General features: G+C 51.3%; 811 protein-coding genes, 19 tRNA genes, 2 other RNA genes, 14 pseudogenes, 2 CRISPR repeat arrays, 1 riboswitch and 1 other annotated feature (2 of these 850 only partly in view). Of the genes and pseudogenes, 479 read left to right on the top strand and 367 right to left on the bottom strand.

Annotated features, from left to right (window positions below; all coding sequences use genetic code 11):
- The 14 genes from LG381_RS21765 to LG381_RS21700 all read left to right on the top strand — a co-directional run.
- Nucleotides 1–283, top strand: partial view of an Hcp family type VI secretion system effector gene (locus tag LG381_RS21765; RefSeq protein ID WP_000312804.1) — the 3' portion only. It extends 203 nt beyond the left edge of the window; 283 of the gene's 486 nt are visible here — the last part of the coding sequence; its start codon lies off the left edge, out of view; it ends in the stop codon at nt 281–283.
- Nucleotides 284–350: 67 nt separating this feature from the next.
- Nucleotides 351–884 carry a type VI secretion system lipoprotein TssJ gene (gene tssJ, locus LG381_RS21760; RefSeq protein WP_032224536.1) on the top strand — a complete coding sequence of 178 codons (534 nt, stop codon included), beginning with the start codon at nt 351–353 and terminating at the stop codon, nt 882–884.
- A 3-nt stretch (nt 885–887) separates the two neighbouring features.
- Nucleotides 888–2,231 carry a type VI secretion system baseplate subunit TssK gene (gene tssK / locus LG381_RS21755; RefSeq protein ID WP_000118769.1) on the top strand — a complete coding sequence of 448 codons (1,344 nt, stop codon included), beginning with the start codon at nt 888–890 and terminating at the stop codon, nt 2,229–2,231.
- Nucleotides 2,228–3,544, top strand: a complete 1,317-nt coding sequence (tssL, locus tag LG381_RS21750) for a type VI secretion system protein TssL, long form (protein ID WP_225762953.1) — start codon at nt 2,228–2,230, stop codon at nt 3,542–3,544. Before tssK ends, tssL begins: the two co-directional genes overlap by 4 nt.
- 7 nt (nt 3,545–3,551) lie before the next feature.
- Nucleotides 3,552–4,238: a hypothetical protein gene (locus LG381_RS21745; RefSeq protein WP_032224542.1), complete on the top strand. Its 687-nt coding sequence runs from the start codon at nt 3,552–3,554 to the stop codon at nt 4,236–4,238.
- Nucleotides 4,235–4,522, top strand: coding sequence for a hypothetical protein (locus LG381_RS21740; protein WP_225762952.1), 288 nt, complete (start codon nt 4,235–4,237; stop codon nt 4,520–4,522). The genes LG381_RS21745 and LG381_RS21740 overlap by 4 nt, the downstream gene beginning before the upstream one ends.
- Nucleotides 4,522–8,388, top strand: coding sequence for a type VI secretion system membrane subunit TssM (gene tssM, locus LG381_RS21735; RefSeq protein WP_225762951.1), 3,867 nt, complete (start codon nt 4,522–4,524; stop codon nt 8,386–8,388). Before LG381_RS21740 ends, tssM begins: the two co-directional genes overlap by 1 nt.
- Nucleotides 8,388–9,191, top strand: a complete 804-nt coding sequence (locus LG381_RS21730) for a TagF domain-containing protein (RefSeq protein ID WP_225762950.1) — start codon at nt 8,388–8,390, stop codon at nt 9,189–9,191. Before tssM ends, LG381_RS21730 begins: the two co-directional genes overlap by 1 nt.
- 144 nt (nt 9,192–9,335) lie before the next feature.
- The gene (locus tag LG381_RS21725) at nt 9,336–10,070 is read left to right on the top strand and encodes a hypothetical protein (RefSeq protein ID WP_000528403.1); all 735 of its coding nucleotides are present in this window, start codon (nt 9,336–9,338) and stop codon (nt 10,068–10,070) included.
- Complete coding sequence (locus tag LG381_RS21720; protein WP_225762949.1) at nt 10,067–10,438, top strand: hypothetical protein; 372 nt, start codon at nt 10,067–10,069, stop codon at nt 10,436–10,438. Before LG381_RS21725 ends, LG381_RS21720 begins: the two co-directional genes overlap by 4 nt.
- Before the next feature lie 24 nt (nt 10,439–10,462).
- The gene (locus tag LG381_RS21715) at nt 10,463–12,709 is read left to right on the top strand and encodes a type VI secretion system tip protein TssI/VgrG (RefSeq protein WP_225762948.1); all 2,247 of its coding nucleotides are present in this window, start codon (nt 10,463–10,465) and stop codon (nt 12,707–12,709) included.
- A 46-nt stretch (nt 12,710–12,755) separates the two neighbouring features.
- Nucleotides 12,756–13,208, top strand: a complete 453-nt coding sequence (locus LG381_RS21710) for a DcrB-related protein (protein WP_225762947.1) — start codon at nt 12,756–12,758, stop codon at nt 13,206–13,208.
- 18 nt (nt 13,209–13,226) lie between these two features.
- The gene (locus LG381_RS21705) at nt 13,227–17,915 is read left to right on the top strand and encodes an RHS repeat-associated core domain-containing protein (RefSeq protein WP_225762946.1); all 4,689 of its coding nucleotides are present in this window, start codon (nt 13,227–13,229) and stop codon (nt 17,913–17,915) included.
- A gap of 5 nt (nt 17,916–17,920) precedes the next feature.
- Entirely contained in the window at nt 17,921–18,211 is a 291-nt protein-coding gene (locus LG381_RS21700) for a hypothetical protein (RefSeq protein ID WP_225762945.1), read from the top strand.
- A 47-nt stretch (nt 18,212–18,258) separates the two neighbouring features.
- On the opposite strand, the gene LG381_RS21695 is transcribed toward LG381_RS21700, so the two are convergent.
- Nucleotides 18,259–18,552 (bottom strand): SymE family type I addiction module toxin, encoded by a 294-nt coding sequence (locus tag LG381_RS21695; RefSeq protein ID WP_225762944.1) that lies wholly within the window; start codon nt 18,550–18,552, stop codon nt 18,259–18,261.
- Nucleotides 18,553–18,770: 218 nt separating this feature from the next.
- Between LG381_RS21695 and LG381_RS21690 the strand changes: the two are divergent.
- Nucleotides 18,771–19,214, top strand: a pseudogene (locus tag LG381_RS21690) (ISAs1 family transposase); the annotation flags it as partial.
- 64 nt (nt 19,215–19,278) lie between these two features.
- Here the strand turns inward: LG381_RS21690 and LG381_RS21685 are convergent.
- A complete protein-coding gene (locus LG381_RS21685; RefSeq protein ID WP_225762943.1) occupies nt 19,279–20,049 on the bottom strand; it encodes an amidohydrolase in 771 nt (256 codons plus the stop codon).
- A gap of 180 nt (nt 20,050–20,229) precedes the next feature.
- On the opposite strand from LG381_RS21685, the gene ivy reads away from it, so the two are divergent.
- Nucleotides 20,230–20,676, top strand: a complete 447-nt coding sequence (ivy, locus tag LG381_RS21680; RefSeq protein WP_016159303.1) for an Ivy family C-type lysozyme inhibitor — start codon at nt 20,230–20,232, stop codon at nt 20,674–20,676.
- Nucleotides 20,677–20,718: 42 nt separating this feature from the next.
- Here the strand turns inward: ivy and fadE are convergent, their stop codons facing one another.
- A complete protein-coding gene (fadE, locus tag LG381_RS21675) occupies nt 20,719–23,163 on the bottom strand; it encodes an acyl-CoA dehydrogenase FadE (protein ID WP_225762942.1) in 2,445 nt (814 codons plus the stop codon).
- 239 nt (nt 23,164–23,402) lie between these two features.
- Between fadE and lpcA the strand changes: the two genes are divergently transcribed.
- Entirely contained in the window at nt 23,403–23,981 is a 579-nt protein-coding gene (gene lpcA / locus LG381_RS21670; protein ID WP_016159301.1) for a D-sedoheptulose 7-phosphate isomerase, read from the top strand.
- A gap of 118 nt (nt 23,982–24,099) precedes the next feature.
- Nucleotides 24,100–24,867, top strand: a complete 768-nt coding sequence (locus LG381_RS21665) for a class II glutamine amidotransferase (RefSeq protein ID WP_222680115.1) — start codon at nt 24,100–24,102, stop codon at nt 24,865–24,867.
- Here the strand turns inward: LG381_RS21665 and dpaA are convergent.
- Nucleotides 24,838–25,578, bottom strand: coding sequence for a peptidoglycan meso-diaminopimelic acid protein amidase (gene dpaA / locus LG381_RS21660; RefSeq protein WP_001225687.1), 741 nt, complete (start codon nt 25,576–25,578; stop codon nt 24,838–24,840). The two genes, LG381_RS21665 and dpaA, sit on opposite strands and share 30 nt — an antisense overlap.
- 312 nt (nt 25,579–25,890) lie before the next feature.
- Here dpaA and LG381_RS21655 point away from each other — a divergent pair, with 312 nt between their 5' ends.
- Nucleotides 25,891–26,640 carry a C40 family peptidase gene (locus tag LG381_RS21655; protein ID WP_000093874.1) on the top strand — a complete coding sequence of 250 codons (750 nt, stop codon included), beginning with the start codon at nt 25,891–25,893 and terminating at the stop codon, nt 26,638–26,640.
- A gap of 56 nt (nt 26,641–26,696) precedes the next feature.
- On the opposite strand, the gene LG381_RS21650 is transcribed toward LG381_RS21655, so the two are convergent.
- The 9 genes from LG381_RS21650 to LG381_RS21610 form a co-directional block, all read right to left on the bottom strand.
- On the bottom strand, nt 26,697–27,053 hold the full coding sequence (locus tag LG381_RS21650; protein WP_001030481.1) for a toxin-antitoxin system HicB family antitoxin: 357 nt from the start codon (nt 27,051–27,053) through the stop codon (nt 26,697–26,699).
- Entirely contained in the window at nt 27,046–27,324 is a 279-nt protein-coding gene (locus LG381_RS21645; protein WP_000598760.1) for a type II toxin-antitoxin system HicA family toxin, read from the bottom strand. The genes LG381_RS21650 and LG381_RS21645 overlap by 8 nt, the downstream gene beginning before the upstream one ends.
- A gap of 104 nt (nt 27,325–27,428) precedes the next feature.
- Nucleotides 27,429–29,522 (bottom strand): flagellar biosynthesis protein FlhA, encoded by a 2,094-nt coding sequence (flhA, locus tag LG381_RS21640; protein WP_225762941.1) that lies wholly within the window; start codon nt 29,520–29,522, stop codon nt 27,429–27,431.
- Nucleotides 29,506–30,645 carry a flagellar type III secretion system protein FlhB gene (gene flhB, locus LG381_RS21635; RefSeq protein ID WP_225762940.1) on the bottom strand — a complete coding sequence of 380 codons (1,140 nt, stop codon included), beginning with the start codon at nt 30,643–30,645 and terminating at the stop codon, nt 29,506–29,508. Before flhB ends, flhA begins: the two co-directional genes overlap by 17 nt.
- Complete coding sequence (gene fliR / locus LG381_RS21630) at nt 30,635–31,417, bottom strand: flagellar biosynthetic protein FliR (protein WP_001260516.1); 783 nt, start codon at nt 31,415–31,417, stop codon at nt 30,635–30,637. Before fliR ends, flhB begins: the two co-directional genes overlap by 11 nt.
- 1 nt (nt 31,418) lies before the next feature.
- The gene (locus LG381_RS21625) at nt 31,419–31,691 is read right to left on the bottom strand and encodes a flagellar biosynthetic protein FliQ (protein WP_000958541.1); all 273 of its coding nucleotides are present in this window, start codon (nt 31,689–31,691) and stop codon (nt 31,419–31,421) included.
- A gap of 2 nt (nt 31,692–31,693) precedes the next feature.
- A complete protein-coding gene (gene fliP / locus LG381_RS21620; protein WP_225762939.1) occupies nt 31,694–32,446 on the bottom strand; it encodes a flagellar type III secretion system pore protein FliP in 753 nt (250 codons plus the stop codon).
- A complete protein-coding gene (locus LG381_RS21615) occupies nt 32,443–32,814 on the bottom strand; it encodes a FliM/FliN family flagellar motor switch protein (RefSeq protein WP_085460378.1) in 372 nt (123 codons plus the stop codon). The genes fliP and LG381_RS21615 overlap by 4 nt, the downstream gene beginning before the upstream one ends.
- Entirely contained in the window at nt 32,807–33,658 is an 852-nt protein-coding gene (locus LG381_RS21610) for a FliM/FliN family flagellar motor C-terminal domain-containing protein (protein ID WP_225762938.1), read from the bottom strand. The genes LG381_RS21615 and LG381_RS21610 overlap by 8 nt, the downstream gene beginning before the upstream one ends.
- 372 nt (nt 33,659–34,030) lie before the next feature.
- Here LG381_RS21610 and LG381_RS21605 point away from each other — a divergent pair, with 372 nt between their 5' ends.
- From LG381_RS21605 to LG381_RS21570, 8 genes are read left to right on the top strand one after another with little or no spacing between them, the layout of a single operon-like run.
- Nucleotides 34,031–35,017, top strand: a complete 987-nt coding sequence (locus LG381_RS21605) for a sigma-54 dependent transcriptional regulator (RefSeq protein ID WP_105280645.1) — start codon at nt 34,031–34,033, stop codon at nt 35,015–35,017.
- A gap of 14 nt (nt 35,018–35,031) precedes the next feature.
- Nucleotides 35,032–35,373 carry a flagellar hook-basal body complex protein FliE gene (locus tag LG381_RS21600; RefSeq protein WP_225762937.1) on the top strand — a complete coding sequence of 114 codons (342 nt, stop codon included), beginning with the start codon at nt 35,032–35,034 and terminating at the stop codon, nt 35,371–35,373.
- A 4-nt stretch (nt 35,374–35,377) separates the two neighbouring features.
- Nucleotides 35,378–37,024 carry a flagellar basal-body MS-ring/collar protein FliF gene (gene fliF / locus LG381_RS21595; protein WP_225762936.1) on the top strand — a complete coding sequence of 549 codons (1,647 nt, stop codon included), beginning with the start codon at nt 35,378–35,380 and terminating at the stop codon, nt 37,022–37,024.
- Nucleotides 37,002–38,012: a flagellar motor switch protein FliG gene (locus tag LG381_RS21590; protein ID WP_225762935.1), complete on the top strand. Its 1,011-nt coding sequence runs from the start codon at nt 37,002–37,004 to the stop codon at nt 38,010–38,012. Before fliF ends, LG381_RS21590 begins: the two co-directional genes overlap by 23 nt.
- 3 nt (nt 38,013–38,015) lie before the next feature.
- Nucleotides 38,016–38,726, top strand: a complete 711-nt coding sequence (gene fliH / locus LG381_RS21585) for a flagellar assembly protein FliH (protein WP_201518966.1) — start codon at nt 38,016–38,018, stop codon at nt 38,724–38,726.
- Nucleotides 38,719–40,056 (top strand): flagellar protein export ATPase FliI, encoded by a 1,338-nt coding sequence (fliI, locus tag LG381_RS21580; protein ID WP_225762934.1) that lies wholly within the window; start codon nt 38,719–38,721, stop codon nt 40,054–40,056. Before fliH ends, fliI begins: the two co-directional genes overlap by 8 nt.
- Nucleotides 40,057–40,058: 2 nt before the next feature.
- Nucleotides 40,059–40,493, top strand: coding sequence for a flagellar export protein FliJ (gene fliJ / locus LG381_RS21575; RefSeq protein ID WP_225762933.1), 435 nt, complete (start codon nt 40,059–40,061; stop codon nt 40,491–40,493).
- A gap of 2 nt (nt 40,494–40,495) precedes the next feature.
- Nucleotides 40,496–40,900, top strand: coding sequence for an adenylyltransferase/cytidyltransferase family protein (locus tag LG381_RS21570; protein WP_225762932.1), 405 nt, complete (start codon nt 40,496–40,498; stop codon nt 40,898–40,900).
- 137 nt (nt 40,901–41,037) lie between these two features.
- Here LG381_RS21570 and LG381_RS21565 read toward each other — a convergent pair whose 3' ends face one another.
- From LG381_RS21565 to flgA (LG381_RS21545), 5 genes are all read right to left on the bottom strand, one after another.
- The gene (locus LG381_RS21565; protein WP_225762931.1) at nt 41,038–43,509 is read right to left on the bottom strand and encodes a glycosyltransferase; all 2,472 of its coding nucleotides are present in this window, start codon (nt 43,507–43,509) and stop codon (nt 41,038–41,040) included.
- A 178-nt stretch (nt 43,510–43,687) separates the two neighbouring features.
- Nucleotides 43,688–44,617 (bottom strand): lysine-N-methylase, encoded by a 930-nt coding sequence (locus tag LG381_RS21560; RefSeq protein ID WP_225762930.1) that lies wholly within the window; start codon nt 44,615–44,617, stop codon nt 43,688–43,690.
- A gap of 127 nt (nt 44,618–44,744) precedes the next feature.
- Nucleotides 44,745–45,173: a flagellar protein FlgN gene (locus tag LG381_RS21555; RefSeq protein WP_225762929.1), complete on the bottom strand. Its 429-nt coding sequence runs from the start codon at nt 45,171–45,173 to the stop codon at nt 44,745–44,747.
- A 12-nt stretch (nt 45,174–45,185) separates the two neighbouring features.
- Nucleotides 45,186–45,464, bottom strand: coding sequence for a flagellar biosynthesis anti-sigma factor FlgM (gene flgM / locus LG381_RS21550; RefSeq protein ID WP_225762928.1), 279 nt, complete (start codon nt 45,462–45,464; stop codon nt 45,186–45,188).
- Nucleotides 45,465–45,544: 80 nt separating this feature from the next.
- Nucleotides 45,545–46,282, bottom strand: a complete 738-nt coding sequence (flgA, locus tag LG381_RS21545) for a flagellar basal body P-ring formation chaperone FlgA (protein WP_105280654.1) — start codon at nt 46,280–46,282, stop codon at nt 45,545–45,547.
- 81 nt (nt 46,283–46,363) lie between these two features.
- On the opposite strand from flgA (LG381_RS21545), the gene LG381_RS21540 reads away from it, so the two are divergent.
- The 12 genes from LG381_RS21540 to LG381_RS21485 all read left to right on the top strand — a co-directional run bounded on the left by LG381_RS21540 (nt 46,364) and on the right by LG381_RS21485 (nt 56,607).
- Nucleotides 46,364–46,699: a flagellar basal body protein gene (locus LG381_RS21540; RefSeq protein ID WP_000512950.1), complete on the top strand. Its 336-nt coding sequence runs from the start codon at nt 46,364–46,366 to the stop codon at nt 46,697–46,699.
- Between the two features lie 2 nt (nt 46,700–46,701).
- Nucleotides 46,702–47,133, top strand: coding sequence for a flagellar basal body rod protein FlgC (gene flgC, locus LG381_RS21535; RefSeq protein ID WP_176242318.1), 432 nt, complete (start codon nt 46,702–46,704; stop codon nt 47,131–47,133).
- A complete protein-coding gene (locus LG381_RS21530) occupies nt 47,133–47,846 on the top strand; it encodes a flagellar hook capping FlgD N-terminal domain-containing protein (RefSeq protein WP_225762927.1) in 714 nt (237 codons plus the stop codon). The genes flgC (LG381_RS21535) and LG381_RS21530 overlap by 1 nt, the downstream gene beginning before the upstream one ends.
- Nucleotides 47,847–47,931: 85 nt before the next feature.
- Nucleotides 47,932–49,134: a flagellar hook protein FlgE gene (gene flgE / locus LG381_RS21525; RefSeq protein WP_225762926.1), complete on the top strand. Its 1,203-nt coding sequence runs from the start codon at nt 47,932–47,934 to the stop codon at nt 49,132–49,134.
- On the top strand, nt 49,134–49,871 hold the full coding sequence (locus tag LG381_RS21520) for a flagellar basal body rod protein FlgF (RefSeq protein WP_225762925.1): 738 nt from the start codon (nt 49,134–49,136) through the stop codon (nt 49,869–49,871). Before flgE (LG381_RS21525) ends, LG381_RS21520 begins: the two co-directional genes overlap by 1 nt.
- Before the next feature lie 78 nt (nt 49,872–49,949).
- Nucleotides 49,950–50,735, top strand: a complete 786-nt coding sequence (gene flgG, locus LG381_RS21515) for a flagellar basal-body rod protein FlgG (RefSeq protein WP_000990540.1) — start codon at nt 49,950–49,952, stop codon at nt 50,733–50,735.
- 204 nt (nt 50,736–50,939) lie between these two features.
- Entirely contained in the window at nt 50,940–51,605 is a 666-nt protein-coding gene (gene flgH, locus LG381_RS21510) for a flagellar basal body L-ring protein FlgH (protein ID WP_085460393.1), read from the top strand.
- 14 nt (nt 51,606–51,619) lie between these two features.
- Nucleotides 51,620–52,720 carry a flagellar basal body P-ring protein FlgI gene (locus tag LG381_RS21505; RefSeq protein ID WP_225762924.1) on the top strand — a complete coding sequence of 367 codons (1,101 nt, stop codon included), beginning with the start codon at nt 51,620–51,622 and terminating at the stop codon, nt 52,718–52,720.
- Nucleotides 52,720–53,019 (top strand): rod-binding protein, encoded by a 300-nt coding sequence (locus LG381_RS21500; RefSeq protein WP_085460395.1) that lies wholly within the window; start codon nt 52,720–52,722, stop codon nt 53,017–53,019. The genes LG381_RS21505 and LG381_RS21500 overlap by 1 nt, the downstream gene beginning before the upstream one ends.
- A 273-nt stretch (nt 53,020–53,292) precedes the next feature.
- Nucleotides 53,293–54,669 carry a flagellar hook-associated protein FlgK gene (gene flgK / locus LG381_RS21495; protein ID WP_225762923.1) on the top strand — a complete coding sequence of 459 codons (1,377 nt, stop codon included), beginning with the start codon at nt 53,293–53,295 and terminating at the stop codon, nt 54,667–54,669.
- Between the two features lie 14 nt (nt 54,670–54,683).
- The gene (gene flgL / locus LG381_RS21490; RefSeq protein WP_225762922.1) at nt 54,684–55,613 is read left to right on the top strand and encodes a flagellar hook-associated protein FlgL; all 930 of its coding nucleotides are present in this window, start codon (nt 54,684–54,686) and stop codon (nt 55,611–55,613) included.
- A gap of 16 nt (nt 55,614–55,629) precedes the next feature.
- A complete protein-coding gene (locus LG381_RS21485; RefSeq protein ID WP_225762921.1) occupies nt 55,630–56,607 on the top strand; it encodes a flagellar hook-associated protein in 978 nt (325 codons plus the stop codon).
- A 52-nt stretch (nt 56,608–56,659) separates the two neighbouring features.
- Here the strand turns inward: LG381_RS21485 and LG381_RS21480 are convergent, their stop codons facing one another.
- Nucleotides 56,660–57,502, bottom strand: a complete 843-nt coding sequence (locus LG381_RS21480) for a winged helix-turn-helix domain-containing protein (RefSeq protein WP_225762920.1) — start codon at nt 57,500–57,502, stop codon at nt 56,660–56,662.
- A 484-nt stretch (nt 57,503–57,986) separates the two neighbouring features.
- Here LG381_RS21480 and lafA point away from each other — a divergent pair, with 484 nt between their 5' ends.
- The 13 genes from lafA (at nt 57,987) to prfH (ending at nt 68,977) form a co-directional block, all read left to right on the top strand.
- Complete coding sequence (gene lafA, locus LG381_RS21475; RefSeq protein WP_225762919.1) at nt 57,987–58,901, top strand: lateral flagellin LafA; 915 nt, start codon at nt 57,987–57,989, stop codon at nt 58,899–58,901.
- A gap of 265 nt (nt 58,902–59,166) precedes the next feature.
- Nucleotides 59,167–60,483 (top strand): flagellar filament capping protein FliD, encoded by a 1,317-nt coding sequence (fliD, locus tag LG381_RS21470; protein WP_225762918.1) that lies wholly within the window; start codon nt 59,167–59,169, stop codon nt 60,481–60,483.
- A gap of 22 nt (nt 60,484–60,505) precedes the next feature.
- Nucleotides 60,506–60,898, top strand: a complete 393-nt coding sequence (gene fliS / locus LG381_RS21465) for a flagellar export chaperone FliS (RefSeq protein ID WP_225762917.1) — start codon at nt 60,506–60,508, stop codon at nt 60,896–60,898.
- Between the two features lie 4 nt (nt 60,899–60,902).
- The gene (locus LG381_RS21460) at nt 60,903–61,214 is read left to right on the top strand and encodes a flagellar protein FliT (RefSeq protein WP_225762916.1); all 312 of its coding nucleotides are present in this window, start codon (nt 60,903–60,905) and stop codon (nt 61,212–61,214) included.
- Nucleotides 61,211–62,278 (top strand): flagellar hook-length control protein FliK, encoded by a 1,068-nt coding sequence (locus LG381_RS21455; protein ID WP_225762915.1) that lies wholly within the window; start codon nt 61,211–61,213, stop codon nt 62,276–62,278. The genes LG381_RS21460 and LG381_RS21455 overlap by 4 nt, the downstream gene beginning before the upstream one ends.
- Nucleotides 62,279–62,285: 7 nt before the next feature.
- Entirely contained in the window at nt 62,286–62,753 is a 468-nt protein-coding gene (locus LG381_RS21450; protein ID WP_105280666.1) for a flagellar basal body-associated FliL family protein, read from the top strand.
- Between the two features lie 19 nt (nt 62,754–62,772).
- On the top strand, nt 62,773–63,489 hold the full coding sequence (locus LG381_RS21445; protein WP_225762914.1) for a FliA/WhiG family RNA polymerase sigma factor: 717 nt from the start codon (nt 62,773–62,775) through the stop codon (nt 63,487–63,489).
- Between the two features lie 15 nt (nt 63,490–63,504).
- A complete protein-coding gene (motA, locus tag LG381_RS21440) occupies nt 63,505–64,368 on the top strand; it encodes a flagellar motor stator protein MotA (RefSeq protein WP_001169518.1) in 864 nt (287 codons plus the stop codon).
- 2 nt (nt 64,369–64,370) lie between these two features.
- Complete coding sequence (lafU, locus tag LG381_RS21435) at nt 64,371–65,276, top strand: putative lateral flagellar export/assembly protein LafU (RefSeq protein WP_225762913.1); 906 nt, start codon at nt 64,371–64,373, stop codon at nt 65,274–65,276.
- A 128-nt stretch (nt 65,277–65,404) separates the two neighbouring features.
- Nucleotides 65,405–66,460, top strand: a complete 1,056-nt coding sequence (gene dinB / locus LG381_RS21430; RefSeq protein WP_001226214.1) for a DNA polymerase IV — start codon at nt 65,405–65,407, stop codon at nt 66,458–66,460.
- Nucleotides 66,457–66,909: a GNAT family N-acetyltransferase gene (locus LG381_RS21425; protein ID WP_137325930.1), complete on the top strand. Its 453-nt coding sequence runs from the start codon at nt 66,457–66,459 to the stop codon at nt 66,907–66,909. The genes dinB and LG381_RS21425 overlap by 4 nt, the downstream gene beginning before the upstream one ends.
- A gap of 317 nt (nt 66,910–67,226) precedes the next feature.
- A complete protein-coding gene (locus LG381_RS21420) occupies nt 67,227–68,366 on the top strand; it encodes an RNA ligase RtcB family protein (RefSeq protein ID WP_225762912.1) in 1,140 nt (379 codons plus the stop codon).
- Entirely contained in the window at nt 68,363–68,977 is a 615-nt protein-coding gene (gene prfH, locus LG381_RS21415; RefSeq protein WP_137325928.1) for a peptide chain release factor H, read from the top strand. The genes LG381_RS21420 and prfH overlap by 4 nt, the downstream gene beginning before the upstream one ends.
- 54 nt (nt 68,978–69,031) lie before the next feature.
- Here prfH and pepD read toward each other — a convergent pair whose 3' ends face one another.
- Nucleotides 69,032–70,489 (bottom strand): cytosol nonspecific dipeptidase, encoded by a 1,458-nt coding sequence (gene pepD, locus LG381_RS21410; protein ID WP_032224563.1) that lies wholly within the window; start codon nt 70,487–70,489, stop codon nt 69,032–69,034.
- A 260-nt stretch (nt 70,490–70,749) separates the two neighbouring features.
- Between pepD and gpt the strand changes: the two genes are divergently transcribed.
- From gpt to crl, 3 genes are all read left to right on the top strand, one after another.
- On the top strand, nt 70,750–71,208 hold the full coding sequence (gene gpt / locus LG381_RS21405; protein ID WP_001291989.1) for a xanthine phosphoribosyltransferase: 459 nt from the start codon (nt 70,750–70,752) through the stop codon (nt 71,206–71,208).
- A gap of 92 nt (nt 71,209–71,300) precedes the next feature.
- Nucleotides 71,301–72,545 carry an esterase FrsA gene (gene frsA, locus LG381_RS21400; RefSeq protein WP_000189561.1) on the top strand — a complete coding sequence of 415 codons (1,245 nt, stop codon included), beginning with the start codon at nt 71,301–71,303 and terminating at the stop codon, nt 72,543–72,545.
- Nucleotides 72,546–72,602: 57 nt separating this feature from the next.
- Entirely contained in the window at nt 72,603–73,004 is a 402-nt protein-coding gene (gene crl, locus LG381_RS21395; protein ID WP_000174679.1) for a sigma factor-binding protein Crl, read from the top strand.
- Between the two features lie 99 nt (nt 73,005–73,103).
- Here the strand turns inward: crl and phoE are convergent, their stop codons facing one another.
- The gene (gene phoE / locus LG381_RS21390) at nt 73,104–74,159 is read right to left on the bottom strand and encodes a phosphoporin PhoE (protein ID WP_225762911.1); all 1,056 of its coding nucleotides are present in this window, start codon (nt 74,157–74,159) and stop codon (nt 73,104–73,106) included.
- 287 nt (nt 74,160–74,446) lie between these two features.
- Between phoE and proB the strand changes: the two genes are divergently transcribed.
- The 3 genes from proB (at nt 74,447) to LG381_RS21375 (ending at nt 77,005) form a co-directional block, all read left to right on the top strand.
- On the top strand, nt 74,447–75,550 hold the full coding sequence (gene proB, locus LG381_RS21385; RefSeq protein ID WP_001285271.1) for a glutamate 5-kinase: 1,104 nt from the start codon (nt 74,447–74,449) through the stop codon (nt 75,548–75,550).
- 11 nt (nt 75,551–75,561) lie between these two features.
- Complete coding sequence (gene proA, locus LG381_RS21380; protein ID WP_225762910.1) at nt 75,562–76,815, top strand: glutamate-5-semialdehyde dehydrogenase; 1,254 nt, start codon at nt 75,562–75,564, stop codon at nt 76,813–76,815.
- 114 nt (nt 76,816–76,929) lie between these two features.
- A tRNA-Thr gene (locus tag LG381_RS21375) sits at nt 76,930–77,005 on the top strand.
- A 14-nt stretch (nt 77,006–77,019) separates the two neighbouring features.
- Here the strand turns inward: LG381_RS21375 and LG381_RS21370 are convergent.
- The 7 genes from LG381_RS21370 to LG381_RS21340 form a co-directional block, all read right to left on the bottom strand.
- Nucleotides 77,020–78,138, bottom strand: coding sequence for a site-specific integrase (locus LG381_RS21370; protein WP_225763006.1), 1,119 nt, complete (start codon nt 78,136–78,138; stop codon nt 77,020–77,022).
- Nucleotides 78,060–78,410: a helix-turn-helix domain-containing protein gene (locus LG381_RS21365; protein WP_000446903.1), complete on the bottom strand. Its 351-nt coding sequence runs from the start codon at nt 78,408–78,410 to the stop codon at nt 78,060–78,062. Before LG381_RS21365 ends, LG381_RS21370 begins: the two co-directional genes overlap by 79 nt.
- Entirely contained in the window at nt 78,382–78,660 is a 279-nt protein-coding gene (locus LG381_RS21360) for a DUF4222 domain-containing protein (RefSeq protein ID WP_000488419.1), read from the bottom strand. The genes LG381_RS21365 and LG381_RS21360 overlap by 29 nt, the downstream gene beginning before the upstream one ends.
- 47 nt (nt 78,661–78,707) lie before the next feature.
- Nucleotides 78,708–78,926, bottom strand: coding sequence for a TraR/DksA family transcriptional regulator (locus tag LG381_RS21355; protein WP_044190299.1), 219 nt, complete (start codon nt 78,924–78,926; stop codon nt 78,708–78,710).
- 98 nt (nt 78,927–79,024) lie between these two features.
- A complete protein-coding gene (locus LG381_RS21350; RefSeq protein ID WP_225762909.1) occupies nt 79,025–79,240 on the bottom strand; it encodes a cell division protein ZapA in 216 nt (71 codons plus the stop codon).
- Nucleotides 79,241–79,316: 76 nt separating this feature from the next.
- Nucleotides 79,317–79,874, bottom strand: coding sequence for a phage N-6-adenine-methyltransferase (locus LG381_RS21345; RefSeq protein ID WP_225762908.1), 558 nt, complete (start codon nt 79,872–79,874; stop codon nt 79,317–79,319).
- Nucleotides 79,871–80,017 carry a DUF1317 family protein gene (locus LG381_RS21340; RefSeq protein ID WP_225763005.1) on the bottom strand — a complete coding sequence of 49 codons (147 nt, stop codon included), beginning with the start codon at nt 80,015–80,017 and terminating at the stop codon, nt 79,871–79,873. Before LG381_RS21340 ends, LG381_RS21345 begins: the two co-directional genes overlap by 4 nt.
- On the opposite strand from LG381_RS21340, the gene LG381_RS21335 reads away from it, so the two are divergent.
- From LG381_RS21335 to LG381_RS21320, 4 genes are all read left to right on the top strand, one after another.
- A complete protein-coding gene (locus LG381_RS21335) occupies nt 80,009–80,845 on the top strand; it encodes a replication protein (protein WP_225763004.1) in 837 nt (278 codons plus the stop codon). The two genes, LG381_RS21340 and LG381_RS21335, sit on opposite strands and share 9 nt — an antisense overlap.
- The gene (locus tag LG381_RS21330) at nt 80,842–81,543 is read left to right on the top strand and encodes a replication protein P (RefSeq protein ID WP_047667033.1); all 702 of its coding nucleotides are present in this window, start codon (nt 80,842–80,844) and stop codon (nt 81,541–81,543) included. Before LG381_RS21335 ends, LG381_RS21330 begins: the two co-directional genes overlap by 4 nt.
- On the top strand, nt 81,540–81,839 hold the full coding sequence (locus tag LG381_RS21325; protein WP_222680175.1) for a protein ren: 300 nt from the start codon (nt 81,540–81,542) through the stop codon (nt 81,837–81,839). Before LG381_RS21330 ends, LG381_RS21325 begins: the two co-directional genes overlap by 4 nt.
- A 269-nt stretch (nt 81,840–82,108) precedes the next feature.
- Nucleotides 82,109–82,711, top strand: a complete 603-nt coding sequence (locus LG381_RS21320) for a P22AR C-terminal domain-containing protein (RefSeq protein WP_222680174.1) — start codon at nt 82,109–82,111, stop codon at nt 82,709–82,711.
- 281 nt (nt 82,712–82,992) lie between these two features.
- On the opposite strand, the gene LG381_RS21315 is transcribed toward LG381_RS21320, so the two are convergent.
- From LG381_RS21315 to LG381_RS21305, 3 genes are all read right to left on the bottom strand, one after another.
- On the bottom strand, nt 82,993–83,670 hold the full coding sequence (locus LG381_RS21315; RefSeq protein ID WP_222680173.1) for a hypothetical protein: 678 nt from the start codon (nt 83,668–83,670) through the stop codon (nt 82,993–82,995).
- Between the two features lie 386 nt (nt 83,671–84,056).
- Nucleotides 84,057–85,231, bottom strand: a protein-coding gene (locus LG381_RS21310; protein ID WP_225762907.1) for an IS3 family transposase whose coding sequence is annotated in 2 segments (ribosomal slippage) — nt 84,057–84,973 and nt 84,973–85,231 — 1,176 coding nt in all. Because the reading frame shifts where the segments join, the coding sequence is not laid out codon by codon here.
- A gap of 220 nt (nt 85,232–85,451) precedes the next feature.
- Nucleotides 85,452–86,351, bottom strand: a complete 900-nt coding sequence (locus LG381_RS21305) for a LysR family transcriptional regulator (protein ID WP_085460415.1) — start codon at nt 86,349–86,351, stop codon at nt 85,452–85,454.
- A gap of 98 nt (nt 86,352–86,449) precedes the next feature.
- On the opposite strand from LG381_RS21305, the gene LG381_RS21300 reads away from it, so the two are divergent.
- The gene (locus LG381_RS21300) at nt 86,450–87,172 is read left to right on the top strand and encodes an SDR family oxidoreductase (protein ID WP_225762906.1); all 723 of its coding nucleotides are present in this window, start codon (nt 86,450–86,452) and stop codon (nt 87,170–87,172) included.
- Nucleotides 87,173–87,393: 221 nt separating this feature from the next.
- Nucleotides 87,394–87,636, top strand: a complete 243-nt coding sequence (locus LG381_RS21295) for a DUF1471 domain-containing protein (RefSeq protein ID WP_032224623.1) — start codon at nt 87,394–87,396, stop codon at nt 87,634–87,636.
- 400 nt (nt 87,637–88,036) lie between these two features.
- Here the strand turns inward: LG381_RS21295 and ykgR are convergent, their stop codons facing one another.
- Entirely contained in the window at nt 88,037–88,138 is a 102-nt protein-coding gene (gene ykgR, locus LG381_RS21290) for a small membrane protein YkgR (protein ID WP_000662205.1), read from the bottom strand.
- A gap of 339 nt (nt 88,139–88,477) precedes the next feature.
- On the opposite strand from ykgR, the pseudogene LG381_RS21285 reads away from it, so the two are divergent.
- Nucleotides 88,478–89,166: pseudogene (locus LG381_RS21285) on the top strand (transposase); the annotation flags it as partial.
- Between the two features lie 167 nt (nt 89,167–89,333).
- Here LG381_RS21285 and LG381_RS21280 read toward each other — a convergent pair.
- Both LG381_RS21280 and LG381_RS21275 read right to left on the bottom strand, forming a co-directional pair.
- A pseudogene (locus tag LG381_RS21280) lies at nt 89,334–90,297 on the bottom strand (IS110 family transposase).
- 144 nt (nt 90,298–90,441) lie between these two features.
- A pseudogene (locus tag LG381_RS21275) lies at nt 90,442–90,507 on the bottom strand (2,5-didehydrogluconate reductase); the annotation flags it as partial.
- 256 nt (nt 90,508–90,763) lie between these two features.
- Here LG381_RS21275 and LG381_RS21270 point away from each other — a divergent pair.
- On the top strand, nt 90,764–91,633 hold the full coding sequence (locus LG381_RS21270; RefSeq protein ID WP_225763003.1) for an aldo/keto reductase: 870 nt from the start codon (nt 90,764–90,766) through the stop codon (nt 91,631–91,633).
- 162 nt (nt 91,634–91,795) lie between these two features.
- On the top strand, nt 91,796–92,845 hold the full coding sequence (locus LG381_RS21265; protein ID WP_000848741.1) for an NAD(P)-dependent alcohol dehydrogenase: 1,050 nt from the start codon (nt 91,796–91,798) through the stop codon (nt 92,843–92,845).
- 168 nt (nt 92,846–93,013) lie between these two features.
- Here the strand turns inward: LG381_RS21265 and LG381_RS21260 are convergent, their stop codons facing one another.
- From LG381_RS21260 to rclA, 4 genes are all read right to left on the bottom strand, one after another.
- The gene (locus tag LG381_RS21260; RefSeq protein ID WP_225762905.1) at nt 93,014–93,913 is read right to left on the bottom strand and encodes a LysR family transcriptional regulator; all 900 of its coding nucleotides are present in this window, start codon (nt 93,911–93,913) and stop codon (nt 93,014–93,016) included.
- Between the two features lie 178 nt (nt 93,914–94,091).
- Nucleotides 94,092–94,679, bottom strand: coding sequence for a reactive chlorine species resistance protein RclC (rclC, locus tag LG381_RS21255; RefSeq protein WP_105290524.1), 588 nt, complete (start codon nt 94,677–94,679; stop codon nt 94,092–94,094).
- An 11-nt stretch (nt 94,680–94,690) separates the two neighbouring features.
- Nucleotides 94,691–94,927 carry a reactive chlorine resistance periplasmic protein RclB gene (rclB, locus tag LG381_RS21250; protein ID WP_225762904.1) on the bottom strand — a complete coding sequence of 79 codons (237 nt, stop codon included), beginning with the start codon at nt 94,925–94,927 and terminating at the stop codon, nt 94,691–94,693.
- Nucleotides 94,928–95,035: 108 nt separating this feature from the next.
- Complete coding sequence (gene rclA, locus LG381_RS21245; RefSeq protein WP_225762903.1) at nt 95,036–96,361, bottom strand: reactive chlorine resistance oxidoreductase RclA; 1,326 nt, start codon at nt 96,359–96,361, stop codon at nt 95,036–95,038.
- A gap of 225 nt (nt 96,362–96,586) precedes the next feature.
- Between rclA and rclR the strand changes: the two genes are divergently transcribed.
- Complete coding sequence (rclR, locus tag LG381_RS21240; protein ID WP_225762902.1) at nt 96,587–97,450, top strand: reactive chlorine-specific transcriptional regulator RclR; 864 nt, start codon at nt 96,587–96,589, stop codon at nt 97,448–97,450.
- 185 nt (nt 97,451–97,635) lie between these two features.
- Here rclR and LG381_RS21235 read toward each other — a convergent pair whose 3' ends face one another.
- Nucleotides 97,636–99,189: an L-lactate permease gene (locus tag LG381_RS21235; protein ID WP_225762901.1), complete on the bottom strand. Its 1,554-nt coding sequence runs from the start codon at nt 99,187–99,189 to the stop codon at nt 97,636–97,638.
- 493 nt (nt 99,190–99,682) lie between these two features.
- Here LG381_RS21235 and LG381_RS21230 point away from each other — a divergent pair, with 493 nt between their 5' ends.
- The 5 genes from LG381_RS21230 to LG381_RS21210 all read left to right on the top strand — a co-directional run bounded on the left by LG381_RS21230 (nt 99,683) and on the right by LG381_RS21210 (nt 108,492).
- The gene (locus tag LG381_RS21230) at nt 99,683–100,402 is read left to right on the top strand and encodes a heterodisulfide reductase-related iron-sulfur binding cluster (RefSeq protein WP_001102104.1); all 720 of its coding nucleotides are present in this window, start codon (nt 99,683–99,685) and stop codon (nt 100,400–100,402) included.
- A 10-nt stretch (nt 100,403–100,412) separates the two neighbouring features.
- The gene (locus LG381_RS21225) at nt 100,413–101,840 is read left to right on the top strand and encodes a LutB/LldF family L-lactate oxidation iron-sulfur protein (protein ID WP_225762900.1); all 1,428 of its coding nucleotides are present in this window, start codon (nt 100,413–100,415) and stop codon (nt 101,838–101,840) included.
- Entirely contained in the window at nt 101,833–102,528 is a 696-nt protein-coding gene (locus LG381_RS21220) for a lactate utilization protein C (protein ID WP_000370408.1), read from the top strand. Before LG381_RS21225 ends, LG381_RS21220 begins: the two co-directional genes overlap by 8 nt.
- Nucleotides 102,529–103,260: 732 nt before the next feature.
- Nucleotides 103,261–107,262, top strand: a complete 4,002-nt coding sequence (locus LG381_RS21215; protein WP_225762899.1) for an autotransporter outer membrane beta-barrel domain-containing protein — start codon at nt 103,261–103,263, stop codon at nt 107,260–107,262.
- A gap of 141 nt (nt 107,263–107,403) precedes the next feature.
- Nucleotides 107,404–108,492 carry an EAL domain-containing protein gene (locus LG381_RS21210; RefSeq protein ID WP_000146396.1) on the top strand — a complete coding sequence of 363 codons (1,089 nt, stop codon included), beginning with the start codon at nt 107,404–107,406 and terminating at the stop codon, nt 108,490–108,492.
- A gap of 41 nt (nt 108,493–108,533) precedes the next feature.
- Here LG381_RS21210 and LG381_RS21205 read toward each other — a convergent pair whose 3' ends face one another.
- Entirely contained in the window at nt 108,534–109,466 is a 933-nt protein-coding gene (locus tag LG381_RS21205; protein WP_001084384.1) for a LysR substrate-binding domain-containing protein, read from the bottom strand.
- A gap of 91 nt (nt 109,467–109,557) precedes the next feature.
- Complete coding sequence (locus LG381_RS21200; protein ID WP_225762898.1) at nt 109,558–110,055, bottom strand: DUF1097 domain-containing protein; 498 nt, start codon at nt 110,053–110,055, stop codon at nt 109,558–109,560.
- Between the two features lie 257 nt (nt 110,056–110,312).
- Here LG381_RS21200 and LG381_RS21195 point away from each other — a divergent pair, with 257 nt between their 5' ends.
- The 6 genes from LG381_RS21195 (at nt 110,313) to LG381_RS21170 (ending at nt 117,331) form a co-directional block, all read left to right on the top strand.
- Nucleotides 110,313–110,918 (top strand): ankyrin repeat domain-containing protein, encoded by a 606-nt coding sequence (locus tag LG381_RS21195; RefSeq protein WP_225762897.1) that lies wholly within the window; start codon nt 110,313–110,315, stop codon nt 110,916–110,918.
- Between the two features lie 39 nt (nt 110,919–110,957).
- Nucleotides 110,958–111,821 (top strand): DUF2877 domain-containing protein, encoded by an 864-nt coding sequence (locus LG381_RS21190; protein WP_225762896.1) that lies wholly within the window; start codon nt 110,958–110,960, stop codon nt 111,819–111,821.
- Nucleotides 111,811–113,358, top strand: coding sequence for an acyl-CoA synthetase FdrA (gene fdrA, locus LG381_RS21185; RefSeq protein ID WP_222680164.1), 1,548 nt, complete (start codon nt 111,811–111,813; stop codon nt 113,356–113,358). Before LG381_RS21190 ends, fdrA begins: the two co-directional genes overlap by 11 nt.
- Entirely contained in the window at nt 113,358–114,776 is a 1,419-nt protein-coding gene (locus LG381_RS21180) for a DUF1116 domain-containing protein (protein ID WP_000075083.1), read from the top strand. The genes fdrA and LG381_RS21180 overlap by 1 nt, the downstream gene beginning before the upstream one ends.
- Before the next feature lie 212 nt (nt 114,777–114,988).
- Nucleotides 114,989–115,939, top strand: a complete 951-nt coding sequence (locus LG381_RS21175; protein ID WP_000661628.1) for a carbamate kinase family protein — start codon at nt 114,989–114,991, stop codon at nt 115,937–115,939.
- 9 nt (nt 115,940–115,948) lie between these two features.
- Complete coding sequence (locus LG381_RS21170; RefSeq protein WP_225762895.1) at nt 115,949–117,331, top strand: amidohydrolase family protein; 1,383 nt, start codon at nt 115,949–115,951, stop codon at nt 117,329–117,331.
- Nucleotides 117,332–117,485: 154 nt separating this feature from the next.
- Here LG381_RS21170 and LG381_RS21165 read toward each other — a convergent pair whose 3' ends face one another.
- The gene (locus LG381_RS21165) at nt 117,486–119,351 is read right to left on the bottom strand and encodes a YaaW family protein (protein WP_225762894.1); all 1,866 of its coding nucleotides are present in this window, start codon (nt 119,349–119,351) and stop codon (nt 117,486–117,488) included.
- 311 nt (nt 119,352–119,662) lie between these two features.
- On the opposite strand from LG381_RS21165, the gene zorA1 reads away from it, so the two are divergent.
- The 4 genes from zorA1 to zorD are packed head-to-tail and all read left to right on the top strand — an operon-like array spanning nt 119,663 to nt 127,990.
- A complete protein-coding gene (gene zorA1 / locus LG381_RS21160; RefSeq protein WP_225762893.1) occupies nt 119,663–122,218 on the top strand; it encodes a type I Zorya anti-phage system protein ZorA1 in 2,556 nt (851 codons plus the stop codon).
- A gap of 11 nt (nt 122,219–122,229) precedes the next feature.
- Nucleotides 122,230–122,967 carry a type I Zorya anti-phage system protein ZorB1 gene (gene zorB1, locus LG381_RS21155; RefSeq protein ID WP_000483327.1) on the top strand — a complete coding sequence of 246 codons (738 nt, stop codon included), beginning with the start codon at nt 122,230–122,232 and terminating at the stop codon, nt 122,965–122,967.
- Nucleotides 122,964–124,751, top strand: a complete 1,788-nt coding sequence (gene zorC / locus LG381_RS21150; RefSeq protein WP_225762892.1) for a type I Zorya anti-phage system protein ZorC — start codon at nt 122,964–122,966, stop codon at nt 124,749–124,751. The genes zorB1 and zorC overlap by 4 nt, the downstream gene beginning before the upstream one ends.
- Nucleotides 124,751–127,990, top strand: a complete 3,240-nt coding sequence (gene zorD / locus LG381_RS21145) for a type I Zorya anti-phage system protein ZorD (RefSeq protein ID WP_225762891.1) — start codon at nt 124,751–124,753, stop codon at nt 127,988–127,990. Before zorC ends, zorD begins: the two co-directional genes overlap by 1 nt.
- 312 nt (nt 127,991–128,302) lie before the next feature.
- On the opposite strand, the gene LG381_RS21140 is transcribed toward zorD, so the two are convergent.
- The 3 genes from LG381_RS21140 to LG381_RS21130 form a co-directional block, all read right to left on the bottom strand.
- Nucleotides 128,303–128,935 carry a LysE family transporter gene (locus LG381_RS21140; RefSeq protein ID WP_225762890.1) on the bottom strand — a complete coding sequence of 211 codons (633 nt, stop codon included), beginning with the start codon at nt 128,933–128,935 and terminating at the stop codon, nt 128,303–128,305.
- A 134-nt stretch (nt 128,936–129,069) separates the two neighbouring features.
- Nucleotides 129,070–131,697 carry an autotransporter outer membrane beta-barrel domain-containing protein gene (locus tag LG381_RS21135; RefSeq protein WP_225762889.1) on the bottom strand — a complete coding sequence of 876 codons (2,628 nt, stop codon included), beginning with the start codon at nt 131,695–131,697 and terminating at the stop codon, nt 129,070–129,072.
- A gap of 814 nt (nt 131,698–132,511) precedes the next feature.
- Nucleotides 132,512–135,139, bottom strand: coding sequence for an autotransporter outer membrane beta-barrel domain-containing protein (locus tag LG381_RS21130; RefSeq protein WP_225763002.1), 2,628 nt, complete (start codon nt 135,137–135,139; stop codon nt 132,512–132,514).
- Nucleotides 135,140–135,730: 591 nt separating this feature from the next.
- Here LG381_RS21130 and yahO point away from each other — a divergent pair.
- Entirely contained in the window at nt 135,731–136,006 is a 276-nt protein-coding gene (gene yahO, locus LG381_RS21125; protein WP_000848012.1) for a DUF1471 family periplasmic protein YahO, read from the top strand.
- Nucleotides 136,007–136,116: 110 nt separating this feature from the next.
- On the opposite strand, the gene prpR is transcribed toward yahO, so the two are convergent.
- Nucleotides 136,117–137,703, bottom strand: a complete 1,587-nt coding sequence (gene prpR, locus LG381_RS21120; protein WP_225762888.1) for a propionate catabolism operon regulatory protein PrpR — start codon at nt 137,701–137,703, stop codon at nt 136,117–136,119.
- 238 nt (nt 137,704–137,941) lie between these two features.
- Between prpR and prpB the strand changes: the two genes are divergently transcribed.
- From prpB to codA, 6 genes are all read left to right on the top strand, one after another.
- On the top strand, nt 137,942–138,832 hold the full coding sequence (gene prpB, locus LG381_RS21115) for a methylisocitrate lyase (protein WP_000052205.1): 891 nt from the start codon (nt 137,942–137,944) through the stop codon (nt 138,830–138,832).
- A gap of 44 nt (nt 138,833–138,876) precedes the next feature.
- A complete protein-coding gene (prpC, locus tag LG381_RS21110; protein ID WP_225762887.1) occupies nt 138,877–140,046 on the top strand; it encodes a 2-methylcitrate synthase in 1,170 nt (389 codons plus the stop codon).
- A 577-nt stretch (nt 140,047–140,623) separates the two neighbouring features.
- Nucleotides 140,624–142,075 carry a 2-methylcitrate dehydratase gene (gene prpD / locus LG381_RS21105; RefSeq protein WP_001275841.1) on the top strand — a complete coding sequence of 484 codons (1,452 nt, stop codon included), beginning with the start codon at nt 140,624–140,626 and terminating at the stop codon, nt 142,073–142,075.
- A 39-nt stretch (nt 142,076–142,114) separates the two neighbouring features.
- Nucleotides 142,115–144,001, top strand: a complete 1,887-nt coding sequence (gene prpE, locus LG381_RS21100; protein ID WP_000010245.1) for a propionate--CoA ligase — start codon at nt 142,115–142,117, stop codon at nt 143,999–144,001.
- Between the two features lie 234 nt (nt 144,002–144,235).
- Nucleotides 144,236–145,495 carry a cytosine permease gene (gene codB, locus LG381_RS21095; protein WP_225762886.1) on the top strand — a complete coding sequence of 420 codons (1,260 nt, stop codon included), beginning with the start codon at nt 144,236–144,238 and terminating at the stop codon, nt 145,493–145,495.
- Nucleotides 145,485–146,768: a cytosine/isoguanine deaminase gene (gene codA, locus LG381_RS21090; RefSeq protein ID WP_085460441.1), complete on the top strand. Its 1,284-nt coding sequence runs from the start codon at nt 145,485–145,487 to the stop codon at nt 146,766–146,768. The genes codB and codA overlap by 11 nt, the downstream gene beginning before the upstream one ends.
- A gap of 139 nt (nt 146,769–146,907) precedes the next feature.
- On the opposite strand, the gene cynR is transcribed toward codA, so the two are convergent.
- Nucleotides 146,908–147,813 (bottom strand): transcriptional regulator CynR, encoded by a 906-nt coding sequence (gene cynR / locus LG381_RS21085; RefSeq protein ID WP_225763001.1) that lies wholly within the window; start codon nt 147,811–147,813, stop codon nt 146,908–146,910.
- A 109-nt stretch (nt 147,814–147,922) separates the two neighbouring features.
- On the opposite strand from cynR, the gene cynT reads away from it, so the two are divergent.
- From cynT to cynX, 3 genes are read left to right on the top strand one after another with little or no spacing between them, the layout of a single operon-like run.
- Entirely contained in the window at nt 147,923–148,582 is a 660-nt protein-coding gene (cynT, locus tag LG381_RS21080; protein WP_000658635.1) for a carbonic anhydrase CynT, read from the top strand.
- 30 nt (nt 148,583–148,612) lie between these two features.
- Entirely contained in the window at nt 148,613–149,083 is a 471-nt protein-coding gene (gene cynS / locus LG381_RS21075; protein ID WP_225762885.1) for a cyanase, read from the top strand.
- Nucleotides 149,084–149,088: 5 nt separating this feature from the next.
- Complete coding sequence (gene cynX, locus LG381_RS21070; protein WP_225762884.1) at nt 149,089–150,270, top strand: cyanate transporter CynX; 1,182 nt, start codon at nt 149,089–149,091, stop codon at nt 150,268–150,270.
- 102 nt (nt 150,271–150,372) lie between these two features.
- Here the strand turns inward: cynX and lacA are convergent, their stop codons facing one another.
- The 5 genes and pseudogenes from lacA to LG381_RS21045 all read right to left on the bottom strand — a co-directional run.
- Complete coding sequence (lacA, locus tag LG381_RS21065; protein WP_024165073.1) at nt 150,373–150,984, bottom strand: galactoside O-acetyltransferase; 612 nt, start codon at nt 150,982–150,984, stop codon at nt 150,373–150,375.
- Nucleotides 150,985–151,049: 65 nt separating this feature from the next.
- Nucleotides 151,050–152,302, bottom strand: a pseudogene (gene lacY, locus LG381_RS21060) (lactose permease).
- A gap of 51 nt (nt 152,303–152,353) precedes the next feature.
- The gene (lacZ, locus tag LG381_RS21055) at nt 152,354–155,428 is read right to left on the bottom strand and encodes a beta-galactosidase (RefSeq protein WP_225762883.1); all 3,075 of its coding nucleotides are present in this window, start codon (nt 155,426–155,428) and stop codon (nt 152,354–152,356) included.
- 122 nt (nt 155,429–155,550) lie between these two features.
- Nucleotides 155,551–156,642, bottom strand: a complete 1,092-nt coding sequence (gene lacI, locus LG381_RS21050; RefSeq protein WP_137326111.1) for a DNA-binding transcriptional repressor LacI — start codon at nt 156,640–156,642, stop codon at nt 155,551–155,553.
- Nucleotides 156,643–156,669: 27 nt separating this feature from the next.
- Nucleotides 156,670–156,771, bottom strand: a pseudogene (locus tag LG381_RS21045) (GlxA family transcriptional regulator); the annotation flags it as partial.
- A 62-nt stretch (nt 156,772–156,833) separates the two neighbouring features.
- On the opposite strand from LG381_RS21045, the gene LG381_RS21040 reads away from it, so the two are divergent.
- Nucleotides 156,834–157,373 (top strand): DUF2058 family protein, encoded by a 540-nt coding sequence (locus LG381_RS21040; protein WP_001096713.1) that lies wholly within the window; start codon nt 156,834–156,836, stop codon nt 157,371–157,373.
- A 57-nt stretch (nt 157,374–157,430) separates the two neighbouring features.
- Here LG381_RS21040 and frmA read toward each other — a convergent pair whose 3' ends face one another.
- The 6 genes from frmA to LG381_RS21010 all read right to left on the bottom strand — a co-directional run bounded on the left by frmA (nt 157,431) and on the right by LG381_RS21010 (nt 162,263).
- Nucleotides 157,431–158,540: an S-(hydroxymethyl)glutathione dehydrogenase gene (gene frmA, locus LG381_RS21035; protein ID WP_225762882.1), complete on the bottom strand. Its 1,110-nt coding sequence runs from the start codon at nt 158,538–158,540 to the stop codon at nt 157,431–157,433.
- A 34-nt stretch (nt 158,541–158,574) separates the two neighbouring features.
- Entirely contained in the window at nt 158,575–158,850 is a 276-nt protein-coding gene (gene frmR, locus LG381_RS21030; protein WP_001141271.1) for a formaldehyde-responsive transcriptional repressor FrmR, read from the bottom strand.
- A gap of 201 nt (nt 158,851–159,051) precedes the next feature.
- Nucleotides 159,052–159,825, bottom strand: coding sequence for a YaiO family outer membrane beta-barrel protein (locus LG381_RS21025; RefSeq protein ID WP_225762881.1), 774 nt, complete (start codon nt 159,823–159,825; stop codon nt 159,052–159,054).
- 1 nt (nt 159,826) lies between these two features.
- Nucleotides 159,827–160,351 carry an acetyltransferase gene (locus LG381_RS21020; RefSeq protein WP_225762880.1) on the bottom strand — a complete coding sequence of 175 codons (525 nt, stop codon included), beginning with the start codon at nt 160,349–160,351 and terminating at the stop codon, nt 159,827–159,829.
- Between the two features lie 34 nt (nt 160,352–160,385).
- Nucleotides 160,386–161,582 (bottom strand): glycosyltransferase family 2 protein, encoded by a 1,197-nt coding sequence (locus LG381_RS21015; RefSeq protein ID WP_000860450.1) that lies wholly within the window; start codon nt 161,580–161,582, stop codon nt 160,386–160,388.
- Between the two features lie 9 nt (nt 161,583–161,591).
- Nucleotides 161,592–162,263: a PIG-L deacetylase family protein gene (locus tag LG381_RS21010; protein WP_000362065.1), complete on the bottom strand. Its 672-nt coding sequence runs from the start codon at nt 162,261–162,263 to the stop codon at nt 161,592–161,594.
- Nucleotides 162,264–162,881: 618 nt separating this feature from the next.
- Between LG381_RS21010 and tauA the strand changes: the two genes are divergently transcribed.
- From tauA to tauD, 4 genes are read left to right on the top strand one after another with little or no spacing between them, the layout of a single operon-like run.
- Nucleotides 162,882–163,844: a taurine ABC transporter substrate-binding protein gene (tauA, locus tag LG381_RS21005; RefSeq protein ID WP_225762879.1), complete on the top strand. Its 963-nt coding sequence runs from the start codon at nt 162,882–162,884 to the stop codon at nt 163,842–163,844.
- 12 nt (nt 163,845–163,856) lie between these two features.
- Nucleotides 163,857–164,513 carry an ATP-binding cassette domain-containing protein gene (locus LG381_RS21000; RefSeq protein ID WP_225762878.1) on the top strand — a complete coding sequence of 219 codons (657 nt, stop codon included), beginning with the start codon at nt 163,857–163,859 and terminating at the stop codon, nt 164,511–164,513.
- Entirely contained in the window at nt 164,510–165,337 is an 828-nt protein-coding gene (gene tauC, locus LG381_RS20995; RefSeq protein ID WP_000114626.1) for a taurine ABC transporter permease TauC, read from the top strand. Before LG381_RS21000 ends, tauC begins: the two co-directional genes overlap by 4 nt.
- Nucleotides 165,334–166,185: a taurine dioxygenase gene (gene tauD / locus LG381_RS20990; protein ID WP_032224712.1), complete on the top strand. Its 852-nt coding sequence runs from the start codon at nt 165,334–165,336 to the stop codon at nt 166,183–166,185. The genes tauC and tauD overlap by 4 nt, the downstream gene beginning before the upstream one ends.
- Nucleotides 166,186–166,392: 207 nt before the next feature.
- On the opposite strand, the gene hemB is transcribed toward tauD, so the two are convergent.
- Complete coding sequence (hemB, locus tag LG381_RS20985) at nt 166,393–167,367, bottom strand: porphobilinogen synthase (protein ID WP_001295337.1); 975 nt, start codon at nt 167,365–167,367, stop codon at nt 166,393–166,395.
- A gap of 526 nt (nt 167,368–167,893) precedes the next feature.
- On the opposite strand from hemB, the gene ehaB reads away from it, so the two are divergent.
- Together ehaB and iprA are read left to right on the top strand one after the other, a co-directional pair.
- A complete protein-coding gene (gene ehaB, locus LG381_RS20980; RefSeq protein ID WP_225762877.1) occupies nt 167,894–170,899 on the top strand; it encodes an autotransporter adhesin EhaB in 3,006 nt (1,001 codons plus the stop codon).
- Nucleotides 170,900–170,984: 85 nt separating this feature from the next.
- Nucleotides 170,985–171,608 carry a hydrogen peroxide resistance inhibitor IprA gene (iprA, locus tag LG381_RS20975; protein ID WP_010344702.1) on the top strand — a complete coding sequence of 208 codons (624 nt, stop codon included), beginning with the start codon at nt 170,985–170,987 and terminating at the stop codon, nt 171,606–171,608.
- Here the strand turns inward: iprA and ampH are convergent, their stop codons facing one another.
- Entirely contained in the window at nt 171,609–172,766 is a 1,158-nt protein-coding gene (gene ampH, locus LG381_RS20970; protein WP_000830753.1) for a D-alanyl-D-alanine-carboxypeptidase/endopeptidase AmpH, read from the bottom strand.
- A 351-nt stretch (nt 172,767–173,117) separates the two neighbouring features.
- Between ampH and sbmA the strand changes: the two genes are divergently transcribed.
- Both sbmA and yaiW read left to right on the top strand, forming a co-directional pair.
- Nucleotides 173,118–174,338, top strand: coding sequence for a peptide antibiotic transporter SbmA (gene sbmA / locus LG381_RS20965; RefSeq protein WP_000477003.1), 1,221 nt, complete (start codon nt 173,118–173,120; stop codon nt 174,336–174,338).
- 12 nt (nt 174,339–174,350) lie between these two features.
- Nucleotides 174,351–175,445: a surface-exposed outer membrane lipoprotein YaiW gene (gene yaiW, locus LG381_RS20960; protein ID WP_225762876.1), complete on the top strand. Its 1,095-nt coding sequence runs from the start codon at nt 174,351–174,353 to the stop codon at nt 175,443–175,445.
- A 58-nt stretch (nt 175,446–175,503) separates the two neighbouring features.
- On the opposite strand, the gene LG381_RS20955 is transcribed toward yaiW, so the two are convergent.
- Nucleotides 175,504–175,812 (bottom strand): YaiY family protein, encoded by a 309-nt coding sequence (locus tag LG381_RS20955; RefSeq protein ID WP_000763150.1) that lies wholly within the window; start codon nt 175,810–175,812, stop codon nt 175,504–175,506.
- A 259-nt stretch (nt 175,813–176,071) separates the two neighbouring features.
- Between LG381_RS20955 and LG381_RS20950 the strand changes: the two genes are divergently transcribed.
- The gene (locus LG381_RS20950; RefSeq protein WP_016159209.1) at nt 176,072–176,284 is read left to right on the top strand and encodes a DUF2754 domain-containing protein; all 213 of its coding nucleotides are present in this window, start codon (nt 176,072–176,074) and stop codon (nt 176,282–176,284) included.
- Nucleotides 176,285–176,488: 204 nt separating this feature from the next.
- Here LG381_RS20950 and ddlA read toward each other — a convergent pair whose 3' ends face one another.
- Nucleotides 176,489–177,583, bottom strand: a complete 1,095-nt coding sequence (ddlA, locus tag LG381_RS20945; RefSeq protein ID WP_225762875.1) for a D-alanine--D-alanine ligase — start codon at nt 177,581–177,583, stop codon at nt 176,489–176,491.
- A gap of 460 nt (nt 177,584–178,043) precedes the next feature.
- Here ddlA and iraP point away from each other — a divergent pair, with 460 nt between their 5' ends.
- The 4 genes from iraP to adrA all read left to right on the top strand — a co-directional run bounded on the left by iraP (nt 178,044) and on the right by adrA (nt 181,477).
- On the top strand, nt 178,044–178,304 hold the full coding sequence (iraP, locus tag LG381_RS20940; RefSeq protein WP_000792977.1) for an anti-adapter protein IraP: 261 nt from the start codon (nt 178,044–178,046) through the stop codon (nt 178,302–178,304).
- Nucleotides 178,305–178,405: 101 nt separating this feature from the next.
- Nucleotides 178,406–179,818, top strand: a complete 1,413-nt coding sequence (gene phoA, locus LG381_RS20935) for an alkaline phosphatase (RefSeq protein ID WP_176251671.1) — start codon at nt 178,406–178,408, stop codon at nt 179,816–179,818.
- A gap of 121 nt (nt 179,819–179,939) precedes the next feature.
- Nucleotides 179,940–180,260 (top strand): phosphate starvation-inducible protein PsiF, encoded by a 321-nt coding sequence (gene psiF, locus LG381_RS20930; protein ID WP_010344700.1) that lies wholly within the window; start codon nt 179,940–179,942, stop codon nt 180,258–180,260.
- A gap of 101 nt (nt 180,261–180,361) precedes the next feature.
- The gene (adrA, locus tag LG381_RS20925) at nt 180,362–181,477 is read left to right on the top strand and encodes a diguanylate cyclase AdrA (RefSeq protein ID WP_000484078.1); all 1,116 of its coding nucleotides are present in this window, start codon (nt 180,362–180,364) and stop codon (nt 181,475–181,477) included.
- Between the two features lie 17 nt (nt 181,478–181,494).
- Here the strand turns inward: adrA and proC are convergent, their stop codons facing one another.
- Complete coding sequence (proC, locus tag LG381_RS20920) at nt 181,495–182,304, bottom strand: pyrroline-5-carboxylate reductase (RefSeq protein ID WP_225762874.1); 810 nt, start codon at nt 182,302–182,304, stop codon at nt 181,495–181,497.
- Nucleotides 182,305–182,423: 119 nt separating this feature from the next.
- Between proC and LG381_RS20915 the strand changes: the two genes are divergently transcribed.
- The 5 genes from LG381_RS20915 to ppnP all read left to right on the top strand — a co-directional run bounded on the left by LG381_RS20915 (nt 182,424) and on the right by ppnP (nt 185,121).
- On the top strand, nt 182,424–182,882 hold the full coding sequence (locus LG381_RS20915; RefSeq protein ID WP_000158147.1) for a YaiI/YqxD family protein: 459 nt from the start codon (nt 182,424–182,426) through the stop codon (nt 182,880–182,882).
- Nucleotides 182,883–183,064: 182 nt separating this feature from the next.
- Entirely contained in the window at nt 183,065–183,589 is a 525-nt protein-coding gene (gene aroL / locus LG381_RS20910; RefSeq protein WP_222679918.1) for a shikimate kinase AroL, read from the top strand.
- A gap of 49 nt (nt 183,590–183,638) precedes the next feature.
- Complete coding sequence (gene yaiA, locus LG381_RS20905) at nt 183,639–183,830, top strand: protein YaiA (protein WP_001142439.1); 192 nt, start codon at nt 183,639–183,641, stop codon at nt 183,828–183,830.
- Nucleotides 183,831–184,087: 257 nt separating this feature from the next.
- A complete protein-coding gene (locus LG381_RS20900) occupies nt 184,088–184,765 on the top strand; it encodes an AroM family protein (protein ID WP_001276432.1) in 678 nt (225 codons plus the stop codon).
- Between the two features lie 71 nt (nt 184,766–184,836).
- Nucleotides 184,837–185,121 (top strand): pyrimidine/purine nucleoside phosphorylase, encoded by a 285-nt coding sequence (gene ppnP / locus LG381_RS20895; RefSeq protein ID WP_000941942.1) that lies wholly within the window; start codon nt 184,837–184,839, stop codon nt 185,119–185,121.
- A 355-nt stretch (nt 185,122–185,476) separates the two neighbouring features.
- On the opposite strand, the gene rdgC is transcribed toward ppnP, so the two are convergent.
- On the bottom strand, nt 185,477–186,388 hold the full coding sequence (rdgC, locus tag LG381_RS20890; protein WP_024165072.1) for a recombination-associated protein RdgC: 912 nt from the start codon (nt 186,386–186,388) through the stop codon (nt 185,477–185,479).
- A 124-nt stretch (nt 186,389–186,512) separates the two neighbouring features.
- On the opposite strand from rdgC, the gene mak reads away from it, so the two are divergent.
- Entirely contained in the window at nt 186,513–187,421 is a 909-nt protein-coding gene (mak, locus tag LG381_RS20885; protein ID WP_065226274.1) for a fructokinase, read from the top strand.
- 142 nt (nt 187,422–187,563) lie between these two features.
- Here the strand turns inward: mak and araJ are convergent, their stop codons facing one another.
- From araJ to sbcD, 3 genes are all read right to left on the bottom strand, one after another.
- Nucleotides 187,564–188,748 carry an MFS transporter AraJ gene (araJ, locus tag LG381_RS20880; RefSeq protein ID WP_065228189.1) on the bottom strand — a complete coding sequence of 395 codons (1,185 nt, stop codon included), beginning with the start codon at nt 188,746–188,748 and terminating at the stop codon, nt 187,564–187,566.
- Nucleotides 188,749–188,873: 125 nt separating this feature from the next.
- Nucleotides 188,874–192,017, bottom strand: coding sequence for an exonuclease subunit SbcC (sbcC, locus tag LG381_RS20875; protein WP_225762873.1), 3,144 nt, complete (start codon nt 192,015–192,017; stop codon nt 188,874–188,876).
- On the bottom strand, nt 192,014–193,216 hold the full coding sequence (gene sbcD / locus LG381_RS20870) for an exonuclease subunit SbcD (protein WP_225762872.1): 1,203 nt from the start codon (nt 193,214–193,216) through the stop codon (nt 192,014–192,016). Before sbcD ends, sbcC begins: the two co-directional genes overlap by 4 nt.
- A 189-nt stretch (nt 193,217–193,405) precedes the next feature.
- Here sbcD and phoB point away from each other — a divergent pair, with 189 nt between their 5' ends.
- From phoB to malZ, 5 genes are all read left to right on the top strand, one after another.
- Entirely contained in the window at nt 193,406–194,095 is a 690-nt protein-coding gene (gene phoB, locus LG381_RS20865) for a phosphate response regulator transcription factor PhoB (protein WP_000113933.1), read from the top strand.
- A 57-nt stretch (nt 194,096–194,152) separates the two neighbouring features.
- Nucleotides 194,153–195,448 (top strand): phosphate regulon sensor histidine kinase PhoR, encoded by a 1,296-nt coding sequence (gene phoR / locus LG381_RS20860; protein ID WP_000893608.1) that lies wholly within the window; start codon nt 194,153–194,155, stop codon nt 195,446–195,448.
- A 407-nt stretch (nt 195,449–195,855) separates the two neighbouring features.
- The gene (gene brnQ, locus LG381_RS20855) at nt 195,856–197,175 is read left to right on the top strand and encodes a branched-chain amino acid transporter carrier protein BrnQ (protein ID WP_000149639.1); all 1,320 of its coding nucleotides are present in this window, start codon (nt 195,856–195,858) and stop codon (nt 197,173–197,175) included.
- A 76-nt stretch (nt 197,176–197,251) separates the two neighbouring features.
- Nucleotides 197,252–198,625: a proline-specific permease ProY gene (gene proY, locus LG381_RS20850; RefSeq protein WP_010344685.1), complete on the top strand. Its 1,374-nt coding sequence runs from the start codon at nt 197,252–197,254 to the stop codon at nt 198,623–198,625.
- Nucleotides 198,626–198,778: 153 nt separating this feature from the next.
- Nucleotides 198,779–200,596 (top strand): maltodextrin glucosidase, encoded by a 1,818-nt coding sequence (malZ, locus tag LG381_RS20845; RefSeq protein WP_225763000.1) that lies wholly within the window; start codon nt 198,779–198,781, stop codon nt 200,594–200,596.
- A gap of 4 nt (nt 200,597–200,600) precedes the next feature.
- Here the strand turns inward: malZ and acpH are convergent, their stop codons facing one another.
- Nucleotides 200,601–201,182: an ACP phosphodiesterase gene (gene acpH / locus LG381_RS20840; RefSeq protein ID WP_001009861.1), complete on the bottom strand. Its 582-nt coding sequence runs from the start codon at nt 201,180–201,182 to the stop codon at nt 200,601–200,603.
- Nucleotides 201,183–201,274: 92 nt separating this feature from the next.
- Here acpH and queA point away from each other — a divergent pair, with 92 nt between their 5' ends.
- The 6 genes from queA (at nt 201,275) to yajD (ending at nt 207,212) form a co-directional block, all read left to right on the top strand.
- Nucleotides 201,275–202,345: a tRNA preQ1(34) S-adenosylmethionine ribosyltransferase-isomerase QueA gene (gene queA, locus LG381_RS20835; protein WP_016159202.1), complete on the top strand. Its 1,071-nt coding sequence runs from the start codon at nt 201,275–201,277 to the stop codon at nt 202,343–202,345.
- 54 nt (nt 202,346–202,399) lie between these two features.
- Complete coding sequence (gene tgt, locus LG381_RS20830) at nt 202,400–203,527, top strand: tRNA guanosine(34) transglycosylase Tgt (RefSeq protein ID WP_016231602.1); 1,128 nt, start codon at nt 202,400–202,402, stop codon at nt 203,525–203,527.
- A gap of 22 nt (nt 203,528–203,549) precedes the next feature.
- Complete coding sequence (gene yajC, locus LG381_RS20825; protein WP_000007629.1) at nt 203,550–203,882, top strand: preprotein translocase subunit YajC; 333 nt, start codon at nt 203,550–203,552, stop codon at nt 203,880–203,882.
- Nucleotides 203,883–203,909: 27 nt separating this feature from the next.
- Nucleotides 203,910–205,757: a protein translocase subunit SecD gene (gene secD / locus LG381_RS20820; RefSeq protein ID WP_000934830.1), complete on the top strand. Its 1,848-nt coding sequence runs from the start codon at nt 203,910–203,912 to the stop codon at nt 205,755–205,757.
- Between the two features lie 10 nt (nt 205,758–205,767).
- Nucleotides 205,768–206,739 carry a protein translocase subunit SecF gene (gene secF / locus LG381_RS20815; RefSeq protein ID WP_000046637.1) on the top strand — a complete coding sequence of 324 codons (972 nt, stop codon included), beginning with the start codon at nt 205,768–205,770 and terminating at the stop codon, nt 206,737–206,739.
- A 125-nt stretch (nt 206,740–206,864) separates the two neighbouring features.
- Nucleotides 206,865–207,212, top strand: coding sequence for an HNH nuclease YajD (yajD, locus tag LG381_RS20810; RefSeq protein ID WP_000974807.1), 348 nt, complete (start codon nt 206,865–206,867; stop codon nt 207,210–207,212).
- Between the two features lie 37 nt (nt 207,213–207,249).
- On the opposite strand, the gene tsx is transcribed toward yajD, so the two are convergent.
- Both tsx and LG381_RS20800 read right to left on the bottom strand, forming a co-directional pair.
- Nucleotides 207,250–208,134 carry a nucleoside-specific channel-forming protein Tsx gene (gene tsx / locus LG381_RS20805; protein ID WP_010344683.1) on the bottom strand — a complete coding sequence of 295 codons (885 nt, stop codon included), beginning with the start codon at nt 208,132–208,134 and terminating at the stop codon, nt 207,250–207,252.
- A gap of 297 nt (nt 208,135–208,431) precedes the next feature.
- The gene (locus tag LG381_RS20800; protein WP_225762871.1) at nt 208,432–208,971 is read right to left on the bottom strand and encodes a DUF3251 domain-containing protein; all 540 of its coding nucleotides are present in this window, start codon (nt 208,969–208,971) and stop codon (nt 208,432–208,434) included.
- Between the two features lie 150 nt (nt 208,972–209,121).
- Between LG381_RS20800 and nrdR the strand changes: the two genes are divergently transcribed.
- The 6 genes from nrdR (at nt 209,122) to pgpA (ending at nt 213,227) form a co-directional block, all read left to right on the top strand.
- A complete protein-coding gene (gene nrdR, locus LG381_RS20795; RefSeq protein WP_000543535.1) occupies nt 209,122–209,571 on the top strand; it encodes a transcriptional regulator NrdR in 450 nt (149 codons plus the stop codon).
- Nucleotides 209,572–209,574: 3 nt separating this feature from the next.
- Nucleotides 209,575–210,678 carry a bifunctional diaminohydroxyphosphoribosylaminopyrimidine deaminase/5-amino-6-(5-phosphoribosylamino)uracil reductase RibD gene (gene ribD / locus LG381_RS20790; RefSeq protein ID WP_225762870.1) on the top strand — a complete coding sequence of 368 codons (1,104 nt, stop codon included), beginning with the start codon at nt 209,575–209,577 and terminating at the stop codon, nt 210,676–210,678.
- Nucleotides 210,679–210,766: 88 nt separating this feature from the next.
- Nucleotides 210,767–211,237: a 6,7-dimethyl-8-ribityllumazine synthase gene (gene ribE, locus LG381_RS20785; RefSeq protein WP_001021161.1), complete on the top strand. Its 471-nt coding sequence runs from the start codon at nt 210,767–210,769 to the stop codon at nt 211,235–211,237.
- Nucleotides 211,238–211,256: 19 nt separating this feature from the next.
- Nucleotides 211,257–211,676 (top strand): transcription antitermination factor NusB, encoded by a 420-nt coding sequence (gene nusB / locus LG381_RS20780; RefSeq protein ID WP_000801125.1) that lies wholly within the window; start codon nt 211,257–211,259, stop codon nt 211,674–211,676.
- Nucleotides 211,677–211,753: 77 nt separating this feature from the next.
- On the top strand, nt 211,754–212,731 hold the full coding sequence (thiL, locus tag LG381_RS20775; protein ID WP_222679926.1) for a thiamine-phosphate kinase: 978 nt from the start codon (nt 211,754–211,756) through the stop codon (nt 212,729–212,731).
- Complete coding sequence (gene pgpA, locus LG381_RS20770) at nt 212,709–213,227, top strand: phosphatidylglycerophosphatase A (RefSeq protein ID WP_222679927.1); 519 nt, start codon at nt 212,709–212,711, stop codon at nt 213,225–213,227. Before thiL ends, pgpA begins: the two co-directional genes overlap by 23 nt.
- A gap of 82 nt (nt 213,228–213,309) precedes the next feature.
- On the opposite strand, the gene yajO is transcribed toward pgpA, so the two are convergent.
- The 4 genes from yajO to xseB form a co-directional block, all read right to left on the bottom strand.
- On the bottom strand, nt 213,310–214,284 hold the full coding sequence (gene yajO, locus LG381_RS20765) for a 1-deoxyxylulose-5-phosphate synthase YajO (RefSeq protein ID WP_001199775.1): 975 nt from the start codon (nt 214,282–214,284) through the stop codon (nt 213,310–213,312).
- 179 nt (nt 214,285–214,463) lie between these two features.
- Nucleotides 214,464–216,326, bottom strand: coding sequence for a 1-deoxy-D-xylulose-5-phosphate synthase (gene dxs, locus LG381_RS20760; RefSeq protein WP_000006803.1), 1,863 nt, complete (start codon nt 216,324–216,326; stop codon nt 214,464–214,466).
- A gap of 24 nt (nt 216,327–216,350) precedes the next feature.
- Nucleotides 216,351–217,250, bottom strand: a complete 900-nt coding sequence (ispA, locus tag LG381_RS20755) for a (2E,6E)-farnesyl diphosphate synthase (protein ID WP_225762869.1) — start codon at nt 217,248–217,250, stop codon at nt 216,351–216,353.
- Nucleotides 217,250–217,492, bottom strand: coding sequence for an exodeoxyribonuclease VII small subunit (xseB, locus tag LG381_RS20750; protein WP_001124935.1), 243 nt, complete (start codon nt 217,490–217,492; stop codon nt 217,250–217,252). Before xseB ends, ispA begins: the two co-directional genes overlap by 1 nt.
- 205 nt (nt 217,493–217,697) lie before the next feature.
- Here xseB and thiI point away from each other — a divergent pair, with 205 nt between their 5' ends.
- A complete protein-coding gene (gene thiI / locus LG381_RS20745; protein ID WP_065226287.1) occupies nt 217,698–219,146 on the top strand; it encodes a tRNA uracil 4-sulfurtransferase ThiI in 1,449 nt (482 codons plus the stop codon).
- Nucleotides 219,147–219,199: 53 nt separating this feature from the next.
- On the opposite strand, the gene yajL is transcribed toward thiI, so the two are convergent.
- Nucleotides 219,200–219,790, bottom strand: coding sequence for a protein deglycase YajL (yajL, locus tag LG381_RS20740; RefSeq protein WP_001276309.1), 591 nt, complete (start codon nt 219,788–219,790; stop codon nt 219,200–219,202).
- On the bottom strand, nt 219,753–220,664 hold the full coding sequence (panE, locus tag LG381_RS20735; protein WP_225762868.1) for a 2-dehydropantoate 2-reductase: 912 nt from the start codon (nt 220,662–220,664) through the stop codon (nt 219,753–219,755). The genes yajL and panE overlap by 38 nt, the downstream gene beginning before the upstream one ends.
- A gap of 167 nt (nt 220,665–220,831) precedes the next feature.
- Here panE and yajQ point away from each other — a divergent pair, with 167 nt between their 5' ends.
- Entirely contained in the window at nt 220,832–221,323 is a 492-nt protein-coding gene (gene yajQ / locus LG381_RS20730) for a nucleotide binding protein YajQ (protein ID WP_001138897.1), read from the top strand.
- Between the two features lie 138 nt (nt 221,324–221,461).
- Here the strand turns inward: yajQ and LG381_RS20725 are convergent, their stop codons facing one another.
- From LG381_RS20725 to LG381_RS20690, 8 genes are all read right to left on the bottom strand, one after another.
- Nucleotides 221,462–222,826, bottom strand: a complete 1,365-nt coding sequence (locus tag LG381_RS20725; protein ID WP_225762867.1) for an MFS transporter — start codon at nt 222,824–222,826, stop codon at nt 221,462–221,464.
- A 150-nt stretch (nt 222,827–222,976) separates the two neighbouring features.
- Nucleotides 222,977–223,867 (bottom strand): heme o synthase, encoded by an 891-nt coding sequence (cyoE, locus tag LG381_RS20720; RefSeq protein ID WP_000971347.1) that lies wholly within the window; start codon nt 223,865–223,867, stop codon nt 222,977–222,979.
- Nucleotides 223,868–223,878: 11 nt separating this feature from the next.
- Nucleotides 223,879–224,208 (bottom strand): cytochrome o ubiquinol oxidase subunit IV, encoded by a 330-nt coding sequence (locus tag LG381_RS20715; RefSeq protein WP_000019801.1) that lies wholly within the window; start codon nt 224,206–224,208, stop codon nt 223,879–223,881.
- Complete coding sequence (locus tag LG381_RS20710; protein WP_000179822.1) at nt 224,208–224,822, bottom strand: cytochrome o ubiquinol oxidase subunit III; 615 nt, start codon at nt 224,820–224,822, stop codon at nt 224,208–224,210. Before LG381_RS20710 ends, LG381_RS20715 begins: the two co-directional genes overlap by 1 nt.
- On the bottom strand, nt 224,812–226,803 hold the full coding sequence (gene cyoB / locus LG381_RS20705) for a cytochrome o ubiquinol oxidase subunit I (protein ID WP_000467154.1): 1,992 nt from the start codon (nt 226,801–226,803) through the stop codon (nt 224,812–224,814). Before cyoB ends, LG381_RS20710 begins: the two co-directional genes overlap by 11 nt.
- Before the next feature lie 21 nt (nt 226,804–226,824).
- The gene (gene cyoA / locus LG381_RS20700; RefSeq protein ID WP_001239436.1) at nt 226,825–227,772 is read right to left on the bottom strand and encodes a cytochrome o ubiquinol oxidase subunit II; all 948 of its coding nucleotides are present in this window, start codon (nt 227,770–227,772) and stop codon (nt 226,825–226,827) included.
- A 459-nt stretch (nt 227,773–228,231) separates the two neighbouring features.
- Nucleotides 228,232–229,707, bottom strand: coding sequence for a muropeptide MFS transporter AmpG (ampG, locus tag LG381_RS20695; RefSeq protein WP_000098459.1), 1,476 nt, complete (start codon nt 229,705–229,707; stop codon nt 228,232–228,234).
- 43 nt (nt 229,708–229,750) lie between these two features.
- Nucleotides 229,751–230,329 (bottom strand): lipoprotein, encoded by a 579-nt coding sequence (locus LG381_RS20690; RefSeq protein WP_000473500.1) that lies wholly within the window; start codon nt 230,327–230,329, stop codon nt 229,751–229,753.
- A 304-nt stretch (nt 230,330–230,633) separates the two neighbouring features.
- On the opposite strand from LG381_RS20690, the gene bolA reads away from it, so the two are divergent.
- The 9 genes from bolA to fadM all read left to right on the top strand — a co-directional run bounded on the left by bolA (nt 230,634) and on the right by fadM (nt 240,972).
- Entirely contained in the window at nt 230,634–230,951 is a 318-nt protein-coding gene (gene bolA / locus LG381_RS20685) for a transcriptional regulator BolA (RefSeq protein ID WP_000973458.1), read from the top strand.
- Between the two features lie 341 nt (nt 230,952–231,292).
- Complete coding sequence (gene tig / locus LG381_RS20680) at nt 231,293–232,591, top strand: trigger factor (protein WP_001198383.1); 1,299 nt, start codon at nt 231,293–231,295, stop codon at nt 232,589–232,591.
- Nucleotides 232,592–232,836: 245 nt separating this feature from the next.
- Nucleotides 232,837–233,460 (top strand): ATP-dependent Clp endopeptidase proteolytic subunit ClpP, encoded by a 624-nt coding sequence (clpP, locus tag LG381_RS20675; RefSeq protein ID WP_000122253.1) that lies wholly within the window; start codon nt 232,837–232,839, stop codon nt 233,458–233,460.
- 125 nt (nt 233,461–233,585) lie between these two features.
- Nucleotides 233,586–234,860, top strand: coding sequence for an ATP-dependent protease ATP-binding subunit ClpX (gene clpX, locus LG381_RS20670; RefSeq protein WP_000130305.1), 1,275 nt, complete (start codon nt 233,586–233,588; stop codon nt 234,858–234,860).
- Nucleotides 234,861–235,047: 187 nt separating this feature from the next.
- Nucleotides 235,048–237,402, top strand: a complete 2,355-nt coding sequence (gene lon / locus LG381_RS20665; RefSeq protein WP_001295325.1) for an endopeptidase La — start codon at nt 235,048–235,050, stop codon at nt 237,400–237,402.
- Between the two features lie 190 nt (nt 237,403–237,592).
- Complete coding sequence (gene hupB, locus LG381_RS20660; RefSeq protein ID WP_254892905.1) at nt 237,593–237,883, top strand: nucleoid-associated protein HU-beta; 291 nt, start codon at nt 237,593–237,595, stop codon at nt 237,881–237,883.
- Between the two features lie 191 nt (nt 237,884–238,074).
- Entirely contained in the window at nt 238,075–239,946 is a 1,872-nt protein-coding gene (gene ppiD / locus LG381_RS20655; protein ID WP_000969350.1) for a peptidylprolyl isomerase, read from the top strand.
- A gap of 150 nt (nt 239,947–240,096) precedes the next feature.
- Nucleotides 240,097–240,468: a helix-hairpin-helix domain-containing protein gene (locus LG381_RS20650; RefSeq protein WP_225762866.1), complete on the top strand. Its 372-nt coding sequence runs from the start codon at nt 240,097–240,099 to the stop codon at nt 240,466–240,468.
- A gap of 105 nt (nt 240,469–240,573) precedes the next feature.
- Nucleotides 240,574–240,972: a long-chain acyl-CoA thioesterase FadM gene (gene fadM, locus LG381_RS20645; protein ID WP_001194533.1), complete on the top strand. Its 399-nt coding sequence runs from the start codon at nt 240,574–240,576 to the stop codon at nt 240,970–240,972.
- Nucleotides 240,973–241,021: 49 nt separating this feature from the next.
- Here the strand turns inward: fadM and queC are convergent, their stop codons facing one another.
- Together queC and LG381_RS20635 are read right to left on the bottom strand one after the other, a co-directional pair.
- Nucleotides 241,022–241,717, bottom strand: coding sequence for a 7-cyano-7-deazaguanine synthase QueC (queC, locus tag LG381_RS20640; protein ID WP_225762865.1), 696 nt, complete (start codon nt 241,715–241,717; stop codon nt 241,022–241,024).
- 64 nt (nt 241,718–241,781) lie between these two features.
- Nucleotides 241,782–243,482 carry an SgrR family transcriptional regulator gene (locus tag LG381_RS20635; RefSeq protein WP_225762864.1) on the bottom strand — a complete coding sequence of 567 codons (1,701 nt, stop codon included), beginning with the start codon at nt 243,480–243,482 and terminating at the stop codon, nt 241,782–241,784.
- A 99-nt stretch (nt 243,483–243,581) separates the two neighbouring features.
- Between LG381_RS20635 and cof the strand changes: the two genes are divergently transcribed.
- The 6 genes from cof to amtB all read left to right on the top strand — a co-directional run bounded on the left by cof (nt 243,582) and on the right by amtB (nt 250,422).
- On the top strand, nt 243,582–244,400 hold the full coding sequence (cof, locus tag LG381_RS20630; protein ID WP_225762863.1) for an HMP-PP phosphatase: 819 nt from the start codon (nt 243,582–243,584) through the stop codon (nt 244,398–244,400).
- 152 nt (nt 244,401–244,552) lie between these two features.
- Complete coding sequence (gene decR / locus LG381_RS20625; RefSeq protein ID WP_000884589.1) at nt 244,553–245,011, top strand: DNA-binding transcriptional regulator DecR; 459 nt, start codon at nt 244,553–244,555, stop codon at nt 245,009–245,011.
- Between the two features lie 29 nt (nt 245,012–245,040).
- Entirely contained in the window at nt 245,041–246,813 is a 1,773-nt protein-coding gene (locus tag LG381_RS20620; RefSeq protein WP_225762862.1) for a SmdA family multidrug ABC transporter permease/ATP-binding protein, read from the top strand.
- Nucleotides 246,806–248,587, top strand: coding sequence for a SmdB family multidrug efflux ABC transporter permease/ATP-binding protein (locus LG381_RS20615; protein WP_001256189.1), 1,782 nt, complete (start codon nt 246,806–246,808; stop codon nt 248,585–248,587). The genes LG381_RS20620 and LG381_RS20615 overlap by 8 nt, the downstream gene beginning before the upstream one ends.
- A gap of 180 nt (nt 248,588–248,767) precedes the next feature.
- Nucleotides 248,768–249,106: a P-II family nitrogen regulator gene (gene glnK / locus LG381_RS20610; protein WP_000780338.1), complete on the top strand. Its 339-nt coding sequence runs from the start codon at nt 248,768–248,770 to the stop codon at nt 249,104–249,106.
- 29 nt (nt 249,107–249,135) lie between these two features.
- Nucleotides 249,136–250,422, top strand: coding sequence for an ammonium transporter AmtB (amtB, locus tag LG381_RS20605; protein ID WP_000685050.1), 1,287 nt, complete (start codon nt 249,136–249,138; stop codon nt 250,420–250,422).
- Between the two features lie 50 nt (nt 250,423–250,472).
- Here amtB and tesB read toward each other — a convergent pair whose 3' ends face one another.
- Nucleotides 250,473–251,333: an acyl-CoA thioesterase II gene (gene tesB / locus LG381_RS20600; RefSeq protein ID WP_010347651.1), complete on the bottom strand. Its 861-nt coding sequence runs from the start codon at nt 251,331–251,333 to the stop codon at nt 250,473–250,475.
- Nucleotides 251,334–251,550: 217 nt separating this feature from the next.
- On the opposite strand from tesB, the gene LG381_RS20595 reads away from it, so the two are divergent.
- The gene (locus LG381_RS20595) at nt 251,551–252,123 is read left to right on the top strand and encodes a YbaY family lipoprotein (RefSeq protein WP_000779815.1); all 573 of its coding nucleotides are present in this window, start codon (nt 251,551–251,553) and stop codon (nt 252,121–252,123) included.
- Nucleotides 252,124–252,152: 29 nt separating this feature from the next.
- On the opposite strand, the gene LG381_RS20590 is transcribed toward LG381_RS20595, so the two are convergent.
- Nucleotides 252,153–252,464: an MGMT family protein gene (locus LG381_RS20590; protein ID WP_000409910.1), complete on the bottom strand. Its 312-nt coding sequence runs from the start codon at nt 252,462–252,464 to the stop codon at nt 252,153–252,155.
- A 162-nt stretch (nt 252,465–252,626) separates the two neighbouring features.
- On the opposite strand from LG381_RS20590, the gene ffs reads away from it, so the two are divergent.
- Together ffs and LG381_RS20580 are read left to right on the top strand one after the other, a co-directional pair.
- An RNA gene (gene ffs / locus LG381_RS20585) (signal recognition particle sRNA small type) lies at nt 252,627–252,723 on the top strand.
- Between the two features lie 118 nt (nt 252,724–252,841).
- Nucleotides 252,842–253,195 (top strand): DUF1428 domain-containing protein, encoded by a 354-nt coding sequence (locus tag LG381_RS20580; protein WP_000878149.1) that lies wholly within the window; start codon nt 252,842–252,844, stop codon nt 253,193–253,195.
- Nucleotides 253,196–253,233: 38 nt separating this feature from the next.
- Here the strand turns inward: LG381_RS20580 and pdeB are convergent, their stop codons facing one another.
- The 7 genes from pdeB to acrA form a co-directional block, all read right to left on the bottom strand.
- Nucleotides 253,234–254,784, bottom strand: coding sequence for a cyclic-guanylate-specific phosphodiesterase PdeB (gene pdeB / locus LG381_RS20575; RefSeq protein WP_105289777.1), 1,551 nt, complete (start codon nt 254,782–254,784; stop codon nt 253,234–253,236).
- 162 nt (nt 254,785–254,946) lie between these two features.
- The gene (locus LG381_RS20570; RefSeq protein ID WP_085460461.1) at nt 254,947–255,417 is read right to left on the bottom strand and encodes a YlaC family protein; all 471 of its coding nucleotides are present in this window, start codon (nt 255,415–255,417) and stop codon (nt 254,947–254,949) included.
- A 114-nt stretch (nt 255,418–255,531) separates the two neighbouring features.
- Nucleotides 255,532–256,083 carry a maltose O-acetyltransferase gene (gene maa / locus LG381_RS20565; RefSeq protein ID WP_000102550.1) on the bottom strand — a complete coding sequence of 184 codons (552 nt, stop codon included), beginning with the start codon at nt 256,081–256,083 and terminating at the stop codon, nt 255,532–255,534.
- Between the two features lie 171 nt (nt 256,084–256,254).
- The gene (locus LG381_RS20560; RefSeq protein WP_001280991.1) at nt 256,255–256,473 is read right to left on the bottom strand and encodes an HHA domain-containing protein; all 219 of its coding nucleotides are present in this window, start codon (nt 256,471–256,473) and stop codon (nt 256,255–256,257) included.
- Nucleotides 256,474–256,477: 4 nt separating this feature from the next.
- Nucleotides 256,478–256,873 carry an Hha toxicity modulator TomB gene (tomB, locus tag LG381_RS20555; RefSeq protein ID WP_000344801.1) on the bottom strand — a complete coding sequence of 132 codons (396 nt, stop codon included), beginning with the start codon at nt 256,871–256,873 and terminating at the stop codon, nt 256,478–256,480.
- Between the two features lie 555 nt (nt 256,874–257,428).
- Nucleotides 257,429–260,578, bottom strand: a complete 3,150-nt coding sequence (acrB, locus tag LG381_RS20550; protein WP_001132459.1) for an efflux RND transporter permease AcrB — start codon at nt 260,576–260,578, stop codon at nt 257,429–257,431.
- A 22-nt stretch (nt 260,579–260,600) separates the two neighbouring features.
- Nucleotides 260,601–261,794, bottom strand: a complete 1,194-nt coding sequence (acrA, locus tag LG381_RS20545) for a multidrug efflux RND transporter periplasmic adaptor subunit AcrA (protein ID WP_010347661.1) — start codon at nt 261,792–261,794, stop codon at nt 260,601–260,603.
- Between the two features lie 141 nt (nt 261,795–261,935).
- Here acrA and acrR point away from each other — a divergent pair, with 141 nt between their 5' ends.
- Nucleotides 261,936–262,589 carry a multidrug efflux transporter transcriptional repressor AcrR gene (gene acrR / locus LG381_RS20540; RefSeq protein WP_000101734.1) on the top strand — a complete coding sequence of 218 codons (654 nt, stop codon included), beginning with the start codon at nt 261,936–261,938 and terminating at the stop codon, nt 262,587–262,589.
- Nucleotides 262,590–262,710: 121 nt separating this feature from the next.
- Nucleotides 262,711–266,073, top strand: a complete 3,363-nt coding sequence (gene mscK / locus LG381_RS20535) for a mechanosensitive channel MscK (RefSeq protein ID WP_032224796.1) — start codon at nt 262,711–262,713, stop codon at nt 266,071–266,073.
- A 239-nt stretch (nt 266,074–266,312) separates the two neighbouring features.
- Here mscK and rsmS read toward each other — a convergent pair whose 3' ends face one another.
- The gene (gene rsmS / locus LG381_RS20530) at nt 266,313–266,480 is read right to left on the bottom strand and encodes a pleiotropic regulatory protein RsmS (RefSeq protein WP_000051156.1); all 168 of its coding nucleotides are present in this window, start codon (nt 266,478–266,480) and stop codon (nt 266,313–266,315) included.
- A gap of 13 nt (nt 266,481–266,493) precedes the next feature.
- Nucleotides 266,494–267,021 carry a primosomal replication protein N'' gene (gene priC, locus LG381_RS20525; RefSeq protein WP_032224799.1) on the bottom strand — a complete coding sequence of 176 codons (528 nt, stop codon included), beginning with the start codon at nt 267,019–267,021 and terminating at the stop codon, nt 266,494–266,496.
- 69 nt (nt 267,022–267,090) lie between these two features.
- Between priC and LG381_RS20520 the strand changes: the two genes are divergently transcribed.
- The 8 genes from LG381_RS20520 to hemH all read left to right on the top strand — a co-directional run bounded on the left by LG381_RS20520 (nt 267,091) and on the right by hemH (nt 275,286).
- Nucleotides 267,091–267,468: a DUF454 family protein gene (locus LG381_RS20520; protein WP_001188910.1), complete on the top strand. Its 378-nt coding sequence runs from the start codon at nt 267,091–267,093 to the stop codon at nt 267,466–267,468.
- A gap of 152 nt (nt 267,469–267,620) precedes the next feature.
- Nucleotides 267,621–268,172, top strand: coding sequence for an adenine phosphoribosyltransferase (apt, locus tag LG381_RS20515; protein WP_001515901.1), 552 nt, complete (start codon nt 267,621–267,623; stop codon nt 268,170–268,172).
- Between the two features lie 118 nt (nt 268,173–268,290).
- The gene (gene dnaX / locus LG381_RS20510; RefSeq protein WP_000122041.1) at nt 268,291–270,222 is read left to right on the top strand and encodes a DNA polymerase III subunit gamma/tau; all 1,932 of its coding nucleotides are present in this window, start codon (nt 268,291–268,293) and stop codon (nt 270,220–270,222) included.
- Nucleotides 269,555–269,619: a sequence feature (DnaX frameshifting element), on the top strand. Its footprint overlaps the gene before it by 65 nt.
- A gap of 52 nt (nt 270,223–270,274) precedes the next feature.
- On the top strand, nt 270,275–270,604 hold the full coding sequence (locus LG381_RS20505) for a YbaB/EbfC family nucleoid-associated protein (RefSeq protein WP_001515903.1): 330 nt from the start codon (nt 270,275–270,277) through the stop codon (nt 270,602–270,604).
- Nucleotides 270,604–271,209, top strand: a complete 606-nt coding sequence (gene recR, locus LG381_RS20500) for a recombination mediator RecR (protein WP_128458782.1) — start codon at nt 270,604–270,606, stop codon at nt 271,207–271,209. Before LG381_RS20505 ends, recR begins: the two co-directional genes overlap by 1 nt.
- Nucleotides 271,210–271,318: 109 nt before the next feature.
- Nucleotides 271,319–273,193, top strand: a complete 1,875-nt coding sequence (gene htpG / locus LG381_RS20495; protein WP_000678201.1) for a molecular chaperone HtpG — start codon at nt 271,319–271,321, stop codon at nt 273,191–273,193.
- A gap of 258 nt (nt 273,194–273,451) precedes the next feature.
- Nucleotides 273,452–274,096 carry an adenylate kinase gene (gene adk, locus LG381_RS20490; RefSeq protein WP_001313630.1) on the top strand — a complete coding sequence of 215 codons (645 nt, stop codon included), beginning with the start codon at nt 273,452–273,454 and terminating at the stop codon, nt 274,094–274,096.
- A gap of 227 nt (nt 274,097–274,323) precedes the next feature.
- Nucleotides 274,324–275,286 (top strand): ferrochelatase, encoded by a 963-nt coding sequence (gene hemH / locus LG381_RS20485; protein WP_001250121.1) that lies wholly within the window; start codon nt 274,324–274,326, stop codon nt 275,284–275,286.
- Here hemH and aes read toward each other — a convergent pair.
- Nucleotides 275,283–276,242 carry an acetyl esterase gene (aes, locus tag LG381_RS20480; protein ID WP_225762861.1) on the bottom strand — a complete coding sequence of 320 codons (960 nt, stop codon included), beginning with the start codon at nt 276,240–276,242 and terminating at the stop codon, nt 275,283–275,285. The two genes, hemH and aes, sit on opposite strands and share 4 nt — an antisense overlap.
- 151 nt (nt 276,243–276,393) lie before the next feature.
- Between aes and gsk the strand changes: the two genes are divergently transcribed.
- Nucleotides 276,394–277,698, top strand: a complete 1,305-nt coding sequence (gsk, locus tag LG381_RS20475; protein ID WP_000671589.1) for an inosine/guanosine kinase — start codon at nt 276,394–276,396, stop codon at nt 277,696–277,698.
- Nucleotides 277,699–277,815: 117 nt separating this feature from the next.
- Here the strand turns inward: gsk and ybaL are convergent, their stop codons facing one another.
- Together ybaL and fsr are read right to left on the bottom strand one after the other, a co-directional pair.
- Nucleotides 277,816–279,492, bottom strand: a complete 1,677-nt coding sequence (gene ybaL, locus LG381_RS20470) for a YbaL family putative K(+) efflux transporter (protein WP_000546195.1) — start codon at nt 279,490–279,492, stop codon at nt 277,816–277,818.
- A 237-nt stretch (nt 279,493–279,729) separates the two neighbouring features.
- Complete coding sequence (gene fsr / locus LG381_RS20465) at nt 279,730–280,950, bottom strand: fosmidomycin MFS transporter (RefSeq protein ID WP_001251623.1); 1,221 nt, start codon at nt 280,948–280,950, stop codon at nt 279,730–279,732.
- A gap of 220 nt (nt 280,951–281,170) precedes the next feature.
- On the opposite strand from fsr, the gene ushA reads away from it, so the two are divergent.
- A complete protein-coding gene (ushA, locus tag LG381_RS20460) occupies nt 281,171–282,823 on the top strand; it encodes a bifunctional UDP-sugar hydrolase/5'-nucleotidase (RefSeq protein WP_000670591.1) in 1,653 nt (550 codons plus the stop codon).
- A 36-nt stretch (nt 282,824–282,859) separates the two neighbouring features.
- Here the strand turns inward: ushA and ybaK are convergent, their stop codons facing one another.
- Together ybaK and LG381_RS20450 are read right to left on the bottom strand one after the other, a co-directional pair.
- The gene (ybaK, locus tag LG381_RS20455; protein ID WP_000186623.1) at nt 282,860–283,339 is read right to left on the bottom strand and encodes a Cys-tRNA(Pro)/Cys-tRNA(Cys) deacylase YbaK; all 480 of its coding nucleotides are present in this window, start codon (nt 283,337–283,339) and stop codon (nt 282,860–282,862) included.
- A 204-nt stretch (nt 283,340–283,543) separates the two neighbouring features.
- Complete coding sequence (locus tag LG381_RS20450) at nt 283,544–284,338, bottom strand: TraB/GumN family protein (protein ID WP_000365146.1); 795 nt, start codon at nt 284,336–284,338, stop codon at nt 283,544–283,546.
- A gap of 132 nt (nt 284,339–284,470) precedes the next feature.
- Here LG381_RS20450 and LG381_RS20445 point away from each other — a divergent pair, with 132 nt between their 5' ends.
- Both LG381_RS20445 and LG381_RS20440 read left to right on the top strand, forming a co-directional pair.
- Nucleotides 284,471–284,773, top strand: coding sequence for a type II toxin-antitoxin system RelE/ParE family toxin (locus LG381_RS20445; protein WP_225762860.1), 303 nt, complete (start codon nt 284,471–284,473; stop codon nt 284,771–284,773).
- 35 nt (nt 284,774–284,808) lie between these two features.
- Entirely contained in the window at nt 284,809–285,150 is a 342-nt protein-coding gene (locus LG381_RS20440; protein ID WP_000806439.1) for a HigA family addiction module antitoxin, read from the top strand.
- 57 nt (nt 285,151–285,207) lie between these two features.
- On the opposite strand, the gene copA is transcribed toward LG381_RS20440, so the two are convergent.
- Nucleotides 285,208–287,712 (bottom strand): copper-exporting P-type ATPase CopA, encoded by a 2,505-nt coding sequence (gene copA, locus LG381_RS20435; protein WP_225762859.1) that lies wholly within the window; start codon nt 287,710–287,712, stop codon nt 285,208–285,210.
- A 261-nt stretch (nt 287,713–287,973) separates the two neighbouring features.
- Here copA and glsA point away from each other — a divergent pair, with 261 nt between their 5' ends.
- The 8 genes from glsA (at nt 287,974) to cueR (ending at nt 316,527) form a co-directional block, all read left to right on the top strand.
- Entirely contained in the window at nt 287,974–288,906 is a 933-nt protein-coding gene (gene glsA, locus LG381_RS20430; protein ID WP_085460466.1) for a glutaminase A, read from the top strand.
- A gap of 2 nt (nt 288,907–288,908) precedes the next feature.
- Entirely contained in the window at nt 288,909–290,201 is a 1,293-nt protein-coding gene (locus LG381_RS20425; RefSeq protein ID WP_000982146.1) for an APC family permease, read from the top strand.
- Nucleotides 290,202–290,544: 343 nt separating this feature from the next.
- Nucleotides 290,545–291,900, top strand: a complete 1,356-nt coding sequence (locus LG381_RS20420; RefSeq protein WP_000113318.1) for a TolC family outer membrane protein — start codon at nt 290,545–290,547, stop codon at nt 291,898–291,900.
- Between the two features lie 203 nt (nt 291,901–292,103).
- Complete coding sequence (locus LG381_RS20415; RefSeq protein ID WP_300980034.1) at nt 292,104–292,754, top strand: BapA prefix-like domain-containing protein; 651 nt, start codon at nt 292,104–292,106, stop codon at nt 292,752–292,754.
- 3 nt (nt 292,755–292,757) lie between these two features.
- Nucleotides 292,758–312,785: an Ig-like domain-containing protein gene (locus LG381_RS20410; protein ID WP_225762858.1), complete on the top strand. Its 20,028-nt coding sequence runs from the start codon at nt 292,758–292,760 to the stop codon at nt 312,783–312,785.
- A gap of 3 nt (nt 312,786–312,788) precedes the next feature.
- The gene (locus LG381_RS20405; protein WP_225762857.1) at nt 312,789–314,951 is read left to right on the top strand and encodes a type I secretion system permease/ATPase; all 2,163 of its coding nucleotides are present in this window, start codon (nt 312,789–312,791) and stop codon (nt 314,949–314,951) included.
- On the top strand, nt 314,948–316,123 hold the full coding sequence (locus LG381_RS20400; protein ID WP_001014327.1) for an HlyD family type I secretion periplasmic adaptor subunit: 1,176 nt from the start codon (nt 314,948–314,950) through the stop codon (nt 316,121–316,123). Before LG381_RS20405 ends, LG381_RS20400 begins: the two co-directional genes overlap by 4 nt.
- Entirely contained in the window at nt 316,120–316,527 is a 408-nt protein-coding gene (gene cueR / locus LG381_RS20395; RefSeq protein ID WP_001026747.1) for a Cu(I)-responsive transcriptional regulator, read from the top strand. The genes LG381_RS20400 and cueR overlap by 4 nt, the downstream gene beginning before the upstream one ends.
- 4 nt (nt 316,528–316,531) lie before the next feature.
- Here cueR and LG381_RS20390 read toward each other — a convergent pair whose 3' ends face one another.
- From LG381_RS20390 to LG381_RS20380, 3 genes are all read right to left on the bottom strand, one after another.
- Entirely contained in the window at nt 316,532–316,735 is a 204-nt protein-coding gene (locus tag LG381_RS20390; protein WP_000650964.1) for a hypothetical protein, read from the bottom strand.
- Nucleotides 316,732–317,154, bottom strand: coding sequence for a hypothetical protein (locus tag LG381_RS20385; RefSeq protein ID WP_225762856.1), 423 nt, complete (start codon nt 317,152–317,154; stop codon nt 316,732–316,734). Before LG381_RS20385 ends, LG381_RS20390 begins: the two co-directional genes overlap by 4 nt.
- Before the next feature lie 117 nt (nt 317,155–317,271).
- Entirely contained in the window at nt 317,272–318,558 is a 1,287-nt protein-coding gene (locus tag LG381_RS20380; RefSeq protein WP_225762855.1) for a YadA-like family protein, read from the bottom strand.
- A 364-nt stretch (nt 318,559–318,922) separates the two neighbouring features.
- Here LG381_RS20380 and LG381_RS20375 point away from each other — a divergent pair, with 364 nt between their 5' ends.
- Nucleotides 318,923–319,285, top strand: a complete 363-nt coding sequence (locus tag LG381_RS20375) for a hypothetical protein (protein ID WP_001001645.1) — start codon at nt 318,923–318,925, stop codon at nt 319,283–319,285.
- 110 nt (nt 319,286–319,395) lie between these two features.
- Here the strand turns inward: LG381_RS20375 and LG381_RS20370 are convergent, their stop codons facing one another.
- Nucleotides 319,396–319,854: an NfeD family protein gene (locus LG381_RS20370; RefSeq protein ID WP_000571573.1), complete on the bottom strand. Its 459-nt coding sequence runs from the start codon at nt 319,852–319,854 to the stop codon at nt 319,396–319,398.
- A complete protein-coding gene (locus LG381_RS20365) occupies nt 319,851–320,768 on the bottom strand; it encodes an SPFH domain-containing protein (protein ID WP_000904498.1) in 918 nt (305 codons plus the stop codon). Before LG381_RS20365 ends, LG381_RS20370 begins: the two co-directional genes overlap by 4 nt.
- 145 nt (nt 320,769–320,913) lie before the next feature.
- On the opposite strand from LG381_RS20365, the gene fetA reads away from it, so the two are divergent.
- Together fetA and fetB are read left to right on the top strand one after the other, a co-directional pair.
- Nucleotides 320,914–321,591 (top strand): iron ABC transporter ATP-binding protein FetA, encoded by a 678-nt coding sequence (gene fetA, locus LG381_RS20360; RefSeq protein ID WP_105289787.1) that lies wholly within the window; start codon nt 320,914–320,916, stop codon nt 321,589–321,591.
- Nucleotides 321,578–322,357 carry an iron export ABC transporter permease subunit FetB gene (gene fetB, locus LG381_RS20355; protein ID WP_001295323.1) on the top strand — a complete coding sequence of 260 codons (780 nt, stop codon included), beginning with the start codon at nt 321,578–321,580 and terminating at the stop codon, nt 322,355–322,357. The genes fetA and fetB overlap by 14 nt, the downstream gene beginning before the upstream one ends.
- 62 nt (nt 322,358–322,419) lie before the next feature.
- On the opposite strand, the gene cnoX is transcribed toward fetB, so the two are convergent.
- From cnoX to tesA, 3 genes are read right to left on the bottom strand one after another with little or no spacing between them, the layout of a single operon-like run.
- Nucleotides 322,420–323,274, bottom strand: a complete 855-nt coding sequence (gene cnoX / locus LG381_RS20350; protein ID WP_001295322.1) for a chaperedoxin — start codon at nt 323,272–323,274, stop codon at nt 322,420–322,422.
- 60 nt (nt 323,275–323,334) lie between these two features.
- Nucleotides 323,335–324,144, bottom strand: a complete 810-nt coding sequence (gene ybbO / locus LG381_RS20345) for an NADP(+)-dependent aldehyde reductase (protein WP_000148958.1) — start codon at nt 324,142–324,144, stop codon at nt 323,335–323,337.
- Nucleotides 324,134–324,757: a multifunctional acyl-CoA thioesterase I/protease I/lysophospholipase L1 gene (gene tesA / locus LG381_RS20340; RefSeq protein ID WP_001295836.1), complete on the bottom strand. Its 624-nt coding sequence runs from the start codon at nt 324,755–324,757 to the stop codon at nt 324,134–324,136. Before tesA ends, ybbO begins: the two co-directional genes overlap by 11 nt.
- Here tesA and ybbA point away from each other — a divergent pair.
- Entirely contained in the window at nt 324,728–325,414 is a 687-nt protein-coding gene (gene ybbA / locus LG381_RS20335; protein ID WP_001110573.1) for a putative ABC transporter ATP-binding protein YbbA, read from the top strand. The two genes, tesA and ybbA, sit on opposite strands and share 30 nt — an antisense overlap.
- Entirely contained in the window at nt 325,411–327,825 is a 2,415-nt protein-coding gene (ybbP, locus tag LG381_RS20330; protein ID WP_225762854.1) for a putative ABC transporter permease subunit YbbP, read from the top strand. The genes ybbA and ybbP overlap by 4 nt, the downstream gene beginning before the upstream one ends.
- 141 nt (nt 327,826–327,966) lie before the next feature.
- Here ybbP and mnmH read toward each other — a convergent pair whose 3' ends face one another.
- The gene (mnmH, locus tag LG381_RS20325; protein WP_225762853.1) at nt 327,967–329,061 is read right to left on the bottom strand and encodes a tRNA 2-selenouridine(34) synthase MnmH; all 1,095 of its coding nucleotides are present in this window, start codon (nt 329,059–329,061) and stop codon (nt 327,967–327,969) included.
- A 68-nt stretch (nt 329,062–329,129) separates the two neighbouring features.
- The gene (gene allS / locus LG381_RS20320) at nt 329,130–330,056 is read right to left on the bottom strand and encodes an HTH-type transcriptional activator AllS (RefSeq protein ID WP_137326283.1); all 927 of its coding nucleotides are present in this window, start codon (nt 330,054–330,056) and stop codon (nt 329,130–329,132) included.
- A gap of 229 nt (nt 330,057–330,285) precedes the next feature.
- Between allS and allA the strand changes: the two genes are divergently transcribed.
- From allA to glxK, 9 genes are all read left to right on the top strand, one after another.
- Nucleotides 330,286–330,768, top strand: a complete 483-nt coding sequence (gene allA / locus LG381_RS20315; RefSeq protein WP_000776394.1) for an ureidoglycolate lyase — start codon at nt 330,286–330,288, stop codon at nt 330,766–330,768.
- A gap of 77 nt (nt 330,769–330,845) precedes the next feature.
- Complete coding sequence (gene allR / locus LG381_RS20310; protein ID WP_000141275.1) at nt 330,846–331,661, top strand: HTH-type transcriptional repressor AllR; 816 nt, start codon at nt 330,846–330,848, stop codon at nt 331,659–331,661.
- An 89-nt stretch (nt 331,662–331,750) separates the two neighbouring features.
- Nucleotides 331,751–333,532, top strand: a complete 1,782-nt coding sequence (gene gcl, locus LG381_RS20305) for a glyoxylate carboligase (RefSeq protein ID WP_001096879.1) — start codon at nt 331,751–331,753, stop codon at nt 333,530–333,532.
- A 12-nt stretch (nt 333,533–333,544) separates the two neighbouring features.
- Nucleotides 333,545–334,321: a hydroxypyruvate isomerase gene (hyi, locus tag LG381_RS20300; protein ID WP_105281317.1), complete on the top strand. Its 777-nt coding sequence runs from the start codon at nt 333,545–333,547 to the stop codon at nt 334,319–334,321.
- A 99-nt stretch (nt 334,322–334,420) separates the two neighbouring features.
- Nucleotides 334,421–335,299 carry a 2-hydroxy-3-oxopropionate reductase gene (glxR, locus tag LG381_RS20295; protein ID WP_105281318.1) on the top strand — a complete coding sequence of 293 codons (879 nt, stop codon included), beginning with the start codon at nt 334,421–334,423 and terminating at the stop codon, nt 335,297–335,299.
- 197 nt (nt 335,300–335,496) lie between these two features.
- Nucleotides 335,497–336,951 carry a putative allantoin permease gene (locus LG381_RS20290; RefSeq protein ID WP_225762852.1) on the top strand — a complete coding sequence of 485 codons (1,455 nt, stop codon included), beginning with the start codon at nt 335,497–335,499 and terminating at the stop codon, nt 336,949–336,951.
- Between the two features lie 59 nt (nt 336,952–337,010).
- Nucleotides 337,011–338,372, top strand: coding sequence for an allantoinase AllB (allB, locus tag LG381_RS20285; RefSeq protein ID WP_000006875.1), 1,362 nt, complete (start codon nt 337,011–337,013; stop codon nt 338,370–338,372).
- Between the two features lie 56 nt (nt 338,373–338,428).
- Nucleotides 338,429–339,730, top strand: coding sequence for a uracil/xanthine transporter (locus tag LG381_RS20280; RefSeq protein ID WP_085460480.1), 1,302 nt, complete (start codon nt 338,429–338,431; stop codon nt 339,728–339,730).
- Between the two features lie 21 nt (nt 339,731–339,751).
- Nucleotides 339,752–340,897 carry a glycerate 3-kinase gene (glxK, locus tag LG381_RS20275; protein WP_225762851.1) on the top strand — a complete coding sequence of 382 codons (1,146 nt, stop codon included), beginning with the start codon at nt 339,752–339,754 and terminating at the stop codon, nt 340,895–340,897.
- A gap of 232 nt (nt 340,898–341,129) precedes the next feature.
- On the opposite strand, the gene allE is transcribed toward glxK, so the two are convergent.
- The 3 genes and pseudogenes from allE to allD all read right to left on the bottom strand — a co-directional run bounded on the left by allE (nt 341,130) and on the right by allD (nt 344,232).
- Complete coding sequence (gene allE, locus LG381_RS20270) at nt 341,130–341,915, bottom strand: (S)-ureidoglycine aminohydrolase (RefSeq protein ID WP_225762850.1); 786 nt, start codon at nt 341,913–341,915, stop codon at nt 341,130–341,132.
- Nucleotides 341,916–341,925: 10 nt separating this feature from the next.
- Nucleotides 341,926–343,161 (bottom strand): annotated as a pseudogene (gene allC, locus LG381_RS20265) (allantoate deiminase).
- A gap of 21 nt (nt 343,162–343,182) precedes the next feature.
- Nucleotides 343,183–344,232, bottom strand: a complete 1,050-nt coding sequence (gene allD, locus LG381_RS20260) for an ureidoglycolate dehydrogenase (RefSeq protein ID WP_225762849.1) — start codon at nt 344,230–344,232, stop codon at nt 343,183–343,185.
- A 316-nt stretch (nt 344,233–344,548) separates the two neighbouring features.
- On the opposite strand from allD, the gene LG381_RS20255 reads away from it, so the two are divergent.
- From LG381_RS20255 to LG381_RS20240, 4 genes are read left to right on the top strand one after another with little or no spacing between them, the layout of a single operon-like run.
- Complete coding sequence (locus LG381_RS20255; protein WP_225762848.1) at nt 344,549–346,216, top strand: acyl-CoA synthetase FdrA; 1,668 nt, start codon at nt 344,549–344,551, stop codon at nt 346,214–346,216.
- A gap of 9 nt (nt 346,217–346,225) precedes the next feature.
- A complete protein-coding gene (locus LG381_RS20250) occupies nt 346,226–347,485 on the top strand; it encodes a DUF1116 domain-containing protein (protein ID WP_105281324.1) in 1,260 nt (419 codons plus the stop codon).
- Between the two features lie 10 nt (nt 347,486–347,495).
- Entirely contained in the window at nt 347,496–348,311 is an 816-nt protein-coding gene (locus tag LG381_RS20245; RefSeq protein WP_225762847.1) for a DUF2877 domain-containing protein, read from the top strand.
- Entirely contained in the window at nt 348,308–349,201 is an 894-nt protein-coding gene (locus LG381_RS20240) for a carbamate kinase (RefSeq protein ID WP_225762846.1), read from the top strand. The genes LG381_RS20245 and LG381_RS20240 overlap by 4 nt, the downstream gene beginning before the upstream one ends.
- Nucleotides 349,202–349,327: 126 nt before the next feature.
- Here the strand turns inward: LG381_RS20240 and purK are convergent, their stop codons facing one another.
- The 4 genes from purK to ppiB all read right to left on the bottom strand — a co-directional run bounded on the left by purK (nt 349,328) and on the right by ppiB (nt 352,237).
- Nucleotides 349,328–350,395, bottom strand: coding sequence for a 5-(carboxyamino)imidazole ribonucleotide synthase (gene purK, locus LG381_RS20235; RefSeq protein WP_225762845.1), 1,068 nt, complete (start codon nt 350,393–350,395; stop codon nt 349,328–349,330).
- Nucleotides 350,392–350,901: a 5-(carboxyamino)imidazole ribonucleotide mutase gene (gene purE, locus LG381_RS20230; protein WP_096968233.1), complete on the bottom strand. Its 510-nt coding sequence runs from the start codon at nt 350,899–350,901 to the stop codon at nt 350,392–350,394. The genes purK and purE overlap by 4 nt, the downstream gene beginning before the upstream one ends.
- Nucleotides 350,902–351,017: 116 nt before the next feature.
- On the bottom strand, nt 351,018–351,740 hold the full coding sequence (gene lpxH / locus LG381_RS20225; protein ID WP_225762844.1) for a UDP-2,3-diacylglucosamine diphosphatase: 723 nt from the start codon (nt 351,738–351,740) through the stop codon (nt 351,018–351,020).
- Between the two features lie 2 nt (nt 351,741–351,742).
- The gene (ppiB, locus tag LG381_RS20220) at nt 351,743–352,237 is read right to left on the bottom strand and encodes a peptidylprolyl isomerase B (RefSeq protein ID WP_000256002.1); all 495 of its coding nucleotides are present in this window, start codon (nt 352,235–352,237) and stop codon (nt 351,743–351,745) included.
- Between the two features lie 173 nt (nt 352,238–352,410).
- Here ppiB and cysS point away from each other — a divergent pair, with 173 nt between their 5' ends.
- On the top strand, nt 352,411–353,796 hold the full coding sequence (gene cysS / locus LG381_RS20215) for a cysteine--tRNA ligase (protein ID WP_000912345.1): 1,386 nt from the start codon (nt 352,411–352,413) through the stop codon (nt 353,794–353,796).
- 35 nt (nt 353,797–353,831) lie between these two features.
- Here cysS and LG381_RS20210 read toward each other — a convergent pair whose 3' ends face one another.
- From LG381_RS20210 to folD, 3 genes are all read right to left on the bottom strand, one after another.
- Nucleotides 353,832–354,353, bottom strand: a complete 522-nt coding sequence (locus tag LG381_RS20210) for a metal-dependent hydrolase (protein ID WP_225762843.1) — start codon at nt 354,351–354,353, stop codon at nt 353,832–353,834.
- 108 nt (nt 354,354–354,461) lie between these two features.
- A complete protein-coding gene (ybcJ, locus tag LG381_RS20205; RefSeq protein WP_000190288.1) occupies nt 354,462–354,674 on the bottom strand; it encodes a ribosome-associated protein YbcJ in 213 nt (70 codons plus the stop codon).
- Nucleotide 354,675: 1 nt separating this feature from the next.
- Entirely contained in the window at nt 354,676–355,542 is an 867-nt protein-coding gene (gene folD / locus LG381_RS20200; protein WP_000729172.1) for a bifunctional methylenetetrahydrofolate dehydrogenase/methenyltetrahydrofolate cyclohydrolase FolD, read from the bottom strand.
- 260 nt (nt 355,543–355,802) lie between these two features.
- On the opposite strand from folD, the gene LG381_RS20195 reads away from it, so the two are divergent.
- A tRNA-Arg gene (locus LG381_RS20195) sits at nt 355,803–355,879 on the top strand.
- A gap of 15 nt (nt 355,880–355,894) precedes the next feature.
- Here LG381_RS20195 and LG381_RS20190 read toward each other — a convergent pair.
- Nucleotides 355,895–356,064 (bottom strand): annotated as a pseudogene (locus LG381_RS20190) (integrase); the annotation flags it as partial.
- Nucleotides 356,065–356,158: 94 nt separating this feature from the next.
- On the opposite strand from LG381_RS20190, the gene emrE reads away from it, so the two are divergent.
- A complete protein-coding gene (emrE, locus tag LG381_RS20185; RefSeq protein ID WP_001070440.1) occupies nt 356,159–356,491 on the top strand; it encodes a multidrug efflux SMR transporter EmrE in 333 nt (110 codons plus the stop codon).
- Between the two features lie 354 nt (nt 356,492–356,845).
- On the opposite strand, the gene LG381_RS20180 is transcribed toward emrE, so the two are convergent.
- The 6 genes from LG381_RS20180 to cusR all read right to left on the bottom strand — a co-directional run bounded on the left by LG381_RS20180 (nt 356,846) and on the right by cusR (nt 366,197).
- Nucleotides 356,846–357,520: a hypothetical protein gene (locus LG381_RS20180; protein ID WP_225762842.1), complete on the bottom strand. Its 675-nt coding sequence runs from the start codon at nt 357,518–357,520 to the stop codon at nt 356,846–356,848.
- 324 nt (nt 357,521–357,844) lie between these two features.
- Complete coding sequence (locus LG381_RS20175) at nt 357,845–358,735, bottom strand: DUF4434 family protein (RefSeq protein ID WP_225762841.1); 891 nt, start codon at nt 358,733–358,735, stop codon at nt 357,845–357,847.
- On the bottom strand, nt 358,736–361,708 hold the full coding sequence (gene nfrA, locus LG381_RS20170) for a bacteriophage adsorption protein NfrA (protein ID WP_225762840.1): 2,973 nt from the start codon (nt 361,706–361,708) through the stop codon (nt 358,736–358,738).
- Nucleotides 361,695–363,932, bottom strand: a complete 2,238-nt coding sequence (nrfB, locus tag LG381_RS20165) for a cyclic di-3',5'-guanylate-activated glycosyltransferase NrfB (RefSeq protein ID WP_032224863.1) — start codon at nt 363,930–363,932, stop codon at nt 361,695–361,697. The genes nfrA and nrfB overlap by 14 nt, the downstream gene beginning before the upstream one ends.
- 149 nt (nt 363,933–364,081) lie before the next feature.
- The gene (cusS, locus tag LG381_RS20160) at nt 364,082–365,524 is read right to left on the bottom strand and encodes a Cu(+)/Ag(+) sensor histidine kinase CusS (RefSeq protein WP_105289802.1); all 1,443 of its coding nucleotides are present in this window, start codon (nt 365,522–365,524) and stop codon (nt 364,082–364,084) included.
- Nucleotides 365,514–366,197, bottom strand: a complete 684-nt coding sequence (gene cusR / locus LG381_RS20155) for a copper response regulator transcription factor CusR (RefSeq protein ID WP_225762839.1) — start codon at nt 366,195–366,197, stop codon at nt 365,514–365,516. Before cusR ends, cusS begins: the two co-directional genes overlap by 11 nt.
- A gap of 156 nt (nt 366,198–366,353) precedes the next feature.
- Between cusR and cusC the strand changes: the two genes are divergently transcribed.
- From cusC to pheP, 5 genes are all read left to right on the top strand, one after another.
- The gene (cusC, locus tag LG381_RS20150) at nt 366,354–367,736 is read left to right on the top strand and encodes a Cu(+)/Ag(+) efflux RND transporter outer membrane channel CusC (protein ID WP_225762838.1); all 1,383 of its coding nucleotides are present in this window, start codon (nt 366,354–366,356) and stop codon (nt 367,734–367,736) included.
- A 23-nt stretch (nt 367,737–367,759) separates the two neighbouring features.
- Entirely contained in the window at nt 367,760–368,092 is a 333-nt protein-coding gene (gene cusF / locus LG381_RS20145) for a Cu(+)/Ag(+) efflux RND transporter periplasmic metallochaperone CusF (protein WP_105281333.1), read from the top strand.
- 15 nt (nt 368,093–368,107) lie between these two features.
- Nucleotides 368,108–369,331, top strand: coding sequence for a Cu(+)/Ag(+) efflux RND transporter periplasmic adaptor subunit CusB (cusB, locus tag LG381_RS20140; RefSeq protein WP_222679974.1), 1,224 nt, complete (start codon nt 368,108–368,110; stop codon nt 369,329–369,331).
- A gap of 11 nt (nt 369,332–369,342) precedes the next feature.
- Nucleotides 369,343–372,480, top strand: coding sequence for a Cu(+)/Ag(+) efflux RND transporter permease subunit CusA (gene cusA, locus LG381_RS20135; protein ID WP_225762837.1), 3,138 nt, complete (start codon nt 369,343–369,345; stop codon nt 372,478–372,480).
- 243 nt (nt 372,481–372,723) lie between these two features.
- Entirely contained in the window at nt 372,724–374,100 is a 1,377-nt protein-coding gene (gene pheP, locus LG381_RS20130) for a phenylalanine transporter (RefSeq protein ID WP_225762836.1), read from the top strand.
- A 67-nt stretch (nt 374,101–374,167) separates the two neighbouring features.
- Here the strand turns inward: pheP and ybdG are convergent, their stop codons facing one another.
- The 5 genes from ybdG to LG381_RS20105 all read right to left on the bottom strand — a co-directional run bounded on the left by ybdG (nt 374,168) and on the right by LG381_RS20105 (nt 378,138).
- Complete coding sequence (ybdG, locus tag LG381_RS20125) at nt 374,168–375,415, bottom strand: mechanosensitive ion channel YbdG (protein ID WP_001153137.1); 1,248 nt, start codon at nt 375,413–375,415, stop codon at nt 374,168–374,170.
- A gap of 111 nt (nt 375,416–375,526) precedes the next feature.
- Nucleotides 375,527–376,180 carry an oxygen-insensitive NAD(P)H nitroreductase gene (nfsB, locus tag LG381_RS20120; protein ID WP_000351445.1) on the bottom strand — a complete coding sequence of 218 codons (654 nt, stop codon included), beginning with the start codon at nt 376,178–376,180 and terminating at the stop codon, nt 375,527–375,529.
- 92 nt (nt 376,181–376,272) lie between these two features.
- Nucleotides 376,273–376,641, bottom strand: a complete 369-nt coding sequence (locus tag LG381_RS20115) for an MmcQ/YjbR family DNA-binding protein (RefSeq protein WP_000360945.1) — start codon at nt 376,639–376,641, stop codon at nt 376,273–376,275.
- 64 nt (nt 376,642–376,705) lie between these two features.
- Nucleotides 376,706–376,954, bottom strand: coding sequence for a DUF1158 domain-containing protein (locus LG381_RS20110; protein ID WP_225762835.1), 249 nt, complete (start codon nt 376,952–376,954; stop codon nt 376,706–376,708).
- A 65-nt stretch (nt 376,955–377,019) separates the two neighbouring features.
- Nucleotides 377,020–378,138 (bottom strand): YbdK family carboxylate-amine ligase, encoded by a 1,119-nt coding sequence (locus LG381_RS20105; RefSeq protein WP_225762834.1) that lies wholly within the window; start codon nt 378,136–378,138, stop codon nt 377,020–377,022.
- A 453-nt stretch (nt 378,139–378,591) separates the two neighbouring features.
- Here LG381_RS20105 and hokE (LG381_RS20100) point away from each other — a divergent pair, with 453 nt between their 5' ends.
- Together hokE (LG381_RS20100) and hokE (LG381_RS20095) are read left to right on the top strand one after the other, a co-directional pair.
- Nucleotides 378,592–378,744 (top strand): type I toxin-antitoxin system toxin HokE, encoded by a 153-nt coding sequence (gene hokE / locus LG381_RS20100; RefSeq protein WP_000956467.1) that lies wholly within the window; start codon nt 378,592–378,594, stop codon nt 378,742–378,744.
- A gap of 350 nt (nt 378,745–379,094) precedes the next feature.
- Nucleotides 379,095–379,247, top strand: a complete 153-nt coding sequence (gene hokE / locus LG381_RS20095; RefSeq protein ID WP_000956467.1) for a type I toxin-antitoxin system toxin HokE — start codon at nt 379,095–379,097, stop codon at nt 379,245–379,247.
- Nucleotides 379,248–379,368: 121 nt separating this feature from the next.
- Here hokE (LG381_RS20095) and entD read toward each other — a convergent pair whose 3' ends face one another.
- Nucleotides 379,369–379,989 (bottom strand): enterobactin synthase subunit EntD, encoded by a 621-nt coding sequence (gene entD, locus LG381_RS20090; protein ID WP_225762833.1) that lies wholly within the window; start codon nt 379,987–379,989, stop codon nt 379,369–379,371.
- A 173-nt stretch (nt 379,990–380,162) separates the two neighbouring features.
- Complete coding sequence (gene fepA / locus LG381_RS20085; protein WP_001034861.1) at nt 380,163–382,403, bottom strand: siderophore enterobactin receptor FepA; 2,241 nt, start codon at nt 382,401–382,403, stop codon at nt 380,163–380,165.
- A 242-nt stretch (nt 382,404–382,645) separates the two neighbouring features.
- On the opposite strand from fepA, the gene fes reads away from it, so the two are divergent.
- From fes to wzz(fepE), 4 genes are all read left to right on the top strand, one after another.
- On the top strand, nt 382,646–383,848 hold the full coding sequence (gene fes, locus LG381_RS20080) for an enterochelin esterase (protein WP_225762832.1): 1,203 nt from the start codon (nt 382,646–382,648) through the stop codon (nt 383,846–383,848).
- A 2-nt stretch (nt 383,849–383,850) separates the two neighbouring features.
- Nucleotides 383,851–384,069, top strand: a complete 219-nt coding sequence (locus LG381_RS20075; RefSeq protein WP_085460498.1) for an MbtH family protein — start codon at nt 383,851–383,853, stop codon at nt 384,067–384,069.
- A complete protein-coding gene (gene entF, locus LG381_RS20070) occupies nt 384,066–387,947 on the top strand; it encodes an enterobactin non-ribosomal peptide synthetase EntF (RefSeq protein ID WP_225762831.1) in 3,882 nt (1,293 codons plus the stop codon). Before LG381_RS20075 ends, entF begins: the two co-directional genes overlap by 4 nt.
- 214 nt (nt 387,948–388,161) lie before the next feature.
- Nucleotides 388,162–389,295 carry an LPS O-antigen length regulator Wzz(fepE) gene (gene wzz(fepE), locus LG381_RS20065; RefSeq protein ID WP_225762830.1) on the top strand — a complete coding sequence of 378 codons (1,134 nt, stop codon included), beginning with the start codon at nt 388,162–388,164 and terminating at the stop codon, nt 389,293–389,295.
- Here wzz(fepE) and fepC read toward each other — a convergent pair.
- The 3 genes from fepC to fepD are packed head-to-tail and all read right to left on the bottom strand — an operon-like array spanning nt 389,292 to nt 392,097.
- Nucleotides 389,292–390,107 (bottom strand): iron-enterobactin ABC transporter ATP-binding protein, encoded by an 816-nt coding sequence (gene fepC, locus LG381_RS20060; protein WP_000140639.1) that lies wholly within the window; start codon nt 390,105–390,107, stop codon nt 389,292–389,294. The two genes, wzz(fepE) and fepC, sit on opposite strands and share 4 nt — an antisense overlap.
- A complete protein-coding gene (gene fepG / locus LG381_RS20055) occupies nt 390,104–391,096 on the bottom strand; it encodes an iron-enterobactin ABC transporter permease (RefSeq protein WP_000640944.1) in 993 nt (330 codons plus the stop codon). Before fepG ends, fepC begins: the two co-directional genes overlap by 4 nt.
- The gene (gene fepD / locus LG381_RS20050) at nt 391,093–392,097 is read right to left on the bottom strand and encodes a Fe(3+)-siderophore ABC transporter permease (RefSeq protein WP_176251469.1); all 1,005 of its coding nucleotides are present in this window, start codon (nt 392,095–392,097) and stop codon (nt 391,093–391,095) included. The genes fepG and fepD overlap by 4 nt, the downstream gene beginning before the upstream one ends.
- A gap of 110 nt (nt 392,098–392,207) precedes the next feature.
- Here fepD and entS point away from each other — a divergent pair, with 110 nt between their 5' ends.
- On the top strand, nt 392,208–393,458 hold the full coding sequence (gene entS, locus LG381_RS20045) for an enterobactin transporter EntS (protein ID WP_001041810.1): 1,251 nt from the start codon (nt 392,208–392,210) through the stop codon (nt 393,456–393,458).
- Between the two features lie 80 nt (nt 393,459–393,538).
- On the opposite strand, the gene fepB is transcribed toward entS, so the two are convergent.
- Nucleotides 393,539–394,504 (bottom strand): Fe2+-enterobactin ABC transporter substrate-binding protein, encoded by a 966-nt coding sequence (fepB, locus tag LG381_RS20040; protein ID WP_032224890.1) that lies wholly within the window; start codon nt 394,502–394,504, stop codon nt 393,539–393,541.
- 374 nt (nt 394,505–394,878) lie between these two features.
- On the opposite strand from fepB, the gene entC reads away from it, so the two are divergent.
- From entC to LG381_RS20005, 7 genes are all read left to right on the top strand, one after another.
- On the top strand, nt 394,879–396,054 hold the full coding sequence (gene entC / locus LG381_RS20035) for an isochorismate synthase EntC (RefSeq protein ID WP_085460501.1): 1,176 nt from the start codon (nt 394,879–394,881) through the stop codon (nt 396,052–396,054).
- Between the two features lie 9 nt (nt 396,055–396,063).
- Nucleotides 396,064–397,674 carry a (2,3-dihydroxybenzoyl)adenylate synthase EntE gene (gene entE, locus LG381_RS20030; protein ID WP_225762829.1) on the top strand — a complete coding sequence of 537 codons (1,611 nt, stop codon included), beginning with the start codon at nt 396,064–396,066 and terminating at the stop codon, nt 397,672–397,674.
- A gap of 13 nt (nt 397,675–397,687) precedes the next feature.
- Nucleotides 397,688–398,545, top strand: coding sequence for an enterobactin biosynthesis bifunctional isochorismatase/aryl carrier protein EntB (gene entB / locus LG381_RS20025; RefSeq protein WP_085460503.1), 858 nt, complete (start codon nt 397,688–397,690; stop codon nt 398,543–398,545).
- Nucleotides 398,545–399,291, top strand: coding sequence for a 2,3-dihydro-2,3-dihydroxybenzoate dehydrogenase EntA (gene entA / locus LG381_RS20020; protein WP_225762828.1), 747 nt, complete (start codon nt 398,545–398,547; stop codon nt 399,289–399,291). Before entB ends, entA begins: the two co-directional genes overlap by 1 nt.
- A gap of 2 nt (nt 399,292–399,293) precedes the next feature.
- The gene (entH, locus tag LG381_RS20015; protein ID WP_000637953.1) at nt 399,294–399,707 is read left to right on the top strand and encodes a proofreading thioesterase EntH; all 414 of its coding nucleotides are present in this window, start codon (nt 399,294–399,296) and stop codon (nt 399,705–399,707) included.
- A gap of 180 nt (nt 399,708–399,887) precedes the next feature.
- Entirely contained in the window at nt 399,888–401,993 is a 2,106-nt protein-coding gene (gene cstA / locus LG381_RS20010) for a pyruvate/proton symporter CstA (RefSeq protein WP_001043146.1), read from the top strand.
- 152 nt (nt 401,994–402,145) lie between these two features.
- On the top strand, nt 402,146–402,343 hold the full coding sequence (locus LG381_RS20005; RefSeq protein WP_000460431.1) for a YbdD/YjiX family protein: 198 nt from the start codon (nt 402,146–402,148) through the stop codon (nt 402,341–402,343).
- Between the two features lie 9 nt (nt 402,344–402,352).
- On the opposite strand, the gene hcxA is transcribed toward LG381_RS20005, so the two are convergent.
- The gene (hcxA, locus tag LG381_RS20000) at nt 402,353–403,441 is read right to left on the bottom strand and encodes a hydroxycarboxylate dehydrogenase HcxA (RefSeq protein WP_225762827.1); all 1,089 of its coding nucleotides are present in this window, start codon (nt 403,439–403,441) and stop codon (nt 402,353–402,355) included.
- 108 nt (nt 403,442–403,549) lie between these two features.
- On the opposite strand from hcxA, the gene ybdL reads away from it, so the two are divergent.
- Entirely contained in the window at nt 403,550–404,710 is a 1,161-nt protein-coding gene (gene ybdL / locus LG381_RS19995) for a methionine-oxo-acid transaminase (protein ID WP_225762826.1), read from the top strand.
- Here the strand turns inward: ybdL and LG381_RS19990 are convergent, their stop codons facing one another.
- From LG381_RS19990 to dsbG, 4 genes are all read right to left on the bottom strand, one after another.
- A complete protein-coding gene (locus LG381_RS19990; protein WP_000528559.1) occupies nt 404,711–405,340 on the bottom strand; it encodes a ParB/RepB/Spo0J family partition protein in 630 nt (209 codons plus the stop codon). It lies immediately after the preceding gene.
- Nucleotides 405,313–406,533 carry a phosphoadenosine phosphosulfate reductase gene (locus tag LG381_RS19985; protein ID WP_085460506.1) on the bottom strand — a complete coding sequence of 407 codons (1,221 nt, stop codon included), beginning with the start codon at nt 406,531–406,533 and terminating at the stop codon, nt 405,313–405,315. The genes LG381_RS19990 and LG381_RS19985 overlap by 28 nt, the downstream gene beginning before the upstream one ends.
- A gap of 140 nt (nt 406,534–406,673) precedes the next feature.
- On the bottom strand, nt 406,674–407,579 hold the full coding sequence (locus LG381_RS19980; RefSeq protein WP_000002457.1) for a LysR family transcriptional regulator: 906 nt from the start codon (nt 407,577–407,579) through the stop codon (nt 406,674–406,676).
- Nucleotides 407,580–407,787: 208 nt separating this feature from the next.
- The gene (gene dsbG / locus LG381_RS19975) at nt 407,788–408,534 is read right to left on the bottom strand and encodes a thiol:disulfide interchange protein DsbG (RefSeq protein ID WP_000913736.1); all 747 of its coding nucleotides are present in this window, start codon (nt 408,532–408,534) and stop codon (nt 407,788–407,790) included.
- Nucleotides 408,535–408,907: 373 nt separating this feature from the next.
- Here dsbG and ahpC point away from each other — a divergent pair, with 373 nt between their 5' ends.
- On the top strand, nt 408,908–409,471 hold the full coding sequence (gene ahpC, locus LG381_RS19970; RefSeq protein ID WP_000052796.1) for an alkyl hydroperoxide reductase subunit C: 564 nt from the start codon (nt 408,908–408,910) through the stop codon (nt 409,469–409,471).
- 244 nt (nt 409,472–409,715) lie between these two features.
- Nucleotides 409,716–411,281 carry an alkyl hydroperoxide reductase subunit F gene (ahpF, locus tag LG381_RS19965; protein WP_225762825.1) on the top strand — a complete coding sequence of 522 codons (1,566 nt, stop codon included), beginning with the start codon at nt 409,716–409,718 and terminating at the stop codon, nt 411,279–411,281.
- Between the two features lie 119 nt (nt 411,282–411,400).
- On the opposite strand, the gene uspG is transcribed toward ahpF, so the two are convergent.
- The 11 genes from uspG to citC all read right to left on the bottom strand — a co-directional run bounded on the left by uspG (nt 411,401) and on the right by citC (nt 420,484).
- The gene (uspG, locus tag LG381_RS19960; RefSeq protein WP_010346594.1) at nt 411,401–411,829 is read right to left on the bottom strand and encodes a universal stress protein UspG; all 429 of its coding nucleotides are present in this window, start codon (nt 411,827–411,829) and stop codon (nt 411,401–411,403) included.
- Between the two features lie 123 nt (nt 411,830–411,952).
- On the bottom strand, nt 411,953–412,042 hold the full coding sequence (gene yldA, locus LG381_RS22455; RefSeq protein WP_016159109.1) for a small membrane protein YldA: 90 nt from the start codon (nt 412,040–412,042) through the stop codon (nt 411,953–411,955).
- Nucleotides 412,043–412,184: 142 nt separating this feature from the next.
- Entirely contained in the window at nt 412,185–412,595 is a 411-nt protein-coding gene (gene rnk / locus LG381_RS19955; RefSeq protein ID WP_000089725.1) for a nucleoside diphosphate kinase regulator, read from the bottom strand.
- Between the two features lie 229 nt (nt 412,596–412,824).
- Nucleotides 412,825–413,631, bottom strand: coding sequence for a ribonuclease I (gene rna / locus LG381_RS19950; protein ID WP_225762998.1), 807 nt, complete (start codon nt 413,629–413,631; stop codon nt 412,825–412,827).
- 113 nt (nt 413,632–413,744) lie between these two features.
- Nucleotides 413,745–415,208, bottom strand: coding sequence for a citrate/succinate antiporter CitT (gene citT / locus LG381_RS19945; RefSeq protein ID WP_000050310.1), 1,464 nt, complete (start codon nt 415,206–415,208; stop codon nt 413,745–413,747).
- A 50-nt stretch (nt 415,209–415,258) separates the two neighbouring features.
- Nucleotides 415,259–416,137 (bottom strand): triphosphoribosyl-dephospho-CoA synthase CitG, encoded by an 879-nt coding sequence (gene citG, locus LG381_RS19940; protein ID WP_225762824.1) that lies wholly within the window; start codon nt 416,135–416,137, stop codon nt 415,259–415,261.
- Complete coding sequence (gene citX, locus LG381_RS19935) at nt 416,112–416,663, bottom strand: citrate lyase holo-[acyl-carrier protein] synthase (RefSeq protein ID WP_225762823.1); 552 nt, start codon at nt 416,661–416,663, stop codon at nt 416,112–416,114. The genes citG and citX overlap by 26 nt, the downstream gene beginning before the upstream one ends.
- Before the next feature lie 3 nt (nt 416,664–416,666).
- The gene (gene citF / locus LG381_RS19930) at nt 416,667–418,199 is read right to left on the bottom strand and encodes a citrate lyase subunit alpha (RefSeq protein WP_225762822.1); all 1,533 of its coding nucleotides are present in this window, start codon (nt 418,197–418,199) and stop codon (nt 416,667–416,669) included.
- Nucleotides 418,200–418,209: 10 nt separating this feature from the next.
- Nucleotides 418,210–419,118, bottom strand: coding sequence for a citrate (pro-3S)-lyase subunit beta (gene citE / locus LG381_RS19925; RefSeq protein ID WP_000622357.1), 909 nt, complete (start codon nt 419,116–419,118; stop codon nt 418,210–418,212).
- A complete protein-coding gene (gene citD / locus LG381_RS19920; RefSeq protein WP_000700703.1) occupies nt 419,115–419,411 on the bottom strand; it encodes a citrate lyase acyl carrier protein in 297 nt (98 codons plus the stop codon). Before citD ends, citE begins: the two co-directional genes overlap by 4 nt.
- 14 nt (nt 419,412–419,425) lie before the next feature.
- Nucleotides 419,426–420,484 carry a [citrate (pro-3S)-lyase] ligase gene (gene citC / locus LG381_RS19915; protein WP_225762821.1) on the bottom strand — a complete coding sequence of 353 codons (1,059 nt, stop codon included), beginning with the start codon at nt 420,482–420,484 and terminating at the stop codon, nt 419,426–419,428.
- Between the two features lie 378 nt (nt 420,485–420,862).
- Here citC and dpiB point away from each other — a divergent pair, with 378 nt between their 5' ends.
- Both dpiB and dpiA read left to right on the top strand, forming a co-directional pair.
- Nucleotides 420,863–422,521, top strand: coding sequence for a sensor histidine kinase DpiB (gene dpiB, locus LG381_RS19910; RefSeq protein ID WP_000938911.1), 1,659 nt, complete (start codon nt 420,863–420,865; stop codon nt 422,519–422,521).
- Nucleotides 422,490–423,170, top strand: coding sequence for a two-component response regulator DpiA (dpiA, locus tag LG381_RS19905; protein WP_000126493.1), 681 nt, complete (start codon nt 422,490–422,492; stop codon nt 423,168–423,170). Before dpiB ends, dpiA begins: the two co-directional genes overlap by 32 nt.
- Before the next feature lie 38 nt (nt 423,171–423,208).
- Here the strand turns inward: dpiA and dcuC are convergent, their stop codons facing one another.
- Nucleotides 423,209–424,594 (bottom strand): anaerobic C4-dicarboxylate transporter DcuC, encoded by a 1,386-nt coding sequence (gene dcuC, locus LG381_RS19900; protein ID WP_000955045.1) that lies wholly within the window; start codon nt 424,592–424,594, stop codon nt 423,209–423,211.
- A gap of 749 nt (nt 424,595–425,343) precedes the next feature.
- Here dcuC and pagP point away from each other — a divergent pair.
- Both pagP and cspE read left to right on the top strand, forming a co-directional pair.
- Nucleotides 425,344–425,558 (top strand): annotated as a pseudogene (pagP, locus tag LG381_RS22410) (lipid IV(A) palmitoyltransferase PagP); the annotation flags it as partial.
- Nucleotides 425,559–425,732: 174 nt separating this feature from the next.
- Nucleotides 425,733–425,942, top strand: coding sequence for a transcription antiterminator/RNA stability regulator CspE (gene cspE, locus LG381_RS19890; protein ID WP_000034825.1), 210 nt, complete (start codon nt 425,733–425,735; stop codon nt 425,940–425,942).
- A gap of 53 nt (nt 425,943–425,995) precedes the next feature.
- On the opposite strand, the gene crcB is transcribed toward cspE, so the two are convergent.
- Complete coding sequence (gene crcB, locus LG381_RS19885) at nt 425,996–426,379, bottom strand: fluoride efflux transporter CrcB (protein WP_000939738.1); 384 nt, start codon at nt 426,377–426,379, stop codon at nt 425,996–425,998.
- A gap of 92 nt (nt 426,380–426,471) precedes the next feature.
- Between crcB and LG381_RS19880 the strand changes: the two genes are divergently transcribed.
- A complete protein-coding gene (locus LG381_RS19880) occupies nt 426,472–427,260 on the top strand; it encodes a deaminated glutathione amidase (protein WP_225762820.1) in 789 nt (262 codons plus the stop codon).
- A gap of 128 nt (nt 427,261–427,388) precedes the next feature.
- Nucleotides 427,389–427,592 (top strand): twin-arginine translocase subunit TatE, encoded by a 204-nt coding sequence (gene tatE, locus LG381_RS19875; protein ID WP_000503931.1) that lies wholly within the window; start codon nt 427,389–427,391, stop codon nt 427,590–427,592.
- A 98-nt stretch (nt 427,593–427,690) separates the two neighbouring features.
- On the opposite strand, the gene lipA is transcribed toward tatE, so the two are convergent.
- From lipA to leuS, 14 genes are all read right to left on the bottom strand, one after another.
- Nucleotides 427,691–428,656, bottom strand: a complete 966-nt coding sequence (lipA, locus tag LG381_RS19870; RefSeq protein WP_000042625.1) for a lipoyl synthase — start codon at nt 428,654–428,656, stop codon at nt 427,691–427,693.
- A gap of 410 nt (nt 428,657–429,066) precedes the next feature.
- Nucleotides 429,067–429,708 (bottom strand): lipoyl(octanoyl) transferase LipB, encoded by a 642-nt coding sequence (gene lipB, locus LG381_RS19865; RefSeq protein WP_000284039.1) that lies wholly within the window; start codon nt 429,706–429,708, stop codon nt 429,067–429,069.
- A gap of 101 nt (nt 429,709–429,809) precedes the next feature.
- The gene (gene ybeD, locus LG381_RS19860; protein ID WP_000850550.1) at nt 429,810–430,073 is read right to left on the bottom strand and encodes a DUF493 family protein YbeD; all 264 of its coding nucleotides are present in this window, start codon (nt 430,071–430,073) and stop codon (nt 429,810–429,812) included.
- A gap of 108 nt (nt 430,074–430,181) precedes the next feature.
- Entirely contained in the window at nt 430,182–431,393 is a 1,212-nt protein-coding gene (dacA, locus tag LG381_RS19855; RefSeq protein WP_001092444.1) for a D-alanyl-D-alanine carboxypeptidase DacA, read from the bottom strand.
- A 139-nt stretch (nt 431,394–431,532) separates the two neighbouring features.
- On the bottom strand, nt 431,533–432,633 hold the full coding sequence (gene rlpA, locus LG381_RS19850; RefSeq protein WP_225762819.1) for an endolytic peptidoglycan transglycosylase RlpA: 1,101 nt from the start codon (nt 432,631–432,633) through the stop codon (nt 431,533–431,535).
- Between the two features lie 10 nt (nt 432,634–432,643).
- A complete protein-coding gene (gene mrdB, locus LG381_RS19845) occupies nt 432,644–433,756 on the bottom strand; it encodes a peptidoglycan glycosyltransferase MrdB (protein ID WP_000131717.1) in 1,113 nt (370 codons plus the stop codon).
- Between the two features lie 2 nt (nt 433,757–433,758).
- Nucleotides 433,759–435,660, bottom strand: a complete 1,902-nt coding sequence (gene mrdA, locus LG381_RS19840) for a peptidoglycan DD-transpeptidase MrdA (RefSeq protein WP_000776207.1) — start codon at nt 435,658–435,660, stop codon at nt 433,759–433,761.
- A 30-nt stretch (nt 435,661–435,690) separates the two neighbouring features.
- Nucleotides 435,691–436,158 carry a 23S rRNA (pseudouridine(1915)-N(3))-methyltransferase RlmH gene (gene rlmH, locus LG381_RS19835; RefSeq protein WP_000776104.1) on the bottom strand — a complete coding sequence of 156 codons (468 nt, stop codon included), beginning with the start codon at nt 436,156–436,158 and terminating at the stop codon, nt 435,691–435,693.
- Nucleotides 436,159–436,161: 3 nt separating this feature from the next.
- Nucleotides 436,162–436,479: a ribosome silencing factor gene (gene rsfS, locus LG381_RS19830; RefSeq protein ID WP_001161665.1), complete on the bottom strand. Its 318-nt coding sequence runs from the start codon at nt 436,477–436,479 to the stop codon at nt 436,162–436,164.
- 260 nt (nt 436,480–436,739) lie between these two features.
- Entirely contained in the window at nt 436,740–437,351 is a 612-nt protein-coding gene (locus tag LG381_RS19825; protein ID WP_225762997.1) for an adenosylcobalamin/alpha-ribazole phosphatase, read from the bottom strand.
- Between the two features lie 23 nt (nt 437,352–437,374).
- Nucleotides 437,375–438,016 carry a nicotinate-nucleotide adenylyltransferase gene (nadD, locus tag LG381_RS19820; protein ID WP_024165169.1) on the bottom strand — a complete coding sequence of 214 codons (642 nt, stop codon included), beginning with the start codon at nt 438,014–438,016 and terminating at the stop codon, nt 437,375–437,377.
- 1 nt (nt 438,017) lies between these two features.
- Complete coding sequence (gene holA / locus LG381_RS19815; protein WP_000620515.1) at nt 438,018–439,049, bottom strand: DNA polymerase III subunit delta; 1,032 nt, start codon at nt 439,047–439,049, stop codon at nt 438,018–438,020.
- On the bottom strand, nt 439,049–439,627 hold the full coding sequence (gene lptE / locus LG381_RS19810; protein WP_001269676.1) for an LPS assembly lipoprotein LptE: 579 nt from the start codon (nt 439,625–439,627) through the stop codon (nt 439,049–439,051). The genes holA and lptE overlap by 1 nt, the downstream gene beginning before the upstream one ends.
- A 14-nt stretch (nt 439,628–439,641) precedes the next feature.
- On the bottom strand, nt 439,642–442,224 hold the full coding sequence (gene leuS, locus LG381_RS19805; RefSeq protein WP_010346551.1) for a leucine--tRNA ligase: 2,583 nt from the start codon (nt 442,222–442,224) through the stop codon (nt 439,642–439,644).
- A gap of 234 nt (nt 442,225–442,458) precedes the next feature.
- Between leuS and LG381_RS19800 the strand changes: the two genes are divergently transcribed.
- Nucleotides 442,459–442,941 (top strand): zinc ribbon-containing protein, encoded by a 483-nt coding sequence (locus tag LG381_RS19800; protein WP_001044880.1) that lies wholly within the window; start codon nt 442,459–442,461, stop codon nt 442,939–442,941.
- Between the two features lie 38 nt (nt 442,942–442,979).
- Here LG381_RS19800 and rihA read toward each other — a convergent pair whose 3' ends face one another.
- From rihA to miaB, 10 genes are all read right to left on the bottom strand, one after another.
- Complete coding sequence (gene rihA / locus LG381_RS19795; protein ID WP_225762818.1) at nt 442,980–443,915, bottom strand: pyrimidine-specific ribonucleoside hydrolase RihA; 936 nt, start codon at nt 443,913–443,915, stop codon at nt 442,980–442,982.
- A 117-nt stretch (nt 443,916–444,032) separates the two neighbouring features.
- The gene (gene gltL, locus LG381_RS19790; RefSeq protein WP_000631384.1) at nt 444,033–444,758 is read right to left on the bottom strand and encodes a glutamate/aspartate ABC transporter ATP-binding protein GltL; all 726 of its coding nucleotides are present in this window, start codon (nt 444,756–444,758) and stop codon (nt 444,033–444,035) included.
- Nucleotides 444,758–445,432 (bottom strand): glutamate/aspartate ABC transporter permease GltK, encoded by a 675-nt coding sequence (gene gltK, locus LG381_RS19785; RefSeq protein WP_000272828.1) that lies wholly within the window; start codon nt 445,430–445,432, stop codon nt 444,758–444,760. Before gltK ends, gltL begins: the two co-directional genes overlap by 1 nt.
- The gene (gltJ, locus tag LG381_RS19780) at nt 445,432–446,172 is read right to left on the bottom strand and encodes a glutamate/aspartate ABC transporter permease GltJ (RefSeq protein WP_000020950.1); all 741 of its coding nucleotides are present in this window, start codon (nt 446,170–446,172) and stop codon (nt 445,432–445,434) included. The genes gltK and gltJ overlap by 1 nt, the downstream gene beginning before the upstream one ends.
- Before the next feature lie 169 nt (nt 446,173–446,341).
- On the bottom strand, nt 446,342–447,250 hold the full coding sequence (gltI, locus tag LG381_RS19775; RefSeq protein ID WP_225762817.1) for a glutamate/aspartate ABC transporter substrate-binding protein GltI: 909 nt from the start codon (nt 447,248–447,250) through the stop codon (nt 446,342–446,344).
- A 396-nt stretch (nt 447,251–447,646) separates the two neighbouring features.
- The gene (gene lnt, locus LG381_RS19770; RefSeq protein WP_225762816.1) at nt 447,647–449,185 is read right to left on the bottom strand and encodes an apolipoprotein N-acyltransferase; all 1,539 of its coding nucleotides are present in this window, start codon (nt 449,183–449,185) and stop codon (nt 447,647–447,649) included.
- A 24-nt stretch (nt 449,186–449,209) separates the two neighbouring features.
- Nucleotides 449,210–450,088 (bottom strand): CNNM family magnesium/cobalt transport protein CorC, encoded by an 879-nt coding sequence (corC, locus tag LG381_RS19765; RefSeq protein ID WP_001278605.1) that lies wholly within the window; start codon nt 450,086–450,088, stop codon nt 449,210–449,212.
- Between the two features lie 89 nt (nt 450,089–450,177).
- Nucleotides 450,178–450,645 carry an rRNA maturation RNase YbeY gene (gene ybeY / locus LG381_RS19760; RefSeq protein ID WP_000084457.1) on the bottom strand — a complete coding sequence of 156 codons (468 nt, stop codon included), beginning with the start codon at nt 450,643–450,645 and terminating at the stop codon, nt 450,178–450,180.
- Nucleotides 450,642–451,682 carry a PhoH family protein gene (locus tag LG381_RS19755; RefSeq protein WP_001018040.1) on the bottom strand — a complete coding sequence of 347 codons (1,041 nt, stop codon included), beginning with the start codon at nt 451,680–451,682 and terminating at the stop codon, nt 450,642–450,644. Before LG381_RS19755 ends, ybeY begins: the two co-directional genes overlap by 4 nt.
- Before the next feature lie 152 nt (nt 451,683–451,834).
- Complete coding sequence (gene miaB, locus LG381_RS19750; RefSeq protein WP_000162740.1) at nt 451,835–453,259, bottom strand: tRNA (N6-isopentenyl adenosine(37)-C2)-methylthiotransferase MiaB; 1,425 nt, start codon at nt 453,257–453,259, stop codon at nt 451,835–451,837.
- A 145-nt stretch (nt 453,260–453,404) separates the two neighbouring features.
- Between miaB and ubiF the strand changes: the two genes are divergently transcribed.
- The gene (gene ubiF, locus LG381_RS19745) at nt 453,405–454,580 is read left to right on the top strand and encodes a 3-demethoxyubiquinol 3-hydroxylase (RefSeq protein ID WP_225762815.1); all 1,176 of its coding nucleotides are present in this window, start codon (nt 453,405–453,407) and stop codon (nt 454,578–454,580) included.
- Nucleotides 454,581–454,733: 153 nt separating this feature from the next.
- Here the strand turns inward: ubiF and LG381_RS19740 are convergent.
- The 8 genes from LG381_RS19740 to asnB form a co-directional block, all read right to left on the bottom strand.
- Nucleotides 454,734–454,808 (bottom strand) — tRNA-Gln (locus LG381_RS19740).
- Nucleotides 454,809–454,845: 37 nt separating this feature from the next.
- Nucleotides 454,846–454,920, bottom strand: a tRNA-Gln gene (locus LG381_RS19735).
- A gap of 48 nt (nt 454,921–454,968) precedes the next feature.
- Nucleotides 454,969–455,045, bottom strand: a tRNA-Met gene (locus tag LG381_RS19730).
- 15 nt (nt 455,046–455,060) lie between these two features.
- Nucleotides 455,061–455,135 (bottom strand) — tRNA-Gln (locus tag LG381_RS19725).
- Nucleotides 455,136–455,169: 34 nt separating this feature from the next.
- Nucleotides 455,170–455,244, bottom strand: a tRNA-Gln gene (locus LG381_RS19720).
- A 23-nt stretch (nt 455,245–455,267) separates the two neighbouring features.
- Nucleotides 455,268–455,352 (bottom strand) — tRNA-Leu (locus LG381_RS19715).
- Between the two features lie 8 nt (nt 455,353–455,360).
- A tRNA-Met gene (locus LG381_RS19710) sits at nt 455,361–455,437 on the bottom strand.
- Nucleotides 455,438–455,816: 379 nt separating this feature from the next.
- Nucleotides 455,817–457,481: an asparagine synthase B gene (gene asnB / locus LG381_RS19705; protein ID WP_225762814.1), complete on the bottom strand. Its 1,665-nt coding sequence runs from the start codon at nt 457,479–457,481 to the stop codon at nt 455,817–455,819.
- Nucleotides 457,482–457,728: 247 nt separating this feature from the next.
- Between asnB and LG381_RS22405 the strand changes: the two are divergent.
- Nucleotides 457,729–457,827 (top strand): annotated as a pseudogene (locus tag LG381_RS22405) (hypothetical protein); the annotation flags it as partial.
- 50 nt (nt 457,828–457,877) lie between these two features.
- Here LG381_RS22405 and nagD read toward each other — a convergent pair.
- The 4 genes from nagD to nagB form a co-directional block, all read right to left on the bottom strand.
- Nucleotides 457,878–458,630, bottom strand: coding sequence for a ribonucleotide monophosphatase NagD (gene nagD, locus LG381_RS19700; protein ID WP_000153129.1), 753 nt, complete (start codon nt 458,628–458,630; stop codon nt 457,878–457,880).
- Nucleotides 458,631–458,677: 47 nt separating this feature from the next.
- Entirely contained in the window at nt 458,678–459,898 is a 1,221-nt protein-coding gene (gene nagC, locus LG381_RS19695) for a DNA-binding transcriptional regulator NagC (RefSeq protein ID WP_000187570.1), read from the bottom strand.
- Nucleotides 459,899–459,906: 8 nt separating this feature from the next.
- A complete protein-coding gene (nagA, locus tag LG381_RS19690) occupies nt 459,907–461,055 on the bottom strand; it encodes an N-acetylglucosamine-6-phosphate deacetylase (protein WP_000271146.1) in 1,149 nt (382 codons plus the stop codon).
- Between the two features lie 61 nt (nt 461,056–461,116).
- A complete protein-coding gene (gene nagB / locus LG381_RS19685; RefSeq protein ID WP_001237072.1) occupies nt 461,117–461,917 on the bottom strand; it encodes a glucosamine-6-phosphate deaminase in 801 nt (266 codons plus the stop codon).
- Nucleotides 461,918–462,249: 332 nt separating this feature from the next.
- Here nagB and nagE point away from each other — a divergent pair, with 332 nt between their 5' ends.
- The 4 genes from nagE (at nt 462,250) to chiQ (ending at nt 468,495) form a co-directional block, all read left to right on the top strand.
- Nucleotides 462,250–464,196 carry a PTS N-acetyl glucosamine transporter subunit IIABC gene (nagE, locus tag LG381_RS19680; protein ID WP_225762813.1) on the top strand — a complete coding sequence of 649 codons (1,947 nt, stop codon included), beginning with the start codon at nt 462,250–462,252 and terminating at the stop codon, nt 464,194–464,196.
- 267 nt (nt 464,197–464,463) lie between these two features.
- The gene (gene glnS, locus LG381_RS19675; RefSeq protein ID WP_225762812.1) at nt 464,464–466,128 is read left to right on the top strand and encodes a glutamine--tRNA ligase; all 1,665 of its coding nucleotides are present in this window, start codon (nt 464,464–464,466) and stop codon (nt 466,126–466,128) included.
- Nucleotides 466,129–466,706: 578 nt separating this feature from the next.
- Nucleotides 466,707–468,113, top strand: coding sequence for a chitoporin (gene chiP, locus LG381_RS19670; RefSeq protein ID WP_001201191.1), 1,407 nt, complete (start codon nt 466,707–466,709; stop codon nt 468,111–468,113).
- A gap of 49 nt (nt 468,114–468,162) precedes the next feature.
- Complete coding sequence (gene chiQ / locus LG381_RS19665) at nt 468,163–468,495, top strand: ChiQ/YbfN family lipoprotein (protein ID WP_105280211.1); 333 nt, start codon at nt 468,163–468,165, stop codon at nt 468,493–468,495.
- 95 nt (nt 468,496–468,590) lie between these two features.
- Here chiQ and fur read toward each other — a convergent pair whose 3' ends face one another.
- From fur to ybfF, 5 genes are all read right to left on the bottom strand, one after another.
- Nucleotides 468,591–469,037, bottom strand: coding sequence for a ferric iron uptake transcriptional regulator (gene fur / locus LG381_RS19660; protein WP_000131706.1), 447 nt, complete (start codon nt 469,035–469,037; stop codon nt 468,591–468,593).
- On the bottom strand, nt 469,030–469,116 hold the full coding sequence (gene uof, locus LG381_RS19655; protein ID WP_001695552.1) for a fur leader peptide: 87 nt from the start codon (nt 469,114–469,116) through the stop codon (nt 469,030–469,032). Before uof ends, fur begins: the two co-directional genes overlap by 8 nt.
- A gap of 209 nt (nt 469,117–469,325) precedes the next feature.
- The gene (gene fldA / locus LG381_RS19650; RefSeq protein WP_010346538.1) at nt 469,326–469,856 is read right to left on the bottom strand and encodes a flavodoxin FldA; all 531 of its coding nucleotides are present in this window, start codon (nt 469,854–469,856) and stop codon (nt 469,326–469,328) included.
- Between the two features lie 139 nt (nt 469,857–469,995).
- Entirely contained in the window at nt 469,996–470,289 is a 294-nt protein-coding gene (gene ybfE / locus LG381_RS19645; RefSeq protein WP_024165168.1) for a LexA regulated protein, read from the bottom strand.
- A gap of 139 nt (nt 470,290–470,428) precedes the next feature.
- Nucleotides 470,429–471,193 carry an esterase gene (gene ybfF / locus LG381_RS19640; protein WP_225762811.1) on the bottom strand — a complete coding sequence of 255 codons (765 nt, stop codon included), beginning with the start codon at nt 471,191–471,193 and terminating at the stop codon, nt 470,429–470,431.
- Nucleotides 471,194–471,377: 184 nt separating this feature from the next.
- Between ybfF and seqA the strand changes: the two genes are divergently transcribed.
- Both seqA and pgm read left to right on the top strand, forming a co-directional pair.
- Nucleotides 471,378–471,923: a replication initiation negative regulator SeqA gene (gene seqA, locus LG381_RS19635; protein WP_001515978.1), complete on the top strand. Its 546-nt coding sequence runs from the start codon at nt 471,378–471,380 to the stop codon at nt 471,921–471,923.
- A 25-nt stretch (nt 471,924–471,948) separates the two neighbouring features.
- Nucleotides 471,949–473,589: a phosphoglucomutase (alpha-D-glucose-1,6-bisphosphate-dependent) gene (gene pgm, locus LG381_RS19630; RefSeq protein WP_001297249.1), complete on the top strand. Its 1,641-nt coding sequence runs from the start codon at nt 471,949–471,951 to the stop codon at nt 473,587–473,589.
- Nucleotides 473,590–473,642: 53 nt separating this feature from the next.
- On the opposite strand, the pseudogene LG381_RS22400 reads toward pgm, so the two are convergent.
- The 11 genes and pseudogenes from LG381_RS22400 to kdpF all read right to left on the bottom strand — a co-directional run.
- Nucleotides 473,643–473,741: pseudogene (locus LG381_RS22400) on the bottom strand (hypothetical protein); the annotation flags it as partial.
- Between the two features lie 70 nt (nt 473,742–473,811).
- On the bottom strand, nt 473,812–475,131 hold the full coding sequence (gene potE / locus LG381_RS19625; protein WP_225762810.1) for a putrescine-ornithine antiporter: 1,320 nt from the start codon (nt 475,129–475,131) through the stop codon (nt 473,812–473,814).
- Entirely contained in the window at nt 475,128–477,326 is a 2,199-nt protein-coding gene (gene speF, locus LG381_RS19620) for an ornithine decarboxylase SpeF (RefSeq protein WP_225762809.1), read from the bottom strand. The genes potE and speF overlap by 4 nt, the downstream gene beginning before the upstream one ends.
- A gap of 304 nt (nt 477,327–477,630) precedes the next feature.
- On the bottom strand, nt 477,631–477,735 hold the full coding sequence (gene speFL / locus LG381_RS19615; protein ID WP_107164369.1) for a leader peptide SpeFL: 105 nt from the start codon (nt 477,733–477,735) through the stop codon (nt 477,631–477,633).
- Entirely contained in the window at nt 477,702–477,827 is a 126-nt protein-coding gene (locus LG381_RS22450; RefSeq protein ID WP_071987928.1) for a TonB-dependent receptor, read from the bottom strand. Before LG381_RS22450 ends, speFL begins: the two co-directional genes overlap by 34 nt.
- A gap of 167 nt (nt 477,828–477,994) precedes the next feature.
- Complete coding sequence (gene kdpE, locus LG381_RS19610) at nt 477,995–478,672, bottom strand: two-component system response regulator KdpE (RefSeq protein ID WP_000186069.1); 678 nt, start codon at nt 478,670–478,672, stop codon at nt 477,995–477,997.
- On the bottom strand, nt 478,669–481,353 hold the full coding sequence (gene kdpD, locus LG381_RS19605; protein WP_225762808.1) for a two-component system sensor histidine kinase KdpD: 2,685 nt from the start codon (nt 481,351–481,353) through the stop codon (nt 478,669–478,671). The genes kdpE and kdpD overlap by 4 nt, the downstream gene beginning before the upstream one ends.
- Nucleotides 481,346–481,918: a K(+)-transporting ATPase subunit C gene (gene kdpC, locus LG381_RS19600; RefSeq protein WP_222680009.1), complete on the bottom strand. Its 573-nt coding sequence runs from the start codon at nt 481,916–481,918 to the stop codon at nt 481,346–481,348. Before kdpC ends, kdpD begins: the two co-directional genes overlap by 8 nt.
- Nucleotides 481,919–481,926: 8 nt before the next feature.
- Nucleotides 481,927–483,975: a potassium-transporting ATPase subunit KdpB gene (gene kdpB, locus LG381_RS19595; RefSeq protein WP_225762807.1), complete on the bottom strand. Its 2,049-nt coding sequence runs from the start codon at nt 483,973–483,975 to the stop codon at nt 481,927–481,929.
- Between the two features lie 22 nt (nt 483,976–483,997).
- Nucleotides 483,998–485,671, bottom strand: coding sequence for a potassium-transporting ATPase subunit KdpA (gene kdpA / locus LG381_RS19590; protein WP_225762806.1), 1,674 nt, complete (start codon nt 485,669–485,671; stop codon nt 483,998–484,000).
- Nucleotides 485,671–485,760 carry a K(+)-transporting ATPase subunit F gene (gene kdpF, locus LG381_RS19585; protein WP_001365534.1) on the bottom strand — a complete coding sequence of 30 codons (90 nt, stop codon included), beginning with the start codon at nt 485,758–485,760 and terminating at the stop codon, nt 485,671–485,673. Before kdpF ends, kdpA begins: the two co-directional genes overlap by 1 nt.
- 313 nt (nt 485,761–486,073) lie before the next feature.
- On the opposite strand from kdpF, the gene LG381_RS19580 reads away from it, so the two are divergent.
- The 3 genes from LG381_RS19580 (at nt 486,074) to phrB (ending at nt 488,306) form a co-directional block, all read left to right on the top strand.
- Nucleotides 486,074–486,280: a YbfA family protein gene (locus LG381_RS19580; protein WP_000424926.1), complete on the top strand. Its 207-nt coding sequence runs from the start codon at nt 486,074–486,076 to the stop codon at nt 486,278–486,280.
- Nucleotides 486,281–486,381: 101 nt separating this feature from the next.
- Nucleotides 486,382–486,891, top strand: a complete 510-nt coding sequence (locus LG381_RS19575; protein ID WP_222680011.1) for a YbgA family protein — start codon at nt 486,382–486,384, stop codon at nt 486,889–486,891.
- Nucleotides 486,888–488,306 carry a deoxyribodipyrimidine photo-lyase gene (gene phrB, locus LG381_RS19570; RefSeq protein WP_225762805.1) on the top strand — a complete coding sequence of 473 codons (1,419 nt, stop codon included), beginning with the start codon at nt 486,888–486,890 and terminating at the stop codon, nt 488,304–488,306. Before LG381_RS19575 ends, phrB begins: the two co-directional genes overlap by 4 nt.
- A 125-nt stretch (nt 488,307–488,431) precedes the next feature.
- On the opposite strand, the gene dtpD is transcribed toward phrB, so the two are convergent.
- Entirely contained in the window at nt 488,432–489,913 is a 1,482-nt protein-coding gene (gene dtpD, locus LG381_RS19565) for a dipeptide permease DtpD (protein WP_222680013.1), read from the bottom strand.
- A 270-nt stretch (nt 489,914–490,183) separates the two neighbouring features.
- On the opposite strand from dtpD, the gene ybgI reads away from it, so the two are divergent.
- From ybgI to nei, 5 genes are read left to right on the top strand one after another with little or no spacing between them, the layout of a single operon-like run.
- The gene (ybgI, locus tag LG381_RS19560; protein WP_000798867.1) at nt 490,184–490,927 is read left to right on the top strand and encodes a radiation resistance protein YbgI; all 744 of its coding nucleotides are present in this window, start codon (nt 490,184–490,186) and stop codon (nt 490,925–490,927) included.
- A gap of 22 nt (nt 490,928–490,949) precedes the next feature.
- Complete coding sequence (pxpB, locus tag LG381_RS19555) at nt 490,950–491,606, top strand: 5-oxoprolinase subunit PxpB (RefSeq protein WP_222680014.1); 657 nt, start codon at nt 490,950–490,952, stop codon at nt 491,604–491,606.
- On the top strand, nt 491,600–492,532 hold the full coding sequence (gene pxpC / locus LG381_RS19550; protein ID WP_000912703.1) for a 5-oxoprolinase subunit PxpC: 933 nt from the start codon (nt 491,600–491,602) through the stop codon (nt 492,530–492,532). Before pxpB ends, pxpC begins: the two co-directional genes overlap by 7 nt.
- The gene (pxpA, locus tag LG381_RS19545; protein WP_225762804.1) at nt 492,522–493,256 is read left to right on the top strand and encodes a 5-oxoprolinase subunit PxpA; all 735 of its coding nucleotides are present in this window, start codon (nt 492,522–492,524) and stop codon (nt 493,254–493,256) included. The genes pxpC and pxpA overlap by 11 nt, the downstream gene beginning before the upstream one ends.
- A 35-nt stretch (nt 493,257–493,291) precedes the next feature.
- The gene (gene nei / locus LG381_RS19540) at nt 493,292–494,083 is read left to right on the top strand and encodes an endonuclease VIII (protein WP_222680016.1); all 792 of its coding nucleotides are present in this window, start codon (nt 493,292–493,294) and stop codon (nt 494,081–494,083) included.
- Here nei and LG381_RS19535 read toward each other — a convergent pair.
- The 7 genes from LG381_RS19535 to LG381_RS19505 form a co-directional block, all read right to left on the bottom strand.
- Nucleotides 494,080–495,126, bottom strand: coding sequence for an AbrB family transcriptional regulator (locus LG381_RS19535; protein ID WP_225762803.1), 1,047 nt, complete (start codon nt 495,124–495,126; stop codon nt 494,080–494,082). The genes nei and LG381_RS19535 overlap by 4 nt on opposite strands.
- A gap of 151 nt (nt 495,127–495,277) precedes the next feature.
- Nucleotides 495,278–496,339, bottom strand: a complete 1,062-nt coding sequence (locus LG381_RS19530; protein WP_225762802.1) for a fimbrial protein — start codon at nt 496,337–496,339, stop codon at nt 495,278–495,280.
- Nucleotides 496,336–497,067: a molecular chaperone gene (locus LG381_RS19525; protein WP_225762801.1), complete on the bottom strand. Its 732-nt coding sequence runs from the start codon at nt 497,065–497,067 to the stop codon at nt 496,336–496,338. The genes LG381_RS19530 and LG381_RS19525 overlap by 4 nt, the downstream gene beginning before the upstream one ends.
- Nucleotides 497,068–497,081: 14 nt before the next feature.
- Nucleotides 497,082–499,541 carry a fimbria/pilus outer membrane usher protein gene (locus tag LG381_RS19520; RefSeq protein WP_225762800.1) on the bottom strand — a complete coding sequence of 820 codons (2,460 nt, stop codon included), beginning with the start codon at nt 499,539–499,541 and terminating at the stop codon, nt 497,082–497,084.
- Nucleotides 499,542–499,591: 50 nt separating this feature from the next.
- Entirely contained in the window at nt 499,592–500,158 is a 567-nt protein-coding gene (locus LG381_RS19515; RefSeq protein ID WP_000472409.1) for a fimbrial protein, read from the bottom strand.
- Nucleotides 500,159–500,539: 381 nt separating this feature from the next.
- Nucleotides 500,540–501,823, bottom strand: a complete 1,284-nt coding sequence (gene gltA, locus LG381_RS19510) for a citrate synthase (protein ID WP_000785828.1) — start codon at nt 501,821–501,823, stop codon at nt 500,540–500,542.
- Between the two features lie 205 nt (nt 501,824–502,028).
- Nucleotides 502,029–502,136, bottom strand: a complete 108-nt coding sequence (locus LG381_RS19505) for a hypothetical protein (protein WP_122983127.1) — start codon at nt 502,134–502,136, stop codon at nt 502,029–502,031.
- 380 nt (nt 502,137–502,516) lie between these two features.
- On the opposite strand from LG381_RS19505, the gene sdhC reads away from it, so the two are divergent.
- From sdhC to pnuC, 30 genes and pseudogenes are all read left to right on the top strand, one after another.
- Entirely contained in the window at nt 502,517–502,921 is a 405-nt protein-coding gene (gene sdhC, locus LG381_RS19500; protein WP_000263354.1) for a succinate dehydrogenase cytochrome b556 subunit, read from the top strand.
- A complete protein-coding gene (gene sdhD / locus LG381_RS19495) occupies nt 502,915–503,262 on the top strand; it encodes a succinate dehydrogenase membrane anchor subunit (RefSeq protein ID WP_000254365.1) in 348 nt (115 codons plus the stop codon). The genes sdhC and sdhD overlap by 7 nt, the downstream gene beginning before the upstream one ends.
- Nucleotides 503,262–505,028: a succinate dehydrogenase flavoprotein subunit gene (gene sdhA / locus LG381_RS19490; protein WP_000775531.1), complete on the top strand. Its 1,767-nt coding sequence runs from the start codon at nt 503,262–503,264 to the stop codon at nt 505,026–505,028. The genes sdhD and sdhA overlap by 1 nt, the downstream gene beginning before the upstream one ends.
- A 15-nt stretch (nt 505,029–505,043) precedes the next feature.
- Nucleotides 505,044–505,760: a succinate dehydrogenase iron-sulfur subunit SdhB gene (sdhB, locus tag LG381_RS19485; RefSeq protein WP_001235258.1), complete on the top strand. Its 717-nt coding sequence runs from the start codon at nt 505,044–505,046 to the stop codon at nt 505,758–505,760.
- A gap of 443 nt (nt 505,761–506,203) precedes the next feature.
- The gene (gene sucA / locus LG381_RS19480) at nt 506,204–509,005 is read left to right on the top strand and encodes a 2-oxoglutarate dehydrogenase E1 component (RefSeq protein WP_001181468.1); all 2,802 of its coding nucleotides are present in this window, start codon (nt 506,204–506,206) and stop codon (nt 509,003–509,005) included.
- 14 nt (nt 509,006–509,019) lie between these two features.
- Complete coding sequence (gene odhB, locus LG381_RS19475) at nt 509,020–510,237, top strand: 2-oxoglutarate dehydrogenase complex dihydrolipoyllysine-residue succinyltransferase (protein ID WP_032224967.1); 1,218 nt, start codon at nt 509,020–509,022, stop codon at nt 510,235–510,237.
- Nucleotides 510,238–510,418: 181 nt separating this feature from the next.
- Nucleotides 510,419–511,585, top strand: a complete 1,167-nt coding sequence (gene sucC / locus LG381_RS19470) for an ADP-forming succinate--CoA ligase subunit beta (RefSeq protein WP_001048608.1) — start codon at nt 510,419–510,421, stop codon at nt 511,583–511,585.
- Nucleotides 511,585–512,454 carry a succinate--CoA ligase subunit alpha gene (gene sucD / locus LG381_RS19465; RefSeq protein WP_000025458.1) on the top strand — a complete coding sequence of 290 codons (870 nt, stop codon included), beginning with the start codon at nt 511,585–511,587 and terminating at the stop codon, nt 512,452–512,454. The genes sucC and sucD overlap by 1 nt, the downstream gene beginning before the upstream one ends.
- Before the next feature lie 246 nt (nt 512,455–512,700).
- Nucleotides 512,701–513,401 (top strand): annotated as a pseudogene (locus tag LG381_RS19460) (tetratricopeptide repeat protein).
- 1,462 nt (nt 513,402–514,863) lie between these two features.
- Entirely contained in the window at nt 514,864–516,432 is a 1,569-nt protein-coding gene (gene cydA, locus LG381_RS19455) for a cytochrome ubiquinol oxidase subunit I (protein ID WP_010345240.1), read from the top strand.
- A 15-nt stretch (nt 516,433–516,447) separates the two neighbouring features.
- Nucleotides 516,448–517,587 carry a cytochrome d ubiquinol oxidase subunit II gene (gene cydB / locus LG381_RS19450; RefSeq protein WP_000568270.1) on the top strand — a complete coding sequence of 380 codons (1,140 nt, stop codon included), beginning with the start codon at nt 516,448–516,450 and terminating at the stop codon, nt 517,585–517,587.
- Between the two features lie 14 nt (nt 517,588–517,601).
- Nucleotides 517,602–517,715: a cytochrome bd-I oxidase subunit CydX gene (gene cydX, locus LG381_RS19445; RefSeq protein ID WP_000270283.1), complete on the top strand. Its 114-nt coding sequence runs from the start codon at nt 517,602–517,604 to the stop codon at nt 517,713–517,715.
- On the top strand, nt 517,715–518,008 hold the full coding sequence (gene ybgE, locus LG381_RS19440) for a cyd operon protein YbgE (RefSeq protein ID WP_177754078.1): 294 nt from the start codon (nt 517,715–517,717) through the stop codon (nt 518,006–518,008). Before cydX ends, ybgE begins: the two co-directional genes overlap by 1 nt.
- Before the next feature lie 149 nt (nt 518,009–518,157).
- Nucleotides 518,158–518,562 carry a tol-pal system-associated acyl-CoA thioesterase gene (gene ybgC / locus LG381_RS19435; protein ID WP_001098372.1) on the top strand — a complete coding sequence of 135 codons (405 nt, stop codon included), beginning with the start codon at nt 518,158–518,160 and terminating at the stop codon, nt 518,560–518,562.
- Nucleotides 518,559–519,251 (top strand): Tol-Pal system protein TolQ, encoded by a 693-nt coding sequence (tolQ, locus tag LG381_RS19430; protein ID WP_000131314.1) that lies wholly within the window; start codon nt 518,559–518,561, stop codon nt 519,249–519,251. The genes ybgC and tolQ overlap by 4 nt, the downstream gene beginning before the upstream one ends.
- A gap of 3 nt (nt 519,252–519,254) precedes the next feature.
- Nucleotides 519,255–519,683: a colicin uptake protein TolR gene (gene tolR / locus LG381_RS19425; protein WP_000090099.1), complete on the top strand. Its 429-nt coding sequence runs from the start codon at nt 519,255–519,257 to the stop codon at nt 519,681–519,683.
- Nucleotides 519,684–519,747: 64 nt separating this feature from the next.
- Nucleotides 519,748–521,025, top strand: a complete 1,278-nt coding sequence (gene tolA, locus LG381_RS19420; RefSeq protein ID WP_225762799.1) for a cell envelope integrity protein TolA — start codon at nt 519,748–519,750, stop codon at nt 521,023–521,025.
- Between the two features lie 132 nt (nt 521,026–521,157).
- Nucleotides 521,158–522,450, top strand: coding sequence for a Tol-Pal system beta propeller repeat protein TolB (tolB, locus tag LG381_RS19415; protein ID WP_010352214.1), 1,293 nt, complete (start codon nt 521,158–521,160; stop codon nt 522,448–522,450).
- Nucleotides 522,451–522,484: 34 nt separating this feature from the next.
- Nucleotides 522,485–523,006: a peptidoglycan-associated lipoprotein Pal gene (gene pal / locus LG381_RS19410; protein WP_001295306.1), complete on the top strand. Its 522-nt coding sequence runs from the start codon at nt 522,485–522,487 to the stop codon at nt 523,004–523,006.
- A 9-nt stretch (nt 523,007–523,015) separates the two neighbouring features.
- Nucleotides 523,016–523,807 carry a cell division protein CpoB gene (gene cpoB / locus LG381_RS19405; protein ID WP_000097569.1) on the top strand — a complete coding sequence of 264 codons (792 nt, stop codon included), beginning with the start codon at nt 523,016–523,018 and terminating at the stop codon, nt 523,805–523,807.
- A 164-nt stretch (nt 523,808–523,971) separates the two neighbouring features.
- Nucleotides 523,972–524,047 (top strand) — tRNA-Lys (locus tag LG381_RS19400).
- A 26-nt stretch (nt 524,048–524,073) separates the two neighbouring features.
- Nucleotides 524,074–524,149, top strand: a tRNA-Val gene (locus LG381_RS19395).
- Between the two features lie 2 nt (nt 524,150–524,151).
- Nucleotides 524,152–524,227: transfer RNA gene (locus LG381_RS19390), tRNA-Lys, on the top strand.
- 51 nt (nt 524,228–524,278) lie between these two features.
- Nucleotides 524,279–524,354: transfer RNA gene (locus LG381_RS19385), tRNA-Val, on the top strand.
- Nucleotides 524,355–524,357: 3 nt separating this feature from the next.
- Nucleotides 524,358–524,433, top strand: a tRNA-Lys gene (locus tag LG381_RS19380).
- Between the two features lie 48 nt (nt 524,434–524,481).
- Nucleotides 524,482–524,557: transfer RNA gene (locus tag LG381_RS19375), tRNA-Lys, on the top strand.
- 132 nt (nt 524,558–524,689) lie between these two features.
- Nucleotides 524,690–524,765, top strand: a tRNA-Lys gene (locus tag LG381_RS19370).
- A gap of 24 nt (nt 524,766–524,789) precedes the next feature.
- A non-coding RNA gene (locus LG381_RS19365) (RtT sRNA) lies at nt 524,790–524,921 on the top strand.
- 279 nt (nt 524,922–525,200) lie between these two features.
- A complete protein-coding gene (nadA, locus tag LG381_RS19360) occupies nt 525,201–526,244 on the top strand; it encodes a quinolinate synthase NadA (RefSeq protein WP_105281080.1) in 1,044 nt (347 codons plus the stop codon).
- Between the two features lie 37 nt (nt 526,245–526,281).
- The gene (pnuC, locus tag LG381_RS19355) at nt 526,282–527,001 is read left to right on the top strand and encodes a nicotinamide riboside transporter PnuC (RefSeq protein ID WP_225762798.1); all 720 of its coding nucleotides are present in this window, start codon (nt 526,282–526,284) and stop codon (nt 526,999–527,001) included.
- On the opposite strand, the gene zitB is transcribed toward pnuC, so the two are convergent.
- The gene (gene zitB / locus LG381_RS19350) at nt 526,998–527,939 is read right to left on the bottom strand and encodes a CDF family zinc transporter ZitB (protein ID WP_032224980.1); all 942 of its coding nucleotides are present in this window, start codon (nt 527,937–527,939) and stop codon (nt 526,998–527,000) included. The two genes, pnuC and zitB, sit on opposite strands and share 4 nt — an antisense overlap.
- A gap of 114 nt (nt 527,940–528,053) precedes the next feature.
- On the bottom strand, nt 528,054–528,434 hold the full coding sequence (locus LG381_RS19345; RefSeq protein WP_000784355.1) for a YbgS-like family protein: 381 nt from the start codon (nt 528,432–528,434) through the stop codon (nt 528,054–528,056).
- 315 nt (nt 528,435–528,749) lie between these two features.
- On the opposite strand from LG381_RS19345, the gene aroG reads away from it, so the two are divergent.
- Nucleotides 528,750–529,802 carry a 3-deoxy-7-phosphoheptulonate synthase AroG gene (aroG, locus tag LG381_RS19340; RefSeq protein ID WP_001109199.1) on the top strand — a complete coding sequence of 351 codons (1,053 nt, stop codon included), beginning with the start codon at nt 528,750–528,752 and terminating at the stop codon, nt 529,800–529,802.
- A 164-nt stretch (nt 529,803–529,966) separates the two neighbouring features.
- Here aroG and gpmA read toward each other — a convergent pair whose 3' ends face one another.
- The 7 genes from gpmA to modE all read right to left on the bottom strand — a co-directional run bounded on the left by gpmA (nt 529,967) and on the right by modE (nt 537,759).
- The gene (gpmA, locus tag LG381_RS19335; RefSeq protein WP_001295305.1) at nt 529,967–530,719 is read right to left on the bottom strand and encodes a 2,3-diphosphoglycerate-dependent phosphoglycerate mutase; all 753 of its coding nucleotides are present in this window, start codon (nt 530,717–530,719) and stop codon (nt 529,967–529,969) included.
- 202 nt (nt 530,720–530,921) lie between these two features.
- The gene (galM, locus tag LG381_RS19330) at nt 530,922–531,962 is read right to left on the bottom strand and encodes a galactose-1-epimerase (RefSeq protein ID WP_225762797.1); all 1,041 of its coding nucleotides are present in this window, start codon (nt 531,960–531,962) and stop codon (nt 530,922–530,924) included.
- Nucleotides 531,956–533,104, bottom strand: coding sequence for a galactokinase (gene galK, locus LG381_RS19325; RefSeq protein WP_000053447.1), 1,149 nt, complete (start codon nt 533,102–533,104; stop codon nt 531,956–531,958). The genes galM and galK overlap by 7 nt, the downstream gene beginning before the upstream one ends.
- A 3-nt stretch (nt 533,105–533,107) precedes the next feature.
- Complete coding sequence (gene galT / locus LG381_RS19320; protein WP_000191494.1) at nt 533,108–534,154, bottom strand: galactose-1-phosphate uridylyltransferase; 1,047 nt, start codon at nt 534,152–534,154, stop codon at nt 533,108–533,110.
- Between the two features lie 9 nt (nt 534,155–534,163).
- A complete protein-coding gene (gene galE / locus LG381_RS19315) occupies nt 534,164–535,180 on the bottom strand; it encodes a UDP-glucose 4-epimerase GalE (protein WP_225762796.1) in 1,017 nt (338 codons plus the stop codon).
- Between the two features lie 250 nt (nt 535,181–535,430).
- The gene (gene modF / locus LG381_RS19310; RefSeq protein WP_225762795.1) at nt 535,431–536,903 is read right to left on the bottom strand and encodes a molybdate ABC transporter ATP-binding protein ModF; all 1,473 of its coding nucleotides are present in this window, start codon (nt 536,901–536,903) and stop codon (nt 535,431–535,433) included.
- Nucleotides 536,904–536,970: 67 nt separating this feature from the next.
- A complete protein-coding gene (modE, locus tag LG381_RS19305) occupies nt 536,971–537,759 on the bottom strand; it encodes a molybdenum-dependent transcriptional regulator (RefSeq protein WP_225762794.1) in 789 nt (262 codons plus the stop codon).
- A 128-nt stretch (nt 537,760–537,887) separates the two neighbouring features.
- On the opposite strand from modE, the gene acrZ reads away from it, so the two are divergent.
- From acrZ to modC, 4 genes are all read left to right on the top strand, one after another.
- Entirely contained in the window at nt 537,888–538,037 is a 150-nt protein-coding gene (gene acrZ, locus LG381_RS19300; protein WP_000891515.1) for a multidrug efflux pump accessory protein AcrZ, read from the top strand.
- Nucleotides 538,038–538,203: 166 nt separating this feature from the next.
- The gene (gene modA / locus LG381_RS19295) at nt 538,204–538,977 is read left to right on the top strand and encodes a molybdate ABC transporter substrate-binding protein (RefSeq protein WP_000113010.1); all 774 of its coding nucleotides are present in this window, start codon (nt 538,204–538,206) and stop codon (nt 538,975–538,977) included.
- Entirely contained in the window at nt 538,977–539,666 is a 690-nt protein-coding gene (gene modB / locus LG381_RS19290; protein ID WP_000604034.1) for a molybdate ABC transporter permease subunit, read from the top strand. Before modA ends, modB begins: the two co-directional genes overlap by 1 nt.
- Nucleotides 539,667–539,668: 2 nt before the next feature.
- On the top strand, nt 539,669–540,727 hold the full coding sequence (gene modC, locus LG381_RS19285; RefSeq protein ID WP_032224988.1) for a molybdenum ABC transporter ATP-binding protein ModC: 1,059 nt from the start codon (nt 539,669–539,671) through the stop codon (nt 540,725–540,727).
- Here modC and ybhA read toward each other — a convergent pair whose 3' ends face one another.
- Entirely contained in the window at nt 540,728–541,546 is an 819-nt protein-coding gene (gene ybhA, locus LG381_RS19280; protein WP_010347396.1) for a bifunctional pyridoxal phosphate/fructose-1,6-bisphosphate phosphatase, read from the bottom strand.
- A gap of 154 nt (nt 541,547–541,700) precedes the next feature.
- Between ybhA and pgl the strand changes: the two genes are divergently transcribed.
- Nucleotides 541,701–542,696, top strand: a complete 996-nt coding sequence (gene pgl / locus LG381_RS19275) for a 6-phosphogluconolactonase (RefSeq protein ID WP_225762793.1) — start codon at nt 541,701–541,703, stop codon at nt 542,694–542,696.
- A gap of 40 nt (nt 542,697–542,736) precedes the next feature.
- Here pgl and LG381_RS19270 read toward each other — a convergent pair whose 3' ends face one another.
- Nucleotides 542,737–543,690 (bottom strand): LysR family transcriptional regulator, encoded by a 954-nt coding sequence (locus LG381_RS19270; protein WP_225762792.1) that lies wholly within the window; start codon nt 543,688–543,690, stop codon nt 542,737–542,739.
- A gap of 184 nt (nt 543,691–543,874) precedes the next feature.
- Between LG381_RS19270 and LG381_RS19265 the strand changes: the two genes are divergently transcribed.
- The 3 genes from LG381_RS19265 to LG381_RS19255 all read left to right on the top strand — a co-directional run bounded on the left by LG381_RS19265 (nt 543,875) and on the right by LG381_RS19255 (nt 548,880).
- The gene (locus LG381_RS19265) at nt 543,875–544,927 is read left to right on the top strand and encodes a 4-oxalomesaconate tautomerase (RefSeq protein ID WP_225762791.1); all 1,053 of its coding nucleotides are present in this window, start codon (nt 543,875–543,877) and stop codon (nt 544,925–544,927) included.
- A gap of 75 nt (nt 544,928–545,002) precedes the next feature.
- Nucleotides 545,003–546,436 (top strand): anion permease, encoded by a 1,434-nt coding sequence (locus LG381_RS19260; RefSeq protein ID WP_001036486.1) that lies wholly within the window; start codon nt 545,003–545,005, stop codon nt 546,434–546,436.
- 182 nt (nt 546,437–546,618) lie between these two features.
- The gene (locus LG381_RS19255; protein WP_225762790.1) at nt 546,619–548,880 is read left to right on the top strand and encodes a hydratase; all 2,262 of its coding nucleotides are present in this window, start codon (nt 546,619–546,621) and stop codon (nt 548,878–548,880) included.
- Between the two features lie 139 nt (nt 548,881–549,019).
- On the opposite strand, the gene LG381_RS19250 is transcribed toward LG381_RS19255, so the two are convergent.
- From LG381_RS19250 to bioA, 3 genes are all read right to left on the bottom strand, one after another.
- Nucleotides 549,020–550,303: a putative acyl-CoA thioester hydrolase gene (locus LG381_RS19250; protein ID WP_001091551.1), complete on the bottom strand. Its 1,284-nt coding sequence runs from the start codon at nt 550,301–550,303 to the stop codon at nt 549,020–549,022.
- 151 nt (nt 550,304–550,454) lie between these two features.
- Nucleotides 550,455–550,931, bottom strand: a complete 477-nt coding sequence (locus LG381_RS19245) for a kinase inhibitor (RefSeq protein WP_000767387.1) — start codon at nt 550,929–550,931, stop codon at nt 550,455–550,457.
- A gap of 58 nt (nt 550,932–550,989) precedes the next feature.
- Nucleotides 550,990–552,279 (bottom strand): adenosylmethionine--8-amino-7-oxononanoate transaminase, encoded by a 1,290-nt coding sequence (bioA, locus tag LG381_RS19240; protein ID WP_225762789.1) that lies wholly within the window; start codon nt 552,277–552,279, stop codon nt 550,990–550,992.
- Nucleotides 552,280–552,365: 86 nt separating this feature from the next.
- Between bioA and bioB the strand changes: the two genes are divergently transcribed.
- The 5 genes from bioB (at nt 552,366) to uvrB (ending at nt 558,567) form a co-directional block, all read left to right on the top strand.
- On the top strand, nt 552,366–553,406 hold the full coding sequence (gene bioB, locus LG381_RS19235) for a biotin synthase BioB (protein WP_000951210.1): 1,041 nt from the start codon (nt 552,366–552,368) through the stop codon (nt 553,404–553,406).
- On the top strand, nt 553,403–554,557 hold the full coding sequence (bioF, locus tag LG381_RS19230) for an 8-amino-7-oxononanoate synthase (protein ID WP_225762788.1): 1,155 nt from the start codon (nt 553,403–553,405) through the stop codon (nt 554,555–554,557). The genes bioB and bioF overlap by 4 nt, the downstream gene beginning before the upstream one ends.
- Nucleotides 554,544–555,299 (top strand): malonyl-ACP O-methyltransferase BioC, encoded by a 756-nt coding sequence (gene bioC / locus LG381_RS19225; protein WP_085460539.1) that lies wholly within the window; start codon nt 554,544–554,546, stop codon nt 555,297–555,299. Before bioF ends, bioC begins: the two co-directional genes overlap by 14 nt.
- Complete coding sequence (gene bioD, locus LG381_RS19220; protein ID WP_225762787.1) at nt 555,292–555,972, top strand: dethiobiotin synthase; 681 nt, start codon at nt 555,292–555,294, stop codon at nt 555,970–555,972. Before bioC ends, bioD begins: the two co-directional genes overlap by 8 nt.
- 573 nt (nt 555,973–556,545) lie before the next feature.
- A complete protein-coding gene (uvrB, locus tag LG381_RS19215; protein ID WP_000042546.1) occupies nt 556,546–558,567 on the top strand; it encodes an excinuclease ABC subunit UvrB in 2,022 nt (673 codons plus the stop codon).
- 211 nt (nt 558,568–558,778) lie between these two features.
- On the opposite strand, the gene yvcK is transcribed toward uvrB, so the two are convergent.
- Nucleotides 558,779–559,687 carry a uridine diphosphate-N-acetylglucosamine-binding protein YvcK gene (yvcK, locus tag LG381_RS19210; protein WP_010347415.1) on the bottom strand — a complete coding sequence of 303 codons (909 nt, stop codon included), beginning with the start codon at nt 559,685–559,687 and terminating at the stop codon, nt 558,779–558,781.
- Between the two features lie 265 nt (nt 559,688–559,952).
- Nucleotides 559,953–560,097: riboswitch (molybdenum cofactor riboswitch) on the top strand.
- On the opposite strand from yvcK, the gene moaA reads away from it, so the two are divergent.
- From moaA to LG381_RS19175, 7 genes are all read left to right on the top strand, one after another.
- Entirely contained in the window at nt 560,085–561,074 is a 990-nt protein-coding gene (moaA, locus tag LG381_RS19205) for a GTP 3',8-cyclase MoaA (RefSeq protein ID WP_001295301.1), read from the top strand. It overlaps the preceding riboswitch by 13 nt.
- Nucleotides 561,075–561,095: 21 nt before the next feature.
- Nucleotides 561,096–561,608: a molybdenum cofactor biosynthesis protein B gene (gene moaB / locus LG381_RS19200; protein ID WP_000084634.1), complete on the top strand. Its 513-nt coding sequence runs from the start codon at nt 561,096–561,098 to the stop codon at nt 561,606–561,608.
- 2 nt (nt 561,609–561,610) lie between these two features.
- Nucleotides 561,611–562,096 (top strand): cyclic pyranopterin monophosphate synthase MoaC, encoded by a 486-nt coding sequence (moaC, locus tag LG381_RS19195; RefSeq protein ID WP_000080885.1) that lies wholly within the window; start codon nt 561,611–561,613, stop codon nt 562,094–562,096.
- Nucleotides 562,089–562,334 carry a molybdopterin synthase sulfur carrier subunit gene (gene moaD / locus LG381_RS19190; protein ID WP_032225001.1) on the top strand — a complete coding sequence of 82 codons (246 nt, stop codon included), beginning with the start codon at nt 562,089–562,091 and terminating at the stop codon, nt 562,332–562,334. The genes moaC and moaD overlap by 8 nt, the downstream gene beginning before the upstream one ends.
- Before the next feature lies 1 nt (nt 562,335).
- Complete coding sequence (gene moaE / locus LG381_RS19185; protein ID WP_032225002.1) at nt 562,336–562,788, top strand: molybdopterin synthase catalytic subunit MoaE; 453 nt, start codon at nt 562,336–562,338, stop codon at nt 562,786–562,788.
- A 135-nt stretch (nt 562,789–562,923) separates the two neighbouring features.
- Nucleotides 562,924–563,628 carry a Bax inhibitor-1/YccA family protein gene (locus LG381_RS19180; RefSeq protein ID WP_000373623.1) on the top strand — a complete coding sequence of 235 codons (705 nt, stop codon included), beginning with the start codon at nt 562,924–562,926 and terminating at the stop codon, nt 563,626–563,628.
- 306 nt (nt 563,629–563,934) lie between these two features.
- A complete protein-coding gene (locus LG381_RS19175; protein ID WP_225762786.1) occupies nt 563,935–565,596 on the top strand; it encodes a phosphoethanolamine transferase in 1,662 nt (553 codons plus the stop codon).
- 219 nt (nt 565,597–565,815) lie between these two features.
- Here the strand turns inward: LG381_RS19175 and LG381_RS19170 are convergent, their stop codons facing one another.
- The 3 genes from LG381_RS19170 to LG381_RS19160 are packed head-to-tail and all read right to left on the bottom strand — an operon-like array spanning nt 565,816 to nt 568,771.
- On the bottom strand, nt 565,816–566,772 hold the full coding sequence (locus LG381_RS19170; RefSeq protein WP_222680036.1) for a YbhN family protein: 957 nt from the start codon (nt 566,770–566,772) through the stop codon (nt 565,816–565,818).
- Nucleotides 566,772–568,013, bottom strand: coding sequence for a cardiolipin synthase ClsB (gene clsB / locus LG381_RS19165; RefSeq protein ID WP_000650350.1), 1,242 nt, complete (start codon nt 568,011–568,013; stop codon nt 566,772–566,774). The genes LG381_RS19170 and clsB overlap by 1 nt, the downstream gene beginning before the upstream one ends.
- On the bottom strand, nt 568,010–568,771 hold the full coding sequence (locus LG381_RS19160) for an endonuclease/exonuclease/phosphatase family protein (protein WP_001113359.1): 762 nt from the start codon (nt 568,769–568,771) through the stop codon (nt 568,010–568,012). The genes clsB and LG381_RS19160 overlap by 4 nt, the downstream gene beginning before the upstream one ends.
- A gap of 132 nt (nt 568,772–568,903) precedes the next feature.
- Here LG381_RS19160 and LG381_RS19155 point away from each other — a divergent pair, with 132 nt between their 5' ends.
- Complete coding sequence (locus LG381_RS19155) at nt 568,904–569,314, top strand: YbhQ family protein (protein WP_000871987.1); 411 nt, start codon at nt 568,904–568,906, stop codon at nt 569,312–569,314.
- Here the strand turns inward: LG381_RS19155 and LG381_RS19150 are convergent.
- From LG381_RS19150 to cecR, 5 genes are read right to left on the bottom strand one after another with little or no spacing between them, the layout of a single operon-like run.
- Nucleotides 569,276–570,382, bottom strand: a complete 1,107-nt coding sequence (locus LG381_RS19150; RefSeq protein WP_000469029.1) for an ABC transporter permease — start codon at nt 570,380–570,382, stop codon at nt 569,276–569,278. The two genes, LG381_RS19155 and LG381_RS19150, sit on opposite strands and share 39 nt — an antisense overlap.
- Before the next feature lie 10 nt (nt 570,383–570,392).
- A complete protein-coding gene (locus LG381_RS19145; RefSeq protein WP_000070112.1) occupies nt 570,393–571,526 on the bottom strand; it encodes an ABC transporter permease in 1,134 nt (377 codons plus the stop codon).
- Nucleotides 571,519–573,255, bottom strand: coding sequence for an ATP-binding cassette domain-containing protein (locus LG381_RS19140; protein ID WP_225762785.1), 1,737 nt, complete (start codon nt 573,253–573,255; stop codon nt 571,519–571,521). The genes LG381_RS19145 and LG381_RS19140 overlap by 8 nt, the downstream gene beginning before the upstream one ends.
- The gene (gene hlyD, locus LG381_RS19135; protein WP_123000241.1) at nt 573,248–574,243 is read right to left on the bottom strand and encodes a secretion protein HlyD; all 996 of its coding nucleotides are present in this window, start codon (nt 574,241–574,243) and stop codon (nt 573,248–573,250) included. Before hlyD ends, LG381_RS19140 begins: the two co-directional genes overlap by 8 nt.
- A gap of 2 nt (nt 574,244–574,245) precedes the next feature.
- On the bottom strand, nt 574,246–574,917 hold the full coding sequence (gene cecR, locus LG381_RS19130) for a DNA-binding transcriptional regulator CecR (protein WP_225762784.1): 672 nt from the start codon (nt 574,915–574,917) through the stop codon (nt 574,246–574,248).
- Between the two features lie 228 nt (nt 574,918–575,145).
- Here cecR and rhlE point away from each other — a divergent pair, with 228 nt between their 5' ends.
- The 5 genes from rhlE to ybiE all read left to right on the top strand — a co-directional run bounded on the left by rhlE (nt 575,146) and on the right by ybiE (nt 581,184).
- Nucleotides 575,146–576,510, top strand: coding sequence for an ATP-dependent RNA helicase RhlE (rhlE, locus tag LG381_RS19125; protein ID WP_225762783.1), 1,365 nt, complete (start codon nt 575,146–575,148; stop codon nt 576,508–576,510).
- A gap of 182 nt (nt 576,511–576,692) precedes the next feature.
- Nucleotides 576,693–578,843: an ATP-dependent DNA helicase DinG gene (gene dinG, locus LG381_RS19120; protein ID WP_225762782.1), complete on the top strand. Its 2,151-nt coding sequence runs from the start codon at nt 576,693–576,695 to the stop codon at nt 578,841–578,843.
- A 27-nt stretch (nt 578,844–578,870) separates the two neighbouring features.
- Nucleotides 578,871–579,833, top strand: coding sequence for a DNA-binding protein YbiB (gene ybiB / locus LG381_RS19115; protein WP_225762781.1), 963 nt, complete (start codon nt 578,871–578,873; stop codon nt 579,831–579,833).
- Between the two features lie 140 nt (nt 579,834–579,973).
- On the top strand, nt 579,974–581,059 hold the full coding sequence (locus LG381_RS19110) for a malate/lactate/ureidoglycolate dehydrogenase (RefSeq protein ID WP_085460544.1): 1,086 nt from the start codon (nt 579,974–579,976) through the stop codon (nt 581,057–581,059).
- Nucleotides 581,060–581,124: 65 nt separating this feature from the next.
- The gene (ybiE, locus tag LG381_RS19105; protein WP_211180490.1) at nt 581,125–581,184 is read left to right on the top strand and encodes a protein YbiE; all 60 of its coding nucleotides are present in this window, start codon (nt 581,125–581,127) and stop codon (nt 581,182–581,184) included.
- A 102-nt stretch (nt 581,185–581,286) separates the two neighbouring features.
- Here ybiE and ybiJ read toward each other — a convergent pair whose 3' ends face one another.
- From ybiJ to mcbA, 5 genes are all read right to left on the bottom strand, one after another.
- Nucleotides 581,287–581,547, bottom strand: coding sequence for a DUF1471 family protein YbiJ (gene ybiJ, locus LG381_RS19100; protein WP_000849298.1), 261 nt, complete (start codon nt 581,545–581,547; stop codon nt 581,287–581,289).
- A gap of 264 nt (nt 581,548–581,811) precedes the next feature.
- Nucleotides 581,812–582,078, bottom strand: coding sequence for a C4-type zinc finger protein YbiI (gene ybiI, locus LG381_RS19095; RefSeq protein WP_225762780.1), 267 nt, complete (start codon nt 582,076–582,078; stop codon nt 581,812–581,814).
- Nucleotides 582,079–582,151: 73 nt separating this feature from the next.
- Complete coding sequence (ybiX, locus tag LG381_RS19090; protein ID WP_032225015.1) at nt 582,152–582,829, bottom strand: PKHD-type hydroxylase YbiX; 678 nt, start codon at nt 582,827–582,829, stop codon at nt 582,152–582,154.
- A 41-nt stretch (nt 582,830–582,870) separates the two neighbouring features.
- The gene (locus LG381_RS19085) at nt 582,871–585,153 is read right to left on the bottom strand and encodes a catecholate siderophore receptor Fiu (protein ID WP_225762779.1); all 2,283 of its coding nucleotides are present in this window, start codon (nt 585,151–585,153) and stop codon (nt 582,871–582,873) included.
- A 265-nt stretch (nt 585,154–585,418) separates the two neighbouring features.
- Complete coding sequence (gene mcbA, locus LG381_RS19080; protein ID WP_010347475.1) at nt 585,419–585,679, bottom strand: DUF1471 family periplasmic protein McbA; 261 nt, start codon at nt 585,677–585,679, stop codon at nt 585,419–585,421.
- Between the two features lie 275 nt (nt 585,680–585,954).
- Between mcbA and rlmF the strand changes: the two genes are divergently transcribed.
- Nucleotides 585,955–586,881: a 23S rRNA (adenine(1618)-N(6))-methyltransferase RlmF gene (gene rlmF / locus LG381_RS19075; RefSeq protein ID WP_010354760.1), complete on the top strand. Its 927-nt coding sequence runs from the start codon at nt 585,955–585,957 to the stop codon at nt 586,879–586,881.
- Here the strand turns inward: rlmF and ybiO are convergent.
- From ybiO to rhtA, 6 genes are all read right to left on the bottom strand, one after another.
- Nucleotides 586,878–589,103: a mechanosensitive channel protein gene (gene ybiO / locus LG381_RS19070; protein ID WP_001267280.1), complete on the bottom strand. Its 2,226-nt coding sequence runs from the start codon at nt 589,101–589,103 to the stop codon at nt 586,878–586,880. The genes rlmF and ybiO overlap by 4 nt on opposite strands.
- A gap of 116 nt (nt 589,104–589,219) precedes the next feature.
- Nucleotides 589,220–589,942 carry a glutamine ABC transporter ATP-binding protein GlnQ gene (gene glnQ / locus LG381_RS19065; protein WP_000569080.1) on the bottom strand — a complete coding sequence of 241 codons (723 nt, stop codon included), beginning with the start codon at nt 589,940–589,942 and terminating at the stop codon, nt 589,220–589,222.
- A complete protein-coding gene (gene glnP / locus LG381_RS19060; protein WP_225762778.1) occupies nt 589,939–590,598 on the bottom strand; it encodes a glutamine ABC transporter permease GlnP in 660 nt (219 codons plus the stop codon). Before glnP ends, glnQ begins: the two co-directional genes overlap by 4 nt.
- A gap of 138 nt (nt 590,599–590,736) precedes the next feature.
- Nucleotides 590,737–591,483, bottom strand: a complete 747-nt coding sequence (gene glnH / locus LG381_RS19055; protein WP_000843874.1) for a glutamine ABC transporter substrate-binding protein GlnH — start codon at nt 591,481–591,483, stop codon at nt 590,737–590,739.
- A 402-nt stretch (nt 591,484–591,885) separates the two neighbouring features.
- Nucleotides 591,886–592,389 carry a DNA starvation/stationary phase protection protein Dps gene (dps, locus tag LG381_RS19050; RefSeq protein WP_000100800.1) on the bottom strand — a complete coding sequence of 168 codons (504 nt, stop codon included), beginning with the start codon at nt 592,387–592,389 and terminating at the stop codon, nt 591,886–591,888.
- 298 nt (nt 592,390–592,687) lie between these two features.
- Entirely contained in the window at nt 592,688–593,575 is an 888-nt protein-coding gene (gene rhtA, locus LG381_RS19045; protein WP_024212357.1) for a threonine/homoserine exporter RhtA, read from the bottom strand.
- 234 nt (nt 593,576–593,809) lie between these two features.
- Between rhtA and LG381_RS19040 the strand changes: the two genes are divergently transcribed.
- On the top strand, nt 593,810–593,875 hold the full coding sequence (locus LG381_RS19040; protein ID WP_123058184.1) for a hypothetical protein: 66 nt from the start codon (nt 593,810–593,812) through the stop codon (nt 593,873–593,875).
- A gap of 52 nt (nt 593,876–593,927) precedes the next feature.
- On the top strand, nt 593,928–594,443 hold the full coding sequence (gene ompX, locus LG381_RS19035) for an outer membrane protein OmpX (protein WP_001490939.1): 516 nt from the start codon (nt 593,928–593,930) through the stop codon (nt 594,441–594,443).
- Between the two features lie 47 nt (nt 594,444–594,490).
- Here ompX and opgE read toward each other — a convergent pair whose 3' ends face one another.
- Both opgE and mntS read right to left on the bottom strand, forming a co-directional pair.
- On the bottom strand, nt 594,491–596,074 hold the full coding sequence (gene opgE / locus LG381_RS19030; RefSeq protein ID WP_225762777.1) for a phosphoethanolamine transferase: 1,584 nt from the start codon (nt 596,072–596,074) through the stop codon (nt 594,491–594,493).
- A 271-nt stretch (nt 596,075–596,345) separates the two neighbouring features.
- Nucleotides 596,346–596,474, bottom strand: a complete 129-nt coding sequence (mntS, locus tag LG381_RS19025) for a manganase accumulation protein MntS (protein WP_001001762.1) — start codon at nt 596,472–596,474, stop codon at nt 596,346–596,348.
- 185 nt (nt 596,475–596,659) lie between these two features.
- On the opposite strand from mntS, the gene mntR reads away from it, so the two are divergent.
- Nucleotides 596,660–597,127 (top strand): manganese-binding transcriptional regulator MntR, encoded by a 468-nt coding sequence (mntR, locus tag LG381_RS19020; RefSeq protein WP_000091012.1) that lies wholly within the window; start codon nt 596,660–596,662, stop codon nt 597,125–597,127.
- Nucleotides 597,124–598,242 (top strand): anion transporter, encoded by a 1,119-nt coding sequence (locus tag LG381_RS19015; protein ID WP_000056471.1) that lies wholly within the window; start codon nt 597,124–597,126, stop codon nt 598,240–598,242. Before mntR ends, LG381_RS19015 begins: the two co-directional genes overlap by 4 nt.
- Before the next feature lie 57 nt (nt 598,243–598,299).
- On the opposite strand, the gene ldtB is transcribed toward LG381_RS19015, so the two are convergent.
- Entirely contained in the window at nt 598,300–599,220 is a 921-nt protein-coding gene (gene ldtB / locus LG381_RS19010) for a L,D-transpeptidase (protein ID WP_001056379.1), read from the bottom strand.
- A 218-nt stretch (nt 599,221–599,438) separates the two neighbouring features.
- On the opposite strand from ldtB, the gene LG381_RS19005 reads away from it, so the two are divergent.
- Complete coding sequence (locus tag LG381_RS19005; RefSeq protein ID WP_000961452.1) at nt 599,439–601,031, top strand: ABC-F family ATPase; 1,593 nt, start codon at nt 599,439–599,441, stop codon at nt 601,029–601,031.
- 228 nt (nt 601,032–601,259) lie between these two features.
- Here the strand turns inward: LG381_RS19005 and LG381_RS19000 are convergent, their stop codons facing one another.
- From LG381_RS19000 to LG381_RS18985, 4 genes are all read right to left on the bottom strand, one after another.
- Nucleotides 601,260–602,519: a DUF1479 domain-containing protein gene (locus tag LG381_RS19000; protein WP_225762776.1), complete on the bottom strand. Its 1,260-nt coding sequence runs from the start codon at nt 602,517–602,519 to the stop codon at nt 601,260–601,262.
- 151 nt (nt 602,520–602,670) lie between these two features.
- Nucleotides 602,671–603,486: a sugar-phosphatase YbiV gene (gene ybiV, locus LG381_RS18995; protein WP_225762775.1), complete on the bottom strand. Its 816-nt coding sequence runs from the start codon at nt 603,484–603,486 to the stop codon at nt 602,671–602,673.
- Nucleotides 603,487–603,626: 140 nt separating this feature from the next.
- A complete protein-coding gene (locus LG381_RS18990) occupies nt 603,627–606,059 on the bottom strand; it encodes a glycyl radical protein (RefSeq protein ID WP_000209350.1) in 2,433 nt (810 codons plus the stop codon).
- 5 nt (nt 606,060–606,064) lie between these two features.
- Nucleotides 606,065–606,964 (bottom strand): glycyl-radical enzyme activating protein, encoded by a 900-nt coding sequence (locus LG381_RS18985; protein WP_225762774.1) that lies wholly within the window; start codon nt 606,962–606,964, stop codon nt 606,065–606,067.
- Nucleotides 606,965–607,094: 130 nt separating this feature from the next.
- Here LG381_RS18985 and fsa point away from each other — a divergent pair, with 130 nt between their 5' ends.
- The gene (gene fsa / locus LG381_RS18980) at nt 607,095–607,757 is read left to right on the top strand and encodes a fructose-6-phosphate aldolase (protein ID WP_001487873.1); all 663 of its coding nucleotides are present in this window, start codon (nt 607,095–607,097) and stop codon (nt 607,755–607,757) included.
- Nucleotides 607,758–607,832: 75 nt separating this feature from the next.
- Here fsa and moeB read toward each other — a convergent pair whose 3' ends face one another.
- Complete coding sequence (gene moeB / locus LG381_RS18975; RefSeq protein WP_085460551.1) at nt 607,833–608,582, bottom strand: molybdopterin-synthase adenylyltransferase MoeB; 750 nt, start codon at nt 608,580–608,582, stop codon at nt 607,833–607,835.
- Nucleotides 608,582–609,817 (bottom strand): molybdopterin molybdotransferase MoeA, encoded by a 1,236-nt coding sequence (gene moeA / locus LG381_RS18970; protein ID WP_032225029.1) that lies wholly within the window; start codon nt 609,815–609,817, stop codon nt 608,582–608,584. The genes moeB and moeA overlap by 1 nt, the downstream gene beginning before the upstream one ends.
- A gap of 202 nt (nt 609,818–610,019) precedes the next feature.
- Between moeA and iaaA the strand changes: the two genes are divergently transcribed.
- From iaaA to LG381_RS18935, 7 genes are all read left to right on the top strand, one after another.
- Nucleotides 610,020–610,985: a beta-aspartyl-peptidase gene (gene iaaA, locus LG381_RS18965; protein ID WP_130205165.1), complete on the top strand. Its 966-nt coding sequence runs from the start codon at nt 610,020–610,022 to the stop codon at nt 610,983–610,985.
- A complete protein-coding gene (gsiA, locus tag LG381_RS18960) occupies nt 610,972–612,846 on the top strand; it encodes a glutathione ABC transporter ATP-binding protein GsiA (protein WP_225762773.1) in 1,875 nt (624 codons plus the stop codon). Before iaaA ends, gsiA begins: the two co-directional genes overlap by 14 nt.
- 19 nt (nt 612,847–612,865) lie before the next feature.
- Nucleotides 612,866–614,404: a glutathione ABC transporter substrate-binding protein GsiB gene (gene gsiB, locus LG381_RS18955; protein ID WP_225762772.1), complete on the top strand. Its 1,539-nt coding sequence runs from the start codon at nt 612,866–612,868 to the stop codon at nt 614,402–614,404.
- Between the two features lie 17 nt (nt 614,405–614,421).
- Nucleotides 614,422–615,342 (top strand): glutathione ABC transporter permease GsiC, encoded by a 921-nt coding sequence (gene gsiC, locus LG381_RS18950; protein WP_000936040.1) that lies wholly within the window; start codon nt 614,422–614,424, stop codon nt 615,340–615,342.
- Nucleotides 615,343–615,344: 2 nt separating this feature from the next.
- Nucleotides 615,345–616,256, top strand: coding sequence for a glutathione ABC transporter permease GsiD (gene gsiD / locus LG381_RS18945; protein WP_225762771.1), 912 nt, complete (start codon nt 615,345–615,347; stop codon nt 616,254–616,256).
- A gap of 177 nt (nt 616,257–616,433) precedes the next feature.
- Nucleotides 616,434–618,782: an EAL domain-containing protein gene (locus LG381_RS18940; RefSeq protein ID WP_225762770.1), complete on the top strand. Its 2,349-nt coding sequence runs from the start codon at nt 616,434–616,436 to the stop codon at nt 618,780–618,782.
- 7 nt (nt 618,783–618,789) lie between these two features.
- Nucleotides 618,790–620,118 (top strand): GGDEF domain-containing protein, encoded by a 1,329-nt coding sequence (locus tag LG381_RS18935; RefSeq protein WP_000086867.1) that lies wholly within the window; start codon nt 618,790–618,792, stop codon nt 620,116–620,118.
- A 46-nt stretch (nt 620,119–620,164) separates the two neighbouring features.
- On the opposite strand, the gene rimO is transcribed toward LG381_RS18935, so the two are convergent.
- The 3 genes from rimO to LG381_RS18920 all read right to left on the bottom strand — a co-directional run bounded on the left by rimO (nt 620,165) and on the right by LG381_RS18920 (nt 624,190).
- Nucleotides 620,165–621,490: a 30S ribosomal protein S12 methylthiotransferase RimO gene (gene rimO, locus LG381_RS18930; RefSeq protein WP_225762769.1), complete on the bottom strand. Its 1,326-nt coding sequence runs from the start codon at nt 621,488–621,490 to the stop codon at nt 620,165–620,167.
- 127 nt (nt 621,491–621,617) lie between these two features.
- The gene (locus LG381_RS18925) at nt 621,618–622,853 is read right to left on the bottom strand and encodes an oligosaccharide MFS transporter (protein ID WP_000926281.1); all 1,236 of its coding nucleotides are present in this window, start codon (nt 622,851–622,853) and stop codon (nt 621,618–621,620) included.
- 254 nt (nt 622,854–623,107) lie between these two features.
- The gene (locus LG381_RS18920) at nt 623,108–624,190 is read right to left on the bottom strand and encodes a LacI family DNA-binding transcriptional regulator (protein ID WP_225762768.1); all 1,083 of its coding nucleotides are present in this window, start codon (nt 624,188–624,190) and stop codon (nt 623,108–623,110) included.
- 234 nt (nt 624,191–624,424) lie between these two features.
- Here LG381_RS18920 and LG381_RS18915 point away from each other — a divergent pair, with 234 nt between their 5' ends.
- The 3 genes from LG381_RS18915 to yliI all read left to right on the top strand — a co-directional run bounded on the left by LG381_RS18915 (nt 624,425) and on the right by yliI (nt 628,193).
- On the top strand, nt 624,425–626,479 hold the full coding sequence (locus tag LG381_RS18915) for a beta-galactosidase (protein ID WP_000357591.1): 2,055 nt from the start codon (nt 624,425–624,427) through the stop codon (nt 626,477–626,479).
- A gap of 104 nt (nt 626,480–626,583) precedes the next feature.
- Nucleotides 626,584–626,967 carry a biofilm formation regulator BssR gene (bssR, locus tag LG381_RS18910; protein WP_000497144.1) on the top strand — a complete coding sequence of 128 codons (384 nt, stop codon included), beginning with the start codon at nt 626,584–626,586 and terminating at the stop codon, nt 626,965–626,967.
- 110 nt (nt 626,968–627,077) lie between these two features.
- Nucleotides 627,078–628,193, top strand: a complete 1,116-nt coding sequence (gene yliI / locus LG381_RS18905) for an aldose sugar dehydrogenase YliI (RefSeq protein WP_222680048.1) — start codon at nt 627,078–627,080, stop codon at nt 628,191–628,193.
- Here yliI and gstB read toward each other — a convergent pair.
- Nucleotides 628,190–628,816 (bottom strand): glutathione S-transferase GstB, encoded by a 627-nt coding sequence (gene gstB, locus LG381_RS18900; RefSeq protein WP_010347520.1) that lies wholly within the window; start codon nt 628,814–628,816, stop codon nt 628,190–628,192. The two genes, yliI and gstB, sit on opposite strands and share 4 nt — an antisense overlap.
- A 246-nt stretch (nt 628,817–629,062) precedes the next feature.
- Here gstB and dacC point away from each other — a divergent pair, with 246 nt between their 5' ends.
- Nucleotides 629,063–630,265 (top strand): serine-type D-Ala-D-Ala carboxypeptidase, encoded by a 1,203-nt coding sequence (gene dacC, locus LG381_RS18895; protein WP_024212562.1) that lies wholly within the window; start codon nt 629,063–629,065, stop codon nt 630,263–630,265.
- Between the two features lie 47 nt (nt 630,266–630,312).
- Here the strand turns inward: dacC and deoR are convergent, their stop codons facing one another.
- A complete protein-coding gene (gene deoR / locus LG381_RS18890; RefSeq protein ID WP_000450137.1) occupies nt 630,313–631,071 on the bottom strand; it encodes a DNA-binding transcriptional repressor DeoR in 759 nt (252 codons plus the stop codon).
- 57 nt (nt 631,072–631,128) lie between these two features.
- Entirely contained in the window at nt 631,129–631,725 is a 597-nt protein-coding gene (gene ybjG, locus LG381_RS18885) for an undecaprenyl-diphosphate phosphatase (protein ID WP_225762996.1), read from the bottom strand.
- A gap of 283 nt (nt 631,726–632,008) precedes the next feature.
- On the opposite strand from ybjG, the gene mdfA reads away from it, so the two are divergent.
- On the top strand, nt 632,009–633,241 hold the full coding sequence (gene mdfA, locus LG381_RS18880) for a multidrug efflux MFS transporter MdfA (RefSeq protein WP_225762767.1): 1,233 nt from the start codon (nt 632,009–632,011) through the stop codon (nt 633,239–633,241).
- Nucleotides 633,242–633,281: 40 nt separating this feature from the next.
- On the opposite strand, the gene ybjH is transcribed toward mdfA, so the two are convergent.
- The 3 genes from ybjH to LG381_RS18865 all read right to left on the bottom strand — a co-directional run bounded on the left by ybjH (nt 633,282) and on the right by LG381_RS18865 (nt 635,674).
- Nucleotides 633,282–633,566: a protein YbjH gene (gene ybjH / locus LG381_RS18875; RefSeq protein WP_077629224.1), complete on the bottom strand. Its 285-nt coding sequence runs from the start codon at nt 633,564–633,566 to the stop codon at nt 633,282–633,284.
- Between the two features lie 84 nt (nt 633,567–633,650).
- Entirely contained in the window at nt 633,651–634,466 is an 816-nt protein-coding gene (gene ybjI, locus LG381_RS18870) for a 5-amino-6-(5-phospho-D-ribitylamino)uracil phosphatase (RefSeq protein ID WP_225762766.1), read from the bottom strand.
- On the bottom strand, nt 634,466–635,674 hold the full coding sequence (locus LG381_RS18865; protein ID WP_225762765.1) for an MFS transporter: 1,209 nt from the start codon (nt 635,672–635,674) through the stop codon (nt 634,466–634,468). The genes ybjI and LG381_RS18865 overlap by 1 nt, the downstream gene beginning before the upstream one ends.
- A gap of 83 nt (nt 635,675–635,757) precedes the next feature.
- On the opposite strand from LG381_RS18865, the gene rcdA reads away from it, so the two are divergent.
- Complete coding sequence (rcdA, locus tag LG381_RS18860) at nt 635,758–636,333, top strand: DNA-binding transcriptional regulator RcdA (RefSeq protein WP_001250444.1); 576 nt, start codon at nt 635,758–635,760, stop codon at nt 636,331–636,333.
- 135 nt (nt 636,334–636,468) lie between these two features.
- Here the strand turns inward: rcdA and LG381_RS18855 are convergent, their stop codons facing one another.
- Complete coding sequence (locus LG381_RS18855; protein ID WP_225762764.1) at nt 636,469–638,154, bottom strand: aspartate:alanine antiporter; 1,686 nt, start codon at nt 638,152–638,154, stop codon at nt 636,469–636,471.
- Between the two features lie 268 nt (nt 638,155–638,422).
- Here LG381_RS18855 and LG381_RS18850 point away from each other — a divergent pair, with 268 nt between their 5' ends.
- The gene (locus LG381_RS18850; protein WP_000681103.1) at nt 638,423–638,800 is read left to right on the top strand and encodes an inner membrane protein YbjM; all 378 of its coding nucleotides are present in this window, start codon (nt 638,423–638,425) and stop codon (nt 638,798–638,800) included.
- A gap of 31 nt (nt 638,801–638,831) precedes the next feature.
- Here LG381_RS18850 and grxA read toward each other — a convergent pair whose 3' ends face one another.
- Nucleotides 638,832–639,089 carry a glutaredoxin 1 gene (gene grxA / locus LG381_RS18845; protein ID WP_225762763.1) on the bottom strand — a complete coding sequence of 86 codons (258 nt, stop codon included), beginning with the start codon at nt 639,087–639,089 and terminating at the stop codon, nt 638,832–638,834.
- 159 nt (nt 639,090–639,248) lie between these two features.
- Between grxA and LG381_RS18840 the strand changes: the two genes are divergently transcribed.
- The 10 genes from LG381_RS18840 to rlmC all read left to right on the top strand — a co-directional run bounded on the left by LG381_RS18840 (nt 639,249) and on the right by rlmC (nt 647,972).
- On the top strand, nt 639,249–639,536 hold the full coding sequence (locus LG381_RS18840) for a YbjC family protein (RefSeq protein ID WP_001201565.1): 288 nt from the start codon (nt 639,249–639,251) through the stop codon (nt 639,534–639,536).
- Complete coding sequence (nfsA, locus tag LG381_RS18835; RefSeq protein WP_021550513.1) at nt 639,520–640,242, top strand: nitroreductase NfsA; 723 nt, start codon at nt 639,520–639,522, stop codon at nt 640,240–640,242. The genes LG381_RS18840 and nfsA overlap by 17 nt, the downstream gene beginning before the upstream one ends.
- 60 nt (nt 640,243–640,302) lie before the next feature.
- Nucleotides 640,303–641,205, top strand: a complete 903-nt coding sequence (gene rimK / locus LG381_RS18830; RefSeq protein ID WP_000684316.1) for a 30S ribosomal protein S6--L-glutamate ligase — start codon at nt 640,303–640,305, stop codon at nt 641,203–641,205.
- An 87-nt stretch (nt 641,206–641,292) separates the two neighbouring features.
- A complete protein-coding gene (locus LG381_RS18825) occupies nt 641,293–641,769 on the top strand; it encodes a YbjN domain-containing protein (protein WP_000203025.1) in 477 nt (158 codons plus the stop codon).
- A gap of 350 nt (nt 641,770–642,119) precedes the next feature.
- Complete coding sequence (gene potF / locus LG381_RS18820) at nt 642,120–643,232, top strand: spermidine/putrescine ABC transporter substrate-binding protein PotF (RefSeq protein ID WP_085460561.1); 1,113 nt, start codon at nt 642,120–642,122, stop codon at nt 643,230–643,232.
- A gap of 94 nt (nt 643,233–643,326) precedes the next feature.
- On the top strand, nt 643,327–644,460 hold the full coding sequence (gene potG / locus LG381_RS18815; RefSeq protein ID WP_225762762.1) for a putrescine ABC transporter ATP-binding subunit PotG: 1,134 nt from the start codon (nt 643,327–643,329) through the stop codon (nt 644,458–644,460).
- Between the two features lie 9 nt (nt 644,461–644,469).
- Nucleotides 644,470–645,414, top strand: coding sequence for a putrescine ABC transporter permease PotH (gene potH / locus LG381_RS18810; protein ID WP_225762761.1), 945 nt, complete (start codon nt 644,470–644,472; stop codon nt 645,412–645,414).
- Entirely contained in the window at nt 645,411–646,256 is an 846-nt protein-coding gene (potI, locus tag LG381_RS18805) for a putrescine ABC transporter permease PotI (RefSeq protein WP_001061680.1), read from the top strand. The genes potH and potI overlap by 4 nt, the downstream gene beginning before the upstream one ends.
- Nucleotides 646,257–646,315: 59 nt before the next feature.
- Nucleotides 646,316–646,804 (top strand): YbjO family protein, encoded by a 489-nt coding sequence (locus tag LG381_RS18800; protein WP_000389254.1) that lies wholly within the window; start codon nt 646,316–646,318, stop codon nt 646,802–646,804.
- 40 nt (nt 646,805–646,844) lie between these two features.
- Nucleotides 646,845–647,972: a 23S rRNA (uracil(747)-C(5))-methyltransferase RlmC gene (rlmC, locus tag LG381_RS18795; protein ID WP_225762760.1), complete on the top strand. Its 1,128-nt coding sequence runs from the start codon at nt 646,845–646,847 to the stop codon at nt 647,970–647,972.
- A 171-nt stretch (nt 647,973–648,143) separates the two neighbouring features.
- Here rlmC and artJ read toward each other — a convergent pair whose 3' ends face one another.
- The 6 genes from artJ to LG381_RS18765 all read right to left on the bottom strand — a co-directional run bounded on the left by artJ (nt 648,144) and on the right by LG381_RS18765 (nt 652,771).
- Nucleotides 648,144–648,875, bottom strand: coding sequence for an arginine ABC transporter substrate-binding protein ArtJ (gene artJ / locus LG381_RS18790; protein WP_010347547.1), 732 nt, complete (start codon nt 648,873–648,875; stop codon nt 648,144–648,146).
- A 293-nt stretch (nt 648,876–649,168) separates the two neighbouring features.
- Nucleotides 649,169–649,837 carry an arginine ABC transporter permease ArtM gene (gene artM / locus LG381_RS18785; protein ID WP_000895401.1) on the bottom strand — a complete coding sequence of 223 codons (669 nt, stop codon included), beginning with the start codon at nt 649,835–649,837 and terminating at the stop codon, nt 649,169–649,171.
- A complete protein-coding gene (gene artQ, locus LG381_RS18780; RefSeq protein WP_001001682.1) occupies nt 649,837–650,553 on the bottom strand; it encodes an arginine ABC transporter permease ArtQ in 717 nt (238 codons plus the stop codon). The genes artM and artQ overlap by 1 nt, the downstream gene beginning before the upstream one ends.
- A 6-nt stretch (nt 650,554–650,559) precedes the next feature.
- Nucleotides 650,560–651,291, bottom strand: coding sequence for an arginine ABC transporter substrate-binding protein ArtI (gene artI, locus LG381_RS18775; RefSeq protein WP_225762759.1), 732 nt, complete (start codon nt 651,289–651,291; stop codon nt 650,560–650,562).
- Between the two features lie 18 nt (nt 651,292–651,309).
- Nucleotides 651,310–652,038: an arginine ABC transporter ATP-binding protein ArtP gene (gene artP / locus LG381_RS18770; protein WP_000027204.1), complete on the bottom strand. Its 729-nt coding sequence runs from the start codon at nt 652,036–652,038 to the stop codon at nt 651,310–651,312.
- Nucleotides 652,039–652,255: 217 nt separating this feature from the next.
- Nucleotides 652,256–652,771, bottom strand: coding sequence for a lipoprotein (locus LG381_RS18765; RefSeq protein ID WP_010347551.1), 516 nt, complete (start codon nt 652,769–652,771; stop codon nt 652,256–652,258).
- A gap of 125 nt (nt 652,772–652,896) precedes the next feature.
- Between LG381_RS18765 and LG381_RS18760 the strand changes: the two genes are divergently transcribed.
- Nucleotides 652,897–653,220 carry a heavy metal-binding domain-containing protein gene (locus LG381_RS18760; RefSeq protein ID WP_001160737.1) on the top strand — a complete coding sequence of 108 codons (324 nt, stop codon included), beginning with the start codon at nt 652,897–652,899 and terminating at the stop codon, nt 653,218–653,220.
- Complete coding sequence (amiD, locus tag LG381_RS18755; RefSeq protein ID WP_001258029.1) at nt 653,217–654,047, top strand: N-acetylmuramoyl-L-alanine amidase AmiD; 831 nt, start codon at nt 653,217–653,219, stop codon at nt 654,045–654,047. The genes LG381_RS18760 and amiD overlap by 4 nt, the downstream gene beginning before the upstream one ends.
- Here the strand turns inward: amiD and LG381_RS18750 are convergent.
- The 4 genes from LG381_RS18750 to poxB form a co-directional block, all read right to left on the bottom strand.
- The gene (locus tag LG381_RS18750) at nt 654,044–655,057 is read right to left on the bottom strand and encodes an NAD(P)-dependent oxidoreductase (RefSeq protein WP_024191085.1); all 1,014 of its coding nucleotides are present in this window, start codon (nt 655,055–655,057) and stop codon (nt 654,044–654,046) included. The genes amiD and LG381_RS18750 overlap by 4 nt on opposite strands.
- Nucleotides 655,058–655,156: 99 nt before the next feature.
- The gene (locus tag LG381_RS18745; RefSeq protein WP_001136568.1) at nt 655,157–656,587 is read right to left on the bottom strand and encodes a DUF2867 domain-containing protein; all 1,431 of its coding nucleotides are present in this window, start codon (nt 656,585–656,587) and stop codon (nt 655,157–655,159) included.
- Between the two features lie 10 nt (nt 656,588–656,597).
- Nucleotides 656,598–657,599 carry a low-specificity L-threonine aldolase gene (gene ltaE, locus LG381_RS18740; RefSeq protein WP_225762758.1) on the bottom strand — a complete coding sequence of 334 codons (1,002 nt, stop codon included), beginning with the start codon at nt 657,597–657,599 and terminating at the stop codon, nt 656,598–656,600.
- Nucleotides 657,600–657,636: 37 nt separating this feature from the next.
- Complete coding sequence (gene poxB, locus LG381_RS18735) at nt 657,637–659,355, bottom strand: ubiquinone-dependent pyruvate dehydrogenase (protein ID WP_225762757.1); 1,719 nt, start codon at nt 659,353–659,355, stop codon at nt 657,637–657,639.
- 151 nt (nt 659,356–659,506) lie between these two features.
- Between poxB and LG381_RS18730 the strand changes: the two genes are divergently transcribed.
- Nucleotides 659,507–659,941 carry a DoxX family protein gene (locus LG381_RS18730; protein ID WP_000258529.1) on the top strand — a complete coding sequence of 145 codons (435 nt, stop codon included), beginning with the start codon at nt 659,507–659,509 and terminating at the stop codon, nt 659,939–659,941.
- Nucleotides 659,942–659,983: 42 nt separating this feature from the next.
- Here LG381_RS18730 and hcr read toward each other — a convergent pair whose 3' ends face one another.
- The 4 genes from hcr to aqpZ form a co-directional block, all read right to left on the bottom strand.
- The gene (hcr, locus tag LG381_RS18725) at nt 659,984–660,952 is read right to left on the bottom strand and encodes an NADH oxidoreductase (protein WP_000178649.1); all 969 of its coding nucleotides are present in this window, start codon (nt 660,950–660,952) and stop codon (nt 659,984–659,986) included.
- A gap of 11 nt (nt 660,953–660,963) precedes the next feature.
- Complete coding sequence (gene hcp / locus LG381_RS18720; protein ID WP_222680056.1) at nt 660,964–662,616, bottom strand: hydroxylamine reductase; 1,653 nt, start codon at nt 662,614–662,616, stop codon at nt 660,964–660,966.
- A 142-nt stretch (nt 662,617–662,758) separates the two neighbouring features.
- On the bottom strand, nt 662,759–663,658 hold the full coding sequence (gene lysO / locus LG381_RS18715) for an L-lysine exporter LysO (protein ID WP_065226467.1): 900 nt from the start codon (nt 663,656–663,658) through the stop codon (nt 662,759–662,761).
- A 476-nt stretch (nt 663,659–664,134) separates the two neighbouring features.
- Nucleotides 664,135–664,830, bottom strand: coding sequence for an aquaporin Z (gene aqpZ / locus LG381_RS18710; protein WP_010347562.1), 696 nt, complete (start codon nt 664,828–664,830; stop codon nt 664,135–664,137).
- Between the two features lie 423 nt (nt 664,831–665,253).
- Between aqpZ and LG381_RS18705 the strand changes: the two genes are divergently transcribed.
- Nucleotides 665,254–666,912 (top strand): ATP-dependent endonuclease, encoded by a 1,659-nt coding sequence (locus LG381_RS18705; protein WP_000599824.1) that lies wholly within the window; start codon nt 665,254–665,256, stop codon nt 666,910–666,912.
- Here LG381_RS18705 and LG381_RS18700 read toward each other — a convergent pair.
- Nucleotides 666,909–667,865, bottom strand: coding sequence for a VirK/YbjX family protein (locus LG381_RS18700; RefSeq protein ID WP_137598424.1), 957 nt, complete (start codon nt 667,863–667,865; stop codon nt 666,909–666,911). The two genes, LG381_RS18705 and LG381_RS18700, sit on opposite strands and share 4 nt — an antisense overlap.
- 150 nt (nt 667,866–668,015) lie before the next feature.
- Here LG381_RS18700 and macA point away from each other — a divergent pair, with 150 nt between their 5' ends.
- On the top strand, nt 668,016–669,131 hold the full coding sequence (macA, locus tag LG381_RS18695) for a macrolide transporter subunit MacA (protein WP_000797455.1): 1,116 nt from the start codon (nt 668,016–668,018) through the stop codon (nt 669,129–669,131).
- Nucleotides 669,128–671,074 (top strand): macrolide ABC transporter ATP-binding protein/permease MacB, encoded by a 1,947-nt coding sequence (macB, locus tag LG381_RS18690; protein WP_225762756.1) that lies wholly within the window; start codon nt 669,128–669,130, stop codon nt 671,072–671,074. Before macA ends, macB begins: the two co-directional genes overlap by 4 nt.
- A gap of 72 nt (nt 671,075–671,146) precedes the next feature.
- Here macB and cspD read toward each other — a convergent pair whose 3' ends face one another.
- Nucleotides 671,147–671,371, bottom strand: coding sequence for a cold shock-like protein CspD (gene cspD / locus LG381_RS18685; protein WP_000410785.1), 225 nt, complete (start codon nt 671,369–671,371; stop codon nt 671,147–671,149).
- Nucleotides 671,372–671,520: 149 nt separating this feature from the next.
- On the opposite strand from cspD, the gene LG381_RS18680 reads away from it, so the two are divergent.
- From LG381_RS18680 to cas6f, 9 genes are all read left to right on the top strand, one after another.
- Nucleotides 671,521–671,595 carry a hypothetical protein gene (locus tag LG381_RS18680; protein WP_212741843.1) on the top strand — a complete coding sequence of 25 codons (75 nt, stop codon included), beginning with the start codon at nt 671,521–671,523 and terminating at the stop codon, nt 671,593–671,595.
- 98 nt (nt 671,596–671,693) lie between these two features.
- The gene (clpS, locus tag LG381_RS18675) at nt 671,694–672,014 is read left to right on the top strand and encodes an ATP-dependent Clp protease adapter ClpS (RefSeq protein ID WP_000520792.1); all 321 of its coding nucleotides are present in this window, start codon (nt 671,694–671,696) and stop codon (nt 672,012–672,014) included.
- Between the two features lie 30 nt (nt 672,015–672,044).
- Nucleotides 672,045–674,321: an ATP-dependent Clp protease ATP-binding subunit ClpA gene (gene clpA / locus LG381_RS18670; protein WP_000934072.1), complete on the top strand. Its 2,277-nt coding sequence runs from the start codon at nt 672,045–672,047 to the stop codon at nt 674,319–674,321.
- 225 nt (nt 674,322–674,546) lie between these two features.
- Nucleotides 674,547–675,054: a CRISPR direct-repeat array (repeat unit 28 nt; unit sequence GTTCACTGCCGTACAGGCAGCTTAGAAA).
- A gap of 169 nt (nt 675,055–675,223) precedes the next feature.
- Nucleotides 675,224–676,207 (top strand): type I-F CRISPR-associated endonuclease Cas1f, encoded by a 984-nt coding sequence (gene cas1f, locus LG381_RS18665; protein ID WP_225762755.1) that lies wholly within the window; start codon nt 675,224–675,226, stop codon nt 676,205–676,207.
- Complete coding sequence (gene cas3f, locus LG381_RS18660) at nt 676,204–679,437, top strand: type I-F CRISPR-associated helicase Cas3f (RefSeq protein ID WP_225762754.1); 3,234 nt, start codon at nt 676,204–676,206, stop codon at nt 679,435–679,437. Before cas1f ends, cas3f begins: the two co-directional genes overlap by 4 nt.
- A gap of 328 nt (nt 679,438–679,765) precedes the next feature.
- On the top strand, nt 679,766–681,073 hold the full coding sequence (gene csy1, locus LG381_RS18655) for a type I-F CRISPR-associated protein Csy1 (protein ID WP_225762753.1): 1,308 nt from the start codon (nt 679,766–679,768) through the stop codon (nt 681,071–681,073).
- Nucleotides 681,070–681,993, top strand: coding sequence for a type I-F CRISPR-associated protein Csy2 (csy2, locus tag LG381_RS18650; RefSeq protein ID WP_225762752.1), 924 nt, complete (start codon nt 681,070–681,072; stop codon nt 681,991–681,993). Before csy1 ends, csy2 begins: the two co-directional genes overlap by 4 nt.
- Nucleotides 681,994–682,003: 10 nt before the next feature.
- Nucleotides 682,004–683,005 carry a type I-F CRISPR-associated protein Csy3 gene (gene csy3, locus LG381_RS18645; protein ID WP_225762751.1) on the top strand — a complete coding sequence of 334 codons (1,002 nt, stop codon included), beginning with the start codon at nt 682,004–682,006 and terminating at the stop codon, nt 683,003–683,005.
- Nucleotides 683,006–683,015: 10 nt separating this feature from the next.
- Nucleotides 683,016–683,570, top strand: a complete 555-nt coding sequence (gene cas6f, locus LG381_RS18640) for a type I-F CRISPR-associated endoribonuclease Cas6/Csy4 (protein WP_000350180.1) — start codon at nt 683,016–683,018, stop codon at nt 683,568–683,570.
- A 220-nt stretch (nt 683,571–683,790) separates the two neighbouring features.
- Here the strand turns inward: cas6f and LG381_RS18635 are convergent.
- From LG381_RS18635 to trxB, 6 genes are all read right to left on the bottom strand, one after another.
- A tRNA-Ser gene (locus LG381_RS18635) sits at nt 683,791–683,878 on the bottom strand.
- A gap of 339 nt (nt 683,879–684,217) precedes the next feature.
- Nucleotides 684,218–684,846: a CRISPR direct-repeat array (repeat unit 28 nt; unit sequence GTTCACTGCCGTACAGGCAGCTTAGAAA).
- A gap of 106 nt (nt 684,847–684,952) precedes the next feature.
- A complete protein-coding gene (gene infA, locus LG381_RS18630; protein WP_001040187.1) occupies nt 684,953–685,171 on the bottom strand; it encodes a translation initiation factor IF-1 in 219 nt (72 codons plus the stop codon).
- A 284-nt stretch (nt 685,172–685,455) separates the two neighbouring features.
- A complete protein-coding gene (gene aat, locus LG381_RS18625) occupies nt 685,456–686,160 on the bottom strand; it encodes a leucyl/phenylalanyl-tRNA--protein transferase (RefSeq protein ID WP_001241665.1) in 705 nt (234 codons plus the stop codon).
- A gap of 44 nt (nt 686,161–686,204) precedes the next feature.
- Nucleotides 686,205–687,926: a cysteine/glutathione ABC transporter ATP-binding protein/permease CydC gene (gene cydC, locus LG381_RS18620; protein ID WP_225762750.1), complete on the bottom strand. Its 1,722-nt coding sequence runs from the start codon at nt 687,924–687,926 to the stop codon at nt 686,205–686,207.
- Entirely contained in the window at nt 687,927–689,693 is a 1,767-nt protein-coding gene (gene cydD / locus LG381_RS18615; RefSeq protein WP_085460575.1) for a cysteine/glutathione ABC transporter permease/ATP-binding protein CydD, read from the bottom strand.
- A 122-nt stretch (nt 689,694–689,815) separates the two neighbouring features.
- Entirely contained in the window at nt 689,816–690,781 is a 966-nt protein-coding gene (gene trxB / locus LG381_RS18610; protein ID WP_000537426.1) for a thioredoxin-disulfide reductase, read from the bottom strand.
- A gap of 544 nt (nt 690,782–691,325) precedes the next feature.
- Here trxB and lrp point away from each other — a divergent pair.
- The 8 genes from lrp (at nt 691,326) to LG381_RS18570 (ending at nt 703,720) form a co-directional block, all read left to right on the top strand.
- Entirely contained in the window at nt 691,326–691,820 is a 495-nt protein-coding gene (lrp, locus tag LG381_RS18605) for a leucine-responsive transcriptional regulator Lrp (protein WP_000228473.1), read from the top strand.
- A gap of 134 nt (nt 691,821–691,954) precedes the next feature.
- The gene (gene ftsK, locus LG381_RS18600; protein WP_225762749.1) at nt 691,955–696,043 is read left to right on the top strand and encodes a DNA translocase FtsK; all 4,089 of its coding nucleotides are present in this window, start codon (nt 691,955–691,957) and stop codon (nt 696,041–696,043) included.
- A gap of 153 nt (nt 696,044–696,196) precedes the next feature.
- Nucleotides 696,197–696,808, top strand: coding sequence for an outer membrane lipoprotein chaperone LolA (gene lolA / locus LG381_RS18595; RefSeq protein ID WP_225762995.1), 612 nt, complete (start codon nt 696,197–696,199; stop codon nt 696,806–696,808).
- A gap of 10 nt (nt 696,809–696,818) precedes the next feature.
- Nucleotides 696,819–698,162 carry a replication-associated recombination protein RarA gene (gene rarA / locus LG381_RS18590; protein WP_085460577.1) on the top strand — a complete coding sequence of 448 codons (1,344 nt, stop codon included), beginning with the start codon at nt 696,819–696,821 and terminating at the stop codon, nt 698,160–698,162.
- 90 nt (nt 698,163–698,252) lie between these two features.
- Nucleotides 698,253–699,545 (top strand): serine--tRNA ligase, encoded by a 1,293-nt coding sequence (gene serS / locus LG381_RS18585; protein ID WP_000886683.1) that lies wholly within the window; start codon nt 698,253–698,255, stop codon nt 699,543–699,545.
- Nucleotides 699,546–699,782: 237 nt separating this feature from the next.
- On the top strand, nt 699,783–702,227 hold the full coding sequence (gene dmsA / locus LG381_RS18580; protein ID WP_000850273.1) for a dimethylsulfoxide reductase subunit A: 2,445 nt from the start codon (nt 699,783–699,785) through the stop codon (nt 702,225–702,227).
- Nucleotides 702,228–702,237: 10 nt separating this feature from the next.
- Nucleotides 702,238–702,855 (top strand): dimethylsulfoxide reductase iron-sulfur subunit DmsB, encoded by a 618-nt coding sequence (gene dmsB / locus LG381_RS18575; protein ID WP_000213098.1) that lies wholly within the window; start codon nt 702,238–702,240, stop codon nt 702,853–702,855.
- A 1-nt stretch (nt 702,856) separates the two neighbouring features.
- Entirely contained in the window at nt 702,857–703,720 is an 864-nt protein-coding gene (locus LG381_RS18570; RefSeq protein ID WP_225762748.1) for a dimethyl sulfoxide reductase anchor subunit family protein, read from the top strand.
- A 36-nt stretch (nt 703,721–703,756) separates the two neighbouring features.
- On the opposite strand, the gene ycaC is transcribed toward LG381_RS18570, so the two are convergent.
- Nucleotides 703,757–704,383, bottom strand: a complete 627-nt coding sequence (gene ycaC, locus LG381_RS18565) for an isochorismate family cysteine hydrolase YcaC (RefSeq protein ID WP_000165876.1) — start codon at nt 704,381–704,383, stop codon at nt 703,757–703,759.
- A 314-nt stretch (nt 704,384–704,697) separates the two neighbouring features.
- Here ycaC and LG381_RS18560 point away from each other — a divergent pair, with 314 nt between their 5' ends.
- The 7 genes from LG381_RS18560 (at nt 704,698) to bcsC (ending at nt 720,062) form a co-directional block, all read left to right on the top strand.
- Nucleotides 704,698–705,846 carry an MFS transporter gene (locus LG381_RS18560; RefSeq protein ID WP_000109306.1) on the top strand — a complete coding sequence of 383 codons (1,149 nt, stop codon included), beginning with the start codon at nt 704,698–704,700 and terminating at the stop codon, nt 705,844–705,846.
- Between the two features lie 207 nt (nt 705,847–706,053).
- Complete coding sequence (locus LG381_RS18555; protein WP_000918532.1) at nt 706,054–707,484, top strand: APC family permease; 1,431 nt, start codon at nt 706,054–706,056, stop codon at nt 707,482–707,484.
- A 1,100-nt stretch (nt 707,485–708,584) separates the two neighbouring features.
- Nucleotides 708,585–710,933, top strand: a complete 2,349-nt coding sequence (locus tag LG381_RS18550; protein ID WP_225762747.1) for an EAL domain-containing protein — start codon at nt 708,585–708,587, stop codon at nt 710,931–710,933.
- A 3-nt stretch (nt 710,934–710,936) separates the two neighbouring features.
- Nucleotides 710,937–712,277, top strand: coding sequence for a GGDEF domain-containing protein (locus LG381_RS18545; protein ID WP_225762746.1), 1,341 nt, complete (start codon nt 710,937–710,939; stop codon nt 712,275–712,277).
- A gap of 84 nt (nt 712,278–712,361) precedes the next feature.
- Complete coding sequence (gene bcsA, locus LG381_RS18540) at nt 712,362–714,476, top strand: UDP-forming cellulose synthase catalytic subunit (RefSeq protein WP_225762745.1); 2,115 nt, start codon at nt 712,362–712,364, stop codon at nt 714,474–714,476.
- Nucleotides 714,477–714,520: 44 nt separating this feature from the next.
- A complete protein-coding gene (gene bcsB, locus LG381_RS18535) occupies nt 714,521–716,842 on the top strand; it encodes a cellulose biosynthesis cyclic di-GMP-binding regulatory protein BcsB (RefSeq protein WP_225762744.1) in 2,322 nt (773 codons plus the stop codon).
- 112 nt (nt 716,843–716,954) lie between these two features.
- Nucleotides 716,955–720,062, top strand: a complete 3,108-nt coding sequence (gene bcsC, locus LG381_RS18530) for a cellulose synthase complex outer membrane protein BcsC (protein ID WP_225762743.1) — start codon at nt 716,955–716,957, stop codon at nt 720,060–720,062.
- Nucleotides 720,063–720,184: 122 nt separating this feature from the next.
- Here the strand turns inward: bcsC and pflA are convergent, their stop codons facing one another.
- From pflA to ycaO, 4 genes are all read right to left on the bottom strand, one after another.
- On the bottom strand, nt 720,185–720,925 hold the full coding sequence (gene pflA, locus LG381_RS18525) for a pyruvate formate lyase 1-activating protein (protein ID WP_000111043.1): 741 nt from the start codon (nt 720,923–720,925) through the stop codon (nt 720,185–720,187).
- Nucleotides 720,926–721,116: 191 nt separating this feature from the next.
- Complete coding sequence (pflB, locus tag LG381_RS18520) at nt 721,117–723,399, bottom strand: formate C-acetyltransferase (RefSeq protein WP_001292820.1); 2,283 nt, start codon at nt 723,397–723,399, stop codon at nt 721,117–721,119.
- 54 nt (nt 723,400–723,453) lie between these two features.
- Nucleotides 723,454–724,311: a formate transporter FocA gene (gene focA, locus LG381_RS18515; protein WP_175119213.1), complete on the bottom strand. Its 858-nt coding sequence runs from the start codon at nt 724,309–724,311 to the stop codon at nt 723,454–723,456.
- A 405-nt stretch (nt 724,312–724,716) separates the two neighbouring features.
- On the bottom strand, nt 724,717–726,477 hold the full coding sequence (ycaO, locus tag LG381_RS18510) for a 30S ribosomal protein S12 methylthiotransferase accessory factor YcaO (RefSeq protein WP_105281410.1): 1,761 nt from the start codon (nt 726,475–726,477) through the stop codon (nt 724,717–724,719).
- A gap of 129 nt (nt 726,478–726,606) precedes the next feature.
- Between ycaO and LG381_RS18505 the strand changes: the two genes are divergently transcribed.
- From LG381_RS18505 to LG381_RS18440, 14 genes are all read left to right on the top strand, one after another.
- Nucleotides 726,607–727,299 (top strand): DUF421 domain-containing protein, encoded by a 693-nt coding sequence (locus LG381_RS18505; protein WP_225762742.1) that lies wholly within the window; start codon nt 726,607–726,609, stop codon nt 727,297–727,299.
- A 197-nt stretch (nt 727,300–727,496) separates the two neighbouring features.
- Complete coding sequence (gene serC, locus LG381_RS18500) at nt 727,497–728,585, top strand: 3-phosphoserine/phosphohydroxythreonine transaminase (protein ID WP_000057144.1); 1,089 nt, start codon at nt 727,497–727,499, stop codon at nt 728,583–728,585.
- A 70-nt stretch (nt 728,586–728,655) separates the two neighbouring features.
- The gene (aroA, locus tag LG381_RS18495) at nt 728,656–729,939 is read left to right on the top strand and encodes a 3-phosphoshikimate 1-carboxyvinyltransferase (RefSeq protein ID WP_085460584.1); all 1,284 of its coding nucleotides are present in this window, start codon (nt 728,656–728,658) and stop codon (nt 729,937–729,939) included.
- Nucleotides 729,940–730,107: 168 nt separating this feature from the next.
- On the top strand, nt 730,108–730,872 hold the full coding sequence (ycaL, locus tag LG381_RS18490) for a metallopeptidase YcaL (RefSeq protein ID WP_225762741.1): 765 nt from the start codon (nt 730,108–730,110) through the stop codon (nt 730,870–730,872).
- A gap of 172 nt (nt 730,873–731,044) precedes the next feature.
- Entirely contained in the window at nt 731,045–731,728 is a 684-nt protein-coding gene (cmk, locus tag LG381_RS18485; protein ID WP_137325375.1) for a (d)CMP kinase, read from the top strand.
- Between the two features lie 110 nt (nt 731,729–731,838).
- Entirely contained in the window at nt 731,839–733,512 is a 1,674-nt protein-coding gene (gene rpsA / locus LG381_RS18480; protein WP_000140327.1) for a 30S ribosomal protein S1, read from the top strand.
- A gap of 159 nt (nt 733,513–733,671) precedes the next feature.
- Nucleotides 733,672–733,956, top strand: a complete 285-nt coding sequence (gene ihfB, locus LG381_RS18475; protein WP_000167336.1) for an integration host factor subunit beta — start codon at nt 733,672–733,674, stop codon at nt 733,954–733,956.
- A gap of 206 nt (nt 733,957–734,162) precedes the next feature.
- Entirely contained in the window at nt 734,163–736,427 is a 2,265-nt protein-coding gene (locus LG381_RS18470; protein ID WP_225762740.1) for a ComEC family protein, read from the top strand.
- 36 nt (nt 736,428–736,463) lie between these two features.
- Complete coding sequence (gene msbA / locus LG381_RS18465; RefSeq protein ID WP_000551251.1) at nt 736,464–738,212, top strand: lipid A ABC transporter ATP-binding protein/permease MsbA; 1,749 nt, start codon at nt 736,464–736,466, stop codon at nt 738,210–738,212.
- Nucleotides 738,209–739,195, top strand: coding sequence for a tetraacyldisaccharide 4'-kinase (lpxK, locus tag LG381_RS18460; RefSeq protein WP_000570520.1), 987 nt, complete (start codon nt 738,209–738,211; stop codon nt 739,193–739,195). Before msbA ends, lpxK begins: the two co-directional genes overlap by 4 nt.
- 35 nt (nt 739,196–739,230) lie before the next feature.
- Nucleotides 739,231–740,463, top strand: coding sequence for a crosslink repair DNA glycosylase YcaQ (ycaQ, locus tag LG381_RS18455; protein ID WP_032225488.1), 1,233 nt, complete (start codon nt 739,231–739,233; stop codon nt 740,461–740,463).
- A 51-nt stretch (nt 740,464–740,514) separates the two neighbouring features.
- Nucleotides 740,515–740,697: a protein YcaR gene (ycaR, locus tag LG381_RS18450; protein WP_000350069.1), complete on the top strand. Its 183-nt coding sequence runs from the start codon at nt 740,515–740,517 to the stop codon at nt 740,695–740,697.
- The gene (gene kdsB, locus LG381_RS18445) at nt 740,694–741,440 is read left to right on the top strand and encodes a 3-deoxy-manno-octulosonate cytidylyltransferase (protein ID WP_000011598.1); all 747 of its coding nucleotides are present in this window, start codon (nt 740,694–740,696) and stop codon (nt 741,438–741,440) included. Before ycaR ends, kdsB begins: the two co-directional genes overlap by 4 nt.
- 152 nt (nt 741,441–741,592) lie before the next feature.
- Nucleotides 741,593–742,486 carry a YcbJ family phosphotransferase gene (locus LG381_RS18440; RefSeq protein ID WP_000436930.1) on the top strand — a complete coding sequence of 298 codons (894 nt, stop codon included), beginning with the start codon at nt 741,593–741,595 and terminating at the stop codon, nt 742,484–742,486.
- On the opposite strand, the gene elyC is transcribed toward LG381_RS18440, so the two are convergent.
- A complete protein-coding gene (gene elyC / locus LG381_RS18435; protein WP_000899558.1) occupies nt 742,463–743,242 on the bottom strand; it encodes an envelope biogenesis factor ElyC in 780 nt (259 codons plus the stop codon). The two genes, LG381_RS18440 and elyC, sit on opposite strands and share 24 nt — an antisense overlap.
- A 135-nt stretch (nt 743,243–743,377) precedes the next feature.
- Between elyC and cmoM the strand changes: the two genes are divergently transcribed.
- The 7 genes from cmoM (at nt 743,378) to gloC (ending at nt 754,133) form a co-directional block, all read left to right on the top strand.
- Entirely contained in the window at nt 743,378–744,163 is a 786-nt protein-coding gene (gene cmoM, locus LG381_RS18430) for a tRNA uridine 5-oxyacetic acid(34) methyltransferase CmoM (protein ID WP_010344470.1), read from the top strand.
- Nucleotides 744,160–745,482: a chromosome partition protein MukF gene (gene mukF, locus LG381_RS18425; protein WP_001288859.1), complete on the top strand. Its 1,323-nt coding sequence runs from the start codon at nt 744,160–744,162 to the stop codon at nt 745,480–745,482. The genes cmoM and mukF overlap by 4 nt, the downstream gene beginning before the upstream one ends.
- Complete coding sequence (gene mukE / locus LG381_RS18420; RefSeq protein ID WP_010344468.1) at nt 745,463–746,167, top strand: chromosome partition protein MukE; 705 nt, start codon at nt 745,463–745,465, stop codon at nt 746,165–746,167. The genes mukF and mukE overlap by 20 nt, the downstream gene beginning before the upstream one ends.
- Entirely contained in the window at nt 746,167–750,627 is a 4,461-nt protein-coding gene (gene mukB / locus LG381_RS18415) for a chromosome partition protein MukB (RefSeq protein ID WP_225762739.1), read from the top strand. Before mukE ends, mukB begins: the two co-directional genes overlap by 1 nt.
- Nucleotides 750,628–750,882: 255 nt before the next feature.
- Nucleotides 750,883–752,730 carry a L,D-transpeptidase gene (gene ldtD / locus LG381_RS18410; RefSeq protein WP_000926032.1) on the top strand — a complete coding sequence of 616 codons (1,848 nt, stop codon included), beginning with the start codon at nt 750,883–750,885 and terminating at the stop codon, nt 752,728–752,730.
- Nucleotides 752,731–752,910: 180 nt separating this feature from the next.
- A complete protein-coding gene (locus tag LG381_RS18405) occupies nt 752,911–753,459 on the top strand; it encodes a YcbK family protein (RefSeq protein ID WP_001516120.1) in 549 nt (182 codons plus the stop codon).
- Between the two features lie 26 nt (nt 753,460–753,485).
- Complete coding sequence (gloC, locus tag LG381_RS18400; protein WP_001109462.1) at nt 753,486–754,133, top strand: hydroxyacylglutathione hydrolase GloC; 648 nt, start codon at nt 753,486–753,488, stop codon at nt 754,131–754,133.
- Between the two features lie 221 nt (nt 754,134–754,354).
- Here gloC and aspC read toward each other — a convergent pair whose 3' ends face one another.
- The 4 genes from aspC to pncB form a co-directional block, all read right to left on the bottom strand.
- On the bottom strand, nt 754,355–755,545 hold the full coding sequence (gene aspC / locus LG381_RS18395) for an aspartate transaminase (RefSeq protein ID WP_032225483.1): 1,191 nt from the start codon (nt 755,543–755,545) through the stop codon (nt 754,355–754,357).
- Between the two features lie 184 nt (nt 755,546–755,729).
- On the bottom strand, nt 755,730–756,800 hold the full coding sequence (gene ompF / locus LG381_RS18390; RefSeq protein WP_000977930.1) for a porin OmpF: 1,071 nt from the start codon (nt 756,798–756,800) through the stop codon (nt 755,730–755,732).
- A 602-nt stretch (nt 756,801–757,402) separates the two neighbouring features.
- Complete coding sequence (gene asnS, locus LG381_RS18385) at nt 757,403–758,803, bottom strand: asparagine--tRNA ligase (protein WP_000117892.1); 1,401 nt, start codon at nt 758,801–758,803, stop codon at nt 757,403–757,405.
- Nucleotides 758,804–758,971: 168 nt separating this feature from the next.
- Nucleotides 758,972–760,174, bottom strand: coding sequence for a nicotinate phosphoribosyltransferase (gene pncB / locus LG381_RS18380; RefSeq protein WP_225762738.1), 1,203 nt, complete (start codon nt 760,172–760,174; stop codon nt 758,972–758,974).
- 265 nt (nt 760,175–760,439) lie between these two features.
- Between pncB and pepN the strand changes: the two genes are divergently transcribed.
- Nucleotides 760,440–763,052 (top strand): aminopeptidase N, encoded by a 2,613-nt coding sequence (gene pepN, locus LG381_RS18375; RefSeq protein ID WP_222679833.1) that lies wholly within the window; start codon nt 760,440–760,442, stop codon nt 763,050–763,052.
- A 193-nt stretch (nt 763,053–763,245) separates the two neighbouring features.
- Here the strand turns inward: pepN and ssuB are convergent, their stop codons facing one another.
- The 5 genes from ssuB to ssuE are packed head-to-tail and all read right to left on the bottom strand — an operon-like array spanning nt 763,246 to nt 767,482.
- The gene (ssuB, locus tag LG381_RS18370) at nt 763,246–764,013 is read right to left on the bottom strand and encodes an aliphatic sulfonates ABC transporter ATP-binding protein (RefSeq protein ID WP_105289663.1); all 768 of its coding nucleotides are present in this window, start codon (nt 764,011–764,013) and stop codon (nt 763,246–763,248) included.
- Nucleotides 764,010–764,801 (bottom strand): aliphatic sulfonate ABC transporter permease SsuC, encoded by a 792-nt coding sequence (ssuC, locus tag LG381_RS18365; protein WP_222679851.1) that lies wholly within the window; start codon nt 764,799–764,801, stop codon nt 764,010–764,012. Before ssuC ends, ssuB begins: the two co-directional genes overlap by 4 nt.
- An 11-nt stretch (nt 764,802–764,812) precedes the next feature.
- Nucleotides 764,813–765,958: an FMNH2-dependent alkanesulfonate monooxygenase gene (gene ssuD, locus LG381_RS18360; RefSeq protein ID WP_105280977.1), complete on the bottom strand. Its 1,146-nt coding sequence runs from the start codon at nt 765,956–765,958 to the stop codon at nt 764,813–764,815.
- Nucleotides 765,955–766,914, bottom strand: coding sequence for an aliphatic sulfonate ABC transporter substrate-binding protein SsuA (gene ssuA / locus LG381_RS18355; protein ID WP_225762737.1), 960 nt, complete (start codon nt 766,912–766,914; stop codon nt 765,955–765,957). Before ssuA ends, ssuD begins: the two co-directional genes overlap by 4 nt.
- Nucleotides 766,907–767,482: an NADPH-dependent FMN reductase gene (gene ssuE / locus LG381_RS18350; protein ID WP_225762736.1), complete on the bottom strand. Its 576-nt coding sequence runs from the start codon at nt 767,480–767,482 to the stop codon at nt 766,907–766,909. Before ssuE ends, ssuA begins: the two co-directional genes overlap by 8 nt.
- A gap of 236 nt (nt 767,483–767,718) precedes the next feature.
- Here ssuE and pyrD point away from each other — a divergent pair, with 236 nt between their 5' ends.
- Both pyrD and zapC read left to right on the top strand, forming a co-directional pair.
- Complete coding sequence (pyrD, locus tag LG381_RS18345) at nt 767,719–768,729, top strand: quinone-dependent dihydroorotate dehydrogenase (RefSeq protein ID WP_225762735.1); 1,011 nt, start codon at nt 767,719–767,721, stop codon at nt 768,727–768,729.
- A 173-nt stretch (nt 768,730–768,902) separates the two neighbouring features.
- Nucleotides 768,903–769,445: a cell division protein ZapC gene (gene zapC / locus LG381_RS18340; RefSeq protein ID WP_001220665.1), complete on the top strand. Its 543-nt coding sequence runs from the start codon at nt 768,903–768,905 to the stop codon at nt 769,443–769,445.
- Here zapC and ycbX read toward each other — a convergent pair.
- On the bottom strand, nt 769,442–770,551 hold the full coding sequence (gene ycbX, locus LG381_RS18335) for a 6-N-hydroxylaminopurine resistance protein YcbX (RefSeq protein ID WP_000224255.1): 1,110 nt from the start codon (nt 770,549–770,551) through the stop codon (nt 769,442–769,444). The genes zapC and ycbX overlap by 4 nt on opposite strands.
- 97 nt (nt 770,552–770,648) lie before the next feature.
- Here ycbX and rlmKL point away from each other — a divergent pair, with 97 nt between their 5' ends.
- The 6 genes from rlmKL (at nt 770,649) to rmf (ending at nt 778,746) form a co-directional block, all read left to right on the top strand.
- The gene (rlmKL, locus tag LG381_RS18330; RefSeq protein ID WP_001086527.1) at nt 770,649–772,757 is read left to right on the top strand and encodes a bifunctional 23S rRNA (guanine(2069)-N(7))-methyltransferase RlmK/23S rRNA (guanine(2445)-N(2))-methyltransferase RlmL; all 2,109 of its coding nucleotides are present in this window, start codon (nt 770,649–770,651) and stop codon (nt 772,755–772,757) included.
- 11 nt (nt 772,758–772,768) lie between these two features.
- Nucleotides 772,769–774,676, top strand: coding sequence for an ABC transporter ATP-binding protein (locus LG381_RS18325; RefSeq protein ID WP_000053066.1), 1,908 nt, complete (start codon nt 772,769–772,771; stop codon nt 774,674–774,676).
- A gap of 188 nt (nt 774,677–774,864) precedes the next feature.
- Complete coding sequence (gene pqiA / locus LG381_RS18320) at nt 774,865–776,118, top strand: membrane integrity-associated transporter subunit PqiA (RefSeq protein WP_105289665.1); 1,254 nt, start codon at nt 774,865–774,867, stop codon at nt 776,116–776,118.
- A gap of 4 nt (nt 776,119–776,122) precedes the next feature.
- Nucleotides 776,123–777,763, top strand: coding sequence for an intermembrane transport protein PqiB (pqiB, locus tag LG381_RS18315; protein ID WP_000445527.1), 1,641 nt, complete (start codon nt 776,123–776,125; stop codon nt 777,761–777,763).
- Nucleotides 777,760–778,323: a membrane integrity-associated transporter subunit PqiC gene (pqiC, locus tag LG381_RS18310; RefSeq protein ID WP_000759125.1), complete on the top strand. Its 564-nt coding sequence runs from the start codon at nt 777,760–777,762 to the stop codon at nt 778,321–778,323. Before pqiB ends, pqiC begins: the two co-directional genes overlap by 4 nt.
- Nucleotides 778,324–778,578: 255 nt before the next feature.
- Nucleotides 778,579–778,746 (top strand): ribosome modulation factor, encoded by a 168-nt coding sequence (gene rmf / locus LG381_RS18305; RefSeq protein WP_000828648.1) that lies wholly within the window; start codon nt 778,579–778,581, stop codon nt 778,744–778,746.
- Between the two features lie 68 nt (nt 778,747–778,814).
- Here the strand turns inward: rmf and fabA are convergent, their stop codons facing one another.
- Both fabA and LG381_RS18295 read right to left on the bottom strand, forming a co-directional pair.
- A complete protein-coding gene (gene fabA, locus LG381_RS18300; protein ID WP_000227927.1) occupies nt 778,815–779,333 on the bottom strand; it encodes a bifunctional 3-hydroxydecanoyl-ACP dehydratase/trans-2-decenoyl-ACP isomerase in 519 nt (172 codons plus the stop codon).
- A 68-nt stretch (nt 779,334–779,401) separates the two neighbouring features.
- Nucleotides 779,402–781,162: a Lon protease family protein gene (locus tag LG381_RS18295; RefSeq protein WP_032225471.1), complete on the bottom strand. Its 1,761-nt coding sequence runs from the start codon at nt 781,160–781,162 to the stop codon at nt 779,402–779,404.
- Between the two features lie 185 nt (nt 781,163–781,347).
- Between LG381_RS18295 and matP the strand changes: the two genes are divergently transcribed.
- Nucleotides 781,348–781,800: a macrodomain Ter protein MatP gene (gene matP / locus LG381_RS18290; protein ID WP_000877169.1), complete on the top strand. Its 453-nt coding sequence runs from the start codon at nt 781,348–781,350 to the stop codon at nt 781,798–781,800.
- Between the two features lie 75 nt (nt 781,801–781,875).
- Here matP and ompA read toward each other — a convergent pair whose 3' ends face one another.
- Together ompA and sulA are read right to left on the bottom strand one after the other, a co-directional pair.
- Nucleotides 781,876–782,928, bottom strand: coding sequence for a porin OmpA (ompA, locus tag LG381_RS18285; protein ID WP_024165063.1), 1,053 nt, complete (start codon nt 782,926–782,928; stop codon nt 781,876–781,878).
- A gap of 355 nt (nt 782,929–783,283) precedes the next feature.
- A complete protein-coding gene (gene sulA, locus LG381_RS18280; protein WP_000288697.1) occupies nt 783,284–783,793 on the bottom strand; it encodes an SOS-induced cell division inhibitor SulA in 510 nt (169 codons plus the stop codon).
- Nucleotides 783,794–784,010: 217 nt separating this feature from the next.
- Between sulA and sxy the strand changes: the two genes are divergently transcribed.
- Nucleotides 784,011–784,640: a CRP-S regulon transcriptional coactivator Sxy gene (sxy, locus tag LG381_RS18275; RefSeq protein WP_000839139.1), complete on the top strand. Its 630-nt coding sequence runs from the start codon at nt 784,011–784,013 to the stop codon at nt 784,638–784,640.
- Here sxy and yccS read toward each other — a convergent pair.
- Both yccS and LG381_RS18265 read right to left on the bottom strand, forming a co-directional pair.
- Nucleotides 784,603–786,765, bottom strand: coding sequence for a YccS family putative transporter (gene yccS / locus LG381_RS18270; protein WP_222679839.1), 2,163 nt, complete (start codon nt 786,763–786,765; stop codon nt 784,603–784,605). The two genes, sxy and yccS, sit on opposite strands and share 38 nt — an antisense overlap.
- Nucleotides 786,766–786,774: 9 nt before the next feature.
- On the bottom strand, nt 786,775–787,221 hold the full coding sequence (locus LG381_RS18265; RefSeq protein ID WP_001261238.1) for a YccF domain-containing protein: 447 nt from the start codon (nt 787,219–787,221) through the stop codon (nt 786,775–786,777).
- A gap of 122 nt (nt 787,222–787,343) precedes the next feature.
- On the opposite strand from LG381_RS18265, the gene helD reads away from it, so the two are divergent.
- Nucleotides 787,344–789,398 carry a DNA helicase IV gene (gene helD, locus LG381_RS18260; RefSeq protein ID WP_225762994.1) on the top strand — a complete coding sequence of 685 codons (2,055 nt, stop codon included), beginning with the start codon at nt 787,344–787,346 and terminating at the stop codon, nt 789,396–789,398.
- Between the two features lie 31 nt (nt 789,399–789,429).
- Here helD and mgsA read toward each other — a convergent pair whose 3' ends face one another.
- The gene (gene mgsA / locus LG381_RS18255) at nt 789,430–789,888 is read right to left on the bottom strand and encodes a methylglyoxal synthase (protein WP_000424180.1); all 459 of its coding nucleotides are present in this window, start codon (nt 789,886–789,888) and stop codon (nt 789,430–789,432) included.
- 95 nt (nt 789,889–789,983) lie between these two features.
- Nucleotides 789,984–790,646: a DUF2057 family protein gene (locus LG381_RS18250; RefSeq protein WP_000847775.1), complete on the bottom strand. Its 663-nt coding sequence runs from the start codon at nt 790,644–790,646 to the stop codon at nt 789,984–789,986.
- Nucleotides 790,647–790,818: 172 nt separating this feature from the next.
- Here LG381_RS18250 and LG381_RS18245 point away from each other — a divergent pair, with 172 nt between their 5' ends.
- The gene (locus LG381_RS18245) at nt 790,819–791,232 is read left to right on the top strand and encodes a CoA-binding protein (protein ID WP_010348869.1); all 414 of its coding nucleotides are present in this window, start codon (nt 790,819–790,821) and stop codon (nt 791,230–791,232) included.
- Nucleotides 791,233–791,276: 44 nt separating this feature from the next.
- On the opposite strand, the gene hspQ is transcribed toward LG381_RS18245, so the two are convergent.
- The gene (gene hspQ / locus LG381_RS18240) at nt 791,277–791,594 is read right to left on the bottom strand and encodes a heat shock protein HspQ (RefSeq protein ID WP_001295356.1); all 318 of its coding nucleotides are present in this window, start codon (nt 791,592–791,594) and stop codon (nt 791,277–791,279) included.
- A 57-nt stretch (nt 791,595–791,651) separates the two neighbouring features.
- Entirely contained in the window at nt 791,652–792,842 is a 1,191-nt protein-coding gene (rlmI, locus tag LG381_RS18235) for a 23S rRNA (cytosine(1962)-C(5))-methyltransferase RlmI (RefSeq protein WP_000116321.1), read from the bottom strand.
- A gap of 93 nt (nt 792,843–792,935) precedes the next feature.
- Between rlmI and yccX the strand changes: the two genes are divergently transcribed.
- The gene (gene yccX, locus LG381_RS18230) at nt 792,936–793,214 is read left to right on the top strand and encodes an acylphosphatase (protein WP_024212532.1); all 279 of its coding nucleotides are present in this window, start codon (nt 792,936–792,938) and stop codon (nt 793,212–793,214) included.
- On the opposite strand, the gene tusE is transcribed toward yccX, so the two are convergent.
- From tusE to LG381_RS18215, 3 genes are all read right to left on the bottom strand, one after another.
- Nucleotides 793,211–793,540 carry a sulfurtransferase TusE gene (gene tusE, locus LG381_RS18225; protein ID WP_000904442.1) on the bottom strand — a complete coding sequence of 110 codons (330 nt, stop codon included), beginning with the start codon at nt 793,538–793,540 and terminating at the stop codon, nt 793,211–793,213. The two genes, yccX and tusE, sit on opposite strands and share 4 nt — an antisense overlap.
- A 90-nt stretch (nt 793,541–793,630) precedes the next feature.
- A complete protein-coding gene (gene yccA, locus LG381_RS18220) occupies nt 793,631–794,290 on the bottom strand; it encodes an FtsH protease modulator YccA (protein ID WP_000375136.1) in 660 nt (219 codons plus the stop codon).
- 206 nt (nt 794,291–794,496) lie between these two features.
- Nucleotides 794,497–794,584: transfer RNA gene (locus LG381_RS18215), tRNA-Ser, on the bottom strand.
- A gap of 405 nt (nt 794,585–794,989) precedes the next feature.
- Between LG381_RS18215 and hyaA the strand changes: the two genes are divergently transcribed.
- The 10 genes from hyaA to LG381_RS18165 all read left to right on the top strand — a co-directional run bounded on the left by hyaA (nt 794,990) and on the right by LG381_RS18165 (nt 804,791).
- Nucleotides 794,990–796,108, top strand: coding sequence for a hydrogenase 1 small subunit (gene hyaA, locus LG381_RS18210; protein WP_010344442.1), 1,119 nt, complete (start codon nt 794,990–794,992; stop codon nt 796,106–796,108).
- A complete protein-coding gene (gene hyaB, locus LG381_RS18205; protein WP_222692129.1) occupies nt 796,105–797,898 on the top strand; it encodes a Ni/Fe-hydrogenase large subunit in 1,794 nt (597 codons plus the stop codon). Before hyaA ends, hyaB begins: the two co-directional genes overlap by 4 nt.
- An 18-nt stretch (nt 797,899–797,916) precedes the next feature.
- On the top strand, nt 797,917–798,627 hold the full coding sequence (hyaC, locus tag LG381_RS18200) for a Ni/Fe-hydrogenase b-type cytochrome subunit (protein ID WP_222679843.1): 711 nt from the start codon (nt 797,917–797,919) through the stop codon (nt 798,625–798,627).
- Nucleotides 798,624–799,211 carry a hydrogenase 1 maturation protease gene (gene hyaD, locus LG381_RS18195; protein WP_225762734.1) on the top strand — a complete coding sequence of 196 codons (588 nt, stop codon included), beginning with the start codon at nt 798,624–798,626 and terminating at the stop codon, nt 799,209–799,211. Before hyaC ends, hyaD begins: the two co-directional genes overlap by 4 nt.
- Nucleotides 799,208–799,606 carry a hydrogenase-1 operon protein HyaE gene (hyaE, locus tag LG381_RS18190; protein ID WP_024224126.1) on the top strand — a complete coding sequence of 133 codons (399 nt, stop codon included), beginning with the start codon at nt 799,208–799,210 and terminating at the stop codon, nt 799,604–799,606. The genes hyaD and hyaE overlap by 4 nt, the downstream gene beginning before the upstream one ends.
- Nucleotides 799,603–800,460, top strand: coding sequence for a hydrogenase expression/formation protein (locus tag LG381_RS18185; protein ID WP_105279479.1), 858 nt, complete (start codon nt 799,603–799,605; stop codon nt 800,458–800,460). The genes hyaE and LG381_RS18185 overlap by 4 nt, the downstream gene beginning before the upstream one ends.
- Before the next feature lie 134 nt (nt 800,461–800,594).
- Nucleotides 800,595–802,139: a cytochrome bd-II oxidase subunit 1 gene (appC, locus tag LG381_RS18180; protein WP_000263590.1), complete on the top strand. Its 1,545-nt coding sequence runs from the start codon at nt 800,595–800,597 to the stop codon at nt 802,137–802,139.
- 11 nt (nt 802,140–802,150) lie between these two features.
- On the top strand, nt 802,151–803,287 hold the full coding sequence (gene appB, locus LG381_RS18175) for a cytochrome d ubiquinol oxidase subunit II (protein WP_225762733.1): 1,137 nt from the start codon (nt 802,151–802,153) through the stop codon (nt 803,285–803,287).
- Nucleotides 803,288–803,300: 13 nt separating this feature from the next.
- Complete coding sequence (cbdX, locus tag LG381_RS18170) at nt 803,301–803,393, top strand: cytochrome bd-II oxidase subunit CbdX (RefSeq protein ID WP_000270307.1); 93 nt, start codon at nt 803,301–803,303, stop codon at nt 803,391–803,393.
- A gap of 87 nt (nt 803,394–803,480) precedes the next feature.
- Nucleotides 803,481–804,791: an AppA family phytase/histidine-type acid phosphatase gene (locus LG381_RS18165; protein ID WP_024212534.1), complete on the top strand. Its 1,311-nt coding sequence runs from the start codon at nt 803,481–803,483 to the stop codon at nt 804,789–804,791.
- Here the strand turns inward: LG381_RS18165 and cspH are convergent.
- Entirely contained in the window at nt 804,779–804,991 is a 213-nt protein-coding gene (gene cspH, locus LG381_RS18160; protein ID WP_225762732.1) for a cold shock-like protein CspH, read from the bottom strand. The genes LG381_RS18165 and cspH overlap by 13 nt on opposite strands.
- Nucleotides 804,992–805,276: 285 nt before the next feature.
- Between cspH and cspG the strand changes: the two genes are divergently transcribed.
- From cspG to LG381_RS18140, 5 genes and pseudogenes are all read left to right on the top strand, one after another.
- The gene (gene cspG / locus LG381_RS18155) at nt 805,277–805,489 is read left to right on the top strand and encodes a cold shock protein CspG (protein WP_000066493.1); all 213 of its coding nucleotides are present in this window, start codon (nt 805,277–805,279) and stop codon (nt 805,487–805,489) included.
- Nucleotides 805,490–805,499: 10 nt separating this feature from the next.
- Nucleotides 805,500–805,688: a cold-shock protein gene (locus LG381_RS18150; protein ID WP_071524879.1), complete on the top strand. Its 189-nt coding sequence runs from the start codon at nt 805,500–805,502 to the stop codon at nt 805,686–805,688.
- Nucleotides 805,663–805,861: pseudogene (locus tag LG381_RS18145) on the top strand (cold-shock protein). Before LG381_RS18150 ends, LG381_RS18145 begins: the two are co-directional and overlap by 26 nt.
- Complete coding sequence (locus tag LG381_RS22445) at nt 805,840–805,890, top strand: hypothetical protein (protein WP_135486412.1); 51 nt, start codon at nt 805,840–805,842, stop codon at nt 805,888–805,890. Before LG381_RS18145 ends, LG381_RS22445 begins: the two are co-directional and overlap by 22 nt.
- Complete coding sequence (locus LG381_RS18140; protein ID WP_001019200.1) at nt 805,880–806,053, top strand: addiction module toxin, GnsA/GnsB family; 174 nt, start codon at nt 805,880–805,882, stop codon at nt 806,051–806,053. The genes LG381_RS22445 and LG381_RS18140 overlap by 11 nt, the downstream gene beginning before the upstream one ends.
- 48 nt (nt 806,054–806,101) lie before the next feature.
- On the opposite strand, the gene LG381_RS18135 is transcribed toward LG381_RS18140, so the two are convergent.
- The 4 genes and pseudogenes from LG381_RS18135 to LG381_RS18120 all read right to left on the bottom strand — a co-directional run.
- The gene (locus LG381_RS18135) at nt 806,102–807,175 is read right to left on the bottom strand and encodes a 4Fe-4S binding protein (RefSeq protein WP_085460597.1); all 1,074 of its coding nucleotides are present in this window, start codon (nt 807,173–807,175) and stop codon (nt 806,102–806,104) included.
- A 71-nt stretch (nt 807,176–807,246) separates the two neighbouring features.
- A complete protein-coding gene (gene torS / locus LG381_RS18130) occupies nt 807,247–809,991 on the bottom strand; it encodes a TMAO reductase system sensor histidine kinase/response regulator TorS (RefSeq protein WP_225762731.1) in 2,745 nt (914 codons plus the stop codon).
- Nucleotides 809,992–810,085: 94 nt separating this feature from the next.
- On the bottom strand, nt 810,086–810,622 hold the full coding sequence (locus LG381_RS18125; RefSeq protein ID WP_367273294.1) for a tyrosine-type recombinase/integrase: 537 nt from the start codon (nt 810,620–810,622) through the stop codon (nt 810,086–810,088).
- Between the two features lie 12 nt (nt 810,623–810,634).
- Nucleotides 810,635–811,569 (bottom strand): annotated as a pseudogene (locus LG381_RS18120) (IS3 family transposase); the annotation flags it as partial.
- 146 nt (nt 811,570–811,715) lie between these two features.
- On the opposite strand from LG381_RS18120, the gene LG381_RS18115 reads away from it, so the two are divergent.
- Nucleotides 811,716–812,003: a hypothetical protein gene (locus tag LG381_RS18115; protein WP_225762730.1), complete on the top strand. Its 288-nt coding sequence runs from the start codon at nt 811,716–811,718 to the stop codon at nt 812,001–812,003.
- Between the two features lie 65 nt (nt 812,004–812,068).
- Here LG381_RS18115 and LG381_RS18110 read toward each other — a convergent pair whose 3' ends face one another.
- The gene (locus tag LG381_RS18110) at nt 812,069–813,346 is read right to left on the bottom strand and encodes a FliC/FljB family flagellin (RefSeq protein ID WP_225762729.1); all 1,278 of its coding nucleotides are present in this window, start codon (nt 813,344–813,346) and stop codon (nt 812,069–812,071) included.
- A 185-nt stretch (nt 813,347–813,531) separates the two neighbouring features.
- Here LG381_RS18110 and LG381_RS18105 point away from each other — a divergent pair, with 185 nt between their 5' ends.
- Together LG381_RS18105 and torT are read left to right on the top strand one after the other, a co-directional pair.
- Nucleotides 813,532–813,645 carry a capsid protein gene (locus tag LG381_RS18105; RefSeq protein ID WP_225762728.1) on the top strand — a complete coding sequence of 38 codons (114 nt, stop codon included), beginning with the start codon at nt 813,532–813,534 and terminating at the stop codon, nt 813,643–813,645.
- A gap of 482 nt (nt 813,646–814,127) precedes the next feature.
- On the top strand, nt 814,128–815,156 hold the full coding sequence (torT, locus tag LG381_RS18100; protein ID WP_225762727.1) for a TMAO reductase system periplasmic protein TorT: 1,029 nt from the start codon (nt 814,128–814,130) through the stop codon (nt 815,154–815,156).
- Here the strand turns inward: torT and torR are convergent.
- Entirely contained in the window at nt 815,129–815,821 is a 693-nt protein-coding gene (torR, locus tag LG381_RS18095; RefSeq protein WP_225762726.1) for a two-component system response regulator TorR, read from the bottom strand. The two genes, torT and torR, sit on opposite strands and share 28 nt — an antisense overlap.
- Nucleotides 815,822–815,950: 129 nt before the next feature.
- Between torR and torC the strand changes: the two genes are divergently transcribed.
- Genes torC through torD form a run of 3 tightly spaced genes read left to right on the top strand, consistent with a single transcriptional unit; the run spans nt 815,951 to nt 820,265 of the window.
- Nucleotides 815,951–817,123, top strand: a complete 1,173-nt coding sequence (gene torC / locus LG381_RS18090) for a pentaheme c-type cytochrome TorC (protein ID WP_001230244.1) — start codon at nt 815,951–815,953, stop codon at nt 817,121–817,123.
- Nucleotides 817,123–819,669: a trimethylamine-N-oxide reductase TorA gene (gene torA / locus LG381_RS18085; protein WP_225762725.1), complete on the top strand. Its 2,547-nt coding sequence runs from the start codon at nt 817,123–817,125 to the stop codon at nt 819,667–819,669. The genes torC and torA overlap by 1 nt, the downstream gene beginning before the upstream one ends.
- Nucleotides 819,666–820,265 carry a molecular chaperone TorD gene (gene torD / locus LG381_RS18080; RefSeq protein ID WP_225762724.1) on the top strand — a complete coding sequence of 200 codons (600 nt, stop codon included), beginning with the start codon at nt 819,666–819,668 and terminating at the stop codon, nt 820,263–820,265. Before torA ends, torD begins: the two co-directional genes overlap by 4 nt.
- Nucleotides 820,266–820,417: 152 nt before the next feature.
- Here torD and cbpM read toward each other — a convergent pair whose 3' ends face one another.
- From cbpM to LG381_RS18055, 5 genes are all read right to left on the bottom strand, one after another.
- On the bottom strand, nt 820,418–820,723 hold the full coding sequence (cbpM, locus tag LG381_RS18075) for a chaperone modulator CbpM (RefSeq protein WP_000024502.1): 306 nt from the start codon (nt 820,721–820,723) through the stop codon (nt 820,418–820,420).
- Nucleotides 820,723–821,643: a curved DNA-binding protein gene (gene cbpA / locus LG381_RS18070; protein WP_000420621.1), complete on the bottom strand. Its 921-nt coding sequence runs from the start codon at nt 821,641–821,643 to the stop codon at nt 820,723–820,725. The genes cbpM and cbpA overlap by 1 nt, the downstream gene beginning before the upstream one ends.
- 213 nt (nt 821,644–821,856) lie before the next feature.
- The gene (locus LG381_RS18065) at nt 821,857–822,213 is read right to left on the bottom strand and encodes a RidA family protein (RefSeq protein ID WP_024165060.1); all 357 of its coding nucleotides are present in this window, start codon (nt 822,211–822,213) and stop codon (nt 821,857–821,859) included.
- The gene (locus tag LG381_RS18060; protein WP_085460609.1) at nt 822,210–823,463 is read right to left on the bottom strand and encodes a D-amino acid dehydrogenase; all 1,254 of its coding nucleotides are present in this window, start codon (nt 823,461–823,463) and stop codon (nt 822,210–822,212) included. Before LG381_RS18060 ends, LG381_RS18065 begins: the two co-directional genes overlap by 4 nt.
- Nucleotides 823,464–823,513: 50 nt before the next feature.
- Nucleotides 823,514–824,428 carry a LysR family transcriptional regulator gene (locus LG381_RS18055; RefSeq protein WP_000776565.1) on the bottom strand — a complete coding sequence of 305 codons (915 nt, stop codon included), beginning with the start codon at nt 824,426–824,428 and terminating at the stop codon, nt 823,514–823,516.
- Nucleotides 824,429–824,700: 272 nt separating this feature from the next.
- Between LG381_RS18055 and LG381_RS18050 the strand changes: the two genes are divergently transcribed.
- Both LG381_RS18050 and agp read left to right on the top strand, forming a co-directional pair.
- Entirely contained in the window at nt 824,701–826,134 is a 1,434-nt protein-coding gene (locus LG381_RS18050) for a hypothetical protein (RefSeq protein ID WP_001285185.1), read from the top strand.
- Between the two features lie 157 nt (nt 826,135–826,291).
- On the top strand, nt 826,292–827,533 hold the full coding sequence (gene agp / locus LG381_RS18045) for a bifunctional glucose-1-phosphatase/inositol phosphatase (RefSeq protein WP_000751741.1): 1,242 nt from the start codon (nt 826,292–826,294) through the stop codon (nt 827,531–827,533).
- Between the two features lie 37 nt (nt 827,534–827,570).
- Here agp and LG381_RS18040 read toward each other — a convergent pair whose 3' ends face one another.
- Both LG381_RS18040 and wrbA read right to left on the bottom strand, forming a co-directional pair.
- Nucleotides 827,571–827,798 (bottom strand): YccJ family protein, encoded by a 228-nt coding sequence (locus LG381_RS18040; RefSeq protein ID WP_001143120.1) that lies wholly within the window; start codon nt 827,796–827,798, stop codon nt 827,571–827,573.
- Nucleotides 827,799–827,818: 20 nt separating this feature from the next.
- Complete coding sequence (gene wrbA, locus LG381_RS18035; RefSeq protein WP_001151442.1) at nt 827,819–828,415, bottom strand: NAD(P)H:quinone oxidoreductase; 597 nt, start codon at nt 828,413–828,415, stop codon at nt 827,819–827,821.
- Nucleotides 828,416–828,776: 361 nt separating this feature from the next.
- On the opposite strand from wrbA, the gene LG381_RS18030 reads away from it, so the two are divergent.
- The gene (locus LG381_RS18030; RefSeq protein WP_001273661.1) at nt 828,777–828,950 is read left to right on the top strand and encodes a general stress protein; all 174 of its coding nucleotides are present in this window, start codon (nt 828,777–828,779) and stop codon (nt 828,948–828,950) included.
- Nucleotides 828,951–829,171: 221 nt separating this feature from the next.
- A complete protein-coding gene (rutR, locus tag LG381_RS18025; RefSeq protein WP_010344430.1) occupies nt 829,172–829,810 on the top strand; it encodes an HTH-type transcriptional regulator RutR in 639 nt (212 codons plus the stop codon).
- 39 nt (nt 829,811–829,849) lie between these two features.
- On the opposite strand, the gene putA is transcribed toward rutR, so the two are convergent.
- Nucleotides 829,850–833,812: a trifunctional transcriptional regulator/proline dehydrogenase/L-glutamate gamma-semialdehyde dehydrogenase gene (gene putA / locus LG381_RS18020; protein WP_225762723.1), complete on the bottom strand. Its 3,963-nt coding sequence runs from the start codon at nt 833,810–833,812 to the stop codon at nt 829,850–829,852.
- Between the two features lie 421 nt (nt 833,813–834,233).
- Between putA and putP the strand changes: the two genes are divergently transcribed.
- The 5 genes from putP (at nt 834,234) to phoH (ending at nt 840,886) form a co-directional block, all read left to right on the top strand.
- Complete coding sequence (gene putP / locus LG381_RS18015; protein WP_001018481.1) at nt 834,234–835,742, top strand: sodium/proline symporter PutP; 1,509 nt, start codon at nt 834,234–834,236, stop codon at nt 835,740–835,742.
- Between the two features lie 219 nt (nt 835,743–835,961).
- Nucleotides 835,962–836,792 carry an iron uptake transporter permease EfeU gene (gene efeU, locus LG381_RS18010; RefSeq protein ID WP_000497943.1) on the top strand — a complete coding sequence of 277 codons (831 nt, stop codon included), beginning with the start codon at nt 835,962–835,964 and terminating at the stop codon, nt 836,790–836,792.
- 57 nt (nt 836,793–836,849) lie between these two features.
- Nucleotides 836,850–837,977 (top strand): iron uptake system protein EfeO, encoded by a 1,128-nt coding sequence (gene efeO / locus LG381_RS18005; protein ID WP_225762722.1) that lies wholly within the window; start codon nt 836,850–836,852, stop codon nt 837,975–837,977.
- A 5-nt stretch (nt 837,978–837,982) separates the two neighbouring features.
- Entirely contained in the window at nt 837,983–839,254 is a 1,272-nt protein-coding gene (gene efeB / locus LG381_RS18000; protein WP_225762721.1) for an iron uptake transporter deferrochelatase/peroxidase subunit, read from the top strand.
- A gap of 843 nt (nt 839,255–840,097) precedes the next feature.
- The gene (phoH, locus tag LG381_RS17995; RefSeq protein WP_000533536.1) at nt 840,098–840,886 is read left to right on the top strand and encodes a phosphate starvation-inducible protein PhoH; all 789 of its coding nucleotides are present in this window, start codon (nt 840,098–840,100) and stop codon (nt 840,884–840,886) included.
- 195 nt (nt 840,887–841,081) lie between these two features.
- On the opposite strand, the gene LG381_RS17990 is transcribed toward phoH, so the two are convergent.
- A tRNA-Ser gene (locus tag LG381_RS17990) sits at nt 841,082–841,169 on the bottom strand.
- A 233-nt stretch (nt 841,170–841,402) separates the two neighbouring features.
- On the opposite strand from LG381_RS17990, the gene ghrA reads away from it, so the two are divergent.
- From ghrA to LG381_RS17970, 4 genes are all read left to right on the top strand, one after another.
- Nucleotides 841,403–842,341 (top strand): glyoxylate/hydroxypyruvate reductase GhrA, encoded by a 939-nt coding sequence (ghrA, locus tag LG381_RS17985; RefSeq protein WP_032225447.1) that lies wholly within the window; start codon nt 841,403–841,405, stop codon nt 842,339–842,341.
- 54 nt (nt 842,342–842,395) lie between these two features.
- Entirely contained in the window at nt 842,396–843,133 is a 738-nt protein-coding gene (locus tag LG381_RS17980) for a phosphatase (protein WP_000283652.1), read from the top strand.
- A 23-nt stretch (nt 843,134–843,156) separates the two neighbouring features.
- Entirely contained in the window at nt 843,157–843,711 is a 555-nt protein-coding gene (gene ycdY / locus LG381_RS17975) for a molecular chaperone YcdY (RefSeq protein ID WP_001001898.1), read from the top strand.
- Between the two features lie 101 nt (nt 843,712–843,812).
- On the top strand, nt 843,813–844,304 hold the full coding sequence (locus LG381_RS17970; protein ID WP_222679738.1) for a DUF1097 domain-containing protein: 492 nt from the start codon (nt 843,813–843,815) through the stop codon (nt 844,302–844,304).
- A gap of 62 nt (nt 844,305–844,366) precedes the next feature.
- On the opposite strand, the gene csgG is transcribed toward LG381_RS17970, so the two are convergent.
- From csgG to csgD, 4 genes are read right to left on the bottom strand one after another with little or no spacing between them, the layout of a single operon-like run.
- The gene (gene csgG / locus LG381_RS17965) at nt 844,367–845,200 is read right to left on the bottom strand and encodes a curli production assembly/transport protein CsgG (protein WP_001189336.1); all 834 of its coding nucleotides are present in this window, start codon (nt 845,198–845,200) and stop codon (nt 844,367–844,369) included.
- Nucleotides 845,201–845,226: 26 nt separating this feature from the next.
- Nucleotides 845,227–845,643, bottom strand: a complete 417-nt coding sequence (gene csgF, locus LG381_RS17960; protein WP_001264078.1) for a curli production assembly/transport protein CsgF — start codon at nt 845,641–845,643, stop codon at nt 845,227–845,229.
- A 24-nt stretch (nt 845,644–845,667) separates the two neighbouring features.
- The gene (gene csgE / locus LG381_RS17955; protein ID WP_000833234.1) at nt 845,668–846,057 is read right to left on the bottom strand and encodes a curli production assembly/transport protein CsgE; all 390 of its coding nucleotides are present in this window, start codon (nt 846,055–846,057) and stop codon (nt 845,668–845,670) included.
- Between the two features lie 4 nt (nt 846,058–846,061).
- Nucleotides 846,062–846,712: a biofilm master transcriptional regulator CsgD gene (csgD, locus tag LG381_RS17950; protein WP_000481491.1), complete on the bottom strand. Its 651-nt coding sequence runs from the start codon at nt 846,710–846,712 to the stop codon at nt 846,062–846,064.
- Between the two features lie 756 nt (nt 846,713–847,468).
- Here csgD and csgB point away from each other — a divergent pair.
- From csgB to clsC, 6 genes are all read left to right on the top strand, one after another.
- A complete protein-coding gene (csgB, locus tag LG381_RS17945) occupies nt 847,469–847,924 on the top strand; it encodes a curli minor subunit CsgB (RefSeq protein ID WP_010345644.1) in 456 nt (151 codons plus the stop codon).
- Nucleotides 847,925–847,964: 40 nt separating this feature from the next.
- Nucleotides 847,965–848,423 (top strand): curli major subunit CsgA, encoded by a 459-nt coding sequence (csgA, locus tag LG381_RS17940; protein WP_000771421.1) that lies wholly within the window; start codon nt 847,965–847,967, stop codon nt 848,421–848,423.
- 58 nt (nt 848,424–848,481) lie between these two features.
- Nucleotides 848,482–848,814 carry a curli assembly chaperone CsgC gene (csgC, locus tag LG381_RS17935; protein ID WP_000992819.1) on the top strand — a complete coding sequence of 111 codons (333 nt, stop codon included), beginning with the start codon at nt 848,482–848,484 and terminating at the stop codon, nt 848,812–848,814.
- Between the two features lie 116 nt (nt 848,815–848,930).
- Nucleotides 848,931–849,242 (top strand): type 1 fimbrial protein, encoded by a 312-nt coding sequence (locus LG381_RS17930; RefSeq protein WP_222679737.1) that lies wholly within the window; start codon nt 848,931–848,933, stop codon nt 849,240–849,242.
- 94 nt (nt 849,243–849,336) lie between these two features.
- Nucleotides 849,337–849,870, top strand: coding sequence for an O-acetyl-ADP-ribose deacetylase (gene ymdB / locus LG381_RS17925; protein WP_225762720.1), 534 nt, complete (start codon nt 849,337–849,339; stop codon nt 849,868–849,870).
- Nucleotides 849,812–851,293 carry a cardiolipin synthase ClsC gene (clsC, locus tag LG381_RS17920; protein ID WP_225762719.1) on the top strand — a complete coding sequence of 494 codons (1,482 nt, stop codon included), beginning with the start codon at nt 849,812–849,814 and terminating at the stop codon, nt 851,291–851,293. The genes ymdB and clsC overlap by 59 nt, the downstream gene beginning before the upstream one ends.
- Before the next feature lie 7 nt (nt 851,294–851,300).
- On the opposite strand, the gene mdoC is transcribed toward clsC, so the two are convergent.
- On the bottom strand, nt 851,301–852,458 hold the full coding sequence (gene mdoC / locus LG381_RS17915) for a glucans biosynthesis protein MdoC (protein WP_001070367.1): 1,158 nt from the start codon (nt 852,456–852,458) through the stop codon (nt 851,301–851,303).
- Nucleotides 852,459–852,850: 392 nt separating this feature from the next.
- On the opposite strand from mdoC, the gene mdoG reads away from it, so the two are divergent.
- The 3 genes from mdoG (at nt 852,851) to LG381_RS17900 (ending at nt 857,298) form a co-directional block, all read left to right on the top strand.
- Nucleotides 852,851–854,386, top strand: coding sequence for a glucans biosynthesis protein MdoG (gene mdoG, locus LG381_RS17910; RefSeq protein WP_077629659.1), 1,536 nt, complete (start codon nt 852,851–852,853; stop codon nt 854,384–854,386).
- Nucleotides 854,379–856,922, top strand: coding sequence for a glucans biosynthesis glucosyltransferase MdoH (mdoH, locus tag LG381_RS17905; RefSeq protein WP_071995174.1), 2,544 nt, complete (start codon nt 854,379–854,381; stop codon nt 856,920–856,922). The genes mdoG and mdoH overlap by 8 nt, the downstream gene beginning before the upstream one ends.
- 148 nt (nt 856,923–857,070) lie before the next feature.
- Nucleotides 857,071–857,298, top strand: a complete 228-nt coding sequence (locus LG381_RS17900; protein ID WP_001211109.1) for a YceK/YidQ family lipoprotein — start codon at nt 857,071–857,073, stop codon at nt 857,296–857,298.
- On the opposite strand, the gene LG381_RS17895 is transcribed toward LG381_RS17900, so the two are convergent.
- The 3 genes from LG381_RS17895 to lpxL form a co-directional block, all read right to left on the bottom strand.
- A complete protein-coding gene (locus tag LG381_RS17895) occupies nt 857,299–857,673 on the bottom strand; it encodes a MysB family protein (protein ID WP_000180062.1) in 375 nt (124 codons plus the stop codon). It abuts the gene before it with no gap.
- An 82-nt stretch (nt 857,674–857,755) separates the two neighbouring features.
- Nucleotides 857,756–858,982 (bottom strand): multidrug efflux MFS transporter MdtG, encoded by a 1,227-nt coding sequence (mdtG, locus tag LG381_RS17890; protein WP_225762718.1) that lies wholly within the window; start codon nt 858,980–858,982, stop codon nt 857,756–857,758.
- Nucleotides 858,983–859,152: 170 nt separating this feature from the next.
- The gene (gene lpxL / locus LG381_RS17885) at nt 859,153–860,073 is read right to left on the bottom strand and encodes a kdo(2)-lipid IV(A) lauroyltransferase (protein WP_010345635.1); all 921 of its coding nucleotides are present in this window, start codon (nt 860,071–860,073) and stop codon (nt 859,153–859,155) included.
- 224 nt (nt 860,074–860,297) lie between these two features.
- Here lpxL and LG381_RS17880 point away from each other — a divergent pair, with 224 nt between their 5' ends.
- The gene (locus LG381_RS17880) at nt 860,298–861,350 is read left to right on the top strand and encodes a rhodanese-related sulfurtransferase (protein WP_225762717.1); all 1,053 of its coding nucleotides are present in this window, start codon (nt 860,298–860,300) and stop codon (nt 861,348–861,350) included.
- A gap of 41 nt (nt 861,351–861,391) precedes the next feature.
- Here LG381_RS17880 and LG381_RS17875 read toward each other — a convergent pair whose 3' ends face one another.
- The 9 genes from LG381_RS17875 to mdtH all read right to left on the bottom strand — a co-directional run bounded on the left by LG381_RS17875 (nt 861,392) and on the right by mdtH (nt 868,132).
- Nucleotides 861,392–861,967, bottom strand: coding sequence for a YceI family protein (locus tag LG381_RS17875; protein WP_000749261.1), 576 nt, complete (start codon nt 861,965–861,967; stop codon nt 861,392–861,394).
- Nucleotide 861,968: 1 nt separating this feature from the next.
- Entirely contained in the window at nt 861,969–862,535 is a 567-nt protein-coding gene (locus tag LG381_RS17870) for a cytochrome b (RefSeq protein WP_000060038.1), read from the bottom strand.
- Between the two features lie 261 nt (nt 862,536–862,796).
- The gene (locus LG381_RS17865; protein ID WP_001253424.1) at nt 862,797–862,910 is read right to left on the bottom strand and encodes a YceO family protein; all 114 of its coding nucleotides are present in this window, start codon (nt 862,908–862,910) and stop codon (nt 862,797–862,799) included.
- A 46-nt stretch (nt 862,911–862,956) separates the two neighbouring features.
- Nucleotides 862,957–864,075 carry an N-methyl-L-tryptophan oxidase gene (solA, locus tag LG381_RS17860; RefSeq protein WP_000872755.1) on the bottom strand — a complete coding sequence of 373 codons (1,119 nt, stop codon included), beginning with the start codon at nt 864,073–864,075 and terminating at the stop codon, nt 862,957–862,959.
- Between the two features lie 114 nt (nt 864,076–864,189).
- Nucleotides 864,190–864,444, bottom strand: a complete 255-nt coding sequence (gene bssS / locus LG381_RS17855) for a biofilm formation regulator BssS (RefSeq protein WP_000414435.1) — start codon at nt 864,442–864,444, stop codon at nt 864,190–864,192.
- A gap of 276 nt (nt 864,445–864,720) precedes the next feature.
- Nucleotides 864,721–864,966 (bottom strand): DNA damage-inducible protein I, encoded by a 246-nt coding sequence (gene dinI, locus LG381_RS17850; RefSeq protein ID WP_001217767.1) that lies wholly within the window; start codon nt 864,964–864,966, stop codon nt 864,721–864,723.
- Between the two features lie 73 nt (nt 864,967–865,039).
- The gene (gene pyrC, locus LG381_RS17845; protein WP_225762716.1) at nt 865,040–866,086 is read right to left on the bottom strand and encodes a dihydroorotase; all 1,047 of its coding nucleotides are present in this window, start codon (nt 866,084–866,086) and stop codon (nt 865,040–865,042) included.
- Nucleotides 866,087–866,191: 105 nt separating this feature from the next.
- Nucleotides 866,192–866,752 (bottom strand): lipoprotein, encoded by a 561-nt coding sequence (locus tag LG381_RS17840; protein WP_010345626.1) that lies wholly within the window; start codon nt 866,750–866,752, stop codon nt 866,192–866,194.
- 171 nt (nt 866,753–866,923) lie between these two features.
- A complete protein-coding gene (gene mdtH, locus LG381_RS17835) occupies nt 866,924–868,132 on the bottom strand; it encodes a multidrug efflux MFS transporter MdtH (RefSeq protein WP_000092224.1) in 1,209 nt (402 codons plus the stop codon).
- 235 nt (nt 868,133–868,367) lie between these two features.
- On the opposite strand from mdtH, the gene rimJ reads away from it, so the two are divergent.
- From rimJ to murJ, 4 genes are all read left to right on the top strand, one after another.
- Nucleotides 868,368–868,952: a ribosomal protein S5-alanine N-acetyltransferase gene (rimJ, locus tag LG381_RS17830; protein WP_000468197.1), complete on the top strand. Its 585-nt coding sequence runs from the start codon at nt 868,368–868,370 to the stop codon at nt 868,950–868,952.
- Between the two features lie 10 nt (nt 868,953–868,962).
- The gene (locus tag LG381_RS17825) at nt 868,963–869,610 is read left to right on the top strand and encodes a YceH family protein (protein ID WP_032225436.1); all 648 of its coding nucleotides are present in this window, start codon (nt 868,963–868,965) and stop codon (nt 869,608–869,610) included.
- 1 nt (nt 869,611) lies between these two features.
- Nucleotides 869,612–870,535: a Gfo/Idh/MocA family protein gene (locus tag LG381_RS17820; protein WP_000736172.1), complete on the top strand. Its 924-nt coding sequence runs from the start codon at nt 869,612–869,614 to the stop codon at nt 870,533–870,535.
- A gap of 109 nt (nt 870,536–870,644) precedes the next feature.
- The gene (murJ, locus tag LG381_RS17815; RefSeq protein WP_225762715.1) at nt 870,645–872,180 is read left to right on the top strand and encodes a murein biosynthesis integral membrane protein MurJ; all 1,536 of its coding nucleotides are present in this window, start codon (nt 870,645–870,647) and stop codon (nt 872,178–872,180) included.
- A 39-nt stretch (nt 872,181–872,219) separates the two neighbouring features.
- Here murJ and flgN read toward each other — a convergent pair whose 3' ends face one another.
- From flgN to flgA (LG381_RS17800), 3 genes are all read right to left on the bottom strand, one after another.
- The gene (flgN, locus tag LG381_RS17810) at nt 872,220–872,636 is read right to left on the bottom strand and encodes a flagella biosynthesis chaperone FlgN (protein ID WP_225762714.1); all 417 of its coding nucleotides are present in this window, start codon (nt 872,634–872,636) and stop codon (nt 872,220–872,222) included.
- A gap of 4 nt (nt 872,637–872,640) precedes the next feature.
- Nucleotides 872,641–872,934, bottom strand: a complete 294-nt coding sequence (gene flgM / locus LG381_RS17805; protein WP_000020870.1) for a flagellar biosynthesis anti-sigma factor FlgM — start codon at nt 872,932–872,934, stop codon at nt 872,641–872,643.
- A 75-nt stretch (nt 872,935–873,009) separates the two neighbouring features.
- A complete protein-coding gene (gene flgA, locus LG381_RS17800; RefSeq protein ID WP_000880636.1) occupies nt 873,010–873,669 on the bottom strand; it encodes a flagellar basal body P-ring formation chaperone FlgA in 660 nt (219 codons plus the stop codon).
- Nucleotides 873,670–873,822: 153 nt separating this feature from the next.
- On the opposite strand from flgA (LG381_RS17800), the gene flgB reads away from it, so the two are divergent.
- The 11 genes from flgB (at nt 873,823) to flgL (LG381_RS17745) (ending at nt 883,754) form a co-directional block, all read left to right on the top strand.
- Nucleotides 873,823–874,239: a flagellar basal body rod protein FlgB gene (gene flgB / locus LG381_RS17795; protein ID WP_000884706.1), complete on the top strand. Its 417-nt coding sequence runs from the start codon at nt 873,823–873,825 to the stop codon at nt 874,237–874,239.
- 3 nt (nt 874,240–874,242) lie between these two features.
- Nucleotides 874,243–874,647: a flagellar basal body rod protein FlgC gene (gene flgC, locus LG381_RS17790; RefSeq protein ID WP_001196460.1), complete on the top strand. Its 405-nt coding sequence runs from the start codon at nt 874,243–874,245 to the stop codon at nt 874,645–874,647.
- An 11-nt stretch (nt 874,648–874,658) separates the two neighbouring features.
- Nucleotides 874,659–875,354 (top strand): flagellar hook assembly protein FlgD, encoded by a 696-nt coding sequence (gene flgD / locus LG381_RS17785; protein ID WP_225762713.1) that lies wholly within the window; start codon nt 874,659–874,661, stop codon nt 875,352–875,354.
- A 24-nt stretch (nt 875,355–875,378) separates the two neighbouring features.
- A complete protein-coding gene (flgE, locus tag LG381_RS17780; RefSeq protein ID WP_000885864.1) occupies nt 875,379–876,584 on the top strand; it encodes a flagellar hook protein FlgE in 1,206 nt (401 codons plus the stop codon).
- A gap of 19 nt (nt 876,585–876,603) precedes the next feature.
- Entirely contained in the window at nt 876,604–877,359 is a 756-nt protein-coding gene (gene flgF / locus LG381_RS17775; RefSeq protein ID WP_000349335.1) for a flagellar basal-body rod protein FlgF, read from the top strand.
- A 137-nt stretch (nt 877,360–877,496) separates the two neighbouring features.
- The gene (flgG, locus tag LG381_RS17770) at nt 877,497–878,279 is read left to right on the top strand and encodes a flagellar basal-body rod protein FlgG (RefSeq protein WP_000625837.1); all 783 of its coding nucleotides are present in this window, start codon (nt 877,497–877,499) and stop codon (nt 878,277–878,279) included.
- 51 nt (nt 878,280–878,330) lie between these two features.
- The gene (gene flgH / locus LG381_RS17765) at nt 878,331–879,029 is read left to right on the top strand and encodes a flagellar basal body L-ring protein FlgH (RefSeq protein WP_010345611.1); all 699 of its coding nucleotides are present in this window, start codon (nt 878,331–878,333) and stop codon (nt 879,027–879,029) included.
- Between the two features lie 11 nt (nt 879,030–879,040).
- Nucleotides 879,041–880,138: a flagellar basal body P-ring protein FlgI gene (flgI, locus tag LG381_RS17760; protein WP_225762712.1), complete on the top strand. Its 1,098-nt coding sequence runs from the start codon at nt 879,041–879,043 to the stop codon at nt 880,136–880,138.
- Nucleotides 880,138–881,079, top strand: coding sequence for a flagellar assembly peptidoglycan hydrolase FlgJ (flgJ, locus tag LG381_RS17755; protein WP_225762711.1), 942 nt, complete (start codon nt 880,138–880,140; stop codon nt 881,077–881,079). The genes flgI and flgJ overlap by 1 nt, the downstream gene beginning before the upstream one ends.
- 65 nt (nt 881,080–881,144) lie before the next feature.
- Entirely contained in the window at nt 881,145–882,788 is a 1,644-nt protein-coding gene (gene flgK, locus LG381_RS17750) for a flagellar hook-associated protein FlgK (RefSeq protein WP_225762710.1), read from the top strand.
- Between the two features lie 12 nt (nt 882,789–882,800).
- Entirely contained in the window at nt 882,801–883,754 is a 954-nt protein-coding gene (flgL, locus tag LG381_RS17745) for a flagellar hook-associated protein FlgL (RefSeq protein ID WP_225762709.1), read from the top strand.
- A 195-nt stretch (nt 883,755–883,949) separates the two neighbouring features.
- Here the strand turns inward: flgL (LG381_RS17745) and rne are convergent, their stop codons facing one another.
- On the bottom strand, nt 883,950–887,135 hold the full coding sequence (rne, locus tag LG381_RS17740) for a ribonuclease E (RefSeq protein WP_085460620.1): 3,186 nt from the start codon (nt 887,133–887,135) through the stop codon (nt 883,950–883,952).
- A gap of 572 nt (nt 887,136–887,707) precedes the next feature.
- Here rne and rluC point away from each other — a divergent pair.
- On the top strand, nt 887,708–888,667 hold the full coding sequence (gene rluC / locus LG381_RS17735) for a 23S rRNA pseudouridine(955/2504/2580) synthase RluC (RefSeq protein ID WP_065226606.1): 960 nt from the start codon (nt 887,708–887,710) through the stop codon (nt 888,665–888,667).
- Between the two features lie 111 nt (nt 888,668–888,778).
- On the opposite strand, the gene yceF is transcribed toward rluC, so the two are convergent.
- Nucleotides 888,779–889,363: a 7-methyl-GTP pyrophosphatase gene (gene yceF, locus LG381_RS17730; protein ID WP_010345602.1), complete on the bottom strand. Its 585-nt coding sequence runs from the start codon at nt 889,361–889,363 to the stop codon at nt 888,779–888,781.
- Between the two features lie 198 nt (nt 889,364–889,561).
- On the opposite strand from yceF, the gene yceD reads away from it, so the two are divergent.
- The 14 genes from yceD to ptsG all read left to right on the top strand — a co-directional run bounded on the left by yceD (nt 889,562) and on the right by ptsG (nt 902,070).
- Nucleotides 889,562–890,083 carry a 23S rRNA accumulation protein YceD gene (gene yceD, locus LG381_RS17725; protein WP_001174481.1) on the top strand — a complete coding sequence of 174 codons (522 nt, stop codon included), beginning with the start codon at nt 889,562–889,564 and terminating at the stop codon, nt 890,081–890,083.
- Between the two features lie 51 nt (nt 890,084–890,134).
- Entirely contained in the window at nt 890,135–890,308 is a 174-nt protein-coding gene (gene rpmF, locus LG381_RS17720; RefSeq protein WP_000290727.1) for a 50S ribosomal protein L32, read from the top strand.
- Nucleotides 890,309–890,388: 80 nt separating this feature from the next.
- Nucleotides 890,389–891,459, top strand: coding sequence for a phosphate acyltransferase PlsX (gene plsX / locus LG381_RS17715; RefSeq protein WP_105281010.1), 1,071 nt, complete (start codon nt 890,389–890,391; stop codon nt 891,457–891,459).
- Nucleotides 891,460–891,526: 67 nt separating this feature from the next.
- Nucleotides 891,527–892,480, top strand: coding sequence for a beta-ketoacyl-ACP synthase III (gene fabH / locus LG381_RS17710; RefSeq protein ID WP_000288127.1), 954 nt, complete (start codon nt 891,527–891,529; stop codon nt 892,478–892,480).
- A gap of 15 nt (nt 892,481–892,495) precedes the next feature.
- The gene (gene fabD / locus LG381_RS17705; RefSeq protein WP_000191375.1) at nt 892,496–893,425 is read left to right on the top strand and encodes an ACP S-malonyltransferase; all 930 of its coding nucleotides are present in this window, start codon (nt 892,496–892,498) and stop codon (nt 893,423–893,425) included.
- A gap of 12 nt (nt 893,426–893,437) precedes the next feature.
- Nucleotides 893,438–894,172 carry a 3-oxoacyl-ACP reductase FabG gene (gene fabG, locus LG381_RS17700; protein WP_001008544.1) on the top strand — a complete coding sequence of 245 codons (735 nt, stop codon included), beginning with the start codon at nt 893,438–893,440 and terminating at the stop codon, nt 894,170–894,172.
- 210 nt (nt 894,173–894,382) lie between these two features.
- Nucleotides 894,383–894,619 carry an acyl carrier protein gene (gene acpP / locus LG381_RS17695; RefSeq protein WP_000103754.1) on the top strand — a complete coding sequence of 79 codons (237 nt, stop codon included), beginning with the start codon at nt 894,383–894,385 and terminating at the stop codon, nt 894,617–894,619.
- 89 nt (nt 894,620–894,708) lie between these two features.
- Nucleotides 894,709–895,950 carry a beta-ketoacyl-ACP synthase II gene (fabF, locus tag LG381_RS17690; protein WP_000044679.1) on the top strand — a complete coding sequence of 414 codons (1,242 nt, stop codon included), beginning with the start codon at nt 894,709–894,711 and terminating at the stop codon, nt 895,948–895,950.
- A gap of 119 nt (nt 895,951–896,069) precedes the next feature.
- Nucleotides 896,070–896,879 carry an aminodeoxychorismate lyase gene (gene pabC / locus LG381_RS17685; protein ID WP_225762708.1) on the top strand — a complete coding sequence of 270 codons (810 nt, stop codon included), beginning with the start codon at nt 896,070–896,072 and terminating at the stop codon, nt 896,877–896,879.
- 2 nt (nt 896,880–896,881) lie between these two features.
- The gene (gene yceG, locus LG381_RS17680) at nt 896,882–897,904 is read left to right on the top strand and encodes a cell division protein YceG (protein ID WP_225762707.1); all 1,023 of its coding nucleotides are present in this window, start codon (nt 896,882–896,884) and stop codon (nt 897,902–897,904) included.
- Nucleotides 897,894–898,535 (top strand): dTMP kinase, encoded by a 642-nt coding sequence (tmk, locus tag LG381_RS17675; RefSeq protein ID WP_001257008.1) that lies wholly within the window; start codon nt 897,894–897,896, stop codon nt 898,533–898,535. The genes yceG and tmk overlap by 11 nt, the downstream gene beginning before the upstream one ends.
- On the top strand, nt 898,532–899,536 hold the full coding sequence (gene holB / locus LG381_RS17670) for a DNA polymerase III subunit delta' (protein ID WP_085460627.1): 1,005 nt from the start codon (nt 898,532–898,534) through the stop codon (nt 899,534–899,536). Before tmk ends, holB begins: the two co-directional genes overlap by 4 nt.
- A gap of 10 nt (nt 899,537–899,546) precedes the next feature.
- Nucleotides 899,547–900,344, top strand: a complete 798-nt coding sequence (locus LG381_RS17665; RefSeq protein ID WP_000480284.1) for a metal-dependent hydrolase — start codon at nt 899,547–899,549, stop codon at nt 900,342–900,344.
- Nucleotides 900,345–900,636: 292 nt separating this feature from the next.
- On the top strand, nt 900,637–902,070 hold the full coding sequence (gene ptsG, locus LG381_RS17660) for a PTS glucose transporter subunit IIBC (protein ID WP_000475698.1): 1,434 nt from the start codon (nt 900,637–900,639) through the stop codon (nt 902,068–902,070).
- A 59-nt stretch (nt 902,071–902,129) separates the two neighbouring features.
- Here the strand turns inward: ptsG and fhuE are convergent, their stop codons facing one another.
- Nucleotides 902,130–904,319, bottom strand: a complete 2,190-nt coding sequence (fhuE, locus tag LG381_RS17655; RefSeq protein WP_032225412.1) for a ferric-rhodotorulic acid/ferric-coprogen receptor FhuE — start codon at nt 904,317–904,319, stop codon at nt 902,130–902,132.
- A gap of 333 nt (nt 904,320–904,652) precedes the next feature.
- On the opposite strand from fhuE, the gene hinT reads away from it, so the two are divergent.
- From hinT to LG381_RS17615, 8 genes are all read left to right on the top strand, one after another.
- Nucleotides 904,653–905,012 (top strand): purine nucleoside phosphoramidase, encoded by a 360-nt coding sequence (gene hinT, locus LG381_RS17650; RefSeq protein ID WP_000807125.1) that lies wholly within the window; start codon nt 904,653–904,655, stop codon nt 905,010–905,012.
- 2 nt (nt 905,013–905,014) lie between these two features.
- Nucleotides 905,015–905,392 (top strand): YcfL family protein, encoded by a 378-nt coding sequence (locus tag LG381_RS17645; RefSeq protein WP_001225287.1) that lies wholly within the window; start codon nt 905,015–905,017, stop codon nt 905,390–905,392.
- A gap of 13 nt (nt 905,393–905,405) precedes the next feature.
- Nucleotides 905,406–906,047, top strand: coding sequence for a penicillin-binding protein activator LpoB (gene lpoB / locus LG381_RS17640; protein WP_000164436.1), 642 nt, complete (start codon nt 905,406–905,408; stop codon nt 906,045–906,047).
- On the top strand, nt 906,028–906,852 hold the full coding sequence (gene thiK / locus LG381_RS17635) for a thiamine kinase (RefSeq protein WP_225762993.1): 825 nt from the start codon (nt 906,028–906,030) through the stop codon (nt 906,850–906,852). Before lpoB ends, thiK begins: the two co-directional genes overlap by 20 nt.
- Before the next feature lie 10 nt (nt 906,853–906,862).
- Nucleotides 906,863–907,888 carry a beta-N-acetylhexosaminidase gene (nagZ, locus tag LG381_RS17630; RefSeq protein ID WP_225762706.1) on the top strand — a complete coding sequence of 342 codons (1,026 nt, stop codon included), beginning with the start codon at nt 906,863–906,865 and terminating at the stop codon, nt 907,886–907,888.
- A gap of 22 nt (nt 907,889–907,910) precedes the next feature.
- Entirely contained in the window at nt 907,911–908,453 is a 543-nt protein-coding gene (gene ycfP / locus LG381_RS17625; protein WP_000587921.1) for an alpha/beta hydrolase YcfP, read from the top strand.
- Between the two features lie 400 nt (nt 908,454–908,853).
- A complete protein-coding gene (gene ndh, locus LG381_RS17620; protein WP_000211045.1) occupies nt 908,854–910,158 on the top strand; it encodes an NADH-quinone dehydrogenase in 1,305 nt (434 codons plus the stop codon).
- Between the two features lie 226 nt (nt 910,159–910,384).
- Nucleotides 910,385–910,924, top strand: coding sequence for a glycine zipper 2TM domain-containing protein (locus LG381_RS17615; RefSeq protein WP_024212421.1), 540 nt, complete (start codon nt 910,385–910,387; stop codon nt 910,922–910,924).
- A gap of 61 nt (nt 910,925–910,985) precedes the next feature.
- Here LG381_RS17615 and comR read toward each other — a convergent pair whose 3' ends face one another.
- Complete coding sequence (gene comR, locus LG381_RS17610; protein ID WP_032225406.1) at nt 910,986–911,618, bottom strand: TetR family copper-responsive transcriptional repressor ComR; 633 nt, start codon at nt 911,616–911,618, stop codon at nt 910,986–910,988.
- A gap of 240 nt (nt 911,619–911,858) precedes the next feature.
- Between comR and bhsA the strand changes: the two genes are divergently transcribed.
- On the top strand, nt 911,859–912,116 hold the full coding sequence (gene bhsA, locus LG381_RS17605; RefSeq protein ID WP_000800147.1) for a multiple stress resistance protein BhsA: 258 nt from the start codon (nt 911,859–911,861) through the stop codon (nt 912,114–912,116).
- 80 nt (nt 912,117–912,196) lie between these two features.
- On the opposite strand, the gene ldtC is transcribed toward bhsA, so the two are convergent.
- The 3 genes from ldtC to LG381_RS17590 all read right to left on the bottom strand — a co-directional run bounded on the left by ldtC (nt 912,197) and on the right by LG381_RS17590 (nt 917,947).
- Nucleotides 912,197–913,159 carry a L,D-transpeptidase LdtC gene (gene ldtC / locus LG381_RS17600; RefSeq protein WP_225762705.1) on the bottom strand — a complete coding sequence of 321 codons (963 nt, stop codon included), beginning with the start codon at nt 913,157–913,159 and terminating at the stop codon, nt 912,197–912,199.
- A 143-nt stretch (nt 913,160–913,302) separates the two neighbouring features.
- Entirely contained in the window at nt 913,303–916,749 is a 3,447-nt protein-coding gene (gene mfd / locus LG381_RS17595) for a transcription-repair coupling factor (protein ID WP_225762704.1), read from the bottom strand.
- Between the two features lie 127 nt (nt 916,750–916,876).
- Nucleotides 916,877–917,947 carry an acyltransferase family protein gene (locus tag LG381_RS17590; protein WP_225762703.1) on the bottom strand — a complete coding sequence of 357 codons (1,071 nt, stop codon included), beginning with the start codon at nt 917,945–917,947 and terminating at the stop codon, nt 916,877–916,879.
- 263 nt (nt 917,948–918,210) lie between these two features.
- Between LG381_RS17590 and lolC the strand changes: the two genes are divergently transcribed.
- The 5 genes in view from lolC to cobB are tightly spaced (at most 28 nt apart) and all read left to right on the top strand, a layout consistent with a single transcriptional unit that may run on beyond the window.
- A complete protein-coding gene (lolC, locus tag LG381_RS17585) occupies nt 918,211–919,410 on the top strand; it encodes a lipoprotein-releasing ABC transporter permease subunit LolC (RefSeq protein ID WP_000284716.1) in 1,200 nt (399 codons plus the stop codon).
- A complete protein-coding gene (gene lolD, locus LG381_RS17580) occupies nt 919,403–920,104 on the top strand; it encodes a lipoprotein-releasing ABC transporter ATP-binding protein LolD (RefSeq protein ID WP_001033706.1) in 702 nt (233 codons plus the stop codon). The genes lolC and lolD overlap by 8 nt, the downstream gene beginning before the upstream one ends.
- Complete coding sequence (lolE, locus tag LG381_RS17575) at nt 920,104–921,348, top strand: lipoprotein-releasing ABC transporter permease subunit LolE (RefSeq protein ID WP_001251371.1); 1,245 nt, start codon at nt 920,104–920,106, stop codon at nt 921,346–921,348. The genes lolD and lolE overlap by 1 nt, the downstream gene beginning before the upstream one ends.
- A gap of 28 nt (nt 921,349–921,376) precedes the next feature.
- Nucleotides 921,377–922,288: an N-acetylglucosamine kinase gene (gene nagK / locus LG381_RS17570; protein WP_032225397.1), complete on the top strand. Its 912-nt coding sequence runs from the start codon at nt 921,377–921,379 to the stop codon at nt 922,286–922,288.
- 15 nt (nt 922,289–922,303) lie between these two features.
- Nucleotides 922,304–922,746 carry the 5' portion of a Sir2 family NAD+-dependent deacetylase gene (gene cobB, locus LG381_RS17565; RefSeq protein WP_032225396.1) on the top strand. It continues 379 nt past the right edge of the window, so 443 of the gene's 822 nt are visible here — the first part of the coding sequence; it begins with the start codon at nt 922,304–922,306; its stop codon lies off the right edge, out of view.

Genomic DNA, 922,746 nt, shown 5'->3' with positions numbered 1-922,746 from the left:
TCTGTTCAAATACTGCGCCTCCGGTAAGCATATTCCGAAGTCCATCCTTGTCATGCGTAAAGCAGGCGGCAATCCACTGGAATACCTCAAGTACACCTTTACTGACCTGATTGTGGCTGTGGTTTCCCCCAGTGGTAGCAAGGAGGGCGAGATAGCTTCCCGCGAGAGAGTCGAACTCTCTTTCAGCACCGTGAAGCAGGAATACGTGGTGCAGAACCAGCAAGGTGGCAGCGGCGGCACCATCACCGCAGGCTACGACTTCAAGGCCAATAAAGAAATTTAAGCGGTACTTTTCCGGCCCGGAAAATAGCCGGGCTGGTTTTTATTGTTTGATTTTAAAGGAAATTATAGTGAATAAATGGCGTAACCCCGGCGGGTGGTTATGTGCGGTAGCTTTGTCTTTTGTCTGCCTGCTTTCCGGGTGCAGCATTGACAGCGACGACGTGCCGGACCTGATGTCACAAAGACTCGATCTGGTGATTAAGGCTTCCGATAAGGTGAATCCTGACAATCAGAAAAAAGCCGCGCCCATAGAGATACGCGTTTATGAACTGAAAAATGATGCAGCCTTCACGGCGGCGGACTGGTGGTCACTTCAGGACAATGACAAGGCTGTTCTTGCCGATGATTTACTGCACCGCGACAGCTTTATCTTGCGCCCGGGCGAGGAGAAAAAACTGCGCCGCTCTCTCAATAAGGAAACCACCACGCTGGGGATCCTCGCCGGATACCGCAATCTGGGAAAATCGGTCTGGCGAGCCACATATAAAATTCCTGATCCACCGGAAAAAAGTTGGTACAGCCGCTTTATGCCGAAGAAAAAAGTCGAACTGGATGCTGACATAGAGCAAAGCGCCATCGTGATTAAAGAACGGGATGAGTAAATTATGAGTTGGAATAACCGGGTGGTCTGGAGTGAAGGACAATTTTTGCTGCCACAGATGTTTCAGCAGCAGGAACGCTATCTGGAACACGTTATTCACTACCGCAGTCTGCCGCTTTCCCCCTTTTTCTGGGGCTTCAGTGAATACAGCATTGACAGTGAGGCGCTGAACATCGGCAAACTGGTACTGAAAGAGGCTGCCGGGGTGTTTGCGGACGGTACGCCGTTTAATGCGCCGGGCCATACGCCGCTGCCGCCGCCGTTGACCATTCTGCCGGAGCATCTTAACCAGCAGATTTGCCTGGCGGTGCCGGTACGCACGCCGAACAGCGAGGAAACCAGCTTCGACAATAACCCGGAATCGCTGGCGCGCTTTTCGGTGCATGAAAATGAAATTCGCGATGCCAACTCGCTGGGGCGTGGCGCACAATTGTTGCAGCTCAGCCACCTGCGCCTGCGCCTGTTGCCGGAAAAAGCAGTGACGGATGCGTGGATCGGCCTGCCGCTGACGCGCATTACGGCTCTGCATCCCGATGGCCGGATCGAGCTTGACAAAGATTTGATCCCGCCAGTGGTGAACTACCAGGCAAGTTCACTGATATGCACCTGGCTGTCGTGGATCAACGATCTGATAAAAATGCGCGCAGATTCACTGGCGGAACGGTTGACGGGCAGTGATAAACACGGCCATGAGGCAGCGGAAGTGTCGGATTACCTGCTGTTACAAATTCTCAATCGTTTTGGCCCATTACTGATCCATCTGGCGAAAACGCCGCTGTCGCCGGAAGTGCTCTATCGTAACCTGTCCGAACTGGCCGGTGAACTCTCGACCTATGTGCGACCACAAACTCGCCGCCCGGAAGAATATAAAGAATATAAACACCTGACGCCTTATGCAGGGCTGAAATCGGTGGTGGACGAGGTACAGTACCTGCTGAATGCCGTGCTGATCCGGGGGGCGCAGCGGATTCCGCTGGAAGAGGGGGCTTATGGCATCCTCAATGCGGTGGTTGAACCTTCCGAACTATCGGGTTTCAGCGCGCTTGTGCTGACGGTGAAGGCGCAGATGTCTGCCGACGCCCTGCTGCAATATTTTTCCGCCCAGACCAAAATCGGGCCGTCCGAACGCCTGCCGGAACTGATCCGCTCGCACCTGCCGGGGCTGACTTTGCAGGTGCTGCCGGTCCCCCCGCGTCAGATTCCGTTCCAGTCCGGGTACATCTATTACGACATTCGCCGCGATGGCGTGCTTTGGGAACATATTGCCCGCTATGGAGGCATGGCCATGCACACTGCCGGAGAGTTTCCGGGGCTGGAGATGGCTCTGTGGGGAGTGCGTGATAAATGACCGACGATATCCTGACGCCGCAGGCGGCGAATACCCTGCCATTTCAGCCATCAACCGGGGGGGGAAAGGCACCCGACAATGACGGTTACGGCGCGGCCATAAAGGACACTCTTCGCAAGGAGGAGAGCAAGGTGGTCGTTGAGGACGGCCCGGATATGAAACTCCGGCTGGCTGAAATCACTGCCGCCGCTAATCCCCTGCTGGCGGCGGCAAGTCCTCTGTTATGTGCACTGGCGCAGATGCCCCGCGAACTCGCCCCTGGTTTTATCGAACATTACCGCGCCCTGCTAGAGCGGGAGGTTCGCCGATATCAGACGCTGTGCGACCAGGCAAACCTGCGCCGCGAGCATGTGCTGGCGGTTCGCTATTGCTTGTGTACGGCGCTGGATGAAGCCGCCAACAATACAAGCTGGGGGCGACGTGGGGTTTGGGCTGGAAAAAGCCTGCTGATCACCTTTCATGGCGAAAGTGAAGGTGGCATCAAGCTGTTTCAGATAATTGGTCGTCTGGCCTCCAGCTTCCAGGAGCACAGCGATGTGCTGGAAATCATTTACCACATACTGGGGCTGGGTTTTGAGGGGCGTTACAGCGTGCGCCCCGACGGGCGTAAACAACTGGACGATATCCGCCAGCAACTGCTGACTCAACTGATCCAGCGCCGCGATCCGGTAACACCAACACTTTCGCCTGGTTTCACCGGTGCCGTCGGCGGTCGGATTCGGCGGATGCAGCGAGTGCCTGTCTGGCTGAGTGGCGGAATAGCCCTGCTGGTGATGTTGACCTTATTTGGTTTTTACAACTACCGGATGAGTCTCGCCACAGAAGCCGTACAGCAGCGTATTGATGCCATTGGTAAACACCTTCCACCGCCACCGGTTCCGGTACATAAACTGCGGCTGAAAATTCTGCTGGCGAATGAAATCACCCGTGGCTTGCTGACGGTGGAGGAAGATGAGCATCACAGTCGGGTGGTCTTCCGGGGCGACACGATGTTTGTGCCGGGGCAGAAAACCGTGAATGACGCGCTCCGCCCGGTGATTGATAAGGCCGCGCGCGAGATTGCGCGAGTGGGGGGCGCAGTGACGGTGACTGGTCACACTGACAGCCAGCCGATCCATTCTGCGGAATTCCCATCTAACCAAGAGTTATCGGAAAAAAGGGCGACGGAAGTGGCTACGCTGTTGAAGTCCGGTGGTGTTTCTACCAGTCGAATCCGGGTTGTCGGGAAGGGGGATACCGTGCCGGTGGCTGATAACCGCACTAAAACCGGACGAGCGCAGAATCGCCGGGTAGAAATTCTGGTGGTGGAGTAAATTAATAATGGAAAAGCTGGAGTGTAATGCGTCTAACCATTCGCCAGTGTGGGGAGTAACAGAATTTATATTCTGGAAACTGGCGCCTAAAAAATGGGGGGGAGGAGTAGCATTTGGGCGTTATTTTAAAGATGGTTGGGTGAAGCATAACAGCCTTTTGATCAATGCAGCTGCAAATGCCTGGCATTTACCTGCTCCCTTGCTTGCTGGAGTTTGTTGGATTGAAGTAGTGGGAGATCCTCAGATTGTAGACACGTTGGCATTTGAATTTCGTGCTATGAGTTGGAGTGGGCCTGAGTGGGTTGATGAACATATCACAATAGCTTCGAAACCAGAAAAAACATCTTTTGGTGCGGTGAGTATGCAATTGCGAACTGCAGCCAAAACACTCGGGCTTGATGAGACTAAAATGGATAATTCTCAGTTGCGTGAGTTGGAGAATTACCTCCAACATGATGTTTTTAATATAAAATTAGCTGCAAGGCATCGTTATCAATTGGCTGAAAAAGATGGCTTTCAGGTATCCTTACCTCACCTGACAGAAGAACAAATAAGAATTATTGAAGCTCGTTATAATCGAGGTATTTCTCTTAGTCTGGAAAAAATAAAGCAAGATACCAGCTATGGCGATTTTATTATCAACAAATGGTTGCATTTCTCTGGTTTATTAATGACTGTCTGGGAGTCCTCATGAGAGAAATAATTAAGATAACAGGATGGTTATTATTCATTATGGGGTTGGTCACTATCATGCTTTTTTCCGGGAATGAGTATCAGTGGATGCAGGATATGGAGCCTTCAATGACAGCATTGCCTCAGAGAAATGGAAATAGAGAGGTAATCAGAAGATTAATTTATTTTATTTCAGCGGCTATTCAGATTGTTCTTTATTTTCTTTCAGTATCACGTACAGGAAAGGGGTTTTCAGTCCTGGGTATTTTGCTATTACTGATTATCGCATGGAGCTCTGAACAATAATGCAAAAATTTCTCAGTCTGCTGTTTTCCCGCCGCGCATTGGCGATTGTCGGCGTGGTGATGCTTGCGCTGCTGGTCTGGTTTATCGGACCGCTGGTGGCGTTTGACACCCTGCATCCGCTGGTGTCCGTGAGCAGTAGGGGGGTGACCATCGTTCTATTACTGATGCTGCTCATCCTGTGGCTGGTGAACTGGTCAATGAGCATTATTGGCGTTACGGTTCTGTGCCTGATCATCGGTTTTGTGTCACCGTTGCTGGCCTTTGGCGACGTTCGCCCGTTTGCGCCACTGTGGCTGCGTCTGACGCTTATCGGCCTGATCCTGCTGACTTATGCACTATACGGCCTGTACCGCCTGTGGCGGGCGCTGCGCCTGGATGAACAATTGCTGCGCCGTTTCCTGCATCCACGTGGGGAAGACGTGCCGGTGGCCGGGGAAATTAAAGCTGATTTGCGCACCGTCAGCAATATTGTCACCCGCGCCATCCGGCAACTAAAACAACTACGAGTAGATCAGCCATTCTGGCGTAAGGCACTGGAAGGAAAGCGTTTTCTGTACGAGTTACCGTGGTTTATGGTCATCGGCAGTCCGGGCGATGGTAAAACTACCGCGTTGCTCAACACTGGATTGCAGTTCCCACTAGCAGAACAGATGGAACAGACCGTACATATCCTGAATGTACCTGGTGGCGGCACGCTGCATTGCGACTGGTGGTTTACCAACGAAGCGGTACTTATCGATACCGCTGGGCGCTATGCCCGCCACGATGATGGCGGCGAAACGAACGCGACACAGCGTAACGCCGGAGAGTGGCAAGGATTTTTGGGGTTGCTGCGAAAACACCGCCCCAACGCGCCGTTGAACGGCGTGCTTCTGACGCTGAACGTGGCAGATCTAACCGCGCAGTCATCGGCAGAACGCCTGGCTACTTGTGCAGCCCTGCGTGCACGGCTGGCAGAACTGAGAGAGACGCTAGGGATCCGTTTTCCTGTGTATCTTATTGTCACAAAAATGGATCTGTTACCGGGCTTTACGGAGTATTTTCGTGGTCTTACCAGTCACCTTCGTACCCAGGTATGGGGCTTTACTTTGCCTTACAGCCGGAAACGTAATTCCGCAGATCTGCAGTCGCGACATGCGCTCTGTGGGCAGGAACTGGCAAATCTGACGCTGCGGCTGGATCAGGGGCTGGATACCCGGTTGCAGGAAGAGTACGACCTTAAAAGCCGCCAGCGGCTGTATCGCTTCCCGCGTGAATTTGCCGCGCTGGGTGCGCCATTGCTGGAAGCCATTGAACAGATCTTCCTCGATTCAAAATTCGATGCCACCCAGCTTAACAACACCTTGCGCGGCGTATTTTTCACCAGCGCGGCACAGGCGCAGGCGGACGCCGTGGCAGACCATACGGGCATCTGGCCGCGTTTTGTCCGGGCAATAAAAGGGAAGGCGGATTCACCGTCTCATACCCTGCCGGACGGCAACCGCAGCTATTTTCTCCACGATCTACTGAAACAGTTAATCTTCCGCGAAGCGCACCTGGTGGAGCCGAATCTCCAGTGGGCATGGCGTTACCGGCTACTGCGTACCGGCGGGCATCTGCTGGTACTGGCGCTGGCTTTCTGGTTATGGCAGGGAATGCAGGGCAGCCAGCAGGGTAACAACGGGTATCTGAATGAAATCGCCACCCGGACGGCTAAACTGGATACTGATGTCAAAGCCTATACCGGAAAACCTGCGATGCACCCGGTTCCCGCATTACTGAACCAGGCGCGGGCGCTCTCTGCCTGGCCGGGGCTGGATCCGGACTCACCGCCGTTGGCCTGGCGTTACGGGCTGTACAGCGTTCCGCCGGTGATGGAGAGTGTGGCCTCTCTGTACGACCGCCTGCTGGACCAGCTGCTGTTGCCGCCGCTGGTGAAACGCATGGAATATGTGCTTTCGGATGCGATAGCACGTCAGAACAGCAAAGCCGCCTATGACACCCTGCATGTTTATCTGCTGCTGAACCTCGATAAAGACCACGAGGACAAATACAACGCGGCGGAAATTCACTCATGGGTACTGAATGACCTGGACAACCGCGACAGCGTGGCGGAGTTTGGTGGTCGTGCAGCCGTGCTGGAACATATCGACGCTCTGTTTGACGGTAGCCGCGTAGTGCATTCGCCCTACGAAAAAGATGAGGGGTTGATCCGCCAGGCGCGAACTTTCCTCGATGGACACACCAGCACTGAGCGTATCTATGCCCGTGCACTGGCTTCTATGGAGAGTGAAGCACCGCAGGAGTTTTCGCTGGTGCGCGCTGTAGGGGCAGATGCTGGAACCGTCTTTGTTCGCACGGATGGCGCGCCGCTGGATCGGGGCGTACCGGGCATCTTCACCCGCGAAGGCTACCGGGAGTTATTCGACAAACGACTGCCTGAATTTGTTGCCGCAGCGTCAGCGAATGATGCCTGGGTGATGGGGCGGGAAAATGCGCAAAAAAAAACGACTGAGAGTGTAATGAGTCAGCTACCGGGACAGGAACTCCCGGTTACCCGTGAAGTCCGTCGCCTGTACCTGACTGAATATGCCCGCCGGTGGCAGGATTTTCTGGTCAGTATTCACAGCATCAACAGCGCCGGGGAGGACGGTGGTCCGGGGCTGGCCTATGATCTTCAGGTGCTCCGTACCCTGGCCTCGCCAGATTCACCGTTGATGCGGCTGAGTAAAGCCGTGGTGGAGCAGACCACCCTGGTACCGCCGCTGGATGCACAGGCCAGACAAAAGCAGATGGCCCAGCGAGCGCAGGATCGGCTTTCCGGTAATGCGGGAAAAGTGGTACAGACGGCGAAGCTGTTCCAGGACATCCATCCAGAAGAACGTCTGGAGAAAACGCTGGTGGATGATCGTTTTGCCGCATTGCGGGAAGTTGTTTCCGGGCGTATGGACAGCGGACAAGGGGGCGGTGCACCACAGCTTAATTCGCTGCTGACGATGCTCAATGAATATTACACCCAGCTCACCATTGCAGACAGTGCACTGGCGGCCAGCACATTACCGGGCCGCATTTCGGCGGCGGATAAACTTCAACTGGAGGCAGCAAAACTACCCGCGCCGCTGAAAAATATTCTGCTGGATTTAACACTACAGGGGACACGCAAAATCAATGCCGGAACGGGTGAAGTGCTGAATGCGCAAATGGAGGCGGTGATCGGTGATGAGTGCCGTGACGCCATTGACGGGCGCTATCCCTTTACCGACAGCCCGCAGGAGGTCAGCGCGGACGATTTTAACCGTATCTTTGCCAGCGGCGGCGTGCTGGATGCGTTCTGGACGAAACAACTGGCCCCGCTGGCGGACATTGCCAGCAATCCGTGGCGTTACAAACCGACCGAAGGCAACATGACGCTGCACGGGCCAGATCTGGTGCCGTTTCAGGAGGCAGAACAAATCCGCCGCGTCTTTTTTAACGGGGAAGGCGGGAAAAAGTTTTCCTGGGCGATGCAGGTCCGCGTCGTGGATATGGATCCGGCCATCACCGAGCTGGTGATTGACATTGATGGGCAGGTGCTGCGTTACGCTCACGGCCCGGTCAGGGCGCTGAAAGTAAGCTGGCCTGGACCGCGTAATGGCTCAATGGCGGAAATTACCGCTAGCCCGCGCATCCGCCAGGACACCTCGACGCTGCTGACTAACGGGCCGTGGGCGCTGTTTCACCTGCTGGACGCGGGTAACGCGCAGGATACAGCGGTACGGGGAACGCAGCAGGTGGAGTACAGTTTTGATGGGCGACGGGTAGTGCTGGAAATCACCGCCGGGAGAGACTTTGACCCGGTGAACCGGGGACTACTGCAACGTTTCGCCTGCCCGGAGAGGGCGCTCTAATGCGCCGTGCTACGGCAGTATCGACCCCGGCGATGTTCGGTAGGTTGCCGGACCAGCGTGATTATGTGCGCTGGCGGGTGAGCGCGAACGAAGGACAGGTGTGGCAGGCGTGGCTGAACCAGCAGACGTGGCTTGGGCAGGGGCGGCATATTGTACTGCCGGACGGAACGGATGCCGTGACGACGGGAGAGAATGACGGTTGGATGCACTTATCACCGCGTGAAAAGTCGGTGCTGCCGGAGCACCATCCGCTGCCGTGGAGCTTCGTCCTGTCGCCGAGGTTTTTACCCATTGGCGGGCGTGATGAATGGCTGACAGGGGTACTGACCGCCTCGCGAGACAGCACGGGCAGGCCGTGGCCGCTGGTGATTTACCAGCGTGCCGGACGGGAATGGCTGGAAGAGAGTCTGGATGAAACGCAAGGCTGGCTGTACTGGCTGGCAAGACTGGCGGCAGTACATGTCTCACCACAGACAGAACGCTGCGGGCGACTGGCGGAGCAGGCAGACCAGCTGTGGGCGATGTGGCGACCGGGGCCGCGCTGGGCGCAGTGGTTGCGTGGTTTGCGGCGTGTACCGCAGCGCAGCCGGGAACTCACCGGCCTGCCGGACGCACCGGTAGTGGAACTGCCCGGCGTGCGGCACCTGCCGTGGCCGGGCTGGCCGGACAAAATGCTGACACAGGCACAACAAGGGCAGGGCTGGTTCTGGCAGCAGAACAGCGAGGGGCGGTATGTGGATGCGCTACGGCTGGAGAAAAAATCATGTGCCACGAATGCTGAGAATAGCTATACAAAAATATGACGATAAACGTGTAGATGGGAAACAAATATACCCATGAAATTCAAGTTGATTGCTATCTTCAGACTATCCCTGGTCCCGTCTGCGTTGGTGGATAAGCAAGCATCTTCAGGTTTATTGGATATATAGCAATATACGGAGGTGAACATGGGTAACTCTCATGATGAGGCTATTCAGCAGGCATATGATGCTTATGACGACTTAATGCTGGATAAACGATATATCAGGGACAATGATGCCTGGGGCGATTTAAGAATTGACCGTGAAAATGGTGCAATCTCATTATTGCTGAGATGGAAATATAATTGGATAAAAAGATGGGATGCAAAAACTGATTGGACAGATATGGAGAAAAATGCCTTTCATGGGAAGGTTATTTTTGTCATTAATCAAACATGGAATAATAAGGTTTTTTTATCCGTTTCTGGGAAGTCTGAGTTTGTTAGTAAGTTTAATGGTAAGGACTTACCCTTCACAATAGAAATAATTCAGACTGATCGTCATGGGTATTGGGATGTAGTGGTGTTTAAAATTGATAATGATGATCCAAATAGCTTTCGTCAGAGTAACATTGTCTGGAATAGTCGATACGTTGAATTTGACTCTAAAGATATAGTTGCAGCAGCTAAATGTCTTGGTTCATCAAAAGTTTGCCATGAGCAAATAGGGCTGTCTCACGAGCTTGGGCATATTATTGGATATCTTACTGATGAATACTATAGTGACGATGCAGATAAAGCAACTACACCATTCTCCGGCGACGCCAGTGCGTTAATGAATATTGGTATGGAACTGCGCTCTCGTTATATGGAAAATGTCATTGAGCGGTTAAATAGAATGGTTCCGGGTTCTGAATTTTTTGTGAAAAGCGTAAAAAAATGAAGCTAATATACGCTGTGATTATTTTTTTGATAGTGGGTGGGGCGAAAAATAGCATGTCTGATATCCCTGAACATGCTTATCTGAATGCGAGTGGTGTGTATAATGGAGTTGAAGAGAATGTTTTGTTAAATAACTATGGTAAGCCAGAGTATGAATTTATAAAGCCTCGTTATAAACTTGTCGGCGAGTATTATATCGAAATTGAAAATACCTATCGCTCAACAAATCCTGAATTCAAAAATATCCCCATCAAAGAAATGTTTTGGCATTTGCGGCAGGATTTAAATCTTACATGTTTTTTTCATTATAAAGATGGACAGTGGCGGGTTATTTCTTATTTTTTCTGGTCGCCGGGCGCTAAATTCTAATCCGATATTAAAGGAATAAATATCATGAGTTTTGTATCTACGGGTAATAAATCTGGCAGTAACGGTGGGCCAGCTATCTCCACGCCACCGATAGCCGGAGGAAGTAGTGCTATAAGCGCAAGTTCAGCCGCAACCGATGTAGCTGATGCAGCCGAACAGATGGCAGAACAGGCAGTTGCAGATCTATTTGGTGCGCTTCCAGAACCGTCAGGACTGGTTAAAGCTGCAGTAGCTGCTGCGCAGGCCGCCGCCGCCGCGTCAGGGATCTCGGATATGGCTGGTGCAGCTCAGGATGCGGCGGCATCGCTTGCTGCCGCTGGTCCGGGGGCGCATAACGTCACAGTAAGTGGTAGTGCGGTGCCGGCGCAGATGCTGCTGTTTGCAGGTATGAATGGTTCGGAAGGGCTTGGGAATCTGTTTTCCTATACAGTACAGCTTAAAACGCCTGACACCCTGAACCTCGGATATGTCTCCCCTGCTGCCAATCTGCCGCTCAAACCGATGGTGGGCAAAGACCTGTGCGTCAATATTGAACTGGATGGCGGCGGCAAACGGCATATCAGCGGGCTGGTGACGGCTGCGAGGGTAGTCGGTCACGAGGGGCGCTCGGTCACGTATGAATTGCGCATTGAACCGTGGCTGAAGCTGCTGACCCACACCAGCGACTACAAAGCGTTCCAGAACAAAACCGTGGTGGATATTCTCGATGAAGTCCTGGCTGAATATTCTTTTCCGGTGGAAAAACGGCTGGTGGAAAATTATCCGCCCCGCGCCTGGCAGGTGCAGTATGGTGAAACCGATTTTGATTTCATCCAGCGCCTGATGCAGGAATGGGGTATCTACTGGTGGTTTGAGCACAGCGAGAACAGCCACACGCTGGTACTGGCTGATGCCATCAATGGTCATAAAACGTGCCCGGACTCGCCGCTGGTAGAGTGGCACCAGGAAGGACTGAAGCTCGATAAGGAATTTATCCACACCATTACGGCCAGTGAGAGGCTGCGTACTGGAAAGTGGGTGCTGGACGATTTTGATTTTATGAAGCCGCGTTCACTGCTGAAAAGTACCGTGGCTAATCCGCGTGATACCGGTCATGCTGAATATGAGCATTACGAATGGCCTGGTGATTACTTCACTATGGGGGAAGGCGAGATGCTGACGCGCATTCGTATGGAAGCGCAGCGCAGCCCTGGCAGCCGGGTTGGAGGGGCGGGGAATATCCGCACCCTCATGACTGGTTACACCTTTACGTTGATGAATCATCCGACGGCGGAGGTCAACCAGGAATATCTGCTGGTGCAGACCACACTGTTTTTACGGGACAATGCGCAGTACAGCGGCCAGGACCAGCATTTTACCTATGTCACCACGTTCGAACTGCACCCCACCAGTGAAGTCTACCGCCCACAGCGAACCCTGAGCAAACCCCATACCAAAGGCCCGCAGAGCGCCATCGTCACCGGTCCGGCGGGGCAGGAGATCTGGACGGATAAATATGGCCGGGTGAAGGTGCAGTTTGGCTGGGATCGTTATGGTAACAATGACGAAAACAGCTCCTGCTGGGTCCGTGTTAGCTATCCGTGGGCGGGAAAAGGATTCGGCATGATCCAGATCCCGCGTATTGGCCAGGAAGTGCTGGTGGATTTCAAAAATGGTGACCCGGATTTACCCATCATCGTGGGGCGTACCTATAACCAGGACACGATGCCGCCGTGGGGATTGCCTGGCGCAGCGACGCAAAGTGGGTTTTACAGCCACACAATTGGTGGGGGGCCGACGAATGCCAACGCCCTGCGTTTTGAGGATAAACCTGGTGGGGAAGAGGTCTGGTTGCATGCCGAGAAAGATCAGCGCATTGAAGTAAATAATAATGAAAGTCACTGGGTGGGGAATAATCGACTTAAAGTTATTGATAAAACAGAAACAGCGATTATTGGTGAGAAACGTTCTCTTACAGTTCAGACGGATGATACTTCCCTTGCCGGAGGAGATAAAACAATTCAGACCGTACAGAATTTACGCTTTGCAGCGGGAGATTCCATTATTCTTAGCTGCGGAGAAACTATCCTACAAATGACCAGTGACGGAATATTTAATATAACCTGTAAGAACTTTAATATTACGGCAACAGAGAACGGAAAAATAAATACACAATCAGGGCAGCTTGATTTAAACATGAATGACAGAAAGGCAGATATATCGCCGCCTGGCACATTAGAGAAAACTACTCTTCAGACGGCGATAGATATTACCTTCATGACTGAAAAATAAATCACAACCATTATTAAATATTTTATTCAAAGGGACTCTTTCCATTATGACGGAATATTATGTAAATGAAGCCGTTCTGTCTTTCGACGGCAATATATCTCAGGACAGTACCATTAATATGCTGCGCCTCAGTGATCCCGATGCCGCATTAATTATCAGCCGGGGCCAGATGCAGGAGGGAGACGAATTAGCCTCTCAGGTTGAACAGCAGATGAAAAAACTGGAAAAGCAGGTTAAGGAGCTGCACTACACGCCCGTGCAGGTAACCCGGGTGGGGATTAATGACGGCGAAGAAGGGCTGGAGATACAGAGTCAGTTTCTCCGGGGTAACGAGCAGGTGTACCAGTGTCAGGTGGCATTTGTATCGCCGGGTGAGCGGGTCATGATGGCCTTCACCTACGCCAGAACCACACCGCTGACCCCGGCAGACATGACGCGCTGGGCTGAAATTAAAAAGAATCTGCGCTTCAGGATGCGGCAGGAAGCCAGGACGAATTAATCACACAGGGAACGGGACATGGAAGAGGCATTCTGGGCGGCAAGGCAGGGGGATGCCCTGCTGCATACGTCGTTTATGGCAGATGTGCTGGGGGCTGTGCTGGAAGTGGCGGCAAATGTCGTTATTGATGCCCTGATTGTCGGCGCTGCCACGGTGCTGGCAGCGTCAGCGGGGGTGACGCTGGGGTGCACGGCCGTCGTGCTGACCGGTTTTGTGGCGGGGGTGGCGATGGTGTACACCGGCGTGACAGAAACGGTCAGCGAAGCCTGTTCTGCCCTCGCTGATATGTTGTTCCCGCCTCAGACTGAAGGTTACATCCTCACCGGCTCTGGTGACACATTGATCAACAGCAAACCTGCCGCGCGGGCAGCAGCCACTGCGGTATCGCGGCAGGAGATTGAGGCGCAGGAAGCGCAGGCGAAGGCGGAACAGGAAGAAGCGCAGCGTCAGGAGGACGCCAGAACATTCCGGGATGTGGCCGGGGAATATCTGGAAATGGCGGGGGCCATAGCCCTGGCGGTTAACCCGGTGACAGGACCTGTGCTGATGTCCCGGGCGCTGTCCGGCCAGCTCAGTACGGAAGAAGGGCGTGCTGAGCTGGTGGATGGCGTGACACATTTTGTGTCGGAACTGTGGCAGCCCACTGTGGCCAGTGCGGCTCCGGGCTCCACCCCGACCCCTGACGATAAAATCGACTGCCATAAACATCCCTCCTCACTGACTCAGTTACTCGCACAAAAAAAAGCCGCCTTTCTGGATGACCCTGCGGGAACGGTCCTTAACCTGTTCAGTCCGGACGGTATGCTGGAAACCGCCTTTCAGGGCGTGAATGCGGTTATTGGCAGTATCAGCAATCTGTTCAGAGATGATGACGAACCGCCAGCGGCGGAGTATATCGCGGAAGGCGCTCGGGATGTGCGTATCAACAGCCAGCCGGCGGCACGCAGCGGGGCACGCTGTACCTGTGAGGCCCGGGTGGTGAATGAGCCGGGGGACGGGGCGTTTGTGTCACCGGATGTCCGCATTGGGGGGCCGTTACTGGTGGTCAGGGATATCAGAAGCGGCAGGTCGCAGATAACCCTGGTGGCAACCGTGGCGCTGATGTTTCTCCGCCCGGGCAAAATGCTTTCTAAAATCGCCTGTTTTGCTGCCGGTGTCGGGATGAGCATGATAACACAGAAGGCCATCAGCGCCCTTCCACATCCGGTCAACGCCGCCACCGGAGCCAAATATCTGGCGGATGACGACGATTTCGACTTCAGCCTGCCGGGTCACTTTCCGCTGGACTGGCAGCGTGTGTACAGCAGTCGTGACGAGCGCACGGATGGGATGTTCGGTCAGGGCTGGAGTGTGATGTATGAAGTGAGCCTCGAGCGCACACCGGGTAACGCGGACGAAAACTGCATGACCTTTGTGTCGGGTATGGGGCGACGCCTGGATATGGAAGCCGTGCTGCCGGGGAGCGGGTTTTACAGTCCCGGTGAAGGACTGGCAGTACGGCGTGGTGAGCAGGGGCACTGGCTTATCAGCAGCGATGATGGACAGTTTTTTCTGTTTGAAGCCGACCCGCATCACCCGCAGCGCCAGCGGCTGAAAATGCTGGGCGACCGTAACAGCAACTGTCTGAATCTGTACCACGACGAGCTGGGGCGCATCACGCAAATCAGCGGCGAACAGCGGCGTCCGTGCATCCGTCTGCATTACGACCTGGCGGCGCATCCCCGGCGGGTGACGCAGATTTATCAACATTTCCCTGATACTGCACCTTTACTGCTGCGTCGTTACAGTTATGACGCCGCCGGGCAGCTGACCGGCGTGTACGACAGTACCGGCCACCTGCTGCGCGAGTTTGCCTACAACGATAATCACTGCATGACCCTGCACCGCCAGCCGGGCGGCGAGGGATATTATTATCAGTGGGGCTGGTATGACGGTCCGGATGACGCAGCGTGGCGGGTGACGGGGCACCACACGGACAGCGGTGAACGGTACCGGCTGGCGTGGAACCTGGCGGCGCGCAGGCTGTGCGTGACGGACGGTCTGGGGCGCACGCGTTATCATCAGTGGGATGCGCAGAACCAGGTGACGGCGTACCGGGACGAGGCCGGGCAGGTGATGACGTTCCGCTGGAGCGACGAAGAACGGCTGCTGCTGGGGATGACCGATGCTCAGGGCGGCAGATGGCGCTATGTGTATGACCGTCAGGGGCATATCACGGAGACGCACGACCCAATGGGGCGGGTGTCGCAGACGCAGTGGCACCCGGTGTGGCACGAACCGGAGACGGAGGTGGATGCGGGGGGCAACAGCTGGCGCTGTGAGTACGATGAACGCGGCAATCTTCTTGCCGTGACCGACCCGCTGCAACAGAGCTCCCGGTATCAGTATGACCGCCACGGCCAGGTGGTGCAGATAACCGACGCACGCGGGGGAAATAAATACCTTCAGTGGAACGAAGACGGGCAGCTGATGCGGCACACGGACTGCTCCGGCTCGCAGACGGCCTGGTTCTATGATGAACGCACGCGGCTGATACGGATGACAGACGCGCAGAGCCACAGCACGCGCTACGGGTATGACGACAGCGGTCACCTGGTGGAGGTGATACTGGCGGACGGTCGCACGGCGCGTTACCAGCCGGATGCGGCGGGCAGGCTGGTGAAATACACCAGCCCGGCAGGGCAGATAACGCGCTGGCAGCGCGACGGGCAGGGGCGGGTGCGCATCCGCACGGACGCGGCGGGGCGCAGGACGGGGTTCGGGTACGACGCCTACGGGCGTCTGGTCACGCTGACAAACGAGAACGGAGAAAGCTACCGGTTCCGCCACGATGTGCTGGACCGTCTGGCGGAGCAGATAAATCCGGACGGCTGCCGTCAGGCGTACCGTTACAACGCGCTGAACGCGGTCACGGAGGTGGTGTTCACGGGCGACCAGGGCGGAGAAATCCGCCACCGGCTGATGCGTGATGCAGCGGGCCGGCTCACCGCAAAGGAGACGGCAGAAACCCGCACGGAATACGTTTATGACGCGGCAGACCAGCTGCTGGAAATCCGCTGCCGGCGGCACGACGCAGACGAAACCGGCGCGCCGGAGATAATCCGCTTCAGTTACGACAGACCAGGCCGGATGCTGAGCGAGGAGACGGCGCAGGGCGTCCTGACCCACCGGTACGACGAACTAGGCAACCGGACTGCCACCACGTTTCCGGACGGCAGAACGCAGCGGCATCTGTACTACGGCAGCGGTCATCTCCAGCAGATAAATCTGGACCGGGAAGTCATCAGCGAGTTCACGCGTGACAGCCTGCACCGGGAGGTACTCAGAAGCCAGGGGCGGCTGAGCACGCGGCAGCTTTATGACCCTGCCGGGCGGCTGAAACGTAAGGAGACCTGCAGCGGAATGCGCGGGGTGGTGCCGGAGACGTTCACGGACCGGCAGTACAGCTACAACGGTCAGGACGAACTGCTGAAGACACGGCACAGCCGGCGGGGCGAAACGGATTACTTTTACGACAGCACGGGGCGCATCACGGCGTGCCGCCTGGAGGATGAGGGGTATCTGGCGAGCTGGCAGTACGACGCAGCGGGAAACCTGCTGGACCGGCGTGCGGGGGAAAGGGCCACGGCAGAAAACAGCGTGGTGCCGTTCAGCAGGCTGATGTCTTACCGTGGTGTGCACTACCGTTATGACGAATATGGCCGGATGGTGGAAAAGCAGGGCCGGAGCGGAACGCAGAGTTACCGCTATGATGCGGAGCACCGGATGGTGGAGGCGAGGACAGCGCGGGGGACATACCGGTATGTGTACGATGCGCTGGGGAGGCGGACGGAAAAACAGCATATCAGCCATGACGGTAAAGCGTACAACCGGACAAAATTTTTATGGGACGGGATGCGGCTGGCGCAGGAGAGCAGGCCGGAAGGGAGCAGCAGCCTGTATATTTACAGTGCCCCGGGGAGTTATGAACCGCTGGCGCGGGTGGATAAGGCGGGCAAAGGGGAACCGGCCCGGGTACTGTATTTTCACACGGATGTGAACGGCGCGCCGGAAGAGCTGACGGACAGCGACGGGAAAATCGTGTGGGAGACGGGATACCAGGTCTGGGGAAACACAATACAGGAGAAGGATCACGGCGGGGTGGAGCAGAGCCTGCGCTACCAGGGACAGTACCTCGACAGGGAAACGGGGCTGCACTACAATCTGCACAGGTACTATGATCCGGATGTCGGGCGGTTTACGCAGCCGGACCCGATAGGGTTGGCGGGTGGGCTAAACTTATACCAATACGCGCCGAATCCGCTGGGGTGGATTGATCCACTAGGTTTAGCAACGGTGACGGGAAAAACTGCTGGAGGGATGGACAGAGAAACTTCAGCTTGGCGTGATCGTTATGGTCCGGCCTCAATGAGGGATCATCATTTAATTCCTCAGGCGCTGATGAACGACAAAGCGTTCATAGCGCAAATGGAAAAAGCAGGAATACTGAAACCTACAGATTATATTCATCGGCAAATATCACGTATTCCTAGTGCTCAACACAGTGCAGTTCATGATGCTGGGTGGAATGATCAGTGGAAGGCTTGGTTTACCCAAAATCCTGATTTTAGTAAATCTGATCTCCAAAGAAATATAAAAAATATGATGAAAGAGCATAAGATAGCGGCTTCATCAAGGAATTTTAATAAAAGATACGGGTGTAAGTAACTGCCATGAAATCCAGTATTGAATTAAAAAAAGCACTTTTATTGTTAGATTATGGTAAGTTAGATAAAGGTCGCGCACAATTAGAGAATGTCATTTTACAGGCCGAAAATGAGAATGATTTTGTAATATTGGTTCGTGCTTTAGTATGTCTTGGTGATTTACTTTTTGAAGTTGGATCATTGGAAGACGCAAAAATATATTTAAATAAGGCATTAAGTTATAAAGTTAATATTAATGACGATCTTTTAGATTATGAGTTTTCGCGCGCTAGTGAATTATTATTAAAGTTAGCTTAATGATAATGAAGCCGGGCGGTTATTTAAGCCTCCCGGCTTTTTATGACTTAACTCTCGTTCAGCACACTAAACATCCCGTCACGCATCCTCTTAACTGCCTGTTTAAACTGATAAAGTTCCCTGCGCAGTTCCTGTGCTTCGTTGTTATCCGCTAGCAGGATCAGGCAACCTTCCGAGATCTTCACGGTAACGCCCGTGCCGATCTCAAATCCCGCTTCTCTCAGCCATTTGGCGCTGATTTTGATCACCGGCGTGTCACTGCGGTTGGGCAGATAACCCACGGTACAGCGGCGCTGTGTTTTGGAAATGGTGACTTCTGGCGTAATATCGTGTTCAGCCATGATTAACTACCTTGATTAGTTGCGTGTGGTGAGCGGTGATTAAGGGGGGGGGGGGCAGCCCCAGGGAAAGATCACATAACGTTGTTTTTTGCACTAAATAATTCGCACTATATATTCAATAATTGAGTAATTCCTTATTACTCAAAACTGTTTTTCACAGCTTATATATAATCAAATACTCCTTACATAAATAAGGAGAACAAAATGGTACTTAAAAAATGATGGAGCATATTTCTATTATCCCTGATTACAGACAAGCCTGGAAAGTGGAACATAATTTGTCAGATATTCTACTGTTGACTATTTGTGCCGTCATTTTCGGGGCTGAAGGATAGGAAGATATAGAAGATTTTGGCGAGACACATCTTGATTTCCTGAAGCAATATGGTGATTTTGAAAACGGTATTCCAGTTCATGACACAATAGCCAGAGTTGTATCCTGTATCAGTCCTACAAAATTTCACGAACGTTTTATTAACTGGATGCGTGATTGTCATTGTTCAAATGATAAAGACATTATCGCAATTGATGGAAAAACGCTCCGGCACTCTTATGATAAGAGTCGCCGCAAGGGAGCGATTCATGTCATTAGTGCGTTCTCAACTATGCACAGTCTGAGCCTTGGGCAGATTAAGACAGATGAGAAATCCAATGAGATTACAGTGACCGCGCGTCAGTCCTTGCGGAGGGCGTCTACCCAGTCCCTTCCCTAAAAACAACGCCCACTCACAGCAACCTGAACCCATCCGCGTCCTGCCATGCCGGGAATTTTTCACGATATTCTCGTAATGCCACCATCGAAAGTTCTGCATCAATGCGTGTGGCCTGGTGTGGTTCGGCGCTAGCGAGAGTTTCGCCTTGCGGATTAATCACCCGACTGTCGCCGCGATAGTGGCAGCCATTGCCATCGCTACCCACGCGATTACATCCCGCCACATACGCCTGATTTTCAATAGCGCGAGCCGTCAGCAAAGCCTGCCAGTGCAGAGAGCGCGGGGCAGGCCAGTTGGCGACGTAGATTGCCAGGTCATAATCGTTGAAATTGCGCGACCACACCGGAAAACGTAGGTCGTAGCACACCAGCGGCAAAATACGCCAGCCGCGCCATTCCACAATCACTCGCTCATTGCCCGCTTTATAATGCAGATGCTCATCCGCCATGCGGAACAGATGACGCTTGTCATAAAAATGTACCGTGCCGCTCGGCTCAACCAGCAAAAAGCGATTAACCGAACCTGAGTCCGTTTGTAATGCAACACTGCCCGCAATCAACGCATTGCACTGTTGCGCTTTGGCGCTCATCCAGTCCACCACGTTCTCTTGCGATAGCGATGAAACCGCCGCTTCCATGGCAAAGCCGCTGGTGAACATCTCTGGTAGAACGATCGCATCGCGCCCGGTAATACCTTCCAGTTGACGATCAAAATGGCGCAGGTTGGCAGGACCATCCATCCACACCAACGGTTGCTGCAAAAGCGTAATCTTCAAACCAGGCACGGTGTACAACTCCTTTATTCGAGGGGTTTTATAACTTTAACACGTTATCAGGCTATTACCTTACTGCGGAATAAATTGATAACAAATGCAGATATTGGAAATATCTGATTTGCAAAATATCGTGTTATCGCCAGGCTTTAGGGTGTTAATAACATGGGCAGGATAAGCTCGGGAGGAATGATGTTTAAGGCAATAACGACAGTCGCCGCTTTGGTCATCGCCACCAGTGCAATGGCGCAGGATGATTTAACAATTAGCAGCCTGGCAAAGGGCGAAGCCACCAAAGCTGCGTTTAATCAGATGGTGCAAGGGCATAAGCTACCAGTCTGGGTGATGAAAGGCGGTACTTATACCCCCGCACAAACCGTAACGTTGGGCGATGAGACTTATCAGGTGATGAGTGCGTGCAAACCGCATGATTGCGGCTCGCAACGTATTGCGGTGATGTGGTCCGAGAAATCTAATCAGATGACGGGTCTGTTCTCAACCATTGATGAGAAAACTTCGCAAGAGAAGCTCACCTGGCTGAATGTGAACGATGCGCTCTCGATTGATGGTAAAACGGTGCTGTTCGCGGCGTTGACTGGCAGCCTGGAAAACCATCCAGATGGATTTAATTTCAAATAATTAGCTGATAAAGAAACGGAGCCTTTCGGCTCCGTTGTTCAATTACGCGGCTTCAACTTTCCGCACTTTCTCCGGCAACTTTACCGGCTTCGTCGCCAGCTCTTCCGGTTCAAAGTCATCAACGTTAATACTGCGCAGACGGCTCTCTTCCGCTTTCACCAGAATGGCGGCTTCGTCTTTATCAATTAGCCCTTTCGCCAGCGCGTTGTGTGCCAGTTCATCCAGACGGGTAAATGGCAGATTTTTACCCAGCTCTTTACAGATCCGCTGATGAATTGGATCGGCGGCAATCACATCTACCAGCGCCTCTTCCAGCAAGCCAACCGGATTATGCTCACTCGGCGTCAGGTACTGACCGCGACCAATGCGAGAACGGGTGGCGTTTGGCACTTGTAAAATCTTCGCCACCTTATGATCCAGCTTGTCAGACGGCGCCAGATAGTGACGACCGGTTGGGAAGATCACCACATTCAGCAGTCCGGCAACCACGCGGTTCGGGAAGTTTTGTAGCAAATCATCCATCGCCTGTTCAGCCTGATACAGCGCATCCTGAACGCCCCAGTGCACCAGCGGCAGGTCAGCTTCATTGCGGCCTTCGTCGTCATAACGTTTCAAAACGGCGGAGGCGAGGTAAAGCTGACTTAAAATATCCCCCAGACGTGCCGAGATACGCTCACGGCGTTTCAGGCTACCACCCAGCACCGCCATCGACACATCAGAAAGTAGGGCAAGGTTGGCGCTCAGGCGGTTCAGGTGCTGATAATAACGTTTAGTTGCATCGCCGGTTGGCGTACTGCTGGTTAACCCGCGCGTCAAACCAAGCCAGAAGCTACGAACTTTGTTACTACCGACGTGACCGATATGTTTGAACAACAGTTTATCGAACGCGTTGACGTCATTGTTTTTTGCCGCTTCCATCTCTTCCAGCACATATGGATGACAACGAATCGCCCCCTGACCGAAGATCATCATGCTACGGGTCAGAATATTCGCCCCTTCAACGGTGATGGCAATCGGAGCCCCCTGGTAAGCACGCGCCAGGAAGTTGCTCTGACCGAGCATAATGCCTTTACCACCAGTAATATCCATCGCATCGATAATCGACTGCTGCCCACGGTGGGTACAGTGATACTTAACGATAGCCGACAGCACGGCCGGTTTTTCACCGAGCATAATGCCGTAGGTAATCAGCGACGCCGCAGCATCCATTACGTACGCATTACCAGCAATACGCGCCAGCGGCTCTTCAATCCCTTCCATCTTACCGATAGAGATTTTGAACTGACGACGAATGTGAGCATACGCGCCCGTTGCCAGCGCCACCGACTTCACGCCGCCGGTTGAGTTGGAAGGCAGGGTGATGCCACGACCTACCGAGAGACACTCCACCAGCATCCGCCAGCCTTGTCCGGCCATTTTGGGGCCGCCGATAATGTAATCGATCGGTACGAAGACATCTTTGCCACGCGTCGGTCCGTTCTGGAACGGTACGTTCAGCGGGAAGTGGCGACGACCAATTTCCACGCCCGGTGTGGTGGTCGGGATCAGCGCACAGGTAATGCCTAAATCTTCGTCTCCGCCGAGCAGTTTGTCCGGGTCGGAGAGTTTAAACGCCAGCCCAAGCACGGTCGCAATTGGTGCCAGCGTAATGTAGCGTTTGTTCCAGGTCAGACGCATTCCCAGCACCTGCTGGCCCTGCCACTCACCCATGCAGACAATCCCGGTGTCCGGAATAGCGCCCGCATCGGAACCCGCTTCCGGGCTGGTCAGCGCAAAGCAAGGGATCTCCTGACCACGCGCCAGACGCGGCAGATAGTGATTTTTCTGCTCATCAGTGCCGTAATGTTGCAGCAGCTCGCCCGGGCCTAATGAGTTCGGCACGCCGACGGTAATCGCCAGGATCCCGCTCACGCCGGAGAGTTTTTGTAGCACGCGAGACTGGGCATAAGCCGAGAACTCCAGCCCGCCGTACTCTTTTTTGATGATCATCGCGAAGAAACGATGCTCTTTCAGATATGCCCACAGCTCCGGCGGCAGATCTGCCAGTTCATGGGTAATCTGGAAATCATTCGCCATCCGGCAGGCTTCTTCTACCGGGCCGTCGAGAAACGCTTGCTCTTCTGCGGTCAGGCGCGGCTGCGGATAGTTATGCAGCTTTTTCCAGTCCGGCTTGCCCTGGAACAAGTCGCCCTCCCACCAGGTGGTGCCCGCATCAATCGCTTCTTTCTCAGTGCGCGACATCGGTGGCATCACCTTACGGAAACCGCGAAATACCGGCGCTGAAATCATCGACTTACGCATTGGCGCAAAGTTAAATGGCACGAGGATAATGGCCAGAGGCACCAGTATCCACGCCGACCACAGACCAGAGACGCCGAGGGCGGCTGTCCAGGCGAGCAAAATCAGACTGCTGATAAATAAGCTCACGCGGTGATAAAACAACGCGCCGAGCAGGACAACCGTAGCGAGAATACTCAAAATCATCATAACGAAAAGCCCCTTACTTGTAGGAGGTCTGACCACTTGTGATGATATGGTTGTAGTGGATGTGAAAACATTTAGCAATGTGTTTACAATATAATTACAACAAAGCTCACATTGTTGCTGTTTTTATCCGCACTTCAGGTCAAAAAGTCCTGGTCATTCCGCCGCACTGGTCTTCTCGCTTCTGGCGGTATCCGGTACACTGCATTTTGTCTAATTCATTTATGCTGAAGGATATCCTCATGTACCAGGATCTTATTCGTAACGAACTGAACGAAGCGGCGGAAACGCTGGCTAACTTTTTAAAAGATGACGCCAATATTCACGCCATTCAGCGCGCGGCGGTCCTGTTAGCAGACAGTTTTAAAGCCGGTGGCAAAGTGCTTTCCTGCGGCAACGGCGGCTCCCATTGCGACGCCATGCACTTTGCAGAAGAACTGACGGGGCGCTACCGTGAAAACCGTCCGGGTTATCCGGCGATTGCCATTTCTGATGTCAGCCACATCACCTGTGTGGGGAATGATTTTGGGTTTAACGACATTTTCTCCCGTTACGTTGAAGCAGTAGGTCGCGAAGGTGATGTGCTGCTGGGGATCTCCACCTCGGGTAACTCTGCAAACGTAATCAAGGCGATTGCGGCGGCGCGTGAGAAGGGCATGAAAGTGATCACCCTGACCGGTAAAGACGGCGGCAAAATGGCTGGCACGGCGGATATCGAAATTCGCGTTCCGCACTTTGGCTATGCCGATCGCATTCAGGAGATCCACATTAAAGTTATCCATATCCTGATCCAGTTAATTGAAAAAGAGATGGTTAAGTAAGAGCACTTCCCCCTCTCCCTTTCAGGGAGAGGGTCGGGGTGAGGGTAACAGCACTCACCTTTTTACTTTTTAATCAATCTTCGCCGGGGCATTTCCCCTGCTGTTGTGGAGGTTACCGATGTGCGAATTGCTCGGGATGAGTGCCAACGTCCCTACCGATATCTGCTTTAGTTTCACCGGGCTTGTACAGCGCGGTGGTGGAACCGGGCCACATAAAGATGGCTGGGGCATTACCTTTTACGAAGGCAAAGGTTGTCGCACATTTAAAGATCCACAACCCAGCTTTAATTCCCCTATCGCTAAACTGGTTCAGGACTACCCGATAAAATCCTGCTCGGTAATCGCTCATATTCGCCAGGCAAATCGGGGCGAGGTGGCGCTGGAAAATACTCACCCGTTTACCCGTGAGCTATGGGGACGCAACTGGACTTATGCGCACAACGGGCAACTGAAGGGCTATAAATCACTGGAAACCGGCAACTTCCGTCCGGTAGGTGAAACCGACAGCGAAAAAGCCTTCTGCTGGTTGTTGTATAAACTGACGCAGCGTTACCCGCGCACGCCGGGCAACATGGCGGCGGTGTTTAAATATATCGCCTCACTGGCGGATGAGTTGCGGCAGAAGGGCGTTTTCAACATGCTGCTTTCAGACGGGCGCTATGTAATGGCGTATTGCTCGACTAATTTACACTGGATCACCCGGCGCGCGCCGTTTGGCGTGGCGACGTTGCTGGATCAGGATGTGGAAATCGACTTCAGCTCGCAGACCACACCGAATGATGTGGTCACGGTGATTGCGACTCAGCCGCTGACGGGCAATGAAACCTGGCAAAAGATTATGCCAGGCGAATGGCGCTTATTTTGCCTCGGGGAGCGTGTAGTTTGATGCCAGTTGTGGTTGCACAACTTCGTGGCTTAACGGCTTGCTGACCACGTAACGGCCATTGACCACAGAAACGGTCGGTGGCTTACGAGTCTGTTCAAAGTAGTCGTAGCCCGGCTTCAGTTGCTCCCAGAAGTCCTTAAAGTTGGAATACTTATGGCGCTTCATATTGGCGTCGGTCATGCGGAACGGGTAAATACTCACCTGCACGCTCGGCTGACCAAATACCAGCGCACCAGTAACGAACTGGAAGATCTCATCAATACCCTGATTGGTCATCGCGTAGCAGCCGATGGAAACACAATCGCCGTGAATCATCAGGTATTTCCCTTCGTAACCATGCGCGCGGTCATAGGCATTAGGGAAACCAATATTAATCGCTTTGTAGTAACGGCTGTCTGGTTTTAATTGATTACGCTGAACGCTATAAAACCCTTCCGGACTTTTGAAATCGCCCTGACGCTGTTTGGGGCCTAACCCGCCGGAATATTTACAGATTTTATAACTGTCGAGCAGTTGATATTGCTCGCCCATTTTGACGTAGAGATCGAGCGTGCGCTCTTCCTTGAAGATTTGGATGTAGACAGGAGATCCCATCAACTGCTGCTTATACTCTTTGCTCACTGGCGTGGTGGAACTACCGCTGCCCAGCAAACTGGCAAACGAAACGCACGGGATCAACAACATCGCAAGAATTAATGCGATTTTACGCATACTGCTTATTCCTTGATAAAACGGTTACACACGCCAGGGCGGCAAAATAGATCCCAAATCGGAATAGTCTGGATTTGGAAGGCTCACATTAGCACCAAAAGAGTTTTACGCAAGCCTGTCGGTGCAGGGTTTACAAATTTAGCATAAGAGACGATTTTCAAAAGTCCGAAAAGCGTATGTATCGCGGATTAATTACTTATTTCCTAAGATTATGAAACCCCAATATTAATATGCAAATAAGCAATTAATAATCCCGTTTACTCCCTCGGTCTTTTAAAATTCTCACCTTCATTCAGCCGGTTTATGTCCTTCATGTCTTCGTTCTTTCACGGCAGATTTCTGCATCCAGGCGTGTTTTCGTTATGCGTTTTGCTTCCTGTACTCGCCAGCGCCACCACATCACACATCTCTTTCAGCTACGCCGCCCGCCAGCGGATGCAAAACCGTGCGCGTTTATTAAAACAGTACCAAACCCATCTGAAAAAACAGGCCAGCTACATTGTGGAAGGTAATGCCGAAAGCAGAAAGGCGCTGCGGCAGCATAACCGCGAACAGATAAAACAGCATCCTGAATGGTTTCCTGCGCCACTCAAGGCGAGTGACAGACGCTGGCAGGCACTGGCAGAGAACAACCATTTCTTAAGCAGCAATCATCTGCACAACATTACCGAAGTAGCGATCCACCGCCTGGAGCTGCAGCTTGGCAAGCCCTACGTCTGGGGCGGCACGCGGCCCGATAAAGGCTTCGACTGTAGCGGGTTAGTTTTTTATGCCTACAACAAGATCCTCGAGGCGAAACTTCCGCGCACGGCGAATGAGATGTATCACTACCATCGGGCGACGATTGTGGCGAACAACGACCTGCGCCGGGGGGATTTGCTGTTTTTCCATATTCATAGCCGTGAGATAGCTGACCATATGGGCGTGTATCTGGGCGATGGACAGTTTATCGAGTCGCCGCGCACCGGGGAAACCATTCGGATAAGCCGGTTAGCCGAACCTTTCTGGCAGGATCATTTTTTGGGCGCGCGGCGGATTTTGACGGAAGAGACGATTTTGTAAATGGGTAATATTGACGATCAGGCAAAGGGTCGGATGCCATGCGGCATCCGGCCTGTTTACATCTGGGCTGAAAACTCACGTTCTAAGACATCAACAATGAGCTGGTTTTTTGAAATGGAATGTTGCCTGGCGACGATGGTCAGCCGTGAATCGATGTGATGAGGAACGCGCAGCGTCAGGCGTTTTTGCTCTTCTTCTTCACGAAAAGGGGCAATGCCGTCCTCTTCACAATCTGCAATCCACTCATCCAGCGCGCTTTCACCTTCACGGTACAATGCTTCAATGCTTGTGGCCACAAAGTCGCAATAACCATTTACATTAAGGAATTTGCCGCGAAATGCGTTGATATCAGCTTCAAATGTCACTGCGGCTGGTTGACCTTTAATCGTAATAATGTTCGATGCTTTATTCATAATCTACCCCTACACAGTTAACAAACCACTCCTTAAGACCTGCTACTGCGCCTTTATCCATCACATTTTTTGGATGTGGCTCATGTGTACTGAATTTGGTCGTTCCAATCTGAAATTTCCGTCTGGAACCATTGTTATTTTTTATTGTTCCACCCACGGCTTTAATGAGTGCAACAACATCATCCCATTTAATTCCAGATTTTGGCGGCTCCGTCATAACATCGTCGAATGTTTTTCTATGGCGAGAGCCTAACGCGCTGACCTTAATCATACTATCAATCCATGACGTCATTGTATGGTGTCATCGTAGTCCGATTATAATATGACGTCAACCAATGGTGTCAGATTCTGCAAAGGGTGAAATAATCCCCCCAATCAACTCAACGCCCCCATAATCTTCAACTCCAGCTCATCCGGCACTTCGTTATACGACAGCACATGCAGCCCCGGCGCAAACAATCTCGCATAGCGCGCCAGTAAAGGGCGTAACTGCGGCGGCACCAGCAGCACCGGATCTTTCCCCGCCGCTTTCATCTGCTCTTTCACCTGCGGCATCGTGCTCTGGAACTGGTTGAGCATATTCGGGTCGACCGGCACGCTGTCGAGCATCACTTTGCCGCCCTGTTGCGCCTGATTCACCACGTTGGTCAGCAGATTTTCCAGCTCATTGTTCAGCGTATACACCGTCAGCTCCTGCTTGCGAACAAACGGATGGGTAATGCTGCGCCGCAACGCCAGGCGCACATCAGCTGCCAGCAGAATATGATCTTTGGTCACCGCACTACTGGCAACCAGCACGGTGGCGATGGTGACGATATCGCGCAGGGAAACGCCTTCGGTCAGCAGCGCGCGGTACACTTTCAGCAACTGGCTGTAATTCAGCGCCGCGCTCAAATCTTCCGCCAGGCGCGGTGCCATCGACGACAGGCGATTATGCAACTGCGTGATGTCGTCATAGTTAAATAAATCAGGGATATAGCTGCGCACAATCTTGTTCACATGGGTGGCAATCACGCTGGCGCTGTCGATCACCTGATACCCCATATTCAGCGCCTTCGCTTTCTGCGCAGGTTGAATCCAGGTCACCGGCATCCCATACGCCGGGTCATTCCCCAGCACGCCATCAATCTCGCCGTAGGTTTCGCTGGAGGGCAGGGCCATCAGTTTATCCGCCGGAATATCCGCTTCATCAGCCTTAATGCCGTTGATGAAAATAGCGTACTGGCTGGGCTTGAGGCGGAAGTTTTCCCGAATACGGATCTCCGGTAGCAGCACGCCGTTGCCGTCGGAAATCACCTGCCGCACGCCGCGAATACGCTGGGTGAGCGGGTTACCCTGTGCTTTATCGACCAGCGCCACCAGCTTATAACCGAGGCTTAAACTGATGGGTTCGATCAGCGGAATGGTCTCCCAACTGACCTGTTGCTCGCTGGTTTCGGTGATAGTGCGGGTCAGCGTTTCGAGGCTTTTCTCTTCCGCCTCCGCCGCCTGAGGGCGTTTGCTCATCCGCCAGCCGGTAAAACCAAGCAGGGCGCTGAACATCAGGAACGGGAAGTGTGGCATTCCCGGCACCACCGCCAGCACGAACATAATCCCGGTGGCGGTGTAGAGCACCGACGGGCTTGCCAGCAACTGGTGGCGCACGTCGTGGGCGATATCGCCGTTGTCGCTGACGCGGGTGACAATAATCGCCGCCGCAGTGGAGAGCAGCAGGGAAGGGATTTGCGCTACCAGCCCGTCGCCGATGGTCATCAGCACATACTGCTGGAAGGCGGCATCGGCGCTCAGGTTGTATTTGAAGAGCCCGATACAGACACCGCCGATCAGGTTGATTGCCAGAATCATCATCCCGGCGATGGCGTCCCCGCGCACAAACTTCGATGCCCCGTCCATCGCGCCGTAGAAATCGGCCTCGCTGGCAACATCTTTACGCCGGGTTTGCGCCTGCGCCTGGTTGATCAACCCGGCGTTAAGGTCGGCGTCAATCGCCATCTGCTTACCGGGCATCGCGTCTAAGGTAAAGCGGGCAGAAACCTCGGAAATACGCTCGGCCCCTTTGGTGACGACGATAAAGTTGATGATCATCAGAATGATAAACACCACGAAACCGACAACAAAGTTGCCGCCAATCACCACCTGACCAAATGACTCAATCACCTTACCCGCCGCACCTGCGCCGAGATGGCCGTGCAGCAGCACCACGCGCGTGGAGGCGACGTTCAGCGTCAGGCGCATTAAGGTGGTGATCAGCAAAATGGTCGGGAACAGGCTGAATTCCAGCGGCCTTTTCGCCGACACCGCCACCAGCAGTACCATCACCGCCAACACAATGTTGAAGGTGAACAGAATATCCAGCAGCGCAGGCGGCAGCGGCAGAATAACCATCGCCAGAATACACAGGATCACCAGCGGCACGCCGAGATTGCCGCCGCGCAGCAGCGCGAGGAACGATTTAGTTGTTTTCGCCATCCAGTTTAAGCACCTCTTTGGGAATGGAAATATGTCTGTTCAGAGCCGGACGCGGCTGTGCGCCGTCGCGCCAGTGTTTCATTTGCAGGACGTAGGTCAGAACGTGGGCGATGGCCCGGTAAAGCTGAAACGGAATTTGCTGATTCACCTGGGTGGTGTAGTAAACCGAGCGCGCCAGTCGCGGGAACTCGACCACTTCCACCTGATTTTCAGCAGCGACCTGGCGAATATAGAGCGCAATTTCATCGGTGCCTTTCGCCACCACAAACGGCGCGGCGGCACGCGACGAGTCATACTGCAACGCAACGGCGTAGTGGGTTGGGTTGGTGATCACCACGTTGGCTTTCGGCACCACTTTGCGGATTTGCCCCATCGCCAGTTGCCGTTGCAGACGCCGCACGCGCGCCTTCACTTCCGGCTTACCTTCCTGATTTTTGTACTCTTCTTTCAGCTCCTGTTTGGTCATCTTCAGCCCTTTGGTAAACAGGGCTTTCGCCAGCGGCACGTCGATCAGCGCAAAGAAGATAAACAGGATGACAAAGTTGCGCATCACGCTGGCGTAGAGCGACAAACCATCGTTAATTGCCAGTTTGAACGGTAGCGCCTGCAGGCCGAGAAAGGCGGCAAAGTTATTGCGCAGGCTAATCCACAGCATCACCAGCACCACCACCGATTTCACCGTCATCTTTCCCGTTTCCGCCAGATGCTCACTGGAAAACAGCCGCCCAATGCCTTTTAACGGGCTGATTTTGCTGAAATCCGGGAGGATTTTTTTCGGCAGAAATAGCCAGCCGCCCGGCACCAGCGAAGAGAGCAGCGCGGCGGCGGGCATCGGCAGCAAGGTGAGAATAAACTTGCCGAGAATTAACAGATGATGGCGCAGAAACTGGCCGATAACGTCCGGATTATTAATCTCCTGCGCGTACTGATGCACGCTGATAAAACTCTCGCGCGCAAAATCGGCATACCACGGGAAGCTGCTGGAGATCACCACAAACGCCGCAAACAGGCTCGCCGCGAGCCCCATATCCTTCGAGCGCGGCAGTTGCCCCTCTTCGCGCGCTTTACGCAGCTTTTGCGCCGAGGGCTTTTCTGTTTTTTCTTCGCTGCTGCTATCCGCCATAGTGACCTTTCAGCGCGTCGAGTTGCTGCAATACAAAATTCGCCAGATGCAGATAGTGATCCGGCAGGTTGTAGAGCAGGGTGGCAAAGCAGACCAGCCCCGCCAGCATGTTGATGGGAAAGCCGAGCGAAAAGAGATTTAGCGGCGGCGCAATGCGGTTGAGCAGGCCAAAGCAGCCCTGCACAATCAGCATGATAAAAGTGGTCGGCAGCGCCAGCAGCGATGCGGACGCCAGCACCCAGCTAAAGGCCAGCGCGATAGTGCGCAGAGTTTGCGGATGCAGCGCGTTGCCAATCGGCCAGTAGGTGAAGCCCTTGTACAATACGCTCACCAGCAGTAGATGCCCGTCCATGGCGAAAAACAGCAGGATCGCGTAGACGTTGATAAGCTCCGCCAGCACGGTGGTCGATGCGCCGCTGCTTGGGTCGTTCATCACCGCCATGCTCATCCCCATATTGAACGAGAGAATTTGCCCGGCCAGTTGCAGCGCCAGAAACAGAAACTGAAACATCAGCCCGAACAACATGCCCCATAAAATTTGCTCTACCGTCAGGATCAGGCTGTTGAGTGAAAGCAGATCGTGGGGAACAGGATGGGGGATCAAGGGCGTGATGATAATTGCCAGCGCCAGCGACAAAATAATCCGCACGCGCACGGTCAGCGCGCTGTTATCCAGCACCGGCACATAGCGCAGAAACGCCATAATGCGCACGAAGGGAAACCATAGCCCCAGCGCCAGATCCGTCAGTTGCGTAACGTCGCTTGTGCGCATCTTAATGCACCAGCAACGCAGCCTGGCTAAAGAGGTGAATGCACAGGTCATGCAACTGGATAATCATCCATTTGCCGCACACGCCAAGCACCACCAGCGTGACAATCAGTCTCGGCAAAAAGCTCAGAGTCTGTTCGTTAATCTGCGTTACTGCCTGGAACACGCTCACCAGCAGGCCGACCAGCAGGCTCGGCACCACCAGTACGGAAACCAGCAAAATCACCACTTTTATGCCGCTGGCGACAATGTCGGCGGCTACGTCTACGGTCAACATAATCAGCCCAGCCCCAGCCCGCGAATGCTGGTGGTGAGCGTGCCGATGGTCAGCGACCAGCCGTCGATCAGTACAAACAGCATCAGCTTAAAGGGCAGCGAAACAATCAGCGGCGACAGCATCATCATCCCCATCGCCATCAGTACGCTGGCGACAATCAGGTCGATAACCAGAAACGGGATGTAAATCATAAAGCCAATCTGGAAAGCGGTTTTCAGCTCGCTCAACACATAGGCGGGCACCACGATCGAGAGATCCTGATCGGCAGCATTGCCCTTCGCGCCGCCGATGGTCATGATTTGCGCCATCGCTTTTTTGTCAGTCTGCGCCAGCATAAAGCGTTTCAGCGGCGTCGCGGCGGTGCTTAACGCATCGGTCAGGGTAATTTGATCGTTTTCGAACGGCACCACAGCGTGGTCGTAAATATTGAGCCAGATGGGGCGCATCACCAGCATGGTGAGGGAGAGCGCAATGCCAATCAGAATGCGGTTCGGCGGCGTTTGTTGCAGCCCCAGCGCCTGGCGCAGCAGCGACAGCACGATAATAAAGCGCGTAAAGCAGGTCATCATCAGCACCATCGTCGGCAACAAACCGACGAGAGTCATCAGAATCAACACCTGAATTTTGACGCTGTATTCCTGAGTGTTGCCGTGGGTCACCACGTTAAGCAGCGCAATATCTCCGCCCTGAGCCAGTGCCAGCGGCGCGAGCGTCAGTAACGCCAGACCCAGCGTCAGTTGAGTGCGGCGTTTCATGGCGCCAGATCGTTGATGTCGCGGGTGTTAAACTCCAGCACGCGCAGGCCGTACTTTTCGTTGACCACCACCACTTCCGCTTTGCCCAGCAGGATATTGTTCACTTTAATATCCAGCGGCTCCCCGGCGAGTTTATCCAGTTCAATCACCGTGTCGTCGTCGATGTTAAGCAGGTCGGCTAACATAATTTCCACCGACGACACCTCCAGCGTTAAGGTCACCGGAATGCGTTTCAGCAGCGTCATCGAGTCGGAAAAGCGGTCTTCCAGGCGGGTGACCAGCGTTTCGGCGTCGGGGGATTTCGCGACAGGCACAACTTCATCAGTGAGGCCAAAATCCCCGGCTAAAATATCTTCTTGCTTACTCATGGCTATTCTCATTTTTGCCCGCCAGCTCCGACAAAAACAGTTTGTCTTTGTCTTCCACAATCAGGGCGCTAAATAATTCAGATTGCCCAATCGCCACCGGGAACGTTTCCCCCAGTGATATGGGTAAAATATCCCCGGCTTTTATCTGCGCCAGATCGGCGACATTCATCGATAGCTCGGCAATTTTGACGTTCAGGGTTAGCGGCAGGGATCGGATGATTTCTTTAATCAGGGCCGGTTTATTGACCGGTTTCGCCGCCTGCTGCGGTTTACTGTGTTCGCTATGGCGAATTAGATTTAAAATAAAATCGGTGTGGGCGTCGTCGAGCAAAATACGAAAGCTGCTCTCTTCGTCGCCCGCAAGGGTAAAGGTTAATTGATATGCCCAGTGGGTAATAACCGTGCTGCTGTCCAGCTTTAATTTCAGCGCAATACCGGAGGTTTGCAGATTAAAAATCAGGGTGCAGATATCCAGCGCCAGACGGTTCTTTAAACGCGTTTCGGTTTTGGTTGGCAGCCCGTTGTGCGCTTTCGCCTCTTCGAGAGATGATTCCAGACCATAAAAATTGCCCAGCAGCATTAATAGCAAGGAGCGATCAATATCAAACGCCAGATGCCCGACCTGGGAAACCATCAGTTCAGCGTTTTTATTAATAATATCCATTTCGCAGCCAATCTTTTTTAAGGTGATATTGCTGCGATGCTTTTTGAGAAAATAGCTGCCCAGATGTGAATCAATCACATCAAAATTCCCCGTAAACAGGGTCGGCAGGCGATGGTAGGGGCGTCCGAGCCGATTACCTTCTAATTTAAAGATGCCTGGCGTTTTACTGTACTTCAGCATGGCTTACTTTCTCTGCTGTAATGGTATGGGTGTTTCTGTGTCCGCAAGTCCGGCAGTGACACAAGGTGAGGTATTAAATAGAGGGAGCGATAAAGGGGCAAATTATTAATCGGGTGAAAAAATAATTAATCGATTAATTGCTTAATGGGAGTGATTTTCGCCAATCAGTCTGCGGTCTGTCCCCTCGCCCCATCCGGGGAGAGGGTTAGGGTGAGGGGGCGTCACAGATGTCGCAATTAGCAGTATTAATATCTAACTCATTGTTTAAACTAAAATAATATTTTTATTATCGTTTAATTCAAACTTATTAATCCTGCCGGTGATACGCTTCAGAACATCCTGATTATTGTCGCTACTGATATCGTTCACCCTATGTCTGAACTTATTGCAACTGCCGCTTCCAGCATTAACGCTTTTACTCTGGCAAAGCGTGTCGCCGCCTTTAACGTGCCGGTCCTGATTCAGGGCGAAACCGGCGCGGGCAAAGAGTGCGTGGCAAAATATATTCACACCGTAGCCTTTGGTGAAAATGAAAACGCGCCCTATATCGGCGTGAACTGCGCGGCGATCCCGGAAAACATGCTGGAATCCACCTTATTTGGCTACGATAAAGGCGCATTTACCGGTGCCATTGCCAGCGTGCCGGGGAAAATGGAACTGGCGAATAATGGCACCTTATTACTCGATGAAATTGGTGAAATGCCGCTGGCATTACAGGCCAAAATATTACGCGTGTTGCAGGAACAACAGGTCGAGCGATTAGGCAGCAACCGACAAATTAAACTCAATTTTCGCCTGATTGCTTGTACCAATAAAAATCTTGAGCAGGAAGTGGCTGCCGGGCGTTTTCGTGAAGATCTCTATTATCGTCTGGCGGTTATTCCCATTACCATGCCGCCGCTGCGTGAACGCCTGAACGATATTATTCCGCTGGCAGAGTCATTTATTAAAAAATACTCAACGGTGCTGGTGAAAAACATCACCCTTTCAGAATCTACCCGCCGGGCGCTGCTGAATTACCGCTGGCCCGGCAACGTTCGTCAACTGGAAAACGCCATTCAGCGGGGAATGATTTTAAATCGCGACGGCGTGATTTTCCCGGACGCATTAGGTCTGCCAGAAACAGATGTAACCGAAAAGACAGAATTGCAATGGCCTGTTCAGCCCACCGCACACATTGCCGAAACCCGCGATTTAGGTCAGCACGGGCGTAGCGCGCAATATCAATATATCGCCGACCTGATGCGTAAATATCAGGGCAACCGCAGCAAAATTGCCGACCTGTTAGGCATTACCCCGCGCGCACTGCGCTATCGACTGGCCTCCATGCGCAAGCAAGGTATCGAAGTTTTCTCCTGACCCGGAAGTTAAAAATGAGCATTACCACAATCAACAGCACCATGCAGGCGCAAATCATGCAGGACGTGCAGCGGATGCAGGCCAACGCCCAGGCACCGGTGCTGCTCGCCATGACCTTCAGTTCCACCGACCCGGACGTTTCGTTTAACCGCATAATGTCCGGCGCGTTCAGTCACGTTGACCAGTTCCAGCAGGTGGCGGAGCAGCAGCAAACGGCTATCGACACGGGCAAAAGTGATGACCTGGCAGGTGCGATGATCGCCAGCCAGCAGGCATCGCTCTCTTTTTCCGCGCTGGTGCAGGTGCGCAATAAAATCGCCACCGGGTTTAACGACCTGATGAGTATGTCGATCTAACCCTATGAATGCACAAATAAAGAAGTTAACCCAGGCGTTTCCGGCGTTTCGACTGCGTCTCGCCGATAACAAACGCTGGGCGCTGATGGCGGGCGTGGGGCTTGCCGTTGCGGCGACGGCGATTATCGTCAGCGTGCTGTGGACTGGTAATCGCGGCTACGTCTCGCTCTACGGACGCCAGGAAAATCTGCCTGTGTCGCAGATTGTCACCGTGCTGGACGGCGAAAAACTTACCTACCGCATCGACCCGCAAAGCGGGCAAATTCTGGTGCCGGAAGATGAATTGTCGAAAACGCGCATGACCCTTGCCGCCAAAGGCGTGCAGGCGCTTTTGCCTAGCGGCTACGAGCTGATGGACAAAGACGAAGTGCTCGGCAGTAGCCAGTTCGTGCAGAACGTGCGCTACAAACGCAGCCTCGAAGGGGAGCTGGCGCAGAGCATCATGTCGCTGGATGCGGTGGAGAGCGCGCGGGTGCATCTGGCGCTCAACGAAGAAAGCTCGTTTGTGGTCAGTGATGAGCCGCAAAATAGCGCCTCGGTGGTGGTACGCCTGCACTACGGCGCGAAGCTGAATATGGACCAGGTGAACGCCATTGTGCATCTGGTTTCCGGCAGTATTTCGGGGCTACAGGCTAATAAAGTCAGCGTCGTCGATCAGGCGGGAAATCTGCTGACCGACGGCATTGGCGCGGGCGAGGCGGTTTCTGCCGCTACCCGTAAACGCGATCAGATCCTGAAAGATATTCAGGACAAAACCCGCGCCAGCGTGGCGAACGTGCTGGATTCGCTGGTCGGTACGGGAAATTACCGTGTCAGCGTGATGCCGGATCTCGATCTCAGCACTATCGACGAAACCCAGGAACACTACGGCGACGCGCCGAAAATCAACCGTGAAGAGAGCGTGCTGGACAGCGACACCAATCAGGTGGCGATGGGCGTGCCCGGTTCGCTCAGCAACCGTCCGCCGATTGCGGCGAATCAGATGACCAACGGTGCGGAAGAAAATCGCTCGCCGGAAGCGTTATCCAAACACAGCGAAAGCAAGCGTGACTATTCATACGACCGCAGCGTCCAGCATATTCAGCATCCCGGCTTTGCGGTGAAACGCCTCAACGTGGCGGTGGTGCTCAATCAAAACGCCCCGGCGCTGAAAAACTGGAAGCCGGAGCAGACCACACAGCTTACTGCGCTGCTGAACAATGCCGCCGGTATTGATGCCCAGCGTGGTGACAATCTCTCGTTATCGCTGCTCAACTTTGTGCCGCAGGCAGTGCCGGTCGAGCCAGTCATCCCGCTGTGGAAAGATGACAGCGTGCTGGCCTGGGTGCGGCTGATTGGCTGCGGCCTACTGGCACTGTTGCTACTGCTCTTCGTGGTGCGTCCGCTGATGAAACGCCTGACGGCAGTACGTGCGCCGGTTATCACACCAGAACCGGAAGCCGTCAGCGAACCATGGATCGCCATGCCGGAAGAGGAGCGTAAAAACGTCGATCTGCCGTCGCTGCCCGGCGATGACAGTCTGCCGTCCCAGAGTTCCGGCCTCGAAGTAAAACTCGAGTTCCTGCAAAAACTGGCCATGAGCGACACCGATCGCGTAGCCGAAGTTCTCAGACAATGGATCACCAGCAATGAGCGAATTGACAATAAATAAGAGCAACAGCTACCTGGAACAGGCGGCGATCCTGCTGCTGTGTCTGGGCGAAGAAGCGGCGGCGACGGTGATGCAAAAACTCAGCCGCGAAGAAGTGGTGCGCCTGAGCGAAAATATGGCGCGGCTTTCCGGCGTCAAAACCAGCATGGCGCGCAAAGTGATCAACAACTTTTTTGATGAGTTCCGCGAACAGAGCGGGATTAACGGCGCATCGCGCTCTATGTTGCAGGGCATTCTTAATAAAGCTCTCGGAACGGAAATTGCCAGCAGCGTGATCAACGGCATTTATGGCGATGAGATCCGCTCGCGGATGGCGCGCCTGCAATGGGTGGAACCGCGCCAACTGGCGATGCTGATCTCCGAAGAGCATCTGCAATTGCAGGCGGTGTTCCTCGCGTTTCTGACACCGGAAATCTCGGCGGCGGTGCTTTCATATCTCAACGAATCGGTACAAAACGAAATTCTCTATCGGGTGGCGAAACTCAACGACGTCAACCGCGACGTGGTGGATGAACTGGACAGGCTGATCGAACGCGGCCTGTCGGTGCTTTCGGAGCACGGCTCGAAGGTGAAAGGCATCAAACAGGCGGCGGATATCGTCAACCGCTTTCAGGGTAACCAGCAGGTGATCCTCGACCAGATGCGCGAGCGCGACAAAGACGTGCTGGAACAGCTTCAGGATGAGATGTACGACTTCTTTATCCTCAGCCGCCAGAACGAAGAGGTGCGTAGGCGCCTGCTCGACGAAGTGCCGATGGAAGACTGGGCGGTGGCGCTGAAAGGTACTGAAGCTCTGCTGCGCCGTTCCATTTACGCGGTAATGCCAAAACGTCAGGCTCAGCAACTGGAAGCGATCACCGCGCGTCTGGGGCCGGTGCCGGTCAGCCGTATCGAACAGATCCGCCGCGAAATCATGGGCATTGCCCGTGAGCTGGAAGAGGCGGGCGAAATTCAGCTACAGCTTTTTGCGGAACAGACGGCGGAGTAACCCATGACCATTGAAACACTGCGCGGGCGTTATCGTCTGCACCGTTTTCCGCCGCGCCAGCGAGCTATGGCGAGTGAACCACTGACCGCAGGGATCAGCGCCGCCGACTACCAGCGCCAGTTAAAAGACGGTTTTCAGGAAGGGCTGCAAAAAGGCTTTGAGCAGGGGATGACCGAAGGGATCGACCAGGGATTTCTTGAAGGTCATCAAAAAGGGTTTGAAGATGGGCGACGTCAGGGCTACACCGAAGGCAGCCTCGCCGGGCAGCAGGAAGGGCGCAAACAGTATGTCGAGGCGGCGCAGCCGCTGGAAGCCATTACCGGTAAAGTAAACGACTTCCTCGCCCATATCGAACGTAAACAGCGGGAAGATTTGCTGCAACTGGTGGAAAAAGTCACCCGCCAGGTGATCCGCTGTGAACTGGCGCTGCAACCGACGCAATTGCTGGCGCTGGTGGAAGAGGCGCTGGCTGCGTTCCCTTCCATGCCGGAAACCCTGCAAGTGATGATGAGTGCGGAAGAATTTAACCGCATCCGTGACGCGGTGCCGGAAAAAGTCAACGAATGGGGGCTGATGCCGTCACTCGACTTAGCGCCGGGCGAATGCCGGGTGATCACCGATAAATCAGAACTGGATATCGGCTGCGAGCACCGCCTTGAACAATGCATGACCGCGCTGAAAGAAACGCTGACGCCGGAGTCGCAGGGTGAGTGATTTTTCTGCTTTCGATAATGCGCTGCGCTCGCTGGAGTCGATTCCATTAGCCCGCGTCGCCGGGCGGCTGGTGCGCCTTAACGGCATCCTGCTGGAGAGCGTCGGCTGCCCGTTAATGACCGGGCAACTGTGCCGAATTGAAAGCGCCAACCACACGCTGATTGACGCGCAGGCCGTGGGCTTTAATCGCGACGTCACCTACTTAATGCCGTTTAAACAGCCGGTCGGTCTGATGGCTGGCGCGCGCGTCTTCCCGGAAGAAAAAGCCCACGACATCCTGATAGGCGAAAGCTGGTTAGGCCGCGTGGTTAACGGCCTCGGTGAACCGCTGGATGGCAAAGGGCGCCTGAACGGCAACGACCTTCTGCCGCCGCTGCCGCCATCGGTCAATCCGTTAACCCGCCGTTCGGTGGGCGAACCGTTAGACGTGGGCGTGAAGGCGATCAACGGCCTGCTGACCATCGGCAAAGGCCAGCGCGTCGGGCTGATGGCGGGAAGTGGCGTGGGGAAAAGCGTACTGCTGGGGATGATCACCCGCCAGACCAAAGCCGACATTGTGGTGGTCGGGCTGATTGGCGAACGCGGGCGCGAAGTGAAAGAGTTTATCGACCACTCGCTGGGCGCGGACGGGCTGGCAAAGTCTATCGTTGTTGTCGCGCCCGCCGATGAATCCCCACTGATGCGCCTGAAAGCCACTGAACTGTGCCACTCTATTGCTGCCTGGTTTCGCGACCGTGGACATCACGTTTTACTGTTGGTGGATTCCCTGACCCGCTATGCGATGGCGCAGCGTGAAATCGCCCTCTCGCTTGGCGAACCACCCGCCACCAAAGGCTATCCACCATCGGCATTCGGCATGATCCCCAAACTGGTAGAAAGCGCAGGCAACAGCGAAAGCACCGGCTCGATGACCGCCATCTACACCGTGCTGGCGGAAGGCGACGACCAGCAAGATCCGATCGTCGATTGCGCCCGCGCGGTGCTGGACGGGCATATCGTATTAACCCGCAAACTGGCGGAAGCGGGGCACTATCCGGCCATTGATATCGGCCAGTCGATCAGCCGCTGCATGAACCAGGTCACCCGCCCGGAACATCAGCAATCTGCCCGCGCGATGAAACAACACTACGCTGCCTATATGGAGATCAAACCGCTGATCCCGCTCGGCGGCTACGTGCCAGGTGCGGATGCCAGCGTCGATAAAGCGGTAAAAATGTACCCGACCATCGAGCGATTTCTACGTCAGGAGATTCGTGAACCTGCCTCCCTCGAACTGGTGCAAAGCCGCCTGCAAATCCTCTTTCCCGCCACTAAAAAGGCAGAACAGTAATCATGCGACAAATCATCGACACGCTGGCGCAGTTGCAGCGCCTGCGGGATAAATCGGTCAAGGACAAAACCGTCGAGCTGGCAAAGCAAAAACAGATCTGCGCGGGCTATGACAACAATATTAAAGCATTAGGTTACCTGGTGGAGAAAACCTCTGCGGGCGCGGCGGCATCGGTGGAATCGCTGAAAAACGTCAGCGGCTACAAAGGCACCCTGCGCAAGGTGATCGCCTGGCAGGAGCAGGAAAAAACGCTGGCCAACATCAAAGCTACGCGAATGCAGAAAAACCTGACGGCGGCGGCGTGCGAAGAGAAAGTTGTAGCTCTGACGCTGGACGACAAACGCCACGAGCAGCAAGAAAGCGCGGCAGCGAAAGCGCAAAAAGCGGTGGATGATATCGCCGTGCAGTGCTGGCTGCGGCACAAATTAGCGGAGTAGCCATGAAAACGGTCATCACCTTCGGCACCTTCGATGTGTTTCATGTCGGTCATCTGCGCCTTTTACAACGCGCCCGCGCATTGGGCGAGCGGCTGCTGGTCGGCGTGTCGTCAGACGCCTTAAACATCGCCAAAAAGGGCAGAGCGCCGGTTTACCATCAGGATGAACGCATGGCGATTATCGCCGGGCTGGCGTGTGTGGATGGCGTATTTCTGGAGGAATCGCTGGAGCAGAAAGCGGAATATTTGCGCCGCTACAGTGCGGATATTTTAGTGATGGGCGATGACTGGGCGGGGAAGTTTGACAGCTTCGCGTATATTTGTGAGGTGGTGTATTTTCCCCGCACGCCGTCGGTGTCGACGACGGGGATCATTGAGGTGATTAGGGGTAAATCAGCCACCTACTGATTTAATTCTCGAAGTGAGAGAAGATGATGCCGTTTAGCTATGTTAAATATGTTTAAAAGATCGCGTTTTTTCGACATATCGCCAAAACATGTCGATGGCATAAACGTATTCCAACGACATGTTTAAAAAATCGAATTTTATCGACATATCCCTGACGGTTCCTTGCCCGCCAGCGCCTCCATAATCACCATCGCCGCCCGTTCTCCCGCTTTGCCATCCATAAACGCATCGCAATAGTGATGGCGAATTTCCGCCAGCTTCGCCTGCAACGCCTTCCAGTCAAACGCCTCTGACAGCAGATAACGCAGTTCCGCCATATCGTGGGCGACGGGTAATATCGCGCGGATTTGCTGGTCGGCGCTTTCGGGCGAGGAGTAGCTTTTCTCGCCATCGAGCAGTTCCGTCATGCCCGGAAAGTCGAGCAGGATCACCCGCTTATCAACATGGATAGCATCGAAAATAAAACCGCTGTTATCGGTCAGCACATAATCCGCTTTATCCAGCAGTGCCAGCGTGTGCTGAGCAGAGTCGGTGCGCGGTTTTAAATGCCTGCGCGCCAGGGCCAGCGATGCCGCTTCTTCCGGGCGCGAGCGGGTGCCGTGGTGCAGTTTGCAAATCAGGTTCACATCACCGCTTAAGCGTCCCAATTTTTCAGCCCAATGGGGCAGGGAGCTTAATGCACCAAACGTTGGGGCGTAGAGTACGGAAGGTTTACGCTCGTCCAGTTTGATATTTTCTGGCAACGCACGGTTGAACGTGCCGTTATGCCAGGCGTCAAAGCGCGGATTACCAACCACTTTCGCGCTGCCAAAATGCGCCAGCGCCTGCTGGCTGTAGTGGCTGTAACACAAAATGCGCTGATAAAAACGGTTCCAGTCGGCGTGGTTCCACGTTTCTTTGGCTAAGCCGTACATGGCGCGGACATTCACCGCTGCCAGGCCATTGAGCGCGAGTGTGTGGTAGGGGCTGACCAGGCATTTCACTCGCTGACCGTGTGCCTGCATTTCTGACAGACGCATACCTTTAAGCTGCGGATCGTCGATGCTTTTCAGCGTTTCCAGCATTTCATCAAGAAACGGTTTAAACACGCGGTCGTTGATCACCAGCGTGCAGTTTTGACCCTGCGACTGTAGGGCGGTGATGATTGGGCGGTACAGCGCGTAGTGGAAGGAGGTTTCCATAAAAAAGCCGATAGTGTCGGCGATGGGTAACGCAGATGGCTTTGTCGCTACAGGTAACTTATTGAAGTAGTGACTAATGTTGTCAGTTACTTTTTTCTCGATATCACTAAAGCCTGGTCGCTGGTAACAAAGGCTCGGATAACAGGCCAGCCATTTGTCGGCGCGCAGCAGCGGCTGCCAGCAGGCTTCCAGCGAGTGCTCATCGTTGCTCATCTGCTGCGCCAGTTGCGGATAGTAGCGACTGTTCACCAGATAAGCACACACTTTGTGGCAGTCCCGCGCGTGCACCAACCCCGGCAAGCTTTTTAGCATCGTTCCTTGCGAAATTTCGCCACCCAGAATCATCACCTGCCAGGGGATTTTCGTCAGGCTGGCAAGCAGGGTGTTCAGCACCTGAATATGTTTCTCCTGCTTGAGAATGACCGCATCATCTTCCAGCAACAGATAGTTTTGCCAGCCGTGCTGTTGCGCCAGGCGCAGCGCCTGCAAGTGCGATTGAAGGCGGCCTCGTTGACCGTTTTCATCTTCGCAGGCGGCAATGCGGGTGATCTTCTCGGGCGGAATATGCAGCAGTGCCAGTTCTTCACGGATCTGCTGTAAGCGATCCGGGCGTTTATCCAGATTGATCAATACGACCTGATCGATCGCCTGATGGTTGATCGTCTGGTGATGAGTGGCGTTATGCAGACTCAGATAAGCATTGCGTAGCAGCGGATCGCCGACGATTTCACCCAGTTCGGTATTTACCGGCGCACTGGCTGCGAGAATAAAATCTTTATCAAAGGTGTTATGGCTGTGCGAGATACACAGAATGGTACGCTCGCCGGGCAGTTGTAGCGGGTTAACGCTGAAATTGTCGGTGAAACTTTTCTCTTCGCCAAGGCTGCAATTATCGTCGTAGCGGTGCTTTTTCAGGTAGTTACGGTGATAGCAAAAGGTGCCGTTGAGGATGTTATGCGAGCCAAAGCTGCGGCTTTGAAAGATGCGGTTGATATGACTGTACCAGATAGGGATTTGGTCAGAACCGGAGATGAGCGCCCGGTGTTTTTGCATCATGGCGATGGTGTACGAGATTTTATCTGCCGGGTAGTAGTCGTCATCGTCCATGCAGAGGATGTATTCGCCGCGCGCCAGTTCGTTGAGCATATTACGTTTTTTGCCCAGCGGCAGTTTTTCCGGGTGATGGATGTAGCGGATGTTAAAGGCGTCCGGCGTGCCATTGGTCAGGCGGTCGATGATGTGTTGATGGCTTTGCGGGGAGTCGTCGAGGATGATGAGTTCACGGCGGTCTGCCGGGTAATCCTGATAGCGGTACATGTAAAGCAGGTACGGCAGGAATGTGCTGCGGTTCCAGGTTGGCGTAACGACGCTGACGAACGGTTTTTCGCGGTGGGTGGCGAGTGTTTTGATGATGGTTGGTGTTGGCATGGTGTTTGGGTAAGTTAATGGGTGAATGTGATGAATGTGCGCGCTGATGCCCTCACCCCGACCCTCTCCCACAGGGAGAGGGAGAAAACCAGCGCCGATTTTAACACCGTGCTCGATCGGTCCCCTCGCCCCTTTGGGGAGAGGGTTAGGGTGAGGGGCAAAGCGCGCACAGAGCGACTCACGTCAGCAGCGAAAAAGCTGACAGCAGTGGCTCTGCGGCACATAATGACTGAATTTGCTGGCGAATCGCCGCAGCATTTTCACTCACTCGCCAGCGTTCAAACATGGCGAAAAGGGCGAAAATATCCTCTTGTCGCAGTGGAGAATCATCCAGCGTCCACAAACTGATTAACGTGAGGAGGAGATAAAAATCGCACACCAGCGGGAAATAATCCGCCCCGTCTGCCTGCCCGATCGCATCGTGGTAAACGCGGTAGATCAGGTAATTACGCAAAATCCAGGGTGAAGTGGTGAAATGCTGCTGCCAGGTAGTTTGCCACTGCGCCTGAAGCTGCTGATGTAACAGGGCTTCGCTGTTGGCGTCATGCAATGTCAGTAAAGAAACCTGCAACGGCAGCGAGGCTTTGCGCGGGCTTTCCGGCAGAATCGACCAGTCAAACGCAAAACTTCCGAGCAGCGTCACCAGCTGGCGTGCCAGCTGTGGCACAGGTGGCAACTGGGCGAACTGTGCCTGTAGCGTACCTTTTCGCGCATGGTCGGCCAGCGCCTGCGGCAGCGTCGTCAAACGGGCCAGAGTATCGCCATTCTTGCCCGGCATTTTACTGGCGCGGGAGAGCAGGATACCGACGGCATACAGTGACAATTCCGGGGTTAAATCGGCGAGCGTAAGGGTGCTCAAAATGACCTGGTTTAATATCACATCGCGTGCGGAAAGCTCACCGGCACTCTCTTCCATAGACCGATAGGTGAGCTGTAATTTAAACGCATTGGCATCGTTGAGCACCGCTTCGCAACTTTCTGGCTCTGTAAGCATCAGACTCAGGCGAATTTCATTTTTCCATACCTTGCGGACATACAAAGGCGAACCGGGATGTTGCGCGATAAATTTGCGCACAAATTCTGGTTCGTAACATTCAATAAAACTCATAGGAGGCTTCCAGTCTTTAATGCTGAACAGGAATAGCAATTACCGTGCCGGAAAATTTTTTAATATAAAACAAAGAATTGTTTTTCAGGCGGAAAATCCATTTCCGCTATGGGGGAAGGAATGGTCATTATTCCTGATAAATAAAATCCGCTTCGCTGCCTAAAAAAGACTGAATAAATTCATACTGACGAATCAACAGTTCGCCGTTTTTATCGTTGTAGGCTTTGCAGCGTTCCGCTTTTTGCTCAAGACGTTGCCACAACTGCTGTGCCGCCGCCTTTTGAACCGCCGGAAGCCAGGCGAAAACCTGCGCCAGCCCGTCACGATTGACGCTTACACCCAGCATTTTCAGCAGGCTGTGCCGCTGATGGCTATGGCTGTTTAACCGATCGTAGTGATGCGTTATCTCATCATTCACCGCCAGCAATTCCTCGCTGGCGCGGCGAATCATGCAGATCCGCTGTCGCTGAAGCAGTTCGCGCAGGGAATCATACAGCGCGTCATCGTCGCGAATGCCCTGTAGCAGCGCCTTTACCTGTTGCAACCGAATACTCACTTTATCGGCCTCTTAGTTCTGGAAAAAACTCAGCATGTCGCTGGCTAATTGTTCGGTGTCCACTTGCAGACTGCCAGAGGCCAGCATCGCCTGCATTTGCGCCACTTTGTCGCTGTCGATATCGCTCTCTTGCTGGTCGTTCAGCGTTTGCTGGGCAGACTGCAATCCTGCCTGGGTAATGTCGTCGGCGCTCAGCGTGGTGGTGGTGGTCGCCGCGCTTTTGCTGGTCTGGCGGGTGCCAGCAGCGGTAGCAATTGGGCGATTGCCAGGCATAGTCGGGGTGATTTTCATCGCAACCTCGTCTCTGTTTGAAGGTGTGTTACACCGGTAAAGCGGTGAATGTGGGGCAAAACTTTAATCGCCTGCGCAAATTACTCTGCGGTCACTGTCGTCACCACGCCGCTTTCCGCCACCATCGCGCTGATGACCCGCTGGCTGCTGGCGTTACGTACTTTCACCATCTCCCCTTTGCGACCATTTTTCAGCGCCACGCCGGGCATCGACGCGGTGATCCCCACGCTCTGGTAAACAATCATCACCGGTTGATCGCGCCCGACCAGCACCGGAGAAACCAGTTCTTCTTTGGTGATGGGTTTACCCGGTTGCAGCGCGTGTTTACTGCTCAAACCAATCGCGTCATCAAGAGCCATCAGCACATCCCGTCGCTGGGCGCTGACGTTGTAGGGCTTCAACTCCACATCATTTGCCGTAAGCGGCGTATCGCGGGCAATCACTGACTTTGCCATTACCACCGGCACCCGCACATCCGGGCGCACCGCCACGTTCATCTGCCAGCTTTGCGGGCAACTGACGGTGAAGTTCATCCGGTTGAGGGCTATGTCAGTTGGCGAAGTCAGCGTGACGGCGGGTGTAGTCGCACAGGGCGCGGCAGTCGCAATCTGTGAGGGAATGTAGACGTTAAAGGTGTAGCGATAGTCATGCCACTGCCGCTGCTGTGCCAGTGATTCAATCTGCTGGCTGGCGGCGCTCAGCACCTGGGCGTTGATCTGTTCCCGCGCGCTGTGTTGCACGGGATGGATGGCGGCGTAGCCCGGTAAGGCCAGCGCCAGGAGGAAGAACATCTTCCGCCCGCAAAATTGAAAACTCATAAACCCTTTCTCATCAGTTACTTAAAAATTGGCACAGCGATTGCTTAGCGTATGCGGATTGAAGCAGGAGTGACGCAGAGAATGGGGATCAGTTTTCAACAAGCATTGGGAGTGCATCCGCAGGCAGTGAAGTTACGTCTTGAGAGGACCGAGCTACTGACTGCGAATCTGGCGAACGTTGATACGCCAAATTTCAAGGCTAAAGATATTGATTTTGCCAGGGAGATGCAACGGGCAAATAACGCGGCGGTGGATGTCCAGTACCGCGTACCGATGCAGCCGTCGGAAGATGGCAACACCGTGGAACTGAACAGCGAACAGGCGCGATTTTCACAAAATAGTATGGATTATCAAAGCAGTCTGACCTTTCTGAATCTGCAAATCAGCGGCATCAGAGAGGCCATTGAAGGGAAATAAGCATGTCATTTACTGATATCTATCAGATTTCCGGCTCGGCGATGACGGCGCAAACGCTGCGTCTGAATACCGTCGCCAGTAACCTGGCGAATGCCAATGCGCCCGCCAGCAGCGAGGCGCAGGCGTATAAAGCGCGCAGCCCGGTGTTTGCGGCGGTGTATCACCACAGCTTGCTGGCGGGAACACATCGCCATGTCATTGACGGTGCCAGCGTGCAGGTGCAGGACGTGCTGCAAACCGGCGGGGCGGTGAAACGCTATGAACCGCATTCGCCGCTCGCCGATGCTAACGGGGATGTCTGGTATCCCGACGTCAACGTGGTGGAGCAGATGGCGGACATGATGTCGGCTTCGCGCGATTTTGAAACCAACGTCGATGTGCTCAACAACGTGAAAAGTATGCAGCAAAGCCTGCTGAAACTGGGAGAAGCCTGATGAATACCCTGGCGCTGAATGCGCAATCGCCGCAGCCGACCGCCACGGCGGAAAGCAATAACGTGGCGGTCAGCGACACGACAAGCAGCAGCGATAGCTCGCCCGTCGATACTTTCCTGACGCTGTTTGTCGCTGAGATCCAAAACCAGGACCCGACCGACCCGACCGACGCCACCGAATATATCGACCAGCTTTCGTCGATGGCGCAGGTAGCGATGATGGAAGAGATGAGCGTGCAGGCCAACACCAATGCGGTGCTGATGAGCAACATTCAGGTGATGGCGCTCGGCAACCTGGTGGGCGACGACATTATGGTACAGACCACCGCTTTGCAGGTGAGCGATCAGACCATTAACGGTCGCGCCACGCTGGACGACGCCTGTACCACCGCCGATCTCCACTTTACCGATGCCGCAGGTGATGACTACACGGTGTCGCTGATCCCGGAGGGTAGTTCTTCCGTGGGGCCAGGCCAGGTTGATTTCTCGGTGGATCCCGCCGATTACGGCATCCCGCCCGGTGATTACGACGTTTCGGTGGTGACCAACACCGGGGAAGAAGAGGTGCCGATTGAAGTCTCCGGCGAAGTGGAAGATGTGCGCATCCCGCTCGACGGTAGCTCTCCGGTGCTCAACGTCGCAGGCGTGGGCGAAGTGCCGTTCACCATGATTAGCCAGTTTGGCGTACCCGATACCGACAGTGATGTAGCGTGATTTTGTAGGCCGGATAAGGCGTTCACGCCGCATCCGGCAAAACAACGGGCACGCTGCCAAAATCTGGAATTAACAGGAAGACACAATGAGTTATGAAATTGCCGCGACGGGGCTGAATGCCGTTAACGAACAACTGGACGGGATCAGTAACAACATCGCTAACGCCGGAACGGTGGGCTATAAGTCGATGACCACTCAGTTTTCAGCCATGTATGCCGGAAGCCAGGCGATGGGCGTCAGCGTGGCAGGCACCGCGCAAAGTATTTCCCGTGGCGGCTCGCTGGTCTCCACCGGTAACGCGCTGGATCTGGCGATTAACAACGATGGTTTTTTTGTTACCTGCGACAGCGCGGGCAACATTTCTTATACCCGTGCCGGTTCGTTTGAAACCGACAAAGACGGCTATATCGTCAATGCCTCGGGCGCTTATTTGCAGGGCTATCCGGTCGATGACAGCGGCACTCTGCAAACGGGTACGGTCACCGATATTCAGATCAAAACCGGCAATATTCCGGCGCAGGCCAGCAGCAGCCTGACCTTTACCGCCAACTTCGATGCCAGCGACGCGGCTATCGATCGCACATCCGTGCCGTTCGACCCGGCCAACAGCAGTTCATACACCGACAGCTACACCACCACGGTATATGATTCATTAGGCAACGAACACTCGGTATGCCAGTACTTCACCAAAACCAGCGATAACACCTGGGAAGTGCAGTACACCTTCGACGGTCAGCAGCAGACCGGCGTTCCGGCGACCACCTTAACCTTCGATCCGAATACCGGGAAACTGACCTCGCCAACCACGCCGCAGACCATTGAGTTTCAGACCGACGCCGCCGCACCCATCGATTTAACCGTCGATTACGCCACCTGTACGCAATACGGTTCTGACTTCTCGGTTACCACCAACGCCGCCAATGGCTACGCCTCCGCTACGCAAAACGGTGTGCAGGTCGATGATGATGGCAAAGTTTACGCCACCTACAGCAACGGCGAGCGCATGTTGCAGGGGCAGGTGGTGCTGGCGACCTTCCCGAATGAAAACGGCCTCGAAGCGGTGAGCGGCACCGCGTGGGTACAAACGGGCGAATCCGGCACACCGCTGATTGGCGTTCCCGGCTCCGGCACCTGCGGCACGCTTACGTCCGGCGTGCTTGAAAGCTCTAACGTCGATATCACCAGCGAACTGGTCAACCTGATGACCGCCCAGCGTAACTATCAGGCCAACACCAAAGTGATCGCCACCAGTACACAGCTCGATGACGCGCTGTTCCAGGCAATGTAATGGATCGCCTGATTTATACCGCCCTGAGCGGGGCTTCTCAGACGTTGTACGAGCAGCAAATTAGCGCCAACAACCTTGCGAACGTCAACACCAACGGTTTTCGTGCCGATATGGCGATGGCGACCAACGACAAGGTGAAAGGCGGTGGCTTCGACACGCGCTATATGGCGCAAGAAGGAGCCAGCGGCGTGAACGACAGCACTGGCGTGGCGGAGAAAACCGAGCGCCCGCTGGACGTGGCGATTCAGGGCGCGGGTTACATTGCAGTGCAGGATAAAAACGGCAACGAAGTCTATACCCGCAACGGCAACATTCAGCAGGACGATCAGGGGCAACTGACCATCAATGGCAATCTGGTGTTGGGGGATAACGGGCCGATCATTCTGCCGCCGAACGCGATTGCCTCGTTTGGCAGCGACGGCACGTTGTCGGTGACGCCCGATGACGGCGACGTGACCGCGACGATGGATATCGACCGCCTGAAGCTGGTGGATATTCCGGTTGCTGACCTGGCGAAAAACGGCGAAGGGATGCTGATAACGGCAGACGGCGTTCCGGCTCAGCGCGATGAAAACATCAAAGTCAGCGGCGGTTTTCTCGAAGGCAGTAACGTCTCGGCGGTGAGCGAAATGATGTCGTCTATCGCTATGAACCGCCAGTTTGAAGCGCAGATCAAGATGATGAAAACCGCCGAAGACATCAGCGACGCGGGTAACCGCTTATTGCGCGGCTCGTAACCGCACATCGTAGGCTGGATAAGGCGTTCACGCCGCATCCGGCAATCGGCGGCAAAAAACAACACGGAATTTACCACCATGAACGCAGCACTATGGATTAGCAAAACTGGCCTCTCGGCGCAGGATGCTGAAATGAGCGCGATTGCCAACAACATCGCTAACGTTAACACCACCGGCTTCAAGCGCGACCGGGTGATGTTTCAGGATCTGTTCTACCAGACCCAGGAAGCGCCGGGCGCGATGCTTGACCAGAACAACATCATGCCGACCGGGCTGCAATTTGGCAGCGGCGTGCGCATTGTCGGCACCCAGAAAACTTTCACCGAAGGCAACGTTGAAACCACCGACAACGCGATGAATGTCGCCATTATGGGGCAGGGGTTTTTACAGGTGCAAAAGGCTAATGGCGATATTGCCTATACCCGCGACGGTAATTTGCAGGTGAACGCCGACGGCGTGCTGACTAACTCGCAGGGCTTGCCGTTGCAGCCTGAAATCGACGTTCCGGCGGGGGCGACCAACGTTGCGTTTGGTGAGGATGGCACGGTGACGGCGATCTTACCCGGCGACAGCGATGTGACCGAGTTAGGGCAACTGACGCTGGTCAACTTCGCTAACCCGGCGGGGCTTTCCGCTGAGGGTGACAACCTCTATCTGGAAACCGCTGCCAGCGGTCAGCCGACCGAAGGTGTGCCGGGCGAAGATGGGCTTGGCACCTTGCAGGACAACGCGCTGGAAGGCTCGAATGTGGATATCGTCAACGAAATGGTGGCGATGATTACGGTGCAACGCGCTTATGAGATGAACGCCAAAATGGTGTCGGCTGCGGACGATATGTTGCAGTACATCAGCCAGACGCTGTAAGGGCGTGGGGGCGGTGCGGTCTGATGCCCTCACCCCGGCCCTCTCCCACAGGGAGAGGGAGAAAAGCGGTGCACTATGTAACAACGTGCACAGGTCAGTCCCCTCGCCCCTTTGGGGAGAGGGTTAGGGTGAGGGGAACAAACAGCTCCACACCCACCAAACAACCGGCCACCCCCGTGGCCTGCAACACTAAACAGGCAGAACGTGAAAAATTATCTCTGGCTGGTGGCGCTGCTTCCCCTGCTTAGCGGGTGTGAATCGCAGGCCATTCTGGTCAAAAAAGACGACGCATACTTTGCTCCACCGAAAACCGAAGCGCCGCCTCCGGCAGACGGGCGTGCCGGAGGTGTGTTTGAAACTGGCTACAACTGGTCGCTCACCGCCGACCGACGAGCTTACCGTGTGGGCGATATCCTGACGGTGATCCTCGAAGAATCGACCCAGTCGAGCAAACAGGCGAAAACCAATTTCGGCAAGAGCAACAGCGTCGATATCACCGCGCCAACGGTGTTCGGTCACACCAAAGATAAGCTTTCCGGCTCCATCGACGCCAACCGCGACTTTGACGGCAGCGCCACCTCCCAGCAGCAGAATAGCCTGCGCGGGGAGATCACCGTTTCCGTCCATGCGGTGCAGCCCAACGGCATCCTGGAAATTCGCGGCGAGAAATGGCTCACCCTCAACCAGGGTGATGAGTACATCCGCTTGAGCGGCCTGGTACGCGCCGATGATATCCAGAACGACAACTCGGTTTCCTCTCAGCGGATCGCCGATGCCCGCATCTCCTATGCCGGACGCGGCGCGTTAAGCGACGCCAACGCTGCAGGCTGGCTGACGCGGCTGTTTAACCATCCTCTGTTCCCGATTTAATGCCGGAGAGTGCAATGCAAAACTGGATAAAGACGGTGATGATCGCCGTAAGCCTGGTGCTGCCCGGCGTGGCGCTGGCGCAATCGCTGGAGTCGCTGGTCAACGTACAGGGCGTGCGTGAAAACCAACTGGTCGGCTATAGCCTGGTGGTCGGCCTTGACGGCACTGGCGATAAAAACCAGGTCAAATTCACTAACCAGACCATCACCAATATGCTGCGCCAGTTTGGCGTGCAACTGCCGAATAAAATCGACCCGAAGGTGAAAAACGTGGCGGCGGTGGCGGTGAGCGCCACGCTGCCGCCGATGTACTCACGCGGGCAAACCATTGACGTCACCGTCTCGTCGATTGGTGATGCCAAAAGTATTCGCGGCGGCACTTTGCTGCTGACCCAATTGCACGGCGCAGATGGCGAAGTTTACGCGCTGGCGCAGGGTAGCGTGGTGGTGGGCGGGATGAATGCCACCGGGGCCAGCGGCTCAAGCGTAACGGTTAACACGCCGACCGCCGGGTTAATTCCCAACGGCGCGACGGTGGAGCGTGAGATCCCCAGCGATTTTCAGATGGGCGATACCATCACCCTCAACCTGAAACGCCCGTCGTTTAAAGATGCCAACAACATTGCGGCGGCGATCAACGCCTCGTTTGGCGGCATCGCCACCGCGCAGAGTTCCACCAACGTTACCGTGCGTGCCCCCACCAGCCCCGGCGCGCGGGTGGCGTTTATGTCGCAACTGGATGATGTGCAGGTGCAGGCGGAGAAAATCCGCGCCCGCGTGGTGTTTAACTCGCGCACCGGTACGGTGGTGATGGGCGACGGCATCGCGTTGCATGCGGCGGCGGTGTCGCACGGCAGTCTTACTGTCTCGATTAACGAAACCAGCAACGTCAGCCAGCCGAATGCCTTTGCCGGTGGGCGCACGGCGGTGACGCCGCAGAGCAATATCGCGGTGAATCATGCCCGTCCGGGCGTGGTGAGTTTGCCGGAGTCGAGCAGCCTGAAAACGCTGGTGAATGCCCTGAACAGTTTAGGCGCAACGCCGGACGACATTATGTCGATTTTGCAGGCGCTGCATGAAGCGGGCGCGCTGGATGCCGACCTGGAGGTGATCTGATGAAAATCAACGGTAGCGGCGGGATTGACGGCAGCGATGCGTTAATGGGGCCGAAAGTTCAGGCCAATGATATCAGGCAGGCCGCCGAACAGTTCGAGGCGATTTTTTTACGCAACATGTTGAAAGAGATGCGTAAAACCAACGAATTGTTTGATTCGAAAGATAACCCGTTTAACAGCGATTCGGTGCGCATGATGCAGGGGTTTTATGACGATGAGTTGTGTAACACCCTGGCGCAACAACACGGGATCGGGATTGCGGCGATGATTGTGAAGCAGTTATCGCCGAAGCATAGGTGAGGGGAGGTACGCGCTTTGCCCCTCACCCTAACCCTCTCCCCGAAGGGGCGAGGGGACCGATCGAGCGCGGAGGTGAATATGGCGCAGGTTTTCCCGCTATTCCAAAAGTAGCGAGGGGACCGATCGAGCGCGGTATTGAACAGGGCGCTGGTTTTCTCCCTCTCCCTGTGGGAGAGGGCCGGGGTGAGGGCATCAGCGCGCACCATTACCCACTTAAGAATCGACAACTTCACGCCGCTTTTAACCGGAACGATTTACCGGTAAGGATCCAACATGGACATGATTAACATCGGCTACAGCGGCGCCTCAACCGCGCAGGTGGAGCTGAACGTCACGGCGCAAAACACCGCTAATGCTATGACCACAGGCTACACCCGCCAGGTGGCGGAAATCAGCACCATCGGTGCCAGCGGCGGTTCGCCGAACAGCGCCGGTAACGGCGTACAGGTGGACAGCATTCGCCGCGTCTCTAACCAGTATCAGGTGAATCAGGTGTGGTATGCCGCCAGCGATTACGGCTATTACAGCACCCAGCAAGGCTATCTCACACAACTGGAAGCGGTACTGAGCGACGATAACAGCAGCCTGAGCGGCGGCTTTGATAACTTCTTCGCCGCCCTTAACGAAGCGACCACCAGCCCTGACGATTCCGCTCTGCGCGAGCAGGTGATCAGCGAAGCCGGGGCGCTGTCGCTGCGTATCGACAACACGCTGGATTACATCGACTCGCAAAGCACGGAAATCATCAGCCAGCAGCAGGCGATGGTCTCGCAAATCAATACGCTCACCAGCGGCATCGCCAGCTATAACCAGCAAATCGCCCAGGCCGAAGCCAACGGCGATAACGCCTCCGCGCTGTATGACGCGCGCGATCAGATGGTGGAAGAACTCAGCGGAATGATGGATGTGCAGGTCAATATCGACGACCAGGGCAACTACAACGTCACGCTGAAAAACGGTCAGCCGTTGGTGAGTGGGCAGCAAAGTTCGACCATCGCGCTGGAAACCAACGCCGACGGCACGCCGACCATGTCGCTGACCTTTGCCGGAACTACCTCGACGATGACCACCGATACCGGCGGTTCATTAGGCGCGCTGTTTGATTATCAAAACGATGTGCTGACGCCGCTGACCGACACCATCAACAGCATCGCCTCGCAGTTTGCCGATGCGGTCAACAACCAACTGGCGCAGGGATACGATCTCAACGGCAACCCCGGTGAGCCGCTGTTTATTTACGATGCCAGCAACGCCGATGGCCCGCTGACCGTCAACCCGGATATCACTGCCGATGAGCTGGCGTTCTCCAGTTCACCGGACGAAAGCGGTAACAGCGACAACCTCCAGGCGCTGATCAACATCTCCACCGAACCGCTGGAGATCGACAACCTTGGTAGCGTGACGGTAGGGCAGGCGTGCTCGTCAATCATCAGCAATATCGGCATTTACAGTCAGCAAAACCAGACCGAAGTGACCGCCGCGTCCAATGTCTATTCCGCAGCGCAAAACCAGCAGAGCAGCGTCAGCGGCGTCAGCATGGACGAAGAGGCGGTGAACCTGATCACCTATCAACAAATTTATGAAGCCAATCTGAAAGTCATTTCCGCCGGCGCCGAGATTTTCGATTCGGTGCTGGAAATGTGCAGCTAAGCGGGAGCGCGAGAATGCGAGTAACCACCCAACAAACCTACGTCTCGATGACGCAAAGTTTTAATAATCTCTCTGGCGACCTGGCGCATGTGGTCGAGCAGATGGCAACCGGCAAGCAGATTTTGCAGCCGTCGGATGATCCTATCGCCGCCACGCGTATCACCCAGTTGAACCGCCAGCAGTCGGCGATTGAGCAGTATCAGAGCAATATCGACTCTGCGTCGGCGGGGCTTAGTCAGCAGGAATCGATTCTCGATGGCGTCAACAACAGCCTGCTGGCGGTGCGCGACGACCTGCTGGAAGCGGCGAATGGCACCAATACTGCCGATTCGCTCGCCAGCCTGGGCCAGGATATTCAGTCGCTGACCGAATCGATGGTGGCGGCGCTTAACTATCAGGATGAAGACGGGCATTACGTGTTTGGCGGCACCATCAACGATCAGCCGCCGATTGTTGCGGTGGACGATGACGGCGATGGTGTCACCGACAGCTACAGCTATCAGGGCAACAGCGACCATCGCCAGACCACCGTGTCGAACGGCGTGGAAGTGGATACCAACGTGGCGGCGAGCGATTTCTTCGGCAGCAATTTAGACGTGCTCAACACGCTCAATTCGCTCTCTCAGGAGTTGCAAGACCCCAACGTTGACCCCGCCGATCCGCAGGTGCAGAGCGATATTCAGAACGCCGTTGATGTGGTGGACACCGCCTCGAACGACCTCAACGCCTCCATTGCGTCGCTTGGCGAGACGCAGAACACCATGTCGATGTTGAGCGATGCGCAGACCGATATATCCACTTCTAATGATGAGTTGATTGGTTCATTACAGGATCTCGATTACGGCCCGGCGTCGATCACCTTTACCGGACTGGAAGTGGCAATGGAAGCTACCCTCAAGACTTACTCGAAAGTGAGTGAGTTGAATTTGTTCAGCGTTCTCTAACTCTTTCAGGAACAGTATGCAGGTCGGACTTACATCTTCATCACTCGCCACCGGTGGGGCGCATAGCTCTGCGGTATCGTCGTCAACCGTTGCGCCCACTCAGGCGGTGCGGCAAAAACTCCCGGCGACGGCGAGTGAATATCCGGCCTCGCCGCTGATTACCACTCGCCCGCAGCGTTACAGCGTGCAGCTTAACGATCAGCTCACCACCTTGCAGCAGGCAGACCATTATCTTGGGCAACTGGAACAGCAGTTGCTCGATTATCGTCATAGCCAGCGCAAAGGCGGGCAGGCGCAGAGCTCGGTGCTCATGCAGATGCTGGACAAACGCGCCGCGCTTTCCGGCGGCGCGGTGAACCGCCAGTTGCAGCCGGTGTTGCAGGGCGAAGCGCGGGTAACCTTTCACTCGCCAGATCTGGCGAATCTGGTGCACAACCCTACGCCGGGAACGCGGATGTTCAGCGTTTCTGACGGGCGTCAGACCCAGCTTGCAGCGGTGATGTTATCTGATGATGATAGCGCCGGGCAGTATCAGACACGGCTGACCAACGCGCTGCGCCGCGTGGGGGTGCAGATGCATCAACACGCCGATGGCATCAGTTTCTCCACGTCAGAAAAACAGTGGCCTGACATCGAGCGCACCTTAAGCGTGCGCACTGATGGCGATAAATCGGCGTTTATGCCGCTAAAAACGTTTGCCGAGCCGTCGCAGGTCGACCGTTTAGTACAAAGTTTGCAACAGGGCGGGGCGGGGATTTCTCAGACGTTAGAAAGTATTAGTCAGCAACGTGCGCAAATGGCGGTGCAGCAGGAGAAGGCGCGGCAGTTGATCGACAGCATGTCCCGCTTCCCGGATGCGGAGAATGCGGTGCAGGCATCGGAAAACCTCGGCGGGGTGCTGGATAGCGCCAATCATAATTATCAGGTGTTATTACAGGCGGTGAACGGTCAGGCGCGGATTTCCAGCCAGACGGTGAGGAATTTATTGGGCTAATTATATGAATGCCGGATAAGAAAACGTCGCATCCGGCATATGTTGGCGCGCATCAGCATTTCTGCACAGTATTTAACAACTTCTCTAAATTCTGATACATCGCACTACTAATATCGCTATTCTGCCAGCTTTCCACATTAAAGGTTAATTGCCAGCTACCGTTGCACTGGTTACGCAGAACGATATCACTCTCCAGTCGGTTACGAACATATTTATAATAGGTTGTCATGGTCATATTATGCGCTGACAATAAATTATCGAGTTTGTCTTTTCCTGGTGCGAGAGTTTGTGACAGTAATGGTAAGGAATTATTTTCTTTTCCAGAGCTAAGATGAAATATTTTTATTCTTGGACTGTTAATTGATTCTTTTACCAGTTGCGGGGCATCAGGTGTACTTTTTAAGTGTGGATAACCCACGGTCGAGCCAACGAATATAACAGCAGCGGTTAACGCCAGCCCCATCATTCCTTTATGTTTTTTTCTAACAGGCACAGGCGGTGTTGTCGAAGATATCTCTTCTGGCACAGTTTCCTGTACCTGATTGGTAATAATCAGCGCCTCCGCAGGCGATGATTCCGGAAAAGCTACATACTCTTTATTGCACAAGTAACCTTTTTTCGGAATGGTTTTAATAATGTTCTGTTGTTTACCATCATCGTCAATGGCAACACGCAAGGCGTGGATCGCCGTCGGCAAGCTGTTTCCGCCGACAATGCGATTTTTCCACACTTCAGCACATAAATAAGATCGCGATAAAACTGTCTCGGCATTTTTTGCTAATGTTTCCAGCAAAATAAAATGGTATTCGCCAAGACGACGTGTTTCACCCGTTTCACAATGAATTAAGGCATTAAGCGACGGGTCCATCCGCCAGTTATTGATAATAATACTCATGGTTGAGTTTACCTTAGCAAGGGATAAATGTTTCCTGATAGTCCGCTGCATTAAGCAGAGTCTTATACATCCTTGAGAAGATGGTTTTACCGCGTAATAATTAATATTTAATGGTAATAGGATTATTCTTAATCTGTATATGGCGTGAGAATGTAACGAAATGGATGACGAGTCACAATAGTAAAATGTGTGTTATTTGCAACGCAATGTAAATTTTGGCATCAGTTCGTTGGGTAATAATCAATTTTTCTGATAGTAATCTGAATGATAACAAGCATTTGAGGCTGACATTTTTTGTCACCTGGCCATGTGGCATATATTGCTAATAATCTTTTTATCTGAATTTGATTCTGTTTTTTTTAGCTAAAAGTGGCATCCAATAAAAGAGACGGAAAAATTTTTAATAGTCATTTTAAGTTTGCTCGTGGGGTGTCGTTTTTACAGGGTATCGAAACGAACACGATTAATCCCAAGGAGCAGTATCATGTTATCTATGAATACCAATAACGCATCAATGGCCGCCGTTAACGCAATCAGCAAAAGTAGCGCGTCTCTTTCTACTTCTATGGAACGCCTTGCGACTGGTAACCGTATTAACTCTTCAGCAGATGATGCGGCGGGCAAACAGATTGCTAACCGTTTAACTGCACAGTCCAGCGGTATGGGCGTGGCGCTGAGCAACATTAACGATGCCACCGCGATGCTGCAAACGGCCGACAGTATGTTCGACGAAATGTCTGATGTACTGGGGCGTATGAAAGACCTCTCCACTCAGGCAGCGAACGGCACCTACAGCGACGACGACCTGCAGGCGATGCAGGACGAATACGACGAACTGGGTCAGCAGATGTCTGACATGCTGCAAAACACCACCTACGGCGGCACCAACCTGTTCGGTGTTTCCGGCACCAGCAACACCGGTACTGACGGCTTGTTCCAGAGCGCGGTAACTTTCCAGGTGGGTGCGGAATTTTCTGACACCATGACCGTGAATATTTCAAGCCAACTGAATACGCTGGTGACAGACCTTTCTGCGATCAGCAACTCCTTTAGCGCGGATCAGGCAGACACCACGGGTACTGCGGGCGTTTCTGGCGGTACTGAACTGACCGCGTCTGGCTCGGCTAACCAGATGATCACCAGCATTTCTACCGCGATGGATGATGTTTCTCAGATCCAGTCCAAGCTGGGTGCGTCTATCAACCGTCTGAACGATACCGCCAACAACCTGACCAGTATGCAGGACAACACCGAAGTCGCTATCGGTAACATCATGGATACCGACTACGCGACGGAAGCGTCCAACATGACCAAACAGCAGGTGTTGATGCAGACCGGCATTACCATGCTGAAACAGTCCAACAGCATGTCCAGCATGGTTTCTAGCCTGCTGCAGTAAGTTCGGATTGTCCTCTTGACCTTTTGGGGAGAGGGTTAGAGTGAGGGGCTGTGCGGGCTTTGACCCTCACCCCGGCCCTCTCCCTGGAAGGGCGAGGGGGAAAAAAGACACCGCCTGCGGGCGGTGTTGTCCTTTCTGCGGCAGGCACTCTTCCGCCAGACCGGAAATGGCCTTTCCGCCTTTTTTTCCAATTTATTGATTATTCACATAAAAATTATTGGCACGCCTTTTGCCAATAACCTGACATCGTTATCCGGAGTCATCAATGATCAACCCAAGAACCATTGCCCAAGAAATTGCGTATGCCGATGTTGCCACTCAGGCGGCAAATTTGCAGGAGAAGCAGACCGAGCTGGATGCCGAAAGCAGCGGCCTGGACTCGCTCAGCTCGGCGTTGAGCGATTTCCAAAGTGCTGTCGATGCGCTGAACAGCGATACCGACGGCCCGGTGACTTTTGCCGCTTCCAGCAATAATGACTCGGCGACCGTTTCCGCTAACTCGCAGGCGCAGGCGGGGAGCTACTCATTTTTCGTTGAACAACTGGCACAGGGACAGCAGACCACTTTCAGTATGGGCGACGACGCCTTTTCCGCCACCGGCACCTTCGAAATGACGATGGGCGACAGCACCATGGATATCGATCTGGCGGCGGCGGATCAGAATGGTGACGGCGACGGTTTTATCGACGCCAGCGAACTGGTGAACGCGATTAACGACTCCGATGATAATCCAGGCGTTTCGGCGGCGTTGGTGAAAACCGACGGCACCACCACCATCATGCTGACATCAGACAGCACCGGCGCGCAAAGCGCGTTTTCGTTCAGCGTAACGGGGCATGATGCAACAAACGACAGCGCGAGTGCGCCCATTCCCACGGATGTTTCCTCCGCTCAGGACGCAATTATTCATCTTGGCAGCGCCACCGGACCCGCCATTACCAATAGCAGCAACACCTTTGATGATGTGATCCCCGGCGTCACCATGACCTTTACCGAGGTTAGCGATTCTGACAGCGATCTCACCACTTTTAACATCAGCGAAGATTCCAGCGCCAGCCAGGAGAAAGTACAGACCTTCGTTGATGCCTATAACTCGCTGATTGATACGGTTGATTCGCTGACCACCCACGGTGATGACAGTAGCAGCGCCGGGGTATTTGCGGGCGACGCCGGACTAAGTTCACTGGCGAACCAGCTCGATGACATCGCCCATGCCAGCTACAACGGCGTGTCGATTGTTGACTATGGCATCACCCTCGATTCTCACGGTCATTTGCAGATCGACTCTGACCAGTTCAACGACGAAATGGCGAAAAATCCCGACGGTCTGACCTCTATTTTTGTCGGCGATAACAGCATGGTGGCGAAGATGGATGACCTGATCGACACCTATACGGACTCCAGCAACGGCATCATTACCCTGCGTCAGCAAAACATTGACGATCAGATGAGCAAAATTCAGGACGAAGGCGACCAGCTTACTGACACCTATAACGCTAACTACGATCGCTATCTTGAGGAGTACACCAACACGCTGGTCGAGGTGTACACCATGAAAGCCAGCATGGCGGCATTCGCGTAATTAACAAGGAATATCCCTAAAGATGTACGAAGTACAGGACGGCTATTCGCAATATAAAGAGATTGACCTTGCGGCTCGCACGGCAGCGGCGTCACCTCTGGAACTGGTACTGGTGCTGTTTTCCGGCCTGATGGATGAGCTGGAACGCGCCAAAAGCCATATCGCGGCGAAGCGATTCGAAAAGAAAGCTCAGAGCATCAACAAATGCATCGACATTCTCAACGCGCTCACTAGCTCGCTGGAGTTTGAAACCGGCGGCGAGCTGGTGGTGAATCTTTCGCGTCTCTATGACCATTGCGTCTGGCGTTTATATGAAGCCAGCGGTGAATTGTCGGCGGAAAAAATCGATGAAGTGATGCTCATCTTAAGCAATCTGCGTGAAGGCTGGGAAGGGCTTTCGGGCAAGCTGGGTTAAGACGATGGAAAAACAACGCAGGCAACTTTTCGCGCTGGTTGAGGCGATGAATGAGGCGCTGGATAAACAACGCTGGCGACGCCTTCCGGCGCTGCATCAGCAGTTGATGCGCCAGTTTCACGACTACGCGGTGGCAGAAACCGATGCGGCACAGTTGGATGCGGTGAAGGCGCAACTGTACAGCGCGTTTAACGCCCTGATTAAACGGCGCGAGCAGCGCGCAGATGTGTTAAAGGCGCGCATGGAACAGCATCAGCGGCATCAGGAAGGCGTACTGGCCTACTCAATTGTTAATTTATTCTCGGAGAAGTCATGAATCCGGCATTGCTTGCCACGCTCGGAACGCTTGCAGAAACGGCATCGCTGAAAACGGACATCTTACCGCCGGTGAGCGGGGAAAACGCGCCTGCGTTTACGCTGCCGAAAATGGCCGTCGCGGCGGTGGCAGAGCGTGTGCATAGTGCTAAACCCCCCCAACAGCAGGCGACGCGTGCGCAGGAGAACGATCCGGCGGCGATGCAGGCCTTGATGGCGCTGTTACTGCCGCAATCTGCCGCGCCTCAAGCGCAACAGGCAGCCGTGCAGCCGTCGCTGACGGTAGCTGTATCGCCGGTGATGCAACATCTGGCTAAGGCGATCGTACAACATGCGTCGCAGCAAACTCTTGCGCCAACAACGCAGGAACTGCCGCCACAGTTGCAGGAGGCTCTCGCCCAGTTGCCGCAGGCAAAACCCGAACAGCAGGCCAGACTGGCGACTTACGCCAGCGAAGATTTACGCGCCATTGCACCCTCGCAGCCACGCGTATCAACACAGCCTGCTCGCCCAAAACCTGAGACAAACCGCGTGACCGTGCGCCCGCAGGTCGAGCGTAAAGCGGAAAAAGTATCGGACAGCGAGCCGGTGATGCCGCGCGCGGTGTTGCAGGTTAAGACGCCGGAGCAGGTCAGCGATCCTCATGAGATCGCCGGCAGACCTGCCACGCTCTCGATGGATGAACTGGGCGAAAAACTGACGACGCTTTTGAAAGATCAGATCCACTTTCAGCTCAATAAACAGCAGCAGATCTCCACCATCCGCCTTGATCCGCCGTCGCTTGGCAAACTCGAGATTGCCGTACAGCTCGACAACGGCAAACTGACGGTGCACATCGGTGCGAACCAAAGTGAGGTCTGCCGCGCGTTACAGCAGTTTAGCGACGATCTCCGACAACATCTGACGGCGCAAAATTTTATGGAGGTGAACGTACAGGTCTCCTCCGAAGGGCAGTCGCAGCAGCAACAACAGTCGGGCCATCAGCAGGAGGAGGTGAGTGCAGCCTTACTTCTCGACGATGCGCCTCAATTTCAACAGAACGAATCCGTTTTGATCAAAGTGTAAAGGCAATATGAAGAAAATCGTGGTGGCGGGCGTGGTCAGCGCCGTTCTGGCGCTGGTGGTCGGTGCCGGGGCTGGATGGGGAGTCTGGCATCATTATGCCGGAAAAGGAAAACCGATTGCCGCTGCGCGGGCGGAATCGGTGGAAACGATGGATGAAAGCAAAAGCGTATTTGTGACCTTGCCGGAAACCATTGTCACGCTGCATGACAATAACGGCGCTGACCATTATTTGTCGGCAGAATTAGTGATGGTGGTCGCCAGTGACAAAGAAGCGGAAAAAATAAAACATCAGGAGCCGCTGTATCAAAGTATTGCGGTTGAATGCCTGACGGAAATGAAATTTGAAGATTTGCGCGGCATGAAAATATCTGCCATCCGCAAACTGATTTCTGACGCGTTAAAGAAAGATCTGCAGCGTCGCAAAATGAGCGCACCGTATAAGGATTTGCTGGTGAAAAAAGTGGTCTTCCAGTAATCACCAGGCGGATATAAACATGCTACAGGACGTATTCGAGTCAGAAGAATTTGCTGCCGCGCCGGTATTAACCCCGCAGCAGGAGAGTCATTATTTGCAGGCCTATTTACCACTGGTGCGTAAAGTGGTGCGGCAACTTGCTCCGCAGTGTAACTGCATTATTGACCGTCAGGATATGGAGCAGACGGCGTTAATGGGGTTGCTTAACGCCATTCGCCGATACGGGCTGCCGGATGAAGGTTTTGCAGGTTACGCCGTGCACCGTATTCGCGGCGCGATCCTTGATGAGCTGCGCGCCCTTGACTGGCGACCGCGCCAGCTTCGGCAGAAATATCATCAGATGAAAGACCTGATTCGTGAAACGCGGAAAAAACTGGGGCACGAACCGGAGTGGTCAGAACTGGCCGGGGAAGGGATCTCGCATGAAGACTACCTCGAATATCAGCAACTGGAAGGGGCGGAAACCCTCGCCAGTCTTGATGAGTTGCTCAACGGAGAAGGTCCTGGCATTCCGCTTGCGGGCAGAGAACTGGAAGAGCAGTTTGTCACCCAGAAAATGCTGCAATACGCGCTGGCGCAATTAAGTGAAAAAGAGCAACTGATCCTTTCAATGTATTACCAGCATGAGATGAATCTAAAAGAGATTGCGCTGGTATTAGGGCTGACTGAAGCCAGAATTTGTCAACTGAATAAACAGATCGCACAGAAAATTCGTGATTGTGTCTGTCCGAATTAATGTGAAGAGGAAATCATGCAAAAGATTTTAGGCTTGTTGGTGGTGCTCGGCTGCGTATTTGGCGGCTATTTTGAAGCAGGCGGGCAATTAGTGGCTATCTGGCAACCGGCGGAAATGATCATTATTTTAGGCGCCGGTTTCGGGGCAATGATTATTGGTAACCCGAAACATGTGCTGAAAGAGATAGCCCATCAAATTAAAGGTGTGATCAGTAAAAAACAGCTCGGGCCGGAGTTTCAGCGTCAGCTTTTAATGTGCCTGTATGAGTTGCTCGAAATGGTGCAAAACGGCGGTCTGCGGATGCTTGATCAACATATTGAGCAACCGGAAGAGAGCACTATTTTCCAGAAATACCCGCTGGTGTTAACCCAGAAGCGGCTGGTGACTTTTATTGCCGATAACTTTCGCCTGATGGCGATGGGCAAGATTGACGCCCATGAACTGGAAGGCATTCTCGATCAGGAGCTGGACACCGCTGAAGAGTCTCTGTTAACGCCGTCACGCTCGCTGCAACGTACCGCTGAAGCGATGCCGGGATTTGGCATTTGTGCGGCGGTGCTGGGCATTATCATCACCATGCAGTCAATCGATGGCTCTATTGCTCTGATTGGCCTGAAAGTGGCGGCGGCGCTGGTGGGTACGTTTTTAGGCGTGTTTATCTGCTACTGCCTGATGGATCCGCTCGCCAACGCCATGGAACAGCAGGCACGGGCGGAACATTCGCTGCTGGAGTGCGTGCGTACCGTGCTGGTAGCCCAGGCGGGCGGCAAACCGACGCTGCTGGCGGTGGACGCCGGGCGTAAGCTGCTGCATCTGGCGTCCAAACCGACCTTCGCCAATCTCGATGCGTGGGTGAATGCGATGCTGGAGCAAGAATAAGCATGAGAAAGACGGGCAACCGCCGCGAGCGTGGGGCAAAAACCACCATCGTCCGGCGGCAGATCAAAAAGAATCATGCCGGGCATCACGGCGGCGCGTGGAAGGTGGCATTCGCCGACTTTACCCTGGCGATGATGGCGCTGTTTATGACCCTGTGGATTGTGAACAGCGTCAGTAAATCCGAGCGTGAAAGCATTATGGCGGCGCTGCATGGGCAGTCGATCTTCAACGGTGGCGGGCTGTCGCCGTTAAATAAAATAAGCCCGACTCATCCGCCGAAACCGACTACCGTGGCGGTGCCGGAAGAAACCGAGAAAAAAGCACGTGATGTGAACGAGAAAACGGCGCTGCTGAAGAAGAAATCCGCCACTGAACTGGGCGAGCTGGCGACCAATATCAACACCATCGCCCGTAATGCGCATATGGAAGCGAATCTGGAGATGGAGATTGTTCCCCAGGGATTACGCGTGCTGATTAAAGACGACCAGAACCGTAATATGTTTGAGCGCGGCAGCGCCAAGATTATGCCGTTCTTTAAAACGCTGCTGGTGGAGCTCGCGCCGGTATTCGACTCGCTCGACAACAAAATTATTATTACCGGGCATACCGATGCGATGGCCTATAAAAACAATATCTATAACAACTGGAACCTTTCGGGTGACCGCGCGCTTTCGGCCCGTCGGGTGCTGGAAGAGGCCGGAATGCCGGAAGATAAAGTGATGCAGGTGAGCGCAATGGCGGACCAGATGCTGCTGGATGCCAAAAACCCGCAAAGCGCGGGCAACCGGCGCATTGAGATTATGGTGCTGACCAAAAGCGCGTCCGATACGTTGTATCAATATTTTGGTCAGCATGGGGATAAAGTGGTGCAGCCGCTGGTGCAAAAACTGGATAAGCAGCACGGGTAGCAAAAACGGCCTCCTGTTGGTCAGATAAGCGCAGCGCATCCGGCAATAAGGGGACTGATTGCAGAATCTTTACGCATTTCTCAAACCTTAAAATCACTGTATACTTTACCAGTATTGAGAGGTGAGCGATGCGTAAAATCATTCATGTGGATATGGACTGCTTTTTCGCAGCGGTGGAGATGCGTGATAATCCCGCCCTGCGCGATATCCCTGTTGCTATTGGCGGTAGCCGCGAACGTCGGGGGGTGATCAGCACCGCCAATTATCCCGCGCGTAAATTTGGTGTACGCAGCGCAATGCCGACCGGCATGGCGCTCAAATTATGCCCGCACCTCACCTTGCTTCCGGGGCGCTTTGACGCCTACAAAGAAGCCTCAAATCATATCCGCGAAATCTTCTCGCGTTACACTTCGCGCATTGAGCCGTTGTCGCTGGATGAGGCCTATCTCGATGTCACTGACAGCGTGCATTGCCACGGTTCTGCGACTCTCATCGCCCAGGAAATCCGTCAGACAATCTTTAACGAGTTGCACCTGACGGCTTCTGCGGGCGTGGCGCCGGTTAAGTTTCTCGCCAAAATCGCCTCTGACATGAACAAACCCAACGGTCAGTTTGTGATTACACCTGCTGACGTTCCTGCATTTCTGGAAACGTTGCCGCTGGCGAAGATTCCTGGTGTCGGCAAAGTATCAGCGGCAAAACTAGAGGCGATGGGGCTGCGCACCTGCGGTGATGTACAAAAGTGTGATCTGGTGACCTTGCTCAAACGCTTTGGCAAATTTGGCCGCATTTTGTGGGAGCGTAGCCAGGGTATCGACGAGCGCGATGTTAACAGTGAACGGCTGCGTAAATCCGTCGGTGTGGAACGCACGATGGCGGAAGATATCCATCACTGGTCTGAATGTGAAGCGATTATTGAGCGGCTTTATCCTGAACTGGAGCGCCGTCTGGCAAAGGTGAAGCCTGATTTACTGATCGCCCGCCAGGGAGTGAAATTAAAGTTCGATGATTTTCAGCAAACCACTCAGGAGCATGTCTGGCCGCGTTTGAATAAAGCTGACCTAATCGCCACTGCGCGTAAAACCTGGGATGAACGTCGCGGCGGACGCGGTGTACGGTTGGTGGGGCTGCATGTGACGTTGCTTGATCCGCAAATGGAAAGACAGTTGGTGCTGGGATTATGAATAACATTCAAATAAGAGACTATCAGTCTGGCGATTTTCAGCAACTATGCGCTATTTTCATTAGAGCGGTTACGATGACTGCCAGTCAGCATTATTCACCGCAACAAATTGCCGCCTGGGCGCAGATTGATGAATCTCGCTGGAAGGAGAAACTCGCACAATCACAAGTGCGGGTTGCGGTGATTAATACACAAACGGTCGGCTTTATTACCCGTATTGAACATTATATCGATATGCTATTTGTTGACCCGGAATACACCCGCTGTGGTGTCGCCAGTGCCTTGTTAAAACCTTTTATTAAGTCTGAATCCGAACTTACGGTGGATGCCAGCATAACTGCAAAACCCTTTTTTGAACGTTATGGTTTTCAGGTGGTTAAGCAACAGCGCGTTGAATGTCGGGGGGCGTGGTTTACTAATTTTTATATGCGATATAAACAGCAACATTAAATCCAGCTTGCAATGAAAATAGCGCCCGCCTAATATGTGCGCGTTTTTTTATTCCACAAACTGCAAGGAGGTAAATCATGACAAATCCTTTATCAATGACTCTTTGCAGACCTTTCCAGGATTAATTCTTTTTTTCTTGCCCTGGATTCGTCTGCCATTTTCTGATTTTTATATTTATATACTCTAAATAATTCGAGTTGCAGGAAGGCGACAAGCGAGTGAATCCCCAGGAGCTTACGAAAGTAAGTGACTGGGGTGAACGAACGCAGTCGCAGTACATGCAACTTGAAGTATGACGAGTATAAATGGAATGGTACATGGGCAAATATATTCGTCCCTTATCCGATGCGGTATTTACCATCGCATCTGATGACCTGTGGATCGAGAGTTCAGCGATCCAACAATTACACACCACGGCAAATTTACCCAACATGCAACGCGTAGTTGGGATGCCAGATTTACACCCCGGACGCGGCTACCCGATTGGCGCAGCGTTCTTCTCCGTTGGTCGTTTTTACCCGGCACTGGTCGGCAATGATATCGGCTGCGGCATGGCGCTATGGCAAACAGATATTCTCGCTCGCAAATACAACGCCGATAAGTTTGAAAAGCGATTATCAGCTTTGGATGACGTTGCTGAAGAAAGCTGGCTGGAGGAAAACCTGCCGTCAGCGTTTGCACAGCATTCGTGGCGCAGCGCGCTTGGCTCTATCGGTGGCGGAAACCACTTCGCAGAACTGCAACAAGTTGATCAAATTATCGACGCGGAACTGTTTGCACTGGCTGGTCTGGATGCGCAGCATCTGCAACTGCTGGTTCATAGCGGCTCGCGGGGTTTGGGGCAGTCTATTTTACAGCGACATATTGCCTCGTTTTCGCATCATGGTTTGCCTGAAGGCAGTGATGACGCGCTACGGTATATTGCGGAACATGACGATGCGCTGGCGTTTGCGCGTATTAATCGCCAGATGATCGCTCTGCGCATAATGCAACAGGTGAAAGCCAGCGGAAGTCCGGTTCTGGATGTGGCGCATAACTTTGTTAGCGCGTGTCAAATCGGCGATCAACAGGGTTTCTTGCATCGTAAAGGTGCCACGCCGGATGACAACGGTCTGGTGATTATTCCCGGTTCACGCGGTGATTACTCCTGGCTGGTTAAACCTGTTGCGAACGAAAAAACGCTTCACTCGCTGGCGCATGGGGCAGGGCGTAAATGGGGGCGCACCGAGTGTAAAGGGCGGCTGGCAGCTAAATACACGGCGACGCAACTCTCGCGTACTGAACTTGGCTGCCGGGTAATTTGTCGCGATAAACAACTCATCTTCGAAGAAGCGCCACAAGCCTATAAATCGGCAGAAAGCGTGGTGCAATGTCTGGTGCAGGCCGGTTTAATTATTCCTGTCGCGCGGCTGCGTCCGGTGCTGACGCTCAAAAACAGTGGAGGGAAAAAAGGATGATTTTGCTACAACTCTCCTCAGCTCAGGGGCCGGAAGAATGTTGTCTCGCAGTCAAAAAGGCGCTGGACAGGTTGATTAAAGAAGCTACCCGACAAGACGTCGCGGTAACGGTGCTGGAAACAGAAACGGGTCGCTATTCTGACACGCTGCGTTCGGCGCTGATTTCACTTGATGGCGACAGCGCATGGGCATTAAGCGAAAGCTGGTGTGGCACTATTCAGTGGATTTGTCCGAGTCCGTATCGGCCTCATCATGGGCGCAAAAACTGGTTTCTGGGTATTGGGCGTTTTACCGCTGATGAGCAGGAGCAATCCGATGCGATCCGGTATGAGACGCTGCGTTCGTCGGGGCCGGGCGGTCAACATGTTAATAAGACCGACTCGGCGGTGCGCGCCACGCATCTGGCAACCGGAATTAGCGTGAAAGTACAGTCCGAGCGCAGCCAGCATGCCAATAAACGGCTGGCACAATTACTGATTGCCTGGAAGCTGGAACAACAGCAACAGGAAAATAGCGCAACGCTGAAATCGCAGCGGCGAATGTTCCATCACCAGATTGAACGTGGTAACCCGCGACGGACATTTACAGGGATGGCTTTTATCGAAGGATAGTGAAGGGAAACTGCCGGAAGGCGATTAAACGCCATCCGGCAGCAAATCAAATAATTACTTCGCCGGAATTTCTTTCAGCAGTTCAGTCAGAAGCGTCCAGTAATGACCAACGCTTTCGATATGAACTTGCTCATCCGGAGAGTGTGGTCCGGTGATAGTCGGCCCGATAGAAACCATGTCCATTTCCGGATACGGTTTTTTGAACAGACCACATTCCAGACCCGCGTGGATAATCTGGATGTTCGGCGTCTTGTTGAACAGACGCTGATAGGTTTCACGTACCAGATGCATCACCGGAGAGTTAGCGTCCGGCTGCCAGCCAGGATATGCGCCTTTCGCTTCGGTTTTCGCGCCTGCCAGTTTACCCAGCGAATCCAGCATACTGACCACGTAGTCTTTACCGCTGTCGATCAGAGAACGGATCAGGCAGTGAATTTGTACGTTATTGTCGGTCATGGTTACCACACCGACGTTCAGTGAGGTTTCAACCACGCCTTTTGCCACGTCGGAGTTACGGATCACACCGTTCGGGGTGGCGTTCAACAGGCGAATAAAGGTATCGCGAGATTTGGTGGTCAGCGCAGTTTTGTCGTTCGCTACTGAATCCAGCAGTAATGCCAGGTTTTTCTCTTTCTCGGCCAGCTCGTTTTTCAGGATCTCCTGATAGGTATTCACCAGCGATTTCAGCGCGTCGACTTTATCAGCTGCGACAGCGATGGTTGCAAAGGCTTCACGCGGGATGGCGTTACGCAGTGTGCCGCCGTTGAAATCGATAAGGCGCAGATCCAGTTCTTCCGCATGACCTGCCAGGAAGCGCACCAGCAGTTTGTTTGCATTACCCAGGCCAACGTGGATTTCGCCACCAGAGTGACCGCCTTTCAGACCTTTTAAGGTTAATTTAAAGGTTTCAAAGCCAGCCGGAACTGTTTCACGGTCTAAATGCAGGTTGGAGGTGAAGTCGATACCACCCGCGCAGCCCATGTAGATTTCACCTTCTTCTTCAGAGTCGGTGTTAATCAGAATATCTGCCTGTAACCAGTTGCTCTGTAAGCCGAACGCACCGTCCATACCGGCTTCTTCGGTCATGGTCAGCAGCACTTCCAGCGGGCCGTGTACCACGTTGTCATCGGCAAGCACCGCCAGTGCAGACGCCATGCCAATGCCGTTATCTGCACCGAGCGTGGTGCCGCGCGCTTTAACCCATTCGCCATCGATATAAGGCTGGATAGGATCTTTAGTGAAGTCGTGCACGGTATCGTTGTTTTTCTGCGGCACCATATCGAGGTGAGCCTGCAGGACGACCGGTTTACGATTTTCCATACCTGCGGTGGCAGGTTTACGAATCAGGATATTCCCCACTTGATCGCGTTCGACATGGAAACCTTTTTCTTTTGCCCAACCTACAATGTATTCAGCAAGCTGCTCTTCGTGGTAGGACGGGTGAGGAATAGAACAGATTTTGGCAAAAATATCCCACAGCGGCTGTGGAGATAATTGAGACAGTTCAGACACGTTAAGTCTCCTTGTCGATCACCCGCAAAACAGTATTGCAGGTCACAGGGTTAGCAGAAAATGTTGTCAGCACAAGTCAGGCTTGCGAGATATGTTTGAGAATACCACTTTATCCAGCGACAGGTAGTAGCAGTGCGCAAAAAGACGCGGACTTATGTGAAATACTGGTTTTTAGTGCGTCAGATCTCTATAATCTCGCGCAACCTATTTTCCCCTCGAACACTTTTTAAGCCGTAGATAAACAGGCTGGGACACTTCACATGAGCGAAAAATACATCGTCACCTGGGACATGTTGCAGATCCATGCACGTAAACTCGCAAGCCGACTGATGCCTTCTGAACAATGGAAAGGCATTATTGCCGTTAGCCGTGGCGGTCTGGTGCCGGGTGCGTTACTGGCGCGTGAACTGGGTATTCGTCATGTCGATACCGTTTGTATTTCCAGCTACGATCACGATAACCAGCGCGAACTGAAAGTGCTGAAACGTGCAGAAGGCGACGGTGAAGGCTTCATCGTCATTGATGATCTGGTGGATACCGGCGGTACTGCGGTTGCGATTCGTGAAATGTATCCTAAAGCGCACTTTGTCACCATCTTCGCTAAACCGGCTGGTCGTCCACTGGTTGATGATTATGTTATTGATATCCCACAAGATACCTGGATTGAGCAACCGTGGGATATGGGCGTGGTATTCGTTCCGCCTATCTCTGGTCGCTAATCTTTTCAACGCCTGGCTTCGCCGGGCGTTGTTCTTTTTAACTGCAGGCGAGTTACAATAGCTTCCAGTAAGTATTCCTGGAGGTTGCATCCATGACACAGGCAAACCTGAGCGAAACCCTGTTCAAACCCCGCTTTAAACACCCTGAAACCTCGACGCTTGTCCGCCGCTTTAATCACGGTGCACAACCGCCTGTGCAGTCGGCTCTTGATGGCAAAACTATTCCCCACTGGTATCGCATGATTAACCGCCTGATGTGGATCTGGCGCGGCGTTGATCCGCGCGAAATCCTCGACGTCCAGGCGCGTATTGTGATGAGCGATGCCGAACGCACCGACAATGATTTGTACGATACGGTGATTGGTTACCGTGGCGGTAACTGGATTTATGAGTGGGCCACCCAGGCGATGTTGTGGCAACAGAAAGCGTGTGCGGAAGAAAATCCACAAGTCAGCGGTCGTTACTGGCTGCACGCAGCGACGTTGTACAATATTGCTGCCTATCCACACCTGAAGGGTGATGATCTGGCAGAACAGGCGCAGACGTTATCAAACCGCGCTTATGAAGAAGCGGCGCAACGTCTGCCAGGAACGATGCGGCAAATGGAATTCACTGTGCCAGGGGGCGCGCCCATCACCGGGTTTCTCCATATGCCAAAAGGCGATGGTCCGTTCCCGACAGTATTAATGTGTGGTGGTCTGGATGCGATGCAAACGGACTATTACTCCCTTTATGAGCGTTATTTTGCGCCGCGCGGCATTGCGATGTTGACTATCGATATGCCTTCGGTTGGTTTTTCTTCAAAATGGAAACTCACCCAGGATTCCAGCCTTCTGCATCAGCATGTGTTAAAGGCTCTGCCTAATGTGCCGTGGGTGGATCACACACGCGTTGCGGCCTTTGGTTTCCGTTTTGGTGCTAACGTCGCTGTACGTCTGGCTTACCTTGAATCGCCGCGTCTGAAAGCTGTGGCCTGCCTTGGTCCGGTGGTTCACACCTTGCTGAGTGATTTTAATTGCCAGCAACAGGTGCCGGAAATGTATCTTGACGTTCTGGCGAGTCGTTTAGGGATGCACGATGCTTCCGACGAAGCGTTACGTGTAGAGTTGAATCGCTATTCATTGAAAGTGCAAGGGTTGCTGGGGCGTCGCTGCCCAACGCCAATGTTATCAGGCTTCTGGAAGAACGATCCGTTCAGCCCGGAAGAGGATTCACGATTAATCACTTCGTCATCTGCTGACGGTAAATTGTTAGAAATTCCATTTAATCCGGTGTATCGGAATTTTGACAAAGCACTCCAGGAAATTACTAACTGGCTCGAAAAGCGATTGTGTTAAAAATTTGCTAAATTTTGCCAATTTGGTAAAACAGTTGCTTCACAACAGGAGATCGCAATGACGTTACCGAGTGGACACCCGAAAAGCAGATTGATCAAAAAATTTACCGCACTAGGCCCGTATATTCGTGAAGGTAAGTGCGAAGATAATCGATTCTTTTTCGATTGTCTGGCTGTATGCGTCAATGTGAAACCGGCGCCGGAAGTGCGTGAGTTCTGGGGCTGGTGGATGGAACTGGAAGCGCAGGAATCCCGTTTTACCTACAGTTACCAGTTTGGTCTGTTCGATAAAGCAGGCGACTGGACGCATGTTCAGGTAAAAGATGCGGAAGTGGTTGAGCGGCTGGAGCACACTCTGCGCGAGTTTCATGAAAAGCTGCGTGAACTGCTGGCGACGCTGAATCTGAAGCTGGAACCGGCGGATGATTTTCGTGATGAGCCGGTGAAGTTAACGGCATGAGTGAAAAGTGCCGGATGTGATGTTTGAGCATCTCTTCCGGCCTGAAATAGTGGTTTTCGTAGGCCGGATAAGGCGTTCACGCCGCATCCGGCAATATTATTAAAACTGATATGTCATTCCTATCGCGACAATATCATCATTATTAATATTCAACTTATTATCGCTATCCAGTTGGTTGATTTTATAATCAACAAACGCTGACATATTTTTGTTGAAATAATATGTAGCACCGACGTCGATATAATTGACCAGATCTTCATCACCAATACCTTCAATATCTTTCCCTTTCGATAAGACATAACCCAGCGATGGACGCAGACCAAAGTCAAACTGATATTGAGCGACCGCTTCAAAATTCTGTGTCTTATTAGCAAAACCGCCAGAAATTGGCGTCATTTTACGCGTTTCAGAATAGAAGGTTGCCAGGTAAATATTATTGGCATCGTATTTAAGACCCGTTGCCCACGCTTCGGCACGTTTGCCCGTACCACGGCTTTGCAGATTCTGCTCGTTGGTGCGATCTGAGTTGGTATAGGCCCCACTAATGGCGAAATCGCTGCCGCCAAAGTCATATGTCAATGACGTGCCGAAGCCATCGCCGTTTTGCTTTTTAACGTCGCGGTTTTCGTTTTTCCCTTGATATTGCAGGGTTAAGTTCAGGCCATCGATAACGCCGAAGAAGTCGGTGTTACGGTAAGTCGCCAGCCCGCTGGCGCGTTTGGTCATAAAGTTGTCGGTCTGCGCCGAGGAGTCGCCACCAAATTCCGGGAACATATCGGTCCAGGCTTCGACGTCATACAGCGCGCCCAGGTTACGTCCATAATCGAAAGAACCTAAATCCTTATATTTCAACCCGGCAAAAGCGAGACGCGTTTTTTGCTGTGCGGTATCACTCTCCGCTTTATTTCCTGCAAACTCCGCTTCCCACCGACCATAACCGGTCAGTTGATCGTTAATTTGTGTTTCGCCTTTAAAACCAAAACGGATATAACTCTGGTCGCCATCTTTACTGTCATTATCACTCATATAATGCATGGCTTTAACTTTGCCATAGAAATCCAGTTTATTACCGTCTTTGTTATATATTTCTGCGGCCTGTACGGATGCAGATGCCACAATACCCATCACCACTAATGCCAGAGTGCTCTTTTTCATTTTCATTCCTGATTTTAATTAACGCGCGAATATTCAGCGGGAGAGACCCATTGAAAACAGGAAAGTTTTTAACCTGAGATTGTTAAAGATATATTACAGATTAATAATATTCTTAAAATGTGGTAATTTATTAAATCTGTAATAAAAACGTAAACAACTGCCGCTACGCTTGCTGATCCCGCGCAACAAAACGCTATGCTTTGCTCGCAGATGGTTGGCAACCGGCGACAGTCCTGCTAAAACGTTCGTTTGATATCATTTTTCCTAAAATTGAATGGCAGAGAATCATGAGTGACAGCCAGACGCTGGTGGTAAAACTCGGCACCAGTGTGCTAACAGGCGGATCGCGCCGTCTGAACCGTGCCCATATCGTTGAACTTGTTCGCCAGTGCGCGCAGTTACATGCCGCCGGGCATCGGATAGTCATTGTGACGTCGGGCGCAATTGCCGCCGGACGTGAGCACCTGGGTTACCCGGAACTGCCAGCGACTATCGCCTCGAAGCAACTATTGGCGGCGGTAGGGCAGAGTCGACTGATTCAACTGTGGGAACAACTCTTTGCAATTTACGGCATTCACGTCGGGCAGATGTTACTGACCCGTGCCGATATGGAAGACCGTGAACGCTTCCTGAATGCCCGCGATACGCTGCGTGCGCTGCTCGATAACAACATCGTTCCGGTAATTAATGAGAACGATGCTGTTGCTACGGCAGAGATTAAAGTCGGCGATAACGACAACCTTTCTGCGCTGGCGGCGATTCTGGCGGGTGCCGATAAGCTGTTGCTGCTGACCGATCAAAAAGGTTTGTATACCGCTGACCCGCGCAGCAATCCGCAGGCGGAACTGATTAAAGATGTTTACGGCATTGATGACGCACTGCGGGCGATTGCCGGTGACAGTGTTTCAGGTCTTGGAACCGGCGGCATGGGCACCAAATTGCAGGCGGCGGACGTGGCTTGCCGTGCGGGGATCGACACCATTATTGCCGCAGGTAACAAGCCGGGCGTCATTGGTGATGTGATGGAAGGTATTCCTGTCGGTACGCTGTTCCATGCCCAGGCAACGCCTTTAGAAAATCGTAAACGCTGGATTTTTGGCGCGCCACCTGCGGGTGAAATTACCGTTGATGAAGGGGCGACCGCCGCTATTCTTGAACGCGGCAGCTCCCTGTTGCCGAAAGGTATTAAAAGCGTGAGCGGCAACTTCTCGCGTGGTGAAGTCATTCGTATTTGCAACCTCGAAGGTCGCGATATTGCCCACGGCGTCAGCCGTTACAACAGCGATGCATTGCGTCGCATTGCCGGACACCACTCGCAAGAAATTGATGCAATACTGGGATATGAATATGGCCCGGTTGCCGTTCACCGTGATGACATGATTACCCGTTAAGGAGCAGGCCGATGCTGGAACAAATGGGCATTGCCGCGAAGCAAGCCTCGTATAAATTAGCGCAACTCTCCAGCCGCGAAAAAAATCGCGTGCTGGAAAAGATCGCCGATGAACTGGAAGCACAAAGCGAAAATATCCTCAACGCTAACGCCCAGGATGTTGCAGACGCGCGTGCCAATGGCCTTAGCGAAGCGATGCTTGACCGTCTGGCACTGACGCCCGCACGGCTGAAAGGCATTGCCGACGATGTGCGCCAGGTGTGTAACCTCGCCGATCCGGTGGGGCAGGTAATCGATGGCGGCGTATTGGACAGTGGCCTGCGTCTGGAGCGTCGTCGCGTCCCACTTGGCGTGATTGGGGTGATTTATGAAGCGCGCCCGAACGTGACGGTTGATGTCGCTTCCCTGTGCCTGAAAACCGGTAACGCGGTGATCCTGCGCGGTGGTAAAGAAACCTGCCGCACCAACGCTGCAACGGTGGCGGTGATTCAGGACGCCCTGCAATCCTGCGGTTTACCGGCAGGCGCAGTGCAGGCGATTGATAATCCGGATCGCGCATTGGTGAGTGAAATGCTGCGTATGGATAAATACATCGACATGCTGATCCCACGCGGTGGCGCTGGTTTGCATAAGCTGTGCCGCGAGCAGTCAACGATCCCGGTGATCACCGGCGGTATTGGCGTCTGCCATATTTATGTTGATGAAAGTGCAGAGATCGCTGAAGCCCTGAAAGTAATTATCAACGCGAAAACTCAGCGTCCGAGTACGTGTAATACGGTAGAAACGTTGCTGGTGAATAAAAACATCGCCGATAGCTTCCTGCCCGCATTAAGCAAACAAATGGCGGAAAGCGGCGTGACATTACATGCTGATGCAGCTGCGCTGGCGCAGTTGCAGGCAGGCCCCGCGAAGGTGGTTGCTGTTAAAGCCGAAGAGTATGACGATGAGTTCCTGTCATTAGATTTGAACGTCAAAATCGTCAGCGATCTTGACGATGCCATCGCTCATATTCGTGAACACGGCACCCAGCACTCCGATGCGATCCTGACACGTAATATGCGCAATGCCCAGCGTTTTGTTAACGAAGTGGATTCTTCTGCTGTTTACGTCAACGCCTCTACACGTTTTACCGACGGCGGCCAGTTTGGTCTTGGCGCGGAAGTGGCGGTAAGCACACAAAAACTCCACGCGCGCGGCCCGATGGGGCTGGAAGCACTGACCACTTACAAGTGGATCGGCATTGGTGATTACACCATTCGTGCGTAAATAAAACCGGGTGATGCAAAAGTAGCCGTTTGATTCACAAGGCCATTGACGCATCGCCCGGTTAGTTTTAACCTTGTCCACCGTGATTCACGTTCGTGAACATGTCCTTTCAGGGCCGATATAGCTCAGTTGGTAGAGCAGCGCATTCGTAATGCGAAGGTCGTAGGTTCGACTCCTATTATCGGCACCATTTAAATCAATAAGTTACACATCATTAGTACCTTCCTTATTTTTTGACTGGGACAAATTTGGGACCGATGGGTTCAGGATCGAGTCTATTTGCCGTGCGTGTTCGGTAAGGTGATTAGGTGCGAGGTGAGCATATCGACGAACCATTTCGATAGACTCCCAGCCTCCCATTTCCTGTAACACTGACAACGGGACACCGGCTTGAACCAGCCAACTTGCCCAGGTGTGTCTCAAGTCGTGAAATCTGAAATCATCAATACCAGCCCGTCTCAGCGCCGCTTTCCAGGCTGTGTTTGCGTCATACCGCATCTTCCTTACTGTTGGCGCTTTCGTTCCGTCTGGTTTGGTACAGCTTTCCTTGTACACAAATACCCAACGGTGATGATTCCCGATTTGTTTTTTCAATACGCGACATACAGTATCATTCAGCGCAACGCCAATTGCGCGGTTTGATTTACTCTCTTCCGGGTTTATCCATGCCACCCGGCGCTGCATATCTATTTGTTGCCATTCAAGGTTGATGATGTTCGAGCGTCTTAAGCCTGTTGCCAGTGCAAATTCAACAACAGACTTTAATGGCTCCGGACATTCATCAATCAGCCTTTGTGCTTCATGGGGCTCCAGCCAGCGGATCCGTTTATTCTTTGGTTGAGGCACTTTAATAATTGGTGCCTTATCCAGCATTTTCCATTCACGCTCTGCGGCTCTTAGCAGGGCCTTTATAAATGAAAGATGCGTTGCCTTCGTTGCAACGGACGCTGGTTTTGGCGTGTATTCTGGAACTGGTTTCCCTTTTTTTCTGCATGCTTCTGCCCTGAGTTTCCAGTTTTCCTCATGACGCCGGTTCGTCATTTTCTGAATTGCTGAATAAATTTTTGATTCAGTAATGTCTCTTAATTGCATCCCTGCGAAATGTTGAAGCCAGAATCCGATCCGGCTTTTGTCATCGTCCAGTGATTTTTTATGTGCTTTCTCTTCAAGCCACCTGACACACGCTTCCTCGAACGTCATATCAGGTATTTCACCAAGTTTGCTGACCCGCCATGCTTCAGCCTTTAGCTTGTCATGGAGCTCTGTCGCCTGCCTTTTGTCCTTTGTTCCAAGAGACTGTTTAAATCTTTTACCGTTCGGCAATGTGAAACTGGCGTACCATATTTCACTTCTGCGGAAGAGTGACATTTTCTTTCCTCTGTTATGCCATCACCCGCGCTCACCTTGATAGTATGCAGCGGAGACTGAAGCGCCGCAATGCAGGCTTGTCGCGTTGTGAGGTAAGGAGATTTTGGTTTAGTGGGGTCTTTGCGTGTTGCCTGTAGGCGGCCTGTTCGTATCCAGTTGGTAGCGGTAGGTCTGGATATCTTGAGAAACTGACAGGCCTCATCGAGTGTGAGGCTGTATGATTCCATGGTTACCTCTGCTTTTTGAACGCATGTCACGTAACTTCTTAATGTGTTCTGCCGTTTCGATCTCTTCTGCTATCCGATCTGCATCAGCTTTATTCACAGGTTCAAAGTCATGATTAAAGCGGAACATGCTGGCGATACATGTTCTGCCTTTTCGGATGTAGTGAACTTTGTTGTGGGTAGAACGCAGGATTTTGCAGGGAGTGCCGTGGTGGTCGACGTACCAGGTGTTAGGCAAAATGATTCTGAACATTTTTACACCTCAGTTGGACGATGTTGAAATTTGCTCCTTTGAGGTCATCACAATCCCCATTGTTTGTTCTTAAGTTCGATCTCCTCCTGGCAACTTGCACAAGTCCGACAACCCTGAACGGCCAGGCGTCTTCGCTTATCTATGGGATCGCCACACTCACAACAATGAGTGGCAGATATAGCCTGGTGGTTCAGACGACGCATTTTTATTGCTGTATTGCGCTGTAATTCTTCGATTTCTGATGCTGAATCAATGATGTCTGCCATCTTTCATTAATCCCTGAATTGTTGGTTAATACGCTTGAGGGTGAATGCGAACAATAAAAAAGGAGCCTGTAGCTCCCTGATGATTTTGCTTTTCATGTTCATCGCTCCTTAAAGACGCCGTTTAACATGCCGATCGCCAGGCTTAAATGAGTCGGTGTGAATCCCATCAGCGTTACCGTTTCGCGGTGCTTCTTCAGTACGCTACGGCAAATGTCATCGACGTTTTTATCCGGAAACTGCTGTCTGGCTTTTTTGATTTCAGAATTAGCCTGACGGGCAATGCTGCGAAGGGCGTTTTCTTGCTGAGGTATCATTGAACAAGTCCCATGTCGGCAAGCATAAGCACACAGAATATGAAGCCCGCTGCCAGAAAAATGCATTCCGTGGTTGTCATGCAGCCTCCCGACGGGCAAAAATCCTTGAGCCGAACGCCATCAACTCGCCACGATCAACGGTCGTAAAGTGGCAGTGTGTACGGGGGTATGGGTGCCAGATAATGAGCATCGAGCCTTTATTATTTCCACTCACGGGTTTCCCGGTGAGTGGGTTAATAAATGCCAGTCGTCCTGCCGTGATGAATCTGACCTCACTGGCGGTTTGTATCGCTTCATGAAACCATCCGACAGACGTGTCAGCAGGCAATAACATTACACATCCCACACTACTGAATTTGTTTTCAGTGGCTGCCTTTTTCACAAAAGGGGAAATATTGCTGTATGGTGGATTCAGCCAGACATAACCAGAGGCATATCCCATTGCTTCAGGCCATGAAGTGGTTAATGTGTTCTGCTCCTGTGAGATAAAAAGCCGACATAGCCGGTTTTTTTCGTTGGCTGCAGCATCAAGTTGAAAAACGAACTCTGCATTCAGCGCAGCAAAAATCTCTGGTGGTGTGCGCCAGCTGTCGCGATGTTCGGCAGGAGTATTGCTTCCGGTGAAATCAGTCATACAGTCCCCCGTTTATTATTTATCGCCTCAGCCAGCCGCTGTGCTTTCAGTGGATTTCGGATAACAGAAAGGCCGGGAAATACCCAGCCTCGCTTTGTAACGGAGTAGACGAAAGTGATCGCGCCTATACGCGCATTGCAAATGAGTTGCTGGAAGTTGTAATGCTGGCCGGATTAACACAGCACCAGCTTCTGGTCTTCCTGGCTGTCATGCGCAAAACATATGGCTTTAATAAAAAACTGGATTGGGTGAGCAACGAGCAATTTTCCGAGTTAACCGGGATATTGCCGCACAAGTGTTCTGCTGCAAAAAGTGTTCTGGTAAAGCGTGGGATTTTAATTCAGAGCGGGCGGAATATCGGCATCAATAATGTGGTCAGTGAATGGTCAACATTACCCGAATCAGGTAAGAAAAATAAAGTTTACCTGAAAGAGGTAAATTTACCTGAATCAGGTAAGAAAAGTTTACCTAAATCAGGTAAAGGCGTTTACCCGAATCAGGTAAACACAAAAGACAAACTAACAAAAGACAATATAAAACCTTTTTCGTCCGAGAATTCTGGCGAATCCTCTGACCAGCCAGAAAACGATCTTCCTGTGGAGAAACCGAATGCTGCAATTCAGAGCGGCAGCAAGTGGGGGACAGCAGAAGACCTGACCGCCGCAGAGTGGATGTTTGACATGGTGAAGACCATCGCGCCATCAGCCAGAAAACCGAATTTTGCAGGGTGGGCTAACGATATCCGCCTGATGCGTGAACGTGACGGACGTAACCACCGCGACATGTGCGTGCTGTTCCGCTGGGCATGCCAGGACAACTTCTGGTCCGGTAACGTGTTGTGTCCGGCCAAACTCCGCGACAAGTGGACACAGCTCGAAATCAACCGAAACAAGCAGCAGGCTGGCGTGACAGCCGGCAAACCAAAACTCGACCTGACGAACACTGACTGGATTTACGGGGTGGAGCTATGAAAAACATCGCCGCACAGATGATTAATTTTGACCGTGAGCAGATGCGCCGGATCGCCAACAACATGCCGGAACAGTACGACGAAAAGCCGCAGGTACAGCAGGTAGCGCAGATCATCAACGGTGTGTTCAGCCAGTTACTGGCAACTTTCCCGGCGAGCTTGGCTAACCGTGACCAGAACGAACTGAACGAAATCCGCCGCCAGTGGGTTCTGGCTTTCCGGGAAAACGGGATCACCACGATGGAACAGGTTAACGCAGGAATGCGCGTAGCCCGTCGGCAGAATCGACCATTCCTGCCATCACCCGGACAGTTTGTCGCCTGGTGCCGGGAAGAAGCATCCGTTAACGCCGGGCTGCCAAACGTCAGCGAGCTGGTTGATATGGTTTACGAGTATTGCCGGAAGCGTGGCCTGTATCCAGATGCAGAGTCTTATCCGTGGAAATCAAACGCGCACTACTGGCTGGTTACCAACCTGTACCAGAACATGCGGGCCAATGCGCTGACTGACGCGGAATTACGGCGTAAGGCTGCCGATGAGCTGACCTGTATGACCGCGCGAATTAACCGTGGTGAGACGATACCTGAACCAGTAAAACAACTTCCTGTCATGGGCGGTAGACCTCTAAATCGTGCACAGGCTCTGGCGAAGATCGCAGAAATCAAAGCTAAGTTCGGACTGAAAGGAGCAAGTGTATGACGGGCAAAGAGGCAATTATTCATTACCTGGGGATGCATAAGAGCTTCTGTGCGCAGGACGTTGCTGCGGTAACAGGCGCAACAGTAACCAGCATAAATCAGGCTGCGGCTAAAATGGCGCGGGCAGGAATCTTAGTCATTGATGGTAAGGTCTGGCGAACGGTGTATTACCGGTTCGCTACCAGGGAAGAACGGGAAGGGAAGGTGAGCACGAATCTGATTTTTAAGGAGTGTCGCCAGAGTGCAGCGATGAAGCGGGTTTTATTTGTTTATGCGGCGGGGGGAGGAAATCAGTGAGGTTGACGATAACTCGTGTCTGGCGTTATATTTTGCCCGTTGCCGCAAAATCGGCACACGGGATTGGCGTCCCGGAATACTACTCAACGCATACCGCGTTAAGCGGTTTTTTTATGCGCTAAGCACGGCTACGCCCAAATTATGGTGGGCTGTGTGAGGGCTTCTTCGGGAGCGCCGGGTTTGAGTAGCCGGTTACGCCAACCTTGCACAGTTCACCACCAGTCGATTGGCGTCGTTGGTGGTGATGGTTAACCTGATGAGGTGATACTATGACTACTCAATTAGCATTCCACAAAACGACTTTTACCCCAATTTGCCACAATAACAGAATTTGGCTTACTGCCACTGAAGTTGGTTTAGCTCTGGAATATGCGGACGATAAAGCAGTTCAGCGCATTTACTCTCGTCACTCAGATGAATTTACAGATATGATGACAAGGGTGGTCAAAGTGACCACCCCTCGTGGAATGCAGGAGTCTCGAGTATTTAGCCTTCGCGGAGCCCATTTGATCGCCATGTTTGCACGAACTCCTGTAGCCAAAGAGTTCCGTCGCTGGGTTCTGGATATTCTCGATCGAGAAGTTCAACAATCCCCGATCACAAAACAATTCACTGATAACGAATTTTGCACACTTGCTTGGTTATGGCGAGCTGGGGATGCGATGTTAACCGCCTGCCAGAATGTTACTCCACTTCTTCAGGTTGCGGAGCATCGTGAAGCCGGTCGCTTTACTGCCATCGCTCAAGAATATCCCAAGGTACTCAACAGAGCGCGAGCAATCCTCGCCAGAGAAACGGCGCATGTAAAATTCCAACCTTGGCAGGATGATAAGTGGAGCAGAGTATTGTCGCATTTGCGTTCTGAGCAGTAGCAATAAAGTTTCCGGTGAGAAATGTCACCAGCATTTTGTTATGAAACGGGTATTGGCGGTATATGGGAGATAGGGGCTTTAGTTATTAGGTGTCGAGAATTAATTGTTTGTAGCAATATAAAAAGGAACGCTTAAGTCCGTTTATTATTTAAACTTCATATACATAGTGGATAAAAATGAGAACCACCCGCTGAGCGGGTGGTTTTGCGCAAGTTAAATTTTATAATTTCAGTGAATCTTTACGCTGTAATAATGCAAATGATAGTTGAAAAAAAGCACAATCAGTCGATGGATTCTCCGTAGGATGCAACTGCTTGAGCGGGGTATCCAGAAGCAAGCTGCTGTCTTCTTCCATAATCACTCAGATAATAATAATTATTATTATCTTTATTAAAAGCGTAAATGCAACAAAAATCCTCAAACTCACCACTTGTGTGCCATCCACTATTAGATAACTTGCCCCATTCCTGGTAAAGCCCTGCGTTAACTTCTCGCTCGATAATATGCGTTGCATAATGATCATCATAATCGTAACTATCGATATCACGTGCTTCAGGAAGTTCTCCGTTCATGTTTTCAATCCACGGTAAAATATCTTTAACTGACTTATAAGTTTCAATGCTGTATTTGAAAAAACGCTTCACGATAAAAATATAGATGCCGGCAGATTTATTCGTTGATTTATCAGTGGCGAAAATAACAAAAATCTTCCCAACGCACTTTTCATCTACGCCCGGAAAAGTTACTGTGCCATCCTGGCTAACTGCCAGAACATTATTGTCTGCATTAGTGCTACAGCTCCATGTTACCTTGTCATTATTAATAGGGTCATTATCAATGACCATCTTGAAGGTGGCTCCTGGAAACAAACTGTTGGGGAAACAGTAACCACTCTCCATATCATTTTTAATATCATAGATATGGCTATCAACTAACACGCCTGTAATTTTGCTCATCATTGAACTCTCTTTGTTTGTTAAATAAAAAGTTTTATTCCTGAACAACGGAACACGCTGATATTAATGCAACCAATGAATTGTTGTTGTTATTTGGAGATTATATAGTGGTATGAATATTATTATGTGATGTCTCTGAGTGATGGAGTAAGTATTATATGATTCGCTTTTGAGATTTACCTATGTCAGGCGTTGCTGTTCATGTTCGTCCCCGTTGTCAGTCTTCTTAGCCTGAGCTAATGTCATCATCAATGGGTTATCAGTTTTCTCTGTAGTTATATAATTAATTGAGCACCATGGGACATTATTGAATTTCATCTTCAATTGATTTTCCATAATCAACTCGCCATAATCATGTCATCGGAGCCTGAACACCCCCGATGTAGTGGTCAACAAAAACTGGCCACAGCTTTAGAGTTTTTCCAGAACAATCGTTCTGATTCATTCGGCGTCAAACCACCATTATATTGATGAGGTCTGAGCTGGCTGTAATATCCTGTGATGTAATTCGTTATTGCCGTGCTGGCTTCGCTAAAATTCGCGTAGCCATTATCCGGTACCCACTCTGTTTTCAGGCTTCTGAAGAACCGTTCCATTGGGCTGTTATCCCAGCAATTTCCCCGGCGACTCAGGCTTTGCTTTATCTGATATCTCCACAGTAACTGTCTGAAATTCCTGCTGGTATAGTGACTGCCTTGATCCGAGTGATACAGTAAATTAGCCGGTTTCCCCCGTGCTTCCCAGACCATCGACAGGGCTTTACCTGTCAGTGCGGAATCAGGGAAAAATGACATCGCCCAGCCAACCGGTTTGCGGGAAAACAAATCGAGTACAACAGCCAGATAAGCCCAGCGTTTTCCCGTCCAGATATAAGTCACATCACCGCACCAAGCCTGATTAGGCTCGGTAACAGCAAACTGGCGATCCAGATAATTAGGGATCTCAATGTGTTCCTTAGACGCCTTCTTATAACGATGGCCAGGTTGCTGACAGCTGATAATATTGAGCGCTTTCATCAGCTTTGTTGCCCGCCAGCGGCTCAGTTTTATACCTTTGGTGGTGACCATTGCGGCAATGCTTCGCGCTCCTGCTGAACCGTTACTTTCGTGATAAACTTCACGCACAAGGCTCAGTAATGCCACTTTCGTGGCGTCAGGCTTCCTGGGCTGCCGCCAGTATTTATAACTGCTGCGATGAACCCCAAACATGTTGCACACAACGGCAACAGGAAACCGCGCCCTGAGTTTCTCAACTAATGAGAATTGTTCAGGGAGTCTGACATCAAGAGCGCGGTAGCCTTTTTTAATATATCCCTTTCCATTTCAACGCGTTGAAGTCTTTTCTTCAACTCACGTATTTCAATCTGCTCAGGTGTCATGGGTGAAGCTATGGGTGATTTTCCCGCTCGCTCTTCTTTCAGTTGTCGAACCCATTTATCCATCGTGGATTTGCCGACATTCATCGCAGTGGCAGCGGCGGCAACGGTGTAATGCTGATCGAGTACAAGCTGGGCAGCCTCGAGGCGAAACTCGGGGCTAAAATTGCGTCTGTTACGTCCGGTCATAATGTCACCTGTTTTGACTATGAGGTGATGATATCACCTCTATTCAGGTGGCCAAATTCACTATGCCACTACACTCCTATTATCGGCACCATTTAAATCAAGCAGTTACTCCATATTTAAATGCTCCATGTTTTCCCTCCTATGCCGTATTTGTGCCATTGCAACCCTGGCAATTTATCAAAATACATGCTCTGGCATGAGGCAGTGTAGGTGCAGATAATTAAGCCAATTGCTGTCGCCATTCCTTGACGTGGTCAATCAGGGCGCGGAGCTTTGGTGCAATATTGCGACGCTGAGGGAAATACAGATAGAAGCCAGGAAATTGTGGAAGAAAGTCATCAAGCAGAGATACGAGCTTACCACTTTCAATATACGGCCTGAAAGTTTCCTGAGTGGCAATTGTTATGCCTCCGCCGGCAAGAGCCAGCCTCAACATCAGACGCAGATCATTAGTCGTAATCTGCGGTTCAATCGCAAGGTCGAAAGCTCTCCCGTTTTCTTCAAATGGCCAGCGATAAGGCGCAACATCCGGGGATTGACGCCAGCCGATACACTTATGATTCACAAGTTCACGCGGATGAACAGGTGTGCTGTGGGCTGCGAGATAGGAGGGAGAGGCAACCACCATTTCACGCTGCCTGGCGGTAAGGGGAACAGCAATCATGTCTTTTTCAATGACTTCTCCGAGCCTTACGCCAGCATCGTAACCTGCGGCTACGATATCGAATTCCTCATCTGTGACTACAATATCAAGCGTAACGGCGGGATTGGCAGCAGCAAACGAAGCGATTAGCGGACCTGAAAGAAATTCTTCAGCTATCGACGTCACCGCGATTCTGAGAAGTCCACGTGGCATATGGTCAGATACCATTTCTTCGAACGCCGCCTCAATACCGGATAAAGGTAATGACAGCGATTTGTGCAGCCGTTCTCCTGCTTCCGTCAAATTAACTGAGCGCGTGGTCCGCATTACAAGCATTGTCCCGAAAGTATCTTCAAGCCGTCTTATTCCCTGACTGACCGCTGAACGGGTAACGCCCAGCCGTGCGGCGGCTTTACTGAAATTACTCTCTTCTGCTACCGCGATAAAAATGGGTAAAAGATTAAGATCGATTTTCATTGTTTAATGCCGCTAACCACTGAGTACATTGAAAGCAGGATACTGGAACCAATCATAAAGTTCTATTATCTCTCCGAACACATTTGAAGGAGAACGTAATGGATAAGGTCATATTAATCACCGGCGCATCAAGTGGTATTGGGGAAGGTATTGCCAGAGAGTTGGGAACGACAGGTGCGAAGGTTTTACTGGGAGCACGCAGACTTGAGCGGATCGGAGCCATTGCAGCAGAAATCTGTCGCGCAGGCGGTATTGCTAAAGCGCGGGCGTTGGATGTTACAGACCGACAGTCCATGAGCGGTTTTGTGCAAGCTGCGCTGGATAGCTGGGGCCGGGTTGATGTTCTTATCAATAATGCGGGCGTTATGCCGCTTTCACCGCTTGCAGCAGGAAAACAGGATGAATGGGAGCTCACTATTGACGTGAATATCAAGGGCGTGCTTTGGGGAATTGGCGCCGTACTTCCGGTGATGGAAGCACAGGGTTCCGGTCAGATCATCAATCTTGGTTCTATTGGTGCTCTTTCTGTCGTGCCTACTGGCGCAGTCTATTGTGCAACTAAGTTTGCTGTACGGGCTATTTCTGATGGCTTACGGCAGGAAAGTTCGAAAATACGCGTGACCTGCGTAAATCCCGGCGTTGTAGAAAGTGAGCTAGCGTCAAGCATTACCCATGTGGAAACCATGAAGGCAATGGACGCCTACCGTTCTGTTGCACTTCAACCCGCAGATATAGCTCGTGCAGTAAGGCATATTATTGAATCTCCTGAAAGCGTTGATACAACTGAAATTACCATCAGACCCACTGCGTCTGCAAACTGAAGGATAACGTTAATGTTTACATTCCCGTTTTATTCAATATATCGGGAGGAAATTTCATATCCCTCTGTCGTGCCTGGCAAGATTCACTAAATTATGCATTCTCACTCCGAGGGAGATAGAGTTTTAATTGCAGTAAAATGATTTTATCAGGGAATAAACTGTCGCTTGTTTAATTCCTTTGCATATAAAAAGTCATACTCTTAATTATCATGATAATAACCATGAATACTACGTATTCTTTAATTGTCATTGCCGCTCTGTCTTTATTGTCCTTCAGTAGCGTCGCCAAAACTGTTACTGCCGTCGGTTCAACCATTGACAGTGCTGAGAAAGAAATATCTTTACAGGCAGAAAAACAAGGAAAATCATATAAAATTCTTGGAGTGTTTTTTAAGAACAGAGTTTATATGATCGCAAAGTTAACACCTGTCAATAAAAAACGCTTTATAAAGCAAATGAATTAAATTGTAATACATTACCAGAAAGCTTGTATATTGATTCAAAATTGTCATTCTTATGGCAATGGAATGCCTGACAAATGACTCTATTCCAACCTACTGTACCAGTTATTCTGCTAATTTTACGGATGCTTCGGTTTGGTGTGCTAAAGTAATATTTGCCACAGTTTTATTTACTCTCTCTTTCGCATTCTATAAATGAATAGGAATAATACATCCTTAAGTGGTTAATGCTGGTGTAATCAATAGGCCAGCATTAATCACAGATGATTATGTTGCCAGTCAGACAGATATTGTTAAACCGTCAAATTCATAATCAACACTTTTTCTTACGCCGCTAAATAGCTTGAAAAGCAGGGGGGTACATATTTTAAATATCACGCAAGTGAATTGTTTTATGATGTTATTAATAGAAATGGAGGAACAAATAGGCGTATTCTACAATTGCAACAAAAACAACGATATTAATCAGTTTATTACTGATTTGCTGTATTTTATTCTCTTTCATTGGTACTTCCTCGCTTTAAAAAAGAGTGCACTTCGTAAGTGCCCTTATATAAATAACGAGTTTGGTCAACCAATTTTTTGAGGTGTATCACAAATTTGAAAAGATGTATCATATCAGCCATCACTTATGACAGCAAAGTCATCGATATACGTCGCCTGAAATCAGTTCCGGGGATGCGTCTGCTCTAATGAGTGGCCAATGCTGGCGTCGATTGGCACAGGGGAAACATATCACAACTGTTCAGAATGTCGGATCTCTCAGGGGGTTTGAAGTGGTTTACTGAATTTGTCCACCTGAACAGAGGTGATATGCTCACCTCAGAACAACACAGGTGTCACAATGAAAAGAAGAAATTTCAGCGCAGAGTTTAAACGTGAATCCGCTCAACTGGTTCTTGACCAGACCTACACCGTTGCAGATGCGGCCAGTGCTATGAATGTGGGTCTTTCTACCATGACGCGATGGGTAAAACAGCTTCGTGATGAACGACAGGGAAAAGCGCCAAAAGCCTCCCCATAACCCCGGAGCAGATCGAAATACGTGAGCTCAGGAAAAAGCCACAACACATTGAAATAGAAAACGAAATATTAAAAAAGGCTACCGCGCTCTTGATGTCAGACTCCCTGAACAGTTCTCGTTAATCGGGAAACTCAGAGCGCATTATCCTGTGGTCACACTCTGCCACGTATTCGGGGTCCATCACAGCAGTTACAAATACTGGAAAAACCGCCCTGAAAAGCCAGACGGCAGACGGGCTGTATGACGCAGTCAGGTTATGGAGCTGCATAACATCAGCCATGGTTCTGCCGGCGCAAGAAGTATCGCGACTATGGCAACCCAGAGAGGCTTCAGAATGGGCCGCTGCCTTGCCGGCAGGCTCATGAAAGAGCTGGGACTGGTGAGTTGTCAGCAGCCCACTCACCGGTATAAACGTGGTGGTCATGAACACATAGCTATCCCGAATCACCCTGAGCAGCAGTTCGCAGTGACAGAGCCTACCTAATCAGGTGTGGTGCGGCGACGTTAGTAGGTTTAATGACCTGCGCCATGATGTTATCCGGACCCTGTTTCCTAATCACTACACCGGTATTTAATTACTCAGGTCAACTTCAGGCTGTTACAGGGACGATAGCCGTTATCTCATCAGTGCGTGCAAACTTATTTAAAGATGTTTTCTGTAATTTGCTGTTTTTATTTAATTCATCGCTACGGCCTTCTGCATATTAAAATCAACACCATTGCTCAAAACACGCCAGATAATTCTCGTCAGCTTATTCGCCAGCGCAACCGTGGTTTTCAGGAACCCTCGATGGACCTCCAGCTTTTGCAGCCAACTACTCAGACTGTCATCCCGATTTTTCACACAGCGCATTACAGGTCTCGCACCATGAATAATGAGTGTTCCCAGACTCCGGTTGCCATTTTTTGTCACAGAAGACAGGCGCTGTTTTCCGCCCGAACTGTGCTGTCGGGGAACCAGTCCGCACCACGCTGATAATTCTCGCCCACTCGAGAACTGTGTGGCATCAACTTCACTGAGAAATGCTGCTGCAATCAGGGGACCGACGCCCGGGATTGTTAATAGTTGCCGGTACGCGATTTGTTGTGATGACAGCGCTGCAATTTACTTATCCAGACCGGTAATTCGTTCATTTAATGCCTGCATATCTTCCCGTAGTGAGGACAGCAGTCGACGAAGAGTGAATGTCAGGTTGTTTGAGGCATCTTCAATCAGTTTCGGTAGTTTTTGCTGGTGACGCAGGAGCCCGACAGGAATAGCGAAGCCATATTCAGCGAGCAGAGAACGAAGCTGGTTGGCCAGCGCCGTTCTCTGCTTAACCATCAGTTGACGTGTGTTCCGGAGCGCCTTGATATCCTGTTGTTTTTACAGAAACAAAGTGAATACCCGGGCGAAATGCTGTCTCGCAAATTGCCAGCGCATCATTGGCATCATTTTTCTGGCTACGGACAAAAGCCTTTATGTGTTGTGCAGGGATGCGCCTGACACAATAGCCCATAGATGTAAGGGTTCGCCCCCAGAAATGCGAAGTGGCGCAAGCCTCCTTAGCAACAAGAGTTCCTGGTTCAAACTGTCGGATAGTATCCAGCAATTTAGAACGAGAGATTTTTTTGTTCAATGTGACGGGGCCATCGACCATCCAGACACAGACCTGAAAAACTGATTTGGCGATATCAATACCAACAACTCAGATCGTACTCATGTGATTTACTCCCGTAGCAAACACAGACGGTAAAAGTATGGCACTGACTGCTTCAGGAAAGGACGTCCATCACATCACTTCAATCTGAAATACACCAAAACCCAGCAAGGGCATTTCAATACCGTTGTTCAGTCTTACAGTTTGCATAGTGTTAGCCTCCCGTTATTGTTCATTGGAAGCATAACGTAAAGAGAGTTATTCAATTAGACGGCGGGATTTGTCAGGGGCTATGAACAAAATTCATTAATCTGCCTCAATGCTGATTGAGTAGCACTGTTATCGTGTAGGTCTATTTTATTGATGAATTATTTGCATAAGTGAAATCGATATTTACATACTAATCGAGAGTCGTATTTTAACTTAGAATAATAAGTCATACCTGATGGTGATGGAGGTGCTTACCGTGGTGTTTTCTGTATTAAGCAACAACCTAAAAATGCCAATGATAGGGTTTGGGGTTTTTCAGGTTACCGATAAAGAAGAGTGTAAACAGTCAGTGTTAAGTGCTATCCGAACCGGGTATCGTCTTATCGACACGGCTGCGGTATACGGTAATGAAGATGCTGTCGGTGAAGCTGTTCGTGAGGCCATTTCGGAAGGTCTTTGTACCCGTGAGGAGTTATTTATTACGTCAAAACTGTGGGTGCAGGATATGGTTAATCAGGATACAGCAAAAGCAGGAATTGAAGCATCGTTAAAAAAATCGGGACTTGAATATTTTGACCTCTATTTATTGCACCAGGCGATGCGTGATTATTTCAGTGCGTGGCGAGCCCTGGAAGCCGCTTATGATGAAGGCAAACTGAAAGCGATTGGTGTTTCCAATTTCTATCCTCATGTATTAGCAAACTTTTGTGAAACAGTCAGAATAAAACCAATGGTGAACCAGGTTGAGCTGCATCCCTATTTTGCACAACCAGAGGCGCTGGCAACCATGAAGCACTATAATGTGCAACCTGAAGCCTGGGCTCCGCTAGGCGGTGGAAGACATAATCCATTTGAAAACAGAATGCTTCAGAGTATTGCTGATGCCCACCAAAAAACGATTTCTCAGGTGATATTGCGCTGGAATATTCAACGTGGCGTGGTTGTTATCCCAAAATCAACTCATCAACAGCGTATTGAAGAGAACTTCGCCATCTGGGATTTTTCACTGACAGAGGCAGAAATGGAGCAAATTAGTTCGCTTGATTTAGGCTATGTTGGCGAATCTGTAAAACATTTTAATCCTGAATTTGTTCGTGGTTGTCTTGGCGTAAAAATACATGACTGATTTTAGTATTTGTTGAGCTATATTATTTGGATAATGACGTTTTTATCTGAGCTTACAGGTTTTGTTTTATAAAATAGTAAATTCAGACAATATGGGTTTTAACCAGCGATTTAAGTATATGATTCTTAAATTATTAATCATTTCATAATGAAGAGGCACTTTATGAAAACTATCGGTTATGCCGCACTCTCTTCCGACGCAAAACTGGTTCCTTATCATTTTAAACGTCGTGAGTTACGGGACAATGATATTGCCATTGAAATTCTTTATTGTGGTGTTTGTCACTCAGATTTACATACAGTTAATGGTGACTGGGGGCCTCAGCCTTATCCGTTAATTCCGGGGCACGAAATTGTCGGTATCGTGAGAGCTGTGGGGCAGGGGGTTAAAAAATATCAAGTAGGCGATCATGTTGCCGTTGGCTGTATGGTTGATAGCTGTATGCATTGCGACCAGTGTGAACAAGGCGAAGAACAGTATTGCCGCCACGGGATGACGCCAACCTACGGTGCTAAGGATCGGATCAGCGGCGAAATTACTCAGGGAGGCTACTCCAAACATATTGTGGTTCGTGAGGAATTTGTACTGCGGATCCCTGAAAATATGGATTTAGCCAAAACTGCACCGATTCTCTGTGCCGGAATTACCACATTCTCACCATTACGAACCTGGAATGTTGGCCCAGGCAGCCGTGTTGGCGTTATTGGGTTAGGCGGTTTAGGTCATATGGCTGTAAAACTGGCTGTCGCGATGGGGGCTGACGTTACTGTGATCAGCCGGACTAAAAGCAAAGAGGCAGACGCAAAATTGCTCGGTGCAAAAGGCATTCTCCCGTCTTCAGATCCTGAGGCATTACAGATGTCAGCCTGTGCATTCGATTTGATTATCGATACAGTTCCCGTTAAACACGACCTGAATATCTACACCCCATTGTTAGATATTGATGGTGCATTAGTTATTGTTGGACAGGTTGGGCCAATGGAAGAACCGTCTACGATCCCTCTGATTATGGGGCGTCGCCGTGTTGCTGGCTCACTCATCGGCGGTATTGCAGAAACACAGGAAGTGCTGGATTTCTGCGCGAAGCATAATATCTATCCCGAATGTGAAATGATCAATATTGATCAGATAAACGATGCTTTTGCTCGCCTTGCAAAAGGGGATATGGCACATCGTTTTGTTATTGATATGGCGTCACTGAATGCTGAGTAACGGAATAATTTACAGCAGTGTATATTTTCCAGCAACTCACAAGAAAGGCGTTCAATAATGGAACCAAAAATGTGTTTGAGAGCAGGAATTTGCGCTGAGCACTAACAGACATAATGATATTAAAAAGCCAGAGCCTTGCGATAGCCCTGGCTTTTGTCTGCCTGATGTTCAGTTTTTTTTATGATGGCGTAGCGCATCAACAACCAGCTGGAATGCTTTTGAGTGATTTCTGTTTTCCGGGTAATAAATATAATAACCATCCCAATAAGGACACCAGTCTTCAAGTACACTGATCAGTTCGCCGCTGGCGATGTGTTTTTCCGCAATATCGCGTGGAACATGCGCCAGGCCGTAGCCCTCTAACGCCGCCTGCAAATTTTGATAGATACGGCTAAACACCAGTTGACCGCTGACTTTTACATTCAGGCTTTTTCCTTCTTTTTCAAACTCCCACGCATACAGATTGCCATGCGTTGGAAAACGAAGATTAATGCAGTTATGACTAATAAGGTCATCTGGATGTTTTGGCAAAGGGTGTTGAGAAAAATATGCTGGCGAACCGACAACAGCAAAGCGCACGTCGGGATCAATACGTACAGAGATCATACCGCTGGATATCTGTTCTCCCAGGCGCGTTCCTGCATCGAATCGGCCGGATACAATATCCGTTAAAGTATAATCATCAATTAATTCCAGATTTATATCCGGATATTCTTTTAGTAATGGCTCAAGTTTTGGCCAGATGACAGACCTGATAGCGTAATCAGATGTGGATATTCGAACGGTTCCAGCAGGCTTCTTGTTGAGATCTTTTAGTTGCTGCAATGTTCCCTGAATCCCATCAATATAAGGCCCCAGCTCATCAAGCATTGATTGCCCTACATCCGTCAGCGATATGCTGCGGGTGGTGCGAGTGAGGAGTTTCATACCCAGACGAGATTCAAGGGTGCGCATACTGTGACTCAAAGCTGATTGTGATATCCCCAATTGAGCAGCAGCCCTGGTGAAACTCTTTTCACGCGCAACAACGATGAATGCCATTAAATCATTAAGATTTTCTCGTGCCACTCTCTGCCTCTCATTGCGGAAAAAAGATATCTGTTTACATGTTAGCGTGAGAGATATGGTAAGCCCCAACCTTAAACAAGGAAACATTGAGCATAAAAATAGCGTCAGCCTTACCTGTACAAAGGGAAAACTGACGCCTGAAAAATTAAACAACAGATTCTGTTCTGATTATAAAGGGTTAAATTTTAAAATCTGAATATGACTCATTACTTCGTTGTTTAAGGATTTCCCGCGCCGAATCAGCCATTATCATGACTGCGCCAGCCAGCATCAGGGTATCTTTCAACACCAGACGACCGGCTCCGGATAAATAGGGAAAACCATGATGAGCATCCCCCAGAGCAGGCACCCAGGCTTCAGGAGTGGTGATTAAAAATGAGAGTGTTACCAGCGGTGTGGCAAATGACATTAATCCACCCAATAAACCCAACCACCGGTTAACAGGATTTGCTAACACCAGCAGAGCAATCATCACCTCCACGACGCCAAGGCCATTGGAAAAACCATAGGTATTATTAGCAATTTGCCATGTCCGGGCTTCCGGCTTATATTCGCCTTCGTGAGTCAGGTACTGTTTATATTCTTCTGGATGTTCATAAAAGAACGACATTAGCGGACTGTTCGCGACGAATGGTGTAATGCTGTCGGCCTCGTAAGGGACAAACTTTAATAACCCAATCCACATAAAAACAATCGCAATGCTCAGACGAATCAATGTCAGGCCAATTTTATCTCCCCGACTTAACAGGTGCAGGTATTTTTTCATTATCAACGTCCTTATTTATACAATACTGCCGTCGCGGTTGAGTTGTTATCAATCCGCATGGAGGTAATTTTCCATGATGATGCGTCATGTTTTCTGGCGATATCAGCAATGGCATCCTCCAGAACTGTCGGTGATGCTGATACTGACGAGACGCTGACATGTTTCAGAACTATTTTGTCATCTGCATTGGTAGAAAAAGCCATAATACCAGATAATAGCATTGCAAATAAAACAGTTTTTTTAAACATATAAAATACCATCAATGAAGTGATTGAGGAATTATAGAATAAGCAAAAATTGATAAAATTGTTTTCTCTGAGACGCCAGAATATTTGTCCTGGCGTCTGATTTTAGGTTTATTTGACTAATGAAAATAGATCATTGAGTGATTCGCTCATCGACGGATGAGTAAATATCTGATCGCGTAATATGCTATAAGGCAGCCCGGCATCCATCGCCATTTTCACAATATTGATCATCTCGTGGGAGTCAACACATAGCAGTGATGCCCCTAATATACGTTGGGTTTTATTATCGATAATCGCTTTTAATACCCCACGGGTATCGTTCATCACTCTGGCGCGCGGAATTGCCGCTACAGGCAATGTAACCACCTGAATATCTGCACCACTCTCTCTGGCTTGTTCTTCTGTCATACCAACCCGAGACAGTGGAGGAGTCATGAATACGGAATAAGGCACATTTTTCCGATCATCAGTACTACGTCTGCCTTCTCCCAGTAACTCATCGCGCACAATGCGGTAATCATCCAGTGAAATATAAGTAAACTGCAGCCCGCCGGTAACATCTCCCATAGCCCAAATATTGTCTGCGGTGGTATGTAATCGCTTGTCAACGACAATTGCCCCGCGCTCGTTCACCGCAACCCCGGCATTTTCTGGTTTTAACGAGGCGGTAGCAGGCTGGCGACCGGAAGCAATTAACAGGACATCCACCGCCAGTTGAGTGTGTCCGGTATGCACTTGTACTTTATTTTTATCGTGGCTGATACGCTGCACATGGGCGTTGAGGATAATATCCACTCCCTGCTCGCGTAAAATAGTCGCGATATTATCAGCAATGTCCCGATCTTCCCGAGGCAAAAATAGAGGCGCTGCTTCAAAAATAGTCACCTTACTGCCAAAATTAGCGAACATAGAGGCGAACTCAACGCCAATATATCCCCCGCCTAAAATGCCCAAATGTTCGGGTAATTCCTTCAGGTTAAGTAATCCGGTACTGTCATAGACGCCTGGCGTCGTGGTTATTCCTGGAATTGATGGAACCACAGTTTGTGCGCCGGTATTAATAAAAATTTTCTCACCGTGAATCTCCAGATTTCCCTCTGGTCGATGAATACGCAGAATATGATTATTGATAAACTCCGCTTGCCCGACGATCACGTCGATATTGGGCATATCCGCAAGATTATGGAAATTCTTATTGCGTAAGAATTTGACGACCTCATCTTTACGCTGCATGGCACGGGAAAAATCTGTGTGCTGTTGTGCGTCATGAACCAATGTTTTGGTTGGGATGCAGCCGATATTAATACATGTCCCGCCATACATTGCATTCGATTGTTCGATGAGAGCCACACGCCAACCCGCTTTAGCCAGCGTGACGGCTAATGTTTTTCCTGCCTTACCAAAACCAATAATAACTGCCTGATATTTATTCATGATAATTTCCTGTCGAAACGTATTCATTTGACGTAATGACTATAGACGTAAATGCGCAAATAACACTTCTTCACAACGCTTGATATTTTGTCTTATCGTCTGATGTTCGTTGTTTTTTAATCAGGGTCACAATATAACGATGATGATTAACTAATTGATGATATTGGCTTAAGGCTTATATAAGATTATTGATTCTATAATCAAAAAACTACTCAGGAGTCTGATATGGATGCCCTTAGCCGTTTGTTGATGCTTAACGCTCCACAAGGAACGATCGATAAAAATTGCGAGTTAGGAAGTGACTGGCAGCTTCCACATGTTGCGGGGGAACTATCGGTTATTCGTTGGCATGTGTTAACACAAGGTGCGGCGAAACTGGAAATGCCGGCGGGGCAGACCTTTACATTGCGCCCTGGGAATGTGGTTCTGCTACCACAAAACTCAGCTCATCGCCTGAGTCACATTGAAAATGAATCGACCTGTATCGTATGCGGCACTCTTCGGCTGCAACGTTCGGCGCGTTATTTTTTGACCTCTTTGCCGGAAGCTCTGTTTTTGGCACCGGAAAGTGACAGCGTGGAGTTTAACTGGCTGAGGGAGGCGATTCCTTTTTTACAACAGGAATCCAGAGCGGCAATGCCGGGAGCGGATGCTCTGTGTAGCCAGGTATGCGCCACACTCTTTACACTCGCCGTGCGTGGATGGATCGTACAGGCTAATACGGAGAAAAATATTCTCAGTTTGTTGCTTCATCCGCGCCTTGGCGTGGTGATTCAGCAAATGCTGGAAATGCCTGGCCATCCCTGGACAGTCGAATCGCTGGCCAGCAGCGTTCACATGTCCAGGGCAAGTTTTGCCCAACTTTTTCGTGATGTTTCTGGGACCACGCCACTGGCTGTATTAACAAAGTTGCGGCTACAAATAGCGGCTCAGCGGTTTTCCCGGGAAACGCTCTCCGTCGTGGTGATCGCTGAGTCAGTAGGCTATGCCAGTGAATCATCCTTTCACAAGGCTTTTGTTCGCGAGTTTGGCTGTACTCCAGGTGAATATCGGGAAAGAGTCAGACAGCTTCAGGAGGTTATCTTATAAGCTAAGTATGGATAAGATTATCTGTTATAAAAATAGAGCAAGTCATACTCAGCGTAGCGGGGAAAAACAGCCGGATGTTCTGGTAGAAATAAAGAACATCCAGGCATTCTAAAGGTAAGATTTCTGTTACTTAATCTTTGTGTGCATCCTTATCCATATAAAAGCGTATGGTTAAGAAAACCACTTTATCGCATAAACCAGAAATAAAAGAGACCTACTTTTAAGCCAAGTATTGCGATGTAAGCACAGCAGTATTTCATGGTGCCAGACATTATTTGATTGGCTTGCCCTTCCATTTTTGTGGCAGAAACGGCAATGGCAATACTTTGCGGTGAAATCATTTTCCCACCCGTGGCACCGGAAGTATTTGCCGCCGCCAGCCAATTGGGATCGATATGCAGCTTGCTGGCTGCAATAGTTTGTAGTTTGCCAAACAAAATATTCGAGTTAGTGTCGCTGCCGGTGACAAAAGTACCCAGCGCACCAATGACCGGCGCGAGAAAGACGTATGAACTTCCGGTGAGATCGACAATTGACCGTGCCAACGTAGAAATAATGCCGCTGAGATCCATAACTGTTGCCATGGCGACAATGGCCATAATCGCAATAATAGAATTTTTAAGCTGGAATACGGTTTTGATAAATACTTCCAGCATACCGCGTGCTGATGCTCCCTGAATAAAACCGCCGAGAATAGTTGCAAAGATAATCAACATTCCAGGCGTTGTGAGCCATTCTATTTTTAACGCTAATGTCCCGCCATCGAGCAGTGAAAAATGCAGCACTGAAGCCAGCTGAGATGCTGCTGCTTTTATCGTTGGGAATAACGGTGAGCACAGCAGAATAAAGACAAAAATAAACAGGTAAATAGAACCGACCCGGAACAGCACCTTTGCCGAACGTGGTGCCATTTCACGGGTATGGCTGGCTTCAATACGCCACTCTGGGTCTACTTCACCTTTGCGCAGACGGCTGGCAATTGCGACAGCGAAAAGGCTAGCCAGGCTGCCAGCAAAAGCGGGCAATTCGGCACCAAGATGGACGGCAACAAAGTATTGCGGAATAAGTGTCGCGATGCCACATAGCAGTGTGATAAGGAATACGCCGCGAATCGCTTTCACGCCGCCGCCAATAATACAAATAATGACAAAGGGCAGCAGGAGATTAAAAATCGCTAATTGCAGAATAATTGTGCCACCTAAGGTGTAAACAGACAGATTAACCTGCTCGGCGAGGATTGAAACCGGAATACCTACCGCCCCAAACGCTGTAGGCACCGTATTGGCAACCAGTGAAGCAATTGCGGCTTTCAGTGGGTTGAATCCCAACGCGATGAGGATACCAATAGGAATGGCGACTGCAGTACCGTAGCCGGCAGCAGCCTCAAGAAAACCACCAAAACACCATGAAATAAGGAGCACCTGGATACGCTTATCTTCGCTAATACTGGCGAGAATATCGCGGAGAATATCCAGAGCTTTGGTTGCCTGCATGACGTTATAACTGAATATTGCACCGAGGATCACAATCACGATCGGCCATAATCCTTTGAGTGCGCCATAACCCACTGAGGCTTTCAGATTCTGTATTGGCATGTCCCAGAACAGGACAGATAAAGCCGCTGTAAATGCCAGTGATATCAGAACTGAATAATGAACAGGCATCTTCAGTTTCAGAATCAAAAATACCATAAGGAGCAAAGGTGAGAGTGCAATAGCAAACATTAAATATCCGTGCATTTCTATTCCTGACTATATTTATCGACCTTGTTTATCTATTTTTCCGATGGAGGTTATCTCATTATTAAAATAAAAAATGCAAACTGAATCGCTTCAGTAAAATAAAATTACACATTGTTAATGTTTGTATATTTATTGTTAGCATTCTGATTTATAAAATAATGTATGTATATTTTAACAGCCCCTTAATGAGTAACTCTAAATAGGTATTCAAGGTCGGGTTTATGAATTTTGTGACCCACTTAAATCAAATTTTCACCCCAGTGTTGATAGCTGGTGTCTTTATAAAAATGTGAGCGATGCCGAAAGAAATAAAATTAGTTATTGCATCCAGGTATTGAATGACGGATTATCTGTTTTGTCATACAAATGAGTTTGGAATTGTATTTTATTACTTAATAAAAAAGAGCCCCTATTTTTATTGATGATTGATAACCCAGAAGGGGTGGTTGCCATCGGGCATAAACAGAAATGAAGTAATGGAGTGTTGGTTGTGAATGTAAATTTCTTTGTTACCTGTATTGGTGATGCACTGAAATCAAGGATGGCACGAGACTCCGTGCTGCTACTGGAAAAACTCGGCTGTCGCGTAAATTTCCCGGAGAAACAGGGATGCTGCGGTCAGCCTGCGATCAATAGTGGTTATATCAAAGAAGCGATTCCGGGGATGAAAAATCTGATCGCTGCACTGGAGGATAACGACGATCCCATTATTTCACCTGCTGGTTCCTGCACCTATGCCGTAAAAAGTTACCCGACGTATCTGGCGGATGAACCTGAATGGGCATTACGTGCCGAAAAGGTTGCCGCGCGTATGCAGGATCTCACCTCTTTTATTGTTAATAAATTAGGGGTAGTGGATGTCGGCGCCAGCTTGCAGGGGAGAGCGGTGTATCACCCATCTTGCAGCCTGTCCCGTAAGCTGGGGGTGAAGGACGAGCCACTTACGCTGCTGAAAAATGTACGCGGACTGGAGCTGTTGCCCTTTGCCGAACAGGACACTTGCTGCGGGTTTGGCGGCACGTTCTCGGTCAAAATGGCCGAAATATCCGGCGAGATGGTGAAAGAAAAGGTTTCGCACCTGATGGAAGTCCGCCCTGAGTATTTAATTGGCGCTGACGTGAGTTGCCTGCTGAACATTAGTGGGCGATTACAACGTGAAGGGCAGAAAGTCAAAGTGATGCATATTGCTGAAGTGCTGATGAGCCGCTGAGGATATAAAGATGTCGATCAAAACCAGTAATACAGAATTTAAGACACGCATCCGTCAGCAAATTGAAGATCCGATCATGCGCAAAGCGGTGGCAAATGCGCAGCAGCGTATTGGTGCAAATCGGCAAAAAATGGTTGATGAACTAGGGCACTGGGAGGAGTGGCGCGATCGCGCTGCCCAGATACGTGATCATGTTCTGAGTAATCTTGACGCTTATTTGTACCAGCTCTCAGAAAAAGTGACGCAAAACGGCGGTCACGTCTATTTTGCAAAAACCAAAGAAGATGCTACCCGCTACATTTTACAGGTCGCCCAGCGTAAAAATGCGCGGAAAGTGGTGAAGTCGAAATCAATGGTGACCGAAGAGATTGGCGTCAACCATGTGTTGCAGGATGCTGGCATTCAGGTGATTGAAACCGATCTGGGGGAATACATTCTGCAGTTGGATCAAGATCCGCCATCTCATGTTGTGGTTCCGGCTATTCATAAAGATCGCCACCAGATCCGCCGGGTGCTACACGAACGCCTGGGTTATGATGGCCCGGAAACGCCTGAAGCGATGACCTTATTCATTCGCCAAAAGATCCGCGAAGATTTCCTCAGTGCTGAAATCGGTATTACCGGCTGTAATTTCGCGGTGGCAGAAACCGGTTCGGTATGTCTGGTGACTAATGAAGGTAATGCGCGAATGTGTACCACGCTGCCTAAAACGCACATTGCGGTGATGGGTATGGAGCGTATCGCCCCCACGTTTGCCGAGGTAGACGTATTGATCACCATGCTGGCGCGCAGTGCCGTTGGTACGCGTTTGACGGGATATAACACCTGGCTGACAGGACCGCGCGAAGCAGGACATGTTGATGGCCCTGAAGAGTTTCATCTGGTTATTGTTGATAACGGACGCTCCGAGGTGCTGGCCTCTGAATTTCGTGATGTGCTGCGCTGTATTCGCTGCGGAGCCTGTATGAATACCTGCCCGGCATATCGCCATATTGGCGGTCACGGATATGGCTCTATTTACCCAGGACCAATTGGTGCGGTGATTTCTCCATTGCTTGGCGGCTATAAAGATTTTAAAGATTTGCCTTACGCCTGCTCTTTATGCACGGCCTGTGACAGCGTTTGTCCGGTGCGTATTCCTCTGTCGAAACTGATTTTACGCCATCGTCGGGTGATGGCTGAAAAAGGAATCACCGCAAAAGCAGAGCAACGGGCGATCAAAATGTTTGCTTATGCCAATAGTCATCCGGGATTGTGGAAAGTCGGAATGATGGCTGGCGCCCATGCGGCAAGCTGGTTTATCAATGGCGGCAAAACACCGCTCAGGATCGGCGCAATTAGCGACTGGATGGAAGCACGCGATCTTCCTGAAGCTGACGGAGAGAGTTTCCGTAGCTGGTTTAAGAAACATCAGGCGCAGGAGAAAAAGAATGGATAATCGGAGCGAATTTTTGAACAACGTTGCTCAGGCGCTGGGTCGCCCGCTGCGACGTGAACCGCAAGCAGAAGATGCGCCGCTTAACAACTATGCTAACGAGCGGCTTACCGAACTTAATCAACAGCAGCACTGTGATGCGTTTATCCAGTTTGCCAGCGATGTCATGTTGACGCGTTGTGAACTGACCAGCGAGGCGCAGGCGGCAGAAGCGGCATTACGTTTGTGTAAAGAGCTGGGAGATCAGTCGGTCGTGGTGAGTGGCGACAAGCGACTGGAGGAGCTGGGGATCAGTGGACGTTTACAGCAGGAATGCAATGCCGCTGTTTGGGATCCGGCGAAAGGTGTCGAGAATATCGCTCTGGCGGAGCAGGCGAAAGTTGGCGTTGTGTATGCTGAATATGGCTTAACAGAGTCGGGAGGTGTGGTTCTTTTTTCCGCTGCTGAGCGCGGGCGTTCATTGAGTCTGCTACCTGAGTCCTCTATTTTTATCTTGCGTAAAAGCACTATTTTGCCCCGAGTGGCGCAGCTGGCAGAAAAATTGCACCAGAAAGCGCAGGCTGGTGAACGTATGCCATCCTGCATTAACATCATCAGTGGCCCCAGTTCAACAGCGGACATTGAACTTATCAAAGTCGTTGGGGTTCACGGGCCGGTGAAGGCGGTGTACCTGATTATTGAGGATTGTTGAGAGAGATTGGCGGCCATTCTGGTATGAACATCCAGAATGGCGCTGTCATATTGAACGGAATAACTGCTCTATCTGGGCGCTCAGAAACGGGAGCGCATATACCAGGGTGATGGAAAAATAGGCAGTTAAAACACCCGTTCATTTGTGTTATGTTTGGTGGATAAAAATAAACCGAACGTCGATTGTTTGTGTCATTATAGTTTTACGCTGTAAAGATTTAGTGTAAAAATCCACGCTTATATTTTTACAGCATTCAGATGCTTTCCTTGTAATCACAGTTAAATCCCGCTGAGATTTATTCTTTTCTTAATAATATCTTATATTTTTGCTGAATGGATTCAGTCCTAAGTTGATATATTATTTTTAATAAGATAAGTCTTATATTTATATACTCATTTAGTGTTACCAATTTTTCTTATATTAATATGAGGTCTCATTGCTTTGCTTTGGGCTATATTTTGAGTTGATCTGGATTCGTAGATACATATAATGCGCCTGTGTTCAAAACTGGAAGTTAATGTAAGGATGATGTTGCGGTTGTTAATTTGGAAAACGTGTCCAGTGGAGAGTTAGCCCTATATTACCCTCTGAACTGTATGCCTGAATTATACAGTTTTCGATATTATGCAGTCTTTTTGAATTTTTATATCTCTCATGAGTCGAGGTGCAGAATTTAATTCACCTCGGTGTATGAGAGCTTGGTTTTGTCTGGATGCATTGCTGGAGAGTCTCATGAATAAAATATATCGGCTAAAGTGGAACAGGTCCCGTAACTGTTGGTGCGTTTGCTCTGAGCTGGGAAGTAGAATAAAAGGAAAGAAGGCAAGAGCCGTTTTAATTAGCGCGATAGGTTTATATTCATCTCTGGCGTTCTCTGGTGATGTCACCGTGAACCAGGACAAGACTATTGATTTTGGCAAGGCCGATCAGAACATCGATTACCGTATTACGGTTACTGATAATGCTAATCTGGTTATCGACGTTACAGACACTTCTCGTCCACGTTTCACGCTCAATTCTGGTGGTGGGTTGGATATCACCGGAGGGAAAGTGTATATCAATGGTCAGCTTGATGTATTGCTGAAAGGGACGGGTTTTCTAAACGTTTCAAATGCCGGTAGTGAATTGTATGCTGATGATCTCTATGATTCAAACTCTGGCTCCAGGCACGATCGCGGCTATTTTAATGTCTCCAACGGCGGCAAAATTCATGTTAATGGCACCAGTCGTCTGACTTATACGCAGGGAAATGTCAGTGGCGAAGGCAGCCAGGTAAATTCCAAAACTTTCTTCATGGGCGTTTACAGCAGTTACGGTGGAGATCAGTACCTGTCTGTTAATAACGGTGGTGAAGTTAATGCCAGTGAGCAAATTAGTCTGGGCTATTATAATCAAAACTCCGATACCACACTTGCTGTTTCAGAAGGCGGCAAAATTTCTGCACCGAAAATTAGTTTAAGCACCAATTCGGAGTTGGCGTTAGGTGCACAGGAAGGGAGTGATGCGAAAGCAGCAGGGATTATTGATGCCGAAAAAATTGAGTTTGTGTGGGCTTCGACATCCGAAAAGAAAATCACATTAAACCACACGGATAAAAACGCGACTATTTCCGCTAACATTGTCAGTGGTAGTGAGGGGCTGGGCAATATCAATGCGCTCAGTGGCACGACTTACTTAACCGGTGATAATTCTGCATTTAGCGGCAAAGTAACGATTGGCCAAAATGGAGCTTTGGGGATCACTCAAAATATAGGCACGGCAGATATCTCTAATCGCGGAAAATTACACCTGAAGGCTGACGATAGCATGACCTTTGCCAATAAGATCTCCGGCAACGGTACAATCAGTATCGACAGTGGGACGGTTGCTTTGACCGGTAATAATTATGCATTCAGCGGATATATTGATGTTGCCTCCGATGCTGTAGCTGTTATTACTGAAGAAAAGAACATCGGTAATGCGGATCTGGATGTTGATGGCAAATTGCAAATTAATGCCAACAAAGATTGGGTATTTGATAACGATCTTCAAGGTAAAGGCATTGTTGAAATAGACATGGGGAATCATGCATTCTCCTTCGATGAGTTTGCTTACACCGACTGGTTCCAGGGGGCACTGGCGTTCCAGAACACGACATTTAACCTGGAACAGAATGCTGAGTTTCTGCAGAGAGGCGGGATCACTGCGGGTCAGGGAAGTCAGATAACGGTGGGTAATGGTACTCACTCCATTAGCACTCTGGGGTTCTCCGGCGGAACCGTTGATTTTGGTGCTCTGACAACTGATGCACAGATGACAGAAGGAACCGTCAAAGTTAGCAAAACGCTGGATCTACGGGGCGAGGGGGTTATTCAGGTTGCCGACCGCGACGTTGTAAGCTCAGTATCTCGTGATATTGACTCTGCATTATCGCTCACTGAAGTTGATGATGATAACAGCGCCATTCTGCTGGTTGATGCGCAGGGGGCGGAGGTGCTGGGGGATGCGGGCAATCTGCAATTGCAGGATAAAAATGGACAAACTCTCTCCAGCAGTGCGCAACGTGATATTCAGCAGAATGGGAAAAAAGCTGCCGTTGGCACTTATGACTATCGTCTGACGAGTGGGGTAAATAATGACGGCCTGTATATCGGCTATGGCCTGACGCAGCTTGATTTGCAGGCTACTGACAGCGATGCCCTGGTGCTGAGTGCCAATGGTAAAAGCGAGAATGCCGCCGATCTCAGCGCAAAAATTACCGGTAATGGTGACCTGGCATTCTGCAGCCAGAAAGGCCAGACTGTATCGCTTTCTAACAAAGACAACGACTATACCGGTGTTACCGATCTGCGTAGCGGGACGCTCTTGCTGAATAACGATAATGTGTTGGGTAATACCCAGGAACTGCGTCTGGCGGCAGAAACTGAAATGGATATGAATGGTCATAGCCAGACCGTGGGTACGCTCAATGGTAGCGCCGATTCGCTGTTGAACTTAAACGGCGGAACTCTGACTCTTGCCAACGGGGGGACTGCAACCGGTTCATTAACGGGGAGCGGGACGCTGAATGTTCAGGGTGGCACGCTGGATATCGCGGGCGATAACAGCAGCCTGACGGCGAATATGAATATTGCTAACTCAGCTCATGTCCTGGTAAGCCACGCACAGGGATTGGGTAGCGCAAACGTTGAGAACAACGGCACCCTGGTGTTGAATAATAGCGGTGAAAAAAGAGCGGCTGTGCCTGTGAGTTACAGCCTGGGTGGCAATTTGACCAACAACGGCACGCTGATGACCGGGATGTCAGGACAGCAAGCGGGCAATGCGTTAGTGGTGAAGGGGAACTACCACGGTAATAACGGTCAACTGGTTATGAATACGGTACTGAATGGCGATGATTCAGTGACTGATAAACTGGTTGTTGAGGGCGATACCAGCGGCATGACGTCCGTTACGGTGAATAACGCTGGCGGTACAGGCGCTAAAACCCTTAACGGTATCGAACTTATCCATGTAGGTGGTAAGTCCGAGGGGGAGTTTGTTCAGGCGGGGCGTATCGTTGCGGGCGCGTATGACTACACTCTCGCACGTGGTCAGGGGGCAAACAGCGGTAACTGGTATCTGACCAGCGGTGGTGAGTCAGTTGAACCGCAACCGGAGCCAGAGCCGATGCCGAATCCGGAGCCGAATCCGGAGCCGAATCCGACGCCAGAGCCGACGCCAGAGCCGACGCCAGAGCCAACGCCTGTTCCTGACCAGACTCTGGATAATGACCTGCGCCCGGAGGCTGGTGGTTACATCGCGAACCTTGCGGCAGCCAACACAATGTTTACCTCCCGACTGCATGAACGTCTGGGGAGCACATACTATACCGATCTGGTCACGGGTGAGCAGAAACAAACCACCATGTGGATGCGTCATGAAGGGGGCCACAACAAATGGCGTGATGCAAGTGGCCAGTTGAAAACCCAAAGCAATCGCTATGTTCTGCAACTGGGGGGCGATATCGCGCAGTGGAGTATAAGTGGCAACGACCGCTGGCATCTGGGGGTCATGGCTGGTTACGGTAACAGTGACAGCAAGACTATCTCATCGCGCACCGGTTATCGAACTAAAGCAAGCGTGAATGGTTACAGCACGGGGTTATATGCGACCTGGTATGCGGATGATGAGTCACATAACGGGGCGTATCTCGACAGTTGGGCGCAGTACAGCTGGTTTGATAACACAGTGAAAGGTGATGATTTACAGAGCGAATCTTATAAATCAAAAGGGGTTACCGCTTCACTGGAGGCTGGATACAAGCACAAATTAGCTGAATTTAATGGCAGCCAGGGAACGCGGAACGAATGGTATATCCAGCCACAAGCACAGATTACCTGGATGGGAGTAAAAGCTGATAAGCATCGCGAAAGCAACGGTACTCTGGTGCGAAGCGAAGGAGACGGTAATATTCAGACCCGACTGGGCGTGAAAACCTGGCTTAAGAGCCACCATAAAATGGATGAAGGCAAATCCCGCGAGTTCCAGCCATTTATGGAAGTGAACTGGCTACATAACAGTAAGGATTTCAGCACTCGCATGGATGGCGTGTCAGTCTCTCAGGATGGAACCCGAAATATTGCCGAGATAAAAACCGGGGTGGAAGGACAGCTAAATGCCAACCTGAATGTCTGGGGAAATGTGGGCGTTCAGGTTGCTGACAAGGGATATAATGACACCTCCGCGATGATTGGCGTTAAGTGGTCATTCTGAACTGAATAATTCGTAAAAGGAGAGGGAGTCGGATGAGTGACAATTCGACTCTCTGTATTATTTTTTTGCCGCCAGCTTTTTCTGCCAGAAAGGAGACAAGCGGATTTAGCTGGCGCACATGATTTAAGCAAGGTGTGTTAAATGGCTTCGCATGATTTGAGTGTTTTTCTTGAAGAGTTCGGGGCAACCGTTAATCTGACGTTGCCTGGTATTGTGTCCGAGAAAGAACGGCTTTTACTCAAGCTGCTGATGGAGGGGATGTCTGTTACAGAAATATCACAATATAGAAATCGCAGCGCAAAAACAATTTCACATCAAAAGAAACAACTGTACGAAAAACTCGGTATTCAGAGTGATATTACCTTCTGGCGGGATATCTTTTTTCAATATCATCCACAGGTAGTCACCGCCACAGGTAATAAAAATAAATTCTATATCCCTGACAACCGTTGTCACCATATTGTCACGCCTGAAGCCATCAGCCTGGCGCTGGAAAACCATGAATTTAAACCGTGGATCCAACCTGTTTTCTGCGCACAGACAGGGGTACTAACAGGCTGTGAAGTGCTTGTTCGCTGGGAGCACCCGCAAACGGGAATTATCCCTCCGGATCAGTTTATTCCTCTGGCGGAGTCATCTGGCCTTATTGTCATAATGACCCGCCAGTTGATGAAACAGACTGCGGATATTCTGCTGCCGGTAAAACATTTGCTACCGGACAATTTCCATATTGGTATCAACGTCTCGGCGGGCTGTTTTTTGGCTGCGGGATTTGAAAAAGAGTGTCTGAACCTGGTCAAGAAATTAGGTAATGATAAAATCAAGCTGGTTCTTGAGCTGACAGAACGTAACCCCATTCCGGTAACACCAGAAGCCAGAGCGATATTTGACAGCCTTCATCAGCACAACATTACCTTTGCGCTGGATGACTTTGGTACGGGCTATGCGACCTATCGTTATCTGCAGGCGTTTCCGGTCGATTTTATTAAAATTGACAAGTCGTTTGTGCAAATGGCGAGTGTTGACGAAATCTCCGGCCATATTGTGGACAATATTGTCGAACTGGCGCGTAAGCCTGGTCTGAGTATCGTAGCGGAAGGGGTAGAAACCCAGGAGCAGGCGGACTTAATGATCGGTAAAGGTGTTCACTTTTTGCAGGGCTATTTGTACTCTCCGCCGGTTCCGGGTAATAAATTTGTCTCTGACTGGGTAATGAAAGCCGGTGGTTGATGTAAGCCGCTATTCACAGCGCATCGGGAGGTTGGCAGCGATTAATTCTCCCGATGCAGTAAATCCTGATAGATCCCCGTTAATATGCCATTTGGCGCAAATTGCCTTTTAATCCACTGCGTCACCTGACCCGTTGCAGAGTGCTGGGTCGCCAGTAACATGCGTGAATCCTGGCGCGGATTATGAATTTGTCGGGTAACCAGCAGTGATTGCGCCATCGCTTCACGAACCATGTAATCTGGCAAAAAACCAATCCCTTCACCTAAAATCTGGCACTGACATTTGGTGTTGAAATCAGGCACCAGAATCGACTCCTGCCCATGCAGCAACCAACCCACCTTTTTATTAATCGTATGCGCGGTGTCCTCCACCATAATATTAGGGTAGAGACGCAGCTGGCTTTCGGCGATCGGCTCCGGCACAAAGGCTAACGGGTGATCCGGGGCGATAGCAAAAGCCCAGCGAATCGCACCAATCTCGGTGTAATCAATGCCGCCACCGTCCAGCAGCGTATCGGGCGCGCCGATGGCGATATTCGCCTGGTTATTGATAATCGCATCCCAGACGCCGTTATACACTTCGGTGGTGACGGTAATCTGGCAGGTAGGAAACTGCTTTTTCAGCACCTGTAATAAGCGTGCGGTGTGTTTGGGTGTATAAAGTAGCTGATTAATACAAATGCGCACGCGTGCTTCTATGCCCTGCGAAATAGTATCGATGCTGCGTTTGATGGCGTGAAAATCATTCAGCAGGTCGGTGGCCTTGCGGAAAAAATAACGCCCGGACTCCGTTAACTCAATGCTGCGGGTATTGCGGGTGAACAGCACTACATCCAGCCCCGTTTCCATTCGCTTGATGGTGTAGCTAATGGCGGAAGTGGTTAAACCCAACTCTTCTGCGGCTTTGCTGAAACTGCCAAAACGCGCAGCGGTAGTAAATGCCAACAGGTTTTCTTCGGTAAAAATTGAGTTCATTAAACCATTCCCGCCATTTTCTAATATGAATTTCTCCAGCCATGACTGTAGAGGTATCGGTTAAAGATAGATAATCATTTTTGAATAACTTTTAATACCCGTCGCGTTTAGTTGTCGCTTCGCTTAATTTTTGTCCGCCATATTCGGAAATTATCCCCACGCAGTTACCCGCCAGAAAACCCAGTAACGTTACCGTCCAGTTCATCCCGCTGGCAAAAAATAGCGTCATGCCGAGAAAGCCACCGGGAATGAATGACAGTAACCAGAAACGTCCTTGCCAGACCACCACCGCTGAGAAGGGCACGGTAGTAATCACGCTTGCCCAGAATCCAGAAAGACCACTTACAGAAGCCAGCCAGCCGGCAGCCAGCGCGGCGAAAAACGCCCACACCATCCCGGAATAATTAACCGCCAGGCTTCTGATAAACCCCGATTTACCGCCGCCTGCGGCATAAAAACTGCAAAAGGCGACGAAGCCAATCGTTCCTAATAATTCCCATCCCTGAGAGAGCCCGACATGTGAAGACACTAACTGCCAAAGCCCTGCACAAATACCGACGGTGACACCCGTTGCCGTGAGTCCGTTCATCTTGTTCCCCTCTGGTTAGACATGGACGAAAGCTACTCTTACATGTGCAGACTATAGAGAAATAAAACCTGATTGAGTGAAAGGGTATCGGGTCAAAGAAACAAATATTGCACTACCGCACACTGCGAAAAGATTGTTGAACATCTTTCAACAAAAAGGCGAAATACGGCGAATTAAATTTAAGCGGGTTCTTTTATCAGATTATCGTTGCTATTCTCAATTCATCGAAAACAGCCACAAAAACCAGGGGAATGTGAATGACTATAAAAAATCTACCTGCCGACTATTTATTGGCTGCGCAACAGGGTGATATTGATAAAGTAAAAACCTGCCTTGCGCTGGGTGTCGATATTAATACCTGCGATCGTCAGGGGAAAACGGCAATTACGCTGGCAAGTTTATATCAGCAATATGCTTGCATTCAGGCATTAATTGACGCCGGAGCGGATATTAATAAACAAGATCATACCTGTTTAAATCCTTTTTTAATTAGCTGTCTGAACGATGATTTAACGCTACTACGAATTATTTTACCGGCTAAACCCGATCTTAATTGCGTAACCCGTTTTGGCGGTGTCGGCCTGACGCCTGCCTGTGAAAAAGGCCATTTAAGTATTGTAAAAGAGCTTTTGGCGCATACGGAAATTAACGTTAACCAGACCAACCATGTTGGCTGGACGCCATTACTGGAAGCGATTGTGCTTAATGATGGCGGTATTAAACAGCAGGCGATTGTCCAGTTATTGCTGGAACACGGGGCCAGCCCGCATATGACCGATAAATATGGCAAAACACCGCTGGAACTGGCGCGGGAACGCGGTTTTGAAGAGATTGCGCAATTGCTGATTGCCGCAGGTGCATAATCCGGGAGGCTTGCTATCGACACACCAGAAAGACGGTGTGTGTGGGCGCTAACTGCGGATGCGGATTTTCTGGCGCAGCGGGGGCAAGGACAGGTTGAACAGGTCTTTGCCAGAGCGGTAAATATCGCACTCCCGGCTCGCCAGCAGTTGCTGACGCTGCTTTGTGAAGAATACGACAATGCGCCAAACAGTTGTCGGTTGGCACTCACTCACTTTGATGGTCTGTTCCATCATGGCGATAAGGTTCAGTTTGACGAGCATGGGATTACGATTGGTAAAGATATTCATATAGATAAGCATCGTTGTCAGCGTTGGCTGTCCCCAACACTGCAAATGACCGCTCTGAATTTTCACCTTATCGCCTGGCAACAGTGGCACGACATTATTCATCAGCACCTGGGGGAAAATGAAACCCTGTTTAATTATCGCGGCGATAATCCATTTTATCAGGCGTTAAATAAAGAATTACATATCAGGCGACGTGCTGTTATTCATGCATTAAACGATAAACAAAATATCGCGTCAGCGGTCGCTAATATGATTGGGTTAGGGATTGGTCTGACGCCTTCAGCCGACGATTATTTAACAGGTCTGGCGCTTGTTTTATTTATTTCCGGGCATCCGGTAGAAAAATACAAAGAGGAATTTTATCTCGGCCTGCAACGCGGCAGAAATAATACCACGTTATTAAGTGCCATAACGCTGGAAGCCGCATTACAACAACGCTGTCGGGAAAATATTTATCACTTTATTCACGGCATCATTAATGACATCCCTGAGAACGCCACTCAGACAATAGAAAAAATTAAACATATTGGCTCCAGTTCCGGCTGCGACATGCTGTATGGCATGGCCGATGGTTGTGCGCTGAGCCAAACCTACGGAGGGAATTATGTCAGTTAAAATAGTCATTAAACCGAATACCTATTTTGATTCTGTCTCGTTGATGTCCATCTCCACGCGTGCAAATAAACTCGACGGTGTCGAGCAGGCATTTGTGGCGATGGCGACCGAAATGAACAAAGGCGTGCTGAAAAATTTAGGGCTGCTGACACCGGAACTGGAGCAGGCGAAAAACGGCGACCTGATGATCGTTATCAACGGCAAAGCGGGCGCGGACAACGAGCAGTTGCTGGTGGAGATTGAAGAACTGTTCAATACCAAAGCGCAAAGTGGTACGCACGAGGCGCGTTATGCCACTATCACCAGCGCCAAAAAGCATATCCCGGAAAGTAACCTGGCGGTGATTTCCGTCAACGGCCTGTTTGCCGCTCGCGAAGCGCGTCAGGCGCTGCAAAATGACCTCAACGTGATGCTGTTCTCCGATAACGTCTCGGTTGAAGATGAACTGGCGCTCAAGCAGCTCGCTCACGAAAAAGGGCTGCTGATGATGGGGCCAGACTGCGGCACGGCGATTATCAACGGCGCGGCGCTCTGCTTTGGTAACGCCGTGCGTCGTGGCAACATCGGTATTGTTGGTGCGTCCGGCACCGGCAGCCAGGAACTGAGTGTCCGCATCCATGAATTTGGCGGCGGCGTTTCACAACTGATCGGCACCGGCGGGCGCGACCTGAGCGAGAAAATTGGCGGCCTGATGATGCTCGACGCCATCGGCATGTTAGAAAACGATCCGCAAACTGAAATCATCGCCTTAATTTCTAAACCGCCAGCGCCGGCGGTGGCTCGCAAAGTGCTGGAACGCGCGCGCGCCTGCCGCAAGCCGGTGGTGGTCTGCTTCCTCGGTCGTGGCGAAACGCCTGTGGATGAGCAGGGGCTACAGTTTGCTCGCGGCACCAAAGAAGCGGCGCTGAAAGCAGTGATGCTTTCCGGCGTGAAACAAGAACATCTCGACCTGCATACGCTAAACCAGCCGTTGATTGCTGACGTGCGCGCTCGCCTGAAGCCGCAACAGAAATACATTCGTGGCCTGTTCTGCGGCGGCACGCTGTGCGACGAAACGATGTTCGCGGTGATGGAAAAACATGGCGATGTGTACAGCAACATTCAGCCCGATCCTGAATTCCGCCTGCAAGATATCAACCGCAGCATCAAACACACCTTCCTCGACTTTGGCGATGACGACTTCACCAACGGCAAACCACATCCAATGATTGACCCCACCAACCGTATCAGCCGGTTGATCGAAGAGGCGCGCGATCCCGAAGTGGCGGTGATCGTGATGGATTTTGTGCTCGGATTTGGATCGCATGAAGATCCGGTCGGCTCCACCATCGAGGCGATCAAAGAAGCAAAAGCGATCGCCGCTACCGAAGGGCGCGAGTTGATCATTCTCGCCTATGTGCTGGGCACCGATCTCGATACGCCATCATTAGAACAACAGAGCCAGATGCTGCTTGATGCCGGAGTGATTCTGGCGAGCAGCAGCACCAATACCGGATTGCTGGCGCGTGAATTTATCTGCAAAGGGGAGGAAGCCTGATGAGCCCGTCACTGTTTAGCCAACCGTTGAACGTTATTAACGTCGGCATCGCCATGTTTAGCGATGACCTGAAAAAGCAGCATGTAGAAGTGACTCAACTCGACTGGACGCCGCCGGGGCAGGGCAATATGCAGGTGGTGCAGGCGCTGGATAACATTGCCGATTCGCCCCTGGCAGACAAAATCGCCGCCGCTAACCAGCAGGCGCTGGAACGCATTATCCAGTCGCATCCGGTGCTGATTGGTTTTGATCAGGCGATTAACGTGGTGCCCGGCATGACGGCGAAAACCATTCTTCACGCCGGGCCGCCGGTCACCTGGGAAAAAATGTGCGGCGCGATGAAAGGCGCGGTCACCGGGGCGCTGGTGTTCGAAGGGCTGGCGAAAGACCTCGACGAGGCGGCTGAACTGGCGGCTTCCGGGGAGATCACCTTCTCGCCGTGCCACGAACATGATTGCGTGGGGTCGATGGCGGGGGTTACCTCGGCCTCGATGTTTATGCACATCGTGAAAAACAAAACCTACGGCAACATCGCTTACACCAACATGAGCGAGCAGATGGCGAAGATTTTGCGTATGGGCGCCAACGACCAGAGCGTGATCGACCGCCTCAACTGGATGCGCGATGTGCAGGGACCAATGCTGCGCGACGCGATGAAAATTATCGGTGAGATCGATCTGCGCTTAATGCTGGCGCAGGCGCTGCATATGGGCGATGAGTGTCATAACCGCAATAACGCCGGGACGACGCTGCTGATTCAGGCGCTGACGCCGGGGATTATTCAGGCGGGCTATTCCGTCGAGCAACAGCGCGAAGTGTTTGAGTTTGTCGCCAGCAGCGACTACTTCTCCGGCCCGACGTGGATGGCGATGTGTAAAGCGGCGATGGATGCGGCGCACGGCATCGAATACAGCACCGTGGTCACCACGATGGCGCGAAACGGCGTCGAGTTCGGCCTGCGGGTCAGCGGCCTGCCGGGGCAGTGGTTTACCGGCCCGGCGCAGCAGGTCATCGGCCCGATGTTTGCCGGTTATAAGCCGGAGGATTCGGGGCTGGATATCGGCGACAGCGCCATCACCGAAACCTACGGTATTGGCGGATTTGCTATGGCGACCGCGCCTGCGATCGTCGCGCTGGTGGGCGGCACGGTGGAAGAGGCTATCGATTTCTCCCGTCAGATGCGAGAAATCACCCTCGGTGAAAACCCGAATGTCACCATTCCGCTGCTCGGTTTTATGGGCGTGCCGTCGGCAATCGACATCACCCGCGTGGGCAGCAGCGGCATTCTGCCGGTGATCAACACCGCCATCGCCCATAAAGATGCGGGCGTCGGCATGATTGGCGCGGGCATTGTGCATCCACCATTCGCCTGCTTCGAGAAAGCCATTCTTGGCTGGTGCGAACGTTACGGCGTCTGACCTACATGTTTATGCCGGATGCGGCGTGAACGCCTTATCCGGCCTACGAATGGCACAAGAGTTTGTAGGCCTGATAAGACGCGCGAACGTCGCATCAGGCATTTTTCACCATTGCCGGATGGCACAAGAATCTGTAGGCCTGATAAGCGTAGCGCATCAGGCAGTCTGGCGTTGGTCATAACCCCATCACCCTCTGTCGCGGACATAACAACATGAAAGAACTTGTGGTCGTTGCCATTGGTGGCAACAGCATTATCAAAGATAACGCCAGCCAGTCGATTGAGCATCAGGCGGAGGCGGTGAAAGCCGTCGCCGATACGGTGCTGGAAATGCTGGCTTCCGATTACGACATTGTGCTGACCCACGGCAACGGGCCGCAGGTCGGGCTGGATTTACGCCGCGCGGAGATTGCCCACGAGCGTGAAGGGCTGCCCTTAACGCCGCTGGCGAACTGTGTGGCAGATACGCAAGGCGGCATTGGCTATCTGATCCAACAGGCGCTGAACAACCGACTGGCGCGTCACGGCGAGAAAAAGGCCGTCACCGTGGTGACTCAGGTTGAAGTGGATAAAAACGATCCGGGTTTTGCTCATCCCACCAAGCCCATCGGTGCATTCTTTAGTGAAAGCCAGCGTGACGAATTACAAAAGGCAAACCCTGACTGGCATTTTGTTGAGGATGCCGGACGGGGCTATCGCCGCGTTGTCGCCTCGCCGGAACCGAAACGCATTGTGGAAGCGCCTGCTATTAAGGCGCTGATCCAACAAGGCTTTGTGGTGATTGGCGCGGGCGGTGGCGGAATTCCGGTGGTGCGCAGTGAAGCAGGCGATTACCAAAGCGTGGACGCGGTTATCGACAAAGATCTCTCCACTGCACTGCTGGCGCGCGAAATTCACGCTGACATTTTAGTGATTACCACCGGTGTCGAAAAAGTGTGCATTCACTTTGGCAAGCCGCAGCAGCAGGCGCTGGATCGGGTGGATATTGCCACCATGACCCGCTATATGCAGGAAGGGCATTTCCCGCCCGGCAGCATGTTGCCAAAAATTATCGCCAGCCTGACATTTTTAGAACAGGGCGGCAAAGAAGTGATTATCACCACGCCGGAATGCCTGCCAGCGGCGCTGCGCGGTGAAACGGGCACCCATATTATTAAAACGTAAGGACGTAAGATGAAAGAAAGCAATAGCCGTCGTGAGTTTTTGAGCCAGAGCGGTAAGATGGTTACCGCCGCCGCGCTGTTTGGTACGTCTGTGCCGCTCGCCCACGCGGCAGTCTCTGGCACCGCAAACTGCGAAGCGAATAACACCATGAAAATCACTGACCCGCACTACTATCTCGACAACGTGTTGCTGGAAACCGGTTTTGATTACGAAAACGGCGTAGCGGTGCAGACCCGCACGGCGCGCCAGACCGTGGAAATTCAGGACGGCAAAATTGTTGCCCTGCGCGAGAATAAGCAGCATCCGGACGCCACGCTGCCGCACTATGACGCTGGCGGTAAGTTGATGCTGCCCACCACCCGCGACATGCATATTCATCTCGACAAAACCTTTTATGGCGGGCCGTGGCGCTCGCTCAATCGCCCGGCAGGCACCACAATCCAGGACATGATCACGCTTGAGCAGAAAATGCTGCCGGAGTTGCAACCGTACACTCAGGAGCGGGCGGAAAAACTGATCGATTTATTGCAGTCGAAAGGCACCACCATTGCCCGTAGCCACTGCAATATCGAACCGGTTTCCGGCCTGAAAAATCTGCATAACTTACAGGCGGTGCTGGCGCGACGTCAGGCGGGCTTCGAGTGTGAAATTGTTGCCTTCCCGCAGCACGGTTTGCTGTTGTCGAAATCGGAACCCTTAATGCGCGAAGCGATGCAGGCGGGGGCGCATTACGTCGGCGGGCTGGATCCCACCAGCGTTGATGGCGCGATGGAAAAATCTCTCGACACCATGTTCCAGATTGCGCTGGACTACGACAAAGGCGTCGATATTCACCTGCACGAAACCACGCCGGCAGGCGTGGCGGCCATCAATTATATGGTTGAAACCGTAGAGAAAACGCCGCAACTGAAGGGCAAGCTGACCATCAGTCACGCCTTTGCGCTGGCAACGCTTAACGAGCAACAGGTGGATGAACTGGCAAACCGCATGGCGGCGCAGCAAATTACTATCGCCTCGACGGTGCCGATTGGCACGTTGCATATGCCGCTCAAACAGTTGCACGACAAAGGCGTAAAAGTCATGACAGGAACTGACAGCGTTATCGACCACTGGTCACCTTACGGCCTTGGCGACATGCTGGAAAAAGCCAATCTGTACGCGCAACTCTATATTCGTCCTAACGAACAGAACCTCTCCCGATCGCTGTTTTTAGCCACTGGCGATGTCCTGCCGCTGAATGAAAAAGGCGAGCGCGTCTGGCCAAAAGCGCAGGATGACGCCAGCTTTGTGCTGGTGGACGCCTCCTGTTCCGCCGAGGCGGTGGCGCGTATCTCGCCACGTACCGCAACGTTCCATAAAGGGCAACTGGTATGGGGGCGTGTGGCAGGTTGATGTCCGTTTGAAATGTCTTCAACGGTGAGTCGTAAGAGATTTATCGCCCCAGGGAGTGGGGCAACTTGAATATGGGTTTGTTGGCCTTGATTCTTCTGAGCCGGAGACATTGTGTGTGGTACCGCTAACCACACAGTAAACCTTACGAGCCGCCTTAAGCATCCGGCAACGCATAACACTTCACCGGTTTTCCGTCTTTCATTTCCACCAACATGCGGCTGGTCTGCAACGGCTTGTCCAGCATATTTTGCTGGAATTGGTCGAACGCCATGCGGGCTTCCTTAATTGCGACTTTTTGCGGCATTAAGCGGTTATTGCACCATTTTCGCAAAATGACTTTATTGGCGCTGGTGGTATTCGCCTGTTCCGCTACGGCGCCGATGCTATCAATTCGTGACTGTAATTGTTTTTCTACCTTGCTGATAACCGTATCGAACTGCGCATAATGATGTTCTATAGCCTGCTGACGACGTTCTACCAGTATCGTCTGACCCTCACTATGGCTGACCAGATGTAATGCTTGCCCGCGTACCCTCATCGCTAAATCCCACTCCATCGTCCGTTCTTCAATAATTTTTTGTTGCGCCTGAATTTTACTGGTGATGGTTGCGCTACTGAAAAAACTGCCGTCATTTATAGAGGCTACCTTCTCGCCAGCAAAGGCAATATCCGTCAGCAGATGATCCTGGAGCGTTGAAAAATCCTTTTCGATAGCTTCAAGTATTTGCCGTATTTCTGGCGAAGATTGCCCCTCAATGACGACAGGTGTGATTTGCTGTAAATACTGAATAGCGCCGACAATTTCAGATTTGCGGGCATTGTTCTGGAACGCAGAAATCTCCCGAATAGTTTCAATTATCTGCGTCAGTTTATTGCTGATATCTGCCAGATGTTTTTGTGCCAGTATCGCCGAAGCGACATTCAGTAATATGCTGGCATTGACTAATTGATTCAGTTTGTCAGGGTTCAGCAAAACTGCGTGCGCTTTAATTCCTTTTTCCCCGAGACTGAAGCCACGATATCCCGAGCCATCTTTCACTTTCGCCAGTGCGCCATCAATTATGACTTCCATATAGTGATGACTGGCGACATGGGCGGCGGTGGCGAGCGAAGGAAGCGTCTGTAAGAGTGGGCCTAACCGTGAAATTTCAGTAATGTCATGTCGTATCAGAGTGTCGGGGTGGGTAATTTCATTTAAAGCGATAGACGATACAGTTAAAACGCGCTGCGACTTTTCATTTTCAAACACCCAGCGATTGCCATAGTTTGCGGTTGACATTGCCGTTGATGATACCGATTCGCTCAGACGGTGATGGCGGGAATTTTTTAAGCGAATCCAGGCAATTTGCACTACACAGGGCAAGGTGATTCGGAACGCCGGGTTGGAAATATCATAAGCGGTATATAAACCGGTGAGGGCTAACCCGACAGGACCGGTGAGAACGCCCAACACGCGACCTATCCCCAGACCCGCAATTAGCGGGAGTGCCTTCCCCGTGGCGATCTGCGCCAGACCGCTTGCTACCATTGCCGCACGTTGCAAAAGTGGCAGCTCCATACGTGACAACTTATCCAGGCTAATACTGGTGTTAATTCCCATATCACGGAGAAGCTGACGGCGATCGTCATCTGACATTTTGTTCCAGGATGACGCAAAAACGGCATCGATAATCAGTGATTCTTTTTCTTTTACCGGTGCATTTTTCGCGACTTTAATTTTCAGATGGCTGGCGACATCGTCAACAATTTCGCTATAGCTAACGCCATTGCGTCGGAACAGATTCATTACGGTGTTACCGCCAAAATGTTGCAGTTCGCGAATCAGCAAACGCAATGTTTCCTCATCAACAGCTTCGCTATTTTTACCATCGCGCAAGGCCTTTTTAACGCGGTCAGACTGGGAAAAATTAAATTTTCCGTCTGGGGTAATGTAATCAATCAGCAGATCGATATCGTTTTTGTCGGCGTTCAGTAGCAGAGCAACCAGCGTTTCATCGCCCTTAATGTCAATCTCACTCATTTAATTGTCTCGTTGAATAGTGACTGGACGTTATTAGAAGCAGCGCGCCCTACGAAAAAGTTTCATACGTAAGTCTGGCGGCGAAAAAAATAAAATCCCCAATTTTTGTGTCATAAAGCATAAATTCTGTGAATTATTTTCACCAAGCGATTTAAATTTCTTACATATGCGTGTGATCAATGTTTTTGTGAGATATATAACGTTTTATTGATGTAAAAATCGAGACTTTTCCTATAATGAGCGGGCGATTTTTTTCCTTGCTGGTGATGTTCTGCCCTGCAAATTTCTTTTCCTTCACTCAAGGTATTTAGATGTTTTCGCTGACTTCGTTCCTCGACACGTTAACCTCTGTTAATCCAGAAAATGTGCCGATTTATGTCGCTATTGTGGTTGGGGTTTTGTTGTTGGGTTTCATTGTCCGTTACGCTATTCCTTCATTTAGGGTTTCAGCGCGCTTTAAACAAAAAGCGAAAGCAATTCGGCAACTTGGCAATGAAAAACCGGCACAACAACTCGAAAAATTAGACGCGTTATTCTCTGATAAATTTTTTGCGCATCCCTGGAGCGAATTTAAAGAGTCTCTACATCGCCAGTTTGAGTTTGACGAAAACAGCGGGCAAAAAAAAATTAGCGCCATCCGTTCAACGGCTCCGTCGTCAGCATGGTTTACGGAACCGTTATTAGTCGAAATTCCTCTCTATACGGAAGCGTTTAAACATCTCCCTGGCATCCTGACCGGAATTGGGATCATCGGCACCTTTTCGGGGCTGATGATTGGTTTGCACCATTTTGACCCCAGCACGCCAGAGCAGGTCAGCGCCAGCGTCGCTAACCTTTTACGCGACGTTCTGTATGCGTTTTTAGGTTCGGCGTTTGCTATTACGTTTTCCATTCTGGTCACCATGTTTGAAAAATGGCGACTGGCGCAATGTTATAAAAACCTTGAACTTCTTACCGCCAGCATTGACCAGCTTTTTGAGGGCGGCGTCGGTGAAGATTACCTTTCGCAACTTCTTTCCAGTACTAAAGAAAACACCACCCATGCGCGGCAACTTAAGGATGGTCTGGTCACTGACCTGCGCGAAATGCTGCAAAACCTGGTGGATAGCCAGGTGCGGGAAAATCAAAAGCTGGCAGAGACATTATCAACAACATACCGCGAGTCAGGCCAACAGTTTGCTGAACAGGTCAGTGGTGCTATCGAAACCAGTCTGAAAAATCCGCTGGATAAAATTGCTGGTGTGGTGCAAACCGCCTCCGGCGATCAGAGCCATCGTGTGCAGTCGATGCTGGAGAACGTCCTGACCGCCTTTATGAGCAAAATGGATAACACCTTTGGTCAGCAATTCACCACCATGCAGGAGATGATGGGGCGTTCTGTGGAAGCCATTCAGTCTATGCAAAGCGGCTTCTCAACGTTGTTGCAGGATATGCGTCAGGCCGGGGATGACTCACGTCAGGGCAGCGCGCAACTGATCTCTCAACTGTTAAGCGAAATGAAAAGCGGTCAGCAGGAGATGCAGGCAGGGATGAATGAGATGCTGCGCAGCTTGCAGGAATCCGTTGCCCGTATTGGCGCAGAAGGTGAGGGCGCGGGCGAACGGATGGCGCAAAAACTGGAAAAAATCTTTGCCGACAGCGAAGCGCGTGAAAAAGCGATGGCGGAACAGATGCGCGCGTTTATTGAGGCTATCCAGTCCAGTGTTCAGCAAGGGCAAAATGAAACCATGGAGAAAATGGCAGCTTCCGTGGATACGCTTGGCAGCCATATGGCGACGCTCTTTGCACAACTGGAAAATGGTCAGCAGCAACTTAATCAGCAGCAAAACCAGGCGCAAAATCTGCTGATGGGCAATATGAGCAAAGGTATCGAAACGCTGACGCAAAACCTGGCGGGTGTATTCAGCCAACTGGAGTCCGGGCAAAAACAGATGAGCCAGACTCAGGAACAGGGGCAACGCGTGCTGCATGAAGAAACTCAGCAGCTTCTGGCACGTAGCGAAGCGCGTGAGCAGGCGGCGGCTGAGCAACAGCAACAGTTTATGACGTCGTTACAGCAAACCATGCATTCCGGTCAGGATGCCCTGCGAGAGAAAATGACCAGCGGTATCGATCACCTGGGTAGCCAACTTGGCAACCTGTTTGGGCAACTGGAAGAAGGTCAGAAGTCGCTCAGTCAGCAACAGCAATCTGCGCAGAGTGCGTTACAACAGGAAGCGCAGCGAATCATTGGTCAGCTTGAAAGTCAGGTTGAGTCGCTGATGCAGATGCTGCGTGAACAGCAATCTGCTTCAGGCGATCTGCTGCAACGGATGGCGCAAAACACCACGCGCCATCTGGAAGAGATACAAACAGGAGCCGATAAAATGCGCGTGGCTGCCGACCGCTTTGAGGCTGCGGGCGATCGTGTTGCTGAGGCTAATCAGTTGACCGCTGAGGTGCTCAATGGCACGCAACAGGCAGGACGCACGCTTTCCAGTGCCAGCGCGGAGTTGGGTGCATTGATTGCTGATTATCGTAATACCCGTGAAGTCGTGGCGAATGCCATAACGGCACTCGAAACGCTGATTAACCGTAGCCATGATGAACAAACATCGCGCAGCCGTTTTGTTGACGATCTGAAAGCGTACTCTGAACGCCTGCAACAATATAACCGTGAGGCTCAGGAGTTCCTGCATAACATTGCCGAGGTAATGGGAACCAGTTTTGAATCCTTTACGACCGGAGTGGAAAACGGCCTGAATCGTTCACTGCAAGAGATGGATACGCAACTGACGAAAGCGGCGGGAGCCTTAAGTTCTTCGGTTGAGATTATCGGTGAAAGCGTGGATACGCTGGAAACAGTACTCCGTCATCGTCGCGCGTAAGGAACAGGCTGATGTTTAACCGGGTATTTAATGGCAGGCAACGGCGCAGCGATGAAGCGGAAAAACCCTTCTGGATCTCCTATGCAGACCTGATGACCGCCATGATGGTGCTGTTTCTGGTGGTGATGGTGGCGTCACTTAGCTCTGTTACGCAGCGGATCCAGCAGGCGGAGGCGGGGGAGAAATCGCGCGGGCATGATATCGCTCGCCTGTGTGAAAAACTTGAGCTTCAGGCAAAGAATCTCAATAAGACGATTCAGGTTGACTGCCATGACAACCGTATCAGCTTTGGTGAAGCAGGGCGTTTTGAGCACAATCGCTTTGCGCTTAACGCCGAAGGATTACAGGCGCTACAGGATGTGGTGCCGTTAGTGCTGGAGGCGGCAAATAGCGATGAAGGCAAAAAATGGTTTAAGCAAATTGTTATAGAAGGTTTTACGGATACTGACGGTTCTTATCTCTATAACCTGCACCTTTCGTTGCAACGCTCGGAATGGGTGATGTGCAGTTTGCTGGATAGCAGAAGCGCGCTACAGCAAAAAATAACCCCGGAACAACAGGTCCAGATCCGTAAATTATTTCTGGCGGGCGGGGTTTCGTTCAACAATGCGAAAGAGAGCAAAGAAGCCAGCCGTCGCGTAGAACTGCGGATGCAATTCTTTGGCCTGAAAGACAAAAAGCGCGACGAAAGCATGGATGTTGTTCCTGGCATTAGTCAGGAAACCTGTCAGTTGGGAGCCATGCAATGACTTCTGCTATTGAAAAACTGAAAACCCGTTTGCTGCCCTATCGGGAGCAGAACGTGCAGCCGACGGTAAGTCATGCTTTTCACTATCTTCAGCGCGTTATCGCGCAACTTGAGAGGAAGGTAGATGCTCGCGCGGTGCAGATGGTTCCCCCTCTGGAGAAACGCCGACAGGCCATTGCCCGGCTGCGTGCGGGGGATACGCCAAAGCCCTTCGAGTGGAAGATGATTTTTTTTGGCCTTAATGACGTGGCAGAAGGCGATCTGTTTGAAATTGCATTGATTGATGATGCAACAAACTTCGCGAGGATTATCGCTGAAATTGAACAAAAAATTGCGCAGCAGCGGTTAACACGCCGCGAATGGCTGGCGCTATGTACCAGCTACTTTGGTCATTCCAGCGATACACCGGAAAAGAATCCGCAGTGGCTTCAGCTACGCACGCAGATTGCTCGTGGGTTTCAACAGCTAAAAGAGAGTGCGCCGCGTCAGATGTCTTGGATGTCGGTCATTGACACCTATAGCGATATTTTTACCGATAATGCAGGTTTTCTTCTCGGACAACAGCTTGGGCGTGGAGAAATCACGGATATTTCGGTGCTGGAGAAAGTCGCGCAAATTCCGCAAACCAGCTGGTTATGGCGCAAAATTGTTAACCACCTGGTCAATGAGATTTTTTGCCTGACTGACGATGCTTTTCAGCAGAAAATTCATTCTCTTATCGCCTTAAGCCGCCAGCTTACGCGGTTTAAAGATAATATTCTGGCAGCCACTCTGACCCGTTATTATCAGTCGGCTTTTAAACATCAAACGCATTTCGAACTCAAGCAATTGGCCCTGGAATATTGGGGAAATCCGCAGTTAACCAGCCGTAATAAAAGCTGGCAGGTTCACGTTGAAAATCCGGTATTACTGATGGTGCAAGGATGGTTCGCCAAAGACGACCTGAAACTGTTCTTTGAATTGCTGAAAGGCAATCGGGATGTTGACCATGCGCGCCTGTTCTACTGGCTACGTTTTGCCAACCAAATGAGCTATACGCGCATTGTGCTGGGCGAAGATGCGCTGCGATCCAAAGATGCCGATTATGTTGAATTCAGGGCGAAAAACGCAGGGCGATTAAGCCGTCTGCAAGGTTCTGGTTCACGCGATAACAATGCCATGATTATGCGCATTGGTGATTATCTGTTTGTCGAATTTTCGAAAGTGGGGGCGATGTATGCCTACCATATGGGGAATGCGCCCTTTAATCCGGAAACCGGCATTCTTGATATTGATTATGATCTGAAAGATAAGCGGAATAACCGCCGTAAAGTCCGGTTGCGTTTACCGCATTTGTCGCCGGTATTTCTCTACTCACTCAACCGAATTGAGGGGTGGATGAGCCGATATGACGAAGAACTTCGTAAGCTGGGTATTGATTACGTTGCGGAAGATTTAAATCAGTCCTCTGTCACTTTGGATATCTCTCGCTTCAATGCCTCAAAGACCGTGAGTCGGCCTGAACCTGCATCGTTATCTGAACATGAAGTCAGTGATGCAAAGTCAGACCGGGAAGAGCAAATCAAAATCATCGCCTCCTCGTTAAAAGCCAAAAAAGATCTCCCCGACCGAGAACAACAAATCCGGGAGATTATTCGTTCGGTCGATTGCAAAGTGATGGATAAACGAGGGCTGGGGGGCGCAATCCATATTCAGTTCAATGAACCAGACCATGAAGCGGCGCAAAAATTACTCAGCCTTGGGTTTAAACCTGTGCTGGGTAAATTTACTTACTGGAGCAAATAGTGTTCAAAAAATTGTTGGGTAAATTTATTAAAGAGAATACTTCACTACCTGCTTCATTTGCGCCGGTGTATGTAATGAAAGAAGAGGGTTTTGCTTTCCCCTTTAGTCTTGCCGATAGCGAAGATAACTGGCCTGTCGCCTCATGCCTGGAACAGCTTCATGAGGAAGATTATGTTTCACACTGGTCTGATTGCTGGTTTCTTAGCTGGGATGATTTTTACCGCATCCGGAAAAATGACGACTATGCCAGCAGTCTGGCGATTTTTGCTTTCCCTTCACAGCGCAATCTGACGGCTCATCTTGCTGCAACAGGAAGCATTAGCGATGACACTTTTCGCGTTTTCATTGATAAATGGACCCTACCTGATGACTATCGCCCTGTTGAGATAACTTGCACAGGCGCCAGCTTTTCCTCTGCGGAAGGCACCTTTGTGTTAAGTGAAGAGAACTGGCAACTTCTGGACGCACTACAGCAACTCAGGTTGCAGCAGCGACAGACGCCGGGCGAAACGGTCAACCAAACCCGTTGGGCCAAAATACGGCGGCAGGCCAAAAAAGCAGGGGCAAAACTGGATGACTATCTCGCGAAAACGATCGTCATCAGGCCGGAATCGTTGCAGTTAAAACTGCGAAAATCGCTGGTGGTGGATACTCCGGTGCTGGAAATTGAACCTGTTTTTGATGAGCAGCCTGCCAACTGGTTACAGAGTTTTGACCGCACGCAACAGGTGCAGGATCGTTACCGTGTTTTAGGGGACGATGGTGTCTTAAACCATGTCATTCTTTCTCCTGAAGTCAAAGACGTCCTGACCTCCGTGCACGCTATTACGGGGCGTCGCGTGGCGGGGGATGATGCGCTCTCATTTGTTCGCAACCCCTACACCTGGATTGGTGAAGAGGCGAGCCTGGTGCTTGATCCTGACGTTTATGAGCAGAATTTGCAGGACGCCGGGATCTACTTTTATGATTTCCGTCTGGAGCCGCAGATTGATGAAAACAGGCAAATTGCGGCGGTAACGCTTCTTCTCAGCCCCAGAACTGAGCAATCTGTGGCGGATGAAACCTATATCTTTAAACGTCCAGGTGAACTGGCGGCGTTGCTCTCTGAACTGGAGCAAAAGTTAGCGGCACAACTGCCCGCCGGAGTCTGGCAGGGTTACGATCTGGAGCTTTCCAGATTCAGCCAGGAAGAACTGCAAGGTTATCAGGCGTTGCTTGAAAACTGGCAGCACCAGGCGGCGGGAATGAATTTTACCCACGTCCTCGATCTGAACAAATACAGCGACCGGGTTATCGGGATCGGTGAATTTGAAAAAATAAGTTCGCCTTATCTGGTCAAAAGTGAAAGTGAAAAATGGCTTCCGGAGAACCTTGTGCAAGAGATGTGCGAGGCCATGTTCTCTGGCTGGGATCTCGATAATCATCAACATTTTCAGGAACTGGAAGAGCGGCTGGAAGAGGCAAAAGCTACGGATGCGCCGGAAGTCGCCATGCCCTGGAACGACAACCTTTTGCCCCGTGAAGAAGCAGAAATTTTCCACGATAAATGGAAAAAGAAAATCGACGGTGAAACAAATGATGGCGTCAGTAGTGAGCCGGTCAGTCGCGCCGTTCTGCTGATAGAACAAAATATCGAGCAGGCGCTGTATGTTAAACAACGGCGGGACTCTTTGCTCGGTGCACATCAGGCAGAAGTCGAACTGCCGATGATCCTCAAAACGTCCATTCAGCTACGTGAACACCAGCGTAAAGGGGTAGCGTGGCTCCAGCAGTTGTATCTAAAGTCGCCAATAGAGACGGCGGGATGTTTACTCGCAGACGATATGGGGCTGGGTAAAACCTTACAGATTCTAACTTTTCTCATCTGGCATCGTGAACGTTTCCCGGATGCTCCTCCTTCGCTGATTGTTGCTCCGGTGTCGTTACTCGATAACTGGGAGCGTGAGGTTGGGAATTTCTTCCTGCGCGAGCAGGTGTCGATTTTAAAACTCTACGGTAATGAACTTAAGGCTAAGAAATGCGCGAAAGAGAGTATTCCACAGGCGCTTAAAAGTAAGGGGATTAAGAACTTACTGCAAAGTGACTGGGTGGGTGACGCGCATATTGTTCTTACCACTTATGAGACGTTGCGCGATCAGGAATTTTCCCTGGCTCGTCAGCCCTGGTCCATAATGGTGTGCGACGAAGCGCAGAAAATTAAAAATCCGGCGGCATTAATTACCCAATCGGCAAAAGCCATTCAGGCACAATTTAAAGTCGCATGTACCGGAACACCGGTCGAAAATACCCTTGTCGATCTGTGGTGTTTATTTGACTTCGTGCAGCCAGGTTTGTTGGGGGCTTTAAATAATTTTGGTAAAGATTATCTGCGCCCCATTGAGCAACAGAATGATAATGCTGTCCTCGAATCGCTACGTAAATTAATAGAACCGCAGACGCTGCGCCGCACCAAAGAAGAAGTGGCGAAAGACCTGCCGGATAAGATTGAAGATCAACGCTGTAAACAGTTGAATATGCTGCCATTGCAACGGGATCTCTATACCCACTCGGTTGCAAGCTGGCGAAACCAACAGGAGATCAGCGAAGGGCTGGATCAACGAGGCTCAGGTATGCTGGGGTTACTGCATCGCCTGAAACTTATTTGCGCATGGCCTTATTCCGTCAGTGCAGATTTGCGCTTACGGAACGATGCCCCGAAAGTAAAATGGTTGCTGGAGACATTAAATATGATTCGCCAGTCATCTGATGACAAAGTGATTATTTTTACGGAACTGCGCGATATTCAACGAGAACTGCAACATCTGATTGCGCAGCATTTTGGCTTTAAGCCTTTTATTATTAATGGTGATACCAGCACCAAATCTGGCAGCGATCAAAATCGTCAGAGTCTGATCGATACATTTCAGTCAACGCCCGGTTTTAACGTCATTATTTTATCCACCATTGCGGTTGGGTTTGGCGTCAATGTCCAAAAAGCAAATCATGTCATCCACTTTACCCGTTGCTGGAATCCGGCGAAGGAAGATCAGGCGACCGATCGGGCCTACCGTATCGGGCAGCAGAAAGATGTTTACGTCTATTATCCGACGGTGCGTGATAGCCAGTTAATGACTTTTGAAGAAACGTTGGATGAATTACTGAACCGACGCCGGGCATTGGCGAGAGATATGCTCAAAGGGGCAACCGATCTGAGCGCCGCAGATTTTGAAGCGGTGCTGGCGGGTACTCCCCTGGCGTAGGGAATGCCATGGGCGAGTAAATCGACAGGGATTCGCTATTGCTTTATTAATGAACAACGAAGATATTTTGTGAATGTATGAGTTGACATTCATATGAAAAAAATCATAATTCCGTCATGTTCGCGTAGGGCAGTTTCTGTATCTTATGCATCGCACCAGGGCCTGACAGGAAATATGCTGTAAGGTTCGTATCAAAAAACCGCCATTAGCTCATCAGGAAGAGCAGACGACAACCAGGATTGTTGTATGGTACGGGGTTCGAGGCCTCGATGGCGGTCCAATTTCTCAATTGGGTTGGTTACAATTATCAGCTCACCGATGTGTCACTCCTTCATAAATCAGCCGTAGCGCAAAGACACCAATAATCGCACCAATAACCCGACTGGCAACGCGCTGCATACGCCCGTATGCACGACGCACGGCGGGTAAAGAAAACGCCTGACTAAGAAATACACGCCAGATAATAGATGCGAGCACAATCCCCGCCCAGGCCATAAACCGTGCCCAGGTCGGCGTTTCTGCGCTTAACGTCACTGAGAAGATACTGATAAAAAATAAAACTGTTTGTGGATTCGAGAGATCGGTAATTAATCCACGGCGGAAAAATACATACCAGGGGGCGCTAAGGGGCTGCTGTAACGCGCTCATCTGTGGTGTTGATTGTCGGCGCATACTGTTCCAGGCAAACCATAAGAGATAAGCACCGCCGACGATTTTAATGAGTGAGAAAATCTCTTCACACTGAGTAATGAGCGTTGCCATCCCAAATAATCCCAGCCCGGAATAGATGGCGTCGCCCAACGCCACACCAAGCCCGGTGAGTACGCCCGCGCGACGACCAGAAGCCAGACTGGTTTGAACCACGACAAAGAGATTTGCGCCTGGATTAAAAAACGTGATGACGAACAGTCCGACGGTCAGGTAAACGGCGTGCAAAGGATCCATAGTGATTTCATCCATAAATAAGCTGAATTAACTTCATCATATTTATAGTAAAAATGACTGAATGCGAGCGCGATCACAAAGACCGTGGATCTAAAAAGAGTGCCGCCCGTATCGTGACGGGCGGCAAAGTGGCATTAAAAGAGATATTTCATGCCCAGCATTCCCTGGGTATCGCTGTAACCGTTGTCCCCCAACTGCTGGGCGACGTTGCCCCACAGTTGCAGACGTGGATTAAGCTGACCTTCCACCCCAACTTTTAGCTCGCCGATGTTACGCGTGCCGATGATTTCATCGCTGATGCCATCCATCTTCACGCTGTAATTGCGGGAGTTATAAATCCAGTTGGCTTCCACGAAAGGCTGGAAGGAACGCGCTTTATGATCATCAATAGCATTGTGACCCTGCAGGTACGCTTTCACCCCCAGACGCGTTTGCAGGTTGCCTTCGGTGCTGTCCTCAACCAGAGTGCCATTGTCTTCAGTATGATTGTCTGCCTTCACATCCATCCACGTCAGTTGCATTTTAGGCTGCAACCAGTAGCTGGTGCGGGCATCTGCGCTTTCACCAAGACGGAAGGTATAACCCGCTTCAATGGCGGCGGTGATACCGTCAGAGTGATATTTTTCACTGGGCAGATACTCGCCGGAGACGGTGTTATCAAACCAGTTATAGAGCAACCAGCTATCAACATAAGTTCCTGTTTTATCTGCTTCGTTAGCGTACCAGGTGCCATACACCCCCACACTGTAGCCGTCGATTTGCCCACGAGAGCTGTACCCGGTCAGGCTGGAATGCGTGTGACTCTTGCTGTTGGCATAGCCAGCCATCAGGCCGAGATGCCAGCGATCGAGTGCGTTACTGCTCCATTGTGCAAGATCGCCGCCAAGTTGCAGAACATAACGGTTGCTCTGAGTGCTCAGTTCATCCGAGCGATCTTTAAAACGATTGTGTCCACCAATGTTACGCATCCACAAGCTGGTCACTTTCTGCTCACCGGTCAGCAGGTCGGTATATTGTGTTTCCCCCAGACGGTCATGCAGTCGGGTATTAAACAGCGTATTTGCCGCCTGAATATTGGCAAGATAGCTACCAATTTCCGGGCGATACAGATGTTTTCGTTCTGGTTGTGGGACAGATGGCGTAACAGGCGGCTCCGGTGTCACAGGCGGTTCTGGTGTTACAGGGGGCTCAGGATCTGGTTCCGGGATGACGGGCAGTTCCGGTGGAGTATACGGTCCTGCGGGAATTTCACTGGTTAAAAACCAGTTCTGATTGTCGCTTTTTACCACGTTGTAGTCATAGGGACCGGCAACAATGCGACCTTCTTTACTGAAAACGCCCTCTGACAGGCCATCAACCTCTACAATTTTTATCCCTTCCAGAGTATTCGCGCCCAGACCGCCCGCATTGTTGACCATAATGCGGGTACTACCGGAAGTATCACCTTTTACGATGAGTTTATCCGTTACGGAATTATCATCGCCTAATACAGTATGCATGACTAACAGGCCATCATTGGCGGTGTAGTTGCCGTTAATGGTCAGTGTGGTCGGCGTGAACTCGTGACCCTGTTCATACGAAGACAACGTTGTTGTTCCAGCCAGCGTCAGCGTTTTTAACGCCTGCGAATAACCGTTTAAATCGAGATGCCCATCGTTGTCGACAATATAATCGGAGTTGGGGCTGAAGGTATTTTCTTTACCTGCGCGTAGGCTGCCTTTTGTTATATAGGTATTACCGGCATAGTTATTCGAGCCGGATAATGTGGTTGTCCCGGAACCTACCTGGTTAACCTGACCATTTCCCTGGATAGGTGAGGCCAGAACAAAATCGGCACTGGAGTGATTAAAGTTTACTACCGACGAGGAGGAAGCATCTGCGGCTCCCAAATGAATAAATGGCGTATTAATCGAACCTGCAGGCTGTTCAGCCTCACCTTGCGCACCACCAATATTTAAAACGCCTGTGGCGCCAGGGGCGAGAGTAACCCAGATAAACGAATTGGCATTGATTGTTGCACCGTTATTAACGGTAAGGATACCGGTAGTATTAAAAGCAACATCTGGGCTGAATCCACCAAGATAAACATATTCAGCATTCAATGTTGAATTTTTACCGTCAACCAGAACCTCGCCATAACTATTACGATTTTTTGATATATCATTGGCTGGATAAGCATATCCAATAGCTACCTGAGCTGAGGTAGTGAGTGTGCCGCCATTAGTTATACGTAAATTGCCGGTTCCCTGATCGCCAACAAGAGTAATGTTAGAGGAAACTGATGAGTTTTCCCCATCAATAACCATCAACCCCTTGGCATCACCATAATATTCACCAACCCTTAGTTCCTGCAGGCCACTTATCTTACTGCCTTCTAACACATATACGGTGCCGGAACCTTCATTTGTACCCAAAAACAATTTGGATGTAGGGGTATCAAACTGCCAGTTGGTATGGTTGGATAAAGTGAGGGAACCTTCAGAATTATTACCTACGGTAGCATTAGCAGTAATAAGTGAAATATTATCAATGAGTAGTGAGCCATTAGAGTTTTGGCCTACATTCAAAGAAGTAAAATGATTCCATCCAGGATCGTAACCTTCGGAGGCAATAACTTTTGCCTCTTCGCCATTATTAATGATAACAACGCTATTTGCATCTGTGGGTGGGGTTACGGCCAGGGATACGGGTGTAAATAATACTGTTGAAATTGCTATCGCCCGTGTCGATAAGCTTTTTTTTGCTGATTTCATATCACTCACTTTCATCCTTAAATTTAAATGGCGAGATGTTTTTTATTGCACTGTTTTTCTTCCTGAAGCCTTGTAAGGCGCATACATGCAAGTTACTAAATAAGAATATATGTAATATTAGATGTAATAAATTTATTAAAGTGTTAGTTGTTCATTACATTGATTGGTTTTAGTGGTTTGTAAGTGGAGTTAATGCAGTTTTTTTATGTCGTTTAGAAAAAATACATCTAATAATCCTAAAGTTTATGTAAGTGAAATAACGAAAGGGTATGGAAATCACATTAATAGATGGGTGGTGGTTTTTTGTCCAGAAAAGTAATATGGCTTATGTGAATTTTATATTGGATTTTAGCGGAGGCAGGAATTTGAGATTTTTATGAAAATTAAATTAAGGAACACCAGCGATAATTATCGTGAGCATTATTCAACAACAGGAGAAATGTGGCTGTTTTTGAGAAAAATAGAAATATATCCTCTTTTTTTGTAGATTTTTCCTAACCGCTGAACTAATTATTAATCAACCCTGATGATGATTGATAGCTTTAGTGCATTGGCCTAATCACACATCATGGCCGGGTACGACGGTACCGTAAGAGAGGTCGGATATACGAATGCAACTAACTTCCGTTACACAGATGAAAAATAACTTGCACAACGGGAGGGGTTATATACGGCGTGCAAGGGAGCCATAGTCATTTCACCCATGAATAAGCTGAATTAACTTCATCATATTTATAGTAAAAATGACTGAATGCGAGCGCGATCACAAAGAACGTTGATCTAAAAAGAGTGCCACCCGCACGTGACGGGCGGCAAAGTGGCATTAAAAGAGATATTTCATGCCCAGCATTCCCTGGGTATCGCTGTAACCGTTGTCCCCCAACTGCTGGGCGACGTTGCCCCACAGTTGCAGACGTGGATTAAGCTGACCTTCCACCCCAACTTTTAGCTCGCCGATGTTACGCGTGCCGATGATTTCATCGCTGATGCCATCCATCTTCACGCTGTAATTGCGGGAGTTATAAATCCAGTTGGCTTCCACGAAAGGCTGGAAGGAACGCGCTTTATGATCATCAATAGCATTATGACCCTGCAGGTACGCTTTCACCCCCAGACGCGTTTGCAGGTTACCTTCGGTGCTGTCCTCAACCAGAGTGCCATTGTCTTCAGTATGATTGTCTGCCTTCACATCCATCCACGTCAGTTGCATTTTAGGCTGCAACCAGTAGTTGGTGCGGGCATCTGCGCTTTCACCAAGACGGAAGGTATAACCCGCTTCAATGGCGGCGGTGATACCGTCAGAGTGATATTTTTCACTGGGCAGATACTCGCCGGAGACGGTGTTATCAAACCAGTTATAGAGCAACCAGCTATCAACATAAGTCCCTGTTTTATCTGCTTCGTTAGCGTACCAGGTGCCATACACCCCCACACTGTAGCCGTCGATTTGCCCACGAGAGCTGTACCCGGTCAGGCTGGAATGCGTGTGACTCTTGCTGTTGGCATAGCCAGCCATCAGGCCGAGATGCCAGCGATCGAGTGCGTTACTGCTCCATTGTGCAAGATCGCCGCCAAGTTGCAGAACATAACGGTTGCTCTGAGTGCTCAGTTCATCCGAGCGATCTTTAAAACGATTGTGTCCACCAATGTTACGCATCCACAAGCTGGTCACTTTCTGCTCACCGGTCAGCAGGTCGGTATATTGTGTTTCCCCCAGACGGTCATGCAGTCGGGTATTAAACAGCGTATTTGCCGCCTGAATATTGGCAAGATAGCTACCAATTTCCGGGCGATACAGATGTTTTCGTTCTGGTTGTGGGACAGATGGCGTAACAGGCGGCTCCGGTGTCACAGGCGGTTCTGGTGTTACAGGGGGCTCAGGATCTGGTTCCGGGATGACGGGCAGTTCCGGTGGAGTATACGGTCCTGCGGGAATTTCACTGGTTAAAAACCAGTTCTGATTGTCGCTTTTTACCACGTTGTAGTCATAGGGACCGGCAACAATGCGACCTTCTTTACTGAAAACGCCCTCTGACAGGCCGTCAACCTCTACAATTTTTATCCCTTCCAGAGTATTCGCGCCCAGACCGCCCGCATTGTTGACCATAATGCGGGTACTACCGGAAGTATCACCTTTTACGATGAGTTTATCCGTTACGGAATTATCATCGCCTAATACAGTATGCATGACTAACAGGCCATCATTGGCGGTGTAGTTGCCGTTAATGGTCAGTGTGGTCGGCGTGAACTCGTGACCCTGTTCATACGAAGACAACGTTGTTGTTCCAGCCAGCGTCAGCGTTTTTAACGCCTGCGAATAACTGTTTAAATCGAGATGCCCATCGTTGTCGACAATATAATCGGAGTTGGGGCTGAAGGTATTTTCTTTACCTGCGCGTAGGCTGCCTTTGGTTATATAGGTATTACCGGCATAGTTATTCGAGCCGGATAATGTGGTTGTCCCGGAGCCGACCTGGTTAACCTGGCCGTTCCCCTCAATAGCGGAGGCCAGGACAAAATCAGCGTTGGTGTGATTAAAGTTTACTACCGAAGAGGAAGAGGCATCCGCTGTGCCTAAATGAATAAATGGCGTATTAATCGAACCTGCAGGCTGTTCAGCCTCACCTTGCGCACCACCAATATTTAAAATGCCTGTGGCGCCAGGGGCGAGAGTAACCCAGATAAACGAATTGGCATTGATTGTTGCACCGTTATTAACGGTAAGGATACCGGTAGTCGTAACCGGAACATCAGGGCTAAATCCGCCAAGATAAATATATTCAGCATTCAATGTTGAATTTTTACCGTCAACCAGGATATTTCCATAACTATTAAGATTTTCTGATATACCATTGACTGGAGAAGCATAGCCTATATTTAGTTGAGCTAAGGAAGTGAATGTACCGCCATTAGTAATACGTAAATTGCCGGTTCCCTGATTGCCAACAGTAGTAATGTTAGAGGTAACTGACGAGTTTTCCCCATCAATAAACATCAATCCTTTGGCATCACCATAATAATCACCAATTTTTAGGTCTTGCAGGCCACTTATCTTACTGCCTTCTAACACATATACGGTGCCGGAACCATCATATGTCCCCAGCTCCATCCTGGGTGCAGTGAGATTAAACTGCCAGTCGGTATGGTTTAATAAAGTGATGGAACCTTCAGAATTTCTACCTATGGTAGAGTATCTGGTAATAATTAACATATTATCAAGGATAACGGAGCCATTAGAGTTTTCGCCCACCATCAAAAAACCAAATTGCTTCCATTTGGGATTGTAACCCTCTGAAGCAATGAGTTTCAATTCTTCATTATTATTGACGACAACTCTACTATTTAGATTTGAGGGAGGGTCAACGGCCAGAGATACTGGTGTGTATAGTATTGTTGAAATGGCTATAGCCAGGGTTGATAAAGCATGTTTTGTTAACTTCATATCACTCATATCACTCATATCACTCACTTTCATCCTTAAAATATAAATAGCGAGATGTGTTTTATTGCACTGATTTTCTTCCTGAAGACTTGTTGGGTGTAAGCATGCAAGTTGCCAAATAAGAATATCTGTAATATTAGATACAATAAATTTATTAAATTGTTAGTTGTTCATTGTATTGATAGGTTTTAGTGGTTTGTAAATGGTGTGAGTGAAGTTTTTTACTATTATCATTAAAAATAATAGTAAATCGTCTTAAGGTTAATAAGGAATAAAATAAACAATGCTTATAAAAATCAATCCAATAGATGGTTGGTTTTTTCTTGTTCAGAAAAATAATGTGGATAATGTAAGTTTTATATTGAATCTCTGGCAGGGTGAAAATATGAGATTTTTATGAAAAATAATTCAAATAACACCAGCGATACTTGCAGTGAAAGTTATTAACCAGTTGGACAAGAGTGGTTCGCATTAAGAACAATACAAATATATTCTCTTTTCCTATAGATTTTTCCTAACCGCTGAACTACTTATTAATCAACCCTGATGATGACTGTTAGCTTCAGGGCATTAGCCAATCACACATTATGGAGTTCACTTATGAAAACTGGAACTAAGCTCTTAGTTGGTGCGTTAGCTTTTGTTGTTACAAACGTCTATGCTGCTGAATTGATGACCAAAGCGGAATTTGAAAAGGTTGAATCGCAATATGAAAAAATAGGTGATATTTCAACAAGTAATGAAATGTCGACTGCAGATGCAAAAGAAGATTTGATCAAAAAAGCGGATGAAAAAGGTGCTGATGTGTTGGTACTGACCTCCGGTCAGACTGACAATAAGATCCACGGTACGGCAAATATCTATAAGAAGAAGTAATTCTGAAGCCCCTGTAAATATGCCCGATGCGCACGTCTATCGGTGAGCGTAATATATTGAAATTCATGGTTTTGTAGGCCGGATAAGGCGTTCACGCCGCATCCGGCAATTTAATTTTTCAGCCGCCGCCAGAACGTCGTCCGGCTGACGCCTAAATAATTCGCCGCTGCTGTTTTATCACCATTAAATTTATCCAGTGCCTGTTGGGGTGTCAGCAAAGGGGAGGCGGTAATTTTCGCCGACTCGTGGACTAATTCCGGCAGTAGCTGTTGCAAAAACTGCGGTGTTAAATCCGGCGTCGGTTCCACACTTAAAAATAGCGCCAGTCGCTCCATCATATTGCGTAGTTCACGAATATTTCCCGGCCACTCATAGTGCAATAAAACCACCTGGCAGGTATTTAACCCCTCGCGTAATGCAACAGAAAACGGGGCGGAGAGCGCCGCCAGAGACGCTTTCAAAAAGCTTTCCGCCAGCGACAGAATATCCGCATCTCGCTCGCGCAATGGTGGCAATTGCAGACGCAGAATACTCAGTCGATAAAACAGATCACGGCGAAAATGTCCTTGCTGCATATCCTCTTCCAGATTGCAGTGGGTGGCGCTGATGACCCGCACATCCACCGGAATCGGTTGATGTCCGCCGACGCGAGTGACCTCTTTTTCTTCCAGAACCCGCAGCAGGCGAGTCTGCAAAGGAAGCGGCATTTCGCCAATCTCATCAAGAAACAGCGTGCCGCCGTGGGCGATTTCAAACAGCCCGGCGCGGCCTCCGCGTCGTGAGCCGGTAAACGCCCCTTCTTCATAGCCAAACAGCTCCGCTTCCAGCAATGATTCAGCAATCGCCCCGCAGTTGACGGCAACAAACGGATGCGACTTTTTGCCCTGTCGCGCATCGTAGCGGGCAAAGTATTCCCGATGAATCGCCTGAGCCGCCAGCTCTTTACCGGTTCCCGTTTCTCCCTCAATCAACACCGCCGCACTGGAGCGGGCATAGAGCAAAATGGTTTGCCGCACTTGTTCCATCTGTGGTGATTGACCAAGCATATCGCTCAGAACGTAACGAGTACGCAGGGCGTTGCGGGTAGTATCCTGGGCGTTATGCCGGAGAGACATGCGCGTCATATCCAGCGCATCGCTGAACGCCTGGCGCACGGTGGCAGCGGAATAGATAAAAATTCCGGTCATTCCGGCTTCTTCTGCCAGATCGGTAATCAGCCCGGCACCGACCACGGCTTCGGTGCCGTTAGCTTTTAGCTCGTTAATCTGCCCGCGTGCGTCTTCTTCGGTGATGTAGCTACGTTGATCAAGGCGCAAATTAAAGGTTTTTTGAAACGCGACCAGCGCCGGAATGGTTTCCTGATAGGTGACAACGCCGATAGAAGAGGTGAGTTTTCCGGCTTTTGCCAGTGCCTGTAACACATCGAATCCGCTGGGTTTGATCAGAATCACCGGCACCGACAGGCGGCTCTTCAGATACGCGCCGTTAGAGCCAGCGGCGATGATAGCGTCGCAGCGTTCGCTGGCCAGTTTCTTGCGGATGTAGGTCACCGCTTTTTCAAAGCCAAGCTGGATAGGCGTAATGTTCGCCAGGTGATCAAACTCAAGGCTGATATCGCGAAACAGTTCGAACAAGCGCGTCACTGATACCGTCCAAAAAACGGGTTTGTCGTCGTTCAGCCGTGGTGGATGTGCCATAGCACCCTAAAGAATTAAGAAACCGAATATTGGGTTTAGTCTTGTTTCATAATTGTTGCAATGAAACGCAGTGAAACATTGCCTGAAACGTTAACTGAAACGCATATTTGCGGATTAAATTAAGGATTTTAAGCTAACTTATTGAAAATAAAAATTTAATTACATTCATGCAATTGTGGCACATCCCTTGCTTTGTGTTTATTAACGCAAATAACAAGTTGATAACAAAGGATGTGCTATGTCTCTACACTCTCCAGGTAAAGCTTTTCGCGCTGCACTCACTAAAGAAAATCCATTGCAGATTGTCGGCACCATCAACGCTAACCATGCGCTGCTGGCACAGCGTGCCGGGTATCAGGCGATTTATCTCTCCGGGGGCGGTGTGGCGGCAGGCTCGCTGGGGTTGCCCGATCTCGGTATTTCTACCCTTGATGATGTACTGACCGACATTCGCCGTATCACCGACGTTTGTTCGCTGCCGTTGCTGGTGGATGCTGATATTGGTTTTGGCTCTTCGGCCTTTAACGTCGCCCGCACCGTGAAATCGATGATCAAAGCAGGGGCGGCAGGCTTACATATTGAAGATCAAGTCGGCGCGAAACGCTGCGGTCATCGTCCGAACAAAGCGATCGTCTCAAAAGAAGAGATGGTGGATCGGATCCGCGCGGCGGTGGATGCGAAAACCGATCCTGATTTTGTGATCATGGCACGCACCGATGCGCTGGCGGTAGAGGGGCTGGATGCCGCGATCGAGCGTGCGCAGGCCTACGTTGAAGCCGGTGCCGAGATGTTGTTCCCGGAGGCGATTACCGAACTCGCCATGTACCGCCAGTTTGCCGATGCGGTGCAGGTGCCAATCCTCGCCAACATTACCGAATTTGGCGCAACGCCCCTGTTCACTACCGATGAATTACGCAGTGCCCATGTTGCAATGGCGCTGTACCCGCTTTCAGCGTTTCGCGCCATGAACCGCGCCGCTGAACATGTCTACAACGTCCTGCGTCAGGAAGGCACGCAGAAAAGCGTGATCGACACCATGCAGACCCGCAACGAGTTGTACGAAAGCATCAACTATTACCAGTACGAAGAGAAGCTTGACGACCTGTTTGCCCGTAGCCAGGTGAAATAAAACACAACGAAAAATATCTCGACCCTACAAATGACGAGGACAATATGAGCGACACAACGATCCTGCAAAACAGTACCCATGTCATTAAACCGAAAAAATCTGTGGCACTATCCGGCGTTCCGGCGGGCAATACGGCGCTCTGCACCGTGGGTAAAAGTGGCAATGACTTGCATTACCGTGGTTACGATATTCTTGATCTGGCGGAACATTGCGAATTTGAAGAAGTAGCGCATCTGCTGATCCACGGCAAACTGCCGACCCGTGACGAACTCGCCGCCTACAAAACGAAACTGAAAGCCCTGCGTGGTCTACCGGCTAACGTGCGTACCGTGCTGGAAGCCTTACCGGCGGCGTCACACCCGATGGATGTTATGCGCACCGGCGTTTCCGCGCTCGGCTGCACGCTGCCAGAAAAAGAGGGGCATACCGTCTCTGGTGCGCGGGATATTGCCGACAAACTGCTGGCGTCACTTAGCTCGATTCTTCTCTACTGGTATCACTACAGCCACAACGGCGAACGCATCCAGCCGGAAACCGATGACGATTCCATCGGCGGTCACTTCCTGCATCTGCTGCATGGCGAAAAGCCATCGCAAAGCTGGGAAAAGGCGATGCATATTTCACTGGTGCTGTACGCCGAGCACGAGTTTAACGCCTCCACTTTTACCAGCCGGGTGATTGCGGGCACCGGCTCTGACATGTATTCAGCCATTATCGGCGCGATTGGTGCATTGCGCGGGCCGAAACACGGTGGGGCGAATGAAGTGTCGCTGGAGATCCAACAACGCTACGAAACGCCAGACGAAGCCGAAGCAGATATCCGCACACGCGTGGAAAACAAAGAAGTGGTCATTGGTTTTGGGCATCCGGTTTATACCATCGCTGACCCGCGTCATCAGGTGATCAAACGCGTGGCGAAGCAGCTCTCGCAGGAAGGCGGCTCGCTGAAGATGTACCACATTGCCGATCGCCTGGAAACAGTGATGTGGGAGAGCAAAAAGATGTTCCCCAATCTCGACTGGTTCTCAGCCGTTTCCTACAACATGATGGGCGTTCCCACCGAGATGTTTACGCCACTGTTTGTTATCGCCCGCGTTACTGGCTGGGCGGCGCACATTATCGAACAACGTCAGGACAACAAAATTATCCGTCCTTCCGCCAATTATGTTGGCCCGGAAGACCGCCCGTTTGTCGCGCTGGATAAGCGGCAGTAAGAAGAACGGAGCAGGAGGTAACCGCGTGCACAATTTGCCCGTTAGGGTGAGGGGGAAGGTCAGCTCAGGTGCGAGCACAGACCCTCACCCCGGCCCTCTCCCTGGAAGGGAGAGGGGGAAAAACGCGCCCCATTTGACCGGGTGCACGAACAATTCCCTCGCCGGCCCACTCCCCGGAAGGGAGAGGGGGAAAAACGCGCCCCATTTGACCGGGTGCACGAACAATTCCCTCGCCCCGGCCCACTCCCCGGAAGGGAGAGGGGGAAAAACGCGCCCCATTTGACCGGGTGCACGAACAATTCCCTCGCCCCGGCTCACTCCCCGGAAGGGAGAGGGGGAAAAACGCGCCCCATTTGACCGGGTGCACGAACAATTCCCTCGCCCCGGCTCACTCCCCGGAAGGGAGTGGGGGAAAAACGCGCTCCATTTGACCGAGTGCACGGACAGTTCCCTCGCCCCTCCGGGGAGAGGGTTAGGGTGAGGGGAAAGGCCTGCTCAGAAGCAAACACTCACTCTCGATAACAGAGTAAAAAATAATCACTTTAACTTTATAAAAAATCCGAAGGAAACGTACCCAATGTCAGCTCAAATCAACAACATCCGCCCGGAATTCGACCGCGAAATTATTGATATCGTCGATTACGTAATGAACTTCGAAATCAGCTCCAGAGTGGCCTACGACACCGCACATTACTGCCTGCTCGACACTCTCGGCTGCGGTCTGGAAGCTCTCGAATACCCGGCCTGTAAAAAACTGCTGGGGCCAATTGTCCCCGGCACCGTCGTACCTAACGGCGTGCGCGTCCCCGGAACTCAGTTCCAGCTCGACCCTGTCCAGGCGGCATTCAACATTGGCGCGATGATCCGTTGGCTTGATTTCAACGATACCTGGCTGGCGGCGGAGTGGGGACATCCTTCCGACAACCTCGGCGGCATTCTGGCAACGGCGGACTGGCTTTCGCGCAACGCGGTCGCCAGCGGCAAAGCGCCGTTGACCATGAAACAGGTGCTGACCGCAATGATCAAAGCCCATGAAATTCAGGGCTGCATCGCGCTGGAAAACTCCTTTAACCGCGTCGGACTCGACCACGTTCTGTTAGTGAAAGTGGCTTCCACCGCCGTGGTCGCCGAAATGCTCGGCCTGACCCGCGAGGAAATCCTCAACGCCGTTTCGCTGGCGTGGGTAGACGGTCAGTCGCTGCGCACCTATCGCCATGCGCCGAACACCGGCACGCGCAAATCCTGGGCGGCGGGCGATGCCACTTCCCGCGCGGTACGTCTGGCACTGATGGCGAAAACCGGCGAAATGGGTTATCCGTCAGCCCTGACCGCGCCGGTGTGGGGCTTCTACGACGTCTCCTTTAAAGGCGAGTCGTTCCGTTTCCAGCGCCCGTATGGTTCCTACGTTATGGAAAATGTGCTGTTCAAAATCTCCTTCCCGGCGGAGTTCCACTCCCAGACGGCAGTTGAAGCGGCGATGACGCTCTATGAACAGATGCAGGCAGTAGGCAAAACGGCAGCAGATATCGAAAAAGTGACTATTCGCACCCACGAAGCCTGTATTCGCATCATCGACAAAAAAGGGCCACTCAATAACCCGGCAGACCGCGATCACTGCATTCAGTACATGGTGGCGATCCCGCTGCTGTTCGGGCGCTTAACGGCGGCAGATTACGAAGATAACGTTGCGCAAGATAAACGCATCGATGCCCTGCGCGAGAAGATCAATTGCTTTGAAGATCCGGCATTTACCGCTGACTACCACGACCCGGAAAAACGCGCTATCGCCAATGCCATTACCCTTGAGTTCACCGACGGCACGCGCTTTGAAGAAGTGGTGGTGGAGTACCCGATTGGTCATGCCCGTCGCCGTCAGGATGGCATTCCGAAACTGGTCGATAAATTCAAAATCAATCTCGCACGCCAGTTCCCGACTCGCCAGCAGCAGCGCATTCTGGACGTTTCTCTCGACAGAACTCGCCTCGAACAGATGCCGGTCAATGAGTATCTCGACCTGTACGTCATTTAAGTAAACGGCGGTAAGGCGTAAGTTCAACAGGAGAGCATTATGTCTTTTAGCGAATTTTATCAGCGTTCGATTAACGAACCGGAGCAGTTCTGGGCTGAGCAGGCTCAGCGTATTGACTGGCAGACGCCCTTTACACAAACGCTCGATCACAGCAATCCGCCGTTTGCCCGTTGGTTTTGTGAAGGCCGAACCAACTTGTGCCACAACGCTATCGACCGCTGGCTGGAGAAACAGCCAGAGGCGCTGGCATTGATTGCCGTCTCTTCGGAAACAGAAGAAGAGCGCACCTTTACCTTTCGCCAGCTTCATGACGAAGTAAACGCGGTGGCGTCAATGCTGCGCTCACTGGGTGTGCAGCGTGGCGATCGGGTGCTGGTGTATATGCCGATGATTGCCGAAGCGCATATTACTCTGCTGGCCTGTGCGCGCATTGGTGCTATTCACTCGGTGGTGTTTGGTGGTTTTGCCTCGCACAGCGTGGCGGCGCGGATTGATGACGCTAAACCGGTGTTGATTGTCTCGGCAGATGCCGGAGCGCGCGGCGGCAAAATCATTCCCTATAAAAAATTGCTCGACGATGCGATAAGCCAGGCGCAGCACCAGCCGCGCCACGTTTTGCTGGTGGATCGCGGGCTGGCGAAAATGGCGCGCGTCAGCGGGCGGGATGTCGATTTCGCGTCGTTGCGCCATCAGCACATCGGCGCGCGGGTGCCGGTGGCGTGGCTGGAATCCAACGAAACCTCCTGCATTCTCTACACCTCCGGCACGACCGGCAAACCTAAAGGCGTGCAGCGTGACGTCGGCGGTTATGCGGTGGCGCTGGCGACCTCGATGGAAACCATTTTTGGCGGCAAAGCGGGTGGCGTGTTCTTTTGCGCGTCGGATATCGGCTGGGTGGTGGGGCATTCGTATATCGTCTACGCGCCGCTGCTGGCGGGGATGGCGACCATTGTTTACGAAGGATTGCCGACATGGCCTGACTGCGGCGTGTGGTGGAAAATCGTCGAGAAATATCAGGTGAGCCGGATGTTCTCAGCGCCGACCGCCATTCGCGTGCTGAAAAAATTCCCTACCGCTGAAATTCGCAAACACGATCTTTCGTCGCTGGAAGTGCTCTATCTGGCTGGAGAACCGCTGGACGAGCCGACCGCCAGTTGGGTGAGCAATACGCTGGATGTGCCGGTGATCGACAACTACTGGCAGACCGAATCCGGCTGGCCGATTATGGCGATTGCTCGCGGTCTGGACGACAGGCCGACGCGTCTGGGAAGCCCCGGCGTGCCGATGTATGGCTACAACGTGCAGTTGCTCAATGAAGTCACTGGTGAGCCGTGTGGTGTCAATGAGAAAGGGATGCTGGTGGTGGAAGGACCATTGCCGCCGGGCTGTATTCAGACCATCTGGGGCGATGACGACCGCTTTGTGAAGACTTACTGGTCGCTGTTTTCCCGTCCGGTTTACGCCACGTTTGACTGGGGTATCCGCGACGCTGACGGTTATCACTTTATTCTCGGGCGTACCGACGATGTGATTAACGTTGCCGGGCATCGGCTGGGCACGCGCGAGATTGAAGAGAGTATTTCCAGTCATCCTGGCGTTGCCGAAGTGGCGGTGGTTGGGGTGAAAGATGCGCTGAAAGGGCAGGTGGCGGTGGCGTTTGTCATTCCGAAAGAGAGCGATAGCCTGGAAGACCGCGACGTGGCGCACTCGCAAGAGAAGGCGATTATGGCGCTGGTGGACAGCCAGATTGGCAACTTTGGCCGCCCGGCGCACGTCTGGTTTGTCTCGCAATTGCCAAAAACGCGATCCGGAAAAATGCTGCGCCGCACGATCCAGGCGATTTGCGAAGGGCGCGATCCGGGGGATCTGACGACCATTGATGATCCTTCATCGTTGGATCAGATCCGCCAGGCGATGGAAGAGTAAGGTATTGTCGGATGCGTCGCGCGCCGCATCCGACATCGTGCGCAGATGCCTGATGCGACGCTGACACGTCTTATCATGCCTACCCACTGTTTTTACACTGATAAATTTTTCCCCATCTTTTTTATTCATTCATATAAAAAATATATTTCCCCACGGAAACGATTGCTTTTTATTTTCAGATGAATAGAATGCGGCGGATTTTTTGGGTTTCAAACAGCAAAAAGGGGGAATTTCGTGTCGCAAGATAACAACTTTAGCCAGGGGCCAGTCCCGCAGTCGGCGCGGAAAGGGGTATTGGCATTGACGTTCGTCATGCTGGGATTAACCTTCTTTTCCGCCAGTATGTGGACCGGCGGCACTCTCGGAACCGGTCTTAGCTATCATGATTTCTTCCTCGCAGTTCTCATCGGTAATCTTCTCCTCGGTATTTACACTTCATTTCTTGGTTACATTGGCGCAAAAACCGGCCTGACCACCCATCTTCTTGCTCGCTTCTCGTTTGGTGTCAAAGGATCATGGCTGCCTTCACTGCTGCTGGGGGGCACCCAGGTTGGCTGGTTTGGCGTCGGCGTGGCGATGTTTGCTATTCCGGTGGGCAAGGCAACCGGCCTGGATATTAATTTGCTGATTGCCGTTTCCGGTTTACTGATGACCGTCACCGTCTTCTTTGGTATTTCGGCGCTGACGGTTCTGTCTGTAATTGCGGTTCCGGCGATTGCCTGCCTGGGCGGTTATTCCGTGTGGCTGGCCGTTAACGGCATGGGCGGTCTGGAGGCATTGAAAGCGGTCGTTCCCGCACAACCGTTAGATTTCAATGTCGCGCTGGCGCTGGTTGTCGGTTCATTTATCAGTGCGGGCACGCTCACCGCTGACTTTGTCCGGTTTGGTCGCAATGCCAGATTGGCGGTGCTGGTGGCGATGGTGGCCTTTTTCCTCGGCAACTCGTTGATGTTTATTTTCGGTGCGGCGGGCGCTGCGGCACTGGGGATGGCGGATATCTCTGATGTGATGATTGCTCAGGGTTTGCTGCTGCCTGCGATTGTGGTGCTGGGGCTGAATATCTGGACCACCAACGATAACGCGCTGTATGCGTCAGGTTTAGGTTTCGCCAACATTACCGGTATGTCGAGCAAAACCCTTTCGGTGATTAACGGTATTATCGGTACGGTCTGCGCACTATGGCTGTATAACAATTTTGTCGGCTGGCTGACCTTCCTTTCGGCAGCTATTCCTCCGGTAGGGGGCGTGATCATCGCCGACTATCTGATGAACCGTCGCCGCTATGAGCACTTTGCGACCACGCGTATGATGAGTGTCAATTGGGTGGCGATTCTGGCTGTCGCGCTGGGGATTGCCGCAGGCCACTGGTTACCGGGAATTGTTCCGGTCAACGCGGTATTAGGTGGCGCGCTGAGCTATCTGATCCTTAACCCGATTTTGAATCGCAAAACGACAGCTACAATGACGCATGTGGAGGCTAACAGTGTCGAATAACGCTTTACAGACCATTATTAACGCCCGCTTACCCGGCAAAGAGGGGCTGTGGCAGATTCATCTGCACGACGGAAAAATCAGCGCCATTGATGCACAATCCGGCGTGATGCCCGTAACAGAAAATAGCCTGGATGCCGAACAAGGTTTAGTTTTACCGCCGTTTGTGGAGCCGCATATTCATCTGGACACCACGCAAACCGCCGGGCAACCGAACTGGAATCAGTCCGGCACGCTGTTTGAAGGTATTGAACGTTGGGCCGAGCGCAAAGCGTTATTAACCCATGACGATGTGAAACAACGCGCATGGCAAACGCTGAAATGGCAGATTGCCAACGGTATTCAGCATGTGCGTACCCATGTCGATGTTTCGGATGCAACGCTGACCGCATTGAAAGCAATGCTGGAAGTGAAGCAGGAAGTCGCGCCGTGGATTGATCTGCAAATTGTCGCCTTCCCGCAGGAAGGGATTTTGTCGTATCCCAACGGTGAAACGTTGCTGGAAGAGGCGTTACGCTTAGGGGCTGACGTAGTGGGGGCGATTCCGCATTTTGAATTTACCCGTGAATACGGCGTGGAGTCGCTGCATAAAACCTTCGCCCTGGCGCAAAAATACGACTGTCTCATCGACGTTCACTGTGACGAGATTGATGATGAGCAGTCGCGTTTTGTCGAAACCGTTGCCGCCCTGGCGCACCGTGAAGGAATGGGCGCGCGAGTCACCGCCAGCCACACCACGGCAATGCACTCCTATAACGGGGCGTATACCTCGCGCCTGTTCCGCTTGCTGAAAATGTCCGGTATTAACTTTGTCGCTAACCCGTTGGTCAATATTCATCTGCAAGGGCGTTTCGATACGTATCCAAAACGTCGCGGCATCACGCGCGTTAAAGAGATGCTGGAGTCCGGCATTAACGTCTGCTTTGGTCACGATGATGTCTTCGATCCGTGGTATCCGCTGGGAACGGCGAATATGCTGCAAGTGCTGCATATGGGGCTGCATGTTTGCCAGCTGATGGGCTACGGGCAGATTAACGATGGCCTGAATTTAATCACCCACCACAGCGCCAGAACGTTGAATTTGCAGGATTACGGCATTGCCGCCGGAAACAGCGCCAACCTGATTATCCTGCCGGCTGAAAATGGGTTTGATGCGCTGCGCCGTCAGGTTCCGGTGCGTTATTCGGTTCGTGGCGGTAAGGTGATTGCCAGTACACAACCGGCACAAACCACCGTGTATCTGGAGCAGCCAGAAGCCATCGATTACAAACGGTGATCGGCTGGGCTGTGTGTTGACAAAGCGAGCGTAGTTTATGCCGGATGCGGCGTGAACGCCTTATCCGGCCTACGTAGAGCACTAAACTCGTAGGCCTGATAAGCGTAGCGCATCAGGCAATTCCAGCCACTGACCTGTGTCAGTGGCTACCGTGATTCATTCCCGCCAACACCGCGTATTCATCCAACGCCATGTGCAAAAATGCCTTCGCGGCGGCTGTCTGCCAGCTATTTTTCCGCCGCAACAAAACCGCCGTTCTCTCCAGTAGTGGCGGGGCAAGAGAAATAGCTTTAAGCCCGTCATGTTGTGTGACAATCGCTGCTGGTAACAATGTGGAAAGGGACGTGCGGCGAATCAGCTCCAGAACCGCGCTAATTGAGTTCGCCTCAATGACCACCTGTGGATGTAACCCCGCTTTCTCGCTGTAGTGGTCAATTTGCTCTCTGGTGGCAAATTCCGCGCTGAGCAGGACCAGTTTTTCATCATGCAAGCGACTCAACGCCACCTGTTCACAGGCAGCCAGCGGATGATGTTGCGCCACGACTAACGCTAAACTTTCTGTCAGTAGAGGAATTGCCTCAAGCTCCGGCGAATGTACAGGCGCGAACGCAATTCCAACGTCCAGCTCGTCGCGGCAAAGCAGATCTTCGATTTTCTCCTGCGACATTTCCTGTAGCCGGAGCGTGATGCCGGGGTAGCGCGCATAGAAATCCGCCATTAAGGGGCCGATAAAGTAGCTCGTAAAGGTGGGAGTGACGGCGATACGCAGCGATCCTCGCGTCAGATCGGCAACATCATGAATCGCCCGTTTACCCGCTCCCAGTTCCTGTAATGCCCGGCTGGCGTACTGTCGCCAGACTTCTCCTGCATCAGTGAGACGAATCGTTCGCCCGCTACGGTCAAACAGCGGCACGCCTAAACTCTCCTCTAACTGGCGAATCTGCTGGGAAAGCGCAGGCTGGGAGACGTGCAACGCACTGGCGGCACGGGTGAAGCTGCCATGTTCAGCCACGGCAAGAAAATAATTGATATGTCGAGAGAGCATTCGCCAACCTATAAGTAAATCCAATAGAACTCATCATAAATGAGACTTTTACCTTATGACAATCGGCGAGTAGTCTGCCTCTCATTCCAGAGACAGACAGAGGTTAACGGTGAAAGAGATTATTGATGGATTCCTTAAATTCCAGCGCGAAGCATTTCCTGAGCGGGAAGCCTTGTTTAAACAGCTGGCGACACAGCAAAGCCCGCGCACCCTTTTTATTTCCTGCTCCGATAGCCGTCTGGTCCCTGAGCTGGTGACACAACGCGAACCCGGCGATCTGTTTGTTATTCGCAACGCGGGCAATATCGTTCCTTCTTATGGGCCGGAACCCGGTGGCGTTTCTGCTTCGGTGGAGTATGCCGTCGCTGCGCTTCGGGTATCTGACATTGTGATTTGTGGTCATTCTAACTGTGGCGCCATGACCGCCATTGCCAGCTGTCAGTGCATGAACCATATGCCTGCCGTCTCCCACTGGCTGCGTTATGCCGATTCTGCCCGCGTCGTTAATGAGGTGCGCCCGCATCGCGATTTACCGTCCAAAGCTGCGGCGATGGTGCGTGAAAACGTCATTGCTCAGTTGGCTAATTTGCAAACGCATCCATCGGTGCGCCTGGCGCTCGAAGAGGGACGGATCGCGCTGCACGGCTGGGTCTACGACATTGAAAGCGGCAGTATCGCAGCCTTTGACGGCGCAACCCGCCAGTTCGTACCACTGGCAACCAATCCCGGCGTTTGTGCCATACCGCTACGCCAGCCAACCGCAGCGTAACCTTATTTTTAAACCATCAGGAGATTTACCATGATTCAGTCGCAAATTAACCGCAATATTCGTCTTGATCTTGCCGATGCCATTCTGCTCAGCAAAGCGAAAAAAGATCTCTCATTTGCCGAGCTTGCCGACGGCACCGGTCTGGCAGAAGCCTTCGTGACCGCTGCTTTGCTGGGGCAGCAGGCGCTTCCTGCCGACGCCGCCCGCCTGATCGGGGCGAAGCTGGATCTCGACGAAGACGCCATTCTACTGTTGCAGATGATTCCGCTGCGTGGCTGCATTGATGACCGTGTTCCAACCGACCCAACGATGTATCGTTTCTATGAAATGTTGCAGGTTTACGGCACCACTCTGAAAGCGTTGGTTCATGAGAAGTTTGGCGATGGCATCATCAGCGCGATTAACTTCAAACTCGACGTCAAGAAGGTGGCGGATCCGGAAGGTGGCGAACGCGCGGTCATCACTTTAGATGGCAAATATCTGCCGACCAAACCGTTCTGACAGCCATGCGCGACCATCAAAAGACGTTCACGATGCTGCTGGTTCTGGTGCTGATTGGTCTTAATATGCGACCACTGCTCACTTCCGTCGGGCCACTGCTACCGCAATTGCGCCAGGCGAGCGGAATGAGCTTTAGCGTGGCTGCCCTGTTGACGGCTCTGCCGGTGGTCACCATGGGCGGGCTGGCGCTGGCCGGAAGCTGGCTTCATCAGCATGTCAGCGAACGTCGCAGCGTCGCCATTAGCCTGGTGCTGATTGCCGTCGGTGCATTGATGCGTGAGCTTTACCCTCAAAGTGTGCTGCTGCTTAGCAGCGCACTGCTCGGTGGGGTGGGGATCGGCATCATTCAGACGGTGATGCCTCCGGTGATTAAACGGCGGTTTCAGCAGCGCACGCCACTGGTGATGGGGCTGTGGTCTGCGGCTCTGATGGGCGGCGGTGGACTTGGTGCCGCCCTGACGCCCTGGTTAGTTCAACACAGCGAGATTTGGTATCAAACACTCGCCTGGTGGGCGCTGCCTGCCGTTGTTGCGCTCTTTGCCTGGTGGTGGCAAAGCTCCCGCGAGGTCGCCTCTTCCCACAAGACAACAACCACTCCGGTTCGCGTAGTATTCACTCCCCGCGCGTGGACGCTGGGACTTTACTTCGGTCTGATTAACGGCGGTTACGCCAGCCTGATTGCCTGGTTACCCGCCTTCTATATTGAGATTGGCGCCAGCGCGCAGTACAGCGGTTCTTTGCTGGCGTTGATGACGCTTGGGCAAGCGGCGGGAGCGTTACTGATGCCTGCTATGGCTCGCCATCAGGATCGGCGCAAACTTTTGCTGTTGGCACTGGCGTTACAACTGGTGGGTTTCTGCGGCTTTATCTGGCTGCCGCTGCAATTGCCGGTATTATGGGCGATGGTGTGTGGTTTAGGTCTGGGCGGCGCATTTCCGCTCTGTTTGCTGCTGGCGCTCGATCACTCTGCGCAACCGGGTATTGCTGGCAAGCTGGTGGCGTTTATGCAGGGGATCGGTTTTATTATCGCCGGGCTTGCTCCCTGGTTTTCTGGTGTGCTGCGTAGCATCAGTGGCAATTACCTGATGGACTGGGTGTTTCATGCGCTGTGCGTTGTTGGGTTGATGATCATAACCCTGCGCTTTGCACCGGCACGTTTTCCGCAGCTGTGGGTCAAAGAGGCATGAGGCGACGCCTGTTCCTGCGCTTTGTTCATGCCGGATGCGGCCAACGTAGATCACTGAATTTGTAGGCCTGATAAGCGAAGCGCATCAGGCAATTTTTATAATTTAAACTGACGATTCAACTTTGTAATCTTTGAAATAATACTGCTTATCCCGGTCGTTTATTTCGCGAATAACCCGACAGGGAACGCCCGCAGCTACGACGTTTGGTGGAATGTTTTTTGTGACGACGCTACCTGCGCCAATAACCGAATTATCCCCGATGGTGATGCCTGGATTAATGACCACATGACTCCCGATCCAGACATTATTGCCTATCGTTATCGGAAAAGAGTACATCTCTCCGTTTTTTCTTAATTCATGGTGTACCGGGTGCCCCGTAACGGAAAGAGTAACGTTGGGGGCAATCAGTACGTTATCACCGATCGTTACCGTGTAATCATCGACGATGGTTAAATTGAAATTTGCATAAAAATTGCGGCCTATATGGATGTTGGAACCGTAAGAGAAATAGACAGGCGGTTCTATCCAGGCATTTTCTCCTACCGTGGCAAACATTTCTTTAAGCAGGCTTTCCCTTTTTTCAACTTCCGCTGGATGCGAGTGATTAAACTCATACATTAACGTTTTCCCACGAAGTCTTTTTTCAGGTAAGCCTTCGCACATATCGGTAAATAGCTTTCCTGCTTTTATTCTTTCTGTCATCGACATGTTCATTGCGATCATTCCGTCCTGATATGTTGGTCGGATAAGGCGCTCGCGCCGCATCCGACATTGATTGCTTAAGCGACTTCATTCACCTGGCGACGCAGCAGAGAAAGCGGGCCGGGGCCGCTGAGCGTGAACACGGAAATTAAGGTGAAGCCCAGCGCCACCAGACCCAGCACCAGATACGCGCCCTGGAAACCGATGCTTTCATACATATTGCCCGCCAGTACAGACATAAAAATCATCGCCAGTTGCTTAAAGAAGCAGAAACAGACCAGATAAATCGTCGCTGAAAAACGCACTTCAAACTGGCTGGTAATATATTTAAAGCAGCCCACCAGCAGGAACGGGACTTCAAACATATGCAGCGTTTTTAGAATAACCACTTCCAGCGCCGAGGTGGCGAACGATGAGCCAATAATACGTACTGACATAATGGTGCCAGCCAGTAGCAGGGCGTTTTTCCCGCCGATGCGATTAATGATCAGCGGCGCAAAGAACATAATCGAGGCGTTAAGTAATTCGCCCATTGTTGTGACATAGCCAAATACCCGCGTACCTTGCTCTCCGGTGGCAAAGAACGAAGTAAAGAAATTAGCAAACTGTTGGTCAAAAACATCGTAGGTGCAGGAAACGCCAATAACATACAGTGACAAAAACCACAGCTTTGGCTGTCTGAACAGTTCCAGCGCCAGCTTAAGGCTAAATGCCGAATGGTTGGCACCTACGGCATTGGCAACCGTGGCGGAAGAAGGGGCATCTGTTTTGGCGAAAAAGAGCAATACAGCGAGGATGAGTGCACAGCCAGAACCCAGCCAGAAAACAAACTGGTTGTTGATGGTGAACATGATGCCGACAATCGAGGCACACAGCGCCCAGCCAACGCAACCAAACATTCGCGCGCGACCAAATTCGAAATTACTGCGACGGCTGACCTTCTCGATAAATGCTTCTACTGCTGGCGCTCCGGCATTAAAACAAAAACCAAGATAAATACCGCCAACAACCGAACCCAATAAAATATTGTATTGTAACAGCGGGCCAAAGATAAAAATAAAGAATGGCGCAAACATCACTAACATGCCGGTAATAATCCATAGCAGATATTTGCGCAGCCCAAGTTTGTCAGAAAGCAAGCCAAACAGCGGTTGGAATAACAGAGAGAACAAAGAAATAGCGGCAAAAATAATACCCGTATCACTTTTGCTGATATGGTTGATGTCATGTAGCCAAATCGGGAAAAACGGGAAGTAGGCTCCCATGATAAAAAAGTAAAAGAAAAGAATAAGCCGAACATCCAAAAGTTTGTGTTTTTTAGATAGAACATAATGGATTTCCTTACGCGAAATACGGGCAGACATGGCCTGCCCGGTTATTATTATTTTTGACGCCAGACCAACTGGTAATGGTAGCGACCAGCACTCAGTTGGTATTCTGCCGACACTGACGGGCTCCAGGAGTCGTCGCCACCAATCCCCATATGGAAACCGTCGATATTCAGCCAACTGCCTTCTTCTGCGTGCAGCAGATGGCGATGGCTGGTTTCCATCAGTTGTTGTTGGCTGTAGCGGCTGATGTTGAACTGGAAGTCGCCGCGCCACTGGTGTGGGCCATAATTCAATTCGCGCGTCCCGCAGCGCAGACCGTTTTCGCCTGGGAAGACGTATGGGGTATACATGTCAGACAATGGCAGATCCCAGCGGTCAAAACAGGCCGCAGTAAGGCGGTCGGGATAGTTTTCTTGCGGCCCCAGCCCCAGCCAGTTAACCCGTTCTGCGACCTGTGCCAGTTGGCAGGTCAGGCCAATCCGCGCCGGATGCGGTGTATCGCTTGCCACTTCAACATCGACGGTAATCGTCATTTGACCACGACCATCAATACGGTAGGTTTTGCGGCTGATAAATAAGGTTTTCCCCTGATGCTGCCAGGCGTGGACAGTCGTAATCAGCACCGCGTCGGCAAGCGTATCTGCCGTGCACTGCAACAACGCCGCTTCGGCCTGGTAATGTCCTGCTGCTTTCCAGCGTTCTACCCAGGCGTTCGGGTCAATGCGGGTCGCTTCACTCACGCCAATGTCGTTATCCAGCGGCGCACGGGTGAACTGATCGCGCAGCGGCGTCAGCAGTTGTTTTTCATCGCCAATCCACATCTGCGAAAGAAGACCTGACTGCCGGTTAAATTGCCAACGTTTATTACCCAGCCCGATGCAAAAATCCGTTTCGCTGGTGGTCAATTGCGGGGAGGAGTGGGGCGCGGAGAGGGGCGTCACACTAAGGTTTTCCGCCAGACGCCACTGTTGCCAGGCGCTGATGTGTCCGGCTTCTGACCATGCGGTCGCGTTCGGTTGCACTACGCGCACTGTGAGCCAGAGTTGTCCGGCGCTCTCCGGCTGTGGCAGTTCAGGCAGCTCAATCAACTGTTTACCTTGTGGAGCGACAGTCAGAGGCACTTCGCCACTTGCCAGCGGCTTGCCATCCAGTGCCACCGACCAGTGCAGAATTTCGTTATCGCTATGACGGAACAGGTATTCGCTGGTCACTTCGATGATTCGCCCGGATAAACGGAACTGGAAAAACTGCTGTTGGTGTTTTGCTTCTGTCAGCGCCGGATGCGGCGTGCGATCGGCAAAGACCAGACCGTTCATACAGAACTGGCGATCGTTCGGTGTATCGCCAAAATCACCGCCGTAAGCCGACCACGGGTTGCCGTTTTCATCATATTTAATCAGTGACTGATCCACCCAGTCCCAGACGAAGCCGCCCTGTAAACGTGGGTACTGACGAAACGCCTGCCAGTATTTAGCGAAGCCGCCAAGACTGTTACCCATCGCGTGGGCGTATTCGCAGAGGATCAGCGGGCGTAACTCACCTGGCAGCGAAAGCCATTTTTTGATTGACCATTTCGGTACTGCCGGGAAGGGTTGATCTTCATCCACGCGTGCGTACATCGGGCAAATAATATCGGTTGCGGAGGTGTCTGCACCGCCGCCTTCATACTGTACCGGGCGGGAAGGATCGACGGATTTGATCCAGCGATACAGCGCGTCGTGATTAGCACCGTGGCCTGATTCATTACCCAGCGACCAGATAATTACGCTCGGGTGATTACGATCGCGCTGCACCATCCGCGTTACGCGCTCGCTCATCGCGGGCAGCCACTGCGGATCATCTGTCAGGCGGTTCATCGGCACCATACCGTGAGTTTCAATATTAGCTTCATCCACCACATACAGGCCGTAGCGGTCGCACAGCGTGTACCACAGCGGATGGTTCGGATAATGCGAACAGCGCACGGCGTTAAAGTTGTTCTGCTTCATCAGCAGGATATCCTGCACCATCGTCTGCTCATCCATGACCTGACCATGCAGAGGATGATGCTCGTGACGGTTAACGCCGCGAATCAGCAACGGCTTGCCGTTCAGCAGCAGCAGGCCATTTTCAATCCGCACCTCGCGGAAACCGACATCGCAGGCTTCCGCTTCAATCAGCGCGCCGTCGACGGTGTGCAGTTCAACTACCGCACGGTAAAGGTTCGGGGTTTCTGCGCTCCACAACGCCGGGCTTTCGACGTTCATACTTAGCGTGACGCGATCGGCATAACCGCCGCGCTCATCGATAATTTCGCCGCCGAAAGGCGCGGTGCTGCTGGCGACCTGCGTTTCCCCCTGCCATAAGGATACCGTTACCCGCAGATCGTCGCGCAGTTCGCCACACATGCGGACTTCAGCGTCGAGAACGGCATGGCTGAAATCGTCATTAAAATGGGTAGCAACATGGAAATTGCTGATTTGCGTGGTCGGTTTGTGCAGCAGCGAGACGTCGCGGAAAATGCCGCTCATCCGCCACATATCCTGATCTTCCAGATAACTGCCGTCGCTCCAGCGCAGCACCATCACCGCGAGGCGGTTTTCTCCGGCGCGTAAAAAGTTGCTCAGGTCAAATTCAGACGGCAAACGGCTGTCCTGCCCGTAACCGACCCAGCGTCCGTTGCACCACAAATGGAATGCTGAGTTAACGCCATCAAAGATAATCCGCGTCTGGCCTTCCTGTAGCCAGCTTTCATCAATATTAAATGTGAGCGAGTAACAGCCCGTCGGATTCTCTGCGGGAACAAACGGTGGATTGACCGCAATGGGATAGGTTACGTTGGTGTAGATGGGCGCGTCGTAACCGTGCATCTGCCAGTTTGAGGGGACGGGGAGTGTATCGGCGTCAGGAAGATCGCACTCCAGCCAGCTTTCTGGCACCGCGTCTGGGGCGGGAAACCAGGCAAATTGCCATTTGCCATTCAGACTGCGCAACTGGCGGGAAGGGCAATTCTCGCGGGCTTCTTCACTATTTCGCCAGCTGGCGAAAGGGGGATGCGCCGCAAGGCGGTTGAGTTGGGTAACGCCAGGGGTTTCCCAGTCACGACGTTGTAATACGACGGCCAGTGAATCCGTAATCATGGTCATTGCTGTATCCTGTGTGAAATTGTTATCCGCTCACAATTTCACACAACATACGAGCCAGAAGCATAGAGTGTAAAGCCTGGGGTGCTTAATGAGTGAGCTGACTCACATTAATTGTGTTGCGCTCACTGCCCGGTTTCCAGCCGGGAAATTTGCCGTGCCAGCTGCATTAATGAATCCGCCAACGCGCGGGGAGAGGCGGTTTGCGTATTGGGTGGCAGGGTGGTTTTACGTGTCACCAGTGATACGGGCAATAGCTGATTTCCCTTCACCGCCTGGCCCTGAGAGAGTTGCAGCAAGCGATCCACGCTGGTCTGCCCCAGCAGGCGAAAATCCTGTTTAATGGTGGTTAACGGTGGGATATAACACGAGCTGTCTTCGGTATCGTCGTACCCCACCACTGAGATATCCGCACCAACGCGCAGCCCTGACTCGGTAATGGCGCGCATTGCACCCAGCGCCATCTGATCGTTAGCAACCAGCATTGCGGTGGGGGTAATGCCCTCATTCAGCATCTGTATGGTTTGTTGAAAACCAGACATGGCGCTCCAGTCACCCTCAAGCTCCGCTATTGGCTGTAGTTGATTGCAATCGAGATATTTGTGCCAGCCCGCCAGACGCAGACGCGCCGAGACAGAACTTAATGGACCCGCCAACAGCGCAATTTGCTGGTGACCCAACGCGACCAGATGTTCCACGCCGAGCCGTGCGCCGTCATCATGGGAAAAAATAATGCTGTTAATGGGGGATTTGTCGGAGACATCAAGAAACAAAACCGGCACGTGGCCGCAGGCTGCCTCTACGGCGATGGCATCTTGTTCATCCAGGGGATAGTTGATAATCAGGCCGCTGACGCGTTGTGCGAGAAGATTATGAACCGCCGCTTTACAGGCTTCGACGCCACTGCGTTCCACCATTGATACCACTACGCTGGCACCGAGTTGATCGGCGCGGGATTTAATTGCCGCAACAATTTGTGAAGGCGCATGAAGCGCCAGGTTGGAAGTGGCAACGCCAATCAGCAACGACTGTTTGCCCGCTAGTTGCTGTGCCACGCGGTTGGGAATGTAATTCAGCTCCGCCATTGCCGCTTCCACTTTTTCCCGCGTTTTCGCAGAAACGTGGCTGGCCTGATTTACCACGCGGGAAACGGTCTGATAAGAGACTCCGGCATACTCGGCGACATCGTATAGCGTTACTGGTTTCACATTCACCATCCTGAATTGACTCTCTTCCGGGCGTTATCATGCCATACCACGGAAGGTTTTGCGCCACCCGGCAGGGCTGACACCAAAGTGAAATTTAAAATGCTGACGCCAGGTCACAGGAGAGAGAAAGCCCACTTCGATACACTCACTGTATTTACAGGTATACTCGCAAAAATTATTCAGCGGGTTTGGAAATAAAGATGGCAAAACTTACCTTACAAGAGCAGTTGCTCAAAGCAGGATTAGTCACCAGCAAAAAAGCGGCGAAGGTCGAGAGAACGGCGAAAAAATCGCGTGTTCAGGCGCGTGAAGCACGGGCGGCGGTAGAAGAAAATAAAAAGGCACAGCTTGAGCGTGATAAACAGCTTAGTGAACAACAAAAACAAGCGGCATTAGCGAAAGAATATAAAGCTCAGGTGAAGCAGCTTATCGAAATGAACCGTATCACCATTGCTAATGGCGATATCGGTTTTAACTTCACCGACGGCAATCTGATTAAGAAAATTTTTGTAGATAAGCTCACGCAAACGCAGTTGATTAATGGCCGCCTGGCAATTGCCCGTCTGGTTACTGACGGCAATAGTGAAGGTGAATACGCCATTATTCCGGCAAGCGTTGCCGACAAAATCGCCCAACGTGATGCCAGCAGTATTGTGTTGCACAGTGCACTCAGCGCCGAAGAGCAGGATGAAGACGATCCGTATGCCGACTTTAAGGTGCCTGATGATTTGATGTGGTAATTATATGTCCGTCACCATCCGCGAACAGGATGGCGACGGTTCGTTACGTGCGGGATATTAATAACGGATCACGGTTCGAATTGATTTGCCTTCATGCATTAATTCAAAGGCGTCATTAATTTCATCCAGACTCATGGTATGCGTTACAAACGGCTCCAGGTCGATATTACCTTTCATCGCATCTTCAACCATACCCGGCAACTGGGAACGACCTTTCACGCCGCCAAACGCGGAACCTTTCCATACGCGACCGGTGACCAACTGGAATGGACGGGTTGAGATTTCCTGACCGGCGCCAGCCACACCGATGATCACCGACTGACCCCAGCCACGGTGAGCACTTTCCAACGCCGCGCGCATCACATTGATGTTGCCGATGCACTCAAAGGTATGGTCGATACCCCATTTGTTGATATCCAGCAGGACATCTTTAATCGGTTTGTCGTAGTCATTCGGATTAATACAGTCGGTAGCACCGAAGCGACGCGCCAGATCGAATTTCTTCGGGTTAGTGTCGATAGCGATAATCCGTCCCGCTTTCGCCTGACGAGCGCCCTGAACAACCGCCAGACCAATCGCACCAAGACCGAATACGGCAACGGAATCACCAGGTTGAACTTTAGCGGTGTTGTGTACTGCGCCAATGCCGGTGGTGACGCCACAGCCCAGCAGGCAGACGTGTTCATGGTTTGCTTCTGGGTTAATTTTTGCCAGAGACACTTCCGCGACCACGGTATATTCACTGAAGGTGGAACAGCCCATGTAGTGATAAAGCGGTTGCCCGTTGTAAGAAAAACGTGTTGTGCCGTCTGGCATCAGACCTTTGCCCTGGGTTTCGCGAACCGCGACACAGAGGTTGGTTTTACCGGAACGACAGAATTCGCACTCGCCGCACTCTGCGGTGTAAAGCGGGATCACATGGTCGCCAGGTTTAACGCTGGTCACGCCTTCACCGACTTCAACCACAACGCCAGCCCCTTCGTGACCGAGAACGACCGGGAATACACCTTCCGGGTCATCGCCGGAGAGGGTAAATGCATCAGTATGGCAGACGCCGGTATGAGTGACTTTAATCAGCACTTCACCTTTCTTCGGTGGCGCTACGTCAATTTCAACGATTTCCAGTGGTTTACCGGGAGCAAATGCAACGGCAGCACGTGATTTCATATTTCGCTTTTCCTCAATAGGGTAGTGGTTTCTGCTATTTAAGATAGGCACGAACCAGTTCAATCGTGTCATCAACGGATTGGCTGACTTCGCGGCTGTAGCAGTCATTTCGGTCAAACGTTTCCCGGATATGGCTTTCAAGCACTTCTGCCATCAGCCCGTTAGCCGCGCCCCGAACGGCAGCGATCTGCTGGAGTATGGCACGGCATTCGGCATCACCTTCCAGTGACCGTTCCAGAGCATCAATCTGCCCCCGAATACGACGAACTCGAGTAAGCACCTTTTTCTTCTCTTCCGGAGTACTGGGCATTTCGCACCTCATCATCTGTACGCAATATACTATAGGGGGGTATGCTATATGTCAATGCATACCCCCCTATAGTATATAACACTGGAGAATAAAATTTATCCGATGAATGTGGGGGATATCTGGAGGAAACGAAGAGGAAAGAAGAGTGTTTGGGCGCTAATCTCGTGGGATTGCCGCCCGGATAGCAGGCGGCGGAAGGAATCAGAATTTCCAGGTCAGATTGGCAGCGAATTGCAGGCCGTTATAATCATCGGTCGGCGTGTCATACCACACTTTACCGGCAGTCAGCCCCAGATTCAGTTGCTCTGTCAAAGGCTGAATACGTTGTAAACTGGCGCTCTTCATGCTCCCGTGACGCGTCTCCGGAGACCAGTCGTAGGTGTAAGCTCCCGTCCCACGACTAAGCCAAAGTTGAGTATAACCGCCGCCGCGAGGGTCATTCAGACGCAAGGAAATCATATTGCTGTAACTGCCGCCAGCATCGCTGGAGTCATAATGGGTATAGCGATAGCTGGTGATCACCGGGCCAGTGTAGAGCGATACGCCGCCTTGCCAGGCATCGACTTCAACATCATCGTAATATTTAGTGTAGCGATAACCAGTCGTGAACAGCGTTTTTGGCAGCAAAGCCAGGTTAATATCCTGACGAAAATCCTGGCGGGCAAAGACCGGTGTATTATCGGCAAAGGCAATACCCGTGCGGGTTGTCAGCCAGTTATTCCATTTGTACCAGACAGCGCCCTGACCGCGTGTAGCATTGAAACGTTCAGTCTCATAATCACGACGCCCCTGGGAAAGATTAAAAAGCAGCGTTGCGTTTTCAACTTTCGCCACCAGTTCAGCATACGCTAAATTACGGTTGCCATGATCGCCAGAATAATCGGTAAAATCGTAGCCTGCGGTAATGGAAGTTAACCCGGCATAAGCGGGCAATGTGCTAAAGATTGCCGCTGCTAATAACGTCCGTTTTATCATTTTAATCTCCTGTACGGATAAGTTCTTGCCGGAGTGAATAATTTCCGGTAGGTAAATTGCGTTCTACAATAACGCGCGGGCCAAGTTGCGTGTTTGGCGAAATAATTCGGCCAGGTAAAATAATTACCTGCACGCCAAGACGTGAACGCTGATCAATATAACAACCTAATTTATCGCAGCCGGTAGCGATAATACCCTCTGGGGTGCGAACCGATACTGGCTGTTCATCCAGTCGATGGTTACTGGTACGCACCTGTGCGCCCAAATATGCCTGGCTTGCAACAACGGAATCGGCAATAAAACATTGCGGTCCAATCATCGCTTCCGCCTCAATAACCGCATTTTTGATTTCAGTGGCAAAACCAATTTTTACGCCATTGTTGATTACCGTACCGGGGCGAATAAACGCATAATTACCTATCAGGCAGTTTGCACTAATCACTACCGGCCCTTGAATAACCACACCGTGGCAAATGCGGGTATTGGCACCGATAACAACTTCACCGGCACTTTCATCAATAATCACCTGGTCAGCAATCTGAATATTTTTCTCTTTAACATTAAGCTTCAGATAGCTTTTCAGTTCCTGCGACAGAAGGTTGGGAATAAGCGGTTGGCGCTTCCACCAGTGCGGAATAACGGGTGGGTTTGTCGCGCTGAGGTTCGCGTCCAGTAAAAAAGGCAATAAGTCCATAAATAATCCAGATGGCATAAGCTAATAATACATACACAACGGAAAGTGGCGCTAAAGGCACCAACAACCAGCAACGATGAAACCAGGCGCTAAAAGCACCAATAACACAAACTACGCCGACCCAGATAAGCGGAAACATGGCCAGTACCACGCCATGTGGCCCGGTGGTGATTAATTCATTAAACCAGGTGGTTAGATAAATCCCAACGCCATAGAGCACGACCAACAGCATAGGGAAAATACTGAAGATGCCGAAACGGCTAAATAAAAGCCTTTTATGCAGACGCATACAGACCGCGTAACCCACAATCCAGCGCCGCCAGCGACGCCACTCCTCACGCGGGTTGTTGCATTCCTGAGGGTATACAATACAGCGATTCGCCTGACGAATGCGGTAACCATTGGCGACCAACGTCCAGGTGAGATCCAGATCTTCGACTTTGGTACGATCCGAGAAACCAAATTTACGCAATACATCGGTACGGAACATCCCACAGGCACCGCTGATAATAAAGGGCGCGCCGCCCAAAAGCTGTTGTAGCGTGCGCTTCATAACGATCATCGGCAGTTTTACCGTGGCGCGAATATGAGGCAGCAAACCTGCGCCTTTTAACGCTGTGGAAGGAATGCCGCCGACGGCATCAGCGCCGCGCTCAATTTCCGCCAGCATATAACCCATTCCGTCTTTATCGGGCGGAACATAGGTGTCAGCATCGCTTAAAAAAACCTGGTCGCAGGTGGCGTAGTTCAGGCCGTTCATCAGAGCGCCGCCTTTGCCGGTATTTTTTTGCGTAACAGCAACAAAGCGGTCGCCCCATTTGCGTTTGACTTCCGCCATTACCGCTTCGGTATTATCCGTGGAGCCGTCGTTAACACAAATTACCCGGCAGAAATAAGGATTGCGCAGCAGATTATCCAGTGATTGTGCCAGACAGGGGCCTTCGTTATAGGCAGGAATAATCGCGTCAATACAGCCTTTCTTTTGGCTGGGCTTACGCCTTAACGTACTCAAAAACCATAGCAATATTGCTACGGCCATAAATATAAAGATCCAGGTTTTCATTAAGTCTGCTCAAAGAATCATTTTATGAATAACAAAGCCTTCACCCAGATCACTATTGACCTGTTGTCCGCGAAATTGTGCAACAGCACGTAAACGTTCATGACGCATATAATCACGTCGCTCCTGGCTTTTATGTTTTTTTAACGCTGCAAGTTTTACGGTAAAATATTCTTCTTTTACGGATTCAAAAACCTGGGGCATAAATGAAAGCCAGGTGCTTGGCGTTTCATAGCCGAGGATCTGTGGAATAGTGCGGCAGGCAACCATTGATGCCTGATAAACTGCCAGATGATCCTGATGGCGGTCAGCATCATGCATGGTATATACCCGTATGATTTCTACATCAGCGGGAATTTGATTTTTAATAATATCTTCCAGGGAGGAAATCATATCATTGAGTTGCAGATGTGTACGGGTGTCTGAAAAATTAAGATGAATAGTTTTCTGACACCCCAACATCTTTAATGCTTCGCGAGATTCTTCATGACGATCGATGATTTCGCTTACACCCGAATCGCCAGCAGTCATGACAACGGCGGTGATATAAAATCCTTTCTGCGCAAGACGAGCAAGCGATGCGCCACAACCTAATTCAATATCGTCAGGATGCGCACCAATCGCAAGAATACCTTTCCTCTTTTCTGCTGAAGAATGCAACGCAGAATTTAAAACCTTATCCAATTCATGACACTCCATTGTAATTATTATGCTGAAAGCGCGACGAATGCAGAGCGGCAACCCTCTGCAACATACTCAGATGTTAAAAATGACACGCGGTAAAAAAGAATAATCCTGAGAACAGGTCAATTAATGCCCGGAGGGCCGTAAGCGGTATAAGTTTGATTTGTGTGCATCATATGTTAAACATTTGTGTGTTTTGTGAGCGTGATTATATTTTTTACATATTGTATTTAGATGTGATTTAGTTTGTCAATTAATTGCATTTAAAAAATATCTTCTATCAACCATTACTTTTTATATTCGTTTTATGAATGAATTGGTATGGCAAAGAGGTTTTGAAGATTGCATTATATAAAATAAAAATAATATATATATTTATTATTGGTTGTCTGGTTGGTGGAGGGTGAAATAAATTTTTATTGTTTGAATTTTTATTCGTATATAAAAGTAAATGTGGCATTGCTTTGTAGGAAAACGGTTGGTAAATGCATAACTCATCTATCGTTTGCCATTTTTTTGCTAAGAATAAAAACATATTGTCCATAATGATTAATTCTTTTATCAAATATCTTTCTCCGCGAATACTGCTCTCATAACAAGACAGGGGAGCAGACAATTATGGCAATTTCATCGCGTAACACACTTCTTGCCACACTGGCATTCATCACTTTTCAGGCGCAGGCGGTGAACGTCACCGTGGCGTATCAAACCTCCGCCGAACCGGCGAAAGTGGCTCAGGCTGATAACACCTTTGCCAAAGAGAGCGGGGCGACCGTGGACTGGCGCAAGTTTGACAGCGGAGCCAGCATCGTTAGGGCGCTGGCTTCTGGCGACGTGCAAATCGGTAATCTCGGTTCCAGCCCGTTAGCGGTTGCTGCCAGCCAGCAGGTGCCGATTGAAGTTTTCTTGCTGGCGTCAAAACTGGGTAACTCCGAGGCGCTGGTAGTTAAGAAAAACATCAGCAAACCCGAAGATCTGATTGGCAAACGCATCGCCGTGCCGTTTATCTCCACCACGCACTACAGCCTGCTGGCAGCGTTGAAACACTGGGGCATTAAACCCGGACAAGTGGAGATTGTGAACCTGCAACCGCCAGCGATTATTGCCGCCTGGCAACGGGGAGATATTGATGGCGCTTATGTCTGGGCACCTGCGGTTAATACGCTGGAAAAAGACGGCAAGGTGTTGACCGATTCTGAACAGGTCGGGCGGTGGGGCGCGCCGACGCTGGACGTTTGGGTAGTGCGCAAAGATTTTGCCCAGAAACATCCTGAGGTGGTGAAAGCGTTCGCTAAAAGCGCCATTGATGCCCAGCAACCGTACATTGCGAATCCGGACGCGTGGCTGAAACAGCCGGAAAACATCAGCAAACTGGCGCGCTTGAGCGGTGTACCGGAAGCGGACGTACCGGGGCTGGTCAAGGGAAATACCTATCTGACGCCGCAGCAGCAAACGGCAGAACTGACCGGAGCGGTGAACAAAGCGATCATCGACACCGCGCAGTTTTTGAAAGAGCAGGGTAAAGTTCCCGCCGTGGCGAATGATTACAGCCAGTACGTTACCTCGCGCTTCGTGCAATAAAAGGAGGCGCGAATGCTGCAAATCTCTCATCTCTATGCCGATTATGGCGGTAAACCGGCGCTGGAAGATATCAACCTGACGCTGGAAAGCGGCGAACTGTTGGTGGTGCTGGGGCCGTCCGGCTGCGGCAAAACCACTTTGCTGAATCTGATTGCTGGTTTTGTGCATTATCAGCAAGGCAGCATTCAACTGGCGGGGATGGAGAAAAAGCAACGTCTGGAAATCGCTCACCAAATGCTGAAAAAAGTCGGGCTGGAAGGTGCGGGAAAACGCGACATCTGGCAGCTTTCTGGCGGTCAGCGTCAGCGGGTAGGGATTGCCCGCGCGCTGGCGGCTAATCCCCGGATGTTATTACTCGACGAACCGTTTGGCGCGCTGGATGCCTTCACCCGCGACCAGATGCAAATACTGCTGCTGAAACTCTGGCAGGAGACAGGCAAGCAGGTGTTGTTGATTACCCATGATATAGAAGAAGCGGTGTTTATGGCGCCCGAACTGTTTCTGCTTTCCCCGGGGCGGGGTCGTGTGCGGGGGCGTCTGCGGCTCACCTTCGCCCGCCGCTTTGTTGCGGGAGAGTCTAGCCGCAGCATCAAGTCCGATCCACAATTCATCGCCATGCGCGAATATGTTTTAAGCCGCGTATTTGAGCAACGAGAGGCGTTCTCATGAGTGTGCTTATTAATGAAAAAATGCATTCGCGTCGGCTGAAATTGCGCTGGCCGCTCTCGCGTCAGGTCACTTTAAGCATTGGCACACTAGCGGTTTTACTGACTTTATGGTGGGCAGTGGCGGCGCTGCAACTGATTAGCCCGCTGTTTTTGCCGCCGCCGCAACAGGTACTGGCAAAACTGCTCACCATTGCCGGAACGCAAGGATTTATGGACGCCACGCTGTGGCAGCATCTGGCAGCCAGCCTGACGCGCATTGTGCTGGCGCTACTTGCGGCGGTGTTAATCGGCATTCCGGTTGGGATCGCCATGGGGCTAAGCCCGACGGTGCGCGGCATTCTGGATCCGGTAATTGAACTGTATCGCCCTGTGCCGCCGCTGGCCTATTTGCCGCTGATGGTGATCTGGTTTGGTATTGGTGAAACCTCGAAGATCTTACTGATCTATTTAGCGATTTTTGCACCGGTGGCGATGTCGGCGTTGGCAGGGGTGAAAAGCGTGCAGCAGGTTCGCGTTCGTGCCGCGCAGTCGCTGGGCGCCAGTCGCACGCAGGTGCTGTGGTTTGTCATTCTGCCTGGCGCGCTGCCGGAAATTCTCACCGGATTACGTATTGGTCTGGGGGTTGGCTGGTCTACGCTGGTGGCGGCGGAGCTGATTGCCGCGACGCGAGGCTTAGGTTTTATGGTTCAGTCAGCGGGTGAGTTTCTCGCAACTGACGTGGTGCTGGCGGGGATCGCGGTGATTGCGATTATCGCCTTTCTTTTAGAACTGGGTCTGCGTGCGTTACAGCGCCGCCTGACGCCCTGGCATGGAGAAGTACAATGAGTGAACGTCTGAGCATTACCCCGCTGGGGCCGTATATCGGCGCACAAATTTCGGGTGCCGACCTGACGCGTCCGTTAAGTGATAATCAGTTTGAACAGCTTTACCATGCGGTGTTGCGCCATCAGGTGGTGTTTCTGCGTGAACAAGCCATTTCGCCACAGCAGCAACGCGCGCTGGCCCAGCGTTTTGGCGAGCTACATATTCATCCTGTTTACCCTCATGCCGAAGGGGTTGACGAGATCATCGTGCTGGATACCCATAACGATAATCCGCCGGATAACGACAACTGGCACACCGATGTGACATTTATTGAAACGCCGCCAGCGGGAGCGATTCTGGCAGCGAAAGAGTTGCCATCAACCGGGGGCGATACGCTATGGACCAGTGGTATTGCGGCGTATGAGGCGCTCTCTGTTCCCTTCCGTCAGTTGTTGAGCGGGCTGCGCGCGGAGCATGATTTCCGTAAATCGTTCCCGGAATACAAATACCGCAAAACGGAGGAGGAGCATCAACGCTGGCGCGAGGCGGCAGCGAAAAATCCTCCTTTACTACATCCGGTGGTGCGAACGCATCCGGTGAGCGGTAAACAGGCGTTGTTTGTTAATGAAGGATTTACCACGCGAATTGTCGATGTCAGTGAGAAAGAGAGCGAAGCCTTGCTAGGCTTTTTATTTACCCATATCACCAAACCGGAGTTTCAGGTGCGCTGGCGCTGGCAGCCAAATGATATCGCGATTTGGGATAACCGCGTGACTCAGCACTATGCGAATGCAGATTATCTGCCACAGCGGCGGATTATGCATCGGGCGACGATCCTCGGGGATAAACCGTTTTATCGGGCGGGGTGAAACGAGCGCGGACGGTCCCCTCGTGTGGCGAAAGAAAGGTGATTTAGATAAAACGAATACGGACGGTCCCCTCGAGCGGCGAAAGAACGGTGATATAGATGAAGCGAGTGCGGACGGTCCCCTCGCCCCTTGGGGAGAGGGTTAGGGTGAGGGGGCGTTCACCGTACTTTCAACAGGTTAACTCCCCCTTTCTGAGAGGAAACAAAATTAACGCAGAATCTTCTTCTCAGCCAGATCCAGCGCAAAGTAGCTGAAAATCAGATCCGCACCCGCACGCTTAATCGAACCTAAGCTTTCGAGCACTACTTTCTCTTCATCTATAGCACCCGCCAGCGCGGCGAACTTAATCATCGCGTACTCGCCGCTTACCTGATACGCGCCAATCGGCAGTTCAGTACGTTCACGCAGCTCACGCACGATGTCCAGGTACGCTCCGGCTGGTTTAACCATCAGGCAGTCTGCGCCCTGAGCTTCATCCAGCAGTGATTCACGAATCGCTTCGCGACGGTTCATTGGGTTCATCTGATAGCTTTTGCGGTCACCTTTTAATGCGCTTCCGGCAGCTTCACGGAACGGACCATAAAAGGAGGAAGCGAACTTGGTCGAATACGACATGATCGCCGTATCTTTAAAACCCGCAGCGTCCAGCGCCTGACGAATCGCCTGTACCTGACCGTCCATTGCGGCGGAAGGGGCGATGAAGTCTGCACCTGCAGCAGCAGCGACCACTGCTTGTTTGCCTAAATTTTCGAGGGTCGCGTCGTTGTCGACGCCGTGCTCGCACAGCACACCGCAGTGACCGTGAGAGGTGTATTCGCAGAAACAGGTGTCTGACATAACGATCATTTCAGGCACGGTCTGCTTGCAAATGCGTGACATACGCGCCACCAGACCATCTTCCCGCCAGGCATCGCTGCCCGTTTCATCGGTATGGTGAGAGATGCCGAAAGTCATTACTGACCGAATACCGGCGTTGGCGATACGTTCGATTTCGCGCGCCAGATGTTTCTCTGGAATACGCATTACGCCCGGCATGGCTTCAACGGCTTTGTAGTCGTCAATTTCTTCTTCAACAAAGATCGGCAACACCAGGTCGTTAAGGCTAAGTGTTGTCTCTTCAAACATAGCGCGCAGCGCAGGAGATTTGCGCAGGCGACGAGGGCGTTGGATTAAGTCTGTCATGGTCTGCCTGATGTTTGTGGAATCGAGGGACATAGTATACCTGAAGCAGGGCGGGGGTGTTTTACGAAAGTTGTCGCGATGTTGACAAGAAGAGAATGAAAGACCGGCCTGGACATCTTTTTAATATAAATAGCAATATTTTCATATTCACTGAAAATATTTTTAATTTTTATTAATTCCCCCTAATTATTGTTTTTGGGAGCTTGACTGCGCTGTTAAAAATAGAATGACTTAAAGTTCATTGTTTATTAATACATTATTTGTCTAATTTGCTGATGTAATATTTGTAGAGTATATAACTTTGAAATCAATGCTGTCATTAACAGATTGAAATGTTAGGTTTTTGTCTGTTTTTGTGATCTGTGTTTACACGTTATTCATATATGTCCACATTCGGACTTAGGGGAAAGAATAATTGAACCATTCATCTGTAACGCCGCATAATCGTAAACGCGAAACATAATATGTTTTCTATGCATTGATAATTGATGGATCAACTTATTACGTCCCTGAGGAGGGATGACAAATGCACTCCTGGAAAAAGAAACTTGTAGTATCACAATTAGCATTGGCTTGCACTCTGGCTATCACCTCTCAGGCTAATGCAGCGACCAACGATATTTCTGGTCAAACTTACAATACTTTCCATCACTACAACGACGCCACCTATGCTGATGACGTTTACTATGATGGTTATGCAGGCTGGAACAACTATGCCGCAGATAGCTACTACAACGGCGATATTTACCCGGTCATTAATAACGCTACCGTTAATGGCGTGATTTCTACTTACTATCTGGACGACGGTATTTCTACCAATACCAACGCCAATAGTCTGACAATCAAAAACAGCACTATTCACGGTATGATTTATTCCGAGTGCATGACCAAAGACGGTTGTACAGATCGCGCGAATGATTACTATCATGATCGTCTGGCGCTGACTGTTGATAATTCAACAATCGACGATAACTACGAACACTACACATATAACGGCACCTACAATAATGCCGCTGATACTCATGTTGTAGACGTTTATAACATCGGTACTGCCATCACTCTGGATCAGGAAGTTGATCTGTCCATCTCTAATAACTCTCACGTAGCAGGTATTACGCTGACTCAGGGTTATGAGTGGGAGGATATCGACGACAACACAGTTAGCACTGGCGTAAATAGCAGCGAAGTGTTTAATAACACCATCACTGTTAAAGATTCTACCGTGACCTCTGGTTCATGGACTGATGAAGGTACTACTGGCTGGTTTGGTAATACTGGTAATGCCAGCGAATATAGTGGTAAATCTAACTTTGTCACCGCAGATACTGACGGAGATGGTGTTGCTGATAGCACTATTGCAAGCTGGGATGATGTTGCATTAGCTGTAGTTGCACATCCGAATGCTGATAATGCTATGCAGACTACCGCTGACTTTAGTAACTCTACTTTGATGGGCGATGTAATCTTCTCTAGCAACTTTGATGAAAACTTCTTCCCGCGTGGTGCAGATAGTTATCGCGATGCTGATGGTGAAGTAGACACCAACGGTTGGGATGGAACAGATCGCTTGGATCTGACATTAAATAACGGTAGTAAATGGGTAGGGGCAGCACAATCTGTTCATCAAACAGGTTCTATTGATGTTGATGGAGATGGTAAAGGTGACATCGCTACATACGGTGTTGGCACCGAAGCAACTGCAACTCTGATTGATATTGCGACTAATAGCCTGTGGCCGTTATCAACCGTTGGTGTTGAAAACGATGATACAAGTTACAGTGAATTCGACCATATTACTGGTAATCAGGTTTACCAGAGCGGTCTGTTCAATGTGACCCTGAACACTGGTTCACAGTGGGATACCACCAAAACTTCTCTGATTGACACCCTGAGCATCAACAGTGGTTCAACTGTTAATGTTGCTGATTCAACGCTGATTTCTGATTCTATCTCTCTGACAGGTCTTTCTGCGCTGAACATCAACGAAGATGGTCATGTTGCAACTGATTCACTGACTGTCGACAACAGTACCGTAACCATTTCTGATGAAGTTTCTGCTGGTTGGGCTGTAGGTGATGCTGCTCTGTATGCGAACACCATCAACGTTACTAACGACGGTATTCTGGATGTCGGTAACACTGCGGCGAATGCTCTTCAGGTTGATACTCTGAACCTGACCAGCACTACTGATACCAGTGGTAACATTCGCGCTGGTGTGTTCAACATCGAAAGCAACCGCTTCGTACTTGATGCAGACCTGACCAACGACCGTACCAACGATACTACCAAGTCAAACTACGGTTATGGCTTAATCGCAATGAACTCTGATGGTCACCTGACCATTAACGGTAACGGCGATAACGATAACACTGCTTCTATCGAAGCCGGTCAGAACGAAGTTGATAACAACGGTGACCATGTTGCAGCTGCAACCGGTAACTACAAAGTCCGTATCGACAACGCTACTGGTGCTGGTTCTATCGCTGACTACAACGGCAACGAGCTGATTTACGTTAACGACAAAAACAGCAACGCTACCTTCTCTGCTGCTAACAAAGCTGACCTGGGTGCATACACCTATCAGGCTGAACAGCGCGGTAACACCGTTGTTCTGCAACAGATGGAGCTGACCGACTACGCTAACATGGCGCTGAGCATCCCGTCTGCAAACACCAATATCTGGAACCTGGAACAAGACACCGTTGGTACTCGTCTGACCAACTCTCGTCATGGCCTGGCTGATAACGGCGGCGCATGGGTAAGCTACTTCGGTGGTAACTTTAACGGCGACAACGGCACCATCAACTATGATCAGGATGTTAACGGCATCATGGTCGGTGTTGATACCAAAGTTGACGGTAACAACGCTAAGTGGATCGTCGGTGCAGCAGCAGGCTTCGCTAAAGGTGACATGAACGACCGTTCTGGTCAGGTAGATCAAGACAGCCAGTCTGCCTACATCTACTCTTCTGCTCGCTTCGCGAACAACATCTTTGTTGATGGTAGCCTGAGCTACTCTCACTTCAACAACGATCTGTCTGCAACCATGAGCAACGGTACTTACGTTGACGGTAGCACCAACTCCGACGCTTGGGGCTTCGGTTTGAAAGCCGGTTACGACTTCAAACTGGGTGATGCTGGTTACGTGACTCCTTACGGCAGCGTTTCTGGTCTGTTCCAGTCTGGTGATGACTACCAGCTGAGCAACGACATGAAAGTTGACGGTCAGTCTTACGACAGTATGCGTTATGAACTGGGTGTAGATGCAGGTTATACCTTCACCTACAGCGAAGACCAGGCTCTGACTCCGTACTTCAAACTGGCTTACGTTTACGACGACTCTAACAACGATAACGATGTGAACGGCGATTCCATCGATAACGGTACTGAAGGGTCTGCGGTACGTGTTGGTCTGGGTACTCAGTTCAGCTTCACCAAAAACTTCAGTGCCTATACCGATGCTAACTACCTCGGTGGTGGTGACGTAGATCAAGACTGGTCCGCGAACGTGGGTGTTAAATATACCTGGTAATATTCTTCACTGCGAAGAAATAGGTAATTTAATCTAAATAATGCCCGTCAAGGATTTGACGGGCATTACTGCAAAGGACGCGCAAATGTTATCTGTAGTTAAACCGCTTCAGGAATTTGGTAAGCTCGATAAATGTTTGTCCAGATACGGCACTCGCTTCGAGTTTAATAATGAAAAGCAAGTTATATTTTCAAGTGACGTTAATAGCGAAGACACATTCGTTATTTTAGAAGGTGTTATCTCTCTGCGTAGAGAAGAAAATGTACTTATCGGTATTACCCAGGCTCCTTTTATTATGGGACTGGCTGATGGTTTAATGAAAAACGATATACCATACAAATTAATATCAGAAGGAAACTGTACGGGATATCATCTGCCTGCCAAACAAACCATTTCTCTGATTGAACAACATCAACTCTGGCGTGACGCTTTTTACTGGTTAGCATGGCAAAATCGAATTCTGGAATTACGTGACGTTCAGCTTATTGGACATAATTCTTACGAACAAATTCGTGCCACTTTATTATCAATGATTGACTGGAATGACGAATTACGCGCACGTATTGGTGTGATGAATTATATCCATCAACGTACACGCATATCACGTTCCGTCGTCGCAGAAGTTCTCGCGGCTTTGCGCAAAGGCGGCTATATCGAAATGAATAAAGGCAAACTGGTCGCTATCAACCGTTTGCCTTCAGAGTATTAATCAGGACGCGGGGATGACCAGCGGTTTATTCCCGCTCAGTTCGGTTACCAGATCATTGATACCATCGCTCATGTTTTTAAAGCGAGTCAACGGCGAGCGAGTGACGACCACAAAAGCACCAATATTTTTTTGCGGGATCATCGCCATATAGGTAATGAATCCGCCGCCGCCACCAGTTTTCTGAATAATTCCCGGACGCCCATCTTTCGGCGCCATATATACCCAGCCTAAACCGAGCGCATCCGCTCTGCCAGGTACATCCATGCCGATCACTTTCGTAAACTGCGCGCGTTGATAAATCAGCGTCTGCATACGATCCGCCTGGTTACTGCGCTGATAAAAATCAGACGACAAATACTGCTGCATCCAGCGCATCATATCGCCAGGCGTGGAATAGACGCCGCCGCTACCGATTGCCGCCAGCGTGTTATTGCACGGACTGGCACCGCGCTCGGCAACCATTAAACGTCGGCACTGATCTGGCGATGGCGTGTAGGTGGTGTCTTTCATCCCCAACGGACGAGTGATCTGCTCTTCAAACAACTGTGTATAAGGCTTTCCGGACGCATTCGCCAGCGCATCCGCCAGCAGATCAAACGCAAGGTTAGAGTATGCAGCCTGACTGCCGGGCGCGGCTTTCAGCTTCGCCGTAGAAAGGTATTTCCAGCGTTGTTCGCGTGTCGGCCAGACAAACACCGGACGATTTGCTGCACCGCCAGGCTGTTCACGCGGCAGGGCGCTGGTATGGGTTGCCAGATTCACCAGCGTAATGGGCTTTCCATTGTAGGTCGGCACGCGTGTGCCTGGTGGAGCATATTTACTTAACGGGTCGTTTAACTTCACCGTGCCTTGATCGAGCAGCTTAACCAGCATTTCACTGGTCATCAGTTTAGTGAGGGACGCAATTCGCACCACAGAGTCTAATTGTGGGCGAACGTTATTACCGGGACGCGTTTCCCCATAACTGCGAAAGACGCGCTGATTACCGTCAATAACGACCAGTGCCATCCCCGTGGCACCGCTGCCGTAAAAAATATGATCGGCATAGCGATCGACAATATCAGAGGCGAACTCCGGTTCGGTGATCGGCTGTGCCGCATGGACGGAGGTCAATGACGCCGCACACAGCACGGCAGAAAAAAGCAGACTACGTTTCAACGGTGGTGTCCATAAATTAAATGAAGGTAACTGAGCGTATTTATACTACTCATAGATGGATTGCAAAGGGCGAATTAGTGCAATAATAGTGCTAAAAACGTAACGGCGCGTAAACACGATCTTTTTCCTGAGCACCAATGCCTGCATTTGTGATCCTGCGCGTGTGAATCTGCTAATGTAAACAATCCTTTGTTTGTGAAATCCGTCGAAACAATTCTTACGGTCAGCATGACGAACTAAGTACCTTGCCGTTGGTCACAATGGGCGGTTTCATTTAGCTGGCTCCTCGGAGCAATCATGCGGTTAATGCACAGCAGTTGTTAAAACGATAAGAAGTTAGCAGGAGAGCATATGTTTAAGTCTTTTTTCCCAAAGCCGGGAGCCTTTTTTCTCTCGGCCTTTATTTGGGCACTGATTGCCGTGATCTTCTGGCAAGCCGGTGGTGGTGATTGGGTGGCGCGTATCACCGGAGCTACTGGGCAGATCCCGATTAGCGCCGCACGTTTCTGGTCGTTAGACTTCCTGGTTTTTTACGCTTACTACATTGTTTGTGTAGGGCTTTTTGCGCTGTTCTGGTTTATCTACAGTCCGCATCGTTGGCAATACTGGTCAATACTCGGCACTGCGCTGATTATCTTCGTAACCTGGTTTCTGGTGGAAGTTGGGGTTGCCGTCAACGCCTGGTATGCACCGTTCTATGACCTGATTCAAACCGCGCTAAGTTCGCCGCATAAAGTCACCATCGAACAATTTTATCGCGAAGTGGGCGTCTTTCTTGGAATCGCGCTGATTGCTGTGGTAATCAGTGTGCTGAACAACTTCTTTGTCAGCCATTACGTGTTTCGCTGGCGTACGGCGATGAACGAATATTACATGGCGAACTGGCAACAACTGCGTCATATCGAAGGTGCCGCCCAGCGTGTGCAGGAAGATACTATGCGTTTTGCCTCAACGCTGGAGAATATGGGTGTCAGTTTTATTAACGCTATCATGACGTTAATCGCTTTCTTACCGGTACTGGTGACGCTCTCCGCACATGTACCGGAATTGCCGATTATCGGGCATATACCATATGGACTGGTGATTGCAGCCATCGTATGGTCGTTGATGGGAACCGGATTGCTGGCGGTTGTGGGTATCAAACTGCCGGGGCTGGAATTTAAAAACCAACGCGTAGAAGCGGCTTATCGTAAAGAGTTGGTCTACGGTGAAGATGATGCATCGCGCGCGACGCCGCCAACGGTACGTGAGTTGTTCAGCGCCGTGCGGAAAAACTATTTCCGCCTCTATTTTCACTATATGTATTTCAACATCGCCCGTATCCTCTATTTGCAAGTCGATAACGTTTTCGGTTTGTTCCTGCTGTTTCCGTCGATTGTTGCCGGTACGATTACGCTCGGACTGATGACGCAAATTACCAACGTTTTCGGTCAGGTTCGTGGTGCTTTCCAGTATCTGATTAACTCGTGGACTACGCTGGTTGAGCTGATGTCTATCTACAAACGTCTGCGTAGCTTTGAACATGAGCTGGATAGTGACAAAATTCAGGAAGTAACCCATACGTTGAGTTAAAAAGGAGAGGTAATGTCGCAGGTCACTCGTCTTTCTTCGCTTTCATTATTGGTAGTTCTGGTTTTAGCGGGGTGTAGTAGTCAGGCTCCGCAACCGTTGAAAAAGGGTGAAAAAGCGATAGATGTGGCGAGCGTGGTGCGGCAGAAGTTACCCGCCAACGTGAAAGACCGCGATGCCTGGGCGAAAGATCTTGCCACCACTTTTGAAAGTCAGGGGCTGGCACCGACGCTGGAAAACGTCTGCTCGGTGCTGGCAGTGGCGCAGCAGGAGTCAAATTATCAGGCAGATCCGGCTGTTCCGGGCTTAAGCAAAATTGCCTGGCAAGAGATTGACCGTCGCGCCGAACGGATGCATATCCCCGCGTTTTTGGTTCATACCGCGCTAAAAATTAAATCGCCAAACGGCAAAAGTTACAGCGAACGATTAGATTCTGTGCGTACAGAAAAGCAGTTAAGCGCGATTTTTGATGATCTGATCAGCATGGTGCCGATGGGGCAGACGCTGTTTGGTTCGCTCAACCCGGTACGCACCGGTGGGCCGATGCAGGTCAGCATTGCTTTTGCCGAACAGCACACCAAAGGTTATCCGTGGAAAATGGACGGAACGGTACGTCAGGAAGTCTTCAGTCGTCGCGGTGGCTTGTGGTTCGGTACTTACCATTTACTGAATTATCCTGCGAGTTACAGTGCGCCAATCTTCCGTTTTGCCGATTTTAACGCTGGCTGGTATGCCAGCCGGAATGCCGCGTTTCAGAACGCGGTCAGTAAAGCCAGCGGCGTGAAGCTGGCGCTGGATGGTGATTTAATTCGCTATGACAGCAAAGAGCCTGGGAAAACAGAATTGGCAACGCGCAAACTGGCGGGCAAACTGGGAATGAGCGACAGCGAAATCCGCCGACAGTTAGAGAAAGGGGATAGCTTCTCTTTTGAAGAGACGGCGCTGTACAAGAAAGTTTATCAGCTTGCAGAAGCGAAAACGGGGAAATCTTTGCCACGAGAGATGTTGCCTGGCATTCAGTTGGAAAGCCCGAAAATCACCCGTAATCTTACCACCGCATGGTTTGCGAAGCGCGTTGATGAACGACGTGCGCGTTGTATGAAACAGTGATCGATCGAGAACACCAGGCCAGATAAGGCGTTTTAGGCCGCATCTGGCAAAGTAAATCTTACTGGCGGCGATGTCGCCAGTGCAGCCATAGCGCCACCACTGCAAAAATGAAGCAGCCAACTAAAAACGGGATCAGCCCGAAAATAGTGCCGACTCCCAGACCAATTTCCACCCGTGGACGGCCTGTCTCTTGCACCTGCATCAAACGCTCATAAACGCCGGGCGCATGTACCAGGAGATTAAGCAATTGCGCCCCAGCCCAAAAGCAAAACAGTACAAACAGCGCATAGGCAATGTTGCCAGGCGTTGAAGAGGCGTTGCGATATTTTCCGCTAAACAGCGATTTTGACAGGGTGAAATCAGCCATAAAAACCTCCGGAAGTCATCTGCTTCTCTTCTGGTGTGATACCAGCGGCTTATGGCAAGTCTGACAGGTCATTTAGATTGTCAATATCAGAATCATGGTAAATTGATGGTGGGAATATTCCCGAAGCGTGAATATTCGCCATGAGTCACAAAAAGGTAACTTTAAGTTAAATTTTTTAACGATACGGGAAATGCTGTCTACACCACAGACGTATGTTATCGATTATGCGAGGATGTTATTTTTCGTTAACGGAGCCGCCATGAATCTGCCTGTAAAAATCCGCCGTGACTGGCACTATTATGCGTTCGCTATTGGCCTGATTTTCATTCTTAACGGTGTGGTGGGGTTGCTGGGATTTGAAGCAAAAGGCTGGCAAACCTATGCAGTCGGTCTGCTGACGTGGGTGATTAGCTTCTGGCTGGCGGGAATGATTATTCGTCGTCGCGAAGAGGATACTGAAAACGCCCAATAACAGAGGATTGGGCGTTCTGGAGTGCTGACAAAGTGCTCGTTGTTTTGCCGGATATGGCTTGAACGTCTTACCCTGCCTACAAAATAGTGCAAAATCAATACATTGCAATTATCTGGTAGGCCTGGTAAGCGAAGCGTATCAGGCAATCTTACCTTTGCTATCAGTCTTAAACGCCCAATAAAAATATTACCGGGCGATTGAAAATTACATAGTGGTTTTCAATGCGTTATCCGCAGCATGACGTTCCAGTGCCAGCTCAATCAAACGCGTGATCAGGTCGGTGTAACTCAGGCCGCTGGCTTGCCACAATTTCGGATACATGCTGATATTAGTGAAGCCTGGCAGCGTGTTGATCTCGTTGATCACCACTTCGTTTTCCGGCGTTAAAAAGACGTCTACACGCGCCATGCCAGCACATCCCAACGTCTGGTAAGCCTTAACCGCAATCGCCCGGATCTTATCGTTGATTTCTGGCGCAATGGCAGCCGGAACTACCACTTTCGCGCCATCTTCGTCAATGTACTTGGTGTCGTAGGCATAGAAATCGCTGGTGAGTACGATCTCGCCACAGGTGCTGGCTTGCGGATTGTCGTTGCCCAGAACTGCGCATTCGATCTCACGACCTTTGATCCCTTGCTCAACGATCACTTTATGATCGAACTCGAACGCCAGATCGACGGCAATTGCGTACTGTTCTTCACTGGTTACTTTGCTGACACCAACAGAAGAGCCCTGATTAGCCGGTTTTACAAACAGCGGTAACCCCAGTTTAGACTCCACTTCGGCAAAACTGATGTTGTGACGATTAGCGCGCGTCAGGGTAATAAATGGCGCAATGTTTAGCCCGGCATCGCGCAGCAGACGTTTGGTGACATCTTTATCCATACATGCAGCAGAAGCCAGAACATCGGAACCAACAAATGGTAAATTGGCGACGCGTAACATCCCCTGCAGGGAGCCATCTTCGCCCAGCGTACCGTGGACAATCGGGAAAATGACATCCACCGTTGGTAATGGTTGACCATTCTGTGCATCAATAAGCTGGTGTTCATGTTTACCCGGCACCTGCGCAAGGCTGGTCGCCGAAGGACGCAACGCAATATGGGCAGGATCGTCTGCGTTTAGCAGATAATTGCTGGCATCGCTGACGTGCCATTGCCCTTGTTTATCAATGCCCAGCAGCACAACGTCGAAGCGACTTTTATCAATGGCATCAACAATGTTTTTTGCCGATTGCAAAGACACTTCATGTTCCGCTGATTTTCCACCAAAAACGATACCTACCCGCAGTTTTTCCATCTTAAAAACCTATCCCGTCGAACATAAAGCACATACATTACCACGACAAAACGGTTGATTCGCGGCCTTCTGACAGAATGTTGCAATCTTCTGGTCACAAAGCGCCCAGCGTACTGACTGAGAAATATCAATGGCTAAATTATGTGCGTTAGATCACAAAAATGATGAACGGGAAGCTAATTTATCTCTGGTATTAACCATGGTTCAATCAGTGAATAGCTTAATAATAAGTTAACGAAGTAAATATATTTCATAACTTTTTATTATATTAATGCTTTATAATTGAATAGCTGTTTTATTTATAAGGGAATTATTTAAATAAGAGAAACGTTTCGCTGATAAATATGTGCAAATATTTTTGCAAAGTATTTCCTGTGTCATAAAAATACTACTTACAACCCCTATGCAGTTATGAAGCATAATGTTAACTTCTCCATACTTTGGATAAGGAAATACAGACATGAAAAATCTCATTGCTGAGTTGTTATTTAAGCTTGCCCAAAAAGAAGAAGAGTCGAAAGAACTGTGCGCGCAGGTTGAGGCACTGGAGATTATAGTCACCGCGATGCTTCGCAATATGACGCAAAAAGACCAACAGCAGTTGATTGATCAGGTTGAGGGGGCTCTGTACGCGGTAAAGCCCGATGCCAGCATTCCTGACGACGATACGGAGCTGCTGCGCGATTACGTAAAAAAGTTATTGAGGCATCCTCGTCAGTAAAACGTTAAACCTTTTCAACCGTTGTCATAAAGCTGTCACGGCAGAGACTTATAGTCGCTTTGTTTTTATTTTTTACTGTATTTGTACATGGAGAAAATAAAGTGAAACAAAGCACTATTGCACTGGCTCTCTTACCGTTACTGTTTACCCCTGTGACAAAAGCCCGGACACCTGATGTACCCATTCTGGAAAAACGAGCTGCACAGGGAGATATTACTACGCCGGGCGGCGCTCGCCGTTTAACTGGCGATCAGACTGCTGCCTTGCGTGATTCTCTTAGCGATAAACCGGCGAAAAATATTATTTTACTTATTGGCGATGGGATGGGGGATTCGGAAATAACTGCCGCACGAAATTATGCCGAAGGTGCGGGCGGTTTTTTTAAAGGAATCGATGCCTTACCGCTTACCGGACAATACACCCACTACTCGCTGGATAAAAAAACCGGTAAACCGGACTATGTCACCGACTCCGCTGCATCAGCAACCGCCTGGTCAACTGGCGTCAAAACTTATAACGGCGCGCTGGGCGTCGATATTCATGAAAAAGATCATCCAACGATTCTGGAGATGGCAAAAGCCGCAGGACTGGCGACCGGCAACGTTTCAACGGCAGAATTGCAGGATGCCACACCCGCCGCGCTGGTGGCGCATGTGACATCGCGCAAATGCTACGGACCGAGCGTGACCAGTGAAAAATGTCCAAGTAATGCGCTGGAAAAAGGCGGTAAAGGTTCCATTACCGAACAACTTCTTAACGCCCGTGCCGATGTTACGCTTGGCGGCGGTGCAAAAACGTTTGCAGAAACGGCAACCGCCGGTGAGTGGCAGGGAAAAACGCTGCGTGAACAGGCGCAGGCTCGCGGCTATCAGTTAGTGAGTGACGCAGCGTCGCTGGAGGCAGTAACAGAGGCAAATCAGGATAAACCGCTACTTGGGCTGTTTTCTGACGGCAATATGCCAGTTCGTTGGGAAGGGCCGAAGGCGTCTTATCACGGTAATATCGATAAACCCGCAGTAACCTGTACCCCGAATCCGCAACGAAATGACAGTGTGCCGACGTTAGCGCAGATGACCGATAAAGCTATTGAGTTATTGAGTAAAAACGAGAAAGGATTCTTCCTGCAAGTTGAAGGTGCATCTATCGATAAACAGGATCATGCCGCTAATCCTTGTGGGCAAATTGGTGAGACGGTTGACCTCGATGAAGCGGTACAACGTGCGCTTGAGTTTGCCAAAAAAGATGGCAATACATTGGTGATAGTTACCGCTGACCACGCTCACGCCAGCCAGATTGTCGCGCCGGATACCAAAGCTCCGGGTCTGACTCAGGCATTAATGACCAAAGATGGTGCAGTGATGGTAATGAGCTACGGTAACTCGGAAGAAGATTCACAAGAACATACCGGCAGCCAGTTGCGTATTGCCGCTTATGGTCCGCACGCTGCCAACGTGGTTGGTCTGACCGATCAGACCGATCTCTTCTACACCATGAAAGCCGCGCTGGGTCTGTAGTCAAAACGCATCCGGCGGTGAATTTTTGCCGCCGGTTGGTATTTTTTCTGTTAGCAACCAGACTTAAAGGCAGATCACGGGCGCAAACGCTCTTGGTTAAAATGTGAAGAGGGATGGTGCTATGAAAATAACATTACTGGTTACCCTGTTATTCGGTTTAGTTTTTTTAACCACTGTCGGCGCTGCCGAGAAGACGTTAACCCCGCAACAACAACGTATGACCTCCTGTAACCAACAGGCGACGGCGAAGGCGTTGAAAGGGGATGCCCGTAAGACGTATATGAGTGATTGCCTGAAGAACAGTAAATCTGCGCCCGGCGAGAAGAGCTTGACGCCGCAGCAGCAGAAGATGCGTGAATGCAATGGCCAGGCGACGCAGCAATCTCTGAAAGGCGATGATCGCAATAAGTTTATGAGTACCTGTCTTAAGAACGCCGCCTGATCCCTGATAGTGCTAACGGGTGAGCTAAGAAAATGGCTCACCCGAAATATCATACTTCCGCTTTTCGCCCCGTCTCTATAATTTGGGAAAATTGTTTCTGAATGTTCCCAAAAATAATGAATGATGAAAATTTTTTCAAAAAAGCGGCGGCGTACGGGGAGGAACCACCATTAACTCCTCAAAACGAACATCAGCGTTCCGGGCTGCGCTTCGCCCGGCGCGTCAGGTTACCCCGTATGGTAGGACTGGCGGGGATGTTCTTACCGATTGCTTCAACGCTGGTTTCGCATCCGCCGTCGGGCTGGTGGTGGCTGGTGTTAGTGGGCTGGGCTTTTGTCTGGCCGCATTTAGCCTGGCAGTTAGCGAGCAGAGCCATTGATCCGCTTGGTCGGGAAATTTACAACTTAAAAACCGATGCGGTGTTAGCGGGAATGTGGGTAGGCGTGATGGGCGTAAACGTGCTGCCTTCGATCGCGATGTTGATGATTATGTGTCTGAATTTGATGGGAGCCGGTGGCCCTCGTCTGTTCGTCGCTGGTCTGGTGCTGATGGTCGTTTCCTGCCTTGTCACCCTCGAACTGACGGGTATCACGGTGTCACTAAATAGTGCGCCGCTGGAATGGTGGCTCTCACTGCCCATTATCGTCATTTATCCTTTGCTGTTTGGCTGGGTTAGCTATCAGACGGCAACAAAACTTGCAGAACATAAACGCAGATTGCAGGTAATGAGTACCCGTGATGGCATGACGGGCGTTTACAACAGGCGTCACTGGGAACTAATGTTGCGCAATGAGTTTGATAATTGTCGGCGACATAACCGCGATGCGACGTTGTTAATCATCGATATCGACCATTTCAAAAGTATCAACGACACCTGGGGCCACGATGTGGGCGATGAAGCGATAGTTGCTCTCACCCGTCAGTTACAAATTACTCTGCGCGGTAGTGATGTGATTGGTCGTTTTGGGGGGGATGAATTTGCGGTGATTATGTCTGGTACGCCAGCAGAAAATGCCATTACCGCCATGTTACGGGTACATGAAGGGTTAAATACATTACGTTTACCAAATACGCCGCAGGTAATGTTGCGGATAAGTGTCGGTGTCGCGCCGCTGAGCCCGCAAATGAGTCACTATCGTGAGTGGCTGAAATCGGCAGATATGGCACTTTATAAAGCAAAGAAAGCCGGACGTAACCGCACCGAAGTGGCGGCCTGACGTCCGGGGAGAGTGCATCAGGACTTGCTAAGTTTTTCTGATTTTTCCATACACTTCGTCATTGCTTCGATCACTGCGGCACGGAAACCTTTCTCTTCCAGTACGCGCACCGCTTCAATGGTGGTGCCTCCTGGTGAGCAAACCATATCTTTCAACGCGCCCGGATGTTCTCCGGTTTCCAGCACCATTTTTGCAGAACCCATTACCGCCTGGGCGGCAAATTTATACGCCTGCGTGCGTGGCATTCCCCCCAGCACGGCTGCGTCGGCCATCGCTTCGATAAACATAAAGACATAGGCAGGAGAAGAACCACTCACGCCGACCACCGGATGGATCATTGGTTCGGCAATCACTTCCGCCTCGCCAAAGCAGCGGAAAATATTTAGCACATCAGCGGTATCTTCAGGCGTAACCAGCGCGTTTGGCGTTACGGAAGTCATCCCGGCATTGACCAGCGCAGGGGTATTTGGCATAGCGCGGATAATTTTCCGGTCATGGCCCAGTGCGCGGGCAAGTTGGTCGAGTGTGACGCCCGCTGCAATAGAGACAACCAGCGAGTCTTTATTCAGGCTGGACGTGATTTCACTAAGCACTTTGATCATGATGCCCGGTTTAACGGCGGCAAAAACGATGTCGGTGATTTGTGCCACTTCCTGCGCTGACTCTGCGGCGTTGATGCCGAATTGATCGTGTAAAGCAGCGACTTTATCCGGGGAGGGGGTATACACCCAGATTTGCCCTGGAAGCACCTGACCACTGGCAATCAGACCGCCGAGAATGGCTTTTCCCATATTACCGCAGCCAATAAAACCGATTTTCTTTTCCATTGCCTCACTCCTGCCGTGAAATTCATTGTTTTGATAATCGCTGGCAGAAGCATAAACAGAACTATGCCGGAAGGCAAAAGCGCGACACAATAGAGGATTACCCAACAAAGGATGAGTTTATGACAATTTGGGTGGACGCCGATGCGTGTCCCAATGTAATTAAAGAGATTTTGTATCGCGCGGCTGAACGTATGCAAATGCCGCTGGTACTGGTGGCTAACCAGAGTTTACGTGTACCGCCATCGCCATTTATTCGCACGCTGCGCGTCGCGGCAGGTTTTGACGTTGCCGATAATGAAATTGTACGTCAGTGTGAAGCGGGCGATTTGGTGATCACCGCAGACATTCCTCTGGCTTCTGAAGCCATTGAGAAGGGAGCAGCGGCACTTAATCCACGTGGTGAACGTTACACGCCAGCGACCATTCGTGAACGTCTGATGATGCGCGATTTTATGGATACCTTACGCGCCAGTGGTATCCAGACCGGAGGGCCAGATAGCTTTTCGCAGCGTGACCGCCAGGCATTCGCAGCAGAACTGGAAAAGTGGTGGCTGGAAGTGCAACGTAGTCGCTCATGAATGTAATTTATTAGTTACACTTCTTTCTTGAGCATTTCTTGGTATAGTAAAGAGTGTATTGAAAATTTCACCCTAAGTGGAATTATTTCTTTACAATCGAAATTGTACTAGCTTGATGGTATGATCGCTATTCTTACGAACCCGGCTTTCGCCGCATTGCGACCTTTTGGGGAAAACCCACGATGACACAACCTCTTTTTCTGATCGGGCCTCGGGGCTGTGGTAAAACAACGATCGGAATGGCTCTTGCCGATTCGCTTAACCGTCGGTTTGTCGATACCGACCAGTGGTTGCAATCACAGCTCAATATGACGGTCGCGGAGATCGTCGAAAGGGAAGAGTGGGCCGGATTTCGCGCCAGAGAAACCGCAGCACTGGAAGCGGTGACAGCACCATCGACCGTTATCGCCACGGGGGGCGGCATTATTCTGACGGAATTTAATCGTCACTACATGCGTAATAACGGGATTGTGGTTTATCTGTGTGCGCCAGTAGCGGTACTGGTTAATCGCCTGCAAGCGGCACCCGAAGAGGATTTGCGGCCAACTTTAACCGGAAAGCCGCTAAGTGAAGAAGTTCAGGAAGTACTGGAAGAACGCGATGTGTTATATCGTGAAGTCGCGCATATTATCATTAACGCTAATAATGAACCCAGTCAGGTGATTTCTGAAATTCGTAGCGCCCTGGCACAGACGATCAATTGTTGACTCCCGAGCGCCTATACTTAACGTTCATCCCGTGAAATAAGGAAGAACGATGCCAACGAAACCGCCTTATCCTCGTGAAGCATATATTGTAACGATTGAAAAAGGAAAACCAGGGCAGACCGTAACCTGGTATCAGCTCAGAGCCGATCATCCCAAACCTGACTCTTTAATCAGCGAACATCCGACCGCTCAGGAAGCGATGGATGCTAAAAAACGCTATGAGGATCCTGACAAAGAGTGACCGTATCAGACTGCTCGGAAGGGACTCTGAGTGCTACTACAAAGGATCTGCGTCACATTTTTCACAATTCATGTTTTTCAAATAATTAGAATATTAAACAATAACAATCTATTACTGGAATCATTTGGAATCTTTACATTATTCCGGGCGCGTCTACTGCTACGCTTTTTGTCATTTGTAGCACAGGTAAGTGCCAGCAGTGGTGCTTAACATTTGCCCGGTAATTAACGACGAAGTAAAAGTAAGGTGGAATAACAATGAGTGCGTCGTTGGCGATCCTGACCATCGGCATTGTACCTATGCAGGAAGTTTTACCGCTCCTGACTGAGTACATTGACGAAAATAACATTTCCCATCATAGCCTGCTGGGGAAGTTAAGCCGCGAAGAAGTGATGGCGGAGTATGCGCCAGAAGCAGGCGAAGAAACGATTCTTACATTATTAAATGACAATCAACCGGCTCACGTCTCGCGTCGTAAAGTAGAACGCGATCTGCAAAGCGTGGTTGAAGTGCTTGATAACCAGGGTTACGACGTCATTTTGTTGATGAGTACGGCAAACATTAGCAGTATGACGGCGCGTAATACAATCTTTCTGGAGCCGTTGCGTATATTGCCACCGCTGGTTTCTACCATTGTCGAAGGTCATCAGGTCGGTGTAATCGTACCGGTTGAAGAACTGTTGCACGTTCAGGCACAAAAATGGCAAATCTTGCAGAAACCGCCCTTGTTTTCCCTGGGGAACCCTATTCATGATTCTGAACAGAAAATCATTGATGCCGGGAAAGAACTACTGGAAAACGGTGCGGATGTCATCATGCTGGATTGTTTGGGATTTAATCAGCGCCATCGTGATTTACTGCAAAAACAGCTCGATGTTCCTGTTTTGCTCTCTAACGTATTGATTACAAGGCTGGCTGCAGAATTACTGATGTGATTTTGCGTGACAGCCAGCGCCTCTGGCCCCTATAGTGAAGTAGACGTTCAACTACCAGACAGGGCCAGTTTATGCTTCAAAGTAATGAGTACTTTTCCGGCAAAGTGAAATCGATCGGCTTTTCCAGCAGCAGCACTGGTCGCGCCAGCGTTGGTGTCATGGTTGAAGGCGAATACACCTTCAGCACCGCCGAACCTGAAGAGATGACGGTAATCAGCGGGGCGCTGAATGTGTTACTGCCTGACGCGACCGACTGGCAAGTGTATGAAGCCGGCTCTGTATTTAATGTTCCCGGCCACAGCGAGTTCCATCTGCAAGTTGCTGAACCGACCTCTTATTTGTGCCGCTATCTGTAATATCTCGCCTTCCCATTTAATGGGAGGGCATTTTTCTGGAATATTCTTTATTTTGGTAATAATAAACGCCAGTGGCTGCTGGTTTTTATATTTTCGATATATACATAAAATATCAAATTGATATAAACCTTAGCGAAGATTGTGAATAAAAATAATAGGTTGATAACTTGTATTACTGACTTTGACGAACCGTCTATAAATTCATTGCATCAGTTATCCGCGCGTAATTTAAAATAGTGGAAACACCGGTTATCGCCTTAAAAATCGCGAATGATTATATCAATGTCAGGTTTGACTTTTTACGCCGGATAAGACGCGCCTGGCGTCGCATCCGGCATTGAAGGCAAATCAGCAATTAACGTTGTGCTTCGCCACCCAATCCTTCGATCAGGTTTTGAATTAATGCCGCCAGTTCACCGGTCATCAGGATGAAATCGGCGTCAAAACGCTGGGCGAAATCTTCTCGGTCGATATCTTCGTTTTGATCGCGCAGTTCGTCGCAGAATTTCAGGCGTTTGAGCGAACCATCATCACACATCACAAACTGAATGCGCTGCTGCCAGTCGAGCGCCAGTTTAGTCACCACTTTTCCGGCTTCAATGTGATTGGTGATCTCTTCGCTGGTCAGATCCTGTTTCTTCGCGCGGATCACGCCGCCATCTTCCAGCAGCGATTTCAGCTCGGCTTCATCAAGCAACTGGAAGCCCTGCGCCGCGCTACCGGAGCGTACCCATTCGGTCAGCGTCAGTTCAATCGGGTTTTCCATGGTCAATGGCACAACCGGTAACGACCCCAGGCTTTTACGCAGCAGTGCCAGCGTATCTTCTGCTTTTTTGGCGCTGGCGCAGTCCACCATAATCAACCCGTTAACCGTGTCGATCCACATCATGGTCTGGCTGAAGCGGCTAAAAGCGCGCGGTAACAGAGAGTGCAGCACTTCATCTTTGAGCGAATCTTTTTCGGTTTTCTTCAGCTTACGCGCCTGTTCTGCTTCCAGTTTGGCGATTTTCGCTTCCAGCGCCTGTTTAATCACCGGAGACGGAAGGATTTTTTCTTCTTTACGCGCGCAGATAACAATTTGACCATTGGCAACGTGCGTTAATGCATCGCTGTGCGATCCCATCGGAGGAACCCAGCCCATCTTCGCCATGTCCTGGCTGCCGCATGGGGTAAATGCCATCGAGGCTAGCTGTTTTTCCATCTCTTCTGCACGCAGCGAAATCTCGCGGCTAAGACGGTAAACCATTAAATTTTTGAACCACAGCATGATAATTTCCACGGCCTTGTCGTTAAATTTAGCGGGCATGATAACGAATTGTCGGCGGCCTTGCATTGCCAATCCGGTTGTCCGTCTCTACGCTATTGATATTGAAAAAAATAAGGAGAGTACCGTGCGTATAGGTATCGATTTAGGCGGCACCAAAACTGAAGTGATTGCACTGGGCGATGCAGGGGAGCAGTTGTACCGCTATCGTCTGCCCACGCCGCGTGATGATTACCAGCAGACTATTGAAACGATCGCCACGTTGGTTGATATGGCGGAGCAGGCGACAGGGCAGCGCGGAACGGTAGGTATGGGCATTCCAGGTTCGATTTCGCCCTACACCGGTGTGGTGAAGAATGCCAATTCAACCTGGCTCAACGGTCAGCCATTCGATAAAGACTTAAGCGCGAGGTTGCAGCGGGAAGTGCGGCTGGCAAATGACGCCAACTGTCTGGCGGTTTCAGAAGCAGTAGATGGCGCGGCAGCGGGAGCGCAGACGGTATTTGCCGTGATTATCGGCACGGGATGCGGCGCGGGCGTGGCATTCAATGGGCGGGCGCATATCGGCGGCAATGGTACGGCAGGCGAGTGGGGACACAATCCGCTACCGTGGATGGACGAAGACGAACTGCGTTATCGCGAGGAAGTCCCTTGTTATTGCGGTAAACAAGGTTGTATTGAAACCTTTATTTCGGGCACGGGATTTGCGACGGATTATCGTCGTTTGAGCGGACATGCGCTGAAAGGCAGTGAAATTATCAGCCTGGTTGAAGAAAGCGATCCGGTAGCGGAACTGGCATTGCGTCGCTACGAGCTGCGGCTGGCAAAATCGCTGGCACATGTCGTGAATATTCTCGATCCGGATGTGATTGTCCTGGGGGGCGGGATGAGCAATGTAGACCGTTTATATCAAACGGTTCCGCAGTTGATTAAACAATTTGTCTTTGGCGGCGAATGTGAAACGCCGGTGCGTAAGGCGAAGCACGGTGATTCCAGCGGCGTACGCGGCGCTGCGTGGTTATGGCCACAAGAGTAAAAAACCCAGGCAATTGGCGCATCATGCCTGATGCGACGCTTGCCGCGTCTTATCAGGCCTACAAAATGTGCCAGAACCGCGTAGGGCGGATAAGGCGTTCACGCCGCATCCGGCAATAAGTAATTAGCACCGAGACTATAACCTACCCCAGTGGTTTCGCCAGCACCGGAGTATCCGCCGCTTGCTGGCGCTTATAGCGACCATACAGCAGCAATGACGACATAGCAGCAAACGAAAGCAGGGCGGCAGGCAGCGCCACGTAATTATATGTCAGCCCCAGCGTCAGCATCATACCACCGCAATATGCGCCGACGGCGCTACCGAGGTTAAACGCTATTTGCCCACCTGCGGCACCTAATAACTCTCCGCCTTTGGCGTTTTGCAGTAACAATATTTGTAGAGGTGCTGAAAGGGCAAATAATCCCGCGCAACAAATAAATGCAAAAATAAGCGACGTTGTTTTCATGCCGCCGAAGAAAAAGAGCATCAGCAGTGCCAGGACAATGATAAAGTCAGTCACTGCTGCAATGCGCAGTGGTGAATAACGTCCTGAAATCCTGCCACTTAGCATATTTCCCAGCACCATCCCTAGCCCAACTAACATCATAATAAAGGTCATCGCCGTTTCCGAAAAACCGGAAATAAACATCATGTATGGCTTTACGTAGCTGAACCAGGCAAACACACCTGCGTTGCCAAACATGGTGGCGGCGAAAATTAACCACGGGGCCGGGCTGCGTAAAAAGTGAAATTGTTCGCGCAGCTTTCCTTTCGTCTCGTCGCGAATATCCGGCACCCAAAAATAGACCGATGCCATCACCGCAATATTAAAAACAGCGATCAATAAAAAGGTGTAACGCCAGCTAAATTCCTGACTTAAATACGTTCCCAGCGGAATGCCCAGCAAATTGGCGACTGTCATCCCGGAAACCATCCCCGCCACGGCGGCGGTGACTTTTCCGGGTTTGATAATTTTCGATAACACGATCGCGCCGACGCCAAAAAATGCGCCATGCGGAAAGCCGGAAACCAGGCGACCAATGGCAAGCATCAGGTAAGACGAAGAGAGCGTGAACATGGCGTTACCAATGACGCACAACGCCACCAGAAACAACAAGATATGTTTGAGTGAGTAGCGGCTGGAAAAGAGAGCGATGATTGGCGCACCGACCACCACCCCCAGCGCATAATACGAGATCATATGCCCGGCGGCAGGAATCGAAATTCCTACGTTATGCGCCAGCTCCGTGAGCACGCCCATAATGCCAAATTCGGCCATCCCCAAACCAAACGTGCCCAGAGCCAAAGATAAAATGACTTTTTTCATACCACCATCACAACCACCAGAACGGCTACCAATCACCGTAGCCAATAAAGTGATAGCTTGCAGGATAACGACCAGCGAGGCCAAGAGATAATTCGCCCTTCTGTATTCATTATCCTGCTGAATAGTTATTTCACCGCAAACGTGTTGTCCAGTTTGCTGTAGCCCAGGCCGTTGATCTTCTTCACTTTGATCTGCACCGGAATACGCTCTTTCATCGCTTCAACGTGGCTAATCACGCCGATAGTTTTACCACTGGCGTTCAGGGCATCCAGCGCATCAAGGGCGGTATCCAGCGTTTCGCTATCCAGCGTGCCGAAACCTTCATCGAGGAATAACGAGTCAATGCGCGTTTTATGGCTGACCAGATCCGAAAGCGCCAGCGCCAGTGCCAGACTGACGAGAAAACTCTCTCCGCCGGAAAGCGTTCGGGTATCGCGTACTGCATCCGCCTGCCAGGTATCGACAACCTCGACTTCCAGCGCCTCGCTGGCTTTACGCTGTAACAAATAGCGCCCGTGCAGGCGGGTAAGTTGCTGGTTAGCGAGATGAACTAAATTATCCAGCGTCAGCCCTTGGGCAAACTTACGGAATTTATCGCCCTCTTTGGAGCCAATCAGCGAATTGAGATAACCCCAGTCTTCAACCTGCTGTGTTGTCTGGGCAATTTGCTGCATTAAGGTTTGTTGTTGCTGACGGTTGTCTGCATCCTGCTTCAACTGCTGGCGAATTTCGCCTTGACTCGTGGTGTTTGCACGCAACTTTTGGTTAGTTTGCGCTAACTCTTGTTGAATCTGCTCCACCGTCACAGTGAGAGCTAACTCGTCAGGTCGGTGTTGCTGGTGCTGTGCCAGCGTTTCTGCTGTTTGAGTGGCCAGCGTTTGCGCCTGACGACGCTGGTTTTCCAGGTTCTGTTTGAGCTGTTCCAGTTGCGTTAGTGTCTGTTCATCCATTAGCGCCGCAAGGAACGCCTGCTGATCGTCAAAGACGCTGGCCTGTAGCGCGGTGTCAAACTGTGTCTGGGCTTTTTGCAGACCTTGCGCCGCCAAAACCTCTTGTTGCTGCAAGGTTTGCCGCTGGCTTTGCAACGCGAGACATTGCTCATGAACTTGCCGCCAGTTTTCCAGCGTCACAGTAGCTTCGCTGTGTGGCAGTTCATCATTTTGCGGCAATGTGTCCAGAATCGGCGTCAGCTGTTGAATACGGTTTTGCAGCTCGGTTAATTCGTTCTGGCGCTGCTGCCAGCCCTGCGCTTCTTGCTGACGTGTCGCCAACCAGCTCACTTCTTCATCTTCTTGTGGCAGTGCCAGCGTGTAACCCGTTAACGCCGCAGAGAGTTGCTGATGGCGTTGTTCAATCTGCTGTTGATACTGGATAATTTGCTGATGGTGCGCGGCAATTTGCTCCTGTAATTCATGACGCTGATTGAGTAATTGCAGTTGCTTTTCATGCTCTTCCTGGGTGGCAAGCCATGGTTGAATATCGTCCTGCGGCTGCAAGGTGATACTGAGGCTGGCAGTTAGTGTATGCCATTCCTGAGTAAGTGCTTGCTCATCTTGTCGGAGGCTTTGTGCTTCGTTCTCATCCCGCTGAAGCTGCTTCGTTAAGGCGTCCAGTTGCCCACGTAGCGCCGCGCCTTCTTCACCGAGCTTTTTAACTTCATTTTCCAGCGCCAGTAATCGAGACTGATTAACCCCCGGTTCCAGCGCCCGATACGCCTCGACCGCCGGGTGGCTGGTGGAACCACAAAGTGGGCAAGGCTGACCTGCCTGTAACTGCGCACGTTGAGCTTCCAGGGTTTTGATGCGTGCTTCCTGCTCGCAAATGGTTTTGACATCGGCAAGCTGTTGCGTCTTTTCTTTATAACGTTGGCGCATTTCAGTGAGCGCGGCGTTACGTTGTGTCTGTTCCTGCGTAACGCTCTGAATAGCGGTCTGTAGCTGCGACAGGCGTTTTTGCTGGGGAACAATCTGCCCATATAGTGCGATCAGGCGCTGACGCAGCGGACGTTGTTCGGCATGTTGTGCCTGCGCAGCGGCAACTTCGGCGGCGGTTAAAGTTAAAGAGATCGCCGGAAGGGCATTAAGTTTTTGCTCTGCATGGGTTAATTGCTGTTGCCATTGCCGCAGATACTTGCGATCGCTGGCCTGTTGGGCGAACTGCGCCCGCCAACCCGCCAGTTCGTTATTCCACTGCCGGAAGCGGTCGTGTTCGTGTAACCACGCATTCAGATTTTGTTGCTGCTGTTGTAATTCTGCCGACTGCTTCGCCGCGTGGTGACGAATATTTGCGCGAAGCGCCATTGTGCGCTGTAAGCGAGTATTTACTTCTTCAATCTGCTGACGAGTATGCGTTAGTGCCGCAGTGTGTTCTGCGATGCGTTCCCAGTGCGGACGAAGATTTCGTGCCGGTTGTGCCAGACTGAGCGCCGCCAGTTGAGGTTGCGCTTTTTCTTCTTCGGCGAGCGCCTGTTGCAAGGCCTGCTGACGACGGCTGGCTTCTTGCTGCAATTCGTCCAGACGCGTTAACCAGTTTAGCGATTGTTGTTCTTGCTGCTGTGCGATAAGTAACTGTTTTTCTTCGTCAGTAAGTACCTGCAAACTTTCTGTCAGCGATTGCACTTGTTCTGGCGTAAGCAACGCGACGCCGCTGGCCTGCGCTTGCAGCTTCTCCAGCTCATTGCGGGCCGATTTGTGCTGCTCAAAAACCATCGCCGAAATTTGCCCGTAGATTTCAGTGCCGGTTAACTCCTCGAGCAATTCCGCGCGTTCTTTGGGTTTGGCATTCAGGAAGGCAGCAAATTGTCCCTGCGAAAGCAGCATCGAACGGGTGAAACGCCCGTAATCCAGCCCGGTTAACGTCGCTGTCATTTCCAGCTTATCTTTCACTTTATCAGCGAGGATTTTGCCGTCTGCACAGCGCGCCAGCTCTACGCGCGGCACCTGCAAATTACCGTCCGGCTGGTTACGTGCCCGATTCTGGCTCCAGAACGCGCGGTACGCTTCACCTTTCACTTCAAATTCCACTTCCGCCAGACATTCGGCGGTATCGCGGGTCATCAGATCATTTTGCGATTGTGAAACGTTGGAGAGACGCGGAGTCTCGTGATACAGCGCCAGGCAGATGGCGTCGAGCAGAGTGGTTTTCCCCGCGCCAGTCGGGCCGGTAATCGCAAACAGCCCGTTGCTGGCAAACGGTTCGCGGGTGAAATCAATCTTCCATTCGCCTTTTAATGAGTTCAGGTTTTTCAGGCGCAGGCTGAGAATTTTCATGCTTCGTGTTCTCCGGCGAGGGTCTGCAATGTCGTGGCGAAAAGATGTTGCAAGCGTTGATGCTGCGATTCATCAAGTTCTTCCAGTGCCAGACGGCGATTAAAAACATCTTCGACGCTAAGTTCGCTGAGGGTTTCACGCCGTTGGCTGGCTAACACACGCTCGCGCTGTTCACGACTCCGGCGTACCAGCAATACTTCGACAGGCAGTGATTCGGTTAATGCCTGGATTTTGCGCTGAATATCATGCAGATACTCATCGGTAGTGATTTCAATATCCAGCCAGACAGGTGTCTCCTGTGGCACATCGCGCCATTGTTCAAGCTGTTCGGTAATCGACGCCAAATCGCCTTTCAGCACCGCCATCGGTTGTGTTACCGGTACGTTCAGGTTTTCCACGCTCTCTAATTTGCCGTTTGAAAAAGTTACCAGATGGACATATTTACTCTTGCCGCACTCATCAAAACTCAGTGGGATGGGGGATCCGCAATAGCGAACATGTTCCATGCCGCCAATAATTTGCGCGCGGTGAATATGTCCAAGCGCGATGTAGTCGGCTGGCGGAAAGTTTTGTGCCGGAAATGCGTCCAGCGTGCCAATATAAATGTCACGCACGGCGTCACTTTTACTGGCACCCACAGTCGTTAAATGCCCCGTGGCGATGATGGGAAGAGGTTGATTGCCGCGCAGCTTGCAGGCATCTGCATAGTGTTGTTGATAATAATCGGTGATCGCTGCCAGCAAATGTTGCTGTTTTTCCATGCCGTTAAGTCCCGCCTGGCTGGTAATAATGTCACGCGGGCGTAAAAAAGGAATGGGACACAGCACTGCGCCTGGCGTCCCGTCGCGACGAGGCAAGATTTGCGGCGCATGTCCGGCGCTGGCGACCACAGTAGTATTGAGGAACGCCATGATATCGCGCGATTCATTCAACGTGGCGACCGAGTCATGGTTTCCCGCCAGTACCACCAGATGACAGCCAGTTTGCTGTAAATTGACAACAAAACGATTGTATAACGTGCGGGCGTAACTGGGCGGCGAGCCGGTATCGAAAACATCACCGGCAACAATAATCGCATCCACCTGATGGGTTTGTGCTGTCTCCAGCAGCCAGTCAAGAAAAGCCTGGTGTTCAGCTTCGCGGCTTTTACTGTAGAAGTTCTGGCCGAGATGCCAGTCTGAGGTGTGAAGGATGCGCATAACGATTCTCTGGCGAAAAAGCATGGGCGCGATTATACCCAAACAGATGTGTCATTTGCTTTTTTCTGCGCCACGGAAATCAATAACCTGAAGATATGTGCGACGTGCTTTTCATAAATCTGTCATAAATCTGACGCATAATGGCGTCGCATTAATGATCGCAACCTATTTATTACAACAGGGCAAATCATGGCGAGACGTATTCTGGTCGTAGAAGATGAAGCTCCAATTCGCGAAATGGTCTGCTTCGTGCTCGAACAAAATGGCTTTCAGCCGGTCGAAGCGGAAGATTATGACAGTGCTGTGAATCAACTGAATGAACCCTGGCCGGATTTAATTCTCCTTGACTGGATGTTACCTGGCGGCTCCGGTATCCAGTTCATCAAACACCTCAAGCGCGAGTCGATGACCCGGGATATTCCAGTGGTGATGTTGACCGCCAGAGGGGAAGAAGAAGATCGCGTGCGCGGCCTTGAAACCGGCGCGGATGACTATATCACCAAGCCGTTTTCGCCGAAGGAGCTGGTGGCGCGAATCAAAGCGGTAATGCGTCGTATTTCGCCAATGGCGGTGGAAGAGGTGATTGAGATGCAGGGGCTAAGTCTGGATCCGACATCTCACCGGGTGATGGCGGGCGAAGAACCGCTGGAGATGGGGCCGACAGAATTTAAACTGCTGCACTTTTTTATGACCCATCCTGAGCGCGTGTACAGCCGCGAGCAGCTATTAAACCACGTCTGGGGAACCAACGTGTATGTAGAAGACCGCACGGTCGATGTCCACATTCGTCGCCTGCGTAAAGCACTGGAGCCCGGCGGGCATGACCGCATGGTGCAGACCGTGCGCGGTACAGGATATCGTTTTTCAACCCGCTTTTAACGCCTTGCTCATCGGACGCAGAGCAGGGCTTATGATTTCATAACTGGAGTATCTTACGTGCTGGAACGGCTGTCGTGGAAAAGGCTGGTGCTGGAGCTGCTACTTTGCTGCCTCCCGGCTTTCATCCTGGGTGCATTTTTTGGTTACCTGCCGTGGTTTTTGCTGGCATCGGTAACAGGACTGCTTATCTGGCATTTCTGGAATTTATTGCGCCTTTCATGGTGGCTGTGGGTTGATCGCAGTATGACGCCGCCACCGGGGCGTGGTAGCTGGGAACCGCTACTATATGGCTTACACCAGATGCAGCTGCGAAATAAAAAACGCCGCCGCGAGCTGGGCAATCTGATTAAACGCTTTCGTAGTGGCGCGGAGTCGCTGCCCGATGCGGTGGTGCTGACCACGGAAGAGGGCGGTATTTTCTGGTGTAACGGACTGGCGCAACAGATTCTTGGCCTGCGCTGGCCGGAAGATAACGGGCAGAACATCCTTAACCTGCTGCGTTACCCGGAGTTTACGCAATATCTGAAAACGCGTGATTTTTCTCGCCCGCTCAATCTGGTGCTCAACACCGGGCGGCATCTGGAAATTCGCGTCATGCCTTATACCCATAAACAGTTGCTGATGGTGGCGCGTGATGTCACGCAAATGCATCAACTGGAAGGGGCGCGGCGTAACTTTTTTGCCAACGTAAGCCATGAGTTACGCACGCCGTTGACGGTGTTACAGGGTTACCTGGAGATGATGGATGAGCAACCGCTGGAAGGCGCGGTTCGCGAAAAAGCGTTGCACACCATGCGCGAGCAGACTCAGCGGATGGAAGGGCTGGTGAAGCAGTTACTGACACTGTCGAAAATCGAAGCCGCACCGACGCAGTTGCTCAATGAAAAGGTTGATGTGCCGATGATGCTGCGTGTTGTTGAGCGCGAAGCTCAGACTCTGAGCCAGAAAAAACAGACATTTACCTTTGAAATAGATAACGACCTCAAAGTGTCTGGCAATGAAGATCAGCTACGCAGTGCGATTTCGAACCTGGTCTATAACGCTGTGAATCACACGCCAGAAGGCACGCATATCACGGTACGCTGGCAGCGAGTGCCGCACGGTGCCGAATTTAGCGTTGAAGATAACGGGCCGGGCATCGCACCGGAGCATATTCCGCGCCTGACCGAGCGTTTTTATCGTGTAGACAAAGCGCGTTCCCGACAAACAGGCGGTAGCGGACTGGGGTTAGCAATTGTTAAACATGCGGTAAATCACCACGAAAGCCGCCTGAATATTGACAGTACGGTGGGCAAAGGTACGCGTTTCAGTTTTGTTCTGCCGGAACGTTTAATTGCCAAAAACAGCAATTAATCTGCCTTTGTCATTTTTTGTTGCCATAAGCCAGCCGATGCTGGCTTTTTTTCTTTGCAGTCAAAAGATGGACGCTAAATTTTTACAACGGCTGGTGATTTTTTGTTCGCATGATAAGCCATATCTTTTTCACGGAAATAGTGTTTTATACTGGTTGGTGATTTCTTATCGTTATATCCCTCTGGTTTTTAGATCCCTTCTTGCTTTAAAACGTTATAAGCGTTTAAATTGCGCTTCAGGTGCTGTCATACTGACTGCATTCACGCGGTAAATCGAAAAACTATTCTTCGCCGCGCCTGGTTGGGAGTATTTCCCGCTAAAATTGTTTAAATATACCGCTGTATCATCCCCAGGGATTGGCACAAAAATTTAACGTTACAACACCACATCCACAGGCAGTATGATTTATGACCCATCAATTAAGATCGCGCGATATCATCGCTCTGGGCTTTATGACATTTGCGTTGTTCGTCGGCGCAGGTAACATTATTTTCCCTCCAATGGTCGGCTTGCAGGCAGGCGAACACGTCTGGACTGCGGCATTCGGCTTCCTCATTACTGCCGTTGGTCTGCCGGTATTAACGGTAGTGGCGCTGGCGAAAGTTGGCGGCGGTGTTGACAGCCTGAGCACGCCAATCGGTAAAGTCGCTGGCGTACTGCTGGCAACGGTTTGCTACCTGGCTGTGGGGCCGCTGTTCGCCACGCCGCGTACAGCCACCGTCTCCTTTGAAGTGGGGATTGCGCCGCTGACGGGTGACTCCGCGCTGCCGCTGTTTATCTACAGCCTGGTCTATTTCGCTATCGTTATTCTGGTTTCGCTCTATCCGGGCAAGCTGCTGGATACCGTGGGCAACTTCCTTGCGCCGCTGAAAATTATCGCGCTGGTCATCCTGTCTGTCGCCGCGATTGTCTGGCCTGCGGGTTCTATCAGCACGGCGACTGAGGCTTATCAAAACGCTGCGTTTTCTAACGGCTTCGTCAACGGCTATCTGACAATGGATACGCTGGGCGCAATGGTGTTTGGTATCGTTATTGTTAACGCGGCGCGTTCTCGTGGCGTTACCGAAGCGCGTCTGCTGACCCGTTATACCGTCTGGGCTGGCCTGATGGCGGGTGTCGGTCTGACTCTGCTTTACCTGGCGCTGTTCCGTCTGGGGTCAGACAGCGCGTCGCTGGTTGATCAGTCAGCAAACGGTGCGGCTATTCTGCACGCTTATGTTCAACACACCTTTGGCGGCGGCGGTAGCTTCCTGCTGGCGGCGTTAATCTTCATCGCTTGCCTGGTAACGGCAGTTGGCCTGACCTGTGCTTGTGCAGAATTTTTCGCCCAGTACGTACCGCTCTCTTACCGTACGCTGGTGTTTATCCTCGGCGGCTTCTCGATGGTGGTGTCTAACCTCGGTTTGAGCCAGTTGATTCAGATCTCTGTGCCGGTGCTGACCGCCATTTATCCGCCGTGTATCGCACTGGTTGTATTAAGTTTTACACGCTCATGGTGGCATAATTCGTCCCGCGTGATTGCTCCGCCGATGTTTATCAGCCTGCTTTTTGGTATTCTCGACGGGATCAAAGCATCTGCATTCAGCGATATCTTACCGTCCTGGGCGCAGCGTTTACCGCTGGCCGAACAAGGTCTGGCGTGGTTAATGCCAACAGTGGTGATGGTGGTTCTGGCCATTATCTGGGATCGCGCGGCAGGTCGTCAGGTGACCTCCAGCGCCCACTAAATCACTGATAATTTGTTTTAACCACGGGGCTGCGATGCCCCGTGGTTTTTTTATTGTGTTGATGGGTTAGGAATTGATGGAAAGTAAGAACAAGCTAAAGCGTGGGCTAAGTACCCGACACATACGCTTTATGGCACTGGGGTCAGCAATCGGCACCGGGCTGTTTTACGGTTCGGCAGACGCCATCAAAATGGCCGGTCCGAGCGTGTTGTTGGCCTATATTATTGGTGGTGTCGCGGCATATATCATTATGCGTGCGCTGGGGGAAATGTCGGTACATAACCCGGCTGCCAGCTCTTTCTCGCGTTATGCGCAGGAAAACCTGGGGCCGCTGGCAGGTTATATCACCGGCTGGACCTACTGCTTTGAAATCCTTATTGTCGCCATTGCCGATGTGACCGCTTTCGGTATCTATATGGGCGTCTGGTTCCCGACAGTACCACACTGGATTTGGGTGCTGAGTGTGGTGTTAATCATTTGCGCCATCAACCTGATGAGCGTGAAAGTGTTCGGCGAGCTGGAGTTCTGGTTCTCGTTCTTTAAAGTTGCCACCATTATCATCATGATTGTCGCCGGTTTCGGTATCATCATCTGGGGGATTGGCAACGGTGGGCAACCGACGGGTATCCATAACCTGTGGAGCAACGGCGGCTTCTTCAGTAACGGCTGGCTTGGCATGGTGATGTCGTTACAAATGGTGATGTTTGCCTATGGTGGTATCGAAATTATCGGCATTACCGCCGGGGAAGCAAAAGAGCCAGAGAAATCCATTCCTCGCGCGATTAACTCAGTGCCGATGCGTATTCTGGTGTTCTATGTCGGTACGCTGTTCGTCATTATGTCTATTTACCCTTGGAATCAGGTTGGCACTGCCGGTAGCCCGTTCGTGCTGACGTTCCAGCATATGGGGATTACCTTTGCCGCCAGCATTCTTAACTTTGTTGTGCTGACCGCTTCGCTGTCGGCAATTAACAGTGACGTGTTTGGCGTAGGTCGTATGCTGCACGGCATGGCAGAGCAGGGCAGCGCACCGAAAATCTTCAGCAAAACCTCGCGTCGCGGTATTCCATGGGTAACTGTGCTGGTGATGACCACTGCGCTACTGTTTGCGGTGTATCTGAACTACATCATGCCGGAAAACGTCTTCCTGGTGATCGCTTCGCTGGCAACTTTTGCCACGGTGTGGGTGTGGATTATGATTTTGTTGTCGCAGATTGCCTTCCGTCGCCGCCTACCGCCAGAAGAAGTTAAGGCGCTGAAATTCAAAGTGCCTGGCGGGGTGGCAACGACTATCGCGGGGCTGATTTTCCTGGTCTTTATCATCGGACTGATCGGTTATCACCCTGAAACGCGAATCTCTCTGTACGTTGGTTTCGCGTGGATTGTTCTGCTGTTGATTGGCTGGATGTTTAAACGCCGCCATGACCGCCAGTTGGCTGAAAACCACTAATTCCCACGTTTGTAAGCCGGTTCAGGGTAGAGCCTGAACCGGTTATTCCGAAAGTTATCCGCCCCCGACCTCCTCCCCCAAATATCCTTCAGACGATGAGTGATCCTGCAGTAGGCTATGGCAATGTGATCAGATTTTCATCACAGGGGAATTATAATGTTGAATACATGGCACCTGCCGGTGCCCCCATTTGTTAAGCAAAGCAAAGATCAACTGCTTATTACACTGTGGTTGACGGGTGAAGAACCGCCGCAGCGCATTATGCTGCGCACGGAAAACGATAACGAAGAAACGTCAGTACCGATGTACAAACTGCGCAGTCAGCCACAGCCGGGCGTAACGGCATGGCGGGCGGCTGTCGATCTCTCCACCGGACAACCTCGGCGGCGCTATAGCTTCAAATTGCTGTGGCACGATCGCCAGCGATGGTTTTCGCCGCAAGGTCTTAGCCAAATACCGCCAGCGCGGCTGGAACAGTTTGCTGTTGATGTACCAGATATTGGGCCACAATGGGTCGCAGACCAGATTTTTTATCAGATCTTCCCGGATCGTTTTGCCCGTAGCTTGCCACGCGAAGCCGGGCAGGATCATGTCTATTACCATCACGCAGCTGGACAAGAGATCATATTGCGTGACTGGAATGAGCCGGTTACGGCGCAGGCGGGTGGATCAACGTTCTATGGCGGAGATCTGGACGGTATCAGCGAAAAACTGCCGTATCTGAAAAAACTCGGCGTGACGGCGCTGTATCTCAATCCTGTGTTCAAAGCTCCCAGCGTGCATAAATACGATACCGAAGATTATCGCCATGTTGACCCGCAGTTTGGCGGCGACGGGGCATTGCTGCGCTTACGCCACAATACACAGCAACAGGGAATGCGGCTGGTACTGGACGGTGTGTTTAACCACAGTGGTGATTCCCATGCCTGGTTTGACAGGCACAATCGCGGGACGGGTGGTGCTTGTCACAACCCCGAATCGCCCTGGCGTGACTGGTACTCGTTTAGCGATGATGGCACGGCGCTCGACTGGCTGGGCTATGCCAGCCTGCCGAAGCTGGATTATCAATCGGAAAGTCTGGTGAATGAAATTTATCGCGGCGAAGACAGCATTGTCCGCCACTGGCTGAAAGCACCGTGGAATATGGACGGTTGGCGGCTGGATGTGGTGCATATGCTGGGGGAAGCGGGCGGCGCGCGTAATAATTTGCAGCACGTCGCCGGGATCACCGAAGCGGCGAAAGAAACCCTGCCGGAAGCCTATATTGTTGGCGAGCATTTTGGCGATGCACGACAATGGCTACAGGCAGATGTGGAAGATGCTGCCATGAACTATCGCGGCTTCACATTCCCGTTGTGGGGATTTCTCGCCAATACCGACATCTCTTACGATCCGCAGCAGATTGATGCCCAAACCTGTATGGCCTGGATGGATAATTACCGCGCCGGCCTTTCTCATCAACAGCAATTGCGTATGTTTAATCAGCTCGATAGCCACGATACTGCGCGATTTAAAACCTTGCTCGGTCGGGATGTTGCGCGCCTGCCGCTGGCGGTGGTCTGGCTGCTCACCTGGCCTGGCGTGCCCTGTATTTATTACGGTGATGAAGTGGGGCTGGATGGCAATAACGATCCATTTTGCCGTAAGCCATTCACGTGGCAGCCGGAAAAACAAGATGCTGAGCTATTTTCGCTGTACCAGCGAATGATTGCGCTGCGTAAGAAGAGTCAGGCACTGCGTCGCGGTGGCTGTCAGGTGCTGTACGCGGAAGATAACGTGGTGGTGTTTGTGCGCGTGCTAAATCAGCAGCATGTGCTGGTGGCGATCAACCGTGGCGACGCCTGTGAAGTAGTGCTACCCGCATCGCCGTTGCTTAATGTCGCGCAATGGCAACGTAAAGAAGGTCACGGGCAACTGGCGGATGGCATTTTGACATTGCCTGCGATATCGGCGACGGTGTGGATGAATTAACGTCTTATAACGCCTTGCGCGACGCCTGCGCCATCATCCGGGGATAAAACTGCCAGAAGCGGGTTTCAAGGGCATCATAATGGGCGTCTAAATCGTACCAGGAGTCACGCAGGGCATCCAGGCGTGGGCGACGGCTAGCCATACCGTTTAACACGCTCTGGATGAAATCCATATCGCGATAGCGCACCAGCCACTGCTCTGACCATAAGTAGTTGTTCAGATTGATAAAGCGTGGCGGTGAGTCCGGCAGAATAGTGATCACTTGTTCGCGGGCATAACAGACAAATTCCTCTAGCGGAAAATTGGGTGACAGCTGCGACCAGTGGCGGGAAAGAAAATGATCCCACATGACATCCAGCGTGATAGGCGCAACCCGGCGGGTTTCACTACGAAACCACTCCCGCGCTTCGCGGACTTCCGGCAGGTTGTCGGTTAATACGTCGATTCGCCGATGCATATGAATACCAGCCACGACGTCGGGTGGATAAATTTCATCGGGGTTTCCGCGAACGAAATCTGCCAGTAAATTGCCGGAAAGCGAGCTTTCCGCCAGGTGAGCTAAATGCAGGTGAGCTAAAAAATTCATCGATTATATTCTATCCAAAGGGGGGTAAAGGTTGCAGGGAGAGCGCCCCGGCACTAGACTACCCGCCTCTTATTTTAGTCTGAGTCAGTGTCATGCGCGTTACCGATTTCTCCTTTGAATTGCCCGAATCCCTGATTGCCCACTATCCCATGCCTGAACGCAGTAGCTGTCGTTTACTGTCGCTGGACGGGCCAACGGGCGCGCTGACGCACGGTACTTTCACCGATTTACTCGATAAGCTCAACCCCGGCGATCTTCTGGTTTTTAACAATACCCGCGTGATCCCGGCACGCCTGTTTGGGCGTAAAGCCAGCGGCGGCAAGATTGAAGTGCTGGTTGAGCGGATGCTCGACGACAAACGCATTCTTGCGCATATTCGCGCTTCGAAAGCACCAAAGCCGGGCGCTGAACTTCTGCTGGGCGATGACGAAAGCATTAAAGCAACAATGACAGCCCGCCACGGCGCATTGTTTGAAGTCGAATTTAATGATGATCGTTCGGTGTTGGATATTCTCAACAGCATCGGTCATATGCCGTTGCCGCCGTACATCGACCGTCCGGACGAAGATGCCGACCGCGAACTTTATCAAACGGTTTATAGCGAAAAACCGGGCGCGGTAGCCGCGCCGACCGCCGGACTGCATTTTGACGAACCTTTGCTTGAAAAATTGCGTGCCAAAGGCGTGGAGATGGCATTTGTGACCTTGCACGTTGGCGCGGGTACTTTCCAGCCGGTGCGCGTCGACACTATTGAAGATCACATCATGCACTCGGAATACGCTGAAGTGCCGCAGGAGGTGGTTGATGCGGTGCTGGCAGCGAAAGCGCGCGGAAATCGGGTGATTGCGGTTGGCACAACCTCTGTACGCTCTCTGGAGAGCGCAGCGCAGGCGGCGAAAAACGATCTCATCGAACCGTTCTTTGACGATACCCAAATCTTTATCTATCCGGGCTTCCAGTACAAAGTGGTCGATGCGCTGGTGACTAACTTCCACCTGCCAGAGTCGACGCTGATTATGCTGGTTTCGGCATTTGCCGGTTATCAACACACGATGAATGCCTATAAAGCGGCGGTAGAAGAGAAATATCGCTTTTTTAGTTACGGTGATGCGATGTTTATCACGTACAATCCGCAGGCAATTAATGAGCGCGTCGGGGAGTAATTCTGCGGCGCTGGTTTAAACGTTGGACTGTTTTTCTGACGTAGTGGAGAAAAAATGAAATTTGAACTGGATACCACCGACGGTCGCGCACGCCGTGGTCGCCTGGTTTTCGAGCGTGGCGTAGTGGAAACGCCTTGTTTTATGCCTGTTGGCACCTACGGCACTGTAAAAGGGATGACGCCGGAAGAAGTTGAAGCGACCGGCGCACAGATTATCCTTGGTAACACCTTTCACCTGTGGTTGCGCCCAGGTCAGGAAATCATGAAGCTGCATGGCGATCTGCACGATTTCATGCAATGGAAAGGCCCAATCCTCACCGATTCCGGTGGTTTCCAGGTCTTCAGCCTTGGCGATATCCGTAAAATCACCGAACAGGGCGTACACTTCCGTAACCCGATCAACGGTGATCCGATTTTCCTCGATCCTGAAAAATCGATGGAGATTCAGTACGATCTTGGTTCAGATATCGTCATGATTTTTGACGAGTGTACGCCGTATCCTGCTGACTGGGATTACGCAAAACGTTCGATGGAGATGTCTCTGCGTTGGGCGAAGCGTAGCCGTGAGCGTTTTGACAGTCTCGGAAACAAAAATGCGCTGTTTGGTATCATTCAGGGCAGCGTTTACGAAGATTTACGTGATATTTCTGTTAAAGGTCTGGTAGATATCGGTTTTGATGGCTACGCTGTCGGCGGTCTGGCTGTGGGTGAGCCGAAAGCAGATATGCACCGCATTCTGGAGCATGTGTGCCCGCAAATTCCGGCAGACAAACCGCGTTACCTGATGGGCGTGGGTAAACCGGAAGATCTGGTTGAAGGCGTGCGTCGCGGTATCGATATGTTTGACTGCGTAATGCCAACACGTAATGCGCGTAACGGTCATCTGTTCGTGACCGATGGCGTGGTGAAAATCCGCAATGCGAAGTATAAGAGCGACACAGGGCCGCTCGATCCTGAGTGTGATTGCTACACCTGTCGCAATTATTCACGTGCCTACTTGCATCATCTCGACCGTTGCAACGAAATATTAGGCGCGCGACTCAACACCATTCATAACCTTCGTTACTACCAGCGTTTGATGGCGGGTTTACGCAAGGCTATTGAAGAGGGTAAATTAGAGAGCTTCGTAGCTGATTTTTACCAGCGTCAGGGGCGAGAAGTACCACCTTTGAACGTTGATTAATATTAATAATGAGGGAAATTTAATGAGCTTTTTTATTTCTGATGCGGTAGCGGCAACGGGTGCTCCGGCACAAGGTAGCCCGATGTCTTTGATTTTGATGCTGGTGGTATTCGGTCTGATTTTCTATTTCATGATCCTGCGCCCACAGCAGAAGCGCACCAAAGAACACAAAAAGCTGATGGACTCCATTGCTAAAGGTGATGAAGTTCTGACGAACGGTGGCCTGGTTGGTCGCGTAACCAAAGTAGCGGAAAACGGCTACATTGCTATCGCGCTGAATGACACCACTGAAGTAGTTATTAAACGTGACTTCGTAGCTGCCGTTCTGCCGAAAGGCACCATGAAGGCGCTGTAATTCAAATTTTTCCCTAAGGGAATTGCCGTGTTAAACCGTTATCCTTTGTGGAAGTACGTCATGCTGATCGTGGTGATTGTCATCGGTCTGCTGTATGCGCTTCCCAACCTGTTTGGTGAGGATCCGGCTGTTCAGATCACTGGTGCGCGCGGAGTCGCCGCCAGTGAGCAAACGCTGATCCAGGTCCAGAAAACGTTACAAGAAGAAAAAATAACTGCTAAGTCTGTGGCACTGGAAGAGGGCGCTATTCTTGCGCGCTTCGACTCCACTGACACCCAACTGCGCGCTCGTGAAGCATTAATGGGCGTTATGGGTGACAAATACGTCGTGGCGCTTAACCTTGCCCCGGCAACGCCGCGCTGGCTGGCAGCTATTCACGCTGAGCCGATGAAGCTCGGTCTTGACCTGCGTGGCGGCGTTCACTTCCTGATGGAAGTGGATATGGACACCGCGCTTGGCAAGCTCCAGGAGCAAAATATCGATAGCCTGCGCAGCGACCTGCGTGAAAAAGGCATCCCATATACCACCGTTCGTAAAGAAAACAACTACGGCCTGAGCATCACCTTCCGTGACTCTAATGCGCGTGATGAAGCCATTGCGTATCTGAGCAAGCGTCATCCTGATCTGGTGATTAGCAGTCAGGGCAGCAACCAGCTGCGTGCGGTAATGAGCGATGCACGTCTGAGCGAAGCGCGTGAATATGCGGTGCAGCAGAACATCAACATTCTGCGTAACCGTGTAAACCAGCTTGGTGTTGCTGAGCCGGTGGTACAGCGCCAGGGCGCTGACCGTATCGTTGTTGAACTGCCAGGTATCCAGGATACCGCTCGCGCGAAAGAGATTCTGGGCGCGACGGCAACGCTGGAATTCCGTCTGGTAAACACCAACGTTGACCAGGCCGCTGCCGCGTCTGGCCGCGTACCGGGTGACTCTGAAGTGAAACAGACCCGCGAAGGTCAGCCGGTTGTGCTGTACAAACGCGTGATCCTGACCGGTGACCATATCACCGACTCCACTTCCAGCCAGGACGAATACAACCAACCGCAGGTTAACATCTCGCTCGACAGCGCAGGTGGCAACATCATGTCTAACTTCACGAAGGACAACATCGGTAAACCGATGGCGACCCTGTTTGTGGAGTACAAAGACAGCGGTAAGAAAGATGCAAACGGTCGTGCGGTACTGGTGAAACAGGAAGAGGTGATTAACATCGCTAATATCCAGTCTCGTCTGGGCAATAGCTTCCGTATCACCGGCATCAACAACCCGAACGAAGCCCGCCAGCTGTCACTGCTGCTGCGTGCTGGTGCATTGATCGCGCCAATTCAGATTGTTGAAGAACGTACCATTGGCCCGACTCTGGGTATGCAGAACATTGAACAGGGGCTGGAAGCGTGTCTGGCTGGCCTGCTGGTTTCTATTCTGTTCATGATCCTCTTCTATAAGAAGTTTGGTCTGATTGCGACCAGTGCTCTGGTTGCCAACCTGATCTTGATCGTCGGTATTATGTCACTGTTGCCAGGCGCAACGCTGAGTATGCCAGGTATCGCGGGTATCGTCTTAACCCTTGCGGTGGCGGTCGATGCGAACGTACTGATCAACGAACGTATTAAAGAAGAGTTGAGCAACGGGCGTACTGTTCAGCAGGCAATTGATGAAGGTTATCGCGGTGCATTCAGTTCCATCTTTGATGCGAACATCACCACGCTGATTAAAGTCATCATCCTGTACGCAGTGGGAACCGGGGCAATTAAAGGGTTCGCGATTACTACCGGTATCGGTGTGGCAACGTCGATGTTTACCGCGATTGTTGGTACGCGTGCCATCGTAAACCTGCTATATGGCGGCAAGCGCGTCAAGAAGCTGTCAATCTGAGGAGTGCGATGTGGCACAGGAATATACTGTTGAACAACTAAACCACGGCCGTAAAGTCTATGACTTTATGCGCTGGGACTACTGGGCTTTCGGCATTTCTGGTCTGCTGTTAATCGCCGCTATCGTCATTATGGGCGTGCGCGGCTTTAACTGGGGGCTGGATTTCACCGGTGGTACAGTTATTGAAATTACGCTCGAAAAGCCGGCTGAAATTGACGTAATGCGTGATGCATTGCAAAAAGCCGGTTTTGAAGAGCCGATGCTGCAAAACTTTGGTAGCAGCCACGACATCATGGTCCGTATGCCGCCTGCTGAAGGCGAAACCGGCGGTCAGGTGCTGGGCAGCCAGGTTCTGAAGGTGATTAACGAATCCACCAATCAGAATGCAGCAGTGAAGCGTATTGAGTTCGTCGGTCCGAGCGTGGGTGCAGACCTTGCGCAAACCGGCGCAATGGCGTTGATGGCGGCGCTGCTGTCTATCCTTGTGTACGTAGGTTTCCGCTTCGAGTGGCGACTGGCGGCAGGGGTCGTTATCGCGCTGGCGCACGACGTTATCATTACGCTGGGTATTTTGTCGTTATTCCATATCGAGATTGACCTGACCATTGTGGCATCGCTGATGTCGGTCATCGGTTACTCGCTTAACGACAGTATCGTGGTATCGGACCGTATTCGTGAAAACTTCCGCAAGATCCGTCGCGGTACACCTTACGAAATCTTTAACGTGTCCTTGACCCAGACGCTGCACCGTACCTTGATCACATCCGGTACTACCTTGATGGTTATCCTGATGCTGTATCTCTTCGGTGGTCCGGTGCTGGAAGGCTTCTCGCTGACTATGCTTATCGGTGTTTCCATCGGTACGGCATCTTCCATCTATGTTGCATCGGCGCTGGCTCTGAAACTGGGCATGAAGCGTGAGCACATGCTGCAGCAGAAAGTGGAAAAAGAAGGGGCGGATCAGCCGTCAATTCTGCCTTAATCAAGTTTCAGTTGATGTTGAAAATCCCGGTCAGAAGATCGGGATTTTTTATATGAGGTGATTGCGAAAATCTCCCCATCTTGGGAAACTGCGCGTAACCCTACATTTTATCCAGGTAACTTTTCATGGCTATCATCCCAAAAAACTATGCGCGGTTAGAAAACGGTTATCGCGAAAAGGCGCTGAAACTCTATCCGTGGGTGTGCGGACGTTGCTCCCGTGAGTTTGTTTATTCCAACCTGCGTGAGCTTACCGTTCACCACATTGATCATGACCATACCAATAACCCGGAAGATGGTAGTAACTGGGAATTGTTGTGTCTGTATTGCCACGATCATGAGCATTCGAAATATACCGAAGCGGATCAGTATGGTACGACGGTTATCGCAGGGGAAGATGCGCAGAAAGATGTCGGTGAAGCGAAATACAACCCTTTCGCTGATTTAAAAGCGATGATGAATAAGAAGAAGTGATAAAAAATGCCGGATGTTGCATCCGGCATTTCAACTATTAGAAGTTGTAACCTACCACCAGGTAACCACCCCAACCGGTAGAGCGAACGTTGAAGTTGCCGTTACCGAAGTTCAGCTCTGCATCGTCGTTCCACTGACCACCGTCGTGCCAGTAACGAGCAACGACAGAGTAGTGCCAGTGATCATAGTTCAGAGCCAGAATATGGCTGGAAGCGATAGAGTTATTGGTACGCGTCTTAATACCGTTGATTGCGTTACCGCTGTCATCACCCAGATCGGAACCCCAGTCAAAGTTGGTGAAACCGATGTAGCTTAACTGACCGCCCCACAGATCGGTAATCGGCACAAAGTATTTAACTTTGAAACGGTAACCGTCCCACTCGTTTTCGTTCGCTGCACCGTAGTTCTGCCACTGGTATTTCGCATACACGTTCAAGGACAGGCTCATCGGCAGGCCAGTGTCGATGTCCGTACCCAGACCCATGTACCAGGTGCTCTGGCGACCATCTTTATTACGACCCATGTCGTAAATATAGTTGTTCGCGAAGTACCACTCTTTGAACGGACCGAAGCTAAGGTCAGTATTGGTCAGCTTGTCGATGGAGAAACGCGGTTCGATTTCCATAAACAGCGGAGAACCGTGGTTCCAGATACCTTTTGCATCGGAGTTACCGCCGAAGAATACCGGCGCATCCGCATAACCATAAAAGTCGAACCAGTCTTTTTTAGCGAATGCTTCGTACTCCAGGTAGGTATCGTTGCGGATCTGCGGTCCGAAACGGGTGTGATAACTTCCTACGACGTTAACGCTCTGGTGCCACCAGTCGGAGAGATACTGCGGTTTGTCGTTTTCAGCTGCGTTGACAGTAAAAGACGAAGAGAGCGCCAGTACCGCGCCGGCTGCCAGTAATGTTTTTTTCATATGTATGCCACTGTTTGAAAATCCCTTGCGGGAGTGAAAAAGGCGCAAATTGCGTTTCTAAATATTACGTATACAGAGGAGCCTATTATAAAAATCATTGCTCACAAAAATATGTTTCGTTTCACAGTTCTATCATTTACGTAATCGATTGCGTTCACGTTTACACATATTCGGGCGGGGATTGTACTGACTTTCACCCTTGTTGCAAACTTTTACTATCAATCCGGGTGATGTAAGCGGAGTAACAAAATAATAGGGGAAGATGTTGCGGGACGCACAAAACACCCCGCCAAACGTTTATTGCATAACAGGCTGAATGTCGTGAATGCGTACAAAGCCTAATTGTTCAGGCGTGATGCCATTTAACTGTAGTGGGATGTCAACATCGCTGGGCGCGAGGAGACTTGCTGGTGCATTAATCAATTGATTTTGCACATTGATTTCCTGAAAGTTATCTATTGTTCCCTGAATTTGTCCATATTCAACGGTTCCGCTGAATGCGGGTAAAGGGTCATTGGATTCGCCCTGAATCCGTAAGGTCAGCGTAGTGCCCTCTGCATTTGGCGCAATATCCATAAGCGACATTCGTAAGGTGCCGATCTGGCTTTCCAGACGTGCGGCTGTTTTCGAGCCCGGCAGAAGGTAAACCCCACTGCTGGATTTTTCATTCAGCCTGTTTTGCTGAGTGATTTTGACGGTCTCTTTATTGAGCTGCGTCATCTCTTTATTCAGCGTGCTGACGCTTTGTTTCATCTGGCGTACTTCGCTTTGCTGTACGCAGGCGCTTAAGCTGAACAGGCTTCCCAGCAGGAATAGTCGAAAAGGTTTAGTGTTCATAGGTCGTCCCTTTCTTGTCGCAATTAGCTTAATAGTAGAGCGTAAAAGCAGCGAAAACATCGCTCCTTTATCTCAAAAGCGTTGCGCCTTTGTTGTATCGTCAGTTCAGGGTAAAATAGGTTTCTGTTAACCACCTGGTCAGGACGCCGTATGCATTGCCCATTCTGTTTCGCCGTGGACACTAAGGTTATTGACTCTCGTCTCGTGGGCGAGGGTTCATCTGTACGCCGCCGTCGGCAGTGTCTGGTGTGTAATGAACGTTTCACCACTTTTGAGGTGGCGGAACTGGTTATGCCGCGCGTTGTAAAAAGCAACGACGTGCGCGAACCGTTTAATGAAGAGAAATTGCGCAGCGGAATGCTGCGGGCGCTGGAAAAACGTCCGGTAAGTTCCGATGACGTCGAAATGGCGATCAACCATATAAAGTCACAGCTACGTGCCACCGGTGAGCGTGAAGTGCCGAGCAAGATGATTGGCAATCTGGTGATGGAACAATTGAAAAAACTCGATAAAGTCGCCTATATCCGTTTTGCCTCTGTCTATCGCAGTTTCGAAGATATCAAAGAATTTGGCGAAGAGATCGCGCGCCTGGAGGATTAAACCGTGCAGGACGAGTATTACATGGCGCGGGCGCTAAAGCTGGCGCAACGAGGACGTTTCACTACTCACCCAAACCCAAATGTTGGGTGTGTCATTGTGAAAGATGGTGAAATTGTCGGCGAAGGTTACCATTACCGTGCGGGTGAACCACATGCCGAAGTACACGCGTTACGTATGGCGGGTGAAAAAGCCAAAGGTGCGACCGCCTATGTCACACTCGAACCTTGCAGTCATCATGGTCGAACGCCGCCGTGCTGTGACGCACTCATCGCCGCTGGCGTAGCGCGCGTGGTCGCTGCGATGCAGGATCCGAACCCGCAGGTCGCTGGACGTGGACTTTACCGTCTGCAACAGGCTGGCATTGACGTCAGCCACGGGCTGATGATGAGTGAAGCCGAGCAATTGAATAAAGGCTTTCTCAAGCGGATGCGCACTGGCTTTCCTTATATCCAGTTAAAACTTGGCGCATCGCTTGATGGTCGCACGGCGATGGCGAGCGGTGAGAGCCAGTGGATCACTTCGCCTCAGGCGCGGCGCGATGTACAACGTCTGCGTGCGCAAAGTCATGCCATTTTAACCAGTAGCGCCACGGTGCTGGCGGACGATCCGGCCTTAACGGTGCGTTGGTCTGAACTGGATGAACAAACTCAGGCGCTCTATCCGCAACAAAATCTCCGCCAGCCGGTACGCATCGTCATTGACAGTCAGAATCGCGTGACGCCGGAACACCGCATCGTGCAGCAGCCAGGCGAGACCTGGTTTGCCCGAACGCAGGATGACACCCGCGAGTGGCCGGAAACAGTGCGCACTTTGCTGATCCCGGAACATAAAGGTCATCTGGATTTGGTTGTGCTGATGATGCAACTGGGCAAGCAACAAATTAATAGTGTGTGGGTAGAGGCGGGGTCAACGCTCGCTGGCGCACTGCTGCAGGCGGGTTTAGTCGATGAGCTGATTGTCTATATCGCACCTAAACTTTTAGGTAGCGACGCCCGTGGATTATGTACGCTGCCAGGGCTTGAGAAATTAGCTGACGCCCCCCAATTTAAATTCAAAGAGATACGTCATGTAGGCCCGGATGTTTGCCTGCATTTAGTGGGTGCATGATCTCCCGGCTCGAAAGGGAAGCAGCGCACGAAATATTATGCTAAAATCCGCCCCCCTGCGGGGCCATACTCGAACCCGAAGGAAAAAAATGAACATTATTGAAGCTAACGTTGCTACCCCGGACGCTCGCGTCGCCATCACCATTGCGCGTTTCAACAACTTTATCAATGACAGCCTGCTGGAAGGTGCGATTGACGCACTGAAACGTATTGGTCAGGTAAAAGATGAAAACATTACCGTTGTTTGGGTGCCAGGTGCCTATGAGCTGCCGCTGGCGGCTGGTGCACTGGCTAAAACCGGTAAATACGATGCGGTGATCGCGCTGGGTACGGTTATTCGTGGTGGCACTGCCCACTTTGAATACGTCGCTGGTGGTGCAAGCAACGGCCTGGCGCATGTTGCCCAGGACAGCGAAATTCCGGTTGCTTTTGGGGTTCTGACCACTGAAAGCATTGAACAAGCGATCGAACGTGCTGGCACCAAAGCTGGTAACAAAGGTGCAGAAGCTGCACTGACCGCGCTTGAAATGATTAATGTATTGAAAGCCATCAAGGCCTGAAATTAGTAAGGGGAAATCCGTGAAACCTGCTGCTCGTCGCCGCGCTCGTGAGTGTGCCGTCCAGGCGCTCTACTCCTGGCAGTTGTCCCAGAACGACATCGCTGATGTTGAATACCAGTTCCTGGCTGAACAGGATGTAAAAGACGTTGACGTCCTGTACTTCCGTGAGCTACTGGCCGGGGTGGCGACTAACACCGCATACCTCGACGGACTGATGAAGCCATATCTTTCGCGCCTGCTGGAAGAGCTGGGCCAGGTAGAAAAAGCAGTACTACGCATTGCGCTGTACGAGCTGTCTAAACGTAGCGATGTGCCGTATAAAGTGGCCATTAACGAAGCGATCGAACTGGCGAAATCGTTCGGCGCAGAAGACAGCCATAAGTTCGTCAACGGCGTACTCGATAAAGCAGCACCTGTGATTCGCCCTAACAAAAAGTGATATCCAGGCCGGCAGAGTAACGGAAAGCATTTCCGTACTCTCCGGCCTTTTCTTTTTTACCTGCTGAGGCATAACGTATGGCATGTGGCGAGTTCTCCCTGATTGCCCGTTATTTTGACCGTGTAAGAAGCTCTCGTCTTGATGTCGAACTTGGCATCGGTGACGATTGTGCACTTCTCAATATCCCCGAGAAACAGACCCTGGCGATCAGCACTGATACGCTGGTGGCGGGCAACCATTTCCTCCCTGATATCGATCCTGCTGATCTGGCTTATAAAGCACTGGCGGTGAACCTAAGCGATCTGGCAGCGATGGGGGCCGATCCGGCCTGGCTGACGCTGGCATTAACCTTACCGGACGTAGACGAAGCGTGGCTTGAGTCCTTCAGCGACAGTTTGTTTGATCTTCTCAATTATTACGATATGCAACTCATTGGCGGCGATACCACGCGTGGGCCATTATCAATGACGTTGGGTATCCACGGCTTTGTTCCGATGGGACGCGCCTTAACTCGCTCTGGGGCGAAACCGGGTGACTGGATCTATGTGACCGGTACACCGGGCGATAGCGCCGCCGGACTGGCGATTTTGCAAAACCGTTTGCAGGTTGCCGATGCTAAAGATGCTGACTACTTGATCAAACGTCATCTCCGTCCATCGCCGCGTATTTTACAGGGGCAGGCACTGCGCGATCTGGCGAGTTCAGCCATCGATCTCTCTGACGGTCTGATCTCCGACCTCGGCCATATCGTGAAAGCCAGCGACTGCGGCGCACGTATTGATCTGGCGTTGTTGCCATTCTCTGATGCACTTTCACGTCATGTTGAACCTGAACAGGCGTTGCGCTGGGCGCTCTCTGGCGGTGAAGATTACGAGTTGTGTTTCACTGTGCCGGAACTGAACCGTGGCGCGCTGGATGTGGCTCTCGGACACCTGGGCGTACCGTTTACCTGTATCGGGCAAATGACCGCCGATATCGAAGGGCTTTGTTTTGTTCGTGACGGCGAACCTGTCACGTTAGACTGGAAAGGATATGACCATTTTGCCACGCCATAAAGATGTCGCGAAAAGTCGCCTGAAAATGAGTAACCCGTGGCACTTATTGGCTACGGGGTTCGGGAGTGGGTTAAGTCCGATTGTCCCTGGTACGATGGGCTCGCTGGCGGCGATTCCGTTCTGGTATCTGATGACCTTTTTGCCCTGGCAGCTCTATTCGCTGGTGGTGATGCTGGGGATCTGTATCGGTGTCTATCTTTGCCATCAGACGGCGAAAGATATGGGCGTGCACGATCACGGCAGTATCGTCTGGGACGAATTTATTGGCATGTGGATCACCCTGATGGCGCTGCCGACCAATGACTGGCAGTGGGTTGCCGCCGGGTTTGTGATTTTCCGTATTCTGGATATGTGGAAACCGTGGCCGATCCGCTGGTTTGATCGCAATGTGCATGGCGGCATGGGGATCATGATCGATGATATTGTCGCTGGGGTGATTTCTGCTGGAATACTCTATTTTATCGGCCATCACTGGCCGATGGGTATTCTGTTGTAAGCCGAATAAGGCGTTCACGCCGCATCCGGCGGTTGCGCGCCGATGCCTGATACGACGTGAACGCCTTATCAGGCCTGGATATCTATTTAAATCCTACTATCGGATGGGGTTTATACGGCGTTTCCAGTTCGGCAATCTGCTCTGGTTTTAGCGTGATATCCACCGCGTTCAGCAACTCATCAAGCTGTTCTTCCCGCGAAGTTCCGATAATCGGCGCGGCAATGCCCGGTTTGCTCAATAGCCACGCCAGCGCCACTTGTGCTCGCGTAGCCCCCAATTCTTCACTCACGCCCGTTAATCGTTCTGCAATCTGCGCGTCATTTTCGTCGCTTTCGTTGTAGAGATTTTTTCCTACTTCATCGGAAACTAATCGTGCGGTGGTTTCTCCCCACGGACGAGTCAGACGTCCCCGCGCCAGCGGGCTCCACGGGATCACCGCGACGCCCTCCTGATAACATAGCGGCAGCATCTCGCGTTCTTCTTCGCGATAAATCAGATTGTAGTGATCCTGCATACTGACAAACTGCGCCCAGCCGTGCTGTTTTTGCAGCTCCAGAGCCTGAGCAAACTGCGAGGCGTGCATGGATGACGCGCCGATATAACGCGCTTTCCCGGCTTTTACCACGTCGTTCAGGGCTTCCAGCGTCTCTTCGATCGGCGTGTTGTAATCCCAGCGATGAATTTGCAGGATATCAACATAATCCATGCCGAGACGGCGCAGGCTGTCGTCAATAGAGCGCAGAATTTGCGCACGAGATAAACCTTCCGGTAAATCACCAACGCGATGGAATACTTTGGTGGCAACGACCACGTCTTCACGGCGGGCGAAATCCCGCAATGCGCGACCGACTATCTCTTCGCTGCTGCCGTCAGAATAGCTGTTGGCGGTATCAAAGAAATTTATGCCGCCTTCCAGCGCACGTTTGATGATTGGACGGCTGCTCTCTTCCGGCAGTGTCCATGCGTGATTACCGCGATCTGGCTCGCCAAAGGTCATACAGCCAAGGCAAAGTCGGGAAATGCGAAGGTCGGTTTTTCCTAAGGGGTTGTATTGCATGCTGCCACTCCTGCCATACTCGTCATACTTCAAGTTGCATGTGCTGCGGCTGCATTCGTTCACCCCAGTCACTTACTTATGTAAGCTCCTGGGGCTTCACTCGTTTGCCGCCTTCCTGCAACTCGAATTATTTAGAGTCTATGAATAATTTGTTAAGCATAGCAGGAGTAGAGTAGGGATTATGCCAGCCAGGCCTTGATTTTGGCTTCCATTCCGGCGGCATCGAGGCCGAGCTCGGCGCGCATTTCTTCCTGAGTTCCTTGCGGAATAAAGAAGTCCGGCAGGCCAATGTTCAGTACCGGCACCGGTTTACGATGAGCCATCAGCACTTCGTTCACGCCACTGCCCGCGCCGCCCATAATGGCGTTTTCTTCAACGGTGACCAGCGCCTCATGGCTGGCGGCCATTTCCAGAATTAACGCTTCATCAAGCGGCTTCACAAAACGCATATCGACCAGCGTAGCGTTCAGCGATTCGGCGACTTTCGCCGCTTCTGGCATTAGCGTACCAAAGTTGAGGATCGCTAGCTTTTCACCACGACGCTTCACGATGCCTTTGCCAATCGGCAGTTTTTCCAGCGGCGTCAGCTCCACGCCGACGGCATTGCCGCGCGGGTAGCGCACCGCTGACGGCCCCTCGTTATAGTGATAGCCGGTATGGAGCATTTGGCGACATTCGTTTTCATCGCTCGGGGTCATAATGACCATTTCCGGAATGCAGCGCAGGTAAGAGAGATCAAACGCGCCCTGATGGGTTTGACCGTCAGCACCAACAATGCCCGCGCGGTCGATGGCGAACAGAACCGGTAGCTTTTGAATCGCCACGTCATGCAGTACCTGATCATAGGCGCGTTGCAGGAAGGTGGAGTAGATCGCCACGATTGGTTTGTACCCCCCAATCGCCAGACCCGCAGCAAAGGTCACTGCGTGTTGCTCAGCGATTGCCACATCAAAATAGCGATCCGGGAATTTACGTGAGAATTCGACCATGCCAGAACCTTCACGCATCGCCGGAGTAATCGCCATCAGCTTGTTGTCTTTCGCTGCGGTTTCGCACAACCAGTCGCCAAAGATTTTTGAATAGCTCGGCAAACCGCCGCTACTTTTCGGCAAACAACCGCTGGAGGGATCAAATTTAGGCACGGCGTGGAAGGTGATAGGGTCTTTTTCTGCCGGTTCATAACCACGACCTTTTTTAGTCATGATATGCAGGAACTGTGGGCCTTTCAGGTCGCGCATGTTCTTAAGCGTGGTGATAAGCCCCAGCACATCGTGACCGTCAACCGGGCCGATGTAGTTAAAGCCCAGCTCTTCAAACAACGTGCCAGGCACTACCATGCCTTTAATATGTTCTTCGGTACGTTTGAGCAGTTCTTTAATTGGCGGAACGCCGGAGAAAACTTTTTTCCCGCCTTCGCGCAGTGAAGAGTAAAGCTTACCAGAAAGTAGCTGCGCCAGATGGTTGTTGAGCGCGCCGACATTTTCGGAAATCGACATTTCATTGTCGTTGAGGACCACCAGCATGTCAGGACGGATATCACCCGCATGGTTCATTGCTTCAAACGCCATGCCAGCGGTAATCGCGCCATCGCCAATGACACAGACGGTGCGGCGATTTTTGCCTTCTTTCTCGGCAGCAACCGCAATACCAATTCCGGCACTGATGGAGGTTGATGAATGCCCGACGCTTAATACGTCATATTCGCTTTCGCCGCGCCACGGGAACGGATGCAGGCCGCCTTTCTGACGGATGGTGCCGATTTTGTCGCGGCGTCCGGTCAAAATTTTATGCGGATAAGCCTGATGCCCCACATCCCAAATCAATTGGTCAAAAGGAGTGTTGTAGACATAGTGCAGCGCCACGGTCAGTTCGACCGTGCCCAGCCCGGAGGCGAAGTGCCCGCTGGAACGGCTCACGCTGTCGAGTAAATAGCGGCGCAGTTCGTCGCAGAGTTTCGGTAAACTCTCTTTCGGCAACAGTCGTAACTCCTGGGTGGAGTCGACCAGTGCCAGGGTCGGGTATTTGGCAATATCAAAACTCATCAGGGGCCTATTAATACTTATTGTTTATTTATTACGCTGGATGATGTAGTCCGCTAGCGCTTCCAGTGCCGAGGTATCGAGTGACTGTTCAGCCAGTTGCTTCAGCGACTGACGGGCATCGTCGATCAGATCCCGGGCTTTCTTCCGGGCTTGCTCAAGACCCAGAAGTGCAGGGTAGGTACTTTTACCAAGTTGCTGGTCGGCACCCTGGCGTTTTCCCAACGTTGCAGTATCTCCCACCACATCCAGGATGTCATCCTGAACCTGGAAGGCAAGGCCGATGCTCTCTGCATACTTGTCGAGTACTGGCAGAGCACGACGTCCTTTATCTCCGGCGCTTAATGCACCAAGGCGAACGGCGGCGCGAATCAATGCGCCGGTTTTATGACGATGAATACGCTCAAGCGCGTCCAGAGGTACGTGTTTGCCTTCCGCGTCTAAATCTAATGCCTGACCACCGCACATTCCGGCAATACCGCTGGCGCTCGCCAGCTCAGAAATCATCGAAATTCTGTCGCGATCGGACACTTCCGGCATATCGGCATCGCTTAGAATCGAGAACGCCAGCGTTTGTAAAGCGTCACCAGCGAGAATCGCGTTTGCTTCGCCAAACTTCACATGGCAGGTCGGCAAACCGCGACGCAGATCGTCATCATCCATCGCCGGTAAATCATCATGAATTAATGAGTAAGCGTGGATACACTCTACGGCGGCAGCGGGTGCGTCTAACGTGCTCATGCTAACGCCGAGCATTTGACCAGTAGCATAAACCAGGAACGGTCGCAGACGCTTACCACCTAATAATGCGCCATACTGCATGGTTTCGACCACGGGAGTGTTCTGAAAGGGCAGTGGGGCGATAAAACGGCTCAGCGCCTGGTTGGCCTGCTTAACGCAGGCTTCGAGTTGCTGCGGAAAGTCCATTACTCATTGTCCGGTGTAAAAGGGGTTAGAGAGGCGTCTTCATTGTCAGACAGCAGAATTTGTACGCGCTGTTCGGCTTGTTGTAATTTGGCCTGCCCCTGACGTGCCAGCTGCACGCCGCGTTCGAACTCGTTCAGCGCCTCTTCCAGCGGCAGGTCGCCACTTTCCAGACGGGTTACAATCTGTTCCAGCTCGCTCAGCGCCTTTTCAAAGCTGGCGGGCGCCTCATTTTTCTTCGGCATAATGAATGTCTGACTCTCAATATTTTTCGCCCCGTCATGGTAACGGACTCAGGGCAAATAGCAAATAACGCGCAATGGTAAGGTGATGTGCGCAGCAAAGCGATGTTAGTGGTATACTTCCGCGCCTGGATGCAGCCGCAGGTGTGGGCTGCTGTATTTTTCCCTATACAAGTCGCTTAAGGCTTGCCAACGAACCATTGCCGCCATGAAGTTTATCATTAAATTGTTCCCGGAAATCACCATCAAAAGCCAATCTGTGCGCTTGCGCTTTATAAAAATCCTTACCGGGAACATTCGTAACGTTTTAAAGCACTATGATGAGACGCTCGCTGTCGTCCGCCACTGGGATAACATCGAAGTTCGCGCAAAAGATGAAAACCAGCGTCTGGCTATTCGCGACGCCCTGACCCGTATTCCGGGTATCCACCATATTCTCGAAGTTGAAGACGTGCCGTTTACCGACATGCACGATATTTTCGAAAAAGCGTTGGTTCAGTATCGCGATCAGCTGGAAGGGAAAACCTTCTGCGTACGCGTGAAGCGCCGTGGCAAACATGATTTTAGCTCGATTGATGTGGAACGTTACGTCGGCGGCGGTTTAAATCAGCATATTGAATCCGCGCGCGTGAAGCTGACCAATCCGGAAGTGACTGTCCATCTGGAAGTGGAAGACGATCGTCTTCTGCTGATTAAAGGCCGTTACGAAGGTATTGGCGGTTTCCCGATTGGCACCCAGGAAGATGTGCTGTCGCTCATTTCTGGTGGTTTCGACTCCGGCGTTTCCAGTTATATGTTGATGCGTCGCGGCTGCCGCGTGCATTACTGCTTCTTTAACCTTGGCGGCGCGGCGCATGAAATTGGCGTGCGTCAGGTAGCGCATTATCTGTGGAACCGCTTTGGCAGCTCCCACCGCGTGCGTTTTGTCGCTATTAATTTCGAACCGGTCGTCGGGGAAATTCTCGAGAAAATCGACGACGGTCAGATGGGCGTAATCCTCAAACGTATGATGGTGCGTGCCGCGTCTAAAGTGGCTGAACGTTACGGCGTACAGGCGCTGGTCACTGGCGAAGCACTGGGCCAGGTGTCCAGCCAGACGCTGACCAACCTGCGCCTGATTGATAACGTCTCCGACACGCTGATCCTGCGTCCGCTGATTTCTTACGACAAAGAGCACATCATCAACCTGGCTCGCCAGATTGGCACCGAAGACTTTGCTCGCACGATGCCGGAATATTGTGGCGTGATCTCCAAAAGCCCGACGGTGAAAGCGGTTAAATCGAAGATTGAAGCGGAAGAAGAGAAGTTCGACTTCAGCATTCTCGATAAAGTGGTTGAGGAAGCGAATAACGTTGATATCCGCGAAATCGCCCAGCAGACCGAGCAGGAAGTGGTGGAAGTGGAAACCGTCAATGGCTTCGGCCCGAACGACGTGATTCTCGATATCCGTTCTGTCGATGAACAGGAAGATAAGCCACTGAAAGTCGAAGGGATTGATGTGGTTTCTCTGCCGTTCTATAAACTGAGCACCAAATTTGGCGATCTCGACCAGAACAAAACCTGGCTGCTGTGGTGTGAGCGCGGGGTGATGAGCCGTCTGCAGGCGCTCTATCTGCGCGAGCAGGGCTTTAACAATGTGAAGGTATATCGCCCGTAATTTGTGGTTTTTACGTCGCATCTGGTCAGATGCGACGTTTGCCGCATCCGACACTACTCGTAATAATTATAAATCCCTGCCGCCATCACCAGTTGTGATGCCACTTCATGGGCTTTTTCACGCCCAACCAACAGGTCGATAATTTTCAGACCAAAATCAATAGCCGTACCTGGCCCCTGGCTTGTCAGCAATTTTACCCGTGCATCCCAGACGACGCGCTTGTCCTGCCATTGTTCGGCGGGAATTTTGTCTTTCAGCGTCGGGAAGCCGGTCATATTACCAATCGGGAAGATATCGTGCGGCACCAGCACGGTGGCTGGCGCGGCGCAAATAGCCGCGACGATACGCCCGGAACGGTGGAACTGTTTAACGGTTTCAACCAGCAGGGTGCTATCGCGAAAACACTCTGCGCCTTTAATACCACCAGGCAGCACAATCACGTCATATTCGCCATCAGCCACTTCGACCAGCGGCGCATCCGCCAGCAGCTTCACGCCGCGCGAGCAGGTAATGGCCAGGTTGCCATCGCTGGCGACGCTGGCAGTGGTGACTTTGATTCCGCCACGAACCAAGAGGTCGATCGTGGTGACGGCTTCAGTCTCTTCACTACCAGGGGCGAGGCAAACCAGTGCCGATGCGCTCATATTCACTCTCCTTTCTTTTTACCATTTCAAACAGGCGGGTGTTTTCCGGTACGGCAATCCCATGCGCGCGGGCGCGGCGTAAGAGAAAACCATTGATATAGTCGATTTCAGTGTGGCGCAGCGCGCGGATATCCTGCAACATCGACGAGATATTTTCCGCTGTGGCATCAATCACCTGCATCACGTAATCACGCAAATCTTCCGCTGAAGTATGATGCCCTTCGCGTTTGATCACTGCCGCGACTTCTTCGCATATCTGCATAATTTCTTGCGGATGATGACGTAATTCACCGTTCGGGCAATTCCAGATGGCAGTGAGCGGATTAATCACACAGTTTACCGCCAGCTTGCGCCACAGCTCGGCGCGAATATTGTTATGCCAGGCAACGTCAGGCAACACGGTTTGCAAAATATCCGCCAGATAACTGTAATCACCGTCCTGTTGCCGTGCCGGGCCGATATGTGTGATACCGTTTGCCACGTGAATGATGACGTTGCCGTCGCGGCGCGCTGCATGGGTGGTCGTGCCCATCAGTAACGGTTGCCCGATGTTCTGTAACTCTTCAATGGTGCCCATGCCGTTGTGGATCAGCAGAATTGGCGTGGTTACAGGTAGCGTCGACGCCAGGCTTTTGACGGCATCAGATACCTGCCAGGCTTTCAGCGTCACCAGGAGTAGATCGCTGGTGGCCAGAAAATCAGGATCATTGGCGGTCAGCGATTCGTTAAATATCGAACCGTCTGTCTCCACCAGATTCACGCTACAATAAGGTTGCGGTACGCGCAGCCAGCCCTGAACCTCGTGACCTTGTTTGCAAAATGCTGTAAGCCATAATTGCCCTAAGGCACCGCATCCTAATACGGTAATTTTCATTGTTCCTCCTCACCCGCAACCACACCGGGTGTTCAATAAGGCTATCCCTTAATTGTGCATGGTGTTGTGACTATGCACAATTAAGGGATACGTCCTGGCGCAGGACTGTCTGTTATTTAACTTTGCAGGTATTATGCTTCGCATCAAAAATGAAGGGAGAGAAAAAGATGCCATCTTTCGATATTGTCTCTGAAGTTGATCTTCAGGAAGCGCGTAACGCGGTCGATAACGCGAGTCGCGAAGTAGAGTCTCGTTTTGACTTCCGTAACGTTGAAGCGTCGTTTGAGCTGAACGACGCAAACAAAACTATCAAAGTGCTGAGTGAGTCCGATTTCCAGGTCAATCAGTTGCTGGATATTCTGCGTGCCAAACTGCTGAAACGCGGCATTGAAGGCAGTTCGCTGGATGTACCGGAAAATATCGTTCATAGCGGTAAAACCTGGTTTGTGGAAGCGAAGCTGAAGCAGGGCATTGAGAGTGCGACCCAGAAGAAAATCGTCAAGATGATCAAAGACAGCAAACTGAAAGTGCAGGCGCAAATTCAGGGCGATGAGATCCGTGTGACCGGTAAATCCCGTGATGATTTGCAGGCTGTTATGGCGATGGTACGCGGTGGCGATCTCGGCCAGCCGTTCCAGTTCAAAAACTTCCGCGATTAATCTCGATAACGTCCGCTCTGTTCATGCCGGATGCGGCATGATCGCCTTAACTGGCCTGCAAAAGTTTGTGATTTCAAAAGATTACAGCAACTTTGTAGGCCTGATAAGCGTAGCGCATCAGGCAATTTAGCCTCGTTTTTATGCCTGGCGAATTGCCTGTTCAACCTCAAAGCGATTCGTCACTTTGCTGTCGATTTTCACGTAAGCCGAATGTTCTTCTTCTGCAATCAACACTTCTTTGACGCCAGCCGTTTCCAGTAAACGAACTTTTAACAAATCATTTGCGGCAACTTCAGCCGGGATTTCAATGCGCAAGCTGCTGACATACGGCGGTTCTTTCATCGTACTGGCGACCGCCAGCCACACCGCCGCCAGTATTGCACCTGCCAGAAAAACCCCCTGACCGTCAAACATGCCGTCAATCCAGCCGCCCAGAGAACCGCCAATCGCCACGCCAAGAAACTGGCTGGTGGAGTAAACACCCATCGCCGTGCCTTTGTAACCTGCTGGCGACTCTTTACTGATAAGTGAAGGCAGGAGGGCTTCCATCAGGTTAAACGCCACAAAGAAAAGCTGCACGCCGACCACTAACTGCCAGAACTGCGTTTGTGCGTTCCACAACACGATTTCCGCAATGACGATCAGCCCGACGCAGAAGATAAAGACCTGTTTCATTTTGCGCTTAACTTCGGCGTAGATAATGAAAGGCACAACCGAGCCAAAGGCGATTAACATCGTCGCCAGATAGACCTTCCAGTGTTCAGCTGCCGGAAAACCCGCGCCAGCCAGTTGCCCTGGCAGGGCAACAAACGTCGACATCAGCAACATGTGCAGACACATAATGCCGAAGTTGAGTTTCAGCAGGCGTGGTTCCGCCAGCACTTTACTGAAACTGCCTTTCACCATTCCTGACTCACGATTAAGTACGTGCGTGCGGCTGTTAGGCACAACCCAAATGGTCAACGCAATGCCGGTCGTTGCCAGAATAGCGATCATCCAGAACAGCGCATGTAGCCCAAGTTTGTGAGTGATGATCGGACCAAGCACCATCGCAATGGCGAAGGTAATGCCAAAACTGACGCCGATAAATGCCATCGCTTTGGTACGGTTTTGTTCGCGAGTCAGATCAGAAAGTAGCGCCATAACGGCTGCGGCTATGGCGCCAGAACCTTGTAACGCACGACCCAGAATGATCCCCCAGATGGAGTTGGAAAGCGCGGCAATCACGCTACCCGCGACGAACACAGCTAACCCGCCAACGATAAGCGGTTTGCGGCCTATGCGGTCGGAAAGCAGGCCAAATGGAATCTGAAAAACGGCCTGAGTCAGACCATAAATGCCAATCGCAATCCCGATCAACGCTTCACTGGCGCCTTGCAGAGCCATGCCGTACGTGGTCAGAACCGGCAGAACCATAAACATGCCCAGCATACGCAATGAAAATACGGTTCCTAAACCCCAGGTCGCGCGCCGCTCGCCTGGCGTCATTTTATAATCGTTCATTACCACCTCTGTTTTAAATTCGCGACTAGTGTAAAGCGGCAAACGAATGGGGTAAACATGCGGATTTTTTAGTAAATATTTCGTGAGGGATATGTTTCTAATGCTAAGAAAAAAGGTGCCGTAGCACCTTTTTTAACAGGGAAGTCGCAGTTACCAAACGCCAGCCAGCAGCGTATGCGAGTCCGGCACCATAAAATCAACGGACATCATCACCGAGAGGGCAGTGATGGCGATGATAGAGAAGCCGAACAGCTTGCGCGCCCAGATTCGGTCATCAGCAACTTTATAACCACGCAGGGCCATACCTAACCACCAGACGCTGACTGCCGCAGCGACCACCAGATATTTGTATCCAGCGTAACCGCCAAGAGAGAGCATCAGCGTGGCAACAGCAAAGGCGATGATATACAGCGTGATGTGATTCTTCGCCACTGAAATGCCTTTCACCACCGGCAGAACCGGAATGTTCGCCGCCTGATAATCCTTAAAGCGGAAAATGGCGATGGCATAAGAGTGGGGCATTTGCCACAGGCTGAAGATAGCCAGCAGGATTGCAGCGCCGCTATCGAAGTCGCCTGTCACCGCACAGTAACCGATCACCGGCGGCGCAGCGCCGGAGAGCGAACCAATCAACGTGCCGTAGACCGAGTGGCGTTTCATATACAGGCTATAGACGCCGACATAAACCACAAAGCCCATCACCCCCAGCCAGCAGGCCAGCGGATTCGCGCCAAACCACAGCAGCATAAAGCCAGCAATACCCAGCACGGTGGCGTACACCAGCGAGACAGCAGGAGAGATCAGGCCTTTAACCAGCACCCGATTCTTCGTCCTTTCCATCTTTCTGTCGATATCCCTGTCGATGTAGTTGTTAAACACACAACCCGACGCCACAACCAGTGACACTCCAACCAACGTGTAGATAAACAGGGGATAATCAATGCTGCCCTTTGAGGCCAGCAGGAATCCCCCAATCACCGAGATCAGGTTGCCAAAGATGATGCCTGGTTTCGTTACTTGCAGGTATTGCTTAAACATCATAACCGCCGCTCTTAGTGCATCATCATGTTGTAGTTGAGGTTCCACATGATCCAGATGGAGCCTACAACCAGAATCGCGATGATTAGCACGGTGAAGACAAACGCCGTCATGTTCCAGCCTTCATCTGATTTAGTATTCATGTGCAGGAAGCACACCAGATGCACCAGAACCTGTACCACTGCCATTGCCAGGATTGTTCCCAGAATTACGGCCGGAGAGGCAGAACCTGACATCACCATCCAGAACGGAATCACCGTCAGAATGATCGACAGGATAAAGCCTGTCATATAGGTTTTTACGCTGCCATGGGATGCGCCGCCGCTCACGTTAGAATGACTCATTACATCGCCCCCATCAGATAAACAACAGTGAACACACAGATCCACACCACATCCAGGAAGTGCCAGAACAGGCTCAGACACATGATGCGGGTACGGTTAGTGCTGGTCAGGCCGCGACGGGCGATTTGCACCATCAGCACCGCCATCCAGATAAGACCGGAAGTGACGTGCAGACCGTGTGTCCCGACCAGCGCAAAGAACGCTGACAGGAAGCCGCTGCGATCCGGACCCATGTCGTTAACAATCAGATGATGGAATTCATAGAGTTCCATCCCGATAAATCCGGCACCAAACAACCAGGTCAACGCCAGCCAGGAGATAACCTGGCTTTTGTTGTTTTTGTACATGGCGATAGCCGCCATGCCGTAGGTGATGGAGCTGAACAACAGCAAGAAGGTTTCAACCAGAACGAACGGCAGTTCGAAAATGTCCTTACCTGTCGGGCCGCCTGCGGTACCGTTCACCAGAACGGCATAGGTAGCAAACAAGATGGAGAACAGAATGCAGTCGCTCATCAGGTAGATCCAGAATCCGAAGATTTTGGTTCCGCCTGCATCGTGGTGCCCGTGTTCGTGCGCGTGGGCAGTCGCGTGCGTCAAAGTATCAGTTGCCATTTTTCAGCCCTGCCTTAGTAATCTCATCGAAATGCTGGTTTTCCAGTTTTTCGATTTCTGCCACCGGCACGTAGTAATCCACGTCCTCGTCGAAGCTTTTCACGATCCAGGTGATGATCATGCCTGCGAAGCCAACAATCGCCAGCCACCAGATATGCCAGATCATGGCGAAACCGAAGATGGTGGAGAAAGCCGCAATGACAATACCGGCGCCGCTGTTTTTCGGCATATGAATTTCTTCATAGTGGTCAGGCTTTTTGTACGCTTCGCCTTTCTCTTTCATTTCCCAGAATGCATCACGCTCGTGAACGTGCGGCACAACGGCAAAGTTATAGAACGGAGGCGGGGAAGAGGTTGCCCACTCCAGCGTACGGCCACCCCACGGGTCGCCAGTCAGATCACGGTTTTGGTCGCGGTCGCGAATAGAAACGTACATCTGAATCACGAGGCAGAGAATACCCAGTGCAATTAGTACCGCACCGCTGGCTGCAATCATCAGCATGGTGTGGAACTGCGGGTCAATCTGTTGACTTAAACGACGGGTCATACCCATAAAGCCCAGCGCATACAGCGGCATAAAGGCAACGAAGAAGCCGATGATCCAGAACCAGAACGCGCGTTTACCCCAGGTTTCGTTCAGTTTGAAACCGAACGCTTTAGGCCACCAGTAGGTCATCCCTGCGAAGCAGCCGAAGACCACGCCGCCGATGATCACGTTATGGAAGTGCGCAATCAGGAACAGGCTGTTATGCAGAACGAAGTCTGCGCCCGGTACTGCCAGCAGCACGCCAGTCATACCGCCCACCGAGAAGGTGACGATAAAACCGATGGTCCACAGCATCGCGGAATGGAACACGATGCGACCCTGATACATGGTGAACAGCCAGTTGAAGATCTTCACCCCGGTCGGGATGGCGATAATCATTGTGGTGATACCAAAGAAGGCGTTTACGTTCGCGCCCGCACCCATCGTAAAGAAGTGGTGCAGCCAGACGATGAACGACAGCACGGTGATACAGACGGTTGCCCATACCAGCGAGGTATAACCAAACAGACGTTTACGCGAGAAGGTTGCCGCAATCTCGGAGAACACACCGAAAACAGGCAGGATCAGGATGTAAACTTCCGGATGTCCCCATGCCCAAATCAGGTTGATGTACATCATCATGTTGCCACCCATATCGTTGGTAAAGAAATGGGTGCCCAGATAGCGATCCAGGGTCAACAACGCGACGGTAACCGTCAGAATTGGGAAGGAAGCAATAATCAGAATGTTTGCGCACAATGATGCCCAGGTAAATACTGGCATCTTGAACATGGTCATGCCCGGTGCGCGCATCTTCAGAATGGTAACGAAGAAGTTGATACCAGTTAGCGTCGTACCAATACCGGATAGCTGGAGACTCCATATCCAGTAATCGACACCGACCCCCGGACTGTACTCTATTCCCGATAGCGGTGGATAGGCCAGCCAGCCGGTCTGCGCAAACTCGCCCACGCCGAGAGAAACGTTAACCAGAATCACACCAACAACGGTAAACCAGAAGCTTAAGTTGTTGAGGAACGGGAACGCAACGTCACGCGCGCCGATCTGCAGCGGAACCACCAGGTTCATCAGACCGATAACGAAAGGCATCGCCACGAAGAAGATCATAATCACGCCGTGCGCGGTGAAGATCTGATCGTAGTGGTGAGGCGGCAGGAAGCCCGCTTCGCCCGCTGAGGCAAGAGCCTGCTGGCTACGCATCATAATGGCGTCAGCAAAACCACGCAGCAACATCACAATTGCCACGATGATATACATGATACCAAGGCGTTTATGGTCGACGGAGGTCAGCCACTCTTTCCACAGGTAGGTCCACTTACCGAAGTAAGTGATCAGGCCAACGAGCGCCAGACCTCCCAAAATAATGGCAGCGATCGTAACCATGACGATAGGTTCATGGAACGGGACTGCATCAAGTGATAATTTTCCGAACATCTTTATTCTTCCTCAACCCCTTTAATGGGCGGATTCCGCGTGGCTCATGTCCATGCCTTCCATACCTTCGTGTGCGCTGTGCTCACCTTCTGGCTGGGTCATGTCCATGCTCTTACCGTGAGCCATAAACTTGTTAATCACATCGGCAAACAAATCTGGTTTCACGTTGGAGAAATATTCCACCTGGTTGTATTCGCTAGGCGCGGCCAGTTTTTCGAACGCAGCCATGTCAGACATGGTGTTCGGCGACTGTTTGGCTTTTGCGACCCATTGGTCGAATGCGGCACGATCCGGTGTTGCGATAGCTTTGAACTTCATGCCTGAGAAGCCCGGGCCGCTGTAGCTGGCGGAGATACCGTCATAAGTACCGGGTTCGTTGGCGATCAGATGCAGGCGAGTCTGCATACCGGCCATGGCATAAATCTGGCTACCCAGACGCGGAATAAAGAAGGAGTTCATCACGGAGTTGGAGGTCACTTTGAAGTACACCGGAGTGTTCGCCGGGAAAGCGATTTCATTCACGGTTGCAATGCCCTGTTCCGGGTAGATGAAGAACCATTTCCAGTCCATGGAAACCACTTCAATGGTAATGGGCTTCTCGTCGTGTGCCAGCGGCTTGCTAGGCTCAAGAGCGTGAGTGGTTTTCCAGGTTAGTACCGCAAGGAAGATGATGATTAAGATAGGCACCGTCCAGACCACAGCTTCCACTTTATTGGAGTGTGACCAGTTCGGGCTGTACTTAGCATCTTTATTGCTCGCACGGTACTTCCAGGCGAAACCAACAGCCATCAAGATTGCGGGAATAACGACAATCAACATCAGGCCAAATGCCGTCAGTATCAGTGAACGTTGCTCCAGACCAATCTGTCCTTTGGGATCTAACAGCGCAGAATTACAACCACTGAGCAATACAGTGCCTGCAAATAATGACAACCATCCCAAACTTTTATTGTATTTCCTGAGTCTCATTTAACGACCTCAATTCCACGGGATCTGGTGGCGTTTAAAGTGTGTGGGCATTTTACGGGAAGGTTACATTACTGTAAACATGATTAAATTCCTGTTACTTGGATTTGGCTGTCAGGTCACATATGTTGCAAAACATATCAGGTTGATTTTAAGAAGCTGTTACAAAAGGGCGTTATAACGAAAGGGGACTACAGAAGGGGGTGGGGATGGCAATTGGTATAACCAATCTCAAAATAAAACAATTATTTAACAAATAATCATCATTGAGGTGACAAATCAGGCGTAGGGAAATAAAGAGTCATCAGCTGAATCGTGTAAAAAAATAAAACATATAGATTCAGTCAATAATTTTAGAAATCTAAGCCGCACAAAAGAACAAATATTATTAAGCGATGCTGATGTTTATTTAGCCGTAATAATTACGCCGGGTGATTACTACAGCTAAATTATATTCACAGATTACGTCAGATGCGTTTTTCGTAGCGCCAGATAATCCAGAAAACCACCAAGCACGACGCCGCCCAGGGCGACTAAAACGCCGACTTCCAACAGCGCAGGCAGGAAAGAGAAGTGGGTCAAATCCAGCGCGTCCATTGTCAACAGCAGTAACCACACGGCTAACAGACCGACGCCCGCCGCCAGTGTCCACATGGCAAAAGCATAACCTGACGGATATTCGGTACGTGGGATAAAGTTGTCGTTGACCCGTGTATATTCAAGCGTCTGGCGACAAACCAGCAGCAAAATAAGCCCTGGTACAGCGGCCGCAACAGAGAACAGATAAAACGTCGGCCAGCCGTGTGATTCAACAAACCAGCCCGCCACGGGGCCGACATATACCCGTCCGACAGCGGAAAGCGCCGAGAGCAGGGCAAACTGAGTAGCGGAAAATGACTTATTACACAGCGTCATTAACAGCGCCACAAATGCCGATGTGCCCATCCCGCCACACAGGTTTTCGAAAAAGACGGCTGCGCCCATGCTGTAGAGATGCTTATCAGTCACCGAAAGCAGCCAGTAACCGGCGTTGGACGCACCTTGTAAAAGGCCGAAAATCAGTAGTGCACGGAACAGCGAAAGACGCTGCATCAGAATACCACCGTACAACGCGCCGACGATGGTCGCCAGCAAACCGAGCGTTTTGTTAACCACGCCCACTTCACCGGCATCAAACCCGACGCCGCGAATCAAAAAGGTGGTAGTCAGACTCATGGCGAAAGCATCGCCCAGCTTATACAGCACGATTAAAAGCAGAATCAGCCATGCGTTATTGCGACCGAAGAAATCACGTAACGGTGCTACAACGGCTTGTTCTAGTGTTTTGGGAACAGGAATAGTGTCGGTTGGTTCTGGCGCAAGCAACGTTGCGATAATACAGGGGATCAGCAGAGCCGCCATCAACCAGTACATGCCTTGCCAGCCCAGCCATTTATCTGCCAGCCATAAGGCTAAACCACCAGAAACCAGCATCCCTAAACGGTAACCCAGCACGCTGATTGCTGCACCTGCGCCACGTTCTTCCGCAGGAAGCACATCCGTTTTCCATGCATCAAAGACGATATCCTGAGAAGCGGAGCAAAAAGCGATAACCACCGCCAGTGCCGCCATCCAACGAAGTTGAGTACCCGGTTCGAGAAACCCCATCGCCGCAATCGCCAGTAACAGCAACGCTTGCGTAGCGAGCAGCCAACCGCGTCGACGTCCGAGGAACGGCGGGGTATAGCGGTCCATCAGCGGTGACCAGAGGAATTTAAAGACGTATGCCTGACCCACCAGAGAGAAGAAACCAATGGTTTTAAGATCGATATTCTCGACGGTCATCCACGCCTGTAAGGTGCCGGATGTCAGGGCGAGCGGCAGCCCGGAAGCAAAACCCAGGATCAGCAAAATAGCTGAACGTGGCTGTTGGAAAATACGTAAATATTGACTGGACATGGGCGTCTACAGGCCCGATTTACACCGGGCCAGAGGGCAGAAATTAACGTGCGTTCTGCTTGATAAATTCGTGGATGCTGGTGTCCTGAGACATATCAGCAATGGTGTCGGTCAGCACACTGTTAACCGCATCGGCGATGTTTTTGTTGGAGGCCTGGAATGCACCTTCAACGTTGTAGCTGGCACGATAGTTTTTAGTCATTTTGTTGCCATTCTGCGCGGTGGCAATGATGGCGATATCTGCTTTAGTAGCAATGTTGTAGCGCACGTTGCCCTGGGACACGTCGGCATACAGTTGGCTAACGATGATTTGCAGATTAACCGGGCCATTCGGGCCAACCATATAACCGCGAGCGGTCATCTGTTTTTCCAGCACTTCTTGCAGCAGGAAACGCAGATCGCGGGAAGCGGTCAGGGTAACGATTTGATTATCGCGGGTGACTTTTGCCAGCGCCTGATCGGTACGCTGATCGGCACCATTAATGCTAACGGTGATGCCCATCAGACTTGGATCTTGCTGTGGCAGCGTCATCGTCGGAGAAACTTCAATGGTTGTTGGCGGTTTTGCACATCCTGCAAGCATAAACAGAGCAACTAACGGGAAGAGGATTTTTTTGAACATGTTCTGGCTCTCAGAGACTTTTTAGCGTGTTTGGTAAAGATTCCCGCCATCATAACATCGCCAACGACGAGGGGAAGTGGGTAAGACATGTAAATTCATTATGTTGACGAAATAATCGCCTTGGGTAAAAGAAACACCGATGTGAAGCCGGTGAATCAATCTTTAAATCAGTAAACTTCATACGCTTGACAGAAAAAATAGGATGAAAGCTAATTATTTGTTGTTAAGCTGTAATGGAAACGGTTAAAGCGGCTAGTATTTAAAGGGATGGGTGACATCTCAGCGTTGTCGGAGGAGATATTTCATGATGATACGTGAGCGGATAGAAGAAAAATTAAGGACGGCGTTCCAACCCGTATTCCTCGAAGTTGTGGATGAAAGCTATCGTCACAATGTCCCAGCCGGCTCTGAAAGCCATTTTAAAGTTGTGCTGGTCAGCGATCGTTTTATGGGTGAACGTTTTCTGAATCGTCATCGAATGATTTACAGTACTTTAGCGGAGGAACTCTCTACTACCGTTCATGCGCTGGCTCTGCATACTTATACCATTAAAGAGTGGGAAGGATTGCAGGATACCATCTTTGCTTCTCCTCCCTGTCGTGGAGCTGGAAGCATTGCCTAAACGCATTTGCAACAGTTAGCGTTTTTCCAGTATGTTGTTAAAGATTTTATGAAAAACGGCCTGCGGGCCGTTTTGTTTTGTCTGGATTTTGCGCTTTTTGCCCAGCATTCAGACGAAAATTACCTGAGAATTGTGAAAAAATACGCGGCAGCGCGCAATAACCGTTCTCGACTCATAAAAGTGATGCCGCTATAATGCCGCGTCCTATTTGAATGCTTTCGGGATGATTCTGGTAACAGGGAATGTGATTGATTATAAGAACATCCCGGTTCCGCGAAGCCAACAACCTGTGCTTGCGGGGTAAGAGTTGACCGAGCACTGTGATTTTTTGAGGTAACAAGATGCAAGTTTCAGTTGAAACCACTCAAGGCCTTGGCCGCCGTGTAACGATTACTATCGCTGCTGACAGCATCGAGACCGCTGTTAAAAGCGAGCTGGTCAACGTTGCGAAAAAAGTACGTATTGACGGCTTCCGCAAAGGCAAAGTGCCAATGAATATCGTTGCTCAGCGTTATGGCGCGTCTGTACGCCAGGACGTTCTGGGCGACCTGATGAGCCGTAACTTCATTGACGCCATCATTAAAGAAAAAATCAATCCGGCTGGCGCACCGACTTACGTTCCGGGCGAATACAAGCTGGGTGAAGACTTCACCTACTCTGTAGAGTTTGAAGTTTATCCGGAAGTTGAACTGCAGGGTCTGGAAGCGATTGAAGTTGAAAAACCGATCGTTGAAGTGACCGACGCTGACGTTGACGGTATGTTAGATACTCTGCGTAAACAGCAGGCGACCTGGAAAGAAAAAGACGGCGCTGTTGAAGCAGAAGACCGTGTGACCATCGACTTCACTGGTTCTGTAGACGGCGAAGAGTTCGAAGGCGGTAAAGCGTCTGATTTCGTACTGGCGATGGGCCAGGGTCGTATGATTCCGGGCTTTGAAGACGGTATCAAAGGCCACAAAGCGGGCGAAGAGTTCACCATCGACGTGACCTTCCCGGAAGAGTACCACGCAGAAAACCTGAAAGGTAAAGCAGCGAAATTCGCTATCAACCTGAAGAAAGTTGAAGAGCGTGAACTGCCGGAACTGACTGCTGAATTCATCAAACGTTTCGGCGTTGAAGATGGTTCCGTAGAAGGTCTGCGCGCTGAAGTGCGTAAAAACATGGAGCGCGAGCTGAAGAGCGCCATCCGTAACCGCGTTAAGTCTCAGGCGATCGAAGGTCTGGTAAAAGCTAACGACATCGACGTACCGGCTGCGCTGATCGATAGCGAAATCGACGTTCTGCGTCGCCAGGCTGCACAGCGTTTCGGTGGCAACGAAAAACAAGCTCTGGAATTGCCGCGCGAACTGTTCGAAGAACAGGCTAAACGCCGCGTAGTTGTTGGCCTGCTGCTGGGCGAAGTTATTCGCGCCAACGAGCTGAAAGCTGACGAAGAGCGCGTGAAAGGCCTGATCGAAGAGATGGCTTCTGCGTACGAAGATCCGAAAGAAGTTATCGAATTCTACAGCAAAAACAAAGAACTGATGGACAACATGCGCAATGTTGCTCTGGAAGAACAGGCTGTTGAAGCTGTACTGGCGAAAGCGAAAGTGACTGAAAAAGAAACCACTTTCAACGAGCTGATGAACCAGCAGGCGTAATTTAAGCAGCATAACGCGCTAAATTCGCACAAAGGCCCGTCACCGCCAGGTGGTGGGCTTTTTTTTGTCATGAATTTTGCATGGAACCGTGCGAAAACCCTCTTTCGGTGTTAGCGTAACAACAAAAGATTGTTATGCTTGAAATAGGATGATGCCGTACCCATAACACAGGGACTAGCTGATAATCCGTCCATAAGGTTACAATCGGTACAGCAGGTTTTTTCAATTTTATCCAGGAGACGGAAATGTCATACAGCGGCGAACGAGATAACTTTGCACCCCATATGGCGCTGGTGCCGATGGTCATTGAACAGACCTCACGCGGTGAGCGCTCTTTTGATATCTATTCTCGTCTACTTAAGGAACGCGTCATTTTTCTGACTGGCCAGGTTGAAGACCACATGGCTAACCTGATTGTGGCGCAGATGCTGTTCCTGGAAGCAGAAAATCCAGAAAAAGATATCTATCTGTACATTAACTCCCCAGGCGGGGTGATCACTGCCGGGATGTCTATCTATGACACCATGCAGTTTATCAAGCCTGATGTCAGCACCATTTGTATGGGCCAGGCGGCCTCGATGGGCGCTTTCTTGCTGACCGCAGGGGCAAAAGGTAAACGTTTCTGCCTGCCGAATTCGCGCGTGATGATTCACCAGCCGTTGGGCGGCTATCAGGGCCAGGCGACCGATATCGAAATTCATGCCCGTGAAATTCTGAAAGTTAAAGGGCGCATGAATGAACTTATGGCGCTTCATACGGGTCAATCATTAGAACAGATTGAACGTGATACCGAGCGCGATCGCTTCCTTTCCGCCCCTGAAGCGGTGGAATACGGTCTGGTCGATTCGATTCTGACCCATCGTAATTGATGCCAGAGGCGCAACTGTGCCGCTATACTTATCCAGGGCGGCACAACGCTGTAAGCGGCTTGCGCCTGAGAATGGCATTTGCGTCGTCGTGTGCGGCACAAAGAACAAAGAAGAGGTTTTGACCCATGACAGATAAACGCAAAGATGGCTCAGGCAAATTGCTGTATTGCTCTTTTTGCGGCAAAAGCCAGCATGAAGTGCGCAAGCTGATTGCCGGTCCATCCGTGTATATCTGCGACGAATGTGTTGATTTATGTAATGACATCATTCGCGAAGAGATTAAAGAAGTTGCACCGCATCGTGAACGCAGTGCGCTACCGACGCCGCATGAAATTCGCAACCACCTGGACGATTACGTTATCGGTCAGGAACAGGCGAAAAAAGTGCTGGCGGTCGCGGTATACAACCACTACAAACGTCTGCGCAACGGCGATACCAGCAATGGCGTCGAGTTGGGCAAAAGTAACATTCTGCTGATCGGTCCGACGGGTTCCGGTAAAACGCTGCTGGCCGAAACTCTGGCGCGTCTGCTGGACGTCCCATTCACCATGGCCGACGCGACCACGCTGACCGAAGCCGGTTATGTGGGCGAAGACGTTGAAAACATCATTCAGAAGCTGTTGCAAAAGTGCGATTACGACGTACAGAAAGCACAGCGTGGGATTGTCTACATCGATGAAATCGACAAGATTTCTCGTAAGTCGGACAATCCTTCTATTACCCGAGACGTTTCCGGTGAAGGCGTACAGCAGGCACTGTTGAAACTGATCGAAGGTACGGTTGCCGCCGTCCCACCGCAGGGTGGACGTAAGCATCCGCAGCAGGAATTCTTGCAGGTAGATACCTCTAAGATCCTGTTTATCTGTGGTGGTGCGTTCGCTGGTCTGGATAAAGTCATTTCCCATCGTGTAGAAACCGGCTCCGGCATTGGTTTTGGCGCGACGGTAAAAGCGAAATCTGACAAAGCAAGCGAAGGTGAACTGCTGGCGCAGGTTGAACCAGAAGATCTGATTAAGTTTGGTCTGATCCCTGAGTTCATCGGTCGTCTGCCAGTTGTCGCAACGCTGAATGAACTGAGCGAAGAAGCCCTGATTCAGATCCTCAAAGAGCCGAAAAACGCCCTGACCAAGCAGTATCAGGCGCTGTTTAATCTTGAGGGCGTGGATCTGGAATTCCGTGACGAGGCGCTGGATGCTATCGCTAAGAAAGCGATGGCGCGTAAAACCGGTGCTCGTGGTCTGCGCTCCATCGTAGAAGCTGCGCTGCTCGATACCATGTACGATCTGCCGTCCATGGAAGATGTCGAAAAAGTGGTTATCGACGAGTCGGTAATTGATGGGCAAAGCAAACCGTTGCTGATTTATGGCAAGCCGGAAGCTCAGCAGGCATCTGGTGAATAATTAACCATTCCCATACAATTAGTTAACCAAAAAGGGGGGATTTTATCTCCCCTTTAATTTTTCCTCTATTCTCGGCGTTGAATGTGGGGGAAACATCCCCATATACTGACGTACATGTTAATAGATGGCGTGAAGCACAGTCGTGTCATCTGATTACCTGGCGGAAATTAAACTAAGAGAGAGCTCTATGAATCCTGAGCGTTCTGAACGCATTGAAATCCCCGTATTGCCGCTGCGCGATGTGGTGGTTTATCCGCACATGGTCATCCCCTTATTTGTTGGGCGGGAAAAGTCTATCCGTTGTCTGGAAGCGGCGATGGACCATGATAAAAAAATTATGCTGGTCGCGCAGAAAGAAGCTTCAACGGATGAGCCGGGTGTAAACGATCTTTTCACTGTCGGGACCGTGGCCTCTATATTGCAGATGCTGAAACTGCCTGACGGCACCGTCAAAGTGCTGGTTGAGGGGTTACAGCGCGCGCGTATTTCTGCGCTCTCTGACAATGGCGAACACTTTTCTGCGAAGGCGGAGTATCTGGAGTCGCCGACCATTGATGAGCGGGAACAGGAAGTGCTGGTGCGTACCGCAATCAGCCAGTTCGAAGGCTACATCAAGCTGAACAAAAAAATCCCACCAGAAGTGCTGACGTCGCTGAACAGCATCGACGATCCGGCGCGGCTGGCGGATACCATTGCCGCGCATATGCCGCTGAAACTGGCTGACAAACAGTCCGTTCTTGAGATGTCCGACGTTAACGAACGTCTGGAATATTTGATGGCGATGATGGAATCGGAAATCGATCTGCTGCAGGTTGAGAAACGCATTCGCAACCGCGTCAAAAAGCAGATGGAGAAATCCCAGCGTGAGTACTATCTGAACGAGCAAATGAAAGCTATTCAGAAAGAACTCGGCGAAATGGACGATGCGCCGGACGAAAACGAAGCCCTGAAGCGCAAAATCGACGCGGCGAAAATGCCGAAAGAGGCAAAAGAGAAAGCGGAAGCAGAACTGCAGAAGCTGAAAATGATGTCTCCGATGTCGGCAGAAGCGACCGTGGTGCGTGGCTATATCGACTGGATGGTGCAGGTGCCGTGGAATGCGCGTAGCAAGGTCAAAAAAGACCTGCGTCAGGCGCAAGAAATCCTTGATACCGACCATTATGGTCTGGAGCGCGTGAAAGATCGCATCCTTGAGTATCTTGCGGTTCAAAGTCGTGTCAACAAAATCAAGGGGCCGATCCTTTGCCTGGTTGGGCCGCCGGGGGTAGGTAAAACTTCTCTGGGGCAGTCCATCGCCAAAGCTACCGGACGTAAATATGTCCGTATGGCGCTGGGCGGCGTGCGTGATGAAGCGGAAATCCGTGGTCACCGCCGTACTTACATCGGTTCTATGCCGGGTAAATTGATCCAGAAAATGGCGAAAGTGGGCGTTAAAAACCCGCTGTTCCTGCTCGATGAGATCGACAAAATGTCTTCTGACATGCGTGGCGATCCGGCCTCCGCACTGCTTGAAGTGCTGGATCCAGAGCAGAACGTGGCGTTCAGCGACCACTACCTGGAAGTGGATTACGACCTTAGCGACGTGATGTTTGTCGCGACGTCGAACTCCATGAACATTCCGGCACCGCTGCTGGATCGTATGGAAGTGATTCGCCTCTCCGGTTATACCGAAGATGAAAAACTGAACATCGCCAAACGTCACCTGCTGCCGAAGCAGATTGAACGTAATGCGCTGAAAAAAGGTGAGTTGACCGTCGACGATAGCGCCATTATCGGCATTATTCGTTACTACACCCGTGAGGCGGGCGTGCGTGGTCTGGAGCGTGAAATCTCCAAACTGTGCCGTAAAGCGGTTAAGCAGTTACTGCTCGATAAGTCTCTAAAACATATCGAAATTAACGGCGATAACCTGCATGACTACCTCGGTGTTCAGCGTTTCGACTATGGTCGCGCGGATAACGAAAACCGTGTCGGTCAGGTAACGGGTCTGGCGTGGACGGAAGTGGGCGGTGACTTGCTGACCATCGAAACCGCGTGTGTACCGGGCAAAGGTAAACTGACCTATACCGGTTCGCTGGGTGAAGTCATGCAGGAGTCCATTCAGGCGGCGTTAACGGTGGTTCGTGCGCGTGCGGAAAAACTGGGGATCAACCCTGATTTTTACGAAAAACGCGACATCCACGTGCACGTACCGGAAGGTGCGACGCCAAAAGATGGTCCGAGTGCCGGTATTGCCATGTGCACCGCGCTGGTTTCTTGCCTGACCGGTAACCCGGTTCGTGCCGATGTGGCGATGACTGGCGAGATTACTCTGCGTGGTCAGGTGTTGCCAATCGGTGGTTTGAAAGAAAAACTGCTGGCGGCACATCGCGGCGGGATTAAAACAGTGTTAATTCCGTTCGAAAATAAACGCGATCTGGAAGAGATTCCGGACAACGTGATTGCCGATCTGGACATTCATCCTGTGAAGCGCATTGAGGAAGTTCTGACTCTGGCGCTGCAAAATGAACCGTCTGGTATGCAGGTTGTGACTGCAAAATAGTGACCTTGCGCAAATTGCACTAATAAAAAGAGGGCTGGCGGGCCAATTCGGACTTGCCAGCCTTTTTTTGTCTCGTTAAGTTAGAGGGCGGATTAGGCTTGCCCTTATTAAGGGGTGTTGTAAGGGGATGGCTGGCCTGATATAACTGCTGCGCGTTCGCACGTTGAAGGATTCAAGTGCGGGATAAATTATAAAGAGGAAGAGAAGAGTGAATAAATCTCAATTGATTGACAAGATTGCTGCAGGGGCTGATATCTCTAAAGCTGCGGCTGGCCGTGCGTTAGATGCTATTATTGCTTCCGTAACTGAATCCCTGAAAGAAGGGGATGATGTAGCACTGGTAGGTTTTGGTACTTTTGCCGTTAAAGAGCGTGCCGCCCGTACTGGTCGCAACCCGCAGACCGGTAAAGAGATCACCATCGCTGCCGCTAAAGTACCGAGCTTCCGTGCAGGTAAAGCACTGAAAGACGCGGTAAACTAAGGATTATCCCCATTGGGGATGTGACGAAGTTCAAGGGCGCATCTACTGATGTGCCTTTTTTATTTGTATTGCGTGACTTTCTGCGAGTTGTGGGCTGACAATTGCCCCCGTTTCTTGTCACAATAGGCCTTTGCGCGCAGCGATATGTTGCGTGAAGTACACAGTCATCTACAGCGGAGTGTTGTTACACCATGATGGACAGCTTACGCACGGCTGCAAACAGTCTCGTGCTCAAGATTATTTTCGGTATCATTATCGTGTCGTTCATATTGACCGGCGTGAGTGGTTACCTGATTGGCGCAGGCAATAACTACGCCGCAAAAGTGAATGACCAGGAAATCAGCCGTGGGCAGTTCGAGAACGCCTTCAACAGCGAGCGTAATCGTATGCAGCAACAGTTGGGCGATCAATACTCTGAGCTGGCGGCGAACGAAGGCTATATGAAAACCCTGCGTCAACAGGTGCTGAATCGTCTGATCGACGAGGCGCTGCTGGATCAGTACGCTCGTGAACTAAAACTGAGTATCAGCGATGAGCAGGTTAAACAGGCGATTTTCGCAACCCCAGCGTTTCAGGTTGACGGCAAGTTCGATAACAGCCGCTATAACGGTATCCTCAACCAGATGGGGATGAGTGCCGATCAGTACGCGCAGGCACTGCGTAATCAGCTCACTACCCAGCAGCTGATTAACGGCGTTGCGGGCACCGACTTTATGTTGAAAGGTGAAACCGACGAACTGGCTGCGCTGGTCGCTCAACAACGTGTAGTGCGTGAAGCGACTATCGACGTTAACGCGCTGGCGGCTAAACAAGCTGTGACCGAACCAGAAATCGCCAGCTACTACGAGCAAAACAAAAACAATTTCATGACTCCGGAACAATTCCGCGTGAGCTACATCAAGCTGGATGCCGCAACGATGCAGCAACCGGTTAGCGATGCGGATATCCAGAGCTACTACGATCAGCATCAGGATCAATTCACCCAGCCACAGCGTACTCGCTACAGCATCATCCAGACTAAAACTGAAGATGAAGCGAAAGCAGTACTTGAGGAGCTGAATAAAGGTGGTGATTTTGCTGCGTTAGCAAAAGAAAAATCTGCCGATATTATCTCTGCCCGTAACGGCGGCGATATGGGGTGGTTAGAAGATGCCACTATCCCGGATGAACTGAAAAATGCAGGTCTGAAAGAAAAAGGCCAACTGTCTGGCGTCATCAAATCTTCGGTCGGTTTCCTGATTGTGCGTCTGGATGATATTCAGCCGGCGAAAGTGAAGTCATTAGACGAAGTGCGTGACGATATCGCGGCGAAAGTGAAACACGAAAAAGCCCTCGATGCGTATTACGCGCTGCAGCAGAAAGTGAGCGATGCGGCAAGCAATGACACCGAATCTCTGGCTGGCGCAGAGCAGGCTGCGGGCGTTAAAGCTACCCAGACTGGCTGGTTCAGCAAAGATAACCTGCCGGAAGAGTTGAACTTCAAGCCGGTTGCAGATGCTATCTTTAACGGCGGTCTGGTAGGTGAAAACGGCGCGCCGGGCATCAACTCTGACATTATCACCGTAGACGGCGATCGCGCATTCGTGTTGCGTATCAGCGAGCACAAACCGGAAGCGGTGAAACCGTTGGCAGATGTTCAGGAACAAGTTAAGGCACTGGTTCAGCACAACAAAGCTGAGCAACAGGCGAAAGTGGATGCTGAAAAACTGCTGGTTGAGCTGAAAGCGGGCAAAGGTGCGGAAGCTATGCAGGCTGCCGGTCTGAAATTTGGCGAGCCGAAAACCTTAAGCCGTTCCGGTCGTGACCCGATTAGCCAGGCGGCGTTTGCACTGCCACTGCCAGCGAAAGACAAACCAAGCTACGGTATGGCGACCGATATGCAAGGTAATGTGGTTCTGCTGGCGCTGGACGAAGTGAAACAAGGTTCTATGCCGGAAGATCAGAAAAAAGCGATGGTGCAGGGTATCACCCAGAACAACGCACAAATCGTCTTTGAAGCTCTGATGAGTAACCTGCGTAAAGAGGCGAAAATCAAAATTGGCGATGCGCTGGAACAGCAATAATCCGGAAGCCGCCTCGCAAAAAAATGCTTTGCAGCTGTAACAAGAAAAGGTCGCTTTCGCGGCCTTTTCCATTTCTGAACATTGCCATTTGTTTACTGTTTTCGCTGCCGTTAAGGTGATTCCACTGTTAACAAACAAGGAGAAAACAGTATGAAACACGGAATTAAAGCACTGCTCATCACCCTGTCTCTGGCCTGTGCCGGAATGTCTCATAGCGCGCTGGCGGCAGCTCCTGCGGTGAAACCGGCAGCGGTAGAAACCAAAGCGGAAGCTCCTGCAGCACAAAGCAAAGCGGCAGTACCGGCGAAAGCCAGTGACGAAGAAGGCACCAGGGTCAGCATTAATAATGCCAGCGCGGAAGAGCTAGCCCGCGCGATGAATGGCGTTGGTCTGAAGAAAGCGCAGGCAATTGTCAGTTATCGCGAAGAGTACGGCCCGTTTAAAACGGTGGGGGATTTAAAACAGGTGCCGGGAATGGGCAATTCGCTGGTGGAACGTAATCTGGCGGTATTAACCCTGTAATTAATTTGCATAGTGGCAATTTTTTGCCAGACTGAAGAGGTCATACCAGTTATGACCTCTGTACTTATAACAGTTCTTATAACAACAACGTAAGGTTATTGCGCTATGCAAACACAAATCAAAGTTCGTGGATATCATCTCGACGTCTACCAGCACGTCAACAACGCCCGCTACCTTGAGTTTCTCGAAGAAGCCCGCTGGGATGGGCTGGAAAATAGCGACAGCTTTCAATGGATGACTGCCCATAACATCGCTTTCGTGGTGGTTAATATCAATATCAACTATCGCCGCCCGGCGGTATTAAGCGACCTGTTAACCATTACCAGCCAGTTACAGCAATTAAATGGTAAAAGCGGCATTTTGAGTCAGGTCATCACTCTTGAGCCGGAAGGGCAGGTGGTGGCGGATGCACTTATCACGTTTGTTTGTATCGATCTCAAAACGCAGAAAGCATTAGCTCTGGAAGGGGAACTGCGCGAAAAACTGGATCTGATGGTTCAGTAAACGTTTTGTTGGCCGGATGCTCAAGCCGCATCCGGCGACACCCGAATAATTACTGCAACCCGGTTTTCTGCTTCATCGCTGCCATCACCGCCGGTTTGTCGGCCAGATAATGATTCAATCCGTTAGCGCGCAGATTACATGCAGCACAATGACCACAACCATCGCCTTTAATGCCGTTATAACAGGTCAGCGTTTCGTTACGCACTAAATCCAGTTTGCCGTAATAATCCGCGAGCGCCCAGGTTTCCGCTTTATCAATCCACATCAGCGGTGTTTCAAATCGAATATCTTTCGCCATGCCCAGACTGACGGCATGGTTCAGTGCTTTCACAAACTCATCGCGACAATCCGGGTAACCGGAGAAATCCGTTTCGCAGACGCCGGTGATCACTGCTTCTGCTTTAACCTGATACGCATATATCGCCGCCAGCGTCAGGAACAGAATATTACGCCCTGGGACAAACGTATTCGGGATACCATCGGCTTTAGGTTCATAATCAGGCACCGGAATGCTGTCACGCGTCAGGCTGCTGACCGCCAGCTCGTTGAGTAGCGTCACATCCAGCACCTTATGCGCGCGTGCACCCAGTTTCAATGCCAGTTCGCGTGCCACGTCAATCTCTGCGCGATGGCGCTGACCGTAATCGAACGTCACGCAATGGACTTCATCATATTGCTGCAATGCCTGTACCAGACAGGTGGTGGAATCCTGACCTCCACTAAACACAACGACGGCACGTTTCATAGATAATCCTGCTAAATCGATAAAAGCGTTATGGTAACGCCTGCGGTTAACCCCGACCAGTGCTTCATTGCGATGGCGCGGGAAGCCAGGCTTCGGTAAATTCAAACCAGCCGCGCGGTGTTAGCCGCACACCGTTCACTCCGGGCGGGGCGCTAATGCGATAGTGATAATTGAACAACGGGGTCAGCGTTGCATCTTCCATTAACTGGCTAAACACAGTTTTCAGCGCGTTATTCCGCTTTTCCTCATCAGCCATCAACTGCACGGTATCCAGTGTCGATTGCAGATGTGCATATGCTGAAGCGTCGAAAACATATGACCAGAGTGGATCGCAACGCAGCCATTGCTCCAGAGTATATTCCGGCGCTTCGCCAATTAGCCTGTCGCCCATCATCAAATCTGCCTGTGCCAGCGGGGTCGTGTCGTCCCAGTTTTTCGCGTTATGAAAAACAATCGTTAATTCGCAACCTTCTGCTGCCAGCGTCGTTCGTAATTGTTCTGCCATTACATGAAGTTCCACTGGCAGGTGATAAACCAACGTCAGGGTTTCCGGTAATTTGACCTCATCCGGTACATCCCATTGTGGAATAGCCCAGCCAGGCAGCAATGCATTACTGGCAGTGATCAGGTTTTCTCCGACTTCTAACGTTTGTAGTAAACCGGATTGATGGATAATGGAAATCACTTTTCGCGCCTGCCAGAGGGAAAGGCGGGGGCTTTTGCGCAACGTTAAATAGCAAAAACCTAAACTGATGCCGCTACTGACCTGGCTGACCCGTGGCAACTCTTCAGGTTTACCGATGGTGATTTGTACTGGATGCTGACAACTGGTTCCCAAATCTTTTTCAAAAAGTGGTGGGGTTATCCAGTACTCAACCGCTTTTAGCAGTGGGTGACGTAAATGGTAATAATCATGGCTTTCGAGTCGCACCAGTTCTGTTGTGAATTTTGTTAAGCGAAAAGGACCGGTTCCCACCAGCGATAATTGCGGATGCGCCAGATGACTACAATAGCTCGCCAGCCTGTGTGCCAGCCAATAATCAGGGCGATGTAAAAAGAAGGTCAGACACTGTGGATGGGTGACCTCAATACGCTTCACGCTAATCAATAATTTCCCCAACGCTGGCAGTTGTAGCAGCATCAATAATCGCTGGTGTAGTTGCGTTGCTTTTACCACATCGCCGTTATGCCAGTGCAGCGTTGAACGAAGATAAAAATCCCAGCGTAGCCCGTCAGCAGAGATTTCCCAGTGATGTGCTAAATCGCCAATCGGGCGTTGGGTATTATTGTCGAAGCGGGTCAGACCGGAAAATATCTGCCCGGCGAGATGCTGCTCGGCACGACCGGGTAAAAAGCCCGGTTGTAGCGGTTCGAGCGGGCGATAATAGGGAATACGCAACGTTGGCGTATCGTTTTGCCATTGCCCGCCCATAAACGGTTGTAATAGGGTGCGCAGTTCACCAGGAGCCAGTTGCGCCAGCTCCAGCACATCTTGCTGTTTTCCGGTTTCCAGTGCCTGTTCCATCATCGCGTTGCGCAGGGATCCCGGTGTCACCAGAAAACGCAGGTGCCCGCGTTTTCCGCGTCCTGATTGCGCCTGCCACTCCAGCCATCCCGACTCCTGAGCCTGACGTAACAGGGTGCGCACGTGGCGTTCGCTGCAAAAACAGCGTTCGGCCAGTTCGCTGACGGTGACGGATTGCGGCTCTCCGGCAGAAGGTTGCCACAGACGTTGATACTGGTTAAGACGGTTTAGCAGTCGCATATAAACCCGGAACAATATTATTTAACTATTCACTATTACTTCCGTATATATCAGGTGATACTCAATCACCATTAACCGTGTCACAGAGTGGAGAAAGAAATGGCTCGTCTGGCAGCATTTGATATGGACGGCACTTTATTGATGCCCGATCACCATTTAGGTGAGAAAACCCTCTCGACTCTGGCGCGTTTGCGTGAACGCGATATTACCCTCACTTTTGCTACGGGGCGCCATGCGCTGGAGATGCAGCATATTATCGGGGTGCTATCGCTGGATGCGTATTTAATTACCGGCAACGGTACGCGTGTGCACTCTCTGGAAGGCGAACTTTTACATCGTGATGATTTGCCTGCGGACGTGGCGGAATTAGTGCTGTACCAGAAATGGGATACCCAGGCCAGTATGCATATCTTCAATGACAATGGCTGGTTTACCGGGCAAGAGATCCCAGCATTGTTGCAGGCATTTGTGTATAGCGGTTTCCGTTATCAGATTATCGATGTCAAAAAAATGCCACTCGGCAGCGTCACCAAGATCTGTTTCTGTGGCGATCACGACGATCTTATGCGCTTGCATATCCAACTAAACGAAGCATTAGGCGAGCGCGCACATTTGTGTTTTTCTGCGATTAATTGCCTGGAAGTGCTGCCAGTGGGGTGTAATAAAGGCGCGGCGTTGGCGGTGCTGACCCAACATTTAGGTTTATCGTTGCGCGATTGCATGGCCTTTGGTGATGCGATGAACGATCGCGAAATGTTAGGCAGCGTCGGTAGCGGATTTATTATGGGCAATGCGATGCCGCAACTGCGCGCGGAACTCCCTCATTTACCAGTGATTGGACATTGCCGAAATCAGGCGGTCTCTCACTATTTGACGCACTGGCTGGACAATCCACATCTACCTTATTCCCCCGAATAACGAGATCTCTTCCAGCGCCGGGCAATAGCCCGGTTTTTTTTACTTTGAATTTGTCATTTTGTGCAGTGGCGTTTAAACCGCACAGAATAAATTGTCGGTATTTCGTCTTTAAAATAGAATTAAAAGAGAAAAAAATTCTCTGCGGATTGGCTATGTTAGATAAAATTGACCGTAAGCTGCTGGCCTTACTACAGCAGGATTGCACCCTCTCTTTGCAGGCACTGGCAGAAGCCGTTAATCTGACAACCACGCCTTGCTGGAAGCGTCTGAAACGGCTGGAGGATGACGGTATCCTTATCGGCAAAGTCGCCCTGCTGGACCCGGAAAAAATTGGCCTCGGGCTGACTGCTTTTGTGTTGATTAAAACGCAACATCACAGCAGCGAATGGTATTGCCGCTTTGTCACGGTGGTAACGGAAATGCCAGAAGTGCTGGGGTTCTGGCGCATGGCCGGTGAATATGATTATCTGATGCGTGTTCAGGTTGCCGATATGAAACGCTATGACGAATTTTATAAGCGTCTGGTAAACAGCGTTCCAGGTCTGTCGGACGTTACTTCCAGCTTCGCGATGGAACAGATTAAATACACCACTTCTTTACCCATCGAATAAATATCCAGAATCAGGTCAGGACACAACGCGTGCGATTATTTGCTCAACTAAGCTGGTATTTCCGTCGGGAATGGCGTCGCTATCTCGGGGCTGTGGCCTTGCTTGTTATTATCGCGATGCTGCAACTGGTTCCGCCGAAAGTGGTCGGTATTGTTGTCGATGGCGTGACGGAACAACACTTTACTACCGGGCAGATCCTGATGTGGATCGCCACCATGGTGCTGATTGCAGTCGTGGTTTATCTCCTGCGTTATGTCTGGCGCGTACTGCTGTTTGGCGCGTCTTATCAACTGGCTGTTGAACTGCGTGAAGATTATTACCGCCAGCTAAGCCGCCAGCATCCAGAGTTTTACCTGCGTCATCGTACGGGCGACCTCATGGCTCGTGCGACCAATGACGTCGATCGGGTCGTGTTTGCCGCCGGAGAAGGGGTGCTGACGCTAGTGGATTCACTGGTGATGGGCTGCGCAGTGTTGATTATGATGTCAACGCAAATTAGCTGGCAGTTGACCTTATTTGCACTATTGCCGATGCCAGTGATGGCAATCATGATTAAGCGCAACGGCGATGCTTTGCATGAACGCTTTAAGCTGGCGCAGGCGGCGTTTTCCAGTCTCAACGATCGCACCCAGGAGAGCCTCACCAGTATCCGCATGATCAAAGCCTTTGGTCTGGAAGATCGCCAGTCGGCGCTATTTGCCGCAGATGCTGAAGACACCGGCAAGAAAAACATGCGTGTGGCGCGTATTGATGCCCGTTTTGATCCGACTATCTATATCGCGATTGGCATGGCGAATTTGCTGGCGATTGGCGGGGGAAGCTGGATGGTGGTGCAGGGCAGCTTAACGCTGGGGCAGCTCACCAGTTTTATGATGTATCTGGGGTTAATGATTTGGCCGATGCTGGCGCTGGCCTGGATGTTTAACATTGTGGAACGCGGCAGCGCGGCATATAGCCGTATTCGGACGATGCTGGCTGAAGCGCCGGTGGTGAATGATGGTAGCGAACCAGTGCCACACGGGCGTGGCGAACTGGATGTAAATATTCGCCAGTTTACTTATCCACAAACTGATCATCCTGCGCTGGAGAATGTCAGTTTCGCACTCAAACCCGGTCAGATGCTGGGTATTTGCGGACCGACCGGTTCTGGCAAAAGTACTCTGCTGTCACTCATTCAGCGTCATTTCGACGTCAGCGAGGGGGATATCCGCTTTCATGATATTCCCTTGACGCAGCTGCAACTCGATAGCTGGCGTAGCCGCCTGGCGGTGGTCAGCCAGACGCCGTTCCTTTTTTCCGACACCGTGGCGAATAACATCGCGCTGGGTTGCCCGAATGCCACCCAGCAAGAGATTGAACACGTAGCGCGGTTAGCCAGCGTACATGACGATATTTTGCGTCTACCGCAAGGTTACGACACAGAAGTGGGCGAGCGCGGCGTGATGCTTTCCGGTGGACAAAAGCAGCGCATATCCATTGCTCGTGCGTTATTAGTCAACGCAGAAATCCTTATCCTTGATGATGCGCTTTCGGCGGTGGACGGACGCACAGAGCATCAGATCCTGCATAACCTGCGCCAGTGGGGGCAGGGAAGAACAGTAATCATCAGTGCCCATCGCCTTTCTGCGCTGACGGAGGCCAGTGAGATTATTGTGATGCAGCACGGACATATCGCCCAGCGTGGCAATCATGATGCGCTGGCGCAACAAAGCGGCTGGTATCGCGATATGTATCGCTATCAACAACTGGAGGCGGCGCTTGACGATGCTCCGGAAATTCGTGAGGAGGCCGTCGATGCGTAGTTTTAGCCAACTCTGGCCGACTCTCAAACGCCTGTTAGCGTATGGTTCGCCGTGGCGCAAACCACTAGGGATTGCGGTTCTGATGATGTGGGTTGCGGCAGCGGCAGAAGTCAGTGGACCGCTACTCATCAGCTATTTCATCGATAATATGGTGGCGAAAAATAATCTGCCGTTGAAAGTGGTTGCCGGTCTGGCGGCGGCGTATGTGGGGCTGCAACTGTTTGCCGCTGGACTGCACTACGCACAGTCGCTGCTGTTTAATCGGGCGGCAGTTGGCGTTGTACAACAGTTGCGTACCGATGTAATGGATGCTGCGCTACGCCAGCCATTAAGCGAGTTTGATATCCAGCCTGTCGGGCAGGTGATTTCCCGCGTCACTAATGATACTGAAGTGATCCGCGACCTCTACGTTACCGTAGTGGCAACCGTTCTGCGTAGCGCCGCACTGGTGGGCGCGATGCTGGTAGCGATGTTCAGCCTCGACTGGCGGATGGCGCTGGTGGCGATAATGATTTTTCCGGTCGTGCTGGTGGTGATGGTGATATACCAGCGTTACAGTACGCCGATTGTCCGCCGTGTGCGCGCCTATCTGGCGGATATCAACGACGGCTTTAACGAAATCATCAACGGTATGAGCGTCATCCAGCAGTTCCGTCAGCAGGCACGATTTGGTGAACGCATGGGTGAGGCCAGTCGGTCGCACTATATGGCGAGGATGCAAACCCTGCGCCTCGACGGTTTTTTACTGCGGCCATTACTGAGTCTTTTTTCGTCGCTCATCCTTTGTGGCTTGTTGATGCTGTTTGGCTTCTCCGCCAGCGGCACCATTGAAGTGGGCGTGCTGTATGCGTTTATCAGCTATCTTGGGCGGCTTAACGAACCATTAATCGAACTGACCACGCAACAGGCGATGCTGCAACAGGCTGTTGTTGCTGGTGAGCGCGTGTTTGAGCTGATGGACGGACCGCGCCAGCAATATGGCAATGATGATCGCCCGTTACAGAGCGGCACCATCGAAGTCGATAATGTGTCGTTTGCTTATCGCGACAACAATCTGGTACTGAAGAACATTAATCTCTCTGTGCCTTCGCGTAACTTTGTGGCGCTGGTCGGGCATACCGGCAGTGGCAAAAGCACCCTTGCAAGTTTATTGATGGGGTATTACCCGCTAACGGAAGGTGAGATTCATCTCGACGGTCGTCCATTAAATTCGCTAAGTCACAGCGCATTACGTCAGGGCGTGGCGATGGTGCAGCAAGATCCGGTGGTGCTGGCGGATACTTTCCTCGCCAACGTGACGCTGGGGCGTGATATCTCCGAAGAGCGTGTCTGGCAGGCACTGGAAACCGTGCAACTGGCGGAGCTGGCGCGCAGCATGAGCGACGGTATTTATACGCCGCTGGGCGAGCAGGGGAATAATCTTTCGGTCGGGCAAAAGCAACTGCTGGCGCTGGCGCGCGTGCTGGTGGAGACGCCGCAAATCCTGATCCTTGATGAGGCAACCGCCAGCATTGATTCCGGTACTGAACAGGCGATCCAACACGCACTGGCGGCGGTGCGTGAACATACCACGCTGGTGGTGATAGCTCACCGCTTATCAACCATTGTCGATGCCGACACCATTCTGGTGCTTCATCGTGGGCAAGCCGTGGAGCAGGGCACGCACCAGCAACTGCTGGCGGCCCAGGGGCGTTACTGGCAGATGTATCAACTGCAACTTGCGGGCGAAGAGCTGGCAGCCAGCGTGCGTGAAGAGGAATCATTGAGCGCCTGAATAGCGCAATATTTCATCGTTGGTGCAAAAATGTAACGCACTGTGCACTGTCATAGTGCGTTTTCATTTTCAATCTTCTTAACTTCCTGCTCTCTTTCTCGTTTTTCATTTCTGGCACACCGCTTGCAATACCTTCTTCGTGTAGCAGAACCATTACCGAATTCTGACCGGAGGGGATCTATGAAGCTGGTGACCGTGATAATCAAACCATTCAAGCTGGAAGACGTTCGTGAAGCGTTATCTTCCATTGGTATTCAGGGGCTGACCGTCACCGAAGTGAAAGGTTTCGGGCGTCAGAAAGGACATGCTGAGCTGTACCGGGGGGCGGAATACAGCGTCAACTTCCTGCCAAAAGTAAAAATTGATGTGGCGATTGCTGATGACCAACTCGATGAAGTGATCGATATCGTCAGCAAGGCGGCTTACACCGGAAAAATTGGCGACGGCAAAATCTTCGTCGCTGAATTGCAACGCGTCATTCGAATTCGTACCGGCGAAGCCGACGAAGCGGCGCTGTAATCTCTGGCACACAGCAACAGGAACGAAAAATGAAGATAGCGACGATAAAAACTGGGCTTGCTTCACTGGCGATGCTGCCGGGACTGGTAACGGCTGCACCTGCGGTGGCCGATAAAGCCGACAATGCGTTTATGATGATTTGTACTGCGCTGGTGCTGTTTATGACTATTCCGGGAATTGCCCTGTTTTACGGTGGGTTGATTCGCGGCAAAAACGTGCTGTCGATGCTAACGCAGGTGACCGTGACGTTTGCACTGGTCTGTATTCTCTGGGTGGTTTACGGCTACTCGCTGGCGTTTGGTGAAGGCAACAATTTCTTTGGCAACATTAACTGGTTAATGCTGAAAAACATCGAACTGACGGCGGTGATGGGAAGCATTTATCAGTATATCCACGTGGCGTTTCAGGGATCGTTTGCCTGCATTACCGTAGGCTTGATCGTTGGGGCGCTGGCGGAACGAATCCGCTTCTCAGCTGTGTTGATTTTCGTGGTGGTATGGCTGACGCTCTCTTACATTCCGATTGCGCATATGGTGTGGGGCGGTGGTTTGCTGGCTTCTCACGGTGCGCTGGATTTCGCGGGTGGCACGGTGGTGCACATTAACGCCGCAATCGCCGGTCTGGTGGGTGCTTATCTGATAGGCAAACGCGTGGGCTTCGGCAAAGAGGCGTTTAAACCGCACAACCTGCCGATGGTCTTTACCGGGACTGCCATTCTCTATATCGGTTGGTTTGGCTTTAACGCCGGGTCAGCGGGCACGGCGAATGAAATCGCGGCACTGGCATTTGTGAATACTGTGGTCGCAACGGCGGCGGCAATTCTTGGCTGGATCTTCGGTGAATGGGCGCTGCGTGGTAAGCCTTCACTGCTGGGAGCGTGTTCTGGCGCGATTGCCGGTCTGGTCGGCGTGACGCCAGCCTGTGGCTATATTGGGGTTGGCGGTGCGTTGATTATCGGCGTGGTAGCTGGTCTGGCGGGCTTGTGGGGCGTTACCATGTTGAAACGCCTGCTGCGGGTGGATGATCCCTGCGATGTCTTCGGGGTACACGGTGTTTGTGGCATTGTCGGCTGTATCATGACCGGGATTTTTGCCGCCAGTTCGCTGGGTGGTGTGGGCTTCGCCGAAGGTGTGACGATGGGACATCAGCTGTTGGTACAGCTGGAAAGCATCGCCATTACGATTGTCTGGTCTGGTGTGGTGGCATTTATTGGCTACAAACTGGCGGATTTGACAGTTGGCCTGCGCGTGCCGGAAGAGCAGGAGCGCGAAGGACTGGACGTCAACAGCCACGGTGAAAATGCTTATAACGCGTAACAAGCACTGCAAAAAAATAGCCGGACGGTTTTCACCTCCGGCTGTTTTTTTTAATTGTGATTACGCATTACCCCTTCCTGAACGGTCGAGGCAACCAGCACGCCGTCCTGGGTATAAAACTCCCCGCGCACAAAGCCGCGTGCGCTGGACGCCGAGGTGCTCTCCACGCTATACAACAGCCATTCATTCAAATTAAACGGGCGATGGAACCACATGGAATGGTCAATGGTGGCAATCTGAATCCCCGGTTCAAGAAAACCGATGCCGTGCGGCTGTAAAGCAACCGGCAGGAAGTTAAGGTCAGAAGCGTAACCGAGCAGATACTGATGAACGCGCAGATCATCTGGCACGCTACCATTTGCGCGGATCCATACCTGACGATGCGGTTCTGCAACGTGCCCTTTCAGCGGGTTATGAAACTCTACCGGACGAACCTCCAGTGGACGATCGCAGATGAATTTATCTTTTAGCACCGGCGGCAGCAGGTGCGCCAGCGATTGGGCGATTTGCGTTTCCGAAGGCAGGCCATCAGGCGCTGGCGCGGGCGGCATCTCTTTTTGGTGCTCGAATCCAGCCTCTGGCGCCTGGAAAGAGGCCGTCATATAGAAAATCGGTTTACCGTTTTGAATAGCAGCAACCCGGCGGGCGCTGAAGCTGTTGCCGTCGCGTAGCGTTTCTACATCATAAATAATGGGTTTTTTGCTATCGCCAGGGCGAAGAAAGTAGCTATGAAACGAATGCACCAGACGCTCTTCCGGGACCGTCTCTTTTGCTGCATATAGCGCCTGACCAACAACCTGGCCGCCAAAGACCTGGCGTAAACCTAAATCCTCACTCTGGCCGCGAAAGAGTCCTTCCTCAATTTTTTCCAGATTTAACAATGTCAGTAAATTTTTTAGCGCCTGACTCATATAACTCTCCAGTAACAAAGCTGCCGCAGCAAGCCAAAGTGAGTTGAGTATAACGCAATTTTGGTACTGGTCCGATGGGTGCAATGGTCTGAATTACGGGCTAAATGCAGGCGTTAATACGTGACATGTGCCACACTTATTGATGTTACTATTTTGTTAACCACTCTTCCGGCGAGGAAAGTTAGCCCGCTGGTGCATTGATAATAAGGAGAAGTGAATGAAACTCGTGCACATGGCCAGTGGTTTAGCGGTTGCAATTGCGTTGGCAGCTTGCGCGGATAAAAGCGCGGATATCCAGACGCCAGCACCGGCTGCAAATACGTCTATTGCAGCGACACAGCAACCTGCTATACAACAACCGAATGTTTCCGGTACGGTCTGGATCCGTCAGAAAGTCGCACTGCCGCCTGATGCTGTGCTGACCGTGACACTTTCTGACGCGTCGTTAGCCGATGCGCCTTCTAAAGTTCTGGCGCAGAAAGCAGTACGTACCGAAGGTAAACAGTCACCGTTCAGTTTTGTTCTGCCATTTAACCCGGCAGACGTTCAGCCGAACGCACGTATCCTGTTGAGTGCGGCGGTTACCGTGAACGACAAATTGGTGTTTATCACCGATACCGTTCAACCGGTGATCAATCAGGGCGGAACCAAAGCTGACCTGACATTAGTGCCGGTTCAGCAAACCGCTGTACCGGTTCAGGCCAGCGGTGGCGCAACGACCACCGTACCTTCGACTTCACCAACCCAGGTGAATCCGTCTTCGGCAGTTCCAGCCCCTACGCAATACTAAGCGCCACTAACCCTCTCCGCTGGAGAGGGTTAGTAAATCCAGCGATAACGCTGTAAGTCGATTTGCCCGCTTCCCGACACCATCACTCCTTCTGCCAGTAATGCCTGCCGTTGACGCTGCAAATCCGGGCCGGTTAACGAGATTGTGCCGTGGCGATTAACCACCCGATGCCAGGGGAGGGTGCTGCCTTCGGGTAGACGCTTTAACACACCGCCCACCTGGCGCGCAGCACGGGGTGATCCTGCCAGTTTTGCGACGTCGCCGTAAGTGGTGACGTAGCCTTCGGGAATAGCGGCTACGATTTGCCAGACGCGTTGGGGAAATGAATCTTCTTTTTCCATCTTTTTTTCCTGGGGTAATTTTTCAGCATAATCTGGAAAAACGTCTGAGTGAAGCCGCATTGCGCAAGAAACCAGCATCCGGCACGCAATGGGTTGCAATTAGCCGGGGCAGCAGTGATAATGCGCCTGCGCGTTGGTTCTCAACGCTCTCAATGGGGGCTCTGTTGGTTCTCCCGCAACGCTACTCTGTTTACCAGGTCAGGTCCGGAAGGAAGCAGCCAAGGCAGATGACGCGTGTGCCGGGATGTAGCTGGCAGGGCCCCCACCCATTTCTGCTCCTGCCGTTTCGTCAAAAAATCCCAATGTGGCTAAACTTTAACCACGACTGACGCCGCAAGAATTGTCTGGCTGCGCAGTACGCTTCGGAGGTATTTCTGATGAAGTATGTTGATGGTTTTGTGGTTGCTGTTCCTGCCGAAAATAAAGATGCCTATCGAGAAATGGCCGCAAAGGCCGCGCCATTGTTTAAAGAGTTCGGCGCGCTTCGTATTGTTGAATGTTGGGCCAGCGATGTGCCAAACGGCAAAGTGACCGATTTTCGCATGGCAGTGAAAGCGGAAGAGAATGAGGAAGTGGTGTTTAGCTGGATTGAATACCCTTCAAAAGAGGTCCGCGACGCTGCCAATCAAAAAATGATGTCTGACCCACGAATGAAAGAGTTCGGCGAATCAATGCCGTTTGATGGCAAACGGATGATTTACGGCGGGTTTGAGTCAATCATCGACGAGTAGCGTGACGGGCTGTGCGGCGTGCCGCCAGCCCCCAAAATTTACAGATGGTATTCTGCCCAGCGTATGAAATCTTCTTTTGGCAACGCTTTGCTGTACAGCCAGCCCTGACCGTAATGCACGCCATGCTGATGTAGCCACTCTTCCTGTTTACCCGTTTCGATCCCTTCCGCCACCATTTTCAGTTTCAACGTTTTTGCCATTTCGATGATATGCGGTGTGACATTTTTATATTCCAACGCATCAACGAAGGATTTATCGATCTTCAGAATGTCGACATCCAGATCCTGTAAATAACTTAAACTTGAATACCCCGTACCAAAATCATCCAGGTAAATATCATGACCCGCTTCCCGGTAGCGCGAAATTATCGGGGCGCTGGTTTTCGGATCGGCAAATTCGCGCTCTGTGAGTTCAAGAGCGATCTGTTTGGGGTTAACCTGGTAGTGATTGATCATGTCTCGCAGCAGTTGCGGAATTTTTTCCGAGGCGAGCACGGTGGATTCAAGATTGATGGAAATATGTTGTTCCGGGTGTTGTCGCAGCCAGTCGCCCATATCTTCAAACACGTTTCTTATAATCAGCAGCGTCAGTGGCTCAGAAAGACCCGTTTGCTGTGCCAGCGGAATAAAACTATCTGGCGACAACCAACTACCGTCTGTCTGCGGCCAGCGCGCCAGTGCTTCGGCACCGACAATTTTGCCATTGGCTAAGGAGACAATCGGCTGATAGTGCACACAAATATCACGATTTTCGATGGCATCCTGCAAGCGATGATGCGGAGACTGGATACGACGCAAAATACGCAGCACAAACATGGCTGCCAGCAGGCCAATTAACAACCCTACAGGTAACCAGATAAAGACCTGCCGATGCCAGCCTTTTTGCAACGTTTTCGTTGAAGCCCAGGTGATGATGGAAATATTCATCTCTGGTAAGGGCAGAATGTCGTAAATGATCCCATTATTTTCGATGTGCTCACCGGGTGTTTTTTGCAATTGGGTAATAATACCCCGGGCAATTTCGTCGCTGCTGGTTATGACTATATTACGGGCATTGCCAATAATAGCGGCATCAATTTGCCATGAGCTATAAGGAATCACGTCGATAAAGGAGGCGGGGTCGATCATCACTACGTAATGTGCGGTTCCCATAGCAACCATGTAACGGGTAATACCTAAGTCATTGTGTGAGGTTAACCAGACCCGATAACCATCTTTTGAAATCTTCCCCGGCTCCGGAAAGGTATCCGGTGGGCTTTCGTGTTCCAGAGAAGAGCATTGGGGAACGTTGTTATCGATATAAACCACTTCCTGAATATAGCGATAGCTGTATGAAACCCGCCGCATTTCCATGAGATGCTCTTCACTACAGGCACCGCCTTGCCATCTTTCCAGCTCTTGTAGTGCATCTTTCCCTTGCGTCGCCACTTTATTGGCTCGAATAGCGACGCGGGAGGAATAGGTATTCAGCTCTTCAACAAACGACGCTTCTACCTGCTGATGAGCCAGCCAGATGCTTAAGCCGACAGGCAGTAGTACTGAAAGTATAAGCACTCCCGAAATCAGGCCGACCAAATGTCGTGTTCTCACCAACATGTCCTTATCAACACAATGTAGGGAAAGTATATCTGATTGTGGAAAAAGGCTGGCAGGAGATAAGTGGGTAAGGTCAGTATTTCATGAAATGATAGGTGGCAACGATCATTGTCAATTGACCAGGCGCAGAGCTTACGCCTGGTGTGACAGTCTGACTTAAGATGTTGATTCGGCGCGAGCGAGAGTGAAAATATCGTAAAAAGACAGCTCGCCTTTACGGGCGATCATTTTTTGCAGTTGTTCTTTATGAACATCTGCGACACGCGGCGAGTTCAGTATGGTTTCAACCAGCGCGGCAGGGACAAAGCGCGTGTTATACCATTCGCCGTTATAGCAAACTCGAAAATCCAGCACGTCGATGTCTTCGTAGCGGTAGCGTGGGTAGACATCGAAAAAGAAGAAACCGTTGAGCAGGATGAATAGCACGACAAGGAGCCAGACTGAACCTGATAGCGTTTCGGACTGCAACATCACTGCCAGCGTAGCAAAAAAAGCAACATACATGCCAATAAACAGCCCCGGATGTTTGCGGATAAAACTGATACTAAAGCGGGGCTTGTTGTCGCGTTTTTCGCGCGTATTCAGAGATTCAATTGTTTCGGTCAGTAGGCGTTGTATTTCGGTCATCTTTTGCCTTCGTGGTATCTGCAACTCTCCAGGGAACACCCTATTTTAACGTGGGAATGACATGAGAAAAGTAACAGATTAACTACAATTTTGCATAACAGTTGCAAATTGTAGTTACAGTTTTTTAATGACTCTGGCTGGGTTACCGCCTACGACAACATTATCAGGGACATCTTTGGTGACGACGGCACCTGATGCCACTACGACGTTATCGCCAATGGTAACGCCCGGGTTAATGATGGCACGACCACCAATCCAGACGTTGTTACCGATAGTCACCGGTTTCCCCAGTTCAACACCGCTATTACGTGCTACAGGGTCGATGGGATGTGTTGCCGTGTAGATATGGACACCAGGCGCCAGCATACAATTATCGCCGATATGAATAGGGCAGACATCAAGCATCACGCAATCGAAGTTCGCGTAAAACCCTTTACCGAGAAAAATGTTATAGCCATAGTCGCAGCGAAAGGAGGGCTCAATATACGCATCCGCAACCTGACCGAGTAAATCGGCGAGGATTTTTTGGCGTAAGGATTGATCTTCCGGCGAGGAATGATTGTATTGGTGAATAAGCTGACGAGCGCGCAGGCGATCGCGAGATAAAGTCTCATCTGCCGATCGATACAACTCACCAGCAATCATCTTTTCTTTTTCTGTGCTCATTACTGACGACCCGGTTGCTGGAAATGGGGCAACACAGTAATACGAAATGTCAGTGATGAGAACGTTCCCGTCACCTCTGTGTGACAGAAGTCACACGCGGCATGTCGTCATAGTAAAAATAAAATATATCTAATAAACAGATGGTTATAGTCCAGTGCTTATACTGTTTAATTATCGAATAAATTTCCACACCGAGGAAGGGATCTTGTCGTAAAGCTTATTCATGGTCAATTCTGCAAGACGGTGATCTGCGGCTGAGTAAAATACCGCCAGTTCATTATCTGATAATTCGTATTTATTTTTCTCGATAACACGTTCCAGCGTGTCAATTGTCTGACAACGACGCAAACGCATCAAATAATCGGTTTTCGTTAAAGGCTTATCGGACATACTTCTACCCATGGTTGTAATAATTAGAACAAGATAAACTCGCAGGATTCTCTTTAGTGGCGTTCACAAAACAACGGAACAGTCGGTTACCTGACTTCCGCCATTTCTGGAGATCCTGCATATTAATACCATAACTACTGAACAACATAAAGGTGTCGTCCAGATATTCATCTATCTGCTCAATGAGCTTATTGTCTTCATTATACTTAATTTTGTAATTAAGTGCGAAGGTCGCAATATGCTCAATGAGTTCATTAAGCTGCAGATTGATAGCCGAGGTAGGGTCGTTAACCCAACCATGATTGCTTTCTTCAAGGTTTGCAAGACAGTCATGATACAGGGTTTCGCAGAGAAATTTAAGCTGTGCAATATCATGTCTTTTTGGTGAGTATTCATCCATAACGCGTCCCCTTCTTAGTGGTTGAACTAACGGACACCTTTCGGGGTGGGAAAACTTACTGACCTGGACTTGCCCTCACAGTTGTTAGATTAACTATAATCCACTCTATGAAGGTTTTCATCGCATTATTACGAAAAATTACAATTAGTGGGAGGAGAGGGAAAAGGCTTACTTTTTCACCCTGCATCAACCACGTAAAGGCTAAAGCAGTTTGTTTGATGCTATTCATAACGTAATCAGGATCCTTGCGTCGGGGGTGATAAAATGAGACGGGAATTTGTCACACTAATACCCAGGATTACTCTGATTATGATGTAATTGATATGAATAAATAAAGGATTGCCGCAAATAATTAAGAATAGCCTCTAGATGTCTATGGGTTATTATACCTATTACTACCACTTAATATAAATTAACTAACAATAAGCATTTTTTATGAATTTTATGTAGCGTTAAAACTAACTTCCGTTTGCGAGCTTAGCTGTAAACATTGTTATTTTAAGATTATACGTATTAAAAAGGCCGCTTGCGCGGCCTTAGTGATTACGAGATCTATCAATGATGATCGACAGTATGGTTATGTTCGATATCTTCATTCTTGCGACTAAAGCGGCGGCGAACCACCACAAAGAACACCGGAACGAAGAAGATTGCCAGTACTGTTGCCGTCACCATCCCGCCCATTACGCCAGTACCTACCGCATTTTGTGCGCCAGAGCCAGCACCAGTGCTGATAACTAGCGGCATAACGCCGAGGATAAACGCCAGCGAGGTCATCAGGATTGGGCGTAAACGCATACGTACCGCGTCCAGAGTTGCTTCAATCAGACCCTTACCTTCTTTATCCATCAAGTCCTTGGCGAATTCGACGATAAGTATCGCGTTCTTCGCCGACAACCCAATGGTTGTAAGCAGGCCCACCTGGAAGTATACGTCATTGGTTAAGCCACGGAAGGTGGCTGCCAGCAACGCACCGATAACCCCTAGCGGAACAACCAGCATAACGGAGAACGGAATCGACCAGCTCTCATACAGCGCCGCCAGACACAGGAACACCACAATCAACGAAATTGCGTACAGCGAAGGTGCCTGGTTGCCGGAGAGACGTTCCTGATAGGACATCCCCGTCCAGTCGTAGCCAACCCCCGTAGGCAGTTTGCTCGCCAGTTGCTCCATCAACGCCATCGCTTCACCGGTACTCTTGCCTGGTGCTGCCTGGCCTAAGATCTCCATGGATGGCAGACCGTTGTAACGTTCCAGACGCGGCGAACCGTATTCCCAACGGGAAGAGGAGAACGCCGAGAATGGCACCATCTGACCATTAGCCGCGCGGACATACCAGTTACCGATATCTTCTGGCAACATGCGGTATTTCGCTTCTGACATCACGTAAACTTTCTTCACGCGACCACGGTCGATAAAGTCGTTCACGTAGCTGCCGCCCCATGCAGCACCCAGAGTGGTGTTAATGTCGTTGATAGAAACACCCAGCGCCTGAGCTTTTTCCTGGTCGATATCAATTTTAAACTGCGGCGTGTCTTCCAGACCGTTCGGACGCACGCTGGTCAGCATATCAGGATGCTTCGCCGCTTCGCCCAGCAACTGGTTACGTGCCTGAGTCAGTTTTTCGTGACCGAGGCCGGCCTGGTCAATCAACTCAAAGTCAAAACCGGTTGCCGTACCCAGTTCTACAATCGCTGGCAGGTTAAAGGCGAACACCATCGCATCTTTAATCTGCGAGAAAGCGCGCGTTGCACGCGTGGTAATTGCTTCAACTTTGTTCTCATCACCCGGACGGTCAGCCCAGTCCTTCAACGAAACGAACGCAATACCCGTGTTCTGACCACGTCCTGCAAAACCGAAGCCGTTAACGGCGAACACCGATTCAACGTTGTTCTTTTCTTTGGTCAGATAGTAATTCGTCACTTCGTTGAGCACTTTCTGCGTGCGTTCCTGCGTTGCACCTGCAGGCAGCTGAACCATGGTCATAAATACGCCCTGGTCTTCATCTGGCAAGAAGGAGCTTGGCAGACGCACGAACAGATAGGCCATGCCGACCACGATGATCAGATACAGCACCAGATAACGCCCCGTACTGCGCAGAATTCCGCCTACGCTGTCGGTGTAGTGGTGCGTGCTCTTCTCGAACATGCGGTTAAACCAGCCGAAGAAGCCTTTCTTGCCTTCCCCGTGATCGCCTTTGGCAATCGGTTTCAGCATGGTCGCACAAAGCGCCGGAGTCAGGATCAATGCCACCAGTACCGACAGTGCCATTGCCGAAACAATGGTAATGGAGAACTGACGATAGATTGCACCAGTCGAACCGCCGAAGAAGGCCATTGGTACGAATACCGCAGACAGCACCATCGCGATACCCACCAGTGCGCCCTGAATCTGCCCCATCGATTTACGTGTAGCTTCTTTCGGCGGCAAACCTTCTTCCGCCATCACACGTTCCACGTTTTCTACTACAACGATGGCGTCATCCACCAACAGGCCGATAGCGAGCACCATCCCGAACATCGTTAGCGTGTTTATCGAGAAGCCAAAGGCAGCAAGAACCGCAAAGGTTCCCAGCAATACCACCGGTACGGCAATGGTCGGAATCAACGTCGCGCGGAAGTTCTGCAAGAACAGATACATGACCAGGAACACGAGGATGATCGCTTCAACCAGCGTTTTAACCACTTCGTGAATGGAGATTTTCACGAACGGCGTAGTGTCGTATGGATAAACGATTTTCAGACCCGATGGGAAGAACGGCTCCATCTTCGCCAGTTCAGCACGGATTGCCGCAGCCGTATCCAGCGCGTTCGCACCGGTCGCCAGTTTGATACCCAGACCAGAAGCGGGTTGTCCGTTAAACTCTGCGATGATGTCGTAGTTCTCACCACCCAGCTCAATTTTCGCCACATCACGCAGCAGTACGCGGGAACCATCCTGATTCACTTTCAGCAGAATTTTGCCGAACTCTTCAGTGGAGGTCAGACGCGTCTGAGCAATAATAGAGGCGTTAAGCTGCTGGCCTTTCACCGGCGGCGTACCACCGAGCTGACCGGCCGCGACCTGGGCGTTTTGTGCTTTGATAGCGGTAATGACATCAACCGGCGTTAACTGGTATTTGTTCAGCTCATTCGGGTTCATCCAGATACGCATCGCATACTGTGAACCGAACAGCTGAACGTCACCGACGCCTGATGTACGGCTGATGGCATCTTTCATATTCGCCGCTACATAGTCGGAGATATCCTCCTGCGTCATGGAGCCATCGGTGTTGATAACGCCGACAACCATCAGGAAGCTACTGGAGGATTTCTCAACGCTCACCCCTTGCTGCTGTACTTCCTGCGGCAGTAATGGCATCGCCAGTTGCAGTTTGTTCTGCACCTGAACCTGCGCAATATCCGCATCAGTACCAGACTCAAAGGTCAGGGTGATCTGCACAGTACCCGTGGAGTCACTGTTGGAGGACATGTACATCAGGTTATCGATACCGTTCATATTCTGTTCGATAACCTGTGTAACAGTGTCCTGCACCGTTTTTGCATCAGCGCCAGGATAGGAAGCGGAGATCGTTACTGCCGGCGGTGCAATCGTAGGATATTGCGCCACCGGCAGTTTGAGGATCGCCAGCCCCCCTGCCAACATGATGATGATGGCGATCACCCACGCAAAAATCGGGCGATCAATAAAGAAATTAGGCATGTCTTAACGGCTCCTGTTTAAGTTAAGACTTGGACTGTTCAGGCTGAGCACCGCTTGCGTCTTGCTGGTTGTTATCAGCGGTTATCTCTTGTGCTTTCACCTGGACACCAGGACGCACTTTCTGCAGCCCACTTACTACTACTCGTTCGCCTGCTTTCAGACCCTCAGTCACCAGCCACTTATCGCCAATGGCCTGGCTTGCGACGATCGGACGAGTTTCCACTTTGTCATCCGCGCCAACTACCAGAACGGTAGCTTCGCCGCGTGGTGTACGAGTTACACCTTGTTGCGGAACTAAAATGGCGGTTGGATTAAGCCCTTCTTCCAGACGTGCGCGCACGAACATACCCGGCAGCAGGGTGTGATCCGGGTTCGGGAAGATAGCGCGTAAAGTGATAGAACCGGTGGTCTGATCAACGGTAACGTCAGAGAACTCCAGCGTACCGTCCTGCGGGAACTTAATACCGTCACTGGTGATTAGCGAGACTTTGGCTTTACCGTTCTCTTGCTTCAGTGTGCCGTTGGCGAGTTCTTGTTTCAGACGCAGGAAATCGTTACTGGACTGAGTAACATCAACGTAGATCGGATCAAGTTGCTGTACGGTCGCCAGCGCAGTCGCCTGGCCGTTTTGCACCAATGCGCCTTCCGTCACGTTCGATTTACCAATACGGCCGGTAATCGGAGAGGTGACTTTGGTGTAAGCCAGATTGATGCGCGCGGTTTCAACAGCCGCTTTCGCCGCAGTAACAGCCGCATTTGCCTGTTGCGCATCAGCCAGCGCCTGATCGTACTCTTGCTTACTGATGTACTGAGTACCCAGCAGCTTCTGGTAACGATTAACAGTCAACTGCGCGATATTGGCTGCTGCCTGCGCTTTAGCCAGATCGCCTTTTGCACTGTCGTACGCTGCCTGATAGGTCGCAGGATCAATCTGATAGAGAGAGACACCTGCTTCGATGTCGCTACCTTCTTTGAAATTACGCTTCAGGATAATCCCGCTAACTTGAGGACGAACTTCTGCGATCCGGTAGGCACTGGTGCGACCCGGAAGCTCGGTTGTGATCTGCAGAGGTTCAGTTTTGACTGTTACTACCCCAACAGCGGGCATCTGCTGGCCACCTTGTTGGGCCTGTTTGTCGTCACATCCTGTAAGCGCTAAGCTGCCTGAGAGCATCAGAACGATCGCCAGAGGCGTAAACCCTCTGTTTTTGTTCATATGTAAACCTCGAGTGTCCGATTTCAAATTGGTCAATGGTCAAAAGTCGATAAACCCATTGCTGCGTTTATATTATCGTCGTGCTATGGTACATACATTCATAAATGTATGTAAATCTAACGCCTGTAAATTCACGAACATATGGCACGAAAAACCAAACAAGAAGCGCAAGAAACGCGCCAACACATCCTCGATGTGGCTTTACGTCTTTTCTCACAGCAGGGGGTATCATCCACCTCACTGGGAGAGATTGCAAAAGCAGCAGGCGTTACGCGTGGTGCAATCTACTGGCATTTTAAAGATAAGTCGGATTTGTTCAGTGAGATCTGGGAGCTGTCAGAATCCAATATTGGTGAACTAGAGCTTGAGTATCAGGCAAAATTCCCTGACGATCCACTCTCAGTATTAAGAGAAATACTAATTCATGTTCTTGAATCGACGGTGACTGAAGAGCGGCGGCGATTATTGATGGAGATTATTTTCCACAAATGCGAATTTGTCGGAGAAATGGCTGTTGTTCAACAGGCACAACGTAATCTCTGTCTGGAAAGTTATGACCGTATAGAACAAACGTTAAGACATTGTATTGAAGCGAAAATGCTGCCCGCAGATTTAATGACGCGTCGCGCAGCCATTATTATGCGCGGCTATATTTCCGGCTTAATGGAAAATTGGCTCTTTGCCCCGCAATCTTTTGACCTCAAAAAAGAAGCCCGCGATTACGTTGCCATATTGTTGGAAATGTATCTTCTTTGCCCTACGCTTCGTACACCGGCCACCAACGAAAAATCCTGAATCAGACTCCAGGATTTTTCCTGGACATTTTCTCTGTTGCTATTCTGGCTCTCTACGGCGTGCTATTCTAGCCGCTTGACTATTTCAGGTCGTCCTTCAGGTTCAGAAACCTTCATTCATCATGACTATGTTCCAGTATTACAAACGATCACGGCATTTTGTTTTTTCAGCATTTATTGCTTTTGTTTTGGTCTTGTTATGCCAGAACACGGCCTTTGCGCGGGCGTCATCAAATGGTGACTTACCGACGAAAGCGGATCTACAGGCACAGCTTGACTCGCTTAATAAACAAAAAGATCTTTCTGCTCAGGACAAACTGGTTCAGCAGGATCTGACAGACACATTAGCCACTCTCGATAAAATCGATCGCGTAAAAGAAGAGACGGTTCAGTTACGACAAAAAGTGGCTGAAGCGCCAGAAAAAATGCGCCAGGCGACCGCAGCGTTAACCGCACTTAGCGATGTGGACAACGACGACGAAACGCGCAAAATTCTGAGCACGCTTTCGTTGCGCCAACTGGAAACTCGCGTTGCCCAGGCGCTGGACGATTTGCAAAACGCACAAAACGATCTGGCGTCTTATAACAGCCAGTTAGTTTCTTTACAGACGCAGCCTGAGCGCGTGCAAAATGCGATGTATACCGCCTCACAGCAGCTGCAACAAATTCGCAGCCGCCTGGATGGCACGGAAGTCGGTGAGACAGCCTTACGTCCCAGCCAGAAAGTGCTGATGCAGGCGCAGCAGGCTTTGTTGAATGCCGAGATTGACCAGCAACGTAAAAGCCTGGAAGGGAACACCGTCTTACAGGATACCCTGCAAAAGCAACGCGATTATGTGACGGCGAACAGCACTCGTCTGGAACATGAGCTGCAACTATTGCAGGAGGCGGTTAACAGCAAGCGTCTGACATTAACTGAAAAAACGGCGCAGGAAGCGGTAACGCCGGACGAAGCTGCGCGTATTCAGGCTAATCCGCTGGTGAAACAAGAGCTGGAAATTAACCAGCAGTTAAGTCAGCGTCTGATTAGCGCCACTGAAAACGGCAATTTGCTGATGCAGCAAAACATAAAAGTCAAAAACTGGCTGGAGCGGGCGCTGCAATCGGAACGCAATATCAAAGAGCAGATTTCTGTCCTGAAGGGCAGTCTGCTGCTGTCACGTATTCTTTATCAGCAACAACAAACGCTGCCCTCGGCGGACGAACTGGAAAATATGACCAACCGCATTGCGGATTTGCGTCTCGAACAGTTCGAAGTGAACCAGCAGCGTGACGCACTCTTCCAGAGCGATGCTTATGTCGCCAAACTGGAAGAGGGTCATGCGAATGAAGTCAACGACGAAGTCCGTGACGCATTGTTGCAAGTAGTTGATATGCGTCGCGAATTGCTGGATCAGCTTAACAAACAGTTGGGCAACCAACTCATGATGGCCATTAACCTGCAAATCAACCAGCAACAGTTAATGAGCGTATCGAAAAACCTGAAATCCATCCTGACCCAGCAGATTTTCTGGGTGAACAGTAACCGCCCGATGGACTGGGACTGGATTAAAGCGTTCCCACAAACGCTGCAGGATGAATTCAAGTCGATGAAAATTACGGTGAACTGGGAAAAAGCCTGGCCTGCCGTCTTTATCGCTTTCCTCGCAGGTTTGCCGCTGCTGCTCATCGCCGGGTTGATTCACTGGCGTCTGGGATGGCTGAAAGCGTATCAACAAAAACTGGCTTCCGCCGTAGGTTCCCTGCGTAACGACAGCCAGCTCAACACACCAAAAGCGATCCTTATCGATCTGATCCGCGCGCTGCCGGTGTGTCTGATTATTCTCGCCGTCGGTTTGATTCTGCTCACCATGCAGCTCAACATCAGTGAATTACTGTGGTCGTTCAGCAAAAAACTGGCGATTTTCTGGCTGGTGTTTGGCCTGTGCTGGAAGGTGCTGGAGAAAAATGGCGTTGCTGTTCGTCACTTTGGTATGCCGGAACAGCAGACCAGCCACTGGCGTCGGCAAATTGTCCGCATCAGCCTCGCGTTGCTGCCAATCCATTTCTGGTCTGTGGTGGCAGAACTTTCCCCGCTGCATCTGATGGATGATGTGCTGGGGCAGGCGATGATTTTCTTCAACCTGCTGCTGATTGCCTTCCTGGTATGGCCGATGTGCCGCGAAAGCTGGCGCGATAAAGAGTCGCACACCATGCGACTGGTCACCATTACCGTGCTGTCGATTATCCCGATTGCGTTGATGGTGCTGACCGCCACAGGTTATTTCTACACCACGCTGCGCCTCTCCGGGCGTTGGATTGAAACCGTTTATTTGGTGATCATCTGGAACCTGCTGTACCAGACGGTATTGCGCGGCTTAAGCGTAGCGGCGCGGCGTATCGCCTGGCGTCGTGCGCTGGCGCGTCGGCAGAATCTGGTGAAAGAGGGCGCAGAAGGTGCCGAACCGCCGGAAGAACCCACCATTGCACTGGAGCAGGTTAACCAGCAGACGCTGCGTATTACCATGTTGCTGATGTTTGCGCTGTTCGGTGTCATGTTCTGGGCAATTTGGTCCGATTTGATCACCGTGTTCAGCTATCTCGACAGCATCACGCTCTGGCATTACAACGGCACTGAAGCCGGGGTTGCGGTGGTGAAAAGCGTCACTATGGGCAGTCTGTTGTTTGCGATTATCGCATCGATGGTTGCCTGGGCGCTGATCCGCAACCTGCCTGGTTTGCTGGAAGTGCTGGTGCTCTCGCGACTGAATATGCGCCAGGGCGCGTCGTATGCCATTACTACCATCCTTAACTACATCATTATTGCCGTTGGTGCGATGACGGTGTTCGGATCGCTTGGTGTGTCGTGGGATAAACTCCAGTGGCTGGCAGCGGCATTATCTGTAGGTCTGGGTTTTGGTTTACAAGAGATCTTCGGTAACTTCGTTTCTGGTTTGATCATCCTGTTCGAACGTCCGGTGCGCATTGGCGATACGGTAACCATCGGTACTTTCTCCGGAACAGTCAGTAAGATTCGTATTCGTGCAACGACTATTACGGACTTCGATCGCAAAGAAGTGATTATCCCGAACAAAGCGTTCGTAACCGAGCGTCTGATCAACTGGTCGTTAACCGACACCACCACTCGTCTGGTGATCCGCCTGGGTGTGGCTTACGGTTCTGATCTGGAAAAAGTACGCAGAGTCCTGCTTCAGGCAGCGACTGAGCATCCAAGGGTGATGCACGAACCGATGCCGGAAGTCTTCTTTACTGCGTTTGGCGCCAGCACCCTGGATCACGAGCTGCGCCTGTACGTTCGTGAACTGCGCGACCGTAGCCGTACTGTCGATGAACTGAACCGTACCATTGATCAGCTGTGCCGTGAAAACGACATCAACATTGCCTTTAACCAGCTTGAAGTGCATCTGCACAACGAGAAGGGCGATGAGGTGACGGAAGTAAAACGCGACTACAAAGGCGACGATCCGACGCCAGCGGTAGGGTAATAACGAAAGGGGGCGACATTTATCCGCCCCCGAGATTGCTGACAAAGCCCGGCATATGCACGGACGATCCCCTCGCCCCATCGGGGAGAGGGCTAGGGTGAGGGGGGCAGGCCAGCGCCTGTGCGAATAATACCCTCACCCCGACCCTCTCTCTAAAAGGGCGAGGGGGAAAGCCGTGCCCGTTTTGACCCGTAAGCGAGTTTGTCAGCAATCGCAGGGACGGCATCTAGCCACCCCATTTATTTTTCGCTTTGCGCCTCATCATCGCGCGTTAATTTCTTTTCATAATCACGTTTTACAATATCAAGGGCGCGCAGCACGGTACTGGCAGGGATCTGATTTTCCTCCAGCAGCACAATCAAATCGACGGCCAGTTTGACATCGTCAGGGGCATTTTCCAGTGACATACTCTCTCCATTGTTAGCGGGTTAAACGCGCTAACCTGTTTTCGATTTTTTCCAGCGCATGGCGACACCGCGCCAGACGCGCTTCATAGGCTTCTACTTCACGATGCAGCGTTTGCTGCTCTACGAGATCGGTTGCCTGCGCCAGACGGGATTTACGTTCCGCTACCATCTCACGTAATCGCCGTTCAAAATCCTGATGTTGAATCCTTTTTCGTTGCCAGCGGGCAATTTTGGGTGGCGCGCTGTCCCACTCGCGCAGTGACCAGGATGCCGCTTCACGGGCAATCGCTTCCAGTTGGGCGACCAGGTGTTCTGCCAGCCAGGCTACTTGCGGCAGCTGCTGCTGTTCGACTGCGTGACGAAGCGCAGCCATGTTATCGCCCGCCTCATCAAGACAAGCCTGTAACGTTGTCGCGCGAGTCTGAAAAAGATGCCTGTCGAAACGGGCGCTTAACGTGCTGAACTGCGCCACCGGGACACAACGCTGGCGCAGCGTGGCGAGCTGACCTTCCAGTTTTTCCAGCAGCAAGGTAGTTTTCACGATAAGACCTCAATGAAAATGATAATTGTTATGCTAAAGTAGCCACTCTGTAAGCTGACAACACTCAATATGCAACGAATCATTTTAATCATCATTGGCTGGCTGGCGGTAGTGTTGGGGACGCTGGGCGTGGTATTACCGGTATTGCCGACTACGCCGTTTATCCTGTTGGCGGCCTGGTGCTTTGCGCGCTCTTCCCCGCGTTTTCACGCCTGGCTGTTGTACCGCTCATGGTTTGGCAGCTATTTACGTTTCTGGCAGAAATACCATGCAATGCCGCGTGGCGCAAAACCACGGGCGATTTTATTGATACTCGTGACTTTTGCTATTTCACTATGGTTTGTGCATATGGTGTGGGTACGCATTTTGTTGCTGGTGATCCTCACTTGTTTGCTGATTTTTATGTGGCGAATCCCGGTGATTGATGAAAAGCAAGAAAAGCACTGAAGCACAACAATCGCTGTTGCAATTATCGCGCACAGCCAGTACATTCTGGCGTTTTCGAGCACAGGCGCAGGCGGTCAAAGGTTAAACAAAAGTTACTTTTGATACGTTTAAAACGCGCCGTGAGTACCACCGTAACAAGCAGGCATACACTTATGACCGCGACTGCACAGCAGCTTGAGTATCTCAAAAATAGCATCAAAAGCATTCAGGACTACCCAAAACCCGGCATTCTGTTCCGTGATGTCACCAGCTTACTGGAAGACCCGAAAGCTTACGCTCTCAGCATCGACCTGCTGGTTGAGCGTTACAAAAATGCGGGTATTACCAAAGTTGTCGGCACCGAAGCACGTGGCTTCTTGTTTGGTGCTCCGGTAGCATTGGGTCTGGGCGTAGGTTTTGTACCGGTACGTAAACCGGGCAAACTGCCGCGCGAAACCATCAGCGAAACTTACGAACTGGAATACGGCACCGATAAGCTGGAAATCCACGTTGATGCCATTAAACCAGGTGACAAAGTATTGGTAGTCGACGATTTGCTGGCAACTGGGGGCACCATTGAGGCGACAGTGAAATTGATCCGTCGTCTGGGCGGTGAAGTCACTGACGCTGCATTCATCATTAATTTGTTCGACCTCGGCGGTGAACAGCGTCTCGAAAATCAAGGCATTACCTGTTATAGCCTTGTCCCGTTCCCGGGCCACTAATTTTCGACAGCCCGCGCCATGGGCAGCACAAGATGTACATTCAGCCTCGCCGTTCTGACGGGGCTGTGTTAGCATTACCCCTTCGTGAATCCACCTTCCAGCGTTTCAGAGCCTGCCAATGAGTTATCAGGTCTTAGCCCGAAAATGGCGCCCACAAACCTTTGCTGACGTCGTCGGCCAGGAACATGTGCTGACCGCACTGGCGAACGGCTTGTCGTTAGGGCGTATTCATCATGCTTATCTTTTTTCCGGCACCCGTGGCGTCGGAAAAACCTCTATCGCCCGACTGCTGGCGAAGGGGCTAAACTGCGAAACAGGCATTACCGCGACGCCGTGCGGCGTATGCGATAACTGCCGCGAAATCGAACAGGGGCGCTTTGTTGATCTGATTGAGATCGATGCCGCCTCGCGCACCAAAGTCGAAGATACCCGCGACCTGCTGGATAACGTTCAGTACGCGCCAGCGCGCGGTCGCTTTAAAGTCTATCTGATCGACGAAGTGCATATGCTGTCGCGCCACAGCTTCAACGCACTGTTAAAAACCCTTGAAGAGCCACCAGAGCATGTGAAGTTTCTGCTGGCAACCACCGATCCGCAGAAATTGCCGGTGACGATTTTGTCGCGCTGTCTGCAATTTCATCTCAAGGCGCTGGATGTCGAGCAAATTCGTCATCAGCTTGAGCACATTCTCAACGAAGAACATATCGCCCACGAGCCTCGGGCGCTGCAACTGCTGGCGCGCGCCGCTGAAGGCAGCCTGCGAGACGCGTTAAGTCTGACTGACCAGGCGATTGCCAGCGGTGATGGTCAGGTTTCGACCCAGGCGGTCAGTTCGATGCTCGGTACGCTCGACGACGATCAGGCGCTGTCGCTGGTAGAAGCGATGGTGGAAGCCAACGGCGAGCGCGTAATGGCGCTGATTAATGAAGCCGCTGCTCGTGGTATTGAGTGGGAAGCGTTGCTGGTGGAAATGCTCGGCCTGCTGCACCGCATTGCGATGGTACAGCTTTCGCCTGCTGCGCTTGGCAATGACATGGCTGCCATTGAGCTGCGGATGCGTGAACTGGCACGTACCGTGCCGCCAACAGATATTCAGCTTTACTACCAGACGCTATTGATTGGTCGCAAAGAATTACCGTATGCGCCGGACAGACGCATGGGCGTTGAAATGACGCTATTGCGCGCGCTGGCGTTCCATCCGCGTATGCCTCTACCCGAACCGGAAGTGCCGCGCCAGTCCTTTGCGCCAGTCGCGCCGACGGCGGTAATGACGCCAATGCAGGTGCCGCCACAGCCGCAATCAGCGCCGCAGCAGGCACCGACCGTACCGCTCTCAGAAACCACCAGCCAGGTGCTGGCGGCGCGCCAGCAACTACAGCGCGCACAGGGAGCAACCAAAGCAAAAAAGAGTGAACCGGCAGCCGCTACCCGCGCGCGGCCGGTGAATAACGCTGCGCTGGAAAGACTGGCTTCGGTCACCGATCGCGTTCAGTCGCGTCCGGCACCATCGGCGCTGGAAAAAGCGCCAGCCAAAAAAGAAGCGTATCGCTGGAAGGCAACCACCCCAGTGATGCAACAAAAAGAAGTCGTCGCCACGCCGAAGGCGCTGAAAAAGGCGCTGGAACATGAAAAAACGCCAGAGCTGGCGGCGAAACTGGCGGCAGAAGCCATTGAGCGCGATCCGTGGGCAGCACAGGTGAGCCAACTTTCGCTACCAAAACTGGTCGAACAGGTGGCGTTAAATGCCTGGAAAGAGGAGAACGGCAACACGGTGTGTCTGCATTTGCGCTCCTCTCAGCGTCATTTGAATAACAGCGGTGCACAACAAAAACTGGCTGAAGCGTTGAGTACGTTAAATGGCTCAACGGTTGAACTGACTATCGTTGAAGATGATAATCCAGCGGTGCGTACGCCGCTGGAGTGGCGTCAGGCGATATACGAAGAAAAACTTGCGCAGGCGCGCGAGTCCATTATTGCGGATAATAATATTCAGACCCTGCGTCGATTCTTCGATGCGGAGCTGGATGAAGAAAGTATCCGCCCCATTTGATCGTAAGCACAGCTTACGATCGTCATCCTTAACGTGATTGAGAGAGAAACCTATGTTTGGTAAAGGCGGTCTGGGCAACCTGATGAAGCAGGCCCAGCAGATGCAAGAAAAAATGCAGCAGATGCAGGAAGAAATCGCGAAGCTGGAAGTGACCGGCGAATCCGGCGCAGGTCTGGTGAAAGTGACCATCAACGGCGCACACAACTGCCGTCGCGTTGAGATCGACCCAAGCCTGCTGGAAGATGACAAAGAGATGCTGGAAGATCTGGTTGCTGCGGCATTCAACGATGCGGCGCGTCGTATCGAAGAAACTCAGAAAGAAAAAATGGCCTCTGTTTCCTCCGGAATGCAGTTGCCGCCAGGCTTTAAGATGCCGTTCTGATGCAAACCAGCCCGCTGTTAACACAGCTTATGGAAGCACTGCGCTGTCTGCCGGGCGTTGGCCCGAAGTCAGCGCAGCGTATGGCGTTCACGCTGCTTCAGCGCGATCGTAGCGGCGGGATGCGTCTGGCGCAGGCGCTCACCCGGGCGATGTCGGAAATCGGTCACTGCACCGATTGCCGCACCTTCACTGAACAGGAAGTCTGTAACATCTGTTCAAACCCGCGTCGTCAGGAAAACGGTCAGATTTGCGTGGTAGAGAGTCCTGCGGATATCTACGCCATTGAGCAGACGGGGCAGTTTTCCGGTCGTTATTTTGTGTTGATGGGGCACCTGTCACCGCTGGACGGCATTGGCCCGGATGATATCGGACTTGATCGTCTGGAACAGCGTCTGGCGGAGGAAAAAATCACCGAAGTGATCCTCGCCACCAACCCAACGGTCGAAGGTGAAGCCACCGCTAACTACATTGCCGAGCTTTGCGCGCAGTATGACGTGGAAGCCAGCCGTATTGCCCACGGCGTACCGGTTGGCGGCGAACTGGAAATGGTCGATGGCACCACGCTGTCGCACTCACTCGCCGGGCGTCATAAGATTCGTTTTTAAGCAAACGAGAGCAGGATCACCTGCTCTCGCTTGAAATTACCCCCTCTTGTCCCCATCTCTCCCTCATCCTGTTTTTAACCTTAAAATGGCATCATTGAGGTAGACCTACATGAAAGGACAAGAAACTCGTGGTTTTCAGTCAGAAGTGAAGCAGCTTCTGCATCTGATGATCCATTCTCTCTATTCCAATAAAGAAATCTTCCTGCGTGAGCTTATCTCTAACGCCTCCGATGCGGCGGACAAGCTGCGTTTCCGCGCGCTCTCTAATCCGGATCTGTACGAAGGTGATGGCGAACTGCGCGTTCGTGTCTCTTTCGATAAAGACAAGCGCACGCTGACTATTTCCGACAACGGCGTGGGGATGACCCGCGACGAAGTGATCGACCACCTGGGGACTATCGCTAAATCCGGCACCAAATCGTTCCTCGAATCTCTGGGGTCTGATCAGGCGAAAGACAGCCAGCTGATCGGTCAGTTTGGTGTTGGTTTCTACTCCGCATTTATCGTGGCCGATAAAGTGACCGTGCGTACTCGCGCGGCAGGCGAAAAACCAGAAAACGGTGTTTTCTGGGAATCGGCTGGTGAAGGTGAATACACCGTTGCCGACATCACCAAAGAAGATCGTGGTACTGAAATCACCCTGCATCTGCGAGAAGGCGAAGACGAGTTTCTCGATGACTGGCGTGTGCGTTCCATCATCAGCAAATACTCCGACCATATCGCGCTGCCGGTAGAGATCGAAAAACGCGAAGAGAAAGACGGCGAAACCGTTATCTCCTGGGAGAAAATCAACAAAGCGCAGGCGCTGTGGACTCGTAACAAGTCGGAAATCACCGATGAAGAGTACAAAGAGTTCTACAAACACATCGCCCACGACTTTAACGATCCGCTGACCTGGAGCCACAACCGCGTTGAAGGTAAGCAGGAGTACACCAGCCTGCTGTACATCCCGTCGCAGGCACCGTGGGATATGTGGAACCGCGATCACAAACACGGCCTGAAACTGTACGTCCAGCGTGTGTTCATCATGGACGACGCAGAACAGTTTATGCCGAACTATCTGCGCTTCGTGCGTGGTCTGATTGACTCCAGCGATCTGCCGCTGAACGTTTCCCGTGAAATCCTCCAGGACAGCACGGTAACGCGTAACCTGCGCAATGCGCTGACCAAGCGTGTGCTGCAAATGCTGGAAAAACTGGCGAAAGACGACGCGGAAAAATACCAGACCTTCTGGCAACAGTTTGGTCTGGTACTGAAAGAAGGTCCGGCGGAAGATTTCGCTAACCAGGAAGCGATCGCCAAACTGCTGCGTTTTGCTTCTACCCATACCGATTCTTCTGCGCAGACCGTGTCTCTGGAAGACTATGTTTCCCGCATGAAAGAAGGGCAGGAGAAAATCTACTACATCACCGCAGACAGCTACGCGGCAGCGAAGAGCAGCCCGCACCTGGAACTGCTGCGTAAGAAAGGCATCGAAGTTCTGCTCCTTTCTGACCGCATCGATGAGTGGATGATGAACTATCTGACTGAGTTCGACGGTAAACCGTTCCAGTCTGTGTCCAAAGTTGACGAGTCGCTGGAAAAACTGGCTGACGAAGTTGATGAGAGCGCGAAAGAAGCGGAGAAAGCACTGACTCCGTTTATAGACCGTGTGAAAGCCCTGCTCGGCGAGCGTGTGAAAGATGTCCGTCTGACTCACCGTCTGACCGATACGCCAGCGATTGTGTCTACTGACGCGGACGAAATGAGCACTCAGATGGCGAAACTGTTCGCTGCGGCGGGTCAGAAAGTGCCAGAAGTGAAATATATCTTCGAACTGAACCCGGATCACGTGCTGGTGAAACGTGCGGCAGATACTGAAGATGAAGCGAAGTTCAGCGAGTGGGTAGAACTGCTGCTGGATCAGGCGCTGCTGGCAGAACGCGGTACGCTGGAAGATCCGAACCTGTTTATTCGTCGTATGAACCAGCTGCTGGTGTCGTAAGCCTTTTACCCCCTTACCCTAACCCTCTCCTCAAAGGGGAGAGGGGATCGATCGTGCAGATATTAAAGAACTGCGCTGGTTTTCACCCTCGCCCCTTTGGGGAGAGGGCCGGGGTGAGGGGCATCAACCGCACTTTCCCCCAAACTTTCTCCCCTTAACCGTTTCAGCCCCATGTGCCTTTCTTGAGGCAATTGCCTGTTGGTGGTATCGTTTATCGCTTTTTCAAAAAATTCGACACATTTTAAGGGGATTTTCGCAATGCGTATCATTCTGCTTGGCGCTCCGGGCGCGGGGAAAGGGACTCAGGCTCAGTTCATCATGGAGAAATATGGTATTCCGCAAATCTCCACTGGCGATATGCTGCGTGCTGCGGTCAAATCTGGCTCCGAGCTGGGTAAACAAGCAAAAGACATTATGGATGCTGGCAAACTGGTCACCGACGAACTGGTGATCGCGCTGGTTAAAGAGCGCATTGCTCAGGAAGACTGCCGTAATGGTTTCCTGTTGGATGGCTTCCCGCGTACCATTCCGCAGGCAGACGCGATGAAAGAAGCGGGCATCAATGTTGATTACGTTCTGGAATTCGACGTACCGGACGAACTGATCGTTGACCGTATTGTCGGTCGCCGCGTTCATGCGCCGTCTGGTCGTGTTTATCACGTTAAATTCAATCCGCCGAAAGTAGAAGGCAAAGACGACGTTACCGGTGAAGAACTGACTACCCGTAAAGACGATCAGGAAGAAACCGTGCGTAAACGTCTGGTTGAATACCATCAGATGACTGCGCCGCTGATTGGCTACTACTCTAAAGAAGCGGAAGCGGGCAACACCAAATACGCAAAAGTCGACGGCACCAAACCGGTTGCTGAAGTTCGCGCGGCTCTGGAAAAAATCCTCGGTTAATTCGAAAGCGCGCACGGATAGTCCCCTTGCCCTCGGGGAGAGGGTGAGGGGAACAGGCTCGCACAAGCAAACTTATCAGCAATCTCAGGCCGGATTTTCATTCGGCCTTTTACAAAAACCTCAATCTGCGTTATTCCTTTTTCTGATTTGACCTCTCACAGCAATTAGTTCTTCTTCCTCACTTTTCCGCTACAATTATCAACAAGTTGAATCGATAAGAGGCGGTAATGCGTCAGACAAAAACCGGTATCCTGCTGGCAAACCTGGGCACACCCGATGCCCCCACACCTGAAGCGGTAAAACGCTACCTGAAACAATTTTTAAGCGACAGACGCGTAGTCGATACTTCACGGCTGTTGTGGTGGCCATTGCTGCGCGGCGTGATTTTGCCGCTGCGCTCGCCGCGTGTGGCGAAGCTGTATGCCTCTGTCTGGATGGAAGGTGGCTCGCCGCTGATGGTTTACAGCCGCCAGCAACAACAGGCGCTGGCACAACGTTTACCGGAGACGCCCGTGGCGCTGGGAATGAGCTACGGCACGCCATCGCTGGAAAGCGCCGTAGATGAACTACTGGCTGAACATGTTGATCATATCGTGGTACTGCCGCTCTACCCGCAATACTCCTGTTCAACGGTCGGTGCGGTGTGGGATGAACTGGCTCGCATTCTGGCGCGCAAACGTAGCATTCCGGGGATATCGTTTATTCGCGATTACGCCGATAACCACGATTACATTAATGCGCTGGCGAATAGCGTTCGCGCCTCTTTCGCTAAACATGGCGAACCGGATCTGCTGTTGCTTTCTTATCATGGCATTCCGCAACGTTATGCGGATGAAGGCGATGATTATCCGCAACGTTGTCGCACAACGACTCGTGAACTGGCGTCTGCGCTGGGAATGGCACCGGAAAAAGTGATGATGACTTTCCAGTCGCGCTTTGGTCGGGAACCCTGGTTGATGCCTTATACCGACGAAACGCTGAAAATGCTGGGAGAAAAAGGTGTCGGCCATATTCAGGTGATGTGTCCGGGCTTTGCTGCGGATTGTCTGGAAACACTGGAAGAGATTGCCGAGCAAAACCGTGAAGTCTTCCTCGGTGCAGGCGGAAAAAAATATGAATATATTCCGGCGCTTAATGCCACACCGGAACATATCGAAATGATGGCTAATCTTGTTGCCGCGTATCGCTAAAGCTGAGCGGTAAAGAATTGAGCGCCGTCGCGAAGAGCATCGTCGGCGGTTTTCATCATCCGTGAATAATGCAAAAAGGCGTGCAGCGTGCCTGGGTAGAGTTTGAACTCACAGGGCTGCTGATGCGCCGCTAACGTCTGGTAAAGCAGACGGCTGTCATCCAGCAGCGGATCGAACTCCGCCCCGGCAATAAAACAGGGCGGAACTTCGCGAGTGAGATCATTATTAAACAGACAGTAATACGGCGACTCGCGGTCCGCGTCGTTGCTTAAATACGCCTCTTCATACATCTGCAAATCCTGTTGCGTTAAGCCATCCCAGTCACCCCCCAACAGACGACGAGTCACGGAATCGCGTAATCCGTAAAGCCCATACCACAGCAAAACACCCACAACTTTGCCGCAATCGATCTGCTTTTCACGCAACCATAAAGCACTGGCGAGCGCCAGCATGGCGCCAGCGGAATCACCGGCAAAACCAATGCGTGACATATTGATCTGATAATCGCCCGCCTGCTGGTGGAAGTGACAACAAGACGCCACGATTTCCTCTATCGCTTGCGGAAAACGCGCTTCTGGCGAAAGGGTGTAATCAATGCCAATCACCGTACACTGGGTGTACTTTGCCAGCAGACGCATAATGCGATCGTGGGTATCGAGATTGCCGAGAATAAAACCGCCGCCATGTAGATAAAACAGCGTCGCCGGGCTATCCGGGTTCGGACAAAATTGCCGTGCTTCTACCTGACCATATTTTGTCGGAACCGCGTAAGCTCTGGTTTCCATTTCTGGAGCGTCAGCGTTCCAGAATCGGCGCTCAAGCGTATAATGCTGGCGTTGTTCGGCAATCGTTCCCGTTGCGGGCCAGGGCGGTAAATCGGGCTGATGAGTGTTAACAACCGCCTTCATTTCGGCAGAGATTAGCTCCAGCACGGGTAGTTTGTTTTCCGGCTTCATGCAAAAACTCCTTTCAAATTGCGTCATTGTAAGGAACATCTCCCATGAAAATGCGATCCCGTCGGCTGATATTGAAACTGCCTGCGTCTCGCGCGTTCAGGCATGATTGTGTTAACATTCGCCGCTCAGTTAACCACCCGTAAAAACAACCATGAAATTTCCCGGCAAACGTAAATCCAAACATTACTTCCCCGTAAATGCACGCGATCCGCTGTTGCAGCAAATCCAACCAGAAAACGAAACCAGCGCAGCCTGGGTGGTCGGTATCGACCAGACGCTGGTGGATATTGAAGCCAAAGTGGAAGACGATTTTATTGAACGTTATGGATTAAGCGCCGGGCATTCACTGGTCATTGAAGATGATGTTGCTGAAGCACTTTATCAGGAGCTGAAACAGAAAAACCTGATTACTCATCAGTTTGCAGGTGGCACTATTGGCAATACCATGCACAACTATTCTGTACTGGCAGACGACCGTTCGGTGCTGCTGGGCGTGATGTGCAGCAATATTGAAATTGGCAGCTACGCCTATCGTTACTTGTGCAATACATCCAGCCGTACCGATCTTAACTATCTGCAGGGTGTGGATGGCCCGATTGGTCGTTGCTTTACGCTGATTGGCGAGTCTGGCGAACGTACCTTTGCTATCAGTCCAGGTCATATGAACCAGTTACGGGCAGAAAGCATTCCGGAAGATGTTATCGCCGGAGCCTCGGCGCTGGTATTAACGTCCTATCTGGTGCGTTGCAAGCCGGGTGAACCGATGCCGGAAGCGACCATGAAAGCCATTGAGTATGCGAAGAAATATAACGTACCGGTGGTGCTGACGCTGGGCACTAAATTTGTCATCGCCGAGAATCCGCAATGGTGGCAGCAATTCCTCAAAGAACACGTCTCCATCCTTGCGATGAACGAAGAAGAAGCTGAAGCGTTGACCGGAGAGAGCGATCCGCTGCTGGCATCTGATAAGGCGCTGGACTGGGTTGATCTGGTGCTGTGCACCGCCGGGCCAATCGGCTTGTATATGGCGGGCTTTACGGAAGACGAAGCGAAACGCAAAACCCAGCATCCGCTGTTGCCGGGCGCTATCGCGGAATTTAACCAGTATGAGTTTAGCCGCGCCATGCGCCACAAAGATTGCCAGAATCCGCTGCGCGTCTATTCGCACATTGCGCCGTATATGGGCGGGCCAGAAAAAATCATGAACACTAACGGTGCCGGTGATGGGGCGCTGGCGGCGCTGTTGCATGACATTACCGCCAATAGCTATCACCGCACTAACGTGCCAAATTCCAGCAAGCATAAATTCACCTGGCTGACTTATTCGTCGTTAGCGCAGGTGTGTAAATATGCTAACCGTGTGAGCTATCAGGTACTGAACCAGCATTCACCACGTTTAACGCGCGGTCTGCCGGAGCGAGAAGACAGCCTGGAAGAGTCTTACTGGGATCGTTAAGCCATTGAACCAATGACAGTCGGATGCGGCGTAAACGCCTTATCCGACCTACGGAAGATGGCACCTGTGGGCCGGATAAGATGCGGCAGCATCGCATCCGGCAATGGCGTCAATGTATTACCCCGTCACCACTTCACCCGCCGGTGGCGTTTCCAGCAGTTCCAGCATAGTACGGGCGATTTCACGTTCACCCATCACTACCTGATTCGCGCCACGTTCGGTGATATACGCCACCTCATCGTCATAATGGGCGCGGGCGATAATCTCAATATCCGGGTTTTTGGCGCGAGCAGAGGCCACAATCTCGCCCGCTTCGTAACCGTTAGGAATGGTCAGAATCAGCCATTTCGCGCACTCCAGATGCGCCAGTTGCATGATCTCTTCATTCGCCGCGTTGCCCAGTACCGCGCGAACGCCGCGCTCTCGCAGCTCATCAACACGGGTTCGTGATGTTTCAATCACCACTAACGGAATATCAGAGGCGAGTAATTTCTCCCCCAGCAGACTGCCTACACGACCGTAGCCCACCAGTAGCGCATGGTTGCAAATATCCACCGGGATCTGCTTCTCTTCTTCGATAGCTTCTTCCAGCGTCTGTTCTTCCAGCGTTTCGGTTTTTGCCAGATATTTCTCCAGCAGCGCGAACAGCACCGGGTTGAGCATAATCGACAGGATCGCGCCTGCCAGTACCAGGTTTTGTCCGGCCTGCGGCAGTAAATTCAATGCCATTCCCAGTCCCGCCAGGATAAACGCGAACTCACCAATCTGCGCGAGGCTGGCGGCGATGGTTAACGCCGTGCGCTGGGAGTGACCAAACAGCCGAACGAGGAACAGTGCCGCGACAGATTTACCAAACAGAATAATTGCCAGCGTTGCCAGCACTGCCAGCGGTTGCTGAATCAGAATTAACGGATCAAATAACATCCCGACGGAGACAAAAAACAGCACCGCAAAGGCGTCGCGCAATGGCAGCGTATCGTGTGCGGCGCGGTGGCTAAGTTCGGATTCATTCAGCACCATCCCAGCGAAGAATGCACCGAGCGCAAAGGAGACGTCAAACAGTTCTACCGCACCAAAAGCAATGCCTAACGCCAGTGCCAGCACCGACAGGGTAAACAGTTCACGCGAACCGGTTGCCGCGCTGCGTGCCATAATCCACGGCACCAGACGGCGACCCACTAACATCATTATGGCGATAAATGCTACCACCTTGCCGATGGTGATCCCCATATCAACCGCCAGCGTCGCGAAGCCCACATCGCCCTGTTCCAGCATCCCTGCCACTGCGGGCAGCAACACCAGCGTCAGAACCATCACCAAATCTTCCACAATCAACCAGCCGATGGCGATTTGCCCGCGCTGACTGTCTATTAATTGCCGTTCTTCAAGTGCGCGCAGTAACACCACGGTACTGGCGGTGGAAAGACATAAACCGAACACGATACCGGTCATTAACGACCAGCCCAGCACGGCAGAGAGCGCCATACCCAGCAGCGTCGCCACGGCTATCTGGGCGATCGCGCCGGGAATGGCAATGGACTTTACCGCCATCAAATCCTTGAGCGAAAAATGCAAACCGACGCCGAACATCAGCAAAATAACGCCCAGCTCCGCCAGTTCCGGCGCCAGCTTGGTATCGGCAACAAACCCTGGAGTGAATGGCCCTGCCAGCACGCCCGCTAACAGATATCCCACCAGAGGAGAAATACGCAGTTTATTAGCAATCATGCCGAGGATAAAAGCGAGCACAAGGCCGCCAACAATGGTGGTGATAAGCGGGGTGGCGTGATGCATTCCGTCTCCTGTTCCTGGTGGTTGTTGTCCATTTTTGGCTGGGAAAACCAAAATTACAGGTAATAGTTTATGACAATTTCATGGTTGATGTTTATGAATAATTGTTGAATTTTGCAGAAAAATGGAATTAACCGCAAAAAAGGCACGGATCGGAAAAGTGATAAGGTGTATGAAGAGGAAAGGCTTATGGCTACTGCAAAATGAAGCAGCCAAAGTTTACCTTTGGCTGCATGGAAATCAGGATTTATGCCGGTTATCAGGCAGGAATATGGTCAACATACCAAGAAGTGGAAGGAAAGCACAGATTTTATAAACTAACTCGATACTGGTATGATCGGCGATAAGCCCCAGAACCGCAGCGCCCAGCCCCCCCATACCGAAAGCAAAACCGAAAAACAGTCCAGAAACCATGCCGATACGTCCCGGAAGTAGCTCCTGAGCGTAGACCAGAATGGCGGAAAACGCCGAGGCGAGGATAAATCCAATAATCACCGTTAAAACCCCCGTCCAGTACAGGCTGGCGTAGGGTAAAATCAAGGTAAATGGCGCAACGCCGAGGATAGAGCCCCAAATCACATATTTTCGACCGATTTTATCGCCTACAGGCCCGCCAATCACCGTACCCGCCGCGACGGCAAACAGGAAGGCAAACAGATGAAGCTGGGCATTCTGGATAGATAATCCGAATTTTTGCATCAGATAAAAGGTGTAATAGCTGCTGATGCTCGCCATATAGAAATATTTCGAGAAAATCAGCACTAACAGCACACAGACAGCCAGCACGACCTTATTACGCGGCAGTGGATTGATTATTATTGCTTTCGGTTTGCCTTTACTCATCCGATGCTGTGCAGAGTACCAACGGCTGATTTGCGCCAGTACCACGATAGCCAGCAATGCCGCCAGCACAAACCATGCAACGTTGCCTTTGCCGTAAGGGGCGATGATCACCGCCGCCAGCAATGGCCCCAACGAACTACCAAAGTTACCGCCTACCTGGAAGATAGATTGCGCCAGGCCATGACGTCCACCAGACGCCATACGCGCCACGCGGGAAGATTCCGGGTGAAAGACCGACGAACCCGTACCGACCAGCGCCGCCGCCAGCAGAACCGTGCCAAAACTACCCGCCAGCGCCAGCAGTATCAGGCCGCTCATGGTAAAGCACATGCCAATCGGTAATGACCACGGCATTGGGTATTTATCTGTCCAGTAACCGACTACCGGTTGCAACAGCGAAGAGGCGAGCTGAAAGGTGAGGGTAATCATCCCAATCTGCATAAACGTCAGGGAAAACTCTGACTGAAGCAGCGGATAAATCGCCAGAATCAGCGATTGGATCATGTCGTTCAGCAGATGCGAGAGGCTGATTGCGCCTAAAATACCAAATGATGTGCGAGCCTTAGTGGTCGATGCAGCCGCGCCCGCCGCAGGCTGGGTTTGTTCACTCATTGCCATAGGAAAGTCACTTTTTCAGAGTTGCGATGTAAAGAATGATCTTATTTGTGATTATTACCCGACTAACATACCTGTATGCGCTGTCTGAAGGAAGTCTCAATGCTTAATACAGAATTTCCATTTTTGTATGTAGATTTACCATCACCGAACACAGACTTGTCTATTATGTCGCGTCATACTAATTTTCAACACGTTGATATCTGGTCAGGGAGAGAGAAATATGAAGTTTTTGCAGCGGGGTGTGGCATTAGCACTATTAGCCGCATTTACACTGGCGAGTGAAACCGCCCAGGCTTATGAGCAGGATAAAACCTACAAAATTACGGTACTTCATACCAACGACCACCACGGTCATTTCTGGCGTAATGAATATGGCGAATATGGTCTGGCGGCGCAAAAAACGCTGGTGGATGGTATCCGCAAAGAAGTCGCGGCTGAAGGTGGTAGCGTGCTGTTACTTTCTGGAGGTGACATTAACACTGGTGTTCCAGAGTCTGATTTACAGGACGCCGAACCGGATTTTCGCGGCATGAATCTGGTGGGTTATGACGCGATGGCAATCGGTAATCATGAATTTGATAACCCGCTCACCGTATTACGTCAGCAGGAAAAATGGGCAAAGTTCCCGTTGCTCTCCGCCAATATCTATCAAAAAAGTACCGGCGAGCGTTTGTTTAAACCCTGGGCGTTGTTTAAGCGTCAGGATCTGAAAATCGCGGTAATTGGTCTGACGACCGATGACACGGCGAAAATTGGTAACCCGGAATATTTCACCGACATTGAATTTCGTAAACCTGCCGACGAAGCGAAGCTGGTGATTCAGGAACTGCAACAGACAGAAAAGCCGGACATTATTATTGCAGCCACACATATGGGGCATTACGACAATGGCGAACACGGTTCAAACGCACCGGGCGATGTAGAGATGGCGCGCAGCCTGCCTGCCGGATCGTTGGCGATGATTGTCGGCGGTCACTCGCAAGATCCGGTCTGCATGGCAGCAGAAAATAAAAAACAGGTCGATTATGTGCCGGGTACACCTTGCAAGCCGGATCAACAAAACGGCATCTGGATTGTCCAGGCGCATGAGTGGGGCAAGTATGTGGGACGAGCCGATTTTGAGTTTCGCAATGGCGAAATGAAAATGGTCAATTACCAGTTGATTCCGGTGAACCTGAAGAAAAAAGTGACCTGGGAAGACGGAAAAAGCGAACGCGTGCTGTACACCCCGGAAATCGCCGAAAACCAGCAAATGATCTCGCTGTTATCACCGTTCCAGAACAAAGGCAAAGCACAGCTGGAAGTGAAAATTGGTGAGGTTAGTGACCGTCTTGAAGGCGACCGCAGCAAAGTTCGTTTCGTACAGACCAATATGGGACGGTTGATTCTGGCAGCACAAATGGATCGCACCGGAGCCGACTTTGCGGTGATGAGCGGAGGCGGAATTCGTGACTCCATCGACGCGGGTAACATCAGTTATAAAAACGTGCTGAAAGTGCAGCCGTTCGGCAATGTGGTGGTGTATGCCGACATGAGCGGTAAGGAAGTGATTGATTACCTGACCGCCGTTGCACAAATGAAGCCGGATTCCGGTGCCTATCCGCAATTTGCCAACGTCAGCTTTGTGGCGAAAGATGGCAAACTTAACGACCTGAAAATCAAAGGCGAACCGGTCGATCCGGCAAAAACTTACCGCATGGCGACGTTAAACTTCAATGCCACCGGCGGTGATGGTTATCCGCGCCTTGATAACAAACCGGGCTATGTCAATACCGGCTTTATAGATGCTGAAGTGCTGAAAGACTATATCCAGAAAAACTCGCCGCTGGATGCGAGCGCGTATGAGCCGAAAGGTGAGGTGAGCTGGCAGTAATCTGAAAGTGCCGGATGTTTGCATCCGGCACAATGCTTAATCCCGGCGGGCGATATCGGCAAATTTCGCATCGAGGATCTTCGCCAGATCGCCTGCCGCAAGTTCAATATCCAGTCCGCGCTTGCCACCGGAAACATAAATAGTGGCAAATTCTTGCGCGGGGGCATCAATAATCGTCGGCAGACGTTTTTTCTGTCCTAGTGGGCTAATTCCCCCAACTAAATATCCCGTCGAACGCTGTGCCACCATCGGATCGGCCATCTCTACCTTTTTGGCACCCAGCGCCTTTGCCACCTTTTTAAGATCCAGTTGACCGGCGACCGGCGTAACGGCCACCGCCAGATGTTTCATATCGCCGTTCACTGCGACCAGCAGCGTTTTGTAGACCTGATCTGCATTCAAGCCTAATTTTTTGACCACTTCATCGCCAAAGTTGGTTTCAGCCGGATCGTGATCGTAGGTATGAATCTGGAATGAAATTTTGTTTTTTTCGAGTAATTTAACTGCGGGTGTCATCGTAATTTTCCTGCCTTAAACAAAAAAACGGAGAAAGCATACGCCTGATGGCGGCTCAAAAAAAAGAGTCATCTTGCCTAATAGTATTGGCAGGATGGTGAGATTGAGCGACAATCGAGTTACACCGTCGCTTAAAGTGACGGCATAATAATAAAAATATGAAATTCCTCTTTGACGGGCCAATAGCGATATTGGCCATTTTTTTTAGCGCAACATTTGTGGCAAATTCCCTTCTCCATACAGATGTAACGCACCGACCGCGACCACATAGCGCCCCGGTGGCATAGCCCGTAATTTATCCCGCCAGGCAAGATTTCGCTGATGCATCAACACGTCGTACAGCGACTGGCTGAACGTATTGGGCAGCGTTATTTCATTATTTTGCGGCGGCGCATTCAGCCACCAGCTCATCATTTGTTGTAGTAGCCGTGCGTTGGTATGCCAGTGGGTCAGCGTATCGTCCAGCAGCGCCAGTCCTTTGTCGGGGAGCTGGAGCAACATGGCAATCTGATTTTCTGCCCCTTCCAGTTCAATCACGGGCTTATGTTGTTGTTTCGCCGCCTGCAATAGCTGGTAATCGATACCATATTCTGCCCGCAGCCCCAGTTTTTGCGCCTGCGTCGCCTGGAGAACCATCGCGATTTGCCACAGTGGTTGGGTAGAAAAGAGCGACGGAGAAATGCCCATTTCCTGGCTGATGTGCTGCAGATTTTGTAATTGTTCTTCGCTGATGCGCTCTTCCAGCGCCTCGCAGGCAGGCAAATTAGCAAAAGGCGTATCGCTGGTGGAAACATCTGCCTCGACAATCAGCGCATCGGCTTGTTTGAGCTTTTTAAGCAAACGGGCGGGTAGAGGAGCCATATCGTGGCTACCCATATGAATACTGCCAATCAGATGAAAATGGCGATTGCCGGGGAGGGAGATATCGATGGCAGGCCAGGTGTAATGATTACCGCGCAGCGCGGCCCAAAGTGTTTTTACCCGGTACAACAGATCCATACGACCTCCCTTTGTGAAATATCATGCTAGCGCGCGGGGAGGGATGGCGCAAATGGAGTTGATTATTGCACTTATGCACAGTGCTTGTGTGCATTATAATGATTAAATAATGGACAAGGAGATGAGAATGGAATGGCTCAAAAAATCAACATAAGGAGTTTTCGTGATCCCTGGCTGGCTGATTTTTTTGTCCACTCAACGCCACATCGAAAGATCCCTGCTGAAATCCATAACGCGTTATCAAGAAAATTGGACATCATTAATGCTGCCACTTCCCATCGGGATTTACGTTCCCCACCAGGAAACCGGTACGAAGAGTTATCGGGGAAATTGCAGGAATACTCCTCCATTAGAGTGGATAAACAGTACCAACTGATATTTAAATGGGTTAATGGCAAGGCCGAAGAATTGTTTTTAGATCCACACAACTACTAAAACATAGCTGTCGTATTGACGAGAAAGGTAAAACCATGAAACAGGCAACAAGAAAACCGACGACACCCGGAGATATTCTTCTCTATGAATATCTGGAACCGCTCGATTTGAAAATCAATGAGTTAGCAGAGTTGCTGCATGTTCATCGTAATAGCGTCAGTGCACTGATCAATAATAATCGTAAACTCACCACTGATATGGCATTTCGTCTGGCGAAAGTTTTTGATACCACAGTCGATTTTTGGCTAAACCTCCAGGCGGCAGTTGATCTTTGGGAAGTTGAAAACAACATGCGCACCCAGGAAGAATTGGGACGGATTGAAACAGTGGCTGAATATTTGGCACGCCGTGAAGAGCGTGCAAAAAAGGTCGCGTAGAATCATTTCCCTATAACGGATGCGCCACCCTAAAGCAGCGCATCCGCAATGACATACTTATTCCTTCGGTTTAAACCGCAGCAATCGGTTAGCGTTACTCACCACCGTAATCGACGAGAGCGCCATTGCCGCTCCGGCGACCACCGGGTTAAGCAGTGTTCCGGTGAACGGCCACAAAATACCGGCGGCGACCGGAATACCGATACTGTTGTAGATAAACGCGCCAAGCAGGTTTTGCTTCATATTGCGTAGCGTCGCGCGGGAGATGGCGAGTGCGTCTGCAACCCCCATCAGGCTATGGCGCATCAGGGTAATCGCCGCTGTTTCAATGGCAACATCACTCCCGCCACCCATTGCAATACCGACATCCGCCTGGGCCAGCGCCGGCGCGTCGTTAATGCCGTCGCCCACCATTGCTACCTGGCGACCCTCGCTTTGCAGACGTTTAATCGCTTCGGCTTTTCCATCCGGCAATACACCCGCAATCACTTCATCAATCCCTGCTTCTTTGGCGATCGCATTGGCGGTGGTTGGGTTATCGCCGGTTAACATTACCAGACGATATCCCGCTTTATGCAGACGTTGCAGCGCCGCCACGCTATCGCTACGCAATGGATCGCGTACCGCCAACAGAGCCACCGCTTTGCCATCAACGGCCAGTAACACCGGCGTTGCGCCTTGTGATGCCTGGGCTGAAATATCAGCTTCAATCGCTTTCGTATCGACTTGCTGGTCATTTAACAGAGCCTGATTCCCCAGCAGCAGTGAATGGCCTTCCGCTTCTCCACTTACCCCCAGTCCGCGCAATGTACGGAAGCTATTGACCTGTGGCAGTGTGATATCGCCTGCTTTATCGAGGATTGCCCGCGCCAGCGGATGGCTGGAACCTTGCTCCAGTGCCGCCGCCAGACGCAATGCCTGCGCTTCATCAACATCAGCAAACGTTTTTACTGCGACAACCTGTGGTTTACCTTCGGTCAGCGTCCCGGTTTTATCGAACACCACGGTGTCGAGCGTACTGGCACGTTGCAGCGCATCGGCGTCACGCACCAGCACCCCAAATTCTGCCGCGCGCCCGACGCCGGAAATAATCGACATCGGCGTTGCCAGCCCCAGCGCACACGGACAGGCGATAATCAGCACCGTGGTGGCAATCACCAGGGTATAAACAATTTGCGGTGCGGGTCCAAAGAAATACCAGATTGCCGCACTGATCAACGCAATCACCACTACCACCGGCACAAACACGGCAGAGATTTTATCCGCCAGTTGACCGATTTCTGGCTTACTGCTCTGAGCCTGGCGCACCATGCGAATGATCCGCGACAGCGTGGTATGGCTGCCGACTGCGCTGGCGCGAAACAGCACACTACCGTCCTGTACCACTGTCCCGGCATGAACGCTATCGCCTTCGCCTTTTTGCTGTGGAATAGGTTCGCCCGTTAACATCGCCTCATCCAGCCACGCTTCACCCTGAGTGATTTCGCCATCCACCGGCACACGGTCACCGGTTGTCAGGCGCAGCAACATACCTAGCTGAACGTCTGCCAGCGGCACACTCTTTTCACCTTCGTCAGTAACCAGTCGCGCCGTCGGCGGGGTTAAATCGAGTAATTTCTCCAGCGCCTTTGAAGAACGCTGACGCGCACGCGCTTCCAGCATATGACCGAGGTTGATCAGACCGATAATCATCGCGCTGGCTTCGTAATAAAGATGTCGTGCTTCCATCGGAAACCACTGCGGCCACAGGTTAACGCTCATTGAATAGAGCCATGCCACGCCAGTACCCAGCGCCACCAGCGTATCCATCGTCGCCGCGCCGTTGAGCAGGCTCTTCCATGCACTGCGGTAAAAATGTCCGCCAGCGAAAACCATAACCGCCAGGGTTATCAGCCCAATAACCAGCCACAGGCTGCGGTTGTCGGCGGTGACCATCATGTTATCGCCGATCATCCCCCAGACCATTACCGGGATACCCACCGCCAGAGCGACAATCGCCTGCCAGCGGAAGCGTTTCATGGTAGCGACGGCTGTTTCCTGCTGGCGCTCACGTCGTTTAGCGTCATCTTCAATCGCTTCTGCGCCGTAGCCCGCTTTTTCCACCGCCTGCACTAAATCTTGTGCGGAGGCACTGCCCATCACCAGCGCAGTGCGCTCCGCCAGGTTTACCCGTGCCTGGGTGACGCCCGGTACGCTTTGCAGCGCATTTTGTACGCGGGTGACACAGCTGGCGCAGCTCATGCCGCTCAACAGCAACTGCTGGCTATCGTCGTCATCGGCGGTTGCTGCCGGAAGCTCATCAGAAACCGCTGTCAGTGCTTCCGACGGGATTGATGACTCCGCCAGCGGTTTAGCCTTTGGGTGGCTTACAGATGCGTCATAACCCGCTTGCTTGATGGTTTCGATAAGCTGTTCCGCGCTGGCAGTACCGGTGACGTGCGCTTCAGTAATTGACACATCTGCCTGCTCAACGTCCGGGCGCTGTTCGAGACTTTCTTTCACGCGTTTAACGCAGTGACCGCAGGACAGGCCGTCCAGGGTCAGGTCGATAGTTTGTGACATAACGTACTCCTTTAAGACAGTTTTGACTGACTGTGATAAAGGGTAAACCTTCCAGCAAGGGGAAGGTCAAGAAATTATTTCGTAGCGCAATGAAAACGCGGTGGAGATTAAAAGATTGGCTCAATTTGCATCAGGATTAGACATTTATCTCTTTGTTTTCCTTTGGTTAAGTTGCGGGTGCTAAGTTAAATCAGGATGCCTGAAAATTGGCATCGGGATGAGGAATAGCCTCCCGCATCTATAAAAAGGAGTTAACAACAGATGTCAGATGCAAAAAATTTACAGCAGGCAGTGGATCAGGCATATGTCCAATTTCACTCACTTAGCGGCGGGCAAAATGCCGATTACATTCCCTTTCTGGCGAATGTCCCCAGCCAACTGGCGGGGGTAGCTATTGTGACTTGCGATGGCAACGTCTATCGCGCGGGTGATAGTGATTACCGCTTTGCGCTGGAATCCATCTCGAAAGTCTGTACTTTAGCCCTCGCGCTGGAAGATGTCGGCCCGCAGGCGGTGCAGGACAAAATTGGCGCTGACCCGACCGGATTGCCTTTTAACTCAGTCATTGCCTTAGAACTTCATGGTGGCAAGCCGTTGTCGCCGCTGGTGAATGCAGGCGCTATCGCCACTACCAGTCTGATCAAAGCCGATAATGCTGAACAACGCTGGCAGAGAATTTTACACATCCAACAACAACTTGCTGGTGAGCAGGTGGCGCTTTCTGAGGAAGTGAACCAGTCGGAACAGACCACCAACTTCCACAACCGGGCGATTGCCTGGCTGCTGTATTCCTCTGGATATCTCTATTGCGATGCGATGGAAGCCTGTGATGTGTACACCCGCCAGTGCTCCACGCTTATCAATACCGTTGAGCTGGCTACGCTTGGCGCGACACTGGCGGCGGGCGGTGTTAATCCGCTAAGCCAAAAACGCGTTCTCCAGGCTGACAATGTGCCGTACATCCTGGCCGAAATGATGATGGAAGGGCTGTATGGTCGCTCTGGTGACTGGGCGTATCGCGTTGGCTTACCCGGCAAAAGCGGCGTCGGTGGCGGCATTCTGGCGGTAGTGCCTGGCGTGATGGGGATTGCCGCGTTCTCGCCACCGTTGGATGAAGAAGGCAACAGTGTTCGTGGACAAAAAATGGTGGCATCGGTCGCTAAACAACTCGGCTATAACGTGTTTAAGGGCTGATCATGATGAACACGGAAGGTAATAACGGTGACAAACCTCTGGGACTATGGAATGTGGTTTCCATAGGTATCGGGGCGATGGTGGGGGCGGGGATCTTTGCCCTGTTGGGGCAAGCGGCGTTGCTAATGGAAGCCTCGACCTGGGTCGCTTTTGCTTTTGGCGGCATTGTGGCGATGTTTTCCGGATATGCCTATGCGCGCCTTGGTGCAAGTTATCCCAGCAATGGCGGGATTATTGACTTCTTTCGCCGGGGGTTAGGCAACGGTGTTTTTTCGCTGGCGCTCTCGTTGCTGTACCTGATGACGCTGGCGGTGAGTATCGCGATGGTTGCCCGTGCCTTTGGTGCTTATGCTGTGCAGTTTTTGCATGAGGGCAGCCAGGATGAGCATCTTATTTTGCTCTACGCGCTGGCGATCATTGCCCTGATGACGCTGTTCAACTCCTTAAGCAACCATGCGGTAGGGCGACTGGAAGTGATCCTTGTCGGCATCAAAATGATGATCCTGTTGTTGCTGATTATTGCGGGCGTCTGGTCGCTGCAACCGGCGCATATTTCCGTCTCTGCGCCCCCCAGCTCCGGCGCATTCTTCTCTTGTATCGGGATTACCTTCCTTGCTTATGCGGGCTTTGGCATGATGGCAAACGCGGCGGATAAAGTGAAAGATCCGGCGGTCATTATGCCGCGAGCATTTTTGCTGGCGATAGGCGTTACCACACTGCTCTATATTTCCCTGGCACTGGTGCTGCTTAGTGATGTTTCGGCATTAGAGTTAGAAAAATATGCCGATACCGCCGTAGCGCAGGCCGCTTCTCCACTGCTTGGGCATGTGGGTTATGTGATAGTGGTGATAGGTGCTTTGCTGGCGACGGCATCAGCCATCAACGCAAACCTGTTTGCGGTGTTTAATATCATGGACAACATGGGCAGCGAGCGTGAACTGCCGAAGCTAATGAATAAATCCCTGTGGCGGCAGAGTACGTGGGGTAACATCATCATAGTGGTGTTGATCATGCTGATGACGGCGGCGCTTAATTTAGGTTCCCTGGCCAGTGTTGCCAGCGCCACCTTTTTGATCTGCTACCTTGCGGTGTTTGTGGTGGCGATCCGTCTGCGTCATGATATTCACGCCTCGTTGCCAATCCTCGTTGTCGGTATGATGGTCATGCTATTGGTAATCATCGGTTTTATTTACAGTCTATGGTCCCAGGGCAGCAGCGCACTGATGTGGATTATTGGCGCACTATTACTAAGCCTTATTGTGGCAATGGTAATGAAACGGAATAAAACCATATAAAATCTACCTGCGCGCAGTGCTTTCTGTGCTGCGCCTTTATTTTTTTTCTTAATCAAACCCTCCGTCTTATACTTTTAATAAATAAGTCACAAAAAAATGGTATATACACGATAAAACTGTGATTCTTATCACTTCTTACTATGGATTATTCTCAATGCGGATGATGGTAATCTAAAACTCGTAGTGTATTCTTAATAAATAACGTATAAGCTTTTTAGCTGCATTTCTTTTAATAGGGGGAATAAAAACGAAAGAGATGCACAAGTTATTACCCTTCTTAAATAAAATGAGGCTGGTTATAAAAACTAGTTAAAATAATGACCTGGAAGGAAGTGACTTATCTATGGCGCGATTACAATTAAAAAACCGTAAAAATAAATGCCTGATATTTTTAATAAGTTTTATTGTGATGGGAGAAAACGCGCTTGCAGCGCCATTACCACAATGGGCTAACGCCCCTGCGGTTACGTCGGTTGCCAGTTTATCCTTACAGGAAAGTATATTACGCGCATTTGCGCGAAACCCCGACGTCACCCAACAGGCGGCGCAGATAGGTATTGGCGAAGCGCAAATCGATGAAGCCAAAAGTGCCTGGTATCCGCACGTTGGCTTAACCGGTAACGCGGGGCCGTCCCGACAAACGGACTCCAGCGGCAGGCTTGATAACAACGTTTCGTATGGCATAACCCTGACGCAGTTGGTGTATGACTTTGGTAAAACGAACAACGATATCAAACTGCAAACTGCCGCTCGTGACAGCTACCGCTTTAAATTGATGGCAACCCTAACCGATGTCGCAGAGAAAACGGCGACCACCTATATGGAAGTTAGCCGTTATCAGGCTTTGTGCGATGCGGCTCAACGTAATATCCACTCGCTGGAAAATGTCTACAACATGGCGGCACTGCGCGCCAACGCCGGCCTGAACTCATCTTCTGATGAATTGCAGGCTCAGACACGCATTGCCGGAATGCGCTCGACGCTGGAGCAATATCAGGCGCAAATGGCGAGCGCCAAAGCGCAACTGGCGGTGCTGACTGGCGTACAGCCGGAGGCGATAGCCGCGCCACCTGCGGAATTAGCCGAGCAGCCGGTATCGCTAAAAAATATTGATTACCAGTCCATTCCGCTGGTGCTGGCGGCAGAAAATTTACGCCAGTCGGCACAGTACGGCGTGGAAAAAACCAAAGCGCAATACTGGCCGACGCTTAGTATTCAGGGAGGCAAAACGCGCTACCAGACCAGCGATCGCTCGTACTGGGACGACCAGTTACAGCTGAACGTTAACGCGCCGTTGTATCAGGGCGGTGCGGTTTCTGCCCAGGTACAACAGGCCGAAGGGCAACAAAAAATCTCCGCCTCGCAGGTCGAACAGGCAAAACTGGATGTATTACAACGGGCATCGGTGGCGTATGCCAACTGGACTGGCGCACGGGGGCGCGAAGAAGCCGGTTTAGCGCAATCCGAAAGTGCGCACAAAACGCGAGATGTGTATCAAAATGAATATAAATTAGGTAAACGCAGTCTGAATGATCTATTAACCGTCGAGCAAGATGTCTTTCAGGCGCAATCGGCTGAAATAAATGCCAGTTATGATGGCTGGGTTGCCGCAGTAAATTATGCCGCTGCGGTTAATAACCTTATTCCATTAGCGGGAATTAAACAGGGCTTATACAACGACTTACCCGATTTAAAATAATCCTGCCATTATTAATATCAGGTAGGCATCGTTGTTGAGTTATTACCTTTGTCTTATTTAGATAAATGGACTCGCTAAGGATGTGCGCCATTTATCAGGAATGCCATTATGAGCCTGATTATTGATGTTATTTCGCGTAAAACATCCGTCAAACAAACGCTGATTAATCCTGGCGCGTTACGGTTGTTATTTATGAGCCCTCTGTGGTGCAGGTTCATGCTCAGGCATCTGCCGTTGCGCGTTACGTTCGCGAAGGAAATGATCTGCTGATCTATATGCAGGATGGCACGGTTATCCGTTGCAACGGCTATTTCCTGCAAGCGGCAAATACCACTGAACAATCGGAACTGGTGTTTGCTGATGGGCAACAGCTAACCCACGTCACCTTTGCCGATGCCGCAGCGGGGGGATTAGCCCCCGTAGAACTGACTGCCCAGACCACTGCGATTGAAAGCATTGCGCCATTTCTTGATACCGTTGCTCAGACCAGCACCTTCCCGTGGGGATGGTTAGCCGGTGCGGCGGTAGGTGGCGGTGCGCTTGGCGCTTTACTGGCAAGCGGTGGCGATGACGATTCAAAAACTGAAGTGGTTAACAACCCTCCGCCACCCGCCGAGCCAGGCAATGCGACCCCATCATTTTTAGTCACCGATAATCAGGGCGATCAGCGCGGTATTCTTGCCACCAATGACATCACCGATGACACCACGCCAACCTTTAGCGGTAGCGGGCAGGCGGGTGCGACCATCCAAATCAAAGACAGCAACGGCAATACTATTGCCAGTGCTCAGGTAGACAGCAACGGGCACTGGAGCGTCTCTTTACCCACGCAAAGCGCAGGTGAACATACCTAGTCAGTGGTGCAAATTGTCGGTAGCACCATCACTGACGCTGGTTCGATAACGTTAACCATCGACGACAGCCAGGCCAGCGTGCAGGTCGCCACCACCGCAGGCGATAACATTATTAACGCCAGCGAACAGGCCGCCGGATTTACGCTTTCAGGTACGACGAGCAACTTGCCGCAGGGAACAGAACTCAGCGTCACGCTAAACGGTAAAACCTACACGACCAGCGTAGGTGCTAACGGCGCGTGGAGCGTGCAGGTGCCGACCGCTGACGCCCAGGCGTTAAGCGAAGGGAATCAGGCTGTACTGGTCAGCGGGAAAGATGCCACGGGCAATACGGTCACCGGCGCGCAGCTGTTAACCGTCGATACCCAGCCGCCGACGCTTGCTATCAACACTATCGCCCAGGACAACATTGTCAGCGCCGCAGAACATAACGCCGCGCTGGTACTGAGCGGGACTTCGAATGCTGAAGCCGGGCAAATCGTTACACTGACAGTAAACGGTAAAAGCCATACAGCAACCGTCGGTAGCGATGGCACATGGCAGGTGGCGCTGCCTGCCGCAGAAGTGCAGGCGTTGGCAGATGGTAACTACGCCGTAAATGCCAGCGTCAGCGACCGGGCAGGAAACACCACCAGCAACAGCGCGAATTTCGTGGTAGATACCAGCGCGCCGACGATTAACGTCAACACCGTGGCGGGCGACGATATTCTTAATAATGCCGAACAGGCCGTCGCACAGATCATCTCCGGAAATGTCAGCGGTGCTTCTCCTGGCGATACGGTGACTGTGAAATTGGGCGCTCATGTCCTGACGGGCGTCGTGCTGGCAGACGGTAGCTGGAATGTGGCGCTGGATCCGGCGGTAACCCGCACGCTGGATCGCGGAGCCAATACGATTTTCGTCACCGTGACAGATGTCGCCGGAAATACCGGCGCGGCGTCTCGTGCAATCACGCTGGTAGGTGTTTCTCCGTTGATCACCATTAACACCGTCTCCGGCGATGACATTATCAGTGGCGCAGAAAAAGGTGCGCCACTGACCCTTACCGGTAGCACTCAACAGGCCGAGACAGGACAAACCGTCACAGTAACCCTGGCTGGACAGAGTTTTACCACTACCGTGCAGGCCGATGGCTCCTGGAGTCTGACAGTACCCGCTGCCAATATGGGTAATCTGCCTGACGGTGCCGTAGCGATTACCGCTTCTGTGACGGATCTCAGTGGTAATACCGGCAACACCTCCCGCACCATTACCGTCGATAGCCAGGCGCCGGCCTTAAGCATTGATCCACTGACCGCCGACAACATCATCAACGCCGCCGAAAGCGGGCAGGATCTGCCCATCACTGGCACCACTGACGCCCAGCCGGGGCAGACGGTAACGGTGACGCTTAACGGGCAGACGTATCAGGGCATCGTGCAACCAGATGGCACATGGAGTGTGACGGTTCCCGCCGCCAACGTTGACGCACTGGCTGACGGCAACGCCACGGTCACCGCCAGCGTGAACGATGTTGCTGGTAACCCGAGCAGCGTTTCACGCGTGGCGCTGGTCGATGCCACGCCGCCTGTGGTGACCATTAATCCGGTGGCGACTGATAACGTCATTAACACGCCGGAACATACCCAGGCGCAAATCATCAGCGGCACGGTTACCGGCGCGCAGGCTGGCGATATTGTCACCGTGACGCTGAATAATGTGGATTACACCACGGTGGTGGATGCTTCCGGCAACTGGAGCCTGGGCGTTCCGGCTTCCGTTGTCAGCGGGCTGGTGGACGGCAGTTATCCGATCAACGTTTCAGTGACTGACCGCGCCGGAAACAGCGGCAGCCAGGCACTCACCGTCACGGTTAATACCGCCGCGCCAGTGGTTGGAATTAATACCATTGCTGGCGATGATGTGATTAACGCCAGCGAAAAAGGAGCCGATGTCCAGATTACCGGCACCAGCGATCAGCCTGTTAATACCGTCATCACCGTGACGCTGAACGGGCAAAATTACACCACCACGACCGACGCCTCCGGCAACTGGAGCGTCACCGTTCCGGCGTCGGCGGTAACCGCATTAGGCCAGGCCAACTACACGGTGACGGCAGCGGTGACCAGTAGTATTGGCAACAGCGCCACCGCCAGCCATAACCTCCTGGTCGACAGCTCACTGCCCGGCGTGACCATTAACCCGGTAGCAACCGACGATATTATTAACGCCGCCGAAGCGGGCGCTGCGCAAACCATCAGCGGACAGGTGACTGGTGCAGCCGTTGGCGACACGGTAACTATTACGTTGGGCGGTAATACCTACACGACTACCGTCCAGGCTGGTTTAAGCTGGAGCGTGAGCGTTCCGGCAGCAGATATTCAGGCGCTGGGTAATGGTGATTTAACGGTTAATGCCTCGGTCACCAATCAAAACGGTAACACCGGCAGCGGCACGCGGGATATCACCATTGACGCCAATCTGCCTGGCCTGCGGGTCGATACGGTAGCGGGTGATGATGTGGTCAATATCATCGAACATGGACAGGCGCTGGTAGTCACCGGCAGCAGTTCGGGGCTGGCTGAAGGCACGCCGCTTACCGTCACAATTAATAACGTCGAATACACTACTGCGGTGCAGGCCGATGGTAGCTGGAGCGTGGGTGTTACAGCGACGCAGGTTAGCGCCTGGCCTGCGGGGACGGTGACGGTTGCCGTGTCCGGGGAAAGTAGCGCCGGAAATCCGGTGAGCATCGCCCATTCCGTTACGGTCGATCTCACACCGGCGGCGATCGCCATCAATACCATCGCCACGGACGATGTGATTAACGCCGCAGAAAAAGGCGCTGATTTAACCCTTTCCGGCACCACCACTAACGTAGAAGCCGGACAAACGGTCACCGTCACTTTTGGCGGTAAAAATTACACAGCCACGGTTGCAGGCGATGGTAGCTGGACAACCACTGTACCCGCTGCCGATTTAGCGTCATTAACCGAGGGCAGCGCCTCCGCGCAGGCCAGCGTCAGCAATATCAACGGCAATAGCGCCTCGGCGGTGCACAGCTACAGCGTCGACAGCAGCGCGCCAACCATCATTATCAATACCGTCGCCAGCGACAATATCGTCAACGGCAGCGAAGCCGATGCGGGCGTGACGGTGAGCGGCAGCACCACCGCCGAAGCGGGGCAGATTGTTACGATAACGCTTAACAGCCCGACCGTGCAGACGTATCAGGCAACGGTACAGGCCGACGGCAGCTGGAGCATTAACATTCCGGCGGCAGATCTTGAGGCATTGACGGATGGCAGCCACACCCTGACCGCGACGGTCAATGACAAAGCGGGCAACCCGGCGAGCACCACGCACAATCTGGCGGTGGATCTCACCGTTCCGGTACTGACTATCAACACCATTGCGGGCGACGATATTATTAACGCCGCCGAACACGGGCAGGCGCTGGTGATTTCCGGTTCCAGCACCGGCGGGGAAGCGGGGGATGTCGTCACCGTCACGCTAAACAGTAAAACCTATACAACAACGCTGGACGCCTCCGGCAACTGGAGCGTCGGCGTTCCGGCGGCGGATGTCACCGCGCTTGGTAGCGGCCAGCAAACTGTTACCGCCACGGTGACTGATGCGGCAGGCAACAACGATAGTGAGACGCACACGGTCAACGTTAACCTTACCGCGCCGACCATTGGCATTAACACCATCGCCACCGATGACGTGATTAACGCCACGGAAAAAGGCGCGGATCTGCAAATCAGCGGCACCAGCAACCAGCCCGCAGGCACCGCAATTACGGTGACGCTTAACGGGCAAAATTACACCGCCACGACGGACGCAGCAGGTAACTGGAGCACCACGGTGCCCGCTTCCGCAGTAGGTGCGCTGGGCGAAGCCAGCTACACGGTGACGGCGAACGTCACCGACAGCGCAGGTAACAGCAATTCCGCCAGCCATAACGTGCAGGTCAATACCGCGCTGCCTGGCGTCACCATTAATCCGGTGGCGAGCGACGATATTATTAACGCCGCCGAATCGGGCGTGGCGCAGACCATCAGCGGCCAGGTGACGGGCGCGGCGGCGGGCGATACCGTCACCGTAACGCTTGGCGGGAAAACCTACACCGCTACCGTGCAAGGCAATTTAAGCTGGAGCGTGGACGTTCCGGCGGCGGATATTCAGGCCATCGGTAATGGCGATCTGACGGTTAACGCCTCGGTAACCAACGGCGTTGGCAATACCGGCAGCGGTTCGCGCGATATTGTGATAGACGCCAACCTGCCGGGTCTGCGCGTTGATACCGTGGCGGGCGATGATGTGGTCAACAGCATCGAGCACGCTCAGGCGCTGGTGATCACCGGTAGCAGCAGTGGGCTGGCGACGGGCGCGGCACTGACGGTGGTGATTAACACGGTCACTTACGCTGCAACAGTATTAGCCGATGGCACATGGAGCGTTGGCGTTCCGGCGGCAGATGTGGGCAACTGGCCTGCGGGGACGGTGAATATCACGGTTTCAGGCGCCAGTAGCGCCGGAACCCCGGTCACTATTACCCACCCGGTCACCGTCGATCTGGCGGCGGTGGCGATCTCCATTAACACCGTTTCCGGTGATGATGTGATTAACGCCGCCGAAAAAGGGGCAGATTTAACCCTGTCCGGCAGCACCTCTGGCGTGGAAGCGGGGCAAACGGTCACCGTCACCTTTGGCGGAAAAACCTATACCGCGACCGTAGCGGGCGATGGTAGCTGGACAACCACCGTGCCTGCCGCCGATCTCAACGCGTTACGCGATGGCGACGCCACGGTACAGGCCAGCGTCAGCAACGTTAACGGCAACACGGCTTCGGCGACACACGCCTATAGCGTCGATGCCACGGCACCGACACTTGCCATTAACACCATCGCCACTGACGATATTCTTAACGCCGCCGAGGCGGGCAATCCGTTAACCATCAGCGGCACCACTACCGCCGAAGCGGGGCAGATGGTCACCGTTACCCTTAATGGCGTGACTTATACTGGCACCGTCCAGGCGGACGGCAGCTGGAGCGTCAGCGTACCGACGGCGGATCTCAGCAATCTGACCGCCAGCCAGTACACGGTCAGCGCCTCGATAAGCGATAAAGCGGGTAACCCGGCGACCGCCACTCACGGCCTGGCGGTGGATCTCACTGTTCCAGTGCTGACCATCAACACTGTCTCCGGCGATGACATAATTAACGCTACCGAGCACGGGCAGGCGCTGGTGATCTCCGGTTCCAGCACTGGTGGCGAAGCGGGCGATGTCATCACCGTCACGTTAAACAGTAAAACCTACACCACCACGCTGGACGCTTCCGGCAACTGGAGCGTCGGCGTTCCGGCGGCAGATGTCACTGCGCTGGGCAGCGGCGCACAAACCATCACCGCGACCATTACCGACGCGGCAGGCAACAGCGACGACGCCAGCCGCACGGTTACTGTGAATCTCACCTCGCCGACAATTGGCATCAACACCATTGCTACAGATGACGTGATTAACGCCACGGAAAAAGGTGCGGATCTGCAAATCACCGGCACCAGTAATCAGCCAGCGGACACTACGGTTACGGTGACGCTAAACGGTCAAAATTACACTGCCACTACCGATAGCAACGGCAACTGGATCGCCACGGTGCCAGCCTCGGCGGTTAGCGCGCTGGGTGAGGCCAACTACACAGTAACGGCAAACGTCACTGACACGGCAGGCAACAGTAATTCCGCCAGCCATAATGTGCTGGTCAACAGCGCGCTGCCTGGCGTTACCATTAACCCGGTGGCGAGCGATGACATCATTAACGCTGCTGAATCCGGAAACGCGCAAACCATCAGCGGGCAGGTCACGGGTGCGGCGCAGGGAGATACGGTCACCATTACGCTGGGCGGCAATACCTACACCGCCACGGTGCAGGCTAATTTAAGCTGGAGCGTCAGCGTTCCGGCGGCGGATATTCAGGCGCTGGGTAACGGCTCCTTGACGGTTAACGCCTCGGTGACCAACGTCGTCGGCAACACCGGCAGCGTCTCGCGAGACATCACTATCGATGCCAATCTGCCTGGCCTGCGTGTCGATACCGTAGCGGGTGATGATGTTATTAACAGCATTGAGCACAATCAGGCGCTGGTGATCACCGGGAGCAGCACCGGATTAACGGTGGGAACCGCGTTAACGGTCGTTATCAATAACGTCACTTACGCCGCGACGGTGTTAGCCGACGGCACATGGAACCTCGGCGTTCCGGCGGCAGACGTCAGCAACTGGCCTGCGGGTACGGTAGATATTACGGTAAGCGGCACCAACAGCGCCGGAACAACCTCCACCATCACCCATCCGGTCACCGTCGATCTGGCGGCGGTCGCCATCACCATTAACACACTCTCTGGCGATGATGTGATCAACGCCGTCGAAAAAGGCGAAACGCTGGTCGTAAGCGGCAGTACCAGCGGTGTGGAAGCTGGGCAGACGGTGACCGTCACCTTTGGCGGCAAAAATTACACCACTACTGTGGAAGCCAACGGTAGCTGGACGGTGAATGTACCGCCTGCCGATCTCGCTGCGCTGCCGGACGGCGCGGGCAACGTGCAGGCGAGCGTCAGCAACATTAACGGCAATAATGCCCAGGCGGATCGCGCGTACAGCGTCGATGCCACCGCGCCGCTTGTGACCATTAACACCATCGCCAGTGACGATATTCTCAACGTGAGCGAAGCGGGCACGGGAGTAACCATCAGCGGCACCACCACGGCGCAGGCCGGGCAGACGCTGACCGTCACGCTCAATAACAACACGTACCAGACCACCGTTCTCGCGGATGGCACCTGGAGCGTGAATGTTCCGGCATCGGATTTAAGCGGATTAACCGCCAGCAGCTATACCGTGACCGCCACGGTGAGCGACAAAGCGGGTAACCCGGCAAGCGCCGACCACGCGCTGGCGGTGGATGTCACCGCGCCGGATCTCACCATTAATACCGTCGCGGGCGATGACATTATCAACGCTATCGAACATGGTCAGGCGCTGGTGGTGAGCGGCACCAGTACGGGCGCGGCGGCGGGCGATGTGGTCACGGTTAATCTGAACGGTAAAAACTACACCACCACGCTGGACGCCTCCGGTAACTGGAGCGTGGGTATTCCGGCGGCGGATGTCACGGCGCTGGCGACCGGCAGCCAGACGATCACCGCCAGCCTGAGCGATCGCGCGGGCAACAGCGACAGCACGACTCACGATGTGACCGTTGATCTTAGCGGCCCGACGCTGACCATTAACACCGTCTCCGGCGATGACATCATTAACAATACCGAGAAAACCCAGGATCTGACCATCAGCGGCGGCTCCAGCGGTCTGGCGACCGGCACCACGGTCACCGTGATGTTGAACGGCCTGGCGTACAGCGCCACCACCGATAGTGCTGGCAACTGGAGCGTTACCGTGCCTGCTTCGGCGGTCGGCGCATTGGGCGAGGCGGTTTATTCGATTAGCGCCAGCGCCACCGACAGCGCGGGCAACAGCGGCAGTACTACCCATACGGTGAATGTCGAATCGCTCCTGCCTGGGGTGATCATTAACACCGTGGCAGGTGATGACATTATCAACGCAGCTGAAATCGCCGTTAACCAGACTATTAGCGGCCAGGTCACGGGAACGGCGCAGGAGGGGAATACGGTGACGGTCACGCTTGGTGGCAACCAGTATACCGCTACCGTGCAACCAGATTTAAGCTGGAGTGTCAGCGTGCCGGCGGCAGATTTGCAGGCGTTGGGTAACGGTGAGCTGACCATCAGCGCCTCGGTGACCAACACCACAGGCAATACCGGCACCGCCACGCACGACATCGTGATAGACGCCAACCTGCCTGGTCTGCGCGTCGATACCGTGGCAGGCGATGATGTGGTCAATATTATCGAACACGGTCAGGCGCTGGTTGTCACTGGTAGCAGTACCGGACTGGCGGTGGGGACGCCACTAACCGTGGAAATCAACAGCGTCACCTATGGCGCAACGGTATTAGCCGATGGCACCTGGAGCGTGGGCGTTCCGGCGACGGATGTCGCTAACTGGCCTGCGGGGACAGTCGATATTACGGTTACAGGCACTAACACCGCCGGAACAACTACCAGTATTAGCCATCCGGTCACGGTCGATCTCGCTGACGTGGCGATTACCATCAATACACTTTCCGGCGACGATGTGATTAACGCCGCCGAAAAGGGCAGTGATTTGCAGCTTTCCGGCACCACCTTCGGCGTGGAGGCGGGGCAGACTATTACCGTTATTTTTGGCGGCAAAAGCTACACCACGACGGTTGCTGCGGATAATACCTGGGGGATGACAATCCCAGCCGTCGATCTCACGGCTTTACCAGACGGCGCAGCAAACGTACAAGCCAGCGTCAGCAACGTAGCAGGCAACATCGCCCAGACAACACATGCTTACAGCGTTGATGCCACCGCGCCCTCTGTCACCATCAACACCATCGCCACGGACGATATTCTTAATGCCGCCGAAGCCGGAACGGCGCTGACCATCAGCGGCACCAGCACGGCAGAAGCCGGGCAGATGGTGACCGTGACGCTAAACGGCGTCAATTACAGCGGCAATGTGCAGGCAGACGGAAGCTGGAGCATCAGCGTACCAACTGGCGATTTAGCGAATCTCACCGCCAGCTCGTATACCGTCAACGCAGCGGTCAGCGACAAAGCCGGAAATCCGGCCTCGGCAACGCATAATCTGGCGGTGGATCTGATTGCCCCAGTCGTCACCATCAACACGGTGGCGGGCGACGACATCATCAACGCCACTGAACACGGACAGGCGCAGATTATCAGCGGCTCGGCAACGGGCGCGACCACAGGTAACACGGTTTCCGTGACGATTGGCACGACCACCTACACCACCGTGCTGGACGCCAACGGCAACTGGAGCATCGGCGTGCCTGCCAGCGTGATTTCCGCACTGGCGCAGGGCGATGTGACCATTACCGCCACGGTCACCGACTCCGCAGGCAACAGCGGCACAGCCTCGCACATCGTCAGCGTGGCGCTCGGTGCTCCGGTACTCGACATTAACACCATCGCCGTCGACGACATCATCAACGCCACCGAGAAAGGCGCGGATCTGGCGATTTCCGGCAGCAGCAACCAGCCTGCGGGCACGCAGGTAACCGTGATGCTCAACGGGCAAAATTACACCACCACAGCCGATGCTTCCGGTAACTGGAGCGTGACCGTTCCGGCGTCCGCTGTGAGCGTGCTCGGTGAAGCCACTTACACGGTGACCGCCGCCGCTACTGACTCCGCTGGCAACAGCGGTTCCGCCAGCCATAACGTGCAGGTTAATACCGCGCTGCCGGGCGTCACCATTAACATTGTGGCAACGGACGATATTATTAACGCTGCCGAAGCAGGGGCAGATCAAACTATCAGCGGTCAGGTTACAGGCGCGGCGGCGGGCGACACGGTGACTGTCACGCTGGGTGGCGAGACTTACACGGCGACAGTGCAGGCCAATTTAAGCTGGAGTATTAATGTTCCGGCAGCCGCTTTACAGGCGTTGGGCAACGGCGAGTTGAGCATTTCGGCTTCGGTGACGAACAGCGTGGGCAATACTGGCAGCGGTACGCGTGACATTACCATTGACGCTAATCTCCCAGGTCTGCGGGTCGATACCGTCGCTGGCGATGATGTGGTGAATATCATCGAGCACGGGCAGGCACTGGTGGTAACCGGCAGCAGTTCTGGTCTGGCAGCGGGTGCCGTACTCACGGTTTCGATTAATAGCCAGACCTATAGTGCAACGGTTTTAGCCGATGGTTCATGGAGCGTCGGCGTTCCGGCGGTGGATGTCAGCGCCTGGCCTGCGGGGACGGTCACGATTACGGCGAGTGGTAGCACCACCGCCGGAAATCCGGTCAGCGTCACGCACCCGGTCACCGTCGATCTCACGGCGATTGCCGTCAGCATCAACGCCATTACCGCTGATGATGTGATTAACGCCGCCGAAAAAGGCGCGGCGTTAACGCTCTCCGGCAGCACGTCCGGCGTGGAGGCCGGGCAAACGGTCACCGTCACCTTTGGCGGCAAAAACTACACTGCAAGCGTCGCGGCGAATGGTTCGTGGAGCACCACGGTTCCGGCGGCGGATATGGCAGCCCTGCGTGATGGCGATGCCAGCGCACAGGCCAGCGTCAGCAATGTTAACGGCAACAGCGCCATCACTACCCACGCGTACAGCGTCGATGCCAGCGCGCCAACGGTGACCATCAACACTATTGCGGGCGACGACATTCTTAACGCCACCGAAGCGGGTACGGCGCTGACCATCACCGGCAGCAGCACGGCGGAAGCGGGGCAAACGGTGACCGTCACGCTCAATGGCGCAAACTATACCGGCACCGTACAAACGGACGGTAGCTGGAGCGTCAGCGTGCCGCCAGCAGCGTTAAGCGCCTTGACCGCCAGTAACTACACCGTCAGCGCGGCGGTGAGCGACAAAGCCGGAAACCCGGCCTCCGCTAACCATAACCTGACGGTGGATACTTCCGTTCCGGTTGTCACCATCAACACGGTGGCGGGTGATGATGTGATCAACGCGACTGAACACGCCCAGGCGCAGATTATCAGCGGCTCCGCCACGGGTGCGGCAACCGGTAGCACCGTCACGGTGACTATCGGCACCAATACCTTCACCACGGTGCTGGATGCCAGCGGTAACTGGAGCGTCGGCGTACCGGCAAGCGTTGTCTCGGCACTGGCGAACGGCACGGTGACCATCAACGCCAGCGTCACCGATGCCGGGGGCAACAGCGGCAGCGCCACGCATCAGGTGACGGTTAATACCGGGCTGCCGACCATTACCTTTAACGCCATCAGCGGCGATAACGTTTTGAACGCCGATGAAAAAGGTCAGCCGTTGACCATCAGCGGCAGTAGTACGGGGCTGGCGACCGGCGCACAGGTTACCGTCACGCTCAACGGTCATAACTACAGCGCCACCACCGACGCGGCGGGCAACTGGACGTTAACCGTACCGGTGAGCGATCTGGCGGCCTTAGGCCAGGCTAACTATACGGTCAGCGCCAGCGCCACCAGTGCGGCAGGCAACACCGCCAGCAGCCAGGCGAATTTACTGGTCGACAGCGGCCTGCCGGGCGTCACCATCAACACCGTGGCAGGCGACGATATTATCAACGCCGCCGAAGCAGGGGCCGATCAAACCATCAGCGGAGTGGTGACCCGCGCCGCCGCAGGCGATATGGTGACCGTCACGCTGGGCGGCAATACTTATACTGCACAAGTTCAGGCCGATTTAAGCTGGAGCGTCAGCGTTCCGGCAGCCGATTTACAGGCGTTGGGTAATGGTGATTTGACCATTACCGCTTCAGTCACCAACGCCAGTGGCAACACCGGTAGCGGCACGCGAGATATCACCATTGACGCCAACCTGCCAGGTCTGCGCGTGGATACCGTCGCGGGCGATGATATCGTCAACAGCATCGAACATGGGCAGGCGCTGGTGATCACCGGCGGCAGTAGCGGCCTGAATGCAGGTGTGCCATTGACGGTCACCATTAACGGTACGGCTTATGCCGCCACGGTACAGGCGGATGGTAGCTGGAGCGTAGGTATTCCGGCGGCAAACGTCAGCGCCTGGCCTGCGGGGCCGTTAACCGTTGAAGTGACAGGCCAGAGCAGCGCCGGAAACCCGGTCAGCGTCAGCCATCCGTTCACCGTCGATTTAACAGCGGTGGCTATCAGCATCAACACCGTTGCCAGCGACGACGTAATTAATGCCGCTGAAAAAGGTGCCGATCTGACCCTTTCCGGCAGCACCAGCGGGATTGAAAGCGGGCAAACCGTCACCGTCACTTTTGGCGGCAAAACCTACACCGCAAGCGTCGCCGCCAACGGAAGCTGGAGCGTAACGGTTCCGGCGGCAGATCTGGCAACTCTGCCAGACGGCGCGGCGAACGTGCAGGCCAGCGTCAGCAGCGCGAGCGGCAATAACGCTTCGGCAACCCATGCGTACAGCGTCGATGCCAGCGCGCCGACGCTCACCATAAACACCATCGCCAGCGATGACATTCTTAACGCCACGGAGGCCGGAAGCCCACTCACCCTCAGCGGCACCAGCACCGCCGAAACCGGGCAGACGGTGACCGTCACCCTTAACGGCGTAACCTACACCGGTAATGTACAGACGGACGGTAGCTGGAGCGTCAGTGTTCCTACTTCAGCCTTAGGCGCGCTGACCGCAAGCAATTACACCGTCAGCGCCACGGTCAACGACAAAGCGGGCAACCCCGGCAGCGCCAGCCATAATCTGGCGGTAGACACCACCGCGCCGGTTCTCACCATTAACACCGTCGCGGGCGATGACATCATCAACGATGCCGAACACGCGCAGGCGCTGGTGATCTCCGGCACCAGCACCGGCGGGGAAGCGGGCGATGTGGTGAGCGTTGTGCTCAACGGCAAAACCTACACCACCACGTTGGACGTCTCCGGTAACTGGAGCGTCGGTGTACCGGCGGCGGATGTGACGGCGCTGGGTAGCGGTGCGCAGACCATCACCGCCAGCGTCAGCGATCGGGCGGGCAACAGCGACGACGCCAGCCGCACCGTTACCGTCAGCCTCACTGCGCCAGTGATTGGTATCAACACCATCGCGGGCGATGATGTGATCAACGCGACGGAAAAAGGATCTGATCTGGCGCTTTCCGGCACCAGCGATCAGCCTGCGGGTACGGCGATCACCGTCACGCTGAACGGACAAAACTACAGCGCCACCACCGACGCCTCCGGCAACTGGAGCGTCACCGTTCCTGCCTCGGCGGTCAGTGCGCTGGGTGAGGCGACCTACAGCGTGACGGCGAGCGTCACCAACGCTCAGGGCAACAGCAGCACCGCCAGCCATAACGTACAGGTCAATACCGCGCTGCCGGGCGTCACCATCAATCCGGTGGCGACGGACGATATTATCAACGCCGCCGAAGCCGGCAGCGCACAAACCATCAGCGGCCAGGTAACCGGGGCGGCGGCGGGCAGCACCGTCACCGTTGAACTGGGCGGTAAAACTTACACCGCCATCGTCCAGCCAGATTTAAGCTGGAATGTGAGCGTACCAGCCGCCGACTGGCAGGCGCTGGGGAACGGTGAGTTAACCGTTAACGCCTCGGTGACCAACGCCGTTGGCAACACCGGCAGCGGCACGCGCGCTATCACCATCGATGCCAGTCTGCCAGGTCTGCGGGTGGATACCGTTGCGGGCGATGATGTGGTCAATATCATCGAACACGCTCAGGCACAGGTGATTACCGGCAGCAGCTCCGGCTTTGCCGCAGGTACGGCGTTGACGGTGGTGATAAATAACCAAACTTACGCCGCCACGGTGCTGGCGAACGGCACCTGGAGCGTCGGCGTTCCGGCGGCGGATGTCAGCAACTGGCCTGCGGGAACGCTGAATATTACCGTTAGCGGGGCGAACAGTGCCGGAACGCAAACCAGTATTACCCATCCGCTGACCGTTGATCTCACCGCCGTCGCCATCAGCATGAACAGCATCACCAGCGATGATGTGATTAATGCCGTTGAAAAAGGTGCAGCGTTAACGCTCTCCGGCAGCACCTCCGGCGTCGAAGCGGGGCAAACCGTCACCGTCACCTTTGGCGGTAAAACCTACACCACCACGGTGGCGGCAAACGGTAGCTGGAGCACCACCGTTCCGGCAGCGGATATGGCGGCTCTGCGTGATGGCGATGCCAGCGCCCAGGTGCGGGTGACTAACGTCAACGGCAACAGCGCCACGGCAACGCACGAATACAGCGTCGATAGTGCCGCGCCAACGGTGACCATCAACAGCATTGCCAGCGATAACATCATCAACGCCAGCGAAGCGGCGGCGGGCGTGACGGTGTCCGGCACCAGTACGGCGGAGGCGGGGCAAACGCTCACCGTCACGCTAAACGGTACTAACTACCAGACCACGGTGCAGGCAGACGGGAGCTGGAGCTTAACGCTGCCCTCCAGCGACTTAACCGCGCTTGCCAATAACGGCTACACCCTGACCGCTACGGTCAGCGATCTGGCGGGTAACCCTGGCAGCGCCAGTAAAGGCGTGACCGTCGATACCACCGCGCCGGTGATCAGTTTTAACACCGTGGCGGGCGATGATGTGATTAACAACGTCGAACACACCCAGGCGCAGATTATCAGCGGCACCGCCACGGGCGCGGTAGCTGGTGACCGCCTGGTGGTGACCATCGCCGGGCAGCAGTATGTCACCAGCACCGATGCCAGCGGCAACTGGAGCGTCGGCGTGCCTGCCAGCGTAATTTCCGGTCTTGCGGATGGCACGGTGACCATCAGCGCCACCATCACCGACAGCGCAGGCAACAGCAGCACGCAGACCCACAACGTGCAGGTGAATACGGCGGCGGTATCGCTCTCGGTCAGCACCATCAGCGGCGATAACCTCATTAACGCCGCCGAAGCAGGCAGTGCGCTGACCCTTAGCGGCACCGGCACCAATTTTGCGACAGGCACAGTGGTGACCGTGTTGCTTAACGGCAAAGGCTACAGCGCCACCATTCAAAGCAACGGGAGCTGGAGCGTGAATGTGCCAGCGGCAGACGTTGCGGCGCTTGCGGATGGCACCAGCTATACGGTTAGCGCCTCCGCTCAGGACAGCGCCGGAAACAGCGCCACGGCCTCGCGCAGCGTGGCGGTAGATCTCACCGCGCCGGTTATCAGCATCAACACCGTTTCAACGGACGACCGACTCAACGCCGCCGAACAGCAGCAGCCGTTAACCCTTAATGGCTCGACCAGCGCGGAAGTGGGGCAGACGGTCACCGTGACCTTTGGCGGCAAAACCTATACCGCAACGGTAGCCGCCAATGGCACCTGGGCGCTGAACGTACCTGCGGCGGATCTGGCAACGCTCGGGCAGGGCGCGCAGACCATCACCGCCAGCGTGAACGATCGCGCCGGTAACCCCGGTCAAACCACGCACGCCCTGACCGTCGACACCGCTGCGCCGACGGTGACCATCGCCACGGTAGCGGGCGACGATATTATCAACAACGCCGAGCAGCTTGCCGGGCAGACCATCAGCGGCACCACCACCGCCGAAGTGGGACAGACGGTAACCGTCACCTTTAACGGTCAGAGCTGGAGCGCAACGGTTGGCAGCGGTGGAAGCTGGTCAGTGTTTATTCCGGCGCAGCAGTTTGCCGGATTAAGCGACGGCAGCTACACCATTAGCGCGTCGGTCAGCGATCAGGCCGGAAACCCCGGCAGCGCCAGCCGTGGCGTCACGTTGAACGGCGACGTCCCCACCGTCACCATCAACACCTTTGCGGGCGATGATGTGGTGAACGCGGCGGAACACGGTTCGTCTCTGGTTATCAGCGGCACCACCACCGCGCCGGTCGGCCAGACGCTGACTCTTACCTTAAACGGCAAAACCTATACCACCACGGTGCAGACCGGCGGTAGCTGGAGCTACACCCTCGGTAGCGCCGATGTCACCGCGCTGGCAGACGGCAATGCCTACGTGATTAACGCCTCGGTGAGCAACTCTATCGGCAATACCGGCAGCAGCAATCACACCATTACCGTCGATCTCAGCGCCCCGGCGATGGGGATTAATATCGATTCCCTGCAAGCCGACACCGGCCTTAGCGCCAGCGACTTTATCACCAGCGTCAGCCCGGTGGTGGTCAATGGCTCACTCACCGCCGCGCTTGCCAGTAACGAGACGGCGCAAATCAGTATCGACGGCGGCGCAACCTGGAGCACGCTCACCGTGACCGGCACGACCTGGCGCTATAACGACAGCCGCACGCTGACTGATGGCAACTATCTCTATCAGGTGCGGGTGATTGATGCGGCGGGCAACGTCGGCGCGACTGACAGCCAGAACGTGGTGATCGACACCATCGCGCCAGATCCAGCGGTGAAAACCATCGCCATCAGCGCGATCACCACCGATACTGGATTGATCACTAACGATTTTATCACCAGCGACACGACGCTGGCGGTGAGCGGCACGCTGGGGGCGACGCTTTCTGCCGGCGAGTTCGCGCAAATCAGTATCGATGGCGGCACCACCTGGCAGAATCTTTCGGTAAGCGGTTTGACCTGGACGTACCTTGATGGGCGCACGCTGACTGACGGCAACTACAACTATCAGGTGCGGGTTATCGACATCGCCGGAAATATCGGCGCGACCGCCAGCCAGATTGTCACCGTTGACACCAGCGCGCCGCTGGCGAGCAAAACCATCGTCATTGCGGGCATTAGCGATGACACCGGCTTAAGCAGCAGCGATTTTGTTACTCGCGACACGACGCTGACCGTGCGCGGGACGCTCGGCGCGGCGCTTGCCGCCGATGAACGGGCGCAAATCAGCCTCGACGGCGGTGTCACCTGGACTACGTTAACCGTTATCGGCACCAGCTGGAGCTATGCCGATGGTCGCACACTGACCGACGGCACCTGGAACTACACGGTTCGGGTGGTGGATCTGGCGGGGAACGTCGGGCAGACCGCGACGCAAAACGTGGTGGTCGATACCACCAGCCCGGAAGCGGCGAAAAGCATCACCATTACCGGTATCAGCGATGACACCGGAGCCAGCAGCAGCGACTTTATTACCAGCGACACCTCGCTTACCGTGCGCGGCGTACTGGGCGCGGCGCTCGGCGCTAACGAGTTCGCGCAAATCAGCACCGACAACGGTGCAACCTGGGTGAACGTAACGCTGGCGGCAGATGGTCTGAACTGGAGTTACGTTGACGGACGCACGCTCACCAACGGCACAACCACCTGGCAGGTGCGGGTGGTCGATCTGGCGGGCAACGTTGGCGCAACCGGCAGCCAGTCGGCGCAGATCGATACCGTTAACCCGGCGCAGGTGCTCACCATCGCCAGCATCAGCACCGATACGGGGAGTTCGGCAACCGACTTTATCACCAGTGATACCACGCTCACGCTGACCGGCTCGCTGGGAGCGGGGCTTGCCAGCGGCGAAGTAGCGCAGATTAGCCTTGATGGCGGCGCGACCTGGACTACGCTCACCACCAACGGCACGCAGTGGACTTACACCGACAGCCGCACATTGACCGACGGCAGCTACGTTTATCAGGTGCGGGTGCTGGATCTGGCGGGAAATACCGGCCCGGTGGTGTCGAAAACGGTGGTGGTCGATACGATTAACCCCACCGCCACGCCAGGCATTGTGTCGTATACCGATGATGTCGGGCAACGGCAGGGGACGTTAAACAGTTCTCAGGCCACCGACGACACCACGCCGCTGCTGAACGGTGTGCTCTCCGGCCCGCTGGCCAGCGGTGAAGTGGTTTACCTCTACCGCAATGGCCTGCTGTTAGGCGCGGTGACGATGGTCGGCGCGCTGAACTGGACCTACAGCGACAGCGGGCTGGTCAGCGGTGCCTATACCTACAGCGCGCGAGTGGTGGATCTGGCGGGGAATATCACCTCCTCCAGTGATTTTATCCTGACAGTCGATACCTCTATTCCGACGACGCTGGCGCAAATCACCAGCCAGACCACGCGTGACACCACGCCAATTATCAGCGGCGTAATCACCGCTGCGCTTGCCAGCGGGCAGTATGTTGAAGTGGTGATCAACGGCAAAACCTACACCTCACAGCCGGGCGGCGCGGTGGTAGTCGACCCGGCGCACAACACCTGGTATGTGCAACTGCCGGATACCGATGTGCTGGCAGCGTCCGCAACTGCTTATAACGTCACCGCGCAGGTGAAAAGCTCGGCGGGCAACGGCAACACCGCCAACGTCAGCAATGGCACGGTGACAGTCAACGCGGCAATTGATTACACGCCAGCCTGGACGACCGCCAATAAAACAACGGCCTGGGGGCTGACCTACGGCCTCGACACGCACGGAATGTGGACGGTGCTGGCCAACCAGCAGGTGATGCAATCTACCGACCCGCTTACCTGGTCGAAGACCGCCCTGACGCTGTATCAGAGCGGCAACAACTACGCCACCAGTTCCATTGCCGATTACGACCGTAACGGTACGGGCGATCTGTTTATTACCCGTGATGATTACGGCACGGGCTATATCAACGGCTTTACCAATAACGGCGACGGCACGTTTTCCAGTGCCATTCTGGTCGCCGTTGGCACTCTGACGTGGTATGGCTCGGTAGTGGCGTTTGATAAAGAGGGCGACGGCTATCTTGATTTCTGGATTGGCGACGCCGGGGGGCCAGACTCCAATACCTTCCTGTGGAATAACGCGGGCACCCTGGTAGGCAACTCCACTGTTGCCAACAACGGGGGGAGCGCCACGGTCGGTGGGGCGGTGACGGGGTATCTTTCGCTCAACGAGGGTTCTGGCGTTGATCTTAACAACGACGGCAGGATTGACCTGGTTCAGCACACTTTCAACCTGAATAACTATTACACGCTGTCCTCGCTTATCAGCCAGGGCAACGGCACGTTTGTCTGGGGGCAGAACACCATCAATACTTTCCTCAGCACGGCGGGCAGCGGCGGCAACTCGACGTCTGTCTCCATGACTTGGGCGGATTTCGATGGCGACGGCGATATGGATCTCTTCCTGCCCGCCAGCCAGGGAAGAGCTAACTACGGCTCCCTGTTATTCAACACCAACGGCGTGCTGGGAAATCCGGTGGCGGTGGGGGCAACGGCGACGACCTACGCCAGCCAGTTTAGCCTGGCGGTGGACTGGAACCACGACGGTCTGATGGATATCGCCCGTATTGCCCAGACCGGACAATCCTACCTTTACACCAACGTTGGCGGAGCCAGCAACTGGACGCAGTCGGTACTCGGCGGCAGCCAGAGCGGCACCACCAGCGGCGTGGCGGCAATGGACTACGACTGGGACGGCGCGGTGGATGTACTGGTGACCAAACAGTCGGGCAGCGTGTTCCTGATCCGCAACACCAACACGGTGAGCTACGGCACTTCGCTGCACCTGCGCATTACCGATCCCAACGGCATTAACGTCTATTACGGCAATACCGTAAAACTGTACAACTCGGCGGGAGTGCTGGTCGCCACGCAAATCATCAACCCGCAGTCGGGGATGGGGGTTAACGACACCTCGGCGCTGGTCAACTTCTACGGGCTGAACGCCGGAGAAACCTATAACGCGGTGCTGATCAAATCCACTGGCGCGACTGCCAGCAATATCGATCAGACGGTAAACACCACCTGGGGCGGCTTACAGGCTACCGATGCCACTCACGCTTACGATCTCAGCGCCGAAGCCGGGACGGCGAGCAATAACGGTAAGTTTGTCGGCACCGGTTATAACGACACCTTCTTCGCCACCGCAGGCACTGACACTTACGACGGCTCCGGCGGCTGGGTGTACAGCTCCGGCACCGGAACCTGGCTGGCGAACGGCGGGATGGACGTGGTTGATTTCCGGCTTTCGACGGTGGGCGTGACCGCTAACTTAAGCAGCACCGCCGCCCAGGCTACTGGCTTTAACACCTCGACATTTACCAATATTGAAGGCATTTCCGGCTCGAATTTTAACGACACTCTGACCGGCAGCACGGGTGATAACCAACTGGAAGGACGCGGCGGTAATGACACCATTAACATCGGCAACGGCGGGCACGACACCTTGCTCTATAAACTGCTCAACGCCAGCGACGCTACCGGCGGCAACGGCTCAGACGTGGTGAATGGCTTTACGGTAGGGACATGGGAGGGCACCGCCGACACCGATCGCATTGATATTCGTGAACTGTTGCAGGGCAGCGGCTACACCGGAAACGGCAAAGCCAGCTACGTCAACGGTGTGGCAACGCTGGATGCGCAGGCCGGAAACATCAGTGATTTTGTCAAAGTTACCCAGAGCGGCAGCGACACCATCGTGCAGATCGACCGCGACGGCACGGGCAGCGGCTTTGCGACAGCTAACGTGGTCACGCTGACGGGCGTGCATACCGACCTCGCCACCTTACTGGCGAATCATCAGTTGATGGTGGTGTAGATAATGAAAAAAAATGCCCAGTCCGTGGAAGCCTGGCTGGAGGCGATGATCGCCGTGGCGCGTTATTACCGCCTTGATTTTTCTCAGGAGAACGTGCGCGCGACCGTCAACTGGGAGCGCGACAGTAAGCGGGAGGAGTTGCTCACCGATATGGCGCGGCAGTTGGGAATGGGGTTACGGCTGGTCGAGTTCTCCGCCGACTCGCTTAACCCGTGGCGTCTGCCGCTGATCGCGGTATTTGATAATCAGCAGATTGGCGTGATCACCCGCCGCGATAATCACGACAATATCAGCGTTCAGTTCAGCGGTGACGAAGGGCTGGAAACCACGCTTAACGTCGCGGATATTGAAGATAACATCGTCGAACTGGCGCTACTGCGCCCGCTCAGCGCCATCCCTGACGCGCGGGTGGATGACTATATTCGCCCGTATCAGGCGAACTGGTTCTGGAATCTCTCGCTGAAAGACTGGCGGCGCTATGGCGATATTATGCTGGCGTCACTGGTGGCGAACGTGCTGGCGCTGGCGGCGATGGTGTTCTCGATGCAGGTTTACGACCGGGTAGTTCCGGCGCAGTCCTACCCGACGCTGTGGGTACTGTTCGCCGGGGTGATGATGGCGATCCTGTTTGAGTTCTGTATGCGCATGGTGCGCACACATCTTTCCGATGTGATTGGTAAACGGGCGGATTTACGCATTTCGGATCGCGTTTTTGGTCATGCGTTACGGCTGAAAAACAACGTGCGATCGAAATCCACCGGGTCGTTTATCTCGCAGATCCGCCAACTGGAATCGGTGCGGGAGCTTATTACTTCCACCACCATCGGTGCGGTGGCGGATCTGCCATTCTTCCTGCTGTTTGTCTTTATTCTGTGGATGATCGGCGGCTGGCTGGTGCTGGTGGTTTTGCTGGCGCTGCCGTTGCTGGTGATCCCCGGCCTGCTGGTGCAACGCCCGCTGGCGCGGCTGGCGAACGAAGGGATGCGCGAGTCGGCGGTACGCAACGCGACGCTGGTGGAAGCCGTGCAGTCGATTGAAGACATTAAACTGCTGCGCGCCGAACAGCGTTTCCAGAATCAGTGGAATCACACTAACGACGTGGCCTCGTCCATCAGCATGAAGCAACGTTTTCTCACCGGGCTACTGCTCACCTGGACCCAGGAAGTGCAGTCCATCGTCTACGTGGTGGTGCTGTTGGTGGGCTGTTTTATGGTGATGAACGGTGACATGACCACCGGCGCACTGGTCGGGACGACGATCCTGGCTTCGCGCACCATTGCGCCGCTGTCGCAGATTTCCGGCGTACTCTCGCGCTGGCAGCAGGCAAAAGTGGCGCGTAATGGCCTTGATGAACTGATGAAGCGCCCGGTGGATCAGCCCGAGCACGGCAAACTGGTGCATAAAGCGGTACTGCACGGTAATTATCAGTTCAGCAACGCGGTGTTTTATTACGACGAAGAAGAGAAGATTGCCGATGTGGCAATTGGCAAACTCAACATTCAGGCCGGAGAGAAAATAGCCATTCTCGGGCGCAACGGCGCGGGTAAATCAACGCTACTGCAAATGCTCGCCGGAATGCGTATCGCCCAGCAGGGGCAGGTGCTGCTGGATAACATCAGCATCGGGCAGCTTGATCCGGCGGATCTGCGCCGCGACATGGGGCTGCTCAGCCAGACCGGGCGACTGTTCTTCGGTTCGCTGCGGGAAAACCTCACTATGGGGATGCCGGAAGCCAGCGATGAAGATATCGAACGCGCATTAACCCTCAGCGGGGCGCTGCCATTTGTGCAGAAGCAGAAAAACGGCCTCAACTACATGATTCAGGAAGGGGGATTTGGTCTTTCTGGCGGTCAGCGGCAAACGCTGCTGCTGGCGCGGCTACTTATCTCTCAACCCAATATCGTGCTGCTCGACGAACCCAGCGCCTCGCTGGATGAAATGGCGGAAGCGCATTTAATCGAACAACTGAAGCAGTGGATTGGTCATCGCACGCTGGTCATCGCCACTCACCGCACGGCGATGCTGCAACTGGTGGACAGGATAATCGTGATGGATCAGGGGCGCATTGTGATGGACGGCGCGAAAGAGACTATTTTGCGTGAACAGGGCGAACCCACGGCGCGACGCGTGGTGTTGCAGGAGAAGAATAAGGGGTCTGCCGCATGAACGGACAACTGCAATACAACCGTGGCCTGACTGAACCTCGCCTGCCGCGTTCGGCGCTGGCGGTACGCGTTACCGCTGTGATGCTGCTCTGTTTTCTCGGCTGGGCGTGGTACTTCCAGCTTGATGAAGTCACCACCGGCAGCGGCACGGTAGAACCCTCCGGGCGCGAACAGGTGGTGCAGTCGCTGGAAGGCGGAATTCTGTATCATCTCGACGTGAAGGTTGGCGATATTGTTGAACAGGGCCAGCCGCTGGCGCAGCTTAACCGCACCAAAACGGAATCCGACGTCCAGGAAGCGATGTCGCGGCTGTACGCGGCGCTGGCAACCTCGGCGCGGCTGCGGGCGGAAGTGAGTAATAAACCGCTGGTCTTCCCTGACGAACTGAATAAATTCCCCGAACTTATCGAGTCGGAAACGGCGTTGTACAACACTCGCCGCGACGGGTTGAACAAAGCCACCACCGGGCTGACGCAGGGGATTAGCCTGGTCAACCGTGAACTGGCGATGACCCAGCCGCTGGTGAAACAAGGGGCTGCGAGCAGCGTCGAAGTGCTGCGCCTGCAACGCCAGGCCAATGAACTGGAAAACAAACTCAGCGACGTGCGCACGCAATACTACGTACAGGCGCGGGAAGAGTTAGCGAAAGCCAATGCGGAAGTGGAAACCCAGCGTTCGGTGATCCGTGGGCGTGAAGACTCCCTCACCAGGCTCAACTTTACTGCGCCAGTTCGTGGCATTGTTCAGGATATTGATGTCACCACGGTTGGCGGCGTCATTGCCCCCGGTGGTAAACTGATGACCATTGTGCCGCTGGATGAGCAACTGCTGATTGAGGCAAAAATTTCCCCGCGCGATGTGGCGTTTATCCATCCGGGGCAAAAATCGCTGGTGAAAATAACCGCTTACGATTACTCCATCTATGGCGGCCTGCCGGGAGAAGTCGCGGTGATATCACCGGACACCGTGCAGGATGAAGTGCGGCGCGATGTTTATTACTATCGGGTGTACATTCGCACTTTCAGTAATCATCTGGAAAATAAAAGCAAACAGCAGTTTCCGATATTTCCCGGCATGGTGGCGACGGTCGATATCCGCACCGGCAAAAAGAGCGTGCTGGATTATCTGTTGAAACCCTTTAACAAAGCACAGGAGGCGTTGCGCGAACGATGAACATTAGCGATGTAGCAAAAATTACCGGCCTGACCAGCAAAGCCATTCGCTTCTATGAAGAGAAGGGGCTGGTGACACCACCGATGCGCAGCGAAAATGGTTATCGCACCTACACGCAGCAGCATCTCAACGAACTGACCTTACTGCGCCAGGCGCGCCAGGTGGGCTTTAACCTGGAAGAGAGCGGCGAACTGGTGAATCTGTTTAACGACCCGCAGCGCCACAGTGCTGACGTAAAACGGCGCACACTGGAGAAGGTGGCGGAGATCGAGCGACATATCGAAGAACTGCAATCCATGCGCGACCAGTTACTGGCGCTGGCGAATGCCTGCCCCGGCGATGACAGCGCCGACTGCCCGATTATCGAAAATCTCTCCGGCTGCTGTCATCATCGGGCGGGGTGAAAAATCAGTTAATCCCCGTTTGCACCGAAAGAATATGCTGCAAACTTTCTACCATAATGCGTCCCGTCTGAAATAAGCCTTCCTGTATTGCGTTGCTGGCATTAACCGCGTGAACCAGGGAGGCTAATAATACTACTTGCAAGAAGGCAAAAATAAACGCACCGATAATCAGAATATGTGTCAGGGATATTTTCTTTTCATCCTTCATTTTAAATAGCCCACAAACTCTCCTTCCTTCATTAATGCGACTTTTCCTGTGTGATGATAAACAATCACGTTATACAGACCCGACTGATAAACCGTAGCATCGGCATTATCTTCATCAATCGCACATAATGAATCATTGAGATAAGCAAAGTTTTTGCTGCTCATTCTAAAGGTCATGCCAAATCCTTTATAAATGGCTTTCTTTGTCGCCTGGGCATGTTGTGCGGCTTCTGCATTTTTAAATGCCTGCGCTTCGGATGCACTTAAAATAGCCGCCTGACGCTGTTGTTCGGCAAGATAACAGGTGTCATGAGATACGCCTTGCGCCTGGCAGTCTGCAATGCGAGACGCGGGAGAGCTACAACCAGCCAGCATGATTAACGCCAGCAGGGAAATCGATTTAATGGTGCTATTCATCATTGTTAACCTTAAATAATATGAGAATTAATGAAGAGGTGATATTAGGCAAACGTCCTTGCTCTAATTTATTCAATAGTTCTGTTTTTTATTGGTATTTATAAGGTGTCTGGTAAAATTTTAGAACGAATATCCCACACCGACACCAGCACCGAAATCAGATTGCGTATCCGCAGAAACACCCGCTTTAAGCACTGTATGCGTTCCGGCATTAAAAGACGTGCCGACAGATACCGCTGATTCACCATTAAACGTTCCCGCGCCCGCAGACACCATCATTAAATCACCGGTTTTTACCTGCGGCTGTGAGGCAATGGCAATAGCTGACGCAATCCCCGCATTGGCATCTTTACGGTTGTCTTCAACTTCGTTTTTCAGTGAGCTGAAATGGTTATTGAGCGTATTAATTTGTTGGCTGTTATCCGCTACTCGTTTTTGCGTGGTTGATAACTGATGATGTGTATCGGTGGAATCCTGCACCAGATTTTGAATTTGTTCACCGTAATGAACGCTATCAATCTGTTGTTGTGCCGCCAGCTTACTTACCGCAGTGTTGGTTTTTGTTATATCGCCATGAATTTCTTCCAGTTCTTTTGATTGGTTCTCGGTGGCAACACTTTGAGATACCGTCGTCATGGTAGAAGAAAGAGCGTCAATTTTTTTCCCTTGCTCCGCAGAAGCGCGCGTGCTGGTTTCATTTTCCGCAGCCAGTTTAGCATTGACCATACTCTGATAACGGGCGGCGGTCTGAACATCACCGGTGGCAGCGACCGTTTTTTGTGTGGCTTCGATTTGCTTTTGTTGCTCGGTAATCTGCGTTTGTTGGGCTTCGGCTTGTTGCTGCTGTGCGTTATCCGCAGCCTCCTGACGGGCGTTTACCATACTCTGATAACGCGCTGCGTTTTGGACATCACCGGTAGCGGCGACTGTTTTTTGTGTATCGTTAATTTGGTCTTGTTGAGCTCTAAGAATGTTCTTCTGTTCGATAATGTCGTCAGTATTTTTATGAATAGCCGCTTTGCTGGCGTCAATCTCGGTTTGCGCTGACGTAATGGCCTGGTGCGCTTCATTGGCGGTCGACACTGCTGTGTTAGCGGTGGTTTGCGCATTCTGGATGGCTGTATCCTGTGCCGCATCGCGGTCTGCCTGGGTCTGTTCCGGGGAGATATTTTCGCCCGTCTCTGAAGATATATACCCATGCGAAAACAGATAGTCTTGCGCGGCTTCTGTATTTCCAGTACGAATCATGAAGCGTCCAATTTTCTGGTCAACTTCTTCATGTGACATCCCTGGTTGGATTGCCTCCAGTTCTGTCGCTGCCGCCTCAATCGTATCACCCGCAAAGGCAGATGGACTTACAGCAGTAGCAATAACGACAGCCAGTAAAGATATCTTTACAGTTTTCATTCATTTTTTCTCAATCAAAGTAAGTCGCATTTATGTTTCTTATAGCAACATTAATTGTTGTTATAAGAAATATTATGCGTTTCGTATTGATCGAAATCTACGCTGGCATTTGTGTGATGTAAAGCGCGTTTTTATACGATGTAAGCGTAAACACCGACTAATGGAAACTAAAAAAGTTTCCATTAGAATAAAATGGAAAATCATTTTGTGCTATTTCTCAGTAACAAACCGTAAAGACTTGTTTTGATAAGCGAAATAAATGCTGTTTCTGCACTAAACGTGATGCTGTTGCTGATGTATGTTAGAATGCGTTTCTTTGATAAATCTCAATTTTTAAGAGGTTTACGCTAGGCAGGAAAATTAAATGAATGAATTTGAGAAGATTTTTAATGAAATGAATCTGGACAGGGCGTTACTCCCTATCCTTTTTCGTTCGAATCGCTCCACGGTGTGGAAGTATTTAAGCGGCGATAGTACGGCTCCTGCCTCTGCCATGTCGCTGATCATGCTGTTGCAGTTGATCCAGAAGAGAAACCCCGATTTGTTAGCCGAATGGTTAACGCTTTCTGATTTCACCATTCCGCCAGAAGTTTACCTGGATCAGCCCGATTACTGGAAAGGGTGGGTGTATACCCAACATAAGGTCAATAAAAACGTCCTGGAATATTTAAAAAAACATTATCCGGATGAAGACCAGAAAAGTATGGGTAAAACCACAGAAGAGTAAATTGCCATTCCCCGCCCACATGCCGGATGCGGCGTAAACGCCTTATCCGGCCTACGTTCGCGCACAGACTGGCTAGTTTTGTAGGCCTGATAAGACGCGTCAGCGTCGCATCAGGCGATGACCGCACGGATGATCAACGTTATCCCTTCAATCGCAATCACCTCAACATGCGTACCTGCGCCGAGATCCTCGCTGGCGCTGACAGGCCATGAACTGTCGCCGACGCGCATATGACCGCGCCCGTTGACCAGCGGCGATTCCAGCACAAACCGCCTGCCAATCAACTGCTGGCCACGCTGGTTTAAATGACTGTCGCTGTGCTTTTGTTCGCGTACCCGCCGTGACAACCATTTCCACCACAGCCAGGCGGCGAGCAGCGTCAGGACGGCAAAGATCACCCCTTGCCACTCCCAACCCAGCGGCAGCAGCCAGACCACCAGACCAGTAATCACCGCCGCGACACCGCTCCACAACAGATAACCGTTTCCGCCCAGCATCTCGGCAGCCAGCAATAAACCGCCGAGACTCAGCCAGAAAATATGCGGGTGTACTACCAGCAGCTCGATCATGATTTATTTCGCTCGTTGGCGCTGTCTTTCACCAGTTCGGCAATCCCGGCAATCGACCCCATCAGGCTGCTGGCGTCTAATGGCATCATCACCACTTTGCTGTTACTGGACGAACCGATTTGTTGCAACGCTTCGGTGTATTTCTGCGCTACGAAGTAGTTCACCGCCTGAATATCACCGGAGGCGATGGCTTCAGACACCATTTGGGTCGCGCGAGCTTCCGCTTCGGCGGAACGTTCTCGCGCTTCAGCCTGTAAAAACGCCGACTGACGTTCGCCTTCCGCTTTCAGGATTTGCGACTGTTTTTCACCTTCGGCTTTGAGGATTTCCGCCTGACGGATCCCTTCCGCCTCAAGGATGTAAGCGCGTTTGGTACGTTCCGCTTTCATCTGCGCGTTCATCGAAGAGATAAGCTCTGCCGGTGGGCGCACATCACGAATTTCAATACGGGTGACTTTAATCCCCCACGGGTTGGTGGCTTCATCGACAATATGCAGCAGGCGCGAGTTAATGCTGTCGCGCTGGGAGAGCATTTCGTCCAGTTCCATTGAGCCAAGCACGGTACGGATGTTGGTCATGGTCAGGTTGATGATTGCCAGCTCCAGATTGCTGACTTCATAAGCGGCGCGCGGGGCATCAATCACCTGAATAAAACAGACTGCGTCGATGGTCACGTTGGCGTTATCTTTCGAGATAACTTCCTGGGAAGGGATATCGAGCACTTGCTCCATCATATTGATCTTGCGACCAATGCGATCCATAAATGGCACCACCAGACTGAGCCCCGGCTGTAACGTTTTGGTATAGCGACCAAAACGTTCTACCGTCCACTGATAGCCCTGCGGCACGATTTTGACGCCCGCGCCAACAATGACCAGCGCGACAAAAATGAGAATCGGGATAAAAATAAGCATCGGAAAAACCTCCTGTTGTACCGTCCATAATCAGCAAAATTGCTGCTTGATTAAACAAATTATACCTGATTACTGAAAGAGAGTTCCCCCTTATTCTTGCGGAGGATAAACTGTTTTTAGTAAAAATCAGAAAAAGGGATGGGTAATGCAGGAAAATAGTCTTTTGCTCCAACTGCAAAATGTTGGATATCAGGTGGGCGATACGAAGATTCTCAATAACATCAATTTTTCGCTGCGTGCTGGCGAATTTAAGTTAATTACCGGCCCTTCCGGCTGCGGCAAAAGTACGCTACTAAAAATTGTTGCTTCATTAATCAGTCCGAGTAGTGGAACGTTACTATTTGCAGGCGAAGATATATTCACCCTGAAGCCAGAGGAGTATCGCCAGCAAGTCTCCTACTGTGCCCAGACACCAGTGTTGTTTGGCGACACGGTATACGATAATCTGATCTTTCCCTGGCAGATCCGTAACCAGCAGCCTGACCCGGCCATTTTTCTCGATTTTCTCGAACGCTTCGCTTTGCCGGACAGCATTTTGACGAAGAATATCGCCGAGCTATCTGGTGGTGAAAAACAACGCATCTCATTGATTCGTAACCTGCAATTTATGCCGAAGGTTTTATTGCTGGATGAAATCACCAGTGCGCTGGATGAAAGTAATAAACATAACGTTAATGAGATGATCCACCGGTATGTGCGCGAGCAAAATATTGCCGTGCTGTGGGTGACACACGATAAAGACGAAATTAATCATGCGGATAAGGTGATTACACTGCAACCGCATGCCGGAGAAATGCAGGAAGCACGCTATGAACTCGCATAATATTACTAACGAATCATTGGCACTGGCATTAATGCTAGTGGTGGTGGCAATCTTAATTAGCCATAAAGAAAAACTGGCGCTGGAGAAAGATATTCTCTGGAGCGTCGGGCGAGCGATAATTCAGCTGATTATTGTTGGCTATGTGCTGAAATATATTTTCAGCGTTGATGATGCCAGCCTGACATTATTGATGGTGTTATTTATTTGCTTTAATGCGGCGTGGAATGCGCAAAAACGCAGTAAATATATTGCTAAAGCTTTTATCTCGTCGTTTATTGCCATTACGGTCGGGGCGGGAATTACCCTCGCGGTGTTAATTTTATCGGGTTCGATTGAGTTTATCCCGATGCAGGTGATCCCTATCGCCGGGATGATAGCCGGTAACGCCATGGTAGCGGTGGGGTTGTGTTACAACAATTTAGGGCAACGGGTCATTAGCGAACAGCAACAGATTCAGGAGAAACTGAGTCTTGGCGCGACGCCGAAACAGGCTTCAGCGATATTGATTCGCGACAGTATTCGCGCGGCTTTAATTCCGACGGTCGATTCAGCAAAAACGGTTGGCTTAGTGAGTTTACCAGGAATGATGTCCGGGTTGATATTTGCCGGGATTGATCCGGTGAAGGCGATTAAATATCAGATTATGGTGACCTTTATGCTGCTCTCAACCGCCAGCTTGTCGACCATTATTGCCTGTTATTTAACCTATCGGAAGTTTTATAATTCGCGCCACCAGTTGGTGGTGACGCAATTGAAGAAGAAATGATGCGATACCGGATGCGCAGCATCGCATCCGGCGTTGTGGTTCATGTGCCGATCAACGGAATATCAATACAACAATGCATACAACTGGCGGCGATATTTCGACGCCAGCGCATCCCCCGTACCCAGCGCAGCGAGGATCTCCTGGAACGTTTTACGTGTCTGACCGTCTGCGGCGGTGAGATCTTTACGCAGATGCCCGAACAGTAACTCCAGCGCCTCTTCATTGCGCCCAACCTGATGCAACTGTAGCGCCAGTTGCGTTGCCAGTGCGGCATCTTCAGGATTCTCCGCTACCTGCTGTTGCAACTGTTGAATTTCCGGCGTATCAGCCGCCTGCTTCAGCAGTTCGATTTGCGCCACCAGCCCCTGATAGCGGGTGTCCTGATCCTGCAACGGAATGGTTTTCAGCACGGCTTCTGCATCTTCAGAACGGTTCAGCGCAATCAGCGTTTCTGCCAGTAGCAGGCCGATCTCCCCGTTCTGATTCGACAACTGCCAGGCGTCTTTCAGCAATGGCAGGGCGTCGGTGTAATTGCCTTCCTGCATCAGTTGCATCGCCTGCTGCGCTTTCAGCTCTTCTTCGCGCGGCAGCACTTTATCCAGCAGGGCGCGGATCGCCTCTTCCGGTTGCGGCCCCTGGAAGCCGTCTACCGGTTGCCCGTTCTGGAACAGATATACGGTCGGAATCGCGCGCAGACCAAACTGCGCGGCAATCATCTGCTCCGCATCGCAGTCCAGCTTCGCCAGAATAAATTGCCCGTTGTACTGCGCCGCGAGGCTTTCCAGAATTGGGGTTAACTGCAAACAGTGCTGGCTACGTTCAGACCAAAAATAGAACAGCACCGGTGTGGTCATCGACTGTTCAAGAACCTGTTGCAGGTTAGATTCGTTAATGTTGACAATATTTTCTACGGACATGGAGTCGCTCTCTGTTGTCGATATTTTCTTTGACATGGGGGCTTAAGCGCGCGCTTCAACTCACCCCTGCAATATTTTGTCCATCACGCGCCCCGGCAGCAGGCGTTTGAGCACCATTACCGCCCAGGTCACCAGCGTCACCGGATAGCGCATCTTCGGCTTCTCGCTAATAAAAGCATGGCGCACTTTGGCGACCACCGCTTCCGGCCCCAACGTAAAGCGGGCAGCAATGCCAGGGTTTTCGACCGGTTTATCACTTTGCGTCTGGTTGACGTTGTCGGTAAAGCGAGTACGAATAGGCCCCGGCTCAATCAGGCTGACTTTAATTCCGCTGTGGCGCAGCTCCATGCGCAGCGCGTCTGACCACGCCTCCAGCGCATATTTACTGGCCGCGTAAGCGCCACGACCCGGTGTGGAGATTAATCCCATCACCGATGAGGTCATCACAATACGCCCTTCACCGTGCGGCAACATCGCGGGTAACAGGCGCATGGTGAGCTGGTGTGCGCCGAAAAAGTTGGCGGAAAACTGCTGTTCCATCTGCGCACGGCTGATGGTGGAAAGGGGGCCATACATGCCGAATCCGGCATTGTTAAAGATCCCATACAGACAATTATCGGTCAGGGCGATCACTTCGTCGGCTGCGCGATCAACACTTTCTGGCGAATCCAGATCGATCAACACGCCGGTAAATCCCATGCTGTTCATGCGCTCAACATCATCCGGTTTCCGGCAACCTGCCAGCACATGAAAACCCTGGCGTTTTAATTCGAGCGCGCTTTCCAGGCCAATTCCACTGGAACATCCGGTAATTAAGACCGATTTTTGCATAACTTTACCTGTCAGGATCTCCGTTGCTTTATGAGTCATGATTTACTAAAGGCTGCAACTGCTTCGCCATCCAGTCGGCAATAAACGGCTGGGCGTCGCGGTTGGGATGAATACCGTCATCCTGCATCCATTGTGGCTTGAGGTAGACCTCTTCCATAAAAAAAGGCAGCAGCGGAACATCAAACTCTTTGGCGAGTTTGGGGTAAATGGCGCTAAAGGCTTCATTATAACGGCGACCATAGTTTGCAGGCAGACGTATTTGCATTAACAATGGTTCAGCGTTGGCGGCTTTGACATCCTGCAAAATCTGGCGCAGCGTTTGCTCGGTTTGCTGTGGCTGAAAACCACGCAATCCATCATTGCCGCCCAGTTCAACCAGCACCCAGCGCGGCTGATGCTGCTTCAGCAAAGCCGGAAGGCGCGCCAGCCCTTGTTGCGAGGTGTCGCCGCTGATGCTGGCATTAACTACCGACGTTTTACTCTGCCACTTATCATTCAACAAGGCAGGCCAGGCCGCGCTGGCAGACATTCGATACCCGGCGCTCAGGCTATCACCCAGAATTAATAACGTGTCCGCTGCGGCGGCACGGAAGGTTAACAGAACCAGGAACAGGAAGGGCAAATGCCAGCGGAAAACATTGTTGAAGTTCATCATCTTAAGAAGTCCGTCGGTCAGGGGGAGCATGAACTCTCCATCCTCACCGGAGTTGAGCTGGTTGTCAAACGTGGCGAAACTATCGCACTGGTGGGCGAGTCGGGATCGGGTAAATCAACCTTACTGGCGATCCTCGCCGGGCTGGATGACGGCAGCAGTGGCGAAGTGAGTCTGGTGGGACAACCGCTACATAATATGGACGAAGAAGCGCGGGCAAAGTTGCGCGCGAAGCACGTAGGCTTTGTTTTTCAATCATTTATGTTAATTCCTACCCTTAACGCGCTGGAAAACGTCGAGCTTCCGGCGCTGCTGCGCGGTGAGAGTAGCGCAGAAAGTCGTAACGGAGCGAAAGCGTTGCTCGAACAGTTAGGGTTGGGTAAACGTCTTGATCATCTTCCGGCACAGCTTTCCGGCGGCGAACAGCAACGTGTGGCGCTTGCGAGAGCCTTTAACGGTCGGCCTGATGTGCTGTTTGCCGACGAACCCACCGGCAACCTTGACCGCCAGACGGGCGATAAAATTGCCGACCTGCTGTTTTCCCTCAACCGTGAACATGGCACCACGTTGATTATGGTGACTCACGACCTGCAACTGGCGGCGCGCTGCGACCGTTGCTTACGGCTGGTTAACGGGCAGTTGCAGGAGGAAGCATGATTGCACGTTGGTTCTGGCGCGAATGGCGCTCGCCGTCGCTATTAATTGTCTGGCTGGCGCTAAGCCTGGCGGTGGCCTGCGTGCTGGCGCTGGGCAATATCAGCGATCGCATGGAGAAAGGTTTAAGCCAGCAAAGCCGGGAGTTTATGGCGGGCGATCGGGCGTTGCGCAGTTCGCGCGAAGTGCCGCAAGCGTGGCTGGAGGAAGCGCAAAAGCGCGGCCTGAAAGTCGGCAAGCAGCTGACTTTCGCCACAATGACCTTTGCAGGCGACACACCGCAGCTGGCGAACGTCAAGGCGGTGGATGATATCTACCCGATGTATGGCGATCTGCAAACTAATCCCCCTGGCCTGAAACCGCAGGCGGGCAGCGTATTGCTGGCTCCACGCCTGATGGCGCTCCTTAACCTGAAAACGGGCGACACCATTGACGTGGGCGATGCCACACTGCGGATTGCCGGAGAAGTAATTCAGGAACCGGATTCTGGTTTTAACCCCTTCCAGATGGCTCCGCGTCTGATGATGAATCTGGCGGATGTCGATAAAACCGGAGCCGTGCAGCCGGGGAGTCGGGTCACCTGGCGTTATAAATTCGGCGGCAGCGAGAACCAGCTCGATGGCTATGAGAAATGGCTGTTACCTCAGCTTAAACCCGAACAACGCTGGTACGGTCTGGAACAGGACGAAGGCGCGCTGGGGCGATCGATGGAACGCTCGCAGCAGTTCCTGCTGCTTTCGGCGCTTCTGACCTTGCTGCTGGCAGTGGCAGCGGTGGCTGTGGCGATGAATCATTACTGTCGCAGTCGCTACGATCTGGTGGCGATCCTCAAAACGCTGGGAGCAGGGCGAGCGCAACTGCGTAAGCTAATCGTCGGTCAGTGGTTGATGGTGCTGACGCTTTCAGCCGTTACCGGTGGGGCGATAGGTCTGTTGTTCGAAAACGTGTTGATGGTGCTGCTCAAGCCCGTTCTGCCTGCCGCACTACCGCCAGCCAGCCTCTGGCCGTGGCTGTGGGCGCTCGGCACCATGACGGTCATCTCGCTGCTGGTGGGGCTGCGACCGTACCGCCTGTTGCTGGCAACGCAGCCTTTACGCGTATTACGTAATGATGTGGTAGCGAACGTCTGGCCGCTGAAGTTTTATCTGCCGATTGTCAGTGTGGTGGTTGTGCTGCTGCTCGCCGGATTAATGGGTGGCAGTATGCTGCTCTGGGCGGTGCTGGCGGGCGCGGTAGTGCTGGCTTTGCTGTGCGGTGTGCTGGGCTGGATGCTGCTTAATGTATTACGCAGCATGACGCTAAAATCGCTACCTCTGCGTCTGGCAGTCAGCCGCCTGTTACGTCAGCCGTGGTCAACGTTAAGCCAGCTTTCGGCATTTTCGCTCTCCTTTATGCTGCTGGCACTGCTGCTGGTGTTGCGTGGCGATCTGCTCGACCGCTGGCAACAGCAGCTACCGCCAGAAAGCCCGAACTACTTTTTAATCAACATCGCCACAGAACAGGTTACGCCGCTAAAAGCGTTCCTCGCGGAACATCAGATAGTCCCGGAATCGTTTTATCCGGTAGTGCGGGCGCGGCTGACGGCGATTAACGGCAAGCCGACAGAAGGCAATGAAGATGAGGCGCTCAACCGCGAACTCAACCTCACCTGGCAAAATACGCGGCCCGATCATAACCCGATTGTCGCCGGTAACTGGCCGCCAAAAGCGGATGAAGTGTCGATGGAAGAGGGGCTGGCGAAACGCTTAAAAGTTACCCTCGGCGATACCGTGACTTTTATGGGCGATACCCAGGAGTTCCGCACTAAAGTGACCAGCCTGCGCAAAGTGGACTGGGAAAGTCTGCGGCCTAATTTCTATTTTATTTTCCCGGAAGGGGCGCTGGACGGGCAGCCGCAAAGCTGGCTCACCAGTTTCCGCTGGGAGAACGGCAACGGCATGTTGACGCAACTTAACCGCCAGTTCCCGACCATTAGCCTGTTAGACATTGGCGCGATTTTAAAACAGGTCGGTCAGGTGCTGGAGCAGGTAAGTCGGGCGCTGGAAGTGATGGTGGTGCTGGTCACCGCCTGCGGTATGTTGCTGTTGCTGGCGCAGGTGCAGGTGGGAATGCGTCAGCGCCATCAGGAGCTGGTGGTGTGGCGCACTCTCGGTGCGGGCAAAAAACTGCTGCGCACGACATTGTGGTGTGAGTTCGCCATGCTCGGGTTTGTTTCTGGCCTGGTAGCCGCGATTGGCGCGGAAACGGCGCTGGCGGTACTGCAATCGAAAGTGTTTGATTTCCCGTGGGAACCGGACTGGCGATTGTGGATTGTGCTGCCGTGCAGCGGTGCGCTGCTGCTGTCGCTTTTCGGCGGCTGGCTGGGCGCGCGACTGGTTAAGGGGAAGGCGCTGTTCAGGCAGTTTGCGGGGTGATGACAGGCGTAGCGCATCCGGCATGAATAGTGCGCCCTTTGGCAACAATCTGAAACCGACTGTCATGTCGGTTTTTTTATATCTGTATTCTGTTGCAATCATTCTGTTCTCACGACAATCGCCGTTTCAGAATACCGCTCATCACCGCGCCCTAACCCACGCCATCACTTCCGCCCACTCACCGCGAAAGACAACCTTTTCCGCTTTTTTCTCAAGCTGATAGCGGTACATCGGGTCGTAATACTCTTCAAGCAGTGGCACTAGCCAGGCCATATGACCGTCGGTGCTGCCGGTTGCGAGTTGCGTTGTCAGCGCCGCATCCAGCCGGGCAGCCAGTTCATTATATCGTTGTAGCCCCAGCCGACGCTTAATCGCCGAAAGACCGTGATGCAGATATTCGCAATACGCTTGCCATCCCTGTTCGTCGCCGTACGCATTGGTAAAATCATGATGCATACGCAAGAAATATTCTTCGTTCAGGCGTTCAAGACGGATCTCAAACGGGTCTTCTACCACGGCAATCGCCGCCTGGGTCATTTGCTCGCGCAGACATTCCGGCAGATGGTTTGAACCAATCATCCGGCTTTCATCTTCCAGCACCCACAGGCGCAGATCCTGACGGGCGTCAGTTTTTAGCATCTCGGCAGCCAGCAGGTTTTCAAAACTCGCCTGGCTAAGTTGCGGCTGTAACGTGCGACCAAAAGCAGAACCGCGATGGCGCGCCAGCCCTTCCAGATCGACACCGTTCGGCTGTTGCTGCACTAACAGCGTTTTACCACTGCCGGTACAACCGCCAATCAGCACTATCGGTTTTTGTGACAGTTCAATGGTCGCCTGAATCGCGGTCTGGCGCAGTGCCTTATAACCGCCTTCCACCAGCGGATAATCAATCCCCGCTTCATGCAGCCAACGTTGCACAATATGTGAACGTTGACCGCCACGGGCGCAGCAGAGAATACCTTGCGGATTTTGCAGGCACGCTGCCCGCCAGGCGTCCATGCGCTGCTGACGAATTTCACCCGCCACCAGTTTATGCCCCAGCGCCAGCGCCGCGTCTGACCCTTGCTGTTTATAGCAGGTGCCAACGGCGGCGCGTTCATCGTTATTCATTAACGGCAGGTTGATAGCGGCGGGCATTGCGCCTTGCTCAAACTCGATGGGGGCGCGAACATCAATAATGGGCGTATCAGCAATCAGCAGGGCACGATAGTCCTGTTCCGTGTGTCTCTCTTGCATAGTTAAAAGTGAACCTCAAATCAGCTTGCGCGCTATTTTACGCGCCAACGCGCGAGGAAACTTGATTTTTAACTGTGTGAGTTGCCGAAAATTTCTAAAAATCCGCTGATTTCTGGTCTGCGCTGGGTAAACAAGGTCACAATATCTTCTACCGCTTTGCCGCTACCAAATTTGCGCCATGCCAGACTCAATGGCGAAGGAGGGCGCATCGTTGGGATGACCCGGCTGACCAGTTGTTGATTATCGATCATTGACTGGCAAAGTGATTTTGGCAAAAAACCGATACCAACGCCCGCCAGATGGGCAGCGATTTTCGTCTCCATGTCCGGAACGAGAATCTCTTTTTGCCCCGGCAATCGCCAGGCGACTCGCTTTGTTAAGGTGCGGGCGCTGTCTTCAATATTGACCGCCGGAAAGCGCCGTAACTGCGCTTCTGTGAGCGGCTCTTCAACGTTCGCCAGCGGATGATCCGCCGCCATGACAAAGCGCCATTGCACCGAACCTAAAGGATCAAGGCTAAAAGTATTTGCCAGCGCCTCGGTTCCTGTGACGCCGATAGCCAGTGAAAAACCTTCGTACAATAGAGAATCCCAGACGCCCATATAGATTTGCCGGGAGATGTGAAACTGGGTAAACGGGTAACGTTCATTCAGCCACGCCAGCAATTGGGCGACGGCCTGGGGGGTGTAGAGCAGGTTGTTGATGACAATATTCACCTGGCGTTCTACGCCATCATTCACCTGTTGCAGCTCGCTGGGCATACTTTCCAGCCAGCTCAGCCAGTCTCTGGCCTGACAAAGCAGATGCTCGCCTGCCGCTGTCAATGTCACGCTGCGAGTCGTGCGGAAAAACAACGCCACCCCGGTATTCTCTTCCAGAAGTTTAATGCGATAACTGATGGTCGCCGTGGTTTTGCATAATCGTTCTGCCGCTTTTGAAAAACTTCCTGTTTCAGCAACCGCAATGAAAGTCCGCAAGGTTTCTGGATCAAACATCTTCAGGTATCCCCTTTTAAATCCGCAAGTTGCGTGATTTTGCTGTCCTTTGATTTACTTGTATTTTTACATGATAACCCTGTGTGATTTGTGGGCTAAATCTAGTTTTGGAAAAATATTCCAACTTTTGTGTTGATGTTGTTCTCTTAAGGTTTTAGATTGCCTGTTATTGAAACCAAGCTGACCGGTCGGCGCTGGTTGAACGGAATTATGTTACAAGGACAACAAGATGAAACTTCAGGTATTACCGTTAAGTCAGGAAGCCTTCAGTGCTTATGGCGACGTAATCGAAACGCAGCAACGGGATTTTTTTCATATTAACAATGGCCTGGTGGAGCGTTATCACGATTTGGCGCTGGTTGAGATTCTTGAGCAAGACCGTACTCTGATTAGCATTAACCGCGCGCAACCTGCCAGGCTGCCGCTGACCATTCACGAACTCGAACGTCATCCGCTGGGCACTCAGGCGTTTATCCCGATGAAAGGGGAAGTGTTTGTGGTGGTCGTGGCGTTAGGTGACGACAAACCAGACCTGACAACGCTGCGGGCGTTTATCACCAACGGTGAGCAGGGGGTGAATTACCATCGTAATGTCTGGCATCACCCGCTTTTCGCCTGGCAGCGCGTCACCGATTTTCTGACCATCGATCGCGGCGGCAGTGACAACTGTGATGTCGAAAGTATTCCTGAGCAGGAGCTCTGTTTTGCGTGACGCCTACAACCGACTTGCATAAGATAAACGAATTGTTCATTGTTTATGCTCACTTGTAGGTCGGAGTTAACGTAGGTATGACGGAAGTTAGACGGCGCGGCAGGCCAGGACAGGCGGAGCCTGTGGCACAGAAGGGCGCACAGGCGTTAGAGCGGGGAATTGCGATTCTGCAATATCTGGAAAAAAGTGGGGGAAGTTCGTCAGTTAGCGATATTTCTCTCAATCTGGATTTGCCGCTCTCCACGACCTTTCGCCTGCTGAAGGTTTTACAGGCAGCGGATTTTGTCTATCAGGACAGTCAGTTAGGCTGGTGGCATATAGGATTAGGTGTTTTTAACGTCGGTGCGGCGTACATCCATAACCGCGATGTCCTCTCCGTCGCCGGGCCGTTTATGCGCCGCCTGATGTTACTTTCCGGCGAAACGGTCAATGTCGCGATTCGTAACGGCAATGAAGCAGTATTAATTGGTCAGTTAGAGTGTAAATCGATGGTCAGGATGTGTGCGCCGCTGGGCAGTCGTCTGCCGTTACATGCTTCCGGCGCAGGCAAGGCGCTGCTTTATCCGCTGGCGGAAGAGGAGCTGATGAGCATCATCCTGCAAACCGGTTTGCAGCAGTTTACGCCAACTACGCTTGTGGATATGCCCACCTTGCTGAAGGATCTGGAACAAGCGCGTGAACTGGGCTATACCGTAGATAAAGAAGAGCATGTTGTTGGCCTGAATTGCATAGCTTCAGCAATTTACGATGATGTGGGTAGTGTTGTTGCCGCTATCTCCATCTCCGGGCCTTCATCAAGACTGACAGAAGATCGTTTTGTCAGTCAGGGTGAGCTGGTCAGAGACACCGCCCGCGATATCAGCACGGCGTTGGGACTGAAAGCACATCCATAGTGTCTGTCGCATCCCGCTCTGCGGAGCGGGTTTTTTTGACAAAATTTGAAAGTTGGAAAATTTTTCCAATTAATTGAGGTAGGAAGAAAATGGCAAAAATGAGAGCCGTTGACGCGGCAATGTATGTGCTGGAGAAAGAAGGTATCACCACCGCCTTCGGCGTTCCGGGAGCAGCAATCAATCCTTTCTATTCAGCGATGCGTAAGCACGGCGGTATTCGTCACATTCTGGCGCGTCACGTGGAAGGTGCGTCGCACATGGCGGAAGGCTACACCCGCGCAACGGCAGGGAATATCGGCGTATGTCTGGGAACATCGGGACCAGCAGGCACTGACATGATCACCGCGCTCTATTCCGCTTCTGCTGATTCCATTCCTATTTTGTGCATTACCGGCCAGGCTCCGCGCGCCCGTTTGCATAAAGAAGATTTCCAGGCCGTTGATATTGAAGCAATTGCTAAACCGGTCAGTAAAATGGCGGTTACAGTACGTGAAGCGGCGCTGGTGCCTCGTGTGCTGCAACAGGCATTTCACCTGATGCGTTCTGGTCGTCCGGGGCCGGTACTGGTGGATTTACCGTTCGACGTTCAGGTAGCGGAAATCGAGTTTGATCCTGATATGTACGAACCGCTGCCGGTCTACAAACCTGCTGCCAGCCGTATGCAGATCGAAAAAGCCGTAGAAATGTTAATCCAGGCTGAGCGTCCAGTGATCGTTGCCGGGGGCGGGGTTATCAATGCTGACGCAGCCGCGCTGTTACAACAGTTTGCTGAACTGACCAGCGTTCCGGTGATCCCAACGCTGATGGGCTGGGGCTGTATCCCGGACGATCATGAACTGATGGCCGGGATGGTGGGTCTGCAAACTGCGCATCGTTACGGTAACGCAACATTGCTGGCGTCCGACATGGTGTTTGGTATCGGTAACCGTTTTGCCAACCGTCATACCGGTTCGGTAGAGAAATACACCGAAGGGCGCAAAATCGTCCATATCGATATTGAACCGACGCAAATTGGCCGCGTACTGTGCCCGGATCTGGGTATTGTCTCCGACGCCAAAGCGGCACTGACGCTGCTGGTTGAAGTGGCGCAGGAGATGCAAAAAGCCGGTCGTCTGCCGTGTCGTAAAGAGTGGGTCGCCGACTGCCAGCAGCGCAAACGCACTTTGCTGCGTAAAACTCACTTCGACAACGTGCCGGTGAAACCGCAGCGCGTGTATGAAGAGATGAACAAAGCCTTTGGTCGCGATGTTTGCTATGTCACCACCATCGGTCTGTCACAAATCGCTGCGGCGCAAATGCTGCATGTCTTTAAAGACCGTCACTGGATCAACTGTGGTCAGGCAGGCCCGCTGGGCTGGACCATTCCGGCGGCGCTGGGTGTGTGTGCGGCTGATCCAGAGCGTAATGTGGTGGCGATTTCCGGTGACTTCGACTTCCAGTTCCTGATTGAAGAATTAGCCGTTGGCGCACAGTTCAATATTCCGTACATCCATGTGCTGGTTAATAACGCCTATCTCGGCCTGATTCGTCAGTCGCAGCGTGCATTTGATATGGATTACTGCGTACAGCTTGCGTTTGAAAATATTAACTCCAGTGATGTGAACGGTTATGGCGTTGACCACGTGAAAGTGGCAGAAGGTTTAGGTTGTAAAGCGATTCGCGTTTTCAAACCGGAAGATATTGCACCGGCCTTTGAACAAGCGAAAGTCTTAATGAATCAGTACCGAGTCCCGGTGGTGGTGGAAATTATGCTGGAGCGAGTAACCAATATTTCGATGGGTAGCGAACTGGATAACGTTATGGAATTTGAAGATATCGCCGATAACGCAGCGGACGCGCCGACTGAAACCTGCTTCATGCACTATGAATAAGGGAGATAAATAATGTTACGTTTCTCTGCTAATTTATCGATGTTATTTGGCGAATATGATTTTCTCGCCCGTTTTGAGAAAGCCGCGCAGTGTGGTTTTCGCGGCGTTGAATTTATGTTCCCTTATGACTACGACATTGAAGAGTTAAAACAGGTGCTGGCGAGTAATAAACTCGAGCATACGCTGCATAATTTACCTGCGGGTGACTGGGCGGCGGGCGAGCGGGGTATTGCCTGTATTCCTGGCCGTGAAGAAGAGTTTCGTGATGGCGTAGCAGCGGCGATTCGTTATGCCCGTGCGCTGGGTAATAAAAAAATCAACTGTCTGGTCGGTAAAACTCCGGCGGGTTTCAGCAGTGAACAGATTCACGCAACGCTTGTGGAAAACCTGCGTTATGCCGCGAATATGTTGATGAAAGAAGATATTTTATTACTGATTGAACCTATCAACCATTTCGATATCCCTGGTTTCCATCTCACCGGAACTCAGCAGGCGCTGAAACTGATTGATGATGTAGGCTGCTGCAATTTGAAAATTCAGTATGACATTTATCATATGCAGAGGATGGAAGGTGAATTAACCAACACCATGACCCAATGGGCCGATAAAATTGGTCACCTGCAAATCGCCGATAATCCACATCGTGGCGAACCGGGAACCGGAGAAATTAATTACGATTATCTCTTTAAGGTAATTGAAAATTCTGACTACAACGGTTGGGTTGGCTGTGAATATAAACCCAGAACCACCACGGAAGCCGGTTTAGGCTGGATGAAACCGTACCGTTAAAACGTAACGCTGTTCAGACAATGCTTTTTTAGGCCGCTACGTCGGCAGGGGATCGCGTTGTCTGAATTCAGGAAAAGCGACATTTAAAAGAGGCTAAATATGAAACTGGGATTTATTGGCTTAGGCATTATGGGTACTCCGATGGCCATTAATCTGGCGCGCGCCGGTCATCAACTGCATGTCACAACTATTGGTTCGGTTGCTGATGAATTACTGTCACTCGGTGCCGTCAGCGTTGACACTGCGCGCCAGGTAACAGAAGCGTCAGACATCATTTTTATTATGGTACCGGATACGCCACAGGTTGAAGAAGTTCTGTTTGGTGAAAATGGCTGCACCAAAGCGTCTCTGAAGGGCAAAACCATTGTTGATATGAGCTCCATTTCACCGATTGAAACTAAACGTTTCGCCCGTCAGGTGAATGAACTGGGCGGCGATTATCTCGACGCGCCAGTCTCCGGCGGCGAAATCGGCGCCCGTGAAGGGACATTGTCAATTATGGTTGGTGGCGACGAAGCGGTATTTGAACGTGTTAAACCGCTGTTTGAACTGCTCGGTAAAAATATCACCCTCGTGGGCGGTAACGGCGACGGTCAGACCTGTAAAGTAGCAAACCAGATTATCGTGGCGCTCAATATTGAAGCGGTTTCTGAAGCCCTGCTGTTTGCATCGAAAGCCGGTGCCGATCCGGTGCGTGTGCGCCAGGCGCTGATGGGCGGCTTTGCTTCCTCGCGCATTCTGGAAGTTCACGGTGAGCGAATGATTAAACGCACCTTTAATCCGGGCTTCAAAATCGCTCTGCACCAGAAAGATCTCAACCTGGCGCTGCAAAGTGCGAAAGCACTGGCGCTGAATCTGCCAAACACCGCAACCTGCCAGGAGTTATTTAATACCTGTGCGGCAAACGGCGGCAGCCAGTTGGATCACTCTGCATTAGTGCAGGCGCTGGAGTTAATGGCGAATCATAAACTCGCCTGATAAAAAGGCATCGTTGCCGATAAAGCCTCGATGCCTGCAATAAAAATGGCCGATATCAAATAATTGATTCGGCCAGCAGTAAAAAAAGAAAGCAGCCAACGACGTTGCTTCAGTATTAAAAATTATTTTTTATTTTATTAGTTCCTCATGGCTAGATTAAAACAGCGTTATTCGATACGTGAAATTAAGAGGGATTTATGGAACATCAGAGAAAACTATTCCAGCAACGCGGATATAGCGAAGATTTATTACCGAAAACACAAAGTCAACGTACCTGGAAAACATTTAACTACTTTACCTTATGGATGGGTTCGGTTCATAACGTTCCCAATTATGTAATGGTCGGCGGCTTTTTTATTTTCGGCTTGTCTACTTTTAGTATTATGCTGGCAATTATCCTTAGCGCCTTTTTTATAGCTGCGGTAATGGTATTAAACGGTGCTGCGGGCAGTAAATACGGCGTGCCTTTTGCTATGATCCTGCGAGCTTCGTATGGCGTGCGTGGCGCACTGTTTCCCGGACTGTTAAGAGGCGGGATTGCCGCCATCATGTGGTTTGGTTTGCAGTGTTATGCTGGATCGCTGGCCTGCTTGATCCTGATTGGCAAAATCTGGCCGGGATTTTTAACTCTCGGCGGTGATTTTACCCTGTTAGGGCTTTCTCTACCGGGCTTAATCACTTTCTTACTCTTCTGGCTGGTTAACGTTGGTATTGGTTTTGGCGGTGGCAAAGTTTTAAATAAATTCACCGCTATTCTTAACCCGTGCATCTATATCGTCTTCGGCGGTATGGCAATTTGGGCGATTTCGCTGGTAGGGATTGCTCCAATCTTTGACTACATTCCTGGCGGTATTCAGAAAGCAGAAAATAGTGGCTTCCTGTTCCTGGTGGTGATCAACGCGGTGGTTGCGGTCTGGGCGGCACCGGCGGTGAGCGCATCAGACTTTACGCAAAACGCTCACTCTTTCCGTGAGCAGGCGCTGGGGCAAACGCTCGGTTTGGTTGTGGCCTATATTCTGTTTGCGGTCGCCGGGGTATGTATTATTGCCGGAGCCAGTATTCATTACGGCGCTGACACCTGGAACGTGCTGGATATTGTTCAGCGTTGGGACAGCCTGTTTGCCTCGTTCTTTGCGGTACTGGTTATTCTGATGACAACCATCTCCACTAACGCCACCGGTAATATTATTCCGGCTGGTTATCAGATTGCCGCTATTGCACCGACGAAACTGACCTATAAAAACGGTGTACTGATTGCCAGTATTATCAGCCTGCTGATCTGCCCGTGGAAATTAATGGAAAACCAGGACAGTATTTATTTGTTCCTCGATATTATCGGTGGGATGTTGGGGCCGGTAATTGGTGTGATGATGGCGCATTATTTCGTAGTAATGCGCGGGCAAATTAATCTTGATGAACTGTACACCGCACCAGGTGATTTTAAATATTACGATAACGGTTTTAACCTCACTGCATTCTCAGTCACTCTGGTGGCGGTTATTTTATCTCTCGGCGGTAAATTTATTCCGGTCATGGAGCCGTTATCGCGTGTTTCATGGTTTGTCGGCGTCATCGTCGCCTTTGCGGCCTACGCTTTATTAAAGAAACGCACAGCAGTAGAAAAAACAGGAGAGCAAAAAGTCACAGGTTAATTAATCCCGATATTGAACATTGAGTTAAAAAACAATCTGTATTTTACAAGGAGTTTGTTATGTCTTTTGATTTAATTATTAAAAACGGCACCGTCATTTTAGAAAACGAAGCTCGCGTTGTAGATATCGCCGTTAAAGGCGGAAAAATTGCCGCTATCGGTCAGGATCTGGGCGATGCAAAAGAAGTTATGGATGCGTCTGGTCTGGTGGTTTCTCCGGGCATGGTCGATGCGCACAGCCATATTTCTGAACCGGGTCGTAGCCACTGGGAAGGTTATGAAACCGGCACTCGCGCAGCGGCAAAAGGCGGTATCACCACCATGATCGAAATGCCGCTCAACCAGTTGCCAGCAACCGTTGATCGCGCATCGATTGAACTGAAGTTCGACGCCGCTAAAGGTAAGTTGACTGTCGATGCGGCACAACTGGGAGGCCTGGTCTCTTACAACATCGACCGTCTGCACGAACTGGATGAAGTGGGCGTTGTCGGCTTCAAATGCTTCGTTGCGACCTGTGGCGATCGTGGTATCGACAACGACTTCCGTGACGTAAACGACTGGCAGTTCTTCAAAGGCGCGCAGAAGCTGGGCGAAATGGGGCAGCCGGTGCTGGTGCACTGCGAAAACGCTCTGATCTGTGATGAACTGGGCGAAGAAGCGAAGCGTGAAGGTCGCGTAACCGCACATGATTATGTGGCTTCTCGTCCGGTATTTACCGAAGTGGAAGCGATTCGCCGCGTACTGTACCTGGCGAAAGTTGCCGGTTGCCGTCTGCACGTTTGCCACATCAGCAGCCCGGAAGGTGTTGAGGAAGTGACTCGTGCGCGTCAGGAAGGTCAGGATGTTACCTGTGAATCCTGCCCGCATTACTTTGTGCTGGATACCGATCAGTTCGAAGAAATTGGCACCCTGGCGAAGTGTTCACCGCCGATCCGCGATCTGGAAAACCAGAAAGGCATGTGGGAAAAACTGTTTAACGGTGAAATCGACTGCCTGGTTTCCGACCACTCTCCATGCCCGCCGGAAATGAAAGCCGGTAACATCATGAAAGCATGGGGCGGTATCGCCGGTCTGCAAAGCTGCATGGACGTGATGTTCGATGAAGCAGTACAGAAACGCGGTATGTCTCTGGCCATGTTCGGCAAATTAATGGCGACTAATGCAGCAGATATCTTCGGTCTGCAGCAAAAAGGTCGTATCGCCCCAGGAAAAGATGCCGACTTTGTCTTCATTCAACCGAATAGCAGCTATGTTCTTACCAATGACGATTTGGAATATCGCCACAAAGTCAGCCCGTATGTTGGCCGAACCATTGGCGCGCGTATCACGAAAACCATCTTACGTGGTGATGTGATTTACGACATCGAACAGGGCTTCCCTGTTGCGCCGAAAGGTCAATTTATCCTTAAACATCAGCAGTAATCTGGCCCCTGCAATGCCCGCCTTCGCGGCGGGCATTCTCCGGTTAAGGTGTGTTTATGTTCAATTTTGCAGTGAGCCGCGAAAGCCTGTTATCAGGATTTCAGTGGTTTTTCTTTATTTTTTGCAACACGGTTGTGGTTCCTCCTACGCTGCTTTCGGCTTTTCAGTTGCCGCAAAGTAGTCTGCTTACGCTCACCCAATATGCTTTTCTTGCTACTGCACTGGCCTGCTTCGCTCAGGCGTTCTGCGGTCATCGTCGCGCTATTATGGAAGGGCCAGGCGGCCTGTGGTGGGGAACTATCCTCACTATCACCCTTGGCGAAGCATCGCGCGGAACGCCTGTCAATGATATCGCCACCAGTCTGGCGGTGGGGATTGCGATTTCCGGCGTGCTGACGATATTGATTGGACTTAGTGGATTAGGTCATCGCCTTGCGCGGTTGTTTACTCCGACGGTGATGGTGCTGTTTATGCTGATGCTGGGCGCGCAGCTGACTACTATCTTTTTCAAAGGTATGCTCGGGCTGCCGTTTGGCATAGCCGACCCGAATTTTAAAATTCAGTTACCGCCGTTCGCGCTCTCGGTGGCGGTGATGTGCCTGGTACTGGGGATGATTATCTTCCTGCCGCAACGTTTTGCCCGTTACGGCCTGTTGGTCGGCACGATAACCGGCTGGTTGTTGTGGTACTTTTGCTTTCCTTCTTCGCATTCGCTCTCCGGTGAGTTGCACTGGCAGTGGTTCCCGCTCGGCAGTGGCGGTGCGTTGTCGCCGGGAATTATTCTGACGGCGGTGATTACAGGTCTGGTGAATATCAGTAATACCTACGGTGCGATTCGGGGCACGGATGTTTTTTATCCGCAGCAGGGCGCGGGGAATACGCGTTATCGTCGCAGCTTTGTGGCAACCGGATTTATGACGCTGATAACCGTGCCGCTGGCGGTAATACCATTCTCGCCGTTTGTTTCATCCATTGGTTTATTAACCCAGACTGGCGATTACACGCGGCGTTCGTTTATTTATGGCAGCGTTATTTGCCTGCTGGTGGCACTGGTTCCGGCACTCACGCGACTATTTTGCAGTATCCCTTTACCAGTGAGTAGCGCGGTCATGCTGGTTTCTTATCTGCCTTTACTCTTTTCCGCGCTGGTGTTTAGTCAGCAAATAACGTTTACCGCGCGCAATATTTATCGACTCGCATTGCCGTTATTTGTCGGCATATTTTTAATGGCATTACCGCCTGTGTATCTGCAAGACCTTCCATTAACGCTTCGTCCTCTGCTCAGTAACGGCTTACTGGTCGGAATTTTACTGGCTGTTCTTATGGATAACCTTATTCCGTGGGAACGCATCGAATAATTTGTTGAAAAAGGATTGATAATGAAGATTGTCATTGCGCCAGACTCGTTTAAAGAGAGCTTAAGTGCAGAAAAATGTTGTCAGGCAATTAAAGCCGGGTTTTCGACCCTCTTTCCCGATGCGCACTATATCTGTTTGCCAATAGCAGATGGCGGCGAAGGAACGGTGGATGCGATGGTTGCCGCGACGGGCGGCAACATCGTGACGCTCGAAGTCTGTGGGCCGATGGGCGAAAAAGTGAATGCTTTTTATGGCCTTACCGGCGACGGGAAAACGGCGGTGATTGAGATGGCGGCAGCAAGTGGCCTGATGCTGGTCGCGCCTGAAAAGCGTAATCCGTTGCTGGCGTCAAGTTATGGCACCGGCGAGCTGATTCGTCATGCGCTGGATAACGGCATTCGCCATATTATTCTCGGCATTGGCGGCAGCGCGACGGTAGACGGTGGTATGGGCATGGCGCAGGCGCTCGGTGTGCGTTTCATTGATGCCGACGGTCAGGCGCTGGCGGCAAACGGCGGCAATTTAGCGCGTGTGGCAAGCATTGAGATGGAGGAATGCGATCCGCGTCTGGCGAGCTGTCATATTGAAGTGGCGTGTGATGTTGATAACCCGCTGGTAGGGGCACGCGGCGCGGCGGCGGTGTTTGGCCCGCAAAAAGGGGCAACGCCGGAGATGGTCGAAGAGCTGGAGCAGGGGCTGCAAAATTTCGCCCGTGTTTTGCAGCAGCAAACGGAAATCAATGTCTGCCAGATGGCGGGCGGCGGCGCGGCGGGCGGTATGGGTATTGCGGCGGCGGTATTTCTCAATGCGGATATTAAACCGGGTATTGAGATTGTACTGCGGGCGGTCAACCTGGAGCAGGCGGTGCAGGGGGCGGCGCTGGTGATCACCGGGGAAGGGCGCATCGACTCGCAAACGGCAGGCGGTAAAGCGCCGCTGGGCGTGGCGTCGGTGGCGAAGCAGTTTAATGTACCGGTGATTGGGATTGCTGGCGTATTGGGTGATGGCGTGGAAGTGGTGCACCAGTACGGCATTGACGCGGTGTTCAGCATTTTGCCACGTCTGGCACCTTTAGCCGAAGTGCTCGCCAGTGGTGAAACCAATCTCTTCAACAGCGCGCGAAATATTGCCAGCGCCATTAAAATAGGTCAGGGAATTAAACCCTGATTCTTACCTTTAAAGCGGATGCGGTTCATATCGCATCTGCTTCTGATTGCTACGAGCATGGCTTTCCCCCTCTCCCCAAAGGGGCGAGGGGATTGTCTGTGCGGTTTTCAGCCTGAAGCGGATGCATTTTATCCCGCATCTGTTTTTTACCTGAATTTACCGCAAAAAAAGCCACGGTATAAACCGTGGCAAAATCCAACATAGCTAAAAATAATCAGGCGAGTGGTATGACTTAAATTTCTACGTCGCGGTTGCAATCTTTCGAGTAAATATAGCTGAACGCTTCACCACGCCCTACGCCATAACCGGCCTGTAAAGAATAAGCGCCCATAAAGATGTAATCGCCTTTTTTTACCGGGATCCAGTTATTATCGAGGTTATAAACTCCCTGACCGGAAAGAATATAAGCACCGTGCTCCTGAACGTGGGTTTCGATATAACCGTGGCTGGCACCTGGCGCAAAAGAGAGGATATGCATATTCATATCAAAACCTAACTCTTTGGGCAGAAAATCCAGCAGAATAACATCGTCCATGCCTTCATAATGAATGTGTTCCAGTTCGCTGGCATTGCCAGAAACCAGCCACGGCGCATGACCTTCTACCGGAACATAGCGGCGCTTATACAAGAAGATTTGGCTGTCTTCGGCCTGGGCATTAACAAACGTCATTAAGGAGCCTGGCGGGCAATAAAGATAGCCACCTTCGCTTAAGGCAAATGTTTTTCCTTCGGCTTCGGCAGTGATATTTCCAGAAATGACATACAGGAACGTTTCAATTCCTTCTCCGCCGAATCCCTGCTGATTACCGCCGTTTTGATGCAGCGTCACCAGATAATCGACAAACGTAGCGCCAAGCTTTGGTGTGGACAGGATTGTCGCGTCACAATTTTCAAAGCCAGGAATAATATTTTTTACCAGACCATCCGGGGTTAACAGCGCGAAATTACCGTGTTTAACAATCGCACGGTTAGCCAGTAAATCATCGCGGTAACCGGTGACGTTATTTAAATATCCCATTTATAACTCCTTATTTCTGCCAGGCAAGTTGATAAAGCATGAGTGCCAACGTTTTGACCCCTTCGGCAAGGTCGGTAATATTGGTGCGTTCCGCCGGGTTATGGCTGATCCCGTTAATGCTGGGAATGAAAATCATGCAGGTCGGCACGCGAGGCGCGAAAATTTGCGCATCGTGCCCGGCACCACTGTGCATCACCCGGTAATTCAGTTTTTCTGTTTCACACAGTTCCGTCAGGGTGGTGACCAGCTCTTCGTTCATCGGCACCGGTTCTTCGTCCATCCATAAATCGATATCAATACCAATGTCCATTTCATCGCAAATCGCCCGCATGTCGTTTTCTAACTGTTGGGTGAAATCGCGCAGCACGGCAGCGTCGGTGTGACGACAATCAATGGTGAACGTGGTTTTACCCGGCACTACGTTAACCGTATTTGGGCGCGGCTCCACTTTGCCAAAGGTCAGCACCAGCGGATCGCCCATCTTTTTCGCTTTGGCTACGGACTGATTGCAAATGCGGCTAAACGCATAAACCGTGTCACGACGATAGCCCATCGGCGTGGTGCCTGCATGGTTTGATTCGCCGTTCAGCGTCACCGTATAGCGACGTTGCCCGACAATTGCATTCACCACGCCAATTGACTGCCCATTACTTTCCAGCACACAGCCCTGTTCGATATGCAGTTCGACAAAGGCTTGAATATCCTGACGCGGAGTTAGTGGGGCGTTCGGCAGAGTGAATCCGCAAGCCTTCATCGCATCGACAAAACTATTTCCTTTGGCATCACAGATATTCCGCACGTCGTCAGGATTCGCCAGCCCAAAGATATTTTTACTGCCCCAGAAGACATACGGGAAGCGGCTGCCTTCTTCTTCCGCCATCGCCACCACTTCGACAGTACGTAGCGGCGCGCCGTATTGTGTTTTCAGCCAGTCAATTGCCAGCCACGCCGCCAGTGCGCCGAATTGCCCGTCGAGGTTACCGCCGTTAACCACGGTATCGATATGCGAACCGCTCAGAACCACTTCCTGTGGATATTCGCTGCCACTCAGGCGACCGTATAAATTCCCCACGTCATCGAAACGTGTTTCCAGCCCACTTGCTGCCATTCTTTTTTTAAATTGCTGCTGGGTTTCCAGTCATTCCGGCGAATAAAGTAAACGGGTCATCCCACCCGTTGGATCCGCGCCAAAAGAGGAAAGCCAGGGCAGCGTTTCTTCTATAGCGTGACGAAAATGTGTAATCATAAGAAAGTCCTGTCTCAATAATTATTGCGCAAAGGGATTTTTCGTTTCGTATGACGTGTTATAAAGCGCGTCGGAAATTAAATACTGGTAAATGTCATCAACAATTTCGATGCCTTCGACGGCGGCTTTTTGTTGTTTAATATCCTGATCCTGACCGGGATAATAAACCTGGTTAAAACCGGGCGCGGGGGTAATGGCATTTAATTCACGCATGGTCTGGCTAAGATGTTGACGGAATATTTCGCTGGAGGAGAAAAAGTTCGGGTTAATAACTACATGTAATTGCCCCAAATTACGCCCGGCGTGTAAATCGTCATACATCGAACTAACCTGTCGCCCGAACGGTAAGCCGAGTAACACGCCTGAGAGGACGTCAATCATCATCATCAGGCCATACCCTTTCGGCCCAGCGGCGGGGAGCAGAGCATGTACCGCGAACGGATCGGTTGTTGGTGCACCGTTTTTATCGACCGCCCAGGTATCCGGGATAGACATATTACGCGAGCGGGCGTCGAGCACTTTTCCCCATGCCTGTACGGTAGTCGCCATATCAAAGGTAAGGATCTCGTTGCCTTCTCCCGGCGCGGCAAAGGCCAGTGGGTTAGTACCGTAGTAAATTTCCGCGCCGCCAAACGGCACCACCATTGGATCGGACTGGCACATCGAAATACCAATTAATCCGGCGCGAGCTGCCTGCTGCACAAAGTAAGAGATTGCGCCGCTGTGACCCATCCGGCTGATACCGACCACCGCAACGCCATTTTGTTGTGCTGTTTTAATGGCATGTTCCATGCCCATTTTCGCGGCGACCTGCCCGGCGGCATTGTCGGCATGTAAAATTGCCGAACACGGTCCCGTCTCTTCAAGACGGAACTCCGGTTCGCGGTTGGTGCCGCCTTTTGAAATACGTTCTGCGTAGTATTCCACGCGTACCGCGCCATGAGAGTGGATCCCTCTGGCATCGGCATAAACCAATACTTCAGCCACGGTTGCAGCGTGCTCACGTTTTAATCCAGCCTGGCAGAGTTTATTCTCGATTAGCTGGTGGAGTGTTTCCCGACTGATTTTCATCTGTCTTCCTTTTTAACGACGGTGTGAAGCATGACTGCAATTAACATACAGGGAAAATATCTGGATTATGTGATCCAGACAGGCAAAAAAATATAGTTAGAATTTATTTGATAATCCGCGCACTTTTGGTTTGTTTTTTAAAATAACCCTGCTTGTTAAAAATTAGCAGATAATAGTCTGGCGGTTATTTGAATTCTTTTGCTAATAATTCCTGTGTGATATTCATCACCTTATTTTTCATCGGTCATCGATACCGTGATTGACACATTAACACTGCTCGTGCAATTGCCATGGGTGCAATTTTTAAGGAGTTGTTATGATCCACGCCTTTATTAAAAAAGGGTGTTTTCAGGATTCGGTCAGTTTAATGATTATTTCACGAAAACTCAGCGAATCAGAAAATATTGATGATGTTTCCGTAATGATGGGTACGCCCGCCAATAAAGCGTTATTAGATACCACAGGTTTCTGGCATGACGATTTTAATAACGCCACGCCGAACGATATTTGCGTGGCAATTCGTAGCGAAGCGGCGGATGCGGGGATCGCGCAGGCGATTATGCAGCAGCTTGAAGAGGCGCTAAAACAACTGGCGCAAGGTTCAGGCAGCAGCCAGGCGTTGACGCAGGTGCGTCGCTGGGACAGTGCCTGTCAGAAATTACCCGACGCCAATCTGGCGCTGATTTCAGTGGCTGGTGAGTACGCGGCAGAGCTGGCGAATCAGGCGCTGGATCGCAACCTCAACGTGATGATGTTCTCCGATAACGTCACGCTGGAAGATGAAATCCAACTCAAAACCCGCGCGCGGGAAAAAGGCTTGCTGGTGATGGGGCCGGACTGCGGTACGTCGATGATTGCCGACACGCCGCTGGCTTTCGCCAATGTGATGCCAGAAGGCAATATTGGTGTCATTGGCGCTTCTGGTACAGGGATTCAGGAACTGTGCTCGCAGATTGCGCTGGCAGGTGAGGGAATTACTCACGCGATTGGTCTTGGCGGGCGCGATCTCAGTCGTGAAGTGGGCGGGATCAGTGCGCTGACGGCGCTGGAAATGTTGAGTGCCGATGCGAAAAGTGAAGTGCTGGCGTTTGTCTCTAAACCACCTGCCGAAGCCGTGCGCCTGCGTATCGTTAACGCGATGAAAGCGACGGGTAAACCGACGGTGGCGCTGTTTTTAGGTTATGCCCCGGCGGTGGCTCGTGAAGAGAATGTCTGGTTTGCCTCCTCGCTGGATGATGCCGCGCGCCTAGCTTGCCTGCTTTCACGCGTTACGGCGCGACGTAACGCAATAGCGCCTGTCAGCAGCGGATTTATTTGCGGCTTGTATACCGGCGGTACGCTGGCCGCCGAAGCGGCGGGATTACTCGCCGGGCATCCTGGCGTGGCAGCCGACGATGCCCATCATCACGGCATGATGCTGGACGCTGATGGTCACCAGATCATTGACCTGGGCGATGATTTCTACACCGTCGGGCGTCCCCATCCGATGATCGACCCGACCTTACGCAACCAGTTAATTGCCGAGCTTGGTGCAAAACCACACGTGCGCGTATTGCTGCTTGATGTGGTGATTGGCTTCGGTGCGACCGCCGATCCTGCGGCCTCGCTGGTAAGCGCCTGGCAGAAAGCCTGTGCCACGCGTTCAGACAACCAACCGCTGTACGCCATTGCCACGCTGACAGGCACCGAACGTGACCCGCAATGCCGCTCGCAACAAATCGCCACGCTGGAAGATGCGGGGATCGCGGTAGTGAGTTCGCTGCCGGAAGCCACCTTGCTGGCGGCGGCGTTAATTCATCCGCTCTCGCCTGCCACACAGCAACACACACCGTCATTACTGGAACACGTCGCCGTGATTAACATCGGATTACGCAGTTTTGCGCTGGAACTACAAGGCGCCAGCAAACCGGTCGTGCATTACCAATGGGCGCCAGTCGCTGGCGGCAATAAAAAACTGGCTCGTTTATTAGAACGTTTGCAATAAGGGGTTCCCATGTTTACATCAGTGGCGCAAGCCAATGCTGCGGTTATCGAACAAATTCGTCGCGCTCGTCCACACTGGCTGGATGTGCAACCGGCGTCTTTACTCATTAGCGAATTGAATCAGGGCAAAACACTGCTTCACGCCGGGCCGCCGATGCGCTGGCAGGAGATGACCGGCCCCATGAAAGGGGCGTGTGTAGGGGCATGTCTGTTTGAAGGCTGGGCGAAAGATGAAGCGCAGGCGCTGGCAATGCTTGAACAAGGGGAAGTGAACTTCATTCCTTGTCACCATGTGAATGCCGTCGGGCCAATGGGCGGCATTACTTCTGCCAGTATGCCGATGCTGGTGGTCGAGAACGTGACCGACGGCAACCGGGCGTACTGCAACCTGAATGAAGGTATCGGTAAAGTGATGCGTTTTGGCGCTTACGGCGAAGATGTTCTGACCCGTCACCGCTGGATGCGCGACGTGTTAATGCCGGTATTAAGCGCCGCGCTGGGGCGCATGGAGCGCGGTATCGATCTCACCGCGATGATGGCGCAGGGCATTACGATGGGCGATGAGTTCCATCAACGCAATATTGCTTCCTCAGCATTGTTAATGCGTGCGCTGGCCCCACAAATTGCCCGCCTCGATCATGATAAACAGCACATCGCCGAAGTGATGGATTTCCTCAGCGTGACCGATCAGTTCTTCCTCAACCTCGCGATGGCCTATTGCAAGGCGGCGATGGATGCAGGTGCGATGATCCGCGCGGGCAGCATCGTCACGGCAATGACCCGCAACGGCAACATGTTCGGGATTCGGGTAAGCGGGTTGGGCGAACGCTGGTTTACTGCGCCTGTAAACACTCCGCAAGGTCTGTTTTTCACCGGCTTCTCGCAGGAGCAGGCAAACCCGGATATGGGCGATAGCGCGATTACCGAAACCTTTGGTATTGGCGGAGCCGCAATGATCGCAGCACCTGGCGTAACGCGCTTCGTCGGTGCAGGTGGTATGGAAGCTGCCAGAACGGTTTCTGAAGAGATGGCGGAAATCTTCCTTGAACGCAATATGCAGTTGCAGATCCCCGGCTGGGATTTCCAGGGTGCGTGCCTGGGGCTGGATATTCGTCGCGTGGTAGAAACCGGCATTACGCCACTTATCAATACCGGTATCGCCCATAAAGAAGCGGGGATCGGGCAGATTGGTGCAGGCACTGTGCGGGCGCCGCTGGCGTGCTTTGAACAGGCGCTGGAAGCACTGGCTGAAAGCATGGGAATTGGTTGAGGAACGCGCAATGACGATCATCCATCCTCTGCTTGCCAGCCGTAGCGCACCGAATTATCGCCAGTCCTGGCGGTTAGCGGGCACCTGGCGGCGGGCGATTAATCTGATGGCGGAAAGCGGCGAACTGTTAACGCTGCATCGTCAGGGAAGTGGTTTCGGCCCCGGAGGATGGGTGCTTCGCCGCGCGCAATTCGATGCGTTATGCGGTGGATTATGCGGCAATGAACGACCACAGATTGTGGCACAAGGGATTCGCCTCGGGCGTTTCACGGTTAAACAGCCACAGCGTTATTGTTTGCTGCGTATTACGCCGCCTGCGCATCCTCAACCGCTTGCAGCAGCATGGATGCAACGCGCGAAGAAAACCGGGCTTTTCGGGCCACTGGCGTTGGCGGCAAGCGATCCGCTGCCCGCTGAATTACGTCAGTTTCGTCACTGTTTTCAGGCCGCGCTCAATGGCGTTAAGACCGACTGGCGGCACTGGCTGGGTAAAGGCCCCGGATTAACGCCAAGTCATGATGACACGCTGACGGGAATGCTGCTGGCGGCCTGGTATTTTGGCGCTTTAGATGCGCGCTCCGATCGCCCGTTTTTTGCCTGTTCCGACAATCTTCAACTCGTTACCACGGCGGTGAGCGTCAGTTATTTACGTTATGCCGCGCAAGGATATTTCGCCTCGCCACTCCTGCACTTTGTTCATGCTCTGAGTTGCCCGAAACGTACCGCTGTTGCGATTGATTCGCTGCTGGCGCTGGGGCATACGTCAGGGGCAGATACGCTGCTGGGGTTCTGGCTTGGTCAACAATTATTACAAGGAAAACCATGAAAACACTGGTTGTAGCTCTTGGGGGCAATGCCTTGCTTCAGCGCGGTGAGGCGCTGACGGCAGAAAATCAATATCGCAATATCGCCAGTGCTGTACCTGCGCTGGCGCGCCTGGCCCGTTCTTATCGGCTGGCGATTGTTCACGGCAACGGGCCGCAGGTGGGGCTGCTGGCGTTACAGAATCTGGCGTGGAAAGAGGTAGAACCGTATCCGCTGGATGTGCTGGTGGCGGAAAGTCAGGGGATGATTGGCTATATGCTGGCGCAAAGTTTGAGCGCGCAGCCGCAGATGCCGCCCGTCACGACAGTGCTGACGCGCATTGAGGTTTCGCCTGATGATCCGGCGTTTTTGCAGCCAGAGAAGTTTATCGGTCCGGTTTATCAGCCAGAAGAACAAGAGGCGCTGGAAACGGCTTATGGCTGGCAGATGAAGCGTGACGGTAAATATTTACGCCGGGTGGTGGCGTCTCCGCAACCGCGTAAAATTCTCGACAGCGAAGCCATCGAACTGTTGCTCAAAGAAGGGCATGTGGTGATTTGCAGTGGTGGCGGCGGTGTGCCTGTGACGGAAGACGGGGCAGGGAGTGAAGCGGTGATTGATAAAGATCTCGCCGCTGCGTTGCTCGCCGAGCAGATTAATGCCGATGGACTGGTGATCCTCACCGATGCTGATGCGGTATATGAACACTGGGGAACGCCGCAGCAACGTGCCATCCGTCATGCCACACCGGATGAGTTAGCGCCATTTGCCAAAGCCGATGGTTCGATAGGGCCGAAGGTAACGGCGGTGAGTGGCTATGTCAGAAGCCGTGGTAAACCCGCGTGGATTGGGGCGTTATCGCGGATTGAAGAGACGCTGGCGGGCGAGGCGGGGACCTGTATTTCGCTGTAGTTGTAGGCATTAGACATTTGTGCCTGATGCGACGCTTGACGCGTCTTATCAGGCCTACAATGGGTGCCGGATCTGTAGGCCGGATAAGGTGTTCACGCCGCATCCGGCAAGAAAATGAGTACCTGATTAACTGAATTTATTCTGCGCCCAAATCACGCCGCTGGCATATTCCGGCGGCAGCAGCGGGATTAAGGCTTCCAGCGTCGCGGTCAGACGCGATGTATCGCTGTCGGTCAAATTCAGATGCCCCACTTTACGCCCCGGACGGACTTCTTTGTCGTACCAGTGCAGGTGCACCAGCGGCAGTTTCAGCCAGTCATAATTCACATCGCTACCAATCAGGTTGATCATCACCGACGGACTATTCACCACCGGTTGTGGTAACGGTAGATTGGTAATCGCCCGCAGATGCAGCTCAAACTGGCTGATGCTGGCGCCGTTTTGCGTCCAGTGACCACTGTTATGCACACGCGGAGCCAGTTCGTTGATCAGCAGACCTTGCGGGGTGACAAAACACTCCATCGCCATCACGCCCACATAGCCCAGCTCCTGCATAATCGCCGACAGCATCTCTTCGGCTTGCGCCTGCTGCTGCGCATTGGCCTGCGGAAAAGCGACGCTGGTGCGCAAAATACCGTCCTGATGCAGGTTATGCGTCAGCGGATAAAACACGGTGCTGCCATCAAAGCCGCGCGCGCCAACCAGCGACACTTCACCAGAGAAGTTAATACCCTGCTCGACAATACATTCGCCGTAGCATTCAGCCGGTAACTGTTCGGTTTCATCGGCGCGTAAACGCCATTGACCGCGACCGTCATAGCCACCAGTGCGACGCTTAACAATCGCCAGTTCACCTAAACGATCAAACACCGCAGGCCACTCGCTGCGATCGGCAAGTAACTGCCACGGCGCGGTCGGCAGGTGGAGCTTATCGAAAAGCTGCTTCTGAGTCAGACGGTCGGCAATAATCGGGAACACATCGCGGTTCACAAAGGCCGGATGGCGCGCCAGCTCGCGGGTTAATGCAGTTTCCGGCCAGCGTTCGATCTCAGCGGTAATCACGCTTTGTTGAAAAGGCACCGCCGCAGGTTCAGCGTCCAGCCCGACCGGCCAGACAGCAATGCCTAACGGTTCGCCTGCCTGACGCAGCATACGGCCTAACTGCCCGTTACCGAGGACGCAAACCTGTTTCATGCCGCACCTCGCGGGTCCGGGTTTTCCAGCACTTCGTCGGTCTGGGTTTTACGCCAGTCATTCAGACGCTGGTGCAGTTCTTTATCATGAGTCGCAAGAATTTGTGCTGCCAGTAACGCCGCGTTTGCCGCGCCAGCTTTACCAATCGCCAGCGTACCCACCGGAATGCCGCGCGGCATTTGTACGATGGAGTAGAGACTATCGACACCGCTCAGTGCGGCGCTCTGTACTGGCACGCCCAGCACTGGCACCAGCGTTTTGGCGGCAATCATGCCTGGCAGATGCGCTGCGCCGCCTGCGCCCGCAATAATCACCTGATAACCGTTTTCTTCGGCGCTTTCGGCAAAGCTGAACAGTTTATCGGGGGTGCGGTGAGCAGAAACCACTTCAACGTGGTGCGGGACATTCAGGATTTCGAAGATTTCGGCGGCGAACTGCATGGTAGCCCAGTCGCTTTTGGACCCCATCACGATGGCGACACGCGCCGGATTATTGCGGGAAGACATGCGTCTAAAAACTCCTGTGGTGCACAACTCTCGGCTTTAGAGGGCACAGAGAATAGCACGGAAAGAGAGCAAGGAAAACGGTTGCGTGGCTGTGGAATCAGCAAACTTGTGCGTTATTAAAACGGGAAATGGATTAGCTCAACGTCATCCGCCGTGACTTTCACCATCGAACCTTCGGTATGCCAGGCACCCAGTACCACGCGAAAAGCAGGTTGCTGATTGGCGATGAATTCATGCACCGCCGGGCGATGCGTATGCCCGTGGATCAGCCATTGCACCTGATGTTTTTCCATCGCACTGACCACCGCGTTTTGGTTAACGTCCATGATCGCCAGCGATTTGCTGCTGTTGGCTTCTTTACTGTTCGCTCGCATTCGTGCGGCAATGCGTTTGCGTACAAACAACGGCAGGGTGAGGAACAGTGTTTGCAGCCACGGTTTGTGGACTTTGGCGCGAAAAGCCTGATAACCCGCATCATCGGTGCACAGCGTGTCGCCATGCATAATAAGCACCCGACGACCATAAAGTTCGAGCACCTTTTCTTGCGGCAATAACGTCATGCCGCTTTCACGGGCAAAGCGTTTGCCGAGCAGAAAATCACGGTTGCCATGAATGAAATAACAGGGAACGCCGGAATCGGACACCGCTTTGATCGCTGCTGCTATCTGGCGATGGAGAGGGTTGGGATCGTCGTCGCCAATCCACGCTTCAAACAGATCGCCAAGAATATACAGCGCGTCGGCCTTGCGGGCTTCCCCCGCTAAAAAACGCAGAAAACCGGCGGTGATCGCCGGTTCTTCCACGCAGAGATGAAGATCTGCAATAAAGAGTGTCGCCACGATTACTCGCTAACGGTCACGCTTTCAATGATAACGTCTTCTTTTGGCACGTCCTGGTGCATACCGCTACGACCGGTTGCAACACCTTTGATTTTGTCTACCACGTCCATGCCTTCAACCACTTCAGCAAACACGCAGTAGCCCCAACCTTGCAGGCTTTCGCCAGAGAAGTTCAGGAAGTCGTTATCAACTACGTTGATGAAGAACTGTGCAGTTGCAGAGTGCGGAGCCTGAGTACGGGCCATTGCTAGCGTACCACGGGTATTTTTCAGGCCGTTGTTGGCTTCGTTTTTGATCGGTTCTTTGGTGGCTTTTTGTTTCATGCCCGGTTCAAAACCGCCGCCCTGAATCATAAAACCGTTGATAACACGGTGGAAAATGGTGTTGTTGTAAAAACCTTCGCGGCAGTAGTCCAGGAAGTTTTTAACTGTTTCAGGTGCTTTATCGTCAAAAGTTTTGATGACAATATCGCCGTGATTGGTGTGGAAAGTAACCATTTTTGCATCCTGTTCCGTTTGATTGGTGCTTCAACCCGGTTCGGGTCATATATAGGGTGGTGTTATAGCATAACCGCACGATCGGATCATCTCGCAATGTATGCTGAATCGCGCGGGAAATATGGGTATTATACGCAACTCAATTACCCACACATGTCTAAACGGAATCTTCGATGCTAAAAATCTTCAATACTCTGACACGCCAAAAAGAGGAATTTAAGCCTATTCACGCCGGGGAAGTCGGCATGTACGTGTGTGGAATCACCGTTTACGACCTCTGTCATATCGGTCACGGGCGTACCTTTGTTGCCTTTGACGTGGTTGCACGCTACCTGCGTTTCCTCGGCTACAAGCTGAAGTATGTGCGCAACATTACCGATATCGACGATAAAATCATCAAACGAGCCAATGAAAATGGCGAAAGCTTTGTGGCGCTGGTGGATCGCATGATCGCCGAAATGCACAAAGATTTTGATGCTTTGAACATTCTGCGCCCGGATATGGAGCCACGCGCGACGCACCATATCGCAGAAATTATTGAACTCACTGAGCAACTGATCGCCAAAGGTCACGCTTATGTGGCGGACAACGGCGACGTGATGTTCGACGTACCGACCGATCCAACTTATGGCGTGCTGTCGCGTCAGGATCTTGACCAGCTGCAGGCAGGCGCGCGCGTTGACGTGGTCGACGACAAACGCAACCCGATGGACTTCGTTCTGTGGAAGATGTCGAAAGAGGGCGAACCAAGCTGGCCGTCTCCGTGGGGCGCGGGTCGTCCAGGCTGGCACATTGAGTGTTCGGCAATGAACTGCAAACAGCTGGGTAACCACTTTGATATCCACGGCGGCGGCTCTGACCTGATGTTCCCACACCACGAGAACGAAATCGCTCAGTCCACCTGTGCGCATGATGGTCAGTATGTAAACTACTGGATGCACTCCGGCATGGTGATGGTTGACCGCGAGAAGATGTCCAAATCGCTGGGTAACTTCTTTACCGTGCGCGATGTGCTGAAATACTACGACGCTGAAACCGTGCGTTACTTCTTAATGTCCGGTCACTATCGCAGCCAGTTGAACTACAGCGAAGAGAACCTGAAGCAGGCGCGTGCGGCGCTGGAGCGTCTCTATACTGCCTTGCGCGGCACAGACAAAACTGTTGCACCTGCCGGTGGCGAAGCGTTTGAAGCGCGCTTTATTGAGGCGATGGACGACGATTTCAACACCCCGGAAGCCTATTCCGTGCTGTTTGATATGGCGCGTGAAGTGAACCGTCTGAAAGCAGAAGATATGGCAGCGGCGAACGCAATGGCGTCTCACCTGCGTAAACTTTCCGCTGTATTGGGTCTGCTGGAGCAAGAACCGGAAGCGTTCCTGCAAAGCGGCGCGCAGGCAGACGACAGCGAAGTGGCTGAGATTGAAGCGTTAATTCAACAGCGTCTGGATGCCCGTAAAGCGAAAGACTGGGCGGCGGCAGATGCGGCGCGTGACCGTCTTAACGAGATGGGGATCGTGCTGGAAGATGGCCCGCAAGGGACCACCTGGCGTCGTAAGTAATTGCGCTATTGCCGGATGCGAGTTTTCGCATCCGGTTATCGTCTGCGCCACCACAACATTCCCATCAGTAGCATCCCCGGCAACCACACCCACATCAATTCAGAAATAATCACCTGATGCCCGTACGGCGTGGTGTAACGAGACAATGCAAACGGCGCGACTTTAATCACCTGCCAGGGAGCGAAAAAGCGTTCATCTGACCACGGCCACAGCCAGCCAACCCCTTTACCGCCAGTGGTTACCGAATCCAGCAAGCTGTGCGATAGCAACGAGACGGTTAAAAACAGCCAGCAGCGAATCAGCCCAGCCCTGAACCATCGGCGTCCAATCAGCACACATAACAGCGGGACAACAAACGCAAACACCAGCGAATGGGTAAACCCGCGATGACCAAAAACATTGCCGTAAGCAATGCCAAATTTAAACGACAATACGTCGGCGTCGGGCAGCATCGCCAGGATGATTCCGGCAAATAACAGACGCGGAGGGATGATTTTCGATCCCAGACCTAAACCAATACAAAGGGGAACGGCGGCGTGAGTAATAACGGTTGGCATGATGCTCGCTTCGGCAAAATGTCGACGCTATCAGCATGGATGAAAGCGACGAAGAGGGCAAAGGTCTGAAAAGAGAATCGGCCTGCATACCGGCAGGCCGAAGTGGGATCAGGCAACAACCTGTACGCTGTGGCCTGCAAAACTCACTGTCTGACCGGCGACGATTTTGCAACGTTTGCGTGTTTCAACCGCGCCGTCGACTTTCACCTGGCCTTCGGCGATCGCGATTTTCGCCTGCGCGCCGCTTTCGCTCCAGCCTTCCAGTTTCAGCAAGTCGCACAGCTCAACGTGCGGATGTTTACCTAAAGAAAATGTCGCCATGTTACTCACCCTGTGGATCATGATATTCAACGCACGCCTGGAGCGTGTTTTCAATCAGCGTGGCAACCGTCATCGGGCCAACGCCGCCGGGAACTGGCGTAATGTAAGAAGCGCGCTTAGCCGCTTCTTCAAACACTACGTCGCCCACAACTTTGCCATTTTCCAGACGGTTGATGCCGACATCAATCACAATTGCGCCTTCTTTGATCCAGTCACCTGGAATAAAGCCCGGCTTGCCGACGGCAACGATCAACAGATCGGCGTTTTCTACATGATGACGCAGATTTTTAGTGAAACGGTGGGTCACGGTGGTGGTGCAACCTGCCAGCAGCAGTTCCATGCTCATCGGGCGACCGACGATATTTGATGCGCCAATCACCACAGCATTAAGACCAAAGGTATCAATGTTGTAACGCTCAAGCAGCGTGACGATACCGCGCGGAGTGCAAGGACGCAGACGCGGCGCGCGCTGGCACAGACGACCGACGTTATAAGGATGGAAACCGTCCACGTCTTTGTCCGGGTGAATACGTTCCAGCACTTTGATGTAGTCAATTCCCGCCGGAAGCGGCAACTGCACCAGAATGCCGTCAATAGTGTTGTCGGCGTTCAGCGCATCGATAAGCTCAAGCAGTTCTGCTTCGCTGGTGGTTTCCGGGAGGTCATAGGAGCGGGAGACGAACCCGACTTCTTCACAAGCCTTGCGTTTGCTTGCGACATAAATTTGCGATGCAGGGTTGCTACCCACCAGCACAACGGCCAGTCCTGGCGCCCGCAGTCCGGCCGCAACGCGCGCCTGAACTTTTTGAGCAACTTCAGAGCGCACCTGCTGCGCAATCGTTTTACCGTCAATAATCTTTGCTGCCATCAGAGAGAGGATTCCATCTGTTACGTAGGTCGAAGGGGATGCATCTATTTTGTCAGAAGCGGGGCGTGCTGTCAGTTTTCGTTTTCTGAAAAGTAAAACCTTCTGTACCTGGCGATAATGATAACCGTCGTTGGTTTGCCGCCGTAGCGAGATAAATCAGATGCGGTCGTACACTTGTTCAGCAACCAGTTCAAAAGCCATTGACTCAGCAAGGGTTGACCGTATAATTCACGCAATTACACGCACATTGTGGTGTCAATGCGCCCTTAGCTCAGTTGGATAGAGCAACGACCTTCTAAGTCGTGGGCCGCAGGTTCGAATCCTGCAGGGCGCGCCATTAAAATTCAATCAGTTACGCCTTCTTTACCTCCTCCATAATTTCACAGTGGGACATATTTGGGACATCATCGTCAAAATGTCGTCTGTTTTCCTTGCGTGCTTCGTCAAATGATTAGGTGCAAGGTGAGTATATCTACGCACCATTTCTATGGATTCCCATCCGCCCATTTCCTGAAGCACTGATGAAGAACATCAATGAATGCACCAGAATGAATCCGGTGAGTTAAGTTCAAACTGTAGTACAATTCGCTCCGGTATTAACAGGAAAGAATATGCTATGAACCCTTATATTTATCTTGGTGGCGCAATACTTGCAGAAGTCATTGGTACAACTTTAATGAAGTTTTCAGAGGGTTTTACACGGTTATGGCCCTCTGTTGGTACAATTATTTGTTACTGTGCATCATTCTGGTTATTAGCTCAGACGCTGGCTTATATTCCTACAGGGATTGCTTATGCTATCTGGTCAGGAGTCGGTATCGTCCTGATTAGTTTACTGTCCTGGGGATTTTTCGGCCAACGGTTGGATCTGCCAGCCATTATCGGCATGATGTTGATTTGTGCCGGAGTGTTGGTAATTAACTTATTGTCACGAAGTGCACCACATTAAAAATAATTACTTTTGAATCGAGTGAAATATGGCAGTCCGTATGTTTATATGGGCTGCTTTTTTATAGTGCGGGTAAATTTTTTTTGGCAAGTGGAGCAGGGGATTACCTCATTTGCGTTTTGAACAGTAGCAATAAAGTTTTCGGTGAGAAATTCTGTCGACATTTTATGATTAAATGGTTTATAGCAATATAAAAATAAACTCTTAAGTCTGTTTATTTTGTTAAGCTCATACACATCGTAAATAAAAATGAGAACCACCCGCTGAACGGGTGGTTATGCGTAAGTTTAATTTTATAATTTCAGTGAATGTTTACGCTGTAATAATACAAATGATAGTGGACAAAAAGCACAATCAGTTGATCGATTCACCGTAGGATGCGACTGCCTGAGTATGGTAACCTGCCCCAAATTTCTGTCTGAACCCATCATTGCAAAGATAATAATAAGCATTATTATCTTTATTAAAGGCGTAAATGGCACACAAACCGGAGTGCTCATTAATTGTGTTCCATCCACTATTAGCTACATTACCCCATTCCTGGTAAAGTCCTGCGTTAACTTCTCGCTTGATAATATGTGATGCATTATCATCATCATAATCGTAACTATCGATATCATGCGCTTCAGGAAATTCTCCGTTCATGCTTTCAACCCACGGTAAAACCTTTTGAACTGAATCATAAGTTTCAATGCTGTATTTAAAAAAACGCTTAACAGTAAAAATATAAATACCGGCAGTTTTGTTCGTTGATTTATCAGTGGCGAAAATAGCAAAAATCTTCCCAATACACTTTTCGTCAACGTCAGGAAAAGTTACTGTGCCATCCTGACTGACCGCCAGAACATTATTGTCTGCATCAGTGCTACAGCTCCATTTTACCTTGTCATTATTAACCGGGTCATTATCAATAACCATCTTAAAGGTGGCGCCTGGAAACAAGCAGTTAGGAAAATGGTAACCATTCTTCATATCATTGTTAATATCATAGATATGGTTGTCAACTAAAACGCCTGTAATTTTACTCATCTTTGACTCTCTTTGTTTATTAAATAAAAGGTTTTATTCCTGTGTAAAGGAATATGCTGATGTTATTGCAATCAATGAATGATTGTTCTTATTTACAGGTTATATAGTGGCATGAATATAACTATATAATGCCTCTGAGTAGTGGCTACACCGATTATTTGTGTCACGGCTATCTTCTTATTGGCTATGCAGGTCGTAGTGGGGCAAAACCGAGACGCATAAAATGCGTTGAAAAAAGAGAATCTGCTAAACAATTAATACAAACAGGATTCTGATTAGGAAAGTGAAAAGGAAGGGAGCAAGCAAAGTTGCTCCCTTAAACAATTAATATTCGAGGATGCCACGCGCGACGGGCAAATAGCGCAGGGAGAAATAGAGCAAGTCCTTGCCGCAGGAGGAGCGTTTTGCTAATAGTGAGGCGATCTCCGCATCCGGTTTTGGTTTAGCTTCAAACGTTTTACCTTTGCCCGCGACAAACAATTCATAAACAATGCCGTTGGCGGGTGAAGCCGTCTGGCAATCTGCACTGGCTTGCAGATAACGTTCGCGCTGCCCGGCGGTGAGTTTATCCACGCCGCTGCCATCCTGTACCCAGACATTAACGCCGGTTGCTTTAACTTGTTCCAGCAGTTGCCGATAGCCATCAGGCGACATATTTCCGGCGAAGAAACTACTGATATAAACCGGTTTTGCCGAAACATCACTAAGCAGTCGCTGAGCATTGTTTAACCATTTCAGCAATGGCTGACGGGCGGCTTCGCTGCGCCAGTTCAGATCGTCAATTTCCGCACTGATGTACCAGCCATCCAGCGTTACGCCCGGTGCGGCGCTCCATAATCTGGCTTGCTGGAGATCGGCCGCCAGCAGGCGATTAAGATAGCTCTCCAGCGCCGCAGATGACTGCTTCTGATGCATAAAAAATTCCGGATCGGCATTCAGGCCAACAATCAGCTTCAGGCCAGCGTGCTGCGCTGCCGCTGCTCGTCTGAACAATAATGCACGCTGTTCTGGCTGGGTGAACGCATCGCCGTAACGGGTCCATTGCAGAATCAGGGTGTCGAATCCTTGCAAATGCAACTGACTCATCAGTCCCTGCCACTGGGCGTCGGTGACCTGACTGTCACGATTTTGCGGTTGCCAGATGATACCTTTCATCGCAAAGGAAAAAGGGCTGACCAGCAGCAGTGTCAGCATTACGAAAATTAACTTACGCATTTACCAGTGCACTCCAATGGTGAGAAACGCGTTGTTGCGCTCCCCGCTACGTTGATTAATCGCCTTAAAGGTATGCTGATATTCGACGCCGAGACTGACTTTGTGCGGCCAGGCATCATAGTGCGTCTCGCCGGTCCAGATATTCCAGCGCACGCCAACACCGCCAAGCTGCGCGCCCTGAGTGCCTTTATCACGATAGCCGGTGTCCTGAACGTGAGCGTAAGGCTCAATGGTTTGTCCGTTCGCCACCTTCTGATGCCAGCTCACGCGATAATCTGCCGTCCACGCCTGAATATCCTGGCGGACATATTGCGCCGCATCGAGATACAGGTTTTGGGCAAACCAGCCTGAACCGTTCGGGTGCCACTCGTCGCTGTATTTGCCGCCGTTAAAGAACGAGGCACTGGCGCGCAGCATGGTATCGGAGGCGCCATTTTGTCCGTTCAGCGGCAGCTGCTGTTCAACGGCGAGGAAAAAGATTTGATCGCGCAGGGGCTTCCAGCGCAGGCCGGTGCCGGACATCGGATTTTTCACCGGCATTGCTACACCGTTTTCTCCGGTATCGGCAAAGACGCGGCTGTAAACCGAAAGCAGGTCGCCTTCCAGCAGCATATTGCGCCCGATGCGGTACTCGGCTTCCAGTTGCGCGTAGCTACGATAGCTTTTCCCTGGCGCAGCGCCGCCAACATTGTTGTTAGCGGTACTCATCGCCCCGGAACGCAAGCCGATGGAAGAATCGAAACTGAACGTCCAGCGGCGACCGACATCTTCATGCAGACGGCGGAAATTGAAGCGTTGCTGATTTTGCTCTGGCGTAAGTGGGGTTATCAGCGCCTGGTTATCAATATCATCAATTACCCGCCGGGCGTACTGTTGTGTTGCAGGCATATCATCCAGACGCTGGTTCACGTAGGCCAGTTGTCGGATCAGTGCCGGATCGTCCGGCAATCCTTTATGTGCCTGTTCCAGCATTTCCCGCGATTGCGCGATATCACCGCTATCCCACAAGGCGTAACCGAGCGCCGCCTGGGTATTGCTGTTATTGGGTTCCAGTTCCAGAGCGGCGCGCAAATCGCTCACCGCCGCTGAGACATTATGACGTTGGCGATAAATCGTCGCCCGCGCAACGTAAGCGTTAGCAGAAGGTGCAATGTTAATTGAGCGCGTGAGATCGTTCAGTGCGAGTTCCGGCTGACCAGGAATATAACGTTGTGCATGTAGCCACCAGTACAGAGCATTGTTTCCCAGCCCGCGTTGTTCTGCCTGCTGAAGCCAGCGATCGCGAGCCGCGCCATTTCCTGCCGCCTGAGCGGTATTGGCGGCAGCAAGTAGATCTTCATTGCTCATGTCGTGAAGGCTGATTTTCTGCCAGGCCGCCAGTGCGGTGGCGTAGTCCTCAACCTGATACGCCTGATAAGCCACCGCGCGATGTTGCCAGGCGTTCGGTTGCCGTTGTTCGGCCTGAAGCCATGCATACAACGCTACACCGGGTAGCGTGTCCCGATAACACTTCGCCAGACGGTTCCAGGCCGCAGCATCGTAGGAAGGCGACATATCGCCCAGCAGGCGGACTATCGCCGGGCAATTATCTGCAATACCCGGCAACTGACTTTGCCACTGACGTTGCTCCGCCAGCGGTAAGGGTTTCGATAAAATCGCCACTTTCGCAGGCGTTGCCAGGTAAGGATGACTTTCCAGCAGAGACGCCAGTCGCGCCATTAGAGTCTGGCTGACACGCGCATCGCCCTGGAAAGGATAGCGGTGCAGCAATAAATCGGCAGCTTCGCGTGACTGCTCGTTCTGCATCAGTTGCCAGGTCAGTTGATCCAGGCGGGTAAGATTTGCCGGTTCTTGCTGATACAGCAATCGTGCCAGACGCAGAGCTTCAGCCTTGTTACGGGTCGCTACGCTAACGGCATAACGCTCCTCAAGCATTTCATTGGCGGGGAGGGTGGCGAGCAGTTTTTGCGCTGCGTCGTACTGACCTTCTTTTAAAAGCACCGGTAGCGTTGCGCCAACAACATACTGGCGGTTATCGGCAAACTGCACCGTATAATTCGCCAACGCCTGAACGGGGTTGGCGCTGTATTTAGATAACAGATAGAGCCAACTTTTCTCTTGTGCGTCCGTGGTAAACAGCGGCTTATTTTCAATGAGATAATGCTGGAGGCGTGCTTTCTCGCCACGATAAGCCAGCGCGGTCGCATAAGTAATATATGACTGTGGATCGGTGAAGATCCCCTGTGATTGCAGCGCCAGGATCCGATCGTCCAGCTGCCCGGCGAGCAGAACATCAAACCACTGACGGCGCTCAGCTGCGTTTAATGTATTTTGTTGCCGTGATTCACTGAATAACGCTTCTGCCAGCGGCCACTGCTTGAGGTAGATTGCGCGGTGCAGCAGATCGGTACGCAACGTTTTTCCTTCCGGCGATGCGGCAAACTTCGCATCGTTCAGTTGCGCTCTGGCGACAGGCAACTGTGCCAGTCGCAGGGCATTCTGCCCGACTTCACTGCGACAACGCAGGGTCGGCTCAGCATCGCACGCTTTTTGCTGAGCCAGCAGTTCTTCAATGGTATTAACGGTTTTGACTTCTACTGGAATAGCCGCAAGATTGCGTTCAAGGCGGGCATCACCAGGATGACGTTTCAGTTGATCTTCAAGCAACAGCCGCGCGCGATCATCATGACCAAAATGGCGATAGGCTTCCGCCAGATATAACGTCAACGGAATATTATCCGGCACCTGCTGATGAATATATTCAAATTCGCGGATGGCGGTTGCTTCGTCGTTATTTTTCTGTGCCTTTAGCGCCTTATCGAGACGGGGATAAATAACAAAATGGCGATAGTCGCTAAGCCCCAGCTCTTCTGCGCTGGTGCCGATAGTGTCTGCGAGTGCGCTGGTACTCAATAAAGACGTCAGCAGTAAACCAGACCATCCGATGACGCGATTAAGGTTATTCTCCTTCATTTTCGGACTCCAGTTGCGCAACCTGTTCTGTGTTTAAACCTGCTTTGAGTAATAGTGATTGCATCGAAACTTGTAATTCGCGTTGAATTGTCAGGACGCGATCCAACGTTTCCTGGCTGATAACGCCTTCGGTGACCAAAAATTTACCGAGCGGCAGTGAGCTGCGTTCATGGCGCAATAACAACACGTTAATTGCAGAACGATTAATATGGCCGAGCGTGGTCAGTATTTCGGCGAACAGGAACTGATGCGGTACATATTGCTGCCAGATGTCGCTGGCCTGCTGTTCAGTGAGCCATTGCTGCTGAACCGCATTGTGCAACATTGCTCGTGGGTCATAACCGCGACGACGCGCATACCAGTGACGTAAACCGGTGACGATTTGCCCGCGCAGAACAATGACGTAACGCACCTTGCGTCCGACCTTACGTGTCAGAGCCGCCAGTGAAACCGGATCGATACCATCTTCGCTGCCGACAATTAACTCATCGTTTTCCAGACGCAGCGGCAGTACCGCATAATGTAGCGCCACGGACGCAGGCATTTCGTCAATCAGCGAGGAAGGGATCTGCCAGGCATCGATCGATTCCCACGCCACGCCGTTTTGCTCCGCCAGTGCCTGCGCCAGTTGCTCGGCGCTAATCAATCCCTGCATCAGCATCGAACCGCCGAGGCGTAGACCTTCAACACGATTACGCAGTGCTGTATCGAGTTGCTCTTCAGTGATGACCTGATTTTCCAGCAGGATTTGACCTAACGGGCGCAACGAACGGGTATCGCCAGTCACGCTGGGGAAATCATGCGTCGTTTTATCCCATGCCACGCGACGCGGGTCGCCGTGCTGAAGAACCTGTTTCAACGCGCGCCAGTTGGCCATAAAGTTAATCAGGTTGCCCCAGAATAGCCGCAGGACGGAGAGTAAACCTTGCGTCAGGCCGTAGTAGCCGGTGACAAAAATCACCCGTTGCACAATGCGGTTGATCATCAAGCCAAAGTTTAGCCACAGCAGGGTCATTAACCATGCGCTGCCGCTGAAAATAGAAAGAAAATGCCAGGCATCGGAGCACAAACTTTCATACGCCATCAACAGCAAAAGCTGGAGCATCACCAGCATCGCGAGGAAGCTGACAAAGTTACTGATTGCCCCTTTGCGGTCGCGCCAGAGAAAGTAGTTCAGCGTCAGGCTGGAGGTCCATTTATGGGTTTTAAAGCCCTGGAAAACAATGCCGATGATCCAGCGAGATTTTTGTCGAACCGCAGTCGAAAAGGTATCGGGGAAATATTCGCGCACGCAGATCATGTTTGACGTCCGTGCGTGCTGTAAAAATTTACGCTGCTCGCGTTCTTTGGCTTCGTCCACCACCGGAAAACGGACAAAAATTTCCGTCATACCTTTTTCTTTCAGGCGGAAGCCAATGTCGTAATCTTCAGTAAGACTCTGCACGTCGAAAGCAATACCGTCACCGTCAGCTAACAGTGCGGTCACGGCGCGGCGGCTGAAGCAGGTGCCGACGCCTGCGCTAGGCACCTGTCCGGCGAGAGCTTCACGCACCGGAACATCTTTGCCATGCAGTTCTGAAAATTCATCGATATAGGTCATGCTGGTGAAGTGTGTCCACTCGCGTTCAAACGGATACACCGGGATCTGAATCAGATCTTTACGCTCAACCAGATAGTTGAACAGACGCAATTCCATTGGCGAAATCACGTCTTCGGCATCATGCAGAATAAAACCAGCAAAAGCGAAATTGGCGCTACGCTCAAACTGGGTGATGGCGTCCAGCACGTTGTTCAGGCAGTCGGCTTTACTGGTGGGGCCAGGACGCGCGCAGACCACCTTATGCACGTTCGGAAAGCGAGCGCACACTTCGTCAACATCACGCTGAGTATCGGGGTCGTTGGGGTAAGTGCCAACAAAGATATGATAGTTTTCGTAGTCGAGCGTGGTCGCCGCCAGCTCGGCCATATTGCCGATGACGCCCGTTTCATTCCACGCCGGAACCATAATCGCTAACGGTTTTTCATCCGGCTTATACAGTTCGCGATAACTCATTCGCGGGTAGCGGCGATAAACACTCAACTTGCGCTTAATGCGGCGTACCCAGTAGACGACATCAATAAAAAAATCGTCCAGCCCGCTGATGAACATGATGACCGCTAACGTTATCGCGATGACTTTTAAGCCGTAGAGCCAGGTAGCAAAAACATCAAGAAGCCAGTCCACACAAAAACCTTACATTAACGCTGGTTATGTTTAGGGTGGCGTATATTAAGGTTTTTTATGAATTGTGACAGCTTTTTACCATTAATAGGTAGGATTATTGCGGCACGTTATTTTTACACTGGTTATAAAAGTTGCCGATTGCTGAATGATTAAGCGGGTAATGTGATCACAAACCTTGTCCCCCGCGCATCTGACGTTACCGCAACCGTGCCTTTATGCGCGACTACAATCGATTTCACTATCGCCAGGCCAATACCACTGCCTTCGCCTTTTCGCTGGCGGGAGGGGTCAACGCGGTAGAAGCGGTCAAACAATCGCGGTAAGTGCTCGGGTGCAATGGGCGTACCAGGGTTTTCGACAGTAACTTGCACCTGGTGATCGACCGTCTGGCAACGAACTACAATCGCCTCACCGGGCGGTGTATAACGCAGGGCGTTAGAAAGCAGGTTACTTAACGCCCGGCGCAGCATCAGCGGATCGCCCACAACCTGACACTCGTCGCCAATAAACCGCAGTTCCACGCCGCGATCTTCCGCTAACGCCTCGAAAAAATCGAACACCTTGCTGACTTCATCCGCCAGGTCGAGCATTTTCTTTTCGGGGATTAACTGGTTGTTATCGGCCTGGGCGAGAAACAGCATATCGCTGACCATTTTCGCCATTCGCGTCAGCTCTTCGAGATTAGAGTAGAGCACATCTTCCAGTTCCTTCTGGCTGCGCGACTGGCTGAGGGCGATTTCCGTTTGCGTAATGAGATTAGTAATCGGCGTGCGAATTTCGTGGGCGATATCCGCTGAGAAATTGGACTGGCGGGTAAAGACATCCTCAATACGCTCGATCATATGGTTGAACGACAGTACCAACTGTTCCAGCTCAATCGGCACGGTCTGCGGGTCAAGGCGAACATCGAGATCTTTTGAAGTAATGTTCTGGATCTGACGACTGACGCTGCGAATTGGCGAATGGCCTTTATGTACTGCCAACAGCACGATAAAGACGATCAGGATGCTGATGATCGATGCGGTCATAATAAGTTTATTCATCAAATCATTTATGTAATGAAGATGAAAATCGATCGAAAGTGCGATATAGAGCGTATAAATCGGTTTGCCGTCCGCTAGCGGGCCAACCGGCAAGCTAATCATCCGCCAGTTGCTGTGTTTCATATGCCCATGACCGTGGCCCGGCATCATCATCGTCGGGCCAGAAAGGAGAAACACCTCGCCATTCCGGGCGTCTTTATCGGGTATGGCGTCGCGCGCAAACTCGCGGATATCCGGCGCGTCGGGGGAGTGATACACCGTTTTTCCGTGGCTATCTGCCAGGGAAATCAACACGTTGGAATAACCACTGACAATGTCTTCCAGCGTCATTAAGCGTCGGGCTTGTGTCTCTTCGGGATGATTAAGAACGCGCTTTAGCGTGGTGCTAATCTCTTTTAAATCATTAATATCCTGCTCGGCAAAATGCACCTTTACCGAGTGGATCATGATCCATGCAAAGGCGAAAAATGCCGCGATGGTGGCCAGGCTGATAAAAAAGGTCAGGCGGGTTGCCAGTGAAAACGGGCGCTGAAACGGCTTACTGGCCATCCGGCACCTCGAGCATGTAACCCACGCCGCGCACGGTCTGAATCAGCTTTGGTTCAAAGTCGTTGTCGATTTTGCCGCGCAGCCGCTTCACCGCCACATCAATGGCGTTGGTATCGCTGTCAAAATTCATGTCCCATACCTGCGAGGCGATAAGCGAGCGGGGCAGCACTTCACCCTGATGGCGGAGAAAAAACTCCAGCAGAGTAAATTCTTTACTGGTCAAAGTGATGCGCGTGCTGCTGCGGGTGACTTTGCGGCTGACGAGATCGACCATCAAATCGGCAACCTGAAACTGACTTTCGATAATCACCGCCGCCCCGCGCCGCAGTAGAGTGCGCACCCGCGCCAGCAGTTCAGCAAAAGCGAACGGCTTCACCAGGTAGTCATCCGCTCCCAGCTCCAGTCCCTTGACGCGATGTTCAATCGTACCCAGCGCGCTGAGCAACAGAATCGGCATCCCTTTATTGGCAGAACGCAACATGCGCACGATATCCCAGCCGTTCACGTCCGGCAGCATAATATCGAGGATTATCAGGTCATAATCACCGGTCATCGCCAGATGGTAGCCATTCAGCCCGTTGTCGGCTAAATCGACCACAAAACCGGCTTCAGTTAACCCTTTGGTTAGGTATTCGCCAGTTTTCTTTTCATCTTCGACAATCAACAGTTTCATATTTCCTCCGCATGTTGCCCGGGCAATTCTAGAGTAGCGGGATCAGATGGCAATCGCTTATTGGCAAAATGACAATTTTGTCATTTTCCTGTCACCGGAAAATCAGAGCCTGGCGAGTAAAGTTGGCGGTATAAAATCACCAGAAATTATGAGCCTATGTCTCCTTGTAAACTTCTGCCATTTTGTGTGGCCCTTGCGCTAACCGGTTGTTCACTGGCACCGGATTATCAGCGTCCGGCAATGCCCGTGCCGCAGCAGTTCTCACTCAGCCAGAACGGGCTGGTTAACGCAGCAGATAACTATCAGAACGCGGGCTGGCGCACCTTTTTTGTTGATAATCAGGTGAAGACGCTGATTAGCGAGGCGCTGGTGAATAACCGGGATTTGCGCATGGCGACGCTGAAAGTGCAGGAAGCGCGTGCGCAATATCGTCTGACCGATGCCGATCGCTACCCACAGCTCAATGGCGAGGGCAGCGGTAGCTGGAGCGGCAATCTTAAAGGCGATTCAGCCACGACGCGGGAGTTCTCGACTGGCCTTAACGCCAGCTTTGATCTCGATTTTTTCGGTCGCTTAAAGAACATGAGCGAAGCCGAGCGACAAAATTATTTAGCCTCTGAGGAAGCTCAGCGCGCGGTGCATATTCTGCTGGTTTCTAATGTCGCGCAAAGCTATTTCAATCAGCAACTGGCTTATGCGCAATTACAAATAGCCGAAGAAACGCTGCGTAATTATCAGCAGTCATATGCGTTTGTCGAAAAACAACTGTTAACCGGCAGTAGTAATGTTCTGGCGCTGGAACAGGCTCGCGGGGTGATTGAAAGTACCCGCAGCGATATCGCTAAACGTCAGGGGGAACTGGCGCAGGCGAATAATGCATTGCAACTGTTACTGGGAAGCTACGGCAAGCTGCCGCAAGCGCAGACAGCGGATAGCGACAGCCTGCAAAGTGTTAAATTACCGGCGGACTTGTCGTCACAAATCTTGTTGCAGCGCCCGGATATTATGGAAGCTGAACACGCGTTAATGGCGGCTAATGCCAATATTGGCGCCGCACGCGCGGCATTTTTCCCGTCTATAAGCCTGACCAGCGGAATATCGACCGCTAGTAGCGAACTGTCGTCATTATTTAACGCCAGCAGCGGGATGTGGAATTTTATTCCCAAAATTGAGATCCCCATTTTTAATGCAGGGCGCAACCAGGCCAATCTGGATATCGCCGAAATTCGCCAGCAGCAGTCGGTAGTGAATTATGAACAGAAAATCCAGAACGCCTTTAAAGAAGTGGCTGATGCGCTGGCATTACGTCAAAGCCTGAATGATCAAATTAGCGCCCAGCAGCGTTATCTGGCGTCGCTACAAATTACCCTGCAACGGGCGCGGGCATTATATCAGCACGGCGCAGTAAGTTATCTGGAAGTGCTGGATGCCGAACGTTCTTTATTTGCAACCCGACAAACTTTACTCGACCTGAATTATGCCCGTCAGGTTAACGAAATTTCTTTATATACCGCACTTGGTGGCGGTTGGCAGCAATAAATTTTAACTCCAGGAGAAAATAAATGAAAAAAGCACTGCAAGTCGCAATGTTCAGTCTGTTTACCGCTATTGGCTTTAATACTCAGGCTAACGAACATCATCATGAAACCATGAGTGAAGCACAACCGCAGGTCATTAGCGCCACCGGTGTGGTAAAAGGCGTTGATCTGGAAAGCAAAAAAATCACCATCCATCACGATCCGATTGCCGCAGTCAACTGGCCGGAGATGACCATGCGTTTTACCATCACCCCGCAGACGAAAATGAGCGAAATTAAAACCGGCGACAAAGTGGCGTTTAATTTTGTCCAGCAGGGCAATCTCTCTTTATTACAGGATATTAAAGTCAGCCAGTAACCCAGGTTTAATTCAATGAAAAAAATCGCGCTTATTATCGGCAGCATGATCGCGGGCGGCATTATTTCTGCGGCGGGTTTTACCTGGTTTGCAAAGGCGGAACCGCCAGTGGAAAAAACGCCAACCGCAGAACGTAAAATCTTATTCTGGTACGACCCGATGTATCCCAATACGCGGTTCGATAAACCGGGGAAATCGCCGTTTATGGATATGGATCTGGTGCCGAAATATGCCGATGAAGAGAGTTCTGCGTCTGGTGTGCGCATTGACCCGACTCAGACGCAGAACCTTGGGGTGAAAACGGCTACCGTCACGCGCGGGTCGCTGACGTTTGCCCAGAGTTTCCCGGCGAATGTCAGTTACAACGAGTATCAGTTTGCCATTGTACAGGCTCGCGCCGCCGGGTTTATCGACAAAGTTTATCCGCTTACCGTGGGCGATAAAGTGCAAAAGGGCGCGCCGCTTCTCGACCTGACCATTCCCGACTGGGTGGAAGCGCAGAGTGAGTATTTACTGCTGCGCGAAACCGGCGGTACGGCGACCCAGACTGAAGGCATTCTTGAGCGGCTGAGACTGGCGGGAATGCCGGAGGCCGATATTCGCCGCCTGATCGCCACGCAAAAAATCCAGACTCGCTTTACGCTCAAAGCGCCCATTGATGGCGTGATCACCGCGTTTGATCTGCGCGCGGGAATGAATATCGCCAAAGATAACGTGGTAGCGAAAATTCAGGGTATGGATCCGGTGTGGGTCACTGCTGCGATCCCGGAGTCCATCGCCTGGCTGGTGAAAGATGCCTCGCAGTTTACACTCACCGTTCCGGCGCGACCCGATAAAACGCTCACCATCCGCAAATGGACGCTACTACCGGGCGTGGATGCCGCGACCCGCACTTTGCAACTGCGTCTGGAAGTCGATAACGCCGACGAGGCACTAAAACCGGGAATGAACGCCTGGTTGCAACTCAACACCGCCAGCGAACCGATGCTGCTCATTCCGTCACAGGCGCTGATTGATACCGGCAGCGAACAGCGGGTGATTACCGTTGATGCCGACGGGCGCTTTGTACCGAAACGCGTTGCCGTTTTCCAGGCATCGCAAGGTGTCACCGCGCTACGCTCTGGTCTGGTGGAAGGGGAAAAGGTGGTTTCCAGCGGCCTGTTCCTGATTGATTCTGAAGCCAATATTTCTGGCGCACTGGAGCGGATGCGCTCTGAAAGTGCTGACCATGCGCATTGAGGGAATAGCCAATGATTGAATGGATTATTCGTCGCTCGGTGGCGAACCGTTTTCTGGTGCTGATGGGCGCGTTGTTTCTGAGCATCTGGGGCACCTGGACCATCATTAACACGCCAGTGGATGCACTGCCAGATCTCTCCGATGTGCAGGTGATTATTAAAACCAGCTATCCCGGTCAGGCTCCGCAAATCGTTGAAAATCAGGTCACTTATCCACTGAGCACCACGATGTTGTCGGTGCCTGGCGCGAAGACCGTGCGCGGTTTCTCGCAGTTTGGTGATTCTTATGTGTATGTCATTTTCGAAGATGGCACCGATCCGTACTGGGCGCGCTCGCGGGTGCTGGAGTATCTCAACCAGGTGCAGGGTAAGCTGCCTGCAGGAGTCAGCGCCGAGCTGGGGCCAGACGCTACGGGCGTTGGCTGGATCTATGAATACGCGCTGGTGGATCGCAGCGGTAAGCACGATCTGGCTGATTTACGCTCATTGCAGGACTGGTTTCTCAAATATGAGCTAAAAACCATCCCAGACGTTGCGGAAGTGGCGTCGGTGGGCGGTGTGGTGAAAGAGTATCAGGTGGTTATCGATCCCCAGCGCCTGGCGCAATATGGCATCAGTCTCGCTGAAGTGAAAAGCGCGCTGGATGCCTCAAACCAGGAAGCGGGTGGTTCGTCGATTGAACTGGCGGAAGCGGAATATATGGTGCGCGCCAGCGGCTATCTGCAAACGCTCGATGACTTTAATCACATCGTTTTAAAAGCCAGTGAAAATGGCGTGCCCGTTTATCTGCGTGATGTTGCGAAAGTCCAGGTAGGGCCGGAAATGCGCCGGGGCATTGCGGAACTGAACGGCGAAGGCGAAGTGGCGGGCGGAGTGGTGATCCTGCGCTCCGGCAAAAACGCCCGTGAAGTGATCGCCGCCGTGAAGGACAAGCTGGAAACGCTGAAAAGCAGTCTGCCGGAAGGCGTGGAGATAGTTACAACATACGATCGCAGCCAGCTCATTGATCGCGCCATCGACAACCTCAGCGGCAAGTTGCTGGAAGAGTTTATTGTGGTGGCGATAGTCTGCGCGCTGTTTCTCTGGCATGTGCGCTCGGCGCTGGTGGCGATTATTTCGTTGCCGCTGGGGTTGTGTATTGCTTTTATTGTCATGCACTTTCAGGGACTGAACGCCAATATTATGTCGCTGGGCGGCATTGCGATTGCCGTCGGGGCGATGGTCGATGCCGCTATCGTCATGATCGAGAATGCGCATAAACGGCTGGAAGAGTGGCAGCACCAGCATCCTGACGCCACGCTGGATAATAAAACGCGCTGGCAGATTATCACCGATGCATCTGTTGAAGTGGGGCCGGCACTGTTTATCAGTCTGCTGATTATCACGTTGTCATTTATCCCGATCTTCACCCTGGAAGGGCAGGAAGGGCGTCTGTTTGGCCCACTGGCGTTCACCAAAACCTATGCGATGGCGGGTGCGGCGCTGCTGGCGATCGTGGTGATCCCGATCCTGATGGGCTACTGGATACGTGGCAAAATTCCGCCAGAAAGCAGTAACCCGCTCAACCGTTTTTTGATTCGTATTTACCATCCGCTGTTGCTGAAAGTACTGCACTGGCCGAAAACCACGCTGCTGGTGGCGGCGCTTTCGGTGCTGACGGTTATCTGGCCGCTGAATAAAGTTGGCGGGGAATTTTTACCGCAGATCAATGAAGGCGACTTGTTATATATGCCATCGACGCTGCCGGGGATTTCCGCGTCGGAAGCAGCGAGTATGTTGCAAAAAACCGACAAGCTGATTATGAGCGTACCTGAAGTGGCGCGAGTGTTTGGCAAAACAGGGAAAGCGGAAACTGCCACCGACTCCGCTCCGCTGGAGATGGTAGAAACGACCATTCAGCTTAAGCCGCAGGATCAGTGGCGACCAGGCATGACGATGGACAAAATCATCGAAGAGCTGGATAACACCGTGCGGCTGCCGGGGCTGGCGAATCTGTGGGTGCCGCCAATCCGTAACCGCATCGACATGCTCTCGACCGGCATTAAAAGCCCCATCGGCATTAAAGTTTCCGGCACTGTGCTGGCGGATATCGACGCGATGGCGGAGCAAATTGAAGACGTGGCGCGAACGGTGCCAGGCGTGGTTTCGGCCCTTGCCGAGCGTCTGGAAGGTGGGCGCTATATCAACGTTGAGATTAACCGTGAAAAAGCCGCGCGTTACGGTATGACGGTGGCGGATGTGCAGTTGTTTGTCACCTCTGCGGTGGGCGGGGCGATGGTTGGCGAAACGGTGGAAGGAATTGCCCGTTATCCGATTAATCTGCGTTATCCGCAAAGCTGGCGCGATAGCCCGCAGGCGCTGCGACAGTTACCGATCCTGACGCCGATGAAGCAGCAAATCACCCTGGCGGACGTGGCCGACGTTAACGTCTCCACCGGACCGTCGATGCTGAAAACCGAGAATGCGCGCCCGACAAGCTGGATTTATATCGACGCCCGCGATCGTGACATGGTGTCAGTGGTTCACGATCTGCAAAAAGCGATTGCCGAGAAAGTGCAGTTGAAACCGGGCACCAGCGTGGCGTTTTCCGGTCAGTTCGAGCTACTGGAGCGCGCCAACCATAAGCTGAAACTCATGGTGCCGATGACGCTGATGATCATCTTCGTGCTGTTATATCTGGCGTTCCGTCGCGTGGGGGAAGCGTTACTGATTATCAGCAGCGTACCGTTTGCGCTGGTGGGCGGCATCTGGTTCCTGTGGTGGATGGGCTTTCATCTTTCCGTCGCGACGGGCACCGGTTTTATCGCTCTCGCCGGAGTCGCTGCCGAGTTTGGCGTGGTGATGCTGATGTATTTACGTCACGCCATAGAGGCAGAGCCGTCGCTGGATAACCCGCAGACCTTTAGCGAGCAGAAACTGGATGAGGCGTTGTATCACGGCGCGGTACTGCGCGTGCGCCCGAAAGCGATGACGGTGGCGGTGATTATCGCCGGTTTGCTGCCGATTCTGTGGGGAACGGGGGCGGGCTCAGAGGTGATGAGCCGCATCGCCGCGCCGATGATTGGCGGCATGATTACTGCACCTTTGCTGTCGCTGTTTATTATCCCGGCGGCGTATAAGCTGATGTGGCTGCACCGGCATCGGATTTAGGCAAAATTGCCTGATGCGCTACGCTTATCAGGCCTACAGCGTGAATTATAATTTATTGAATTTGCACATTTCTGTAGGCCAAATAAGGCGTTAATACCCTAATTGGCAATAACAAGGTACTTTTTGTCGGCAATTTGCATAAGAAAGGGATACCCGGTTTAACTGTGTGGATTGTGTCTTGCGACGACCAGCACTAAATGTTAAAAGGAGCCCCTCAATAAAAAAGACACACAGGGGAAAGGCGTGAAAAACGCGTCAACCGTATCGGAAGATACTGCGTCGAATCAAGAACCGACGCTTCATCGGGGATTACATAACCGTCATATTCAGCTAATTGCGCTGGGTGGCGCCATTGGTACAGGTCTGTTTCTTGGCATTGGTCCGGCGATTCAGATGGCGGGGCCGGCTGTATTGCTGGGCTACGGCGTCGCCGGGATCATCGCTTTCCTGATTATGCGCCAGCTTGGCGAAATGGTGGTTGAGGAGCCGGTATCCGGTTCATTTGCCCACTTTGCCTATAAATACTGGGGACCGTTTGCGGGCTTCCTCTCCGGCTGGAACTACTGGGTAATGTTCGTGCTGGTGGGAATGGCAGAGCTGACCGCTGCGGGCATCTATATGCAGTACTGGTTCCCGGATGTTCCAACGTGGATTTGGGCTGCCGCCTTCTTTATTATCATCAACGCCGTTAACCTGGTGAACGTGCGCTTATATGGCGAAACCGAGTTCTGGTTTGCGCTGATTAAAGTGCTGGCGATCATCGGTATGATCGGCTTTGGCCTGTGGCTGCTGTTTTCTGGTCACGGCGGCGAGAAAGCCAGTATCGATAACCTCTGGCGCTACGGTGGTTTCTTTGCCACCGGCTGGAATGGGCTGATTTTGTCGCTGGCGGTGATTATGTTCTCCTTCGGCGGTCTGGAGCTGATTGGGATTACTGCCGCTGAAGCGCGCGATCCAGAAAAAAGCATCCCTAAAGCAGTGAATCAGGTCGTGTATCGCATCCTGCTGTTTTATATCGGTTCACTGGTGGTTTTACTGGCGCTCTACCCGTGGGTGGAAGTGAAATCCAACAGTAGCCCGTTTGTGATGATTTTCCATAATCTCGACAGCAACGTGGTAGCTTCTGCGCTGAACTTCGTCATTCTGGTAGCATCGCTGTCAGTGTATAACAGCGGAGTTTACTCCAACAGCCGGATGCTGTTTGGCCTTTCCGTCCAGGGGAATGCGCCGAAGTTTTTGACTCGCGTAAGCCGTCGCGGTGTTCCGATTAACTCGCTGATGCTTTCCGGAGCGATCACTTCGCTGGTGGTGTTAATCAACTATCTGCTGCCGCAAAAAGCGTTTGGTCTGCTGATGGCGCTGGTGGTAGCAACGCTGCTGTTGAACTGGATTATGATCTGCCTGGCGCACCTGCGTTTTCGTGCGGCGATGCGACGTCAGGGGCGTGAAACCCGCTTCAAAGCTCTGATGTATCCGTTTGGCAACTATCTTTGCATTTCCTTTCTCGGCATGATTTTGCTGCTGATGTGCACAATAGATGATATGCGCTTGTCAGCGATCCTACTGCCGGTGTGGATTGTGTTCCTGTTTGTGGCGTTTAAAACGCTGCGTCGGAAATAAGGCATTCACGCTACATCCGACAAAACGATGTCCGCTCTCATCCATTCGATGAGAGCGGTTTTTTTAATTACTGCTTAAATGCACCCGCCAGAGAGCGAATATCATTGCCGGTTGGCGACTGATGAAGTCGCAGACCAAACTCTTCGACAATGGCAAATATATGGTCAAAAATATCCGCCTGAATGCTTTCATATTCCAGCCACACTACGGTATTGGTAAACGCATATATCTCAAGCGGTAAACCATTATCGCCCGGTGCAAGCTGGCGTACCATTAAGGTCATATCTTTACGAATACGTGGATGGTTACGTAGATATTCGTTCAGATAGGCACGAAATGTTCCAATATTCGTCATTCGGCGCAGGTTTAATACTGACTCCGTAGACCCTTGCTGGCGGTTCCACTCATTAATTTCCTGATGGCGGCTGGTTAAATAAGGCTTTAACAGATGCGCTTTATTCAGCCGCTGCATTTCGGTTTCATCAAGAAAGCGAATGCTGGTGACATCAATACTGATACTGCGTTTAATGCGTCGTCCACCAGAGGCTGACATTCCGCTCCAGTTTTTAAAGGAGTCAGAAACCAGAGACCAGGTGGGAATAGTGGTAATGGTATTGTCCCAGTTACGTACTTTGACGGTGGTTAAACCAATATCGATCACCGCGCCATCCGCGCCGTATTTCGGCATTTCCAGCCAGTCGCCCAGTTTCAGCATATCGTTCGCGGAAAGCTGAATACCTGCCACCAGACCAAGAATCGGATCTTTAAATACCAACATCAGCACGGCAGCCATTGCGCCAAGACCACTGATCAGAATGGTCGGTGACTGACCAATCAGCAGCGAGATCATCAAAATGCCGACCAGAATAGCGCCGATCAGCTTTATCCCCTGAAATATCCCTTTCAGCGGTAACTGTTTTGCTGCCGGGAATTTCTGCGCCAGATTTAAAATAACATCCAGCAACGAGAAGACTGAAAGCAGCGCATACATCATGATCCACAACTGTGCGCAGGTGGTCAGAATATCAGCCGCTTCGGTGCCTTTTTGCAGCCAGAATACCGCCTGAATATTGACGATAATCCCCTGCAGGGTAAAAGCTAAACGGTGAAATAGTTTATTCTGGGTAATGATTTGCAGCCACAGCCGTGAACTGGCAATGGCGCGTTTTTCGAAGGTACGTAATACCACCCAGTGCAAAATAATATGCACTACAACGGCGGTCAGAAAAATAATACCGAAAATCATCACCATTGAGGTGGTGTGATCAATCTCAATACCCGCTAAATCTTCAACCTGGGATATTAAATCCTGCATAACGTCTCCTGTATACAACAGCGGACTATGATGACGGCTGAAACAGGGTTATGCAAATCAGGAAAATCTGATGTGAAATAGCCGGGATCAGTTCCCGGCTATAAAGGAGAATTACACTTCAGTTAAGGTGATACTTTGCGGCAGACGAGATTTTGGCAGGGTAGCGTTAAAATCTTCCACGCTGTGATGGCCTACCGGTACGACCACCAGACTGGTGTAACCTTTCTCTTTCAAACCAAATTCTTCATCGAGGATCGCCGCGTCAAAACCTTCGATTGGCACCGCGTCCAGACCCAGTGCCGCAACGCCCAGCAGGAAGTTACCGACGTTGAGATAAACCTGTTTTGCCATCCACTCTGCATCATCATGCAGATCTTTACGGTGCATATCGGCGAAGAACTTACGGCCTTTATCGTTCGCCGCTTTGGCTTCCGGCGTGGCAAAGCGACCATCGGCATCTTCCTGGTCAACAACCAGCTTCAGCCAGGCATCGTCCATTGCGGTTTTCGCGCAGAACACCACGACGTGCGAGGCATCAAGTATTTTACGTTCGTTGAACACGTAATTGTCGGCGGCGGATTTAGCGACACGCGCTTTACCTTCTTCCGTGCTGGCCACAATAAAATGCCATGGCTGGGAGTTGGTGCTGGATGGGCTGTACTGCAACAGGGTTTTGATCTGCTCGGCTTGTTCCGGGGTAAGTTTTTTGCTGGCATCAAATGCCTTAGTGGAATGACGCTTTAGGGCGACAGAAATGATATCCATAAAGACTCCTTGTGAAAGATGTTTGTGTGCCAGCAGATTACAAGGATCGAAGTAAAATGGTAAGCGAGAAAAATGCGCTATAGATTTCCGCTTTAGTCTGGACGTACTCTTTTTTGATCGCGTTTAGCCAGGCCATCAACCACTAAGTTCCACGAATCGTTAATCAGATCGCTGAGCAACGATTCAGAGATTTCGTCGCCGGGATACACCGAAATCCAGTGCTTTTTATTCATGTGATACCCAGGCTTAATGCTCGGGTATATTTGCTGATTTAACAGGGATTTTTGTGGATCGGACTTCAGATTGATAAAGGGGACGCCGCGCAGTTCTGACGACAGCATAAAAATCTTGCCGCCAATTTTAAAAACATCGAACTCCGGGCCAAAAGGCCAGCAAAGCTCGACAAAGGGTAACTCAAGAGCCAGGCGTTTCGCCGTTTCGTGCAGTGATTGCTTATCCATAAACGTTCCTTTAGGCGAAGGAGAATAAGCAAAGTATGCCGCGAAGTTCGGCGATAATCGACGTTTAATCCGCTAGCGAGAACCAGCGTCGCCAGATAAAGCGCAGAACAAAATACTCAATAGCGCCCAGTACTAAAAACCACAGGCAAAACAATAAAGTGTAAAGCTGGCTAAGATCCATCAGATGAAACATGGTCACCAGTTTTTGTGCCAGCATCAGCCCCAGTGCGGGGGCGGGCAGCAGCAGGCAAGAGAGGAAAGCCATCAGCAAAATGCCTGCTGCGGTAGTTAAGGTTTCTAAGGGGTGTTTCATAACATTGTTAAATGTAAGTTAAAACACCATTGTCGGGGATATTTCTGCGTAACGCAATTCTCCGCTTAGTCTCCAGCCCAAATCTCACAATGCTTTTTCACCAGCCCAATCAGCGAGCCGCCATCGGCGACAAAATCTCGCATCAGCTGCGCTTCATTCAGACCGCTGATAACCTGGCGGTGCAGTGCTTCAATTGCACTGGATGCGCCAATTTTATGTGCAGAAGGAGCGATTTTTTCCAACAATCGCAAGGTGTCTTCTGTCAGTGGACGACGATCGCCGGTGTGCGGATCGGTAACGACGCCTTCCAGACCATAACGGCAGGCCTGGAAACGGTTGAATTTATACAGCAGATAATCTTTCTCCTGATGTTTGAACGAGCGTTCCGTCAGCAACCAGTGGGCGGTGGCCTGAATCAATCCCGCCATATTTACCGCATGGCTAAGGGTTAACGGGGTATCCATCACCCGAACCTCCACCGTGCCAAAATGAGGGCTAGGGCGAATATCCCAGTGCAGATCTTTAATGCTGTCGATCATCGTGGTGTAACTCAGGCAGCGAAACAGGGCTTCAAATTGTTGCCAGTTACTGACCCACGGCATTGGACCATTATCGGGAAAGGCAGAAAAAATATTCGGTCGTGAGGAGGCAAAACGTGTATCCGTTCCCTGCATATACGGCGATGCGGCAGAAAGGGCGATAAAGTGCGGTACAAAGCGTGATAAGCCGTGCAGCAAATAAATAGCGTCATCACCACTGGCGCAGCCAACGTGAACATGCTGACCAAAAACAGTCGCTTGTTGAATGAGATAGCCGAAGTTCTCCAGCGTCCGTTGATAACGTTCGTTATCGCACACCTCCTGACGCTGCCATTTCTGAAACGGGTGCGTACCACCGCCGCAAATTTCCAGATGATGGTCTGCGGCTGCCTGCAATACGACTTTCTGCATCGCTGAAAATTGCCCGGCAGCCTGGTTGATATCACGGCAAACATCCGTCGCCAGTTCCAGCATACTTTCGGTGATATCGTGCTTCACCTCCCCGGCAGTGATCTTGCTTTTTACCGCGTCAATCAGCGTTGAAGAGTCCTGGCTAAGGTCATATCCCGGAGGATTAACCACCTGCATTTCCAGTTCAATACCGAGGGTAAAAGGTTCAGAGACATGAAAATCGGGTAATGGCATAGGTTTCTCTTATGTTGGCGTTTTCATTCCAGTATAGAAGTGTCAGCGGCAGGGCGAGATGCGGAAGTTCTGGAATGTTTCTTTTTTTGGTGATGGTGAACTGATTGCTACTGAAGCAATTTGGCTACTTTTGCAATGTGACAAGTAGCGGCAGAGCTGGCTGGCGGCGAAGAATTTTGACGATTGGGGCGTGCAGAAAAAAACTGGCTCAGCTTCGGTTGAGCATATGAGTAGTGTGAGAAGTCCGGAACAGGATTTACTGTATAAATAAACAGATATTTTGCTAAGGAAGGGTAAGATAACAGCGGGTGCCTGAAGCTTTCCGGTTTCAGGTTTACTCTGAGGTCTGGAAAGATGAAGCCCCAGGAGATATTTCTATCAACTCTGGGGCTGCCACTCCAAACCCGAACAATTTGGATGGTAGTCCCTTCTTCGCATGGAGGCAATATAAACATGCTGACGAAATATGCCCTTGTGGCGGTCATAGTACTGTGTTTAACAGTGCTGGGATTTACGCTTCTGGTCGGAGACTCGCTGTGTGAGTTCACCGTAAAGGAACGTAATATTGAGTTCAGGGCTGTTCTCGCTTACGAACCGAAGAAGTAGCCGTTGTGCGGGGAGCAATCCCCGCATATCCGGTTGTCAGGTCTGGATGGTAAGGCACCTGCTTTACACTTTCGCCCGCAGTCAGTGATGGCTGCGGGCGATCTCGTTTTAAGAGCAATGATGAGTTTTGCCGACAGAAGTCCGAAACAGGACTCACTGTATAAATAAACAGATATTTTGCTAAGGAAGGGTAAGATAACGGCGGGTGCCTGAAGCTTTCCGGTTTCAGGTTTACTCTGAGGTCTGGAAAGATGAAGCCCCAGGAGATATTTCTATCAATCCTGGGGCTGCCACTCCGAACCTCAACAACTCGGATGGTAGTCCCTTCTTCGCATGGAGGCAATATAAACATGCTGACGAAATATGCCCTTGTGGCAGTCATAGTGCTGTGTTTAACGGTGCTGGGATTTACGCTTCTGGTCGGAGACTCGCTGTGTGAGTTCACCGTAAAGGAACGTAATATTGAGTTCAGGGCTGTTCTCGCTTACGAACCGAAGAAGTAGCCGTTGTGCGGGGAGCAATCCCCGCATATCCGGTTGTCAGGTCAGAGTGGTAAGGCACCTGCTTTACACTTTCGCCCGCAGTCAGTGATGGCTGCGGGCGAATCGTACCAGATGTTGTCAATTAATCGTGTTGGCACAGAGTTATGACTATTTTTTCTTTTATCTGCCAGTGCACAGCAAACATCTCATTCTCACGATGAATGATGACCTGCTGTTTATTCCAGCTAATTATCTGATAGTCCAGAAAACCTGCATCAGTTTGGATCTCACTTGCCTTAAATGCGCTCTCTTTGGCGGAAAATGCCAGTGTCAGCGCCAGAGAAAAGGCTAAACCGCAGTCTGCGAGTCGCTCGTGTTCTGCTGGTGTAATAATGTTGTCTGTCAATTCGGTCGCTGTTTGCGCAGAAAAAATTTCTTCGATATCAACGCCAATCGGTTGACGGGAAACCACGGTTAATGCCGTAGTCCCGCAGTGGCTAATACTGCCGTATACCTCCGCAGGCCACACCGGTTGGCGTAGCTCGCCGATTGCGGGCACACATTTATAGCCATATTCCCGCAAGGCATAAACAGCAGCGATCCGTCCGGCTAAATGCTCTGTTTTACGTTTACGTCCAGCGTGTTGCAGTTGCGCATAATGCGGCAGCCAGAGTAAATCCTGTTCGTGAAAACTTGCTGGATCGAACTCAACAAAATGCAGCGTATGTCCGGCAAAGGGGAGGGAGGTATGCGTAGTTTTCATGTCGACCATATTAGAGACTGATGACAAACGCAAAACTGCCTGTTGCGCTGCGCTTATCAGGCCTACGTGATCCTGCAATATATTGAATTGGCAAGATTTTGTAGGCCGGATAAGGCGTTCACGCCGCATCCGGCATGAACGACGCGCACTTTGTCAACAATCTGACGTTAGCATCAGAAGTGAGTGTTTACGCTCATATACCAGGTACGTCCCGGCTCGTTATAGGTATACGCACCGGCACCGGCAATATAGTTGGCTCCTGCCAAATCACCTGTGGTCTGGGCATTACCCGCACGCCACAAACGCTTGTCGAACAGGTTGTCCACGCCGCCGGTCAGACTGACGTTCTTCGTCACATCCCAGGTCGCGCTCAGGCCAACAATGCTGTACGGACTGATTTCTTTGGTTTCCGGCCCAACCGCTGGCTGGCCTTTGTAGTTGTACTTCTTCGGTTGCTGCTTGCCGTACCAGGTGAAGGTTGTTTGCATCGACAAATCTTCCCGCGCCTGCCAGCTCAGCGTTGAGTTCAACGTATATTCCGGGATGATCGACAAACGGTCGCCCGTGGTTTTGTTTTCACTCTTCAGCATATAAGTGATGTTGTTGGTCCACATCACCGTTTCGCTAACCGGTACGTTTAACGATCCTTCCAGACCTTCAACCACCGCTTTCGGTACATTATCCCACTGATAGAGGTCAGTGCCGACTGCGTTTTGCCCTACAGCCACATAGCCCGCTTCAATCTTATTGCGATAATCGTTACGGAACCAGGTGACGCCCGCCAGCCAGCCGTCGCGTTTGAACTCCAGACCAATCTCCTTGTTGATACTGGTTTCCGCTTTCAGGTCATCATTACCTTGCAGATAGCAGCCGCCCGCGCTGGCATAGCAACCCTGACCTTTACTGTAGAGAATGTAGTTCGGGTTAGTCTGGTACAGACTCGGCGCTTTATAAGCACGGGCAATGCCCATTTTCAGCGTGAAGTCATCGCCTAAACCTTGCGATATGTTCAGCGCCGGGCTCCAGTTATTGCCGACAATACTGTGATGATCGAAACGCAGCCCCGGCGTTACGATGGTGCTGTCAGTCAGCTCCATGTTGTTTTCGGCAAACAGCGAGAAAATTTCTGCTTTTGAATACGGGCTACGGTCGGTGGCACTCACACCATCAATAGCACCGCCGGTATTCGTCCCGGTTAGCGCCTGGGTGTTGGAACTCAAGTCCTTCATCCGCTGCTGATTCCACTCCGTACCCAGCGTCAGCGTCTGGTTAACGAGGAAATCAATCGGCAGGTTAACTTCGCTGTGCAGCATCACGTCATCGAGATCGATATCGACGAAGTCTTGTGTCGCTTTTTCGTTAAATTTCCCTTCGGTGCCGCCCGCCAGACCTTCCGGAATACGCGAGTTACGAGTGTGTTCGTACTGCACCCAGTTACTGGTGGTCACACCGTTATCCCAGCCACCGTTCCAGGTCAGCGAGTAGTTCTGGCGATACAGGCGGTTGGTTTCATCGCCGTATTTAGAGCGGGTATAAGCGTCGGAGTTGGTGTTCTGGGTATCGCCTGCATACAGGTTGCCCTGGCGGCTGTAACCCGCTTCCAGTTCCAGCGATTGCAGAGGCGCGAAGTCCCAACGAACTACGCCGTTAATATCTTTGTTGATCACCCCTTCGCGCCCGGCTGGTAGGGTAGTTGCATAGGTTCCGGCACGCGCGGACTGATGACCCTGGTTAATATCCCACGCATCGGCCTGGGTTTTGTCGAGATTGCCATACAAGCGGAAGCTGAATTCGTCGCCCAGCGGACCGGTCAGGCTGAAGTTGGTGCGTTTGGTGGCACCTTCCTCTTTATGTTCTGGCGCATTGAAATAAGCGTCCCAGGAACCGTGCCACTCACCGCTGCCTTTTTTGGTAATGATGTTAACCACGCCGCCCGCCGCGCCGTTGCCGTAACGCGCAGCTGCCGGACCACGCAGAACTTCAATACGTTCAATCATTTCAGGTGGCACCCAGGAAGTATCACCACGGGTATCGCGCTCGCCACGCCAGCCCTGACGCACCGAGTTACGGCTGCTGACCGGTTTGCCGTCAATTAAAATCAGCGTGTTTTCCGGCCCCATGCCGCGAATATCAATCTGGCGGTTATTACCGCGCTGACCACTGGTGGAGTTACCGGTCAGGTTAACGCCTGGCATGGTACGGATGATCTCCGATACATCGCGGGCAACCGGATTTTTGCGGATTTCATCTGCGGTGATGGTCGAAACGCCAGGCGCCTGCAAGTTCTGCTCGGCGGCGGTAACGACAATGGTATCGTCATGTGAAACAGGGGGATCGGTTGGCTCTTGTGCCTGCGCTACCCCATAAATCCCCAGGTTGACCAACAAGGCCAGGGAATGAATCTTCTTGTTCATTGTTTTATTCCTGCATTTTTGCCACGAATTGCAACTGTCGGGCATGGTCGTCATCAGCATGACGCATCCCGCTACCGCGAAAACCTTTGATCCTGAAAGACACGCAGTGCAGTTGGTTAATTAATGTCCGCGCTTGACATGGCGCGCCAATACGCTATTGCAAATGCAAATAGTTATCAATAATATTATCAATATATTTCTGCAATCAATGAAAAATTGCACAGTAAACATGGGGTTATGGTGTGACGGTGTTAAATGTGGGAAATGAGAGCTGGTGGCAGTCGAAACATGGCCCGGAATGGCAGCGTCTTAATGACGAAATATATCAGGTCACTTTCTGGTGGCGTGACCCTCAAGGTTCTGAAGACCGCTCGACGGTGAAGCGCGTATGGGTTTACATCACTGGCGTTACCGATCACCATCAGAACAGCCAGCCCCAGTCGATGCAGCGCATTGCAGGCACCGACGTCTGGCAGTGGACGACACAACTCAATGCTAACTGGCGCGGCAGTTACTGTTTTATTCCCACCGAACGCGATGACATTTTTTCTGCACCATCACCCGATCGCCTCGAATTACGCGAAGGTTGGCGAAAACTATTACCCCAGGCGATAGCCGATCCGCTGAATCCGCAAAGCTGGAAAGGAGGGCGAGGGCACGCTGTTTCCGCACTCGAAATGCCGCAAGCGCCGCAGCAACCCGGCTGGGATTGTCCGCAAGCCCCCGCTAACTCAGCAAAAGAAATAACCTGGAAAAGTGAACGGTTGGGAAATTCACGTCGTGTATGGATTTTTACCACCGGCGATACGCCAGTCGAGGAGCGTCCGTTAGCTATTCTGCTCGATGGTGAATTTTGGGCGCAAAGTATGCCCGTCTGGCCTGCGTTGACTTCGCTGACCCGTCGTCAGCAGCTTCCTCCCGCCGTGTATGTGTTGATTGACGCCATCGACACCGCGCACCGTGCCCGCGAACTGCCGTGTAATGCGGATTTCTGGCTGGCAGTACAGCAAGAGTTACTGCCGCTGGTGAAAACGATCGCCCCTTTTAGCGATCGTGCCGATCGCACAGTGGTCGCCGGGCAAAGTTTTGGTGGGCTTTCCGCGCTGTATGCCGGATTGCACTGGCCTGAACGCTTTGGCTGTGTATTAAGCCAGTCAGGATCGTACTGGTGGCCGCATCGGGGCGGTCAGCAAGAGGGCGTGTTACTTGAACAGCTTAAAACTGGCGAAGTTAGCGCCGAAGGTCTGCGCATTGTGCTGGAAGCGGGGATTCGCGAGCCGATGATTATGCGAGCCAATCAGGCGCTGTATGCGCAACTATATCGCATAAAAGAATCCATTTTCTGGCGTCAGGTTGACGGCGGACATGATGCGCTTTGTTGGCGCGGTGGCTTGATGCAGGGGCTAATTGACCTCTGGCAACCGCTTTTCCATGACAGGAGTTGAATATGGCATTCAGTAATCCCTTCGATGATCCGCAGGGCGTGTTTTACATTTTGCGCAATGCGCAGGGGCAATTCAGTCTGTGGCCGCAACAGTGCGCGTTACCGGCAGACTGGGATGTTGTGTGTCAGCCGCAGTCACAGGCGTCCTGCCAGCAGTGGCTGGAAGCCCACTGGCGTACTCTGACACCGGCGAATTTTACCCAGCAGCAGGAGGCGCAATGAGCCAACATTTACCTTTGGTCGCCGCACAGCCCGGCATCTGGATGGCAGAAAAACTGTCAGATTTACCTTCCAGCTGGAGCGTGGCGCATTACGTTGAGTTAACCGGAGAGGTTGATGCGCCATTACTGGCTCGCGCGGTGGTTGCCGGATTAGCACAAGCGGATACGCTACGGATGCGTTTTACGGAAGATAACGGCGAAGTCTGGCAATGGGTCGATGATGCGTTGACGTTCGAACAGCCAGAAATTATCGACCTGCGTGCCAACATTGATCCACACGGAACTGCGCAGGCATTAATGCAAACCGATTTGCAACAAAATCTGCGTGTCGATAACGGTAACCCACTGGTCTTTCATCAGCTGATACAGGTGGCGGATAACCGCTGGTACTGGTATCAGCGTTATCATCATTTGCTGGTTGATGGTTTCAGTTTTCCGGCAATTACCCGCCAGATCGCCAATATTTACTGTGCATGGCTGCGTGGCGAACCAACGCCTGCTTCGCCGTTTACGCCTTTCGCTGAAGTGGTGGAAGAGTACCAGCAGTATCGGGAAAGCGAGGCCTGGCAGCGTGATGCGGCATTCTGGGCGGAACAGCGTCGTCAACTGCCGCCGCCTGCGTCACTTTCGTCTGCACCTTTAGCGGGGCGCGGCGCCTCGGCAGATATTCTGCGCCTGAAACTGGAATTTACCGATGGGGAATTTCGGCAGTTGGCAGCACAACTGCCGACCGTACAACGTACCGATTTAGCTCTCGCGCTGGCGACCTTATGGCTGGGGCGATTGTGCAACCGCATGGACTACGCTGCCGGATTTATCTTTATGCGTCGAATGGGGTCGGCGGCGCTTACGGCGACCGGTCCCGTGCTCAACGTTTTGCCGTTGGGTATTCACATTGAGGCGCAAGAGACGCTGCCTCAGTTGGCAATCCGCCTGGCGGCTCAACTGAAAAAAATGCGCCGTCATCAACGCTACGATGCCGAACAGATTGTCCGTGACAGCGGGCGAGCGGCAGGTGATGAACCGCTGTTTGGTCCGGTACTCAATATCAAGGTATTTGATTACCAACTGGATATTCCTGGTGTTCAGGCGCAAACCCATACACTGGCAACCGGTCCGGTTAATGACCTTGAACTGGCGCTGTTCCCGGATGAACACGGTGGTTTGAGTATTGAGATTCTCGCCAATAAACAGCGTTACGATGAGCCAACGTTAATTCAGCACGCCGAACGGCTGAAAATGCTGATTGCGCAGTTCGCCGCGAATCCGGCGCTGTTGTGCGGCGATGTCGATATTATGCTGCCAGGTGAGTATGCACAGTTGGCGCAGATCAACGCCACACAGGTAGAAATCCCTGAAACCACGCTGAGCGCGCTGGTGGCAGAACAAGCGGCAAAAGCACCGGATGCACCGGCGCTGGCAGATGCGTATTACCAGTTCAGCTATCGGGAAATGCGCGAGCAGGTGGTGGCGCTGGCGAATCTGCTGCGTGAGCGCGGCGTTAAACCTGGCGACAGCGTGGCGGTGGCGCTACCGCGCTCGGTCTTTTTGACCCTGGCACTACATGCGATTGTTGAAGCAGGTGCGGCCTGGCTACCACTGGATACGGGTTATCCGGACGATCGTCTGAAAATGATGCTGGAAGATGCGCGTCCGTCGCTGTTAATCACCACCGACGATCAACTGCCGCGCTTTAGCGATGTTCCCAATTTAATAAGCCTTTGCTATAACGCCCCGCTTACTCCACAGGGCAGTGCGCCGCTGCAACTTTCACAACCGCACCACACGGCTTATATCATCTTCACCTCCGGTTCCACCGGCAGGCCGAAAGGGGTGATGGTCGGGCAGACGGCTATCGTTAACCGCCTGCTGTGGATGCAAAATCATTATCCGCTTACAGGCGAAGATGTCGTTGCCCAAAAAACGCCGTGCAGTTTTGATGTCTCGGTGTGGGAGTTTTTCTGGCCATTTATTGCGGGGGCGAAACTGGTGATGGCTGAACCAGAGGCGCACCGCGATCCGCTCGCTATGCAGCAATTCTTTGCCGAATATGGCGTAACGACCACGCATTTTGTGCCCTCTATGCTGGCGGCATTTGTTGCTTCGCTGACGCCGGAAACTGCTCGCCAGAGTTGCGCGACGTTGAAACAGGTTTTCTGTAGTGGTGAAGCGTTACCGGCTGATTTATGCCGCGAATGGCAACAGTTAACCGGTGCGCCGTTACATAATCTGTATGGCCCGACGGAAGCTGCGGTGGACGTTAGCTGGTATCCGGCTTTTGGCGAGGAACTGGCACAGGTACGCGGCAGCAGTGTGCCGATTGGCTACCCGGTGTGGAACACGGGGCTGCGTATTCTTGATGCGATGATGCATCCGGTGCCGCTGGGGGTGGCGGGTGATCTCTATCTCACCGGCATTCAACTGGCGCAGGGGTATCTGGGACGACCCGATCTGACAGCCAGCCGCTTTATTGCCGACCCTTTCGCCCCCGGTGAGCGGATGTACCGCACCGGAGATGTTGCTCGTTGGCTGGAAAATGGCGCGGTGGAATACCTCGGGCGCAGTGACGATCAGCTAAAAATTCGTGGTCAGCGTATTGAACTGGGCGAAATTGATCGCGTGATGCAGGCGCTGCCGGATGTCGAGCAGGCCGTTACCCATGCCTGTGTGATTAACCAGGCGGCAGCAACCGGCGGCGACGCTCGCCAGTTGGTAGGATATCTGGTGTCGCAATCAGGCTTACCGCTGGATACCAGCGCATTGCAGGCGCAGTTGCGCGAAACCTTGCCACCGCATATGGTGCCCGTGGTTCTGCTACAACTTCCACAGTTGCCACTTAGCGCCAATGGTAAGTTGGATCGCAAAGCCTTACCGTTGCCTGAACTGAAGACACAAGCGCCGGGGCGTGCGCCGAAAGCGGGCAGTGAAACGATTATCGCCGGGGCGTTCTCGTCATTGCTGGGTTGTGACGTGCAGGATGCCGACGCTGATTTCTTCGCTCTTGGCGGTCATTCGCTACTGGCAATGAAACTGGCGGCGCAGTTAAGTCGGCAGTTTTCCCGCCAGGTGACGCCGGGGCAGGTGATGGTCGCGTCAACCGTCGCCAAACTGGCAACGATTATTGATGGTGAAGAAGACAGCACCCGGCGCATGGGATTCGAAACCATTCTGCCGTTGCGTGAAGGTAATGGCCCGACACTGTTTTGTTTCCATCCGGCGTCCGGTTTTGCATGGCAGTTCAGCGTGCTCTCGCGTTATCTCGATCCACAATGGTCGATTATCGGCATTCAGTCGCCGCGACCTCATGGCCCCATGCAGAAGGCTGCAAACCTGGATGAAGTCTGCGAAGCGCATCTGGCAACGTTACTTGAACAACAACCTCACGGTCCTTATTACCTGCTGGGTTATTCACTTGGCGGTACGCTGGCGCAGGGCATTGCGGCGCGGTTGCGTGCCCGTGGCGAACAGGTGGCATTTCTTGGCTTGCTGGATACCTGGCCGCCAGAAACGCAAAACTGGCGGGAAAAAGAGGCTAATGGTCTGGATCCGGAAGTGCTGGCGGAGATTAACCGCGAGCGCGAGTCCTTCCTGGCGGCACAGCAGGGAAGTACTTCAACGGAGTTGTTTACCACTATTGAAGGCAACTACGCTGATGCTGTGCGCCTGCTGACGACTGCTCATAGTGTACCGTTTGATGGTAAAGCCACGCTGTTTGTTGCCGAACGCACACTTCAGAATGGTATGAGTCCTGAACGCGCCTGGTCGCCATGGATAGCTGAGCTGGATATTTATCGTTTAGATTGTGCGCATGTGGATATTATCTCGCCAGGGGCGTTTGAAAAAATCGGGCCAATTATTTTGGCGACGCTAAATAAATAACTTTATCTTAAATAAAATCCATAATCATTATAAATGATTGTGGGTTTTATTATTTATTATTATGATGAATCCTCAGTTGCTTCTCTGAAAACACGCTTAATGTTGTGTTCGGTGAGGGGAATTTACAAAGTTCAGCTTCGGATAATTCTTGCTAACTGATAAAGTGAGCGCCGTGGAGATTTAATCTTATTGGACTCATTTCAGGTCATATCGCATGTCATCACTGAATATTAAGCAGGGAAGCGATTCTCATTTTCCCGATTATCATCTGGCATCGCCCAGTAATAATGAAATTGATTTACTTAAACTTATCGAAGTTTTGTGGTACGCAAAAACGCGGGTAATCGCGGTGGCCTTAACCTTTGCCTGTATCGGGTTACTGGTGTCTTTCATTCTGCCGCAAAAGTGGACCAGCTCGGCAGTCATCACGCCCGCAGAGGCTATTCAGTGGCAAGATCTGGAGAAAACCTTCACCAAACTGCGGGTGTTGGGACTTGACGTGAATATTGATCGTGGTGATGTATTTAATCTGTTTATCAAAAAGTTTCAGTCTGTTAGTTTGCTGGAAGATTATCTGCGTTCGTCACCGTATGTCATGGATCAATTAAAAGAGGCGAAAATCGATGAACTGGATTTGCATCGCGCTATTGTCGCATTGAGCGAAAAAATGAAAGCGGTTGATGATAACGCCAGTAAGAAAAAAGATGAGTCCGCGTTGTATACTTCCTGGACATTAAGTTTCACCGCACCCACCAGTGAAGAAGCGCAGACAGTATTGGCAGGGTATATCGATTATATCTCTGCTATCGTGGTGAAAGAGTCGATTGAAAATGTGCGTAATAAACTGGAAATCAGAACCCAGTTTGAAAAAGAAAAACTGGCTCAGGATCGTATTAAAACGAAAAACCAGCTTGATGCAAATATTCAGCGCCTCAATTATTCACTGGATATTGCCAATGCGGCAGGAATTAAAAAGCCTGTTTACAGTAATGGTCAGGCCGTTAAAGACGACCCTGATTTTTCTATTTCTCTCGGCGCAGACGGTATTGAACGCAAACTTGAAATTGAAAAAGCGGTCACCGATGTTGCGGAACTGAACGGTGAATTACGTAATCGTCAGTATCTTGTCGAGCAATTAACAAAAGCAAATGTCAACGATGTGAATTTTACGCCGTTTAAATATCAGTTGCGTCCGACTTTGCCGGTGAAAAAAGACGGTCCGGGCAAAGCGATTATTGTGATCCTTTCCGCGTTGATCGGCGGTATGGTTGCTTGTGGCAGTGTGCTCTTGCATCATGCAATGGCATCCAGAAAACAGGATGCCATGATGGAAGATCGGTTAGTTTAAATCACGGCGGTTGACGGTGCCGTTCGTCCGAGCGGCACCACTAACGGTGTTCCTGCTACCGGATCATCAATAATCATGCAGCGCAAACCGTAAATACGCTCGATCAGTTCAGCAGTGACAATCTCTTTCGGCGCTCCCTGAGCGACAATTTTTCCTTCTCGCAGCGCAATCAAATGGCTGGCGTAGCGACAGGCCTGATTAAGATCGTGCAGCACCGCCGCCAGCGTATAGCCTTTCTCGCGGTTCAGTTCGCTCAATAATTCCAGTAGATCAATCTGATGACTGATATCCAGCCAGGTGGTCGGCTCGTCGAGCAGCATAATTGCCGTTTCCTGTGCCAGCACCATGGCAATCCACGCTCGCTGCCGTTGCCCACCGGAAAGGGTGTCCACGCTTTGATTCGCCAGATGAGTAATGCCCGTGGCCTGCATCGCTTTCATTACCGCTTCTTCATCTTCTTTGCGCCAGCGGGTAAACAGCGGTTGATGCGGGTAACGCCCACGCGCCACCAGCTCCTGCACGGTGATATCGCCCGGCGTGGTGGCATTTTGCGCCAGCAAGCCAATCCGGCGTGCGACCTCTTTACTGGCGTAATGTTGAATGTGCTCGCCATCCAGCCAGACATGCCCGTGAGCAGGCGTCATCAGGCGGCTTAAGGTACGCAGTAACGTGGATTTACCGCAGCCATTTGGCCCGATAATTGCCGTGAAGTGACCGTCAGGAATTTCTACAGTAAGATTTTCCGCGACGGTATATTTGCCATATCCCAGGGTTAACTGTTCGCCGCGCAAACGGGCTACTGATTCGGTCATTTTTTGCGAGACTCCTGAATTAACAAGACGATAAGGTAAATACCGCCGAGACTGACGGTAACGACGCCAACCGGAAGTTGATACGGCATAAACAGTTGCTGAGCGCAGAGATCGGCCGCCAGCAGTAACAACGCCCCGCACAGCGCCGCCTGAGTTAGCCCCCAGCGAGCAGTGCCGCTAATGCGTCGGGCAATGTGCGGTGCAACCAGCGCGATAAAGGAAATTGGCCCCGCCAGGGCAGTGGCAGCTGCGGTAAGTATTACGGCGACCAGCATCATTAACAGACGCGAGCGTTCGACGCTTACGCCCAGTGCGCAGGCGGTGTCATCGCCCATCTCCAGCAAGCGCATCCGCCTTACCAGCAAGGCGGCGGCAATGAGCATCAATATAATAATGGGTGCGGAGGGCGAGGTTTTTGCCCACGTCAGGCCATTGAGCGATCCGGCATTCCACAACCCCGCTGTTAGCGCCGTTTCTAAAGACGCTTTCAGCAGCAGCCAGGTATTAAAGGCCACCAGCATGGCGCGAACGCCGATGCCGATAATAATCAATCGAAAGGTGTCGATGCCGTTACGCCAGGCAAGCAGCCAGACCAGTAGAGAAGTGGCAATGCCGCCCGCCATTGCTGCCAGCGCGATAGCTGTCAGATCCTGACCAAACAGTACCATCGCCACCAGTACGCCGCTCCACGCCCCGGTGTTAAAGCCCATCACATCCGGACTGCCGAGCGGGTTACGCATCAGCGACTGAAAAATCGCGCCGCTGACGCCCAGCGCCGCACCAATCAATAGCGCCATCAGCACGCGCGGTAAACGCCATTCGGTGACCACCATCGTCATACTGCGTGGGGCGTCACCCATCAGCGCGGCGAATACCTGCGACGTTTCCAGCATGACGGCACCGCTACGTAATCCCCAGATACCTGCAACTACACAGGCGGAAACCAGCAGCAAACAGGTGATGATTAATCGGCGAGAGACGTAAATCATGCGCCACCTCGCGTTTTACGTCGGACAAGAAAGATCAACACCGGTGCGCCAATAAAGGCGCTGACTACAGAAACGCGCAGCTCGCCGGGCACAATCACACGCCCGATGATATCGGCAAACAGCAGCAGGGCAGGGGTAGCAAGTAGCGTGACGGGGAGTGACCAGCGATGATCGGCACCCACCAGCCAGCGCGCCATGTGCGGCATCATCAGGCCAATAAAGGCAATCGGGCCAACTACCGCCGTCGCACTTCCGCAAAGCACGGTAATCGCCAGCAGACCAATTAACTGTGTTCGCGCCACGCGGCTGCCCAGCGCCGTCGCCGTGTCGCTACCGAGGCTCAAACTGTTCAGCGCGCGGCTCAGTAATAGCGCGGTTGCTCCGGCGAGTAGCACCGGGATCAGCACCACTTTTAAGGTGTGTAAATTACGAATATCCAGCGAACCGGCTTGCCAGAAACGCAGTTGATCGTAGACGTCAGGATTAAGCAGGGCGATGCCGCTGGTCAGCCCTTCCAGCACCGCCGCCAGCGCCACGCCCGCCAGGGTTAAACGCACCGGACTTAACTGCCCGCCGCCCTGGCTGCCGGTAAAGGCAACAATCAACGAGGCCACCAGCGCCCCGGCGAAAGCCATCGCCAGTTGTTCCTGCGCGGAAGAGTAACCAAACAGCGCCGCGCCGAGCACAATGGCAAAGCTGGCTCCGGCGTTTACGCCAAGCAAACCGGGATCGGCAAGCGGGTTTCGGGTGAGGGTTTGCATTAACGCCCCGGCAAGACCAAGCGCGCCGCCAGCCAGCAATCCGGCAAGGGTGCGCGGCAGTCGGGCGTCGAGCACGATGGTGCAGTCGGCGCTCTGGCAGGTGCCGGAGAGGGCCTCCAGCACTACGGAAGCGGGGAGTGATTTTGCTCCAATGAGCAGGCTTAATGCCGTCGCGATAATCAGTAATAACAGCAATCCGGGCACGGCAATGGCGCGTGTCACGGCAACAGAACCAGACATACGAACTTCCATGATAATGAAATTAATTATCGTTATCGATCTTATTTGGATATGTTAGCATGTGCAGCCTAAGAATAGGTATTTAAAATATTTGATGGCAAGGCATTGTAATGAATAAACAATCCTGGCTGCTTAACCTCAGCCTGTTGAAAACGCACCCGGCGTTTCGCGCAGTATTCCTCGCTCGTTTTATCTCAATTGTGTCTCTGGGTTTGCTCGGCGTCGCGGTGCCGGTGCAGATCCAGATGATGACGCATTCTACCTGGCAGGTGGGGCTTTCGGTGACGCTCACCGGCAGCGCGATGTTTGTTGGCCTGATGGTTGGCGGCGTGCTGGCGGATCGCTATGAGCGCAAAAAAGTGATTTTGCTGGCGCGCGGCACCTGTGGCATTGGCTTCATTGGACTGTGCCTGAACGCGCTGCTGCCGGAGCCGTCATTGCTGGCAATCTATTTACTTGGTTTATGGGATGGTTTTTTCGCATCGCTTGGCGTTACGGCGCTACTGGCGGCGACACCTGCACTGGTAGGGCGTGAAAACTTAATGCAGGCCGGGGCGATCACCATGTTGACCGTGCGCCTGGGTTCGGTGATTTCGCCCATGATTGGCGGTTTATTGCTGGCGACCGGTGGCGTGGCCTGGAACTACGGGCTGGCGGCGGCGGGAACGTTTATTACCCTGCTGCCGTTGTTAAGCCTTCCGGCGCTGCCACCGCCACCGCAGCCGCGTGAGCATCCGCTGAAATCGCTTCTGGCAGCGATTCGTTTTCTGCTCGCCAGCCCGCTGGTGGGGGGAATTGCGCTGCTGGGGGGGTTATTGACGATGGCGAGTGCGGTGCGGGTACTGTATCCGGCGCTGGCTGACAACTGGCAGATGTCAGCGGCACAGATTGGTTTTCTTTATGCGGCGATCCCGCTCGGTGCGGCTATTGGCGCGTTAACCAGCGGGAAGCTGGCACATAGTGCGCGACCAGGTTTATTGATGTTGCTCTCCACGTTGGGATCGTTCCTCGCCATTGGTCTGTTTGGCCTGATGCCGATGTGGATTTTAGGCGTGGTTTGTCTGGCGCTGTTCGGCTGGCTGAGTGCGGTTAGTTCGTTGCTGCAATATACAATGCTGCAAACGCAGACCCCGGAAGCAATGTTAGGGCGGATTAACGGTTTGTGGACGGCGCAGAACGTGACGGGCGATGCCATAGGCGCGGCGCTGCTGGGCGGTTTGGGAGCGATGATGACGCCGGTTGCTTCCGCAAGCGCGAGCGGTTTTGGTTTGTTGATTATCGGCGTGTTGTTATTGCTGGTGCTGGTGGAGTTGCGACGTTTTCGCCAGACGCCGCCGCAGGTGACAGCGTCCGACAGTTAGCTAAAGGTGCATTTTCCCCTCACCCTAACCCTCTCCCCAAAGGGGCGAGGGGACTGTTAGTGCTCTAATTGTATGTTTTATCAATCTTTTTTAAACAGTGAATTAAGTCTGTCCAGCACTTGCATGGCGCTGTAGTAATCCAGGCGGAACGTCTCGGTTCCCAGCGCATAAACCTGCTTGTTTTGTACTGCGGGCAGGTGTGCGAGCAGCGGATTAGCATAAATAGCATCGGCATCTTTCTGATCACCGGCGAACAGGAATAGTGACTCGCCATTTAACCCTGCAGCCAGATTTTCCCCACCAAGCTGAATGATGTCATGGCGTTTGCCCTGGCTTTGGCTGGCGTTTAAGCCTGCGGGCAACTTCGCCAGCGTAAAGCCGAGTTGTTCCAGCATCTGCCCTTGTGCTGATTCCGGCGTCCAGAGATTGGCACTGTGTGCAGCGGCAGTATAGACAATGGCAGTGATCGGCTGCGGCGGTAATTTGATTTGCTCTTTCGCCGCCGCCAGTTGCTTATCAAACTGTGCAATCCGCTCTGCCGCTTGTTTCTCATGCCCGGTAATTTCGCCAAGCTGCGTTAACAGCGACTGCCAGCTTTTGTCGTCGTAATTGATGATTAATGTCGGGGCGATGGTGGAAAGCTGATCGTACAGCGCCAGCGCCGAATCACCGCCGGTTGCGCTAATTAAAATCAGATCCGGCATTTGCGCGGCAACGGCTTCGGCGCTCGGTTCGCCGATATAGAGCCGTTGCAGTTTGCGTTCTTTCGCCACCTTGCTCCACTGGCGTAAAAAGCCCTGGTCATCCGCTACGCGGTTATTCGGCGTGGTCGCGCCGCTGGCAATCACTGGAGCATCGATCGCCAGCAGTGAGCCGGTCAGGGTGACGCTGGTGGAAACAATACGCTGCGGCTGGCTTTCCAGGGTATGAGTGCCACGGCTGTCAGTAATCTGACGCGGCCAGTCGGCGGCCTGAACGGCGGCTATTCCTGAAAGCAAAATTCCTGTTAATAGAAGGGCGTTGCGGTAGAGCGGGGCGAGTCTCACAAATCAGCTTCCTGTTATTAATAAGGTTAAGGGCGTAATGACAAATTCGACAAAGCGCACAATCCGTCCCCTCGCCCCTTTGGGGCGAGGGTTAGGGTGAGGGGAACAGCCAGCACTGGTGCGAACACTGACCCTCACCCCAGCCCTCTCCCTGGAAGGGAGAGGGGGCAGAACGGCGCAGGACATCACATTGCGCTTATGCGAATACATCAATAATGCTTCTCATTTTCATTGTAACCACAACCAGATGCAACCCTGAGTTGCAGATTGCGTTGCCTCAAGAGTTGACATAGTGCGCGTTTGCTTTTAGGTTAGCGACCGAAAATATAAATGATAATCATTATTAAAGCCTTTATCATTTTATGGAGGATGATATGGATACGTCACTGGCTGAGGAAGTACAGCAGACCATGGCAACACTTGCGCCCAATCGCTTTTTCTTTATGTCGCCGTACCGCAGTTTTACGACGTCAGGATGTTTCGCCCGCTTCGATGAACCTGCTGTGAACGGGGATTCGCCCGACAGTCCCTTCCAGCAAAAACTCGCCGCGCTGTTTGCTGATGCCAAAGCGCAGGGCATCAAAAATCCGGTGATGGTCGGGGCGATTCCCTTCGATCCACGTCAGCCTTCGTCGCTGTATATTCCCGAATCCTGGCAGCCATTCTCCCGTAAAGAAAAACAAGCTTCCGCGCGCCGTTTCACCCGCAGCCAGGCGCTGAACGTGGTAGAACGTCAGGCAATTCCGGAGCAAGCTACTTTTGAACAGATGGTCGCCCGCGCCGCTGCACTCACTGCCACGCCGCAGGTCGACAAAGTGGTGTTATCACGGTTGATTGATATCACCACCGACGCCGCCATTGACAGCGGTGTACTGCTGGAACGGTTGATCGCGCAAAATCCGGTTAGTTACAACTTCCATGTCCCGCTGTCCGATGGTGGAGTTCTGCTCGGTGCCAGCCCGGAACTGCTGCTGCGCAAAGACGGCGAGCGTTTTAGCTCCATTCCGTTAGCCGGTTCCGCGCGTCGTCAGCCGGATGAAGTGCTCGATCGCGAAGCGGGTAATCGTCTGCTGGCGTCAGAAAAAGATCGCCATGAACATGAACTGGTGACTCAGGCGATGAAAGAGGTACTGCGCGAACGCAGTAGTGAGTTACACGTTCCTTCCTCTCCACAACTGATCACCACGCCGACGCTGTGGCATCTCGCAACACCCTTTGAAGGTAAAGCTAATTCGCAAGAAAACGCACTGACACTGGCCTGCCTGCTGCATCCGACCCCCGCGCTGAGCGGTTTCCCGCATCAGGCCGCGACCCAGGTTATTGCTGAACTGGAGCCGTTCGACCGCGAACTGTTTGGAGGCATCGTTGGCTGGTGCGACAGCGAAGGTAACGGCGAATGGGTGGTGACCATCCGCTGCGCGAAGCTGCGGGAAAATCAGGTGCGTCTGTTTGCCGGGGCGGGGATTGTGCCTGCGTCGTCACCGTTGGGTGAGTGGCGCGAAACAGGCGTCAAACTTTCTACCATGTTGAACGTTTTTGGATTGCATTAAGGAGCGAGGATGAGCATTCCATTCACCCGCTGGCCGGAAGAGTTTGCCCGTCGCTATCGGGAAAAAGGCTACTGGCAGGATTTGCCGCTAACCGACATTCTGAAACGCCACGCCGCGAGTGACAGCATCGCGGTTATCGACGGCGAGCGGCAGTTGAGTTATCGGGAACTGAATCAGGCGGCGGATAATCTCGCCTGTAGCTTGCGCCGTCAGGGCATTAAACCCGGCGAAACCGCGCTGGTACAGTTGGGCAATGTCGCTGAACTGTACATTACCTTTTTTGCCCTGCTGAAACTGGGCGTTGCGCCGGTGCTGGCGCTGTTCAGCCATCAGCGTAGTGAACTGAACGCCTATGCCAGCCAGATTGAACCCGCATTGCTGATTGCCGATCGCCAACATGCGCTGTTTAGCGGGGATGATTTCCTCAATACTTTCGTCACAGAACATTCCTCTATTCGTGTGGTGCAACTGCTGAACGATAGCGGCGAGCACAATTTGCAGGATGCGTTTAACCATCAGGCAGAGGATTTTACTGCCACGCCGTCACCCGCTGATGAAGTGGCCTATTTCCAGCTTTCTGGCGGCACCACCGGCACGCCGAAACTGATCCCGCGTACCCATAACGACTATTACTACAGCGTGCGTCGTAGCGTCGAGATTTGTCAGTTCACGCAACAGACGCGCTACCTGTGCGCGATTCCGGCGGCGCACAACTACGCCATGAGTTCACCGGGATCGCTGGGCGTATTTCTTGCGGGCGGCACTGTCGTTCTGGCGGCCGATCCCAGCGCCACGCTCTGCTTCCCATTGATTGCAAAACATCAGGTCAACGTTACTGCGCTGGTGCCGCCGGCGGTAAGCCTGTGGTTGCAGGCACTGGCTGAAGGCGAAAGCCGAGCTCAGCTTGCCTCGCTGAAACTGTTACAGGTCGGTGGTGCACGTCTTTCTGCCACGCTGGCGGCGCGTATTCCCGCAGAGATTGGCTGCCAGTTACAGCAGGTGTTTGGCATGGCGGAAGGGCTGGTGAACTACACCCGTCTTGATGATAGTGCGGAGAAAATTATCCATACCCAGGGCTACCCAATGTGCCCGGACGATGAAGTATGGGTCGCGGATGCTGACGGAAATCCACTGCCGCAAGGGGAAGTCGGACGCCTGATGACGCGCGGGCCGTACACCTTCCGTGGCTATTACAAAAGCCCGCAGCACAATGCCAGCGCCTTTGATGCCAACGGTTTTTACTGTTCCGGCGATCTGATCTCCATTGATCCAGAGGGTTACATCACCGTGCAGGGGCGCGAGAAAGATCAGATCAACCGTGGCGGCGAGAAGATTGCTGCCGAAGAGATCGAAAACCTGCTGCTGCGCCATCCGGCGGTGATCTACGCCGCACTGGTGAGCATGGAAGACGAACTGATGGGCGAAAAAAGCTGCGCTTATCTGGTGGTAAAAGAGCCGCTGCGCGCGGTGCAGGTGCGTCGTTTCTTGCGTGAACAGGGTATTGCCGAATTTAAATTACCGGATCGCGTGGAGTGTGTGGATTCACTTCCGCTGACGGCGGTCGGGAAAGTCGATAAAAAACAATTACGTCAGTGGCTGGCGTCACGCGCATCAGCCTGAAGGAGAGAACACGATGGCTATTCCAAAATTACAGGCTTACGCACTGCCGGAGTCTCACGATATTCCGCAGAATAAAGTCGACTGGGCCTTTGAACCGCAACGTGCCGCGTTGTTAATCCATGATATGCAGGACTATTTTGTCAGCTTCTGGGGTGAGAACTGCCCGATGATGGAGCAGGTGATCGCCAATATTGCTGCGCTGCGCGACTACTGCAAAAAGCACAATATCCCGGTTTATTACACCGCCCAGCCGAAAGAGCAGAGCGATGAAGATCGGGCGCTGCTGAATGATATGTGGGGGCCGGGTCTGACCCGTTCGCCGGAACAGCAAAAGGTGGTGGATCGCCTGACGCCAGATGCCGACGACACGGTGCTGGTGAAGTGGCGCTACAGCGCGTTTCATCGTTCCCCGCTGGAGCAAATGCTGAAAGAAAGCGGACGTAACCAACTGATTATCACCGGGGTGTACGCGCACATTGGCTGTATGACCACCGCGACCGACGCATTTATGCGCGATATTAAACCGTTTATGGTGGCGGATGCGCTGGCTGATTTCAGCCGTGACGAGCATTTGATGTCGCTGAAATATGTGGCCGGACGTTCTGGTCGGGTGGTGATGACTGAAGAGTTACTGCCAGCACCAATCCCTTCCAGTAAAGCGGCGCTGCGTGAGGTGATCCTGCCGCTGCTGGATGAGTCCGATGAACCGTTCGATGACGACAACCTGATCGACTACGGTCTGGATTCGGTGCGCATGATGGCGCTGGCGGCGCGCTGGCGCAAAGTACATGGCGATATCGACTTTGTCATGCTGGCGAAAAACCCAACCATTGATGCCTGGTGGAAACTGCTCTCCCGCGAGGTGAAATAATGGATTTCAGCGGCAAAAATGTCTGGGTAACCGGTGCGGGGAAAGGTATCGGTTACGCCACGGCGCTGGCATTTGTTGAAGCGGGTGCGAAGGTCACGGGCTTTGATCGGGTGTTCGCGCAGGAGCAATATCCCTTTGCGACCGAAGTGATGGATGTTGCCGATGCCGGGCAGGTTGCGCATGTGTGTCAGCGGCTGTTAGCGGAAACGGAACGACTGGACGTGCTGGTCAATGCAGCGGGAATTTTACGCATGGGCGCGACCGATCAGCTCAGCAAAGAAGACTGGCAGCAGACCTTTGCGGTCAACGTTGGCGGTGCGTTTAACCTGTTTCAGCAAACCATGAACCAGTTTCGCCGTCAGCGGGGCGGGGCGATTGTTACGGTAGCGTCCGACGCTGCACACACGCCGCGTATTGGTATGAGTGCTTATGGTGCGTCGAAAGCGGCGCTGAAAAGCCTGGCCTTGAGCGTCGGGCTGGAACTGGCGGGTAGTGGCGTGCGCTGTAATGTGGTTTCCCCTGGTTCCACCGATACCGATATGCAACGCACGCTGTGGGTGAGCGATGACGCCGAAGAACAGCGTATTCGTGGCTTTGGCGAGCAGTTTAAGCTCGGCATTCCGCTGGGGAAAATCGCCCGTCCACAAGAGATCGCCAACACGATTTTGTTCCTCGCCTCTGACCTCGCCAGCCATATCACGCTACAGGATATCGTGGTGGATGGCGGCTCAACGCTGGGAGCATAAGCATGATCTGGAAACGCCATTTAACGCTCGACGAACTCAACGCCACCAGCGACAACACAATGGTGGCGCATCTGGGAATTGTGTATACCCGTCTGGGCGATGATGTGCTGGAAGCCGAAATGCCGGTTGATACCCGTACTCATCAGCCGTTTGGCCTGCTGCATGGCGGCGCATCGGCGGCGCTGGCGGAAACGCTGGGATCGATGGCCGGATTTATGATGACCCGCGACGGGCAGTGTGTGGTAGGCACGGAACTTAATGCCACACATCATCGTCCGGTGTCTGAGGGAAAGGTGCGCGGCGTCTGCCAGCCGCTGCATCTTGGGCGGCAAAATCAGAGTTGGGAAATCGTCGTTTTCGATGAACAGGGGCGGCGTTGCTGCACTTGTCGGCTGGGCACGGCGGTTTTGGGATGAACCCGACAGAATTAAATGAGATTGCAGGAAAACTCGGTTAACGGAGTGATCGAGTTAACATTGTTAAGTTAAATATTGGTTTCAACTCCGATTTGCATGGTTACTGTGTTGTTAAATTATCCAGAAATGTTATAGAAACAAAATGTAACATCTCTATGGACACGCACACGGATAACAACTATGAACAAATCAGGGAAATACCTCGTCTGGACAGTGCTCTCTGTAATGGGAGCATTTGCTCTGGGATACATTGCTTTAAATCGTGGGGAACAGATCAACGCGCTGTGGATTGTGGTGGCGTCGGTCTGTATCTATCTGATCGCTTATCGTTTTTATGGTCTGTATATCGCCAAAAATGTGCTGGCGGTTGACCCGACGCGTATGACGCCAGCGGTGCGCCATAACGACGGGCTGGATTATGTGCCGACGGACAAGAAAGTGCTGTTCGGTCACCATTTTGCGGCCATTGCCGGAGCTGGTCCGTTGGTGGGGCCGGTGCTGGCAGCGCAAATGGGCTACCTGCCGGGGATGATCTGGCTGCTTGCCGGGGTGGTTCTCGCCGGTGCGGTACAGGATTTCATGGTGCTGTTTGTTTCTACGCGCCGTGACGGTCGCTCGCTGGGTGAGCTGGTCAAAGAAGAGATGGGGCCAACCGCCGGGGTGATTGCGCTGGTTGCCTGCTTTATGATCATGGTCATCATCCTTGCAGTGCTGGCGATGATCGTGGTGAAAGCCCTCACCCATAGCCCGTGGGGAACGTATACCGTTGCGTTCACCATTCCGCTGGCGCTGTTTATGGGGATCTATCTGCGCTATCTGCGTCCAGGTCGTATTGGCGAAGTGTCGGTCATTGGCCTGGTGTTCCTGATTTTCGCCATTATCTCTGGCGGCTGGGTGGCAGAAAGCCCAACCTGGGCACCGTACTTTGATTTTACCGGCGTGCAGTTGACCTGGATGCTGGTGGGTTACGGTTTTGTGGCGGCGGTGCTGCCCGTATGGCTGCTGCTGGCTCCGCGTGACTACCTCTCTACCTTCCTGAAAATCGGGACTATCGTCGGTCTGGCGGTAGGCATTTTGATCATGCGCCCGACGCTGACCATGCCTGCGCTGACCAAATTTGTCGATGGCACTGGCCCGGTATGGACCGGTAACCTGTTCCCGTTCCTGTTTATCACCATCGCTTGTGGCGCGGTGTCTGGCTTCCATGCGCTGATCTCTTCCGGCACCACGCCGAAGATGCTGGCGAACGAAGGTCAGGCGTGCTTTATCGGCTATGGCGGAATGCTGATGGAATCCTTCGTGGCGATTATGGCGTTGGTTTCTGCCTGTATCATCGATCCGGGCGTGTACTTCGCTATGAACAGCCCGATGGCGGTGCTGGCTCCGGCAGGGACGGCGGATGTGGTCGCTTCTGCGGCGCAGGTGGTGAGTAGCTGGGGCTTTGCGATAACTCCGGATACGTTAAACCAGATTGCCAGCGAAGTGGGTGAACAGTCGATCATTTCCCGTGCGGGCGGTGCGCCGACGCTGGCAGTGGGGATGGCCTACATTCTGCACGGTGCGCTGGGCGGCATGATGGATGTGGCCTTCTGGTATCACTTCGCCATTCTGTTTGAAGCACTGTTTATTTTGACGGCGGTAGATGCGGGTACGCGTGCTGCGCGCTTTATGTTGCAGGATTTGCTGGGCGTGGTGTCTCCGGGTCTGAAACGGACAGATTCTCTGCCTGCTAACCTGCTGGCAACGGCGCTGTGTGTGCTGGCGTGGGGCTACTTCCTGCATCAGGGCGTGGTCGATCCGCTGGGCGGTATTAACACCCTGTGGCCGCTGTTTGGTATTGCCAACCAGATGCTGGCAGGGATGGCGCTGATGCTCTGTGCCGTAGTGCTGTTCAAGATGAAACGTCAACGTTACGCCTGGGTGGCGCTGGTGCCAACAGCCTGGCTGCTGATTTGTACCCTGACCGCAGGCTGGCAGAAAGCGTTCAGCCCGGATGCGAAAGTGGGCTTCCTGGCCATTGCCAATAAGTTCCAGGCAATGATCGACAGCGGCAACATTCCGTCGCAGTATACCGAGTCACAACTGGCGCAACTGGTGTTCAACAACCGTCTGGATGCCGGGTTGACCATCTTCTTTATGGTGGTTGTGGTGGTTCTGGCGCTGTTCTCGATTAAAACGGCGCTGGCGGCATTGAAAGAGCCGAAGCCAACGGCGAAAGAAACGCCGTATGAGCCAATGCCGGAAAATGTCGAGGAGATCGTAGCGCAGGCGAAAGGCGCGCACTAAAGTCAGAGTAAGGGGGGATGTTGGCGAATGTTGGCATAGTGCCGAGGGTTCCCCCTCACCCTAACCCTCTCCCCGGTGGGGCGAGGGGACTGACCGAGTGCGTTGATAGCTATTAATGCACTCTCTCAGCAATCTGATTACCGGAGGTATTGATGTTTGATTCACTGGCAAAAGCCGGAAAATATTTAGGTCAGGCGGCGAAGCTGATGATAGGTATGCCTGATTACGACAACTATGTCGAACATATGCGGGTTAACCATCCCGATCAAACGCCGATGACCTACGAAGAGTTTTTCCGTGAGCGGCAGGACGCGCGCTACGGTGGAAAAGGCGGCGCGCGCTGCTGCTAAATTTGTACGTCAGGCTTTAAACGATTCCACTTTTTTGAACGCTGCACGCAACGTATCTGGTGTCAGCGTAACAGGCAGGTAATGAATGGATTCCACCGGACGTAAGGTGTGGGCAATCACTTTGTCGATCTCCGCCTGATTATTGATATCCACTTCCAGCTCCGCCAGCGTAGTCGGCAGATGAAAACGGTGATACGCCTCGGTTAATTGCGCCAGCACATCATCTTGTCCCAGCAAGGCGCTTTGCACCAGAATGCCGTAGGCGACTTTGGTGCCGTGGAGAAACTTCTCGGTTTGCGGCAGCACAGTCAGACCGTTATGTACGGCATGAGCCGCCGCCACACGCGTAAAACGATCGCCCAGACCTCCCACCATTCCGCCCCCGGCGATAATGGCATCAACCACATCGCAAAATGATTGCGTTAACTGCTGATTTTGCTGATCGAGCAGCGCCTGTTCGCTACTGCTTAATAAAACATCGCGGATGGCCTGCGCATTATTGATCCCCAGCCGCACGGTTAGCGGCAAGGTTTCTGGTTGTGGAGCCAGCACCACCGCTTCATACCATTTCGCCAGTGTGTCGCCGATCCCCGCCAGTAGATATTGTTGTGGTGCTTTGAGGATAATCTCTGGTTCCACCAGCACCATAAAATTGGCGTCGTCGAAAATTTCATAATGTAGCGCCTGTCCGGCATCGTTATACCAGACGGAGAGCGGTGTCCAGGCGGCGCAGGTAGCGGCGATCGTTGGAACGGCAACAAACGGCAGACCGAGACGGCGAGCGAGGGCTTTCGCGGTGTCGAGCAGTGCGCCACCACCGACGCCAATCACCACGCTGCGATCGTCACCGGACTCAGCCGCCAGTTGATGTACATCGCTTTCGCTGCAATGACCGCGAAACAAAATATGCTTTGCTCCTGGCAGTTCAAACGCTGGTGGAAGTTTGGTTTGCGCCGCAGCAATGGCGCGTTCGCCGTAGATCCACACCGCGCGAGAAAGCTGTTCATCAGTGAAAAAGTCGTGCAGGTGATTGAAACTTCCTGGATGTGAAAAATAGTTAGCCGGGCCGACGACGACGCGGATAGGATTGTGAGGCATGTTGTGTTGTCCTTGTTGTTTTATTTAGACATCTAAACGTCTTGATTGCCAAATACTAGCATCGTGTTATAGTGCCTTCAACACGCAACTTCGTCAGGCACAATAAAAATGACAAATAACCCTCTGATTCCACAAAGCAAACTTCCACAACTTGGCACTACCATTTTCACCCAGATGAGCGCGCTGGCGCAGCAACACCAGGCGATTAACCTGTCGCAAGGCTTTCCTGATTTTGATGGTCCGCGCTATTTACAGGAGCGGCTGGCGTACCACGTTGCCCAGGGGGCAAACCAATACGCGCCCATGACCGGCGTGCAGGCCTTGCGCGAGGCGATTGCTCAGAAAACGGAACGTTTGTATGGCTATCAACCAGATGCCGATAGCGATATCACCGTAACGGCAGGGGCGACGGAAGCGTTATATGCAGCGATTACCGCATTGGTGCGCAATGGTGATGAAGTGATCTGCTTTGATCCCAGCTATGACAGTTACGCGCCCGCCATCGCGCTTTCGGGGGGAATAGTGAAACGTATTGCACTGCAACCACCGCATTTTCGCGTGGACTGGCAGGAATTTGCCGCATTGTTAAGCGAGCGCACCCGACTGGTGATCCTCAACACCCCGCATAACCCCAGTGCAACTGTCTGGCAGCAGGCTGATTTTGCCGCTTTGTGGCAGGCAATTGCCGGGCACGAGATTTTTGTCATTAGCGATGAAGTTTACGAGCACATCAACTTTTCACAACAGGGCCATGCCAGCGTGCTGTCGCATCCGCAGCTGCGTGAGCGGGCGGTAGCGGTGTCTTCGTTTGGCAAGACCTATCATATGACCGGCTGGAAAGTGGGCTATTGCGTTGCGCCTGCGCCCATCAGCGCCGAGATACGTAAGGTGCATCAGTATCTGACCTTTTCGGTGAATACCCCGGCGCAACTGGCGCTTGCGGATATGCTGCGGGAAAATCCTGAACATTATCTTGCACTACCAGACTTTTATCGCCAGAAGCGCGATATTCTGGTGAACGCGTTAAGCGAGAGTCGGCTGGATATTTTACCGTGCGAAGGTACATACTTTTTGCTGGTGGATTACAGCGCCGTATCTACCCTGGATGATGTTGAGTTTTGCCAGTGGCTGACGCAGGAGCACGGTGTAGCGGCGATTCCGCTATCGGTGTTTTGCGCCGATCCCTTCCCACATAAACTGATTCGTCTCTGTTTTGCCAAGAAGGAATCGACGTTGCTGGCGGCGGCTGAACGCCTGCGCCAGCTTTAGCTATTTAACCGTCCAGGCGCGGGAATATTGACGGTCGGCAAACAGTTCTTGCAGGCCGTTAATTTGCTTGAGGCGCAATACTTCGTCGCTATCCATACCCAGCTCTTTACTGATTTTATTATCGTCCCAACCTAACTGGCTGAGTTCTCGAACAATTTCTGACATTGCCGTGACCTGGTGGCGACCACGCGCCCGGTTGTGGCGAATAGTTGCAGCGATACGTTCGTTACGTGTTCCTTCCAGACAGGTGACCGGTAAATACCCTTTTAATCGCAATTTTAACGTGTTAGAGCCTTTACCAATTTCATGACGGTGAAAACCATCAACAATTTCAAGTGTGCTGGCTCGTGTATTGGTCACCACAATTGGCTGGGTAAAACCATCGATCTCAATTGATTTTTGTAGTAATCGTTTCTCTGGCGGCGCGACGTTATTCGGATTGTAATCATTGGGAGTGAGTTGGGTGTTCTTAACCCACAAAACACAATCGACTGGTTCGTCGCGAAATGGACTCACTTGATGGATCGCCGTTCTGATCTCATTGATCGCCTTAATGCGATCTTCTTCTGCCAGACTGGCGAGAAATTGAGTTAAATCCTGCGTTAATCGCTGCTGCATAGTATTCCCCATTCCTGACGTTTTCCTTTAATCCGTTCGTTATAACGTTGATAATTTTTGGCTTTTGTGGGGCTGAATGATAATGCCCGACACCAATAATCATTGTTGAGCAATACCTTGCAGATACGTCGCCAGGAAGGGACGTCTTTTGAGCCAATATCTCCATGCTGTGTCTGAGGGATCTCGATGCCTTTTTTTTGATACCAGTGCAAATAAACAGCAATTTTATTGCGATAATGTTCAGCCGTTTTTTCCGGCATACTGTTAAGCAGTAATAAGGCATATTCCTGCCAGTCTAGATGGTCGGGCTTAAGGATCTTCCTGTGACCATAAAATTGATTGTCATGACCTGCGTAAATTCCACCGCTTTTTATGCCACTGACCCGGGCGCACATTGCGGCCCATCGGTCAGGTTCAAGAACATGATATAGCCACAAACCTTGCCGTTGTTCTGGGCCAAAAGGTTCGCAGATTCGCATAAGACGCAGAGGGACGCCAGCCTGGTACATCAGGTTATACAAAGGGTTAGATAGAGACTGGTGTTTAGCATACCAGGTCCAGATATCGGCCACCTTCCAGTCATAAATGGGATAAATATACCAACAATGGCCACCTGGTGCGGCGGTGGTCCACGGTTTATCGTCAGCAAAACGTTGTTTATTTAAGCTGGCAATGGCGACGAAACGATTATAAGACTCGTCGGCACGGATACCGACCATCATTGCGGCTGGGCGATGTTGTGAAAACCATTCGGCAAATTCACGCACGAAATGTTCAAAGCTCATGCCAGATTGATAAAACGAGAAAAATGCGGGATCGGTTATCGCATCTTCTGGCGGTTGACGAACCCATTCAATATCAGGCTGCCAGCACTGCCATTCGGGTTGATATTGGGATAATGAATTTTGCGTTGTTAGCGGTAGTGCCACCCAATAAAACTCTTCGATAACATCGGCATACTGCTCACGTAGCGATTGAACATAGTCAATCGTACAAGAAAACTGAGCTTCCCAGTCGATAAACAGGACGTGTATTTTTTTTCCCATTTTTCTGGCCAGATCTGCGGTCAAATGGAGCATTAAGCCAGAATCTTTACCACCAGAAAAAGAGACGCATACGCGAGGCAGAGTATTAAGTGTCCAGGTGATACGGTCTTGTGCTGCTTCCAGGATATTGAGAGGTAGCGGAATTTTATAAATGGACATCTGAAGACGCTCTCTTAACGTGACCGTGAGAAAAGTGCGATAGTTTCCTGATTATAATATTAATAAATTAAAATGAGGTATCTTATTTTATATTCATATAATAAATCTTTCTGGCGGATATTATCCATACTGGCAGATGTTTAACAAAAGTTATCATTCAAGCGGTCAATAAAACGAGAGAAGCTCAGGTTGTTTAATGATGATTTATTATAGGAAATATAAAGAGTATTAGAAGGTAGATTTTGTTCTAGTTTTATTTGTTTTAATTGAAGGTTTTTTTGATAGTTACGATATAATTCGAAGGGGACAATACCCAGTAAATCGGTTACTGCAATAGTATTGACAATAGTAAACAGTGACGAGCTACGAAATGCTATTTTTCGGTTTGCCAGAATCGCTTCTATTTCCATCTGAAAATCTTCAAGGCCAGGTGCTTTTGATGCCAGGGAGGTGAACTCTTCATCAAGAATTTCTTCGCGGCTACTGTTTTCCGTTATTCTCGGATGGGTTGCGCTACAGATAAGCGTGTTTCGTATCGACTGAAAAGGCATGCAGATCACCGAGCGACTGATGACAGGCATTAATGTGATGACCAGATCTGCTTTGCGATAAGTCAATAAATCTTCGGCGCTTTCTGCTGACATCATAATGTCATGGTGTTCAATTTCTACGGCTGTATCTTGTCGTAGACATCCGATCAAAAGGCTACTGTTAGTTGAAGAGATGAGTTGCGGGCCATAAATAATAAATTTTTTCTTCAGTTCTGCTTTATTGACAATGTTGATAGTTTGTTCAAGGTTTTTAAGATTCTTCTCAAGGTGATGATGCAAATTTAACCCTGTTGTTGTTGGTGCAATACCTTTCCCGGAGCGAATAAACAAGGGGTCATTAAATTGTGCGCGTAGACGTTGTAAAGATTGGCTTACCGCAGAAGGTGTTATATATAACGATTCTGCGGCCTTGCTAATGCTAAGATGCTGATATATGCATTCAAAAATGACAAGCAAGTTTAAATCAAATTTTTTTAAGTCGTAAAGATTAGCCATGATGCACTCCATTCATATGCTTGCTCTCATAATATTCATCAAGTCAATGATATGGCTTTATGTATTTTTATATATTATGTTGTTTTACTTAATTTACGATTAAGTTTTTCTAAAATAGCATAGTTGGTATGAGTGGGGTGAACAATACTTGCGATTTTATGGATAACTGAAAAAGAGTGATCTATTCCAATTATCCATAAAATTTATGCTATTTATTTCCCATAATAATATTTAAGGTCTTTTGATCCGGTAATCCGACAGCCTGCTGCAATGTGTTCTCTTGACTCATGTAATAAATCGCAGGTGTGACATTTGCACCCAATTCGTCCATCAACGCCTCATTGGCACTTAGAATCTTCATCTGCTCCGGGCTCACGCTCCCGGAGAGGTTCAGCTTTAACTTGCCGCCTGATGCTTCATACTCTTGCCACGTTTTTGCCGGATCCTTAGACGCAAGGATTGCCGCCGCAGTGGCTGGGCTTTCGGGTTTTATCACGCCAACCAGTAGGGTACGAATTTGTACTTTACCGGCATCAACCCAGGGGCGCGCTTGTTGCCAGAATTGTTTGCAATATGGGCAGAAAGGATCGGCAAAAACATAAACCACGACGGGTGCATCTTTTTTACCGTCAAGTAACCAGCTTGATTGTTCCATGCGCTGCCACATTTCTCGTCCGGCAGGTGCGTAAATCTCTTTTTCAATAAGGGCGTTACTGAGGTTTTCTCCCTTTTCGTTGTACATATAGCCAGAGATGGCATGTTTGCCGTCAGGCGTAAGGTAGATAGTGACTCCCATGTCCTGATATTTCCCCAGATAACCTTTCATGCCACCCGGTGCATCGAACGATCTAATAATCGTAATCCCCTGTTTTTCAATCGCTTTAACGGGCGCAGGAAGCTCTTCGGCGTAAGCTAATCCTGGGAGTAGGGTTAAAAAAATTATCTTTTTTAACATTGCTTTGTCCTTTTCGTTCAGTGCAAATACACAATAAAAGGCTTAACCTATCACTGTCATAGTTAAGACCTTATGTCAGATGATTGCCCTTTGTTTATGAGGGTGTTGTAATCCCTCTCGTCGTTGCGATCATCATTGCAACACCGCAGCCTGTTGAACAGGCGCTGAAGATACCAAAGGGTAGTTCAGGTTATGCGGTCACCTGGAAAGGGGACCCTTTTTACTTTTTATCGCCGCTGGCGGTGCAAAGTTCACAAAGTTGTCTTACGAAGGTTGTAAGGTAAAACTTATCGATTTGATAATGGAAACGCATTAGCCGAATCGGCAAAAATTGGTTACCTTACATCACATCGAAAACACGGAGGAAGTATAGATGTCCTTGATTAACACCAAAATTAAACCTTTTAAAAACCAGGCATTCAAAAACGGCGAATTCATTGAAATCACCGAAAAAGATACCGAAGGCCGCTGGAGCGTCTTCTTCTTCTACCCGGCTGACTTTACTTTTGTATGCCCGACCGAACTGGGCGACGTTGCTGACCACTACGAAGAACTGCAGAAACTGGGCGTAGACGTATACGCAGTATCTACCGATACTCACTTCACCCACAAAGCATGGCACAGCAGCTCTGAAACCATCGCTAAAATCAAATATGCGATGATCGGCGACCCGACTGGCGCCCTGACCCGTAACTTCGACAACATGCGTGAAGATGAAGGTCTGGCTGACCGTGCTACCTTCGTTGTTGACCCGCAGGGTATCATCCAGGCTATCGAAGTTACCGCTGAAGGCATTGGCCGTGACGCGTCTGACCTGCTGCGTAAAATCAAAGCAGCACAGTACGTGGCTTCTCACCCAGGTGAAGTTTGCCCGGCTAAATGGAAAGAAGGTGAAGCAACTCTGGCTCCGTCCCTGGACCTGGTTGGTAAAATCTAAATTTCCTTCGTCTTTCACGCCATAGCGGCGTTGGCGTCGCCCGCTCACCCCGGTCACTTACTTGTGTAAGCTTCCGGGGATTCACAGGCTAGCCGCCTTGCTCTGGCGTGAAATACTTCGGAAATTCACCTAATTCTTCGGGTGCTGCGGCACCCGATTTTCTTCCCCGCACCATGATGCAAGCTGCATCCAGGTAGCCGATGAGGCCGCTTGCATGATGATGTTTAAAGCCCAGGAGATAAACATGCTCGACACAAATATGAAAACTCAACTCAAGGCTTACCTTGAGAAATTGACAAAGCCTGTTGAGTTAATTGCCACGCTGGATGACAGCGCAAAATCGGCAGAAATCAAGGAACTGTTGGCTGAAATCGCTGAACTGTCAGACAAAGTCACCTTTAAAGAAGATAACAGCTTGCCGGTGCGTAAGCCGTCATTTCTGATCACCAATCCAGGTTCCAACCAGGGGCCGCGCTTTGCAGGTTCCCCGCTGGGTCACGAGTTTACCTCGCTGGTACTGGCGCTGTTGTGGACCGGCGGTCATCCGTCGAAAGAAGCACAATCTTTGCTGGAGCAGATTCGCCATATCGACGGTGATTTTGAATTTGAAACTTATTATTCGCTCTCCTGCCATAATTGCCCGGACGTGGTGCAGGCGCTGAACCTGATGAGCGTACTGAACCCGCGCATTAAGCACACGGCGATTGATGGCGGTACGTTCCAGAACGAAATTACCGATCGCAATGTGATGGGCGTTCCGGCTGTGTTCGTGAATGGTAAAGAGTTTGGTCAGGGTCGTATGACTATTTCCGAAATCGTTGCCAAAATCGATACGGGTGCGGAAAAACGTGCGGCAGAAGAACTGAACAAACGTGATGCTTATGACGTATTAATCGTCGGTTCCGGCCCGGCAGGTGCAGCGGCGGCCATTTATTCCGCACGTAAAGGCATTCGTACCGGTCTGATGGGCGAACGTTTTGGCGGTCAGATCCTCGATACCGTCGATATCGAAAACTACATCTCCGTACCGAAAACCGAAGGCCAGAAACTGGCTGGTGCGCTGAAAGTTCACGTTGATGAATACGATGTTGATGTAATCGACAGCCAGAGCGCGAGCAAACTGATTCCTGCGGCGGTTGAAGGCGGGCTGCATCAGATTGAAACGGCCTCCGGGGCGGCGCTGAAAGCACGCAGCATTATCGTGGCGACCGGCGCGAAATGGCGCAACATGAATGTACCTGGTGAAGATCAGTATCGCACTAAGGGCGTAACCTACTGCCCGCACTGCGATGGCCCGCTGTTTAAAGGCAAACGTGTGGCGGTGATTGGCGGCGGTAACTCCGGTGTGGAAGCGGCAATCGACCTGGCAGGTATTGTTGAACACGTAACCCTGCTTGAGTTTGCTCCGGAAATGAAGGCAGACCAGGTATTGCAGGACAAACTGCGCAGCCTGAAAAACGTCGATATCATTCTGAACGCGCAAACCACTGAAGTAAAAGGCGACGGCAGCAAAGTGACCGGCCTTGAATATCGCGACCGTGTTAGCGGCGATATTCACAACATCGAACTGGCCGGTATTTTCGTCCAGATCGGTCTGCTGCCGAACACTAACTGGCTGGAAGGCGCAGTAGAACGTAACCGCATGGGTGAAATCATCATCGATGCGAAATGCGAAACCAACGTTAAAGGTGTGTTTGCTGCTGGTGACTGTACGACTGTTCCGTACAAGCAGATCATCATCGCCACTGGCGAAGGTGCCAAAGCCTCTCTGAGCGCCTTTGACTACCTGATTCGCACCAAAACTGCATAAGAAGAAGTAAGATTCACCTGCTATTGTTTAGCCGCCGGGGTCAAATCTGGCGGCTTTTTTTCGTTATAAAAAACCTGCCGGGATTGCTCCGGGCAGGGCATCATAAATACGTTAATCTGTTAACGAACGACTAATACAGGCAGGTTGGTGTGGCGGATCACACTGGAAGCATTAGATCCTAACAGATGAGTTGAAATTGATGGATTACGCGAACCGATAACCACGACATCTGCATTCAGTTCTTTGGCTAACTCGTTCACCTCATCTCGCACGCTACCAAAACGTACATGAGTTTTGATACGGGAGGGATCAATATTGAAATGACCAACCATTGTCTGCAGGCGTTCTTCCGCCTCATGTTGCAAATGCTCTTCGAAACGACGCACATCGGCAGCAAAACGGTGCAGACTAAGGCTTGCGGCGCCAGGTAATACATGGAGTAAATGAATTACACCATCATCCTGGGCGAGAAATTCAGCATGACGAACGGCTTTGTCGCTTAATTCCATTTCAAATACGTCTACCGGCATAATGATTGTTTTGTACATAAGCATTCTCTCCTTGCTGTTGCATGAATACATAACATCACATTATTGATTGCAGTTCTGTGATTTGCGACGTTGATTTTATATCTATTAAGTATTGATTGGTAAAATATATTCACATAAACACTACCAGTGTTGCTCAAGGTATAGCACCGCGACAACGAGTATTGCCGCGATGAAAATATAAAACACTGTAATACCAAGAGCTTCACTCATAATGGAGTCCGCAGGTTGATAACCAGTTCAGATTAGAACGTAGCGGGGAAGAGCAAAATGATAAGTCTGGTTGATATTTGAACAGAAAGAGGATGCGGATGCATCCTCTGGGCAAAGCGAGTAAACGCTTGTGCAGATGGGATTAAAGCAGGTAGTCGCCAGCGGCTTCAGGCTGGTATTCGAGTTCCAGCACTTCAAGGTGGGTTGCGGTGCCGCCCGGAAGTTCCCAGTGAATGGTATCGCCAACGCGAAGTCCCAGCAGTGCGGCACCCACCGGAGCCATCACGGAAAGCTGAGTATTGCTGTCGGTCATTTTGGCCGGATACACCAGTGTGCGTACACGCACTTCGCCATCGCTAAGATTGCGGAATTTTACCCGGCTGTTCATCGTCACCACGTCGTGTGGCATCTCTTCTGGCCGACACATTTGGGCGCGATCCAACTCTGCGTTTAACGCGTCGGCGATTGGCAAACCGGCATAGGCGGGTTGCTCCAGCAGAATATCGATGCGTTCGGCATCCAGGTCGTTAATGATGATAGTTGGTCTGGACATTTTTACTCCATGTCGTCGGTACTGCGAGTGTCGCAGATAAACATACCCAAAAGAAAACCCTCACCGTCAGGCGGCGAGGGTTTAACTCATATGATGATACTGACTGTTGCTCACTCTTTGAAGTGATATACGTCACATTCAGGTAATTCCTCAATGCAGCGCATTATGTATATATATTAACCATCATGTTTTACGTAAAACGCGCGACGACGTTTTACAGATCAGATGATTAATAACCCACTTTATCAATCACAAAGGCTTTGCCACAGTTGCCAGGGTGTGGTTGTGGTAAGAATGAGTTTGCTGAGAGCGGTGCGTTGATGGCGTCAGCTTTTATCGAAATCTGGATTTCAGTCAAATACGCCGGGTTACCCTGGCACGTTAACTTGACCGCTTTGACGTTCTCTTTCCCCCAACTTTTGGCAAAGGCCGCGTCAAAGTCACTGCGGCTTACGGTTTTACCGTAGTTATCCGCAAGGAATTTTCCGGCTGTGCTCTCTTTAATTTCTTGATTCAGACGCACCATCGTGCCGAAATAAGCGTCCGGGTCAAAACCAAAACAGGCACCATGTTTCGCGTATTCGTAACGTTCCAGACAGGAGCGTCCGCCAGCCCCTGGCATAACTTCACTCAGTTTAGCTGCGGTTTCCAGCGATAACCCGGTTTCCGGTGATGAACACATCCGGCTGGCGCGAGTTTCCGGCAAGTTCGGGATTGGACGAGTGGCGCATCCGAAGCGCATCCAGCGGCGTTCATCAACGCCACGCGCTGCGACTGATTTTGGCAACCCCGGCCACAGGCCATGTACGGTCAGAAAATCAGCTTTGTTGGTCGTTTCGGTTTGCAGGCGACATTCATCTCGTTCGTTACGATTTCGATCGTGTTGACTCTGGCAAAATCCTGTTTGCCAGGAGAGAGCCAGGACATAGCGGTCAAAATCGCCATACTGTTTTGCCTGCAACGCAGCGGCGTTGACAGAAGATAAGGAGAGCAGAGAAGCCGTCAGTAAAGCGGCGTTACGCCAGAATGCTTTCATAATGGGTGTGGAACTCATACATACACTGAATACTATCTATTAAATCATAAAAAAGCCCGCCAGGTGGGGTTACCTGGCGGGCGTGATGATTTATTCAGCGTTTGACGAACGTATTAGTTCCACATGGCGAGAATCGGCCAGCCTACCAGAAGCAGCATGGCAATATAAATCACCCCGAAGATAGCGCCAAGACGCCAGTAATCTTTCGATTTCACATAGCCACAGCCGTAAATAATCACCCCAGGACCGGTTGCATACGGCGTCAGACAGCCCATGATACCGATAGACAGCACCAGCAGGATACACAGTTGTTCCATTGGTACGCCCGGAATCCCTTTACCGACGGCCAGAATGACTGGCAGCATAGTTGCGGTATGCGCAGACAGGCTGGCAAACAGGTAGTGCGCAAAGTAGAAGACCAGAACCAGTACAATCACTGTTGCGTTTGGTGAGAAACCTTCCAGGTGCGTACTCATGGTGCTGGCGAACCAGTCGATAAAGCCAGAACGGGTCAGGCCATTAGCCATGACAACCAGCGTTGCCAGGTTAACCAGCGTGTTCCATGCGCTGTTATAGCGGGTAATGTCTTTCCACGGCACAACGTGCAGCGCCAGCATCAGCGAAACTGCCAGCAGGCCAACCGCAGTGGCGTTAATCACTTCGCTGCCAAATACCCACAAACCTAAGCTGAGCAGTACCAGGCCAATCAGCGTCCACTCTCTGCGTGTTAGCGCACCCATGGTTTTTAGTTCATCACCCGCCCAGGTTGCCACTTCTTCACTGTGTGTGATTTCCGGTTTGTACAGCACGTAGGAAAGCCACGGTGCAATGATAAGTAAGATAACCCCAACAGGCAGGAAGCAGAGGAACCACTGCAACCAGCTAATCTGGATACCGGCAATTTTGCTGACGAACTCCAGACCCAGCACGTTCGGTGCCGCGCCGGTGACAAACATGGAGGAGCTAAGGCTGGTACTGATGACCATCATCCACATTAAATAGCCGCCAATACGACGCGCGGACGGATCGTTCGGGAATGATTTAAACAGCGGCGGCAGGTTTTTAATGACCGGGAAAACCGTACCCCCGGTACGTGCGGTGTTAGACGGTGTAAACGGAGCCAGCAGGATGTCAATAATGACAATTGCATAACCCAACGTCAGCGTGCGTTTACCCATGAATTTCACCAGGAAAAGGGCAATACGACGGCCTAATCCGGAAACTTCATACCCTAATGCAAAGATAAATGCGCCAAATACCAGCCAGACAGTGGTACTGGAAAAACCAGCCAGTCCCCATTTCAGCGCCTGTTTTTGGGCATTAAAAGCGGGGTCAGCTAATTCTTTGGCGTCAAAGAGCAAGTAATTACTGCCAATAACGCAAATAGTCACTGCAATAAAACTGATCGCCGTTGCCGGAATTGGCTCGAGGATCATGCCGACAATCATTGCCACAAACACGGCGAAGTAATGCCATGCCTGCGGCGGCATACCGTCGGGTACAGGGATAAGAAACATGACGCCCATCACCACCAGTGGGGCCAATAATTTCCATATCTTATCTTTTGCTAAAGACATACGGGTTCTCCGAAAATTAATATTTCCAAATTTATCAAGTGCTTAAATTATTAAATCTGTGCTAAAAACCAGGTAAGGATCAGCAGGTCGGCGCTGCCGCCTGGACTGAGATTTCGTTCGATACACTCCCTGTCGAACTGCCGGAGATAATCGAGATCGGCGGGGGTTCGGATGCCCCCTTTTTGCAATAATGTTTGCGCCTGGCGCTGTAGCCAGCGCAGGCCCCCCTCGCCACCGCGCGATGCGACGTTGGTATCGCCGTTGATCGCCATCAGTAGCAATAAGGTATCGAGCAATGCCAGTTCAGGATCTAACCCCTGATCCAGCAGTGTGAGGTAGTGCGGGAGGGCGCGGTTGGTAACCAGCGGGTAACCCGCTTCGGCTTCACCGCGTGCACCGGTAAGGCCAAGCTGCTGGTATAACCGTTGACCTGCCGTCAGTTGTGGATTATTGGTGCGCAGTTCGCGATCGATCAGACCATGGCAGAAACTGGCTGCCGTCGCACAAACGGTTTTGGGCGTTACCGGCTGGTTGAGCTGAAGCAAACGACCAATTGCCGCACACATCAGCCCTAAAGAAAAAATACTGCCTTTATGGGTGTTTACACCAGCGGTAGCGCGGAACATATCGCCTTCGCAGGCCATACCAATTGGGCGTAATCCGCTGAGTACTGATTCTGGTGCCATTTCTGCACTACAGGCACCAAATTCAATGAAACGTGGTAGCCAGCCCTGAATCGCCAGCGCGCTACGGTGGAAATCTTCCAGCGACATATCTTTGTGCGCACCGCAGTTAATGCGATCCACGAGACCGGGTTTCGGTGACAGATTGACTTCAGTCAGCATGGCGCGCCAGCCCAGCAGGGCGTAGTCATTGATTAATGACGTCGCAAGCTTTGTGGTTTTAGTTGACGTTGCAGGTATCGACATCGTTCAGCAGCGCCTCCATACGGTTGAGTAAATCGGTCAGTTGGTGGGTTTTCCCACGCGCACAAACTGCCGCACTTTGCTCGCACAACAGGCAGCGGCGAGGCGGCAGTGAATAATTGCGGCGGGAGAGAATTTCGCCTTCGGGCGTCAGGACATCGATATCCCACAAACGTCCAAGAGCATGACTATGTTCAAGCTCAATGGTGGCGAGCTTGAGGTCGCGAGCCGGTACGGCAATGCTCAACATGCCCTCCGGCCCGCTGGCGGAAACCAGTGCAGCCTGCTCCTGAATTTGCCAGCCCTGTTTTGCGGCTAAAGCACGCAGGGCAGTCACACCATGATTAAAAATCCGGCGTGTGACCTCGCTGTCTTTAATCGGCCCAGGCGCAACCACGGTAAAGGAGACCAGTGGAACAGGATGGCGCTTGAGCCAGGCGTGTTGCCGTGCTTGCCTTTCATCCCGGCTGATGAGCAACTCGGGAATCGAAACCGCATGGTGGCTGGCGAGTTCAGGGAGCAGGTGCATGGCTTATTCCTTCACCTGATGTACAACATCAATCACTGAGCCATCGCGGTAACGCACGACGGCAACGACGCGGTCGGTGAATTCAATCGGCTGTGGTTCACCGGTCAACAGACGCGCACGTTCGCGCAGCCACTCAATGGAAACCACTTTAATGCCCGCTTCCTGCAGACGTTCTGCCAGTTCAGGACGTGCCGGGTTAACAGCGATACCGTGGTCGGTAACCAGGATATCGACGCTGGAACCCGGGGTGATGCAGGTCAGCACGTTATCCACCAGAGTCGGAATACGACCGCGCACCAGCGGTGCGACGATGATGGAAAGGGCGGATGCAATCGCGGTATCGCAGTGACCGCCGGAAGCGCCACGCAGTACGCCGTCAGAGCCAGTCAGCACGTTGACGTTGAACTGGGTGTCAATTTCCAGCGCGCTCAGTACCACCACGTCGAGACGATCAACCGATGCACCTTTCGAACCCCAGTTGGCGTACTGGTTGGCGCTGATTTCGATATGATTCGGGTTACGAGCCAGCGATTGCGCAGCGTGGCTGTCAAAGCTCTGCACATCCAGCAGTTTGCGGATCAGCCCTTTTTCGTGCAGATCAACCATCGTTGCGGTAATGCCGCCGAGGGCGAAGTCGGCGCGAATATCGCGGCTACGCATTTTGTCTTCCAGAAAACGGGTTACCGCAAGCGAAGCGCCGCCGGTGCCTGTCTGCATGGAAAAACCTTCTTTGAAGTAGCCAGAGTTGACAATCACATCTGCTGCGCTGCGGGCAATCAGCAGTTCGCGCGGGTTAGTGGTCATACGGGTCGCGCCTGCGCCGATTTTTGCGGCATCGCCAACGCGATCAACTTTGACGATCAGATCAACCTGATCCTGTTCAATACTGGCCGGGTTATGCGGATAAGGCAGCAGTTCCTCGGTGAGCATGACTACTTGTTTCGCATTGTCGGCATCGACCATCGCATAGCCGAGGGAGCCGCAGCAGGCTTTACCGGTGTAACCGTTGGCATTACCGAATGCATCACAGGACGGGACGCCGAGAAAAGCAACGTCGATATTCAGTTCACCGCTCTGTACCAGATGTACACGACCGCCGTGAGAGTGGATTTGTACCGGTTCAGCCAGCAGACCACGGGAGATTTCTTCCGCCAGTGGGCCGCGCAGACCAGAGGTATAAATGCGGGTGACCACTCCCTGACGAATATGTTCTACCAGCGGTGCATGGCAGTCGCTCAAAGAGCTGGACGCCAGTGTCAGGTTTTTAAAGCCCATCTTCGCGATGACGTCCATCACCATATTGACGGTCAGGTCACCGCCACGGAAAGCGTGGTGGAAGGAGACGGTCATGCCGTCCTTTAAACCAGAACGACGAATAGCGTCTTCCAGGTTGGCGCACAGTTTGCGATCGCGCGCTTTTTCAGCCTGGTAGGTTTGCTTTGGCGAGTTCTGGAAAGCGGCAAGATCGCATTCAGCGCGACGATTCCAGGCCGCTACCCGTTCTTGTCGTTGAGATTGTTCAATTTTCTGCGTCATTTTGATTGCCTTATTCTTCGCGGATGCCGGAAAGTTCTGCGCGGGAGAGCACCAGACGGGCACGATCGATAACCGGACCGTCAACCATCTTGCCGTTCAGGGAAACCACACCGAGGCCTTCGCGAGCGGCGGCTTCAGCGGCTTCTACGACGCGGCGTGCGTGATCCACTTCTTTCTGGGTTGGTGCGTAGAGGTTGTGGAGCAGATCAATCTGACGCGGGTTGATCAGCGATTTGCCGTCAAAGCCCAGCTGTTTGATGTGGGCGGCTTCTTGCAGGAATCCGGCTTCGTTGTTGGCGTCGGAATAGACGGTATCGAACGCCTGGATACCGGCAGAGCGCGCGGCTTGCAAAATGGAGCAGCGAGCGAACAGCAGTTCCGTACCTTCCGGTGAGCGTTCAGTGCGCAGGTTACGCACGTAGTCTTCCGCGCCCAGCGCGATACCGATTAAACGTTCAGATGCGTGAGCGATTTCTACCGCGCGGGTAATACCCAGCGGAGATTCAATTGCCGCCAGCAAACCGGTGCTGCCCGGTTCGCGTCCACAGGCTTTTTCAATACGCAGGATCTCTTTTTCGATATCCAGCACATCCTGAGCGGTATCAGTTTTCGGCAGACGCACAACGTCTGCACCGCCGCGAACGACAGCTTCCAGGTCGTTAACACCCCATTCGGAATCCAGCGCGTTTACACGCACAATGGTTTCAATGTCGCGATACAGAGGATGTTGCAGTGCGTGGTAGACCATGCGGCGAGCGGTGTCTTTTTCACGCAGCGCCACGGAGTCTTCGAGGTCAAACATCAAGGCATCAGCCGGGTAGATGAAAGAGTTGCTGACCATCGCGGCATTAGCGCCAGGCACAAACAACATGCTGCGGCGGGTGCGGGTTTTACGTTGTTGCAGCGAAGCGGAAATCATTGGCAATCCTCCCATGGCAGAGCCGGGATACCGCTGGCGCGCGCCAGCAGGGCTTCCAGTCGTGCACGTAAAATGCAGTCCAGTGCGCCTTTGTCATCGACATTCAGCTGTACGCCGCGCACGTTATAGCGGGCGAGAACGTCCAGGATGGTGGTGCGAATCGCATCACCAAACTGTTTCTCAACGCTGCTGTTGATTTGCAGGTCGATATCCTGCGTATCGAGCGGGGCGATGCGTATCATCACATCCCCAGACTCAAGGGTGCCTGCAACGGCGGGCTGGTTTATTTTCATTTTTCACCTGTTTCTCATGCGGGGGTCTTTTGACGAGCTGCCGCGTCCTGACGGGAGTGTTCAAGCAGATTCTGCAAGTAATGCAGCGTGGCTGCCGGAACCAGCGGCGCGATAGCCGTGAGATCGTTTTTCACCAGCAGTTGGCGTACCCGGGAAGCGGATATCGGCATCTCCTGGTAACGCAGCCGCTCAATTTCAACCAGTTCAATGGGCGGTGCGGAGATAGTCGGTGTTTCCAGCCAGTAGCGCATATCCTGGTTGTACTGGGCGGTCACGCGGCAATAAGGTTCAGTACCGACAAAGCGATGGGTAACGCCCAATGCTGGAGCGAGGTACTGACGGAAAATCTTCAGATCAATTTCGGTGTAGCAATGGTTAATGACGCTCTGTTCTTTAATGAAGTAGCAGGGGAACGTGGCGCGGGAGATGATGTATTCGGAGCCGCGATGCACGGTCAGGCGCGGAATATCGGCGGTGCCTTTCAACACCAGATCCAGCCGGTCTTCATAGGGAAAGCGCGAAGAATCTTCTTTGACTAAAAACAGATGCAGCCAGTCACACTGTGCCGCTGCCTGTTGAATCAGATAACGGTGACCGTTAGTAAAGGGATTGGCGTTCATCACAATGCAGCCAATTTTGTTCCCTTCATGACGAAATTTTTTTAGTGACTCGGCATAGCGTTTCAGACGTGTGGCACTGTTTTCCATCAACACCATCACGCCTGGTACGCTGGTCAGCGTGTAAAAACCGCACTGGCGGAACAGCGCCTCGTATTCGGTTTTGGTATAAATAAACAGATGCGTGCTGTGCCGTTCATAGGCGAGGTTTATCAGTTCGGTGGCTAATGTCAGCGCCAGTCCTTCACCGCGAACAGATTCGCTGATAGCGACGCACTTAATAATATTTCCGGCGATTCCACCGCAAGCGATAAGCTTTTCATTGCGGGTTACGGTAATAAATACTTCGACTGTTGTGTCAACGCTCAAATTATTGTCATGCAGAAATTGGGCAATTTCTGCCATTTTTTTATTTTCTGAACGTTTTACCCGGGTGAAAATATCATTGCCGAACATAATAAGTCATATCCTGAAGGTATGTGTTGTTATCAATTTGCAATGAATGTTAGTCAGTGTTGCAAACTGATAACCTTTTATTTTCAGTTGGGAGAAAGGGCAGCGAGCGAGGTATATCTGTTTCTCCTTTTGCCATACATCCTAAGGAGTATTGTGGCGTGAAATTTTGATTTATTTCACATAGAGTTAGTGGTTTTTTATTTATTTAATGGTTTTAAGTTTTTTAATTAATGTAATTGCGGATTAGTGCGTGGTTTTAAGTTATTTAATTGATTTAATGAATGAATTTTGCCACGATCATATTTGATTTTTATATATCGAGATTCAACATTTTAATTACATTCACCAAAAGACAGGGTTTACCCCGCAAGGAAAACAATGTTGCAGTTTAATGAGAATAAACAGTTTGCTTTTTTCGAACGACTGGCATTTCCGTTGCGTATCTTCCTGCTGATTCTGGTGTTCTCAATATTTGTCATCGCAGCACTGGCGCAATATTTTACGGCCAGTTTTGAGGACTATTTAACGCTTCATGTGCGCGATATGGCAATGAATCAGGCGAAAATTATTGCCTCCAATGACAGCATCATCACGGCGGTTAAAGCGCGTAATTACAAACGGCTGGCGACCATTGCCGATAAATTACAAAGAGATACTGATTTTGACTATGTGGTGATAGGTGACCGCAACTCGATCCGCCTTTACCATCCTAATCCCGAGAAAATTGGTTATCCTATGCAATTCACCAAACCCGGCGCGCTGGAGAAAGGGGAGAGCTACTTCATCACGGGTAAAGGGTCGATAGGTATGGCGATGCGTGCCAAAACACCGATCTTTGATGATGATGGCAAAGTCATCGGCGTGGTGTCGGTGGGTTACCTTGTCAGTAAAATTGATAGCTGGCGTGCCGAATTTTTATTACCAATGGCCGGCGTATTTGTCGTGCTGCTGGGTATTCTGATGCTGTTGTCGTGGTTCTTAGCCGCACATATCCGCCGCCAGATGATGGGGATGGAACCGAAGCAAATTGCGCGGGTTGTTCGTCAGCAAGAGGCGCTGTTTAGTTCGGTTTATGAAGGGCTGATTGCAGTGGATCCGCACGGTGACATAACCGCCATCAACCGTAACGCAAGAAAAATGCTGGGGCTGAGTTCCCCTGGGCGGCAGTGGCTGGGCAAACCCATTGCAGAGGTGGTCAGACCCGCCGATTTCTTCACCGAGCAGATTGATGAAAAACGCCAGGATGTGGTGACAAATTTTAACGGCCTGAGCGTCATTGCTAATCGGGAGGCTATTCGTTCTGGTGACGATTTACTGGGGGCAATTATCAGCTTTCGTAGTAAAGACGAAATTTCCACCCTCAATGCACAACTGACGCAAATTAAACAATATGTCGAAAGCCTGCGCACATTGCGTCATGAACATCTCAATTGGATGTCTACGCTCAATGGTCTGTTGCAGATGAAAGAGTATGATCGCGTGCTGGCGATGGTTCAGGGGGAGTCCCAGGCTCAGCAACAGCTTATTGACAGTCTGCGCGAAGCCTTTGCCGATCGCCAGGTGGCGGGGCTGTTGTTTGGTAAAGTACAGCGCGCCCGCGAACTGGGGCTAAAAATGACAATCGTCCCCGGCAGCCAGCTTTCTCAACTGCCGCCAGGGCTGGACAGCACTGAGTTTGCGGCGATTGTGGGCAACTTACTCGATAACGCTTTCGAAGCCAGTTTGCGCAGCGATGAAGGGAATAAGATAGTCGAGTTATATTTGAGTGATGAAGGCGATGATGTGGTGATAGAAGTCGCCGATCAGGGTTGCGGTGTCCCAGAGGCTCTGCGCGACAAAATATTTGAGCAGGGCGTCAGTACGCGTGCTGATGAACCCGGTGAGCATGGCATTGGGTTGTATCTTATTGCCAGCTATGTAACGCGCTGCGGTGGAGTTATCACTCTTGAAGAGAATGACCCCTGCGGTACTTTATTTTCAATCTATATTCCGAAAGTGAAACCTAATGACAGCTCCATTAACTCTATTGATCGTTGAGGACGAAACGCCGCTGGCAGAGATGCATGCGGAATATATTCGTCATATTCCCGGATTCAGTCAGATATTGCTGGCGGGAAACCTGGCGCAGGCCCGAATGATGATCGAGCGTTTTAAGCCGGGGCTTATCCTGCTGGATAACTATCTCCCTGACGGTAGAGGTATTAATTTACTGCATGAACTGGTGCAGGCGCATTATCCCGGTGACGTGGTGTTTACTACTGCTGCCAGCGATATGGAAACGGTATCTGAAGCAGTACGCTGTGGTGTGTTTGATTATCTGATCAAGCCAATTGCTTATGAGCGTCTGGGACAGACATTGACCCGTTTTCGCCAGCGTAAACATATGCTGGAAAGTATTGATAGTGCCAGTCAGAAGCAAATTGATGAGATGTTTAACGCTTATGCGCGTGGCGAACCGAAGGACGATCTTCCGACTGGTATTGATGCGTTGACACTTAACGCAGTGCGGAAACTTTTCAAAGAGCCAGGTGTGCAACATACGGCGGAGACGGTAGCGCAGGCATTGACCATCAGTCGCACTACCGCCAGACGTTATCTTGAATATTGCGCCAGCCGCCATCTTGTTATTGCTGAAATTGTTCACGGTAAAGTTGGCAGGCCGCAGCGCATTTACCACAGTGGCTGAAGAGAGTGCCGGAGGAAGCATACCTCCGGCAAGGAGAATTATTTACCTGTAACTGCGGCGGCTGTTCCGGGTACAATCAACTCTGTAGCCACGATGACAATCACCAGCCCAACAAGCACCGGCACCGAGGTGCGTTTAACCACTTCAAAAGGCGAAATTTTTGCCATCCCGGCAACCGCAACCACAACGCCAGAGACAGGCGAAATCGTGCGACCCAGGTTTGACGCCTGTAGCATTGGAATAGTCAGGTATGCCGGGTTAATGCCTGAAGAGTGCGCCAGTTTCGGGATCATCTCAACAAATGCATAGAATGGCGCATTGCCGGAACCCGTAGTCACCGCCGCCAGCATCGTCAGGATAACCAACACCAGCATGAGGATAATGCTCGCTGAACCAAACGAGGTAGCGATTGAGATCAGGCTCTGGATAAAACCGATGGTGCTAAGTCCCTGGGCAAATACCCCCGCAGCAACTAATAGCATTACCACGTTAGCGAAGGCATCAGCCATGCCGCGATAAGCCACTTCGAGGCCAGAAAAGACTTTTTGTGTATTAAAGCTGCGAATAAATTCCAGAACGGAGGCAATCAGCATACATATCACCAGAATGGTGATGATGTGCAATTGCGGACCCCATTTGCCGTCAAAAAATAGCACGCCAATGATCGGTGTGAACGGCAGAATGGCGTAAAACGCGGGGGCGGTGGTAGTGATTTCGCTGACATCTAACATTTCATGAGAGATGTGCTCTTTTTTATCCAGATAACGCTGCCAGAAAAAATGGGCTATCGCCATGCCGATAATTGCGGCAATTGAGATAGGCAGCGTCGTTTTGAAGGCGAAGTCAATTAATGGCATTTCGGAAGCCTGCGCCGCCAGCACCACATCACCAGAAGTTGGTGCGAGAATAATTGCCGCCGGTGAGGCGCAAATGGCAGCAGCCGCGCCGCGACTAATACCCACGTTCACCATGACCGGGAACAACGTTGCCATCAGTAAAACGCCCAGGCCCGTTGCGGAGGAAACTGCCAGTGACATCAGGCAGGCAACAAAATAGGCGGCAATCATCAGCAGGTAAGGGGAGTTTATGTACTGCAGCGGTTTTGACGCCAGCTTGACGACCATATCGTTCGCGCCGATATGGGTCATATAAGCGGCAAAACCACACAGCATCATGATCATCATGCCAAGGTCGCCACCGCGACTCATCAGCAATATTTTAATGTATTCAACGATATCCGTGGCACTATAGCCCGTTGAAGTCTGGCTGGCAGGTAAAACTTTGTGCCCCATAATGGCACTGATAATCAGCAATAACAGACCACCTGCAAATAATACCCCGGTGGCGGAGTACCCTTTAATGATGTAGCGAGCTACACCCACAATAACCATAACTCCAATAAGGAGCTCAATGAATGTCAGCATAATTTTTCCTGTTCCAGACTCCAAGATAAATAATAACAAATTCCTAAGACTAAAGAAAAAATATGCCGAATAAATGGGTGGCGAATGCTGATTAAAATCAAGAAAAGCTACCATTAATACATTGATGTTTTTGTTTTTTATACCTGAATAACAAAATGCGTTTTTATGACCGGTATTTATCAATGTGATTATGTATGCTAATTGATAAGTAATTGATGCAGTTTTGTTAATCGCTTGATGGGAGAACCTTTTCTTACTTAAAAAATGATTTTCTGTATACGCGTGATGAGAGTGTAGGAGATGTTTATCTGCTGACTTATTATTTCATCTGGTTAAAAAATAAGGTTTTTTTTCTGTTGTAGATTGCGAACCGTGCTGGGATGAATTTTGTGATTAAGCAGCTATATGAAAGAAAAATACAACTTAAGTCTCCGGAATAATTTGATGATATTTTCTTGTATAACGCTATTAAATATTAAGTTTGTTCTTTAGGTTGAAGTAATTAAGGTTTGTTTATTTTAGTTTAGCTATGCTGACAGTGGATTTCTGATAAATATTTTATGGCCACTAATGGGCGCAAGTAAATGTATTGCCGTAATTCCCCTTGTTTTTATTGAGCGAATCCGTGTTGACTAAGTTTCTGCTGGTACGGATCTATGGATTACTACATTTAGATAGAATCTCGGTAAAACCTGGCATTCACTTTTCGCTTATAACAAAGAAAAAACGATCGCTATAACGAAAAATCGTGGGGCAGCGGTTTGGGTCAGTTGCGTTGGGATGAGAAAAGTAACGGGTACGGTTTGTACGTAACGACGCGTGATAACGGGAACGACATACCTGTCCCGGTGTACTGCCATTGGTTTGTGTGGGCTATGAGCTGGCTACTTTTCAGATGACCTATATTCCTGGCACCTACAACAATGGCAATGTTTACTTTGCCTGGATGCGGTTTCAGTTTTAGACAAGTTATGCTTTTACAAAACCCTTAAAAATCATAGCGTAAGGCAAGTATCACCAAAAATAACGCGACTTTTATCACTTTTTAGCAAAGTTGCACTGGACAAAGCGTACCACAATTGGTGTACTGGTAACCGACACAGCATTTGTGTCTATTTTTCATGTAAAGGTAATTTTGATGTCTAAGATTAAAGGTAACGTTAAGTGGTTTAATGAGTCCAAAGGATTCGGTTTCATTACTCCGGAAGACGGCAGCAAAGATGTGTTCGTACACTTCTCTGCAATCCAGACTAATGGTTTTAAAACTCTTGCTGAAGGTCAGCGCGTAGAGTTCGAAATCACTAACGGTGCCAAAGGCCCTTCTGCTGCAAACGTAATCGCTCTGTAAGATACGTCAGCAAGAATTCAAAACCCGCTTAATCAGCGGGTTTTTTTTGGTCTTTAGTGTGCGGTTGATGCTGAAAACAACCAGAAAGCCAGTGCAGTCATGGCAAAAGAACCTAACAGGTTTACGAAGACGTTCAGTAATGCCCAACCAAAACGCCCTTCCTGCAACAAAAACACCACTTCTGCTGAAAATGTTGAGAAGGTTGTCAACCCGCCACAAAATCCGGTGGTGATTAACACTTTCCACACTGGATCAATGTTTGTCATCCGACTGAACCAGGCAAATCCCATACCTATGATGAATGCGCCGATCAGGTTTGCTGCCAATGTTCCCAAAGGAATCGCCTGATGCAGCGGGTTAAATCGCATACTTAACAGCCATCTCGCCACGCTTCCCGTACCACCGCCAATAAAAACTGCTAAAAGGAGTTGTAACACTGCAAAATCCTGCTATTTGATTTGTATGAGTGATAAGTGTAACGCCGAATAATCATCGTTGGCGAATTTTACGACTTTGGCAGGAGGTGGTAATGCTGGTTGCCGCAGGACAATTTGCTGTTACATCCGTGTGGGAAAAGAACGCTGAAATTTGCGCCTCGTTGATGGCGCAGGCGGCGGAAAACGACGCCTCGTTGTTTGTCCTGCCGGAAGCCTTGCTGGCGCGGGACGATCATGATCCGGATCTATCTGTTAAATCAGCGCAGCTGCTGGAAGGCCAATTTATCGGGCGTTTATTGCGGGAAAGTAAACGTAACATGATGACGACGATTCTGACGATTCATGTTCCCTCTACGCCGGGGCGAGCATGGAATATGCTGGTGGCTCTTCAGGCAGGAAAAATTGTCGCTCGTTATGCCAAATTGCATCTTTATGATGCGTTTTCCATTCAGGAGTCGCGTCATGTTGATGCAGGTAATGAAATAGCCCAGTTACTGGAGGTCGAAGGCATGAAGGTCGGTCTTATGACCTGCTATGACTTACGCTTTCCGGAGCTGGCGCTGGCACAGGCTATACAGGGAGCAGAAATCCTGGTTCTTCCGGCAGCCTGGGTTCGCGGACCGCTCAAAGAGCACCACTGGTCAACGTTGCTTGCTGCTCGTGCTCTGGATACCACCTGTTATATGGTGGCGGCAGGGGAGTGCGGGAACAAAAATATCGGGCAAAGCCGGATTATCGATCCCTTTGGCGTCACCATTGCGGCGGCGGCAGAAATGCCGGCCTTAATCATGGCGGAAGTGACACCTGAACGCGTGCGTCAGGTACGTGCACAACTCCCCGTCTTAAACAACCGACGGTTTGCGCCACCGCAATTATTATGATGTTTTTTTATTCGGCGCTTGATTCACCTTGTTACAGATTGCTATTGTGTGCGCGCGTCGAATGACCGTTAATATTCTCTGGTTTTTAAGGCGCGTTCTGTTGCCGGTTTTATGTCAAGAAGGTATCTATGGGTGAGATTAGTATTACCAAACTGCTGGTCGTTGCGGCACTGGTCGTTCTGCTGTTTGGGACTAAGAAGTTACGTACGCTGGGCGGAGACCTTGGAGCGGCTATCAAAGGATTCAAGAAAGCGATGAATGATGACGATGCTGCGGCGAAGAAAGGCGCAGACGTTGATCTTCAGGCTGAAAAGCTCTCTCATAAAGAGTGACGTGGCGAGCAGGACGCTCCCTCTATATCTTGTTCGATAAAAAAACCCGCTTCAGATAGCGGGTTTTTATCAGACAGATGTAAGTAATTATTACGGGATTACTTAACTTCCATCCCTTTCGCCTGCAAATCAGCGTGGTAGGAAGAACGGACAAACGGACCACATGCAGCATGGGTAAAGCCCATCGCCAGTGCCTCGGCTTTCATTTCGTCGAACTCATCCGGGCTAACGTAACGTTGAACTGGCAGGTGATGGCGGCTTGGCTGCAAATATTGCCCCAGCGTTAACATGGTCACACCATGACGACGCAGATCTCGCATCACTTCAATAATTTCTTCATTGGTTTCGCCCAGACCCACCATTAAACCCGATTTGGTCGGGATTTCCGGATGCGCTTCTTTAAAGCGTTCTAAAAGTTTCAGCGACCAGTTGTAATCCGCGCCCGGGCGTACCTGACGGTAAATACGCGGCACGTTTTCCAGGTTGTGGTTGAACACGTCTGGCGGCGTGGCGGTCAGAATATCCAGCGCGCGATCCATACGACCACGGAAATCCGGCACCAGAGTTTCAATTTTGATTTCCGGGCTTTTTTCCCGAATGGCAGTAATGCAATCCGCAAAGTGCTGGGCACCGCCATCGCGCAGGTCGTCACGGTCAACGGAGGTGATAACCACATAACGCAGTGCCATATCGGCAATGGTCTGCGCCAGTTTCACCGGCTCATTGGCATCCGGAGCTACCGGGCGACCGTGGGCAACGTCACAGAACGGACAACGGCGGGTACAAATAGCGCCGAGGATCATAAACGTTGCTGTACCGTGGTTGAAGCATTCTGCCAGGTTAGGGCAGGAGGCTTCCTCGCAGACAGAATGCAGGCCATTTTTGCGCATTGCGGCTTTGATGCCCTGGATACGTGTAGAGTCTGCAGGAAGCTTGATTTTCATCCATTCCGGCTTGCGCAGCAGGGCTTCGCGCTCTGTTGCCACGTTTTTAACCGGGATAAGGGCCATCTTATCGGCATCGCGGTATTTTACACCGCGTTCCATCACAATGGGTTTACTCATAGCGTGCGTGTTCCAGTTGCGAATTACGAAGGAAAGCGTTCAACTCAATAGATTGTTGTAATTATCAACTATTTTTGAATTAACGACTGGCAGTATATCATTGAAACGGTCCAGAAAGCAGCCAAAGCGGTCGCGAAAATGTAAAATTGTTGTTGGTTTGTGCCATTTTGTCGTTTATCTCTGTGATCTGGCTGTAACAATAATTTTTTCAAATGACGTTGTCGGTAACATCAATCACTCATGAAGTCTGAGCACGCTGGATGAATGTGTTGTAATAGACAGCAAAATCCATTTGCCCCTCATTTAATGCTGAAAAGAGCTATTTCTCCAGAGGCCTGCAACGGTTAAAGAGGACATAAATGTGGGCATGAGTAATGACCCAGTACAAGTTGGGTCATTTATGAGCGTCGTTAAGCAGATATATATTCTACGGCAGGATTATTTAGCAGGGCTAAAATATTTCTCAGCAAGCGTGGCGCAACATTGTCGGTTGTTGCATCAGGTCTCCATTGCGATATTTTAGCCATTTCCATTCCCGCATACCCACAAGGGTTAATGCGTAAAAATGGCGAAAGATCCATATTGACGTTTAATGCCAGGCCGTGGAATGAACAACCGCGACGAATACGTAAGCCGAGCGAGCAAATTTTCTTTTCCCCGACATAGACACCCGGAGCATCTGCACGAGGATGTGCATCAATATCCAGTTCAGCCAGGGTATTTACAACCGTTTGTTCGAGTAAGGTCACCAGCTCACGCACACCCAGTTTGCGGCGTTTAAGATTAAACAAAACGTACATTACCTGCTGACCTGGGCCGTGATAAGTCACCTGACCGCCACGGTCGCTCTGGATCACCGGAATATCACCCGGCATTAAAATATGCTCCGCTTTTCCTGCTTGTCCCTGCGTGAATACCGGATAGTGCTCGACCAGCCAGATCTCATCAAGGGTACTTTCATCGCGGGTATCGGTGAATTCATGCATAGCCTGGGAGATTGGCTCGTAAGGCTGAAGACCGAGCTGGCGGACAAGAATTTTATCCTGATACAAAACGGCATCTCCGTGGAGAATGAGTAAAAGTGGAGAAAAAGTATATCACAGAGGAGGGAGGGGAGTTACCCGACCAGGAGGCCGGGTAATGGTAAAGCGAGTTACAGAACCATGCGGACAATATCGATTTTGCCCAGTTCTTCATACAGTGTTTCAACCTGCTCGATATGAGTGGCGTTGATAGTGATAGATACCGAGTGGTAGTTGCCTTTGCTGCTTGGTTTTACCGTTGGGGTGTAGTCACCTGGCGCATGGCGCTGTACCACTTCAACCACCTGATCAACCAGCTCAGGTAACGCCTGCCCCATAACTTTGTAAGTAAAAGGAGTAGGGAATTCAAGCAGTTCGTTAAGTTTGGTTTTCATGTCAGCTCCGGCGTAACGTAATTAAATAGCAACTCCCGCCAGAAGGCGGGAGTTTTTACTGATGCTTAGTATATGGGGGCGGAAATCACACTTTCAAGTGTTCAATTTTTAACCAAACCAGTGATGGAACATTAATTTAATGTAATCAATGATTTTGCCGAAGAAGTTGCCTTCCGGGATTTCCTGCAACACCACCAGCGGACGTTGCTCAATGGTTTTACCGTCAAGCTGGAAGTTAATAGTACCAACGACCTGATTCTTTTGCAGCGGCGCATGAAGCTCACTGCTGTTCAGCACGTAGCTGGCTTTCAGGTCTTTCATGCGGCCACGTGGGATGGTCAGGTAAACGTCTTTATCAACACCTAACGAAGCGCGATCAGAATCACCAAACCAAACCGGTTCAGAGGCGAACTCTTTGCCTACTTTCAGCGGGTTAACGGTTTCGAAGAAACGGAAGCCCCAGGTCAGCAGTTTTTTACTTTCGGCTTCACGGCCTTTGAAAGTGCGTCCGCCCATGACTGCGGAGATCAGACGCATCTGACCTTCTGTCGCGGAAGCAACAAGGTTGTAACCTGCCTTGTCAGTATGACCGGTTTTGATACCGTCAACATTCAGGCTGTTATCCCACAGCAGGCCGTTACGGTTGAGCTGACGAATACCGTTAAAGGTGAACTCTTTCTCTTTATAGATAGAGTATTCATTTGGCACGTCACGAATCAGCGCCTGACCGATCAGCGCCATATCTCGTGCAGAGCTGTACTGACCGTCAGCGTCGAGACCGTGTACGGTCTGGAAATGGGTATTTTTCAGACCCAGCGCGTTAACGTAGCTGTTCATCAGGCCAACAAAAGCATCCTGACTACCGGCGGCAAAGTCTGCCATAGCAACACAAGCATCGTTACCGGATTGCAGGTTAATACCACGGATAAGCTGCGAAACTGGAACCTGCATACCAGGTTTGAGGAACATCAGCGAAGAACCTTTAAACACCGGGTTACCGGTAGCCCAGGCGTCGTTGCCGATGGTCACTAAATCAGTTTCTTTAAATTTACCGGCTTTCATTGCCTGGCCGATAACGTAGCTGGTCATCATTTTGGTCAGGCTGGCAGGATCGCGGCGGACATCTGCGTTCTGTTCGGCGAGCACTTTGCCGGAGTTATAGTCGATCAGGATGTAGGACTCCGCGTCGATCTGCGGTACACCCGGGATCATAGTTTTGATATTCAGGTCATCGGCATGTGCAGCAGAGATAAAGGCTGTGCAAAGAGCCGTGGTGAGCGCCAGGCGCTTCATGATACGAGCGGAAGAAATGGTATTCATGGTCTGAACTACGACATCCGTGATGGAATTAAAAAAAGTGCCCTACTATAGCAAATGCACTACCGACAGGCATCTGACTTTCCGCGTGACTTTGTTAACGTCATTTACAGAAATTGACACTTCAGTTGCCTGCTTTACGCTATTGCGCGGTGGTAATAAATGACTGTAATTGGGCTTCGGTTTGTAAACGTTGCTGCAAGGTACTGGCTTCGGCTTTGCTGGCAAATGGGCCAAGCTGGATCCGCCAGACTGCGCCGTTTTGGGTCACTCGACCGGGGACGCCGAACTTCTGTCCTAACTGCTGTTGATACTGTTGAGCGCGAGCCTGATCGCTAACAGCACCGACTTGCACCATAAAGTTACCGCTGGCATTTTGCGAAGCAGCTTGCGGTGTCACCATTGCAGGTGTTGTTGCAGGTGTTGTTGCAGGCGTTGAAGCCGGTGCTGTGACCACTGGCTGTGGTGTCGGCGTCGGTTCACTGCCTTCCAGTACACCAGGCGCTAAGGTGGTTGGTGCGCCGAGGAAACCGCTGCTGGTGACAGGCGCGCCGGTCGGATCTTCACTTTTCAGCGTCGAATTGCTGACCGGAAGAATATCACCCTGCGGGCCAGATACTGAATTTGTTCCCGCTCCGCCGCTTAAGTCGGGGGGCGCTGGCAGGGCATAAGTCTGTTTGGCGACAGTGGTACAAGCCATGCCTGGACCAGAAAGAGAACCATCCTGGGCGACGATAATCGGATCGATACGAACTTTGGTGTTGTTCGAGGTGTTAAGACGGTCGGCTGCCGCGCGGGAAAGTGAAATTACGCGATCGTTGCCGTAGGGACCACGATCGTTAATGCGCACCACAATCATCCGACCATTAGCCAGGTTCGTGATTCGCGCGTAGCTGGGGATCGGCAGCGTCGGATGTGCCGCTGTTAGCTGCATCGGATCGAACGCTTCACCTGAGGCCGTCAGATTGCTGCCCGGTTCGGCATCATAAATAGCCGCCAGGCCAGCCTGACTAAAGCGTGAGGGATCCTGCACGATTTTGTAGCTTTTGCCATCGCGCTGGTAATCCTGATTCGCTGTCGCGTTCAGTGGTTCGAAACGCGGTTCTGCCCCGCCAATCTCAACTATTGGGCCGTTACATACCGCAGGCTGCGGTACACTTACCGTCTGTTGCTGACCATCATCGCTTGTACATGCCGCGAGCATTCCTGCCGCGATGCAGATCACGAGCCACTGCTTACGCATTGCGCACCTCTTACACGCTTTTCGACAACATTTTCCTGTGGGTGTGGATTGACATTACAATCCCAAACCCAGCCATCAGCACAATTAGCGCCGATCCTCCATAACTGACCAGTGGGAGCGGAACCCCTACAACCGGCAGAATACCGCTTACCATACCAATATTTACGAAGACATAAACGAATAATATCAGCATTAAACCGCCAGCCATGACGCGACCAAAGGTGGTTTGCGCTCTGGCGGCTATCCACAGTCCGCGCATAATTAGCAGAATATAGAGAGCGAGCAGAATCAAAATACCCACTAATCCCAGTTCTTCTGCCAGTACTGCGAAGATAAAGTCGGTATGGCGTTCGGGCAGAAATTCAAGCTGTGACTGAGTGCCGTGCAGCCAGCCTTTGCCGCGTAATCCGCCGGAGCCAATAGCTATTTTAGACTGAATAATGTGATAGCCCGCGCCAAGAGGGTCTGATTCTGGGTCGAGGAGCATCATTACGCGCTGGCGCTGGTAATCATGCATCAGGAAGAACCACAGAATCGGAATGAACGCTGCTACCAGCACCACTGCAACGCCGATCAGGCGCCAGCTAAGGCCAGAGAGGAACAGTACGAACAGACCGGAAAGCGCAACGAGAATTGACGTCCCCAGGTCAGGCTGCGCTGCGACCAGCAGCGTGGGCATAAATATCAGCACCAGGGCGATGGCGGTATTTTTTAACGACGGAGGACAAACGTCGCGGTTGATAAAGCGTGCCACCATCAGCGGCACAGCTATTTTGGCAATTTCCGACGGCTGGAAACGAACGATACCGAGATCCAGCCAGCGTTGAGCACCTTTGGAGATGGCGCCAAAGGCATCTACTGCTACCAGCAAAATAATACAGATGATATAGAGATAGGGCGCCCAGCCCTCATAAACGCGCGGAGGGATTTGCGCCATTACCACCATAATGACCAGACCCATTGCGATCTGACCGATTTTACGCTCCATCATGCCGATATCCTGGCCGCTGGCACTCCAGATTACCAGAGCACTGTAGACCAGCAATGCCAGTAAAATCAGCAGCATCGTGGGATCAAGATGGACTTTATCCCAGAATGTTTTTTTATTCGGATTATCCGTCATGATTAATGGTCCTCCGCTGCGGTAACCGCTGGGTTTTCCGCAGGCAGATCGGTGTTGTTATCGCCCAGCATAATGTGGTCGAGGATCTGGCGCATCAGCGTACCGACCGCCGGACCCGCGCCGCCGTTCTCCAGAATCATGGCGACAGCCACTTGCGGATTGTTATACGGCGCAAAGGCGGTCATTAATTTGTGGTCACGCAGACGCTCAGCAATTTTGTGCGCATTATAGGTTTCGTTCGCTTTCAGACCGAATACCTGAGCCGTACCAGATTTCGCCGCAATTTTGTACGGTGCGCTGGCAAAGTATTTATGCGCCGTACCGTTAGGGCGGTTAGCAACCCCGTACATACCGTCTTTCGCCAGCTCCCAGTAACCGGAATGAATATCGCCAACTGGCGGTTCATGCGGTTGTACCCATGGCACCTGTTTGCCGTCTTCGGCGGTGCTCATCAGCAAATGCGGAACTTTCACGACACCGTCATTAATCAGGATCATCAGTGCCTTACTCATCTGGATTGGGGTCGCTGTCCAGTAACCCTGACCGATACCGACCGGAATGGTGTCACCCTGATACCACGGTTTTTTAAAGCGTTTCTGTTTCCATTCGCGGGTAGGCATGTTGCCGGAACGTTCTTCTGCCAGGTCGATACCGGTGTAATGGCCATAACCGAATTTACCCATCCATTCGGAAAGACGATCGATCCCCATATCGTAGGCCACTTGATAGAAGAAGGTATCCGCAGATTCTTCCAGCGATCTTGTGACATTCAGGCGTCCGTGACCCCATTTTTTCCAGTCACGGTAACGTTTTTCCGAACCAGGCAGCTGCCACCAGCCTGGGTCAAACAGCGTAGTATTGCGCGTGATCACCCCAGCACTTAATGCTGAAACTGCTACATAAGGTTTAACCGTAGACGCCGGTGGATAAACCCCCTGCGTGGCTCGGTTCACCAGCGGTGTGTTCGGGTCGTTCAGCAATGCGGAATAATCTTTGCTGGATATACCGTCAACAAACAAGTTTGGGTCATAGCTTGGCGTGGAAACCAGCGCCAGCACACCACCTGTGCGCGGATCGGTGACTACCACAGCCGCGCGGCTGCCTGCCAGTAGTGTTTCAATATACTGCTGGAGTTTGAGATCTATCGTCAGGTAAATATCGTGCCCGGCTTGTGGCGGTACTTCTTTTAACTGGCGGATGACGCGACCACGGTTGTTAACTTCAACCTCTTCATAACCGGTCTGACCGTGCAACACATCTTCATAGTAACGCTCAATGCCTAGCTTACCGATATCATGCGTTGCCGCATAATTGGCTAGTTTGCCGTCATTATTCAGGCGTTCGACATCTTTATCGTTGATTTTCGACACATAGCCGATGACGTGGGTCAGCGCCGAACCGTAAGGATAGTAACGGCGTTTATAGCCTTTAACTTCGACACCCGGAAAACGGTACTGATTGACGGCAAAGCGCGCCACCTGTACTTCAGTCAGGTTAGTTTTCACTGGAATCGAGGTGAAACGGTGTGAACGTGCGCGCTCTTTTCTGAATGCAGCGATATCATCATCGGTCAGATCGACCACGCTGCGCAAAGCGTCCAGCGTTTGCTGCACGTTATCGACTTTCTCCGGCATCATCTCTACCTGATAGATAGTGCGGTTGAGTGCCAGAGGGATGCCGTTACGATCGTAGATAATGCCGCGACTGGGGGCGATAGGCACCAGTTTGATGCGGTTTTCATTAGAACGGGTCTGATAATCGGTAAAACGAACAATTTGCAGATTATACAGGTTGGCGATAAGCACGCCGGTCAGCAGCAAAATTCCCAAAAAGGCGACCAGAGCCCGGCGCACAAACAGTGCGGACTCTGCCGTATAGTCGCGAAAAGAGTTCTGTAGTTTCATCCGCTGCGTTTTCTACTCAAAGCTTTCTTATCACTCACGGTGATAAGGATGGTTGGTGGTAATGCTCCACGCCCGGTACAGACTCTCTGCGACCAGTACGCGAACCAGCGGATGGGGGAGGGTCAGCGCGGAAAGCGACCAGCTTTGTTCTGCCGCTGCTTTACAGGCAGGTGATAACCCTTCAGGCCCGCCAATAAGCAGGCTGACGTCGCGGCCATCAAGCTTCCATCGTTCCAGTTCAGCGGCTAACTGCGGTGTGTCCCAGGGCTTGCCTGGAATGTCGAGGGTGACAATGCGGTTTTTGCCTGCGGCTGCCAGCATCTGCTCACCCTCTTTGTCGAGTATGCGCTTGATGTCCGCGTTCTTGCCGCGTTTCCCGGCCGGAATTTCAATCAGCTCAAAAGGCATATCTTTCGGAAAACGACGCAGGTACTCGGTAAAACCGGTTTGTACCCAGTCCGGCATTTTCGTTCCCACGGCCACAAGTTGCAGCTTCACACATTAACTCCAGAGTTTTTCCAGTTCATACAGGCGACGGCTCTCTTCCTGCATGACATGGACAATAACTTCGCCCAAATCAACGACAATCCAGTCGGCGCTGTTTTCACCTTCTACGCCGAGCGGCAATAGACCAGCAGCACGAGACTCCTGCACAACGTGGTCAGCAATGGACATAACATGACGGCTGGACGTACCCGTACAGATGATCATGCAGTCGGTGATGCTGGATTTGCCCTGAACGTCTAAGGCGATGATGTCCTGACCTTTGAGGTCATCAATTTTGTCGATAACAAAATCCTGGAGTGCTTTACCCTGCAAGTTTTCCCCCTGGGTGAATTAAAAAGATAAAAAACGGTCTGCCAGTATACCTGAACCAGAGGCGATTTCGGGACAATTGTCGCCGAATCGGCTTTCGAAAGTGGGCTATCATCCCACCCAGCGCCGCAGATTGCATCGCCATTTTTGTAAAACAATTTCTACAAAGTCGTGTTTAGCGGAAAAAGTCCGGCTGCGGAGAATATCAGCCTGTCCGGGGCTGTCAATGGGCGCTGCACCTTACATGCAAAAAAACAGAAAAGTCATGCATCCCTGTGCCATATAGCACGGCTATTGAGGACACGTAGAGTTGCGAATGCGTCATTGATTTCAATGGCGCTCCAGCAGCCCTGGTCTACACGAAAATGCCACATCGCCCCGGCTGGCATACCAAGTAAGCGTGCAATTAACAGACTCAACACGCCCTGATGGCTGATGACTAATATATTTTTGTGGTGCTGATATTCAACAAATCCGGCAATAAACCTTTCTACCCGTTGCGAAAACGCCTGAAAACCTTCGCCGTTAGTTGGGACGGCATACTGCCAGTCATTGCACCATGCGCTATAGTTTTCGGCATCTTCTTGCATCAAATCGCGATGATGCCGCATCTCCCAGTCACCAAAAAACATTTCATTAAGCTCAGGGACGGTTTGTACAGGGAGCTGGCGGTCACTGAGAACCAGCCGCGCGGTATGCTGCGCGCGTTCCAGCTCACTACATAAAACCATATCGAAGGGAACATCACGCAACAGGGTATTCAGGCTTTGAGCTTGCTCGATACCGCGTGCAGTCAGTGGCGTCGGCGTATGACCGCTGTACAATCCATCGACATTTGCCTGCGTTTCGCCGTGACGAATTAACCACAGTCGCATCATTCCCTCCGTGATGACAGGTATCAGCGATACAAGCCTTGTTGGTTAATGTAGGTCAATACCGATTCCGGTAACAAATCTTCACATGATTCGCCGTTTTGCAAGCGTTCGCGGATGATGGTCGCCGAGATGTTAAACCACGGCGTTTCAGCGAGGTAAATTTTACCGGCAGACTGAAGGTGCAGATCTTCTGGATTATGCGTCAAATGATCTTCCAGCCACTGCTGGTATTGTGGTTGCGCCATTTCAAGCGGGTAACCGGGACGCCGACAGACAATTAAATGCGCATTGTCGAGAATTGTTTCGTATTCGTACCAGGTGGGAAAAGTCAGCAGTGAATCCTGACCAATAATAAACGCCAGTGGCACATCGTCACCTTGTTCCTGTCGCCACTCTTTGAGTGTTTGCGCAGTGTAAGAGGGGGCATTGCGCTTTAACTCACGTTCATCAAGGGTAAACAGTGGTTTGTCGGCAATAGCCAGTTCAAGCATGTGTTTTCGCTGCGCGCTGTTTGCTTCCGGCTGTGGACGATGCGGAGGAACATTGTTAGGGATGATAGTCACTTGCGTCAGACCAATCAGATTCGCCAGAGTTTCCACGGGTTTAAGATGACCATAGTGCACCGGATCGAAGGTGCCGCCAAACAGAGCCTGTAAAGATTTCATATCAACCATCGATAAATACGTCTGCCAGTGGTTTATGGCACAACAGAAGAGATAATCCCTCCAGATCTGCCCACACCGACTGGCCGTAATCTTGTTTGAGGGTGAGTTCCGTTCGTGTCAGAAGTTGCACGGCCTGACGTAACTGCGGCTGGCTTAAGCGATTTAATGCCTCGCCCATCATGCCCCGCCGGTTCTGCCAAACGCGATGCTTATCAAACAACGCGCGTAGCGGCATATGGGCAGACTGACGTTTCAAATTAACCAGTAACAACAGTTCACGTTGTAATGTGCGCAACAAAATAACCGGCTCGCTGCCTTCCAGACGCAGTTGCTGAAGAATGTGCAATGCGCGCTTGCTTTTGCCCATCAACAAAGCATCGACCCAATGAAAAGGGGTGAAATGCGCGGCATCATTCACTGCCTGCTCAACGCGCGGTAATGTCAGTTTGCCGTCCGGCCAGAGAAGCGATAAACGCTCCAGCGCCTGTGCCAGCGCCAGCAGGTTACCTTCATAACAATAGCAGAGCATCTGATTTGCAGCGTCATCCAGTTCTAAGTTGAGCTGTTTTGCACGCGCAGCAACCCAGCGAGGAAGCTGAGCCTGCTCCGGTGTCTGACAGGTTACCTGCACGCTTCGATTAGCAAGAGCAGTAAACCAGGCAGCATTTTCCTGCGCTTTGCTTAATTTATTGCCGCGCACGATCAGCAGCAAATCGTCATGCAGCAGTCCGGTCAGTGTCAGAAGTTGGTCATTGATCGCCGCATTTGGTCCGTTTTCTGGTAACAGCAGCAATAGCGTTTGTCGACTGGCGAACAGGCTCATGGCCTGGCATAGCGAAAATATCGCATTCCAGTCGGTGTTGGGATCAATGGAAAAAGTGTGGTGTTCTGCAAATCCTTGTGCTGCAGCTACCTGACGAACAGCGTCCTGGCTTTCCTGCAACAACAGAGGATCGTTACCAAGCAAAAGATACGCCGCGCGCAGCCCTTCATTGAGCTGCGCGCGGAGTTGTTCCGGGTACAACCGAATCATCAGTTACCCAGCGTAGTAGAGACGCGTGCAGGCGTTGCTGCAGTATCCGTTGTTTTCGACGTATCTTCGTCGGAACGGATATCCGCAGCGCGGATGCTTGGCAGCTTACGTATCAGCTGTTCGGCAGCACGGTCGTACATCTCTTGAATGATCATGCTTTGCTCATTATCTTTCGCTAACGCCATTTGCGGGTTATCGAAGAACGAACGGAAGACTTTGGCGCTAATCGGGTAGATGTCACGGCCAGGGATCAACACGGTCGCATTAACCGTCATGATCATCTGATACTCTGCTGTTTGACCGTTACGGAATACCGAGGCGGTATCTTTCGCGATGCTCACTTTACCCAAACGCAGGGATGGAACATCCTTACGCGTGGTTTCTTTATCAAGCAACTCAACACCGTTCAGACGCAACTGATTACGCACCGCACGGCTTAACGGCCCGTTCGGGTCGCCAGAGTCCAGGATCATGACCTTCATAGTGGAAGGAACCTGCGTGGTATCACGCAGATGCCAGCCACACCCGGCGGTGATTAACACCGCCAGAGATAACAACAATGTTGCCAGATATCGCACGCTTCCTCCCGCGCTTAGCCAACGACCAGATTGAGGAGTTTACCCGGTACGTAAATCACTTTACGCACGGTAACGCCATCAAGATATTTTGCTACCAGATGTTCCTGGCCAGCACGTTCGCGAACCTGTTCTTCCGTTGCATCTACCGGAACGGTGATTTTGGCACGGACTTTACCGTTAACCTGCACCACCACCAGCGTGGAATCTTCCACCATCGCTTTCTCGTCTGCAACCGGCCACGGCGCGTTGTCGATATCGCCTTCGCCTTTCAGTTCCTGCCACAGCGTGAAGCAGATGTGCGGGGTGAACGGGTTAAGCATACGGACAACGGCCAGCAGTGCTTCCTGCATCAGAGCGCGATCCTGCTCACCATCGGTCGGTGCTTTCGCCAGTTTGTTCATCAGCTCCATAATCGCCGCAATTGCGGTGTTGAAGGTCTGACGACGACCGATATCATCGGTCACTTTAGCGATAGTTTTATGAACATCACGACGTAGAGCTTTCTGATCTTCAGTCAGTGCGTCAACGTTCAGCGCCGCAACATCACCTTTCGCAGTGTGCTCGTAAACCAGTTTCCAGACACGTTTCAGGAAGCGGTTAGCCCCTTCAACGCCGGACTCCTGCCATTCGAGAGTCATATCCGCCGGAGAAGCGAACATCATAAACAGACGAACGGTGTCCGCGCCGTAACGTTCAACCATCACCTGCGGGTCGATACCGTTGTTCTTCGACTTGGACATTTTGCTCATGCCGGTATACACCAGTTCATGGCCTGCCGCGTCTTTCGCTTTCACGATACGGCCTTTCTCGTCGCGCTCAACGATAGCATCAACCGGGGAAACCCAGTTACGTTCGCCGTTTTCGCCTACATAGTAGAAGGCATCTGCCAGCACCATACCCTGACACAGCAGCTGTTTCGCTGGCTCGTCAGAGTTCACCATGCCTGCATCACGCATCAGTTTGTGGAAGAAGCGGAAGTAGAGCAGGTGCATGATGGCGTGTTCGATACCACCAATGTAGATATCCACTGGCAGCCAGTAGTTAGCTGCTTTGGAATCCAGCATACCCTCTTTGTACTCCGGGCAAGTGTAGCGCGCATAGTACCAGGAGGACTCCATAAAGGTGTCGAAAGTATCGGTTTCACGCAGTGCCGGCATACCATTAACGGTGGTTTTCGCCCACTCAGGATCTGCTTTGATCGGGCTGGTAATACCATCCATTACCACATCTTCCGGCAGGATCACCGGCAACTGGTCGTCCGGAGTAGGCATCACAGTGCCGTCCTCCAGCGTCACCATCGGAATCGGTGCGCCCCAGTAACGCTGACGGGAAACACCCCAGTCGCGCAGGCGATAGTTTACTTTACGCTCGCCAACGCCCATTGCCGTCAATTTGTCGGCAATGGCGTTAAAGGCCGCTTCATGGTCAAGACCGTTGAACTCACCAGAGTTGAACAGCACGCCTTTTTCAGTCAGAGCTTGCTGGGAGAGATCCGGTTCAGAACCATCTGCCGCCAGGATAACCGGCTTGATGTTCAGGCCGTATTTAGAGGCAAACTCGTAGTCGCGCTGGTCGTGACCCGGAACCGCCATGACTGCGCCAGTGCCGTACTCCATCAATACGAAGTTTGCTGCCCAAACCGGAATTTCTTCGCCCGTTAATGGGTGAACCGCTTTAAAGCCGGTATCGACACCTTTTTTCTCCATTGTCGCCATTTCAGCTTCGGCAACTTTGGTGTTACGGCATTCGTCGATAAAGGACGCCAGTTCAGGATTATTTTCTGCCGCTTTCTGTGCCAGCGGATGACCCGCCGCTACCGCCAGATAAGTACAACCCATAAAGGTGTCCGGGCGGGTAGTGTAAACGGTCAGCGTGTTGTCATAGTCGTTAACGTTGAAGGTGATTTCCACGCCTTCGGAACGACCGATCCAGTTACGCTGCATGGTTTTAACGGTGTCTGGCCAGTGATCCAGTTTATCCAGATCGTTGAGCAGTTCGTCAGCGTAAGCGGTGATTTTGATAAACCACTGCGGGATCTCTTTACGTTCAACTTTGGTATCGCAGCGCCAGCAGCAGCCGTCGATAACCTGTTCGTTCGCCAGTACGGTCTGGTCGTTCGGACACCAGTTGACCGCAGAAGTCTTCTTATATACCAGGCCTTTTTTATACAGCTCGGTGAAGAATTTCTGTTCCCAACGGTAGTATTCCGGCGTACAGGTTGCCAGCTCGCGGCTCCAGTCATAACCAAAGCCCAGCATTTTGAGCTGGTTTTTCATATACGCGATGTTGTCGTATGTCCACGGTGCCGGTGCGGTGTTGTTTTTTACCGCAGCGCCTTCCGCAGGCAGACCAAACGCGTCCCAGCCGATCGGCTGCAGGACGTTTTTGCCCAGCATACGCTGGTAGCGGGCGATCACGTCACCGATGGTGTAGTTACGTACGTGGCCCATGTGTAGTCGACCAGAAGGATAGGGAAGCATAGACAGGCAGTAATACTTCTCTTTGCTCTCGTCTTCGGTTACTTCAAATGTGCGCTTCTCATCCCAGTGAAGCTGTACTTTGGATTCTATCTCTTCCGGGCGGTATTGCTCTTGCATGGCAGCCAGTGGTCCTGTTTTCAATACGGCTACAAATGTAGCGTTGAGGTGGTTTTTCAGATCCGCATAGCATAGCCCAAACGTCCGCGTCAAAACAGCCTTTCGCGCACTCGACGTTGAAATGATGCCCGGATTATTCATACATTAATTTACAGAGTTTGTGGGCGTATTAGCAAAGTAAGGAACAAAGAACGTCTATTATTATAGTCAGTTAACGACCCGGGAGATGAAACGATGAACAAGGTTGCTCAATATTACCGTGAACTGGTCGCGTCATTGAGCGAACGCCTGCGCAATGGCGAACGTGATATCGACGCACTGGTGGAACAGGCGCGTGAGCGCGTAATAAAAACAGGGGAGTTAACGCGAACCGAGGTCGATGAGTTGACGCGAGCTGTCAGGCGTGACCTGGAAGAGTTCGCCATGAGCTATGAAGAGAGCCTGAAAGAAGAGTCTGACAGTGTTTTTATGCGGGTGATTAAAGAAAGCCTCTGGCAGGAACTGGCGGACATCACCGATAAAACGCAGCTTGAATGGCGCGAAGTTTTCCAGGATCTCAACCATCACGGGGTTTATCACAGCGGAGAAGTGGTAGGGCTGGGGAATCTGGTCTGCGAGAAATGTCACTTTCATCTCCCGATCTACACGCCGGAAGTCCTAACGCTATGCCCGAAATGTGGTCATGACCAGTTCCAGAGACGCCCGTTCGAGCCGTAATGGTAGTGCCGGATGACGTGATGCCATCCGGCGAGTTATTAAGCGTAAAATTTAAGCCGTTCAGCCAGTAAATCAACAAAGCCCTGACGATCAACATCGACCATGACGGTGGCATTCGGTTTATTGCCAGTCAGATAATAATAATCAACAACCGTCATACCCTGGGTATATTTCCCCTGTGTTTCCACGCCGACCCAGCGTTCAACGGTGGTGAACAGTTCAGGTTTCAGTAGCCAGGCGATGGTGCATGGGTCATGCAGCGGTGCGCCAACAAAGCCCCATTTTTCGTCTTTATGATATTCGAGGAAGAAATCCAGCAGTTCGGCAACTATGGTGGAAATCGGGTTGCCAATCGCGCGGAAACGCTCGGTGTCCTCAACGTGAATTTGCGCTTTGTGAGTGACGTCCAGACCTGCCATCACCACCGGGATCCCTGACTGGAAGACAATTTCTGCCGCTTCCGGGTCAACGTAAATATTAAATTCAGCCGCAGGCGTCCAGTTACCAAGCCCCATTGCACCGCCCATAATCACGATACGGGCGATTTTACTATGTAGTTCCGGATGGCTATTGAGCAGCAAGGCGACGTTAGTTTGCGGTCCGGTAGAGACAATGGTGACGGGTTCAGCACTTTCGCGCAGCGTTTTCGCCATCAGCTCCACCGCCGTGCAATTTTGCGGCGCAAATGCGGGTTCCGGTAATGCCGGACCGTCCAGTCCACTTTCGCCGTGCACGTTGTCGGCGATAATCAACTCACGCATTAACGGTTTCACCGCGCCGCCTGCTACCGGAATATCGGTGCGATTAAGCAAGGTCAGCATACGCAGAACATTGCGTAAGGTTTTTTCTGGTGTCTGGTTTCCGGCGGAAGACGTAATTGCTTTGACATCAAGCTCAGGTGAGGCGAGGGCGAGAACTATTGCGATAGCGTCATCATGACCTGGGTCGCAATCTAACAGAATTGGCAGTGCCATTGTTGCTCCTTGTTGTGTGCTTCTTTGCGACAAGGGTAACGCCAGGATGTAACAGATACGAGGGGCGAAACGATAAAGCGTGAGATGGCGCGCACTTGGCTATGCGCGCCAGAGTGATTAATGCAGGATTTTCGCGAGGAAGTCTTTTGCGCGGTCCGATTTCGGATCATCGAAGAAAGCGTCTTTCGGCGAGTCTTCGACAATCTTTCCCTCGTCCATAAAGATCACCCGATTCGCCACTTTGCGGGCAAAGCCCATTTCATGGGTCACCACCATCATGGTCATTCCTTCGTTCGCCAGTTCCACCATTACGTCCAGCACTTCGTTGATCATCTCCGGATCCAGCGCCGATGTCGGTTCGTCGAACAGCATCGCAATAGGATCCATACACAGCGCGCGAGCGATCGCCACACGCTGCTGCTGACCACCGGAAAGCTGTGCCGGAAATTTATTGGCATGTGCGGAAAGTCCCACGCGCTCCAGCAGCTTGAGTGCTTTTTCACGAGCTGGTGCTTTATCGCGTTTAAGAACTTTCACCTGCGCCAGCGTCAGGTTTTCGATAATCGACAGGTGAGGGAACAGCTCGAAGTGCTGGAACACCATGCCGACGCGGGAACGCAGCTTCGCCAGGTCGGTTTTTTTATCGTTAACCACGATGCCATCGACGGTGATTTCACCTTGCTGCACCGGTTCGAGGCCGTTGACGGTTTTAATCAGCGTTGATTTGCCGGAACCTGACGGCCCACAAACCACCACAACTTCGCCTTTTTTCACTTCGGTTGAGCAGTCGGTCAGCACCTGAAAGTGACCATACCATTTTGAAACATTTTTCAGGGTAATCATTATGCTGTCCTTCTTTTCAAGTAGCTGACCAACAACGACGCGCTAAGGCTAATAACGAAATAAACAAATCCGGCAAACAGGATCATCTCAACCTGCGTACCATCACGTTCACCAATGGTTGAGGCGGTACGGAAGAAATCGGCCAGAGATAACACATACACCAGCGAGGTATCCTGAAACAGTACGATGCCCTGAGTGAGCAGTAGCGGCACCATTGCACGGAATGCCTGCGGCAGAATAATCAGTTTCATTGACTGCCAGTGGGTCATGCCGAGTGCCAGGGCGGCGCTCGACTGCCCACGGGAGATACTTTGAATACCGGCACGGATAATCTCTGAATAGTAGGCCGCTTCAAACATCGAAAACGCCACCATGGCAGAAATTAAGCGGATGTCGGTCTTCGGCGATAATCCCAGCACGTTTTGCAGAAAACCAGGCACAATCAGGTAAAACCACAGCAGAACCATCACCAGTGGGATTGAACGGAACACGTTAACGTAGGCTTTGGCAAACCACGCCACGGGCGCAAAGCTGGACAGGCGCATCACCGCCAGCATGGTGCCCCATAAAATACCAATCACGACTGCCGTGACGGTGATTTTCAGGGTGATCACCAGCCCGTCCAGCAGATACGGCAGGGAAGGAACTATGGAACTCCAGTCAAACTCGTACATTACTTGCCTCCCATGTTGCCGGGCAGGCGAACTTTACGTTCAACCAGCGTCATCACCAGCATGATAACCGCGTTAATCAATACATACGCCAGCGTAATGGCGGTAAACGATTCCCAGGCGTGGGCGGAGTAATCGAGCAATTTACCGGCCTGCGCCGCCATATCCACCAGCCCGATGGTCGAGGCGATGGCGGAGTTTTTCACCAGGTTCATCATCTCGGACGTCATCGGCGGGACGATAACGCGATAAGCGTTAGGCAACAGCACGTAGCGATAAGCCTGTGGCAGCGTCAACCCCATCGCCAGCGCGGCATTTTTTTGCCCACGTGGCAGCGACTGGATCGCGGCGCGCACCTGTTCGCAAACACGAGCGGCGGTAAACAGCCCCAGACAGAGCATGGATGAAAGGAAAAACTGAATATTGGGATCCAGCTCGGCCTTAAACCACATGCCGATCTTCTCCGGCAGTAGCTCCGGGATCACCAGATACCAGGTAAAGAACTGCACAATCAGTGGCACGTTGCGGAACAGTTCGACATACAACGTACCCAGACCGGAGAGAAAACGGTTAGGAACGGTACGCAAAATGCCGAATAACGAGCCGACGAGGAAAGCGATAATCCAGGCGCAGATCGACAAAGCGATCGTCACCTGAAAGCCGCTCCAGATCCAGCCAAGATAGGTGGTGTTGCCGAACGGGGCTTGTTGTAAAAAAATACCCCAGTTCCAGTCTATAGACATAAATCTACTCCAGAAAAAAGAGGGTAGCAGCGTTAACTGCTACCCTCGAAGATTGTTACCCAGCGTATTGCGGTTTTCAGGCCCGATGGGGAACGACCATCAGGCGTATAGTCTGTCCGTGCTACGTAACAATCGAGAGGGCTGGAATTTCCGCCCCTGGTTCTTGTAATTAGTTCAGTGCCTTGTCATTCGGTTCTTTGAACAGTGCTTTCATTTCGTCTGACAGTTCGAAATTCATGTTCAGGTTTTTTGGCGGAATTGGATTTTTGAACCACTTATCAAACCATTTTTCCGCTTCACCGGAGGTCTGCACCTGAGCGATGGTGTCATCCATCAGCTTTTTGAACTGCGGATCATCTTTACGCAACATGCAACCGTAAGCTTCCTGAGACTGCGGCTTGCCGACGATTTCCCAGTTGTCTGGTTTCTTCGCTTTCGCACGTTCACCGGCCAGCAGAGCGTCATCCATCATAAAGGCAACGGCACGACCGCTTTCCAGGGTGCGGAAAGAGTCACCGTGATCTTTGGCGCTGATGATGCGCATATTCATTTTTTGCTCTTCATTCAGTTTGTTGAGCAAAACTTCAGAGGTAGTGCCGGAAGTGACGACTACGGCTTTGTCTTTCAGATCGGCAAAATCTTTGATATCGCCACCTTTTTTGGTCAGCAGGCGCGTACCGACCACGAAAATGGTGTCAGAGAAAGCTGCCTGTTTCTGGCGTTCGAGGTTGTTGGTGGTTGAACCACATTCAAAATCGAAAGTGCCGTTTTGCAGCAGCGGAATACGGTTTTGTGAGGTGATCGGAATCAGTTTCACCTGCAAGTCCGGTTTGTTGAGTTTCTTTTTCACTGCTTCAACAATGGCGTTGGAGTAATCCTGCGAGTAACCCACCACTTTTTGCTGATTGTCGTAATAAGAGAAAGGTACTGAAGATTCACGGTGACCGACGACAATCACGCCGTTTTTGGCGATTTTGTCCAGCGTACTGCCCGCTGCCGGGGCAGCGTCTTCCGCCTGTGCCAGTCCAGCAGAAAGCGCCAGGGCCAGGATTGCTGTGGCAGGTTTACGTAATTGCATATCCAACTCCTTTATCTCCTGCGTTAAGAACGCATGGATACCCGTTGTGAGTGTTTGTGTTGTTATCGTCTGCAACTTTATTGTGCAGTGTTGTGCCTGTTAGGTAACATTTAGTTTGGCTAAATGTAAAGATATTGCTGTTTTATTGTTTGTTTTTGCGAGATGTACCGCACCATTCCGAAGCAAAATTCTTAAAATGCACCTTTTTGGTGCTATTGCTGTATTGCTGTGGTGCAACCGGGTTGCGCTAATGCCGGTTCAGGGTTTGCCTTGTATAACAAAGCAATAGATGTGCCAAAGTTGGATAGGGGAATTTTGTTATCCGGATAACGCACTGATGCCGCATCCGGCGAGCGTGCCGAAATACGGGATGTATTCCGGCACGATAAGAAGGGGTTATTTACGTCGCTGACGCAGGCTCATCAACACAGCGGCAAAACCAAACAGTGCCGTCAGCACCCACAGCGGCCAGTTGCCGGTACGTGCGTAAGGTGTGAGTCCGGTGGTCGGCGTCACGTGAGTGGTTAACACCTCGCGGGTGAACTGCGGGATCATCGCCTGAATCTCACCCTGCGGGCCAATCACCGCTGTAATGCCGTTGTTGGTGCTGCGCAACAGTGGGCGCGCCAGCTCCAGCGCACGCATTCGCGCCATCTGGAAGTGCTGCCACGGGCCAATAGACTTGCCGAACCACGCATCGTTGGAGATAGTCAGCAGATAGTCGGTATCCGGGCGGAAGTTATCACGCACTTGCTCGCCGAGAATGATCTCGTAGCAAATAGCCGCAGTAAGCTCAATACCATTCACCGACAGCGGCGGCTGGATATATGGTCCACGGCTGAATGAGGACATCGGCAGATCAAAGAACGGCGCTAACGGACGCAGAATCGACTCCAGCGGGACAAACTCGCCAAATGGCACCAGATGGTTTTTGTTATAGCGATCGGCTGATTCGTAGCTGTACGGTGCACCTTTACCCAGCGTGATGATGGTGTTGTAGGTATCGTAGCGGTTCTGTTTATTGAGACGCGCGTCAACAATCCCGGTTACCAGCGAGCTACCTTTATCGCGCAACTCACCGTCCAGTGCTTTGAGGAACGGTTGCTGATTAATTTCCAGATCGGTTATCGCCGACTCCGGCCAGATAATCAACGATGATTTGCCCATCAGCGGTGCCGTTGCGTTGTAGTAAATCTTCAGCGTATTAAGAAGCTGGCCTTCGTCCCATTTCAGCGATTGCGGAATATCGCCCTGAACCATCGAAACCTGAATGGTTTTCTCCGGTTGCGGGGTAAACCACAGGATGTAACGCAGCGGGAAGGGAAGTGCGAACAGCACGACGGCCACCACCAGCGGACGCCAGTTGCGTTTGACCAACGCCAGCGCCAGCAGGCCGCTTACCATCATCAGCAGGAAGTTAATGGCTTCCACGCCCATTATCGGTGCCAGTCCTTTTAACGGGCCGTCAATCTGGCTATAGCCGAACTGTAACCACGGGAAGCCGGTCAGCACCCAACCGCGCAGAAACTCGGTCACTTGCCAGAGAGCAGGGGCGGCAATCGCCACGCGCAGCCAGGTTGTTTTTGGCCACAGACGCGACAGCACGCCAGCAAATAGTCCGGTATACAGCGACAAATACGCCGCCAGCAGCACCACCAGGAAGATGTTAACCGGGCCAGGCATTCCACCAAAGGTCGCGATGCTGACATAGACCCAGTTAATACCGCTGCCAAAGAGGCCAAATCCCCAGCAAAAGCCAATAGCGGCAGACTGGAGTGGACGACGGTTAAAGGTCAACGCCTGAAGCCCCATCAGCGAAACAATCGCCGCAGGCCAGACGTCGTAAGGAGAGAAGGCCAGCGTTCCGCAGGCACCGAATAATAACGCCAGCAGCAGGCGAATGCGCTGGCGTTCAATTAATGAGGCAAAGGCCATGTAGTTATCTATCCAGTTTCGGTTTTATTCATCCAGCTTCGGCTGGGGTGAGTCATCCGGGATTTTGACATGAACCTGAATAATACGCCGACTGTCAGCCATCGCCACTTTGAACTGGTAACCGTCGATGTCGATGGTTTCACCACGTGCCGGAAGATGCCCAAACGCCTGCATCACCAGACCACCGATAGTGTCGACCTCTTCATCGCTAAAGTGAGTGCCGAACGCTTCGTTGAAGTCTTCAATGGAAGCCAACGCGCGCACGGTCCAGGTATGACGACTCAGCTGACGGAAGTCGATATCATCTTCTTCGTCATACTCGTCTTCAATCTCACCAACAATCAGTTCCAGGATGTCTTCAATGGTCACCAGACCGGAAACACCACCGAATTCGTCAATGACGATCGCCATGTGGTAACGCTGAGAGCGAAACTCTTTCAGCATCCGGTCTACGCGCTTACTTTCAGGAACGACAACCGCCTGACGTAACACTTTGTCCATGCTGAAGGCTTCGGCATCGCTGCGCATAAACGGCAGCAAGTCTTTCGCCATCAGAATCCCTTCAATGTGATCTTTGTCTTCGCTAATCACCGGGAAACGTGAGTGGGCAGACTCGATGATGACATCAAGGCATTCGTCCAGCGTCTGGTTGCGTTTCAGGGTAATCATCTGGGAGCGGGGGATCATGATGTCGCGGACGCGTTGGTCTGCGATGTCCATCACCCCTTCGAGCATATCGCGCGTATCTTCATCGATAAGGTCGTTCTGCCCGGAATCACGGATCAGCGCCAGCAGTTCGTCACGGTTTTTGGGTTCACCGTGGAAAAGTTGGCTGAGTAACAGGGAGAAAAATCCCTTCTTGTTGCTTATCGTGTCACTACTGTGTGAATTGTCGTCGCTCATGGCGTCGTATGGGTTCTCATGTTAGTTAATCAAAACGCCGTCGTTAATCACCAACGGCGGGGACGTCTGCCAGTCAAATGCCTGGCAAATTATTCTTTCTCGGCAATGTACGGATCCTCATAGCCCAGAGCAAGCATAATCTCTGTTTCGAGGGCTTCCATCTCTTCTGCTTCGTCATCTTCGATATGATCGTAACCTAACAAATGCAGACTGCCGTGCACCACCATATGCGCCCAATGCGCCTCCAGTGGTTTGCCTTGCTCCTGTGCTTCCTTCTCAACCACCTGACGGCAGATAACCAGATCGCCCAGCAGCGACATCTCCATGCCAGGCGGCACTTCAAACGGGAAGGAGAGCACGTTGGTCGGCTTATCCTTACCGCGATAGGTCAGATTCAGACTGTGGCTTTCGGCGGTATCGACCAGGCGAATAGTCACTTCCGATTCTTCCTGAAACTGCGGGATCACCGCATTCAGCCATGTTTGAAACTGGCTCTCTTCCGGTAGCCCGGAATTATCTTCACATGCCAGTTGTAAATCGAGGATCACCTGACTCATTTTTGTTCCTGTTCTTCGCGCTTGCGTTCTGCCGCCAGCGCCGCTTTACGTTTTTGTTCGGCTTCTTCCCAGGCTTCATAAGCGTTAACGATACGCGCTACCACCGGGTGACGAACCACGTCTTCGCTGTGGAAGAAGTTAAAGCTGATCTCTTCGACATCGGCCAGCACTTCGATGGCATGACGTAAGCCTGATTTAGTATTACGCGGCAGGTCGATCTGTGTGACGTCGCCGGTGATAACCGCTTTTGAGTTAAAACCGATACGGGTCAGGAACATCTTCATCTGTTCGATGGTGGTGTTCTGGCTCTCATCAAGAATGATAAACGCGTCGTTCAGCGTACGACCACGCATATAGGCCAGCGGCGCGACTTCGATAACGTTGCGCTCAATCAGTTTCTCGACTTTCTCAAAGCCCAGCATTTCAAACAGCGCGTCGTACAGCGGGCGCAGATACGGGTCTACTTTCTGGCTTAAATCGCCAGGCAGGAAGCCCAGTTTCTCACCGGCTTCTACTGCCGGACGAGTCAGCAGAATACGGCGAATTTCCTGACGCTCCAGGGCATCAACTGCCGCAGCCACTGCCAGGTAGGTTTTACCCGTACCCGCCGGGCCAACGCCGAAGGTAATGTCATGGTCGAGAATATTGGCGATGTACTGCGCCTGGTTTGGCGTGCGCGGCTTAATTACGCCGCGTTTGGTTTTGATATTGACCGCTTTGCCGTACTCCGGCACGCTCTCCGCGCTTTGCTCCAGTACCCGCGCTTCTTTAATCGCAAGGTGGATCTGTTCCGGTTCGATATCCTGAATCTGACCGCGCATCGGGGCAGTATCGACATACAGGCTACGCAGAATGTCTGCCGCAGCGGTGACGCAAATCGGACGGCCGGTCAGTTTAAAGTGGTTATCGCGGCGATTGATCTCGATGCCGAGACGGCGTTCGAGTTGTTTGATGTTGTCATCAAACGGGCCGCACAGGCTCAACAGACGCGCATTGTCTGCTGGCTCCAGGGTGATTTCGCGAGTGTCTATGTTCAAACCGTTCCTCTTATCTGTATGCCGCCGGAAGCTGAACATTCACCGGCCTATAAGGAAATTATTCACGCCACAGGAAAAAGGCGCAAGCATTGCGATAAAGATGGGGATAAAGAGAGAAAAAACAAGGCCCACCGGAACGGCGGGCCTGAGAATTACGGCTGATAATAACCCACGCCAAGGTCGTTTTCTTTGCGGGTACGGGCAATGACCGATTCCGGTGTTTCTGCCACGCGCAGACCCATTTCATCTTCAGTTCGCACCACTTTACCGCGCAGAGAGTTCGGGTAGACGTCGGTAATTTCTACATCGACGAATTTACCGATCATATCCGGTGTGCCCTCGAAGTTGACCACGCGGTTATTTTCTGTACGTCCAGAAAGCTCCATGATGCTCTTACGCGACGTACCTTCTACCAGAATACGCTGGGTGGTGCCGAGCATCCGGCGGCTCCATGCCATCGCTTGCTGATTAATACGTTCTTGTAGAATATACAGACGCTGCTTCTTCTCTTCTTCCGGAACATCATCAACCATGTCGGCGGCTGGTGTACCCGGACGTGCAGAGAAGATAAAGCTGTAGCTCATGTCGAAATTGACGTCGGCAATCAGCTTCATCGTTTTCTCGAAGTCTTCGGTGGTTTCGCCAGGGAAGCCAACGATGAAGTCAGAACTGATCTGAATATCCGGACGCGCCGCACGCAGCTTACGGATGATCGCTTTGTACTCCAGCGCCGTATGGGTACGTCCCATCAGGTTCAGAATGCGATCGGAACCGCTCTGTACCGGCAGATGCAGGAAGCTCACCAGCTCCGGTGTATCGCGATACACTTCGATAATATCGTCGGTAAATTCGATCGGATGGCTGGTGGTAAAGCGAATACGATCGATCCCGTCGATCGCTGCAACCAGACGCAGCAGATCGGCAAACGATCCAGTGGTGCCGTCGTAGTTTTCACCACGCCAGGCGTTCACGTTCTGACCGAGCAGGTTGACTTCACGCACGCCCTGAGCCGCAAGCTGGGCAATCTCAAACAGAATATCGTCGGATGGACGGCTTACCTCTTCACCACGGGTGTAAGGCACCACGCAGTAGGTGCAATATTTATTGCAGCCTTCCATGATGGAGACAAATGCGGTCGGCCCTTCGGCGCGCGGTTCCGGCAGACGGTCAAACTTCTCAATTTCCGGGAAGCTGATATCTACAACCGGGCTGCGGTCGCCGCGCACAGAGTTGATCATCTCCGGCAGACGGTGCAGCGTTTGCGGCCCAAAAATTATATCGACATAGTGGGCGCGCTGGCGAATGTGCTCGCCTTCTTGCGATGCCACGCAGCCACCGACGCCGATAATCAGGTCTGGATTCTTCTCTTTTAACAGTTTCCAGCGACCCAACTGATGGAAGACTTTTTCCTGAGCCTTCTCGCGGATTGAGCAGGTGTTCAGCAGCAGCACATCCGCTTCTTCCGCCACGTCGGTCAGTTGATAGCCGTGGGTGGCATCCAGCAGATCGGCCATCTTCGATGAATCGTACTCGTTCATCTGACAGCCCCAGGTTTTAATATGGAGTTTTTTGGTCATCGACTTGCTCTTGCGAAATAGTAGCCAGGAATGCAGGGCGCATAGTGTAATGCTTTGCTGCCGTTGTGACCAGTATGAGCGTTATCAGCCCTTGGGGGTAAAAATCCTGTAAACTTAAAGCATATTGCTAACAGGATGATTGACCATGACAAATCAACCAACGGAAATTGCCATTGTCGGCGGAGGAATGGTCGGCGGCGCACTGGCGCTGGGGCTGGCACAGCACGGATTTGCGGTAACGGTTATCGAACATGCAGAGCCCGCGCCGTTTGTCGCAGGCAGTGAGCCGGACGTGCGGATCTCGGCGATCAGCGCGGCTTCGGTATCATTGCTTAAAGGGTTAGGGGTCTGGGATGCGGTACAGGCCATGCGTTGCCATCCTTATCGCAGACTGGAAACCTGGGAGTGGGAAACCGCGCATGTGGTGTTTGACGCAGCTGAATTAAAGCTGCCGTTGCTTGGCTATATGGTGGAAAACACCGTCCTGCAACAGGCGCTGTGGCAGGCGCTGGAAGCGCATCCGAAAGTAACGTTACGTGTGCCAACCTCGCTGATTGCGCTGCATCGCCATAATGATCTTCAGGAGCTGGAACTGAAGGGCGGTGAAACGATCCGCGCGAAACTGGTGATTGGTGCCGACGGCGCAAATTCGCAGGTGCGGCAGATGGCGGGAATTGGCGTTCATGCCTGGCAGTATGCGCAGTCGTGTATGTTGATTAGCGTACAGTGTGAGAACGATCCCGGCGACAGCACCTGGCAGCAATTTACCCCGGACGGACCGCGTGCGTTTCTGCCATTGTTTGATAACTGGGCATCGCTGGTGTGGTATGACTCTCCGGCGCGTATTCGCCAGTTGCAGAATATGAATATGGCGCAGCTCCAGACGGAAATCGCGAAGCATTTCCCGTCGCGTCTGGGTTATGTGACACCGCTTGCCGCTGGTGCGTTTCCGCTGACGCGTCGCCATGCGTTGCAGTATGTGCAGCCAGGGCTTGCGCTGGTGGGCGATGCCGCGCATACCATCCACCCGCTGGCGGGGCAGGGGGTGAATCTTGGTTATCGTGATGTCGATGCCCTGATTGATGTTTTGGTCAATGCGCGCAGTCATGGGGAAGCATGGGCCAGTTATCCAATCCTCAAGCGTTACCAGATGCGGCGCATGGCGGATAACTTCATTATGCAAAGCGGTATGGATCTGTTTTATGCCGGATTCAGCAATAATCTGCCGCCGCTGCGTTTTGTGCGTAATCTCGGGTTAATGGCGGCAGAGCGTGCTGGCGTGTTGAAACGTCAGGCGCTGAAATATGCGTTAGGATTATAGCCTTACAACATTGCCGGATGCATGCCAACCGTAGGTCGGATAAGACGCGGCAGCGTCGCATCCGACATTGAAGGATAAGACGTGTCAACATCGCATCCGACATTGAATATACGCAGAAAAGCAAAAAGCTCGCCGAAGCGAGCTTTTTTAATGTGGCTGGGGTACGAGGATTCGAACCTCGGAATGCCGGAATCAGAATCCGGTGCCTTACCGCTTGGCGATACCCCAACAGGGCGCACTTACAAAGTAAGCGACTTGAATAAATTGGCTGGGGTACGAGGATTCGAACCTCGGAATGCCGGAATCAGAATCCGGTGCCTTACCGCTTGGCGATACCCCAACAAATTGGTTTTTGAATTTGCCGAACCTATTCGACACATTCAGAATTTGGTGGCTACGACGGGATTCGAACCTGTGACCCCATCATTATGAGTGATGTGCTCTAACCAACTGAGCTACGTAGCCAGATTGTTTCTTCGATGGCTGGGGTACCTGGATTCGAACCAGGGAATGCCGGTATCAAAAACCGGTGCCTTACCGCTTGGCGATACCCCAATAACCGGGCGGTGAACCGCTTACTCGAAGAAGATGGCTGGGGTACCTGGATTCGAACCAGGGAATGCCGGTATCAAAAACCGGTGCCTTACCGCTTGGCGATACCCCATCCGTACAACGCTTTCTGGTGAATGGTGCGGGAGGCGAGACTTGAACTCGCACACCTTGCGGCGCCAGAACCTAAATCTGGTGCGTCTACCAATTTCGCCACTCCCGCAAAAAAGATGGTGGCTACGACGGGATTCGAACCTGTGACCCCATCATTATGAGTGATGTGCTCTAACCAACTGAGCTACGTAGCCATCTTTTTTTCGCGATACCTTATCGGCGTTGCGGGGCGCATTATGCGTATAGAGCCTTGCAGCGTCAACCTCTTTTTCAAGGAAAATTGCTCGAAAGTGACTGTTTGGTTAGGTTGCGAACAGCGTGGCGCTATATTCGTCAATTATTGTTTACTTTGTGTTTTTTCCCCACCCTACAGCCATTCTTTTGTCGTACAGGATGAAATTCGGAATTCAACAATAGTGGTGGGAAATTAATCTATGAAGTACTGGCCTACAGTGATGAATTGTCAAACAGTGATGTGGCAAATCCGGAACATTTCCTCACTGCGTATCAGAATCAACAAGCTCCCCAGTAACTGAAATTGCCCCGGAATTCTCCGGGGCGTTAATACACTTCTTATTTATATGCCGACTGGTGAACGCCGACCGCGCGGCCAGACGGATCGTCCATTTTCTTGAACGCTTCATCCCACTCGATCGCTTTGGCAGAAGAACAGGCGACGGATGGGCCGCCCGGTACGCACTCAGCGGCGCTCGGAAGCGGGAACAATTCTTCAAAGATTTCCCGGTACAGATACGCTTCTTTTGAGGTCGGTGTGTTGTACGGGAAGCGGAAGCGGGCGGTTTCCAGTTGTTGATCAGAAACTTGCTGCGCCGCCACTTCTTTCAGGGTGTCGATCCAGCTATAACCGACGCCATCCGAGAACTGCTCTTTCTGCCGCCAGGCCACGCTTGCGGGCAAATACGATTCAAAACATTCACGCAGGATGTGTTTTTCCATTTTGCCGTTACCGCACATTTTATCCTGTGGGTTAATACGCATCGCCACATCAAGGAATTTTTTGTCGAGGAACGGAACGCGTGCTTCCACGCCCCAGGCTGACATCGCTTTGTTGGCGCGCGCGCAGTCATACATATGTAGAGCCAGCAGTTTACGTACTGTCTCTTCATGTAGCTCTTTGGCGTTCGGCGCTTTGTGGAAGTAAAGATAACCACCAAACACTTCGTCAGAACCTTCACCGGACAGCACCATTTTAATGCCCATCGCCTTGATCTTACGCGACATTAAATACATCGGTGTTGAAGCACGAATAGTCGTCACGTCATACGTTTCGATGTGGTAAATCACGTCGCGGATGGCATCGAGACCTTCCTGTACGGTGAAGTGAATTTCATGATGTACAGTACCCAGATGGTTTGCCACTTCCTGTGCCGCTTTCAGATCCGGTGAACCCGGCAGACCCACGGCAAAAGAGTGCAACTGCGGCCACCAGGCTTCGGAACGTTCCTGATCTTCCACGCGACGGGCGGCGTATTTCTTGGTGATAGCGGAAATAATTGAGGAATCCAGACCACCAGAGAGCAGCACACCGTAAGGCACATCAGACATCAGATGGTTTTTCACGGAATCTTCCAGTGCCTGACGTAGCTCGTTTTTGTCGGTCACGTTATCTTTCACCGCATCGTAGTCGAACCAGTCACGGTGATAATAAGAACGGATTTCGCCGTCCTGACTCCACAAATAGCTCCCCGCCGGGAACTCTTTAATCGTGCGGCAAACCGGCACGAGGGCTTTCATTTCTGAGGCCACATACAGCTGACCGTGTTCGTCATAGCCCATATACAGCGGGATGATCCCCAGATGATCGCGACCAATCAGGTAGGCATCTTTTTCGCTGTCGTACAGGGCAAAGGCAAACATGCCCTGCAAGTCGTCGAGAAATTCCGCCCCTTTTTCCTGATATAGCGCGAGGATCACTTCGCAGTCAGACCCGGTCTGGAACTGGTAACGATCGCCATACTCAGCACGCAGTGCCTGGTGGTTGTAGATTTCACCGTTTACTGCCAGCACATGAGTTTTTTGTTGGTTGTAGAGAGGTTGCGCCCCCGCGTTAACGTCAACAATTGACAGACGTTCGTGAGCGAGAATGGCGTTATCGCTGGCATAAATACCGGACCAGTCCGGGCCACGATGACGCATCAGGCGTGACAGCTCGAGTGCTTTTTTACGCAGTTCAACTGCGTCTGTTTTGATATCGAATACGCCAAAAATTGAACACATAACCTTCTCCGTTAACCTGGTATTTGTTGCTTGTTGTGTTTGCTTGTTTAAAAAAATGCCGCAAAGCAGCACTGTGCGCAAGCGATTTGGCGGTGGAAAAATAAAAAACGTAATGGTGATTGCTGATTGATGAAAAAGGGTAGGGTATGGTGGCGTGTTTATTGATGAATCGATAATTTTTAGCGGGTTTTATTGAATGGTTATATTTTACGGGGGCCAAATTGCTGACAAAGTGCGATTTGTTCATGCCGGATGCGGCGTGAACGCCTTATCCGGCCTACAAAAGCATGAAAATTCAATGTATTGCAGGAGCTGCGTAGGCCTGATAAGCGTAGCGCATCAGGCAGTTTGGCGTTTGTCATCAGAGCCAACCACGTCCGCAGACGTGGGTGGTATTCAGATAACGTCGATTTCAGCGACCGACGGGTAAATCCAGCTGGGGCGGAACGGCATACTGTCGATATCGTCGAGCGACGAAACACCAGAAAGCACAAGAATCGTTTCCAGACCTGCCTGGAAGCCCGCCAGAATATCGGTACGCAGGTTATCGCCGACAATCACCGTTTCTTCTGAATGCGCCTGCATTTTGTTTAATGCCGCGCGGATGATCCACGGACTTGGCTTACCGACATAAAACGGTTTGCGCCCGGAGATTTTCTCAATCCCTGCACACAACGCGCCGCAGGCGGGATAAAAACCGCGCCCGTGAGTATCCGGGTTGGTGGCGATAAAGCGCGCACCGTTGGCGACGAAATACGCCGCTTTATGCATCATGTCCCAGTTGTAGGAGCGCGTTTCGCCAACAATCACAAAATCAGGATTCACATCGGTAATAGTGAAACCGGCTTTGTACAGCTCATGGATCAGCGCGCCTTCGCCCACTACATACGCTTTTTTACCTTCCTGGCGACGCAGGAAATCGGCGGTCGCCATCGCGGAGGTATAAAACACGCTGTCCGGTACATCGACACCGGCAGTGGCAAAGCGGTTCGCCAGATCTTGCCCGGTCTGCGAAGGATAGTTGGTCAGCAACACCAGCGGCAGGCCTTTATCCATAATCCCGTGCAAAAATTCCGCTGCACCTGGTACGGCGACATTATCGTGCATCAGCACGCCGTCGATATCGCAAATTACATTTTTAATGGTCATGGACTACCCAGAATATTGACAACAATAAGCGCCACTATAAAAGCACATTAATTTTCCAGCAAATGCTGGAGCAAAATACCGTTGAGCATGGCGCGTTTTACCAGCGCAAAAGCGCCGATTGCTGAGCGGTGATCCAGCTCAGAACGTACCACCGGCAGATTAGTGCGAAATGCCTTCAGCGCCTGGGTATTAATGCAGCTTTCAATAGCAGGGAGCAGCACTTTATCGGCTTCGGTGATTTCACCGGCAATAACAATTTTTTGCGGATTAAATAAGTTGATAGCAATGGCGATGGTTTTACCCAGATGACGACCGACATACTCAATCACTTCCGACGCCAGACCGTCACCTTTGTTCGCGGCTTTGCAGATAGTTTTGATGGTGCAGTCGTCCAGTGGCACACGGCTCTGGTAGCCCTGCTTTAATAAATTCAACACCCGTTGTTCAATGGCAGCGTTGGCAGCGATAGTTTCCAGACAACCAAAGTTGCCGCAGTGGCAGCGTTCACCCAGCGGTTCGACCTGAATATGACCAATTTCACCGACGTTGCCGTTGCGACCGATAAAAATGCGCCCGTTAGAGATGATTCCAGCCCCCGTTCCGCGATGCACGCGCACCAGAATGGAGTCTTCGCAATCCTGACTTGCACCGAAGTAGTGCTCTGCCAGCGCCAGACTACGGATATCGTGGCCGACAAAACAGGTCACTTTAAAACGCTCTTCCAGTGCTTCTACCAGCCCCCAGTTTTCCACCTGAATATGCGGCATGTAATGAATTTTGCCGCTGTCCGGGTCAACAAGCCCAGGCAGGATCACGGAAATCGCGATCAGCTCGCGCAGTTTGCGCTGGTAGCTATCAATAAACTGAGCAATGGCATTCAGCAGGGCATGTTCCAGCGTCTGCTGGGTTCGTTCAGGCAGCGGGTAATGTTCTTCTGCCAGCACTTTGCTACTGAGATCAAACAGGGTGATGGTGGCATCGTGACGACCAAGTCGTACGCCGATAGCGTGGAAATTACGAGTTTCAGTGACGATGGAGATAGCGCGGCGGCCTCCGGTGGAGGCCTGCTGATCGACTTCTTTGATCAGCCCGCGCTCGATAAGCTGACGTGTAATTTTGGTTACGCTGGCGGGGGCAAGCTGGCTTTGCTCAGCAATCTGAATTCGCGAGATTGGCCCGAACTGGTCAATCAGGCGATAAACCGCCGCGCTGTTAAGCTGTTTTACGAGATCAACATTACCTATCTGAGCTTGTCCGCCTGGTGTCATACTTTCTCTTATTGAGTTACGACCTCGTTACCATTAACGATGGTCTTAGTGATTTTAAAATCAGGTGTGAATGCGGTCAGGTTGGCCACTTTGCCTGCGGCGAGCGTGCCGAGACGTTTTTCAACGCCAATTGCACGTGCCGGGTAGAGCGTCGCCATACGCAAAACTTCATCCAGTGCGATACCGCAATGTTCGACCAGATTGCGCACGCCTTCAATCATGGTTAAGGATGAACCACTTAACGTACCATTTTCATCCACACAAAGTCCGTTGCGGTAGTATATTGTTTTACCCGCAAAAATGAACTGTTCAATATTGGCGCCTGCTGGTGCAGTAGCGTCGGTGACCAGACACAGTTTGTCGCCTTTCAGACGCTTGGCGTTGCGGATGTTAGCGTAATCAACGTGCAAGCCATCGGCAATAATACCGCAATAAATGTCGGCGTCATCGAGGATCGCGCCCGCCAGACCTGGCTCGCGACCGGTAATATACGGCATCGCGTTGTACAGATGGGTGGCAAAGGTAATCCCTGCGCGGAAACCGGCTTTCGCTTCTTTCAGTGTTGCGTTGGAGTGACCGGCAGAAACTACAATCCCGGCATTTGCCAGTTTGCTGATCACTTCCGCAGGAACCATTTCCGGTGCCAGGGTAACTTTAGTAATCACATCAGCGTTTTCGCACAGGAAATCAACCAGCGCAGCATCGGGTTTACGCACGAAGTTCGGGTTATGAGTGCCTTTTTTCACCAGGTTCAGCCACGGACCTTCCAGATGCAAACCTAGCGCCTGGTTCGGATGGTTTGCCAGGTACTCGCGCATTACGCGCACACCCTGTTTCATCAGGTCATCGCTGGTGGTGATAAGCGTTGGCAGATAGTTAGTACAGCCAGATTTCTCATTGGCTTTTTGCATGATTTCCAGCGTTTCAACGCTTACCGCTTCCGCAGTATCGTTGAACTGTACGCCGCCGCAGCCGTTTAACTGCACATCAATAAAACCGGGGGAGAGAATGGCTCCGTTCAGTGAACGTTGTTCAATCTCTGGCGGCAGTTCCGCTACCGGACAGACACTTTTAATCAGGCCATCAGCGATAACAACCGCGTGGTCATCAAGAAATTCGTGACCGGTAAAGATCCGGCCCTGGGTTAATGCATACATTCCGACCCCCGATTTTAAAAATAATATTGCCCTGAGCAAGGTGTCAGGGCAGGGATAACAATTACAGACCTTTGATATTTTCTGCTTCTAATTCATTGAAATATCTTAAAGTCTTAACTTTCAGCTCCATGGTGGAAGGTTCATCGCACACCATGATCGCTTTCGGATGCAGTTGCAGACAGCTGATGGTCCACATATGGTTAACGCAACCTTCAACTGCGGCTTGCAGCGCCAGTGCTTTCTGGCTACCCAGAACCAGAATCATCACTTCTTCGGCATCCAGCAATGTACCAACACCGACAGTCAGAGCATATTTTGGCACCTGATTGACATCGTTATCAAAGAAACGAGAGTTAGCAACGCGAGTGTCATGAGTCAGGGTTTTGATACGGGTGCGAGAAGCCAGGGAGGAGGCTGGTTCGTTAAATGCGATGTGACCGTCGTTACCTACGCCGCCCATAAACAGATGAATTTTACCGTAAGAGCGGATTTTTTCTTCATACTGGCGGCACTCGGCGTCGATATCCGGGGCGTTACCGTTGAGAAGGTTGATATTTTCTGCTGGAATATCAACGTGATCGAAGAAGTTACGGTGCATAAAGCTGTAGTAGCTTTCCGGATGCTCTTTTGGCAGACCGACATATTCATCCATGTTGAAGGTGACAACGTGCTTAAAGCTGACCTGGCCTGCTTTATGCATTTCGACTAACGCTTTATAGGTGGTCATTGGTGTGCCGCCGGTCGGCAGACCGAGCACGAACGGACGATCGGCAGTCGGTTTGAACGCGTTGATACGATTAACGATATGGCGAGCAGCCCATTTGCCGACCTGTTCAGCGGTAGTCAGGGGGATCAGTCTCATTATTCACCTCAATAAGTAAAATGTAAGCCGTTGGCGGATTAGGCATCTTTAAGCGTAACCTGGATTTGCGCAGACAGGCGTCAATCCGACCTGATTTTTTGAATGATAAAATAAGTTTTCTGGTTTAGCCAGTAAAAGGGAGTGATGATAACGATATTTGGTGACAAAACTCACAAAAGACACGCGTTTAATTTGCGGTACGAATTAATTTTTTACACACTCTGTAGCAGATGATCTAACAATATGATTACAGAACATCGGCAGTACAGTTTGCAGCAAAATAAAAATACGGCGTTAAACAAGCCAAATAGGGTTCTCGTAGGGGGAATAAGATGAATATTTTAGGGTTTTTCCAGCGACTCGGTAGGGCGTTACAGCTCCCTATCGCAGTACTGCCGGTGGCGGCGCTGTTGCTGCGATTCGGTCAGCCAGATTTACTTAACGTTGCGTTTATTGCCCAGGCGGGCGGCGCGATTTTTGATAACCTCGCATTAATCTTCGCCATCGGCGTGGCATCCAGCTGGTCCAAAGACAGCGCAGGTGCGGCGGCGCTGGCGGGTGCGGTAGGTTACTTTGTGTTAACCAAAGCGATGGTGACCATCAACCCGGAAATCAATATGGGTGTACTGGCGGGTATCATTACCGGCCTGGTCGGTGGTGCAGCCTATAACCGTTGGTCCGATATTAAACTGCCGGACTTCCTGAGCTTTTTCGGCGGCAAACGTTTTGTGCCGATTGCCACTGGCTTCTTCTGCTTGGTATTGGCGGCTATTTTTGGTTATGTCTGGCCACCGGTGCAGCACGCTATTCATGCTGGTGGTGAATGGATCGTTTCTGCGGGCGCGCTGGGTTCCGGTATCTTTGGTTTCATCAACCGTCTGCTGATCCCAACTGGTCTGCATCAGGTACTGAACACCATTGCCTGGTTCCAGATTGGTGAATTTACCAACGCGGCAGGGACGGTTTTCCACGGCGACATCAACCGCTTCTATGCCGGTGACGGCACTGCGGGGATGTTCATGTCCGGCTTCTTCCCGATCATGATGTTTGGTCTGCCGGGTGCGGCACTGGCGATGTACTTCGCAGCACCGAAAGAGCGTCGTCCGATGGTTGGCGGGATGCTGCTTTCCGTTGCTATCACCGCGTTCCTGACTGGTGTTACCGAGCCGCTGGAATTCCTGTTCATGTTCCTTGCGCCGCTGCTGTACCTCCTGCACGCACTGTTGACCGGTATCAGCCTGTTTGTGGCGACGCTGCTGGGTATTCACGCGGGCTTCTCTTTCTCTGCGGGCGCCATCGACTATGCGTTGATGTATAACCTGCCGGCAGCCAGCCAGAACGTCTGGATGCTGCTGGTGATGGGCGTTATCTTCTTCGTTATCTACTTTGTGGTATTCAGTGCAGTTATCCGCATGTTCAACCTGAAAACGCCAGGCCGTGAAGATAAAGAAGACGAAATTGTTACTGAAGAAGCCAACAGCAACACTGAAGAAGGTCTGACTCAACTGGCGACCAACTATATTGCTGCGGTTGGCGGTAGCGACAACCTGAAAGCGATTGACGCCTGTATTACCCGTCTGCGCCTGACGGTGGGTGACTCAGCCCGCGTCAACGATGCGATGTGTAAACGTCTGGGGGCTTCTGGGGTGGTGAAACTGAACAAACAAACCATCCAGGTGATTGTTGGTGCGAAAGCGGAATCTATCGGTGATGCGATGAAGAAAGTCGTTGCTCGTGGCCCGGTAGCTGCTGCTTCTGCTGAAGCGGCTCCGGCAACTGCCGCGCCGGCAGCAAAACCACAGGCTGTACCAAATGTAGTGTCTATCGCTGAGCTGGTATCGCCGATTACTGGTGATGTTGTCGCACTGGATCAGGTGCCAGACGAAGCGTTCGCCAGCAAAGCGGTGGGCGACGGTGTAGCGGTGAAACCGACGGATAAAATCGTTGTATCACCAGCCGCAGGGACTATCGTAAAAATCTTCAACACCAACCACGCGTTCTGCCTGGAAACCGAAAAAGGCGCGGAGATCGTCGTCCACATGGGTATCGACACCGTGGCGCTGGAAGGTAAAGGCTTTAAGCGTTTGGTGGAAGAGGGGGCGCAGGTAAGTGCAGGGCAACCGATTCTGGAAATGGATCTGGATTACCTGAATGCTAACGCTCGTTCGATGATTAGCCCGGTGGTTTGCAGCAATATCGACGATTTCAGCGGTCTGATCATTAAAGCCCAGGGTCATGTTGTGGCGGGTCAAACGCCGCTGTATGAAATCAAAAAGTAATCTGTTTCATGCCTGATGCGACGCTTGACGCGTCTTATCAGGCCTACAAAAGCTCAGTGTAGGTTGGATAAGACGCACCAGCGTCGCATCCAACAATGACACAGGGGTGGCAAAAGCGGCAGATATCATCTTCGCCGCTTTTTTTTTCATCAATCATCCCCATAATCTCAGTGAGATTTTCTATTTTCTCTAACTAACAGTTGTCAGCCTGTCCCGCTTATAAGATCATACGCCGTTATACGTTGTTTACGCTTTGAGGAATCCACGATGAGTGAGGCAGAAGCCCGCCCGACTAACTTTATTCGTCAGATCATTGATGAAGATCTGGCCAGTGGCAAGCACACCACAGTACACACCCGTTTCCCGCCAGAACCAAATGGCTATCTGCATATTGGTCATGCGAAATCTATCTGCCTGAACTTCGGGATCGCCCAGGACTATAAAGGCCAGTGCAACCTGCGTTTCGACGACACTAACCCGGTAAAAGAAGATATCGAGTACGTAGAGTCGATCAAAAACGACGTTGAATGGTTAGGTTTTCACTGGTCTGGTAACGTTCGTTACTCCTCCGACTATTTTGATCAGCTCCATGCCTATGCGATCGAATTGATCAATAAAGGCCTGGCGTATGTCGATGAACTGACGCCGGAACAGATCCGCGAATACCGTGGCACCCTGACGCAGCCGGGTAAAAACAGTCCGTACCGCGACCGTAGCGTTGAAGAGAACCTGGCGCTGTTCGAAAAAATGCGTACCGGTGGTTTTGAAGAAGGTAAAGCCTGCCTGCGTGCGAAAATCGACATGGCTTCGCCGTTTATCGTGATGCGCGATCCGGTGCTGTACCGCATTAAATTTGCTGAACACCACCAGACTGGCAACAAGTGGTGCATCTACCCGATGTACGACTTCACCCACTGCATCAGCGATGCGCTGGAAGGTATTACGCACTCTCTGTGTACGCTTGAGTTCCAGGACAACCGTCGTCTGTATGACTGGGTTCTGGACAACATCACCATTCCTGTTCATCCGCGCCAGTACGAATTCTCGCGCCTGAATCTGGAATACACCGTGATGTCCAAGCGTAAGCTGAACCAGTTGGTGACCGACAAGCACGTTGAAGGCTGGGATGACCCGCGTATGCCGACCATTTCCGGTCTGCGTCGTCGTGGTTACACTGCGGCTTCTATTCGTGAGTTCTGCAAACGCATCGGCGTGACCAAGCAGGACAACACCATTGAGATGGCATCTCTGGAATCCTGTATTCGTGAAGATCTCAACGAAAACGCGCCGCGCGCAATGGCGGTTATCGATCCGGTGAAACTGGTTATCGAAAACTATCAGGGCGAAGGCGAAATGGTCACTATGCCGAACCATCCGAACAAACCGGAAATGGGTAGCCGTCAGGTGCCGTTTAGCGATGAGATTTGGATCGATCGCGCCGATTTCCGCGAAGAAGCTAACAAGCAGTACAAGCGTCTGGTGCTGGGTAAAGAAGTGCGTCTGCGTAATGCTTACGTGATTAAAGCAGAACGCGTGGAGAAAGATGCCGAAGGCAATATCACCACCATCTTCTGTACTTACGATGCCGACACTTTAAGCAAAGATCCGGCTGATGGTCGTAAAGTGAAAGGCGTTATTCACTGGGTAAGCGCGGCACATGCGCTGCCGGTTGAAATCCGCCTGTACGATCGTCTGTTCAGCGTGCCGAATCCAGGCGCTGCGGATGATTTCCTGTCGGTGATTAACCCTGAATCACTGGTCATCAAACAGGGCTTTGCTGAACCGTCTCTGAAAGACGCGGTTGCGGGTAAAGCGTTCCAGTTTGAGCGTGAAGGTTACTTCTGCCTCGACAGCCGCCATTCCACTGCGGAAAAACCGGTATTTAACCGCACCGTTGGGCTGCGTGATACCTGGGCGAAGGTTGGCGAGTAATTTTAAGTTCTACCAGGCCGGGTGAAGCGTTTACGTCGCATCCGGCAATAAATAGACAATAAATTTCAAATGCTAAATTGCCTGATGCGCTTCGCTTATCAGGCCTACATGATCTCTGCAATATATTGAATTTGCGTGCTTTTGTAGGTCGGATAAGGCGTTTACGCCACATCCGGCATGAAACATACAAACAATCCCAAACGCCGCGCTCTGCGGCGTTTTTTCTGCTTATCATCGCGAATTAATTCCGCTTCGCAATTTATCCGTAAAATAAATTTAAAAACACAAATCATAATTAAATAAAATGTAACCGCTTTCATCCTACTGGAAAGCCACATATTTTTTCTTCTACAAACTCTTCTGCTGCAAACTTAAATCCTGTAACAAAAATCATCAAAATATGTGCGGTTGCTCATGTTCTTACATTCTCGTTACAGAAAGAGATTGATAATTCGCGTCGCGAAAAATAGTCTGTTCCTGTAGTCAGCGAGACTTTTCTCAACGCTACTTTTTTAATTTTTATTTTTTTCGCTGTTCACCTGTGGTGCAGCAATTTATACGTCAAAGAGGATTAACCCATGCGTGCGTTTAGTGGCAAACGTAGTACGCTGGCGCTGGCTATCGCCGGTGTTACAGCAATGTCGGGCTTTATGGCAATGCCGGAGGCTCGCGCCGAAGGATTCATCGACGATTCAACCTTAACCGGCGGTATCTATTACTGGCAGCGTGAACGCGACCGTAAAGATGTTACCGACGGTGACAAATACAAAACCAACCTTTCTCACTCCACCTGGAACGCCAACCTCGATTTTCAGTCTGGTTATGCTGCTGATATGTTCGGCCTTGATATTGCCGCATTTACGGCGATTGAAATGGCAGAAAACGGCGACAGCTCTCACCCGAACGAAATCGCGTTTTCAAAAAGTAATAAAGCCTATGACGAAGACTGGTCCGGCGATAAAAGCGGTATAAGCCTGTATAAAGCAGCGGCCAAATTTAAATACGGTCCGGTGTGGGCGAGGGCTGGTTATATTCAGCCAACCGGTCAGACGCTGTTAGCGCCGCACTGGAGCTTTATGCCGGGTACTTATCAGGGTGCGGAAGCCGGGGCGAATTTTGATTACGGCGATGCCGGTGCGTTGAGTTTCTCCTACATGTGGACCAACGAATACAAAGCGCCGTGGCATCTGGAAATGGATGAGTTTTATCAGAACGATAAGACTACCAAAGTTGATTATCTGCACTCCCTCGGGGCGAAGTACGACTTCAAAAATAACTTCGTACTGGAAGCGGCGTTTGGTCAGGCGGAAGGGTATATCGATCAATATTTTGCCAAAGCCAGCTATAAATTTGATATCGCCGGTAGCCCGTTAACCACCAGCTACCAGTTCTACGGTACGCGCGACAAAGTTGACGATCGCAGCGTCAACGATCTTTATGACGGCACCGCCTGGCTGCAGGCGTTGACCTTTGGCTACCGGGCGGCTGACGTAGTGGATTTGCGCCTCGAAGGCACCTGGGTTAAAGCCGATGGTCAGCAGGGATACTTCCTGCAACGTATGACCCCAACCTACGCTTCCTCGAACGGTCGCCTGGATATCTGGTGGGATAACCGCTCTGACTTTAACGCCAACGGCGAAAAAGCGGTCTTCTTCGGTGCGATGTATGACCTGAAAAACTGGAATCTTCCCGGCTTCGCCATCGGCGCTTCCTACGTTTATGCATGGGATGCCAAACCAGCGACATGGCAGAGCAATCCGGATGCGTACTACGACAAAAACCGGACTATCGAAGAGTCTGCTTACAGTCTGGATGCGGTCTACACCATTCAGGACGGTCGCGCCAAGGGCACGATGTTCAAACTGCATTTCACCGAATACGACAACCACTCCGACATCCCAAGCTGGGGGGGCGGTTACGGCAACATCTTCCAGGATGAGCGTGACGTGAAATTCATGGTTATCGCGCCGTTCACTATCTTCTGATGCCCGACGCGGCAGGTATTTCGCCTGCCGCGCGTTTGAGGAATTTGCTATGAAAAAACTGATTCTCATCACCATGATGGCATCGGGGCTGGTGGCTTGTGCGCAATCAACCGCGCCACAGGAAGACAGTCGTCTGAAAGAAGCTTACAGCGCCTGCATCAACACAGCACAAGGCTCGCCGGAAAAAATTGAGGCCTGCCAGAGCGTGTTAAACGTGCTGAAGAAAGAGAAACAACATCAGCAGTTTGCCGACCAGGAAAGTGTGCGGGTACTGGATTATCAGCAGTGTCTGCGCGCAACGCAAACCGGTAACGACCAGGCAGTGAAAGCCGATTGCGATAAAGTCTGGCAGGAAATTCGCAGTAATAACGCTACGCAGTAAAAACAAAAAAAGCGAGGGCTGTAACTCTCGCTTGTTCTTATTTCCCTGGTATAAAAAAGCCAACCCGCAGGTTGGCTTTTCTCGTTCAGGCTGACTTATTTGCCTTCGTGCGCGTGCTCATCTTCGCGGCAATCGCCTTCGGCGCAGTGACCGTAAAGATAGAGACTATGGTTAGTCAGGCGAATACCATGTTTCGCGGCGATTTCACGCTGACGCGCTTCGATAGATTCATCACTAAATTCAATAACCTTGCCGCAGTCGAGGCAGATCAGGTGATCGTGATGATGTTGCTGGGTCAGTTCAAATACGGATTTACCGCCTTCAAAATTGTGGCGGGTGACGATACCGGCATCGTCAAACTGGTTCAGTACGCGATATACCGTAGCCAGACCAATTTCTTCACCCATATCGATCAGACGTTTATATAAATCTTCCGCACTGACGTGATGGTTGTCCGGCTCCTGAAGAACTTCCAGGATTTTTAAACGAGGAAGCGTTACTTTCAGGCCAGCTTTCTTTAGGGCGGTATTGTTATCAGTCATGCGGAATCTGTCCTGTTACTAAGCGGTTCACTTCATTAGGAGAAGTGACAGAATTTGCTCTTGAGATAATGCGTATCATTATAGAATTGCCACGCCTAAATGAAAACTACAAGTCCCTGGCAAATATTGTTAATAAAAACGTGGCTTAGCTTACATTTACATCGGCAAGGCCACTTCAATACTGGAACATTGTACAGGTACTACGGCAAAAGTTACAAATTTGTAGCAATTATTTTGATTGGCATTATCTATTAATACGGCGTAGACATTAGCCTACACCGCATCACATCAGGCGTTGATAATTTCGTCGAGATGCAGCTCTTCAGAAATTTGCTTAACCCATTTTTCCACGCGTTCAGCGGTCAGTTCCGGCTGACGGTCTTCGTCAATAGCCAGGCCGACAAAGTGATCGTCATCTGCCAGACCTTTTGATGCTTCGAAATGGTAGCCCGCAGTTGGCCAGTGACCCACGATAGTCGCGCCGCGCGGTTCGATGATGTCACGGATAGTGCCTAATGCATCACAGAAATATTCGGCGTAATCTTCCTGGTCGCCACAGCCAAACAGGGCAACCAGTTTACCATTGAAATCAATCTCTTCGAGAGTCGGGAAGAAGTCGTCCCAGTCACACTGTGCTTCGCCGTAATACCAGGTTGGGATACCCAGCAGCAGAATGTCATAAGCTTCCAGATCTTCTTTGCTGCTTTTTGCAATGTCATGGACATCGGCAACGTCTTTACCAAGCTGTTTTTGAATCATTTTTGCGATATTTTCGGTATTACCGGTGTCGCTGCCGAAAAAGATGCCAGTGATAGCCATGAGTGAAATAACCTCTTGAAACTTATTGAAATGGGGGTGGCAAATTGCCCACGGATAAAGGCAATCATAGCAGAACAGGCAGTCTTGCGGAATCAGCAAACGGGCAGGACTGCACACTGTGCTACATGAAAGTGGAAATTTAAACGATGCCTTGACTACGCAGTGCCGCCAACTGCTGCATCAAAATCTCTTCGATCAGTTCGCTACGGCTCATATTGCGCGACTCTGCCAGCTCATTCAGCGCCTCGACAGCTTCCGCGTTCAGCTTCAGTTCGACACGCTTAAGACCACGTACTTTGTCGCGTTTTAGCTGGTTGCGTTTATTAATACGCAGCTGTTCATCGCGCGAAAGCGGATTGGTTTTCGGTCGTCCCGGTCGACGCTCGTGCGCGAACAGATCTAATGTCGTACGGTCCGTTTGTTCTTTGGCCATGATCTTGGTGACTTCGGGGGAAACAATCAGCCGGGCGTCTGCCCGGATGGATAGCGCGCCATAATACATCAGCGCGATGAGTCACGCCAACGCCCACGCGCGGAAAGCGACGCGGACGCTGGGTTTTTAATCAGTTGCGTTAATCATTGAGATAGCGACGGATGGCGCGCAGTACCGCATCAGGTTTTTCGGCGTGTACCCAGTGACCCGCACCCGCAATCACATGCGCCCGTGCCTGCGGGAATTGCGCCAGTAAATCATCACGATATTGTTCAGTGACATACGGTGAATTACCGCCGGGGATAAACAGGGCAGGGTGATCCCATGCCGGGATTTTCTCCCAGCCAACAATATGCGGATACTGATCCCACAACACTGGCACGTTAAAACGCCATTCACCATCAACGTAAGATTTCAGCAGAAACTGAATCACCCCTTCTTCATTCAGATGTTGGCGCATCACCGTTGCTGCCTGCTGTCGTGTTTGCGCGCTGGATTCGCTGACGGCGTTGATGGCGGCGAAAATCTCATCATGACGACGCACGTGATAATCAACCGGCGCAATATCGATCGCCACCAGCTTATCGATGCGATCGGGGGCTAGTGCAGTTAGCGCCATAACGGCTTTACCGCCCATAGAGTGACCGATAAACGTCGCTTTTTCGATCTGTTGTGCATCCAGCGTATCCAGCAGATCTTGCGCCATTGTTGGATAATTCATCACAGGATCGCGCGGTGAAAGTCCGTGGTTACGCATATCGACCTGGATAATATTGTGGTCGCTCACCAGGTCGCGCGCCAGAACGCCGAGGTTGTCGAGACTACCAAACAAACCGTGGACGAGGACGATGGGAGAATTATTATGCTGGTTTTGTGCAGATTGCGCGCGGATATTCAATTTCATGGCAAAGTTCTTTTTTTCGCGAAGTCGGGTTAGGGTATTATGTTGACCATTGTGCCACAGGGCTGCAACAAATAAGGTTTAATCCGAGTTTTTCTGCAAGCCAGGCTTGACGCTATCCGCTGCCGGGATTTATTCATATACTCCTGGCGACTTGTATTCAGCTAAGACACCGCACTGGATTAAGATGAAAACGATTGAAGTTGATGATGAACTCTACAGCTATATTGCCAGCCACACTAAGCATATCGGCGAGAGCGCATCCGACATTTTACGGCGCATGTTGAAATTTTCCGCCGCATCACAGCCTGCTGCTCCGGTGACGAAAGAGGTTCGCATTGCGTCGCCTGCTATCGTCGAAGCGAAGCCGATCAAAACGATTAAAGACAAAGTACGCGCAATGCGTGAACTTCTGCTTTCCGATGAATACGCAGAGCAGAAGCGCGCGGTCAACCGCTTTATGCTGCTGTTGTCTACACTATATTCTCTTGACGCTCAGGCGTTTGCCGAGGCAACGGAATCGTTGCACGGTCGCACGCGCGTTTACTTTGCGGCAGATGAACAAACGCTGCTGAAAAATGGTAATCAGACCAAGCCGAAACATGTGCCAGGCACGCCGTATTGGGTGATCACCAACACTAACACCGGCCGTAAATGCAGCATGATCGAACACATCATGCAGTCGATGCAATTCCCGGCGGAATTGATTGAGAAGGTTTGCGGAACTATCTAAAACGTTGCAGATAAAGGACAAAGCAATGGCAATCCACAATCGTGCAGGTCAACCTGCACAACAGAGTGATTTGATTAACGTCGCCCAACTGACGGCGCAATATTATGTACTGAAACCAGAAGCAGGGAATGCGGAGCATGCGGTGAAATTCGGTACTTCCGGTCACCGTGGCAGTGCAGCGCGCCACAGCTTTAACGAGCCGCACATTCTGGCAATCGCTCAGGCAATTGCTGAAGAACGTGCGAAAAACGGCATCACTGGCCCTTGCTATGTGGGTAAAGATACTCACGCCCTGTCCGAACCTGCGTTCATTTCCGTACTGGAAGTGCTGGCAGCGAACGGTGTAGACGTTATTGTGCAGGAAAACAATGGCTTCACTCCGACGCCTGCCGTTTCCAATGCCATTCTGGTTCACAACAAAAAAGGTGGCCCGCTGGCAGATGGTATCGTGATTACGCCGTCCCATAACCCGCCGGAAGATGGTGGTATCAAATACAACCCGCCAAATGGTGGCCCGGCTGATACCAACGTCACTAAAGTGGTGGAAGACAGAGCTAACGCACTGCTGGCCGATGGCCTGAAAGGCGTGAAGCGTATCTCCCTCGACGAAGCGATGGCATCCGGTCATGTGAAAGAGCAGGATCTGGTGCAGCCGTTTGTGGAAGGTCTGGCGGATATCGTTGATATGGCGGCGATTCAGAAAGCTGGCCTGACGCTGGGCGTTGATCCGCTGGGCGGTTCCGGTATCGAATACTGGAAGCGCATTGGCGAATATTACAACCTCAACCTGACCATCGTTAACGATCAGGTCGATCAAACCTTCCGCTTTATGCACCTCGATAAAGACGGCGCGATCCGTATGGACTGCTCTTCTGAGTGTGCGATGGCGGGTCTGCTGGCGCTGCGTGATAAGTTCGATCTGGCGTTTGCTAACGACCCGGATTATGACCGTCACGGCATCGTCACTCCTGCAGGTTTGATGAATCCAAACCATTACCTGGCGGTGGCAATCAACTACCTGTTCCAGCATCGTCCGCAGTGGGGCAAAGATGTTGCCGTGGGTAAAACGCTGGTTTCTTCTGCGATGATCGACCGCGTGGTCAACGATTTGGGGCGCAAGCTGGTAGAAGTACCGGTAGGCTTCAAATGGTTTGTTGATGGTCTGTTCGACGGTAGCTTCGGCTTTGGCGGTGAAGAGAGCGCGGGGGCTTCCTTCCTGCGTTTCGACGGTACGCCGTGGTCAACCGATAAAGACGGCATCATCATGTGTCTGCTGGCTGCGGAAATTACCGCAGTCACCGGTAAGAACCCGCAGGAACACTACAACGAACTGGCGAAACGCTTTGGTGCGCCGAGCTACAACCGCTTGCAGGCAGCTGCGACTTCCGCACAAAAAGCGGCGCTGTCTAAGCTGTCTCCGGAAATGGTGAGCGCCAGCACCCTGGCAGGTGACCCAATTACCGCGCGCCTGACTGCTGCTCCGGGCAACGGTGCTTCTATTGGCGGTCTGAAAGTGATGACTGACAACGGCTGGTTCGCCGCGCGTCCGTCAGGCACGGAAGACGCATACAAGATCTACTGCGAAAGCTTCCTCGGTGAAGAACATCGCAAGCAGATCGAGAAAGAAGCAGTCGAGATTGTTAGCGAAGTTCTGAAAAACGCGTAAACATATTAAATAAGAAAAAGGGCGGTCGGAAGATCGCCCTTTTTACTTATGACTGCCTGATGCGCTACGCTTATCAGGCCTACGAGGATAGTGCAATCTATTGAATTTACGCTATTTTGTAGGCCGGATAAGGCGTTCACGCCGCATCCGGCATGAACAACGAGCACTTTGTTAATAATCCCAAAGGGCGATCATTCGATCGCCCTTTTTTACTTCGCTTTATTAACCGTGTTTATTTTTCAGTTCAAAGCGGGGTGATACCAGACCATACAGTGTCCAGCCGAGGAAGGTCACGATGGAGCCATACAGCATGGCCTCTTCCCCAGACGAGTACAGCGCATAGAAGCTGTACATCGCACCAATAAAGGCAACAAAGTTAGCCACTTTCGCTTTAGCAGCCGGAACATTCGCTGCTTTCTGGATGATTACCAGTGCTGCCATCGACAGAATATACGGGATGATATTGGTCACCACGGCCAGGTTAACCAACACGTTGAACTGGCTGTTCAGCGACGGGCTAATGGTCATCAGCGATAATCCACTCTGGATAATCACAATGGTCAACATTCCCTGAACCGGTGCATCTACTTTGGTTACACGAGAGAAAATTTTCGGGAAGTACCCTTCATCGGCAGAAGATTTAAACACCTGGGCGATGGTGAACTGCCAGCCGAGCAATGAACCGCAGCAGGACATCACCATCAACGCCATAATCACTTTACCGACTTCTGGTGTGAACATTTGCGCGAAGGCCACTCCAAACGGTGCCGTTGAATTTGCCAGCTCCATATTTGGCACAATCCCGGCAATCACGTTAGTAGAGACGATATAAATTACTGCCGCACCCAACGTACCGCCAAGAACAGCAATTGGCACGTTACGTTCCGGGTTTTCTACCACTTCAGCATTCGCACAGGCAGACTCCAGACCGAGAAAAGCCCACAATGTCATGGCGATGGAAGAACCAACCGCGCTAAAGAAGGGCGCATGATGCGGATTCCAGGAGTCAGCGTAAAGCGTCGGGCTGAACCAGAACCAGCCGATAATGCACAGGCCAATTACCGGAATAATGACACCCCACACGGTAATGCTACTGATTTGCCCGGTAATGCGTGCACCACCAAAGTTAGCCACGGTACATACCCACAGCACAGCAATAGTGGCAAGACCAATCTGAACAGGCGAAAGGGTTGTGTCAAACAACTCAGTACCGTAGCCAACGGCGGAAATAGCGATGGCGACATTGGCAATCAGTAGCGACACACCGTAGGTATAGTTCGCCATGAAGTTACCGGATTTACCGAAGGCATATTCGGCATAACCCCCCATACCACCTGGTTTACGGCTATACATACCGCATTTTGCAAAGGCCCAGGCCAGCGCCATTGATCCTACAGCCGTCACTAGCCAGGAGATAATCGAGATCGTCCCGACTTCGGCTAGTTTGGTCGGCAGCATAATGATGCCGGAACCCATCATGTTGACCATCGTCAGTATGGTTAACTGCACGACGCCCATTTTATTCGCTTTAGCCTGACTCATAATTTTTCTCCCTTCAGCAGGGCGCTTTGTGCTTCGCTTGATTTGATGACATAGCACCAGACCTGTTTGCGACCGTCATGTTCTTCGATGTAGACCCCCTGTAATTCCGGCGCAAAACCTGGCAGCAGGTTAATGCCTTCTTCCAGGGCAATGAAGTAACGCAGAACTGAACCGCCCCAGACTTCACCCGGAACAACACACAGCACGCCCGGAGGATAAGGCAGGGCACCTTCGGCTGCGATACGCCCTTCTGCATCCGGCAGACGAACCAGCTCCACCTCACCGCGTAAGTAGGCGTAGTTAGCTTCTTGTGGATTCATGCTGACGCGAGGGAAGTGTTCCTTACGGAACATCTCTTTTTGCAGTTGTTTCACGTTATGACGGGCATACAGGTCGTGCATTTCCTGGCACAACTGACGCAGGGTATAACCGGCGTAACGGGCTTCATGCTGTTTGTAAATGGAAGGCAGTACGTCCGCCAGAGGCGCATCATCTTCCAGCAGTTTTTCGAAACGTGCCAGCAGGGCGACAAGCTGTTGTAGTTTGGCCATATCTTCTGCCGGAGTCAGCAGGAATAAAATGGAGTTAAGGTCGCATTTTTCTGGAACGACACTATTTTCACGCAGGAAGTTAGCGAGAATGGTTGCAGGAACACCGAATGCCTCATATTCGCCGTTACGTGCATCAATGCCTGGGGTAGTCAGTAGCAGCTTGCACGGATCGACAAAATATTGGTTTTCTGCGTAGCCTTCAAAAGAGTGCCAGTGTTCTCCTGGTACAAACTGGAAGAAGCGCAGGTCATTGGCAATTTCAGCGGTGGGGTATGACTGCCATGGCTTGCCATCCACCAGTTCAGGAACGAACGGACGAATATGATGACAGTTTTCAAGGATCAGTTTGCGTGCATCAATGCCATTCGCCACGCAGTCCATCCACATATTGCGACCGCTTACGCCTTCATGCATTTTAGCGTTGACGTCCAGTGCCGCGAACAACGGATAGAACGGGCTGGTAGAGGCATGCATCATAAAGGCATTGTTCATGCGTTTATGCGGTACATAACGCGGTTGCCCTTTGATATGGCGGTCTTTTTTATGAATTTGTGAAGTCTGGGAAAAACCTGCCTGCTGTTTATGGACTGATTGCGTAACCAGAATGCCCGGATCGTTTTCATTAAGCTCCAGCAGCAGCGGCGAACAGTCAGCCATCATCGGGATAAACTGCTCGTAGCCGACCCATGCGGAGTCAAACAGAATGTAGTCACACAGATGACCAATTTTATCCACCACCTGGCGGGCGTTATAAATAGTGCCGTCGTAGGTGCCTAACTGAATAACCGCGAGGCGGAACGGACGAGCCTCTTTTGCCCGCTGCGGTGCGACTTCTGCAATCAGTTCGCGCAGGTAATTTTCTTCGAAGCAGTGCGCATCAATGCCACCGATAAAGCCATACGGGTTACGTGCCGTTTCCAGATAAACCGGTGTTGCACCAGCCTGTAGCAACGCCCCGTGGTGATTAGATTTATGGTTATTGCGGTCAAACAGCACCAGATCGCCCGGTGTCAGCAGTGCGTTTAATACCACTTTGTTTGAAGAGGAGGTGCCGTTTAAAACGAAGTAGGTTTTATCGGCATTAAACACTTTTGCCGCATGTTGTTGTGCGATACACGGCGCACCTTCATGAATCAGCAGATCGCCCATCGCCACGTCAGCGTTGCACAAGTCGGAACGGAAAAGAGTTTCACCAAAATACTCTACAAACTGGTTACCTGCCGGATGGCGACGGAAAAATTCGCCGCCCTGATGACCGGGGCAATCAAACGCGCTGTTACCCTGATTGACATAATCAACCAGTGCGCGGAAGAAAGGCGGGCGCAGCTGCGTTTCATAATGGCTGGCTGCGGTTTCTAACTGGCGACCATAAAACGTTTTCCGCGCTTCGCAATGTTCGAAGACACCCGAAATACGTGACAGGTATTTTGCAGGCACATGTTCTTCATTTTCCGTGGCAATAAATACAGGAATGCCATAGCCAGTAGCGTCTATTTCATCGAGTTTTCCACGTTCAACATCATCGACCGATAAAACAATGGCAGCAACGTCAATATAATTACTTTCTTCAATATTCACGCATACACGATGAGTGGAAAAGTAATTCTGGCAAGAACGACTAACGGCAATTTTTAATTCTGACATTTTTCATCTCTTTATTTCAGGTAATAGCAGGTCCTCAATTTCTCAAAAGAGAAATTGATAACGCCGGAAAAAAGCAAAACATCACCCCTGATAAATAAATCAGTAGTTTGCTTTTTGTAGATGCAATAACCCGACCAGCCCGGTAACTGGCAATACTCTACCTATCCAGATTGCGGCGTAGCGATCTGAATTAATAAGGGTATAAAAGGGTTAGCAATGTATGAGCACCAGGGGATACAGGTATTAACCTGTTATGCTTAAAGACAGGGAGACCTGTATTTTGAGGTGCCCTTTAGTCAGAAGACTAGCGGGCATTAAAGAAATGAAAGTCAAAGCTATTGCGATGGGAAAACTTCATAATATGAGTTGTTCGCCTTATATGAGGCATTGCACGGTTATTATTTTCCATTTTCCTTTACCTTTTTCTGTATCAGTTGAAGGTGAAATTATTCTATCCATGAAAAGTCTCCGATCTGTGAAGAAGATCAAAAAAATAATCAAATCTAAATCGCTTAATCATTAAGCATCAATGACCCAGAATAGATTGTTATCTTGTTGTTTTGAGATTGTGAGTTCATTGTTTTTTATTCGCAGGTGCCTTAGTTCGGCCGAATAATATTTCAGCAGAACTAAGGTTAAAATTTAAAGCATGAAAAATGAATAAACATTCAAAGCATAAACCGATACCCAATACCGGTTTCAGTAATAAAATGGCGAGGCCGAGCCGGGTCTTGTTCCAGTTTTTGCCGCAGATGCCCCATATAAATCCGCAAATAGTGGCTGTGTTCAACCGCATTTGGCCCCCACACCTGGTTGAGTAACTGGCGCTGGGTGAGCACTTTCCCGGCGTTATTAAGCAGCACCGCCAGCAGGCGAAACTCAATCGGGGTAAGATGCACCTCCTCTTCACCGCGATGGATCACCCGAGCCGCTAAATCGACGGTAACATCAGAAAATTTCACCACCGGATCGGGCGCGGCGGTAGCTGAGTGGCGGCGTAAAGCGACGCGCAGACGCGCCTGCAATTCGCCAATGCCAAACGGTTTACTCAGGTAATCATCAGCTCCGGCATCCAGCGCGGCGATTTTGTCGCTCTCTTCACTACGTGCGGAAAGCACAATCACCGGCACCGCGCTCCACTGGCGCAGGTCGCGGATAAACTCAATCCCATCACCGTCGGGCAGACCGAGATCGAGAATAATTAAATCCGGCTTGCGGGTTGCCGCTTCCAGTAAGCCGCGTTGCAGCGTTTCGGCCTCAAAGACGCGCATACCATCGCCCTCCAGCGCCGTGCGCAGAAACCGACGAATAGCCTGTTCATCTTCAACAATCAGAACGTTTGTCACATATCCTCATGAAATTCTTCAAGTTCAGGGGCAGTTTGCTGGGGAAGTGTAACACGAAAACAGGCACCACCTTCCGGTCGGTTGAACGCGGTAATGGTGCCGCCGTGTACATCCACAATCGCCCGACAAATTGCCAGCCCAAGCCCTACACCCGGCACCGCCGATTCTTTATTCCCACGCGCAAACTTATCGAATATCGTCTGCTCCTGGCCTGGCGGAAGACCGGAGCCATTATCCCAGACATCCAGTTGTAGCTTCTCGCCCTCAACGTGGGCATCAATACCAATTTCGGCCTGCGCACCCGCGTATTTCACCGCGTTCTCCAGCAGATTAATCAGCACCCGTTCAAAGAGTGGTCCGTCAACGTGGATTAAAGTCAGCGGTTCTGGCAGAGAAAGGTTGATGGGCGACGATAATCCCGGTTCCAGCATTTGCAGCGCGCTGCCGACCACTTCTTCCAGCGTTAACCACTCTTTCTTCAAATTAAAGCCGCCGGACTGAATTCGCGCCATATCCAGTAGATTATTCACCAGTCGGGTAGTGTTCAGCACATGCTGGCGAATCTCGCTGGCCTGGCGGGCGTGGGGCGATCCTTCGCTTGCCAGATCGAGCGTTAAGATTTCAGCCTGACCGAACAGCACCGTAAGCGGAGTGCGTAAATCATGCGAAAGTGCCGCCAGCAGGGCGTTGCGGATCTGTTCACGTTCGCTTGCCATCCGCGCCTGTTCTTCGCTGGCGGTCAGCGTCAGGCGTTCCAGGGCATTGGCAACTAACAGCGTAAACGTCTCCAGCAGGCGCTGCTGTTCCGGGATCATCAACTGGCGCAGATTCCCCGGTTCCACCACCACCAGACCGTAGGTTTTCTCGCCGCTTTTTAACGGCAAAATCTGGTACGGCACGCCGGGTAACGTGTCGGTGCCCGCGCCCGCAGGCAGGCCTTTATCAAAACTCCACTGCGCGATGGCATCGTCCCACGGCGTCATTCCTTGCGGATGTGTCATTGGCTGCAATTTTCCATTGTCATCAGGCAGCAACACCTGACTGCGAGCATGAAACGTGGAGGCAATAAACTGTTCGCTGGTGGCGGCGATATCCTGCGAACTGCGGCCCACAGCCAGAGCTTTCGACATTTCATATAAGTGTCGTGTGCGTTGCTCGCGGTAGCGGGCTACCCGCGCCTGATAACGCACGCCAGCAGTAAGGTTCCCGATCACCAGTCCGACGGTTAACATCACCGTGAAGGTCAGCAGATACTGCACATCAGAGACGGCGAGCGTGCCGCGTGGGGCGATAAAAAAGAGATCGAAACTCACCACATTAATGACGGTGGCGACCACTGAAGGCCAGCGCCCATAAAATAGCGCCACCACTACTACGCCTAACAGATACAGCATCACCAGGTTGGCGGCATCAAACGCCATCAGCCACTGCATGGCAATTAAGGTGATAACGGCGCATAACGCGGCGGCAACCACGCATCCCTGAATCTGTACCCGCCACTTGTCTTTAAAAGAGCGGCTATCCGGCGCGTTGTTAATCGTGCGGGCGGGTGGTTCATCAAGCGCGACCAGCACCTGATCGAGATCGGGGGCGATGCGCGCCAGTCGGTCAGCAAACGTTTCCCGACGCCACCAGCGGCGCGAGGCCGGACGACCGAGAATAATCTTGCCGAGATTATGTTCACGGGCATAACGCACTACGGCTTTTTCTTCCGCTGGATCAGAAAGTGTTGCCGTCTCTGCGCCCAGCTCCTGCGCCAGACGTAAGGCGCGGAGAATTGCCCGACGTTTTTTCTCCGGTAAGCGGTGCAGGGCAGGGGTTTCAACATACACCGCGTGCCAGACGCTCCCCAGCCTTGACGCCAGCCGCGCCGCTGCGCGAACCAGTTTTTCGCTGCCGGTGTTATGGCCGATGCATAAAAGGATCGCGTCACGCGTGTGCCAGACTTTCTCTTCGCCAGGGTGCCCCCGCCAGGCGCGCATTTGCTCATCTACGCGATCGGCAGTACGGCGCAGAGCCAGTTCGCGCAGGGCGATCAGATTGCCTTTGCGGAAAAAATGTTCAATGGCGCGCTCCGCCTGCCCGGCAATGTAGACTTTGCCTTCTTTCAGCCGTTGACGTAGGTCGTCCGGGGGCAAGTCCACCAGCACCACGTCGTCGGCGGCATCGAAAAAAGGATCGGGCACGGTTTCCCGTACCTGAATTCCGGTGACGCCGCTGACCACATCGTTCAGGCTTTCCAGGTGCTGAACGTTAACGGTAGTGAAAACATCAATGCCAGCTTCCAGCAGCTCTTCGATGTCCTGCCAGCGTTTGGGATGACGGGAACCTGGCGCATTACTGTGCGCCAGTTCGTCCATTAAGATCAGTGCCGGACGGCGGGCGAGGGCGGCATCGAGATCAAACTCGCTGATGTGCCGCCCACGGTACGCCTGGCGTTTTAGCGGCAGAACAGCCAGCCCTTCCAGCATTGCGGCAGTATCTTTCCGACCGTGGGTTTCTACCACGCCAACCACAATATCCAGCCCTTGCGCCCGCAGTCGCTGTGCTTCTGCCAGCATCGCCCAGGTCTTCCCGACGCCTGCACAGGCACCGAAGAAAACTTTTAGCTTCCCCCGATGCGGCGCGGCAGTTTGTTCCAGCAGACGATCGGGGTCGGGACGTAAGGGTTCGTTATTCATCAAGTTTATCCAGCGCCAGATTGAGTTCAACAATGTTGACGACCGGCTGGCCGATAAATTTCACCAGCGGTTGTTGGCTGTATTTTGCGATCAGTTGCGTGAGCTGTTCAACGCTGAGATTACGCGCTTTCGCCACGCGTGGGATCTGCCAGGCCGCCGCTTGCGGGGTAATGTTATTGTCCAGCCCGCTTGCCGACGCCGTCACCAGTTCAACCGGAACGCTCGTGCTGGCATCCGGGTTTGCTGCCCGTAAGGCGGCAACGCGTGCAGCTATCTGTTTATCCTGCTCCGGGTTACTGACCGCCAGATTACTCCCGCCAGAAGCCTGTGGATTATAGGGCATTTCTGCCGTTGCCGATGGGCGACCATGAAAATAGCCGTTGCCGGTAAAATTCTGCCCGATTAACGCTGAGCCGCGTACCGTATCACCTTCACGAATCAACGAACCGTTGGCCTGCCAGGGAAACCACCATTGCCCCAGCGCGGTGGTCAGCAGCGGGTAAACACCGCCGGTAATCAATAACAGAAAGAGAAATGTCGATAATGCCGGACGTAATCCACGCATGGTAACCCTCACACCAGACCGCAAACGGTCAGCAGTAAATCAATCACTTTGATACCGATAAACGGCACCAGCAGCCCACCCAGACCGTAAATCCATAAGTTACGGCGCAACATGGCAGAAGCCGTAAGCGGTTTATAACTCACGCCTTTTAACGCCAGAGGAATCAAAAAGACGATAATCAAGGCGTTGAAAATCACCGCACTGAGAATGGCGGAGTCGGGCGAATGCAGGCGCATAATGTTCAGCGCATTTAACTGCGGATACGTTGCCGCGAACGCCGCCGGAATAATGGCGAAGTATTTCGCCACATCGTTAGCGATGCTGAAGGTGGTGAGCGAGCCACGGGTCATCAGCATCTGTTTGCCAATGTGCACCACCTCGATCAACTTGGTCGGGTTGGAGTCGAGATCCACCATATTGCCCGCTTCTTTCGCCGCCTGGGTGCCGGAGTTCATCGCCACCGCGACATCTGCCTGCGCCAGCGCCGGAGCATCGTTGGTGCCGTCGCCGGTCATCGCCACTAAACGGCCTTCTGCTTGATACTGACGAATCAACGCCAGCTTGGCCTCCGGTGTCGCTTCGGCGAGGAAATCATCGACGCCCGCTTCCGCAGCAATCGCGGCGGCAGTCAGACGGTTATCGCCGGTAATCATCACCGTTTTAATGCCCATTTTGCGCAGTTGCGCGAAACGCTCTTTTATGCCGCCTTTGACGATATCTTTCAGTGCAATAACGCCCAGCACACGGGAACCTTCTACTACTACCAGCGGCGTGGCACCCTGACGCGCAACGTTATCAACTTTTTGATCGACATCGGCAGGGAAGTGACCACCGTTAGCTTCAACATGGCGGCGAATGGCATCGACAGAACCTTTACGGATCATACGGTTGTCGATGTTGATCCCACTCATCCGGCTTTGCGCAGTAAACGGCACAAAAGTAGCGTGAAGCGACTGCACATCGCGCTCGCGCAGGTTAAAACGCTGCTTGGCGAGGATCACAATACTGCGGCCTTCCGGCGTTTCGTCGGCCAGCGAAGCCAGTTGTGCGGCATCGGCCAGCGTTTTTTCCTCTACGCCCTGCGCGGGGATAAACTCCGACGCCTGACGGTTACCTAGCGTGATGGTGCCGGTTTTATCCAGCAGCAGAACGTCAACGTCGCCTGCCGCTTCAACGGCACGTCCGCTGGTGGCGATCACATTGGCGCCCAGCATCCGGCTCATCCCGGCGACGCCGATCGCTGAAAGCAAGCCGCCAATAGTCGTTGGGATCAGACAGACCAGCAGCGCCACCAGTACCGTTACGCTGACCGCGTTACCGCCCCAGGCAGAAAATGGCCATAGCGTTGCGGTTGCCAGTAAAAAGACGATGGTCAGGGCAATCAGCAGGATGGTCAGGGCAATCTCGTTCGGCGTTTTGCGTCGCTGTGCGCCTTCCACCATCGCGATCATCCGATCCAAAAACGTCTCGCCGGGATTAACGCTGCACGCGATCACCAGCCAGTCAGAAAGAATACGCGTGCCGCCAGTGACGGAGGCAAAATCGCCGCCGGATTCACGGATCACCGGTGCCGATTCCCCGGTGATGGCGCTTTCATCGACCGATGCCCCCCCTTCAATAACTTCACCATCGCAGGGGATAATATCGCCAGCTTCTACCAGTACGATATCGCCTTTACGCAGTTGATCGGCAGGTACTTTGTCCGCCGCAGCGCCATATTTCGGCTCGCGCAGCTTGCGGGCAAAGGCGGTTTTTTTGACCCCTTTCAGACTGTTGGCCTGCGCTTTACTGCGGCCTTCTGCCAGCGCCTCGGCGAAATTAGCGAACAGCACGGTGATCCACAGCCAGCCACTAATTGCCGCGCTAAACAGCGCATTGCCAGGCATCGCGCCGCTTGCCATCGCGATGCTAATAACGGTGGTCAGCAGACTGCCTATCCAGACGATAAACATCACCGGATTGCGCCATTGCGCCTGCGGGTTTAATTTTTTCACCGCTTCTTTCAGCGCCTGAACGACAAGTGTTGGTTCGAATAGCGCCAGTTGTTTACGACTCATATTCAGTGCTCACTCAAGATCATCAGGAGAGATATTCCGCCACCGGACCAAGCGCCAGGGCAGGGATAAAGGTCAGTGCGCCAACCAGCAACACGGTGCCGATTAACAGGCCAACAAACAGCGGGCCGTGCGTAGGCAGCGTGCCGGAGCTGGCGGGTTGGCTCTTTTTACTCACCAGCGAACCGGCAATCGCCATCACCGGAATAATCACCCCGAAGCGACCGACAAACATGCAGAACGCCAGTAAACAGTTCCAGAATGGTGAGTTGGCGCTTAAGCCGGCAAAGGCGCTGCCATTGTTGTTGGCGGCGGACGACACGGCGTACAGCACTTCGCTAAAACCATGCGGGCCAGGGTTGAGCATGGCGCTACGTCCGGCGTCGGTCATCATTGCCAGCGCCGCGCCCATCAGCACCAGCGTCGGGGTGACCAGAATCGCCAGCGCGGTCAGTTTCATCTCGCGCACGTCGATCTTTTTACCCAGATATTCCGGTGTGCGACCAATCATCAGCCCGGCAATAAACACTGCCAGCAGGACGAACAGCATCATGCCGTAAAGGCCAGAACCAACGCCGCCGAATACCACTTCACCAATTTGCATCAACCACATCGGCACCATGCCACCAGGAGCGGTAAACGAATCATGCATCGCAATCACCGCACCGCAGGAAGCTGCTGTAGTCACGACTGCAAACAGGCTACTGACCAGCACGCCAAAACGGCTCTCTTTACCTTCCATATTGATGTTGCTGTCTGCGCCGAGTGCCAGCAGATGCGGATTACCCTGAACTTCTGCCCACATCACCACGCCTACGCAGATGACAAAAATCACCGACATCGCCCACAGCAACATGCGCCCCTGGCGGCGATCGCCCGCCACTTCGCCAAAGGCAAAACACAGCGCCGTTGGGATCAAGAAGATCGCCAGCATCTGCACGAAGTTGGTCAGTGCGGTTGGGTTTTCAAACGGATGCGACGAGTTGGCATTAAAGAAACCGCCGCCGTTAGTGCCGAGCATCTTGATCGCTTCCTGAGAAGCTACTGGTCCCATCGGTAACAGTTGTTGTACACCTTCAACGGTCGTCACCGGCTGATAGGGCAGAAAATTTTGCAGCGCACCTTGTTGAATAAAAAACAGTGCGATCAACAACGCCACAGGGGCTAACACCCATAACGTGATGCGTAGCAGATCGACCCAGGCATTGCCGAGCGTGCTCATGCTCTGGCGGGTAAATGCGCGGATGAGGGCAAAAATCACCGCAATCCCGCTGGCGGCAGAAAGAAAGTTTTGCACTGTTAAACCCGCCATCTGGCTGAAATAGCTCAACGTGGTTTCACCGCTATAAGATTGCCAGTTGGTATTCGTGACAAAGCTGACGGCGGTATTGAGCGCCAGATCCCACGACAGCCCCGGCAACTGCTGCGGATTAAGCGGCAGATAGTGCTGACCGAGCAACATAAAAAACAGCACCGCCAGCCCCAGCATGTTCAGGCAGAGAATGGCAGAGAGATATTGCTTCCAGTTCATCTCGCGACCAGAGACGCCAAGTGCGCGAAAGAGTACGCACTCAATGCCCGCCGTACCGGGAAGAGGAATATCATTAATCAGCCGCGCCAGCCCGCTGCCTAAAGGGCGCGCCACCACCATCAGCACCAGTAAAAACGTGGCGATCAGTAAGAACCCTTGCGCAGCCATCAGAACGCCTCCGCATTGATCAGGGCATAAACCAAATAACCCAGTAATAAAAACACCAGCAATACGCCGGCTATCACGCCTGCACTCACAGTGCACCTCCAGTGGCCTAAAAGTGATACCGGAAGGGTAGAATTCTGGCTGCAAAGATTTCGCAAAAATCTGCGGGCGGGGTGTAAAAAAAGTATAAAAATGGCAAAAGCCATGATTTAACTAATGATTAGTATTAATTTAACTTTCATGTAACTTAATTACACGGTGAATGTAAATAAACCATCAATAAGCAAAAATAAGTGGTCGGATGAGTAGTAAAATTACACAAAAGGCGGTACTATTTTCATCAGATAAACAAATTCATTTTTCCGGTGCCATTCACCGGGTAGATACAAAAAGGGGGAGAAAAGTATGGAACTCTACAGAGAATATCCTGCATGGCTTATCTTTTTACGCCGTACTTATGCGGTTGCAGCGGGCGTTCTGGCGCTGCCTTTCATGCTTTTCTGGAAAGACCGCGCCCGCTTTTACAGCTACCTGCATCGCGTCTGGTCGAAAACCAGCGAGAAACCGGTGTGGATGGATCAGGCCGAAAAGGCAACCGGTGATTTTTATTGATTGCTAAACACTAAGTTCAAAGAAAACCGCCAGCGGAAACGCTGGCGGTTTTTTTGTTTTCGCCGTCTACACTTACTCCTGTAAACCGCTCAGGAGCAGTAATGAATCAGCAACTTTTTGATGAAAGCACCCTAATCCGTATCTTCGCGCTTCACGAGTTACACCGTCTTAAAGAGCGAGGCTTAACGCGCGGTATGCTCAACGATTATCACAGCCGCTATAAACTCGTATTTCTGGCTCATTCTCAGCCCGAGTACCGCAAGCTCGGCCCGTTCGTGGCAGATATTCACCAGTGGCATAATCTGGAGGAGTATTACAACCAGTATCGCCAGCGCGTAATTATTTTGCTTTCTCACCCCGCCAACCCGCGCGATCACACCAACGTTTTGATGCACGTTCAGGGGTATTTTCGTCCCCATCTTGATTCCACAGAACGTCAGCAACTGGCGGCGCTTATCGACAGTTATCGATGTGGCGAGCAACCGCTTCTTGCGCCGCTGATGCGTATCAAACACTATATGGCGCTTTATCCTAATGCCTGGCTTTCAGGGCAACGTTATTTCGAACTTTGGCCGCGTGTTATTAACTTGCGCCATGCAGGAGTTTTATGACCACCCATCTGGTCTGGTTTCGCCAGGATTTACGTCTGCACGATAATCTCGCGCTGGCTGCTGCCTGCCGCAATTCATCTGCACACGTGGTGGCGCTGTTTATTGCCACACCGCAGCAGTGGGCAGCGCATAATATGTCGCCGCGTCAGGCTGAACTTATCAATGCTCAACTGAACGGGCTACAAATCGCGCTGGCGGAAAAAGGTATTCCTTTGTTATTTCATGAAGTGGATGACTTTGCTGCCAGCGTCGAAATGGTTAAACAGGTGTGCGTGGAAAACGGCATTACCCATTTGTTTTATAACTATCAGTATGAAGTGAATGAGCGAGCGCGGGATGCTCTGGTTGAGAAAACGCTTTGTAACGTGGTGTGTGAAGGATTTGATGACAGCGTGATCCTGCCACCTGGCGCGGTGATGACCGGTAACTATGAGATGTACAAAGTCTTTACGCCATTTAAAAATGCCTGGCTGAAACGGCTGCGGGAAGGGATGCCGGAGTGCGTCGCTGCACCAAAAGTACGTAGTAGCGGATCGATAGACCCCGCACCATCCATTTCGCTGAATTACCCTCGTCAGCCTTTCGACACAGCATATTTCCCGGTGGAAGAAAAAGTGGCGATCGCGCAATTACGCCAGTTTTGCCAGAACGGAGCAGGGCTGTACGAGCAACAGCGTGATTTCCCGGCAGTGGAAGGCACCAGCCGTTTGTCCGCTAGTCTGGCAACGGGAGGATTATCGCCTCGCCAGTGTTTACATCGCCTGCTGGCGGAACAACCGCAGGCGATGGAGGGCGGGGCAGGTAGCGTCTGGCTTAATGAGTTGATTTGGCGCGAGTTTTACCGTCACCTGATAACGTATTACCCCTCGCTGTGTAAACATCGTCCGTTTATTGCCTGGACTGACCGCGTACAGTGGCAAAGCAATCCCGCGCATTTAAAGGCCTGGCAGGAAGGCAAAACGGGATACCCGATTGTCGATGCCGCCATGCGTCAGCTTAACAGCACTGGCTGGATGCATAACCGTCTGCGGATGATCACAGCTAGCTTTCTGGTGAAAGATTTGTTGATCGACTGGCGCGAAGGGGAGCGGTATTTCATGTCGCAGCTGATTGATGGTGATTTGGCAGCCAATAACGGTGGCTGGCAGTGGGCGGCTTCCACCGGAACCGACGCTGCGCCGTATTTTCGTATTTTCAACCCGACAACCCAGGGCGAGAAATTTGACCGCGAAGGCGAGTTTATCCGCCAGTGGTTACCGGAGCTGCGCGATGTGCCGGGAAAATCGGTGCATGAGCCGTGGAAGTGGGCAGAGAAAGCGGGTGTGAAGCTGGATTATCCAGAGCCGATTGTCGATCACAAAGAAGCGAGAGTACGAACGTTGGCAGCGTATGAGGCGGCGAGGAAGGGGAAATAACAAACGCATCAGGCAGTTGTGCCCAGATGCCGGATGCGACGTGAACGCCGTATCCGGCCTGATAGTGCAAATTTAATGAGCCATTCAGGCGTGATAAGACGCGTCAGCGTCGCATCAGGCGCTTATTAAGACTCCAGCGCCAGCGCGCGATTTCTGAACTTCAGCGTCTGGTACAGCCAAATCATCAGTACCAGTCCTACACACGCCAGTGCGCCCCAGGTAATTTGATCAAATACTTCAATATATGCATTGATGGAGTAGTTGATCGCCCCGGAAGCATCAAACGAAGCTTGCGATGTCTGATCGGCAATTACACCCGCCAGATAGTTCGCAATCGCGCCGGAAAGCAGCATATAAATTCCGGTTAATACGCCGGTCACGCCGGGGATTTCAATACGCGTAATTTGCGACATGGCTACCGGATCGATGAACAGTTCGGCAAAGCCCATCACTGCCAGCCCCAGAACCATCAGCGGCAGGGAAGAGTGTCCATATATCGCAGACCAGCGGGCGCTTAAGGTCAGAATGCAGAATCCGGCGCTCATCAGACCGAGGCCAAGAGCAAATTTTCCCCAAATGCGCACGGTACGATTTCCCGCGACGCTCTCTTTTACCACCCACGCAAGGAACACCCCACACAGCATGACCGCGAAGGCATTAATCGACTGGAACATCGCCGTAGGAACGGTATAACCGAAAATATCGCGGTTAACGAAACGGTCGATATAAAGGCTAATCGAACTGCCGCCCTGTTGTGCGAAGGCCCAGAACAACATACTGAAGAAGGTAAGGGTAACAATCAGCCCCAGTTCTTTACGCTGTTTCTGATTTTCTGCCTTGCGATAAATTTTTGCCAGCACCGCCAGTCCAATCACCGTGGCAACAATTAAGGCGTATACCGACCACTCTTTCCAGAACAATACAGTAATCAGCGCGGGCGTTGCGACCAGCAGAACCAGCAGCCATCCCCAGTTTGGCAGGAGAAAGTTTTTCGCACACAGCACCTCTTTATTAACGCCCCGGGTATGAGCGAAATGACGATTGCCGCATAAGAAAATGACCAGTCCGGCGATCATCCCGACCGCAGCCAGGCCAAAGCCCATTGCCCAGCTGTATTCTTCCTGGGCGTAACCACAGGCGATAGGGGCGATAATAGAACCCACGTTACCCGCCGCATACATCAGCGAGAAACCGCCATCACGACGCGGATCGGTTGGCTCATAGAGTTCGCCAAGCAGGCAACTGACGTTGGATTTAAACAGGCCATAGCCGCAGACGATAATCGCCAGCGACAAATAGAGGAATGTCGGATGGATCTCGCTGGCGCCCAGCACCAGATGCCCGATCGCCATCAACAACGCTCCCAGCATTACCGCCATACGGTTGCCGAGCACTTTATCGGCCAGGAAACCGCCAAGAATTGGCGTGACATATACCAGTGAACAGTAGGCACTGAATAACGCGTAAGCGTGGGTATCGTTGTACTTCAGTTGATTGGTGAGATAGAGAATCAGCAGGGCGCGCATTCCGTAGAAGCTAAAATATTCCCAGATTTGTAGCGCGACAACGTAGTAGATAGCGCGCGGCTGTGATGCGTGTTTATTCATAATAATTCCACAGTTGGATGCGACGCCACGTAATAAAAGCGCGGTGTGCGTGTGTTTCCTTAAAGTTAAAACCTTGATACAGATCTGATTATTTATGCAATATGCTGTCTGTTTGCATAAATATACATGAACTGAGGTGTGGTGAAATAAACAATTTGCGCCTTTTGGCCGCCTGTTTGTTTCTTAATATGTCAAAAGATTGGCTATCGACGAACAGGCGAGGTAACGCTATGTTAACGGTGTAGCTATCAGAATACGGAAGGCGCGAAGATGAAAAACACCGAACTGGAACAACTGATTAACGAAAAACTGAACAGCGCGGCGATAAGTGATTACGCGCCGAATGGTTTGCAGGTGGAAGGCAAAGAGACGGTGCAAAAAATTGTTACCGGTGTCACCGCCAGCCAGGCGCTGCTCGATGAAGCGGTGCGTCTGGGCGCGGATGCGGTCATTGTGCATCATGGCTATTTCTGGAAAGGCGAATCGCCGGTCATTCGCGGCATGAAGCGTAACCGTTTAAAAACCTTGCTGGCGAATGATATCAACCTGTATGGCTGGCATCTGCCACTGGACGCACATCCGGAGCTGGGTAATAACGCACAACTGGCGGCGTTACTGGGGATCACGGTCATGGGCGAAATTGAGCCGTTGGTGCCGTGGGGCGAACTGACCATGCCTGTGCCGGGGCTGGAACTGGCTTCCTGGATTGAAGCGCGTCTGGGACGCAAGCCGTTGTGGTGTGGCGATACCGGACCTGATGTAGTGAAACGCGTCGCCTGGTGCACGGGCGGCGGGCAAAGTTTTATCGATAGCGCCGCGCGTTTTGGCGTGGATGCATTTATTACTGGCGAAGTTTCTGAACAGACCATTCATTCAGCCCGCGAGCAGGGATTGCATTTTTATGCCGCAGGTCACCATGCCACTGAACGCGGCGGTATTCGCGCGTTGAGCGAGTGGCTGAATGAAAATACCGATCTTGATGTGACCTTTATTGATATTCCTAATCCTGCATAACGAATAATCAGAGGGATCGAAAGTGCAACGAGCGCGTTGTTATCTGATAGGTGAAACGGCGGTAGTGTTGGAACTGGAACCGCCAGTGACGCTGGCTAGCCAGAAACGGATCTGGCGACTGGCGCAGCGTCTGGTGGATATGCCGAATGTGGTGGAAGCCATTCCCGGCATGAACAATATCACGGTGATTTTGCGCAATCCTGAGTCGCTGGCGCTGGATGCCATTGAGCGTTTGCAACGCTGGTGGGAGGAGAGTGAGGCGCTGGAACCGGAGTCACGCCATATCGAAATCCCGGTGGTTTACGGCGGCGTTGGCGGGCCGGATTTGGCGGTGGTCGCGGCGCATTGTGGGTTGAGCGAGAAACAGGTTGTTGAATTGCACTCCTCCGTGGAATACGTGGTCTGGTTTTTAGGTTTTCAACCGGGCTTCCCGTATCTCGGGAGCTTGCCGGAACAACTACACACGCCACGGCGCGCTGAACCGCGCTTGCTCGTTCCGGCAGGTTCTGTCGGGATCGGCGGGCCGCAGACCGGTGTTTATCCGCTGGCAACGCCGGGTGGCTGGCAGTTGATTGGTCATACCTCACTCAGCCTGTTTGATCCGGCGCGTGACGAACCCATCTTATTACGTCCTGGAGATAGCGTGCGCTTTGTGCCGCAGAAGGAGGGAGTATGTTGAAAATTATTCGTGCGGGGATGTATACCACCGTGCAGGATGGTGGTCGTCACGGTTTTCGCCAGTCGGGTATCAGCCATTGCGGCGCACTGGATATACCCGCGCTGCGCATTGCTAATCTGCTGGTGGGGAATGATGCCAACGCTCCCGCACTGGAAATTACGCTCGGTCAGTTAACGGTTGAATTTGAACGCGATGGTTGGTTTGCCCTGACCGGCGCAGGTTGTGAAGCGCGGCTGGATGATAACGCCGTCTGGACCGGCTGGCGCTTGCCGATGAAAGCAGGCCAGCGTTTAACCCTTAAACGTCCGCAACATGGTGTTCGTAGCTATCTGGCGGTGGCGGGCGGTATTGATGTCCCGCCAGTGATGGGGTCATGCAGTACCGATCTCAAAGTGGGGATTGGCGGGCTGGAAGGGCGTTTACTAAAGGATGGTGACCGGCTCCCGATTGGCAAAGCGAAGCGGGATTTTATGGAAGCACAGGGCGTTAAACAGCTACTGTGGGGCAACCGCATTCGCGCCTTGCCGGGGCCGGAATATCATGAGTTCGATCGCGCCTCGCAGGATGCATTCTGGCGTTCGCCCTGGCAACTTAGCCCGCAAAGCAACCGGATGGGCTATCGCTTACAGGGGCAAATCTTAAAACGCACCACCGATCGTGAACTGTTATCTCACGGTTTGCTACCGGGCGTGGTGCAGGTGCCGCATAACGGGCAGCCCATTGTGCTAATGAACGACGCGCAAACCACCGGCGGTTACCCGCGCATTGCCTGCATTATTGAAGCCGACATGTATCATCTGGCGCAAATCCCACTCGGACAGCCCATTCATTTTGTCCAGTGTTCACTGGAAGAGGCACTAAAAGCGCGGCAAGATCAGCAACGTTATTTCGAACAATTAGCGTGGCGGCTGCACAATGAAAATTGACCTGAACGCCGATCTGGGCGAAGGCTGTGCCAGTGACGCTGAACTGTTAACGCTGGTTTCCTCAGCCAATATTGCCTGTGGATTTCATGCAGGCGACGCGCAAACCATGCTGGCAAGCGTGCGTGAAGCAATAAAAAATGGCGTAGCGATTGGCGCGCACCCGAGTTTTCCCGACAGGGAAAATTTTGGTCGTAGCGCCATGCAACTGCCGCCGGAAATGGTTTATGCCCAGACGCTGTATCAAATTGGCGCGCTGGCAGCGATTGTCCGTGCAGAAGGTGGTGTGATGCGCCACGTCAAACCGCACGGTATGTTGTATAACCAGGCGGCGAAAGACGCACAACTGGCAGATGCCATCGCCAGAGCGGTATACGCTTGCGATCCGGCATTGATTCTTGTCGGGCTGGCGGGAAGCGAGCTGATCCGTGCAGGCAAGCGTAATGGCCTGACAACGCGCGAGGAAGTGTTTGCCGATCGCGGTTATCAGGCTGACGGCTCGCTGGTGCCGCGAAGCCAGCCAGGCGCGTTGATTGAAAACGAAGAACAGGCGCTGGCGCAGACGCTGGAGATGGTGCAACACGGCAGAGTCAAAAGTATCACCGGCGAATGGGCGAAGGTCACGGCGCAAACGGTCTGCCTGCATGGCGACGGCGAGCACGCACTGGCGTTCGCCCGCCGACTACGCGCTACATTTACCAAAAAGGGGATTGTTGTCGCAGCATAATCCCGCTGAACAAAGAACGAAAAAAGGATATCACCATGCCTGAAGGCCCGGAGATCCGCCGTGCAGCGGATAACCTGGAGGCGGCGATCAAAGGCAAACTACTAACTGATGTCTGGTTTGCCTTCCCGCAGTTAAAACCGTATCAATCACAACTTATTGGTCAACACGTCACCCATGTGGAAACTCGTGGTAAGGCGTTGTTAACTCATTTTTCTGATGGTTTAACGCTCTATAGCCATAATCAGCTTTACGGCGTGTGGCGCGTGGTTGATACCGGCGAAGAGCCGCAGACCACGCGGGTGCTGCGGGTAAAACTGCAAACGGCTGACAAAACCATTCTGCTTTATAGCGCCTCGGATATTGAGATGTTGACCCCGGAACAACTGACCACACATCCGTTTTTACAACGCGTTGGCCCCGATGTGCTGGATCCGAATCTGACGCCGGAGGTGGTGAAAGAACGGTTATTATCGCCGCGCTTTCGTAATCGGCAGTTTGCTGGATTACTGCTCGATCAGGCGTTTCTGGCAGGGCTTGGCAATTATTTGCGGGTGGAGATCCTCTGGCAGGTCGGGTTGACCGGAAGTCATAAAGCGAAAGATCTCAATGTGGCGCAACTGGATGCACTCGCGCACGCGCTACTGGATATTCCGCGTCTTTCTTACGCTACGCGGGGGCAGGTGGATGAGAATAAACATCATGGGGCGCTGTTTCGCTTTAAAGTTTTTCATCGTGATGGCGAGAAGTGCGAACGCTGTGGCGGCATCATTGAGAAAACCATGTTGTCATCGCGCCCGTTTTACTGGTGTCCAGGCTGCCAGCACTAGGCCGACCGCTTCGGCGCATAAGTTGAAATAAACCGTGCAATGGCAGGCCCCGTCAGCAAAATACTGAACAAGCGCAGGGTTTGCATCGCCATGATGAACGCCATATCGGCATTGCTCCCTGCGGCGATGACCGCCACCGTATCAAGCCCGCCGGGGCTGGTGGCGAGATAGGCGGTCATAAAATCAATATGCATAAACCGGGTCAGCCCCCACGCCATACCCGCACAAATAGCCAGCAGAGCAAAAATCGACAGCAGGATTTGCGGTAGTGGGCGCAATGCCCGCAGTAATATTTGTTTATCGAAACCAAGACCAATCCGCCAGCCAATTGCCATATACGTCATCGCCAGCAGCCATTCTGGTAGTTCGATGGTGATGAGCTGACCAGACTGGAGCACTGCGCCCGCCAGCATCGGGATGAGCATCGTGCCGGAAGGAAGACGTAGCAGGCATCCCACTGTACCGGCAACCACTGCGAGCAAAATCGTAAGCATAAGATTAATGCTCACTGGCGGGAACCAGATAATCTGTTGATTAACCGCTTCAGCGTTATCGCCCAGCATCATCCGCGTAACCAGAACTGCCGCACCTGCGACAAACAGTACCCGCAGATATTGCATAAACGCCACCAGACGGATATCTGCGCCGTAATCCTGCGCCATAGCGACCATTGCCGCTGCGCCGCCGGGGGAGGAACCCCAGGCACCGGTATTCCCAGGCAGTGAGCTATAGCGCACCAATAGCCAGCCCACGATGGCGCTGGAAAGCAGCGTCACCAGTAAAATAGCTAACACGATCGGCCAGTTAACGGCCAGGGTGGTGAGAATCGAACCAGTGAGGTTTTGCGCAATCATGCAGCCAAGAATGGCCTGCGCAGCAAGAAAAGCGGAGCGAGGGAGTTGCAGAGTTATTCCGCGCATACTGAAGATGATCCCGGCGATCATCGGCCCAAGTAATAGCGCCGCCGGGAGATGTACCGCGAGGAAGCCAATAGAAAGGAGAAGTGATAGTACACATAACATTCCCCACTGCAAAACTGGCATCCTTCGCTCCTTCATTATTATCTCTTTGGTGTATCGATACAGCATAAAGAAAGCCGGGTCTGGAAAAAATAACGGTAATCAAGGAAAAGGAGGAAATGAGTAATTATCTGAATGCGATACCCTTCTCGACTGAAAAGGGCATCATCTCGATTCAGTTGTAGTTAATCTTAAAAAGCACCACAGTATCGAAGGGACCAGCCTCGATGGGGGTGCCTGGAATGGACGAAAGTTCAGCCGTATAGTTTTTTTCGTAGATCAGCATGTCGCTGGTGAAATCGGCATATTCGCTGTATTTATTGAAGGTATAGGGCGAGGCGTTTTCGTCCAGTAAACGTAGTTTAAGTCCATTACCAATCAACAATGCTTTATCTTCTTCAACCAACGTTTCTTCGGTATAAAACGAGGAACTGACTTTAAATCCGTCGGTGCACTGGTCATTTTGTGATTTTGTCGTCTTAATACTAAAATTTTTCGACATCGTGTGGCGGCGAATATCCAGGACGTTAAATTTACCAAAATCAATCACCTGTGTTTCAGGCGAAATAGAAAAGTTAACGCTGCAATCCAGTACACGAATGTTTTCCAGACCGGTAATGTGATATTTCAGGTTTTGGGCAGAAGGATCTTCATTAACACTGCCAGCGCCATCGAATTGCACCACAATATAGTCGCTCAGCGTACTTTGATAATCATGCGGCGGCATTTCACGAACTTTAACATAGAGCCGCATACGAGCGAGAAATGTACGCGACATATGAATATTGTTGGAATCGCCGGAACAAATCTTATTTTGCCACCCCATAGCAATGATCTGCTCTGGTGTGTAGATACCAATTTTCTTGCTGTCGATACACTGGTTGGTGTCGATTCGACTTTTCCCGAGACTGGCATCGTAATCAACGCCGTTATATGTTACGCCAAGTTGATAATAGCGATCCTGCATTCCGGGGTAGGGGTTTACCCAGGCATAAACATGCTCGCTTTCAAAGTTGCCGTTAGTATTGTTGTCACAATAGACGGGAATTTTAATATCGTCAGATTCCCAGATTTTATCGCCAGGTTTAGCATTGCCCGGCACAGCAAAGGGTTGAATAGCTTCTGATTTTTCTACAGATCCGCCAGATGTGCCAAAATAGCAGTTCAGCGCCAGCGCAGACTTCAACGGTAGAAATAACAGACAGATAACGAACAACAATCCCTTGCCAGCACTCATTTCTTCGCCTCCACCGCCTGTAAACGACATTGTCCGTTACAGTTCAGAGTATTCATCCGTAATGCGCCGTAATCATCCATGTAACCCAGGTAAAATTGATTACCGTTATAGCTTCCTGTATTCGTTGTGACGGTGCTAAAAGGGGCAATCATCACCGATTTAAAACCGGGGAGCACACCTTTATCATTTTGCCCAAGATAGGCAATCGTCAGGTAATAGGCGGTAGGGTTTTTCAGGGTAAGTTCGTTGCCCTTCTGGCTAACCTGTAACTGTAACTCTATGTGTTCACCTGTTTTCTTGCGCAATGCCGCAGGTCGCCAGAACAACTTAATACGGCTTTGGATCGCGACCTGAAGTATCGCATGGTCGCTGCTTTTATCCGGCGCTGGCGGAATTTCGCGCATGTTATAGTAGAACAACGTTTCACGATCGCTGGGCAATTGTGTGGTTGACGCTTGCTTTACAATCCGCACCTGCGATGTTGCTTTTGGTTCCAGGCGCTGTATTGGTGGCAGGGCGACCAGAAGATCGTCGCTTTTCTCCCCTTTATGATTTTCTATCCAGGAATATGCAAGGTAAGGCAGTTTGTCACTTTGGTTTTCTATGCGCAGGCTGGTGGCTTTGTCGTTGGCGTTAAACACAACTCGTGTGCGATCGGGTTGCACTGCAGCGTTGCTACCCAGGCTGACGGCTAACAGAATCAGGGGCAATCCTTTAATAAATGTCATTCTCTTTTCCTTAATTAATGACAAGGTAAAATCAGGCGTTTGGTCGTGTCTTCCAGACGTTCTGGCAGATGAATAATGCAACTTTGTTTATCGCCCCAGAGCACAGTAAATTGCTGGTTTTCAGCTACTCCGCCAAGCCAGGCATGGCCTTCCTCGCTAACCATACCGACACTAATTCCACTGCCATTCTGCTGAATATTGGCACCGAGAGGGGGATAGTGACCGCTGGCGTCGCGAATAATAATGTTAACGTCTTTACCAGAACGGGAAGCCAGCGATTTGTAACCAATAGCGCCTTCAATCCACGTTTCTTTGATGATATTTTCAGCAACCGTTACGCCATCAGGTAAATCATTCATGTTGACTGCCACGGTGGAAGGTTGGTAACTGGAAATTAGCGGCACTACCGCAATACCAAAATGGTTGGTGTAGTCGAGATTACCCTGAACCGGAATATTTGCCACGCCGTCGGTGCTGACCATCAGCCGAGGCTCATTGGTTGAACTGCGGCGATGGAAGGCTGCGCCATATTGAGTGGCGGTAAAGGAACCGCTCCAGCTACTGCTGACAGAGCTGTAATCATTGGCGGCATAAGTGCCAGACAAATCCCATTCGCCGGCTGAACTCAGGTGTTGATAGTTACCACTCACCTGGGCGCCATTGTCAGGACGGTCGGATTGCAGCCCGGCAGACATGCCCCAGCTATTACGTTCATCCAGCGTATCGTTCCACGACATGCGGTGCGTGGTGCTGTTACTACTGTTTTGCATGTCATAGCCGACTCGACCACCGTTACCGACAGGTAATGAAATCGACAGGTAAATCTGGTTGTCGCGATCTTTGTCTTCGTAGTGGGTTGTGTTGAATGACGTCGAGATCGATATATCTTTCCAGTCACCGATATCAATATTAAAACCTGCCGTTATGTTGGCGGTCGTGGAGGTATTTGCGTTCCACCAGGTCTGATGTAACAGGTTGGCGTACAGGTTGAGGTTCAGAGGGGTTATCGGTTGGCCTACTGATAAGCTGATCGTCTGTTTTTCGTCTTGTGCATCGTTGTCGTTGTATTTGTGATCCAGATAGTTGGCGTAGCTGTGAAAATGACGATCGGAGAAGCGATAAGCAGCGAGTGAAATCGTACTATTTGTGGCGTCCACTTGTTTGCTGTAATTGAAACGGTAGCTTAAGCCCCGCTCGTCCTGCTGGGTATCAAATTGGCTACTGGCCCAGGTGACATCAAATGACAACGCCCCCAGCCAGAGCATATTTTGCCCGATGCCTATTGCGCCAGAATGGTAGTCATCTCCGGAGAGTAGCAAACCGCCATATAACGAGGTATTCGAGAGCATCCCCCAGGATATTTCATTACTAAAAAAGGTTTCATTTTCAGTTTGATGAGACATTGAGGTTCGCGGCTGACCAACAGCAAGTTTATAGCGAACCTGACCCTGGCGCGTCAGGAAGGGCGTCGAGGCGGCCGAAACCTGAAAGTTGTTCACACGTCCATCGTCTTCCGTCACTTTGACATCCAGCGTGCCCTGAACAGACTGATTGAGGTCATCAATAATAAACGGGCCTGGCGGGACTTTTTTCTGATAAATAACTCGCCCCGAATGACTTACGGTGACAGTGGCGTTGGTTTGCGCGATACCGCTGATTTGTGGGGCGTAACCACGCAATTCCCAGGGCAACATCCGGTCATCGCTGGTCAGTGCCGCACCGGTATAAGAAAAACCGTCGAAAATATTGGAACTAAAATCAGTTTCGCCCAGGGTTAATTTCGAACCTAATTGCGGTAGTGGGCGAAAAAGATAAGTACGTGATATTCCGCCGCTCTGGTCATGGGCATCGTCGCTTTCGGAGCTGCTCAGCTGGTAATCGCTGCGTAAGCGCCATGCACCCATGTTAATACCGGCAGTACCGTAAGCGTTCAGGTTGGTGTTGCTGCTACTGCCCTGTGGACGGTAGTTGCTGGCAAACAGGTTGTAATCCATCAGGACGCCGGCTACACATTCTTTCCATGTTGATGGCGGCATCCAGTTTTCTGAGTGCCATGCCAGCCACGCTTGCGGAATGGTGATATTGAGTTGCTGATTGGCTTGATCGAAATTGAAGAGTATTTCTGGATGCGAACTAAAATCAACACACTGATTTATCTGTACTAATGATTGACGGAAGTCTGGTTTTAAACCAAATTTATCCACCAGTGATTCATCGATGCACGGAATGGTTTTATCACCGCTTTTTTGCCAGCTAATTTTTTGCCCGTTACTTATTTGGTTATTATTAACGGTAATGCTAACAAAATATTCACCGGGGGCAATCACCCCTTTGTCTTTTAATAATGAAATATCAATGCTATCACGCATCGATTTGTCGAGGACGCTCAGGTTAAATTCGACCGCCAGCGCGGACGGCATTACCATCGTCAGGCAGGATACAAAAGAGAGTCGATAAATATTCACGGTGTCCATACCTGATAAATATCTGCAGAAAGGCGGCTACGTCGCCGCCATAATTATTCTTATTTATAATCCAGAACGTAGGTCGCGTTAGCGGTTACGGCACCGGCAGTGACATTGACTGCATTGTCAATTTGTTCCATCCAGGCAAAGAAGTTCAGCGTTTGTTCTGTTGAGCTTGCATCCAGGTCGAGGTCTGGCGCAGCTGTACCCAATACGATGTTTGTGTCATTTTTGTCCATCAGTCTTACGCCGACACCTGTTGCTTCGCCAGCACTGGTATTGCTCAACAGAGGTGTTGCCCCCGTCGTTTTAGCCGAACCGTCGAAGGTTACGGCAACTTTGGATATTGGCGAACCGCTACCATTATCAGAACCTGGCAGGTCACAGTTTATTAAGCGAATGTCGACGGCCACTTTATTGCTGTGATGATCCCGGTTTATATGGGTTGTCGTGACTTGTCCAAGGTCAATATTTTTATCAACATCATCTGGATGAATGTCACAAGGTGCTTCAATAATTTCACCTTTAAAGTGAATTTCACCAGAGCCTTCGTCTGCGGCATAAACAGGAGCAGTGAACAACAGAGATACGGCCAATGCGGCCAATGTTTTTTGTCCTTTAAACATAACAGAATCCTTTAAGGAAATAGAAAAATAGTATAGCTCTACCAGATTATCTGATTTTGCGTGAGGATTGTTTTTAGTTTTGCTTAAAAATATATTTAGTTTTATTAAATGCAAATGCAATTGATTGGTGTTGTGAATTAATCAAGACGTAGAAAATAGAAGTGAATTATGGATATGCATAATATTCAGTGGATTATAAACAGGACGGAGAGAACAATTATTTTTATGAAGATATTGCATTGACTGCTATTTGAACTGGTTGTTTTTTATTTGGCGTCCGGTTTTTGATTTTATTTTTACATTTTTTTATGCTTAAACCAACAAAAAATAACCCGCCATATAAACGGCGGGCTAAATTATTTGCTGCTCAGTAATCACCGATTAACGTTTGATATCGCTTTTAAAGTCACGTTTTTCATAGCCAGTATACAGCTGACGCGGACGGGCAATTTTCATGCCGTCACTGTGCATTTCGCTCCAGTGGGCGATCCAGCCAACGGTACGTGCCATTGCGAAAATGACGGTGAACATGGAAGACGGAATCCCCATCGCTTTCAGGATGATACCGGAGTAGAAATCGACGTTCGGGTACAGTTTTTTCTCGATAAAGTACGGGTCGTTCAGCGCGATGTTTTCCAGCTCCATTGCCACTTCCAGCAGGTCATCTTTGGTGCCCAGCTCTTTCAGGACTTCATGGCAGGTTTCACGCATTACGGTGGCGCGCGGGTCGTAATTTTTGTACACGCGGTGACCGAAGCCCATCAGGCGGAAAGAGTCATTCTTATCTTTCGCACGACGAACAAATTCCGGAATGTGTTTAACGGAGCTGATTTCTTCCAGCATTTTTAGCGCAGCTTCGTTAGCACCACCGTGAGCCGGCCCCCACAGCGAAGCAATACCTGCTGCGATACAAGCAAACGGGTTCGCACCCGAAGAACCAGCGGTACGCACGGTGGAAGTCGAGGCGTTCTGTTCGTGGTCAGCGTGCAGGATCAGAATACGATCCATTGCACGTTCCAGAATTGGATTGACTTCATACGGTTCGCACGGGGTGGAGAACATCATGTGCAGGAAGTTTCCGGCGTAGGAAAGGTCATTGCGCGGGTAAACAAATGGCTGACCGATGGAGTATTTGTAACACATCGCTGCCATGGTCGGCATTTTCGACAGCAGACGGAACGCGGCGATTTCACGATGACGCGGATTATTGACGTCAAGTGAATCGTGATAAAACGCTGCCAGCGCGCCGGTGATACCGCACATGACCGCCATCGGATGAGAGTCGCGACGGAAGGCGTGGAACAGACGGGTAATCTGTTCGTGGATCATCGTATGACGAGTAACGGTAGTTTTAAACTCGTCATACTGTTCCTGGGTCGGTTTTTCACCATTCAGCAGAATGTAACAGACTTCCAGGTAGTTAGAATCGGTCGCCAGCTGATCGATCGGGAAACCTCGATGCAGCAAAATACCTTCATCACCATCAATAAAAGTAATTTTAGATTCGCAGGATGCGGTTGAAGTGAAGCCTGGATCAAAGGTGAATACACCTTTTGAACCGAGAGTACGGATATCAATAACATCTTGACCCAGCGTGCCTTTCAGCACATCCAGTTCAACAGCTGTATCCCCGTTGAGGGTGAGTTTTGCTTTTGTATCAGCCATTTAAGGTCTCCTTAGCGCCTTATTGCGTAAGACTGCCGGAACTTAAATTTGCCTTCGCACATCAACCTGGCTTTACCCGTTTGTTATTTGGCTCGCCGCTCTGCGAAAGAGGGGAAGACCTGGGTACAGAGCTCTGGGCGCTTGCAGGTAAAGGATTCATTGATGACGAATAAACGGCGAATCAAGCACTTAGCAATCCGAATTATTAAACCTGTCTATCACTAATAACTGTCCTGGATGGATTGGTCAATACTTCCACACTGTTACATAAGTTAATCTTAGGTGAAATAGTGACCCCATAACTTTTACGCATTATATGCTTTTCCTGATGATGTTTGTAACAACTTTGTTGAATGATTGTCAAATGAGATGGTTAAAAATTAAATAAATGTTGTTATCGTGACTTAGATCACTGTTCTGGATAAAACCCGACAAAGCATATGTAGGTTAATTGTAATGATTTTGTGAACAGCCTATACTGCCGCCAGGTCTCCGGAACACCCTGCAATCCCGAGCCACCCAGCGTTGTAACGTGTCGTTTTCGCATCTGGAAGCAGTGTTTTGCATGACGCGCAGTTATAGAAAGGACGCTGTCTGACCCGCAAGCAGACCGGAGGAAGGAAATCCCGACGTCTCCAGGTAACAGAAAGTTATCCTCTGTACCCGTAGTCCCCAGGGAATAATAAGAACAGCATGTGGGCGTTATTCATGATAAGAAATGTGAAAAAACAAAGACCTGTTAATCTGGACCTACAGACCATCCGGTTCCCCGTCACGGCGATAGCGTCCATTCTCCATCGCGTTTCCGGTGTGATCACCTTCGTTGCAGTGGGCATCCTGCTGTGGCTTCTGGGTACTAGCCTCTCTTCCCCTGAAGGTTTCGAGCAAGCTTCCGCCATTATGGGCAGCTTCTTCGTCAAATTTATCATGTGGGGCATCCTTACCGCTCTGGCGTATCACGTCGTCGTAGGTATTCGCCACATGATGATGGATTTTGGCTATCTGGAAGAAACATTCGAAGCGGGTAAACGCTCCGCCAAAATCTCCTTTGTCATTACTGTCGTGCTTTCAATTCTTGCAGGAGTCCTCGTATGGTAAGCAACGCCTCCGCATTAGGACGCAATGGCGTACATGATTTCATCCTCGTTCGCGCTACTGCTATCGTCCTGACGCTCTACATCATTTATATGGTCGGTTTTTTCGCTACCAGTGGCGAACTGACATATGAAGTCTGGATCGGTTTCTTTGCCTCTGCGTTCACTAAAGTGTTCACCCTGCTGGCGCTGTTTTCCATCTTGATCCATGCCTGGATCGGCATGTGGCAGGTGTTGACCGACTACGTTAAACCGCTGGCTTTGCGCCTGATGCTGCAACTGGTGATTGTCGTTGCACTGGTGGTTTACGTGATTTATGGATTCGTTGTGGTGTGGGGTGTGTGATGAAATTGCCAGTCAGAGAATTTGATGCAGTTGTGATTGGTGCCGGCGGCGCAGGTATGCGCGCGGCGCTGCAAATTTCCCAGAGCGGCCAGACCTGTGCGCTGCTCTCTAAAGTCTTCCCGACCCGTTCCCATACCGTTTCGGCGCAGGGCGGCATTACCGTTGCGCTGGGTAATACCCATGAAGATAACTGGGAATGGCATATGTACGACACCGTAAAAGGGTCGGACTATATCGGTGACCAGGACGCGATTGAATATATGTGTAAAACCGGGCCGGAAGCGATTCTGGAACTGGAACACATGGGACTGCCGTTCTCGCGCCTTGATGATGGTCGTATCTATCAACGTCCGTTTGGCGGTCAGTCGAAAAACTTCGGCGGCGAGCAGGCGGCACGTACAGCGGCAGCGGCTGACCGTACCGGTCACGCACTGTTGCACACCCTTTATCAGCAGAACCTGAAAAACCACACCACCATTTTCTCCGAGTGGTATGCGCTGGATCTGGTGAAAAACCAGGATGGCGCAGTGGTCGGTTGTACCGCACTGTGCATCGAAACTGGTGAAGTGGTTTACTTCAAAGCTCGTGCTACCGTGCTGGCGACTGGCGGGGCAGGGCGTATTTATCAGTCCACCACTAACGCCCACATTAACACCGGCGACGGTGTCGGCATGGCTATCCGTGCAGGCGTACCGGTGCAGGATATGGAAATGTGGCAGTTCCACCCAACCGGTATTGCCGGTGCGGGCGTACTGGTCACCGAAGGTTGCCGTGGTGAAGGCGGTTATCTGCTGAACAAACATGGCGAACGCTTTATGGAGCGTTATGCGCCGAACGCCAAAGACCTGGCGGGGCGTGATGTGGTGGCGCGTTCCATCATGATCGAAATTCGTGAAGGTCGTGGCTGTGATGGCCCGTGGGGACCACACGCAAAACTGAAACTCGACCACCTGGGTAAAGAAGTTCTCGAATCCCGTCTGCCGGGCATTCTTGAACTCTCCCGTACCTTCGCTCACGTCGATCCGGTGAAAGAGCCGATTCCGGTTATCCCAACCTGTCACTACATGATGGGCGGTATTCCGACCAAAGTGACCGGGCAGGCGCTGACGGTGAACGAGAAGGGCGAAGATGTGGTGATCCCTGGCCTGTTCGCGGTGGGTGAAATTGCTTGCGTATCGGTACACGGCGCTAACCGTCTTGGCGGCAACTCGCTGCTGGACCTGGTAGTCTTTGGTCGTGCGGCAGGTCTGCATCTGCAAGAGTCTATCGCCGAGCAGGGCGCACTGCGCGATGCCAGCGAGTCTGATGTCGAAGCTTCTCTGGAGCGCCTGAACCGCTGGAACAACAACCGTAACGGTGAAGATCCGGTGGCGATTCGTAAAGCACTGCAAGAATGTATGCAGCATAACTTCTCGGTCTTCCGTGAAGGTGATGCGATGGCGAAAGGGCTTGAGCAGTTGAAAGTGATCCGCGAGCGTCTGAAAAATGCCCGTCTGGATGACACCTCCAGCGAGTTCAACACCCAGCGCGTTGAATGCCTGGAACTGGATAACCTGATGGAAACGGCGTATGCAACGGCTGTTTCTGCCAACTTCCGTACCGAAAGCCGTGGCGCGCATAGCCGCTTCGACTTCCCGGAGCGTGATGATGAAAACTGGCTGTGTCACTCCCTGTATCTGCCAGAGTCGGAATCCATGACGCGACGTAGCGTCAACATGGAACCGAAACTGCGCCCGGCATTCCCGCCGAAGATTCGTACTTACTAATGCGGAGACAGGAAAATGAGACTCGAGTTTTCAATTTATCGCTATAACCCGGATGTTGATGATGCTCCGCGTATGCAGGATTACACCCTGGAAGCGGAAGAAGGTCGCGACATGATGCTGCTGGATGCGCTTATCCAGCTGAAAGAGAAAGATCCCAGCCTGTCGTTCCGTCGCTCCTGCCGTGAAGGTGTGTGTGGTTCCGACGGTCTGAACATGAACGGCAAGAATGGTCTGGCCTGTATTACCCCGATTTCGGCACTCAACCAGCCGGGCAAGAAGATTGTAATTCGTCCGTTGCCAGGTTTACCGGTGATCCGCGATTTGGTGGTAGACATGGGACAATTCTATGCGCAATATGAGAAAATTAAGCCTTACTTGTTGAATAATGGACAAAATCTACCAGCTCGTGAGCATTTACAAATGCCCGAGCAACGTGAAAAACTCGACGGGCTGTATGAATGTATTCTCTGCGCATGTTGTTCAACCTCTTGTCCGTCTTTCTGGTGGAATCCCGATAAGTTTATCGGTCCTGCAGGCTTGTTAGCGGCGTATCGTTTCCTGATTGATAGCCGTGATACCGAGACTGACAGCCGCCTTGACGGTTTGAGTGATGCATTCAGTGTATTCCGCTGTCACAGCATCATGAACTGCGTCAGTGTATGTCCGAAAGGGCTGAACCCGACGCGCGCCATCGGTCATATCAAGTCGATGTTGTTGCAACGTAATGCGTAATGCCCCGGCCTGATGGTCAAGGCAAAAATGTGCACGAACGGTTCCCTCGCCCCTTTGGGGAGAGGGTTAGGGTGAGGGGAAAAGGTCAGCGCCGGTGCGGACAATGACCCTCACCCCGACCCTCTCCCTGGAAGGGCGAGGGGGAAAATCGAGCCTGCGTTAACAATTAAGCAGGTTTGTTAGGAACCGTAGGCCTGATAAGACGCGCAAGCGTCGCATCAGGCAACCAGCGCCGGATGCGGCGTGAATGCCTTATCCGGTCTACAAAAGAAATGCAGGAAATCTTTAAAAACTGCCCCTGACACTAAGACAGTTTTTAAAGGTTCCTTAGCGGACGCAGAAAATACGACAAGTCCGCAACAAGTGAACCCCGGCACGCACATCACTGTGCGTGGTAGTATCCACGGCGAAGTAAGCATAAAAAAGATGCTTAAGGGATCACGATGCAGAACAGCGCTTTGAAAGCCTGGTTGGACTCTTCTTACCTCTCTGGCGCAAACCAGAGCTGGATAGAACAGCTCTATGAAGACTTCTTAACCGATCCTGACTCGGTTGACGCTAACTGGCGTTCGACGTTCCAGCAGTTACCTGGTACGGGAGTCAAACCGGATCAATTCCACTCTCAAACGCGTGAATATTTCCGCCGCCTGGCGAAAGACGCTTCACGTTACTCTTCAACGATCTCCGACCCTGACACCAATGTGAAGCAGGTTAAAGTCCTGCAGCTCATTAACGCATACCGCTTCCGTGGTCACCAACATGCGAATCTCGATCCGCTGGGACTGTGGCAGCAAGATAAGGTGGCCGATCTGGATCCGTCTTTCCACGATCTGACCGAAGCAGACTTCCAGGAGACCTTCAACGTCGGTTCATTTGCCAGCGGCAAAGAGACCATGAAACTCGGCGAGCTGCTGGAAGCCCTGAAGCAAACCTACTGCGGCCCGATTGGCGCCGAGTATATGCACATTACCAGCACCGAAGAAAAACGCTGGATCCAACAGCGTATCGAGTCTGGTCGCGCGACGTTCAATAGCGAAGAGAAAAAACGCTTCTTAAGCGAACTGACCGCCGCTGAAGGCCTTGAACGTTACCTTGGCGCAAAATTCCCTGGCGCAAAACGCTTCTCGCTGGAAGGCGGCGACGCGTTAATCCCGATGCTTAAAGAGATGATCCGCCATGCTGGCAACAGCGGCACCCGTGAAGTGGTTCTTGGGATGGCGCACCGTGGTCGTCTGAACGTGCTGGTGAACGTGCTGGGTAAAAAACCGCAAGACTTGTTCGACGAGTTTGCCGGTAAACATAAAGAACACCTCGGCACGGGCGACGTGAAATACCACATGGGCTTCTCGTCTGACTTCCAGACCGATGGCGGCCTGGTACACCTGGCGCTGGCGTTTAACCCGTCTCACCTTGAGATTGTAAGCCCGGTAGTTATCGGTTCTGTTCGTGCCCGTCTGGACAGACTTGATGAGCCGAGCAGCAACAAAGTCCTGCCAATCACCATCCACGGTGACGCCGCAGTGACCGGACAGGGCGTGGTTCAGGAAACCCTGAACATGTCGAAGGCGCGTGGTTATGAAGTTGGCGGTACGGTACGTATCGTTATCAACAACCAGGTTGGCTTCACCACCTCTAACCCGCTGGATGCCCGTTCTACGCCGTACTGTACGGATATCGGCAAGATGGTTCAGGCACCGATTTTCCACGTAAACGCGGATGATCCGGAAGCCGTTGCCTTTGTGACCCGTCTGGCGCTCGATTTCCGTAACACCTTTAAACGTGATGTCTTCATCGACCTGGTGTGCTACCGCCGTCACGGCCACAACGAAGCCGACGAGCCGAGTGCAACTCAGCCGCTGATGTATCAGAAAATCAAAAAACATCCAACGCCGCGCAAAATCTACGCTGACAAGCTGGAGCAGGAAAAAGTGGCAACGCTGGAAGATGCCACCGAAATGGTTAACCTGTACCGCGATGCGCTGGATGCGGGTGATTGCGTGGTGGCAGAGTGGCGTCCGATGAACATGCACTCCTTCACCTGGTCGCCGTACCTCAACCACGAATGGGACGAAGAGTACCCGAATAAAGTTGAGATGAAGCGCCTGCAGGAGTTGGCTAAACGCATCAGTACGGTGCCAGAAGCCATTGAAATGCAGTCTCGTGTTGCCAAGATTTATGGCGACCGTCAGGCAATGGCGGCTGGTGAAAAACTGTTCGACTGGGGCGGCGCGGAAAACCTCGCTTACGCCACACTGGTTGATGAAGGCATTCCGGTTCGCCTGTCGGGTGAAGACTCTGGTCGCGGTACGTTCTTCCACCGCCACGCGGTGATCCACAACCAGTCCAACGGTTCAACTTACACGCCGCTGCAACACATCCATAACGGCCAGGGCGCGTTCCGTGTCTGGGACTCCGTACTGTCTGAAGAAGCAGTGCTGGCGTTTGAATACGGTTATGCCACCGCAGAACCACGCACTCTGACCATCTGGGAAGCGCAGTTCGGTGACTTCGCCAACGGTGCACAGGTGGTTATCGACCAGTTCATCTCCTCTGGCGAGCAGAAATGGGGTCGGATGTGTGGCCTGGTGATGCTACTGCCGCACGGTTACGAAGGGCAGGGGCCGGAGCACTCCTCCGCGCGTCTGGAACGTTATCTGCAACTTTGCGCTGAGCAAAACATGCAGGTGTGCGTACCGTCTACTCCGGCACAGGTTTACCACATGCTGCGTCGTCAGGCGCTGCGCGGGATGCGTCGTCCGCTGGTCGTGATGTCGCCGAAATCGCTGCTGCGCCATCCGCTGGCGGTCTCCAGCCTCGAAGAACTGGCGAACGGCACCTTCCTGCCAGCCATCGGTGAAATCGACGAGCTTGATCCGAAGGGCGTGAAGCGCGTAGTGATGTGTTCTGGTAAGGTTTATTACGACCTGTTGGAACAACGCCGTAAGAATAATCAACACGATGTCGCCATTGTGCGTATCGAGCAACTCTACCCGTTCCCGCATAAAGCGATGCAGGAAGTGTTGCAGCAGTTTGCTCACGTCAAGGATTTTGTCTGGTGCCAGGAAGAGCCGCTCAACCAGGGCGCATGGTACTGCAGCCAGCATCATTTCCGTGAAGTGATTCCGTTTGGGGCTTCTCTGCGTTATGCAGGCCGCCCGGCCTCCGCCTCTCCGGCGGTAGGGTATATGTCCGTTCACCAGAAACAGCAACAAGATCTGGTTAATGACGCGCTGAACGTCGAATAAATAAAGGATACATAATGAGTAGCGTAGATATTCTGGTCCCTGACCTGCCTGAATCCGTAGCCGATGCCACCGTCGCAACCTGGCATAAAAAACCCGGCGACGCAGTCGTACGTGATGAAGTGCTGGTAGAAATCGAAACTGACAAAGTGGTACTGGAAGTACCGGCATCAGCAGACGGCATTCTGGATGCGGTTCTGGAAGATGAAGGTACAACCGTAACGTCTCGTCAGATCCTTGGTCGCCTGCGTGAAGGCAACAGCGCCGGTAAAGAAACCAGTGCCAAATCTGAAGAGAAAGCGTCCACTCCGGCGCAACGCCAGCAGGCGTCTCTGGAAGAGCAAAACAACGATGCGTTAAGCCCGGCGATCCGTCGTCTGCTGGCTGAACACAACCTCGACGCCAGCGCGATTAAAGGCACTGGTGTCGGTGGTCGTCTGACCCGTGAAGATGTGGAAAAACATCTGGCGAAAGCCCCGGCGAAAGAGTCTGCACCGGCAGTTGCTGCTCCGGCGGCGCAACCGGCACTGGCTGCACGTAGCGAAAAACGTGTACCAATGACTCGCCTGCGTAAGCGTGTGGCAGAGCGTCTGCTGGAAGCGAAAAACTCCACCGCCATGCTGACCACGTTCAACGAAGTCAACATGAAGCCGATTATGGATCTGCGTAAGCAGTACGGTGAAGCGTTTGAAAAACGCCACGGCATCCGTCTGGGCTTTATGTCCTTCTACGTGAAAGCGGTGGTTGAAGCCCTGAAACGTTACCCGGAAGTGAATGCGTCTATCGATGGCGATGATGTGGTTTACCACAACTATTTCGACGTCAGCATGGCGGTTTCTACACCGCGCGGTCTGGTGACGCCGGTACTGCGTGATGTCGATACCCTAGGCATGGCAGACATCGAGAAGAAAATCAAAGAGCTGGCAGTTAAAGGCCGTGACGGCAAGCTGACGGTTGAAGATCTGACCGGTGGTAACTTCACCATCACCAACGGTGGTGTGTTCGGTTCCCTGATGTCTACGCCGATCATCAACCCGCCGCAGAGCGCAATTCTGGGTATGCACGCTATCAAAGATCGTCCGATGGCCGTGAATGGTCAGGTTGAGATCCTGCCGATGATGTACCTGGCGCTGTCCTACGATCACCGTCTGATCGATGGTCGCGAATCCGTGGGCTTCCTGGTAACGATCAAAGAGTTGCTGGAAGATCCGACTCGTCTGCTGCTGGACGTGTAGTAGTTTAAGCTTCACCTGCACTGTAGACCGGATAAGGGATCGCCCTCTTCGGCAATGGAAGCCTGATGCGACGCTGGCGCGTCTTATCAGGCCTACGGGTGACCGACAATGCCCGGTAGCGATACGTCATACTCGGTCTACGGTTTAAAAGATAACGATTACTAAAGGATGGACAGAACACATGAACTTACATGAATACCAGGCAAAACAACTTTTTGCCCGCTATGGCTTACCGGCGCCAGTGGGTTATGCCTGTACTACTCCGCGCGAAGCAGAAGAAGCCGCTTCAAAAATCGGTGCTGGTCCGTGGGTAGTGAAATGTCAGGTTCACGCTGGTGGCCGTGGTAAAGCGGGCGGTGTGAAAGTTGTAAACAGCAAAGAAGATATCCGTGCTTTTGCAGAAAACTGGCTGGGTAAACGTCTGGTAACGTATCAAACAGACGCCAATGGCCAACCGGTTAACCAGATTCTGGTTGAAGCAGCGACCGATATCGCTAAAGAGCTGTATCTCGGTGCTGTTGTTGACCGTAGTTCCCGTCGCGTGGTCTTTATGGCCTCCACCGAAGGCGGCGTGGAAATCGAAAAAGTGGCGGAAGAAACCCCGCACCTGATCCACAAAGTTGCGCTTGATCCGCTGACTGGCCCGATGCCGTATCAGGGACGCGAGCTGGCGTTCAAACTGGGTCTGGAAGGTAAACTGGTTCAGCAGTTCACCAAAATCTTCATGGGTCTGGCGACCATTTTCCTTGAGCGCGACCTGGCGCTTATCGAAATCAACCCGCTGGTTATTACCAAACAGGGCGATCTTGTCTGCCTCGACGGCAAACTGGGCGCTGACGGAAACGCACTGTTCCGCCAGCCTGATCTGCGCGAAATGCGTGACCAGTCGCAGGAAGATCCGCGTGAAGCACAGGCTGCACAGTGGGAACTGAACTACGTTGCGCTGGACGGTAACATCGGTTGCATGGTTAACGGCGCGGGCCTGGCAATGGGCACCATGGACATCGTTAAACTGCACGGCGGTGAACCGGCTAACTTCCTGGACGTTGGCGGCGGCGCAACCAAAGAACGTGTAACCGAAGCGTTCAAAATCATCCTCTCTGACGACAAAGTGAAAGCCGTTCTGGTTAACATCTTCGGCGGTATCGTTCGTTGCGACCTGATCGCTGACGGTATCATCGGCGCGGTAGCGGAAGTGGGTGTTAACGTACCGGTCGTGGTACGTCTGGAAGGTAACAACGCCGAACTCGGCGCGAAGAAACTGGCTGACAGCGGCCTGAATATTATTGCAGCAAAAGGTCTGACGGATGCAGCTCAGCAGGTTGTTGCCGCAGTGGAGGGGAAATAATGTCCATTTTAATTGATAAAAACACTAAGGTTATCTGCCAGGGCTTTACCGGTAGCCAGGGGACTTTCCACTCTGAACAGGCCATTGCATACGGCACTAAAATGGTTGGCGGCGTAACCCCAGGTAAAGGCGGCACTACCCACCTCGGCCTGCCGGTATTCAACACCGTGCGTGAAGCCGTTGCCGCCACTGGCGCTACCGCTTCTGTTATCTATGTACCAGCGCCGTTCTGCAAAGACTCCATTCTGGAAGCCATCGACGCAGGCATCAAACTGATTATCACCATCACTGAAGGCATCCCGACGCTGGATATGCTGACTGTGAAAGTGAAACTGGATGAAGCAGGCGTTCGTATGATTGGCCCGAACTGCCCGGGAGTAATCACTCCGGGTGAATGCAAAATCGGTATTCAGCCGGGTCACATTCACAAACCGGGTAAAGTGGGTATCGTTTCCCGTTCCGGTACACTGACCTATGAAGCGGTTAAACAGACCACGGATTACGGTTTCGGTCAGTCTACCTGTGTCGGTATCGGCGGCGATCCGATCCCTGGCTCTAACTTTATCGACATTCTCGAAATGTTCGAAAAAGATCCGCAGACCGAAGCGATCGTGATGATCGGTGAGATCGGCGGTAGCGCCGAAGAAGAAGCGGCTGCGTACATCAAAGAGCACGTCACCAAGCCAGTTGTTGGGTACATTGCCGGGGTGACTGCGCCGAAAGGCAAACGTATGGGTCATGCTGGTGCTATCATTGCCGGTGGTAAAGGGACTGCGGATGAGAAATTCGCCGCTCTGGAAGCCGCAGGCGTGAAAACTGTTCGCAGCCTGGCTGATATCGGTGAAGCACTGAAAACTGTTCTGAAATAAATATCTGTAATAAGAAATAGCCCTCGCCGCTTCCCTCTACAGGAATGGCGAAGGGCTGTCGGTTTCGACATGGTTGGCCATCTTATGATGGCCTTTTTTGTTTTTATTCGGGCGCTAATCTGAAAAGCTTTCCCGCTGCTTTTTTTCCCATCCCTTGCGTAATAATGCCCGGCGAAATATCTCTTCTCCATTCAGTAAAAGGATTTATACATGAAGACAATTATTCTGCCGGTTGCTCTGACCCTGATGGGTATAAATGCGGACGTTTATGCGGCCGATGTAAAGATCGATATTTTAAGTGCGACAGTGAAAGATAAACGCATTGAGGGGGCATCGGTGACGCTGCAACGCAATGGCGCGCAGTCTGTTTCTGGTATCACAAATGCCTCGGGCGGCGTTAGTCTGGGGTCTTCATTTGCTGATAATCAAGATGCTTTATTAATCGTCAAAAAAGACGGTTATTCCAATCTTTTAACGACACCACATTAGACGTCAGTGATTTAGCCACTGTGTTAACGCCAGCGACAGGTACTGCAACTCCGGCTGCGCTTGCAATGCAAAACAGTGGAGATACTCAACTGGCAAGAAAATATAATCGTGAAGGTGAAGCTGTTTACAAAACCGGTCAACTTGAGCAAGCCATTCAACTCTTCCAACAGGCAACAGAATTAGACGGCAATTACGGACAGGCATTTAGTAACCTGGGTCTGGCTTATCAGAAAAATGGCAACATAGCAGAAGCGATTTGGGCAAATCGTAAAGCGATCTCGTTAGCCAGTGGAGCAAATGCGGCGACAACGCGCGCTAACTCCTATTATAACATTGCTAAAATTTATGAAATCGCAGGTCAGAACGCCGATGCCTTGCAGCATTATCAACTGTCGTATGCGGAAAAAAATAAGCCCTCTTATGAAGAAGCTATCGCACGTGTAAAAGCAAAAATGTAAATCAGCTGTATTTTGAGGGCAACTGATGATGCCCACTGTTTACGAACATTTTATTTTCCGGTTACACAGTTTCCTGATTTGACCTGCGTGAGAGGCGCAGGTCATTAATCATTTCAAACGTGAACTACGGTCGAAAATATTATTTCAGTATGAATTAATATATATTTTTTTTGGGGCTTTATAAGTAGCTGGTGCTTCTTTACAATGCGATTGTATAAAAAACTTTTTTAATGTAATTAGTTATATCACTCGATGTACTACTGAATTATCAACTATTACTTTAAGGTTCAGTAGTCGTAAAGCTGTATCTCCAGATAACTAAATTTCTGACATCTTACAATATCATCATCTTCAAATAGTTAATTTTAGAATATTACACTGCTAAAACAGGTAAATTAAAGCAATCTATTAGATGTTGCAGAACAACCTTGATTCCAACGGCGAAATCGCTGCTGCTCATATGGAGCTGAATATCACTCAGTTCATGCTTGATGAGTCGATATCGCTATATCCATAGATAGGGGAGAGTACAATCGCATCAACGCCAATCACATGTGTTGCTTTCTTCATGGGGAATCCTTTGTAAGGCAGAGAGTTAATATTTTTTAGACAAGGTAGCGTGTATCCGAGAATATCCAGTGTTTTCTAACGCCTGGTTATAATTCCGTTTGGTTGTTTCGTATCACTGCTATAACAATTTCTCTTGATTTTCGATCGTTGAGCGAATCATTGAATACCGATCAGGAAATATCAATACCATATATCATTTCTTTTGAAAATTCTTGTTCTATCTGACTATACCGAAGGTATCTATTTCTTTTCGTGATTATTACCAGAAAAACAATAAGTGACGGATTTACAGTATGTTGCTCATAAAGACAACAATCAATTAACTTTGATAAAAATTTGTTATGTGGAATAGCAACAAATTGGCTACTCTAATCAATTAGGATTACAAAAAGTCGATAAGGCGGCTCTGTTAAATAAAATACTGGTTTTTTATCTATATATTTCCATGCCGGTAATTTTACTGTGTTATTTGGTTACAATAAATTAACAATAAAATTACTAGTGGCTCATGATTTACACATAATTAACATATCTGATTGATTTTGATATAAATCAATTTTTAATTCTTGAAAAAAATCTGCAAAACGAGATAAATTGTCGTAGATCAAATTGGTGAGATGGTGACAATTTCGCTATAAATTGATCACTGTCGAAAAATGCAATTTTGCTCAATAAAAACCTGTTTATTGTAAGGATTTTGCGGCGTAATATAATTACGGGATCAATTTGGTTTATTCATTAACATATTTGTAACTTTTTTATCATTGTCTTTCCTCTTTTGATGAAATGGCAACGGTAGGGGCGAGCAAATAATTTTGTATTGGGGCATGCGTGTGACCCTTTCTAACGGGGTTCACTCTCGGAGTCTTCATGCGATGAGCAAGGAGTCATGATGTTAGATATAGTCGAACTGTCGCGCTTACAGTTTGCCTTGACCGCGATGTACCACTTCCTTTTTGTGCCGCTGACGCTCGGTATGGCGTTCCTGCTGGCCATCATGGAAACGGTTTACGTCCTTTCCGGCAAACAGATTTATAAAGATATGACCAAGTTCTGGGGCAAGTTGTTTGGTATCAACTTTGCTCTGGGTGTGGCAACCGGTCTGACCATGGAGTTCCAGTTCGGGACTAACTGGTCTTACTATTCCCACTATGTAGGGGATATCTTCGGTGCGCCACTGGCAATCGAAGGTCTGATGGCCTTCTTCCTCGAATCCACCTTTGTAGGTCTGTTCTTCTTCGGTTGGGATCGTCTGGGTAAAGTTCAGCATATGTGTGTCACCTGGCTGGTGGCGCTCGGTTCAAACCTGTCCGCACTGTGGATTCTGGTTGCGAACGGCTGGATGCAAAACCCAATCGCGTCCGATTTCAATTTCGAAACTATGCGTATGGAGATGGTGAGCTTCTCCGAGCTGGTGCTTAACCCGGTTGCTCAGGTGAAATTCGTTCACACTGTAGCGTCTGGTTATGTGACTGGCGCGATGTTCATCCTCGGTATCAGCGCATGGTATATGCTGAAAGGTCGTGACTTCGCCTTCGCAAAACGCTCCTTTGCTATCGCTGCCAGCTTCGGTATGGCTGCCGTCTTGTCTGTTATTGTTCTGGGTGATGAATCTGGTTACGAAATGGGCGATGTGCAGAAAACCAAACTGGCTGCTATTGAAGCCGAGTGGGAAACTCAACCTGCGCCCGCCGCCTTTACTCTGTTTGGTATTCCTGATCAGGAAGAGCAGACGAACAAATTTGCGATCCAGATCCCTTACGCGCTGGGTATTATCGCAACGCGTTCCGTGGATACACCGGTTATCGGCCTGAAAGAACTGATGGTGCAGCACGAAGAACGTATTCGTAACGGGATGAAAGCGTACTCTCTGCTCGAACAACTGCGTTCTGGTTCCACCGATCAGGCTGTACGTGACCAGTTCAATAGCATGAAGAAAGACCTCGGTTACGGTCTGCTGCTGAAACGCTATACGCCAAACGTGGCAGATGCGACTGAAGCGCAGATTCAACAGGCAACCAAAGACTCCATTCCACGTGTAGCGCCGCTGTACTTCGCGTTCCGTATCATGGTGGCGTGTGGCTTCCTGCTGCTGGCAATTATTGCGCTCTCCTTCTGGAGTGTCATCCGCAACCGCATTGGCGAGAAAAAATGGCTGCTGCGCGCTGCGCTGTACGGTATTCCGCTGCCGTGGATTGCTGTAGAGGCGGGCTGGTTCGTTGCTGAATATGGTCGCCAACCGTGGGCTATCGGTGAAGTGTTGCCTACCGCAGTAGCGAACTCGTCGCTGACTGCAGGCGATCTCATCTTCTCGATGGTGCTGATTTGCGGCCTGTATACCCTGTTCCTGGTGGCAGAATTGTTCTTAATGTTCAAATTTGCACGCCTTGGCCCAAGCAGCCTGAAAACCGGTCGCTATCACTTTGAGCAGTCTTCAACGACTACTCAGCCGGCACGCTAAGACAGGAGTCGTCAAATGATCGATTATGAAGTATTGCGTTTTATCTGGTGGCTGCTGGTTGGCGTTCTGCTGATTGGTTTTGCAGTCACTGACGGTTTCGACATGGGGGTGGGGATGCTCACCCGTTTCCTCGGTCGTAACGACACCGAGCGTCGAATTATGATTAACTCTATCGCGCCACACTGGGACGGTAACCAGGTATGGCTGATCACCGCAGGCGGCGCGCTGTTCGCTGCCTGGCCGATGGTCTATGCCGCTGCGTTCTCCGGCTTCTATGTCGCGATGATCCTCGTGCTGGCGTCTTTGTTCTTCCGTCCGGTCGGTTTTGATTACCGTTCCAAGATTGAAGACACCCGTTGGCGCAACATGTGGGATTGGGGCATCTTCGTAGGTAGCTTCGTTCCACCGCTGGTGATTGGCGTGGCATTCGGTAACCTGTTGCAGGGCGTACCGTTCAACGTGGATGAGTATCTGCGTCTGTATTACACCGGTAACTTCTTCCAGTTGCTTAACCCGTTCGGCCTGCTGGCAGGTGTGGTGAGCGTAGGGATGATCATTACTCAGGGCGCGACCTATCTGCAGATGCGTACCGTGGGCGAACTGCACCTGCGTACCCGTGCAACAGCTCAGGTGGCGGCGCTGGTGACACTGGTCTGCTTCGCACTGGCTGGCGTATGGGTGATGTACGGTATCGACGGTTATGTCGTTAAATCGACAATGGATCATTACGCAGCATCTAACCCGCTGAATAAAGAAGTTGTTCGTGAAGCTGGCGCATGGTTGGTGAACTTCAACAATATGCCGATTCTGTGGGCTATTCCGGCGCTGGGTGTTGTTCTGCCGCTGCTGACCATCCTGACTGCACGTATGGATAAAGCCGCGTGGGCGTTTGTGTTCTCCTCCCTGACGCTGGCCTGTATCATCCTGACTGCCGGTATTGCAATGTTCCCGTTTGTGATGCCGTCCAGCACCATGATGAACGCAAGCCTGACAATGTGGGATGCAACTTCCAGCCAGCTGACGCTTAACGTCATGACCTGGGTTGCGGTGGTTCTGGTTCCGATCATTCTTCTCTACACCATCTGGTGTTACTGGAAAATGTTCGGACGTATCACCAAAGAAGATATTGAACGTAACACCCACTCTCTGTACTAAGTAAGGAGCTAATAATGTGGTATTTCGCATGGATTCTGGGAACGCTTCTTGCCTGTTCATTTGGGGTAATCACCGCGCTGGCGCTTGAGCACGTCGAATCAGGTAAAGCCGGTCAAGAAGACAGCTAATGAGCAAGATTATCGCAACCTTGTATGCGGTAATGGACAAGCGCCCTCTGCGGGCGCTTTCCTTCGTGATGGCGCTTCTGTTAGCAGGATGTATGTTTTGGGATCCATCACGTTTCGCCGCGAAGACCAGTGAACTGGAAATCTGGCATGGTTTATTGCTGATGTGGGCCGTCTGTGCTGGCGTGATTCACGGCGTGGGTTTTCGTCCGCAGCAGGTTCTTTGGCAAGGGATTTTTTGCCCACTGCTTGCCGATATTGTTCTCATTGTCGGGCTGATTTTCTTCTTCTTTTAAATCAGAATTCTCTTTAAAAATTTATGGACCTTCAACAGTCCATAAATTTTTACGCTCCCTTAACTTGCCCTCATTCCCAAACCTCAATCGCACGCGTATAGTAGCAGCGTTTAAAAGTTCTAACTTTTGTTGCATTACCGGGATGTAAAGTGAATACAACGCTGTTTCGATGGCCGGTTCGCGTCTACTATGAAGATACCGATGCCGGTGGTGTGGTGTACCACGCCAGTTACATCGCTTTTTATGAAAGAGCACGCACAGAGATGCTGCGTCACCATCACTTCAGTCAACAGGCGCTGATGGCTGAGCGTGTTGCCTTCGTGGTACGTAAAATGACGGTGGAATATTACGCACCTGCACGGCTCGACGATATGCTCGAAATACAGACTGAAATAACATCAATGCGTGGCACCTCTTTGGTTTTCACGCAACGTATTGTCAACGCTGAGAATACTCTGCTGAATGAAGCCGAGGTTCTGATTGTTTGCGTTGACCCACTCAAAATGAAGCCTCGTGCGCTTCCTAAGTCTATTGTCGCGGAGTTTAAGCAGTGACTGACATGAATATCCTTGATTTGTTCCTGAAGGCTAGCCTTCTGGTTAAACTTATCATGTTGATTTTGATTGGTTTTTCAATCGCATCTTGGGCCATTATTATCCAGCGGACCCGTATTCTGAACGCTGCGGCGCGTGAAGCCGAAGCGTTTGAAGATAAATTTTGGTCTGGAATCGAACTTTCTCGCCTCTATCAGGAGAGCCAGGGAAAACGGGATAATCTCACTGGTTCGGAACAAATCTTTTACAGCGGGTTCAAAGAATTTGTGCGCCTGCATCGTGCCAATAGCCATGCGCCGGAAGCCGTAGTAGAAGGGGCCTCACGAGCGATGCGTATCTCGATGAACCGTGAACTGGAAAATCTGGAAACGCACATTCCATTCCTCGGTACGGTAGGTTCCATCAGCCCATATATTGGTCTGTTTGGTACAGTCTGGGGGATCATGCATGCCTTTATCGCTCTTGGCGCAGTGAAGCAGGCAACGCTGCAAATGGTTGCGCCCGGTATCGCAGAAGCGTTGATTGCGACGGCAATTGGTCTGTTCGCCGCAATTCCAGCGGTAATGGCTTATAACCGCCTCAACCAGCGCGTAAACAAACTGGAACTGAATTACGACAACTTTATGGAAGAGTTTACCGCGATTCTGCACCGCCAGGCGTTTACCGTTAGTGAGAGCAACAAGGGGTAAGCCATGGCCAGAGCGCGTGGACGAGGTCGTCGCGATCTCAAGTCCGAAATCAACATTGTTCCGTTGCTGGACGTACTGCTGGTGCTGTTGCTGATCTTTATGGCGACAGCGCCCATCATTACCCAGAGCGTGGAGGTCGATCTGCCAGACGCTACTGAATCGCAGGCGGTGAGCAGTAACGATAACCCGCCAGTGATTGTTGAAGTGTCTGGTATTGGTCAGTACACCGTGGTGGTTGAGAAAGATCGTCTGGAGCGTTTACCCCCAGAGCAGGTGGTGGCGGAAGTGTCCAGCCGTTTCAAGGCTAATCCGAAAACGGTCTTTCTGATCGGTGGCGCAAAAAATGTGCCTTACGATGAAATAATTAAAGCACTGAACTTGTTACATAGTGCGGGTGTGAAATCGGTTGGTTTAATGACGCAGCCTATCTAAGCATCTGCGTTTCCCTTGCTTGAAAGAGAGCGGGTAACAGGCGAACAGTTTTTGGGAACCGAGAGTGTCAAAGGCAACCGAACAAAACGACAAGCTCAAGCGGGCGATAATTATTTCAGCAGTGCTGCATGTCATCTTATTTGCGGCGCTGATCTGGAGTTCGTTCGATGAGAATATAGAAGCTTCAGCCGGAGGCGGCGGTGGTTCGTCCATCGACGCGGTAATGGTTGACTCAGGTGCGGTAGTTGAGCAGTACAAACGTATGCAAAGCCAGGAATCAAGCGCGAAGCGTTCCGAAGAGCAGCGCAAGATGAAGGAACAGCAGGCTGCTGAAGAACTGCGTGAGAAACAAGCGGCTGAACAGGAACGCCTGAAGCAACTTGAGAAAGAGCGGTTAGCTGCTCAGGAACAGAAAAAGCAGGCTGAAGAAGCCGCTAAACAGGCCGAGTTAAAGCAGAAGCAAGCGGAAGAGGCGGCAGCGAAAGCGGCAGCAGATGCCAAAGCGAAGGCCGAAGCGGATGCCAAAGCAGCCGCAGAAGCTGCGAAGAAAGCGGCTGCAGACGCGAAGAAAAAAGCGGAAGCAGAAGCCGCCAAAGCCGCTGCTGAAGCACAGAAAAAAGCCGAGGCTGAAGCCGCTAAAGCTGCTGCGGCGCTGAAGAAGAAGGCGGAAGCAGCAGAAGCCGCAGCAGCAGAAGCGAGAAAAAAATCGGCTGCCGAAGCTGCTGAAAAAGCGAAGGCCGAAGCTGAGAAGAAAGCAGCGGCAGAAAAAGCTGCTGCTGATAAGAAAGCGGCAGCAGAGAAAGCCGCAGCCGAGAAAAAAGCAGCAGAAAAAGCGGCTGCTGAAAAGGCTGCTGCTGATAAGAAAGCAGCTGCAGAAAAAGCCGCCGCAGACAAAAAAGCGGCAGCGGCAAAAGCAGCCGCTGAAAAAGCCGCTGCAGCAAAAGCTGCCGCAGAGGCAGATGATATTTTCGGTGAGCTAAGCTCTGGTAAGAATGCACCGAAAACCGGTGGTGGTGCGAAAGGGAACAATGCTTCGCCTGCCGGGAGTGGTAATACTAAAAACAATGGCGCATCAGGGGCCGATATCAATAACTATGCCGGGCAGATTAAATCTGCTATCGAAAGTAAGTTCTATGACGCATCGTCCTATGCAGGCAAAACCTGTACGCTGCGCATAAAACTGGCGCCAGATGGTATGTTACTGGATATCAAACCTGAAGGTGGCGATCCCGCACTTTGTCAGGCTGCGTTGGCAGCAGCTAAACTTGCGAAGATCCCGAAACCACCAAGCCAGGCAGTATATGAAGTGTTCAAAAACGCACCATTGGACTTCAAGCCGTAATCGCGATGTTGACCGTCACGGCGGTTAACATCAAACATCGGTTGTCGCTGGGTTCTGGTAGTTTTGTGTATTTGAGTTTGTTAACATTCTGCTAAATTATCGTGGGCTATCTGTCCAGATAAGGGAGATATGATGAAGCAGGCATTACGAGTAGCATTTGGTTTTCTCATACTGTGGGCATCAGTTCTGCACGCTGAAGTCCGCATTGTGATCGACAGCGGTGTAGATTCCGGTCGTCCTATTGGTGTAGTTCCTTTCCAGTGGGCAGGCCCTGGCGCGGCACCCGAAGATATTGGTGGCATCGTTGCTGCTGACTTGCGTAACAGCGGTAAGTTTAATCCGTTAGATCGCGCTCGTCTGCCACAGCAGCCGGGTAGTGCGCAAGAAGTGCAACCTGCTGCATGGTCTGCATTGGGCATTGATGCTGTCGTTGTAGGTCAGGTCACTCCGAATCCTGACGGCTCTTACAATGTTGCTTATCAGCTGGTTGATACCGGCGGTGCGCCGGGTACTGTACTTGCTCAGAACTCATATAAAGTTAACAAGCAATGGCTGCGTTATGCTGGTCATACCGCCAGTGACGAAGTGTTTGAAAAACTGACCGGCATTAAAGGTGCGTTCCGTACCCGTATTGCCTACGTTGTTCAGACCAATGGCGGTCAGTTCCCGTATGAACTGCGCGTATCTGACTATGACGGTTACAACCAGTTTGTGGTTCATCGCTCACCGCAGCCGCTGATGTCTCCGGCGTGGTCACCGGATGGCTCTAAACTGGCATATGTCACCTTCGAAAGCGGTCGTTCCGCGCTGGTCATCCAGACGCTGGCAAATGGCGCTGTACGTCAGGTAGCTTCATTCCCTCGTCACAATGGTGCGCCTGCATTCTCGCCAGACGGCAGCAAACTGGCATTCGCTCTGTCGAAAACCGGTAGCCTGAACCTGTACGTAATGGATTTGGCTTCTGGTCAGATTCGTCAGGTGACTGATGGTCGCAGCAACAACACCGAACCGACCTGGTTCCCGGACAGCCAGAACCTGGCCTTCACTTCTGACCAGGCCGGTCGTCCGCAGGTTTATAAAGTGAATATTAACGGCGGTGCGCCACAACGTATTACCTGGGAAGGTTCTCAGAACCAGGATGCGGATGTCAGCAGCGACGGTAAATTTATGGTAATGGTCAGCTCCAATGGTGGACAGCAGCACATTGCCAAACAAGATCTGGTAACGGGAGGCGTACAAGTTCTGTCGTCAACGTTCCTGGATGAAACGCCAAGTCTGGCACCTAACGGCACTATGGTAATCTACAGCTCTTCTCAGGGGATGGGATCCGTGCTGAATTTGGTTTCTACAGATGGGCGTTTCAAAGCGCGTCTTCCGGCAACTGATGGACAGGTCAAATTCCCTGCCTGGTCGCCGTATCTGTGATAATAATTAATTGAATAGTAAAGGAATCATTGAAATGCAACTGAACAAAGTGCTGAAAGGGCTGATGATCGCTCTGCCTGTTATGGCAATTGCGGCATGTTCTTCCAATAAGAACGCCAGCAATGACGGCAGCGAAGGCATGCTGGGTGCCGGCACTGGTATGGATGCGAATGGCGGCAATGGCAATATGTCTTCCGAAGAGCAGGCTCGTCTGCAAATGCAACAGCTGCAGCAGAACAACATCGTTTACTTCGATCTGGACAAGTACGATATCCGTTCTGATTTCGCTCAAATGCTGGATGCACACGCAAACTTCCTGCGTAGCAACCCGTCTTACAAAGTCACCGTAGAAGGTCACGCGGACGAACGTGGTACTCCGGAATACAACATCTCCCTGGGTGAACGTCGTGCGAACGCCGTTAAGATGTACCTGCAGGGTAAAGGCGTTTCTGCAGACCAGATCTCCATCGTTTCTTACGGTAAAGAAAAACCTGCAGTGCTGGGTCATGACGAAGCGGCATACTCCAAAAACCGTCGTGCGGTACTGGTTTACTAAGAGAATTGCATGAGCAGTAACTTCAGACATCAACTATTGAGTCTGTCGTTACTGGTTGGTATAGCGGCCCCCTGGGCCGCTTTTGCTCAGGCACCAATCAGTAGTGTCGGCTCTGGCTCGGTCGAAGACCGCGTCACTCAACTTGAGCGTATTTCTAATGCTCACAGCCAGCTTTTAACCCAACTCCAGCAACAACTCTCTGATAATCAGTCCGATATTGACTCCCTGCGTGGTCAGATTCAGGAAAATCAGTATCAACTGAATCAGGTCGTGGAGCGGCAAAAGCAGATCCTGTTGCAGATCGATAGCCTCAGCAGCGGTGGCGCAGCGGCGCAATCAACCAGCGGCGATCAAAGCGGTGCGGCGGCATCAACGACGCCAACAGCTGATGCAGGTACTGCGAATGCTGGCGCGCCGGTGAAAAGCGGCGATGCAAACACGGATTACAATGCAGCTATTGCGCTGGTACAGGATAAATCCCGCCAGGATGACGCAATGGTGGCATTTCAGAATTTCATCAAAAATTACCCTGATTCAACTTACCTGCCAAACGCCAATTATTGGCTGGGTCAGTTAAACTACAACAAGGGTAAGAAAGATGATGCGGCCTACTATTTTGCTTCGGTGGTGAAAAACTATCCGAAGTCACCGAAGGCTGCGGATGCGATGTTTAAAGTTGGCGTCATCATGCAGGACAAAGGTGACACCGCGAAAGCGAAAGCCGTGTACCAGCAGGTTATCAGTAAATACCCTGGGACTGATGGCGCAAAACAGGCGCAAAAACGTCTGAACGCGATGTAATGCATAACACACGACCAGAAGTCGCATTATTTCTGGTCGTGTCGTGCGAATCATAAGCAGTTGAGTGATCTACATCGAAATTTTTGTTGCGCTCAAATCTGAAATCAGTAATATATGCCGCCGTTGCCACGGGATATCAAACAACTCGAAAGCAACGCAAAAGTGGGTCGTTAGCTCAGTTGGTAGAGCAGTTGACTTTTAATCAATTGGTCGCAGGTTCGAATCCTGCACGACCCACCACTTTAAGTAGTATCCAGCGTAGTATCGGGTGATTAGCTCAGCTGGGAGAGCACCTCCCTTACAAGGAGGGGGTCGGCGGTTCGATCCCGTCATCACCCACCACCGGGTCGTTAGCTCAGTTGGTAGAGCAGTTGACTTTTAATCAATTGGTCGCAGGTTCGAATCCTGCACGACCCACCACTAATTACGGTGGGTTCGGTGGAAGTAGTTTGTAGTATCCAGCGCAGTATCGGGTGATTAGCTCAGCTGGGAGAGCACCTCCCTTACAAGGAGGGGGTCGGCGGTTCGATCCCGTCATCACCCACCACTCGGGTCGTTAGCTCAGTTGGTAGAGCAGTTGACTTTTAATCAATTGGTCGCAGGTTCGAATCCTGCACGACCCACCAATTTTAATATTGGCATCAAGTAAAAAATCTTTCAGGTAACACCCGTATGGGTCGTTAGCTCAGTTGGTAGAGCAGTTGACTTTTAATCAATTGGTCGCAGGTTCGAATCCTGCACGACCCACCAATTTAAAGGTGGTCTCTGGTAGAGAACGTGAAGGATAACGTTGCGTTAGCAACGGCTCGAAGGGCGAGACGAAGTCGAGTCATCCTGCACGACCCACCATCCTGAATGATTAAAGCAGCATAATCCCGCAAGGGGTCGTTAGCTCAGTTGGTAGAGCAGTTGACTTTTAATCAATTGGTCGCAGGTTCGAATCCTGCACGACCCACCAATGTAAAAAAGCGCCCTAAAGGCGCTTTTTTGCTATCTGAGATATTCAAAGATTCGAACCTGCAGCAGGTTCGAGTTGAGCGCAGCGAAACAACGGAGCCGCTCGCGGCGACGACCCGAAGGGCGAGCGAAGCGAGTCATCCTGCACGAACCACCAGTGTAAAAAAGCGCCCTAAAGGCGCTTTTTTGCTATTCAGGCATTCCACAATTTCAATTCTTAACCCTGATGACATACTTTGCGCTTGCTGCGTAAGCAACTCTACGTCGGTGGAAATAAGATACCTGGCATTACATCCGACATCTCATACGTAATTCGAGTGACTTTCCCCCACTGTTCGGCTATCTTGTTTAGCATATAAAACGAATAAAACCGATAACGGCGAACATCACGCTTTATATCGGTTTAAATGTTAAGCCTGTAAAACGAGATGGCAAGATGAGCGTGATGTTTGATCCTGAAGCGGCGATTTATCCTTTCCCCCCGAAGCCGACGCCGTTAAGCATTGATGAGAAAGCGTATTACCGTGAGAAAATAAAACGTCTGCTAAAAGAACGTAATGCGGTGATGGTTGCCCACTACTATACCGATCCTGAAATTCAACAACTGGCAGAAGAAACGGGTGGTTGTATTTCTGATTCTTTAGAAATGGCGCGCTTTGGTGCCAAACATCCCGCTTCAACGCTACTCGTAGCCGGGGTGAGATTTATGGGAGAAACTGCCAAAATTCTCAGCCCGGAAAAAACAATTCTGATGCCGACACTTCAGGCTGAATGTTCACTGGATCTCGGCTGCCCAATTGAAGAATTTAACGCATTTTGTGATGCCCATCCCGATCGCACTGTCGTGGTCTACGCTAACACTTCTGCTGCAGTAAAAGCGCGTGCAGACTGGGTGGTGACTTCAAGTATTGCTGTTGAACTCATTGATCATCTGGATAGTCTGGGTGAAAAACTCATCTGGGCACCAGACAAACACCTGGGGCGTTACGTACAAAAGCAGACGGGGGCAGATATTATATGCTGGCAAGGTGCCTGCATTGTGCATGATGAGTTTAAGACTCAGGCGTTAATCCGTTTACAAAAACAACACCCTGATGCAGCCATACTGGTGCATCCGGAATCACCACAAGCCATTGTCGATATGGCGGATGCGGTCGGTTCCACAAGTCAGTTGATCAATGCTGCGAAAACATTGCCGCATCGGCGCCTTATTGTGGCGACTGACCGGGGTATCTTCTACAAAATGCAGCAGGCAGTGCCAGACAAAGAGTTACTGGAAGCACCAACCGCTGGCGAGGGAGCAACTTGCCGTAGCTGCGCGCATTGCCCGTGGATGGCCATGAATGGCCTTCAGGCCATCGCAGAGGCATTAGAACAGGAAGGAAGCAATCACGAGGTTCATGTTGATGAAAGGCTGCGAGAGAGGGCGCTAGTGCCGCTCAATCGTATGCTGGAATTTGCGGCTACACTACGTGGATAACGAATAATAAGGCGTAACGTTACGCTTTGGGGGAAAGATGGATTTTTTTAGCGTACAGAATATCCTGGTACATATACCAATAGGGGTGGGCGGTTACGATCTTTCATGGATCGAAGCGGTAGGCACGATCGCCGGGTTGCTGTGTATTGGCCTTGCCAGTCTGGAGAAGATCAGCAACTACTTCTTTGGCCTGATCAACGTCACCTTGTTTGGCATTATTTTCTTTCAGATTCAGCTGTATGCCAGCCTGCTATTACAGGTGTTTTTCTTTGCCGCGAATATTTACGGCTGGTATGCGTGGTCGCGACAAACCAGTCAGAACGAGGCGGAGTTGAAAATTCGCTGGTTACCATTGCCGAAGGCATTAACCTGGCTGGCGGTTTGTGTCATTGCTATTGGTCTGATGACGGTATTTATCAATCCGGTGTTTGCATTTTTGACCCGCGTGGCAGTCATGATCATGCAAGCATTAGGATTACAGGTTGCGATGCCTGAACTGCAACCGGACGCCTTCCCGTTCTGGGATTCCTGCATGATGGTACTCTCCATCGTGGCAATGATTCTGATGACGCGGAAATACGTCGAAAACTGGTTGCTGTGGGTCATTATTAACGTAATTAGCGTGGTGATTTTCGCCTTGCAGGGCGTCTATGCCATGTCGCTGGAGTATCTGATCCTGACGTTTATTGCCCTCAACGGCAGCCGAATGTGGATCAACAGCGCACGCGAAAGAGGTTCACGCGCGCTGTCCCATTAATGGTGATGATGTGAATGGCCAGACACCCCTTCATTCAGGTGGCAGTCTGGCCCATGACAAGGTTGATATTCCATCTGGATGGTGGCGTGCTCAATCTGATAGTGATCCATCAGATAATGTTGGATCTTGTCCAACAACGCATCGTGATCGTGTGGCGGGATCACCTGCACATGCAGCGTCATTACTGGCTTCTCACCCACCATCCACACGTGTACATGATGCACATTGCGGACTTCCGGAATTTCCCGACACATACGGCGCTTGAGTTCAGCGATATCCAGCGACACCGGCGCACCTTCAAGTAATTCATTCACGCTGTCTTTCAATAATCGCCACGCGCTGCGCAGAACCAGAAGCGACACCAGTATCGAGAGAATGGGGTCAGCAGGCGTCCAGCCGGTCCAGATAATAATCAACGCGGCAACGATAGCACCAACCGAACCCAGAAGATCTCCCAGTACATGCAGTGCCGCTGCGCGCACATTGAGGTTTTTCTCTTCGCTGCCGTGATGCAGTAACCAGAAAGAAAGTATATTTGCCAACAACCCAGCCACGGCAATTGCCATCATCATGCCGCCCTCGACCGGACGCGGCGTGCGGAAGCGTTCTATCGCCTCCCAGACAATCAAAATGGTAATCACCACCAGGGCGATGGCATTCACAAACGCCGCGAGCGTGGTCAATCTTAGCCAACCGAAAGTGTGGCGGATGGTGGGAGGACGACGTGAAAATTGTACGGCAAGCAGGGCGAAAAGCAGGGCGGCAGTATCGGTCAACATATGACCCGCGTCGGCCAGCAACGCCAGAGAGCCTGAGAGAAAACCGCCAATAACCTCAACCAGCATAAACCCGGCAGTCACGCCGAAAGCATACAACAAGCGACGAGCATTATTATCTTCTGGCAGGTGTGAGGAAGCGTGTGAGTGTGAGTGCGCCATGACGAGTCATCCCTTAATTTATCTCACTTAACTTTATGACATCATACTGCTTTTAGAAGGGAAAAATTAAAAAGGAGAGCCTCCGCTCTCCCATTATCAGCCATATATCCTGGCTTACTGCGTAGTACCGTCGGTTTTGGTATCGACATCATTGTTGATGCCATCACCGGTTTGTACTTTTTTATTAATGTCCGGGCAGCGACCATCTTTGCACATCGTATTTTTGTGCTCTTCATCTTTGGTCATGCCGTCATTGTCCATTGATGAACCGTTCGGGTGCAGCATGGTGCCGCCTGAGTTGTTATTAACCCCGCTATTATCAACGTTATTTGGTGCGACATTTTCACGGGCGTCCGGGGCAACCTGACCCGCATCAGCTGCGGCGTTTGCCTGGCCATTATTGGTTTGCGCTCCGCTATCGGCAGCCAGCGCGGCACCGCTGGCAAGGCTTAGAGTGGCAGTCAGAAATAGTGTGGCCAGTTTTGTCATTTTCATAGGATGCTCCTGTTATGGTCGTTATGTCGGATAACCTCTTCCAACAGTGCATTTGCAGGTGAATATCAGGTAATGGTTTAAGATTTCAGCCAGAAGAATAAATCCAGCAGAGAATCTTGAAAAAATTAATAAACAGAGAAGTTACAGTTAGAAATTGTAGGTCAGATCTCGTTTTTCGCGACAATCTGGCGTTTTTCTTGCTAATTCCAGGATTAATCCGTTCATAGTGTAAAACCCCGTTTACACATTCTGACGGAAGATATAGATTGGAGGGATTGCATTCACCAAGATAAGTATGGCAACACTGGAACAGACATGAATTATCAGAACGACGATTTACGTATCAAAGAAATCAAAGAGTTACTTCCACCTGTCGCACTGCTGGAAAAATTCCCCGCTACTGAAAATGCCGCGAATACGGTTGCCCATGCCAGAAAAGCGATCCATAAGATCCTGAAAGGTAATGATGATCGCCTATTAGTGGTGATTGGCCCGTGTTCTATTCATGATCCCGTCGCGGCTAAAGAGTATGCCACTCGCTTGCTGGCGCTGCGTGAAGAGCTGAAAGATGAGCTGGAAATCGTTATGCGCGTCTATTTTGAAAAGCCGCGCACCACGGTGGGCTGGAAAGGGCTGATCAACGATCCGCATATGGATAACAGTTTCCAGATCAACGACGGTTTGCGCATTGCCCGTAAGTTGCTGCTCGATATTAACGACAGTGGTCTGCCAGCGGCGGGTGAATTTCTCGATATGATCACCCCGCAGTATCTCGCTGACCTGATGAGTTGGGGCGCAATTGGTGCACGTACAACCGAATCTCAGGTTCACCGCGAACTGGCGTCCGGTCTTTCTTGCCCGGTAGGTTTCAAAAATGGCACCGACGGTACGATTAAAGTGGCTATCGATGCTATTAATGCCGCCGGTGCGCCGCATTGCTTCCTGTCTGTGACCAAATGGGGGCATTCGGCGATTGTGAATACCAGCGGTAACGGTGATTGCCATATCATTCTGCGCGGCGGTAAAGAGCCTAACTACAGCGCGAAGCACGTTGCTGAAGTGAAAGAAGGGCTGAACAAAGCAGGCCTGCCAGCACAGGTGATGATCGATTTCAGCCATGCTAACTCGTCCAAACAATTCAAAAAGCAGATGGATGTTTGTGCTGACGTTTGCCAGCAGATTGCCGGTGGCGAAACAGCCATTATTGGCGTGATGGTGGAAAGCCATCTGGTGGAAGGCAATCAGAGCCTCGAGAGCGGGGAGCCGCTGGCCTACGGTAAGAGCATCACCGATGCCTGCATCGGCTGGGAAGATACCGATGCTCTGTTACGTCAACTTGCGAATGCAGTAAAAGCGCGTCGCGGGTAAGGTTTAATTGTCGGATGCACCGCCAGAGTGGCGTATCCGATTAATCACCGTAGGCATGATAAGACGCGCAGCGTCGCATCAGGCAATGTGCTCCTGCTCCATTGTTAGCAACAAAAAAGCCGACTTATTTGCAGTCGGCTTTCTCATTTTTAAACGAATGACGTTTACTTCGCTTTACCCTGGTTTGCAACGGCTGCTGCTTTCGCCGCGATCTCGTCAGCATTACCCAGATAATAGCGTTTCAGCGGTTTGAAGTTCTCGTCAAACTCATAAACCAGCGGCACGCCGGTCGGGATATTCAGCTCAAGAATCTCTTCTTCGCTCATGTTATCGAGATATTTCACCAGCGCACGTAACGAGTTACCGTGTGCTGCGATGATCACGCGCTCACCGCTCTTCATACGCGGCAGAATGGTTTCATTCCAGTAAGGGATCACGCGATCAATGGTCAGCGCCAGACTTTCAGTCAGCGGCAGTTCTTTCTCGCTCAGCTTCGCGTAACGCGGATCGTGACCCGGATAACGCTCATCATCTTTAGTCAGCTCCGGCGGAGTCACCGCAAAACCACGACGCCACTGTTTCACCTGCTCGTCGCCATACTTTTCAGCGGTTTCTGCTTTGTTCAGACCCTGCAACGCACCGTAGTGACGTTCGTTCAGTTTCCAGGATTTCTCAACGGGCAGCCATGCCTGATCCAGTTCGTCCAGCACATTCCACAGGGTATGGATAGCGCGTTTCAGCACAGAGGTGTAAGCAAAGTCAAAGCTGTAACCTTCCTCTTTCAGCAGCTTACCTGCTGCTTTTGCTTCGCTTACGCCTTTCTCAGACAGATCCACGTCGTACCAACCGGTGAAACGGTTTTCTTTGTTCCACTGACTTTCGCCATGACGAACCAGAACCAGCTTAGTTACAGCCATATACTTACTCCTCAAATCATCTTTTAATGATAATAATTCTCATTATATTGCCGTGGCGAAGCAACAGCAATGCTTACGCATAACCATAGCGAAAATAGTGTCGCAGTGTAAGGTTGTTGTGAATATTGAGTTGCAAATATGTCGGTGTTTGCTGGTGATTTGGACAATATGAAGATAAAGCCCTCATGACGAGGGCTTCAGGTTACTCAGCAATAAACTGATATTCCGTCAGGCTGGAATACTCTTCGCCTGGACGCAGGAAGCAGTCCGGTTGCGGCCATTCAGGATGGTTAGGGCTGTCCGGCAGAAACTCGCTTTCCAGAGCCAGCCCTTGCCAGTCGGCGTAAGGTTCGGTTCCTCGTGACGGCGTGCCGCCGAGGAAGTTGCCGGAGTAAAATTGCAAAGCCGGAGCGGTGGTGTAGACCTTCAGCTGCAATTTTTCATCTGCTGACCAGACATGCGCCGCCACTTTCTTGCTATCACCTTTGGCCTGCAACAAAAACGCGTGATCGTAACCTTTCACTTTGCGCTGATCGTCGTCGGCAAGAAACTCACTGGCGATGATTTTGGCACTGCGGAAATCAAAAGATGTCCCGGCGACAGATTTCAGGCCGTCGTGCGGAATGCCGCCTTCATCAACCGGCAGATATTCGTCCGCCAGAATCTGCAACTTGTGATTACGCACGTCAGACTGCTCGCCGTCGAGGTTGAAATAGACGTGGTTAGTCATATTCACCGGGCAAGGTTTATCAACTGTGGCGCGATAAGTAATAGAGATACGGTTATCGTCGGTCAGACGATACTGCACCGTCGCGCCGAGATTCCCCGGAAAGCCTTGATCGCCATCTTCTGAAGTCAGGGCAAACAGCACCTGACGATCGTTCTGGTTAACAATTTGCCAGCGGCGTTTGTCGAACCCTTCCGGGCCGCCATGCAGCTGGTTAACACCCTGACTTGGCGAAAGCGTCACGGTTTCACCGCCAAAGGTATAACGACTATTGGCGATACGGTTGGCATAACGACCAATAGAGGCTCCCAGAAACGCGGCCTGATCCTGGTAGCATTCCGGGCTGGCGCAGCCGAGCAGCGCCTCGCGGACGCTGCCATCGGAAAGCGGAATACGGGCTGAAAGTAAAGTCGCACCCCAGTCCATCAGCGTGACTACCATCCCTGCGTTGTTACGCAAAGTTAACAGTCGGTACGGCTGACCATCGGGTGCCAGTGCGGGAGTTTCGTTCAGCACTGTCCTGCTCCTTGTGATGGTTTACAAACGTAAAAAGTCTCTTTAATACCTGTTTTGGCTTCATATTGTTCAGCGACAGCTTGCTGTACGGCAGGCACCAGTTCTTCCGGGATCAGCGCGACGATACAGCCGCCAAATCCGCCACCGGTCATGCGTACGCCACCTTTGTCGCCAATCACAGCTTTTACGATTTCTACCAGAGTGTCAATTTGCGGCACGGTGATTTCGAAATCATCGCGCATAGAGGCATGAGACTCCGCCATCAGCTCGCCCATACGCTTCAGGTCGCCTTGCTCCAGCGCGCTGGCTGCTTCAACGGTACGGGCGTTTTCAGTCAGGATATGACGCACGCGTTTCGCCACGATCGGATCCAGTTCATGCGCAACCGCGTTGAACTCTTCAATGGTGACATCGCGCAGGGCTGGCTGCTGGAAGAAACGCGCACCGGTTTCACACTGTTCACGACGGGTGTTGTATTCGCTGCCAACCAGGGTACGTTTGAAGTTACTGTTGATGATGACGACAGCCACACCTTTCGGCATGGAAACGGCTTTGGTTCCCAGAGAGCGGCAATCGATCAGCAAGGCATGATCCTTCTTACCCAGTGCGGAAATTAGCTGATCCATGATCCCGCAGTTACAGCCAACAAACTGATTTTCTGCTTCCTGACCGTTAAGCGCGATTTGTGCGCCGTCCAGCGGCAGATGATAAATCTGCTGCAATACGGTTCCGACCGCGACTTCCAGTGAGGCGGAAGAACTTAACCCGGCACCCTGCGGCACATTGCCGCTGATCACCATGTCCACACCGCCGAAGCTGTTGTTACGCAGTTGCAGATGTTTCACCACGCCACGAACGTAGTTCGCCCATTGATAGTTTTCATGCGCGACAATGGGCGCATCGAGGGAAAACTCGTCAGTCTGATTTTCATAATCGGCTGCCATTACGCGAACTTTACGGTCATCGCGTGGCGCACAGCTAATCACGGTTTGATAATCAATCGCGCAGGGCAGAACGAAACCGTCGTTGTAGTCGGTGTGTTCGCCAATAAGATTCACGCGCCCAGGCGCCTGAATGGTATGAGTGGCAGGGTAGCCAAATGCGTTGGCAAACAGAGATTGTGTTTTTTCTTTCAGACTCATTTCTTACACTCCGGATTCGCGAAAATGGATATCGCTGACTGCGCGCAAACGCTCTGCTGCCTGTTCTGCCGTCAGGTCACGCTGGGTCTCTGCCAACATTTCATAACCGACCATAAATTTACGTACAGTGGCAGAGCGCAACAGAGGTGGATAAAAGTGCGCGTGCAGCTGCCAGTGTTGATTCTCTTCGCCATTAAACGGCGCGCCGTGCCAGCCCATAGAATAGGGGAAGGAACACTGGAAGAGGTTGTCATAACGACTGGTCAGCTTTTTCAACGCCAGCGCCAAATCGCTGCGCTGGACGTCGGTCAAATCGGTGATCCGCAAAACGTGGGCTTTGGGCAACAGTAGCGTTTCGAACGGCCAGGCAGCCCAGTAGGGCACTATGGCTAACCAGTGCTCGGTTTCGACAACGGTACGACTACCGTCTGCCAGTTCACGCTGGACATAATCCACCAGCATTGGCGATTTCTGTTCGGCGAAATATTCTTTTTGCAGGCGGTCTTCACGCTCAGCTTCGTTAGGCAGGAAGCTATTTGCCCAAATCTGACCGTGCGGATGCGGGTTAGAGCACCCCATCGCCGCACCTTTGTTTTCAAAAACCTGCACCCACGGGTATGTTTTCCCTAGTTCTGCGGTTTGCTCTTGCCAGGTTTTGACGATTTCTGTCAATGCTGCAACGCTGAGCTCTGGCAGTGTTTTACTGTGATCCGGTGAAAAGCAGATCACCCGGCTGGTGCCACGCGCGCTCTGGCAACGCATCAGCGGATCGTGACTTTCCGGCGCGTCTGGCGTGTCGGACATCAGCGCCGCAAAGTCATTGGTAAAAACGTAAGTCCCGGTGTAATCGGGGTTTTTATCGCCTGTCACCCGCACATTACCTGCGCAAAGGAAGCAATCTGGATCGTGCGCAGGTAACACCTGTTTGGCTGGCGTTTCCTGCGCCCCCTGCCAGGGGCGCTTAGCGCGGTGCGGTGAAACCAGAATCCATTGCCCGGTGAGTGGGTTATAGCGGCGATGTGGATGATCAACGGGATTAAATTGCGTCATGGTCGTTCCTTAATCGGGATATCCCTGTGGATGGCGTGACTGCCAGTGCCAGGTGTCCTGCGCCATTTCGTCAAGAGTGCGCGTTACGCGCCAGTTCAGTTCGCGCTCGGCTTTGCTGGCGTCCGCCCAGTAGGCCGGAAGGTCGCCTTCGCGACGCGGTGCAAAATGATAATTAACCGGTTTGCCGCAGGCTTTGCTGAAGGCATTAACCACGTCCAGCACGCTGCTGCCTACGCCTGCGCCGAGGTTGTAGATGTGTACGCCAGGCTTGTTCACCAGTTTTTCCATCGCCACGACGTGACCGTCTGCCAGGTCCATTACGTGGATGTAATCGCGCACGCCAGTACCGTCTTCGGTCGGATAATCGTTACCAAAAATCGCCAGCGAGTCGCGACGGCCTACAGCAACCTGGGCGATGTACGGCATCAGGTTATTCGGAATGCCTTGCGGATCTTCGCCCATATCGCCCGACGGATGCGCGCCAACCGGGTTGAAGTAGCGCAGCAGGGCAATGCTCCAGTCCGGATGGGCTTTTTGCAGATCGGTGAGGATCTGTTCCACCATCAGCTTGCTTTTGCCGTAAGGGCTTTGCGGTGTGCCGGTCGGGAAGCTTTCAACGTATGGAATTTTGGGCTGATCGCCATAAACGGTGGCGGAGGAGCTAAAAATAAAGTTTTTGACGTTAGCGGCGCGCATGGCGCTAATCAGGCGCAGAGTACCGTTGACGTTGTTGTCGTAATATTCCAGCGGTTTTTGTACCGATTCGCCAACGGCTTTCAGCCCGGCGAAGTGGATCACGGTGTCGATAGCGTGATCGTGCAGGATCTCGGTCATCAACGCTTCGTTACGGATATCGCCTTCAACAAACGTCGGATGTTTGCCGCCTAAACGCTCGATAACAGGCAGTACGCTGCGCTTACTGTTACAGAGGTTATCAAGAATGATGACATCATGACCGTTTTGCAGTAATTGCACGCAGGTATGACTTCCAATGTAACCGCTACCACCGGTAACCAGAACTCTCATAATTCGCTCCATCAGGCTTATGGTATGAAATAACCATAGCATAACAAAGATGCGAAAAGTGTGACATGGAATAAATTAGTGGAATCGTTTACACAAGAATTTAGCCATTTTCTATGCGCAATTAAATGATTATAAAACAGAGGGTTTATGAATGATTGCGCCTTTTATCTGAAAAAAAGCGCGTTTTCATGACTGGATGCGTTAAACCGTAGACCGGATAAGGCGTTCACACCGCATCCGGCACAGTCACTCAATTTATTTTGGTAAGCGCATAACGATAGAGGTCACCGTCTGGCACGAACTCCAGACGATGGGTAATACAGGCTGGCGCATCTTCGGCGTGGTGTGAAACAAACAACAACTGCGTTTCACCTTCGCTAATCAGCACATCAACAAATCTACGGATAAGCTGGCGATTGAGTGGATCAAGCCCCTGCAATGGTTCATCAAGAATAAGCAAGGTCGGATGCTTCACCAGTGCCCGGACGATCAATGCCAGACGCTGTTGTCCCCAGGAAAGGCTATGGAAAGGGGCGTCTGCGGTGCGTTTATCAATGCCGAGAATATCCAGCCACTGTTGCACCAGTTTTTGCTGGCGATCCGAAACGGCCTGATAAATGCCAATCGAATCAAAATAGCCAGAAAGGATCACATTACGCACAGTGGTGCTGACGCGGTAATCCAGATGCAAACTACTGCTGACGTAACCGATATGCTTTTTGATATCCCAGATGGTTTCGCCGCTGCCACGACGTCGTCCGAAAAGCGTCAAATCGTTGCTGTAACCTTGCGGGTGATCGCCAGTAATCAGGCTTAATAACGTCGATTTTCCCGCGCCATTTGGCCCGATAATTTGCCAGTGTTCGCCTGGATTCACCTGCCAGCTAAGGTTATTAAGAATGGGGCGATCATTATAAGAAACCACGCCGTTGTTCAGCACAATGCGCGGTTCGCTGGCGGGTAAGGCGTGACGTGCTGAAGGTTCATCCGGCTCTGGTAGCTGCACGCCAGCAAGTTTCTCGCTGTGCGCCAGTTGTGCGACGAGTGCCTGTTGGAACAGTTCTTCTTTCGCGCCAGTTTCCGCTAACGTGCAATCCGCCAGCACACCGGCAAACTGGACAAATTCCGGGATCTCATCGAAGCGATTGAGCACCAGTACCAGAGTAATACCAGACTGATGTAACGAGGCGAGCAGTTCTGCCAGTTGCTGACGTGAGGCAACATCAAGGCCATCGAATGGTTCATCAAGAATCAGTAAATCAGGATCTGACATCAGCGCCTGACAGAGCAGGGTTTTACGCGTCTCGCCAGTGGAAAGGTATTTAAAGCGTCGGTCGAGGAGAGCGGTAATACCGAACTGCTGTGCCAGCTGCGCACAACGCTGTGCATCTTTAACGTCATCCTGAATGATCTCAGCCGTGGTACGCCCGGTGTCAGCTTCGCCAGGACTCAGCATATCGGTATTATTCCGCTGCCATTCGTCGCTGACGAGCTTTTGTAACTGCTCGAAGGAGAGACGAGTGATGCGGGAAAACTGGTTTTGCCGTTCGCCTTTCAAAAGCGAAAGTTCACCGGCCAGCGCGCGAGCCAGCGCCGACTTCCCGCTGCCATTTGAACCGACAAACGCCCAACTATCACCCGCGTTTAACGTTAGCTGAGACAATTGCAGCGTTTTTGTGTCGCTAAGACGAAACGTGCCTTGCAAAATTCGCAACGATGACATTTTATATCCCATTTTTTGCAGCGATTACTGACAGGGATACGTGTTTCATAACAAATTGTCAACACGCTTAGCACAGCGTGGCGATAATCACGCTATCGGCATTAAAGTAGGCCGTGACATTCTGCCCTTGCTCAAGAGAAGCTGCTTCATTTAACGGCACCGTAGCGCACAGGGTTTGCCCGTCGGGTAGCGCCATTAATACTTCGCACTGCTCCGCGCCGCGCTCAATATGACTAATAATGCCCGGCAATTGGTTGTCGGCGTTTTGTGCGACCGCCTTGTCCTGAGTAATACCTACCCACGGCGCTTTCAGCAGTATCAATACTTCTTTGCCTTCATCCAGACCCAGACGCGCGCCGCTTTGCGCGGTAATCGCGACTTTTAATCGTGTTTTACTATCAGCCAGTAAGACATCAACATGCTGTTGAACGTCATCATGATCGCGGGCGGTGATGGTGCCGAACCACTGGTTACGGGCGCTGGTCTGCAGTGAAAAACGTGAGATAGCTGCCAGCAGGCTGTTCAGCGGCAGGGCGTCGTCGTCACTTAATACATCAAAGGCTTTTTGCTGGATCTGCGCCAGGAGGTCATAGAGCTGAATCAGCCGCTGACCATAGCGGGTCAGGACTGCGCCGCCGCCACCTTTACCGCCTGTTGCACGCTCAACCAGAATATGCTCACTTAACTGATTCATCTCGTTAATGGCATCCCAGGCACTTTTATAGCTGATACCGGCATCTTTCGCCCCCTGGCTGATAGAACCGGAAAGGGCAATGTGTTTTAGTAGCGAAATGCGGCGTGGGTCGGCAAAGAGCTTTTGTTGAAGCTTAAGGGTGAGAAGGATTTCGGCCTGCATAACAATGTCCTGGCAAAAGTCTTATTGTGACGGAAAACGAACGCCACGCAAAGCTGACCGCACAAAAGGGGAGTGCTTTTCTGTGCTTAGCGGTTAGAATAGTGACAGGACTATATCTGGAGTTGACCATGTTAGAGTTATTAAAAAGTCTGGTATTCGCCGTAATCATGGTACCTGTCGTGATGGCCATCATCCTGGGTCTGATTTACGGTCTTGGTGAAGTATTCAACATCTTTTCTGGTGTTGGTAAAAAAGACCAGCCCGGACAAAATCATTGATTCCCTGAATGCCCGCTTAGTCGGGCATTTTCTTTTTTCTCAACTTCCTGCTTTTCCTGCCGATATTTTTTCTAGCTACCTCTCAAAGGTTAACAATAACTGCTGGGAAAATTCTGAATCAGTCGTTATATTGTTGCCTACATAACGTTACATGAAGGGGTTACCAATGGCTCGTAAATGGTTGAACTTGTTTGCCGGAGCGGCGCTCTCTTTAACTCTTGCAGGCAATGCGCTGGCAGACGAAGGGAAGATTACAGTTTTTGCGGCAGCATCACTGACCAACGCAATGCAGGACATCGCTACGCAATATAAAAAAGAGAAAGGCGTGGACGTCGTTTCTTCTTTCGCCTCGTCTTCTACCCTGGCTCGTCAGATTGAAGCGGGTGCGCCTGCGGATCTGTTTATTTCTGCCGATCAGAAATGGATGGATTATGCGGTTGATAAAAAAGCGATCGATACTGCCACGCGCCAGACATTGCTCGGCAATAGTCTGGTCGTTGTAGCACCGAAAACCAGTGCACAGAAAGATTTCACTATCGACAGTAAAACCAACTGGACTTCGCTGCTGAATGGCGGTCGCCTGGCGGTTGGCGATCCGGAACATGTCCCCGCTGGCATTTATGCGAAAGAAGCACTGCAAAAACTGGGCGCATGGGATACGCTCTCCCCGAAACTGGCTCCGGCGGAAGATGTTCGTGGGGCGCTGGCGCTGGTCGAACGTAATGAAGCTCCGCTGGGCATTGTTTACGGTTCTGACGCAGTTGCCAGCAAAGGGGTAAAAGTGGTTGCCACCTTCCCGGAAGATTCACATAAAAAAGTGGAATATCCGGTTGCTGTTGTTGAAGGGCATAACAATGCGGCAGTGAAAGCATTTTATGATTATCTGAAGGGACCGCAGGCTGCGGAAATCTTTAAACGTTACGGATTTACAACTAAGTAATGATACTGACCGATCCAGAATGGCAGGCGGTTTTACTAAGCCTGAAAGTTTCTTCCCTGGCTGTGCTGTTTAGCCTGCCGTTTGGGATCTTTTTTGCCTGGTTACTGGTGCGTTGCACGTTTCCGGGCAAAGCTCTGCTCGACAGCGTACTGCATCTACCGCTGGTGTTACCGCCCGTGGTCGTTGGTTACTTGCTGTTAGTCTCTATGGGACGGCGCGGATTTATCGGTGAACGCCTGTATGACTGGTTTGGCATTACCTTCGCCTTTAGCTGGCGCGGTGCGGTTCTCGCTGCCGCCGTCATGTCTTTTCCGCTGATGGTGCGGGCAATTCGTCTGGCGCTGGAAGGGGTTGATGTCAAACTGGAACAGGCCGCAAGAACACTGGGTGCCGGGCGCTGGCGCGTTTTCTTTACCATCACGTTACCGCTGACCTTGCCGGGAATTATTGTCGGTACGGTGCTGGCTTTCGCTCGTTCGCTCGGTGAGTTTGGTGCAACTATCACCTTTGTTTCTAACATTCCTGGTGAAACGCGAACCATTCCTTCAGCCATGTATACCCTGATCCAGACTCCTGGCGGGGAAAGCGGTGCGGCGAGACTTTGCATCATCTCTATTGCGCTGGCGATGATCTCTCTGTTGATTTCAGAATGGCTGGCCAGAATCAGCCGTGAGCGGGCGGGGCGCTAATCATGCTGGAACTGAATTTTTCCCAGACGTTGGGCAACCATTGCCTGACCATTAATGAAACGCTGCCCGCCAACGGCATCACTGCTATCTTTGGCGTCTCCGGTGCCGGAAAAACCTCGCTGATTAACGCCATCAGTGGACTGACGCGTCCGCAAAAAGGGCGGATTGTCCTCAATGGTCGGGTACTAAATGATGCCGAAAAAGGTATCTGCCTGACGCCAGAAAAGCGTCGTGTTGGATATGTGTTTCAGGATGCGCGGCTGTTTCCGCATTACAAAGTGCGTGGCAATCTGCGCTACGGCATGGCGAAAAGCATGGTCGATCAGTTCGATAAGCTGGTGGCGCTTTTAGGCATTGAACCGTTGCTTGACCGTTTACCGGGCAGCCTGTCCGGAGGCGAAAAACAGCGTGTGGCGATTGGGCGGGCTTTGCTGACAGCACCGGAATTGCTGTTGCTGGATGAACCGCTGGCGTCACTGGATATTCCGCGTAAACGCGAACTGTTGCCTTATCTGCAACGTCTGACGCGGGAAATCAACATTCCGATGTTGTATGTCAGCCATTCTCTGGATGAGATCCTCCATCTGGCAGACAGAGTGATGGTGCTGGAAAACGGTCAGGTAAAAGCCTTTGGCGCTCTGGAAGAGGTATGGGGCAGCAGCGTGATGAATCCGTGGCTGCCGAAAGAGCAACAAAGCAGCATTCTGAAAGTGTCGATACTGGAACATCACCCGCATTACGCAATGACCGCGCTGGCGCTGGGCGATCAGCATTTGTGGGTCAATAAGCTGGACGCGCCGCTGCAAGCTGCGCTACGTATCCGCATTCAGGCTTCCGATGTCTCGCTGGTTTTACAGCCTCCGCAGCAAACCAGCATTCGTAACGTGTTGCGCGCAAAAGTGGTCAATAGCTATGACGACAACGGCCAGGTTGAGGTCGAACTGGAAGTCGGTGGTAAAACGCTGTGGGCGCGTATTAGCCCGTGGGCGAGGGATGAACTGGCAATCAGACCAGGCCTGTGGCTGTACGCGCAAATTAAAAGTGTGTCGATAACCGCCTGATTAAATCAGGTGACTATAAATGAACTGAGCAATGCTGTCGGTGGTGTTATCTCCAATCACAATATTGGCGCGGGCTTTTACTGCGTCATCGGCATTGCCCATCGCCACACCCGTCCCGGCGGCTTCCAGCATACTGATATCATTAAAGTTATCGCCAAACGCAATCACATTTTCCATCGACCAGCCTTGCGCCTCAATCCATTTCGTCAGGCGTCTACCTTTGCTGTTGCCGCCGCGTGCAATATCAACCTGATCGTGCCAGGACCATTCGCACTCCAGTCCCAATTCATGTTCAACATGCTTACCAAAATGCTGCAATCGCGGCAGGTCATCGTGCGTCAGGGCGAACTTCCACACCGCCTTAACTTCTTGTGCCGTCTCGGCCAGTGAGGCAACCTGGGTAAAGGTAGGACGCTGTTCTGGTGGCAGGGTTTGCGCCCAGTTAGAAGTACGAATGACATGCCCGGTCGGGTGTTCATACACCATTGCATCATCCACATACATCAGCCCGTGAATGTGGTGTTCATTCAGCATCTCAATGAGTTGCAGGGCTTTGTTTACGGGCATTGGATCGGCTTCCAGCACGGTTTTTGCATGATAATCATACAAATAGGTGCCATTACAGCAAATAGCAGGTGTATCCAGCGCCAGCGCCTGATAAAAAGGATGAATAGCGACGTGATGGCGACCTGTGACGATGATTAATTGATAGCCTGCTTCGCGAGCGCGGGCCAGGGCTTCTATCGATGAAGGAAGCAAGGTCTTTTTCGGGGTCAATAAGGTGCCGTCTAAGTCGAGAGCAATCACGCGTGTGGTCATGGCGTATTCCAGATTAAGGTTAAGAATTTTCGTCTGAGCGAATGGTACACCGATACCACTATCGGACAAAATTCTGCGCTTTAATTCAGCATTCACCGCCAAAAGCGACTAATTTTAGCTGTTACAGTCAGTTGCTAAATGCAAAGGAGCATTCATGAAGCAAACAGTTTATATCGCCAGCCCTGAGAGCCAGCAAATTCACGTCTGGAACCTGAATCATGAAGGCGTACTGACGCTGACGCAGGTTGTTGATGTGCCGGGGCAGGTGCAGCCGATGGTGGTCAGCCCGGACAAACGTTATCTCTACGTTGGCGTTCGCCCTGAGTTTCGCGTCCTGGCGTATCGTATCGCCCCGGACGATGGTGCACTGACATTCGCCGCAGAGTCGGCGCTGCCGGGTAGCCCGACGCATATTTCTACCGATCACCAGGGGCAGTTTGTCTTTGTAGGTTCTTACAATGCGGGTAACGTGAGCGTAACGCGACTGGAAGATGGTCTGCCAGTGGGCGTCGTCGATGTGGTCGAGGGGCTGGACGGCTGCCATTCCGCCAATATCTCACCGGATAACCGCACGCTGTGGGTTCCGGCATTAAAGCAGGATCGCATCTGCCTGTTTACGCTCAGCGATGATGGTCATCTGGTGGCGCAGGACCCGGCGGAAGTGACAACCGTTGAAGGCGCCGGCCCGCGTCATATGGTGTTCCATCCAAACGAACAATATGCGTATTGCGTCAATGAGTTAAACAGTTCAGTGGATGTCTGGGAACTGAAAGATCCGCACGGCAATATCGAATGTGTCCAGACGCTGGATATGATGCCGGAAAACTTCTCCGACACCCGTTGGGCGGCTGATATTCATATCACCCCGGATGGTCGTCATTTATACGCTTGTGACCGTACCGCCAGTCTGATTACCGTTTTCAGCGTTTCGGAAGATGGCAGCGTGTTGAGCAAAGAAGGTTTCCAGCCAACGGAAACCCAGCCGCGCGGCTTTAACGTTGATCACAGTGGCAAGTATCTGATTGCCGCCGGGCAAAAATCTCACCACATCTCAGTTTACGAAATTGTCGGCGAGCAGGGGCTACTGCATGAAAAAGGTCGCTATGCGGTCGGGCAGGGGCCGATGTGGGTGGTGGTGAACGCACACTAACCGTTGAGTTACCCGGCGCAGTATTTCCTGCGCCGGGGTATTACCCCATCTCCTGTAACGCATGTCTCTGGCGTTCGACGATATTGGTCCATAAATTGTCTTTATCATCAGTCCACAAATTAATCAGCAAGGCAAAAAAGCGTTCTGCTGCCGGAGAAAGCACGGCATCTTTGCGACGAATAATCCCCAATGTCCGACGTATAACGGGTTCCACCAGCGGGATACCAATAATAGAAGAATAGGGCGCATGAGGCATTGCCAGGCCAGGAAGCGCCGAAATCCCCAGTCCTGCTTCCACCAGTCCTAATGACGTCGAAAGATGACGCACTTCGTAAAACCAGTCCAGCTTCCAGGGTTTGTCGGACAATTTTTGCTCAATCAGCAGTCGGTTGCCGCTGGAGGAGCGCACGCCAATCATTTTGTAACCTACCAGTTCCTGCCATTCCACCAGCTGCTTTTTGGCTAATGGGTGGTCACGCCGACAGGCCAGCACAAACGGCTCGTTGACCAGTGGCGTAAAATCGATGGATGAATTTGTGATGTTGTTCATGTTTATGCCAAAGTCCGATTCGTTGCACAGCACCGATTCCATGCAATTATTCGTGCCTTGTTCCAGAATTCGCACTTTAATATTGGGATATAACTCATTAAATTTGCCAATTGCCAACGGCAAGAAATAAAACACAGCGGTAGGAATACACGCTAATGTCACCATACCACGATGATAAATATTCATATCGCGAATATTAAACAGTGTTTCATCGAATTTCTTTATTAATTCCCGCGCATCAGGAAGCAACATTCTCCCCGCTTTTGTTAAAGTAACCTTGCGAGTTGTACGCTCAAAGAGTTGAATATGTAAATCCTCTTCCATCTTTTTTATTCTGCGCGTTAATGCAGGTTGCGTAATATTAAGTAATTTAGCAGCATTGTTAAATGAACTGGACTCTGCCAGCGTGACAAATGCTTTCATACTTGATAACTCATGCTTCATTATTACTCCGGAAAATGGAAGCGGTGCTTTTTAGTGATTTGCAGTTAAACCAGTTTAACTGCCTTTTAATCACTTAAATTAATGAAAAAATGTTATTAATCGTGAAGCTAAAGTCATTAGAGATGCTTTGCCCTTAATGTAACCATATCGCAATAAGTTATGTTTTTAAATTGAGGGCATTATTATGAAAAAAATACCCTGCGTGATGATGCGAGGTGGAACCTCGAGGGGCGCGTTCCTGTTAGCGGAACATTTACCCGAAGATCAAACGCAGCGCGATAAAATATTGATGGCAATTATGGGTTCCGGTAATGATCTGGAAATTGACGGTATCGGCGGCGGTAATCCGCTGACCAGTAAAGTCGCCATTATTAGCCGTTCCAGCGATCCGCGTGCTGATGTCGATTATTTGTTTGCGCAGGTAATCGTCCATGAGCAACGTGTCGATACCACACCTAACTGCGGCAATATGTTGTCTGGTGTTGGGGCATTCGCCATTGAAAATGGTTTGATTGCAGCGACATCACCGGTCACCCGCGTGCGTATCCGTAACGTCAATACAGGCACGTTCATCGAAGCCGATGTTCAAACGCCAAACGGTGTCGTCGAGTATGAGGGTAGCGCCAGAATTGATGGTGTACCAGGGACAGCCGCGCCGGTCGCGCTCACTTTTCTGAATGCAGCAGGAACGAAAACCGGAAAAGTCTTCCCGACAGATAAACAAATTGATTATTTTGACGATGTCCCGGTGACTTGTATCGATATGGCGATGCCAGTCGTTATTATTCCAGCTGAATATCTGGGAAAAACAGGCTATGAATTACCAGCGGAACTGGATGCCGACAAAGCATTATTAGCCCGCATTGAATCTATCCGTCTACAAGCGGGTAAAGCAATGGGCTTAGGCGATGTCAGTAATATGGTTATCCCTAAACCTGTACTTATTTCTCCAGCACAGAAAGGTGGGGCAATTAATGTGCGTTATTTTATGCCGCATTCTTGCCATCGCGCGCTGGCGATAACTGGTGCTATTGCCATTTCCAGTAGCTGTGCGCTGGAAGGCACCGTCACCCGACAAATCGTCCCTTCTGTAGGATACGGCAATATCAATATTGAACACCCCAGTGGTGCGCTTGACGTTCATTTAAGCAATGAAGGTCAGGATGCCACGACGTTACGTGCATCTGTTATTCGGACGACCAGAAAAATATTTTCCGGTGAAGTTTATCTTCCCTGAAAAAATTCGTTGTCAGGATAAGGACAATCAATAAAGGACTTCTGTATGAGTCATACAGAAAGAACAGGATTTTAAATGAATAAGAAATCGTTATGGAAGCTAATTCTGATATTAGCGATCCCATGTATTATTGGCTTTATGCCTGCTCCGGCAGGATTAAGCGAACTGGCGTGGGTACTGTTTGGTATCTACCTGGCGGCAATTGTGGGTCTGGTTATTAAGCCATTCCCGGAACCTGTCGTACTGTTAATTGCGGTTGCCGCTTCAATGGTCGTCGTGGGTAACTTATCCGATGGTGCGTTTAAAACCACCGCCGTATTAAGCGGTTACTCTTCCGGTACAACCTGGCTGGTGTTCTCGGCGTTCACCTTAAGCGCCGCGTTTGTTACCACCGGCTTAGGCAAACGTATCGCCTATCTGCTGATTGGTAAAATTGGTAGCACCACCTTGGGTCTGGGTTACGTTACCGTATTCCTCGACCTGGTACTGGCTCCGGCAACACCGTCTAACACCGCGCGTGCGGGCGGCATTGTGTTACCGATCATCAACAGCGTGGCGGTGGCTTTGGGGTCAGAACCGGAAAAAAGCCCGCGTCGTGTTGGACATTACCTGATGATGTCCATTTACATGGTCACCAAAACCACCAGCTATATGTTCTTTACCGCAATGGCGGGGAACATTCTGGCGCTGAAAATGATCAACGACATTCTGCATCTGCAAATTAGCTGGGGTGGATGGGCGTTGGCCGCTGGTTTGCCTGGCATCATTATGCTGCTGGTCACTCCGCTGGTGATTTACACCATGTATCCGCCAGAAATTAAGAAGGTGGATAACAAAACTATCGCTAAAGCGGGTCTTGCCGAACTGGGGCCGATGAAAATTCGCGAAAAAATGCTGCTCGGTGTCTTTGTGCTGGCGCTGCTGGGCTGGATTTTCAGTAAGTCTCTGGGGGTTGATGAATCCACTGTGGCAATCGTTGTTATGGCAACCATGCTGCTGTTGGGTATTGTGACCTGGGAAGATGTGGTTAAAAATAAAGGCGGCTGGAATACCTTAATCTGGTACGGCGGTATTATCGGTTTAAGCTCCTTATTATCGAAAGTTAAATTCTTCGAATGGTTAGCTGAAGTCTTTAAAAATAACCTGGCATTTGATGGTCACGGTAACGTTGCTTTCTTCGTTATTATTTTCCTCAGCATCATCGTGCGTTATTTCTTCGCTTCTGGTAGCGCCTATATCGTTGCTATGTTGCCGGTATTTGCCATGCTGGCGAACGTCTCCGGCGCACCGTTAATGTTAACTGCGCTGGCGCTGCTGTTCTCCAACTCCTACGGCGGCATGGTCACTCACTATGGCGGCGCGGCTGGTCCGGTTATCTTCGGTGTTGGCTATAACGACATTAAGTCCTGGTGGCTGGTCGGTGCGGTTCTGACGATATTAACCTTCCTGGTGCATATCACCCTCGGCGTGTGGTGGTGGAATATGCTGATCGGCTGGAACATGCTGTAAATATACTCGTCATACTTCAAGTTGCATGTGCTGCGTCTGCGTTCGCTCACCCCAGTCACTTACTTATGTAAGCTCCTGGGGATTCACTCGCTTGTCGCCTTCCTGCAACTCGAATTATTTAGAGTATATCCATTTATTATCTTTCTGCGCACTTTACGGTGCGCAGATATCTGGAGCATTTGATGATCAAGTTATCTGAAAAAGGCGTGTTTCTCGCCAGTAATAACGAAATAATTACCGAAGAACATTTCACCGGCGAAATTAATAAAGAAGAAGCAAAAAAAGGCACTATTGCCTGGTCTATTCTCTCTTCTCATAATACATCCGGAAATATGGACAAACTTAAAATTAAGTTTGATTCATTAGCCTCTCACGATATTACCTTTGTTGGTATTGTACAGACCGCTAAAGCGTCCGGTATGGAACGTTTTCCGCTACCGTATGTGCTGACCAACTGCCATAACTCACTGTGCGCAGTTGGCGGCACCATTAACGGTGATGACCATGTTTTTGGTTTATCGGCAGCGCAGCGTTATGGCGGTATTTTTGTGCCTCCGCATATTGCTGTAATCCATCAATATATGCGTGAAATGATGGCAGGCGGCGGCAAAATGATCCTCGGTTCAGACAGCCACACCCGTTACGGTGCATTAGGGACAATGGCGGTCGGTGAGGGCGGCGGCGAGCTGGTAAAACAACTGCTTAATGATACCTGGGATATCGACTATCCGGGCGTTGTTGCGGTGCATTTGACCGGAAAACCAGCACCTTATGTGGGACCGCAAGATGTGGCGCTGGCGATCATCGGCGCGGTGTTCAAAAACGGCTACGTCAAAAATAAAGTGATGGAGTTCGTGGGGCCGGGTGTTGCTGCGCTCTCTACCGATTTCCGCAACAGCGTTGACGTGATGACCACTGAAACCACCTGTTTAAGTTCCGTCTGGCAAACCGATGAAGAAGTCCATAACTGGCTGGCCCTGCACGGTCGCGGCCAGGATTACTGCCAGCTTAACCCTCAACCGATGGCGTACTACGATGGCTGCATCAGCGTTGATTTAAGCGCCATCAAACCAATGATTGCGCTGCCGTTCCACCCAAGCAACGTGTATGAAATCGACACGCTGAACCAGAACCTGACCGATATTCTGCGTGAGATTGAAATTGAGTCCGAGCGCGTGGCGCACGGTAAAGCCAGACTCTCGCTGCTGGATAAAGTGGAAAATGGACGCCTGAAAGTACAACAGGGGATTATCGCAGGCTGTTCTGGCGGTAACTATGAAAACGTTATCGCCGCAGCAAATGCGCTGCGCGGTCAATCCTGTGGCAATGATACCTTCTCGCTGGCGGTTTACCCGTCATCGCAGCCGGTGTTTATGGATTTAGCCAAAAAAGGCGTGGTAGCAGATTTGATTGGCGCAGGCGCAATCATCAGAACCGCGTTCTGCGGCCCATGCTTTGGGGCGGGTGATACGCCAATCAACAACGGTTTGAGTATTCGCCACACCACGCGTAACTTCCCGAACCGCGAAGGCTCTAAGCCAGCTAATGGGCAGATGTCAGCGGTTGCATTAATGGACGCCCGTTCTATCGCTGCGACTGCGGCAAACGGTGGCTATTTAACCTCTGCCAGCGAACTTGATTGCTGGGACAACGTGCCGGAGTACGCCTTCGATGTAACGCCGTATAAAAACCGTGTTTATCAGGGCTTTGTGAAAGGGGCAACCCAGCAACCGTTGATCTATGGACCGAACATCAAAGACTGGCCGGAATTGGGTGCGCTGACTGACAATATCGTCCTCAAAGTGTGCTCGAAGATCCTCGACGAAGTGACTACCACTGACGAATTGATTCCTTCCGGTGAAACCTCTTCATATCGTTCAAATCCGATTGGTCTGGCGGAGTTTACCCTGTCACGCCGCGATCCAGGCTATGTTGGCAGAAGTAAAGCCACTGCTGAGCTGGAAAATCAACGTCTGGCGGGGAATGTCAGCGAGCTGGAATCCGTATTTGCCCGTATTAAACAGATTGCTGGTCAGGAACATATTGATCCGCTGCAAACTGAAATTGGCAGCATGGTTTATGCGGTCAAACCAGGTGATGGTTCTGCGCGTGAACAGGCGGCGAGCTGCCAGCGTGTGATTGGCGGTCTGGCGAATATTGCCGAGGAATACGCGACTAAACGTTACCGTTCTAATGTCATCAACTGGGGGATGTTACCGCTGCAAATGGCAGAAGTGCCGAACTTTGAAGTGGGGGATTACATTTATATTCCTGGCATTAAAGCGGCGCTGGATAATCCAGGTACGACCTTCAAAGGTTATGTGATCCATGAAGATGCGCCGGTTACGGAAATTACGCTGTATATGGAAAATCTGACTGCGGAAGAGCGCGAGATTATCAAGGCGGGTAGTTTGATTAACTTCAATAAAAACCGTCAGATTTAAAAAGCGCCATGTGAATGTTGGTCGCATCCGGCACATTTGTCGGATGCGATGCTGGCGCATCTTATCCGACCTACGAATCGCATCGACCCGTAGGCCGGATAAGGCGTTTACGCCGCATCCGGCAAATAGTTAACAACGCTTATTTCTTTGCTTCTGCAACCACTTTGCTACCCACGCCACGGTTATTGTATTCCCACATGCGGTTGTAGTTAGTGTCATTCAGATTGCGCTGTACTTCGTCGTTATCATCAACGCTGCCGGTATTACCCGCAAATGGACGATTAGAAATCACCGCGTCGGCCCACGGTTTAGCCGTGTTAAAGCCTTCGTTGATGGCGCTATCACGGATCACTACCTGACCGTTGGTATTGGCATCAACATCCAGCGAGCGGCCCAGCTGTGCGACGCCATCACCGGAGGCATTGAAACGGCTATTTACGGCAAGGAAACCGTAGTAAATATTGGACAGCGTAGCCGGTGCGAACACATACGCTTCTTGCTGAGTACGTGAGTTCACCACGCGGAATTCGGTATTATCGAACACCACTGCACCACGGCCGGAAACGATATCCACATCCCCTTCGATGTAGCTATTAGTTACCAGAGTACGCGGCTGACGATTCGTTTCCAGACGGTTTTGCACACCGCTGTTGGTGACAAAGAAGGTATTCTGACGACCAAGAATGTTAACGTTGTTGATCTGTACTTTGTCGCCATCAGTACGCAACGCCACCGCCGGATGGTTACCCGCATCTACGCTATCGCCCAGAGTGTTTTCGATGGTCAGGTTTTGCAGTTGCAGGCCATTGTTTTGTGACCAGAAGACCGCAGAACAGAGAACGCCGATGCTGTTGCTGCGTTTGCTCTGGCAACTATCGTACATATACCACGCTGGTTTACCGGGCATATATTTGCCGCGTGGGTTAACGTCATGACGCCAGTCAGCAGGGCTCATGCCACCATCAAGGGAAAGTCCAATTTTCACATCAATCGGTTTTTCGCCCATGCCGTAGACAGTGATTCCGCCCGGTGCCGCAGGGACATAAACCGTACCTTCATACTCACCTGGCATCACGGCAATATACTGGCGCTTATTAGTACGCTTGATAATTGCCGCATCTACCGCCGCCTGAATCGTGGTATGCGTTACACCTTGAGTACCCGCCGGGCCGACAACAAAGTCAGGTTGCGCAGGCAGGGTAATCGGGGAAGGATTCCATGCTGCAGCACCTGGTGTCAGGGACGCAAAATAGTGTTGAGCATCGAAATTCTGCGCTTCTTTTGCCGACAGAATCGGGCGAGAAGAGGTACCAGGCGCGGTTTGATCAGAAGGACGTTGATCGGGCGGTGTTGAGCTACAGGCGGTCAGCGTCACGCCAAAAGCCAGTGCCAGCGCCAGACGGGAAACTGAAAATGTGTTCACAGGTTGCTCCGGGCTTTGAAATGGAAAAATGAATCCGTTGAAGCCTGCTTTTTTATACTAACTTTAGCGAAACGGGAAGGTAAAAAGACAAAAAGTTGTTTTTAATACCTTTAAGTGATGTCAGATGGCCTTGCACCATCTGACAGAACATTTAACTGAACATCGCGGTAATTGATGCGCTGGCGAGAGAGTGGAAATGAACGTTAAAACCGACCATCGCGCCGCTGGCTCCTTCATCGACATCAATACGTTCTACATCCAGCGCGTGAACAGTAAAAATGTAGCGATGAGTTTCGCCTTTCGGCGGCGCTGCGCCATCGTACCCGGTTTTACCAAAATCGGTGCGTGTCTGGAGCACGCCATCAGGGATTGCTACCAGACCAGAGCCAAATCCTTGCGGCAATACACGGGTATCGGCAGGCAAGTTAACAACTACCCAGTGCCACCAGCCGGAGCCGGTTGGCGCATCCGGGTCGTAGCAGGTGACAACAAAACTTTTCGTTCCCGCAGGAACATCATCCCACGCCAGATGTGGCGAAATATTATCGCCATCGTAACCCATGCCGTTAAAGACATGACGATGCGGCAGCTTATCGCCATCGCGCAGATCGTTACTGATGAGTTTCATGAACCCTCCTTTCTTGTTTGCAGAAAGTGTAGCCAGAAACCCTCACGCTGACTTCCCGTTATTGGCAAAAAAATGTTTCATCCAGTACGGCGCGATTTACCGCTGCGGTCAGGCGCTGCAACTGTTCCGGGCGAATAATATAGGGCGGCATCAGGTAAATCAGCTTGCCAAAAGGCCGTATCCACACACCCTGCTCGACAAAGAATTTTTGCAGTGCTGCCATATTCACCGGACGAGTGGTTTCGACTACGCCAATTGCCCCCAGTACGCGCACATCGGCAACCAGTTCGGCGTCACGGGCTGGGGTCAGTTGCTCGCGTAGTTGCGCTTCAATCTTTGCCACCTGCTGCTGCCATTCGCCAGATTCGATAATCGCCAGGCTGGCGTTCGCTGCCGCGCAGGCCAGCGGATTGCCCATAAAAGTTGGCCCGTGCATAAAGCAGCCGGCTTCGCCGTTACTGATGGTTTCTGCAACCTCGCGCGTGGTGATCGTGGCGGAAAGGGTCATCGTGCCGCCGGTTAAGGCTTTACCGAGGCACAAAATGTCCGGCGCGATTTCTGCATGTTCACAGGCAAACAGTTTGCCGGTTCGACCAAATCCGGTGGCGATTTCGTCAGCAATCAGCAAGATACCTTCACGATCGCACATTTTGCGGATTCGTTTTAACCATTCCGGATGGTAGATGCGCATCCCGCCTGCGCCCTGGACAATCGGCTCAATAATCACCGCAGCGATTTCATGACGATGCGCCGCCATCAGGCGCGCAAAGCCCACCATATCGCGCTCATCCCATTCGCCGTCCATGCGGCTTTGCGGGGCTGGAGCAAACAAGTTTTCTGGCAGATAGCCTTTCCACAGGCTGTGCATTGAGTTGTCCGGATCGCACACCGACATCGCGCCAAAGGTATCGCCATGATAACCATTGCGGAAGGTCAGAAAACGCTGGCGCGCTTCGCCTTTGGCTTGCCAGTACTGCAACGCCATTTTCATCGCCACTTCCACCGCTACGGAACCGGAGTCCGCGAGAAAAACGCACTCCAGCGGTTGCGGCGTCATCGCCACCAGTTTGCGGCACAGCTCAATGGCTGGCGCATGAGTGATACCGCCAAACATCACATGCGACATGGCATCAATTTGCGTCTTCATCGCCGCATTAAGCTGCGGGTGATTGTAGCCGTGGATCGCCGCCCACCAGGACGACATACCGTCAACCAGGCGTCTGCCGTCAGACAAAATTAGCTCGCAACCTTCCGCGCTCGCCACCGGATAAACCGGCAGAGGGGAGGTCATGGATGTGTATGGGTGCCAGATATGGCGTTGGTCAAAGGCAAGATCGTCCGTTGTCATAATCGACTTGTAAACCAAATTAAAAAGATTTAGGTTTACGAGTCTACACCGAATTAACAACAAAAAACACGTTCTGGAGAAGCCCCATGGCTCACCGCCCACGCTGGACATTGTCGCAAGTCACAGAATTATTTGAAAAACCGTTGCTGGATCTGCTGTTTGAAGCGCAGCAGGTGCATCGTCAGCATTTCGATCCTCGTCAGGTACAGGTCAGCACTTTGCTGTCAATTAAGACCGGAGCTTGCCCGGAAGATTGCAAATACTGCCCGCAAAGCTCGCGCTATAAAACCGGGCTGGAAGCCGAGCGGTTGATGGAAGTTGAACAGGTGCTGGAGTCGGCGCGCAAAGCGAAAGCGGCGGGATCGACGCGTTTCTGCATGGGCGCGGCGTGGAAGAATCCGCACGAACGCGATATGCCCTATCTCGAGCAGATGGTGCAGGGGGTAAAAGCGATGGGGCTGGAGGCGTGTATGACGCTGGGGACATTAAGTGAATCCCAGGCGCAGCGCCTCGCGAATGCCGGACTGGATTACTACAACCACAACCTCGACACCTCGCCGGAGTTTTACGGCAATATCATCACCACGCGCACCTATCAGGAACGCCTCGATACGCTGGAAAAAGTGCGCGATGCCGGGATCAAAGTCTGCTCAGGTGGCATTGTGGGCTTAGGCGAAACGGTGAAAGATCGCGCCGGATTATTACTGCAACTGGCAAACCTGCCGACGCCGCCGGAAAGCGTGCCAATCAACATGCTGGTGAAGGTGAAAGGTACGCCGCTGGCGGATAACGATGATGTCGATGCCTTTGATTTTATTCGCACCATTGCGGTAGCGCGGATCCTGATGCCGACCTCTTATGTGCGCCTTTCTGCCGGACGCGAGCAGATGAACGAACAGACTCAGGCGATGTGCTTTATGGCAGGTGCAAACTCGATTTTCTACGGTTGCAAACTGCTGACCACGCCGAATCCGGAAGAAGATAAAGACCTGCAACTGTTCCGCAAACTGGGGCTGAATCCGCAACAAACCGCCGTTCTGGCGGGCGATAACGAACAACAGCAACGTTTGGAACAGGCGCTGATGACCCCGGACACCGACGAATACTACAACGCGGCAGCCCTATGACCTGGCAGGAGAAGATTAACGCGGCGCTCGATGCGCGGCGTGCTGCCGATGCCCTGCGTTGCCGTTATCCGGTGGCACAAGGCGCCGGACGCTGGCTGGTGGCGGACGAACGGCAGTATCTGAACTTTTCCAGTAACGATTACTTAGGTTTAAGCCATCATCCGCAAATTATCCGTGCCTGGCAGCAGGGTGCGGAGCAATTTGGCGTCGGTAGTGGCGGTTCCGGTCACGTCAGCGGTTATAGCGTGGCGCATCAGGCGCTGGAAGAAGAACTGGCCGAGTGGCTGGGTTATTCGCGGGCGCTGCTGTTTATCTCCGGTTTTGCCGCTAATCAGGCGGTCATTGCCGCGATGATGGCGAAAGATGACCGCATCGTTGCCGACCGGCTTAGCCACGCCTCCTTGCTGGAAGCGGCCAGTTTAAGTCCGGCGCAGCTTCGTCGTTTTGCTCATAACGATGTCGCTCATCTGGCGCGCCTGCTTGCTTCCTCCTGTCCAGGGTTGCGACTGGTGGTGACAGAAGGCGTATTCAGTATGGACGGCGATAGTGCGCCGCTGACGGAAATCCACCGTGAGACGCAGCAGCACAATGGCTGGTTGATGGTCGACGATGCCCACGGTACGGGTGTTATCGGTGAACAGGGGCGCGGTAGCTGCTGGCAACAGCAGGTGAGGCCGGAATTGCTGGTTGTTACGTTTGGCAAAGGATTTGGTGTCAGCGGTGCGGCGGTGCTTTGCTCTGAAACTGTGGCGGATTATCTGCTGCAATTTGCCCGCCATCTTATCTATAGCACCAGTATGCCGCCCGCTCAGGCGCAGGCATTACGTGCGTCGCTGGCGGTCATTCGCAGTGAAGAAGGTGACGCGCGACGCGCAAAACTGGCAGCACTCATTACGCGTTTTCGTGCCGGAGTACAGGATTTGCCGTTTACGCTTGCGGATTCATGCAGCGCCATCCAACCATTGATCGTCGGTGACAACAGCCGTGCGTTACAACTGGCAGAAAAACTGCGCCAGCAAGGCTGCTGGGTCACGGCGATTCGCCCGCCAACCGTACCCGCTGGCACTGCGCGACTGCGCCTGACCTTAACCGCAGCTCATGAAACGCAGGATATCGACCGTCTGGTGGAGGTGCTGCATGGCAACGGTTAATAAACAAGCCATTGCGGCGGCATTTGGTCGGGCTGCCTCACAGTATGAGCAACACGCAGAGTTACAGCGTCAGAGCGCCGATGCCTTGCTGGCAATGCTCCCGCAACGCAAATACGCCCGAGTGCTGGATGCTGGCTGTGGACCTGGCTGGATGAGCCGCCACTGGCGCGAGCGCAGCGAGCAGGTGATGGCGTTAGATCTCTCGCCGCCAATGCTTGCCCAGGCACGCCAGAAGGATGCCGCAGATCATTATCTGGCGGGGGATATCGAATCCCTGCCGTTAGCGACTGCGACGTTCGATCTTGCATGGAGCAATCTCGCGGTGCAGTGGTGCGGTAATTTATCCACGGCATTAGGTGAGCTTTGTCGCGTAGTACGCCCCGGCGGCGTGGTGGCATTTACCACGCTGGCGCAGGGATCGCTCCCTGAATTACATCAGGCGTGGCAAGCGGTAGATGAACGGCCTCATGCTAATCACTTTTTACTACCCGCTGACATTGAACAGGCGCTGAAAGGCTTATGTTATCAACACCATCTTCAACCCATCACCCTGTGCTTTGATGATGCGCTCAGTGCCATGCGTTCGCTGAAAGGCATTGGCGCAACGCATCTTCACGCAGGGCGCGATCAGCGAGTATTAACCCGTTCACAGTTACAACAACTGCAACTGGCCTGGCCGCAACAGCAGGGGCGATATCCTCTGACGTATCATCTTTTTTTGGGAGTGATTGCTCGTGAGTAAACGTTATTTTGTCACCGGAACGGACACCGAAGTAGGGAAAACTGTCGCCAGTTGTGCACTTTTACAAGCCGCGAAGGCAGCAGGTTATCGGACGGCAGGTTATAAACCGGTGGCCTCTGGCAGCGAAAATACCCCGGAAGGCTTACGTAACAGCGACGCGCTGGCGTTACAGCGCAACAGCAGCCTGCAGCTGGATTACGCAACGGTAAATCCTTATACCTTCGCAGAACCCACTTCGCCGCACATCATCAGCGCGCAAGAGGGCAGGCCGATAGAATCATTGGTAATGAGCGCCGGATTACGCGTGCTTGAACAACAGGCTGACTGGGTGTTAGTGGAAGGTGCTGGCGGCTGGTTTACGCCGCTTTCGGATTCCTTCATGTTTGCAGATTGGGTAACGCAGGAACAACTGCCGGTGATTCTGGTCGTTGGGGTAAAACTGGGCTGCATCAATCATGCAATGCTGACAGCACAGGCAGTACAGCAGGCAGGACTAACTCTCGCAGGCTGGGTGGCGAACGATGTCACTCCGCCAGGCAAACGTCATGCTGAATATATGGCTACGCTCACCCGAATGATCCCCGCGCCGCTGCTGGGGGAAATTCCCTGGCTTCAGGAAAATCCAGAAAGTGCGCTAACCGGAAAATATATAAATCTCACATCACTGAAGTAGCAAAAAAATTGGTTGAATTGCGAGCGAGATCGCGTCTTCGGTCGCCCGTAATTTAACCAACCAAATGCTAAAAAAATCGCGAAAAAAATTTTACCCCGGCATTATACGATTAGTATGGGAATTGCCCAGGCGGCTGGACATAGGGGCTGCAGGCAGTTATCCACTATTCCTGTGGATAACCATGTGCATTAGAGTTAGAAAACGTAAGGTAAGCGAGAGAATACGCGGCTTGCACGCAAATTGGCGCTAAAGACGGCTTAAATAAATATTTTTTATTTTTCAATCTGTTAGATAAATGCAATGGCTGTCAGGAAAGTGTTATCTCCTGCAATAAATCCGTCATCAGCCATCTTGACAAATGTTAAAAAAGCCATTGCTCTGGGGATAACCCTGCAGACCAGAGTTTTATCTCGTCACAGCGTCAATTTTGCCTACGGTTTAGACCTTAGTTTACGGCGTAACAGAAATGTTGTGGTGTGAGACTGTTTTTTTATCCAGTATAATTTATTGGCATTATTAATCATGACGAGTAAAATTACACACCTGCCCGCCCATTCCTTCAGGTAGCAACTCATGAGTAAACCATTCAAACTGAATTCCGCGTTCAAACCTTCTGGCGATCAGCCGGAGGCGATTCGACGCCTCAAAGAGGGGCTGGAGGATGGCCTCGCGCATCAGACTCTGCTTGGCGTGACGGGGTCGGGGAAAACCTTCACTATTGCTAATGTCATCGCTGACCTGCAACGCCCAACTATGGTGCTGGCGCCCAACAAAACGCTGGCAGCGCAACTATATGGTGAGATGAAAGAGTTCTTCCCGGAAAACGCGGTGGAGTATTTCGTCTCCTATTACGATTACTATCAGCCAGAAGCCTATGTTCCGAGTTCAGATACGTTTATTGAGAAAGATGCCTCAGTAAACGAACATATCGAACAGATGCGACTTTCAGCAACCAAAGCGTTGCTGGAGCGGCGAGATGTTATTGTCGTAGCGTCAGTTTCCGCAATTTATGGTCTGGGCGATCCTGATTTATATCTCAAGATGATGCTGCACCTCACGGTCGGTATGATTATCGATCAGCGCGCGATCCTGCGTCGCCTGGCGGAGTTGCAATACACCCGCAACGACCAGGCATTCCAGCGCGGCACTTTTCGCGTGCGGGGTGAGGTGATCGACATCTTCCCGGCAGAGTCCGACGACGTTGCGCTACGTGTAGAATTGTTCGACGAAGAAGTGGAACGGCTCTCGCTTTTCGACCCACTAACCGGGCAGATTATCTCGACCATTGCGCGTTATACCATCTACCCGAAAACGCACTATGTTACGCCGCGCGAGCGCATTGTGCAGGCGATGGAAGAGATTAAAGAAGAACTGGCGGATCGGCGCAAGGTACTGCTGGCAAATAACAAGTTGCTGGAAGAGCAGCGGCTGACCCAGCGTACTCAGTTTGATCTGGAGATGATGAATGAGCTGGGATATTGCTCGGGCATCGAAAACTATTCTCGCTTTCTTTCCGGGCGTGGGCCTGGCGAGCCACCGCCGACGCTGTTTGATTACCTGCCTGCCGATGGGCTGCTGGTGGTTGATGAATCACACGTCACCATTCCGCAGATAGGCGGTATGTATCGCGGCGACCGGGCGCGTAAAGAAACGCTGGTGGAGTATGGTTTCCGTCTGCCATCTGCGCTGGATAACCGTCCGCTGAAGTTTGAAGAGTTCGAAGCATTAGCCCCGCAAACCATCTATGTTTCCGCGACGCCCGGCAACTATGAACTGGAGAAATCTGGCGGCGACGTGGTGGATCAGGTGGTGCGTCCAACCGGATTGCTTGATCCGATTATCGAAGTGCGTCCGGTCGCGACCCAGGTCGATGATCTTCTTTCGGAGATTCGTCAGCGAGCGGCAATTAACGAACGCGTTCTGGTGACGACGCTGACCAAGCGGATGGCGGAAGACCTCACCGAATATCTCGAAGAACACGGCGAGCGCGTGCGTTATCTTCACTCCGACATTGATACCGTTGAACGTATGGAAATCATCCGCGACTTGCGTCTGGGCGAGTTCGATGTGCTGGTTGGCATCAACTTACTGCGCGAAGGTCTGGATATGCCGGAAGTGTCGCTGGTGGCGATCCTCGACGCCGACAAAGAGGGCTTCCTGCGTTCTGAACGTTCGTTGATCCAGACCATTGGTCGTGCGGCACGTAACGTTAACGGTAAAGCGATTCTCTACGGCGATAAGATAACCCCGTCAATGGCGAAAGCGATTGGCGAAACCGAACGTCGCCGCGAGAAACAGCAGAAGTACAACGAAGAGCATGGCATTACACCACAAGGGCTGAACAAGAAAGTGGTCGATATCCTGGCGCTGGGGCAGAACATTGCTAAAACCAAAGCCAAGGGCAGAGGGAAAGCGCGCGCGATTGTTGAGCCGGATAATGTGCCGATGGATATGTCGCCAAAAGCGTTGCAGCAGAAAATCCATGAACTGGAAGGGCAGATGATGAAACACGCGCAAAACCTGGAGTTCGAAGAGGCGGCGCAAATTCGTGACCAGTTGCATCAGTTGCGTGAGCTGTTTATTGCGGCTTCGTGACGAGATGAAAAAGCCGGAATGTTTTTCTGGTTTGAGGCTGATGAGAAACGCGAAATTGCCTGATGCGCTACGCTTATCAGGCCTACATGCACTCTGCAATATATTGAATTTGCGCGATTTGTAGGCCGGATAAGGCGTTCACGCCGCATCCGGCATGAACAACGCGCACTTTGTCTGCAATCTGACGCCGGAATGTTCTTCCGGTTTTCCGTTAACCCAACGCCTGTAACGCCTTTTCCAGTGCGTTATGTAACAACTGGCGGTCATGACGATAGGGGATATCGCTGGCCTCCAGTACGTCCTGAATCACTATTCTGTCGGTGACCGCAGAAACATCCACTTTCGGCCCAACGACGACGGCATCAATAACCTTCTTGCCGACATACTGCTCCATAATCGCCAGCTTATTTTCCAGTTTCAGATTCGCCGCTGGTAGGCTAAGTTCACGTCCCAGATTGCCGATATAGACCATCGGTGCTGGCGTGCGGCGTAATGCCTGCGCCATTTCCTTAAGCAGCAGGATCGGCATCAGGCTGGTATAAAAACTGCCTGGCCCGATAAGAATCAGATCTGCTTCATTGATAGCATGTACAGCTTCACGCGTAGCAGGCACATTAGGGGTTAACAGTAATTCCTGAATCGGCGTGGTTAACTGGTCAATATTTACCTCGCCGTAAACTTCATGCCCCTGATCGTCAATCGCCATCAGATCAACGGGATGCTCTGACATCGGAATCAAATGTGCATCCACTTTCAGCAGATTACGAATTAAATTGATGGCTTCCAGAGGCCGCACGCTAAGGTGGTCCAGCGCCTTTAACATCAGGTTTCCAAGGTTATGCCCGGAAAGCTCGCCATTACCGCCAAAACGATATTCAAACATCGCGGAAGCGACGCTGGGTTCTGTAATTAACTGATTAAGACAGTTGCGCATATCGCCCCAGGCAATACCGCCTTCTGAGCGGCGAATACGCCCTGTTGAACCACCGTTATCGGTGGTGGTCACAATGCCCGTTAAACGAGAACCCAAAGACGAAAGTGATGAGAGAACGCGTCCCAGTCCATGCCCTCCGCCGAGAGCAACGACACGATCAAGGTCAGCCAGCGTACGATTGCGCATATAAATTCCTGAAGTCAGATTATCCGCGCTACAGTAGCGCAACTGACAGGGAAACAGCAATTAACCCGCCAAAATTGAGGATACAAATAATTGTTTTCTACCTCTAAAGGACGATATACGCACTGCATTGCTGATGATGTACATCAAAGTAAAACCATCATTTTCCCTTATTCTGTAGGGAAATAGCACGATCATGACGCTATATACATGATTACATAGCGGAAAGTGTGAATGGTAAAAATCTCATTTACACGCTAGTATCGGCATAACCACTAAACACTCTAGCCTCTGCACCTGGGTCAACTGATACGGTGCTTTGGCCGTGACAATGCTCATAAAGATTGCCACCAGGGCGAAGGAAGAAATGACTTCGCCTCCCGTATCTGGAAAGGTGTACATGGCTTCACAACTGACTGATGCATTTGCGCGTAAGTTTTACTACTTGCGCCTGTCGATTACCGATGTGTGTAACTTTCGTTGCACCTACTGCCTGCCGGATGGCTACAAGCCGAGCGGCGTCACTAATAAAGGCTTCCTGACCGTCGATGAAATTCGTCGGGTTACTCGCGCCTTCGCCAGTCTGGGCACCGAAAAAGTGCGTCTGACAGGCGGCGAGCCGTCTTTACGTCGCGACTTTACCGATATCATCGCCGCTGTGCGGGAAAACGACGCTATTCGCCAGATTGCGGTCACCACCAATGGTTATCGCCTGGAACGCGATGTCGCGAACTGGCGCGATGCAGGCCTGACGGGCATTAACGTCAGCGTTGATAGCCTCGACGCCCGTCAGTTTCACGCCATTACCGGGCAGGATAAATTCAACCAGGTAATGGCAGGCATCGATGCTGCATTTGAAGCCGGGTTTGAGAAGGTTAAAGTCAATACCGTGCTGATGCGGGATGTCAATCATCATCAACTCGACACCTTTCTGAACTGGATCCAGCATCGCCCCATTCAGCTGCGTTTTATCGAACTGATGGAAACGGGCGAGGGCAGCGAACTCTTCCGCAAGCACCATATTTCTGGTCAGGTTCTGCGTGACGAGCTGCTGCGTCGCGGCTGGATCCATCAGCTTCGTCAACGCAGCGACGGCCCCGCACAAGTCTTTTGTCATCCGGATTACGCCGGAGAGATCGGCCTTATCATGCCGTATGAAAAAGACTTCTGCGCCACCTGCAACCGCCTGCGCGTCTCCTCCATTGGTAAACTCCATCTCTGCCTGTTTGGTGAAGGCGGCGTTAACCTGCGCGATCTGCTGGAAGACGATACCCAGCAACAGGCGCTGGAAGCGCGTATTTCGGCGGCGCTGCGGGAGAAAAAACAGACCCATTTCCTGCATCAAAACAACACCGGTATTACGCAAAACTTATCGTACATTGGCGGTTAAAACGTCAAAAGGAGAGATCAGATGAGTCAGGTAAGCACTGAATTTATCCCGACCCGTATTGCTATTCTTACGGTTTCTAATCGTCGCGGTGAAGAAGACGATACCTCCGGTCACTATCTGCGCGACTCGGCGCAGGAAGCAGGCCATCACGTTGTCGATAAAGCCATTGTCAAAGAAAACCGCTACGCCATTCGCGCTCAGGTATCTGCGTGGATCGCCAGCGACGATGTACAAGTGGTGCTGATTACAGGTGGTACTGGCCTGACAGAAGGCGATCAGGCGCCAGAAGCACTGTTGCCGCTGTTCGATCGTGAAGTCGAAGGCTTCGGCGAAGTGTTCCGTATGCTGTCGTTCGAAGAGATTGGCACCGCAACCCTGCAATCTCGTGCGGTGGCGGGTGTTGCTAACAAAACGCTGATTTTCGCGATGCCCGGCTCGACTAAAGCGTGCCGCACCGCCTGGGAAAATATCATCGCCCCGCAGCTGGATGCCCGTACGCGTCCGTGCAATTTCCATCCACATTTGAAGAAATAAGTATGTCGCAACTGACCCATATCAACGCCGCTGGCGAAGCGCACATGGTGGATGTCTCCGCCAAAGCGGAAACTGTGCGTGAAGCGCGCGCCGAAGCCTTTGTCACCATGCGCAGTGAGACGCTGGCGATGATCATTGATGGTCGCCATCACAAAGGCGACGTATTTGCCACTGCGCGCATTGCCGGTATTCAGGCGGCAAAACGCACCTGGGATCTGATCCCGCTTTGTCATCCGCTGATGCTCAGCAAAGTTGAAGTCAATTTACAGGCTGAGCCGGAACATAATCGGGTACGAATTGAAACGCTTTGCCGCCTGACAGGGAAAACGGGTGTCGAAATGGAAGCATTAACCGCAGCCTCCGTGGCGGCGCTGACCATTTATGACATGTGCAAAGCGGTGCAAAAAGATATGGTGATTGGTCCGGTACGTTTGCTGGCGAAGAGCGGCGGCAAGTCGGGTGATTTTAAGGTGGAAGCGGATGATTAAAGTTCTTTTTTTCGCTCAGGTGCGCGAGTTGGTAGGAACGGATGCAACCGAAGTGGCTGCGGATTTCTCAACCGTAGAAGCATTACGCCAACACCTGGCAGCGCAGAGCGATCGCTGGGCGCTGGCGCTGGAAGATGGCAAATTGCTGGCTGCTGTCAACCAGACGCTGGTGAGTTTTGACCATCCGCTGACTGACGGCGACGAAGTTGCTTTCTTCCCGCCGGTAACCGGAGGTTAAGATGGCAGAAACCAAAATTGTTGTCGGACCTCAGCCTTTTAGCGTTGGGGAAGAGTACCCGTGGCTGGCTGAGCGTGACGAAGATGGTGCAGTGGTCACGTTTACCGGTAAGGTGCGCAACCATAATCTGGGCGACAGCGTCAAAGCATTAACCCTCGAACACTATCCGGGGATGACGGAAAAAGCACTGGCGGAAATCGTGGATGAGGCGCGTAACCGCTGGTCGCTGGGGAGAGTCACGGTGATTCATCGCATTGGCGAATTATGGCCGGGCGATGAAATCGTATTTGTCGGGGTCACCAGCGCGCATCGTAGCAGCGCGTTTGAAGCCGGGCAGTTTATTATGGACTATCTCAAAACCCGCGCACCGTTCTGGAAGCGCGAAGCCACGCCGGAAGGTGATCGCTGGGTCGAAGCTCGGGAGAGCGATCAGCAGGCGGCGAAACGCTGGTAGTTTTTTGTTGGCCGGATAAGGCACCGCTGCGTCCGGCAATTTCACCGCTCAGTACATGCGTTTACGCTGCGTCGATGCACACCCTCATCATTTGCAGTATCCTTTAGATATTCCTTATATCTTCAGGAGAAAGTCATGGACAGATTCCCACGTTCAGATTCAATCGTACAACCCCGTGCTGGCTTGCAAACCTATATGGCGCAAGTCTATGGCTGGATGACAGTTGGTTTGTTACTGACCGCATTTGTTGCCTGGTATGCAGCCAACTCTGCTGCCGTTATGGAGCTGCTATTCACTAACCGTGTCTTCTTAATCGGTTTGATAATCGCGCAATTAGCTCTGGTTATCGTGTTATCAGCGATGATTCAAAAACTCAGCGCGGGCGTAACGACGATGCTCTTTATGCTTTATTCGGCGCTAACGGGCTTAACGCTCTCCAGTATTTTCATTGTCTACACTGCCGCCTCTATTGCCAGTACCTTCGTTGTCACCGCCGGGATGTTCGGCGCGATGAGTCTGTATGGTTACACCACGAAACGCGATTTAAGTGGCTTCGGCAATATGCTATTTATGGCATTAATTGGTATCGTCATAGCCTCTCTGGTGAACTTCTGGCTGAAAAGCGAAGCATTAATGTGGGCAGTCACCTACATCGGCGTGATTGTCTTTGTTGGACTGACGGCGTATGACACTCAGAAACTGAAAAATATGGGTGAACAGATTGATACCCGCGACACGTCGAACCTGCGTAAATATTCCATTCTTGGCGCCTTAACGTTGTATCTGGACTTCATCAACCTGTTCCTGATGTTGCTGCGGATATTCGGTAACCGCCGTTAAACGCATTTCTTATAAAAATCCCGGAACGACACCGGGATTTTTTTGTCTATTCGATAATAAGTATATATTTAAAAAATAGACATAAAGATATAATTCACATTGATTATATCTATGCATATGATGCATTTTTATAAATCTGGTATACCTAAAAGAAAATAGAGTACAATCCTACGGTTTTATTAATGGCTGGCGATATTCATCTGTTAAATAAATGCTTGCGGGTAAAAATCAATCATCTGCTGATAATATATTTCAATGGGATTAATTTTTAAATATATATTCATATAATAAATGGGTCAGGGTTCTATGTCTTTCGTATTACCATCGATAACGGCTTATCCTCGGCAGTCAAAAAAATACATTTTCATCGCATTGCTACTTGTGTCTGTATTACTCCAGCTTTGGCCTGTTTATTTTTTACAGCCATTGAGAGTTATCCTGCGCGTCGGTATCTGCAACTTGCTAATCATCCTGTGTTTGACAGGGTGTTATCGATTATTTGTTGGGAAAATAGTGGCATTGAGTGTGTCACTATTATTGACCATTAATTTTATGGTCGCGCTTTGTACATGGCAAATTTATCAAAGTGAATTTAATATTATCTTTGCAATGAGTATCATGGAAACCCACTGGTCTGAAGTGAAAGCAATGTCGGGGTTATATCTATCCTGGATGCCAGTATGTGTTGTTTATTTCTTGCTGACTTATTTTTCTATACCCATGGGCGTTAAGTGTGTGTCTACTAAGGTTCAATGTGCATCACTGGTGATACTATTAATATTTATCTCATGGTTTAGTTACAATCAATGGAGTAAACAGAAAAAAGATGGTCTTGGAGGATACTCTCCATTAAGCTCCAGGGTGTTAAGATTTACACCATTTTATACCGCTGCCGATTTTATTATTGCTTATCGAGATATTTCTTTTGCCAGAGAAATAAAACAAATTGATGTGGATTTACCGGGATTGATTGCTAAAGAAACGGATATTGAAAATTATGTTATTATCGTAGGGGAGTCTGTACGGCGCAGTAATATGAGTTTGTATGGCTTTGGTATCAATACAACGCCTGTACAAAATGAGATTGGACCACAGGCGCTTATCTTTGATAATGCGGTTTCCCCAGCGGCGGCAACAGTAACTTCTGTTCCGATGATCCTTAGTAAAGCGACAACAGAAAGTTTTACCACTGCGGACTTATCAAATAATGTTATTGCCGTAGCTAATAAAGTGGGGTATCAGACTACCTGGTTAAGTACCGTGGGTATGTCCGGGAAGCATAATAACTATATTACGCTCATTGGTCGTTCCAGTAATAATACACATTGGGTAAGCGAGGAATACGATGATAGCCTTCTGCCGTTGTTGGATGAAGCATTAAAAGTCAAGGGTAAGAAATTAATACTGCTACATGGTAATGGTAGCCATGAAATTGCCTGTACACGCTACCCTGAATGGGCAGATAAAATTAAAACTGGGGATAAATACGAGGATTGCTACAACAACTCCATACGATTTACCGATTACATCATTGGCGAAATCATGAAAAGACTGGAGGGAAGTAAATCCTCATTACTCTATTTTTCTGACCACGGTCTGGAGAAAAATCCCAATATTCCATCGTATTATATGCACGCCGCAGATACTCCCAGTAAAGAAGCCTACGATGTACCGCAATTTATCTGGTATAGCCAGGCTGCTATCGCCAGTCAACCGCGTAAACTTGGACACATTCAAGAAGTTTATTCATTGCTTAATAACTATGCGATGATTCTTGACTGGCTGGGCATCTCTACCCACGAAGAGCATTGCAATTCGCCATTATCTCAGTGTTATCGTCCGCACTCCTCTATTCCAGTAACGGATGGCACCCGAGCTAAAATATATGAATATAAAGATCTGCGAGACACCTTTACATCACCGAAGAAAAAGGTTTCTTATCGCGAAGCCAGTCCGAATCCGCTGTAATTTTATGCTGAGAGGACATCGCCAGATGTCCCCTGATGATTATTAAGGAAACAACAAACATTACTCTGGCGTAAAACATACTTTGTTAAAGGGCTGTAGCGTATCAGAATGCAGGAAAGCATTAGTTGTGTAGGGCGGGTAAGGCGTTCACGCCGCATCCGCCATGAACAAATAGCACGTTGCTAACAATCTGCACAAACCAAAGAACTTAACTAAACATCACATCGCCGCTTCATTTTTCGCCCGTAGCTTCTTCGCCTGACTTTCCAGTAGCAGGTAACAGATCAGCGCCAGCAGCAGTGGGATAAAGTAATACAGCACACGGTAAGCGAGTAGGGCGGCGATAATTGTACCTTTGGAGGTATGCTCCCCAGCCAGTAGCGCGATAAATACCGCTTCCAGCACACCAATTCCCGCCGGAATATGCACGATGACGCCAGCAATACTACTAACCAGCAACACGCCCAGTACAAAGAAATAGTTCACGCTTTGACCGAGTAACAGCCAGATAATCGCTCCCATTACCATCCAGTTAACGCTGGAAATCAGCATCTGGGCGAGGGCGAATTTCCATGAAGGCAGCACCAGCTTTTGTCCTTTGATGGTCATATGGCGGTGCTTCGCGAAAGCGCAAAACCACAAATAAACCGCGATAATCATCAGTAAGCCAATGCCGAGAATACGCAGCGTGGTTTGATCGACATACCAGTGGTCCGGCAGCTCCACCACGCCTGCGGTAAAGATAATCCCCGCCAGCAAAATATAGCCCAGCCAGTTGGTGGTAATACTCAGCGAGAAAATCCGTGTAATAGTGCTACCCGGTAATCCCAGGCGGGAGTAAAGACGATAGCGCATACCAATGCCGCCAACCCAGGTACTAAGCGTCAGGTTGAAGGCGTAGCAGATAAACGACACCAGCATCACCTGGCGCTTCGCCAGTTTATGACCGCAGTAAGAGCGAGCAAGCAGGTCATAGCAGCCGTAAATCAGATAGCTGACGACCACCAGCCCAACCGCACTGAGCAGCGCAACGCGATTGTAGTCACGGATGACCTTCCAGACCTCTTCCCAGTCCACCTTTTTGGCGTAGACCACCAGCAACACAATCACCGCGATAAAAAACAGCCAGGTGAGGATCTTCTTTACTAAGCGCCAGCGCGGGTGTGATTTACTCATCAGGGTTTCACCCCCGTATTTTCAGTTTCTACCCGATCCTGAGTTTCCATTGCCGGCTGCGCGGGCGGATCAACTTGCGCCAGACGTGGCGTGTGCGCCGGAAGCCAGCCCACCAGTGCCGGGAAATGGCGTAAAAAGTGGAATGCCAGCACGCTTTTGGTCAGGTTCCACCAGGTGCGTTTTGGCAGCATGGTTTCATCTACCTGCTGGCAGTCAGCGGCGATGATGCCATTCAGATTGTCGCGTAGCGTCTGGTTAAAATGACGATCGTGGATAATAACGTTTGCTTCAAGATTCAGCGACAAACTGAGCGGATCGAGGTTACTGGAGCCCACCGTCGCCCAGTGATCGTCCATCAATGCCACTTTGCCGTGGAGCGGGCGGCGGCGATATTCAAACACCTGAACGCCGCCTTTAACCAGATAGTTATACAGCAAGCGCGCGCCGACTCTGACAATAGGCATATCCGGTTCACCCTGAATAATCAGTTTGATCCGCACCCCGCGCCGTGCCGCTTTACGCAAGGCGTGCAAAAATCGATAGCCGGGGAAGAAGTAGGCGTTGGCGATAATCACTTCCCGCCGCGCCTGAGTGAGCATTTTCAGATAGTGACGTTCGATATCATCGCGATGTTCTTCGTTATCGCGCCAGACCAGCAATACCTGCGCTTCTCCCGGCTGGCGGTTCTCTTCCGCTTTGTGATGACGTCGCCACCAGCGTCGTGCCGCGCTCTGTCCTGGCAGGTTTTCCAGCTCAAACTGGAGAATATCTTCGACAATCGGCCCTTCGAGGCGTACCGCGTAATCCTGTTTAGCCTCTGGACCGTAGCTGGACATATGCTCGGCGGAGTAATTCAGCCCGCCAATAAAGGCGATACGTGCGTCGATCACCACAATTTTGCGATGCATCCGGCGAAACACATTGGTGCGCATACCGAACAGGCGAGGGCGGGGATCGTAATAACGAAACACCACGCCAGCCGCCGTCAGTTCATTGACAAACTCATCGCTGAGATCCGGCGAACCGTAGCCATCCAGCAAGACTTCCGCTTTAACCCCGCGTCGTGCAGCGTCCAGCAATGCTGCGTGTAATTGTTTACCGACGTCATCCTCGAACCAGATAAACGTTTCAAGAATAATGCGTTCTTGCGCCTCACCAATCGCTTTAAATACAGCGGGATAATATTGCTCGCCGTTCTCCAGCAACTGGATCTTATTGCCTTCGCGCCAGCTACATTTCATAAATGAATCTCCGCACTTAGAGGGGCATGATCAGAAAGGTGTCGCCATGTCCGCAGCGGCAACGCGGTTGGCGCGCTGGCGCTGGCATTTTTGACATAGATCCTGTCCAGACGTAGTAGAGGAAATTGCACTGGAAACGTGCGCGCCGGGCGTCCGTGGGCGCGGGTAAATATCTCATCCAACCCGGCCTGTACTTTTAAGGGATGATTGGCTTTTTGCCGCCAGTCGTTGAAATCACCCGCCACTAAAACGGGTTCGTCGGGCGGAAGCTGGTTCACCCATTCGGCGAGCATCGCAAGCTGCGCCTGACGGTGCGCCTCACGCAGGCCAAGATGCACGCACATCACATGAATCGCTTTCCCGGTCACCGGTGGCACAATGCGGCAATACAGTACGCCACGTTTTTCCGCTCCATCGACAGAAACATCACGATTTTCATAATGTTCAATGGGATAGCGTGACAGCACCGCGTTTCCGTGATGCCCTTCTGGATACACAGCATTGCGACCGTAGGCAAAATCGCTCCACATGGTGTCGGCAAGAAACTCGTAGTGCGAGGTATCGGGCCAGTTTTCCACATGCAGCGGATGAACTTCGTGCGCGCCCATCACTTCCTGCAGGCAAACAATATCGGCGCTGACGGTGCGCACGGCGTCGCGAAGTTCCGGCAAAATGAAGCGTCGGTTAAACGCGGTAAAGCCTTTGTGAATATTGATGGTGAGTACCTTGAACGAAAATTGTTGTGTTTGATCGGGCATAATTTTCCTGTCTTTGCCTCTTATCTCATTGAAATAGTGTAGTCGGCGTCACAAAAAGGTGCGGTCTTACGGAATTTTCCGTAAAGTTCGGTACTCTGAGTTAGTAGAGATAAATTCTTCAGGAGAGAAGCCATGAAGTGGCAACAACGTGTTCGTGTCGCAACTGGCCTAAGTTGCTGGCAGATTATGTTGCATTTACTGGTAGTGGCGCTGCTGGTGGTGGGCTGGATGAGTAAAACCCTGGTTCACGTCGGCGTGGGATTGTGCGTGCTGTATTGCGTAACGGTAGTGATGATGCTGGTGTTTCAGCGCCACCCCGAACAACGCTGGCGCGAGGTGGCAGACGTACTGGAAGAGCTGACCACCACCTGGTATTTTGGCGCGGCGCTGATTGTGCTGTGGCTGTTGTCCCGCGTACTGGAAAACAACTATTTGCTGGCAATTGCAGGGCTGGCGATCCTTGCCGGCCCGGCGGTGGTGTCGTTACTGGCGAAAGATAAAAAGTTACATCACCTTGCGTCTAAACATCGCGTACGCCGCTGACCCTGTCGTGGCCGTTATCACCAGTAGCGGCCACAAACTGTTCCACACAATATCCAGACTCGCATCCTTCAAATAAATCTGCTTGGTAATGTCCGTAAAGTGGCGGATAGGGTTAATCCACGTCAGGTTTTGCAGCCACACCGGCATGTTTTCCACCGGCGAAACGTAACCGGAAAGCAGAATGGCGGGCATCATAAAGACGAATACGCCGATAAACGCCTGCTGTTGTGTTGCACAGAGTGATGAAATCAGCAGACCGAATCCCACCAGTGACAAACCGTAAATCACCATCGTGAAATAGAACAGCGCCAGCGATCCGGCGAAGGGGATTTGATACGCCCAGATACCAATCGCCAGCACAATGGTGGCCTGAAACGTGGCGACAATTAACGCCGGTACGGCTTTACCGATGAATATCTGCCAGGTGGTGAGGGGCGAAACCAGTAGCTGATCGAGCGTACCTTGTTCACGTTCACGAGCGACGGAAAGTGAAGTGACGATCATTACGCCGATAGTGGTGATCATGGCGATCAGCGACGGCACCACAAACCATTTGTAGTCGAGATTCGGGTTATACCAGTTGCGTACCACCAGCTCGCTGTTGTTGGGTTTCGGTTTTCCTTCCAGCAGCTCCTGCTGATAATTTTTGACGATCTGTTGCAGGTAGTTGGCGGCGATTTGCGCACTGTTGGAGTTACGCCCGTCGAGAATTAACTGCAACGGTGCGGTCTGGAAAGTATCCAGTTTGCGTGAGAAGTCAGCCGGGAAACGCACCAGCAGTAGCGCCTTTTGCGTGTCGATGGTCGGGCGGATCTCCTGCGGACTTTTCAACAGCAGCACATGGGTAAAGGCGCTGGCGCGGGCAAAACGTTGAGTAAGTTCTACCGAATGCTCGCCGTTATCTTCATCGTAGATGGCGATGGTGGCGTTGGTCACTTCCAGCGTGGCGGCAAACGGGAACAGGATCACCTGAATAAGCACGGGTAAAATCAGAATCGCTCGCGTCTGCGGTTCGCGCAGCAGCGACTGCAATTCTTTGCGGATTAACGTCCATAAGCGATGAAACATGCTCTTCTCCCTAATCCAGCCGACGTTTGGTTTTCAGCCACGTCAGGCCGATAAACATTACCGCCGAAGCGATCAAAAACAGCACGTTTACCACCAGTACCACCGGAATATTCCCGGCGAGGAACAGGCTTTGCAGGGTGCTGACGAAATAACGTGCGGGAATAATGTACGTCACCGCGCGGATCACCGCTGGCATACTGTCTATCTGAAATATAAAGCCGGAAAGCATAATCGACGGCAGGAAAGCGGCGTTCAGTGCCACCTGAGCGGCGTTGAACTGGTTGCGGGTAATCGTAGAAATCAGCAGCCCCATCCCCAGCGTACTGAGTAAAAACAGACTGGTGATAAAAAACAGGATCAGCAGCGAACCGCGATAGGGTACGCCGAGAATAAACACCGACACCAACATACAGAGCAGCATCGCCAGCATACCGAGGAAATAATAGGGGATCAGCTTACACAGCAGCAGTTCCGTGCGGGTAATCTCAGTAGAGAGCAAAGCCTCCATAGTGCCGCGCTCCCACTCCCGCGCCACCACCAGCGAGGTGAGGATCGCGCCGATGACCGTCATGATAATGGTTACCGCACCGGGGATAATAAAGTGCTGGCTTATCGCCGCCGGGTTAAACCAGTAGCGTGTCTGGACGTCGATAAGCGGTTCAAAGGTCTGCCCGTTGTCCTCTGCCCGCTGCATTTGCCAGATCTGCCAGATCCCTTCGACATACCCCTGCACAAAGTTAGCGGTATTCGGCTCACTGCCGTCGGTGATCACCTGAATCGGCGCGGTGGCGTTGGCGCGCTCCATCTGTTCGGCGAAATCCACGGGAATCACCACCAGACCACGAATTTTCCCCGCCTGCATTTTGGCGATCAGTTCCTGACGGTTATCGCTGATGGTGGCGTCAATATAGGGCGAGCCGGTCATAGTGTGGGTGAAATCCAGCGCCGCTTCGCTACGCTGCTCCAGCAAAATCCCGACGCGCAGCTTGCTGGAGTCGAGGTTAATGCCGTAACCAAAAATAAACAGCAGCAACAGCGGGATCACCACCGCAATCAGCCAGCTACTTGGATCGCGAATGATCTGCCGCGTCTCTTTGACGCACAGCGCCCGCACGCGACGCCAGGAAAGGATCGGGTTACTCATTGCCATGCTCCTTATCCCAGTCGTGGATCAATTGAATAAAGGCTTGCTCCATGGTGGGATCGGGTTGCTCATCGTTAGCCGACTGCGCTTTCAAATCGTCCGGTGTACCGCTGGCAATCAGCTTCCCGCGATATACCAGCCCGATGCGGTCGCAATATTCCGCTTCATCCATAAAGTGGGTGGTGACCATCACCGTGACGCCTTTCTCTACCATGCTGTTGATATGCAGCCAGAACTCGCGGCGGGTGAGGGGATCGACGCCGGAGGTCGGTTCATCAAGAAACAGAATGTCCGGTTCGTGCATTAGCGAGCAGGCCAGCGCCAGCCGCTGTTTAAAACCCAACGGCAGTTCATCGGTGGCATGTGAGGCGATACTTTTCAGGCCGAATGCCTCGCTCATACGGGAGATTTTTTCGTTCTGCGCCCGACCGCGTAAGCCATACACGCCGGAGAAAAAACGTAAATTCTGTTCGACTGTCAGATTGCCATAGAGCGAAAACTTTTGCGCCATATAGCCAAGATGCTGGCGCGCTTTACCGGAACTCTCTTTCAGATCCATGCCCAGCACCAGCGCCTGACCAGAGGTCGGCACCAGCAAGCCGCACATCATCTTAAAGGTGGTCGATTTACCCGCGCCGTTTGGCCCCAGCAAACCAAAAATCTCCCCACGTTTAACGGCAAAGTTGACGTGATCGGTGGCGGCAAAATCACCAAATTTCTTGGTCAGTTCTTTCGCTTCGATCACTGTCTCGCCGGGAGTGCCTTCTACCGTATGTAATATTGCGCCCAGCGGCGATTCTGAGGTTCCGGCACCGCCCAGCAAATCAATAAACGCATCTTCAAAACGTGGTGTGGTTTCGTTGATGTTGATTTCCGGCATCCCGTCGGCGCGACGAATATCGTCTGGTGTGGCCTCTTTTTTGAGGATCAGACGTACCGATTTCCCCTGAATCATGCAGTCGCTGACCTGCGGCAGTTTCAATGCCCGTTGCAGCAATTTGCGGTTGCCCTCGTGCGGGCTGGTCATCAGAAAACTGCGTCCGGCCATAGTCTGCGTCAGAGCCGTCGGTTCCCCCTGATACAACAACTCGCCTTCGTTCATCAGCAACACGTCACGGCACTGCTCGGCTTCATCGAGATACGAGGTGCTCCAGAGGATCAGCATCCCTTCGCCCGCCAGCTCATGCACCATTTGCCACAGTTCGCGCCGTGAGATAGGGTCAACGCCGACGCCGGGTTCATCGAGCAGTAACACTTTCGGTTCGCCCACCAGGGTACAGGCCAGCCCGAGTTTTTGTTTCATCCCGCCGGAGAGCTTACCCGCCAGGCGCCCGGTAAACGGGCCAAGAGACGTAAACTCCAGCAGGCGAGCAAAAGTCTGTTTACGTGCTTCACCGGTGACGCTGCGTAAATCCGCGTACAAATTGAGGTTTTCCATCACCGTGAGATCTTCATACAGACCGAATTTCTGCGGCATATAGCCGAGCACCGCGTGCAGCGCAGCGTCGTTTTTGATCGGATCAAAACCGATAACTGTGGCCCTGCCGCTGTCAGGTTTCAGCAACCCGGCCAGCATCCGCATCAGCGTGGTTTTGCCCGCGCCGTCCGGCCCTACCAACCCCGTCACATAACCAGCGTGAATGGTGCAGTCGAGCGGCGCGACGGCGGGCTTATCCATGCCCGGAAAGCGTTTTTCCAGGCCGTTCAGCGTGATAACGGCATCATTCATGTCCTGCCTCGTCACCGAATTGCACCGTCACTGGCATTCCCTGGCGTAACGCATCATCGGCGTCGGTCACCACAATACGCAGGCGATAGACGAGGTCGGTACGCAGATCCGGCGTTTCGACGGTTTTCGGGGTAAATTCAGCAGTCGGCGAAACGAAACCAATCTGCCCGTGATACGGCTTGTCCGGGCGACCATCGGTATAAAGCAGCACTTTTCGCCCCGGCTGGGCCTGGTCAAGATTACGTTCGTCAACATAGGCACGCACCCACACCGGACGAGTTAGTGAAACGGTAAACACCGTGCCACCTTCATTGAGAACCGTGCCTGGCTCCACCGCGCGCGTTAACAGCGTGCCATCAGACGGTGCTATCAACGTTGAGTCCTGTAAATTCAGCTCCGCCTGCGCCAGTTGCGCCTGCGCCTGTTCGAGGCTGGCTTTCGCCTGGGCGATGTCCTGTTCACGGTTACCGGAACGGTACTGACGTAATTTATCCTGAGCTGATTTCAGCGTTGCCTGCGCCTGGTCGCGCGAGGAGCGGGCATTTTCCAGGTCATTTGCCGAAATGGTGCGGCTTTTCCACAACCCTTGCTGACGGTTATAGAAGTTCTGCGCATAGTCATACGCGGCTTGCGCTTGTTTCACCGCTGCGGCGGCCTGAGCGATTTCTTCATCGCGATACCCGGCAAGCATCAGGTCGTACTGCGCCTGTGCCACCGAAACGCCTGCTTTCGCCTGCATCAGGGCAATCTCATACGGCTTATGATCCAGTTCGCCCAGAACCTGGCCCGCTTTGATCGCATCACCTTCGTCTACTGCCAGCGACTCAACACGACCACCGACACGGAAGCTTAGATTCACGGTGCGAATATCCACATTGCCATACAGCGTCAGGCCGTTATCCTGGCGGCTTTGATACCACCAGTAGCCTCCGGCAACCACGGCGGCAAGTACCACAACCACCAGTCCAATCACGACAGGTTTTTTCATCACTACAAACTCCTTTGCGATAATCCTTGCAAAATCAGGTCGATATGACAGGTTACCGTCTGGTTAATCAGTTCGGTCTTTTCTTCATCGAACGCGCTCCAGCCGGTACGTAACAGAATCGTTTCTTTGCCGAGACGAAACGCCAGAATCTCGCCAAGTAATGCATGGGTATGGAGGATCATACGGGTATCGTTGGCATCACAACCGGTCCAGGCGGCGATCAGACGCGTAAGATGGCTGTGTAACGGGCTAATCACCTGTTCGTGCACCAGATGGTAGGCCGCCGTAGGAGAGAGCTGCTCACGGGAGATAAACTTACTGAGGTTGACGGTGTCATCCTGGGTGAGCAGCTTAATCATGTTCCTGCAGGCGCGAAGGATCAGTTCACGGATAGCTGCGCGATCAGGCTGTGGTTGTGCGAACAAGCGTTCGGCTTCTTCGGCGTGCGGACGGAACTGCTCGCCAATAAAATCGGCAATCCACTGGGCGCAGGCGAGATATAAATCTTCTTTCGAACCGAAGTAATAGGTAATAGCAGCGATATTCTGCCCGGCCAGGGCGGCGATATCGCGGGTGGTGGCGTTCATTCCATACTCACCAAACTGCGCCAGTGCAGCAGCAATCAGCTGCTTTTTCGCCTGTTCACCTTTGGTTGTCATGGCAGGACTATTCATAGCACAGCCCATTCTTAATCAAATGATTGATTAAGATTATGACTCATTTTTCGCGTTGTCCAGTATGGCTAAGAATTTGAGCAACGTCAGTCACAGGGATAATTTATGCGCTGCGTCACAAAAACTGCTACACTCCGCTCCCTCATGACATTGTGGTTTTTGTCATTTTCCTTTTCAGTATCTCCCTGAAAACTACACCGGTAACGGTCGGGGCGGTTCGGAGTAGTTATGTCTTTCGATTCTTTGGGTTTAAGCCCTGATATCCTGCGCGCCGTTGCCGAGCAAGGTTACCGTGAACCCACCCCTATTCAGCAGCAGGCGATCCCTGCGGTGCTGGAAGGTCGCGACCTGATGGCCAGTGCCCAGACCGGCACCGGCAAAACAGCGGGCTTTACGCTGCCGCTGTTGCAACACCTGATTTCCCGCGAGCCGCACGCCAAAGGGCGTCGTCCGGTGCGCGCGCTCATTCTTACCCCGACCCGTGAACTGGCGGCGCAGATTGGTGAAAACGTCCGTGATTACAGCAAATACCTGAACATTCGTTCGCTGGTGGTGTTTGGTGGCGTCAGCATTAACCCGCAGATGATGAAGCTGCGTGGCGGTGTTGATGTGCTGGTGGCAACGCCGGGGCGTTTGCTGGATCTGGAACACCAGAACGCGGTGAAACTGGATCAGATAGAGATCCTCGTCCTTGATGAAGCTGACCGTATGCTCGATATGGGCTTTATCCACGATATTCGTCGTGTGTTAACAAAACTGCCCGCGAAGCGCCAGAACCTGCTGTTCTCCGCGACTTTCTCTGACGATATTAAAGCTCTGGCGGAAAAACTGTTGCACAACCCGCTGGAAATCGAAGTGGCACGCCGCAATACCGCGTCTGAGCAGGTAACCCAGCACGTTCACTTTGTTGATAAGAAACGCAAACGGGAATTGCTGTCACACATGATTGGTAAAGGCAACTGGCAGCAGGTGCTGGTGTTTACCCGTACCAAACATGGCGCTAATCATCTTGCTGAACAATTAAATAAAGATGGTATTCGCAGTGCGGCGATCCACGGTAATAAATCGCAAGGTGCGCGTACCCGTGCATTGGCCGATTTTAAATCTGGTGATATTCGTGTACTGGTGGCAACTGATATCGCCGCGCGTGGCCTGGATATCGAAGAGTTGCCACACGTCGTCAACTATGAGCTGCCAAACGTACCGGAAGATTATGTCCACCGTATCGGGCGTACCGGTCGTGCCGCCGCCACCGGCGAAGCGTTATCGCTGGTGTGTGTTGATGAGCACAAACTGCTGCGTGATATTGAAAAACTGCTGAAAAAAGAGATCCCGCGCATTGCAATTCCGGGCTATGAGCCGGACCCGTCAATCAAAGCCGAACCGATCCAGAATGGTCGCCAGCAACGCAGTGGCGGCGGTCGTGGGCAAGGTGGTGGTCGCGGTCAACAGCAGCCACGCCGCGCTGAAGGTGGAGCGAAGTCTGGTAACGCGAAACCCGCAGAAAAACCATCTCGTCGTCTCGGCGATGCCAAACCGGCAGGCGAACAACAACGTCGCCGCCGTCCGCGTAAACCTGCCGCTGCGCAATAATCTTTTATGCCGGGCTATGCCCGGCATAAGATTGCTGACAATGATGTTTCTCCCGATGCGGGAAATCCCCACATCCGGAAAACGTTATTGCGAGCCGCTTTCCAGAAACAGAAAAACCATTACCCCTGAAAACCGAAAAATGCCACAATATTGGCTGTTTATACAGTATTTCAGGTTTTCTCATGGCATTAACCGCCGCGCTTAAAGCGCAAATTGCCGCCTGGTATAAGGCGCTTCAGGAACAGATCCCCGACTTTATTCCCCGTGCGCCGCAGCGGCAGATGATTGCGGACGTCGCCAAAACGCTGGCCGGAGAAGAAGGGCGGCATCTGGCGATTGAAGCACCCACCGGCGTTGGGAAAACGCTCTCCTATTTGATTCCTGGCATCGCCATTGCCCGCGAAGAGCAAAAAACGCTGGTGGTCAGTACCGCCAACGTGGCGTTGCAGGATCAGATCTACAGCAAAGATTTACCTTTGCTGAAAAAGATCATTCCCGATCTCAAATTTACCGCCGCTTTCGGGCGTGGGCGCTACGTTTGCCCGCGTAACCTGACGGCGCTCGCCAGCACTGAACCCACGCAACAGGATCTGCTCGCTTTTCTTGACGACGAACTGACGCCTAATAATCAGGAAGAGCAAAAACGCTGTGCAAAGCTGAAGGGCGATCTCGACACTTATAAATGGGATGGCCTGCGCGATCATACGGATATCGCTATTGATGACGATCTCTGGCGCCGTTTGAGTACCGACAAAGCCAGTTGCCTAAACCGCAACTGTTACTACTACCGCGAATGCCCGTTTTTTGTGGCTCGTCGGGAGATTCAGGAAGCGGAAGTGGTGGTGGCAAACCATGCGCTGGTGATGGCGGCGATGGAAAGCGAAGCGGTATTGCCAGACCCGAAAAACTTGCTGCTGGTGCTGGATGAAGGGCATCACCTGCCGGACGTGGCGCGGGATGCGCTGGAGATGAGCGCCGAAATCACCGCGCCCTGGTATCGGCTGCAACTTGACTTGTTCATGAAACTGGTCGCCACCTGCATGGAGCAGTTTCGCCCGAAGACGATCCCGCCGCTGGCAATCCCTGAACGTTTGAATGCGCATTGTGAAGAGTTGTATGAGCTTATCGCCTCTTTAAACAACATTCTCAATCTCTATATGCCTGCCGGGCAGGAGGCTGAGCACCGGTTTGCGATGGGCGAACTGCCTGATGAAGTGCTGGAGATCTGCCAGCGGCTGGCGAAACTGACAGAGATGTTGCGTGGTCTGGCAGAACTATTCCTTAACGATTTAAGCGAGAAAACCGGCAGCCATGACATTGTGCGCCTGCATCGGCTTATTTTGCAGATGAACCGCGCGCTGGGGATGTTTGAGGCGCAAAGCAAACTCTGGCGGCTGGCCTCGCTGGCGCAATCTTCCGGTGCGCCAGTGACCAAATGGGCGACGCGGGAAGAGCGTGACGGGCAGCTACATCTCTGGTTTCACTGCGTGGGGATCCGCGTCAGCGATCAGCTGGAAAGGCTGCTGTGGCGCAGCATTCCGCACATTATTGTCACTTCCGCGACCTTGCGTTCGTTGAACAGTTTTTCGCGTTTGCAGGAGATGAGCGGGCTGAAAGAAAAAGCGGGCGATCGCTTCGTGGCGCTGGATTCACCGTTCAACCACTGTGAGCAGGGCAAAATTGTTATTCCCCGGATGCGCGTTGAGCCTTCTATCGACAGCGAAGAGCAGCATATTGCCGAAATGGCCGCTTTTTTCCGTGAGCAGGTGGAGAGCAAAAAGCATCTCGGCATGTTGGTGCTGTTTGCCAGCGGACGGGCGATGCAGAGGTTTCTCGACTATGTGACGGATTTACGTCTGATGCTGTTAGTGCAGGGCGATCAGCCGCGCTACCGCTTAGTTGAACTGCATCGCAAACGCGTCGCTAACGGTGAACGCAGTGTACTGGTAGGTTTACAGTCATTTGCCGAAGGGCTTGATTTGAAAGGCGATCTGCTCAGCCAGGTGCATATCCATAAAATCGCCTTTCCGCCTATCGACAGTCCAGTGGTGATTACCGAAGGCGAATGGCTAAAAAGTCTTAACCGCTACCCGTTTGAGGTGCAAAGCCTGCCGAGTGCTTCGTTTAATCTGATTCAGCAGGTTGGGCGTCTTATTCGAAGCCACAGTTGCTGGGGCGAGGTGGTTATCTACGACAAACGCTTGTTGACCAAAAATTATGGCAAGCGACTACTGGACGCATTACCGGTATTTCCGATAGAGCAACCGGAAGTCCCTGAAGGTATAGTTAAAAAGAAAGAAAAAGCGAAATCCCCACGCCGTCGGCGGCGTTAATGATGTGAGTCAGGTAAGGAGTCGTAAATGGACTATCGCAAAATCATCAAAGAGATCGGGCGCGGAAAAAACCACGCGCGCGATCTGGATCAGGATACGGCGCGCGGTCTGTATGCCCATATGCTCAATGGCGAAGTGCCTGACCTTGAGTTGGGTGGTGTATTGATTGCACTGCGTATCAAAGGGGAAGGGGAAGCAGAGATGCTCGGCTTTTACGAAGCCATGCAAAATCACACCATCAAGCTAACGCCCCCCGCCGGCAAGCCGATGCCGATTGTCATCCCCAGTTACAACGGTGCGCGTAAACAGGCCAACCTGACACCGTTGCTGGCGATTCTGCTGCATAAACTCGGTTTTCCGGTGGTGGTTCACGGCGTGAGTGAAGATCCGACTCGCGTGCTGACCGAAACCATTTTTCAACTGATGGGGATTGCGCCAACGCTACATGCCGGACAAGCACAGGCGAAGCTTGACGAGCACCAGCCGGTATTTATGCCCGTAGGCGCGTTTTGCCCGCCGCTGGAAAAACAACTGGCAATGCGCTGGCGGATGGGCGTGCGTAACAGTGCGCATACCCTGGCGAAACTGGCGACACCGTTTGTCGAAGGTGAGGCACTGCGTCTTTCCAGCGTCTCGCATCCGGAATACATCGGGCGAGTCGCGAAATTCTTTAGCGATATTGGCGGACGGGCGCTGTTAATGCACGGCACCGAAGGCGAAGTCTATGCTAATCCGCAACGCTGCCCGCAAATAAATCTTATTGACCGCGAAGGGATGCGGGTGCTGTATGAAAAACAGGACACTGCTGGCAACGAGCTACTGCCACAAGCAAAAGACCCGGAAACCACGGCGAAGTGGATTGAGCGTTGCCTGGCAGGCAACGAACCAATTCCTGAGTCACTGAACATCCAGATGGCTTGCTGTCTGGCGGCGGCGGGCGAAGTGGCAACCATTAGCGATGGTCTGGCGCGCATTAAACAATCCTTTTAATTTCTTCCTCAGCCGGATGATGACTGTCATCCGGTCTTTACTCCACTGCACCATGAAAGTGCAGCATCTTTATTGACCTTCCCGTGTGCGGCGCGCAGCATAAAAAAACAACAGGCATATAACATAAACAGGAGTTAACCATGGAAAGTGGTCATCGCTTTGATGCCCGGACGCTGCACAACTTTGTCCTGACTGTGTTTCGTCAGATGGGTAGCGAGGAACAGGAAGCAAAATTAGTAGCAGATCATTTAATCGCAGCAAATCTGGCAGGACATGATTCACATGGTATTGGCATGATCCCGAATTATGTGCGTTCCTGGCAGCAGGGCTATTTGCAGATCAACCATCACGCCAAAATTGTCAAAGATGCGGGGGCTGTGGTCACGCTTGATGGCGATCGTGCATGTGGTCAGGTCGCTGCATATGAGGCCATGGCTCTGGGGATTGAAAAAGCACGTCACCACGGCATTGCTGCCGTGGCGCTGCGTAACTCACATCATATCGGGCGCATTGGTTATTGGGCGGAACAGTGCGCGGCGGCGGGTTTTGTCTCTATCCACTTTGTCAGTGTGGTAGGGAGTAAGGCTGTCGCGCCGTTCCGTGGTCGTGACAGTCGCTTTGGCACAAATCCGTTCTGCGTGGTCTTTCCCCGAAAAGATAATTTCCCGCTGTTGCTTGATTACGCCACCAGCACCATTGCGTTTGGTAAAGCGCGTGTGGCCTGGCATAAAGGCGTGCCTGTACCACCTGGTTGCCTGATCGACGTTAATGGCGTGCCAACGACCGATCCGGCAGTCATGCTGGAGTCACCGTTAGGAGCGTTGCTGGCCTTTGCTGAACATAAAGGTTATGCCCTGGCAGTGATGTGCGAAATTCTCGGTGGTGCACTTTCTGGCGGCAAAACTACTTATCAGGAAACATTGCAGCACAGCCCCGATGCCGGTTTTAACTGCATGACGACCATTATCATTAACCCGGAGCTGTTCGGTGCGCCAGATTGTGCAACGCAGTCCGAAGCCTTTGCCGAGTGGGTGAAAGCCTCGCCGCATGATGACGATAAACCGATTTTGCTGCCGGGTGAGTGGGAAGTGAACACGCGTCGCGAACGGCAGGAGATGGGGATCCCGTTGGATGCCGGAAGCTGGCAGGCAATTTGCGACGCAGCGCGGCAGATTGGTATATCAGAAGAGACGTTGCAGGCTTTCTGCCAGCAATCAGTCAGCTAAAAAAAGCCCGTCCAGTGACGGACGGGCAAACAAGGGTAACATAGGATCAATGAGGGTTGGAGCACATGCGTCTGTCGGCAAACAGACAGGGAAATACTTGTGCTGGACGTAGCGTAAACGCCTGATCCGTCCAACGGTTCGGATTTTGTAGGCCTGATAAGACGCGGTAGCGTCGCATCAGGCATCTGTTGCCGGATGCGGCGTAAACGCCTTATCCGTCCTACGAATTACTTATAAATTACCGCAGTACCGCTTAATTTATTGTTGTTGGTGGCGGAAGTAATGCTGTATCCACTAGCACCGGCTGCTGCCGCTTTCTCAGCCAGTTTTGCTTCCAGGGCATCGAGGGTGGATGCGCCATCGGCAGAAACCACGCCGATTTTATTCATGTTCTGTGCCTGGGATGCTGTTATCGGTTCCGCCGCGAACACGCCAAATGACAGAGTTGAAAGAGCCATAGCAGCAACAACAGTATTGATAGTTTTCATAATTAATCTCTCGCAGGTGATTTTTGTATAAGTGACGTTGTTTCGTCGATGTGATGAGTATCACGTTTTTTTACGAGAGATAAAATCGAAGAGAATTGACCGCCTTGTTCAAATAAATTGATTGATATCTAACATACTGATAAACCATTTATTTGTTGTACTTATGGACTTGTTTTATGCAGCGTGGCAGTCACAGCAGCGTTAAAGGCACGGAATGCCACGCAAAATACAAATTATACTCGCTATGCATCTCGCCAGTTGTAGTTAACGTAACTGGCTGTCTTTCGAATCTCTGCGATTATATCCTGTATAATCTGGTTTTTGTAAATCTTTCTCCTGCTGACAATGAATGCATAAGCGCACGCCAGGAATGGCTTCCCGACGGGCTTGCGGGATGGGGGCACCGCACTCTTCACATTCATACAGGCTTTCGCCACGCGAAATTTCACCCCGAGCGCGGGCAATCGCATCTTCAATTGTACTGTTGATCTGTTCGTTGACGGCGTCATCGTTAGCCCAACCGGATGCCATATCGTCCTCCCCATATCAATGCTTGTACAGTTAAGTGTAGCTAATCCAGGGACGAACCTGGGCAGTTCAAGCGTCAGATCTCCGACCATTCCCGCAGCAGATTATGATAAAGATTGAGTAGCGACAGGATCTCTTCTCCTTCGCCGTAGCGGCTTTTGAGTGACTGAATATTGTTGTCCAGTTCGAACAGCATGGCGCGCTTTTTATCATCGCGGATCATTGATTGTATCCACATAAATGATGCCACCCGTACGCCGTGCGTTACGGGGGTCACACAGTGCAGGCTGCTGGAGGGATACAACACCAGATCGCCAGCCGGGAGTTTTACCCGATGTTGCCCGAAGGTGTCATTGACGACCAGTTCGCCGCCTTCGTAACTTTGCGGATCGCTCAAAAATAGCGTGGCGGAAAGATCGGTGCGCATCCAGCCGTTTTGTGGATGACTGCGTACTGCGCCATCCACATGAAAACCATAGGTTTCATTGTTCCGATAGCGATTAAACAGCGGCGTGGAAATGGTACGCGGCAAGGCAGCGGCAAAGAACAAAGCATGTTGATTAACCGCGTTCAGCACTTCATTTTGTAATGCGGCATATAACGCGCTGCGGGTGTCTACCTGTTGATTATTCTTGACCTGCGCGCCTTGTGCACCGGTGGTGACGCGTCCATCAATCCATTCGGCTTGTTCCAGTTGTGCACGAAAGCGGGCGACGTCTTGTGGCGATAACACGCCGGGAATGTGGTACATCATATAAGTTCTCCAAAAAATGGGGCTTTCACCCCACATCTGAATCAGAAATGCATATTGGCGGTGAGCAGGAAAGTTCTTGGCTCGCCCGGGTGATAACGGTAGCCGCTCTTGTTGATTGAGGCGACGTAATCGGTATCAAACAGGTTGTAGACGTTTAGCTGGAAGTCGAGATTGCGATTAACCCGATACCCCAGTTTGGCGTCGGCGACCCAGTAACCTTCGGTAAACGCTGGCGTTCCCACCGCGCCGTCTGAACCTTTATGCATACTGCCGATATAGCGTGCGCCCGCGCCAACAGAGATATCATCGGTTGCCTGATATTGGCTCCATAAGGTGAAGGCGTGCTCCGGGGTATACGGCAGCGATGAGGAACCATCCTGGGCAACATCTTTGCCGTTTTTGATGGTTGCTTTTTGCTGGGTATAGCCGCCAATCACCTGCCACGCGGGAGTGATATTCCCGGCCACGGATATCTCATAGCCTTCGACGCGTTTCTTACCGTATTGCGAATAAGTCCCGTCATCATTTTGCTCAACTTCATTTTCGATATCAGTACGGAACAGCGCGGCGGTGAGCAACAGGCGTTTATCCAAAACCTGCCATTTGGTGCCAATCTCACTGGTGTTGGCTTTTTGCGGTTTGAAGTCGGTGCGGCTGGCGCTGTTACCGCTGCCAGACTGCGCAAGGGCGAAGTTGTTGCCGCCCGGCGGCTGCTGGGAAACGGCATAGTTAATATAGACATTGCCGTTTTCCGTCAGGTGATACAGCGCCCCGGCTTTCCAGTTCACCAGATTGCCCGACTTGGCGGTGTCGACGGTGGTGACCGGAGAACCTTTCGCTACGCCATCAGGGCAGGTGATGGCACCGCGTCCGCTGCCGCCGCAGGCGGTGGCACTGTCATATTCAGTATGATAATTGTCCAGCCGAACTCCGCCGTTTAGCTCAAAATCACGGGTGATTTGCAGCGTATCGAAGGCATAAATCGCGAAGGTATCCGTCTGACCATTAGCGTTTGCGCCATTGCGCGTCAGGCCGCCAGGATGAATGCTACTGTCAGGATGATAAATATTCACCGCCGGTAACGTCACCGGATTAACGCCGTAGTTGGTCTGCGTTTCGCGGGTAAATTCCACGCCGGTACTGACGTCATGACCAATTGAACCGGTATAAAATGCCGATGTCAGGTTAGTCTGGTTGGTGAGGATTTTATTGCTTACATCTTTGGTATTCGCCGTGCGTGACCATGTCCAGCTATCCACATTGCTGGTGGGCTGGGTAATATTTGACGCCCCTCCCATAATCGCCGTCATCAGATAATCCTGCTTCACGCGCGACCAACGTGTGGTATTGCGAATCGTGGTGTTATCGCTGATGTCGTGCTCAAAACGCATGGTGGCAGTATCGGTGGTCGAATCGTCGTAATCGGAATCCGTACCATAAAAGTTATGCGTATCAACTTTTCCGGAATGATTCAGCGCCGCCGTACCCGCAGAAGGTGCGGAATAGCCCGGTAAACCAATGGTCGGAATGCCGCCGTCTGGCGTATTGTGCTGGGTAACGTGTAAATAGTTGAGATACAAACGATTCGATGTACCAAGACCAAATGCCACGGAAGGGGCGACGCCATAACGCTCATTTTTGACTTTATCGCGCCCGGCATCGTGCGTTTTTTCGCCCATCATATTAAGACGTACCGCAGTGGTATCGCCAATGACCTGATTAACGTCCAGAGTGCCGCGACGGAACCAGGCGCTGCCAATACTGGCGGAGGCGTCAATGCCGGAATCATTGCGCGGCTGTTTGCTGATCATATTGATCGAGCCTGTCGGTGCGCTGCGCCCGTAGTCGGTGCCGGACGGCCCTTTAATCACTTCGACCTGCTCGGTATTGAAGGTGTCGCGCGAGACGCTGCCAATATCGCGAATGCCATCAATATAAATGCTGTTAGAGGTATCGGCGCCGCGCATATAAATAGCGTCGCCAGTGGTGGAGTTACCGTTCTCACCAGCAAAAAACGCACCCACGCCGGGAACGTTTTTGAGCGCGTCGGTAAGGTTGGTTGCGCCCTGATCTTTAATCACTTGTTCAGAAATCACCGTCATCGTGCGGGTAGTATCCGCTACCGGACGCGAGAATTTCGGATCGGCAGATTGTTGTGGCGCATAAAGCGAAGGCGTTGATGCTTCGACAACCAGCGTGTCATCCGCGTTAGTTTGCCCTTCGGCGGCGAGTGCCTGAGCCACAGGCGTGATGCCAATACAAAGACCGGCAAAGAACGTGAGCGAATGAAATTGTCTGGCAGGGAAATTGCGATTGTTTTCCATTTTTGCAGGTGACTTTTTCTTATATGTTGAAATTTTCACTGTCACGAGAAAGCATCTCTGCGGATGCGATGCCACTGTTAATCCCGTAAAAGTGTTCGTGCAAGTGATAATAATTTTGATAAGCATTATCACTTGGCGCGATTTTCTATCACCCATTGCACGAAAAAGAAATACATTTATTTACATTGTGTTCATATTTGATGTTTTTTGATTACAAATTGGGCGAAAACTGCATCCAGAGGTGAATGCAGTTGCGTTGGTGGGGTTATTTGTAGATGGTTGCAGTACCGAACATCTGGTCATTTCCGCCTGCGGAATTAATGACATAACCTTTCGCGCCTTGTTCGCGCGCTTTTTCTGCCAGTTTATCCTCCAGATCGCTTAGGTTAGATGCGCCGGTCGCCGAAACGGTTCCGGCGGGTCGTAGTTGACCGCTGTCCTGGTTACTCAGTGGTTGCGCGGCATAAGCCGTGAAGGTGATTCCGCTCAGGACGGTGGCAATCAGTAGTGCGAGGCACTTTTTCATAATGACATCCTCATAAATACAACGAGTAGTGCATGATAAGTGTAGGTCTCCTGTGCGATGGAAATGACGCAAAAAATTGACAGAGATGTGCTTATTTTTTGAACAAAATAATTTTACAAAACCAGACAAATCAATGACATGAAGAACACTGATTTTTATGATGAATTGATAAAAAATGAAGTCGGGTTAAGGTTTTGAAGCATGTTAAACGCAGCCAGATATTTACCCTGCTGCGTTATGCGGGTATCTTACGCCGCTGCTTAAAGGAGAATGCTATGTCCGCCCAGAAACCGGGGTTACACCCGCGCAATCGTCATCACAGTCGCTACGATCTCGCCACGCTTTGTCAGGTGAATCCTGAACTGGCGCAATTCCTTACGCTTACCCCTGCCGGTGAGCAAAGCGTTGACTTCGCCAATCCGCTGGCAGTGAAGGCGCTCAACAAGGCGCTGTTGGCACATTTTTATGCTGTGGCGAGCTGGGATATCCCTGACGGTTTTCTCTGCCCACCAGTGCCGGGGCGGGCAGATTATATTCATCATCTTGCCGATTTACTGGCTGAGGCAAGCGGAACAATTCCAGCCAATGCCAGTATTCTGGATATCGGTGTTGGTGCGAATTGTATTTATCCGCTGATTGGTGTGCATGAATATGGCTGGCGTTTTACCGGTACAGAAACTAACAGCCAGGCGTTAAGCAGTGCGCAGGCGATCATCAGCGCCAATCCGGGTCTTAACCGCGCTATCCGTCTGCGTCGGCAAAAGGATACCGGCGCCATTTTTAACGGCATCATCCACAAAAACGAGCAATACGACGCAACCTTGTGCAACCCGCCGTTCCATGACTCCGCAGCAGCAGCGCGTGCAGGCAGCGAGCGCAAACGGCGTAACCTGGGGCTGGACAGAGATAACGCGCTGAACTTTGGTGGTCAACAGCAGGAATTGTGGTGTGAAGGCGGCGAAGTGGCCTTTATCAAAAAGATGATTGAAGAGAGTAAAGGCTTCGCAAAGCAGGTGATGTGGTTTACCTCGCTGGTATCTCGTGGCGAAAACTTACCGCCTTTGTATCGTGCACTGACGGATGTTGGTGCGGTGAAAGTGGTCAAAAAAGAGATGGCCCAGGGGCAAAAGCAGAGTCGCTTTATTGCCTGGACCTTTATGAACGACGAACAGCGCCGTCGTTTTGTCAATCGCCAGCGTTAAAGCGTTGGCTCCCCCGATGGCAGTGGTGCTACCGGGGGCGTTCCCGGTGCAGGCAGCACCTGATAAGTTTGCACCGGCGCGCGAACACCCGCCAGGTCGAAATGCTTTTTCACCTGGCTGTCGAGGGCAAAGCGTACCGTCCACTGTTTGAGTGGCAGTGTGGTGAACGAAACACGCAACGTAAACGCGGTATTGCTTAAGCCGACAATGCCGGCAAAGTTCGGTTCACCAATAATCAGCCCGCGAATTTCTTCATTTTCCATCAATTCCGCTACCGCATCTTTCAGTGCCTGATTGGCTTTATCAGCATCTTCATGACGATCGACATCATAATTTGCGACCACCGAACCAATGCCACGGACGAAGTTAGCAAAGGTGGTTATCGAAGACCACGGAATAATGTGATATGCCCCGGTATCCTGACGCACGCCCACGGAGCGAATCGACATTCGTTCCACCGTGCCGGTCAACGGCCCGATGGTAACCAAATCTCCAGTGTTCATGCCGTTTTCAAACTGAATGAACACGCCGGTAATAATATCTTTTACCAGCGTTTGCGAACCAAACGAGATAGCCAGGCCTAATGCCCCGGCACCTGCCAGCAGTGGCGCGATATTGACGCCGATTTCCGACAACACAATCATGATGGTGATGGTACTGATGATTACCGCCAGCGCATTACGGAACAGCGTCAGCAGGGTGCGCGTGCGGGCGCTGGGCAGCGGGCGGCCATGAATATCCGAAGCCAGCCGGTTTTCGATCAAACTGGCGAGCACTGTCCAGCCAACCGCCGAGAAGAAAAGGATGAGCGCGATACGGATCAGGATATCCACGGTTTTCTGCCCCGCGCCGTTTTGCAGCCAGTTCCAGAAATCGAACAGCCCCCAGGCGCTGAGTAGCAGCATCACTGCCACGCATACCGTCAGAATACGCGCCGTTTTCAGCGCCGCTGATAGCCAGCCGTTCAGCCGTTTTTGCAGCTCCGGATAGTTACGCTGAGTATGTGGCGAGAGGGTGATGGTCTTCGCCAGCCAGCGGGAAAACATACCGGAAACAAACGCTGCGATACCAATAATCGCCAGGCTGCGCACCGTTGCACCCATCATAAATTTCAGGCTGTTGCCCGGATCGAACAACGAAAAGAAAAACAGCACAATAAAATAGGCGCTTGCCAGCCAGTGCCACACCAGCGCAAAAGCGCGAATAAACAGGCTGAAGAATGCCAGCGAGTGCTCCGCGAAGTTGAGCAGATGCTGGGTGATCTCTTTTTTATTACGAAAGATCAGATACAGCGCCCAGACGGTCATGCACAGCATGATTATCACGTTGGCGAGCGCCCCGATTTGCACATTCACCTGATTAGAGATAATTGGCACTGCCACAATCAGTCCATAACCAATCAGACTGCTTAACCAGCTAAGGCGGCGGCACCAGTAGCGGGCGCTTTCATCCTGAATATTGAACGGGCGCAGCTCTGCCACGTTCGGGCAGAAAATCAGGCGTAAAACAGCTTTGAAAAACTCAATCAGAGCGAAAGCATTGAGAAACAGGCTTTGTTGAAAAGCAATGGTTTTACTACCGGCGTTCAGGTTGTCGCTTAATACCTGGCCGACAAATAACGTCAGTGCCAGCAACAGCAAATCGATAATAAACGCCCCGATAATCATCGCCGGAAGCTGTAACCAGTTGCTGCGCTCACGGTTTTTTTGCCGCGCCCACTGACCCATTTTGCGATATAACGGCAGCGCGCACAGGCGAATCAGCCAGTAAAAGCCAAACACCAGCACCGCTAGCATTGAAAAATGGGTCAGCGCGTTGTTGAAGGTTTGCGGGTTAAAGGGTTTATGCGGGGAGCCAGTGATATTACGGTAAAGTTGCCCGAAGCGCGCGGAGAGTGCTTCGCCATAATGGCGGCTGATTTCAGTCACCTTTTGCAGCACGGTTTGCTCTTCAACCAGCGTCGGCGGTACGATTTTCGGTACGGGGTCTGTGGGGGGCGTGGCGGCAACGGTGCGTAGCTGGTCGATCAACTCTTTGCGCGAGGTGTCATTATCCAGCACGTCCGCCAGTGCGCCATAGGCCGCTTTTTTTTGTTCGATATCCGGTTCTGAAACCGGTTCAGAGGTTGAATCTGTTGTTGCTGTGGTTGTTACGCCGGGTATGGACACCGCGTGGGCAGGTGCGCCCAGCAGGCAGATGAGGATGAACAGGATCCACCGCATGACTCCTCCAGTGAGAAAATAAAGCAAAAAGATAAGTATAGATGCTGGGGGAGGGGCGATTTGAAATGAGAGGAATCTGGTGTGCCTCCCTTTCAGGGGAAAGGGAGGCTGAGAAGTTAAGAGACGTGCTGTAAAAATTCCTGCAAACGCTGGCTCGGCGGGTTCTTGATCAACACCTGCGGATCGCCATCTTCCGCAATCCGGCCTTTATCAATAAAGATTAGACGTGAAGCCACTTTCTCAGCAAAACCGATTTCGTGGGTCACGATCACCATCGTCATCCCTTCTTCAGCCAGATCCTGCATAACCTTCAGCACTTCATGGCGCAGTTCAGGATCGAGAGCGGAAGTCGGTTCATCGAACAGCATCATTTTCGGCTTCACTGCCAGCGCACGGGCAATCGCCACACGCTGTTGCTGACCACCAGAAAGTTCGGAAGGGTAGTGATGCGCGCGTTCTGCCAGACCAACTTTCGCCAGCAACTCACGTGCCAGTTTTTCTGCCTCTTCTTTGTTTGCGCCACGCACGCGTAGAGGGCCAAACATCACGTTTTCCAGCGCCGTCAGATGCGGGAAGAGGTAAAACTGCTGGAACACCATGCCCGCTTCCTGGCGAATCAGACGCTCGTCAACTTTCGGATCGTTAACCTTCAGACCATCAACAATCAGATCGCCAGAGGTAATTTCTTCCAGTTTGTTGATGCAGCGTAGCAGGGTTGATTTACCGGAACCTGATGGCCCGATGATCACCACCACTTCACCCTGGGCAATGTTCAAATCGATATTGTGCAGCACCTGGGTTGGCCCAAAATGCTTGGAGACGTTTTTAAATTCAATCACAGGATTTTCATCCTTCTTTCCAGACGACGCAGAATAAAGCTCAGCACCAGGGTAATCATCAGATAGAACACCGCCACGGCGCTCCAGATCTCAAGGGCGCGGAAGTTGCCGGCAATAATTTCTTGCCCCTGACGAGTCAGTTCCGCCACGCCGATAACAATAAACAGCGAGGTGTCTTTAATGCTGATGATCCACTGGTTGCCCAGCGGCGGCAGCATACGGCGCAGTGCCAGCGGTAAAATGACGTAGCGAATGGTTTCCCAACGTGAAAGACCAAGTGCCAGCCCGGCTTCACGGAAACCTTTGTGGATTGACAGCACTGCGCCACGCGTGATTTCCGCAATGTACGCGCCGGAGTTGATCATGATGGTGACCACCGCCGCAGTAAACGGGTCGATGCGTAAGTCGTTAAACGCCATCGGCAGGGCGAAGTAGATAAACATCACCTGGACGACGATAGGTGTGCCGCGAATCACTTCAATAAAGACTAGCGCGACGTGGTTGGCTATCCAACCGCCAAAGGTGCGTGCAAAACCTGCCGCCAGTCCGATCACCAGACCGCCAGCCAGACCGAGGATCGAAATCCACAGGGTCATTTTGGCGCCTTCAATCAGAATCGGAATGGCAGGCCAGATGGCACTCCAGTCAAACTGCATATGTTGTTCCTGTTACCGTGGTGTAAATAATCAAATTCAGGGTAATTAATGGCGTTGGAGCAGGCTTGTGCCCCTCACCCTAACCCTCTCCCCAGAGGGGAGAGGGGACTGTCCGTGCGCTTTACAGGCGTGGTGTTATTATTTCGGTTCAGTACCGAACCACTTTTTGTAGATTTCGTTGTAAGTTCCGTTTTCGCGCAGAGTTTTCAACGCGCCGTTAACTTTGTCACGCAGCTCGTCGCTACCTTTCGGGAAAGCAATACCGTATTGCTGTGCTTCCAGAGAGTCACCCACCGCTTTAAACTGGCCGTTACCAGCGGTTTTGATGAAGTAAAGAATGTTTGGTGTATCGTGCAGGACGGCGTCTGCGCGGTTAGTACCCAGTTCCATATAGGCGTTATCGATGTTCGGGAACTGTCGCAGATCTTTGGTTTTGATGTTCGTCTTCGCGTAATCAACGGAGCCAGTGCCGCTCTTCACTGCAACCACTTTACCGTCGAGATCTTTCACGCTTTTCACATCGTTGTTGTTCGCTTTCACCATCACTAACAGACCGCTTTTGTAGTAGCCGTCAGAGAAATCGATCGCTTTTTTACGCTCGTCGGTGATAGTGATGCCCGCCAGCGCCAGATCGACGTTTTTGGTTTGCAGCGCCGGAATGATACCGCTGAAATCCATCGGTTTCAGCTCGTAATCCAGCTTCAGTTCTTTGGCGATTGCCGCCCACAGATCGACATCAAAGCCCACGTATTTGTCGCCCTGTTTAAATTCAAACGGAACGAAAGCGGTATCTGTCGCGACAACTAATTTTTTATCTGCGGCATGGGAAGAAACCGCAAAAGCCAGGGTCAGTGCTGCCAGTGAAACTTTTAATACAGACTTCATAGCATTTCCTTTTTTCTATCCACGGGACGATCCCCTGCGTAACATTTACCTATATGAAAAAATCGTGCCAGTTTTGCAACTCGTTGATTTTTCGAGAGGCGATAAAAATGCATTGCACGATTTATGAGGCAACACCGTTAGATTGCACCATTATGGGGCGCCAAAGTGGTGCGCTAAAATAGTGCAGTCAACACAATGATTATTTAGCGTAAATCCTGATGAAAAAACAATCTTTATGTAACGATTGTGTGATGATGTTGATACAAAAAGTTTACTTTATCAGGCTGGAAGGGCAATGGGATGCACTAAAAAAGTGCGTAGAGACAGGGCATCAAAAAAAACGGCCCCTTTCAGGAAGCCGCTTTTATTGTTTGTTAACGTTTTGAACCATCAGCGGTGGTGTTATTCGATGTTAGATTCGATAAACCACAGGAATTTATCCAGGTCGCGGGAGGCGGCGGTCAGGATATCTGCAGTATCATCATCTTTTGCTTCACCAATGGCTTTACGTACATCATTGGCGACAATTGCATAACGATCCGCCAGCTCTTTCAGGTGATCCTGAACGTTGTGGATGTCCAGCGGGTAGCTTTTCAGCGGTGTTTTGCTATTGATAACTTGAGTGGTGCCAAGGGCAACGCCGCCCAGTTGTACCGCGCGTTCAGCCATGGTATCCAGATGATCGATCAGAGCGGTACGGAAGCCATCCAGCATTTCATGTACGGCAATGAAGTTAGCGCCGCGCATATTCCAGTGTGCCTGTTTGGTAATCAACGAAAGATCAATAAACTGGATAACCTGACGATTCAGCAACTCTACTGTCGCTTTTTTCTCGCTGTCAGAGACATCGTTGCGGGTATAAAGCAGATTGGTCGCTTTTGATTTAACTAATTTAGCGGTACTCATAATTTCATATCCTCTTGATGTTATGTCCCAGTAATTAACGAGACTAAGTATAGCACCGGCTATGTGTTCCGCTATTCTGGCTGTTCCTATCACACTAATAGTGGTAACAAACGTAAAAAATAAAACTGCATAAAATACAGTTGGTTATATATTATAGTAAGAATAATTCTTATTTATATATTCACCAGGAATTTTCGGAATAAATATGCTTTTGTATAGTCAGATATATAAGGATGTGGCAGGTGAAATTTAGCGAAATATTCTGCATGGTTATGCATAACCATGCAGAATTGTAAATTTAATTAATATCTATTTCTTCTATTTTGCTCTCTTTGCGTGCTGTCAACGTGGAGCCCATTGAAGCGGCAATGATAGCGCCGAGCGCCAGAATCTGTATTGGCGTCAGCATCTCACCGAGGAAAATCATCCCGGAAATGGCGGCCAGTGCTGGTTCCATGCTCATCAGCGTACCAAATGTCCGCGTCGGCAAACGGGTGAGGGCAATCATCTCCAGCGAGTAGGGCAGAGCGGTCGAGAGAATTGCGACAGCTAAACCTAATGGAACAACCGACCAATGCCAGAGAGCCTCTCCAGCCTGTAACGCACCGATTGGCACGAAAATTAATGCCGCAATCAGCGAACCGATCGCCACCGTCGCAGGGCCGTGTTCAGCACCAGCACGTTGCCCACTTAATATGTAGATAGCCCAACAAGCACCGGCACCGAGCGCCAGCGCACAGCCGGTTAAATCGACATGGGAAACATCTTGCCCCAGCGGCAGCAGGAACCACAGACCGAGCACTGCCAGCAAAACCCAAACGAAATCTACCGGACGACGAGAGGAGAACAGCGCCACCGCCAGTGGCCCGGTGAACTCCAGCGCAACTGCAATTCCCAGAGGTACAGTCTGAATAGAGAGATAAAAGAGATAGTTCATCCCACCCAGAGATACACCGTAAAACAACAGCGGCAACCGTTGTTCTCTGGCAAAACGCAGCCGCCACGGTTTAAAGAAAGCGATAAGAATCAGTGTTCCCAGTGCAAGGCGCAGCGCAGTCACTCCAGGCGCGCCAACCAGTGGAAAAAGTGATTTTGCTAATGAAGCCCCACCCTGAATAGACGCCATGGCAACGAGCAATATGACTATTGGTAACCAGACCGGCATTTTACGTAATGACCCTGGCATCCTTTCTCCCATAAAGTTGTATAGCAAGGTAAAGCGTGGAGTGTACTGGATGTACCAGTGGGTGGTTGAGCATTTGTTGAAAAATTTTTTCCCCGTTTTGGCTAAAATGCGCCAGGATTGATGGATTCATCAGTTTGCTGATTAAGAATAATCTGGATGAGAGAGTGTGAATATATGCGTAATACTTACGCAGTTCACTGAAAAAATGATTTAAATTTAGATGGATAGCGGTGAATGGAAACGTTCTGTTACACGAAATGGCCCGTTAGACATCACAAATCGCCAAGAGTTTCCCATTAATTTTTGATATATTTAAAACTTAGGACTTATTTGAATCACATTTGAGGTGGTTATGAAAAAAATTGCATGTCTTTCAGCACTGGCCGCAGTTCTGGCTTTCACCGCAGGTACTTCTGTAGCTGCTACTTCTACCGTAACTGGTGGTTATGCACAGAGCGACGCTCAGGGCAAAATGAACAAAATGGGCGGTTTCAACCTGAAATACCGCTATGAAGAAGACAACAGCCCGCTGGGTGTGATCGGTTCTTTCACTTACACCGAGAAAAGCCGTACTGCAAGCTCTGGTGACTACAACAAAAACCAGTACTACGGCATCACTGCTGGTCCGGCTTACCGCATTAACGACTGGGCAAGCATCTACGGTGTAGTGGGTGTGGGTTATGGTAAATTCCAGACCACTGAATACCCGACCTACAAACACGACACCAGCGACTACGGTTTCTCCTACGGTGCTGGTCTGCAGTTCAACCCGATGGAAAACGTTGCTCTGGACTTCTCTTACGAGCAGAGCCGTATTCGTAGCGTTGACGTAGGCACCTGGATTGCTGGTGTTGGTTACCGCTTCTAATCACTTCGGTGATATAAAAAATCCGCCTCTCGGGGCGGATTTTTTGTTTAAGGTTTCGGGTCGAAAATATCTGTTCCGAGATGGTTGTAATCTACCTTCTGTAACTGGAAGTTGGTGATGTATATCGGCCCGGCTTTCTTCTCAGATATAAACGGGTATTTGATGTTAATTTCCTTCGCTTTAATTCCCGTCCACTGGGAGAAAAAACCTAAGAAGTCATTGGCTGAGCGGCGGGCTTTAATCACCCGATGCGCTTTATCGTCGCTGGAAATGACCATAAAAGGCACCTGGAAATTTTGCTGATATTTATCGTCATGAGCCAGATATTGCACTTCTTTACCGCGTTCTTTAAAGGCCAGACCGTGGTCAGAAAAGTAAACCAGCGAGAAACTGCTACCGCTGTTGCGTAACTGGTCATAGAGTTTGCGCAGTAAATCGTCTGTTTGCGTCATGGTGTAGAGATAGCATGACGTCTCTTTCGATTGCACAAAGGTTTCGTATTTGCCTTGTGTCCGGTCGCAGGCCTGCGGATGTGAGCCCATCAGATGCAAAACAATCAGTTGCGGTTGCGAGTGTTCTTGCGCCAGCACCTGAGCGGTCATGTCCAGTAACGCTTCGTCTTTGGTGTTCTTATCTGCTTCAAAATTACCTTCTTTCAGGAAGTGCACTTCATCTGCACGTTTGGCAATGCTGGCGATGGCGGTATCGTACTCACCAATTTGTCCCTGATTGGAAAACCACCAGGTCTGAAAACCTGCGCGGTTGGCAAGGGTGACAAAGTTATCCTGAAATTGTGGTTTGCCATCGACGACGCGGTTAAGCGTTAAGCCGAGCGATTTTTGCGTGGAGCCGCTGGCGGCAATGTAATCAGCGAAGAGCAGACCGTTAACGCTGCTGGCAAACGGGGTGTTATTCCAGTGACCGCCAAAGGCACCGAGAGCGTCGCGACGTGCGCTTTCACCGATCACCACCACATAGGTCTGATATTTCGGTTTAACTGCAGTAACCGTCCAGGTATCTTTCATCCCGGAAAGTTTTGCCATCCGTTCTTGCTCTTCAATCACCTCGTTATTATTGACGATGACATCCTTAGCAAAACGAAATACCGGATAGCCAGTATCTTTCAGTTTAAATACGCCGCCCCAGGCCAGGTTTTGCACGGGAGCAACAAAAAATGTCGCCACGCTGAATACCAGACACAGGCTGTCGAATTTACTCCAGCGCGTTTTTTCACTCTCTTTTTGTCGCCGGACAGCTATCACGCCGAGCGCAAAAATAAATAAGCCGACCAGATAGCTGTACCACGGAAAAATCGTCAGGATTTCAGTTGACTCTTCCATATTGGTGGAGTGCAGGGCCAGCAAGGTATTGAAGTTAGGCGCGCCGTAGGCCTGAGCAAAAGGGAAATAACAGGCTGCCACTAATGAACTGACGCCGACCAGGACTTTTTGCACGCGAGGCAATGTCCGCCATAGCAAAAGCAAAATAGCCGTAAACGCGGCGGTGTAGAGAAAACTGAAGGGATAGCCTAAGCCGAGATTAATTAATAGCGACTGTAAAAAGTAGAACGCAGTCCACGGGCTAAATACCCGGCTACGGGTAACAAGCGATTCTTTGAGGGTTAAATTCATATGCCACTATCGTAACAAACGCCATGTGCTTACCCTGGCGTCAAGGGTCAATACCTGCAAGAGTGCGTGAAGAGGGGAAAAGGGTCCGCATCCGCGAGCCGCAATATACGCAGGGCTGCAAGAAGATAGAGCGAGCCGCCGTTCAGGTCAACTACTGACGAACAAATCTTTTGCGAAGAAGATTGCAAATCTGACAAAAAGTGGGGGTTTTCAGGCAGTAAAGATTTATGCCTGCAATAAAGCAGGAGTGAAGCGGCGTACCGCGACGCCGCTATTTATTGGAGGGTTTATCCTGCTGCGGTTTATTGTTGACCATATCGCACAACATCGAGAGCAGCATTAACCGTACTTTAAAGGGAGAATGACTAAACACGCGCATACACCTCTTGAACTCATTCATAAGACCTCCTGACTTGCTAATCCCGTCACTCCTTGAGGGATGATTGCATTACATACAGATATAGCACAGGCTATATTATATAGCTATTGCTAAAACGTTAATTTTTTGTGCCTTCGCAACTCTGGTTTACAATGTGCGCACGAAATAAGAACGCTATATATGTGTCACCATAATGAGGAAGCACAATGAGTCGTCGCGCAGGTACGCCAACAGCAAAAAAAGTGACGCAGTTAGTGAACGTGGAAGAGCACGTTGAAGGGTTTCGCCAGGTAAGAGAAGCGCATCGCCGCGAACTTATTGACGATTATGTTGAGCTGATTTCTGACCTGATAAGAGAAGTGGGGGAAGCCCGTCAGGTGGACATGGCTGCTCGTCTGGGCGTTTCGCAACCGACGGTGGCTAAAATGCTTAAGCGGCTGGCAACCCTGGGGCTGATTGAAATGATCCCGTGGCGTGGCGTGTTTTTAACGGCGGAAGGAGAGAAGCTGGCGCAGGAAAGCCGCGAGCGCCATCAGATAGTCGAAAATTTCTTGTTGGTGTTGGGCGTCAGCCCGGAAATTGCCCGTCGCGACGCGGAAGGCATGGAACACCATGTCAGTGAAGAGACGCTGGACGCCTTTCGTTTGTTTACCCAGAAACACGGTGCCAAATGAGCCTGCCTTTTTTACGCACGCTGCAAGGCGATCGCTTTTTTCAGTTATTAATTCTCGTTGGTATCGGATTAAGTTTTTTTGTTCCCTTTGCGCCGAAATCCTGGCCTGGCGCTATCGACTGGCACACCATCATTACCTTAAGTGGCCTGATGCTGCTGACCAAAGGTGTTGAATTAAGCGGTTATTTTGATGTGCTTGGGCGCAAAATGGTGCGCCGTTTTGCTACTGAGCGTCGGCTGGCGATGTTTATGGTGCTGGCGGCGGCGCTGCTTTCTACCTTTCTGACCAACGATGTCGCGCTGTTTATTGTTGTCCCGCTGACCATCACGCTGAAAAGACTGTGTGAGATCCCGGTTAATCGGCTGATTATTTTTGAGGCGCTGGCAGTGAATGCTGGATCGCTGCTGACGCCGATTGGTAATCCGCAAAATATCCTTATCTGGGGACGTTCGGGTCTTTCGTTTGCCGGTTTTATTGCACAGATGGCACCGTTGGCTGGCGCAATGATGCTGACATTGCTGCTGCTGTGCTGGTGTTGTTTCCCTGGAAAGGCGCTGCAATATCATACGGGGACGCAAACGCCGGAGTGGAAACCACGGCTGGTGTGGAGTTGTCTGGGACTGTATATCGTCTTCCTTACGGCGCTGGAGTTGAAACAAGAGCTGTGGGGGCTGGTGATTGTGGCAGTGGGGTTTACGCTGCTGGCGCGTCGCGTGGTGCTGAGTGTGGACTGGACGTTGCTGCTGGTGTTTATGGCGATGTTTATCGACGTCCATTTACTGACCCAGCTTCCGGCGTTGCAAGGCGTGTTGAGTAACGTGAGTCATTTATCCGAACCCGGATTATGGTTAACGGCGATTGGTTTATCGCAGGTGATCAGTAACGTGCCGAGCACGATTTTGCTGCTCAATTATGTACCACCGTCTTTATTACTGGCATGGGCGGTAAACGTAGGTGGTTTTGGCTTATTACCCGGATCGCTGGCAAATTTGATTGCGCTACGGATGGCGAACGATCGCCGGATCTGGTGGCGTTTCCATCTCTATTCGATACCGATGCTGTTGTGGGCGGCGCTGGTAGGATACGTTTTGTTAGTTATGTTCCCGGCAGTGTAAGAGCCGACAAATAAAAAAGGCGGATTATAAGTCCGCCTTTGCTTTAAGTTTTAAAGATTAATTCAGACGAACCGGCATCCCGGAACGGTTTTGAATAGCCTGATCCAGAACAGCCTGATCGACATCCGGCTGACCAGTCACTGTCTGCACGCTCTTGGTTAGCGTAATTGGCACAATTTCCTGACCTTCAAATTGGGCTTCGGTGGTAGACAGCGGGTTATGGACTTCAATATAACGGCTGCCGTCCGGCTCGGTGGTCGCTTTTACCGGCTCATCAATAAACTGTACGCGAGTACCGACCGGCACTTTCTCGAACAGGAATTTGATGTCTTCGTTACGCAGGCGCACACAACCGTGGCTTACGCGCAGGCCGATACCAAAGTTGGCGTTGGTGCCGTGGATAGCGTACAGGCGACCGATATACAGTGCGTACAGCCCCATCGGGTTATCCGGGCCAGCCGGAACGACAGCCGGAAGCGGTTCACCCGCAGCGCGGTATTCTGCATGCATTTTGGCGGTCGGCGTCCAGGTCGGGCCTGCTTTCTTACGCTCTACTTTGGTGGTCCAGTTGATAGGTGTGTCTTTGCCTAACTGACCAATGCCGATCGGCAGTACGATAACGGTGTTAGTTCCTTTCGGATAGTAATACAGACGCATCTCTGCGCTGTTAATCACAATGCCTTCATGAACAGTGTCCGGCAGGATCAGTTGCTGCGGAATATTCAGTACGGTGCCGCCTTTCGGCAGGAAGGTATCCACACCCGGGTTCGCTTCCATCATATTGGAAAGCCCCATCTGATACTCCGCCGCAAAGTACTCCAGCGGCTGAGTGTTACCTTCAGGGATAGTGATCACCTGATTCTGACCAACCAGGCGACTCCCGTCGGTTGGCAGAGGATAAGTTACCGCTGAAGCGGTACTGCAAAAGCCGACAACAGCGAAGGCCGCTGCGAATAACGTTTTCAATTTCATATTCATGTTAAGCGAGATTTCGTGCCTGGCAGGCCATTAGGTTGAGAATATTAGAGTATTGGAAGCGCATTATATGTTCATTCCAGCTAACAGTGAAATCAGATGTGTACTAAATCACATTTTTTGCCTTTGGGAAGAGTGTAGACCTTAAGCGGGGGACGGGATCTTCTTTCAGACTTATGGCATAATGCGCGGTTTGTCATATCTCTTTTCAGGATACGCCTGTGTTAGTTTCCAGTAACGTCACCATGCAGTTCGGCAGTAAGCCGTTGTTTGAAAACATTTCCGTCAAATTTGGCGGCGGCAACCGTTACGGCCTGATTGGCGCGAACGGTAGTGGTAAATCCACCTTTATGAAGATCCTCGGCGGCGACTTAGAGCCGACGCTGGGTAACGTTTCCCTCGATCCCAACGAGCGCATTGGTAAGCTGCGTCAGGATCAATTTGCCTTTGAAGAGTTCACCGTGCTGGATACGGTGATCATGGGGCATAAAGAGTTGTGGGAAGTGAAGCAGGAGCGCGACCGCATCTATGCTTTGCCGGAAATGAGCGAAGAAGATGGCTATAAAGTTGCCGATCTGGAAGTGAAATACGGCGAAATGGACGGTTACTCTGCGGAAGCTCGCGCCGGTGAACTGTTGCTTGGTGTGGGAATTCCAGTGGAACAACACTACGGCCCGATGAGTGAAGTTGCTCCTGGCTGGAAGCTGCGTGTGCTGCTGGCGCAGGCGCTGTTTGCTGATCCAGACATTCTCCTGCTCGACGAACCGACCAACAACCTCGACATCGACACCATTCGCTGGCTGGAACAGGTGCTGAACGAGCGTGACAGCACCATGATCATCATCTCGCACGACCGTCACTTCCTTAACATGGTTTGTACCCACATGGCGGATCTGGATTACGGCGAGCTGCGCGTTTATCCGGGCAACTACGATGAGTACATGACGGCGGCGACCCAGGCGCGTGAGCGTCTGCTGGCTGATAACGCCAAGAAGAAAGCGCAGATTGCTGAGCTGCAATCTTTCGTTAGCCGCTTTAGCGCCAATGCCTCGAAATCTCGCCAGGCAACTTCGCGCGCGCGCCAGATTGATAAAATCAAACTGGAAGAGGTGAAAGCCTCCAGCCGTCAGAACCCGTTCATCCGTTTTGAGCAGGATAAGAAACTGTTCCGTAACGCGCTGGAAGTGGAAGGGCTGACCAAGGGGTTTGATAACGGTCCGCTGTTTAAAAATCTCAACCTGCTGCTGGAAGTGGGTGAAAAGCTGGCGGTACTCGGCACCAACGGCGTCGGTAAATCGACTTTGCTGAAAACGTTGGTGGGTGATCTGGAACCGGATAGTGGCACCGTAAAATGGTCAGAGAACGCGCGCATTGGTTACTACGCGCAGGATCACGAATATGAGTTCGATAATGACCTGACCGTGTTTGAATGGATGAGCCAGTGGAAACAGGAAGGCGATGACGAGCAGGCGGTGCGCAGCATTCTCGGTCGTTTGTTGTTCAGCCAGGACGACATCAAAAAGCCAGCGAAAGTGCTTTCCGGTGGAGAAAAAGGGCGGATGCTGTTTGGTAAGTTAATGATGCAGAAGCCGAACATTCTGATCATGGACGAACCGACCAACCACCTGGACATGGAATCCATCGAGTCACTGAACATGGCGCTGGAACTGTATCAGGGCACGCTGATCTTTGTTTCACACGACCGTGAGTTCGTAAGCTCCCTGGCGACCCGTATTCTGGAAATCACGCCGGAACGCGTGATTGACTTTAGCGGTAATTACGAAGATTACCTGCGTAGTAAAGGGATCGAGTAAGTTATAGTCAGTAGCCCTGGTTATGTCAGGGCTACTGATGACAAATACAAGATTGCTATCAGGCCTATGCAGTACCTGCAATATATTGAATATGAAGGACTTTGTAGGCAGGATAAGGCGTTAACGCCGCATCCGGCATGAACAAAGCGCACTTTGTCAGCAATCTGAGCAACATCGAACCTACTTTCTTAACCTCACATCAATTCACTTCCACTAATCCATCACTTCTCAAACATCCATGCCCAGCGCGCGTTTACCGTGAACGTTCAGATCTTCCAGTGTAAATCGGCCTTGCCAGTTTGTTTCATAATCTTCCCGTGGGAAGTCTCCCGGCGATGCACCTTTTTCCAGTGCTTTCCTGACATTGTGCGCATAAACCCGGTTTTTCTCGCACATCGGCGCGGCAGGAATATACATCACATTCCCCCAGCCCTGTTGATTGTCTACCGGTGCGACACAGTGGATCACATCGCAGTGCCACCAGACAGAATCCCCCGCTGTTATTGCCGGAATTGACGTTAGTGCTTTCATCAATAAGGGATGCCATTTCTCTGAAACAGGCAGAACTTTACCAGGCGCAACACCGCACAGCTCGTCGTCCGGTACGTCATCCAGCAACGGACGCAGCAGAACGTATGCCATCGCTTCCGGGATCGGCACCACGTGTAACAATCCCTGGCCTGGTAACATATCGGAAAGTGCCGTCCAGCCCTGGAACGTGCGGAACACCGAACATTTGGTGGTGTTATCGACGGTGTATTCTTCTACTTCGGTACGGTGTGCGGCATCCCACGGATCGTAATCATCAAAATTACCGTTGAAAACATGGGCAAAAACGCGCTGATAAGCAGGTAATAACCAGCGTTCCAGTGCGCCAGAATCAGTGTGTGCCCCCAGACCTTTGGACGTCGTGCCCGGTGGGCGGCGGCGGATCCTGTCTGGATAGATCACGCTGACATCGGGATCAAACCATTGTTTGCCGTTGCTTTCAGACTTCCACAGACGGTTAAGGAAAGATTGCACCGCAGCCATATTGTCGCTCTGCCGCGCCTGCATCTGTGCCTGTGACCAGTAAATGGGATAGATTTCGGGGCGAGACGCCTCCAGCGAGCCGAAAAAGCTGTCACCGGGACCTTTATACACATCATCAAAGTGATTGGCATCAAGGTAGTTGAGCATTGCGCGATCCCACGCCAGCGCCTGCTCGCGGGGGAAATTGCCTTTTATTACCGCGCAACCGCGACGTTTTATCTCATTGCGCGTGGCTTCACTCACTGTACCTGCTGCAATGTCGCTATAAGGAACTTCCGGCCAAACCGGCAATCCTTGCGCTTTCAGTGCGTCTATTTCTGCTACACGCGCTTCGATTTTTGCAGAGAGTTTTTCGAAGACCTGTTGTACATCGCCGATCTGTTGTCGCAGCTTCGCTTTCATTTCACGGATAGCCGTTTTCGCATCTGTTGGCAACGTCTCATAGGTAAAAGTCATATCAACCTCGCAACTTTCGTTCGAAAGTGAAAATAGTTACGATTGATACTTTAAGTTAAAAATAAGTTAACGCAAGATAAAAATCTTGAGTCAGTGCACAAAGTGAGCAAAAAAGAGAGATGCCGGAACGGTCGCTCCGGCCGGGAGAAGATTACTTATTGAAAGGAGCGGAGCTATCCAGCACCGCCTGAATCACATTCAGCGCGCCTTCATGATTATTATCATCGGTAGCGTAACGGGCGATTTGTTTAATGTTTTCCGCAGCATTGCCCATCGCAAAGGAATAATGCGCCATTTTAAGCATCTCTGCGTCGTTACCGCTGTCGCCAATCGCTACCACATTTTGCGGTGACAGACCCCAGCGTTTTAACAACCGCGAAATACCATTTGCTTTATGCAAGCCGGGAATAATCAGGTCGATAAAACCCGCGCCACTGGTGACAGGTTTCATAATGCCATCGAGCGCAACGTGCAGTTTGTCGACAACCAGCGGGATTTGTTCATCCGGCAGGTTGAGCGAAAACTTGAAAAGCACGTCATCAATCTCCTGGTAATCCTTCACAGGTTTCAGTCGATGGTAGTGTTTTTCCATCAGTACGACGAATGCTTCCGGCGCATTTTCACTGATGTATGCGCTTTGCAGACCACAGGCGACAAAATTGAGTTGTTTATCTTTCAGCAGTTCCCCAATGACAATCCTGGATTCATGCCGGGTCAGTTCGCCGTGGAACAACTGCTTGCCATGTTCGTAGACCAGCGCGCCATTTTCCGCGACAAAAGAGATTTCATCTTTTAGCTCAGGAAAGAAGGAAATAAGCTGGTAATACTGGTTACCACTGGCGACAACGAACTCAATATCGCGCTTTTTCAGTTCCTGATACTGCGCCATAAAACGTGACTGGTTGTACATTTTGGCGTCGTTAAGAAAAGTACCGTCCATATCGCAAACGATAACTTTTACAGTCATAAAAGTGCTCCCGGCAATGAATGCAAACGCCACAGTGTAATGACAATGTGATGCGGAGCACAAACTAATTTCGAATGAAAGCGAGAGTAAAATTGATTTCGTGAATGTTTTAGCCCGGCGACGCCGCCGGGCTGAGGGGATTACAGCATGTGTTCGGTGCGGGCGATGATATCGTCCTGAGCGTCTGGAGAGAGCGCGGTGAAGAAGGCGGAATAGCCCGCTACGCGCACGACCAGATCCCGGTACTGATCCGGATGTTTTTTCGCTTCCAGCAGCGTTTCGCGGGAAACGATGTTGTACTGAATATGCCAGCCTTTATGCACTTCGAAGAAGGTGCGTAGCAGGATCATCAGTTTCTGCTTGTCAGATTCGTTCTCCAGCGTCGCCGGGTTTAGTTTCTGGTTGAGCAATACACCGCCGAGAATCGCTGCGGTAGGCAGTTTACCCACCGAGCCAATGACCGCCGTTGGGCCGAGATGGTCAGTACCGGAAGCCGGGCTTGCGCCTTCCGCCAGCGGGGTATGTGCTTTACGTCCGTCCGGCGTTGCCATTGTTTGCGCGCCAAACGGTACGTTAGCGGAGATAGACGACGTACCTGCGTAATAGTTGCCGCCAACCGGACCACGACCGTAGCGCGGGTTGTGGTACTGCTTCAGTTCGTCAATATAGGTCTGATAGGCGCGAGCCAGCAGCGTATCGACGCTATCATCGTCGTTGCCATACTTCGGCGCGCCGTTAATCAGACGCTGACGCAACTGCTCATGAGTCAGGCCATCGAAGTCATCCGCCAGCGCGGCAGCCAGTTGTTGTTGACCAATCGCGCCCTGTTCAAATACCAGTTTCTTCACTGCCGCCAGGCTGTTGCCGAGGTTGGCAATGCCCACCTGCAGGCCAGAAACCCAGTCATATTTCGCGCCGCCTTGCTTGATACTTTTCGCTCGCTCAATGCAATCATCCACCAGCGCCGAGCAGAGAATATCGTGCACGTTCTCTTCCAGCATGGTGTCGACCACATATTCGATTTCGATCGATTTGCGGGTGTAGTAACGGATTTGCGTATCCCACGCGTCCATTACTTCATCGAAGTTGTTGAAGTTACCCGCTGACAACGCTTTTTCTTGCGGCAGGAACACGTTGCCGCTGGTGGCATCACGACCGCCTTCCAGCGCCGCCAGCATCACGCGGGCGAAGTTGATAAAGCTCATGCCGGTGCAGCGATAGCCCCATTTGCCGCCGACGGCGGTTTCGATACAACCAATCGCTGCGTAGTCGTAAGCGTCCTGCGGTTCAATACCGAGTTTAATAAATTCCGGGATCACGATTTCGTCGTTGTTGAACGCTGGCATCCCGAAGCCGCAGCGGATCACCTGTACGCAGGCGTCGAGGAAATCGTTACTCATTCCCGCATGGTAACGCACGCTGAGGTTAGGCTGAGTGGAGCGCAGACGACCGCAGGATTCCAGGATCGCGTAAGAGAGCGGATTCACTGCGTCCATCGGCTGACCATCAACCAGATTTTGCCCGCCAATGGTGACGTTCTGATACAGCGGACTTCCCGCAGAGGCTTTCGAGTGCGAGCCTGAGCGGATCTTGTTCACCTCAAGCAGTTTCAGCCAGCAGCTATGCAGCATCTCGATGGCGTGTTCGCGATCCAGCGTCTGGTTGAGTTCAACGTCGCGGCGATAGTACGGATAGAGATACTGGTCCATACGACCAAACGACACCGAGTGACCGTTAGATTCGATCTGTAAAATCAACTGGATGAAGTAGCACAGTTGCAGCGCCTGCCAGAACGTCTGCGGCGGCTGGTGGGCGATAAGATCGCAATTTTCTGCCATTGCCAGCAGTTCATCGCGACGGCTTTCGCGGGTTTCGGTGGCTGCCATTTCACGCGCCAGGGCAGCGAAACGTTCAATATGTTCACTGACTGCAACCAGCACGATATCAATCGCTTTCAGGAACTGCTCGCCGTGCAAATCTTCCAGCACAGTCAGGTTGATACGCGAGCGACGCTCCGCCACTTTCTCGCGCAGACCATCAAGCCCTTTTTCCAGCAGCAGCGGGAAATTGACCGCCAGGTGTGCATCGCCGGAGGTCATATTGCCTTCTGCTTTGATAATACCGGTCGCCAGCAGGCCTTTTTGCTCATCGGTAAACATGCCGTAGCAGCGATCCTGTACGGTCTGACCGCGCCACCACGGGCACACTTCATGCAGAACGCGTTTGTTCTCTTCGCTCACCGCAAAACCCGCGCCGGGACGATCGGCCAGATCATCAATCTCTTTTTCGATCCACGACACGGTATATTCCGGGAAGATTGGCGCGGCGCGAACTTCGCTTGCCTGGTTGCCGATGATCAACTCATCGTGTTTGATCCAGATGGTGCGATTCGCCAGGTGATGCGCCAGCGCCAGCGCGCGACGAACCGGGATCGGCTTATCGAGATGTTGTTGATACATCTCGGTATAGTGCTGCGCGCGCTCGGTACAAACCGGCGGTTTCACAATATGCACCAGCGCATTTTTGTGCGCTTTAATGCGGTCGCTGAGCGTGTCCAGTTTCAGTGTTGTCATGGTTGTTATCCTCGTAAAGTCGCGGTTAACCCTTTCTGGCAGGCATACTGCTGGGCAAAGTCGAGCAGTTCTGGCGCATCAAGCGGTTTTTCCGGGGCGTCATAGGGCAGATTAAGTAAGTGATATTTGTTGATGCCCAGCGTGTGGTAGGGCAGGAAATGAATTTCGCCAACGTGCAGCTCGTCGGCGGCAAAATCGGTAATGGCTTTTACAGAGGTTTCGTCAGCATTAAAGCCCTGAATCAGCGGCACGCGGATAATGATTTTTTTCCCCGCTGCGGCGAGTTTTTTCAGGTTATCCAGCACTCTGGCGGCGTTACCGTCGGTCCACTGTTTAAACGGCACGTCGGCGACGTGTTTTAAATCGGCAAGAAACAGATCGATATAGGGCAGAGAAGGGGCGATATATTTCCACGGCACATGCAGGCAGGTTTCTACCGCAGTATGAATGCCGGCCTCGTGGCTGGCTTGCAGTAGTGCCATCGCCATTTCCGGCTGCATAAAGGGTTCACCGCCAGAAAGCGTTAAGCCGCCGCCGCTGCGATCGTAAAACGGTTTATCGCGCAAAACGGTCGCCATGATCTCCTCAACGCTTTTCACTTCACCACACACGGTTAACGCCTGTGTCGGGCAGCAGTTGGTTAACGCCGTCAGATGCTCCGGGGTTAACTTTTCCCGATGAATAAGCAGGCCATTCAGCGTGCGCTCAATCACTTCCGGCGCGGCCTTAGCACATAGCTCGCAGCCCTCCAGGCACAGACGTGCGTCATACAGTAGATCCTGCGTGCGGGCGCGGCTTTCAGGATTCTGACACCAGCGACAACCCAGCGAGCAACCTTTCAGAAAAACCACTGTGCGAATGCCGGGGCCATCGTGGGTCGAGTAGCGTTGAATATTGAAGATCATAGATGCCTCTCTGTTTCGTTCAAACATTAAATTACTTTCGAATGAAAGTTATGTTGATGTGCGTCAACTGTTCAGAGAGTTTTCTCGTGGTAGTCTGGTTTCAGACAAAAAGTACATTTTGAGGATGGTTATGGAACTGTATCTGGATACTTCAGACGTTGTTGCGGTGAAGGCGCTGTCACGTATTTTTCCGCTGGCGGGTGTGACCACTAACCCAAGCATTATCGCAGCGGGTAAAAAACCGCTGGACGTTGTGCTTCCGCAACTTCACGAGGCGATGGGCGGTCAGGGGCGTCTGTTTGCCCAGGTAATGGCTACCACTGCTGAAGGGATGGTGAATGACGCACGTAAGTTGCGTTCTATTATTGCGGATATCGTGGTGAAAGTCCCGGTGACCGCCGAGGGGCTGGCAGCTATTAAGATGTTAAAAGCGGAAGGGATCCCGACGCTGGGCACGGCGGTGTATGGCGCGGCACAAGGGCTGTTGTCGGCGCTGGCGGGCGCGGAATATGTTGCGCCTTATGTCAACCGTATTGATGCTCAGGGTGGTAGCGGTATTCAAACCGTGACCGATTTGCATCAGTTACTGAAAATGCATGCGCCACAGGCGAAAGTGTTAGCCGCGAGTTTCAAAACCCCGCGTCAGGCGCTGGACTGCTTACTGGCAGGATGTGAATCCATCACCCTGCCGCTGGATGTGGCACAACAGATGATTAGCTATCCGGCGGTTGACGCTGCCGTAGCGAAGTTTGAGCAGGACTGGCAGGGCGCGTTTGGCAGAACGTCGATTTAACGGGATGTTCTGCATCCTCATAAATTGCTGATGACGTGGCGGAGTGCCGCGTCTTATCAGGCCTGGAGGTGGTAATTACTGCCCGCAAACCTCACACCCCGGATTACGCATCAGTTTCATTTCGCGAAACTGACAGGTCATCGCATCGTACATAACGATTTTTCCGCTGGCAGGTTTCCCATAGCCTGCCAGCAGTTTGATCGCTTCCATTGCCTGCAACGAACCAATTACGCCAATCAATGGCGCCATCACGCCTGCTTCCACGCAGGTTAACGCGTTTTCGCCAAACAAACGGCTAAGGCAGCGGTAGCAAGGCTCGCCGTCCTGATAAGTAAAGACGGTGATTTGACCTTCCATACGAATTGCCGCGCCGGAAACCAGCGGCACCTTCGCGGTAAAACAGCCTGCGTTCAGTTGATTACGTACCGCAACGTTATCCGTACAGTCGAGCACCAGATCGTGTTTAGCAATCAACGCAGCAAGCTCAGCATCATCAAGTAACGCATTCACTGGTGTAATTGCGATATGTGGATTGATCCGTGCCAGTGCATCACGGGCAGATTCAACCTTCGGTTGCCCGACCGTAGCGTCACTGTGTAGCGTCTGGCGTTGCAGATTCGAGAGCGAAACCGTGTCGAAGTCGAGCAGCGTCAGGTTGCCGACACCGGCGCTTGCCAGATACTGCGAGGCTGCGCAACCGAGTCCACCGAGGCCGACGACCAGCACGCGAGAATCTTTCAACGCTTCCTGGCCGTCAAAATCAAAACCACGCAGGATGATTTGCCGGTTGTAGCGCAGCATCTCCTGATCGCTGAGTTCCGCCATTACAGGCCTCCGAACAACGCGTTAAACGGCTCGACTTCCACCCATTCGCCCGCTTCAACATTGCCGCGATCGCGTTCCAGCACGATAAAGCAGTTGCCGAGGCTAAAAGAGCTAAATATATGGGAGCCCTGATGTCCGGTGGTCATCACTTCCAGTTCGCCGTCGGCATTGCGTTGCAGCACACCACGCTGGAAATCAAGACGACCAGGCGTTTTCTTGAGGCGAGAAGCCGTGCGTACACGCTGGCGCGTAGGCAGGCCGCTGGCGGTGTTGCCGCTTAATTTTGCCAGTAACGGCTGTACCAGTTGGTAGAATGTCAGCGTTGCTGAAACCGGATTACCCGGCAGGCCGCAGAACCAGCTATTGCCGAGTTTACCGAACGCGAACGGTTTACCCGGTTTAATCGCCAGCTTCCAGAAGGCGATTTCGCCCAGCTCTTCGAGAATGGTTTTGGTGTAATCTGCTTCACCAACCGAAACACCGCCAGAACTGATCACTACATCCGCCTGACTGTCGGCTTCAATAAATGCTGTGCGCAAGGCGTGGGGATCGTCGCGGATAATCCCTAAGTTGATCACCTCGCAACCCAGTTGTTCTAACATCAGGTGTACGGCGAGACGGTTGGTATCGTAGATTTGACCGTCGCCCAGTGGCTGACCTGGCAACTGGAGTTCATCACCGGTGGAAAACAGCGCCACACGCACTTTGCGAATCACCGGAACGTCGGCAATTCCCAGCGAAGCAATCACCGGCAGCTCTGCGGTAGTCAGGCGAGTCCCCGCCGGGAAAACAATCGCACCCGCAGAGATATCTTCACCGCGACGACGAATATTTTGCCCGCTACGCACTTCAGCGGTAAAACGCACTCCTGCATCCGTTTGTTCGGTCTGTTCCTGCATCACCACCGCTTCACAGCCTTCCGGCACCGGAGCACCGGTCATAATGCGAATACAGGTGCCAGCAGGCCATTCACCATGATACGGCTGCCCGGCAAACGATTTGCCAGCAACGGGCAGCGGTTGCCCGGAGGCGATATCGGCTAAACGAACCGCGTAGCCGTCCATTGCCGAGTTATCAAACCCAGGGACATCGAGCGGCGAAACCACATCGCTCGCCAGAATACGACCAAAACACTGAACCAGTGGCAGCGTTTCCTGAGCAGTCAAAGGGGTAACGCGAGAAAGCATCTCATTAAGCGCGGTGTCGAGCGACATCAAACCGGTGGTAAATTCCATGAAAACACTCCTGCGGGGCAAAATCGAATCCGCCTATTATGTCAGAAAAACGCCACGGACTGTATGCCACCTCGGTCGTAGAGCGGGCTCCTGCCTTTACATGCCATATACATCTTTCTATATTCAAAAATTGAATGAGTAATTCATAAAAATTCTGATATTTATAGCAAAAGTGGCGAGCCACCCTTAATGGACGAAGACTATGGGCAAAGCAGTCATTGCAATCCACGGCGGCGCAGGCGCAATTAGCCGCGCACAGATGAGTCTGCAACAGGAATTACGCTACATTGAGGCGCTGTCTGCCATTGTTGAAACCGGACAGCAAATGCTCGAAGCGGGTGAAAGCGCGCTGGATGTGGTGACAGAAGCGGTGCGCTTGCTGGAAGAGTGTCCGCTCTTTAACGCCGGAATTGGCGCCGTCTTTACGCGTGATGAAACGCATGAACTGGACGCCTGCGTGATGGATGGCAACACACTGAAAGCGGGGGCGGTGGCGGGCATTAGCCATCTGCGCAACCCAATTCTTGCTGCTCGTCTGGTGATGGAGCAAAGCCCGCATGTGATGATGATTGGTGAGGGGGCGGAAAACTTTGCTTTTTCTCATGGCATGGAGCGCGTCTCGCCGGAGATTTTCTCCACGCCTTTGCGTTATGAACAGCTGCTGGCGGCGCGTGAGTGCGGGGAAACCGTCCTCGACCATAGCGGCGCTCCGCTGGATGAAAAACAAAAAATGGGCACCGTGGGGGCCGTGGCTTTGGATTTACACGGCAATCTGGCGGCAGCCACGTCCACGGGCGGAATGACCAATAAATTACCCGGACGAGTGGGCGATAGTCCCTTAGTGGGTGCCGGATGCTACGCCAATAACGCCAGTGTGGCGGTTTCTTGTACCGGTACGGGCGAAGTCTTCATTCGCGCGCTGGCGGCGTATGACATCGGCGCGTTAATGGATTATGGCGGTCTAAGCCTCGCGGAAGCCTGCGAGCGGGTGGTGATGGAAAAACTCCCTGCGCTTGGCGGCAGCGGTGGCCTAATCGCTATCGACCACGAAGGTAACGTCGCACTACCGTTTAACACCGAAGGAATGTATCGCGCCTGGGGCTACGCAGGCGATACACCAACCACTGGTATCTACCGCGAAAAAGGGGACACCGTTGCCACACAGTGATGAACTTGATGCCGGTGATGTCCTGGCGGTCGATAATCTCAACATTGCCTTTATGCAGGACCAGCAGAAAGTGGCTGCGGTGCGCAATCTTTCTTTTCGGCTGCGACGCGGTGAGACGCTGGCCATTGTCGGGGAATCAGGTTCCGGTAAATCCGTCACAGCACTGGCGTTGATGCGTCTGTTAGAACAGGCGGGGGGGCTGGTGCAGTGCGACAAAATGTTATTGCGGCGCCGCAGTCGTGAGGTGATTGAGCTTAGTGAGCAGCAGAGCTCCCGGCAAATGCAGCATATACGCGGTGCGGATATAGCGATGATTTTCCAGGAGCCAATGACGTCGCTAAATCCGGTATTTACCGTGGGCGAACAGATTGCCGAGTCTATCCGTCTGCATCAGAACGCCAGTCGTGAAGAAGCGATGGCGGAGGCGAAACGGATGCTGGATCAGGTTCGCATCCCGGAAGCACAAACCATTCTTTCGCGTTATCCGCATCAACTCTCCGGTGGGATGCGTCAGCGGGTGATGATTGCCATGGCGCTGTCATGTCGCCCGGCGGTGCTGATTGCCGATGAGCCGACGACTGCACTGGACGTCACCATTCAGGCGCAGATCCTGCAATTAATCAAAGTGTTGCAAAAAGAGATGTCGATGGGCGTCATCTTTATCACTCACGACATGGGCGTGGTGGCGGAGATTGCCGATCGGGTACTGGTGATGTATCAGGGCGAGGCGGTGGAAACGGGCAGCGTCGAACAGATTTTTCATGCGCCACAGCATCCTTATACCCGTGCGCTATTGGCTGCTGTTCCGCAGCTTGGCGCGATGAGAGGGCAAGATTATCCCCGACGTTTCCCGTTGATATCGCTTGAACATCCGACTCAACAGGAACGCCCTGTCGAGCAGAAAACGGTGGTTGATGGCGAACCTGTTTTACAGGTGCGTAATCTGGTCACCCGTTTCCCTTTGCGTAGTGGGTTGTTGAATCGCGTAACGCGGGAAGTGCACGCCGTTGAAAAGGTTAGTTTTGATCTCTGGCCGGGTGAAACGTTGTCGCTGGTGGGGGAGTCTGGCAGTGGTAAATCCACCACCGGACGGGCGTTGTTGCGCCTGGTTGAAAGTCAGGGCGGAGAAATTATCTTCAACGGCCAGCGAATCGATACTCTGTCACCCGGTAAACTTCAGGCATTGCGCCGCGATATTCAGTTTATTTTTCAGGATCCTTACGCCTCACTGGATCCACGCCAGACGATCGGTGATTCGATTATCGAACCGCTACGTGTTCATGGATTATTGCAGGGTAATGAAGCCGCTGCACGCGTTGCGTGGCTACTGGAACGCGTTGGTCTGTTACCCGAACATGCGTGGCGCTACCCGCATGAGTTTTCCGGCGGCCAGCGTCAGCGTATCTGTATTGCCCGTGCGCTGGCGTTGAATCCCAAAGTCATTATTGCCGATGAAGCCGTGTCGGCGCTGGATGTTTCTATTCGCGGGCAGATTATCAACTTGTTGCTCGATCTCCAGCGTGATTTCGGCATTGCATATCTGTTTATCTCTCACGATATGGCGGTCGTGGAGCGGATCAGCCATCGTGTAGCGGTGATGTATCTTGGACAAATTGTCGAAATAGGCCCCCGGCGCGCGGTCTTTGAAAATCCACAGCACCCTTATACGCGTAAATTACTGGCGGCAGTTCCGGTTGCTGAACCGTCCCGGCTGCGACCACAGCGCGTACTGCTATCGGACGATCTTCCCAGCAATATTCATCAGCGTGGCGAAGAGGTTGCAGCCGTCTCGTTGCAATGCGTCGGGCCGGGGCATTACGTCGCACAACCACAATCAGAATACGCATTCATGCGTAGATAACATTCAGGCGGAGAATCAAATGGCAAGAGCTGTACACCGTAGTGGGTTAGTGGCGCTGGGTATTGTCACAGCGTTGATGGCATCTTGTGCATTCGCTGCCAAAGATGTGGTTGTGGCGGTGGGATCGAACTTCACCACCCTCGACCCGTATGACGCGAATGACACGTTGTCACAGGCCGTGGCGAAATCGTTTTACCAGGGGCTGTTCGGTCTGGATAAAGAGATGAAGCTGAAAAATGTGCTGGCGGCGAGTTATACCGTCTCCGGTGACGGCCTCACTTACACCGTGAAATTGCGTGAATGGATTAAGTTCCAGGATGGCACCGACTTCAACGCGGCGGCGGTAAAAGCGAATCTGGATCGGGCCAGTGACCCAGCGAATCATCTTAAACGCTATAACTTGTATAAGAATATTGCCAAAACTGAAGCGGTCGATCCGACAACGGTGAAGATTACGCTTAAACAGCCGTTCTCCGCGTTTATTAATATTCTTGCCCATCCGGCGACAGCGATGATTTCTCCGGCGGCGCTGGAAAAATATGGCAAAGAGATTGGTTTTCATCCGGTGGGAACCGGGCCGTATGAACTGGACACCTGGAATCAGACCGATTTTGTGAAGGTCAAAAAATTCACCGGTTACTGGCAGTCAGGACTGCCCAAACTGGACAGCATTACCTGGCGTCCGGTGGCGGATAACAACACTCGCGCGGCAATGTTGCAAACCGGTGAAGCGCAGTTTGCTTTCCCCATTCCCTACGAGCAGGCCGCGCTGCTGGAGAAAAACAAAAATATCGAGCTGATGGCCAGCCCGTCGATTATGCAGCGTTATATCAGTATGAATGTGACGCAAAAGCCGTTCGATAACCCGAAGGTACGGGAGGCGCTGAATTATGCCATCAACCGTCCGGCGCTGGTGAAAGTCGCGTTTGCGGGATATGCAACGCCCGCCACTGGCGTGGTGCCGCCGAGTATCGCCTACGCGCAAAGTTACCAACCGTGGCCTTACGATCCGGCAAAAGCGCGCGAATTACTTAAAGAGGCGGGATATCCCAACGGTTTCAGTACCACGCTGTGGTCGTCACATAACCACAGCACCGCGCAGAAAGTGCTGCAATTTACCCAGCAGCAGTTAGCGCAGGTAGGAATTAAAGCCCAGGTGACGGCGATGGATGCCGGACAGCGGGCGGCAGAAGTAGAAGGTAAAGGGCAAAAAGAGAGCGGCGTGCGACTGTTCTACACCGGCTGGTCGGCATCGACCGGCGAAGCTGACTGGGCGTTATCGCCGCTGTTTGCGTCACAGAACTGGCCACCGACGCTGTTTAATACTGCGTTTTACAGTAATAAACAGGTGGATGATTTCCTGGCTCAGGCACTGAAAACTAACGATCCGGCGGAAAAGACCCGCTTATATAAGGCGGCGCAGGATATCATCTGGCAAGAGTCGCCGTGGATCCCGCTGGTGGTCGAAAAACTGGTGTCGGCACACAGTAAAAATCTGACCGGTTTTTGGATCATGCCAGACACCGGCTTCAGCTTTGAAGATGCGGACTTGCAATAAGCAACGCAGGGAGTGGAATGCTTAATTACGTTATCAAACGCTTACTGGGGTTGATTCCGACGCTGTTTATCGTCTCGGTGCTGGTGTTTTTATTTGTCCATATGCTGCCCGGCGATCCGGCGCGATTGATTGCCGGCCCCGAAGCCGATGCTCAGGTCATCGAACTGGTGCGTCAGCAACTGGGTCTGGATCAGCCGCTGTATCACCAGTTCTGGCACTACATCAGCAACGCAGTGCAGGGAGATTTTGGCCTGTCGATGGTGTCGCGTCGTCCGGTTGCCGATGAGATTGCCAGCCGCTTCATGCCAACGCTGTGGCTGACCATAACCAGTATGGTCTGGGCGGTGATATTTGGTATGGCGGCAGGAATTATCGCCGCCGTCTGGCGTAACCGTTGGCCGGATCGATTGAGTATGACCATCGCGGTGTCGGGGATCTCCTTCCCGGCATTTGCCCTGGGGATGCTTTTGATACAGGTTTTCTCCGTTGAGCTGGGCTGGCTGCCTACCGTAGGTGCAGACAGTTGGCAGCACTACATTTTACCCTCCCTGACGCTCGGCGCGGCAGTGGCAGCCGTGATGGCGCGCTTTACCCGTGCGTCGTTTGTCGATGTCTTAAGCGAAGATTATATGCGTACCGCGAGGGCGAAAGGGGTGAGCGAAACCAGGGTTGTCCTCAAACATGGGCTACGCAACGCGATGATCCCGGTAGTGACTATGATGGGCTTACAGTTTGGCTTTTTGCTCGGAGGTTCCATCGTGGTGGAGAAGGTTTTCAACTGGCCCGGACTTGGACGCTTACTCGTTGACTCCGTAGAAATGCGCGATTACCCGGTGATTCAGGCGGAAATTCTGCTTTTCTCGCTGGAATTTATTCTTATCAACTTAGTGGTGGATGTGCTTTACGCCGCCATTAACCCGGCTATCAGGTACAAGTAAGGATGCGATTATTTAACTGGCGTTGTCAGGCGGTGTTAAACGCCATGCCACTAGTAAAACCTGAGCAGGTGCGTACTCCGTGGCATGAGTTCTGGCGACGTTTTCGCCGTCAGCATATGGCGATGACCGCCGCATTATTCGTCATTTTGTTGATTGTGATGGCAATTTTTGCACGCTGGATCGTCCCCTATGACGCCGAAAATTATTTCGATTATGACAATCTGAATAACGGACCTTCTTTGCAGCACTGGTTTGGCGTCGATTCACTGGGGCGCGACATTTTCAGCCGTGTCCTGGTTGGTGCACAAATCTCGCTGGCGGCGGGCGTGTTTGCGGTGTTTATCGGTGCGGCGATTGGGACGTTGCTGGGTTTGCTGGCTGGATATTACGAAGGCTGGTGGGATCGGCTGATCATGCGTATTTGCGATGTGCTGTTTGCTTTCCCTGGCATTTTGCTGGCTATTGCTGTTGTCGCGGTGCTGGGAAGCGGCATTGCTAACGTGATTATCGCCGTCGCTATCTTTTCTATTCCTGCGTTTGCCCGACTGGTGCGCGGCAACACGCTGGTGTTAAAACAGCAAACCTTTATTGAATCAGCGCGCAGTATTGGTGCCAGCGATATGACCATTTTGTTGCGCCACATCTTACCGGGGACAGTCTCTTCCATCGTCGTGTTCTTTACCATGCGCATTGGCACCTCAATTATCTCCGCCGCCAGTCTGTCGTTTCTCGGTCTGGGAGCGCAGCCGCCGACCCCGGAGTGGGGAGCGATGCTCAACGAAGCGAGAGCGGATATGGTTATCGCGCCGCATGTGGCGGTTTTTCCGGCACTGGCTATTTTCCTGACCGTGCTGGCGTTCAACTTGCTGGGTGATGGTTTGCGTGATGCGCTGGACCCCAAAATTAAAGGATAGTCACGGTTAAATATTGCTTGAAAGGGTAATGACCTCAGAGGAAATTATTGCCTTAAGCAAGTGTTGTAACTTTCTTCTAATTTTGTAGAATCGGGTAATTTGGTTAAAAAGCCGCTGTGAGGGACTATTTATGCAGCGGCACAGCGTACTGACAGTTATTTTGTTAAATGTATTAACATGCTGAGTTTATACGAAAAGATAAAGATCAGGCTGATAATTTTATTTTTATTGGCTGCGCTGTCATTTATTGTTCTTTTTTTCATCATTAACTATCAGCTGGTATCGGAGCGTGCGGTAAAACGTGCTGATAGCCGCTTTGAACTTATTCAAAAAAACGTTGGCTATTTCTTTAAAGATATTGAACGTTCCGCTCTGACGTTAAAGGACTCACTTTATTTATTGAAAAACAGTGAGGAGATTAAACGAGCTGTCATCCTGAAAATGGAAATGATGCCATTTTTAGACTCAGTGGGGCTGGTACTGGATAATGATAAATATTATCTATTTTCGCGGCGGGCGAATGATAAAATCTTTGTTTATCATCAGGAAAAGGTAAATGGTCCCCTTGTTGATGAGGCAGGACGCGTCATCTTTGCCGATTTTAATCCGTCGCAGCGCCCGTGGTCAGTAGCTTCGGATGGCTCTGATAGTAGCTGGAATCCGGCATATAATTGCTTTGATCGTCCGGGGAAAAAATGTATTTCTTTTACACTACGAATTAACGGCAAAGACCGTGATTTGCTGGCTATTGATAAAATTCATGTCGATTTAAACTGGCGATACCTGAACGAATACCTTGATCAAATCAGCGCAACTGATGAAGTGTTGTTTCTGAAACAAGGCCATGAAATCATTGCCAAGAACCAACTCGCCCGTGAAAAATTGATTATTTATAATAGCGAAGATAATTATAATATTATTGATTCTGTCGATACAGAGTATATAGCAAAAACATCGCGCGTACCCAATAACTCGCTATTCGAAATCTATTTTTATTATCCTATGGGGAAACTATTTAACGCGTCAGATAAACTTTTTTATTTACCGTTTGTTTTCATTATTGTCGTATTGCTGGCGGTTTACTTAATGACGACCCGTGTGTTCCGTCGCCAATTTTCAGAAATGACAACGCTGGTCAATACGCTGGAGTTTTTACCTGACTCTGCGGATCAAATGCAGACACTGAAAATTCGTGACGGCGATGCGAAAGAGATTATCAGCATCAAAAATTCGATCGCGGAAATGAAAGATGCTGAAGTTGAGCGTTCAAATAAATTGCTCTCGCTGATCTCCTACGATCAGGAAAGCGGTTTTATCAAAAATATGGCGATTATTGAGTCAAACAATAATCAGTATCTGGCCGCCGGGATCATCAAACTGTGCGGACTGGAAGCCGTCGAAGCCGTGTTTGGTGTCGAGGAACGCAACAAAATCGTCAGGAGGCTGTGTCAGCGAATTGCCGAGAAATATGCACAATGCTGCGATATCGTGACATTTAATGCCGATTTATATTTATTATTGTGTCGGGAAAATATACAGACGTTTACTCGTAAAATAGCGATGATAAACGATTTCGACAGTAGCTTTGGCTATCGCAATCTGCGTATACACAAATCTGCCATTTGTGAACCTCTGAAGGGCGAAAATGCCTGGAGCTACGCAGAAAAACTGAAGCTGGCGATTTCCAGCATCCGTGACCATATGTTCTCTGAGTTTATTTTCTGTGATGATGCGAAACTCAGCGAAATTGAAGAGAATATCTGGATTGCGCGCAATATCCGTCATGCAATGGAAAAAGGCGAGCTATTCCTGGTTTATCAACCGATTGTTGATATTAACACCCGTGAAATTCTGGGCGCTGAGGCACTGTGCCGCTGGGTTTCTGCGGAGCGGGGGATCATCTCGCCACTGAAGTTTATTGCTATCGCGGAAGATATCGCTTTTATCAATGAACTGGGTTACCAAATTATTAAAACGGCGATGGCTGAATTCCGCCATTTTAGCCAGCGTGCGCTCCTGAAACAGGATTTCTTACTGCATATAAATGTTTCGCCCTGGCAGTTAAACGAACCTCATTTTCATGAGCGTTTTATCGCCATCATGAAAGAACATGAACTGACAGCGAAAAGTCTCTGTATTGAGATCACTGAAACTGTGATTGAGCGAATTAGTGAACATTTTTATCTCAATATTGAACAGCTGCGTAAACAAGGGGTACGAATATCGATTGATGACTTTGGTACGGGTTTGTCAAACCTGAAACGTTTTTATGAAATTAATCCTGATAGCATAAAAGTGGACTCGCAATTTACCGGCGATATTTTCGGCACTGCGGGTAAAATTTTGCGCATTATCTTCGACCTGGCACGCTATAACCGGATCCCGGTGATTGCAGAAGGTGTTGAGAGCGAAGAGGTTGCGCGTGAATTAATCAAATTAGGGTGTGTTCAGGCCCAGGGGTATCTGTACCAGAAGCCGTTGCCATTCTCTGCCTGGGACAAAAGTGGAAAGTTAGTAAAAGAGTAGTTTAGGTATGTCCAGAATCAATAAATTCGTACTTACAGTCAGTCTGCTGATTTTTATCATGATTTCAGCAGTTGCCTGCGGGATCTATACCCAGATGGTAAAAGAACGGGTGTATGGCCTGAAACAGTCCGTTATTGATACTGCTTTTGCGGTGGCAAATATTGCTGAATATCGGCGTAGTGTGGCAATTGATCTCATTAACACGCTTAACCCGACTGAAGAAGAATTGCTGGCTGGCTTGCGCACAGCTTACGCTGACTCGGTTTCACCTTCTTATTTGTATGATGTTGGTCCTTATCTGATTTCCAGTGATGAGTGTATTCAGGTTAAGGAGTATGAAAATAATTATTGTGCAGATATTATGCAAGTTGTTAAGTATCGGCATGTTAAAAATACGGGGTTCATCTCTTTTGACGGCAAAACCTTCGTCTATTATCTCTATCCGGTTACTCACAATCGCAGTTTGATATTTTTGCTTGGGCTGGAGCGATTTTCGTTACTGTCAAAGTCACTGGCAATGGATAGCGAGAACCTGATGTTCTCACTGTTTAAGAACGGCAAGCCAGTTACCGGTGATGAATATAATGCCAAAAACGCCATCTTCACCGTTTCGGAAGCGATGGAACATTTCTCCTATTTGCCGACCGGATTGTACGTATTTGCTTATAAAAAAGACGTTTATTTGCAGGTATGTACGCTGATTATTTTCTTTGCTGCCTTGGTGGCAGTTATTTCAGGCACAAGTTGCCTCTATCTGATACGCAGAGTGATTAATCGTGGCATTGTTGAGAAAGAAGCCATTATTAATAACCATTTTGATCGCGTGCTGGACGGTGGGCTTTTCTTTTCGGCGGCGGATGTCAAAAAACTCTACAGCATGTATAACTCGGCGTTTCTTGACGATCTGACAAAAGCAATGGGCAGAAAATCCTTTGACGAAGATTTAAAAACCTTACCGGAAAAAGGCGGTTATTTATGCCTGTTTGACGTCGATAAATTCAAAAATATTAACGATACCTTCGGTCATTTGTTGGGCGATGAAGTGTTGATGAAGGTCGTGAAAATCCTTAAATCACAAATTCCGGTGGATAAAGGCAAAGTCTACCGCTTTGGCGGCGACGAATTTGCGGTGATTTATACTGGCGGAACCCTGGATGAGTTGCTATCGATTTTAAAAGATATCGTCAATTTCCAGGTGGGGAGTATTAATTTAAGCACCAGTATCGGCGTGGCGCATTCAAATGAATGTACTACCGTTGAACGGTTAAAAATGCTGGCGGATGAGCGGCTGTATAAAAGTAAGAAAAACGGCAGGGCACAGATTAGCTGGCAGTAATTTTTATTAACGAACCGGGCAAATGATTTTGCCCGGCCTGAATTAATTAAACCCGACTACCCCACAAATCGTACTCGTCGACATGCTCGACTTTCACACGCAGGATATCGCCCGGCTTAACGTTGGTTTCACCATTGAGATAAACCGCGCCGTCGATTTCCGGAGCGTCTGCCATGCTGCGGCCGATTGCGCCTTCTTCGTCCACTTCGTCGATAATGACCAGAATTTCACGGCCCACTTTTTCTTGCAGGCGCTCGGCGGAAATCTGCTGCTGCAGTTGCATGAAGCGATTCCAGCGTTCTTCTTTCACTTCTTCCGGAACCTGGTCAGGCAGGGCATTGGCGTCTGCGCCTTCAACCGGGCTGTATTTAAAGCAGCCAACGCGATCCAGACGTGCTTCTTTCAGGAAGTCGAGCAGCATCTGGAAATCTTCTTCCGTCTCGCCAGGGAAGCCGACAATAAAGGTTGAACGCAGGGTCAGTTCCGGGCAGATTTCGCGCCACTGTTTGATGCGTGCCAGTTGGCGATCTACAGAACCCGGGCGCTTCATTAGTTTGAGAATGCGCGGGCTGGCGTGCTGTAACGGAATATCCAGATACGGCAGGATTTTGCCTTCAGCCATCAGCGGGATAACGTCATCTACATGCGGGTAAGGGTAAACGTAGTGCAGACGTGTCCAGATCCCCAGTTTTGATAACTGTTCGCACAGGCTGACCATACTGGTTTTTACCGGCTCGCCGTTGTAAAAGCCTGTACGGTGTTTAACATCAACGCCATACGCGGAAGTATCCTGGGAGATCACCAGAATCTCTTTAACGCCCGCATCTACCAGGCGTTTCGCTTCGCTTAACACTTCGCCAATCGGACGGCTCACCAAATCGCCGCGCATAGACGGAATAATGCAGAAGGTGCAGCGATGGTTACAGCCTTCGGATATCTTCAGATAAGCGTAATGACGTGGCGTCAGCTTAACGCCTTGCTCAGGCACCAGGCTCAGGAATGGGTTGTGTTTCGGTTTTGGCACGTAGTGATGAACGTGCTCCAGAACCTGCTCATAGCTATGAGGGCCAGTGATTTCCAGCACTTTCGGGTGGACTTCGCGGATCTGATCTTCTTTCGCCCCCAGACAACCGGTCACTATTACCTTGCCGTTTTCATTCAACGCTTCGCCAATGGCTTCCAGTGATTCTTGCACCGCACTGTCAATAAAACCGCAGGTGTTGACGATTACCATGTCTGCGTCGTCGTAGCTCGGTACTACGTCATAACCTTCAGTGCGCAATTCGGTCAGAATACGCTCTGAATCGACGAGGTTTTTCGGACAGCCGAGGGAAACAAAGCCGATTTTCGGCTGGGGAGTTACTTTGCTCATAGCTTAAAAAATATTCAGTTACAGGAAAGGTCAGGGCAGGGATTCTACAGAGTTCTGGATAAAATTTGTATCGTAATCTGGTCAACAGGCGAGGAAAACGCCCCAAATATCGGGGCGCAAATGGTTATCAGGCTACAGGGTTTTCAGTTAGCGCCTTTGCAGGCTGGTTGCTGGATTTGTCCCGCAGCGTAAAGACCGAAATAAGCGTGAAGCAACCGGCAATCGCCCCCAGGATGAGATAGGTTTCAGCAAAGCCAATGGTGTCATACAGATAGCCGGCAATAGGTGAATAGATTGCCGTGGCGATGGATGCCACAAAAAGCACCAGCAGGTAGACCGTCGAAGAGAGTTTATGATCAAAGTTAGCTGCGATAAATTTAAACACAGATACCAGGATCAGTGGTTTTTCGATGGCGTGCATCATTTTAACGGCTGCAATCCACACTGGTCCCAGTTGGATTGCAGAACCGGCAATGCGCAACGACATAATGGTTCCGGCAATCACTAATGCCCATTTTGCGCCAGTGCGGTTAACAAACCAGGGCATCAGACAGAGAAATAAGGTTTCTCCGCAGACCTGGACAGAAGCCAGAATCCCGTACCAGCGATTGCCTTCTTCTGGCGTCGGAAATTGCAGCGAAAAATATTGTGCGAATTGTTGATCGTAGGTGTCATAAATCTGCGTTACGAACAGAGTGAACATCAATAAAAACCAGAATTGACTATTTTTCGCCAGTTCAAGCGCATGGATAGCTTTCAGCGAATTGGTTTTTTCAATTTCCGCCTCGGTCAGTTCAATTTTGGTAAACATAAAGCAGATTGCGGCGACCACAATGGCACAGCTTGCCAGCCAGAAAGAGAGATTAGGGCTGGTATCAATGTATTTCCCCACAATCCACGCGGCGGCGGCCCATCCCAGAGAGCCCCACATTCTTACGCGACCATATTCAAAATGATAACGACGCGAAACTTTATCTATCCAGGAATCCAGAACGCCACAGCCAGAATTAAAAATGATCCCCAGGTAAACGCCACCCAAAACAGCGCCCAGCCAGAAGTTATGAACCAGAAGCGGGGCGTACACATAAATAAAGAATGGGCCTACGGGAAGTAATAATGCGACGAGGAGCCAGATGAGTTGTTTCTTAAGACCAAATTTATCGGAGATGAAACCGAAGAACGGTTGCATTAATAACGCAATGAAAGCATTAACGGAATAAAGTAATCCTGTGCGTGTGGCGGTAATTTCCAGATGCTGTGTCGTCCATATGACAAAAAATGCCATCGTTGCCGACCAGGCAAAGAGGTACAGGAAATCGAAAATACTGAGCAAAATATAATTACGTTTACCGGGCAATAACATAGCCATATCCTCAATCACTGGCGTTGGGTCATTTACCGTTGGCACAGGCATTCGCTGTGCTTACTGGTTATTGTTTTGGTATGCATCTCCGGAAAATGTCATACGTTAACAATTTCATTTTTACTCTGACCCTGACCGCGATGATTAGGCAATGTGTTAAATGAATGTTTGCGATTTGCATCACAATTATTGCTGGTAATAAAAAAGATTTAGCGAAATAGATCACTAAATCTTTTTATGAGAACGTATTACTTTTATGCCTTGCGTGTTAGCTCATCCGCCAGTGTGCGAAGGTGTTCAGCAATATTCATCAGATCAGTCTGTGGTGAGTGCAGAGGGCCAGCAGAGTTACGCACGACCAGGCGACTGGGAAGGATGGTTGAAGAGCGGAGCATCGCATGTTCATCGTCCGGCTGTAAAATCTGTTGAACGGCAATTTTCCCTTGTAAATCAAAGTCGATTGCGACGGTCGTTAGCGAAGGTTCAAAAAACGCACTCTCATAGGTGTCGTCATAGCCAATGACAGAAATATCTTGCGGGATTTTACGTTTTTGTTGATGTAAGGCGCTTAACGCCCCCAATGCCATCTGATCATTGGCGATCAGAAGAGCGGTCGCCTGTGGCGTTTCACGTAGCATCTGTAACGTCGCCAGATAGCCGCTTTGAGCGTCCCAACTACCGTAATGAATGGCCAGCGGCGTCAGTTGGAGTGAGGAGAGGGTATCGCGCCAGGTATTGAGTCGTAGCCGCGCCGGTACTGAGTTTTCTGGGCCAGAGATCAGGCAAAATTGACGATGCCCCAAATCGTAAAGATATTTCACGCTGGCGCGTGCACCTTCTGCGGGATTAAAGGTGACGTTAAATACCGGGCTATAAGGATCCACGTCGAGAAACAGACACAACACATCGCTGTTTTCAGCAACCAGAGTTTCAGCCAATGCCGTTTCCAGCGGTGCGTTGATAATAATCTTTGTTACCCGTTGTGCTTTTAAGTCATTAATTGCAGCCTGAATACCTTTAATATCAATATCATCGATCATGGATATCAGCACCTGATATCCCTGTTCTCCGGCATATTTTTTCACTGCTGCCGCAATTTGCGAGGGGGCATGTAGGGCGAGCGAAGTTGTAACCAGCCCGATCGTTTTGCTCTCTTTCCCTACCAACTGTTGAGCTACGCGATTTGGAACGTATTTAAGTTCGGCAATGGCTTGTTCAATTTTTTGACGTGTTTTGGCAGACACGTTCGCTGAATTGTTAAGCACCCGCGACACTGTCTGATAAGAAACATTGGCATGACGAGCAACATCGGCAAGGGTTGCAGCTTTGGTTTTCATATTCGCCCCGGCTAAAAGATTTGTCACAGTATACCGCAGTGAATGTCATACGTATCACGCTCACCTGTCTCAGTGCTGGTAAGCTGAACCGACGAACCTGTTTGAAGGGAAAAAACGCGTACTTGATCACATTCTTGCCGGACATTCCTTGCATAGCGAAGCAATTAATTACTAGATGACATCGTTGTGAACGAATAACATTTTTTGTCTGTTTAAAACAATTCAGGAGTCAGCATGGACAAGCACCCACCGATCATCCCCAGAGCCCCATGGTTACTTCATGGTGCTGATTACAATCCGGAGCAATGGTTACATGTCCCTGGGATTCTGGAGAAAGATATCGCCATGATGCAACAGGCTGGTTGTAACACCATGTCGGTGGGCATTTTTAGCTGGTCAATGCTGGAACCCACAGAGGGTGAGTATCGCTTTGACTGGCTGGATGAAGTGCTGGATAAACTTCATGCTGGCGGGATTTCTGTCTTCCTCGCAACACCAAGCGGAGCAAAACCCGCCTGGCTTGCAGCTCGTTATCCAGAGGTTCTGAGAGTTAGCGCCTCACGCGAGAAAATGCTTCACGGAGGTCGCCATAATCATTGCCTTTCTTCGTCAGTGTATAAAGATAAAGTGACGCAAATTAACCGTAAGCTGGCGCAGCGATACGCCAATCATCCGGCGGTTCTGGGGTGGCATATCAGTAATGAGTATGGCGGAGAGTGTCATTGTAAGGGATGCCAACAGGCGTTTCGCCGTTGGTTGCAGACTCGTTACACCACTCTTGAGGCGCTTAATCAGGCATGGTGGACTGGCTTCTGGAGCCATACATACAGTGACTGGTCACAAATTGAATCGCCTTCCCCATTAGGTGAGATGTCTAACCACGGTTTGAATCTTGACTGGCGGCGCTTTGTCACATCGCAGGTAAAAGAGTTCTACCAAATGGAGATCGCGCCGTTAAAAGCTGAACGCCCAGATTTACCTGCGACGACCAATTTTATGTGGTATTTCAATGACTACAACTACTGGGCATTGGCCGAAGTGGTTGATTTTGTGAGTTGGGATAGCTATCCCATGTGGCATAAACAGGAAGATGAACGCGCCGTTGCCTGTAAAACAGCGATGTATCACGACCTGATGCGTACCTTGAAAAATAAACCGTTTATTCTGATGGAATCCACGCCCAGCCAGACAAGCTGGCAGCCAACCAGCAAATTGAAAAAGCCGGGAATGAATATTCTTTCTTCCTTACAGGCCGTCGCTCACGGCGCAGACGGCGTGCACTATTTTCAGTGGCGTAAGAGTCGTGGCGCCGTGGAGAAGTTTCATGGTGCGGTAGTTGATCATGTCGGTCATCTGGAGACGCGTACCGGGCGCGAAGTCATACAACTGGGGCAACGGCTGGCTCATCTTAACCAATTGGTTGGGACGAAAACGCAGGCAAAAGTTGCCATTATTTTCGACTGGGAAAACCGCTGGGCGGTCAATGATGCTGCCGGGCCGCGCAATTGCGGTATCCACTACGAGCAAACGGTAGTGGAGCATTACCGACCTTTCTGGGAGCAGGGCGTGGCGGTCGATATTATCAATGCTGATTGTGATCTTACGGGTTATCAGTTAGTTATTGCCCCAATGCTCTATATGGTTCGCGATGGATTTGCTGCTCGTGCTCGCGCCTATGTTGACGCTGGTGGCAATTTTGTCACCACTTACTGGTCCGGGATTGTCAATGAAACCGATTTATGTCACCTGGGTGGGTTCCCTGGCCCGTTGCGTGACCTGATGGGTGTGTGGGCTGAAGAGATTGATAGCCTTAATGATTATCAGCATAACGAAGTTATCTGTGAGCCGAATGCGTATGGACTGCAGGGGCAATGGCAGGCACGGGAATTATGTGCGGTTATTCACGCCGAAGGTGCACAGGTTCTGGCGCGCTATGGCGAGGATTTTTATGCGGGTACGCCTGCGTTAACGGTAAATCACGTCGGACAAGGTCGAGCTTTCTATGTGGCTTCGCGTAATGATGCGTCATTTCATCAAGCGTTTGCCGCGATGTTGATCAACACACTTCATCTCCCAAAAGCACTTGCTACTGAACTTCCTGCTGGCGTTATTGCAACGCGTCGGACAGACGGCGATCAGGAATGGGTTTTTGTACAAAACTACACTGCTCATGTACAAAATATTGTGCTTCCTGGAGCGTGGCGAGTGGCGGAAACAGGTAAAGCTTGTTCACAAGACTTAGAACTGGCGCCGTGGGGATGCGAGGTGCTGGAAAGAGAAATAATGTAAATTCTTATTAATAAAATGTGAAGTATTGATCCCTGACAGCTTTTTGTACAAAAAGTAGCCATACTATTTAATTGCACAAAGGCTGCAAAGAGGAGGATCGAAGTATGTTCGTTGACAGACAGCGAAGCGATCTACTTAACCGGTTGATCGATGCAAGAGTTGACCTCGCCGCATATGTGCAACTGAGGAAGGCCAAAGGATACATGTCCGTCAGCGAAAGCAATCATCTACGAGATAACTTTTTTAAACTGAATCGCGAACTGCACGATAAATCGCTGCGGTTGAATCTTCATCTGGATCAGGAAGAGTGGAGTGCTCTTCATCATGCTGAAGAAGCATTAGCGACAGCCGCAGTATGTTTGATGAGCGGGCATCATGATTGCCCGACTGTTATTACCGTCAACGCCGATAAGCTTGAAAATTGTCTGATGAGCTTAACGCTGAGTATCCAGAGCCTTGAAAAGCACACCATGCTTGCGCAGGCCTGAAAACTAAGGGGGAGAAAGCGTCTCCCCCTTCATGTTTAAGTTTTTGTAAAAATGAATTTGTCATCTCCTCCACTGACTACGCTTTAAGCCAGAGTCAATCCGGAGGCGTTATGCATCGACAATCCCTTTTCCTTGTGCCCTTTCTCTGTGTTTCTTCCTCTCTCTGGGCGGCTCCCGCGCCGGTAAATGTCGAAGTACTGCAAGACAAACTCGACCATCCGTGGGCGCTGGCCTTTTTACCTGATAATCACGGCATGTTAATCACCCTGCGCGGTGGCGAGTTGCGTCACTGGCAAGCAGGAAAAGGATTATCTGCGCCGCTTGTCGGTGTGCCGGAAGTCTGGGCGCACGGGCAGGGCGGCCTGCTGGATGTGGCATTAGCGCCTGATTTTGCCCAGTCGCGCCGCATCTGGTTAAGTTATTCCGAAGTTGGCGATGATGGCAAAGCCGGAACTGCCGTGGGGTATGGCCGCTTAAGTGATGATCTCTCAAAAGTGACCGACTTCCGCACCGTTTTTCGCCAGACACCAAAACTTTCTACCGGCAACCATTTTGGCGGGCGGCTGGTCTTCGACGGTAACGGTTATCTTTTTATTGCTCTGGGCGAAAACAATCAGCGTCTGACGGCGCAAGATCTGGATAAATTACAGGGCAAACTGGTGCGTCTGACCGAACAGGGCGAGATCCCGGATGATAATCCCTTTGTAAACGAATCCGGTGCGCGAGCCGGGATCTGGTCTTATGGCATTCGTAACCCGCAAGGGATGGCGATGAATCCGTGGAGTAATGCGCTGTGGCTGAATGAACATGGCCCGCGCGGTGGTGATGAAATTAATATCCCGCAAAAAGGCAAAAACTACGGTTGGCCGCTGGCAACCTGGGGCATTAATTACTCAGGTTTTAAAATACCGGAAGCAAAAGGGGAAATCGTCGCCGGAACCGAGCAACCGGTTTTTTACTGGAAAGATTCGCCCGCCGTGAGCGGTATGGCCTTCTATAACAGTGACAAATTCCCCCAGTGGCAGCAAAAATTATTTATTGGCGCGCTGAAAGATAAAGATGTCATCGTGATGAGCGTCAAAGGCGACAAAGTGACGGAAGATGGCCGCATATTAACGGACAGGGGGCAGCGAATTCGTGACGTTCGCACTGGACCCGACGGTTATTTATATGTTCTCACCGACGAGCCCAACGGGGAATTACTCAAAGTTAGCCCACGCAATTAGCTAACGGGGATCATCACCACTTTGCGCACTGCGGGGCGTTCGGTGAGTTGCTGATACCAGCGTTGCAGATTCGGACGCGGTGTCCAGGTCAGGCCAACGTTAAACAAATTGTAAATAAACGGTGCGATAGCGATATCGCCCACACCAAACTCGTCGCCAGAAAACCATTTTACTTTTGCCAGCTCCGCATCGAGTAGGGCAAACAGGGCATCGCACTCTTTGCAGCTGGCATCAATGGCGGCCTGATTACGTTCTTCTGGTGGCGTTCTGACTAATCCCATCAGGATCCCACGATGGGCATTGCTGAGCGTCTGGTTTGCCCAGTCCATCCACTTTTCGGCTTCTGCGCGACGTGCCGGTGAGTCGATCCACAGACGTTCTTGCCCGTACTGTGCCGCCAGATAGCGGACAATGGCGTTTGATTCCCAAAGAATTAAATCACTTTCGTCATCACGCAACAGCGGCACCAGCCCGTTAGGGTTCATCGCCAGAAAATCGGCGTCATGGTTTACCCCAAACTCACGACCCGCCAAAATTTGCTCATAAGGCAGTTCCAGTTCTTCGAGCGTCAGCAACACTTTTTTAACGTTGGTTGAATTATTCCGACCCCACAACGTAATCATACTCACCCCTTTTCCGACAGGCAGCCACAGGCTGAACAGGACTCCGATGGTGAAGTAAAGTTAACTTTTAAGCAACAGCGAGTAAAAAAATGACGCCAGAAGCAGCGAAGCGGCAGGATATTGCATAAACTTTAAAAACTTTACCAACTTACGGTTTCTTTAAACTTGTGTGTGCGTTATTAATCACCGAACTTATCATACGGCGATATAACGTATTTTTTTTGAATGGATACTCGGGTGGCATTTATGACGCAATACTCCTCTTTCCTTCGTGGTCTTGCAGCGGGTTCTGCATTTTTATTCCTTTTTGCCCCAACGGCATTCGCGGCAGAACAAACCGTTGAAGCGCCGAGCGTGGATGCGCGTGCATGGATTTTAATGGATTACGCCAGCGGTAAAGTGCTGGCAGAAGGCAATGCGGATGAGAAACTGGATCCCGCGAGTCTGACTAAAATCATGACCAGCTATGTGGTTGGGCAGGCGCTTAAGGCCGATAAGATCAAACTCACCGATATGGTGACGGTCGGTAAAGATGCCTGGGCGACGGGAAACCCGGCACTGCGCGGTTCGTCGGTAATGTTCCTCAAACCGGGCGATCAGGTTTCGGTGGCGGATTTGAACAAAGGTGTGATTATCCAGTCCGGTAATGACGCCTGTATTGCGTTGGCCGATTACGTTGCCGGGAGTCAGGAGTCATTTATTGGTTTGATGAATGGTTATGCCAAAAAACTGGGCCTGACCAACACCACCTTCCAGACGGTGCACGGTCTGGATGCGCCGGGGCAATTCAGTACCGCGCGCGATATGGCATTGCTGGGTAAAGCGTTAATCCACGATGTGCCGGAAGAGTACGCTATTCATAAAGAGAAAGAGTTTACCTTTAACAAAATTCGTCAGCCTAACCGTAATCGTCTGCTGTGGAGCAGCAATCTGAATGTTGATGGCATGAAGACCGGAACCACGGCAGGTGCGGGATATAATCTGGTTGCTTCGGCTACCCAGGGTGATATGCGTTTAATCTCCGTAGTGCTGGGGGCAAAAACTGACCGCATCCGTTTTAATGAGTCTGAGAAATTACTGACCTGGGGCTTTCGCTTTTTTGAAACCGTGACGCCAATTAAACCTGATGCCACCTTTGTGACTCAGCGCGTCTGGTTCGGTGATAAGAGCGAAGTGAATCTCGGCGCAGGCGAAGGGGGATCAGTGACCATCCCACGCGGGCAACTGAAAAACCTGAAAGCGAGTTATACGTTAACGGAACCGCAGCTCACCGCGCCGCTGAAAAAAGGTCAGGTTGTCGGCACCATTGATTTCCAGCTTAACGGTAAATCTATTGAACAGCGTCCGCTGATCGTGATGGAAAATGTGGAAGAGGGTGGGTTCTTTGGTCGGATGTGGGACTTCGTGATGATGAAATTCCATCAGTGGTTCGGCAGCTGGTTCTCTTAATCTTCTGATGACCGGATGGCGCGGAAACGTCATCCGGTTATGCGTCATTAATACATCAACTTAATACGCTGCGCCTGCGCATACTTCACATACTCATCTTCCGGACAACAATCGCTCACCACAATATCAAAGCGTTTCAGCTCGCCCATGCGCGCCGGACGTACCTTGCCAAACTTACTGTGGTCGACAACCAGCACGTGCTTTTGTGCCATCGACATCGCCCAGTGTTTTACCGGCAACTCTTCAAGATTAAAACAGGTTGCGCCTTTACTGACATGCACGCCAGCTGCGGAATAAAAAGCGATATCCGGGCAAAAATTATTCAGTGTTTGCTGAAAATCAATGGGTTTGAAAATAGCGTTGCTGGCGTGAAATTCACCACCGCAAAGAAACGCGCGACAATGGGGTTTCTCTTTCAGCGCCAGAAAGGTATTTAGTGAATAACAAATGGCGGTGAAAGGGATTTCATTATCTATCGCTTCAATAATCCACGGCGTGGTGGTGCCACAGTCAAAAAAGAGGGTCTGATCGGGTTCTACCAGCGTCGCAGCCAGTTTTGCCGCCCGGCGTTTTTCTTCCACCAGGCGGGATTTTTGATCGCTTAACAGGTAATGGCTGGCACTGCGCGGTTCCAGAACAATATAGCCGCCGAGTAGTACGACGGGGGCACTGTTGTTATTCAAATCACGACGAATCGTCATCTCTGAAACCCCAAGCAGGGCGGCGGCGTCCTTCAGGTGTAACTTATCGCTGCGTTTTAATTCTTGTAGTAACTGCCCTATACGCTCTTCGCGACGTGTTTCCATATTCCCTCTGAATAGTTATTGAAGCGAGCCGCCTGATATTACACTTTTTATCCGAAATCAGCCACGCACCCAGCCTTTACGTATAGGTAAGGCGAAACAGAAGCGATACCATAATTGCAGCTTCTGGTAGAGCATTGCCCCCACAGCCTGCCAGATAATCTGGGCGCTAAGGCAACCAATCATTCCTGCCAACAATCCACCGAGCATGTCCAGCGGCCAGTGAACACCGAGATAAACACGTGACCAGGCAATGACCACCGCCAGCGTCATGAGGATTGCGCCTGACCACAGGCGATGCCAGCATAAAAATGCCAGCGCAAAGGTAAATATCACCGTGCCGTGATCGCTTGGGAAAGAGTCATCCGCCGCATGATGCAGGAAGTTATAGCCGATATGATCAACAAACGGACGGTCGTGCGGAAATAAGTGCCCCATCGTCCAGGAAACAAACAGGCCGACCGCCAGCGCGATAGCGATTTTTATCACCAGTTGCCGTTGCGCTGTAAACCCCCATAGCCAAAGCACCGTAGCCAGCAGCGGTAATACAGTAATTAAATCTTTGGCAATAAAAATCGCTAACGAAATCATCCATGCGGATGAGTCTGGCGTCGCGTTAATAAGAGAGAATAATGAGTAATTCAGATTTTCCAGCATAACTTTCAGACTCAAAAGGTGATTATTGGGGAGCCATCAGGCAAGTCGATGAGCATAAAGTGCATGTTAAACAGGGTAAAGCGGCATCGTCTTATTTCACTTTCGGATTGGTTTACAACAGGGAATAGTAACGCGAAGGAATTAAATAAAGCTTAAAGAAAGAGTAGCTATACTCGGAATAATGTAAGAATGTGCTTAAGCGTGGTTTCACCTACAAAATTTGCTTTCTCGTTTGCCGCGCTTTTATTAAACTTTGCGCGATTATTATTGGCGAAGAAATTGCATGCAAAATAGATTAGCTTCCGGTGCCCTGCTTGGACGTCAGGCGTTACTTTTTCCTCTCTGTCTGGTGCTCTACGAATTCTCGACCTATATCGGCAATGATATGATTCAACCCGGTATGCTCGCTGTAGTGGAAGAGTATCAGGCAGGTATTGACTGGGTTCCTACTTCGATGACCGCTTACCTGGCGGGCGGGATGTTTTTACAGTGGCTCCTGGGACCGCTGTCGGATCGTATTGGCCGCCGTCCGGTGATGCTGGCGGGCGTGGTGTGGTTTATCGTCACCTGTCTGGCAATATTGTTGGCGCAAAACATTGAACAATTCACGCTATTACGCTTCCTGCAAGGGATAAGCCTTTGTTTCATTGGCGCTGTCGGATACGCCGCGATTCAGGAATCCTTCGAAGAGGCGGTTTGTATCAAGATCACCGCGCTGATGGCGAACGTGGCGCTGATTGCTCCGCTACTCGGTCCGCTGGTGGGCGCCGCGTGGATCCATGTGCTGCCCTGGGAGGGGATGTTTGTCTTGTTTGCCGCATTGGCAGCGATCTCCTTTTTCGGTCTGCAACGCGCTATGCCGGAAACCGCCACGCGTATTGGTGAGAAACTGTCCCTGAAAGAGCTTGGGCATGACTACAAGCTGGTGCTGAAGAACGGTCGCTTTGTTGCCGGAGCTCTGGCGCTGGGGTTCGTCAGCCTGCCGTTGCTGGCGTGGATCGCCCAGTCACCAATTATCATTATCACTGGCGAAAAGTTGAGCAGCTATGAATATGGTTTGCTGCAAGTGCCAGTTTTCGGGGCGTTAATTGCGGGTAACTTGCTGTTAGCGCGTTTGACCTCGCGCCGCACCGTTCGTGCATTGATCATCATGGGCGGCTGGCCGATTATGATTGGCCTGTTAGTCGCCGCTGCCGCAACGGTTATCTCATCGCACGCGTATTTATGGATGACCGCCGGGTTAAGTATTTATGCTTTTGGTATTGGCCTGGCGAATGCGGGGCTGGTGCGATTAACCCTGTTTGCCAGCGATATGAGTAAAGGTACGGTTTCTGCGGCGATGGGGATGTTACAAATGCTGATCTTTACCGTCGGTATCGAAATCAGTAAACATGCCTGGCTGAACGGGGGCAACGGCCTGTTTAATCTCTTTAACTTTGCCAACGGAATTTTGTGGCTGCTGCTGATGTTTATCTTTTTAAAAGATAAACAAACAGGAAATTCAAACGACGGATAAGAAAATGCCTGGTTGCTTTGCACAATCAGGCATTCATAGATTAATGGTGATGGTCGTCGATTTGATGTTCGATAACCATCCCTTCGCCTACGCTGGCAAGGTGACGAACATACGGATGTGGGCGGTAAGCCGGCGCTGGAGTAGGCGCCACATAGACAGTTTGCGGTACAGTCGCGACGCTGACCGCTTGTGGAACGCTGACTGAATCGGGGACTACCACCACTTTGTATCCGCTCGGCACATCAACGGTGACACTTTGCGCCATTGCCACACCAGTAAAACTCAACAGAAACGCGCCCAGCAGTACACAATTTTTCATCATCATTTCGCCTGAAATAATCCAGAAGGGGAATTTCCGCGAATTATGCATCCTTCATTCAGGCATTGTGTTGCCGGGCGTGCTGCCGTTTTATTGATTAAATGGCGCTTCGTGCTTAAGAACTTTATCGATCACATCCAGTACGCCTTCACGGTTATTGGAGCCTGCGCGGTATTTCGCCGCAGCTACGACCGCGTTGCCGGCATTTTCCATCGCAAAGCTAAAGCCAGCCTGGCGCAGCATTTCGATATCGTTACCGCCATCGCCAAAGACCACCACTTCACTGTCGTCTATTCCCCATAACTTCTGGAGTTGCCGCAGGCCATTGGCTTTATGTACGCCGGGGATAATCAGATCGATGCTACCGTTGCCGGTGTGAACCGGCACCATAATATCGCCAATCGAATCATGTAACTCTTTTTGCACTTGCGGAATCAGTTCATCGGAAAGATTCAGGCCAAACTTAAAGAAGATATCTTCTAAGTTGTCAAAGTTATCGACATATTCCAGACGGTGATAATACATTTCCGCCACCGTTTTCATGGCATCGTCATATTTTTTGAGGGTATAGGCGCTATTTTTTCCGCAGGCAATAATTTCCACTTCCGGGCGCATCAGTAAATGTTCCACTACAGTGGTAAATGCATTTTTCGACAGCTTGCCATTAAAAACATCTTTGCCTTCGCTCACTACCCAACCGCCGTTTTCTGCCACAAAGGCTATTTCATTAGCAATTTCCGGAAAGAAAGAGATCAACTGATAATATTGATTCCCGCTGGCGACCACAAAGCGAATGCTGTGTGCTTTCATTTGCTGATACTGAGCCATAAACCGCTCACGGTTATAGGTTTTTTGATCGCTTAAGAAAGTACCATCCATGTCTACCGCAATTAATTTAATGCTCATCAATTATTCTCCATCGCCGTCTGCGTTTTGGTATCGGGTTTGGCGACGGCTTTCGCGACAATAGCCGCGAGAATAACCAGCGCCAGTACAACCAGCATTGCACTACGTAGTCCATAATGTTCGCCGAGATAGCCCAGCAGCGGCGGCCCGACGAGGAAAGCCAGATAACCGGTCGTTGCTACTACGCTGACGCGGGTCGGTGCATCGGGGCCGGTATCGCTGGCGGCAGAAATGGTCAGTGGGAAGCCCAGAGAAGCTCCCAACCCCCAAAGGACAACAGACACCCCCGCGACCCAGGCGCTATCGACAAAAATAATCAGCCCAATACCCAACGCCCCCATTAGTGCACTGGCCCGAACCACGGCAACGCGACTGTAACGGTCTATGAACCAACCGCCAGTGAAGCGTCCAACGGTCATCCCCAGGGTAAAACCGGCATAAATCAGCGAGCCGGAAGTAGGGCTAAAACCGTGACCATCAACCATTAATAAGGGTAACCAGTCGTTGGCTGAACCTTCTGCAAACGCCATCGCCAGCACCACGACACCAATCAATAGCAACTGGATATCGCGATAAAAAGGTACGCCTTTTTCGCCATGCTGCGTGCCATCGGCGGCATTTTTTCCTGTTCCGTCAGGGATTGCCTGAATGGCGATATAAATAGGTGCGATGCCGACCAGTGCCGCCAACAAAATATGCACAGTTGCCGGAACGCCAAAGGCCGTCAGCGCCATCCCGACACCAGCACCTGCCAGCGTGCCCAGGCTATAAAAGCCGTGCATCATCGGCAAAACCGTTTTATTCATTTCTCGCTCAACGGCGGCACCTTCAACGTTTATCGCCACTTCCGCAGAACCAAAACTGGCTCCAAAGACGCCAAGACCCACGGCAAAGAGCACGGGCGATGTCAGCCAGAGCGCCAGACTTAATATCATCATCCCGATCAACGCGCAGGACATCGTGACCAGGATGACATTACGCGTCCCAAAACGTTTCACTAACCACGCCGAGCAGAGAATTCCGCTCATCGAACCGATCGACAGGCCAAAGAGGACACCGCCCATTTCAGCGATCGAGACAGAAAGAATATCGCGGATAGCAGGCGTACGGGTTGCCCAGGATGCCATTAACAGGCCTGGCAAAAAGAAGAACATAAACAGCGCCCAGGTTCGGCGTTTCAAGGCATTACGTGAAGAATTTACGGTCATAGATCACGTCAAAAAAAGAAGAGGGAAGACAACATTAGCAAGGTTGTGTACATTTGTACACAATTGCAAAGAGAGGAAATGACATGCGTCGCGCTAACGATCCGCAACGGCGAGAAAAAATCATTCAGGCCACGCTGGAGGCGGTGAAACTTTACGGAATACATGCCGTTACACACCGCAAAATCGCTACCCTTGCCGGAGTGCCGTTGGGGTCGATGACCTACTATTTTTCAGGAATTGATGAGCTGCTGCTGGAGGCGTTCAGCAGTTTTACAGAGATAATGTCTAAGCAATATCAGGCATTTTTTAGTGATGTCAGTGATGCTTCAGGCGCCTGCCAGGCCATAACTGACATGATCTACAGCTCGCAGGTTGCAACGCCGGATAACATGGAACTGATGTATCAACTCTACGCATTGGCCAGCCGAAAACCGCTATTAAAAACGGTGATGCAAAACTGGATGCAGCGCAGTCAGCAAACGCTCGAACAATGGTTTGAACCCGGAACCGCCCGCGCGCTGGATGCGTTTATTGAAGGGATGACACTGCATTTTGTCACTGACCGTAAGCCGCTATCGCGCGAGGATATTTTGCAGATGGTGGCGCAATTGGCAGGGCAGGAGATAAAATTCAGGCAACAAAAAACCCACCAACCTTGAACCGAAATGGCGGGGTTGATGGGCTCCACAAAATGGGGACATCAAAGAAAAGCAGTGGCACTAATTAAGACTGATGCCCCGAGGAAAAGTTCTGCGGTTGTGCAAAAAAATTTCATTTTTGGGGCAACTTCAGTTTTATCCGAGTCCTGGCCATACCATTACGATGATTGTCCCTGCCAACGTCAGCAGCACGTTAGCTATTGCATAAGTGCCCGCATAACCTAATGCCGGAATGTTGCTGCGCGCAGTGTCGCTGATGATCTCCATTGCTGGAGCACAAGTACGCGCGCCCATCATTGCACCGAATAACAGCGCGCGGTTCATGCGCAGCACATAAGCGCCAAACAGGAAGCAAATCACAACGGGCACCAGGCTGACAATTAACCCGGCAATCAACATCTGACCGCCAATCGCGCCCAGGCCGTTATTGATGCCGCTGCCGGCACTTAAACCAACGCCCGCCATAAATACCATCAAACCGAACTCTTTCACCATGCTTAACGCGCCCTGGGGAATATAGCCGAAGGTCGGGTGGTTCGCTCGCATAAAGCCCAGCATAATACCAGCGAATAACAATCCGGCGGCGTTACCCATGCCGAAGCTGAATGTGCTGAACTGGAAGGTGATCATCCCGATCATCAGACCGATGACAAAGAACGCGCAGAATGCCAGTAGATCAGTAACCTGGCTGTGAATCGAGATAAAGCCGATGCGATCGGCGATGGTTTTCACGCGACGGGCATCGCCGCTCACCTGCAATACATCGCCTTTATTAAGCACCACGTTATCGTCGATCGGCATTTCGATCTGGCTGCGAATGACGCGGTTAAGGAAACAACCGTGATCGGTCAGCTTCAGTTGTGCCAGACGTTTACCGACAGCGTTATGGTTTTTGACGACCACTTCTTCAGTGACGATACGCATGTCGAGAAGGTCTCGATCAAAAACTTCTTTACCATTACGGAAGCTGGGATCGAGTCGGGCGTGGGCGTCGGGATAGCCTACCAACGCTATTTCATCGCCCATCTGTAGCACGGCGTCACCATCCGGATTTGCCAGAATCCCGTTACGACGAATACGTTCAATGTAGCAACCGGTTTGTCGATAAATACCCAGTTCACGCAAGTTTTTGCCGTCGGCCCAGGCGACCAGTTCCGGCCCGACGCGGTAGGCGCGAATTACCGGCAGATAGACTTTACGGCTGGCGTCGGTATCCAGACCTCGTTCACGAGCGATTTGCTGGGCGCTGGTCTGTAAGTCCTGATGCTGCAACTTAGGCAAGTAACGCGCACCGACAATCAAACTCACCAGGCCAATCAAATAGGTTAATGCATACCCGAGGCTTAAATTATCCAGTGCCACAGAGAGTTGCCTGCTTTCTATTCCAGAGTGGCGTAAGGTATCGCCCGCACCAACCAAAACCGGTGTTGATGTCATTGAGCCAGCCAACATACCGGCCGTCAGGCCGATGTCCCAGCCAAACAACTTACCCAGCCCTAAGGCGATCAGCAGCGCACTACCGACCATTACCAGGGCTAACATTAGGTAATTTTTACCATCGCGGAAAAAAATGGAAAAAAAGTTGGGTCCGGCTTCGACCCCGACGCAGAAAATAAACAGCATAAAGCCAAGATTAAGCGCGTCGGTGTTAATACTGAAATGTTGTTGACCTAATAACAGTGATACGACTAAAACGCCAATGGAATTACCCAGTTGGATTGAACCAAGTCGTAATTTTCCGAGACATAGCCCAAGCGCGAGGACCACGAATAATAACAGAATGTAATTCCCATTTAACAATTCGGCGACGTTTATATTCACGGAGACTAACTTCTTGTTTACGAGTAAGCTGTTGAAAGAAATGGTAATTTAAGATAATGTTTTTACCTGAATTCAGAGCGCAGATTCATTCAGCGCACTTAATCAATAGTAAAGTAACAATATATTTTACTAGTGTAATCACATTAGATACCAACGGCTATAAGAATTGTGTTGGCCTATATTAGCATGGAATGCGAAGCGGCTTTATCTTACTGAGCGCCACACCGGCGAAAAATGTGTTCGATAGAGGCAGTGTCAGGAGGAACATGTGAAACATAAACAACATTGGGCGGGGGCAATTTGCTGTTTTGTCCTCTTTATTGTGGTGTGCCTTTTTCTGGCGACACATATGAAGGGAGCTTTTCGGGCTGCCGGGCACCCTGAAATCGGCTTACTGTTTTTCATTCTTCCTGGGGCTGTAGCCAGCTTTTTTTCGCGGCGTAGGGAAGTCCTTAAACCACTGTTTGGCGCAATGCTGGCAGCACCCTGTTCTATGTTAATTATGCGTCTGTTTTTTTCACCATCACGCTCATTCTGGCAGGAGCTGGCGTGGTTGTTGAGTGCCGTCTTCTGGTGTGCGCTGGGCGCGTTATGTTTTTTGTTTATTAGTAGCTTGTTCAGGCCACAACACAGAAAAAATCAATAAAGCCCTCAAACAGAGAGGGCTTATCCGGTAATCAGGCGTCAAGATTCTCTTTCACCCAGGCAGCAAAATCGGTATAGCCACCGATGTGTTGCTGATCGACAAAAATCTGCGGTACGGTTTCTACCGGCTTGCCAGCTTTCTGTTGCAGATCCTCTTTCGTGATCCCTTCAGCACGAATATCCACATACTGATAGTGAAAATCATCGTGTTCATTACTTAACTTTTGTGCCAAATCTTTGGCACGCACGCAGTAAGGGCAACCCGGACGACCGAAAATAACGGTTTGCATTGGCTTTCTCCATTTATCTGTCATGTGTGCATGATCACGCCAAATCTTATTCGCTGAAAGTAGGTTTAACCTGTTGCATTGATTGCTTAAAGCTATAACTGTTAAGCACAACGCGGCGAAAGGTTTTAAACTGGCAGCTCACTTTGCAGAGGGAAGTTTATGCGCGCGATCGGTAAATTGCCTAAAAGCGTGTTGATACTGGAATTTATTGGAATGATGTTACTGGCGGCGGCGCTGCTGTCGATAAGTGACAACTTTTCGCTTCCAGCGCCGTTTTCTACGCCAGAAGCGCAAATTCTGATGATTTTTCTCGGTGTTTTGCTCATGCTTCCCGCTGCGGTGGTGGTTATTCTTCAGGTGGCAAAACGGCTGGCCCCGCAACTGATGAATCATCCACTGGAATCTTCACGTTCAGAAAGAGAAAAAGATAATGACGCCAACCATTGAACTTATTTGTGGTCACCGCTCCATTCGCCATTTCACTGATGAACCTATCTCCGCTGAACAGCGTGAGGCGATTATCAACAGCGCCCGTGCGACCTCCAGTTCCAGCTTTTTGCAGTGTAGTAGCATTATTCGCATTACCGACCCCGCATTGCGTGAAGCCCTGGTGCCGCTGACCGGCGGGCAAAAACATGTTGCGCAAGCGGCGGAGTTTTGGGTGTTTTGCGCCGACTTTAACCGTCATTTGCAGATCTGCCCGGATGCTCAACTCGGCCTGGCAGAACAGTTGTTGCTCGGTGTTGTTGATACGGCGATGATGGCGCAAAATGCCTTAACCGCAGCGGAATCGTTGGGGTTGGGCGGTGTATATATTGGCGGCTTGCGCAATAACATTGAAGCGGTGACGGAGCTGCTGAAATTACCAAAGCATGTTCTGCCGCTGTTTGGCCTGTGTCTCGGCTGGCCTGCGGATAACCCGGATCTCAAGCCGCGTTTACCGGCCTCCATTTTGGTGCATGAAAACAGCTACCAGCCGCTGGATAAAGATGCTCTGGCGCAGTATGACGAGCAACTGGCGGAATATTATCTTACCCGTGGCAGTAATAATCGCCGGGATACCTGGAGCGATCATATTCGCCGGACGATTATCAAAGAAAGCCGTCCTTTTATTCTCGATTATTTGCATAAACAAGGTTGGGCGACGCGCTAAAACCGTTACGGCGATGTATTATACGCGGGCTTTTGACCAGGTCTGACAGAGAGGTGCAGGGTGAAAATTGCCATATTGTCCCGGGATGGAACGCTCTATTCGTGTAAGCGGTTGCGTGAAGCCGCCATACAGCGTGGTCACCTGGTTGAAATTCTCGATCCGCTTTCTTGCTACATGAACATAAATCCTGCGGCGTCTTCCATTCACTATAAAGGCCGCAAACTCCCCCATTTTGACGCGGTGATCCCACGCATTGGCACTGCTATAACCTTTTATGGGACGGCGGCGCTGCGCCAGTTCGAAATGCTGGGCAGTTATCCGCTGAACGAATCGGTCGCGATTGCCCGAGCGCGTGACAAATTGCGTTCAATGCAACTGCTGGCGCGTCAGGGCATTGACCTGCCTGTCACGGGGATTGCGCATTCGCCGGATGATACCAGCGACTTAATCGATATGGTCGGTGGTGCGCCGCTGGTGGTTAAGCTGGTCGAAGGCACGCAGGGAATTGGTGTGGTGCTGGCGGAAACGCGCCAGGCGGCAGAAAGCGTGATTGATGCTTTTCGCGGCCTGAACGCTCATATTCTGGTGCAGGAATATATCAAAGAGGCGCAAGGGTGCGATATCCGCTGTCTGGTCGTCGGTGATGAAGTTGTCGCGGCGATTGAACGGCGGGCGAAAGAGGGCGATTTTCGCTCCAATTTGCATCGTGGCGGCGCGGCAAGCATCGCCAGTATCACGCCGAAGGAGCGTGAAATCGCCATCAAAGCCGCGCGAACGATGGCGCTGGATGTTGCCGGTGTGGATATTCTGCGTGCCAATCGCGGGCCATTGGTGATGGAGGTGAATGCGTCGCCGGGGCTGGAAGGAATAGAAAAAACCACCGGTATCGACATTGCGGGTAAAATGATCCGCTGGATCGAACGCCACGCCACGGCAGAATATTGCCTGAAAACGGGTGGTTAGTCGCAATCACATTACTGATCATGGTTTTGCCTGCGCTTTTTGCGTAAGCTGTGCCAGTCTTTTTATCGGAAGAGGTTGTACAAAATTATGACATCGCTGGTCGTTCCTGGTCTGGATACGTTGCGTCAATGGCTCGATGACCTGGGGATGAGTTTTTTTGAATGTGATAACTGTCAGGCTTTGCATCTGCCCCATATGCAGAATTTCGACGGTGTCTTTGATGCCAAAATCGACCTGATTGATAACACAATCCTGTTTTCTGCCATGGCGGAAGTCAGGCCTTCAGCCGTGTTGCCGCTGGCGGCGGATTTATCAGCCATCAATGCCAGCTCACTGACCGTGAAAGCATTTCTCGATATGCAGGATGATAATCTGCCAAAGCTGGTGGTTTGCCAGTCTTTATCTGTTATGCAGGGCGTAACCTATGAACAGTTTGCATGGTTTGTACGCCAGAGCGAAGAGCAGATTTCAATGGTCATCCTCGAAGCTAATGCCCATCAGCTGCTGTTGCCGACTGACGATGAAGGGCAAAACAACGTTACCGAAAACTATTTCCTTCACTGATAACTTTCTTCGAGCACGCAGTCGCTGCCGCAGTGACTGCGCGTCGTAATATTTCCTGCTGATTTTAACCTTTCATTAAAGATTATTTCACTTCTATTGTGCCAGATTTGCTTTATCACATAGAGCAAATGCGCATAAAAATTTGTTAAATACCGTTTTTTAATTACAGCTATAGTTTCAAACCCTGGCTAAAGTTATTCTTGCGAGGCTTTTATATAGCGAGCAATGCTGGCCGGGAGAGAGTTCTCTTTTCTTGTACCGCGCCGATAAAAAATATGCGCGTTTATTGCATATCTTTCAGTGTGACAACTTTTGTTCGTTTGTTAACGAACTTTCAGAAGGAAAGAGATATGACCGCCTTAAATAAAAAATGGCTATCGGGTCTGATTGCGGGTGCTCTGATGGCCGTCTCTGTCGGCACGCTCGCGACTGAACAAAAAACACTCCACATTTATAACTGGTCTGATTATATCGCCCCGGATACGGTGGCAAATTTTGAAAAAGAGACCGGTATTAAAGTCGTCTACGATGTTTTTGATTCCAACGAAGTGCTGGAAGGCAAATTAATGGCGGGGAGTACCGGTTTTGACCTGGTCGTGCCGTCAGCCAGCTTTCTGGAGCGCCAGTTGACTGCGGGAGTATTCCAGCCGCTGGATAAAAGCAAATTGCCGGAGTGGAAGAATCTCGATCCAGAACTGCTGAAGCTGGTGGCAAAACACGATCCCGACAATAAATTTGCTATGCCGTATATGTGGGCGACTACCGGGATTGGGTATAACGTCGATAAAGTCAAAGCGGTGCTGGGCGAAAACGCGCCGGTCGATAGCTGGGACTTGATCCTCAAACCAGAAAATCTGGAAAAACTGAAAAGCTGTGGTGTCTCTTTCCTCGATGCGCCGGAAGAAGTTTTTGCTACCGTGCTGAATTATCTCGGTAAAGATCCCAACAGCACTAAAGCAGATGATTACACCGGACCGGCAACCGATCTGCTGTTAAAGCTGCGCCCGAACATTCGTTATTTCCATTCATCTCAATACATTAACGACCTGGCAAACGGCGATATCTGCGTCGCTATTGGCTGGGCGGGTGATGTCTGGCAGGCTTCTAACCGTGCGAAAGAAGCGAAGAACGGCGTGAATGTCTCCTTCTCGATTCCTAAAGAAGGGGCGATGGCGTTCTTTGATGTTTTCGCCATGCCGGCAGATGCCAAAAACAAAGACGAAGCGTATCAGTTCCTGAATTATCTGCTGCGCCCGGATGTAGTAGCACATATCTCTGACCATGTGTTCTATGCCAACGCCAATAAAGCAGCTACGCCGCTGGTGAGTGCGGAAGTGCGTGATAATCCAGGTATTTATCCTCCGGCGGACGTTCGCGCCAAAATGTTCACCCTGCAAGTACAGGATCCGAAAATCGATCGTGTGCGCACCCGCGCGTGGACCAAAGTGAAGAGCGGAAAATAATCCGCTGCCGTAGATGCCGGACGGGCGCACCACTCCCGCCGGCAATTCGCACCATCCTGGTGCGCTTGCACACATTAAATGCCGGAGAGCAGCCGTGAATGACGCTATCCCTCGCCCGCAGGCGAAAAGTCGTAAGTCGCTGACACCACTATTAGAAATCCGCAATTTGACCAAATCTTACGAGGGTCAACATGCGGTCGATGATGTCAGTCTGACCATTTATAAAGGCGAAATCTTTGCACTGCTGGGCGCATCCGGCTGTGGCAAGTCCACACTGCTGCGTATGTTGGCAGGTTTCGAACAACCTTCTGCCGGGCAAATTATGCTTGATGGTGTTGATTTGTCACAGGTTCCGCCTTATCTGCGCCCCATCAACATGATGTTCCAGTCCTACGCGCTATTCCCCCATATGACCGTGGAGCAAAACATTGCTTTTGGTCTGAAACAAGACAAGTTACCAAAAGCGGAAATTGCCAGTCGGGTCAATGAAATGCTGGGGCTGGTGCATATGCAGGAGTTTGCCAAACGCAAACCGCATCAGCTTTCCGGTGGCCAACGTCAGCGAGTGGCGCTGGCCCGAAGCCTCGCTAAACGCCCGAAACTATTACTGCTCGATGAACCGATGGGCGCGCTGGATAAAAAACTGCGCGACCGGATGCAGCTTGAAGTGGTGGATATTCTGGAGCGTGTCGGCGTGACCTGTGTGATGGTAACGCACGATCAGGAAGAGGCGATGACCATGGCGGGGCGCATCGCGATTATGAATCGCGGTAAATTTGTTCAGATTGGCGAGCCGGAGGAAATTTATGAGCACCCGACGACACGATATAGCGCCGAGTTCATTGGATCGGTCAATGTTTTCGAAGGGCTGCTAAAGGAACGCCAGGAAGATGGCCTGTTGCTTTATTCGCCTGGGCTGGTGCATCCGTTGAAAGTCGATCCCGATGCGTCGGTGGTGGATAACGTGCCGGTGCATGTGGCGCTGCGCCCGGAAAAAATCATGCTCTGTGACGAACCGCCTGCTGATGGCTGCAATTTTGCAGTGGGAGAGGTGACACATATTGCCTATCTCGGTGATTTGTCTGTTTATCATGTCCGCCTGAAAAGCGGGCAGATGATCAGCGCCCAGTTACAAAACGCCCATCGTTTTCGCAAAGGGTTACCGACCTGGGGCGATGAAGTTCGTTTGTGCTGGGAATCAGACAGTTGTGTGGTGCTGACGGTTTAAGGAGCAAAGATGAGTACACTTGAACCTGCTGCCCAGCCGGGCGGATTAAAGCAGTGGCTTACACAGTGGCAAATGAAGCACGGGCGCAAACTGGTGATTGCGCTGCCGTATATCTGGTTGATTTTGTTGTTTCTGCTGCCATTTCTTATCGTCTTTAAAATAAGCCTGGCTGAGATGGCGCGCGCCATTCCGCCTTATACCGAACTGATGGCGTGGGCTGACGGGCAACTGTCTGTCACCCTCAATCTCGGCAATTTCCTGCAACTGACTGACGATCCGCTCTATTTCGATGCTTATCTCCAGTCGTTACAGGTGGCGGCGATTTCGACCGTTTGTTGCTTATTGCTCGGCTATCCGCTGGCGTGGGCAGTGGCGCACAGTAAACCGTCGACCCGCAATATCCTATTGCTGCTGGTGATCCTGCCTTCGTGGACCTCATTTTTGATCCGCGTTTACGCCTGGATGGGGATACTAAAAAATAATGGGGTGCTGAATAACTTCCTGCTGTGGCTGGGGGTTATCGATCAGCCGCTGACCATTCTGCATACCAATCTGGCCGTTTATATCGGCATTGTTTACGCCTACGTACCGTTTATGGTGCTGCCGATCTACACGGCCTTGATTCGTATTGATTATTCGCTGGTGGAAGCCGCGCTGGATCTCGGCGCGCGTCCGCTGAAGACTTTCTTTACGGTGATTGTGCCGCTTACCAAAGGTGGGATTATCGCCGGATCGATGCTGGTTTTCATTCCGGCGGTGGGTGAGTTTGTGATCCCGGAACTGCTCGGCGGCCCGGACAGCATCATGATCGGGCGCGTTCTGTGGCAGGAGTTTTTCAATAACCGTGACTGGCCGGTGGCCTCAGCGGTGGCAATCGTTATGTTATTGCTGCTGATTGTGCCAATTATGTGGTTCCACAAATATCAGCAAAAAAGCGTGGGGGAACACGGATGAATAATTTACCGGTCGTTCGTTCGCCCTGGCGAATGGTGATTTTGTTGCTGGGCTTCACCTTTCTCTATGCGCCGATGCTGATGCTGGTCATCTATTCATTTAACAGTTCGAAGCTGGTGACGGTGTGGGCCGGTTGGTCAACGCGCTGGTACGGCGAGTTATTGCGTGATAATGCGATGATGAGTGCGGTCGGCTTAAGTCTGACGATTGCCGCCTGTGCGGCGACGGCGGCGGCAATTCTTGGGACTATCGCGGCGGTTGTGCTGGTACGCTTTGGGCGGTTTCGTGGATCAAATGGCTTTGCCTTTATGATCACCGCGCCGCTAGTCATGCCGGATGTGATCACTGGCCTGTCGCTGTTGTTATTGTTCGTTGCTCTTGCTCATGCCATCGGCTGGCCTGCCGATCGCGGTATGTTAACTATCTGGCTGGCGCACGTCACTTTCTGTACAGCTTATGTGGCAGTCGTTATTTCTTCGCGTCTGCGGGAACTGGATCGCTCCATTGAAGAAGCGGCGATGGATCTCGGCGCGACGCCGCTGAAGGTGTTTTTCGTCATTACACTACCGATGATCATGCCGGCGATCATTTCTGGCTGGTTACTGGCTTTTACTCTGTCGCTTGATGATCTGGTGATCGCCAGCTTTGTTTCCGGGCCGGGAGCCACCACCTTACCGATGCTGGTCTTTTCCAGCGTGCGGATGGGGGTGAATCCGGAAATCAACGCCCTGGCAACATTGATTCTCGGCGCGGTAGGAATTGTCGGATTTATCGCCTGGTATTTAATGGCGCGCGCAGAAAAGCAGCGGATACGCGATATCCAGCGTGCAAGACGTGGCTGAAGACACTAAAATTTGCCAACCTGGCTACATAATGCCGCGCATGTCGCGGCATTGTTTTCATGGAAGACGAAACGTTGGGATTTTTTAAGAAAACATCTTCATCACATGCTCGCCTGAATGTGCCTGCACTGGTGCAGGTGGCGGCGCTCGCCATTATTATGATCCGTGGCCTCGACGTGCTGATGATTTTCAATACGCTGGGCGTGCGCGGTATCGGCGAGTTCATACATCGCAGCGTACAAACCTGGAGTTTAACGCTGGTCTTTCTAAGCAGCCTTGCGCTGGTTTTTATTGAAATCTGGTGTGCGTTTTCGCTGGTGAAAGGGCGTCGCCTGGCGCGCTGGCTGTATCTGCTGACGCAAATCACGGCCGCCAGTTATCTGTGGGCAGCTTCGCTCGGTTATGGTTACCCTGAGCTGTTCAGCATTCCCGGTGAATCGAAACGCGAAATCTTCCATAGTCTGATGTTACAAAAGCTGCCGGACATGCTCATCTTATTGCTGCTGTTTGTTCCCGCCACCAGTCGGCGGTTCTTCCAGTTGCAATAATGTGTATAATCCTCGCCCCTGATGATGTGAAGGTCAATGTATGCAGTGCGCACTTTACGACGCGGGTCGCTGCCGCTCCTGTCAGTGGATAACGCAGCCGATTCCAGAGCAACTCTCCGCTAAAACCACCGATCTTAAAAATCTGTTGGCCGATTTTCCGGTCGCGGAATGGTGCGCGCCGGTGTCTGGCCCGGAACAAGGGTTTCGCAATAAAGCCAAAATGGTGGTGAGTGGTAGCGTTGAAAAACCACTGCTCGGAATGCTACACCGCGACGGTACGCCAGAAGATCTTTGCGACTGTCCGCTTTACCCTGCCTCATTTGCGCCTGTTTTTGCGGCGCTAAAACCGTTTATCGCCCGTGCGGGGCTGACGCCCTACAACGTGGCGCGCAAGCGTGGCGAACTGAAATATATTCTGCTGACTGAAAGCCAGATGGATGGCGGTATGATGCTGCGCTTTGTACTGCGCTCTGAAACCAAGCTGGCGCAACTGCGTAAGGCGCTGCCGTGGTTACAGGCGCAACTGCCGCAGCTAAAAGTCATTACCGTCAATATTCAGCCAGTGCATATGGCGATAATGGAAGGGGAGACGGAGATCTACCTGACCGAACAGCAGGCGCTGGCAGAGCGTTTTAATGACGTGCCGCTGTGGATCCGCCCGCAAAGTTTCTTCCAGACTAATCCGGCGGTCGCCAGCCAGCTGTACGCCACCGCGCGTGACTGGGTGCGGCAATTGCCGGTAAATCATATGTGGGATCTGTTCTGCGGCGTTGGTGGTTTTGGTTTGCATTGCACAACGCCAGAAATGCAGCTAACGGGGATTGAAATTGCGCCAGAAGCGATAGCCTGTGCGAAACAATCTGCTGCTGAACTGGGTCTAACGCGTCTGCAATTTCAGGCGCTGGACTCCACTCAGTTTGCCACCGCTCAGGGCGAAGTGCCGGAGCTGGTGCTGGTTAATCCACCGCGTCGCGGCATTGGTAAACCGCTGTGTGATTATCTTTCGACGATGGCACCGCATTTTATTATCTACTCAAGCTGTAACGCCCAAACGATGGCGAAAGATATCCGCGAACTGCCAGGATATCGCATTGAGCGGGTACAGCTTTTCGATATGTTCCCTCACACCGCACATTATGAAGTGCTGACGCTGCTGGTGAAGCAATAAAAAAGCCGCATCTGCGGCTTCAGATCGCAGACCTGGTGCGCTTTGTTCATGCCGGATGCGGCGTGAACGCCTTATCCGGCCTACAAATCGTGCTCAATCAATACATTGCAGAGTCGATGTTGGCCTGATAAGCGTAGCGCATCAGGCATCTTACTTTCGTCTCAGTCTCAATTACTGCGGAAACCACTGATCGCTGATTTTCTGATATGTACCGTCTGCTTTAACGGCTGCCAGTGCGTTATTCAGTTTCTCCAGCAGAGCTTTGTTATCCGGACGTACAGCGATGCCCAGACCGGTGCCGAAGTACTGCGGATCGGTTACTTTCTCAGTCGCAACGCCCAGTTGCGGATTGGTTTTCAGCCACTCATTAACTACCGCTGTATCACCAAATACCCCATCAATACGACCATTTTTCAGGTCGATAAATGCATTCTGATAACTGTCATAAGAGACGGTTTTCACTTCCGGATGCTGATCCTGAATATATTTTTGGTGGGTAGTGCCGTTTTCCATACCAATACGTTTACCTTTCAGGTCGGCAAAAGTCTTATAGGTATCTTTTTTGGCAATCACAACGGCTGAGTTTTCGTAATAGGGGGTGGTAAAGGCGACCTGTTTGCTACGTTCCGGTGTGATGTCCATCCCGGAAATCACAGCGTCATATTTTCTGAATTTCAGTGACGGGATCAGGCTGTCGAAAGCGTGATTAGTAAAAGTACATTCTGCCTGCATTTGTTTGCATAACGCCTTTGCCAGATCGATATCAAAGCCGACGATCTGGTTGTTTGCATCCATCGATTCGAATGGCGGATAAGTGGCAGAGACGCCGAAATTGATTTTCTCTGCGGCAGAAGCGCCGAATGCACAGGATGCAAGTAATGCGGCAAGAACTAGCTTTTTCATGATGGAACTCCCGTCTGTCAATCTTATGATTATTAGCCGTGTCTGCGGCATGGATTTACAATGCCATCAAATGAATTTATATGCAATAAATATGATTAAATAGTTTGTGAGGGATAAAAAAAGACGGACAACTTAGTGGGTTGTCCGTCTTCATTATAAGGATTTATGCACTATGTGGGCCGGGTAAGGCGTTTACGCCGCATCCGGCACAGGCACCGTGCAGGTGTCTGATGCGACGCTGGCACGTCTTCTCAGACCTACAAAACCCCCCGGCGAATGTGTACGCAGTCACATTAATTCCGACGTTCAAATGCCAGTGCTTTACGCTCAATCAGACGCATCATCAGCGTCAGCAGGCCGTTGACGACGAGGTAAATAATCCCCGCCGCGCCAAACACCATTACGTCGTAGGTGCGTCCGTACAGTAACTGGCTGTAGCCCATCACTTCCATTAGCGTAATGGTGTATGCCAGAGAGGTACTTTTGAACACCAGCACCACTTCGTTGGAATAAGACGAGAGCGAGCGTTTAAAGGCATACGGCAGAAGGATCGCCAGCGTATCTTTTTTGCTCATTCCCAGCGCGCTACAGGACTGCCATTGACCTTCCGGGATCGCGCGAATCGCCCCGTAAAACAGCTGCGTGGTATACGCCGCACTGTTCAGCGACAATGCAATTAGCGCACACAGCCACGGTTCCGACAGCAAATGCCACAGCGCCGGATACTCCTGCAACGTCGGGAACTGACCTGGTCCGTAGTAAATCAGGAAGATTTGCACCAGCAGCGGTGTACCGGTAAACAGCGTGATATAACCACGCACCAGCCACACCAGCACCGGCGTTTTTAGCGTCAGGATGATGGTAAAAATCAACGCCAGAATCAGCGCCACAATCAGCGAGGCAACCGTCAGGGTCAGGCTGGTATGCAGCCCTTTCATCAGTTCGGGTAAATACTCAAGCATCAGCCAGGTCTCCGCTCAAAACGTGTCGCGCGCAGGTCAATGCGTTTGAGAATGTACTGGCTCAACAGGGTAATCACCAGGTAAATCGCCGCCGCCACAATGTACCAGGTGAACGGTTCCTGGGTACGGGTGGCGATGCTTTTGGTTTGCAGCATTAAATCATTCACACTAATCAAACTGACCAGCGCGGTATCTTTCAGCAGTACCAGCCACTGGTTGCCGAGACCAGGCAGCGCATGACGCCACATCTGCGGCATCACCAGACGGAAAAAGATAGCCGATTTCGACAGCCCCAGCGCCTGACCCGATTCCCACTGACCCACCGGCACCGCTTTCAGTGCGCCACGCAGAGTTTGCGAAGCATAAGCGGCATACAGCAGTGACAGAGCGATAACACCGCAAAGGAACGGACTGACATCGAAGTTTTCAATCTGCATCTGCACCGGGATCTCTACAATCCCAAGATTGATGGTGAAGCCATCCGCAAGCGTCAGCAGTAACTGCGAGGAGCCAAAATAGATAAACAGCACCACCAGAATTTCTGGCAGGCCGCGCAGAATCGTCACCAGCGCCGAACCTGCCCACGCAACAGGGCGCCATTTTGCTGACTCCCATACTGCAAAGAACATCGCCAGCGCCAGTCCGACAATCAATGCACAAACGGCAAGGCCGACGGTCATCCCGGCGGCGCTTGCTAAAGGAAAAAATTCATTCATCAGGAATTACTTCTGGAACCATTTGTTGTAGATGGTTTCGTAAGTGCCATCTTTCTTCACTTTTTCCAGCGCAGTATTAAATTTCTGCTGCAGTTCAGTGTTGCCCTGACGTACTGCGATGCCGAGGCCAGTACCGAAGTAATCTTTATCGGTCACTTTGTCGCCCACTGCCGCCAGTTTCGGGTTATCTTTCAGCCATTCGGTTACTACTGCGGTGTCACCGAATACACCGTCGATACGCCCGTTTTGCAGATCCAGTTTTGCGTTCTGGTAGCTGTCATACGGAACTGTGGTGATTTCCGGATGCTTATCCATAATGAATTTTTGGTGTGTCGTCCCGTTCTGCACACCGACTTTCTTGCCTTTCAGCTGATCAACGCTGATGTATTTACCTTGCTGACCCACAAACAGGGCGGAGTTGTCATAGTACGGGGTGGTGAACAGCACCTGTTTTTCGCGCTCTGGAGTGATATCCATACCCGCCATAACGGCGTCCACACGGCGGAATTTCAGACTCGGGATCAGGCTGTCAAATGCCTGGTTGGAGAAAGTACAGGTTGCATCAATCTCTTTACACAGCGCCTGTGCGAGGTCGACGTCAAAACCGACGATCTGGTTATTCGCGTCTATAGATTCAAACGGAGGATAGGAGGCTTCGGTAGCAAAACGAATGGTTTCGGCAGCTGTGGCGGAAAGACTAAAACCTGCAATTAACGCGGCAATCAGAACTTTTTTCATTGTCGTTATCCCGAATCTTTAGTGAGAGAGATAGTTTTTAAATGCTTCGGTTTGCGGCTCGGTAAAGCAGCGCGCGTCGCCTTGTTCAACGATGTGACCGTTTTCCATATACACCACACGGCTGGCGGTTTTACGCGCCACTTCAACTTCGTGGGTGACGATCACCTGGGTAATATTGGTCTCCGCCAGCTCACGAATGATGCTGACGATTTGTGCCGTAATTTCCGGATCCAGCGCGGCGGTCGGTTCATCAAACAGCAGTACCTGCGGCTCCATCATCAGCGCACGGGCAATAGCAACACGTTGTTGCTGACCACCAGAAAGGTGCAGCGGGTAACGATCGCTATAAGGTTTGAGACGCAGACGCTCCAGCAGTTTTTCTGCACGAGCCAGCGCCTGATCTTTACTCAAGCCGAGTACGCGGCATGGCGCTTCGATCAGGTTTTGCTGTACGGTGAGATGCGGCCACAGATTGTATTGCTGAAACACCATGCCGACGTTGCGACGCAGGTCGCGAATCGCTTTGTCTGACGGTGTTTTGGTGAAATCGAAATGGTTGCCTGCAATGTTGAGCGTACCGGAGCGCGGCATCTCAAGCAGATTGAGTACACGCAGCAGCGAGCTTTTCCCCGCGCCGCTGGGGCCAAGTAACACCAGCGTTTCGCCCTGCGGGCAATCCAGCGTGATATCGAACAGCGCCTGATGTGCGCCGTAGAAGCAATTAATGCCGTTTAATTGAATACTCATTGACACTCGTATACTGGCAGTCTGATAGCTATTGAGGTCGAAGATAGTACCTTTGACAGAATAATTATGCAATATTTCTGCTTTAAAAGTTAAAAGCAAAGCGCATTATTCAATAAACATAGCACAAAATAACGGGGGCGTTGTTCGGCGAGCATAAATGTCGGCATTCCTCTCAGAATGCCGGACAATTTATGGGGGTTATAATCTAATCAAGGGATTAACGATTCTCAATGGACTGGCGTAATGTCCCCGCTTTGGCGTGAACGCTGCCACCTAAATAGCGCACATCGTCGATGACCCAACACTGGCCTTCCTGAATCATCAGCACCTCATCCTGCCAGCTCTGGTCGCCTTGTTTCAGATCCACGCGCAGCGGAATATTACGTGCATCGCGATTCGGGATGGTAGAAGCACTGGCGACGCGGGCGCTGTCTGGCAAGGTGGTACGACTGGAGAAGGGATCGCTGCTTAACAATTCGCGTTGGTTGTTATCGCGGCTGGCATCACTGAGCAGTGCCGCCAGTTTGTCACTCAAGTACGGACGCAGAGCGGTAATGTCGTTACTGCGATGCTGAATACGGTAGTCATAGAATTGCTGAGCCACGCTGTCAGGGCCGCCCTGGACGCAAGAACCTGTGCGGGAGCCGTTGTCTTTATAGGCTGGCGTGACGGTGGTGCAAGCACTGAGTAACAGTGCGCAAGGGATAAGCATGGTCAATTTGCTGTAGCGCATAATGATTTCCTTATAAGCGAACACCTTGAAAGCGTTCTACGATAATAATGATATCCTTTCAATAATAGCGTATCAGTCCGATAATGCTTTTGAGATCGAAGGCTTAGCAAACAAGGAGATCGATCATGCAATTTTCCACAACCCCAACACTTGAAGGTCAGACCATCGTTGAATATTGCGGTGTGGTGACGGGCGAAGCGATTTTAGGCGCCAATATTTTTCGTGATTTCTTTGCCGGTATCCGCGATATCGTCGGCGGTCGTTCAGGGGCTTACGAAAAGGAACTGCGCAAAGCCCGGGAGATTGCGTTTGAAGAATTAGGCTCCCAGGCACGGGCGCTGGGAGCGGACGCAGTGGTTGGCATTGATATCGACTACGAAACTGTCGGGCAAAACGGCAGTATGCTGATGGTCAGCGTCAGCGGAACGGCGGTGAAAACACGTCGATGAGAAGCGTTTTCTGGCTGGTTGCGGCGATCCTGTTACTGGCAGGGTGTGCAGGCGAAAAAGGCATTGTCGAGAAAGAGGGATACCAACTCGATACCCGACGCCAGGCGCAGGCGGCGTATCCGCGCATTAAAGTGCTGGTGATCCACTACACGGCGGATGATTTCGACACGTCGCTGGCGACGCTGACCGATAAAAAAGTCAGCTCGCACTACCTGGTGCCAGCCGTGCCGCCGCGTTTCAACGGCAAACCGCGTATCTGGCAACTGGTGCCGGAACAAGAACTGGCCTGGCACGCGGGGATTAGCGCCTGGCGCGGGGCGACGCGGATTAACGATACCTCTATTGGCATTGAGCTGGAAAATCGCGGCTGGCAGAAATCAGCGGGGATGAAATATTTTACGCCGTTTGAACCAGCGCAAATTCAGGCGCTCATTCCACTGGCGAAAGATATTATCGCCCGCTATCACATCAAACCAGAAAACGTAGTGGCACATGCGGATATTGCCCCACAGCGCAAAGACGATCCTGGTCCACTGTTCCCGTGGCAGCAACTGGCGCAGCAGGGGATTGGTGCCTGGCCGGATGCATCGCGCGTTAGCTTTTATCTGGCCGGGCGCGCGCCCCACACGCCGGTAGAAACCGCATCGTTGCTTGAGCTTTTGGCACGCTACGGCTATGACGTAAAACCTGAAATGACGCCGCGCGAACAGCAGCGAGTGATTATGGCGTTTCAGATGCATTTCCGCCCGACGTTATATAACGGCGAAGCGGATGCAGAAACTCAGGCGATTGTCGAAGCGTTGCTGGAGAAATACGGTCAGGATTAGCGCGGCAGTTTTCCGTGGTCGCGCAGCCAGGCGGCAGTTTGCTCAATACCTTCATTTAGCGTGATGATCGGCTGATAACCTAACTCTTCCTGCGCACGCGTAATATCCAGCGTAAAGTCAAAATTCAACTTGGAGACGCCGTAATGGGTCAGCGGCGGCTCTTTTGCTGACTTGCGTCCTAAACGCTCCATACTGCGGGCAATCATATCCAGCATCGGGTAAGGCACCGACCGGATACGGCAATCAATGTTCAGTTCGTCGATCAGTTTCTGCACGATGCTGCGCAGAGTGCGATGTTCGCCGTTGGTAATGTTGTATGTACGACCAGAAGGCAACTTATCGCACGCTTCCTGACTCGCCAGCCACATAGCGTGCACGGCATTTTCATAGTAGGTCATATCGACCAGCGCGCTGCCACCGTGGGGTAACAGGATGCTGCCGTAGTGGTGCATCATATGCGCCAGACGGGGAATAAAAACTTTATCGTGCGGGCCGAACAGACTTTGTGGGCGCAGAATAGTAAAGCGCGTTTGTGGGTTGGTCTGCGAAAGCATATTGATCACCTCTTCGCTGGCGGCTTTGCTGCGGGCAAATTCGTTGGCGAAGCGGTGAGGGCGAAAATCTTCTTTGATATCGCGATGGTGGTGATAGTCGAAGTACAGGGAGGGTGAAGAGATATGAATAAAGTTACGTACACCCCAGGCGACAGCCCATTCGCCCAGGCGGCGAGTGGCACGAACGTTTGCCAGATCGAAAGCCTGCTGCGTTCCCCATGGCGAGGTAAAGCTGGAACAGTGCCACAGTGTATCAATGCCTGCGAGCATCACCTTCGCCTGCGATGAGACCAGCTCAGTCAGATCCGCATGGACAAACTCTGCACCTATTTTTTCCAGCAATTTGCCCATCGCTTCGTTGCGACCGGTTGCTCTCACACTGATGCCTTTCCGGCATAAAAACTCAACCGCGTTTCGACCTAAACCGCTGGTGGCGCCGGTAACCAGTACCTTCATATCATTCCACTGTTGTTGATAAAACGACGAGCGCATTCTTCCGTGATTTCCTCCTTGATGCAATGGGAAACGTGAAAGAATAACGCAGGTTTTTTTCGATTAATCTGTGCTTTGTTCTGCAAGTCTGGCGATTCGTTTTGCCATGCCGCGAAAAATAAACAGATGCGCTGGGATCATCAGTAGCCAGTAAAACAACCCTGGCATACCGTGAGGATGCCAGAAGGCGCGTACATCAATAGTGCGATAGTCGCCTTTATCTTCCAGAGTAAAACACAGTCTTCCCAGCCCCGGCGCTTTCATGCCAAATAACAGGGTAAGTTGTTTTTCCGGTTCGACGATAATCACTTTCCAGCTATCCACCGCATCGCCTGTTTGCAGATATTCCCGTGCGGGGCGACCTTTCGCCAGTTTGTGACCTATCGCGCGATCCATTAGCGCCCGGGTCTGCCACAAAATATTGCCAAAGAAATAACGCTCTTTACCGCCGATTTGATTCACCACCTGCCATAAAGCCTGAAGGCTGGCGGAAGTTTTAACGGTAAACCCCGCCTGTTTGGCGAAATAACCGTATTCTGGTCGCCAGCGGGCAAAGGCCTGAGCGTCGTATCCCCAGTCGCTGGAGTTGACCAGTTTTTCTTCCTCTTTCAACGTGCTACGTACCGCATCATCGAAAGCGATCAGCGGTTGTGGAATGAGTGCACGTAACGCGGTGTCATCTGCTAACAGATCGTGTTTCAGCCCCTGAATCAACGCTTTGGCGGTGGTGGGCGGTACGGAAGTAATCACATTGAGAAACCATACCGAAATCCAGCGGGTGGGAAAGGGGATGGGGATCAACCAGCGGCGCTTACCGCTTACGGTCATAAAATGTTCAAATTGTTGTTGATAACTGAGCACCTCTGGTCCGGCAGCTTCGAATATGCGGTGTTCGCTGGCCGGATGATCTAACAGCGCCACCAGATAGTGCAGCAGGTTTTCCAGCGCGATGGGTGTGGTGCGTGAACGAACCCAGCGCGGCGGGGTTAGCACCGGCAGGTTGTATACCATATCGCGCATGACTTCGAACGCCGCTGAACCTGCGCCAACGATAATTCCGGCACGCAATTCGGTCACCGGGACACCCGCTTCACGAAGAATGTCCGCCGTAGCCTGACGGGCGCGCAGATGGTCTGACTGCTCATGTGGCGGGGCTTGCAGTGAACTGAGGAAGATTAATTGCTTAACCGGCACTTTGCGCAGCGCATCGCGGACGTTGAGAGCCACCTGGCGCTCCTGCGCGATAAAATCGCCGCCTTCGCCCATGCTGTGCACCAGAAAATAGACGGTATCGATATCCTGCAATAGTGCCGGTAGGTTATCCGGCCAGCTAAGATCGACTTTATGGCAACTGACATTAGCCAGTTGCAGCTTCGAAAGTCTGTCGACGTGACGTGCCGCCGCCAGGATCTGATGCCCCTGCTGGCTGAGTGTGCGCACCAGATGCTGACCAATGTAGCCACTGGCACCGAGAACTAAAATGCGTTGCGGCACGTCTCTCTCCTTAACGCGCCAGGAATGCGCGCCAGTGGGCGGCGACTTCCGCCAGTTGTTCGCGCGAGACGTCAAGATGCGTCACCAGGCGGACAATCGGCGAGGCGTTGATCAGTACGTTTCGCGCTTTCATGTATTCACCTAACGCGGCAGCTTTTTCTTCCCCGACGCGGACAAACAGCATATTAGTGTCCTGACGCATCACATCCGCGCCTGCTTCACGCAACTGCTCCGCCATCCAGGCGGCGTTGTCGTGGTCTTCCTGCAACCGTGCAACGTTGTTTTTCAGCGCATACATCCCGGCGGCAGCCAGAATGCCGGACTGGCGCATCCCGCCGCCGGTCATTTTCCGCCAGCGGATGGCGCGTTTAATATAATCACGATTGCCGACCAGTAACGAACCGACTGGCGTACCAAGACCTTTCGACAGACAAATGGTGAACGAATCACAATATTGCGTGATCTCTTTCAGTTCGCAGCCGTAAGCCACTACGGCATTAAAGATGCGCGCGCCGTCAACGTGTAGCGCCAGATTGCGCTCGCGGGTAAATTCCCATGCTTCTTTCAGGTATTCACGCGGCAGCACTTTGCCGTTGTGGGTGTTTTCCAGACTGAGTAATTTGGTGCGGGCGAAGTGGATATCGTCAGGTTTGATTTTCATCGCCACTTTATCCAGTGGCAGCGTGCCGTTGGCGTCTGCGTCGATAGGTTGCGGCTGAATACTGCCCAGCACCGCCGCACCACCAGCTTCAAACAGATAATTATGCGCGGCCTGACCGACAATATACTCTTCGCCGCGTTCGCAGTGACTGAGCAGAGCGACCAGGTTAGCCTGGGTGCCGGTCGGCAGAAAGATGGCGGCTTCTTTACCGGAAAGCTCTGCGGCGTAGTCCTGCAAAGCATTAACGGTAGGGTCGTCTCCGTAAACGTCGTCCCCTACCGGGGCGGCCATCATCGCTTCGAGCATGGCGCGGCTCGGTCGGGTTACGGTATCACTGCGTAAATCAATCATGGCATGTCCTTATTTATGACGGGAAATGCCACCCTTTTTACCTTAGCCAGTTCGTTTTCGCCAGTTCGATCACTTCATCACCGCGTCCGCTGATGATCGCCCGCAGCATATACAGGCTAAATCCTTTGGCCTGTTCAAGTTTGATTTGCGGCGGAATGGCTAATTCTTCTTTGGCAACCACCACATCCACCAGCACCGGGCCGTCGATGGAGAAGGCGCGTTGCAGAGCTTCATCGATTTCAGAGGCTTTTTCTACGCGGATACCCGTAATACCGCACGCTTCGGCAATGCGGGCAAAGTTGGTGTCGTGCAGTTCGGTGCCGTCAGTCAGGTAGCCTCCGGCTTTCATCTCCATCGCCACAAAGCCCAGTACGCTGTTATTAAAGACGATAATTTTCACCGGCAGTTTCATCTGCACTACTGAGAGGAAATCGCCCATCAACATGCTGAAACCGCCATCGCCGCACATGGCGACCACCTGACGTTCTGGCTCTGTTGCCTGCGCCCCCAGCGCCTGTGGCATAGCATTAGCCATTGAACCGTGGTTAAACGAACCCAACAGGCGACGCTTGCCGTTCATTTTCAGATAACGCGCTGCCCATACTGTTGGCGTGCCGACGTCACAGGTAAAGATGGCGTCATCGGCAGCAAAATGGCTAATTTGCTGCGCCAGATATTGTGGATGAATGGCTTTCTCGCTCGGTTTAGCTAAATCGTCCAGCCCTTTGCGGGCATCGCGGTAATCTTCCAGCGCCTTATCGAGGAACTTGCGATCGGTTTTTTCTTCCACCAGCGGCAGCAATGCACGCAGAGTCGCTTTGATATCGCCGACCAGTGCCATATCCACCTTGCTGTGTGCGCCAATGCTCGCTGGGTTGATATCAATCTGAATAATTTTGGCATCGGTCGGGTAGAACGCGCGGTAGGGGAACTGGGTGCCGAGCAGCACTAACGTGTCGGCGTTCATCATCGTATGAAAACCTGACGAGAAGCCGATTAATCCCGTCATTCCGACATCATACGGATTGTCGTATTCGACATGTTCTTTACCGCGCAGGGCATGGACGATTGGCGCTTTAATTTTTCCGGCAAACTCGACTAACTCTTTATGCGCCCCCGCACAGCCGCTGCCGCACATCAGGGCGATATTGCTGGAGTAACGCAGCAGTTGCGCCAGTTTGCGTAACTCTTCTTCTTCCGGTGTGACTACCGGCTGTGGCGCATGATACCAGTGCGAGGTCGCCCCTTCTGGCGCAGGTTTTAACGCCACGTCGCCCGGTAAAACGACAACGGAAACGCCACGGTTAAGCACCGCTTTGCGCATGGCAATCGCCAGCACTTGTGGGATCTGCTCCGGGCTGGAAACCAGCTCGCAATAGTGACTACATTCGCGGAATAACTCTTGCGGGTGGGTCTCCTGGAAATAGCCGCTGCCAATTTCGCTGGAAGGGATGTGGGCGGCAATCGCCAGTACCGGAACGTGATTACGATGACAATCGAACAGGCCGTTGATTAAGTGCAGGTTGCCGGGGCCGCACGATCCGGCACAGACCGCCAGTTCTCCCGAAAGCTGGGCTTCAGCGCCAGCGGCAAAGGCCGCGACTTCTTCATGGCGAGTCGGCATCCACTCGATAGTGCCCATGCGATTAAGACTGTCGCTAAGACCGTTCAGAGAGTCACCCGTGACTCCCCAGATGCGTTTCACGCCTGCCGATTCGAGAGTTTTGGCGATATAAGCTGCAACCGTTTGTTTCATGGTTCTCCGTCTCCTGAATGTGATAACGGTAACAAGTTTAGTAGATGCTGCCTGTTGCGCTGGCTGAATACTGATATTTCTGTTGCTTTTAATCCGGGAATCGCCAAGGCTGATGCGAATGGCATTTTTACGATAAAAGGAGTTAATTCAGATGGTTACACCAATGTTAAATGCAGTGAACCGGATGCTGACGCATGAGGATTTTGGCAAATTATTGTTACGCCTGGCGGTGGGAGGATTGATGCTTTTCCACGGGATACATAAGTTATTTGCCGGAATTGACGGTATTAGTGGAATGCTGGTTGCAAAAGGTTTTCCTGGCTTTATTGCCTACGGCGTACTGATTGGGGAAGTGGTTGCGCCGATATTGATTATATTCGGTATTTTGACGCGACCTGCCGCATTGGTTATCGCCCTGACAATGGTCGTGGCGTGGTTGATGGTGGGAATGGGAAAAACAGGGATGCTGGATAAAACCGGAGCCTGGGCGATTGAAAGCCTGGTTTATTTCTTTATTGCAGCTCTCGCCGTCGCTTTTCTTGGTGCCGGACGTTATGCCGTGGCGGGTAATTCTGCCTGGCGATAATTCCTTAAAAAATGCCCGGCTAAGTTTGCCGGGCATTAAACTTTAGGCGAGCACCATATCCCCCTGCGGATGACATGAACACGCCAGTACGTAACCTTCAGCGATTTCGGCGTCGGTCAGCGTCATGGTGCTGCTCACCGTATATTCACCGGAAACCACTTTTGTCTTACAGCAGCCGCAAACACCCGCACGGCAGGCGGCGACAACCGGAACTTTGTTGCTTTCCAGCGCCTCCAGCAGCGTGGTGCCAACCGGTGCGTAAAATTCTTGCGCCGGTTGCAGTTTGGTGAATTTCAGACCGCTGGTCGCCGCTTCCGCCACTGGCGTAAAGAATTTCTCTTTAAAGAAACGTGTCACGCCAAGCGTCTTCACTTCCTGTTCCACCCAATCCATATACGGCGCCGGGCCACAGGTCATCACAGTACGCGAAGCCAGGTCAGGAACGCTTGCCAACAGTTCACGAGTGAGACGCCCAGCGATAAAGCCCTCACTGACGTTATTTTCTGCCACCAGCGTCACCGGATAATTACGCCACTCATCGGCGAAAATGACGTCCTGCGGCGTACGCACGTTGTAGATCACCTGTACATCTGCCTGCGGACGATTTTTCGCCAGCCAGCGACGCATCGACATAATCGGCGTGACGCCGCAGCCGGCCGCCAGTAACAGGAATTTATCTTCAGATTTATCGTCGCAGGTAAATTCCCCCATCGCGTCCGAAAGCCAGAGATAGTCACCGCGTTTCACTTCGCGGGTCAACCACTGGGAACCGACACCGTCATCAATCCGCCGCACGGTCAGGGTGATGTATTCACTCACACCAGGTGTGGAAGAGATGGTATAAGCACGCAGCGTTTCGGCTGAGTTTCGCACGCTGACCAGCGCATATTGCCCGGCGCGATACGGATAGTAATCGTGGCAAATCAGGGAAATCGTCCACACATCCGGCGTTTCTTGCTTAATGTGATGAACCTGCATCCGCCACGGGCATTGATTCGTTGGCATCGTCATCGACAAACTCCTTACGCGCTCAACAGTTGCTTCATGTCTTCTTCAACAGTGGTGATAGAACGCAGGCCGAATTTCTCATTCAGCACCGCCAGCAGGTCTGGGGTCAGGAAGCCAGGTGCAGTCGGGCCGGTGACGATATTTTTCACGCCCAGAGAAAGCAGTGTCAGCAGAATGACAATCGCTTTCTGTTCAAACCAGGAGAGCACCAGCGACAACGGCAGATCGTTGACACCGCAGCCCAGTTTTTCTGCCAGCGTTACCGCCAGAATAATCGCCGAGTATGCATCGTTACACTGACCGGCATCCACCAGACGCGGCAGACCTTCGATATCGCCAAACTCAAGTTTGTTAAAGCGATATTTACCACAGGCGAGGGTCAGGATCAGGCAGTCATCCGGCACGCTGGTGGCGAAATCGGTGAAGTAGTGACGTTCGCCGCGTGCGCCGTCACAGCCGCCAAGCAGGAAGATATGACGCAGTTTTTCGCGGCTGACCAGATCAATCAGCGTATCCGCCGCGCCAAGCAGCGTCTGGCGACCAAAGCCCACAGTGATCAGGTGCGGAATTTCGCTGTACGGGAAGCCCGCCATTTGTTGCGCCTGGGCGATAACCGCAGAGAAATCTTCGCCATCCAGATGACGTACACCCGGCCAGCCAACAATACTGCGGGTCCAGATACGATCGTCATAAGCGCCCACGGTTGGGTCGATGATGCAGTTAGAGGTCATCACGATGGGACCAGGGAAGCGAGCGAACTCAACTTGTTGATTCTGCCAGCCGCTGCCATAGTTACCGACCAGATGTTTGAATTTACGCAGTTCCGGATAGCCATGCGCTGGCAGCATTTCGCCGTGGGTGTAGACGTTAACGCCCGTGCCTTCGGTCTGTTCCAGCAGGTTGTAGAGATCTTTGAGATCGTGACCGGAAATCAGGATGCATTTACCCGCCGTCGCTTTCACGTTGACCTGAGTTGGCGTCGGGTGACCATATTTACCGGTTTCGCCTGCATCCAGAATGCTCATCACTTTGAAGTTCATCTGACCGATTTCCATTGAACATTCGAGAAGTGCGTTCATATCGGAAGGCCACGTCCCCAGCCATGCCATGATTTTATGGTACTGGGCGTAAATATCGTTGTCGTATTGACCGAGAACGTGTGCGTGTTCCATATAGGCCGCCGCACCTTTCAGGCCATACAGGCAGAGCAGACGCAGGCCGAGAATGTTTTCGCCAATCGCCGCTTTATCTTTGTTCGGAGTAAATTCTGCTGCCTGACGTTGCAGTTCGCCGAGATCGTCGCTCGCCAGTTGTAAGTCCGCCATCGGATTATCGACGTGGGCGTTGGCATCTACAACCAGGCATTGTGCTTTCAGCGCCTCACGCAGGGCAATCGCTTCACGAGCGTAGCCGACAATACGCGGAGAATCGAAGTTAACGTTGGTCAGGGTTGAGAAAAATGCGCGTGGCGCAAAGCTGTCTACATCGTGGTTGATGATGCCGTATTCACGCGCTTTAACCGCCCAGGCTGAAAGCCCTTGCAGCGCCGCGATGAGTAAATCCTGAAGGTCAGAGGTTTCCGCCGTTTTACCACACATCCCCTGCGCGTATGAGCAGCCGTTTCCTGCCGGAGTACGGATAGTTTGTTCACATTGCACACAAAACATGATCACACCTTTAAAGTTATATTTAATATACATGTTTAAGATTAAGACTCTTCAAGACGGGATAAAAGGGGTTTTTCATGCAACTTTAAGGGAGATTGATTTAGCGCAATTTTGGCGGCAGGGATCTACCGCCAGAGAGGTATTACGCAGAGAAAAGGGCGATCAGAATCGGCACTAACAGACTAAGAATAAAACCGTGAACAATCGCCGCTGGAACCATCTCCAGCCCGCCTGTCCGCTGAAGCACGGGCAGGGTGAAATCCATTGATGTGGCACCGCACAAACCCAGTGCCGTTGAGCGACTGCGACGGATAAGACCGGGGATTAACATAATGGCGATTAGCTCACGAGCCAGATCATTAAAAAACGCCGCGCTTCCGATTACTGGCCCAAAAGATTCGGTCAACAAAATACCGGAAAGAGAATACCAGCCGAAACCGGAGGCCATTGCCAGCGCGGTATTGATGGGGAGATCAAGAATAAAGGCGTTAATTAAGCCACCAATTAAAGAACTGGCAACCACCACTACAGCGACAATCATTCCCCGGCGATTAAGGACAATCTGCTTTAAGGTCATGCCATTATTGCGTAGCTGAATACCGACGAGAAAAAGTAACAGAATTAAGGTGTATTCGCTGGCTTCAGTGGCGTGTTGTAAGAAACCTAATCCGCTAAGGCCAATGGCAAAACCAATTACGACTACGCCGCACAGTTTTAGCGACTCCAGCGCCATCGCAATACGTGACGGGAGTTTTTCTTGCTGATGGTGATTACGCCACGGCAAACCGCGCTCCAGCCACATAAGGGCGGCAATATTACACAGTAAAATAACGGTAATACTGACGGCAGAATAATGCAGAATCGCCAACAGGTTACTGGCGAGGTTATCGAGAAACGCCAGACTGATACCCATAAAAAAGAGAATAAGGTAAACCATCCAGCTTAATAGCTGATTAATAACTCTTAATGCAGCTTTTTGGCGAAGAGGAATGAGGTAACCCACAATCAGGGGAACCAGAATGATTAACAGCCCAGAAAACATGAAAACCCAGTCCTTGCAAAGATGAAGTCGAAATGCGCGATGACACACTACTGAAAGCGGAAGGACGAGTAAAGTTGCAATTAAAAGGAAATGTTATGCACAAGAAGGGGACTGCGTTGAGCTTAAAGATCTCGTCATTCTATTTGAGAGCTTAACATTGTTGCACTCCTTTCATGTGCAATGCCATATAAAGCCACTGGTGCAAGGAGCGCGCAGGGGGCGGCCAGTCGCCGCCGCCCCCTGCACCCCCGGGCTCTGGCGAACAAAATCGCCGCTGCGCGGTGCCTTCAGCTTATCCCCTTCGGCTACCGGGTCGGGCGCGAGGTAACGTCCCTGTAAGACGCGCCCTCAGCCCACATCCATGTGGGCTACCCCGGCCTTCGGGGAACGCTTCAGCGATTTTGACGCCACCAACACCCGTGCGGTTTGTAACGTCGAAGATAAAACAATCAGGGCAGATAAAATGCCAATGCTAATTAATCACGCTTTTCCAGCAGAGTACGGTAAATCAGACCACCGATAATACCGCCGACAATTGGCACCACCCAGAAGAACCACAGTTGTTCTAATGCCCAACCGCCCTGGAAGATAGCAACCGCAGTACTGCGCGCCGGGTTAACGGAAGTGTTAGTCACCGGAATACTGATTAAGTGAATCAGTGTTAATGCCAGACCAATGGCAATGGGTGCAAAACCCGCCGGAGCGTATTTGTCGGTTGCACCGTGGATCACCAGCAGGAAACCCGCACTCAGTACCAGTTCAACCACCAGTGCAGAAAGCATGGAATAACCGCCCGGTGAATGCTCGCCATAACCGTTAGAAGCAAAACCGCTGGCTGCCGCGTCAAATCCAGCTTTGCCGCTGGCAATTAAATACAGCAATGCCGCCGCCACAATACCGCCGACAACCTGGGCAATCACATAGCCAACGACTTCTTTTGCCGGGAAACGACCGCCTGCCCATAAACCAATAGTGACCGCCGGGTTAAAATGACCACCAGAAATATGACCGACAGCGAAGGCCATGGTCAGTACGGTCAGACCAAAAGCCAGCGCGACACCAGCAAAACCAATGCCTAATTCCGGGAACGCTGCTGCCAGCACTGCGCTACCGCAGCCACCAAATACAAGCCAGAAAGTACCAAAACATTCAGCTGCTAATTTTCTGAACATATCCACCTCAATTAAAAATTGACCCTGTGAAAAATATGGTCGTTTTATAGGGTCGTCGTAAAAAAGTGACGACAGAAATAATGCGTGGGTATTTTAAAAACGAAGGCGAGTCATTCGCCAGATAAATAAATCCAGTAATTTTGATTTAGGGCAATAGTCAGTTCCCTCATATAGTCATTTGCCTGATTGACATTGTAGTGCAAACAACTGAATTAAGCCTTTGGTGGTAACAAAAATAATTCATAAGCTAATTATTTGATTTTGTTGTTTTTTCGGGGGGATCGTTAAGAGGGTATATAACACAATTATTCGCTCATTTTTCAGTCATTTGCCATGCTTAATTGTGCTGTCATCACGTATTGTCACCGTCTTTCTCGTTATACTGCCGGAGTAGAAGATAAATAACATATTTCTGGAGGGGATATGATTCTTGAGCGCGTTGAAATTGTGGGTTTTCGCGGTATCAACCGTTTATCGTTGATGCTGGAACAAAACAATGTCCTGATTGGGGAGAACGCGTGGGGTAAATCCAGCTTGCTGGACGCTTTAACCCTGCTGTTATCGCCAGAGTCAGATCTCTACCATTTTGAGCGCGACGATTTCTGGTTTCCGACGGGAGATATCAATGGGCGGGAACATCATCTGCATATCATTTTGACCTTCCGCGAATCGCTGCCAGGCCGGCATCGGGTGCGCCGCTATCGTCCGCTGGAAGCGTGCTGGACGCCGTGCGCCGATGGCTATCACCGTATTTTTTATCGCCTGGAAGGGGAGAGTGCGGAAGACGGCAGTGTGATGACACTCCGCAGTTTTCTCGATAAAGACGGACATCCGATTGATGTCGAGGATATTAACGATCAGGCACGCCATCTGGTGCGTTTAATGCCGGTGCTGCGCTTGCGTGATGCCCGTTTTATGCGCCGTATTCGTAGTGGCACGGTGCCAAATGTCCCCAATGTGGAAGTCACCGCACGCCAGCTCGATTTCCTCGCCCGTGAGTTATCCTCGCATCCACAAAATCTCTCTGATGGGCAGATTCGTCAGGGACTTTCGGCAATGGTGCAACTGCTTGAGCATTATTTCTCTGAGCAGGGAGCCGGACAGGCGAGATATCGTTTAATGCGGCGGCGAGCCAGCAATGAGCAACGAAGCTGGCGATATCTGGATATCATCAACCGGATGATTGACCGGCCTGGAGGTCGCTCGTATAGGGTTATTTTGCTCGGCCTGTTTGCCACTTTATTGCAGGCAAAAGGTACATTACGGCTGGATAAAGACGCCCGTCCATTATTGCTGATAGAAGATCCAGAAACCCGTTTACACCCCATTATGCTTTCAGTTGCCTGGCATCTGTTGAATCTTCTGCCATTGCAGCGCATTGCCACCACCAACTCGGGTGAGTTGCTTTCGTTAACGCCGGTAGAGCATGTTTGCCGACTGGTGCGTGAATCTTCTCGCGTTGCCGCCTGGCGTCTGGGGCCGAGTGGCTTGAGTACTGAAGATAGCCGACGCATATCCTTTCATATTCGTTTTAATCGTCCGTCATCGCTGTTTGCTCGCTGCTGGTTGCTGGTGGAAGGGGAAACAGAAACCTGGGTTATCAATGAACTGGCGCGCCAGTGTGGACACCATTTCGATGCCGAAGGGATCAAGGTCATTGAATTTGCCCAGTCCGGGCTAAAGCCACTGGTTAAATTTGCCCGGCGAATGGGGATTGAATGGCATGTACTGGTCGATGGCGATGAAGCAGGGAAGAAATATGCCGCTACGGTACGCAGCCTGTTGAATAACGATCGGGAAGCTGAACGAGAACATTTAACGGCGTTACCGGCGCTGGATATGGAACATTTTATGTATCGCCAGGGATTTTCCGATGTGTTCCACCGCGTGGCGCAGATCCCGGAAAATGTGCCGATGAATCTGCGCAAAATTATCTCGAAGGCGATCCATCGCTCTTCCAAACCCGATCTTGCCATCGAAGTGGCAATGGAGGCCGGCCGTCGTGGTGTGGAATCCGTACCGACGCTGCTGAAAAAAATGTTCTCACGCGTGCTGTGGCTGGCGCGCGGTCGGGCAGATTAACCGCGAAACATCGTTGCCATCTGTGGCTGAATGGCGTCGAGCATCTCATAGCGCCGACGGTATTCAGCTCGTTTTTTACTGGCGATTTCGGCAACTTCTTTTCGTGCTATCAGTGCCGGAAGGCGGTAATGGCGTTCAGCATCACATACGCCGCCAACCGATTCCCAGAAAGCGTTGTAATCTGCATGGATCTTGCCTTCTTTATCGCGATAACGCAGGCTGCGGTAAATATGCGTTTCATTACTGACGGCAATGATTTGCTCTACCTGCAAACGTTGGGCAAACAGGCAGGCCGCTTCCATCACGAGGCGTTTTGGGAATAGCCCGTGGCAGGCTTTCGTCGCATTCTGAATTTCCTGATGCGGAATTTCCCATTTCGCACCTTGCAGTCCACCAATAAACATCGTTCTTTTCCCTTGATATTCACACAGGGTAAAAGTGATCTCTGCCAGAGGAATACCTTCACTGTTGCGGAACAGGATTGTGCTGTCACCTTCTTTATCCATTGAGATCATCATGGTCAGCTCAAGCGTGAACGGCTCACCATTTTTACCTTCCAGCTTCGCCAGTTGCAGGCCGGGGGTATTCAAATATAAGCTGAATTCTTCTGCCGACATACACGCACGCAGCAATGCATAATGGTAACGTAGCGCCTCGAGTAATTGCTTACGGCTAAGATTGGCGGCAAGGTAAGGGCGATGCAGACGAACAGGCAGTCGCGGCTGGCGTGTTAACAGCGTATTGAGATTAGGCCAATGGGAAAGTTCGTTCATCCACTCAACGCTTAAGCGCGGCATAATCAACGAGCGCAGCAAAAATTTCTGACGAAAGCTACGTCGGTGCCAGAATTTACCTGGTCGACACTGTCCGCGTGCCAGACTAAGAAAAAGAGACAGGCTGCTGAGAGATTCAGATGGCGTAAAGGACCGTTCAGTTAGCTGCGACATATTCATGAAATCAATGGTTATACATGACGCCGATTTCACCATTGCGTATCTTAACCAAACATCAATAGTGTGATTACTAACGTAAATTTTAGGGTTTTGTTGATATTTCGTTGAAGTTGATGACCCGGATTGGCATATGGAGTATTCAGAATATTTATGAAAAATCGGAGAACCGTGAAGAAACGTTACGTTATTGCGCTGGTGATAGTCATCGCCGGGCTGATTGCGTTATGGAGAATTCTCAACGCGCCCGTGCCGACTTATCAGACACTGATTGTTCGCCCCGGTGATTTGCAGCAAAGCGTACTGGCGACCGGAAAGCTGGACGCGCTGCGTAAGGTTGACGTGGGCGCGCAGGTTAGCGGTCAGTTGAAAACGCTGTCGGTGGCGATTGGCGATAAAGTTAAAAAAGATCAGCTTTTAGGGGTTATTGATCCTGAGCAGGCTGAAAACCAGATCAAGGAAGTGGAAGCAACACTGATGGAGCTGCGCGCGCAGCGGCAACAGGCGGAAGCGGAGTTGAAACTGGCGCGGGTGACGTATTCACGTCAACAACGTCTGGCGCAAACGCAGGCGGTTTCACAACAGGATCTCGACACCGCCGCGACGGAGATGGCTGTGAAACAGGCGCAAATCGGCACTATTGACGCGCAAATCAAGCGCAATCAGGCCTCTCTCGACACCGCTAAAACCAATCTTGATTACACCCGCATCGTTGCCCCGATGGCTGGGGAAGTCACGCAAATCACCACTCTGCAAGGTCAGACGGTGATTGCCGCACAACAAGCACCGAACATTCTGACGCTGGCGGATATGAGCACCATGCTGGTAAAAGCGCAGGTTTCTGAAGCGGACGTCATTCACCTGAAGCCGGGGCAAAAAGCCTGGTTTACGGTGCTTGGCGATCCGCTGACGCGCTACGAAGGGCAGATTAAAGACGTGCTACCGACGCCGGAAAAGGTTAACGACGCCATTTTCTACTATGCCCGTTTTGAAGTCCCAAACCCCAATGGTTTGCTGCGACTGGATATGACCGCACAGGTTCATATTCAGCTCACCGATGTGAAAAACGTGCTGACGATCCCTCTGTCAGCGTTAGGCGATCCGGTTGGTGATAATCGTTATAAGGTTAAATTGTTGCGTAATGGTGAAACACGCGAGCGTGAAGTGACGATTGGCGCACGTAACGATACCGATGTTGAGATTGTCAAAGGGCTGGAAGCGGGCGATGAAGTGGTGATTGGTGAGGCCAAACCAGGAGCTGCGCAATGACGCCTTTGCTCGAATTGAAGGATATTCGCCGCAGCTATCCCGCTGGGGATGAGCAGGTCGAGGTGCTGAAGGGCATCAGCCTTGATATTTATGCCGGTGAGATGGTGGCGATTGTCGGCGCTTCGGGTTCTGGTAAATCGACCCTGATGAATATTCTCGGCTGCCTGGATAAAGCCACCAGCGGCACCTATCGCGTTGCCGGTCAGGATGTTGCCACACTGGACGCCGATGCGCTGGCGCAACTGCGCCGCGAGCATTTTGGCTTTATTTTCCAGCGTTACCATTTGCTTTCGCATTTAACCGCCGAGCAGAACGTTGAAGTACCCGCCGTCTATGCCGGTCTTGAGAGGAAACAGCGACTGCTGCGCGCCCAGGAGTTACTGCAACGACTGGGGCTGGAAGACCGCACAGAATATTACCCTGCGCAGCTTTCCGGCGGTCAGCAACAGCGCGTCAGTATCGCGCGGGCATTGATGAACGGCGGGCAGGTGATCCTTGCCGATGAACCGACCGGCGCACTGGACAGCCATTCTGGCGAAGAGGTCATGGCGATCCTGCATCAGTTACGCGATCGCGGGCACACGGTGATTATTGTCACCCACGATCCGCAGGTCGCTGCTCAGGCCGAGCGGGTGATCGAAATTCGCGACGGCGAAATCGTGCGCAATCCGCCCGCTATTGAAAAGGAGAATGTTGCTGGCGGGACGGAGCCTGTAGTCAAAACGGCGTCTGGCTGGCGGCAGTTTGTCAGCGGTTTTAACGAGGCACTGACGATGGCGTGGCGGGCGCTGGCAGCGAATAAAATGCGTACTTTACTGACCATGCTGGGGATTATTATCGGTATTGCGTCGGTGGTTTCTATTGTCGTGGTGGGCGACGCCGCCAAACAAATGGTGCTGGCGGATATTCGTTCTATTGGTACGAATACTATTGATGTCTATCCCGGGAAAGATTTTGGCGATGACGATCCGCAATATCAACAGGCGCTGAAATACGACGACTTAATCGCTATTCAAAAACAGCCGTGGGTCGCCTCTGCCACCCCCGCTGTCTCGCAAAACCTGCGCCTGCGTTATAACAATGTTGATGTTGCTGCCAGTGCCAACGGCGTGAGCGGCGATTATTTCAATGTCTATGGCATGACCTTCAGCGAAGGCAACACCTTTAATCAGGAGCAACTCAACGGTCGCGCGCAGGTCGTCGTTCTCGACAGTAATACCCGCCGTCAGCTTTTCCCGCATAAAGCGGATGTGGTTGGCGAGGTGATTCTGGTTGGTAATATGCCAGCGAGGGTCATCGGCGTAGCGGAAGAAAAACAGTCGATGTTTGGTAGCAGTAAAGTGCTGCGCGTGTGGTTGCCTTACAGCACGATGTCCGGGCGAGTTATGGGACAGTCGTGGTTTAACTCAATTACCGTAAGAGTGAAAGAAGGCTTTGACAGCGCCGAGGCGGAACAGCAACTGACGCGTTTGTTGTCGCTGCGTCACGGCAAAAAGGATTTCTTCACCTGGAACATGGACGGCGTCTTGAAAACCGTCGAAAAGACCACACGTACTTTACAACTGTTTCTGACGCTGGTGGCGGTGATTTCGCTGGTGGTTGGAGGCATTGGTGTAATGAACATTATGCTGGTGTCAGTGACCGAGCGAACGCGGGAAATTGGCATTCGCATGGCTGTGGGTGCGCGAGCCAGCGATGTACTGCAACAGTTTCTGATCGAAGCCGTGCTGGTTTGTCTGGTGGGTGGCGCGTTAGGGATCTCTCTTTCGCTGTTAATCGCTTTCACCTTGCAGCTTTTTTTACCCGGCTGGGAAATTGGCTTTTCTCCGTTGGCGCTGCTGCTGGCGTTTCTTTGCTCGACCATTACCGGGATTTTATTCGGCTGGCTGCCTGCGAGAAATGCGGCACGGCTGGATCCAGTGGATGCTCTGGCGCGAGAGTAGTATTTGAGATAAAAATGCCAGCCGATCGGGCTGGCATTTTGCCTGTAGGATGTACACAATGAGACAGAAGAGCTATGCGACTGCCGCTTCTACTTCGACGGGCACAATAACACTGGCATGATTGCCTTTTGGCCCCTGGTGGACATCAAACTGAACGGATTGCCCAGCTTTTAGCGTTCTGTAACCATCCATCTGGATGGTGGAATAATGAGCGAAAATATCTTCGCCGCCGCCTTCAGGGCAGATGAAACCAAACCCTTTGGCATTGTTGAACCACTTAACAGTACCCTTTTCCATGCTTCGACATCCTTCGCAAATCTTATACAAGTAAGATGGAATAAACCGGGGTCAGAGAGGGGGCAGTTCAAAACCTCGCCAACTCTAGAAATACAATTTAGAGAAATAGGGCGAGTCGTCAAGCGTTTGACAGGGGCCAGGGGGTAGGTATGCATCAAAAATTTGAAGCAGTTAACGCTATTGACAGTAATGTGACTGATGTCGCTGATGCCAACGATAGATGATACTTATCTATTATGTGGAGTAGATTGGTCAGGCAAATAAGCTCTTGTCAGCGGCAGAGCGTTCTGCCGATAACCGTAACCGAAGATGATAACTGACAATGGGTAAAACGAACGACTGGCTGGACTTTGAACAACTGGCGGAAGAAAAAGTGCGTGACGCGCTAAAACCGCCATCTATGTATAAAGTGATATTAGTCAATGATGATTACACTCCGATGGAGTTTGTTATTGACGTGTTACAAAAATTCTTTTCTTATGATGTAGAACGTGCAACGCAATTGATGCTCGCTGTTCACTACCAGGGGAAGGCCATTTGCGGAGTCTTTACCGCCGAGGTTGCAGAAACCAAAGTGGCGATGGTGAACAAGTACGCGAGGGAGAACGAGCATCCATTGCTGTGTACGCTGGAAAAAGCCTGAATGCAGGCATAAAAATTGGGGGAGGTGCCTATGCTCAATCAAGAACTGGAACTCAGTTTAAACATGGCTTTCGCCAGAGCGCGCGAGCACCGTCATGAGTTTATGACCGTCGAGCACTTGTTACTGGCATTGCTCAGTAATCCGTCTGCTCGGGAGGCGCTGGAAGCATGTTCCGTGGATCTGGTGGCGCTCCGTCAGGAACTGGAAGCCTTTATTGAACAAACCACACCCGTTCTGCCTGCCAGTGAAGAGGAGCGCGACACACAGCCGACGCTGAGTTTTCAGCGTGTACTGCAACGTGCGGTCTTCCATGTTCAGTCCTCCGGTCGCAGTGAGGTTACCGGTGCGAATGTTCTGGTTGCTATCTTTAGCGAACAGGAGTCACAGGCGGCGTATCTGTTGCGCAAACATGAAGTCAGCCGTCTCGATGTGGTGAACTTTATTTCTCATGGCACGCGTAAAGACGAGCCATCTCAGTCTTCTGAACCAGGAAACCAGCCGAGCAGTGAAGAACAAGCTGGTGGGGAGGACCGTATGGAGAATTTCACGACTAACCTGAACCAGCTTGCACGCGTGGGAGGAATCGACCCGCTGATTGGTCGTGAGAAGGAACTGGAGCGCGCCATTCAGGTTCTCTGTCGCCGCCGTAAAAACAACCCGCTGCTGGTCGGGGAGTCTGGCGTCGGTAAAACCGCCATTGCGGAAGGTCTTGCCTGGCGTATTGTTCAGGGCGATGTACCGGAAGTGATGGCTGACTGTACGATTTACTCCCTCGATATCGGTTCTCTGTTAGCGGGCACCAAATATCGCGGCGACTTTGAAAAACGTTTCAAAGCATTGCTTAAACAACTTGAGCAGGATACAAACAGCATCCTGTTTATTGATGAGATCCACACCATCATCGGCGCAGGTGCAGCCTCTGGCGGTCAGGTGGATGCAGCTAACCTGATCAAACCGTTGCTCTCCAGCGGTAAAATTCGCGTAATTGGTTCGACAACCTATCAGGAGTTCAGCAACATTTTCGAGAAAGACCGTGCTTTGGCGCGTCGCTTCCAGAAAATTGATATTACTGAACCGTCGATCGAAGAAACTGTTCAAATCATCAACGGCCTGAAACCGAAGTACGAAGCGCACCACGACGTGCGTTATACCGCGAAAGCGGTGCGTGCGGCGGTAGAGCTGGCGGTGAAATACATAAACGATCGTCATCTGCCGGATAAAGCGATTGACGTTATCGACGAAGCGGGCGCTCGCGCACGCCTGATGCCGGTAAGCAAGCGCAAGAAAACGGTCAATGTGGCGGATATTGAGTCCGTGGTAGCCCGTATTGCACGTATTCCAGAGAAGAGCGTTTCTCAGAGTGACCGCGATACGCTGAGAAACCTCGGTGATCGCCTGAAAATGCTGGTCTTCGGTCAGGATAAAGCCATTGAGGCGCTGACTGAGGCTATCAAGATGGCGCGTGCGGGTTTAGGCCACGAACATAAACCGGTCGGTTCGTTCCTGTTTGCTGGTCCAACTGGGGTCGGGAAAACCGAGGTGACGGTACAGCTTTCCAAAGCCCTGGGCATTGAGCTTTTACGCTTTGATATGTCCGAGTATATGGAGCGTCATACCGTCAGCCGCCTGATTGGTGCACCTCCGGGATACGTTGGTTTTGATCAGGGTGGTCTGCTGACCGATGCGGTGATCAAACATCCGCACGCGGTGCTGCTGCTGGACGAAATCGAGAAAGCGCATCCGGACGTATTCAACATTCTGTTGCAGGTGATGGACAACGGCACGCTGACCGATAACAACGGACGCAAGGCAGATTTCCGTAACGTGGTGCTGGTGATGACCACCAACGCCGGGGTACGTGAAACCGAGCGCAAATCTATTGGCCTTATCCACCAGGATAACAGCACCGATGCGATGGAAGAGATCAAGAAGATCTTTACGCCAGAGTTCCGTAACCGTCTCGACAACATTATCTGGTTCGATCATCTGTCAACCGACGTAATCCATCAGGTGGTGGATAAATTCATCGTCGAGTTGCAGGTTCAGCTGGATCAAAAAGGTGTTTCTCTGGAAGTGAGTCAGGAAGCACGTAACTGGCTGGCCGAGAAAGGTTACGACCGGGCAATGGGTGCACGTCCGATGGCTCGCGTCATTCAGGACAACCTGAAAAAACCGCTCGCTAACGAACTGCTGTTTGGCTCGCTGGTGGACGGCGGCCAGGTCACCGTTGCACTGGATAAAGAGAAAAATGAGCTGACCTACGGGTTCCAGAGTGCGCAAAAGCACAAGGCGGAAGCAGCGCATTAATCTGATGGTGTAAAGCCTTTTAAGTAGGTTGATAAAGTCCGTAATCCTGTATGGGGTTACGGACTTTTTTGTTTGTGAGGTGAGGGCGGTTGTAACCCTAATTTTTATGGTTTCTGTAACTTATTGATAATTAACGCTGCTGGAAGGCAAGGATAAAAAAGGGTGGCAGCAGGGAAATTGGATAGTTTTACTTTATTAACAACGGGCTAAACGTGTAGTATTTGAGTTCACTGCCGTACAGGCAGCTTAGAAATGGTGCATGGCATCTTTGTCTGTGATTCGTTCGTTCACTGCCGTACAGGCAGCTTAGAAAACACTGGATCAGGAACAACTTGCAGGGTTAGGGTTCACTGCCGTACAGGCAGCTTAGAAAAGCCTCGCATGTTCCGAAACTCCTGTTCGATAGTTCACTGCCGTACAGGCAGCTTAGAAAGTCAAGCGTTGACCGCCATCAAAAATGGTACAGTTCACTGCCGTACAGGCAGCTTAGAAATACATCTGACGCGACAAAACCAGCACCATTAAGTTCACTGCCGTACAGGCAGCTTAGAAAGGTTCCGGTAGCTGCACCGATTGCGCCTGCACGTTCACTGCCGTACAGGCAGCTTAGAAAGCTCGGTACCTCTACCAACCCATCCACATATAGTTCACTGCCGTACAGGCAGCTTAGAAAAGACACTCTCTGGTGGAGAGAAGCGGAAGATTGTTCACTGCCGTACAGGCAGTTTCACAATACGTAATGGTAGACGTTTGGTCATATCATGATGCTCTCAACGTCAAAACATTAGCCTTAGCACACAATAACAATTGTAATAATTGCGACAGAAATCAATTTCCTGCACAGAAATCAATGTTGTACTAATCCTAACGCCTTAAAACAAAAATAATCACAGGATGTGTTTATGTCTTCAAATTACCTTACTCCTTCTGACCTCAAAACTATTCTCCACTCCAAACGCGCCAATATTTATTATCTGGAAAAATGCCGGGTACAGGTGAATGGTGGGCGGGTGGAGTATGTTACCAGTGAAGGCAAGGAGTCGTATTACTGGAATATCCCCATTGCGAATACCACGGCGTTGATGTTGGGGATGGGAACTTCCGTTACCCAGGCGGCGATGCGTGAATTTGCCCATGCGGGGGTGATGGTAGGATTTTGTGGTACGGATGGCACACCGCTTTACTCCGCCAATGAAGTAGATGTTGATGTCTCCTGGCTCAGCCCACAAAGCGAATATCGTCCTACCGAGTACCTTCAGCAATGGGTTTCTTTCTGGTTTATTGAAGACAAACGACTTGCCGCCGCGAAACGTTTTCAGTTAATCCGCCTGACACATATTGATAAGCACTGGACCAGCGCGAAAATGCAGCGTGAACACGCATTTCAACCTGATACCAGCGAGCTCCAGACCTTGATAAATCGCACTCGCGAAGAAATAGACGCGGCAGAAAACCATACGCAGCTTATGCTCGTAGAAGCCAAAATGACCAGGGCGTTATACAAAATGGTCAGTCAAACAGTGGGCTATGGCGATTTCACCCGCGCAAAACAGGGCGGTGGGATTGATATGGCCAACCGTTTCCTCGATCAAGGGAATTATCTGGCCTATGGCCTGGCGGCAGTGGCGGCGTGGGTAACAGGTATTCCCCACGGTTTAGCGGTAATGCACGGTAAAACACGTCGCGGTGGGCTTGTTTTTGACCTTGCCGATCTGATTAAAGATGCCCTTGTTATGCCACAAGCATTTATCGCCGCAATGGCGGGAGAGAATGCTCAGGAGTTTCGTCAACGCTGCATCAATATCTTTCAACAAGCGGATGCGCTGGATGTCATGATCACCTCTCTGCAGGAAACGGCTCAGGCACTGCCTAAGGGTGACCAATGAACGTCCTGATTATTTCGCGATGCACAAAAAATGCTCGTGTTGAGAGTTGCCGTATTATTGATCAGTTTGCCGAACGCACAGGTGATGCCGCATGGCAAACGGTGATTACTCAGGAAGGTGTTAACACTTTACGCCGTTTACTGCGCAAAACGGCAAGACGAAACACAGCGGTTGCTTGTCACTGGCTGAAGAAGAATGGGCAAACGGAGCTGATGTGGATTGTCGGCAATATTCGTCGCTTTAATGCTCAAGGCCGCGTTCCCACAAATCGAACAACGCAAACCAGCCTGGTGAACAAAGAAGAACATCGCTGGCAGTGCGCGGAAAGCATTGCGCTGCTGGCGGCTATTGCTGGGTTATTTCATGATTTTGGTAAAGCAGGACGCAGCTTTCAGCAAAGCCTGACCAAAAAGAGTGCACGAAGTTATCAACCTTACCGGCATGAGTGGATTTCGCTGCGGCTTTTTCAGGCTTTTGTCGGTAAGCAGTCAGATGATGTGTGGCTGGAAAAACTTGGGGAATTAACGGCAGATGATGAAACCGCGATTCTTGAGCGCCTGCAAAAGGACACGCCTCATTTTTCCAATAGTCCATTCAGTTCGCTGCAACCACTCGCCAAAACGGTAGGCTGGTTGATCCTTTCCCATCATCGAATGCCGGAGAATCTTTCGCCACAACCGGAACAATCATGCAAAGGCTGTGAAAGTTGGCTGGAGAAGCAACTCAATGCTGACTGGAATGCCGTTAACCACCGTAAGAATGACTGGTCACCTCAGGATTTCGAGCAAGTCTGGCAGTTTCCGGCAGGCACTCCGCTTCAAAGCGCGAGCTGGCGAGAAAAAGCGCGTCAGATTGCCCGTCGGGCGCGTAACGCTGTCGGTTTAAAGGAATGGGGGCTGATGGAGCAACTGTTTCCATTACATATGGCGCGTTTTTGCCTGATGCTTGCCGATCACTACTATTCATCTAACGACGCGCAGCAAAAATGGCAAGATCCGAATTATATCGTCTGGGCAAATAGCGATCGGCAGAGCGGCACGCTCAAACAACGGGTAGATGAGCATCTTGTGGGCGTCGCGCATCATGCGTATTTGCTTGGGCGGCAACTGATGCACACACGGGCATCGCTTCCGGCAATTGCCCGACATAAAGGTTTTAACCAGCGAGCTACAGATGCGAAATATCGCTGGCAGGACAAAGCCTGGGATGTGGCGCGTGCGTTACGTGAACGCAGTCGGGAAGATGGCTTTTTCGGTGTCAATATGGCCTCGACGGGGTGCGGTAAAACCTTTGCTAACGCCCGCATTATGTATGCGCTTGCTGATGAGCGTGAAGGGTGTCGTTTTACCATCGCATTGGGATTACGTACGCTGACTTTACAAACGGGTGATGCTCTGCGCAGCCGGCTTGGACTCGGTGAGGATGAGCTGGCTGTACTGATTGGTTCGGCGGCAGTCAAACAACTCTGGCAGCAGGAAAAAACAGACAATGATTGTGGAAGTGCTTCGCAAGAGTCGCTGGCAGAGGAGCAACAGTTTGTTAAATACGAAGGCAGTCTTCATACCGGGGCGCTGGAAAAATGGTTGAAGGATGACAGCAAACTTAAGGAGTTAGTAAGCGCACCGATTCTGGTAGCAACGATTGATCATCTTATTTCCGCGACCGAAGGTGTGCGTGGCGGGAAACAGCTTCCGGCGATGTTGCGTCTGTTAACCAGTGATTTAGTGCTCGACGAACCTGACGATTTTGATATTGCCGATCTCTATGCAGTATGTCGTCTGATGAACTGGGCCGGAATGTTGGGAACGCGGGTATTACTTTCTTCCGCGACGTTGCCGCCAGATTTGATTCAGGCTCTGTTCGCGGCTTATCTTGCCGGGCGCAAAATGTGGCAGGCGTCATGCGGTACGAACGGCAGACCCGTCAATATCTGCTGTGCCTGGTTTGATGAAAAAGATGCTGATGCCACACAAATTGGTGATGGCGCTACTTTTCGTGAGACGCACAAAAAGTTTGTTGCGCGACGAGCGTTAATGTTGGCTGAAAAAGAACGACTGCATTTCGGGCGTATAGCTTCGATTTCATCCCCATCAAGCGCGATTCAGGATGTTATCGAAAGCGTGGCTCAGACGGTACATGAGCAAATGCTGAAGTTGCATCAGGCGCATCGCCAGCAACACGAAAGCGGCAAAACTGTTTCGCTGGGTCTGGTGCGCTTCGCCAATATTAATTCTCTGGTCGCGGTGGCCAAAGCTCTGATTACCATTCCTTCACCAGAAGATGTCTGCATTCATTATTGCGTTTACCACTCCCGACATCCGCTGGCGGTACGTTCAAATATTGAGAAGCGGCTGGATCGCGCTTTTACTCGTCATAGAGAAGATGATTTCTGGAAAAACGAGGATATCGCTGAAGCCTTACATAAAAGTCCGGAATCGCACCATATTTTTGTGGTGTTGGGCACATCAGTTATAGAAGTGGGGCGTGACTGGGATGCGGACTGGGGAATTATTGAACCGAGTTCTATGCGTTCGATTATTCAATTTGCCGGACGTATTCAACGCCACCGCAGAAATGTGCCAACCAGTGAGAATCTGGTTATTTTGCGGAGCAATATCAAAGCATTGCAGAAAAAATGCCCCGCATTTTGTAAACCGGGTTTCGAAACAAAAGATCGCGTGCTGAATAGCCATGATATTTGCGAGCTGATACCACTCACGGACTACCGGACGATTAATGCCTTACCACGGATCTTACCTGCCAATAATGAAAATAAACTGGCGGAACTTGAGCATAGTCGTTTATTCACCGAGTTGATGAGTAGTAAAAGCAAACATGTGGTAGCTGCGCAATGGTGGCGCGCACCGCTAAGCTGGAACGGCTGGATGCAGCGCCAGACGCCTTTTCGTTATTCGTCGTTACCGGAAGCGGTGTTTTTTCTGCATATGGATGACGAAGAAAGTAAAGCGAGTTTCTATTCCCGCATGGGCGACAACGAGCGTAAAGAGCAGGGGAATTTCAAACGAGAAGAAGTGATATGCGCCAGCGGCGTTGCTTGCTGGGGCATGATGGATTACCAACAAGTTTTGTTGGATCTGGCTGTTGAGCACAGTTGTGAGATTAATCGTGTCGGGGAAAGGTTTGCTGAAGTGAGAGTACCCGTCTGTGACGAAGATGCGCTCAACGGCTGGCATTATCACCCATGGTTAGGGGTGTTTCGCGCCCCGTGAAGGGGCGCGAGCTGCCTGTACGGCAGTTTACAAGTCCGTATCCGGAGATACATCTATTTCTAAGCTGCCAACGGCAGTGCGTGAATATTAATCTCGCAACTATTATGTTTCAAATGATTTATGCATGGTAATATAACTTTGGTTTATTGCATTGGGTTTAGCTAGATTAATGCGTAGATACATCTAGGTGAACTATCCATGATTATCACCACGGGTGTTGTCCCTTTTGCTGTATGCGTCGTTGTACTGAAGCCATGTTGAGCTACGGAGATTTTTCAGTGAAGTTAGGGAACAACTTTAATTTGATGGATTAACGAAAGGAGCCGAGATGGAAAAAACGGCGCTAATACAATTTATTACTGATTACATCGCTTCGCGAAGGCAACCCAAAATCGATGCCTTTGAAAAAGAAGCAGCAAAGAGGCTGGAGCAGGGCGATGATGCCAGCGCCATCGCTCAGGAACGGCAGGAACTTGAAGCACGCTACCTGCCTCGTAACTGGTTAACGGATGCGGCGAAGCGTGTTCGTTCTATAAGGATAATCTCCCACGGGGCAAAATATAGTAATGGTGACTCCAAAGCATATGGACGTTATTTGGAGAAATTCGTCAGCGAGGGATATTTAAATACAGCATCACTGGCAATTATTAAAGAGGATGCTGAAGGCAACGCTGCATTTTATGATGTTGCAAAAATACTCCTAACAGATGTTCACGGAGATTCGTTACTCGCCAGCTTAAAACGTGGCGATTATCAATCATTAAATGCCTTTGCGTTGGATGATGAACAACTAAAACAATGGGTTGAATGCTTTAGTCAAGCATATGCATCGGAGTGGATAAAAGCGCACAAACTATCGAAGCAAATCTATTTCCCTGTGGATGATGGTTATCACCTGTTATGCCCGCTGTTTTCCAGCTCACTGGCGCAGGCAATGTATGAAAATCTAACCGCTGTGCGCTTTAGCGAGGAATCAAAAGCCATTCGCGATGCGCACAAGGCAGGTAAATGGCACTCACAGCCAGATATTCGTTTCCCTAATCTTGCTGAGATGCATTATGGAGGTGGAAATCAACAGAATATCTCCCTGCTAAACAGTGCCAGAGTTGGACGCGTCTGGTTGTTGCCATCAATGCCGCCTACCTGGACGACGCAGGAGCGCGCACCACAAAACATGCGCAGTATTTTTGCCTTACGCGGCGATTTCAATCGCTCAGCTTCGGGCACTATCGCCAGGATGACCTACTTACTGAAAGTTGACATAAACAATGTTCATATCCGTACTGCGCGCGCGAAATATATTGATGAGTTGATAGATTTGCTGTTCATGCAGGCATCCTCTTTTCAGCAAGAAAAATGGCAGGGATGGTCAGCACAATCACCAGAATTACCTCGTCACCAGCAGCTTTGGCTGGACCCGTGGCGAAGCTTGTCAGATGAGGCTTTCAAACTGGAGCGTGAGAAAAACGACTGGCAGAGGATAGTCGCTGATGACTTCGCGCGCTGGCTGAACTATCGCCTGAAAAAAGCAAGTTTCGATGTGGGAGCCGTCGAGCAAAGAGAGTGGCGTAGTCAGTCCCTGTTCACTCAACGGATGCGTGAAATGGAAGCCGTTTTGCAGGAGGCGCTGAAATGAGTTATCTGCTCTTGTTACCCCATATACGCATAGAAAACGCTAACGCCGTTTCCGGGTTGACCTGGGGATTCCCGGCGATGACCCATTTTCTCGGCTATGTTCATGCGCTTTCTCGCAAAGTGGTGGATGAATTTGGCGTAAGTTTTGCCGGTTGCGCAGTCGTTAGCCATGAACAGCATATTCAGGCGTACAGTTCCGGGCGCGATTTTCAGTTCGCTCTCACCCGTAACCCATTAACCAAAGAAGGTAAAACTGCCTCGTTCAATGAAGAGGGGCGTATGCACCTGACGGTTTCTCTACTTGTTGAATGTAATGGCGAAATTACTAATGGTGAATACGGTAGAAAAGCCCTGTGTGACCATCTGAAAATGCTTTGCCAGAGCCATAAACTGGCGGGTGGCAGCATTGTCAGTATGCGCGATCCGCAGCTTTTTCATGCACCTGAAGATGAAAAGCAACTGCGTAAAATCATCTGGCGTTTAATGCCGGGTTACGCGCTTTACGATCGCAGCGAATGGCTGGCTGAACATCACCAACAACATCCTGACATATCGTTGCTTGATGCCTGGCTCGATTTCGCCGCCATTAAATATCAGGCCGAATCCCCGGCTGAAGACAATAGCGCACAATGGACATACCAGCCGAAGCCAATGCCCGGTTTCCTCGTGCCATTAATGTGTGGTTACCAACGTATTTCTCCTGTGTACGCCTCTGGTGAAGTTGAAAATGCGCGCGACACCGTGACGCCATTTGCTTTTGCCGAAGCCGTTTATGGGATTGGTGAATGGCGCGGATTACATCGCATTACTGACCTGCAACCGCTGATGTGGCGCTACCGTACAACGGACACTGGATACTATTGCTCGGCAATACCACTCGTTGACGACCCTATAACTCATGAAGATGACGATTCAGAATAAGGACATAATTATGGCAAAGGCTCCTGTAGCAATAAAAACAGCATCGGTACTGGCATTTGAACGCAAACTGGCAACCTCTGATGCGGTGATGTATGCCGGTAACTGGCAAGGAAATGAATGGCAACCCATTGAAATTCAGGAGAAAGCGGTTCGTGGAACCATCTCTAATCGCCTGAAGAACACGATTACCAGCGATCCCACCAAACTGGATGCTGAAATCCAAAAAGCCAACCTACAACGGGTGGATGTGGCTTCGCTTCCGGTAGATGCAGATACGCTAAAAGTGGTGTTTACGCTGCGAGTGCTGGGTAATTTATCTTCACCTTCAGTATGTAATGATATGGCCTATCAGGAGGCGCTTTCTGAGGTCATTGAAGGTTACATCAGCGAGCATGGCTTTAAAGAGCTGGCGTTACGCTATGCGCTGAATCTGGCAAATGGTCGTTTTTTGTGGCGCAACCGCATTGGTGCTGAGCAGATCCTGGTGAAAGTTACTGCGAATGATACTTCATGGACTTTTAACAGCCATGACTTCTCTTTACGTCAATTTGGTCAAGGCCAGAGTAGCGTCACAGAACTGGCGGCAACGATTGAACAAGGGTTAAGCGGAAAAGAGTGGGTCATGCTTACGGTTGAGGCACAGGTTCGCCTCGGTGCCGGGCAAGAAGTCTTCCCATCACAGGAACTGGTGCTCGACAGTAACAGTAGCAAAAGTCGTGTGTTGTACCAGGTTGCAGGCATTGCCGGTATTCACTCCCAAAAAATTGGCAACGCTTTACGTACCATTGATACCTGGCATCCGAAGGTTGATGAGTTGGGAGCTATCGCTGTGGAACCTTATGGTTCTGTAACCAGTCGCGGTGTCGCTTGTCGTCAGCCAAAAGAAAAACTCGATTTTTATACCTTACTGGATAATTGGGTGACTAAAGGCGTCAAACCGGAAGTTGATCAGCAGCACTACGTGATGGCTGTCTTGATTCGTGGTGGTGTTTTTGGTGAGAAAGCGGAATAAGGAGCTGTCAATGGATCACTATCTTGAGATCCGTGTTCTGCCCGATCCTGAATTTTCGAGTGAAATGTTGATGGCGGCGTTATTTGCCAAATTGCACCGGACATTGGGTGCAAGAGGGCAAGGTGATATCGGCGTGAGTTTCCCGGACATAAACGTTACGCCAGGAGCGCGCTTACGCTTACATGGTAGCGCCCCGGCATTGCAGGAGCTTGAAGACTCAACGTGGCGTAAAGGGCTTACGGATTATTGCCAATGTTCGCCTGTCACTCCCATTCCTGAAATAAAGGGCTGGCGAGTGGTAAGTCGTGTACAGGTTAAAAGTAACCCACAGCGTCTGTTAAGGCGTTCAGTGAAAAAAGGCTGGCTTACTGAAGAACAGGCGATTGAGCGACTGGCGACGCAAGCTGAACAGCGGACCGATTTACCTTTTCTTAATATGAAGAGTTTGTCGAGTCAGCAACAGTTCAAGTTGTTTATCCAGCACGGTGATTTGCGCGCAGAACCGGTTAAAGGGGAATTCAGTAGTTATGGATTAAGCGCAACAGCAACCATACCCTGGTTTTGATGTTTTGCAATTATTAAGATGCCTGGCCGTGCGGCTGGGCTTTTTTTTAGTGTGGACTGGCCGTTGAGAAGATGTGTTGGATATTAATTGTTCATATCCGGGATGTTGTTTTCTTTGCTAAACCATTTCCTGGAGAGAGAGTTATTAAGCTGGGAGGTATACGAAGCCATCTATATGCGAAAAAAAAGCCCGTACTTTCGTACGAGTTCTTCTTAAAATATGGCGGTGAGGCGGGGATTCGAACCCCGGATACGTTGCCGTATACACACTTTCCAGGCGTGCTCCTTCAGCCACTCGGACACCTCACCAAATTTTTGTTGCCTGACCTCATGGGGGCAACGGGGCGCTACTATAGGGAGTTGGAGTAAAACGGTCAAGAAGAATTTATTTAGATTGGTTTGTTTGGTTATGCATTGTTCATGCGGTTCATCCGTCCAGGATTGTGACTGTACATGCTCTGGGCAAGTATTTATCAAAAGCTACGCTGGAAATATGAGATTGAAGACATTCTAATCGACCCTTTTTTCAGGGTGAGATGTAACTCATTGATTTTATTTATTACTATTTTGATGCCTCGAAAAAGGGTATGAATTGGAGATTTTGTAAGTTTTAACAGTAAATCAATCGGATAGTCTGCTATTATTCCAGTTCACTGCCGTACAGGCAGCTTAGAAAAGCTGCGTGGAGTAAGGCCTGTTATTGCGTGTGTTCACTGCCGTACAGGCAGCTTAGAAATGCACACACTGAACGGCGGGATATACAACCTCGTTCACTGCCGTACAGGCAGCTTAGAAAAAACGGACACCCGCCGTAATCCGGGATGGAGTGTTCACTGCCGTACAGGCAGCTTAGAAAGTTCTGGATAGGCAAGCTATCCTGAATATATTGTTCACTGCCGTACAGGCAGCTTAGAAAATCTTCGGTTATACGTTCTTTCACTGCCGTGCAGTTCACTGCCGTACAGGCAGCTTAGAAATCACTAAATCCCTGTTAGACGCGTTATTTGATGTTCACTGCCGTACAGGCAGCTTAGAAATGGGTAAACCCCGCATGACCCGCGCAGACAAAGTTCACTGCCGTACAGGCAGCTTAGAAATTGACGATACTAGAGGGATTTCTTACAGGGAAGTTCACTGCCGTACTGGCAGCTTAGAAACGGGGGTCTCTGGCATACGCTGCTAGAGAATCGTTCACTGCCGTACAGGCAGCTTAGAAAGCCGAAGCCCGGCGTAGCCGGTACGGATCATCGTTCACTGCCGCACAGGCAGTTATAAAATCCATAACCCAATATTTATTTTCTTCCTTAACTCCAGACGCAAAAAAGGCCGGTTAAACCGACCTTTTACTCGTTCTTTCTCTTCGCCCATCAGGCGGCAAAACAATCAGCGACTACGGAAGACAATGCGGCCTTTGCTCAGGTCGTACGGGGTCAGTTCAACAGTCACTTTGTCGCCCGTCAGGATGCGGATGTAGTTTTTGCGCATTTTACCGGAGATGTGTGCAGTAACCACGTGACCGTTTTCTAACTCTACGCGGAACATGGTGTTAGGCAACGTTTCAAGAACGGTGCCTTGCATTTCAATATTGTCTTCTTTGGCCATCTAATCCTCTGGGGTATCACTACCGTAATTTGAACCGGCAAGATAATGCCGAAGTTCTGTAAATAAGTAAAGATTTGCGCGCTAAATCGCAACAAACAGGTTTGGCACATAACTCCGAAAACACACGGCTAAGCCGCACCAAAAGCGCAACGTATAAGGGAGCGGTGAGATAAACGATGGGCGTTACCTGACGCGAAAAATTCCTTATCGGCAGCGGAGTAATGAGCGTAACCAACTCTGCGACCGCAATTATAACACTCTGGAGAGAAATGTGCCGAAAACATTCATTTCTGAGGCGAAAACAATTGCCGTGGCACCCAGAAGTTATTCGGCAATCGTTCCGGGCGCATTTGATTAAGATAATTGAGGTAATCCCTGCGGGGAATTTCGCAGGCGCCAAGCGAAGCTGTGTGATCATTAAGCACCTGACAGTCGATTAATTTGCCACCGTGATGGATAAATTCTTCGCAGAATACCAGGAGCGCCGTTTTGGACGCATTTTCCATGCGGCTGAACATCGACTCACCACAAAATAACGTTCCCTGCGCCACGCCATATATGCCGCCGACAAGCTCGTCTTCACGCCAGACTTCAATCGAGTGGGCATGACCCAACTCGTGCAGGCGGTAGTAGGCTTCAACCACGTCGCGCGTGATCCAGGTTCCTTCTTCGCGATCGCTGGCACAACCTTCAATAACCTGACCAAAGGCGTAATTCATTGTGACACGATAGGGCGAGCGTTTATGAAAGCGTTTCATACTGCGACTAATATGCAGTGATTCTGGCCATAATACCGCGCGCGGATCGGGCGACCACCACAGAATGGGGTCGCCAGGAGAAAACCACGGAAAAATACCGCGTTGATAAGCCATTAACAGACGCGCAGGGCTTAGATCGCCCCCCAGCGCCAGCAAGCCGTTAGGCTCACGTAATGCGCCTTCCGGGGAAGGGAAGGCTATTGAATGGCGAGAAAGCTGAACCAGGCGCATGACCGCAAAACTCCACTACGCAAGTCGGATCGTTCAATAATAGCTCACAAACCCTGCTTAAACTGGTAATAACGCCCCTGTCTGGCAAGCAGTTCTGCGTGAGTACCTTGCTCAATAATTTGTCCGTTGTCCATCACAATTATTTGCTGGAAACGAGAGAGACCGCGAAGTCGATGGGTGACCATTAACACCGTTTTCTCACGCATCATTTCTGCAAGTAATTCAAGGATCTGACTTTCAGTTGTGGCATCTAAGCCTTCGGTTGGTTCGTCCAGCAATACCAGTGGCGCATCGTGTAATAGCGCACGGGCGATAGCCAGACGGCGCAGTTCGCCACCGGAGAGTTGGCGTCCACCTTCACCCAGCCAACTGTTGAGTCCTGCGTCTTCAAGCAGCTTCTCCAGACCGACGCGGCGCAAGATCTCCGCCAGAGCCTCATCACTGCTGCCTGGTGCTGCAAGTAACAGATTATCTCGCAGCGTGGCGCTAAACAGATGTACACGCTGTGGCACAACGCTGATGGTCTGGCGCAGAGTCGCTTCATTCAGGCTGGCTATAGGGCTACCGTTAAGCAAAATTTCGCCCTGTTGTGGGTCCCATGCGCGAGTCAGCAGTTGTAACAGTGTTGATTTACCGCATCCCGTTCGACCGAGAATCGCAATATGTTCTCCGGCGTTTGCCTGAAGGGAAATCCCTTTAAGAGCTTGCTGTGATTGCTCAGGATAAGTGAACTGAACATCACGTAACGTCACGGAAACCTGATCGGCAACATGGGTTTGGGTATCAGGGAAGGTGACTTCCGGTTTTTGATCCGTTAAGTCAGTGATCCGTACTGCAGAGGCAATGACTTGCCCCAGATGCTGAAATGCACCTGTCACCGGCGCCAGAGCCTCAAACGCAGCTAACGCACAGAAGACAAACAGGGCAATTAACGCGCCGGGTTGAGGATTGCCACCAACGCCGCCAGACGCCATCCACAGCATCAGGATCACCGCTAACGCGCCAATGAGCAGCATTATCGCTTGCGATAAAGCGGTTAGTTCAGATTGACGGCGTTGCGCTTCCAGCCACTGAATTTCAGTATTCTCTAACTGCGTACGATAACGATCGCTGGCACCAAAAATGGTCAGTTCAGCTTGCCCTTGCAGCCAGGCTGTCAGTTGCTGGCGATACTGCCCGCGAAGATGAGTCAGATTATGCCCTGTGCTTTTACCAGCACGATAAAATAGCGGAGGCATCAGGAACAACGTCAGCAACATAATGCCGCCCAGCGTGAAGGCGAGGGTGAAATCGAGGAAGCTTAACCCAATTGTCACCACCATAATCACCACAAAAGCGCCCACCAGCGGTGAGATAACGCGCAAATAAAGATGATCGAGCGTATCAACATCCGCCACGACGCGGTTGAGCAATTCGCCCTGACGATAGCGCGCCAGCCCGGCAGGGGAGAGCGGCAAAAGTTTACTGAAGGTGTAAATGCGCAGATGCTGCAATACGCGGAAAGTCGCGTCATGACTCACCAGACGTTCAAAATAACGCCCTGCGGTACGGGTGATTGCCGCGCCACGCACCCCTGCGGCGGGGAGCATATAGTTGAAGCTGTACAGTCCTGCAACGCCCGCAACCGCTGAGGCGGAGAGGAACCAGCCGGAAAGCGTCAACAGACCGATACTGGCGAGCAGAGTAATAATCGCCAGCACAATACCAAGGCTTAACATCCATTTATGACGTTTATACAGAGCCAGATAGGGTAGCAAAGCGCGCATTTAAATCTCCTCCTGACGATGAGCCAGCAATGTAGCGAAAGGACCGTTAGCCACGCTTAATTCCGCGTAACGTCCTTGCTCAATAATCTGACCATCCTGCATTACCCATATGGCGTCCCAGTCAGCAAGATCTTCTAACTGGTGGGTGACCATTAACGTAGTCTGGCGCAAAGAGGCGGCATTCAGCGCCTCCATCACTCGCTGTTCACTGTGTGCATCCAGGCTGGCAGCGGGTTCATCCAACAGTAATAGCGAACAGGGATGCAGTAATGCGCGAGCCACCGCCACGCGTTGCGCCTGCCCCACGGAAAGGCGGGCAGCCTGGTCGCCAACAGGCGTATCAACTCCTTGTGGCAGGAGCGGTAGAAACTCACTGACCCAGGCGTTATCCAGTGCTGTTTGTAACTCTTGTTCGCTGGCATCAGGTCGCGCCAGTAGCACATTGTCCCGTAGTGTTGCTGCTGGTAATTGTGGATTTTGCCCAACCCAGGAGAGATGTTTACGCCACGATTCCGGTGATAAATCACGTAATTCTATCCCGTTGACCCGTAGTGATCCCTGATATGAGAGAAAACCGGAAAGCGCATTAAGCAGTGAACTTTTACCTGAACCGCTACGACCAACCAACACCGCACGTTGACCTGCTGGCAAAGTAAAGTTCAGCGGTCCGGCCAGCGTTTTACCTTCTGGCGATGTGATAAACAGATCCTCGGCCTCAATGGTCACCGGATCGGTCGATGTTAATTCCGTCTCACCGCGCTGCGGATGGGCGAGCGGGGTTTCCATAAACGTTTTCAGACTGTCCGCCGCGCCAACAGCCTGGGCTTTAGCATGATAAAACGTACCGAGATCGCGCAATGGCTGGAAAAACTCAGGCGCAAGTATCAGCGCCAGAAAACCCGCAGCCAGCGTCACGCCAGTATCATAGTGACCAAAATCCAGCTCGCCGAGATAGGAAAAACCAAAGTACACCGCCACAAGGGCAATCGACAGCGAGGTAAAGAACTCCAGTATGCCGGAGGATAAAAATGCCAGCCGCAGCACTTCCATTGTCCGTTGACGGAAATCTTCCGAAGCAGAACGAATGCTTTCAATTTCAGCTTCACCACGACCAAAAATACGCAGCGTTTCCATGCCGCGCAGGCGATCGAGGAAATGCCCACTTAAGCGAGCAAGTGCGAGAAAGTTACGTCGGTTAGCATCGGCGGCGCCCATTCCAACTAACGCCATAAACAACGGGATTAACGGCGCAGTGCCCAGCAGAATAAGCGCCGCAGCCCAGTTAGAAGGGAATATTGCTACCACAATCAGCAGCGGCACCGACACTGCCAGCGCCATTTGTGGCAGGTAGCGAGCATAGTAATCATGCATATCGTCAATTTGCTCGAGTACCAGCGTCGCCCAACTCCCCGCTGGTTTGCCCTGAATCCACGCCGGTCCTGCTTGCTGCAAACGGTCGAGAACCTGGCGGCGGATGGCAAAACGGATATGCTGCCCGGCGTGATAACCCACCCGTTCGCGCAACCAGACCACCCATGCGCGCAACACAAAGGTCAGCACCAGTAAAGTAAAGGGCAGAAGCAGGGCTTCGCGGGGGATGTTCTCCATAATCATGTGCTGCAGAATACGCGCCATGAACCAGGCCTGGGCAATTATCAATATGCCACTCACAAAGCCCAACAGACGAGAAATATTCAGCCACCGTTGGGAGATGACGCTTTGCTGTTTTAACCAGCGGGTTAACTCTTTTTGACGGGATTTATTCATTGCACGCTTAGCAGGTGAGTTATCAGAATTTTTTGCAGGGCAATGTTACAACGGAGGAATAATAAAGGCGACCCATAGTCGCATGGTGTCGCCTTCTTTACTTTTGTTACTGATTTGTAAAATTATTTTGCGTCAGCTAAACCGTCGAGGTAGCGTTCAGCATCCAGTGCCGCCATGCAGCCTGTACCGGCGGAAGTAATGGCCTGGCGATAAATATGATCCATCACATCACCTGCGGCAAAGACGCCCGGAATGCTGGTCTGGGTGGCATTACCATGAATACCCGATTGTACTTTGATGTAGCCGTTTTCCAGCTCCAGTTGCCCTTCGAAAATGGCGGTATTCGGGCTATGACCGATAGCAACAAACAGACCGGCAACGTCGAGCGACTCGATGTTATCGCTGTTTTGTGTATCACGAAGACGAACGCCAGTGACACCCATCTGATCGCCGGTCACTTCTTCCAGCGTACGGTTGGTGTGCAGAATGATGTTGCCGTTCTCCACTTTATCCATCAGACGCTTAATCAGAATTTTTTCTGCGCGGAAAGTATCGCGGCGGTGAATCAGGTGTACTTCAGAAGCAATGTTAGAGAGATACAATGCCTCTTCAACAGCGGTATTACCGCCGCCGATAACCGCAACCTTCTGATTACGGTAGAAGAATCCATCGCAGGTCGCACAGGCAGAAACCCCACGTCCTTTAAAGGCTTCTTCAGAGGGCAGGCCGAGATAGCGAGCAGAAGCTCCGGTAGCAATAATCAGCGCATCGCAGGTGTACTCGCCGCTGTCGCCAGACAGACGGAACGGACGATTCTGCAAATCCACTTTGTTGATGTGATCAAAGATGATTTCAGTTTCAAATTTGGTGGCATGTTCATGCATGCGTTCCATTAATAACGGACCGGTCAGATCGTTTGGATCGCCTGGCCAGTTTTCCACTTCCGTGGTGGTGGTCAGTTGGCCGCCTTTTTCCATGCCGGTAATCAGCACGGGTTGCAGGTTGGCGCGCGCCGCGTAGACAGCAGCGGTATAGCCCGCCGGGCCTGAACCCAGGATAAGCAGTTTACTGTGTTTGGTCGTGCCCATGAGATCCCCATAGTTGTTGGCAGACAATGGGCAGGATTGTAGGGAATTTACAGACGTAAAAAAAGAGTATGACGATTTTGTTAACGATTTGTGCAATCGTCAGAAGCGATAAGCATGTCAAATTCTTCTGTCATTATCACGCCTGCTACTTAATTTTTCCGGTTTATAAGCCGATTAAATGATGATTAAACGCGACTGTTAATGAATAACTGGCATGTTGTACTAAAAAACGATGTTTTGCTTTGACAATCACCTGGTGTTTTGCGAAAACATTCGAGGAAGAAAAAAACAGTATTCTTATATGCGCATAATCATGCATGTAAATACCATGTTTACCGTGCTAGTGAAATCTACGCATGGCGTGGACAGACGCCATTCGTGATGTCGATAGCAGCCTCCAGGCAACGGTCTTCTCACCGTAGACCCAGGCATTGCGCGCCGTGAATCTTAATGATTTCGGTCTATCGTGACGGGTAGCGACTCTGAACAGTGATGTTTTCAGGGTCAGACAGGAGTAGGGAAGGAATACAGAGAGACAATAATAATGGTAGATAGCAAGAAGCGCCCTGGCAAAGATCTCGACCGTATCGATCGTAACATTCTTAATGAGTTGCAAAAGGATGGGCGTATTTCTAACGTCGAGCTTTCTAAACGTGTGGGACTTTCCCCAACGCCGTGCCTTGAGCGTGTGCGTCGGCTGGAAAGACAAGGGTTTATCCAGGGCTATACGGCACTGCTGAACCCGCATTATCTGGATGCATCACTTCTGGTATTCGTTGAGATTACTCTGAATCGTGGTGCTCCGGATGTGTTTGAACAATTCAATACCGCTGTACAAAAACTTGAAGAAATTCAGGAGTGTCATTTAGTATCTGGTGATTTCGACTACCTGTTGAAAACACGCGTGCCGGATATGTCAGCTTACCGTAAGCTGCTGGGGGAAACTCTGCTGCGTCTGCCTGGCGTCAATGACACACGGACATACGTTGTTATGGAAGAAGTCAAGCAGAGTAATCGTCTGGTTATTAAGACGCGCTAACACGGAACAGGTGCAAAATCGGCGTATTTTGATTACACTCCTGTTAATCCATACAGCAACAGTACTGGGGTAACCTGGTACTGTTGTCCGTTTTAGCATCGGGCAGGAAAAGCCTGTAACCTGGAGAGCCTTTCTTGAGCCAGGAATACACTGAAGACAAAGAAGTCACATTGACAAAGTTAAGCAGCGGGCGCCGACTTCTGGAGGCGTTGCTGATTCTTATTGTCCTGTTTGCCGTCTGGTTGATGGCAGCTTTATTGAGTTTTAACCCTTCGGATCCTAGCTGGTCGCAAACGGCCTGGCATGAGCCTATCCATAATTTAGGTGGGGCTCCTGGTGCGTGGCTGGCCGATACCCTGTTCTTCATTTTTGGCGTGATGGCTTACACCATCCCCGTCATCATTGTCGGTGGCTGTTGGTTTGCGTGGCGTCATCAGGCCAGCGACGAATACATTGATTATTTTGCCGTTTCGTTACGTATTATTGGCGTGCTGGCGCTCATCCTTACCTCCTGTGGTCTGGCAGCCATTAACGCCGACGATATCTGGTATTTTGCCTCTGGTGGCGTAATCGGTAGTTTATTAAGCACCACGTTGCAGCCTCTGCTACACAGCAGTGGGGGAACTATTGCGCTGCTTTGCGTCTGGGCAGCTGGCCTGACGCTGTTTACCGGTTGGTCCTGGGTGACTATTGCCGAAAAACTGGGCGGCTGGATTTTAAACATTCTCACCTTCGCCAGTAATCGCACCCGTCGCGATGATACCTGGGTCGATGAAGATGAGTATGAAGACGACGAAGAGTACGAAGATGAAAACCACGGCAAACAGCATGAATCGCGCCGTGCTCGTATTCTTCGTGGCGCGCTAGCGCGTCGTAAACGCCTGGCGGAAAAATTCATTAATCCGATGGGGCGGCAAACAGACGCTGCGTTATTCTCCGGCAAGCGGATGGATGATGAAGACGATGTTACCTACACTGCGCGCGGCGTAGCAGCCGATCCTGATGACGTCCTGTTTTCGGGCAATCGTGCAACGCAGCCAGAGTATGACGAATACGATCCTTTATTAAATGGTGCGCCGATTACCGAGCCTGTCGCTGCCGCAGCGGCTGCAACCACGGCGACGCAAAGCTGGGCCGCAGCGGCTGCAACCACGGCGACGCAAAGCTGGGCCGCGCCGGTTGAACCTGTTACTCAGACGCCGCCTGTTGCCTCTGTTGATGTTCCACCTGCGCAACCTACTGTTGCCTGGCAGCCTGTGCCGGGGCCGCAAACGGGCGAGCCGGTTATTGCTCCTGCAGCGGAAGGTTACCCACAGCAGCCACAATATTCGCAGCCTGCGGTGCAATATAATGAGCCGCTGCAACAGCCTGTACCGCCACAGCAGTCGTACTATACGCCTGCTGCGGAACAACCGGTTCAGCAACCTTACTACGCCCCTGAACAAGCTGTTCAGCAACCATCTTACGCGCCTGCTGCGGAACAACCTGTTCAACAGCCGTATTATGCCCCTGCACCAGAACAGCCGGTGGCTGGTAACGCCTGGCAAGCCGAAGAGCAGCAATCCGCTTTTGCTCCACAGTCTACAAACCAGACGGAGCAAACTTACCAGCAGCCAGCCGTTCAGGAGCCGTTGTACCAACAGCCGCAACCTGTTGAACAGCAGCCTGTCGCGACACCTGAGCCTGTTGTAGAAGAGACAAAGCCTGCGCGTCCGCCGCTTTACTATTTTGAAGAAGTGGAAGAGAAGCGTGCCCGTGAACGTGAACAACTTGCGGCCTGGTATCAACCGATTCCTGAACCGGTTAAAGAACCAGAACCGATCAAATCTTCGCTGAAAGCAACTTCTGTTGCAGCAGTACCTCCAGTAGAAGCCGCTGCCGCTGTTTCACCGCTGGCATCGGGCGTGAAAAAAGCGACCCTGGCGACGGGAGCCGCAGCGACGGTTGCTGCGCCTGTTTTCAGCCTGGCAAATAGCGGTGCGCCGCGTCCGCAAGTGAAAGAGGGCATTGGCCCGCAGTTACCTCGACCGAAGCGTATCCGCGTACCAACACGTCGTGAACTGGCGTCATATGGCATTAAGCTGCCCTCACAGCGTGCAGCGGAAGAGAAGGCTCGTGAAGCCCAGCGCAACCAGTACGATGCTGGCGGGCAGTATAACGATGATGAAATCGATGCGATGCAGCAGGATGAACTGGCTCGTCAGTTCGCCCAGACGCAGCAGCAACGCTATGGCGAGCAATATCAACATGATGTGCCAGTGAACGTGGAAGATGCAGATGCTGCGGCAGAGGCTGAGCTGGCTCGTCAGTTTGCCCAGACTCAGCAGCAGCGTTATTCCGGTGAACAACCGGCTGGGGCGAATCCGTTCTCGCTGGATGATTTCGAATTTTCACCGATGAAAGCGTTAGTGGATGATGGTCCACACGAACCGCTGTTTACGCCAATTGTTGAACCTGTTCAGCAGCCGCAGCAACCGGTAGCGCCACAGCCGCAATATCAGCAGCCGCAACAACCGGTAGCGCCACAGCCGCAGTATCAACAGCCGCAACAACCGGTAGCACCGCAGCAGCACTATCAACAGCCGCAACAACCGGTAGCGCCACAGCAGCAATATCAGCAGCCGCAGCAACCGGTAGCGCCACAGCAGCAATATCAGCAACCGGTAGCGCCGCAGCCGCAGGATACCCTGCTTCATCCGCTGTTAATGCGCAATGGCGACAGTCGTCCACTACACAAACCGACGACGCCGCTGCCTTCTCTGGATTTGCTGACGCCGCCGCCGAGCGAAGTGGAACCCGTAGATACCTTTGCGCTTGAGCAAATGGCGCGTCTGGTAGAGGCGCGTCTGGCTGATTTCCGCATTAAAGCCGATGTCGTCAATTATTCTCCGGGGCCGGTTATCACCCGCTTTGAGCTGAATCTGGCACCGGGCGTAAAAGCGGCGCGTATTTCTAATTTGTCACGTGACCTCGCTCGTTCGCTATCAACCGTGGCGGTTCGTGTCGTTGAAGTTATTCCGGGTAAACCTTACGTAGGTCTGGAGTTACCCAACAAAAAACGCCAAACCGTTTACCTGCGTGAAGTGCTGGACAATGCTAAGTTCCGCGATAACCCATCGCCATTAACGATAGTGCTGGGTAAAGATATCGCTGGCGATCCGGTCGTTGCCGATCTGGCAAAAATGCCGCATTTGTTGGTTGCGGGCACTACCGGCTCCGGTAAGTCAGTCGGTGTGAACGCCATGATCCTGAGTATGCTCTATAAAGCGCAGCCGGAAGATGTGCGTTTCATCATGATCGACCCGAAAATGCTGGAGCTTTCGGTATATGAAGGTATTCCGCATCTGCTAACGGAAGTCGTGACCGACATGAAAGATGCTGCCAACGCTTTACGCTGGTGCGTCAACGAAATGGAGCGTCGTTATAAACTGATGTCTGCGCTGGGTGTGCGTAACCTGGCGGGTTATAACGAAAAAATTGCTGAAGCTGACCGTATGATGCGCCCAATACCAGATCCGTACTGGAAACCGGGCGACAGTATGGATGCTCAGCATCCGGTGCTGAAAAAAGAGCCTTATATTGTTGTTCTGGTCGATGAATTTGCCGACCTGATGATGACGGTGGGTAAAAAAGTGGAAGAGCTGATTGCACGTCTGGCGCAAAAAGCCCGTGCCGCAGGTATCCACCTCGTACTGGCAACGCAACGTCCATCAGTTGATGTTATTACAGGTCTGATTAAAGCGAATATTCCGACCCGTATCGCCTTTACGGTATCCAGTAAAATTGACTCACGAACCATTCTCGATCAGGCTGGTGCCGAATCGTTACTGGGCATGGGGGATATGCTCTACTCCGGGCCGAACTCCACCATGCCGGTACGTGTTCATGGTGCCTTTGTTCGGGATCAGGAAGTTCATGCCGTGGTGCAGGACTGGAAAGCGCGTGGTCGCCCACAGTATGTTGATGGCATCACCTCCGACAGTGAAAGCGAAGGTGGCGCGGGCGGTTTCGATGGCGCTGAAGAACTGGATCCGTTGTTCGATCAGGCGGTGCAGTTTGTCACTGAAAAACGCAAAGCGTCAATTTCAGGCGTACAGCGTCAGTTCCGCATTGGTTATAACCGTGCGGCGCGTATTATCGAACAGATGGAAGCGCAGGGGATCGTCAGCGAACAGGGGCACAACGGTAATCGTGAAGTGCTGGCCCCACCGCCGTTTGACTAATGGATGTGTAGGCCGGATAAGACGCAATAGCGTCGCATTCGGCACTCTATCAACTGAAAATTCAGTATTTTCTTCTTTCCTCAAGCTGATTATTAGCCTGGAATAGAGTAGAGGGAACTCCCGTTTGGGAGTGACGTAATTTGAGGAACAATGATGAAAAAAATTGCCATCACCTGTGCATTACTCTCAAGTTTAGTGGCGTCCAGTGTTTGGGCTGATGCCGCAAGCGATCTGAAAAGCCGCCTGGATAAAGTCAGCAGCTTCCACGCCAGCTTCACGCAAAAAGTGACTGACGGTAGCGGTGCGGCGGTGCAGGAAGGTCAGGGCGATCTGTGGGTGAAACGTCCTAACTTGTTCAACTGGCATATGACTCAACCTGATGAAAGCATCCTGGTTTCTGACGGTAAAACACTGTGGTTCTATAACCCGTTCGTTGAGCAGGCTACGGCAACCTGGCTGAAAGATGCTACCGGTAATACGCCGTTTATGCTGATTGCCCGCAACCAGTCCAGCGACTGGCAGCAGTACAATATCAAACAGAATGGTGATGACTTTATCCTGACGCCGAAAGCCAGCAATGGCAACCTGAAGCAGTTCACCATCAACGTGGGGCGTGACGGCACAATCCATCAGTTTAGCGCGGTGGAGCAGGACGATCAGCGCAGCAGTTATCAACTGAAATCCCAGCAAAATGGCGTTGTGGATGCAGCGAAATTTACCTTCACCCCGCCGCAAGGCGTAACGGTAGATGACCAACGTAAGTAGAGGCACCTGAGTGAGCAATCTGTCGCTCGATTTTTCGGATAATACTTTTCAACCTCTGGCCGCGCGTATGCGGCCAGAAAATTTAGCACAGTATATCGGTCAGCAACATTTGCTGGCTGCGGGGAAGCCGTTGCCGCGCGCTATCGAAGCCGGGCACCTGCATTCAATGATCCTCTGGGGGCCGCCGGGTACGGGTAAAACGACCCTTGCTGAAGTGATCGCCCGCTACGCAAACGCTGATGTGGAACGTATTTCTGCCGTTACTTCTGGTGTGAAAGAGATTCGCGAGGCGATCGAGCGCGCGCGGCAGAACCGCAACGCCGGACGCCGCACCATTCTGTTTGTTGACGAAGTACATCGCTTCAACAAGAGCCAGCAGGATGCGTTTCTACCGCATATTGAAGATGGCACCATCACTTTCATTGGCGCGACGACTGAAAACCCCTCGTTTGAGCTTAATTCGGCGCTGCTTTCACGTGCCCGCGTCTATCTGCTGAAATCATTGACGACCGAGGATATTGAGCGAGTACTTACTCAGGCGATGGAAGACAAAACGCGCGGCTATGGTGGGCAGGATATTGTTCTGCCAGATGAAACACGCCGTGCGATTGCTGAACTGGTGAATGGTGACGCGCGTCGGGCGTTAAATACGTTGGAAATGATGGCGGATATGGCCGAAGTCGATGGCAGTGGCAAACGTGTCCTGAAGCCCGAATTACTGACGGAAATCGCCGGTGAGCGTAGCGCCCGCTTCGATAACAAAGGCGATCGCTTTTACGATCTGATTTCCGCACTGCATAAATCTGTGCGTGGCAGCGCACCTGATGCGGCGTTGTACTGGTATGCGCGAATTATTACTGCTGGTGGTGATCCGTTATATGTCGCGCGTCGCTGTCTGGCGATAGCGTCGGAAGACGTCGGCAATGCTGACCCACGTGCGATGCAGGTAGCGATTGCTGCATGGGATTGCTTTACCCGTGTTGGTCCGGCAGAAGGCGAACGCGCCATTGCCCAGGCGATTGTTTACCTGGCCTGCGCGCCGAAAAGCAACGCTGTGTATACGGCGTTTAAAGCCGCGCTGGCCGATGCTCGCGAACGTCCGGATTATGACGTGCCGGTTCATTTGCGTAATGCGCCGACGAAATTAATGAAGGAAATGGGCTACGGGCAGGAATATCGTTACGCTCATGATGAAGCAAACGCTTATGCGGCCGGTGAGGTTTACTTCCCACCGGAAATAGCACAAACACGCTATTATTTCCCGACAAACAGGGGGCTGGAAGGCAAGATTGGCGAAAAGCTCGCCTGGCTGGCTGAACAGGATCAAAATAGCCCCATAAAACGCTACCGTTAATGTTATCGTTGCGGTAATGTTGTTACTGTATCCCTGTGGTCGCAGGCTGTGGCCACATCTCCCATTTAATTCGATAAGCACAGGATAAGCATGCTCGATCCCAATCTGCTGCGTAATGAGCCAGACGCAGTCGCTGAAAAACTGGCACGCCGGGGCTTTAAGCTGGATGTAGATAAGCTGGGCGCTCTTGAAGAGCGTCGTAAAGTATTGCAGGTCAAAACGGAAAACCTGCAAGCGGAGCGTAACTCCCGATCGAAATCCATTGGCCAGGCGAAAGCGCGCGGGGAAGATATCGAGCCTTTACGTCTGGAAGTGAACAAACTGGGCGAAGAGCTGGATGCAGCAAAAGCCGAGCTGGATGCTTTACAGGCTGAAATTCGCGATATCGCGCTGACAATCCCTAACCTGCCTGCAGATGAAGTGCCGGTGGGTAAAGACGAAAATGACAACGTTGAAGTCAGCCGCTGGGGCACCCCGCGTGAGTTTGACTTTGAAGTTCGTGACCACGTGACGCTGGGTGAAATGCACTCTGGCCTCGACTTTGCAGCAGCGGTTAAGCTGACCGGTTCGCGCTTTGTGGTGATGAAAGGGCAGATCGCACGTATGCACCGCGCATTGTCGCAGTTTATGCTGGATCTGCATACCGAGCAGCATGGCTATAGTGAAAACTATGTCCCGTATCTGGTTAACCAGGATACGCTTTACGGTACAGGTCAGTTGCCGAAATTTGCTGGCGACCTGTTCCATACCCGTCCGCTGGAAGAAGAAGCAGACACCAGTAACTACGCGCTGATCCCAACGGCAGAAGTTCCGCTGACCAACCTGGTTCGCGGTGAAATCATTGATGAAGATGACCTGCCGATTAAGATGACCGCCCATACGCCATGCTTCCGTTCTGAAGCCGGTTCTTATGGTCGTGATACCCGTGGTCTGATCCGTATGCACCAGTTCGACAAAGTTGAAATGGTTCAGATCGTGCGCCCGGAAGACTCTATGGCGGCGCTGGAAGAGATGACCGGTCATGCAGAAAAAGTCCTGCAACTGCTGGGTCTGCCGTACCGTAAAATCATCCTTTGCACTGGTGACATGGGCTTTGGCGCGTGCAAAACTTACGACCTGGAAGTATGGATCCCGGCGCAGAACACCTACCGCGAAATTTCTTCCTGCTCTAACGTCTGGGATTTCCAGGCGCGTCGTATGCAGGCACGCTGCCGCAGCAAGTCTGACAAGAAAACCCGTCTGGTTCATACCCTGAACGGTTCCGGGCTGGCTGTTGGTCGCACGCTGGTTGCGGTAATGGAAAACTATCAGCAGGCCGATGGTCGTATTGAAGTACCAGAAGTTTTGCGTCCATATATGAACGGACTGGAATATATTGGCTAATACCCAATTTTTCTGAATCTAAAAAGCGCCTGCGGGCGCTTTTTTTGTCTCCCTTTGATACCAAACAATAATTACTCGTTACTTAAGCGCAATACTACTTACGAGTGAAAATCTACCTATCCTGTTGATTTTCAAATCATTCGATGTATACAAACCTATATAGCGCCAGCTATAAAAATAATTACACAATACGGTTTGTTACTGGAATTAATCGTGAGCAAGCTTGAGTGAGCCATTATGAAAACGAAAATCCCTGATGCGGTATTGGCTGCTGAGGTGAGTCGCCGTGGTTTGGTTAAAACGACAGCGATCGGTGGCCTGGCGATGGCCAGCAGTGCATTAACATTACCTTTTAGTCGAATAGCGCACGCTGTCGATAACGCCATTGCGGCAAATTCTGACGAGAAGGTTATCTGGAGCGCATGTACAGTTAACTGCGGTAGCCGCTGCCCACTGCGAATGCATGTTGTGGACGGTGAAATCAAATACGTCGAAACAGATAATACCGGTGATGACAATTACGATGGCCTGCACCAGGTACGCGCCTGTTTGCGTGGACGTTCCATGCGTCGCCGCGTTTATAACCCAGACCGCCTGAAATATCCGATGAAACGCGTCGGGGCGCGCGGTGAAGGCAAATTCGAGCGTATTAGCTGGGAAGAAGCCTACGACATTATCGCGACCAATATGCAGCGCCTGATTAAAGAGTACGGTAATGAATCCATCTATCTGAACTATGGTACAGGTACGCTGGGCGGCACCATGACCCGTTCCTGGCCACCGGGAAATACTTTGGTCGCGCGCCTGATGAACTGCTGCGGCGGTTATCTGAACCATTATGGTGATTATTCCTCCGCGCAAATTGCAGAAGGTCTGAACTATACCTATGGCGGCTGGGCGGATGGCAACAGCCCGTCAGATATCGAAAACAGTAAGCTAGTGGTGCTGTTTGGTAATAACCCGGGCGAAACGCGAATGAGCGGCGGCGGGGTAACTTATTACCTTGAACAGGCACGTCAGAAATCAAATGCTCGCATGATCATCATCGATCCGCGCTATACCGACACCGGTGCCGGGCGTGAAGATGAGTGGATCCCAATTCGTCCGGGAACAGATGCCGCACTGGTTAACGGTCTGGCGTACGTCATGATCACCGAAAATCTGGTTGATCAGGAATTCCTCGATAAATATTGCGTTGGCTACGACGAGAAAACCCTGCCAGCCAGTGCGCCGAAAAATGGCCACTACAAAGCCTATATTCTGGGTGAAGGGGCAGACGGCGTTGCCAAAACGCCGGAATGGGCATCGCAAATCACCGGTGTTCCGGCAGACAAAATCATCAAACTGGCTCGTGAAATCGGCAGTACCAAACCGGCGTTTATCAGCCAGGGGTGGGGGCCGCAGCGTCACGCTAATGGTGAAATCGCAACCCGTGCTATCTCGATGCTGGCGATTCTGACCGGTAACGTTGGTATCAATGGAGGGAACAGCGGCGCGCGTGAAGGTTCATACAGCTTACCGTTTGTCCGTATGCCGACTCTCGAAAATCCGATCCAGACCAGCATATCCATGTTTATGTGGACCGATGCCATTGAACGAGGCCCGGAAATGACGGCGCTGCGTGATGGGGTTCGCGGGAAAGATAAGCTGGATGTGCCGATCAAGATGATCTGGAACTATGCCGGTAACTGCCTGATTAACCAGCATTCAGAAATTAACCGCACCCATGAAATCCTTCAGGATGATAAGAAGTGCGAGCTGATTGTGGTTATCGACTGCCACATGACCTCATCCGCGAAATACGCTGATATCCTGCTGCCGGACTGCACCGCTTCCGAACAGATGGACTTTGCGCTGGATGCATCCTGCGGGAATATGTCTTACGTGATTTTCAACGATCAGGTGATTAAACCGCGCTTTGAATGTAAGACCATCTATGAAATGACCAGCGAACTGGCAAAACGTCTTGGCGTTGAGCAACAGTTTACTGAAGGCCGTACACAGGAAGAGTGGATGCGGCATCTGTATGCCCAGTCGCGGGAAGCGATTCCTGAACTGCCAACGTTTGAAGAGTTCCGCAAGCAGGGGATCTTTAAAAAGCGCGACCCACAAGGGCATCACGTTGCTTATAAAGCCTTCCGTGAAGATCCGCAGGCTAATCCACTGACCACGCCATCAGGCAAAATTGAGATCTATTCACAGGCGCTGGCTGACATTGCCGCTACCTGGGAATTGCCGGAAGGCGACGTGATCGATCCACTGCCGATCTACACGCCAGGTTTTGAAAGTTATCAGGATCCGCTGAACAAACAGTATCCGCTGCAACTTACAGGTTTCCACTATAAATCTCGCGTTCACTCCACCTACGGCAACGTAGACGTGCTGAAAGCGGCTTGCCGCCAGGAAATGTGGATCAACCCGCTTGATGCGCAAAAACGTGGTATCAGCAACGGCGATAAGGTCAGGATCTTTAACGATCGTGGTGAAGTTCATATTGAGGCGAAAGTGACGCCACGAATGATGCCGGGCGTGGTCGCACTGGGCGAAGGTGCCTGGTATGACCCGGATGCAAAACGTGTCGATAAGGGCGGTTGTATCAACGTACTGACCACTCAACGTCCGTCTCCTCTCGCCAAGGGGAATCCGTCGCATACAAACCTTGTTCAGGTTGAAAAGGTGTAAGGAGTAACCGATGACAACCCAGTATGGATTTTTTATTGATTCCAGCCGTTGCACCGGTTGCAAAACCTGCGAACTGGCTTGTAAAGACTACAAAGATTTGACGCCTGAAGTCAGCTTCCGCCGCATTTATGAATATGCTGGTGGCGACTGGCAGGAGGATAACGGTGTCTGGCATCAAAACGTATTTGCCTACTATCTCTCGATTTCGTGCAATCACTGCGAAGATCCGGCGTGTACCAAAGTCTGCCCGAGCGGTGCGATGCATAAACGTGAAGATGGTTTTGTCGTTGTTGATGAAGATGTGTGCATCGGCTGTCGTTACTGCCATATGGCTTGCCCGTATGGCGCACCGCAGTATAACGAAACCAAAGGGCATATGACCAAATGCGATGGTTGCTATGACCGTGTCGCGGAAGGTAAAAAGCCGATCTGCGTTGAATCTTGTCCGCTGCGGGCGCTGGATTTTGGCCCTATCGACGAGCTGCGTAAAAAACATGGCGATCTGGCGGCCGTTGCGCCATTGCCACGAGCGCACTTTACCAAACCGAATATTGTGATCAAACCTAACGCCAACAGCCGCCCAACCGGGGATACCACTGGCTATCTGGCAAATCCGAAGGAGGTGTGAGATGGGAAGTGGATGGCATGAATGGCCGTTGATGATCTTCACGGTCTTCGGGCAGTGCGTCGTGGGCGGTTTTATCGTTCTGGCATTTGCCTTGTTGAAAGGCGAACTTCGGGCTGATACCCAACAGCGGGTGATTACCTGTATGTTTGGCTTGTGGGTACTGATGGGCATTGGCTTTATCGCCTCAATGCTTCACCTTGGCTCACCCATGCGCGCCTTTAACTCACTCAACCGGGTTGGCGCTTCGGCATTGAGTAATGAAATCGCCAGTGGTTCGATCTTTTTTGCCGTAGGTGGCATCGGCTGGTTGTTGGCAGTGCTGAAAAAACTGTCACCGGCATTACGCACGCTGTGGCTGGTGGTGACGATGATTCTCGGCGTGGTGTTTGTCTGGATGATGGTGCGAGTTTATAACAGCATCGATACCGTACCGACCTGGTACAGCATCTGGACACCGATGGGCTTCTTCCTGACTATGTTTATGGGAGGCCCGCTGCTGGGATATTTGTTACTGCGTCTGGCGGGGGTTAATGGTTGGGTGATGCGTTTACTTCCGGCCATTTCAGTGCTGGCACTGGTGGTGAGCGGCGTAATGTCTGTAATGCAGGGGGCTGAACTCGCTACGATTCACTCTTCTGTACAACAGGCAGCGGCGTTGGTGCCGGATTATGGTGCGCTGATGGCCTGGCGGATTGTGCTTATCGCCGTGGCACTGTGCTTGTGGATTGTACCTCAGTTAAAAGGTTCTCAGCCTGCGGTATCGCTGCTTTCCGTGTCATTCATCCTGCTTTTGGCTGGTGAATTAATCGGGCGTGGCGTGTTCTACGGGTTGCATATGACTGTGGGGATGGCCGTTGCCAGCTAAGATGTTTATAACCGGGGTCTCGGCCCCGGTTTTCTTTTATTTCTGTTTCGTTAAGGTGTCATAACTGGTCATCAAATTACGATAATCAGGAATGTGGTTAGAGAACAGCGTCGCCAGACCTTCGATATCGTTGCGCCAGTCACGGTGCAGTTCGCAGGCGACACCAAACCACGTCATCAATTGTGCCCCTGCTTGTGACATACGATCCCATGCCGAATGCCGGGTAATTTCGTTAAAGGTTCCTGACGCGTCAGTCACCACAAAGACATCGAAACCTTCTTCAATCGCCGAAAGCGCCGGGAATGCTACGCAAACTTCGGTGACCACTCCGGCGATAATCAACTGCTTTTTACCTGTCGCCTTGACCGCTTTAACAAAATCTTCGTTATCCCAGGCGTTAATATTTCCCGGACGGGCAATATACGGTGCATCCGGGAACTGTGCTTTCAGTTCAGGGACTAATGGGCCGTTAGGACCGGTTTCAAAACTGGTAGTAAGAATGGTGGGTAGATTGAAATATTTGGCTAAGTCACCCAGCGCCAGCACGTTATTTTTAAATTTGTCAGGTTCAATATCCCGCACGAGGGAAAGTAAACCGGCCTGGTGATCAACTAACAAAACAGCAGCATCATTTTTATCGAGACGAACATACGGTTTGGTCATTCTCTTCTCCTTTCGAGAGTCAGTGGTACGCCTGAAATCGTTCAGACGCGATGCGTTGCCCTGAAAGCATAGACGGGAAATTCAGGTTTGCAGTGACCATGAAATTTTTCGACTGAACTAAACATATGAACGTTATGTTAGATCAATAAAAACAATTAGATGAGACTGATTATCTTTTCGTTATTAGTGTTATGAATGAGTAATATAAATCGATAATACAGCCGCTGCGTTATGTACGTATTTTCACCCATTGACAATGTTTTTGGCGGTGGCATGATGCGCATGAAATTTGAACTTCCTCACGGTTTTCATTCATGTCCACGTATACCCGGCCTGTCATGCTTTTGCTGTCTGGCCTACTTTTGTTGACTCTGGCGATCGCGGTGTTAAATACACTCGTGCCGCTATGGCTCGCCCAGGTACACTTGCCCACATGGCAGGTCGGCGTCGTCAGTTCGTCTTATTTTACCGGCAACCTGGTTGGTACTTTACTGACAGGGTATGTCATTAAACGCTTTGGGTTTAATCGCAGCTATTACCTTGCTTCCTTTATTTTTGCTGCGGGTTGTGCCGGGCTTGGCTTGATGATTGGTTTCTGGAGCTGGTTAGCCTGGCGGTTCGTCGCAGGCGTTGGTTGCGCCATGATTTGGGTGGTGGTAGAAAGCGCGCTGATGTGCAGCGGAACGTCACGTAACCGTGGGCGGTTACTTGCCGCCTATATGATGGTTTATTATGTGGGGACGTTTTTAGGCCAGTTACTGCTCAGTAAAGTTTCAACCGAGTTGATGAGCGTATTGCCGTGGGCTACAGGGTTGACCCTGGCAGGGATCTTGCCGCTGCTGTTTACTCGTATCGTGAATCAGCAGGCTGAGAACCATGCTTCGACGCCAATTACGTCAATGCTAAAACTTCGTCAGGCGCGGCTTGGCGTGAACGGTTGTATTATCTCGGGAATCGTTCTGGGTTCTTTGTATGGTCTGATGCCGCTGTACCTCAATCATAAAGGGATTAGCAACGCCAGCATTGGCTTCTGGATGGCGGTTCTGGTTAGTGCTGGTATCCTTGGGCAATGGCCAATTGGTCGTCTGGCAGATAAATTTGGTCGCCTGCTGGTACTGCGCGTTCAGGTATTTGTCGTCATTCTCGGTAGTATTGCGATGTTAAGTCAGGCGGCAATGGCACCTGCGTTGTTCATCCTCGGTGCAGCCGGTTTTACGCTCTATCCGGTGGCGATGGCCTGGGCTTGCGAGAAAGTTGAACATCATCAGCTGGTGGCAATGAATCAGGCGTTATTGTTAAGTTATACCGTCGGTAGTCTGCTTGGCCCGTCTTTTACTGCCATGTTAATGCAGAATTTCTCTGATAATCTGCTGTTTATCATGATCGCCAGTGTGTCGTTTATTTATTTACTCATGCTGCTTCGCAACGCCGGTCATACACCAAAACCCGTTGCTCACGTGTAAATGAATGAGTGCAGAGTGTGAACTGGCTGTTTCGCACTCTGTTTTTTGTTTCCACTGTACAACTATTTTTTAGCAAATTTTATTCGTTAAAAAATAAAGTGTGCAGCAGGTTATAATTTTGCATTCCGCTATTTCCGCACGTCTTGTTTGCCGCGCATAATTCCTCGTTTTCGAAATATCCATTAAATATTGGCGAAGGATCGAACTATGGCTGGGAACGTTCAGGAAAAACAGTTGCGATGGTACAACATTGCTTTGATGTCATTTATTACCGTTTGGGGCTTTGGCAACGTTGTAAATAACTATGCCAACCAGGGACTGGTGGTTGTTTTTTCATGGGTATTTATTTTTGCGCTCTATTTCACACCTTATGCCCTGATTGTCGGCCAGTTAGGTTCGACCTTTAAAGACGGGAGAGGGGGCGTTAGTACTTGGATTAAACATACCATGGGGCCAGGGCTGGCTTACCTTGCAGCATGGACCTACTGGGTGGTGCATATTCCTTATTTGGCACAAAAACCACAGGCAATACTGATCGCGCTCGGTTGGGCGATGAAAGGCGATGGTTCGTTAATCAAAGAATATTCGGTCGTAGCGTTACAGGGGTTAACGCTGGTGCTGTTTATCTTCTTTATGTGGGTTGCCTCCCGAGGCATGAAGTCACTGAAAATTGTTGGTTCTGTGGCAGGGATTGCGATGTTTGTCATGTCGCTCCTCTATGTGGCGATGGCGGTAACCGCGCCTGCGATTACTGAAGTGCATATTGCGACTACTAATATTACCTGGGAAACATTCATACCACATATCGATTTCACCTACATTACCACCATTTCAATGCTGGTTTTTGCGGTTGGTGGTGCTGAGAAGATTTCTCCTTACGTTAACCAAACACGCAACCCAGGAAAAGAATTTCCAAAAGGGATGTTGTGTCTGGCGGGCATGGTAGCAGTATGTGCGATTCTCGGCTCACTGGCGATGGGGATGATGTTTGACTCGCGCAATATTCCCGATGATTTGATGACTAACGGTCAGTATTACGCCTTCCAGAAGCTGGGGGAGTATTACAATATGGGTAATACCTTAATGGTGATTTATGCCATTGCGAACACTCTGGGGCAAGTTGCCGCACTGGTATTTTCGATTGATGCACCGCTTAAAGTGTTATTAGGCGATGCCGACAGCAAATATATTCCAGCAAGTTTATGTCGTACCAACGCTTCTGGTACGCCGGTTAATGGTTATTTTCTGACTCTGGTGCTGGTGGCGATCCTGATTATGCTACCGACTCTCGGCATCGGTGATATGAACAATCTCTATAAATGGCTGTTGAATCTTAACTCGGTAGTGATGCCGCTGCGTTATTTGTGGGTATTTGTTGCGTTTATTGCTGTCGTTCGCCTGGCGCAGAAATATAAACCAGAGTATGTCTTTATTCGTAATAAGCCGATGGCAATGACCGTCGGGATATGGTGTTTTGCCTTTACCGCTTTTGCCTGCCTGACAGGAATTTTCCCTAAAATGGAAGCCTTCACTGCAGAGTGGACATTCCAATTGGCACTGAACATTACTACGCCATTTGTCCTCGTTGGGCTGGGGCTGATATTCCCGCTGCTTGCACGTAAAGCGAATACAAAATAGTCATCATGCCCCGGTTCGCCGGGGCTGTGATATCAAATAGACTAAAATTAGATCAGGCCTGATAAGGCAAAAGTTAAGTTTTTCTTAAGAGATGAAAGAAAATCAACGCTACCGTGATAATACGAATTTTAGTTATCGGAGACCATTATTTTTAGATATGGTGATAGTTTTAATTATTGGTTATTTTGCAAGTTATTATTTTGGGCTCTGGAGTAAACTCTTGCGCATAGTAATAACATGATTTTTACGGCTAAATTTTCAACAAAGATTGGTAATGTAAACTCGTATTTTTTGATCTGCATCAATGAATTCGCACGTTGCTAATTATGGTTAAATTTGCTGAGAATGATTGCGGTTATTGTTTGGATATGCAGATGGTATATTGATTTATCGGTGTAATATTCTGACAAAATGAAATTTTATAGTGTTTTAATCTGACAAAAATCATCTCCCGACAGAATCCGCTCATACCTGGTGTAGTTCACAGTCTTTTTTTTATAAATAAAATAGTGCTCTGATGTTGCATCTATTGTTTTATCAAACGCGTATTCCTGAAAATATTTATCTGTTAGGGTGTTGGACAAATTACAGTCACTGGCAGTGAAATTTTGATGCCCACTATCTGACTGAACCTTACCTTAAGGTTATTAATTAATATATTTTTGGCTCAGAGAGCCGTATTACACATGTCTCAAAAAAGATAAATAAACAGAAAGGATTACTCACAATAGATACTAATAACACTTTTGGATAGTTATAGAGTAGAAGCCACGACTCAGCAGGATGTAGTAGCTGTGTTGTTATAAGTTAATTTTTTCATGGCTAAATTATTTCGTTGAAAAATTAACGAAAGGCGGTAGCGTGGGTGAAAGATACAAAATGAGTGTTACATATAACAATATTACCTTGGTTAAAATAGAATGAATGATAATCACTTGTGGAAATTAAGAAAAAAGTAATCTTCTCATCATGACATATTTGTTATATGGGAATAATGAAATTAAGAAAGTCATAAAGAGGAGGGTAACATCGGCTAATATACAGAACTTTATACGATCTTATATTAAAGCTATTGATAACATTTTAGTCAGAACACCAGTATGTATAGCATTACCGAAAAATTAAACTCAAGATTTAACACTGCGGTTATATTAGCTGTTACTGTCTATATTGTCTTGTCATTTATTACCGCAATTGATTTCCATAAAAAAATAGCAGAAAACTCTGCACAGATTAACCTTATACTCATCAATAACAATTTGAATAATTTTTTTTCTAAAGTTGAAAAAGAGGCTGATGCATTAAAAGATGCAATCTATCTGTTACATGATGAAGATGAAATAAAGCGAGCAGTCCTTCATCGCATGAAAAAAATAGACGCGGTTAATTTAGTAGGGATAATGCTCAATAATGGAAAATATCTTAGCTTTATTCGAACTGAGAATGGGGAGGTAAAATTTCTGGGGCAATCAGAACCCGGTAAACCTTTTATTGGTGACGATGGTGATATCAGTGATAACTACTTTAATCCGGAATCACGCCCATGGAATAAATTACCGGGGGGGACTTATTCAAAATGGTCACCATGGTATAATTGTTATGGTATCGCCGGAAAAAAATGTTTTTCGTTTTCACTACGACCATCCGAAGAAGAAAAAAATTCATTTGCTTTGAAGTTAATACATCTGGATGTTGATGAAAAATATTTCAGTAATTTTTTAAATAAACTGGGTGGTGATTCTGATATTTTATTCATGGAACAAAACAAAAGGATTATGGTGGGTAATGAAAAATCAATGTTACATCTTATTGTCCGTGATTTATCGGGAAGTTATAACATAATCAATAATAGTGGCAACTATACAGACAATGTTATCTCACTCCCCAGGCTTCCTGATGTCAGATTCCATTATTTCCACTATCAAAAATCAGAAGATACAAACATCAATAAATATTTTACACTGATGTTTTTATGTGGCTTGGTTTGTTTCTGTTTATTATGGTATATCGTTGAAAAAATAACAAGAAAAATCAAAGGTGAATCCAGCAAACTGATAGAACATCTGAAAAAATTAGCTAATTCAGTATATCGAAACGACACAATTGATATTGTGCAAAATGACAGTGGTGAGATTGTTGAACTCAAAAAAATCATTAATAATATCAGCGATAAATACAAGGAGCGTATGGACCGATTACTTAATCTTGTGTCCTATGAACAAGGAAGTTGCTTTTATATTAATAAGGCTATTATTGAAACTAATAATAAAACCTATTTGGCAATTGGTATGCTTTGCATCTATGGATTAGAGTTTGTTGAAGCGGTATATGGGAGTCAGAAATTTCATGAAATTTTTAATGATATAAAATCTAAGATATCACAAAAATATTCAAAATATTGTGATATCGTAAAAATATCAACTGAAACATACTTGTTGCTATGTCACACTGATTGCGAAGAGTTCATCGAAAAATTATCGGTTTTAAACTTTCCTGAACATATATTTTGCATAAGAAATATATATATCCACAAGATTGCCATTTGCGAAAATTTTTCAGGGGAAAATGTATCGATTTATGAAAGGAAACTGAAACTGGCATTAACAGCTATGCGGGAAAATAAAGAATCTGAATTTATTTTTTATGATGACATCAAAGTCCATGAACTTGATCAAAAGGTCTGGGTGGCAGGAAATATAAAAAAAGCGATTGCGAGTAATGAGCTTTATTTAGTATATCAACCGATTGTTGATATGGATAATAATAGGGTTGTAGGCGCGGAGGCGTTATGTCGCTGGTTGTCCTGCGAAAATGGAGTAATACCGCCATCAATTTTTGTACCTGTTGCTGAAGAAATAGGATTAATTAAAGAACTGGGTGATTTTGTTCTCGAAACAGCTATTAGCGAATTTGGGGTGTTTAGTTGTGAATATGAGGTTGCTAACGATTTTCTCCTGCATATCAATGTTTCTCCCTGGCAATTAAATGAATTTGACTTCCACACTCGTGTTCTTACTTTAATTAATGCATTTGGTGTAAATGCTGATCAAATCTGCCTGGAGATCACCGAATCAGCAGTAAAAGATATAAATGATAGCTTTTACAATAATATAAATATTTTAAAAGAAAATGGTATCAAGATTTCCCTTGATGATTTCGGAAGTGGATTAGCTGACCTGAAAAAACTTTATAAAGTAAGACCTGATAGCATTAAAATTGATTCAGAGTTTACCTCTGGTATTTTCGATGAAACTAACAAGGTTGTATATTTTATATCCAATCTTGCTCGTGAAGAAAATATGCCGGTAATAGCTGAAGGTGTTGAAACTGAAAGTCAGGCTAGAGAATTGCAAAAATTAGGATTTTCTCATGTTCAGGGATACTTATACCAGAAACCGTTACCGTTTTCAGAATGGCATATAGACAGCAAACCGAAAAAAAGAAAATAAGCAATGTTCAAATATAAAAAAAAGGCGGCAGTGATCTGTTTTTTGTATTTTTTGTGCGTCGCTGTAGTAACTTGTTATTTGTACACCATTCATGTTAAAGGCCGTATAAATTCGGTGAAGGTATCTATTGTAGATAGTGGGCTTGCAATAGCTAATGTTTCTGAGTATCGCCGCTCAGTATCTAATAATATATTTTATGAACTTGAGGTTTCGCCAGAAGAGTTGTTAAAAAAAATACGCAATAGCTTTGCTGGCTATGAAAACCCTGGATATTTATATGATCTCGGTCCTTATATGATTAGCGATGGTAAATGTATCAAAGTTACAACGAAAGGGGATAATTTTTGTGACGACATAGTTTCCTCTATTCGGGTAATTAATGAATTTGAAAGAGGCATTATTAGCTTAAAAAATAAGTGCTATGTTTATTATGCTCATCCCATTGCAAAACGTACAAGTTTGATATCAGTGGTAGATCCTGAACGTTATTTATCTTTGATAAGAAATCAATCAGGGGAACGAGAAGATATCTATGTCTCATTTTATGATATTAATGATAATGAAAAGAAAATCGCAGGTGATGATTTTTTGATAAATGATGCAGTATTTGAGATGTCAGCTATCACTCTGTCGTATTCTTATCTTCCAGAAATGATGTTTATTGTCGCCTATAAAAAAAGTAAATATCTATATATATGTGCGTTTTTCGTTTTTGCATCGGCAATATCTGCAGTCATAATGTATGTTTATTATGTTAAATTATTGCGTGATATTATAAATAAGGGTAGGTTGGAAAAAGAATCTATATTGTCGAATCATCAATATGATTTACGTGGAGAAAATCTATTCTTTAATACGGAAGAGATTAATGCAATTCGAGAGATATATGACTTTGGCACTTGTGATGCATTAACCAGGGCTTCTGGTCGCCGGAGTTTTGATAAAGAAATCAAGATACTGAGAAAAAGTTTTGGCTACCTGTGTCTATTTGATGTGGATAAATTTAAAACCATTAATGATAAGTTTGGTCATTTATTTGGTGATGAAGTACTCATCAAACTTGTTAATATCATTAAAGAAGAGTTACCCCGTCGTGAAGGGGAAATATACCGGTTTGGCGGTGATGAGTTTGCTATTATTTATTATGAGAAAGATAAAAATAAGCTATCAAGAATTTTGCACAGAGTTGTTCATTTCGCCATTGGTGGGTTAAATTGTAGTTGCAGTATAGGTGTTGCCAGCACAGATGAGTGCATGAATAACATTGAACGGTTGAAATTGCTGGCAGATGAACGGTTATATAAAAGTAAGCAAAATGGCCGAGCACAGATAACGTGGTGTTGATATTTTAATTTGCATGTCATTGGTCATCGATGTTTACAAAAATCACACAGTTCAAGTTATATTATTAATGAATCGTTAAGTGCAATGCTCATAAAAAATAAAGTAATATTAAACAAAATCCTTTTGGTTGTTGCTATACTGCTATGTTTTGTTTTTTTATCAATTGTTGAACAGCCCCTTGGATTTTATCAACAAACATTATTTTCAATTATTATTTGTATCGCTGCTATCTTCCTTAATTTTCTCAAAGGAAGGATGATTACTCTGATTCTAATGGGTGTTGGAATACTCATATCATCCCGATATCTATGGTGGCGTTACTCTTCTTCAGTAATCCTGGATGAATTTCCAGACTGTTTATTTTCAGTCACGCTATTAGTTGCTGAGACGTATGCATGGTTTGTTTTATTACTTGGTTACTTTCAGGTTTGCTTCCCGCTGAACCGAGAAAGTATACCCTTACCAGAGAATAAAGAAGAATGGCCCGTTGTTGATATATTAATACCCACATATAACGAACCCTTTACAGTCGTGAAGAATACAGTTTATGGTGCGTTGGCCTTAGACTGGCCAACGGATAAACTAAATATCTGGCTCCTTGATGATGGAGCCAGGGACGAGTTCAGGAAATTCGCGAACGAGTCAGGAATTTACTATGTCGCAAGAGAAACACATGAACATGCTAAGGCCGGAAATATAAATAATGCGCTTAAAATAGCTAATGGCGAATTTGTTGCTATTTTCGATTGCGATCATATACCTTCAGTTTCTTTTTTAAAGAAAACGATGGGCTGGTTTATCGCCGATAAAAAATTATCTATGTTGCAAACACCACATCATTTTTTTTCCCCCGATCCTTTTGAGCGAAATTTGGGACAGTTCCGGCAAAAGCCAAATGAAGGACACCTTTTTTATGGATTAATCCAGAATGGTACGGATACATGGAATGCTTCATTTTTTTGTGGTTCATGTGCAATCATCCGTAGATCTGCTCTGGATGAGGTTGGAGGCATTGCAGTCGAAACAGTAACAGAAGATGCGCATACGTCGTTACGCTTGCATCGTGCAGGTTATAACTCTGCGTATCTTCGCTATCCTCTGGCTGCCGGGCTAGCCACCGAAACATTGTCTGCTCATATTGGACAACGGATTCGGTGGGCTCGAGGCATGATTCAAATCTTGCGTATTGACAATCCATTATTGGGCAAGGGGCTGACATTATCACAGCGCCTTTGCTATCTCAGCAGCATGATGCATTTTTTATCAGGTGTGCCACGCCTGATTTTCTTGTTCGCACCGTTATGTCCTATTTTCTTTTCGGTCAATCTGATCGATGCATCAGTTGCAGATATTATGTCTTATGTTTTACCTTATCTATTTGTTATTATTTTAACTAATTCAAGAGTACAAGGTAAATACAGACATTCATTCTGGAATGAGATTTATGAAATGGTTCTGGCCTGGTATATTACGCTACCAACGCTTGTAGCTTTACTTGCGCCAGCAAAAGGTCGTTTTAACGTTACGGCCAAAGGGGGACTGATAAAAAATAAGTTTGTTGACTGGCGAATTTCCTATCCCTATCTTATTTTTGCTATTTTAAATGTAATCGGGCTGATAATAGGTGTTATTAATGTTTATAGTTTGCAAGGGCATATCGCCATCCTGAATTTTTTTTGTTTGATTTGGCTATTTTATAATACAATTATTATTGGCGCAACTTTGGCTGTTTCTATTGAACAAAAGCAGGTGCGTTTTTCTCCCCGTATTGATGTTTCTTTCAAGGGCGTTATACAACTGGATGATGGACGGCGCTATCCTTGTTCTGTTCTTGATTTTTCCGAAGGAGGATTAGGTGTAATCCTTGATAATATCTCCGACGTAAAAGATATGCTTAAAGCACAGCAATTGTCTCTTTATCTGGATGATAGCAACGGGAAATGTGATATTCCGGTAGAAATAGTTCATGCTTACAATAATAAAATTGGTCTGAAGATTATGCCAATGAGTTATGAACAAAGTGTTAATTATGTAAGAGCAACGTTTTCTCGTGATTCATTATGGCAAGAGTGGAATAATAAAATTAGACGGGACAATATTCTAAAGAGTTTTTTTGAAATATGTTTCATCTCTCTGAAAGGTTATTGCAATATGGTTTTTTATATTCTGCGGACGCTGAAAAGCAGTTCCAAAAGTTAGTTCTAATTTCTGACTGCTAATTAAATATATTGTTTGTGTTTATTATGGTTGTTGAATTTTTTAAAATGGAAAGAAAATTTTTGAGATTAAGTGCTGCGATAATTGGCTTGGGGTTATTATGTTTTTACCAGGCAAATACAGCATCGGCTACAGATACAGTAATCAGTAAGTCTTCCTCTGGAGAAGTATTACCATCTATCCAGAAGACAAATATCTCTGCTTATGCGAAAGAGTCGTCTCGCCATTTTAAACTCCCATTTACACAAATCGCACCAGCGCCAGGAAACATAGTCCTGAATGGCGTTAACCCACAGGGGCAAATTGAGTTTGGTATGCGTAGCGATGAAATAGTATCAGAAGCGAAACTAAAACTTGAATACACACCATCACCGTCGCTGATCCCTGTCCAGTCACAGCTTAAGGTCTATCTTAATGACGAGTTGATGGGGGTATTGCCGATTACCAAAGAACAACTGGGAAAGAAAACGCTGGCGGAAATAACTCTTAACCCATTGTATTTTTCTGATTTTAATCGCTTGCGCCTCGAATTAATTAGTCACTACCAGAGCGCCTGTGAAAACCCGACCAGCAGCAATTTGTGGCTTGATATTGGACGTACCAGTGAACTTGAACTGGTATTTCAGAGACTTAATCTGAAAAATGATCTTTCATATTTTCCTGTACCGTTTTTTGACCCGCGAGATAACCGCACTAATACATTGCCGATGGTTTTTGCCGGTACTCCTGAGACTGGTTTGCAGCAGGCATCAGCTATTGTCGCTTCGTGGTTTGGTGCGCAATCTGGCTGGCGTGGTCACCGATTTCCGGTTTTCTATAACCAGTTACCGGAAAGTAATGCAGTGGTCTTTGCCACTAACAATAGACGCCCGGACTTTCTGCGCGAGCATCCGTTGGTGAATGCACCTGTTATTAAAATGATCAGTCATCCACAAAATCCTTTTATCAAATTGCTGGTACTTTTGGGCCGCGATGACAAAGATTTATTACAGGCGGCAAAAGGCCTTGCACAGGGAAATATACTTTTTCGCGGCGATAGTGTGATCGTAAATGAAGTGACGCCGTTACTGCCGCGTAAACCTTATGATGCGCCAAACTGGGTACGCACTGACCGTCCTGTAACTTTCGCAGAGCTTAAAAATTATGAAGGGCAGTTACAGGCAAGTGGCCTGGAGTCTGCGGCAATTAATGTTTCATTTAATTTGCCACCTGATCTTTTTCTATTGCGTAATCGTGGGGTTGATATGAAGATTAACTATCGCTATACCACGCCAACGATAGGTGGTTCACGCATGGATGTCAGCCTTAATAACCAGTACCTTGAATCTTTCCGGCTAAGTCCGCAATCTGCTACCGATAGATTGTTGTTACGTTTACCGTTATTGCAAGAATTGTTGGATGGTAATAATGGAATTACCATTCCTGCGCTGACGTTGGGGGCGCTTAATCAATTGCGATTTAATTTTGAGTACATTAATACAATGCCGCGTTCTGATGCTGATAGCTGTATTATTTCCAGGCCTCTAAAAAATCATGCGGTTATTGCAGATGATTCCACTATCGATTTTTCAAAGTACCATCACTTTATCGCAATGCCAGATTTACGCGCTTTTGCCAGCTCAGGCTTTCCATTTAGCCGCATGGCCGATCTATCAGAAACGGTTGTGGTTATGCCTGAAAATCCTGGTACAACGCAAGTTGAAACATTATTAAATACCCTTGGACTGATTGGTGCTCAAACTGGATTTCCGGCAATTAATCTGACAATTACTGATGATATAGGTTCTGTCCAGGGTAAGGATTCAGATATTCTGCTTATAGGAACACTTCCGCAAGAATTTGCAGATAAACAGCAAATTAATCTGCTCATTGAGGCAACAACAAGTTGGGTAAAAAGCCCAATGCGGAACACTGATTACGCAAAAATTATGGCAGATAAAAACGATCAAAAACCTGAAATACAAACAACTATAAATTCCCCATTGCCAATGGCGGCGATAGTTGGTTTTCAGTCTCCATATCATACCCAACGCAGCGTAATTGCTTTAATGTCCGAGGGATCACGCGGAGATACGCTACTCAACAATGCGTTAATTAATAGTACAAAACGCGGCAATATTTTTGGTTCAGTCGCGGTTATTCGCGAATCTGGCGTCAATAGTTTACAGGTTGGAGATACTTATTACGTTGGGCATCTCCCCTGGATTGAACGAGTGCAATATGTGTTAGCCAGACACCCCATTCTACTGGCAGTGCTGGCAACTCTCAGTGTGGTGCTATTGGCGTGGGTAGTATGGAGTCTGTTACGTAACATTAGTCGCCGTCGTCTGAACCCTCATCAACAGTAATTCATCATCATTTCTATTTTGCGGCTCCATTCTGTCCTGACTTTATACAGGCAGGGAGCTGCGCCCGTTCTGTTTTTAATAAAAAGTGAGTTAACACCTGATTGAGGCAGGCATGTACAAATTCACCCTAAATTTACTCACAATATCCCTTGGTTTGGCGGTAATGTCGATGGCGAAAGCCACACCAACTGCACACAAGCTGTTAATGGCGCAGATTCGGTTAGGCGAAGACATTCATCGTGAAGATCTGGTCGAACAGTCGCTTTATCGTCTTGAATTGGCGGAACCTGATAATCCAGATGTCGTTGCGGCGCGTTTTCGCTATCTGCTGCGTAAGGGGGATATTGAAGGCGCGCAAAAACAACTTGCCAGACTTTCCCTGCTCGCTCCTGATTCAAAAATATATAAAGCATCGCGCACGGCCATGCGACTTTCTTCGCCTGAGGGGCGTCAGGCACTGCAAATGGCACGCTTACAAGCTATCTCCGGGCGACATAAAGAGGCTATCGACAGTTACGACAAGCTATTTAACGGGGCACCGCCAGATATCGAAATGGCGCTGGAATACTGGGGGGCAATGACGCAAATTGCCTCCCGTCGCAACGAAGCGATTCGTCAGTTGAAAATACTTAATATTGATAATCCTGACTCTGGTGCCATATTTGGGGCGCTGGGGCAGGCGTATTCCCAGAATGGCGATCGCGCTAATGCGGTGGCGAATCTGGAAAAAGCCCTCGCGCTGGATCCGCACAGCAGCAACAACGACAAATGGAACAGTCTGCTGAAGGTGAATCGCTACTGGCTGGCGATCCAGCAGGGCGATGCTGCGCTGAAAGCCAATAATCCCGACCGGGCAGAACGCCTGTTCCAGCAGGCGCGCAATGTCGATAACGCCGACAGCTATGCGGTGCTGGGGCTGGGCGATGTGGCGATGGCGCGCAAAGATTATCCCGCCGCTGAACGCTATTACCAGCAGACGCTGCGCATGGACAGCGGCAACACTAACGCCGTGCGCGGGCTGGCGAATCTTTATCGCCAGCAGTCGCCGGAAAAAGCCGAAGCGTTTATTGCCTCGCTCTCTGCCAGCCAGCGGCGCAGCGTTGATGACATCGAACGCAGCCTGCAAAACGACCGCTTATCACAGCAGGCGGAGGCACTGGAAAATCAGGGTAAATGGGCGCAGGCGGCAGCACTTCAGCGTCAGCGACTGGCGCTCGATCCCGGCAGTGTGTGGATTACTTACCGGCTTTCGCAGGATCTCTGGCAGGCCGGACAACGCAGCCAGGCCGATACGTTAATGCGCAATCTGGCGCAACAGAAGCCGAACGACCCGGAGCAGGTTTACGCTTACGGACTGTATCTTTCCGGTCACGACCAGGACAGAGCCGCGCTGGCGCATATCAACAGCCTGCCGCGCGCGCAGTGGAACAGCAATATTCAGGAACTGGCAAACCGCCTGCAAAGCGATCAGGTACTGGAAACCGCCAGCCGCCTGCGTGAAAGCGGTAAAGAGGCAGAAGCGGAAGCGATGCTGCGCCAGCAGCCACCGTCCACGCGCATTGACCTCACCCTGGCCGACTGGGCACAGCAGCGACGTGATGACACCGCCGCCCGCGCGGCGTATCAGAATGTCCTGACGCGGGAGCCAGCTAACGTTGATGCCATTCTTGGCCTGACGGAAGTGGATATCGCCGCCGGTGACAAAGCGGCGGCACGCAGTCAGCTGGCGAAACTGCCCGCCACCGACAATACCTCACTGAATACACAGCGGCGCGTGGCGCTGGTACAGGCGCAGCTTGGCGATACCGCAGCGGCGCAGCAGACGTTTAACAAGCTGATCCCGCAGGCAAAATCTCAGCCGCCGTCGATGGAAAGTGCGATGGTACTGCGTGATGGTGCAGGGTTTGAAGCGCAGGCGGGCGATCCGGAGCAGGCGCTGGAAACCTACAAAGACGCGATGGTCGCATCCGGTGTGACCACGACGCGTCCGCAGGATAACGACACCTTTACCCGTCTGACCCGTAACGATGAGAAGGACGACTGGCTGAAGCGCGGCGTGCGCAGCGATGCGGCGGATCTCTATCGTCAGCAGGATCTTAACGTCACCCTGGAGCACGACTACTGGGGATCGAGCGGCACCGGTGGCTATTCCGACCTGAAAGCGCACACCACCATGTTGCAGGTGGATGCACCGTATTCTGACGGACGGATGTTCTTTCGCAGTGATTTCGTCAATATGAACGTCGGCAGTTTTTCCGCCGACGCCGAGGGTAAATGGGATAACAACTGGGGCACCTGTACGTTGCAGGACTGTAGCGGCAACCGCAGCCAGTCGGATTCCGGCGCCAGCGTGGCGGTCGGCTGGCGAAATGACGTCTGGAGCTGGGATATCGGCACCACACCGATGGGCTTCAACGTGGTGGATGTGGTCGGCGGCATCAGTTACAGCGATGATATCGGGCCGCTTGGTTACACCGTTAACGCCCATCGTCGCCCCATCTCCAGTTCGTTACTGGCCTTTGGTGGGCAGAAAGACTCCCCGGGTAATACCGGGAAAAAATGGGGCGGCGTGCGTGCCGATGGCGTGGGGCTGAGTCTGAGCTACGATAAAGGTGAAGCGAACGGCGTCTGGGCATCCCTTAGCGGCGACCAGTTAACCGGCAAAAATGTCGAAGATAACTGGCGCGTGCGCTGGATGACGGGCTATTACTATAAGGTCATCAACCAGAATAATCGCCGCGTCACTGTTGGCCTGAACAATATGATCTGGCATTACGACAAAGACCTGAGTGGGTACTCACTCGGTCAGGGCGGTTACTACAGCCCGCAGGAATACCTGTCGTTTGCCATACCGGTGATGTGGCGTGAGCGGACGGAAAACTGGTCATGGGAGCTGGGCGCGTCTGGCTCGTGGTCGCATTCGCGCACCAAAACCATGCCGCGTTATCCGCTGATGAACCTGATCCCGACGGACTGGAAAGAGGATGCCGCCAGCCAGACCAACGACGGCGGCAGCAGTCAGGGCTTTGGCTACACGGCGCGGGCGTTACTTGAGCGTCGGGTCACGTCCAACTGGTTTGTCGGCACGGCAATCGATATCCAGCAGGCGAAAGATTATGCGCCAAGCCATTTCCTGCTCTACGTGCGGTATTCCGCCGCCGGATGGCAGGGCGACATGGATTTACCGCCGCAGCCGCTGATACCTTACGCCGACTGGTAACGAGGTAGAATCAGAAGGTTAAATCTCGGAAATTAAGTCCAGTAAATCAGCGTCGAGCATGTTCTCAACGCTGATTTACTCATTACTACTAAAGGAAGGGCCCCAGGTCGAAATATGATGTTTTAGAACATCACCTTATGACCATATTGCTCAAGAATCCCTTTTACGCGCTCCATGGTTTCTTTTTTCGGTGGTTTCACACCGTCGAGTTTGTACTCTTCGCCCATCGCCACCCACTTATGTTTGCCTAACTCATGGTAGGGGAGGAGCTCGATTTTTTCGACGTTACCCATATCGCGAGTAAATTCACCGAGGCGATGAGCTGAATCGTCATCGTCAGACCAGCCAGGTACTACGACATAACGTATCCAGACTTTCACATTTTTGTTCGCCAGATATTTAGCAAACTCGAGTGTACGATGGTTGGAAACGCCCACCAGATTCTGGTGGATTTCGTCGTTCATCTGTTTGAGATCAAGCATTACCAGGTCGGTCACTTCCAGCAGTTCATCAATTACTGGATCGTAACGACGAACAAAACCGTTAGTGTCGAGACAGGTATGAATGCCTTCTTTTTTGCAGGCGCGGAACCAGTCGCGAACGAACTCGGCTTGCAGGATTGCTTCACCGCCGGATGCGGTAACGCCGCCGCCGGAAGCGTTCATAAAGTGGCGATAGGTCACCACTTCCTTCATTAAATCTTCAACGGTAACTTCTTTACCGCCATGCGTGTCCCAGGTGTCGCGGTTATGACAATACAGGCAGCGCATCAGGCAGCCCTGGAAAAAGGTGATAAAGCGAATACCTGGACCGTCTACGGTTCCACAGGATTCAAAGGAGTGAATGCGACCAATAACTGACATTGCGGTGTTTCTCCAGATGTGGCCCATCTGAGGCCGTGTTGGTGCGCAGCTCGAAGGCTACGTCGAGTCTGTTTTGGCAGTTACCTTAAAGTATAGATAGCTGACAAAAAAGGCTCTCTTGCTAAAAAAGGCCCCACTTTCGTGGAGCCTTTATTGTACGCTTTTTACTGTACGATTTCAGTCAAATCTAATTACATAGACTGAGTGAAGGTACGAGTAATAACGTCCTGCTGCTGTTCTTTAGTCAGCGAGTTGAAACGTACTGCGTAGCCAGATACACGGATGGTCAGCTGCGGATATTTTTCCGGGTTTTCCATCGCGTCGAGCAGCATTTCACGGTTCATCACGTTAACGTTCAGGTGCTGACCACCTTCGATGGACGCTTCGTGGTGGAAGTAACCATCCATCAGACCTGCCAGGTTAGTCTTACGAACTTCGTCGTCTTTACCCAGTGCGTTCGGAACGATAGAGAAGGTGTAGGAGATACCATCTTTAGCGTAGGCGAACGGCAGTTTAGCAACGGAAGTCAGAGAAGCTACAGCACCTTTCTGGTCACGACCGTGCATCGGGTTAGCACCTGGTCCGAACGGCGCGCCAGCACGACGACCGTCTGGGGTGTTACCCGTTTTCTTACCATACACAACGTTAGAAGTGATGGTCAGAACAGACTGAGTCGGGATAGCGTCACGGTAGGTGTGCAGTTTCTGAATTTTCTTCATGAAACGTTCTACCAGATCAACAGCCAGGTCATCTACACGCGGATCGTTGTTACCAAACTGCGGGTATTCGCCTTCGATTTCGAAGTCGATAGCCAGACCGTCTTCGTCACGAATCGGTTTAACTTTCGCATATTTGATTGCAGACAGGGAGTCAGCAGCAACGGACAGACCAGCGATACCACACGCCATGGTGCGGATAACGTCACGGTCGTGCAGCGCCATCAGAGAGGCTTCGTAGCTGTACTTGTCGTGCATGTAGTGGATGATGTTCAGTGCAGTGATGTACTGTTTAGCCAGCCAGTCCATGAAGTGATCCATGCGCTCCATCACTTCATCGTAGTTCAGGAGATCGCCTTTGATCGGTTCAGACTTCGGACCAACCTGCATTTTCAGTTTTTCGTCAACGCCGCCGTTGATTGCGTACAGCATGGTTTTCGCCAGGTTTGCACGCGCACCGAAGAACTGCATTTGTTTACCAACGATCATCGGGCTTACGCAGCAAGCGATAGCGTAGTCATCGTTGTTGAAGTCCGGACGCATCAGGTCATCGTTCTCATACTGCAGAGAAGAGGTGTCGATGGACACTTTAGCGGCGAATTTCTTGAAGTTCAGCGGCAGTTTTTCAGACCACAGAATGGTCATGTTCGGTTCCGGAGACGGACCCATGGTGTACAGGGTGTTCAGGAAACGGAAGCTGTTTTTGGTAACCAGGGTACGACCGTCGAGGCCCATACCACCGATAGATTCGGTTGCCCAGATCGGGTCGCCAGAGAACAGTTCATCGTACTCCGGAGTACGCAGGAAGCGAACCATACGCAGTTTCATGACCAGGTGGTCAACCATTTCCTGCGCTTCTTGTTCGGTGATCTTGCCAGCTTTCAGGTCACGTTCGATGTACACATCCAGGAAGGTGGAGGTACGACCGAAGGACATTGCAGCACCGTTCTGAGACTTAACAGCAGCCAGGTAGCCGAAGTAAGTCCACTGGATAGCTTCCTGAGCGTTGGTAGCCGGACCAGAGATGTCGTAGCCGTATTTAGCAGCCATTTCTTTCATCTGACCCAGAGCGCGGTGCTGTTCAGCGATTTCTTCGCGCAGACGGATGGTCTGTTCCAGGTTTACGCCGTTTTCCAGATCAGCCTGCAGAGAGGTGAACTGTGCCAGTTTGTCTTTCATCAGGTAGTCGATACCGTACAGCGCAACGCGACGGTAGTCACCGATGATACGACCACGGCCATAAGCATCTGGCAGGCCGGTCAGAACACCGGATTTACGGCAACGCAGGATGTCCGGAGTGTAAACGTCGAACACGCCCTGGTTGTGAGTTTTACGGTATTCAGTGAAGATTTTTTTGATCATCGGATCCAGTTCGCGGTTGTACGCTTTGCAGGAACCTTCGATCATTTTGATACCACCGAACGGGATAAGAGCACGTTTCAGCGGAGCTTCAGTCTGCAGACCAACGATTTTCTCAAGCTGCTTGTTGATGTAGCCAGCGTCGTGAGAAGTGATGGTGGAAGCAACAGCGGTGTCAAAGTCAACTGGCGCGTGAGTGCGGTTTTCCAGTTTAACGCCTTCCATTACTTTGTCCCACAGGGTGGTGGTCGCTTCAGTAGCACCAGCCAGGAAGGACTCGTCACCCTCGTACGGAGTGTAGTTTTTCTGAATGAAGTCACGGACGTTTACTTCATTCTGCCAGTCACCTTTGGTAAAACCTTCCCAGGCTGTGGCTAACTTTTCATTAAGCTCGGACATGTAACACCTACCTTCTTAAGTGGATTTTTTATTTACTGCGTACTTCGACAACCATTAATGGCTGTCGTTTTCACGCAGGTAAATGACCCAGTATGTCAACCCAACCAACAAACCACCGCCGATAATATTACCGATCGTAACCGGAATCAGGTTATCAGTGATGAAGTTCATCACGGTCAGGTGAGAAAAATTTTCCGGTGCAGAACCGACAGCGGTCCAGAATTCCGGAGATGCGAAGTCGCGGATTACAATACCCATCGGGATCATAAACATGTTTGCGATACTGTGCTCAAAACCGCTGGCAACAAACATCGCGACCGGCAGCACCATGATAAACGCTTTGTCCATCAGGCTGCGGCCAGAATAGCTCATCCATACCGCCAGGCATACCATCAGGTTAGCCAGGATACCGAGGCAGACAGCCTCAATAAAAGTATGGTGTACTTTGTGGTCGGCGGTTTGTAGGACGTTAAGTCCCCATTGACCATTGGCGGTCATATACTCGCCGGAAAGCCACATTAAAAGCACAAATAACAACGCGCCGACCAGGTTGCCAAAATAGACGTTCAGCCAGTTTTTCGCTAACTGACCCCAGGTGATGCGCCCACTCGCCTTGGCAACAACAATCAACACTGTAGAAGTAAAGAGATCGGCTCCGCAGACAACACAAAGAATCAGCCCCAGAGAGAAGCAAATGCCGCCAACCAGTTTAGCCATGCCAAAGGGCATTGTGCCTGTGCCAGTAGTTGCTGTGATATAGAAGACGAATGCGATTGAGATGAAAACACCGGCGGTAATCGCCAGATAGAAAGTCTTAAGCGGATGTTTCGTTGCTTTATAGACACCTGCCTCTTCGGCCACTTTGGCCATTGCTGCAGGAAGTAAAAGATCAAAAGGGTTGTCAGCTTTCACACTAACTCTCTCTTTATTAAGTCGGCGACGAGATACTAACAAAGCATTATAGATGAGAAATTGATATAGATCATATCTCGCCTGGCTTATAGGCCCGTAACTCGCATGGTTTTTATGCAAATACGGAGTAAATATTTGATTATCCAAATAAAAATAAATTTTAAAAATTAACAAATGAGTTGAATTTTTTCCACATCCTCCGCTAAAACAGTTAATTAAAAGGGAGCATCAGACAAATAAAGTAACAATATCGATCGTATTTACTAAATACAAATTACCGATATTTAACTTTATAATTACAATTATTTTATTAATGCAAATATATGTAAAGCGGGGCATTAAAAAAACGCCCCGTAATATAACTCAGCCGAATCATTAAGCCTACATTGCGTAGGCTATTTGATTTTATTTTGCCCAGAATGCCGCTTTGGCACGCTGCAGCTTTTCGTAGGCTTTTAACAGCGACTGATGCGCAGCAAACGCGTGTAGATCGTTATCTACCGGTTGCAGGCCATAAAACGCCGCTTCGCCACTCATTGCCGCACTGGCCGCTTCTACCGCGTCTGCGCCGTACATACGAACGAAGGCATTCAGATATTGCAGCGGCTGGCGATCTTCTTCCTGCGCCAGTAATAACAATGTTTGCAGGCAGCGATAATAGTTGGCGCGTTCCGGACTGAACACCGATGAGTTAAATTCCATCGTCCATTCAGTCCAGACCAGAGCTTGTTCCAGATCGCCGCCAGCCAGTGCCAGCATTGCTTTTAATTCACCGATACGCAGGGTATACCAACCGTTATCTGACCCGGTCGCCAGACCTAACAGCTCACGCACGCGGGTAAAGTCATCAAAACCTTCTTCATCCAGTTGTTCGATGAGGTTAAGGTAATCTTCTTTTTCCCACTCACTGCCTGGCAACGAAAGAATCGTTTCACGTAAATGGCTGCCCATACTGTTATTTGCCAGCCACAGATCTTCCGCCGGATAAATATCGGACATACCCGGCACGATAATGCGGCAAGCATAAACGCCCAGATGCTCGTAATCGGCAATATAAACTTCTTTATCCTCTTTGTTGAAGATAGCCATCAGCGTGGCAAACTCTTCTTCAGTGGTGCCAGAGAAATTCCAGTCCACAAACGGATAATCGGCATCTTGTTTGAAAAGATCCCAGGAGATCAAACCGCTGGAATCGATAAAGTGCGTTTCGAGGTTAGTATGTTCGGCGACTTCTTCATCATCGAAGGTCGGCGGAGTAAACACATCCAGATCTTTCAGGCCACGACCCTGCAGCAGCTCGGTCACGGTACGTTCCAGTGCAACGCCAAAATCAGGATGCGCGCCGAAGGAGGCAAAACAAGTGCCATTGGTCGGGTTGAACAGTACGACGCAGATCACTGGATACTGACCGCCAAGCGAGCCGTCATAAGCAAAGATTGGGAAACCTTCCGCTTCCAGTGTTTCGATCGCTTCAACTACAGCCGGATAACGCGCAAGTACCTCTGCCGGGATCTCCGGCAAGCTGATGCTTTCAGCAATAATGCGGTTTTTCACGTAGCGTTCGAAAACTTCGGACAACCCCTGAACGCGCGCCTCGTTGCGGGTATTGCCAGCGGACATACCATTGGAAACGTACAGGTTACCGATAATATTCATCGGAATATAGACGGTCTGATTGTCAGACTGGCGCGTAAACGGCAGGCCACATATACCGCGATCGTCATTACCTGATTGCAGATCAATCAGCATACTGCCGGTCAATTCATTTTCCGGGTCGTAAAATGCGCGCAGACGGTCATCAAGCAGGCCTTCCGGCACATCGTCGTTTTCGGTTAGTGGAAACCATTTTTCGTTGGGATAATGGACGAACGGACCGTTGGCGATAGTTTCGCCCAGCCAGAAATCAGCAAAAAAGTAGTTGGTTGAGAGACGCTCGAAATATTCACCCAGAGCAGAAGCCAGCGCCGCTTTTTTGGTTGCGCCTTTACCGTTGGTAAAACACAGCGCGCACTCTTTGTCGCGAATATGTACAGACCAGACGTTAGGCACCGGATTCAGCCAGGAAGCTTCTTCAATCTGAAAACCGAGGTCGGAGAGTTTTTGCTGGAAGCGAGCGATGGAATCTTCCAGGGCGGCATCTTTGCCGGGGATAAATGTTTGTGTCATGAAAATCACTTTAGTCGTACGGAAAGCGCGCAATAATACGGGTTTTATCTCAAAGGCGCTATCACCGCCGCCACGCCGGTGAACTGTTGACTATGCTTTTAGCGGATAAATTACGATAAGAGCATAAAAATGAAGGCGTTCGATCTCCACCGTATGGCATTCGATAAAGTGCCGCTGGATTTTCTTGGCGAAGTCGCTCTACGCAGTCTCTATACCTTTGTACTGGTCTTTCTGTTTCTTAAAATGACAGGTAGGCGTGGAGTGCGGCAAATGTCGCTGTTTGAAGTGTTAATCATTCTGACACTGGGGTCGGCAGCAGGGGATGTGGCGTTTTACGACGATGTGCCGATGATCCCGGTGCTTATCGTCTTCATTACCCTGGCGTTGTTATACCGCCTTGTGATGTGGCTGATGGCGCACAGTGAGAAACTGGAAGATCTGCTGGAGGGCAAGCCGGTTGTCATTATTGAAGATGGCGAACTGGCCTGGTCGAAACTCAATAACTCCAACATGACGGAATTTGAGTTCTTTATGGAGCTACGATTGCGCGGTGTAGAGCAGTTGGGGCAAGTACGTCTGGCGATTCTCGAAACCAACGGGCAAATCAGCGTCTATTTCTTTGAAGATGACAAGGTGAAGCCGGGGTTACTTATTTTACCCAGTGATTGTACCCAGCGTTATAAAGTGGTGCCGGAGTCGGCGGACTATGCCTGCATCCGTTGCAGTGAAATCATTCACATGAAGGCGGGTGAAAAACAATTATGTCCGCGCTGTGCAAATCCAGAATGGACGAAGGCAAGTCGGGCAAAACGAGTGACCTGACAGCAAAAATATCGGTTTTTTTCCAATAATCCGAGATTTTCTATTGTGTGACGCGTACCGCATTTTGGCTCTCAACGGTTTTACCCATTGCGATGCGTGTCACTGAATGATAAAACCGATAGCCACAGGAATAACGTATTACCTGCGGTCGCAATCGATTGACCGGGGTTAATAGCAACGCAACGTGGTGAGGGGAAATGGCTCAAATCTTCAATTTTAGTTCTGGTCCGGCAATGCTACCGGCAGAGGTGCTTAAACAGGCTCAACAGGAACTGCGCGACTGGAACGGTCTTGGCACGTCGGTGATGGAAGTGAGCCACCGTGGCAAAGAATTCATTCAGGTTGCAGAGGAAGCCGAGAAGGATTTTCGCGATCTTCTTAACGTCCCCTCCAATTACAAAGTATTATTCTGTCACGGCGGCGGTCGCGGTCAGTTTGCTGCTGTACCTCTGAATATTCTTGGTGATAAAACCACCGCAGATTATGTTGATGCCGGCTACTGGGCGGCAAGCGCCATCAAAGAAGCGAAAAAATACTGCACGCCAAATGTGTTTGACGCCAAAGTGACTGTTGATGGCCTGCGCGCGGTTAAGCCAATGCGTGAATGGCAACTCTCAGATAATGCTGCTTATATGCATTACTGCCCGAATGAAACCATCGACGGTATCGCCATCGACGAAACGCCAGACTTCGGCAAAGATGTGGTGGTCGCTGCCGACTTTTCTTCAACGATTCTTTCCCGCCCGATTGATGTCAGCCGTTATGGCGTGATTTACGCTGGCGCGCAGAAAAATATCGGCCCGGCTGGCCTGACGATCGTTATTGTTCGCGAAGATTTGCTGGGTAAAGCAAATATCGCCTGCCCGTCGATTCTGGATTATTCCATCCTCAACGATAACGACTCCATGTTTAATACGCCGCCAACATTTGCCTGGTATTTATCTGGCCTGGTCTTCAAATGGCTAAAAGCGAACGGTGGCGTGGCTGCAATGGATAATATCAATCAGCAAAAAGCAGAACTGCTGTATGGCGTGATTGATAACAGCGATTTCTACCGTAATGATGTGGCGAAAGCTAACCGTTCGCGGATGAATGTGCCGTTCCAGTTAGCAGATAGTGCGCTTGACAAGCTGTTCCTCGAAGAGTCTTTTGCCGCTGGTCTTCATGCGCTGAAAGGTCACCGTGTAGTCGGCGGAATGCGCGCTTCTATTTATAACGCGATGCCGCTGGAAGGCGTTAAAGCTTTGACAGATTTCATGGTTGAGTTCGAACGTCGTCATGGCTAATGCCTAAAATTTGCTTAATCCCCACAGCCAGACTGTGGGGTTTTTATTTCGGTTGTAGAGAGTTGAGTTCATGGAATCCCTGACGTTACACCCCATCGCCCGTGTCGATGGCACTATTAATCTGCCTGGTTCCAAGAGCGTTTCTAACCGCGCTTTATTGCTGGCGGCATTAGCACACGGCAAAACAGTATTAACCAATCTGCTGGATAGCGATGATGTTCGTCATATGCTGAATGCGTTGCAGGCATTGGGAGTGAGCTATACGCTTTCTGCCGATCGTACGCGCTGCGAAATCATCGGTAACGGCGGTCCATTACATGCGGAAAATGCGCTGGAGTTGTTCCTGGGTAATGCGGGAACAGCGATGCGTCCGCTGGCGGCGGCACTTTGTCTGGGAAGCAATGATATTGTCCTGACGGGTGAGCCTCGCATGAAAGAGCGCCCGATTGGTCATCTGGTGGATGCGCTGCTCCAGGGCGGGGCGAAAATTACTTACCTGGAACAAGAGAATTACCCACCGCTGCGTTTACAGGGGGGTTTTGTGGGGGGCAACGTAGAAGTCGATGGCTCCGTTTCCAGCCAGTTCCTCACCGCACTGTTAATGACCGCGCCGCTTGCGTCGGAAGATACGGTTATTCGTATTAAAGGTGATCTGGTTTCTAAACCTTATATCGACATCACGCTCAACCTGATGAAGACGTTTGGTGTTGAAATTGAAAATCAGCACTATCAACAATTTGTCGTAAAAGGCGGGCAGTCTTATCAGTCTCCGGGGACTTATTTGGTCGAAGGCGATGCATCTTCAGCTTCTTACTTCCTGGCAGCAGCAGCAATCAAAGGCGGCACTGTAAAAGTGACCGGCATTGGACGCAACAGTATGCAGGGTGATATTCGCTTTGCTGATGTGCTGGAAAAAATGGGCGCGACCATTTGCTGGGGCGATGATTATATTTCCTGCACGCATGGTGAACTGAACGCCATCGATATGGATATGAACCATATTCCCGATGCGGCGATGACCATTGCTACAACGGCGCTTTTTGCGAAAGGCACCACCACGCTGCGCAATATTTATAACTGGCGCGTAAAAGAGACGGATCGCCTGTTTGCGATGGCAACAGAGTTGCGTAAAGTCGGTGCGGAAGTAGAAGAGGGACATGATTTCATTCGCATTACGCCGCCGGAAAAACTGAACTTTGCCGAGATAGCCACTTATAACGATCACCGGATGGCGATGTGTTTCTCGCTGGTGGCCTTGTCAGATACGCCGGTGACAATTCTTGACCCAAAATGTACGGCCAAAACATTTCCGGATTATTTCGAGCAACTGGCGCGGATTAGCCAGGCTGCCTGAATAAACGATGGGCAATAAATATCCGAATCTTTCTTTATCAAAACGTCGACACATTGTCGGCGTTTTTTTTCGGACATTGTGAACCATTTTTATTGATGGTAGCGTTAACTGTCAATGTAAGTTGTTGATACATAATATTTATATATGATTAATCAACGGATGATTCACATGAAGAATACTAAATTACTGCTGGCGATTGCGACCTCTGCAGCATTGCTGACGGGGTGTCAGAATACGCACGGTATTAATACCGATCTGGCCATCAGCTCCGGTTTAAATGCCTATAAAGCTGTAACGTTAAGCGATGCCGATGCAAAAGTGATTGCCAATCAGGGCTGTGCCGAAATGGACAGCGGCAATCAAGTCGCAAGTAAATCCAGCAAGTACGGTAAACGTCTGGCAAAAATCGCCAAAGCATTGGGTAACAATATTAACGGCACGCCGGTCAACTATAAGGTTTATATGACCAGCGACGTCAACGCATGGGCGATGGCGAACGGCTGTGTTCGTGTCTACAGTGGCCTGATGGACATGATGAACGACAACGAAATTGAAGGGGTTCTGGGCCATGAACTGGGCCACGTCGCATTGGGACACTCGCTGGCTGAAATGAAAGCCTCTTATGCGATTGTTGCCGCACGTGATGCGATTTCCGCCACCAGCGGTGTTGCTTCCCAGCTTTCCCGTTCACAATTAGGTGATATCGCAGAAGGCGCTATCAATGCTAAATACTCCCGCGATAAAGAGTCTGAAGCAGATGATTTCTCCTTTGATCTGCTGAAGAAACGTGGCATCAGCACCCAGGGACTGGTCGGTAGCTTTGAAAAACTGGCTAGCCTGGATGGCGGTCGTACCCAGTCCATGTTTGACTCTCACCCACCATCAACAGAGCGTGCGCAACACATCCGTGATCGTATCGCCTCTGGTAAGTAAATCATTGTCATCTTTCGGGCTGGTCTTCTGCCAGCCCGCTATAATTGCGCAATAAATCCCCATCTGAATACAGACAAAACTGGTTTTTGCACACAACGTTAACGATTTGTGGCGCCGACGCGTATAATGCGCGCGGTTATGTTAACGGTACGCCTGTTTTAAGGAGATAAAGATGACGGCAATTGCCCCGGTTATTACCATTGATGGCCCAAGCGGTGCAGGGAAAGGCACCTTGTGTAAGGCTATGGCGGAAGCGTTGCAATGGCATCTGCTGGACTCGGGTGCAATTTATCGCGTACTGGCGCTGGCGGCATTACATCACCATGTTGATGTGGCGTCAGAAGACGCTCTGGTGCCGCTGGCATCCCACCTGGATGTACGTTTTGTGTCAACCAATGGCAATCTGGAAGTGATCCTCGAAGGGGAAGATGTCAGCGGTGAAATTCGTACTCAGGAAGTGGCGAATGCCGCTTCACAAGTCGCCGCATTTCCCCGTGTTCGTGAAGCATTATTGCGTCGCCAACGTGCGTTTCGCGAATTGCCGGGCCTGATTGCCGATGGCCGCGACATGGGAACAGTGGTATTCCCTGATGCGCCAGTGAAAATATTCCTTGACGCCTCTTCGGAAGAACGTGCGCATCGCCGAATGCTACAGTTGCAGGAGAAGGGCTTTAGTGTTAACTTTGAACGCCTTTTGGCCGAGATCAAAGAACGCGATGACCGCGATCGTAACCGAGCGGTAGCGCCACTGGTTCCGGCAGCCGATGCTTTAGTGTTGGATTCCACCACCTTAAGCATTGAGCAAGTAATTGAAAAAGCGTTACACTACGCGCGCCAAAAATTGGTTCTCGCATAAGCGACCGAATTTGCAGTACCCCCGTTGCAATGGAATGACAGCGGGTATGTTAAACAACCCCATCCGGCACGGAGCCAGGTGGACGTTAAATATAAACCTGAAGATTAAACATGACTGAATCTTTTGCTCAACTCTTTGAAGAGTCCTTAAAAGAAATCGAAACCCGCCCGGGTTCTATCGTTCGTGGCGTTGTTGTTGCTATCGACAAAGACGTAGTACTGGTTGACGCTGGTCTGAAATCTGAGTCTGCCATCCCGGCTGAGCAGTTCAAAAACGCCCAGGGCGAGCTGGAAATCCAGGTAGGTGACGAAGTTGACGTTGCTCTGGACGCAGTAGAAGACGGCTTCGGTGAAACTCTGCTGTCCCGTGAGAAAGCTAAACGTCACGAAGCCTGGATCACGCTGGAAAAAGCTTACGAAGATGCTGAAACTGTTACCGGTGTTATCAACGGCAAAGTTAAGGGCGGCTTCACTGTTGAGCTGAACGGTATTCGTGCGTTCCTGCCAGGTTCTCTGGTAGACGTTCGTCCGGTGCGTGACACTCTGCACCTGGAAGGCAAAGAGCTTGAATTCAAAGTAATCAAGCTGGATCAGAAGCGCAACAACGTTGTTGTTTCTCGTCGTGCCGTTATCGAATCCGAAAACAGCGCAGAGCGCGATCAGCTGCTGGAAAACCTGCAGGAAGGCATGGAAGTTAAAGGTATCGTTAAGAACCTCACTGACTACGGTGCATTCGTTGATCTGGGCGGCGTTGACGGCCTGCTGCACATCACTGACATGGCCTGGAAACGCGTTAAGCATCCGAGCGAAATCGTCAACGTGGGCGACGAAATCACTGTTAAAGTGCTGAAGTTCGACCGCGAACGTACCCGTGTATCCCTGGGCCTGAAACAGCTGGGCGAAGATCCGTGGGTAGCTATCGCTAAACGTTATCCGGAAGGTACTAAACTGACTGGTCGCGTGACCAACCTGACCGACTACGGCTGCTTCGTTGAAATCGAAGAAGGCGTTGAAGGCCTGGTACACGTTTCCGAAATGGATTGGACCAACAAAAACATCCACCCGTCCAAAGTTGTTAACGTTGGCGATGTAGTGGAAGTTATGGTTCTGGATATCGACGAAGAACGTCGTCGTATCTCCCTGGGTCTGAAACAGTGCAAAGCTAACCCGTGGCAGCAGTTCGCGGAAACCCACAACAAGGGCGACCGTGTTGAAGGTAAAATCAAGTCTATCACTGACTTCGGTATCTTCATCGGCCTGGACGGCGGCATCGACGGCCTGGTTCACCTGTCTGACATCTCCTGGAACGTTGCAGGCGAAGAAGCAGTTCGTGAATACAAAAAAGGCGACGAAATCGCTGCAGTTGTTCTGCAAGTTGACGCAGAACGTGAACGTATCTCCCTGGGCGTTAAACAGCTCGCAGAAGATCCGTTCAACAACTGGGTTGCTCTGAACAAGAAAGGCGCTATCGTAACTGGTAAAGTAACTGCAGTTGACGCTAAAGGCGCAACCGTAGAACTGGCTGACGGCGTTGAAGGCTACCTGCGTGCTTCTGAAGCATCCCGTGACCGCGTTGAAGACGCTACCCTGGTTCTGAGCGTTGGCGACGAAGTTGAAGCTAAATTCACCGGCGTTGATCGTAAAAACCGCGCAATCAGCCTGTCTGTTCGTGCGAAAGACGAAGCTGACGAGAAAGATGCAATCGCAACTGTTAACAAACAGGAAGATGCAAACTTCTCCAACAACGCAATGGCTGAAGCTTTCAAAGCAGCTAAAGGCGAGTAATTCTCTGACTCTTCGGGATTTTTATTCCGAAGTTTGTTGAGTTTACTTGACAGATTGCAGGTTTCGTCCTGTAATCAAGCACTAAGGGCGGCTACGGCCGCCCTTAATCAATGCAGCAACAGCAGCCGCTTAATTTGCCTTTAAGGAACCGGAGGAATCATGACCAAGTCAGAATTGATAGAAAGACTTGCCACCCAGCAATCGCACATTCCCGCCAAGACGGTTGAAGATGCAGTAAAAGAGATGCTGGAGCATATGGCCTCGACTCTTGCGCAGGGCGAGCGTATTGAAATCCGCGGTTTCGGCAGTTTCTCTTTGCACTACCGCGCACCACGTACCGGACGTAATCCGAAGACTGGCGATAAAGTAGAACTGGAAGGAAAATACGTTCCTCACTTTAAACCTGGTAAAGAACTGCGCGATCGCGCCAATATTTACGGTTAAGTTTTTACTCAAACTTGAACGAGAGAAAAGCACCTGTCGGGTGCTTTTTTCATTTCTCTAATCTGGAACTGGAAGCTGCTTCGCAGAGTTTTGAGCAGTTTTCACCCTTTCGTTAAATTCTTCTGAACGTGCCTCGGGGAACGCAAAATTCCCACCAGACAACCGCTCAACAAAGTTGCACACTTTCCATAAACAGGGAGGGGTGCATGAAAATAACGACAGTCGGCGTATGCATAATTTGCGGAATTTTTCCGTTGCTGATTTTGCCCCAATTGCCTGGGACATTAACCCTTGCGTTTCTGACTCTCTTCGCCTGCGTACTGGCATTTATCCCTGTTAAAACCGTCCGTTATTTCACGCTAACATTGCTGTTTTTCCTTTGGGGCGTATTGGCGGCAAAGCAAATTTTGTGGGCAGGAGAAACCTTAACTGGCGCGACGCAGGATGCAATTGTCGAAATTACTGCTACTGACGGCATGACCACTCATTACGCTCAAATTACCCATCTACAAGGTCGACGTCTTTTCCCTGCGCCAGGCATCGTGCTGTATGGCGAGTATCTGCCACAAGCGGTTTGTGCCGGACAACAATGGTCAATGAAACTCAGAGTTCGTGCGGTTCACGGTCAGCTTAATGATGGCGGCTTTGACAGCCAGCGTTATGCTATTGCCCAGCACCAGACTCTAACCGGGCGTTTTCTTCAGGCAAGAATCATTGAACCGGGGTGTAGTCTGCGGGCGCAATATCTGGCCTCTTTGCAAACGACCCTGCAACCTTATCTGTGGAAAGCGGTGATTCTTGGCTTAGGTATGGGTGAACGGTTATCTGTGCCTAAAGAAATCAAAGATATTATGCGCAATACTGGTACAGCGCATTTAATGGCTATATCGGGATTGCACATCGCTTTTGCGGCGTTGCTGGCAGCCGGGCTCATTCGCGTTGGGCAAATTTTCCTCCCTGGTCATTGGATCCACTGGCAGATGCCATTAATTGGCGGAACCTGCTGTGCTGCTTTTTATGCCTGGTTGACGGGAATGCAACCTCCGGCACTGCGTACCATCGTGGCGCTTGCTACGTGGGGAATGCTTAAGTTAAGTGGGCGACAGTGGAGTGGCTGGGATGTATGGATATGTTGTCTGGCGGCAATTTTGCTGATGGATCCTGTTGCCATTCTCTCGCAAAGTTTATGGCTCTCTGCCGCTGCGGTCGCGGCACTGATTTTTTGGTATCAGTGGTTTCCCTGTCCTGAGTGGCAACTGCCGCCGGTATTGCGTGCAGTTGTTTCCCTCATTCATTTGCAACTGGGAATCACACTCCTGCTTATGCCCGTGCAAATCGTCATATTTCATGGCATTAGTCTGACCTCGTTTATTGCAAATCTATTTGCAATTCCCTTGGTGACATTTACCACGGTTCCGTTGATCCTCGCCGCGATGGTTGTGCATTTAAGCGGGCCGTTAATCCTGGAGCAAGGGTTATGGTTTCTTGCCGACCGGTCTTTGGCTTTACTTTTCTGGGGGTTAAAGAGTTTGCCGGAAGGGTGGATCAACATTGCTGAACGTTGGCAATGGCTATTATTTTCCCCATGGTTCTTACTGGTGGTATGGCGATTAAACGCCTGGCGAACGTTGCCAGCAATGTGTGTGGCTGGGGGCTTGCTGATGTGCTGGCCGCTGTGGCAAAAACCTCGACCTGACGAGTGGCAAGTGTACATGCTTGATGTTGGGCAAGGGCTGGCAATGGTAATTGCGCGAAACGGCAAAGCGATTCTCTATGATACGGGGCTCGCCTGGCCAGAAGGTGACAGCGGGCAACAACTGATTGTCCCTTGGCTACGCTGGCATAACCTTGAACCGGAAGGCGTCATTCTGAGTCATGAGCATCTGGATCATCGGGGAGGGCTGGACTCGATATTACGTGTCTGGCCGACGTTATGGGTCAGAAGTCCTTTAAACTGGGAACATCATCAGCCCTGTATGCGTGGTGAAGCGTGGCAGTGGCAAGGATTACGTTTTAGCGCACACTGGCCTTTACAAGGTAGCAACGATAAAGGAAATAACCATTCCTGTGTGGTTAAGGTTGATGACGGAACGTATAGCATTCTTTTAACCGGTGATATTGAAGCATTCGCTGAACAAAAAATGCTAAGTCGTTACTGGCAACACGTGCAGGCAACATTACTTCAGGTGCCCCATCATGGCAGTAATACCTCATCATCATTGCCATTAATTCAGCGTGTGAATGGAAAAGTGGCACTGGCATCGGCATCGCGCTATAACGCATGGCGACTACCCTCCAGTAAAGTTAAGAGACGCTATCAACTTCAGGGATATCAATGGGTTGACACCCCGCATCAGGGGCAAATAACCGTCGATTTTTCAGCGCAAGGCTGGCAGGTACGCAGCCTAAGAGAGCAAATTTTACCTCGTTGGTATCATCAGTGGTTTGGCGTGCCAGTGGATAACGGGTAGAATATGCGGCTATTTCAACAAATGCTGGTTTTTTGAATGCATAACGACAAAGATCTCTCTACGTGGCAGACATTCCGCCGACTGTGGCCAACCATTGCGCCTTTTAAAGCGGGTCTGATCGTGGCGGGCATAGCGTTAATTCTCAACGCAGCCAGCGATACCTTCATGTTATCGCTCCTTAAGCCACTTCTCGATGATGGCTTTGGTAAAACCGATCGCTCCGTGCTGATGTGGATGCCGCTGGTGGTTATTGGGCTGATGATTTTACGTGGTATCACCAGTTATATTTCCAGTTACTGCATCTCCTGGGTATCAGGAAAAGTGGTAATGACTATGCGTCGCCGCCTGTTTGGTCACATGATGGGAATGCCGGTGTCATTTTTTGACAAACAGTCAACTGGGACACTGCTTTCACGTATTACTTACGATTCTGAACAGGTTGCTTCGTCGTCTTCCGGCGCGCTGATTACGGTGGTGCGTGAAGGTGCTTCCATTATCGGTCTGTTCGCCATGATGTTCTATTACAGCTGGCAGTTGTCGATCATTTTGATTGTGCTGGCGCCGATCGTCTCGATTGCGATTCGTATCGTATCGAAGCGTTTTCGCAGCATCAGTAAAAACATGCAGAACACCATGGGGCAGGTGACCACCAGTGCAGAACAGATGCTGAAAGGCCACAAAGAGGTGCTGATTTTTGGCGGCCAGGAAGTGGAAACGAAGCGTTTTGATAAGGTCAGCAACAAGATGCGTTTGCAGGGAATGAAGATGGTATCAGCCTCTTCTATCTCTGACCCAATCATTCAGCTGATTGCCTCTTTGGCGCTGGCGTTTGTTCTGTATGCAGCGAGCTTCCCAAGTGTAATGGATAGCCTGACAGCAGGTACGATTACCGTTGTCTTCTCTTCGATGATTGCACTGATGCGTCCGCTGAAATCGCTGACCAACGTTAACGCCCAATTCCAGCGTGGTATGGCGGCCTGTCAGACGCTGTTTACCATTCTGGATAGTGAACAGGAGAAAGACGAAGGTAAACGCGAGATTGAACGAGCAATCGGCGACGTCGAATTTCGCAATGTCACTTTTACCTATCCGGGGCGTGAAGTTCCCGCTCTGCGTAACATCAACCTAAAAATTCCGGCAGGGAAAACGGTCGCTCTGGTCGGACGTTCTGGTTCAGGTAAATCAACAATCGCCAGCTTGATCACGCGTTTCTACGATATTGATGAAGGCGAGATCCTGATGGATGGTCACGATCTGCGCGAGTATACCCTGGCGTCGTTACGTAACCAGGTTGCACTGGTATCGCAGAATGTCCATTTGTTTAACGATACGGTTGCCAACAACATTGCTTACGCACGTACAGACCAGTACAGCCGTGAGCAAATTGAAGAAGCGGCGCGTATGGCTTATGCCATGGACTTTATCAATAAGATGGATAACGGTCTTGATACGGTGATTGGTGAAAACGGCGTGTTGCTCTCTGGCGGTCAGCGCCAGCGTATCGCTATCGCTCGAGCTTTGTTGCGTGACAGCCCGATTCTGATCCTTGATGAAGCCACCTCGGCGCTGGATACAGAATCCGAACGTGCGATTCAGGCGGCGCTTGACGAGCTACAGAAAAACCGTACCTCACTGGTGATTGCTCACCGTTTGTCTACCATTGAAAAGGCAGACGAAATTGTGGTCGTTGAGGATGGTGTCATTGTGGAACGCGGCACGCATAACGATTTGCTTGAGCACCGTGGTGTCTACGCGCAACTTCACAAAATGCAATTTGGTCAATGATCGAAAAAATCTGGTCTGGTGAATCTCCTTTGTGGCGGCTGTTGCTGCCACTCTCCTGGTTGTATGGTCTGGTGAGTGGCGCTATCCGTCTTTGCTATAAACTAAAACTGAAGCGCGCATGGCGTGCCCCGGTGCCAGTTGTGGTGGTCGGTAATCTCACCGCAGGTGGCAACGGGAAAACCCCGGTCGTTGTCTGGCTGGTAGAACAACTGCAAAAACGTGGTATTCGTGTTGGTGTTGTATCCCGGGGCTATGGCGGTAAGGCCGAGTCGTATCCGATGTTATTGTCGGCAGAGACCACCACAGCACAGGCGGGTGATGAACCGGTGCTGATTTATCAGCGTACTGGCGCGCCTGTTGCAGTTTCTCCCGTGCGTTCTGATGCGGTAAAAGCCATTCTGGCGCAACATCCTGATGTGCAGCTCATCGTAACCGACGACGGTTTACAGCATTATCGTCTGGCGCGTGATGTGGAAATCGTCGTTATTGATGGTGTGCGTCGCTTTGGCAATGGCTGGTGGTTGCCGGCGGGGCCAATGCGTGAGCGAGCGGGGCGCTTAAAGTCGGTTGATGCGGTAATCGTCAACGGCGGTGTCCCCCGCAGCGGTGAAATCCCCATGCATCTGCTGCCGGGTCAGGCGGTGAATTTACGTACCGGTACGCGTTGTGACGTTGCTCAGCTTGAACATGTGGTGGCAATGGCGGGGATTGGTCATCCGCCGCGCTTTTTTGCCACGCTGAAGATGTGTGGTGTGCAACCGGAAAAATGTGTGCCGTTGTCCGATCATCAGTCTTTGAATCATGCAGATGTCAGCGCATTGTTAAGTGCCGGGCAAACACTGGTTATGACTGAAAAAGATGCGGTGAAATGCCGGGGCTTTGCAGAAGAAAATTGGTGGTATTTGCCCGTTGACGCACAGTTTTCGGGCGCTGAGCCAGAGAAACTGCTCGCGCAACTTTCCTCGCTGGCTTCTGGCAACTAATTCGCAGCAGCAGCGTTCAATTGATGGAGCCATGAATGACGCTGCCGTATATCTCTCTTGCTGATGCACGTAATCTTCATCTCGCTGCGCAAGGTCTGTTAAAAAAATCTCGTCGTCGCGCGTTGCCGCAAGATATTCTGGCAGCTATCTCCCGCATGTCCTTGCTGCAAATCGACACTATCAATATCGTTGCTCGCAGCCCTTATTTAGTGCTTTTTAGTCGTCTGGGTAATTATCCTCCGCAGTGGCTGGACGAGTCGCTGGCGCATGGCGAATTAATGGAATACTGGGCGCATGAAGCCTGCTTTATGCCACGTAGTGATTTTCATCTCATTCGCCACCGGATGCTGGCGCCAGAAAAAATGGGCTGGAAATATCAAGACGCCTGGATGCGGGAACATGCAGAAGAAATTGAACAGTTACTTCAGTACATTCAGGATAACGGACCCGTACGTTCAGCCGATTTTGCTCATCCCCGCAAAGGGGCAAGCGGTTGGTGGGAGTGGAAGCCGCATAAACGCCATCTGGAAGGGCTGTTTACTGCTGGAAAGGTTATGGTGATTGAAAGGCGTAATTTCCAGCGCATTTATGATTTAACCCATCGCGTCATGCCGCACTGGGATGATAAGTGTGACCTCGTTTCGCAAACAGAAGCAGAAATCACTATGCTGGATAACAGTGCGCGTAGCCTGGGAATATTCCGCGAACAGTGGCTGGCGGATTACTATCGCCTTAAACGCCCGGCGCTGGCTGCCTGGCGTGATGTGCGTGCTGAACAGCAGAAAATTATCCCCGTAAATGTGGAGAGGTTAGGACAACTCTGGCTGCATATTGATTTGTTGCCTCTTCTCGAAACAGCTCTCGCGGGGAAACTCACCGCGACGCATAGCACTGTACTGTCACCCTTTGACCCTGTCGTCTGGGATCGCAAACGCGCAGAGCAGCTTTTTGATTTTAGCTACCGGCTGGAATGCTACACGCCGGCACCGAAACGCCAGTATGGCTATTTCGTTCTGCCGTTACTGCATCGTGGACAATTAGTCGGGCGAATGGATGCTAAAATGCATCGCCAGACGGGCGTCCTTGAAGTTATCGCCCTTTGGTTACAGGATGGCATCAAACTGACTGCTTCTCTTCAAAAAGGATTACGCCAGGCGATTACCGATTTTGCTGGCTGGCAGCAGGCAACGCGAGTGACATTAGGGCGCTGCCCACACGGTCTCTTTAGTGATTGCCGCACAGGCTGGGAAATAGCCCCCTGGGCATAAATGATTATGATAAGATTTATGCATTCATAACCCGATCCATCTGGAGGAACTATGGATCATCGTCTGCTTGAAATCGTTGCCTGCCCGGTTTGCAACGGCAAACTTTGGTATAACCAGGAAAAACAAGAACTGATTTGCAAACTGGATAACCTGGCTTTCCCGCTGCGCGATGGCATCCCTGTGCTGTTGGAAACGGAAGCCCGCGTGCTGACTGCTGATGAGAGTAAATCATGAGTTTTGTGGTGATTATTCCTGCACGCTACGCTTCTACGCGTCTGCCTGGTAAACCGTTGGTCGATATTAACGGTAAGCCGATGATCGTTCATGTTCTTGAACGCGCCCGCGAATCAGGAGCCGATCGCATCATTGTCGCAACCGATCATCAAGATGTTGCCCGCGCTGTTGAAGCGGCAGGAGGGGAAGTGTGCATGACGCGCGCCGATCATCAGTCAGGCACCGAACGCCTGGCGGAAGTTGTCGAAAAATGCGCGTTCAGCGACGACACGGTGATTGTTAATGTGCAGGGCGATGAGCCAATGATCCCTGCGACAATCATTCGTCAGGTTGCTGATAATCTCGCCCAGCGTGAAGTAGGCATGGCTACTCTGGCTGTACCTATCCACAGTGCGGAAGAAGCCTTTAATCCGAATGCGGTTAAAGTGGTGCTTGACGCTGAAGGTTATGCGCTTTACTTCTCACGAGCCACCATTCCGTGGGATCGTGACCGTTTTGCAAAAGGTCTGGAAACCGTTGGTGATAACTTCCTGCGTCATCTTGGTATTTATGGCTACCGTGCAGGCTTTATCCGTCGTTACGTCACCTGGCAGCCAAGTCCGTTAGAACACATCGAAATGTTAGAGCAGCTTCGCGTACTGTGGTACGGCGAAAAAATCCACGTTGCTGTTGCCCAGGAAGTTCCTGGCACAGGAGTGGATACCCCTGAAGATCTCGAGCGCGTTCGCGCTGAAATGCTCTAAGCTGATTTCACGACACTCCACCTGATTTTGGGGGGAGTGTCGTACCGTTACGATTTTCCTCATTTTTCTTTTCAACAATTGATCTCATTCAGGTGACATCTTTTACATTGGCGCTCATTATGAAGGCAGTAGCTTTTATGAGGGTAATCTGAATGGAACAGCTGCGTGCCGAATTAAGCCATTTACTGGGCGAAAAACTCAGTCGTATTGAGTGCGTCAATGAAAAAGCGGATACGGCGTTGTGGGCTTTGTATGACAGCCAGGGAAACCCAATGCCGTTAATGGCGAGAAGCTTTAGTACGCCAGGCCAAGCCCGCCAGTTGGCATGGAAGACCACCATGCTGGCGCGCAGCGGGACTGTTCGTATGCCAACCATCTATGGCGTGATGACACATGAAGAACATCCTGGCCCCGATGTCCTGTTACTGGAGCGGATGCGTGGTGTTTCTGTAGAAGCTCCCGCGCGTACACCGGAACGCTGGGAGCATCTGAAAGAGCAAATTGTTGAAGCTCTGCTGGCCTGGCATCGACAGGACAGTCGAGGTTGCGTCGGCGCAGTCGACAACACTCAGGAAAATTTCTGGCCCTCCTGGTATCGGCAACATGTTGAAGTGCTATGGACCACGCTCAATCAGTTCCATAACACCGGACTAACGATGCAGGATAAGCGTATCCTGTTCCGCACTCGCGAATGTCTTCCGGCCTTATTTGAAGGCTTTAACGACAATTGTGTGCTGATTCATGGCAATTTCTGTTTGCGCAGCATGTTGAAAGATTCTCGTAGCGATCAATTACTGGCGATGGTAGGGCCGGGCCTCATGCTTTGGGCGCCACGTGAGTATGAGCTGTTCCGGTTGATGGATAACACTCTGGCAGAAGATTTACTCTGGAGTTACCTGCAACGCGCGCCAGTGGCGGAGTCTTTCATCTGGCGGCGTTGGCTGTATGTGTTATGGGATGAAGTTGCGCAACTGGTCAATACTGGACGGTTTAGTCGGCGCAACTTCGATCTGGCATCAAAATCACTCCTTCCCTGGCTCGCCTGACGAACCTTTCAGCCACTGCCAGATGCGACCAAGCGTTTCATAGCCTACACGGTCGCTATGCATCAACCAGACCGGAGAGGGAATTGCCCGTTCCCACGGATTAAGCGGCGAGTCGATTGCCAGCTGATTCGCCGGGGCTGGCAGCGGATTCAGGCCTTCCTGCTGGAAAAAGATCATCGCGCGCGGCAAATGAGACGCAGATGTCACCAGCAGGAAAGGGGCGTCACCAATGGCCTGTTTCACTGCGGCTGCTTCTTCTTCGGTATCTTTTGGCAAATCCAGCGTAATAATTTGTTCACGCGGCACGCCCAGCGATTGCGCCACTCTGGCACCTACTTCCGCTGTACTCACCGTATTGGTTTTTGCTACGCCTCCCGTGAAGATCAGTTTTGATCCCGGATTCTCGCGCCATAAACGAATACCTTCATTCAGACGCGGCAAACTATTATTGATTAAATTTGAACTTGGTGCCCACTGCGGGTTCCAGGTATAACCACCTCCGAGCACCACGATATAGTCCACTTTTTGTGCATTATTCCATGTCGGATAAGTGCTTTCGATGGGACGCAGCAGGCGGTCGGCTACCGGTTGCAAACTTAATAACAAAAGCGCCAACCATCCTGCGCTAATAAATATCTTTCCAGTTTTTTGAAAACGGCTAAACCACAGTAGCACCAGACCCACACCGATAATCAACAACATTAGCGGAAGCGGCAGCAGCATACCGCCAATCACTTTTTTCAGTGTAAAAAGCATCCTTTCTGGTTCCTTTTTTAACCATATAGCGAGGGATCGACAGTGATATTACACCAGACGGGTTCATTCTCGCCGTGGCTGTGACAAAATAGCGCCTTTATCAGAAAACGTCTTAGCCAACCGGTGGAGAAAGCAATGCAGGATCGCAATTTTGATGACATTGCGGAAAAGTTTTCCCGTAACATTTACGGCACCACCAAAGGACAGCTTCGACAGGCTATTCTGTGGCAGGATCTCGATCGTGTGCTGGTGGATATGGAACCGCAAAAACTGCGTGTGCTGGATGCCGGTGGTGGAGAAGGACAGACCGCGATCAAAATGGCCGAACGAGGGCATCAGGTCATTTTATGCGATCTCTCCGCCCAGATGATCGACCGCGCAAAGCAGGCGGCAGACGCTAAAGGTGTGAGCGACAACATGCAATTTATACATTGCGCCGCTCAGGACGTTGCTTCGCATTTGGAAACGCCCGTTGATCTGATATTGTTCCATGCGGTGCTGGAATGGGTGGCTGATCCCCGCAGCGTATTGCAAACGTTGTGGTCAGTGTTGCGCCCAGGCGGCGTGTTGTCATTAATGTTCTACAATGCGCATGGCTTGCTGATGCATAACATGGTCGCAGGGAATTTTGATTACGTGCAGGCGGGAATGCCGAAAAAGAAAAAACGGACGCTTTCGCCAGACTATCCACGCGACCCGGCGCAGGTATATCAGTGGCTGGAAGAAGCTGGCTGGCAAATTATGGGTAAAACCGGCGTTCGCGTGTTTCATGATTATCTGCGTGAAAAGCACCAGCAGCGCGACTGCTACGAAGCATTACTTGAATTAGAAACGCGTTATTGCCGTCAGGAACCGTATATCAGCCTGGGGCGTTATATTCATGTCACCGCGCGCAAACCGCAGAGCAAGGATAAAGTATGAGTGAATTTTCCCAGACAGTCCCCGAACTGGTTGCCTGGGCCAGAAAAAATGACTTCTCCATCTCGCTGCCGGTAGACCGACTCTCTTTTCTGCTGGCGGTTGCCACGCTGAATGGCGAGCGTCTGGATGGTGAGATGAGTGAAGGCGAGCTGGTGGATGCATTCCGCCATGTGAGTGATGCGTTTGAGCAAACCAGCGAAACCATCGGCGTGCGCGCCAACAACGCGATCAACGACATGGTGCGTCAACGTCTGCTGAACCGCTTTACCAGTGAGCAGGCGGAAGGGAATGCTATATATCGTCTGACGCCGCTCGGCATAGGCATTACTGACTACTACATCCGTCAGCGTGAGTTTTCTACGCTACGTCTTTCTATGCAGTTGTCGATCGTTGCAGGCGAACTGAAGCGTGCGGCGGACGCGGCAGAAGAGGGCGGCGATGAGTTTCACTGGCACCGCAATGTCTATGCTCCGCTGAAATATTCGGTAGCAGAAATTTTCGACAGCATCGATCTAACGCAACGTCTGATGGATGAGCAGCAGCAGCAGGTGAAAGATGACATCGCTCAGTTGCTGAATAAAGACTGGCGCGCGGCGATCTCCAGCTGCGAATTGTTGCTTTCAGAAACCTCCGGTACGCTGCGTGAATTGCAGGATACGCTGGAAGCGGCAGGTGACAAATTGCAGGCTAACCTGTTGCGCATCCAGGATGCGACCATGACGCATGACGATCTGCATTTTGTCGATAGTCTGGTGTTCGATCTGCAAAGTAAGCTCGATCGTATTATCAGCTGGGGACAGCAATCTATCGACTTGTGGATTGGCTACGATCGCCACGTACACAAATTTATCCGTACTGCTATCGATATGGATAAAAACCGCGTCTTTGCTCAGCGGTTACGTCAGTCGGTACAAACCTATTTTGATGAACCGTGGGCGCTGACTTACGCTAATGCCGATCGTCTGTTGGATATGCGTGACGAAGAGATGGCGCTGCGCGACGAAGAAGTGACCGGGGAGCTTCCGCCAGATTTAGAGTACGAAGAGTTCAACGAGATCCGCGAACAACTGGCGGCGATCATCGAAGAACAGCTCGCCGTGTACAAAACCAGACAAGTACCGCTGGATCTTGGTCTGGTGGTACGCGAATATCTGGCGCAGTATCCACGTGCGCGTCACTTTGACGTTGCGCGTATTGTTATTGATCAGGCGGTACGCCTCGGCGTAGCGCAAGCAGATTTCACCGGACTGCCTGCGAAATGGCAGCCGATTAATGATTACGGAGCCAAGGTACAGGCGCATGTCATCGACAAATATTGAACAAGTGATGCCGGTTAAGCTGGCGCAGGCGCTGGCGAATCCGTTATTTCCGGCGCTGGATAGCGCCTTACGTTCAGGCCGTCATATTGGCCTCGACGAACTGGATAATCATGCATTCCTGATGGATTTTCAGGAATATCTGGAAGAGTTTTACGCACGTTATAACGTGGAGCTTATTCGCGCGCCGGAAGGTTTTTTCTATTTGCGCCCACGTTCTACCACTATTATCCCGCGCTCCGTATTGTCGGAACTGGACATGATGGTCGGGAAAATCCTCTGTTATCTCTATCTCAGCCCGGAACGGCTGGCGAACGAGGGGATTTTTACTCAGCAGGAACTGTATGATGAACTGCTCACCCTGGCTGATGAAGCGAAACTGCTGAAACTGGTAAACAACCGTTCTACCGGTTCGGACGTGGATCGCCAGAAGTTGCAGGAAAAAGTACGCTCTTCGCTCAACCGTCTGCGCCGCTTAGGCATGGTGTGGTTTATGGGGCACGACAGCAGCAAGTTCCGCATTACTGAATCGGTGTTCCGTTTCGGTGCGGATGTCCGTGCGGGCGACGATCCGCGCGAAGCCCAGCGTCGCCTGATTCGCGATGGTGAAGCTATGTCGCTGGAAAACCACCTGCAACTCAACGACGAAACTGAAGAGAATCAGCCAGATAGCGGAGAGGAAGAATAATGATTGAACGCGGTAAATTTCGCTCACTGACGCTGATTAACTGGAATGGCTTTTTTGCCCGTACCTTTGACCTTGATGAGCTGGTCACGACGCTTTCCGGCGGTAATGGTGCGGGTAAATCAACCACCATGGCGGCGTTCGTTACGGCGCTTATCCCCGACCTGACCTTATTGCACTTTCGTAACACCACGGAAGCCGGAGCCACCAGCGGTTCGCGCGATAAAGGCCTGCACGGTAAGTTAAAAGCGGGTGTCTGTTATTCAATGCTCGACACCATCAACTCGCGCCACCAGCGCGTGGTGGTTGGTGTGCGTCTACAACAGGTTGCCGGGCGCGATCGTAAAGTTGATATCAAACCGTTTGCCATTCAGGGGCTGCCGATGTCGGTGCAGCCGACGCAACTGGTGACCGAAACCCTGAACGAACGTCAGGCGCGCGTGCTGCCGCTTAACGAGCTGAAAGACAAACTCGAAGCGATGGAAGGCGTGCAGTTTAAGCAGTTCAACTCCATCACCGATTACCATTCGCTGATGTTCGATCTGGGCATCATCGCGCGTCGTCTGCGTTCTGCTTCTGATCGTAGTAAATTCTATCGTCTGATCGAAGCCTCGCTGTACGGCGGTATTTCCAGCGCCATTACCCGTTCTCTGCGCGACTACCTGCTGCCAGAAAACAGCGGTGTGCGTAAAGCGTTCCAGGACATGGAAGCGGCGCTGCGTGAAAACCGCATGACGCTGGAAGCGATTCGTGTCACCCAGTCTGACCGTGACTTGTTCAAGCATCTGATTAGCGAAGCCACCAACTACGTGGCGGCAGACTACATGCGTCACGCTAACGAGCGCCGTGTCCATCTCGACAAAGCTCTGGAGTTTCGTCGTGAGCTACACACTTCGCGTCAGCAACTGGCGGCGGAGCAGTACAAACACGTCGATATGGCGCGTGAGCTGGCAGAGCACAACGGTGCCGAAGGCGATCTGGAAGCGGATTATCAGGCGGCCAGCGATCACCTGAACCTGGTGCAGACTGCACTGCGTCAGCAGGAAAAGATCGAACGTTACGAAGCGGATCTCGATGAGCTGCAGATCCGTCTGGAAGAGCAAAACGAAGTGGTGGCAGAAGCCATCGAGCGCCAGGAAGAGAACGAAGCGCGTGCGGAAGCCGCCGAACTGGAAGTGGATGAGCTGAAAAGCCAGCTTGCTGACTACCAGCAGGCGCTGGACGTCCAGCAAACGCGCGCGATCCAGTACAACCAGGCGATTGCTGCGCTTAATCGTGCCAAAGAATTGTGTCATCTGCCGGACTTAACCGCCGACAGCGCCGCCGAATGGCTGGAAACCTTCCAGGCGAAAGAGCTGGAAGCGACCGAAAAAATGCTCTCTCTTGAGCAGAAAATGAGCATGGCGCAAACCGCGCACAGCCAGTTTGAGCAGGCTTATCAATTGGTAGTAGCAATCAACGGTCCGCTGGCGCGTAACGAAGCGTGGGAGGTCGCCCGCGAACTGCTGCGCGAAGGGGTCGATCAGCGCCACCTGGCAGAACAGGTTCAGCCGCTGCGGATGCGCTTAAGCGAACTGGAACAGCGTCTGCGCGAGCAGCAAGAAGCCGAACGCCTGCTGGCAGAATTCTGCAAACGTCAGGGCAAGAATTTCGATATCGACGAACTGGAAGCCCTGCATCAGGAGCTGGAAGCGCGCATTGCCTCTCTTTCTGACAGCGTGTCTAACGCCCGTGAAGAGCGCATGGCGCTGCGTCAGGAACAGGAACAACTACAATCACGCATTCAGAGTCTGATGCAGCGTGCGCCGGTTTGGCTGGCGGCGCAAAACAGCCTCAATCAGTTGAGTGAGCAGTGCGGTGAAGAGTTCACTTCCAGCCAGGACGTCACTGAATACATGCAACAGTTGCTGGAGCGTGAGCGCGAAGCGATTGTTGAACGTGACGAAGTGGGGGCACGCAAAAACGCCGTTGACGAAGAGATTGAGCGTTTAAGCCAGCCGGGCGGCTCTGAAGATCACCGCCTGAATGCGCTGGCAGAACGTTTTGGTGGCGTGCTGCTGTCAGAAATTTATGACGACGTTAGCCTTGAAGATGCGCCGTACTTCTCTGCACTCTATGGCCCGTCTCGTCACGCGATCGTCGTGCCGGATCTGTCGCAGATTGCCGAACAACTGGAAGGTTTAACCGATTGCCCGGAAGATCTCTATCTGATCGAAGGTGATCCGCAGTCGTTCGATGACAGTGTGTTCAGCGTTGATGAGCTGGAAAAAGCGGTAGTGGTGAAAGTTGCCGACCGTCAGTGGCGTTACTCTCGCTTCCCGGAAGTTCCTCTGTTTGGTCGTGCGGCGCGCGAAAGCCGCATTGAAAGCCTTCATGCTGAGCGTGAAGTGCTCTCTGAACGTTTTGCTACGCTCTCCTTTGATGTACAGAAAACCCAGCGTTTGCATCAGGCATTTAGCCGCTTTATCGGCAGCCATCTGGCGGTGGCGTTTGAGTCCGATCCGGAAGCCGAAATCCGCCAACTCAACAGCCGTCGCGTCGAACTGGAGCGGGCGTTGAGTAATCATGAAAATGATAACCAGCAGCAACGTATTCAGTTTGAGCAGGCGAAAGAGGGCGTTACCGCGCTGAACCGCATTCTGCCGCGTCTCAACCTGCTGGCTGATGACAGCCTGGCAGATCGCGTCGATGAAATCCGCGAACGTCTGGATGAAGCCCAGGAAGCCGCGCGTTTTGTTCAGCAGTTCGGTAATCAACTGGCGAAACTGGAGCCGATGGTTTCAGTATTGCAGAACGACCCTGAACAATTCGAACAGTTAAAAGAAGATTACGCGTACTCCCAGCAGATGCAGCGCGATGCCCGTCAGCAGGCATTTGCCCTGACTGAAGTTGTGCAGCGTCGTGCGCACTTTAGCTACTCCGACTCGGCAGAAATGCTCAGCGGTAACAGCGATCTCAACGAAAAACTGCGTGAACGTCTGGAGCAGGCAGAGGCGGAACGTACCCGCGCTCGTGAAGCGTTGCGTGGTCATGCAGCGCAGTTGAGCCAGTACAACCAGGTACTGGCCTCGCTGAAAAGTTCTTACGACACCAAAAAAGAGCTGCTTAACGATCTGCAACGCGAATTGCAGGATATCGGTGTGCGTGCCGATAGCGGGGCAGAAGAACGGGCGCGCATTCGCCGTGACGAACTACATGCGCAACTGAGCAATAACCGTTCTCGTCGCAACCAACTGGAAAAAGCACTTACCTTCTGCGAAGCGGAGATGGACAACCTGACCCGCAAACTGCGCAAGCTGGAACGTGATTACTTTGAGATGCGCGAGCAGGTGGTGACCGCTAAAGCGGGCTGGTGTGCAGTCATGCGCATGGTGAAAGATAACGGTGTTGAGCGTCGCTTGCACCGTCGCGAGCTGGCTTATCTCTCCGCTGATGATTTGCGTTCCATGTCGGATAAGGCGTTAGGTGCGCTGCGTCTGGCGGTAGCGGATAACGAACATCTACGCGACGTGCTGCGTATGTCGGAAGATCCAAAACGTCCGGAACGTAAAATTCAGTTCTTCGTGGCGGTTTACCAGCATCTGCGTGAACGTATTCGTCAGGATATTATTCGTACCGATGATCCGGTTGAAGCTATCGAGCAGATGGAAATCGAACTTAGCCGTCTGACCGAAGAGTTAACTTCCCGCGAACAGAAACTGGCGATCAGTTCTCGCAGCGTGGCAAACATCATTCGTAAAACCATTCAGCGCGAGCAGAACCGCATCCGTATGCTCAACCAGGGATTGCAGAACGTTTCGTTCGGTCAGGTGAACAGCGTGCGTCTGAACGTGAACGTGCGTGAAACTCACGCCATGCTGCTGGATGTCCTTTCTGAACAGCATGAACAACATCAGGATCTATTTAACAGCAACCGTCTGACCTTCTCGGAAGCCCTGGCGAAACTGTATCAGCGTCTTAACCCGCAGATTGATATGGGCCAGCGCACACCGCAGACCATTGGTGAAGAACTGCTGGATTACCGCAACTACCTGGAGATGGAAGTTGAGGTTAACCGTGGTTCCGATGGCTGGTTGCGTGCGGAATCGGGCGCACTATCTACCGGTGAAGCAATTGGTACAGGTATGTCGATTCTGGTGATGGTGGTACAGAGCTGGGAAGATGAATCACGCCGACTGCGCGGTAAAGACATTTCTCCTTGCCGCCTGCTGTTCCTCGATGAAGCAGCGCGACTGGATGCTCGTTCTATCGCCACGCTGTTTGAATTGTGTGAGCGTTTGCAAATGCAGCTCATCATCGCGGCGCCAGAAAATATTAGCCCGGAGAAAGGCACCACCTACAAACTGGTGCGTAAGGTATTCCAGAATACCGAGCACGTTCATGTGGTTGGTTTACGTGGCTTTGCGCCGCAGCTTCCAGAAACGCTTCCAGGGGCTGACGAAGCGTCTTCCCAGGCAAGTTAAGATTAAGGCGGCAGCGATGTCGCCTTTTTTCAGAAAACTCCGTTTCTGCACTAAAAAAATGCCGCATTACGGCGCGCTTTTCTTTAAACTTCTTTACATTAGGTTGTGTAAAAACGTATCGGTGTTTATATACTGAAGGTAAGCCTGATAAGTAACAGGCTTGCTCGTCATACTTTCGTGAGTATTGGCGTTGTACAGGCAAGTAGAGAAAAGCAGCCTGGCTATTCAAAGTATGATAAAAACAGGGGGCAAGGGATGTTGCTTAACATGATGTGTGGTCGTCGGCTTTCGGCAATAAGTTTGTGTCTGGCCGTAACATTCGCTCCACTGTTCAGTGTGCAGGCTGATGAGCCTGAAGTAATCCCTGGCGACAGCCCGGTGGCTGTTAGCGAACAGGGAGATGCACTGCCGCAAGCGCAAGCTACGGCAATTATGGCGGGACTTCAGCCGCTACCAGAGGGTGCGGCGGAAAACGCTCGCACACAAATCGAATCTCAATTACCCGCAGGTTATAAGCCGGTTTATCTTAACCAGCTTCAACTGCTGTATGCCGCACGTGACATGCAGCCTATGTGGGAAAACCGTGATGCGGTAAAAGCCTTCCAGCAGCAACTGGCGGAAGTGGCGATTGCCGGTTTTCAGCCGCAGTTTAATAAATGGGTAGAGTTACTGACTGATCCTGGCGTTAACGGTCTGGCACGCGACGTAGTGCTGTCGGATGCAATGCTGGGCTATCTCCATTTCGTTGCCAACATTCCGGTCAAAGGTACGCACTGGTTGTACAGCAGTAAACCTTATGCGCTCTCTACACCACCGCTCTCGGTCATTAACCAATGGCAGGTGGCGCTAAATAATGGTCAGTTGCCAACGTTTGTTGCAGGACTGGCTCCGCAGCATCCGCAATATGCCGCGATGCATGAATCTTTATTGACCTTACTCAGCGATACGAAACCGTGGCCACAACTGACCGGTAAAGCAACGCTGCGTCCTGGCCAGTGGAGTAATGACGTACCAGCACTGCGCGAGATTTTGCAGCGTACGGGAATGCTCGAAGGCGGGCCGAAAATTGCGCTCCCTGGCGATGAAACACCCGCAGATGCAGTCGTGAGTCCGTCCGCCGTTGCCGTCGAAACAGCAGAAACTAAGCCGATGGACAGGCAAACTACGGCTCGCAGTAAACCTGCGCCAGCCGTACGCGCTGCCTACGATAATGAGCTGGTGGAAGCCGTTAAACGTTTTCAGGCATGGCAAGGATTGGGAGCCGATGGCGCTATTGGTCCGGCAACTCGGGACTGGTTAAATGTAACGCCAGCCCAGCGTGCAGGTGTGCTGGCACTCAACATCCAGCGTTTACGCTTGCTGCCTGCGGAGCTTTCTACTGGCATCATGGTCAATATACCCGCCTATTCTTTGGTCTATTACCAGAACGGTAATCAGGTGCTGGACTCGCGGGTGATTGTCGGCCGTCCTGACCGCAAAACACCGATGATGAGCAGTGCTTTAAACAATGTGGTGGTGAATCCGCCGTGGAACGTACCGCCGACGCTGGCACGCAAAGATATTCTGCCGAAAGTGCGTAACGATCCGGGTTATCTGGAAAGTCATGGCTATACGGTGATGCGCGGCTGGAACAGCAAAGAAGCGATTGATCCGTGGCAGGTTGACTGGTCAACGATTACCGCCTCGAATTTACCGTTCCGCTTCCAGCAAGCTCCTGGCCCACGAAATTCGCTAGGACGGTATAAATTTAATATGCCGAGTTCAGACGCTATCTACTTGCATGACACGCCTAATCACAATCTGTTCAAGCGTGATACACGCGCGTTAAGCTCAGGGTGTGTGCGGGTGAATAAGGCATCTGATCTGGCAAATATGCTGTTGCAGGATGCAGGCTGGAATGACAAGCGTATTTCCGACGCCCTGAAGCAGGGAGATACCCGTTACGTCAATATCCGTCAGTCGATCCCGGTTAATCTCTACTACCTGACCGCTTTTGTCGGTGCAGATGGTCGTACTCAATATCGTACAGATATTTACAATTATGATCTGCCTGCGCGATCCAGCTCGCAAATTGTATCGAAAGCGGAACAATTAATCAGATAAATGAAGTAGTTCGGGTAAATCAGTTGTCGTAATAATTGGCAAAATTGGGGGCTATTCTCGCTAGCCCCCATCACTGCTGGGATTGAGTCATCTTGACGTTAGCTTTATGCGCGGTTAAGGTGCCTCTTGTGCGCCAGAAGTGCATATAAACGATAACATTGACCTGTAGACTTGATTATCATGGACAAATTCGACGCTAATCGCCGTAAACTGCTGGCGCTTGGTGGCGTTGCACTTGGTGCCGCCATCTTGCCGACCCCTGCGTTTGCGACACTCTCTACCCCACGTCCGCGTATTTTGACACTCAACAATCTCCATACCGGAGAGTCCATTAAAGCGGAGTTTTTCGATGGCAGAGGCTATATTCAGGAAGAATTGGCAAAACTAAACCATTTTTTCCGCGATTTCCGCGCGAACAAAATAAAGTCCATCGACCCAGGATTATTCGACCAGTTGTATCGCCTGCAAGGGCTGTTAGGCACCCGCAAACCGGTGCAACTCATTTCCGGTTATCGCTCCATTGATACCAACAATGAACTACGCGCGCACAGCCGTGGGGTAGCGAAGAAAAGCTATCACACCAAAGGCCAGGCGATGGATTTCCATATTGAAGGTGTCGCGTTAAGCAATATTCGCAAAGCAGCGTTATCTATGCGTGCAGGTGGTGTAGGATATTACCCACGTAGTAACTTTGTGCATATTGATACCGGGCCAGCACGGCACTGGTAACAATCGCTTAACAAAACAGGGGCAGTATGAATTATCGTATTATTCCGGTCACTGCATTCTCCCAGAACTGCTCATTGATCTGGTGTGAACAAACTCGCCTGGCTGCACTGGTTGATCCTGGCGGCGATGCGGAAAAAATCAAACAGGAAGTTGATGCCAGCGGCCTGACGCTAATGCAGATCCTGCTGACGCATGGTCACCTTGATCATGTTGGCGCGGCGGCGGAACTGGCGCAACATTACGGCGTGCCGGTTCTTGGGCCGGAAAAAGAAGATGAGTTCTGGCTGCAAGGCTTGCCTGCGCAAAGCCGTATGTTCGGTCTGGAGGAGTGTCAGCCACTAACGCCGGATCGTTGGCTGAACGAAGGCGACACTATCAGCATAGGGAATGTGACTTTACAGGTGTTACATTGCCCTGGGCATACGCCGGGTCATGTGGTCTTCTTTGATAATCAGTCAAAACTACTCATTTCTGGCGACGTTATTTTCAAAGGCGGAGTAGGGCGCAGTGACTTCCCTCGTGGTGACCATAATCAACTGATCTCTTCGATTAAAGATAAACTGCTGCCACTGGGCGATGACGTGACATTTATTCCGGGTCACGGGCCATTATCCACTCTTGGTTATGAGCGCCTGCATAATCCCTTCCTGCAAGACGAAATGCCCGTCTGGTAAAGGCATATAAAAAAGCCCGCTTTCAATGCGGGCCTGGATTTCTGGCAAAGTGCGCTTTGTTTATGCCGGATGCGGCGCGAGCGCCTTATCCGGCCTACAAAATCGTGCAAATTCAAAATATTGCAGGGGACGCGTAGGCCTGATAAGCGTAGCGCATCAGGCAATGCTGCGTTTGTCAGCAACCTCAGCCCGCTTTCAGCGGGCTTCATTGGTTTTAATGCTTACAGCACAGCCACAATCGCTTCGCACAGCGGAGCCATGTTGTCTGGCGTCATCCCGGCTACGTTAACACGACCGGAAGCCACCGCATACACGCCAAACTCTTCACGCAGACGCAGTACCTGTTCTTTAGTCAGACCGCTAAAGGAGAACATGCCATTCTGTTTGATGATGAAACTGAAGTCGCGGTTTGCACCTTTCTCCTGCAACGTATTAACGAACAACTGACGCATACGCTGAATGCGCTGGCGCATATCGGTCAGCTCTTGTTCCCAAATCGCACGTAACGCATCGTTGCTCAGGATGGTGGCAACAACCGAAGCGCCGTGTGCTGGTGGGTTAGAGTAGTTAGCGCGAATCGCCGCTTTCATTTGGCTGAATGCGCGATCAACGGTTTCACTGTCAGCAGCAACCAGAGTACAAGCGCCAACGCGCTCGTTGTACAGGCCAAAGTTTTTAGAGTAGGAACTGGCGACGATCAGTTCTTTATGCAGACCAGCGAAAACGCGCAGACCTTCAGCATCTTCTTCCAGACCGCGAGCAAAACCCTGGTAAGCGAAGTCAAACAGCGGTAACCAGCCTTTCTCAACGGAAAGCTGCGCCAGCGTTTGCCATTGCTCCAGTGTAGGATCGATACCGGTTGGGTTATGGCAACAGCCATGGAACAGCACTACGTCGCCAGCCTGAGCTTCGTTCAGGCTGTTAATCAGTGCATCGAAGTCAAGGGTGTGATTTTCCGCATCATAATAAGCGTATTCACGAACTTCCAGACCTGCAGAGTTAAAGACGCTCTTATGGTTCGGCCAGCTTGGGTTGCTTACCCACACACGCTTAACGCTGGTATTTTTTGCCAGGAAATCGGCAGCCACGCGTAGTGCGCCAGTGCCACCCGGAGTCTGTGCTGTGCGAGCACGTTTGTCATTGATCAGGGCGCTACCTTTACCAAACAGCAGTTCCTGAGTGCAGCGACCAAATTCAGGGATGCCGTCAATGCCGAGGTAGTTTTTGGTGGTTTCATTTTCGAGCAGATACTGTTCAGCCTTTTTAACGCTGGTCAGCACCGGGGTTTTGCCCGTCTCATCTTTATAGACACCAATCCCAAGGTTAATTTTGCCGGGACGTTCATCGGCACGAAACAGATCGGCCAGACCCAGAATTGGGTCGGCAGGAGCGGCGGTAATGTTCTCAAACATGACGAGGTTCCATTATGGTTACAGAAGGGAAGTCCGCTATCAGGGTAACGGGAGATTTACAAAATTCCAACTATTACTGATGAAAACGCCGACTGTTTTTGCAAGACGTGAGATTGCTCTGGAAGGCATAAAAAAAACAGGACCAAAGTCCTGTTTTTTCGGCATTTAACAAAGAGGTCTGCTATTAGAACTGGTAAACGATACCCACAGCAACGGTGTCGTCTGAACCTACGCCCAGTTTGTTGTCAGAATCGATCTGGTTGATGATGTAGTCAACGTAGGTGGACATGTTTTTGTTGAAGTAGTAGGTTGCGCCCACTTCAAAGTAGTTCACCAGATCAACATCACCGATACCTTCTACGTCTTTCGCTTTAGATTTGGTGTAAGCGATGGACGGACGCAGACCGAAATCGAACTGGTATTGTGCAACTAACAGAACGTCTTGTGTTTTGTTGGCAAAGCCGCCAGTGATCGGCGTAGCGTTACGGGTTTCACCGTAGTTTGCCGCCAGGTAGATGTTGTTTGCATCATACTTCAGGCCAGTAGCCCACTGTTCAGCTTTTTTACCCTGGCCAAGAGGCTGAGCTTCCTGCAAGTTGGTGCGGTCAGCAGCACCATAAGCACCAACGATACCAAAGCCTTCGAATTCGTAGCTGATGGAGCCGCCAACACCGTCGCCGTTAGAACGACGTGCGGTGTCACGTTCGTTTTTACCCAGGTACTGAACAGCGAAATTCAGGCCGTCAACCAGACCAAAGAAGTTGGAGTTACGGTAAGTTGCAACGCCGCCAACACGGCCAACGAAGAAGTCATCGCTGTATGCAGTGTCACCACCAAACTCTGGCAGCATATCGGTGTAACCCAGTGCATCATAAACAACACCATAGTTACGACCGTAATCGATTGAGCCAGCATCAGCAAATTTCAGACCAGCGAACGCCAGACGGGTTTTATTGCCATTTTGGGCATCAGAACCCTCAGAGTTGTTACCCTGGAAGTTGTATTCCCACTGACCGTAACCGGTCAGGTCGGAATTGATTTGAGTTTCCCCTTTAAAACCAAGACGGGCATAGGTCATATCGCCATTGCCACCGTAACTGTTTTCACCGTTACCCTTGGAAAAATAGTGCAGACCGACAGCTTTACCGTACAGATCTACTTTGTTGCCATCTTTGTTATAGATTTCTGCAGCGTTTGCAGTACCTGCTACTAACAGAGCAGGGACGATCACTGCCAGAATGTTGCGCTTCATCATTATTTATTACCCTCATGGTTTTTTTTATGACACCTGCCACTGCCGTCAATAAGTTTCGTCAATAAATATTTACGGAGCTATTGATGAAAGTTTGGTGTCTTTATGTATCTGCAGGCATCTTTCCATTCAAACTAACGTTTCGCTACCGTGAAAGTGCTACAAATATAAAGATATAGTTACAAAAAGAAAAAATATGTAACCAAAGGTAAATTTTAAGGAACTTTGTGAACGCCGTCATATTTCCATTAGACTTTAATGATATTTGCAGAGAGTTTGATCTATATATATGATTTCCTTATATTAAATTTAGCTAAACGAAAATTTTCGCTCTGATAATTCCTCTCAGTGGCTTCGCTAAAACACAGGTTCAGACGTCCAGAAAGCCAATAAGAAGTATAAAAATTGTGCTATCAGCTAAGAAATAACTAATCCGCAATAAGAATGCGGATTATTTTTTGTTCATAAATATTACGTGGAAATATTACGTAACAGGAAGGTTGTTGTGACAGGGTTGCAAATAGATTGATTGACTTAACAAACAGATAACTTGACAGAAGGGAATAGAAAAGAGCCAGCGGGCGCTGGCTCTCGGAAAAACTAAATTAGAAGCTGGCGTTACGCGGAGTACGCGGGAACGGAATCACGTCACGCACGTTTTGCACACCAGTCACGTAGGCGATCAGACGTTCAAAACCAAGACCGAAACCGGAATGCGGAACAGTACCGTAGCGACGCAGATCGCGATACCACCAGTAATCTTCTTTGTTCAGGCCCATCTCCAGCATACGCTCGTCCAGTACGTCCAGACGTTCTTCACGCTGTGAACCACCAATGATCTCACCGATGCCCGGAGCCAGAACGTCCATAGCCGCAACGGTTTTACCGTCTTCGTTGAGGCGCATATAGAACGCTTTAATATCTTTCGGATAGTTTTTCACCACGACCGGCGCTTTAAAGTGTTCTTCTGCCAGGTAACGCTCATGCTCGGAAGAGAGATCCACGCCCCAGTAAACCGGGTTTTCAAATTTCTTACCGCAATTTTCGAGGATGGTTACCGCATCGGTGTAATCAACCTGCGCAAAGTCGGCTTCAATGAAGCGTTCCAGACGGCTGACAGCATCTTTATCTACGCGTTCAGCGAAGAATTTCATGTCGTCTGCACGTTCTTCGAGAACCGCTTTGAAGACATATTTCAGCATGGCTTCAGCCAGACCGGCGATATCGTTCAGGTTAGCAAACGCCACTTCCGGCTCCAGCATCCAGAATTCCGCAAGGTGACGGCTGGTGTTGGAGTTTTCTGCACGGAAAGTCGGGCCGAAGGTATAAATTTTGGACAATGCGCAAGCGTAGGTTTCACCGTTCAACTGACCAGATACGGTCAGGAAAGACTCTTTACCGAAGAAGTCTTTGTCGAAATCCACTTTGCCCTGATCGTTACGCGGCAGGTTTTCCAGATCCAGCGTTGAAACGCGGAACATTTCGCCAGCGCCTTCGGTATCAGATGCGGTAATCAGTGGCGTTGAAACCCAGAAGAATCCCTGCTCGTTAAAGAAGCGATGCAGCGCCTGTGCCAGCGTGTGGCGAACGCGCGCAACAGCGCCAATCAGGTTGGTACGTGGACGCAGGTGAGCGACTTCACGCAGATACTCAATGCTGTGGCGCTTTGCTGCCATCGGGTAAGTATCTGGATCTTCAACCCAGCCGGCAACTTCAACGTTGCTGGCCTGAATTTCAAATTGTTGCCCCTGACCCGGCGACGCCACGACTTTACCCGTCACAATGACCGAGCAACCGGTGGTCAGACGCAGGACGTCTTCATTGTAATTGGGCAGAGAATTATTGATGACAGCCTGTACAGGATCAAAGCAGGAACCGTCATAAACGGCGAGGAAGGAGATGCCAGCTTTTGAATCTCGGCGGGTACGCACCCATCCGCGCACGGTGACTTCGCTGTCAACGGCTACGCGGCCCTGGAGTACGTCGGCTACAGGCACAACGCTCATAATATTCTCTCTGTTAATAGTCGGAAAAAATAAACACTTGTCCACCCGTCAATGGGGGGATACCTATGTTACCTGGCATCTGCAATCAGACAAGCAGAATTCGCAGATGGGACAAAAGATTTCGGAATAAAAGGCAAAAAAGGGAGCCGTTATGGCTCCCTGATGATATTAACTGGCTTTTTTAATATGCGGAAGGTCGAACGCTTTACGCAGCGCACGGACAAACGCTTTGTCATGGCAGATAGTTTTGCCAGGGCTGTCAGAAAGTTTCGCCACCGGTTTACCGTTACACTCCACCAGCTTAATCACAATATTCAGTGGTTTGACCTGGGGGATATCGCAGGTCAGGCGTGTACCGATACCAAAACTTAATTGCACACGGGAAGAGAAGTGGCGATAAAGCTCGACCGCTTTGCGTAAATCCAGATTGTCAGAGAAAACCAGCGTTTTGCTCTGCGGATCAATTCCCAGCTTCTCATAATGTGCAATGGCTTTTTCGCCCCATTCTACCGGGTCGCCGGAATCATGGCGAAGCCCCTGGTAACGACTGGCAAATTCCACGCCGAAATCACGCAGAAAGGCATCCATAGTAATGCAGTCGGTTAACGCAATGCCAAGTTGGTCAGGATATTCTTCCAGCCACGCAGCAAGTGCAGCGCGCTGACTATTGGCAAGATCCGGGCTGATTTGTTGATGCGCCTGGAACCATTCATGCGCCTGTGTTCCCATCGGGGTGAGGGAAAGCCGACGTGCCAGATCGTAGTTACTGGTGCCAACGAACCAGGGTTCCTGTTGCAAACGTTTAACGATGGTTTCTTGTACTTCGCGGGAAAAACGGCGACGAGTGCCGAAATCCATCAGATGGAAGCGCGACATCTCGAGATCGGCGGTTAATGCCGAAAAGTCGACTAATTTGCTTTCCAGGGTATCGAGGGCTTGCGCAACGTCGGCCTGCGGTGAGCGATAGCGATGTACCAGTTCACTGATGACCGCCAGTAGAGGAACTTCCCAGAGGATGACTTCACGCCACGGGCCGCTTAAACGAATATCCAGCTTACCGTTATCGTTGGTGACGGTGACCTGTTCCGGGTTAAAGCGGAACTCGCGTAGCCAGTTGAGATAGTCGGCCTTAAAAAAAGGCAGGGCAGAGAGCCATTGATATTCATCATCCTGCAGGCGCAGGTGCTGCATCGCCTGAACCTGTTCACGAATAGCATCGGCATAAATACCCAGCAGATCGTCACCTCGGCAACGAAACTCCGCCGCGACATGCACATCATAATAGTGATGAAACACGGCTTGCTGCATATGCAACTTATAAGCATCTGTATCCAGCAACGAGTGCAGAACAGGAGAAGCGAATTGTGTCATAGGTGCGCAGTAGCGTCCTCGTACGGGAGCGTTTAGTACAATAAACATCTTCAGGAACTGCTGGAGTATACCTTGTTTCGCAATTTATTGAACCCCGATCACACCATATGCCACCTTTATGGTCGATGGCATTGCGCACCTTATGTTATAAAAATGTAGCAATAAAAGCGTTTGTACCTGAAAAGATGAAGATTCTGCGTAGCGAGATTTATGCAACAGGAATAGACTGAACACCTGACTCTATAAAAGATGCTAAAGGTTATTTATGACTCAACAGCCACAAGCCAAATACCGTCACGACTATCGTGCGCCGGATTACCAGATTACTGATATTGACTTGACCTTTGACCTGAACGCGCAAAAGACGGTGGTTACCGCGATCAGCCAGGCTGTCCGTCATGGTGCATCAGATGCTCCGCTTCGTCTGGACGGCGAAGCCCTTAAACTAGTCTCTATTCATATTAATGATGAGCCGTGGACAGCCTGGAAAGAAGAAGAGGGCGCACTGATCATCAGTAATTTACCGGAACGTTTTACGCTCAAGATTGTTAATGAAATTAGCCCGGCGTCCAACACCGCGCTGGAAGGGCTTTACCAGTCAGGCGATGCGCTCTGCACCCAGTGTGAGGCTGAAGGTTTCCGCCATATTACGTACTATCTTGATCGCCCGGATGTGCTGGCGCGTTTTACCACCAAAATTATTGCGGATAAAACCAAATACCCGTTCCTGCTTTCCAACGGTAACCGTGTTGCGCAAGGCGAACTGGAAAATGGACGTCACTGGGTACAGTGGCAGGATCCGTTCCCGAAACCGAGCTATCTGTTTGCGCTGGTAGCTGGTGACTTCGATGTACTTCGCGACACTTTCACTACCCGCTCCGGTCGCGAAGTGGCGCTGGAGTTGTATGTCGATCGCGGCAATCTTGATCGCGCGCCGTGGGCGATGACCTCGCTGAAAAATTCCATGAAGTGGGATGAAGAACGCTTTGGTCTGGAGTATGACCTCGACATCTATATGATCGTTGCAGTGGATTTCTTCAACATGGGCGCAATGGAGAATAAAGGTCTCAACATCTTTAACTCCAAATATGTGCTGGCGCGTACCGACACTGCAACCGATAAAGATTATCTCGACATTGAGCGTGTCATCGGTCATGAATATTTCCATAACTGGACCGGCAACCGCGTTACCTGCCGTGACTGGTTCCAGCTCAGTTTGAAGGAAGGCTTGACTGTTTTCCGCGATCAGGAGTTCAGTTCTGACCTTGGTTCCCGCGCGGTAAACCGTATCAACAACGTGCGCACCATGCGCGGATTGCAGTTTGCGGAAGACGCCAGTCCGATGGCGCACCCAATCCGTCCGGATATGGTCATTGAAATGAACAACTTCTACACCCTGACCGTTTACGAGAAGGGCGCGGAAGTGATTCGTATGATCCACACTCTGCTGGGTGAAGAAAACTTCCAGAAAGGGATGCAGCTCTATTTCGAGCGTCACGATGGTAGTGCTGCGACCTGCGACGATTTCGTTCAGGCGATGGAAGATGCGTCAAATGTCGATCTTTCCCATTTCCGTCGCTGGTACAGCCAGTCCGGTACGCCGATTGTGACTGTTAAAGACGACTACAATCCGGAAACCGAGCAGTACACCCTGACCATCAGCCAGCGCACACCAGCCACGCCGGATCAGGCAGAAAAACAGCCGCTACATATTCCGTTTGCTATCGAACTGTATGACAACGAAGGCAAAGTGATTCCGTTGCAGAAGGGTGGCCATCCGGTCAATCCGGTATTGAATGTCACCCAGGCGGAACAGACCTTTGTCTTCGATAACGTCTACTTCCAGCCTGTGCCTGCGCTGCTTTGCGAATTTTCTGCGCCGGTGAAACTGGAATATAAGTGGAGCGACCAGCAACTGACTTTCCTGATGCGCCATGCGCGTAATGATTTCTCTCGCTGGGATGCGGCGCAAAGCCTGCTCGCAACCTACATCAAACTGAACGTCGCCCGTCATCAGCAAGGTCAACCATTGTCTTTACCAGCACATGTTGCCGATGCTTTCCGCGCGGTACTGCTCGATGAGAGGATTGATCCGGCGCTGGCGGCAGAAATCCTGACGCTGCCTTCCGTCAATGAAATGGCAGAACTGTTCGATATCATCGACCCGATTGCCATTGCTGAAGTGCGCGAAGCTCTCACCCGTACTCTGGCGGCTGAACTGGCGGATGAGTTGCTTGCTATTTATAACGCGAATTACCAGAGCGAGTACCGCGTTGAGCATGAAGATATTGCAAAACGCACTCTGCGTAATGCCTGCCTGCGTTTCCTCGCTTTTGGTGAAACGCATCTGGCTGACGTGCTGGTGAGCAAGCAGTTCCACGAGGCCAACAATATGACCGATGCGTTGGCGGCGCTCTCGGCGGCGGTTGCTGCGCAGTTACCATGTCGTGATGCGCTGATGCAGGAGTACGACGACAAATGGCATCAGGACGGTCTGGTGATGGATAAATGGTTTATCCTGCAAGCCACCAGTCCGGCGGCGAATGTACTGGAGACGGTGCGCAGCCTGTTGCAGCATCGTTCGTTCACCATGAGCAACCCGAACCGTATTCGTTCGTTGATTGGGGCGTTTGCGGGCAGCAACCCGGCTGCGTTCCATGCCGAAGATGGCAGCGGTTATCAGTTCCTGGTGGAAATGCTCACCGACCTGAACAGCCGTAACCCGCAGGTGGCTTCGCGCCTGATTGAGCCGTTGATTCGCCTGAAACGTTACGATGCTAAACGTCAGGCGAAAATGCGTGCGGCGCTGGAGCAGTTAAAAGGACTGGAAAATCTTTCTGGTGATCTGTACGAGAAGATCACCAAAGCTCTGGCTTGATACAAACATGCCTGATGCGACGCTTGCCGCGTCTTATCAGGCAACCTGTTGAAATTGCTGGTTTTGTAGGCCGGATAAGGCGTTCACGCCGCATCCGGCAACCGTGCCCAACGGCCTGATGCGACGCTTGACGCGTCTTATCAGGCCTACAATTCCATTGAAATTGCTGGTTTTATGCGCCGCATCCGGCATATTAACCATGACGTCGAATCGGTTGTTCAGAATGCCCACGCTGCATCACCCGCTGCAACACTTCCGCTTCCAGCTCTGCTAATCGTACCGACCCTAACCGGCGCGGACGGGGTATATCCACCGTCAAATCCAGACCAATTTTTCCTTCTTCAATTAACAGCACCCGGTCAGCCATCGCCACCGCTTCGCTCACATCATGCGTTACCAGCAAGACGGTAAAACCGTGCTCCTGCCAAAGTGACACAATCAAATCCTGCATCTCCAGTCGCGTTAAGGCGTCCAGTGCCCCGAGCGGTTCATCAAGCAACAATAAACCCGGTCGATGAATTAACGCTCTTGCCAGCGCCACACGCTGTTTCTGCCCGCCAGACAGCGCCGCAGGCCATTCCCCGGCGCGATTCTCCAGCCCTACCGCAGCCAGCGACTGACGCGCGGCATTGCGCCACTGGCCTTTCAGACCTAACCCAACGTTATCAATTACCGATTTCCACGGCAGCAGACGGGCATCCTGAAACATCATGCGTGTATCGTCCTGAATTTCGGCAAGTGGCGTTGTACCCGCTAACACATCGCCTGCGGTTGGCGTTTCCAGCCCCGCCAGCAGGCGCAGCAGGGTACTTTTGCCACCACCGCTGCGACCGACCACTGCCACAAACTGACCCGCTGGAATATGCAAATCCAGGTGGTTCAGGACGATATTATCCGCGTAATGTTTGCATACCGCATTGAGCAACAGCGGTGTGCCCTGGTTCAGACGAGCAGTATTCATACCGTGGCCTCCTTCAGATGATAAGCCGGGTTCCAGCGCAACCAGAGGCGCTCTAATAGTTGCGCGCTGACGTCAGCAAGTTTGCCGAGCAGGGCGTAAAGAATAATGGCGACCACCACCACGTCCGTTTGCAGAAACTCCCGCGCATTCATTGCCAGATAACCAATGCCTGAATTGGCAGAAATGGTTTCGGCAACAATCAGCGTTAGCCACATCAGACCCAACGCAAAACGCACGCCGACCATAATTGAGGGCAGGGCTCCGGGCAGGATCACATGGATAAACAGCGGCACGCCGGATAAGCCATAGCTGCGCGCCATCTCTACCAGCCCGCGATCGATATTACGGATCCCATGCCAGGTGTTGATATAAATGGGGAATAGCGTGCCAAGCGCCACCAGGAAAATCTTTGCGGATTCATCAATGCCAAACCACAAAATCACCAGCGGGATCAGCGCCAGATGCGGTACGTTGCGCAACATCTGAATTGAGGTATCCAGTAGTCGCTCCCCCCAGCGCGACAGTCCGCTAATCAGTCCCAGAATCAAGCCCAGCGATCCGCCAATGGAAAAACCAATCAGCGCCCGCCAGGAGCTGATCGCCAGATGCTGCCACAATTCGCCGCTGGCTGAGAGCGTCCAGAACGCCGCGACCACCCCTTGCGGCGAGGGCAAAATACGCGTCGACAACCAGCCAACTGACGAGGCCAGTTGCCACACCGCCACGATGCCCACCGGTAAAAACCAGGGGGCAACGCGCAATAACCATTTTTTCACTGGCGTTGCCATCATCGTGTTCCTTAGCTTTGCGCGACTTTACGTGGGATAAACTCATTTGCCACCGCTTCGCCTTGCAGGTTCAGCGGCTGCGGTTGGGGAATCTGTGGGATGGCGACATCCAGATGTGGGAACAACAACTCGCCAACCCGATACGCTTCTTCCAGATGTGGATAGCCAGAAAGGACAAAACTGTCGATGCCAAGCGCGGCGTATTCGTTGATTCGCGCAGCGACTGTCGGCCCATCGCCCACCAGCGCCGTTCCGGCACCGCCGCGTACTAAGCCAACTCCCGCCCATAAATTGGGGCTGATCTCCAGATTGTCGCGCTTACCGTTATGCAGCGCCGCCATTCGTTGTTGACCGACTGAATCCGTCCGGGCAAATGCTTCTTGTGCTTTGGCAATCGTCTTATCATCAAGATGGGAGATTAACCGTTCGGCGGCCTGCCAGGCTTCGTCGTTGGTTTCGCGGACAATTACATGCAGACGAATACCGAAACGAATTTTGCGCCCATGCGCGGCAGCTTTTGCCCGCACTTGTTCGATCTTCTCTTTTACCCGCTCCGGCGGTTCGCCCCAGGTGAGATAAAGATCAACCTGTTCAGCAGCCAGATCCTGAGCAACGTCGGACGATCCGCCAAAGTAAAGTGGCGGATACGGCTGTTGAATCGGCGGGAAGAGCAGTTTTGCTCCGCGCACATGAATATGTTTACCGTTGAAATCGACGGTTTCTCCCTGCAATAAACGTCGCCAGACCTGAGTAAATTCCGCCGAGGCTTCGTAACGCTCGCTATGATCAAGGAACACGCCGTCGCCTGCCAGCTCTTGCGGATCGCTGCCTGTGACCAGGTTAAACAACGCGCGTCCATTAGAGAGGCGATCAAGCGTGGCAGCCTGGCGAGCGGCTACGGTAGGCGATGTCACACTTGGGCGTAGAGCGACGAGGAACTTAAGCCGTTGCGTCACCGGGATCATCGATGCCGCCACCAGCCACGCATCTTCGCAGGAACGGCCTGTTGGGATCAGCACGCCGGTATAGCCAAGACGATCCGCCGCTTGTGCAATCTGTTGCAGATACCCATGATCAACCGGGCGAGACCCTTCTTCCGTTCCCAGATAATGACCGTCACCGTGCGTGGGTAAAAACCAGAACATATTCAGACTCATAATTGTTTTCCTTCCAGTTGAGTGGGCTGCCAGATGCGTTGGCGGATATCGACTTTTTTCGGCACCAGACGATTTTCATAAAACAGGTCGGCAGTGTGTTGCTGTAAAGCAGCAACCTCGGCGTTCACGGGTTTGATGGTGGTAGGGGGGCGATGGTCAAGATATGAGGCAATGACCGGCGCCGGTAAACCCATTGTTTTTGCCAACAGGGCGATGCTTTGTTCGCGCTGGCTATGGGTTAACGCATCGGCCTCGCTAAAGGTTGCCAGTACGCCCTGAATAAATGCGCCGTTTTTTTCTGCATACGGACGGGCTGCCAGATAAAACGATCCGGTTTGATTGAGATCGGTGCCATCTTTCAGCACCCGCACGCCGCCCTGCAATAACGCAGCGGAATAGTAGGGATCCCAGATAGCCCAGGCGTCGACGTTACCCTGCTGAAATGCAGCGCGCGCATCGGCGGGCGTCAGATAGGTCGGCTGAATATCAGTGAAATTAAGCCCGGCCTGTTGCAGTGCGCGCAGTAAAAGGTTGTGCGAACTTGAACCTTTCTGAAACGCGACTTTGTGGCCCTTTAGTTCAGCCACAGTTTTGATCGGGCTGTTTTCGAGCACCAGAATCACTTCGGCTTTTGGTTTCGGTGGCTCGACACCGACGTAGACCAAATCAGCACCGGCGGCCTGAGCAAAAATTGGAGGAATGTCCCCCGTACTGCCCAGATCGATACTGCCGACGTTTAACGCCTCCAACATTTGCGGACCAGCGGGAAACTCCACCCACGAGATTTTGGTTTGCGGATAGCGTGTTTCCAGTAACTGGTGGCTTTTTGCCAGCACCATGCTGATGCTGCCTTTTTGATAACCTATCCGTAACGCTTCAGGAGAAGACTCCGCAGCAATCGTGAGCGTAGAGACGCTGAATAATCCCATCAGCACCAGTTTAAAAATATTACGCATGAGCGTTACCTCGCAGAGAGAGAAGGTCAGGAACCTGGACATCGCGGCGGTGCTGCGCCTGCCAGAAGGTATCGAGCGCGGTATCTAGACGGGATTGCAGATTCGGCGTGAATTGCGGCTTATGTTGGAAATCAAGCACCTGCGAGTCATCGGCAAATACGCCGTGTAGGATCTCCTGGGCTTTTAGTGCGCTTAAAACTGGTTTAAGTGCGTAATCAACCGCCAGCAGGTGAGCCACCGTGCCACCTGTCGCCAGCGGCAACACCACTTTTCCTTGTAGTGCGCGTTCTGGTAGCAGGTCGAGAAGCGTTTTCAGTGCGCCGGAATAGGCGGCTTTGTAGACGGGAGTGGCGACAATCAGCCCATCAGCCTCTTGCAACTGAGCGGTGAAAGTCTTGAGTGCCGGACTATCGAAACGGGCATAAAGCAAATCTTCCGGGGCGAAGTTTTGCAGATTCCAGTGATAAACTTCCACATCCAGGCCATTCAATTTTTCCCGCGCATATTCCAGCAAAGAGCTGGAGCGAGAAGGAAAGCGAGGACTTCCTGCCAGGGTAATGACACGCATACTCTCTCCTTATAACCAATAGTTCTTGTTTTGTTAAAATTGATAACAATTCGGTCAGTCTGACAGAGAGAGCTTGTGAGTCGAAATGATTTATCTGATGAAGAAAAGCAAAAAAAAGCATAAAAAAAGCACAACAAGAAAACGTTTGCTATTTATTGCCACAGGTCAATTCCCTTTTGATTCGAACTCGCACATAATACGCACCCGGTTTGCACACCGGGAATCCAGGAGAGTTCATGTACTACCCCTTCGTTCGTAAAGCCCTTTTCCAGCTCGATCCTGAGCGCGCTCATGAGGTTACTTTTCAGCAATTACGTCGCATTACCGGAACGCCGTTTGAAGCACTTGTTCGACAGAACGTTCCAGCGAAACCGGTTAACTGCATGGGACTGACCTTTAAAAATCCGCTTGGTCTGGCTGCCGGTCTTGATAAAGACGGGGAGTGTATTGACGCTTTAGGCGCAATGGGATTTGGATCGATCGAGATCGGCACTGTCACCCCTCGTCCACAACCAGGAAATGACAAGCCGCGTCTCTTCCGTCTGGTGGATGCTGAAGGTTTGATCAACCGTATGGGCTTTAATAACCTCGGCGTTGATAACCTCGTTGAGAACGTTAAAAAAGCACATTATGACGGCGTTCTGGGAATTAATATCGGTAAAAATAAAGATACACCGGTTGAGCAAGGCAAAGATGACTATCTGATTTGTATGGAAAAAATCTACGCCTATGCAGGATATATTGCCATCAATATTTCATCACCGAATACTCCAGGATTACGTACTCTGCAATATGGCGAAGCACTGGATGATTTATTAACGGCAATTAAAAATAAGCAAAATGATTTGCAAGCGATGCACCATAAATATGTGCCGATCGCAGTGAAGATCGCGCCGGATCTTTCTGAAGAAGAGTTGATCCAGGTGGCCGATAGTTTGGTACGTCATAATATTGATGGCGTTATTGCGACTAATACCACCCTCGATCGTTCTTTAGTTCAGGGAATGAAAAATTGCGATCAAACCGGTGGCTTAAGTGGTCGTCCGTTGCAATTAAAAAGCACAGAAATTATTCGCCGCTTGTCGCAGGAATTAAACGGTCGTTTACCGATCATTGGTGTTGGTGGTATTGACTCGGTTATTGCTGCCCGTGAGAAGATAGCAGCGGGGGCTTCACTGGTGCAAATTTATTCTGGTTTTATTTTTAAAGGACCACCGCTGATTAAAGAAATCGTTACTCATATCTAATTATTTCTTTCACTTTCTCTTTATAAGATAATCAGGGCTTTATTTTCAGCCCTGGTTGTTTTATATTCATTCCTGTTACTTATTTAGACATTTTGTACTTTTCTTGTTGAGGTTATTAAGCAAAGCGACAATGGAATGTGTTGCAGTGAATTTATAGGGTAGAGGAGAGGCATATGCGAATTAAACCAGACGATAACTGGCGTTGGTATTACGATGAAGAGCATGATCGAATGATGCTTGATTTAGCCAATGGTATGCTGTTTCGCTCACGTTTTGCGCGTAAAATGTTGACGCCGGATGCTTTTTCTCCTGCGGGATTTTGCGTTGATGACGCCGCGCTCTATTTCACGTTTGAAGAAAAATGCCGCGACCTTAACTTATCAAAAGAACAAAAAGCTGAACTGGTGCTTAATGCACTGGTAGCGATTCGTTATCTCAAACCGCAAATGCCGAAAAGCTGGCATTTTGTTTCTCATGGCGAAATGTGGGCTCCAGCGTCAGGTGATGCTGCCTGTGTCTGGTTAAGCGACACCAATGAGCAGGTCAATTTACTGGTTATTGAATCTGGCGAAAATGCCGCACTGTGCCTGCTGGCACAGCCTTGCGTCGTCATCGCCGGGCGCGCCATGCAACTGGGTGACGCCATCAAAATTATGAATGACAGGCTGAGACCGCATGTGAGTTATGACAGCGTCAGCCTTGAACAAGCCGTTTAACTTTTCAGTTTCAATGCAGTCTTCGGTACGCAACTACAGCAAAGAATTGTTCCATCGTCGCTCATAGCTGATTTTTTCAGCGGGGTGACTTCGCCTTCGAGAAGCTGAACACGACAACTTCCGCATATGCCGGCACGGCAAGAATAGGGAATACGAATCCCTTGATTTTCTAATTGTTCCAGCAGTACCTGTTGGTTATTACCGCGAAATGCCCGCCCTTGCCAGTTGATGTCAACATTCGCGTTTGGTTGTTGTGTCGCGGAGAAAGTATCGTCGGCTGCGGCCGCACCGTAGACTTTTGCCGGTGCTGTCGCCAGGATTTCCACCTCATCGCCAACACGGATAACACCACTGTTACGGGCAATTAAGTTTTGACCGAAATCGACATCGCCGTTATCCTGGGCTGTACGGAAAGATTGCAGCGTTTTTAATGGTTCGCCAGCCGGATGCTTTTGCCCTTTTTCCGGGCTAACGGTGGTGAAAATACAACGGCTACAAGGTTTCACCACATCGAACACCACATCGCCAATACGAATCACTTTCCAGGTGTCTTCTTCCCACGCGGCTACGCCAGAAACAACCAGATTGGGGCGGAATTGTTCCATTTTGACGCTTGCCGGACAGCGTTGTTGGAGATCGCGCAATGAAGCTTCATTGACGAGCAGATACGGATAGCCATCAGCGAATGACAGGGGTACAGTGTTGTGGCGTTTTACGCGCCGCGTCATCTGTGGCCCCACCCAGCGCAATTGCACGTCGCGGGAGAAAAATCCGCTTAACCATTTGTTTATCTCATCTGGCGCAATGCGCGCAGTAAAATGGTTACCCCACACTTCCGTTGGTGCGTCCTGTTCGGCGAAATCGGCAAAGCGTACCCACGCACTACTACCATCGGGCGCAGTGAGATGCAGACCGTCATGAACGGGAGATGGGGTAAAGCGCACCATCTGTGGAAACTGACGGGCGGTAATAAATGTACCGTCGGGTTCTGTCAGCATAAAAATGCGATCGAAGGCCAGCCCGCTGATATCTGCAAGAGCGTGTGTCAGACCGATGCCACGCATGGATTTAACAGGATGAATAAAAAGCCGGGTTAATGTCGCCACGGTGCGGTCCCCAAATGAAAATAAGCCCTCAACTTTATGACATGACGGACTTATTAGCTATAATGCGCAACAATTTTCTTAGAGTAAAAGTGACGATATGAATTCTCTGTTTGCCAGTACGGCCCGTGGGCTGGAAGAGCTGTTAAAAACTGAACTGGAAAACCTGGGGGCCGTTGAATGCCAGGTGGTTCAGGGTGGGGTCCATTTCAAGGGCGACACGCGGCTTGTATACCAGAGCCTGATGTGGAGCCGCCTGGCCTCGCGTATTATGTTGCCGCTGGGCGAGTGTAAGGTTTACAGTGATTTAGACCTCTATCTCGGCGTTCAGGCGATCAACTGGACAGAGATGTTTAATCCTGGCGCGACCTTTGCTGTCCACTTTAGTGGTCTGAATGACACTATCCGCAACAGCCAGTATGGCGCGATGAAAGTTAAGGACGCAATTGTTGATGCTTTCACGCGTAAAAATCTGCCGCGACCAAATGTTGATCGCGATGCGCCGGATATTCGCGTTAACGTCTGGCTGCATAAAGAAACCGCCAGTATCGCTCTCGACTTAAGTGGTGATGGTTTGCATCTGCGTGGTTATCGTGACCGTGCCGGTATTGCGCCAATCAAAGAAACACTGGCGGCAGCCATTGTGATGCGATCTGGCTGGCAGCCAGGAACACCACTGCTCGACCCGATGTGTGGTTCCGGTACGTTGCTGATTGAAGCCGCGATGCTGGCGACCGACCGCGCGCCGGGCTTGCACCGTGGGCGTTGGGGATTTAGCGGCTGGGCGCAGCACGACGAAGCCATCTGGCAGGAAGTGAAAGCGGAAGCACAAACTCGCGCCCGTAAAGGTCTGGCAGAATACAGCTCTCATTTCTACGGTTCCGACAGCGATGCGCGGGTGATTCAACGTGCGCGTACTAACGCCCGCTTGGCGGGGATTGGCGAACTGATCACTTTTGAGGTGAAAGATGTCGCGCAACTGACCAATCCGCTACCAAAAGGACCGTATGGCACCGTACTGAGCAACCCGCCATACGGTGAGCGTCTGGACAGCGAACCGGCGCTGATTGCGCTGCATAGCCTGCTGGGCCGAATCATGAAAAACCAGTTCGGTGGCTGGAATCTCTCTTTATTCAGCGCCTCGCCGGATTTGTTAAGTTGTCTGCAATTGCGCGCAGACAAACAGTACAAGGCGAAAAATGGCCCGCTGGACTGCGTGCAGAAAAACTACCACGTTGCCGAAAGTACCCCGGACAGCAAACCGGCGATGGTGGCGGAAGATTACGCCAACCGTCTGCGTAAGAACCTGAAGAAATTCGAAAAATGGGCGCGGCAGGAAGGGATTGAATGTTACCGCCTGTATGACGCCGATTTGCCAGAATACAACGTCGCTGTTGACCGCTACGCCGACTGGGTGGTCGTGCAGGAGTACGCGCCGCCGAAGACCATCGATGCGCACAAAGCGCGTCAACGTTTGTTCGATATTATCGCTGCGACCATTTCGGTACTGGGGATTGCGCCAAACAAACTGGTGCTGAAAACCCGTGAACGCCAGAAGGGCAAAAATCAGTATCAGAAACTGGGCGAGAAGGGCGAGTTTCTTGAAGTCACCGAATATAACGCGCACCTGTGGGTGAACCTGACGGATTACCTTGATACGGGTTTGTTCCTCGATCACCGTATCGCCCGTCGTATGCTCGGTCAGATGAGTAAAGGCAAAGATTTCCTCAACCTGTTCTCCTATACCGGTAGCGCCACCGTGCACGCGGGCTTAGGCGGCGCGCGCAGCACCACCACAGTGGATATGTCGCGTACTTATCTGGAGTGGGCAGAACGCAACCTGCGTCTGAATGGCTTAACCGGCCGTGCGCATCGCCTGATTCAGGCCGATTGTCTGGCGTGGTTGCGTGAAGCTAATGAACAGTTCGATCTGATTTTTATCGATCCGCCAACCTTCTCTAACTCAAAACGAATGGAAGATGCGTTTGATGTTCAGCGCGATCATCTGGCGCTGATGAAAGATTTGAAGCGTCTGCTGCGTGCTGGCGGGACGATCATGTTCTCGAACAACAAGCGTGGCTTCCGTATGGATCTTGACGGACTGGCAAAACTGGGACTGAAAGCACAAGAAATTACGCAAAAAACGCTCTCCCAGGATTTCGCCCGTAACCGCCAGATCCACAACTGCTGGCTGATTACCGCAGCCTGAAAGGAATAGTAATGTCATTAATCAGTATGCATGGCGCATGGCTGTCGTTCAGCGACGCGCCGCTTCTCGATAACGCAGAACTGCATATCGAAGATAACGAACGTGTTTGTCTGGTGGGCCGTAACGGCGCAGGCAAATCGACGTTAATGAAAATCCTCAACCGTGAACAGGGGCTGGATGACGGTCGGATAATCTATGAGCAAGATTTGATCGTTGCGCGTTTGCAACAAGATCCGCCGCGTAACGTTGAGGGCAGCGTTTATGATTTCGTTGCCGAAGGCATCGAAGAACAGGCGGAATACCTGAAACGCTATCACGATATTTCGCGCCTGGTGATGAATGACCCGAGCGAGAAAAATCTCAATGAACTGGCGAAAGTCCAGGAGCAGCTTGATCACCATAATCTGTGGCAACTGGAAAACCGCATCAACGAAGTATTGGCACAGCTGGGATTAGACCCCAATGCTGCGCTGTCGTCACTTTCCGGCGGTTGGTTGCGTAAAGCGGCGTTGGGACGCGCGTTGGTGAGCAATCCGCGCGTGTTACTGCTCGACGAACCGACTAACCACCTGGATATCGAAACCATCGACTGGCTGGAAGGGTTCCTTAAAACCTTCAATGGGACGATTATTTTCATCTCCCACGACCGTTCGTTTATTCGCAATATGGCGACGCGCATTGTTGATCTCGATCGCGGCAAGCTGGTGACCTATCCAGGGAATTACGACCAGTACCTGCTGGAAAAAGAAGAAGCCCTGCGCGTGGAAGAGCTGCAAAACGCCGAGTTCGACCGCAAACTGGCGCAGGAAGAGGTGTGGATCCGTCAGGGGATCAAAGCGCGTCGTACCCGTAACGAAGGTCGCGTGCGTGCATTGAAAGCGATGCGTCGTGAACGTAGCCAACGCCGGGAGGTAATGGGTACGGCGAAGATGCAGGTCGAAGAAGCCAGCCGCTCCGGTAAAATAGTCTTTGAAATGGAAGATGTTTGCTATCAGGTTGAGGGCAAACAACTGGTGAAAGACTTTTCCGCTCAGGTACAACGTGGCGACAAAATTGCGCTGATTGGCCCGAATGGCTGCGGTAAAACCACGCTGTTAAAACTGATGCTGGGGCAACTTCAGCCAGACAGCGGACGTATTCACGTTGGCACCAAACTTGAAGTGGCTTATTTCGATCAGCACCGCGCGGAACTGGATCCCGATAAAACGGTGATGGATAACCTTGCCGAAGGTAAGCAAGAGGTGATGGTTAACGGTAAACCACGCCACGTGCTGGGTTATTTGCAGGACTTCCTGTTCCATCCGAAACGGGCGATGACGCCGGTACGTGCGCTTTCTGGCGGGGAACGTAACCGTCTGCTGTTAGCACGTTTGTTCCTTAAGCCAAGCAATTTACTGATCCTCGACGAACCGACCAACGACCTTGACGTCGAAACGCTCGAACTGCTTGAAGAGCTAATCGACAGCTACCAGGGGACGGTGTTGTTAGTAAGCCACGATCGTCAGTTTGTCGATAACACTGTGACAGAATGCTGGATCTTCGAAGGCGGCGGCAAAATTGGTCGTTATGTTGGCGGTTATCATGATGCCCGTGGTCAGCAAGAACAGTATGTGGCGCTTAAACAGCCGGTGGTGAAAAAAACCGAAGAAGCGGCAGCGCCAAAAGCAGAAACTGTAAAACGCAACACTAGCAAACTAAGCTATAAATTGCAGCGCGAACTGGAACAGCTTCCGCAATTGCTTGAAGATCTGGAAGCGAAGCTGGAAGCCTTACAGGCGCAGGTGGCAGATGCCTCCTTCTTCAGCCAGTCTCATGAACATACGCAAAAAGTGCTCGCTGATCTGGCTGCTGCGGAGCAGGAGCTGGAGCAGGCTTTTGAACGCTGGGAGTATCTTGAAGCGTTAAAAAATGGTGGCTGATCGCAAAACAGTTGATTGATATAGAGGCTGATGACAAAGGTAAAGTTGCCTGATGCGCTACGCTTATCAGGCATGGGGGAAATCATTTGTATTCTCTCAGACCGGTAAAGGCACCAATGCTGCATCCGGCATGAAAAAAGGACACTTTGTCAGCAATCTGTAGAATAGCGCATCATTAAGGAGTACCAATGTGCGAACATCATCATGCCGCGAAGCATATCTTGTGCTCGCAGTGTGACATGCTGGTGGCATTACCCCACCTTGAGCATGGTCAGAAAGCGGCATGTCCTCGGTGTGGCACAACGTTAACCGTTGCGTGGGACGCGCCCCGGCAGCGTCCTACCGCCTATGCGTTGGCCGCACTGTTCATGCTGTTGCTGTCCAACTTATTCCCTTTTGTGAATATGAACGTCGCAGGAGTTACCAGTGAAATTACATTACTGGAAATTCCGGGCGTGCTGTTTTCTGAGGACTACGCCAGCCTCGGCACTTTTTTCTTGTTGTTTGTGCAACTGGTTCCTGCATTTTGCCTGGTTACCATACTGCTTCTGGTGAATCGCGCCGAATTACCGGTACGTCTGAAAGAGCAACTGGCACGGGTGCTCTTTCAACTCAAAACCTGGGGAATGGCAGAGATTTTCCTCGCGGGTGTGCTGGTCAGTTTCGTCAAACTGATGGCCTACGGCAGTATTGGTGTGGGCAGCAGTTTTCTCCCCTGGTGTTTATTTTGTGTGCTGCAACTGCGCGCCTTCCAGTGCGTTGATCGTCGCTGGTTGTGGGATGATATCGCGCCGATGCCAGAGCTACTTAAGCCGTTAAAACCGGGCATTACGGGTATCCGACAAGGATTGCGCTCTTGCTCTTGCTGTACGGCGATCCTTCCCGCCGATGAAACGGTGTGTCCACGTTGCGGTACGAAAGGATACGTTCGGCGCAGAAATAGCCTGCAATGGACGCTGGCGCTGCTTGTTACGTCCATCATGCTGTATCTCCCGGCTAATCTTTTACCCATCATGGTGACTGATTTATTAGGCTCTAAGATGCCGTCAACGATTCTCGCCGGGGTCATCCTGTTGTGGAGTGAAGGCTCTTATCCTGTTGCTGCAGTTATCTTTTTAGCCAGTATCATGGTGCCAACGTTAAAGATGATCGCCATCGCATGGTTGTGCTGGGATGCCAAAGGGCACGGCAAGCGTGACAGCGAAAGAATGCATTTGATTTATGAAGTTGTTGAGTTTGTAGGCCGCTGGTCGATGATTGACGTTTTCGTGATTGCGGTGCTCTCGGCGCTGGTGCGTATGGGAGGTTTAATGAGTATTTATCCTGCAATGGGTGCGTTAATGTTTGCTTTAGTCGTCATAATGACAATGTTTTCTGCAATGACGTTTGATCCACGCTTGTCGTGGGATCGTCAACCTGAATCAGTGCATGAGGAGTCCTGACAGTATGGAATCTAATAATGGGGAAGCCAAAATCCAGAAAGTGAAGAACTGGTCTCCCGTGTGGATATTTCCTATCGTCACGGCGCTTATAGGGGCGTGGGTTCTTTTTTATCATTACAGCCATCAGGGACCGGAAGTTACCCTGATCACCGCGAATGCGGAAGGGATTGAGGGCGGCAAGACTACCATTAAAAGCCGTAGTGTTGACGTCGGCGTGGTCGAGAGCGCAACGCTAGCCGATGATTTGACGCACGTTGAAATCAAAGCGCGCCTGAACGCCGGTATGGAGAAGCTGCTGCATAAAGATACCGTCTTCTGGGTGGTAAAACCGCAGATAGGTCGAGAAGGTATTAGCGGCCTGGGCACACTGCTTTCCGGTGTGTATATCGAACTGCAACCGGGGGCGAAAGGCAGCAAACAGGCAAGTTATGATTTGCTCGATTCGCCACCGCTGGCACCGCCTGATGCGAAAGGTATTCGTGTGATTCTTGATAGCAAAAAAGCCGGACAACTCTCGCCGGGAGATCCGGTGCTGTTCCGTGGCTATCGGGTAGGTTCGGTTGAAACCAGCACCTTCGATACGCAAAAACGCAATATCAGCTATCAACTGTTTATCAATGCACCTTATGACCGGTTGGTGACCGGCAATGTTCGCTTCTGGAAAGATAGTGGCATTGCGGTTGATCTGACGTCAGCGGGAATGCGCGTAGAGATGGGATCGTTGACAACGCTACTCAGCGGCGGCGTCAGCTTTGACGTGCCTGAAGGTCTGGATTTAGGGCAGCCTGTTGCGCCGAAAACCGCATTCGTTTTGTATGACGACCAGAAGAGCATTCAGGATTCGCTATACACCGATCACATTGACTATCTGATGTTCTTTAAAGATTCGGTACGTGGCCTGCAGCCTGGCGCTCCGGTAGAATTCCGGGGTATTCGCCTGGGTACAGTAAGTAAAGTTCCTTTCTTTGCGCCGAATATGCGTCAGACATTTAATGATGATTACCGTATTCCGGTACTCATACGCATCGAACCGGAACGGCTGAAAATGCAGCTTGGCGAAAATGCGGATGTCGTTAAGCACCTTGGAGAGTTGTTGAAACGTGGCTTGCGCGGATCGCTGAAGACCGGAAATCTGGTCACTGGTGCGCTCTATGTTGATCTCGATTTCTATCCAAATACGCCTGCAATAACCGGTATTCGTGAATTTAATGGTTATCAGATTATCCCGACCGTTAGCGGCGGTCTGGCGCAAATCCAGCAACGTCTGATGGAAGCATTAGATAAGATCAACAAGCTGCCGTTGAATCCGATGATTGAGCAGGCGACCAGTACGCTGTCTGAAAGCCAGCGCACGATGAAAAACCTGCAAACGACGCTGGATAGTATGAACAAGATCCTCGCCAGCCAGTCGATGCAGCAGTTGCCAACGGATATGCAGTCAACGTTGCGTGAGCTGAATCGCAGTATGCAGGGCTTCCAGCCAGGCTCCGCAGCCTACAACAAGATGGTAGCGGATATGCAGCGGCTTGATCAGGTGTTGCGTGAACTGCAACCGGTGCTGAAAACGCTTAACGAGAAGAGTAACGCGCTGGTATTTGAAGCGAAGGACAAAAAAGATCCAGAGCCGAAGAGGGCGAAACAATGAAAAAGTGGCTAGTGACGATTGCGGCACTGTGGCTGGCCGGATGCAGCTCCGGCGAGATCAATAAAAACTATTACCAGTTACCTGTTGTGCAGAGCGGTACGCAAAGTACCGCCAGCCAGGGCAATCGCCTGTTATGGGTAGAGCAAGTCGTTGTTCCAGACTATCTGGCGGGGAATGGGGTGGTTTATCAGACCAGTGATGTGAAGTATGTGATTGCCAACAACAACCTGTGGGCCAGCCCGCTGGATCAACAGTTGCGCAACACCCTGGTGGCGAATCTGAGTACGCAACTCCCCGGTTGGGTGGTTGCCTCCCAGCCTCTGGGAAGCGCACAGGACACGCTCAACGTAACCGTAACGGAGTTTAACGGTCGCTATGATGGCAAGGTCATTGTCAGCGGCGAGTGGTTGTTGAATCACCAGGGACAATTGATCAAACGACCGTTCCGTCTGGAAGGGGTGCAAAATCAGGATGGCTACGATGAAATGGTCAAAGTGCTGGCCAGTGTCTGGAGTCAGGAAGCCGCTGCTATTGCGCAAGAGATAAAGCGTCTACCTTAATTATAAATATTTGTAAATATAACCGTCTCCGGCATGTAGCCTGAGGCGGTTTTTTTGTTTAATTCACCGAGAAAAACTTGTTCCGCTTCACATTTTTTGTACAACCAACATGCCCGTGTGGCTCACAAATATGACAGTGGCGTGAATTTTGCGCATTGACGGCAGTTATGATTCGCGGTATTGCTTAACTGTGATTGCACATTTAGTAATCACTGTTTTCTTTTCCACCAGAAACCAGTATGAGGGAAACGAGGCATGAAGAGACAAAAACGAGATCGCCTGGAACGGGCACATCAACGTGGTTATCAGGCCGGCATCGCCGGACGCTCAAAAGAAATGTGTCCCTATCAGACGCTGAATCAAAGGTCACAATGGCTGGGAGGCTGGCGAGAAGCCATGGCGGACAGGGTAGTAATGGCCTGATTCTGTCTCTTTAAAAAGAAACCTCCGCAATGCGGAGGTTTCGCCTTTAATATGTAGCCTGATTTAAATCAGAATGCAGAAGTATCCTGGAACAGACCGACTTTCAGGTCGCTGGCGGTGTAGATCAGACGACCATCTACCAGTACTTCGCCGTCTGCCAGACCCATGATCAAGCGACGGTTAACAATGCGTTTAAAGTGAATACGGTAGGTCACTTTTTTCGCGGTAGGTAGAACCTGACCAGTGAACTTCACTTCGCCTACACCCAGTGCGCGGCCTTTACCTTCGCCGCCCAGCCAGCCAAGGTAGAACCCTACCAGCTGCCACATCGCATCCAGACCCAGACATCCCGGCATTACCGGATCGCCGATGAAGTGGCAGCCGAAGAACCATAGGTCTGGATTGATATCCAGTTCTGCTTCGACATAGCCTTTGTCGAAGTTACCACCGGTCTCGGTCATTTTGACCACTCGATCCATCATCAGCATGTTTGGTGCTGGCAATTGCGGGCCTTTAGCGCCAAACAGTTCTCCGCGACCAGAGGCAAGAAGGTCTTCTTTTGTATAGGATTCGCGTTTATCTACCATGTTCTCTGTAAGCCTTATTTTAGTGAAGCACGCAGGATAGCTAACACGTGTACGCTGAACAAGTCCGATCAGTTCGGAATAAACCAGTTCAGCCAACGTAATGGCCATGGAAAACGGTGACGTCCTTCCTGTTGCGATGCTTGCGCAATACGTTCCTGGATAGTTTGCATCAGCGTTGTCTGGCCTTCACCATCCCACACAAGATTTAATAATAAAGGCAGTGCGTCAGTCACATCGTCTACTGCCCAGATGGTGAATTTGCCTTCCTCTACCGCTTTCACCAGTTCACTGTGAAGACTTAAATGGCGAACGTTAGCGGTGGGGATAATGACACCTTGTTTCCCCGTTAACTCACGTTGCTGACAAATAGCAAAGAAGCCTTCGATTTTCTCATTCAAACCACCGACCGGCTGGGCGCGACCGAACTGATCGACTGAACCTGTGATAGCGATACTCTGATTCACCGGCACATCGGCAAGGGCACTTATCAGGGCGCAGAGTTCCGCCATCGAGGCGCTATCGCCGTCCACTTCGCTATATGACTGCTCAAACGTCAGCGATGCTGAGAAAGGGATCTGTTGCTCAAGCTGAAGCTCCGACATCAGGAACGCCTGCATGATCATCATCCCTTTAGCGTGTATGTTGCCGCCAAGCTCGGCCTTGCGTTCGATATCGGTAAATTCGCCATCACCAATATGCACAACGCAGCTAATGCGAGAAGGTTCGCCAAAAGCGCGTGGATGACCCGGAAATTCAATGACCGAAAGGGCATTGATTTGCCCGATGCGTTCGCCTTCGGTTTCAATCAGGATCTGCTCCTGAAGGATCTCATCCTGCATTCGTTCGGCAAGGAAGCCTTCGCGCCATTCCCGTTGTTGTAGCATTAAGTTTAGCTGCTCGCCGGTAAAGCTATTGCCTTCGCACAAGGATGCGACCTCTTTACACTGGCGGAGGATCCACTGCGGGCTAAGCGGCAGTGTTTCTTGTTCACCGGTGTAGCGTGCTGCTTCGCGGATAAGTACCGGCCAGGCATCCGCTCCCGGAGCAGGTAAGTGGTTATGTCTGGCGGTAAATGTCACCCAGCGACACCACTGGTTTACTGACTCCGCATCGACAATCTGCAGAGTATCTTCAAATTCGCTATAAATAGCCTGCTCAGAAAGCTCTGGCTCCATCTCCTGGAAATCAGCCAATGATTCGCGTTCGCCTACCAGAATGACTTTCAGCTTCAGTGGCATCGAAGGCACAGAGACGGGGAGAGGGCGCGACTCATCAAACGCTACCCAGTCAAAACGCTCGCGGTTAACGATGTTTTTCAGCCGCATCCACAGCAGAGGTTGCGCCAGCAGAGTACGCAAAGAGATGATGAGAATACCGCCATTTGCCTGATGCACCAGGCCTGGCTGCAAGGTAATGTCGCCATTAAACTGGCGCAGGCAGCCAAAGAGTTGTTCCGCTTCTACCCAGTCGGCAGCGACAACCTGCGTTAAAGTCGCAAAATTATCATCTACGCTCACTGCGTTACTTAAGCGAATGGTGTGGCCGGAAACCTCATAGTGACCACCCACCAGTTGGCCTGCATCGCTTTGTAGCGCACGTGCGGCATCGGCAATAAGATTCAGATACTCAGACTCTTCCGGGGCCTTTGCCAGCATAAAAGAGGAGGATGCTCGCGTATGCAGCAGCTGCTCCAGCGCAAATTGCAGTCGCGGTTGAGTATCACTGAATAAAGGATCGTTTTCGTCAATCAAATGTGGCTGAGCAAATATTTCCTGATAGCTATCGGTATCAGGAACCAGGTCACGCCATGCAAGTTTCGTAATGGTCAAAGTTGATGTTTTTTAGTCTGTTGTCAAAGCCGCGATTATACCGTAACCGGCACTGCAGCACACGTAGAAAGCACCGACAATACTCCTTGCATGGGCGTTAAAGCTCACAGGATGGAGATTCTTTTCATCACACAGTTAAAAAACTGATATTCTGTAAAGAGTTACACGGTAACATTGAGATCGCTATGAAATATCAACAACTTGAAAATCTGGAAAGCGGTTGGAAATGGAAGTATCTGGTGAAGAAACACCGTGAAGGGGAGCTAATTACCCGTTACGTAGAAGCCAGTGCCGCCCAGGAAGCCGTTGACGTGTTGCTATCGCTGGAAAATGAACCCGTGCTGGTAAATGGCTGGATTGACAAGCATATGAATCCAGAGCTGGTCAATCGCATGAAGCAGACTATTCGAGCCAGACGGAAACGCCATTTTAATGCGGAACATCAGTACACGCGTAAGAAATCAATCGATCTGGAATTTATTGTCTGGCAACGGCTGGCTGGTCTTGCACAGCGGCGCGGTAAAACACTTTCCGAAACGATTGTCCAGCTGATAGAAGATGCGGAAAACAAAGAGAAATATGCAAATAAAATGTCTTCTTTGAAGCAGGATTTGCAGGCTTTACTCGGAAAGGAATAACTTGCCAGGGTTATTTATTTTACTGAAGACGAAAAAAACCCCGCATGAAGCGGGGTTTTTTTACCAGACGAGAACTTAAGCCTGCGGCTGAGTTACAACGTCTTTGATGCCTTTAACTTCGATCTCTACGCGACGATCCGGAGCCAGGCAGTCAATCAGTGCAGCGCGTTGTTTCACGTTGTCACAGGTGTTGCCGGTAACCGGGTTGGATTCGCCCATACCACGTGCGGAGATCTTGTCAGACGGGATACCTTTAGAGATCAGGTAATCAACGACGGACTGAGCACGACGCTCGGACAGACCCTGGTTGTAAGCATCAGAACCGATGCGGTCAGTGTAACCCAGAACAACTACGGAACCGTCTTTCGGATCCAGGTTGCTCAGCTGGCTGTACAGCTGATCCAGAGCAGCCTGACCTTCCGGTTTCAGGGTTGCTTTGTTGAAGTTGAACAGAACGTCAGACTTCAGAGTGAAGTGCTTGGTCTGTACTTCCGGAGCTGGAGCCGGAGCCGGAGCAACTACCGGAGCTGCTTCGCCCTGACCGAAACGGTAGGAAACACCCAGGCTCAGCAGACCGTTGTCCGGACGAGTACCGATGGTGTGTGCGTCACCGATGTTGTTGGTCCACTGGTATTCCAGACGGGTAGCGATTTCAGGAGTGATCGCGTACTCAACACCACCTGCGAATACCGGAGAAACGCCGGTGTCGTGGTCTTTATAGGATGCGCCACCAGGTACATTAGCCTTGGTGTCTGCACGCCATACCATACCACCCAGACGAGTGTAGATGTCCAGATCGTCAGTGATTGGGTAACCCAGTTTAGCGGTCAGCTGAACGCCCTGAGCTTTGTATGCGCCATTGATGTTGTCGCCTTTGTACGGCATACGACCTAACCAGTCGTAACCCATTTCAAAGCCAACATACGGGTTAACCTGGTAACCACCAAAAGCACCTGCACCCAGTTGGTTTTCGTGGGTCGGACCATTGTTAGGAATGAAACCAGTGTCATGGTACTGGGACCAGCCCAGTTTAGCACCAGTGTACCAGGTGTTATCTTTCGGAGCGGCCTGCGCTACGGTAGCGAAACCAGCCAGTGCCACTGCAATCGCGATAGCTGTCTTTTTCATTTTTTGCGCCTCGTTATCATCCAAAATACGCCATGAATATCTCCAACGAGATAACACGGTTAAATCCTTCACCGGGGATCTGCTCAATATTAACTCTACCGATATCTTCGGCTTATGCCGAGCACCCCTGGCGATGTAAAGTCTACAACGTAGTTGAAAACTTACAAGTGTGAACTCCGTCAGGCATATGAAAAAAAAGATTTGTATAAGGCGCGTTTAACCTTTTTTGTTAACGACACTTTACAGCATAAAATCGCGGAAACCGCTTCAGACAAGCCTCCGCAGGGAAAGTTAGCCATGAGTGAAATCATCAGACGGGCGATAAAAAAAGTTCCAGGATTAATCCTAAATTTACTTAATGATACAAATTAGAGTGAATCTTTACCCCGGAAAGTTGTCTCGTGGCGTGAGAGGTTGTGCTTACTGGACGCATAATAAACCCCATTGCGTTACCTTCATTAGCGGCATCCACAAGCTCTGCATGTTCTTCTTCTGTCAGATCATCTGCTAACCAACCGATCACCACGCTGTAATTTCCCGTGCGTAAAGCGCGAACCATTGATTCCACCGTGTGGCAAGGGGAAAGCTGGTTTATCTGCATCACTTTCGTTAAAGGTAGCCCAGCAGCCTGAACCCATTCACGACTCAGTTTTTGTTTTGGTGTTAACCATAGTTGCCAACGTGATTGCTGACCGAGTTGCTGCAACAATGGCAAAAGCAGCAGTTGCGTCATCATGGGCTGATCTTCGCGATAGACAACTTCACTAATTAGCCCGGCTGTAGTGTTTTCCGTGGAGACACGCGCAATTTTGCTTGCTGCGGATGAGAACAACGAAGAACGATGTGCATAGCCTGAAGTGTACATAATCAATCCAGCCCTGTGAGTTACTGTATGAATATACAGTACATCCAGTGGCATCAAAGATCAACCCTAATTTCGGAAAGAGCCTCGCAAATTTTGTCGTTCGTGACCTGAAAACTTAAATTAATCTTGCCCCTTGATAATAAGTTGCCTATTTTCGTATTTAACGGATCCGTTAATGTGAATCATTCTTTTATATTATGATTTTAAAAGGAATTTTATGAAAAGCCTCTCTTATAAGCGGATCTATAAGTCACAAGAATACCTGGCTACGCTGGGCACCATTGAATACCGATCATTGTTTGGTAGTTACAGTCTGACCGTTGATGACACGGTATTTGCAATGGTTTCTGATGGCGAGTTGTATCTTCGGGCTTGTGAACAAAGTGCACAATACTGTGTAAAACATCCGCCAGTATGGCTGACATATAAAAAGTGTGGGCGGTTTGTTACCCTCAATTACTACCGGGTCGATGAAAGCCTATGGCGAAATCAACAAAAGCTGGTGCGCCTGTCGAAATTTTCTCTGGACGCCGCGCTTCAAGAGAAAAGTACGCGCAATATCCGGCAACGGCTGAAAGATTTACCCAATATGTCTTACCATCTTGAGGCTATTCTCGGGGAAGTGGGGATTAAGGATGTACGGGCGTTACGTATTCTTGGGGCGAAAATGTGTTGGCTGCGACTGCGGCAACAAAACAGTCTGGTGACAGAAAAAATCTTATTTATGCTTGAAGGCGCAATTCTCGGTATTCATGAAGCTGCGCTCCCGGTGGCACGCCGCCAGGAGCTTGCAGAATGGGCAGATTCTCTTACGCCGAAACAGGAGTTTCCTGCGGAACTTGAGTAATTCTGCGCTGCAGACGACCAATTTCTGGTAGTAATGCAATCAATAATCCGACTTGCTGTACAACCAGAGGTTCTTTGCTGTCTGCCCGTGGTTCAAGTTGCTGCATCTGTTGTTTCAGGCCAGCTAATGCCTGATTGACGCGTTCTTCATCAGCAGGTTGATGATGTAACGCGTCATCCACATAGCAAACTGCGTCATCAAGAAACGCCAGAATTTCAGGGTTAGTTAACTGCTCACGGTGTGCTCCGAGGGCAGAAATGTAACTGGTAAACGTATGGTTAAGGCAGAGTAACCGGAACGCGTCCTCGCGAATTTGCGGTGTGACATTCGGTTCGCTGGACATATTCGACACCACCGACGCCAGCTCTGCATCACGATTGTGTGCATCGCGACGAGCAATACGATATGCCAGACGGTTATCGCGCCCCTGGTGGTATTGTTCGAGAATAGCATCGAGATAACGGCAGTTGGCATCGGTTGCGCGCTCAAGCATTCGGGGCAGATTACGAAACCGCCAGTCTGGCCAGATGTAACTTACCGCTGCCCATGCAATGGCACATCCGATTAGCGTATCGATTACGCGAGGCAATGCCACTTCAAAACCTTCACCCAGCAAGTTAAAGCACAGTAGCACCAGAAGCGTAATGAACATCGTTGCATGAGCGTATTGCACGTTACGGAAGGCAAAAAAGAGAACACCGGTAATGACCAGCAGCACCAGTTGCCCTTCCAGTGACGGCACAAACCACAGCACAGGAATGCCAATCGCAATACCCACCAGCGTACCAATAATCCTTAATTTCAGGCGGTGGCGCGTGGCGTTATAGTTTGGCTGGCAGACAAACAAACTTGTCAGCAAGATCCAATACCCGTGATGCATCCCGGTTATCTGAATGATGGCGTAGCCGAAGCACAAGACCAGTGACATTCTTACCGCATGACGGAAGAGGGCGGATTCCGGCGTGAAGTGACGGCTAAGACGCAGCCAGATATCGCTCAACCCGTGCGGGCTGTCATCTGCGAGTTCATTTTCGTCATTATTATGGGGCAGCGCCTGTGCCTGTTCTGATTCAATTGTTGCCAGTTGGGCATCAATGGCACGTAAATTGTTCAGCAAAAATCCCAGTGTTTTGAGTAAATCGGCGGGCGCGCCGTTATCGCGCATCCGCTCAAGCGCAGCATCAATATGCGTAAAAGCGCGTTCAAAATGCGGATCGTGTTGATAAGGCTGACGCAGCAAAATACAGCGTGACAGTTGCTGGCAGGCCTGTCCCTGCATTGACATCAGTCGCTGGAAACGGAACAGCACGTCACTGTGGCGAAAATGTTCCCGCAACGTTTGATACTGAATATGGGAAGAGCTGGCACGCTCGTGGATATCCTGCGCTACAAAGTAGTAATGCAATGTGCGACGTGTCCCCCGCTGACCACGATCGCCGCGTAAACGAGTCAGCAACGAGAGTTTCGTCTGATTCAGTGTCGCCATCAGTTGCCCGTTGGCGAGAGCCAAATCGTACAGCGGTGCCTGGCTTTCATCCTCTATATCAGGATCGAACATGCGTGATTTCAGTTCCAGATAACGCGCCAGTTGTTCATAGCAACGCGCCAGATTGTCCTGCAATGGGCGGACAGGGAACAGTAGATGACCAATAAGCGTCAGAACGTTGTACCAGACGGCACCAGCAAGCAGATACATCGGCTGCTGATACCAGTGCTCATAGAGAGACGTCCCCAGCATGGTGTAAATGGCGATCAGCAACGCACCAAAGGCGATTGTTGCATAGCGTTGACCCAAACCGCCAAGCAAAATGAAACCGCTGGTGGAGAGCGTTAAGCCAATGGCAAATAACCAGGGCCAGGGGAAAAGGAGTTCTACCGAGGCCGAGGCAATAAAAAAGCAGAACAGCGTAATGATGAGGTTACGCAGACGCCCAGCCAGTCGGTCGTCGAGATCGGTTAGCGCCGCTGCCACCATTCCCAGTGTCAGCGGAATCGTCAGTTTTACATCACCCAGCCACCACGGAAACGCTGTGGTTCCACAAAGCGCAATAAAAATACGCGCGTAATACAGCCAGGCGCTGTTCCAGGTATAGCGTTTGAGCAAAGGACTTAGCATAAAAGCCATAATGTTAGATTATTCAAAACGACGTCGCGCATTGGCTTCACGCGCAGCACGAGCTGTTTCCACAGAAACTACGCGGCGACCGACTGGCCACAGTGCAATAGCGGCAATTTTAAAATTCGCAATGCCAACCGGAATGCCAATGATGGAAATGCATTGTGCGATACCTGTCGCAATGTGCATCAGGCATAACCACCAGCCAAAGAAAATCAGCCAGAAAATATTCAGTACCGTACCGCCAGTATTCAGCAGTACATTTTTACCTGCCGGATTCAGTTCATCGACATGAATGGCCTCATTGCCGTAAGGCACCAGAGACAGTTTGGTGATCTCCCAGCAGGATCGTGTCAGCGGTAAGGTAAAAATCAGCACAATACTGACCAGGGTTGCCAACAGCCAGCCCAGAGTGGTGGCAAATCCGCCAAGCACAAAGTTCAGAATGTTCAAAACGGTACGCATAAAACCTCGCTTTACTGTGGTTTTCAGTAATGGGCGGCAATTGTAACGTTTTTTTGGGCTGGAGCACGTTTTCTCTGACGGTTACACTGATAAGAAATAACATCGTGTGGATCTACAGAGTCATGGAACTGAAAGCGACAACTCTTGGCAAACGTCTGGCACAGCACCCTTATGATCGGGCGGTGATCCTCAATGCCGGGATAAAAGTCTCCGGCGATCGTCACGAATATCTCATTCCTTTCAATCAATTACTGGCAATTCACTGCAAGCGCGGTCTGGTATGGGGTGAGCTGGAATTTGTACTGCCTGATGAAAAAGTAGTGCGTCTGCACGGCACCGAATGGGGTGAGACGCAGCGTTTTCACCGCCATCTTGATGCTCACTGGCGGCGCTGGAGCGAGGAGATGAGCGAAATTGCGGCTGGCGTATTACAGCAGCAATTGGATCTTATCGCCGCACGCACCAACGATAATAAATGGCTGACGCGGGAGCAAACTTCTGGCGTGCAGCAACAAATCCGCCAGGCTTTGTCGGCGTTGCCGTTGCCGGTTAATCGACTGGAAGAATTCGATAACTGCCGTGAGGCGTGGCGCAAATGTCAGGCTTGGTTGAAAGATATTGAAGGCGCTCGGTTGCAGCATAATCAGGCGTATACCGAAACCATGCTTAATGAGTATGCGGATTTTTTCCGTCAGGTTGAATCTTCACCGCTTAATCCGGCGCAGGCTCGGGCAGTCGTTAATGGCGAACATTCTCTGTTAGTGCTGGCAGGCGCAGGAAGCGGTAAAACATCGGTGCTGGTAGCGCGTGCAGGCTGGTTGCTGGCGCGTGGTGAAGCGTCCCCTGAGCAAATTTTATTGCTGGCGTTTGGTCGCAAAGCCGCTGAAGAGATGGACGAGCGTATTCGCGACCGGCTACATACCGAAGACATTACCGCACGCACGTTTCACTCACTGGCGCTACATATTATTCAGCAATGTAGCAAAAAAGTACCCACAGTCAGCAAACTGGAAAATGACACCGCTGCCCGACATGAACTCTTTATTGCTGAGTGGCGCAAGCAATGCAGCGAGAAGAAAGCGCAGGCGAAGGGCTGGCGGCAATGGCTGACGGAAGAAATGCAGTGGTCAGTGCCAGAAGGTAACTTCTGGGATGATGAAAAATTACAGCGTCGTCTTGCCTCACGCCTCGATCGCTGGGTAAGTCTGATGCGGATGCACGGCGGTGCACAGGCAGAAATGATTGCCAGCGCGCCCGAAGAGATTCGCGATCTGTTCAGTAAACGTATCAAGTTGATGGCCCCGTTATTAAAAGCCTGGAAAGGTGCGCTGAAGGCAGAAAACGCCGTCGATTTTTCGGGCCTTATTCACCAGGCGATTGTGATTCTGGAGAAAGGTCGCTTTATCAGCCCCTGGAAGCATATTCTGGTTGATGAATTTCAGGATATCTCGCCGCAGCGCGCAGCGTTGTTAGCGGCATTACGCAAGCAAAACAGCCAGACGACGTTGTTTGCCGTTGGCGATGACTGGCAGGCGATTTACCGCTTCAGTGGCGCGCAAATGTCGCTCACCACGGCTTTCCATGAAAACTTTGGTGAAGGCGATCGCTGTGATTTAGACACGACTTACCGTTTTAACAGTCGTATCGGTGAGGTGGCAAACCGGTTTATTCAGCAGAACCCAAGCCAGCTGAAAAAGCCGCTAAATAGCTTAACCAATGGAGACAAAAAAGCCGTCACGTTATTGGATGAGAGCCAGCTTGACGCTTTGCTGGATAAGCTCTCTGGTTATGCCAAACCGGAAGAGCGCATTCTGGTTCTGGCGCGTTATCACCACATGAGGCCTGCCAGCCTGGAAAAAGCGGCAACACGCTGGCCGAAGTTGCAAATCGACTTTATGACTATTCATGCCAGCAAAGGGCAACAGGCGGATTACGTCATCATCGTTGGCTTGCAGGAGGGGAGTGATGGTTTTCCGGCTGCGGCGCGGGAGTCGATTATGGAAGAGGCGCTACTGCCACCGGTTGAGGATTTCCCGGACGCTGAAGAACGGCGGTTAATGTACGTGGCGCTGACCCGCGCACGCCATCGGGTATGGGCACTGTTTAACAAAGAGAATTCCTCTCCCTTTGTGGAAATACTGAAAAATCTGGATGTGCCGGTGGCGAGAAAACCGTAAGAAACAGGTGGCGTTTGCCACCTGTGCAATATTACTTCAGGCGTTCTGCGAGATAACGCTGATAATCGGGGATCAGAATATCGACCGCGTCGTTGAAATGCGGCGACTGGATGATGAAATCTGCCGTTGCCACGTTGGTGGCGACCGGAATGTTCCACACCGTCGCCAGGCGCAGTAACGCTTTCACGTCAGGATCGTGCGGTACGGCGTTTAATGGATCCCAGAAGAAAATCAGCACATCAATTTTTCCTTCCGAAATCAGTGCGCCCACCTGCTGGTCACCGCCCATTGGGCCGCTCAACATGGCGTTAACATTCATACCGGTAGCGCGGGAAATTAAGTTACCCGTGGTGCCCGTCGCATAAAGCTCGTGCTGTTCCAGTAATGGTTGATGCCGTTCCACCCAGCTCATGAGCATTTGTTTACAGTGATCGTGTGCCACCAGCGCAATATGTTTCCGCGCTGGTAAAGTGCGAGTCGTCAGTTCCATAATTTACATCCATAGTTAACTTTCCTACAGATTACTGTAAGCACTTATCGCTGCAAGATAAAGACCGAAAAAGCCTGCGCACAGGCACAAAAATCTCAGGAAGATGGTTGTTTTTCCGCCCATTGCAGGAAGTTATTGCGCGTTTGCGGATCTGCCAGTTTAAACCAATACTTCAGCCGTTGTTCAGTGAGCACCTGGGACTGTGGTGGGATGGCATCCAGTTCGGAAACACCAGAGAGCAGTGTACTGTCATCTGCCATCATGGTGGCAAATTGCGGTAGAGAAGCGCGTTTCGCGGATTTGTTATAACGCTCGACCTCGACTTCATAATCAATCGTTTTTGCGGTTGAAGTAATAGCCAGAATATCCAGCTTTACCGGAATCGGCGTCGCATCGCCATCTAACAATTCAAGGCGCGGCGTTGTGTCGAAATGATTGGCTTCCCGTTCATTCTCCAGGCGTGGCAGGCGAAAGTTCACCTGGCTAATGAGCTGTGTATTAAAACTGACGACCAGCGGCGGGGAGATATAAAGCCGTTCTTCACTACTGGAAAGATGGATAGTCTTCTCGACGCGAAACACTAACTGATGCGGTCCATTATCCAGTTCAATGCTATCCGCTCCGCGTAACAGAGAGCTTGAAACCTTTTTGCCGTCGAGTACCAGAAGATCAATATCGCTGGACAGCCGTAGCGTGGTGGCAAAAACGGATACCGGCAAACATAATGCAATCAAGGTGGTCAAAATGCCGGTTTTCATAGATAGCTCCTGTCTAATGACCGCCTGAATAATAATGTATCAAAATTTTTCTTTAATCATACTTACTAACATATAGACATGTTTTCCGCTTTTGCTCTCATTCATTCGTATTAGCTGCATGGTTGGTATGTTGGGATTGTCGTACACTTTGATAAATAGTCTGGAGGAAATGATGAAAGAGACCGATATTGCAGCCATTTTAACGTCCACTCATACCATTGCGCTGGTAGGGGCAAGTGATAAACCCGACCGTCCAAGTTATCGCGTGATGAAATACTTGCTTGATCAGGGCTATCACGTTATTCCGGTCTCACCTAAAGTCGCCGGTAAAACGCTGCTGGGTCAGCAGGGCTACGGCACGCTGGCAGAGGTTCCGGAAAAAGTCGATATGGTCGATGTTTTCCGTAATTCGGAAGCCGCGTGGGGCGTGGCGCAGGAAGCTATCGCCATTGGTGCGAAAACCTTATGGATGCAGCTAGGGGTGATTAATGAGCAAGCGGCTGTACTGGCACGTGATGCCGGGTTACAGGTAGTCATGGATCGCTGCCCGGCAATTGAGATCCCTCGCCTGGGGCTGGCTAAATAAAAAATACCCGGAAGGTTTTTGCCTTCCGGGTATTTGTATGGGGGTTAGTTACGCAGACGCGGCGCCTGGAGTTGTTTGCGGATGGTCTGCGCCAGCTCATCCATGGATGGCTGTTCAGGATGTTCATCCTGCAATTCGCTACTTAGCTGGGCTTCAGCCAGGTAGGTATGAACCGGTAGGCCGTTGTCATCCTCCATCACCACGTGATACCACGGAGCGGCGCGAAGCTCATCGTTCACCGCCAGCTCATCAGGCGACGGTTCAGAGAGCGAATAAACCGGGTCGATATCCACGACCACTCCGAGATAACCTAACAGGGAATGGCGGACCTGCTGGCCGATACCGAATTTGCTGGCAATCATAGTCACCTCCCGGGAAATCTTCACCTTTGATATAAGGGTAAAATTCCACATTTCAAGTTACATGACGCGACAGGCAAACCCTTTCAGATATAGCCCTTCCGGGTAGGTAGCGATCACCGGATGATCGGCTGCCTGACGGAACTGCTCTATAAATTGTATATCACGACCGGCATCAATTGCGGCATCCGCGATGATTTTCTGAAATAAATCGCTGGTCATCAGACCTGAACAGGAGAAAGTCAGGAGAACACCGCCCTCATTCAGCAACTGAATCGCCAGCATGTTGATGTCTTTATAGCCCCGGCAGGCGCCCATCAACTGGCTTTTGTTCTCAACAAACTTCGGCGGATCCATCACGATAACGTCAAATTTCTCCCCGCGATCGCGATAAGTTCGCAGCAATTTAAAGACGTCATCACGCACGAACTCTGCCTTGCTCAGATCCAGTTTGTTCAGCTCAACGTTCTGCCGTGCAATGTCCAGTGCTTCCTGGGAGGTATCAACGCTAACAACGTTGCTGCAACCGCCCATTAATGCCGATACCGCGAAACCACCGGTATAGGAGAAACAGTTCAGTACGCGTTTATTTTCAACGTAGCGGCGGGTTGCCAGGCGGCTGTCACGCTGATCCAGGTAGTAGCCCGTTTTGTGCCCGTGCTGAATGTCCACCAGCAGCTTCATACCGTGTTCTTCAATCGGCAGCAGGGCAGGCGGCAACTCGCCGGTGACGGGGCCCTGGGTCAACTCCATCCCTTCTTTTTTACGTACCGCGACGTCGCTGCGATCGTAAATCGCACATTCCGGGTACAGCGTTTGCAGGGCACTAATTAATGCCGCGCGCTGATATTCTGCGCCAGCACTCAGCAGTTGCAGCACCAGAAAATTACCGAAACGATCGATAGTAATACCCGGCAGGCCATCAGATTCTCCGGCGATTAAACGATAGCTGTCGAGGCCATCTTTTTGCGCCAGCCAGTCGCGCCACTTTTGCGCCTGTTGTAAGCGTCGGGTGAAAAAGGCAATGTCGATGGATTCCGAAGGATCGAAAGTCCAGACGCGAGCGCGGATTTGCGAAGCCGGCGAATAAGCGCCGCGTGCTAACCATTTTCCCTGATGATCAACAATATCGATGGTTTCACCGAGGCTGGCTTTACCTTCCATGCGGGCAACGGCCCCGGAAAAGACCCACGGATGGCGACGAAGTAATGATTTTTCGCGCCCTTTGGCTAACACTAAACGTACACTCATAATTTACTATTCTGTCGATGCAAAGAAATGGGCGCCATTGTCCGGAGTTTTCCATGGATTTGCAACGCAGCTATAAGAATAAGGAGAGCGGTGATGTCGAAAGTATGCATAATTGCCTGGGTTTTCGGGCGAGTTCAGGGGGTAGGCTTTCGCTATACCACGCAGTACGAAGCGAAAAAACTGGGATTAACCGGGTACGCCAAAAATCTTGACGATGGCAGCGTGGAAGTGGTTGCCTGCGGTGAAGAAGGGCAGGTGGAAAAATTAATGCAGTGGTTAAAGAGTGGCGGCCCGCGTTCTGCGCGTGTGGAACGGGTGCTCAGCGAGCCGCATCATCCCTCGGGGGAATTAACCGATTTTCGTATCCGTTAAATACATTTTACCGGTTTTGGCAGGCCAGCAATTTTGGTGGCTTGCTTAGCCGGACCTTTCGGAAACAGTCGGTATAAATATCGGCTGTTACCTTTTTCTTCGCCAAATTTATTCGCCATCGCTTTTACCAGCATACGAATCGCCGGAGAAGTATTAAATTCCAGATAGAAATCACGCACAAAACGCACCACTTCCCAGTGTTCTGGCGACAGCGAAATCCCTTCGTTCTCTGCAATCACCACTGCCAGCGGCTCACTCCACTGGCTGCTTTCTTTGAGATAGCCTTCGGTATCGGTCTCTATCTCTTTACCTTCGAAGATCAGCATAATTATTACTACCTTAATCAGACTGGCGGCAGTGTAACAAAAAACAAAGCCCCGCATAAAGCGAGGCTATGAAAGTGTTAGCGGGTGAGATTAATCGCGGCTGGCGAAGCCCAGAATGCTCAGCAGGCTGACGAAGATGTTGTACAGCGACACATACAGGCTAACCGTGGCACGAATGTAGTTCGTCTCACCGCCATGAATGATGTTGCTGGTTTCAAACAGAATTGCGCCAGAGGAGATCAGAATGAATACCGCACTGATTGCCAGATGCAGGGCAGGCAGTTGCAGGAAGATATTCGCTACCATTCCAATCAACACCACCACAATACCCGCCATCAGCATACCGCCGAGGAACGACATATCTTTGCGGGTGGTCAGCACATAGGCAGAGCAGCAGAAGAACACTAACGCCGTGCCGCCCAGTGCCATAGCGATTACGTCACCCATTCCGGCAGACAGATAGGTGTTCAGAATCGGGCCGAGGATATAACCCAGAAAACCGGTAAAGGCGAACGCGGAGATAATCCCGGTCGGCTTATTCGCCGTTTTATAGGTCAGGAACATCAAACCATACATCCCCACCAGCGTCAGAATCAGACCCGGAGATGGTAGCATCAGAACCGTACTGGCAGTCGCGGTAATCGCAGAAAAGGCCAGCGTCAGGCTCAGCAAGAAATAGGTATTACGCAGCACCTTATGGGTGCTAAGTAGCGATGTACGGTCATGTGAAGAACTAACTATACGATCCATGGAGTCACTCTCTATGACAGGTGTAATTAATAAAGCAGCATAATGATATTGCCGAAAGCTACCCAGAGGTTTTACCCATCTTTACGCATTTGATCTGGAACAGGTTTAGCAAAGACAGATTAAGTCATTGGGATGGCATAACGGCATGGTGATTTTGACAGATAAAAGAAAAAGGGGTTAGCATTTAGCTAACCCCTTATCTTATTTGGCGGAAGCGCAGAGATTCGAACTCTGGAACCCTTTCGGGTCGCCGGTTTTCAAGACCGGTGCCTTCAACCGCTCGGCCACACTTCCGGAATGACGCGAACTATAAACATCCCGATGCGTCGTGTAAACCCCCAATGTGTTTGTTTGCCTGAAAAACAGACAAAATCGTGTTGGTTGCGTGAAATAACAGCAATTTGCGCATTCCATCGCCATAAAAATCGCTTCATAACCTTCCTGCGGCAAACCTTAAGGAAAATAAGGTTCATTTTTATCGCTAAAAGATAAATCCACATACTCTGTGTTGTTTTGTGCAAAAGTTTCACTACGCTTTATTAACAATACTTTCTGGCGACGTGCGCCAGTGCAGAAGGATGAGCTTTCGTTTTCTGTCTCTCTCGTGAAGCGATGGTTTGCCTTGCTCCAGGGACGTCGCTTGCCGACCAAAAGCGCCCGGCACTCCAGTCGGTGTCGCAAGGAGAAGAGACGTGCTATATGAATAACGAGGAAACCTTTTACCAGGCTATGCGACGTCAGGGGGTTACCCGGCGAAGTTTTCTTAAATATTGCAGTCTGGCTGCCACGTCGCTGGGATTAGGCGCGGGGATGGCACCAAAGATTGCCTGGGCGCTGGAGAATAAACCGCGCATTCCAGTGGTGTGGATCCACGGTCTTGAATGCACCTGCTGTACCGAATCTTTTATCCGTTCTGCTCATCCGCTGGCGAAGGATGTCATTCTTTCCCTTATTTCTCTCGACTACGACGATACTCTGATGGCTGCCGCAGGCACTCAGGCAGAGGAAGTCTTTGAAGACATCATCACGCAATACAACGGCAAATATATCCTCGCAGTAGAAGGTAACCCGCCGCTGGGCGAGCAGGGGATGTTCTGTATCAGTAGCGGTCGACCGTTTATTGAGAAACTCAAACGTGCAGCTGCCGGAGCCAGTGCAATTATTGCCTGGGGCACCTGTGCGTCCTGGGGCTGTGTGCAAGCCGCCCGACCCAATCCGACGCAGGCCACCCCCATCGACAAAGTCATCACCGACAAACCGATCATTAAAGTGCCCGGCTGCCCGCCGATCCCGGATGTGATGAGCGCCATCATTACTTACATGGTGACATTCGATCGTCTGCCGGATGTCGACAGAATGGGGCGTCCGCTGATGTTCTACGGTCAGCGAATCCACGATAAATGCTATCGCCGCGCTCACTTTGATGCCGGAGAGTTCGTCCAGAGTTGGGATGATGACGCCGCGCGTAAAGGTTACTGCCTGTACAAAATGGGCTGCAAAGGGCCTACCACCTATAACGCCTGTTCCTCCACACGCTGGAATGATGGCGTTTCTTTCCCAATCCAGTCTGGTCATGGCTGCCTGGGCTGTTCTGAAAATGGTTTCTGGGATCGCGGTTCGTTCTATAGCCGCGTGGTCGATATTCCGCAGATGGGAACGCACTCTACCGCCGATACCGTGGGCTTAACCGCGCTTGGTGTCGTGGCTGCGGCTGTTGGCGTACATGCAGTCGCCAGCGCCGTTGACCAGCGCAGACGTCATAACCAGCAACTTGCAGAAGCCGAACAACAGCCGGGCAACGAGGATAAACAGGCATGAGCACTCAGTACGAAACTCAGGGATACACCATCAACAATGCCGGACGCCGCCTGGTGGTCGACCCGATTACGCGCATCGAAGGTCATATGCGCTGCGAAGTGAATATTAACGATCAGAATGTGATCACCAATGCTGTTTCTTGCGGCACTATGTTTCGCGGGCTGGAGATCATCCTGCAAGGCCGCGATCCGCGTGATGCGTGGGCGTTCGTTGAGCGTATCTGCGGCGTCTGCACTGGCGTACACGCTCTGGCTTCGGTCTATGCAATTGAGGATGCCATCGGCATTAAAGTGCCGGACAACGCCAATATCATCCGTAATATTATGCTGGCGACGCTCTGGTGCCACGACCATCTGGTGCACTTCTATCAGCTCGCCGGGATGGACTGGATAGATGTATTAGATGCGCTGAAAGCCGACCCACGGAAAACGTCAGAACTGGCGCAAAGCCTCTCCTCGTGGCCGAAATCATCCCCTGGCTATTTCTTCGACGTACAAAACCGCCTGAAGAAATTTGTTGAAGGCGGGCAGTTGGGGATCTTCCGCAATGGCTACTGGGGGCACCCGCAGTACAAACTGCCGCCGGAAGCCAACCTGATGGGCTTTGCCCACTATCTCGAAGCCCTCGATTTCCAGCGGGAGATCGTCAAAATTCACGCCGTTTTTGGTGGTAAAAACCCGCATCCGAACTGGATTGTCGGCGGGATGCCGTGCGCCATTAACATTGACGAAAGCGGCGCGGTCGGGGCGGTCAATATGGAACGCCTGAACCTGGTTCAGTCGATCATTACCCGCACGGCGGACTTCATTAACAACGTGATGATCCCCGACGCCTTAGCCATCGGTCAGTTCAACAAACCGTGGAGTGAAATCGGCACTGGTCTTTCTGATAAATGCGTCCTTAGCTACGGCGCATTCCCGGATATTGCCAACGACTTTGGCGAGAAAAGTCTGCTGATGCCAGGTGGTGCGGTAATCAATGGCGACTTCAACAATGTGCTGCCAGTGGATTTGGTTGATCCGCAGCAGGTGCAGGAGTTTGTCGATCACGCCTGGTATCGGTATCCCAACGATCAGGTTGGGCGTCATCCATTCGATGGTATTACCGACCCGTGGTACAACCCTGGCGATGTCAAAGGCAGCGATACCAACATTCAGCAACTGAATGAACAGGAACGTTACTCGTGGATCAAAGCGCCACGCTGGCGCGGTAACGCGATGGAAGTAGGGCCGCTGGCGCGCACGTTAATCGCCTACCACAAAGGCGATGCTGCGACCGTTGAGTCGGTCGATCGCATGATGTCGGCGCTGAACCTGCCGCTTTCTGGCATCCAGTCAACGTTAGGCCGCATTCTGTGCCGCGCGCACGAAGCGCAGTGGGCCGCAGGTAAGTTGCAGTACTTCTTCGACAAGCTGATGACCAACCTGAAAAACGGCAATCTCGCCACTGCCTCCACTGAAAAATGGGAGCCTGCGACCTGGCCGAAAGAGTGCCGTGGCGTCGGCTTTACCGAAGCGCCGCGCGGGGCGTTAGGTCACTGGGCCGCCATTCGCGATGGCAAGATTGATCTCTACCAGTGCGTGGTGCCGACCACCTGGAACGCCAGCCCGCGCGATCCCAAAGGGCAGATTGGCGCATATGAAGCGGCGCTGATGAACACCAAAATGGCGATCCCCGAGCAACCGCTGGAGATCCTGCGTACTCTGCACAGCTTTGACCCGTGCCTCGCCTGTTCAACACACGTGCTGGGCGACGACGGTAGCGAGCTTATCTCCGTGCAGGTGCGTTAACAGCGAAGGAGAATCATCATGCAAGAGAAAAGCGACAACGTTGTCAGCCACTATGTCTTTGAAGCGCCAGTCCGTATCTGGCACTGGCTGACGGTGTTATGCATGGCGGTGTTGATGGTCACCGGTTACTTTATCGGCAAGCCGCTGCCTTCGGTCAGCGGCGAGGCGACGTATCTGTTCTATATGGGCTACATCAGGTTAATTCACTTCAGCGCCGGAATGATTTTTACCGTGATATTGCTGATGCGGATTTACTGGGCGTTCGTGGGTAATCGCTATTCACGCGAGCTTTTCATTGTGCCGGTATGGCGTAAAAGCTGGTGGCTGGGCGTGTGGTATGAAATCCGCTGGTATCTGTTTCTGGCAAAACGCCCGAGTGCCGACATCGGTCATAACCCCATCGCCCAGGCGGCGATGTTCGGCTATTTCCTGATGTCGGTCTTTATGATCATCACCGGTTTTGCGCTGTACAGCGAACACAGCCAGTACGCTATTTTTGCGCCATTCCGTTATGTGGTGGAGTTTTTCTACTGGACGGGCGGCAACTCGCTGGACATTCACAGCTGGCATCGGCTGGGGATGTGGCTAATTGGTGCGTTTGTGATCGGTCATGTCTATATGGCGCTGCGTGAAGACATCATGTCTGATGACACGGTGATCTCCACGATGGTGAACGGTTACCGCAGCCACAAGTTTTTTAAAGTCAAAAGCAACAAGGAGCGTTCATGAGCGAGCAGCGCGTGGTGGTGATGGGGCTGGGCAACCTGCTATGGGCCGATGAAGGTTTCGGCGTGCGGGTGGCGGAACGGCTATATGCACATTATCACTGGCCCGAAAACGTGGAGATTGTCGATGGCGGCACTCAGGGGCTGAATTTGTTGGGCTACGTTGAAAGCGCCAGTCACTTGTTGATCCTCGATGCCATTGATTATGGGCTGGAGCCAGGAACGCTACGGACATATGCCGGAGAGCGCATTCCGGCATACCTTAGCGCAAAGAAAATGAGTCTGCACCAGAACAGTTTCTCCGAAGTGCTGGCGCTGGCGGATATTCGTGGACATTTGCCTGAACAAATCGCCCTGGTCGGGCTGCAACCGGCAATGCTCGACGACTACGGTGGCAGCCTGAGCGAACTGGCACGGGAGCAACTGCCCGCTGCGGAACAATCGGCGTTGGCGCAGCTGGCTGCGTGGGGAATTGTGCCGCAACCGGCTAATGAATCGCGCTGTCTCAATTATGACTGTCTGTCGATGGAAAACTATGAAGGCGTTCGCTTGCGCCAGTACCGGATGACACTGGAGGAGCAGGGATGAGCAACGACACGCCATTTGATGCGTTGTGGCAACGAATGCTGGCGCGCGGCTGGACGCCGGTCAGTGAATCCCGTCTTGATGACTGGCTTACGCAAGCGCCAGACGGCGTGGTGTTATTAAGCAGCGATCCGAAACGCACGCCAGAGGTCAGCGATAATCCGGTAATGATTGGCGAATTATTGCGCGAGTTTCCCGATTATACATGGCAGGTAGCGATTGCTGACCTTGAGCAAAGCGAAGCCATCGGCGATCGCTTTGGTGTTTTTCGCTTTCCCGCCACACTGGTGTTTACCGGCGGTAGCTATCGCGGCGTGCTGAATGGTATTCACCCGTGGGCGGAGCTGATAAACCTGATGCATGGGCTTGTCGAACCGCAACAGGAGCGTGCCTCATGAGTGACACTTTTTTCCATTTACTGGGGCCAGGAACGCAACCTGATGACGACAGCTTCAGTATGAATCCGCTGCCGATCACCTGCCAGGTGAATGATGAACCGAGTATGGCGGCACTGGAACAGTGTGCTCATAGCCCGCAGGTGATTGTGCTGTTAAACGAACTGCAACAACAGCTAAGTCAACGTATCCCCCCTTTGGGCGAGGTACTGGCAGTCGATCTGTTCAATCTCAACGCTTACGATCGCCACTTTATCAATACGCTTCTCGGGGAAGGGGAAGTGTCAGTTCGCATCCAACACGTTGATGGCAGTGAAAGTGAAATTCAGGAGGCAATTTTTTGCGGATTATGGCGAGTGCGCAGACGTCGCGGAGAGCAGTTACTGGAAGACCGTCTGGAGACTGGCTGCGCGCCGCTGCCTTTGTGGCAGGCGGCAACGCAAAACGTCTTGCCGACAGATTCGCTGTTACCGCCACCCATCGATGGCCTGATGAACGGACTGCCGTTGGCTCATGAATTGCTGGCGCATGTGCGTAACCCTGACACGCAGCCGCACAGTATTAACCTGACGCAATTGCCCATCAGCGAGGCTGACCGGCTGTTTCTCTCGCGCCTTTGCGGGGCGGGGAATATTCAGATTCGCACCATTGGCTATGGCGAGAGCTATATCAACGCCACCGGGTTACGCCATGTCTGGCATTTACGTTGCACGGACACCCTAAAAGGCCCGCTGCTTGAGAGTTATGAAATCTGCCCTATACCGGAAGTTGTGCTGGCAGCGCCGGAAGATTTGGCTGATTCTGCGCAGCGGTTGGGCGAGGTGTGTCAGTGGCTGGTGGAAAACGAGCAACAGTGAAAACGGCGGCAAATGTCGCTTTCAGTCTTATGAATATCGCAATCAGCGAATACGACCACCTACAAACTGTAAGGATAAAAAGGGAGATCTACTATTAAAGGGTTATTTCCCTCTCTTCGCCTACAGGAGTTCGCATGTGGGATGTTATTGATTTATCGCGCTGGCAGTTTGCACTGACCGCGCTGTACCACTTTTTATTCGTGCCCCTTACCCTGGGGCTGATTTTTTTGCTGGCTATCATGGAAACCATTTACGTGGTCACCGGCAAAACAGTCTACCGCGATATGACGCGTTTCTGGGGTAAGCTCTTCGGTATCAACTTCGCTCTCGGTGTGGCCACCGGCCTGACGATGGAGTTTCAGTTTGGTACTAACTGGTCATTCTATTCCAACTATGTGGGCGACATTTTTGGCGCACCGCTGGCGATGGAAGCATTAATGGCCTTCTTCCTCGAATCCACCTTTGTCGGTCTGTTCTTCTTCGGCTGGCAACGGCTGAATAAATACCAGCATCTGCTGGTGACCTGGCTGGTGGCATTCGGTTCCAATATCTCCGCATTGTGGATTTTGAATGCTAACGGCTGGATGCAGTTCCCGACCGGCGCGCATTTCGATATCGACACCCTGCGTATGGAGATGACCAGTTTCAGCGATCTGGTTTTTAACCCTGTCAGCCAGGTGAAATTTGTCCATACGGTGATGGCGGGCTATGTGACCGGGGCCATGTTTATTATGGCGATCAGCGCCTGGTATTTACTGCGCGGACGGGAGCGTGATGTTGCGCTACGTTCGTTCGCCATCGGTTCGGTCTTTGGCACACTGGCGATAATCGGCGCGCTGCAACTTGGAGACAGTTCTGCTTATGAAGTCGCACGCGTTCAGCCGGTAAAACTGGCCGCAATGGAAGGGGAGTGGCAAACCGAACCCGCACCTGCGCCGTTCCATCTCGTTGCCTGGCCGGAACAGGATCAAGAACGTAATGCCTTTGCCATCAAAATTCCCGCACTGTTAGGGATCCTCGCCACTCACTCATTAGATAAGCCCGTTCCGGGGCTGAAAAATTTGATGGCTGAAACCTATCCACGCTTGCAACGCGGACGTATGGCCTGGCTGCTGATGCAGGAGATCTCGCAAGGTAACCGGGAGCCACATGTGTTGCAGGCATTCCGGGAGTTGGAAAGCGACCTTGGTTACGGCATGTTGCTCTCCCGCTATGCGCCGGATATGAATCATGTCACACCGGCGCAGTATCAGGCAGCAATGCGTGGCGCTATTCCACAGGTTGCGCCGGTGTTCTGGAGTTTCCGCATCATGGTGGGCTGCGGTTCGCTGCTGTTACTGGTAATGCTGATTGCGCTCGTTCAGACGCTGCGCGGTAAAATTGACCAGCATCGTTGGGTGCTGAAAATGGCGCTCTGGAGTTTGCCACTGCCGTGGATTGCCATTGAAGCCGGGTGGTTTATGACCGAGTTTGGTCGTCAGCCGTGGGCGATTCAGGACATCTTACCGACATACTCCGCGCACTCCGCGTTAACCACGGGACAACTGGCTTTCTCACTGATCATGATCGTAGGGCTTTATACCCTGTTCTTAATCGCCGAAGTCTACCTGATGCAGAAATATGCCCGTCTGGGGCCGAGCGCGATGCAGAGTGAACAACCGACGCAGCAACAGGGGTAAAGGAGAGAATCATGTTTGATTATGAAACATTGCGCTTCATCTGGTGGCTGCTGATTGGCGTCATCCTGGTGGTCTTTATGATCTCCGATGGATTTGACATGGGGATTGGCTGTCTGTTGCCGCTGGTGGCGCGTAATGATGATGAACGTCGGGTATTGATTAACAGCGTTGGCGCACACTGGGAAGGCAACCAGGTCTGGTTGATTCTTGCGGGCGGTGCATTATTTGCCGCCTGGCCCAGAGTCTATGCAGCGGCGTTTTCCGGCTTTTATGTGGCGATGATTCTGGTGCTGTGCTCGCTGTTCTTTCGCCCGCTGGCTTTTGATTATCGTGGAAAAATCGCTGATGCGCGCTGGCGTAAAATGTGGGATGCCGGTCTGGTCATCGGTAGCCTGGTGCCGCCGGTGGTCTTCGGTATCGCGTTCGGCAATTTGTTACTTGGCGTGCCGTTTGTCTTCACGCCGCAATTACGCGTGGAGTACCTCGGTTCTTTCTGGCAATTGCTGACACCGTTCCCATTACTGTGTGGTTTGCTCAGTCTGGGCATGGTGATTTTACAAGGTGGCGTCTGGTTGCAACTAAAAACGGTCGGAGCTATTCACCTGCGTTCGCAACTGGCGATCAAACGCGCTGCGCTGTTGGTCATGCTGTGCTTTTTGCTGGCGGGGTACTGGCTGTGGGTGGGTATTGATGGCTTTGTATTGCTCGCCCAGGATGTTAACGGCCCGTCCAATCCGTTAATGAAACTGGTTACAGTACTGCCCGGTGCCTGGATGAATAATTTTGTTGAATCGCCGATTTTGTGGATCTTCCCGCTGCTGGGTTTTTTCTGCCCATTACTGACGGTGATGGCTATTTATCGGGGTCGCCCCGGTTGGGGATTTCTGCTGGCCTCATTGATGCAATTTGGCGTTATCTTCACGGCGGGCATCACGCTGTTTCCGTTTGTCATGCCTTCGAGCATCAGTCCGATCTCCAGCCTGACGCTGTGGGACAGCACCTCCAGTCAGATGACGTTGAGCATTATGTTAGTAATTGTGCTGATATTTTTGCCTATTGTGTTGCTCTACACTGTATGGAGCTACTACAAAATGTGGGGGCGCATGACAACTGAAACGCTTCGCCGTCACGATAGTGAGCTGTACTAAGGAGGGATGATCAATGTGGTATTTATTGTGGTTCGTCGGAATTTTGTTGATGTGTTCACTCTCCACCGTGGTGTTGGTATGGCTGGAACCGCGTCTGAAAGGTTGATTTGACGCACAACAAACGTAGGCCTGATGAGACGCATCAACGTCGCATCAGGCAATAATGCGAAACATGAAAAACGGAAACCTGGCGATGAAAGCGATTTTGATCCCCTTTTTTTCTCTTTTGCTTCCGTTAACTCCGCTACCTGCATTTGCTCAGGGGGCGCCGGAACTGAAGCTGGAAAGTGTGGTGATTGTCAGCCGTCATGGTGTGCGAGCACCCACCAAATCTACGCAAATCATGCAGGACGTTACTCCAGACACCTGGCCTGGCTGGCCGGTGAAACTGGGTTGGCTGACACCACGAGGCGGTGAGCTGATCTCTTATCTCGGACATTACCAACGCCAACGCCTGGTGGCTGACGGTTTGCTGGCAAAAAATGGTTGCCCGAAAGCTGGGCAGGTCGCGATTATTGCCGATGTTGACGAGCGCACTCGTAAAACAGGCGAAGCCTTTGCTGCCGGGCTGGCTCCCGACTGTGCAATAACCGTACATACTCAGTCAGACACTTCCCGTCCCGATCCGTTATTTAATCCCCTGAAAACCGGTGTTTGCCAACTGGATAAAGTGAACGTAACTGAGGCGATTCTCAGCAGGGCAGGCGGCTCTCTCGTTGATTTTACCGATCATCGGCAAACGGCATTTCACGAACTGGAGCGGGTACTCAATTTTCCGCAATCAAGTCTGTGCCTCAAACGAGAGAAACAAGACGAAAGCTGTTCGTTCACGCAGGCATTGCCCTCTGAACTCAAGGTGAGTGCTGATAACGTCTCATTAACGGGTGCGGTAAGCCTCGCATCCATGCTGACGGAGATATTTCTCCTGCAACAAGCACAGGGAATGCCGGAGCCTGGCTGGGGACGAATTACTGATTCACATCAGTGGAACACCTTGTTAAGCCTGCATAATGCGCAGTTTTATTTGCTGCAACGTACCCCGGATGTGGCTCGTCGTCGTGCCACACCGCTGTTGGATTTAGTTCTGACGGCGTTGACGCCAAACAACCCGCAAAAATCGAACTATGGAATTACGCTGCCGACTTCACTGTTGTTTATTGCCGGGCATGATACCAACCTGGCGAATCTGGGGGGGGCACTGAAGCTTAACTGGACGCTGCCGGGTCAACCGGATAACACCCCGCCGGGTGGTGAACTGGTATTTGAACGCTGGCGGCGGCTAAGTGATAACAGTCAATGGATTCAGGTTTCGCTGGTATTCCAGACCTTGCAGCAGATGCGTGATAAAACGCCGCTATCGCTAAAAACGCCGCCTGGAGAGGTAAAACTGACACTGGCAGAATGTGAGGAGAGAAACGCGCAGGGCATGTGTTCACTGGCGGATTTTACGCAAATAGTGAATGAAGCGCGTATTCCGGCATGTAGTTTACATCAGGATAAATAAACATTTGCCGCTGTTGGTCCTCGCAGGCCATTTACGCGGCAAAATTCTACGCGTAATCCTGGGATGAGCACTTCTGCGTCGCGGGGACTGAATGCGGAAACATGAACCTGGACTTCTTTACGACCGTCGGAGGGGGTGATGAATCCTTTGCCGCTTTTGCGATCAAAGGTTTTGACAATTCCTGTCATTTTACGGGACAAACAAATTCCTTACTAAAAATACTGCGCCGCACTATACGGTGTTAATAAAATAAAGCCAGCGATATTTAAGACCGCCGGACGGCTAAAATAAAATTTGCTTAATCATATTTATCATGCGTTAATAGCTGCGTCGGTTTGAAAGACAGACAGCATACAAAGTAGTTTACTAAAGCAGTTCTCATTATCAGGCATTATCCCCTTCTTTTGAGTCTCTCTCCTGAACACTAAGTAGTTTCTGTAATAAAGCCCTGTTTGCCGAAAGGCTCAAAATGAAGGAAGTAAAATATGTCTAATAAAATGACTGGTTTAGTAAAATGGTTTAACGCAGATAAAGGTTTTGGTTTTATCACTCCTGATGATGGCAGCAAGGACGTTTTCGTTCATTTCACCGCCATCCAGAGCAATGAATTCCGCACGCTGAATGAAAATCAGAAAGTCGAATTTTCTATTGAGCAGGGGCAACGTGGCCCCTCGGCAGCGAACGTTGTTACGCTCTAAGGTTGCCGTTATTACTCAACATCTCCATTTCCGCTGTCCATGTTGTCATGGTTCACAGTACCGCACATCGGCATTCGATGTGACGGAGCGAAACCCTTTGGGCGCTAAGTGTATTTTCTGTAAATCGACGATGATCACCTTTGATAACGTTGCCTTGCAAATACGCACTGACCATGCGCCGCTGGATTTCACAAAATAATATCAGGCTCCCTCGCGGAGCCTTTTTTATATCTTCTGTTTGCACTTATCCCTGTACGCATATTGAGCGATAACCTACTGATTATTGAATCTTTCATGCAGATGGCTTATAACATTTCTAACCTGACCAGGGGATCGGAACCAACACCTTGCTGGCGTGTTGCTGTCTTTTAAGACCAGAAGAGGTTAACAGTGAATATTGAAGAGCTAAAAAAACAAGCCGAAACGGAAATCTCCGACTTTATTGCGCAAAAAATCGCCGAATTGAGTAAGAACACAGGGAAAGAAGTCTCTGAAATTCGCTTTACTGCGCGGGAGAAAATGACCGGGCTTGAAGGTTATGACGTCAAAATCAAAATAATGTGATTTTGTGAACATCACCCCGTGCGAGGTGATGTTCCGCTTGTTGCTAATTTAGTGACCAATCATTGGCGCTTGTGGAATTAAGCGTCGATACAATTCTTCTGGCACCGGGCTTTGCCATACACCCGCATACATCGCATATCCAATCACCGCAAACATAATCCCCAGAACCAATAGCGTCATTAACCAGCCAGACAACGCAAAGGCCTTTTTATTTGCCGCAGGTTTTTGCAGCGAAAAAGTTAATGTTGAAGTGACCGGACATGACTCTACGCAAGTCATACAGCCGGTACATTCCACTGTTCGTACCTGAATTAATTTATCGACCGGGATCCGTGATGGGCAATTTTTTGCGCATTTGCCACAATCGATACAACTTTCGGCATTGCGACGAATCTTAAACGGCGAAAATAACGAAACCACGCCCATCAGCGCGCCATATGGGCAAAGATAACGACACCAGGCATGGCGAATAAACAGGCTGGCAATCAGCAAAACGGTCACGCTGATTAATGTCGCGGTTCCCATATGACGAAAGAAATCGAGCATTTTAACGTCCATCACCACGCTGTAGGGCGATAGCATAAAATAGTGAATTGCCTGAGCGGGCATCAATAACGCGATATAGAGAAAAAAACTCAACAGCAAATACTTCACTGCGCGCAGAGGAATATCCAGCCAGCGGGGAAGGGCAAATTGCCGACCAAACAGTTTTTTCCCGAGATCGCCGATTAATTCAGAAAGCGTACCAATCGGGCATAACCATGAACAAAAGGCCTTTTTCAGCAACAGACTGATGATGATAAAAGCGACCAGCAACAGCATCGCGGCGGCATGGACGGAAGGTAGCTGGCCTGTTTCAAAGCTATATTTCAGATTCATCAGGCCGGCAATCGGTAGCCAGCCTTCGATGCCTCCTGGTCTGGCGACAAATGTCGTACTACCTGCCGTTTCGTAATAGCGCACCCAGTACCAGAAGGTGACGGCAATATAAATATTGATTGCTAACAGTAATAATTGCGTCGCTTTACGCCAGGTCGCGGCATTATGCCAGTCATTCCACGGTAATTTGCCGCCCGTCGTGCCTGGCCGCCGCTGCCAGCGGGTTCTTTTTTTCTCTGTCATGATTTTGCCAGCCCGTTAAGTTGCATGCTAAATACCACTATTCTAAATATTCTTAACTGGCTGATATTGATTCAAATCGCGTTCAGGTCTTTCTTATTCAACCATGCTTCCAGAGCGGCAACACTGTGTGTAATTTCTTCGTGTGGGAGGGGGGCAGATAATGGTTGCTGCTCCAGTTGCGCGCATAGCTGGCTGGCGCTACGCATTCCCAGACTCGCGCAGCTGCTTTTTAGCTGGTGCGCGGCACGTTTAATTTTTTCGCCGTCCTGCCTGGCGCGGGCTGCGTCTATTTCATCGAGAAGTGGCAGGGCATGTTGTTTAAATAATGTCAGCCATTCGCGAATACTCTCCGTCCCCATTAACTGAGCATCTTCATGGAGTTGCGATACATCCAGCGATTGATCTTTATTGGTTTGCAGTTGGAGATAGTGCGCCAGTAACTGACCGAGCACTTCACGCGGCACTGGTTTAGGGATAATCCCGCGAAAGAGCGAACTGGTTCGCTGGCGCAGCGTTTCGTCGATGACATGGGCGCTAAAGCCAATCAAAACCAGCGACGGATATTGCTGTACCAGTTGTCGGGCAAGGGTAATGCCGTCGATATCCGGCAGATCAAAATCCACCAGTGCGGCAGCAAATGGTTCACTATTTTGCAGCGTTTCTATCGCCTGCGCGGCATTGCCAACAGCCACGACCTGCGCACCACTGGTGTTTAGCATCTCAACGGTAATTCGCTGGGTTAGCGGGTTATCTTCAATTAACAGCAAACGTAAACCGTCCAGACGTACCGCCTGATTGACTGTTTTTGGCACGGGGGCAGTGGCAACACGTAACGGCAAGCGTAAACAAAAACAGCTTCCAGCCCCCGGCGTGCTGGTGGCGCTCAGTTCGCCGCCCATCGCCTGAGCCAGACTGCTACTGATAGTCAGCCCCAGACCGGTGCCGCCGCGTTTGCCGCTTACCTGAACAAATGGCTGGAATATTTCTGCCAGTTTCGCGGGATCAATACCGCAGCCGCTGTCTTCCACTTCGACCAACCATTGCTCGCCATCAGTGCGACTGCGCAGGACGATCTGCCCCTCGTCAGTGAAACGCACGGCGTTGCTCAACAAGTTGGTAATAACCTGGCGAATACGTCGCGGATCGCCCATTAACGCGCTCGGTACATCGTTGGCAATTGCCGTTGCCAGGCGAATCGGGCGACCTTTCACCCGCCCGCTCATTAATTGCAGGGTACTTTCCAGCAGCGGGCGTGGTTCAAAGGGTTCATCGCTGACCGAAACATTTTTGCCCCCCGCTTCGATAGCCGAATAATCGAGGATATCGTTAAGGATGGTCAGCAGCGATTCGCCGGAGTCGGTAATTGCCCGCAAATCATCACGCTGGGCGTTAAGTGCGGGGTTATCTGCCAGCAGTTGCGCGGTGCCGAGAATACCGTACAGCGGTGTGCGGATCTCATGGCTCATTGCCGCCAGAAATGCCGATTTTGCCTGGCTGGCTTTTTCAGCTTCCGCACGAGCCTGTCGGTGTTCTATCACCAGTTCCTGTAATTCAGCCGTGCGCGCTTTTACTTGTGCCGCCAGCTGTTCGCGCTGGCGATTCAGCGCATGAACGCTGCTGCGAAACGCATCCATCAGCCGCCCGATGGTATCCAGCTCCCGCACGCCAGCGGTTTCCGGGAAAGGGGAGTCGATATCACCGTCCAGCAAGCGTTGCAGCGCCTGCGTTTGTTCAGCAAGTGGACGTGTGACAGAGCGATAAACCACGCGCCAGAGGATCAGAATCAGTGCGCAAAGTGAAACCATCCCCAGCAATAACAGGCTGTATTGCCCGCGTGCACTGGCTTTTTCGAGATGCGCCAGTCCGTGCTGATTGCGCAGCTCAATGGTGTCGACCAGCTGACTGACTTCACTACTAAACTGCGCGAACTGGGCGATGTTATTTTGGGCGAGAGTTTGCAGGTGATTGCTGATTTCACTGTCCTGCTGATACAGCGCCAGCAAATCGCTATATTGGCTAACGGTAGTTAACGTTGTCGCAACCTGAGCACGAACACCCGGATCTTCAATGCGTATTTGCCGACGTTGCAGAATTTTCACCGCATTATTGAGCTGCTTTTCCAGCGTTGGCGCATTTTTCTGGATCTGTTCCAGCCCCAGATTCATCACCATTTGCTGCACCCGCAGAGCACTAAGGCGCAGTTCATTCATCTGGTTAACATACTCAAGATCGATATCAATCAGCCTGTCGAGTGCACTTTCAGCAGCCTGACGCTGATGTTGTTCGATCAAATCGTAAATCCCGGCCTGGGTAGCTCCGGCGGAGGTTGCCGCATTATTCGCCTGACCTTGCGCCAGGCGTGCGATTTCATCGGCGGCGGCGACTATCTGCTGACTGAGTTGCTGTTGTTGCTGGCGCAGTTGCAAACGCTGCCCCACCAGCTCCCCTTGTTGACGTAACGAACGGGAAATCTCCTGCTCCTGTTGTTCAATAGCGGTGGTATCAAAACCTTGTTCCCGTAACGCTTGCAGCAACGCATTAATCTTCAGACTTTGTGCGGTGAGCATTCGCCCCTGCGCCTGCCACATCTTTTCGTTATCGGCACTGGTCAGGTTCTGCGCGGCGAAAAGTTCCCAGGCGCTGGCTTCGCTCAACTGGCGCGCCATATTCATGGTAGGAATCAATGCCTGAGTGTTGTCTTTTTCCACCTGGCTGATAAAGCGCAGGTTGTACCATCCCACCAGGGTACTGGTCAGGGTTAACAGCGCCATCAGGGCAAAGCCCATCCAGAGTCTTCGGGTCAGGGTTAAATTCACGGTCGGTGTACTTAAGGTGAATAAGTTGTATATTTAAAATCTCTTTGACTATCAATTAATTAACGTAAGCAGGTCATTATTAGTCAAAATAAAATCATTTGTCGATTTCAATTTTGTCCCATTCCCGTCCACGGCTGTCCCTATACCGCGCCGCCATTGAATCTGATTTATACCCGAGAAGACGTTGAGCAAACTTATCGCCAATCTGGTTCCGGTATAGCCTCGCTGACAGGCTACGCAGTTCATGGAATGTTGGCGGGTTTCCATCAAATGAGAGTCCAGATGCATTTCTCGCCTCTGTAAAATACTTCGATACTGTTTTCGGTGAAAGCGGATCGTGATGCTTTGATGCGATTATAGTTTCACTGCCGCTGGCCTCCCTGCATTTCTGTAGTGTATCAGCCAATGAGATATTGAGCGCGTCAATCGTTAGCGTCAGCGGAATGGCGAGCTTAGCCCCTGTTTTACCCTGCTCAATGTGAAGATGGTTGTCGTTTATGTCTGACCACTTCATTTTGCACAAATCGCCCACTCTCTGCCCTGTAACGACAGCCAAATCCATTGCCAGCCTCAGCCAGATTGGGAGAGGTTCGGCTGCATGGTAAATCGCGACATACTCATTAGCTGTCAGCCTTGAGCGCCTCAGGCTTTGCTTTATCTGATATCTCCACAGTAACTGTCTGAAATTCCTGCTGGTATAGTGACTGCCTTGATCCGAGTGATACAGTAAATTAGCCGGTTTCCCCCGTGCTTCCCAGGCCATCGACAGGGCTTTACCTGTCAGTGCGGAATCAGGGAAAAATGACATCGCCCAGCCAACCGGTTTGCGGGAAAACAAATCGAGTACAACAGCCAGATAAGCCCAGCGTTTTCCCGTCCAGATATAAGTCACATCACCGCACCAAGCCTGATTAGGCTCGGTAACAGCAAACTGGCGATCCAGATAATTAGGGATCTCAATGTGTTCCTTAGACGCCTTCTTATAACGATGGCCAGGTTGCTGACAGCTGATAATATTGAGCGCTTTCATCAGCTTTGTTGCCCGCCAGCGGCTCAGTTTTATACCTTTGGTGGTGACCATTGCGGCAATGCTTCGCGCTCCTGCTGAACCGTTACTTTCGTGATAAACTTCACGCACAAGGCTCAGTAATGCCACTTTCGTGGCGTCAGGCTTCCTGGGCTGCCGCCAGTATTTATAACTGCTGCGATGAACCCCAAACACGTTGCACACAACGGCAACAGGAAACCGCGCCCTGAGTTTCTCAACTAATGAGAATTGTTCAGGGAGTCTGACATCAAGAGCGCGGTAGCCTTTTTTAATATATCCCTTTCCATTTCAACGCGTTGAAGTCTTTTCTTCAACTCACGTATTTCAATCTGCTCAGGTGTCATGGGTGAAGCTATGGGTGATTTTCCCGCTCGCTCTTCTTTCAGTTGTCGAACCCATTTATCCATCGTGGATTTGCCGACATTCATCGCAGTGGCAGCGGCGGCAACGGTGTAATGCTGATCGAGTACAAGCTGGGCAGCCTCGAGGCGAAACTCGGGGCTAAAATTGCGTCTGTTACGTCCGGTCATAATGTCACCTGTTTTGACTATGAGGTGATGATATCACCTCTATTCAGGTGGCCAAATTCACTATGCCACTACAAGAGTTGATGAACTTGAGTCAGAATTAAAGTTGTTATCAACTTCCCGAAGTGATATCTGATAAAGGAGGAATAATGGATATAACACCTTTCCTTCACGCACTTTGTGCTGTGGCTGCGCAGGTACTGGTTGGTTTTTTTACCGGAAACTGGGCTTACGGAGCGATAGCTGGTTGTACGTTCTTCATCGCTCGTGAACATACCCAGGCAGAATATCGCTGGATTGAAATGTTCGGGCATGGCAAGCGTATGAATATGCCGTGGTGGGGCGGTTTTGACCCACGTGCGTGGGATGTAGCAAGCCTGATGGATTTTGCTGTGCCGGTGGTGGTGTGTCTGCTGGTCTGGCTGTTGTTTCGATGAATATCGTACAAGGCCGGATAATATGTATGGGGTACTGGCAGAATGATTCTGCCAGTGGGGGCATATTAACGCAGAAGCTGCAGAACGTTCTGCGGAACCTGGTTAGCCTGCGCCAGAACCGAAGTGCCAGCAGACTGCAGGATATTAGCGCGGCTCATTTCAGACACTTCAGACGCAAAGTCAGCGTCGAGAATACGGGAACGAGACTCGGACAGGTTGTTGACGGTGTTGTTCAGATTGCTGATAACAGAATCGAAACGGTTCTGCACAGCGCCAAGGCCAGAACGCAGTTTGTCAACCTGGGCAAGTGCCGCGTCGATTGTTTTCAGCGGGTTGGGTGTCAGAGTATGGGAGTTAGCAACCGCAACGCCCGTATCGGTAAAAGTACTCATTAATGATGAACCCACTATCTTTAATGATAGGGCGCTCTTGGTCATGTGTCCTTGGCCATCATCTACATAGAAATTCCCATTGCCGTCCGTTTCCAGTGTTTTACCACCACTCGGAGTAAAATCGACGAAGGCATTAAATGAATATGTTTTACCAAGCATGCTGCTTAGTTTTGCCGGATCTGGTTTTTGCTCAAGACTAGGAGCACTTTTAAATCCTAGAGCTCCGTCATGCTGTTGAGTTATAGTATAATATTTACCATTAGCTTCCGCATAAAGTATACCCGTGTCTTGGTCTTGTACTATATCTTGCGGTACGACAGGTGGGGTTCGATAATCAATCGTATACCCGATCTGATAAGTTGAGTGTGCAAGGGTACTCATTCCGGGATACAATGGTATGAGTGGAGTTCCTTTAATATTGTCTTCAACTGTGAAATCGTCCATGCTCAGACTTTTAGTATCCATTTTTTTAAGCTGGATATCGATGGTTTCACTGTCATTTGCACCTACCTGAATAGACAGAGACTGGTCACTACTTAGAACCTTGACGCCGTTAAATTCCGTCTGATCGGAGATACGGTTAATTTCATCCAGGCGAGCGTTAATTTCATCCTGAATAGATTCGCGGTCAGAAGCTGAGTTAGTACCGTTTTGTGCTTGTACGGTCAGGCGACGGATATTCTGCAGGTTATCGTTAACTTCGTTCAGAGCACCTTCGGTTGTCTGAGCGATGGAGATGCCGTCGTTAGCGTTGCGGGAAGCCTGAGTCAGGCCTGAGATGCTGGCGGTGAAACGGTTGCTGATAGCCTGGCCTGCAGCATCGTCTTTTGCGCTGTTAATACGCAGACCCGAAGATAGGCGCTGAATTGCCGTACCCAGAGTGGACTGCGACTTGTTCAGGTTATTCTGTGCAACAAGGCTCAGAGCATTAGTATTGATTACTTGTGACATCTATATGTTTCCTATGCGTTGGGCGGAACGAGCCGCAGACATATAATTAAAACAAAATATGAAAAAGTGTTTGGCAGCGTAAACTGTTTGAATATGATTTAAAAAATATATGCAATGCTGCTGCCGTATGTTGAATATCGGCAACGAAATGAAATGACTAAAGGGATGGAATCGGAGATTACACAATGAAAAACGCAGGTGTGTTGTACAAGAACGCGCTGCGACTGGCTGGAGAACTTTCTATAGTACGAGTATTGAATGATTTCCAGCCTTTATCGATTTTACGCATTTTTGCATGAGAGGATTTGCAACTCCTCTCACAGCTCATAACAGACATTCACTTCAGTTGTGGCAGAAAGGTATGCATACTGGGTGGGAAAAGTGTGAAAGAAAGGAAAACTGCTGCGCCGTTTGTCGTCGCGTTTATCTTCTTACTGGTTATGCAGGTCGTAGTGGGTGGCACACAAAGCTTTGCGGATTACAAGGCTTTGTGCTTCTCTGGAGTGCGACAGGTTTGATGACAAAAAATTAGCGCATGAAGACAAAAATCACCTTGCGCTAATGCTCTGTTACAGGTCACTAATACCATCTAAGTAGTTGATTCATAGTGACTGCATATGTTGTGTTTTGTCGCGTTTTGCAGTCTATTATTTAATCATTAAGTAATCTAATACTATGATTTTTAAATTATTTATGTGATTTTATCATCCTTTAGGTGAAAAAGGTTGAGTCGCAAAGCGGAATGCATCTAGCATAAAGCCTTATTATTGATGAGGCTATCATGCGCGTACTGCTATTTTTACTTCTTTCCCTTTTCATGTTATCGGCATTTTCGGCTGATAACCTGTTGCGCTGGCATGATGCGCAGCATTTCACGGTGCAAGCCTCTATGCCGCTTAAAGCCAAACGCGTATGGAAACTGTGCGCGCTTTATCCCAGCCTGAAAGATTCATACTGGTTATCGTTGAACTATGGAATGCAGGAGGCTGCCCGCCGCTACGGTGTGGATTTAAAAGTGCTGGAGGCAGGCGGCTACAGCCAGTTGGCTACCCAGCAAGCACAAATCGACCAGTGTAAAGAGTGGGGCGCAGAGGCCATTTTGCTCGGTAGTAGCACGACGTCATTTCCCGATCTGCAAAAGCAGGTAGCAAGTCTGTCGGTGATCGAACTGGTAAATGCTATTGATGCTCCCCAGGTGAAAAGCCGCGTTGGTGTGCCCTGGTTTCAGATGGGCTATCAACCAGGGCGATATCTGGTGCAATGGGCGCACGGTAAACCACTGAACGTGCTGTTGATGCCCGGCCCCGATAACGCTGGGGGCAGTAAGGAGATGGTTGAGGGTTTTCGAGCAGCCATTGCCGGAAGCCCGGTGCGTATTGTCGATATTGCGCTCGGTGACAACGATATTGAAATCCAGCGTAACCTGTTGCAGGAGATGCTGGAGCGCCATCCAGAAATCGACGTCGTTGCCGGAACGGCCATTGCGGCAGAGGCGGCAATGGGTGAAGGGCGTAACCTGAAAACGCCGCTTACCGTGGTGTCGTTTTATCTTTCACATCAGGTGTATCGCGGGCTGAAGCGGGGAAGAGTGATTATGGCTGCCAGCGATCAAATGGTCTGGCAGGGGGAACTGGCAGTTGAGCAGGCCATCAGGCAATTACAGGGAGAATCGGTGTCTGATAATGTCAGCCCACCGATTTTAGTTCTGACGCCGAAAAATGCCGACCGTGAACATATCCGCCGCTCGCTGTCGCCAGGGGGATTTCGTCCGGTCTATTTTTATCAGCACACATCAGCGGCTAAGAAATAACCTTCGCCATGTTGCGTCACCAGTAAATCCGCGCTGAGTTTATGGCGTAAACGACGAATTAACACATCGACGGTGCGCAGGTCAGGGTTTTCCACCCGACGCGCAGAAAGCATACGCAGCAGACGTTCACGGCTGAGAATTTCGCCCGGATTCGTCACAAATGCCACCAACATTTCATACTCTGCGCGGGTCAGTTTAATCGGCTCGCCATCCCGCTCCAGCGTATGGCGCGACACATTCAGGCAATAACCCGCAAAGCGATAGCAGTTGTCCTGAGTGTGCGGTTGAGCTTGTCGCGCGAGGTCGATTCGCCAGAGCAGATTTTTTACCCGTACTACCAGTTCGCGCAGTTCCAGCGGTTTGGTGACGTAATCGTCTGCGCCCATTTCCAGCCCAACAATACGGTCAATTCGATCGCTGCGTCCGGTAACCAGAATAATCCCCACCGTCGAACGTTCCCGCAGGGCGCGGGTTAACATCAGGCCATTTTCATCGGGTAAGTTGATATCCAGCAGAATTATATCTACCGGCTGATTCTGCATAATTTCCCGCAGCCCGGCACCGCTCGCCGTAACGGAAACGGTATACCCCTCCTGAGTGAAGTAGGATTGTAATCGTGCCTGGGTAACTGGATCATCTTCAACAATAACAATGTGATGTGGCATCAGAGGGTTTTACTCATTCTGTTCATATCTGTTCATATTCTGCCGTAAGCCGTTCATCCTGACCAGTGCCGCTGTTCATATTTGCTCATTAAGATCGCTTCACTAAACCATAATTTTACAGGGGCTATTATGCGGAAACTCTGGAACGCGCTACGCCGACCCAGTGCTCGTTGGTCGGTACTGGCGCTGGTCGCTATTGGGATTGTGATTGGCATTGCGCTGATTGTATTGCCACACGTTGGGATCAAAGTCACCAGCACAACCGAATTTTGTGTCAGTTGCCACAGTATGCAACCGGTGTATGAAGAATATAAACAGTCGGTGCATTTCCAGAACGCCTCCGGCGTGCGAGCTGAATGCCATGACTGTCATATCCCGCCGGATATTCCAGGCATGGTGAAGCGCAAACTGGAAGCGAGCAACGATATCTACCAGACCTTTATTGCCCACTCCATTGATACACCTGAAAAATTCGAAGCTAAACGCGCGGAACTTGCCGAGCGTGAATGGGCGCGAATGAAAGAAAACAACTCGGCAACCTGCCGCTCCTGCCATAACTACGATGCGATGGATCATGCGAAGCAGCATCCGGAAGCGGCACGTCAGATGAAGGTGGCAGCGAAAGATAATCAATCCTGCATCGACTGTCATAAAGGTATTGCCCACCAGTTACCGGATATGAGTAGCGGCTTCCGTAAGCAGTTCGACGAGTTGCGCGCCAGTGCTAATGACAGTGGTGACACGCTGTACTCCATTGATATCAAGCCGATTTATGCGGCGAAAGGCGATAAAGAAGCGTCTGGTTCACTGCTGCCTGCTTCGGAAGTGAAAGTCCTTAAACGTGACGGCGACTGGCTGCAAATTGAGATTACCGGCTGGACAGAAAGCGCCGGACGTCAGCGTGTACTCACCCAGTTCCCAGGCAAACGCATCTTTGTTGCCTCGATTCGTGGTGATGTGCAGCAGCAGGTGAAAACGCTGGAGAAAACCACCGTTGCCGACACCAATACCGAGTGGAGCAAGTTACAGGCCACCGCGTGGATGAAGAAAGGCGACATGGTGAACGATATCAAACCTATCTGGGCTTATGCGGATTCGTTGTACAACGGCACCTGTAACCAGTGCCACGGCGCACCGGAAATCTCCCACTTTGACGCTAATGGTTGGATCGGCACGCTCAACGGCATGATTGGCTTTACCAGCCTCGATAAACGTGAAGAACGCACCTTGTTGAAATATCTGCAAATGAATGCGTCTGACACCGCAGGTAAGGCTCACGGCGATAAGAAGGAAGAAAAATAATGAACAATAACGATCTCTTTCAGGCATCACGTCGGCGTTTTCTGGCGCAGCTCGGCGGCTTAACCGTCGCCGGGATGCTGGGGCCGTCATTGTTAACGCCGCGCCGTGCGACTGCGGCGCAAGCGGCTACTGAGGCCGTCACCTCGAAAGAGGGCATTCTGACCGGATCGCACTGGGGGGCTATCCGCGCGACGGTGAAGGATGGTCGCTTTGTGGCGGCAAAACCGTTCGAACTGGATAAATATCCGTCGAAAATGATCGCCGGATTGCCGGATCACGTACACAACGCGGCGCGTATTCGTTATCCGATGGTACGCGTGGACTGGCTGCGTAAGCGCCATCTGAGCGACACATCCCAGCGCGGTGATAACCGTTTTGTGCGCGTGAGCTGGGATGAAGCCCTCGACATGTTCTATGAAGAACTGGAACGCGTACAGAAAACTCACGGGCCGAGTGCCTTGCTGACCGCCAGTGGTTGGCAATCGACGGGGATGTTCCATAACGCTTCGGGGATGCTGGCGAAAGCTATTGCCTTGCATGGCAATAGCGTGGGTACGGGCGGAGATTATTCTACCGGTGCTGCGCAGGTGATCCTGCCGCGTGTAGTTGGCTCAATGGAAGTGTATGAACAGCAAACCTCCTGGCCGCTGGTATTGCAGAACAGCAAAACCATTGTGCTGTGGGGCTCCGATTTGCTGAAAAACCAGCAAGCGAACTGGTGGTGCCCGGATCACGATGTTTATGAATATTATGAGCAGTTGAAAGCGAAAGTCGCCGCCGGTGAAATTGAGGTCATCAGCATCGATCCGGTTGTTACATCCACCCATGAGTATCTGGGACGCGAGCATGTGAAGCACATTGCGGTTAACCCGCAAACTGACGTGCCGCTGCAACTGGCGCTGGCACATACGCTGTACAGTGAAAACCTGTACGACAAAAACTTCCTCGCTAACTACTGTGTGGGTTTTGAGCAGTTCCTGCCGTATCTGCTGGGTGAGAAAGACGGTCAGCCGAAAGATGCCGCATGGGCTGAAAAACTGACCGGCATTGATGCCGAAACCATTCGTGGGCTGGCGCGGCAGATGGCGGCGAACAGAACGCAAATTATTGCTGGCTGGTGCGTACAGCGTATGCAGCACGGTGAACAGTGGGCGTGGATGATTGTCGTTCTGGCGGCGATGCTGGGGCAAATTGGCCTGCCAGGTGGTGGCTTTGGTTTTGGCTGGCACTATAACGGCGCAGGCACGCCGGGGCGTAAAGGCGTTATTCTGAGTGGTTTCTCCGGCTCTACGTCGATTCCGCCTGTTCACGACAACAGTGACTACAAAGGCTATAGCAGCACCATTCCGATTGCCCGTTTTATCGATGCGATCCTCGAACCGGGGAAAGTGATCAACTGGAACGGTAAATCGGTAAAACTGCCGCCGCTGAAAATGTGTATTTTTGCCGGAACTAACCCGTTCCATCGCCATCAGCAGATCAACCGCATTATTGAAGGCTGGCGCAAGCTGGAAACGGTTATCGCCATAGATAACCAGTGGACCTCAACCTGCCGCTTTGCCGACATCGTGCTGCCTGCGACCACGCAGTTTGAGCGTAACGATCTCGACCAGTACGGCAACCACTCCAACCGTGGCATTATCGCCATGAAACAGGTCGTGCCGCCGCAGTTCGAGGCGCGCAACGACTTTGATATTTTCCGCGAGCTGTGCCGCCGCTTTAATCGCGAAGAAGCCTTTACCGAAGGGCTGGACGAAATGGGCTGGCTGAAACGCATCTGGCAGGAAGGTGTACAACAGGGTAAAGGACGCGGCGTTCATCTGCCCGCGTTTGATGACTTCTGGAATAACAAAGAGTACGTCGAGTTTGACCATCCGCAGATGTTCGTTCGCCACCAGGCATTCCGCGAAGATCCGGATCTCGAACCGCTGGGCACGCCGAGTGGCCTGATTGAGATCTACTCGAAAACCATCGCCGACATGAACTATGACGATTGTCAGGGGCATCCGATGTGGTTTGAGAAAATCGAACGCTCCCACGGTGGACCCGGCTCGCAGAAGTATCCGTTGCATCTGCAATCTGTGCATCCCGATTTCCGACTTCACTCACAGTTATGTGAGTCGGAAACGCTGCGTCAGCAATATACGGTAGCGGGTAAAGAGCCAGTGTTCATTAACCCGCAGGATGCCAGCGCGCGCGGTATTCGTAACGGTGATGTGGTACGCGTGTTTAACGCTCGCGGTCAGGTGTTGGCAGGAGCAGTAGTTTCTGACCGCTATGCACCCGGCGTGGCGCGAATTCACGAAGGGGCATGGTACGATCCAGATAAAGGCGGCGAGCCTGGTGCGCTGTGCAAATACGGTAACCCCAACGTGTTGACCATCGACATCGGAACTTCGCAGCTGGCGCAGGCGACCAGTGCGCACACTACGCTGGTGGAAATTGAGAAGTACAACGGAACAGTGGAGCAGGTGACGGCGTTTAACGGCCCCGTGGAGATGGTGGCGCAGTGCGAATATGTTCCGGCGTCGCAGGTGAAATCATGACCACGCTGACAGCACAACAGATTGCCTGTGTTTACGCCTGGCTGGCGCAGTTGTTCTCCCGTGAACTGGACGATGAACAACTGACGCAAATCGCCAGTGCGCAGATGGCTGAATGGTTTTCGTTGCTGAAAAGCGAACCGCCGCTCACAGCGGCGGTGAATGATCTGGAAAACCGTATTGCCACGCTGACAGTACGTGACGATGCCCGTCTGGAACTGGCCGCTGACTTTTGCGGCCTGTTTCTGATGACCGACAAACAAGCGGCGCTGCCTTATGCTTCGGCCTACAAACAGGACGAGCAGGAGATTAAACGCTTGTTAGTTGAGGCGGGGATGGAAACCAGCGGCAATTTCAACGAACCGGCAGATCATCTGGCAATCTATCTGGAGTTGTTAAGTCACCTGCATTTTTCACTGGGAGAGGAGACTGTTCCTGCGCGAAGAATCGACAGTTTGCGGCAAAAAACACTGACGGCGCTGCGGCAATGGTTACCAGAGTTTGCTGCGCGTTGCCGTCAGTATGATAGCTTTGGTTTCTACGCGGCACTAAGCCAGTTGTTGCAGATGTTGGTGGAGTGCGACAACCAAAAGAGATAATGCCGATTTGTAGGCCTGATAAGACGCGGTAAGCGTCGCATCAGGCATTATGGCAGAGCCGCCGGATGCGGCGTGAACGCCTTATCCGGCCCACAGGAACTGTAATCTTTGTAGACCGGTTAAAATGCGTCATCACATCCGGCAAACACATATCACGGATGAGCCACAAACCGGGAAAGCCGCTGGCGCAGCAGGCGGTTTTCCTGTTTCAGATGTGCAATATCATCCATTAACGTCAGCGCCACCGCGATCCCCGGCCAGTCCAGCGCCAGCTCATTACGCAGCCGTACTGCGCGTTGCACCACGATGGCGGCATGGTCGTCAAATACCCAGGTTGTTTCCTGGATCTCACGCGGTTCAACCACCCCCAAACCGACAATTTCATTCAACTCCTCTTCAGAGATGCCGGTATGCAGGCAAAATTCGGTAATGGTAAAAGTCACCATAACATTAGCCATCATGCTTTCCCCCAATCTTTGCGTGGATCAAAAGACGACTGGGCGTCTGCCAGTTGCTGCCACAGCGCGGCAGTGTTTTCATCTGGTTTCGGCGGCATCACGATTTTCAGTACCGCATACAGATCGCCGGTCTGTTTTTTGCTCACCAGACCTTTGCCTTTAACGCGTAATCGTTGCCCGGCCTGACTGCCTGGCGGGATAGTCAGCAAAATGCTTTCTTTCAGTGTTGGGACGGTGACTTTAGCACCCAGCGCCGCTTCCCACGGGCTAACCGGCACCACAATTTCCAGATCCTGACCGACAATATCAAACAGCGGATGCGGCGCAATATGAATCACCAGCCACAAATCGCCATTCGGGCCACCGTTTTCGCCCGGCGTCCCCTGGCCTTTCAGGCGGATGCGTTGACCATTGCCGACGCCCGCCGGGATCTTCACATTCAGCGTTTTCGGGATTTCCTGTTCGATCATGCCAAAGGCGTTATAAACCGGCAGGTTATAGCTGATGGTACGCTTGTGCTCAGTAAGCGTTTCTTCAAGGAATACCGCCACTTCGATTTCAATATCGTGGCCACGTGTAGCGGGGCGTTGGCGGCTCTGGCGGGCATGTTGACCGAAAATTGACGAGAAGATATCGTCAAAATCTTCGGCGTTAAAACTCTGACCGTCGCCATGATGGAACTGACGGTTAAATTGCGGATCGTTGCGATGTTGCCACATCTGATCATACTCAGCGCGACGTTGCTCATCACTCAACACTTCCCACGCTTCAGCGACCTCTTTGAAGCGGGCTTCGGCATCGGGTTCTTTACTGACATCGGGATGGTATTTACGGGCCAGTCGACGATAGGCGGTCTTGATTGTCTTGAGATCGTCCGTCGGTTTCACGCCCATGATGGCGTAATAATCCTTTAATTCCATAGCGTTATCTCGCGTAAATCAATACAGACAAAGGGAAACCCCTGACAAGGTATCAGTGTTAAGTGTAGGGGAAATCAGAAAAAATCGTAGGCCAGAGACAACAACATAACTAAAAATGATATTTTCAGCCTGAATGTTGGCAGGTAAAAGAGGGGACGTTTAACCTTCAGGGATGCCCCATGACGACCTTGCCAGGGGGCAGAAAATGGGGGCTTATCCCGCTTTTACCGCAGTTACCATCACTTCAACCAGAATCTCCGGGCGGGCCATCTCAGCTTGTACGGTAGCACGTGCCGGGCTATATCCTTCTGGTATCCAGCTAACCCATACGTCGTTGAAATCGGCAAAATCGCGGCTGATATCTTTTAACCATATCTGAGCGGACAAGAGATGAAATTTATCACTGTCAGCTGCCGCAAGTAATTCGTCGATTTTCTCCAGCACTTCGCGCGTTTGTTGCGCGATGGACGGGGTATTGCTCTTCGGTGTCTGACCGGAGAGAAAAACAAGATTGCCATATTCCACGCTGGCGGCAAGACGCGGTTGTGGGTTATTACGTTTGATATTCAAGCTGATTGGCTCCATGTCAGTCCATCAAGTGAAATTGCAGGGTCTTCGCCCGACAGCAGAGCGCCTAACACCACGGCACTACCCGCCGCCAGCGTAAAGCCCAGACTGCCCTGACCAAGATTCATCCATAGATTTTGATACTTCGCCCGTCCTAATAGTGGCGGACCCGCAGGGGTGGATGGACGCATACCCGTCCATAATTCGGCCTCATCGATACCTTGTAGTTGCGGAAAGCTGGCCGCTACGATCTGTTTTAAAGCGCCAATGCGTTCAGAGCGCAGTTCATTACCGTCATAGCCAATATCGACCATGGCGGCGATGCGCAACCGGTCACCGAGTCGGGCATAGACAATTTTATGACCATAGTCGGTGACACTGATTTGTGGTGCGATCCCCATTTTTTGTGGGAAGGGGAGCGTCAGACTGTAACCTTTCAAACCGCAGAGCGGTACGTGAGTCCCGGTTCCGGCAAGCAAATGCGTGCTGCCATTACCGGCGGCAACGACATAATCATCCGCAACCAGCGTTCCAGTGCGGGTGGTAATAGAGACAATGCGCTCACCTTTTTTATTCAACTGCAAAACTTCACAATCGGTTTGTAGCGAAAAATTCGCGCTGGCATTAAGTTTGGCAAGTAATGCCTGACAGAACTTATAGCAATCCGCCGTTTCATCGCCGGGGGAGTAAATACCACCGCACAGGGAATGACCAATATGTTTTAGTGCAGGTTCAAGATGAACACACTCTTCGCGTGATAAAGCCTGTTGAAATTGCGGATCAATGCCTTTTGCCGCTTTGGCTAAATCTTGCTGACGGCGATGAATAATCAGTTTGCCAGAACGGCGCCAGTGAAAATCATCAAGATTATCTTCCAACAACCATGCTTCCATGACCTGACGACTTAACAGTGATAAGCGTAAAATATGGTCGCCATTGAGTTTATTTGTCCGGCTATTACAGGACATTAAAAACGCCAGCAACCAGCGCCACTGGCTAAATGACAGGCGCAAACGCATATTCAGAGGGGAGTCACTTTTCCCCATCCATTTAAGCCCCTGCATCGGTACGCCTTTATCCGCCAGAGGGGCAACGTAGCGATAGCTGAGTTGCCCGCCATTAGCGAAACTGGTGGCGACGCCTGCCTGACTGTTGCGTTCTAACAATTGCACCTGATGGCCCTGTTTTACTAGCACCCATGCTGTCGCCAGACCAATTACCCCGCCGCCAATAACTACAATGCGTTTTTTCATCACCTGAGATATCCACCGCTAATAAGTGCGTTGGGGATATGTCAAAACATTTAGGCCTGAGGAGCAATTGACTTTTTATTTTCAGGGTATAACTCAAGGTTAATGGCTCGCAGTTGCTGACGTAATTGCTGACAGAGGAAATCGACAAATTTTTGTGTAATAGGGCTAAGCGAAACATCGGCACGGCGTAGCAAACAAAGGTCAATTTTCATTGGGGGGGCGATGGGGTGAATCGTCTCTGCCGGGAGGTTATGACGGGCAGAGAAAATATCGGTAATACTGCATCCCATTCCTCGTTTTACAAATTCAGTCGCCATGTAATAGGTCTGGACATTCAGGCGTGTCGTCAAAAAATCACGTCGTTTAGCTATTGCATCAGAAAGGGAATAGGGGCCGGGAGAAATCCAGCGTTGTTGGTCAATCTTGTCTATTTCTACCGCGCCCTGTCGATAGTCCCGGTCGATATAAACCAGCGGAACTTCGGCTATCAGCGTCGTCATAATCTCCCCCTGTTGAATCGGCTGTAGCGTCAGAGCCAGATCAATCTCGCGCAGATCAAGTTTTTTAACCAACGTTTCGGTGTGCTCTGTCGTCAGTGTCATTACCAGATTCGCATTCTGCTGGTAAAACGCAGTGACTATTTCCGGCACCAGACTTAATCCCAGGCTTGGCAGACATCCCAGAGCTATTCTGGCTCGCGGATCTCGCGTCAGGTTATCGGCCAGCAGTCGCAGGTTATCGAGTTCGTGATAAATCGACTGCGCTTTTTCAAAAAGTGTGATCGCTTCGCTGGTTGGAAGAAGCTTGCCACGCACTCGCTGAAAGAGCTGAAACCCGAGTTTTTGTTCAGCGTTTTTTAACGCTTTACTGGCGGCCGGCTGGGAAATATTCAGCGATTCCGCTGCCCGGGAAAGTGTCCCGCATGTCATTACGGCATAGAAGATTTCCAGGTGGCGCAGTTTCATTAAGAGTTAACCCAGAGTTATAGACAATAGATAAAAAGTCATTTCATGGTAACACCAAGTTAACATAAATTTAATCTGTAACGCCTGTTCTGGTAACAATGCGTTATTTGCCCACCTAAAGGGGTTAATTACGAACTCAGAATAATACCTGTAGTACCCGGACAAACCCTCAGTGCATTTTGCTAACAATAATAACGAGGGGGGATATTTTCTGAGCTGTCCAAATACATCGGCTGATATTGATGGTCGATTCGATGGGGTTAAGGAGTTATATGAGTGACTCAATGCTCGCTGGTGGTTCGCTAACCAGACAAAATATCACCAAAAAGAATGTCATTATTGGTTTACTGTTGGTTGTTTTTTTACTGACAGCGTTCTGGTGTCAGGGGCGTCCAGGTAATGAACTCGGACTGCTTGGTTTTACACCGCTGGTAGCGTTAGCGGTGCTCTCGTTGATAGGCGTCGATATTGTTCTGGCGGTTATTTCATCGATTATTATTGCGATGATAATGACTTCCACCGGCTTACCTGAAATGGGCACCATGCTGGCAAAATCGACGGGATCGTTTATCGCCACAGTTGGTCTGATCATTATGCTTGGTGCCGGTGTCGGGGAAGTGGCAACACGTACCGGAGCCGCCGTTGAACTGGTCAAATTTGTGGTACATCGTATCGGGCTTTCCAGCCAGACGCGGGTCAAATTTGGCATCGTTGTCTCTTCCATTCTCATCTGTGGCGCGCTGGGCACTATGGCAGGCGGTAATGCCATTATTGTCGCGGTGATTATTCCTGTGGCGGCGGCAGTACGGCTGACGCCTCCCACGGTGGCTGCACTGATGATGACGGCGGGCTCAGTGGGATTGTTTACCGGGCCATTTACTCCCAGTACCGTGACGATTTTACAACTCGGCGGCCTGACTTATCCGCAATACCTGATGTACGTCGGGCTACCAATGAGTGCCGTGACGTTATTCGCTGGCTGGATCATGGCCGGGCGAATTCAGAAGATGACGGAAGGAAAATTACATTACGAGGTGGATCTCTCTGAGAAAACTCAGGAAGAAGAGCAGCCCGCCCGTGTTCGCCGTCGCAAGCTCAGCGCGCTGGCATTTGCCGCAACCATTATTGTTATGGCGGTTATCGGTGTAGTGATAAAAGCAGGTTTTAGTTTTGCCATTATCGTGATGTTACTGGTGGCTTTGATCACCGGACTGGTGGGAGGATTAAGCCCTGCCGGGATACTGCAGGCGCTGTATAAGGGGTGTGGCAGACTGGTGTGGATGTTTCTGCTCTACTGGCTGTATAACCCGATTCTGGAACTTATGGATAGCCTGCAGGCGTATCAGGGGTTGCTCGAATACACTCAACCTCTGTTAACCGGGATATCACCAGCATGGCTTTGCTTCTGTATTTTTGCCTTTAACATTATCGGTCATGTGCCAGGCGCCGCTGTTGCTCAGATGACCTTTACGCACAAAATATTTGGTCCGATGTTGATGGCTGCGGGAGTGCCGCCACAGGGGACAACGGCGGTATTGTTGGCCTCATCGCAAGTGGACTGGTTTGGGCCTTTCCCTTCATCGGATATGTTTGGTCAAATGGGGCTGGCACAATCAACCCATCTGAAATATATGCTTTATAACGGTTGGACCATTGTCATTGCCAATATCATTCTTTTTGCCGTGCTGTTTCAGATATTAGTTTAACGATACAAACCAGGCGATAGCGCAGCTACTGTCAGTCATCGCCTGGTGCCCTGCAAGTTTCCCGCCTCGTTATCTGCTAATTTGCGAACCGGTTCCCGGAAATAAGTCATATTTCTGTCACACTCTTTAATCATTGATAACAAAAGAGGTGTGAGGAATGAAAAAAACGCTAATCGCCGCAGCCGTGGCAGGGATGGCTTTGCTTTCTTCAAATACTCAGGCACAGGCTGTACCGGAGGGCTATCAGCTACAGCAAGTGCTTATGATGAGTCGCCATAACTTACGCGCACCGCTGGCTAATAATGGCAGTGTGCTTGAGCAGTCGACGCCGAATAAATGGCCAGAATGGGATGTTCCCGGCGGGCAGCTCACCACTAAAGGTGGCGTGCTGGAAGTGTATATGGGGCATTACATGCGTGAATGGCTGGCAGAGCAGGGGATGGTAAAGTCGGGTGAATGCCCGCCACCGGACACCGTTTATGCCTACGCAAACAGCCTGCAACGTACCGTCGCTACCGCACAATTCTTTATTACTGGCGCATTCCCTGGATGTGATATTCCTGTTCATCACCAGGAAAAAATGGGCACTATGGATCCAACCTTTAACCCGGTCATCACCGATGATTCCGCCGCATTCAGTGAGCAGGCGGTAGCGGCAATGGAGAAAGAGTTCAGCAAACTACAACTGACTGACAGCTATCAGCTACTGGAAAAAATCGTTAACTATAAAGACTCTCCAGCCTGTAAAGAGAAGCAGCAATGTTCGCTGGTGGATGGCAAAAATACCTTCAGTGCTAAGTATCAACAAGAGCCGGGCGTTTCCGGGCCATTGAAAGTCGGCAATTCGCTGGTAGATGCGTTTACTTTGCAATACTACGAAGGTTTCCCGATGGATCAGGTGGCGTGGGGGGAAATTAAATCTGACCAACAGTGGAAGGTGTTGTCGAAGCTGAAAAACGGCTACCAGGACAGCTTGTTTACCTCACCGGAAGTAGCGCGCAATGTTGCGAAACCGCTGGTCAGTTATATCGACAAAGCCCTGGTCACCGATCGTGCCAGCGCACCGAAAATCACTGTGTTAGTAGGGCATGACTCTAATATTGCCTCGCTGCTCACCGCGCTGGACTTTAAACCCTATCAGTTGCATGACCAGAACGAACGCACGCCAATTGGCGGCAAAATCGTTTTCCAGCGTTGGCATGACAGCAAAGCCAATCGTGATTTGATGAAAATTGAATATGTTTATCAAAGTTCGGAACAGTTGCGTAATGCCGACGCGTTAACGTTACAGGCTCCGGCTCAGCGGGTGACGCTGGAATTAAGCGGTTGCCCGATAGACGCTGATGGTTTCTGTCCAATGGATAAGTTTGATAGCGTGTTGAATGAAGCAGTGAAATAACAGAAAACTCCCCCGCGAGAAACGGGGGAGTCACTGGTTAAACGTTTTTACGTTCGATGGTCTGTTCGCCCCAAAAAAGCGAATCTTTATCGGTTTTGGCAAAGGCTTTGACTAACACTTCATCGCTACCTTCTTCCCAAATTTTTTCCGCCATTTTCTCGTCGTACCCGGCGACTTCAAAAATGGCCTCGGCTATTTCCGGCGACGTATTGCGCAGAGATGCCCATTCACCCACGTGATGAGCTTTCGCTTCTTGAGTTGGCATGCGTATCCTCCTGTTGAAGATTAGCCATTAAGTTTGACTGCCAGACCAGCAACATATTCCCCCTGGTAACGTGCGATAGACAACTCTTCCTGACTGGGCTGGCGCGAACCGTCACCGCCTGCAATGGTGGTCGCGCCATAAGGCGTTCCGCCGCGAACCTGCGAGACGTCAAATAATTCCTGTGCTGCGTAGCCAATGGGGACAATCACCATGCCGTGATGTGCAAGGGTCGTCCAGGTTGAAGTGATAGTCTGTTCCTGACCGCCGCCGGTGCCGGTCGAACTAAAGACGCTCGCCAGTTTGCCGTACAGAGCGCCGGAAGCCCACAGGCCGCCAGTCTGATCCAGGAAAGTACGCATCTGGCCTGACATATTGCCAAAGCGGGTTGGTGTACCAAAAATAATCGCGTCGTAATCGGCCAGTTCTTGCGGGGTTGCAACGGGCGCAGTTTGCGTTTTACCGCCTGCTTTTTCGAATAATTGCGGCTGCATGGTCTCCGGTACACGCTTAACGACAACTTCTGCGCCATCGACTTTGCTTGCGCCTTCAGCGACTGCACGCGCCATCGTTTCGATATGTCCGTACATGGAATAATAAAGCACCAGAACTTTAGCCATTTCTAACCACTCCTCGTGTTATCTCTATTCCGTAGCGATTCGCTACCACTCATTTAAAGATAAGACGTCCTATTCAGAGTGCAAATTTCACAACCACTTATTTGATTTATAACAATTTTCACAAGCATGTAATTTTGTCGCAAAATGATACATTTTTATCCCATAGTGTTTTTTTAATCATAAGAGCGGCTTATGGCTGATTACCGGAAATGATATCTATTCTCGCTAAGAAGCTGTTGCAGGATATTACCAAACGCAGGCTTACCCGCGTCAGTTCACTAAGCTTAGTCCCACGTAGCGAAAATATGGCACCCGCCATACGCCGCGTTAATCCTGGGCACTATGATGACGGAGGTCAGTAATGGCAAACCATCGAGGCGGTTCCGGCAATTTTGCAGAAGACCGCGAAAGAGCATCAGAAGCAGGGAAAAAAGGTGGACAGCACAGCGGGGGGAATTTCAAAAATGACCCGCAGCGCGCATCTGAAGCAGGAAAAAAAGGGGGCAAAAGCAGTCACGGCAAAAGCAACAACTAGCCGGGCTACTCTATGACGAATGCGTTTTGTCTGACGCGCGTCAATACGCCACTGCCGCCGGTAATTCCGGCGGTTTTTCGTTCTGGTACTCTCCTTAATATCCTTACGTTAATACCTTTCTCGCTCATTCCACCATTATTCATTCGTGCCGTGAATGTTGATGGTCGAGGCATCGTGCTGATTTTGCTATCCTGTTGCCAGTCTACAAGAGGGGTGAGCGCATGACGCAAGGCGCAGTGAAAACAACGGGTAAACGTTCGCGCGCAGTGAGTGCGAAGAAAAAAGCGATTCTTGGTGCGGCACTGGACACTTTTTCACAATTCGGTTTTCACGGCACAAGGCTGGAGCAGATCGCAGAGTTGGCGGGCGTGTCAAAAACCAATCTGCTGTATTATTTCCCGTCGAAAGAGGCACTGTATATTGCCGTGCTGCGGCAAATTCTCGATATCTGGCTGGCACCGTTAAAAGCGTTTCGTGAAGATTTCGCCCCGTTGGCGGCAATCAAAGAATACATTCGTCTGAAGCTGGAAGTCTCCCGTGATTATCCGCAGGCTTCACGCCTGTTCTGTATGGAGATGCTGGCAGGCGCGCCGCTATTAATGGATGAGCTGACGGGGGACTTGAAGGCGTTAATTGATGAGAAATCGGCGCTGATTGCCGGTTGGGTCAAAAGCGGCAAACTCGCGCCGATTGACCCGCAGCATCTGATTTTTATGATTTGGGCTTCCACTCAACATTACGCCGATTTCGCTCCGCAGGTGGAGGCGGTGACAGGCGCGACGTTGCGCGATGAGGTGTTTTTCAATCAAACGGTTGAGAACGTGCAGCGGATTATTATTGAAGGGATTCGACCACGTTAATGATGCCGGAGGAAGTTGCAACATCCTCCGGCTATCTGTTTAACCGATCGTCATTAAACTGGCGTTACCGCCAGCGGCAGCGGTATTCACACTCAGCGAACGTTCGATATACAGCCGTTCCAGCAGGATATTGCTTTCGCCACGGGCAAAACCTTGCACCGAAACAATTGCGCCATCCCGCGCGGCAACCGCTTCACACAGTGCACGAAGCTGATCCGAATCACCGTGGAAGATCACCGCATCAAACGGTTGAGCGGTTATATTTTCCGCTTTCGCCAGTTGAATACGTTCGCTGACTGCCGATGGCAATGCCTTCACTAACTGACGATGCAGCGCGTCATCCGGCCACAGTACCTGGCTGCCCACCGCCAGCACGGCGGCGAGCTGAGTCAGCGCATCCTGTTCATCATCGGCAATACACAACACGCGCTCACGCGGCAGCAGCGTCCAGGTGTTGCGTTCACCCGTCGGCCCCGGCAGCAATCGTTGTGTTCCTGCCTGCGCCAGCTCACCATATTGCGCACATAACGTCTGCAATTCTGCCCGGTTTGCCGCCCATTCCCGCAGTGCATTCAGTGGCTGAGTCAATGCGGCTTTCAACTGTGCATCGACCGGATACTCTGCATCCTGACGCGCGAGTGTCACTGCCAGCGCGCTTTCCGGGCGATTCGCCAGCAGACGGTAGAGATAGAGCGGACCGCCTGCTTTCGGACCTGTACCGGACAACCCTTCGCCGCCGAACGGCTGCACACCAACCACCGCACCAACCATATTGCGATTAACATACAAATTACCGACATGCGCCGAGCCAGTGACCTGGGCAATGGTTTCATCAATACGCGTATGGACGCCGAGCGTCAGACCATAACCGGAAGCGTTAATCTGCTCGATCAGCTCCGGCAATTGATTACGGTTGTAGCGCACCACATGCAGCACCGGACCAAAGACCTCTTTTTGCAATTCGGCAAAGTCATCCAGTTCGATCAGCGTCGGAGCAACAAAAGTGCCGCTTTGCCATTCACGGGCATCTTCGCTGTTTTCCCGCACCGCCTGGAACACCGGACGGCCTTTGCTGCGCATGGTCTGAATATGACGCTCAATATTGGTTTTCGCTTCGCTATCAATTACCGGCCCGATATCGGTGGTCAGGCGACCCGGATTACCCATTCGGCACTCAGCCATTGCGCCGCGCAGCATTTTCAGCGTGTGGTCGGCAATCTCATCTTGCAGGCACAGTACACGCAGCGCCGAACAACGCTGACCTGCACTGTCGAACGCCGAAGCCAGTACATCCACGACGACCTGTTCGGTCAGTGCTGAAGAATCGACAATCATCGCGTTCATGCCGCCGGTTTCAGCAATGAGCGGAATGGGGCGACCCTGAGCGTCCAGGCGGCTGGCGATATTGCGTTGCAGTAACGTGGCGACTTCGGTTGAACCGGTAAACATCACCCCGCGCACGCGATCATCCCCCGTCAGTTGCGCACCTACGGTTTCACCCTGACCTGGCAGCAACTGCACTACGCCTGGCGGTACACCCGCTTCCAGCAAAATGGCGATCCCTTGCGCGGCAATCAGCGGCGTTTGTTCTGCCGGTTTTGCCAGTACGCTGTTACCTGCCGCCAGTGCGGCAGCGATCTGCCCGGTGAAAATCGCCAGCGGGAAGTTCCACGGGCTGATACACACCACAGGCCCTAATGGACGGTGGGTTTCGTTAGCGAAATCATCCCGCACCTGTCCCGCGTAATAGTGGAGAAAATCGACGGCTTCACGCACTTCGGCGATGGCGTTACTGAAGGTTTTTCCGGCTTCACGCACCAGAATACCAATCAGTTGCTGCATCTGGCTTTCCATCAGCACGGCAGCGCGATGCAATATCGCCGCACGTTCAGCCGGAGGAGTGGCAAACCAGATTGGCGCGTTATTGACAGCATTTTCCAGTGCCTGTTCCACTTCACGCGGCGTGGCTTCACGCACATAGCCCACAATATCTTTCGGTTCCGCAGGGTTAATAACGGGTGATATTTCACCTGTCGAAACCGGCTGTTCCAGCATTGGCAGGGCCTGCCATTTTTGCAGTGCACTATTGAGCAGGGCAGAGGAGAGCGATGCCAGACGATGTTCATTGGCAAGATCTAATCCTGCCGAGTTATCGCGCCCCTGACCGTAAAGATCGCGCGGCAGGGGAATTTTCGGATGCGGTAAGCCTGTTTGCCCTTCCTGTTGCGCAATTTTTTCTACAGCCGCGACCGGATCTGCAACCAGTTCATCCAGTGGCAAAGAGGTGTCGGCAATACGGTTAACAAACGAGGTGTTGGCACCATTTTCCAGCAGGCGACGCACCAGATACGCCAGCAGCGTTTCATGTGTGCCGACAGGGGCATAAATACGACACGGACGATTAAGTTTACCGTCGGCGATTTTCCCGGTGACCTGCTCATACAGTGGCTCGCCCATACCATGCAGGCACTGGAACTCGTACTGACCCGGGTAGTAGTTTTGACCCGCCAGTTGATAAATTGCCGCCAGCGTATGGGCGTTGTGCGTCGCGAACTGCGGATAAATTAAATTCGGCACCGCCAGCAGCTTTTTCGCACAGGCGAGATAAGAAACGTCGGTATACACCTTACGGGTATAAACTGGATAACCTTCAAGGCCGTCCATTTGCGCACGCTTGATTTCACTGTCCCAGTACGCGCCTTTCACCAGGCGAATCATCAGACGGCGACGGCTGCGGGTGGCGAGATCAATCAGGTAATCGATCACCAACGGGCAGCGTTTTTGATAAGCCTGAATAACAAAACCGATGCCGTTCCAGCCTGCCAGTTCCGGCTCGAAACAGAGTTTATCCAACAGATCGAGGGAGATCTCCAGACGATCGGCCTCTTCGGCATCAATGTTAATACCAATATCGTACTGACGCGCCAGCAGGGTGAGTGATTTCAGACGTGGGTAAAGCTCTTCCATTACCCGGTCATACTGGGCGCGGCTATAACGCGGATGCAGCGCCGACAGTTTGATTGAAATGCCCGGCCCTTCATAGATGCCACGACCGTTAGACGCTTTACCAATGGCGTGAATCGCCTGCTGATAGGAAACCATATACGCCTGTGCATCTGCGGCGGTCAGCGCGGCTTCGCCCAGCATATCGTAAGAGTAACGGAAACCTTTCTCTTCCAGCTTGCGGGCATTGGCTAACGCTTCCGCGATGGTTTCGCCAGTGACGAACTGCTCGCCCATCAGGCGCATCGCCATATCCACACCTTTGCGGATCAGCGGTTCACCGCTCTTACCGATAATGCGGTTCAGCGAGCGGGAGAGGCTGGCTTCGTTATGGGTGGAAACCAGTTTGCCGGTAAACAGCAGCCCCCAGGTGGCGGCATTAACAAACAAAGACGGGCTACGACCAATATGTGACTGCCAGTTACCGTTGCTGATTTTGTCGCGAATTAACGCATCACGGGTGGCTTTGTCGGGAATACGCAATAACGCTTCTGCCAGACACATCAGCGCCACGCCTTCCTGCGATGACAGTGAAAACTCCTGTAATAGCCCCTGAACCATGCCTGCGCGACCACTGGCGTTTTTTTGATTACGCAGTTTATCTGCCAGTTGATATGCCAGTTTGTGCGCCTGTTCAGCAACCGGCTGCGGCAGACGAGCTTGTTCCAGCAGCATAGAAACCGCTTCGGTTTCCGGGCGGCGATAGGCAGCGGTGATGGCAGCACGGGAAACTGACTGCGGCAAAATTTGCTCGGCAAAGTCGAGGAATGGCTGGTGTGGTTCCTCTGCCGGAGTCGGTGCTTCATCGCTCTCATTGGCAGCGCCAGAAAGCAGCGCAGGCAGCTCCGGCAGGGTATCGCTGTTCTCCAGTTGTTCAAGATAAGAAAAAATCGCCTGCTTAATTAACCAGTGTGGCGTGCGATCGATACGTGTCGCGGCAGACTTAATACGCTCACGCGTCGCGTCGTCCAGCTTAACCCCCATGGTGGTGGTTCCCATGCCATTACTCCTGTTGTTCTGAAAGGTGCAACTTAACGTTATCGTGAAATATCTATTATGTTGCAACTTTGTGCAACCATGTTAAATGTGACTTACGTAGCAAGCTTAAAAATGAATTAAATGTTAATAAAAGAAATCGATATGACAGGGAATAAAAAAATAACGCAGACTTTTTCTCTGCGGCAGTTAACATTTTTGACAGGTGCAACCGCAAAAAATGTGAGGGAGTGCAACCTGATGAAAAATAGTATCGCTGGGCACTAAAATTTAATGTAAATGATGTGTTAAATCGATTGTGAATAACCAACGCTTCCGGCAGGATACGGTCGCCCTGGTAAACATAAACTCTGTTACCCCGTTCCGGTGGCAGATATAACGGCAAGTTTCGACATTGCCGATAATAATTTTTTGGAGACTTTAGATGGCTATTAGCACACCGATGTTGGTGACATTTTGTGTCTATATCTTTGGCATGATATTGATTGGGTTTATCGCCTGGCGATCGACTAAAAACTTTGACGACTATATTCTGGGCGGTCGCAGCCTTGGGCCGTTTGTGACGGCGTTATCGGCGGGTGCGTCGGATATGAGCGGCTGGCTGTTAATGGGATTGCCAGGCGCAGTCTTTCTTTCCGGGATTTCTGAAAGCTGGATCGCTATTGGCCTGACATTAGGCGCATGGATTAACTGGAAGCTGGTGGCCGGGCGGTTGCGTGTGCATACCGAATACAACAATAACGCCTTAACCTTGCCGGATTATTTCACCGGGCGCTTTGAAGATAAAAGCCGTATTTTGCGCATTATCTCCGCGCTGGTTATTTTGCTGTTCTTCACCATTTATTGCGCTTCGGGCATTGTGGCAGGCGCGCGTCTGTTTGAAAGCACCTTTGGCATGAGCTACGAAACGGCTCTGTGGGCAGGTGCAGCGGCGACCATCCTTTATACCTTTATTGGTGGGTTCCTCGCGGTGAGCTGGACCGATACCGTACAGGCCAGTCTGATGATTTTTGCCCTGATCCTGACGCCGGTTATTGTCATTATCAGCGTCGGTGGATTTGGCGACTCGCTGGAAGTGATCAAACAAAAGAGCATCGAAAACGTTGATATGCTCAAAGGGCTGAACTTTGTCGCTATTATCTCGCTGATGGGCTGGGGGCTTGGTTACTTCGGGCAGCCGCACATCCTGGCGCGTTTTATGGCGGCAGATTCTCACCACAGCATTGTCCATGCGCGTCGTATCAGTATGACCTGGATGATCCTCTGCCTGGCAGGGGCGGTGGCTGTCGGCTTCTTTGGGATTGCTTACTTTAATGATCATCCGGCGGTAGCAGGTGCGGTAAATCAGAATGCCGAGCGCGTGTTTATCGAACTGGCGCAAATTCTGTTTAACCCGTGGATTGCCGGGATCCTGCTGTCGGCGATTCTGGCTGCGGTGATGTCAACGTTAAGCTGCCAGCTGCTGGTATGTTCCAGTGCGATTACCGAAGATCTGTACAAAGCGTTTCTGCGTAAACATGCCAGCCAGAAAGAACTGGTGTGGGTAGGGCGTGTGATGGTGCTGGTGGTGGCGCTGGTGGCCATTGCGCTGGCGGCAAACCCGGAAAACCGCGTGCTGGGGCTGGTGAGCTATGCATGGGCAGGTTTTGGCGCGGCGTTTGGTCCGGTGGTACTGTTCTCGGTGATGTGGTCACGCATGACGCGCAACGGCGCACTGGCGGGAATGATCATCGGTGCGCTCACGGTTATCGTCTGGAAACAGTTCGGCTGGCTGGGTCTGTACGAAATTATTCCGGGCTTTATCTTCGGCAGTATCGGGATTGTGGTGTTCAGTTTGCTGGGTAAAGCGCCGTCAGCGGCGATGCAAAAACGTTTTGCTGAAGCAGATGCGCATTATCATTCGGCGCCGCCGTCACGGTTGCAGGAAGGTTAAGGGAAGGCGTTTTACCGAAAACCCCACGTCATAATGGGAAGCAGACAGTGGGCAATCAGTGATTGCCCTCTGTGTTTTCTCTCAAAATATTTTTACATTTCCTCATCATTATCACTACATTCCGCTTGTGTTTTTCTCCGCCGTAATGATAATCGCTATCACTGCGATTTACTTTTCTTTGCATAGATTGACTCAGAAAAACGTTTAAGGGTGGGTGGCATGTTTGTTCCGTTTCTCATTATGTTGCGCGAAGGACTTGAAGCCGCGCTGATTGTCAGTTTGATTGCCAGCTATCTTAAGCGTACCCAGCGAGGCCGATGGATTGGTGTGATGTGGATTGGCGTGTTGCTTGCCGCTGCGTTGTGCCTGGGGTTGGGTATCTTCATTAATGAAACTACCGGCGAATTTCCGCAAAAAGAACAGGAACTGTTCGAAGGTATCGTGGCGGTGATCGCCGTGGTGATCCTTACCTGGATGGTTTTCTGGATGCGCAAAGTGTCGCGCAACGTCAAAGTGCAACTGGAGCAGGCGGTCGATAGCGCATTGCAGCGCGGAAATCATCACGGCTGGGCGCTGGTGATGATGGTCTTTTTTGCCGTTGCAAGGGAAGGGCTGGAGTCGGTCTTTTTCCTGCTGGCGGCATTTCAACAAGATGTCGGGATCTGGCCGCCGCTCGGCGCAATGCTTGGCCTCGCCACTGCCGTGGTGCTTGGTTTCCTGCTCTACTGGGGCGGTATTCGCCTCAATCTTGGCGCATTTTTCAAATGGACCAGCCTGTTTATTCTCTTCGTCGCCGCAGGGCTGGCAGCAGGTGCCATTCGCGCATTTCATGAAGCCGGATTATGGAACCACTTTCAGGAAATTGCCTTCGATATGAGCGCGGTGCTCTCAACTCACTCGCTGTTCGGCACGCTGATGGAAGGTATTTTTGGTTATCAGGAAGCGCCGAGCGTCAGCGAAGTCGCCGTCTGGTTTATTTATCTCATCCCGGCGCTGGTGGCGTTTGCTCTGCCGCCACGTGCAGGAACGACAGCGTCTCGCTCCGCGTAACAAATACGACGCAAACTCTTGCTTAGTTACAACATACTCTAAAGGGATAGTCTCGTCATGACCATTAACTTCCGTCGTAGCGCACTGCAATTAAGCGTGGCTGCGCTGTTCTCTTCTGCTTTTATTGCTAACGCCGCCGATATTCCGCAAGTCAAAGTGACCGTGACGGATAAGCAGTGCGAACCAATGACTATTACGGTTAACGCCGGGAAAACGCAGTTTATCATTCAGAACCACAGCCAGAAGGCGCTGGAGTGGGAGATCCTCAAAGGCGTGATGGTGGTGGAAGAGCGGGAAAATATCGCCCCTGGTTTTAGCCAGAAAATGACGGCGAATTTACAGCCTGGTGAATACGATATGACCTGCGGTCTGCTGACTAACCCGAAAGGGAAGTTGATCGTCAAAGGCGAGGCGACAGCGGATGCGGCGCAAAGTGATGCACTGTTAAGCCTCGGCGGTGCAATTACCGCATATAAGGCGTATGTCATGGCGGAAACCACGCAGCTGGTGACCGACACTAAAGCCTTTACCGACGCCATTAAAGCGGGCGATATCGAAAAAGCGAAAGCACTGTATGCACCGACGCGCCAGCACTATGAGCGCATTGAACCGATCGCTGAACTGTTCTCCGATCTGGATGGCAGCATTGACGCCCGTGAGGATGATTACGAGCAAAAAGCCGCCGACCCAAAATTCACCGGTTTCCACCGTCTGGAAAAAGCCTTGTTTGGCGACAACACCACCAAAGGAATGGATCAGTACGCTGACCAGCTTTATACCGATGTGGTTGATTTGCATAAACGCATCAGTGAACTGGCTTTCCCACCTTCAAAAGTGGTCGGCGGCGCAGCGGGACTGATTGAGGAAGTGGCAGCCAGCAAAATTAGCGGTGAAGAAGATCGCTACAGCCACACCGATCTGTGGGATTTCCAGGCTAACGTTGAAGGCTCGCAGAAAATTGTCGATCTGCTGCGTCCACAACTGCAAAAAGCCAACCCGGAACTGCTGGCAAAAGTCGATGCCAACTTTAAAAAGGTCGATACCATTCTGGCGAAATACCGTACTAAAGACGGTTTTGAAACCTACGATAAATTGACCGATGCCGACCGGAACGCGCTGAAAGGGCCGATTACTGCGCTGGCGGAAGATCTGGCGCAACTTCGCGGTGTGCTGGGACTGGATTAAGCGTTATGCAGTATGAAGATGAAAACGGCGTGAATGAACCGTCACGCCGACGTTTACTGAAAGGGATTGGTGCACTGGCGCTGGCGGGAAGTTGTCCGGTCGCTCATGCACAAAAACCGCAAAGTGCACCGGGCACGCTTTCACCGGATGCACGCAATGAGAAACAGCCGTTTTATGGTGAGCATCAGGCAGGGATCCTGACGCCACAACAGGCCGCAATGATGCTGGTGGCGTTTGATGTGCTTGCCAGCGATAAACCCGATCTTGAACGGTTGTTTCGCTTGTTGACTCAGCGTTTTGCTTTTCTGACTCAGGGCGGAGCGGCACCAGAAACGCCAAATCCGCGCCTGCCGCCACTCGATTCCGGCATTCTCGGCGGCTACATTGCGCCCGATAATCTCACCATCACGTTGTCTGTTGGTCACTCGTTGTTTGATGAGCGGTTTGGCCTTGCGCCACAGATGCCGAAAAAGTTGCAGAAGATGACGCGTTTCCCCAACGACTCGCTTGATGCAGCGTTATGTCATGGAGATGTGTTGCTACAGATTTGCGCCAACACCCAGGACACGGTGATCCATGCGCTGCGCGATATCATTAAACACACGCCGGATTTGCTCAGCGTGCGCTGGAAGCGGGAAGGGTTTATTTCCGATCATGCGGCGCGAAGTAAAGGCAAAGAGACGCCAATTAATTTGCTGGGCTTCAAAGACGGCACTGCTAATCCCGACAGCCATAATGCGAAGTTGATGCAAAAAGTGGTGTGGGTCACGGCAGATCAGCAGGAACCTGCCTGGACCATCGGCGGCAGCTACCAGGCGGTGCGGTTGATTCAGTTTCGGGTGGAGTTTTGGGACAGAACGCCACTGAAAGAACAGCAGACGATTTTTGGTCGTGATAAGCAAACCGGTGCTCCGCTGGGAATGCAGCACGAGCATGATGTGCCCGATTACGCCAGCGATCCTGAAGGTAAGGTGATTGCGCTGGACAGCCATATCCGGCTGGCGAATCCGCGCACGCCAGAGAGTGAGTCCAGCCTGATGTTGCGCCGTGGCTACAGTTATTCACTGGGCGTCACCAACTCCGGGCAACTGGATATGGGGTTACTGTTCGTTTGCTACCAACACGATCTGGAAAAGGGCTTTCTGACAGTACAAAAAAGACTGAATGGCGAGGCGCTGGAGGAATACGTCAAACCTATCGGTGGCGGTTATTTCTTTGCATTGCCAGGGGTGAAGGACACGAACGATTATCTCGGAAGCGCATTATTGCGGGTTTAATGTTTTTAGGCGGATAGGCGTTTACGCCGCATCCGACGTTCGTGCGCTGGTGCCTGATGCGATGCTTGCGCATCTTATCAGGCCTACAATCGGTGCCGGATCGGTAGGCAGGATAAGGCGTTTACGCCGCATCCGGCATTCGTGCGCTGGTGCCTGATGCGATGCTTGCGCATCTTATCAGGCCTACAATCGGTGCCGGATCGGTAGGCAGGATAAGGCGTTTACGCCGCATCCGGCATTCGTGCGCTGGTGCCTGATGCGACGCTTGCGCATCTTATCAGGCCTACAATCGGTGCCGGATCGGTAGGCAGGATAAGGCGTTTACGCCGCATCCGGCAAGCACAAGGCTCATTTTACCAGCAAACGCGAATCCTGCTGAAAGTACACAGCTTTTACCATCACTGTCATCACTCTGTCATCTTTCCAGTAGAAGCTAATGCCATCTAAATGGTGCTTTATGGTTAAATATAAGTAAATATATTGTTGCAACAAATGCGAAAACTGTTGTACTTATTAAGTAACAGCGGTAGTTCCCGGCAGTGATAGTCAGTCACTATGGAGATCGCGGATGGTAACGTCCTGTACTGGACAATGTTTTGTTAAGCAACGCTCCACCACTCGCGGAGATTTCTCCTCCGGTAGTCATCTCGTCACTCTGTATTTTTACCCACTTCCTTTCTTTATTCGTGTTACCGACGCCTTTAACGGTGCGCGTAGCCGTTTTCGGTGTTATTTCCAAAAGCAAACTATGGCTTACAAGGAAGCCAACCCTCTGATGTTCGTGCGCATAATCGCGCTGCCAACGGCGCGTGTGATGAATACAAACAACTCAAGGTGCTCTCCATGGGAAGACAAAAAGCAGTGATCAAAGCTCGTCGCGAGGCAAAACGTGTGCTGAGACGGGATTCGCGCAGCCATAAACAGCGTGAAGAAGAATCGGTCACCTCGCTTGTGCAGATGAGCGGCGTAGAAGCCATTGGCATGGCTCGCGACAGTCGCGATACCTCGCCAATCCTCGCGCGAAATGAAGCGCAATTGCACTATCTGAAGGCTATTGAGAGTAAGCAACTGATATTCGCCACGGGCGAAGCCGGGTGTGGTAAAACCTGGATCAGTGCGGCAAAAGCGGCAGAAGCCCTGATACATAAGGATGTCGACAGGATTATCGTCACCCGTCCTGTTCTGCAAGCCGATGAAGATCTTGGCTTCTTACCTGGAGATATTGCAGAAAAGTTTGCTCCTTATTTTCGTCCGGTCTACGACGTGCTGGTTCGGCGGTTGGGCGCTTCCTTTATGCAATACTGCCTGCGACCGGAGATAGGGAAGGTCGAAATCGCGCCGTTCGCCTATATGCGTGGACGTACATTTGAAAATGCGGTCGTCATTCTTGATGAGGCGCAGAATGTGACTGCCGCACAAATGAAAATGTTTTTAACCCGTCTGGGGGAGAACGTGACGGTTATTGTTAACGGAGATATTACACAGTGCGATTTACCTCGCGGTGTGCGCTCCGGCTTAAGTGACGCGCTGGAACGTTTCGAAGAAGATGAAATGGTCGGGATTGTCCGATTCGGTAAAGAGGATTGCGTACGTTCGGCACTTTGCCAACGTACGCTACATGCCTATAGTTGAGAGTTTTAATGGTACAAAGCCCTGGCGTGGAGTGCACCCCAAAAGTTGGACACCCAACTGAGTAAGGTGCAGTCCACTCACTGCGTTCGCGGACTGTCGCCAGTTGTCGAACCCCTGTCGGGGCTTCTCATCCCCCCGGTGCGTGCAATATGCGAAAAAAAAGCCCGTACTTACGTACGGGCTCTTCTTAAAAGATGGCGGTGAGGGGGGGATTCGAACCCCCGATACGTTGCCGTATACACACTTTCCAGGCGTGCTCCTTCAGCCACTCGGACACCTCACCAAATTGTCGTTCCTGTCTTGCTGGAACGGGCGCTAATTTAGGGAAATCACGGCCTGAGGTCAACAAACTTTTTTAAAAAATAGCGCGTTTATTCAAACTTCAATCAATCTGCGCTTTTAGTAAGCAGAGTTTGCTTTTTTTGCCACCGGTAGTGGATTTGTTATGCTGAGGTGCTTTGTAGATCATAATGATAAGTGCGGGTAAATTCCGCACAACCGCTTTCGGGAGTCAGTATGGATATCATTTTTTATCATCCTGTGTTCGATACCGCCTGGTGGATTGATGCACTGGGTAAAGCTATTCCTCAGGCCAGAGTCAGAGCATGGAAAACCGGTGATAATCATCCTGCGGATTATGCTTTGGTCTGGCATCCGCCTGTTGAAATGTTGGCAGGTCGTGACCTTAAGGCCGTGTTCGCATTGGGTGCCGGTGTTGATTCGATTTTGAGTAAATTACAGACGTACCCTGAAATGCTGAAACCGTCTATTCCGCTTTTTCGTCTGGAAGATACCGGTATGGGCGAGCAAATGCAGGAATATGCTGTCAGTCAGGTGCTCCATTGGTTCAGACGTTTTGACGATTATCGAGCGCAGCAAAATGCTTCGCTTTGGCAACCTCTGCCTGAGTATCAACGGGAAGATTTTACTATCGGCATCCTGGGGGCTGGCGTATTAGGCAGTAAAGTCGCACAGAGCTTGCAGACCTGGCGTTTTCCGCTGCGTTGCTGGAGCCGTAGCCATAAAAGCTGGCCCGGTGTACAAAGTTTTGCCGGAACTGAAGAGTTGGGCAAATTTTTGAGTCAATGTCGTGTATTAATTAATCTGTTACCGAATACGCCTGAAACCGTCGGCATTATTAATCAACAATTATTAGAAAAATTACCGGATGGCGCATATCTCCTCAACCTGGCGCGTGGCGTTCATGTGGTAGAAGATGACCTGCTTGCGGCGCTGGATAGCGGTAAAGTTAAAGCGGCGATGCTGGATGTTTTTAATCGTGAACCTTTACCGCCTGAAAGTCCGCTCTGGCAACATCCACGCGTGACAATAACACCACATGTTGCAGCCATTACCCGACCCGTTGAAGCGGTGGAGTACATTGCTCGCGCCATTACACAACTCGAAAAAGGGAAGACGGTCAGCGGACAAGTCGACCGTGTACGAGGCTACTAATAAACCATACGGATTCCTGCTATCCTTGGCGGGAATTGAATACAGGAGAGAGTTATGTATCCCGTCGACCTTCATATGCATACCGTTGCCAGTACACATGCATATAGCACATTAAGTGATTACATTGCCCAGGCCAAACAGAAAGGCATTAAACTTTTTGCGATCACCGATCATGGCCCTGATATGGAAGATGCACCGCATCACTGGCACTTCATTAATATGCGTATCTGGCCGCGAGTCGTCGATGGGGTGGGGATCCTGCGTGGCATCGAAGCCAATATCAAAAATATTGATGGTGAAATTGATTGCAGCGGCAAAATGTTTGACTCGCTGGATCTGATCATTGCTGGTTTTCATGAACCGGTTTTTGCGCCGCATGATGAAGCTACGAATACTCAGGCCATGATTGCCGCGATGGCGAGTGGGCATGTGCACGTGGTTAGCCATCCCGGAAATCCACGATATCCAATTGATTTTAAAGCTGTTGCTGAAGCTGCTGCTAAGTATCAGGTGGCGCTGGAAATCAATAACTCCTCATTCTTACATTCGCGTAAGGGCAGTGAAGATAACTGCCGTGCGGTTGCCGCTGCGGTGCGCGATGCCGGAGGTTGGGTCGCGTTAGGATCGGATTCTCATACCGCTTTTACCATGGGCGATTTTGAAGAATGCCGTAAGATCCTCGACGCAGTGGATTTTCCGGAAGAGAGAATATTGAATGTTTCGCCACGCCGTTTGCTGAATTTCCTTGAATCTCGCGGCATGGCGCCGATTGCGGAATTTGCTGATCTTTAATTGCTATTAACGGAAATAAATTAATGAACGAGTTTTCTATCCTGTGTCGTGTGCTGGGTTCGCTCTATTACCGTCAACCGCAGGATCCTTTACTGGTTCCGCTGTTTACCTTAATTCGTGAAGGGAAACTGGCGGCGAACTGGCCGCTGGAACAGGATGAATTGCTGGCGCGTTTGCAGAAAAGCTGTGATATGGCGCAAGTTTCTGCCGATTACAATGCATTATTCGTCGGTGATGAATGCGCAGTTTCACCTTATCGCAGCACCTGGGTTGAGGGCGCCACAGAAACAGAAGTCCGTACTTTCCTTTCCGAACGCGGTATGCCGTTAGCGGATACGCCAGCCGATCACATTGGTACTTTGCTGCTGGCCGCTTCCTGGCTGGAAGATCAGTCAACAGAGGATGAAAGCGAAGCTCTGGAAACACTGTTTAGCGAGTATCTGTTGCCCTGGTGCGGCGCATTTCTCGGTAAAGTTGAGGCTCATGCGACTACACCGTTCTGGCGCACCATGGCACCGCTAACCCGCGATGCAATCAGCGCAATGTGGGATGAACTTGAGGAAGAATCAGAGGAATAAATGTGATCGGAATCACTCATTACTGCAATCTATATATAGCTGTTGCATAAAATGTGTGCTCGATCTCATTCATAGTCGCGTTTTCTGCTATTATGCGCGGCATGAACATACTTCTCTCTATTGCAATCACAACAGGCATTCTCTCCGGTATCTGGGGCTGGGTAGCTGTTTCCCTTGGCTTACTTAGCTGGGCAGGTTTCCTGGGCTGTACGGCCTACTTTGCCTGTCCGCAAGGTGGGCTAAAAGGGCTGGCTATTTCCGCTGCAACACTGCTTAGCGGCGTGGTGTGGGCGATGGTTATTATTTACGGCAGTGCTCTGGCATCACATCTGGAAATTCTCGGTTATGTCATAACCGGTATTGTCGCTTTTCTGATGTGTATTCAGGCGAAACAGGTATTGTTGTCGTTTGTTCCGGGGACGTTTATTGGCGCATGTGCGACGTTTGCCGGGCAAGGGAACTGGAAGCTGGTGCTACCTTCGCTGGCGCTTGGGCTGGTGTTTGGTTACGCAATGAAAAACAGCGGTCTTTGGCTGGCGGCGCGCAGTGCTAAGTCCGCTCACCGTGAGCAACAAGTCAAAAATAAAGCGTGAGGAGCACTCACGCTTTAGATTGAATCGTAAAGGGCCGGAATAAACTCCGGCTTTTTTATGTATCAGGATTCCGGTGGTACTGATAAGTGACGGTATTTCACCAGAATGTCATTCTGCCGCTCTGATTTATTCTGTAAATCCCACAAGCCACGGTCGATGCCGTCGTTAATCAGGAAGATAACGCCTGTTTCGATGGCGGACATTAGACAGAGCATAACCGGTTCGTTAGAGGTATAACCCACTTCCCCTTCCAGTAACCGCTGGTAGTCAATAAAGCGGAAGACACCCGCCTGGACTTCATAGGAAAGGATCGTCTTACTGGTGTTCACCGAAGAGAGGATCTCACCGGTACTTACATTGACGACGCGCAGGTTCACGGCAATCTGATCAAGTTGGTATTGCGTATCTGCACCAATACCAAAATATCTCGCCCCAACACCGCCCGATTTGACGTTGCTTTCATAACCAATAATAGAGCCTTCAACCATGATATTGGCTGCGGTCAACGATTGAAGCGGGATTCGGTTGTTTACCGCGACAGTGCCGTTTTCCTGTGCCGCACGAATAATCTTGCGTTCGTTGAGCAGGTTTTGTAAGCCCTGACGTTCCAGCGGTATAAACCAGCGAGAATCTTTCAATGCCGTGACCAGCATCGCAGTGGCGCTTTGCGGAACAGCAGTGGAGAAGTTACTCGCCGGGTAGGGTTTAAATTGCCCGGTTTCGTCCTGAATGTTGTATACCGAAACAAAGATCTTACCCGTTGGCGCTGGCAGGTGGGTCAAATCTTTGTAGCTCTGGGCACGAGGCATTAATGTCGGTCTGGCGGCTTCTTTAGGTGGGGCGGTTAAGCATCCGCTCAGCAACATGACGGCAACCAAAACAAATAAGCGCTGCATGATTATTTTCCTTATGAAGCTGGGGCTTAAAAATCGGTTGAGTTATTTTGTAAACCCGAAACCTGGATGGTCGAGGTTTGTCCTGTCTTGCGATCCGTCACATTCAACTGCAATTGACCATCGCGGTTGGCAATATCAACAATATATTCATTGGTCACCATTCTCCCTGGCTGACCCGTGTTAATATTCGACAACAGTCCACCTAAAATTTGGGACTGAATGGCCTGAGTAAAGTTATCTAACGCCGATGGCGTTTCAATACCAAAGTCATCGTCATAGCTCGGATCTTTATACGAGTTCTGCGCCTGGGCACTATTTAATAAAAAAGCGCCGTTATTCGGGTTACCACCAAAGTTTGGATTGCGGAACTGGAAAGTCATATTTCCTGCCCAACTTAATGGTGAAATAAGCATGAGTAGAACTACTGCATGTTTGACACGCATTGCAGCCTCCGAACAATTTTTTATTTAAAATTCATCATGCGCCAAATCGCCCGTACTCAATAACGCCTGATTTATCTGGCGACGATTTAGTGCTTCTTCAGTTTGAATCAGTGCAAAGACAACAGTTTTCTCGAAGTCTCTTTTCAATGGGAATAAAAATGTCTGGAAAATAACGTCCTGATTCACCGTTATTGTGATCCAGCTTCCCCATCGTGCACTGGGTCTTTCATTAATTGTTAAGTTACCGGTGTAGTCACTTTCCCATTTATCACTAAAGGCACGGTAAAAATCATGGCCAATAGAGGAAACAGTATGGTCAGTTAACAATCCCGGTACTTCTACTTCAACGGCGTGAACATTTCCCGCAGCGAAGAGAAGTTCTACTGCTACAATCCAGCATAAATAACGTTTCATGGCTTTATCGCCTGAGGTTATCGTTTGCCCATGAGACCGCTTGTGTTCGGTTTTTAACTGCTATCTTTTTGAAAAGATTATAAAGATGCGTTTTTACCGTGTTTTCGCTGATGAACAGCGAACGAGCAATCTCGTTATTGGAGGCGCCGATACGCAGCTTATTAAGGATCTCTTTTTCCCTATGAGTAAGGAGGGCAGATTCCGTGCTGTTATAACGATAGTTACCGGAATGTGTAATCAAGTAACTGGCAAGCTTTTGCGTAAAGTAGCATTCACCACGTAAGACGCCTTGCAACCCATTGACTACGCGTTCTTGATCCTCCATGGCGTAAAAAACACCATTGATATGCGGCCAGTTTTCAATGTCGCGGTACGGGTAATCATCTGGAGTATTTAACAACAGCGTTTTAATGTTGTTGTGTTTTCTGCTTAATGTATCCTGCCAGTAATGAATGAGCTTTTTATCTGCTTCCATCATATCCAACAGAATAATGCAGCCAGAAGATATATCGTCCAGAGAACGTTGAATATTATGCAGTTTTCCTGTGATTGCCAGCGATTGTTTTAAATGCTGCAATAACGCGGTCGCCTGCAAAGAAGGTTTAGTGATCAACAGTAATGTATGACCATGAATACTATGGACTTCATTAAACATGATGAAACCCCGCTTTTTTTATTAATCGCACACCTGACAGCTGCCTTTATAAAATAGAGGCACCAGAAGTACTGACAGATGTTGCACTGCTGTGTGTAGTAATAAATCAACCCTAAATGGGTAAAATATAAAACTAATGGATTACATCTGATTTCAATCTAGCCATTACAAATCTTAAATCAAGTGTTAAACGTGTAACAAAATGTAATCTGGAATTTTAAAATGTTAATGCAGCGTGATTGTGGAGTTTAGAATTGATAGAAAAGTTGTACATATGGCTTTTATTGCACAATTTTAAAAAGTCATACAAATTACGCTAAATACATAATTATCCATATAAAAATTATTTTCACATAGTTCTTTTGTCGTGTGAAAATTTCTTACTTTCTCTGATGTTGCCCATGGACAATTTTTTGCCGTAAAAAGACGATGTTTGTCACGGCTTGTCAAACAGACATATCGACGTAATCTTCGCGAATCATGAAGGAAGGCTGACTGTCGATTTTTTGCTGTCAAAAAACGGTACTTTAAAAGAAAACAAAATAATTTTTGCGTAAATAACAGCGTATTTGCGCGAGTTTTAATACTTTGGTATGAACAAAAAAAGAAAAATACAACGCGCGGGTGAGTTATTAAAAATATTTCCGCAGACATACTTTCCATCGTAACGCAGCGTTAACAAAAAACGGTTTGCGTTAACAACCAAGTTGAAATGATTTAATTTCTTAAATGTACGACCAGGTCCAGGGTGACAACATGAAAAACAAATTGTTATTTGTGATGTTAACAATACTGGGTGCGCCTGGGATTGCAGCCGCAGCAGGTTATGATTTAGCTAATTCAGAATATAACTTAGCGGTAAATGAATTGAGTAAGTCTTCATTTAATCAGGCAGCCATAGTTGGTCAAGCTGGTACTAATAATAGTGCACAGTTACGGCAGGGAGGCTCAAAACTTTTGTCGGTTGTTTCGCAAGAGGGTAATAGCAACCGGGCAAAGATTGACCAGACAGGAGATTATAACCTTGCATATATTGATCAGGCGGGCAATGCCAACGATGCCAGTATTTCGCAAGGCGCATATGGTAATACTGCAATGATTATCCAGAAAGGTTCTGGTAATAAAGCAAATATTACGCAGCATGGTACTCAAAAAACGGCAATTGTAGTGCAGAGACAGTCGCAAATGGCTATTCGCGTGACACAACGTTAATTTCCATTCGACTTTTAAATCAATCCGATGGGGGTTTTACATGAAACTTTTAAAAGTAGCAGCAATTGCAGCAATCGTATTCTCCGGTAGCGCTCTGGCAGGTTCTATTCCTCAGTACGGCGGTGGCGGCGGCAACCACGGTGGTGGCGGCAATAACAGCGGCCCGAATTCAGAGCTGAATATTTATCAGTACGGTGGCGGTAACTCTGCTGTTGCATTGCAGGCTGATGCCCGCAACTCTGATCTGACTATTACCCAGCACGGCGGCGGTAACGGCGCGGACGTAGGACAAGGTTCTGATGACAGCTCAATTGAACTGACCCAGCGTGGCTTCGGTAACAGCGCCACTCTTGATCAGTGGAACGGTAAAAACTCTGAAATGACTGTTAAACAGTTCGGTGGTGGCAACGGTGCAGCAGTTGACCAGACTGCATCTAACTCCAGCGTCAACGTAACTCAGGTTGGCTTTGGTAACAACGCGACCGCTCATCAGTACTAATACAGAATTTGTATGACAGAAACAGGGCGCAAGCCCTGTTTTTTTTCGGGAGAATAGTATGAACGCGTTATTACTTCTCGCGGCACTTTCCAGCCAGATAACCTTTAATACAACCCAGCAAGGTGACATGTACACCATTATTCCTGAAGTTACTCTTACGCAATCATGCTTGTGCCGGGTTCAGATATTGTCACTACGCGAAGGCAGTTCGGGACAAAGTCAGACGAAGCAAGAAAAGACCCTTTCATTACCCGCTAATCAACCCATTGCCTTGACGAAGTTGAGTTTAAATATTTCCCCGGACGATCGGGTGAAAATAGTTGTTACGGTTTCTGATGGACAGTCACTTCATTTATCACAACAATGGCCGCCCTCTTCAGGAAAGTCTTAATGTATTAATAGTTGAGCATAAAACGAGCCGGAAGAGAACGGTCTGATGCGAATCGACCAACCTGAAAGCATGGATAACCCCCTCAAGGATGATTAATCATTGAGGAAACAGAATAGATGTTCAGACCGTTGTTAAACTCCCTTATGCTCGGCAGCCTGGTTTTTCCTTTCTTTGCAACAGCGGAAAGCAATGCGCAAGGTGGCGTGATTCATTTTTATGGTCAAATCGTGGAACCCGCGTGTGACGTGAGCTCTTTGCAAACGCCAGTTGAAATGACCTGTATGCAAAATGGTCCAGTACAGAGCAAAACGTATTCCAGCAAAGAGTTAATGAGTGGCAAAGTTAAAAATGCGCAAATTGCCTCAGTAAAAGTGCAGTATCTTGATGAGCAGAAAAAGCTGGCTGTGATGAACATCGAATATAACTAAGTTTCTGAACTACTCACGTTGCTGACAAGAAAAATGCGATTTACCTAAAAACACTGCTGTACACTTAAGAAACAAGAGGGTGTAAGGAGGCGTTATGAAATCGCGTATTCATGTTGTGCAGGGTGATATTACTAAACTAGCCGTTGATGTTATTGTTAATGCGGCTAATCCGTCATTAATGGGGGGCGGCGGCGTTGATGGCGCTATTCATCGCGCAGCCGGCCCGGCGTTGCTGGATGCCTGTTTGAAAGTTCGCCAGCAACAGGGCGATTGCCCCACGGGACATGCAGTGATTACTCTTGCGGGCGATCTCCCTGCCAAAGCTGTTGTGCATACCGTTGGGCCTGTCTGGCGCGGTGGCGAACAAAACGAAGACCAGTTATTGCAGGATGCCTATCTCAATAGTCTACGACTGGTAGCGGCGAACGGCTATGCGACAGTGGCATTTCCTGCCATCAGCACCGGCGTTTATGGTTACCCGCGTGCTGCAGCGGCTGAAATAGCAGTAAAAACCGTTTCAGAATTTATTACCCGTCACGCTTTGCCTGAGCAGGTATACTTTGTCTGTTATGATGCAGAAAATGTCCACCTCTACGAAAGACTCCTTACCCAACAAGGAGATGAATGATTTGCCCCGGCTGGCGAGCGCGGTGCTGCCGCTGTGCTCGCAACATCCTGGGCAGTGCGGCATTTTCCCCCTTGATAAAAGTCTGGATGCGTTTGCTGCACGATATCGTCTGGCAGAAATGGCGGAGCATACGCTGGATGTTCAGTATTACATCTGGCAGGACGATATGTCGGGGCGATTGCTGTTTTCGGCTCTGTTAGCCGCAGCGAAGCGTGGCGTTCGCGTCCGTTTGCTGCTGGATGACAATAATACTCCCGGTCTTGATGATATTTTACGCTTGCTCGATAGTCACCCGCGTATTGAAGTTCGACTTTTCAATCCTTTCTCTTTTCGCTTGTTACGTCCGCTTGGTTATATCACCGATTTTTCCCGCCTCAATCGTCGTATGCACAATAAAAGTTTTACCGTCGATGGCGTGGTAACGCTGGTGGGCGGGCGCAACGTTGGCGATGCCTATTTCGGCGCGGGAGAAGAGCCACTTTTTTCAGATTTAGATGTCCTGGCAATAGGGCCGGTTGTTGAGGATGTTGCCGATGATTTTGCCCGCTACTGGTATTGCAAATCAGTTTCACCGTTGCAGCAGGTGCTGGATGTTCCCGATGGCGAAATGGCTGACCGTATTGAGCTACCTGCGTCCTGGTACAACGACACCGAGACACATCGCTATTTGTGCCAAATGGAGTTAAGTCCGTTTATAAATCAACTGGTTGACGGAACATTGCCGCTTATCTGGGCAAGAACGCGTTTATTAAGTGATGATCCGGCAAAAGGGGAGGGCAAGGCAAAACGGCATTCACTGTTACCGCAGCGCCTGTTCGATATCATGGGCTCCCCCAGCGAACGTATTGATATTATCTCTTCCTATTTTGTGCCAACGCGCGCGGGAGTGGCGCAGCTTTTACGAATGGTCAGAAAAGGGGTCAGGATAGCTATCTTAACCAATTCACTTGCCGCTAACGATGTCGCTGTCGTTCATGCCGGGTATGCTCGCTGGCGCAAAAAATTGCTCCGCTATGGCGTTGAGTTATATGAACTGAAACCGACGCGGGAACAAAGCAGCACGTTGCACGATCGCGGTATAACTGGTAATTCCGGCGCAAGCCTTCATGCTAAAACATTCAGTGTCGATGGCAAAATAGTGTTTATTGGCTCATTCAATTTCGATCCGCGTTCAACGCTGCTCAATACTGAAATGGGCTTCGTGATAGAGAGCGAAACGCTGGCACAATTAATCGATAAACGCTTTATTCAGAGCCAGTATGATGCGGCCTGGCAGCTCCGTCTGGATCGGTGGGGACGAATCAACTGGGTCGATCGCCATGGGAAGGAGGAAATTATCCTCAAAAAAGAACCCGCCACCAGTTTCTGGAAGCGGGTTATGGTCAGACTGGCGTCAATATTGCCCGTTGAATGGTTATTGTAAGTATGGTTTAGCGAGCTGGCGCTTTGTCATTCTCGCGTTTTACGATCGGTTTGCCGGAGAACAAAAACTTCAACAACGGAATGCGTAAATGAATTTCGTACAGAATTATCGCAATCCCTACCACAAATATCAGACCGCAGAGGAAACCCAGCAGATTTGATGTAATGTGCGGAGTGATGTAAGCACCGAAAAAGAGCGTTAACGGGTGGTGAACCAGATAAATAAATAGCGACGCGTTTACAAAATAGGTTACCCGCGCTGACTGGAAATTAAGCAAACGGTGGCCAAAGGAGAAGACCACATTCACCATCCACAGGCCGAGCACCATCGTGATCACTGACTCGGTTTCATACATCCAGGCATCGCCGCTGCCGTAGCGTTGATTGAGCAAATAAGCAACAAATGCCAGTGCTGCCGCGAGAGTACATCCACGAGACGGTGTGGTAAACAAGGCTTTTAGATTAGGAAAAATGAAAGCCAGCGCACCGAGAATAAAGAACGGCATATAAAACAGCGTCTGCATGAAAATAAAATTGAACATGCCATCGCTTAAAATGGGTGGATAAACGATAAATAGCGTTCTTCTTATTGCTGCATAGCCAATTCCCAGACAGAAAAATAGTATCGATAGCTTAACCATCGAGAAAGTTTTATTTGTCTTATCTGAATTTTCTAAATTATTTCTTATTCGTTTAAATATCCACACGCAAAGTGTCGTCATAACGACCAACACCAGTAAAAACCACAGGTGTGAAATTAACTCCCAGGCCAGAGTATTATATTTGTCATACAATGATAGCCCAGGCCAGCTTTCCGCTTTGCCCTTGACATATTGCAGCATAATGAATTGCGGCAAGGTGAGCAGGGGAATAGCCGTTAACATCGGGATCCCTACGCGTTCAACGCGCACTTTCCACCATTTTTTCAACGGGTAGCGCAAAAACAGCATGTAGGAAAAATATCCGGAAATAACGAAAAATACCTGCATACGGAAGGCGTGGATGAAATCGTTAAAAAGCGTCAGCCACCATGACGGTTCTGCGCTATTCACATGCCAGGTGTGGCTTGAATAGATTAAAGAAATATGAAAAGGGATCCCTAACAACATCAACCATGCGCGGATGGAGTCGAGGAAATATTCACGCTGCGCGGGTACTGGATTCATATATGGTTAACTAATCTCGGATTTTTCGTCTTATCCCCGCCGGGTAATGCCTTTAGGCTTTTGCCGTAACGACACTGACCTGCTGCATGAGGTGCAGGCTTCAAATGTGTTTTTGCGCGGCATAGCCGCAATCACTAACCAAAATGGAAGCGCCTGTAAGACGGTTGATAAATAAATTTGCCGGCAAACCCTACACGAACTCGCTCCTTCTGTCTTTAGGATAAGCACGGAAAGTGAAAACGGTTGCAATCAGGTGCTTAATCCATGAGCCGGCGCGCTGAATAATACCGGGATTCTGTTGTCGGAATGGCTGGTTATCCATTAAAATAGATCGGATCGATATAAGCACACAAAGGGGGAAGTGCTTACTTATTATGAAACATAAACTACAAATGATGAAAATGCGTTGGTTGAGTGCTGCAGTAATGTTAACCCTGTATACATCATCAAGCTGGGCCTTCAGCATTGACGATGTCGCAAAGCAAGCTCAATCCTTAGCCGGGAAAGGCTATGAGGCGCCTAAAAGTAACTTGCCCTCCGTTTTCCGCGACATGAAATACGCGGACTATCAACAGATCCAGTTTAATCATGACAAAGCATACTGGAACAATCTGAAGACCCCATTCAAGCTCGAGTTCTACCATCAGGGTATGTACTTCGACACACCGGTCAAAATAAATGAAGTCACTGCAACGGCAGTAAAAAGAATCAAATACAGCCCGGATTATTTCACTTTCGGCGATGTTCAGCATGACAAAGACACGGTCAAAGATCTTGGTTTTGCCGGTTTTAAAGTGCTTTACCCGATCAACAGCAAAGATAAAAATGATGAAATCGTCAGCATGCTCGGGGCCAGCTATTTCCGCGTGATTGGCGCAGGTCAGGTTTACGGTCTTTCTGCCCGAGGCCTGGCTATTGATACCGCTTTGCCATCAGGTGAAGAATTTCCACGCTTTAAGGAGTTCTGGATCGAGCGTCCAAAACCGACCGATAAGCGTTTAACGATTTATGCGTTGCTTGATTCGCCGCGTGCGACAGGCGCTTACAAGTTCGTTGTTATGCCGGGACGTGACACGGTTGTTGATGTGCAATCGAAAATCTACCTGCGCGATAAAGTCGGCAAACTGGGCGTTGCGCCGTTAACCAGTATGTTCCTGTTCGGGCCGAACCAGCCATCTCCGGCGAATAATTATCGTCCGGAATTGCACGACTCCAACGGTCTGTCTATCCATGCTGGTAACGGTGAGTGGATCTGGCGTCCGCTAAACAACCCGAAACATCTGGCGATCAGCAGCTTCTCGATGGAAAACCCGCAAGGCTTCGGTCTGTTGCAGCGCGGCCGCGATTTCTCCCGCTTTGAAGATCTCGACGATCGTTACGATCTCCGTCCAAGCGCGTGGGTGACACCGAAAGGGGAGTGGGGCAAAGGCAGCGTTGAGCTGGTGGAAATTCCAACCAACGATGAAACCAACGATAACATCGTCGCTTACTGGACGCCGGATCAGTTACCGGAACCAGGTAAAGAGATGAACTTTAAATACACCATTACTTTCAGCCGTGATGAAGACAAACTTCACGCGCCTGATAACGCCTGGGTGCAGCAGACGCGTCGTTCAACGGGGGATGTGAAGCAGTCGAACCTGATTCGCCAGCCTGACGGCACTATCGCTTTTGTGGTCGATTTTACTGGCGCAGAGATGAAAAAACTGCCAGAGAATACACCGGTCACTGCACAAACCAGCATTGGCGATAATGGTGAGATTGTAGAAAGCACGGTGCGCTATAACCCGGTCACCAAAGGCTGGCGTCTGGTAATGCGTGTGAAAGTGAAAGATGCCAAGAAAACCACTGAAATGCGTGCTGCCCTGGTGAATGCCGATCAAACGTTGAGTGAAACCTGGAGCTACCAGTTACCTGCCAATGAATAAGACAACCGAGTACATTGACGCAATGCCCATCTCCGCAAGCGAGAAAGCGGCATTGCCGAAGACTGATATCCGCGCTGTTCATCAGGCGCTGGATGCTGAACACCGAACCTGGGCGCGAGAGGATGACTCCCCGCAAGGGTCGGTAAAAGCACGTCTGGAACAAGCCTGGCCAGATTCACTCGCTGATGGACAGTTAATTCAAGACGACGAAGGGCGCGATCAGCTTAAGGCAATGCCGAAAGCAAAACGTTCTTCTATGTTCCCCGATCCGTGGCGTACTAACCCGGTTGGTCGTTTCTGGGATCGTCTGCGTGGGCGCGATGTGACGCCGCGCTATCTGGCGCGATTGACCAAAGAAGAGCAGGAGAGCGAGCAAAAGTGGCGTACCGTCGGCACCATCCGTCGTTACATCCTGCTTCTTCTCACTCTGGCGCAAACCGTCGTCGCTACCTGGTATATGAAGACCATTCTGCCTTATCAGGGGTGGGCGCTGATTAATCCAGTTGATATGGTCGATCAGGATTTGTGGGTTTCCTTTATGCAGCTTCTGCCTTACATGCTGCAAACCGGTATTCTGATCCTCTTCGCTGTTCTTTTCTGCTGGGTGTCAGCCGGTTTCTGGACGGCGTTGATGGGCTTCCTGCAACTGCTTATTGGGCGCGATAAATACAGTATTTCCGCTTCAACCGTTGGCGATGAACCGTTAAATCCGGAGCATCGCACAGCATTGATCATGCCTATCTGTAACGAAGACGTGAATCGCGTTTTTGCAGGTCTGCGTGCAACGTGGGAATCCGTGAAAGCGACTGGTAATGCCAAACACTTTGATGTTTATATCCTGAGTGACAGCTACAACCCGGACATCTGTGTGGCAGAACAAAAAGCCTGGATGGAGCTGATCGCCGAAGTGCAGGGCGAAGGCCAGATTTTCTATCGCCGTCGCCGCCGTCGCGTGAAGCGTAAAAGCGGTAACATTGACGATTTCTGCCGTCGCTGGGGTAGCCAGTACAGCTACATGGTGGTGCTGGATGCGGACTCGGTGATGACCGGTGATTGTTTGTGCGGTCTGGTGCGCCTGATGGAAGCCAACCCGAACGCCGGGATTATCCAGTCGTCGCCGAAAGCGTCTGGTATGGATACGCTATATGCACGTTGCCAACAGTTTGCGACCCGTGTCTATGGGCCATTGTTCACTGCCGGTTTGCATTTCTGGCAGCTCGGCGAGTCGCACTACTGGGGGCATAATGCGATTATCCGCGTGAAACCGTTTATCGAGCACTGCGCGCTGGCGCCGCTGCCTGGTGAAGGATCATTTGCGGGTTCAATCCTTTCGCACGACTTCGTGGAAGCCGCACTGATGCGCCGTGCAGGCTGGGGGGTATGGATTGCTTACGATCTCCCTGGCTCTTATGAAGAACTGCCGCCTAACCTGCTTGACGAGTTAAAACGTGATCGCCGCTGGTGCCATGGTAACCTGATGAACTTCCGTTTGTTCCTGGTTAAAGGGATGCACCCGGTTCACCGCGCGGTGTTCCTGACGGGCGTGATGTCTTATCTTTCCGCACCGCTGTGGTTTATGTTCCTTGCGCTCTCTACCGCATTGCAGGTCGTGCACGCCCTGACCGAACCGCAATACTTCCTGCAACCACGGCAGTTATTCCCGGTCTGGCCACAGTGGCGTCCTGAACTGGCGATTGCGCTGTTTGCCTCGACGATGGTGCTGCTGTTCCTGCCGAAGTTGTTGAGTATTTTGCTTATTTGGTGCAAAGGGACTAAAGAGTATGGCGGCTTCTGGCGAGTTACGTTATCGCTGCTGTTAGAAGTGCTGTTCTCCGTGCTGTTGGCGCCGGTGCGTATGTTGTTCCATACGGTATTCGTGGTTAGCGCCTTCCTTGGCTGGGAAGTGGTGTGGAATTCCCCGCAACGTGATGACGACTCTACCTCCTGGGGCGAAGCGTTTAAACGCCACGGCTCACAGTTGCTGCTGGGGTTAGTGTGGGCGGTCGGTATGGCGTGGCTGGATCTGCGTTTCCTGTTCTGGCTGGCACCGATTGTCTTCTCGCTGATTCTGTCACCGTTTGTTTCGGTGATCTCCAGCCGTACAACCGTTGGGCTGCGCACGAAACGCTGGAAACTGTTCCTGATCCCGGAAGAGTATTCACCGCCTCAGGTACTGATCGATACCGATCGTTTCCTTGAGATGAACCGTCAACGTTCTCTCGACGATGGCTTTATGCATGCAGTGTTTAATCCGTCGTTTAACGCTCTGGCAACGGCAATGGCCACTGCGCGTCACCGCGCCAGTAAGGTGCTGGAAATCGCCCGTGACCGCCATGTTGAACAGGCGCTGAACGAGACGCCAGAGAAGCTGAATCGCGATCGTCGTCTGGTGCTGCTAAGCGATCCGGTGACGATGGCTCGTTTGCATTTCCGCGTCTGGAATTCCCCGGAGAGATATTCTTCATGGGTGAGTTACTACGAAGGGATAAAGTTGAATCCACTGGCATTGCGTAAACCGGATGCGGCTTCGCAATAAAAGTGTAGATACTTGCAATATATTGAATTTGCAAGGTTTCGTAGGCCGGATAAGGCGTTCATGCCGCATCCGGCAAAAACAACAAGCATTTTGTCAGCAATAAAAATACCGGCGTTATGCCGGTATTTTTTTACGGAAGAGGGTTCAAATGCGTTTCATCGTAGTCAGCATCATGGTTACCTTGCTGAGTGGTTGTGGCAGCATCATTAGCCGCACCATACCGGGACAGGGGCATGGCAACCAATATTATCCCGGAGTGCAATGGGATGTACGTGACTCCGCATGGCGCTATGTCACAATCCTTGATCTCCCTTTCTCTTTAGTCTTTGATACCTTACTGCTACCGATCGACATTCATCACGGAGCATATGAGTAATTAACGCTCATCCCACTCATCTGCTGCTGCGCGTCCTTCTTCGGTATCCAGCGGTGGTTCAAGCTGAAATTCACCTTCGTCCCATTCATGCAGGGTATTTTCTTCCTGCCATTCCTGGCGGATTTCAATCTCATCATAGTCGCCATCAAAGATGCTTTGTGCGGCTTCTCCACTGAACATTGGCAGGCATTCACCTTCTTCGCCCTCATCGGCTAAAAACTCAACCTGCCACATAATGTCGCCATCTTGCAGAATATATTTCTGGACATTGAACTGTTGCACATTCGCTTCTTCGGCGTCGATGCCGGGGTTGTCAGCAAGAAATTCTTCGCGTGCGGCATCAATGGCTTCTTCAAGCGTTGCGTACATAGTCATCACGACTCTCCCTTTGATTTGCTGAGGTGTTCAGGGAAAGAATAGCTGATTCTCCGCTTTTGCAAGTATGAAAGGCGAAAAATCAGTTCGATACCTGGGGGAGTCGGCGACGGCGCAGGCTGTTCCACGAATAGACCGCGTTAAACAAAACGACTCCGGCGGTAACCAGAAATACAGCACGAAAGCCGTAGTGTGCTGAAATAGCTGCGCCCATCAACGGCCCCGTAACGTTGCCAATATCGCGAAACGACTGGTTATAGCTGAAAATGCGTCCGGCGATTTGGTTGGTCGAATTATAAACCAGCAACGTTTGTACGGCTGGGAGCAGAGCGCCGTCTGCGGCGCCGAGCAAAAAGCGTAAAATCCCCAGTTGCAGTGGTGTCTGGACATAAGACATTGGGATCAACAGCAGCACAGAAAAGATCAGCGCAGTTATCAGGATCTTTTCTGGCCCGATACGATCGCCAAGTTTACCGAGTCGTGGAGCACTTAGCAGTGCAGCAACGCCGGGCACGGAGGCGATCATGCCGCTAATAAAGGCGATATTACTGACATTTCCTGCCAGTTCGCGGACATACAGCGTCAGGATTGGCGCGATAGATCCAGTAGCAATCTGGATGATTAATGTTGTGACAAACAGGCTAAGTACCAGTTTCGGGCTTTTAAGCGATGTCACGACTTCCCGCATGTGCAGCATCTCTTTTTTGCTGACTGGCTGGAATTTTTCTCTGATACAAAACAGGGTGACGAAAAAGCAGAGTATGAGCACACTGGCGGTAATAAAGAATACCGGACGTAAGCCGTAGTTATCAGCGAGTAAGCCACCAGCCATCGGGCCGAGCAACGCGCCGCTAACGCCGCCGGTGGAGAGCGTGCCCAGCGCCCAGCCGCTTTTATTACGCGGTACTTGTGTGGCGATAAGAGCATTGGCGTTGGGGACAAATCCGCCAAGCAAACCAAGCAGCGCCCGCAGAATCAAAAACTGCCAGATATTTTGCGCCAGCCCCATCAGCACCATCACGATGCCCATGCCGAGAGCAGAACGCAATAACATGATTTTTCTGCCTTTGCGGTCGGCAAGCCCGCCCCAGAAAGGGGAGGCGATGGCGGAAAATAAAAAGGTAATACTGAAGACAATCCCCGACCACATATTCAGCGCGCTGTGGCCGGTGATGCCAAGTTGCTCAACGTAGAGGGGTAAGAATGGCATCACCAGACTGAAGGCGGCACCGGTAAGAAAACAACCTAGCCAGGCAACGATCAGGTTTCGTTTCCAGTTTATGGGGGTGTCATTTTCACAGAGTGACATAGCAATCCGCTGTTGGTGCGCCAGGCGCGGTGATTAAAAGAAGAAAAAGTAAGCACACTAATTATGCGCCTGACTTATAGGTGACGCAATGTACAGAGCTTTTATCGCTAAATCAGGAGGATTTGTAGTGGTAATGCCGGATGCAGTTCGAAACATCCGGCAAGGGAGATTTAATAGCGTGAAGGTACGCCTTCCGGGCGCGTTTTAAAGCGACGATGCAGCCACATATACTGTTCCGGTGCCATCATGATGCATTTTTCGACCACTTTATTCATCCATGCAGCGGTGATTTCAGCGTTATCCAACGGAGGTGAACACTCTGGCGGCAGCATGATCAACTGATACCCTTTGCCGTCTGGCTTACGACGCGGAACAAACGGCACCAGGCACGCACCAGACATTTTCGCCAGCATCCAGGTGCCACTGGTGGTCGCCGCCTGCTCAACGGCAAACAGCGGCACGAAAACACTTGAGCGCGGGCCGTAATCATGATCTGGCGCATACCAGACCACTTCGCCTTTCTTTAGTGCCCGGATCATTCCTTTTAAGTCTTTGCGATCAAGCATCGACTTATTCGAACGCAGGCGCCCCCAGGTTTGCAGCCAGTCGAGCAACGGATTATCGTTTGGGCGATAGACGCCGATACCCGGTTCCTGCATACCAAATTGCCTTGCGCCCAGCTCCAGCGTCAGGAAATGGATGCCGACCAACAGAATGCCGCGCTTTTGCGCCTGCACGTCACGGATATGTTCCATGCCAATCACTTCCGTCCAGCGGGCAATTCGACGATCCGACCAGAACCACGCCATGCCGGTTTCCATCAACCCCATACCAACGGATTCGAAATTCTTCACCATCATTTCATGGCGTTCTTGTTCGCTCATCTCCGGGAAGCACAGTTCCAGGTTGCGATGTACAATTTTGGCGCGACGTTTCATAACATGTAACGCCAGTTTTCCTAATCCACAACCGAGACGGTAGATGACCGGGTAGGGCAATTGCACGACCAACCAAAGTACGCCAATACCCAACCAGGTTAACCAATAACGCGGATGAAGCAGTGCAGTGGAGAACTTGGGTAGATTCGTCATATCAATCCTGTCTTTCAACCTATACGGGCAATTGTATGTATTGTCGCATTTTTTCGTCCGCAACCAAAATTTGTGACCGAAGACTGGGCGAAATTACCGCGTATGTAAATCATTAATAATTTTTAATGCGCAAATGTAGCGTAAAATGTATGGATGTTAATTGTCGATAATTGCTATATCATGCTGCGGATTTTTACTTTCCCACCCTGCAGGAACCGTACACCATGCCAGTGTTACACAACCGCATTTCTAATGACGCGCTGAAAGCCAAAATGCTGGCCGAGAGCGAACCACGTACCACCATTTCGTTCTATAAATATTTCCACATTACCGATCCCAAAACGACCCGCGATGCTTTATATAAGCTATTTACCGCGTTGAATGTCTTTGGGCGGGTCTATCTGGCGCATGAAGGGATCAACGCACAAATCAGCGTACCGGCGAGCAACGTAGAGACATTTCGCGCACAGCTTTATGCTTTTGATCCTGCTTTAAACGGTTTACGTCTGAATATTGCGCTGGATGATGACGGGAAATCCTTCTGGGTGCTGCGCATGAAGGTTCGCGACCGAATTGTTGCCGACGGTATTGACGATCCTCAATTTGATGCCAGTAACGTGGGGGAATACCTGCAAGCAGCGGAAGTGAATGCCATGCTTGATGATCCCGATGCGCTGTTTATCGATATGCGCAACCACTATGAATATGAAGTGGGGCATTTTGAAAACGCGCTGGAAATTCCGGCAGATACCTTTCGCGAACAACTGCCAAAAGCGGTTGAGATGATGCAGGTGCATAAAGATAAAAAAATCGTGATGTACTGTACCGGTGGTATTCGTTGCGAAAAGGCCAGTGCCTGGATGAAACATAACGGATTCAATAAAGTCTGGCATATTGAAGGCGGGATTATTGAATACGCTCGTAAGGCGCGTGAACAAGGTTTGCCTGTCCGCTTTATTGGTAAAAATTTTGTTTTTGACGAGCGGATGGGCGAGCGGATCTCTGACGAAATTATTGCGCATTGTCATCAGTGCGGCACACCTTGTGACAGCCATACCAATTGTAGAAATGATGGCTGTCATCTGTTGTTTATCCAGTGTCCGGCATGTGCCGAGAAATTCAAGGGCTGTTGTAGTGAGATTTGCTGTGAAGAAAGCGCATTACCGCCAGAAGAACAGCGCCGCCGTCGTGCCGGGCGAGAAAATGGCAATAAGATCTTTAATAAATCGCGTGGACGGCTGAACACGACGCTGGTCATTCCTGAGCCAACAAAATAAACATTCGTGCCGGATGCGCGTCATCCGGCAACATCTATGCATTACTTCTGCTGTACACCTTCCACCGAAATAATCAGATCAACCTCCTGCGAAGCTGGACCTAAATCAGTCTTAATGTTGAAGTCTTTCAGCTTAATTTTGCCTTCTGCCTCGAAGCCCGCACGTTTACCGCCCCACGGATCGTCGCCCTGACCAATCAATTTTGCTTCCAGCGTTACTGGTTTGGTTACGCCATTGAGTGTCAGATCACCCGTAATATCCAGCTCATCACCGTCTTTCTTCACGCTGGTAGAAGTGAACGTCGCCTGCGGATATTTTGCGGTGTTGAGGAAATCTGCGCTGCGAAGATGCTTATCACGTTCGGCGTGATTGGTATCGACGCTGGTGGTGTTAATTGTCACATTCACTTTATCAGCAGCTGGGTTCTTTTCATCAAAGGTAAAAGTACCGTCGAAATCTTTAAAGGTGCCATATAACCAGCTATAGCCAAGATGCTGGATGCGGAAATTGACAAAGGCGTGCTGACCTTCTTTGTCAATTTTGTAATCGGCGGCGACAGCTGAACCGGCAGAGAACATCAGGGAAGCGAAGGTTAAACCAAGCAGGCTTTTTTTCATTTTATACTCCATAGTCAGATGACGATTTTCCCAGCATACGCTTCAGGGTGTCGTCTTTATCGATGAAATGATGCTTCAGGGCCATAAATCCGTGCATAACGGACAGTACGACGACGCTCCACGCTAGCCAAAAATGCAGGGCACCGGCTAAGTCAGCCTGTGCGCCAGCATCGGCAAGGGTCGCGGGGATGTCAAACCAGCCAAAAACGCTGATTGGTTTGCCATCGGCGGTCGAGATGAGATAGCCGCTGATGCCAATGGCGAAGAGCAAAAGGTATAGCGCGAGATGTCCAATTTGTGCGCCGAGACGCGTCATGGTCGAATAACTTTGCAACGGACCAGGTGGTGGGGATATAACACGCCACAGAATGCGTATAACCAGCCCCATCATGAGCAGAATACCGACGCTTTTATGCAGCTCTGGTGCTTTGTGATACCAGCCATCGTAATAACTGAGTGTTACCATCCATAGCCCTAAAGCAAACATGCAGTAGATAATGATTGCACTCAGCCAATGAAAGGTCATTGATATAACACCATAGCGTTTGGGGGTATTTGTAAGGGACATCAGTGCATCCGAAACTTATTTGCGAAAGAATGAAAATGGCGCGTTGGAGAATGAATTGCAACTTAAAAATAACAATTCAAATGATATTTATTTTTATTTCAATAATTTTGATTTAATAATGAAAGAATCTTCATAAGTTTAGTGGTTTCAGGATGAGGTATGTCTGGGGAATGAAGTTAAGAGAGACATAAGCTTATTCAATTTTTCACACCAAATGAAAGAGAGATTAAGTTTTTGTCAATTTATGTCAGTGCTGCGTGGTTAAAAATAAATCACGTAGATCAGATCCATAATGGCCAATAATCCCCACAGAAAAAGATAAAGCATCAGATGCTCGCGAATATTATTGATGAGATAGTTCAACAGCCGACGCATTAAATACTCCTGTAAAAACGGCCTCATTTTGAGGCCGTGATGATGATTATTTGAAGCGGGAAAGTCTGAATGGCGTCAAATCAAAATCGCTATTTATACCTTGCGCAAAATCGGCGGCTATTTCCCCTAATACCGATGCAAATTTAAATCCGTGACCACTCAGGCCGGTAATCAGCAGCGTATTATCGTGACCGGGCAGGGTGTCGATAATAAAATCTTCATCAGGCGAATTATCGTAGGTACAGGCAGCTCCGTACAGGCAGCAACCAATGCCCGGCAGTATGCTACGTAAGAAGGGAAATGCTTCAGAACCGTCACTGGCGATTTCAGCAAACGGAACGCGTTCATCCGCTGAATGAATCACCTGACCACCATTATGTTTTCCAATTTTCAGAGCGTCATTTTCGGCGGGAAAGCCGTAATACTGATCGCCATTGGGCAGTTCTCCGGTAAAGGCCGGAAATTTATTTTTCACGCTATAACGACCATCGGCCTGATACCAGGCGAACACTTTGCGTACTGGCTGGACAGGCAGTTCTGGCAGCAGGTCTTTTACCCAGGTTCCCGCGCAGACGATCGCTTTTTTCGCCTGATACTCGCCGTCAGCTGTTTCAATAGTTACGCCGTCATCGTCATGACGAATTGCGGTGACCGGGCAGTTGAACAGTTGGGCACAGCCAGCTTCCTTCGCCAGTTGGATCCAGGTTTTAATTGCCAGTTCGCTGCGCAGAAAGCCAGAATCAGCCTCAAACAAGCCGATGTAATTGTCAGGGACGCGTATTTCAGGCCAGCGAGCCATAATGGTTTGCGCATCCAGTTTTTCGACGTTGAGTTGCCATTGTTCCGCGCTGTGGGCGACATTGGCGAGGAATTCGGAGTCGGCTGGGCCGAGGTTAATGACGCCAGAGCGCACAAAAATGGGGTCTTCTTCGTTGTAACGGGAGAGTTCATCCCACAGGGTTTGCGCGCGAAGTACCAACGGAACATACTTTTCACCTTCACCATAAGCATGGCGAATTAATCGTGTATCACCGTGGTGGCTGCCGTGTTGGTGCGGCGGCATATGGGCGTCGGTCATCAGCACTTTCAAACCGGCCCGAGTGGCATAATACCCGGCTGCAGCGCCTACGGAGCCGCTGCCAATAATGATGAGATCGTATTTCATTTTTTTCTCTCTGCTCTCATGGTTTAAGCAGAGTAATTAAGTGAATGCAGATATACAACCCAGAAATAGTAAAGGCACCAATCTGGTGCCTTTTGGGTGGATGGTCATGTCAAGTTAATGACGACGATACTCATTTACATGGAAATCACCAGATTCAATTTTGGCGATTCCTGCTTCTAATATCGAAATAAATTGTCTGGCAACATCAGTAGTTAACCAGAGTGTCTGACCAACTTCAGTCCCTTCCTGCTCGGACTTATTTGGGGTCTGGTAGTGCAAACGCAACATCAGAGCATCATAGCTATCAACGGTGCTGATGTCCCACCCTACGAGCGGATGAGTCTGAATGACTTCATTGTTTTTTTCCATCATGGCCCCCTAATTCGTGTTACTAGACAACGTTATTCGAGGTTCAATGCATTTTTATCTGAAGCAACTTCAGTATACCAATAAGTAAGGGTATCCACAGAATTTTTAAAGGGGGAAAGAGATATTTTTTTGTTTTTAAGATTTATATGAACAATAAAACAGCATGTCATTCATATTTTTTTAGCATATCGTGCAATTATTTTGAGGAAGTGTAGAAATTTTGTGCTGAAAATAAAAAAGCCGGGGCGACCCGGCAAAAACAAACATTACTGCATATTATTCGCTAACGAACCAGTCATCTGCGCTTTCCCATGTTTCTTGCAGAATTTCGCTAATGCGCTGTTTATCTTCTTTTGTTGCGCCAATAACCGATAAATTATTAGCTGCGGCATAACGAACAGAAACATGACCTTCGTTATCAGGAAACGCATATTGAATACGGCGGGAAAGTTCAACTGCCAGAGCGTCAATGGCTCCGGCAGGTAATGGAGAAGTTTTCGCTATGGTGACTTCAATTCTCATAATAGCCCCCTGTTTAATATACTGGTTATTTATACAGGTAAAATAACCTAATGACAACAGGGAACTACGTTTTTTATTGTTTAACTGTCCAGCGTACTGTTTCTCCGGCCAGGAATGGCACCAACGTGTCGTCAGTCAGAGCGATGCTTTCAGCCACTTTCTGCTCTTCGCGTACCAGTTCAATAAACGATTCGTTGACTGGCAAACCATAGAACTGCGGGCCGTTTAAAGAACAGAATGCTTCAAAGTGCTGTAACGCATTCATTTCTTCAAAGACAGTGGCGTAACTGCCCAGCGCCGTTGGGGCATTAAAACAGCCGGCACAACCGCAGCTACTCTCTTTGCGATGACGCGCATGTGGCGCGGAGTCAGTCCCAAGGAAAACGCGACTAAAGCCACTGGCGACCAGTTCACGCAGCGCCTGTTGATGCACATTACGTTTGAGAATGGGCAGGCAGTACAGATGCGGACGTATGCCACCAACCAGCATATGGTTACGGTTAAACATCAAATGCTGGGGTGTAATGGTAGCAGCCAGCAGTTCATTACCGTCACGAATATATTCAGCGGCATCTTTCGTAGTGATGTGCTCAAAAACCACTTTCAGCCCAGCCAGACGTTGGCGTAGTGGCTCCATAACAGTTTCAATAAAGCGCGCTTCACGGTCAAAAATGTCGATGTCGGCGTGTGTCACCTCCCCGTGTACCAGCAGTGGCATACCCATTTTTTCCATTCGCTCCAGTACGGGCATGATAGCGTCAACCGACGTCACGCCGTGGCTGGAGTTGGTGGTCGCGTTTGCTGGGTAAAGTTTTGCAGCGGTGAACACGCCTTCGTTAAACCCTCGCTCCAGTTCGTCTGCATCCAGTGAATCAGTTAGGTAGCAGGTCATCAGCGGGGTGAAGTCGTGCCCGGCAGGGACGGCGTCAATAATACGTTGACGATAAGCCACGGCAGCTTCAACGGTCGTCACGGGCGGTGCCAGATTGGGCATAACGATGGCCCGACCATAGGTTTGGCTGGTATACGGCACGACAGTTTTTAACATGTCGCCATCGCGGAGGTGAAGGTGCCAGTCGTCTGGGCGGCGGATCTTTAATACCTGGGATGGTGCAGTCATTAATCTCTATGCTCCGGCTGAAGGGATGTTTTTGCCGGACACAAAGGATAAGCGGAAACGTTTTCCTTTGCACGAAAAATAAAGGGCGCGAATGCGCCCTCGTGTTTAATCAGTAAACGGAATGACAATTTCGCCAGGTTTCACCTCAATGCCTTTCGCCAGTTTTTTCGCCATTGCTTCACCTTTGCTGCCATCTTCGCGCAGAATGTAAGCCGGTTGCTGGTTAAAGTAGTTGCGTAATGCCTGATTCAAATAGGGGAGCAACGTTTGCATGACTGTCTGCATTTTTTCCGGTTGTACCGTCGCATCGACCACTTCCATTTCCTTCAGGAAGATAGCGCCTTTTTCTTTATCGAAAACCGGCAGTGCTTTCAGTTTTAGTTTCATGGTCGCTTTCTGGCTGCCGAACAGGGAGTTCATATCCAGATTTGCATCCCCGGTTAAGGTTATCTTATTCGGCTCTTCGCGACCAATTTGGCTGGCCAGGTTTGTCAGAACAATATGGGCATCCGCTACGCCGGGCAAACCGATATCTTTCGAGAAATTATTATGTTTCTCAAGTGACTGGTTAATTTCTTGTTCGCTAATCGTGTACTGGGTGAGTTGATTACAGCCAACGAGCAGGCCGCTGACGAGCAATGCAGCGGCAAATAAAAACTTGTTCATGGTAGTCCTCGACATGAAATCTGCGTCAATATCCTGACACAACGCAGCATGTGCCACCAGCGTTAAACTCGCCAGCAGAAAAAACTGAATTCTGCGGCGGCAGGTAATAACAAGCTGTTAAGGCGCGTCAGGTTGACAGGGCGAGCAATGGTAACAGAAAGCATCGCGTTTTCAGGCGTCACGTTCCAGCAACCGACGCGCCGCGCGTTTCTGGCTAAATTGCCAACCCAGCGCAAGGAAGGTGATTATGCCAATAATGCCCAACATCATCCACGGTAACTCTGGTTGTTGTGCCGACTTTCCCAGATCAAACAGCCAACCGCCGCCGATATAGCCAATAGCGCCGCCAATGGCCAGACCCAGACGGCTAAAACCCATATAGCTGCCGCGTGCTCGCGCATCCGCCAGCGAGGCGCTTAAGGTTTCACGCGCAGGTTCGGCAATGATCGAACCGATATAAAACAGACAAATCAGGGTGAAAAGTTGTTGCAGGCTGCTGACCATGCCCACCGGCATCATGCTTAATGACATTATCAACAACCCAGCCATCAACCGGTGTTCCAGACGAAAGCGCCTTTCGCTCCAGCGAGCGATAGGGTAGAGCAAGGTTAAGGAGAGACATGCTTCAATGGCATACATCCATTTAACGGCAGAGGGCGCTCCGGCGACGTCGTTGACCATAATCGGCAGCATCAACATCACCTGAACGGCAAGCATGTAGTAGCCCGCCAGCGTCAGGACGTAGGTGACAAAACGTTTATCACGCATCACGCGAGCCATGCCTTCGCGGACTGGCGTGCGCACGGTAGAGAGTTTCCATGCCGGTAACAACCAGGCATTAAACGCTGCACACAGTACAAATAGAATCGCCCCTGTGGCGCAGACCAGGCGGAAATCATATTGCAACAGCCAGCTTCCCAACAAAGCGCCAATGACCGCACCGGCACTGTCCTGCATCATCAACAACGAGAAAAAGCGCCCACGTTGCTGCGGGCGAATCAATTTGACCACCAGCGCCGAACGCGGCGGATCGAAAAGAGTGCCGCCAAGACCTGAGAGAAGGCAGGAAAACCACAGTAACCAAGGCTCCTGGGCGATGCCCATAGTGGCGAATCCGGCGGCGCGCATCAGCATACCGGTGACAATCATTGGTTTAGCGCCAAAGCGGTCGGCAATTGCGCCGCCAAAAATACCCAACCCTTGCTGAATGAACTGACGCAGACCGAGGGCAATACCGACCATCACGGCGGCCCAGCCCATTTGATCAACGAAGCGGATGGAGATCAGCGGGAAGACAACAAAGAACCCCAGCACGACCAGCATATTATCGATGAGCAGGAAATATTTACCCAGGTTCCTCGCCTGCGACACGCGCGACATTTCCCCTCCCGGGAAATAAAAGATGAGCACTTTCTATTCTGCATGGTCGCTAATACTTTTCCCACAATTCCCGGGACAATATTTTTTTATCGAAAGCCCTCTTTGATAGAGAGTTTTTATCAAATATGTGAATAATGCAGGAAATGGCATTTTGGACTTTTCACAGGCTCTGGTTGCGCAGGTATAGTAATACTTACAGCGTATTAAAGACGTTACGGGAAGGAGTAGGTATAGAATGTTTGGCTATCGCAGTAACGTGCCAAAAGTGCGCTTAACCACGGACCGACTGGTCGTGCGTCTGGTGCATGATCGTGATGCCTGGCGGCTGGCGGATTATTACGCAGAGAATCGCCATTTCCTCAAGCCCTGGGAGCCAGTGCGCGACGAAAGCCACTGCTATCCTTCAGGCTGGCAGGCCAGGTTAAGCATGATTAATGAATTTCATAAACAAGGTTCTGCATTCTATTTTGGGTTGTTCGACCCGGATGAGAAAGAGATTATTGGCGTTGCCAATTTTTCTAATGTGGTGCGAGGATCTTTTCATGCCTGCTATCTCGGTTATTCGATTGGGCAAAAATGGCAGGGCAAAGGGCTAATGTTTGAAGCCCTGACCGCCGCCATTCGTTATATGCAGCGCACCCAACATATTCATCGCATTATGGCCAACTATATGCCGCACAATAAACGCAGCGGTGATTTACTTGCGCGACTGGGTTTTGAAAAAGAAGGCTATGCGAAAGACTATCTGTTGATTGATGGACAATGGCGCGATCACGTACTGACGGCATTAACCACCCCAGACTGGACGCCCGGCCGCTAAGGAGAATCTCATGAAATATCAACTTACTGCACTGGAAGCCCGCGTGATTGGCTGCTTGCTGGAAAAACAGGTGACAACGCCGGAGCAATATCCGCTTTCTGTAAATGGTGTAGTAACGGCCTGTAATCAGAAAACGAACCGTGAACCGGTAATGAATCTGAGTGAATCCGAGGTGCAGGAGCAGCTGGATAATCTGGTCAAACGTCATTATTTACGCACGGTGAGCGGTTTTGGTAATCGGGTCACCAAATATGAGCAACGCTTTTGTAATTCAGAATTTGGCGATCTGAAACTGAGTGCCGCAGAAGTGGCGTTGATAACCACTTTGTTGTTACGCGGTGCCCAGACGCCAGGCGAATTGCGCAGCCGCGCGGCGCGGATGTATGAATTTAGCGATATGGCGGAAGTGGAGTCCACGCTGGAACAACTGGCTAATCGTGAAGACGGGCCTTTTGTGGTTCGCCTGGCTCGTGAACCGGGTAAACGTGAAAGCCGTTATATGCATCTTTTCAGCGGTGAGGTTGAGGATCAGCCGGTGTTAACGGAGCCGTCGAACGCGGTTGACGGCGATTTACAGGCTCGTGTCGAAGCACTGGAAATCGAAGTGGCAGAACTGAAACAGCGTCTTGATTCATTGCTGGCCCATCTGGGAGATTAAAGTGAAAAAATTACGTATCGGCGTAGTGGGATTAGGCGGCATCGCGCAAAAAGCGTGGTTACCGGTGCTGGCGGCAGCATCAGACTGGACGTTACAAGGCGCGTGGTCGCCAACGCGTGAGAAAGCCCTGCCAGTTTGTGAAAGCTGGCGCATTCCCTACGCTGATTCGTTATCCAGCCTCGCCGCCAGTTGCGATGCGGTTTTCGTGCATTCAAGCACTGCCAGCCACTTTGAGGTTGTCAGTGCGCTGTTAAATGCGGGGGTGCATGTTTGTGTTGATAAACCGCTGGCGGAAAATCTGCGTGATGCCGAGCGGCTGGTGGAACTGGCAGCACGGAAAAAACTCACCCTGATGGTCGGTTTTAACCGCCGTTTCGCACCGCTCTACTGTGAGTTAAAAACGCAACTCGCTACGGCGGCCTCGCTAAGAATGGATAAGCATCGTAGCAATAGTGTCGGGCCGCACGATCTTTATTTCACGTTGCTGGATGATTATCTGCATGTGGTGGATACCGCGCTGTGGTTGTCTGGCGGCAAAGCCTCTCTGGATGGCGGCACACTACTGACTAACGACGCTGGCGAAATGCTATTTGCCGAGCACCATTTTTCTGCGGGTTCTTTGCAGATTACCACCAGTATGCATCGCCGTGCCGGAAGTCAGCGTGAAGCCGTGCAGGCCGTGACTGACGGTGCGCTCATCGACATTACGGATATGCGTGAATGGCGTGAGGAGCGCGGGCAGGGGGTAGTGCATAAACCGATTCCAGGCTGGCAGAGTACCCTTGAGCAGCGTGGATTTGTTGGTTGCGCACGTCACTTCATTGAATGCGTGCAAAATCAGACAGTTCCGCAAACCGCCGGTGAACAGGCTGTGCTGGCGCAGCGCATCGTTGACAAGATCTGGCGCGACGCGATGAGTGAATAAACCCTGTAACATCTGGCGGTAGCAATTCACCATAATCCAGGTAGACTATTCGCCTCTTTCAGCGCCTGCCTTGCAGGCGTTTTGCCCGTGGGTCTGGATTAGAACACCGATGAATTTATTAAAATCGCTGGCCGCCGTCAGCTCGATGACCATGTTTTCGCGTGTGCTTGGCTTCGCACGTGACGCAATTGTCGCCAGAATCTTTGGCGCAGGGATGGCAACCGACGCCTTTTTTGTCGCTTTTAAACTTCCTAACTTGTTGCGCCGTATTTTTGCTGAAGGGGCATTTTCCCAGGCATTTGTACCGATTCTGGCGGAATATAAAAGCAAGCAGGGTGAAGACGCCACGCGGGTCTTTGTCTCTTATGTTTCTGGTCTGCTGACACTCGCGCTGGCGGTTGTGACGGTTGCCGGGATGCTCGCCGCGCCATGGGTAATCATGGTGACCGCGCCGGGCTTTGCTGATACTGCCGACAAATTTGCCCTGACTACCCAGCTATTACAGATTACTTTTCCCTATATTTTGCTGATCTCCCTGGCGTCGCTGGTGGGGGCGATTCTCAATACCTGGAACCGTTTTTCGATTCCGGCATTTGCCCCGACGTTACTTAACATCAACATGATTGGTTTTGCGCTGTTTGCCGCGCCGTACTTTAATCCGCCTGTGCTGGCGCTGGCGTGGGCTGTAACGGTGGGCGGTATCCTGCAACTGGTTTATCAGCTACCGCACCTGAAGAAGATAGGCATGTTGGTTTTGCCACGCATTAACTTCCACGATGCGGGTGCGATGCGCGTGGTGAAACAGATGGGACCGGCGATTCTTGGCGTCTCTGTCAGTCAGATCTCCTTGATCATTAACACCATTTTTGCCTCGTTTTTGGCATCCGGTTCTGTGTCCTGGATGTATTACGCCGACCGTTTAATGGAGTTCCCGTCTGGCGTACTGGGCGTGGCGCTGGGCACCATTTTGCTACCGTCGCTGTCGAAAAGTTTTGCCAGCGGCAATCACGATGAATACAACCGCTTGATGGACTGGGGGCTGCGTCTTTGTTTCTTGCTGGCGCTGCCAAGCGCGGTGGCGCTGGGTATCCTTTCCGGGCCGTTGACCGTTTCACTGTTTCAATACGGTAAATTTACCGCCTTTGATGCGCTGATGACCCAGCGGGCGTTAATTGCTTACTCGGTGGGTTTGATTGGCCTGATTGTGGTGAAAGTGCTGGCTCCGGGCTTTTATTCCCGCCAGGACATTAAAACACCGGTAAAAATAGCCATCGTCACGCTGATCCTGACGCAATTGATGAACCTGGCGTTTATCGGCCCGTTGAAACATGCCGGATTGTCGCTTTCCATTGGTCTGGCGGCTTGCCTGAATGCTTCGCTGCTGTACTGGCAGTTGCGTAAGCAGAAAATCTTCACCCCGCAGCCCGGCTGGACTGCGTTTCTGTTGCGTTTGTTGGTAGCCGTATTGGTGATGTCAGGCGTGCTGTTAGGTATGTTACACATCATGCCAGAGTGGTCATTGGGCACTATGCCCTGGCGCTTACTACGCTTGATGGCGGTTGTTGTTGCGGGGATCGCGGCATACTTTGCCGCGCTGGCGGTGCTGGGCTTCAAAGTTAAAGAGTTTGCCCGTCGGACGGTGTAATAATGCGTTCCGGCCTGCATTGCAGGCCGGAGAAAATCTTCAGATAGATATCTTTTTACTGCCGCGATGGGACGTTGAGGTTTGACCGTTAGCCCCGTACAGCGTCGGTTCCTGATGCGGTTTCAGCATCTCCAGCGCCTGTTGATTGCGCTCAATCTGTCCTTCCAGAAGCCAGCCGTTATGTTGATTTAACTGGCGCAGTTGCTGCGTTTTCACGGTAATTTCCTGCCATCGCTGTGCGATCTCGTCGCTGTTTACAGTATCCAGTGTTTGCCGACGTAACTGCTCAAGGTAATCCAGCGTTGCCAGCAGTGAGCTTTTTTGTTCTGTAGTCCATTGCAACTGGCTGCCGTTGATCTGCCCCATAGAGAGATGTTGTTGCTCTTGATCCATCACCATTTTAAGCTCGTTAAGCACTGCGGACATCTGGTCGAGGATCTCTGCAAGACGCGTCATAAGCCTATTTACTCAGTAAGTCTTGTTGTACTTCGCTGATCAGCGCGTCGGCAATTTTGCCGATATCCATTTTTAGCTCACCGTTACGAATCGCCTGTCTCAACGCTTCTACGCGTTCAAGATTGATATCACTGCTGCCTGGCTGCATCAATTTTGCCTGCGCATCGCTTAACGTGACGTTGGTGCTGGTGGCTGCGGTCGTTTTAGTCGAGCGGGTATTGGCTACCGGCGCGTCAGTGTTTTCGCGTGGCTGAACGGTGCTTACGGGCTTCAGAGGTGAAGTGCGGTCAATACTCATGGTTTATTCCTCATTGAGGGCGCTTTTATCATTTGTTGCTTATTTATCGGCAATAGTCGGTCAATCTTTAACAGCTTACAGGTTTATAAGAATATTCCCATCAGCATCCACCACGCCACTGACCACCTGACCCGACACCATGCGGACACGGGCATTTTGCGCGACGGCGGCATTGTTCAGTGCCTGACCTTCAGCATTGGCGCTGAATCCCTCCCCGCTGGCAATCACATTGACGCGTTGACCGGCTTTGACTCGCCAGGCCTGGCGCAGCATGGTTAGCTGTACAGGCTGTTCGGGCGCCAGATCGCGCAGGCTGACGGCATCAACAAGTTGATTGACATCCAGCACAGTACGCGGCGGTAAGGTATCCAGCCGTCCGCGTTTTAGTTTGACACTGCCAGATTCCAGTTTTCCCCCACGCACAACGGGCATCGCAGCAACCACATAATTTCCCGTGGCCTGCACATTAACCTGCAAATATCGTTTGTCGTTGCCGCAGCGCGCCAGCACATTCACATTGCCCCACAGGCGGGAATTGCTGGTCATCGACAGCAATGGCTGTTCACACGGAGGCAGTAAATGGGGCGCAGTACGAATAGAGACCCGGACTTCATCACTCAGTCCTGCCAGTTGTGCGGCAAAAAAGGTTTGCAATTGTGATGTGAGATCGCCAGCCGCACTCAGCGGACTGAACAGTATCGCGATGATCGCCATACAACGCTTCATTGCCAGCATTTTCACCTCCAGCCATTTCTACAGGCCAAATTGTACCCGCGCGCTGTGACCATCAACGGCATAAATAGCGACCCATTTTGCGTTTATTCCGCCGATAACGCACGCGTAAAGCCTTTAAGCTGACGGCAGAATTTTGATACCTGCGGAGGAGATATGCTCGATAAGCTCGACGCCGCCTTACGTTTTCAACAAGAGGCGCTCAATCTGCGCGCCCAGCGTCAGGAAGTGCTGGCGGCAAATATCGCCAATGCTGATACCCCTGGTTATCAGGCGCGCGATATAGATTTTGCCAGTGAACTTAAAAAAGTGATGCAGCGTGGACGAGATGAAACCAGCGTGGTTGCGCTGACCATGACCTCAACGCAACACATTCCGGCGCAGGCGCTGACGCCTCCTTCCACAGAACTGCAATACCGTATTCCGGATCAGCCTTCGCTGGACGGCAATACCGTCGATATGGATCGCGAACGTACCCAGTTTGCCGATAACAGCCTGCAATACCAGATGAGCCTTAGTGCGTTGAGTGGGCAAATCAAAGGCATGATGAACGTTTTACAGAGCGGAAATTAACGGATGGCACTGCTGAATATTTTTGATATCGCCGGATCGGCGTTAACTGCTCAGTCCCAGCGTCTGAACGTGGCGGCCAGTAATCTGGCTAATGCCGACAGTGTGACTGGCCCAGACGGACAACCTTATCGGGCAAAACAGGTGGTGTTCCAGGTGAACGCCGCGCCAGGCGCTGCTACGGGCGGCGTAAAGGTTGCCGATGTTATTGAAAGTCAGGCTCCGGACAAACTGGTTTATGAGCCGGGTAATCCGCTGGCGGACGCGAAGGGCTACGTGAAAATGCCAAACGTTGATGTTGTCGGGGAGATGGTTAACACCATGTCGGCGTCGCGCAGCTATCAGGCCAACGTGGAAGTGCTTAACACGGTGAAAAGCATGATGCTGAAAACCCTCACGCTCGGTCAATAAAGGAGAAAGCCATGTCCATTGCGGTAACCACCACCGATCCGACAAATACCGGCGTCAGCTCTACCAGCAGTAGTTCGATCACGGGCAGTAACGCCGCAGATTTACAAAGCAGTTTTCTGACCTTGCTGGTGGCACAACTAAAAAACCAGGACCCGACCAATCCAATGGAAAACAACGAGCTGACGTCGCAACTGGCGCAAATCAGCACGGTCAGTGGGATTGAAAAACTCAATACTACGCTCGGTTCGATTTCCGGGCAGATAGACAACAGTCAGTCGCTACAGGCCAGTAACCTGATTGGTCACGGTGTGATGATCCCCGGCACCACTATTCTTGCCGGAACCGGCAGTGAAGAAGGTGCGGTAACCACGACCACACCGTTCGGTGTTGAACTGCAACAGGCGGCAGACAAAGTCACTGCCACTATCACTGATAAAAACGGCGCGGTTGTGCGCACTATTGATATCGGTGAACTGACCGCCGGCGTCCACAGTTTCACCTGGGACGGTACGTTAACTGATGGCACAACCGCTCCAAATGGTTCTTATAACGTGGCGATTAGCGCCAGTAATGGTGGTACGCAGTTAGTGGCTCAACCGCTGCAGTTTGCTCTGGTACAGGGCGTGATTCGCGGCAACAACGGGAATACGCTGGATCTTGGTACTTACGGCACCACCACGCTCGACGAAGTACGGCAGATAATCTAAGCCTTCACATTTCAGGAGTCAGTCATGGCCTTTTCTCAAGCGGTAAGCGGATTAAACGCTGCCGCCACCAACCTCGATGTCATTGGCAACAATATCGCCAACTCCGCCACCTATGGCTTTAAATCCGGCACGGCTTCATTTGCTGATATGTTCGCGGGTTCTAAAGTGGGACTGGGAGTAAAAGTTGCTGGCATCACCCAGGATTTTACCGATGGCACGACCACCAATACCGGACGTGGTCTTGACGTTGCTATCAGCCAGAACGGTTTTTTTCGCCTGGTAGACAGCAACGGCTCGGTGTTTTATAGCCGTAACGGGCAATTCAAACTCGATGAAAACCGCAACCTGGTGAATATGCAAGGTTTACAGTTGACAGGTTATCCGGCAACCGGCACGCCGCCGACCATTCAGCAAGGGGCGAATCCGACCAATATTTCGATTCCAAATACCCTGATGGCGGCAAAAACCACCACCACGGCGTCGATGCAGATCAACCTGAACTCCAGTGATCCGCTTCCGTCGGTGACTACCTTTGATGCCAGTAATGCGGATAGCTATAACAAAAAAGGCTCGGTGACTGTTTTCGATAGTCAGGGGAATGCTCATGACATGAGCGTCTACTTTGTGAAGACCGGGGATAATAACTGGGATGTTTATACCCAGGACAGCAGTGATCCAACAGGCACAGCGAACCACGCAACGACGCTAGCGTTTAATGCCAATGGCATATTGACTTCGGGGGGGACAGCGAACATTACCACCGGCGCAATCAATGGCGCAGATCCTGCCTCATTCTCGTTAAGTTTCCTCAATTCTATGCAGCAAAACACCGGCGCAAACAACATTGTGGCAACCACGCAGGATGGCTACAAACCTGGCGATTTGGTGAGCTATCAAATCAACGATGACGGCACGGTAGTCGGTAACTATTCCAACGAACAAACCCAGTTGCTGGGGCAGATTGTGCTGGCAAACTTCGCTAACAACGAAGGGCTGGCTTCCGAAGGCGATAACGTCTGGTCTGCGACGCAATCTTCTGGTGTGGCGCTGCTGGGGACTGCCGGAACGGGTAATTTTGGCAGTCTGACCAACGGCGCGCTGGAAGCGTCCAACGTCGATCTCAGCAAAGAACTGGTCAATATGATTGTCGCCCAGCGTAACTATCAGTCCAATGCTCAGACCATCAAAACCCAGGATCAGATCCTTAACACGCTGGTTAACTTACGCTAATTGCTGACGGAATAGCTCAATGGATCACGCAATCTATACCGCAATGGGCGCCGCCAGCCAGACGCTGAATCAGCAGGCGGTGACCGCCAGTAATCTGGCAAATGCCTCGACACCGGGTTTTCGCGCGCAGTTAAACGCCTTACGTGCGGTGCCGGTGGAAGGGCTTTCTCTGCCCACGCGTACGCTGGTGACCGCGTCAACGCCGGGTGCAGACATGACTCCCGGCAAGATGGATTACACCTCGCGCCCGCTGGACGTCGCATTACAGCAGGACGGCTGGCTGGCCGTGCAGACTATTGACGGTAGCGAAGGGTATACGCGTAACGGCAGCATCCAGGTTGATCCCACCGGGCAACTGACGATTCAGGGGCATCCGGTGATTGGCGAGGCGGGACCGATTGCTGTACCGGAAGGGGCAGAAATCACGATTGCCGCCGATGGCACGATTTCGGCGCGGAATCCCGGCGATCCGGCAAATACCGTCGCGCCAGTGGGGCGTCTGAAACTGGTGAAAGCCACGGGTAGTGAAGTACAGCGTGGTGATGACGGTATTTTTCGTTTAAATGCGGAAAGCCAGGCAACGCGTGGCACGGTGCTGCAGGCTGACCCGACGTTGCGTGTGATGTCGGGCGTTCTGGAAGGCAGTAACGTCAATGCCGTTTCGGCAATGAGCGACATGATTGCCAGCGCGCGGCGTTTTGAAATGCAGATGAAGGTGATCAGCAGCGTCGATGATAACGCGGGGCGTGCCAATCAACTGCTGTCGATGAGTTAATTCAACGATTGATGACATTGCAATAAAAGCGCGCGGACTATTCCCTCGCCCCTTTGGGGAGAGGGTTAGGGTGAGGGGAAATTCACACTGTCGCGTGCTTTTGCTCTGCTTGTCAGCAATCCACCACAGGATATTTTATGATCAGTTCATTATGGATCGCCAAAACGGGTCTCGACGCCCAGCAAACCAATATGGACGTTATTGCCAACAACCTGGCAAACGTCAGCACCAACGGTTTTAAGCGCCAGCGGGCGGTGTTTGAAGATCTGCTTTATCAAACCATTCGCCAGCCTGGCGCACAGTCTTCCGAACAAACCACCTTACCATCCGGGTTACAAATTGGCACCGGTGTGCGTCCGGTCGCCACTGAACGTTTACACAGTCAGGGCAATCTGTCGCAAACCAATAACAGCAAAGATGTTGCCATCAAAGGGCAGGGTTTTTTCCAGGTCATGTTACCGGATGGCTCATCAGCCTATACCCGTGACGGCTCTTTCCAGGTGGATCAGAACGGGCAACTGGTGACGGCCGGTGGCTTTCAGGTGCAGCCAGCAATCACCATTCCGGCGAATGCGTTAAGTATCACCATTGGTCGTGATGGCGTGGTAAGCGTTACCCAGCAAGGTCAGGCGGCGCCGGTTCAGGTTGGGCAACTCAATCTCACTACCTTTATGAACGACACCGGGCTGGAGAGTATTGGTGAAAACCTTTACACCGAAACGCAATCCTCCGGCGCACCGAATGAAAGCACACCGGGTCTGAACGGTGCAGGACTGTTGTATCAAGGGTATGTTGAAACATCTAACGTCAACGTGGCGGAAGAACTGGTCAACATGATCCAGGTACAGCGCGCCTACGAAATCAACAGTAAAGCGGTATCCACTACCGATCAAATGCTGCAAAAACTGACGCAACTCTAAGGCATACCGGTGGGGACTCTCACCGGTTTACTGATTTTGAAGATGATAGCCATGCAAAAAAACGCTGTGCATACTTACGCCATTTCCAGCTTGTTGGTGCTTTCACTATCCGGCTGTGCCTGGATACCCTCCACGCCGCTGGTGCAGGGGGCGACCAGTGCACAGCCGGTTCCCGGCCCGACGCCCGTTGCCAACGGTTCAATTTTTCAGTCTGCCCAGCCGATTAACTATGGCTATCAACCGCTGTTTGAAGATCGCCGACCGCGCAATATTGGTGACACGCTGACCATTGTGTTGCAGGAGAACGTCAGCGCCAGCAAGAGTTCCTCTGCGAATGCCAGCCGTGACGGTAAAACTAATTTTGGCTTTGATACTGTGCCGCGCTATTTGCAGGGGCTGTTTGGTAACGCCCGCGCCGATGTCGATGCCTCTGGTGGCAATAGTTTCAACGGTAAAGGCGGTGCTAATGCCAGCAATACCTTTAGCGGCACATTAACAGTGACGGTCGATCAGGTGCTGGTCAACGGTAACCTGCATGTAGTGGGCGAAAAACAGATCGCCATTAATCAGGGCACTGAATTTATTCGCTTCTCTGGCGTGGTTAATCCACGCACTATCAGCGGCAGCAATACCGTACCGTCTACTCAGGTGGCGGATGCGCGTATTGAATACGTAGGCAATGGCTACATTAACGAAGCGCAAAATATGGGCTGGTTGCAGCGTTTCTTCCTTAACCTGTCGCCAATGTAAGTGAGGCTGTGGTGATTAAATTTCTCTCTGCATTAATTCTTCTACTGGTTACGACGGCGGCTCAGGCTGAGCGTATTCGCGATCTCACCAGTGTTCAGGGGGTAAGGCAAAACTCACTGATTGGCTATGGTCTGGTGGTGGGGCTGGATGGCACCGGTGACCAGACAACCCAGACGCCGTTTACCACACAAACGCTTAATAACATGCTCTCACAGCTGGGAATTACCGTTCCGACGGGCACCAATATGCAGCTAAAAAACGTCGCTGCAGTAATGGTGACGGCGTCGCTTCCGCCATTTGGTCGCCAGGGGCAAACCATCGACGTGGTGGTTTCTTCTATGGGGAACGCCAAAAGTCTGCGTGGCGGCACGTTGTTGATGACACCGCTTAAGGGCGTTGATAGCCAGGTGTATGCGCTGGCGCAGGGCAACATTCTGGTTGGCGGTGCGGGCGCATCGGCGGGGGGCAGCAGTGTCCAGGTTAACCAACTGAACGGCGGACGGATCACTAATGGTGCGATTATTGAGCGCGAATTGCCCAGCCAGTTTGGCGCTGGCAATACCCTCAATTTGCAGCTAAATGAGGAAGATTTCACCATGGCGCAGGAAATTGCCGATACCATCAACCGCACACGTGGATACGGTAACGCGACGGCGTTAGATGCGCGGACTATTCAGGTACGCGTGCCGAGTGGCAACAGTTCCCAGGTGCGTTTCCTTGCTGATATCCAGAATATGCAGGTTAATGTCATCCCGCAGGACGCCAAAGTGATTATTAACTCGCGTACTGGTTCAGTGGTGATGAATCGTGAAGTGACGCTGGACAGTTGCGCGGTAGCACAGGGGAATCTCTCGGTTACGGTAAATCGTCAGGTTAACGTGAGTCAACCAGACACACCGTTTGGTGGCGGGCAGACCGTTGTCACGCCACAAACCCAGATCGACTTACGCCAGAGCGGCGGTTCGCTGCAAAGCGTACGTTCTAGTGCCAGCCTCAATAACGTGGTGCGCGCGCTCAATGCGCTGGGCGCTACGCCGATGGATCTGATGTCCATACTGCAATCAATGCAAAGCGCGGGATGTCTGCGGGCAAAACTGGAAATCATCTGATGATTAGCGACAGCAAACTACTGGCAAGTGCCGCCTGGGATGCGCAATCGCTTAACGATCTGAAAGCGAAAGCGGGCGAAGATCCGGCGGCAAATATTCGTCCGGTTGCCCGCCAGGTGGAAGGGATGTTCGTGCAGATGATGCTGAAAAGTATGCGTGAAGCCCTACCGAAAGATGGCCTGTTCAGTAGTGAGCACACTCGCCTCTACACCAGTATGTATGACCAGCAGATTGCCCAACAGATGACGGCGGGCAAAGGTCTGGGACTGGCGGAGATGATGGTAAAACAGATGACGCCAGAACAACCACTGCCAGATGAAGCGACGCCAACGGCACCGATGAAATTCCCGCTCGAAACCGTGGTGCGTTATCAAAATCAGACACTCACGCAGCTTGTGCAAAAAGCCGTGCCACGTAACTACGATGATTCGCTGCCAGGTGACAGTAAAGCATTCCTCGCCCAACTCTCATTGCCCGCCCAACTGGCAAGCCAGCAAAGCGGTGTGCCACATCATCTGATCCTCGCCCAGGCCGCGCTGGAATCAGGCTGGGGTCAACGGCAAATTCGTCGTGAAAATGGTGAACCAAGCTATAACCTGTTTGGCGTCAAAGCCTCTGCCAACTGGAAAGGGGCGGTGACTGAAATTACCACTACCGAATATGAAAACGGCGAAGCGAGGAAAGTGAAGGCGAAGTTTCGGGTCTACAGCTCTTATCTTGAAGCATTGTCGGATTATGTAGGACTGTTAACGCGTAATCCGCGTTACGCTGCCGTGGCGACCGCCCCAAGCGCCGAGCAGGGCGCGCAGGCATTACAGGACGCGGGCTATGCTACCGATCCTCATTATGCCCGCAAACTCACCAAGATGATTCAACAGATGAAATCGGTAAGCGACAAGGTGAGTAAGACCTACAACATCAGTATCGATAATCTGTTCTGAACAACTCAAGTCCGGCGGGTCGCTGCCGATAATGCTCTGTAATTGAAAGCTTATAAGGAACCTCCATGTCCAGCTTGATCAATAACGCCATGAGCGGACTTAACGCGGCTCAGGCGGCGTTAAATACGGCGAGTAATAATATTTCCAGCTATAACGTTGCCGGATATACCCGTCAAACGACCATTATGGCGCAGGCCAATAGCACTCTGGGGGCAGGCGGCTGGGTTGGCAATGGCGTCTACGTTTCCGGCGTACAGCGTGAGTACGACGCCTTTATTACCAACCAGTTACGTGCGGCGCAGACCCAGAGTAGCGGCCTGACTTCCCGCTATGAACAGATGTCGAAAATCGACAATATGCTCTCTGGTAGCACCACGTCGCTGGCAACACAGATGCAGGACTTCTTCACCAGTCTGCAAACGCTGGTCAGCAACGCGGAAGATCCAGCAGCACGTCAGGCATTGATTGGTAAATCAGAAGGGCTGGTGAATCAGTTTAAAACCACCGATCAGTATCTGCGCGACCAGGACAAACAGGTCAATATCGCGATAGGTGCCAGCGTTGACCAGATCAACAATTTCGCTAAACAAATCGCCAGCCTGAACGATCAAATTTCACGCCTGACAGGTGTGGGGGCAGGGGCGTCACCCAACAATCTCCTGGATCAACGCGATCAACTGGTGAGTGAATTAAACCAGATTGTTGGTGTAGAAGTCAGCGTTCAGGATGGCGGCACTTATAACATCACGATGGCCAATGGTTACTCGCTGGTACAAGGTAGTACGGCGCGCCAGCTGGCGGCAGTACCGTCCAGCGCCGATCCTTCTCGTACCACTGTCGCTTATGTTGATGGGACAGTAGGCAATATTGAGATCCCGGAGAAGTTGCTGAATACCGGGTCGCTGGGCGGCATTCTGACATTCCGTTCTCAGGATCTTGACCAGACGCGCAATACGCTCGGGCAACTGGCGCTGGCATTTGCCGAGGCTTTCAATACCCAACATAACAAGGGATTTGATGCCAATGGTAAGGAAGGGCAGGATTTCTTTGCCATCGGTAAGCCGGCTGTACTGGAGAATACTAAAAACCAGGGTAACAGCGCGATTAGCGCCACAGTGACCGATGGCTCTGCCGTGCTGGCGACAGATTACAAAATCTCCTTTAGCAACGATCAGTGGCAGGTCACCCGCCTTGCCAGCAATACCACTTTTCCGGTGACGCCGGATGCTGACGGTAAAGTCACGTTTGATGGTCTGGAGTTGACGTTTACTGGCACACCAGTCGCTAACGACAGCTTTACGCTGAAACCGGTAAGCGATGCCATCGTCAATATGAACGTTTTAATCACCGACGAAGCAGAAATCGCCATGGCGAGTGATAAAACGGCTGGTGAGAGCGACAACCGCAATGGTCAGGCGCTGCTGGATTTGCAAAGCAACGGTAAAACGGTGGGCGGGGCGAAATCCTTTAACGACGCCTATGCCTCGTTGGTCAGCGACATCGGTAATAAAACCGCTACGTTGAAAACCAGCAGTACCACGCAAGGTAATGTGGTAACGCAACTTTCTAATCAGCAGCAATCTATTTCCGGCGTCAACCTCGACGAAGAGTACGGCAACCTGCAACGCTTTCAGCAGTATTACCTGGCGAATGCGCAGGTTTTGCAGACGGCGAACGCCATTTTTGATGCGCTGATTAACATTCGCTAAGGGAGAGAAAAAATGCGTTTCAGTACTCAAATGATGTACCAGCAGAACATGCGCGGTATCACCAGTTCTCAGGCGGAATGGATGAAGTACGGCGAACAGATGTCGACGGGTAAGCGAGTCGTTAACCCTTCAGATGATCCCATTGCTGCATCACAAGCCGTAGTGCTCTCACAAGCGCAGGCGCAAAACAGCCAGTACACGCTGGCGCGTACTTTCGCGACTCAAAAAGTATCACTGGAAGAGAGTGTGCTTAGCCAGGTGACCACTGCTATCCAGAATGCTCAGGAGAAAATTGTCTATGCCAGCAACGGCACCTTGAGTGACGATGACCGGGCATCGCTGGCAACGGATATTCAGGGGCTCCGTGACCAGTTGTTGAATCTGGCGAATACCACTGACGGTAACGGGCGCTACATTTTTGCGGGTTATAAAACAGAAACCGCGCCGTTTAGCGAAGAGAAAGGTAAATATGTCGGCGGAACAGAAAGTATTAAGCAACAGGTAGATGCTTCGCGTTCGATGGTGATAGGGCATACCGGCGACAAAATTTTTAATAGCATTACCAGTAATGCAGTAGCGGAACCAGACGGTAGCGATTCTGAAACCAATCTTTTTGCCATGCTGGATAGCGCCATCGCTGCGCTTAAAACACCGGTTGCGGATGGTGAAGCGGATCAAGAAACCTCCGCTGCGGCGTTAGATAAAACCAACCGTGGCCTGAAAAACTCGCTGAATAATGTGCTCACCGTACGCGCGGAATTAGGTACGCAGCTGAACGAGCTGGAGTCGCTGGATTCTTTAGGTAGCGATCGCGCTTTAGGCCAAACGCAGCAGATGAGTGATTTGGTTGATGTGGACTGGAACGCGACTATTTCATCTTACATCATGCAGCAAACAGCATTGCAGGCGTCGTACAAAGCGTTTACTGATATGCAGGGGTTATCGCTTTTCCAGCTCAACAAATAAGCACTTTTTCAAACATATCATGAAACTGGGTATGTTTTGTCTGCCTGCTCTGGGATCGCCGGGGCGGGCATTTTTTTTGCCTGATTTGAGTAGTTGGCTAGCAAGAATGCCATTTGATGAATTTGAATATGTTGATTCAAAGATGAAATAAAAAGCCCCGGCGGTTGCCAGGGCTTGATTACTTTGAGCTAATGATTACTCAACAGGTTGCGGACGCGCAGGAGCGGCAGAGGCATGATGCGTTGCCGTATGACCACCTGCGGCACCTTTACCTTCAAAGGCAAAAGTAGGGCGCTGCCAGTCACTGTGACGCGGTGCTTCCGGAACATATTCCGGTGCCGGAGCGCGTGTCATCGGTGCGGTAGCGTGGTTATGCTCAACGGTAATCTCAGGTTCAACAGCGGCTACCGTTTCAACTTCTGCTGCGACTTCAGCGACCACAGGTGCGGCAGGTTGAGCGACAACTTCAGGTTCGGCAACTACAACTTCGGCAGTTTCGGCAACTTCTTCAATATCTGCCGTCTCTTCCTGCGGTTCAACTACCGGTTCCGCGTGTTCTGCAACGTCCTGCGCTACAGCAACATCAGCCTCGGCAATCACCTGTGGCTGTTCAGTTACCGCTGCGGCAATCACTTCAGGATGCGTCGTTTCAACCACTTCCGGTTGCGCTTGTGCAACCGGAACCGGTGCTTCTATAGTTTCGGTCACTTCTTCAATAACCGGCGCGGCAACGACAGGTTCGACAGCGGCGGCGACAGGGACTTCAGTCACCATCGGCTGCATCTGTACTTCTTCCTGTTCGCGTTGCTCTTCAACCTGTACATCTTGCGGACGTACAACCGGATAGCGGATCCAGACTTTGCCAGAGGCCAGTTCCGGAGACGCACACGCTACGGTTAACGGCATTGGTGACTGAACCGGATAACGCTCGTCACGATAGCGACGACGACGCTGACCACTCACGCGCAGATGGCGAGGCGAGCGACGAGAACGACGCGGCATACCGCCGTTGTCACGGTTATCGACATTGTTCTCTTCTTGTTGTTCCGGCGCAGTTTGTGCAACGACTGGCAATGGTACTTTCACCAGTTCAGTACGTTGGGCAGACGCTTCCTGCATAACAGGTTCGGCGGCGACGGTTTCTTCAACCACCGGAGCGGCTACCACTTCTTCCGCAACGCTTTGCTCGTAACGCACTTTCTGATTTAGCTGGCGCTGTTTACGACGCGGTTGAACCGGACGTACACGCTCCTCCTGTTCTGTTTCCTGAACAGATTGCTCCTCAACATTCAGTGCCTTCGCTTCTTGTTGTACCTGACGTTTATCATCGTTGCGGCGACGACTACGCTCACGACGCGGTGTTTGCTGCTCGTCGGTGGTACGCGCTTTTTCTGTTACATCAGCCTGCTGACGGCTCTCACGCGTCTCGGCAGTTTGCTGCTGTGACTGGCGACGATTACGACGGTTTTCTTCGCGATTATCGCTACCCTCTGTACGTTCGCTACGCGTGTCGCGGCGTTCATTACGGTCACGGCGATTGTTCTGACGAGGCTTACGGCGATCCTGTTGACGTTCCGGTTTCGTTTCTGCTTTTGGTGCAGGTTGCTCGGTTGGTTTGGTTTCTTCACCACCGCTGAACAGCGATTTCAGGGCGCTGAAGAGACGGCTTAACAGGCCTGGTTGTGCAGGAGCAGCAGGTGTTGTCGGCGCGGCTTTAGGCGCTGTGGCTGCCGCAGGCGTTACAGGTTCTGCCGGGGCTGGAGCTGGTGGCACATCCGGCATGGCAAAAGTCGCCAGTGCAGGTTGTTCTGGACGTTTACGCTCCGCAAACTCTTCTTCTGACGGCAGCGCCATTGCTTCTTCATGCAGCTTCGGCAGCATGTAGCTTAAGGTCGGCGTCTCTTCCCCTTTACGCACGCGCAGTACGTGGTAGTGCGGGGTTTCCATCTGATCGTTTGGTACAATCACACAGCGCACGCCGTCCTGACGGGTTTCAATTGCATTTACCGCAGAACGTTTTTCGTTCAGCAGGTAAGAGGCAATAGGGACAGGAACAATGGCGTGGACTTCCTGGGTGTTCTCTTTCAGGGCTTCTTCTTCAATCAAACGCAGAATAGAGAGCGACAGGGATTCATTATCACGCACGGTGCCAGTACCGGAGCAACGCGGGCAGACGTGATGGCTGGATTCACCCAGCGACGGGCTCAGGCGCTGACGGGACATCTCGAGCAGGCCAAAGCGAGAAATATGGCTGATTTGAATACGCGCACGATCCTGACGTACCGCTTCACGCAGACGGTTTTCCACCGCGCGCTGATGGCGTACAGGCGTCATGTCGATGAAGTCGATAACAATCAGACCGCCGAGGTCACGCAGGCGTAGCTGACGAGCAATCTCATCGGCTGCTTCCAGGTTAGTGTTAAATGCAGTTTCTTCGATATCGCCGCCGCGAGTTGCACGCGCGGAGTTGATGTCGATGGCGGTTAACGCTTCGGTGCTGTCGATAACAATGGAGCCACCAGACGGCAGACGGACTTCACGCTGGAAGGCGGACTCGATCTGCGATTCGATCTGGTAGTGGCTGAACAGGGGAATTTCACCCGTGTACAGTTTGATTTTGCTGCTGAAATCCGGGCGACCCAACGCGGCGATATGCTGACGCGCCAGTTCGAGTACTTTCGGATTATCGATAAGGATTTCGCCGATGTCCTGGCGTAAGTAATCGCGAAATGCGCGAACGATAACATTGCTCTCCTGATGGATCAGGAACGGAGCAGGGCGGCTTTCAGCGGCTTTTTTGATGGCTTCCCAGTGTTTCAGGCGGAAGCTTAAATCCCATTGCAGCGCCTCAGCAGATTTGCCGACGCCAGCGGTGCGCACGATAAGCCCCATGCCTTCCGGCAGTTCAAGGCTCGCCAGTGCTTCTTTTAATTCGGTACGGTCGTCGCCTTCGATACGGCGAGAAATGCCACCCGCGCGCGGGTTGTTCGGCATCAGAACCAGATAGCTACCCGCCAGGCTGATAAAGGTGGTCAGTGCCGCGCCTTTGTTGCCGCGCTCTTCTTTATCGATCTGAACAATGACTTCCTGACCTTCGCGTAACACATCTTTAATGTTAGGACGGCCATGAGCACTGTAATTAGCAGGGAAATATTCGCGGGCAATTTCTTTTAGTGGGAGGAAACCGTGACGTTCAGCGCCGTAATCAACAAAAGCAGCTTCCAGACTCGGTTCAATGCGGGTGATTTTACCTTTGTAGATGTTCGCCTTTTTCTGTTCATGCCCTGGACTTTCGATATCCAGATCATACAGACGCTGCCCATCTACAAGGGCAACGCGCAACTCTTCCTGCTGAGTTGCGTTGATTAACATTCTTTTCATCGTAACTTACTCATTATTCTTACATTGACGACTAAGCTGCGGGCAAAGTAACGCCTTTCCGGGTGTGAACCGATGGCCTCGTGTCTAGTCGCGTCGCCAACCTCACGGTTATCGTCAGCTCAAAGAGGCGCAGAGTGTCGGTTGCCCGTTTTTCATGCGGAAAAACAGCGCAATTATCAGAGAAACAGACTGGGTATTACTCTCCAGAAATATTTCCATCTACCGGTAAGGACTGCAACCCGCAGCCCGCTAACTGCCTGAAAGATCAATACGTCTTACGCCATTGCTGCGTTGATGATCGGTCGGGCAAAATGGGGTATTCCGTAAAATTTCTTGTTTTAACAAGGTTGGACACGGAAACGTTCTCATTATTCCACTGCAAGCCTTGTTATAGCAAGATGACTTTTACCATTTATCACCCACTTACTCACAGTTTTTTCACTTCTTACTGGCGATTGGTTTAATAACCATCAATTAAGTGATTGCACTGGGAAGTAATAAGGTGCAGAACTAAATATAAGCATAGAAAAATGAGTGGCGCGAATCCTGTTGGCTATTTAGAATCGCCCACCATGAAAACAGAGACTCCATCCGTAAAAATCGTTGCTATTACCGCTGATGAAGCGGGGCAACGTATCGACAACTTTTTGCGCACCCAATTGAAAGGCGTACCAAAAAGTATGATTTACCGTATTTTGCGTAAAGGCGAAGTGCGGGTGAACAAAAAACGTATTAAGCCTGAATATAAACTCGAAGCCGGTGATGAAGTGCGTATTCCGCCGGTTCGCGTTGCTGAACGGGAAGAAGAGGCCGTTTCGCCGCATCTGCAAAAAGTGGCGGCGCTGGCGGACGTCATCTTATATGAAGATGATCATATCCTGGTGCTGAATAAACCCTCAGGTACGGCGGTGCATGGCGGCAGTGGTTTAAGTTTCGGCGTTATTGAAGGGCTGAGGGCGTTGCGCCCGGAAGCGCGATTCCTTGAACTGGTGCATCGACTCGACCGGGACACTTCAGGTGTATTGCTGGTAGCGAAAAAACGTTCGGCGTTACGTTCTCTGCATGAGCAATTACGTGAAAAAGGGATGCAAAAAGATTATCTGGCGCTGGTGCGCGGTCAGTGGCAGTCACACGTGAAGAGTGTCCAGGCTCCGCTGCTGAAGAATATTCTGCAAAGCGGTGAACGTATTGTGCGCGTGAGCCAGGAAGGTAAACCGTCAGAAACTCGCTTCAAAGTGGAAGAACGCTATGCGTTTGCCACGCTGGTTCGTTGCAGTCCGGTTACCGGACGTACGCACCAGATCCGTGTGCATACTCAATACGCTGGTCATCCGATTGCGTTTGATGATCGCTACGGTGACCGTGAATTTGACAGACAGCTCACTGAAGCAGGCACGGGATTAAATCGTCTGTTCCTGCACGCCGCAGCGTTGAAGTTTACCCATCCGGGAACGGGTGAGGTGATGCGTATCGAAGCGCCGATGGATGAAGGTTTGAAGCGGTGTTTGCAAAAGCTGCGTAACGCGCACTGATACAAGCATATAAGCCTGATAATGGGCGGTTGGCCTGATAAGGCGTTTACGCCGCCTCAGGCCGCCAGCACCGATTGCCGGATGCGACGTAACCGCATCCGGCGCAAACAACTATCCCATCAGTGGGTTTTTCCCTTCCCGACGTAACATCTGACAGAGTGCGATGAGCGGCAAACCAACCAGCGTGTTAGGGTCACGTCCTTCTAAACGCTCGAATAACGTAATGCCAAATCCTTCACTCTTAAAACTGCCAGCGCAGTGCAGGGGATGTTCTTTACGCACGTAATTATCAATCTCCGCCTCGCTTAAGTGGCGGAAATGAACGTCAAAAGGTTCCACTTCTGTTTGCAGATGCCCATTCGCCGAATTAAACAACGCCAGTCCAGTATAGAAGGTGACGATATTGCCGCTGGCTTTGCGTAATTGCAGACGCGCATTTTCTTCCGTTAACGGTTTACCGGTGATTTCCCCATCAAGAACACACACCTGGTCTGAACCAATAATTAAATGAGAGGGATAACGTGACGCTAAGGATTGCGCTTTTTCTTGCGCCAGCCGGAGCACCAGCTGGCGCGGTGATTCATCGCTATGCGGGGTTTCGTCGACCTCCGGGGCGGCACATTCGAAAGAGATTTGTAGTTTTTCAAGTAGGGCGCGGCGCCAGGGCGAAGTGGAGGCTAAAATAAGTTTAGACATATTTTTTTCCATCAGATATAGCGTATTGATGATAGCCATTTTAAACTATGCGCTTCGTTTTGCAGGTTGATGTTCGTTATCAGCACTGAACGAAAATAAAGCAGTAACCCGCAATGTGTGCGAATTATTGGCAAAAGGCAACCACAGGCTGCCTTTTTCTTTGACTCTATGACGTTACAAAGTTAATATGCGCGCCCTATGCAAAAGGTAAAATTACCCCTGACTCTCGATCCGGTTCGTACGGCTCAAAAACGCCTTGATTACCAGGGTATCTATACTCCTGATCAGGTTGAGCGCGTCGCCGAATCCGTAGTCAGTGTGGACAGTGATGTGGAATGCTCCATGTCGTTCGCTATCGATAACCAACGTCTCGCAGTGTTAAACGGCGATGCGAAGGTGACGGTAACGCTCGAGTGTCAGCGTTGCGGGAAGCCGTTTACTCATCAGGTCTACACAACGTACTGTTTTAGTCCTGTGCGTTCAGACGAACAGGCTGAAGCACTGCCGGAAGCGTATGAACCGATTGAGGTTAACGAATTCGGTGAAATCGATCTGCTTGCAATGGTTGAAGATGAAATCATCCTCGCCTTGCCGGTAGTTCCGGTGCATGATTCTGAACACTGTGAAGTGTCCGAAGCGGACATGGTCTTTGGTGAACTGCCTGAAGAAGCGCAAAAGCCAAATCCATTTGCCGTATTAGCCAGCTTAAAGCGTAAGTAATTGGTGCTCCCCGTTGGATCGGGGATAAACCGTAATTGAGGAGTAAGGTCCATGGCCGTACAACAGAATAAACCAACCCGTTCCAAACGTGGCATGCGTCGTTCCCATGACGCGCTGACCGCAGTCACCAGCCTGTCTGTAGACAAAACTTCTGGTGAAAAACACCTGCGTCACCACATCACTGCCGACGGTTACTACCGTGGCCGCAAGGTCATCGCTAAGTAATCACGCATCTGCGTGATGAAGCTTAGTGAGGATTTTCCCCAGGCAACTGGGGAAAGACCAAACCGGGCGGCGACGATACCTTGACACGTCTAACCCTGGCGTTAGATGTCATGGGGGGCGATTTTGGTCCTTCTGTGACAGTGCCTGCAGCTTTGCAGGCACTGAACTCTAATTCGCAACTCACTCTTCTTTTAGTCGGTAATCCCGACGCCATCACGCCATTACTTGCTAAAGCTGACTTCGAACAACGTTCTCGTTTGCAGATTATTCCTGCGCAGTCAGTTATCGCCAGTGATGCCCGGCCTTCGCAAGCTATCCGCGCCAGTCGTGGTAGCTCAATGCGCGTGGCGCTGGAACTGGTGAAAGAAGGTCGAGCGCAAGCCTGTGTCAGTGCTGGCAATACCGGGGCGCTGATGGGGCTGGCTAAATTATTACTCAAGCCCCTGGAGGGGATTGAGCGCCCGGCGTTGGTGACGGTGTTACCGCATCAACAAAAGGGCAAAACGGTGGTTCTCGATTTAGGAGCCAACGTCGATTGTGACAGCACAATGTTGGTGCAATTTGCCATTATGGGCTCAGTTTTGGCTGAAGAGGTGGTGGAAATTCCCAATCCTCGCGTGGCGTTGCTCAATATTGGTGAAGAAGAAGTAAAGGGTCTCGACAGTATTCGGGATGCCTCAGCGGTGCTTAAAACAATCCCTTCTATCAACTATATCGGCTATCTTGAAGCCAATGAGTTATTAACTGGCAAGACAGATGTGCTGGTCTGTGACGGCTTTACAGGAAATGTCACATTAAAGACGATGGAAGGTGTTGTCAGGATGTTCCTTTCTCTGCTGAAATCTCAGGGAGAAGGGAAAAAACGGTCGTGGTGGCTACTGTTATTAAAGCGTTGGCTACAAAAGAGCCTGACGAGGCGATTCAGTCACCTCAACCCCGACCAGTATAACGGCGCCTGTCTGTTAGGATTGCGCGGCACGGTGATAAAAAGTCATGGTGCAGCCAATCAGCGAGCTTTTGCGGTCGCGATTGAACAGGCAGTGCAGGCGGTGCAGCGACAAGTTCCTCAGCGAATTGCCGCTCGCCTGGAATCTGTATACCCAGCTGGTTTTGAGCTGTTGGACGGTGGCAAAAGCGGAGCTCTGCGGTAGCAGGACGCTGCCAGCGAACTCGCAGTTTGCAAGTGACGGTATATAACCGAAAAGTGACTGAGCGTACATGTATACGAAGATTATTGGTACTGGCAGCTATCTGCCCGAACAAGTGCGGACAAACGCCGATCTGGAAAAAATGGTGGATACCTCTGACGAGTGGATTGTCACTCGTACAGGCATCCGCGAACGCCACATTGCCGCGCCAAACGAAACCGTTTCAACCATGGGCTTCGAAGCGGCGACGCGTGCAATTGAAATGGCGGGCATCGATAAAGACCAGATTGGCCTGATCGTTGTGGCAACGACTTCTGCCACGCACGCCTTCCCGAGCGCAGCATGTCAGATTCAAAGCATGTTGGGCATCAAAGGTTGCCCGGCGTTTGACGTTGCTGCAGCCTGTGCAGGTTTCACCTACGCGTTGAGCGTAGCCGATCAATACGTGAAATCTGGTGCGGTGAAGTATGCTCTGGTCGTCGGTTCCGATGTACTGGCGCGCACCTGCGATCCGACAGATCGCGGGACCATTATCATTTTTGGCGATGGCGCGGGCGCTGCAGTGCTGGCTGCCTCTGAAGAGCCAGGAATTATCTCAACGCATCTTCATGCTGATGGCAGCTATGGTGAATTGCTGACGTTGCCTAATGCCGACCGTGTGAATCCTGAAAATTCAATTCATCTGACCATGGCGGGCAACGAAGTCTTCAAGGTTGCAGTAACCGAGTTGGCGCACATCGTTGATGAGACGCTGGCGGCGAATAATCTTGACCGTTCTCAACTGGACTGGCTGGTTCCGCATCAGGCTAACCTGCGTATTATCAGCGCAACGGCGAAAAAACTCGGCATGTCGATGGACAATGTCGTGGTGACGCTGGATCGCCACGGTAATACTTCTGCCGCTTCTGTCCCGTGCGCGCTGGATGAAGCTGTACGTGACGGGCGCATTAAGCCGGGGCAGTTGGTTCTGCTTGAAGCCTTTGGCGGCGGGTTCACCTGGGGCTCCGCGCTGGTTCGTTTCTAGGATAAGGATTTAAAGATGACGCAATTTGCATTTGTGTTCCCTGGACAGGGTTCTCAAACCGTTGGAATGCTGGCTGATATGGCGGCGAGCTATCCCATTGTCGAAGAAACGTTTGCTGAAGCTTCTGCGGCGCTGGGCTACGACTTGTGGGCACTGACCCAGCAGGGACCTGCCGAAGAATTGAATAAAACCTGGCAAACCCAACCAGCACTGTTGACGGCATCTGTTGCGCTGTACCGTGTGTGGCAGCAGCAGGGCGGTAAAGCACCGGCGATGATGGCCGGTCACAGCCTGGGTGAATACTCCGCGCTGGTTTGCGCTGGTGTGATTGATTTTGCTGATGCGGTGCGTCTGGTTGAGATGCGTGGCAAGTTCATGCAGGAAGCTGTACCGGAAGGGACAGGTGCAATGGCGGCAATTATCGGTCTTGATGATGCGTCTATTGCTAAAGCGTGTGAAGAAGCTGCAGAAGGTCAGGTCGTTTCTCCGGTAAACTTTAACTCTCCGGGGCAGGTCGTTATTGCCGGTCATAAAGAAGCGGTTGAGCGTGCAGGCGCTGCCTGTAAAGCTGCGGGCGCAAAACGTGCGCTGCCGTTGCCTGTAAGCGTACCGTCACACTGTGCGCTGATGAAACCGGCTGCCGATAAATTGGCTGTTGAATTGGCGAAAATCACCTTCAATACCCCAACCGTTCCGGTTGTGAATAACGTTGATGTGAAATGCGAAACTAATGGCGATGCTATCCGTGATGCGCTGGTACGTCAGCTGTATAATCCGGTTCAGTGGACGAAATCTGTTGAATACATGGCAGCGCAAGGCGTTGAACATCTTTATGAAGTCGGCCCGGGCAAAGTGCTTACTGGCCTGACGAAACGCATTGTCGACACCCTGACCGCCTCGGCGCTGAACGAACCTTCAGCGATGGCAGCGGCGCTCGAGCTTTAAAAGAGGAAAAATATGAATTTTGAAGGAAAAATCGCACTGGTAACCGGTGCAAGCCGTGGGATTGGCCGCGCAATTGCTGAAACGCTCGCAGCTCGTGGCGCGAAAGTTATCGGTACTGCGACCAGTGAAAGCGGCGCTCAGGCGATCAGCGATTATTTAGGTGATAACGGTAAAGGTCTCATGTTGAATGTGACCGACCCGGCATCTATCGAATCTGTTCTGGAAAAAATTCGCGCAGAATTTGGTGAAGTCGATATCCTGGTCAATAATGCCGGTATCACTCGTGATAACCTGCTAATGCGAATGAAAGATGATGAGTGGAACGATATTATCGAAACCAACCTTTCATCTGTTTTCCGTCTGTCAAAAGCGGTAATGCGCGCTATGATGAAAAAGCGTCATGGTCGTATTATCACTATCGGTTCTGTGGTTGGTACCATGGGAAATGGCGGTCAGGCCAACTACGCTGCGGCGAAAGCGGGCTTGATCGGCTTCAGTAAATCCCTGGCGCGCGAAGTTGCGTCACGTGGTATTACTGTAAACGTTGTTGCTCCGGGCTTTATTGAAACGGACATGACACGTGCGCTGAGCGATGACCAGCGTGCGGGTATCCTGGCGCAGGTTCCTGCGGGTCGCCTCGGCGGCGCACAGGAAATCGCCAACGCGGTTGCATTCCTGGCATCCGACGAAGCAGCTTACATCACGGGTGAAACTTTGCATGTGAACGGCGGGATGTACATGGTCTGACCGCGATTTGCACAAAATGCTCATGTTGCGCGCAGTCTGCGTGGTTATGAGTAATAATTAGTGCAAAATGATTTGCGTTGTTGGGGGGTATGGCCTCAAAATAACGTAAAATCGTGGTAAGACCTGCCGGGATTTAGTTGCAAATTTTTCAACATTTTATACACTACGAAAACCATCGCGAAAGCGAGTTTTGATAGGAAATTTAAGAGTATGAGCACTATCGAAGAACGCGTTAAGAAAATTATCGGCGAACAGCTGGGCGTTAAGCAGGAAGAAGTTACCAACAATGCTTCTTTCGTTGAAGACCTGGGCGCGGATTCTCTTGACACCGTTGAGCTGGTAATGGCTCTGGAAGAAGAGTTTGATACTGAGATTCCGGACGAAGAAGCTGAGAAAATCACCACCGTTCAGGCTGCCATTGATTACATCAACGGCCACCAGGCGTAAGTGAACATCTCCAGGCGGTCGTTCGACCGCCTGAGTTTTATCTTTTTGTCCCACTAGAATCATTTTTTTTCCCTCCCTGGAGGACAAACGTGTCTAAGCGTCGTGTAGTTGTGACCGGACTGGGCATGTTGTCTCCTGTCGGCAATACCGTAGAGTCTACCTGGAAAGCTCTGCTTGCCGGTCAGAGTGGCATCAGCCTAATCGACCATTTCGATACTAGCGCCTATGCAACGAAATTTGCTGGCTTAGTAAAGGATTTTAACTGTGAGGACATTATCTCGCGCAAAGAACAGCGCAAGATGGATGCCTTCATTCAATATGGAATTGTCGCTGGCGTTCAGGCCATGCAGGATTCTGGCCTTGAAATAACGGAAGAGAACGCAACCCGCATTGGTGCCGCAATTGGCTCCGGGATAGGCGGCCTCGGACTGATCGAAGAAAACCACACATCTTTGATGAACGGTGGTCCACGTAAGATCAGCCCATTCTTCGTTCCGTCAACGATTGTGAACATGGTGGCAGGTCACCTGACTATCATGTATGGCCTGCGTGGCCCAAGCATCTCTATCGCGACCGCCTGTACTTCCGGCGTGCACAACATTGGTCATGCTGCGCGTATTATCGCGTATGGCGATGCTGACGTGATGGTTGCAGGTGGCGCAGAGAAAGCCAGTACGCCGCTGGGCGTTGGCGGTTTCGGCGCGGCACGTGCATTATCTACCCGCAATGATAACCCGCAAGCGGCTAGCCGCCCGTGGGATAAAGAGCGTGATGGTTTCGTACTGGGCGATGGTGCCGGTATGCTGGTGCTCGAAGAGTACGAACACGCGAAAAAACGCGGTGCGAAAATTTACGCTGAACTCGTCGGCTTTGGTATGAGCAGCGATGCCTATCATATGACGTCGCCGCCGGAAAATGGCGCAGGCGCAGCTCTGGCAATGGCAAATGCTCTGCGTGATGCAGGTATTGAAGCGAGCCAGATTGGCTACGTTAACGCGCACGGTACTTCAACGCCTGCTGGCGATAAAGCCGAAGCGCAGGCAGTGAAAACCATCTTCGGTGAAGCTGCAAGCCGTGTGCTGGTAAGCTCCACGAAATCCATGACCGGTCACCTGTTAGGTGCGGCGGGTGCGGTAGAGTCTATCTACTCCATCCTGGCGCTGCGCGATCAGGCTGTTCCACCGACCATCAACCTGGATAACCCGGATGAAGGTTGCGATCTGGATTTCGTACCGCACGAAGCGCGTCAGGTCAGCGGAATGGAGTATACCCTGTGTAACTCCTTCGGCTTCGGTGGCACTAATGGTTCTTTGATCTTTAAAAAGATCTAAGTTGCTATTTCCCACCTGTATAAAAGGTCCGCTTGCGGGCCTTTTTTCTTAGGTTTTATTCAGACTTGTTCCGCAGTGAACATGCTGCCACACTAACAATCCTCTGATAAGGAGCCGGTATGTTCTTAATTAACGGTCATAAACAGGATTCGCTGGCAGCAAGCGATCGGGCAACGCAATTTGGTGATGGTTGTTTCACCACAGCCAGAATTATCGACGGTGAAGTCAGTTTGTTATCCGCGCATATACAGCGACTACAGGAAGCCACTCAGCGGTTAATGATCGCCTGTGATTTCTGGTCGCAGCTTGAGCAAGAGATGAAAACGCTGGCAGCAGAACAACAGAACGGTGTGCTGAAAGTGGTGATCAGTCGCGGCAGTGGTGGGCGAGGATACAGCACATTGAACAGCGGTCCGGCAACACGCATTCTCTCCGTTGCGGCTTACCCTGCACATTATGACCTCTTACGCAAAGAGGGTATTACTCTGGCGCTAAGTCCAGTACGCCTTGGACGTAATCCTTATCTCGCAGGAATTAAACATCTTAATCGGCTTGAGCAAGTACTGATCCGCTCTCATCTTGAGCAGACAAACGCCGATGAGGCGCTGGTTCTTGACAGCGATGGGTGGGTTACGGAATGCTGTGCGGCTAATTTGTTCTGGCGCAAGGGCAACGTAGTTTATACGCCGCGTCTGGATCAGGCTGGTGTCAACGGCATTATGCGACAATTCTGCATCGGTTTACTGGCACAATCCTCTTATCAGCTTGTCGAAGTACAAGCCTCGCTGGAGGAGGTGATGCAGGCAGATGAGATGGTAGTCTGTAATGCGTTGATGCCAGTGATTCCCGTGCGTGCCTGTGGCGAAGCCTCCTTTTCGTCAACAACGCTATATGAATATTTAGCCCCACTTTGTGAGCACCCGAATTAGTCATGAAAAAAGTGTTATTGATTGTCTTGTTATTGCTGGTGGTACTGGGTATCGCCGCTGGTGTGGGCGTCTGGAAGGTTCGCCATCTCGCCGACAGCAAATTACTTATTAAAGAAGAGACGATATTTACCCTCAAACCGGGAACCGGACGTCTGGCGCTCGGTGAACAGCTTTATGCCGATAAGATCATCAATCGCCCACGGGTATTTCAATGGCTGTTGCGTATCGAGCCGGATCTTTCTCATTTCAAAGCCGGAACTTACCGCTTTACACCGCAGATGACTGTGCGTGAGATGCTGAAATTGCTGGAAAGCGGTAAAGAAGCACAGTTTCCACTACGCCTGGTGGAAGGGATGCGTCTGAGCGATTACCTCAAACAATTGCGTGAGGCACCGTATGTCAAGCATACGCTGAGCGACGATAAGTACGCCACCGTAGCGCAGGCACTTGAACTGGAAAACCCGGAGTGGATTGAAGGCTGGTTCTGGCCAGACACCTGGATGTATACCGCCAATACCACCGATGTTGCGTTACTCAAGCGAGCACACAAGAAAATGGTGAAAGCGGTTGATAGCGCCTGGGAAGGGCGTGCGGACGGTCTACCTTATAAAGATAAAAACCAGCTGGTGACGATGGCATCAATTATCGAAAAAGAAACCGCCGTTGCCAGTGAGCGAGATCAGGTTGCCTCGGTCTTTATCAACCGTTTACGCATTGGTATGCGCCTGCAGACCGACCCGACGGTGATTTACGGGATGGGAGAGCGTTATAATGGCAAACTTTCTCGTGCAGATCTGGAAACGCCAACAGCGTATAACACCTACACCATTACCGGTTTGCCGCCAGGCGCGATTGCTACGCCGGGGGCTGATTCGCTGAAGGCTGCTGCGCATCCGGCAAAAACGCCGTATCTCTATTTTGTGGCCGATGGTAAAGGTGGTCACACGTTTAATACCAATCTTGCCAGTCATAACAAGTCTGTGCAGGATTATCTGAAAGTGCTTAAGGAAAAAAATGCGCAGTAAGTATATCGTCATTGAAGGGCTGGAAGGCGCAGGCAAAACCACCGCACGCAACGTGGTGGTTGAGACGCTTGAGCAACTGGGTATCCGCGACATGGTTTTCACTCGGGAACCTGGCGGTACGCAACTTGCCGAAAAGTTAAGAAGCCTGGTGCTGGATATCAAATCGGTAGGCGATGAAGTCATTACCGATAAAGCCGAAGTTCTGATGTTTTATGCCGCGCGCGTTCAACTGGTAGAAACGGTCATCAAACCTGCGCTGGCTAACGGCACCTGGGTGATTGGCGATCGCCACGATCTCTCCACTCAGGCGTATCAGGGCGGCGGACGTGGTATTGACCAACATATGCTGGCAACGTTGCGTGATGCCGTTCTTGGGGATTTTCGCCCTGATTTAACGCTCTATCTCGATGTTACCCCAGAAGTCGGCCTTAAGCGCGCGCGCGCGCGCGGCGAGCTGGATCGCATTGAGCAAGAGTCTTTTGATTTCTTTAATCGCACCCGCGCCCGCTATCTGGAACTGGCTGCACAAGATAAAAGCATTCACACTATTGATGCAACACAATCGCTGGAAGCCGTCATGGACGCGATTCGCACCACCGTGACTCACTGGGTTAAGGAGCAGGGCGAATGAGATGGTATCCATGGTTACGACCTGATTTCGAAAAACTGGTAGCCAGCTATCAGGCCGGAAGGGGTCACCATGCGCTACTGATTCAGGCATTACCTGGCATGGGCGATGATGCCTTAATCTACGCTCTTAGCCGTTATTTACTTTGCCAACAACCGCAGGGGCACAAAAGTTGTGGTCATTGTCGCGGATGCCAGTTGATGCAGGCGGGGACGCATCCCGATTATTACACTCTTGCTCCCGAAAAAGGGAAGAATGCTCTGGGCATTGATGCCGTGCGTGAAGTCACTGAAAAGCTGAATGAACACGCACGATTAGGCGGTGCGAAAGTTGTCTGGGTCACCGATGCCGCCTTGCTGACCGATGCTGCTGCCAATGCCTTGCTGAAAACGCTGGAAGAGCCGCCAGCGGAAACCTGGTTTTTCCTCGCTACACGAGAACTTGAACGCTTACTGGCAACACTGCGCAGCCGTTGTCGCTTACATTACCTTGCACCGCCGCCAGAACAGTACGCAGTGAGCTGGCTTGCGCGTGAAGTGACAATGTCACAAGAGGCCATAATAACCGCATTGCGTCTGAGCGCCGGTTCGCCTGGCGCGGCGTTGGGGTTGTTTCAGGGAGATACCTGGCAGGCACGTGAGATACTTTGTCAGGCATTGGCACACAGCGTGCAATCGGGTGACTGGTATTCGATGTTGTCGGCACTGAACCACGAACAAGCTCCGGCGCGTCTGCACTGGTTGGCAACTTTGTTGATGGATGCGCTCAAATGCCATTATGGTGCTTCACAAGTCACCAATGTTGATGTTCCTGGTGTTGTCACCGCACTGGCAAACCAGCTTTCTCCCTCTCGCCTGCAGGCTATACTGGGGGATGTTTGCCAAAGTCGTGAGCAGTTAATTTCTGTCACAGGCGTAAACCGCGAGCTTGTCATCACCGATCTTTTACTGCGTATTGAGCATTACCTGCAACCGGGTGTTGTGTTACCGGTTCCTCATCTTTAAGAGAGACATTATGTTTTTAGTCGACTCACACTGCCATCTCGATGGTCTGAATTATGAATCTTTGCACAAGGACGTGGATGACGTTCTGGCGAAAGCCGCTGCGCGCGATGTGAAATTTTGCCTGGCGGTCGCCACAACATTGCCCGGTTACCTGCATATGCGGGATCTGGTCGGTGAACGTGACAACGTCGTTTTTTCTTGCGGCGTGCATCCGCTAAATCAGAATGATCCCTACGATGTGGAAGATTTACGCCGTCTGGCAACAGAAGAGGGCGTTGTTGCGCTGGGTGAAACCGGGCTGGATTATTATTACACGCCGGAAACAAAAGTCCGTCAGCAAGAATCCTTTATTCACCATATCCAGATTGGTCGCGAACTGAACAAGCCGGTTATCGTCCATACGCGTGACGCCCGCGCCGATACGCTGGCTATTCTGCGCGAAGAAAAAGTGACGGATTGTGGTGGCGTACTACACTGTTTTACAGAGGACAAAGAAACGGCGGGCAAGTTACTGGATCTCGGATTTTATATCTCCTTTTCCGGCATTGTGACCTTCCGTAATGCGGAACAACTGCGCGATGCCGCGCGTTATGTCCCGCTGGATCGACTCCTGGTGGAAACTGATTCGCCTTACCTGGCGCCAGTGCCACATCGAGGAAAAGAGAATCAACCTGCAATGGTTCGTGACGTTGCAGAATACATGGCTGTGTTGAAAGGTGTTGCCGTTGAAGAACTGGCGCAGGTAACCACCGATAACTTCGCCCGTCTGTTTCACATCGACGCTTCCCGCCTTCAGTCCATCAGTTGAATGAATTTTTTTTAAGCTCGTAATTAATGGTTAAAACGAGTAAAGTTCACCGCCGCAAATTGGGCGGTGGCTAACCATGTTTGTAATATCTTGACATATGTTTTGTCAAAATGTGCAACTTCGCTAAAGACCTGAAGTTGAAACGTGATAGCCGTCAAACAAATCGACACTGAATTATTTTACTCTGTGTAATAAATAAAGGGCGCTTAGATGCCCTGTACACGGCAAGGTTCTCCCCCCTTGCCACGCGTGAGAACGTAAAAAGCACCCATACTCAGGAGCACTCTCAATTATGTTTAAGAATGCATTTGCTAACCTGCAAAAGGTCGGTAAATCGCTGATGCTGCCGGTATCCGTACTGCCTATCGCAGGTATTCTGCTGGGCGTCGGTTCCGCGAATTTCAGCTGGCTGCCAGCCGTTGTATCGCATGTTATGGCAGAAGCAGGCGGTTCCGTCTTTGCAAACATGCCACTTATTTTTGCGATCGGTGTCGCCCTTGGCTTTACCAATAACGATGGCGTATCCGCTCTTGCCGCAGTTGTTGCCTATGGCATCATGGTAAAAACCATGGCTGTGGTCGCGCCGCTGGTACTGCATTTACCTGCTGAAGAAATTGCCGCTAAACATCTGGCGGATACTGGCGTACTTGGGGGGATCATCTCCGGTGCGATTGCAGCGTACATGTTTAACCGTTTCTACCGTATTAAGCTGCCTGAGTATCTTGGCTTCTTTGCCGGTAAACGCTTTGTACCGATCATTTCTGGTTTGGCTGCCATCTTTACTGGCGTTGTGCTGTCCTTCATTTGGCCGCCGATTGGTTCCGCAATCCAGACCTTCTCCCAGTGGGCTGCTTACCAGAACCCGGTAGTTGCGTTTGGTATTTACGGCTTCATCGAACGTTGTCTGGTGCCGTTTGGTCTGCACCATATCTGGAACGTACCTTTCCAGATGCAGATTGGTGAATACACCAACGCAGCAGGTCAGGTTTTCCACGGCGATATTCCGCGTTATATGGCGGGTGACCCGACTGCGGGTAAACTGTCTGGCGGCTTCCTGTTCAAAATGTACGGTCTGCCGGCAGCTGCGATTGCTATCTGGCACTCTGCTAAACCAGAAAACCGCGCTAAAGTTGGCGGTATCATGATCTCCGCTGCGTTGACCTCGTTCCTGACCGGTATCACCGAGCCGATCGAGTTCTCCTTCATGTTCGTTGCGCCGATCCTGTACATCATCCACGCGATACTGGCTGGTCTGGCATTCCCAATCTGTATTCTGCTGGGAATGCGCGACGGTACGTCGTTCTCACACGGCCTGATCGACTTCATCGTACTGTCTGGTAACAGCAGCAAACTGTGGCTGTTCCCGATTGTCGGTATTGGTTATGCGATTGTTTACTACACCATCTTCCGTGTGCTGATTAAAGCTCTGGATCTGAAAACGCCGGGCCGTGAAGACGCAACTGAAGATGCGAAAGCTACCGGCACCAGCGAAATGGCACCGGCTCTGGTTGCCGCATTTGGTGGTAAAGAAAACATCACTAACCTCGATGCATGTATTACTCGTCTGCGCGTCAGCGTTGCTGATGTGTCCAAAGTGGATCAGGCTGGCCTGAAGAAACTGGGCGCAGCGGGCGTAGTGGTTGCTGGTTCTGGTGTTCAGGCAATTTTCGGTACTAAATCCGATAACCTGAAAACCGAGATGGATGAGTACATCCGCAACAACTAATCAGTAAAATGTTGGGGAGACTAAGGCAGCCGGATGGCTGCCTTTTTTACAGGTGTTAATCAGAACTGATACGTGCCGGTAATACTAAAATTACGTGGTGCGCCGTAGACGACAGAACCTTCCACGTTAGTGTCATAGGTTTTATCGAACAGATTATTGACGTTACCCTGCAACGAGAAGTTTTTTGTCACCTGGTAGCGGGTGAACAGATCCACCAGCGCGTAGCTACCTTGCTCGACGCGGAAGGTGCCATACGGTGTCACGGTGTCGGTATACACGCGATTTTGCCAGTTAACACCACCGCCGACCGTCAACTCTGGCATGACAGGCAACCGATAGCTGGTAAACATTTTAACCGTGGTACGCGGCAGATTCGGGTTAACGGCATTCCCTTCGTTATCTTCCGCCAGATAGCGCGTTGCGCCAAACGTCAGTTGCCAGTTGTCGGTAATTGCGCCGTTAAGTTCAAATTCCACGCCTTTACTTACTGTCCCATCCACCGCTTTATAGGCGGTTTCGCCGTTACTGCCGGGGATAGGCATTCCGGTGGACTGGGCGACATTATCCTGCTCAATACGGAAGATGGCTAACGTGGTGGTCAGACGGCTATTCATCCAGTCTGATTTCAGACCCAGTTCGTAGTTGTTACCGGTGATCGGCGCCAGATATTTGCCTGAACTGTCACGATCATTTTGTGGCTGGAAAATAGAGGTATAGCTGGCGTAGGTCGACCAGTTGTCATTGATGTCAAACACCAGACCAGCATAAGGCGTGGTGTGGTTTTTCTCCATGCTGTAAGTCAGCGTATCAACCCGCCAGTTGGTATAACGTGCGCCGAGGATCAGATGCAGCGGATCGGCAAGGGTGACGCGGGTGGCGGCATATAACGATTTCATATGTGTGGTATCGTCCTGTGCCAGGCTTTGCGGTGCCCAGTTGGTCTGCGGGAAGTTACCGTTGAAGTTGTAGAAACTGCCAATTTCATTGGGGAAAACGTTGGCCCAGGAGCTGAAATAGCGGTTGTTTTGTTTACTGTAGCTACCGCCGAGCATCAGATTGTGCTGGCGACCAAACACTTCATAACTACCGTCGGCAAACAGATCCAGCGCGTCAACTTTACGTTTGCCACTGTTCCAGCCAGTGCCGCCCACATAATCAAATCCGGGGCCATAGCTGCCATATGGTCCCACTAGCGTTCCATCTGCTTTATTTACGTAGGCGTCGACATACATCATTTTGCTGTCAAATTCGACTTCGGAATGGGTGGCATTCAGCGTCGCCTGCCAGGTATCGGCAAATCGTTGCTTCAGTGACAGAAAGACTTTGTTGATCTCTTTGTCGTTATACGCCCAGTCAGGCGCGGTGCTGCGGGCGCGATCGTAACTGTTGCTGCTGCCATCGGTATTCCAGCGTGGCAGGCCACCCCAGGTTGGGCTATTAACATCAATACGTTGATATTCATAACCGGCAGAAAGCGTGGTCAGCTCGCCCAAATCAGCATCCACAATGCCGGAGAAGAAAGTTTTTTCGCTGTTGTAGCGATCCAGCCATAAATCGTTGTTCTGATAGCCGCCGACAATTCGCGCGCGGACTTTACCATCTTCCGTGAGCGGACTTTGTAAATCCGCCACATAACGTTCTTTGTTCCAGCTTCCGTATTCCGCCGAGACATCGCCTTTAAATTCACGGCTGGTGGCATGTTTACGAACCATATTAATCGCCGCAGAAGGATTGCCAGTACCCGTCATTAGCCCGGTCGCGCCACGCACCACTTCTACACGCTCGAACAACGCCATATCAGTGAGTGCATCGCCCAGATTCCAGCGTGATTCAAAATAGGTGGGAATACCATCGACCATATAGTTATCGATCTGGAATCCACGCGAATAATAGAGGGTACGGTCGGAGTCAGCCTGGCTTTTGCTAATCCCGAGGGTATTTTCCATCACTTCGCCCAGCGTTTGAAGTTGCTGATCCTCCATTCGCTGCTGGCTGACAATAGTGACCGACTGTGGAATATCACGTTGGGTCATCTGCATTTTAGTACCTACAGAGGTAGACGTTACGCTGTAATCATTTTCGTCATCAACTGGAGCATTGGTTGCTCCCTCAACAATCACCGTTTCTTCGGCGGTTGGCACGGCCAGAGTGGAGGAAGGAAATAAGGCCAGAGCAATGCAGGCTGCGAGCAGCGACGGCGTGGCTGCGGCTTGATGCTGATTATCCCTGTTAAATTGTGTCGAAAGCATCTGAAATCTCTTGATTTATGTTGTAGTCAGGCTCATTCCAGAGGAAGGTGATGAGCGTTTATATTTAGCGCGCTAATAATTCTGCATGGTAATGCAAATGAGAAATATACGCATTCATATTTAACATGTAAACCAAAGAGAAAGTGTGTTTTCGGTTCATTCATAGGCATAAAGGGGAATAATGGCGATGTATGCGGCAGTAAAACGGTTTTTTGCTTAATAAATCGTGGGTTAAGGTTGAAAGAGCGGGTTTAACTCGACCATACTCTATACTCGCAGTGTGGCGCGGCGTAGCATGGCGCAACGCATGGCTATTTAAAAAAGGAAAATGTCGTGGCAGAAGAAACTATTTTCAGCAAAATTATTCGTCGTGAGATCCCCTCCGATATCGTCTACCAGGATGATCTGGTAACGGCGTTTCGCGATATTTCGCCGCAAGCGCCAACACATATTCTCATCATTCCTAATATCCTGATTCCTACCGTGAACGACGTCTCTGCCGAGCATGAGCAGGCGCTGGGGCGCATGATCACTGTAGCGGCAAAAATTGCTGAGCAAGAAGGCATTGCCGAAGATGGCTATCGTCTGATCATGAACACCAACCGCCATGGCGGGCAAGAGGTGTACCACATCCATATGCACTTGCTGGGTGGCCGTCCTCTTGGCCCAATGCTGGCGCATAAAGGTCTGTAACGATGAGAAAAGGATGCTTTGGGCTGGTGTCTCTGGCGCTGCTATTGCTGGTGGGGTGTCGTTCACATCCGGAAATTCCGGTGAATGAAGAACAGTCGCTGGTGATGGAGTCATCTCTTCTGGCTGCGGGCATCAGTGCAGAAAAGCCCGTTCTTTCAATGTCTGATATTCAGCCTTCAGCATCCTCGACGCTTTATAACGAAAGGCAAGAACCCGTTACCGTTCATTATCGTTTTTACTGGTATGACGCCAGAGGGCTGGAGATGCATCCTCTGGAAACGCCCCGCAGCGTTACCATTCCCGCACGTTCGGCGGTAACTCTGTACGGCAGCGCCAATTATCTGGGGGCGCACAAAGTCAGACTTTATCTATATTTGTAAGGGGTGAATCTTGATGACAAAAATGAGTCGCTACGCCTTAATCACCGCGCTGGCGATGTTTCTCGCCGGGTGTGTGGGGCCTCGAGAACCTGCACCGGTAGAAGAGGTGAAACCTGCGCCGGAGCAACCAGCCGAGCCGCAACAGCCAGTACCAACCGTGCCATCGGTGCCGACGATCCCGCAGCAGCCAGGGCCAATTGAGCACGAAGATCAAACTGCACCGCCTGCGCCGCATATTCGTCATTATGACTGGAACGGCGCAATGCAGCCGATGGTCAGTAAAATGCTTGGGGCTGATGGTGTGACCGCAGGCAGCGTTCTGCTGGTTGATAGCGTTAATAACCGTACTAACGGTTCGCTGAATGCTGGAGAAGCGACTGAAACGCTACGTAATGCGCTGGCCAATAACGGTAAATTTACACTCGTTTCTGCCCAACAGCTTTCAATGGCCAAACAGCAGTTAGGTTTGTCGCCGCAGGACAGTTTAGGCACTCGCAGTAAAGCGATTGGCATTGCCCGTAACGTCGGCGCTCATTATGTGCTGTACTCCAGTGCCTCTGGTAACGTCAACGCACCGACCCTGCAAATGCAACTCATGCTGGTGCAGACGGGTGAAATTATCTGGTCAGGTAAAGGTGCCGTTCAGCAACAATAATCCCATCACGCGCGACGAATTATTGTCGCGCTATTTCCCGCAGTATCATCCCGTCGCGACGTTTAATCATGGACTTAGCGGCGGGAGTTTTCTCATTGAACATCAGGATCTGCGTTTCGTTGTGCGTCAGACTCACGATCCTGATGCACCGCAGTCCGTGTTTCTGCGCCAGTATCGGGCGTTAACACGATTACCGGCATACCTTGCACCGAAGCCACATCTCTATCTCCGTGGCTGGATGGTGGTTGACTATTTGCCCGGCGAGGTAAAAACGCAATTGCCGGATACCGACGAACTGGCAGGCTTGCTGTATTATCTGCATCAACAACCGCGTTTTGGCTGGCGAATAACCCTGCTACCGTTACTGGAACGGTACTGGCAGCGAAGCGATCCGGCGCGGCGGACAGCGGATTGGCTGCGACTATTAAAACATCTGCGCAAAATACGGGAACCACAGCCATTACGCTTAAGCCCATTGCATATGGATGTTCATGCCGGAAACTTAGTGCATAGTGAGTCAGGGTTAAAACTCATTGACTGGGAGTATGCCGGTGATGGCGATATCGCGCTGGAACTGGCGGCGGTGTGGGTGGAAAATACTCACCAGCATCGGCAATTGGTCAATGACTATGCCGCGCGTGCGAAGATTAATCCGGCGCAATTATGGCGTCAGGTCAGGCGCTGGTTTCCCTGGTTGCTGATGCTCAAAGCAGGGTGGTTTGAGTACCGTTGGCAACAAACCGGCGATCAACAATTTATCAGGCTTGCCGATGACACCTGGCGGCAGCTATCAATAAAACAATAAGGAGAGCAGTGTGGGTCCAGTAATGTTGGATGTTGAAGGTTACGAACTGGACGCGGAAGAGCGTGAAATACTGGCGCACCCGCTGGTGGGAGGGCTGATTCTCTTTACGCGTAACTATCATGATCCTGCGCAATTACGCGAACTGGTGCGCCAAATCCGCACAGCTTCGCGCAATCATCTGGTGGTGGCGGTGGATCAGGAAGGTGGGCGAGTGCAGCGTTTTCGTGAAGGTTTTACCCGCTTGCCAGCGGCGCAATCATTCGCTGCGCTGTTGGGAATGGAAGAAGGCGGCAAACTGGCGCAAGAGGCAGGCTGGTTGATGGCCAGCGAAATGATCGCCATGGATATTGATATCAGCTTTGCACCCGTGCTGGACGTAGGGCACATTAGCGCGGCGATAGGCGAGCGTTCTTACCATGCCGCTCCCGAAAAAGCCCTCGCAATCGCCAGCCAGTTTATTGATGGTATGCATGAAGCCGGAATGAAAAGCACCGGTAAACATTTTCCTGGCCACGGTGCAGTAACGGCAGATTCGCACAAAGAGACACCGTGCGACCCACGTCCGCAAGCGGAAATTCGCGCCAAAGATATGTCGGTCTTCAGTACGTTAATTCGCGAAAATAAACTCGACGCCATTATGCCTGCGCATGTGATCTACAGCGATGTTGATCCACGTCCGGCTAGCGGTTCTCCCTACTGGTTGAAAACTGTTTTACGTCAGGAGCTGGGGTTTGACGGCGTGATTTTCTCAGACGATTTATCGATGGAAGGTGCCGCGATTATGGGCAGTTATGCCGAACGTGGGCAGGCATCACTGGATGCGGGTTGCGATATGATCCTGGTCTGCAATAATCGTAAAGGGGCCGTCAGCGTGTTAGATAATCTGTCACCGATCAAGGCAGAGCGTGTTACACGTTTGTATCATAAAGGTTCATTTTCGCGACAGGAGCTGATGGACTCGGCTCGCTGGAAAGAGATCAGCGCCCGTCTGAATCAGTTACATGAACGCTGGCAGGAAGAGAAAGCAGGTCACTAACCCTGGCTTATGTGAGGAAGCGATGATTATCTATTTACACGGTTTTGACTCTAACAGTCCGGGTAACCACGAGAAAGTTTTACAATTGCAGTTTATTGACCCGGATGTACGCTTGATAAGCTACAGCACTCTGCATCCGAAACATGATATGCAGCATCTGCTCAAAGAAGTAGACAAAATGCTGCAACTGAATGTTGACGAGCGCCCGCTAATTTGCGGCGTTGGTCTGGGCGGATACTGGGCGGAACGGATTGGTTTTCTCTGTGATATCCGCCAGGTGATCTTCAACCCTAATTTGTTCCCTTACGAGAACATGGAAGGGAAGATTGATCGCCCGGAAGAGTACGCCGACATCGCGACTAAATGTGTGACTAACTTCCGCGAGAAGAATCGCGATCGTTGTCTGGTGATATTGTCGCGTAATGATGAGGCGCTTAATAGTCAGCGGACATCTGAAGAGTTGCATCATTATTACGAGATTGTCTGGGACGAAGATCAGACGCACAAATTCAAAAATATCTCTCCGCATTTGCAGCGCATTAAGGCGTTCAAAACCCTCGGTTAAAGCTATCCTCGGTCGCATCAGGTAACCTTGCCTATATCTGATGCGCCCCGGATTTTGTAGGTTGGATGAAGCGTCCACGCCACATCCGACAGCCGTGTACCAATGCCTGATGCGATGCTGCGCATCTTATCCGGCCCACCAACTGCCCTCTATATACGCCTCACTCTCCCGAGTCCGCTTAAATAATAAACAATAAACTCTGTTTTTTGATCTCACCCGGTAAAGTCGCCTATCTTTTCAGCAACAAAACTTGATTAACATCAATTTTGGTATGACCAATGCACCATTCATGTTATTCTCAATAGCGAAGAACATTTTCATTGCTGTAACCTGTTGTTAATTAAGAGCTATCTTAATAACTATTAATTAACAATTGGTTAATAAATTTAAGGGGGTCACGTTGACTACGCCATTGAAAAAAATTGTGATTGTCGGCGGCGGTGCTGGTGGGCTGGAAATGGCGACACAGCTGGGGCATAAGCTGGGACGCAAGAAAAAAGCCAAAATTACGCTGGTCGATCGTAACCACAGCCACCTGTGGAAACCGCTGCTGCACGAAGTGGCGACTGGCTCGCTTGATGAAGGCGTCGATGCACTGAGCTACCTGGCTCATGCGCGTAATCATGGTTTTCAGTTCCAGCTGGGTTCCGTAATTGATATTGATCGTGAAGCGAAAACAATCACTATTGCAGAACTGCGCGACGAAAAAGGTGAACTGCTGGTTCCGGAACGTAAAATCGCCTATGACACGCTGGTGATGGCGCTGGGCAGCACCTCTAACGATTTCAATACGCCGGGTGTAAAAGAGAACTGTATTTTCCTCGATAACCCGCATCAGGCGCGTCGTTTCCATCAGGAGATGCTGAATCTGTTCCTGAAATACTCCGCCAACCTGGGCGCGAATGGCAAAGTGAATATTGCGATTGTTGGCGGCGGCGCGACGGGTGTAGAACTCTCCGCTGAATTGCACAACGCCGTCAAGCAACTGCACAGCTACGGTTACAAAGGCCTGACCAACGAAGCGTTGAACGTAACGCTGGTAGAAGCGGGCGAACGTATTTTGCCTGCGCTGCCGCCACGTATCTCTGCTGCCGCCCACAATGAGTTGACGAAACTGGGCGTTCGCGTGCTGACGCAAACCATGGTCACCAGCGCCGATGAAGGGGGGCTGCACACTAAAGATGGCGAATATATTGAGGCTGATCTGATGGTGTGGGCTGCCGGGATCAAAGCGCCAGATTTCCTGAAGGATATTGGTGGGCTGGAGACCAACCGTATCAACCAGCTGGTGGTGGAACCGACGCTGCAAACCACGCGCGATCCAGACATTTATGCTATTGGCGACTGTGCGTCATGCCCGCGTCCGGAAGGGGGTTTTGTTCCGCCGCGCGCTCAGGCCGCACACCAGATGGCTACCTGCGCAATGAACAATATTCTGGCGCAGATGAATGGCAAACCGCTGAAAAATTATCAGTATAAAGATCACGGTTCGCTGGTATCGCTGTCGAACTTCTCTACCGTCGGTAGCCTGATGGGTAACCTGACGCGCGGCTCAATGATGATTGAAGGACGTATTGCGCGCTTTGTGTATATCTCGCTGTACCGAATGCATCAGATTGCGCTACATGGTTACTTTAAAACCGGATTAATGATGCTGGTGGGGAGTATCAACCGCGTTATCCGTCCGCGTTTGAAACTGCATTAATCAACTTGTACTGGCGGATGCGGCGTAAATGCCTTATCCGCCCAGGATAAATAGTATGAGCGGCAGGCCTGATAAGACGCGTTAAGCGTCGCATCAGGCATTCCCTCAGACTTCTCCGAATCCTTAAGTATTTCCTGCCATTCCTGCGCTTTTCATCTTCTGTCTGATGGTTGTTTCACCCCTTCGCTTGCATGATTGACATAACTGCAAAGAAGGAGGTGTTCCCGTGAATAAATCAATGTTGGCGGGTATCGGGATTGGTGTCGCGGCTGCGCTGGGCGTAGCGGCAGTGGCCAGCCTGAACGTGTTTGAACGTGGCCCGCAATACGCTCAGGTTGTTTCTGCAATCCCAATCAAGGAAACGGTTAAAACACCGCGCCAGGAGTGCCGCAATGTCACAGTGACTCATCGCCGACCGGTGCAGGATGAAAATCGCATTGCGGGTTCGGTTCTGGGCGCTGTGGCTGGTGGGGTGATAGGGCATCAGTTTGGCGGTGGTCGCGGTAAGGATGTTGCTACAGTCGTCGGGGCGCTTGGTGGTGGATATGCTGGTAACCAGATTCAGGGCTCTCTCCAGGAACGTGATACTTACACCACCACCCAACAGCGTTGTAAAACGGTGTATGACAAGTCAGAAAAAATGCTCGGCTATGACGTGACCTATAAGATTGGCGATCAGCAGGGCAAAATCCGTATGGACCGCGATCCGGGTACACAAATCCAATTAGATAACAACGGACAACTGGTTCTGAATAACAAAGTATAACAAGGCTGTACTCTGCAATTTAGCCCCTCATTCGCTCAGGCTGAGGGGCTTTTTTTGCGCTTTATTTCACCAGTTCCGGCCATAAACGCAAAGTGGTTCGGGCAATCTGCATCAGTTTTTCCAGCGATGCGCCTTCGCGGGCGCTGATCGACATCCCCTGAATAATACAGTTAAGGAATTCCGCCAGATGCGTTACGTCACAGTGGGCAGGGATTTCCCCGCGCGCCTGGCGTTGACATAAAAACTGATGCAAGGTGCGTTCTTGCATCGCGTGGCGTGATTTCAACGTATTGGCGATATCTCCTGAATCCGGGGAGAGCGTGGTGCAGTTGTTGATCATAAAGCAGCCAGCAGGGGTGTCTTTGCTGGTAAAGCAGTTGGCGATGGCAGCGAAATAGTCAGTCAGCGCAGACTCCACGCTTTTCTCTTCACAAAACAGTTGTGCTTCGTGCTTTGCGGCAAAACGGTCGATATAGCGATCAAGTACGGCGCGGAATAATCCCTCTTTATTGGTGAACTCCGCATATAGCGTTGGCGCTTTGGCTCCGGTCGCTTCGACGAGATCGGCAAGAGAAGTGGCTTCATAACCATGCTGCCAGAACAACTTCATGGCCTTATCAAGCGCGGCTTCCCTGTCGAACACTTTTGGGCGACCACGGCTTTTTTTTACACAATGTGTTGAGTCAGTTGCCATGATGCCGTTGTACCTTGTAGCTGTGAATGAACGGTTATTATAAAAATAATCACTTCCGTTCACCAGTCCAGAAGACAGAAAAATAATTTCCCTCTATTTAACTGAAATTCAAAGGGTTTTAATTTAACTAATGATTGTTATAAAAAACATCTTGTATGTGATCAAGATCACATCTATCATTTAGTTATCGATCGTTAAGTAATTGCTTGCGACGCTATTCATCTGCATAAGGTCACTATTATGAAAAATGTAAAAACCCTCATCGCTGCGGCGATTTTAAGCTCCATGTCATTTGCCAGCTTTGCGGCTGTCGAAGTTCAGGCAACACCAGAAGGTCAACAAAAAGTGGGCACTATCAGTGCTAACGCGGGGACAAATCTGGGATCGCTGGAAGAACAACTGGCACAAAAAGCAGATGAGATGGGCGCAAAATCTTTCCGTATTACTTCAGTAACCGGTCCGAATACCCTCCACGGAACGGCAGTAATTTATAAATAAGCATTAACCCTCATTAATGCCTGTTATTGCTGCTATTTCCCCGCAACACCCTGTGCTGCGGGGATTTTTTTGTCCGCGATTTACAGCGTTTGCTGATTCACTTGATGACGACGCACATCAACCGGCATTCCGGAACGCATGTCCATTACGTGCTGCATCACTTCGGCGTCAGTTTGCGCAGCATTTTTAAATGCCTGCATCGCACTGTTGAGCGTAATCGGCAACAATTGCGGATCGTCATCTATCTTCTCTGACAGCGGCTGGTGCACTTCCACCAGACGTGCGCCGTTTGGTTCGGCGGAGACTTTAATCGGCGTGTTGATAATGTTCACTTTGGTGCCGGGGCTGACCTGGCTGAAAAGTGTTTTGATATCGTCATCACGCAGACGAATACAGCCAGAACTTACCCGCATACCAATACCGAAATCGGCGTTCGTACCGTGAAGCAAATAGACACCGCCATAGGCCGCCAGACGAATCGCATGATGGCCCATGGGGTTATCCGGTCCTGCCGGAACGACTGGTGGAAGCTCAATCCCCTGGGCTTTATAACGGGCGCGGATGTTTGCAGTCGGCGTCCAGGTTGGGTTTGCACGCTTGTCCGAAACGGTAGTCACCATTGTCGGCGTCAGCGTGTCACCCCCCAACTGACCAATGCCGATGGGGTACACGGTCACTGAATTTTTGCCCGGTGGGTAGTAATAGAGACGCAACTCCGCAATGTTGATCACAATGCCTTCACGCGGCGCGTCTGGCAGTAAAGTTTGCAATGGAATGGTTAACACACTGCCTGCGCGCGGTACATACGGATCAATGCCGGGATTAGCCTGTAACAGAGCGAGGAAACCGACGTTATATTTTTTGGCGATCGCTTCCAGCGAACCGCCGTCATTTTCCACCACATGAAATTTGTTTTCGCCCACCAGACGACTGCCCGCAGGCGGCAGCGGCCAGGTGTTGGCTTTTGCCGGTAGCGTCAGCGCCACGGCAGCGGCGAACGTAAAAAACGTTAGCCAGCGAGAAAAACGCGTTTTGATCATCACCAAAAGTCCATAATAAATATAAGGTTATTGTAATAAAAAGATAAGTCTGAATTATGGATGGTGACAGTGTCGGATAGTGCAGGGAAGTGCAAAGAATTTGTAAATGTTGGGGATGGGGGCGAAGAAACGCCCCCAATTTACCATTAAGCGATCGCGTTCTCTTCCAGTTCACGCATAAACTGGCGCACCCATTCGATTCGCGTTTTCCGCTCGCTCAAATCCTGAATAAACTTCAGGCGCGTCGGGCCATCAAGGCGGTAATGCTGCGGCTGTTTTTGCAGCAAACCAATCAGCCAGGCAGGATTCACGTGATTCTTCTCAGCAAATTCGATCACACCGCCTTTCTCGTTCCCTTCCAGCTTCCTGATCCCCAGCTTCTGCGCTTGCTGGCGCAGACGGGCAATATCCAGTAGGGTTCGCGCCGGATCCGGCAGCAGGCCGAAGCGATCGATAAGTTCGACTTTGATCTCTTCCAGCTCGCTTTCCGTTTTGGCGCTGGCAATACGTTTATAGAACGACAGACGGGTATTTACATCAGGAATGAAGTCATCCGGCAACAGCGACGGCATCCGCAGTTCGACTTCCGTTTGCTGGCTGGTGAGATCTTCGAGCGACGGCTCGCGTCCGGCTTTCAGTGCATCGACGGCATTTTCCAGCAACTCCATATAAAGCGAGAAACCGATAGTTTCCATCGAGCCACTTTGTTCTTCGCCGAGCAGTTCACCGGCGCCGCGAATCTCCAGATCGTGCGTTGCCAGCGCAAAGCCCGCGCCAAGGTCTTCCAGAGAAGCAATCGCTTCGAGACGTTTTTGCGCATCGGTAGTCATCGCTTTCGGGTGCGGCGTCAGCAGCCATGCATATGCCTGGTGATGCGAACGTCCGACGCGGCCGCGCAACTGGTGCAGCTGCGCCAGACCGAAGTGATCTGCGCGTTCAATAATAATGGTGTTGGCGGTAGGGATGTCGATCCCGGTTTCGATAATTGTGGTACAAACCAGCACGTTAAAACGCTGATGATGGAAATCATTCATCACCCGTTCCAGTTCGCGCTCACGCATCTGCCCGTGACCGATGGCGATCCGCGCTTCTGGCACCAGTTCTGCCAGCCGTTCGGCGGCTTTCTGGATGTTTTCCACATCATTGTAGAGATAATAAACCTGTCCCCCGCGCAGAATTTCACGCAGGACAGCCTCTCTGACCACCAGACTGTCATACTCACGGACAAAGGTTTTAACTGCCAGACGACGAGCGGGCGGCGTGGCGATAATCGACAGATCGCGCATTCCGCTCATCGCCATATTCAGCGTTCGTGGGATCGGCGTTGCGGTAAGTGTCAGAATATCCACGTTCGCGCGCATCGCTTTAATGCGCTCTTTATGACGCACCCCGAAGCGGTGTTCTTCATCGACAATCAGCAGGCCTAAATCTTTAAACTTGACGTCACTTTGCAGCAGTTTGTGCGTACCGATCAGAATATCGATTTTCCCTTCCGCCACTTCCGTAAGGATTTGCGTCTGCTCTTTGGCGCTGCGGAAACGGGAGATCATTTCGATGCGTACCGGCCAGTTGGCGAAACGGTCGCGAAAGTTGTCGTAATGCTGCTGCGCGAGCAGAGTTGTTGGCACCAGCACCGCCACCTGCTTGTGGTTCTCTACCGCCAGGAAAGCGGCGCGCATCGCTACTTCTGTTTTACCAAAGCCAACATCGCCGCACACCAGACGATCCATTGCCAGCGGCTGACACATGTCGCTAAGCACCGCATTAATGGCCTGCGCCTGATCCGGCGTGGTTTCGAACGGGAAGCTGTCGCAGAACAATTGATATTGCTCACGATCGTGTTTAAACGCGAACCCCTCTTTGGCGGCGCGTTGAGCGTAGATATCCAGCAATTCCGCCGCCACATCACGCACTTTTTCTGCCGCTTTCTGCCGAGCGCGTGACCACGCATCGCCGCCAAGTTTATGCAGCGGGGCATTTTCTTCTGCACCACCCGCGTAACGGCTAATCAGATGCAGCGACGACACCGGAACATACAGTTTGGCGTCGTTGGCATAGGTGAGCATCAGATACTCGCCGGTAATGCCGCCAGCTTCCAGCGTGGTCATTCCGGCATAGCGCCCGACACCGTGCTCCAGATGCACCACCGGCTGACCAATATGCAGTTCCGCGAGGTTGCGGATCAGTGTATCGGGGTTGATGGCGCGGCGAGAATCCTGACGACGACGGGCAACGCGTTCACCGAGCAGATCGCTTTCGCAAATCAGTGCCAGATTACGCACCGTATCGACAAAACCATGTTCGGCAGCGCCAATCATCAGATAACGCCCACGGTCGCTGGCCTCATCGAGGCGCATAATGCGTTGCGGAGCAATTTTAATACGGGCGAGCAGTTCACCGAGTGCTTCACGGCGACCTTCACTTTCTACCGAGAACACCACCGGGCCGTCGAAAGATTCAAGAAATTTACGCAGCGCATCCAGCGGGGCTTTTTGCTGCGCCTGAACGGCAAGGTCTGGCAGTTTCTGAAAGCCTAAATTGGCATTCGCTGCTTTTGTCGGTAAATGTTCATTTTTTAGCTGTACACGCGGCCAGTTTTTCAGCTCTGAGAACAGTTCATCGACCCGCAGCCAGAGCGATTGTGGCGGCAGTAGTGGACGCATCGGATCGACGCCGCGATTCTCAAAACGCGCCAGCGTGTCAGCCTGGAAACGTTCGGCACTGTTTTCCAGATCGCCAGTATTCACCAGCAGTGTATTTGCAGGGAAATAACTGAACAGTGGCGGCAACGGTTCGCTGAAGAACAGCGGTTGCCAGTACTCGATCCCGGCAGGCAATGTGCCTTTGCTCACTTGTTGATAAATATGTTCTGGATCGCGTTTTACTTCGAAGGTATCGCGCCACTGGCTGCGGAACAGTTCAATTGCCGCTTTATCGGTCGGAAATTCGTGGGCGGGCAGCAGATTGATCGCTTCTACTTCCTCCAGCGTGCGCTGGCTATCGACATCAAACACCCGCAGGCTGTCGATTTCATCATCAAAGAAATCAAGACGATAAGGTAGCTCACTCCCCATCGGGAAGAGATCCAGCAACGCGCCGCGCGTGGCGTATTCGCCGTGCTCCATCACTTGGTCAACATGACGATAACCGGCGCTGTCCAGTTGGGTACGCAATGCATCTCGTGACAGGCGCTGACCTTTTTTCATCACCAGCGCATGGCCGTGGAGAAAACTGTGCGGGCAAACGCGCTGCATAAGCGTATTCACCGGAACAATCAGTACACCACGCTGCATTGTTGGTAACTGGTAAAGGGTGGAAAGACGCGAGGAGATAATATCCTGATGAGGCGAAAAACTGTCGTAAGGGAGGGTTTCCCAGTCCGCCAGATTCATCACCATCTGGTCGGTGAACTGGCTGATTTCATCATGCAAACGCAGAGCATTTTGCATATCTGGTGCGATGAGCACCACCGGTCCGGCGTGACGTTCGGCAATTTCCGCTACCAGCGTCGCACAGGCAGCGCCGGTTAACTCGCCCAGCAGACGCTGTTCACCCGCTTTGACGGGCAGCGTATAACGATATTGTTCAGGCATAACGGTTGTCAGATTCTCGTTAGGATATGCCTCAACATATGGGGGCATATCTCTGATAAGCAATGCTGTTCATTATCCGGAATCGACATGGTTTAGCAAATTGAATCGCCCCGGCTGGGGCGATGGCTTAGCGAGAGTAACTGGTTGTAGGCAGAGAAGGCGGGGAGAACAACAGATCGCTGAATGCGCGTTGTGAAATTTTGCGTACCAACAAGCCAGCAACAGTACAAATCAACAAACTGACAAAGGGGTAAACCAGCAGGAGCGTCAGTTCGAGTTGCGGCGACCAGCGCGCCGCGTTCATTTGCGGAATCAGACTCAAGCTGAATATCTCTACCAGAATGCGATGGGTGGTGTAGATGGCAATGGTGTTGGAACCAATCACATTCAGCAGGCTGGAGGAGCGCATACCGAAACGCTGCTCGTACTGATAAAACAGCTTCATGATCACCACAATCGATACCAGCGACAGGAGTAGCGACACGTTAAACAACCAGGCACTGACCGCCAGAACGGCCAGCAGCGAAGACATCAGCAGATGGCGGCGCAACGGTACTTCTTTAACACAGGTCATTAATGTTGCGCCAAACCAAGCGCCAAGGCTGTAATAAGGCAAATTGCGGATCACACTGTTCATTCCCCACCACGGCGTGGGAACGAAATTAACAGCCACACTCATCAGTACAAACAGGGCGAATAATGGCAGCGCCTGGCGGTTAAAAATTTTACACACCACGAAATAGACAATTAAAGCATACAGATACCACAAGCTGGTGCTGGCGGTGATCATCCCGTGCAGGAACTCACCGGTGGAATCGGCATAAGCAGCATTTGAGGCATTGCTGTAATCGCGCTCAGGTGCCAGCCACTGATTCAGTGCGCTCAGCGCCAGCCACTGGACGATACCCCACAGCGCCAGCACCCAGAAGATGCTCCAGATCCGTTTATCGAGACAATTTCCCCACGGCACACTGTCGATATAGCGGCGAATCAAATAGCCGGAGATAAAGAAAAAAACCGGCATACGGAAGGGCGCAAGGTAAAGATTGAAATAGATCCAGCATTTGCTCAGGACTTCCGATAACGGATGCTGAAAAGTGGTCATATGCGGATAAAAGGTAATGACCGAGTGATAAACCACCACCAGACAGATGCATAACCCTTTGATCTGGTTAATCCATAGTTCTTTTTGTTTCATCAGAAGAACACGCTCTTTTATTAATTTACCAACAACTGATCCTGCTGGTTATTAACCGAGGTGTAATGGGTATCTGTCTGTATTAGATGATTTTTCAGATTAAGATCAGGCTGCAAGCCTGCTGGTAAAATATGGCAATTTAGCCGATTGATTTATGGATGCTTTTCAGATTAGCCCTGATGATCACTTACAGTTCAGGCGTTTACCCATCCTGCTTTCGCTTATATACTCGTGTCTTTGCTAACAGCAACCAGACGGATTTCATGTACCAACCTGTCGCTCTATTTATTGGCCTGCGTTACATGCGTGGGCGTGCAGCGGATCGCTTCGGTCGTTTCGTCTCCTGGCTTTCTACCATCGGCATTACCCTCGGGGTGATGGCGCTGGTCACAGTATTGTCAGTGATGAACGGCTTTGAGCGCGAGCTGCAAAACAACATCCTTGGCCTGATGCCACAGGCGATCCTCTCTTCGGAGCAGGGCTCTCTTAACCCGCAGAAACTCCCTGAATCGGCAGTCAAACTGGACGGCGTAAATCGCGTCGCGCCTATCACTACTGGTGATGTGGTGCTGCAAAGCGCACGCAGCGTGGCGGTTGGCGTCATGCTAGGTATCGATCCGGCGCAAAAAGATCCGCTAACCCCGTATCTGGTCAATGTGAAGCAAGCCAACCTCGAGCCGGGGAAATATAATGTCATCCTCGGTGAACAGCTTGCCTCACAGTTAGGTGTCAATCGCGGCGACCAAATCCGCGTGATGGTGCCTTCTGCCAGCCAGTTCACGCCGATGGGGCGTATTCCAAGTCAGCGTCTGTTCAATGTGATTGGCACTTTTGCCGCCAACAGTGAAGTCGACGGCTATGAAATGCTGGTGAATATTGAGGATGCCTCGCGTCTGATGCGTTATCCGGCAGGTAATATCACCGGCTGGCGTCTGTGGCTGGATGAGCCGCTGAAAGTGGATTCGTTAAGCCAGCAAAAACTGCCAGAAGGCAGTAAATGGCAGGACTGGCGCGACCGTAAAGGTGAGCTGTTCCAGGCCGTGCGTATGGAAAAAAATATGATGGGCTTGCTGCTGAGCCTGATTGTCGCCGTTGCGGCGTTTAACATTATTACCTCGCTGGGGCTGATGGTGATGGAGAAGCAGGGCGAAGTGGCGATTTTGCAAACGCAAGGTTTAACTCCGCGACAAATCATGATGGTCTTTATGGTACAGGGTGCCAGCGCCGGAATTATTGGTGCGATCCTGGGCGCGGCGCTTGGTGCGCTGCTTGCCAGCCAGTTGAATAATCTGATGCCGATAATCGGCGTCCTGCTTGATGGCGCGGCGCTGCCGGTCGCTATCGAACCTTTACAGGTCATTATTATTGCGCTGGTGGCGATGGCTATCGCGCTGCTTTCTACGCTTTACCCTTCATGGCGCGCTGCCGCCACACAACCCGCTGAGGCTTTACGTTATGAATAAGATCCTGTTGCAATGCGACAACCTGTGCAAACGCTATCAGGAAGGCAGTGTGCAAACCGACGTGCTGCACAATGTCAGTTTCAGCGTGGGTGAAGGCGAAATGATGGCTATCGTCGGCAGTTCAGGTTCCGGTAAAAGTACCTTACTGCACCTGCTGGGCGGGCTGGATACGCCAACTTCCGGCGATGTGATTTTTAGCGGTCAGCCGATGAGCAAACTGTCGTCGGCGGCAAAAGCAGAACTGCGCAACCAGAAGCTGGGCTTTATTTATCAGTTTCACCACCTGCTACCGGATTTTACCGCCCTGGAAAACGTAGCTATGCCGCTGCTGATTGGCAAGAAAAAGCCCGCTGAAATCAACAGTCGAGCGTTGGAAATGCTAAAAGCGGTGGGGCTGGAGCATCGCGCGAATCACCGTCCATCCGAACTTTCCGGCGGCGAACGTCAGCGTGTGGCGATTGCCCGTGCGCTGGTCAATAACCCGCGTCTGGTACTGGCAGATGAACCTACCGGTAACCTTGACGCACGTAACGCCGATAGCATCTTCCAGTTGCTTGGGGAATTGAATCGCTTGCAGGGCACCGCCTTCCTGGTGGTTACTCACGACCTGCAACTGGCGAAACGTATGAGCCGCCAGTTAGAAATGCGTGATGGTCGTCTGACGGCGGAACTGAGCCTGATGGGGGCGGAGTAATGGCGATGCCTTTATCGTTATTAATTGGTCTGCGTTTTAGTCGCGGACGGCGGCGTGGCGGCATGGTGTCGCTGATCTCCGTCATTTCTACCATTGGCATTGCACTTGGCGTGGCGGTATTGATCGTCGGCTTAAGCGCGATGAACGGCTTTGAACGTGAACTGAATAACCGCATTCTGGCGGTAGTACCGCATGGCGAAATTGAAGCAGTGGATCAGCCGTGGACTAACTGGCAGGAAGCACTGGATAACGTGCAAAAAGTGCCAGGTATTGCCGCTGCTGCGCCGTATATCAATTTCACGGGGCTGGTGGAAAGCGGAGCAAATCTGCGCGCGCTTCAGGTTAAAGGGGTTGATCCGCAACAGGAACAGCGCCTAAGTGCGCTGCCCTCGTTTGTCCAGGGTGATGCCTGGAACAATTTTAAAGCCGGTGAGCAGCAGATTATTATCGGCAAAGGCGTAGCGGATGCGTTAAAAGTGAAGCAGGGCGATTGGGTGTCGATCATGATCCCAAATTCGAATCCCGAGCATAAACTGATGCAGCCAAAACGTGTGCGCTTGCAAATTGCCGGAATTTTGCAGCTGAGCGGTCAACTCGATCACAGTTTTGCCATGATCCCGCTGGCGGATGCCCAACAATATCTTGATATGGGTTCCAGTGTGTCAGGTATTGCCCTTAAAATGACGGATGTATTTAACGCCAACAAACTGGTGCGTGACGCGGGCGAAGTGACCAATAGCTATGTTTATATCAAGAGCTGGATCGGCACTTACGGCTATATGTATCGTGATATCCAGATGATCCGCGCCATTATGTATCTGGCGATGGTACTGGTGATTGGCGTAGCCTGTTTCAACATCGTCTCCACTTTAGTGATGGCGGTAAAAGACAAGAGTGGCGATATCGCAGTATTAAGAACGCTGGGCGCGAAAGACGGTTTAATTCGCGCCATTTTTGTCTGGTATGGATTACTGGCAGGGTTGTTCGGCAGCTTGTGTGGTGTGATTATCGGCGTAGTGGTTTCGCTGCAACTTACTCCGATCATCGAGTGGATTGAAAAGCTGATCGGTCATCAGTTCCTCTCCAGCGATATCTATTTTATTGACTTCCTGCCATCGGAATTGCACTGGCTGGATGTCTTCTACGTACTGGTCACAGCATTGTTGCTGAGTCTTTTGGCAAGTTGGTATCCGGCGCGGCGCGCCAGCAATATTGACCCTGCGCGAGTCCTTAGCGGCCAGTAAAGGCAGTACATTAAAACAAGGAGCGGCAATGTATTACGGGTTTGATATTGGTGGAACAAAAATTGCGCTTGGCGTATTTGATAGCAGTCGGCAGTTGCAGTGGGAAAAGCGGGTGCCGACACCGCGTGACAGCTATGACGCATTTTTAGATGCAGTGTGCGAGCTGGTCGTCGAAGCCGATCAGCGTTTTGGCTGTAAAGGTTCTGTCGGCATCGGTATTCCGGGAATGCCGGAAACAGAAGATGGCACGCTGTATGCCGCCAATGTCCCCGCTGCCAGCGGTAAACCGCTGCGTGCCGACCTGAGCGCACGTCTTGAGCGCGATGTGCGACTTGATAATGACGCGAACTGTTTTGCCCTTTCTGAAGCCTGGGATGATGAATTTACCCAATATCCGCTGGTGATGGGGTTAATTCTCGGCACCGGCGTTGGCGGTGGACTGGTGTTTAACGGTAAAGCGGTGACGGGTAAAAGCTATATTACCGGCGAGTTTGGTCATATGCGTCTGCCGGTCGATGCGTTAACCATGATGGGGCTTGATTTCCCATTACGCCGCTGCGGCTGTGGTCAGCATGGCTGCATTGAAAATTATCTGTCTGGTCGCGGTTTTGCGTGGCTGTATCAACACTATTATCATCAACCGTTGCAGGCTCCCGAAATTATTGCGCTTTATGATCAAGGCGATGAGCAGGCAAGGGCGCATGTTGAGCGTTATCTGGATCTATTAGCGGTTTGTCTGGGAAACATCCTGACCATTATTGACCCTGATCTGGTGGTCATTGGCGGTGGTTTATCCAATTTCCCGGCAATCACAACGCAACTGGCGGACAGGCTGCCTCGTCATCTCTTACCTGTAGCTCGTGTTCCGCGCATTGAACGCGCGCGCCACGGTGATGCAGGCGGAATGCGTGGAGCTGCCTTCCTACATCTAACCGATTAAACAACAGAGGTTGCTATGCTGTCGCGTCGGGGTCATCGGTTAAGTCGTTTTCGTAAAAATAAACGCCGCCTGCGGGAGCGTTTACGTCAGCGTATTTTTTTCAGAGATAAAGTGGTGTCGGAAGCAATGGAAAAACCAAGAGTACTCGTACTGACAGGGGCTGGTATTTCTGCGGAATCAGGTATTCGTACCTTTCGCGCCGCAGATGGCCTGTGGGAAGAACATCGTGTTGAAGATGTTGCGACGCCAGAGGGCTTTGATCGCGACCCTGAACTGGTGCAAGCGTTTTATAACGCTCGTCGCCGACAGTTACAGCAGCCAGAAATACAGCCTAACGCCGCGCATCTTGCGCTGGCTAAACTGCAAGATGCCCTCGGCGACCGCTTTTTGCTGGTGACGCAGAATATCGATAACCTGCATGAACGCGCAGGCAATACCAATGTGATTCATATGCATGG

It is taken from the genome of Escherichia sp. Marseille-Q3837, assembly GCF_916618735.1.
GTDB classification, from domain to species: Bacteria; Pseudomonadota; Gammaproteobacteria; order Enterobacterales; family Enterobacteriaceae; genus Escherichia; species Escherichia ruysiae.
This window is presented reverse-complemented; position numbering and strand designations above follow the sequence as displayed.

Bases quoted from the DNA above. Each gene is read 5' to 3' on its own strand.
- ldtD (WP_000926032.1), top strand. From the start codon at position 750,883: ATGTTGCTTAACATGATGTGTGGTCGTCGGCTTTCGGCAATAAGTTTG.
- clpP (WP_000122253.1), top strand. From the start codon at position 232,837: ATGTCATACAGCGGCGAACGAGATAACTTTGCACCCCATATGGCGCTG.
- LG381_RS17900 (WP_001211109.1), top strand. From the start codon at position 857,071: ATGCGTTTCATCGTAGTCAGCATCATGGTTACCTTGCTGAGTGGTTGT.
- LG381_RS17665 (WP_000480284.1), top strand. From the start codon at position 899,547: ATGTTTTTAGTCGACTCACACTGCCATCTCGATGGTCTGAATTATGAA.
- glxK (WP_225762851.1), top strand. From the start codon at position 339,752: ATGAAGATTGTCATTGCGCCAGACTCGTTTAAAGAGAGCTTAAGTGCA.
- frmA (WP_225762882.1), bottom strand. From the start codon at position 158,540: ATGAAATCACGTGCTGCCGTTGCATTTGCTCCCGGTAAACCACTGGAA.
- LG381_RS20900 (WP_001276432.1), top strand. From the start codon at position 184,088: ATGAGTGCGTCGTTGGCGATCCTGACCATCGGCATTGTACCTATGCAG.
- rclA (WP_225762903.1), bottom strand. From the start codon at position 96,361: ATGAATAAATATCAGGCAGTTATTATTGGTTTTGGTAAGGCAGGAAAA.
- ybjH (WP_077629224.1), bottom strand. From the start codon at position 633,566: ATGATGATGAAAAATTGTGTACTGCTGGGCGCGTTTCTGTTGAGTTTT.
- nagE (WP_225762813.1), top strand. From the start codon at position 462,250: ATGAATATTTTAGGGTTTTTCCAGCGACTCGGTAGGGCGTTACAGCTC.
- fliS (WP_225762917.1), top strand. From the start codon at position 60,506: ATGTACGAAGTACAGGACGGCTATTCGCAATATAAAGAGATTGACCTT.
- yccX (WP_024212532.1), top strand. From the start codon at position 792,936: ATGTCGAAAGTATGCATAATTGCCTGGGTTTTCGGGCGAGTTCAGGGG.
- dpaA (WP_001225687.1), bottom strand. From the start codon at position 25,578: ATGCGTAAAATCGCATTAATTCTTGCGATGTTGTTGATCCCGTGCGTT.
- araJ (WP_065228189.1), bottom strand. From the start codon at position 188,748: ATGAAAAAAGTCATTTTATCTTTGGCTCTGGGCACGTTTGGTTTGGGG.
- LG381_RS18925 (WP_000926281.1), bottom strand. From the start codon at position 622,853: ATGTTATTGCCCGGTAAACGTAATTATATTTTGCTCAGTATTTTCGAT.
- glxR (WP_105281318.1), top strand. From the start codon at position 334,421: ATGAAACTGGGATTTATTGGCTTAGGCATTATGGGTACTCCGATGGCC.
- elyC (WP_000899558.1), bottom strand. From the start codon at position 743,242: ATGCTTTTTACACTGAAAAAAGTGATTGGCGGTATGCTGCTGCCGCTT.
- LG381_RS17870 (WP_000060038.1), bottom strand. From the start codon at position 862,535: ATGTCCCTTACAAATACCCCCAAACGCTATGGTGTTATATCAATGACC.
- helD (WP_225762994.1), top strand. From the start codon at position 787,344: ATGGAACTGAAAGCGACAACTCTTGGCAAACGTCTGGCACAGCACCCT.
- prpE (WP_000010245.1), top strand. From the start codon at position 142,115: ATGTCTTTTAGCGAATTTTATCAGCGTTCGATTAACGAACCGGAGCAG.
- cnoX (WP_001295322.1), bottom strand. From the start codon at position 323,274: ATGTCCGTAGAAAATATTGTCAACATTAACGAATCTAACCTGCAACAG.
- flgG (WP_000625837.1), top strand. From the start codon at position 877,497: ATGATCAGTTCATTATGGATCGCCAAAACGGGTCTCGACGCCCAGCAA.
- csgB (WP_010345644.1), top strand. From the start codon at position 847,469: ATGAAAAACAAATTGTTATTTGTGATGTTAACAATACTGGGTGCGCCT.
- moaC (WP_000080885.1), top strand. From the start codon at position 561,611: ATGTCGCAACTGACCCATATCAACGCCGCTGGCGAAGCGCACATGGTG.
- rclB (WP_225762904.1), bottom strand. From the start codon at position 94,927: ATGTTTAAAAAAACTGTTTTATTTGCAATGCTATTATCTGGTATTATG.
- cas3f (WP_225762754.1), top strand. From the start codon at position 676,204: ATGAACGTCCTGATTATTTCGCGATGCACAAAAAATGCTCGTGTTGAG.
- LG381_RS19880 (WP_225762820.1), top strand. From the start codon at position 426,472: ATGCTGGTTGCCGCAGGACAATTTGCTGTTACATCCGTGTGGGAAAAG.
- LG381_RS19000 (WP_225762776.1), bottom strand. From the start codon at position 602,519: ATGACTTTTACCTATGAGACGTTGCCAACAGATGCGAAAACGGCTATC.
- dinG (WP_225762782.1), top strand. From the start codon at position 576,693: ATGGCATTAACCGCCGCGCTTAAAGCGCAAATTGCCGCCTGGTATAAG.
- bcsA (WP_225762745.1), top strand. From the start codon at position 712,362: ATGCTCATAAAAAATAAAGTAATATTAAACAAAATCCTTTTGGTTGTT.
- kdsB (WP_000011598.1), top strand. From the start codon at position 740,694: ATGAGTTTTGTGGTGATTATTCCTGCACGCTACGCTTCTACGCGTCTG.
- sucA (WP_001181468.1), top strand. From the start codon at position 506,204: ATGCAGAACAGCGCTTTGAAAGCCTGGTTGGACTCTTCTTACCTCTCT.
- proC (WP_225762874.1), bottom strand. From the start codon at position 182,304: ATGGAAAAGAAAATCGGTTTTATTGGCTGCGGTAATATGGGAAAAGCC.
- dpiB (WP_000938911.1), top strand. From the start codon at position 420,863: ATGTTGCAGTTTAATGAGAATAAACAGTTTGCTTTTTTCGAACGACTG.
- lpoB (WP_000164436.1), top strand. From the start codon at position 905,406: ATGACAAAAATGAGTCGCTACGCCTTAATCACCGCGCTGGCGATGTTT.
- rlmI (WP_000116321.1), bottom strand. From the start codon at position 792,842: ATGAGTGTACGTTTAGTGTTAGCCAAAGGGCGCGAAAAATCATTACTT.
- acrR (WP_000101734.1), top strand. From the start codon at position 261,936: ATGGCACGAAAAACCAAACAAGAAGCGCAAGAAACGCGCCAACACATC.
- LG381_RS21175 (WP_000661628.1), top strand. From the start codon at position 114,989: ATGAAAGAACTTGTGGTCGTTGCCATTGGTGGCAACAGCATTATCAAA.
- efeU (WP_000497943.1), top strand. From the start codon at position 835,962: ATGTTTGTTCCGTTTCTCATTATGTTGCGCGAAGGACTTGAAGCCGCG.
- pqiB (WP_000445527.1), top strand. From the start codon at position 776,123: ATGGAATCTAATAATGGGGAAGCCAAAATCCAGAAAGTGAAGAACTGG.
- LG381_RS18115 (WP_225762730.1), top strand. From the start codon at position 811,716: ATGGATATAACACCTTTCCTTCACGCACTTTGTGCTGTGGCTGCGCAG.
- LG381_RS20725 (WP_225762867.1), bottom strand. From the start codon at position 222,826: ATGAACGATTATAAAATGACGCCAGGCGAGCGGCGCGCGACCTGGGGT.
- nagB (WP_001237072.1), bottom strand. From the start codon at position 461,917: ATGAGACTGATCCCCCTGACTACCGCTGAACAGGTCGGCAAATGGGCT.
- lysO (WP_065226467.1), bottom strand. From the start codon at position 663,658: ATGTTTTCTGGGCTGTTAATCATTCTGGTTCCCCTGATTGTGGGTTAC.
- flgM (WP_000020870.1), bottom strand. From the start codon at position 872,934: ATGAGTATTGACCGCACTTCACCTCTGAAGCCCGTAAGCACCGTTCAG.
- LG381_RS18135 (WP_085460597.1), bottom strand. From the start codon at position 807,175: ATGACAGAGAAAAAAAGAACCCGCTGGCAGCGGCGGCCAGGCACGACG.
- LG381_RS17825 (WP_032225436.1), top strand. From the start codon at position 868,963: ATGAAATATCAACTTACTGCACTGGAAGCCCGCGTGATTGGCTGCTTG.
- csgA (WP_000771421.1), top strand. From the start codon at position 847,965: ATGAAACTTTTAAAAGTAGCAGCAATTGCAGCAATCGTATTCTCCGGT.
- LG381_RS19260 (WP_001036486.1), top strand. From the start codon at position 545,003: ATGAATAAGAAATCGTTATGGAAGCTAATTCTGATATTAGCGATCCCA.
- ubiF (WP_225762815.1), top strand. From the start codon at position 453,405: ATGACAAATCAACCAACGGAAATTGCCATTGTCGGCGGAGGAATGGTC.
- dmsA (WP_000850273.1), top strand. From the start codon at position 699,783: ATGAAAACGAAAATCCCTGATGCGGTATTGGCTGCTGAGGTGAGTCGC.
- LG381_RS20450 (WP_000365146.1), bottom strand. From the start codon at position 284,338: ATGGATCTGTTGTACCGGGTAAAAACACTTTGGGCCGCGCTGCGCGGT.
- aes (WP_225762861.1), bottom strand. From the start codon at position 276,242: ATGAAGCCGGAAAACAAACTACCCGTGCTGGAGCTAATCTCTGCCGAA.
- sdhD (WP_000254365.1), top strand. From the start codon at position 502,915: ATGGTAAGCAACGCCTCCGCATTAGGACGCAATGGCGTACATGATTTC.
- flgJ (WP_225762711.1), top strand. From the start codon at position 880,138: ATGATTAGCGACAGCAAACTACTGGCAAGTGCCGCCTGGGATGCGCAA.
- htpG (WP_000678201.1), top strand. From the start codon at position 271,319: ATGAAAGGACAAGAAACTCGTGGTTTTCAGTCAGAAGTGAAGCAGCTT.
- aspC (WP_032225483.1), bottom strand. From the start codon at position 755,545: ATGTTTGAGAACATTACCGCCGCTCCTGCCGACCCAATTCTGGGTCTG.
- cpoB (WP_000097569.1), top strand. From the start codon at position 523,016: ATGAGCAGTAACTTCAGACATCAACTATTGAGTCTGTCGTTACTGGTT.
- modA (WP_000113010.1), top strand. From the start codon at position 538,204: ATGGCTCGTAAATGGTTGAACTTGTTTGCCGGAGCGGCGCTCTCTTTA.
- rimJ (WP_000468197.1), top strand. From the start codon at position 868,368: ATGTTTGGCTATCGCAGTAACGTGCCAAAAGTGCGCTTAACCACGGAC.
- rlmC (WP_225762760.1), top strand. From the start codon at position 646,845: ATGCAGTGCGCACTTTACGACGCGGGTCGCTGCCGCTCCTGTCAGTGG.
- rlmKL (WP_001086527.1), top strand. From the start codon at position 770,649: ATGAATTCTCTGTTTGCCAGTACGGCCCGTGGGCTGGAAGAGCTGTTA.
- rluC (WP_065226606.1), top strand. From the start codon at position 887,708: ATGAAAACAGAGACTCCATCCGTAAAAATCGTTGCTATTACCGCTGAT.
- macA (WP_000797455.1), top strand. From the start codon at position 668,016: ATGAAAAATCGGAGAACCGTGAAGAAACGTTACGTTATTGCGCTGGTG.
- LG381_RS21665 (WP_222680115.1), top strand. From the start codon at position 24,100: ATGTGCGAATTGCTCGGGATGAGTGCCAACGTCCCTACCGATATCTGC.
- cydX (WP_000270283.1), top strand. From the start codon at position 517,602: ATGTGGTATTTCGCATGGATTCTGGGAACGCTTCTTGCCTGTTCATTT.
- clpA (WP_000934072.1), top strand. From the start codon at position 672,045: ATGCTCAATCAAGAACTGGAACTCAGTTTAAACATGGCTTTCGCCAGA.
- LG381_RS21025 (WP_225762881.1), bottom strand. From the start codon at position 159,825: ATGATAAAACGGACGTTATTAGCAGCGGCAATCTTTAGCACATTGCCC.
- yceD (WP_001174481.1), top strand. From the start codon at position 889,562: ATGCAAAAGGTAAAATTACCCCTGACTCTCGATCCGGTTCGTACGGCT.
- LG381_RS18920 (WP_225762768.1), bottom strand. From the start codon at position 624,190: ATGAAAACCAAAGCTGCAACCCTTGCCGATGTTGCTCGTCATGCCAAT.
- dmsB (WP_000213098.1), top strand. From the start codon at position 702,238: ATGACAACCCAGTATGGATTTTTTATTGATTCCAGCCGTTGCACCGGT.
- ybiI (WP_225762780.1), bottom strand. From the start codon at position 582,078: ATGGCATCCGGTTGGGCTAACGATGACGCCGTCAACGAACAGATCAAC.
- thiL (WP_222679926.1), top strand. From the start codon at position 211,754: ATGGCATGTGGCGAGTTCTCCCTGATTGCCCGTTATTTTGACCGTGTA.
- LG381_RS19180 (WP_000373623.1), top strand. From the start codon at position 562,924: ATGGACAGATTCCCACGTTCAGATTCAATCGTACAACCCCGTGCTGGC.
- LG381_RS19535 (WP_225762803.1), bottom strand. From the start codon at position 495,126: ATGCCAGTTTTGCAGTGGGGAATGTTATGTGTACTATCACTTCTCCTT.
- acpH (WP_001009861.1), bottom strand. From the start codon at position 201,182: ATGAATTTTTTAGCTCACCTGCATTTAGCTCACCTGGCGGAAAGCTCG.
- bssS (WP_000414435.1), bottom strand. From the start codon at position 864,444: ATGGAAAAAAACAATGAAGTCATTCAGACTCATCCGCTCGTAGGGTGG.
- holA (WP_000620515.1), bottom strand. From the start codon at position 439,049: ATGATTCGGTTGTACCCGGAACAACTCCGCGCGCAGCTCAATGAAGGG.
- zitB (WP_032224980.1), bottom strand. From the start codon at position 527,939: ATGGCGCACTCACACTCACACGCTTCCTCACACCTGCCAGAAGATAAT.
- comR (WP_032225406.1), bottom strand. From the start codon at position 911,618: ATGGCAACTGACTCAACACATTGTGTAAAAAAAAGCCGTGGTCGCCCA.
- yceF (WP_010345602.1), bottom strand. From the start codon at position 889,363: ATGTCTAAACTTATTTTAGCCTCCACTTCGCCCTGGCGCCGCGCCCTA.
- LG381_RS21530 (WP_225762927.1), top strand. From the start codon at position 47,133: ATGAATACCCTGGCGCTGAATGCGCAATCGCCGCAGCCGACCGCCACG.
- rclR (WP_225762902.1), top strand. From the start codon at position 96,587: ATGGATGCCCTTAGCCGTTTGTTGATGCTTAACGCTCCACAAGGAACG.
- LG381_RS20560 (WP_001280991.1), bottom strand. From the start codon at position 256,473: ATGTCCGATAAGCCTTTAACGAAAACCGATTATTTGATGCGTTTGCGT.
- LG381_RS17865 (WP_001253424.1), bottom strand. From the start codon at position 862,910: ATGCGTCGGCTGTTGAACTATCTCATCAATAATATTCGCGAGCATCTG.
- fepA (WP_001034861.1), bottom strand. From the start codon at position 382,403: ATGAACAAGAAGATTCATTCCCTGGCCTTGTTGGTCAACCTGGGGATT.
- phoH (WP_000533536.1), top strand. From the start codon at position 840,098: ATGGGAAGACAAAAAGCAGTGATCAAAGCTCGTCGCGAGGCAAAACGT.
- LG381_RS21615 (WP_085460378.1), bottom strand. From the start codon at position 32,814: ATGAGTAAGCAAGAAGATATTTTAGCCGGGGATTTTGGCCTCACTGAT.
- sdhA (WP_000775531.1), top strand. From the start codon at position 503,262: ATGAAATTGCCAGTCAGAGAATTTGATGCAGTTGTGATTGGTGCCGGC.
- LG381_RS21200 (WP_225762898.1), bottom strand. From the start codon at position 110,055: ATGAACGGACTCACGGCAACGGGTGTCACCGTCGGTATTTGTGCAGGG.
- putA (WP_225762723.1), bottom strand. From the start codon at position 833,812: ATGGGAACCACCACCATGGGGGTTAAGCTGGACGACGCGACGCGTGAG.
- sdhB (WP_001235258.1), top strand. From the start codon at position 505,044: ATGAGACTCGAGTTTTCAATTTATCGCTATAACCCGGATGTTGATGAT.
- modB (WP_000604034.1), top strand. From the start codon at position 538,977: ATGATACTGACCGATCCAGAATGGCAGGCGGTTTTACTAAGCCTGAAA.
- bssR (WP_000497144.1), top strand. From the start codon at position 626,584: ATGTTCGTTGACAGACAGCGAAGCGATCTACTTAACCGGTTGATCGAT.
- dacC (WP_024212562.1), top strand. From the start codon at position 629,063: ATGACGCAATACTCCTCTTTCCTTCGTGGTCTTGCAGCGGGTTCTGCA.
- cof (WP_225762863.1), top strand. From the start codon at position 243,582: ATGGCTCGTCTGGCAGCATTTGATATGGACGGCACTTTATTGATGCCC.
- ybdG (WP_001153137.1), bottom strand. From the start codon at position 375,415: ATGCAGGATTTAATATCCCAGGTTGAAGATTTAGCGGGTATTGAGATT.
- xseB (WP_001124935.1), bottom strand. From the start codon at position 217,492: ATGCCGAAGAAAAATGAGGCGCCCGCCAGCTTTGAAAAGGCGCTGAGC.
- queA (WP_016159202.1), top strand. From the start codon at position 201,275: ATGCGCGTTACCGATTTCTCCTTTGAATTGCCCGAATCCCTGATTGCC.
- ppnP (WP_000941942.1), top strand. From the start codon at position 184,837: ATGCTTCAAAGTAATGAGTACTTTTCCGGCAAAGTGAAATCGATCGGC.
- tatE (WP_000503931.1), top strand. From the start codon at position 427,389: ATGGGTGAGATTAGTATTACCAAACTGCTGGTCGTTGCGGCACTGGTC.
- mdfA (WP_225762767.1), top strand. From the start codon at position 632,009: ATGCAAAATAGATTAGCTTCCGGTGCCCTGCTTGGACGTCAGGCGTTA.
- flgL (WP_225762709.1), top strand. From the start codon at position 882,801: ATGCGTTTCAGTACTCAAATGATGTACCAGCAGAACATGCGCGGTATC.
- LG381_RS18110 (WP_225762729.1), bottom strand. From the start codon at position 813,346: ATGTCACAAGTAATCAATACTAATGCTCTGAGCCTTGTTGCACAGAAT.
- gpt (WP_001291989.1), top strand. From the start codon at position 70,750: ATGAGCGAAAAATACATCGTCACCTGGGACATGTTGCAGATCCATGCA.
- allD (WP_225762849.1), bottom strand. From the start codon at position 344,232: ATGAAAATCAGTCGGGAAACACTCCACCAGCTAATCGAGAATAAACTC.
- crl (WP_000174679.1), top strand. From the start codon at position 72,603: ATGACGTTACCGAGTGGACACCCGAAAAGCAGATTGATCAAAAAATTT.
- cstA (WP_001043146.1), top strand. From the start codon at position 399,888: ATGAACAAATCAGGGAAATACCTCGTCTGGACAGTGCTCTCTGTAATG.
- LG381_RS20005 (WP_000460431.1), top strand. From the start codon at position 402,146: ATGTTTGATTCACTGGCAAAAGCCGGAAAATATTTAGGTCAGGCGGCG.
- allE (WP_225762850.1), bottom strand. From the start codon at position 341,915: ATGGGATATTTAAATAACGTCACCGGTTACCGCGATGATTTACTGGCT.
- LG381_RS18325 (WP_000053066.1), top strand. From the start codon at position 772,769: ATGTCATTAATCAGTATGCATGGCGCATGGCTGTCGTTCAGCGACGCG.
- pxpA (WP_225762804.1), top strand. From the start codon at position 492,522: ATGAAAATTGACCTGAACGCCGATCTGGGCGAAGGCTGTGCCAGTGAC.
- LG381_RS18055 (WP_000776565.1), bottom strand. From the start codon at position 824,428: ATGAAACTGCGCCACCTGGAAATCTTCTATGCCGTAATGACATGCGGG.
- ybgE (WP_177754078.1), top strand. From the start codon at position 517,715: ATGAGCAAGATTATCGCAACCTTGTATGCGGTAATGGACAAGCGCCCT.
- rimO (WP_225762769.1), bottom strand. From the start codon at position 621,490: ATGAGCAAAGTAACTCCCCAGCCGAAAATCGGCTTTGTTTCCCTCGGC.
- tesB (WP_010347651.1), bottom strand. From the start codon at position 251,333: ATGAGTCAGGCGCTAAAAAATTTACTGACATTGTTAAATCTGGAAAAA.
- rmf (WP_000828648.1), top strand. From the start codon at position 778,579: ATGAAGAGACAAAAACGAGATCGCCTGGAACGGGCACATCAACGTGGT.
- asnB (WP_225762814.1), bottom strand. From the start codon at position 457,481: ATGTGTTCAATTTTTGGCGTATTCGATATCAAAACAGACGCAGTTGAA.
- LG381_RS19110 (WP_085460544.1), top strand. From the start codon at position 579,974: ATGGAAAGTGGTCATCGCTTTGATGCCCGGACGCTGCACAACTTTGTC.
- bolA (WP_000973458.1), top strand. From the start codon at position 230,634: ATGATGATACGTGAGCGGATAGAAGAAAAATTAAGGACGGCGTTCCAA.
- sucD (WP_000025458.1), top strand. From the start codon at position 511,585: ATGTCCATTTTAATTGATAAAAACACTAAGGTTATCTGCCAGGGCTTT.
- entD (WP_225762833.1), bottom strand. From the start codon at position 379,989: ATGAAAACTACGCATACCTCCCTCCCCTTTGCCGGACATACGCTGCAT.
- nfrA (WP_225762840.1), bottom strand. From the start codon at position 361,708: ATGAAGGAGAATAACCTTAATCGCGTCATCGGATGGTCTGGTTTACTG.
- lipA (WP_000042625.1), bottom strand. From the start codon at position 428,656: ATGAGTAAACCCATTGTGATGGAACGCGGTGTAAAATACCGCGATGCC.
- ybfF (WP_225762811.1), bottom strand. From the start codon at position 471,193: ATGAAATTGAATATCCGCGCGCAATCTGCACAAAACCAGCATAATAAT.
- proY (WP_010344685.1), top strand. From the start codon at position 197,252: ATGGAAAGTAAGAACAAGCTAAAGCGTGGGCTAAGTACCCGACACATA.
- ispA (WP_225762869.1), bottom strand. From the start codon at position 217,250: ATGGACTTTCCGCAGCAACTCGAAGCCTGCGTTAAGCAGGCCAACCAG.
- mntR (WP_000091012.1), top strand. From the start codon at position 596,660: ATGAGTCGTCGCGCAGGTACGCCAACAGCAAAAAAAGTGACGCAGTTA.
- LG381_RS18705 (WP_000599824.1), top strand. From the start codon at position 665,254: ATGATTCTTGAGCGCGTTGAAATTGTGGGTTTTCGCGGTATCAACCGT.
- cueR (WP_001026747.1), top strand. From the start codon at position 316,120: ATGAACATTAGCGATGTAGCAAAAATTACCGGCCTGACCAGCAAAGCC.
- LG381_RS18825 (WP_000203025.1), top strand. From the start codon at position 641,293: ATGACATCGCTGGTCGTTCCTGGTCTGGATACGTTGCGTCAATGGCTC.
- LG381_RS21645 (WP_000598760.1), bottom strand. From the start codon at position 27,324: ATGATTAAGGTCAGCGCGTTAGGCTCTCGCCATAGAAAAACATTCGAC.
- ehaB (WP_225762877.1), top strand. From the start codon at position 167,894: ATGCACTCCTGGAAAAAGAAACTTGTAGTATCACAATTAGCATTGGCT.
- decR (WP_000884589.1), top strand. From the start codon at position 244,553: ATGTTAGATAAAATTGACCGTAAGCTGCTGGCCTTACTACAGCAGGAT.
- bhsA (WP_000800147.1), top strand. From the start codon at position 911,859: ATGAAAAATGTAAAAACCCTCATCGCTGCGGCGATTTTAAGCTCCATG.
- LG381_RS20800 (WP_225762871.1), bottom strand. From the start codon at position 208,971: ATGAACACTAAACCTTTTCGACTATTCCTGCTGGGAAGCCTGTTCAGC.
- adrA (WP_000484078.1), top strand. From the start codon at position 180,362: ATGTTCCCAAAAATAATGAATGATGAAAATTTTTTCAAAAAAGCGGCG.
- emrE (WP_001070440.1), top strand. From the start codon at position 356,159: ATGAACCCTTATATTTATCTTGGTGGCGCAATACTTGCAGAAGTCATT.
- LG381_RS21570 (WP_225762932.1), top strand. From the start codon at position 40,496: ATGAAAACGGTCATCACCTTCGGCACCTTCGATGTGTTTCATGTCGGT.
- pqiA (WP_105289665.1), top strand. From the start codon at position 774,865: ATGTGCGAACATCATCATGCCGCGAAGCATATCTTGTGCTCGCAGTGT.
- ybiB (WP_225762781.1), top strand. From the start codon at position 578,871: ATGGACTATCGCAAAATCATCAAAGAGATCGGGCGCGGAAAAAACCAC.
- fliF (WP_225762936.1), top strand. From the start codon at position 35,378: ATGAATGCACAAATAAAGAAGTTAACCCAGGCGTTTCCGGCGTTTCGA.
- sbcC (WP_225762873.1), bottom strand. From the start codon at position 192,017: ATGAAAATTCTCAGCCTGCGCCTGAAAAACCTGAACTCATTAAAAGGC.
- cmoM (WP_010344470.1), top strand. From the start codon at position 743,378: ATGCAGGATCGCAATTTTGATGACATTGCGGAAAAGTTTTCCCGTAAC.
- LG381_RS21140 (WP_225762890.1), bottom strand. From the start codon at position 128,935: ATGGATCCTTTGCACGCCGTTTACCTGACCGTCGGACTGTTCGTCATC.
- LG381_RS21130 (WP_225763002.1), bottom strand. From the start codon at position 135,139: ATGAGTGATATGAAGTTAACAAAACATGCTTTATCAACCCTGGCTATA.
- prpB (WP_000052205.1), top strand. From the start codon at position 137,942: ATGTCTCTACACTCTCCAGGTAAAGCTTTTCGCGCTGCACTCACTAAA.
- LG381_RS18915 (WP_000357591.1), top strand. From the start codon at position 624,425: ATGGACAAGCACCCACCGATCATCCCCAGAGCCCCATGGTTACTTCAT.
- asnS (WP_000117892.1), bottom strand. From the start codon at position 758,803: ATGAGCGTTGTGCCTGTAGCCGACGTACTCCAGGGCCGCGTAGCCGTT.
- LG381_RS21205 (WP_001084384.1), bottom strand. From the start codon at position 109,466: ATGAACTCAATTTTTACCGAAGAAAACCTGTTGGCATTTACTACCGCT.
- tauD (WP_032224712.1), top strand. From the start codon at position 165,334: ATGAGTGAACGTCTGAGCATTACCCCGCTGGGGCCGTATATCGGCGCA.
- ompA (WP_024165063.1), bottom strand. From the start codon at position 782,928: ATGAAAAAGACAGCTATCGCGATTGCAGTGGCACTGGCTGGTTTCGCT.
- moeB (WP_085460551.1), bottom strand. From the start codon at position 608,582: ATGGCGGAACTCAGCGATCAGGAGATGCTGCGCTACAACCGGCAAATC.
- LG381_RS20420 (WP_000113318.1), top strand. From the start codon at position 290,545: ATGGCGCGATTACAATTAAAAAACCGTAAAAATAAATGCCTGATATTT.
- entC (WP_085460501.1), top strand. From the start codon at position 394,879: ATGGATACGTCACTGGCTGAGGAAGTACAGCAGACCATGGCAACACTT.
- LG381_RS21455 (WP_225762915.1), top strand. From the start codon at position 61,211: ATGAATCCGGCATTGCTTGCCACGCTCGGAACGCTTGCAGAAACGGCA.
- LG381_RS18440 (WP_000436930.1), top strand. From the start codon at position 741,593: ATGGAACAGCTGCGTGCCGAATTAAGCCATTTACTGGGCGAAAAACTC.
- dxs (WP_000006803.1), bottom strand. From the start codon at position 216,326: ATGAGTTTTGATATTGCCAAATACCCGACCCTGGCACTGGTCGACTCC.
- potH (WP_225762761.1), top strand. From the start codon at position 644,470: ATGAGTACACTTGAACCTGCTGCCCAGCCGGGCGGATTAAAGCAGTGG.
- ghrA (WP_032225447.1), top strand. From the start codon at position 841,403: ATGGATATCATTTTTTATCATCCTGTGTTCGATACCGCCTGGTGGATT.
- zorC (WP_225762892.1), top strand. From the start codon at position 122,964: ATGACTTCTGCTATTGAAAAACTGAAAACCCGTTTGCTGCCCTATCGG.
- artM (WP_000895401.1), bottom strand. From the start codon at position 649,837: ATGCTTGAGTATTTACCCGAACTGATGAAAGGGCTGCATACCAGCCTG.
- yajD (WP_000974807.1), top strand. From the start codon at position 206,865: ATGGCTATCATCCCAAAAAACTATGCGCGGTTAGAAAACGGTTATCGC.
- putP (WP_001018481.1), top strand. From the start codon at position 834,234: ATGGCTATTAGCACACCGATGTTGGTGACATTTTGTGTCTATATCTTT.
- LG381_RS21225 (WP_225762900.1), top strand. From the start codon at position 100,413: ATGTCGATCAAAACCAGTAATACAGAATTTAAGACACGCATCCGTCAG.
- fepG (WP_000640944.1), bottom strand. From the start codon at position 391,096: ATGATTTACGTCTCTCGCCGATTAATCATCACCTGTTTGCTGCTGGTT.
- LG381_RS21355 (WP_044190299.1), bottom strand. From the start codon at position 78,926: ATGGCAGACATCATTGATTCAGCATCAGAAATCGAAGAATTACAGCGC.
- cusA (WP_225762837.1), top strand. From the start codon at position 369,343: ATGATTGAATGGATTATTCGTCGCTCGGTGGCGAACCGTTTTCTGGTG.
- LG381_RS21450 (WP_105280666.1), top strand. From the start codon at position 62,286: ATGAAGAAAATCGTGGTGGCGGGCGTGGTCAGCGCCGTTCTGGCGCTG.
- LG381_RS19245 (WP_000767387.1), bottom strand. From the start codon at position 550,931: ATGAAACTCATCAGTAACGATCTGCGCGATGGCGATAAGCTGCCGCAT.
- galE (WP_225762796.1), bottom strand. From the start codon at position 535,180: ATGAGAGTTCTGGTTACCGGTGGTAGCGGTTACATTGGAAGTCATACC.
- pxpC (WP_000912703.1), top strand. From the start codon at position 491,600: ATGTTGAAAATTATTCGTGCGGGGATGTATACCACCGTGCAGGATGGT.
- LG381_RS20290 (WP_225762852.1), top strand. From the start codon at position 335,497: ATGGAACATCAGAGAAAACTATTCCAGCAACGCGGATATAGCGAAGAT.
- rhlE (WP_225762783.1), top strand. From the start codon at position 575,146: ATGTCTTTCGATTCTTTGGGTTTAAGCCCTGATATCCTGCGCGCCGTT.
- cusR (WP_225762839.1), bottom strand. From the start codon at position 366,197: ATGAAACTGTTGATTGTCGAAGATGAAAAGAAAACTGGCGAATACCTA.
- gltK (WP_000272828.1), bottom strand. From the start codon at position 445,432: ATGTACGAGTTTGACTGGAGTTCCATAGTTCCTTCCCTGCCGTATCTG.
- dnaX (WP_000122041.1), top strand. From the start codon at position 268,291: ATGAGTTATCAGGTCTTAGCCCGAAAATGGCGCCCACAAACCTTTGCT.
- ppiD (WP_000969350.1), top strand. From the start codon at position 238,075: ATGATGGACAGCTTACGCACGGCTGCAAACAGTCTCGTGCTCAAGATT.
- holB (WP_085460627.1), top strand. From the start codon at position 898,532: ATGAGATGGTATCCATGGTTACGACCTGATTTCGAAAAACTGGTAGCC.
- glnH (WP_000843874.1), bottom strand. From the start codon at position 591,483: ATGAAGTCTGTATTAAAAGTTTCACTGGCAGCACTGACCCTGGCTTTT.
- citG (WP_225762824.1), bottom strand. From the start codon at position 416,137: ATGTCGATACCTGCAACGTCAACTAAAACCACAAAGCTTGCGACGTCA.
- mgsA (WP_000424180.1), bottom strand. From the start codon at position 789,888: ATGGAACTGACGACTCGCACTTTACCAGCGCGGAAACATATTGCGCTG.
- citT (WP_000050310.1), bottom strand. From the start codon at position 415,208: ATGTCTTTAGCAAAAGATAAGATATGGAAATTATTGGCCCCACTGGTG.
- hemH (WP_001250121.1), top strand. From the start codon at position 274,324: ATGCGTCAGACAAAAACCGGTATCCTGCTGGCAAACCTGGGCACACCC.
- fsa (WP_001487873.1), top strand. From the start codon at position 607,095: ATGGAACTGTATCTGGATACTTCAGACGTTGTTGCGGTGAAGGCGCTG.
- nfsA (WP_021550513.1), top strand. From the start codon at position 639,520: ATGACGCCAACCATTGAACTTATTTGTGGTCACCGCTCCATTCGCCAT.
- LG381_RS20710 (WP_000179822.1), bottom strand. From the start codon at position 224,822: ATGGCAACTGATACTTTGACGCACGCGACTGCCCACGCGCACGAACAC.
- moaE (WP_032225002.1), top strand. From the start codon at position 562,336: ATGGCAGAAACCAAAATTGTTGTCGGACCTCAGCCTTTTAGCGTTGGG.
- torT (WP_225762727.1), top strand. From the start codon at position 814,128: ATGCGCGTACTGCTATTTTTACTTCTTTCCCTTTTCATGTTATCGGCA.
- ahpC (WP_000052796.1), top strand. From the start codon at position 408,908: ATGTCCTTGATTAACACCAAAATTAAACCTTTTAAAAACCAGGCATTC.
- cas1f (WP_225762755.1), top strand. From the start codon at position 675,224: ATGTCTTCAAATTACCTTACTCCTTCTGACCTCAAAACTATTCTCCAC.
- rcdA (WP_001250444.1), top strand. From the start codon at position 635,758: ATGCGTCGCGCTAACGATCCGCAACGGCGAGAAAAAATCATTCAGGCC.
- hcxA (WP_225762827.1), bottom strand. From the start codon at position 403,441: ATGCCTCACAATCCTATCCGCGTCGTCGTCGGCCCGGCTAACTATTTT.
- LG381_RS21195 (WP_225762897.1), top strand. From the start codon at position 110,313: ATGACTATAAAAAATCTACCTGCCGACTATTTATTGGCTGCGCAACAG.
- bcsB (WP_225762744.1), top strand. From the start codon at position 714,521: ATGGTTGTTGAATTTTTTAAAATGGAAAGAAAATTTTTGAGATTAAGT.
- LG381_RS18990 (WP_000209350.1), bottom strand. From the start codon at position 606,059: ATGACAACACTGAAACTGGACACGCTCAGCGACCGCATTAAAGCGCAC.
- torR (WP_225762726.1), bottom strand. From the start codon at position 815,821: ATGCCACATCACATTGTTATTGTTGAAGATGATCCAGTTACCCAGGCA.
- apt (WP_001515901.1), top strand. From the start codon at position 267,621: ATGACCGCGACTGCACAGCAGCTTGAGTATCTCAAAAATAGCATCAAA.
- ribE (WP_001021161.1), top strand. From the start codon at position 210,767: ATGAACATTATTGAAGCTAACGTTGCTACCCCGGACGCTCGCGTCGCC.
- mdtH (WP_000092224.1), bottom strand. From the start codon at position 868,132: ATGTCGCGCGTGTCGCAGGCGAGGAACCTGGGTAAATATTTCCTGCTC.
- pabC (WP_225762708.1), top strand. From the start codon at position 896,070: ATGTTCTTAATTAACGGTCATAAACAGGATTCGCTGGCAGCAAGCGAT.
- gcl (WP_001096879.1), top strand. From the start codon at position 331,751: ATGGCAAAAATGAGAGCCGTTGACGCGGCAATGTATGTGCTGGAGAAA.
- cusS (WP_105289802.1), bottom strand. From the start codon at position 365,524: ATGGCCAGTAAGCCGTTTCAGCGCCCGTTTTCACTGGCAACCCGCCTG.
- LG381_RS21265 (WP_000848741.1), top strand. From the start codon at position 91,796: ATGAAAACTATCGGTTATGCCGCACTCTCTTCCGACGCAAAACTGGTT.
- LG381_RS21740 (WP_225762952.1), top strand. From the start codon at position 4,235: ATGAGAGAAATAATTAAGATAACAGGATGGTTATTATTCATTATGGGG.
- ycaL (WP_225762741.1), top strand. From the start codon at position 730,108: ATGAAGAATACTAAATTACTGCTGGCGATTGCGACCTCTGCAGCATTG.
- flgL (WP_225762922.1), top strand. From the start codon at position 54,684: ATGCGAGTAACCACCCAACAAACCTACGTCTCGATGACGCAAAGTTTT.
- LG381_RS19015 (WP_000056471.1), top strand. From the start codon at position 597,124: ATGAGCCTGCCTTTTTTACGCACGCTGCAAGGCGATCGCTTTTTTCAG.
- LG381_RS21360 (WP_000488419.1), bottom strand. From the start codon at position 78,660: ATGTTCAGAATCATTTTGCCTAACACCTGGTACGTCGACCACCACGGC.
- LG381_RS21540 (WP_000512950.1), top strand. From the start codon at position 46,364: ATGGGGATCAGTTTTCAACAAGCATTGGGAGTGCATCCGCAGGCAGTG.
- proA (WP_225762910.1), top strand. From the start codon at position 75,562: ATGCTGGAACAAATGGGCATTGCCGCGAAGCAAGCCTCGTATAAATTA.
- ushA (WP_000670591.1), top strand. From the start codon at position 281,171: ATGAAGTTTTTGCAGCGGGGTGTGGCATTAGCACTATTAGCCGCATTT.
- LG381_RS20175 (WP_225762841.1), bottom strand. From the start codon at position 358,735: ATGCGTAAGTTAATTTTCGTAATGCTGACACTGCTGCTGGTCAGCCCT.
- fepC (WP_000140639.1), bottom strand. From the start codon at position 390,107: ATGACCGAATCAGTAGCCCGTTTGCGCGGCGAACAGTTAACCCTGGGA.
- LG381_RS19160 (WP_001113359.1), bottom strand. From the start codon at position 568,771: ATGCCCGATCAAACACAACAATTTTCGTTCAAGGTACTCACCATCAAT.
- LG381_RS20380 (WP_225762855.1), bottom strand. From the start codon at position 318,558: ATGAAAACTGTAAAGATATCTTTACTGGCTGTCGTTATTGCTACTGCT.
- fetB (WP_001295323.1), top strand. From the start codon at position 321,578: ATGAACTCGCATAATATTACTAACGAATCATTGGCACTGGCATTAATG.
- citE (WP_000622357.1), bottom strand. From the start codon at position 419,118: ATGATTTCCGCTTCGCTGCAACAACGTAAAACCCGCACCCGCCGCAGC.
- entA (WP_225762828.1), top strand. From the start codon at position 398,545: ATGGATTTCAGCGGCAAAAATGTCTGGGTAACCGGTGCGGGGAAAGGT.
- ybiO (WP_001267280.1), bottom strand. From the start codon at position 589,103: ATGCGGTGGATCCTGTTCATCCTCATCTGCCTGCTGGGCGCACCTGCC.
- LG381_RS20250 (WP_105281324.1), top strand. From the start codon at position 346,226: ATGTTTACATCAGTGGCGCAAGCCAATGCTGCGGTTATCGAACAAATT.
- bioC (WP_085460539.1), top strand. From the start codon at position 554,544: ATGGCAACGGTTAATAAACAAGCCATTGCGGCGGCATTTGGTCGGGCT.
- prpR (WP_225762888.1), bottom strand. From the start codon at position 137,703: ATGGCACATCCACCACGGCTGAACGACGACAAACCCGTTTTTTGGACG.
- LG381_RS20580 (WP_000878149.1), top strand. From the start codon at position 252,842: ATGAAGTATGTTGATGGTTTTGTGGTTGCTGTTCCTGCCGAAAATAAA.
- nadA (WP_105281080.1), top strand. From the start codon at position 525,201: ATGAGCGTGATGTTTGATCCTGAAGCGGCGATTTATCCTTTCCCCCCG.
- pgpA (WP_222679927.1), top strand. From the start codon at position 212,709: ATGACCATTTTGCCACGCCATAAAGATGTCGCGAAAAGTCGCCTGAAA.
- cydB (WP_000568270.1), top strand. From the start codon at position 516,448: ATGATCGATTATGAAGTATTGCGTTTTATCTGGTGGCTGCTGGTTGGC.
- LG381_RS17645 (WP_001225287.1), top strand. From the start codon at position 905,015: ATGAGAAAAGGATGCTTTGGGCTGGTGTCTCTGGCGCTGCTATTGCTG.
- LG381_RS17590 (WP_225762703.1), bottom strand. From the start codon at position 917,947: ATGAAACAAAAAGAACTATGGATTAACCAGATCAAAGGGTTATGCATC.
- lpxL (WP_010345635.1), bottom strand. From the start codon at position 860,073: ATGACGAATCTACCCAAGTTCTCCACTGCACTGCTTCATCCGCGTTAT.
- seqA (WP_001515978.1), top strand. From the start codon at position 471,378: ATGAAAACGATTGAAGTTGATGATGAACTCTACAGCTATATTGCCAGC.
- LG381_RS20240 (WP_225762846.1), top strand. From the start codon at position 348,308: ATGAAAACACTGGTTGTAGCTCTTGGGGGCAATGCCTTGCTTCAGCGC.
- adk (WP_001313630.1), top strand. From the start codon at position 273,452: ATGCGTATCATTCTGCTTGGCGCTCCGGGCGCGGGGAAAGGGACTCAG.
- dsbG (WP_000913736.1), bottom strand. From the start codon at position 408,534: ATGTTAAAAAAGATAATTTTTTTAACCCTACTCCCAGGATTAGCTTAC.
- flgF (WP_000349335.1), top strand. From the start codon at position 876,604: ATGGATCACGCAATCTATACCGCAATGGGCGCCGCCAGCCAGACGCTG.
- LG381_RS17895 (WP_000180062.1), bottom strand. From the start codon at position 857,673: ATGACTATGTACGCAACGCTTGAAGAAGCCATTGATGCCGCACGCGAA.
- LG381_RS17875 (WP_000749261.1), bottom strand. From the start codon at position 861,967: ATGAAAAAAAGCCTGCTTGGTTTAACCTTCGCTTCCCTGATGTTCTCT.
- queC (WP_225762865.1), bottom strand. From the start codon at position 241,717: ATGAAACGTGCCGTCGTTGTGTTTAGTGGAGGTCAGGATTCCACCACC.
- hspQ (WP_001295356.1), bottom strand. From the start codon at position 791,594: ATGATTGCCAGCAAATTCGGTATCGGCCAGCAGGTCCGCCATTCCCTG.
- recR (WP_128458782.1), top strand. From the start codon at position 270,604: ATGCAAACCAGCCCGCTGTTAACACAGCTTATGGAAGCACTGCGCTGT.
- hokE (WP_000956467.1), top strand. From the start codon at position 378,592: ATGCTGACGAAATATGCCCTTGTGGCGGTCATAGTACTGTGTTTAACA.
- ybaK (WP_000186623.1), bottom strand. From the start codon at position 283,339: ATGACACCCGCAGTTAAATTACTCGAAAAAAACAAAATTTCATTCCAG.
- cbpA (WP_000420621.1), bottom strand. From the start codon at position 821,643: ATGGAATTAAAGGATTATTACGCCATCATGGGCGTGAAACCGACGGAC.
- hokE (WP_000956467.1), top strand. From the start codon at position 379,095: ATGCTGACGAAATATGCCCTTGTGGCAGTCATAGTGCTGTGTTTAACG.
- hyaA (WP_010344442.1), top strand. From the start codon at position 794,990: ATGAATAACGAGGAAACCTTTTACCAGGCTATGCGACGTCAGGGGGTT.
- fadE (WP_225762942.1), bottom strand. From the start codon at position 23,163: ATGATGATTTTGAGTATTCTCGCTACGGTTGTCCTGCTCGGCGCGTTG.
- rna (WP_225762998.1), bottom strand. From the start codon at position 413,631: ATGAAAGCATTCTGGCGTAACGCCGCTTTACTGACGGCTTCTCTGCTC.
- LG381_RS18940 (WP_225762770.1), top strand. From the start codon at position 616,434: ATGCTGAGTTTATACGAAAAGATAAAGATCAGGCTGATAATTTTATTT.
- fepD (WP_176251469.1), bottom strand. From the start codon at position 392,097: ATGTCTGGTTCTGTTGCCGTGACACGCGCCATTGCCGTGCCCGGATTG.
- citX (WP_225762823.1), bottom strand. From the start codon at position 416,663: ATGCACCTGCTCCCTGAACTCGCCAGCCACCATGCGGTTTCGATTCCC.
- acrZ (WP_000891515.1), top strand. From the start codon at position 537,888: ATGTTAGAGTTATTAAAAAGTCTGGTATTCGCCGTAATCATGGTACCT.
- fabG (WP_001008544.1), top strand. From the start codon at position 893,438: ATGAATTTTGAAGGAAAAATCGCACTGGTAACCGGTGCAAGCCGTGGG.
- clsC (WP_225762719.1), top strand. From the start codon at position 849,812: ATGATGCAGAAAATGTCCACCTCTACGAAAGACTCCTTACCCAACAAG.
- flgE (WP_225762926.1), top strand. From the start codon at position 47,932: ATGAGTTATGAAATTGCCGCGACGGGGCTGAATGCCGTTAACGAACAA.
- ybdL (WP_225762826.1), top strand. From the start codon at position 403,550: ATGACAAATAACCCTCTGATTCCACAAAGCAAACTTCCACAACTTGGC.
- yajO (WP_001199775.1), bottom strand. From the start codon at position 214,284: ATGCAATACAACCCCTTAGGAAAAACCGACCTTCGCATTTCCCGACTT.
- ycaC (WP_000165876.1), bottom strand. From the start codon at position 704,383: ATGACCAAACCGTATGTTCGTCTCGATAAAAATGATGCTGCTGTTTTG.
- ltaE (WP_225762758.1), bottom strand. From the start codon at position 657,599: ATGATTGATTTACGCAGTGATACCGTAACCCGACCGAGCCGCGCCATG.
- mntS (WP_001001762.1), bottom strand. From the start codon at position 596,474: ATGAATGAGTTCAAGAGGTGTATGCGCGTGTTTAGTCATTCTCCCTTT.
- artP (WP_000027204.1), bottom strand. From the start codon at position 652,038: ATGAGTATTCAATTAAACGGCATTAATTGCTTCTACGGCGCACATCAG.
- amtB (WP_000685050.1), top strand. From the start codon at position 249,136: ATGAAGATAGCGACGATAAAAACTGGGCTTGCTTCACTGGCGATGCTG.
- LG381_RS18545 (WP_225762746.1), top strand. From the start codon at position 710,937: ATGTTCAAATATAAAAAAAAGGCGGCAGTGATCTGTTTTTTGTATTTT.
- tauA (WP_225762879.1), top strand. From the start codon at position 162,882: ATGGCAATTTCATCGCGTAACACACTTCTTGCCACACTGGCATTCATC.
- cydC (WP_225762750.1), bottom strand. From the start codon at position 687,926: ATGCGCGCTTTGCTACCCTATCTGGCTCTGTATAAACGTCATAAATGG.
- LG381_RS20390 (WP_000650964.1), bottom strand. From the start codon at position 316,735: ATGAAGGATGAAAAGAAAATATCCCTGACACATATTCTGATTATCGGT.
- tmk (WP_001257008.1), top strand. From the start codon at position 897,894: ATGCGCAGTAAGTATATCGTCATTGAAGGGCTGGAAGGCGCAGGCAAA.
- ompF (WP_000977930.1), bottom strand. From the start codon at position 756,800: ATGATGAAGCGCAACATTCTGGCAGTGATCGTCCCTGCTCTGTTAGTA.
- LG381_RS18700 (WP_137598424.1), bottom strand. From the start codon at position 667,865: ATGAATATGTCGCAGCTAACTGAACGGTCCTTTACGCCATCTGAATCT.
- LG381_RS21425 (WP_137325930.1), top strand. From the start codon at position 66,457: ATGAATAACATTCAAATAAGAGACTATCAGTCTGGCGATTTTCAGCAA.
- flgD (WP_225762713.1), top strand. From the start codon at position 874,659: ATGTCCATTGCGGTAACCACCACCGATCCGACAAATACCGGCGTCAGC.
- deoR (WP_000450137.1), bottom strand. From the start codon at position 631,071: ATGGAAACACGTCGCGAAGAGCGTATAGGGCAGTTACTACAAGAATTA.
- cbpM (WP_000024502.1), bottom strand. From the start codon at position 820,723: ATGGCTAATGTTATGGTGACTTTTACCATTACCGAATTTTGCCTGCAT.
- LG381_RS21365 (WP_000446903.1), bottom strand. From the start codon at position 78,410: ATGGAATCATACAGCCTCACACTCGATGAGGCCTGTCAGTTTCTCAAG.
- fliJ (WP_225762933.1), top strand. From the start codon at position 40,059: ATGCGACAAATCATCGACACGCTGGCGCAGTTGCAGCGCCTGCGGGAT.
- dinB (WP_001226214.1), top strand. From the start codon at position 65,405: ATGCGTAAAATCATTCATGTGGATATGGACTGCTTTTTCGCAGCGGTG.
- fsr (WP_001251623.1), bottom strand. From the start codon at position 280,950: ATGGCAATGAGTGAACAAACCCAGCCTGCGGCGGGCGCGGCTGCATCG.
- LG381_RS18570 (WP_225762748.1), top strand. From the start codon at position 702,857: ATGGGAAGTGGATGGCATGAATGGCCGTTGATGATCTTCACGGTCTTC.
- yccA (WP_000375136.1), bottom strand. From the start codon at position 794,290: ATGGATCGTATAGTTAGTTCTTCACATGACCGTACATCGCTACTTAGC.
- prpC (WP_225762887.1), top strand. From the start codon at position 138,877: ATGAGCGACACAACGATCCTGCAAAACAGTACCCATGTCATTAAACCG.
- macB (WP_225762756.1), top strand. From the start codon at position 669,128: ATGACGCCTTTGCTCGAATTGAAGGATATTCGCCGCAGCTATCCCGCT.
- cysS (WP_000912345.1), top strand. From the start codon at position 352,411: ATGCTAAAAATCTTCAATACTCTGACACGCCAAAAAGAGGAATTTAAG.
- ybbA (WP_001110573.1), top strand. From the start codon at position 324,728: ATGCCAGCGGAAAACATTGTTGAAGTTCATCATCTTAAGAAGTCCGTC.
- yajL (WP_001276309.1), bottom strand. From the start codon at position 219,790: ATGAGCGCATCGGCACTGGTTTGCCTCGCCCCTGGTAGTGAAGAGACT.
- flgA (WP_105280654.1), bottom strand. From the start codon at position 46,282: ATGAGTTTTCAATTTTGCGGGCGGAAGATGTTCTTCCTCCTGGCGCTG.
- lon (WP_001295325.1), top strand. From the start codon at position 235,048: ATGAATCCTGAGCGTTCTGAACGCATTGAAATCCCCGTATTGCCGCTG.
- LG381_RS18050 (WP_001285185.1), top strand. From the start codon at position 824,701: ATGAGTGACTCAATGCTCGCTGGTGGTTCGCTAACCAGACAAAATATC.
- sbmA (WP_000477003.1), top strand. From the start codon at position 173,118: ATGTTTAAGTCTTTTTTCCCAAAGCCGGGAGCCTTTTTTCTCTCGGCC.
- cusB (WP_222679974.1), top strand. From the start codon at position 368,108: ATGAAAAAAATCGCGCTTATTATCGGCAGCATGATCGCGGGCGGCATT.
- msbA (WP_000551251.1), top strand. From the start codon at position 736,464: ATGCATAACGACAAAGATCTCTCTACGTGGCAGACATTCCGCCGACTG.
- flhB (WP_225762940.1), bottom strand. From the start codon at position 30,645: ATGGCGGATAGCAGCAGCGAAGAAAAAACAGAAAAGCCCTCGGCGCAA.
- ssuB (WP_105289663.1), bottom strand. From the start codon at position 764,013: ATGAATACTGCTCGTCTGAACCAGGGCACACCGCTGTTGCTCAATGCG.
- LG381_RS17970 (WP_222679738.1), top strand. From the start codon at position 843,813: ATGAACATACTTCTCTCTATTGCAATCACAACAGGCATTCTCTCCGGT.
- nagA (WP_000271146.1), bottom strand. From the start codon at position 461,055: ATGTATGCATTAACCCAGGGCCGGATCTTTACCGGTCACGAATTTCTT.
- csgG (WP_001189336.1), bottom strand. From the start codon at position 845,200: ATGCAGCGCTTATTTGTTTTGGTTGCCGTCATGTTGCTGAGCGGATGC.
- LG381_RS21420 (WP_225762912.1), top strand. From the start codon at position 67,227: ATGGGCAAATATATTCGTCCCTTATCCGATGCGGTATTTACCATCGCA.
- poxB (WP_225762757.1), bottom strand. From the start codon at position 659,355: ATGAAACAAACGGTTGCAGCTTATATCGCCAAAACTCTCGAATCGGCA.
- tssK (WP_000118769.1), top strand. From the start codon at position 888: ATGAGTTGGAATAACCGGGTGGTCTGGAGTGAAGGACAATTTTTGCTG.
- allB (WP_000006875.1), top strand. From the start codon at position 337,011: ATGTCTTTTGATTTAATTATTAAAAACGGCACCGTCATTTTAGAAAAC.
- entF (WP_225762831.1), top strand. From the start codon at position 384,066: ATGAGCCAACATTTACCTTTGGTCGCCGCACAGCCCGGCATCTGGATG.
- frsA (WP_000189561.1), top strand. From the start codon at position 71,301: ATGACACAGGCAAACCTGAGCGAAACCCTGTTCAAACCCCGCTTTAAA.
- glnK (WP_000780338.1), top strand. From the start codon at position 248,768: ATGAAGCTGGTGACCGTGATAATCAAACCATTCAAGCTGGAAGACGTT.
- folD (WP_000729172.1), bottom strand. From the start codon at position 355,542: ATGGCAGCAAAGATTATTGACGGTAAAACGATTGCGCAGCAGGTGCGC.
- psiF (WP_010344700.1), top strand. From the start codon at position 179,940: ATGAAAATAACATTACTGGTTACCCTGTTATTCGGTTTAGTTTTTTTA.
- pqiC (WP_000759125.1), top strand. From the start codon at position 777,760: ATGAAAAAGTGGCTAGTGACGATTGCGGCACTGTGGCTGGCCGGATGC.
- serC (WP_000057144.1), top strand. From the start codon at position 727,497: ATGGCTCAAATCTTCAATTTTAGTTCTGGTCCGGCAATGCTACCGGCA.
- LG381_RS20115 (WP_000360945.1), bottom strand. From the start codon at position 376,641: ATGGATAAGCAATCACTGCACGAAACGGCGAAACGCCTGGCTCTTGAG.
- fldA (WP_010346538.1), bottom strand. From the start codon at position 469,856: ATGGCTATCACTGGCATCTTTTTCGGCAGCGACACCGGTAATACCGAA.
- flgC (WP_001196460.1), top strand. From the start codon at position 874,243: ATGGCACTGCTGAATATTTTTGATATCGCCGGATCGGCGTTAACTGCT.
- LG381_RS19140 (WP_225762785.1), bottom strand. From the start codon at position 573,255: ATGAATGATGCCGTTATCACGCTGAACGGCCTGGAAAAACGCTTTCCG.
- flgK (WP_225762923.1), top strand. From the start codon at position 53,293: ATGGACATGATTAACATCGGCTACAGCGGCGCCTCAACCGCGCAGGTG.
- LG381_RS18865 (WP_225762765.1), bottom strand. From the start codon at position 635,674: ATGACCGTAAATTCTTCACGTAATGCCTTGAAACGCCGAACCTGGGCG.
- lolD (WP_001033706.1), top strand. From the start codon at position 919,403: ATGAATAAGATCCTGTTGCAATGCGACAACCTGTGCAAACGCTATCAG.
- efeB (WP_225762721.1), top strand. From the start codon at position 837,983: ATGCAGTATGAAGATGAAAACGGCGTGAATGAACCGTCACGCCGACGT.
- yliI (WP_222680048.1), top strand. From the start codon at position 627,078: ATGCATCGACAATCCCTTTTCCTTGTGCCCTTTCTCTGTGTTTCTTCC.
- gsk (WP_000671589.1), top strand. From the start codon at position 276,394: ATGAAATTTCCCGGCAAACGTAAATCCAAACATTACTTCCCCGTAAAT.
- zapC (WP_001220665.1), top strand. From the start codon at position 768,903: ATGCGAATTAAACCAGACGATAACTGGCGTTGGTATTACGATGAAGAG.
- acrA (WP_010347661.1), bottom strand. From the start codon at position 261,794: ATGAACAAAAACAGAGGGTTTACGCCTCTGGCGATCGTTCTGATGCTC.
- LG381_RS20075 (WP_085460498.1), top strand. From the start codon at position 383,851: ATGGCATTCAGTAATCCCTTCGATGATCCGCAGGGCGTGTTTTACATT.
- lolA (WP_225762995.1), top strand. From the start codon at position 696,197: ATGAAAAAAATTGCCATCACCTGTGCATTACTCTCAAGTTTAGTGGCG.
- cmk (WP_137325375.1), top strand. From the start codon at position 731,045: ATGACGGCAATTGCCCCGGTTATTACCATTGATGGCCCAAGCGGTGCA.
- cbdX (WP_000270307.1), top strand. From the start codon at position 803,301: ATGTGGTATTTATTGTGGTTCGTCGGAATTTTGTTGATGTGTTCACTC.
- yajQ (WP_001138897.1), top strand. From the start codon at position 220,832: ATGCCATCTTTCGATATTGTCTCTGAAGTTGATCTTCAGGAAGCGCGT.
- LG381_RS20950 (WP_016159209.1), top strand. From the start codon at position 176,072: ATGAATCTGCCTGTAAAAATCCGCCGTGACTGGCACTATTATGCGTTC.
- mdtG (WP_225762718.1), bottom strand. From the start codon at position 858,982: ATGTCACTCTGTGAAAATGACACCCCCATAAACTGGAAACGAAACCTG.
- amiD (WP_001258029.1), top strand. From the start codon at position 653,217: ATGAGAAGCGTTTTCTGGCTGGTTGCGGCGATCCTGTTACTGGCAGGG.
- citD (WP_000700703.1), bottom strand. From the start codon at position 419,411: ATGAAAATAAACCAGCCCGCCGTTGCAGGCACCCTTGAGTCTGGGGAT.
- dcuC (WP_000955045.1), bottom strand. From the start codon at position 424,594: ATGCTGACATTCATTGAGCTCCTTATTGGAGTTATGGTTATTGTGGGT.
- phoE (WP_225762911.1), bottom strand. From the start codon at position 74,159: ATGAAAAAGAGCACTCTGGCATTAGTGGTGATGGGTATTGTGGCATCT.
- LG381_RS18800 (WP_000389254.1), top strand. From the start codon at position 646,316: ATGGAAGACGAAACGTTGGGATTTTTTAAGAAAACATCTTCATCACAT.
- tolR (WP_000090099.1), top strand. From the start codon at position 519,255: ATGGCCAGAGCGCGTGGACGAGGTCGTCGCGATCTCAAGTCCGAAATC.
- LG381_RS18935 (WP_000086867.1), top strand. From the start codon at position 618,790: ATGTCCAGAATCAATAAATTCGTACTTACAGTCAGTCTGCTGATTTTT.
- csy3 (WP_225762751.1), top strand. From the start codon at position 682,004: ATGGCAAAGGCTCCTGTAGCAATAAAAACAGCATCGGTACTGGCATTT.
- dpiA (WP_000126493.1), top strand. From the start codon at position 422,490: ATGACAGCTCCATTAACTCTATTGATCGTTGAGGACGAAACGCCGCTG.
- LG381_RS19800 (WP_001044880.1), top strand. From the start codon at position 442,459: ATGAACAAGGTTGCTCAATATTACCGTGAACTGGTCGCGTCATTGAGC.
- csy1 (WP_225762753.1), top strand. From the start codon at position 679,766: ATGGAAAAAACGGCGCTAATACAATTTATTACTGATTACATCGCTTCG.
- gsiC (WP_000936040.1), top strand. From the start codon at position 614,422: ATGCTTAATTACGTTATCAAACGCTTACTGGGGTTGATTCCGACGCTG.
- glnP (WP_225762778.1), bottom strand. From the start codon at position 590,598: ATGCAGTTTGACTGGAGTGCCATCTGGCCTGCCATTCCGATTCTGATT.
- rihA (WP_225762818.1), bottom strand. From the start codon at position 443,915: ATGGCACTGCCAATTCTGTTAGATTGCGACCCAGGTCATGATGACGCT.
- uof (WP_001695552.1), bottom strand. From the start codon at position 469,116: ATGATACGCATTATCTCAAGAGCAAATTCTGTCACTTCTCCTAATGAA.
- LG381_RS21655 (WP_000093874.1), top strand. From the start codon at position 25,891: ATGTCTTCGTTCTTTCACGGCAGATTTCTGCATCCAGGCGTGTTTTCG.
- LG381_RS21350 (WP_225762909.1), bottom strand. From the start codon at position 79,240: ATGATACCTCAGCAAGAAAACGCCCTTCGCAGCATTGCCCGTCAGGCT.
- LG381_RS18750 (WP_024191085.1), bottom strand. From the start codon at position 655,057: ATGAAGGTACTGGTTACCGGCGCCACCAGCGGTTTAGGTCGAAACGCG.
- leuS (WP_010346551.1), bottom strand. From the start codon at position 442,224: ATGCAAGAGCAATACCGCCCGGAAGAGATAGAATCCAAAGTACAGCTT.
- flgK (WP_225762710.1), top strand. From the start codon at position 881,145: ATGTCCAGCTTGATCAATAACGCCATGAGCGGACTTAACGCGGCTCAG.
- tolB (WP_010352214.1), top strand. From the start codon at position 521,158: ATGAAGCAGGCATTACGAGTAGCATTTGGTTTTCTCATACTGTGGGCA.
- LG381_RS18250 (WP_000847775.1), bottom strand. From the start codon at position 790,646: ATGAAAACCGGCATTTTGACCACCTTGATTGCATTATGTTTGCCGGTA.
- cynS (WP_225762885.1), top strand. From the start codon at position 148,613: ATGATTCAGTCGCAAATTAACCGCAATATTCGTCTTGATCTTGCCGAT.
- tesA (WP_001295836.1), bottom strand. From the start codon at position 324,757: ATGAACTTCAACAATGTTTTCCGCTGGCATTTGCCCTTCCTGTTCCTG.
- LG381_RS21305 (WP_085460415.1), bottom strand. From the start codon at position 86,351: ATGAAAATCGATCTTAATCTTTTACCCATTTTTATCGCGGTAGCAGAA.
- ppiB (WP_000256002.1), bottom strand. From the start codon at position 352,237: ATGGTTACTTTCCACACCAATCACGGCGATATTGTCATCAAAACTTTT.
- LG381_RS18840 (WP_001201565.1), top strand. From the start codon at position 639,249: ATGCGCGCGATCGGTAAATTGCCTAAAAGCGTGTTGATACTGGAATTT.
- LG381_RS18550 (WP_225762747.1), top strand. From the start codon at position 708,585: ATGTATAGCATTACCGAAAAATTAAACTCAAGATTTAACACTGCGGTT.
- fliH (WP_201518966.1), top strand. From the start codon at position 38,016: ATGACCATTGAAACACTGCGCGGGCGTTATCGTCTGCACCGTTTTCCG.
- LG381_RS19155 (WP_000871987.1), top strand. From the start codon at position 568,904: ATGAAGTGGCAACAACGTGTTCGTGTCGCAACTGGCCTAAGTTGCTGG.
- tgt (WP_016231602.1), top strand. From the start codon at position 202,400: ATGAAATTTGAACTGGATACCACCGACGGTCGCGCACGCCGTGGTCGC.
- prpD (WP_001275841.1), top strand. From the start codon at position 140,624: ATGTCAGCTCAAATCAACAACATCCGCCCGGAATTCGACCGCGAAATT.
- lnt (WP_225762816.1), bottom strand. From the start codon at position 449,185: ATGGCCTTTGCCTCATTAATTGAACGCCAGCGCATTCGCCTGCTGCTG.
- LG381_RS19990 (WP_000528559.1), bottom strand. From the start codon at position 405,340: ATGGGGAATACTATGCAGCAGCGATTAACGCAGGATTTAACTCAATTT.
- ybcJ (WP_000190288.1), bottom strand. From the start codon at position 354,674: ATGGCGACATTTTCTTTAGGTAAACATCCGCACGTTGAGCTGTGCGAC.
- rnk (WP_000089725.1), bottom strand. From the start codon at position 412,595: ATGTCCAGACCAACTATCATCATTAACGACCTGGATGCCGAACGCATC.
- rlpA (WP_225762819.1), bottom strand. From the start codon at position 432,633: ATGCGTAAGCAGTGGCTCGTGATCTGCATCGCGGCAGGAATGCTCGCG.
- LG381_RS21330 (WP_047667033.1), top strand. From the start codon at position 80,842: ATGAAAAACATCGCCGCACAGATGATTAATTTTGACCGTGAGCAGATG.
- LG381_RS21015 (WP_000860450.1), bottom strand. From the start codon at position 161,582: ATGAAAACCTGGATCTTTATATTTATGGCCGTAGCAATATTGCTATGG.
- LG381_RS18985 (WP_225762774.1), bottom strand. From the start codon at position 606,964: ATGATCTTCAATATTCAACGCTACTCGACCCACGATGGCCCCGGCATT.
- rdgC (WP_024165072.1), bottom strand. From the start codon at position 186,388: ATGCTGTGGTTCAAAAATTTAATGGTTTACCGTCTTAGCCGCGAGATT.
- nfsB (WP_000351445.1), bottom strand. From the start codon at position 376,180: ATGGATATCATTTCTGTCGCCCTAAAGCGTCATTCCACTAAGGCATTT.
- LG381_RS18555 (WP_000918532.1), top strand. From the start codon at position 706,054: ATGGCTGGGAACGTTCAGGAAAAACAGTTGCGATGGTACAACATTGCT.
- gltI (WP_225762817.1), bottom strand. From the start codon at position 447,250: ATGCAATTACGTAAACCTGCCACAGCAATCCTGGCCCTGGCGCTTTCT.
- LG381_RS20255 (WP_225762848.1), top strand. From the start codon at position 344,549: ATGATCCACGCCTTTATTAAAAAAGGGTGTTTTCAGGATTCGGTCAGT.
- LG381_RS19265 (WP_225762791.1), top strand. From the start codon at position 543,875: ATGAAAAAAATACCCTGCGTGATGATGCGAGGTGGAACCTCGAGGGGC.
- cspE (WP_000034825.1), top strand. From the start codon at position 425,733: ATGTCTAAGATTAAAGGTAACGTTAAGTGGTTTAATGAGTCCAAAGGA.
- potE (WP_225762810.1), bottom strand. From the start codon at position 475,131: ATGAGTCAGGCTAAAGCGAATAAAATGGGCGTCGTGCAGTTAACCATA.
- opgE (WP_225762777.1), bottom strand. From the start codon at position 596,074: ATGAATTTAACCCTCAAAGAATCGCTTGTTACCCGTAGCCGGGTATTT.
- aqpZ (WP_010347562.1), bottom strand. From the start codon at position 664,830: ATGTTCAGAAAATTAGCAGCTGAATGTTTTGGTACTTTCTGGCTTGTA.
- tsx (WP_010344683.1), bottom strand. From the start codon at position 208,134: ATGAAAAAAACATTACTGGCAGCCGGCGCGGTACTGGCGCTCTCTTCG.
- tssM (WP_225762951.1), top strand. From the start codon at position 4,522: ATGCAAAAATTTCTCAGTCTGCTGTTTTCCCGCCGCGCATTGGCGATT.
- LG381_RS21745 (WP_032224542.1), top strand. From the start codon at position 3,552: ATGGAAAAGCTGGAGTGTAATGCGTCTAACCATTCGCCAGTGTGGGGA.
- rutR (WP_010344430.1), top strand. From the start codon at position 829,172: ATGACGCAAGGCGCAGTGAAAACAACGGGTAAACGTTCGCGCGCAGTG.
- ybiX (WP_032225015.1), bottom strand. From the start codon at position 582,829: ATGATGTACCACATTCCCGGCGTGTTATCGCCACAAGACGTCGCCCGC.
- frmR (WP_001141271.1), bottom strand. From the start codon at position 158,850: ATGCCCAGTACTCCGGAAGAGAAGAAAAAGGTGCTTACTCGAGTTCGT.
- LG381_RS19980 (WP_000002457.1), bottom strand. From the start codon at position 407,579: ATGGCTAATCTTTACGACTTAAAAAAATTTGATTTAAACTTGCTTGTC.
- cyoE (WP_000971347.1), bottom strand. From the start codon at position 223,867: ATGATGTTTAAGCAATACCTGCAAGTAACGAAACCAGGCATCATCTTT.
- cyoB (WP_000467154.1), bottom strand. From the start codon at position 226,803: ATGTTCGGAAAATTATCACTTGATGCAGTCCCGTTCCATGAACCTATC.
- maa (WP_000102550.1), bottom strand. From the start codon at position 256,083: ATGAGCACAGAAAAAGAAAAGATGATTGCTGGTGAGTTGTATCGATCG.
- LG381_RS21610 (WP_225762938.1), bottom strand. From the start codon at position 33,658: ATGCTGAAGTACAGTAAAACGCCAGGCATCTTTAAATTAGAAGGTAAT.
- LG381_RS19530 (WP_225762802.1), bottom strand. From the start codon at position 496,339: ATGAGTGCTGGCAAGGGATTGTTGTTCGTTATCTGTCTGTTATTTCTA.
- LG381_RS21295 (WP_032224623.1), top strand. From the start codon at position 87,394: ATGAATACTACGTATTCTTTAATTGTCATTGCCGCTCTGTCTTTATTG.
- ompX (WP_001490939.1), top strand. From the start codon at position 593,928: ATGAAAAAAATTGCATGTCTTTCAGCACTGGCCGCAGTTCTGGCTTTC.
- artI (WP_225762759.1), bottom strand. From the start codon at position 651,291: ATGAAAAAAGTTCTGATTGCCGCGTTAATTGCAGGTTTTAGTCTTTCC.
- lolC (WP_000284716.1), top strand. From the start codon at position 918,211: ATGTACCAACCTGTCGCTCTATTTATTGGCCTGCGTTACATGCGTGGG.
- LG381_RS21040 (WP_001096713.1), top strand. From the start codon at position 156,834: ATGGCAAAACTTACCTTACAAGAGCAGTTGCTCAAAGCAGGATTAGTC.
- LG381_RS20590 (WP_000409910.1), bottom strand. From the start codon at position 252,464: ATGGAAAAAGAAGATTCATTTCCCCAACGCGTCTGGCAAATCGTAGCC.
- LG381_RS21500 (WP_085460395.1), top strand. From the start codon at position 52,720: ATGAAAATCAACGGTAGCGGCGGGATTGACGGCAGCGATGCGTTAATG.
- LG381_RS20520 (WP_001188910.1), top strand. From the start codon at position 267,091: ATGCAACGAATCATTTTAATCATCATTGGCTGGCTGGCGGTAGTGTTG.
- bcsC (WP_225762743.1), top strand. From the start codon at position 716,955: ATGTACAAATTCACCCTAAATTTACTCACAATATCCCTTGGTTTGGCG.
- gsiD (WP_225762771.1), top strand. From the start codon at position 615,345: ATGCGATTATTTAACTGGCGTTGTCAGGCGGTGTTAAACGCCATGCCA.
- LG381_RS19345 (WP_000784355.1), bottom strand. From the start codon at position 528,434: ATGAAAATGACAAAACTGGCCACACTATTTCTGACTGCCACTCTAAGC.
- bioB (WP_000951210.1), top strand. From the start codon at position 552,366: ATGGCTCACCGCCCACGCTGGACATTGTCGCAAGTCACAGAATTATTT.
- modE (WP_225762794.1), bottom strand. From the start codon at position 537,759: ATGCAGGCCGAAATCCTTCTCACCCTTAAGCTTCAACAAAAGCTCTTT.
- LG381_RS20955 (WP_000763150.1), bottom strand. From the start codon at position 175,812: ATGGCTGATTTCACCCTGTCAAAATCGCTGTTTAGCGGAAAATATCGC.
- rlmF (WP_010354760.1), top strand. From the start codon at position 585,955: ATGTCCGCCCAGAAACCGGGGTTACACCCGCGCAATCGTCATCACAGT.
- LG381_RS18245 (WP_010348869.1), top strand. From the start codon at position 790,819: ATGAAAGAGACCGATATTGCAGCCATTTTAACGTCCACTCATACCATT.
- fhuE (WP_032225412.1), bottom strand. From the start codon at position 904,319: ATGCTTTCGACACAATTTAACAGGGATAATCAGCATCAAGCCGCAGCC.
- glsA (WP_085460466.1), top strand. From the start codon at position 287,974: ATGTCAGATGCAAAAAATTTACAGCAGGCAGTGGATCAGGCATATGTC.
- mrdB (WP_000131717.1), bottom strand. From the start codon at position 433,756: ATGACGGATAATCCGAATAAAAAAACATTCTGGGATAAAGTCCATCTT.
- cusC (WP_225762838.1), top strand. From the start codon at position 366,354: ATGTCTCCTTGTAAACTTCTGCCATTTTGTGTGGCCCTTGCGCTAACC.
- serS (WP_000886683.1), top strand. From the start codon at position 698,253: ATGCTCGATCCCAATCTGCTGCGTAATGAGCCAGACGCAGTCGCTGAA.
- ahpF (WP_225762825.1), top strand. From the start codon at position 409,716: ATGCTCGACACAAATATGAAAACTCAACTCAAGGCTTACCTTGAGAAA.
- csgE (WP_000833234.1), bottom strand. From the start codon at position 846,057: ATGAAACGTTATTTATGCTGGATTGTAGCAGTAGAACTTCTCTTCGCT.
- chiP (WP_001201191.1), top strand. From the start codon at position 466,707: ATGCGTGCGTTTAGTGGCAAACGTAGTACGCTGGCGCTGGCTATCGCC.
- clpX (WP_000130305.1), top strand. From the start codon at position 233,586: ATGACAGATAAACGCAAAGATGGCTCAGGCAAATTGCTGTATTGCTCT.
- cynR (WP_225763001.1), bottom strand. From the start codon at position 147,813: ATGCTCTCTCGACATATCAATTATTTTCTTGCCGTGGCTGAACATGGC.
- nadD (WP_024165169.1), bottom strand. From the start codon at position 438,016: ATGAAATCTTTACAGGCTCTGTTTGGCGGCACCTTCGATCCGGTGCAC.
- ymdB (WP_225762720.1), top strand. From the start codon at position 849,337: ATGAAATCGCGTATTCATGTTGTGCAGGGTGATATTACTAAACTAGCC.
- lacI (WP_137326111.1), bottom strand. From the start codon at position 156,642: ATGGTGAATGTGAAACCAGTAACGCTATACGATGTCGCCGAGTATGCC.
- ybhA (WP_010347396.1), bottom strand. From the start codon at position 541,546: ATGACCACACGCGTGATTGCTCTCGACTTAGACGGCACCTTATTGACC.
- pncB (WP_225762738.1), bottom strand. From the start codon at position 760,174: ATGACACAATTCGCTTCTCCTGTTCTGCACTCGTTGCTGGATACAGAT.
- ycaQ (WP_032225488.1), top strand. From the start codon at position 739,231: ATGACGCTGCCGTATATCTCTCTTGCTGATGCACGTAATCTTCATCTC.
- tssL (WP_225762953.1), top strand. From the start codon at position 2,228: ATGACCGACGATATCCTGACGCCGCAGGCGGCGAATACCCTGCCATTT.
- ddlA (WP_225762875.1), bottom strand. From the start codon at position 177,583: ATGGAAAAACTGCGGGTAGGTATCGTTTTTGGTGGAAAATCAGCGGAA.
- thiI (WP_065226287.1), top strand. From the start codon at position 217,698: ATGAAGTTTATCATTAAATTGTTCCCGGAAATCACCATCAAAAGCCAA.
- LG381_RS20425 (WP_000982146.1), top strand. From the start codon at position 288,909: ATGATGAACACGGAAGGTAATAACGGTGACAAACCTCTGGGACTATGG.
- ybiJ (WP_000849298.1), bottom strand. From the start codon at position 581,547: ATGAAAACTATCAATACTGTTGTTGCTGCTATGGCTCTTTCAACTCTG.
- LG381_RS19580 (WP_000424926.1), top strand. From the start codon at position 486,074: ATGGAACTCTACAGAGAATATCCTGCATGGCTTATCTTTTTACGCCGT.
- flgE (WP_000885864.1), top strand. From the start codon at position 875,379: ATGGCCTTTTCTCAAGCGGTAAGCGGATTAAACGCTGCCGCCACCAAC.
- LG381_RS17840 (WP_010345626.1), bottom strand. From the start codon at position 866,752: ATGAACAAGTTTTTATTTGCCGCTGCATTGCTCGTCAGCGGCCTGCTC.
- LG381_RS17880 (WP_225762717.1), top strand. From the start codon at position 860,298: ATGCCAGTGTTACACAACCGCATTTCTAATGACGCGCTGAAAGCCAAA.
- entB (WP_085460503.1), top strand. From the start codon at position 397,688: ATGGCTATTCCAAAATTACAGGCTTACGCACTGCCGGAGTCTCACGAT.
- cas6f (WP_000350180.1), top strand. From the start codon at position 683,016: ATGGATCACTATCTTGAGATCCGTGTTCTGCCCGATCCTGAATTTTCG.
- rpsA (WP_000140327.1), top strand. From the start codon at position 731,839: ATGACTGAATCTTTTGCTCAACTCTTTGAAGAGTCCTTAAAAGAAATC.
- galT (WP_000191494.1), bottom strand. From the start codon at position 534,154: ATGACGCAATTTAATCCCGTTGATCATCCACATCGCCGCTATAACCCA.
- ssuD (WP_105280977.1), bottom strand. From the start codon at position 765,958: ATGAGTCTGAATATGTTCTGGTTTTTACCCACGCACGGTGACGGTCAT.
- cynX (WP_225762884.1), top strand. From the start codon at position 149,089: ATGCGCGACCATCAAAAGACGTTCACGATGCTGCTGGTTCTGGTGCTG.
- LG381_RS20180 (WP_225762842.1), bottom strand. From the start codon at position 357,520: ATGAGTAAAATTACAGGCGTTTTAGTTGACAACCATATCTATGATATT.
- LG381_RS21180 (WP_000075083.1), top strand. From the start codon at position 113,358: ATGAGCCCGTCACTGTTTAGCCAACCGTTGAACGTTATTAACGTCGGC.
- nrdR (WP_000543535.1), top strand. From the start codon at position 209,122: ATGCATTGCCCATTCTGTTTCGCCGTGGACACTAAGGTTATTGACTCT.
- pal (WP_001295306.1), top strand. From the start codon at position 522,485: ATGCAACTGAACAAAGTGCTGAAAGGGCTGATGATCGCTCTGCCTGTT.
- copA (WP_225762859.1), bottom strand. From the start codon at position 287,712: ATGTCACAAACTATCGACCTGACCCTGGACGGCCTGTCCTGCGGTCAC.
- flgA (WP_000880636.1), bottom strand. From the start codon at position 873,669: ATGCTGGCAATGAAGCGTTGTATGGCGATCATCGCGATACTGTTCAGT.
- csy2 (WP_225762752.1), top strand. From the start codon at position 681,070: ATGAGTTATCTGCTCTTGTTACCCCATATACGCATAGAAAACGCTAAC.
- pgl (WP_225762793.1), top strand. From the start codon at position 541,701: ATGAAGCAAACAGTTTATATCGCCAGCCCTGAGAGCCAGCAAATTCAC.
- LG381_RS21210 (WP_000146396.1), top strand. From the start codon at position 107,404: ATGGCTTCGCATGATTTGAGTGTTTTTCTTGAAGAGTTCGGGGCAACC.
- pyrC (WP_225762716.1), bottom strand. From the start codon at position 866,086: ATGACTGCACCATCCCAGGTATTAAAGATCCGCCGCCCAGACGACTGG.
- ptsG (WP_000475698.1), top strand. From the start codon at position 900,637: ATGTTTAAGAATGCATTTGCTAACCTGCAAAAGGTCGGTAAATCGCTG.
- flhA (WP_225762941.1), bottom strand. From the start codon at position 29,522: ATGGCGAAAACAACTAAATCGTTCCTCGCGCTGCTGCGCGGCGGCAAT.
- LG381_RS19145 (WP_000070112.1), bottom strand. From the start codon at position 571,526: ATGAGTAACCCGATCCTTTCCTGGCGTCGCGTGCGGGCGCTGTGCGTC.
- tusE (WP_000904442.1), bottom strand. From the start codon at position 793,540: ATGCTGATCTTCGAAGGTAAAGAGATAGAGACCGATACCGAAGGCTAT.
- LG381_RS20375 (WP_001001645.1), top strand. From the start codon at position 318,923: ATGAATGAATTTGAGAAGATTTTTAATGAAATGAATCTGGACAGGGCG.
- yaiA (WP_001142439.1), top strand. From the start codon at position 183,639: ATGCCAACGAAACCGCCTTATCCTCGTGAAGCATATATTGTAACGATT.
- miaB (WP_000162740.1), bottom strand. From the start codon at position 453,259: ATGACCAAAAAACTCCATATTAAAACCTGGGGCTGTCAGATGAACGAG.
- fabH (WP_000288127.1), top strand. From the start codon at position 891,527: ATGTATACGAAGATTATTGGTACTGGCAGCTATCTGCCCGAACAAGTG.
- torA (WP_225762725.1), top strand. From the start codon at position 817,123: ATGAACAATAACGATCTCTTTCAGGCATCACGTCGGCGTTTTCTGGCG.
- allR (WP_000141275.1), top strand. From the start codon at position 330,846: ATGACGGAAGTTAGACGGCGCGGCAGGCCAGGACAGGCGGAGCCTGTG.
- LG381_RS19270 (WP_225762792.1), bottom strand. From the start codon at position 543,690: ATGAAGCATGAGTTATCAAGTATGAAAGCATTTGTCACGCTGGCAGAG.
- hyaE (WP_024224126.1), top strand. From the start codon at position 799,208: ATGAGCAACGACACGCCATTTGATGCGTTGTGGCAACGAATGCTGGCG.
- purK (WP_225762845.1), bottom strand. From the start codon at position 350,395: ATGAAACAGGTTTGCGTCCTCGGTAACGGGCAGTTAGGCCGTATGCTG.
- aroA (WP_085460584.1), top strand. From the start codon at position 728,656: ATGGAATCCCTGACGTTACACCCCATCGCCCGTGTCGATGGCACTATT.
- ybeY (WP_000084457.1), bottom strand. From the start codon at position 450,645: ATGAGTCAGGTGATCCTCGATTTACAACTGGCATGTGAAGATAATTCC.
- modC (WP_032224988.1), top strand. From the start codon at position 539,669: ATGCTGGAACTGAATTTTTCCCAGACGTTGGGCAACCATTGCCTGACC.
- LG381_RS20245 (WP_225762847.1), top strand. From the start codon at position 347,496: ATGACGATCATCCATCCTCTGCTTGCCAGCCGTAGCGCACCGAATTAT.
- LG381_RS21000 (WP_225762878.1), top strand. From the start codon at position 163,857: ATGCTGCAAATCTCTCATCTCTATGCCGATTATGGCGGTAAACCGGCG.
- LG381_RS19525 (WP_225762801.1), bottom strand. From the start codon at position 497,067: ATGACATTTATTAAAGGATTGCCCCTGATTCTGTTAGCCGTCAGCCTG.
- gsiB (WP_225762772.1), top strand. From the start codon at position 612,866: ATGGCAAGAGCTGTACACCGTAGTGGGTTAGTGGCGCTGGGTATTGTC.
- pgm (WP_001297249.1), top strand. From the start codon at position 471,949: ATGGCAATCCACAATCGTGCAGGTCAACCTGCACAACAGAGTGATTTG.
- trxB (WP_000537426.1), bottom strand. From the start codon at position 690,781: ATGGGCACGACCAAACACAGTAAACTGCTTATCCTGGGTTCAGGCCCG.
- LG381_RS18165 (WP_024212534.1), top strand. From the start codon at position 803,481: ATGAAAGCGATTTTGATCCCCTTTTTTTCTCTTTTGCTTCCGTTAACT.
- acpP (WP_000103754.1), top strand. From the start codon at position 894,383: ATGAGCACTATCGAAGAACGCGTTAAGAAAATTATCGGCGAACAGCTG.
- phoB (WP_000113933.1), top strand. From the start codon at position 193,406: ATGGCGAGACGTATTCTGGTCGTAGAAGATGAAGCTCCAATTCGCGAA.
- LG381_RS21710 (WP_225762947.1), top strand. From the start codon at position 12,756: ATGACGGAATATTATGTAAATGAAGCCGTTCTGTCTTTCGACGGCAAT.
- citF (WP_225762822.1), bottom strand. From the start codon at position 418,199: ATGACGCAGAAAATTGAACAATCTCAACGACAAGAACGGGTAGCGGCC.
- LG381_RS21460 (WP_225762916.1), top strand. From the start codon at position 60,903: ATGGAAAAACAACGCAGGCAACTTTTCGCGCTGGTTGAGGCGATGAAT.
- LG381_RS20365 (WP_000904498.1), bottom strand. From the start codon at position 320,768: ATGCTTATTTTTATCCCGATTCTCATTTTTGTCGCGCTGGTCATTGTT.
- pflA (WP_000111043.1), bottom strand. From the start codon at position 720,925: ATGTCAGTTATTGGTCGCATTCACTCCTTTGAATCCTGTGGAACCGTA.
- mscK (WP_032224796.1), top strand. From the start codon at position 262,711: ATGACTATGTTCCAGTATTACAAACGATCACGGCATTTTGTTTTTTCA.
- LG381_RS18265 (WP_001261238.1), bottom strand. From the start codon at position 787,221: ATGCGTACCGTTTTGAACATTCTGAACTTTGTGCTTGGCGGATTTGCC.
- LG381_RS21715 (WP_225762948.1), top strand. From the start codon at position 10,463: ATGAGTTTTGTATCTACGGGTAATAAATCTGGCAGTAACGGTGGGCCA.
- hyi (WP_105281317.1), top strand. From the start codon at position 333,545: ATGTTACGTTTCTCTGCTAATTTATCGATGTTATTTGGCGAATATGAT.
- LG381_RS19985 (WP_085460506.1), bottom strand. From the start codon at position 406,533: ATGTCCATTTATAAAATTCCGCTACCTCTCAATATCCTGGAAGCAGCA.
- LG381_RS18470 (WP_225762740.1), top strand. From the start codon at position 734,163: ATGAAAATAACGACAGTCGGCGTATGCATAATTTGCGGAATTTTTCCG.
- clsB (WP_000650350.1), bottom strand. From the start codon at position 568,013: ATGAAATGTAGCTGGCGCGAAGGCAATAAGATCCAGTTGCTGGAGAAC.
- nagC (WP_000187570.1), bottom strand. From the start codon at position 459,898: ATGACACCAGGCGGACAAGCTCAGATAGGTAATGTTGATCTCGTAAAA.
- lafU (WP_225762913.1), top strand. From the start codon at position 64,371: ATGAGAAAGACGGGCAACCGCCGCGAGCGTGGGGCAAAAACCACCATC.
- ybjG (WP_225762996.1), bottom strand. From the start codon at position 631,725: ATGCTGGAAAATCTGAATTACTCATTATTCTCTCTTATTAACGCGACG.
- hcp (WP_222680056.1), bottom strand. From the start codon at position 662,616: ATGTTTTGTGTGCAATGTGAACAAACTATCCGTACTCCGGCAGGAAAC.
- fadM (WP_001194533.1), top strand. From the start codon at position 240,574: ATGCAAACACAAATCAAAGTTCGTGGATATCATCTCGACGTCTACCAG.
- mdoC (WP_001070367.1), bottom strand. From the start codon at position 852,458: ATGAATCCAGTACCCGCGCAGCGTGAATATTTCCTCGACTCCATCCGC.
- allA (WP_000776394.1), top strand. From the start codon at position 330,286: ATGAAACTTCAGGTATTACCGTTAAGTCAGGAAGCCTTCAGTGCTTAT.
- LG381_RS18765 (WP_010347551.1), bottom strand. From the start codon at position 652,771: ATGCGCTACAGCAAATTGACCATGCTTATCCCTTGCGCACTGTTACTC.
- yahO (WP_000848012.1), top strand. From the start codon at position 135,731: ATGAAAACTGGAACTAAGCTCTTAGTTGGTGCGTTAGCTTTTGTTGTT.
- entS (WP_001041810.1), top strand. From the start codon at position 392,208: ATGAATAAACAATCCTGGCTGCTTAACCTCAGCCTGTTGAAAACGCAC.
- LG381_RS17930 (WP_222679737.1), top strand. From the start codon at position 848,931: ATGTTCAGACCGTTGTTAAACTCCCTTATGCTCGGCAGCCTGGTTTTT.
- panE (WP_225762868.1), bottom strand. From the start codon at position 220,664: ATGAAAATTACCGTATTAGGATGCGGTGCCTTAGGGCAATTATGGCTT.
- tauC (WP_000114626.1), top strand. From the start codon at position 164,510: ATGAGTGTGCTTATTAATGAAAAAATGCATTCGCGTCGGCTGAAATTG.
- moeA (WP_032225029.1), bottom strand. From the start codon at position 609,817: ATGGAATTTACCACCGGTTTGATGTCGCTCGACACCGCGCTTAATGAG.
- purE (WP_096968233.1), bottom strand. From the start codon at position 350,901: ATGTCTTCCCGCAATAATCCGGCGCGTGTCGCCATCGTGATGGGGTCC.
- LG381_RS21235 (WP_225762901.1), bottom strand. From the start codon at position 99,189: ATGCACGGATATTTAATGTTTGCTATTGCACTCTCACCTTTGCTCCTT.
- hyaB (WP_222692129.1), top strand. From the start codon at position 796,105: ATGAGCACTCAGTACGAAACTCAGGGATACACCATCAACAATGCCGGA.
- LG381_RS20615 (WP_001256189.1), top strand. From the start codon at position 246,806: ATGCGTAGTTTTAGCCAACTCTGGCCGACTCTCAAACGCCTGTTAGCG.
- csgF (WP_001264078.1), bottom strand. From the start codon at position 845,643: ATGCGTGTCAAACATGCAGTAGTTCTACTCATGCTTATTTCACCATTA.
- solA (WP_000872755.1), bottom strand. From the start codon at position 864,075: ATGAAATACGATCTCATCATTATTGGCAGCGGCTCCGTAGGCGCTGCA.
- LG381_RS21325 (WP_222680175.1), top strand. From the start codon at position 81,540: ATGACGGGCAAAGAGGCAATTATTCATTACCTGGGGATGCATAAGAGC.
- LG381_RS19505 (WP_122983127.1), bottom strand. From the start codon at position 502,136: ATGCGTAAAAGTTATGGGGTCACTATTTCACCTAAGATTAACTTATGT.
- kdpB (WP_225762807.1), bottom strand. From the start codon at position 483,975: ATGAGTCGTAAACAACTGGCGCTATTCGAACCAACACTTGTCGTTCAG.
- lolE (WP_001251371.1), top strand. From the start codon at position 920,104: ATGGCGATGCCTTTATCGTTATTAATTGGTCTGCGTTTTAGTCGCGGA.
- LG381_RS21725 (WP_000528403.1), top strand. From the start codon at position 9,336: ATGGGTAACTCTCATGATGAGGCTATTCAGCAGGCATATGATGCTTAT.
- gpmA (WP_001295305.1), bottom strand. From the start codon at position 530,719: ATGGCTGTAACTAAGCTGGTTCTGGTTCGTCATGGCGAAAGTCAGTGG.
- rclC (WP_105290524.1), bottom strand. From the start codon at position 94,679: ATGAAAAAATACCTGCACCTGTTAAGTCGGGGAGATAAAATTGGCCTG.
- gltJ (WP_000020950.1), bottom strand. From the start codon at position 446,172: ATGTCTATAGACTGGAACTGGGGTATTTTTTTACAACAAGCCCCGTTC.
- matP (WP_000877169.1), top strand. From the start codon at position 781,348: ATGAAATATCAACAACTTGAAAATCTGGAAAGCGGTTGGAAATGGAAG.
- LG381_RS19520 (WP_225762800.1), bottom strand. From the start codon at position 499,541: ATGGACACCGTGAATATTTATCGACTCTCTTTTGTATCCTGCCTGACG.
- LG381_RS18560 (WP_000109306.1), top strand. From the start codon at position 704,698: ATGTCCACGTATACCCGGCCTGTCATGCTTTTGCTGTCTGGCCTACTT.
- mukF (WP_001288859.1), top strand. From the start codon at position 744,160: ATGAGTGAATTTTCCCAGACAGTCCCCGAACTGGTTGCCTGGGCCAGA.
- yaiW (WP_225762876.1), top strand. From the start codon at position 174,351: ATGTCGCAGGTCACTCGTCTTTCTTCGCTTTCATTATTGGTAGTTCTG.
- iprA (WP_010344702.1), top strand. From the start codon at position 170,985: ATGTTATCTGTAGTTAAACCGCTTCAGGAATTTGGTAAGCTCGATAAA.
- torC (WP_001230244.1), top strand. From the start codon at position 815,951: ATGCGGAAACTCTGGAACGCGCTACGCCGACCCAGTGCTCGTTGGTCG.
- agp (WP_000751741.1), top strand. From the start codon at position 826,292: ATGAAAAAAACGCTAATCGCCGCAGCCGTGGCAGGGATGGCTTTGCTT.
- ybfE (WP_024165168.1), bottom strand. From the start codon at position 470,289: ATGGCCAAAGAACAAACGGACCGTACGACATTAGATCTGTTCGCGCAC.
- mukB (WP_225762739.1), top strand. From the start codon at position 746,167: ATGATTGAACGCGGTAAATTTCGCTCACTGACGCTGATTAACTGGAAT.
- cspG (WP_000066493.1), top strand. From the start codon at position 805,277: ATGTCTAATAAAATGACTGGTTTAGTAAAATGGTTTAACGCAGATAAA.
- artQ (WP_001001682.1), bottom strand. From the start codon at position 650,553: ATGAATGAATTTTTTCCTTTAGCAAGCGCCGCCGGGATGACCGTCGGC.
- rne (WP_085460620.1), bottom strand. From the start codon at position 887,135: ATGAAAAGAATGTTAATCAACGCAACTCAGCAGGAAGAGTTGCGCGTT.
- LG381_RS18185 (WP_105279479.1), top strand. From the start codon at position 799,603: ATGAGTGACACTTTTTTCCATTTACTGGGGCCAGGAACGCAACCTGAT.
- csgC (WP_000992819.1), top strand. From the start codon at position 848,482: ATGAACGCGTTATTACTTCTCGCGGCACTTTCCAGCCAGATAACCTTT.
- bioF (WP_225762788.1), top strand. From the start codon at position 553,403: ATGACCTGGCAGGAGAAGATTAACGCGGCGCTCGATGCGCGGCGTGCT.
- acrB (WP_001132459.1), bottom strand. From the start codon at position 260,578: ATGCCTAATTTCTTTATTGATCGCCCGATTTTTGCGTGGGTGATCGCC.
- speFL (WP_107164369.1), bottom strand. From the start codon at position 477,735: ATGGAAAATAATAACCGTGCAATGCCTCATATAAGGCGAACAACTCAT.
- LG381_RS21170 (WP_225762895.1), top strand. From the start codon at position 115,949: ATGAAAGAAAGCAATAGCCGTCGTGAGTTTTTGAGCCAGAGCGGTAAG.
- fliR (WP_001260516.1), bottom strand. From the start codon at position 31,417: ATGCGCACAAGCGACGTTACGCAACTGACGGATCTGGCGCTGGGGCTA.
- tig (WP_001198383.1), top strand. From the start codon at position 231,293: ATGCAAGTTTCAGTTGAAACCACTCAAGGCCTTGGCCGCCGTGTAACG.
- LG381_RS18030 (WP_001273661.1), top strand. From the start codon at position 828,777: ATGGCAAACCATCGAGGCGGTTCCGGCAATTTTGCAGAAGACCGCGAA.
- gstB (WP_010347520.1), bottom strand. From the start codon at position 628,816: ATGATTACGTTGTGGGGTCGGAATAATTCAACCAACGTTAAAAAAGTG.
- mnmH (WP_225762853.1), bottom strand. From the start codon at position 329,061: ATGCAAGAGAGACACACGGAACAGGACTATCGTGCCCTGCTGATTGCT.
- ssuC (WP_222679851.1), bottom strand. From the start codon at position 764,801: ATGGCAACGCCAGTGAAAAAATGGTTATTGCGCGTTGCCCCCTGGTTT.
- zorA1 (WP_225762893.1), top strand. From the start codon at position 119,663: ATGTTTTCGCTGACTTCGTTCCTCGACACGTTAACCTCTGTTAATCCA.
- mdoG (WP_077629659.1), top strand. From the start codon at position 852,851: ATGATGAAAATGCGTTGGTTGAGTGCTGCAGTAATGTTAACCCTGTAT.
- LG381_RS21505 (WP_225762924.1), top strand. From the start codon at position 51,620: ATGCAAAACTGGATAAAGACGGTGATGATCGCCGTAAGCCTGGTGCTG.
- ihfB (WP_000167336.1), top strand. From the start codon at position 733,672: ATGACCAAGTCAGAATTGATAGAAAGACTTGCCACCCAGCAATCGCAC.
- phrB (WP_225762805.1), top strand. From the start codon at position 486,888: ATGACCACCCATCTGGTCTGGTTTCGCCAGGATTTACGTCTGCACGAT.
- LG381_RS20690 (WP_000473500.1), bottom strand. From the start codon at position 230,329: ATGTTCAAAAAAATCCTCTTCCCGTTAGTTGCTCTGTTTATGCTTGCA.
- flgG (WP_000990540.1), top strand. From the start codon at position 49,950: ATGAACGCAGCACTATGGATTAGCAAAACTGGCCTCTCGGCGCAGGAT.
- yccS (WP_222679839.1), bottom strand. From the start codon at position 786,765: ATGGCTTTTATGCTAAGTCCTTTGCTCAAACGCTATACCTGGAACAGC.
- cusF (WP_105281333.1), top strand. From the start codon at position 367,760: ATGAAAAAAGCACTGCAAGTCGCAATGTTCAGTCTGTTTACCGCTATT.
- fliP (WP_225762939.1), bottom strand. From the start codon at position 32,446: ATGAAACGCCGCACTCAACTGACGCTGGGTCTGGCGTTACTGACGCTC.
- dtpD (WP_222680013.1), bottom strand. From the start codon at position 489,913: ATGAATAAACACGCATCACAGCCGCGCGCTATCTACTACGTTGTCGCG.
- rpmF (WP_000290727.1), top strand. From the start codon at position 890,135: ATGGCCGTACAACAGAATAAACCAACCCGTTCCAAACGTGGCATGCGT.
- LG381_RS21625 (WP_000958541.1), bottom strand. From the start codon at position 31,691: ATGTTGACCGTAGACGTAGCCGCCGACATTGTCGCCAGCGGCATAAAA.
- ybjI (WP_225762766.1), bottom strand. From the start codon at position 634,466: ATGAGCATTAAATTAATTGCGGTAGACATGGATGGTACTTTCTTAAGC.
- hyaD (WP_225762734.1), top strand. From the start codon at position 798,624: ATGAGCGAGCAGCGCGTGGTGGTGATGGGGCTGGGCAACCTGCTATGG.
- flgC (WP_176242318.1), top strand. From the start codon at position 46,702: ATGTCATTTACTGATATCTATCAGATTTCCGGCTCGGCGATGACGGCG.
- efeO (WP_225762722.1), top strand. From the start codon at position 836,850: ATGACCATTAACTTCCGTCGTAGCGCACTGCAATTAAGCGTGGCTGCG.
- LG381_RS20595 (WP_000779815.1), top strand. From the start codon at position 251,551: ATGAAACTCGTGCACATGGCCAGTGGTTTAGCGGTTGCAATTGCGTTG.
- LG381_RS17980 (WP_000283652.1), top strand. From the start codon at position 842,396: ATGTATCCCGTCGACCTTCATATGCATACCGTTGCCAGTACACATGCA.
- LG381_RS18040 (WP_001143120.1), bottom strand. From the start codon at position 827,798: ATGCCAACTCAAGAAGCGAAAGCTCATCACGTGGGTGAATGGGCATCT.
- iraP (WP_000792977.1), top strand. From the start codon at position 178,044: ATGAAAAATCTCATTGCTGAGTTGTTATTTAAGCTTGCCCAAAAAGAA.
- rsmS (WP_000051156.1), bottom strand. From the start codon at position 266,480: ATGTCACTGGAAAATGCCCCTGACGATGTCAAACTGGCCGTCGATTTG.
- potF (WP_085460561.1), top strand. From the start codon at position 642,120: ATGACCGCCTTAAATAAAAAATGGCTATCGGGTCTGATTGCGGGTGCT.
- dinI (WP_001217767.1), bottom strand. From the start codon at position 864,966: ATGAGAATTGAAGTCACCATAGCGAAAACTTCTCCATTACCTGCCGGA.
- LG381_RS21315 (WP_222680173.1), bottom strand. From the start codon at position 83,670: ATGATGAGCAAAATTACAGGCGTGTTAGTTGATAGCCATATCTATGAT.
- lrp (WP_000228473.1), top strand. From the start codon at position 691,326: ATGGTAGATAGCAAGAAGCGCCCTGGCAAAGATCTCGACCGTATCGAT.
- sucC (WP_001048608.1), top strand. From the start codon at position 510,419: ATGAACTTACATGAATACCAGGCAAAACAACTTTTTGCCCGCTATGGC.
- zorB1 (WP_000483327.1), top strand. From the start codon at position 122,230: ATGTTTAACCGGGTATTTAATGGCAGGCAACGGCGCAGCGATGAAGCG.
- lacA (WP_024165073.1), bottom strand. From the start codon at position 150,984: ATGAACATGTCGATGACAGAAAGAATAAAAGCAGGAAAGCTATTTACC.
- LG381_RS20505 (WP_001515903.1), top strand. From the start codon at position 270,275: ATGTTTGGTAAAGGCGGTCTGGGCAACCTGATGAAGCAGGCCCAGCAG.
- mcbA (WP_010347475.1), bottom strand. From the start codon at position 585,679: ATGAAAAAGTGCCTCGCACTACTGATTGCCACCGTCCTGAGCGGAATC.
- galK (WP_000053447.1), bottom strand. From the start codon at position 533,104: ATGAGTCTGAAAGAAAAAACACAATCTCTGTTTGCCAACGCATTTGGC.
- LG381_RS21560 (WP_225762930.1), bottom strand. From the start codon at position 44,617: ATGAGTTTTATTGAATGTTACGAACCAGAATTTGTGCGCAAATTTATC.
- LG381_RS21590 (WP_225762935.1), top strand. From the start codon at position 37,002: ATGAGCGAATTGACAATAAATAAGAGCAACAGCTACCTGGAACAGGCG.
- fur (WP_000131706.1), bottom strand. From the start codon at position 469,037: ATGACTGATAACAATACCGCCCTAAAGAAAGCTGGCCTGAAAGTAACG.
- ycdY (WP_001001898.1), top strand. From the start codon at position 843,157: ATGAACGAGTTTTCTATCCTGTGTCGTGTGCTGGGTTCGCTCTATTAC.
- cecR (WP_225762784.1), bottom strand. From the start codon at position 574,917: ATGAATAGTCCTGCCATGACAACCAAAGGTGAACAGGCGAAAAAGCAG.
- pflB (WP_001292820.1), bottom strand. From the start codon at position 723,399: ATGTCCGAGCTTAATGAAAAGTTAGCCACAGCCTGGGAAGGTTTTACC.
- LG381_RS19150 (WP_000469029.1), bottom strand. From the start codon at position 570,382: ATGTTTCATCGCTTATGGACGTTAATCCGCAAAGAATTGCAGTCGCTG.
- LG381_RS21695 (WP_225762944.1), bottom strand. From the start codon at position 18,552: ATGGCTGAACACGATATTACGCCAGAAGTCACCATTTCCAAAACACAG.
- LG381_RS20370 (WP_000571573.1), bottom strand. From the start codon at position 319,854: ATGATCGAGCTGCTGGTAGTACACCCGCATATTTTCTGGCTGAGTCTC.
- proB (WP_001285271.1), top strand. From the start codon at position 74,447: ATGAGTGACAGCCAGACGCTGGTGGTAAAACTCGGCACCAGTGTGCTA.
- LG381_RS20400 (WP_001014327.1), top strand. From the start codon at position 314,948: ATGAACGGACAACTGCAATACAACCGTGGCCTGACTGAACCTCGCCTG.
- ykgR (WP_000662205.1), bottom strand. From the start codon at position 88,138: ATGAAAGAGAATAAAATACAGCAAATCAGTAATAAACTGATTAATATC.
- sbcD (WP_225762872.1), bottom strand. From the start codon at position 193,216: ATGCGCATCCTTCACACCTCAGACTGGCATCTCGGCCAGAACTTCTAC.
- nagD (WP_000153129.1), bottom strand. From the start codon at position 458,630: ATGACCATTAAAAATGTAATTTGCGATATCGACGGCGTGCTGATGCAC.
- entE (WP_225762829.1), top strand. From the start codon at position 396,064: ATGAGCATTCCATTCACCCGCTGGCCGGAAGAGTTTGCCCGTCGCTAT.
- LG381_RS21720 (WP_225762949.1), top strand. From the start codon at position 10,067: ATGAAGCTAATATACGCTGTGATTATTTTTTTGATAGTGGGTGGGGCG.
- LG381_RS18405 (WP_001516120.1), top strand. From the start codon at position 752,911: ATGGACAAATTCGACGCTAATCGCCGTAAACTGCTGGCGCTTGGTGGC.
- LG381_RS19085 (WP_225762779.1), bottom strand. From the start codon at position 585,153: ATGGAAAACAATCGCAATTTCCCTGCCAGACAATTTCATTCGCTCACG.
- flgB (WP_000884706.1), top strand. From the start codon at position 873,823: ATGCTCGATAAGCTCGACGCCGCCTTACGTTTTCAACAAGAGGCGCTC.
- allS (WP_137326283.1), bottom strand. From the start codon at position 330,056: ATGTTTGATCCAGAAACCTTGCGGACTTTCATTGCGGTTGCTGAAACA.
- LG381_RS20440 (WP_000806439.1), top strand. From the start codon at position 284,809: ATGAAACAGGCAACAAGAAAACCGACGACACCCGGAGATATTCTTCTC.
- LG381_RS19825 (WP_225762997.1), bottom strand. From the start codon at position 437,351: ATGCGACTGTGGTTAATTCGTCACGGCGAAACGCAGGCAAATGTCGAT.
- LG381_RS20570 (WP_085460461.1), bottom strand. From the start codon at position 255,417: ATGACCGAAATACAACGCCTACTGACCGAAACAATTGAATCTCTGAAT.
- LG381_RS19255 (WP_225762790.1), top strand. From the start codon at position 546,619: ATGATCAAGTTATCTGAAAAAGGCGTGTTTCTCGCCAGTAATAACGAA.
- LG381_RS21650 (WP_001030481.1), bottom strand. From the start codon at position 27,053: ATGAATAAAGCATCGAACATTATTACGATTAAAGGTCAACCAGCCGCA.
- appC (WP_000263590.1), top strand. From the start codon at position 800,595: ATGTGGGATGTTATTGATTTATCGCGCTGGCAGTTTGCACTGACCGCG.
- chiQ (WP_105280211.1), top strand. From the start codon at position 468,163: ATGAAAAAACTGATTCTCATCACCATGATGGCATCGGGGCTGGTGGCT.
- LG381_RS20715 (WP_000019801.1), bottom strand. From the start codon at position 224,208: ATGAGTCATTCTAACGTGAGCGGCGGCGCATCCCATGGCAGCGTAAAA.
- yceG (WP_225762707.1), top strand. From the start codon at position 896,882: ATGAAAAAAGTGTTATTGATTGTCTTGTTATTGCTGGTGGTACTGGGT.
- csgD (WP_000481491.1), bottom strand. From the start codon at position 846,712: ATGTTTAATGAAGTCCATAGTATTCATGGTCATACATTACTGTTGATC.
- nei (WP_222680016.1), top strand. From the start codon at position 493,292: ATGCCTGAAGGCCCGGAGATCCGCCGTGCAGCGGATAACCTGGAGGCG.
- grxA (WP_225762763.1), bottom strand. From the start codon at position 639,089: ATGCAAACCGTTATTTTCGGTCGTCCGGGTTGCCCTTACTGCGTGCGT.
- modF (WP_225762795.1), bottom strand. From the start codon at position 536,903: ATGTCATCGTTGCGAATTTTGCAAGGCACGTTTCGTCTTAGCGACACA.
- aat (WP_001241665.1), bottom strand. From the start codon at position 686,160: ATGCGCCTGGTTCAGCTTTCTCGCCATTCAATAGCCTTCCCTTCCCCG.
- clpS (WP_000520792.1), top strand. From the start codon at position 671,694: ATGGGTAAAACGAACGACTGGCTGGACTTTGAACAACTGGCGGAAGAA.
- corC (WP_001278605.1), bottom strand. From the start codon at position 450,088: ATGAGCGACGACAATTCACACAGTAGTGACACGATAAGCAACAAGAAG.
- potI (WP_001061680.1), top strand. From the start codon at position 645,411: ATGAATAATTTACCGGTCGTTCGTTCGCCCTGGCGAATGGTGATTTTG.
- ycfP (WP_000587921.1), top strand. From the start codon at position 907,911: ATGATTATCTATTTACACGGTTTTGACTCTAACAGTCCGGGTAACCAC.
- LG381_RS20635 (WP_225762864.1), bottom strand. From the start codon at position 243,482: ATGCGACTGCTAAACCGTCTTAACCAGTATCAACGTCTGTGGCAACCT.
- ybeD (WP_000850550.1), bottom strand. From the start codon at position 430,073: ATGAAAACCAAACTTAACGAACTGCTTGAATTCCCTACTCCTTTTACT.
- LG381_RS20650 (WP_225762866.1), top strand. From the start codon at position 240,097: ATGAAACACGGAATTAAAGCACTGCTCATCACCCTGTCTCTGGCCTGT.
- LG381_RS19515 (WP_000472409.1), bottom strand. From the start codon at position 500,158: ATGTTTAAAGGACAAAAAACATTGGCCGCATTGGCCGTATCTCTGTTG.
- yldA (WP_016159109.1), bottom strand. From the start codon at position 412,042: ATGAGTGAAGCTCTTGGTATTACAGTGTTTTATATTTTCATCGCGGCA.
- brnQ (WP_000149639.1), top strand. From the start codon at position 195,856: ATGACCCATCAATTAAGATCGCGCGATATCATCGCTCTGGGCTTTATG.
- LG381_RS18105 (WP_225762728.1), top strand. From the start codon at position 813,532: ATGAAAAACGCAGGTGTGTTGTACAAGAACGCGCTGCGACTGGCTGGA.
- iaaA (WP_130205165.1), top strand. From the start codon at position 610,020: ATGGGCAAAGCAGTCATTGCAATCCACGGCGGCGCAGGCGCAATTAGC.
- LG381_RS21705 (WP_225762946.1), top strand. From the start codon at position 13,227: ATGGAAGAGGCATTCTGGGCGGCAAGGCAGGGGGATGCCCTGCTGCAT.
- LG381_RS18730 (WP_000258529.1), top strand. From the start codon at position 659,507: ATGGTTACACCAATGTTAAATGCAGTGAACCGGATGCTGACGCATGAG.
- mfd (WP_225762704.1), bottom strand. From the start codon at position 916,749: ATGCCTGAACAATATCGTTATACGCTGCCCGTCAAAGCGGGTGAACAG.
- sulA (WP_000288697.1), bottom strand. From the start codon at position 783,793: ATGTACACTTCAGGCTATGCACATCGTTCTTCGTTGTTCTCATCCGCA.
- glnS (WP_225762812.1), top strand. From the start codon at position 464,464: ATGAGTGAGGCAGAAGCCCGCCCGACTAACTTTATTCGTCAGATCATT.
- ssuA (WP_225762737.1), bottom strand. From the start codon at position 766,914: ATGCGTAATATTTTTAAACTGGTGCTGATGGGATTATTCAGCGTCTCT.
- cyoA (WP_001239436.1), bottom strand. From the start codon at position 227,772: ATGAGACTCAGGAAATACAATAAAAGTTTGGGATGGTTGTCATTATTT.
- lpxK (WP_000570520.1), top strand. From the start codon at position 738,209: ATGATCGAAAAAATCTGGTCTGGTGAATCTCCTTTGTGGCGGCTGTTG.
- LG381_RS20210 (WP_225762843.1), bottom strand. From the start codon at position 354,353: ATGCCAACCGTTATTACTCACGCCGCCGTTCCCCTTTGTATTGGTTTA.
- ybgI (WP_000798867.1), top strand. From the start codon at position 490,184: ATGAAAAACACCGAACTGGAACAACTGATTAACGAAAAACTGAACAGC.
- fdrA (WP_222680164.1), top strand. From the start codon at position 111,811: ATGTCAGTTAAAATAGTCATTAAACCGAATACCTATTTTGATTCTGTC.
- dacA (WP_001092444.1), bottom strand. From the start codon at position 431,393: ATGAATACCATTTCTTCCGCTCGTATCATGAAGCGCCTGGCGCTCACC.
- pepN (WP_222679833.1), top strand. From the start codon at position 760,440: ATGACTCAACAGCCACAAGCCAAATACCGTCACGACTATCGTGCGCCG.
- hlyD (WP_123000241.1), bottom strand. From the start codon at position 574,243: ATGAAAAAACCTGTCGTGATTGGACTGGTGGTTGTGGTACTTGCCGCC.
- citC (WP_225762821.1), bottom strand. From the start codon at position 420,484: ATGTTCGGCAATGATATTTTCACCCGGGTAAAACGTTCAGAAAATAAA.
- bioA (WP_225762789.1), bottom strand. From the start codon at position 552,279: ATGACAACGGACGATCTTGCCTTTGACCAACGCCATATCTGGCACCCA.
- pyrD (WP_225762735.1), top strand. From the start codon at position 767,719: ATGTACTACCCCTTCGTTCGTAAAGCCCTTTTCCAGCTCGATCCTGAG.
- LG381_RS19175 (WP_225762786.1), top strand. From the start codon at position 563,935: ATGTCTTTCGTATTACCATCGATAACGGCTTATCCTCGGCAGTCAAAA.
- aroL (WP_222679918.1), top strand. From the start codon at position 183,065: ATGACACAACCTCTTTTTCTGATCGGGCCTCGGGGCTGTGGTAAAACA.
- flgM (WP_225762928.1), bottom strand. From the start codon at position 45,464: ATGAAAATCACCCCGACTATGCCTGGCAATCGCCCAATTGCTACCGCT.
- LG381_RS21220 (WP_000370408.1), top strand. From the start codon at position 101,833: ATGGATAATCGGAGCGAATTTTTGAACAACGTTGCTCAGGCGCTGGGT.
- ycaR (WP_000350069.1), top strand. From the start codon at position 740,515: ATGGATCATCGTCTGCTTGAAATCGTTGCCTGCCCGGTTTGCAACGGC.
- LG381_RS19170 (WP_222680036.1), bottom strand. From the start codon at position 566,772: ATGAGTAAATCACACCCGCGCTGGCGCTTAGTAAAGAAGATCCTCACC.
- hemB (WP_001295337.1), bottom strand. From the start codon at position 167,367: ATGACAGACTTAATCCAACGCCCTCGTCGCCTGCGCAAATCTCCTGCG.
- lacZ (WP_225762883.1), bottom strand. From the start codon at position 155,428: ATGACCATGATTACGGATTCACTGGCCGTCGTATTACAACGTCGTGAC.
- cydA (WP_010345240.1), top strand. From the start codon at position 514,864: ATGTTAGATATAGTCGAACTGTCGCGCTTACAGTTTGCCTTGACCGCG.
- yajC (WP_000007629.1), top strand. From the start codon at position 203,550: ATGAGCTTTTTTATTTCTGATGCGGTAGCGGCAACGGGTGCTCCGGCA.
- aroG (WP_001109199.1), top strand. From the start codon at position 528,750: ATGAATTATCAGAACGACGATTTACGTATCAAAGAAATCAAAGAGTTA.
- tomB (WP_000344801.1), bottom strand. From the start codon at position 256,873: ATGGATGAATACTCACCAAAAAGACATGATATTGCACAGCTTAAATTT.
- mdoH (WP_071995174.1), top strand. From the start codon at position 854,379: ATGAATAAGACAACCGAGTACATTGACGCAATGCCCATCTCCGCAAGC.
- ampG (WP_000098459.1), bottom strand. From the start codon at position 229,707: ATGTCCAGTCAATATTTACGTATTTTCCAACAGCCACGTTCAGCTATT.
- moaD (WP_032225001.1), top strand. From the start codon at position 562,089: ATGATTAAAGTTCTTTTTTTCGCTCAGGTGCGCGAGTTGGTAGGAACG.
- entH (WP_000637953.1), top strand. From the start codon at position 399,294: ATGATCTGGAAACGCCATTTAACGCTCGACGAACTCAACGCCACCAGC.
- ldtB (WP_001056379.1), bottom strand. From the start codon at position 599,220: ATGAATATGAAATTGAAAACGTTATTCGCAGCGGCCTTCGCTGTTGTC.
- LG381_RS21445 (WP_225762914.1), top strand. From the start codon at position 62,773: ATGCTACAGGACGTATTCGAGTCAGAAGAATTTGCTGCCGCGCCGGTA.
- flgN (WP_225762714.1), bottom strand. From the start codon at position 872,636: ATGACGCGTCTTGCAGAGATCCTCGACCAGATGTCCGCAGTGCTTAAC.
- LG381_RS21600 (WP_225762937.1), top strand. From the start codon at position 35,032: ATGAGCATTACCACAATCAACAGCACCATGCAGGCGCAAATCATGCAG.
- LG381_RS20280 (WP_085460480.1), top strand. From the start codon at position 338,429: ATGTTCAATTTTGCAGTGAGCCGCGAAAGCCTGTTATCAGGATTTCAG.
- mrdA (WP_000776207.1), bottom strand. From the start codon at position 435,660: ATGAAACTACAGAACTCTTTTCGCGACTATACGGCAGAGTCCGCACTG.
- rhtA (WP_024212357.1), bottom strand. From the start codon at position 593,575: ATGCCAGGGTCATTACGTAAAATGCCGGTCTGGTTACCAATAGTCATA.
- sdhC (WP_000263354.1), top strand. From the start codon at position 502,517: ATGTGGGCGTTATTCATGATAAGAAATGTGAAAAAACAAAGACCTGTT.
- dps (WP_000100800.1), bottom strand. From the start codon at position 592,389: ATGAGTACCGCTAAATTAGTTAAATCAAAAGCGACCAATCTGCTTTAT.
- kdpC (WP_222680009.1), bottom strand. From the start codon at position 481,918: ATGCGTGGATTACGTCCGGCATTATCGACATTTCTCTTTCTGTTATTG.
- yvcK (WP_010347415.1), bottom strand. From the start codon at position 559,687: ATGCGCAATCGTACGCTGGCTGACCTTGATCGTGTCGTTGCTCTCGGC.
- hcr (WP_000178649.1), bottom strand. From the start codon at position 660,952: ATGACGATGCCAACGAATCAATGCCCGTGGCGGATGCAGGTTCATCAC.
- speF (WP_225762809.1), bottom strand. From the start codon at position 477,326: ATGTCAGAATTAAAAATTGCCGTTAGTCGTTCTTGCCAGAATTACTTT.
- fliD (WP_225762918.1), top strand. From the start codon at position 59,167: ATGATCAACCCAAGAACCATTGCCCAAGAAATTGCGTATGCCGATGTT.
- LG381_RS20915 (WP_000158147.1), top strand. From the start codon at position 182,424: ATGACAATTTGGGTGGACGCCGATGCGTGTCCCAATGTAATTAAAGAG.
- pnuC (WP_225762798.1), top strand. From the start codon at position 526,282: ATGGATTTTTTTAGCGTACAGAATATCCTGGTACATATACCAATAGGG.
- LG381_RS21520 (WP_225762925.1), top strand. From the start codon at position 49,134: ATGGATCGCCTGATTTATACCGCCCTGAGCGGGGCTTCTCAGACGTTG.
- LG381_RS21165 (WP_225762894.1), bottom strand. From the start codon at position 119,351: ATGAGTGAGATTGACATTAAGGGCGATGAAACGCTGGTTGCTCTGCTA.
- lafA (WP_225762919.1), top strand. From the start codon at position 57,987: ATGTTATCTATGAATACCAATAACGCATCAATGGCCGCCGTTAACGCA.
- lpcA (WP_016159301.1), top strand. From the start codon at position 23,403: ATGTACCAGGATCTTATTCGTAACGAACTGAACGAAGCGGCGGAAACG.
- LG381_RS21480 (WP_225762920.1), bottom strand. From the start codon at position 57,502: ATGAGTATTATTATCAATAACTGGCGGATGGACCCGTCGCTTAATGCC.
- fabD (WP_000191375.1), top strand. From the start codon at position 892,496: ATGACGCAATTTGCATTTGTGTTCCCTGGACAGGGTTCTCAAACCGTT.
- ybiV (WP_225762775.1), bottom strand. From the start codon at position 603,486: ATGACTGTAAAAGTTATCGTTTGCGATATGGACGGTACTTTTCTTAAC.
- flgH (WP_010345611.1), top strand. From the start codon at position 878,331: ATGCAAAAAAACGCTGTGCATACTTACGCCATTTCCAGCTTGTTGGTG.
- gltL (WP_000631384.1), bottom strand. From the start codon at position 444,758: ATGATTACCCTGAAAAATGTTTCAAAATGGTATGGTCACTTTCAGGTG.
- LG381_RS21605 (WP_105280645.1), top strand. From the start codon at position 34,031: ATGTCTGAACTTATTGCAACTGCCGCTTCCAGCATTAACGCTTTTACT.
- mukE (WP_010344468.1), top strand. From the start codon at position 745,463: ATGTCATCGACAAATATTGAACAAGTGATGCCGGTTAAGCTGGCGCAG.
- gloC (WP_001109462.1), top strand. From the start codon at position 753,486: ATGAATTATCGTATTATTCCGGTCACTGCATTCTCCCAGAACTGCTCA.
- LG381_RS18060 (WP_085460609.1), bottom strand. From the start codon at position 823,463: ATGAAAAAACGCATTGTAGTTATTGGCGGCGGGGTAATTGGTCTGGCG.
- gltA (WP_000785828.1), bottom strand. From the start codon at position 501,823: ATGGCTGATACAAAAGCAAAACTCACCCTCAACGGGGATACAGCTGTT.
- LG381_RS20405 (WP_225762857.1), top strand. From the start codon at position 312,789: ATGAAAAAAAATGCCCAGTCCGTGGAAGCCTGGCTGGAGGCGATGATC.
- cydD (WP_085460575.1), bottom strand. From the start codon at position 689,693: ATGAATAAATCCCGTCAAAAAGAGTTAACCCGCTGGTTAAAACAGCAA.
- wrbA (WP_001151442.1), bottom strand. From the start codon at position 828,415: ATGGCTAAAGTTCTGGTGCTTTATTATTCCATGTACGGACATATCGAA.
- moaA (WP_001295301.1), top strand. From the start codon at position 560,085: ATGGCTTCACAACTGACTGATGCATTTGCGCGTAAGTTTTACTACTTG.
- ssuE (WP_225762736.1), bottom strand. From the start codon at position 767,482: ATGCGTGTCATTACCCTGGCAGGAAGTCCTCGCTTTCCTTCTCGCTCC.
- LG381_RS20385 (WP_225762856.1), bottom strand. From the start codon at position 317,154: ATGATGAATAGCACCATTAAATCGATTTCCCTGCTGGCGTTAATCATG.
- LG381_RS21565 (WP_225762931.1), bottom strand. From the start codon at position 43,509: ATGCCAACACCAACCATCATCAAAACACTCGCCACCCACCGCGAAAAA.
- ivy (WP_016159303.1), top strand. From the start codon at position 20,230: ATGTTTAAGGCAATAACGACAGTCGCCGCTTTGGTCATCGCCACCAGT.
- ybaL (WP_000546195.1), bottom strand. From the start codon at position 279,492: ATGCATCACGCCACCCCGCTTATCACCACCATTGTTGGCGGCCTTGTG.
- murJ (WP_225762715.1), top strand. From the start codon at position 870,645: ATGAATTTATTAAAATCGCTGGCCGCCGTCAGCTCGATGACCATGTTT.
- hyaC (WP_222679843.1), top strand. From the start codon at position 797,917: ATGCAAGAGAAAAGCGACAACGTTGTCAGCCACTATGTCTTTGAAGCG.
- LG381_RS18760 (WP_001160737.1), top strand. From the start codon at position 652,897: ATGCAATTTTCCACAACCCCAACACTTGAAGGTCAGACCATCGTTGAA.
- ycaO (WP_105281410.1), bottom strand. From the start codon at position 726,477: ATGACACAAACATTTATCCCCGGCAAAGATGCCGCCCTGGAAGATTCC.
- fetA (WP_105289787.1), top strand. From the start codon at position 320,914: ATGCAGGAAAATAGTCTTTTGCTCCAACTGCAAAATGTTGGATATCAG.
- LG381_RS21300 (WP_225762906.1), top strand. From the start codon at position 86,450: ATGGATAAGGTCATATTAATCACCGGCGCATCAAGTGGTATTGGGGAA.
- cspD (WP_000410785.1), bottom strand. From the start codon at position 671,371: ATGGAAAAGGGTACTGTTAAGTGGTTCAACAATGCCAAAGGGTTTGGT.
- sxy (WP_000839139.1), top strand. From the start codon at position 784,011: ATGAAAAGCCTCTCTTATAAGCGGATCTATAAGTCACAAGAATACCTG.
- LG381_RS21215 (WP_225762899.1), top strand. From the start codon at position 103,261: ATGAATAAAATATATCGGCTAAAGTGGAACAGGTCCCGTAACTGTTGG.
- prfH (WP_137325928.1), top strand. From the start codon at position 68,363: ATGATTTTGCTACAACTCTCCTCAGCTCAGGGGCCGGAAGAATGTTGT.
- motA (WP_001169518.1), top strand. From the start codon at position 63,505: ATGCAAAAGATTTTAGGCTTGTTGGTGGTGCTCGGCTGCGTATTTGGC.
- kdpA (WP_225762806.1), bottom strand. From the start codon at position 485,671: ATGGCTGCGCAAGGGTTCTTACTGATCGCCACGTTTTTACTGGTGCTG.
- LG381_RS20445 (WP_225762860.1), top strand. From the start codon at position 284,471: ATGGCTCAAAAAATCAACATAAGGAGTTTTCGTGATCCCTGGCTGGCT.
- infA (WP_001040187.1), bottom strand. From the start codon at position 685,171: ATGGCCAAAGAAGACAATATTGAAATGCAAGGCACCGTTCTTGAAACG.
- kdpD (WP_225762808.1), bottom strand. From the start codon at position 481,353: ATGAATAACGAACCCTTACGTCCCGACCCCGATCGTCTGCTGGAACAA.
- artJ (WP_010347547.1), bottom strand. From the start codon at position 648,875: ATGAAAAAGCTAGTTCTTGCCGCATTACTTGCATCCTGTGCATTCGGC.
- uvrB (WP_000042546.1), top strand. From the start codon at position 556,546: ATGAGTAAACCATTCAAACTGAATTCCGCGTTCAAACCTTCTGGCGAT.
- LG381_RS21700 (WP_225762945.1), top strand. From the start codon at position 17,921: ATGAAATCCAGTATTGAATTAAAAAAAGCACTTTTATTGTTAGATTAT.
- moaB (WP_000084634.1), top strand. From the start codon at position 561,096: ATGAGTCAGGTAAGCACTGAATTTATCCCGACCCGTATTGCTATTCTT.
- LG381_RS19575 (WP_222680011.1), top strand. From the start codon at position 486,382: ATGAATCAGCAACTTTTTGATGAAAGCACCCTAATCCGTATCTTCGCG.
- ybbO (WP_000148958.1), bottom strand. From the start codon at position 324,144: ATGACTCATAAAGCAACGGAGATCCTGACAGGTAAAGTTATGCAAAAA.
- ybbP (WP_225762854.1), top strand. From the start codon at position 325,411: ATGATTGCACGTTGGTTCTGGCGCGAATGGCGCTCGCCGTCGCTATTA.
- LG381_RS21485 (WP_225762921.1), top strand. From the start codon at position 55,630: ATGCAGGTCGGACTTACATCTTCATCACTCGCCACCGGTGGGGCGCAT.
- LG381_RS20110 (WP_225762835.1), bottom strand. From the start codon at position 376,954: ATGAAACACCCCTTAGAAACCTTAACTACCGCAGCAGGCATTTTGCTG.
- appB (WP_225762733.1), top strand. From the start codon at position 802,151: ATGTTTGATTATGAAACATTGCGCTTCATCTGGTGGCTGCTGATTGGC.
- torD (WP_225762724.1), top strand. From the start codon at position 819,666: ATGACCACGCTGACAGCACAACAGATTGCCTGTGTTTACGCCTGGCTG.
- fabA (WP_000227927.1), bottom strand. From the start codon at position 779,333: ATGGTAGATAAACGCGAATCCTATACAAAAGAAGACCTTCTTGCCTCT.
- LG381_RS20105 (WP_225762834.1), bottom strand. From the start codon at position 378,138: ATGCCATTACCCGATTTTCATGTCTCTGAACCTTTTACCCTCGGTATT.
- LG381_RS21730 (WP_225762950.1), top strand. From the start codon at position 8,388: ATGCGCCGTGCTACGGCAGTATCGACCCCGGCGATGTTCGGTAGGTTG.
- odhB (WP_032224967.1), top strand. From the start codon at position 509,020: ATGAGTAGCGTAGATATTCTGGTCCCTGACCTGCCTGAATCCGTAGCC.
- LG381_RS21320 (WP_222680174.1), top strand. From the start codon at position 82,109: ATGACTACTCAATTAGCATTCCACAAAACGACTTTTACCCCAATTTGC.
- LG381_RS21345 (WP_225762908.1), bottom strand. From the start codon at position 79,874: ATGACTGATTTCACCGGAAGCAATACTCCTGCCGAACATCGCGACAGC.
- nagK (WP_032225397.1), top strand. From the start codon at position 921,377: ATGTATTACGGGTTTGATATTGGTGGAACAAAAATTGCGCTTGGCGTA.
- LG381_RS18505 (WP_225762742.1), top strand. From the start codon at position 726,607: ATGAAGGCGTTCGATCTCCACCGTATGGCATTCGATAAAGTGCCGCTG.
- uspG (WP_010346594.1), bottom strand. From the start codon at position 411,829: ATGTACAAAACAATCATTATGCCGGTAGACGTATTTGAAATGGAATTA.